The sequence below is a fragment of the Paenibacillus xylanexedens genome, from assembly GCF_001908275.1.
GTDB lineage: Bacteria > Bacillota > Bacilli > Paenibacillales > Paenibacillaceae > Paenibacillus > Paenibacillus xylanexedens_A.
Genome location: NZ_CP018620.1, coordinates 2,652,888 through 3,575,633, shown reverse-complemented (window position 1 = coordinate 3,575,633; position 922,746 = coordinate 2,652,888). Strand labels below are relative to the sequence as shown.

At 45.7% G+C, this 922,746-nt stretch carries 868 protein-coding genes, 4 tRNA genes, 1 other RNA gene, 10 pseudogenes and 2 riboswitches (2 of these 885 running past the window's edge); of the genes and pseudogenes, 148 read left to right on the top strand and 735 right to left on the bottom strand.

Annotated features, from left to right (window positions below; genetic code table 11):
* From BS614_RS16115 to BS614_RS16090, 6 genes are all read right to left on the bottom strand, one after another.
* Positions 1-352, bottom strand: partial view of a carbohydrate ABC transporter permease gene (locus tag BS614_RS16115; RefSeq protein ID WP_074094700.1) — the start only. 530 nt of this gene lie to the left of the window's left edge; 352 of the gene's 882 nt are visible here — the first part of the coding sequence; the start codon lies at positions 350-352; its stop codon lies off the left edge, out of view.
* A 208-nt stretch (positions 353-560) separates the two neighbouring features.
* Positions 561-1,877 carry an ABC transporter substrate-binding protein gene (locus BS614_RS16110; RefSeq protein WP_047842606.1) on the bottom strand — a complete coding sequence of 439 codons (1,317 nt, stop codon included), beginning with the start codon at positions 1,875-1,877 and terminating at the stop codon, positions 561-563.
* A gap of 168 nt (positions 1,878-2,045) precedes the next feature.
* Positions 2,046-2,897, bottom strand: coding sequence for a response regulator transcription factor (locus BS614_RS16105; protein ID WP_074094699.1), 852 nt, complete (start codon positions 2,895-2,897; stop codon positions 2,046-2,048).
* Positions 2,898-3,079: 182 nt separating this feature from the next.
* Complete coding sequence (locus BS614_RS16100; protein WP_074094698.1) at positions 3,080-4,900, bottom strand: cache domain-containing sensor histidine kinase; 1,821 nt, start codon at positions 4,898-4,900, stop codon at positions 3,080-3,082.
* Positions 4,901-5,098: 198 nt separating this feature from the next.
* On the bottom strand, positions 5,099-7,432 hold the full coding sequence (locus tag BS614_RS16095; protein ID WP_074094697.1) for an endo-1,4-beta-xylanase: 2,334 nt from the start codon (positions 7,430-7,432) through the stop codon (positions 5,099-5,101).
* A 363-nt stretch (positions 7,433-7,795) separates the two neighbouring features.
* The gene (locus tag BS614_RS16090; RefSeq protein WP_074094696.1) at positions 7,796-8,560 is read right to left on the bottom strand and encodes a helix-turn-helix domain-containing protein; all 765 of its coding nucleotides are present in this window, start codon (positions 8,558-8,560) and stop codon (positions 7,796-7,798) included.
* A 146-nt stretch (positions 8,561-8,706) separates the two neighbouring features.
* Between BS614_RS16090 and BS614_RS16085 the strand changes: the two genes are divergently transcribed.
* Positions 8,707-10,983, top strand: a complete 2,277-nt coding sequence (locus tag BS614_RS16085; protein WP_074094695.1) for an FAD-dependent oxidoreductase — start codon at positions 8,707-8,709, stop codon at positions 10,981-10,983.
* A gap of 75 nt (positions 10,984-11,058) precedes the next feature.
* On the opposite strand, the gene BS614_RS16080 is transcribed toward BS614_RS16085, so the two are convergent.
* The 33 genes from BS614_RS16080 to BS614_RS15920 form a co-directional block, all read right to left on the bottom strand.
* Entirely contained in the window at positions 11,059-11,559 is a 501-nt protein-coding gene (locus tag BS614_RS16080; protein ID WP_074094694.1) for a DUF1648 domain-containing protein, read from the bottom strand.
* Between the two features lie 137 nt (positions 11,560-11,696).
* Positions 11,697-12,767 carry a beta-galactosidase BglB gene (gene bglB, locus BS614_RS16075; RefSeq protein WP_074094693.1) on the bottom strand — a complete coding sequence of 357 codons (1,071 nt, stop codon included), beginning with the start codon at positions 12,765-12,767 and terminating at the stop codon, positions 11,697-11,699.
* A gap of 35 nt (positions 12,768-12,802) precedes the next feature.
* Positions 12,803-15,358, bottom strand: a complete 2,556-nt coding sequence (locus BS614_RS16070) for a hypothetical protein (RefSeq protein ID WP_074094692.1) — start codon at positions 15,356-15,358, stop codon at positions 12,803-12,805.
* A 5-nt stretch (positions 15,359-15,363) separates the two neighbouring features.
* Positions 15,364-16,188 (bottom strand): carbohydrate ABC transporter permease, encoded by an 825-nt coding sequence (locus BS614_RS16065; RefSeq protein ID WP_036609056.1) that lies wholly within the window; start codon positions 16,186-16,188, stop codon positions 15,364-15,366.
* Complete coding sequence (locus tag BS614_RS16060) at positions 16,188-17,093, bottom strand: carbohydrate ABC transporter permease (protein WP_074094691.1); 906 nt, start codon at positions 17,091-17,093, stop codon at positions 16,188-16,190. Before BS614_RS16060 ends, BS614_RS16065 begins: the two co-directional genes overlap by 1 nt.
* A 91-nt stretch (positions 17,094-17,184) precedes the next feature.
* Positions 17,185-18,456, bottom strand: coding sequence for an ABC transporter substrate-binding protein (locus tag BS614_RS16055; protein ID WP_074094690.1), 1,272 nt, complete (start codon positions 18,454-18,456; stop codon positions 17,185-17,187).
* Positions 18,457-18,478: 22 nt separating this feature from the next.
* Entirely contained in the window at positions 18,479-19,360 is an 882-nt protein-coding gene (locus BS614_RS16050; protein ID WP_074094689.1) for an AraC family transcriptional regulator, read from the bottom strand.
* A 236-nt stretch (positions 19,361-19,596) separates the two neighbouring features.
* A complete protein-coding gene (locus BS614_RS16045) occupies positions 19,597-20,397 on the bottom strand; it encodes a phosphotransferase (RefSeq protein ID WP_074094688.1) in 801 nt (266 codons plus the stop codon).
* A gap of 11 nt (positions 20,398-20,408) precedes the next feature.
* Positions 20,409-20,684 (bottom strand): hypothetical protein, encoded by a 276-nt coding sequence (locus tag BS614_RS16040; RefSeq protein ID WP_074094687.1) that lies wholly within the window; start codon positions 20,682-20,684, stop codon positions 20,409-20,411.
* 102 nt (positions 20,685-20,786) lie between these two features.
* The gene (locus tag BS614_RS16035; RefSeq protein WP_074094686.1) at positions 20,787-21,326 is read right to left on the bottom strand and encodes a GNAT family N-acetyltransferase; all 540 of its coding nucleotides are present in this window, start codon (positions 21,324-21,326) and stop codon (positions 20,787-20,789) included.
* A 204-nt stretch (positions 21,327-21,530) separates the two neighbouring features.
* Positions 21,531-22,718 carry a glycoside hydrolase family 5 protein gene (locus BS614_RS16030; RefSeq protein WP_074094685.1) on the bottom strand — a complete coding sequence of 396 codons (1,188 nt, stop codon included), beginning with the start codon at positions 22,716-22,718 and terminating at the stop codon, positions 21,531-21,533.
* A gap of 207 nt (positions 22,719-22,925) precedes the next feature.
* Positions 22,926-23,342, bottom strand: coding sequence for a hypothetical protein (locus tag BS614_RS16025; RefSeq protein WP_084174553.1), 417 nt, complete (start codon positions 23,340-23,342; stop codon positions 22,926-22,928).
* A gap of 26 nt (positions 23,343-23,368) precedes the next feature.
* Complete coding sequence (locus BS614_RS16020; protein WP_074094684.1) at positions 23,369-24,397, bottom strand: alpha/beta fold hydrolase; 1,029 nt, start codon at positions 24,395-24,397, stop codon at positions 23,369-23,371.
* Positions 24,398-24,561: 164 nt separating this feature from the next.
* Positions 24,562-25,101: a GNAT family N-acetyltransferase gene (locus BS614_RS16015; RefSeq protein WP_342351870.1), complete on the bottom strand. Its 540-nt coding sequence runs from the start codon at positions 25,099-25,101 to the stop codon at positions 24,562-24,564.
* A gap of 35 nt (positions 25,102-25,136) precedes the next feature.
* Positions 25,137-25,406: a hypothetical protein gene (locus BS614_RS16010; RefSeq protein ID WP_036670508.1), complete on the bottom strand. Its 270-nt coding sequence runs from the start codon at positions 25,404-25,406 to the stop codon at positions 25,137-25,139.
* Between the two features lie 50 nt (positions 25,407-25,456).
* Positions 25,457-25,924: an NUDIX domain-containing protein gene (locus tag BS614_RS16005; RefSeq protein WP_074094683.1), complete on the bottom strand. Its 468-nt coding sequence runs from the start codon at positions 25,922-25,924 to the stop codon at positions 25,457-25,459.
* 145 nt (positions 25,925-26,069) lie between these two features.
* Positions 26,070-26,528: a GNAT family N-acetyltransferase gene (locus BS614_RS16000; RefSeq protein ID WP_074094682.1), complete on the bottom strand. Its 459-nt coding sequence runs from the start codon at positions 26,526-26,528 to the stop codon at positions 26,070-26,072.
* Positions 26,525-27,094 (bottom strand): P-loop NTPase family protein, encoded by a 570-nt coding sequence (locus BS614_RS15995; RefSeq protein ID WP_074094681.1) that lies wholly within the window; start codon positions 27,092-27,094, stop codon positions 26,525-26,527. The genes BS614_RS16000 and BS614_RS15995 overlap by 4 nt, the downstream gene beginning before the upstream one ends.
* A complete protein-coding gene (locus BS614_RS15990) occupies positions 27,091-27,633 on the bottom strand; it encodes a GNAT family N-acetyltransferase (protein ID WP_074094680.1) in 543 nt (180 codons plus the stop codon). Before BS614_RS15990 ends, BS614_RS15995 begins: the two co-directional genes overlap by 4 nt.
* A 2-nt stretch (positions 27,634-27,635) precedes the next feature.
* Entirely contained in the window at positions 27,636-28,160 is a 525-nt protein-coding gene (locus BS614_RS15985) for a GNAT family N-acetyltransferase (RefSeq protein WP_244898139.1), read from the bottom strand.
* A 1-nt stretch (position 28,161) separates the two neighbouring features.
* Positions 28,162-28,518: an NIPSNAP family protein gene (locus tag BS614_RS15980; protein WP_074094678.1), complete on the bottom strand. Its 357-nt coding sequence runs from the start codon at positions 28,516-28,518 to the stop codon at positions 28,162-28,164.
* A 37-nt stretch (positions 28,519-28,555) separates the two neighbouring features.
* Positions 28,556-29,434 carry a methyltransferase domain-containing protein gene (locus BS614_RS15975; protein ID WP_074094677.1) on the bottom strand — a complete coding sequence of 293 codons (879 nt, stop codon included), beginning with the start codon at positions 29,432-29,434 and terminating at the stop codon, positions 28,556-28,558.
* A 451-nt stretch (positions 29,435-29,885) separates the two neighbouring features.
* Complete coding sequence (locus BS614_RS15970) at positions 29,886-30,431, bottom strand: GNAT family N-acetyltransferase (protein WP_074094676.1); 546 nt, start codon at positions 30,429-30,431, stop codon at positions 29,886-29,888.
* Between the two features lie 126 nt (positions 30,432-30,557).
* Positions 30,558-31,088: a P-loop nucleotide/nucleoside kinase family protein gene (locus BS614_RS15965; protein ID WP_074094675.1), complete on the bottom strand. Its 531-nt coding sequence runs from the start codon at positions 31,086-31,088 to the stop codon at positions 30,558-30,560.
* A 12-nt stretch (positions 31,089-31,100) separates the two neighbouring features.
* On the bottom strand, positions 31,101-31,586 hold the full coding sequence (locus BS614_RS15960; RefSeq protein ID WP_244898340.1) for a GNAT family N-acetyltransferase: 486 nt from the start codon (positions 31,584-31,586) through the stop codon (positions 31,101-31,103).
* Between the two features lie 14 nt (positions 31,587-31,600).
* A complete protein-coding gene (locus BS614_RS32555; RefSeq protein ID WP_157116095.1) occupies positions 31,601-31,762 on the bottom strand; it encodes a DUF952 domain-containing protein in 162 nt (53 codons plus the stop codon).
* A 62-nt stretch (positions 31,763-31,824) separates the two neighbouring features.
* Positions 31,825-32,355 carry an AAA family ATPase gene (locus BS614_RS15950; RefSeq protein ID WP_074096860.1) on the bottom strand — a complete coding sequence of 177 codons (531 nt, stop codon included), beginning with the start codon at positions 32,353-32,355 and terminating at the stop codon, positions 31,825-31,827.
* Between the two features lie 191 nt (positions 32,356-32,546).
* The gene (locus tag BS614_RS15945) at positions 32,547-33,611 is read right to left on the bottom strand and encodes a polysaccharide deacetylase family protein (RefSeq protein ID WP_074094673.1); all 1,065 of its coding nucleotides are present in this window, start codon (positions 33,609-33,611) and stop codon (positions 32,547-32,549) included.
* A 220-nt stretch (positions 33,612-33,831) separates the two neighbouring features.
* On the bottom strand, positions 33,832-34,884 hold the full coding sequence (locus BS614_RS15940) for an ABC transporter substrate-binding protein (RefSeq protein WP_074094672.1): 1,053 nt from the start codon (positions 34,882-34,884) through the stop codon (positions 33,832-33,834).
* A gap of 108 nt (positions 34,885-34,992) precedes the next feature.
* On the bottom strand, positions 34,993-35,967 hold the full coding sequence (gene yjfF / locus BS614_RS15935) for a galactofuranose ABC transporter, permease protein YjfF (RefSeq protein ID WP_074094671.1): 975 nt from the start codon (positions 35,965-35,967) through the stop codon (positions 34,993-34,995).
* Complete coding sequence (locus BS614_RS15930; protein WP_081745908.1) at positions 35,957-37,000, bottom strand: ABC transporter permease; 1,044 nt, start codon at positions 36,998-37,000, stop codon at positions 35,957-35,959. Before BS614_RS15930 ends, yjfF begins: the two co-directional genes overlap by 11 nt.
* Before the next feature lie 4 nt (positions 37,001-37,004).
* Complete coding sequence (locus BS614_RS15925; RefSeq protein ID WP_074094670.1) at positions 37,005-38,516, bottom strand: sugar ABC transporter ATP-binding protein; 1,512 nt, start codon at positions 38,514-38,516, stop codon at positions 37,005-37,007.
* An 85-nt stretch (positions 38,517-38,601) separates the two neighbouring features.
* Positions 38,602-39,624: an ABC transporter substrate-binding protein gene (locus BS614_RS15920; RefSeq protein ID WP_074094669.1), complete on the bottom strand. Its 1,023-nt coding sequence runs from the start codon at positions 39,622-39,624 to the stop codon at positions 38,602-38,604.
* 243 nt (positions 39,625-39,867) lie between these two features.
* Between BS614_RS15920 and BS614_RS15915 the strand changes: the two genes are divergently transcribed.
* From BS614_RS15915 to BS614_RS15905, 3 genes are read left to right on the top strand one after another with little or no spacing between them, the layout of a single operon-like run.
* The gene (locus tag BS614_RS15915; protein ID WP_074094668.1) at positions 39,868-41,679 is read left to right on the top strand and encodes a cache domain-containing sensor histidine kinase; all 1,812 of its coding nucleotides are present in this window, start codon (positions 39,868-39,870) and stop codon (positions 41,677-41,679) included.
* A gap of 5 nt (positions 41,680-41,684) precedes the next feature.
* On the top strand, positions 41,685-43,274 hold the full coding sequence (locus BS614_RS15910; RefSeq protein ID WP_244898339.1) for a response regulator: 1,590 nt from the start codon (positions 41,685-41,687) through the stop codon (positions 43,272-43,274).
* Positions 43,267-44,232, top strand: a complete 966-nt coding sequence (locus BS614_RS15905; RefSeq protein WP_074094666.1) for a sugar ABC transporter substrate-binding protein — start codon at positions 43,267-43,269, stop codon at positions 44,230-44,232. Before BS614_RS15910 ends, BS614_RS15905 begins: the two co-directional genes overlap by 8 nt.
* 393 nt (positions 44,233-44,625) lie before the next feature.
* Here BS614_RS15905 and BS614_RS15895 read toward each other — a convergent pair whose 3' ends face one another.
* From BS614_RS15895 to BS614_RS15815, 17 genes and pseudogenes are all read right to left on the bottom strand, one after another.
* Positions 44,626-45,150, bottom strand: coding sequence for a GNAT family N-acetyltransferase (locus BS614_RS15895; RefSeq protein ID WP_074094664.1), 525 nt, complete (start codon positions 45,148-45,150; stop codon positions 44,626-44,628).
* Between the two features lie 38 nt (positions 45,151-45,188).
* A complete protein-coding gene (locus BS614_RS15890; RefSeq protein WP_074094663.1) occupies positions 45,189-45,512 on the bottom strand; it encodes a hypothetical protein in 324 nt (107 codons plus the stop codon).
* 45 nt (positions 45,513-45,557) lie between these two features.
* Positions 45,558-46,004 carry a GNAT family N-acetyltransferase gene (locus BS614_RS15885; RefSeq protein WP_074094662.1) on the bottom strand — a complete coding sequence of 149 codons (447 nt, stop codon included), beginning with the start codon at positions 46,002-46,004 and terminating at the stop codon, positions 45,558-45,560.
* A 182-nt stretch (positions 46,005-46,186) separates the two neighbouring features.
* Entirely contained in the window at positions 46,187-47,125 is a 939-nt protein-coding gene (locus BS614_RS15880; protein ID WP_074094661.1) for a hypothetical protein, read from the bottom strand.
* 34 nt (positions 47,126-47,159) lie between these two features.
* Positions 47,160-47,987 carry a methyltransferase domain-containing protein gene (locus BS614_RS15875; RefSeq protein ID WP_074094660.1) on the bottom strand — a complete coding sequence of 276 codons (828 nt, stop codon included), beginning with the start codon at positions 47,985-47,987 and terminating at the stop codon, positions 47,160-47,162.
* A 65-nt stretch (positions 47,988-48,052) separates the two neighbouring features.
* Entirely contained in the window at positions 48,053-48,988 is a 936-nt protein-coding gene (locus BS614_RS15870) for an acetamidase/formamidase family protein (protein ID WP_074094659.1), read from the bottom strand.
* Positions 48,989-49,078: 90 nt separating this feature from the next.
* Positions 49,079-49,606: pseudogene (locus BS614_RS32145) on the bottom strand (DUF5662 family protein).
* Positions 49,573-50,082, bottom strand: a complete 510-nt coding sequence (locus BS614_RS15860; RefSeq protein WP_074094658.1) for a phosphotransferase-like protein — start codon at positions 50,080-50,082, stop codon at positions 49,573-49,575. Before BS614_RS15860 ends, BS614_RS32145 begins: the two are co-directional and overlap by 34 nt.
* A gap of 54 nt (positions 50,083-50,136) precedes the next feature.
* Complete coding sequence (locus tag BS614_RS15855) at positions 50,137-50,619, bottom strand: DinB family protein (RefSeq protein WP_074094657.1); 483 nt, start codon at positions 50,617-50,619, stop codon at positions 50,137-50,139.
* Between the two features lie 31 nt (positions 50,620-50,650).
* Positions 50,651-51,307 (bottom strand): DUF4367 domain-containing protein, encoded by a 657-nt coding sequence (locus BS614_RS15850; RefSeq protein WP_074094656.1) that lies wholly within the window; start codon positions 51,305-51,307, stop codon positions 50,651-50,653.
* 42 nt (positions 51,308-51,349) lie between these two features.
* Positions 51,350-51,904, bottom strand: coding sequence for a helicase (locus tag BS614_RS15845; RefSeq protein WP_074094655.1), 555 nt, complete (start codon positions 51,902-51,904; stop codon positions 51,350-51,352).
* Between the two features lie 185 nt (positions 51,905-52,089).
* Positions 52,090-52,617 carry a YfiT family bacillithiol transferase gene (locus tag BS614_RS15840; protein WP_244898323.1) on the bottom strand — a complete coding sequence of 176 codons (528 nt, stop codon included), beginning with the start codon at positions 52,615-52,617 and terminating at the stop codon, positions 52,090-52,092.
* Positions 52,618-52,916: 299 nt separating this feature from the next.
* A complete protein-coding gene (locus BS614_RS15835; RefSeq protein WP_074094654.1) occupies positions 52,917-53,312 on the bottom strand; it encodes an NUDIX hydrolase in 396 nt (131 codons plus the stop codon).
* Positions 53,313-53,368: 56 nt separating this feature from the next.
* Positions 53,369-53,926, bottom strand: a complete 558-nt coding sequence (locus BS614_RS15830) for an HAD-IIIA family hydrolase (RefSeq protein ID WP_074094653.1) — start codon at positions 53,924-53,926, stop codon at positions 53,369-53,371.
* A gap of 368 nt (positions 53,927-54,294) precedes the next feature.
* A complete protein-coding gene (locus BS614_RS15825) occupies positions 54,295-54,507 on the bottom strand; it encodes a helix-turn-helix domain-containing protein (protein ID WP_074094652.1) in 213 nt (70 codons plus the stop codon).
* 175 nt (positions 54,508-54,682) lie between these two features.
* Positions 54,683-55,084: a GNAT family N-acetyltransferase gene (locus tag BS614_RS15820; RefSeq protein WP_074094651.1), complete on the bottom strand. Its 402-nt coding sequence runs from the start codon at positions 55,082-55,084 to the stop codon at positions 54,683-54,685.
* A 185-nt stretch (positions 55,085-55,269) separates the two neighbouring features.
* Positions 55,270-55,491 carry a helix-turn-helix domain-containing protein gene (locus BS614_RS15815; protein WP_174806439.1) on the bottom strand — a complete coding sequence of 74 codons (222 nt, stop codon included), beginning with the start codon at positions 55,489-55,491 and terminating at the stop codon, positions 55,270-55,272.
* Positions 55,492-55,645: 154 nt separating this feature from the next.
* Between BS614_RS15815 and BS614_RS15810 the strand changes: the two genes are divergently transcribed.
* Positions 55,646-55,933, top strand: a complete 288-nt coding sequence (locus BS614_RS15810) for a hypothetical protein (RefSeq protein WP_074094650.1) — start codon at positions 55,646-55,648, stop codon at positions 55,931-55,933.
* 438 nt (positions 55,934-56,371) lie between these two features.
* Here the strand turns inward: BS614_RS15810 and BS614_RS15800 are convergent, their stop codons facing one another.
* The 30 genes from BS614_RS15800 to BS614_RS15660 form a co-directional block, all read right to left on the bottom strand.
* The gene (locus BS614_RS15800) at positions 56,372-56,914 is read right to left on the bottom strand and encodes a GrpB family protein (RefSeq protein ID WP_074094649.1); all 543 of its coding nucleotides are present in this window, start codon (positions 56,912-56,914) and stop codon (positions 56,372-56,374) included.
* Between the two features lie 152 nt (positions 56,915-57,066).
* A complete protein-coding gene (locus BS614_RS15795) occupies positions 57,067-58,053 on the bottom strand; it encodes a phosphotransferase (RefSeq protein WP_084174551.1) in 987 nt (328 codons plus the stop codon).
* A gap of 204 nt (positions 58,054-58,257) precedes the next feature.
* The gene (locus tag BS614_RS31140) at positions 58,258-58,446 is read right to left on the bottom strand and encodes a hypothetical protein (protein WP_084174549.1); all 189 of its coding nucleotides are present in this window, start codon (positions 58,444-58,446) and stop codon (positions 58,258-58,260) included.
* A 48-nt stretch (positions 58,447-58,494) separates the two neighbouring features.
* Positions 58,495-58,719: an NUDIX domain-containing protein gene (locus BS614_RS31135; protein ID WP_084174547.1), complete on the bottom strand. Its 225-nt coding sequence runs from the start codon at positions 58,717-58,719 to the stop codon at positions 58,495-58,497.
* A gap of 247 nt (positions 58,720-58,966) precedes the next feature.
* Positions 58,967-59,767 (bottom strand): inositol monophosphatase family protein, encoded by an 801-nt coding sequence (locus BS614_RS15785; RefSeq protein ID WP_074094647.1) that lies wholly within the window; start codon positions 59,765-59,767, stop codon positions 58,967-58,969.
* Positions 59,768-59,923: 156 nt separating this feature from the next.
* Positions 59,924-60,556 (bottom strand): hypothetical protein, encoded by a 633-nt coding sequence (locus BS614_RS15780; RefSeq protein ID WP_074094646.1) that lies wholly within the window; start codon positions 60,554-60,556, stop codon positions 59,924-59,926.
* Between the two features lie 186 nt (positions 60,557-60,742).
* Entirely contained in the window at positions 60,743-61,201 is a 459-nt protein-coding gene (locus BS614_RS15775) for a VOC family protein (RefSeq protein WP_074094645.1), read from the bottom strand.
* An 88-nt stretch (positions 61,202-61,289) separates the two neighbouring features.
* Complete coding sequence (locus tag BS614_RS15770) at positions 61,290-62,060, bottom strand: nucleotidyltransferase domain-containing protein (protein ID WP_074094644.1); 771 nt, start codon at positions 62,058-62,060, stop codon at positions 61,290-61,292.
* A 235-nt stretch (positions 62,061-62,295) separates the two neighbouring features.
* Positions 62,296-62,805, bottom strand: a complete 510-nt coding sequence (locus BS614_RS15765; RefSeq protein ID WP_074094643.1) for a DUF1572 family protein — start codon at positions 62,803-62,805, stop codon at positions 62,296-62,298.
* A 299-nt stretch (positions 62,806-63,104) separates the two neighbouring features.
* The gene (locus BS614_RS15760; protein WP_074094642.1) at positions 63,105-63,722 is read right to left on the bottom strand and encodes a Type 1 glutamine amidotransferase-like domain-containing protein; all 618 of its coding nucleotides are present in this window, start codon (positions 63,720-63,722) and stop codon (positions 63,105-63,107) included.
* A 285-nt stretch (positions 63,723-64,007) separates the two neighbouring features.
* The gene (locus BS614_RS15755) at positions 64,008-64,556 is read right to left on the bottom strand and encodes a hypothetical protein (protein WP_074094641.1); all 549 of its coding nucleotides are present in this window, start codon (positions 64,554-64,556) and stop codon (positions 64,008-64,010) included.
* A gap of 393 nt (positions 64,557-64,949) precedes the next feature.
* Entirely contained in the window at positions 64,950-65,141 is a 192-nt protein-coding gene (locus BS614_RS15750; protein WP_157116094.1) for an NUDIX hydrolase, read from the bottom strand.
* A gap of 99 nt (positions 65,142-65,240) precedes the next feature.
* The gene (locus BS614_RS15745) at positions 65,241-65,480 is read right to left on the bottom strand and encodes a hypothetical protein (RefSeq protein WP_074094639.1); all 240 of its coding nucleotides are present in this window, start codon (positions 65,478-65,480) and stop codon (positions 65,241-65,243) included.
* A 194-nt stretch (positions 65,481-65,674) separates the two neighbouring features.
* Complete coding sequence (locus tag BS614_RS15740) at positions 65,675-66,052, bottom strand: hypothetical protein (RefSeq protein WP_074094638.1); 378 nt, start codon at positions 66,050-66,052, stop codon at positions 65,675-65,677.
* A gap of 632 nt (positions 66,053-66,684) precedes the next feature.
* Complete coding sequence (locus BS614_RS15735; protein WP_074094637.1) at positions 66,685-67,125, bottom strand: hypothetical protein; 441 nt, start codon at positions 67,123-67,125, stop codon at positions 66,685-66,687.
* A gap of 400 nt (positions 67,126-67,525) precedes the next feature.
* Entirely contained in the window at positions 67,526-68,185 is a 660-nt protein-coding gene (locus BS614_RS15730) for an HAD hydrolase-like protein (protein ID WP_074094636.1), read from the bottom strand.
* Positions 68,186-68,326: 141 nt separating this feature from the next.
* Complete coding sequence (locus BS614_RS15725) at positions 68,327-68,734, bottom strand: hypothetical protein (RefSeq protein ID WP_157116093.1); 408 nt, start codon at positions 68,732-68,734, stop codon at positions 68,327-68,329.
* Positions 68,735-68,966: 232 nt separating this feature from the next.
* Positions 68,967-69,686 carry a ferritin-like domain-containing protein gene (locus tag BS614_RS15720; RefSeq protein WP_074094634.1) on the bottom strand — a complete coding sequence of 240 codons (720 nt, stop codon included), beginning with the start codon at positions 69,684-69,686 and terminating at the stop codon, positions 68,967-68,969.
* Positions 69,687-69,859: 173 nt separating this feature from the next.
* Positions 69,860-70,651: a GNAT family N-acetyltransferase gene (locus BS614_RS15715; RefSeq protein WP_084174545.1), complete on the bottom strand. Its 792-nt coding sequence runs from the start codon at positions 70,649-70,651 to the stop codon at positions 69,860-69,862.
* Between the two features lie 279 nt (positions 70,652-70,930).
* Positions 70,931-71,803, bottom strand: coding sequence for a phosphotransferase family protein (locus BS614_RS15710; RefSeq protein WP_074094633.1), 873 nt, complete (start codon positions 71,801-71,803; stop codon positions 70,931-70,933).
* Positions 71,804-71,994: 191 nt separating this feature from the next.
* Positions 71,995-72,498 (bottom strand): HNH endonuclease, encoded by a 504-nt coding sequence (locus BS614_RS15705; RefSeq protein WP_167544403.1) that lies wholly within the window; start codon positions 72,496-72,498, stop codon positions 71,995-71,997.
* A 198-nt stretch (positions 72,499-72,696) separates the two neighbouring features.
* Positions 72,697-72,966 (bottom strand): hypothetical protein, encoded by a 270-nt coding sequence (locus tag BS614_RS15700; protein WP_074094631.1) that lies wholly within the window; start codon positions 72,964-72,966, stop codon positions 72,697-72,699.
* Positions 72,967-73,140: 174 nt separating this feature from the next.
* A complete protein-coding gene (locus BS614_RS15695) occupies positions 73,141-73,665 on the bottom strand; it encodes a hypothetical protein (protein ID WP_074094630.1) in 525 nt (174 codons plus the stop codon).
* Complete coding sequence (locus BS614_RS15690) at positions 73,656-73,979, bottom strand: hypothetical protein (protein ID WP_074094629.1); 324 nt, start codon at positions 73,977-73,979, stop codon at positions 73,656-73,658. Before BS614_RS15690 ends, BS614_RS15695 begins: the two co-directional genes overlap by 10 nt.
* 285 nt (positions 73,980-74,264) lie before the next feature.
* Positions 74,265-75,362: a Gfo/Idh/MocA family protein gene (locus BS614_RS15685; protein WP_036609170.1), complete on the bottom strand. Its 1,098-nt coding sequence runs from the start codon at positions 75,360-75,362 to the stop codon at positions 74,265-74,267.
* A 63-nt stretch (positions 75,363-75,425) separates the two neighbouring features.
* Positions 75,426-76,598, bottom strand: a complete 1,173-nt coding sequence (locus BS614_RS15680; RefSeq protein WP_074094628.1) for a Gfo/Idh/MocA family protein — start codon at positions 76,596-76,598, stop codon at positions 75,426-75,428.
* Positions 76,595-77,509, bottom strand: a complete 915-nt coding sequence (locus tag BS614_RS15675) for a sugar phosphate isomerase/epimerase family protein (protein WP_074096856.1) — start codon at positions 77,507-77,509, stop codon at positions 76,595-76,597. The genes BS614_RS15680 and BS614_RS15675 overlap by 4 nt, the downstream gene beginning before the upstream one ends.
* 348 nt (positions 77,510-77,857) lie before the next feature.
* Complete coding sequence (locus BS614_RS15670; protein ID WP_074094627.1) at positions 77,858-78,355, bottom strand: metallophosphoesterase family protein; 498 nt, start codon at positions 78,353-78,355, stop codon at positions 77,858-77,860.
* Between the two features lie 245 nt (positions 78,356-78,600).
* Positions 78,601-79,035, bottom strand: a complete 435-nt coding sequence (locus tag BS614_RS15665; protein ID WP_074094626.1) for an Rrf2 family transcriptional regulator — start codon at positions 79,033-79,035, stop codon at positions 78,601-78,603.
* A 42-nt stretch (positions 79,036-79,077) separates the two neighbouring features.
* Entirely contained in the window at positions 79,078-79,455 is a 378-nt protein-coding gene (locus BS614_RS15660) for a DivIVA domain-containing protein (RefSeq protein WP_017689054.1), read from the bottom strand.
* Positions 79,456-79,653: 198 nt separating this feature from the next.
* Here BS614_RS15660 and BS614_RS15655 point away from each other — a divergent pair, with 198 nt between their 5' ends.
* Positions 79,654-80,220 carry a TraR/DksA C4-type zinc finger protein gene (locus tag BS614_RS15655; protein ID WP_036609176.1) on the top strand — a complete coding sequence of 189 codons (567 nt, stop codon included), beginning with the start codon at positions 79,654-79,656 and terminating at the stop codon, positions 80,218-80,220.
* Positions 80,221-80,415: 195 nt separating this feature from the next.
* Here BS614_RS15655 and BS614_RS15650 read toward each other — a convergent pair whose 3' ends face one another.
* The 7 genes from BS614_RS15650 to BS614_RS15620 all read right to left on the bottom strand — a co-directional run bounded on the left by BS614_RS15650 (position 80,416) and on the right by BS614_RS15620 (position 86,831).
* Positions 80,416-81,108, bottom strand: coding sequence for an ArsR/SmtB family transcription factor (locus BS614_RS15650; protein WP_074094625.1), 693 nt, complete (start codon positions 81,106-81,108; stop codon positions 80,416-80,418).
* Positions 81,109-81,241: 133 nt separating this feature from the next.
* Positions 81,242-82,531 carry an MFS transporter gene (locus tag BS614_RS15645; RefSeq protein WP_074094624.1) on the bottom strand — a complete coding sequence of 430 codons (1,290 nt, stop codon included), beginning with the start codon at positions 82,529-82,531 and terminating at the stop codon, positions 81,242-81,244.
* A gap of 249 nt (positions 82,532-82,780) precedes the next feature.
* A complete protein-coding gene (locus BS614_RS15640; RefSeq protein WP_074094623.1) occupies positions 82,781-83,056 on the bottom strand; it encodes a barstar family protein in 276 nt (91 codons plus the stop codon).
* A 14-nt stretch (positions 83,057-83,070) separates the two neighbouring features.
* Positions 83,071-83,511: a ribonuclease gene (locus tag BS614_RS15635; RefSeq protein WP_074094622.1), complete on the bottom strand. Its 441-nt coding sequence runs from the start codon at positions 83,509-83,511 to the stop codon at positions 83,071-83,073.
* A gap of 270 nt (positions 83,512-83,781) precedes the next feature.
* Positions 83,782-84,789 (bottom strand): Gfo/Idh/MocA family protein, encoded by a 1,008-nt coding sequence (locus tag BS614_RS15630; protein ID WP_074094621.1) that lies wholly within the window; start codon positions 84,787-84,789, stop codon positions 83,782-83,784.
* A 2-nt stretch (positions 84,790-84,791) separates the two neighbouring features.
* On the bottom strand, positions 84,792-85,166 hold the full coding sequence (locus BS614_RS15625; RefSeq protein ID WP_036609188.1) for a replication termination protein: 375 nt from the start codon (positions 85,164-85,166) through the stop codon (positions 84,792-84,794).
* A 516-nt stretch (positions 85,167-85,682) separates the two neighbouring features.
* A complete protein-coding gene (locus tag BS614_RS15620) occupies positions 85,683-86,831 on the bottom strand; it encodes an acyltransferase (RefSeq protein WP_074094620.1) in 1,149 nt (382 codons plus the stop codon).
* Between the two features lie 72 nt (positions 86,832-86,903).
* Between BS614_RS15620 and BS614_RS15615 the strand changes: the two genes are divergently transcribed.
* Positions 86,904-87,296 (top strand): YidH family protein, encoded by a 393-nt coding sequence (locus BS614_RS15615; RefSeq protein ID WP_244898322.1) that lies wholly within the window; start codon positions 86,904-86,906, stop codon positions 87,294-87,296.
* A gap of 177 nt (positions 87,297-87,473) precedes the next feature.
* Here BS614_RS15615 and BS614_RS15610 read toward each other — a convergent pair whose 3' ends face one another.
* From BS614_RS15610 to BS614_RS15560, 11 genes are all read right to left on the bottom strand, one after another.
* On the bottom strand, positions 87,474-88,079 hold the full coding sequence (locus BS614_RS15610; protein WP_017689064.1) for a general stress protein: 606 nt from the start codon (positions 88,077-88,079) through the stop codon (positions 87,474-87,476).
* Positions 88,080-88,599: 520 nt separating this feature from the next.
* Positions 88,600-91,119: an ATP-dependent helicase HrpB gene (gene hrpB, locus BS614_RS15605; protein WP_074094619.1), complete on the bottom strand. Its 2,520-nt coding sequence runs from the start codon at positions 91,117-91,119 to the stop codon at positions 88,600-88,602.
* Between the two features lie 153 nt (positions 91,120-91,272).
* A complete protein-coding gene (locus tag BS614_RS15600) occupies positions 91,273-92,079 on the bottom strand; it encodes an SDR family oxidoreductase (RefSeq protein WP_074094618.1) in 807 nt (268 codons plus the stop codon).
* 411 nt (positions 92,080-92,490) lie between these two features.
* A complete protein-coding gene (locus BS614_RS15595) occupies positions 92,491-93,333 on the bottom strand; it encodes a protein phosphatase 2C domain-containing protein (RefSeq protein WP_074094617.1) in 843 nt (280 codons plus the stop codon).
* A gap of 10 nt (positions 93,334-93,343) precedes the next feature.
* On the bottom strand, positions 93,344-94,096 hold the full coding sequence (locus BS614_RS15590) for a vWA domain-containing protein (RefSeq protein ID WP_017689069.1): 753 nt from the start codon (positions 94,094-94,096) through the stop codon (positions 93,344-93,346).
* A 39-nt stretch (positions 94,097-94,135) separates the two neighbouring features.
* Entirely contained in the window at positions 94,136-96,211 is a 2,076-nt protein-coding gene (locus BS614_RS15585) for a protein kinase family protein (protein WP_074094616.1), read from the bottom strand.
* A gap of 158 nt (positions 96,212-96,369) precedes the next feature.
* Positions 96,370-96,645 (bottom strand): WXG100 family type VII secretion target, encoded by a 276-nt coding sequence (locus tag BS614_RS15580; protein ID WP_017689071.1) that lies wholly within the window; start codon positions 96,643-96,645, stop codon positions 96,370-96,372.
* Between the two features lie 185 nt (positions 96,646-96,830).
* The gene (locus BS614_RS15575) at positions 96,831-97,379 is read right to left on the bottom strand and encodes a WXG100 family type VII secretion target (protein WP_017689072.1); all 549 of its coding nucleotides are present in this window, start codon (positions 97,377-97,379) and stop codon (positions 96,831-96,833) included.
* A 6-nt stretch (positions 97,380-97,385) separates the two neighbouring features.
* Positions 97,386-98,216, bottom strand: coding sequence for a hypothetical protein (locus BS614_RS15570; protein WP_074094615.1), 831 nt, complete (start codon positions 98,214-98,216; stop codon positions 97,386-97,388).
* Between the two features lie 16 nt (positions 98,217-98,232).
* Positions 98,233-102,237, bottom strand: a complete 4,005-nt coding sequence (gene essC, locus BS614_RS15565) for a type VII secretion protein EssC (protein ID WP_074094614.1) — start codon at positions 102,235-102,237, stop codon at positions 98,233-98,235.
* Between the two features lie 54 nt (positions 102,238-102,291).
* Positions 102,292-102,612, bottom strand: a complete 321-nt coding sequence (locus BS614_RS15560) for a hypothetical protein (RefSeq protein WP_074094613.1) — start codon at positions 102,610-102,612, stop codon at positions 102,292-102,294.
* Positions 102,613-103,034: 422 nt separating this feature from the next.
* On the opposite strand from BS614_RS15560, the gene BS614_RS32140 reads away from it, so the two are divergent.
* Entirely contained in the window at positions 103,035-103,274 is a 240-nt protein-coding gene (locus tag BS614_RS32140) for a hypothetical protein (RefSeq protein WP_074094612.1), read from the top strand.
* A gap of 122 nt (positions 103,275-103,396) precedes the next feature.
* Here BS614_RS32140 and BS614_RS31820 read toward each other — a convergent pair whose 3' ends face one another.
* The 6 genes from BS614_RS31820 to BS614_RS15530 form a co-directional block, all read right to left on the bottom strand.
* On the bottom strand, positions 103,397-103,549 hold the full coding sequence (locus BS614_RS31820) for a hypothetical protein (protein ID WP_167350850.1): 153 nt from the start codon (positions 103,547-103,549) through the stop codon (positions 103,397-103,399).
* A 244-nt stretch (positions 103,550-103,793) separates the two neighbouring features.
* The gene (locus tag BS614_RS15550) at positions 103,794-105,269 is read right to left on the bottom strand and encodes an aldehyde dehydrogenase family protein (RefSeq protein WP_074094611.1); all 1,476 of its coding nucleotides are present in this window, start codon (positions 105,267-105,269) and stop codon (positions 103,794-103,796) included.
* Positions 105,270-105,439: 170 nt separating this feature from the next.
* On the bottom strand, positions 105,440-105,979 hold the full coding sequence (locus BS614_RS15545) for a GNAT family N-acetyltransferase (RefSeq protein WP_074094610.1): 540 nt from the start codon (positions 105,977-105,979) through the stop codon (positions 105,440-105,442).
* Between the two features lie 113 nt (positions 105,980-106,092).
* Entirely contained in the window at positions 106,093-106,431 is a 339-nt protein-coding gene (locus BS614_RS15540; RefSeq protein WP_017689079.1) for a L,D-transpeptidase, read from the bottom strand.
* A gap of 56 nt (positions 106,432-106,487) precedes the next feature.
* Positions 106,488-107,633: a ribosome small subunit-dependent GTPase A gene (gene rsgA, locus BS614_RS15535; RefSeq protein WP_244898321.1), complete on the bottom strand. Its 1,146-nt coding sequence runs from the start codon at positions 107,631-107,633 to the stop codon at positions 106,488-106,490.
* A 410-nt stretch (positions 107,634-108,043) separates the two neighbouring features.
* A complete protein-coding gene (locus tag BS614_RS15530) occupies positions 108,044-108,637 on the bottom strand; it encodes a DUF2087 domain-containing protein (protein WP_074096853.1) in 594 nt (197 codons plus the stop codon).
* Between the two features lie 178 nt (positions 108,638-108,815).
* Between BS614_RS15530 and BS614_RS15525 the strand changes: the two genes are divergently transcribed.
* The 3 genes from BS614_RS15525 to BS614_RS15515 all read left to right on the top strand — a co-directional run bounded on the left by BS614_RS15525 (position 108,816) and on the right by BS614_RS15515 (position 111,096).
* A complete protein-coding gene (locus tag BS614_RS15525) occupies positions 108,816-109,814 on the top strand; it encodes a YpdA family putative bacillithiol disulfide reductase (RefSeq protein WP_074094609.1) in 999 nt (332 codons plus the stop codon).
* 5 nt (positions 109,815-109,819) lie between these two features.
* Positions 109,820-110,263 carry a DUF441 domain-containing protein gene (locus BS614_RS15520; RefSeq protein ID WP_036609212.1) on the top strand — a complete coding sequence of 148 codons (444 nt, stop codon included), beginning with the start codon at positions 109,820-109,822 and terminating at the stop codon, positions 110,261-110,263.
* A gap of 320 nt (positions 110,264-110,583) precedes the next feature.
* Positions 110,584-111,096, top strand: a complete 513-nt coding sequence (locus BS614_RS15515) for a hypothetical protein (RefSeq protein ID WP_036609214.1) — start codon at positions 110,584-110,586, stop codon at positions 111,094-111,096.
* Between the two features lie 99 nt (positions 111,097-111,195).
* On the opposite strand, the gene BS614_RS15510 is transcribed toward BS614_RS15515, so the two are convergent.
* Together BS614_RS15510 and BS614_RS15505 are read right to left on the bottom strand one after the other, a co-directional pair.
* The gene (locus tag BS614_RS15510) at positions 111,196-111,645 is read right to left on the bottom strand and encodes an NUDIX domain-containing protein (RefSeq protein WP_074094608.1); all 450 of its coding nucleotides are present in this window, start codon (positions 111,643-111,645) and stop codon (positions 111,196-111,198) included.
* A gap of 56 nt (positions 111,646-111,701) precedes the next feature.
* Positions 111,702-111,998 carry a HesB/YadR/YfhF family protein gene (locus tag BS614_RS15505; protein WP_036609218.1) on the bottom strand — a complete coding sequence of 99 codons (297 nt, stop codon included), beginning with the start codon at positions 111,996-111,998 and terminating at the stop codon, positions 111,702-111,704.
* 485 nt (positions 111,999-112,483) lie between these two features.
* Here BS614_RS15505 and BS614_RS15500 point away from each other — a divergent pair, with 485 nt between their 5' ends.
* The gene (locus tag BS614_RS15500) at positions 112,484-114,229 is read left to right on the top strand and encodes an ABC transporter ATP-binding protein (RefSeq protein WP_074094607.1); all 1,746 of its coding nucleotides are present in this window, start codon (positions 112,484-112,486) and stop codon (positions 114,227-114,229) included.
* Between the two features lie 12 nt (positions 114,230-114,241).
* A complete protein-coding gene (locus BS614_RS15495) occupies positions 114,242-116,332 on the top strand; it encodes an ABC transporter ATP-binding protein (protein WP_074094606.1) in 2,091 nt (696 codons plus the stop codon).
* 191 nt (positions 116,333-116,523) lie between these two features.
* Here BS614_RS15495 and BS614_RS15490 read toward each other — a convergent pair whose 3' ends face one another.
* The 8 genes from BS614_RS15490 to BS614_RS15460 form a co-directional block, all read right to left on the bottom strand.
* A complete protein-coding gene (locus BS614_RS15490) occupies positions 116,524-117,144 on the bottom strand; it encodes a YdcF family protein (protein ID WP_074094605.1) in 621 nt (206 codons plus the stop codon).
* The gene (locus BS614_RS15485; protein WP_074094604.1) at positions 117,141-117,686 is read right to left on the bottom strand and encodes a hypothetical protein; all 546 of its coding nucleotides are present in this window, start codon (positions 117,684-117,686) and stop codon (positions 117,141-117,143) included. The genes BS614_RS15490 and BS614_RS15485 overlap by 4 nt, the downstream gene beginning before the upstream one ends.
* A gap of 99 nt (positions 117,687-117,785) precedes the next feature.
* A complete protein-coding gene (locus BS614_RS15480) occupies positions 117,786-118,496 on the bottom strand; it encodes a hypothetical protein (protein WP_074094603.1) in 711 nt (236 codons plus the stop codon).
* Positions 118,493-119,548, bottom strand: a complete 1,056-nt coding sequence (locus tag BS614_RS15475; protein ID WP_074094602.1) for an ATP-binding cassette domain-containing protein — start codon at positions 119,546-119,548, stop codon at positions 118,493-118,495. The genes BS614_RS15480 and BS614_RS15475 overlap by 4 nt, the downstream gene beginning before the upstream one ends.
* A gap of 6 nt (positions 119,549-119,554) precedes the next feature.
* Positions 119,555-121,285: an arginine--tRNA ligase gene (gene argS / locus BS614_RS15470; protein ID WP_074094601.1), complete on the bottom strand. Its 1,731-nt coding sequence runs from the start codon at positions 121,283-121,285 to the stop codon at positions 119,555-119,557.
* A 277-nt stretch (positions 121,286-121,562) separates the two neighbouring features.
* Positions 121,563-121,697, bottom strand: a complete 135-nt coding sequence (locus tag BS614_RS32385) for a hypothetical protein (protein WP_280523088.1) — start codon at positions 121,695-121,697, stop codon at positions 121,563-121,565.
* 122 nt (positions 121,698-121,819) lie between these two features.
* Entirely contained in the window at positions 121,820-122,155 is a 336-nt protein-coding gene (locus BS614_RS15465; protein WP_036609230.1) for a four-helix bundle copper-binding protein, read from the bottom strand.
* 73 nt (positions 122,156-122,228) lie between these two features.
* A complete protein-coding gene (locus tag BS614_RS15460; RefSeq protein WP_074094600.1) occupies positions 122,229-123,347 on the bottom strand; it encodes a CobW family GTP-binding protein in 1,119 nt (372 codons plus the stop codon).
* Between the two features lie 171 nt (positions 123,348-123,518).
* Between BS614_RS15460 and BS614_RS15455 the strand changes: the two genes are divergently transcribed.
* Complete coding sequence (locus BS614_RS15455) at positions 123,519-124,037, top strand: MogA/MoaB family molybdenum cofactor biosynthesis protein (protein WP_047842524.1); 519 nt, start codon at positions 123,519-123,521, stop codon at positions 124,035-124,037.
* Between the two features lie 68 nt (positions 124,038-124,105).
* Here the strand turns inward: BS614_RS15455 and BS614_RS15450 are convergent, their stop codons facing one another.
* From BS614_RS15450 to BS614_RS14940, 105 genes and pseudogenes are all read right to left on the bottom strand, one after another.
* A complete protein-coding gene (locus BS614_RS15450) occupies positions 124,106-124,660 on the bottom strand; it encodes a hypothetical protein (protein ID WP_074094599.1) in 555 nt (184 codons plus the stop codon).
* Positions 124,661-124,734: 74 nt separating this feature from the next.
* Complete coding sequence (locus BS614_RS15445) at positions 124,735-125,754, bottom strand: oxidoreductase (protein WP_074094598.1); 1,020 nt, start codon at positions 125,752-125,754, stop codon at positions 124,735-124,737.
* A gap of 112 nt (positions 125,755-125,866) precedes the next feature.
* Complete coding sequence (locus tag BS614_RS15440) at positions 125,867-126,520, bottom strand: hypothetical protein (protein ID WP_074094597.1); 654 nt, start codon at positions 126,518-126,520, stop codon at positions 125,867-125,869.
* A gap of 397 nt (positions 126,521-126,917) precedes the next feature.
* Positions 126,918-128,372, bottom strand: coding sequence for a nicotinate phosphoribosyltransferase (locus tag BS614_RS15435; RefSeq protein ID WP_074094596.1), 1,455 nt, complete (start codon positions 128,370-128,372; stop codon positions 126,918-126,920).
* A gap of 196 nt (positions 128,373-128,568) precedes the next feature.
* Entirely contained in the window at positions 128,569-129,126 is a 558-nt protein-coding gene (locus BS614_RS15430) for a cysteine hydrolase family protein (protein WP_036670420.1), read from the bottom strand.
* A gap of 67 nt (positions 129,127-129,193) precedes the next feature.
* Positions 129,194-129,997: an NUDIX hydrolase gene (locus tag BS614_RS15425; RefSeq protein WP_036609248.1), complete on the bottom strand. Its 804-nt coding sequence runs from the start codon at positions 129,995-129,997 to the stop codon at positions 129,194-129,196.
* A gap of 78 nt (positions 129,998-130,075) precedes the next feature.
* Complete coding sequence (locus BS614_RS15420; RefSeq protein WP_036609249.1) at positions 130,076-130,480, bottom strand: PaaI family thioesterase; 405 nt, start codon at positions 130,478-130,480, stop codon at positions 130,076-130,078.
* Between the two features lie 209 nt (positions 130,481-130,689).
* Complete coding sequence (locus tag BS614_RS15415) at positions 130,690-131,103, bottom strand: YlbF/YmcA family competence regulator (RefSeq protein ID WP_197997748.1); 414 nt, start codon at positions 131,101-131,103, stop codon at positions 130,690-130,692.
* A 304-nt stretch (positions 131,104-131,407) separates the two neighbouring features.
* A complete protein-coding gene (miaB, locus tag BS614_RS15410; protein ID WP_036609253.1) occupies positions 131,408-132,964 on the bottom strand; it encodes a tRNA (N6-isopentenyl adenosine(37)-C2)-methylthiotransferase MiaB in 1,557 nt (518 codons plus the stop codon).
* Between the two features lie 312 nt (positions 132,965-133,276).
* On the bottom strand, positions 133,277-133,849 hold the full coding sequence (gene pduL / locus BS614_RS15405) for a phosphate propanoyltransferase (protein WP_017689107.1): 573 nt from the start codon (positions 133,847-133,849) through the stop codon (positions 133,277-133,279).
* Between the two features lie 193 nt (positions 133,850-134,042).
* Positions 134,043-135,044, bottom strand: a complete 1,002-nt coding sequence (locus tag BS614_RS15400) for a dipeptidase (RefSeq protein WP_425320274.1) — start codon at positions 135,042-135,044, stop codon at positions 134,043-134,045.
* A gap of 84 nt (positions 135,045-135,128) precedes the next feature.
* Entirely contained in the window at positions 135,129-135,389 is a 261-nt protein-coding gene (locus BS614_RS15395; protein WP_007430104.1) for a stage V sporulation protein S, read from the bottom strand.
* A 117-nt stretch (positions 135,390-135,506) separates the two neighbouring features.
* On the bottom strand, positions 135,507-136,301 hold the full coding sequence (locus BS614_RS15390; protein WP_036609256.1) for a TIGR00282 family metallophosphoesterase: 795 nt from the start codon (positions 136,299-136,301) through the stop codon (positions 135,507-135,509).
* Between the two features lie 154 nt (positions 136,302-136,455).
* Entirely contained in the window at positions 136,456-137,997 is a 1,542-nt protein-coding gene (rny, locus tag BS614_RS15385) for a ribonuclease Y (protein ID WP_074094595.1), read from the bottom strand.
* 310 nt (positions 137,998-138,307) lie between these two features.
* Complete coding sequence (locus BS614_RS15380; protein WP_074094594.1) at positions 138,308-139,045, bottom strand: regulatory protein RecX; 738 nt, start codon at positions 139,043-139,045, stop codon at positions 138,308-138,310.
* A 279-nt stretch (positions 139,046-139,324) separates the two neighbouring features.
* Complete coding sequence (recA, locus tag BS614_RS15375) at positions 139,325-140,389, bottom strand: recombinase RecA (protein ID WP_036609261.1); 1,065 nt, start codon at positions 140,387-140,389, stop codon at positions 139,325-139,327.
* Positions 140,390-140,633: 244 nt separating this feature from the next.
* Positions 140,634-141,890: a competence/damage-inducible protein A gene (locus BS614_RS15370; RefSeq protein WP_036670416.1), complete on the bottom strand. Its 1,257-nt coding sequence runs from the start codon at positions 141,888-141,890 to the stop codon at positions 140,634-140,636.
* A gap of 107 nt (positions 141,891-141,997) precedes the next feature.
* A complete protein-coding gene (gene pgsA, locus BS614_RS15365; RefSeq protein WP_017689114.1) occupies positions 141,998-142,585 on the bottom strand; it encodes a CDP-diacylglycerol--glycerol-3-phosphate 3-phosphatidyltransferase in 588 nt (195 codons plus the stop codon).
* 319 nt (positions 142,586-142,904) lie between these two features.
* Positions 142,905-143,396, bottom strand: coding sequence for a YajQ family cyclic di-GMP-binding protein (locus BS614_RS15360; RefSeq protein WP_047842512.1), 492 nt, complete (start codon positions 143,394-143,396; stop codon positions 142,905-142,907).
* Between the two features lie 155 nt (positions 143,397-143,551).
* Entirely contained in the window at positions 143,552-143,722 is a 171-nt protein-coding gene (locus tag BS614_RS31500) for a hypothetical protein (protein ID WP_017689116.1), read from the bottom strand.
* A 67-nt stretch (positions 143,723-143,789) separates the two neighbouring features.
* On the bottom strand, positions 143,790-144,839 hold the full coding sequence (locus BS614_RS15355; protein WP_074094593.1) for a helix-turn-helix domain-containing protein: 1,050 nt from the start codon (positions 144,837-144,839) through the stop codon (positions 143,790-143,792).
* Between the two features lie 66 nt (positions 144,840-144,905).
* Positions 144,906-145,673, bottom strand: coding sequence for a DUF3388 domain-containing protein (locus BS614_RS15350; RefSeq protein ID WP_047842510.1), 768 nt, complete (start codon positions 145,671-145,673; stop codon positions 144,906-144,908).
* 197 nt (positions 145,674-145,870) lie between these two features.
* Entirely contained in the window at positions 145,871-146,134 is a 264-nt protein-coding gene (locus tag BS614_RS15345) for a DUF3243 domain-containing protein (RefSeq protein WP_017689119.1), read from the bottom strand.
* Between the two features lie 163 nt (positions 146,135-146,297).
* Positions 146,298-147,068, bottom strand: coding sequence for an elongation factor P 5-aminopentanone reductase (gene ymfI / locus BS614_RS15340; RefSeq protein ID WP_074094592.1), 771 nt, complete (start codon positions 147,066-147,068; stop codon positions 146,298-146,300).
* Between the two features lies 1 nt (position 147,069).
* Positions 147,070-148,350, bottom strand: a complete 1,281-nt coding sequence (gene yfmH, locus BS614_RS15335) for an EF-P 5-aminopentanol modification-associated protein YfmH (RefSeq protein ID WP_074094591.1) — start codon at positions 148,348-148,350, stop codon at positions 147,070-147,072.
* Between the two features lie 3 nt (positions 148,351-148,353).
* Positions 148,354-149,634: an EF-P 5-aminopentanol modification-associated protein YfmF gene (gene yfmF / locus BS614_RS15330; protein WP_074094590.1), complete on the bottom strand. Its 1,281-nt coding sequence runs from the start codon at positions 149,632-149,634 to the stop codon at positions 148,354-148,356.
* 126 nt (positions 149,635-149,760) lie between these two features.
* Complete coding sequence (gene sleB / locus BS614_RS15325) at positions 149,761-150,588, bottom strand: spore cortex-lytic enzyme (protein ID WP_074094589.1); 828 nt, start codon at positions 150,586-150,588, stop codon at positions 149,761-149,763.
* A gap of 195 nt (positions 150,589-150,783) precedes the next feature.
* Entirely contained in the window at positions 150,784-153,522 is a 2,739-nt protein-coding gene (locus BS614_RS15320) for an FtsK/SpoIIIE family DNA translocase (protein ID WP_074094588.1), read from the bottom strand.
* A 90-nt stretch (positions 153,523-153,612) separates the two neighbouring features.
* Complete coding sequence (locus tag BS614_RS15315) at positions 153,613-153,843, bottom strand: YlzJ-like family protein (protein WP_036670404.1); 231 nt, start codon at positions 153,841-153,843, stop codon at positions 153,613-153,615.
* The gene (locus BS614_RS15310; RefSeq protein ID WP_244898320.1) at positions 153,840-154,613 is read right to left on the bottom strand and encodes a ClpP family protease; all 774 of its coding nucleotides are present in this window, start codon (positions 154,611-154,613) and stop codon (positions 153,840-153,842) included. Before BS614_RS15310 ends, BS614_RS15315 begins: the two co-directional genes overlap by 4 nt.
* 221 nt (positions 154,614-154,834) lie before the next feature.
* Entirely contained in the window at positions 154,835-156,514 is a 1,680-nt protein-coding gene (locus BS614_RS15305) for a ribonuclease J (protein ID WP_036609284.1), read from the bottom strand.
* 476 nt (positions 156,515-156,990) lie between these two features.
* Positions 156,991-157,842, bottom strand: coding sequence for a 4-hydroxy-tetrahydrodipicolinate synthase (gene dapA, locus BS614_RS15300; protein ID WP_244898337.1), 852 nt, complete (start codon positions 157,840-157,842; stop codon positions 156,991-156,993).
* A gap of 74 nt (positions 157,843-157,916) precedes the next feature.
* The gene (dapG, locus tag BS614_RS15295) at positions 157,917-159,134 is read right to left on the bottom strand and encodes an aspartate kinase (protein ID WP_017689129.1); all 1,218 of its coding nucleotides are present in this window, start codon (positions 159,132-159,134) and stop codon (positions 157,917-157,919) included.
* A gap of 377 nt (positions 159,135-159,511) precedes the next feature.
* Positions 159,512-160,108 carry a dipicolinate synthase subunit B gene (locus BS614_RS15290; protein ID WP_062833836.1) on the bottom strand — a complete coding sequence of 199 codons (597 nt, stop codon included), beginning with the start codon at positions 160,106-160,108 and terminating at the stop codon, positions 159,512-159,514.
* Positions 160,105-161,004, bottom strand: coding sequence for a dipicolinate synthase subunit DpsA (gene dpsA / locus BS614_RS15285; protein WP_017689131.1), 900 nt, complete (start codon positions 161,002-161,004; stop codon positions 160,105-160,107). Before dpsA ends, BS614_RS15290 begins: the two co-directional genes overlap by 4 nt.
* A gap of 157 nt (positions 161,005-161,161) precedes the next feature.
* Positions 161,162-161,608, bottom strand: coding sequence for a dUTP diphosphatase (dut, locus tag BS614_RS15280; protein WP_017689132.1), 447 nt, complete (start codon positions 161,606-161,608; stop codon positions 161,162-161,164).
* Positions 161,568-162,851, bottom strand: coding sequence for a M16 family metallopeptidase (locus BS614_RS15275; protein WP_074094586.1), 1,284 nt, complete (start codon positions 162,849-162,851; stop codon positions 161,568-161,570). Before BS614_RS15275 ends, dut begins: the two co-directional genes overlap by 41 nt.
* Before the next feature lie 99 nt (positions 162,852-162,950).
* The gene (locus BS614_RS15270; RefSeq protein ID WP_074094585.1) at positions 162,951-163,946 is read right to left on the bottom strand and encodes a polysaccharide deacetylase family protein; all 996 of its coding nucleotides are present in this window, start codon (positions 163,944-163,946) and stop codon (positions 162,951-162,953) included.
* Between the two features lie 175 nt (positions 163,947-164,121).
* The gene (pnp, locus tag BS614_RS15265; RefSeq protein WP_074094584.1) at positions 164,122-166,224 is read right to left on the bottom strand and encodes a polyribonucleotide nucleotidyltransferase; all 2,103 of its coding nucleotides are present in this window, start codon (positions 166,222-166,224) and stop codon (positions 164,122-164,124) included.
* A gap of 259 nt (positions 166,225-166,483) precedes the next feature.
* Positions 166,484-166,753: a 30S ribosomal protein S15 gene (gene rpsO / locus BS614_RS15260; RefSeq protein ID WP_017689136.1), complete on the bottom strand. Its 270-nt coding sequence runs from the start codon at positions 166,751-166,753 to the stop codon at positions 166,484-166,486.
* Between the two features lie 159 nt (positions 166,754-166,912).
* The gene (locus BS614_RS15255) at positions 166,913-167,851 is read right to left on the bottom strand and encodes a bifunctional riboflavin kinase/FAD synthetase (protein ID WP_036671020.1); all 939 of its coding nucleotides are present in this window, start codon (positions 167,849-167,851) and stop codon (positions 166,913-166,915) included.
* A gap of 70 nt (positions 167,852-167,921) precedes the next feature.
* On the bottom strand, positions 167,922-168,845 hold the full coding sequence (truB, locus tag BS614_RS15250) for a tRNA pseudouridine(55) synthase TruB (RefSeq protein WP_074094583.1): 924 nt from the start codon (positions 168,843-168,845) through the stop codon (positions 167,922-167,924).
* Complete coding sequence (locus BS614_RS15245; RefSeq protein ID WP_074094582.1) at positions 168,839-169,816, bottom strand: DHH family phosphoesterase; 978 nt, start codon at positions 169,814-169,816, stop codon at positions 168,839-168,841. Before BS614_RS15245 ends, truB begins: the two co-directional genes overlap by 7 nt.
* A gap of 19 nt (positions 169,817-169,835) precedes the next feature.
* The gene (rbfA, locus tag BS614_RS15240; protein ID WP_017689140.1) at positions 169,836-170,195 is read right to left on the bottom strand and encodes a 30S ribosome-binding factor RbfA; all 360 of its coding nucleotides are present in this window, start codon (positions 170,193-170,195) and stop codon (positions 169,836-169,838) included.
* 25 nt (positions 170,196-170,220) lie between these two features.
* A complete protein-coding gene (infB, locus tag BS614_RS15235; protein ID WP_074094581.1) occupies positions 170,221-172,806 on the bottom strand; it encodes a translation initiation factor IF-2 in 2,586 nt (861 codons plus the stop codon).
* Positions 172,799-173,128 (bottom strand): L7Ae/L30e/S12e/Gadd45 family ribosomal protein, encoded by a 330-nt coding sequence (locus BS614_RS15230; protein ID WP_017689142.1) that lies wholly within the window; start codon positions 173,126-173,128, stop codon positions 172,799-172,801. The genes infB and BS614_RS15230 overlap by 8 nt, the downstream gene beginning before the upstream one ends.
* On the bottom strand, positions 173,121-173,426 hold the full coding sequence (gene rnpM, locus BS614_RS15225) for an RNase P modulator RnpM (RefSeq protein WP_017689143.1): 306 nt from the start codon (positions 173,424-173,426) through the stop codon (positions 173,121-173,123). Before rnpM ends, BS614_RS15230 begins: the two co-directional genes overlap by 8 nt.
* A gap of 25 nt (positions 173,427-173,451) precedes the next feature.
* Positions 173,452-174,549, bottom strand: coding sequence for a transcription termination factor NusA (nusA, locus tag BS614_RS15220; protein WP_047842500.1), 1,098 nt, complete (start codon positions 174,547-174,549; stop codon positions 173,452-173,454).
* A 123-nt stretch (positions 174,550-174,672) separates the two neighbouring features.
* Entirely contained in the window at positions 174,673-175,134 is a 462-nt protein-coding gene (gene rimP, locus BS614_RS15215) for a ribosome maturation factor RimP (RefSeq protein ID WP_047842499.1), read from the bottom strand.
* A gap of 256 nt (positions 175,135-175,390) precedes the next feature.
* On the bottom strand, positions 175,391-179,710 hold the full coding sequence (locus tag BS614_RS15210) for a PolC-type DNA polymerase III (protein ID WP_074094580.1): 4,320 nt from the start codon (positions 179,708-179,710) through the stop codon (positions 175,391-175,393).
* A gap of 343 nt (positions 179,711-180,053) precedes the next feature.
* Positions 180,054-181,508, bottom strand: coding sequence for a proline--tRNA ligase (proS, locus tag BS614_RS15205; RefSeq protein WP_074094579.1), 1,455 nt, complete (start codon positions 181,506-181,508; stop codon positions 180,054-180,056).
* Between the two features lie 62 nt (positions 181,509-181,570).
* Complete coding sequence (gene rseP / locus BS614_RS15200) at positions 181,571-182,842, bottom strand: RIP metalloprotease RseP (protein ID WP_074094578.1); 1,272 nt, start codon at positions 182,840-182,842, stop codon at positions 181,571-181,573.
* A 113-nt stretch (positions 182,843-182,955) separates the two neighbouring features.
* Positions 182,956-184,095 (bottom strand): 1-deoxy-D-xylulose-5-phosphate reductoisomerase, encoded by a 1,140-nt coding sequence (locus BS614_RS15195; protein ID WP_074094577.1) that lies wholly within the window; start codon positions 184,093-184,095, stop codon positions 182,956-182,958.
* Positions 184,096-184,165: 70 nt separating this feature from the next.
* Complete coding sequence (locus BS614_RS15190) at positions 184,166-184,960, bottom strand: phosphatidate cytidylyltransferase (RefSeq protein WP_047842497.1); 795 nt, start codon at positions 184,958-184,960, stop codon at positions 184,166-184,168.
* Positions 184,961-184,976: 16 nt separating this feature from the next.
* Positions 184,977-185,744 carry an undecaprenyl pyrophosphate synthase gene (locus BS614_RS15185; RefSeq protein WP_017689151.1) on the bottom strand — a complete coding sequence of 256 codons (768 nt, stop codon included), beginning with the start codon at positions 185,742-185,744 and terminating at the stop codon, positions 184,977-184,979.
* An 89-nt stretch (positions 185,745-185,833) separates the two neighbouring features.
* Positions 185,834-186,388: a ribosome recycling factor gene (frr, locus tag BS614_RS15180; protein WP_036670384.1), complete on the bottom strand. Its 555-nt coding sequence runs from the start codon at positions 186,386-186,388 to the stop codon at positions 185,834-185,836.
* A complete protein-coding gene (gene pyrH / locus BS614_RS15175; protein ID WP_017689153.1) occupies positions 186,388-187,116 on the bottom strand; it encodes a UMP kinase in 729 nt (242 codons plus the stop codon). The genes frr and pyrH overlap by 1 nt, the downstream gene beginning before the upstream one ends.
* A 232-nt stretch (positions 187,117-187,348) precedes the next feature.
* On the bottom strand, positions 187,349-187,999 hold the full coding sequence (tsf, locus tag BS614_RS15170) for a translation elongation factor Ts (protein WP_036609326.1): 651 nt from the start codon (positions 187,997-187,999) through the stop codon (positions 187,349-187,351).
* Positions 188,000-188,114: 115 nt separating this feature from the next.
* Positions 188,115-188,813: a 30S ribosomal protein S2 gene (gene rpsB, locus BS614_RS15165; RefSeq protein ID WP_017689155.1), complete on the bottom strand. Its 699-nt coding sequence runs from the start codon at positions 188,811-188,813 to the stop codon at positions 188,115-188,117.
* Between the two features lie 296 nt (positions 188,814-189,109).
* A complete protein-coding gene (locus BS614_RS15160) occupies positions 189,110-189,736 on the bottom strand; it encodes an endolytic transglycosylase MltG (protein WP_084174541.1) in 627 nt (208 codons plus the stop codon).
* Between the two features lie 3 nt (positions 189,737-189,739).
* A complete protein-coding gene (locus BS614_RS15155) occupies positions 189,740-190,324 on the bottom strand; it encodes a hypothetical protein (RefSeq protein WP_074094575.1) in 585 nt (194 codons plus the stop codon).
* A 65-nt stretch (positions 190,325-190,389) separates the two neighbouring features.
* The gene (locus tag BS614_RS15150; RefSeq protein WP_074094574.1) at positions 190,390-190,704 is read right to left on the bottom strand and encodes a hypothetical protein; all 315 of its coding nucleotides are present in this window, start codon (positions 190,702-190,704) and stop codon (positions 190,390-190,392) included.
* A gap of 52 nt (positions 190,705-190,756) precedes the next feature.
* Positions 190,757-192,166 carry a flagellar assembly protein A gene (locus BS614_RS15145; RefSeq protein WP_074094573.1) on the bottom strand — a complete coding sequence of 470 codons (1,410 nt, stop codon included), beginning with the start codon at positions 192,164-192,166 and terminating at the stop codon, positions 190,757-190,759.
* A gap of 62 nt (positions 192,167-192,228) precedes the next feature.
* Positions 192,229-193,017 carry a FliA/WhiG family RNA polymerase sigma factor gene (locus BS614_RS15140; protein WP_017689160.1) on the bottom strand — a complete coding sequence of 263 codons (789 nt, stop codon included), beginning with the start codon at positions 193,015-193,017 and terminating at the stop codon, positions 192,229-192,231.
* Between the two features lie 15 nt (positions 193,018-193,032).
* Entirely contained in the window at positions 193,033-193,476 is a 444-nt protein-coding gene (locus BS614_RS15135; protein WP_017689161.1) for a hypothetical protein, read from the bottom strand.
* A gap of 4 nt (positions 193,477-193,480) precedes the next feature.
* Positions 193,481-193,978 (bottom strand): chemotaxis protein CheD, encoded by a 498-nt coding sequence (locus tag BS614_RS15130; RefSeq protein ID WP_017689162.1) that lies wholly within the window; start codon positions 193,976-193,978, stop codon positions 193,481-193,483.
* Entirely contained in the window at positions 193,971-194,591 is a 621-nt protein-coding gene (locus tag BS614_RS15125) for a chemotaxis protein CheC (RefSeq protein ID WP_091034987.1), read from the bottom strand. The genes BS614_RS15130 and BS614_RS15125 overlap by 8 nt, the downstream gene beginning before the upstream one ends.
* A 10-nt stretch (positions 194,592-194,601) precedes the next feature.
* A complete protein-coding gene (locus BS614_RS15120) occupies positions 194,602-195,063 on the bottom strand; it encodes a chemotaxis protein CheW (protein ID WP_036609340.1) in 462 nt (153 codons plus the stop codon).
* A 41-nt stretch (positions 195,064-195,104) separates the two neighbouring features.
* Positions 195,105-197,177 (bottom strand): chemotaxis protein CheA, encoded by a 2,073-nt coding sequence (locus tag BS614_RS15115; RefSeq protein ID WP_074094571.1) that lies wholly within the window; start codon positions 197,175-197,177, stop codon positions 195,105-195,107.
* Between the two features lie 32 nt (positions 197,178-197,209).
* A complete protein-coding gene (gene cheB / locus BS614_RS15110; RefSeq protein ID WP_074094570.1) occupies positions 197,210-198,652 on the bottom strand; it encodes a chemotaxis-specific protein-glutamate methyltransferase CheB in 1,443 nt (480 codons plus the stop codon).
* Between the two features lie 32 nt (positions 198,653-198,684).
* Positions 198,685-199,572, bottom strand: a complete 888-nt coding sequence (locus tag BS614_RS15105; protein ID WP_017689167.1) for a MinD/ParA family protein — start codon at positions 199,570-199,572, stop codon at positions 198,685-198,687.
* Positions 199,569-200,921 carry a flagellar biosynthesis GTPase FlhF gene (gene flhF, locus BS614_RS15100; protein WP_074094569.1) on the bottom strand — a complete coding sequence of 451 codons (1,353 nt, stop codon included), beginning with the start codon at positions 200,919-200,921 and terminating at the stop codon, positions 199,569-199,571. Before flhF ends, BS614_RS15105 begins: the two co-directional genes overlap by 4 nt.
* Positions 200,918-202,951 (bottom strand): flagellar biosynthesis protein FlhA, encoded by a 2,034-nt coding sequence (flhA, locus tag BS614_RS15095; protein WP_036670372.1) that lies wholly within the window; start codon positions 202,949-202,951, stop codon positions 200,918-200,920. The genes flhF and flhA overlap by 4 nt, the downstream gene beginning before the upstream one ends.
* A gap of 25 nt (positions 202,952-202,976) precedes the next feature.
* Entirely contained in the window at positions 202,977-204,059 is a 1,083-nt protein-coding gene (gene flhB, locus BS614_RS15090) for a flagellar biosynthesis protein FlhB (RefSeq protein WP_210436979.1), read from the bottom strand.
* Positions 204,060-204,082: 23 nt separating this feature from the next.
* A complete protein-coding gene (gene fliR / locus BS614_RS15085; protein WP_036609353.1) occupies positions 204,083-204,871 on the bottom strand; it encodes a flagellar biosynthetic protein FliR in 789 nt (262 codons plus the stop codon).
* A gap of 10 nt (positions 204,872-204,881) precedes the next feature.
* On the bottom strand, positions 204,882-205,151 hold the full coding sequence (gene fliQ / locus BS614_RS15080) for a flagellar biosynthesis protein FliQ (protein ID WP_047842485.1): 270 nt from the start codon (positions 205,149-205,151) through the stop codon (positions 204,882-204,884).
* 25 nt (positions 205,152-205,176) lie between these two features.
* On the bottom strand, positions 205,177-205,932 hold the full coding sequence (gene fliP, locus BS614_RS15075) for a flagellar type III secretion system pore protein FliP (RefSeq protein WP_036609355.1): 756 nt from the start codon (positions 205,930-205,932) through the stop codon (positions 205,177-205,179).
* Positions 205,929-206,465 (bottom strand): flagellar biosynthetic protein FliO, encoded by a 537-nt coding sequence (locus tag BS614_RS15070; protein WP_157116305.1) that lies wholly within the window; start codon positions 206,463-206,465, stop codon positions 205,929-205,931. Before BS614_RS15070 ends, fliP begins: the two co-directional genes overlap by 4 nt.
* Before the next feature lie 11 nt (positions 206,466-206,476).
* Entirely contained in the window at positions 206,477-206,842 is a 366-nt protein-coding gene (locus BS614_RS15065) for a response regulator (RefSeq protein WP_017689175.1), read from the bottom strand.
* Between the two features lie 28 nt (positions 206,843-206,870).
* The gene (gene fliY, locus BS614_RS15060; protein ID WP_036609358.1) at positions 206,871-208,145 is read right to left on the bottom strand and encodes a flagellar motor switch phosphatase FliY; all 1,275 of its coding nucleotides are present in this window, start codon (positions 208,143-208,145) and stop codon (positions 206,871-206,873) included.
* Positions 208,135-209,133 (bottom strand): flagellar motor switch protein FliM, encoded by a 999-nt coding sequence (gene fliM, locus BS614_RS15055; protein WP_074094566.1) that lies wholly within the window; start codon positions 209,131-209,133, stop codon positions 208,135-208,137. The genes fliY and fliM overlap by 11 nt, the downstream gene beginning before the upstream one ends.
* Before the next feature lie 40 nt (positions 209,134-209,173).
* Positions 209,174-209,635, bottom strand: a complete 462-nt coding sequence (locus BS614_RS15050) for a flagellar basal body-associated FliL family protein (RefSeq protein ID WP_074094565.1) — start codon at positions 209,633-209,635, stop codon at positions 209,174-209,176.
* On the bottom strand, positions 209,635-209,856 hold the full coding sequence (locus BS614_RS15045) for a flagellar FlbD family protein (RefSeq protein WP_074094564.1): 222 nt from the start codon (positions 209,854-209,856) through the stop codon (positions 209,635-209,637). The genes BS614_RS15050 and BS614_RS15045 overlap by 1 nt, the downstream gene beginning before the upstream one ends.
* 68 nt (positions 209,857-209,924) lie before the next feature.
* Positions 209,925-210,740: a flagellar basal body rod protein FlgG gene (flgG, locus tag BS614_RS15040; protein WP_074094563.1), complete on the bottom strand. Its 816-nt coding sequence runs from the start codon at positions 210,738-210,740 to the stop codon at positions 209,925-209,927.
* Positions 210,741-210,821: 81 nt separating this feature from the next.
* The gene (locus tag BS614_RS15035) at positions 210,822-211,205 is read right to left on the bottom strand and encodes a TIGR02530 family flagellar biosynthesis protein (RefSeq protein WP_047842481.1); all 384 of its coding nucleotides are present in this window, start codon (positions 211,203-211,205) and stop codon (positions 210,822-210,824) included.
* The gene (locus tag BS614_RS15030; protein ID WP_017689182.1) at positions 211,202-211,759 is read right to left on the bottom strand and encodes a flagellar hook capping FlgD N-terminal domain-containing protein; all 558 of its coding nucleotides are present in this window, start codon (positions 211,757-211,759) and stop codon (positions 211,202-211,204) included. Before BS614_RS15030 ends, BS614_RS15035 begins: the two co-directional genes overlap by 4 nt.
* A 19-nt stretch (positions 211,760-211,778) precedes the next feature.
* Positions 211,779-213,167, bottom strand: coding sequence for a flagellar hook-length control protein FliK (locus BS614_RS15025; RefSeq protein WP_074094562.1), 1,389 nt, complete (start codon positions 213,165-213,167; stop codon positions 211,779-211,781).
* Positions 213,168-213,206: 39 nt separating this feature from the next.
* The gene (locus BS614_RS15020; protein WP_074094561.1) at positions 213,207-214,148 is read right to left on the bottom strand and encodes a MotE family protein; all 942 of its coding nucleotides are present in this window, start codon (positions 214,146-214,148) and stop codon (positions 213,207-213,209) included.
* A gap of 43 nt (positions 214,149-214,191) precedes the next feature.
* Positions 214,192-214,644 (bottom strand): flagellar export protein FliJ, encoded by a 453-nt coding sequence (gene fliJ / locus BS614_RS15015; protein WP_036670362.1) that lies wholly within the window; start codon positions 214,642-214,644, stop codon positions 214,192-214,194.
* 11 nt (positions 214,645-214,655) lie between these two features.
* Positions 214,656-215,975, bottom strand: a complete 1,320-nt coding sequence (gene fliI / locus BS614_RS15010; RefSeq protein ID WP_036609365.1) for a flagellar protein export ATPase FliI — start codon at positions 215,973-215,975, stop codon at positions 214,656-214,658.
* Positions 215,962-216,825, bottom strand: coding sequence for a FliH/SctL family protein (locus BS614_RS15005; protein WP_074094560.1), 864 nt, complete (start codon positions 216,823-216,825; stop codon positions 215,962-215,964). Before BS614_RS15005 ends, fliI begins: the two co-directional genes overlap by 14 nt.
* On the bottom strand, positions 216,818-217,834 hold the full coding sequence (gene fliG, locus BS614_RS15000) for a flagellar motor switch protein FliG (protein WP_047842476.1): 1,017 nt from the start codon (positions 217,832-217,834) through the stop codon (positions 216,818-216,820). Before fliG ends, BS614_RS15005 begins: the two co-directional genes overlap by 8 nt.
* Before the next feature lie 11 nt (positions 217,835-217,845).
* Complete coding sequence (gene fliF / locus BS614_RS14995) at positions 217,846-219,429, bottom strand: flagellar basal-body MS-ring/collar protein FliF (RefSeq protein ID WP_074094559.1); 1,584 nt, start codon at positions 219,427-219,429, stop codon at positions 217,846-217,848.
* Positions 219,430-219,566: 137 nt separating this feature from the next.
* Entirely contained in the window at positions 219,567-219,878 is a 312-nt protein-coding gene (gene fliE, locus BS614_RS14990) for a flagellar hook-basal body complex protein FliE (protein WP_017689190.1), read from the bottom strand.
* A 58-nt stretch (positions 219,879-219,936) separates the two neighbouring features.
* Positions 219,937-220,386, bottom strand: coding sequence for a flagellar basal body rod protein FlgC (flgC, locus tag BS614_RS14985; RefSeq protein ID WP_017689191.1), 450 nt, complete (start codon positions 220,384-220,386; stop codon positions 219,937-219,939).
* A 6-nt stretch (positions 220,387-220,392) separates the two neighbouring features.
* Entirely contained in the window at positions 220,393-220,800 is a 408-nt protein-coding gene (gene flgB, locus BS614_RS14980; protein WP_036670359.1) for a flagellar basal body rod protein FlgB, read from the bottom strand.
* Positions 220,801-221,781: 981 nt separating this feature from the next.
* Positions 221,782-223,182 carry an ATP-dependent protease ATPase subunit HslU gene (gene hslU / locus BS614_RS14975; RefSeq protein ID WP_074094558.1) on the bottom strand — a complete coding sequence of 467 codons (1,401 nt, stop codon included), beginning with the start codon at positions 223,180-223,182 and terminating at the stop codon, positions 221,782-221,784.
* A 116-nt stretch (positions 223,183-223,298) separates the two neighbouring features.
* Positions 223,299-223,841: an ATP-dependent protease subunit HslV gene (hslV, locus tag BS614_RS14970; RefSeq protein ID WP_017689194.1), complete on the bottom strand. Its 543-nt coding sequence runs from the start codon at positions 223,839-223,841 to the stop codon at positions 223,299-223,301.
* Between the two features lie 26 nt (positions 223,842-223,867).
* Positions 223,868-225,211: an FADH(2)-oxidizing methylenetetrahydrofolate--tRNA-(uracil(54)-C(5))-methyltransferase TrmFO gene (gene trmFO, locus BS614_RS14965; protein WP_390925419.1), complete on the bottom strand. Its 1,344-nt coding sequence runs from the start codon at positions 225,209-225,211 to the stop codon at positions 223,868-223,870.
* A gap of 51 nt (positions 225,212-225,262) precedes the next feature.
* Positions 225,263-227,362, bottom strand: coding sequence for a type I DNA topoisomerase (gene topA, locus BS614_RS14960; RefSeq protein ID WP_047842473.1), 2,100 nt, complete (start codon positions 227,360-227,362; stop codon positions 225,263-225,265).
* Between the two features lie 116 nt (positions 227,363-227,478).
* Complete coding sequence (locus BS614_RS32720; protein WP_483406825.1) at positions 227,479-227,631, bottom strand: DprA-like winged helix domain-containing protein; 153 nt, start codon at positions 227,629-227,631, stop codon at positions 227,479-227,481.
* Between the two features lie 180 nt (positions 227,632-227,811).
* Positions 227,812-228,340 (bottom strand): annotated as a pseudogene (gene dprA, locus BS614_RS32715) (DNA-processing protein DprA); the annotation flags it as partial.
* A 510-nt stretch (positions 228,341-228,850) separates the two neighbouring features.
* Positions 228,851-229,780, bottom strand: a complete 930-nt coding sequence (gene sucD / locus BS614_RS14950; protein WP_074094556.1) for a succinate--CoA ligase subunit alpha — start codon at positions 229,778-229,780, stop codon at positions 228,851-228,853.
* Between the two features lie 63 nt (positions 229,781-229,843).
* Positions 229,844-231,004: an ADP-forming succinate--CoA ligase subunit beta gene (gene sucC, locus BS614_RS14945; protein ID WP_036609384.1), complete on the bottom strand. Its 1,161-nt coding sequence runs from the start codon at positions 231,002-231,004 to the stop codon at positions 229,844-229,846.
* Positions 231,005-231,247: 243 nt separating this feature from the next.
* Positions 231,248-231,703: a MarR family winged helix-turn-helix transcriptional regulator gene (locus tag BS614_RS14940; protein WP_036609387.1), complete on the bottom strand. Its 456-nt coding sequence runs from the start codon at positions 231,701-231,703 to the stop codon at positions 231,248-231,250.
* Between the two features lie 479 nt (positions 231,704-232,182).
* On the opposite strand from BS614_RS14940, the gene BS614_RS14935 reads away from it, so the two are divergent.
* Positions 232,183-233,793, top strand: coding sequence for a YifB family Mg chelatase-like AAA ATPase (locus tag BS614_RS14935; protein ID WP_074094555.1), 1,611 nt, complete (start codon positions 232,183-232,185; stop codon positions 233,791-233,793).
* 243 nt (positions 233,794-234,036) lie between these two features.
* Here BS614_RS14935 and BS614_RS14930 read toward each other — a convergent pair whose 3' ends face one another.
* From BS614_RS14930 to rplS, 10 genes are all read right to left on the bottom strand, one after another.
* Positions 234,037-234,588, bottom strand: coding sequence for a nitroreductase family protein (locus tag BS614_RS14930; RefSeq protein ID WP_074094554.1), 552 nt, complete (start codon positions 234,586-234,588; stop codon positions 234,037-234,039).
* 291 nt (positions 234,589-234,879) lie between these two features.
* Positions 234,880-236,124 carry a carboxypeptidase-like regulatory domain-containing protein gene (locus tag BS614_RS14925; RefSeq protein ID WP_074094553.1) on the bottom strand — a complete coding sequence of 415 codons (1,245 nt, stop codon included), beginning with the start codon at positions 236,122-236,124 and terminating at the stop codon, positions 234,880-234,882.
* Positions 236,125-236,188: 64 nt separating this feature from the next.
* Positions 236,189-236,350, bottom strand: a complete 162-nt coding sequence (locus BS614_RS31495; RefSeq protein ID WP_157116091.1) for a paeninodin family lasso peptide — start codon at positions 236,348-236,350, stop codon at positions 236,189-236,191.
* A gap of 320 nt (positions 236,351-236,670) precedes the next feature.
* Positions 236,671-237,069 carry a YraN family protein gene (locus tag BS614_RS14920; RefSeq protein WP_074094552.1) on the bottom strand — a complete coding sequence of 133 codons (399 nt, stop codon included), beginning with the start codon at positions 237,067-237,069 and terminating at the stop codon, positions 236,671-236,673.
* Positions 237,063-237,374 carry an EscU/YscU/HrcU family type III secretion system export apparatus switch protein gene (locus BS614_RS14915; protein WP_036609395.1) on the bottom strand — a complete coding sequence of 104 codons (312 nt, stop codon included), beginning with the start codon at positions 237,372-237,374 and terminating at the stop codon, positions 237,063-237,065. The genes BS614_RS14920 and BS614_RS14915 overlap by 7 nt, the downstream gene beginning before the upstream one ends.
* A complete protein-coding gene (locus tag BS614_RS14910) occupies positions 237,371-239,428 on the bottom strand; it encodes a hypothetical protein (protein WP_074094551.1) in 2,058 nt (685 codons plus the stop codon). The genes BS614_RS14915 and BS614_RS14910 overlap by 4 nt, the downstream gene beginning before the upstream one ends.
* A gap of 30 nt (positions 239,429-239,458) precedes the next feature.
* On the bottom strand, positions 239,459-240,160 hold the full coding sequence (locus BS614_RS14905) for a ribonuclease HII (RefSeq protein ID WP_157116090.1): 702 nt from the start codon (positions 240,158-240,160) through the stop codon (positions 239,459-239,461).
* 462 nt (positions 240,161-240,622) lie between these two features.
* Positions 240,623-241,486 (bottom strand): ribosome biogenesis GTPase YlqF, encoded by an 864-nt coding sequence (ylqF, locus tag BS614_RS14900; protein ID WP_017689210.1) that lies wholly within the window; start codon positions 241,484-241,486, stop codon positions 240,623-240,625.
* A 30-nt stretch (positions 241,487-241,516) separates the two neighbouring features.
* Entirely contained in the window at positions 241,517-242,137 is a 621-nt protein-coding gene (gene lepB / locus BS614_RS14895; protein ID WP_017689211.1) for a signal peptidase I, read from the bottom strand.
* Positions 242,138-242,494: 357 nt separating this feature from the next.
* Positions 242,495-242,836: a 50S ribosomal protein L19 gene (gene rplS, locus BS614_RS14890; protein ID WP_017689212.1), complete on the bottom strand. Its 342-nt coding sequence runs from the start codon at positions 242,834-242,836 to the stop codon at positions 242,495-242,497.
* A gap of 349 nt (positions 242,837-243,185) precedes the next feature.
* On the opposite strand from rplS, the gene BS614_RS14885 reads away from it, so the two are divergent.
* The gene (locus tag BS614_RS14885; RefSeq protein WP_074094550.1) at positions 243,186-244,151 is read left to right on the top strand and encodes a polysaccharide deacetylase family protein; all 966 of its coding nucleotides are present in this window, start codon (positions 243,186-243,188) and stop codon (positions 244,149-244,151) included.
* 3 nt (positions 244,152-244,154) lie between these two features.
* Here the strand turns inward: BS614_RS14885 and BS614_RS14880 are convergent, their stop codons facing one another.
* The 21 genes from BS614_RS14880 to BS614_RS14780 form a co-directional block, all read right to left on the bottom strand.
* Positions 244,155-245,402 carry a hypothetical protein gene (locus BS614_RS14880; RefSeq protein WP_074094549.1) on the bottom strand — a complete coding sequence of 416 codons (1,248 nt, stop codon included), beginning with the start codon at positions 245,400-245,402 and terminating at the stop codon, positions 244,155-244,157.
* A gap of 154 nt (positions 245,403-245,556) precedes the next feature.
* Complete coding sequence (locus BS614_RS14875; RefSeq protein WP_074094548.1) at positions 245,557-245,931, bottom strand: VOC family protein; 375 nt, start codon at positions 245,929-245,931, stop codon at positions 245,557-245,559.
* Positions 245,932-246,118: 187 nt separating this feature from the next.
* Entirely contained in the window at positions 246,119-246,886 is a 768-nt protein-coding gene (gene trmD / locus BS614_RS14870) for a tRNA (guanosine(37)-N1)-methyltransferase TrmD (RefSeq protein WP_036609453.1), read from the bottom strand.
* 1 nt (position 246,887) lies between these two features.
* Complete coding sequence (rimM, locus tag BS614_RS14865) at positions 246,888-247,400, bottom strand: ribosome maturation factor RimM (protein WP_036609454.1); 513 nt, start codon at positions 247,398-247,400, stop codon at positions 246,888-246,890.
* A gap of 238 nt (positions 247,401-247,638) precedes the next feature.
* Positions 247,639-247,869, bottom strand: coding sequence for a KH domain-containing protein (locus BS614_RS14860; protein WP_017689218.1), 231 nt, complete (start codon positions 247,867-247,869; stop codon positions 247,639-247,641).
* Between the two features lie 23 nt (positions 247,870-247,892).
* A complete protein-coding gene (rpsP, locus tag BS614_RS14855) occupies positions 247,893-248,165 on the bottom strand; it encodes a 30S ribosomal protein S16 (protein WP_017689219.1) in 273 nt (90 codons plus the stop codon).
* Between the two features lie 53 nt (positions 248,166-248,218).
* Complete coding sequence (gene ffh, locus BS614_RS14850) at positions 248,219-249,595, bottom strand: signal recognition particle protein (RefSeq protein ID WP_062833767.1); 1,377 nt, start codon at positions 249,593-249,595, stop codon at positions 248,219-248,221.
* A gap of 62 nt (positions 249,596-249,657) precedes the next feature.
* Complete coding sequence (gene ylxM, locus BS614_RS14845) at positions 249,658-250,008, bottom strand: YlxM family DNA-binding protein (protein ID WP_017689221.1); 351 nt, start codon at positions 250,006-250,008, stop codon at positions 249,658-249,660.
* 262 nt (positions 250,009-250,270) lie between these two features.
* A complete protein-coding gene (gene trhA / locus BS614_RS14840) occupies positions 250,271-250,918 on the bottom strand; it encodes a PAQR family membrane homeostasis protein TrhA (protein WP_074094547.1) in 648 nt (215 codons plus the stop codon).
* Positions 250,919-251,064: 146 nt separating this feature from the next.
* Positions 251,065-252,078: a signal recognition particle-docking protein FtsY gene (gene ftsY / locus BS614_RS14835; protein ID WP_017689223.1), complete on the bottom strand. Its 1,014-nt coding sequence runs from the start codon at positions 252,076-252,078 to the stop codon at positions 251,065-251,067.
* Positions 252,079-252,186: 108 nt separating this feature from the next.
* Complete coding sequence (smc, locus tag BS614_RS14830; RefSeq protein ID WP_074094546.1) at positions 252,187-255,756, bottom strand: chromosome segregation protein SMC; 3,570 nt, start codon at positions 255,754-255,756, stop codon at positions 252,187-252,189.
* 218 nt (positions 255,757-255,974) lie between these two features.
* The gene (rnc, locus tag BS614_RS14825; RefSeq protein ID WP_036670338.1) at positions 255,975-256,679 is read right to left on the bottom strand and encodes a ribonuclease III; all 705 of its coding nucleotides are present in this window, start codon (positions 256,677-256,679) and stop codon (positions 255,975-255,977) included.
* 13 nt (positions 256,680-256,692) lie between these two features.
* Positions 256,693-257,931, bottom strand: a complete 1,239-nt coding sequence (gene fabF / locus BS614_RS14820) for a beta-ketoacyl-ACP synthase II (protein ID WP_036609459.1) — start codon at positions 257,929-257,931, stop codon at positions 256,693-256,695.
* 175 nt (positions 257,932-258,106) lie between these two features.
* On the bottom strand, positions 258,107-258,340 hold the full coding sequence (acpP, locus tag BS614_RS14815; protein ID WP_024630176.1) for an acyl carrier protein: 234 nt from the start codon (positions 258,338-258,340) through the stop codon (positions 258,107-258,109).
* A gap of 152 nt (positions 258,341-258,492) precedes the next feature.
* Positions 258,493-259,242 carry a 3-oxoacyl-[acyl-carrier-protein] reductase gene (fabG, locus tag BS614_RS14810; RefSeq protein ID WP_017689228.1) on the bottom strand — a complete coding sequence of 250 codons (750 nt, stop codon included), beginning with the start codon at positions 259,240-259,242 and terminating at the stop codon, positions 258,493-258,495.
* 211 nt (positions 259,243-259,453) lie between these two features.
* Entirely contained in the window at positions 259,454-260,395 is a 942-nt protein-coding gene (fabD, locus tag BS614_RS14805) for an ACP S-malonyltransferase (protein WP_074094545.1), read from the bottom strand.
* 25 nt (positions 260,396-260,420) lie between these two features.
* Positions 260,421-261,410, bottom strand: coding sequence for a beta-ketoacyl-ACP synthase III (locus BS614_RS14800; protein ID WP_036610885.1), 990 nt, complete (start codon positions 261,408-261,410; stop codon positions 260,421-260,423).
* A gap of 8 nt (positions 261,411-261,418) precedes the next feature.
* Complete coding sequence (gene plsX, locus BS614_RS14795) at positions 261,419-262,414, bottom strand: phosphate acyltransferase PlsX (protein WP_047842458.1); 996 nt, start codon at positions 262,412-262,414, stop codon at positions 261,419-261,421.
* On the bottom strand, positions 262,411-262,959 hold the full coding sequence (fapR, locus tag BS614_RS14790) for a transcription factor FapR (RefSeq protein ID WP_047842457.1): 549 nt from the start codon (positions 262,957-262,959) through the stop codon (positions 262,411-262,413). Before fapR ends, plsX begins: the two co-directional genes overlap by 4 nt.
* A gap of 372 nt (positions 262,960-263,331) precedes the next feature.
* Positions 263,332-263,505: a 50S ribosomal protein L32 gene (gene rpmF / locus BS614_RS14785; RefSeq protein ID WP_017689233.1), complete on the bottom strand. Its 174-nt coding sequence runs from the start codon at positions 263,503-263,505 to the stop codon at positions 263,332-263,334.
* A gap of 67 nt (positions 263,506-263,572) precedes the next feature.
* The gene (locus tag BS614_RS14780) at positions 263,573-264,079 is read right to left on the bottom strand and encodes a YceD family protein (RefSeq protein ID WP_074094544.1); all 507 of its coding nucleotides are present in this window, start codon (positions 264,077-264,079) and stop codon (positions 263,573-263,575) included.
* A 463-nt stretch (positions 264,080-264,542) separates the two neighbouring features.
* On the opposite strand from BS614_RS14780, the pseudogene hmpA reads away from it, so the two are divergent.
* Both hmpA and BS614_RS14770 read left to right on the top strand, forming a co-directional pair.
* Positions 264,543-265,777 (top strand): annotated as a pseudogene (gene hmpA / locus BS614_RS14775) (NO-inducible flavohemoprotein).
* Positions 265,778-265,995: 218 nt separating this feature from the next.
* A complete protein-coding gene (locus tag BS614_RS14770; protein ID WP_074094543.1) occupies positions 265,996-267,228 on the top strand; it encodes a nucleotidyltransferase in 1,233 nt (410 codons plus the stop codon).
* A 335-nt stretch (positions 267,229-267,563) separates the two neighbouring features.
* Here BS614_RS14770 and BS614_RS14765 read toward each other — a convergent pair whose 3' ends face one another.
* On the bottom strand, positions 267,564-268,604 hold the full coding sequence (locus tag BS614_RS14765; protein WP_074094542.1) for a SepM family pheromone-processing serine protease: 1,041 nt from the start codon (positions 268,602-268,604) through the stop codon (positions 267,564-267,566).
* A gap of 314 nt (positions 268,605-268,918) precedes the next feature.
* Here BS614_RS14765 and BS614_RS14760 point away from each other — a divergent pair, with 314 nt between their 5' ends.
* The gene (locus BS614_RS14760; protein ID WP_074094541.1) at positions 268,919-270,256 is read left to right on the top strand and encodes a nucleoside recognition domain-containing protein; all 1,338 of its coding nucleotides are present in this window, start codon (positions 268,919-268,921) and stop codon (positions 270,254-270,256) included.
* Here BS614_RS14760 and coaD read toward each other — a convergent pair.
* From coaD to BS614_RS14680, 15 genes are all read right to left on the bottom strand, one after another.
* Positions 270,234-270,740: a pantetheine-phosphate adenylyltransferase gene (coaD, locus tag BS614_RS14755; protein ID WP_085981453.1), complete on the bottom strand. Its 507-nt coding sequence runs from the start codon at positions 270,738-270,740 to the stop codon at positions 270,234-270,236. The two genes, BS614_RS14760 and coaD, sit on opposite strands and share 23 nt — an antisense overlap.
* A gap of 1 nt (position 270,741) precedes the next feature.
* Complete coding sequence (rsmD, locus tag BS614_RS14750) at positions 270,742-271,350, bottom strand: 16S rRNA (guanine(966)-N(2))-methyltransferase RsmD (protein WP_074094540.1); 609 nt, start codon at positions 271,348-271,350, stop codon at positions 270,742-270,744.
* 302 nt (positions 271,351-271,652) lie between these two features.
* Positions 271,653-272,090: a hypothetical protein gene (locus tag BS614_RS14745; RefSeq protein ID WP_074094539.1), complete on the bottom strand. Its 438-nt coding sequence runs from the start codon at positions 272,088-272,090 to the stop codon at positions 271,653-271,655.
* A 454-nt stretch (positions 272,091-272,544) separates the two neighbouring features.
* The gene (locus BS614_RS14735) at positions 272,545-272,850 is read right to left on the bottom strand and encodes a hypothetical protein (RefSeq protein ID WP_017689244.1); all 306 of its coding nucleotides are present in this window, start codon (positions 272,848-272,850) and stop codon (positions 272,545-272,547) included.
* Between the two features lie 170 nt (positions 272,851-273,020).
* Positions 273,021-276,068 carry a beta-galactosidase, LacZ type gene (gene lacZ, locus BS614_RS14730; protein WP_074094537.1) on the bottom strand — a complete coding sequence of 1,016 codons (3,048 nt, stop codon included), beginning with the start codon at positions 276,066-276,068 and terminating at the stop codon, positions 273,021-273,023.
* A 157-nt stretch (positions 276,069-276,225) separates the two neighbouring features.
* Positions 276,226-277,056: a carbohydrate ABC transporter permease gene (locus BS614_RS14725; RefSeq protein WP_074094536.1), complete on the bottom strand. Its 831-nt coding sequence runs from the start codon at positions 277,054-277,056 to the stop codon at positions 276,226-276,228.
* Positions 277,049-277,939, bottom strand: a complete 891-nt coding sequence (locus BS614_RS14720) for a carbohydrate ABC transporter permease (RefSeq protein ID WP_036610887.1) — start codon at positions 277,937-277,939, stop codon at positions 277,049-277,051. Before BS614_RS14720 ends, BS614_RS14725 begins: the two co-directional genes overlap by 8 nt.
* Before the next feature lie 141 nt (positions 277,940-278,080).
* A complete protein-coding gene (locus BS614_RS14715; protein WP_157116303.1) occupies positions 278,081-279,364 on the bottom strand; it encodes an extracellular solute-binding protein in 1,284 nt (427 codons plus the stop codon).
* A gap of 352 nt (positions 279,365-279,716) precedes the next feature.
* Positions 279,717-281,486: a cache domain-containing sensor histidine kinase gene (locus BS614_RS14710; RefSeq protein WP_074094535.1), complete on the bottom strand. Its 1,770-nt coding sequence runs from the start codon at positions 281,484-281,486 to the stop codon at positions 279,717-279,719.
* 18 nt (positions 281,487-281,504) lie between these two features.
* Positions 281,505-283,052 (bottom strand): response regulator transcription factor, encoded by a 1,548-nt coding sequence (locus BS614_RS14705; RefSeq protein ID WP_074094534.1) that lies wholly within the window; start codon positions 283,050-283,052, stop codon positions 281,505-281,507.
* A gap of 271 nt (positions 283,053-283,323) precedes the next feature.
* A complete protein-coding gene (locus tag BS614_RS14700) occupies positions 283,324-286,392 on the bottom strand; it encodes a X2-like carbohydrate binding domain-containing protein (protein ID WP_074094533.1) in 3,069 nt (1,022 codons plus the stop codon).
* A gap of 403 nt (positions 286,393-286,795) precedes the next feature.
* The gene (locus BS614_RS14695) at positions 286,796-287,677 is read right to left on the bottom strand and encodes an SMP-30/gluconolactonase/LRE family protein (protein ID WP_074094532.1); all 882 of its coding nucleotides are present in this window, start codon (positions 287,675-287,677) and stop codon (positions 286,796-286,798) included.
* A 12-nt stretch (positions 287,678-287,689) separates the two neighbouring features.
* Positions 287,690-288,355, bottom strand: a complete 666-nt coding sequence (locus tag BS614_RS14690; protein WP_074094531.1) for an SGNH/GDSL hydrolase family protein — start codon at positions 288,353-288,355, stop codon at positions 287,690-287,692.
* A gap of 82 nt (positions 288,356-288,437) precedes the next feature.
* Positions 288,438-289,226, bottom strand: a complete 789-nt coding sequence (locus BS614_RS14685; protein WP_036609494.1) for an alpha/beta hydrolase — start codon at positions 289,224-289,226, stop codon at positions 288,438-288,440.
* 143 nt (positions 289,227-289,369) lie between these two features.
* Entirely contained in the window at positions 289,370-290,203 is an 834-nt protein-coding gene (locus tag BS614_RS14680; protein WP_074094530.1) for an AraC family transcriptional regulator, read from the bottom strand.
* A gap of 128 nt (positions 290,204-290,331) precedes the next feature.
* On the opposite strand from BS614_RS14680, the gene BS614_RS14675 reads away from it, so the two are divergent.
* From BS614_RS14675 to BS614_RS14665, 3 genes are all read left to right on the top strand, one after another.
* The gene (locus BS614_RS14675) at positions 290,332-292,359 is read left to right on the top strand and encodes a beta-galactosidase (protein WP_074094529.1); all 2,028 of its coding nucleotides are present in this window, start codon (positions 290,332-290,334) and stop codon (positions 292,357-292,359) included.
* 438 nt (positions 292,360-292,797) lie between these two features.
* Complete coding sequence (locus tag BS614_RS14670; protein WP_074094528.1) at positions 292,798-293,754, top strand: helix-turn-helix transcriptional regulator; 957 nt, start codon at positions 292,798-292,800, stop codon at positions 293,752-293,754.
* A gap of 34 nt (positions 293,755-293,788) precedes the next feature.
* Positions 293,789-294,475 carry an AlkZ-related protein gene (locus tag BS614_RS14665; RefSeq protein ID WP_074094527.1) on the top strand — a complete coding sequence of 229 codons (687 nt, stop codon included), beginning with the start codon at positions 293,789-293,791 and terminating at the stop codon, positions 294,473-294,475.
* A 101-nt stretch (positions 294,476-294,576) separates the two neighbouring features.
* Here BS614_RS14665 and BS614_RS14660 read toward each other — a convergent pair whose 3' ends face one another.
* A complete protein-coding gene (locus tag BS614_RS14660) occupies positions 294,577-296,091 on the bottom strand; it encodes a UxaA family hydrolase (RefSeq protein ID WP_210436978.1) in 1,515 nt (504 codons plus the stop codon).
* On the bottom strand, positions 296,088-297,605 hold the full coding sequence (locus BS614_RS14655; protein ID WP_074094526.1) for a tagaturonate reductase: 1,518 nt from the start codon (positions 297,603-297,605) through the stop codon (positions 296,088-296,090). Before BS614_RS14655 ends, BS614_RS14660 begins: the two co-directional genes overlap by 4 nt.
* A gap of 192 nt (positions 297,606-297,797) precedes the next feature.
* On the opposite strand from BS614_RS14655, the gene BS614_RS14650 reads away from it, so the two are divergent.
* The 3 genes from BS614_RS14650 to BS614_RS14640 all read left to right on the top strand — a co-directional run bounded on the left by BS614_RS14650 (position 297,798) and on the right by BS614_RS14640 (position 301,495).
* Positions 297,798-298,673 carry an AraC family transcriptional regulator gene (locus BS614_RS14650; RefSeq protein WP_074094525.1) on the top strand — a complete coding sequence of 292 codons (876 nt, stop codon included), beginning with the start codon at positions 297,798-297,800 and terminating at the stop codon, positions 298,671-298,673.
* A 141-nt stretch (positions 298,674-298,814) separates the two neighbouring features.
* The gene (locus BS614_RS14645) at positions 298,815-300,803 is read left to right on the top strand and encodes an elongation factor G (RefSeq protein WP_074094524.1); all 1,989 of its coding nucleotides are present in this window, start codon (positions 298,815-298,817) and stop codon (positions 300,801-300,803) included.
* A 14-nt stretch (positions 300,804-300,817) separates the two neighbouring features.
* Positions 300,818-301,495, top strand: coding sequence for a tetratricopeptide repeat protein (locus BS614_RS14640; protein WP_074094523.1), 678 nt, complete (start codon positions 300,818-300,820; stop codon positions 301,493-301,495).
* Positions 301,496-301,615: 120 nt separating this feature from the next.
* Here BS614_RS14640 and BS614_RS14635 read toward each other — a convergent pair whose 3' ends face one another.
* From BS614_RS14635 to rpiA, 12 genes and pseudogenes are all read right to left on the bottom strand, one after another.
* Positions 301,616-302,677 (bottom strand): phosphotransferase, encoded by a 1,062-nt coding sequence (locus BS614_RS14635; protein WP_157116089.1) that lies wholly within the window; start codon positions 302,675-302,677, stop codon positions 301,616-301,618.
* Between the two features lie 92 nt (positions 302,678-302,769).
* Entirely contained in the window at positions 302,770-303,396 is a 627-nt protein-coding gene (locus BS614_RS14630) for an SGNH/GDSL hydrolase family protein (RefSeq protein WP_074094521.1), read from the bottom strand.
* Positions 303,397-303,592: 196 nt separating this feature from the next.
* Positions 303,593-306,760 (bottom strand): MMPL family transporter, encoded by a 3,168-nt coding sequence (locus BS614_RS14625; RefSeq protein WP_074094520.1) that lies wholly within the window; start codon positions 306,758-306,760, stop codon positions 303,593-303,595.
* Positions 306,757-307,215, bottom strand: a complete 459-nt coding sequence (locus BS614_RS14620) for a MarR family winged helix-turn-helix transcriptional regulator (protein WP_074094519.1) — start codon at positions 307,213-307,215, stop codon at positions 306,757-306,759. Before BS614_RS14620 ends, BS614_RS14625 begins: the two co-directional genes overlap by 4 nt.
* Before the next feature lie 220 nt (positions 307,216-307,435).
* A complete protein-coding gene (locus BS614_RS14615; RefSeq protein ID WP_036609514.1) occupies positions 307,436-307,873 on the bottom strand; it encodes a GNAT family N-acetyltransferase in 438 nt (145 codons plus the stop codon).
* Positions 307,874-308,021: 148 nt separating this feature from the next.
* A complete protein-coding gene (locus tag BS614_RS14610) occupies positions 308,022-308,735 on the bottom strand; it encodes a class I SAM-dependent methyltransferase (protein WP_074094518.1) in 714 nt (237 codons plus the stop codon).
* Positions 308,736-308,803: 68 nt separating this feature from the next.
* Entirely contained in the window at positions 308,804-309,757 is a 954-nt protein-coding gene (locus BS614_RS14605) for an alpha/beta hydrolase (RefSeq protein ID WP_074094517.1), read from the bottom strand.
* Positions 309,758-309,793: 36 nt separating this feature from the next.
* Positions 309,794-311,491 (bottom strand): ATP-binding protein, encoded by a 1,698-nt coding sequence (locus BS614_RS14600; RefSeq protein WP_074094516.1) that lies wholly within the window; start codon positions 311,489-311,491, stop codon positions 309,794-309,796.
* 15 nt (positions 311,492-311,506) lie between these two features.
* Entirely contained in the window at positions 311,507-312,301 is a 795-nt protein-coding gene (locus BS614_RS14595) for a cobalamin B12-binding domain-containing protein (protein ID WP_074094515.1), read from the bottom strand.
* Between the two features lie 236 nt (positions 312,302-312,537).
* Positions 312,538-312,999, bottom strand: a complete 462-nt coding sequence (locus BS614_RS14590) for a MarR family winged helix-turn-helix transcriptional regulator (protein WP_017689273.1) — start codon at positions 312,997-312,999, stop codon at positions 312,538-312,540.
* A 15-nt stretch (positions 313,000-313,014) separates the two neighbouring features.
* The gene (locus tag BS614_RS14585; RefSeq protein ID WP_342351894.1) at positions 313,015-313,533 is read right to left on the bottom strand and encodes a GNAT family N-acetyltransferase; all 519 of its coding nucleotides are present in this window, start codon (positions 313,531-313,533) and stop codon (positions 313,015-313,017) included.
* A gap of 106 nt (positions 313,534-313,639) precedes the next feature.
* Positions 313,640-314,310 (bottom strand): annotated as a pseudogene (gene rpiA, locus BS614_RS14580) (ribose-5-phosphate isomerase RpiA).
* Positions 314,311-314,820: 510 nt separating this feature from the next.
* On the opposite strand from rpiA, the gene BS614_RS14575 reads away from it, so the two are divergent.
* Entirely contained in the window at positions 314,821-316,563 is a 1,743-nt protein-coding gene (locus BS614_RS14575) for a methyl-accepting chemotaxis protein (RefSeq protein ID WP_074096847.1), read from the top strand.
* A 79-nt stretch (positions 316,564-316,642) separates the two neighbouring features.
* On the top strand, positions 316,643-320,317 hold the full coding sequence (locus tag BS614_RS14570) for a non-ribosomal peptide synthetase family protein (RefSeq protein WP_074096846.1): 3,675 nt from the start codon (positions 316,643-316,645) through the stop codon (positions 320,315-320,317).
* 115 nt (positions 320,318-320,432) lie between these two features.
* Here the strand turns inward: BS614_RS14570 and BS614_RS14565 are convergent, their stop codons facing one another.
* The 3 genes from BS614_RS14565 to BS614_RS14555 all read right to left on the bottom strand — a co-directional run bounded on the left by BS614_RS14565 (position 320,433) and on the right by BS614_RS14555 (position 322,373).
* Positions 320,433-321,053 (bottom strand): TraX family protein, encoded by a 621-nt coding sequence (locus BS614_RS14565; RefSeq protein WP_244898319.1) that lies wholly within the window; start codon positions 321,051-321,053, stop codon positions 320,433-320,435.
* A 77-nt stretch (positions 321,054-321,130) separates the two neighbouring features.
* Complete coding sequence (locus BS614_RS14560) at positions 321,131-321,631, bottom strand: GNAT family N-acetyltransferase (protein ID WP_074096844.1); 501 nt, start codon at positions 321,629-321,631, stop codon at positions 321,131-321,133.
* Positions 321,632-321,899: 268 nt separating this feature from the next.
* Positions 321,900-322,373 (bottom strand): RbsD/FucU family protein, encoded by a 474-nt coding sequence (locus tag BS614_RS14555; RefSeq protein ID WP_074094514.1) that lies wholly within the window; start codon positions 322,371-322,373, stop codon positions 321,900-321,902.
* Positions 322,374-322,602: 229 nt separating this feature from the next.
* On the opposite strand from BS614_RS14555, the gene BS614_RS14550 reads away from it, so the two are divergent.
* Complete coding sequence (locus BS614_RS14550; protein WP_244898318.1) at positions 322,603-323,049, top strand: MarR family winged helix-turn-helix transcriptional regulator; 447 nt, start codon at positions 322,603-322,605, stop codon at positions 323,047-323,049.
* 30 nt (positions 323,050-323,079) lie between these two features.
* Positions 323,080-324,423: an MFS transporter gene (locus BS614_RS14545; protein ID WP_074094513.1), complete on the top strand. Its 1,344-nt coding sequence runs from the start codon at positions 323,080-323,082 to the stop codon at positions 324,421-324,423.
* A gap of 161 nt (positions 324,424-324,584) precedes the next feature.
* Here BS614_RS14545 and bcbE read toward each other — a convergent pair whose 3' ends face one another.
* From bcbE to yicI, 4 genes are all read right to left on the bottom strand, one after another.
* Positions 324,585-325,886, bottom strand: coding sequence for a bacillibactin exporter BcbE (gene bcbE / locus BS614_RS14540; protein ID WP_074094512.1), 1,302 nt, complete (start codon positions 325,884-325,886; stop codon positions 324,585-324,587).
* Between the two features lie 82 nt (positions 325,887-325,968).
* Positions 325,969-328,920, bottom strand: a complete 2,952-nt coding sequence (locus BS614_RS14535) for a glycoside hydrolase family 3 C-terminal domain-containing protein (protein ID WP_074094511.1) — start codon at positions 328,918-328,920, stop codon at positions 325,969-325,971.
* A gap of 19 nt (positions 328,921-328,939) precedes the next feature.
* A complete protein-coding gene (locus tag BS614_RS14530) occupies positions 328,940-329,950 on the bottom strand; it encodes a phosphotransferase family protein (protein ID WP_074094510.1) in 1,011 nt (336 codons plus the stop codon).
* A gap of 75 nt (positions 329,951-330,025) precedes the next feature.
* Positions 330,026-332,344, bottom strand: coding sequence for an alpha-xylosidase (gene yicI / locus BS614_RS14525; protein WP_074094509.1), 2,319 nt, complete (start codon positions 332,342-332,344; stop codon positions 330,026-330,028).
* A gap of 172 nt (positions 332,345-332,516) precedes the next feature.
* Here yicI and BS614_RS14520 point away from each other — a divergent pair, with 172 nt between their 5' ends.
* Entirely contained in the window at positions 332,517-333,437 is a 921-nt protein-coding gene (locus BS614_RS14520; RefSeq protein ID WP_074094508.1) for an AraC family transcriptional regulator, read from the top strand.
* 164 nt (positions 333,438-333,601) lie between these two features.
* On the opposite strand, the gene BS614_RS14515 is transcribed toward BS614_RS14520, so the two are convergent.
* The 20 genes from BS614_RS14515 to BS614_RS14420 all read right to left on the bottom strand — a co-directional run bounded on the left by BS614_RS14515 (position 333,602) and on the right by BS614_RS14420 (position 362,946).
* Positions 333,602-334,522 carry a hypothetical protein gene (locus BS614_RS14515; RefSeq protein ID WP_074094507.1) on the bottom strand — a complete coding sequence of 307 codons (921 nt, stop codon included), beginning with the start codon at positions 334,520-334,522 and terminating at the stop codon, positions 333,602-333,604.
* A 385-nt stretch (positions 334,523-334,907) separates the two neighbouring features.
* A complete protein-coding gene (locus tag BS614_RS14510; protein WP_074094506.1) occupies positions 334,908-336,767 on the bottom strand; it encodes an adenine deaminase in 1,860 nt (619 codons plus the stop codon).
* 310 nt (positions 336,768-337,077) lie between these two features.
* Complete coding sequence (gene helD / locus BS614_RS14505; protein WP_074094505.1) at positions 337,078-339,453, bottom strand: RNA polymerase recycling motor HelD; 2,376 nt, start codon at positions 339,451-339,453, stop codon at positions 337,078-337,080.
* 244 nt (positions 339,454-339,697) lie between these two features.
* On the bottom strand, positions 339,698-340,189 hold the full coding sequence (locus BS614_RS14500; protein ID WP_084174535.1) for a hypothetical protein: 492 nt from the start codon (positions 340,187-340,189) through the stop codon (positions 339,698-339,700).
* Positions 340,190-340,339: 150 nt separating this feature from the next.
* Positions 340,340-341,407 (bottom strand): FUSC family protein, encoded by a 1,068-nt coding sequence (locus BS614_RS14495; protein ID WP_017689291.1) that lies wholly within the window; start codon positions 341,405-341,407, stop codon positions 340,340-340,342.
* Positions 341,408-341,707: 300 nt separating this feature from the next.
* The gene (locus BS614_RS14490; protein WP_157116301.1) at positions 341,708-342,379 is read right to left on the bottom strand and encodes an HD domain-containing protein; all 672 of its coding nucleotides are present in this window, start codon (positions 342,377-342,379) and stop codon (positions 341,708-341,710) included.
* Positions 342,380-342,431: 52 nt separating this feature from the next.
* The gene (locus tag BS614_RS14485) at positions 342,432-343,871 is read right to left on the bottom strand and encodes an NAD-dependent malic enzyme (RefSeq protein ID WP_074094504.1); all 1,440 of its coding nucleotides are present in this window, start codon (positions 343,869-343,871) and stop codon (positions 342,432-342,434) included.
* A gap of 209 nt (positions 343,872-344,080) precedes the next feature.
* Complete coding sequence (locus BS614_RS14480; protein WP_074094503.1) at positions 344,081-346,153, bottom strand: beta-galactosidase; 2,073 nt, start codon at positions 346,151-346,153, stop codon at positions 344,081-344,083.
* A 91-nt stretch (positions 346,154-346,244) separates the two neighbouring features.
* The gene (locus BS614_RS14475; RefSeq protein ID WP_084174533.1) at positions 346,245-347,330 is read right to left on the bottom strand and encodes a glycoside hydrolase family 53 protein; all 1,086 of its coding nucleotides are present in this window, start codon (positions 347,328-347,330) and stop codon (positions 346,245-346,247) included.
* A gap of 32 nt (positions 347,331-347,362) precedes the next feature.
* Positions 347,363-348,241, bottom strand: a complete 879-nt coding sequence (locus BS614_RS14470; protein ID WP_074094501.1) for a carbohydrate ABC transporter permease — start codon at positions 348,239-348,241, stop codon at positions 347,363-347,365.
* A 29-nt stretch (positions 348,242-348,270) separates the two neighbouring features.
* Complete coding sequence (locus BS614_RS14465) at positions 348,271-349,161, bottom strand: ABC transporter permease (protein WP_074094500.1); 891 nt, start codon at positions 349,159-349,161, stop codon at positions 348,271-348,273.
* A 189-nt stretch (positions 349,162-349,350) separates the two neighbouring features.
* The gene (locus BS614_RS14460) at positions 349,351-351,042 is read right to left on the bottom strand and encodes a type 2 periplasmic-binding domain-containing protein (protein WP_074094499.1); all 1,692 of its coding nucleotides are present in this window, start codon (positions 351,040-351,042) and stop codon (positions 349,351-349,353) included.
* 123 nt (positions 351,043-351,165) lie between these two features.
* A complete protein-coding gene (locus BS614_RS14455) occupies positions 351,166-352,794 on the bottom strand; it encodes a response regulator (protein WP_074094498.1) in 1,629 nt (542 codons plus the stop codon).
* 73 nt (positions 352,795-352,867) lie between these two features.
* Complete coding sequence (locus tag BS614_RS14450; protein ID WP_074094497.1) at positions 352,868-354,622, bottom strand: sensor histidine kinase; 1,755 nt, start codon at positions 354,620-354,622, stop codon at positions 352,868-352,870.
* Between the two features lie 300 nt (positions 354,623-354,922).
* Complete coding sequence (locus BS614_RS14445) at positions 354,923-355,621, bottom strand: hypothetical protein (protein ID WP_074094496.1); 699 nt, start codon at positions 355,619-355,621, stop codon at positions 354,923-354,925.
* 181 nt (positions 355,622-355,802) lie between these two features.
* Positions 355,803-357,332 (bottom strand): ABC transporter substrate-binding protein, encoded by a 1,530-nt coding sequence (locus BS614_RS14440; RefSeq protein WP_074094495.1) that lies wholly within the window; start codon positions 357,330-357,332, stop codon positions 355,803-355,805.
* A gap of 133 nt (positions 357,333-357,465) precedes the next feature.
* The gene (locus tag BS614_RS14435) at positions 357,466-358,374 is read right to left on the bottom strand and encodes a carbohydrate ABC transporter permease (RefSeq protein ID WP_017689303.1); all 909 of its coding nucleotides are present in this window, start codon (positions 358,372-358,374) and stop codon (positions 357,466-357,468) included.
* Positions 358,375-358,391: 17 nt separating this feature from the next.
* Entirely contained in the window at positions 358,392-359,378 is a 987-nt protein-coding gene (locus BS614_RS14430; RefSeq protein WP_036670214.1) for an ABC transporter permease, read from the bottom strand.
* Between the two features lie 180 nt (positions 359,379-359,558).
* Positions 359,559-361,172: a response regulator transcription factor gene (locus tag BS614_RS14425; RefSeq protein ID WP_074094494.1), complete on the bottom strand. Its 1,614-nt coding sequence runs from the start codon at positions 361,170-361,172 to the stop codon at positions 359,559-359,561.
* A complete protein-coding gene (locus tag BS614_RS14420; protein ID WP_074094493.1) occupies positions 361,147-362,946 on the bottom strand; it encodes a sensor histidine kinase in 1,800 nt (599 codons plus the stop codon). Before BS614_RS14420 ends, BS614_RS14425 begins: the two co-directional genes overlap by 26 nt.
* A 399-nt stretch (positions 362,947-363,345) precedes the next feature.
* On the opposite strand from BS614_RS14420, the gene BS614_RS14415 reads away from it, so the two are divergent.
* The gene (locus tag BS614_RS14415) at positions 363,346-364,788 is read left to right on the top strand and encodes a hypothetical protein (protein ID WP_074094492.1); all 1,443 of its coding nucleotides are present in this window, start codon (positions 363,346-363,348) and stop codon (positions 364,786-364,788) included.
* Between the two features lie 222 nt (positions 364,789-365,010).
* Here BS614_RS14415 and BS614_RS14410 read toward each other — a convergent pair whose 3' ends face one another.
* The 5 genes from BS614_RS14410 to BS614_RS14390 form a co-directional block, all read right to left on the bottom strand.
* Positions 365,011-365,592: a DUF4269 domain-containing protein gene (locus BS614_RS14410; RefSeq protein WP_074096841.1), complete on the bottom strand. Its 582-nt coding sequence runs from the start codon at positions 365,590-365,592 to the stop codon at positions 365,011-365,013.
* Between the two features lie 20 nt (positions 365,593-365,612).
* Positions 365,613-365,819 (bottom strand): YwbE family protein, encoded by a 207-nt coding sequence (locus tag BS614_RS14405; RefSeq protein WP_026081155.1) that lies wholly within the window; start codon positions 365,817-365,819, stop codon positions 365,613-365,615.
* Positions 365,820-366,032: 213 nt separating this feature from the next.
* A complete protein-coding gene (locus BS614_RS14400; protein ID WP_074094491.1) occupies positions 366,033-366,821 on the bottom strand; it encodes a polysaccharide deacetylase family protein in 789 nt (262 codons plus the stop codon).
* 66 nt (positions 366,822-366,887) lie between these two features.
* Entirely contained in the window at positions 366,888-367,826 is a 939-nt protein-coding gene (locus BS614_RS14395; protein ID WP_074094490.1) for an aldo/keto reductase, read from the bottom strand.
* A gap of 109 nt (positions 367,827-367,935) precedes the next feature.
* Positions 367,936-369,960 carry a Na+/H+ antiporter gene (locus BS614_RS14390; RefSeq protein ID WP_074094489.1) on the bottom strand — a complete coding sequence of 675 codons (2,025 nt, stop codon included), beginning with the start codon at positions 369,958-369,960 and terminating at the stop codon, positions 367,936-367,938.
* Positions 369,961-370,403: 443 nt separating this feature from the next.
* Between BS614_RS14390 and BS614_RS14385 the strand changes: the two genes are divergently transcribed.
* The gene (locus BS614_RS14385; protein ID WP_074094488.1) at positions 370,404-370,703 is read left to right on the top strand and encodes a hypothetical protein; all 300 of its coding nucleotides are present in this window, start codon (positions 370,404-370,406) and stop codon (positions 370,701-370,703) included.
* A gap of 98 nt (positions 370,704-370,801) precedes the next feature.
* Here the strand turns inward: BS614_RS14385 and BS614_RS14380 are convergent, their stop codons facing one another.
* Entirely contained in the window at positions 370,802-371,284 is a 483-nt protein-coding gene (locus BS614_RS14380) for a MarR family winged helix-turn-helix transcriptional regulator (protein WP_036609579.1), read from the bottom strand.
* Between the two features lie 271 nt (positions 371,285-371,555).
* Between BS614_RS14380 and BS614_RS14375 the strand changes: the two genes are divergently transcribed.
* Complete coding sequence (locus tag BS614_RS14375) at positions 371,556-372,671, top strand: FAD-dependent monooxygenase (protein WP_074094487.1); 1,116 nt, start codon at positions 371,556-371,558, stop codon at positions 372,669-372,671.
* Positions 372,672-372,786: 115 nt separating this feature from the next.
* Here the strand turns inward: BS614_RS14375 and BS614_RS14370 are convergent, their stop codons facing one another.
* The 9 genes from BS614_RS14370 to BS614_RS14330 all read right to left on the bottom strand — a co-directional run bounded on the left by BS614_RS14370 (position 372,787) and on the right by BS614_RS14330 (position 385,966).
* Positions 372,787-373,014: a hypothetical protein gene (locus tag BS614_RS14370; protein WP_074094486.1), complete on the bottom strand. Its 228-nt coding sequence runs from the start codon at positions 373,012-373,014 to the stop codon at positions 372,787-372,789.
* 214 nt (positions 373,015-373,228) lie between these two features.
* Positions 373,229-375,805, bottom strand: coding sequence for a beta-mannosidase (locus tag BS614_RS14365; protein ID WP_074094485.1), 2,577 nt, complete (start codon positions 375,803-375,805; stop codon positions 373,229-373,231).
* 90 nt (positions 375,806-375,895) lie between these two features.
* Positions 375,896-377,482, bottom strand: coding sequence for a helix-turn-helix domain-containing protein (locus BS614_RS14360; RefSeq protein WP_074094484.1), 1,587 nt, complete (start codon positions 377,480-377,482; stop codon positions 375,896-375,898).
* Positions 377,479-379,260, bottom strand: a complete 1,782-nt coding sequence (locus BS614_RS14355) for a cache domain-containing sensor histidine kinase (RefSeq protein WP_074094483.1) — start codon at positions 379,258-379,260, stop codon at positions 377,479-377,481. The genes BS614_RS14360 and BS614_RS14355 overlap by 4 nt, the downstream gene beginning before the upstream one ends.
* A gap of 30 nt (positions 379,261-379,290) precedes the next feature.
* Entirely contained in the window at positions 379,291-380,166 is an 876-nt protein-coding gene (locus BS614_RS14350; RefSeq protein WP_074094482.1) for a carbohydrate ABC transporter permease, read from the bottom strand.
* A gap of 15 nt (positions 380,167-380,181) precedes the next feature.
* Positions 380,182-381,063 (bottom strand): carbohydrate ABC transporter permease, encoded by an 882-nt coding sequence (locus tag BS614_RS14345; RefSeq protein WP_047842406.1) that lies wholly within the window; start codon positions 381,061-381,063, stop codon positions 380,182-380,184.
* 101 nt (positions 381,064-381,164) lie between these two features.
* Positions 381,165-382,478, bottom strand: coding sequence for an extracellular solute-binding protein (locus BS614_RS14340; protein WP_074094481.1), 1,314 nt, complete (start codon positions 382,476-382,478; stop codon positions 381,165-381,167).
* A 258-nt stretch (positions 382,479-382,736) separates the two neighbouring features.
* Positions 382,737-384,830, bottom strand: a complete 2,094-nt coding sequence (locus tag BS614_RS14335; protein WP_074094480.1) for an acyltransferase family protein — start codon at positions 384,828-384,830, stop codon at positions 382,737-382,739.
* Between the two features lie 575 nt (positions 384,831-385,405).
* The gene (locus BS614_RS14330; protein WP_074094479.1) at positions 385,406-385,966 is read right to left on the bottom strand and encodes a flavin reductase family protein; all 561 of its coding nucleotides are present in this window, start codon (positions 385,964-385,966) and stop codon (positions 385,406-385,408) included.
* Positions 385,967-386,197: 231 nt separating this feature from the next.
* On the opposite strand from BS614_RS14330, the gene catA reads away from it, so the two are divergent.
* Entirely contained in the window at positions 386,198-386,845 is a 648-nt protein-coding gene (gene catA, locus BS614_RS14325; protein ID WP_074094478.1) for a type A chloramphenicol O-acetyltransferase, read from the top strand.
* A gap of 82 nt (positions 386,846-386,927) precedes the next feature.
* Here catA and BS614_RS14320 read toward each other — a convergent pair whose 3' ends face one another.
* Complete coding sequence (locus BS614_RS14320) at positions 386,928-389,567, bottom strand: adenosylcobalamin-dependent ribonucleoside-diphosphate reductase (protein WP_074094477.1); 2,640 nt, start codon at positions 389,565-389,567, stop codon at positions 386,928-386,930.
* A gap of 499 nt (positions 389,568-390,066) precedes the next feature.
* Between BS614_RS14320 and BS614_RS14315 the strand changes: the two are divergent.
* The 3 genes and pseudogenes from BS614_RS14315 to BS614_RS14305 all read left to right on the top strand — a co-directional run bounded on the left by BS614_RS14315 (position 390,067) and on the right by BS614_RS14305 (position 394,187).
* Positions 390,067-391,829 (top strand): annotated as a pseudogene (locus BS614_RS14315) (DEAD/DEAH box helicase).
* 3 nt (positions 391,830-391,832) lie between these two features.
* On the top strand, positions 391,833-393,026 hold the full coding sequence (locus BS614_RS14310; RefSeq protein WP_074094476.1) for a YqhG family protein: 1,194 nt from the start codon (positions 391,833-391,835) through the stop codon (positions 393,024-393,026).
* A gap of 153 nt (positions 393,027-393,179) precedes the next feature.
* Positions 393,180-394,187, top strand: coding sequence for a hypothetical protein (locus BS614_RS14305; RefSeq protein WP_074094475.1), 1,008 nt, complete (start codon positions 393,180-393,182; stop codon positions 394,185-394,187).
* A 131-nt stretch (positions 394,188-394,318) separates the two neighbouring features.
* On the opposite strand, the gene BS614_RS14300 is transcribed toward BS614_RS14305, so the two are convergent.
* Entirely contained in the window at positions 394,319-394,537 is a 219-nt protein-coding gene (locus BS614_RS14300) for a YqzE family protein (protein WP_036609606.1), read from the bottom strand.
* 195 nt (positions 394,538-394,732) lie between these two features.
* On the opposite strand from BS614_RS14300, the gene BS614_RS14295 reads away from it, so the two are divergent.
* On the top strand, positions 394,733-395,479 hold the full coding sequence (locus BS614_RS14295) for an N-acetylmuramoyl-L-alanine amidase family protein (RefSeq protein ID WP_074094474.1): 747 nt from the start codon (positions 394,733-394,735) through the stop codon (positions 395,477-395,479).
* Here BS614_RS14295 and BS614_RS14290 read toward each other — a convergent pair.
* Complete coding sequence (locus BS614_RS14290) at positions 395,454-396,248, bottom strand: divergent polysaccharide deacetylase family protein (protein WP_074096840.1); 795 nt, start codon at positions 396,246-396,248, stop codon at positions 395,454-395,456. The two genes, BS614_RS14295 and BS614_RS14290, sit on opposite strands and share 26 nt — an antisense overlap.
* Before the next feature lie 451 nt (positions 396,249-396,699).
* Between BS614_RS14290 and xynC the strand changes: the two are divergent.
* Positions 396,700-397,968: pseudogene (gene xynC / locus BS614_RS14285) on the top strand (glucuronoarabinoxylan endo-1,4-beta-xylanase XynC); the annotation flags it as partial.
* Positions 397,969-398,394 carry a carbohydrate-binding protein gene (locus tag BS614_RS32135; protein ID WP_244898334.1) on the top strand — a complete coding sequence of 142 codons (426 nt, stop codon included), beginning with the start codon at positions 397,969-397,971 and terminating at the stop codon, positions 398,392-398,394.
* Positions 398,395-398,542: 148 nt separating this feature from the next.
* On the opposite strand, the gene BS614_RS14280 is transcribed toward BS614_RS32135, so the two are convergent.
* Together BS614_RS14280 and pelA are read right to left on the bottom strand one after the other, a co-directional pair.
* Positions 398,543-398,626: transfer RNA gene (locus BS614_RS14280), tRNA-Leu, on the bottom strand.
* A 176-nt stretch (positions 398,627-398,802) separates the two neighbouring features.
* The gene (gene pelA / locus BS614_RS14275) at positions 398,803-399,765 is read right to left on the bottom strand and encodes a pectate lyase (protein WP_074094472.1); all 963 of its coding nucleotides are present in this window, start codon (positions 399,763-399,765) and stop codon (positions 398,803-398,805) included.
* A gap of 419 nt (positions 399,766-400,184) precedes the next feature.
* Positions 400,185-400,316, top strand: a riboswitch (cyclic di-AMP (ydaO/yuaA leader).
* A gap of 5 nt (positions 400,317-400,321) precedes the next feature.
* On the opposite strand from pelA, the gene BS614_RS14270 reads away from it, so the two are divergent.
* Positions 400,322-400,786, top strand: a complete 465-nt coding sequence (locus tag BS614_RS14270; protein ID WP_074094471.1) for a C40 family peptidase — start codon at positions 400,322-400,324, stop codon at positions 400,784-400,786.
* Positions 400,787-400,859: 73 nt separating this feature from the next.
* Here BS614_RS14270 and BS614_RS14265 read toward each other — a convergent pair whose 3' ends face one another.
* From BS614_RS14265 to BS614_RS14250, 4 genes are all read right to left on the bottom strand, one after another.
* Positions 400,860-401,189, bottom strand: coding sequence for a carboxymuconolactone decarboxylase family protein (locus BS614_RS14265; protein ID WP_017689352.1), 330 nt, complete (start codon positions 401,187-401,189; stop codon positions 400,860-400,862).
* Positions 401,190-401,330: 141 nt separating this feature from the next.
* Entirely contained in the window at positions 401,331-401,549 is a 219-nt protein-coding gene (locus BS614_RS14260) for a hypothetical protein (protein WP_036609613.1), read from the bottom strand.
* A gap of 119 nt (positions 401,550-401,668) precedes the next feature.
* The gene (locus BS614_RS14255; RefSeq protein WP_074094470.1) at positions 401,669-401,998 is read right to left on the bottom strand and encodes a hypothetical protein; all 330 of its coding nucleotides are present in this window, start codon (positions 401,996-401,998) and stop codon (positions 401,669-401,671) included.
* Positions 401,999-402,095: 97 nt separating this feature from the next.
* Complete coding sequence (locus tag BS614_RS14250) at positions 402,096-402,677, bottom strand: xanthine phosphoribosyltransferase (protein ID WP_074094469.1); 582 nt, start codon at positions 402,675-402,677, stop codon at positions 402,096-402,098.
* Positions 402,678-402,881: 204 nt separating this feature from the next.
* Between BS614_RS14250 and BS614_RS14245 the strand changes: the two genes are divergently transcribed.
* The gene (locus BS614_RS14245) at positions 402,882-403,937 is read left to right on the top strand and encodes a YkvI family membrane protein (protein ID WP_074094468.1); all 1,056 of its coding nucleotides are present in this window, start codon (positions 402,882-402,884) and stop codon (positions 403,935-403,937) included.
* A 134-nt stretch (positions 403,938-404,071) separates the two neighbouring features.
* Here BS614_RS14245 and BS614_RS14240 read toward each other — a convergent pair whose 3' ends face one another.
* From BS614_RS14240 to BS614_RS14215, 6 genes are all read right to left on the bottom strand, one after another.
* Positions 404,072-405,202 carry a glycosyltransferase family 4 protein gene (locus tag BS614_RS14240; RefSeq protein ID WP_074094467.1) on the bottom strand — a complete coding sequence of 377 codons (1,131 nt, stop codon included), beginning with the start codon at positions 405,200-405,202 and terminating at the stop codon, positions 404,072-404,074.
* 193 nt (positions 405,203-405,395) lie between these two features.
* On the bottom strand, positions 405,396-405,944 hold the full coding sequence (locus tag BS614_RS14235) for a GNAT family N-acetyltransferase (RefSeq protein ID WP_074094466.1): 549 nt from the start codon (positions 405,942-405,944) through the stop codon (positions 405,396-405,398).
* 106 nt (positions 405,945-406,050) lie between these two features.
* Positions 406,051-407,091, bottom strand: coding sequence for a hypothetical protein (locus BS614_RS14230; RefSeq protein ID WP_074094465.1), 1,041 nt, complete (start codon positions 407,089-407,091; stop codon positions 406,051-406,053).
* Between the two features lie 97 nt (positions 407,092-407,188).
* Positions 407,189-407,992 (bottom strand): Cof-type HAD-IIB family hydrolase, encoded by an 804-nt coding sequence (locus BS614_RS14225; protein WP_074094464.1) that lies wholly within the window; start codon positions 407,990-407,992, stop codon positions 407,189-407,191.
* Positions 407,993-408,412: 420 nt separating this feature from the next.
* A complete protein-coding gene (locus BS614_RS14220) occupies positions 408,413-409,159 on the bottom strand; it encodes a pseudouridine synthase (protein WP_074094463.1) in 747 nt (248 codons plus the stop codon).
* Positions 409,156-410,853, bottom strand: coding sequence for an RsmB/NOP family class I SAM-dependent RNA methyltransferase (locus BS614_RS14215; RefSeq protein WP_074094462.1), 1,698 nt, complete (start codon positions 410,851-410,853; stop codon positions 409,156-409,158). The genes BS614_RS14220 and BS614_RS14215 overlap by 4 nt, the downstream gene beginning before the upstream one ends.
* A gap of 221 nt (positions 410,854-411,074) precedes the next feature.
* Here BS614_RS14215 and BS614_RS14210 point away from each other — a divergent pair, with 221 nt between their 5' ends.
* Positions 411,075-411,623 (top strand): thioredoxin family protein, encoded by a 549-nt coding sequence (locus BS614_RS14210; protein WP_074094461.1) that lies wholly within the window; start codon positions 411,075-411,077, stop codon positions 411,621-411,623.
* A 216-nt stretch (positions 411,624-411,839) separates the two neighbouring features.
* Here the strand turns inward: BS614_RS14210 and BS614_RS14205 are convergent, their stop codons facing one another.
* The 3 genes from BS614_RS14205 to BS614_RS14195 form a co-directional block, all read right to left on the bottom strand.
* The gene (locus BS614_RS14205; protein ID WP_074094460.1) at positions 411,840-412,322 is read right to left on the bottom strand and encodes a DUF309 domain-containing protein; all 483 of its coding nucleotides are present in this window, start codon (positions 412,320-412,322) and stop codon (positions 411,840-411,842) included.
* Entirely contained in the window at positions 412,309-413,124 is an 816-nt protein-coding gene (gene yjbM / locus BS614_RS14200) for a GTP diphosphokinase (RefSeq protein WP_036609636.1), read from the bottom strand. The genes BS614_RS14205 and yjbM overlap by 14 nt, the downstream gene beginning before the upstream one ends.
* 135 nt (positions 413,125-413,259) lie before the next feature.
* Positions 413,260-414,357 carry a quinone-dependent dihydroorotate dehydrogenase gene (locus BS614_RS14195; RefSeq protein WP_017689366.1) on the bottom strand — a complete coding sequence of 366 codons (1,098 nt, stop codon included), beginning with the start codon at positions 414,355-414,357 and terminating at the stop codon, positions 413,260-413,262.
* A gap of 255 nt (positions 414,358-414,612) precedes the next feature.
* Here BS614_RS14195 and BS614_RS31815 point away from each other — a divergent pair, with 255 nt between their 5' ends.
* Positions 414,613-414,750, top strand: a complete 138-nt coding sequence (locus tag BS614_RS31815) for a hypothetical protein (protein WP_017689367.1) — start codon at positions 414,613-414,615, stop codon at positions 414,748-414,750.
* 42 nt (positions 414,751-414,792) lie between these two features.
* On the opposite strand, the gene BS614_RS14190 is transcribed toward BS614_RS31815, so the two are convergent.
* From BS614_RS14190 to BS614_RS14180, 3 genes are all read right to left on the bottom strand, one after another.
* Positions 414,793-416,235 (bottom strand): L,D-transpeptidase family protein, encoded by a 1,443-nt coding sequence (locus tag BS614_RS14190; protein ID WP_074094459.1) that lies wholly within the window; start codon positions 416,233-416,235, stop codon positions 414,793-414,795.
* Positions 416,236-416,454: 219 nt separating this feature from the next.
* Positions 416,455-416,697, bottom strand: a complete 243-nt coding sequence (locus BS614_RS14185) for a ferredoxin (protein ID WP_017689369.1) — start codon at positions 416,695-416,697, stop codon at positions 416,455-416,457.
* Positions 416,698-416,813: 116 nt separating this feature from the next.
* A complete protein-coding gene (locus BS614_RS14180) occupies positions 416,814-418,115 on the bottom strand; it encodes a DNA polymerase IV (protein ID WP_074094458.1) in 1,302 nt (433 codons plus the stop codon).
* 533 nt (positions 418,116-418,648) lie between these two features.
* Here BS614_RS14180 and cimA point away from each other — a divergent pair.
* Positions 418,649-420,268, top strand: a complete 1,620-nt coding sequence (gene cimA / locus BS614_RS14175; protein WP_074094457.1) for a citramalate synthase — start codon at positions 418,649-418,651, stop codon at positions 420,266-420,268.
* Between the two features lie 82 nt (positions 420,269-420,350).
* On the opposite strand, the gene BS614_RS14170 is transcribed toward cimA, so the two are convergent.
* Complete coding sequence (locus tag BS614_RS14170; protein WP_074094456.1) at positions 420,351-420,902, bottom strand: TlpA family protein disulfide reductase; 552 nt, start codon at positions 420,900-420,902, stop codon at positions 420,351-420,353.
* A 227-nt stretch (positions 420,903-421,129) separates the two neighbouring features.
* Between BS614_RS14170 and BS614_RS14165 the strand changes: the two genes are divergently transcribed.
* On the top strand, positions 421,130-421,621 hold the full coding sequence (locus BS614_RS14165) for a M67 family metallopeptidase (RefSeq protein ID WP_074094455.1): 492 nt from the start codon (positions 421,130-421,132) through the stop codon (positions 421,619-421,621).
* Here the strand turns inward: BS614_RS14165 and BS614_RS14160 are convergent.
* The 3 genes from BS614_RS14160 to BS614_RS14150 are packed head-to-tail and all read right to left on the bottom strand — an operon-like array spanning position 421,607 to position 424,868.
* The gene (locus BS614_RS14160; protein WP_074094454.1) at positions 421,607-422,344 is read right to left on the bottom strand and encodes an exonuclease domain-containing protein; all 738 of its coding nucleotides are present in this window, start codon (positions 422,342-422,344) and stop codon (positions 421,607-421,609) included. The two genes, BS614_RS14165 and BS614_RS14160, sit on opposite strands and share 15 nt — an antisense overlap.
* Positions 422,341-423,426, bottom strand: a complete 1,086-nt coding sequence (locus BS614_RS14155; RefSeq protein ID WP_074094453.1) for a DUF294 nucleotidyltransferase-like domain-containing protein — start codon at positions 423,424-423,426, stop codon at positions 422,341-422,343. Before BS614_RS14155 ends, BS614_RS14160 begins: the two co-directional genes overlap by 4 nt.
* 41 nt (positions 423,427-423,467) lie before the next feature.
* Positions 423,468-424,868, bottom strand: a complete 1,401-nt coding sequence (locus BS614_RS14150) for an ammonium transporter (RefSeq protein WP_074094452.1) — start codon at positions 424,866-424,868, stop codon at positions 423,468-423,470.
* Between the two features lie 352 nt (positions 424,869-425,220).
* Between BS614_RS14150 and BS614_RS14145 the strand changes: the two genes are divergently transcribed.
* Both BS614_RS14145 and BS614_RS14140 read left to right on the top strand, forming a co-directional pair.
* Positions 425,221-425,649, top strand: coding sequence for a MerR family transcriptional regulator (locus BS614_RS14145; RefSeq protein ID WP_017689377.1), 429 nt, complete (start codon positions 425,221-425,223; stop codon positions 425,647-425,649).
* A 28-nt stretch (positions 425,650-425,677) separates the two neighbouring features.
* Entirely contained in the window at positions 425,678-426,358 is a 681-nt protein-coding gene (locus BS614_RS14140) for a zinc metallopeptidase (protein WP_036609646.1), read from the top strand.
* Between the two features lie 37 nt (positions 426,359-426,395).
* On the opposite strand, the gene gltC is transcribed toward BS614_RS14140, so the two are convergent.
* Together gltC and BS614_RS14130 are read right to left on the bottom strand one after the other, a co-directional pair.
* Positions 426,396-427,307, bottom strand: coding sequence for a glutamate biosynthesis transcriptional regulator GltC (gltC, locus tag BS614_RS14135; RefSeq protein WP_036609648.1), 912 nt, complete (start codon positions 427,305-427,307; stop codon positions 426,396-426,398).
* A 69-nt stretch (positions 427,308-427,376) separates the two neighbouring features.
* Positions 427,377-428,003 (bottom strand): rhomboid family intramembrane serine protease, encoded by a 627-nt coding sequence (locus tag BS614_RS14130; protein WP_036609651.1) that lies wholly within the window; start codon positions 428,001-428,003, stop codon positions 427,377-427,379.
* 148 nt (positions 428,004-428,151) lie between these two features.
* Between BS614_RS14130 and tpx the strand changes: the two genes are divergently transcribed.
* Positions 428,152-428,670, top strand: a complete 519-nt coding sequence (gene tpx / locus BS614_RS14125; RefSeq protein WP_036609653.1) for a thiol peroxidase — start codon at positions 428,152-428,154, stop codon at positions 428,668-428,670.
* Between the two features lie 72 nt (positions 428,671-428,742).
* On the opposite strand, the gene BS614_RS14120 is transcribed toward tpx, so the two are convergent.
* The 4 genes from BS614_RS14120 to cshA all read right to left on the bottom strand — a co-directional run bounded on the left by BS614_RS14120 (position 428,743) and on the right by cshA (position 432,187).
* Positions 428,743-429,135, bottom strand: a complete 393-nt coding sequence (locus tag BS614_RS14120) for a DUF1499 domain-containing protein (RefSeq protein WP_017689382.1) — start codon at positions 429,133-429,135, stop codon at positions 428,743-428,745.
* Between the two features lie 182 nt (positions 429,136-429,317).
* A non-coding RNA gene (ssrS, locus tag BS614_RS14115) (6S RNA) lies at positions 429,318-429,509 on the bottom strand.
* Positions 429,510-429,560: 51 nt separating this feature from the next.
* Complete coding sequence (locus tag BS614_RS14110) at positions 429,561-430,373, bottom strand: YesL family protein (RefSeq protein WP_074094451.1); 813 nt, start codon at positions 430,371-430,373, stop codon at positions 429,561-429,563.
* 218 nt (positions 430,374-430,591) lie between these two features.
* Positions 430,592-432,187: a degradosome RNA helicase CshA gene (gene cshA, locus BS614_RS14105; protein ID WP_047842381.1), complete on the bottom strand. Its 1,596-nt coding sequence runs from the start codon at positions 432,185-432,187 to the stop codon at positions 430,592-430,594.
* Positions 432,188-432,492: 305 nt separating this feature from the next.
* On the opposite strand from cshA, the gene BS614_RS14100 reads away from it, so the two are divergent.
* From BS614_RS14100 to BS614_RS14085, 4 genes are all read left to right on the top strand, one after another.
* Positions 432,493-433,314 (top strand): YitT family protein, encoded by an 822-nt coding sequence (locus tag BS614_RS14100; protein WP_036609659.1) that lies wholly within the window; start codon positions 432,493-432,495, stop codon positions 433,312-433,314.
* A gap of 174 nt (positions 433,315-433,488) precedes the next feature.
* Positions 433,489-433,677, top strand: a complete 189-nt coding sequence (locus BS614_RS14095; RefSeq protein WP_029880762.1) for a hypothetical protein — start codon at positions 433,489-433,491, stop codon at positions 433,675-433,677.
* 163 nt (positions 433,678-433,840) lie between these two features.
* A complete protein-coding gene (locus BS614_RS14090) occupies positions 433,841-435,022 on the top strand; it encodes a putative glycoside hydrolase (protein WP_036670137.1) in 1,182 nt (393 codons plus the stop codon).
* A gap of 206 nt (positions 435,023-435,228) precedes the next feature.
* Positions 435,229-436,581 (top strand): MATE family efflux transporter, encoded by a 1,353-nt coding sequence (locus BS614_RS14085; protein WP_074096839.1) that lies wholly within the window; start codon positions 435,229-435,231, stop codon positions 436,579-436,581.
* Between the two features lie 83 nt (positions 436,582-436,664).
* Here the strand turns inward: BS614_RS14085 and pfkA are convergent, their stop codons facing one another.
* Positions 436,665-437,636 (bottom strand): 6-phosphofructokinase, encoded by a 972-nt coding sequence (pfkA, locus tag BS614_RS14080; RefSeq protein WP_036609663.1) that lies wholly within the window; start codon positions 437,634-437,636, stop codon positions 436,665-436,667.
* A 53-nt stretch (positions 437,637-437,689) separates the two neighbouring features.
* The gene (locus BS614_RS14075; protein ID WP_210436976.1) at positions 437,690-438,769 is read right to left on the bottom strand and encodes a tetraprenyl-beta-curcumene synthase family protein; all 1,080 of its coding nucleotides are present in this window, start codon (positions 438,767-438,769) and stop codon (positions 437,690-437,692) included.
* A 179-nt stretch (positions 438,770-438,948) separates the two neighbouring features.
* Here BS614_RS14075 and BS614_RS14070 point away from each other — a divergent pair, with 179 nt between their 5' ends.
* Both BS614_RS14070 and BS614_RS14065 read left to right on the top strand, forming a co-directional pair.
* Positions 438,949-440,289, top strand: a complete 1,341-nt coding sequence (locus BS614_RS14070) for a polysaccharide biosynthesis protein (protein WP_074094450.1) — start codon at positions 438,949-438,951, stop codon at positions 440,287-440,289.
* Between the two features lie 40 nt (positions 440,290-440,329).
* Positions 440,330-441,502, top strand: coding sequence for an MFS transporter (locus BS614_RS14065; RefSeq protein WP_074094449.1), 1,173 nt, complete (start codon positions 440,330-440,332; stop codon positions 441,500-441,502).
* Between the two features lie 155 nt (positions 441,503-441,657).
* Here BS614_RS14065 and BS614_RS14060 read toward each other — a convergent pair whose 3' ends face one another.
* Positions 441,658-441,855 (bottom strand): cold shock domain-containing protein, encoded by a 198-nt coding sequence (locus BS614_RS14060; protein ID WP_017689394.1) that lies wholly within the window; start codon positions 441,853-441,855, stop codon positions 441,658-441,660.
* A gap of 162 nt (positions 441,856-442,017) precedes the next feature.
* On the opposite strand from BS614_RS14060, the gene BS614_RS14055 reads away from it, so the two are divergent.
* The 5 genes from BS614_RS14055 to BS614_RS14035 all read left to right on the top strand — a co-directional run bounded on the left by BS614_RS14055 (position 442,018) and on the right by BS614_RS14035 (position 446,110).
* A complete protein-coding gene (locus BS614_RS14055; protein WP_017689395.1) occupies positions 442,018-442,251 on the top strand; it encodes a hypothetical protein in 234 nt (77 codons plus the stop codon).
* Between the two features lie 3 nt (positions 442,252-442,254).
* On the top strand, positions 442,255-442,440 hold the full coding sequence (locus BS614_RS14050) for a hypothetical protein (protein WP_036609669.1): 186 nt from the start codon (positions 442,255-442,257) through the stop codon (positions 442,438-442,440).
* Positions 442,441-442,653: 213 nt separating this feature from the next.
* The gene (pepF, locus tag BS614_RS14045; protein WP_074094448.1) at positions 442,654-444,444 is read left to right on the top strand and encodes an oligoendopeptidase F; all 1,791 of its coding nucleotides are present in this window, start codon (positions 442,654-442,656) and stop codon (positions 444,442-444,444) included.
* Positions 444,445-444,576: 132 nt separating this feature from the next.
* Complete coding sequence (locus BS614_RS14040) at positions 444,577-444,957, top strand: LapA family protein (RefSeq protein ID WP_047842377.1); 381 nt, start codon at positions 444,577-444,579, stop codon at positions 444,955-444,957.
* Positions 444,958-445,069: 112 nt separating this feature from the next.
* Positions 445,070-446,110, top strand: coding sequence for a M42 family metallopeptidase (locus BS614_RS14035; protein ID WP_074094447.1), 1,041 nt, complete (start codon positions 445,070-445,072; stop codon positions 446,108-446,110).
* Between the two features lie 119 nt (positions 446,111-446,229).
* On the opposite strand, the gene BS614_RS14030 is transcribed toward BS614_RS14035, so the two are convergent.
* From BS614_RS14030 to BS614_RS13990, 9 genes are all read right to left on the bottom strand, one after another.
* On the bottom strand, positions 446,230-447,168 hold the full coding sequence (locus BS614_RS14030) for a hypothetical protein (protein ID WP_074094446.1): 939 nt from the start codon (positions 447,166-447,168) through the stop codon (positions 446,230-446,232).
* A gap of 163 nt (positions 447,169-447,331) precedes the next feature.
* Positions 447,332-449,263 carry an ABC-F family ATP-binding cassette domain-containing protein gene (locus BS614_RS14025; protein WP_074094445.1) on the bottom strand — a complete coding sequence of 644 codons (1,932 nt, stop codon included), beginning with the start codon at positions 449,261-449,263 and terminating at the stop codon, positions 447,332-447,334.
* Between the two features lie 60 nt (positions 449,264-449,323).
* Complete coding sequence (locus tag BS614_RS14020; protein WP_036609680.1) at positions 449,324-449,902, bottom strand: TetR/AcrR family transcriptional regulator; 579 nt, start codon at positions 449,900-449,902, stop codon at positions 449,324-449,326.
* 12 nt (positions 449,903-449,914) lie between these two features.
* Complete coding sequence (locus BS614_RS14015; protein ID WP_036609682.1) at positions 449,915-450,724, bottom strand: DUF92 domain-containing protein; 810 nt, start codon at positions 450,722-450,724, stop codon at positions 449,915-449,917.
* Between the two features lie 228 nt (positions 450,725-450,952).
* Positions 450,953-451,726, bottom strand: a complete 774-nt coding sequence (locus BS614_RS14010; protein WP_074094444.1) for an ABC transporter permease — start codon at positions 451,724-451,726, stop codon at positions 450,953-450,955.
* Between the two features lie 17 nt (positions 451,727-451,743).
* The gene (locus tag BS614_RS14005; RefSeq protein ID WP_074094443.1) at positions 451,744-452,520 is read right to left on the bottom strand and encodes an ABC transporter ATP-binding protein; all 777 of its coding nucleotides are present in this window, start codon (positions 452,518-452,520) and stop codon (positions 451,744-451,746) included.
* Between the two features lie 27 nt (positions 452,521-452,547).
* A complete protein-coding gene (locus BS614_RS14000; protein WP_074094442.1) occupies positions 452,548-453,576 on the bottom strand; it encodes an ABC transporter substrate-binding protein in 1,029 nt (342 codons plus the stop codon).
* Between the two features lie 39 nt (positions 453,577-453,615).
* Positions 453,616-455,064: an aryl-sulfate sulfotransferase gene (locus tag BS614_RS13995; RefSeq protein ID WP_074094441.1), complete on the bottom strand. Its 1,449-nt coding sequence runs from the start codon at positions 455,062-455,064 to the stop codon at positions 453,616-453,618.
* Positions 455,065-455,122: 58 nt separating this feature from the next.
* Complete coding sequence (locus BS614_RS13990; RefSeq protein ID WP_074094440.1) at positions 455,123-455,680, bottom strand: MarR family winged helix-turn-helix transcriptional regulator; 558 nt, start codon at positions 455,678-455,680, stop codon at positions 455,123-455,125.
* A 389-nt stretch (positions 455,681-456,069) separates the two neighbouring features.
* Between BS614_RS13990 and BS614_RS13985 the strand changes: the two genes are divergently transcribed.
* A complete protein-coding gene (locus BS614_RS13985) occupies positions 456,070-456,477 on the top strand; it encodes a hypothetical protein (protein WP_074094439.1) in 408 nt (135 codons plus the stop codon).
* A 122-nt stretch (positions 456,478-456,599) separates the two neighbouring features.
* Here the strand turns inward: BS614_RS13985 and BS614_RS13980 are convergent, their stop codons facing one another.
* The 6 genes from BS614_RS13980 to hemE form a co-directional block, all read right to left on the bottom strand.
* On the bottom strand, positions 456,600-457,232 hold the full coding sequence (locus tag BS614_RS13980) for a fumarylacetoacetate hydrolase family protein (RefSeq protein ID WP_074094438.1): 633 nt from the start codon (positions 457,230-457,232) through the stop codon (positions 456,600-456,602).
* A gap of 46 nt (positions 457,233-457,278) precedes the next feature.
* Positions 457,279-458,031, bottom strand: a complete 753-nt coding sequence (locus BS614_RS13975; RefSeq protein ID WP_074094437.1) for a glycerophosphodiester phosphodiesterase — start codon at positions 458,029-458,031, stop codon at positions 457,279-457,281.
* A 24-nt stretch (positions 458,032-458,055) separates the two neighbouring features.
* Complete coding sequence (locus BS614_RS13970; RefSeq protein ID WP_074094436.1) at positions 458,056-459,477, bottom strand: CapA family protein; 1,422 nt, start codon at positions 459,475-459,477, stop codon at positions 458,056-458,058.
* 185 nt (positions 459,478-459,662) lie between these two features.
* Positions 459,663-461,087 carry a protoporphyrinogen oxidase gene (gene hemY, locus BS614_RS13965; protein ID WP_074094435.1) on the bottom strand — a complete coding sequence of 475 codons (1,425 nt, stop codon included), beginning with the start codon at positions 461,085-461,087 and terminating at the stop codon, positions 459,663-459,665.
* Positions 461,087-462,037, bottom strand: coding sequence for a ferrochelatase (gene hemH, locus BS614_RS13960; protein ID WP_074094434.1), 951 nt, complete (start codon positions 462,035-462,037; stop codon positions 461,087-461,089). The genes hemY and hemH overlap by 1 nt, the downstream gene beginning before the upstream one ends.
* Positions 462,030-463,094 carry a uroporphyrinogen decarboxylase gene (hemE, locus tag BS614_RS13955; RefSeq protein WP_074094433.1) on the bottom strand — a complete coding sequence of 355 codons (1,065 nt, stop codon included), beginning with the start codon at positions 463,092-463,094 and terminating at the stop codon, positions 462,030-462,032. The genes hemH and hemE overlap by 8 nt, the downstream gene beginning before the upstream one ends.
* Positions 463,095-463,298: 204 nt before the next feature.
* Between hemE and BS614_RS13950 the strand changes: the two genes are divergently transcribed.
* Positions 463,299-464,510, top strand: a complete 1,212-nt coding sequence (locus BS614_RS13950; protein WP_074094432.1) for an MFS transporter — start codon at positions 463,299-463,301, stop codon at positions 464,508-464,510.
* Between the two features lie 106 nt (positions 464,511-464,616).
* Here BS614_RS13950 and BS614_RS13945 read toward each other — a convergent pair whose 3' ends face one another.
* On the bottom strand, positions 464,617-465,819 hold the full coding sequence (locus tag BS614_RS13945) for a cytochrome P450 (protein ID WP_074094431.1): 1,203 nt from the start codon (positions 465,817-465,819) through the stop codon (positions 464,617-464,619).
* Positions 465,820-466,305: 486 nt separating this feature from the next.
* Here BS614_RS13945 and BS614_RS13940 point away from each other — a divergent pair, with 486 nt between their 5' ends.
* Positions 466,306-467,517, top strand: coding sequence for an asparaginase (locus BS614_RS13940; RefSeq protein WP_074094430.1), 1,212 nt, complete (start codon positions 466,306-466,308; stop codon positions 467,515-467,517).
* Between the two features lie 188 nt (positions 467,518-467,705).
* Here the strand turns inward: BS614_RS13940 and BS614_RS13935 are convergent, their stop codons facing one another.
* A complete protein-coding gene (locus tag BS614_RS13935) occupies positions 467,706-468,338 on the bottom strand; it encodes an O-methyltransferase (protein ID WP_074096837.1) in 633 nt (210 codons plus the stop codon).
* A gap of 239 nt (positions 468,339-468,577) precedes the next feature.
* Between BS614_RS13935 and BS614_RS13930 the strand changes: the two genes are divergently transcribed.
* The 4 genes from BS614_RS13930 to BS614_RS13915 all read left to right on the top strand — a co-directional run bounded on the left by BS614_RS13930 (position 468,578) and on the right by BS614_RS13915 (position 473,257).
* Entirely contained in the window at positions 468,578-469,732 is a 1,155-nt protein-coding gene (locus tag BS614_RS13930; protein WP_074094429.1) for a THUMP domain-containing class I SAM-dependent RNA methyltransferase, read from the top strand.
* A gap of 212 nt (positions 469,733-469,944) precedes the next feature.
* Complete coding sequence (locus BS614_RS13925; protein WP_074094428.1) at positions 469,945-471,945, top strand: LTA synthase family protein; 2,001 nt, start codon at positions 469,945-469,947, stop codon at positions 471,943-471,945.
* Between the two features lie 75 nt (positions 471,946-472,020).
* Positions 472,021-472,449, top strand: a complete 429-nt coding sequence (locus tag BS614_RS13920; protein ID WP_074094427.1) for a cytidine deaminase — start codon at positions 472,021-472,023, stop codon at positions 472,447-472,449.
* An 82-nt stretch (positions 472,450-472,531) separates the two neighbouring features.
* The gene (locus BS614_RS13915; RefSeq protein WP_074094426.1) at positions 472,532-473,257 is read left to right on the top strand and encodes a DsbA family oxidoreductase; all 726 of its coding nucleotides are present in this window, start codon (positions 472,532-472,534) and stop codon (positions 473,255-473,257) included.
* A 297-nt stretch (positions 473,258-473,554) separates the two neighbouring features.
* Here the strand turns inward: BS614_RS13915 and BS614_RS13910 are convergent, their stop codons facing one another.
* A complete protein-coding gene (locus tag BS614_RS13910) occupies positions 473,555-474,385 on the bottom strand; it encodes an aldo/keto reductase (protein ID WP_036670089.1) in 831 nt (276 codons plus the stop codon).
* A 305-nt stretch (positions 474,386-474,690) separates the two neighbouring features.
* Here BS614_RS13910 and BS614_RS13905 point away from each other — a divergent pair, with 305 nt between their 5' ends.
* Positions 474,691-475,089: a hypothetical protein gene (locus tag BS614_RS13905; protein ID WP_074094425.1), complete on the top strand. Its 399-nt coding sequence runs from the start codon at positions 474,691-474,693 to the stop codon at positions 475,087-475,089.
* Positions 475,090-475,189: 100 nt separating this feature from the next.
* On the opposite strand, the gene BS614_RS13900 is transcribed toward BS614_RS13905, so the two are convergent.
* From BS614_RS13900 to BS614_RS13855, 10 genes and pseudogenes are all read right to left on the bottom strand, one after another.
* On the bottom strand, positions 475,190-475,411 hold the full coding sequence (locus tag BS614_RS13900) for a YuzB family protein (protein WP_017689421.1): 222 nt from the start codon (positions 475,409-475,411) through the stop codon (positions 475,190-475,192).
* 21 nt (positions 475,412-475,432) lie between these two features.
* A complete protein-coding gene (locus BS614_RS13895) occupies positions 475,433-475,735 on the bottom strand; it encodes a heme biosynthesis protein HemY (protein ID WP_036609727.1) in 303 nt (100 codons plus the stop codon).
* A 142-nt stretch (positions 475,736-475,877) separates the two neighbouring features.
* Positions 475,878-476,135 (bottom strand): hypothetical protein, encoded by a 258-nt coding sequence (locus BS614_RS13890; protein ID WP_017689423.1) that lies wholly within the window; start codon positions 476,133-476,135, stop codon positions 475,878-475,880.
* A gap of 196 nt (positions 476,136-476,331) precedes the next feature.
* Positions 476,332-477,543, bottom strand: coding sequence for a M14 family zinc carboxypeptidase (locus BS614_RS13885; RefSeq protein WP_425320273.1), 1,212 nt, complete (start codon positions 477,541-477,543; stop codon positions 476,332-476,334).
* 228 nt (positions 477,544-477,771) lie between these two features.
* On the bottom strand, positions 477,772-478,581 hold the full coding sequence (gene racE, locus BS614_RS13880; protein ID WP_074096835.1) for a glutamate racemase: 810 nt from the start codon (positions 478,579-478,581) through the stop codon (positions 477,772-477,774).
* A gap of 219 nt (positions 478,582-478,800) precedes the next feature.
* On the bottom strand, positions 478,801-479,178 hold the full coding sequence (locus BS614_RS13875) for a YtxH domain-containing protein (protein ID WP_017689426.1): 378 nt from the start codon (positions 479,176-479,178) through the stop codon (positions 478,801-478,803).
* A 182-nt stretch (positions 479,179-479,360) separates the two neighbouring features.
* Entirely contained in the window at positions 479,361-480,275 is a 915-nt protein-coding gene (locus BS614_RS13870) for a DUF4261 domain-containing protein (RefSeq protein ID WP_017689427.1), read from the bottom strand.
* 10 nt (positions 480,276-480,285) lie between these two features.
* Positions 480,286-480,747 (bottom strand): DUF86 domain-containing protein, encoded by a 462-nt coding sequence (locus tag BS614_RS13865; RefSeq protein ID WP_017689428.1) that lies wholly within the window; start codon positions 480,745-480,747, stop codon positions 480,286-480,288.
* A gap of 173 nt (positions 480,748-480,920) precedes the next feature.
* Positions 480,921-481,208: a Dabb family protein gene (locus BS614_RS13860; protein ID WP_017689429.1), complete on the bottom strand. Its 288-nt coding sequence runs from the start codon at positions 481,206-481,208 to the stop codon at positions 480,921-480,923.
* A 285-nt stretch (positions 481,209-481,493) separates the two neighbouring features.
* Positions 481,494-481,910: pseudogene (locus tag BS614_RS13855) on the bottom strand (phage holin family protein); the annotation flags it as partial.
* A gap of 415 nt (positions 481,911-482,325) precedes the next feature.
* Here BS614_RS13855 and BS614_RS13850 point away from each other — a divergent pair.
* The gene (locus tag BS614_RS13850) at positions 482,326-482,922 is read left to right on the top strand and encodes a helix-turn-helix domain-containing protein (protein ID WP_017689431.1); all 597 of its coding nucleotides are present in this window, start codon (positions 482,326-482,328) and stop codon (positions 482,920-482,922) included.
* A 222-nt stretch (positions 482,923-483,144) separates the two neighbouring features.
* On the opposite strand, the gene BS614_RS13845 is transcribed toward BS614_RS13850, so the two are convergent.
* Positions 483,145-484,299 carry a sn-glycerol-1-phosphate dehydrogenase gene (locus BS614_RS13845; RefSeq protein WP_084174523.1) on the bottom strand — a complete coding sequence of 385 codons (1,155 nt, stop codon included), beginning with the start codon at positions 484,297-484,299 and terminating at the stop codon, positions 483,145-483,147.
* A 158-nt stretch (positions 484,300-484,457) separates the two neighbouring features.
* Between BS614_RS13845 and BS614_RS13840 the strand changes: the two genes are divergently transcribed.
* Complete coding sequence (locus BS614_RS13840; protein WP_074094423.1) at positions 484,458-484,643, top strand: hypothetical protein; 186 nt, start codon at positions 484,458-484,460, stop codon at positions 484,641-484,643.
* A 105-nt stretch (positions 484,644-484,748) separates the two neighbouring features.
* On the opposite strand, the gene BS614_RS13835 is transcribed toward BS614_RS13840, so the two are convergent.
* A tRNA-Leu gene (locus tag BS614_RS13835) sits at positions 484,749-484,832 on the bottom strand.
* A gap of 225 nt (positions 484,833-485,057) precedes the next feature.
* On the opposite strand from BS614_RS13835, the gene BS614_RS13830 reads away from it, so the two are divergent.
* From BS614_RS13830 to BS614_RS13820, 3 genes are all read left to right on the top strand, one after another.
* Positions 485,058-486,050, top strand: a complete 993-nt coding sequence (locus BS614_RS13830; protein WP_074094422.1) for a Gfo/Idh/MocA family protein — start codon at positions 485,058-485,060, stop codon at positions 486,048-486,050.
* 101 nt (positions 486,051-486,151) lie between these two features.
* A complete protein-coding gene (locus BS614_RS13825) occupies positions 486,152-486,499 on the top strand; it encodes a DoxX family protein (RefSeq protein ID WP_342351892.1) in 348 nt (115 codons plus the stop codon).
* Between the two features lie 219 nt (positions 486,500-486,718).
* Positions 486,719-487,081, top strand: coding sequence for a winged helix-turn-helix transcriptional regulator (locus BS614_RS13820; protein WP_074094421.1), 363 nt, complete (start codon positions 486,719-486,721; stop codon positions 487,079-487,081).
* A gap of 50 nt (positions 487,082-487,131) precedes the next feature.
* Here the strand turns inward: BS614_RS13820 and BS614_RS13815 are convergent, their stop codons facing one another.
* From BS614_RS13815 to BS614_RS13805, 3 genes are all read right to left on the bottom strand, one after another.
* Positions 487,132-488,748 carry a sensor domain-containing diguanylate cyclase gene (locus tag BS614_RS13815; RefSeq protein ID WP_074094420.1) on the bottom strand — a complete coding sequence of 539 codons (1,617 nt, stop codon included), beginning with the start codon at positions 488,746-488,748 and terminating at the stop codon, positions 487,132-487,134.
* 164 nt (positions 488,749-488,912) lie between these two features.
* Positions 488,913-489,650: a spermidine synthase gene (locus BS614_RS13810; protein WP_074094419.1), complete on the bottom strand. Its 738-nt coding sequence runs from the start codon at positions 489,648-489,650 to the stop codon at positions 488,913-488,915.
* A gap of 159 nt (positions 489,651-489,809) precedes the next feature.
* The gene (locus BS614_RS13805; protein WP_074094418.1) at positions 489,810-490,712 is read right to left on the bottom strand and encodes a LysR family transcriptional regulator; all 903 of its coding nucleotides are present in this window, start codon (positions 490,710-490,712) and stop codon (positions 489,810-489,812) included.
* A gap of 146 nt (positions 490,713-490,858) precedes the next feature.
* Here BS614_RS13805 and BS614_RS13800 point away from each other — a divergent pair.
* Positions 490,859-491,188: pseudogene (locus BS614_RS13800) on the top strand (helix-turn-helix transcriptional regulator); the annotation flags it as partial.
* 64 nt (positions 491,189-491,252) lie between these two features.
* Here the strand turns inward: BS614_RS13800 and BS614_RS13795 are convergent.
* Positions 491,253-491,690: a MerR family transcriptional regulator gene (locus BS614_RS13795; RefSeq protein ID WP_074094417.1), complete on the bottom strand. Its 438-nt coding sequence runs from the start codon at positions 491,688-491,690 to the stop codon at positions 491,253-491,255.
* Positions 491,691-491,859: 169 nt separating this feature from the next.
* On the opposite strand from BS614_RS13795, the gene BS614_RS13790 reads away from it, so the two are divergent.
* The 3 genes from BS614_RS13790 (at position 491,860) to BS614_RS13780 (ending at position 495,382) form a co-directional block, all read left to right on the top strand.
* Complete coding sequence (locus BS614_RS13790) at positions 491,860-492,738, top strand: SDR family NAD(P)-dependent oxidoreductase (protein WP_074094416.1); 879 nt, start codon at positions 491,860-491,862, stop codon at positions 492,736-492,738.
* Positions 492,739-492,999: 261 nt separating this feature from the next.
* Positions 493,000-494,163, top strand: coding sequence for an oxalate decarboxylase family bicupin (locus BS614_RS13785; protein ID WP_074094415.1), 1,164 nt, complete (start codon positions 493,000-493,002; stop codon positions 494,161-494,163).
* 79 nt (positions 494,164-494,242) lie between these two features.
* Positions 494,243-495,382 (top strand): zinc-dependent alcohol dehydrogenase, encoded by a 1,140-nt coding sequence (locus BS614_RS13780; protein ID WP_074094414.1) that lies wholly within the window; start codon positions 494,243-494,245, stop codon positions 495,380-495,382.
* A gap of 89 nt (positions 495,383-495,471) precedes the next feature.
* Here the strand turns inward: BS614_RS13780 and BS614_RS13775 are convergent, their stop codons facing one another.
* From BS614_RS13775 to BS614_RS13760, 4 genes are all read right to left on the bottom strand, one after another.
* A complete protein-coding gene (locus tag BS614_RS13775; RefSeq protein WP_074094413.1) occupies positions 495,472-496,260 on the bottom strand; it encodes a class I SAM-dependent methyltransferase in 789 nt (262 codons plus the stop codon).
* Between the two features lie 200 nt (positions 496,261-496,460).
* Positions 496,461-498,428 carry a PTS fructose transporter subunit IIABC gene (locus BS614_RS13770; RefSeq protein WP_074094412.1) on the bottom strand — a complete coding sequence of 656 codons (1,968 nt, stop codon included), beginning with the start codon at positions 498,426-498,428 and terminating at the stop codon, positions 496,461-496,463.
* A 90-nt stretch (positions 498,429-498,518) separates the two neighbouring features.
* Complete coding sequence (gene pfkB / locus BS614_RS13765) at positions 498,519-499,430, bottom strand: 1-phosphofructokinase (protein WP_074094411.1); 912 nt, start codon at positions 499,428-499,430, stop codon at positions 498,519-498,521.
* A gap of 2 nt (positions 499,431-499,432) precedes the next feature.
* Positions 499,433-500,179 (bottom strand): DeoR/GlpR family DNA-binding transcription regulator, encoded by a 747-nt coding sequence (locus BS614_RS13760; protein WP_017689448.1) that lies wholly within the window; start codon positions 500,177-500,179, stop codon positions 499,433-499,435.
* Between the two features lie 189 nt (positions 500,180-500,368).
* Between BS614_RS13760 and BS614_RS13755 the strand changes: the two genes are divergently transcribed.
* Entirely contained in the window at positions 500,369-501,052 is a 684-nt protein-coding gene (locus BS614_RS13755) for a G1 family glutamic endopeptidase (RefSeq protein WP_074094410.1), read from the top strand.
* A gap of 153 nt (positions 501,053-501,205) precedes the next feature.
* Here the strand turns inward: BS614_RS13755 and BS614_RS13750 are convergent, their stop codons facing one another.
* From BS614_RS13750 to BS614_RS13695, 9 genes are all read right to left on the bottom strand, one after another.
* Entirely contained in the window at positions 501,206-501,691 is a 486-nt protein-coding gene (locus tag BS614_RS13750; RefSeq protein WP_074094409.1) for a hypothetical protein, read from the bottom strand.
* 121 nt (positions 501,692-501,812) lie between these two features.
* Positions 501,813-503,255, bottom strand: coding sequence for an NAD(P)-binding domain-containing protein (locus BS614_RS13745; protein WP_074094408.1), 1,443 nt, complete (start codon positions 503,253-503,255; stop codon positions 501,813-501,815).
* A gap of 320 nt (positions 503,256-503,575) precedes the next feature.
* Entirely contained in the window at positions 503,576-503,815 is a 240-nt protein-coding gene (locus BS614_RS13740) for a DUF896 domain-containing protein (protein ID WP_047842338.1), read from the bottom strand.
* Between the two features lie 111 nt (positions 503,816-503,926).
* A complete protein-coding gene (locus BS614_RS31130) occupies positions 503,927-511,354 on the bottom strand; it encodes a beta strand repeat-containing protein (RefSeq protein ID WP_244898317.1) in 7,428 nt (2,475 codons plus the stop codon).
* A gap of 350 nt (positions 511,355-511,704) precedes the next feature.
* The gene (locus BS614_RS13715) at positions 511,705-512,664 is read right to left on the bottom strand and encodes an NAD-dependent epimerase/dehydratase family protein (RefSeq protein WP_074094407.1); all 960 of its coding nucleotides are present in this window, start codon (positions 512,662-512,664) and stop codon (positions 511,705-511,707) included.
* 130 nt (positions 512,665-512,794) lie between these two features.
* Positions 512,795-513,316, bottom strand: a complete 522-nt coding sequence (locus BS614_RS13710; RefSeq protein ID WP_074094406.1) for a TetR/AcrR family transcriptional regulator — start codon at positions 513,314-513,316, stop codon at positions 512,795-512,797.
* Between the two features lie 235 nt (positions 513,317-513,551).
* On the bottom strand, positions 513,552-514,364 hold the full coding sequence (locus tag BS614_RS13705; protein WP_074094405.1) for a hypothetical protein: 813 nt from the start codon (positions 514,362-514,364) through the stop codon (positions 513,552-513,554).
* Positions 514,361-515,344, bottom strand: a complete 984-nt coding sequence (locus BS614_RS13700; RefSeq protein ID WP_074094404.1) for an ABC transporter substrate-binding protein — start codon at positions 515,342-515,344, stop codon at positions 514,361-514,363. The genes BS614_RS13705 and BS614_RS13700 overlap by 4 nt, the downstream gene beginning before the upstream one ends.
* 108 nt (positions 515,345-515,452) lie before the next feature.
* Positions 515,453-517,054, bottom strand: coding sequence for an AraC family transcriptional regulator (locus tag BS614_RS13695; protein WP_074094403.1), 1,602 nt, complete (start codon positions 517,052-517,054; stop codon positions 515,453-515,455).
* Between the two features lie 430 nt (positions 517,055-517,484).
* On the opposite strand from BS614_RS13695, the gene BS614_RS13690 reads away from it, so the two are divergent.
* From BS614_RS13690 to BS614_RS13680, 3 genes are all read left to right on the top strand, one after another.
* Positions 517,485-517,904, top strand: coding sequence for a MarR family winged helix-turn-helix transcriptional regulator (locus tag BS614_RS13690; protein WP_074094402.1), 420 nt, complete (start codon positions 517,485-517,487; stop codon positions 517,902-517,904).
* A gap of 29 nt (positions 517,905-517,933) precedes the next feature.
* Positions 517,934-518,584, top strand: a complete 651-nt coding sequence (locus tag BS614_RS13685; protein ID WP_074094401.1) for a nitroreductase family protein — start codon at positions 517,934-517,936, stop codon at positions 518,582-518,584.
* 97 nt (positions 518,585-518,681) lie between these two features.
* Entirely contained in the window at positions 518,682-518,978 is a 297-nt protein-coding gene (locus BS614_RS13680; RefSeq protein WP_074094400.1) for a putative quinol monooxygenase, read from the top strand.
* Between the two features lie 171 nt (positions 518,979-519,149).
* Here BS614_RS13680 and BS614_RS13675 read toward each other — a convergent pair whose 3' ends face one another.
* From BS614_RS13675 to BS614_RS13660, 4 genes are all read right to left on the bottom strand, one after another.
* Positions 519,150-520,499: an FAD-binding oxidoreductase gene (locus tag BS614_RS13675; protein WP_074094399.1), complete on the bottom strand. Its 1,350-nt coding sequence runs from the start codon at positions 520,497-520,499 to the stop codon at positions 519,150-519,152.
* A 194-nt stretch (positions 520,500-520,693) separates the two neighbouring features.
* On the bottom strand, positions 520,694-521,221 hold the full coding sequence (locus tag BS614_RS13670) for a MarR family winged helix-turn-helix transcriptional regulator (protein ID WP_074094398.1): 528 nt from the start codon (positions 521,219-521,221) through the stop codon (positions 520,694-520,696).
* 44 nt (positions 521,222-521,265) lie between these two features.
* Positions 521,266-522,075, bottom strand: coding sequence for an alpha/beta hydrolase (locus BS614_RS13665; RefSeq protein ID WP_074094397.1), 810 nt, complete (start codon positions 522,073-522,075; stop codon positions 521,266-521,268).
* Positions 522,076-522,353: 278 nt separating this feature from the next.
* On the bottom strand, positions 522,354-530,402 hold the full coding sequence (locus BS614_RS13660) for an immunoglobulin-like domain-containing protein (protein WP_074094396.1): 8,049 nt from the start codon (positions 530,400-530,402) through the stop codon (positions 522,354-522,356).
* A gap of 393 nt (positions 530,403-530,795) precedes the next feature.
* On the opposite strand from BS614_RS13660, the gene BS614_RS13655 reads away from it, so the two are divergent.
* The gene (locus tag BS614_RS13655) at positions 530,796-534,413 is read left to right on the top strand and encodes an S-layer homology domain-containing protein (protein ID WP_074094395.1); all 3,618 of its coding nucleotides are present in this window, start codon (positions 530,796-530,798) and stop codon (positions 534,411-534,413) included.
* A gap of 293 nt (positions 534,414-534,706) precedes the next feature.
* On the opposite strand, the gene BS614_RS13650 is transcribed toward BS614_RS13655, so the two are convergent.
* The 10 genes from BS614_RS13650 to nrdR form a co-directional block, all read right to left on the bottom strand.
* Positions 534,707-535,546 carry a hypothetical protein gene (locus BS614_RS13650; RefSeq protein WP_074094394.1) on the bottom strand — a complete coding sequence of 280 codons (840 nt, stop codon included), beginning with the start codon at positions 535,544-535,546 and terminating at the stop codon, positions 534,707-534,709.
* Positions 535,547-535,736: 190 nt separating this feature from the next.
* Positions 535,737-535,943 carry a YhjD family protein gene (locus tag BS614_RS32710; RefSeq protein WP_074094393.1) on the bottom strand — a complete coding sequence of 69 codons (207 nt, stop codon included), beginning with the start codon at positions 535,941-535,943 and terminating at the stop codon, positions 535,737-535,739.
* Between the two features lie 219 nt (positions 535,944-536,162).
* Entirely contained in the window at positions 536,163-536,837 is a 675-nt protein-coding gene (locus tag BS614_RS13640; RefSeq protein WP_074094392.1) for a hypothetical protein, read from the bottom strand.
* The gene (locus tag BS614_RS13635) at positions 536,830-537,036 is read right to left on the bottom strand and encodes a hypothetical protein (RefSeq protein WP_074094391.1); all 207 of its coding nucleotides are present in this window, start codon (positions 537,034-537,036) and stop codon (positions 536,830-536,832) included. Before BS614_RS13635 ends, BS614_RS13640 begins: the two co-directional genes overlap by 8 nt.
* A 190-nt stretch (positions 537,037-537,226) precedes the next feature.
* Complete coding sequence (locus BS614_RS13630; RefSeq protein ID WP_074094390.1) at positions 537,227-537,742, bottom strand: hypothetical protein; 516 nt, start codon at positions 537,740-537,742, stop codon at positions 537,227-537,229.
* 182 nt (positions 537,743-537,924) lie between these two features.
* Positions 537,925-538,533 (bottom strand): hypothetical protein, encoded by a 609-nt coding sequence (locus BS614_RS13625; RefSeq protein WP_074094389.1) that lies wholly within the window; start codon positions 538,531-538,533, stop codon positions 537,925-537,927.
* Between the two features lie 252 nt (positions 538,534-538,785).
* A complete protein-coding gene (locus BS614_RS31125; protein WP_084174521.1) occupies positions 538,786-539,292 on the bottom strand; it encodes a tyrosine-type recombinase/integrase in 507 nt (168 codons plus the stop codon).
* Positions 539,293-539,324: 32 nt separating this feature from the next.
* Complete coding sequence (locus tag BS614_RS31120) at positions 539,325-539,732, bottom strand: site-specific integrase (protein ID WP_084174519.1); 408 nt, start codon at positions 539,730-539,732, stop codon at positions 539,325-539,327.
* A 159-nt stretch (positions 539,733-539,891) separates the two neighbouring features.
* Positions 539,892-539,964: transfer RNA gene (locus BS614_RS13615), tRNA-Ala, on the bottom strand.
* A 185-nt stretch (positions 539,965-540,149) separates the two neighbouring features.
* Positions 540,150-540,617, bottom strand: a complete 468-nt coding sequence (gene nrdR / locus BS614_RS13610) for a transcriptional regulator NrdR (protein ID WP_036609807.1) — start codon at positions 540,615-540,617, stop codon at positions 540,150-540,152.
* A gap of 116 nt (positions 540,618-540,733) precedes the next feature.
* Between nrdR and BS614_RS13605 the strand changes: the two genes are divergently transcribed.
* The gene (locus BS614_RS13605; protein WP_017689472.1) at positions 540,734-540,955 is read left to right on the top strand and encodes an alpha/beta-type small acid-soluble spore protein; all 222 of its coding nucleotides are present in this window, start codon (positions 540,734-540,736) and stop codon (positions 540,953-540,955) included.
* Positions 540,956-541,037: 82 nt separating this feature from the next.
* On the opposite strand, the gene BS614_RS13600 is transcribed toward BS614_RS13605, so the two are convergent.
* The 12 genes from BS614_RS13600 to BS614_RS13550 form a co-directional block, all read right to left on the bottom strand.
* On the bottom strand, positions 541,038-541,601 hold the full coding sequence (locus BS614_RS13600) for a lytic transglycosylase domain-containing protein (protein WP_074094388.1): 564 nt from the start codon (positions 541,599-541,601) through the stop codon (positions 541,038-541,040).
* Complete coding sequence (coaE, locus tag BS614_RS13595) at positions 541,598-542,194, bottom strand: dephospho-CoA kinase (protein WP_074094387.1); 597 nt, start codon at positions 542,192-542,194, stop codon at positions 541,598-541,600. The genes BS614_RS13600 and coaE overlap by 4 nt, the downstream gene beginning before the upstream one ends.
* Positions 542,195-542,203: 9 nt before the next feature.
* Positions 542,204-542,977 carry a manganese efflux pump gene (locus BS614_RS13590; protein ID WP_244898316.1) on the bottom strand — a complete coding sequence of 258 codons (774 nt, stop codon included), beginning with the start codon at positions 542,975-542,977 and terminating at the stop codon, positions 542,204-542,206.
* A 142-nt stretch (positions 542,978-543,119) separates the two neighbouring features.
* On the bottom strand, positions 543,120-543,947 hold the full coding sequence (gene mutM / locus BS614_RS13585; protein ID WP_036669994.1) for a DNA-formamidopyrimidine glycosylase: 828 nt from the start codon (positions 543,945-543,947) through the stop codon (positions 543,120-543,122).
* Between the two features lie 118 nt (positions 543,948-544,065).
* Positions 544,066-546,720 (bottom strand): DNA polymerase I, encoded by a 2,655-nt coding sequence (gene polA / locus BS614_RS13580; RefSeq protein WP_074094385.1) that lies wholly within the window; start codon positions 546,718-546,720, stop codon positions 544,066-544,068.
* Between the two features lie 234 nt (positions 546,721-546,954).
* Positions 546,955-547,614 (bottom strand): phosphate signaling complex protein PhoU, encoded by a 660-nt coding sequence (gene phoU / locus BS614_RS13575; RefSeq protein WP_036609819.1) that lies wholly within the window; start codon positions 547,612-547,614, stop codon positions 546,955-546,957.
* A 63-nt stretch (positions 547,615-547,677) separates the two neighbouring features.
* Positions 547,678-548,433: a phosphate ABC transporter ATP-binding protein PstB gene (gene pstB, locus BS614_RS13570; protein ID WP_036609821.1), complete on the bottom strand. Its 756-nt coding sequence runs from the start codon at positions 548,431-548,433 to the stop codon at positions 547,678-547,680.
* Positions 548,434-548,660: 227 nt separating this feature from the next.
* A complete protein-coding gene (locus BS614_RS13565) occupies positions 548,661-549,842 on the bottom strand; it encodes a methyl-accepting chemotaxis protein (protein WP_074094384.1) in 1,182 nt (393 codons plus the stop codon).
* A gap of 152 nt (positions 549,843-549,994) precedes the next feature.
* Positions 549,995-550,723, bottom strand: a complete 729-nt coding sequence (locus tag BS614_RS13560; protein WP_036609823.1) for a response regulator transcription factor — start codon at positions 550,721-550,723, stop codon at positions 549,995-549,997.
* A 279-nt stretch (positions 550,724-551,002) separates the two neighbouring features.
* Positions 551,003-552,823: a two-component system histidine kinase PnpS gene (gene pnpS, locus BS614_RS13555; protein WP_074094383.1), complete on the bottom strand. Its 1,821-nt coding sequence runs from the start codon at positions 552,821-552,823 to the stop codon at positions 551,003-551,005.
* Positions 552,824-552,866: 43 nt separating this feature from the next.
* Complete coding sequence (locus tag BS614_RS32380; RefSeq protein WP_280523087.1) at positions 552,867-552,989, bottom strand: hypothetical protein; 123 nt, start codon at positions 552,987-552,989, stop codon at positions 552,867-552,869.
* Between the two features lie 271 nt (positions 552,990-553,260).
* Positions 553,261-554,133 carry an SDR family oxidoreductase gene (locus BS614_RS13550; protein ID WP_047842322.1) on the bottom strand — a complete coding sequence of 291 codons (873 nt, stop codon included), beginning with the start codon at positions 554,131-554,133 and terminating at the stop codon, positions 553,261-553,263.
* 389 nt (positions 554,134-554,522) lie between these two features.
* Here BS614_RS13550 and BS614_RS13545 point away from each other — a divergent pair, with 389 nt between their 5' ends.
* Entirely contained in the window at positions 554,523-556,082 is a 1,560-nt protein-coding gene (locus BS614_RS13545; protein WP_074094382.1) for a histidine kinase N-terminal 7TM domain-containing diguanylate cyclase, read from the top strand.
* A gap of 264 nt (positions 556,083-556,346) precedes the next feature.
* Here the strand turns inward: BS614_RS13545 and BS614_RS13540 are convergent, their stop codons facing one another.
* The 4 genes from BS614_RS13540 to citZ all read right to left on the bottom strand — a co-directional run bounded on the left by BS614_RS13540 (position 556,347) and on the right by citZ (position 560,417).
* Positions 556,347-556,772: a hypothetical protein gene (locus BS614_RS13540; RefSeq protein WP_017689485.1), complete on the bottom strand. Its 426-nt coding sequence runs from the start codon at positions 556,770-556,772 to the stop codon at positions 556,347-556,349.
* A gap of 135 nt (positions 556,773-556,907) precedes the next feature.
* On the bottom strand, positions 556,908-557,849 hold the full coding sequence (gene mdh / locus BS614_RS13535) for a malate dehydrogenase (protein ID WP_074094381.1): 942 nt from the start codon (positions 557,847-557,849) through the stop codon (positions 556,908-556,910).
* Positions 557,850-557,864: 15 nt separating this feature from the next.
* Complete coding sequence (icd, locus tag BS614_RS13530; protein ID WP_036609828.1) at positions 557,865-559,157, bottom strand: NADP-dependent isocitrate dehydrogenase; 1,293 nt, start codon at positions 559,155-559,157, stop codon at positions 557,865-557,867.
* A 147-nt stretch (positions 559,158-559,304) separates the two neighbouring features.
* Entirely contained in the window at positions 559,305-560,417 is a 1,113-nt protein-coding gene (citZ, locus tag BS614_RS13525; RefSeq protein WP_074094380.1) for a citrate synthase, read from the bottom strand.
* A 549-nt stretch (positions 560,418-560,966) separates the two neighbouring features.
* On the opposite strand from citZ, the gene ytvI reads away from it, so the two are divergent.
* Positions 560,967-562,085, top strand: a complete 1,119-nt coding sequence (ytvI, locus tag BS614_RS13520; protein ID WP_036609832.1) for a sporulation integral membrane protein YtvI — start codon at positions 560,967-560,969, stop codon at positions 562,083-562,085.
* A 102-nt stretch (positions 562,086-562,187) separates the two neighbouring features.
* Here the strand turns inward: ytvI and BS614_RS13515 are convergent, their stop codons facing one another.
* The 8 genes from BS614_RS13515 to BS614_RS32130 form a co-directional block, all read right to left on the bottom strand.
* On the bottom strand, positions 562,188-562,586 hold the full coding sequence (locus tag BS614_RS13515; protein WP_036609835.1) for an FxsA family protein: 399 nt from the start codon (positions 562,584-562,586) through the stop codon (positions 562,188-562,190).
* A 7-nt stretch (positions 562,587-562,593) separates the two neighbouring features.
* A complete protein-coding gene (locus tag BS614_RS13510) occupies positions 562,594-563,130 on the bottom strand; it encodes an acyl-CoA thioesterase (RefSeq protein WP_074094379.1) in 537 nt (178 codons plus the stop codon).
* Positions 563,131-563,231: 101 nt separating this feature from the next.
* Positions 563,232-564,659 carry a pyruvate kinase gene (gene pyk, locus BS614_RS13505; RefSeq protein ID WP_017689492.1) on the bottom strand — a complete coding sequence of 476 codons (1,428 nt, stop codon included), beginning with the start codon at positions 564,657-564,659 and terminating at the stop codon, positions 563,232-563,234.
* Positions 564,660-564,764: 105 nt separating this feature from the next.
* Positions 564,765-565,796 carry an acetyl-CoA carboxylase carboxyltransferase subunit alpha gene (locus BS614_RS13500; protein WP_074094378.1) on the bottom strand — a complete coding sequence of 344 codons (1,032 nt, stop codon included), beginning with the start codon at positions 565,794-565,796 and terminating at the stop codon, positions 564,765-564,767.
* Complete coding sequence (gene accD, locus BS614_RS13495; protein ID WP_036609844.1) at positions 565,797-566,690, bottom strand: acetyl-CoA carboxylase, carboxyltransferase subunit beta; 894 nt, start codon at positions 566,688-566,690, stop codon at positions 565,797-565,799.
* 405 nt (positions 566,691-567,095) lie between these two features.
* On the bottom strand, positions 567,096-567,284 hold the full coding sequence (locus tag BS614_RS13485) for a glutamate decarboxylase (RefSeq protein WP_074094377.1): 189 nt from the start codon (positions 567,282-567,284) through the stop codon (positions 567,096-567,098).
* A 282-nt stretch (positions 567,285-567,566) separates the two neighbouring features.
* The gene (locus BS614_RS13480; RefSeq protein ID WP_036609851.1) at positions 567,567-568,058 is read right to left on the bottom strand and encodes a phosphatidylglycerophosphatase A family protein; all 492 of its coding nucleotides are present in this window, start codon (positions 568,056-568,058) and stop codon (positions 567,567-567,569) included.
* Between the two features lie 309 nt (positions 568,059-568,367).
* Positions 568,368-572,507, bottom strand: a complete 4,140-nt coding sequence (locus BS614_RS32130) for a DNA polymerase III subunit alpha (protein WP_244898315.1) — start codon at positions 572,505-572,507, stop codon at positions 568,368-568,370.
* A gap of 266 nt (positions 572,508-572,773) precedes the next feature.
* On the opposite strand from BS614_RS32130, the gene BS614_RS13465 reads away from it, so the two are divergent.
* The 3 genes from BS614_RS13465 (at position 572,774) to BS614_RS13455 (ending at position 574,037) form a co-directional block, all read left to right on the top strand.
* Positions 572,774-573,103 (top strand): YtrH family sporulation protein, encoded by a 330-nt coding sequence (locus BS614_RS13465; RefSeq protein WP_026081169.1) that lies wholly within the window; start codon positions 572,774-572,776, stop codon positions 573,101-573,103.
* 21 nt (positions 573,104-573,124) lie between these two features.
* Entirely contained in the window at positions 573,125-573,613 is a 489-nt protein-coding gene (locus tag BS614_RS13460; RefSeq protein WP_036609856.1) for a sporulation membrane protein YtrI, read from the top strand.
* Between the two features lie 82 nt (positions 573,614-573,695).
* Positions 573,696-574,037, top strand: a complete 342-nt coding sequence (locus tag BS614_RS13455; RefSeq protein ID WP_084174517.1) for a YtpI family protein — start codon at positions 573,696-573,698, stop codon at positions 574,035-574,037.
* Between the two features lie 144 nt (positions 574,038-574,181).
* On the opposite strand, the gene BS614_RS13450 is transcribed toward BS614_RS13455, so the two are convergent.
* The 3 genes from BS614_RS13450 to BS614_RS13440 form a co-directional block, all read right to left on the bottom strand.
* A complete protein-coding gene (locus BS614_RS13450; RefSeq protein ID WP_036609860.1) occupies positions 574,182-575,516 on the bottom strand; it encodes a DRTGG domain-containing protein in 1,335 nt (444 codons plus the stop codon).
* Positions 575,517-575,727: 211 nt separating this feature from the next.
* Entirely contained in the window at positions 575,728-576,012 is a 285-nt protein-coding gene (locus BS614_RS13445; RefSeq protein ID WP_085981456.1) for a hypothetical protein, read from the bottom strand.
* A 195-nt stretch (positions 576,013-576,207) separates the two neighbouring features.
* Entirely contained in the window at positions 576,208-576,555 is a 348-nt protein-coding gene (locus tag BS614_RS13440) for a YlbF/YmcA family competence regulator (protein ID WP_036609862.1), read from the bottom strand.
* 237 nt (positions 576,556-576,792) lie between these two features.
* On the opposite strand from BS614_RS13440, the gene BS614_RS13435 reads away from it, so the two are divergent.
* From BS614_RS13435 to BS614_RS13415, 5 genes are read left to right on the top strand one after another with little or no spacing between them, the layout of a single operon-like run.
* Positions 576,793-578,160 carry a YheC/YheD family endospore coat-associated protein gene (locus BS614_RS13435; RefSeq protein WP_074094376.1) on the top strand — a complete coding sequence of 456 codons (1,368 nt, stop codon included), beginning with the start codon at positions 576,793-576,795 and terminating at the stop codon, positions 578,158-578,160.
* A 50-nt stretch (positions 578,161-578,210) separates the two neighbouring features.
* Positions 578,211-579,401 carry a YheC/YheD family endospore coat-associated protein gene (locus BS614_RS13430; RefSeq protein ID WP_074094375.1) on the top strand — a complete coding sequence of 397 codons (1,191 nt, stop codon included), beginning with the start codon at positions 578,211-578,213 and terminating at the stop codon, positions 579,399-579,401.
* A 60-nt stretch (positions 579,402-579,461) separates the two neighbouring features.
* Positions 579,462-580,835, top strand: coding sequence for a YheC/YheD family endospore coat-associated protein (locus BS614_RS13425; RefSeq protein WP_074094374.1), 1,374 nt, complete (start codon positions 579,462-579,464; stop codon positions 580,833-580,835).
* Positions 580,835-581,941, top strand: coding sequence for a YheC/YheD family endospore coat-associated protein (locus BS614_RS13420; protein WP_074094373.1), 1,107 nt, complete (start codon positions 580,835-580,837; stop codon positions 581,939-581,941). Before BS614_RS13425 ends, BS614_RS13420 begins: the two co-directional genes overlap by 1 nt.
* A 35-nt stretch (positions 581,942-581,976) precedes the next feature.
* Positions 581,977-583,155: a YheC/YheD family endospore coat-associated protein gene (locus BS614_RS13415; RefSeq protein ID WP_074094372.1), complete on the top strand. Its 1,179-nt coding sequence runs from the start codon at positions 581,977-581,979 to the stop codon at positions 583,153-583,155.
* Between the two features lie 63 nt (positions 583,156-583,218).
* Here BS614_RS13415 and BS614_RS13410 read toward each other — a convergent pair whose 3' ends face one another.
* The 8 genes from BS614_RS13410 to BS614_RS13375 form a co-directional block, all read right to left on the bottom strand.
* Entirely contained in the window at positions 583,219-585,141 is a 1,923-nt protein-coding gene (locus tag BS614_RS13410; RefSeq protein ID WP_074094371.1) for an alginate lyase family protein, read from the bottom strand.
* Positions 585,138-585,473, bottom strand: a complete 336-nt coding sequence (locus tag BS614_RS13405; RefSeq protein WP_074094370.1) for a cupin domain-containing protein — start codon at positions 585,471-585,473, stop codon at positions 585,138-585,140. The genes BS614_RS13410 and BS614_RS13405 overlap by 4 nt, the downstream gene beginning before the upstream one ends.
* A gap of 68 nt (positions 585,474-585,541) precedes the next feature.
* A complete protein-coding gene (locus BS614_RS13400) occupies positions 585,542-586,939 on the bottom strand; it encodes an ABC transporter substrate-binding protein (protein ID WP_074094369.1) in 1,398 nt (465 codons plus the stop codon).
* Between the two features lie 133 nt (positions 586,940-587,072).
* Complete coding sequence (locus BS614_RS13395) at positions 587,073-588,677, bottom strand: helix-turn-helix domain-containing protein (RefSeq protein ID WP_074094368.1); 1,605 nt, start codon at positions 588,675-588,677, stop codon at positions 587,073-587,075.
* A gap of 11 nt (positions 588,678-588,688) precedes the next feature.
* Positions 588,689-590,440: a sensor histidine kinase gene (locus BS614_RS13390; RefSeq protein WP_074094367.1), complete on the bottom strand. Its 1,752-nt coding sequence runs from the start codon at positions 590,438-590,440 to the stop codon at positions 588,689-588,691.
* A 104-nt stretch (positions 590,441-590,544) separates the two neighbouring features.
* Positions 590,545-591,414 (bottom strand): carbohydrate ABC transporter permease, encoded by an 870-nt coding sequence (locus BS614_RS13385; protein WP_047842312.1) that lies wholly within the window; start codon positions 591,412-591,414, stop codon positions 590,545-590,547.
* A gap of 203 nt (positions 591,415-591,617) precedes the next feature.
* On the bottom strand, positions 591,618-592,508 hold the full coding sequence (locus BS614_RS13380; RefSeq protein WP_017689516.1) for a carbohydrate ABC transporter permease: 891 nt from the start codon (positions 592,506-592,508) through the stop codon (positions 591,618-591,620).
* Positions 592,509-592,694: 186 nt separating this feature from the next.
* A complete protein-coding gene (locus BS614_RS13375) occupies positions 592,695-593,381 on the bottom strand; it encodes an HAD family hydrolase (protein WP_074096831.1) in 687 nt (228 codons plus the stop codon).
* A 294-nt stretch (positions 593,382-593,675) separates the two neighbouring features.
* Between BS614_RS13375 and BS614_RS13370 the strand changes: the two genes are divergently transcribed.
* Entirely contained in the window at positions 593,676-595,394 is a 1,719-nt protein-coding gene (locus tag BS614_RS13370) for a methyl-accepting chemotaxis protein (protein ID WP_074094366.1), read from the top strand.
* Between the two features lie 179 nt (positions 595,395-595,573).
* Here BS614_RS13370 and BS614_RS13365 read toward each other — a convergent pair whose 3' ends face one another.
* Entirely contained in the window at positions 595,574-596,545 is a 972-nt protein-coding gene (locus BS614_RS13365) for a Gfo/Idh/MocA family protein (RefSeq protein ID WP_074094365.1), read from the bottom strand.
* Positions 596,546-596,959: 414 nt separating this feature from the next.
* Between BS614_RS13365 and BS614_RS13360 the strand changes: the two genes are divergently transcribed.
* The 4 genes from BS614_RS13360 to BS614_RS13345 all read left to right on the top strand — a co-directional run bounded on the left by BS614_RS13360 (position 596,960) and on the right by BS614_RS13345 (position 600,556).
* Positions 596,960-598,591: a thiamine pyrophosphate-binding protein gene (locus BS614_RS13360; RefSeq protein ID WP_074094364.1), complete on the top strand. Its 1,632-nt coding sequence runs from the start codon at positions 596,960-596,962 to the stop codon at positions 598,589-598,591.
* Between the two features lie 12 nt (positions 598,592-598,603).
* Complete coding sequence (locus tag BS614_RS13355) at positions 598,604-598,972, top strand: carboxymuconolactone decarboxylase family protein (RefSeq protein ID WP_074094363.1); 369 nt, start codon at positions 598,604-598,606, stop codon at positions 598,970-598,972.
* 186 nt (positions 598,973-599,158) lie between these two features.
* Positions 599,159-599,509 carry a hypothetical protein gene (locus tag BS614_RS13350; RefSeq protein WP_036609902.1) on the top strand — a complete coding sequence of 117 codons (351 nt, stop codon included), beginning with the start codon at positions 599,159-599,161 and terminating at the stop codon, positions 599,507-599,509.
* A gap of 54 nt (positions 599,510-599,563) precedes the next feature.
* A complete protein-coding gene (locus BS614_RS13345; RefSeq protein ID WP_074094362.1) occupies positions 599,564-600,556 on the top strand; it encodes a 3-oxoacyl-[acyl-carrier-protein] synthase III C-terminal domain-containing protein in 993 nt (330 codons plus the stop codon).
* 263 nt (positions 600,557-600,819) lie between these two features.
* Here BS614_RS13345 and BS614_RS13340 read toward each other — a convergent pair whose 3' ends face one another.
* The 8 genes from BS614_RS13340 to BS614_RS13305 all read right to left on the bottom strand — a co-directional run bounded on the left by BS614_RS13340 (position 600,820) and on the right by BS614_RS13305 (position 608,156).
* Positions 600,820-601,128, bottom strand: a complete 309-nt coding sequence (locus tag BS614_RS13340; RefSeq protein WP_074094361.1) for a hypothetical protein — start codon at positions 601,126-601,128, stop codon at positions 600,820-600,822.
* Between the two features lie 193 nt (positions 601,129-601,321).
* Positions 601,322-601,891 carry a manganese catalase family protein gene (locus BS614_RS13335; protein ID WP_036669914.1) on the bottom strand — a complete coding sequence of 190 codons (570 nt, stop codon included), beginning with the start codon at positions 601,889-601,891 and terminating at the stop codon, positions 601,322-601,324.
* 99 nt (positions 601,892-601,990) lie between these two features.
* A complete protein-coding gene (locus BS614_RS13330; RefSeq protein WP_036609910.1) occupies positions 601,991-602,266 on the bottom strand; it encodes a spore coat protein CotJB in 276 nt (91 codons plus the stop codon).
* Positions 602,256-602,495: a spore coat associated protein CotJA gene (locus tag BS614_RS13325; RefSeq protein WP_074094360.1), complete on the bottom strand. Its 240-nt coding sequence runs from the start codon at positions 602,493-602,495 to the stop codon at positions 602,256-602,258. Before BS614_RS13325 ends, BS614_RS13330 begins: the two co-directional genes overlap by 11 nt.
* A gap of 278 nt (positions 602,496-602,773) precedes the next feature.
* Positions 602,774-604,126, bottom strand: coding sequence for a hemolysin family protein (locus BS614_RS13320; RefSeq protein ID WP_074094359.1), 1,353 nt, complete (start codon positions 604,124-604,126; stop codon positions 602,774-602,776).
* Positions 604,127-604,172: 46 nt separating this feature from the next.
* On the bottom strand, positions 604,173-605,309 hold the full coding sequence (gene yfkAB, locus BS614_RS13315) for a radical SAM/CxCxxxxC motif protein YfkAB (protein WP_091032604.1): 1,137 nt from the start codon (positions 605,307-605,309) through the stop codon (positions 604,173-604,175).
* A gap of 221 nt (positions 605,310-605,530) precedes the next feature.
* The gene (locus tag BS614_RS13310) at positions 605,531-606,652 is read right to left on the bottom strand and encodes an HD-GYP domain-containing protein (protein ID WP_074094358.1); all 1,122 of its coding nucleotides are present in this window, start codon (positions 606,650-606,652) and stop codon (positions 605,531-605,533) included.
* A 73-nt stretch (positions 606,653-606,725) separates the two neighbouring features.
* Complete coding sequence (locus tag BS614_RS13305) at positions 606,726-608,156, bottom strand: bifunctional metallophosphatase/5'-nucleotidase (RefSeq protein WP_074094357.1); 1,431 nt, start codon at positions 608,154-608,156, stop codon at positions 606,726-606,728.
* Between the two features lie 120 nt (positions 608,157-608,276).
* On the opposite strand from BS614_RS13305, the gene BS614_RS13300 reads away from it, so the two are divergent.
* Together BS614_RS13300 and BS614_RS13295 are read left to right on the top strand one after the other, a co-directional pair.
* Positions 608,277-609,023, top strand: a complete 747-nt coding sequence (locus tag BS614_RS13300) for a molybdenum cofactor biosynthesis protein (protein ID WP_074094356.1) — start codon at positions 608,277-608,279, stop codon at positions 609,021-609,023.
* Between the two features lie 124 nt (positions 609,024-609,147).
* The gene (locus tag BS614_RS13295; protein WP_074094355.1) at positions 609,148-610,197 is read left to right on the top strand and encodes an HD-GYP domain-containing protein; all 1,050 of its coding nucleotides are present in this window, start codon (positions 609,148-609,150) and stop codon (positions 610,195-610,197) included.
* A gap of 132 nt (positions 610,198-610,329) precedes the next feature.
* Here BS614_RS13295 and BS614_RS31810 read toward each other — a convergent pair whose 3' ends face one another.
* The 10 genes from BS614_RS31810 to BS614_RS13250 all read right to left on the bottom strand — a co-directional run bounded on the left by BS614_RS31810 (position 610,330) and on the right by BS614_RS13250 (position 619,906).
* On the bottom strand, positions 610,330-610,470 hold the full coding sequence (locus BS614_RS31810) for a hypothetical protein (RefSeq protein WP_017689533.1): 141 nt from the start codon (positions 610,468-610,470) through the stop codon (positions 610,330-610,332).
* Positions 610,471-610,619: 149 nt separating this feature from the next.
* Complete coding sequence (locus tag BS614_RS13290) at positions 610,620-611,339, bottom strand: M23 family metallopeptidase (RefSeq protein ID WP_074094354.1); 720 nt, start codon at positions 611,337-611,339, stop codon at positions 610,620-610,622.
* A gap of 207 nt (positions 611,340-611,546) precedes the next feature.
* Positions 611,547-612,899, bottom strand: coding sequence for a jacalin-like lectin (locus BS614_RS13285; RefSeq protein ID WP_244898314.1), 1,353 nt, complete (start codon positions 612,897-612,899; stop codon positions 611,547-611,549).
* Positions 612,900-613,197: 298 nt separating this feature from the next.
* Positions 613,198-614,595, bottom strand: coding sequence for a Fe-S cluster assembly protein SufB (gene sufB / locus BS614_RS13280; RefSeq protein ID WP_036669904.1), 1,398 nt, complete (start codon positions 614,593-614,595; stop codon positions 613,198-613,200).
* A gap of 20 nt (positions 614,596-614,615) precedes the next feature.
* Positions 614,616-615,047: a Fe-S cluster assembly sulfur transfer protein SufU gene (gene sufU / locus BS614_RS13275; RefSeq protein ID WP_017689537.1), complete on the bottom strand. Its 432-nt coding sequence runs from the start codon at positions 615,045-615,047 to the stop codon at positions 614,616-614,618.
* Complete coding sequence (locus tag BS614_RS13270; protein ID WP_074094353.1) at positions 615,037-616,257, bottom strand: cysteine desulfurase; 1,221 nt, start codon at positions 616,255-616,257, stop codon at positions 615,037-615,039. The genes sufU and BS614_RS13270 overlap by 11 nt, the downstream gene beginning before the upstream one ends.
* Positions 616,254-617,558, bottom strand: a complete 1,305-nt coding sequence (gene sufD / locus BS614_RS13265; protein ID WP_036609929.1) for a Fe-S cluster assembly protein SufD — start codon at positions 617,556-617,558, stop codon at positions 616,254-616,256. The genes BS614_RS13270 and sufD overlap by 4 nt, the downstream gene beginning before the upstream one ends.
* 25 nt (positions 617,559-617,583) lie before the next feature.
* Entirely contained in the window at positions 617,584-618,366 is a 783-nt protein-coding gene (gene sufC / locus BS614_RS13260; RefSeq protein ID WP_017689540.1) for a Fe-S cluster assembly ATPase SufC, read from the bottom strand.
* Positions 618,367-618,744: 378 nt separating this feature from the next.
* On the bottom strand, positions 618,745-619,320 hold the full coding sequence (locus BS614_RS13255) for a DUF1802 family protein (protein ID WP_074094352.1): 576 nt from the start codon (positions 619,318-619,320) through the stop codon (positions 618,745-618,747).
* Positions 619,321-619,444: 124 nt separating this feature from the next.
* The gene (locus tag BS614_RS13250) at positions 619,445-619,906 is read right to left on the bottom strand and encodes a Dps family protein (RefSeq protein ID WP_017689542.1); all 462 of its coding nucleotides are present in this window, start codon (positions 619,904-619,906) and stop codon (positions 619,445-619,447) included.
* Positions 619,907-620,202: 296 nt separating this feature from the next.
* Here BS614_RS13250 and mtnK point away from each other — a divergent pair, with 296 nt between their 5' ends.
* The 3 genes and pseudogenes from mtnK (at position 620,203) to BS614_RS13235 (ending at position 624,287) form a co-directional block, all read left to right on the top strand.
* Entirely contained in the window at positions 620,203-621,420 is a 1,218-nt protein-coding gene (gene mtnK / locus BS614_RS13245; RefSeq protein ID WP_074094351.1) for an S-methyl-5-thioribose kinase, read from the top strand.
* Positions 621,421-621,443: 23 nt separating this feature from the next.
* The gene (gene mtnA / locus BS614_RS13240; protein ID WP_074094350.1) at positions 621,444-622,517 is read left to right on the top strand and encodes an S-methyl-5-thioribose-1-phosphate isomerase; all 1,074 of its coding nucleotides are present in this window, start codon (positions 621,444-621,446) and stop codon (positions 622,515-622,517) included.
* Positions 622,518-622,733: 216 nt separating this feature from the next.
* Positions 622,734-624,287, top strand: a pseudogene (locus BS614_RS13235) (IS1182 family transposase).
* Between the two features lie 93 nt (positions 624,288-624,380).
* Here the strand turns inward: BS614_RS13235 and BS614_RS13230 are convergent.
* From BS614_RS13230 to BS614_RS13220, 3 genes are all read right to left on the bottom strand, one after another.
* Positions 624,381-624,683, bottom strand: a complete 303-nt coding sequence (locus tag BS614_RS13230; protein WP_017689545.1) for a YunC family protein — start codon at positions 624,681-624,683, stop codon at positions 624,381-624,383.
* A 214-nt stretch (positions 624,684-624,897) separates the two neighbouring features.
* Positions 624,898-625,503 carry a hypothetical protein gene (locus BS614_RS13225; protein ID WP_074094349.1) on the bottom strand — a complete coding sequence of 202 codons (606 nt, stop codon included), beginning with the start codon at positions 625,501-625,503 and terminating at the stop codon, positions 624,898-624,900.
* Between the two features lie 146 nt (positions 625,504-625,649).
* Complete coding sequence (locus tag BS614_RS13220) at positions 625,650-625,910, bottom strand: hypothetical protein (protein WP_074094348.1); 261 nt, start codon at positions 625,908-625,910, stop codon at positions 625,650-625,652.
* A gap of 460 nt (positions 625,911-626,370) precedes the next feature.
* On the opposite strand from BS614_RS13220, the gene BS614_RS13215 reads away from it, so the two are divergent.
* Complete coding sequence (locus BS614_RS13215; RefSeq protein ID WP_074094347.1) at positions 626,371-626,949, top strand: hypothetical protein; 579 nt, start codon at positions 626,371-626,373, stop codon at positions 626,947-626,949.
* 124 nt (positions 626,950-627,073) lie between these two features.
* On the opposite strand, the gene BS614_RS13210 is transcribed toward BS614_RS13215, so the two are convergent.
* A complete protein-coding gene (locus BS614_RS13210; protein ID WP_017689551.1) occupies positions 627,074-627,460 on the bottom strand; it encodes a DUF423 domain-containing protein in 387 nt (128 codons plus the stop codon).
* Positions 627,461-627,747: 287 nt separating this feature from the next.
* Between BS614_RS13210 and BS614_RS13205 the strand changes: the two genes are divergently transcribed.
* Together BS614_RS13205 and BS614_RS13200 are read left to right on the top strand one after the other, a co-directional pair.
* Positions 627,748-628,218: a hypothetical protein gene (locus BS614_RS13205; protein WP_074094346.1), complete on the top strand. Its 471-nt coding sequence runs from the start codon at positions 627,748-627,750 to the stop codon at positions 628,216-628,218.
* A 106-nt stretch (positions 628,219-628,324) separates the two neighbouring features.
* On the top strand, positions 628,325-629,173 hold the full coding sequence (locus tag BS614_RS13200; protein ID WP_074094345.1) for a DegV family protein: 849 nt from the start codon (positions 628,325-628,327) through the stop codon (positions 629,171-629,173).
* Between the two features lie 193 nt (positions 629,174-629,366).
* Here the strand turns inward: BS614_RS13200 and pdaA are convergent, their stop codons facing one another.
* Both pdaA and BS614_RS13190 read right to left on the bottom strand, forming a co-directional pair.
* Positions 629,367-630,146, bottom strand: a complete 780-nt coding sequence (pdaA, locus tag BS614_RS13195) for a delta-lactam-biosynthetic de-N-acetylase (protein ID WP_074094344.1) — start codon at positions 630,144-630,146, stop codon at positions 629,367-629,369.
* Between the two features lie 96 nt (positions 630,147-630,242).
* A complete protein-coding gene (locus BS614_RS13190) occupies positions 630,243-630,653 on the bottom strand; it encodes a hypothetical protein (protein ID WP_074094343.1) in 411 nt (136 codons plus the stop codon).
* 207 nt (positions 630,654-630,860) lie between these two features.
* Here BS614_RS13190 and cysC point away from each other — a divergent pair, with 207 nt between their 5' ends.
* Positions 630,861-631,499, top strand: a complete 639-nt coding sequence (cysC, locus tag BS614_RS13185; RefSeq protein ID WP_017689556.1) for an adenylyl-sulfate kinase — start codon at positions 630,861-630,863, stop codon at positions 631,497-631,499.
* A gap of 160 nt (positions 631,500-631,659) precedes the next feature.
* Here the strand turns inward: cysC and BS614_RS13180 are convergent, their stop codons facing one another.
* The 10 genes from BS614_RS13180 to BS614_RS13145 form a co-directional block, all read right to left on the bottom strand.
* On the bottom strand, positions 631,660-633,477 hold the full coding sequence (locus BS614_RS13180) for an ABC transporter ATP-binding protein (protein WP_167544446.1): 1,818 nt from the start codon (positions 633,475-633,477) through the stop codon (positions 631,660-631,662).
* On the bottom strand, positions 633,477-634,610 hold the full coding sequence (locus tag BS614_RS13175) for a nucleotidyltransferase domain-containing protein (RefSeq protein ID WP_244898332.1): 1,134 nt from the start codon (positions 634,608-634,610) through the stop codon (positions 633,477-633,479). The genes BS614_RS13180 and BS614_RS13175 overlap by 1 nt, the downstream gene beginning before the upstream one ends.
* A 52-nt stretch (positions 634,611-634,662) precedes the next feature.
* Positions 634,663-635,145: a lasso peptide biosynthesis B2 protein gene (locus tag BS614_RS13170; RefSeq protein ID WP_074094340.1), complete on the bottom strand. Its 483-nt coding sequence runs from the start codon at positions 635,143-635,145 to the stop codon at positions 634,663-634,665.
* A gap of 4 nt (positions 635,146-635,149) precedes the next feature.
* Positions 635,150-635,449, bottom strand: coding sequence for a lasso peptide biosynthesis PqqD family chaperone (locus BS614_RS13165; RefSeq protein ID WP_017689560.1), 300 nt, complete (start codon positions 635,447-635,449; stop codon positions 635,150-635,152).
* Entirely contained in the window at positions 635,446-636,393 is a 948-nt protein-coding gene (locus BS614_RS13160) for a phosphoenolpyruvate carboxykinase (ATP) (protein WP_074094339.1), read from the bottom strand. The genes BS614_RS13165 and BS614_RS13160 overlap by 4 nt, the downstream gene beginning before the upstream one ends.
* Positions 636,394-636,531: 138 nt before the next feature.
* Positions 636,532-636,669: a paeninodin family lasso peptide gene (locus BS614_RS31490; protein WP_017689562.1), complete on the bottom strand. Its 138-nt coding sequence runs from the start codon at positions 636,667-636,669 to the stop codon at positions 636,532-636,534.
* Between the two features lie 53 nt (positions 636,670-636,722).
* Entirely contained in the window at positions 636,723-636,857 is a 135-nt protein-coding gene (locus BS614_RS31485; RefSeq protein WP_105598020.1) for a paeninodin family lasso peptide, read from the bottom strand.
* Between the two features lie 65 nt (positions 636,858-636,922).
* Positions 636,923-638,854 carry an asparagine synthase-related protein gene (locus BS614_RS13155; protein ID WP_074094338.1) on the bottom strand — a complete coding sequence of 644 codons (1,932 nt, stop codon included), beginning with the start codon at positions 638,852-638,854 and terminating at the stop codon, positions 636,923-636,925.
* On the bottom strand, positions 638,851-640,119 hold the full coding sequence (locus BS614_RS13150) for a sulfotransferase family protein (protein ID WP_074094337.1): 1,269 nt from the start codon (positions 640,117-640,119) through the stop codon (positions 638,851-638,853). The genes BS614_RS13155 and BS614_RS13150 overlap by 4 nt, the downstream gene beginning before the upstream one ends.
* A 423-nt stretch (positions 640,120-640,542) precedes the next feature.
* Positions 640,543-641,877, bottom strand: a complete 1,335-nt coding sequence (locus tag BS614_RS13145) for an MFS transporter (RefSeq protein WP_074094336.1) — start codon at positions 641,875-641,877, stop codon at positions 640,543-640,545.
* A gap of 254 nt (positions 641,878-642,131) precedes the next feature.
* Between BS614_RS13145 and yhbH the strand changes: the two genes are divergently transcribed.
* Together yhbH and BS614_RS13135 are read left to right on the top strand one after the other, a co-directional pair.
* Positions 642,132-643,301: a sporulation protein YhbH gene (yhbH, locus tag BS614_RS13140; protein ID WP_074094335.1), complete on the top strand. Its 1,170-nt coding sequence runs from the start codon at positions 642,132-642,134 to the stop codon at positions 643,299-643,301.
* The gene (locus tag BS614_RS13135) at positions 643,298-644,734 is read left to right on the top strand and encodes a SpoVR family protein (RefSeq protein ID WP_074094334.1); all 1,437 of its coding nucleotides are present in this window, start codon (positions 643,298-643,300) and stop codon (positions 644,732-644,734) included. Before yhbH ends, BS614_RS13135 begins: the two co-directional genes overlap by 4 nt.
* 101 nt (positions 644,735-644,835) lie before the next feature.
* Here BS614_RS13135 and BS614_RS13130 read toward each other — a convergent pair whose 3' ends face one another.
* The 8 genes from BS614_RS13130 to BS614_RS13095 all read right to left on the bottom strand — a co-directional run bounded on the left by BS614_RS13130 (position 644,836) and on the right by BS614_RS13095 (position 657,244).
* The gene (locus tag BS614_RS13130) at positions 644,836-645,561 is read right to left on the bottom strand and encodes an HIRAN domain-containing protein (protein WP_074094333.1); all 726 of its coding nucleotides are present in this window, start codon (positions 645,559-645,561) and stop codon (positions 644,836-644,838) included.
* Positions 645,558-646,517, bottom strand: coding sequence for a HipA domain-containing protein (locus tag BS614_RS13125; RefSeq protein ID WP_074094332.1), 960 nt, complete (start codon positions 646,515-646,517; stop codon positions 645,558-645,560). The genes BS614_RS13130 and BS614_RS13125 overlap by 4 nt, the downstream gene beginning before the upstream one ends.
* 108 nt (positions 646,518-646,625) lie before the next feature.
* Positions 646,626-646,844 (bottom strand): hypothetical protein, encoded by a 219-nt coding sequence (locus BS614_RS13120; RefSeq protein ID WP_074094331.1) that lies wholly within the window; start codon positions 646,842-646,844, stop codon positions 646,626-646,628.
* 283 nt (positions 646,845-647,127) lie between these two features.
* The gene (locus BS614_RS13115) at positions 647,128-649,602 is read right to left on the bottom strand and encodes an EAL domain-containing protein (protein ID WP_074094330.1); all 2,475 of its coding nucleotides are present in this window, start codon (positions 649,600-649,602) and stop codon (positions 647,128-647,130) included.
* A 265-nt stretch (positions 649,603-649,867) separates the two neighbouring features.
* A complete protein-coding gene (locus BS614_RS13110; protein WP_074094329.1) occupies positions 649,868-652,690 on the bottom strand; it encodes an endo-1,4-beta-xylanase in 2,823 nt (940 codons plus the stop codon).
* Positions 652,691-652,963: 273 nt separating this feature from the next.
* A complete protein-coding gene (locus tag BS614_RS13105) occupies positions 652,964-653,968 on the bottom strand; it encodes a LacI family DNA-binding transcriptional regulator (protein WP_017689571.1) in 1,005 nt (334 codons plus the stop codon).
* A 129-nt stretch (positions 653,969-654,097) separates the two neighbouring features.
* A complete protein-coding gene (locus tag BS614_RS13100) occupies positions 654,098-655,105 on the bottom strand; it encodes a globin-coupled sensor protein (RefSeq protein ID WP_074094328.1) in 1,008 nt (335 codons plus the stop codon).
* A gap of 243 nt (positions 655,106-655,348) precedes the next feature.
* Complete coding sequence (locus BS614_RS13095) at positions 655,349-657,244, bottom strand: PrkA family serine protein kinase (protein ID WP_036610009.1); 1,896 nt, start codon at positions 657,242-657,244, stop codon at positions 655,349-655,351.
* A gap of 361 nt (positions 657,245-657,605) precedes the next feature.
* Here BS614_RS13095 and BS614_RS13090 point away from each other — a divergent pair, with 361 nt between their 5' ends.
* Positions 657,606-658,451 (top strand): DUF2161 domain-containing phosphodiesterase, encoded by an 846-nt coding sequence (locus BS614_RS13090; RefSeq protein WP_074094327.1) that lies wholly within the window; start codon positions 657,606-657,608, stop codon positions 658,449-658,451.
* Positions 658,452-658,563: 112 nt separating this feature from the next.
* Here BS614_RS13090 and BS614_RS13085 read toward each other — a convergent pair whose 3' ends face one another.
* From BS614_RS13085 to BS614_RS13075, 3 genes are all read right to left on the bottom strand, one after another.
* A complete protein-coding gene (locus tag BS614_RS13085) occupies positions 658,564-659,190 on the bottom strand; it encodes an FMN-dependent NADH-azoreductase (protein WP_074094326.1) in 627 nt (208 codons plus the stop codon).
* Positions 659,191-659,382: 192 nt separating this feature from the next.
* On the bottom strand, positions 659,383-660,606 hold the full coding sequence (locus BS614_RS13080) for an aminotransferase-like domain-containing protein (RefSeq protein ID WP_036610015.1): 1,224 nt from the start codon (positions 660,604-660,606) through the stop codon (positions 659,383-659,385).
* Positions 660,607-660,742: 136 nt separating this feature from the next.
* Entirely contained in the window at positions 660,743-661,399 is a 657-nt protein-coding gene (locus BS614_RS13075; RefSeq protein WP_017689577.1) for a response regulator transcription factor, read from the bottom strand.
* A 439-nt stretch (positions 661,400-661,838) separates the two neighbouring features.
* Here BS614_RS13075 and BS614_RS13070 point away from each other — a divergent pair, with 439 nt between their 5' ends.
* Both BS614_RS13070 and BS614_RS13065 read left to right on the top strand, forming a co-directional pair.
* The gene (locus tag BS614_RS13070; RefSeq protein WP_017689578.1) at positions 661,839-662,249 is read left to right on the top strand and encodes a uroporphyrinogen-III C-methyltransferase; all 411 of its coding nucleotides are present in this window, start codon (positions 661,839-661,841) and stop codon (positions 662,247-662,249) included.
* Complete coding sequence (locus BS614_RS13065; RefSeq protein WP_074094325.1) at positions 662,246-663,310, top strand: phosphodiester glycosidase family protein; 1,065 nt, start codon at positions 662,246-662,248, stop codon at positions 663,308-663,310. The genes BS614_RS13070 and BS614_RS13065 overlap by 4 nt, the downstream gene beginning before the upstream one ends.
* Before the next feature lie 298 nt (positions 663,311-663,608).
* Here BS614_RS13065 and BS614_RS13060 read toward each other — a convergent pair whose 3' ends face one another.
* The 6 genes from BS614_RS13060 to BS614_RS13035 form a co-directional block, all read right to left on the bottom strand.
* Complete coding sequence (locus tag BS614_RS13060) at positions 663,609-664,625, bottom strand: LacI family DNA-binding transcriptional regulator (RefSeq protein ID WP_074094324.1); 1,017 nt, start codon at positions 664,623-664,625, stop codon at positions 663,609-663,611.
* A gap of 77 nt (positions 664,626-664,702) precedes the next feature.
* Complete coding sequence (gene bglX, locus BS614_RS13055; RefSeq protein ID WP_074094323.1) at positions 664,703-666,868, bottom strand: beta-glucosidase BglX; 2,166 nt, start codon at positions 666,866-666,868, stop codon at positions 664,703-664,705.
* Between the two features lie 98 nt (positions 666,869-666,966).
* Positions 666,967-668,562 carry a type 2 periplasmic-binding domain-containing protein gene (locus BS614_RS13050; RefSeq protein WP_074094322.1) on the bottom strand — a complete coding sequence of 532 codons (1,596 nt, stop codon included), beginning with the start codon at positions 668,560-668,562 and terminating at the stop codon, positions 666,967-666,969.
* Between the two features lie 53 nt (positions 668,563-668,615).
* Positions 668,616-669,518: a carbohydrate ABC transporter permease gene (locus BS614_RS13045; RefSeq protein ID WP_036610027.1), complete on the bottom strand. Its 903-nt coding sequence runs from the start codon at positions 669,516-669,518 to the stop codon at positions 668,616-668,618.
* Between the two features lie 18 nt (positions 669,519-669,536).
* Positions 669,537-670,496 (bottom strand): ABC transporter permease, encoded by a 960-nt coding sequence (locus BS614_RS13040; protein WP_017689585.1) that lies wholly within the window; start codon positions 670,494-670,496, stop codon positions 669,537-669,539.
* Positions 670,497-670,507: 11 nt separating this feature from the next.
* Positions 670,508-671,272 (bottom strand): alpha/beta hydrolase, encoded by a 765-nt coding sequence (locus BS614_RS13035; RefSeq protein WP_074094321.1) that lies wholly within the window; start codon positions 671,270-671,272, stop codon positions 670,508-670,510.
* A gap of 473 nt (positions 671,273-671,745) precedes the next feature.
* Between BS614_RS13035 and BS614_RS13030 the strand changes: the two genes are divergently transcribed.
* The gene (locus BS614_RS13030) at positions 671,746-672,663 is read left to right on the top strand and encodes a serine hydrolase domain-containing protein (RefSeq protein ID WP_074094320.1); all 918 of its coding nucleotides are present in this window, start codon (positions 671,746-671,748) and stop codon (positions 672,661-672,663) included.
* Between the two features lie 101 nt (positions 672,664-672,764).
* Here BS614_RS13030 and BS614_RS13025 read toward each other — a convergent pair whose 3' ends face one another.
* From BS614_RS13025 to BS614_RS12950, 16 genes are all read right to left on the bottom strand, one after another.
* Positions 672,765-673,019, bottom strand: coding sequence for an AbrB/MazE/SpoVT family DNA-binding domain-containing protein (locus BS614_RS13025; RefSeq protein ID WP_036610032.1), 255 nt, complete (start codon positions 673,017-673,019; stop codon positions 672,765-672,767).
* A gap of 167 nt (positions 673,020-673,186) precedes the next feature.
* Positions 673,187-673,654, bottom strand: coding sequence for a tRNA (uridine(34)/cytosine(34)/5-carboxymethylaminomethyluridine(34)-2'-O)-methyltransferase TrmL (trmL, locus tag BS614_RS13020; RefSeq protein WP_017689589.1), 468 nt, complete (start codon positions 673,652-673,654; stop codon positions 673,187-673,189).
* A 140-nt stretch (positions 673,655-673,794) separates the two neighbouring features.
* Positions 673,795-674,883 carry a 3-phosphoserine/phosphohydroxythreonine transaminase gene (gene serC / locus BS614_RS13015; RefSeq protein WP_074094319.1) on the bottom strand — a complete coding sequence of 363 codons (1,089 nt, stop codon included), beginning with the start codon at positions 674,881-674,883 and terminating at the stop codon, positions 673,795-673,797.
* A gap of 397 nt (positions 674,884-675,280) precedes the next feature.
* Complete coding sequence (glnA, locus tag BS614_RS13010; protein WP_074094318.1) at positions 675,281-676,705, bottom strand: type I glutamate--ammonia ligase; 1,425 nt, start codon at positions 676,703-676,705, stop codon at positions 675,281-675,283.
* A gap of 413 nt (positions 676,706-677,118) precedes the next feature.
* A complete protein-coding gene (gene aroF / locus BS614_RS13005) occupies positions 677,119-678,183 on the bottom strand; it encodes a 3-deoxy-7-phosphoheptulonate synthase (protein WP_036610039.1) in 1,065 nt (354 codons plus the stop codon).
* Positions 678,184-678,468: 285 nt separating this feature from the next.
* On the bottom strand, positions 678,469-679,422 hold the full coding sequence (locus BS614_RS13000) for a 4-hydroxy-3-methylbut-2-enyl diphosphate reductase (protein WP_036669829.1): 954 nt from the start codon (positions 679,420-679,422) through the stop codon (positions 678,469-678,471).
* A 67-nt stretch (positions 679,423-679,489) separates the two neighbouring features.
* Complete coding sequence (locus tag BS614_RS12995) at positions 679,490-680,950, bottom strand: sensor histidine kinase (RefSeq protein WP_074094317.1); 1,461 nt, start codon at positions 680,948-680,950, stop codon at positions 679,490-679,492.
* Position 680,951: 1 nt separating this feature from the next.
* Positions 680,952-681,641: a response regulator transcription factor gene (locus BS614_RS12990; protein ID WP_036610048.1), complete on the bottom strand. Its 690-nt coding sequence runs from the start codon at positions 681,639-681,641 to the stop codon at positions 680,952-680,954.
* A gap of 175 nt (positions 681,642-681,816) precedes the next feature.
* Positions 681,817-683,481 (bottom strand): S1C family serine protease, encoded by a 1,665-nt coding sequence (locus tag BS614_RS12985; protein ID WP_074094316.1) that lies wholly within the window; start codon positions 683,479-683,481, stop codon positions 681,817-681,819.
* A gap of 148 nt (positions 683,482-683,629) precedes the next feature.
* Positions 683,630-684,292 carry a response regulator gene (locus tag BS614_RS12980; RefSeq protein ID WP_017689597.1) on the bottom strand — a complete coding sequence of 221 codons (663 nt, stop codon included), beginning with the start codon at positions 684,290-684,292 and terminating at the stop codon, positions 683,630-683,632.
* A gap of 18 nt (positions 684,293-684,310) precedes the next feature.
* Entirely contained in the window at positions 684,311-685,336 is a 1,026-nt protein-coding gene (locus tag BS614_RS12975; protein WP_036669825.1) for a HAMP domain-containing sensor histidine kinase, read from the bottom strand.
* Between the two features lie 3 nt (positions 685,337-685,339).
* Positions 685,340-686,368 carry a cell wall-active antibiotics response protein LiaF gene (gene liaF / locus BS614_RS12970; RefSeq protein ID WP_074094315.1) on the bottom strand — a complete coding sequence of 343 codons (1,029 nt, stop codon included), beginning with the start codon at positions 686,366-686,368 and terminating at the stop codon, positions 685,340-685,342.
* Positions 686,369-686,566: 198 nt separating this feature from the next.
* The gene (locus tag BS614_RS12965; protein WP_036610057.1) at positions 686,567-686,782 is read right to left on the bottom strand and encodes a hypothetical protein; all 216 of its coding nucleotides are present in this window, start codon (positions 686,780-686,782) and stop codon (positions 686,567-686,569) included.
* 111 nt (positions 686,783-686,893) lie between these two features.
* Positions 686,894-687,433 (bottom strand): 3D domain-containing protein, encoded by a 540-nt coding sequence (locus BS614_RS12960; protein ID WP_081595013.1) that lies wholly within the window; start codon positions 687,431-687,433, stop codon positions 686,894-686,896.
* 427 nt (positions 687,434-687,860) lie between these two features.
* Positions 687,861-689,798: a threonine--tRNA ligase gene (gene thrS / locus BS614_RS12955; RefSeq protein WP_036610058.1), complete on the bottom strand. Its 1,938-nt coding sequence runs from the start codon at positions 689,796-689,798 to the stop codon at positions 687,861-687,863.
* A 415-nt stretch (positions 689,799-690,213) separates the two neighbouring features.
* Positions 690,214-691,167: a putative sporulation protein YtxC gene (locus BS614_RS12950; protein ID WP_051447153.1), complete on the bottom strand. Its 954-nt coding sequence runs from the start codon at positions 691,165-691,167 to the stop codon at positions 690,214-690,216.
* 171 nt (positions 691,168-691,338) lie between these two features.
* Here BS614_RS12950 and BS614_RS12945 point away from each other — a divergent pair, with 171 nt between their 5' ends.
* From BS614_RS12945 to BS614_RS12930, 4 genes are all read left to right on the top strand, one after another.
* The gene (locus BS614_RS12945; protein ID WP_051447154.1) at positions 691,339-691,743 is read left to right on the top strand and encodes a hypothetical protein; all 405 of its coding nucleotides are present in this window, start codon (positions 691,339-691,341) and stop codon (positions 691,741-691,743) included.
* A gap of 294 nt (positions 691,744-692,037) precedes the next feature.
* Positions 692,038-692,532 (top strand): cation:proton antiporter regulatory subunit, encoded by a 495-nt coding sequence (locus BS614_RS12940; protein WP_036610059.1) that lies wholly within the window; start codon positions 692,038-692,040, stop codon positions 692,530-692,532.
* Positions 692,533-692,536: 4 nt separating this feature from the next.
* The gene (locus BS614_RS12935; protein WP_036610060.1) at positions 692,537-693,775 is read left to right on the top strand and encodes a cation:proton antiporter; all 1,239 of its coding nucleotides are present in this window, start codon (positions 692,537-692,539) and stop codon (positions 693,773-693,775) included.
* 113 nt (positions 693,776-693,888) lie between these two features.
* Positions 693,889-694,794 (top strand): YitT family protein, encoded by a 906-nt coding sequence (locus BS614_RS12930; RefSeq protein WP_074094314.1) that lies wholly within the window; start codon positions 693,889-693,891, stop codon positions 694,792-694,794.
* A 320-nt stretch (positions 694,795-695,114) separates the two neighbouring features.
* On the opposite strand, the gene BS614_RS12925 is transcribed toward BS614_RS12930, so the two are convergent.
* From BS614_RS12925 to metA, 6 genes are all read right to left on the bottom strand, one after another.
* Positions 695,115-696,128, bottom strand: coding sequence for a zinc-binding alcohol dehydrogenase family protein (locus BS614_RS12925; RefSeq protein WP_074094313.1), 1,014 nt, complete (start codon positions 696,126-696,128; stop codon positions 695,115-695,117).
* Positions 696,125-697,102, bottom strand: coding sequence for an aldo/keto reductase (locus tag BS614_RS12920; RefSeq protein WP_074094312.1), 978 nt, complete (start codon positions 697,100-697,102; stop codon positions 696,125-696,127). The genes BS614_RS12925 and BS614_RS12920 overlap by 4 nt, the downstream gene beginning before the upstream one ends.
* Positions 697,103-697,335: 233 nt before the next feature.
* Positions 697,336-698,472 (bottom strand): cyclic dehypoxanthinyl futalosine synthase, encoded by a 1,137-nt coding sequence (gene mqnC / locus BS614_RS12915; RefSeq protein ID WP_074096829.1) that lies wholly within the window; start codon positions 698,470-698,472, stop codon positions 697,336-697,338.
* Between the two features lie 241 nt (positions 698,473-698,713).
* Positions 698,714-699,886 (bottom strand): trans-sulfuration enzyme family protein, encoded by a 1,173-nt coding sequence (locus BS614_RS12910; protein WP_074094311.1) that lies wholly within the window; start codon positions 699,884-699,886, stop codon positions 698,714-698,716.
* Positions 699,883-701,070: a PLP-dependent transferase gene (locus tag BS614_RS12905; RefSeq protein WP_074094310.1), complete on the bottom strand. Its 1,188-nt coding sequence runs from the start codon at positions 701,068-701,070 to the stop codon at positions 699,883-699,885. The genes BS614_RS12910 and BS614_RS12905 overlap by 4 nt, the downstream gene beginning before the upstream one ends.
* A gap of 24 nt (positions 701,071-701,094) precedes the next feature.
* The gene (metA, locus tag BS614_RS12900; RefSeq protein ID WP_036610071.1) at positions 701,095-702,012 is read right to left on the bottom strand and encodes a homoserine O-acetyltransferase MetA; all 918 of its coding nucleotides are present in this window, start codon (positions 702,010-702,012) and stop codon (positions 701,095-701,097) included.
* Positions 702,013-702,247: 235 nt separating this feature from the next.
* A riboswitch (SAM riboswitch) is annotated at positions 702,248-702,371 on the bottom strand.
* Between the two features lie 451 nt (positions 702,372-702,822).
* On the opposite strand from metA, the gene corA reads away from it, so the two are divergent.
* Positions 702,823-703,758, top strand: a complete 936-nt coding sequence (gene corA / locus BS614_RS12895; protein ID WP_074094309.1) for a magnesium/cobalt transporter CorA — start codon at positions 702,823-702,825, stop codon at positions 703,756-703,758.
* A gap of 71 nt (positions 703,759-703,829) precedes the next feature.
* Here corA and BS614_RS12890 read toward each other — a convergent pair whose 3' ends face one another.
* The 8 genes from BS614_RS12890 to BS614_RS12855 form a co-directional block, all read right to left on the bottom strand.
* The gene (locus tag BS614_RS12890; RefSeq protein WP_074094308.1) at positions 703,830-704,831 is read right to left on the bottom strand and encodes an HRDC domain-containing protein; all 1,002 of its coding nucleotides are present in this window, start codon (positions 704,829-704,831) and stop codon (positions 703,830-703,832) included.
* Between the two features lie 176 nt (positions 704,832-705,007).
* On the bottom strand, positions 705,008-705,886 hold the full coding sequence (locus tag BS614_RS12885; protein ID WP_047842269.1) for an ROK family protein: 879 nt from the start codon (positions 705,884-705,886) through the stop codon (positions 705,008-705,010).
* 72 nt (positions 705,887-705,958) lie between these two features.
* Positions 705,959-706,645 carry an MOSC domain-containing protein gene (locus tag BS614_RS12880; protein ID WP_074094307.1) on the bottom strand — a complete coding sequence of 229 codons (687 nt, stop codon included), beginning with the start codon at positions 706,643-706,645 and terminating at the stop codon, positions 705,959-705,961.
* Between the two features lie 30 nt (positions 706,646-706,675).
* Positions 706,676-707,782: a phosphodiester glycosidase family protein gene (locus tag BS614_RS12875; protein WP_342351891.1), complete on the bottom strand. Its 1,107-nt coding sequence runs from the start codon at positions 707,780-707,782 to the stop codon at positions 706,676-706,678.
* A gap of 5 nt (positions 707,783-707,787) precedes the next feature.
* Positions 707,788-708,681 (bottom strand): 5'-3' exonuclease, encoded by an 894-nt coding sequence (locus BS614_RS12870; protein ID WP_017689620.1) that lies wholly within the window; start codon positions 708,679-708,681, stop codon positions 707,788-707,790.
* 368 nt (positions 708,682-709,049) lie between these two features.
* Positions 709,050-709,415, bottom strand: coding sequence for an arsenate reductase family protein (locus tag BS614_RS12865; RefSeq protein WP_074094305.1), 366 nt, complete (start codon positions 709,413-709,415; stop codon positions 709,050-709,052).
* A gap of 355 nt (positions 709,416-709,770) precedes the next feature.
* Entirely contained in the window at positions 709,771-710,754 is a 984-nt protein-coding gene (locus BS614_RS12860; RefSeq protein ID WP_074094304.1) for an RluA family pseudouridine synthase, read from the bottom strand.
* The gene (locus BS614_RS12855) at positions 710,751-711,326 is read right to left on the bottom strand and encodes a cob(I)yrinic acid a,c-diamide adenosyltransferase (protein ID WP_036610088.1); all 576 of its coding nucleotides are present in this window, start codon (positions 711,324-711,326) and stop codon (positions 710,751-710,753) included. Before BS614_RS12855 ends, BS614_RS12860 begins: the two co-directional genes overlap by 4 nt.
* A 147-nt stretch (positions 711,327-711,473) precedes the next feature.
* Between BS614_RS12855 and BS614_RS12850 the strand changes: the two genes are divergently transcribed.
* The gene (locus BS614_RS12850; protein WP_074094303.1) at positions 711,474-712,085 is read left to right on the top strand and encodes a DedA family protein; all 612 of its coding nucleotides are present in this window, start codon (positions 711,474-711,476) and stop codon (positions 712,083-712,085) included.
* An 85-nt stretch (positions 712,086-712,170) separates the two neighbouring features.
* Here BS614_RS12850 and BS614_RS12845 read toward each other — a convergent pair whose 3' ends face one another.
* The 7 genes from BS614_RS12845 to BS614_RS12815 form a co-directional block, all read right to left on the bottom strand.
* The gene (locus BS614_RS12845; protein ID WP_017689625.1) at positions 712,171-712,713 is read right to left on the bottom strand and encodes a bifunctional adenosylcobinamide kinase/adenosylcobinamide-phosphate guanylyltransferase; all 543 of its coding nucleotides are present in this window, start codon (positions 712,711-712,713) and stop codon (positions 712,171-712,173) included.
* A 37-nt stretch (positions 712,714-712,750) separates the two neighbouring features.
* Positions 712,751-713,302, bottom strand: a complete 552-nt coding sequence (locus tag BS614_RS12840; protein WP_017689626.1) for a type 2 periplasmic-binding domain-containing protein — start codon at positions 713,300-713,302, stop codon at positions 712,751-712,753.
* 167 nt (positions 713,303-713,469) lie between these two features.
* On the bottom strand, positions 713,470-713,691 hold the full coding sequence (locus BS614_RS12835; RefSeq protein WP_179198508.1) for an aspartyl-phosphate phosphatase Spo0E family protein: 222 nt from the start codon (positions 713,689-713,691) through the stop codon (positions 713,470-713,472).
* A 187-nt stretch (positions 713,692-713,878) separates the two neighbouring features.
* Complete coding sequence (locus BS614_RS12830; RefSeq protein WP_036610094.1) at positions 713,879-715,087, bottom strand: aminotransferase class I/II-fold pyridoxal phosphate-dependent enzyme; 1,209 nt, start codon at positions 715,085-715,087, stop codon at positions 713,879-713,881.
* A gap of 13 nt (positions 715,088-715,100) precedes the next feature.
* On the bottom strand, positions 715,101-715,601 hold the full coding sequence (locus tag BS614_RS12825; protein WP_024628343.1) for an Lrp/AsnC family transcriptional regulator: 501 nt from the start codon (positions 715,599-715,601) through the stop codon (positions 715,101-715,103).
* A 160-nt stretch (positions 715,602-715,761) separates the two neighbouring features.
* Positions 715,762-716,157, bottom strand: a complete 396-nt coding sequence (locus tag BS614_RS12820) for a spore coat protein (protein ID WP_062833450.1) — start codon at positions 716,155-716,157, stop codon at positions 715,762-715,764.
* Between the two features lie 31 nt (positions 716,158-716,188).
* A complete protein-coding gene (locus BS614_RS12815) occupies positions 716,189-716,425 on the bottom strand; it encodes a hypothetical protein (RefSeq protein WP_036610100.1) in 237 nt (78 codons plus the stop codon).
* Between the two features lie 97 nt (positions 716,426-716,522).
* On the opposite strand from BS614_RS12815, the gene BS614_RS12810 reads away from it, so the two are divergent.
* Positions 716,523-717,743, top strand: coding sequence for an NAD(P)/FAD-dependent oxidoreductase (locus tag BS614_RS12810; RefSeq protein ID WP_074094302.1), 1,221 nt, complete (start codon positions 716,523-716,525; stop codon positions 717,741-717,743).
* An 88-nt stretch (positions 717,744-717,831) separates the two neighbouring features.
* Here the strand turns inward: BS614_RS12810 and BS614_RS12805 are convergent, their stop codons facing one another.
* The 4 genes from BS614_RS12805 to BS614_RS12790 form a co-directional block, all read right to left on the bottom strand.
* Positions 717,832-719,046 carry an MFS transporter gene (locus BS614_RS12805; RefSeq protein WP_074094301.1) on the bottom strand — a complete coding sequence of 405 codons (1,215 nt, stop codon included), beginning with the start codon at positions 719,044-719,046 and terminating at the stop codon, positions 717,832-717,834.
* A 128-nt stretch (positions 719,047-719,174) separates the two neighbouring features.
* Entirely contained in the window at positions 719,175-719,741 is a 567-nt protein-coding gene (locus BS614_RS12800) for a hypothetical protein (protein WP_074094300.1), read from the bottom strand.
* A 119-nt stretch (positions 719,742-719,860) separates the two neighbouring features.
* Positions 719,861-720,301 (bottom strand): DUF350 domain-containing protein, encoded by a 441-nt coding sequence (locus tag BS614_RS12795; protein WP_082219034.1) that lies wholly within the window; start codon positions 720,299-720,301, stop codon positions 719,861-719,863.
* Positions 720,302-720,351: 50 nt separating this feature from the next.
* Positions 720,352-722,718 (bottom strand): endonuclease MutS2, encoded by a 2,367-nt coding sequence (locus BS614_RS12790; RefSeq protein WP_047842259.1) that lies wholly within the window; start codon positions 722,716-722,718, stop codon positions 720,352-720,354.
* Between the two features lie 187 nt (positions 722,719-722,905).
* Here BS614_RS12790 and BS614_RS12785 point away from each other — a divergent pair, with 187 nt between their 5' ends.
* Positions 722,906-723,265, top strand: a complete 360-nt coding sequence (locus tag BS614_RS12785) for a phage holin family protein (protein WP_017689637.1) — start codon at positions 722,906-722,908, stop codon at positions 723,263-723,265.
* Positions 723,266-723,482: 217 nt separating this feature from the next.
* Complete coding sequence (locus BS614_RS12780) at positions 723,483-723,878, top strand: cupredoxin domain-containing protein (protein ID WP_373461337.1); 396 nt, start codon at positions 723,483-723,485, stop codon at positions 723,876-723,878.
* A gap of 104 nt (positions 723,879-723,982) precedes the next feature.
* On the opposite strand, the gene BS614_RS12775 is transcribed toward BS614_RS12780, so the two are convergent.
* From BS614_RS12775 to leuB, 14 genes are all read right to left on the bottom strand, one after another.
* Entirely contained in the window at positions 723,983-726,691 is a 2,709-nt protein-coding gene (locus BS614_RS12775) for a cell division protein ZapA (RefSeq protein WP_074094299.1), read from the bottom strand.
* 138 nt (positions 726,692-726,829) lie between these two features.
* On the bottom strand, positions 726,830-729,283 hold the full coding sequence (gene pheT, locus BS614_RS12770) for a phenylalanine--tRNA ligase subunit beta (RefSeq protein ID WP_074094298.1): 2,454 nt from the start codon (positions 729,281-729,283) through the stop codon (positions 726,830-726,832).
* A gap of 82 nt (positions 729,284-729,365) precedes the next feature.
* Positions 729,366-730,400, bottom strand: a complete 1,035-nt coding sequence (pheS, locus tag BS614_RS12765; RefSeq protein WP_017689641.1) for a phenylalanine--tRNA ligase subunit alpha — start codon at positions 730,398-730,400, stop codon at positions 729,366-729,368.
* A 633-nt stretch (positions 730,401-731,033) separates the two neighbouring features.
* A complete protein-coding gene (gene abc-f / locus BS614_RS12760; RefSeq protein WP_074094297.1) occupies positions 731,034-732,926 on the bottom strand; it encodes a ribosomal protection-like ABC-F family protein in 1,893 nt (630 codons plus the stop codon).
* A 540-nt stretch (positions 732,927-733,466) separates the two neighbouring features.
* Positions 733,467-733,537, bottom strand: a tRNA-Gly gene (locus BS614_RS12755).
* A gap of 160 nt (positions 733,538-733,697) precedes the next feature.
* On the bottom strand, positions 733,698-735,824 hold the full coding sequence (locus tag BS614_RS12750; protein WP_074094296.1) for a bifunctional diguanylate cyclase/phosphodiesterase: 2,127 nt from the start codon (positions 735,822-735,824) through the stop codon (positions 733,698-733,700).
* 289 nt (positions 735,825-736,113) lie between these two features.
* Positions 736,114-737,070 carry an aldolase catalytic domain-containing protein gene (locus tag BS614_RS12745; RefSeq protein ID WP_047842252.1) on the bottom strand — a complete coding sequence of 319 codons (957 nt, stop codon included), beginning with the start codon at positions 737,068-737,070 and terminating at the stop codon, positions 736,114-736,116.
* Between the two features lie 83 nt (positions 737,071-737,153).
* Positions 737,154-738,467, bottom strand: coding sequence for a DUF4129 domain-containing protein (locus tag BS614_RS12740; protein WP_074094295.1), 1,314 nt, complete (start codon positions 738,465-738,467; stop codon positions 737,154-737,156).
* Positions 738,464-739,579, bottom strand: a complete 1,116-nt coding sequence (locus BS614_RS12735) for a DUF58 domain-containing protein (RefSeq protein ID WP_074094294.1) — start codon at positions 739,577-739,579, stop codon at positions 738,464-738,466. Before BS614_RS12735 ends, BS614_RS12740 begins: the two co-directional genes overlap by 4 nt.
* 4 nt (positions 739,580-739,583) lie before the next feature.
* Positions 739,584-740,549, bottom strand: a complete 966-nt coding sequence (locus tag BS614_RS12730; protein ID WP_017689647.1) for an AAA family ATPase — start codon at positions 740,547-740,549, stop codon at positions 739,584-739,586.
* A gap of 121 nt (positions 740,550-740,670) precedes the next feature.
* On the bottom strand, positions 740,671-741,777 hold the full coding sequence (locus BS614_RS12725; protein ID WP_036610143.1) for a PAS domain-containing sensor histidine kinase: 1,107 nt from the start codon (positions 741,775-741,777) through the stop codon (positions 740,671-740,673).
* Between the two features lie 447 nt (positions 741,778-742,224).
* Positions 742,225-742,641 (bottom strand): hypothetical protein, encoded by a 417-nt coding sequence (locus BS614_RS12720; RefSeq protein ID WP_017689649.1) that lies wholly within the window; start codon positions 742,639-742,641, stop codon positions 742,225-742,227.
* Positions 742,642-742,997: 356 nt separating this feature from the next.
* Positions 742,998-743,537: a peroxiredoxin gene (locus BS614_RS12715; RefSeq protein ID WP_036610146.1), complete on the bottom strand. Its 540-nt coding sequence runs from the start codon at positions 743,535-743,537 to the stop codon at positions 742,998-743,000.
* Positions 743,538-743,814: 277 nt separating this feature from the next.
* Positions 743,815-744,900 carry a 3-isopropylmalate dehydrogenase gene (leuB, locus tag BS614_RS12710; protein ID WP_017689651.1) on the bottom strand — a complete coding sequence of 362 codons (1,086 nt, stop codon included), beginning with the start codon at positions 744,898-744,900 and terminating at the stop codon, positions 743,815-743,817.
* Positions 744,901-745,133: 233 nt separating this feature from the next.
* Between leuB and BS614_RS12705 the strand changes: the two genes are divergently transcribed.
* Complete coding sequence (locus tag BS614_RS12705) at positions 745,134-746,114, top strand: aldo/keto reductase (protein ID WP_036669756.1); 981 nt, start codon at positions 745,134-745,136, stop codon at positions 746,112-746,114.
* A gap of 261 nt (positions 746,115-746,375) precedes the next feature.
* Here BS614_RS12705 and BS614_RS12700 read toward each other — a convergent pair whose 3' ends face one another.
* The 4 genes from BS614_RS12700 to ilvB form a co-directional block, all read right to left on the bottom strand.
* Positions 746,376-747,917: a 2-isopropylmalate synthase gene (locus BS614_RS12700; protein ID WP_036610154.1), complete on the bottom strand. Its 1,542-nt coding sequence runs from the start codon at positions 747,915-747,917 to the stop codon at positions 746,376-746,378.
* 139 nt (positions 747,918-748,056) lie between these two features.
* A complete protein-coding gene (gene ilvC / locus BS614_RS12695) occupies positions 748,057-749,049 on the bottom strand; it encodes a ketol-acid reductoisomerase (protein WP_036669754.1) in 993 nt (330 codons plus the stop codon).
* 265 nt (positions 749,050-749,314) lie between these two features.
* Positions 749,315-749,797, bottom strand: coding sequence for an acetolactate synthase small subunit (ilvN, locus tag BS614_RS12690; protein ID WP_024628317.1), 483 nt, complete (start codon positions 749,795-749,797; stop codon positions 749,315-749,317).
* Entirely contained in the window at positions 749,794-751,545 is a 1,752-nt protein-coding gene (gene ilvB, locus BS614_RS12685; protein WP_074094293.1) for a biosynthetic-type acetolactate synthase large subunit, read from the bottom strand. The genes ilvN and ilvB overlap by 4 nt, the downstream gene beginning before the upstream one ends.
* Before the next feature lie 603 nt (positions 751,546-752,148).
* Between ilvB and BS614_RS12680 the strand changes: the two genes are divergently transcribed.
* Entirely contained in the window at positions 752,149-752,592 is a 444-nt protein-coding gene (locus BS614_RS12680; protein WP_036611020.1) for a GNAT family N-acetyltransferase, read from the top strand.
* Between the two features lie 6 nt (positions 752,593-752,598).
* On the opposite strand, the gene BS614_RS31805 is transcribed toward BS614_RS12680, so the two are convergent.
* The 9 genes from BS614_RS31805 to BS614_RS12635 form a co-directional block, all read right to left on the bottom strand.
* A complete protein-coding gene (locus tag BS614_RS31805; protein ID WP_047842246.1) occupies positions 752,599-752,988 on the bottom strand; it encodes a hypothetical protein in 390 nt (129 codons plus the stop codon).
* 215 nt (positions 752,989-753,203) lie between these two features.
* Complete coding sequence (locus tag BS614_RS12670) at positions 753,204-754,166, bottom strand: ABC transporter permease (protein ID WP_062833426.1); 963 nt, start codon at positions 754,164-754,166, stop codon at positions 753,204-753,206.
* Complete coding sequence (locus tag BS614_RS12665) at positions 754,167-755,246, bottom strand: ABC transporter permease (RefSeq protein WP_074094292.1); 1,080 nt, start codon at positions 755,244-755,246, stop codon at positions 754,167-754,169.
* Positions 755,239-756,777: an ABC transporter ATP-binding protein gene (locus BS614_RS12660; protein WP_074094291.1), complete on the bottom strand. Its 1,539-nt coding sequence runs from the start codon at positions 756,775-756,777 to the stop codon at positions 755,239-755,241. Before BS614_RS12660 ends, BS614_RS12665 begins: the two co-directional genes overlap by 8 nt.
* 298 nt (positions 756,778-757,075) lie before the next feature.
* Positions 757,076-758,116, bottom strand: coding sequence for a BMP family lipoprotein (locus tag BS614_RS12655; protein ID WP_074094290.1), 1,041 nt, complete (start codon positions 758,114-758,116; stop codon positions 757,076-757,078).
* A gap of 580 nt (positions 758,117-758,696) precedes the next feature.
* Positions 758,697-759,056 carry a 50S ribosomal protein L20 gene (gene rplT, locus BS614_RS12650; protein WP_017689664.1) on the bottom strand — a complete coding sequence of 120 codons (360 nt, stop codon included), beginning with the start codon at positions 759,054-759,056 and terminating at the stop codon, positions 758,697-758,699.
* An 88-nt stretch (positions 759,057-759,144) separates the two neighbouring features.
* Positions 759,145-759,348, bottom strand: coding sequence for a 50S ribosomal protein L35 (gene rpmI / locus BS614_RS12645; protein ID WP_017689665.1), 204 nt, complete (start codon positions 759,346-759,348; stop codon positions 759,145-759,147).
* A gap of 24 nt (positions 759,349-759,372) precedes the next feature.
* A complete protein-coding gene (gene infC / locus BS614_RS12640; protein WP_017689666.1) occupies positions 759,373-759,867 on the bottom strand; it encodes a translation initiation factor IF-3 in 495 nt (164 codons plus the stop codon).
* Between the two features lie 334 nt (positions 759,868-760,201).
* Positions 760,202-761,440: a glycosyltransferase family 2 protein gene (locus tag BS614_RS12635; protein ID WP_036610177.1), complete on the bottom strand. Its 1,239-nt coding sequence runs from the start codon at positions 761,438-761,440 to the stop codon at positions 760,202-760,204.
* Positions 761,441-762,150: 710 nt separating this feature from the next.
* Here BS614_RS12635 and BS614_RS12630 point away from each other — a divergent pair.
* Entirely contained in the window at positions 762,151-762,678 is a 528-nt protein-coding gene (locus tag BS614_RS12630; RefSeq protein ID WP_017689668.1) for a phosphatase PAP2 family protein, read from the top strand.
* A 50-nt stretch (positions 762,679-762,728) separates the two neighbouring features.
* A complete protein-coding gene (locus BS614_RS12625) occupies positions 762,729-763,880 on the top strand; it encodes an MGDG synthase family glycosyltransferase (RefSeq protein ID WP_074094288.1) in 1,152 nt (383 codons plus the stop codon).
* 140 nt (positions 763,881-764,020) lie between these two features.
* Here the strand turns inward: BS614_RS12625 and BS614_RS12620 are convergent, their stop codons facing one another.
* From BS614_RS12620 to BS614_RS12610, 3 genes are all read right to left on the bottom strand, one after another.
* Positions 764,021-765,574, bottom strand: a complete 1,554-nt coding sequence (locus BS614_RS12620; RefSeq protein WP_074094287.1) for an ABC transporter substrate-binding protein — start codon at positions 765,572-765,574, stop codon at positions 764,021-764,023.
* A gap of 100 nt (positions 765,575-765,674) precedes the next feature.
* Entirely contained in the window at positions 765,675-766,538 is an 864-nt protein-coding gene (locus tag BS614_RS12615; protein WP_373865007.1) for a carbohydrate ABC transporter permease, read from the bottom strand.
* A gap of 96 nt (positions 766,539-766,634) precedes the next feature.
* A complete protein-coding gene (locus tag BS614_RS12610) occupies positions 766,635-767,540 on the bottom strand; it encodes an ABC transporter permease (RefSeq protein WP_017689672.1) in 906 nt (301 codons plus the stop codon).
* A gap of 408 nt (positions 767,541-767,948) precedes the next feature.
* Between BS614_RS12610 and BS614_RS12605 the strand changes: the two genes are divergently transcribed.
* Positions 767,949-770,201, top strand: coding sequence for an AraC family transcriptional regulator (locus BS614_RS12605; protein ID WP_074094286.1), 2,253 nt, complete (start codon positions 767,949-767,951; stop codon positions 770,199-770,201).
* Between the two features lie 129 nt (positions 770,202-770,330).
* On the opposite strand, the gene trmB is transcribed toward BS614_RS12605, so the two are convergent.
* Both trmB and BS614_RS12595 read right to left on the bottom strand, forming a co-directional pair.
* On the bottom strand, positions 770,331-771,086 hold the full coding sequence (gene trmB, locus BS614_RS12600; protein ID WP_074094285.1) for a tRNA (guanosine(46)-N7)-methyltransferase TrmB: 756 nt from the start codon (positions 771,084-771,086) through the stop codon (positions 770,331-770,333).
* A 152-nt stretch (positions 771,087-771,238) separates the two neighbouring features.
* Positions 771,239-771,439 (bottom strand): hypothetical protein, encoded by a 201-nt coding sequence (locus tag BS614_RS12595; protein ID WP_036610190.1) that lies wholly within the window; start codon positions 771,437-771,439, stop codon positions 771,239-771,241.
* Positions 771,440-771,757: 318 nt separating this feature from the next.
* Between BS614_RS12595 and mnmL the strand changes: the two genes are divergently transcribed.
* From mnmL to BS614_RS12575, 4 genes are all read left to right on the top strand, one after another.
* The gene (gene mnmL, locus BS614_RS12590) at positions 771,758-772,711 is read left to right on the top strand and encodes a tRNA modification radical SAM protein MnmL/YtqA (RefSeq protein ID WP_074094284.1); all 954 of its coding nucleotides are present in this window, start codon (positions 771,758-771,760) and stop codon (positions 772,709-772,711) included.
* The gene (mnmM, locus tag BS614_RS12585; RefSeq protein WP_074094283.1) at positions 772,712-773,296 is read left to right on the top strand and encodes a tRNA 5-(aminomethyl)-2-thiouridylate-methyltransferase MnmM; all 585 of its coding nucleotides are present in this window, start codon (positions 772,712-772,714) and stop codon (positions 773,294-773,296) included.
* Between the two features lie 189 nt (positions 773,297-773,485).
* The gene (locus BS614_RS12580) at positions 773,486-774,463 is read left to right on the top strand and encodes a type I phosphomannose isomerase catalytic subunit (RefSeq protein ID WP_062833413.1); all 978 of its coding nucleotides are present in this window, start codon (positions 773,486-773,488) and stop codon (positions 774,461-774,463) included.
* 41 nt (positions 774,464-774,504) lie between these two features.
* The gene (locus BS614_RS12575; RefSeq protein ID WP_074094282.1) at positions 774,505-775,485 is read left to right on the top strand and encodes an alpha/beta fold hydrolase; all 981 of its coding nucleotides are present in this window, start codon (positions 774,505-774,507) and stop codon (positions 775,483-775,485) included.
* 126 nt (positions 775,486-775,611) lie between these two features.
* Here BS614_RS12575 and odhB read toward each other — a convergent pair whose 3' ends face one another.
* The 5 genes from odhB to BS614_RS12550 all read right to left on the bottom strand — a co-directional run bounded on the left by odhB (position 775,612) and on the right by BS614_RS12550 (position 782,769).
* Positions 775,612-776,883: a 2-oxoglutarate dehydrogenase complex dihydrolipoyllysine-residue succinyltransferase gene (gene odhB, locus BS614_RS12570; RefSeq protein ID WP_074094281.1), complete on the bottom strand. Its 1,272-nt coding sequence runs from the start codon at positions 776,881-776,883 to the stop codon at positions 775,612-775,614.
* Between the two features lie 5 nt (positions 776,884-776,888).
* Positions 776,889-779,762: a 2-oxoglutarate dehydrogenase E1 component gene (locus tag BS614_RS12565; RefSeq protein ID WP_047842236.1), complete on the bottom strand. Its 2,874-nt coding sequence runs from the start codon at positions 779,760-779,762 to the stop codon at positions 776,889-776,891.
* Positions 779,763-780,386: 624 nt separating this feature from the next.
* Positions 780,387-780,872: a GNAT family N-acetyltransferase gene (locus tag BS614_RS12560; protein ID WP_074094280.1), complete on the bottom strand. Its 486-nt coding sequence runs from the start codon at positions 780,870-780,872 to the stop codon at positions 780,387-780,389.
* A gap of 360 nt (positions 780,873-781,232) precedes the next feature.
* Complete coding sequence (locus BS614_RS12555; protein ID WP_074094279.1) at positions 781,233-781,742, bottom strand: 8-oxo-dGTP diphosphatase; 510 nt, start codon at positions 781,740-781,742, stop codon at positions 781,233-781,235.
* A gap of 238 nt (positions 781,743-781,980) precedes the next feature.
* Entirely contained in the window at positions 781,981-782,769 is a 789-nt protein-coding gene (locus BS614_RS12550) for a DUF3891 family protein (RefSeq protein ID WP_074094278.1), read from the bottom strand.
* Between the two features lie 195 nt (positions 782,770-782,964).
* On the opposite strand from BS614_RS12550, the gene coaA reads away from it, so the two are divergent.
* On the top strand, positions 782,965-783,894 hold the full coding sequence (coaA, locus tag BS614_RS12545; protein WP_074094277.1) for a type I pantothenate kinase: 930 nt from the start codon (positions 782,965-782,967) through the stop codon (positions 783,892-783,894).
* Positions 783,895-783,958: 64 nt separating this feature from the next.
* Positions 783,959-784,321: a DUF423 domain-containing protein gene (locus BS614_RS12540; RefSeq protein ID WP_047842233.1), complete on the top strand. Its 363-nt coding sequence runs from the start codon at positions 783,959-783,961 to the stop codon at positions 784,319-784,321.
* Positions 784,322-784,390: 69 nt separating this feature from the next.
* Here BS614_RS12540 and BS614_RS12535 read toward each other — a convergent pair whose 3' ends face one another.
* The 17 genes from BS614_RS12535 to BS614_RS12460 form a co-directional block, all read right to left on the bottom strand.
* Positions 784,391-784,942 (bottom strand): histidine phosphatase family protein, encoded by a 552-nt coding sequence (locus BS614_RS12535; protein WP_074094276.1) that lies wholly within the window; start codon positions 784,940-784,942, stop codon positions 784,391-784,393.
* A 24-nt stretch (positions 784,943-784,966) separates the two neighbouring features.
* Positions 784,967-785,749 carry a glutamate racemase gene (murI, locus tag BS614_RS12530; protein ID WP_074094275.1) on the bottom strand — a complete coding sequence of 261 codons (783 nt, stop codon included), beginning with the start codon at positions 785,747-785,749 and terminating at the stop codon, positions 784,967-784,969.
* Positions 785,750-785,996: 247 nt separating this feature from the next.
* A complete protein-coding gene (locus tag BS614_RS12525) occupies positions 785,997-786,383 on the bottom strand; it encodes a hypothetical protein (RefSeq protein WP_074094274.1) in 387 nt (128 codons plus the stop codon).
* Positions 786,384-786,450: 67 nt separating this feature from the next.
* A complete protein-coding gene (locus tag BS614_RS12520; RefSeq protein ID WP_074094273.1) occupies positions 786,451-786,669 on the bottom strand; it encodes a hypothetical protein in 219 nt (72 codons plus the stop codon).
* On the bottom strand, positions 786,669-787,328 hold the full coding sequence (locus tag BS614_RS12515) for a GNAT family N-acetyltransferase (protein WP_167544401.1): 660 nt from the start codon (positions 787,326-787,328) through the stop codon (positions 786,669-786,671). Before BS614_RS12515 ends, BS614_RS12520 begins: the two co-directional genes overlap by 1 nt.
* A gap of 59 nt (positions 787,329-787,387) precedes the next feature.
* Positions 787,388-787,513 carry a hypothetical protein gene (locus BS614_RS32375; protein ID WP_280523086.1) on the bottom strand — a complete coding sequence of 42 codons (126 nt, stop codon included), beginning with the start codon at positions 787,511-787,513 and terminating at the stop codon, positions 787,388-787,390.
* A gap of 98 nt (positions 787,514-787,611) precedes the next feature.
* A complete protein-coding gene (locus BS614_RS12510; protein ID WP_074094271.1) occupies positions 787,612-788,487 on the bottom strand; it encodes a serine/threonine-protein kinase in 876 nt (291 codons plus the stop codon).
* Positions 788,484-789,062 (bottom strand): GNAT family N-acetyltransferase, encoded by a 579-nt coding sequence (locus BS614_RS12505; protein WP_074094270.1) that lies wholly within the window; start codon positions 789,060-789,062, stop codon positions 788,484-788,486. The genes BS614_RS12510 and BS614_RS12505 overlap by 4 nt, the downstream gene beginning before the upstream one ends.
* Positions 789,059-789,640: a DJ-1/PfpI family protein gene (locus BS614_RS12500; protein WP_074094269.1), complete on the bottom strand. Its 582-nt coding sequence runs from the start codon at positions 789,638-789,640 to the stop codon at positions 789,059-789,061. The genes BS614_RS12505 and BS614_RS12500 overlap by 4 nt, the downstream gene beginning before the upstream one ends.
* A gap of 214 nt (positions 789,641-789,854) precedes the next feature.
* Positions 789,855-790,775: an SDR family oxidoreductase gene (locus BS614_RS12495; protein ID WP_244898313.1), complete on the bottom strand. Its 921-nt coding sequence runs from the start codon at positions 790,773-790,775 to the stop codon at positions 789,855-789,857.
* A 68-nt stretch (positions 790,776-790,843) separates the two neighbouring features.
* Positions 790,844-792,172 (bottom strand): F390 synthetase-related protein, encoded by a 1,329-nt coding sequence (locus BS614_RS12490; protein WP_074094268.1) that lies wholly within the window; start codon positions 792,170-792,172, stop codon positions 790,844-790,846.
* Positions 792,169-793,029 (bottom strand): MBL fold metallo-hydrolase, encoded by an 861-nt coding sequence (locus BS614_RS12485; protein ID WP_074094267.1) that lies wholly within the window; start codon positions 793,027-793,029, stop codon positions 792,169-792,171. Before BS614_RS12485 ends, BS614_RS12490 begins: the two co-directional genes overlap by 4 nt.
* Entirely contained in the window at positions 793,023-794,018 is a 996-nt protein-coding gene (locus BS614_RS12480) for an NAD-dependent epimerase/dehydratase family protein (RefSeq protein WP_074094266.1), read from the bottom strand. Before BS614_RS12480 ends, BS614_RS12485 begins: the two co-directional genes overlap by 7 nt.
* A complete protein-coding gene (locus BS614_RS12475; RefSeq protein WP_084174514.1) occupies positions 794,015-795,307 on the bottom strand; it encodes an ATP-grasp domain-containing protein in 1,293 nt (430 codons plus the stop codon). Before BS614_RS12475 ends, BS614_RS12480 begins: the two co-directional genes overlap by 4 nt.
* A complete protein-coding gene (locus BS614_RS12470) occupies positions 795,297-796,298 on the bottom strand; it encodes a beta-ketoacyl-ACP synthase III (protein ID WP_074094265.1) in 1,002 nt (333 codons plus the stop codon). Before BS614_RS12470 ends, BS614_RS12475 begins: the two co-directional genes overlap by 11 nt.
* Positions 796,299-796,859: 561 nt before the next feature.
* On the bottom strand, positions 796,860-797,750 hold the full coding sequence (locus BS614_RS12465; protein ID WP_074094264.1) for a TIGR01777 family oxidoreductase: 891 nt from the start codon (positions 797,748-797,750) through the stop codon (positions 796,860-796,862).
* 116 nt (positions 797,751-797,866) lie between these two features.
* Positions 797,867-798,388, bottom strand: coding sequence for a hypothetical protein (locus tag BS614_RS12460; protein ID WP_074094263.1), 522 nt, complete (start codon positions 798,386-798,388; stop codon positions 797,867-797,869).
* Positions 798,389-798,555: 167 nt separating this feature from the next.
* Between BS614_RS12460 and BS614_RS12455 the strand changes: the two genes are divergently transcribed.
* Together BS614_RS12455 and BS614_RS12450 are read left to right on the top strand one after the other, a co-directional pair.
* Positions 798,556-798,930: a BlaI/MecI/CopY family transcriptional regulator gene (locus BS614_RS12455; RefSeq protein ID WP_074094262.1), complete on the top strand. Its 375-nt coding sequence runs from the start codon at positions 798,556-798,558 to the stop codon at positions 798,928-798,930.
* Between the two features lie 6 nt (positions 798,931-798,936).
* Positions 798,937-800,256 carry a M56 family metallopeptidase gene (locus tag BS614_RS12450; RefSeq protein ID WP_244898312.1) on the top strand — a complete coding sequence of 440 codons (1,320 nt, stop codon included), beginning with the start codon at positions 798,937-798,939 and terminating at the stop codon, positions 800,254-800,256.
* Between the two features lie 100 nt (positions 800,257-800,356).
* Here BS614_RS12450 and BS614_RS12445 read toward each other — a convergent pair whose 3' ends face one another.
* The 3 genes from BS614_RS12445 to BS614_RS12435 all read right to left on the bottom strand — a co-directional run bounded on the left by BS614_RS12445 (position 800,357) and on the right by BS614_RS12435 (position 802,753).
* A complete protein-coding gene (locus tag BS614_RS12445; RefSeq protein WP_084174512.1) occupies positions 800,357-801,091 on the bottom strand; it encodes a YdcF family protein in 735 nt (244 codons plus the stop codon).
* Positions 801,092-801,141: 50 nt separating this feature from the next.
* Complete coding sequence (locus tag BS614_RS12440) at positions 801,142-801,693, bottom strand: nucleotidyltransferase family protein (protein WP_074094260.1); 552 nt, start codon at positions 801,691-801,693, stop codon at positions 801,142-801,144.
* Between the two features lie 214 nt (positions 801,694-801,907).
* Entirely contained in the window at positions 801,908-802,753 is an 846-nt protein-coding gene (locus tag BS614_RS12435) for an AraC family transcriptional regulator (RefSeq protein ID WP_074094259.1), read from the bottom strand.
* 235 nt (positions 802,754-802,988) lie between these two features.
* Between BS614_RS12435 and BS614_RS12430 the strand changes: the two genes are divergently transcribed.
* Positions 802,989-803,519: a TetR/AcrR family transcriptional regulator gene (locus tag BS614_RS12430; protein ID WP_074094258.1), complete on the top strand. Its 531-nt coding sequence runs from the start codon at positions 802,989-802,991 to the stop codon at positions 803,517-803,519.
* A gap of 88 nt (positions 803,520-803,607) precedes the next feature.
* Positions 803,608-804,714, top strand: a complete 1,107-nt coding sequence (locus BS614_RS12425) for an MFS transporter (RefSeq protein WP_074094257.1) — start codon at positions 803,608-803,610, stop codon at positions 804,712-804,714.
* Positions 804,715-804,740: 26 nt separating this feature from the next.
* Here the strand turns inward: BS614_RS12425 and BS614_RS12420 are convergent, their stop codons facing one another.
* From BS614_RS12420 to BS614_RS12380, 9 genes are all read right to left on the bottom strand, one after another.
* A complete protein-coding gene (locus tag BS614_RS12420) occupies positions 804,741-805,349 on the bottom strand; it encodes a DUF1349 domain-containing protein (protein WP_074094256.1) in 609 nt (202 codons plus the stop codon).
* 168 nt (positions 805,350-805,517) lie between these two features.
* Entirely contained in the window at positions 805,518-806,528 is a 1,011-nt protein-coding gene (locus tag BS614_RS12415; protein WP_084174884.1) for a formylglycine-generating enzyme family protein, read from the bottom strand.
* 86 nt (positions 806,529-806,614) lie between these two features.
* The gene (locus tag BS614_RS12410; RefSeq protein ID WP_074094254.1) at positions 806,615-808,513 is read right to left on the bottom strand and encodes a rhamnogalacturonan lyase family protein; all 1,899 of its coding nucleotides are present in this window, start codon (positions 808,511-808,513) and stop codon (positions 806,615-806,617) included.
* 150 nt (positions 808,514-808,663) lie between these two features.
* Complete coding sequence (locus BS614_RS12405; protein WP_074094253.1) at positions 808,664-810,181, bottom strand: sulfatase family protein; 1,518 nt, start codon at positions 810,179-810,181, stop codon at positions 808,664-808,666.
* A 42-nt stretch (positions 810,182-810,223) separates the two neighbouring features.
* The gene (locus BS614_RS12400) at positions 810,224-812,641 is read right to left on the bottom strand and encodes an AraC family transcriptional regulator (RefSeq protein WP_074094252.1); all 2,418 of its coding nucleotides are present in this window, start codon (positions 812,639-812,641) and stop codon (positions 810,224-810,226) included.
* A 43-nt stretch (positions 812,642-812,684) separates the two neighbouring features.
* Complete coding sequence (locus BS614_RS12395) at positions 812,685-813,557, bottom strand: carbohydrate ABC transporter permease (protein ID WP_074094251.1); 873 nt, start codon at positions 813,555-813,557, stop codon at positions 812,685-812,687.
* Positions 813,558-813,617: 60 nt separating this feature from the next.
* The gene (locus BS614_RS12390) at positions 813,618-814,565 is read right to left on the bottom strand and encodes an ABC transporter permease (protein WP_074096824.1); all 948 of its coding nucleotides are present in this window, start codon (positions 814,563-814,565) and stop codon (positions 813,618-813,620) included.
* A gap of 45 nt (positions 814,566-814,610) precedes the next feature.
* Positions 814,611-816,188, bottom strand: a complete 1,578-nt coding sequence (locus BS614_RS12385; protein WP_074094250.1) for an extracellular solute-binding protein — start codon at positions 816,186-816,188, stop codon at positions 814,611-814,613.
* Positions 816,189-816,392: 204 nt separating this feature from the next.
* Entirely contained in the window at positions 816,393-816,929 is a 537-nt protein-coding gene (locus tag BS614_RS12380; protein WP_074094249.1) for a hypothetical protein, read from the bottom strand.
* A 233-nt stretch (positions 816,930-817,162) separates the two neighbouring features.
* Between BS614_RS12380 and BS614_RS12375 the strand changes: the two genes are divergently transcribed.
* The gene (locus BS614_RS12375; protein ID WP_017689713.1) at positions 817,163-817,429 is read left to right on the top strand and encodes a SunI/YnzG family protein; all 267 of its coding nucleotides are present in this window, start codon (positions 817,163-817,165) and stop codon (positions 817,427-817,429) included.
* A gap of 147 nt (positions 817,430-817,576) precedes the next feature.
* Here BS614_RS12375 and BS614_RS12370 read toward each other — a convergent pair whose 3' ends face one another.
* From BS614_RS12370 to BS614_RS12325, 10 genes are all read right to left on the bottom strand, one after another.
* A complete protein-coding gene (locus BS614_RS12370; RefSeq protein WP_074094248.1) occupies positions 817,577-818,539 on the bottom strand; it encodes a glycosyl hydrolase in 963 nt (320 codons plus the stop codon).
* A gap of 29 nt (positions 818,540-818,568) precedes the next feature.
* Entirely contained in the window at positions 818,569-819,579 is a 1,011-nt protein-coding gene (locus tag BS614_RS12365) for a carbohydrate ABC transporter permease (protein ID WP_084174508.1), read from the bottom strand.
* A 28-nt stretch (positions 819,580-819,607) separates the two neighbouring features.
* Positions 819,608-820,507: a carbohydrate ABC transporter permease gene (locus tag BS614_RS12360; RefSeq protein ID WP_074094247.1), complete on the bottom strand. Its 900-nt coding sequence runs from the start codon at positions 820,505-820,507 to the stop codon at positions 819,608-819,610.
* Positions 820,504-823,089, bottom strand: a complete 2,586-nt coding sequence (locus tag BS614_RS12355) for a DUF5696 domain-containing protein (protein ID WP_074094246.1) — start codon at positions 823,087-823,089, stop codon at positions 820,504-820,506. Before BS614_RS12355 ends, BS614_RS12360 begins: the two co-directional genes overlap by 4 nt.
* Positions 823,090-823,103: 14 nt before the next feature.
* A complete protein-coding gene (locus tag BS614_RS12350; RefSeq protein WP_074094245.1) occupies positions 823,104-823,724 on the bottom strand; it encodes a YIP1 family protein in 621 nt (206 codons plus the stop codon).
* Positions 823,705-825,171, bottom strand: a complete 1,467-nt coding sequence (locus BS614_RS12345) for an NHL repeat-containing protein (RefSeq protein ID WP_074094244.1) — start codon at positions 825,169-825,171, stop codon at positions 823,705-823,707. The genes BS614_RS12350 and BS614_RS12345 overlap by 20 nt, the downstream gene beginning before the upstream one ends.
* An 11-nt stretch (positions 825,172-825,182) precedes the next feature.
* Complete coding sequence (locus tag BS614_RS12340; protein WP_017689719.1) at positions 825,183-826,046, bottom strand: carbohydrate ABC transporter permease; 864 nt, start codon at positions 826,044-826,046, stop codon at positions 825,183-825,185.
* Positions 826,047-826,048: 2 nt separating this feature from the next.
* Complete coding sequence (locus BS614_RS12335) at positions 826,049-826,960, bottom strand: carbohydrate ABC transporter permease (RefSeq protein WP_047842211.1); 912 nt, start codon at positions 826,958-826,960, stop codon at positions 826,049-826,051.
* Positions 826,961-827,035: 75 nt separating this feature from the next.
* Positions 827,036-829,963 (bottom strand): extracellular solute-binding protein, encoded by a 2,928-nt coding sequence (locus BS614_RS12330; protein ID WP_074094243.1) that lies wholly within the window; start codon positions 829,961-829,963, stop codon positions 827,036-827,038.
* Between the two features lie 126 nt (positions 829,964-830,089).
* Positions 830,090-831,472 (bottom strand): ABC transporter substrate-binding protein, encoded by a 1,383-nt coding sequence (locus tag BS614_RS12325; RefSeq protein ID WP_425320272.1) that lies wholly within the window; start codon positions 831,470-831,472, stop codon positions 830,090-830,092.
* Positions 831,473-832,159: 687 nt separating this feature from the next.
* On the opposite strand from BS614_RS12325, the gene BS614_RS12320 reads away from it, so the two are divergent.
* Entirely contained in the window at positions 832,160-833,200 is a 1,041-nt protein-coding gene (locus BS614_RS12320; RefSeq protein ID WP_244898311.1) for a LacI family DNA-binding transcriptional regulator, read from the top strand.
* A gap of 191 nt (positions 833,201-833,391) precedes the next feature.
* On the opposite strand, the gene BS614_RS12315 is transcribed toward BS614_RS12320, so the two are convergent.
* The 20 genes from BS614_RS12315 to BS614_RS12220 all read right to left on the bottom strand — a co-directional run bounded on the left by BS614_RS12315 (position 833,392) and on the right by BS614_RS12220 (position 849,199).
* The gene (locus tag BS614_RS12315) at positions 833,392-834,570 is read right to left on the bottom strand and encodes a DUF4272 domain-containing protein (RefSeq protein WP_074094241.1); all 1,179 of its coding nucleotides are present in this window, start codon (positions 834,568-834,570) and stop codon (positions 833,392-833,394) included.
* A 210-nt stretch (positions 834,571-834,780) separates the two neighbouring features.
* The gene (locus BS614_RS12310) at positions 834,781-836,001 is read right to left on the bottom strand and encodes an RtcB family protein (protein ID WP_074094240.1); all 1,221 of its coding nucleotides are present in this window, start codon (positions 835,999-836,001) and stop codon (positions 834,781-834,783) included.
* Between the two features lie 177 nt (positions 836,002-836,178).
* A complete protein-coding gene (locus BS614_RS12305; protein ID WP_074094239.1) occupies positions 836,179-836,601 on the bottom strand; it encodes a hypothetical protein in 423 nt (140 codons plus the stop codon).
* Positions 836,602-836,710: 109 nt separating this feature from the next.
* Positions 836,711-837,148 carry a GNAT family N-acetyltransferase gene (locus BS614_RS12300; protein ID WP_244898310.1) on the bottom strand — a complete coding sequence of 146 codons (438 nt, stop codon included), beginning with the start codon at positions 837,146-837,148 and terminating at the stop codon, positions 836,711-836,713.
* A gap of 36 nt (positions 837,149-837,184) precedes the next feature.
* On the bottom strand, positions 837,185-837,610 hold the full coding sequence (locus BS614_RS12295; RefSeq protein ID WP_074094237.1) for a GNAT family N-acetyltransferase: 426 nt from the start codon (positions 837,608-837,610) through the stop codon (positions 837,185-837,187).
* A 16-nt stretch (positions 837,611-837,626) separates the two neighbouring features.
* A complete protein-coding gene (gene pgsA, locus BS614_RS12290; protein WP_074094236.1) occupies positions 837,627-838,157 on the bottom strand; it encodes a CDP-diacylglycerol--glycerol-3-phosphate 3-phosphatidyltransferase in 531 nt (176 codons plus the stop codon).
* The gene (locus BS614_RS12285) at positions 838,157-838,702 is read right to left on the bottom strand and encodes a ClbS/DfsB family four-helix bundle protein (protein ID WP_074094235.1); all 546 of its coding nucleotides are present in this window, start codon (positions 838,700-838,702) and stop codon (positions 838,157-838,159) included. The genes pgsA (BS614_RS12290) and BS614_RS12285 overlap by 1 nt, the downstream gene beginning before the upstream one ends.
* Before the next feature lie 196 nt (positions 838,703-838,898).
* Entirely contained in the window at positions 838,899-840,824 is a 1,926-nt protein-coding gene (locus tag BS614_RS12280) for an ABC transporter permease (RefSeq protein ID WP_074094234.1), read from the bottom strand.
* Positions 840,821-841,576, bottom strand: coding sequence for an ABC transporter ATP-binding protein (locus tag BS614_RS12275; protein ID WP_074094233.1), 756 nt, complete (start codon positions 841,574-841,576; stop codon positions 840,821-840,823). Before BS614_RS12275 ends, BS614_RS12280 begins: the two co-directional genes overlap by 4 nt.
* Positions 841,577-841,692: 116 nt before the next feature.
* Entirely contained in the window at positions 841,693-842,697 is a 1,005-nt protein-coding gene (locus BS614_RS12270) for a sensor histidine kinase (RefSeq protein ID WP_074094232.1), read from the bottom strand.
* Positions 842,694-843,383, bottom strand: a complete 690-nt coding sequence (locus BS614_RS12265) for a response regulator transcription factor (protein ID WP_074094231.1) — start codon at positions 843,381-843,383, stop codon at positions 842,694-842,696. Before BS614_RS12265 ends, BS614_RS12270 begins: the two co-directional genes overlap by 4 nt.
* A gap of 188 nt (positions 843,384-843,571) precedes the next feature.
* Positions 843,572-844,342, bottom strand: a complete 771-nt coding sequence (locus tag BS614_RS12260) for an SDR family NAD(P)-dependent oxidoreductase (protein WP_074094230.1) — start codon at positions 844,340-844,342, stop codon at positions 843,572-843,574.
* Positions 844,343-844,391: 49 nt separating this feature from the next.
* Positions 844,392-845,138 carry a class I SAM-dependent methyltransferase gene (locus BS614_RS12255; RefSeq protein WP_074094229.1) on the bottom strand — a complete coding sequence of 249 codons (747 nt, stop codon included), beginning with the start codon at positions 845,136-845,138 and terminating at the stop codon, positions 844,392-844,394.
* 192 nt (positions 845,139-845,330) lie between these two features.
* Positions 845,331-845,714, bottom strand: a complete 384-nt coding sequence (locus BS614_RS12250) for a VOC family protein (protein ID WP_036610305.1) — start codon at positions 845,712-845,714, stop codon at positions 845,331-845,333.
* A gap of 131 nt (positions 845,715-845,845) precedes the next feature.
* Entirely contained in the window at positions 845,846-846,361 is a 516-nt protein-coding gene (locus BS614_RS12245; protein ID WP_074094228.1) for a GNAT family N-acetyltransferase, read from the bottom strand.
* A 33-nt stretch (positions 846,362-846,394) separates the two neighbouring features.
* Positions 846,395-846,919, bottom strand: a complete 525-nt coding sequence (locus tag BS614_RS12240; RefSeq protein ID WP_036610311.1) for a YfiT family bacillithiol transferase — start codon at positions 846,917-846,919, stop codon at positions 846,395-846,397.
* Positions 846,920-846,966: 47 nt separating this feature from the next.
* Positions 846,967-847,506 carry a GNAT family N-acetyltransferase gene (locus tag BS614_RS12235; protein ID WP_074096818.1) on the bottom strand — a complete coding sequence of 180 codons (540 nt, stop codon included), beginning with the start codon at positions 847,504-847,506 and terminating at the stop codon, positions 846,967-846,969.
* Between the two features lie 8 nt (positions 847,507-847,514).
* Positions 847,515-848,054, bottom strand: a complete 540-nt coding sequence (locus tag BS614_RS12230; protein WP_074094227.1) for a hypothetical protein — start codon at positions 848,052-848,054, stop codon at positions 847,515-847,517.
* Between the two features lie 20 nt (positions 848,055-848,074).
* On the bottom strand, positions 848,075-848,515 hold the full coding sequence (locus BS614_RS12225) for a hypothetical protein (protein ID WP_074094226.1): 441 nt from the start codon (positions 848,513-848,515) through the stop codon (positions 848,075-848,077).
* A 6-nt stretch (positions 848,516-848,521) separates the two neighbouring features.
* Positions 848,522-849,199: a class I SAM-dependent methyltransferase gene (locus tag BS614_RS12220; RefSeq protein ID WP_074094225.1), complete on the bottom strand. Its 678-nt coding sequence runs from the start codon at positions 849,197-849,199 to the stop codon at positions 848,522-848,524.
* Between the two features lie 181 nt (positions 849,200-849,380).
* On the opposite strand from BS614_RS12220, the gene BS614_RS12215 reads away from it, so the two are divergent.
* On the top strand, positions 849,381-850,154 hold the full coding sequence (locus BS614_RS12215; protein ID WP_074094224.1) for a sporulation protein: 774 nt from the start codon (positions 849,381-849,383) through the stop codon (positions 850,152-850,154).
* A gap of 202 nt (positions 850,155-850,356) precedes the next feature.
* Here BS614_RS12215 and BS614_RS12210 read toward each other — a convergent pair whose 3' ends face one another.
* From BS614_RS12210 to BS614_RS32370, 8 genes are all read right to left on the bottom strand, one after another.
* Positions 850,357-852,324, bottom strand: coding sequence for a BglG family transcription antiterminator (locus tag BS614_RS12210; RefSeq protein WP_074094223.1), 1,968 nt, complete (start codon positions 852,322-852,324; stop codon positions 850,357-850,359).
* 52 nt (positions 852,325-852,376) lie between these two features.
* On the bottom strand, positions 852,377-855,055 hold the full coding sequence (mngB, locus tag BS614_RS12205; protein ID WP_244898309.1) for a mannosylglycerate hydrolase: 2,679 nt from the start codon (positions 855,053-855,055) through the stop codon (positions 852,377-852,379).
* Positions 855,056-855,082: 27 nt separating this feature from the next.
* Positions 855,083-856,201, bottom strand: coding sequence for a PTS fructose transporter subunit IIC (locus tag BS614_RS12200; protein WP_036610325.1), 1,119 nt, complete (start codon positions 856,199-856,201; stop codon positions 855,083-855,085).
* Positions 856,202-856,230: 29 nt separating this feature from the next.
* Positions 856,231-856,548: a PTS fructose transporter subunit IIB gene (locus tag BS614_RS12195; RefSeq protein WP_074094221.1), complete on the bottom strand. Its 318-nt coding sequence runs from the start codon at positions 856,546-856,548 to the stop codon at positions 856,231-856,233.
* Positions 856,548-857,003, bottom strand: a complete 456-nt coding sequence (locus BS614_RS12190) for a PTS sugar transporter subunit IIA (RefSeq protein WP_074094220.1) — start codon at positions 857,001-857,003, stop codon at positions 856,548-856,550. The genes BS614_RS12195 and BS614_RS12190 overlap by 1 nt, the downstream gene beginning before the upstream one ends.
* A 235-nt stretch (positions 857,004-857,238) precedes the next feature.
* The gene (locus BS614_RS12185; protein ID WP_074096817.1) at positions 857,239-857,523 is read right to left on the bottom strand and encodes a hypothetical protein; all 285 of its coding nucleotides are present in this window, start codon (positions 857,521-857,523) and stop codon (positions 857,239-857,241) included.
* 27 nt (positions 857,524-857,550) lie between these two features.
* Entirely contained in the window at positions 857,551-858,120 is a 570-nt protein-coding gene (locus BS614_RS12180; protein ID WP_074094219.1) for a DMP19 family protein, read from the bottom strand.
* A gap of 188 nt (positions 858,121-858,308) precedes the next feature.
* Positions 858,309-858,437 (bottom strand): hypothetical protein, encoded by a 129-nt coding sequence (locus BS614_RS32370; protein WP_280523093.1) that lies wholly within the window; start codon positions 858,435-858,437, stop codon positions 858,309-858,311.
* Here BS614_RS32370 and BS614_RS32125 point away from each other — a divergent pair.
* Together BS614_RS32125 and BS614_RS32120 are read left to right on the top strand one after the other, a co-directional pair.
* Positions 858,402-858,794, top strand: a pseudogene (locus BS614_RS32125) (glycosyltransferase); the annotation flags it as partial. The gene BS614_RS32370 and the pseudogene BS614_RS32125 overlap by 36 nt on opposite strands.
* Positions 858,795-858,829: 35 nt before the next feature.
* Entirely contained in the window at positions 858,830-859,309 is a 480-nt protein-coding gene (locus BS614_RS32120; RefSeq protein WP_244898308.1) for a glycosyltransferase, read from the top strand.
* Between the two features lie 299 nt (positions 859,310-859,608).
* Here the strand turns inward: BS614_RS32120 and BS614_RS12170 are convergent, their stop codons facing one another.
* The 50 genes from BS614_RS12170 to BS614_RS11935 all read right to left on the bottom strand — a co-directional run bounded on the left by BS614_RS12170 (position 859,609) and on the right by BS614_RS11935 (position 892,294).
* The gene (locus tag BS614_RS12170) at positions 859,609-860,280 is read right to left on the bottom strand and encodes a DUF3298 and DUF4163 domain-containing protein (protein ID WP_074094218.1); all 672 of its coding nucleotides are present in this window, start codon (positions 860,278-860,280) and stop codon (positions 859,609-859,611) included.
* A complete protein-coding gene (locus BS614_RS12165) occupies positions 860,280-860,792 on the bottom strand; it encodes an NUDIX domain-containing protein (RefSeq protein ID WP_084174502.1) in 513 nt (170 codons plus the stop codon). Before BS614_RS12165 ends, BS614_RS12170 begins: the two co-directional genes overlap by 1 nt.
* Positions 860,793-861,087: 295 nt before the next feature.
* Positions 861,088-861,750, bottom strand: coding sequence for an HAD family hydrolase (locus tag BS614_RS12160; RefSeq protein WP_074094216.1), 663 nt, complete (start codon positions 861,748-861,750; stop codon positions 861,088-861,090).
* On the bottom strand, positions 861,737-862,198 hold the full coding sequence (locus BS614_RS12155; protein WP_074094215.1) for a GNAT family N-acetyltransferase: 462 nt from the start codon (positions 862,196-862,198) through the stop codon (positions 861,737-861,739). The genes BS614_RS12160 and BS614_RS12155 overlap by 14 nt, the downstream gene beginning before the upstream one ends.
* Before the next feature lie 94 nt (positions 862,199-862,292).
* Complete coding sequence (locus tag BS614_RS31475; RefSeq protein ID WP_094030640.1) at positions 862,293-862,463, bottom strand: YHYH domain-containing protein; 171 nt, start codon at positions 862,461-862,463, stop codon at positions 862,293-862,295.
* Positions 862,464-862,572: 109 nt separating this feature from the next.
* Complete coding sequence (locus tag BS614_RS12150; protein WP_074094214.1) at positions 862,573-863,349, bottom strand: Cof-type HAD-IIB family hydrolase; 777 nt, start codon at positions 863,347-863,349, stop codon at positions 862,573-862,575.
* 93 nt (positions 863,350-863,442) lie between these two features.
* The gene (locus BS614_RS12145) at positions 863,443-865,005 is read right to left on the bottom strand and encodes a PH domain-containing protein (RefSeq protein ID WP_074094213.1); all 1,563 of its coding nucleotides are present in this window, start codon (positions 865,003-865,005) and stop codon (positions 863,443-863,445) included.
* Positions 865,002-865,499 carry a PH domain-containing protein gene (locus tag BS614_RS12140; RefSeq protein WP_074094212.1) on the bottom strand — a complete coding sequence of 166 codons (498 nt, stop codon included), beginning with the start codon at positions 865,497-865,499 and terminating at the stop codon, positions 865,002-865,004. The genes BS614_RS12145 and BS614_RS12140 overlap by 4 nt, the downstream gene beginning before the upstream one ends.
* Before the next feature lie 144 nt (positions 865,500-865,643).
* Positions 865,644-866,210: a GNAT family N-acetyltransferase gene (locus BS614_RS12135; RefSeq protein WP_244898307.1), complete on the bottom strand. Its 567-nt coding sequence runs from the start codon at positions 866,208-866,210 to the stop codon at positions 865,644-865,646.
* Between the two features lie 27 nt (positions 866,211-866,237).
* Positions 866,238-866,660, bottom strand: coding sequence for a YhfM domain-containing protein (locus BS614_RS12130; protein WP_074094211.1), 423 nt, complete (start codon positions 866,658-866,660; stop codon positions 866,238-866,240).
* 87 nt (positions 866,661-866,747) lie between these two features.
* Entirely contained in the window at positions 866,748-867,428 is a 681-nt protein-coding gene (locus tag BS614_RS12125) for a zinc dependent phospholipase C family protein (RefSeq protein WP_074094210.1), read from the bottom strand.
* Between the two features lie 136 nt (positions 867,429-867,564).
* Positions 867,565-868,344 carry a hypothetical protein gene (locus tag BS614_RS12120; RefSeq protein WP_074094209.1) on the bottom strand — a complete coding sequence of 260 codons (780 nt, stop codon included), beginning with the start codon at positions 868,342-868,344 and terminating at the stop codon, positions 867,565-867,567.
* A 109-nt stretch (positions 868,345-868,453) separates the two neighbouring features.
* Positions 868,454-868,597 (bottom strand): hypothetical protein, encoded by a 144-nt coding sequence (locus BS614_RS31800; RefSeq protein WP_165790066.1) that lies wholly within the window; start codon positions 868,595-868,597, stop codon positions 868,454-868,456.
* 180 nt (positions 868,598-868,777) lie between these two features.
* Positions 868,778-869,107 (bottom strand): HIT family protein, encoded by a 330-nt coding sequence (locus BS614_RS12115; protein ID WP_074094208.1) that lies wholly within the window; start codon positions 869,105-869,107, stop codon positions 868,778-868,780.
* 17 nt (positions 869,108-869,124) lie between these two features.
* Positions 869,125-869,580: an NUDIX hydrolase gene (locus tag BS614_RS12110; protein WP_074094207.1), complete on the bottom strand. Its 456-nt coding sequence runs from the start codon at positions 869,578-869,580 to the stop codon at positions 869,125-869,127.
* A gap of 46 nt (positions 869,581-869,626) precedes the next feature.
* A complete protein-coding gene (locus BS614_RS12105; RefSeq protein WP_074094206.1) occupies positions 869,627-870,217 on the bottom strand; it encodes an HD domain-containing protein in 591 nt (196 codons plus the stop codon).
* Between the two features lie 154 nt (positions 870,218-870,371).
* On the bottom strand, positions 870,372-871,133 hold the full coding sequence (locus BS614_RS12100; protein WP_074094205.1) for an aminoglycoside adenylyltransferase domain-containing protein: 762 nt from the start codon (positions 871,131-871,133) through the stop codon (positions 870,372-870,374).
* A 26-nt stretch (positions 871,134-871,159) separates the two neighbouring features.
* The gene (locus BS614_RS12095; protein ID WP_074094204.1) at positions 871,160-872,053 is read right to left on the bottom strand and encodes a PhzF family phenazine biosynthesis protein; all 894 of its coding nucleotides are present in this window, start codon (positions 872,051-872,053) and stop codon (positions 871,160-871,162) included.
* Positions 872,046-872,711 carry a Type 1 glutamine amidotransferase-like domain-containing protein gene (locus BS614_RS12090; RefSeq protein WP_074094203.1) on the bottom strand — a complete coding sequence of 222 codons (666 nt, stop codon included), beginning with the start codon at positions 872,709-872,711 and terminating at the stop codon, positions 872,046-872,048. The genes BS614_RS12095 and BS614_RS12090 overlap by 8 nt, the downstream gene beginning before the upstream one ends.
* Before the next feature lie 20 nt (positions 872,712-872,731).
* Complete coding sequence (locus BS614_RS12085; RefSeq protein WP_074094202.1) at positions 872,732-873,274, bottom strand: GNAT family N-acetyltransferase; 543 nt, start codon at positions 873,272-873,274, stop codon at positions 872,732-872,734.
* A 26-nt stretch (positions 873,275-873,300) separates the two neighbouring features.
* On the bottom strand, positions 873,301-873,816 hold the full coding sequence (locus tag BS614_RS12080) for a nucleoside deaminase (RefSeq protein WP_074094201.1): 516 nt from the start codon (positions 873,814-873,816) through the stop codon (positions 873,301-873,303).
* 31 nt (positions 873,817-873,847) lie between these two features.
* Entirely contained in the window at positions 873,848-874,354 is a 507-nt protein-coding gene (locus BS614_RS12075; RefSeq protein WP_074094200.1) for a GNAT family N-acetyltransferase, read from the bottom strand.
* Between the two features lie 20 nt (positions 874,355-874,374).
* Positions 874,375-874,944, bottom strand: coding sequence for a histidine phosphatase family protein (locus tag BS614_RS12070; RefSeq protein ID WP_074094199.1), 570 nt, complete (start codon positions 874,942-874,944; stop codon positions 874,375-874,377).
* A gap of 127 nt (positions 874,945-875,071) precedes the next feature.
* Entirely contained in the window at positions 875,072-875,569 is a 498-nt protein-coding gene (locus BS614_RS12065; RefSeq protein WP_074094198.1) for a YcxB family protein, read from the bottom strand.
* Positions 875,570-875,757: 188 nt separating this feature from the next.
* Positions 875,758-876,597 carry a P-loop NTPase family protein gene (locus BS614_RS12060; protein ID WP_074094197.1) on the bottom strand — a complete coding sequence of 280 codons (840 nt, stop codon included), beginning with the start codon at positions 876,595-876,597 and terminating at the stop codon, positions 875,758-875,760.
* 68 nt (positions 876,598-876,665) lie between these two features.
* Positions 876,666-877,175: a hypothetical protein gene (locus tag BS614_RS12055; RefSeq protein WP_074094196.1), complete on the bottom strand. Its 510-nt coding sequence runs from the start codon at positions 877,173-877,175 to the stop codon at positions 876,666-876,668.
* 275 nt (positions 877,176-877,450) lie between these two features.
* Positions 877,451-877,798, bottom strand: coding sequence for a hypothetical protein (locus tag BS614_RS12050; RefSeq protein ID WP_074094195.1), 348 nt, complete (start codon positions 877,796-877,798; stop codon positions 877,451-877,453).
* Between the two features lie 5 nt (positions 877,799-877,803).
* On the bottom strand, positions 877,804-878,196 hold the full coding sequence (locus BS614_RS12045) for a hypothetical protein (protein WP_074094194.1): 393 nt from the start codon (positions 878,194-878,196) through the stop codon (positions 877,804-877,806).
* Between the two features lie 77 nt (positions 878,197-878,273).
* Positions 878,274-878,672, bottom strand: coding sequence for a hypothetical protein (locus tag BS614_RS12040; protein ID WP_074094193.1), 399 nt, complete (start codon positions 878,670-878,672; stop codon positions 878,274-878,276).
* Between the two features lie 176 nt (positions 878,673-878,848).
* Entirely contained in the window at positions 878,849-879,349 is a 501-nt protein-coding gene (locus tag BS614_RS12035; protein ID WP_074094192.1) for a hypothetical protein, read from the bottom strand.
* Positions 879,350-879,374: 25 nt separating this feature from the next.
* On the bottom strand, positions 879,375-879,878 hold the full coding sequence (locus tag BS614_RS12030; protein WP_074094191.1) for a DUF4188 domain-containing protein: 504 nt from the start codon (positions 879,876-879,878) through the stop codon (positions 879,375-879,377).
* A gap of 12 nt (positions 879,879-879,890) precedes the next feature.
* The gene (locus BS614_RS12025; RefSeq protein ID WP_074096815.1) at positions 879,891-880,373 is read right to left on the bottom strand and encodes a GNAT family N-acetyltransferase; all 483 of its coding nucleotides are present in this window, start codon (positions 880,371-880,373) and stop codon (positions 879,891-879,893) included.
* Between the two features lie 161 nt (positions 880,374-880,534).
* Positions 880,535-880,858, bottom strand: a complete 324-nt coding sequence (locus tag BS614_RS12020; protein WP_074094190.1) for a hypothetical protein — start codon at positions 880,856-880,858, stop codon at positions 880,535-880,537.
* 378 nt (positions 880,859-881,236) lie between these two features.
* Positions 881,237-881,614: a hypothetical protein gene (locus BS614_RS12010; RefSeq protein WP_074094188.1), complete on the bottom strand. Its 378-nt coding sequence runs from the start codon at positions 881,612-881,614 to the stop codon at positions 881,237-881,239.
* Positions 881,615-881,656: 42 nt separating this feature from the next.
* Positions 881,657-882,121 (bottom strand): NUDIX domain-containing protein, encoded by a 465-nt coding sequence (locus BS614_RS12005; protein WP_074094187.1) that lies wholly within the window; start codon positions 882,119-882,121, stop codon positions 881,657-881,659.
* A 69-nt stretch (positions 882,122-882,190) separates the two neighbouring features.
* Positions 882,191-882,673, bottom strand: coding sequence for a hypothetical protein (locus BS614_RS12000; protein WP_084174498.1), 483 nt, complete (start codon positions 882,671-882,673; stop codon positions 882,191-882,193).
* Positions 882,674-882,824: 151 nt separating this feature from the next.
* Positions 882,825-883,235 carry a hypothetical protein gene (locus BS614_RS11995; RefSeq protein ID WP_074094186.1) on the bottom strand — a complete coding sequence of 137 codons (411 nt, stop codon included), beginning with the start codon at positions 883,233-883,235 and terminating at the stop codon, positions 882,825-882,827.
* 24 nt (positions 883,236-883,259) lie between these two features.
* Complete coding sequence (locus BS614_RS11990; protein WP_244898306.1) at positions 883,260-883,781, bottom strand: GNAT family N-acetyltransferase; 522 nt, start codon at positions 883,779-883,781, stop codon at positions 883,260-883,262.
* 191 nt (positions 883,782-883,972) lie between these two features.
* On the bottom strand, positions 883,973-884,209 hold the full coding sequence (locus BS614_RS11985; protein ID WP_074094185.1) for a hypothetical protein: 237 nt from the start codon (positions 884,207-884,209) through the stop codon (positions 883,973-883,975).
* A gap of 32 nt (positions 884,210-884,241) precedes the next feature.
* Complete coding sequence (locus tag BS614_RS32455; protein ID WP_342351890.1) at positions 884,242-884,553, bottom strand: cysteine hydrolase family protein; 312 nt, start codon at positions 884,551-884,553, stop codon at positions 884,242-884,244.
* Positions 884,516-884,731, bottom strand: coding sequence for a hypothetical protein (locus BS614_RS32450; RefSeq protein ID WP_342351889.1), 216 nt, complete (start codon positions 884,729-884,731; stop codon positions 884,516-884,518). The genes BS614_RS32455 and BS614_RS32450 overlap by 38 nt, the downstream gene beginning before the upstream one ends.
* 66 nt (positions 884,732-884,797) lie before the next feature.
* Positions 884,798-885,508, bottom strand: coding sequence for an AAA family ATPase (locus tag BS614_RS11975; RefSeq protein ID WP_074094184.1), 711 nt, complete (start codon positions 885,506-885,508; stop codon positions 884,798-884,800).
* 21 nt (positions 885,509-885,529) lie between these two features.
* Positions 885,530-885,790 (bottom strand): DUF962 domain-containing protein, encoded by a 261-nt coding sequence (locus BS614_RS11970; protein WP_074094183.1) that lies wholly within the window; start codon positions 885,788-885,790, stop codon positions 885,530-885,532.
* A 126-nt stretch (positions 885,791-885,916) separates the two neighbouring features.
* On the bottom strand, positions 885,917-886,930 hold the full coding sequence (locus BS614_RS11965) for a bifunctional glycosyltransferase family 2/GtrA family protein (RefSeq protein WP_074094182.1): 1,014 nt from the start codon (positions 886,928-886,930) through the stop codon (positions 885,917-885,919).
* Positions 886,927-887,940 (bottom strand): phosphodiester glycosidase family protein, encoded by a 1,014-nt coding sequence (locus BS614_RS11960; RefSeq protein ID WP_210436974.1) that lies wholly within the window; start codon positions 887,938-887,940, stop codon positions 886,927-886,929. Before BS614_RS11960 ends, BS614_RS11965 begins: the two co-directional genes overlap by 4 nt.
* A 429-nt stretch (positions 887,941-888,369) precedes the next feature.
* Entirely contained in the window at positions 888,370-889,326 is a 957-nt protein-coding gene (locus tag BS614_RS11955) for a radical SAM protein (RefSeq protein WP_074094180.1), read from the bottom strand.
* Between the two features lie 266 nt (positions 889,327-889,592).
* A complete protein-coding gene (locus tag BS614_RS11950; protein WP_074094178.1) occupies positions 889,593-890,162 on the bottom strand; it encodes a GNAT family N-acetyltransferase in 570 nt (189 codons plus the stop codon).
* Between the two features lie 81 nt (positions 890,163-890,243).
* Positions 890,244-890,900 (bottom strand): pyridoxine/pyridoxamine 5'-phosphate oxidase, encoded by a 657-nt coding sequence (locus tag BS614_RS11945; protein ID WP_074094176.1) that lies wholly within the window; start codon positions 890,898-890,900, stop codon positions 890,244-890,246.
* Positions 890,901-891,045: 145 nt separating this feature from the next.
* Positions 891,046-891,660, bottom strand: coding sequence for a histidine phosphatase family protein (locus tag BS614_RS11940; RefSeq protein WP_074094173.1), 615 nt, complete (start codon positions 891,658-891,660; stop codon positions 891,046-891,048).
* A 127-nt stretch (positions 891,661-891,787) separates the two neighbouring features.
* Entirely contained in the window at positions 891,788-892,294 is a 507-nt protein-coding gene (locus BS614_RS11935) for a DUF2569 domain-containing protein (protein WP_074094172.1), read from the bottom strand.
* A gap of 359 nt (positions 892,295-892,653) precedes the next feature.
* On the opposite strand from BS614_RS11935, the gene BS614_RS11930 reads away from it, so the two are divergent.
* Positions 892,654-893,592 carry a hypothetical protein gene (locus tag BS614_RS11930; protein ID WP_074094170.1) on the top strand — a complete coding sequence of 313 codons (939 nt, stop codon included), beginning with the start codon at positions 892,654-892,656 and terminating at the stop codon, positions 893,590-893,592.
* Positions 893,593-893,611: 19 nt separating this feature from the next.
* Here BS614_RS11930 and BS614_RS11925 read toward each other — a convergent pair whose 3' ends face one another.
* The 8 genes from BS614_RS11925 to BS614_RS11890 all read right to left on the bottom strand — a co-directional run bounded on the left by BS614_RS11925 (position 893,612) and on the right by BS614_RS11890 (position 900,251).
* On the bottom strand, positions 893,612-893,905 hold the full coding sequence (locus BS614_RS11925) for an RNA polymerase alpha subunit C-terminal domain-containing protein (protein ID WP_074094168.1): 294 nt from the start codon (positions 893,903-893,905) through the stop codon (positions 893,612-893,614).
* A 19-nt stretch (positions 893,906-893,924) separates the two neighbouring features.
* Positions 893,925-894,932: a phosphotransferase gene (locus tag BS614_RS11920; protein ID WP_074094165.1), complete on the bottom strand. Its 1,008-nt coding sequence runs from the start codon at positions 894,930-894,932 to the stop codon at positions 893,925-893,927.
* Between the two features lie 42 nt (positions 894,933-894,974).
* Positions 894,975-895,568, bottom strand: coding sequence for a DUF4304 domain-containing protein (locus BS614_RS11915; RefSeq protein ID WP_074094163.1), 594 nt, complete (start codon positions 895,566-895,568; stop codon positions 894,975-894,977).
* 59 nt (positions 895,569-895,627) lie between these two features.
* Entirely contained in the window at positions 895,628-896,164 is a 537-nt protein-coding gene (locus BS614_RS11910) for an NUDIX hydrolase (RefSeq protein WP_074096811.1), read from the bottom strand.
* Positions 896,165-896,328: 164 nt separating this feature from the next.
* Complete coding sequence (locus BS614_RS11905) at positions 896,329-897,006, bottom strand: ABC transporter ATP-binding protein (protein ID WP_074094161.1); 678 nt, start codon at positions 897,004-897,006, stop codon at positions 896,329-896,331.
* Complete coding sequence (locus BS614_RS11900) at positions 897,003-898,133, bottom strand: ABC transporter permease (protein WP_074094159.1); 1,131 nt, start codon at positions 898,131-898,133, stop codon at positions 897,003-897,005. Before BS614_RS11900 ends, BS614_RS11905 begins: the two co-directional genes overlap by 4 nt.
* Positions 898,134-898,200: 67 nt before the next feature.
* A complete protein-coding gene (locus BS614_RS11895) occupies positions 898,201-899,577 on the bottom strand; it encodes a sensor histidine kinase (RefSeq protein WP_074094157.1) in 1,377 nt (458 codons plus the stop codon).
* Positions 899,574-900,251 (bottom strand): response regulator transcription factor, encoded by a 678-nt coding sequence (locus BS614_RS11890; RefSeq protein WP_074094155.1) that lies wholly within the window; start codon positions 900,249-900,251, stop codon positions 899,574-899,576. Before BS614_RS11890 ends, BS614_RS11895 begins: the two co-directional genes overlap by 4 nt.
* A gap of 294 nt (positions 900,252-900,545) precedes the next feature.
* Here BS614_RS11890 and BS614_RS11885 point away from each other — a divergent pair, with 294 nt between their 5' ends.
* Positions 900,546-901,529: a cation diffusion facilitator family transporter gene (locus BS614_RS11885; RefSeq protein WP_074094153.1), complete on the top strand. Its 984-nt coding sequence runs from the start codon at positions 900,546-900,548 to the stop codon at positions 901,527-901,529.
* Between the two features lie 147 nt (positions 901,530-901,676).
* Here the strand turns inward: BS614_RS11885 and BS614_RS11880 are convergent, their stop codons facing one another.
* From BS614_RS11880 to BS614_RS11815, 13 genes are all read right to left on the bottom strand, one after another.
* On the bottom strand, positions 901,677-901,973 hold the full coding sequence (locus tag BS614_RS11880; RefSeq protein ID WP_074094151.1) for an SHOCT domain-containing protein: 297 nt from the start codon (positions 901,971-901,973) through the stop codon (positions 901,677-901,679).
* 63 nt (positions 901,974-902,036) lie between these two features.
* Positions 902,037-902,420 carry a hypothetical protein gene (locus tag BS614_RS11875; RefSeq protein WP_167544399.1) on the bottom strand — a complete coding sequence of 128 codons (384 nt, stop codon included), beginning with the start codon at positions 902,418-902,420 and terminating at the stop codon, positions 902,037-902,039.
* A 148-nt stretch (positions 902,421-902,568) separates the two neighbouring features.
* Entirely contained in the window at positions 902,569-903,423 is an 855-nt protein-coding gene (locus BS614_RS11870) for an MBL fold metallo-hydrolase (protein WP_074094147.1), read from the bottom strand.
* Positions 903,424-903,573: 150 nt separating this feature from the next.
* Entirely contained in the window at positions 903,574-903,855 is a 282-nt protein-coding gene (locus BS614_RS11865; RefSeq protein WP_244898305.1) for a hypothetical protein, read from the bottom strand.
* Positions 903,856-903,972: 117 nt separating this feature from the next.
* Entirely contained in the window at positions 903,973-904,539 is a 567-nt protein-coding gene (locus BS614_RS11860) for a MepB family protein (RefSeq protein ID WP_074094145.1), read from the bottom strand.
* Between the two features lie 71 nt (positions 904,540-904,610).
* The gene (locus tag BS614_RS11855; RefSeq protein ID WP_074094144.1) at positions 904,611-905,474 is read right to left on the bottom strand and encodes a phosphotransferase; all 864 of its coding nucleotides are present in this window, start codon (positions 905,472-905,474) and stop codon (positions 904,611-904,613) included.
* A gap of 77 nt (positions 905,475-905,551) precedes the next feature.
* Positions 905,552-906,025 carry an NUDIX domain-containing protein gene (locus BS614_RS11850; protein ID WP_074094142.1) on the bottom strand — a complete coding sequence of 158 codons (474 nt, stop codon included), beginning with the start codon at positions 906,023-906,025 and terminating at the stop codon, positions 905,552-905,554.
* Positions 906,026-906,045: 20 nt separating this feature from the next.
* Positions 906,046-906,594 carry an HAD-IIIA family hydrolase gene (locus BS614_RS11845; RefSeq protein ID WP_074094140.1) on the bottom strand — a complete coding sequence of 183 codons (549 nt, stop codon included), beginning with the start codon at positions 906,592-906,594 and terminating at the stop codon, positions 906,046-906,048.
* A gap of 283 nt (positions 906,595-906,877) precedes the next feature.
* Complete coding sequence (locus tag BS614_RS11835) at positions 906,878-907,150, bottom strand: hypothetical protein (RefSeq protein WP_152683025.1); 273 nt, start codon at positions 907,148-907,150, stop codon at positions 906,878-906,880.
* A gap of 35 nt (positions 907,151-907,185) precedes the next feature.
* A complete protein-coding gene (locus BS614_RS11830) occupies positions 907,186-908,049 on the bottom strand; it encodes a DUF4085 family protein (protein WP_074094135.1) in 864 nt (287 codons plus the stop codon).
* 100 nt (positions 908,050-908,149) lie between these two features.
* Positions 908,150-908,539 carry a hypothetical protein gene (locus BS614_RS11825; RefSeq protein WP_157116074.1) on the bottom strand — a complete coding sequence of 130 codons (390 nt, stop codon included), beginning with the start codon at positions 908,537-908,539 and terminating at the stop codon, positions 908,150-908,152.
* 60 nt (positions 908,540-908,599) lie between these two features.
* Positions 908,600-909,094, bottom strand: a complete 495-nt coding sequence (locus BS614_RS11820; protein ID WP_084174496.1) for an NUDIX hydrolase — start codon at positions 909,092-909,094, stop codon at positions 908,600-908,602.
* A complete protein-coding gene (locus BS614_RS11815) occupies positions 909,091-909,489 on the bottom strand; it encodes a winged helix-turn-helix transcriptional regulator (protein ID WP_074094132.1) in 399 nt (132 codons plus the stop codon). Before BS614_RS11815 ends, BS614_RS11820 begins: the two co-directional genes overlap by 4 nt.
* A gap of 247 nt (positions 909,490-909,736) precedes the next feature.
* Between BS614_RS11815 and BS614_RS11810 the strand changes: the two genes are divergently transcribed.
* The gene (locus BS614_RS11810) at positions 909,737-910,324 is read left to right on the top strand and encodes an NAD(P)H oxidoreductase (RefSeq protein WP_074094130.1); all 588 of its coding nucleotides are present in this window, start codon (positions 909,737-909,739) and stop codon (positions 910,322-910,324) included.
* Between the two features lie 128 nt (positions 910,325-910,452).
* On the opposite strand, the gene BS614_RS11805 is transcribed toward BS614_RS11810, so the two are convergent.
* From BS614_RS11805 to BS614_RS11775, 7 genes are all read right to left on the bottom strand, one after another.
* Positions 910,453-911,094, bottom strand: a complete 642-nt coding sequence (locus BS614_RS11805) for a FusB/FusC family EF-G-binding protein (RefSeq protein WP_074094128.1) — start codon at positions 911,092-911,094, stop codon at positions 910,453-910,455.
* 302 nt (positions 911,095-911,396) lie between these two features.
* Entirely contained in the window at positions 911,397-911,774 is a 378-nt protein-coding gene (locus BS614_RS11800; protein WP_074094126.1) for a retropepsin-like aspartic protease, read from the bottom strand.
* Positions 911,775-912,017, bottom strand: a complete 243-nt coding sequence (locus BS614_RS11795) for a hypothetical protein (protein WP_074094125.1) — start codon at positions 912,015-912,017, stop codon at positions 911,775-911,777.
* Between the two features lie 150 nt (positions 912,018-912,167).
* A complete protein-coding gene (locus tag BS614_RS11790; RefSeq protein WP_074094123.1) occupies positions 912,168-912,989 on the bottom strand; it encodes a hypothetical protein in 822 nt (273 codons plus the stop codon).
* A 287-nt stretch (positions 912,990-913,276) separates the two neighbouring features.
* Complete coding sequence (locus BS614_RS11785) at positions 913,277-913,933, bottom strand: hypothetical protein (protein WP_074094122.1); 657 nt, start codon at positions 913,931-913,933, stop codon at positions 913,277-913,279.
* Positions 913,934-914,128: 195 nt separating this feature from the next.
* Positions 914,129-915,001 (bottom strand): carbohydrate ABC transporter permease, encoded by an 873-nt coding sequence (locus BS614_RS11780; protein ID WP_074094120.1) that lies wholly within the window; start codon positions 914,999-915,001, stop codon positions 914,129-914,131.
* A gap of 16 nt (positions 915,002-915,017) precedes the next feature.
* The gene (locus BS614_RS11775; protein WP_175623691.1) at positions 915,018-915,875 is read right to left on the bottom strand and encodes an ABC transporter permease; all 858 of its coding nucleotides are present in this window, start codon (positions 915,873-915,875) and stop codon (positions 915,018-915,020) included.
* Positions 915,876-916,150: 275 nt separating this feature from the next.
* On the opposite strand from BS614_RS11775, the gene BS614_RS11770 reads away from it, so the two are divergent.
* The 3 genes from BS614_RS11770 to BS614_RS11760 all read left to right on the top strand — a co-directional run bounded on the left by BS614_RS11770 (position 916,151) and on the right by BS614_RS11760 (position 921,616).
* Entirely contained in the window at positions 916,151-917,968 is a 1,818-nt protein-coding gene (locus BS614_RS11770; RefSeq protein ID WP_074094119.1) for a sensor histidine kinase, read from the top strand.
* Between the two features lie 226 nt (positions 917,969-918,194).
* Entirely contained in the window at positions 918,195-919,805 is a 1,611-nt protein-coding gene (locus tag BS614_RS11765) for a response regulator transcription factor (protein WP_074094118.1), read from the top strand.
* 134 nt (positions 919,806-919,939) lie between these two features.
* Entirely contained in the window at positions 919,940-921,616 is a 1,677-nt protein-coding gene (locus BS614_RS11760) for a type 2 periplasmic-binding domain-containing protein (RefSeq protein WP_074094116.1), read from the top strand.
* 127 nt (positions 921,617-921,743) lie between these two features.
* Here BS614_RS11760 and BS614_RS11755 read toward each other — a convergent pair whose 3' ends face one another.
* Both BS614_RS11755 and BS614_RS11750 read right to left on the bottom strand, forming a co-directional pair.
* A complete protein-coding gene (locus BS614_RS11755; protein WP_074094115.1) occupies positions 921,744-922,328 on the bottom strand; it encodes a hypothetical protein in 585 nt (194 codons plus the stop codon).
* A gap of 105 nt (positions 922,329-922,433) precedes the next feature.
* A protein-coding gene (locus tag BS614_RS11750; RefSeq protein ID WP_157116073.1) for a hypothetical protein crosses the window boundary here: on the bottom strand, positions 922,434-922,746 show its 3' portion. 287 nt of this gene lie beyond the right edge of the window; the window shows 313 of its 600 coding nt (coding positions 288-600); the start codon falls outside the window, past its right edge — the gene reads right to left on this strand; its stop codon occupies positions 922,434-922,436.

Sequence of the window (922,746 nt, the reverse complement as noted above, 5' to 3'; positions counted from 1 at the left end):
CGCCGCTGGTGATATAGGGCATAAAATAGAGAGCACGCAGCGTTTTTTGCCAATACACCGACTTGTTCAGCGCCACCGCCACGATAAATGCCAACCCCATCGATACCGGAACCGCTAACAGAAATACAAATGTATTTCGCAGCGCCACGCCAAACAGATCATCATTCAACATCCGGCGGATATTGTCCAGCCCTACGAAATTCGTCTCCGGGCTCATGAATTTGTAATCAGTGAACATGAGATAGAACGAATAGACAGCCGGTATAATAAAAAACAACAGCACGCCAATCATATTGGGCCCAATAAAAAGATACCCGAGCCTGCTCTGCCGTTTCATCCAGGATTTATGCATATGCTCCCCCACTCCTTAACATCTGTTCTGGAATTAAGCATAACAAGATGTCCTCTAACATTTAAGGAACATAACCCTGTACCTGATATCACAGATATATGTATTTCGGCAGTGACTTTCGGGAGAGAAATAGCATGGAATTGTTCTATTGTTTATATAGAAAAAACCGCCCCTTTGGGACGGCTTTTGGACTCATTGCTTTTGCAATCTATTGATTCTGCTTCAGCCAGTCATTATGGCGTTTGACCATGTTCTGTACCGTAACTTCGGCAGTCTGGTTACCGAGGAAGAACTTTTCATACTCCTGTGCACGCAGATCGACCACTTCCTGCGCAATGCTGCGGACAAACGTAGGTGTCTCGTCACCGTACAACACAAATTCCAGTGACTCCTTGTCATAAGAGTCGGCATAATCGCCAAGCAAATGATCAATGGCAGTCTGCTGATCAACGGCATTCGATGAAGGTAGACGTCCACCCGCAGCCATCGGCATCATTCCCCCATCGGCGTACCATTTCAGGAACTCCCATGCGGCTTCTTTATTTTTTGACTTGGAATTGATCGCAATAAAGTCACCAAGTCCTCCACTCTTCACCATATCTGCTTCTTGTGCAGCCAGTCTCGGTACAGGGGCAAAGGCGATTTTCCAATCCCGCGGGAACTCGGTCATGTTGTTTGATGTGCGGATCAGCCATTCGCCAATATTGATCATGGCAGACTCACCGCCAAGGAACATGTTTTCCACAGGCATTTTGGAAGTCAGCTGCTCCCCGAGTGGAGGCGTAGTTGCATCCTCTTTCATCATTCCGTTCAACGTCTCCAGCCATTTGGTAACGAGTGGATCATCAAGGTTGGAAGTGCCGTCTGCCTTAACATAACCGTTCTTCACCAGAACGGAATCGAGCGGATCTACATAGGAAGCGGTATGCTGCACCAATCCGTACTTGAAGCCAGCCGTCTTCAGTTTGAGTGCATATTCACGGGCCTCATCCCAAGTCCAGGCTGTTGGAACGCTCAGTCCGGCCTGATCAAGCGCTTTCATATTTAAAGCGAAGAAGGCAGCGTTTTTCTTGGTTGGCATCCCGTAATATTTGCCGTCCACTTTCCAGGAAGCCGCATCTTCACCCATTTTCTCATCAATGTTGTAGTCGGTGAACTCGCCCAGATCCAGTGCTGTACCACCCTTGATGCGTTTATCCAGATTTGTAAGGGTATAGTTGACGTACAGGTCAACGTTCTGGCCGGTGGACAGTGCTGTATCCAGCTTCAGGTTGCCATCATCATCATTCACAAACCGCACATATTCCACCTGAATATCAGGATGCTCGGCATTCCAGGTATCCACCACTTCCTGTGGCCCATTCTCGGGCGGCACCGCGCCCCACATGGTGAGCTTCACTTTTCCCCCTGCCGCTCCACCTCCGTTATCTCCACCGTTCGTCTCATTTTTACCTACACAGCCGGCAAGCAAGCCCAGCATCAGCGCACCTACGATTAATCCCGTTAATCCTTTTTTGATTCTCATCTGGTCACATGACCTCCCTGAATTGAAGTGTACCTTCCGTTACATCGTAGCAGGGACCTTGCTGGGTTCATAAGATACATATCCATGATTCGGATTGAACAAAAATACGGATTTACTTGTGCTTGCCTGAGCACTCGGTACACATATTCCTTCTACTCATCCTGTGAGTCACGAACGATGGCGATACTGGCTGGGCGTGCAACCGGTCCAACGCTTGAATATTTTAATGAAATAATTATCACTTCCGAACCCTACCCGGTAACCAATCTCCTGTACAGGAAGGTCCGTCTCGCGCAAGTATTCAGCCGCTTTCTCCATCCGTACCCCATGCAAGTAATGAATCAGGGTATGGCCGGTTTTCTTTTTAAACAAAGCACTCACATAATTCTCGCCCATCATCACATATCGTGACATGGATTTGACGGTAATGTCCTGGTCGTAATGCTGTCCGATATACTGAATTATTTTGCTAATCTCCGGATGTTTAACAATCGGCTCACGAACAGGTGTAAATGGAAGATCCGTATCAGACGGGGGCGCAGAAGAGACCGTAAGAGAATCAGGCGAAACAGGCGTTGATGTGAGAACCGGTGTGGAAGGTGGCCCTTGATGATGATCTGTCTCTGTCCGGGCTTCAGTCGAAGCTCCCAGTTCTGCACTTACTTTACGGAGTGTATCACGCAGTGAATTCACACTCATCGATAGCTTCAGAATATAATTGGAAGCCCCGTATTCCATTGCACGGCGTACATATTCGAACTCCCCCATACAGGTGAGCATGACAAACTTGGTTTTTAACCCGGCCTGACGGGTCTGTTTGAGTAATTCCAGACCATCCATACCCGGCATGACAATATCGGTCAGTACCAGATCCGGTGTATCCTGTATAATCATCGCCAGCGCTTCGGTCCCATTACCGGATTCCCCGATGACCGTGAAACCCAGCTCTTCCCAGGAAATAATCTCTCGCACCGACTCACGTACAAATACTTCATCTTCTACAAGCAATACCTTCCACATTCCAGATTCCCCTCTCCAGTCGTAGGGCGTTTCTCAAAACTCGCGAAGTGCATCTTTTACCGCCTTTTCGCCCCATGCTTCGTCACTTTCCCTTGACGTGCCTCGGCACGCCTGCGGAAAACTTCCTTGCTCGGAACGAAAATTCAGCAAAATCTGCTTCCTTCGGAGTTTTCAGACACGCCCTAGTCTAACCGCTTCTGTAAGTAAGGCGTCGACAATAAAAAAGGAATACTGAACCTTACTAATGTCCCCGGCTTGGTATCAATCACTTCAAGTTCACTTTGGCCTTTGAACAATAATCGCAATCGTTCCTTAAGGTTAGACAGGCCGATCCCCGGACGTGTGCGGCTCATCTGCTGACGCCGGGATTCCTCCATGCCAATTCCGTTGTCGGCCACCTCCAGCATCAGCTTTCCTGTGTCTTGCCTGTAAATGCCGATGCGGATCTGACCAAGCTGTTCCAATGGCCCGACACCGTGATGAATGGCATTCTCCACCAGTGGCTGCAAGCTCAGTTTGGGCACGAGCGCATACTCAAGTTTTTCGTCAAATTCACAAGTCACCTCAAAGCTATCACGGTAACGAATCCGCTGGATATGAAGGTAGGCTTGAACCAACTCAATCTCGTCCTTCAGGTATACCAATTCGACCTGTGAATTCAGGCTGACCTCCAGCAATTTGCCCAAGGAAACACACATCTCGGAGATCTCTTCATTCCCGCTGCGGATCGCACTCCATTTCATTGTATTCAATGTATTCAGGAGAAAGTGCGGATTCATCTGGGCCAGGAGCATATGAAAATGTACCGCTTCCTTCTGGCGTTCCTCCGCCTTGAGTCTGTTGATCATCTGATTGGCATCATCCAGCATCGTATTGAACGTACGGGTCAGTTCCAGCACTTCTCCGCGGCTGCGGCCTTCAGGGATACGGACCTTGAGGTTTTTGCGTACAACCTCCTTCATCTGGTTCTGCAGATGTGATAAAGGCCGAGTGAATGTCGCCGAGATCATAAAGGCCATGAGCACAAATGCTGCTGTGAAGCCAAAAAACGTTAAAAAATAGCGCTGCTTAAGCCCCGATATCTCCGTAAACAACACAGCTAGTGGAATACGATTTACCATGTACCAGTCCAGTGACTCGATGTATACGTAGTTAATCAGCGTATCTGAATCATTATCCGTCAGATAGGCCTCTGCCGGATGAAGTGCAATTTCCCGGGTCAAGTCTGGGGAAAGTACCGCTTTTTCGGACGAGCGGGCAATCGTTTCCCCATTGCCAGTAATCAGGAAATACTCCTGATTGCTCTGCGAATCCTTCAGCATAGACTGAAACCAGTACGAATAATCGATACTGATCCGTGCCATTCCGTACCTTTTGCCGCCACTGTCCTTCATATACGCATAGAGGGACAAGAGATACGGGCTGGAGGATAGCTCCCGCAGGACATGGTTGGTATCCCGGGCATCCCAGCGGTAGAGCAACTCTTCTGATGGAAACGAGTTTGAATCATTGTTGCCCTTGATGAAGGTCATTTCTCCAAGATGCTTGCGAAATTGTTCCCGATAAGGGCCATAGGCCAGAGCTTTTTTGGGCAAATACGAAGTGTAAACGTTATCATGAAAATCTAACAGTGTGAAGTACACGGAAGGATTATATAGAAAAAAGCTGTTGTTGATCATCTTGAACTTCTCTTCCACCAACGACTTATTCTCAAGCGGAGAACGATTGTCTGGAGAAGTCAGGACGTTTCTTACGGATGAATCCTGTTCCAGAAAAATCAGGGTTTTGAATGCAATACTCATCTGGTCCTCCAGAGAACCATACATCTGCACCAGTTGCTCGTGGCTCTGTTCGCTGATTTTTTGCTCAACCAGAGATTCGATCTGTCCATAGTTGTAGACATTAAGTACGCTGAATGGCAGCAGAATCAACACCACAAACGCACCAAACAGCCGATACCTGAGCTTATGCGGCAAAAAGGTCTTCCAGTCGGGCTTTGTCATCCCCTCAGCGCTCCCCCTGCAATTATTGAGATCATTATACCATCAGTTCCCCCGCTTCGGCCGGGGCCGGGCTCATTCGCATGGATATGTGATACCAGTTGCCAGGGACGGGATAGGGATACACAGATTTGTTCTATTGCATTAAAAAAACCGGAGATCTGGGATCTCCGGCTAGGCTAGATATAACGACTTAGCAAATTAGGATATAGGCTCCACTCCCCAGACAAGCTCGCCGTTCCGGTAAAGAGTTACCTTGGTCCAATCGGCAAAAGAGGTCTGCAGCGGGTTAAAGGAATAATCATCCCCTTCGCTGTAATTGGACCAGTCTGCTTTGTGCAACCGGGTATGTATCTCCCCAGAAGTTCCTCCGACCGGGATCACGCCTGCTCCGGTACCGAACTTCAGTTCCAGATAATGGTCCGCTCCAGGAACAGGTGCAGGCAGTTTCACTATGCTGCCGCTGATCTGACTGCCTCCAAGCTGTGCATAATCACAGAAAAAGGATTGTTGTTTCTCCCCGTCCACTGTATACCAGTAACGAATTGTCAGTTCATTCAGGCTAACTGCGGAGGTACCGTTGTTGTGAATGACAAACTGCGGCTTCATTTGGTTATCGAGCAGATTTGTATCCCCTGCACGATAGGCTAGAGTCAGATTGCCAGCAGGCTCTGGCGGCCCTCCACCCTGGACCTTTGCGGAAGCTTGAACGGAGTTCACACTCTTCCCAACGCTGTTAACCGCATTCACCACATAGTAGTAGGTGGTTCCAGCAGATACCGCCATATCCTTATAGCTTGTTCCCGATACAGCGGCCACAGATGTATACGGTCCGGCTGCTGTCAGCGACCTGTTTACCGTATAGGAGGTCGCACTTGCAGATGCACTCCAGCTTAGATTGATGCTGTTGTCGCTAACCGCAGTGGCGGTCAGATTCTGCGGAGCGGCTGGTACTGCCTCGACCTGGACCGTCTCTAATACGGACCAATAGGCTGGCTTGGACTGGAGTCGCTCGTCGAAAAGCAGCGGCCAGTTGTTGCGGGCGACTGGGAAGGTTCGTAGCCAGGTATTGGCATCATCCTTGCCCCACAAGGTAACATTTTTGACTGTGTCCGTATGCCTCAGGAAGATCTGGAACAGGGACTTGTACAGCGCTGCCTGCTGTGTCTTCAGTTCTTCCGGGAAGATATCATAAGATTGCGAATCATTGGAATATACACTTACATCAAGCTCAGTAATATGTGTTTCGAGGCCCAGCGCCTTAAATTTGACAATGGAACTCTCAATTTCCGAAAGGGTTGGATAAAAGAGGCTGATGTGTGTTTGATGGCCGACTCCGTCAATAGGCACACCCTTGGCTTGAAGGCGAGTGATCAGATTGTAGAGGGCCTGGCTTTTGGCCGGCTCATGGGTATTGTAGTCATTAATAAACAACTTGGCATCCGGGTCGGCTGCATGGGCGAATTCAAATGCTTTCTCAATATATTCTTCCCCGGCAATCTGGTACCACAGACTGCGCCGCAGGCCATCCGGCTCGGAGGCATCAATGACTTCATTCACAACGTCCCAAGCGTAGATCTGGCCTTGATAACGCTCCATTACCGTCTCAATATGCTGCTGCATCCGTTCATACAGCACCGTTTTGCTCACCAGATTGCCGTTGGCATCGTGAAATACCCAATCCGGAGTTTGTGTATGCCAAACGAGGGTATGCCCGCGTATCTCTTGTCCGTTCGCTGCTGCAAAAGCGACTGCGGCATCCGACCCGCTGAAATTATACATACCCTCTTGCGGCTCGGTACTGTCCCATTTCAGAACATTGCCTGGTGTCAGACTATCAAAATGCTTCGTAAGCAGTTGCTTGTCCGGTTCGGTCAGCAGTTCATTGTTCGTGAAGGCCGTCCCAATTCGAAACTTGCCCGCAAAAGCATCCTGTAGGGAAGGAATGTCTTCTTCGATCACAATGGGTCCGAGATCTGGCAGCTTCTCCAATCGGAAATCATCCACATAAAAAGAAGCTGTGGCACGGTCTGGCACTTCAAAATAAACCGATAACTGATTCGCTGGTTCCAGCATTTTAAACTGTGCAGTAAGCTTGGTCCATCCGCCTGCGGATGCGGTACCGAATGTTAAATTTTCATAATGTGTTGTATCTGGCAGGGTACGCTGTAAAGACATATTGAGGTTTGTGCTGGACGCTCCCGCCGGAAGCTTCACCCAGCCAGTAAACACATACGTCTGTCCCACCTCCAAAAGTTCTGTCACATCCAGCGCTGGCCCATGCCATGTCATAGCCCGCCCGCTCACTTCCAGTCCATAATCTCCGGTACGAGCTGCAACGGCGCTTGCATGAAGCGTTTCTACTTCACCGCGTCCGCTCCAGCTCTGGACCGTGCCATCTTCAAAATCATGACTCAGAATCAAGGTATTCTCCCCTTCTGCCGCATGGACAGATGGAGCCGCCCAATACAAAGGAACTAACAAAGTTATCATCAAAACAAATTTAAGCGCTTTCAAAAATATCATTTTTCTCATCGCTTCCATCTCCTTTATCGAATATTAGGATGAATTCCTTATTTTAAAGGCTAAGGCTATATCCCCCTCCTTGGTTTTAGTTATAAAATCAGAGTCCTCATTCAAACGGATACGGGGGGGCATACGTTCGGATAAGGACTCCATATGGTAAATTATAGTATAAATTGTCTATGATCTACAACTGAAATGTACTTCCCCCTCTAATTTCGGTTAGAAATGTAGTATCCGTTGCTTCTGCACTCATTCACACCAGCTCCTCCATAATCTGGACAACCCGTAACGAAGGTGTATACCTGGTGCTCCGCTGGCTTCAAAAGTTGTCTTTAAAGTAGTCTTCAAAGCTTTCTGCTCACTTCTTTCAGCTTACACCCTGTGTCTCCTGCGATACTCAGATGGACTTATGCCCAACGTTTTGGAGAACACTCTACTCAGATAAAAACCGTTCTCATATCCGCATCGCTCGGCAATTTGGTTAAGGGTCAGGCTGCTGTCAGCCAAGAGGTTCTGCGCTTTTTTCAGACGGACCCGTTTGAGATAGCCTGATGGCGTCTCCTGAAAAGCTTCCCGGAAACGCCTTGTCAACTGCACCGGACTCAAGGCCAGTCGCTGTGCCAATTCCTGAAGGCTGATGTCCTCTTCCGCCCGCTCCTCCAGCAGCGCTGCCGCTTCAGCCATTCGTGCGTCTTCGGTAAATCTCCGCTCCTTTAAGCGATTCTGTCTGCGTTCCACCTGATACAACTGCCACAAATCCATCATAAAATGTGTCTTCCAACGGGCAACTTCCCCCTTATTCTCCTCACTGTCCTGGCGTAAATAAGCGTACGTCGAGGCTAACCGCTTCGTGTCATTAATCAGCGATTTTCCGGCTGGTGGCAGAAACTCCTCCTCCTCCAGGCTACTGCTAAACTGTAAATAGTGAAATGTCAGCGGGGTAATGACTGTCCGCCGAAAAGGAACCGCCGGGGGGCACAGCACCAGATCGCCAAAACTCGCTTCTCCGATCTGACCCCCAATCTCATAATGGAATATTCCCTCTTCGACGGCAAAAGCCACCCAAGTCGTATAGATATCTTCCGTAAGAGCAAATTCCCCTTTTTGCTTCCAGTAGATGTGGTTAAGCAGCTCCATGACTTGACCACCCTTTCTGTGAAATAAAGTATATGTTTGATGATAGTATAGTGCATTTAAAAAGTGAATATATAAATCTAAGATGAAATTATAGATATGCAGTTGGAGTCAAGGTGGATCTAACTTCAGTTAAGGAGGTCACAGATATGAAACAAGAGCATGTACAATACGACATCACCGTCATCGGCGGAGGACTTGCTGGTGTATGCGCCGCGATAGCCGCTGCCCGCATGGGGCAGCAGGTGGCGCTCGTGCAGAACCGCCCCGTGCTTGGCGGCAATTCCAGCAGCGAGGTTCGGGTCTGGGTGTGCGGTGCCACCGCCCACGGGATTAACCGTTATGCCCGGGAAACGGGTATTATGGGGGAATTGTTTATAGAGAACCAGTACCGCAACCCGGAAGGCAATCCTTATCTCTGGGACTTGATCATCCTGGAAGCCGTTCGAGCTGAATCCAACATTAGCCTGTACCTGAACACGGATGTACATGAAGTCGAGGCCACTGGGGATGGAGATGAACGCATGATCACCTCCGTTACCGGATGGATGATGGGTTCTGAGCGCAAAATCCGATTCGAAAGTCAGATCTATCTGGACTGTACGGGCGATGGATTGGTCGGCTTTCTGGCTGGAGCCCAGTTTGCACTCGGTCGGGAAGCCCGCAGCGAATATGGCGAAGAGTGGGCACCAGAGGTGGCTGATCAGATCACGCTGGGCAGTACACTTCTCTTTTATACCAAGGATGCTGGTGCGCCTGTCCGTTATATCCCGCCTTCTTTTGCCAAGGATATTACACAGACCAGCATTCCGATTCGCCGGGTCATTCGCAGCGGGGATTCCGGTTGTCATTATTGGTGGATTGAATGGGGCGGTGAACATGACACCGTTCATGACAATGAGCTGATCCGTGATGAACTGTGGTCCGTGATCTACGGGATCTGGGACTATATCAAGAACTCCGGCAAGTTTGATGCAGATCATATGACGCTGGAGTGGATTGGTTCTCTGCCTGGCAAAAGGGAGTACCGTCGCTTCACGGGTGACTATGTGCTCACCCAGAATGATATTATCAGCCAGCGGGAGTTCCCGGATGCCGTTGCTTTTGGCGGCTGGTCCATTGACCTGCATCCCCCGCAGGGCATGTACGCCGAAGCGAGTGGCTCGAAGCATATGCATGCCGATGGCGTATATCACGTGCCGTTCCGCTCGCTGTATTCCGCAAATGTGCGGAATATGCTCATGGCCGGGCGCGACATCAGTGCATCACATGTCGCCTTCGGCACAACGCGCGTCATGGCAACATGCGCGGTCATCGGCGAAGCCGCGGGTACGGGCGCGGCGCTCTGCGCGTCCATGGGGGTATCGCCGCGCGAACTGCACGCGAGGCATCTGGCGGTCCTGCAGCAGACGTTGCTGCGGCAGGACGCTTCCATCATCGGGGTGCGCAGCCACGATGAGCTGGATCTGGCCCGGCGTGCCCAGGTTACAGCCTCCAGCACGCTGACGGGCATCGCCCTTGAGCAGCCTGGCGAGACGTACCCGCTGGGTACAGATGTCGCCCTGCTGCTGCCTGTGCATCCAGTGCTCAGCGGCCTGGAGCTACTGCTGGATGCATCCAGCGATACCGCGCTGACGGTAGAGCTGTGGGATACGGGGCGTAAGGAGAACTACGTCCCGCATTCGTTACAAGTTACGGCGACTGTTAACGTTACAACAGGAACTGCGCAGTGGGTGAAGCTTCCGCTCGAATGGCGACCGGAAGAACTGCAGAATGCTTTTATAATCATCCGCTCCAATAAAGCAGTCTCACTCTACCATTCGACAGAAGCACACAGCGGGGTGCTAATCTTCTTCAAAACAGAAGAAAACCACGTGTCCAAAAATCTGGAGGATCATGCAACGGATCAGCCTGTCGTATTATGGTCCATGCAGGGGTTAGCGCGTCAGCCATTCTGCTGTCGTACCCTCTCTGAGACTTCGGCCTATTCATCGGACAACACGATCAACGGTTATCATCGCCCATACGGTGGGCCGCAACAGTGGATGTCGCAGCCGATGCAGTCTGGCAATCCTGAATGGGTGCAACTGACATGGGAAGAGCCACAAACCTTGGCTGAGTTGCACTTGACGTTTAATGATGATGTGAACGAGGATCTGGTAAATTTACATCACCATCACACAACATTCTGTGTGATGCCTGAGCTGGTGCGTGATTATCGGGTGGAGGTATTGAGTCGGTCTGGGGAATGGATCGAGATTGTAAATGTAACGGAAAACCGCAAAAGAAAAGTCATTCATACCCTGGCTACACCTGTGTATTCACAGGCACTTAGAGTTAACATGGATGCCACCAATGGAAGCAAGTACGCGGAGTTAATCGAGATTAGGGCCTATGGGGAGCCGAGGTTGACAGGCAAAACTTAAACGCAAAACACATCGGAATACCCCCTTGGGATTTCTCATGAATTCTAAGGGGTACTCCAATCCCTTTAAAGAGGTCTATCTCAACTTAAATGATCTGTATATAAAAAATGCAATTGAACCAAATAAAACGATAATGAATATAACAATGGGCAACCAACCGTTGTTAGCCACTCCTTCACTGGAAAAACCAAGGATCATCCAACTGATATACATAAAAAATAGGGTTATTTCAGCTTTCATGATATTAACCATGATACGAGCATTTTTATATTGTCGCTCAGCATTCTCTGCATTTAAATTTTGATAATTATATGTATGTGGGTATTTTTCAAGAGTCGATAGACCAATCCATAATATAAGTCCGATTATTAATGGTATCCAAACGACCCACTTCCCTCCCCAACCATCTGGTTCTCCTTTCATATTAAAATGTATCGGCAACTCATTCGGTAATGTCAGCCATTGCTGGGTGAAGTATAACGTAAAGATAATAAACAACATAAATGTCGTGATGTCTAACACTATTTCTACTCTCGTTTTCTTGATTGCTATCTTTGGACGTTCTTTGAGTTCCAATTTTGTTCATTACTCCTTCAATAATCTATTTAGTAGAGACCCTTCAAAGGAGTATAGAACAAAATAGGTGCCCTTTCAAACAAAAAGGAGGATACAGGAAACTGTATCCCCCATCCTCCGTACAAGTCTGCCTTATTCTATTCGGCGGTTGGAACCCGCAAGCCCTCAATCAGGATAAACAACGTAAGTGCTTGTCCATAACCCATCGGACTGATCGCTATATCTTTATAAAACTGAGCATCCTGCCCCACAGGTGTACCATAGGACACCTGCTGTACAACTCCGTGATCATCAATATGTTTCAACACCGCTTCAAGCGCACTCAAGCCATTCTGTCGATAGGATTCATCCAGGTATCCATACCGGATTCCCTTAAGAATGCCGTATCCAATCGCTGCCGTTGCCGAGGTTTCTTTGTAAGAGGTTGGATCATCCAGCACAGTGTGCCACATGCCATCCTCACCTTGAAGCTTGCTCAGTGCTCTGACTTGAGCGGTTACTGTATCCAACAGATAGGCCTTTAGCCCGTCTTCGATCGGAATGATATTCAGGAAATCCATAACTCCCGCCGTATACCATGCATTGCCTCTTCCCCAATGAACAGCACCATAGTTATGATTTTCATTGAAATCCCAACCATGATAGAACAATCCGGTTTTCTTGTTATATAGATATTTGATATGCACAAGGAACTGTCGTTTGGCTTCTTCCACCATGTCGGGTTTCTTGAAGTATACCCCTGCCTTGGCCAAAAATAGCACCGTCATAAACAGGGTATCAATCAGAATTTGACCATCATTGGCGTCTCCCGTGATCATATGCTGAAACGCACCATCTCCGGTTCGCAGCAGTCCATCCATGATCCAACTGCTCCACTCCTCACAGACCTGTTCGTACTCCTTGTTTCCGGTCAGCTCGCATAATGAGATCAAAGTAAGGAGAGGAGCGCAGGTGTTCACATTTTTTTCTGGTAATCCTTCCATCAGCCTTGCATTGTACCATGATTCCAGAAATTCCAGCACTTTAGGATCTTTCGTTGCCTCATGGAGCTGAAGCAAGCCATACAGACCAACACCTTGCGGCCATTCCCATAGATGTATGTCGATTAGTCCGATGGGAAACTGTTCATTGATGCTTGTGTTTTTCATAGACTCCATCGCTTGGGATACCTTGCTTATTCTCTCCTGCAACACCATTTGATTCGGCATGTTGGTTATCACTCCCTTGGTTTCTTGCATACGATTCAGCGCTCGATGTCCATTAACTTAAGTTGTCCCTTCACTCCATAACCTTCGTGTATAATTTCCTCTTCTTTAATAAGAAAAGGCTTGTTCATTCCCCATTGAATTGGACCATATACCGGGTCTGTTAGAGTGAGAGTTAAAGCTTGATTATCGAATTGCGGGTTTGCAGAACGAACTTGCTTGATAAAAGCTTCAAATGACCCGAATTGCTGTTCGCTTCCTGCTCTTATAATCCAGGCGTTACGCAAGCCAGGTGAAATAAGCTCACGTTCTCTTGTCACCCCGTTGCTCTCCATACTCGTCCCGTTGGCCGCATATATAGCTGCATAACCCTTATCCAAACGAGCAAAATTCCAGTTCTCATGCCTTACCCATTCCGTGAAGGAGTGGGTAGGAAAATAAGCATGTGTCCAGTCCGAGTTGTTATCCGCAGGAATATCAAACATCATCAAAGCGATCCCCTCATGCTGAACAACATCGGGCAATATCCCATTCCCAGCCCAGAAGCAAGGTCGACCATCCCCGTGCTTGTATATTTCTGCCGGATGATTCACCCAGATCAGCGCCTCAGGTGACAGAGATAAATGCTGGACATGCTCCTGATAACCTGGCTTGCCTGGGCGGAAGCGAATGATTGAGGATAAGGAGTATTCCCTGGTCCGACAATGATAGAGCTTGGCGTAACCTCCCTTGCCCTGCTGATTGGCGAACACCAATTGCTGATTGTCCCCGAGCAACAGATGCTCCTGATATGCTGCTGGAGGACTGTAATCCGATAAACTCAAGGCAACATTGCTTATTGAATAATTGTTTACATTGCCAACGCCATAAGCGATCCAGCACATTGAAGTGGTTCCCGCTGCATAACCACCCAGCAGTTCCTTCTCATAACTGCGCCCAAACGTTGTGGACAAGACGCCTTGATGCATCTGAACGGTAATATAATAGAATAACAGGTCCATTGCCTTTTTGGCTTGCTGTCTGAGCTGTTCATTATGGGCAAATTCATAGATATGCAACAACCCAACCGCATCAATCGGAATGTATGCACTTGAATTCCATTCTGCCAATCCTTCATCCAAAAAGCGCTCAAACCATAATGCAAGCCTCTGCTCTGCTTTTTGACGGTGTACTTCACCGGATTCACCACTGTTGCTGAACATTTCATCCCCAAACAGCTGTCCGGCTAACAGTTCATTGGTATGGAACAACAAGGCATGATTCTCACTGAAGAACCACATTACATCATCGCCAGGTTCATCTATCCAATACCGATAGCCCAGAATGCTTGCTTTCACCCGATCCCAGAACGATTCACTGAACAGACCGCTATTTCGCTCATCTCTCCAAAGACGGAACAGCCCCACCAGATAGAAGTCACTGCAATCCTTCCGTTGCTCAATCCCTTCCACACCCTCAAGCAAAATGTTCTCCGCTTCTTGCAGATTGCCTCCTGTTTTGAGCATGGCGATGGCCTTATGGATATTAGGGCTGCCCTTCTCGGCAATGCATTGCAGAGCTAGGGATTTGCGGGCTTCAATATCCGCAGCTTGCTGAGCTGCCTCATCATAGCTCGTATCATAGGATTGGCAGCCAAACTTCTTGGTTAGTACAACATTTGAAACTGAAATGGCCAGCGTGAAATATACGTAATGATGACCGAGTTGATTCGTATGTGCCAGGACCAAGTCCGTTTCCTTTTCGGCGATGTGTATCGTCTTATTTTCGGTACCGTCAAAAAAATTGCCATACTGAATATCAACCTCTCTAACGATGTCCGGTAAGGGAAGCGGCAGCTTGAGCTTAATCTGCTCACCTCTGAAGAGATCCGAAGGAAAATAAGCCTGTTCGAGGGCTTCCTCTGCGGATTTTACAGACTCCGCCAAATGAGGAGCAATAGGCAGGGAAATCACCAATTCCTCGTCTCCCAGATATTCCACCGCAAAAGCATACATCGTATCCCGCTCAGCCAAATCCTCCCAGCAGGCATAGATCTCATTGATTCCAGCTACAAGTTCAGCTTTAATTACGATTTCCTGCTCCTTGTTACGCATGAGTGGCGCAAAATCCGTTACCATTTCCCCATTCACCCACAACGTCAGACTGCCATAGGTCTTAATCCGCAAAGAAGCAGTATGAGCAGTCGGAGAAATGAGTCTTGTCGCCGCGTAACTGCGCAGATGTGTCGGTACAAACCAAAATCCTGATTGCTCCACCCGTGGATTATTCCAAGGAGAATACAGTGCCCAAGGCATTCCGTTCTCTTCTCCAACGAAATCGTCTCCCGGGCTAGGAAACTCGCTCCATTGATCAAAAAAACGGTTCACAGGCTGCGTTCTCCTATGTTCTACAAATTCCTTTCTGCATGGATTCTCATGAATGGCAAAACCATCGATAAGCCAATCATTAATATCTCCCTCCATCGTTGTTGGAACAAAGGCAACAGGCTTTGTATATATGCCGCTGATCATCCAATGATTAATGACCTGATTGTGACCTAATTTCATAGGTTTATAATTCAAGGTATCCATCCCACTCCGGGTGGTATCTGACATTCAACTCATCCTTTCATTCCTGAAGTAATCATACCGCTGACAAAATACCGCTGGAAAACCATAAAAACAATCAGTACCGGAAGCATCGTGATGACGGACATCGCAAGCAAACTTCCCCAATCCACGTTGTATTCACCAATAAAATTAGAGAGCGCAAGCTGAATCGTATATTTCGATGGATCACTAATCGCAATTAACGGCCATACAAAATCATCCCATCTCCACATGAAGGAGAAGATTGCGAGCACCGCAAGAATCGGCTTCGCTATCGGAAGAATAATGCTCCAGTAAATTTTCCATTCGCCCGCTCCATCCATCCGGGCAGCTTCCAACAACTCGTCCGGTACGGACAACAAATACTGCCGCATAAGGAACACACCTGTTGGGGTTGCTGCTGGCGGGATAATAATCGCGAGTAGGCTATTATACAACCCCAGTGCACTCAGCACTTTGAATATAGGGATCATAATTACCTCAATCGGAATCATGAGTGTTGAGACAAAAGCAATTAATATGATCGCGCTTCCGCGGAAGCGATATTTCGCGAGTGCAAAACCTGCCATGGAGTTAATCAATAACAGTAGCAGCGTTGAGCTTACAGTTACGATCGTACTATTCATAAAATACAAGCCAAAATCGCCTTTACTGAATGCCTCCTTGAAATGCTCGAAGGTGATTGGCTGCGGCCATAACTTGGGAGGAAAGCTGTACAGATCGCTATTCGTTTTTAGAGAAGAAATCACGACCCACAGGACAGGCAGGAGCCACACCACTGCGGCAACACTTAACAGACTGTAGATGAAGATTTTGACCATAGGCTTCATTACCATTACGTAGCCCCTCCTTTCGATAGACGGAATTGCAGAGCCGAGAATCCACCAATAAGGATAAACAGTATCACCGACATCGCACTGGCCAGACCGAGCTCCTGTCTGTTAAAGCCAATCTCATAAATATATTGAACAATATAGGTAGTATCTTTGCCCGGACCACCACCTGTAAGCGCAAACATAAGTGGAAATGCTTTGAACGCGTCAATCAGAGTCAGCATAACAACAAGCAAGCTTGTGGGCTTCAACAACGGGAGCGTAATATATCGAAACACCTTTATTCCCGTTGCCCCGTCCAAGCGGGCAGCCTCATAATAATCCGTAGGTATAGCCTGCAAACCCGCGATAAAAATGACCATGAAAAAGCCTGCACGTGACCATACTGTCGCGATGATTACAGCCGTATTTGCCCAAAAGGAAGAGGTTAAAAAACCAACAGGTTCCACACCAACCACGGTTAACAGATGATTCAAAATGCCAAATGAATCTCCGAAAATCCACTTCCAGGTCAATCCTACGATAATGTAAGAAATCATGGTAGGCCAGTAAAATACGGCCCTGAAGAACCCGCGCATTCTAATCTCGCGCGCAAGCAGCAAAGCAATGCCTAACGCTGCTGCATATATTAGCGGGACAACAATCGCTGCATAAATCCCCGTTCGTCCGATGGTCGACCAAAATTCCCGATCCCCTATAATTTTGATATAATTATCCAGCCCGTTGAACTTCATTGGGTTCAATCCATCATAGACATGGAAGGAATAATAGAGGCCCAATAAAGAGGGAAATACGATAAAAGTTCCAAAGATCAGGAGGTTGGGTAGTATAAACAGATAAGGAGCAATAACGAGCTTCCTGTTCTGTTTTGCTAGCGTATTTTTGTTTAATCGTTGTCCTTCACTCATCTGCTTGCCCCTTCCTTATGCGTTATTCGAAAGGGAGGCTTCACAGGAATCGGTAAGCCCCCGTATACGAATTAACCAAAGCGCTTTACGTTTATTGACTGCCAATAGCCTCGTTAATCAGTTTGGCAGTTCGATCCAATGCCTCCTGCGGAGTTGCCTTATCGGATAGAACCTCAACAATATTATTTTTCAGGTCCGTTGAAATTTTGGATATAATGGTCTGTCTGGACCAGTCATTAGCTGCAAGAGGCGAACTGTTCTTCAGTTCATCCGCGAAAATTTCAAACATCTCCTTGCCGAATTCATAATTCAATACAGAGCTGTCCTTCCGTGGACTCATAAACAATGATTCTTGGTTATATTTTGAATTCACTTCTTTGGACGTTAAGTATTCAATAAATTCGGCCGCCTCCTGCTCATATCCGCTGCCTTTGAATGCCATCAGAAACTTCCCGCCTGGTACTGAAGAACGTTGTGTTCCTTTTGGCATATAGGTGACTCCCCATTCAAAATCAGTGATATCCTTGTAATTGCTGATCATCCAGTTGCCAGCCCAGTGGGTAGCCACCGTCCCGGAACGGAACAGGTTGTTCGGATTTTCCCCTCCGAGCCATACGGATTCGGGCATGATCCCTTCTTGATGAAGCTGCTTGAACTGCTCCATGCTACGAATTCCGGCTTCACTGTTAATCGCTGCTGCGGTGCCATCCTCTGTTAAGATGCTTCCGCCATTCTGATACAAAAGAGTGGACCATCTATGCGGTGTGACATCCCATACCATGCCATAACGTGCTCCGCCTTTATCCATAACCTCTTTTAACGCAGCTGTGTATTCATCCCACGTCCATACCTGGTCAGGAGAGGTCGGTACTTTGACGCCCGCTTTATCAAATAAGGTTTTGTTATAAATAAGCCCATTCGCTGTAACATCCATAGGCGCCGCTACCAGCTTGTCATTAATAACATAATAAGGTTTAAGTGAGTCAATAAATTGATCCTCGAATTGGTCCGCATTGTCCACGTAAGGTGTCAGATCAACCGCCTGATTAGCAAATGATCCAGTATCCGTGACCCGGCTCAGTGCAGGTGGCTTTCCACCGGATAACATTGTTTTTAATTTGGTTTGGATATCCTTGAAGCCAACTTCAATCAGGTTGATTTTAACCTTGGTATTGGTCTGCTCATACTCTTTAATGATTTCCTTGATGACTTCTCCTTCTTTTCCGTCAGAGAACCACAGGAAATCCAGGGTTGTTTGTTTTGGATTAGCATTGGTACCTGAATTTCCGCAAGCAGTCAATACGATGAGTAACATGACCAATACCATGCTAGTGATGAGCTTAAACGTTGTTCTTTTTGTCATATCAACATCTCCTTGGAAGGTTCTAATGAATTTTGGCTTCGTTGAGCAATTCACTTTTACGGAATAACTGTGGTGATACACCCACATATTGTTTAAAGGCCCTGCTAAAATATACAGGTGTGTTAAAGCCTAGTGTCTCTGATATCAACAAAATCGGTGCATCCGTAGACAGCAATAATTTTTTGGCCTCTGCAACTCTTTTCCGTATTACATAATTGCTTATGGTATATCCCGTCGTTTCTTTAAAAGAATGACAAATGTAGTATTTATTCAAATGGAGTGTTTTAGACAACTCATCCAAAGAAACATTCTCCGTGTAGTTCTGGTTTAAATAATGAAGAACCCGGCTTACGCTTGTTTGCTTTTGAGAAGAACATAAAATAGGATTGGCAGATTGCTCACTAGTCGTTTTCCTATAAATCCGCAGTAGCAATTGGGTAAGACTTAATTTGACCATTGTTTTGTACCCTGTATTTCCTGCCCCCATCTCCTCCTTGATCCCCTTAAATATAGCTGTGATATGCTCACGCTCCTCCGGGGGCCAATGCACCAATAACCCATTGGGATGACGGAATATGGACATCAGATTCTCCAACTGACTGACAGCAAGCATGTCCAAAAGCAATAATTCCGTGAAATTGACAAAACTTCGCTTGTACACGATTTCTCTTGAAGGATTGATTCGGTGGGGCACACCGCCTCTGAATATAAACATATCTCCAGGCAGCGGCTTGTATATTCGGTCACCGATTAAAAAGGTTGCATCTCCTTGAATAAAATAATGTATCTCATACCCATTATGCGTATGAACAGGCCATTCATCCTGAAAATTATCTGCTTCTGATCGCACATAAACTTCATTTTCCTGCAAAGCAATATTCGTCGGGGTGTGTATGGTTAGCATCAGTAAAGATCTCCCTTCCCAGAATATAAAAAGCAATATAGTTTAATAATTTACAATGATAGCGCTTTACAATGAATTGTATCACAGTTATTTCGATCTAATCCAAACAATATTGCTGTATTGTTGATCACAATTGTTGAAAATGATTAGAAAGGAATTCATAAGGATTCGAAGATCGAAACAAAAAAACCGCTGTCCAGCCCTTAGGCTATCACGCGGTCTATTAGCATTACCTTTCAAACCCATTCATCCCAATGGTTTTCAAGAAAAATGACTTCTTTCTCATAGTGGGCCAGATGACCCTCTTCGACCATCTTCATAAAAGCGACATCTCCATCAGCCGCACGATCAGTCAGTGTTTTACACATGAAACGGATACGGGATATGACCCAATCCTTCAAATCTGCTGGAACACTCAGCCCGTATGTAGCCATGAATAAGGCAATCCGTTCTTTTCGAACAGTTCCGTGCGCCTGGCTGGCGTATGGCATTACACCCTTTCCGTCCATCTCTGGTGAGAAATCTGCGAATGGAACGGATGTATACAAGACATAGGCGATATCCCACATTCGCGGACCCGGACCCGCCATATCAAAATCAATAATGCCTTGAGGACGGCCATCCTTGTACACCACATTATACGGCGCAAAATCGTTATGACATACAACTTCATCTTCAGTTATGCCTGGACATCTGTTCGTTGATACTGATGTTGTTGTAAATCCAACGGTCGAATCATGGTAACTTCTCAACAGTTTTGCGACTTCAATCAAAGATTCGTCTGACCACATATACTCTTCTAGATCAGGGTAGTCATCGCCTGGAACGATGCCTTCGAGGTAAGAGAGCGTTTCTCTCCCCTGTTCATCTATTCCCAGAAATCGAGGAGCATGATCATAACCAACTTTTTCGAGATGTAAAAGCAGTTCAACCACATATGGATTTGGTTTCACATGCCGGCGAACCGTCTCACCTATTCTGACGACCTGATTCACATTACCTCCTGATAACACTTCCTCCTGTTGGGCCACTTTCATCCCTCCTCAAGCTAAACTTCCTTGTTATGCCCATGATTACGATTTTTCTTATAACTCCCCGGGAATCCCGCCACCAATAGTATGAATCCAACAAAAAACATGAAGTATACGAGTAAACCTGTTGGATGCTCGTTCATCTGAGCGAGTTGGGGTACGTTAGTCCCTCCTGACACATATCCTGCTTCTACTATAGCGATAGAGACTCGTATTGAAATTCTCTCCATCGTTGAGATAAACACACTGCCAAGCATGAGGACTACACCCAAAATCTTGTTAATATTATTCATTTCATGCCTCCTTGATTAACCGTCCACTTTTTATGAGGTTATCTACTTAATGTCTTTCGATTCTCTAGTCCATATTCCTGCATGTTATATTCACGGTATAAGTTACGTAGCTACCACTTGGTGCAGATCCCTACTATTTTCGAAAAAGGCTGACCGTTCAACATAATACAGATCATACAACTTTTCATTCATATTAATCCGTTGATATACATCTGGATACACATCATTGGCTAATTTCACATAAGGCAGTTTTTGTACCGCTTTTCTGGATCTTATGTTCTGCTTGCGTATCTTCATAAATACCGTTTCAATCCCATGTTCCAGAAACAATTCAACAAAAAAGGCTGATTTGGCTCTTTGGCTATACCCATTTCCAAAAAACGGTGATCCAATCCATGTGGCTAAGAAACCTGTTTGATGCTCGATATGATAGAGATCAATGGTACCAATAGGCTGCCCTGTTTCATTCAAAATCGTTCGGGAAATCACCGTCTTTTGTTCTTCTTCGGCCATTAATTGTTTAGTGAGGAATAGATATTCTTCATGCGATTGGCATTGATAACGAACGTAAGGAGAAACTGCGGGGTCCATCATTAAGCTGTACAGTGAAAGGCATTCCTGCAAATCACGCTTTTTTAACATTCTGTCTACCACCTAGTCCTTTTAGTTCGCTATATCAAGCAAATTAAGTATATAAAAGCTATTGTGGGATTTAATGAATTCTGTATGTGGCTTATGTAAAATGCATTGGTAAATGTTGTTCATCTTCATCTCCGGATAACACAAAAAACGGCATGTCCCTTTTGAAGGAACACGCCGTTTGCACGGATACAGATAGACAATAAACTATTGCATACCTTGCATGATCGCATTAATGATATTTTGCTGCGTCACGGTTTTGTTTGAACGGTTAAACAATGCGAATCCATGTTGACCGTTATGCCCGTTATCCCAATAAACAGGAACCATTTTGTATTTTTTAGCTTTTGCTGTAACTGCTTTGGCGTAAGCAGCACGATAGACATTGTTGCTGGAATCGTAGGACGTTTTATCAATGGAGCCAAACTCACCAATCACTACAGGATAGCCCTGAGTAACAAATTTGTCGTACATGGACTTAAACTGCGATTCAAGATAATCCTCTTGGCCCCATGTAGACTTTTTGGCAGGGTTCGTAGAAGTTGCACCCCACTGTGTGATATTGCCGTTTTCCTCACCTGCAAAATCCCACGGAGAGTAATAGTGTGCTGAGATCATGATTCTCTTCTGCGAACTAGGAATAACTGAGGATCTGTAATTATCTGTTGGAAGAGCAAAGCCATAATTACCAACAGTGTAGTCAATATTGGTATTCCAGCCTGGAATCAGCAACCATCTGGCATTATTGTTACCTCCAGTCTGACGAACCGTATCCACGAAGATTTGGTTGTATGCGTTCAGATTGGCGTAATAGGCCGAGTTTGGATTGCCATAGTTACCATCGAATACTTCGTTCATGGATTCGAAAATAAGACGGTCATTGTAGTTGCTAAACTTAGTAGCAATTTGCTGCCACACTTTCTTATATTTTTCCTTAATGGCAGTCTGATTGTCACCATTCACGAGCAGCCATCCACCCTGTACGGAATTATACCCATCACCATGAATATTGATGATCACATACAGACCTTCATTGTACGCATAATCCACGACTTGCTGAATTCGATTCAGCCATGCCGCATTAATTGTATAATTGGGAGCGCTTCCAATGTTATTCAAATAGGAAACGGGAATACGAATGGATTTGAAGCCTGCCGCTTTTACCTTTTTGATTAACTCTGGAGTTACCGTAGGATTGCCCCAAGCTGTCTCATTCGGTGTACCGTTCACCGCTGCTTCCAGCTGATTGCCCAGATTCCATCCCGCACCCATCTCAGCTACAATTTGCGAAGCATCTGCTGCAGACGCCTTAGCACTCCATCCGGTAAAGGCCACCGCAGCCACTAATACCAGTGCCAAGCTGCTGATGCCAAATTTCTTCCATTTTTTGAACATAACCATACCTCCGCTTATTCTATTATTTTTAACAAGCAGTGCAGTTAATCTATGCATACAGATTGAATGATTCGAGAATACGTGCCTCCTCTCTCTATCGATCAAACAAATGAATTCTTCGTCCGACACCAACATAATAACACATTTATGGAAAATAAAGCGATATCTTTATTGTTTTTTGTGACTATTTACTACAAAATAATCCATCTATCCGTTTAAGTGGATTTCTTGGATTTGTTCTCTATCAAAATCAATCATCATGATGTGATCTTGCAGAATGTTATCTCCGCAAGATATTGTTGCGCCGTAGTCGGTTATACTGTTAAATGTGATATCCACACGATAGACTTCAATCTCATTAAACCAATTCTGATGTACTTTTTCTTGAAGTTCATTCTCATAATAATCTCGAAAGACAGTCTCACAAGTTGAAAACCACTTAATGTAGTCTTCTATTTTATCAACAATTGAAACTAACGGTGTATTTGTGGACACATATATTCGAACGTCATTTAAATCCTCATCTTGTATGGAATGTTTGAATATTTGGACTGTATTTTGCAGAGTGTAACACCGATAACTATCATCATTCTCTTCTTCAAGCTCAATGAATTCACTTAACAATATGATCTTGCTCCTCTCCATGCATATTAAAATAGCTCATTTAACCACTTCACGAATTTTTCTTTCTCCTCAAACTGTGGGTAATGCGCCGACTCGTTGAATACAATGAAGTCTTTGATCGGTGCATCCAATACGTCAAAATAATCACGTGCTGCATTCGCAGTGGTCATATAATCATATTTACCCGTTACAAAATAGGTAGGAATCTCCAGATGATCAACAATATCAGGTAAATTTTGATCAAATGCTTCCTTCAGTAAGATGTCTTGTGAACTGAACATCCCTGTATAAAAGCGAATCATATCCAGCCCATTATATTCGGGATTTAAAAGGAATCCTGAAATATAATCTCTATTCTCGTTGATGAGTCTGGCTGCACCACGGTACTTTTGCAACAAAATTCTAGGCGTAAGTTCCTTTCCTTGCTCGATCGAGCTGCGAATTAGCTCCAGTTTTTTAACGTCCTCTGCATTACCGGCTTGTTTCGCTTGCTCGTATGTGTACTCCAAACTTTCCAGTTCGCTCTGAAGTGTATTAGCCATCTGTCCAATGCCTATATAAGCGTGAAACTGAGCGGGTTCTTTAGCCGCAGCTTTCATCCCAATGTATGTATCAAATGAATGACCAATTAATATAACCTTCTCTTGACCTAACTCCGTAGATACATAATCCCTTAACGCTAACAAATCATCTACTAATAAATCTGTTGTCAGATTCGAGTAATCCTCAAAAAAGTGATAGGACTTGCCACTCCCCCGTTGATCGTAATGCACCACCGTGAAGTGTTGCTCAAGCTCTTTCTGATACTTCCTTACGTACGGAATCTCCGAACATCCCGGCCCGCCATGTACAAAAATCAGGATAGGATTACTTCGGTCAACTCCCCTGATCATGACTTCATGTCCTGTACCGTTAATTTCGACCTGCTCTAGCATGCTGATGCTGTTTTCACCTTTAATTTTGGGTGTCCATGTGGGAAATATCAGAGCTACTATAACTATTAAAATAATACTAAGTATGCTGTATTTGAGTGTTTTACGTATTTTTTTTCGCATGTAAGCTCCTTACATCATAAGTTTCATTTGTAATTCTACCAACGGTTCCTTTATCGTAACGGATACAACAATTCAACGGGTTCTATCATCAGCTCTTCTTGGAAGATGTAATTGTGATCGGCTCCAACGATACATATGAATAGTGCCGAGTATCCCAACCGTTGTCATGTGCCCAGCTCCTTTATCATATGTATATCGTTCGGCTCTTTGTCATAAAGTTCTTGATCAATCTCGCTTGCAATCTGACTGCCCTGACTTTTATAAAAGGATACCGCTGATTTCGTCTCTGTGGAGGAGATATACAGATACTGTGCACCACGTTTCTTAGCCTCTTCACCTAACTCGTTTAGAATACGTTTACCAACGCCTTGTCTTCTGTACCCGCGTGAGACATACATCAAGTCAACTTGTAATTGATTTCGTTCTTTTCCTCTATATTGATGTGCCAGCACACCAAATCCGATTAATTGATCGTCAGCAAACGCACCATATGCCATGCCACCTTGTTCTAATTCGTACACATATCGATTTTGAATCTCTTTCAAAAGCATCTCATCCCAGTTTGAGCATTCATGATTTTGTTCAAGTTCAACCAATCGGTTCTCCCTCATTTCATAAATGAGATCAATATGTTCCGAACGATCTATTTCCTGCAACTGATTCACATCATCAAGGGTCAACGTTCTATACGTTATCATGGTCATTGCCATCTCTCCTTCCCCATGTTATTTCTAAGATCCTATGGCTTTATAGATCGAAGTCTGTATTTATCAAAAACTCTTTTATCGTACAAAATAGTGTATTCCTTGTTCTCTTCAATTAGTTTTGACATATCCATTGGAACGGCTATTGTTCTTTCAAGATTATTAAAATTAATTACAGTCATTTCATTTTCACTAATCTTTTGAACAGTAACTGCTTCAAAAATTGAAGTTCGAAAGGAATCCCATAACAAAATTAAAAGCAATAAAAGTAATAGTGACATGATGAGTCCCTTATTCTTATTCACTAGTTCTTTTCATCTCCTTTAGTTTCAAAACAGAGTTCCTCCAACTAAAACTAGCTTATTTTAATTTCAGGTAACTCATTCAAATGATTTATTTCGATAGTGTATTTCTTAAGCTTATGGTTCTCAAGTCCATCCCATCTGTCTGAGAAACGATAAAACATATCTCCGAAGTTCATCCCTTCAGGTAATACATCCACAAGCTTTATTTCATCGATTTCAGACTCCGGTAAGCTCTCCAGCAATTTAACCTCAGCATAAGAGACCATACCAAAGCTCCCATTCCATTCATATACTCCATAAGGAGTTAATTCGAAGCGTACTGCCCCTGTCTCTTCATAGAGTTCTCGACTTGCCGTGTGTAAAATGGTTTCCCCTATTTCTTTGTTGCCTCCTGGGATCTCCCAACCTCCTCTTTTCCTATTTTTTATAATGATGAATTTATTATTGTATTTCGCGATCATAACTGCAAATTTGATTAACTCTGGATCAAGTTCATCTAGATCAAACCAGTGGCTCATGTTATCTCTCCCATAAACAACTATACTTTCAAAATAGCATTGTTAAACCATTGAAGTGGTAACAAGCTATAATCGTAGTGACTACCGCAACCAATGGTAGCTTTTGGTTAACAAAGATATATTGCCCTCTGAAATGCTGAGTCTATCATTTTATTTCCAACCTGTAGATCACTTCATCATCTGAATTGGTTCTGTTCTCACTAAAGAAGGACATGCTCTTATACAAATTCTGTGCTATTTCGTTATCCCGTTCAACCGTTAATGAAATAACCTTGCATACCGGATGCTGTTTCGTAATGTAATCTAGAATGGCTCTTAAAGCACGCTTTCCCATTCCTTTACCTTGATAGGATTGATCGATTTGAAAACCACCAATCCAGTAGTTATCTGTACTATCTGGCGTATAACTTAGATAAAAGAAACCAAATACCTTCCCATCGATCTCAAGTACGTAAGGATCAAATGCTTCATCCCACGGTTTTATATAGGCGTAAGCGAGTCCCTCAATAACAGATGGAACTAATGACGCTTGGTGTTCATACAAAGAGATCTTCAGCGCTTCTTCCCAATTCTCTCGTGTGACTGGTTGAATTTTTATATTCACCACTGTATCTCCTCTTTGGACAATCCTTGATTACCTCTAAGGTTCTTTTCACTTTCACTTACAACCACTTCCAAATGATGTTCAATCAACTGTATCACTTGTTTTTTATTCTTTGTGATTGTTGCAGTTTTGCGGTTTGTGTTAATTGTACATATAACTTCTTCTATATTATATTGATGGTTCCATTTTACAATCATCTTGCATAAGTCCGTGAATGACTGCTTGTAATTCCACGGTTGCAGTCCCATTCTGGACAATACAAACCTCTTTATAATTCGATAATCTCTAATGAGAACATTTGGAGCTAATACAAAAATCAAATCCGCTTCCTGGATGGACTTAATGGTCCAATCTTTGCACTGCACTCCTTCTATAATCCAAGCCTCAGAACTGACAATAGATTGAACCAATTCATCCCTAACACTTTCAGGATATCTCAGATTTTCGGCGCTTCTGTCCCATATGAGATTGTCTAATTCATAAGAAGGAATACCGTATTGATCCGACAATTCTTGGGCTAATGTTGATTTCCCACTACCACAAGATCCAATAATTCGTATTCTCATACATATTCTTTCTTCAAAAATGCATAGATGACATTATCAACAAATCGATTTTTCCAATAATAATGTTCTTTCAATATGCCTTCTTCACTGAACCCAATTCTCTCAAGCAACTTTCTTGATCCCTCGTTCTCTGGCTCTACAAATGCTTCAATTCTGTTTAATTCAAGGTTCTTGAATCCATATTCAACGATTTTCTGAGTTACCTCGGTCATGTAACCCTGCCGCCAGAACTCTGGTGCTAACTCATATCCCAACACAGCTTTATGATGTTGTTTCATCCAACCATGAAATCCGCATGTTCCAATAATTCTGTTATCCGATTTCAAAGCAATTCCCCAGCGGATGACCTGACCATTTTCGAATCGTTCAGTCCATCTTTGTATGAGTTCTTCTGCTTGTTTTGTATTCTTAAAACTTTCTACATCGTAGAATCTTGTAACTTCATCTGAAGAAAAAATATGAAATATGTCTTGGGAATCACTCTGTTTAATCTCTCTTAACAGCAATCTTTTGGTTTCTAGCTCAGGAAATGGAGTCATATTCACTTCACCTCAATCGAGTATACTGCTACATTTTTCCCTATTATGTCTACGTCCTTCTCATGTTTGAAGCCATTCTTTTGCGCGACTTTCATAGAACCCACATTGCCATGTTGAATTAACGATATTAATCTTTTCTGCTTCAAGTGATCGATGCCATATTCTTTCCACGCTTTTGCTTGTTCATATCCGTAACCCATTCCCCAGTATTGCTCGATAACCCAGTAACCAACTTCAAGCTCATCAGTGCCTTCAATGATTTGAGGAATCAGTCCAGAGGTTCCAATTAACTTGTTATCCTCTTTATTAAATGCGAGGAACAGCCCTTTATCGTCTTTATTCCAGTTGATGAACTTTTCCAAGCTTTGCATGGTTTCTTCCTTCGTCCAGGGTCCTCCATGTCTTATAAATTTCATCATATTTGGCTCACGAGTCATCTCAAAAAGCAAATCAAAATCATTTTTGGTATATTTCCGAAATATAAGTCGTTCTGTCTCCATCTTTCTCTCAGCTCCTTCTTCATTCATATCACTTCAAAATCGTTTGTTCACGATCCACTGTCAATGTGAAAAATGCTTGCCTAATGTCTTCTCGAAATACTTCTTTATACCGATGTCTTCCAATCTGATCAAAACGGGCTTGAACTCGCTTTACGTGTTCTGTATCTGATTTTATCTTTTTCTCAATCTCTTCGTATTGTTCAAAAGTATCGTATTCCCACATCGCAAAAATTTCGCTGGTTTCATCATCGATTGGTGTGTGCCATCTCCCAATAAGTCTTGATCCGTATTTCAACTGGGATTGCAGCAAAATATCATTAAATAGAGCATTAAACTCTTCTACAAAAGAAGTCGCAATAATATAGGTTTTTCTCCTATATATCATCATCTGTACCTCCTTATGAGTAATAGAAGCTATACACCTATCTCGTCACGATTCCCGATGTAATTTTCATGTTTGGAGCATAGGTTAACCATGAGTTCTCAATAAACTCCCTGGCAAATTCACTTTCTGCTTCATATTGTCTATTCGCTTCTTCTGAATTCAGTCCTCTTACCATCAGTTGAGCAACTACTTCATTTCTTGCATTCGGTTCTTGTCCCAGTCCTTCTTCTTTTAATGCATGAAAAAGCTTTCCCTTATCCGAATCTGCCATGTGTTGATCTAAGAAGTTAACTTTGTCACTCACCCGGCATTCTACATTTCGCAAGCCAAGTTGGCTAAGCAGAATTGGAATCTTCATACCGATATTTCCGTCTTTACCACTGCGTTTGGCATCCTCCTCGAACAATTTTTGGAGAATACCTAGCTGAATAATCTTGGATTGTTCAAGTCCATGTAATTCATAGTTTGACATATTAGCGATCCAATGAGGTTCAAAACATATGATTCTACCCTCATCTACTACACTGTCGATCATCTTCTGAAGAACGGTGATAGGTTCTGTCATATGTAATAAGAAGGCATGACTTATCGCAATATCGTATTGACGTTTCACTTGCACTGTTTCAATGTCATCTACTATAAAAATCGTTTGATAAGAGGTCTTTGAGAAACTCTCTTTGGCCTGCTTAATCAATTCTTCACCCTTGTCTAATCCGGTATAGGTTGATCCTTCGGGTAATAAAGGAAGCAGCTTCAATCCGAGATAGCCATAACCACATCCATAATCGATGATATCTACTGAGTTTTCAATCTTCCATACACGTTGAACCAAAAACTCAAGATAATCATCGTTATAGTAAAGCCAACGCGTATTTCTCAGATATTCAATTTGGTCATCCCAATAGTAATCGGACAAGATGAAATCCCTCCTTCATAAGATGTAATTGTATTCATAAACCTTCACATATCATGGGGAAGCGGACTAGAGTGTGTCTTCAAACTCAAACGATTTTCTAAGGAACACAGGACATCTTATTCGGCCTTCACGTCCTCTTTTAAAATTGTAAGGAACATGAGACATCTTATTTCCCAAAATCATCTGATAAAAACACTACAAAAGGCTATTTTTCTGATATAGCGTGTCTCAGATTCCTTAGATTTCGAAAGGCGTTTCAAATCCCCGAATAAGACGTGTCAGGTTCGTTGGCATTAACACCTAACACTAAACTCAACGCTATGTTAACGCATATCAACGAAAGCATGGGAAGGTCTATCAAACCTTAGCAGTTAATCCAAAGCTCCTTTATCACCAGACCGATAGTTTTGTCCTCGTATCATTCTCATCCGTTATACATTTGAGAGATCATTCAACCCAATTGCTCATATTCACTTTTTAAGATATTCATGCAAACACTATCCCAGTATTTCCCCTTTTTATATATCTTCTTTCTGTATCTTCCTTCTTCTTTAAAGCCACATTTTAAATAACATTTGTAAGCAATCTCATTATACTCGTACACTTCAAGTTCTAATCTGTTTAAATTCAGCTCTTCGAAGACAAACTTCTGTAGTACACGGATTGCTTCACTTCCATAACCTTTACCTAAAATTTCTTTTCTCCCTATTACAATTGCAAAACATGCAAAGCGATTTTTATAATCAATTTTGTACAAATCGATCTGGCCTATATAATCTAGCGAATCCTTTAACCCGATAATAAAACTTTTATTTGAAGACTTGCCTTCAACCATCGTCCTGAAAAAGACTTCCGTCTCATAACTCGAATGAGGATACAGAAAATTATCTGATAATGTCCCTGTGATTTCCGGATCGTTCACCCATTGTTTGATGTAATCCAAATCAGAATCCTGGTATTCTCTTAACACAATTCTTTCTCCATAAATACGAGACATCGATAATCCCCCCAACGATTTTTTTCTTTTGCAACCTACTTAATAAAATCTAATGCTTATTTCTACCTTGTATTAGTTATTCAATGCTCGGGCATTTTTACAATTCGAAGCATAATAACAGTACAGTTATTTCAATCGATACTTCTCATTATTTATAATTCCACTTACTATTTCAGGTAATTGTGCTTCTGTAAAATGATTAGTATACAGCTTGTTATCTACTCTCAGATCGGGATGATTTTCAAACTCATCCAGCAGAATTATACTTCTTTCTTTCATTTGATATTCTTCTGCTCTAAGACGATCTCTACGAATAATGGTTTGACGATCAACCATTAATACAACATAGATTATGCGAACATGATAGTCTGCCAATTCTGTCATTAATCCATCAATGTCTTCCGGAAGGGCCACATAGTCCAGAACTACATCGTATTTATAATCCAATAAGTTTTTCACCAGACTAGATATATTTTTCCAAGTTAAGTCGTTTGTATCCTTATCAAGCCAGGGTTTACCTCGCCCTTTGACGGGAAAGTGACTAACCGCATCTCCAGAAATGTAGGCACTTTTATCTAAAGTCTGAACCAGCAGCTTGGAAGTTGTAGATTTCCCTACTCCAGGGGGTCCAGATATAATATATAGGTTTTTACTCATTCTGTATTCTCCTTACAGTATCTTTTGGAAACTTCCAATATCCAGCTTTCTATCGAATTTATATCCAATCTCTTTAAACAGAGCACATTGTTCATAACCATTTCTCTCGAATAATGATTTACTTCTTGTATTCTCCATGCAAATCGTCGCAATTAAGGTATGGAATCTTTGTTCTTTTGCAATCTTCTCAATAAAATGTAGTGCTTGTTTCCCCAAGCCTTTTCCCAAAATATCGTGCTTCAAATATATGGTGACTTCACCGCAAATGTCATATGCCTGTTTACTCTTATACTGGGTGATCAGAACATAGCCCATCATTTGATTGTTTTCAAGAATTACATAAGTTTTATACCGTGTATCCTTGTTCATCACAGAGGATTTAATCTGATCAAGATCTAATTCCTCCGTATGAAACGAAATGGTTGTATTCATTACATAATAGTTATAAATCTCTCTAATTTCAGGGAGGTGTTGTTCGGTTACCTCTTCAAAAGTCACAGTCGTCAATTAGGTTACATCCTCTTCTGTTCATTTTCTTCATCATATGTATGAAATACCGCGTCTAGATTTAACTCACCGTAAATATGAGGATATTCCCTGCCTTCATTATACAGATCTTCCCATATAACTTCTGACTTTATTTTAGAATCCCATTGATCAACGCGTCTTCCCACTCTTTTCTTGAGAGTACATGTACAATCATCATCATAAAATCCTCCTTAATAAAAAATGATAATTATTTGGATAGGACCTTCTTCAATATGAGTTCTATGATTTCACTAGTCTCCAGATGATCGGTAACAATGCGAGTTTGAAATTGTTCATCCTTGAAAGCTTCAACACACTTTGGTGCTTGTTGATACTGCCAACCTCCATATTCATCTCCGCGTTTAGCCAAACGATGATAAATCGTCTCTTCTGTAGCCGTTAGGCAAAAATGATGAATGTCCTGATCGATCTCTTTCAACCCGTTATAGATGTAATTAAAGTTTTCCTCTTTATAGATGGTCATGGGGACAATTAAGTGTCTGTTGTATTTCTGCTTTACTTCTTTAGCCGTCATTACGGTTAGAATTTTCCATAGATCGATATCTTGAAAATCATCCGTACGTTCCCTTTCCTCTCTACAATTCTCCGGAAGAAGTTTTCTGAGCATATAACCTATTTCTTCAGGATCGTAGATCATGCTGTTTGCAATTAAGGGCTGAAGTGTTTCAGCTGCAGAAGTTTTTCCCGAACCAAACGCTCCGTTAATCATAATAATCATTTGATCCTTTCGCTCCCATTCAATGAAATTTTTCAATAGAAACAATTCTTCTCATATACAATTTCATCCATTATAAATGTTTTTCTTCCACTTTTGTGTTACAAAATGGCAAAAAACATAATGAAATCCCATTTGGTCAACCCAACGGGATTTCATCATAAGTGTATTTTTTTCAATCAACCTTGAGCTTGTTAATGTATTTCCAAGTAATCAATATAGATATCCCATGTACCGTCATCGGCTGTTACAACCAACTCAATGACCTGATTTCCCGTTCCGTGGCTGATATTATTCAGGGTATAGACCGCTGGAGAGCTCCCGCCAAAGTAAAAGGTTCCCTTCGTCTGTCCGCCAATCTTCAAATCAACTCTCGCCATGTTGGCATTGTTTGAAGCTCCACGAAGTGAAAAATTGTGTGTGCTCGTTGCAAAATTCTGAGTATATTTAACCAAATCATTGTTAGCATAAAGGACCACGCCATTGAAAGGAGAACTGATATTGCCGGTGTATTGTCCACCTTTGATCATGTTCTCAGCTTCCACTTTTGTTCCGTTACTTGGCGGATTCGTAGTGCTACTATCGGGTGCAACTGCCCGACCGGTCGTTGATGAGATCATACCGGAGCAAAGGCCGCGATTCTTCAGATTTTGTGCAATCTGCGGAATGGCTTGAAGTGTCGTCTGGTACTGATCATGCATTAGAATGACGTCACCACTTTTCATCGTGTTCACTGCTGCTACAATCTGGGCTGCGCTGGCACCATTCCAGTCTTGGGAATCTACGTTCCACAGTATTTCCTTCAGGCCGTTTTGGCTCACAACGGATTTCAAGGTCGCATTTGTCGCACCATAAGGAGGTCTGAACAGTTTAGGTGAACTTCCGGTAATAGACTGGATCGTCTGCTGTGTCCGAGTAATCTCTGACGACATCTGAGAACTGTTTAATGTAGTCATGTTTGGATGTGTATAGGAATGATTGCCAATCCACATACCAGCTGCTACTTGTGCAGAAACCAGAGATTGATTATTTTGTGCATTTTGTCCAACATTGAACATCGTTGCCCGTAAGCCAGCCTGCTTCAACGCGTTAAGCATGTTTGTTGTATTTCCAGATGGGCCATCATCAAACGTCAAACCTACATAACCATTCGGACAACTTGCATCTGCAGCACGAGCATCGGGTACCGCCGGAATAGAAAATAAGGTACCGAAAAGCGCGAGAGATATTACCGCCTTTGCTAGCTTAACTTTGAACATAAAATTACCTCCTCATAATATATTCACAGCATACTACCTTCTACACTCCCTCTCTTTATCTAACTTTCCCCCTCGAAAAAAAGCGCTTTCAAAAGTATGTAAACCGCTACGTCCTTTCTCATAGAAAAGAACTTTAGTTCAAGGTGAGTTCAGTATAAACGATAAGTTTATTTAAAGTAAATTGAATTTTATCCAAAATGTTCTAATTTTTTCGCAAATTCTAGAATCGCCTGTTGTACATCTCCCGTCCAGCACTCTCCTGTGTAAAAATGTCCTCCGGGGGCACCATGCGCTTCGGGAGTGTACGCCCTGCAATAATTTCTTTTGTAGCCTGCATAAGCTGGGGACCAAGCAACGGGTTACATTCCACCACAGCGTTGATTTTCCCACTCGCCAGAATTTCAAGTGCTTTGCGGGAACCGTCCACAGAGACAATGATAATGTCCTCTCCCGGCTTCAGTCCAACTTCTTCTATCGCTTGTATGGCGCCAAAAGCCATTTCATCATTATGGGCAAAAAGAACCTGCGGCCGTTTGTCTTCCGGGACCTGAAGGAATTCTTTCATCACTTGTTTGCCATTGTCCTCCGTAAAATCGGCAGGAGCACTTTGTGAGAAGATGATATCTGCTCTGGTGTCGAAAATGCTTCTAAAGCCCTCACCACGCTGGATAGAGGGTGTAGAACCACTCGTGCCTTGCAGTTCGGCAATCCGTATCAAACCCGGTTGATTACGCATCCGATCCTGAATGTACTTCCCGGCCTTCACACCTTCCTCATAAAAGTCCGATCCAATCGTTGTCACAAAAAGTGAAGTGTCTTTGACATCAACTGACCGGTCTACGATGATAACAGGTATACCTGCATCCCTGGCCTCCTGAAGAATACCATCCCAGCCCGATTCCACGACCGGTGCAATGGCAATGACATCCACCTTTTGCCTGATGAACGACCGAACAGCCTCGAACTGTTTCGTCTGAGACTGTTCTGCATTTTTTATTACAAGGGATATTCCCGATTCAGCCGCAGCATTCCGAATAGACGTGGAGTTTGCCAGACGCCAGGCACTCTCTCTGCCCAGTTGTGAAAAACCCAAGACAATCGGTTTCGTTGAGGTATCCCTTGCTACCGCTGATTCCATCCATTCCTCAACGGAGGGAAGAGTTTCTAAGTTGTTAGACGAGATGGGAGGAGGAACAGATTCAGACTCAGGGGTTGTGCAGCCGACAAGCAGCAGTAGAATGAACAAACACAACCAGTTCACATGTCTTTTCACTCACGCATCCCCCATCTCCATGTTACGCTCAGCATTCACCAATGCAGAGCGCATATTGTTATATCATTGTTTCGGTATCCGTGTTCAATATCATTTCATTCGATCAACTTAATGCAGTGATTTCGAGGATACTCGCCGCCCGCTAAGAAGTCGCTGGAACAAAATAAAAACAAACAGCATCAGACCAATCACAATCTTGGTCCACCATGAGCTGAGCGTACCTTCGAAGCTAATTATAGTTTGGATAGCCCCCTGGATCAATACACCAATAAAGGTTCCCGCCACATACCCTACACCACCTGTTAACAAGGTGCCTCCTATCACAACAGCCGCGATGGTATCGAGTTCAAGACCCATGGCGTGTAATCCATAACCGGATAACATATAGAAGGTAAAGACAACACCGGCAAGCGCGGAGCACAAACCGCTGAACGTGTACACCAGGATTTTGGTACGTGCAACCGGCAGTCCCATGAGCAGCGCGGATTGCTCGCTTCCGCCGATGGCGTAAACGTTGCGCCCAAACCGGGTGTAATGTGCCAGGAAGATCGCGAGCAGTACAATAACCAGTGCAATAATCACATTAATGGAGACAAAGCTGCCCCCTGGCAAGGAGATTTTCGCCTGCGCAACCTGTGTGTAAAATGGATTCGTAATGGTAATGGTGTCGAGACTGATGACATAACACAACCCCCGCGCCAAAAACATGCCTGCCAGTGTTACGATGAAGGGCTGAATTTTAAAATAGTGGATGATCGCCCCCATGACTGTGCCAAATAACGCACCCATGACAAGCACCATAGGTATAACGATGGCAGGCGACCACCCTTGCTTCTCGACCAGACTTGCGCTAATGATGGTCGTCAGCGCAATGACAGAACCAACCGAAAGGTCAATTCCTCCTGATACAATCACAAAAGTCATGCCAATCGCCGTGATAATCAGAAATGCGTTATCAATTAGAAGATTAAGTAGTACCTGTGTGGAAAAGAACCCCGTATACCGGAAAGAGCCTATGGCAAACATCACGGCCAGCAAGCCGAAGGTGACAAAGACCGGGAGATACTTACGATTAAGAAACATGGCGGTTAACCCCCTGTTCGGCTGGAAACTTCCGTTTTTTCCAACGGATCACCATGGAATTGCGGAATGAATCGGATTGAATCAAACATACGGCCAGTACAACAAAGGCTTTGACAACCAACGTAACTTCTGGCGGGACTCCAATCATATAGATCGTCGTTGTTAAGGTTTGGATAATGAGTGCTCCAACGACGGTACCCATTAGATAGAAACGACCACCATTGAGCGAAGTACCCCCGATGACTACAGCAAGAATGGCATCAAGTTCATACCAAAGACCCGCGTTGTTTCCATCCGCACTAGATACATTCGAGCTGAGAATAAGCCCGGCAATGCCGGCACACAGACCACAGAAGACATATACCGTGAGAATAACCGTTTTTGAACGAATACCTGCCAGTTGGCTCGCGTTTGCGTTACTTCCGACCGATTCAATAAACAGTCCCAGTGCCGTTTTTCTCGTCAACAGTGAGGCAACAAGCAGCACAGTTAATACGATGAAGATGGAAAAAGGCAATGCTGCAAGCGAACCTGCCCCGATATAGGCATAGTTTGCGTTGGATACAGTAATAATCTGTCCACTCGTAATCAATTGCGCAATCCCACGTCCAGCTACCATCAGAATAAGCGTTGCAATAATGGGTTGGATTCGGGCAACCGAAACCAGTGCCCCATTCCATATGCCCAAGATCAGTGAGAGACCTATAGATAATCCAAGTGCGCCCAACATAAGCCCGAGCGAATTCTGATCCACTCCTCTGCTGATGCTCATACAAGCCACGGCACCGGAGATCGCTACAATGGAGCCCACGGACAAATCGATACCTCCGGTCGCAATCACCAGTGTCATACCGATCGATACCAGAATTAAGGGCGCTCCAAAATTGAGAATATCAATCAAGCTGCCATACAGATTCCCTTCACGCATGACGAGGGAGAAGAAATCCGGAGAGTACAGCAAATTAAAGATTAAAAGTAAACCAAGCATACATAACGGCCAAAACAAATGATGTTTACGCATCTTGCCCGCCATCTCTTTAACCTCCTGCCATAGCTTTCATGATTTGCTGTTGATGGATCTGATCCCCGCTAAGTTCTTGCACTTTTTTGCGGTCCCGGATTACGGCAATCCGGTGGCTGACACGAATCACTTCTTCCAGCTCGGACGAAATGAACAGCACGGCCATGCCCTGCTTCGATAGAGAGAGCACCAGCTTCTGTATCTCAGTCTTGGCACCGATATCAATTCCACGCGTAGGTTCATCGAGAATCAACAGATCGGGGTTCATCAGCAGCCACCGTGCAAGCAACACCTTTTGCTGATTACCGCCGCTCAGATTTTTAATTAAATGCTCCGGGTTTTTCGGATGGATATTTAACAGGTTGATGTACTTTTCGGCGATCTCATCCTGTTTCTTGCGTGAGATTGGTTTGGACCAACCTCGTGTCGCTTGTAAAGCCAGAATAATGTTCTCCCGAATGGTCAAATCATCGATTATGCCTTCGGTTTTACGGTTCTCAGAGCAAAAAGCAATATTCTGATCAATTGCATGACGCGGCGACTTGACCGTACTTCCTGTATCTACAACGAGCAGCTTGCCTACATCTGAACGATCTGCACCAAAGAAAAGGCGAGCGATCTCGGTACGACCAGACCCCAATAACCCAGCCAAGCCCACGACTTCTCCCTTGCGAATGTCCAGATCAAAAGGCTCAATTGCTCCTTTGCGCCCAAGTGCCTTAGCGGTAATTAACAGTTCTCCCGACTCCGCCTGGGCAGCATCCGCTTCCTTCGGAAGCTCCTCAAGCACCTCAAGCTCCTTGCCGATCATCTTGAGCACCAGTTCCATGCGTGGAAGTTCTGCGGCTATGTACTCTCCTTCCAATTCCCCGTTACGGAGCACCGTTAGACGATCCGACATTTCGTATACCTGATCAAGAAAATGAGTGACAAAAAGAATTGCGAGACCTTCACTCTTTAATTTGTGCATAATACGAAACAGTTGCTGAACCTCGTTTTTGTCCAGACTGGATGTGGGTTCATCCAATATGAGCACTTTTGCCGAGATGCTGAGTGCTCTGGCAATTGCAATCAGTTGTTGCATCGCGACCGAATAGGTCTGTAAAGGAGCCTTAACGTCGATGGACAGATGTAATCTGTCTCGCAGAAGGTTCTCCGCATCTTTGTTCATTTGCTTCCAATTGATTTTGCCAAATCGTATCGGCTCCCGACCGATGAAAATATTCTCAGCAACCGTTAAGTTCGGACAAAGATTGACCTCTTGATAAACGGTACTGATTCCCGCCTTTTGCGCTTCAAGCGGACCGGAGATCGAGAGTTCACGGTTATCCATCGTTACCGTTCCTTCGTCAATGGAATAAACGCCGGTCAGAACTTTAATAAGCGTCGACTTCCCCGCTCCGTTCTCACCCATCAAGGCATGAATTTCGCCCGGAAACAAGCGAAAGCTGACGCTGGATAGCGCTTTAACCCCGGGAAATTGTTTGGTGATGCCTGTCATTTGCAAAATGGGTGCTTGCTCGGCCATATAACCCTCTCCTTTGTTATGGAAAAAAGTCATTTAGCGACAGCCTGGTCGAAAAATGACTTTTCGGTGTTATACGAATCTGCTTTTAATATTCGCGTGTTGGCAATGCTTCTTTGGCTTGCTCCGATGTGAAGGTCGTCTCATCCGTAACGATTCGGGGTTCGATGTCTTTCCCGTCCACTACCGATTGAACCGCTTCCATTAATTGAGGTCCTAACAACGGATTACATTCAACGATAAAGTTGATTTTGCCATCAGCAGCAGCCTGCATCCCATCCTTCACGGCATCCACAGAGATAATGGTAATATCTACGCCTGGTTTCAATCCTGCCGCTTCAATGGCCTGAATTGCACCAAGCGCCATATCGTCATTATGTGCATAGAGAACATCTATTTTTTTATGTGCTTTGAGGAAAGCTTGCATGACTTCTTTGCCTTTGGCACGTGTAAAGTCACCTGATTGTGATGCAATCACTTTAAGCTTCGAATTGGGAGCAATCAATTCCATAAAGCCCTCTTGACGGTCATTCGCTGGTGCGGAGCCTGTTGTACCCTGCAGCTCAACAATGTTGATCTCGTCTTGTGTGTCCTTGTATTGGTCACTAAGCCACTGACCTGCTTTGCGTCCTTCTTCTACAAAGTCGGAGCCAATAAAGGTTTTGTAGAGGGTTTTATCCGGCGAATCCACAGCACGGTCCGTCAAAATCACGGGAATGCCTGCATCCTTCGCTTCCTTCAATACGGTATCCCAACCGGATTCTACAACAGGGGAAAAAGCAATCACCGTCACCTTCTGTTGTATGAAGGATCGCAAAGCTTTAATTTGATTTTCCTGCTTCTGCTGCGCATCGGAGAATTTCAAATCATAACCCGCTTCTTTGGCTGAATCCTGAATCGACTTGGTATTCGCCGAACGCCAGCCACTCTCCGCACCAACCTGCGAAAAACCAAGCGTAATTGTTTTGGCGCTGGCAGGTGTACTGCCATTCCCACTCGTTGAAGTTTCATTATCGGAGCCTGCTCCTCCATTGGTACTGCTACATGCCGTGCTGACCAGCATCACCATAGCCAATGTTATGGCAAGTCCCCACTTTTTTTTGGTTCGCATGTTGTGATCCTCCCTTTTTTCGTTTCACCTTGTGGTGTGACCACATTATAGAACGCTTTCATTCCGAGCTTATATGGAGTCTCATACTTTATTTATGTAATAATTTAGTAATTTCAAAAAATGGAGTTTAGAAAGTGTAATTTCTTTGTTTAATTGTGTAGTATTTAGCGATTCTCTTACATATTAGAAAATCATGTTATACTAATGATACATTTTTGATCCCTTCAGATGGAGTGGAATACGTTGAAACTCATTCAATGGATTGCTTCAAGCCTCAGGCTTAAATTACTCAGCATGTTTATCATCCTCAGTTCAGTACCACTGATCGTGGTTGGATTGATTTCTTACCACAAATCCTATACGGTCGTATCCAATCATAACAAGGCCTCGACACAGCTGGTTGCCGACCAGCTTGCCAGGAACATTGACATCTTGTTTGAGGATACGGAACGGCTGCTCGAACTGGGCAAGAACCCGCAAGTGCTTCAATACCTGTATTCTCAATCGGAGTCCTACCCGGAAGCCAAAGCCATCCTTCAGACATACAATCTTTATCGGGAAACCTACAAGTATGACAAGGTACTTAATATCTCGTTCGTGAATTTCTATGGAAAAGGCATAAGTGAACGAAAAGGCGTGTTCAAGCTGGAACGAAATCCGCTGCGTAACCCGTACTTCAAGTATCTGATGCAGTATCCGGATGCCATTCTGCGCATCCCTCATTCTGCAGCCTATGCCGAATATAACAGGCTGGATGGGTTTGCTTACCCTAAACAGAATGCGCTTTCAATTATAACTACGGTCAAAGAGCGGATTACACATGAGGTCATCGGGTTCATAGTAATTGATTTGAATGATTCGTTCATTGATGATTTTTTGACGAATACCCCTATTAAGGATTCCGGTTTTTTCTATATTAGTGATCAATACGGAAATACACTTTTCATGCCGGATGCCACCCCGGCATCCATAACCATGATGGATCAGATCCGATCGGTCCCTTTACATCTACAGCACGACAGCTTTATCCTGTCTGCAGGATCCAAGCCCCAGTTTGTTGTATACAGCACCTCAAAACAGACCGGATGGAAAATGATCGGGGTAGCTCCTTATCAGGAAATCATTGCAGAGGCCAATAGCATTCGCCAATTGATCATCATTACCGTTTTGTTAAGTGCTTTCTTTGCGATATCGTTATATTTTTTCCTGAATAATCGACTGATTCTTCCCATCCGGATCCTGATGAACAAGATGCGTAAAGCTGCAAACGGTTACTTGGAAGCCAAAGTCACACCACACGGCTCGGACGAAATTGCTGATCTGGGCAAAAGTTTCAATGTGATGCTGGATAAGCTCAAAATGCTAATCGAAAAGAGCATTCGAGAGAATGAACAGGTGAAAATAGCTGAACTACGTACGCTGCAAGCTCAGATCAACCCTCATTTCCTGTATAACACGTTGGAATCCATCCTATGGATGGCTGAAGCAGAGAAAAAAGAAAATGTAATCAAACTTGTGCAGGCCCTCTCGAAGTTCTTTCGTTTGAGTCTGAATAAAGGATTCGACTGGGTATCCATTCAAACCGAGCTTGAACATGCGCGGAGTTACTTGGTTATTCAACAGATGAGGTACCACGATATTCTCACCTACGAGATCAGCGTTGATCGTGAGCTTCAGGATTATCCCATTTTGAAAATGACGCTGCAGCCCCTGATTGAAAACGCGCTCTATCATGGGATCAAGAACAAACGCGGTCAAGGGCTGATATCCATACACGGATATGTAGAGGACAATAGCATCATTCTCACCGTACAGGACAACGGAATTGGCATGTCTGCGGATCGATTGGCACAATTACGTGAAGAGCTGGAGAAGCCGGCCGGTTCCCGTTCACCCCAAGATGACGAGCAGGAAGGCGGATTCGGTCTGCTCAATGTACATCACCGGATTCGACTCTATTTTGGACCATCTTATGGTGTTGAAATGGAAAGTACGTATATGGAAGGCAGCACATTTATGATTCGTATCCCCAAAAGCAAGGAGGTTAACCGTTGAAAAAGGTGATGATTGTGGATGACGAAATTGGAATTCGGGAGAATATACGCAGCTGCATTGATTGGGAAAAGGAAGGTTTTCACTATTGCGGGGATGCACCCGACGGCGAACTTGCGTTACCACTAATTCATGAATGGGCTCCGGATATTCTGATTACAGATATCAAAATGCCATTTATGAACGGATTGGAACTGACCTCCATCGTTCGCACTCAACAACCTGATATCAAAATCATTATCATGAGCGGTCATGATGAATTCAGTTATGCCCAGGAGGCTATCCGACTTGGTGTGACCGAGTACTGTCTAAAGCCCATTAGTGCAGCAGAGCTAATCCAAATGCTTCATAAGGTCAGCAAACAAATGGATGAAGAACATCAACGCATGACAAACCGGACGATCACCAAAGAAAAACTGCTGGCCGATCTGTGCGGAGGACTCATCGGTACAACCGATGCGATTGAATCAGCCAAACAACTCTCACTTCCACTCTCGGCCCGGTATTATACAATTGTCATTATCGACGTTCGATTAACAGATGACTCCCGGGACCCGGAATCCCTGATGAAGAAGCTGCTTCCCATACTGGAGGAAACTCGTGATCCCCACGTCGAACTTCTTCCTTATATTCGAAGCCGGACCGAGTTGGTGCTTCTGCTCAAGTATCACTCCGATGACAACATATCCGTATATCTGGAGCAGCTTCGCGGGCGGGTTCGTATGGAGCTTGAGCATACGTTCAAATGTAATATTATTCTGGGCATTGGCAGTCAGCAGGAACGTCTGCAAGGAATTCATGTCTCGTATCTGGAAGCGGAGGAGGATAAATATATTAACCGGCTCACCCTTCAGAACAGAGCTTCTCTACGTGAAATTAACCTGGATGAGCAAACAACTCTTTTTCTCGACAGGAATTCGTTTCTTGAATTTCTCAAAATCGGCAGCCCCAATCTGCGTGACCATTTTGTGCAGGAGTTTGCCGCTCCATTACAGTCCTTCGACTGGAAGTCCTCCTCGTATGGCTTCTATCTGTTGAATGATCTTACGCTGGAGTCGTTTCGGCTTGCGAATCAGCTGTTCCGCATGAGTGACCATTCGGATGAGAATATTACTTCCCTGCAGCAGACGATCCGGAAGATCACGTGCTGGGAGGATTGTACCCAGTATCTGTGTTCCCTGCTTAACCTGTTATGGCAGAGAAGAGCCGCGTGCTCCGGAAAATACAGTGATGTTATTGATCAGGTGAAAGCCTATGTATCCCGTGAATACAATAACGAACAGGTCTCGTTGAAGATGATTTCTGCACACGTCAGAATCAGTCCAAGTCATCTAAGCAAGATTTTCAGTCAGGAAACCGGTCAAACGATAACGGAGTATCTAACCCAGATTCGAATCGGTAAAGCCAAGGAGTTGCTGAAAACAACCAACAACAAAACCTTTGAGATTGCTTATAAAGTTGGTTACAACGACTCTCACTATTTTTCCAATATATTTAAGAAAACAACAGGTTTTACACCAAGAGAATACCGAACTCAAGGAACCGAGGAATCGCAAGCCAGACCATCAGATATGAGAAAAGAGCCCATGTATGAATAAAGCCAGATTTGCACTTTTACTTACACTAATACTGCTGTTCCCGATGATCATTTCATCCGGTTCGGCACACATTCGTCCACAACAAATGGCTGCAACACTTCCTGCAACTTCACCTGTAGAGAAATCTGCAGCGAGCAAAACTTTCGGTATTATTTATCCAATGACGTATCCAACCTATGAGATGATCACGAAGGATGCAACGGAGTATGCAGGGAAACACAATATCACGTTAATTGTAAACGCACCTGATGAGGCCAACACCGAACAACAGATCCGTATCATGGAGAATATGATCAAACAGCATGTGGACGGAATCGCTATATCGCCTGTGGATGCTGCTGCACTTACCCCCGTTATTGATGCAGCCCAAGCTGCGGGTATTCCGGTCATTACATTTGAGTCAGATGTTCCATCCAGTCACCGAATCGCTTATGTGGGCGCCGATAACTATCGTACCGGCCAGCAATTCGCGATGACAACTACAAGACTTCTGCATAATCAAGGCATGATTCTTGTCGAGAATGGTTTGGAGGAGATGCAAGGTTTGCAACAGCGGCTTAATGGATTCATTGATTATATCCGCAGTGAAACAGACATCGAAATCTTGGAAGTTCGTTATCATCAAGGGAATGAAGATCAAGCCATGTCCGATATGGAGAACATGATTCAAGCTCACCCTCACTTCAATGCGATTATCGGGCTCGATTTTGTTTCTGTCTCTGCTTCTACCCTGATCTGGAAAGCAAAAGGCCTTAACCGGCATTTAATCGCGTTCGGTGATAGCCCGACCAGTGAAAACGGGTTGCTCAACGGTCAATTGTCTGCCGTTATTTCGCAGAATGAAGGAGTCTGGGGTGCCAAAATGATGGAGACCCTGTTACTCGCTAGCAACGGTGTGCCTGTGAAGGAATTTATTGATACGGGGATCATTGAAATAAACCAGGAAGCAAGTAATTAAGGGGATGTTCGCCTATCATTCAGATGACAGGTGAACATCCCCATTTAAATTTCGTACACGTCGTTGTTTCTACCCTTTACGGTTTAGCTTCATAATGAGGCGATCCAGGATGAACCCCACTCCGCCCCAAAAAATCAAATGGAACAAGTATATTAACGGCCTGAACAATGAGTTCGTCTCTGGATTTGTATTTATTTTGGTCAACCAGTCATTCAGCAACGGATTTATAGGATTCGTTAGGTAAATCAGAATATTCTTATCATCGTTTCCTGATAGATTAATGAAACATACGGTTAGCGAGAAAATAACAAACCAAAAAGTCAGCTTTTTCAGTATGTTCAGCATGACGAGAGGGTAACCCTCCTCTCAAGTATGATGAGTCCTTTTGAGAAGTCATTTCTTCCATTCGTTTTCTAATATGCTCATCTCGATTAGATTCCAGAATGTATCTTCATATCTTCTCGCATCACGAATAAGTCCTTCTTGTACAAAGCCCGCTTTTTCATAACATCGGATGGCTGAGACATTAAAATCAAATACGCCCAGACTGATCCGGTGCAACTTCTCCTCTTCAAATCCAATTCGAAGTGCCTCATTGATCATTTGCTTTCCATAACCTTTACCCTGGTATGGCTTACCAAGAAGCACCTTACCGATACGCCCTGAACGATTATATCGATCAATCCCGCCAAGAGCAATATGTCCCACAATCTCCTGAGTTGATTCATCCATCACTTTATAAATGAACTTGTTTGAAGTGTTCTTATCATTGGCACCATGCAAATAATCCGATAGCTGCTCTCTGGAAAGTGGATATTGGAACTGAGGGCCGGCCCACTGGAGCAAAAATGCTTCATCCCCACTCCATTCGATCAGTTGATCAAAATCTTCCGGTTCAAAGTATTGGAATGTAATCATGTATATCCGCCCCTTCTTTTTTTATGTCATATCATAACCTATTTCAGTTCTCTTGTGTCGTCATAATTATGAGTTTCATCAAACGCTCTGTTTCTTATATTCATTTCACGAATGTAGTTCTGAACCCAATTCATTCTAGCTAATAAACAGATAACTCCACCCAAAATGCATATCGCGGCTATCCAATAATTCAGTACCAAATCCACTTGATAAGCACTCGAATCATAACTGCCAGCTGCTGCTGACTGGAATGCTGCATACCCTAGCTTGGGAATCACCTCTTCAATCATTTTTGAGATCGTAATAATCACAATTCCTAACATGATAAAGAGTAATGAGAAAATAATGTGTACATGCTTCAAAGACAAGCTACCTCCTTTATAATCCAAATCGCGTATGTTTTGGCACTACTTGCATGTTAGAAGCCGAACGACTTCGCCATCAATCAGCCCTTCACTTACTCTCTGAAAACTAAGTGATTCATACAGATTCCCGGCGATACGATTTTCCGGCCTGTGTCCAATCATGATGCTTTTGCAATTAAACAATTCTTTCATTAGATCAATCAACTTCCTAAGCGCTTCTCTTCCATAACCTCTGCCCTGATATTTTGTATCTACCATTAGAGCAAGAAGCCAGTAGTTGTCCTCATGATCCGGCTTATCTGAGTACACAGCAAAACCAACCAGATCCGAATCAAAATAGATGGTCATGGGTTGAAAGTCTTCCACTACTTTGGATTCAGCAATCCAATATACAACCGGCGCGGGAAAACTTTTTTTCTGTTCTTCCGTTACATTCAGTTGAGTACATGCATACCAATTATCCACCGATACACGTTTTAAATGAATCATAAATTGAAATTCCTCCTCGTGAAAATTACACAGAGGAATCCCTCGGAACCCTTTCTTGGGTCCTCTGCGCTAGACAAAAACACCTTTGGCAACTTTATTTCTTCTACTCAGATTCGTATTGTTTCTCATATCACATCACTCCTTTCACGTTGTTGTGCAAACTTCTGCCAACTTCAATTAATTTATGCTAAACCTTTGATCTCTAATAGTTCAGGAGTATTTCTCACAAGGTCCACTATTTCATAAGATGCATTATCTGCTAATGCATCTTTAACTGCCTCAGCCCCTCTTGTCTTCCAGATCGAATATATACATTTGGAAAAACCATATGCATTCACGTGGTGACCCCGTTCCTGTATCTGCATAAACAATTTCACACTTTCCTCATACCTTTCGATATCCGTTAAAATACAGGCCAAATTGTTTAACGCAATGTTGATATCTCTCTGCGAATTTCTGGAGACATTAATATCCTCCCAGCTGCCGACCACTTCATCTTTTCTTGAAATCGGCATTGCTCCAATATTGATGTCCTCAATCCAGTCCATCGTTTCGTTCACAAGAGCTTGGACTCCAGCAACGTCACCCGCATGATAAAGCCTAGTCAGACGTTGTTTGTTGTATGTAATCCGGGCAAAAAGAATATTGGACCATGACTCATCTTCTTGTATGAGTTGGTTCATATTTTCAAGCACACTGTCCATTTCACTGTATCTCTCCAAAACCCAAAGCGAACCACCCAAAGCCCGATGGCTCTCGAATCGAACACCTCGGTTGGTATCCAACTTCGGGGCATACTCGCAAGCATATTGGTACCAATCAATCCAATCATCAAAGTAGTTTCCCAGAGATAATGACAACGCTTGTGTTGAATCCGAAACAATCCAGTGTAACTGCTCCGGGGCGAGATTTTCTTTCCCCCATTTGAAGAATTGCCGGTGATTGGCATAAAGCAGTTCCGGCTCCCTTAACAAGGCATAACCATCTGAAATATTCCAGTAGACCCAGCCTCGTTCATGGACAGACAATTTCCTGGATTGTTCGAAGTTTTTCAGTAACTCAATCATACCCTGATGATCCCCTCGAACTACTAATTCCTGAAAAGATTGAACGATATTCATCCCCATCCTCCGTCCCTAATTAGTTTCAACCCAGCTATGTCAATGGCTTCGTCCCGCAAGCTGTAATGAAATTCATCATGGCATAGGCTTCCGGCGAATGATTTATCGCTTCAGAGGCTTGTTGCAGCTGAGCAAATTCCTCCGAACTGATCACACCTTTTTCAGCAAAATGTACAAAACGATTAAGATTAAACTGATGCTTAAACCCTTCTATGCCTAACAGATCACTATGTTGAAGGACAGAATCAATGTCAACATCGATGTATCCGCTCTCAGAAAGGAGACGCGGCAGACTTCTGCCAATTAAACGATTACCACCGTGTTGTGCTACATAGTCCGAAATTTTCATTAATACCGTATGCAAAGCAGGAACATCAGGATTCACTGCTCCAAAAACGCCGTCATCCACATCAATAATGGCAAGACGGCCGCCAGGCTTCAGTACACGATATATCTCTTGTGCAGCTTCGTCAGGATTGTTCAAGTGAAGAAAGATCAGTCTTGCCACGACAAAATCAAAAGAATCATCAGGCAGATCCATCTGGTAGATGGAAGACTCTACAAATTGTAATCGCGTGGAAGGAATATCTTTCAGCCGTTCTTTGGCTTGTGCTTGCAGTGAACGATCAATCTCAAGAGAGGTAAGCTCGCTGTCCGGCAGACTGTTCAATAGTTGCTCTGTAATGTAACCTGGTCCGCTTCCAACCTCCAATACACGCATTCCATTTTTCAAACCATACCACTCTAGATTTCGAAATTCTTTGGACCACCCCATTACCGCCTGTATCTTTAACCTCTCTAATTCCTCTTGTAAACTTAACACTGCCGTTTGGATACTGTATGTTGAACGCGGATCACTCATATATTCCCTCCTGTTCTTCTGTGGAAAAATAAAAACATCTAATGCGACGTATAACAAGCCTCAAGTTACTTAAAGGCATCATGTGGAAGGACAGCATGCACACCCTTAACACCATTCACAATTTGGGTGATACGCAGGTCAATTACCGCGCTTCCAAGTGCAATCGCTTCCACTCGATCTAGTCCGTACAACTCACCCATCAGATTGAGCATCCCGTCTAATGCTTGAACCGTAGCCTCATTAAGATCTTCATGAAACCCGAAGGTAATCCAGCCGGACGGCGTATGTGCACGAGGATTGGTCAAAATCATATCATCAATCACATTAAGCGTGACATCAACAACCTCCATTGGACATTCAATGGCCTGACAGCTGACTTCACCGTCTCCCTGCCGTGCATGACCATCACCAATCGCGAGATAACCTCCGTCTACGGGGATAGGTAAATATAATTTACTTCCCTGCACCAGTTCCTTACAGTCGATGTTCCCTCCACAGTAGCGAGGCGGCCAAGTCGTATGAATTCCACCCGACTCTGGCGGCATGCCCACTACACCCATAAACGGCGAGAGAGATACAGTGAAGGACTTTCCTTTTATTTCACAGGTTCCATTCATCGTTTGGCGATCAAGTGTCCAATTCAGCGACAGTTCTTCAACCTCTGTTAGATGTAACTTCTGGTTCTGCCAGTTCGGATATCCGCCAGCGGAAGTAAACCCGTAACTCCCGGGTACGATCTCATTGAAAACAATCTCCAACGTCTGCCCTTGCTTCGCCTCATCGATATAGATCGGACCGATTAAGGCATGACCTCCATCTTTTTCACCTTGTCGATCAAAAGGTTTCATGCGTTCCACATAACTCACACCTGTTCCCCAGCCCGCATCTAGCGTCTGAAAACGAATGGAATCACCAGATTTCACGCTCAAAATGGGGGTTACCTCATTGGTAAAAGAACCAATCAGATTTTCCTGAGTTAATTCAATCGTATGAATGGTCATCATAACCTCCACAGTTTCGGAATTCAGCTTTTTGCTTAATTATCACGGTATCGAGTATCTTTATTTGCAATAACGCTCTGCTTCAAATGATCATATGAACTTCTCATCCTTTCTAATAAATAACTGTTCAAGCTGTTCTCTCGTCACTGGATGTAAAATAATATCTTGTGAATGTATCATTCGTTCTACCAGATTAGAATCTTTCACTTTACGTCCCCATTTTCTTGAGAAAGACCTCCAATCACATACCATTTCTATCAGATATTTCTTAGGCATGGGCAGAGCTTCTTTTGTATTCCTATTTACAATCCAATACTCCCAATGATGTTTGTTATGGTTTTGGTGATGTAGCCATGCGTTCTTCCATCTTAGATGGGTGTCTTCATCCTTCTATTGTGAATAAAAATGAATTGCATAGGGAATAAATTCTTGCGGAAAGAACTTGGATATATCATGAATTAAACCTTGCACATAGAGACCTTCTTGCCAACATTCGATCAGCACGTTCAATTTATGCTCAACAACATATAGAAAATACCTCCAGTATGCGGAACGAATGGTCACCAACTCCCATAACGTTGTGTTTAGAACAGCGCTGCAATAATCTTCTCTGCACATTCTTCCGGTGTGTTCATACTTGTATCAATTGAATAGCTATAGTTGATGTTTTGGGCCATGATTCGATGCTGTTCATCCGATTGGTCTTCTCTGCGATCACCACGCTCAATGTTACGCTGACGACAGATGTCGAGGGGACAGTGCAGTTCCACAATATCCAGTGGATACCCTTTAAAAATCTGTTTAACTTGTTCATAATGCGGCGCGAGCTCCGGTCTTTCCACAAGAATGCCATCGATCAGAACATGCTTGCCATGGTCTGAAAATACTTTTGCCGTATGATACATCATTACAATTGCTTCACTCAGATACTTCCAGTAATCCGTCTGTAGATGTTTATCACCGATCGTATTTTCAAATAAATCATTAGCCACAACATAGAAAAACGGATCATCGTATGATTGCATCGCCTCTACAATTGAAGTTTTACCAGAGCTGGTTACACCGTTCAAAAATATAATTTTGCCTTTTTCCATGATAGTCATCTTCCTTTGCTTAAGTATAATTTCATAAATGTAATACAGCGTGTACTACGTGTGTTTCATTGATTTTTTGAGCAGCATGATCTGGCCAATATGATAGGCATTATGAATACATAGATTTGATACAACTCCCCACCATGGCGCGTTAAAATAGGAAGGGATTTCACGGGTCAATTTATGTTCTTCACTATCTTCGAGTGCCCTGTTCCAATCACTAAAGACGGTTTTCAGTCTATGTAATGCCTTGCGCCATTCCACATCATTCAAGTTAGACGGATCTATGTCGAATGTATCCTCATTATTCACTGAATTCTGCCCGTCGACCTGTTCGGCAATATATCTCTCAAGCCACTTCTCATTCCAGAAAATAAGATGATTGACGATCGCCCAAATGGAGTGCTCCCCCTCATTCTTTACATAAGAGGCTTCCGCCGCATTGAGGTCTGTCAAAATATCATGCAGCGGTATAAACCAGCTCTTGTCATGATAACAGGCGTTTAATTGGTCTATGAGAATAGCTTTGTAACTCATCGCTGCACCTCACTCAGATTAATATCATCATTTATCCGTTCATTGACTTCGCAATCTTCATCACAAGATCTTCTGACATGTTTCTGCCAATGATCTCGTATTGCAGCGCCTTCCCATGCACATCCTCTTCGATCCATATCAATTGGGAAGTTTGGTCATCGAAAATATAAAATGCTTCGACGCCACGTATGGCTGCTTGTTTAACCGTAGTACCACCATGATCAGGCAATGTGATCCGGCTTTTTGTTGTCCCGAAAATATTAAATTTATAACCACCGTATTCTTTATACGTGATGCCGATGCCCACAACCTTCTTATTGGGCTTCAGGTCTCGTATCACTACATCTCTACGTGACCTGTTACTTTCTTCAATCATTTCATCAATTTCTTGCGGAGTTAAATTATCAAATCCATAAAATACATGAATGGCATCTATATCAGAATCAATCGGAAATTTCGGCTGCCATGGAGAATAATGTTTCTGCAATTGTTCCAAACCGTCTTCCCATGGAATAGCTGCATAATTGGTCTGTTGCGTGAATTGGTTCTCTGTAACATCTGCGGTGTATATCGCCTTCCCTTCACCAGGCTTTAAGTCAATGACGATCCGGTCAATCGCATTATCATTGCGTAAGGATTCAATTTGAATTTTTCCAAGCACATCTCCGCTTTTGTTTTTGATATCCATTGGTCCTTCACTCCTTTGCTTTCAAAAATACCTTTCTGATCTTCATACAATAGAAAGCTGAGCCCTACAGAAGATAAAGCGATCATGAGGGCTCCAAATATGCAAATGGTCGGCAAGATATCCTCGTAACCATAACGTGTCGCTTATTCGTCTGAGATAAAAACCTTTTGGAAAATCGTTATCCACCGCAAGGGCTTCAGATGCTACAGTAATAGAGCCGGACGGAGCTTTGTTACCCTCTGAAATATTGGTAGAACATATCTCGGGCTGATCCAAATATTGCATTCTTAGATAAGGTCCTAACTCAACCGGACAACATTCTAACCCAAGATCATTTGCTCTTCGAAAGAGCTGAAAAGTCGTAGCACCATCCGAAAATCCAAGTTGTCTGACGGTCAACTCAACCGTTTGCAAACTTTGCTTTGTACTGGAAACTATAAATCTTTCATCATATAACAACTGTTCTCCATATCTATTCAATAAAATAGAGTGTTGGTCCAGTTTCTGTATAAGCTGTGGTTTTGTTAAACCGCCAACGTCGACAGTTCTTATTTCAACTGCGCAATCAGGGTATACTTTTTCATCTTCAATTAACATTTGTATCTCCCTAATCAAGATTTACTTCTATTTGATTTTATATCTCAAGTGCAGTCACTCATCTAGTTCTGAATCCGTTTACATACAGATCCTAGGTGATTGATAGTAGCAGACCAAGGCTCCTCATTAGAAATTCAATTCACTTTTACACATATGTTACCTCCACACTTGAGATGTATAAAACCCTACCACCTCTGCGATGTTATAAAAGATTTAATTTGAGCAATATGATGCTGCCCGTGCCATACAAATCTTTGTAGAGCAATATCCAATGAAATTGTACCTAACACTTCTGTTCGGAGTTTTCGTCTAAACTGATCGGCATGTAAACCATACAACAACGTGAGAAATCGCTTGTGCAGTATCTCCATCAACAAAATTGAATCTTCGATGGGCGTATTCCTGTAATCATGTAATGATGCCCATAAATCTTCTCGATATGAGCTTGCCATCGGTTCATCTTCAGTCAAGGCTCTCTTAAATCTGATATAAGCGTTCATGTCATTGTCAGCAAGGTGGTGCACAATCTGTGTGATCGTCCAACCGCCATCACGATAAGGAGTACAAAGTTGATCATCATTGAGATGTTGTGTAATCTCTCTTAAGGTCTTCGTAATTCCGGGAATTTGACCAATGATGTGGATGCGGTCCTCATTAGAGAATTTAAGACTTGGCTCAAAGTTTCCTATCGGAAAGCGTACATTTTCATCCAAGGTTGACCACCTCTCCATTTCTCTACTATAGAACCAAATCATATCCAATATAACCCACAATGTTCCATTTGCGAAGTGTAAAAGCAAAAAAAGAAGCAACCTGTATTCTCGGGCTGCTCCTTATATTAAACTACTCTCATATCTGTATTTTGATTAGAAAACTAGCGCAATTAAACCTGAGTTACGAAGGTACAAGCATATAAAAAGCGCCCCGATCTTGGGTCGAATGGTGTTTGTCTAGAACATCACCAACCAAGATAGGAGCGGCTTTAAGGTGGAGTCTACCATAATGAGTGACCTTATTCTGAAAATTCAATCAAAAAAGGATGGCTTTTCTCATCTAATGCATTATGAATTCTTTCATAGAAATTCCCCCATGTTATCATTTGCCCAGCTTCTTCTAAAGTAAAGTAGCCCACCTCTTCACTTTCATCACTGGTAGTTAAAGCTCCACCAATCGGTTTTCCAGTAAATATATTGTTGCATACGCCACGCGTTATGTTCTGATACAAACCACAAAATTTAATTAATTCAATGTCAATCCCTGTTTCCTCTTTCACTTCTCGAACTGCTGCCTCCCTTATAGTCTCTCCTTCTTCAACACAACCTTGAGGCATTTCCCAGCCTCTTCGACCTTTCATGAGTAAAATCTCATTATGTTCATTGAGAACGCTAGCAGAAACAATAAATTTCATGCTAATTCCTCCTGTTATATTTATTTTTTTAAAATATATCTTATCTTAGTTAGTTGCTACCTTAGGCCCGCTTCAATCGTTCCTTCCAGACTAATAATATAATTAACTGCTTCTTTGAAATCACTTGCAATAAAATCCGCTTCTGTGTTTGACCATTTATGTCTGTATTTATTTAAAGCTTCATTCCCTGCTCCAGTCAAAACTAATATCTTTTTGCATCCAGCATGATGACCTGCTAAAATATCAGACCATCGATCCCCAATTACAATACATTTACTTAAATCTAAATTGTTTTTCTTAGCAGCGTCAAGTAACATTCCTGGGTTCGGTTTACGGCACTCACATCTCTCAGTATGTTGATGCGGACATATAAAAACATTATCAAAGCCAAATTCTATCATTTCTCTTACAAATGCTTCTTTTGTAGCTTCACCTCTTGAAATACCGGGCTGATTCGTAAATCCGTACAGTTTAATTCCAAGTGTTTTTAATTTTGCCATAGATTTTTTAGTGTACGGAAACAATTCAAATTCCCCCGGGTAAAGGACTTCATCTGAACCACCGATCGTTCCATCACGATCAATAAAAACTGCTTCTACAGTGAATGCTCTCATAAGTAACCTCCAATTATCGGATTTTGATCATTTATAAATACACCTTCACTAAGCTTTACGATAACGTTTCTGTAATCACCACTCGAAACCAACATTCGGGTTATCTCTTGGAAAACATTTAAGATTGATTCTAAATCTAGCTAAAGTTTGCCTTCGACTCACCGTTATTCCTCCTTGCTTTTAACATTAGCGATAATCTCACAAAACGTTCCTGTACTCACGACGTTCAGCGTTTTTAAATATGTATGCTGAAGCGCTTCCATAAAATACACCTCCAGCAGACTATGGCTTCGTTAAGAGCCATAGTTTGAATATAATGTTATACGGCGGAATCGATTCTCTGATTGACTAACTTATTATTTTCTTCTTTAACTTGGTTTCGGATCTACTATATGCTCCAATAGATCTCCGGGCTGACATCCCAATGCCGTACATAATTTATCGATTACTTCTAACGATACATACTCATTCGTATTAAGTTTTGCCATCGTTGCCGATGAAATCCCCGTCATCTTCAATAAATCCTGCTTCTTGATTTCCCTGTCAATCAATAATTTTTGAAATGGTTTATAACTTATCATCTGGTATCCCTTCATATCCGAATTGAAGCTTTATATAGCGACCTTCTCAAAAACAAATCCATCTATAATCAAATCTCATCTGATCGGAATCTTTACTTCAAACGGGGTCGATGCCCCTACGTATTACCGTGTTGTTATCAGATGATCCCAACTTCTTTGATAAACTAACAAGATGCTATACCATATCTGAAATAAACATGGCTTTAGTTCCTTCTTCTGGCTTAAATCCAAATATTTCATAGAATTTTTCTGCACTATCATAGGATATAAGCACTTTTGTTTTGATATTAGAATATCGACTAAGCATTTGTTCCATCATTCTCTTACCAATTCCTAATGATTGATATTCTTTGTGTACTAACATGTAATGAAAATATACTGTCATCACGCTGTCAGACAATGCATTTATTAAGCCAACTAGTTTGGTATCATCCCATGCAGTAATAACCGTATGCGAGTTGTTTATTGCTTGTCTAAGATCTTCTGGGAAATCTCCTGATTTCCAGTCCACCGAGTGAAACAGTTCTTGAATTGCGTGTGTATCAATGTCTTTTACCTCTTTGAACATGATTGTCATAATATTGCTCCTATGCTTGTTGTTTTGATTGGGGGTATTGGACAACGTTTCTATATTTATGAACCCCAAAGGGGATGTTTGCTGAAACTCTTCTCGAAATCCATCCGCAGTGCCGGGCTCCGAAGGAGCAATGTTTGAATATTATGTTATAGGACGGAATCGTTTCTCAAATCGACCTTCACTATTTATTTTGCTCCTGGTACGTATTCAATCAAATCAGATAATTTACAATTAAATGTATCGCATAGCTTGAATAAGGTTTCCAGCTTTGTTGTTTCTATATTTGTTTCCCTATAGAGTTTATTGATCGAATTCCGGCTTAAGCCCGATTTTGCCATCAATTCTGTTATATCATCTATTCGATGTTCTGCCATGAGTTCTCGTATATTACACTTGATTATGTTCATCTTTTCCCCTCCGTAATTTCTATCTTATCTTTCATATTAGCAATCATCAACAGAAAGCGAAGTTTTAACTCTACAAAGTCAAATATTCACCTTGTAATTAACTCTAAGAGGTCATATAATAACTTTATAGAGTTAATTGAAGGAGGAACTAAATATGATTAATACTGTAGAATCATTAACAGAACCACTGATAAGAATACGTTTAGATTTGCTCTATACTAAGCTTCTGGAGTGTCATAGGGAGTTCACTCAGCTTTCTGCTGAGACAGATGAATATTTTAAAACACTTCGTGATGCTTTGCCCGATCAACTTCAACATACAGTTTTTCTTTACGAAGACGCACAAATCTCACTCCAATCCATCCTAGAAAGAAGTATCTACATACAAGGTTTCAAAGATGCCCTACAACTATTTAGTGAATTGCAGAATTCTAGTATTTAGAGGGTTATATGACCCTCTTTTTCTATTGTTTTTGATTCTGTCGTATAACCTCCCCGTAGCCGGGCCACTTCCTTGGAATGCCTCGAGGGGACCTAGGATAGGTACCAGCCGGTCCGCAGGTAAATATGTTGGTAGACGATGCCGTGCTGAATTAGTTTTCATTAAATGCTTTTAATTTCTTGTACTAAATTCTTGTATATATTTTTTTCGATCTTGTACATAGTGTTCAGTGTAATTAGTTCCTTTAAAACCTTCTATTACACTTCTCCAAAATGTCCTTGCCGGAAGATTGCTCTCCATTTGCGAAATCTTCCAATTTGCTTTGTACATCTTAAATGCTTCTATTGCTGCTTTACGACCTATACCTGATCTACCAAGAGGCGTTAACCCCGCAGCGTGGTTAATTTGCTATCGGATGTTTTAATCCCATTGAGCAACCTACAAGTTTTTTCCATATTCATTAATTACTTTATTTACAAATTCGGTCTTCCCTTCCGTATAAGACTGACGATTTTCTCCATATTTAATAGCAAGTTCTTTCTTTAGATTGCCATATTCGACTACAAATTCGGGATTGCTAATTAATGCATCTCTGAACGATATATGTCTTAATAACTCTTTGCTCTCTTTATTACAAACATATAAATGATGTTCAGGTCTCTGTATTTTTACTATACTATAAGGAACATTTGCATCTTTTCTTGCAAAAGCTTCTCTGTTCTCAACACCCAAATTTCCTTCATAATAGTAACCTAAACTTTCTAATCCTTGAATTACATCTGGAAGCAAGTCCATAGAATCAATTACTACATCAATATCTAAAATAGGTTTTGCCACTAGTCCAGGTATTGCGGTACTACCAACGTGCTCAATTCTAAGTACTAGATCCCCGAGTCTTTGTTCTATGATGGATTTCAGATCAGAAAACATTTCAGGCCATTCATTTTTGTAATCTTCAATAATTATTGTTTTTTTACTCATCCTTGATGCCCCCAAAAAATAAAGTGTTTACGAATATTTCCGATAACATTCCTGTATCTAAGAACCCGAGAGGCGTAAGATATATCGCTCCTGGTCCGACGGATTTAACCTCATAGGGCTGGCGCTGACTAGTCCGAATTGACCCACAATCATTATTTAAAGATAGTTGTGAATATCTCTTCGAGATTCTCCCACTCATTCCCTATCCAAATCATTTCCTCGATAAACCGACTCATTGCTTTATCTTGACTATACTTTTCATGTACCCACTTAAACTCTTTGTACCAAGTTAATTTAATCGATAGTACCAACTGTTCTATCGTAAGATTAGTATGAATTCTATAACCATCAACATATGCCCTAGTTGACTCAACATTTAATTTCCCGTTATCTAAAAGTGCACTTGAGAGTATTGCCCGAGAAATGTCGAAATCTGAATATACGTAGTGTAGTCTATCAAAATCTAAAATATCTTCTAACCTATCTTCATGAAATAATAAATTGTCGACATGCATATCCCAATGCGCCCATCCTTTAGCACACTCATTAAATATATCCAAATCTAATTCTTTAAGAATAATTCTTTGATTCTCTATAGCTTCTATGTATCTTTGATTAGTCATTTTTTTCATTTCATTTAGATTTGCTTGTATCTTTTCAAACATCTCTGCCTTTGAAGGTAACTCCCACTGTAAGTATGGTAATTTCGGCATATGTGTTTTCATCCACATATGCATACGACCAGTAGCTTCACCAAGACTATACATCTGAAGACTGTTTAATTGCCCTGCTTTTATTAAATTCCCTGTGCTAAAACCAGAAATCATATAATCCTCGCCGGAAAATGTGGTATGAATATATTCACTGTTGAAACTATATACTGGCTGACAAGGAATTCCATCAAGATGCATAAGATGTTGATACTTCAGTGCGTCTCGAACCCCATCTAATCCGCGTCGATACCTTATCTTGCAATATTGTTTAACAAAGATGGGCCCGATGTTAGTTGTCATAATCCACTTTAAATTACCATAGCCCAAATAGTTTGATTCAACTGCATGTACAATCCATCCATATTTTGTTTCGATATCTTTCATAATTTCGTTTTGTACGGATTCAGTATTTATAACACTCATCATTTCACCATCTTTCGAATAAATTTATTCTTTATTCACGACTCGAGAGCCTTAAGTTACCGAAGGGAACGGGTCGCCAGACTTAGGCTCGTAGGGTTGTCCGGCTGTTCACTTCCCTGATCATAACTTCGGCCGGACCTAAGGTGTTAGCACGCAGAGTGAAGTGAATACGTTGTTATAAGCCCCATCTTCTTCATATCCCTCAAGCTATCGTTTACTTAAGTGTTTAATATATCTTCCATCTGTTCCGTCTTGAAGCAACTCTAGTAACCCATCTGGTACCAGTTTTACTGTCAAATTCCTCTTAAAATAATTTAGTGTTTTCCATACTGCTTTATAGGGTTTACTTCCTTCTATACCATCTATTTCTTCCAAATCGTAAAGTGATCTATTCATAAGTTCAGCCTCATAAATAAAATCATTTTCATGCCCAATTTGATCCTGTTATTTGAATATATTTCCAATAATACCAATTAAGAAAGGTTCTGAAATATCTGCATCAATTTCTTCTTTGACTTCACGAATTACGGTGATTTTACTACTTTCTCCATATTCAACGGTTCCCCCTATAGGTCGATAATAAGTTATGCCTACATCCTCATCAAAAAACTCTTCTAACAGTAGTTCTTCCCCTCTTCGGATAACACAAAGTGAAACTGTTCTAATCATTAATATGTCCTCCCTGCTTCTATGCATTTAGCCCACATAAATATAATTAGAGATTGTCGTATAACGTTCCTGCATCCATGACGTCCAACCGACTTAAGGACTCTCAATAGTCCGGCCATGAAACGGTTAGTCAGGGCGGATGTGTCCGCTGAATTCTCTTCCCTGCCGATTGCTTCTCGCGGACCGAGGAGCTGTCAAGCTCCGAAGCGTGGATAAAATGTTAGATGAAGTCAGTTGCTTCTAGGTGTTAACTCAATCCTTCTCTTACAATTTGCAATAATTCTTCTTTGTGGTCTGGGTGACATGCAATTAAATAAGGTTCTTCTTTCATTCCGTTAAACTTATTTCCATCAAAATCTATAACAAGCCCCCCTGCTTCCTTAACCATTAAGATACCTGAATACAAGTCATCACCTTCAGAATTGTACAGAACAATTCCATCAATATCTCCTTTGGCCAACATACACCATTGAAGCGTTGGAGCCCATAATCTTAACATTCGTTTAAATCTAATATCAATGTGTTGTCTTAGTTTTACTGCTTGTGGGTCGTTTTGTACTCTGTGACCTTGAATCCAACCTATATTTCCTTTGAAAATATTCGGGTTACTCTTAATTTGTATTTGTCGATTATTGCAGCTTGTCCCTTCACCAATAACAGATACAAATAAACGTTCTGTTAGAGGTTCATAGACCACTCCAAGCACAGGCTCTCTTTTGTACATTAAGGTAATTGATATCGTAAAAACAGGTAAACCAATCGCAAAATTATTAGTTCCGTCTAAAGGATCAATTAACCATAACCAATCGTGCTTAGTTCCGATAAGCCCTGCCTCTTCACTGTGTATCTGATGACTTGGAAATACGTCTTGTATTTGTTTGATAATGATTTCTTCACAGATATGATCTACTTCAGTAACCACATCCCCAAATTCATCTTTAGATCTCAGTTCAACAAAGTTATCAAACTTCTCTTTAGAGATTAGACCTGCTTCGCGAATAATTCTTATTGCTATCTCTTTTGCGGTTTGAATAATCTTACGATCCATTACGCACCTCATATTGATTTTGATTTTAACTGATTTCATCTAACATTTTGTGTTCACGACGACTGGCGAATGCCTGATACGACTGGCTGGATACATTCTTCTGTTTATAGTTTCTACCCGACCAAGGAGCACTAGCGACAATGCTTGAACATCTGGTTAGGCAATGTCGTTGCCCTCCATGATTACCCTTACATACTCATCCCAATTCTTATCATCTGTATTGATTTCTATTGTTGGAACTCTTGAGATTTGAGCTTGATGTCTTAATACATTTTGGAATCTTAATAATTCACTTACCGACGATCTTACTTCTTCTTCTGTTTTATAGATCCATTCTTCTGGTTGTCTACTTTTAATTCTTTCTTCTACAACTTCGGGCGAGATTGTAAGCAAAATACACCTGGCACCTAAAGACTCAAGCTGTTCTTCTATTTTATTTATCTCATCCAAATCCGAATCTACAAATGCAGCTCTATGATTTAAGTGAAACCTCTCCAGAACATAAAATAGTCCCCTAGATCCTCTAGATGCAGGACCAAGTTGAATTGCCCATTCGTTAAGTTTCTTTAGCATGTCAACCCGCTCTTTAAGTAACTCAATGTGTCCTTCCCGGGTTAGACTTACATATTCTCCATGTTTATTATTCGAAATTTGAGAATAATGTTCTCCAAGAATAACTACGCTCCGTTCTGAGGATTCTTCTTGTGATTGATAACGTTTAATTGCTTTTAATACTGAAGTCTTCCCGGCATTTGAGTATCCTTCAAGAATTATTCCTCTAATATGCATTTAAATCCCCTTCCACTAGCAATTATTTCCCCTAACGTTTCTGTATTCATACTTTCAACGTAGTTTAATATTTTTTTATGAAGCGCTTTCATTCGGTAGACCAAGGCTCCGCAGGAGCCGCAGCCTGAATATTATGTTATCTGATGCTGATACTTCTTTTAAATCCCCAAATACATTCTTTAGTTTTTATCTCTTCAAAAGGTCTTCCCATTCTTCGATTGATAATTTATTGGATATATTCTTTAAGTTTTCAGGGACACTTACAAAACACATTAATTCTAAACTATTTCCATCTGGATCATTGAAGTAGACTGAAGCATTTCCCTGATTAGGCCTTACAAATGGATTTATTGAATCTCTTTTTCCAAATGGGACAGGCTCTATTTCAATTGATTGAAGCCATTTCACACTGTCTTTAAGATCTTCATAACTCACTCGAAATGCTATATGCCTTAATGATGGATGATAAGAAGTTTTATGCTCTTTGCCTTGCCATAGACCGACCCAACTCTTTTCTTTTTCAATCCAGAAGAACGCTGTATCTTCATCTCTCCAGGCCAGCTCTAATCCTAATTTAGAATAAAATTCGATAGATTGATGTAAGTTACTTACTGGTAAATGTGCTTCATACAACCCAAGTATCATATTTTCTCCTTTCAATCTTGCCAGTGATGTCCCGACGGACTTAGGGGCTGGATCGCTTCTCAGAGTGACTACGAGCGTCAATATGTTGTTAGCCAACTGAATTTCTGGAAGCGGCCATTTTATTTAAAGCGTTCTCAAAATAGCGATATACTTCATCTGCAATTTCCAGAAACTCTTCAACAAGTACATTGCTACTATCCAAGTAACAAGCATACAGATACTCAACTAAGGCGCCGTCAATAGAGCAATAGTTTATTATGGCATCCTTCATCTTAATGATTTCATCTTCCCATACCCCTGTATCTTCTAAAACCAAAGAGTATAATGCACGAATTAATCTCTTAGAGTAACCTTTAATATATCTAGTTTTCATTGAGTGATCACTAACATTAGAAAGTGATCGATGTACACGATCTACTTCCTCCTTGGTATCTGTATTTAAGTCTAAAATGAATTCTTGAGAAATTATGATCGGGGGTACTTTTTCACCAATGTCCTCCCCATGTATACAAACACAAATGATCTTAATCCAAAAACCCCAATCATTCGGTCTACTTAATACATCATCAATCGAGCAAATGATCGTATCCATCTTAGTGACGAATGGATATTCTTCCAAAAGCCTGTCTTTGATATTTGACAATCTTTCGTAATCAATATCTTTGGGATTTGCACATACAATAGTAAAGTCTGCATCTGACTTAAAAGGTTGAGCCGTTCCTTTTGGAATCGAGCCACACATATAAATGCTATGAATCTTATCTTTGAATTCGTTAAGAATATGATCCACATACTTATCAACCAAATCCTTATATTCACTTTGTATGGTAATTTTATTTATAACTTTTTCTAATATCATATAGACCCCTCCTAAAATAAGAACTTCTTTCGGCTAACGTTGTTGTATTCACGAACTCGAGAGGCTTAAAGGAGCGACTGGGTCGAAGACTTAGCCTCGCAGGGTTGCAAGCTGAATCCACTTCTTCGCATCTCACATCTTGCGAACCAAGGGCGGAACGGTCCGCAACGTAGATATGATGCTATAGGATGTCAGTGCCTTCTTTGAAACACTTTCACATTTAGGCACCTTTATATTAGTCATAATTCCATACAAGTTGTCCCTTTCTAATCTTTGCTACATATATTATTTGTCCGGTGTGATAATGTATTTCTCTAATCATTGCTATCATTAGATTAAAAACTGTTGTCTCATTGTTTACCTGGCTATATGTGAGAGGTGGACGATCGATAAACGGTTGTGATAACAACAATTCAGGGTTTGATTTGAGGTGTTCGAGATAGAGAATGATTATATCAAATGCTTCTTTTGTCATGTTGTAAACTTGCTCTTTAGAATATTTAAGTCCACGTTCAAATTCCTTTTCTCTGTCCCTAGTGTCTGGAATATCATAAAAAATTGTTTCTATTCTCGAATGAACACAGCCTCGAATATGAGCGACTAGGTTTGTAATACTATTACTTTCAGAGTTAGGCGCCCATGTTATATCTTCATATGACAATTGTTCTATCGCTTGGAGAGTCCATTTCCTCTCAGAGTTAAACTTAATCAACATACTTTCGATTACTTCATTTGCAATTTCCATGTGCAAACCTCCAACGAGTTATTTAGACAACCATTACATATGGTTACTCAACCTCTATGTAATATTTGATAATTGTTTTGCTCTGATTTCCTATAACTTTGTTGTATTCCTGACCCGTGAGGCTTAAAGGAGCGACTAAGTCGAAGACTTAGCCTCGCAGGAGTTGTCTGCTGGATACTACTTCCTCGAAATCCCACTGACAGACCAAGGGGCGTAGCCCCTCAGCGTGAATACGGTGCTGGCAAGATTTCAGGAGCTTCTTCGAGCTACTTTCAATGAATTTACGACTTTCAATGTGCTTAGTTCATCAAGATTGAGATATATTCTTCATCTTTAAGCCTTGTCACCTTACATTTCTCATTGCATTCAAATTCTACTATTCTCTCTTCAATTGTTTTATTAGTACGATCTTTAAATACGTCCTCTCGATCATAGTGAGGAAAAATAAGCTTGTCGGTTACACCTAATGCCTTAAAATCTGTTAAATTCATTGTGTTCATCTGTGGAGTAAAGAAATCCACAATGTTAATATTCGGCCCCAGTAATAACGTTCCTGCACTTACTCCAACGATAATTGCATTCTGTGCGGCCAGTGTTCTGATAATTTCATCAGCACTACTTTTCTTAGCGTAATACAATAATGTAAATGGATTTCCACCATTGATATATATAACATCTCTATGTAAGAGAATTTGCGGGTCATCAAATTCAATATCTACAAAATTGATATGCTGAAATCCCATGTCCTTAAACTCTTGCATTGCTCTTTGTGCATATCTATTAGTTTCTTTTCTAGGAGATGCTGTTGTAATAATTGAGACTTTTAATTGAGAAATATCTCCATCAATAAAGTCCAGAAATTGATTTTTAATATCTTCAGTATAAAAACCACAAGAGGTTAGTAACAAGCTACTCATTGAAATCCCCGTCCTTAAATAATAGTTTATCTAATCTTTAAAATTTAATTAAGGAATCCCTTGGTTTCTGCTAACGTTCCTGTATTCAGGACTCGGCGTATGCTGAGTATCCGGCAAATGCCGGACAAAGGACGAATGTCCGCAGCATGAATATTATGGTAGGTGATGTCGGGCGCTTCTTTGAGTTCTCATTTAAAATCGTCCTTATGTCCCTATCCTAATGCCTTTCCATAGCACCTTCTTGAAGTAAATCCAATTCATAAATATTTTGGGTTTTATGTTCAGTCATTTGAGCTTGAGAGTAAGTTTTCCTTTATAGGTATCAAAGCTAACTGTCCCTCTCGTCCATTTTGGAGCAGAGTAATCAAAAATATCTTCTTGGGAAAGATATAAGTCATGTGGTTCTTCTATCACAACTTCCTTAGTCGTTAACTCAGTTAAGAATAAACCCCAAAACTTCGTTTGGTAGACACGATACTGTGTAATGCCTTGATCCAGCAGATTAGCTCGATGTTCAACTATAACTTCACTATAATGCCCAGGGCCAGGGATATGCAGATGTTCGTAGCTGTATGGATCAAATACTGGAGCAAATGAATACTTAATCAAAAGAAGAGAAGAAAAAATAATCAAAACAACAAAAAGCTTTCTTCCTTTACTTTTATAGCCTAACCAAAAAAATAAAATGATGTGTAGTACGATAGGTATTACAATGTTACTTTTTTTGAATATAGTAATATCATAATTGATGATAAATGAAAATAACCAAATTATATCTATAATCACTATTATCAGGATAAATTTCTTTCGAAGTTTCAGGAGGGAATTGTTCATGTTTATATATATATATTCCTTTCGCTTCAGTGCTTTAATGAAGCCATTTCTGATTGTTACAAGGTAACCTGGAGGAAATGGTTCGACATCATACAAAAACTTGCTTTGAAGAAAAGTTTAGACATTTGGGAACTGGAACCAACCAAACGATCTCCTTAACTGATCTATATCACTTTTATTTCCATTCAGGTGTTGTTATCTATTCCTTCGATTTGATAAAGTTTTTAGCATTCTGCTGAATTTCACCTTACGTTCCTGTATTCACGACTCGACACATGTCGAGTGTACGGCGCATGCCGGGCCAAGGGCTGACGCACGTAGCGTGAATGTTATGTTATGTTATGGATCAGTCGTCTTCGAATCTGCCTTCACCCCTAAGACTTTATTCTAATTCTATCTAAATACTTCAACTCTTTGAGTCCTGAAATCATTAAAAGCATCAGTATGTTGCTGATTAAATAAATCAGACATTTCATCAGGATTAAAGAATTGAAGTTCTATACTTTCTTCATTACTACTAATCAGTTGTCCGTTAGAAATGCATCCCTGATAAAAAAAGAAATCTTTTGTGCCTTTTGTAAACAAGTCCACTTAATCCTATTTTCCATCTGAGTTGAATTTGATAGGTTTTAGCGATTTACAATTAACAATAAACCTTTATATTCTTTTGTGATTATTATTTCTCTATTTTTTACGGATATCTCTCAGTTCATTAATTAACACATCTAATCTTTCAATAATTCTTTTATCATTTTCAAGTTTCTTTTTTAATCTCCCATCTATAATTGCTACTCCCATAACAATAATTATAAGCAGGATCAAAATTAGCACCTTGATCACTTCCCCTCTAGCAACAGAATGTTGCAATTGAATTAACTCTATAATTAGATAATATATACTTTTTCTTTTTACAGTTTTAATCATTTTTCAATCTTACAGATAACGTTCTTGTATTCACGAACCCTCACTGGCTTAAGGGCTACAGCCGGGTCTGACGGACTTAGCCAGTGCAGGGTTGTCCGGCTGCTCCCAATTCCCCTGCCTGACCCAGGGCCGAATGGCCCGAGGCGTGAATATATTGTTATTTGCAGTGCCCTCTTCTGTGACCAAGCTATGGGCTATCTGTTATTTAGCTTTTCCAATAATTCTAACTCCTCTTCCTCTGAAAGTTGTTCTTCCGCTCTTGTTCTCGTCTCATCTATCTTTCGTACTTTTAATCCTCTTTTTATGAGCCATTCTTCACCAGGTTTCATGGTAGTTGCTGGATGTGGATGTACATCCTCACTTATAATTTCCTCATCAATTATGTAAATGTATCCACATAACTTACCATTATGAAATCTTGCGCCATTCTCATCAAAAGAAACAATAGATGGTTTCTGCGAAAAGATTCTTGCTAACTCTCGATCTTGAGTTATTGTGCTTCCGACTAGTAATTCATTTAGAAATAATGGCGAGCCATGGAACCAAGGCTTACTGTAGTCCCAATCTTTCATAATTATCACCTTCAATTAAGTTTTATTATGTTTCTTCTTTTATTGTTCTTTAGTTTCTTCTTAATTTTAGGGTATTGCGTATAACGTTGCGCATTTCTGACGTCCAAACGTCTTAAGGACCGGAGGTCCGGGTGGCTTTGCCACTTAGCCGGTTGTATGTGTCGCCTGATTCCACTTCTCCGAAATCCCTCTTGAAGACCGAGGAGCGTCAGCGACGAAGCAAAAATGTATTGTAATACGCTGCCCTTTCTTCTTCGATTCCACATCCTTATATGTCTTGTGTGTTTTATGTATTTAATATGTCTTTACGTATTTTATCTTTTGGTTCTATCTTTTGCTCCTATCAAATCCGTTTCCGCATAGGAAAGATCCCCTCATTTACTCTCGTACGCCTTCAGCAGTATCAACTTTGGTTTGTGTAGTAACTTCATCCAATGAACGCTAGCCTTATAAGAGGCTCGTGTTCCTCGGACCGGAGATTTGCCGATGGCTTCATTCAGATTCCTGCTCACGTTGGACAGCCCTGCCTTAAGTTATGGCTTACTTTTAACCTCACCATTCGGGACTTAATCCTTGATATAGAATACATACTGAACGCACAATCAAAATTTAAGAGGATTGTTGTCCTCCCTTTAATTCGCAATAGACAAATATGTATTAATGACATGCACAATACCAAAAAGTACTGTTGGTATAATAGCCAGATAATTTTGAAGCCAAATCTCAGCTAATATAAAATATACTACCGGGAGAACGGCCATCCCCAAAAAAATAATCGAGTTTGCGTTGCCTGTAAAATACAATATCCATAGCCCATAATAAAAAATCAACATTATTGCCATACCAATTAAATACGGACATCGCATTTCAGATGCTTGTTTTCTTACAACAAATATCAGAAAAAAGAAAAATATCGCCTGACTTCCGTGCTCCAAAACATCTAAAATCAAATGGCTATTTGCATTGTTTCCTGATATATCTGACGCAGGGATTAAAAAATAAAATATATTTGGTATCATTGGCAATAAAAAGATTATCAAACCCTTCCATGAAAAACCAAAATGATAATTCATTTGATCCTCTCTCTCGCATAATAGAAATATTCTTTAGTTTGCACTTTATTATGAATCCGCTTCTCTGGTATTCCTCTTGATGACCAAGGAGCATAACTAACGATGTGAAAATTTATTGTTATATGGTACACCTTCTAATATTCCGTTCATCCTGGTTTTCAACTGCTACGTTGTAAATGTATTCTTTCACCTATATTTATTATTTGTTATTAATTGGTTGCATGGTTTAACATTCTTAAGGGGTTGCGTATAACGTTCTTGTATTCACGAACTTGCGCAGCAAGTTGTCACATGAATCAACTCCCCTGCCAAAAACATCATTTTGAACAAGGGGTAGCCGCAGCTTAAATATGGTGTTATAGGATTTCAGCGTCTTCTTCGATATAATTACAAAATCATTCTATTTTCCCTGATGTTTAAATATATTTTTTAATTCAAGTAAGTCGTCAATAATAAAATCCGCTTGTGCAAGCTCCCCTTCTTGGGCAAAATCAAATCGACAACCAATAGCCTTCAACCCATTGTTTTTTGCGGCATTGAAATCAGAAATCCTGTCCCCAACCACAGTTGCATTGCTGATGTGATGTTTTTTAAGAATATGACCGACTAAGTCATCCTTATTTTGAGTTCCTATTTGTTGGATGCTATAAGTTTCTGCCACCCACTTATCTAATTTGTAGCAGTTAACGATGGCATTGAGGTATTCGTTTAGTCCATTACTTGCAATAAAAATGAAATAGCCTCCAAGTTTCAAGTAATCAAAGATTTCGTTGACATGCGGATATAGGGCGCCATTTCCATTATTAATATTTGCAATTAGCTTCTCTAGGAAGATCTCGTCCACAATTCGTCTGATTTCAGTTGAATGATTCGGTAATAACGTTTCCCAAACTACTGGTAGAGGAACTCCCATTATTTCACGATATTTTTGGGTTGGAGCTTCACTCGACCATTCATTTAGAGACCTTAAGATAGTAAATGTTTCTTCTAACGATAATTCTAAAATTTTGTTTGTTTGAAATAGTGTTCCATCCATATCGAAAATGACTGCCTCCAGCATGGTTTCTCTCCTATTCAAAAATAAAATAATGAATTGTTATACTGTTTTTACGCTGATTTCATCTAACGTTCTGTATTCACGACGCCCCACCGAATTAAGGCTCCAATCTACATTCTCATTTCATTGTACTCTACAAAACTGTTATTTTTCTTTATAGTCATTTGCTGCCTCTTTGATTCCTTCATTTTTAGAATTAATCCCCAATTCAATTCCCCAATCTAGCAATTTTGGAATTGCCTCTGAAAGTAGCTCTAACAATCTACGATACTCCCATTCATCGTCAAGACAAATTGCTGTTTTAGCTACTTTAGGAAGATGTTCTATTAGCCAATCAGAAGGAATTGTTTTAATCTTTTTCCTCGCTATTTCAATTGGATGGGTATTTTGTGGCTGGCAAGCCCATTCAATAAGAATAGTGAGTATTTTGATTCCAAGCCCCGTAGGGATACGTTCAATATCTTCTAGTCTAGTTGATATATTGGGAGATATTTGATTAATTTCATAATCTATTTTCAGTTCTTGCCATGATGCCATACCATTATTCATCATCCTTCCCTCCTAATACATTCATCCTCAATTGGAACTTAGATCTCCGGGATTGCATATAACGTTCTTGTGTTCACGACGCCCCACCGACTTAAGTCACGTTAGGGGCGACCGCGATGCGGTTAGTCGGTGCGGATGTGTCCGCCTGATTCCACTTCCCTACCAATTCCCTTCGGGCTGAACGAGGGAGCGTCAGGACCCAAAGCTTGGATATAATGTTATCTGACGTAAACCTCTACTGTGAATTAGCTATAATCTTCTTTGTTAAGTTAAACTCATGACGGCATTCATAGTAATAACTTTTGAGTTTATATCCCCCAGCTTTAAATACACGCTTATGTTGATACCACACGATAATTAGCGTTCCTTCAAAAAGGATTCTACGAAGGATATAAACTATTCTGTTAGAGAAAACGCTTCTATTTTGAGCAAATTCATGAAGTGTTTCAGATTGAAACTGAACATGTTTCTCCTCATCACTTAAAATCTGATTACATATATCTATTAATACTTCTGACTTTGTAGATTTTTGCAAGGCTTTATAGTACAACTTAGCAATGATCTCAGCAGTTAATAGAACAATGACTGATTGTTCTAGACTCGCATATCGACGTAATCTTCTAAATACATTGTCCACCCAATGTCTGCGAAGGAGTGGAATTCCCTGTACCTTCATAAATCTGCCTAGATCTCTAGCGTGCCTCTGTTCTTCTTTAATAAATTCTATAAGCGCTTCATAGTAATCCTGATCTTGTGTCTGATGTACATATTCTTGCGCACGTTTAATTAGATGTTTACCTTCAGAGTTTTCTCCTAATTGAAACTGTTGAAGTGACTTAATGATTATTTCTCTTTCATTAGTTGTTAATTTATAGTTGTCATCCCAATGAATATATTTGAGATTTTGATTATTTCTTCGATAATATTGAACCCATTTCGAGAAAGTGATCTTCATTATTTGCTCCTAAATGTAATAGGTTAATGTCAGATAACGTTCCTGTATTCATGAACCCCAACGGGCTTGTCTGCTGAAATGCCTCTTCGAAATCCACCTCGCAGACCAAGGCTCCGAAGGGCCGCTGCTTGAATATTATGTTAGGCGATGCCAGCCTAAATTTCCCCTCACAGTTAATTCCTTGTCCATGTTGCCCGGGTATATCCAATTCTCATACCCACTCTTTCCATATTCCGATGGCTTTGCGAGCCATATGAGCACTGACTAACAACGATATTACAATTCTTGTAGGCATCATGAATTCGTCTAAGCAATAAATTTGTTTGAAATCCTTTGTTTCGATATTCCGGTAGTGTGGTCGCAAATGTTAATGAAGCAACATTGTCCTCTATATACATCACAGCTACTGCAACCGGCTTCCCCTGATCCAGCCCTAAATAATAGTGCCATCCCGGACGGGAAAACAGTACTCGGTTATTTGCAGCTACGTGTTCTTTCCCATCAAGAGATAATCCTGTACCTAAGCAATGAATTTCTGCATATGTATCGAACTCATCTTCAAGTAGTTCACGAATTTCCAATTTATGATGATCAAACGAATTTAGATTTCCAGGTTCACAAAAAAGCGTTGTATGAAATCCTGATTGATAAAAGCCTTTATTATGGAGCGTTCTCATTACTTTTTGATCTATCTTACCGGGGATGACTTGAATCTCAAAATTCCTCTCCCACTCATTATAAAAGTCTAAGATATCTTCAATGACATCTTCAGAAATCCTTCCCTTTACATTATTAAAAAGACCCCATGGCATCGTTTTACTATAAAACGCCGTGCTCTCCCCGAATCGTTTTATTTCAATTCCCTCAGGGTTTCCTTCTCGTTCTCTGATTGCAGTCATTCGATCAACCATATAATTAATTTCAGATTTTTCCAAAATATCCGCAAGTTCCAAATTCAATATCATTCAATTTATCCCCTTCCTTGATCCGCATACAATTACTCCTGGGTGGTTGCGTATAACGTTCCTGTATTCACGACGTCCATTCCCTTTAGATAGCTCTTATCTTAGGGGAATGGATGTATCTGCCTTATTACTCTTCTCGAACATACTTCTGGCAGATCAAGGGCCGTATGGACCGCAGTTCGAATATGGTGTTATAGGATGTCAGCTCTTCTTTGAAACACTAAATATTAATCACTTTCACTAAGTTATTCACTAATACGAATAATTAATTAAGTTGTTCTATCTAAATTCTTTAATTCCATCTTCAAAAGCTTCTGGGTCATTATGATCTATTCCATGTAGAGCTTCCTGTAAAGCAAAGGTGCTTCTATAAAAATGGGCTCTTTCTGAAATTTGTCTTCCATTCGGGTATAGATTAGTGCATGTTTCAAAAAACTCTTCTCCGTAGCTGGAAAGAATTCCTGCTAAATCATATGCTGGGTCCCCAAGTCCTGAGCCTCCGAAGTCAATAACTCCTGTAATTCTTTTATCTTTTCGATTCCATATGATATTGCCTGCTCCGAAGTCTCCATGAATAAAGGTTTTCTCTAAATTCTGATTATGAGTATTATTTAAGAATGTATTAAAGTTATCTACTACTTTTTCTTGTGCATCTAATCGCATAAATGTAAAGAGTTTCTCTTTTATATTAATAAACAGATCTTCTATAATTCTATGTACACTTTCATGTTGTTTCTGAGGAACTACCGCTTTCGGTATGTCCATAGAATGGAGTTCAATAAGAAAAGTAACAAGTTGTGAGGCAATTGTTTCTATAAGGTTTTGGCTTTTAATAGTTATTAATTCTTCCTTCCAAAAAGGAGTGCCTTCAATCAGCTTATAGCCCATGAAAGTCTTACCCACCTCCAGCTCATCAAATGATTTGTAGGCTGGATAGGGAATCTGCATTGTTACAGTCTTTCTAATAGTTTCTAATAACTCTGTTTCAAGCTTTAATTTTTCTAATCCTTGCTTATACTTAGGAAACCTAAAGACAAGAGATTGATTAAGAATAAATACGTCATTATTCTGACCGATCTCGTTTTGTTTAACATCTTGAATATGTAAATCTGAGTAAACTTCTTGAATGCGTCGAACATAATTAGAGTTCATATATACAAGCTCCTTCGATAATAAATGTTTTACTTTCTTGAATTTTAGCTGATTTCCTATAACGTTCCTGTATTCACGACCCGACGTATGTCGGGTGTCCGGCGAAAGCCGGACCAAGAGCGAATTCTCGCAGCGTGAATATTATGTTATCCGAAGAAACAGGCTTCTTTGAAACCGCTATACTTCTATGTTCAAGGTCTAAAACCAATTCTTATCCAGTGATGTTCTAAATAATCAGTGTTAACGCATGTTTGCGCTTGCTTGATAGGATAACCATTAAATTCTTTTATTCGATTTATTGGATTACCATAATTGGCTAAGCGCTCAGTATTTATTGATACTAGCAAATCAATATCTAAAGTAAATAAGCCCATTTCAAAAGCTTTATCGTGCATTAAACAAAGACACAAACCGTTATCTATTTCTCCTCTTAATTCCGGTCTGTCCGACCATCGTGCTATATGTGACCCTATCAAAAAGTTTTTATCGCTAATTTCGCAACTAGGAAAGCAACATTTATTGTGAAAGTTTTCTTTAACATTTTTCGAAAATTCATTTTGTCCGATTCGAATTGCTAAACTTGATTGACTTTCATATGCTTTTACCTGTTTTCTGATATTAGTTTCTTTAACGTTTGTATAGCTTGTAATTTCATCAAATAGAATATCACTTAATATCCTATCTAACTCTGACAAATAAGCTCCATTCTGCCTACGTAAACTATCGTTTTGAACTACATAAAACAAAAGTTTTTTTTCATTGCCTTTCTTGATTTTATTTATATTGAAATAGTATCTAAGCTGACTTTCCTTTTGACTGAATAATTTACTGAGCAAAATTTTTTCAGTAAATAATTCAAAGTCTTTTAAATTTACTCTGTTAAACTTTTCTGCCTAATCCCATTGGCTTCCGGGATTAGGCGGTCTGAGATCTGTAACAAAGCCATCAGCTTCAGCAATAGAATATCCTACAAATCCAGGCTCTGCATTACCTTTAAGATGTAAAATAACGTCTCCCTCTTTAACACGTATCAAGCTATTCCAATACGGCCAAGGTCTTCTAGAGTTCTTAACGATCTTATATGCTGGAGACCATAGACATTGAGAAAATCCCCATCCTTTTCCTCCATGTGTTTCGTCTGTTGACATTTCAATCCACATCATAATCTTCTGCTCCTAATCCAAGCTGATATAGCTTTCGCTTCACTTTTGTTATTAATAAGGATTTAAGTTTTTTCGGATAACGTTCCTGTATTCACGACCCAGCGTATGCTGGGTGTCCGGCTCCTGCCGGACCAAGGGCGGATGCCCGCAGCGTGAATATTATGTTAGGCGAAGTTACTTTCTTTCATACTTTAATTCTTTAATTTGGTACTCTAGATCACATAAAATCATTATTGTTTTCATAGTAGGTTCATAAATTTTAAATTCACAGATAAGCTCATTCTCGTTCTTATAAAAATCAGTCAGTACTAATTCTCTATAATCTTCTCTTGTTCTTTCAGCTACCTCTCTTCTAAGTTCTTTAAATTTTTCATTATTTATAGAAGTACTTTTAATGTTTGTACGTTCATCTTCAAATTTACTAGCCAAGATCCCTTTCAAAACATCCCAAGTAACTCCTGATAAAACTGAGCTGCCGATGAAAAACAAAAAGTCTTCGGCTCCTCCAGATAATCCTCCATCAAATCTCGACTGATAATGCTGTATGACCTTAAAGTCTTGATTTTGAGTAGCCAATAGCTGCTTTATTTCTTCCGCTACTCCCCATTCTTCAATTTGATGCGCTTTAAACACGAACCCATCTTCATTCATTATTTCATTCAATAAATCAAAATTATTTGAGGTTGTTTTTAAACCCAATTCTTGTAAATCCTTAAAATATGACTCGCATGCTTCTTTACTCTATTAAGAGTTCTATCTAATTCGTTTGCTGGATCAGTATCATCAAAGATTAGAGTAATATAGATGTAATAATTTTCTCCTACTATACTGACTTTTAAAGTCATCCAATCCTCTTTAATTTGAAGAATTAGTGTATGTAAATCATCAATCATACTCTCAGTTAACCGAATATTTTCAAACTTATATTTTTGAGAAGGTGTGATTTCTCGTTTTGAATAATTGGAACTCCAATTCATTTTCTCTAAACGCAATTCCAAATTAAGGTTTGACATAATAAACCTCCTAATCTTACAGGTAATTTCGCCTAACATCATATCTACGAACTTCGTAAACATTTCTCCTTTCAACCAATATCCGAACTACATATAATATAACCCAGATTGATCCATATGCGAAGTCACGAACATACTCAAAAAAGCAGCCCCAGTATGAACTGCTCCATTCGTTAGACATAACTAACATGTTGGATGCAGTTTAACATTTGGGCTGCTCTTTCTTCGCTCAACTTTACTAATAACCTTTAGTGATCAACCTTTGCTCTCCTTCACCTAAAACATTTACTTCGCTCCGCTACTCCACACCACGCGCTCGCTCATGGCTTTGTGCTGTGCAATCAGACAGAGTTCTGCCGCTTTGAATGCATGTTCTTGTGTCATGGCTGTCTCGGTCCGGTCCAGGCAATCGCGGATGAGCTGACCGAAGAACGGGTAGCCGACCTTGCCTTTTACATTGTAACGGTACTCCCCTTCATGATTGACCAGGTACACCTGATCCCCCTGAGGTTCCCTTGCGATGTCGATATACTTCCGCAGCTCAATATAACCGTCCGTTCCCAGAATAACTGTACGCCCATCGCCCCATGTGCCCAGACCATCGGGTGTGAACCAATCCACTCGGAAGTAACCGGACGCTCCGTTGTCCCCGATCAGAGAAGCTTCGCCGAAGTCTTCCAGTTCCGGGAACTGTGGGTGATTGAAGTTATGCACACGACTGAACCCTACCTCAGCGTCCGTACATGAAGCAAACGTCAGAAATTGTTCGATCTGGTGACTCCCGATATCACAGAGAATGCCGCCATACTGCTCATGCTTGAAGAACCAGTCGGGTCTTCCTCCAGCATTCAGGCGATGCGGGCCTGTACCCATAACTTGCACTACTTTGCCGATTGCCCCTTGTTCAATGAGCTGCCCCGCATAGATCGCACTTTCTACATGCAGTCGTTCACTGTAATACACCATGTACTTCTTGCCCGTTCGCTTCACTTCTTCTCGTGCAAGCTTTAATTGCTCCAGTGTGGTAAATGGGGCTTTGTCTGTAAAATAATCCTTGCCTGCTGCCAGAACTCTCATACCAAGCGGCGCACGATCTGAAGTGATCGCTGCACTTGCCACCAATAACACCTCATCATCTGCAAGCACCTCTGCTTCAGATCCAGCGACTTGAGCCTGTGGGAACTGCTTCCGAAATGCCTCTACCTTCGCCGGGTCCGGATCATACACCCACTTGAGAGTAGCTCCAGCCTCCAACAATGCCCCAACCATGCCGTAGATGTGTCCATGATCCAGCGCAACAGCAGCAATCGTGAACTCACCCGGACCACATACGACCTCTTTTGTAACACTTTTTGGTGCATAAAACATTCCGTCTTTAGCCATGTCATCCCATCCTTATTATAAAATGTTGATTACAATGAACTCGTCTTATATAACAAATCGTCTTCATTTAAATGTCTGACTCAAATCAGCAGGTTGACTGCCACTGAATGCCTTGTCTTTCTTCGTCGTTGATCCAGCAATGCGTTCCTGCAGATGCTCGTAGAACAAATCCTCATCGATCGGCAGATCCACCCAGTTATCCGTCCAGGTGGACAGCAGCATAGCGTTCGACAATGTCAATCCGTGTATACCATCCTCACCGGGAGCAATAAGTGGTGCGCCTGTACGAATCGCATCAACCCAGTTGCGAATCAGACCCGGGTGACCCGTTTCCACACCCGTAATCGGAACCTCACATTTCCAGCATTCTGGCTGTCCAAAACCTCCGGTAAACCGCTGATTGAAATCAGGCTCAGATTCCCGAAGTCGCCAGAACGTAAGCTTTCCATCTTCAATTACGATTTTACCTCGGTCTCCGTTGACCTCGAATCGATTGGTTCCCGGTGCTTCACCAGTAGTCGTTACAAAGACACCTGTTGCTCCATTTTCATACTCCACATATGCTGTTACATCATCTTCCACTTCAATATTCCGATACTTGCCAAACGAACAGAAAGCACGCATTCGCACCGGCATCATGCCGATGGTCCACTGCCACAGATCCAGTTGATGCGGGTCCTGGTTAATCAGTACACCGCCCCCTTCACCTGCCCATGTTGCCCGCCAGCCGCCGGAATCATAGTAACTTTGGGATCGATACCAGTTCGTAATAATCCAGTTGGTACGCCGTACCTCTCCCAGTTCCCCTGAAGCAATCAAGTCTCTCAGTTTAATGTAGAGTGGGTTGGTCCGCTGGTTGTACATCATGGAAAAGACTTTACCGCTGGCTGCGGCCGCTTCATTCATCTTGCGTACCTGTTTCGTATATACACCGGCCGGCTTCTCGATCATGACATGCAAGCCATGCTGGAACGCCTGAATGGCTTGTTCCGGATGGTCATAGTGAGGCGTTGCAATAATGACTGCATCAATCGTACCCGAAGCCATCATCTGCTCTGCATCCTGCCAATAGGTGACCGTTGCCGGAAGGTGACTGGATACCCAGCTCTCCATCTCTCTTCTTACATCACATACGGCGACCAGCTCTGCACCGGGTACTTCTCCAGCCACCAACGTTCTGGCATGTGCTGCTCCCATGTTTCCAATACCAATCACCGCTACTCGTACGATACTCATAACTGCTCCTCCTCGTCCACACGACGCTCAATTTCGGCGAAAACGTCTGCAAAATGCTGTAACATCGCCTTGGATTCCAAGGCACCACTAAAGTCCTCAATTCCGTAGTATCCGTCATACCCAACGGCACGAAGATCCCGCACCATCTGTACCCAATCGACCATGCCTTCAGTCAGCGGCGTCCAGTGACATTTCCAGTTTGCATTCAGAGCCACTCCGCTACTCTTCTCAGTCACATTAGCCTTTTGTGATTCTTTCCCTTCTGGTTCAAACCACCCGGCATTTTTCACATGCACATGAGCCAGGTAAGGACCCAACAACTCAAGTCCCATTCGATGATTCTCATATCCTTCATGCACCATATTGCCTGGATCGTACAATACACCCACATGCTGCGGTTCGAGCGATTGCACAAGCCGATAGGCCAGTGATGCCGTGGGTGCAATCGTCTGATGATGCGTCTCTACAATCGCCTTGATATTGTACTGTTTGGCCAGATCTTGTACTTCACTCAGGTAATCAACGGCTTTACGATATAACTCAGGATAACGGGTCTTGCGATCATATCCAGGAACACCCACACGCATCATTGATGCTCCCAACCCAGCTGCCGCCTGAAACGCCTGCTCGGTGGCAGACAGATCTCCACAGTTCAGATACGGTACAAGTGCAATGGATTTCCTTCCTTTCCCTACCGCTGCTTCACGAAAAACAGGAACCTGTTCCTCCCAGCGGCTCGGATCTACGGAGCATCGATTATTTCTCCAGTAAGAAGGCTCTTCAGACATAGCATCTTCAGGAATTCCACGGAATCTCCATTCAATCCCATCAATCCCCGCTGCTGCCGCAGCCGATGCCAATTCTTCTGCATTCAGATCAGGGGTAGCCACGGTGAATACAGACAGTTTCATCATGATCCATCTCCTTATGTAAACGTATTCATTTCATGTCGTAAAGGCATTGTATCACTCCACTGAACGTCACCATAGGGGAAAACGCCAACAGATGAATGACAGATAACGAACAGAGCACATTCCCCATCCAGAGATAACTTCTCAAGAGAATGATGTGAGATCTCAAATCAAAAAAGACATCCTTGGAACAGATTTCAATTCTGTTCAAAGATGCCTTGTACAATAATCTTTTTTATCTATAAGATGAAATTTGAGGAAAAGGTTCCCTATCAGTTATCCAGTCGCCACTTCAGTAGTTGGTTCTGGCTCTTGTACTCGTCCAACTTGCAACCAGCGTATATCTCTCTAATCCCGATCAAAGAACACGTGTTCAGCCTGTATTTTCCCCTGATCTATTGTCATGATGCCAAATGAGTATTGTTTCTGAAAACGCCGATCCGTAGGCGACCCCGGATTAAATACCAGTGTGTTGTCCACGGTATGCATCACCGGGATATGTGAGTGTCCGTAGATCACAGCATCCACATGCTGGCCTGCAAAGGTATGAATTGCATTCTGCTCCGTACCCTTTGATCCCAGATGCCCGTGCACAAGCCCCAGACGAAGTCCTTCCACTTCAACAATGCGGGAATACCCCAGTTTTTCCGCGATTTCGGACGGGTCCGTATTACCAGCTACGCCTTCAACAGGTGCATACTCGCTAAGCAATGGGTATACGCTCCAATCCGACCAGTCACCGGCATGAAGAATGAGATCGGCACTCGGCAGTACATCAAGGAGCCTAACCGGTAATTTCTGTGATTTACGTGAACAATGCGTGTCAGAGATTACTACAATTTTCATATAACAACCCACCTTTCCTTTAAGAGGTCGTTCAAAAAGTCCGCTTTTGATTACGAAGGATGCCTAACGGCATCGCAGCATCGAATATGGAATTCAGCCGAATTAAGCATATGCTTACGAAGGTTGTTTCCTTAGGAAACATTGTAGTTGCTCACGTAGTTTCCTACGCTCCGCTACTCCATTTCTAACTTCATCCCATCTTCTCGGTACTGAAAACCAACATGAACTTTTCGTCTTACTGCAATTTACTCTGTCTGTGATGGAACAGCTTGCATCTGGGCACAGGAACGTTCCATATCTTCGAGTGTAATGGATGCAAAGAACTGCTCCACCTTCGCCTCGGCAACCTGATACAGATTGGTCAGCAAGCTGTCTATATGCAAGCCCACTTCACAATCCGGGTTACAATTGCCGTGAATCGGGAACAATGGACCTTCGTCCTTGGCAGCCTGATAGATCATGGCCAACGTAATTTCACTTGCTGGCTTAGCCAGATAGAAACCTCTTGTTCCAGGAGAAGAGTTCACTAGTCCCGCCTTTTTCAGCCCGCCCAGAATACGTCTGACGACGACAGGGTTGGTATTCACGCTACCTGCAATATGTGCAGACGTGATTCGTTCAGGCGCGCTGAGAGACAATAACAACAAACAATGCACACTGACCGAAAAATGAGTACTCATGATTAACCACCTTTATTTAATATAATCCAGGACATGCTGCCGTTATTCAGAGAACAGATCCTTTTCGGGACGTGCTCTGATCTTGAGCTGTCGCACACTGTACTCCAGTTGTTTTACAATATCATCCAGCTGTTTGCGATCAATCTTGGTTGGATCTTCCACCGGTTTCGCGGACGACTTGAGATCACGGATCGTTAACTGCTGTTCTTGCCATTTGTCCATCAGATCTGCAATATTGGCATAGAAACGTTCGTAATCTTTGATGACCAGATCAAGATAAGCATCTACCTCATCCGGATCATAACCACGAAGTTTATAATTAAATTGTTTTTCATGTATCGATAACGCATCTAGCTGCACACCCAATTGTTTGAACAATTGTCTCTGTTTATCCAATCTTCGTTTCATATGTTCATCCATATTGACAACCTCCATTATAAGCCAAGCCGTGTTTCATTTCCTGTGAATAACATACGGCATTTTCTCTCTCTATTTTTTATAACACATAATCCGTCAGATATAAAACGATACAGCCCTATTCCTCACGAAAATGATTGCTTTTCATCCAATTCGGGTAAAGACACACTACACCCCACAACGGGAAAGGAGCATGTCCTTATGAGTACATTAACTAAAGATCAACATCAAATACTGAAAAACGCCCTTTTGGAGCAACGTGAAAACTTGCAGCGTCATTTTGAATCCAGCATGGAAGACGGTGCTCCAGTCGAGTCGCTGAAAGATTCAACTGGTGAACTGTCCTCCTATGATAATCATCCGGCAGATGCGGGTACAGAAACATTCGAACGTAGCCGTGATCTGGCGATTGACGATACATTAACAGACGAATTCAATCAAGTGAACGACGCATTGGAACGTATGGAGCAAGGTACATATGGAACCTGTGTAACGTGCGGAGAAGATATTCCCTTCGAACGACTTGAGGCTATCCCTTATACCGCTTACTGTATTGACGACACGCCTAATCGGGAGATCAGCAACGATCGGCCCGTTGAAGAAGAAGTAATGACCATGCCTCCGAGTGGTGCTGGAGAAGGAAGACAGCAGCGGGCCGGCAAGTTCGACAACGCAGATGCCTGGGAAGCGGTCGAAGAATATGGTACATCTAACTCCCCCGCAACCGCAGCCAAACGTGATGTGAAGGGCTACGATGAGAACATGTAACTTCGTTATGAACTGAAACGGTAAGCGACAAAATTGAATTGGATTCCATAGGGTGCTCCACCATTTGCCTTCCTTATCACGCATTAAAAAGCCGCCATTGGGCGGCTTTTTCTAGTTTTCTCCGAAGCAGTCTCTCACGTTTGCCGTTACTTGCTTCCAGCGATAACGCTGAACCCATGGATTCCATCCATCCATTTATTCTTTCGATTCACTATCAGATGATGCAGACTCCTGCCGCTTAGACACAGATCGAGACGTTTTCGGAGTTGATTTGCTCTTATTAGACGTAGCTTTCTTCTTCTCTTTTGCATTTGTCTTGGAAGCAGGTATTTTCACTATAGGTTTAGAGAGGGCAGAGAATAACTGAAAGACCTCATGTTCCCCCTGTCGATTCTCTTTTGTTGTATAGGGTTCACAGAGTTTTATGATGTTTTTATACAACTGCTCTACTTCCTCACGGGTTGCGTACAGCGTGATATCCGAGAGAAACATCCGATCTTCATTTTCCGCCTGATACATGAATCGCTGACGACTTTGTTCAAACATCTCATTTAATAATTTGAGCGTCTCGGACCGAAACACCTGTTTCAATGGAGAGTTTTCCTTGTCTTCATCTTCGTGACGGAGATGGATCTCTCCGGTAAACGGTTCGTAGTATTTTGCGATAATCCCATTAATCTCACGCGTGGAAACAATCGTCAGTAGACCGATTTTCTCCAGCTTTTTTACATGATAGTGAACTTTGGCTGGCACCTCACCCATCTGGTCGGCGATCTCTTTGACCGTGGATGGTCTGCCCTGCTTGTTAAACATATTCATAATCTGTATCCGATACGGATCGGAGTAAATTTTAATTTCTTCAATTGTTGAAAGAACCTTGTGCGCCATCCCTGTATCCTCATTTCCGGGGTACCTGTTGTCCATCGATGTCTCTATTATACCGCTGCGTCAGGACTTCGGTCAAAACGATCCGGAAATGACTTGATACAGAAAATCGGCTAATGATCACTTCTGAATATCTTCACAGAGCACTTCGAAAACTTTTGCTAAATAACAGCATACCTGCTGACATGGCAAGCATAATACCAAAAACGATAAACAGAACCGGCATGGTCAGCCAATCTGCAAGTGCTCCCGAAACCAGACTCCCAAGTGGTGCAACACTCAAGACAAGCATAGTCTGAAGGGCATACACTCTGCCCAGCATCTCCGAAGGGGTAACTTCCATAAGATAGGTACCAAGCGGTGTTGTAGCCAGCGGAATCCCCATACCCATCAGTAGACAAAAGGCCGCTGCAACCGGCAGTTGGAAGGAAGTCATATAAGCGGGTAATGCCGTCATCGCATAACTGAGACCCAACATGACAATACCGCTGATGACCAGCACACTTTTACGATATTTCGCTCCCCTTTGTGTCAACCATACACCGCTAAGTAACATGCCTCCCACCATCAGCCCACTGAGCAGACTTAATCCCCCAGCTCCAGCATGCAGCGTTTCAATGACATAGGGTGTACGGAGAACATTAAACGGCATCAGGCAGAAATTAATGAAGGCAAACAGGATGGAAACGATTAACAATAAGGCATGTTTACGGAGAAAATGAAAAGCTTCCGCCATTTCGGAGAATATGCTACTTTTTTTGGATGGAAGAGAATCTATTCCAGTTGATGTCTTATCATCATTGTTAGAAGATGTTGAGGTTTCAGGATAGCCGACTCGGCTCATAATTAAAGCACTTAGCGCAAACAACCCAGCATCAATCAGGATCGTCAAGGCAATGCCTACTGTAGCAATAAGGGCACCCGCCACTGCAAGTCCTGCGAGTTCGGCCACTCTGGTTGCGGAAGAGGACATCGCATTACCCGAAAGCAGCATCGATTGGGGGAGCAATCGGGGGACACTGGACACTTCCGCAGGAGTAGTGAAGCATTCCAGCAAAGAATTCAGAATTGTAATGACAAACAGATGCCAGACTTCAAGTTGACCCAATCCAAACAGCAGAGCTGTAATCCCCACAAACAACCCGCGGCCAGTATTCGTAATCACAATCACTTTTTTGGGAGACATGCGATCAACCAAAGCCCCGGCGAACAGACCCAGGAGGATATTGGGCAAAAAATTCACCGCCAGCAACGTGCCCATCAGCACTTTCGAACCGGTCAGAATGTACACCATCCAACTGTAAGCAATCGAATCAATCGAATCACCAAATTGGGATACAACTTTACTAAGCATAAATTGCATGTACGGTCTGATTCGTATTAACTCACCCATACCTTGCTTGCCAACTGCTGTGTTATCGTTCATGACTTTCCACTCCCTAACGTTAAAATATTTTTCATGTTAATTTTATTTTAACGTAAGTTATGCAGAAATCAATACCTTCGTGAAAATAATTTTAACGACAAGTAAGCAAAGTAAAATCTCGCTCTACTTTCAGATGATTCGTAATCAACACAAAGACTTTATAAACAATCTCCTATAACACAAAAAAAACAGACCACATGTGGTCTGCTCGGCTGGACGGATTATATTTGAACTGCCTTTATTTGCTGCCTACTCCTCAACACGCAATTGAAATCCAGCCTGTTCAGCCTGTACCTCCAACATCAAATCACGTACCCGGCCTGCTGCTTTCCCCAGTCGTTCTTCGCTGATTCGGTAGTTGGTCCATCTTAACTCTAGTGGAAGTTCAACCGTACCCGTCAGGCAATCCCATAGAGCGTCGAGATTGCCCCCATAAAAATCCGGCAGCTTCAACTTATTCTTTAATTGCTGATGAAGTTCAGCGCTACTAGCAAAATCTTCTCCATCCAGAATCACGGTGTTCATGACTGCTCCTTCCTCTATTTCATGCGTGTAAATGATACATAGTGATCTGTCGTTTTGTAGATGAGTCCATCATTGGAGTACACAATTCGATCCGAATTACGGAAGCCGGAAGTATAGTTAATATCCGCTTCGCGCCATGTACGTCCGCTGGCCGAAGGCAGAAGCCCCTCCCGATTGCCAAATACGTCTCCACCGATGCTTTTCCCAGGAGCCACTACAGCCAAGTTTCCTTTTGACGCTACCCAGCCAAGTCCTGTTGCCTGTGATTTGGTAATAAAGTTACATGGCAACGTTCCATTTGCACTCAAATAATTTGCTACACCCGTAAACGTATTGATGATGGTACATGTTGCAGCAGATGCCTTCTGCTGTCCGACTGGAGTGAACTGTGAACCTGTGAGGAAAACAAACGTTAACAACAATGCCAGTAATGCGGTGGATATCAACTTTTTCATAATCCGGCCTCCCGATCCTTCAAAGTAGATGAACGTGGTCACGATATGCATAAGTGCAAGCTGTAACTTTCTAGTTGTGCGTTCTGCTAGATTATAGTAAACAAGTCATCTCATGACTATTTATATCACATAAATTTGGTATAAATATCAAATAAAGACGTTTAAATTGTAAAATATTATAATTGTAACATTTTAAGACAGAAAAAAAAGACTCTCATCCTAAAGATGGAGTCTGCGTTTTCTAGTATGTGTAAACTGACTTAACCTAATCTAATCGATCAGTTGCACACGTTGACGAGTTCGAGCCGATTCCAGGCACGCATCAATCACGCGCATGTTTTGAATAGTATTTTCCGGACTGAAAGGTAAGGCCTCTCCTTCAAGCACAGCCGTTGCAAACGTCTCCACCTGAAGCACATAGGAATTCGACACGGATACACGCTCCTCACGGCTGACTGAATCGGTGTGCACAATAATCTGAGGTGGAATATCACTGTTCTCCCAGCCAAACACTTTTGGCAGTTCAATCCGCCCTTCCGTCCCGAGAATCTCCATCTCCGCTCGACCTGAAGCCCACATGCCACAGTCAAACGTTAAAGCTACCGAATTCGGAAATTCTACCAGTCCCGACGCCATCATATCCACGCCATCATGCTCGTCCGAGAATAGAGCGTGAACTGTCACCGCTTCCGGTTCCTGTCCCAGATACATTCGGGCCGCCGAGATCGGATACACGCCAAGATCGAATAATGATCCGCCGCCCATCTCTCTTTTGAACCTTACATTCTCCTTGTCATCAGCGGTATTACACGTAAAGTTACCATGGATGGCTCTGACGATACCAATCTCTCCACTAGCTATAATCTCTTGCACACGTCTATGCTTGGGATGATATCGATACATGATCGCTTCAGCAAAAAGAACACCATGCTGATGACATACCTCAATCATTTCTGCCGATTCATCAGCATTCAAAGCAGCCGGTTTCTCACACAACACGTGTTTGCCAGCCTGTGCCGCTTTGATGGTCCATTCTTTGTGCATATGGTTAGGCAAAGGAATATAGACGGCTTCAATGTCCGGATCAGCGATGAGCTCTTCATAACTGCCATACGATCTGGCAATGCCCAGTTCTTCGGCAAGGGTTTCCGCCTTTTCTTTGCTGCGGCTGGCAATCGCCAGCACCTCACCACGTTCGGACTGCTGGATCGCCGGAATGACTGCATTTTTGGCAATGGTTGACGTACCGAGTACCCCCCACTGTAAATGTCTGTTCATGCTCATCTTCCTTTCGTACCGTAATTGTCCTCTTCTGCCTTGTGTAACATGCCGAGACAACGATCCAGATCCGTTTTGACCTGTTTCTTGTATAATTCGGCTTTCTCCGCACCATCATCCGTGAAATGATATAAAACGATTTCCTGAAAATCGACCTTTGGATCATTGCCCTTCAGCTTCTTTGTGCGATAAAAAACACCTTGCTGTACCAATTCATGCAGTGCCCGATATACCTCGCTCTGGGGTGGTACATAACCGTAGTCTTTGAATTCCTGCTTCATCGCCTCCAGCATCTCGTAACCATACCCCCTGTGCTGTTCAACCATTGTAATTAGATATAGCTTGATAAATGCCCGCTGTGCAATCATAAAAGCCACGTTCATTCCCCTCCTGTCAGAACCTATATATCTAGTATTATAAAACTTATGTTCGGGTTCTGCCATCTTTCTCCGCTTTGCCTCCCTTTTATCCATCTTCAAGGAGGGCGAGCAAGAAATCGTGTGAATACGCGTTAGCCTGGGGGAAGCACGGAAAAAGGTTTTCTGTTGTGAATTTTTCATGTAATGAAATTTTATTTTTTATTCAAAAGAATCAATTTCATAATACCTTTAGCTGCTTCAATCAAGGCTGGATATAGATCGAAACGGTTCAATTTGTCTATATCCAGTTACAGAAATCCATTTTTAGTGAGTTATGAAATTGATTCGAAAGTTTGTTTATTTCAGGGCTCAGGGAGTCGTGAGATCGAATTTTAATCATAAGAAAGACTGTGCACAAGCTGTAAAAGCTGTACTACCTGTGCTCCTGTATCTTGTGTTCGTTTACTCTCGTACTCCCGTACACTTCTGTGCGGCTGTGGTGATCTATTATGAATTTTTCATATGTTGATGGATTCATTTGGTGTGGACAGATTTCGGCACAGCTCCCACAATCCATTTACCCCAACTTATACGCGAGATGAGCCACGTCAGCACACAGGATAATGTAAGAGCGACCAACCAGGTAATGATCATCCGAACGACAGGGTTCAAGCCCATAGCAACATAAAATAACTCATCCGGAATATAGCTGTACCGCAGCATCAACATATGCATCAGATAACCGCCATACGATACACCACCAATCCATCCCAGCAGTCGTGTAGCCCTGAGGTTATGAAGTTTTCCGACCAGCTGGTACATGACCATAATAGAGGCTATCAGAAAGAGTGCCATATCCGGGCGGATCAGGCTGACCGTATAGAACGTAATTTTGATTCCCTCCGGCTTCTGAAACTCCAGCATTAATAAATAAGTAAACCGCAGACCCAGAACAATAAACACTGTCCAGTATATCCAGCGCAATCGATGAATCCATTCATTCCAATGCTGGACGGATAACCCCGCTGCTGCACCAAGCACAAAATAAATAAAGAAATAGAGGAAATTGCGGTCTGCATACGTTGTAAAAGCATCTGTCAGCACCGGGATATTCAGCCATTCCATGAACTTGGCGATGTTTCTTAATTGATCCGCAAGTACAAGATACACCACACCAGAAATCAATAATGCGATCATACGCCCTTTGGCCTCATATCGGTTATATACATAACGAATTGCACGCAAGAAGAGCGGAAATAACAGATAAAACTGGATCAGCATAATAATGTACCAAAAGTGTGAAGTCGTTTTGCCAGTAATCAACTTCAAGCCTAGGTCCGGGATGTCATTCCATCCAAATCCGGTCCAGCCCCGCGGTGCAAGTGTAAAATAAATGAGTGACCAGATCAGATAAGGCACGATGACGTCGTTTACTCTTTTTCTCATGAACTGGCCATAATGCAGCTTGTCTCCCGTGTTATAAAACAGCACCATACCTGTTATGAATATGAATAAAGGAACTGCAAATTTGGAGAGCATCAGCAGTATGGCCAGTAACACACCATCCTCCAGTCTCGTCTCCGGGACTAAAGAGTAATGTGCGATGGAATGCTGGAGAACCACCGCTCCAAAGGCAATTCCCCTTAAGCTCTCTATTTCTGTAATTCGTTTTTTGCGAGGCATACATTCAGCCATCCTTTCTTGGTTTTGCGGTAAAAACAAAGTACAATGAAGCCGTATATTTAATGAACGGAGTTGATTCACATTTCTTTAACAGACAAAGACGTAACCACTACCGATTCCAAGTATGTCCAACAACATCTGGCTAACGAGCGAACTTTTCTGGCCTGGGTGCGCACGGGTATTGCCATGGCGGGCATCGGCTTTCTTGCTGCCGGATTTGGTTTCAATTCGTCGGCGTATGATCAACTTGCACATATTGCGGCGATTATTACGGGTATCACTTCTCTGATTGGCGGCATATCCATCATTGTGTATTCGGCAGCAGCGTATCATCGGAAGCGTACACAAATCAATGAACAGACGTTTCAGGCATCGACCGGATTAATTCGATTTCTCACATTGATGCTACTGGTGATTGGACTCGCTTTGGCTGTACTGTTATATGTATTGTTATTCCCTGCTTGACGGGGTAAAAACACCATCTGCCATTATTGACACGCACCCATATGCAACACAGGGACAAAAGCCGGCTTCCCTTAAGGAAACCGGCTAATGACCATCTGGTGGATCATATATGTCATTCCATTTTGCAGATAATAAGTCATTGGGTTTTATTTCATATCGATTAAATTCGCGGCAAGTTTACAGGAATGTATTGTTACCGAATCGTGCTGCCTTGTTTTGGGCTTCCAATCTGCGTTCTTCCATATCCAGATCCGGACGTTCGGCTGGCACATCTCCGCGATGAGCTGCTTCGGCTCTGTCTCGGTTAAGCTGGCTGTTGCCACTGAACACATCGTACACATCGGAGTCCCGATCCGTAGAATCTACGAGCAGCAGGATTTTACCATTCTGTACATACTCCTCATACTGTTTAGCGTCCTCTTCCGGAATACCAAGACCCACAAGTCCACCCACCAATCCGCCAGCTCCTGCACCCACAGCTGCACCGGTAAATGCTGCTGCAATAGGACCTGCGGCCAGAATCGGTCCTATGCCGGGTATGGCTAGTGCACCGATACCTGCGAGCAGACCGGCTACGCCACCAAGTACACCACCTGTTGCTGCACCAGCAGCCACGCCTTCAGGGGCTTTGGTACCTGTCTCTTCCCGAATTGCCTTCAGTTCATCCCGATCCTGTGTAACAACGGAGATTTCGTCTGAAGTGAATCCTTGTGCTTTCAGACCCTCGATAGCCTGTGATGCTTCACGTTCTGTATTAAACACACCTACGATTTTCTTCTGCATAGTGAATCCCTCCTCATATTATTGAGTGGTTCGCTATGTTATTACCCGCCTAAGTTTCTTTTAAACGTTTGCAAATCAATATACTATGTGTTGATAGTAAAAAATTACTGAGGTTCATTGCTTTTTAATCCTCATCAGGGTGTGCCTTCAAACTCAGGTATGTGATACGTTGTCAGGCATGCTCTACGTTGAAGGACGTGGGGTCCAGAACATCTTGAAGTCCAGACTGGCTGATCCTGGCGAATTGTCCAGACGATTTTCTAAGGAACCGAGGACGTCTTATTTAGCCTTCGACTCCTCCTTTTATTTTGTAAGGAACATGAGACACGTTATTTACCAAAATTACCTGACAAACCCGTTGTAAACGGTAGGTTATTCAAATATAGCGTGTTTCAGATTCCTTAGATTACTACGGGCGCTTCAAATCGCCGAATAAGACGTCACAGGTTTGTTAGCGCTCCCGCTTCACGTTCTGCTTCAGACACGTGTCTTTGATATCTGAAAAAACGAAATAATTCAACTATTTCCCCCGTGGTTTGGCCCGATTTGTGGCGACCGCTTCAAGTGGATTATCCGGCCAGTAGTGCTTCGGATAACGACCTTTCAGATCTTTTTTGACGTCAAAGTACGTCTCTCGCCAGAAATTGGCCAAGTCTCTTGTGACCTGTACAGGTCGCTGAGCCGGCGATAACAAATGGATGGTCAACGGGACTCGCCCACCCGCTATACGCGGTGTCTCCTGTTGTCCAAACATCTCCTGTAATCTTACTGCCAGCGCCGGGTCCTCTGGACGACTGTAGTCCACAGGAATACGTGAGCCACTGGGCACCTGTATATGCGTCGGCGCTTCATCGTCCAGTTGTTGTCGTTGCGTCCAGCTCAATCCACCCAGTAATACATCCTGCATCGACAATCTCTTCAGGTCGGCTGCCGATCGCATGCCTGTCAGATAAGGGGTAAGATGTTCTGCCAACTCTTCGGTCAGATCATCTTCGATCAGGTCGGGCCACTCAGGTAGATGGAGATGCAGGAACCGCAGCCTGTCCGCAAGTTGTCTGGATGTTTTTGTCCAAGGCAGACAATCCAGCCCTTCCATTCGTATTCCGATTAACAGTGCTTCCAGCACCTGATCTTCAGGCGGCTGTGCAATACTGCTCTCTTTAATTACAAGGGCTCCAATCCGAAGTCTCTTATGTGCCCGCACGCTGCGGGTATTGGAATCCCAGGCCACTTGCACTTCATTGTGCAGCAAGTGCTGACCTGCCTGCAACAATGTCTGCTCCTGCAACGGCGCAGACAGCAGGATGCGCGCATCTGCGCCCTGGTCGTCTGCCTCGGCTGCGACCAGATACGCTGAACGGCTCAGCGATTCTGTCGCTGCGAGCCGTACGCCGCGGCCGCTGCTCAGCAGATAGCGGCCGTCCTCCCGGCGTTGCCCGATCCGGTCCGGATAGGCGAAGGACAGCAGCAATCCGCAGCTGTCCTCATCCGGCCTTACCGGATCGGCCGCCGGGCCGAGCGCCGAGCGCAGCTGGCGGCTCTCCTGGAGCATGCGCCGCACGGCCGCGCCGTCTGCGACAGCCGCTGCCGCTTGCGGCATGGCGCTGCTGTCCGCGGTCAGCAGCGCCTCTACGCGCGGGCGGAGGTCCGTGCCCGCGCCTGCACTGCCACTGCTGCGAAGGCCCGCAGGCTCCTGCAGCAGTGCCGCCAGCATGCTGGCGTAGCTGGCAAGCCCAAGCTCCGCCGCGCGGAGCAGCATGCTGGCCAGTCGCGGATGCACGCCAAGCGTGTTCATCCGCCGCCCGAAGGGCGTGATGCGGCCTGCGTCGTCCAGGCCGCCCAGCTGGCGCAGCAGCGCCTGTGCCTGGCCGTAGGCGGCGTCAGGCGGGGTGTCCAGCCATTGCAGCTCTGCTGGGGACTGGACACCCCAGACGGCAAGCTCCAGCGCCAGCGGCGCAAGATCCGCGGAGGTAATCTCTGGGCGAGCTGCCTCAGGTAGCCCCCCATGAACCTCTTCGCTCCATAGCCGGTAACACACCCCAGGGGCAATTCGCCCTGCACGCCCCCGCCGTTGATCGGCTGACGCCTTGGACACCGGCAGGGTGACAAGCCGGCTCATGCCCGTTCGCGGCGAGAATGCCGATGCTCGGCTCAGCCCTGCGTCCACCACAATCTTAACTCCAGCGAGTGTGAGACTGGATTCCGCAATGGAGGTGGACAACACAACTTTGCGCGAACCCTCAGCCGCCGGACGTATGGCCTCATCCTGTTGTTCCACCGGCATACTGCCATACAGGGAATGAACTTTCACATGCGCAGGAAGAGAACCATTCGATAACTCCCGCTCTGTACGGTGTATCTCTCTTGCACCAGGAAGAAAAACAAGCACGTCTCCCTCCTGTTCAGCTAATGCCTTGTTCACCGTCTGAGCCGTGAATTGTTCCAGTGGCATGGCTGCCGGTCTTGGCACATATCGTGTTTCCACCGGAAACGTGCGCCCGGGACAGTGAATTGATTTTGTACCTTCGCCAAGCAATGCACAGACGGGAACAGGATCAAGGGTCGCCGACATCACCAGCAATTTCAGATCTGGACGTAACATCGCTCGCGATTCCAAGGCCAGAGCCAGACCCAAATCCCCGTGTAGATGCCGCTCATGGAATTCATCAAATATAATCATCGCCGTATCCTCAAGACCCTGGTCCTGCTGTAACATCCGGGTCAATACCCCTTCCGTCACAACTTCAATGCGTGTCCCCTGACTCACCCGGGTATCCATGCGTACACGATATCCTACAGTCTGACCCGCCTTTTCCCCTAGCGTAGCCGCCAGTCTCGATGCAGCCGAACGCGCAGCCAGCCTTCGGGGTTCCAGCATAATGATTTTCCGTCCCGCAACCCACGGCTCCTCCAGCAAAGCCAGCGGTACAACCGTCGTTTTTCCCGCTCCTGGCTCTGCAATTAACACACCTGTATCTTGATCCCGAAATAACTGTCTCAACTCAGGAATAATCTCTTGTATAGGTAACTCTATATGCATATGATCGCTCCTAATGAATGTACCCTACTGCTCTTCAGTATCTCTATTCGAATGTTAGCATTATAACAAAAAAAGCCGTTCCAAAGGAACGACTATCGCAGACATATCCTAAGACACGACTTAAGTAAAATGGAATCTATCCAGAATGCTCACTTAGCTGAGCAATGACTCGGCACCATCAATGACGATCTCTGCTCCGGTAATATGTCTGGATTCGGACGATGCGAGGAAACTTACCAGATCGGCAACATGTTCCGGCTGACCCGGCCCGTCCGCCAGCGGCTGCTGTCCTTCCGGGAACTCCATCGGAATAATGATCTGTTGCAGATCATCCGTTTTGACCGTACTTTGATCGATATTTGTCGCAATCGCTCCTGGGCAGATCACGTTTACACGTATCTTGAACTTCGCCAGCTCCAGCGCAGCCATCTTCGCAAATGCAACCTGCCCTGCCTTGGACGTGCTGTACCCCGACATGCCAAAGCTTGAGAAGCGTTGATTTCCGTTGATGGAACTCGTGATGATAATGCTGCCGCCACCCCGTTTTTTCAAGTGAGGCAATGCATATTTAACGGTAAAAAATGTACCATTCAAGTTCGTTGTAATAATCTGCTGCCAATCTTCAACCTGAATCTCCTCAATGGGTGCCGATACACCGTTAATGCCCGCATTGGCAAAAACAATATCCAAACCGCCGAATAACTCAACGGTTTCCAGTACAGCCTTTTCCACACGTGCCGGGTCGGAAATGTCTACATCAAATGCTCTTGCCGCACCGGGGTGCAGCGCATTAATCTCTGCTTCCGTTTCAGAGATCCGATCATTCACCAGATCAAACAATGCAACATGTGCACCCTCTTTAGCCAGTTTGACCGCAGTGGCCTTCCCAATACCCGAGCCTGCTCCGGTAATAATCGCAACCTTACCCTGGAACCGTGACTTGCCGTTATGTTGTGTCATTATCCATTCCACTCCTTCATTTTAGCAATTATGTAAGAATGTACGTTCAAGCTCATCGTTAAAGAGGTTGTTCAAAAAGTCCGCTTTTGATTACGAAAGGTGCCTAATGGCACCATCAGCATCGAATATGGAATTCAGCCGAAATAAGTGTGGGCTTACGAAGGTTGTTTCCTTCGGAAACATTGCGGTTGCTCACGTAGCTCTATCTACGCTCCGCTACTCCATTTCTAGCTTTATCCCATCTTCTTGGTACTGAAAACCGACCTTTTTGAACACACACTTAAATTCAATTCTTCACAAGATTACCCAAAAAGAGTGTCTTTTAAATCAACACCAGCAAGTTTTTTCACCGTTGATCAACACCAACGTCACAGCAATATCAGGATCGGTCCACAAGTTTGTAACTGGCACTCACCATTCCAGCTCAATGAAAGCGGCATCATCTTCAAGACCGCCGGTATGTGTAGCATCCAGCAGTACCTGAATGTGTTCATCCGGGACATAGGCTTGAATGGCATCCAGATCATTTAATCCATCCGTATACAACTGAAGACGCAGTGAATCTCCTGCGGCCCCTTTCATCTCGCAGATGTGCGGCTTACCACCAACAGGTCCTTCAAGTGTAGACCAACGCTCATTTGTCTTGCAGTGAGTCTGAAATAATTCAGACTGTTCCTGACCATTACGCCACAGGCGAATACGGGAATCTCCTTGCCACGCTAACCATACACGGCTTTTGCGGCCGCCTCCCGTGAGCTCGATCCGCCCACACACATACATGGCCTGACTGCCCCGACTTCGCTTTTCCATCAACACTTCACGCAGCAACAAAGGGGAACTTTCCAGTGGCTGTAATTTCTCCAATTGCTCCGATGCGGGAAGGGTTAGATCATGGAGAAGACGCTCAACACCCTCTACCGTTGTGTTTTGCGTCGTTTCCAACCAATCCAGCAAAGCATTCCCCAGAAAACGCGCTGCAAAATCGCCCAGGTAACTCATGCCTACCCCATCACACAAAACAAAATTGCAGATATTCCCTTTCATACGTACCGCAGCAAAGTCCTGTCCGGTATCTCCCTGATGAACCGTCTCAGCCGCTCTGCCATAACCATATCTGCACTTAAATGTGCCTTGATAGCGAGTTAGCGGCTGTTCCCCGGTCTGTACACTCACATAGCGAAAGTTGCCATGCCGTTGCTCGGCATGGCCCCCCTTATCTCCAGCAGACAATGTCGCCAAACGCATCGCTCTCATGATTCCCCTCCTATCTCACAGGCGTAGCAGCGGACATCTGGAATCCGATTGATACCAATTCTGCACATGTACCTGGCAGCATCATGAGTGCACCGGGTGCAAGCAAATAATCAGCTTCAACAAGCATTTCCCGATAACTTTCGGGCAGGACAGATGACATATTCCGCAGCTTCTCTCCATGCTCATCCTGTAGATTCGTTTCCGAAGAGATTCCCTTCCATCTTCTAGGTTCAGCAATTGGTCCTTCCAGCAGATGATCCGATATAAAAATATTCTCCACCAGTACATTGCCGTCAGGTACACTCATACCCATAATTCTTTTTGCAATAGGTTCGGGATCTTCACCTGTGGCTACCCCATCGGTCATGTGGCATACAAGTGGCGCAGGACAATCCTGCATATTTGGAATTTCGGCCTGTAGAATCTTTTCCGCCTGCAGGAAAGCCTTCGCAGAATCTGAAAACCGTCTCGGAGTCAGGTCAGGCAAAGAACCAACGGCAGCGATCTCATCAATTCCTTTGATTCCGTTCAACAAGTCATATACATCATCGCTGTAAGCCAATATGGCTATACGATAGCGAGGTGTCAGACGATTACCCTTGGTAGAGCGAAATACCATTTGGCGGATCGCAAGAGATAAGGCATCATAGACAACGTCAATCCGTCGACGATTTTCCAGAACCATATTCATGGAGGCGCTAATATCAATTAAATATATGATAAGTGCAGGTGTACGCTGTGATGCTTGAATCGTGTAGTTCATCTAGGGTGAGTCACCTCCGTCATTCATTCACGTGTTATTTTATAAGTTGGGCAACGTATAACTGGTGTTGCTCAGAAATTTGTTAATGGCACTCATTCGAGCGGCCACTTTGCCGACACCTTTGAAATAGGAAGCATCTGTATTGTAGAGATTTTTAAAATCACGGGCATACGCTTCCGCATTTTCAATCTTTCTGCCTTTTTGTGCGTTATACGTTTTATTGTAATGAGCAATCAGCGTGACTACATTCTGGGCTCGTTTTTTCTTGAGCGCGGCTTTCTGAGCAATCTCCTGCTGACGTTTAACTTCCGCTGCCGCTTTACGCTCCGCTTCCTGTTTTGCAAGCTTGGCATCATTCTCTTTTTTCCAGACCAGATAAGCTTCATATTTTGCCTGTTTATCGTACTTCTCTTGCTGCGCTCTCTTGGCAGCTTCTTTTTTCTGCTGTTCCTGCTTCACCAGATAGGCCTCATATTTAGCCTGTTTGTCGTACTTGGCCTGTAACGCCTTACGTTCTTCTTCTTTTTTCTTTGCTTCAGCTTCCTTCTGCTTGGCTTCAGCAAGCTTTTTCTTTTCCTCTGCGTCCAGTTTTGCAGCCTCTGCGGCCTTTTGCTTCTCCTGCTCTTCCTGCTGTTTGAGCGCAGCTGCCTTTGCAGCTTCAGCCTCTTCCGCAGCTTTGATATCTGCCAGTCGTGTGGCTTCCTGCTGTTCTTTCTGCTTTACCTCTGCCTGATCGGCGAGTATTTTGACCGTTGGCACGCCACCTGCCAGCAATACAATAAGCACAGCGGAGGAAATCATGAACTTTTTGGATCTGTAGAATGGCACAGGTACAGGTTTGTCTGTGTCTTCTTTTGGATTAAGCTTGGCATCCAGTTCCTTAATTGCAGCCTCGACTTCCATCTGCATCGCGCTGTTATGAGGAATAAAATGATAAAGCGAACGGTACACTTCCAGTGCTGCAGCCGGTTTATCTTCATCCTCCAGGGCTCTTGCTTGCAGGAACAGACGGTTCACAACCGCTTCCTGATCGGGAGAGTGCGGCGTTTGAGGACGGTTCCCGTCTTGCGTATTCACCGGTTCACTTACTGGTTCTGAGCTCTTTTTCAGATTCACATCAGCTTCGGACGGATTGGCAGCTTCTTCTTCCGACGTCACAGCAGCAGCCGCATTGGCCTGATCCACGTCTACCGCAGCCAATGCAACATACCACTCGCCAAACGTCGGACAGCTGCTCAGATCGTGACTTTCCCATGCTCGAATAAACAGATCGGACAGTTTGGAACCCCAACGTTTCTCAAGGGACTCTCGCATCGCATAATACCGTTCACTCACCGTTTGCATTTCATGCTGGTCAAAATAACTTTCGCCCCACGCTTTCTCTACAATCACAGGGTCCGACCAACTTAACATTTCAGCAATGATAACAGCTCCGGCAAATCGGTCAGCATATGAACTCCACAAACCGCTGTGCACTGTTCGATGGGCTGCATAACCGGGCGACCCGGCAAGCAGGGCATCCGGACGATCCATCTTGGAACCGTACATCTGCTCGACATCCACAAGTTCTACCGCAGACGTCTTCCCCAGGTTCTCCACTTCGGAAAAAAACGGAATCATTACATTGGGAGCGGACATATCGCAATGAGCCAGTCCACGTTGTTCCATAGCCGAACCCGTTCCAGCAAGCGCTCTGGCCAGCTTCAGGCTCTCCTCAGCCGTCAACTGTCTCTGATCACTAATTACATCGAACCAGGTCTGACCTTGCACCCATGGCATCAACACCGCATATAACAGATCGGGATGTTTTCCAATGAGCGCTCCGTTTCTTTCCGGAGTGAGCACATCACGCTTGCATACCTGCAAACCTGGCAGTTCACTATAAGACTCCATATGCTCAGACTGATATACCATAGCCGGAATACGGAATTTAGGAAAAAAGACTTTTAGTGCTTTGGCCCCATGAAGGGAAGCATTTCGGGGTAACAACTGATAAACAATCCCCTGCCTTCCGGCTTGGGCATAAGCCAGACCCGGCGCAGCCGGATGTTGCCCAATCGTATAGGCAATGTCGTTAATCACCACTTCATCCCCGGGATTTGGTTGAAAAGACATGCTTATCCCTCTCTCTGTCCTAGTGTCATAGTTGCAGCAAAAACCGGGTGTTGTGACAACGCCCGGTTTTTGCTGTAGTTGTACATCTTCAGCTTGCTATCCACCTATAATTCAGGGCGAATTCAGACTTCACATCGGCCTGATCTATGTAAAGCAGATTAACGAGCTTGGTCAGCTGTACGGAATTTGTTAGCAATAGCTGTAAGTTCAGCGCTGATGCTGTTCAGCGTTTGAACGAATGATTGCATTTGTTTGCTAGCTTCTTGGAACTCCTGGAAGAAGCGTTGCTTTGTCATACCTTCCCATTGTCCTTCCATGCTTGTGATGGATTGAGTCAATGTAGATACGATTTGCTGACTTTGCTCACCGCTTTGTTTAAATTGGTTGGAAACCTGATCAAGCTGCTCTGGGGTAACTAAAATACGTCCTGCCATTGGTAAATTCCTCCTTGGTTTGTGCAATTAAATTTTGACTTGTTCAAATTGTACTATACCAGGATCGATCGGACAAAAGCCGAAGGACCTAATCCTATTTACCCCATTTTCAGCACTTGAAACTTCTCCTAACAGCCTATTTACAAAAAAAATTCACTTTCTGCTGTTACTTTTATTCACCCTGTTCAGGAAACAACAGGCTCGGTCCCTCTTCTTCCCCGAAAGGAAGGATCTGTGAATCTCCATGCTACAGGCTCAGGCTGCATAGCCTGCACCAGTGTAGCCGGGGAGCCATCAGGCGGAGCGGCATCCTGTACACGATATACGGCCGCCATTGCGGAAAGGGGATCGGATACTACAGCTACAGTTGCAGAATGTGCAGGCATGATTTCTCCTGTACGATTGTTCTGAAGAACATTCAGCATATTGACCGCATTACCATAGGCTGTGTTCACATGACTCAGCACGGAACGATACTCCATGTCTGCCTGCTGGAATAACAACGCTTTGCGTCCCAGCTGTACGCTTAAGTCCATTAATCGACGCAGCGCATCCTCGCCCAGTCGTTTACTGTGATTCCATTCATTCATCACCGCTGCGCGGGATTCAACCTCCCACTCCAGCGAATGAATCGCCTGATCCAACACTGTCATCTTTTGCTGTATTTGCTCCGCTGCATACTGAATCTGCTTGCTCAGTGCCCGAAGCACATCCGGTTCCACACGAATGCGCATTTACCATCACCTTTCCTCTTCCCCTGCAGGCTGTTTAAGCCAGTCCAGCAGCATCTCGTGAAACTGTTCTCTAGTCGTCAGTGCTGCAACTAGCCAATCATCTGAAGCCGCAGTGCTCATCCGGAACAACCAGTTGGATACCGCACTTGCAGCAAAGGCTGCCGACTGCGACTTCCACCCATCTTCATTCCATACGAGCAACCTAAGCTCCCCGTCTGACTCCTTACCCACCAGACAGCGTGCCAGTGCAAGTGAGCCCTCAGGATCACTTGTCTCCTGTTCAAGTTCCTCTGCTACGGTCTGTACCCCGCTGTTTTCGAGCTCATTCATGACATCATAAAATTTTTTCTTGGAGCACATTAGGGCCGGTTTCTCCGCAGGAGAATGGCCGCTCCATTTCATCCGCTCTATCAGAACATCAATGGCTTCACGAACACTTCCCAGATCGCTGAGCCGGAACGAGTCCGGTACGTCGTCAACACGGGAAACTTCAACGACCCGCTCATCCGTGCAATGGATATAACTCTCATACGACTTGCTGTTGATCGTGTAGCGAATCCAACAAGCTCTGTCGGACAATCCGGCAATGGCTACCCTCGAGAAAACGGTCGGTGTCATGATCAGCTCATCGGTATCCTGATCCCGAATCAGATATCCTTTGTCAAGCAGGGAGGTTTTGACACGCTCCCACTCCATCGCGATATCCTCCGCCATATAGCCGCGAAACGGATCTTCCACACCAAGCAGTCGGTCTGAACCGAGAATACCAGCCAGGAAAAAAAGTTCCTTTGTTTGCAACGTGACTACCTTTTGCTTAGAATCATGAACCGTCAACATTATGAGCCACCTCCCCTCAAACTACAACATGCCATCGGTCACGAATTTCAGAAATCCAATCGGTCATTTTCCAGCTGTCATCACATGGAACTGCACCTTTAACCCTGGAATATTTACGTTTTACATAATAACCTTGACCCGGAGGCAGTACCTTCAGCCCACCTGAACTACCTCCAGATTCGGAATAAGGTATACGGAAGAACGAGAGATCGTTAGGGTCTAAAGTCCCGAACAGCATTCCGCTCTGGGAAGCCTTCACATCCGTTACCCAGTCAGAACCAAAGGTTGGGAAGTCTGCCGGAACCCCGGATAGAATCACGTGTACACCGCGATCCCTTCCTTGACGAACAATCGCTCCCAATTGATCTTTTACATTAAAATCGTTTAGTTGCTTGGACAAGGTGTCCGCATCGTCGATGACGAGCACAAGTTCCGGTCCACCAGAAATCTCGCCTCTTTTCAGAACTTCATCGTACAACTGTTGAATCACAGGTGCAAGCTGTTCTTCTCGCGATACATGTCCACGGACATGGGGCAAACTGCTGATTTCCCCCAGCCCACCTGAGCCATAACGCATATCTACTGTGTATATTTGTACAGCTTCCGGAGAAGCATGATAAGCCAGTGATAACATCCATGTCAACAAAAATGTTGTTTTACCGCCTTCCATCGGACTCGTTACCATGAAATGCGGACCTTCACGCAGATTAAGCTGGAATGGTTCCAGATCATCCGTAAGCAGTCCCACAGGGACAGTTACAGACGATGTATCCCAAGCCTGACCATATGATCCTGTCCGAATGAGCAGATCCTTGAGTTTGATCTCTTCCGGAAGTGGAGCAATCTGCGGCGCTTCTTCCCCTGTCCAGCCTTGGCGAATCTCAGCAATCGTACGGCGCAGTGCCGATGAACGCTTGCCCTCATCTGCCCCGGAAGAAGGCAATGCCGCCTGGAACATTAATGGAGGCACTTGGCCTTTGACCAGACCTCTTCCTGGCGGAAGTTGACTTGGTGCCTTGGAAGGTCTTCCCACGGCATAATAATAATCGCTTGGATCGGATAACTCAAATGAAACCGCATTGGGAATATTGCTTCTGAATTTTTCAAATACATCGGTTACCCGATTGGCAGTGAGCACAAAGGTGATACCCAAACTTCCGCCTTCACGCAGGATCGTCTCCAGAAGTTCATTTTCTTCCGGATAGGCATTGCGGAATGAAAGATAACCATCAATAACGACCACAACCTGCGGTACAGCCGCGTGAGCTGTCCGGCGGTACGCCGAAATCGTTTTAACACCCGCCTCCGAGATGATATCTTTGCGTTGTGCTGACAGCTTGAGAATATAGCGGAATAACCGCTTGATCCGGTCTTCCTCTTCAGCCATCATCACGCCACCGATCTGAGGTAGTGCTGCAAAGTCCTTCATCATGCGGCCCATGTCGATAATGTAACCATGCCAAGGCTCAGTTCTGTGGGAACGGGCCAGAGACATAAGCAAGGTCTGAACAAATGTTGTTTTGCCCAGTCCTGGCATACCGTACACGACCAGATGGCCTTGATCTACAGGCAATGCAAGCGGTTGTTGGCGCTGATTCGGGAGATCATCCAGCAAACCTACCAGTGGTTTCAGACCACTCGCCCCGCCATCAAGCAGCAGATCCCGATTCTCTTCTTCCTGCCATTCCTGAAGACCTTCCCATTCCAATGTCTCTGGTAAAGGTGGCAACCATGGTCCTGGCAAACGACGGATACCCGCATCCGCTGCAGACTTCGCAACATAATCAATAAATACCTGAAGCTGTTTCGGAACATCTTCACCTTTGAGAACGGCTCTGCGCTCTCCGGTTAACAGAGGCTCCCGCTTACCGTTCAGGCGCACTTCCATAACAGGCAATACCGTTGTTGAATCCTCCTGCTGGTTATAAGGTGCACCACTCCAGGCAAATTGCATTTCTTCAAACACTTCATCACTACCAACCTGGAAATATCCACGACCAGGCTTTGTAATCCATGCAGCATTTGGAATCTTGATCATGTCCCTGCTATCTCCCTCACTTTGTACGCGAAGGCAGATCCGGAAGCGCGAATTACTCCATATTTTATCGTCTACAACACCAGCTGGCTTTTGGGTTGCCAGAATTAGATGAACCCCAAGTGTCCGGCCAATGGCCGCGATACTGATCAATTCATCCATGAACTCCGGCTGGTCCCGCTTCAATTGAGCAAACTCGTCAATGATAATAACCAGATGTGGAAGTGGCTGTTCATGTCTGGAGCGCAGAATCTTGTAATATTCATCAATATGCTGGAGGTTTCCCGCATCATTTAATATTTTTTGCCTTCTGACCAGTTCGGCCCGAAGTGAGATATTTGCCCGCTCGATCAGATTTCCATCCAGATTGGTGATCGTCCCCACCACATGAGGCAGATCAACAAATGTATTGGACATCCCGCCACCTTTATAGTCAATCAGCATGAAAGCCAGATCATGTGGATGGAATTCAGCAGCGAGTGAAGCTACGATGGACTGGATGACTTCACTTTTACCTGAACCGGTTGTACCTGCAATCAGACCATGGGGACCATGACCCTGACGTTCAATTTTGTCATGCAGGTTTATCGCAATTTTTTTGCCGCCAGCGCGTACACCCATTGGTACAGGCAGCGTATCAGGATATCTCGTCTGTCCCCATCTGGACACCACATCCAAATCTTCCACGCGTGATGTGCTCAGCATATCGAATAATGGAAGCACTTGTGGGATATCTGAAGCAGATGACCGCTTTAACCGGATCGGTGACATATAACGGGAAAGTGCCTCTGCCATCTCCTTTGAGATCACATCAGGCTTGTACGTTTGTTGAATAACATCTGCATCTTCCGTTTTTTTGATATACACCCCTTTGCCCTTGGAGGCATCCATAATCAACTGACAATGCATCGGCAGAGACTCTTTGCGATTAGCCAGTATGATGGTGCATACATCAATCTCGTGAGCCGACTCCAGCAGCAGCGGAAGCAACGGTTCTTCTTCAATTAATTGCGTATCGGAGAGAATTACAACGTAACACGGCGTTTGTACGCTTTTCTTGTAGCGGTCTTCCTTATTGTTACGACGCCGGTTCAACACGGAAAACAAGCTGTCCGCCAATTGATGCGCACCGCTGTGCCTGTCGGCCATATAGCGTTGTCCTTGGTCTTCATCCCAGATATGGGGCATCCAGCGAAGCCAGTCCCATTCCTTGCTGTCCTTTTCTTCATAGAAAGCAGCAAGCTTCAGTTCATCCGGGGAATGGCGTACCGTCAGTTGTGAGATGATGACTCGCAGGGAAGCTAGTACTTCCTCCCGATCACCGACAAGTCCCATAACCTTCGATTGGAACAAAGGCAATGTAATGGAAGCATCCGGTACCGTCTGGAATCCAGCCGCAAGTTCATGGGCCGCTTCAATCAGCTCATCCTTCTCGTAACCATCAATCCGCGGAACCTGAAGTTTGATTCGGAATGGAATCTCTCCCGTACCAATGCGCACCTGAAGGAAATCATCATCCTCTGGTGAACGCTCCCACAAGGAACTGTTCCGGTTCTTCACCACTTGAAGACACACACCCGGATCACCATGAATTTCGTATAGACTCTTCACTTGCTCCGCCTGAGCTTCTTTCAGTTCTTCCCGGTGTTTGTCCAGTTGGGCAAGATACATTATTTTTCGTTCTTCCAATTTTTTGCGATATGATTTCTTGTTGCTCAGATACACGAAGAATGGAATGGTGTAAGAAGTAAGCATCATCATGACCGTCATCATCTGAAACATCATATAATTGCTGTTATTCATTTTGCCGGTCATATTGATATATACGTAGAAACCAATGCTGACCATAGTCATCATGATCGGCACAATAATGGATATCATGGAAAACGTGGGTTTGCTCGGTTCTGTTGGAGGCCTGAGTATTTCGAGTCTCTCTTCCTTGAGAACCGGTGTCATTCTTGGAGAACGCTGATATAACACATTCACGAAGAGAAGACCTCCTTTAGTTCGTTCAATAATGAATGTATACGTTCAAAAGCCCTATTCGTTGCTGTCCTGCTGAAACAATGAACGTCTTCCATATACAGGCGCTTCTTCCGAAGTTGTTGAAAAAGCCCGCTGGACACGTACGCAACTGCCTTGTCGCAACCCTGTTTCCATTAACTGCTGTGCGTTCTGCGGAGAGAACCACAGACCTTCCGGAAACTTGGCTTCAAGGATGTACTGAATGCCGTCTCCCGGTGCCTGTCCAAAAATGCGAACGCCGAGTAATGTCTTCAAATGTTCAATGGTACATTCGTCCGGAACATCGATGTCGAACCATTCTCCTTCCTCGCGGCCGGAATACACGGTTAGAATCATCCGAATCCCTCCCATGGTCTCATATGTAAATTGTCCTAATGTCAGATTAAATCAAAAAAAAGAGAATGAATCGTTATATCAACCCTATTTTCTTACATAAACACCCTGTTTGCAATGTACCACTTGTAATTTTGTTACATATGACCCACGTATATATTAAAATATCGTACATTCGACTCAGAACTTTTGTGGCAGTTATGCAATTTAATATTGCGAGGATACGAAAATTATCGTTTTTCGTTCCATTTAAATGGTAATTAAGTTACGTTTTTCAGGACTTTTATTCCTTCGCTCACAATTGAATTGTGAACACTTTTCAAACATTACCCACCTTTATGTTTTCATAAGCTGATTTTAAGGTAATTTTAAGCATTGGAATTTAATATTAGCTGTATGAAATAACAACCGTGAGGTGATTTCAAGTGAGAACCCTAATAACCTTTCAAAACAAATCAATCCCTGTATATTTTAATCAAGAAAACAAACAACCTATGCAGAAGACATTAAGATTGCTTAGCAGTGCTCTTGAGCATAAAATTAGCAACGGTAAACGCGCCATTCAAAAATGTCTGCATTCTTTAATTAGTATTGAGATTGTTAATGGAGAAGCCATTCTCCACAGTCGAAGTGAAAACGACTCCCTTGCTTTATCGTTATATTAAAAGGAGTCAAGTAAGACACAGTCATTACAAGACATGAAAAAGGAAGCTGTCGTTATAGACAAGCTTCCTTTTTTGAGTTGTATACACGTTAACAGCGGATCGCAATTATTATCAGCCATCACTCAGTTCAGTTTGCTCAGGACATAGGCGGCATCATGTTCTTCCGCAATCTCGGCTTTACGAATACGAATGACAAACAGCCGAACCAAATTGGCACGTGTATGTTCTTCCTGACAGGTATTCAGTTTCCTCAGAATAAAGCGGTCAATGGACATGAATTTAAGCCCCTTTGCCATTGGATTTACGGATCGATTCTTCCGTGTATCCATAAATAACCAGATAGCGTCAGCCCCAAACAGCTTTTCCACTCTTATCTTAAGCCGTACTTTGCCGAGGTGTAATATTGTGCAAAAAGCCCGTCCCACCAAGCTGGAGACGGACTTTCGCATGATTTGTCGATCTTTTTGTAACCCACTCTAATCATTCATAGTTGCCCCTGCTAATTTACTCTTTTTCGACTTATTTCACTCCCGGATATTCCCGATATTGGTGCTGAATGCTGATCCAACGCGTACGTGTAAACTTCTCAATGGCCCAATCCCCACCGAAACGTCCAATCCCTGAAGCTTTTTCACCGCCAAACATCACATGCGCTTCATCGTTCACAGACTGATCATTTACATGCACCATACCCGATTCAATGCGCTGGGCAACCCGATATCCTCGATTCAGATCGCTGGTGAATACGGAACCACTAAGTCCATAAGGAGTATCATTCGCCAAACGTACAGCTTCCTGCTCATCTCGAGCCTTCATGATCACTGCCACGGGGCCGAATAATTCCTGCTGCACGATATCTTGTTCAGGTTTAACATCGGCAAGTATAGTAGGAGACAGCACACTGCCTTTACTGGTCCCCCCGAGCAATAATCGTGCACCTTCGGCCTTGGTTTTGTTCACAAGCTCCAGCAATCGTTCTACCTCTTTTTCCCGAATGAGAGGACCCACAAGTGTTTTGGCATCCGCCGGATCGCCTGCCTGGATATTCTTCGTTTTGGCAACAAATGATTCGACGAATTGGTCGTAAATATCGGCATGCACAATGATACGATTCAGCGCCATGCAGATCTGTCCCTGATGCAGAAACTTGCCAAAGACCGCCGCTTCGGCAGCACGTTCAATGTCCGCATCTTCCAGCACAACCATGGCGTTGTTGCCACCTAGTTCCAGTGCAGTTTCTTTTAAATGTTCACCCGCCAGTTTACCGATCCCTTGTCCAACTTCTGTGGAACCCGTGAATGAAATTACTTTGGGAACCGGATGAGCGACAAAGTAATCCCCGATCTCGTTGCCACTTCCCGCAACGACATTCAGCACGCCCTTAGGCAGACCAGCCTGTTCAAACAAATCGGCAATGAGCCAACCTGCCGTAATCGGAGTGTCTGATGCTGGTTTAATCACGACACCATTACCAAGAGCAATCGCTGGGGCTACAGATCGAAGGCATAGATGCAAAGGGAAATTCCATGGCCCGATAACACCAATCACTCCCTTCGGCTCACGAACCACACGGTTCTCTTTGCCAGGGGTATTGGACGGGATGATCTCACCCTTCATGCGATAAGGAAAAGATGATGCTTCGTCCACAATGCGTTTAGCCGCTGCAAACTCCGCCTCCGATTTGATTCGGGTACTCCCGGATTCCGTGATCAACAGTTGAATGATCTCCTCTTTTCGCTCCGCCATCAGGGATGAAACTTTACGCAATACCTCTTCTTTCGCAGCAGGTAATGACTTCGCCCATTCAATTGAATTTTTCTGAGCTGACTCATAAGCCTTATCTATGTCTTTCTTATTGGAAGAACGCCATGTGGCAATAACTTCTCCCGTATAAGGATTGATATTCTCCATTGTTTTCTCACCGGAGCCATCTACCCAGCTGCCATTAATATATTGTTTCGTCCATGTTGTATGTTCAGTGTCCATTAAAGTCATGTGAATACGCCTCCTGATCAAGATTAAATGTCACACCTGCACAACGGTGTAATACATCATTAACCTTGTTCAGAATTACGCAAACGTTAAGACCTGAATTAGCTCTTCCATTCTTTAAACTTAAGGGAAACAATACAACCCACACTATTCTCTCACCATCTGGACGTCTTTCAACAGTCGGGCAGGCTCTTCTCTCCAAAGAGGCTCAAGTCTTCCCATCCGTAGCCAACTTCGATCAGATCTTGACCACCAATGCGGAGGGACTGTTTCTGGACTGGAGTGCCTCCCATCTTTTCATAGAAGTGGCAAGCTGAATTACGCTCCAAAGCCCATATGATCAAACGTTTCATATTGTGGGTCTGCAGATGATGAACGACATGTGTCGCCAGTTGCTGACCTATCCCCGTTTGTTGCACTTCCTTCAGCAAATATATAGCATACAACTCTCCATCATAAGGTGATTTGCCTTCACGCTCCTTACCCCCACAAGCAAATCCGACAATGTTCCCATCAGGCTGTTCAGCTACTACCAGGATCTGATCCTTTTCGCCAGAACGAATAGTCTTCTCCCACTGAGACAATCTTGACTCTATAGTCAAATGATCCAAAAAATCGTCAGGCACAATTCCCCGATACGTTGTTTTCCAACTCTCCGTATGTACATAAGCTATCCCCTGCGCATCCCCTTCACGCGCTGGCCTGATCAGCATAGCTATCACTCGCTTTCTCTCGTAACTGCCATATTTTTACCATATTATATGTTCTTCTTTCTATAATTCCAAATTGATCCATTGAACTACCTCTTATAAAGTAAAATCCGGCCCTACGGCCGGATCGTTACCCTAGTGCCTACAGATACCTTGGAAGACAGATCCAGTACATCCGAGTTGTACATGCGTATACAACCGTGGGAGACAGATTTGCCAATAGACCAAGGCTCATTGGTTCCGTGTATCCCATAATGGGGAGCAGACAACCCCATCCACAACACGCCAAATGGCCCACCTGGATTGGATTGTTTGTTAACAATAGTGAACTCCCCGTTTGGAGTCTGTGTGAGCATCTTGCCAGTGCCCACGGGATAGCCCTTGATCACCTGATTGCCATCCAGAAGATATAACATGTGGTCAGACAGATCTACAATAATCCTGTAATCCGGCATAATGACATCCCTCCTGACCTATCTTATGCAAGGTGCCGGATGATGCCCGCCTGATTTCAGGCTTCCTCCCACTCTTTCACACTACGGGAGTGCTTGGGTTTGCGACTATTGGCCGGTTTGCTGGAAGCGGTACGCCTTCTGGATGCCACTTCTTCCTTTCGTTGCTGATATTGCAATTCCTTCTGCATTTTCAGATAATTATTCAGTCTTTTTTCATCCAATGAACCATCCTGTATGGCCTCTTTCACTGCACATTCAGCTTCCCGTGTATGACTGCAATCCAGAAATCGGCACGTGGCGGCAAGTTCTTCAATTTCTCCAAACGCATGTGACAGCCCATCATTGCCCTCATCCCAGAGATTAAGCTCGCGCATTCCTGGAGTATCGATCAATACGGCTCCCTGTGGAAGTACAAACATCTCCCGGTGTGTTGTCGTATGTCTCCCACGACTGTCTCCCTCGCGGACGGATTGCGTAAGCTGCACATCCTCACCCATCATCCAGTTCACCAGCGTAGACTTGCCACTGCCAGAAGATCCTGTGAGCGCAACAGTCAGCCCTGGCTGCAAGTATCGTTCCAGTAAGGATTTACCTTGACCCTCCACTGCAGATATCGCAAGCACTTCAACACCTGGGGCTATTCCTTCCACACTTCGGATCTGTTCTTCCACATTGTTGCACAGATCACTTTTGCTCAAGACAATTACTGGCCTTACGCCACCATTCCAAGCCATCATCACGTATCTTTCCAGTCGTCTAAGGTTGAAATCATGATTAAGTGCTGCCACGATTAACAGTGTATCTACGTTTGCGGCGATTAATTGTTCCTTGGTCACTGGACCTGCCGCCTGTCTCGATACCCTGCTCCGACGGGGCACCAGATTGTGAATAATTGCTTCTTCACCTGCCTGACCTGTAATGGCCACCCAATCTCCAACCGCTGGTGCCAAGCTGGTCTCCAGACTATCATGACGCATTCGGCCCGAAATTCTTCCCCAGCATTCTCCCTCTTCTGTAATCAAACGTTGCAGATGTCCATGGTCTGCGATAATTCTGGCTGGCTTTTTCTCCTGCTCTTCCATCCCTGTCTCTTGCCACAGTTCCTGCCACTTTGCTGACCAGCCGTACTTCTCAATATGGTTATCTAAAATAAAAATTCCTCCCAAAATAAGTTGTTTACTTCGTTCAAGCCGAGTGAACAATCATCTCCGGTTCAGATCAAAACAAAAAACCACGAGTAGAAATACACCCGTGGCAATAAGTAGTTAGCCGAATCAAAGATCATCCCTTCTTGTAGATCTACCGGATAGAATACTTAACCCTCCGATATAAACAATTCAGGAACACCCTTTATCGGCAAACAAAAAAGCCACGGGTGCGTCACCGTGGCTTCATCTGAGCATGCGATACTTCACGTTACAATGGATACTGCTATCCAGCTAACGCAAAATTACATGCTTTGATCCGTTCCGGAGACGCTGTTCATATTCAAATTAACGTATACTGCATTTAAATTTGTCATAAACAATCGCCTCCCTTGTAGAATTATCCATTATGTTACACACTGAGCTTTACAGTTGTCAAGCCCAAACTTTTTTTACCACCAGCTACTCTATTTGATCTGATCCCAGCGTGTCCACATTTCCTTCGGATTCAATTCATAGATATCCTCTTCCCGATACATGAACTGATGCATGATAAATTCCCGCCGAATCGTGGCAAAGTCTTCATGGTATTGCTTTATAAATGTATTGATTTCTTTTTCCGTATACTTCCGACCACATTCAAGCTGCTCGACCAGATGACCAAGTACAATCAGTTTTTTCTTGTATTGAGCCGGAATCTGACGCAGTCGTCCATCTTTAGAGAAAAAATTCCTCATGACCGACGCTTTCAATGTTTCGTTCACATCACTCATATCCGCAACCTCCTCTCGATCAAAGATAAAATCAACCGAAGCCTGTGCATTCTCACGGATAAACGAAGGATTGAGTGTGAAATACACTGTATTTTTCTCCCGTCGTTCCTTAATCAGCGCCGCCTCTCTCAGCTTGGATGCATGATGTGTCACGGTTGGCTGTGACAGATTCAGCCGCTCGGCAAGTGCCTGTCCGTGCAGTTCACCCTGTGCCAACAACAGCAGTATGCGAAGCCGGGTCGGGTCAGCCAACGCTTTATGATAAGCCACAATTTTCTCCAGCTGCATCATCGTTCATCTCGCTTTCAATTAGATATATATCTAATTTGATATTAGCCTTTTCTTCTCTGCACGTCAACTCCTTTGGTTTCAAGTAAGCCTGTCTAATTAAACTCCACGCTTGAACTGGCATTGGCTCGTTATTTACGGTAGGATTATATTGCTTGAAATAAGGAGGATTAAGAACATGGAAGATGTCATTATTATCGGCGGAGGCCCATGCGGTCTGTCTGCTGCCATTGAATGTGAGCGGCTGGGACTGTCCGCTGTGATCGTTGAGAAACACAATATCGTTCAATCTATTTATCTGTATCCAACCCATATGCAGTTTTTCAGCACAGCCCCGCTGCTTGAGATCGGAAACGTTCCGTTCAGCACACCTAATGATAAACCGTTTCGTTATGAAGCACTTGCCTATTATCGCAGGGTAGCCGAACATTTTGGTCTGCGTGTTCATAACTATGAGGAAGCCCGTGAAATTAAACGCAAGGATGATGGTACGTTTGAGGTACATACGCTCAATCGCCGCGGGGAGGCCATCGTACATGTTGGACGCAATGTAGTTGTAGCTACCGGTTATTTTGACCATCCTAACTATCTGGGCATCCCTGGAGAAGATAAAGATAAGGTAACCCACTACTTCCGGGAAGCCCACCCGTATACCCGTACACGTGTCGCCATTATTGGCGGAAGCAACTCAGCCGTGGATGCGGCCATGGAACTGGTTCGGGTCGGAGCACATATTGATATGGTTTATCGCGGCAGTGGTCTGTCCCAGCATATTAAACCATGGGTACGTCCGCTATTCGAGAGCATGGTGACAAAAGGTCATATCACACTCCACCTGGAATCACGCGTGAATGAAATACTGGATGATTCGATTCGTCTGATACACACGGATGGTTCCACTCGGGAACTGGATAATGACTTCGTACTGGCAATGACCGGTTTCCGTCCAGATCGTCAACTACTCACGTCGGTAGGTGTGGAGATGTCTGATGATATGGATAAACCTCTATATGATGCACAAACGATGGAAAGCAGCGTACCTGGTGTATATGTGGGCGGAGTCATCGCTTCGGGGCGTAATGCCAATGAAGTCTTTATTGAATCCGGGCGCTGGCATGGACGTTACATTGCGGAACATATCGTTAGCAAACAACGTGGACAGACTGAAGGGAAATGAAAACAATGGATATGACTTCCCTGCTGTTGCTCGTATTTGCGGCTCTCGGGATTATCAGCAGCAACACACCTGTGACCGTAGCGATGGTATTTCTGTTGTTGCTACGAGTCCTGAACCTGAATCAGGCATTTCCATGGCTTGAAAAATACGGACTTACACTGGGCATTATCATTCTGACCATTGGCGTGATGGCACCTCTTGCCAGTGGAAAGATGAGTCTGCAGACGATCGGTGAGTCTTTCCTGCACTGGAAGTCCCTGCTCGCCATTGGCGTAGGATTACTGGTGGCATATCTCGGAGGACGTGGCGCTACGCTGATGGGTACACAGCCAACTGTCGTTGCAGGGCTGTTAATCGGAACGGTACTTGGGGTTGCCCTATTCAAGGGTGTACCTGTGGGTCCATTGATTGCGGCGGGAATTTTATCATTGCTGCTGGGCAAATCCTGATTCAAGTTGTGAAGGTTGTGACCTGACATGCTATGCAGATTGGCTGTATTTCCCACCGTTGTGTGATATACTTCTATTCATGCAAATTATGTACACGAGTCTACAGCAGAATAATCCACATTAGAGGTTGTTCAAAAAGTCCGCTTTTGATTACGAAGGATGCCTAGAGGCATCATCAGCATCGAATATGGAATTCAGCCGAAATGTCTTCTCGGTACTGAAAACCGTCCTATTTGAACACGTACTATTATGGTTATGCTGTTGCATAAACGTATAGATTCACTTTGCAACTATTAATGGCGCAGGAGGATTAAGGAACCATGTCACGTCAGTTTATTACAGAAGCCGTGATGGTGGCCATTTACGGTCAATTGCTAGCGCCGCCCGCGCCTGTTGAATATATTGTTCCTTATACCACCATCCTTGAGCTATATGAATTCCAGACCAGTCCTGATCCCATGATGGATAACCCGGCAGATGATCAGCATGTGAAATCCAAAATCAATGAAATGATTTCTTATTTCGAGGAACCGCTGAATAAGAAAAAAATAGAGCGTGCGTTACTTGTTCCATGGGCCAAAAGCCCCTCCATTTTATTTGGTGACCAAGTATCCATTGCCATTATCAATGCAATAGATACGGCACAGTACGGGGAGTATTTCGATCCCATTGAGACCGAACTGCTGCTGACATCTCAGCGCCTGAGTATCCCGATTCTCACCGATCAGGTTGAACTGATTGCACGCATAATTGAGTCTGAATCACCTGTACAGGTATTTGATATTGATGATTTTGATTTTGCAATGGATGATGAACCACTGGATCAGGTGTAATTCATGCTCTGAGCACTCGAATCGGATTTTAAGAAAAAATGACCTTGGCATCCACTGTATCGTGCATGCCAAGGTCATTTTTTTGCGTCAACACTTATTTTATTCTGCAATATCCCGCGCTAACAGGATTCGGCTAAACTGATTAAGAGGTGGTAACGACTCCAAAGCAAAAAACTTCAGACCTGCATCACTATTTACACGCGACTCCACAAGGTCATCCTGAATGATCTCTGTCCGGAACAGGGCAATGACATAATACTCTTCATCTCCGCTTGAATGCAAATACCGAAGGTCAGGCCCCGAATAGAGACCTTCAAGTGTCATGGTATCAGCAGTCCAACCTGTCTCTTCCCATAACTCCCGATGTGCAGCATCTTCAATAGCCTCACCCGGGCGCATCTCACCTGCTGGCAACCGCCAGTGACCATGTTCAGCATGCTGAATCAGCAGTAATTCACCTTGTTCGTTCTCAGCCCGCACAGCCGCTTTTACAACAATATGAGAGCGTTTTGCGATATACTGAGCCAAATCTCGTGGTGGCAGATTCACTGCTTATCCCCTCCTCCTACTCAGAAGCCGGTGGCGACCTGTAATCCATCTATTGCTTAGACTTCCGTATAACGGTATTCGATATCCTGACCTTCATCAACGATATCCACATGCAGTTGGTGGCCTTTCAGATACCAATAATCGTGATCTTCCATAAAAAATTGAATCCCCGACACTTCGGTTTGATCCGCAGGATGTCTTGGTTTCTCCACAGCAATACCTAGCGAAAATCCAGGGTGAAGACCTCCGCCAGAGCTATAACGTGCAAAAAATCGAATGCTGTCTCCCTCGTTCAAATTCAGCTCTTCCTTGTACCAGCGAGCAGCTTGATCGGATACATGTATGGTACTCATTTGGTGTCAGCTCCTTCTGTATATATATGTTCCATCATATCTCGACAGGGACTTGAATACAAACCCGAGTGACCATATAAAGACAAAATAAGTTGTGAAAAATGTTTGACAGATTGTAAAAGCCGGTGTTAAGATGCAAACATACGAGGTCTACATTGTATTTATTTCCAAAAAAAGAAAGGGTGATTACGGTGTTTAACAAACATATGATAGGTCAATTCAGCACACAACTAAATACCGGAGCACACCCGAAATCATTATTCCGTTCATAAGTCGGCATGACAGGCGATCTTTCATTAGAATCTCTGTGATGTTTACTCACAATCGAACTTATATATGGTGGCGGCTCTGTTCTCTGAGCCATGCTGCCGTATGATTATATGAAGACATACCGCCTGCGTGCGGTATGTCTTTTTTTGTGGGTACATTTCGGCATTCATGAACGGAATTTGCATTTCTCGGACATCGAAAGGAAGGGATAACACTTGTTCTCTGTACTTAAAAACCTGGCCTGGTTCTTCCGGCTGGAACGCAAACGATACCTAACCGGTGTCATTTTGCTTATTCTGGTGGGCATTGCCGAACTGCTGCCTCCTCGTCTTCTTGGTAATGCCATCGACGAGATTGTGCGCGGTTCCATTACCGGCACCTCACTTACGCGTTATATTTTGCTTATTCTAGGAACGGTCATCATTATCTATCTGGTTACATACGTTTGGATGCACAAACTGTTTGGTGGTGCCAATCTGGTGGAGCGGCTGCTTCGTTCACGCTTTATGGACCACTTGTTACGGATGACTCCTCCCTTTTTTGAGAAAAACAGAACAGGAGATTTGATGGCTCGGGCCACCAATGATCTTCGTTCCATTGCCACTACAGCAGGCTTCGGCATGCTGACCTTAACAGACTCTACAGCCTTTCTGGCCACCGTATTGTTCGCCATGGGTTTCCTGGTTAGTTGGAAACTGACCTTGGCGGCAATCCTGCCATTACCTTTTATCGCCATTGCCATGATGATCTATGGTAAAGCTGTACATCAACGTTACACCCTGGCACAGGATGCATTCGGAGATATGAACGACCAGGTGCTGGAATCCATCGCCGGGATTCGTGTCGTGCGTGCTTATGTGCAGGAACGTCTGGACGAGAAACGGTTCGCCGACGTGACCGAAGATGTGTATCGTAAAAATCTGGCTGTTGCCAGAATGGATGCCCTATTTGAACCCACCATCCGCCTCTTCGTTGGACTCAGTTATGTGATTGCACTTGCCTACGGCATATATCTTGTATTTCATAATGAAATTACCCTGGGGGATCTCGTATCGTTTAACATGTACCTGGGGATGATGATCTGGCCCATGTTTGCCATCGGTGAATTAATTAACCTGATGCAACGTGGTAGCGCTTCGCTTGATCGGGTCAACGAGACTTTATCAGTAGAACCTGCCGTACAAGATGTGGAGCAACCTGCTCACGTTACGAATCCGGAAGAAATTGCGATGCAGGATGTTACATTCCGTTACCCAAGTTCCACTGTCGACAATCTCAGTCACATCAGCTTTTCGCTACGACCGGGTCAAACATTGGGTGTTGTGGGTCGTACGGGTAGCGGTAAGTCTACTTTGCTCAAACAACTGCTTCATGAATACCCTGCCGGTTCGGGCACATTAAGTATCTCGGGTCATCCGATTCAGGATATCGCCAAAGATGACTTGCACAGCTGGATTGGGTACGTACCACAGGAACAAGTTCTGTTCTCCAAATCAGTTCGTCAAAACATTCAATTTGGTCAACCTGGGGCCAGTGATGAAGTCATCATGGAAGCCATTCGTACCGCCGCTTTTGACGGGGATCTGGGGACTTTGTCCGATGGACTGGATACACTCGTTGGTGAAAAAGGAATCTCTCTGTCCGGTGGACAGAAACAGCGGGTATCGCTGGCGCGTGCCTTTATTGCTAATCCTGATATTCTGATCCTCGATGATGCCTTATCTGCGGTCGATGCACGTACTGAAGCCAAAATCATTGAAAATATACGCAACAAACGCTCGGGCAAAACCACGCTGATCTCGACTCATCGCCTGTCTGCTATTGAACATGCTGACCGAATCATCGTACTGGAGCACGGGAAAATTACGGAAGAAGGCACTCACCAAGAATTGTTAGCCATGAACGGCTGGTACCGTGAACAGTATGAACGGCAACAGGTCGAGTCCAATCTGTCCACGTAGGAGGTCAATTCATTGAAGTCTAATACAGGCAAAAGGCTGCTTGATTACGCCTTGAAAGCCAAAGGAACATTTATCGCTGCATTAATTATGCTTACTATTGGTGTTGCGGCCGAGCTTGCCGGGCCGTTCATCGCCAAATCCATGATCGACAATCACTTGCTCGCGATTGAGCAGCCTTTCTATGAGACGACAGCTTCAGATGAAGCTGCAGTCTACAACGGTAAGAATTACAAACGCGAAGGCTTGTTCGAACCGGATGAAAACAAAGGTTCCGAAGTGCGGGTATTACAAGCCGGCAGAAGTTTTTATTTTGTAAACGAACCGGTCAGCGCACCTGACGGGGACCGCACATATACGGATGGAACCCTCACGGTTACACGCGCAGGTGAGGTAACAGGCCAATATGCGGCAACACCCCTGTCCGCTGGTGAACTGTTTGCTTTTTACAAACCGGAGATGCCCAGCATCTATCAATTAATTGTGTATTACATGATCTTCCTCGTGATCTCGGTCATTATGGAGTTTGGTAAAACTTTCTGGCTGCAATCCTCGGCCAACAAGGTCATTCAAAGACTGCGTAACGATGTGTATGCCCATATTCAGCGACTGCCGGTGCACTTTTTTGATAACCTGCCCGCAGGTAAAGTTGTATCTCGGGTCACAAACGATACAGAAGCCGTAAAAGATCTGTTCGTTGCTGTTCTTTCGAACTTTTTCTCAGGAATCATCACGATTACAGGTGTGTATGTTGCACTCTTCCTGCTTGATGTTCGCCTGGGTCTAATCTCATTATTCGTTGTGCCGATGCTCATTACATGGATTGTGCTCTATCGCAAATTCGCTACTCGCTACAACACGATCATTCGATCCCGACTGAGTGAGATCAATGCAATCATTAACGAGTCCATTCAGGGGATGTCCATTATCCGCGTATTCCGCCATCAGAAACAAACCAAACAGGAATTCGAAGATCTGAATGATGACTATATGAAACACCAGAACAAAATGCTGAACCTGAATGCCTTCACCTCACACAACCTGGTTAACGTATTACGGAATATCGCCTTTGCGGTTGTCCTGTGGTACTTTGGTTCCAGCGTGTTGGATGGCACAAGTATTATCTCCCTGGGTGTTCTGTATGCCTTCGTTGATGTTCTGGGTCGCTTGTTCCAGCCAATCACCGGTATGGTGAATCAACTCGCCAACCTGGACTCCTCCCTCGTATCTGCTGGTCGCGTCTTTGAGCTGATGGATGAAAAGGGAGAAGCTGTAACCGATGGCTCTATGCCAAGATACAAAGGGAATGTTGTCTTCGATGATGTATTCTTTGCCTATAAAAAAGATTACGTGCTTCACAATATCTCGTTTAAAGCATCCCAAGGTCAGACGGTCGCTCTGGTCGGTCATACCGGTTCGGGTAAAAGCTCAATTATCAACCTGCTGTTCCGGTTCTATGATCCGCAAAAAGGCAAGATCACGATTGACGGTCAGAATGTCAAAGATCTGCCTAAACAGTGGATTCGCGAGCATATGGGGATTGTATTGCAGGACCCGTATCTGTTCACAGGCACCATTGCTTCCAACGTCAGTCTCGGCGATGAGAAGATTTCCCGTGAACGAATTGAACAGGCGCTGCGTGATGTAGGCGCTGAACGTATCCTGGCTCATTTGCCTCAAGGCTTTGACGAACCTGTCATCGAAAAAGGAAGTACATTGTCCGCTGGACAGCGTCAATTGATCTCCTTTGCTCGGGCACTGGCGTTTGATCCGGCCATCCTCATTCTGGATGAAGCGACTGCCAATATTGATACGGAAACGGAAGCATTGATTCAGAATGCACTCGAAGTCCTCAAAAAAGGACGTACCACCTTCATCATTGCTCACCGTCTCTCCACTATTCGTTCGGCAGATCAAATTCTGGTTCTGCATCGTGGGCGTATCGTTGAGCAAGGTGCACATGATGAACTGATGGAGCTTAAAGGCCGCTATTATAAAATGTATCAGCTCCAGCAAGGTGCGCAAGCAGCAGCGAGTGCAACCAGCGAGAATCCGTCGGGTGAGATCATTCCAACCTCAACCTCCTTTGCCGGAGGCAATGCATAACAGAGTAAAACAGAAAGCTCTTTAAGTAACCAGTCAAAAATGATGTACTTGACGGCAAAACAAAAACCGATCTACACAACTACCTCAGGGTTTGCGGTGTAGATCGGTTTTTTGTATTTTCATCGGGATTCATGTTCCGTTACTGTTTATTTCGTCCAGGCAAAAAAACAATCCGCGTGCAACCTCATGGGCTACTGCGGATTGTCTATCCATCCTTTGATTGTATATCCCATGTACATCACGGTCTCTCTTGCGAGAAAAGGAAACTTGCTGCGCCAGGTTCGATACGCCGTCGTTCGTGTCGGAGAGGGTACGGCATCCATACCCAGTCCAGCAGCCAGCTTCATGGCTCGTTTCATATGTAAAGGATCACTCACAATCGTATACGTTTGATAACCGGCCTGTTCACCGATTGGAATTGAATTGACCAGATTCTCCTCGGTAATTCTGGATGTGGTCTCAATGCGAATGTCCGCAGGATCTACTCCATGTGCGATGGCATACTTCTGACCCACTTCAGCTTCCGTATGTTCTCCATCACCACTTGATCCACCTGTGAAAAGCAGATTACGAACGGTACCCTGACGGTATAGTTCAATCCCGTGTTCAATACGTTCGCGAAATACAGGTGAAGGGTTATCCCCCGCCACGGCTGCGCCCAGAATGATTGCTGCATCCGATATCCTGGATGAATCCTCATCCGTATATGCTGATATACGAATTGCGGTAACCACAGTCCACAGGATTCCAACTAATACTACAGCCAGAACCGTCATTAATATCCAGCGTTTCGTTATCCGTTTGCTTGTCATTCATCCTCTTCCAAATCCCTTGCTTGCATACTCTCGGTATGCATACGCTCCAGCGTTTGCAGAGCTGCTGCCGATTCGGCATCCAGACCAAGCTCTGCAATCCAGGCACCCGTATATTGCTGAAGACGGATCTCCAACTCCTGTGCACGGTCTTTGAAATCCTCCAATTCCTTAATCATGCGTGATCGTCCTTCCGGACTGAATGTCTCGTGAATTCGTTCCTTGAAATAATGATGTACGATACGGTTACGTTGCTGCCATAACTCATTCAACTGGCGAGTCTCTTCCTCAGAGAATGTAAAATGATGGCGCACTTCGTGAATGAGCTGCCCCAGTGAACTGCTCATCTTTCGTTCGTACAGATCTTCCAGATCCTCTTCAGACACAGCTTTGCCCTGAGACATTTTCATTAATAAAATCAGATTGACCAGCTGCTGTTCAAGCGCCTGCCCGTAGTACACTGCCAATCCGTAATAGGCAAACAATTCCCTGGAGTGTTCGCTGTCCAGCATGTCACCATTCTGGATATCTGTATTTTGCATATGCGAGCGCCCCCTTCAACCGTACAATGTTAACCATTCCATGTCCCTCTATCCTAACCAAACCAAGAGCAACATTCAAGTTATCGGGAAGCGCGTCTTCTAACTCCGCAGATCTCTTCTTCCGGACAGCCACACATGGATGATTAGTAACCCTAATGCATAGAGCACAGTCCACAGCATAACCGAAACAAAAGAGTCCATCTTTGATTCATCAAATAACATCATCTCACGAACCAGATAAAAAGCTGGTGGAAGAATGCGTCCAAGCCATTCTAACGATTCAGGCAAACGTTCACCTAAGGAACCTTGGATAAACGATAGTAATAATACAATAATGAGGGCAGGCATACTTCGACTAAGCAAGGGAATGTACGATTTTTGAAAAAATACACTAATGCCTAATCCCAGCAGTGATAACCCCAGATGTCCTAACCAAGTCATCATCCACTCCTCACCTGTGGGTTGTCTCTCGAACATTCCCGCGAACACGGGATACAGCACAGTGATTGCGGTGAGCATAAATTGCATTATCCAGGCACAGATGAGTTGACTTGTTACAACCTTACGCCTGCTTCCTGTATGAAGGACAAGTAATTGATACTGCTTTGCAGGTTCGGTATTCATCACCATTACTCCGAGCCAAGCAGCTGCCAGAAATAACAGCATAGCCGTGACACTGTAACTGTCCGCAATAGGGTTGGGTTTGTAGGAATAGATCAGCAGCATGGCGATGATATAAAAGATAACCGGTGCAAAATATTTCTGTGAGCGAATGTGATGCCTTAACAAATATCGGGTCTGATAGATCATTTGGCTTCTCCCCCCGCATCATCCATGGAAGAGCTTAAGTCCACAGATTCTGTGACACCTCCACGCCTCGCATGTACAGCTGGATGTTGTCCTTCCAGCAGACTTTCCATATGTAATTGACTTTCTTCCTGTTGTACAGACACAACCGAACCTCCGGATGCCAGAATCATTCTGAGGACATCATCTGTTGATTGTTGAACCACTTTCCAATCCCACAACCAAGCATTGGATATCTCCGAGCTTGTATTACGAACTAAAGACAGTACTCCCGGTTGTTGTACAATCGATAGATCGTTAGCCAGATCCTCTCCAGCTTTCGTCAGACTTTGAATACGTACAACGGGTTCGCCAGCTTGTAGTATATCTTCACGACTCCAGTAGCGGAGCACGCCGCCTTTCTTCAACACAATCACCTGGTCTGCCAAACGTTCAATAAGCAACGGTTCATGACAAGCTGTAACAATGGATGTCCCTTCATCCTTCCATTGTCGCAATAAGGATACAATGCCCTCTTGAGCTGGAATATCCAAGCCCGATAAAGGTTCATCCAGTAGCAAAAGACCACCCGGTCCAGGTAACAGGGCCTGAATCAAATTTACTTTTTGCAGTGTGCCCTTCGATAATAAGGGTAACTTCTGCTCGATCGCGGTATCCAGATATAAAAGTTCACTAAGTTCTCTAATCCGCTCACGCAGTATCTCGGGGAGAATGCCCCGAATTCGACCCATGTCCCACAAATACTCTCCGGAGGTAAAGGGTAAACGTGGCAGGCCATCTACTGCATACCCATCAGAACCCTTCATTGTGCGCTGGATCGATCCTGTATCGGGTAACAAAATACCTGCCAACATACGTAGCAACGTACTTTTGCCAGAACCGTTTCTGCCAACAAGTACAGCACATTCTCCCTGCTTCACTTCCAGATTAATTTCATTAAGTACTTGAGCATTACCTATTCGCTTGCTCACTTGTTGAAGCAACATACCTCGACCTAATGAGTCTGGTACATCTTGATTGGCTTTCTTGAAAAGTCCACGTTTACTCCTTATCACCTGGGATCACATCCGCTCTGGAGCTTGCACACCCAGCAAATGTAAACTGTACGCTAGGCGTTCGGCAGTACGTTTGGCCAATGCCACCCGGAAGGATCTTACATCAGATGACGCATCCGCAATCCGTTCGGCGTGATAGAAGCGGTTGAACGCCTGAGCGACATCTATTGTATATTTGGCAATGACCGAAGGCTCATTCCGATGAATTGCTTTTTCAAGATACTCGGGATAATCACCAAGCAGTTTCAGCAATGCCCATGAGGTATCGCCGATAAGGGATGAAGTGGTTTCTGTGTCATTTACATCATCTGAAATCGTGCCGTTAGTCAGAGTGTTTTCATTTTCCACGCGGATTGCCTCTTCTGCCTTGGCAAGTACACTTTGAATCCGAGCATGGGTGTATTGCACATAAGGTCCGGTCTCCCCTTCAAAACTCACCGCATCTTCCAATGAGAAGTCCACATCGTTTAACCGACTATTACGTAGATCACCGAAGATAATGGCACCTACACCGACCGCCTCAGCCACCTTCTGAGGGTTCTCCAGATTCGGGTTTTTCTCCTGAATAATCTGCAAGGCACGAGCGACTGCCTCATCCAACACTTCCTGCAAAAAGACGACTTTACCGCGGCGGGTAGACATTTTCCGTCCCTCAAAACGCATTAATCCAAACGGGATATGTTCACACTTCGAAGACCATTCATGCCCCATACGGGATAGGACCGCAAATACCTGACGGAAATGTAACTTCTGCTCGCCTCCGACCACGTATAACAACCGATCTGCCTTCATCACCTCATGACGATAAACCGCCGTAGCCAAATCCCGTGTAGGGTAGATTGTTGTTCCGTCTTTTTTAATAATCAGGCACGGGGGCATGTTCTCATCCTCCAGACGTACCACGAGTGCTCCATCACTCTCTTCAAGTAAACCTTTTGCCTTGAGCTCTTCAACCACCGCGCCCATCTTGTCATTGTAAAAGCTTTCCCCCAGCGTATGGTCGAACTGTACATTCAGACGTTCATACATCCGGTTGAATTCCTTCATGCTCACTTCCACAAAGAACGCCCATAACCGCTGTGCTTCTTCATCCCCTTGCTCCAGCTTGCGAAACCAATCGCGTGCCTCAATCTCCAGAGAAGGATCGTTCTCCGCCTCATCGTGGAAGCGGACATACAGCTCCAGGGACGTACGGATCGGGTCTGCCTGCAAGGCTTCATCATTGCCCCACCGTTTGTACGCTGCGATCTGCTTGCCAAACTGGGTTCCCCAGTCTCCCAGATGATTCACACTTACAGAGGTATAACCGGCTTCGTTGTACAACCGATACAATGCTGCACCGATTACAGTAGAACGCAAATGTCCAATTCCGAAGGGTTTCGCGATGTTAGGGGAAGACATATCAATCACAACACGCGAACCTTGACCAAGCTGAAGCTTACCAAATGCGGCATTCCCCAGTTCTTTTAGCAGATTCGGCGCGAGCTTCTCCCGATTGAAACGAATATTTACATACGGCCCAGCGGGAGTTGCTTCAATTCCAGAGGTCTGCAATCCAGTTGCGAGCTCGGTCGCAATGACTGCCGGTGCTTTCTTTAATGACTTCGCTAATGCAAAACAAGGGAATGCCGCATCACCCATCTCCGCCTGTGGTGGGACTTCCAGTAATCTCAGAACCTCTTGTTCATTCAATCCCGTTAAAGGGGCAATATCGGCCGCAGCCTGCTTCATCAACATGTCAAACACTCCTTATAATTCATAATTGGCTGAAAATAAACACAAAAAAGCTCTCGTCTCTAAATAAGAGACGAGAGCTGAATTAACAGTTCCCGCGGTACCACTCTAGGTGAACAGCTACTCCTAATATGCATCAACATGCATACCAGTAGAACCTGTTCCGCTCGATGCGTATAACGGTCGCAAGCCGGGTTACCCTCAGACAGATATGGCCTATCCCCAATCGGGATACGTACATCTTTTCGGATAACCATCTCACGGGTGCGGTTCACTCAGGTCATGTCATACCGGCTTCCACCTCTCCCGGCTCGCTGTCATGTATGGATCTGGCTACTCTCCCGATCATTGATATTCTTCGTTTCAATTCATTGCCATCATTATACATACCACGATCAGAATTGGCAACCTGCATTAAAAATCCCCTACTGAAAGGCAACACATAGGCACATCGTCTCAGATGCTTGTGTTCACTGCCTTCCCTTAGGGGACAACGGTCATTATCGGTTTTAATTATATATTCCAGTGAGATAATATTTACGCTACTGCTGCCATCAACCGGCAAGCTTCTGCACATCTGCGGCAAGCCTCTGCACATGCTTGGCAGTGATCATGGTGGTGTTTGCCACACTCAGCGGCGCAAGCTTCACAAGCTTTCACACACAATTCGCATATTTCAGCAATGAAATCACTTCCACGTGTCATCGCTTGTGCAGCAAAACTGCAGATCTCCGCACATTCCCGATTCAAACGTATGCAATCACGCAACATCGCCAGATCATATTCTTTCAGACTCGATATGTAACATACGTTGCATGCATTCATGCACTCCAGGCAAGCATCGATACATTGTTGATATTGTTGTTGTGTCATTTAAAGTTACCTCCCAGGCAAAGTTTGCTATGCATCTTAATACCCAGTTCGGAGGAATATTGAATCATCTAACCTACTTTATCGCTTCCAATTCCAGTAATTGGTCACGAATGACAGTTTGGTCAAAATGTTCACCTATAAACACAGCAACATTAGGGACCTCTCCCTGAGGTGTGATCTTCATGTAATCCGATTCACGGTAGGCATACTGGAACCAGAAACGGCTCGCCGTGTCACTAAACGATAAAATGCCTTTTGCTCGATACACGTCCCGTGGCAAAGCAGATACAAATTGTTCAAACGCCTCACTGTTGACCGGATGACTGAAATAATGCGTATACACCATGACATGTTCGTGTGATGCATGAGGAGCAGAATGCTCGTGACCGTGGTCATGACTATGGCTATGAGATGCGTCAGTATTCGTAGCATCGTCTTGGACTGTATGATCTGTATGCTCATGTCCATGATTGCAGCCATGTGTACCACAGGTTTCCGTATGCACATGATGCTCTTGGTGAGCCAGCTTGCCTGCTTCAGAAGCTGAATCACGTACATGCACGTCTGCCCCGCTGCGAAGCAGCAGATCCATCTCCACCTCACATTTCACTGTAGGAATTACAGGTGCGAAGCCATTCCATTTTGCCAAAAGCTGCTTCAGATCTTGCAGTTCCTGTGCACTCACCCGATCCGTTTTGTTCAAGAGAAGCACAGACGCACAACGAATCTGCTCCTGCATTAGTTTGAAGGTCTGCCCCTTCTGCTCCTGATACAGACCAGACAGATGTGCTGCATCCACAACGGTAATGAGACTTTTCAGTTCCAATCGCATGTAAAGTGAAGTCTCTGTTACTGCATCCAGAATCTCCATTGGATTCGCCGCACCGGTTGCTTCAATGATGATCACATCAGGTGATTCCTCTTGAACGAGATCAGCAAGTTGCAATCCCAAGTCACCACGTACGGTACAACAGATGCATCCACCTAACATCTCTGTCATCGGAACAGTGGAATCCACAATCTGACCATCCAGATTGACTTCGCCTAACTCATTCATAACCACTGCGGGGCGCAAACCCTGCTGTTGCCAATGTTCAATCAACTGAACAAGCAGTGTTGTTTTTCCACTCCCCAAAAAACCTGACAGTATATATACAGGTATGGATGGTTCTTTTATAATCGTTTCATTCATGCGTATACACCTCTCTGATTGTCCTTCTTGTAACCTGATCTATCTATATCTAGCGAGTGTACACCATCCCGCATTCGTTGTGCAATAACGTTCAACTCTTCCACAGTACATTGCCTGATTCTACCGGATGGTCTATGCTATGAGGACATGTTGATTGAAGGAGGAAGTTTCATGACTAATTCAGTGGAACAACATCGCCAGGAAGCTCCAACCACGGTATCGTGCATGATTGTTACAGTGTCGGACACCCGCACCAAAGACACCGATACCAGTGGCCAGCTCATGCACCAGCTTCTGAATGAAGCGGGTTATCAGATTGTTGAATACATCATCACACCAGATGAGACGGAGAACATTCGAAGCATCCTGCAAGATGCAGCTGTTCGTGATGATATTGAAGCCGTGTTGCTTAGCGGTGGAACAGGGATCGCACCCCGAGATACAACTTATGAAGCAGTATCCTCACTACTCGACAAGGAACTCCCGGGCTTTGGTGAGATCTTCCGTTTTCTCAGTTACACCGAAGATATCGGTTCCGCTGCCATCCTGAGCAGAGCCGTCGCTGGAACGATTGGACGAACAGCCGTATTCTCCATGCCGGGTTCCAAAGGAGCCGTCAAATTGGCCATGGAAAAACTCATTTTGCCCGAGCTGCGGCATGTGATGCGTGAAATATATAAACCCGTCTGAAAGATCAGACGGGTTTTTCGGGTTTATTTTCAGCTGTATGGTAAATTACGAAGGGTATCTCGCTCTACTTACCTTAGTTGCCCCAACACATGTTGGAACACCTGCAACACATCCTGTTCATACTTGTCCTTTTCCCCACCGGAAGCTGTATAAACGAGTGAGACGTACCCTTTGCTGCGAATCGTTGTTCGGCCAAGCGCATTTTCCAAGACAGCCTCATCACGATTCTCACTATACATTTGTTTCATGCTGGCAGTCCGGGTTGGCGCATCACTGAAAATATGGACTTTCACGATGTGTCTGCCACTTCCATTCAACAAATACATATAAGAGATCCCACCATGGCAGTCATCGGCAGACATATTATTCATCAGCTGAATGCCTTTTGCTTCAAAACTCTTACTGATCTCACTCACCAATTCACCGTTTAATCCGTGTCCTTGACTCTGTGCCCGCACATTTCCTTCATCTGTTGCTTCGCGGGTGTAGACCTTCCGCTCCTGTTCAATGGATGATGCCGAACAAGCCACCAGAGACCAGATACTCGTGATCAACACGCCACTTAAAAGTACCGACTTCATTGTTTTTCCAACGAGACTTCGCCCTTTTCTACCAAACCACATGCCAATCCTTCCTTTCCAGCCACGTGTACTGTGACCCAATCAGGTAGAATTAGCATGTCTAAGGACTTAGAATCTTATGCGGATGGCAGATCTGATATCGTATTGACCACCGTACGACCTACTGCACCACCTTGGAGTATTGTCTCCAGCGTATGAGGCAATTGATCTAGAGAAATCTCCCGGATTCCCAGTTCCAGCGCGCGCTCCGGTTTCCATTCTCCACCGAGCAGTTTCCACAATCGTTCCCGACGTTCCATCGGACAATATACAGAGTCTATACCAATAAGCTGGATGCCACGCAAAATAAACGGAAGTACCGTGGATTCAAAAGCTGTGCCTCCAGTTAACCCGGATACCGCTACCGCACCTCCGTATTGAATCTGTTTCAATCGCTCCGCAAGAGCCGGTCCTCCTGTTGGATCAACAACTCCCGCCCATAGCTGTTTCCCCATGGCTCCTTTAGCTGGAACATCAGCTTCTTCACGAGTAATAACCTCTGAAGCACCCAAGTTTCGGAGCAATGACTCCTCCTGATCCTTCTTGCCTGTGCTAGCTGTTACTTCAAAGCCAAGTTTCGCCAGAATGGCAACTGCCATACTGCCAACGCCACCCGTTGCACCCGTAACCAGAACCTTGCCCATCTCCGGTTTCACTCCAGCCTGTAACAGCGCATCTACCGAAAGTGCAGCCGTAAATCCTGCGGTTCCAATTGCCATGGCTTCTTTTTCACTGAGACCCGGTGGCAGAGGCACCAGCCATTCACTGCGCAGACGAGCATACTCGCTGTACCCTCCGTAATGGGATACGCCAGGTTCAAATCCTGTACTGATCACCCGATCTCCTGGTGCAAAACGTCCACTGACCGACTCCTCTACCGTTCCGGCCAGATCAATTCCCGGTACCATCGGGTATTCACGAACGACACCGCCCTTCTCAAGAGTCGCGAGTCCGTCTTTATAATTGACACTGGAATACTGCACCTGTACCGTTACATCTCCATTTGGCAGATCTTCCTTCTTCAATTGCTCTATAGCAGCTTTCACTCCGCCCTGTTCTTCTTTACGGACTACATATGCGTTAAAATGATTTTTCATCGATAGCCACTCCTTTTTTGGATTTTATATATTTTTCCATTAAGCACATGAAATGTTCGCATTCAGGCTTAACGGCTACCTTTTTACTTGTGGATTCTTCAGATGTTGATGATCAAGCTTTGTCTCTCCTGAGCGTCAACAGATAGATTAGTGGACCGACAATAGGGATGATGCCTGCCGCGATCCAAGCTGCTGAACGTCGACTCGCTTTAGCATCCCTGTATATCGCAACCATAGAAAGTAAGGTCAGGAGTACAAAATCAATCGTCATGATATGTACAAAGGCAGATTGATTGAATGCTTCCATATATACATCCGGATGACCTTGCGTCACGGCATAGAATGCCGTCCCCAGCGTCAACAGCAGAAGGATTACATGCGTCAACTTATGGGCTGCTACCCGTCCAATTCCCGACTCCCGCTGACGACCAAAATGCAAGCTTGTGTAACCCGAAGATCTATTCGCGGATGACGACCATGCATAATAGGGAAGCAGCGCAAAAGCACCCAGTCCAAAAGAAAGTATGACAAAAGGCCAAGCCGGTACACGGCCACCTCGTTCTTTCACAGATGTTCTTAACAGCATACAGGCATAAACTGCCGGGAAAATACCTAACCACGAAAATACCGTAAGTAACCAAGGTTCTTTGCTTTGCATTGTAATCAGTTCTTTGAATATCGGATCACTTCCAGGTGACTGCCCCGGTGCTAACAACAATGCATAGGCAATAAAAGTGATCCAGACCAGTCCTAATATCCATCTCATGTCTGCACCTCCTCTTACTTTCATCCCCTACAGCTGCGGGATTGAAACAATGCGATGCAGAATTTGGCGGCTCCTGCGCTTTCCCGAGAAATAATTACTGCTTTTCCCCTACAACCTCTTGAATTGTGCATGACTATTTCCAGTATAGCCTGCTACCTTGGCAGCCTGTCCATGAGATTTCTTACATCACTGGTCCACCTCATCGGTATCATATAAGAAAAAAGTCTATCAACTATCGACGTACTTTCACAGAAGACAGAACGCGTATAGCCGAAATTTTGCTTGCGATCATCGAATCGTTCACCTCCGCTAAGAACATATACATTTTATAGGCATCAAAAAGGCATAAGCCAGAATCCTTCACTGGTTATGCCTCTCTGTAATTCTTATGTGTAGATCATTCCTCTGTGGATTTCACATGTTCCGCAATGAGCTTCTGCTTCATATTCCAGGCCGCAGGGCTGATGTTCACACGGTAGATCTCCGGGTTGAGCTTCCGTTGGTATTCAGGCCAGAAGAGGTTCATCTGTTCCCGGTGATACGCACGAATCTCATCCAGATTAGGCAGTTCATACACTTTACGTCCATTTACAAAGATTGGCTCCAGCATATTGACCGCTTCGTAGCGGGTAACCGTCTTTTTCAGGTAAGGGTGTAGCGGGTTGAACAGCTTGAGCGGTCCGCCCTGTAGCGGCTGCTCTTCCTCTGGATAGCAGATATAATCTGCAATCGCTTTGCCATGTTTCGGATCAATGATCCGGAACACTTCCTTTTTACCTGGAGTGGACACCTTTTCAGGATTGGCAGATATTTTGATCGTAGGCAACATGGCACCGTCCACTTCACGCTCCACCAATTTATATACTCCACCCAAAGATGGTTGGTCAGAAGCCGTAATCAACTGTGTGCCAACACCCCATGTATCAATCCGCGCTCCCTGAGCCTTAAGGTTGAAAATCGTATTCTCATCCAAATCATTGGATGCAACAATTTTCACATAATCCAGGCCAGCCTCATCCAGCATCTGACGTGCCTGAATCGACAAGTACGCAAGGTCACCACTGTCCAGACGAATCGCATTCATCTTTTTGCCTTGGCTCTCCAACTTCTTGGCTGTCTTGATGGCGTGAGGTACCCCACTGTTTAACGTGTCAAAGGTATCAACCAGCAGCGTAACCTGATCAGGCAACACTTTGGCATACACGTCAAACGCCTCCTGTTCGCTCATAAAGCTCTGTACCCAGGAATGGGCATGTGTACCTGCTGTTGGGATTCCGAAGCGCTCTCCGGCAAGCATATTGGACGTTGCATGGAAACCTGCTACATACGAGGCACGTGCGCCCCAGATAGCAGCATCCGCTTCCTGTGCACGCCGTGTGCCGAATTCGAGCAAAATATCCTGCTGTGCTACCTGTTTGATCCGCGAAGCCTTGGTTGCAATCAACGTCTGATAATTCATGAAGTTAAGTATCGCCGTCTCCACCAATTGTGTCTCCATAATGGAGCCTTCTACCCGAATGAGCGGTTCGTCAGGGAAAACAATTGCACCCTCCTTCATGGAATGAATCGTCCCCTGAAATGAAAACTGGAGCAACTCTTCCAGAAAGACCGGATCGTAATTTTCCTCTTGTTTGGATAAAAATTTGATGTCGTCCATCGTAAACCGAAGCTGGCTGATATAGTTCACAATACGTTCCAATCCGGCAAATACCGCATATCCGTTGCCAAAAGGAAGCTTACGGAAATAGGCTTCAAATACCGCCTTCCGCTTGTGAGTACCATTCACCCAATGGGCGTACATCATATTGATCTGATATTTATCCGTATGTAAAGCCAGGCTAGTTGTCTGCATTTGTCTCATCCTCTCTGACTTCCGCTCGTGCCCCCAGATTTCATCTGTGAACATGGGTTAACATATGGAGACTTATTCTTCATGATTCTGTTCATCCGTATTAACAAACAAGTCTCCCGAAAAAAACTCTATACACCATTCACCACATTCATCCGGTTCCTAACATGGAGTTAACCAAACATGACTATGGAGAAAATTAAGCCAAGACCGTCTCGCTCGCCTTAACCACCGAAGCACCAAGGCTGGAACGAAAATGTCCAAGTGCCCACTCATGCCCTGCCGGATTGAAGCTGGCAACTGCATCTTCATATACCGTAATATGAAAACCTTTATTGTAAGCGTCCACTGCGGTATGCAATATGCAAATATCCGTGCATACCCCAATTAGTGCAATATCCGTAATACCACGTGCACGCAGTCTGAGTTCCAGATCGGTCCCACAGAATGCACTATATCTGGTCTTATCCATCCACTGTATATCTGTTTTCCGTTCTTCCATCACTCGGGCAAGACGACCATATAACTGTCTTCCCTCCGTATTTCTGATGTTATGAGGTGGGAAAAGTACAGTCTCCGGGTGATAAGGATCATTTTCTTCGTGTAGATCCACAGCCATGATTACCTCATGTTTGTTCTTACAGTAGGCCTCGGTTACAGCTGCAATCGTCTCTTCGATCTCTACTGCTGGCTGACCTACAGGCAAAGAACCTGTCACAAAATCCTTCGTAAAATCAATGACAATCAGTGCTTTCATCGTCAACACTCCCTTAGCCCAGAAATGGTTGATCCTGATTCAATCAGATTGACACATCTACACCTTATTACGTGTAGATGGACAGGCGTGGTACGAGTTCTGTAAAACGATATAACTGCGCCGGACGCTGCGAGTACTGGTTGGAACTCACCAGGTTCCCCTCTTCATCTCTTACTTCTTCCACAATGCCTTTACGGCTGCGGGTAGACGTAATCTTGCGAATGAAGTTTGGTTCTTCAAAATCCGGTACAACACTTTGAATAACCTGATATAATTCACTTAATGTAAAATCACGTGGCAGGAACTGACGAGCAATCGTCGTTTCCAGCATCTGCTGTTGAATACGTCGATAAGCGTCTTCGATGATTGTTCTGTGATCAAAGGCCAGTTCCAGTTCTTGCAGCGCCTCCTGGATGGTGAACAATCCAACATCCTCAGCATCATCTGCTGCTTGGCGTTGATCCAGCATCCATTCTTCCACAAGCGCGAAAAATGCGTGAGAGATAATCCAGCCCCTCGGGTCACGACCCGGCTGACTGTATACATTTAAGTACTCCAGATGTCCACCATCTACACCTGTCTCTTCCATCAGCTCACGCTTAGCTGCACCATAGATGGATTCATTCTCCTGACAAAATCCCCCGGGTAATGCCCATCTGCCTGCAAAGGGCCAGCCTTTGCGCTTGATCAGCATCACTTTCAGTTCCCGAATGGGAAGTGTCTTCGTCACCGTCTTGCGCTCCCGCTTGGTTAAGGTGAACATAACGATATCCGCAGGAACACCATCGGGGGTACGATATTTTTGGGAACTATAAGCACGTGCTGCTTGTTCGTCGCTCTCTGCATTGAAGTGTTCGTAGTTTTCGCTCATGGGCACCACCGACTATTTTCATTTTGATAATTTCATTATGACATAATAATATCTTTTGTCAACCGCAGGATTCATGCGTTACGTTCTCGGGCGTGCTATGCGGAATGTCGCCGTAGCCATACATCCCAACGTGCCCGATGCATCACGAACCTCCGATTGAGTCGTAACACTGCGTCCTGCTTGATGCAGTACCGTAGCTGTCACCGTTAATTCCCCTTGTTTCATTGGTGCAAGAAAATGTACGTTCAGATTCGTTGTCACACAGCCGTCTACTTCCATTGCTGCTGTTGCAACCATACCCATCGCCTGATCCATCAGTGAAGTTAATACACCCCCATGAATAATCCCCATGGAGTTGGTATGATGTTCGCCTGCTGTCAACGCGATCTGTACTTCTTTGCCGTCTCCTTTAATATAACGACATCCGAGAAATCCCCAGAATCGTCCGTCTCCGTCTTCCACCATTTTGTCCAAAATGCTCATTATTCATTTCTCCTTTATTCACTGTACGTATCAAGCTCTCTTGATGTCATGTGCCTTTATCATTAAAAATCAGCTGCGCCACACAAAATAACCCCACAGCGTGGAGCTTTGCTTGGAATTATATTCCGAGTACTTGGCGATAGCCACTCCATGTTAACGGTTATGTAATATCAAAAAAGGCGCGGACAGCGTCCGCACCCTTCCGTCATTTAACCGCAACTGGTCGGAGGTGAATCCGTTCCAGCCTCCACGTTTACTTTTTCAGAAACCGTATCCCGGATTACGGAGATCACTAGTTGAAGCAAGTAGTTGATGTCGCTCTGGCTCTGCTGGAATTCCGTAACCAATGGAATACTGTCCAGTTCGCTTTGCAGATCTTCAATTTCCTGTTCAATTTTGCTGACCATCTCCACATTTTTGAAGCTTTCAAAAGCAACAATCTCTTTTTGTTTTTTCTTGATCGTTGCAATCAATTGCTGGATGCGCTCATGATCCCGAATTTTGGTTTCAGCCTGTTGAAACTGTCTAACTTCCTCACTCGTTCCGAGCATATCAGCCAATTCTTTGGCTTTTCCCATAATGTCGTCGCGTATGACCAGATTGCGCGTATCGTAGGTTGGCATTCCATAATGGTTGTACTGCACTTCTTCCTGCGCCACTGAAATCGCTCCATTCTATGAGATGATATAAGATGAAAACTCAATGTTGCATTAAGCTCAGTCGACTGCTGAGTGACCGCTGCGGTGTCGGATCGTTCTTTTGATCGCTGTTGTCTCCGAATTTTTTCGATTAAGATTGTTCAAGGTTAAAATTCGGAGACAAAGGCGAACGCTTCGCTTCTACAGAATCGATTCCGTCACCTTCGCTACGCTCGGCGTAACCCCGCTAAGTGCAAAAAATCATTCATCTTATTTGTGTGTATGTGTATTACTGATTGGCAGCTACCGGCTCGGAGAGCAGGTTGCCCCGAATATAAAAAGTCATCGGATCGGTGATTTCCACTTGTACGAAAGTACCGATCAAATCTTTAGGTCCTTCAAAATGCACCAGCTTGTTGCTGCGTGTACGTCCTGCCAGAACTTCGGAATTCCGTTTGCTCTCGCCTTCAACGAGCACTTCAACGATTTTGCCGCGTTGCTCTTCATTGCTTCGGTGGCTGTATTCGTTGATCGTTTCGTTCAAGCGCTTCAAACGTTCCTTCTTCACTTCCATCGGTACGTTGTCTTCCATCACTGCAGCCGGTGTACCTTCACGCGGGGAATAAATAAAGGTATAGGCAAAATCATACCCTACTTCACGGACAAGGGAAAGTGTATCTTCAAACTGTTCTTCCGTTTCCCCCGGAAAACCAACAATAATATCCGTTGTCAACACAACATCCGGGATGGCCTTTTTAATTTTGTCAGCCAGCTTCAGATAGTGTTCCCGGTTATACTTGCGGCTCATACGTTTGAGTACTTCTGAACTGCCAGATTGCACCGGAAGATGAATGTGCTCCACCAGATTTCCGCCCTTGGCCAGCACTTCAATCAAGTGGTCATCGAAGTCACGTGGGTGACTGGTTGTAAAACGTACTCTTGGAATATCAATTTGGCGAATGGCATCCATCAAGTCACCAAAGCTGTAGTTCAGGTCGGTGAAGTCCTTGCCGTACGCATTCACATTTTGACCAAGCAGCGTGATCTCCTTAAAGCCTTGTCGTGCCAAATCCCTAACTTCAGCAATGACATCTTCTGGACGACGGCTGCGTTCTTTGCCCCGCGTAAACGGAACAATGCAATATGTACAGAACTTGTCGCAGCCATACATTATGTTCACCCAGCCGCGCATACCCTCACGTTTCTTCGGCAGGTTCTCAATGATGTCGCCTTCCTTGGACCACACCTCAACAACCATTTCTTTGCTGAACAACGCTTCCTGGATTAGATGTGGCAGTCGATGCACGTTATGTGTACCAAATATCATATCCACAAAGCCATGTTTCTGCATGATTCGGTTGACGACGCCTTCTTCTTGGGACATACAACCGCATACGCCAAGTAACAATCCCGGACGTTCAAGTTTTAGCGTTTTCAGGTGACCAAGCTCACCAAATACTTTATCTTCCGCATTTTCTCGTATGGCACACGTATTGAGCAGAATAATATCAGCTTCTTTGCGATTCTCTGTAGCCTGATATCCCATAGACTCAAGCAGGCCTTTGATGGTCTCCGAGTCATGCTCGTTCATCTGACATCCATACGTATATACAATATAGTGTTTGCCTTTCCCTATGTTTTTCAGTTCATCGGGAACCGCATTTTCGTAAAGCACCTGGACGTCTTCCTTGCCCCGCTGTTTCTCCTGACGATGATTGGGTTCCGATTTGATGTTAATCTCACGGCCCCGGATTCTTATCTTTTTGCTGAATTCATCTTGCGAAATTACTTTGGCATCGGAGAAATCAAAATATTGGGAGTAATCCTTTTTTGAGTCTTTAGCCATTTCCTTCGGTCACTCCTTACAGCCTCTATTAATAAAAAATCGTTCATTCATCCTTGTTCCACATGAAAATCTTGCTTGGAACATTAAAAGAGCATTACAGCAAATTATAGCATGAATTGGGCTGTAGTTCCACATCCAAAGCGCATGTCCCTTCGTCTAATCCGAAACATGCCATGCTCAGAAGAGCACTCAGAAAACACAAAAACCTGAGCCTTGCCGTCAGGGCTGGAATTAACCGGCCCCTGTTGGCTGTGCTCAGGTTTATATGTTATTCAGACCGCCATAATTGGGGGCTGAGGCTATTACATGTAATTAATCGATGATTTCAGCAGTGTCGCCATTACGAGCGCCAGCAGCGTTAGCCTCATCTGTATCAATATGCATGTCCAGTGCGAAAGAATCGGATACACGAGCCAGTACATTTTCCAGTACCAGACCACGATCTCCACCCAGACGAACTTTCAACATTTGTTTGTCCTCGATACCCCATTTAGCAGCATCAGAAGTATGGAAGTGAATGTGACGAGCAGCAACGATAACACCTTTATCAATCGTTACTTCGCCAGCAGGACCTTTAATTGTGATTCCTGGTGTACCTTCAATGCTTCCAGATTCACGTACAGGTGCTTTAACACCAATCGCAAATGAATCTGTCATGGAGATCTCCAGTTGCGTTTCAGGGCGAACAGGTCCGAGGATACGCACTTTATCAAACTGTCCTTTCGAACCAATTACCGCTACAGTTTCGTTAGCAGCGTATTGGCCAGGCTGGGACAGAGGTTTAAATTCAGTCAGTTCATAACCTTTGCCAAACAAAATTTCAACGTGCTCTTGGGATACATGAATGTGACGGGCAGATACGCCCACAGGTACTGTTTTACTCATTGTAAATTCACTCCTTGTTTATCTATGGCCTGTACTCAGGCTCTTAACAATCCAATGGTATTATACCCCTTTTTGGAGTGAAATGAAAACGAACTGGTGAAAATTCATGAAATACACTTATTTCACCATCATTCCCCTCCTTTATTTGGAAAACAAGTTTCAATTCAACCCATTCAACGCACACACCAGTTCACTATTTCATGGAATTCCCCTTCATCTGCATCTTCGGATTGCTCTCTGGCAAGTGTTCCCCCAGATAACTCATCGCATTCCCCCACAACCAGCCGCGCACTAAATGTTCATCATAATGCTTGAGCAGGATTTCCGTCAGTCTCGGATAATGTCCTGAATGTTCAAGTCTCTGAATATACGTTGAAATTCCATCAAAATCAGACCCCATCATCAGATGATGCTGCCCGCCGAGAGAACAAATCTCCTCAATATGAGGCAGCAGATCTTCTATACGTACCTCACCCTCCTGCTTGACAAACCAGGGTACAAACGTCAGTCCAATCCGCCCTTCCCGGGCAATGATAGCCTGAATCTGATCATCTTTCAGATTACGCACATGGGGACATACACTGTAACTGTTGGAGTGGGAGGCGATAAAAGGACGTTTACTCAAGTCAGCCAGTTCCCAGAAACCTTTCTCTGTCAGATGTGACACGTCGAGCAGCATTCCGATTTCATTACACTGGCGCACCAGTTCCTTCCCCTTCTCGGTCAGACCTGCTCCACGCTTCTCCATTACTCCGTCAGCCGCCCAATTGGCATAATTCCACGTTAGTCCAATAATTCGAACGCCCATCTGATAACATAACTCCAGATAGAACAGGTTGCCCTCCAGGCCATCCACACCCTCCAGTGTGATTAATCCCCACGGCCCCCCTGTTTGCCCCACCTGAGCCACCTGTTCACGCCATAACAACGTCTGTGTGCCGCCAGGCCGCTCCTGACTTCTCTCCACACGTCTACGATAGATCTCCAACTGCCCCATCACATGTTCAAACTTGCCTCTGCCAAGTACTTCGGGTAAATAGATGGCGAACGCCTGCAACCCTACATTCCCCTCTTTCAAACGTTGCAAGTTCACATCCAGTTGTGGAGCATCTTGGAATGGAAGAGCAGGCTGCATCAAAATTTTGCTCAGTGCATCACAGTGAAAATCAGCTACACGCCAATCAGACATGGACATCTTAAACCCTCCTCCATATGTTATTGTAAAAAAACGCAAAAAACCTGTCTACATCGTAAACAGGTTCAATGCATACTGCATGTATTATCTGGGCTCCACAATCAGCTTAATGGCCGTTCGGTCCTCGCCGTCGATCACAATGTCTGTAAAAGCTGGAATACAAATCAGGTCAACTCCACTTGGTGCTACAAATCCCCGGGCTATCGCTACCGCTTTAATGGCTTGGTTCAGTGCTCCCGCTCCAATTGCCTGCAGTTCAGCATTTCCACGTTCACGAAGAACCCCTGCAAGAGCGCCGGCTACAGAATTAGGATTGGACTTTGCTGAAACTTTTAATACATCCATGGTAAGTACCTCCCTGGGAATGTTGAAAGTTTGTTTCCACTTACTAGATGTTATTCGCGGGAGGCAAAAAAATTCCTTCTTTTTAGACGGGTTTCCCTGCAAATTGGGACAATACCCCTATTCCATGCGCCACTCGTCCTCCGTCAGACGAATTTTTTCGATGCGTGTTGCCGCACCTGTGGCTTCATCAATTTCAACAAAAACACCATGGAAGTGCCATTTGCCATCATCTACAACAAAACGTACAGGTAGCTGGGTGTAGAACTTACGCAACACGGCCTCACGCTCCATACCCAATATGCCGTCACGAGGCCCTACCATGCCTGCATCCGTCAAGTAAGCTGTTCCTCCAGGCAAAATCCGATCATCATTACTTTGTACATGCGTATGTGTACCTACAACGAGAGACGCACGTCCATCCAGATGCCATCCCATGGCAATCTTTTCTGACGTCGCTTCAGCATGCATATCGACCAAAATACATTTATGGTCTTGGCGCAGCTCATCTACAATTTCATCAGCTACACGGAATGGACAATCCAGAGCAGGCAGGAACGTTCTTCCTTGAAGATTGACAATCGCTAGCTCTTTCCCTTCGCCTTTGACAACCGTGTACCCTCGTCCTGGTGTTCCTGGTGGAAAGTTCGCTGGACGAATCATGCGGGGCTCATCATCTATAAAATCAAAAATATCCTTATTGTCCCAAGTATGATTACCAAGTGTAATACCATGTACACCCCAGTTGAAAAACTCATTTGCGATTGCACCGGTAATACCACGACCTGCTGCCGCATTTTCACCATTCACAATCACCACATGTGGCTTATACTTCGATTTCAGGTATGGTAAATTTTCCTTTAATGCCTTACGTCCCACGTTACCTACAATGTCACCAATAAACAAAACTTTCATTGATTACCGCCTCCTCAATTCCTGCAAAGTCCTCTTACTTCAAATGTTGAACCTTTGCAGGACTCTATCTCATGCTCCATGATGTGTAGTTGCCTTTTAACAGGCTATCAACAGGAAAAGTGGCCCACTACTGCGGCCACTTTTCCGTAATGCTCTATTTTGCGTATTCAACCGCACGGGTTTCCCGGATGACGGTGACTTTGATGTGACCCGGATAGTCGAGTTCATTCTCAATCATCTTCGTGATGTCACGGGCTAAGCGGAAGGCTTCAGCATCATCGATCTTCTCAGGCTGTACCATAACGCGAACTTCGCGTCCGGCCTGAATGGCGTACGATTTCTCGACACCTTCGAAGGACTCTGAGATTTCTTCCAGCTTCTCCAGTCGTTTGATATACGTTTCCAGCGTTTCGCGGCGTGCGCCTGGTCTTGCTGCGGAGAGCGCATCTGCTGCGCCAACCAACATGGCAATGACCGAAGTCGCTTCGCAATCTCCGTGATGGGACGCGATACTGTTGATTACAACCGGATGTTCTTTGTATTTCTTCGCCAGTTCCACGCCAATTTCGACGTGTGATCCTTCCACTTCGTGATCCAGCGCTTTACCGATGTCATGCAATAGACCTGCACGTCTTGCCAGAGTTACGTCTTCTCCGAGTTCGCCAGCCATCAGTCCAGCCAGATAAGCGACTTCCATGGAATGTTTCAAGACGTTTTGACCGTAACTTGTACGGAACTTCAACCGGCCCAAAATTTTAATCAGATCCGGATGCAGACCATGCACGCCCACTTCAAAGGTAGCTTGCTCACCGTATTCACGGATGCGCTCATCCACTTCTTTGCGGGATTTCTCAACCATCTCTTCAATCCGTGCCGGGTGAATACGTCCATCAGCCACCAGTTTCTCCAGGGCAGTACGGGCGATTTCACGGCGAATCGGATCAAAGCCCGACAGAATAACAGCTTCTGGCGTATCATCGATAATGAGGTCAATCCCTGTAAGGGTTTCAAGCGCACGGATGTTACGTCCTTCACGACCGATAATCCGGCCTTTCATTTCTTCATTTGGCAGGGTAACAACAGATACCGTTGTTTCCGCTACGTGGTCAGCCGCACAGCGTTGGATGGCGAGTGTAATAATCTCGCGGGACTTTTTGTCCGCTTCTTCCTTCGCTTGTTGTTCAATGTCCTTGATCATTTGAGCCGTCTCATGACGAACTTCCTGTTCTACGTTGGACAGTATGATACTGCGTGCGTCTTCCATAGTGAGGTTGGATATACGTTCCAACTCTGTCACCTGGTTTTTGTAAATCATTTCGATCTGCTGCTGAGTCTCATCAATTCGTTTCTCTTTGTTAGCCACTTGCTCTTCTTTACGTTCGAGTGATTCCAATTTTTTATCCAGCGACTCTTCTTTTTGCAACAATCGTCTTTCTTGTCGTTGAATTTCATTCCGACGTTCACGAGTGTCTTTTTCAGCTTCAGCACGAATGCGATGGATTTCATCCTTCGCTTCCAGCACCGTTTCTTTCTTCAGTGCTTCTGCCTCTTTCTTCGCGTTCTCCACGATTTGTACGGCAGCTTGTTCCGCACTAGAGATTTTAGCCTCTGCAAGAGATTTGCGAATAAAATACCCTACTCCGAACCCAATGATTAGCGCGGCCACAACGAGAGCGATCGTGATTGCAATTTCCATACTGTTCACCTCCTCGTTGGTTCCTCCAAGGCATTCCTTGGGTCAATTTGCAGTTTTCAAACCTTACATATGTTTGGGAATAACGAATACTCACGGCGATCCCCCGCCGATTTTCATTTCACATGTACATGTTTCCACGTACTATTCACTGTTTCCAGCGAACCCATAATTAAGAATGGTATAAATCTTAAGAAACCGAAACCGCTTTTTTGGAAGGAAAAAGGGTTGTCCATTTCTTACAGACTCATGTCCATTTTAGTATTTGACGAAAGAAATTGTCAAGAGAATGCAGTATAGAGACTCTAGTCTGCTAATCCCATAACAACGCTTCGTCATCTTCAGGGTCCCCAGCCTCATCTTCTTCAATTAAACAATTCACGACCCGGCGCACCATATCCATTGAAAAACCACGTCTCATTAGGAAGGGAAGCGTTTTATTTTTCTTCTCTTTGACGTCCCCTTTGACCTGATTCCATTTTTTGCGTCCTGCACTCAAGGCAGTCTCAAATTCCGCATCTGTACTAATACCTTCTAGTGCCTCAACAATGAGATCATTGGCAATGCCCTTTTGACGCAGCTCTTGCCTTATCCACAGTTTTCCCTTCCGCTTGCCCTCCATACGCTGTCTTGTCCATTCCTTCGCAAATAGATCGTCATCCACCAGGTTCTCCCGCTCAAGCCGATCCAGCGCCTCTTCAATCAAAGGTGCAGCAAACTCCTTCTGACGAAGTTTCTGACTTAATTCATGGCGTGTGCGCGGTTTATGCTCCAAAAAGCGCAGAGACTGTGCATACGTCCGCTGTCGCTCGTCAGCTAGAATGATATCTTCCAGATCCTTCTTCATAAACGTATTACCTTGAGTCATCCTGTATTTAATCATCACATCTTCAAGAACCGTAATGGAGTGGATACCAAAAGTGATTCGATAACGAGCTTGCCTGCTCTTTGTTCGTTCTACACGTGTAATAATAAGTTCTTCGTTGTCCGGAAATTGGGATAGGCCGTCCTGTTCTGCTTCTTCATATAAATCCTCGTCATGTTGATCCATTCTGGTCTCCCCTTTCATAACATTTTCATTCTGACTACGCCAAACACATATTCACATAGGACAGAGAACAATAATAATACAAAAGACCGGGAACTCTGCCCGGCCTTTACTCCACAGTTAGCGTGCTAACAGCCCCTGTCCATTGGGACAGGGGCTGTTAGACAGCACGAGTACTCCCACTACAATCCATTATCCAGATTGACCCAAGCTCAATCAGATAAGTTTACGGAGTCCAGTGGGGAACACCCTCAGGGTCCTCCCTAGAGAGGTTTTGAGAGATTACTCGTTGATTTCAAACAATTCTTGTTCTTCTGCTGCTTCTTTTTGTTGCTCTTCACTCGTTGGCGCAGGAACTGCAGTAACCAAGTTACTGGCTACACGAATTTTTTGTTCAATGATGTCAGCAATATCTTTATGCTCTTTCATGAACTGCTTTGCGTTCTCACGGCCTTGTCCTAAACGCTCGCCTTCGTAGGAGTACCATGCACCACTTTTATTAACGATGTCCAGCTCTGTACCAATGTCAATGATACTGCCTTCTCTCGAGATACCCTCGCCATACATGATATCCACTTCCGCTTGTTTAAACGGAGGTGCCACTTTGTTTTTCACAACTTTAATACGAGTACGGTTACCAATCATGTCATTGCCTGATTTGATACTCTCAATACGACGCACATCCAGACGTACTGTGGAATAAAACTTCAGAGCACGACCACCAGGTGTTGTTTCCGGATTACCAAACATAACGCCGACTTTCTCACGAAGCTGGTTAATGAAGATTGCGATTGTTTTGGATTTGCTGATTGCACCAGACAGTTTACGCAGCGCCTGAGACATCAAACGCGCTTGCAAACCAACGTGTGAATCGCCCATTTCGCCTTCAATCTCTGCTTTTGGAACCAATGCGGCTACAGAGTCAATAACGACGATATCTACTGCACCACTGCGTACAAGAGCTTCTGCAATTTCCAGCCCTTGCTCACCCGTATCTGGCTGAGACAGAAGCAATTCATCAATATTAACACCAAGTTTGCTTGCGTATTGTGGGTCAAGAGCATGCTCGGCATCGATAAATGCAGCTTGTCCACCCGCTCTTTGTACTTCAGCGATAGCATGCAATGCTACGGTTGTTTTACCAGAGGATTCAGGTCCATATATTTCAACAATACGGCCTTTAGGCAAGCCGCCTGTTCCTAATGCAATATCCAAAGCCAAGGAACCACTGGGAATAATTTCCACATTCATATGAGTGGACTCACCCAGTTTCATGATGGATCCTTTACCAAATTGCTTCTCTATTTGACGGAGCGCCATATCAAGCGCGGCACGACGGTCTGACAATAAGCTCACACCCTTTACTGTTTATAAGATAATGATACCTTGTTTTAACACGTTTGCCAAGCTTTTTTTCGAACATACATTCGTTTTTTTTTGTAAAGGCCGAGGCGCCTCTTCCTCAAGGAAACTTTCCATTAAACAGAAAAAAGAACCGTAAACAAGGCTGTAAAGCCTAATTCTACGGTTCTTCCGTCTTCCTTAATTATACTTGCTTGGAACTGTAAATGCAATCGAAGCTATTAACTAATCAATCCATCGCCACAAGTTTTTGCCATAAGCGATAGAGAATCGCTTTGGCTGAACGAATGCGAACAGTCTCACGATTACCATTAATACGCAACTCATGAATTTCCGTCTCTTTTCCACGTTCAGCAAGAGCGATGAAGACAAGTCCGGGTGGTTTACGTTCCGAATATCCCGGTCCAGCTACACCGGTAACAGCCAAGCCAAAATCAGCATCGCCAATCATGCGGATCTGCTCAGCAAGCACTTTTGCAACCTCAGGGCTTACCGCCCCAGGTGCATCTTCACCTTCCAGATAATCATGAGGCACATTTAGCAGCTTTTCTTTAATTTCATTGGAGTAACAAACAATTCCACCTTTAAGCATTGACGCGCTTCCGGGTACAGAGGTCAGACTTTGCATGACAAGCCCCCCTGTACAGCTCTCAGCAGCGCTGAGCGTCAGCCCCATGTCAGACATCATCGTTACAATCGTGTACTCTATAGGCACATCCTCGTTCGCGTAGAGATGTTCTGTCAAACGCTCCCGAATCTGAACCTCCATCGCATCCAGCTTCAGCTTCGCCTCTCCCTCACTCGCAGCCTTTGTGGAGACACGTACCGTAACTTCGCCTTCGCTCGCGTAAGGAGCAATCGTAGGGTCTGTCTGCGCGTCAATCAGATCCAGAAGTCGATCTTCCAGAGCAGATTCACCAATACCTGCGAATTTGAGCATTCGGGAATAGATCGGCATCTCTTCTGTGAGTACATGCTGGAACAGCCAAGGTTTGACTTCCTGTTCAAACATTGGAATCAACTCTTTAGGTGGTCCAGGCATCACAACATAATATTTGTCATTGTCAGAAATCGCATTTCCTGCCGCAAGGCCCGTTTCATTGGCCAGAGGTGTTCCGCCATCAATAACGATCGCCTGACGTCGGTTATTCTCTGTCATATCCACATTACGATCTCTGAAAAAGCTCTCAATTTTGTCCATTGCCATTCGATCTGTATGCAGTTTCCGGTTAAGAACAGCTGCGAGCGCATCCTTGGTCAGATCATCTTGGGTAGGTCCGATGCCACCGGAAAATAAAATAACGTCTGCACGGCTCTGCGCAATGCGAATAGCTTCACTAAGTCGGTTCAGGTTATCCCCAACCACCGTTTGGAAATATACATCGATACCCATCGCAGCCAATTCACGGGATAGGTATCTGGCATTGGTATTGACGATTTGTCCAAGCAGTAGCTCTGTGCCAACTGCAATGATTTCTGCCTTCATTGAGCATCCTCCTGTACACGTGGTGAGTGATCAAAGGGCAATAGGATAATTTCCTATTGCCCCTGACCCACTGCTTCCTTCATGATTACCCATTTAAGAACAAACCATTATGCTTTTGTTAAATGAAGCAGGTTTTTGTTTTTGATAAAGTAATCGATACCCGACCAGATGGTAATAAGCGCTGCTGCCCATACCGCGATAATATCGACATGAATACCCGTGTATGAAAACGGGAAATTGTTCAACAGCAACAGCACAATCGCCACAATCTGCACTACAGTCTTCAGCTTGCCCCAAGCACTGGCGGCAACAACCGAACCATCCAGCAATGCAATTTGACGCAAGCCGGTAACTGCGAATTCACGACTAATAATGACAACTGCAATCCAGGAATCCAGCTTGCCCATCTCCACAAGCGAGATCAAAACTGCAGTAACCAGCAGCTTGTCTGCGAGTGGATCGAGCAGTTTCCCCAGGTTGGTAACCATGTTATTTTTCCGCGCAAGGTATCCGTCAATTCCATCTGTGCTTGCGGCGATGATAAAAATAACAGCAGCAATCAGTTGATTATACGGAAGCGACAAGCTTCCAAGCTGCAACGGCTCTGGATAAAATGGAAAATCCACGAGCAGGAACACCATCAAAAAAGGGATTAAGCAAATTCGTGCAAGCGTAATCCGGTTGGGTAAATTCACAAGACGCCCTCCCTCATATCCTCCATTACTCCAAACAATCATCATAATCCCGTTATCATCATCCGGAACATGAAATGTACAGTTTCAATGTCAATCCATATTAACATGATCCCACTATGTAGAAACGCAAAAAATAAAGTCAACCGCTCAAAAGCAAAACGCTTTAAACGTTCCGGTGACTTCCAGGAGATGTACTGCTTTTCACAAAGTCAGCAAACGATGAGGACTGGACTTGATGCTTGACTGCCAGCAATGCACACTTAGTATAATATACGCCCAATACCGTGTCAAAAAACACTTTTGCTACAAAAAGACCATATTACTTGAAATTTGTATATTGCAAATCCAGAGGCAGGTTAGCACCATTTAGCAGCTGCATGACAGCTTGCAAATCATTTTTACTCTTACCAGTTACCCGAAGCTGGTCTCCCTGAATCTGACTCTTCACCTTCATCTTGGAGTCCCGAATAAGAATATTGATTTTCTTGGCGATGTCCTGATCAATCCCCTGTTTAAAATTCAAACGCTGGCGGACTGTACCAGAAGACGCTGGCTCTACCTTTGCGTAATCAATATTTTTCAATGGTAGACCACGCTTCGCCATTTTGGATTGAAGCACGTCAATGACAGCCTTGAGTTTGGTCTCATCATCAGATACGATCGTTAACGCATCCTTATCCAGTTTCAGGCTGCTCTTGCTGCCCTTGAAGTCATAACGAGCGCCAATTTCTTTCTCGGTTTGTGTAACGGCATTTGTCAGTTCTTGCAAGTCCATTTTGGACACGATATCAAATGAATTTTCTGAGCTCAAACCAGTCACCCTTTCAGTTAATCGTATGTTCTGTAACATTATAGAGGATACCTTAAGCAAAAGTCTAATTTCAAGCTGTTTTACACAAAGAAAAAAGCATTTTTGGCTTCCACTTCAAGTGGTTGCCAAAAATGCTTGCTGGTCCAGCTTCCAACCTAATAGCGGCTGCGGTTGGGCTGTCTGAACATATCGAGCACACCCAAAAGTACATGTGCAAGTCCAAAACCCAATATTCCGTAACCCCAAGCACTTGGAGTCAGGTAATAACCCAGGAGGCTGACAATGATCCCTAAACCTGTTACGATCCAGCTGACTGTCACAGCCATCCACCTCACTTCACCAAAAGTTAACTGCAAGTTAAGACACGATTATTGTCTCCTGCGGTTGACCCGGTTATTCGCTACCAGTGGTACCCCCTGTACCGTCCGTTGATCCATTTTCAACACCTGTGGGAGAAGTAGTGCTACTACTGTCTTCACCAAGCTTCAAACGGATCCGATTGGTCGCCTTGCCATCCGTTACAACTTGCCCGCCAACCTCAATCGTGGTCGCTGCAGCATACCCGGACTTAATATACATGCCTGTACTATCCAACTCAAAGGTATAGCTGTCACCTTCGGCTGTGTTACCATACTCCAACTTCTCTCCACTGGAGTTTTCGCCTTTGTACACTTCCAGCCAGCTATGACCTGATGCTTTGATCGTAACCGTTACAGGTTGCCCTGCACTACCGTTAACTTTAAAGTTCGTAATATTTCCTGATTTCCCATCTTCTGCAACAGTCACATTAGACGGTGAATTGTCAGTTGGTTCTTTCTCAGTTTCATCCGTCTGTCCGTCCGTTTGGCCATCAGTTTGACCGTCCGTCTGTCCTTCCGTGTCTGTACCGCCACCGTTACCTCCAGCGTCGCCTTCACCAGTACCGTCAGTACCTGAATCTGTCGCAGGCGGATTAGATGCCTGTCCGTTGTCGGCAGGTTGATCCGGTTTATCCTCAGGCTGTTGTTGACTGTCTGTAATTTTGACTGAATCAAGCCCCGGATTATCTGATTCATCACCATTGTTATACACCACGTATACATACAACAGAACTACGATCAAAACAGGGAATGTCCACATCAACGCGACAGACATCCACCGATTACTACGCTCAACCGGACGGCTGGAACGCTTCTGAATAACCGGTTCCATCGTTGCTTCCGTCTCTTCTGCGGGTACGTCTTTTTTGTGTCCCTCCAGCAGCTCATCAGGGTTCAGTCCCACGGTCTCCGCATAGGTTTTGATGAAAGCACGCACATAGAAGCTGCCCGGCAGCACTTTGTAGTCTCCTGCTTCTATGGCCTCCAGATACCTCTTGCGAATTTTTGTCATTTCCTGTACATCGTCAAGACTCATCCCTTTTTGCAGCCGGGCCTCCCTTAACTGCTGACCCAGTTCAGACATGCGATCTCCTCCTTATGTTTATCTCTTGAGTTGTTGCTAATCTATTTCATGATTCCGTACGGTTCCTTACAATTCGTCGGTGTAACTAGCCGTAAACGTATCATAAATAATTTCTTCATTCGGATTGTTGCGAAGTTCAATAATAATATCAAAATCATTAAAATCATATTCGGATTCCTGCACAAAAATATCCGGATGTTCGATAACTTTGGTGCTAGGCATGGACATAATATCCTGCAACAGATTGTAATGCCGCTCACTGGAACGAATCGTACTTACAATTCCGTCAATGATGAAGACATTGTTCGGGTTCAATTCGTCTTCGGACATTTGACTCCTTATCGTCTGACGAAGAAGTGTGGAGGAAACAAACGTCCATCGCTTCATTGCACATACGCTGCCCGCAATAATAGATTCCGTTTTGCCAACACGAGGCATTCCGCGCAAACCGATGACCTGATTGCCTTCCCTCTTAAATACTTCACCCAAAAAGTCCACAAGTAACCCAAGTTCATCTCGTGTAAAACGAAATGTCTTGCGATCATCCGAGTCACGGTCAATGTATCTGCCATGACGCACGGCCAAAATATCCACCAATTTAGGTTGCCGCAAAGCCGATACGGTGATGCTGTTTACTTTGCCAAGCATTTCACCAAGCAAACGGATTTTTTCATCATCATCCGATTCAAGCAGCATGCCTCGAGTTTTGCCTTCAACACCGTTAATGGTCAATATATTCACTTCAAGCATCCCCAGCATAGAGGCAATATCGCCTAACAAACCGGGTCTGTTCTTATGTATTTTATATTCCATGTACCATTGTTTAGATTCCATTTCAACACCCCGTAATGCATTATTCCACATTATTCGACAGCAACAGAACGTGTCCACTGGACAACAATCTGAGACATCTTCTAAAAATGGGTCACGTTAATGATATATAAAATGAAAATGAATTACAAGAACAGCTCTGTAATCCGTTTGTAATCATTAGAGAAAAGCCCCCTTGCGGGAGCTCTTCATCTGTAATCTTATGCGTTTTGTTTGGCCAATTTGACCATCAGGCACGCAATCGTACGACGCTCATCTGCATCGCCGACATCCCATAACTCTTTCAATGCCCGGTTGGAATGGTTCGCCGGATCGACTTTCTCATCAAGGAAGTCGCCGATTTCATACGCAAGTTTGTTGATGGTTTCTTCACTCATCCCCATCTTCTCTGCTTGCAGTACGCGGTCACCCAGAAACTTCTTCCATGTGTCAAAACTGGAGAGCACTGTTTTTTCTGTTGACATGATAAATCCTCCTTAGATGACGCATGAGATTTAAAATCAACAGTTGTAATATGTGCTTTCGAGGCATTTTATATACGAGCATTTTGAAAATAATCCGGAAGACGGTCGCTTCTCAGCAACCTTCACCTGTTTCGTTCACAGCCAGTCAAGTTTTCTTGCTTTTTTACGTTAACCAACCGCCATTTGGACTGATGATCTGCCCATTGATATAACCCGATTCAGGGAGGGCCAGAAAATAAACCAGTGATGAGATTTCATCAGGTTGAGCAAGTCTTCCTGCCGGAATTTCCTCTTCCAGCATCTTCAGTTCACTCTGATTCAGATGGTTCAGCATGGATGTCTGAACGGCACCAGGAGCAACGGCATTTACGGTTACTCCGGAAGGTGCGAGTTCTTTCGCAAGCGCTTTGGTGAATGCATTCACCCCACCCTTGGTTGTGGAATACAGCACCTCACAAGAAGCACCAGACAGTCCCCAGATCGACGATACATTAATGATTCGGCCATACCTTTGGGAGATCATGTGAGGCATCATTTCCTGTGTACACATAAACGTGCCTTTAAGGTTAATCGCCATCACTTCATCCCAGATCTCCTCTGTAACATCAGCCAACATCCCATAGTGCGAGATTCCTGCATTGTTCACAAGAATATCAGGCATGAGATTATGCGACTCCAGCTTCTCACGCATGCGCTCAATCTGTTCCCGGCTGCGAAGATCCGCAGACACGGTCATGATTTTTCCACTGCCTTGTTCCATGCACCGCCTGGCGGCTTCATTCGCTGCTTCATGCGATTTCATATAGTGTATAACAACATTCATTCCCACTTTGGCGAAGCGTTCTGCGATAGCCGCTCCAATACCACCGCTTGCGCCAGTTACCAGTACAGTCATTTCCCCGATTGCCTTCAATTGTCCTGTTCCCCTCTCCATATCAAGGACTCACGACTAGCGATACAGCCAGTTGATCCCAGCGAATATGCTCTCTCAGTCTGAGATTTACATCTTCCAGTGTAATCGATTCATAGAGCGGGAGCATATTGAAAAAATCACCGCCACGGAATTGCTGACGTGTAAATTCATGCGCAATGTTCTCCGGAGAATTGAGCATACGCAAATATCCGCCTATTTTCTTTTTGCGTGCACGTTCAAAATCCGTGGATTCGAACCCTTTTTCTACAATGGCATCCACTTCTTCACGTATACGCGCGAGCAGTTGATCCGGGTCTTTTGTATCACCACCAATGGCTGAAAACGCATATTGCGGCGAACTGTTATACTCATGTCCAAAGCTGTCCGAGATCAGATCTTCATCGTAGAGCTTCTGAAATAATCGTGTGCTTGAACCAAACAAAAGGTCCATCATCAGCTGCGTTGTCATATCTCGCCGTAACAATTTTTCTCCGGTAAGTCCAAGGTCCGTCTCCTTGAATCCAAACAGACATTTGGGCAGTGAAACAGCCAGTTTCGCTTCCCGTCTGGCTTCTCCTACTTGCTCAGGCTCCGGTTCGAAGAAACGTTGAATGCTCCCCTGTGGCTTATAATCCTTCTGCTCCTGGTTCGATCGAACCATATCAATGACTTCTTGTGGATCTACACCACCCACCACAAACAAGAGCATATTACTCGGGTGATAGAAGGTGTTATAACACTCATATAACATCTCTTTGGTAATCGTACGGATGGATTCCACCGTTCCTGCTATATCGATATGCACCGGATGTTTCTGATACATGGCTTCAATCAATCCAAAATAAACACGCCAGTCCGGATTATCAGCATACATGTCAATTTCCTGTCCGATAATGCCTTTTTCCTTTTCCACATTTTGATCCGTGAAGTAAGGATTTTGCACAAAGTCGACTAATGTTTGTATATTTTCATTCACATATTCGGTCGCTGAAAACAAATAAACCGTCTGATCAAAGCTCGTAAATGCGTTAGCTGAAGCACCATGAGACGCAAATGTTGCAAAAATATCACCTGTTGGTTCTTCAAACATTTTGTGCTCCAGGAAATGGGCAATCCCATCCGGGACCTTCACTTCTTCCTGCCCTTCAACCTGAAAATGATTATCCACCGATCCATACTTGGTTGCAAACGTAGCATACGTTTTCTGGAACCCCGGTTTAGGCAAAATATAGACATGCAGTCCGTTATCCATTACTTCGTAATATAGTGTCTCCTGCAAATGCTCATACCGAATGCTCTCCACCGATTATTCCTCCTTCTCGTCCCGCAAGAAATAAATCGTATCCAGACGGAATTGTTCTGCCGCCTCACGTACATCTTCCTTGCTAATATGTTCTACCTGAGCCAACAGTTCTTCAGCCGTTCTTTCTTTGCCAGACAACTGTCGATTGAAGTCATAAGCGATCATCTCAAAAGCAGAATCCTGCATTTCCTTAAGCAGGTTACGGATCATTGCTTTGGTCTGAGACATTTCCAGATCACTGATTGTACCGCTTTTCATTTCTTCCAGCTGCTGCTTGATAATGGTGACAGCCTTCTCATAATTAGGGATTTCAATCCCGGATTGAATCGTTGCAATGCCCTTATGTCCGTCATAACGCGAAGACGCGTAATACGCCAGGCTTTCTTTTTCACGAACATTTACAAACAGTTTGGAATGAGGATAACCACCGAGAATCCCATTGTACATTAGTGCTGCGGCATACTGAGGATCTCCATAAGTGATAGATGTACGGAGTCCCATATTGAGTTTTCCCTGACTCACATTCAGTCGCTCAACAACGGTCTCCACTTCCTTATCTCCTCGAACCGCTGCCTGTGTCTGGTAATCAGAGGAGGACGTTCGATCTACATTGAAATGACGCTGAACAAGGTTCTCGACCTCCTCCAGTGTCGTATCCCCTACCACGTACAGATCCATACTCGCCTGCTGCAGCCACTCCTGATAAGACGCAGTCAGTGTGTCGGGCTCAATCCCAGGCAGATCCTTTCGCTCACCCAATGGATGAAGACGGTATGGCTCGTTCTTGCACATTTCCTCGATACTGCGTTCAGCCGCATAGCGCATTTTATCATTCACGATGGACTCCAGCTTTTTCCGAACAGTCTCTCGCTCTGCTTGTACATAAGACGTCCTGAAATGTCCATTCTCCTGTGCAGGTCGTGTAAGAACCTCTCCTAGGAAGGCAAATGAACGATCCAGCAACTGCTCATCCCCTCCAACAAAGGAATCATTAATGGTATCCATTCGGAACTGTACAATCTGGTAATCCCCGCGTTTATAGACGTCAAAACCAAAACCTGCTCCATACAGATGCTCCAGTTGCTCACGAAATTGCGTTGTTTCCGGATAGGACTCCGTGCCGCGTCGCAGAACAAAAGGTGTCAGCGCTACTTTGGTTACTGTATCTTCCCGTAAGGGAACTCCTGCATATAGCGATATAGCAAACGTTTTGAAACGTTTAGTCGGAAGCACATGTATACGAAACTCTCTCTTGCTACCTCGTTCGAATCCTGATGTATTCAAATGTCAAAACCCCTTTACGGCGTCATTTATCATGCAATCGTATTAAGCTAAACGTAACAACCATTTTAACCCATTCAAAAGGCAAGAAGCAACCGAAGTCACGCCTTCTGGTTGCTTCCAACATCATCACATACAAAAGATATGCTGTCCGATTGTTTTCACTTGTGGGCGGGTCCAGATCCATTTGGATGTTGCTGTCTTCGGGTTAAAATAATAGAGACATCCACCGGACGGATCCCAACCATTCAGGGCCTGCTCAACTGCCTTTTTGGCTTGTGCGTTTGGTTCCAGATAGATCTGTCCGTCCGCTACAGCCGTAAATGCACCTGGTTGAAAAATCACACCAGAAGGCGTACTTGGAAAACTTGGTGAATTTACGCGATTCAAAATTACTGCTGCTACTGCGACTTGACCTTCAAACGGTTCACCCCGGGCTTCACCATATACAGCGTTAGCCATAATCTTGAGTTCATTCTCTGAGAGACCAAGGGCATTGGCAGATCCCATATTGTCTTGCTCTTTATCTGCCGTATTGTTGCCGCCTCCACCCCCACCTGAGGATTCCTTGTGTAGCGGCGGCTCTGTTGGCGACCATCTGGTTGAAGCATTGTACAGCTTGAGCTTGGTCTCAGCTCCAACCACACCATCTGCCTTCATGCCAAACTCGGATTGAAACCATTTGACGGATTTCAGTGTGCTGCTGCCAAAATTACTGTCGATTTTACCATTGTAAAATCCCAGGTACTTCAGACGTCCCTGAAGCTCATATACATCCTGACCGTAACTTCCATATTTCACTGTATTGCTGCTAAACGTAGGCAAGGCCTTTTCTTCTAACTGCGGTGTACGCTCGGCTGAACTTTCAGTTGCTGCATTCCCAGGAAGCAAATAACGAATTCCCAATGCGGATATCAGCAAAATAGCAGTGAAAAGCCATAGGTTCATTTTTCGCATCGACTGTGCTCTACCTTTCTCTTGTGGGATTAACAGAATCGCTAAGGTTATTATGACAAGCCTGCCTGCTTCCTATGCACCAAATCATCCGATCATTGGACATCATGGTAAAACTTCAGTCAAATTGTATGAAAAAAGCCCCCAACCATTAAGGTTGAGGGCTCGAATCGCCTGAATATTCATGTGCATTACAAGCTACGAGCTTATTTTGTTTTGTTGGTACTCTTCAAGCGAGACCAACACTTCCCGTGGTTTGCTACCCTCGTAAGGACCAATCACGCCCCGGGATTCCATGGAGTCAATCAAACGTGCGGCACGGGTGTATCCTACTCGCATTCGACGTTGTAGCAGAGAAACAGACGCTTGCTTGGCCTCCAGAATAATCTGTACTGCCTTTTCGTATAACTCGTCCTGTACTTCATCTTCAGCCTGGATAGAGTCGTCCACCTCAGGTACAAGGGACTCATCATACTGTGCTTCACCTTGACCACGTACATAATTAACAATATTTTCCACTTCTTCATCACTCATAAAAGCACCTTGTACGCGAACCGGTTTCGATGCGCCCATTGGCATGAATAACATGTCTCCGCGACCCAACAGTTTCTCGGCCCCACCCATATCCAGAATGGTTCGAGAATCCACCTGTGAGGATACACCGAAGGCTATACGAGAAGGTATGTTGGCTTTGATTACGCCGGTAATAACGTCAACAGAAGGACGTTGTGTGGCAATAATCAGATGGATTCCGGCTGCACGAGCCATCTGAGCGAGTCGTGCAATAGCATCCTCCACATCTCCGGCAGCAACCATCATCAGATCTGCAAGCTCATCCACAATGACAACGATATAAGGCAGAACCGCCGCAGGATTATCTTTCATCAGATTATTGTAACCCTCGACGTTACGCGTGCCTGATTTGGAGAACAGTTCATATCGTTTCTCCATCTCAACCACAATCTTTTTGAGAGCAAGTGACGCTCTCTTAGGATCAGTTACTACCGGTGCCAGCAAATGGGGAATTCCGTTATATACGTTCAACTCAACCATCTTGGGATCGACCATCAGGAACTTCACTTCATCTGGCTTGGCTTTGTACAATATGCTGGTAATAATTCCGTTAATACACACCGACTTACCTGAACCTGTAGCACCCGCAACCAACAAATGGGGCATACGAGCCAAGTTACCAATAATCGTCTGTCCCGAGATATCTCGGCCAAATGCAATGGTCACTTTGGATTCTGCATCCTGGAACGTTGCTGTCTCCATTACTTCACGCATCGTTACAACCGATACTTCACCATTAGGTACTTCGATACCAATCGCAGACTTTCCGGGAATCGGTGCTTCCATCCGAATATCTTTTGCCGCCAGAGCCAACGCGATATCATCAGTTAGGCTGACAATTCTGCTGACCTTGACGCCAATGTCAGGTTGAATTTCATATCTTGTAACGGCAGGACCCCGAACCACTTCAAGTACTTTGGCACGAACACCGAAGCTTTCCAGTGTGGCTTCCAACTTACGTGCTGTTTGCATATAATCCTTCTGGTCACCCGCCTTGCCCCCATTGTTTGGCTTGGCAAGTAGACGGAAAGATGGCAGCTTGTACGGCTTAGGAGGTGGCGGTGGTGGTTTCACCGGTTGTGTGTCCTGCCCTTCAGGAGTTGGAGTATCTGTTCCCTGCATTACATCATTAGGTACTTCTTCTCCACTCTGAATCTCATCCACAGCATTCATCCCGTTTGTACCCGCATCGGATGCAGACCACTCCGTCTCTACCAGTTCATCCGTTATTTTAATGGCATGCTCGCCCTGTTGTACTACGTTTGGATCGGCCAGATTATCCGGGAAAGGATAAGCATCGTCCAGATCATCTTCAATGCTTGCCTCTTCTGTTCTGACGTGCTCGAAAAAGTCTCGAATGATCGGCGCTGAGTTAGGTTTAGCCTGAACAGGAACACGTGATGAAGCTAATTTGTTAGTTACGTCTTCGGTTGTATCCTGCCACGCCTCTAGATTGTGATCTTGTTCGGCGCGGTACACAATCTGTTCTGTTTCTGCCGAATCGACCTCATCCATTTCACGTCCTGATGTCGCCTGTTCCCGTTTAGCTCCCCATTTTCCAAAAAGTTGGAAGAATATGGGCGAGTTTCGTTTTGGCAGATGCTGTTCCTCTAAGTCATCCTCATACTCGTCTTCGTCATCTTCAACAGGAACAGGTAGCACTTTACGAGCATTCGCCTTTTTCCTGTCATCAGCAACTGAAGCAGAGCGCGTAGCAGTTCTGGACTCCAACTTCTTGTACATTGTACTTCCGGCATCCCAGACCTTGGTTCTGAATATTCGAATCAGATCTACATAAGAGAGATTCGTAATCAGCATAAAACTGATGACAAACATCACGATCATGATAAGCCTTGCCCCAAGGCTACCAAACAGCCACAGGAAAAGAACAAATTGTCCAGCTCCAAGATAACCACCGCTGATGTCCTTGTTAAGCATGGAGTCCCTCTCGCCTGGCGTAGCAGGGGTTAGCAACTCGGTTTGCATATCATTATGTACCTGTGTAATCACAGCTCCAGGCTCAAGCGCACCTACCGGAATGAGCTTCTGGTGCATTGCAGAGACGGTGCTCATCAGGGTTAAGGCAAAGACCAGCAATACCAGTCCTGTTTTGCGTGTGGTCCAGCCACTAGGCCATTTCCGGTGAATCATCACCATGAGACCATAATAAATACCAACAAGTGGAATCGCAAAATAAAACTTACCAAGCATCAGTCCGAACATCTTGGAAAGCGAACGCCCAACGGTGGCTTCACCCGATAATGCTATGACAGCAAGGGTAATAAGCACAATCCCGTAAATTTCATATTTTAAAACGCCACTAAAACCAGCGCCCTTTTTTTTCCTCTTTTTTCTTCTGGCCAAAATCAGGTCACCCCCAGAAGAATATTATACCATACAAATATATTCCGTACATATGTTCTTTTTCTGCTCAATTTGTCTGAATTCGTCGCGTTATGCTGATCCCAAGTTACCCGAAAGCGGAATGGTCGAACCGGGCATATTAGCAGGATTGAGATAGGCTTCAAGTGGACAATCCAGCAAACGTACAATAACAGCTTCATTGTCATTAACAGGTCTCACCTGCATCAATAAACCATTCATCTTGATCTCCTTTGTATCTTCGCCCTCTTTCCACATTCCCGACCAGAGTTGTTCCGGGGGCATCACGGTATATAATGTCATTGGGTATAACCTCCCGCCTGCAGAATCTGTCTCTTGTCTCCTATGAGCTGATTTAACTGAGCAATAGCCTGTCCAATCCCGCCCACTGCATCCATTAATCCATGTTTCACTGCATCTGCGCTTCCTACAGCTGTACCAATATCCCGATTCAACTCACCAGTCTTAAACATTAGTTCTTTGAACATCTCTTCAGAGATATTCGAATGAGAAGTCACGAACCGAACAACTCGTTCCTGCATTTTCTCCATATACTCAAACGTTTGAGGTACACCAATGACAAGGCCGTTCATCCGAATTGGATGGATCGTCATCGTTGCACTTCCGGCAATCAGGGAATATGTTGAAGCTACAGCAATCGGTACTCCAATGCTATGCCCGCCTCCAATGACCACAGTCACCGTAGGTTTGCTCAGAGAAGCAATCATCTCTGCAATGGCTAGACCCGCCTCTACATCTCCACCTACCGTGTTCAAAATGATCAGAATACCTTCAATACGCTGATTCTGTTCTGCGGCCACCAGCTGTGGAATGATATGCTCATACTTTGTTGTTTTATTTTGTGGCGGCAAAATCAAATGCCCTTCGACCTGTCCAATAATGGTCATACAGAAAATATTCGACTCACCTGCCGGCGACTGTGTCTGCCCAAATTGCTGAATAGTCTCTGTCACGGGTGAGATGGCCTTGTCCTCCTGAACCGGAATCTCCGGTGCTTCAACTTCCGGTTGATTGGATTTTGATGCCTGCTTGCCATTCATACGTTCATTCATTTCAATAATCCCCTTCTCCAGAAACATTTAATGTATTTCCTTAGTATGGGGATTTTTCCAACCGCCTTATACCCGCTGCATCAAATTGCTTCACATATTGACGCTATTGCAGATCTTCCTGAAAACGCAAAAAAAGCCCCTTCTCTACGAGGAACCGTCCAATATTACTCGTAGAGAAGGGGCGACTGTGTGCCTGAATATATGTTTTTGTTTAGCTTATTTTAAACTTCCATAATGATTGGCAAAATCATCGGTCTACGACGAGTTTGCTCATACAGGAAGCGTCCCAGTGCATCTTTAACATTTGTTTTGAGTGAAGCCCACTCGTTAACGTTCTCACTCATCAACTTCTGCAATGTGCTGCTAACGATCCGGTTAGCCTCATCCAGTAGTCCTTCCGATTCACGTACATACACAAATCCGCGAGAGATGATGTCAGGACCGGAAACAATTTTTCCATCCTGTTTGCTCAGTGTTACCACAACAACAAGGATACCATCTTGTGACAACAATTTGCGGTCACGAAGTACAATGTTACCCACATCGCCTACACCCAAGCCATCAATCAACACATTACCTGCAGTAACTTTACCTGCTCTACGTGCTGCTCCACCTTGAATTTCAATCACTTCACCGATATCCGTGATGAAGATGTTCTCAGGTTCTACCCCTACAGATTCAGCAAGAACCGCGTGGCGACGCTGCATACGGAATTCACCGTGAATTGGCAAGAAGAATTTCGGTTTCATCAGGTTGAGCATCAGTTTCAGCTCTTCCTGGCTACCGTGACCAGATACGTGAACGCCACTGTTAGCGCCGCTGTAATGCACGTTAGCGCCCAGACGGAACAGTTCATCAATCGTACGGCCTACATATTTTTCATTACCTGGAACCGGAGTTGCTGCGATAATGACGGTGTCACCTGGCAGGATGTCCACTTTACGGTGTGTGGAACGAGCCATACGTGTCAGTGCTGACATTGGCTCTCCTTGACTTCCTGTGCAGAGAATCACGACACGATCAGCTGCCATCTTGCCTACTTCTTCAGGTTCAATGATCATGCCATCCGGAATCTCAAGATAACCCAGTTCTGAAGCAATACCAACCACATTCACCATGCTGCGTCCGATAACTGCAACTTTACGTCCAGTCACTTCTGCTGCATTGATCACCTGTTGGATACGGTGTACGTTGGAAGCAAATGTCGCTACAACAACACGTTGACTTGCTTTACGGAAGATATCTTCCAGAACGATACCCACATTTTTCTCCGATGGTGTGAATCCAGGTTTCTCAGCGTTCGTACTATCGGACAACAGCGCTAACACGCCATTTGTTCCGATCTGTGCCATACGCTGAAGATCTGCATATTGACCATTGACTGGAGTATGGTCGAATTTGAAGTCACCTGTGTGAACAACTGCACCTTCCGGTGTTTCGACACATACACCAACAGAATCCGGAATACTATGGTTAGTAGCGAAGAACGATGCTTTCAGAACAGATCCAAGTTGGATCTCGGAATCAGCATCAATCAGAATACGTTTTGTATCACCCAGCAAATTCGCTTCTTTCAACTTGTTTTCTACAAGTCCAAGCGTAAGTCTTGTTCCGTATACAGGAACATTCAGATGTTTGAGAACATATGGCAGACCACCAATGTGATCCTCATGTCCGTGAGTAAGAATGATTCCTCTTACTTTGTCACGGTTCTCAGTCAGGTAAGAAATGTCAGGGATGACAATATCAATACCAAGCATATCTTCTTCCGGGAATTTAAGACCAGCATCTACGACTACAATGTCGTTGGCGTATTGGATGACGTACATGTTTTTACCAATCTCGCCTACGCCGCCCAAAGCAAAAATCATCAGTTTATCGTTATTATTTTTCTTAGACAAATGAATCTAAACCTCCTATGGTAGTTGGACGTCGTACCTTATTATTTATTGTAAGTTAAGAAAAGTAGTCCATACATCACATACCCACCTATCGGGATGAATGCAAAAGAACACCTTTATTCACGATATTTGGAAGAAGTTCTTCGAAGTTATTCCCTTTGACCAACAAGTTGGAGTTGAAATTCCCTCTTAGCCGTTCCTTCCTTTTTCACCGCAAAGCTACACCACGAAACGATGTCGCTTTCAATTTCAAAAAAATACCGCACCCAGTCACTTGACATCATTATACATGATTAAAAACAAAAAAAACAAGTCACTCTCTCGTTAACCTGTAGGTTTCCCCTTAGCAGTGGAAAAGAAACCTCACATTACTCGTAAAAAAAAGAACCGCAGCCTCTACGAAGAGGAGCGGTTCTTTTGCTGATCTGAAGGATATTCCCATGATTAATAAAATAGTCCATATACAACCAAAATGATTACAAATTAAGCAAACCTTTGATATAAACCTGCTCCTCTTCCGTTGGCGGAATAAGGGGCAATCGTACGGAGCCAACGTTCAAACCACGCAATGTCAGCGCATATTTCACCGCTACCGGGTTCGGTAGAGGCTGTGGACAATCAAACAGGCCTTTGAACACCGGGAACAGCTGCTGATGAATCTGAGCAGCCTGAAGAGGTGATCCACCATAGAACAAATCAATCATTTTCTTCATCTCTGCCCCTACAACATGACTGGCCACACTGACAATTCCATGTGCGCCAACTGCAATCGCTGGTAAGCCTGAAGCATCATCACCGGAATAAACTCTGAAATGTTCTGGAGCACTTGCTGCAATCAGCGTAACCTGCTCCATAGACGCACATTCCTTCGTAGCGACGATGTTAGGAATCTGTGCAAGACGAAGCGTTGTCTCTGCTGACAGGCTGGTTACTGTACGCCCAGGCACGTTGTAGAGCATAATTGGCAGCTTGGTGGAGCCTGCAATCGCTTCAAAATGTTTGAACAAACCTTCTTGGCTAGGTTTGTTGTAATACGGAACAACCAACAACATGCCATCCACTCCGGCACGTTCAGCTTCCTGTGTCAAATGGATGGAATGTGCCGTGTTATTGCTTCCCGTTCCGGCTATAATTTTGCACCGACCGGCCGCATGTTTCACTGCAAATTCGAATAATTGAACTTTCTCAGTATCACTAAGTGTTGGAGACTCCCCTGTTGTTCCAGAAACCACAAGCGTCTCCGACTTTTGATCTATAATCAGATAGTCGATTAGACGTGCCGTTTCCTCCCAATGAATCTCTCCTTGTTCATTGAACGGAGTGACCATTGCTGTAATCAATCTTCCAAAGTCCAATTCGATTCCTCCTTCAAAACAGGTTTGGCTCCCCTAACTTCAGTTATTTACAAATGAAGTTCGAATGAGGCGTGAAGTGCCCTCAGGGCCTGAACCATATCTTCTTTTTTTACGAGCACCCAGATCGTTGTATTCGAATCTGCCGATTGCAGGATCTGAATGTCTGCCAGTGTCAAGGACTCCACGATTCGAGCCATGATTCCAGGTACACCATTAATGCCTCCGCCAATGACGGACACTTTGGCACAACCGGACAGGCTTTGTGGCTTGAGACCTATCTCCTGCAATACCTGTATTGCTTTCTCGGAATCACTGTCAAAAACCGTATAGACAACTCCCGAGGGGGTAACATTAATAAAATCAACGCTGATTGAATTCTCAGCCATGGTTTTGAACACTTTTAGTTGCAATCGATCTGCACCACCAGGCACATCCACCGTAATTTGCGTTACATTGCTCACGTAGGCGATGCCTGTTACATAACGGTCAACAATGCCTGTCTGCACATCCTGGAATCCTTCCGGATGCGTAACCAGCGTTCCTTCCGTGTCTGCAAAAGTAGATCTTACCCGCACTGGAATCTGGGATTGCATCGCAATCTCAACCGCACGTGGATGGATTACTTTGGCCCCGTGGTGGGCCATGTTACAGATCTCTGCATAACTCACAACAGTCAGTGGACGTGCATCCTCAACAATTCGCGGATCAGCGGTGAGTATCCCGTTCACATCTGTGTAGATATCCACCATTTCAGCACGTAATGCTGCACCGAGAGCTGTAGCAGACGTATCGCTTCCCCCACGACCCAATGTCGTGAAGTCTCCGTTCTCTGTCTGCCCCTGGAATCCGGTTACAACAACGACACGGCCAAGCTGAAGCTGCTCCAACACACGAACAGGACGGACATCCAATATCCGGGCATTCCCGAAATTGTCGTCCGTCACAAAACCTGCTTGTGCACCGGTCAGCACTGTAGTTGGAATGCCTTCATGTTCGAGTAAACTGCTCAACGTTGTCGCCGATATGATTTCACCACAGCACAGCAGTAAATCCTTTTCGCGTGCGGATAGTGCGTTTCCGTTCTGTGCAGCCCAGTCCAGCAACGTATCGGTCGCATATGGCTCGCCGCGGCGCCCCATCGCAGACACAACGATGACCAGACTCAATCCTGCTTCAAGTTCACGTTTAACATGACGGAGCACATGCTCTCTCGCCTGAACAGTGGAGAGAGACGTGCCTCCGAATTTCTGTACCATGATACGCATCTTTATTCCTCCATTTGTGTACGCAAGAAGACTGGACACGGGTCAAATCAACAAATGGATCACTCTAGGGAGCGTTCTGATGCGATAATTTCAGCATTTTATACGGCATTCCATGCCGCTCCTTATTTTTTGTAATTGTCTTGGACAATCGCAAATCAAAGGTCGCGGTTGTTATCGAGGTCATGATGCATACATTCACAATAGACCTCTCCCGCTTGCTTAACCTGTACTGCCCGCAAGCAGGAATGCCTTATAGACAGGAACGTGGACATAGTAGCTGTTCAATCCAGCATATCGTCCCCCATGATTTTCTTTGTCTCTCGAACCCTTCTTCATTTCTCCAAGCGCATAAACGTTGTCACCAAATCATTGTTCCATCAAGCCTGTGAAGAACGCTCCACAATCATCGGCTGCAACTGTTTGCCCTCAAGAGCACTCCAGCAAGCCTCTGGAATCAATTCCATTTTGGCGACTAACGAGTTTGGTTTTTTCACTGGATCGTCTTGCCCAAATGGCACAAAATACAAGTATTTAGCCACAAGCAATTTGGCGATATTCGCAGCATTCAAGCCCAGACCGTCATTCGTGGAAATCGCGAGCACAAGCGGACGCTGATTGCGCATCTGCGCTTTGGCTGCCATTAGCACTGGACTGTCGGTCATCGCATTAGCCAGCTTGCTTGTTGTATTCCCTGTGCATGGAGCAATAACCAGCACATCAAGCAGCTTGGAAGGCCCTAATGGCTCCGCTTCAACAATTGTAGAAATGATATCATTACCTGTTATATCTTTCAACTGTTTTTGCCAATTTTGCGCCGTACCAAAGCGTGTATCCGTCGTCAGAACCGAATTCGAAATAATTGGAATGACGTTGGCACCTTCAGCTACGAAGCGGCTAATTACCGGCATAACCTCTTCAAACGTACAATGAGAACCCGTAATTGCATAACCTACCGTTTTTCCCTGCCAGTTCATGATTTAACCTCCCGTGCGTTCTGTTCTTCCAAAAGCAAACGGATCAACGCGTCGGCAATAATGCCGCCAGCCGTTTTGGGAGCAACAATGCCGGGGAGGCCTGGCGCAAGTAGCGCTTTGATACCGCGTTTGTCGGCATACCTGAAATCACAGCCGCCAGGAGCGGATGCGAGGTCGATAATGACAGCCTTTTGCGGCATTCTGGACAGGATTTGTGCTGTGATTATCATAGTCGGTATCGTATTAAAAAGCAAGTCAACTTCCCCGGTCTGAGCGGCCAAATCCGTTGTCATGAAAGGCTTCCAGCCCATTATTGTAGCGCGGGCAGCATCCTCTTCCCGCCTGATTCCCACCCGCACATTTGCTCCAAGTCCCTGCAGTGTTTTGGCCATTGTGAATCCTGTTCGACCAATGCCAAGCACAATGCATTCCGAACCATGGATTGTGAAGTCCGTCTCCCGAATAGCTATGGCGATGGCTCCCTCAGCTGTTGGAATAGAGTTATAAAGTGCAATATCATCACGATCAAGTACTTCAACAAGTCGCAGCCCATTTTCAAGACAAAGTTCGCGCAAGAACGGCTTTGCCATACCTGTGAACACAATACAATGCTCTGGTAATGCTGCAATATGTTCCTTTTTCAAATAGATCGGTGTGTCACTGAATGAAGTACTTACTTTTCCCTGCTCATCGCAACCGACGACAGGCAGTACAAGTACATCTGCGGAAGCAAACACTTCATCCTCCAGTTCCTGGTGCTCGATCCCTGGAATGGAACGCTCTATTTTATCGAAACCCACCACACTTACCGTTGCATCCAGCTCAGCGCACTTTTGAATGACTTCAAGCTGCCGCGCATCTCCGCCCAGGACTACAATCCGGACTCCGGTCAGCATCGGGACGTCACTCCTTTCACCACATGTATGCCTTATCGTATGCAGGGGCCCACAGGGGGGTGAAAACAATAATTGCATTCCACCGTCTGTTTCTCAAACGTAAAAAAGAGCCGCCCCTGTCAGGGACGACTCTAAAGAATGAGTATATTTACGCTGCTTATTTCCCTGTATGACCGAATCCGCCTTCACCACGTACCGTTTCCGAAAGTTCATTCACTTCCGTCAATTCAACCGCAGGCACGGTCTGGAAGACGATCTGTGCGATGCGCTCTCCCCGTACAATCGTGAACGGTTCCTGACCCAGATTAATCAACAGCACTTTAACTTCTCCGCGATAATCTGCATCAATGGTCCCCGGTGTGTTGAGGCAAGTAATACCATGTTTGAAAGCCAGTCCGCTCCGAGGACGGATCTGTGCTTCCAATCCAGCTGGCATTGCCATCGCAAGTCCGGTAGGAATCAGCGTACGCTGACCCGGTTGCAGTACAACATCTTCCTGGAGTGCAGCTACTACATCAAAGCCGGATGCCAGCTCCGACATTTTTTGAGGCAGTTTAATATCTTCATTGCCCGGCAGTTTCTGTATTTGAACGTAATGCAACAAAATCATCCCTTCTCAATCCAGCGATCGTTTTATCTGAAGCGCCAACCATAGCAAGTGCAAAAGGTTCAGCAAACATCAGATCAAGTACCGCGTTAATATCGTCCATGGTAACTTGCTCAATTTTGGCAATCATCTCATCCAGTGTATGGTGTCTGCCCAGCATGAGCTCGTTTTTACCCAGACGATTCATGCGACTGCCTGTGCTTTCCAAGCTTAGAATCAAGCTGCCTTTCAGCTGTTCTTTTCCTTTACGAAGTTCATCTTCGGACAAGCCGTTAACAGCTAGGTCGCGTAGAACCTCTTTGGTCAGATCGAGCACTTCTTTGGTCTGTTTCGGTGCTGTACCCGCGTATATCGTGAAAAGTCCGCTGTCTGCATGAGAGCTATGATAGGAATACACGGAGTACGCAAGACCCCGTTTCTCACGAATTTCCTGGAACAGTCTGGAGCTCATGCCTCCACCAATGGCGTTATTCAGAACAACCATAGCGAATTGCAGCGGATCTCCGATTTTACAGCCCGGGAACGAGATACAGATATGATTCTGTTCCGTTTTCTTTTTGTGAAAGAGCTGTCCGCTTTGGAAGGCTGGCATCGTGACTGCTTCCGTTACTCCATTTACATCAAAAGCACCAAAATGCTTCTCCATCAGATCGATTACACTGTCATCAATATTACCCGCGATACTAATGACTGTATTCTCAATCGTGTAGTGCTCCTTCATATATGCACGCAGATGACTGGAATCCATCGCTTTGAGACGTTCTTCTGTACCCAGGATTGGGTATGCGAGTGGATGCTCACCATAGGCGGCCAAGGCCATCAGATCATGAACCATATCATCAGGCGTATCTTCATACATCGAGATTTCTTCCAGAATGACGTTTTTCTCCTTGATCAATTCACCATCATCCATTTTGGAGCGGAAAAACATATCAGACAATACATCAACCGCAATCGGCAAATGTTCATCCAATACTTTAGCATAATAACACGTGTATTCTTTGGAAGTGAATGCGTTCACGTTACCGCCAATCGCATCGAACTGCTCCGCAATCGCCTTGGCATCATAACGATCTGTTCCCTTGAATAACATGTGTTCAATAAAATGTGATACTCCGTTACTTGCAGGTTGCTCATTGCGCGAACCTGTCTTGACCCATATTCCGAAAGACACAGAACGGCAGGTCGGTATCTGTTCCATGACAACTCTGAGGCCATTGCCCAGCTGAATTTTTTTCATGGTTGGCCCTCCTACATCTCTATAATTGCCTTGATCTCAACCTTGAAATTGAAATCGACATTTGGTTCCAACTGTTTGATATTAACAAAAAAACAACGTTCACTCAACCGCAGACGTATTTACACGTTCCGAAGACAGCGTCTCACTTACTGTTCCGAGCACCAAACCTTTGGCCCGTATGGATTGAATCATGCCCTCTAAAGCTCCCGAAGAAGCAGCTGTAGGGTGCATTAGAATTAACGTTCCAGCCTCGGTATTTTTTGCAATTTTGGCAACAACGGCATCCGGGCTTGGCTTACGCCAATCCACAGTATCTACTGTCCATAACACGGTGTGCAGTCCCATGGATGAAGCAATGTCAACGGTCTTCTGATTAAAGTCACCGGATGGCGGAGCAAACCAACGATTCTCTACGCCCAGTGTTTTATGGAGTAGATCCTGGGTTTTGCTAATTTCCAGCTTGGCCCGTTCTGCGCTCAATCGACTCATATTAGGGTGAGAATATGCATGGTTGGACATCTCATGCCCACGCTTCTGAATTTCTTTGGCCAGTTCAACATTTTTGCTTAACCAACTTCCATCCAGAAAAAAAGTAGCCTTCACTTTCTCGGCATCGAGCGTATCCAGCATCGGTTTAATGTACTCGTTCCCCCACGCCACATTAATCATAAAAGAAACCATCGGTTTGTTTGCATTCCCCCGATAGATCGGATGTGCACCCAAATCCTTAAGCTGGATCTCCGGCTCAATCTGACGGTAGACATACGCTATTTTGGTATTCAACGTTCCACTCAGCGCTTTACGGTATGTCGCTTCCACATCAATCTCCATGCCATTATAACCAGGAATCGCTTTCCATACCCGATCCACTCTAGCATTTACCGAAGCAATTTTCGTTTCAGCCGCTTTATCCCGAATCGCAGACAACAGCGCATCTTCTCCAGTTGCTTCCTTAAACATGTCAAAAGCATTTTGCGTACCTGGCCCATCACGGATCTCCGTAATGTATGTACGTACACTGCCAACTTGTCCGATCAATATGACCGCAGTCACACCCGCCAGAACAGCCGCCAGCTTTTTGGATTGGTTTCCCACAGCTCCATCCTCCCGCCGTCTTTGTCCCCATCATATGAGGACAAGGGCAAAAATATGAATGCTAAGCCATGGTTTCATCCTTGCTTTACGTATTTAAACGTTAAAAAAAGAGCCAGAAATTCACATTCTGTCTCTTCATTCAATCTATCCATTTATAACCTGTCGCTTCGGTATCCTAGGATTGAGCCGGAGCTTCAGCAGTCAAAACTGCTTTACGGGACAAGTTGATTCGACCTTGTGGGTCAATTTCCGTTACTTTTACCGTAATGGAATCACCGATAGCTACAACATCTTCCACTTTGGCAACACGTTCAGTTGACAGTTGCGAGATGTGTACCAGACCTTCTTTGTTCGGAAGTACTTCAACAAATGCACCGAATTTTTCTACGCGTTTTACTTTGCCGACATAAATCTCGCCGACCAATACTTCGCGCACAATACCTTCGATGATCGCTTTGGCTTTATCATTCATCTCTTGGTTAGAAGAAGCGATAAAGACACGTCCATCCTGTTCAATATCAATTTTAACACCGGTTTCTTCGATGATTTTATTGATAATTTTACCACCTGCACCGATAACATCACGGATTTTGTCCGGATTGATATGCATCGTTGTAATTTTAGGCGCATATTGTGATAACTGCTCACGTGGAGTTTTCAAAATTTCGTTCATTTTGCCCAAAATGTGCATACGACCTTCTTTGGCTTGCGCCAATGCATCAGACAAAATTTGACGATTAATACCAGCAATTTTGATGTCCATTTGAATTGCAGTTACACCTTCAGGTGTTCCAGCTACTTTAAAGTCCATGTCACCGAGGTGATCTTCCATACCTTGAATATCACTCAGAATGGATACATGATCTCCATCTTTGATCAGACCCATAGCTACACCCGCAACTGGAGCTTTGATTGGTACACCTGCATCCATCATAGCTAAAGTGCTGGCACAGATACTTGCCTGAGATGATGAGCCGTTGGATTCCAGAACTTCAGATACCAAACGAATCGTGTATGGGAAATCCGTTTCGGAAGGAATCACTTTAGAAAGCGCGCGCTCACCCAGAGCACCATGTCCGATTTCGCGACGACCTGGAGCACGCAATGGACGCGCTTCGCCTACGCTGAATGGTGGGAAGTTATAGTGATGCATGAATCGTTTCGTTTCTTCAAGACTGATTCCGTCCAAAATCTGAACATCACCCAGTGCACCAAGTGTACAAACGCTAAGTGCTTGCGTTTGACCGCGTGTAAACAGTCCTGTACCATGTGCACGTGGCAGCAGAGATGTATCACATTCAATTGGGCGAATTTCAGCAAGTCCACGTCCGTCCGGACGAACTTTATCATGCGTGATCAGACGGCGCACTTCTTCTTTGACGATATCGTGCAGAACTTCCTTCACGTCTTTGAACAATTCCGGACTTTCGATATATTTCTCTTCAAAGTGAGCAACGGTTTCGTCATTCACTACATCGATTGCATCTTGACGAGCATGCTTCTCGGCGATTTTAACCGCTTCGACCAGACGAGCGCTGGCGAATTCACGCACACTGTTGTTAACTTCAGCATTAACGGTACGCAACTTAACAGCCATTTTTTCTTTTCCAGCAACTTGGACGAGTTGTTCGATTACAGCAATAATGTTTTGGATCTCATCATGTCCAAACATGATTGCTTCGAGCATCACTTCTTCCGGAACTTCGTTTGCTTCGGCCTCAACCATCATGATGGCATCCTTGGTTCCTGCAACGACCAGTTCAATATCACTGACTTCAAGCTGTGCAATCGTTGGGTTAATGATGAACTCGCCATCAATACGTCCCACTTTCACGCCACCAATCGGTCCGCTGAATGGAACATCCGAAATGCTCAATGCTGCTGATGTACCAATCATTGCAGCGATTTGCGGTTCGCAATCCTGATCCACACTCATAACGATATTCAGAACTTGTACATCATTCCGGAAGCCTTCCGGGAACAAAGGACGAATTGGACGGTCTGTCAGACGGCTTGAAAGAATGGCTTTCTCACTCGGTCTGCCTTCACGTTTAATAAATCCTCCCGGGATTTTACCTACGGCGTACAATCTTTCTTCATAGTTCACCGTTAATGGGAAAAAGTCCAGATCTTTCGGCTCACTTGATGCTGTCACGGTACACAATACCACGGTATCCCCGTATGTTACCTTAACGGCAGCATTAGCCTGCTTGGCCAAACGCCCGGTCTCAAGCGTAAGCTTTCTTCCACCAAGCTGCATTTCAACACGCTGTTCCATGAAACCCCTCCTTTTATTCGTTCCTAATTCAATGGATTCTGCATATTCACAGTATTTCCTGCTTGTCCTGCATTCATTAGCTATGTATGGATCTTTCAACATGCTAACCTGCACAACAAAAGCTCCTCACGGAGCCCCATCTACAAATATATGGCAACATGTTCATCTACAAAACAACCCGGCTGTAAGTTCCGCTTGTCCTTTTAGACAAAAGAATGACGGATAACAGCCAGGTTGATTTTGAAAACATGTACGATAATTAACGACGCAATCCGAGTTTTTCGATCAGTGCGCTGTAACGTTTAACATCTTTGTTTTTCACGTAAGCCAAAAGCTTACGACGTTGACCTACCATTTTCAAAAGTCCACGACGTGAGTGGTGGTCTTTCTTATGCGTACGCAAGTGGTCTGTCAAACTTGTGATGTTTTCCGTAAGGATAGCAACTTGCACCTCTGGAGATCCTGTATCGGACTCGTGAGTTTTGTGCTCGTCGATCAGTTGTTGTTTACGTTCTTGAGTCAATGCCATCCTGTTCACCTCCTTCAATATAATCGCCATTAGCCTCGTCACCGCCGGTGAGAGCAAGCAACCAAGCCAAGGTTAATGTTGCCTCAATCGACAACGTAGTACAGTATATCATAATTGCCTAGTTAAAGTAAATGTAAACATGCATTTAATCCTGAACCTTTAAGATAACAGGCGGCCGGCAGTTAATGCATCTTCACGAATCTGGCTAATCAATGCCTCAATGGAGTCAAACTTTCGTTCTGCACGAATATAGTGAACGAGCTCAACCTTTAGTTCCTGGTCATACAAGTGTCCATCAAAATCAAGCAGGTGCACTTCAAACGTAGGTTTCATCCCGCTTTCGTGAAACGTAGGTTTCACACCGAGATTCATTACGCCATGCAGTTCCTGTTCGCCATACTGCACACGAACAGCGTAAACACCCTTCGACGGGGTAACGTAATGATCCGTGAGTTCAAGGTTCGCTGTAGGAAATCCAATCGTTCGTCCACGCTTCTCCCCGTGAATGACAGTTCCTCTGATGCTGTAAGGTCGGCCAAGCCACTGACTGGCCTCATCCATCTCCCCACGCTTCAACAGGCCACGAATGAGAGAACTGCTCACTTTTTCACCATTTAACAAGAAAGGAGGAACGGTTTCCACCGTCATCTCTCCTTCTCCCAAAGTACGAAGAAGTTGTTCATCCCCTGCACCCTTGTGACCAAAACGGAAGTCAAAACCCACCACCGCTGTTCTTGTCTGAAGAGGAATCAACAGGTCGTGTACGAATTGTTGCGGCGTCAACCGTGAGAAATCTTCATTGAACTCCACCACATAGAGTACATCAACGCCCATTCCTGCCAAGATGTCTTCTTTATCTCTCAAGGGAGTTAAATAACCCTCGTAATCCCCTTTGCGCATAACTTCCTTCGGATGTGGATGAAAGGTCATGACCGCTGCCTGCATGCCCGTTTCCCGCGCAATGCGGACAGCTGATAAAATGACACTTGCATGTCCGAGATGCAGTCCGTCGAATTGACCAATCGCAAGCACTTGGGGCAGTGTGCTCAGCTCAGTCGAATGTAACGTCTGCGGATAGGTTAGCATTACGGTTTTCACAATCATTCACCTGCATTTCACTAGATAGGCCAAGCTTGAGCATCACCACAACTCCAAGCCCGAAACCTCTTTATTCCGGCAAAAAGACTTTAACTGCCCTCACCGTTGGTTTTAGTTCATCCCGTTCAAATATCCCCAGAAACGTACCATCCTGAGCATACAACCGCAATAAACCAGGTTGCTCTACAGGCGGTTCCAGAAGACGCGCAGACAGTTTCTGACCTTGCAGTGCTCCTTTGGCCTGTTCTTCTCCAACCTTGTGGGCCGGAATTAAAGCAATAGCCTCGTCAACAGGAATCAGCGCCTCCGCCAATGTCCCTTCAGCCATAAGTTGTTCCACTTCTTCAATACGAAGACAACGATCTGCAGAGATACCTGCCGATATCGTACGCTCAAGTTGAACCATGGTTGATGGATATCCAAGTTGCCGGCCAATGTCTACACACAATGTCCGAATATAAGTACCTTTTGAACATAAGGCCCGAAAGGATATATCGGTGGTCTCACCCTGAGTCTCAATCCCTGTAAGTTCGAGCTCATAGATTGTGACCTCACGGCTCTTACGCTCTACCGTCTTACCTTCACGAGCAAGCTCATAAAGACGTTTGCCGTCTACCTTTACCGCAGAATACATAGGTGGTACCTGTGAGATCGTGCCCAGAAACTGCTCAAGCACCTGTTGAACCTGTTCCTGTGTTACTTCCACAGTCGTTTCAGCCCGCTCAATGACTTCCCCTGTCATATCCTCTGTGTCAGTAGACAGTCCCAATCTCAGCGTAGCCAGATATTCCTTCGGAAGCTCCTGCATGTACTCCACCACACGTGTCGCCCGTCCGAGACAGAGCGGCAGAACGCCTGTAACTTGTGGGTCAAGTGTGCCCGTATGCCCAATGCGCTTCATTTTGAGAATGCGACGCATTTTGGCTACAACATCATGAGAAGTAAATCCCGCCGGTTTATATACCGGAAGTACACCTTCAAATGGCTTTACCATTGTGAATTCACCTGCTTCAGCACTTTTGCGACAATATCATCAAGTCTGCCTTCCAGACGACATCCGGCTGCGAGCACATGCCCGCCTCCGCCAAAGGTCTGTGCTAGTGCAGCAACATCAATCTTACCAGCTGAACGCAAAGAAACCTTGACTGCATTCTCGTTGATGACTTTGAAAAAGATACCAACTTCCACGCCCTGAATGTTGCGCGGATAGTTCACTACCCCTTCAAGATCTTCATTAGCTGCTCCACAAGCCACCATATCATCTGGTGTAATAACAACCCAGGCTATCTTTCCATCATCTGTCATCTGCAGGCTTGATAGTGCCTGATTCAAAATCCGAACTTGCGGAAGAGTCACCTGCTCCAACAAGGTTTGGGCGAGATAGGGTCCATCCACGCCATGTTCAAGCAGTCTGGAAGCCGTTGTCATTACATTTGGGCTGGTGTTCGCATAGCGGAATCCACCTGTATCGGTAAGCAATCCTGTATAAACTGCCGTCGCAACATCTTTATCCCATGTTACTTGGAACAGGTTAAGAAAATCGAACAAGATTTCAGCCGTTGCAGCAGCATCAGACTTAATGATGTTGACTGTACCATAACCGTCATTTGTAGGGTGATGATCAATATTCAAGATAACAGCATCATCTTCAAAATAATGACGTGTCAAACCTACTCTGGCAAAGTCTGCACAATCCACACAGATAACAGCTTTATATTTTCGCTGCGGTGGTTGTTCGGTCATGTTCACAATGTTGCCTGCTTCCCACAAAAATTGCATGCGCCCAGGGATTTCACCTTCATTAATCATCGTGAATGTCTTACCCAGACATGACAGCAGCCAGCCCACCGTTACCGTCGAGCTGACTGCGTCACCGTCCGGCTGTACATGCGACACGACCAGGTAATCATCATGCTCCAGCAGAAATTGCTTTCCGGCCTGGAGCGCCTGTTCATAAGTGTGCATTGCCGTCTCCTCTATTCTGTTACTGGGATTCGTTCTTGTCGGAACCAATATCGCCAAGCAGCTTCTCAATTCGGCTGCCATACGCGATGGATTCGTCAATCTTAAATATCAACTCGGGAACATGCCGGAACCGGATACGTTTGCCCAGCTCGGAACGCAAAAATCCATTTGCTTTTGCCAGAGCTTTCAGCGTGTTATCTTTTTGTTCCTGTTCACCGAAGACACTCAGATAAACTTTGGCTTGCGACAAGTCTCCTGTCACTTCGACTCCCGTTACCGTAATAAAGCCGATACGTGGATCTTTCAGTTCAGACTGGATGAGCAGACTTATTTCTTTCTTGATCTGCTCGCCCACTCTACCTGTACGAATCTTAGCCATAGTTGTTCACCTCATGCTTCCTTGCTTATCGTTGTACGGTCTCCATAATGAAGGCTTCGATAACGTCGCCTTCTTTGAGATCATTATATTTATCAAGTGTGATACCGCACTCGTAACCTTGTGCTACTTCTTTGGCATCATCTTTATAACGTTTCAGGGAATCCAGCTTACCTTCGTAAAGGACAATACCATCACGAATCAGGCGTGCTTCCGCAGAACGCGTAATTTTACCCGAGGTAACCATACAACCAGCGATGGTACCCACTTTACTGATGGAGAACGTGCTCCGAACTTCAGCATGACCGATAACTTTTTCTTTGTAGATCGGATCAAGCATACCTTTCATCGCTTGTTCAATTTCTTCGATAACACTGTAGATCACGCGATGCAGACGAATGTCTACTTGCTCTTGATCTGCAGTTGATTTCGCCTGGTTATCAGGACGAACGTTGAAACCGATCACGATAGCATTGGATGCTGCAGCTAAAATGATGTCGGATTCTGTGATTGCACCAGCGCCGCTATGAATAATTTTCACGCGTACACCTTCAACTTCGATCTTCGCAAGGGAACCTTTCAATGCTTCAACCGAACCTTGTACATCACCTTTGATGATTACGTTCAGATCTTTGATCTCGCCATCTTTGATGTGCTGGAACAGATCATCCAACGTCACACGAGTATGCGTACCCAGATCGGATTCACGTTGCGTGATCGAACGTTTGTCAGCGATGGAACGCGCTTTGCGCTCATCTTCAAACACCATGAATGGATCTCCCGCACCTGGAACTTCAGTCAGACCTGTGATTTCTACAGGTGTTGAAGGTCCAGCTTCTTTCAATTTGCGACCTTTGTCATTGACCATCGCACGAACACGACCGAAGCAGTTACCTGCTACGAAAGCATCGCCGACTTTCAATGTACCGTGCTGTACGAGGATACGTGCAACTGGGCCACGTCCTTTATCCAGCTCGGCTTCAATCACTGTACCACGGGCACGTTTGTCCGGGTTCGCTTTGTATTCGTTCACTTCTGCAACCAGCAGAATCATTTCAAGCAGACCTTCCAGACCCATTCTTTGTTTCGCTGACACGTTAACAAAGATGGTATCTCCGCCCCACTCTTCAGGAACGAGTTCATAGCTGGTTAATTCTTGTTTCACTTTATCTGGATCAGCGCCCGGCTTGTCAATTTTGTTGACAGCCACGATGATTGGTAGTCCAGCAGCTTTGGCATGGTTAATCGCCTCAATGGTCTGTGGCATAACACCGTCATCCGCAGCTACGACAATAATCGTCATATCCGTAACTTGTGCGCCACGTGCACGCATCGCTGTAAACGCTTCGTGACCCGGAGTATCCAGGAACGTGATCTTTTTGTTATTAATTTCAACTTGATATGCACCGATATGTTGCGTGATTCCGCCTGCTTCGCCATCGGATACATTCGTGGAACGAATCGCATCCAGCAAAGTAGTTTTACCATGGTCAACGTGACCCATGATCGTAACTACTGGTGGACGAGCCTGCAAGTCAGCAGCATCATCATTCTCTTCCAGTGTTTCGAAACGGTCATCTTCAAGCACAATCTTCACTTCAACCTCAACACCGAATTCACCTGAAAGCAGAAGGATCGTTTCGATATCAAGCTCTTGGTTTATTGTTGCCATAACGCCCATAGCGATGAGTTTTTTGATAACTTCGGAAGCATCCTTATGGAGCAACTTCGCTGTTTCACCAACGGTCATATCACCACGAACGATGATTTTCTTAGGTGTGTTATCAATTTTCTCACGTTGTTGGTACTGTTGTTGATTTCTGTTGCGGTTGTTCTTGCCACCACGGTTACCACGGAAGTTGCCGCCACGGTTGTCATCATAACGACGTCCACCGCCACCGCTGTTCGAACGGTTACCACTATTGTTGTTGCTGCCAGTAGTACCACCTGGGCCGCTTCTACGTTGGCCTTGTCCTTGGCTCTGACCTTGGCCACCGCTACGGTTGCCAGCAGTACCTGTATTACCACCGCTGTTAGGGCCTGAAGTTCTTACTTGACCGCCACCGCTGTTATTCGGACGTTGACCCGTTCCTTGCGGACGGGATGCAGTACTGCTTTGTCCACCTTGAGCTGGTCTTGGACGGTTAGTTGATTGTCCTCCTTGGCTTGAGCCTTGGGAAGAGTTCGTTCTGTTGCGGCTGTCTTGGCCGCTGGGTCTTTGGGTGCCATTGTTATTGTTGGAATTTGGTCTATTGTTCATACCTACCTGCTTTTCCTGTTGTATTTTTGTTTGTACGGGACTACCGGATGGGTTGCTGCTAATCGGCGTGTTCACTCCGCCGGCCGGTTTGTTGCTGTCCACTGGTTTGTCACTGCGCACCGCCGAAGTAGCAACTGGTTTTGCATCATTGCCTTGTTTCGAAGCAGCAGTGGATTTTATATCTTTAAAAAATTGTTCCACCTTACCGACTGAACCATTCTCCATGACACTCATATGATTGTTTACGGGAATTTCCAGCTTTTTAAGAATGGTTATAATTTCTTTACTACTCATATTAAGGGACTTCGCATATTCATAAACCCGCAATTTATCCTTGTTTTCTTGTTTACTCAATATACTCCACCTCCGACATTATACCGACTTGCTTGGAGATCATTTTTGCAAACCCTCGATCCGTTACTGCAAGAACAACACGCGTGTCTTTACCGATACTTGAACCCAGACTATCCCGGTCAAATCCGATCAACAGAGGAACCTTATAAGTTCCGCATTTATCGCGAAATTTCTTTTGTGTATTGGCTGAGGCGTCACCCGCAACAATAACCATTTTAGCTTCGGAAGAACGGATCGCTTTAAGTACAATTTCTTCACCTGTTACAAGTTTACCTGCACGCATAGAGAGTCCCAAATAAGACAGCGTTTTAATATTAGTCATGTTCACGCTCCTGTGCTGCTTTGAATTCATCCTCAACCGCGATGAAGTCAGCTGCTAATTGCTCGTAAATTTCAGGTGAGACTTTGCCTTTTAACGCCCGATCCAAAGCCCGGTTTTTGAGTGCGAGCTTAAAACAGGACTCTTTGCCGCATAAATAGGCACCACGTCCGGATTTTTTGCCAGTCAAATCGATCAGCACTTCATCCTCTGGCGTTTTAACAATGCGAATCAGCTGCTTTTTGGGCATCATTTCTTGGCATGCCACACATTTGCGCAGCGGCACTTTTTTTGGTTTCATACGTCAGCGCCCCCCGTACTTTACTTTAGTCGACGGAGACGGAATCCTGATGCATTTCAGAAGAAGAATCTTTTTCTCTGCCGAATTCCTGTTCCGCCTGGCTCTCGCTCTTAATGTCGATTTTCCAGCCGGTTAATTTGGCTGCCAATCTGGCATTTTGGCCTTTGATACCAATTGCGAGGGACAGTTGATAGTCCGGAACGATAACCCGAGCCATCTTTTCTTCCTCAAATACATGAACTTCCAATACTTTGGAAGGACTCAGTGCATTAGCAACATATTCGTCTACCTGATCGGAGAAACGAACGATGTCGATTTTTTCACCGCGCAGCTCACCCACAATGGTCTGCACGCGCATTCCCCTAGGACCTACACAAGATCCAACTGGATCAACTTCCTCGTTGCGGGAGTGAACGGCAATCTTGGAGCGGAACCCTGCTTCGCGAGCGACGGAGCGAATTTCAACTACACCGTCAAAGATCTCAGGCACTTCCAGTTCAAAGAGACGTTTCAAGAGGCCCGGATGGGTACGGGACAAAATGATTTGCGGCCCTTTTGTCGTATTCTCGACCTTGGTGATATACGCCTTAATACGGTCACCATGAACAAACTTCTCGTTCGGCATCAATTCGGTCAGCGGTAAAGCCGCTTCGATTTTGCCCAGATCGATGTAGATATTGCGCAAATCCTGACGCTGCACCACTCCCGTAACGATATCTTCTTCCTTATCTACGAAAGCGTTGTAGATCAGGCCGCGTTCGGCTTCACGAATCCGCTGGGTCACTACCTGTTTGGCAGTTTGTGCCGCGATACGTCCGAAATCACGCGGCGTAACTTCAATCTCCGCAATATCTTCCAACTGGAAGTGTGGGTTGATTTCTCGTGCAGCAGGCAATGAAATTTCGGTACGTGAATCCAGGACTTCTTCCACGATCAATTTACGGGCATACACCCGAATAACTCCCGTATTACGGTTCATGTCAACACGCACATTCTGGGCCGTGTTGAAATTCCGCTTGTAGCTGGAAATTAGTGCAGCCTCGATCGCTTCAAACAGCACATCCTTGCTGATCCCTTTTTCCCGTTCCAATTCATTCATTGCTTCAATAAAATCCATACTCATGAATGTTGATCCCCCTTTCAAACATGGCATCTCATACGTAAAACGGCGAAAGGCTCTGAACTCATGAGCACCTTGCCGTTATCGTGAGATGTGTCTTTTTCATTAATAAAGTGAACAAGGCACTTAAAACAAAATAGCTAGGCGCGCACTGGCAACCTTATCATAAGAAATGGCATGCTGTTTTTTGCCTGCTTCGATCACGAGTTCCTCGTCATCAAAGGAAAGCAGCTTGCCTTCAAATTCCTTCAATCCGTTCACCGGCTCGTAGGTTGTAACAAAAACATTTTTGCCTACAGCTTTGGTAACGTCCTCAGGTTTTTTCAGTGGACGCTCCGCACCGGGAGAAGACACTTCAAGGAAATAGATGGTTGGAATCGGATCGTTCTCATCCAGCTTGGCGCTCAGCTTTTCGCTGATCAAGACACAATCGTCGATGTCGATGCCACCCTCTTTGTCGACATACACCCGTAAAAACCAGTTGCTGCCTTCTTTGACGTATTCGATGTCAACCAGCTCGAAGCCTTGTTCGTTCAGGTAGGGTTGGATCATTTCTTCCACGGTAGATTTAATGTTCGTTGTGCTCAAAACCAATAACCTCCAACTTAGGTTACACCAGCAAAAAAGCACTGGCAGATTATTCAATACCCAAGATTCTTGTATACCAAAGACTAAAGAGTGGGTTTCCCCACTCTTTAGAAATTCGTACTATCTCGTTCACTTCAAAAATTATAACATAGTCTGGTAATAGTGACAAGTAAGCGATGCTTCAGGCAGTTTACTTACTAATGAAGGAAAAATTACGTTCCCCCAACAATCGCTATGGTTAGATCCAAATTCAATCCTAGAAAAGGGATAGCTGATTGCTCTCTGGCAAGCCACGGAAACATCCCATATTCGACAGAAGTTCAACAATGGTCTTACTTGCTTTCGACTTCTGCTGGAAATCTTCCACCGACAGGAATTCACCATGATCTCTTGCCGCAGCGATATTTCGAGCTGCATTATCCCCGATTCCTGCCAAAGCTGAAAATGGAGGGATTAGTGTTTTTCCGTCAACAATGAACTTCGTCGCTTCCGAACGATATAAGTCAATAGGTTTCAGCGAGAATCCGCGAGCTGCCATTTCCAGACCCATTTCAAGGACAGGGAGCATGTTTTTCTCTTTTGGCGGTGCCTGGAAACCTAATTGCTCGATCTCCGTAATTTTCCGGTAGATTGCGTCATATCCCTGACACATCAGTTCGATATCGATCTCATCCGCCCGTACCGTAAAGTAGGTTGCGTAATATTCAATCGGATGATATAGCTTGAAGAATGCCGTACGTACTGCGGAAATAACATAAGCGGCCGCGTGAGCCTTCGGGAACATGTACTGGATTTTGAGACAAGAATCAATGTACCATTGAGGTACTTTGCAATTCTTCATCTCGTCAATCCATTCCTGTGGCAGACCCCGTCCCTTACGAACACTCTCGGTAATCTTAAATGCCAGACTTGCGTCCATTCCCGTTTTATAAATCAGGAACAACATGATGTCATCCCGACAACCGATTACCGTCTTAATGTTGCACGTTCCGTTCTTAATCAGATCCTGAGCGTTTCCAAGCCATACCCCTGTACCATGGGATAAACCGGAAATTTGCAATAAATCGGCAAAAGACGTCGGCTGGGATTCGACAAGCATCTGACGTACAAACTTCGTTCCCATCTCCGGCACGCCAAACGTTGCGACTGGCGACCTAATCTGTTCCGGTGTAACACCCAGAGCTTCGGTTGAGTTAAACATGCTCATGACTTTCGGATCATTCATCGGAATGGTCGTTGGATCGACCCCTGTCAAATCCTGCAACATCCGCATCATAGTTGGGTCATCGTGCCCCAGAATATCAAGTTTCAGCAAGTTCTCTTCAAAAGCATGATAATCAAAGTGTGTCGTTTTCCACTCCGCATTAACGTCGTCAGCCGGAAACTGAACAGGTGTAACGTCTTCGACCTCGATATAATCAGGTACTACGACAATACCGCCGGGATGCTGTCCAGTACTCCGTTTCACCCCAGTACAGCCAGAGGCCAAACGATTCAATTCAGCTCCACGCCATTTCTTCTGATGCTGTTCCTCATACTTCTTGGCAAAACCAAATGCTGTTTTCTCAGCCACCGTACCAATGGTCCCTGCACGGAAAACACTTTTCTCACTAAATAACACTTTCGTGTAGTTATGTGCGTGAGGCTGATAATCACCAGAGAAGTTCAAGTCAATATCGGGAACTTTATCTCCTTTAAACCCAAGGAAGGTCTCAAACGGAATATCCTGGCCTTCTCCTTTAAGTATGCCACCACAATCCGGACACTCTTTCTCTGGAAGGTCAAATCCACTCCGAACACTGCCGTCCAGGAACCACTCGCTGTGTTTGCATTCTGAATTCACACAAATATAATGAGCTGGTAGTGGATTAACCTCGGATATACCCAGGAATGTAGCAACAACAGACGAGCCTACCGATCCCCGCGAACCTACCAGATAACCATCCTGATTCGATTTTTTAACCAAGCGTTCCGAGATCAGATAGTTGGCAGAAAAACCGTATTTAATAATTGGAATGAGCTCTTTCTCTAGTCGTGCAACGATTACTTCTGGTAATTCCTCGCCATAGATAGACTTGGCAGTGTCATAGCAGGTATTACGGATTTCTTCGTCCGCACCTTCCAGAATTGGAGTAAACAGTTTGTCCGGAAATAACTTAATTTCCTCAAATCGATCAGACAACTCCACCGTATTTGTGACAACGACTTCGTAAGCTTTATCTTGGCCCAGGAACTGGAACTCTTCCAGCATTTCCTCTGTCGTTCTAAAATGTGCATCCGGTTTACGTTGATCTTTCAGTGGACTAAAACCTGTAATTCCGTGAATGGTGATATCCCGATATAACTTGTCACGCGGTTCCAAATAGTGCACGTTACCTGTGGCTATGACTGGTTTATTAAATTTTGCGCCAATATTAATGACTTTACGGATCGCTGTTTTGATTTCTTCGGGTGTAGCCACCAACCCTTTATCCACCAAATGCATATACATGGTAAGTGGTTGAATCTCCAGTATGTCATAGAACTCAGCGATCTCTTCCGCTTCTTCGAGCGATTTGTTAAGCACCGCTTCGAAAAACTCCCCTTTTTCACAGCCCGATATAATAACAAGGCCTTCACGCAAATTAATCAGTTTTGATTTGGGAATGCACGGTACCCGCTTGAAATGTTCCGTATGAGAGAGAGATACCAGCTTGTATAAATTTTTCTTACCGACATCATTCAATGCATAGATTCCACAATGGAAAGGTCTTGTATTCGACAAGTCGACACCTACATAATCGTTCAAGCGATCAAGCCTCGTTAACCCTTTCATCTGAGCAGCATCATTTAATAATCCGATCAGTATACCCGCGAGTGCAATCGTATCATCAATGGCACGGTGATGACTTTCGAGTCCAACCTTATATTTATCCGCCATCGTATTCAGACGGTGGTTCTTATTTTTTGGAAATAACAATCTCGCCAGTTCCAATGTGTCAAGGACCGGATTAGGAAGTTCTGGCAATCCAATTTGCTTCAGGGAAGCCTGGATAAAGCCCATGTCAAAACGTGCATTATGCGCAACAAGCACACCATCACCAGCAAACTGCACAAAATCACGGATAACAGGCTCTAGCTCAGGTGCGTCTTTTACCATGTCATCATTAATATTGGTCAACTGCTGAATGTTGTAGGGAATGCGTTCATGCGGATTCACAAACGTTGCAAACCGGTCGATTTCTTTACCATCTTGCATCTTCACGGCTGCAATTTCAATGATTTTGTTCTGTGTTACCGACAGACCCGTGGTCTCGATATCAAATACAATGTATGTCGCTGTTTGGAGATCCAACGGCTGTGGAGCCATTACGACCGCAACAGAGTCATTCACTACATTGGCCTCAAGGCCGTAGATCATTTTAATCCCGTTTTTCTTAGCAGCCTTGGAAGCCTCGGGATATACCTGTACACCACCATGATCACTGACAGCAATCGCCTTATGTCCCCACTCTGCTGCCATTTTCACGTATTTGTCGATTGAAGTTACAGCATCCATCGTACTCATCGTAGAGTGCAAATGGAACTCCACCCGTTTCTCTGGTGCATTATCTTTGCGAGACGGCGGTGCTTTAACTTCAATCAGGTCCGATGGAATCATAGCCAGTTCAGGAATTTGCATAAACCGGTCATATTCTACACGACCACGCACTTTTACCCATTTACCGTTAGCCAACAAACTGAGAATTTTAACATCTTCTTTTGTTTTGGCAAACATCTTCATTTGCATGGAGTCGGTGAAGTCGGTCAGATAGAATGTAAACAGTGTATTTCCGTTTCGCAGTTCTTTACGATCCAGACCAAACACCGAACCTTGAAGCGTGACCTTTTTCTCTTCATCCTGGATTTCCTGCATGGGTACTGCCGGCTCCTTGATGTCATAACCCATTTGCAAACGCAGATCACCCTGCTCCTCATCCACCGGGATTTCTGTGTCCACTTCACTCATCATCTTCTCGATGACCTCAAGTTCTTCTACACGTTTTTGGGCCTGGAACTGTTCCATGGCCTCTTTATTACTTCCCACTTCACCCACTTGCATCTTGATGCGAAGAGATAGATGAAAGTATTTTTCATAGAATTTTGTAATAGCTTGATCAATCTGTTTCTTACGAGCCAATTCCATCGACGTTGCATCACTCATTGTCAGTTGTAGAAGATCCTCTTCACATTCAAAGGTTGTTCGGTTCATCCAACCATTTACAGATGGAATCTCACGGGTAACCCACTCCAGAAACAGATTCCAATATTCACTAACGATATCACCATTTTGTACTTGATCCGTGTATTTGAAGCCAAATGAAATTTTGGCGATATGATTCATTTTCTCTTGAATATGCAGGCAAAATGTGCGATAGATTGGAGCGGGTACCAACGTATCCTTTGCAATCAGAATATTCCAATCCCGATTACTTCGATTGGTCTCTACTTGTTCAATCCATCCATCCAAAAAATAGGGCTCTAACAGACCAGCCGGAAGCTCTGCCTGTTTCATCAACAACTCAAACCGTTTTCTTTTCTCCTCGAATCCGCTCATCGTGTTCCTCCTTGTACCCCCTTAAAGCATGAAAAGCCCCTGCATTCAAAAATGTCACCGATCCGAACTCGCACCGACTCATTTTATCCGACAGAAGCTCTCCATTCATTACTCTTACAGTCCGTACGTGCCGTTATATACATTGAACAAAAAGATATTTACACTTACCACTCCGATAACAGAACAACCTTCCGATCACTGTTATCCCCAGATTTTTTGATTCCCTTTTAGAAAGGGGAAAATCCGGGGATAAAGGCGAACGCTCCGCTTCTTCAGGTTATTTCTGTTCTCTACGTTCTCATGTAAATGTTTAGTTCAATGTATATAGTCAAGTGATCCTGACTTAGTATGCTCTTGCAAACACAACCGTGTGTTCTGCCTGTTCACCACATGCCAGGCACGTATGCTTTTCTTCAGCAGGCTGGAACGGAATGTTCCGGCTTGTTGCACCTGTAACTTCTCTTACTTTATCTTCGCAAGTTTCTGAACCGCACCATCCGGCCAGTGTAAACCCGCGTTTATTTTCCATCAGTTCTTTCATCTCATCGAGTGTATCCACGGAATAGAAGTTATCCGACATAAATGTGCGAGCACGCTCTAACATATCTACCTGGATCTGTGTCAGCATAGCCTGGATCTCTTCTACCAGGTTTGCTTGTTCTACCACTTTCTTCTCACCTGTGATCCGTGATACGAGCACACAAACGCCATTTTCCATATCACGTGGACCAATCTCCAGACGAATCGGAACACCGCGCATCTCGTATTCATTGAATTTCCAACCTGGGCGAACATCACTGCGATCATCCATTTTCACACGGACTCCAGCTTTTTTCAACTCAGTGAACAACTCATCTGCACGCCCAACAACAGCATCACGCGTTTTCGGAGGTCCAATTGGAATCATGACTACTTGTGTTGGTGCGACTTTAGGAGGAAGTACGAGACCACGGTCATCTCCGTGAACCATAATTAATGCACCGATCAAACGTGTACTTACTCCCCATGAAGTAGTGTAAGCCAGCTCGAGCACATTATTCCGGCTAAGATACTGGATTTCAAATGCTTTTGCAAAGTTCGTCCCCATATAGTGAGATGTACCTGCTTGTACAGCACGTCCATCCTTCATCATGGCTTCAATCGAGTACGTATCCACCGCACCCGCAAACTTCTCGGATTTGGTTTTCTGACCCACAATTACAGGAATAGCCAAGTATTCCTCAACCACTTCACGATAGATCTCAAGCATTTTCATCGTTTCTTCACGTGCTTCTTCTTCCGTCTCATGCGCTGTATGACCTTCCTGCCACAGGAACTCACTTGTACGAAGGAAAGGCAACGTTCTTTTTTCCCAACGAACTACGTTGGCCCACTGGTTGATCAGTACCGGAAGATCACGATAAGACTGAATCCACTTGGAATACATGTGACCAATAATCGTTTCGGATGTAGGACGGATGGCCAGACGTTCTTCAAGCTTCTCTCCGCCAGCTTCCGTTACCCATGGTAATTCAGGGTTAAAACCTTCCACGTGCTCTTTTTCCTTTTGAAAGAAGCTCTCAGGAATGAACATCGGGAAGTATGCGTTGCGATGACCCGTTTCCCGGAAACGACGATCCAACTCATCCTTAATATGTTCCCAGATTTCAAAGCCGTCTGGTTTGAACACAATACAACCGCGTACAGGTGCATAGTCCATGAGATCAGCTTTTTTGATAACATCAATGTACCAGCGCGAGAAATCCTCACCCTGTGGTGTGATTTCAGTCACGAACTGTTTATCATTTTCCTTTGACATAAGACTCCAGCGTCCTCCCATAACGACTATCTCTGAATGTACAGAGCGTAGTCCAACCGTAATTATCCGTTAATTAAACGTAATATATCATTGTAAGTTACTGCCAGCATCAACACAAACAACATCGCAAATCCGATGAAATGCACCATGCCTTCGCGATTGGGATCAACAGGTCTGCCGCGCAGCGCTTCAATTCCCAAAAATACCAGACGACTGCCGTCCAGTGCAGGTATTGGTAGCAGGTTGAAAATTCCAAGGTATAGACTCAAAATCGCTGCCCATCTCGTTAACTGCTCAATCCCTTGTTTAGCAATTTGCCCTGTCACTTCAAATGTACGAACTGGACCACCAATATCATCCATGTTGAATTGATTGATCAGATGTTTAAAACCTTCAAATATTATTTTGGTTGTATCAACCATGGCCACACCTGAGACTTTAAATGTCTCTGCAAATCCAACAGATCGGGTTGGTAACGTAGGTACGATTCCCACTTTACCGCCCTCTTGTCCTTCTACAGCACGTGGAGTAATCGTTATATTAAACGTATCCGAACCCCGGCGCAGCGTCCATTCCATCGGCTTATCTTTGGAATCGGCAATCATCGACACCATTTTTTGTGAATCGGTACCAATAGCAGTACCATTGATGGTTTCGATAATATCGCCCTTTTGCAGGTTCGCCTGATCGGCTGCCCCACCTTCAAGCACTTCACCAATTTGAAGATTTTTTGGATTTTCCACTGGAACTCCTGCCATCTGCGCATATACAGCAAACAGCACAAAGGCCAAGATAAAGTTCATGAGTGGGCCCGCAAAAATAGCCAATGCACGCTGTCCAACAGTTTTGCTGCCGAATTGACGATCTTTCGGTGCAATCTGCGTTTGTTTACCACGACTTACCAACATTGCTTGAGGATGAATACGATACTCCTGAATCTCTCCATCTACATCGAGTTGAAGCTTCAGCGCTCTCTCCATATCAATGAAGATGACTTCACCACGTATTACATTTTTACGGTTATCCAGCTGGTCAAGATAGATCATCTTCACCTGGTCATCCGCTGATCTTACCGCGATGGTCTGTCCTTCCTGGATCTCTACCAGTTCCGGATCTTCCCCTGCCATTCGTGCATATCCACCAAAAGGCAACAAACGCAATGTAAACTGGGTCTCGTTTCTTTTATATGAGAACAATTTGGGACCAAAACCGATCGCAAACTCCCGTACAAGAATACCGGCGCGTTTGGCAAAATAATAATGCCCCCATTCATGAACCGTCACGATGACAAAGAACATGAGCACCGTTAGAAATACCACTTGTATGGTTTCCAATCCCTATCCATCCTCCTTCACGGCACATACCGCAGTCTGTCCCTCTAGATTATCATTATTCTCTGATGCCGCACAAGAGAATCACTTCTTCCAATTTGTTATGAAAAAAGAGATTACAGACTGGCCGCAAGCTTACGGCTCTCCTGATCACAACGTGCGATCTCCTGCAGATCAGGCTCGTCCACATTGTGGTGTGCTTCCAGCACAGAAGCAATAATATCTTCTATTTTAAGGAATGAAATCTCTTTACGCAAGAAACGGGCTACAGCAACCTCGTTGGCTGCATTAAACGCCGTTGTTGCGGTTCCTCCCATTTTACCACACTCATACGCCATTCTTAAACACGGGAACCGTTCCATATCCATCTCACGGAAATGTAATTTCCCAGCTTGAGCAAGAGACAGACGCTGTGCCGGTGATGGCAAGCGGTCAGGGTAAGTCAGTGCATATTGAATGGGAACTCGCATATCCGGATTCCCCAGTTGTGCGATGATGCTTGTGTCATCAAATTCCACATAGGAATGAATAACACTCTCTGGGTGAAGCAATACATTAATCTGATCATATCGAAGACCAAATAACCAATGTGCTTCAATGACCTCGAGACCCTTGTTAACCATCGTTGCCGAGTCTATCGTGATTTTGGAGCCCATTGACCAATTTGGATGTTTAAGTGCATCCTCTATAGTCACGTTCTTCAACTGTTCACGGGTAAGATCACGGAATGATCCGCCTGAAGCGGTGAGCGTGATGCCTGTCAGGCGTTCTCTGTTTTCACCATTTAAGCATTGGAATATCGCAGAGTGCTCACTATCAACGGGCAGTAAAGAGACTCCTTTGGCAGCCGCTCTTGTCGTAACGATATGCCCCGCTGTAACCAATGTCTCCTTGTTGGCCAGTCCGATCTGTTTGCCTGCGTCTATGGCAGCAAGCGTTGACTCCAATCCAACACTGCCCACCACCGCTGTAACAACCGTATGCGCATCGGTTCCTGCCGCAACTTCTACGAGTCCTTCGTTGCCATAAAATAGTTGCGTTCCTGCTGGCAAATGTGGAGCTATCTTCTCCGCCAGTTCGTTGGACCCCACTGATACTTTCTTCGGCCGGTAACGTTTGGTTTGTTCAATCAGCAGGTCTGTATTGCCTCCGGCAGCCAGTCCCTCCACTTGAAAGAGTTCTGGATGCATGTCAACTACATCCAGTGTCTGGGTTCCAATGGAACCGGTTGACCCGAGAATCGCAATTTTTTTCATGCTGCACCTCATCTTTAATTATCCAATGCCTACGGCGAACAATGCTGTTATCTCAGACTCATGTTCTTCTTTAGTAGGGCAGTAGCATTAGTATATGTACGAATGGAAAAACAACAATCCAGCTGTCGCACCGATCAAGAATGCCTCCATGCCCTGGGAGAAGACTGCCTGAATCCTTGATATTATATACACGTTTGTATGCAGACTGGATCAAGTCACCCATCTGACCTACAACTGCACAGGCAATTCCGATCACAATCGCTCTCTGCCAGGAAAGCAAACCATCTGATACTAATGCAAAAATAACAGAAGTAACAATTGCAATTACGATGCCACCCAGTGCACCCTCTATAGTCTTGTTTGGACTGATGGAAGGCCACAGTTTGTTTTTACCAATGAGTTTCCCTACAAAATAAGCTCCTGCATCACTGGCCCATATGGAGCCCAGTAACAGGAACGTCCAGAACAACCCATGAAGCAGATGTCTGGATTCTGCAATGTAATAGAAACCGATCCCTATATACAATACGCCAAGGAAAAGCATCGCTACTGTATTCACGGGAACCTTATTTTTGGTGACAACCGAAGCTGTCATCAGTACAAGCATTACTATCCAGATGACCTGAAATAAGGATAGCGGTCTTGCCTCCCACAGCATTTCCCAAGGAAACACAATGGCAAACACACCAGCATATCCAATCAGGGCCACACCTGAAAAAGGCATCACCCCGGTCATTTTAACAAATTCATAATAACCGATGAGAGCCATAAGCAATACCAAACCATGGTACCAGGGTCCGCCCAGCATGCAAAAACCTAAAAACAACACACCTGCTATGATTCCTGTCGTTAGTCGCTGTTTCAACGGCTTCATCCTCCATCTATTTCAAACCGCCGTAACGCCTTGTTCTGCGCTGATATTCGGCTACTGCTTCAAGCAAATGCTTTTTGCCAAATTCGGGCCAGTATATATCCGTAAACCATAATTCACTATATGCAAGCTGCCAAAGCATAAAGTTGCTTAATCTCAACTCTCCGCTCGTCCGGATCAGCAGATCCGGATCAGGCATGTCAACCGTCAGCATATGTCTATCAATGAGTTCAGGTGTTATATCCTCTGCCGATAGTTCCCCCGATTTCACCTGCAGAGCGATCTGTTTAACACAGTCCGTCATTTCACGACGACTTCCATAGTTCATTGCAAAGTTCAAAACGAGACCTGTATTATGTTCCGTAAGACGAATGGCTTCCCGCAAGGCATTAATGGTATGAGAAGGTAAATGTTCCTCTTGACCCATCATGCGAATGCGCACATTTTTTTCTATAAGTTCATCCAGCTCTATAGCTAGAAATTCTTGCGGAAGTCGCATCAGAAAATCCACTTCTTCTTTTGGACGCGTCCAGTTTTCTGTCGAAAAAGCGTACATCGTCAGATATTTGATGCCCAGTTCATCCGCCGCGATGGTCGCACGTTTGACCGCCTTCATGCCATTTTGGTGCCCGGCTATACGCGGCAGTCCCAAACGTTTGGCCCATCGTCCATTGCCGTCCATGATGATGGCGACGTGCTGCGGGATATTGTCCTCGGATATAGTCAGCGTTTCCTGCTTGTCAGCCCCATTCCACCACGACCGAACCCGTTTGATCATTCCTGTTCCTCCAAAATCCCTGAAGTTTCTTTATCTGAAGCTTGGAAAAAGAGACAAAACCCCACCGTATTGGAGGGGCTGCGCTTGTCTTACACTTCCATGATTTCTTTTTCTTTGGCAGCGAGTACCTTATCGACTTCAGCAATAAACTTGTCGGTCGATTTTTGGATATCATCTTGATGTCTCCGGGATTCATCCTCAGAAATATCTGACTTTTCCAGTTTCTTGATGTCATCATTCGCATCACGGCGAATGTTACGAATCGCTACTTTACCTTCTTCACCAAACTTCTTCGTCAGCTTAACAAGTTCCGCTCTGCGTTCTTCCGTCAATGCCGGAATAGACAAACGGATCATGCTACCATCATTGGCTGGAGTAAGACCCAGATCCGATTTCATGATGGCACGCTCGATGTCACTCATGGAGGATTTGTCCCAAGGCTGAATCATCAGTGTACGGGAATCCGGAGTACTGATATTAGCGAGTTGATTCAATGGCGTCATTGCTCCATAATACTCTACCTGAATTCGGTCCAGAAGAGCTGGAGTTGCGCGGCCTGCACGCAAAGTAGCCAGGTCACGACGCAATGCTTGAATTGCTTTTTCCATACGCTCTTCGGCATGTTGTTTAACCGCTTGTGGCATTAATCTACACTCCCTTTAACGATTGTTCCGATACGTTCACCCAGAACAACACGTTTGATGTTACCTTGTTCCGTAATGGCAAATACGATCAACGGGATGTTGTTGTCCTTACAAAGCGAGGATGCCGTTGAATCCATTACACCAAGGTCTTTGTTAAGAATATCCATGTAAGTCAACTGATCAAATTTCACAGCTGTACTGTCCTTAAACGGATCTGCTGAGTATACACCATCAACTTTATTTTTGGCCATCAAGATAACTTCTGCTTCAATCTCCGCTGCGCGCAGTGCTGCTGTTGTATCCGTGGAAAAGAACGGGTTACCTGTACCTGCTGCAAAAATAACGACCCGGCCTTTCTCCAGATGGCGAATAGCTCTACGACGAATATAAGGCTCTGCAATCTGTTGCATTGCAATAGATGTCTGTACACGCGTAGGCACTTCAATCTGTTCCAAAGCATCTTGCAGTGCCAGCGAGTTCATTACTGTCGCCAGCATACCCATATAATCGGCAGTTGCACGATCGATGCCGTTTTCGCTACCGGCAATACCACGCCAGATGTTTCCGCCGCCACATACAATAGCAACCTGTACACCAAGTGCAACAACCTCTTTTACCTGTTGGGCAATCGACGAGATCGTATCTGCATCAATACCGTAGCCGTTTTGACCGGAAAGAGACTCTCCGCTGACCTTTAAGACAACACGTTTAAATACTGGCTGTTCCAATTATTCACCCTCCACTTTGAATCGAACACGCTTGGTGTTCAACCAACAAAACTTCTCGCGCATGGCCTCCTGCTTAAAAAGAAAGGAACACAGTTGTGTTCCGCTCTTTTAGGAAAAACGTTTAACCGGTAAGGCACTGTTTTCCTGAGATATAAGGGAGTTTACGCTTCGAAGTTTCATCATTCTTATATCTTCGAAAATCAATTCTGCTCGCCGGTTTAAAGAAACCGTCTTATTTGTTTACTTGGGACATAACTTCTTCTACGAAGTTGTCTACTTTTTTCTCAAGACCTTCACCCAGTTCGTAACGAACGAAACGACGGATGGAGATGTTTTCACCAATTTGGCTGATTTTTTCGTTCAGCAATTGAGAGATCGTTTTGTCTGGATCTTTAACGAAAGTTTGTTCCAGCAGGCAGTACTCTTCGTAGTATTTACCGATACGGCCTTCAACCATTTTTTCAATGATTTTCTCTGGTTTGCCTTCGTTAAGAGCTTGAGCTTTCAGGATTTCTTTTTCTTTTTCCAGCTCATCTGCAGGAACTTCTTCGCGTGTAACAAATTTAGGATTAGCTGCAGCGATTTGCATAGCTACATCTTTAACGAAATCCTTAAATTGATCCGTTTTACCAACGAAGTCTGTTTCACAGTTAACTTCAACCAAGACACCAATACGTCCACCAGCGTGGATGTAAGATTCAACAACGCCTTCAGTTGCTGCACGGCCTGCTTTGCTTGCTGCTGCAGAAAGACCTTTCTCACGCAACAATTCAGCTGCTTTTGTTACATCACCGTTTGCTTCTTCCAGTGCTTTTTTGCAATCGAGCATACCAGCGCCCGTTCTTTCGCGAAGTTCTTTTACTGCACTCGCATTAACTGCCATTATAAATTCCCTCCAACATTAAGTATTGTACGTACACTCTAAAAAAAGGGCAGTGAGAGGTTATCCACCTGCCAACCACCCTTTTCATTTAGTTTATGACATATGTTCGAATCTATTAAGCGGAAGTTTCTTCGCCTTGGTTAGCTTCGATTACAGCATCAGCCATTTTACCTGTCAGCAATTTAACAGCGCGGATCGCGTCGTCATTACCTGGGATAACATAATCGATCTCATCCGGATCGCAGTTAGTATCAACGATACCAACAATTGGGATACCCAATTTGCGAGCTTCCGCAACAGCGATACGCTCTTTGCGTGGATCGATGATGAACAGGGCGCTTGGCAGGCCTTTCATATTTTTAATACCGCCCAAGAATTTCTCCAGACGATCTTTTTCTTTGCGAAGCAAGATAACTTCTTTTTTAGGCAATACAGCGAATGTACCGTCTTCTTCCCAAGCTTCCAACTGTTTCAAACGATCAATACGTTTTTGAATAGTTTGGAAGTTAGTCAGGGTACCGCCGAGCCAGCGTTGGTTAATGTAGAATTGACCAGCACGTTCAGCTTCTTCTTTAACAGAATCTTGAGCTTGTTTCTTAGTGCCCACGAAAAGAATTTTACCATTCTCTCCTGCGATTCCTTTAACGAAATTGTAAGCCTCTTCGACTTTTTTCACCGTTTTTTGCAAATCGATGATGTAAATTCCGTTTCTTTCAGTGAAGATATAACGATCCATTTTTGGGTTCCAACGACGAGTTTGGTGACCGAAGTGTACCCCAGCTTCGAGAAGCTGCTTCATGGAGATTACTGCCATCTTCACACACCTCCTAATATGGTTTTTATTGTGTCCTCCGCCGGCATCATTTTTCGCCAAGACTCTCCATAAGGAAAGCACCCTCAACAAAATTAGCACATGCGTGTGTTTTAACACCGTTATCTAATATAGCATAACTGACTGTCCGATGCAACAGTCTTTGAAGCTAAAATCTACTTTTCGTTTTTTGCTAGTATCGAATCATTTTAAACTTGATATGTAACTCAGGCGCTAATTATTATCAAGCTTTGAAAATGCACCGTTTAATACGCAAAAACCGTCCAGTCCGAGCATGCTCAGTTTGACGGTTCTTTCGTAATTTTTGCGATAATGGATTTGAAACTTTCGCCTTTTTCAAGCGCATAGGTACCCACTTGGATTTTGGTATTGATTCGCTCAGCCTTGCCAGCCTTTATGAATGCTTGAGCATCATCTACGATTCCCGCGGTTTTTAGGTTTGCTGCAACGATCGCCAGACTATTGCCTGAACGTACTTTGAATGATACTGTTGCGCCTTTCGGATTGCTCGGCGTTACAGGTTCTGTTGTTTTCGGCTCAGTTATCTCTTTCTGCCCTTCAACTTCACTTGTAGCAGGCTCTTGTGGCTTCTCAGGCTCTGCAGGTGTTTCCGTAGAGGTTACTGTCTCAGGTGGTGTTGCTGTTTCCCCTTGCAACTCACTGCTTTCCTGCTTTTTCTTCTCTACCCACTCAGCTTCTGTGTACAATTCCTCTTCAGAACCGACCACCTTCATATCCAGGCTTTTTGCGGCTGTTTCAAGTTGTTCTTTGGTCATATTGGCAGTCTGCTCGGGGTCCAGATTACTATCGGATAATGCATTTTGTCCGACTGTGGCCAGTTGAAGCAAAACTGCACCAATAATCATGCCGCTCCCCAGACCAATCCATAAGGATCGCTTGTCCATGATTTAGCTTTCCTCCCGTTCTGCCAATTGCAGTATTAACTGTACCTCACCACGCTGAATGCCTGTCTGCTTGGATATGGCATCCATCGACTTACCTTCAGCATGTAGATTAAAGAGTTCTGCATATCGATCTTTAATCGATTCACGCCCAGGCAAAGATTCGACTTCACTGGTCTGTTGGTCTGCTTCTAACGCCTGCTGGGCCGCCCCTGCTTGTACACTTTTCACGAGCGCTTGTGCTTGCAAGCCTTCGGAAGATTGTACAGATACATTACCGGAGTGTGGAACAGGTGATGCGACAGGTTCATTCTTTTTGCTCTGTTCCAGCTGATCCAACCGCTGCTGTAATTCCTGAAGTTGCAATTGCATACGTTGATCGGCTGCTGTCGCTTCTCCCTTCATTTCAGCCACACGTTGAATAAGAGCATCATTATCATTTTCGATCTCGGTCATGTAGTGTTCAAGCGTAGATTCCATCTCCTGCACCAGTTGATGCCCAGGCTCTTGCGCCTTGTTTTTCCGAGGCATAATACAAGCGTAGGCGATGGCGCAGGCCCCTAATATGACAATAATGATCCATGGTGACAAATTGGGTTCTCTCCTTCTGATTCAACCATCGGTGCGCAAGACTGCATGTCCATAACAACCATTTATTATAGAGACAGATCTATGTGTTTTCCCTTGTACGGGTGCTCTGCAGGTTTCAAAGTTTCTTGAGCCTGAGCAGTCTCCTGTCCATCGGAACCACTCTGCTGATCTCCATCATGGTTATGACCATCACGCACCGAAGTCTGTGAAGTTTCGTCCATTGCTTCACTTCGTTGCCTTGCTTCATTTGCTTCTTTCGACGTTTGCTCTGCCAAAAGATTCTGATCCGTAATTGGTCGCTGCTGGGCTTCACTTTGATAACGTCCCGCTTCACTCGTTCGTGGTACCGCAATCTGCAACTCCACTGCTTTGAAACTCATACGCTCACCTCACGGTTTCGAATGGATTTCTTCCTGTGCCTGAATGCTGTACTTAAACGTATGGAACCATCGTAATATCACCATCGTGATAATAAAATGAAATTCGACTCACTGGATCTTTAATAAATTTCGTGTATCTGCCGATAACTATTTTAGAGCCTCCATAAATCATCTTCAGAATATCAACACGAGCATTACTTGTATCTTCAAGTGCCTTTTCAATTTCAAAGATACGCATTTTCGTTTCTTCACTTATACGAAGAGCAGATTTCTGCGTAGCATTCAGCTTGATTCGCATCGACATCTTATCTGGAGTTAGTTGTCCAGCAGCAGCTAATTGATCCAGCAATGTCAAAGCTTTCTTCGTTTTGTCCAAGGAATCCATCTGCTCTCTGACTTCCTTGCGCAAATCATTGAGTTCGTTACGCAGCTTTGGTAGCACACCAACCTCAATGGAAGTGACCGTGGACATGCTGTTGCCCACAACACGCGCTGAGACGTTCTGACCAGCCTGGATCGAGCCACCGACAATAAGACCTTTGGTTCCCGCACAGATGACACCGTGGCCAGCACGAATATTGGAATGCATAATACTTTGGGAAACCAGAACATCTTCACCGGCATCTACGTTGCCTTCTTGAATGAAAGTACATTTAACATTATGGCCTGCTTGTACCAGTCCTTTGTTATAACCAATAATACCACCGGTAATTTCGATTGAGCCGCCTGCTTCCAGTTCAGCTCCTTCGACACCTCCGACGACACGAATGTCACCTGCTGCTTTTACTTTAAATCCGGTAAGTACATTGCCTCGTATGACAACTGTGCCTACAAAGTCGATATTACCGTTATTGTAGTCAACGTCACCATTGACTTCATAAACCGGAAACACATTCAGTTTGTTACCTTCCGTTTTGGTAACCAGCCCATCCAGTGCAGCATACATCGCAGAACCATCCGGGTTAATCACAACGTTTTTCCCAACTTTAAACCGAGCTTCTTTTCCCGGACGATAAGGAATTTCCTCACCCGTTACTGCCCTGCCTGGTATGCCATCGCTAGGAGCGATCCGCTCTGCAATGATCTGACCACTACGGACATTGTTTAACCGGGTCACTTCTTTGTAATCGACAGTTCCATCTTCCGATTCCAGTGGTCGTCGTTCATTCGTATCGTCCATTCCAACCAGAACCTTGATGAAGCCATCTGTTCCTTGAATGGGAGCGACACCTTCTGCAATCTTGTATTTATCTTTCAAATAGGTTTCAGGGTTGTTCACAAAAAGTAATAATGCCTCTCGCGATACACCTTGTTTGATGCCCTTGTTTGCCACAAATTGTTCAAGTTCCTCGATCGTGCAGGCAAAGCCTTCTTCCTCTTTGGAAAATTCAAGGTAGGCTGTGCATTTGTCGTCCGATAAAACAATGTTTAAACATTGTTCCAAAGCAGTCCGCTGTGTCACCGCAATTCTTCCCCCTTTTAGACTTTCCACTCCCCAAACTCCAACGATATTACTTCTCTCTATTAATCTTTACGCATCAACAAATCTTTCTGTTTGTCCAACGTGCCGCGTAATCGTAATATTGCCTTGGAATGTAACTGGGATATACGAGACGGAGAAAGAGACATAACCTCAGCAATTTCACTAAGAGAAAGATCCTCGTAATACAAGAGTGAAACAACCGTTCTCTCTTTTACCGTCAACTTGTCAAGCCCTTGCACCAAAGCTTCCTTCAAATAAAACTCATTCACTTTATAATCCGGATTTTTGGCTTTCTCATCCACCATCAAAGACAGACGAGTCTCCGACTCTTCCTCACGAATTGGGTCCTCCAGCGAGCAAAGTGACATGACTGCCACTTCCTGAAGCATATGTTGAAAATCTTTAGTGGATACGTCCAAGTACTCGCTCATTTCCTCATCACTAACAGACCTGAGATAACTTTGTTCCAGCTGTTGGTAGGCGTCTTCAATTCGCTTGGCCTTCTCACGCACAGAACGCGGAACCCAATCACCTTGACGCAGACCGTCAAGAATGGCTCCGCGGACCCTCCATGATGCATAAGTTTCAAATTGCAGACCACGTTCATAGTCGAACTTCTCCAATGCATCAATTAATCCCATAACGCCATTGCTCTCCAAGTCATCCTTGGGAACATTTTTGGGTAAACCAACAGCCAGTCGACCGGATACATAATTTACAATATGAAGATACTTTTCAATCAAAGTTTTCTTGGCTTCAAGATCTCCATGTTCTTTCCACTTTTCCCACAGATCAGAATGGTTCAAATGTGAAGCTTTACGCTCGTTCAATTACTTTCACCCTCCTTATTTGTCTGTCAGGTGACGAACGGCCTGCGCCAATTCCTCCGGATCCTTGGTCCGGACAAGTTTAGGCGGATCCAAAGGGGCGAATCCCGTTGGAGCTTTCGTCTCAGATGGCGGAAGATCGTCCCCAGATGAAGCGTTCTGTCCACTCTTGAGCAAATCATTCAGCTCTTGTCCATCGTCTTCGATTTTAATGTCCACCTGTGAACCTCTTTGATCTTGAGCACTTGGTGAATCATAACCATACCCATTTCCCTCGATCTGAGGGTTCAGCAGCAATCCCAATCCCCAGCGTAAACCATATGCAAGGACAAACCAGGCTACGAATCCGATCAATCCGCGAATTAAACTGGTCATCAGCACATTGCTGCTGTATGCTACAAAAAAAGTAAGAATAAACCCAACGATGCCTGCTCCAAGATTAATGCGGTAGTTTCCTATCATAGTCTTATAGTTCCTTTACACCCATTTGTACGCTTCGAATAGTCAAAAGTCCAGTTTCACAATCCATCTCAATCGTTCGTCCATAATTCCCACCCGTATCTTCTGCTAGAAGAGGGATATTGAGTTTTTGAAGCCACTCTCGACAAGAATCTGCATTCCTTGGTCCAATACGCATTGTATCTCCAGCGCCAGCAAAGGCAAACATCTGAGAGCCTCCGGCCATTTTAGACACAATACGTGAGTGAGAAGCGCCTAGTTTAATCATCTTTTCCAAAAGCTCAGGCAACGCCGTATCCGCATATTTCGCAGTGTTCAGTTTCCCTTCACGGGCGATCTCTGAAGTAGGAAGCATGACATGCGCCATTCCAGCCAGCTTCAAATGTGGGTCATACATTGTTAATCCCACACACGAACCCAAACCAGTCGTACGGATTACACCAGGAAGATGAGCGATGTTTAAATCCGCCATACCGACTTTAACGACGCTTTTGTCCTCAATCATGGCTCAGTGGCACCCCTAGCGATTCAAATATCTTTGCAAAGGATGGTGGATCCGGAATGAGGAAAAACTGACCCTCAACTTGATCTTCACCTTCAAAGAAAGATGTGTCAATCAACAATGCAGCGTCACCCATCTCGCCAAATTGCAGCAAGCCATAACTTAGAATGGCACCTGCCATGTCGATGGCAAGTCCAGGGACAGTTGGATACATAGACAACTTCGTGAAATCTGCCAAAGAAGAAAGATAGGATCCAGCCAAAATATTTCCAATCTCGGAAAGCGCTGATTGTTCCATATCTGTAAAAGCGAGTCCTTCTTTCAGATCAAATCCGGCAAGTCTATTCAACAACATTTTAGCAGCCTCTGGTGTCATCATAAAGAAAAGATTTCCCGGTGCTTCGCCTTCTACACGAAGAAACACGGTAACCACGATGCGTTCATCTCCGCCCACTTTTTCGGCAACTTCTTCAAAAGGGAGCATTTGTACTGTAGGTACACCCATGTCAATCGGTCTGTTGAGGAGTTGAGACAACGCCGTTGCGGCGTTGCCTGCTCCAATGTTACCGACCTCTTTGAGCACATCCATCTGGAATACCTCAAATCGGTTGAACATCTCCACGGTACTAGCCCTCAACACTTTCCAGCTGTACAATCTCGCTTTTATTTAATACTTCGTTTAGGTTGAGCATGATCAACAAGCGTGAATCTTCCAATTTAGCAACACCTCGCAGGTATCTCGCTTTGACGCCGCCAACCACTTCTGGTGGGCTATCGATCGCACTGCTCTTGATATCAATAACATCATTGGCAGAATCTACGATAAAGCCAACTTGCATGTCGTCTACACCTACGATAACAATACGAGTCTGATCCGTGTATTCCGTTTCCGGAAGGGAGAAACGACCGCGTAGATCAATGACCGGAATTACAACACCGCGTAGATTAATAACTCCTTTTACAAAGGAAAGTGTCTTGGGAACACGGGTAATTGGCATCATACGCTCAATCGTCTGAACCTTGTCTACCTCAATACCATACTCTTCGGAACCCAATTTAAAGACGATGACTTTCAACTCTTCTTCCATGTAAAAAACCTCCCTATTAAATGTAAGACTTAGCTCTATGCTTATTTAATAAATGCATTAGGATCAAGAATCAGGGCTACTTGTCCATCTCCGAGAATGGTTGCTCCAGAGATTCCTTCAATAGCAGGAAGATAGGTTCCCATTGATTTGAGAACAATCTCACTTTGTCCAATAAATTCTTCAACAGCTACGGCTGCAAGACGGTCGCCTTTGCGAATCACGACAATTTCTGTTTCTTGCTCATCAGCGTCATTGAAATCCGGTACAGAGAATACTTCGCTCAAAGACAAGTACGGAATAAGTGACTCACGGAACGTGATCATTTTATTGCCGTGAATATTACGAACTTGCTCACGTTGTACAATGGCCGTCTCTACAATGGAAGACAACGGAACAGCATATTTCTCAGAACCAAGTCGTACAAGCATTGCAGCAATAATGGATAGTGTCAACGGAAGCTGAACAGAGAAGTTCGTGCCTTTGCCTGGAGTTGAATGAATCGTTACATTACCGCCAAGCGAAGTGATCTTCGATTTTACTACATCCAAGCCAACGCCCCGGCCAGAGATATCCGAGATAATATCAGCAGTACTAAAACCAGGTGCGAACAACAGCTGATTCACTTCATCATCACTCATTTTGGCACCTTGTTCTTCGGTTACAACACCACGTTTGATCGCGGTTTTCAAAAGCTTGTCGCGATAGATACCTTTACCATCATCTTCAATTTCGATAAATACGTGATTTCCACTGTGGAAGGCACGCAGGTTTACTGTACCCATCTCTGGTTTACCTGCAGCTACACGCTCTGTAATGGATTCCACACCATGGTCAACCGCGTTACGCAGTAAATGCACAAGCGGATCACCAATCTCATCAATTACCGTACGATCCAGTTCCGTCTCAGCACCTGTAATCACCAGATCGATTTTTTTATCAAGTGTCTTAGCCAGATCACGGATCATACGCGGGAATCGATTAAATACGGTATCTACCGGAACCATCCGCAATTTCAATACAATATTTTGCAAATCTGTGCTAACTCGACTTAAATGAGCTACTGTATCGGATAAATCATTGTTGCCTGTTTCACTGGCCAGTTGCTCCAGACGTGAACGGTCAATCAACAATTCACTGAACAGGTTCATCAATACGTCGAGACGTTCAATATCCACACGAATGGTACGTGAAGGTGCAGCAGCTTGCTTCGGTGCAGCTGTTTTAGCTGGTGCCGTTGTGGTTTCTTCTTTGGGTACAGAATTCTTATCCGGCGAAGCAACCTCAACTACAGCTGTTGGTGCGGGTGGCGCTTCAACTGTAGCTGCTACCTGATTGGCCATCTGCTGAAGAGTCTCCTGATCCAGTTGAATGAGCTTTGCACTTTCAATTTCAGAGATACTCATGATGCCTTCTTCCAGTTCGTGCGCCTCTTTAGTTGTTATGTAATACAACGAGAAACTGCGCTCAAACTTCTCCTGCTCAATATCCTGAACGGATGGGTAAGCCTTAACGACTTCACCTGAACGTTCCAGCATATCAAAGACCATATAAGCCCGTACACCTTTTAACTGGCTATGCTCGCTAACAAGCACATCCACGTAGAACACACGATGACCTTCGGCGATCGACTGATCCAGCACTGAATATTGGAATTCATCCAGTTCCACAGCCGAAGAGATTGAAGCGTTAGCCGGCTTGTTTGTTTCTGCAGCAGGTCCATTTCCGTTTGTCATTTCACCATTTTCAATGGCTTGAAGTGAAGCTACAATTGACGACACATCTGCTTTACCTTGTCCACCTTCGGTAATATCCTGAACCATGGTTTCCAAAGCGTCCAGACTCTTGAACATGGTATCAAAAATGTAATCCTGCATTTTCAACTTCTCATTACGAACCAGATCCAACACATTTTCCATTTTATGTGTCAGTGATGCCAAATCTTCAAAGCCCATAGTTGCTGCCATACCCTTCAAGGTATGAGCGGAGCGGAATATAACCTGAACTATGCCCAGGTCTTCCGGATTGCCTTCAAGTTGAAGCATGTTTTCGTTAAGCGATTGCAGATGATCATTAGACTCATCAATAAACATGGATAAATATTGGTTCATGTCCATTGTGAGGCACCTCCTCCGTGAGTTACACTCCGTTATTTCACTGCTTGAACAAGTTTAGAAGCAATCTCCTGCAATGGCAGAAGATGACGAACGCATTGCAGCTCTACAGCAGAACGCGGCATACCATATACAACACATGTTTCTTCATTCTCGGCAAAGGTTGATGTAACTCCAGCTTCGTATAATCTCTTCATCATACGTGCTCCATCACTTCCCATTCCCGTTAGCAAAACAAGATGCCTTTGTAAAGATGTAAACGGCAGAAGTGACTCAAACATCGTATCCACTGAAGGTCTATGTCCATTCACTGGTTGATCTTCAGTCAACTTCACGATAAACTTCCCATCTGCTGTTTTGTTAACTTTCACATGGAATCCGCCGGGTGCTATATAGGCGGTTCCTTTTTTCAGAACCATGCCCTCTTCAGCTTCAACCACATGCAGTGGACTGAATGTATTCAATCGTTGAGCCAGAGAACGTGTGAAATTGGGCGGCATATGCTGCACAATAATGACCGGTGCAGGCAAATCAGCAGGCAACTGCTCGAGCAATGTCTTGAGAGCCCTCGGTCCACCCGTAGAACAACCTATTGCCACAAGTTTGTTGAATGGTCCTTCCAGCCCCCCTCCACCTTTGGGAACAGGATTAGGCTTGATTACATCCTTGGCTTTTGCAGAGGCAGAGGTTGCCGCTATTTGATCAGCTGCCACTCTAGCTGCATTAGGTAGTCGAACTTCCTTTGGAGTCTGTACTGGATTAGCTGACCTCACTGCTTTTTCTGCCTTCGTCCCCAAATTACGCTCAGCCTTTGGCAAAGGCTCCGGTTTATTCTCTACGCGACCTGGTTTTGAAGGTGACAATGGTTCAATTGGTTTCTTTGCTTTGGCCTGAAAGGCTTCAGTCCGCTCCCGAAGAGAGCGTTGAATCGTCTCGACAGGTTCGATCGTTTTTTTCACAGGCTCCGCTATATCCCTAGCCGGCAGTTCTTTCTGCACTGGCTGAGTTGGGGGAGCAACTGCTCCTCGCAACATGTCTCTATTTTTCATGGATAACTCACGATCAGCTTTTCTTTTGATCTCATTCATCGCAGCTCGCATGCGCTCAACCAAGGCTTTACCAACTTGAGCAATATCCTGGTCATGTGAAATAGATGGTTTGCGAATGAAGTCAAATGCCCCGGCTTCAAGCGCCATAATGGTTTCTTTCATGCCTTGTTCATTGATACCAGAGAGCATAATCACAGGAACGAAAGATTCCTTCATAATTGATTTTAATGCATCCAACCCATTCATTTCGGGCATCTCAACATCCATTGTAATAATATCGGGTTTCAATTCTAGTGATTTTTGAATCGCTTCTCTACCGTTTGATGCCGTTGCCGTAACCTTGAATTCCGGATCCGCTTGGATCAAATCCGTAACAATCTTACGCATAAAAGCGGAATCATCGACAACCAATACTTGATACGCCGCCATGTTGTGTCACCCCTGTTTCCTTTATTCAGAAATCATGTTGTCCGTTTAAGCCACTTATTCATAAATCCCCTGATTCCTGTCAAGGTTCCGGATCCCGGAGTTGCAGGTACAGCCAGATAACGAAGAGCAAGTTTCTCTATATCTTTAGAGGCTTTGGCATTCGGATAAGCCAGACTATAGGGCATTTGCCTTTTAACCGCCTTGACTACCTGGGCGTCTTCTGAAATATACCCAAGCAGCGGAATATCCGTCTGCAAAAACCGCCTCGCCACTCCAGCTATTTTTTCTGCCACCCGTTCCGCTTCTCGTTCGTCTTCCACCCGGTTAACGATCATCCGAAAGGGCGTAGCATTTTCCTGGCCGTGCATAACTTTGACTAAAGCATAAGCATCGGTTATTGAAGTCGGTTCAGGTGTAGTTATAATCAGGCATTCATCAGCAGCACCGATGAACTTCATATTCTCTCTGGAAAGTCCTGCCCCAGTGTCAAAGATGACATAATCCATTTCCTGGGCAATATCCTCGACTTGACTGGCGAAAAACTCCAGATCACGATCAGACAATGAGAACAACTCTTTCATGCCCGATCCTCCAGCAATGTAAGGCAAGCCACTGGCACCCAGTTGTATGATTTCCCTTATGGATTTTTGTCGGTACAACAGGTGGTAAAGATTATAGGAAGAAGACGTACCCATAAGAACATCAATATTAGCCATTCCAATATCGGCATCAAATACAAGTACCTTTTGCCCCAAAGCCTGCAATGCCAAGGCAAAGTTCAGTGTGAAATTGGATTTGCCAACACCTCCCTTACCACTGGCCACAGTAATGATTTTTGAGGATCGAATATCTCGCTCAATGCCTTCCAATTCCAATGGCGCGGAGACCATACTTCGAAGTGCAGCTGCCTGATCCTTCATTGTGACCATTCTCCCAGCAACTGTTTAGACAACGAATCTGCATCTGGTTTCAACAAATCGTCCGGAACATTTTGTCCATTTGCCACATATGCGAGCTTGAGTGGAAAACGGTGTAACAAGTTAAATAGCGGACCGCAGCTCCCAGTCTCATCCATTTTGGTGAAAATCACCTTATCCAGACCATATTTACTGAAATGTTCCGTGATCTGCACCATATCAGCACTTTTGGAAGTCATGCTCATGACCAGAAAGGTTTCGCTATTCTCTACAGGAGCAAGCAAACTTTGCAGTTCTGAAACAAGTAATTCATTTCTGTAGTTTCTACCCGCTGTATCCATAAAGATCAAATCACAATTCTCTAATCGAGAAATGGCACGTTGTGTATCACCGGGCGATTGCACCACCTCAAGTGGAACATTCAGTATAGATGCATACGTTCTAAGCTGTTCTACCGCCGAAATCCGATACGTATCTGATGTAATGAATCCAACTTTACGCTGTTTTTTAAACATTTGTTCAGCAGCCAATTTTGCAATTGTCGTAGTTTTCCCTACACCGGTTGGTCCAGCTACATAGACGATTCGTGTGGTAGGAAGTATGCCTTCTTCAATACGTTGCTCCAAAAAGTGCATAACCTCAAGCTTCACTATTTGCTCTACATCCTGTTCTTTTAATCCATTCTCAGACCATTTTGCTTGAATTGAATCAAACCAGGATTCCCATACTTCAGGCCAAACATCTTGTTCTGTCAAACGTTCACGGATCGTATGCAGTTCCTCTGGCACAGGGTCTGCAGAAGTACCTTGCTTTGAAAGCCTGGTCACCATCTGTTTAAGATCCTGCAATTCAGTCATCAACTTATCCTGCTGCAGGTCTGAACCTGTTGGCTTCGGACCAGTTGTTGAACCCGAAAAATCCGCCCCTTGCGGTCGCGGTTTATGATCGGTGCTCGAAGAACCTGAGCCACTGTCTATGTCTGAACCGATATTATGCGATTCAAACACAGACGGCGCAGCCGCAGATTGGTCCTGTACACTTTGATCAGCTGTATTCGTTGTAGCCGACTCATCAGAAGCCGCAACAAACGAACGAGCTGTTTGCCGATAAGCCTCAGGTACATATGCACGAGGTACTGGTGTGAATTGATTTTGTACTGGCTTTGTTGTTTGCTTGTTTTCTTCCTTATCCACTGCAGCTACAACTTCGATCCGTTTTTTGCGAAACATTCCCATCACACCGCCCACCTTAATCTCTTTGGTGGACAGAATGACGGCATCACTTCCCAGGTCTTTGCGAATTTGAAGCATAGCTTCGGGCATGGTCTCAACAACGTATTGTTTTACTCTCATAAGTTCACCACCCCGATACTTTGAATTTCAACATTCGGCTCCAACTCGCTGTAGGAAAGTACAGGAATGTCCTGCATAGTACGTTCAATAACCTGACGCAGATACATCCGAATGGTTGGAGAAGTTAATACAACAGGTTGTTGACCTGATTGAATCAAACGGTTCACTTGTTCACTGAGCTTCTGATATACACTTTGTGTAGATACAGGGTCTAGCGCAAGATAACTGCCTTGATCCGATTGTTGCACACTTTCAGCAATTTTCTTCTCAAGACCAGGTCCAACCGTGATCACTCGAAGTGTCTCACCTTTCTGTGAGAACTGCTGAGTAATCTGACGTGAGAGGGATTGTCTGACGTATTCAGTCAGCACATCAGGATCCTTCGTATACGTACCATAGTCAGCCAGTGTCTCAAAGATGGTAACCATATCCCGAATAGATATTTTCTCACGCAATAACTTGGCAAGCACTTTCTGTACATCACCAATGGAAAGTAGAGAAGGGATCAGTTCATCCACAAGGGCAGAATAGTTCTCTCTGAGATTATCCACAAGTGCTTTTGTCTCTTGTCTTCCAAGTAACTCATGCGCATGCTTCTTAATCAGTTCTGTGAGATGTGTAGCTACAACGGAAGGCGGATCAACGACCGTATATCCTGCAAGCTCGGCTCTGTCTTTGGTTACTTCATCAATCCATAGTGCCGGAAGTCCAAAAGCAGGTTCTGTCGTTTCAATACCTGTCACAGATTCCTCATCATAGCCAGGACTCATGGCAAGGTAATGATTCAACAACAGTTCTCCGCCGCCTACCACATTACCCTTGATTTTGATAACATACTCATTGGGTCTGAGCTGGATATTATCTCGAATCCGTATGACCGGAACGACTAACCCCAGTTCCAGAGCACACTGCCTCCGAATCATAATGATCCGATCCAATAAGTCCCCACCCTGCTGATTATCAGCAAGCGGGATTAAACCATAACCAAATTCAAACTCAATAGGGTCCACCTGAAGCAGGTTAATTACACTTTCAGGACTTCTAACCTCTTCAATCTGCTGTTCTTCTTCCAACTGTTCTTCCGCTACTTGTTTCAAATTCAGATTATTCTGCATACGCCACGCGGCATATGCCAACACGCCTGCCAACGGAAGCGTAGTAATAACATGAATCGGTGTGAAGAAACCGAGCATGGCAATAACGAAAGCTACGATATAAATTAGTATTGGATATGTAAACAGTTGCCCCGTAATATCATCTGCCAGGTTTCCTTCTGAAGACGCTCTGGTGACGATAAGTCCTGCTGCTGTGGAAATAAGCAGAGCCGGGATTTGGCTTACCAATCCATCTCCGATAGTCAGTACAGAGTACGTTGACATTGCATCTGCAAAAGCCATCCCATGCACAGTCATACCGATTATAAATCCACCAATGAGATTGATCAGGAGGATGATAATACTTGCAATTGCGTCACCTTTTACGAATTTACTTGCTCCATCCATCGCTCCATAGAAATCGGCTTCACGTTCAATTTTGGAACGACGCTCACGAGCTTGTTGCTCGTTGATCAGACCCGCATTCAGATCCGCATCAATACTCATTTGTTTACCAGGCATCGCATCGAGGGTGAATCGGGCAGCAACTTCAGCTACACGCTCAGACCCCTTTGTAATAACGATAAACTGAACGACAACGAGGATCAAAAACACGATAAATCCAATTGCAATTTGTCCTCCAGCAATCCAGCTACCAAAGGTAGCAACTACAGCTCCAGCATCCCCTTCACCAAGAATTAGCTTGGTAGTCGAAATGTTCAGAGCCAGTCGGAATAGTGTAGTGATCAACAGCAAAGCTGGAAAAATAGAAAACTGCAACGCTTCTTTGCTGTTCATTGCAACAAGGAGTATCATCAGTGCAATTGAAATATTGACGACCAGCAACAAGTCCAACAGCCAGGTTGGGATCGGAAGAATCATCATCAACACAATGCCAATGATACCCGCAAGGACAGCTATATCTTTAATCTTCAATGAATGTACGGCCTCCGATCCCCTTTTATTTCGTTCTGCCCTTTAGTTTATATACATAAGCCAGCACTTCAGCTACCGCTTGAAACAAATCGGCCGGTATAGCGTCACCAATCTCGGCTCTCTGGAACAATGCCCGTGCCAGCGGCTTGTTTTCCATCGTAATAACACCGTTTTCTTTGGCTATTTCCTTAATACGCAAGGCGACATAATCCTGACCTTTGGCAATAATCTGTGGTGCCTCCATCTCGGAACCTTCATACTTTAGCGCAACCGCAAAGTGGGTCGGGTTCGTGATGATTACATCCGCATTTGGCACTTCCTGCATCATACGCTGCATAGCCATACGACGCTGGCGTTCCCGGATTTTACCTTTGATCAGCGGATCACCTTCCATTTTCTTGTACTCGTCTTTGATGTCTTGCTTGGACATACGAATCTTCTTCTCATGGTCATACTTCTGATACATGTAATCAAATATCGCAAGTATCATTAATGCCACTGCAATCTTGATACCAAGACTTAAAGTGATCGACGCAGCGAAATGTAAAATAGCATCTAATGAAAAATGAGAAAGTGAAGCAATATCTGACTGGTAGCCTTTAATTGTACTGTAAACGAGATAACCGATAATCGACATTTTCAAAATGGATTTAGCAAATTCCACTAATGAGCGGAGAGAGAATATATTTTTGAAACCTTTAATGGGGTCCAGTTTCTCAAGTTTTGGCTTCAAACCTTCCCCTACAAGAAGAAAACCAACTTGCATGTAGTTAACGATCAAAGCAACCAGGAACGCACCCAGCAAAATGGGAGCGATTAATACCAAAACTTCAATGCCATAGCGCATCATAAGCGCCATCACATTCTCTCCGGTGATATCCATACTCAATCGATTGATGAAGATATCTGTAAACAGACGAACTATACGTTCTTTATAGAAATTGCTGAATACCATCATGATCAAAAACACGATTAGGAGAATGGATGCGCCAGATAGTTCAGCGCTTTTTACAACCTGTCCTTTTTTTCGTGTATCCTGTCTCTTTTTCGGGGTAGCTTTCTCCGTCTTCTCCCCTGAAAACAACTGGAGGTCGAGTTGAAGTTTCATCCGTGTCTTTTCCTCCGTTTCACTCAGCCGGGCCTTTGTCCAATGGTTCCAAGCAATTTTTCCATCGATCTGAATATCGCTTCGAACAATTGACTAAATACAAAGGAGAAACTGGGAACCAGCAAAAGCAAAATAGCAAGACCAACGAGTAACTTAAGCGGCAACCCAACTGCAAATACATTAAATTGAGGAGCAGTTTTGGCTAAAAAACCCAATCCAACATCCGTCAAAAACAACGCAACTACAATCGGAGCCGACATCTGAAAAGCCAGCATAAATGATTGACCTAAGGTCTGAATCAAAAATTCAGCAATACTTCCATCTGCCAACCGTAGGAAAAACACATTAGATAATGGTACCCACCGGTAACTGTAAACTATCGCATCCAGCAAATAATGGTGACCATTCATCGTCAGAAACAGAAGCATAGCAAATGCATACTTCAAGTTACCCGTAAGTGGAGCGGAAGCACCTGTCATTGGATCGTATACATTGGCCATACCAAAACCGATCTGTAGATCGATAAAGGTCCCCGCAGTCTGAACAGCCGTCATCAACAGATAAGCCACAAAACCTAAAAGCAGGCCAATTAGAATCTCTCTGATGATCAATAAGACATAACTCAGGTCTGTGGGTACGGTCTGGTCTATTCCGTAAATCAGATAGACAGATAATGTGACAAATGCAGAGATACCTATTTTAACTGAAGCCGGCACATTTCGAGCCGAAAAAACTGGCGCAGTTACAAAAAATGATGTGATTCGACAAAACATAAGCAGAGCGACAGGGAAACTTTGCAACAATGTCTCCATCTGCTAAAGCCTACCCTATGTATCTGTATAGATTATCGAGAATGTTAAACGTGAAATCGACCAAGATATTTAAGATCCAAGGTCCAAACAAAAGTACTGCCAGAAGTACGGCAACAATCTTGGGCACAAAAGCTAATGTTTGTTCCTGAATTTGAGTTGTCGCTTGAAAAATACTGATTGCAAGTCCTACAACCAGAGCTAGTATAAGCATGGGTGCGCTGGCCAGCAATGACGTGTATACCGCTTTCCCGGCCAGACCGATAATAAATTCCGAAGTCATGACCGTCCTCCTTTAACTTTCCGGATCAAGTGTTAAAACTCAGTAACAGTGACTTGACAACCAGATACCACCCGTCCACAAGGACAAAGAGCAGTATTTTGAAAGGTAATGAGATCATGACCGGCGGAAGCATCATCATCCCCATTGCCATGAGTGTACTCGCGACAACAATGTCTATAACCAGAAACGGAATAAAAATCATAAATCCCATCTGGAATGCTGTCTTCAACTCACTGATTACATATGCCGGCACCATAACAGTAATTGGGATATCCTGATAGGTCTTTGGTTGTTCAGTCTGATTGTACTTCATAAATAGCAGAAGATCTTTTTCTCTGGTGTGACTAAACATAAATTTCTTCATGGGATCCGCTGCTTTTTCAAGTGCCTCGGTTTGCGTAAGCTCTCCCTGGAGATAGGGCTGAAGCGCTACCTGATTTATGGAAGACAACGTCGGCGACATAATGAAAAGTGTCAGAAATAGCGCCAAACCGACCAGCACCTGATTGGGTGGCATTTGTTGTGTACCCAAAGATGTACGTATAAAACCGAGCACAATTACAATCCGGGTAAAACTGGTCATCAGTACAAGCATTGCTGGAGCAATACTAAGCACTGTAATTAACAGAATGATGGACAGTGAACTCGTGCTTGGTGTCCCTCCATCACCGTTTCCAATCTGAATATCAATATTCGGAATGGGTTCGGCAAAGGCAACCGTTACAGATGCCAGACTGATAAGTCCTAGTAAACAACACGCTAACCAAATCTTTTTCTTCATGAATCCCTCGACCGATCTGTAGTATTGTCTTTATCCAGGAGCTTTTCCATCTTCTCTTTACGGTTAGGCATATGCCGAAGTTTGGATTCAAACATTTCGTGAAAAGAAGTTGTGTCCTCTAGTTCCATTTCCCGCGGCGGTTCTTCTTTACGGAAACGTTTTGTGAGCTTGGCAATGAGAGGTGAGAGATTTCCTTGTTGTGCAGCAGCATCTCGTTCGAAGGAATCAATGATTCTTTGGGCCTCTTCCAAATCCGAAACCTTATCTATCAACTGGATGTCTTCACCTACACCAAGCAGATATACACATCCGCCAATTTCCATAATTTGCAACGACTTGTTTTGCCCCAGTCCAACCCCGCCCAGGGTACGAATTGTGCCGTGCCGGAACATTTGCTGATTCCGTTTGTTTAGAAAACGGATCAGATAAACAATAAGGGCCAGGATGACGGCCAGGACAACAATCACCCATACAAGCTGTAAATAATAATTACTTCCCACGCCAGCTCCTCCTGGAATATCACCCTGAGCCATCATCATGTCTCTTAAACGCCCAGTGTCTTGCTGATCGCTTCGATAACCCGGTCAGATTGGAACGGTTTAACGATAAAGTCTTTGGCACCTGCTTGGATAGCGTCGATTACCATCGCTTGTTGACCCATCGCGGAGCACATAATTACTTTAGCGTTAGCATCAATCTTCTTGATTTCTTTCAAAGCTGCAATGCCGTCCATCTCAGGCATCGTAATATCCATTGTGATCAGATCCGGACGAAGCTCTTTAAATTTCTCAATTGCTTGTGAGCCATCCTGTGCCTCACCAACAACCTCATATCCATTTTTGGACAAAATGTCCCGGATCATCATTCTCATAAATGCAGCGTCGTCTACGACTAAAATTCGGTTTGCCATCTTGATTCAAGTCCTCCCTAAATTGTGCTTATTGTAATTTCTGAATTCGGTCCCATTGGCTAACGATATCTATAACACGAACACCAAAGTTTTCGTCAATAACGACAACTTCTCCCTTGGCGATCAGTTTGTTATTCACCAAAATATCGACAGGTTCCCCGGCTAACTTATCCAGTTCGACAATCGAACCCTGTGACAGTTCCAAAATATCTTTAATTTGCTTCTGGGTCCTTCCTAATTCTACGGTGACCTTAAGGGGAATGTCCATCAATAAATTCAAATTGTTTTCGTCTACCTGACCATACGCCCCATTTTGCAAATTGGCGAATTGAACTGGTTGTACGTTAACATTCCTATTTGGCATTCCACCGTAATGTTGAGGTGCACCATAAGGTTGCTGCGGTGGCATGCCATACGGCTGCTGTGGCGGCATTCCTTGAGGCATACCCATCGGGGCCTGTCCATATCCGTTATAGTCCTGAGCAGGCTGTTGTGGAGCCTGTGGAGCCTGTTGGTGCTGAACGGGCGGCTGCTCCGCAACCGGTGGTGGCGTTGCTGGTACAGCTGCTGGCGCAGGTTCAGGTGTTGATGCCACTGGTGCGCTGGCAGTTGACTCCTGAGCGCCTCCAATCAGCATATCTACCATGCTTTTGGCAAAATGTACTGGAAGCAACTGCATCAGATTGGAATCGATCAGATCCCCGATTAACAAACGAAATGAAACTTGGATAAGTGTCTCATCTGCTGGAAGATTACTTACACCCTCTCCACTCTCCAGATTGAGAATATCGATTCCCGGAGGGGAAATATTCACAAAACGATTAAAAATCGTGGACATTGAGGTTGCAGAGGAACCCATCATCTGGTTCATCGCTTCCTGTACTGCACTAATATGGATTTCATTCAGTTCTTCATCGACCGGATTTCCTTCTCCACCCAACATCAAATCAGCGATGACTTGGGCATCTCTCTTCTTGATAACAAGTGAGTTAATGCCTTCGAATCCATCCACGTAATTCACATGAACGGCAACATGTGGCTTAGGAAAAGCTTCTTCAAACTGCGTTCGACTAATGATAGAAACTTTAGGTGTTGTAATATCTACTTTGAGGCCTAATAGCGTGGATAAGGCTGTTGCCGCGCTACCAAATGTAATGTTACCAATCTCCCCCAAGGCATCCTGCTCCAGCTCGGTCAAAAAATCATCAACCGTCTTTTCAGCGGGTTCCGAGCTGTTTATCGATTCCGATTGCCTGAGCAAAGCATCGATTTCTTCTTGGGATAAATAATCCTTACTCGTCAAATTCTTCAACTCCTTCGGTGACAATCTTGTCTATTTGCACAGCCACACGGTCTTTGATTGTCCCCGGACTGCCCATGTATTTCAGTTTGTCACCCACTTTTATGGAAAGTCCCTCATCAACTGGTTTGTTCAACGTAATGACATCGCCAACGGACAGACCCAGAAATTCTGCAATTGAAATTCTCGATTCTCCCAATTCCGCAACGATTGGTAACTTGGCTTTGTTTACACGCTCTTTTAGAGCATCATACTCCTCCGGAGCTCTCGTTTTCTTCTCCGAAACAAACCACTGATGAGTTGACAACCGTGACATAATAGGTTCAAGAACGACATGCGGTATACATAGATTGATCATGCCTGTCGTGTCACCAATTTTGGTACTGAGCGAGATCAGAGCAATGGTCTCATTGGGAGATACAATCTGCATAAATTGCGGATTGGTCTCGAGCGCTTCCATCCTTGGGGAAATATCCAACACAGTCTTCCATGCTTCCTGCAAACTTTCAAATGCTCGGCTGAATATCCGCTCCATGATGGTCGTCTCAATCTCCGTCATGGATGCGATCTTGGTTGGAGCAGTTCCGGTTCCACCAAGCAGGCGATCCAACATCGCATATCCCACGTTTGGGTGGACTTCCATCACCATTCGTCCCTGTAGTGGCTCCGCTTCAAAAATGTTCAATATCGTCATCTTAGGAATAGAACGGATAAACTCATCATAAGGCAACTGTTCGACCTGAACGACATTGATTTGAACGAACGTCCGCAGTTGGGCTGAAAAATAAGTGGTGAGAAAGCGTGCAAAGTTTTCGTGAATACGAGTCAAGCTTCTGATATGGTCTTTGGAAAAACGCACTGCCCGCTTAAAATCGTACGATCTGATTTTCTTCTGAGTTTCTTCCTTCTTCAATTCTTCTGCGTCCATTTCACCAGAAGAAAGGGCTGCTAATAGGGCGTCAATCTCATTTTGTGATAATACATCCACCATGTTCTCACCCCCTTACAGGTCTACAGCGTGTTCTGTTCATTTACATTGATGCTATAACAATGTCTGAAAAACTAGTGCTTTTCAATTTCGGCTCAGGCAATGCCTCATTAATTAGACCTGTCAGTTTCTCATTGAATTGTTTCATACCCTTGGCCGAACTCAGTTCCTCAGCCTTGGTGTCTGCAAGTGCCTGAATAATAATGGGCTTCACCGTAATGCTTTTGATTTTTTCAAAATCTTCTTTGGCTGTTTTGTCAGATAACTTGAAAGAAAAACTAACCATAATAATACGATCCGGATCGGCCAGATTCGTTTTAATCTGTGCAAGCTCTGACGATACTTCTACAATTTCATCCGCAGTCATTTTTTTTTCTTCAGCAGCTGCCGCCGTATGTGTGTCGTCCTTATTCCCGTTCTGTCCTTGCATAAATACAAACACAACCACCACAATGAGTGTTATCGCCAGCAACATTGTTGCAAGCCAGGGCATCATTTTTTTCATCAGGATTCCTCCGTTTGCTGCACTTTAATAGTGGCTGCCTGAACCCCGATTTCACGGTTGTAATCTTTAATCTTGGAAATAACGTCAGTGGCTTTTTCAAGCACAATCAGTCTCTTTCCAGTTACCAGAGTAATATACGTATCCGGCGTCTCTTCCACAATTTCAACCATCAGCGCATTTAACCACATGGGAGAACCATTTAACCGCGTAACCGAAATCATGCTAAGCCCCCTTAATCAGAGTGGGAGGAGCAAGCTCCCCCACGTTTTAAAAATTCATTAATCAGCTATTAACGTTTCAGGTTAACAACTTCCTGAAGTATTTCATCCGACGTTGTAATGATCCGGGAGTTGGCCTGGAATCCACGTTGAGCTACGATCATTTCAGTAAACTCTCCAGTCAGATCCACATTAGACATTTCGAGCTGTCCTGTGATAATAGAGCCAGTTCCATTTTCGGCATCATTCGCTGTCAAAATTTCAAGCTCACCATCGGGATTAGCATTTGCTGTCATACGGTATAGATTACCGCCGATCTTCTCTAAACCTTCTGGATTGACCACTTTTCCGATACCAAGTTGTGCTCCCGCTTCAACTGTTCCATCCGCCATAGTTTGATTGATCGTACCATCCTGACCAATCGTGAAGGAAACAACATCATCAGGTATCGTGATATTTCCACCACCGTTATCCAGAACAAACAATCCATCCGATGTCAAAAGGTTACGTGCAGCATCCACATGGAAATCCCCTGCACGAGTCAGGTAAGGTACTTCCTGATCTTCACTCAAACGTACCAAGAAGAATCCATCTCCATTAATCCGCATATCTGTTGGGTTGTTTGTTGTCATTGGACTTCCCGCCAAATGTAATGTATCAATAGAGCCTACAGATACACCTAGACCAATTTGTTTTGCATTCACACCACCGGTTGCATCACCAGGTGCGGTCACACCTGAAGTGGTTTGGCTCATAATATCTTTGAACATAACCCGACTGCCTTTGAAGCCAACCGTGTTTACGTTCGCAATATTGTTACCAATTACGTCGAGTTTTGTTTGGAAACCCCGCATCCCGGAAACGCCTGAGTACATTGATTTCAACATTTTTAAAAATCCTCCCAGTCTTCATTTGGTTACCGCATCAGTCGGTCAGCGGCATTCCGGCTCCCGAGAAGGGCCAGCCGGTCAAGAAATGATTACGGCACTATCAATCTGAGTGAACACATTATCCTTCATGCTCTCACTATCCATAGCTGTAACCACAGTACGATTTTTGACATTGACGATAAAAGCCATATCCTGCATTAAAATCAATGACTCTTTGGCTCCTTTGGCAGCAGCTTTGTCCAAAGCAGAACCAATCTGTTCCATTTGCTCAGTCTTGAGTTCAATACCACGCTGTTCCAATCGTTTGGCAGCATGATTGCTCAATTTCAGAAGATTATCTTCCAGTACTTTTGCAAAAGGTTTTTCGGGTATAGCCGAAGCTTCTCCTGTTTTGGGTCTTTGAAGCATATTCGGTGTAATCGGGCCTGCGTATAATTGTCCAACCGTTATGCGATCACTCATATCGTTTTCCCGCTATCTTCCGTATCACCCGTTTCAGCGGATGATTCAACTTCCTGGCTCTCGTTCGTTTCAGGGGTTACATCCTGAACGTTCTGTACCGGAGTTTGACTCTCTTCTGCCTGTTTTGGATAATTCACCTGAATGATCTCATCCAGCTTAATCTCGTCGTTGCCTACTTTTGCGTATTGAACGCTATCTCTTACAATGATGGAATCTACAATACCTTGACGAAGAGTTCCGTTATCATCTTTATTAGATGAAAGCCAACTTACCTCCATGCCAATCATGCCGGATACAGCACCAAGGGACTGGTTCAATGTTTTAAGCTGCGTAGAAATATTGACCAGTTGTTCCACTGAGCTGAACTGTGCCATTTGAGCGATAAATTCCTTATCCTCCATCGGCTGCATCGGGTCTTGATTTTGCAGCTGGGTAATCAGGATTTTTAGAAACTGATCTTTACCCAATTCTTTTGTTGCAGCACTTGTGGTTGCTTTATTGGCTGCCGAATAGTTCGGCCAGGTATTATTCATTGAAACATTTTCATTAGCCATTTGCTCACCTCATTTCTGTTTAAGCCTTAGCACTAAACGTATCTCTCTGTAATTCATTTCCTTCGACTTGCTCGCTACGCCAGTTACGCAATTCTTCTTGAATCCCTGCTGTAGCTATAGCATCATCCGATTGTTCCTCACGCTCACGCGAACGGCGTTGTTGCTGAGAGTTACTTCCCGGCTGACGGCCTCCGTCCTGATACATCTGTGATCCGATTGAACTGTTCTGGGTAACCTCAAGTCGTTCCACTTGAATTCCCTGGGCTTGAAGTGAAGAACGTAGCTGCGTCATTTGTTGTTCAAGCATGTCTTTAGCCATCGTATGTTCAGTCATAAACCGTGCAACCAACTGCCCGTTCTGCAAGGTAATTTGAACATCCAACTTACCTAGATGCTCAGGCCGAAGTGAGATGGTCGCCTCGGAAAATCCTTTTTGCTGGACAATATCCAGCTTGTTAACAACAAACTGTGTCATTTCCTTGGCAAACTGTGATGTTTGCATTACAGGTTCAGCCGGTTTTCCTGCTGTAGTACCTGATGAACGCAAGGACAGCTCTCCTGCAGTAATGATGGTTGAGTGTTCCACTTCTCCACCTGCATTTGAAGCAGATGTTGTCTCAGCCTCAGCTTTCACCTGGGTTCCAGAATTCGCCACTGCCGCAACAAGAACTTGTGGTACGACCGAATCCTGTTTGGATGTTTGAAGCGAAGTACTTGGAGCGACTTGTGCAGTCTGATCCTTAACTGCAGTCAATGTATCCAATATGGATTTCAGTTCAGTCCATCCTTTGTTACCAGTGGTATCCACTCCAGCCTCTTGAAGCTGACTCTGCAGAGATTGTAACAAATGTTTGAATTCAGGAGCGTTCTTCGCAACGTTACTCTCAGGATCATTCATTCCAGCTACTAATTGTGTAAGCATATCTTGCAGAACAAAACGTACTGCTGCCGGATGCTGCGACAGTTCAATTGCGGGTACTGTTTTTACGCTTTCCGCTCCGTTCGAAGACTCGTCGGAACCTTCTGCATTAGTACCTGAAGGATTACTTAATTGTGTATACATCTGTTGTATCAGAGTTTGCAAACCTGCAAGTAGAGCTGGGTCATTTTCCAAAGCTTCGTCAAGCACATCCAAGTCCGTGAACAACGAATTCAGTACAGCCGTGATTGATGCCGTTTCTCCTTCTTCACTTGTAGCAAAGGAAAACACCAACGGATTGGCAGTTAAACTTCCGGTAGCGCTTGAACTATCACCTTCTGTGTTTCCTCCAGATAGCGATTGTGCAAGAGTTTGGAGAAATTCACCGCTAGCACCTGCAGCTGAACCTTTCGATTGTGCTCCGGTTGTCTGACCTGTTCCCGTTGCTTTTGCAGATGCTGTGGATGCCATTTGATATACGATCGACATTTATTTCACCTCCTCTCGGTTATCACAGTTTAATCAGATCTACTTGTTGCCCGTTAATCTGTTCAAGATTTTTGCAGTTTCAACCGAGTCCTCTGAAGACATGTTCTCAAGCAATTGAGAGCGTGTTGCATCATCTACTGAATTCAGGATGGTCAATGTTTTGTCAGGACTTAACTTGTATGTTTCCAATAATAACTTGGCACCACTTGAAGCAGACATCGAAGCAAATGTTTGACTAAGCTGGTTTTTATCCAGGTTTTTGCTTGTGGTTGTGGATGCAGTTGAAGTTGCTGCGGTTTCTTTCTTCAATCTGGATTGCAGCGCATCCAGTGCCAGATCTCCGGACGGTTTAGCATCCTTCATCATCATAGTGACATCGGCTGCTGTTTTCGGGTCCATCTTTTCAAGCACCTTGGTCCGAGCAGATGACTGCATGGCATTCAACAACAATACCATTTCCTCATTCGTCATATTTTGCAAAATCGGTGCAGCTTTGCTTGGGCTCATGTCAGCATACATTTTAGCCAAATCTTTGATTTGTTTCTGATAATCAGATTCTGTCTCCGGCGTTGCTGCTGTAGCCGTTTCAGCCGCTTTTTCCGCATCATCCAACTTCTTCTGAAGGTCCGTGGCCTTCTTTGCTTCGGTTGTTGTCGCTTCCTGTGCTGCCTTGAGCTCTGTTTCTTTGGCAGTTACTTGGGATTTCAGCTTTTCAATTGTGGCTTCAGCACTTTCAACCTGTTGCTCACTCTTCTCCAGCTTTTCCTTCTCCGGATCCAGTACAGGATCAGGTACCCATTCCTTGACTACCGGTATCTTGTTGGCGAATTCAAACAAATTATTACGAATATCTACATTAAATAGCGTAAGTAGTACACCTAGCAAAACCACGGTGAATACAATCGGGATAGAAATCATGAGAAACTTTTCCCAACCGCCTCCCGACTCTTTTTCCATGTCGCTATCATCTTTAACAGCCATCGTTCATTCCTCCTTCACGAGACAACTTCGCGTCCGGCTCACATCAATTCGCGCGTCCGGCTTTGGCAGCGAAGCGTACAGTAGCCATCTCGTCCAGATCGTTCTGTTCCCGGAGGAGCATCTCCTGCTGAAATTTGATTTTTGCCTTGTCTCTCGCTCCAAGCCATACTTTTTCATCAACCATCTTACCGTTCAGAAACGTCTGATTCCGTTGCACATTGACCTGAGCATGTTTAACATCACTGTTTTTGCGTGAAATGCACTCGTCAAGGTGATGTACATAACGCTGCATCTCCTGCAGACTGTTTACAGACGCTGTATTTTCCGTAGCAGATTGGATAATGCCGATCAGATTACTTCTATCATTAAGAAGTTGTATCAGATGTTCTTCCTCCGTCTGTAGTTTACCGATCGCTGTGGATAACATCCACTCTGCCTGTGTTTTTTCATTACTCTTCAGGTCAACAACTTTCTGGAAATGATATCGAAATTTCATCGTTTACCCATTCATCTCCTTGCAAATTCAAGAATCAAACGTTCCTGTACTTCACTTAAAGTGACTTTCTCGTCGACTTTCTGCTTGGTAAAGTTCCATATACTATCAATCTGGTCTATCGATTCATCTATGGCTGCATTTGATCCCCGCTGGTAAGCTCCAATATTGATCAAATCTTCCGATTCTTTGTACACAGCCATCAAACGTTTCATATTATTAACGGCTTCCAACTGCTCTTCTGGAGCAATATCCTTCATAACACGGCTTATGCTGGCTAACACATCAATCGCTGGAAAATGACCTTTATTTGCAATGGATCGATTTAACACAATGTGTCCATCCAGAATACCCCTTACCGCATCCGCGATTGGTTCATTCATGTCATCCCCATCGACCAGAACGGTGTAAAAGGCTGTAATCGAACCGGTAGGTCCTGTACCCGCCCGTTCAAGCAGTTTTGGCAAACTCGCAAAAACCGATGGCGTATATCCTCTCATTGCCGGAGGTTCACCTACGGCCAGACCAACTTCCCTTTGTGCCATCGCATATCGGGTTACCGAATCCATCATGAGCATCACGTTCATTCCACGATCTCGGAAATACTCTGCAATAGTGGTCGCAATAACTGCTCCCTTGATCCGAATCAGGGCAGGCTGATCTGAAGTTGCAACAATGACTACGGAGCGTTCCAGTCCTTCCGGACCCAGATCCCGTTCAATAAAGTCGCGTACCTCACGTCCACGCTCACCCACAAGTGCGATGACATTGACATCTGCTGCTGTATTACGAGCGATCATGCCCATCAACGTACTCTTTCCAACACCAGAACCGGCAAATATACCTACACGCTGTCCCTTACCTACGGTCAACAATCCGTCGATAGCTCTTACACCAACACCCATCGTTTCAAGTACACGCGGACGATCCATTGGATTAACCGGTGTATTGGAGGTAGAGTACATCGGCATTCTGGATGGAAGGAGGGAACCGTCCAGCGGTTGTCCAAGTCCGTCCAATACTTTACCGAGCAATTCGGAGCCTACCTGAACGCCGAGTGGTTTACCCGTACCTACTACATCGCAACCAGGACCGATGGATTGAAGTTCACCCAGTGGCATAAGCAGCACTTTGTTATCTCGAAACCCAACAACTTCGGCCTGAAGAGGCTTAGCCGATTTACCAGGATAGATATAACATACGTCACCGATACTTGCATCTGGCCCTTCTGACTCCACCATAAGACCAATGACCTGAGTAACTTTGCCGTTAATACGAACAGGATCGAATTGGCGCAAATGTTCCATATATCGCTGTGAACTAAGAACCTTCATGTTGATTTTTTCGCTCCTCATCCTCAAGTGCTATGCGGACCAGTTCTTTTTTAATCTCAGCAAGCTGTGTATCAATTCTCGCATCTACACTTCCGAACGAGGAACGAATGACACATCCCTTATCTTTGACCGTTGAATCAGGCAAAATCTGCAATTCTGCCTGAGAGTCAATAGACAGAGACAATTCTTCACGAGCTGCCTGTACAAATGTAAACTGATCAGGTGCCACACAGAGTGTGATCAAACCCTGCTCCCGTTTACGTGACAAACTCTGACGAATCAGTTCCAATGTATGATCGGGTTCAATGGTAAGTTGCTTATCAATGACTTTCTCAGCGATCCCGCAAGCGAGCTCCACGAGGAACGGTTCAGCTTCCTGAATGATCTGATCTTTAGCTACATAAGCTTCCTTGAGCACTTCCTGGGCTTCAATCATCATCTTTTCGATCTGCACCTGGAGATCCAGTTCAGCTTGTACTTTGCCTTCTTCAAAACCCTGTTGGAAACCTTGTGAACGAAGCGCTTCAGTCAGATGTTCATCCTGTTGTCGTTGTTCCTGCCACCAGCTGTCGATCTGTTCACGGGCTTCTTGAAGCATGCGCTCTGCCTCTTCTGAAGCTTCACGTACTTGCTTTTCTGCAAACTCCTTGGCATCTTCCAGCATTTCTGCGGTAAGACGTTGTGTTTCTTCGTCCACGCGTGCTTGAAGCGTTTCTGCTTCAGAACCTTCAGCACTGTCACCGTATAATTCCGTTTCAGACTCCTCAGTACCACCATAATGATGATGATTTTCAAGTTTTTTACGGTCATCAACGGGTACATACTGGAAAGATTTAATCAAATTAGACAATGATATCATCTCCTCCACCGCGTGCGATAATGATCTCACCGGCTTCTTCCAATCTGCGTATCGTTCCTACGATACGAGTCTGAGCTTCCTCAACATCACGCAATCGCACAGGTCCCATGAATTCCATCTCTTCTTTGAATGTCTCGGACATCCGTTTCGACATATTCCGGAACACGGCATCCCGAACTTCTTCGCTTGCCACTTTGAGTGCGAGTTGCAAATCTGCGTTGTCGATATCCCGAATAATGCGCTGAATCGAACGATCATCCACATTGACGATATCTTCGAATACAAACATGCGTTTTTTGATTTCCTCTGCAAGCTCTGGATCCTGAATTTCAAGCGAGTCCAAAATGGTACGTTCTGTACCCCGATCGACTCCGTTCAGAATCTGAACGATCGATTCGATACCACCTGCATTGGTGTAATCCTGCGTTACGGTAGAGGATAACTTCTGTTCCAGAACCCGCTCCACTTGAGAGATAACTTCTGGCGAAGTACTATCCATAACTGCAACGCGGCGAGCGACATCTGCCTGCTTCTCTTGTGGCAAGGATGATAGAATCGCTGCAGCCTGTTCGAATTGCAGGTAAGACAGAACCAGGGCAATCGTTTGCGGGCTTTCATTCTGAATAAAGTTCAAAATTTGATTCGGATCTGCTTTGCGCGCAAAGTCAAATGGTCTGACTTGCAGCGTAGCTGTCAAACGATTAATGACTTCAAGTGCTTTTGATGAACCCAGAGCTTTCTCCAGGATTTCTCTGGCGTAATTGATACCGCCCTGAGAGATATATTCCTGCGCCAGACAGATCTGGTGAAACTCGGCCATGATCATATCCTTTTCGGAAGAATCAACTTTGCGAACGTTGGCAATCTCCAACGTAAGTTGCTCGATCTCTTCGTCACGCAGATGTTTGAAAATCTGAGCCGATACTTCCGGACCTAATGTAATCAACAATATTGCTGCTTTTTGTCTGCCAGTCAAACCTTGACTGCTTGCCTTTGCCAATGCGCTCACCTCTATTCGTCAGCCAGCCATGTACGCAGCAGATTGACGAATTCGTCTGGCTTTTTCTTGGCCAAACTCTCCAATTGTTTGCGCACCTGACTTTCGTTCGTTACACTGTCCAGCGTAATGGACGGGAACTCTGTTGCTATTGGAAGAGGAATCTCTTCTTCTTCGACTTCGTTTTGTTTGCGGCGACGGCGTACTAACAATATAACTACCGCTGCGATCAATGCCGCTATGAGTGCGCCTCCACCCCACATCATCGTTGAGGAAAGTTGGAAACCTGTATTGTCTGCAGAGGCAGTCTGGAAGCCTTGTGACATGACTGAAACTTTCTTTGTCAGATCGGCGTCACTTATTACAGTGCCTGAGTCTGCCAATGAAGCACGAACAATGTTAACCAAAATATTCTCAATTGCGTCCTGAACCGGTCCCTGTAATTCTGTTTCTCCATTCGGTGGTTCAACCGCAACGTTAATGGTTAAGTCTTTTACAGTATACGGACTGGAAATAATATCCTTGGCAATTCGATTAACATCGTAGTTTATAGTGCTTGATGATTCTTCGGAGGTAGAGTTACCGGTTGCATCAGATGATGGGTAACCCGGAACTTCCTCTTGTCCTGTGCCAGCAACACCACCTGTTGGATTGCTTGCGCCAGTGTAGCTCTTTTGAATCTCCTGCACACTGATCTCGATGCCTTTCATATTATCTACATCAACAGGTGTGACCAGATTTTCCTTACGTGTTTCTTTGTCAAAATTAAGCTTCGAGGCTACCAAAACATTAACTTTGTCTTCGCCTACAATCTGGGAAAGGAATTGCTTTACGTTATTACGGACATCATTTTCAAACTTTTTCTGTAGTGCCATGTTCTCTTGAACTTCGGAAGACAACCCGCCACTGCCACCTCGGGCAGTTGGAATCAATTCTGCTTCATCTGTGTTCGTAATTGTGATGTTCTCAACAGGCAGATTAGGAATTGCAGTTTTAACCAAGTTAAAGTAGCCATCTACCGCTGCCTGATTTGGGTGATAACCCGGTTTGAATTGGAGAGCTACCGACGCTGATGCTTTGTCTTGTTCTTCTAAACCAGCAAAGATGTTATCTTTCGGCATATTCACGAGTACTTTAGCATCCTGTATCCCTTGCATCCGCTGAAGTAACTGTTCAACTTCTCCGTTTATAGCGTTGTTGTACTTTACATCAAACTCTTTATCCGTCATCCCGATGGGGGATGATGACTCCTCGAATGACTTATACCCTAATGAACCATTCTGAATAATCCCTTGAGATCCAACATTCACCTTTGCAATTGCAACACTTGTACTCGGTACGGATATGGTCTTGCCATCTGAACTTAATTTGTATGGAATGCTAGATGAATCGAGATAACTGATCACGCCCGCTGAATCACTTGCATTCAAATCTGTAAAAGCAACTTCATATTCCGTCTTGGACAATTGCATCGTGAGTACAACTGCAGCCAAAATCAGGAACAGGAAGGTGGATATAAATAATATTTTTTGCTTTTTGCTAAAACTATTCCAATACTGGGATGCCTTATCCCTGTACTGGGCGATTCTCTCATTCACTCTGTCACCCCATCCGAAACTTTGCTTAGTCTGTCCTTACTCAACCCTAGCCGTTTCATAGGTTGACGATCAGGAGCAGCATCGCAGCTGCTTTGTTGTAATGATCAGCGCTATTATCGAAGCGCAAGTAGGTTATTTTATAACTGCGTTCGCATAACTTCTTGGTATGCTTCGACCACTTTGTTTCGGACTTGAGTTGTGAGTTGTAGGCTTAACAAGGCCTGTTCTGAAGCAATCATCACTTGATCCACATTCGCTTTGCCGACCAAAAATTGATTCGACATTTCATGCGATTGAGCCTCCTGTGCTGCAACGGACCCTAATGCATTCTGTAAGTATGTACCGAAGCTCTGAATGGTTTCGGCTGGTGTAGAAGGCTTACTTTCGGTTGCACTCTTCATCTGTAGCGGTTGTATCCCCTGTGTGCTAAACATGTTGTTCTGAATCATTAATGTCCCTCCCCTTCATCCCTGGTTTGTATTTTTCTTATTTTCATTTCTAAGCAGATTATCTTCCAATCTCCAAAGCTTTGGAGATCATCGCTTTGGTTGAATTCAGTGCTGTTACGTTTGCTTCATATGAACGCGAAGCAGAGATCATGTCGACCATTTCTTTCGCAATATCCACATTAGGCATAAATACATATCCTTCTGCGTTTGCATCCGGATGAGAAGGGTCATACACAGGTTTCAAAGGTGACTGATCCTCGCGAATCTCCGTTACTCTTACGCCATCTCCTGAACCGCTACCTCTCATCTGATTTTGCAGCATCGTACCAAATGACGTTTTATTCGGCTCAAGTACAACCATTTTACGTTTGTAAGGGACCGCTTCACCATTGGATACGCTCGCGCGCGTCGTCTCTGCGTTGGCAATGTTGGAAGATATAACGTCCATCCGCAACCGTTGGGCTGTCAGAGCTGAGCTACTTATACTAAAACTATTACTAATGTTCAATTTAGGTTATCTCCCTTCCACGCCAACACGCATGATTTTAATTTGTTCGTTCACTTGCTGAATATAAGCGTTATAACGTAACTGATTCTCCGCCAGAAGACTCATTTCTCTGTCTATATCGACATTGTTTTCGTTGTTATTCATGGAGGTTGACTGGTCCATATTAACTACTGGCGTGGGTACGGAAGAGGAAGGACCTATGACAAAATGCCTTGCATCAGTTACTTTACCCTTAAGAACAGGCATATCTCCATTCATTTGCCCTTGCAACATTTCTTCAAAAGAAACGTCCGAGCGCTTGAAATACGGGGTATCGGCGTTCGCGATGTTGTCAGCAATTGTTCGTTGTCTGATATTGGAAGCATCGAGTGCACCTTGCAATCTTTTAAAGCTGATATCGTTTAAAAGATTCACAATCTCCCTCCTCTCTTTAGAAGTTATGGAAAAAGATTGTATCTTTTCCCTTGAAAATTCTTATGTTTTTTTCGACAAAAACATTCGTCTTTACACGGTTTTCTAGGACTTAAGTAGAATTAACTCTGATGTTGTCGTATAACATAAGTTTCTTCGAGTTTGGGATTTATTACAATAAGAAAAAAGCCCTATCTTTTCTGAAAGACAGGGCTTTTTGTGTATTTTCTGCAAATTATGAATTTTTTCGTAAATGTTCGGTCCCAAAATAAAAGTATGTTAATACTCTCCCTTATTGTTCTTAAACATTCTTAAAATAAAAAAAAAATTTCGAGTCTCAACATGAGCTTATACCGCACGTAATTATGTATATTTCCGAATATTTCATAGTTGATAATGTTAGAATTTTTTGCCGTTATACTAAGGGTTTATGGACAATATGGTAGGTATACATACAAAGCTGTATATTAATCAATTGACAAGTTATCTTTCAAGAATGAAGAAAACTCGTCTTGCCCACACAACACTTTCTTAACAATTAAGTGGGGCCTATATATTTTAATTTTAAGAAAACAATTAGTGACTTCAAACTTTTCAACAATTCATCATTTTGCGCATTTACGCAACATTTACCAATCTGTCAACTAAACCGATGACCAGACTTGGAATAAGGAAAATTCTTTTAATGGGAATCATTGGGTATGGAATGGAAGAATAACTACCACTCCGATAGGTTTTAACTCCGTATACATGCGGCACAAGTCCTAGGTTTTGTCGATCCGTATAACAACCACACATCTTTTATCGGTTGTAACATCAAAATCCTTTAGATAGAAACAAAAATAAACGATATGCGCCAAGTAAGAGGGCCTTTGTGATTCGTTAAAGGATCGCGTCCCTTTGTCGATCACACAAATGTTCTCTACTCTCTTGCATACCGTTCATTTATAACATCATTTTAACAACTACATGGCTAGCCCTATGTTACAGGATATACTGACTCAAATCACGATCAAGCGCAATATCATTTAATTTCTCCCGGACATACTCCGGAGTGATCACCATACGTTCCAGTGTAAGCTCAGGTGCCTCAAAGGATAAATCCTCCAAAAGCTTTTCAAGAATCGTATGCAATCGACGAGCACCTATATTTTCTGTATTTTGATTGACGGATTCAGCCAATTTGGCAATCTCGCGAATGGCCTCGTCCGAGAACTCAATCTCAATATTCTCTGTGCGCAACAGATCAACATACTGCTTGGTCAGTGCATTTTGGGGTTCAGTCAAAATGGATACAAACTCCTCCAGTGTAAGACTACTTAGTTCCACACGAATTGGGAAGCGCCCCTGAAGCTCAGGAATCAGATCAGAAGGTTTGGCGACATGGAATGCTCCAGCTGCCATAAACAGAATATAATCCGTTTTGACAGGGCCATATTTCGTCATTACTGTAGAGCCCTCTACGATAGGCAGAATGTCACGTTGCACACCCTCACGGGATACATCGGGTCCACTACCGCGTCCTTGGCTGGCAACCTTGTCGATTTCATCTATGAAAATGATACCTGTCTGCTCCGCCCGGCGAATGGACTCCTGGGTAACATCATCCATGTCGATCAATTTCCCTGCTTCTTCCTGGATCAACACTTTGCGCGCTTCTTTAATAGCGAGTTTACGTTTTTTCGTACGACGAGGCAACAAGCTACCAAACATCTCCTGCATGTTCATGCCCATCTGATCATTACCTTGACCAGCAAACATGTCCATCATGTTAGGCGAAGTGTCTTCGACATCAATTTCAATGATGTCATCCTCCAACTTGCCAGATAACAGATCAAACTTGATCTTACGGCGGCGTTCGGCAACCCCCGTATCCGGTTCTGGCTCATCCTGCTCCTGAACGTTGTTGCCATTATTCCCAAAGATCATCTCAAAGGGATTACGCTGACTCTTGGACTTAGACTGTGAAGGAGCCAAAATATGTACAATTCGCTCATTGGCAGCTTCTTCAGCTTTGTCCTTCACTTTTTCAGTCCGCTCCAGCTTCACCATCCGCAGTGATGTCTCAATCAGATCACGCACCATCGATTCAACGTCACGGCCAACGTAACCTACTTCAGTGAACTTGGTAGCTTCCACTTTCACAAATGGCGCACCTACCAGTTTAGCAAGGCGACGGGCGATTTCCGTTTTACCCACACCGGTAGGTCCAATCATCAAGATATTTTTAGGCACAATGTCGTCCTGAGTGTGCTCTGGCAAAAGGCTACGCCGATAACGATTACGAAGAGCTACCGCTACCGATTTTTTAGCTTTCTTTTGACCTACAATATACTTGTCAAGCTCTGCAACAATCTGTCTCGGTGTTAACGCTTGAGTATTCATATTGCTTCCCTCCTACCAGTATGTTGAATTTATTTTTCCTAACAAGGACAAAGAATCCCCTAGACGTCCTGGAGCAGATTACAGAATCATGCTCCACTACGGGAGATTTCTTTGGCTTATAACTCTTCTACAATAATATTATTATTGGTATATACACATAGCTCCGAGGCAATCTGAAGTGATTCACGCGCAATATCTTTCGCTTCCAGGTTTACTGCATGACGTTTCAACGCACGCGCAGCAGATAAGGCAAAGTTTCCACCTGATCCGATAGCAATAACGTCATCATCCGGTTCAATTATCTCCCCGCCGCCTGAAATGAGCAGCATACCTGATTTGTCCATCACAATCAACAGCGCCTCAAGCTTACGCAAGATCCGATCCTGACGCCAATCCTTGGCAAGCTCTACAGCAGCACGTTGCAAGTTACCATGGTGCTCCTCCAGCTTACCTTCGAATTTCTCAAACAGGGTGATCGCATCCGCCACAGAACCAGCAAAGCCAGCAACAACCTGTCCGCGGTACAAACGTCTTACCTTCTTGGCTGTATTCTTCATCACAACACTTTGGCCCATGGTCACCTGACCATCTCCTGCGATTGCAGCCTTACCATTATGACGAACAGCACAGATCGTTGTAGCATGAAATGACATATCCATGATATCAGCATCCTCCCACGAATAATTTATACGCGTTCCGGAACAGTTAGACCTTCTGCCGCAGCAAAACTGATGATGCCATCCAGGGCACGCTGTGCAAGAGCTTCATTTTTTTCCTTTTTGTTACGAATCTTTGTTTCAAGCTTCGGCAGCAAACCAAAGTTTGCGTTCATTGGTTGGAAGTGCTTGAAGTCAGCAGTTGTAATATACTGAGCCATACTGCCAAGTGTTGTTTCTACCGGCAATACCACCAGTTCCTGCCCAAGTGCTGCTTTGGCTGCGTTCATGCCGGCAATCAGCCCTGATGCAGCAGATTCCACATATCCTTCTACACCCGTCATCTGACCTGCAAAGAACAGGTTTGGACGCTCTTTAAACTGATACGTCGGAAGAAGCAGTTTAGGAGAGTTAATAAATGTATTACGATGCATTACGCCATAACGAACGAACTCTGCATTTTCAAGTCCAGGAATAAGGGAAAAGACACGTTTCTGTTCTCCCCATTTCAGATGCGTCTGGAAGCCCACCAAGTTATACAGGGTTCCAGCTGCATTGTCCTGTCTAAGCTGAACAACCGCATGTGGCAACTCTCCTGTATGAGGGTTAACCAGACCTACCGGTTTCATTGGACCAAACAGAGCCGTCTGTTTTCCGCGTTTCATCATCACTTCGATTGGCATACAACCTTCAAAGTAGATTTCTTTCTCGAACTCTTTCAATTGAGCGACTTCAGCAGTAATGAGAGCTTCATAGAAGACATCAAACTCTTCTTCTGTCATCGGACAGTTCAGATATGCCGCTTCACCCTTATCATAACGGGAAGCCAGATACACTTTATTCATATCAATTGAATCTTTTTCGATGATCGGTGCAGCTGCATCATAGAAGTAGAAATACTCTTCCCCCATTAGTGCCTTGATTTGCTCAGACAATGCAGGTGAGGTCAGCGGGCCCGTTGCAACAACAACGATGCCATCTTCCGGCAGAGAAGTTAATTCCTCATTCACCACTTCGATGAGCGGATGCTGGTGCAACGTGGATGTAATCTCGCCTGAAAATCCATCACGGTCCACAGCAAGTGCACCACCTGCGGGAACTGCATGTTTGTCTGCTGCTGACAATACGAGAGAATTGAGCATTCTCATTTCTTCTTTTAACACACCCACTGCATTGGTCAATCCATTCGCACGCAGCGAGTTGCTACATACCAGTTCTGCAAATTTATCCGTATGATGGGCTGGCGTTTTTACAACAGGTCTCATCTCGTATAATTTTACGCGTACGCCGCGACTTGCAATCTGCCAGGCCGCTTCTGTTCCTGCCAGCCCGGCACCAATAACGGTTACTTGTTGTTCATTCGTCAAAATCATTTACCCCCATAAAACAATTTCAAAATTTACTAAATTTGATTCGCATATATATTAATCCGCTGATTCGTCATCCGGTTCATCCACCGGCTCCTGATGATCACATGAAGTACACTGCAATCGTGCTCCCTTTTTGTTCCGCTTTTCAATCATTAGCGATCCGCAACTTGGACATGGTTTGGCTGAAGGTCTGTCCCATGAGACAAAATCACATTCAGGATATTTGTCACAACCGTAGAAAATACGTCCTTTTTTGCTACGACGCTCAACAACATGACCTTCCTTACACTTCGGACAAGTCACGCCGATATCCTTGATAATCGGTTTGGTATTCCGGCAATCAGGGAAGCCAGAGCACGCAAGAAACTTGCCAAAACGTCCGAGTTTATAAACCAGCGGTTTGCCGCACTTCTCACAGATCTCATCCGATACTTCGTCTTCAATCTCGATTTCTTTCATTTCTTCTTCCGCAAACTCAAGGCGTTTCTCAAAAGATTCATAGAATTCTGCGAGTACTTTGACCCAATCCTCGGAACCTTCCTCCACATGGTCAAGATCACCTTCCATGTTCGCGGTAAACTCTACATTCAGGATTTCAGGGAAAAACTCTTCCATCTGTTCGATGACCAGTTCACCCAGCTCGGTCGGCATGAATTTCTTTTCCTCAATTGCAACATATCCGCGCTTCTGAATGGTCTCCAGTGTTGGCGCATATGTACTCGGACGCCCTATACCCAATTCCTCAAGCGTCTTAACCAACCTTGCCTCCGTATAACGGGGGGGAGGTTGTGTAAAATGCTGTTTTGGCTCAATCTCCTGCTTCTCAAGCACATCTCCACTTTTCAACGGAGGCAGCAGACGATCTTCATCGGTTGTACCATCGTCGTTTCCTTCAACATATACCTTCATGAAACCTTGGAATCGTACCTTCGAACCTGCTGCACGGAAAATGGTGTCCCCCGCAGCAATATCTACAGAGAGTGTATCCAGAATAGCCGAAGACATTTGGCTCGCTACAAAACGTTCCCATACCAGTTTATACAACCGGAACTGATCACGACTCATAAACGACTTGATTGAGTCAGGGTCACGCAGAATTGAAGTTGGACGAATCGCTTCATGCGCATCCTGAGCATTAGCTGCTTTTTTGGAATAGTTTCGTGGAGTCTCAGGTGCAAATGGCTCACCATACTTACCAACGATATATTCTTTGGCTTCTTCTTGTGCAGATGCCGCAATTCGTGTGGAGTCAGTACGCATATACGTGATGAGACCTACTGTGCCTTCTTTTCCAAGGTCTACACCTTCATATAGTTGTTGGGCGACTGACATCGTCTTGGAAGCTCTGAAATTCAATTTACGCGCCGCTTCCTGTTGCAGAGAACTCGTTGTAAACGGGGCGGAAGGGTTACGGCTCCGTTCTTTCTCTTTAACTTCCTTGATCGTAAAGTCTGCACCTTCGATCTGTTTCAGGATCGCTTGCACTTCCGCTTCACTGCCCAGCTCTGTTTTGGCCCCGTTCAGTTTATGAAACTTGGCTTCAAACGGATTGCCGTCTGCTGTCAGTTTGGCAGTAATGCTCCAGTATTCTTCCGGCTCAAAATCATCAATTTCATTTTCACGATCTAAAATGATTTTAACAGCCACGGACTGAACCCGGCCTGCAGACAATCCTTTTTTTACTTTCTTCCATAATAACGGACTAATTTTATATCCAACGAGCCGATCCAGAATACGTCTTGCCTGTTGCGCGTTAACCAAATCCATATTGATTTTCCGCGGCGTTTTGAACGCATCTTTGACCGCCTGTTTTGTAATTTCATTAAATACAACCCGGCAATCTGCCGTATCGTCCAGTTCAAGGGCATGGGCCAAATGCCATGCGATAGCCTCACCTTCGCGATCCGGGTCAGCTGCGAGATACACTTTTTTCACTTTCTTCCGTGCATCCTTCAGTTCTTTCAAAATTGAACCTTTGCCGCGGATCGTAATATATTTCGGATTAAAATCATTCTCTACCTCAACGCCGATCTGACTCTTTGGCAAATCGCGAATATGCCCCATCGAAGCTTTTACGATGAACTTGCTGCCTAAATATTTGCCTATCGTCTTCGCCTTTGAGGGCGACTCCACGATTACGAGTGCATCCGCCATAGGTTCATCCTCCTCTCAGTCATGAAACTGTCATGAAACTGTTTCTGTAAGCTTATGCATAGTTAATAACTTCTGCTAATTATATATTTCCACGCACTACGTAGGTTGTAGCTTCGTCATACCCTCGCGTATTTAGTGCCTGGTAATTGGCTAATCTGCTTTTTTATGATTAAAGATAACAGAACTGAATGCAAATGTCCAAAATCCCAACCAAGCAGCTCAACCAGTTGATCCAATGATTGTTCTCCCTGTTCCAACAGATAAATCACACGTTGTTCATCTGGAGAGAGCTTAACCTCAGCGAATATCCCTCGCCCGGAAGGCTCGCTTGTTTCGGTCGAACGTCCTCTATTGTAAGGAAGTTGTTCTGCATTTGGCAAGCCCAATCGATACTCTTCCAATACATCTGCTGCACAAGTGACCAATTTGGCCCCTTGACGGATAAGATTGTGTGCTCCCCGACTTTTCGGCGATGTAATAGGTCCAGGGACTGCAAATACATCCCTGCCTGCTTCAAGCGCAGCATCTGCTGTAATGAGTGAACCACTGCGAATGTCAGCCTCAACAACCAATGTTCCCAATGTCAGACCGGCAATGATTCGATTCCGTTCCGGAAATAATCCCTGGCGCGCTCTCGTACCTGGTGGATATTCCGACAAAAGCAGCCGTCTCCGCGATTCGTTCAGCGAGGCTTGTATTTTCGGGTGGGTATATATTATCAATCCCTGTTCCAAATACTGCAATCGTTTTTCCTTTAGCACGTAGTACTGCCTCATGACATACGCTATCAATACCGCGGGCAAGCCCGCTTACAATCGTCAGTCCTGCATTGCATAATTGCTCTGCCAGCTTTTCTCCAACTTTGCGCCCATACACGGTTGGCATACGAGTTCCCACCATGGCAATAGACGAATTGTGAAGCAAACTAACATCCCCTCGAGCATACATTACCCAGGGAGGCTGAACGGTTTCCTTCATTAATATGGGATAATTCTGATCCAGATAAGTAATAACCTCTATCCCCTGATTGTAAACGTGTTCTCTTTTACTCTCGATCCAGTCGATAGTAAATTGGCTAGCCAAACGTGCAGCTTGATCTTTGCGCAAACCTGCTGCGACCCAGTCGCTTTCCCCATAATTCAATAGATCGGTTAATTCATGTTGTCCCAGAATCAGTTTCGAGATTGTTTTCTTGCCAATACCCTCCATCTCATGTAACCCAAACAAGATCCATCGTTCTTCCATACCATAAACCTCCCAAAGCGGGAAGAGATCTTCCCTCATATTGTGTGTTAAGTGACCACGGAATGCAAGCGTTTACGCAGATGAGGGACAATTCCTCCCCCTTTTCCCGTAAAAAAACGCAAAAAAGCAACCCTTCGCCCTGTTCAAGGACAAAAGGTTGCTTACCTTTTCCGTAACCATAATAGTCGGTCTACCAGAAATAAATCATTTCCGAGCCGTTTCTTCTATTATAACGAAAAAGAATTAATGTGTCGTGCACAAATTCAAAATACCGCGTTCCTCAAGTACACTCACCAAAGTCGAACCCATCTCAGCAGGAGTTGGTGCAACTTTGATTCCACATGATTCCAGCTTCGCAATTTTCTCTTTGGCTGTACCTTTACCGCCAGAGATAATAGCGCCAGCATGGCCCATCCGTTTGCCTGGAGGCGCTGTTACGCCACCGATAAAGCCAACAACCGGTTTGGTCATGTTTTCACGTACCCAATCTGCAGCATCCTCTTCAGCTGTACCACCAATCTCACCAATCATGATGACCGCATGAGTCTGTGGATCTTCATTGAACCGCTTCAGGATATCAATGAACTCGGAGCCTTTTACAGGGTCTCCCCCGATTCCTACAGCAGAAGATTGTCCAATGCCACGTGTTGTCAGTTGATGAACGGCTTCATAGGTAAGTGTTCCACTACGGGAAACAACGCCTACGTGCCCTGCCATATGGATATAACCAGGCATGATACCGATTTTACATTCGCCTGGTGTAATGACACCTGGACAGTTTGGTCCGATCAGGACAGTATCTTTACCTTCCATAAAGCGGTCAACCTTGATCATGTCAAGAACAGGAATACCTTCTGTAATACAGATTACGAGGTCCAGCTCAGCATCAACAGCTTCCATAATGGAATCTGCTGCAAATGCAGGAGGAACGTAAATGACGCTCGCTGTTGCGCCTGTAGCTTCCTTCGCTTCCTGCACAGTGTTGAACACCGGCAGACTAGCTACTGTACCGTCTTCCAACGTGATATCCACATTAGTTCCGCCTTTACCCGGTGTAACTCCGCCTACCATCTGGGTTCCGTAGTCCAATGCGCCCTTCGTGTGGAACATTCCCGTTGAACCCGTAATGCCTTGCGTAATGACTTTTGTATTTTTATCGATCAAAATACTCACGTTGCTTCACATCCTTACGGTTATTTTTCAATTCCCGGACAGCTCCGGTACTAAGGAATGAACTTATTTTACGAGGGCAACAATTTTTTGTGCACCATCGGCCATGGAATCAGCAGGAACGATATTCAGGCCAGATTCACCCAGAATACGTTTGCCAAGCTCCACGTTAGTTCCTTCAAGACGAACAACCAGCGGTTTGGTCAGGCCAAGCTGCTTCGCGGCTTCAACAACACCATTGGCGATAACATCACAGCGCATGATGCCACCGAAGATGTTAACAAAGATCCCAGCTACTTTGGCATCGGACAAGATGATCTTAAATGCTTCAGTCACCTTCTCTGTTGTTGCACCGCCCCCAACGTCAAGGAAGTTGGCCGGGTCTCCACCGTAGTATTTAATAATATCCATCGTTGCCATGGCAAGTCCCGCACCATTGACCATACAGCCGATGTTGCCATCAAGTGCTATGTAGCTGAGGTCGTATTTGGAAGCTTCGATTTCTTTTTCATCCTCTTCATCCAGGTCACGCAGTTCCAAAATGTCTTTGTGACGGAACAGGGCGTTGGAGTCAAAGTTTAATTTCGCATCTAGCGCGATAACGTTTCCATCTCCGGTAACAACGAGAGGATTGATCTCGGCAATAGAGCAATCTTTTTCGACAAATGCAGTGTACAGCGCGAGCATGAACTTAACAGCTTTGTTCACCAGTTCATTCGGAATCTTAATGCTGTAGGCCAGTTTACGGGCCTGGAACACTTGCAATCCAATGGCAGGGTCAATGATTTCTTTGAAAATTTTCTCAGGTGTAGCTTCAGCTACTTCTTCAATCTCAGTACCGCCTTCTTCGGAAGCCATCATAACTACACGGCCTGTGGCACGGTCCACAACAACACCCACATAATACTCTTTGCGGATATCGCATCCTTCTTCAATCAGAAGACGTTTCACTTCTTTACCTTCTGGTCCAGTCTGGTGTGTTACCAATACTTTGCCCAGAATTTCGGAAGCATAGGCACGAACTTCATCCGTACTCTTTGCCACTTTTACGCCGCCGGCTTTACCCCGGCCACCTGCGTGAATTTGCGCTTTAACAACAGTCACCGGACTGCCCAGTGCCTCTGCGGCCGCAACCGCTTCATCGACTGTATAAGCAACCTTTCCGTTTGGAACGGTAACTCCATACTGTTTCAGTACTTCTTTTCCTTGATATTCATGGATATTCATTCTCGAATCCTCCTATCAACATGACTGCAACAAGGCGGGTTGGTAGACTAACAAAAGACAAATGTTGACTATTTTCACTTAAACCCAATTCATTGTAACACGTTTTTAAAACGCTTTCCTTAAAAAATTAATGTTTAATAGACAGTATTTTGATATGAGTATGATCCCATATTGTGAATGCTTGGGTATATATGGAAAAAACCTCAGCTAAAAACTGAGGTTTCCTTGATGTAAAACTACATTTTATTTTTTGGCTGCGTTAGTGTTGGTTTCGTGAACTTTCTCCAGCAATCCTTTGAACTGACCCAGCAATGTTTCAAACTCTGTACTGTTCAAACACGCATCTCCCTGAATGGATTCAGGTATGGATAATGCCTTGTTCCGCAACTCACGACCCGAGTCGGTTAGTGTAATTAATACTTTTCGTTCGTCCTGAGCTGAGCGTTCGCGATTAATAAGTCCTGCTGACTGCAAACGTTTGAGAAGTGGTGTCAACGTTCCCGAATCGAGATAGAGAGCCTCCCCGATCTCCTTAACCGTACATTCTTCACGTTCCCACAAAACCATCAACACCAAATACTGGGAATACGTTACGCCAAGTACCTCCAGATAAGGCTGGTACATCTTCGTAATCTCACGTGAACAAGCATATATGGCAAAGCATAATTGGTTATCCAGCTTCAAACTGTCAGTCTGCATATGTCTTTCTCACCTGCCTATTGTGCAATCTATTCCTAATAATACAGGAACTATAGATCTATACTATCACAAAATAGAAAAAAAACAGAATAATTGAGCACAAATGATTTTACTATTCAATTTAATTATGATAAATTAGATTGTGTAAAACATAAATGTAATTAGATAATCAGCAGTTCAGCCCCATGATTTAACAACAATAATAGATAAGTCCATCGAACAGATTCACGCTTTCTCGGGTCAAATTTAATAATCATAATGAAAGTTTATACGTAACCATTTTCACCAAAGCTATTTAATGATTTCCTTCCAGAAATAAAATTCAGGGATCAGGAAAGATGACTACAGCAATGATAATGACAGGTTGACTCCATGATTCCTTTTATATAAAATGCTTAATAGAAGCTGAGGAAGCACCTTAATTCGTAGACTGGCCCGTATTATGCGGAGTCAAGAATCGAGTGAGGTGTTTCTTTGTTATGTACGGAAAATTACACAGTGCGTGTTTGTACGGAATCGATGGTGTTCTGATCGAGGTGGAAACCGATTTATCCAATGGTCTGCCACAGACATCCATCATCGGTTTACCGGATTCAGCCATTCGTGAGGCCGTTGAACGTGTTCGTGCAGCGATTAAAAACTGCGGATATCAGTATCCTTTACAGCGAATCACAATCAATCTGGCCCCCGCAGATCTGCGCAAGGAAGGATCTTCCTTTGATCTGGCCATCGCTATTGGTTTACTTATGACAAGCGGCCAGCTTGTACTTCCTCCCCAGGAACGGACACTAGTGGTTGGCGAACTGGCGTTGGACGGTTCGATCAGGTCCGTGCCCGGCATTTTATCCATGGTGGATCTGGCCAAACGACAAGGCTTTACGTCCGTGCTCCTGCCTTTGGATAACGTGGAGGAAGCGTCACTGATTCGAGGTATCCAGGTGTTTGGCATTCGTCATTTACAGGATATTGCTGCGGAAAACCCAGATCAACCCGCTAGTTCGGTGGGAATACCAAATAATTCGAATGCAGGACCAGTCGTGTTGAAAAATTATGCACACCTCGCTGCTCCTATAACTGATAAGACTCATAAGATGGCGGATAGGAAGACGAGACAAACACCATTATTTGCAGACGACTATAGTGATGTTCTAGGGCAGCATCATGTAAAACGCGCGCTTATGATTGCTGCAGCCGGCATGCATAATATACTGCTCGTTGGACCGCCAGGCACGGGCAAAACGATGTTAATCAAACGTCTACCCTCCATCCTTCCTCCTTTGTCAGAAGATGAAGCGTTGGAAGTCACCAAAGTATTAAGTGCCGCAGGCAAGTTGAAAGAAGCGCCTCAAGGCCTGATTGCAGACAGACCTTTTCGCTCTCCTCACCACACGATATCCACCTCTGGTCTGATTGGAGGCGGTGGTATCCCAAAACCAGGTGAAGTGAGCCTTGCCCACCGGGGCATATTGTTTCTGGATGAATTACCTGAATTCCAGCGCCAAGTGCTGGAGGTATTAAGGCAGCCGTTAGAGGATCGCACAGTGACAATCAGTCGGGCACGGGCTGCGTTCACCTTTCCGGCCCAGTTCATGCTAGCATGTTCCATGAATCCCTGTCCCTGCGGTTATTTGTCCGCTCATTCGGAGGAGCAACGCTGCATATGTAGTCCAGCCCGTGTTGCCGCGTACCGAGCCAAAATTTCAGGACCACTGCTGGACCGCATTGATCTTCAGGTTGAAGTTCCTCCACCAGGCGAGTGGCGTAAATCAGCTGCCTCACCTTCCTCTGCAGAAATGCAGGCAAAAGTCATCCATGCTCATCAAATTCAGGCTACACGTTATGCCCAAAGTTCAGTTCGTTGGAATAGCCAGCTTTCGGGCACGCTTTTGCGACGAACGATCCATCTCCCCCAAGAGGCAGAGCAACTGTTAGAGCAAACGCTGCAAACGTTAAACCTGAGCATGCGTGCACATGATCGGATAATCAAGATGGCACAGACAATTGCCGATCTGGACCATGAAGGTGAAATTGTGACAGCTCATGTGGCTGAAGCCATCCAGTATCGTCAATTGGATCTTAATTTATTTTGAAGCTATTTTAGAAGCATATGGAGCAAAGAACAGGCCGATTTACGCAAAGGCAGTGAAATGGGCATGAAACTGTAAACAGCAGAGGAAGATCGAGAAGGATTCCTTATGCAGATTCTACAACGCGGATACGCCAACATGACAAAAAACGTACAAGCCCTTCTCTTCTGTGAAGAAAGGTACTTGTACGTAGATTTCCCTGTAAACGTAAGGGGATCTTATATAGCTAAGGTCTACAATAATTTATTATTCAAAAAGAGTGAGTTTGTCCTTAGCTGGTGTGCGTTCTTTGGCAGAAGGAATAACATCAGGATATCCCATATAAATCATACCTACAATCTTCTCTCCCGCCTCTATTCCAAGCGGTTTGCGGAATTTGGGAGCGTACAAGAATGGCTTGGTCACCCAGAACGTTCCAATGTCTTCACTCCAGGCTGCAAGCATAAAGTTCTGAACCAATGCACTGACCGCAGCGAAGTCTTCGTCCCAGATATTCTGTCTTGGATCTTCTTCCAGCACAACAAGCATAACGGATGGAACTTGCATAATATTGGCTGAGAATTTGTTGTCTTCTCCCATCTCTGCATCAATAGCCTCCGCCAGTTTCTTCCGTCCATTTCCGGTAAACAACAAAAATCTCCAAGGTTCACGCAGTTTATGGTTAGGAGCCCAGACTGCCGTATCCAGCAATTCTATAATCTGCTGTGTAGGAACAGCTTCTTTTTTGAATTTTTTCACCGTACGACGGTTTTGAATCGCATTTCTGACTTCATTTGTTGTTTTCGTAGCTTTACTCATCGATCGTACCTCCTGTTTATAAATAACATATGACATCACTACATCAATAGACCGCAGTAATACTCGCTTGACTACGATAAATCTTAGAAAATCATTTTATATATTCAAAGTACATCCTTAATTATACACTCTTCTCAACTCGAGATTCAAAGCAGCTGAGTTAATTAACTGAAATAAAAAAAAAGCGACTCTTCATTGAATCCTCGGAAGGTCGATTGGAGTCGCTAGTTAACAGTATTCTAATTATAAGTATTTCGAAAGATGCAATCATAAAAAAATAAGCATTTATGATTAAAATTCAATCTTTTCCACAAATTCACCCGATCCTTCAAACGTACCTTGAACGAAATCCATTTTATTGAATTTCTCTTTGTTACCTTCTGTGTCTGTACTATAATACTCGACCGTTTTGACATCAGGTGCATAGAATTTTACAGGTTCGTTGTATGTGATCCATTTTCCTCCGTTGATACGATACTGTGTTGATTGGATCTCTGTCCCATTTAGTTTATCAGTTACTTTGAGTTTAAGTACAAATCCTTTAATATATGACTTCCCATTACGTATATCCGTAAGAGGAACCAATCTGTACTTCGTTACAGGAGCCTTTGCTGCCGAATTACTTTTAAGCACAATATTAAACGTATTTCGATCCCCCGCCAATAAATTCACCGTGGAGCTATGTCGGGTGTATCCATCAGCTGTAACGAGGATTATAGCTGATCCTGCCTTCACCCTCTTAACCAGATAATCACCTCTCGCATCAGTCACTGCCTCTCCATTGACACTAACCTTGGCAGCAGCAATTGGCCTTCCATTCTCATCTACAACCTTGCCTCGAACATGTGCGGCTTTTTCCAATACCACATTCAACTTACGGGTTTCTCCCGGACTAATCCCTAAACGATCCTGAACATATGGAACATACTCCTCTTTGTCTATCCATATTGCAATGTTTGGATTATAGTCATAATCAATACCTGTAACCGTGTATATGCCTCTTTGATTTGTTTTTACGGGCTTGTCGTACAGACCAGTTACTTTAACTACTGCGCCAGCCACAGGATTTCCTTCATTATCTGTGACTGTGCCCACCATTGTGGATGGTTCATAAATATAAAAATCAAGGGTTCTTATTTTGTCTGCTTCTAAATATTCACTACCTCTATGACTATATAACAGATAACCCTCTGCCTCCACAGTAAAATCCATAGTAAAATAATCGTCCGAGTTGAGGAGTAAAACGTCAATACGATAATTTCCGTTTTGATCAGTAACTACACTCCCGAACTTATCTTCAGATCCCTCTCCATAATGATGAAGAACATACGTTATCTTTGCATTTTTCACAGTCATCTTTTCCCTATTTATAACCTTCCCTACAAAACCGGAAGGGCGACTTTGATCAGTACTTGATAGCTTAACAACAGTATTTTCTTTGGCCGCACTGGCAGTCCCAGTGTGCACTACACCAAACAATACAGAAACTAAAAAAAACATTACAAAACGAACCATCCATGGAGAACGATTAGACATAACTGATTTCTCTCCTCATCCAATTTATTTAGCAAGACGTTTAAGTACTTAAGCTACTCTTTGTCTAGCTCACAAGTAATTCAAGTTTCCAGAACTCCCCATCCCAGACATATTGCCAAATGCTCTGGCCACCGTTCATGGTCTCGCTGATATCCAGCACTTCCATCCGAGGGCACTCCCATACTTGTTTTACTGTGTTGTTCGAAGTATTCTGAAGCTCTTTCATACATCCCACCAACCTCTCTTTAAATTTCAACTTTCTTAGTTTATTACAAATGATACATTTTGTATCTATAAATTTATGAAATACACTGATTTTATTATCAATGCTCTATCCTCTGTTTAGTGATTTCATAGTTAAATCAAAAAAAGCCGCAGCTCCTATATAAAGAGGAACTACGGCTTTAGTATATTAACTAATTCCAAAACTAAAACGAATGCAAAGATAAGACATAATTAAACTTGTACTTCGAAATCACTGACCAACTCACATCAAAAAGATACATATCGTATCATCTAATACAACAATAACTTCTAATGTAATTCTTAAAAAGCATTAACAATATGATTCACAGAGACAATCTCTCCTGCTTGATCAAGCATTACGGCAATTACATCAAAACGGATCTGAAGTTCCGTCTCTCCCGTCATTTGCAAATACACGGATGCGGTTGAACGCACCTGCTGCATTTTACGCATATCAACCGATTCCTGAGGTGTACCGTACTGAGCGGCTCCACTTCTGCTTCTTACTTCTACAAAGACAATCAAGCTCTCGCAGGAAGCAATGATGTCAATCTCACCACTACGGCAACGCCAGTTCTGTCTAATGATTCGATAATCGTGCTCTCGCAACCATTGACAGGCAGCCTCTTCACCTAATCGGCCTTTCTGCTGTCGTGTGAGCTTTAATCCTGGCTCCTGACCCAATCTACGTTCTACCATGACTCATTTTCCTCACGTCCTGAGGCCATTCGATCTGCACGGTAGACGTACGTTAGCACCTCTGCGACCAGTTGATAAAGTTCTGCCGGAATCTGTTCATCCAGATCCAACTTGGAGAGTACCTCCACAAGTGCTGCATCCTCCTGAACTGCCACGCCGTTTTCTCTGGCTTTATCCAGAATGGCTTCTGCCACTTTGCCGCGCCCTTTGGCTACAACAACAGGTGCTTCACTCTCTCCAGGAACATATTTTAGGGCAACCGCCTTTTTGGAGAGCAGGTCCGGTTGTGACGACTCGTCTTTCATACCTTCAAGTCAACCCCTTTGTATCGTTCAGGACTATAGTCCGAGGCCCGCGTTTTTCGTTCCGCGCCCGGTTCCTGCCCCACAGGCCACGGTTCCGCCTTGAAGGTCAGCAGTTGATAGCCCAGCTTATCCAATGCCTGATGGATTACCTCTCGTCCGCTCTCCAGGAGCGGTCCCATTCCTTCGCGATCATTTAATACACGCAGACTGACAATGTTATTAACCACATGGACATCTACCAGAGTAGGCCCAAGACTTTTCATGTCCAGATCAAACCATAGACGGCAGTTGGACGCATCCAGCTCTCCACGAGGTCCACGACGTGATTGAATCTGAACAGACGCCGTTTCTTCCCCGTCCGGTCCAGTGATTGGTATAAACCAGTGCATCTGTGCAAACGTAGCACTCCGATCTGTCGTCAGCAATAACTGCTGACCTGTCAGATATTGCACGGCCTGTCCGGCGGCATCCTTAAGCGCCGCCGGTGCACCTTCGCTGCTGGCAAGCTGCAGCAGCAAGCCCTTCAGCGTGTCCGCATTCGCCGGACTCGCCGCATCCCCCACGCGCGGCTGCGCTGCCGCGCCGTGAACGGCCTGCTGCTCGTGCTCCGCACCGAGCAGCTTCAGCACGCGCCCTACCCACGGGTCCCCCTCGTGGGTGACAGGCGCGTGCACTGCCGCAGCTCCCGCAGGTGCTGCGGCACTACCGCCAGCCGGCGGCGCATCAGCGCCGGCTGGCAACGGCTGCGGCACGCCTCCGGCAGCCGCAGCCGCCTGGCCGCCCTGCGATGCAGGGGCGGCCTGTGCTGCCGCACCAGGCTGTGCCGGTGCGGCAGTGGACGCGCTGCGCAGGGCGTCCAGCAGCGCCAGCAGCTTGGGCGCCAGCTGCGCTGCCGTAGGCGCTGCTGGCGCCGCCTGGCCTGCTGCGGACAACGTCCCCGCAGCAGCAGGCGTTTCAGCGCGGCCGTCAGTCCGTCCGGCCGCGCCTGCTTCAGGCTGGCCTGTACTTGCACGGCCAGCCATAGATTCAGTTGCCGCCCCTGGTGTACCCGGGCGGCTTCCAGCTTGCCCCGCGTCAGCCCCGCGCGGGCTCTCTCCAGGTATTCCGGTTCCAGACGGAATACCTGCACCTCCTTTGCCAGCCGTTTCAACGTTGCTGGCAACTGCCTTTGCCCCGGCTTCAGCATTCGGTGTGCCTCCGCCGGCCTGCACGTTTCCTTTCACCGCAGTACCTGCATCCTCTGTCCCGCCATCCTTCATGGATATAGATCCTGCCAATGCCGCTTGTCCTTGTTGCGTTGACAAAGCAGGAGTTCCGGTTCCAGTCACCTGACGACCATTGCCTGATGCAGCCAATCCTTCTTCCGTCTGTGAAGCATTCGGTACAACAGGTGCACCAGCCATGACTGCTGGTTTCAACGTAGCAGATTGTTCTCCAGGCAATACCAGTTTACCTGTTGTTTGAGTAAGCATCGTTTCCAACTGGTCAGCCAACCCGCTTAACAACTGGTGCAGAGGGGGGCCAAACACCGTCTGGTGTAATCCTTTTACTGTTTCCGCCGTAACCGGAAGACCACGCTGAAAAGCAATCCCCGTCGCCTGCACCCATTCTTCCACAGGGACCTGTGCGGGTTTGGCAGTCATCATATTCTGGACCATAGCCACATTATCCTTCGTTAGCGGCAATCCGCTACGCTGCATGGCAAGTAACAGTTCCCGGTTCCCTTTTGTATCCGGCAGTCCTACATCCTTAAGCAGGTTGTTCAGCGAAGCTTGTGGCAGCTCAGCAAGTGTACCCGTCATAGGTTTCATTACCGTTATGCCATTTTCACCTGGAGGCTGCACTTGAAGCAACGTGGTCTCACCCGGACGGAGTGGAGTCTCCAACTTGGCGCGCACTTGTACACCTTGAATCTGCAGAACTGCTTCTCCCCCATCATCGGATACACTAACGACGGAGCCACGAACCACCTGACCTTCCTTTAATTCAAGCGGTTTGGCATTGCCGGGCTTACTGTCTCCCATTAACCCCTTTATCATGGAACCGATATTCAAATCTCTCCCCCTCCTTTCTTCAAACCTGTGTTAAAACAAAGATTGCTGCTCTCCAAGCAGGTTGCCCAGAAAACTGCGCCGATGCATCGGGGTTGCCCCCAATGCCATAATTTGCTCCCGATGAACTTTTGTTGCATATCCTTTATGTATCGACAAACCATATTCCGGATATAACGTATCCCATTCTTCCTTACACAGCCGATCTCGCGTTACCTTGGCAATAATAGATGCCGCTGCGATCGATTGACTATTAGCATCACCTTTAATAATGGACAGTTGAGGTACATTCACATCCACCTTCTCGGCATCCACCAGCATATAATCAGGAGTTTCTCCCAATGCTTCAACCGCACGTTTCATCGCAAGTCTCGCAGCCTGTTTGATATTAAGCCGATCAATTGTCTCTGCATCCGCGTACCCGATACCTACGGCCAGCGCTTTTTCCATAATGACGTCATATAATGCATCTCGTTTTTTCTCCGTTAATTTCTTGGAGTCATTCACATCTTCCAGGATGAGATCCTTCGGTAAAATAACCGCCGCTGCAACAACATCCCCAAACAAACAGCCCCGTCCTACCTCATCAATGCCAGCAATACGTTCAAATCCACTGTCCCAATACTCCCGCTCGTAGAGCAACAGGTCTCGAGGTTCACTGGCTTCTTTTTTCTTCTTTGGTCCAATCGGGGTATCCAGTAGATTCAACCCGATCTCTTCATTATTTTCAAACATAATACTCATCTCCTCTACCCACGCTTTTTCAGCATGCGTATCACTTACAACTTTTTTATAATATAGACGTAGATACTCTGTCTTTTGTTCTGTACAACCTGTCACTCTCAGTAAAACTTTTCCTTGAGATATACAATATAAAGATAGTGATGTCTTCATTTATCGGTATTTGATGGTTTAAATTGAATATACCAGACCTCGTCTAATTTAAATTGCACCACCATTCATCATAGCACGATTTAGATACACCTGATATATAGGTCAGCCAATTCCATAAAGCGTACTGTTCTTCAATTCTCTTCCATTTTATCGTTTTCGACGTATTTTCCAGCTCTACTTCCGCGTTTGTATACACAAAAAACGACCGCTCCCGGTAATCCGGTAACGGCCGCTTCTTTCGGCACTTGTATATATGAAATGAACAAATGAAGATAATGATCTTCATCATGTAGAGTCCATTTTTTAATAGGGAGCTTCCATAGAAAAACGTCCCATTTTACCCGCTCGCAGTTCACGCAGAAATGCTCGTGATGCCTTTTCCAGATCAATGCGTCCACCGCTTACAATGCAACCACGTATACGGCCGACCTGCTCCATAATCGCAATAACACTGTCTGAATCATCTGCATCCTTGGAGAACTCCTGAAGTCCGTATCTCTCTTCCAAAGCGTCCCAGTAATAACGCATCAGGTAACTGATTCCAAAAAAGGCGATATCCTCTGCATTCAGAATTTCCTCTTTGATTGCACCTGTTACGGCAAGACGATAACCTACGTTTTGATCTTCGAACTTAGGCCAAAGAATACCCGGAGTATCCAATAACTCCATTTCTTTGCCTACCTTGATCCACTGTTGCCCCTTCGTCACACCAGGACGATCTCCTGTTAACGCAATACTCCGTCCAGCAAGTCGGTTAATCAGTGTTGATTTACCTACATTGGGAATCCCTACGATCAACCCGCGAACCGCACGAGGATTAATCCCTTTAGCAATTTGACGGTCAATTTTTTCTTTAAGAAGAAGCTTGGCCTGCACGGGAATATCTTTAACATTGGTTCCCGTCGAAGCATCTACAGGAAAAGCAGTAATTCCTTCTTTTTTGAAATATTCAATCCATTCTTGCGTCACTTTAGCATCTGCCAAATCCGATTTGTTCAACAAAATCATCCGGGGTTTATCCAGCAATATTTCGTCAATCATAGGATTACGGCTGGAGACAGGCAGACGGGCATCCAATAGTTCGATGACCACGTCGATGAGCTTTAACTTATCCTGTATCTGGCGTCTGGCTCGAGTCATATGACCTGGAAACCATTGTATCGTCAACTTGTCTTCACCTCATTATTTACTTCAATTTCAGTGGTTGATCCACTTAATCTCACCGATCGGCCAGAAAATCACATCTGCACGACCAATAATATCTTTTAATGAAACATAACCGATCATACGGCTGTCTGTACTATTTGGACGGTTATCTCCCATTACAAACACATGACCTGCCGGCACTTTGCCATCAGGGAACTGTTCATTCGGGAAATCCTTCACGTTATAGGTTCCACCATTTGCTTCAGCTGCATCAATGGCTCCTTGAATATACGTTTCATCAACCTTTTTACCGTTAACCATCACGGTATCGTCCTGAACCTCAACTGTATCACCTTCTACAGCAATAACACGTTTAATGAAATCTCGACCTTCGGATGGTACGTGGAAGACGATAACTTCACCGCGCTTCGGTTCTCTGATATCATATAAGATCTCGTTGACGATCACACGTTCACCCGTTTCAAAGTTCGGCTGCATGGACGGACCGTCCACAACAAACGGTTTGAAGAGCAACCACCGAATCAGAATGACGAGAACTAATGCGATAACAATAGCTTTAAGCCATTCAACAATTTCATTTTTGGCTTTTTTGGATCGACTGTTTTTCTCTTCGGCAGGATTGCCCCGGTCATGTTGAACTTCTTGTTCCATTCAAGATCTTCCTCTCTTCACAGTACATGTTTATAGCAGTACACACATCCAGCATTCTGTATCGTTCCAATAACTCAATGGATGGATACAAAACATTTACATCAGTTATGTAATCTTACACCAAGCATTACAGTACATTTAATCCACAATTCAAATGCCTTCAAGAGGTTGTTCAAAAAGTCGGTACTGAAACCGGTCTTTTGAACACGCACTTCAATAACTGATTTTACAAGCCTCCCGGACTATTCCCCGCATGTGTTGCCATACCATTTTACTCGGAAGTGTACCTCCGGTTCAACTTTTCCCGGACAAAAACGAAAAGGGCTTGTCTCCAAGCCCTTCCCGGTATCCGTTATATTAACGAATTTCTTTAATTCTCGCTGCTTTACCGCGTAGTTCACGAAGATAATAAAGCTTCGCACGACGAACTTTACCACGGCGAGCCACTTCGATTCTATCGATTTTAGGGGAATGAAGCGGGAAAGCTCTTTCCACACCTACACCGTAAGAAATTTTACGAACTGTAAAAGTCTCACTGATTCCACCACCACGGCGTTTAATCACAACACCTTCGAACAATTGGATACGCTCGCGAGTTCCCTCGATTACCTTAACGTGCACTTTCAAAGTGTCACCAGGACGAAAACTCGGAAGATCCTTGCGAAGTTGTTCTTGTGTAATCGCTTGAACGATATTCATCTATGACTCCCTCCTTCCATACAGGCGTTCATACTTCTTCCAGAGATCACCTTGTCTCCTTCATCATCCATAGAGGACCGCCGTATTCCACATAACAGACTTATTGTATCACGCAGCATATCAAAACACAAGAGAAATTACACAAATGCCTATTGTTCAATCTACCTCTCTGAAACTCATCCATCATATGTTGACTTCATTCTAAAATACATTCTCTCATATGGACCGTGTATCAACACTCTCATCTGCAAGTCAACCTGATACAGGAAAAAATACTGTAACTTCCGGTGTAGAAATATCGTCTATGATATAACTTATTGACCACTTTAAAAGGAGAACCCTGAGACTCATGAAATATTGGAAAAAGATCACACTTGCCCTACTCGCCATGCTCATATGCTCCATTACGCTGTATGCATATGCCGTAACTCATCCAACGAATGCACTGTCACACAAAGCCTGCACATCCTGGGACATAGTCAAACGCAAAGCATTCGAGCTGTCACACACTGACTTCTCTAACCAATCTGCGCTTGATCGTTCTACCTTCAAGATCGAACAAGGTACTGCTACAGAAGTTCCTGTACTGATGTATCATTACATAGAGCCCAAACTGAATAATCACGACACAGATAATAAATCCATCATTAATCTGGAGGATTTTGAGCAAAATATGAAATACCTGCATGATGAAGGCTACCGAACAATTACACTGGATCAGCTTGAACAATATGTTAACGGAAAGTTATCTTTACCACAGAAGTCCATTGTAATTACCTTTGATGACGGATACCAGAACAATTATACATTAGCTTACCCCGTGCTTCAGAAATATAATTTTCACGCCTCCCTGTTTGTCATAGGCAGTAAAATTCAGGATAAACCTTCGGTATTTGAGCCCGCCATCAACAGTTTCATCTCCAAGCCAGAGATGCAGGGAGCAACCGACGCATTTGAATTCAACAGCCATACCTATAACCTGCATCATAAGGGATTTATGCGCTGTGGGAACAGCGTACCTGTCGGTCTGGACACCAGTCTTCTGGATGATGATATCCAGCAAATGAAGGAAACCGGAATAGACACACCTTATTTGGCCTATCCTTTTGGTTATACCAGCACACAGATGATCTACAAGTTACAACAACATGGATATCGCATGGCCTTTACCGTAAAGTCTGGATTTGTGCATCCAGGAGATCATCCCATGAAGCTACCTCGCTTGACCGTCACGACAGGTACTGATTTGGCGACCTTGCTTCAACCCGAATCCAGTCCGCAGAACGAATTACCTGCATCGGAGAATGACCAGTAAAATCTAGACTTTAACTTCACCGCCCGGATACAGAGTCGAGTTATACAGCCTTTTAAGCTGTGGCTTGGCTCTTTTTGAATCGGTAAGTGATAATGTCATCGGAGAGCTGGAATAAATCACTGCTTCCACTGCGTCATAGATGATGATCTGTTCTTTCCCCGTCTGAACCAGGTCTGCATGCACCGCATATCCCTCTTTTGGGAATTCAGTAACCGTTTTCATATCTCCATCTACCAAAGAAGGCAACACGTCTCCACCTCGGCGATACGCCAAAATATAATCGAGTCCACCTTCATCCCAGTTACATACAGGCTCTATAATGGTTAACCAGCCACGAGTCGTGCGGTTTTCTTTCCATATTTCTTTTCCAGAGCTATCCAGCATGAACATTCCATCCTTACCATGCTCATCCCCCCGGACAATCCGGTCCAGACCTGCAATCTGTAAACCTTCCATTCCAGTACAAAAATGGCCTAACGCAATATGCTGTGATTCAATCGAGTCTTCATAACGCCATTTCTCATTTCCGTAGCGGTCCATCATGACCGTAACACTGCCACCAATGACAACCTCGACTTGCCCATCACCGTCAACGTCTCCAAACCATATACAGTCAGCATGATCATCGAGATTCTGACAAGACCATAATAATGTCCCATCATGATCCAACATGTCATATCCGGCCATCACTTCATCTTTCCCATCTCCATCGATATCGTATACCCATGGAAAATGTCCTGGATTCCCTTCATGCTTCCATAACAAATTAAAATCATGGTCGAGTGCCCATAACGTCTTATAGCGGTCTTTCAGTATAATGTCCATTCTATGCTGGTTACCCGTCAGGTTGGCGAGAATAATGCAGTCATGTGCTTCATCACCTGGCAGATCACGTGTTTCTTTGATCTCTCCGGTCCGGCCATCCAACACGAGAAATTGTTTGTCCATGACACACAATACTTCATTATTTCCATCTCCATCCCAATCTGCGATCTGAGCGGGATAGTCTGAACCCGGACCACCTGCATCAGGATCGGGAGTTCCGACATGCCATAGTAATGTTCCTTCCAGATCAAACGCAGTCAAACAACATACCTGATGCGGGACATACCGATCGTCTATCCCCCCATCTGCCTGTACCAGCAACATTTCAAGTCTGCCATCCCCGTTTAGATCTCCCAAAAGCATTTTGCAGCGTTCTCCGGCTTGGCTAATATTTAGTCTGGCGATTTCATAAGGCTGATTGCTCATCATCTTCCTCCTCAGCTTATCGTTGTTATTCAAATCCAGCTGAGTTCACCATAAAGAAAATCCCTGTTTTTTACAACCCTATTATGTGGTCATGCAAAAATGTTCAAATCTGCAAAAAAGTGCCTACGTAATTAAACGATTTAAACGAATGATTTTAAGCCCACTCTAAAAACTCAAGACGATTGCCAAAAGGATCATTTATATAAAAACGTCTTACACCTTCATCTGCCCTTTCTTCGTCATCGACAATATGAATTTGGTTATGAATGAGATGATCACGCAACTGATCCAAATGTTGTACATAAAAAGCCGGATGAGCTTTTGTGGCGGGAATAAAATCTTTTTGTACGCCAATATGCACTTGGTGTCCACCACACTCAAACCATACACCACCCCGTTTTCTCAGAATTTCAGGTTTGGGAATCTCCGTCCAGCCCAGTACTTTATTGAAAAAATGACGTGCCTCCGCTTCACAAGCTTCAGGTGCTGCGAGCTGAATATGATCAAGACCAATAATATTGTAAGTCATTCATACACCGCCTTTGGTTTCATTTAGTGAAACTTAGTTTTAAAATATACCTCCATTTTATAGAATAACCCATTGAATATCCAGCTTTCTTTACAAAACACATAAGAAAAGCCAACCTTTGGTATCAAGGTTGGCTTTTTCAAACTCTATAAAAAGATATATTTACGTGTTTATACGATACATATACTTACTCTGTGTTATGTTTACGGTTTGAGCGTATCTTTTTCAACCAAATACGTTCTTTATCCGTCAAATCAGCCGTTTCCAACATCTCCGGTCTGCGCTCCAGCGTACGAAGCAACGACTGTTCTCTGCGCCATGCCTCAATGTTCAGATGATGTCCCGACAACAGCATATCCGGTACTTTCATGCCCCTAAACTCGGGTGGACGTGTGTAGTGTGGATATTCGAGGAGTCCAGTACTGAATGAATCCGTCACAGCACTTGTCTCATTGCCAAGCACACCGGGAATAAGACGTACGATGCTGTCGATCGCAACCATAGCAGGCAATTCCCCACCAGTGAGCACGTAATCACCAATGGATAGTTCATCCGTCACGAGAAATTCGCGAATTCGCTCATCGTAACCTTCATAATGTCCACATATAAAAATCAGATGATCTTCCTGTACAAGTTCTTCTGCTTTTTTCTGTGTAAACGTCTCACCTTGCGGACACATTAAAATGATACGTGGAGCTTTCATGGTTGCCGCGGCTTCTCCGCGTTGCTCCAGTACATCTTCAACAGCAGCAAAGATCGGATCTGGTTTCAGCACCATGCCTCCACCCCCACCGTAAGGAGCATCATCGACCGTATTGTGCTTATTTGTCGCATAATTACGGAAGTTGGTTGCACCGAGGGACACCAGCCCCTTCGTTTGGGCTTTACCCAGAATGCTTGCTCCGAATACGCCATCAAACATCTCCGGGAAGAGTGTTAATACATCCACTTTCATGTTACAGCAGCCCTTCCATCAGGTGAATCTTCACTTGCTGCTGTTCGATGTCCACATCAAGTACTACATCATCAATAACGGGAATCAGCACTTCTTTACCTGCTGGCGTTTTGACAACCCATACATCATTGGCACCCGGAGTCAAAATTTCAGAGATGGTTCCAAGCGTTTCACCCTCTTCGGTGATAACTGAACACCCAACGATTTGATGGAAGTAGTATTCACCTTCCTCCAGCTCAGCGAGGTTCTCTTTTAACACTTTGGCCATGCCGCCCTTAAACTTCTCTACTTCATTAATATTGCCATACTCTTTCAGACGAAGAATATACATATTTTTATGCAAACGTGCAGATTCCACGTTAACCATGACGGGATGATTATCTGGTGTAAAGAAAAACAACTCTGCATTTTTCGCGAAACGCACTTCTGGGAAATCGGTTATAGGCATGATTCTCACCTCACCGCGAATTCCATGCGTATTAACGATTTTACCTACATTCATAAACTCTGCCATAAATCCTCCTAAAATCCATTCATATGGTACTCATATTTGATGATCTCCATGCGACCGTTCCGGTTACGGATCGTTCTTCGGATCGCTGTTATCCTGACGCTTCTTCAGAATCGATTCCGTACCCTTCACTACTTCCGCAAATAATCATACTTAACGAGCTATTTCAATCATATTATTTAAGTTTCAGCATGCACGAAAAGGGGCTAGGACATGCATCCTAACCCCCTTTCGTATATCTTTAAGATATGATATCAACGGTAACCCGTTTATCCATCTTAACTGCTGCTGATGTGACGACCGTACGAAGTGATTTCGCGATTCGTCCCTGTTTACCAATTACCTTCCCGACATCGTCAGGATGAACAGTTAACTCATAAACGACAAGCCGGTCTTTCTCAACCGTCCGAACCGTCACATCTTCCGGATGATCGACTAAAGCCTTAGCAATTATGCTTACTAATTCTTCCATAGATGACCCTCCGAATCAGCACTTTATTTAGATAATTTAGACTCGTGGAACTTCTTCATCACGCCCGCTTTGCTAAGCAAGTTGCGGACAGTGTCAGATGCTTGTGCACCGTTTTGAAGCCATGCCAATGCTTTATCTTCATCGATCTTAACAACAGCCGGTTGTTCAACCGGGTTGTAGTAACCGATCTCCTCGATAAAACGACCGTCACGTGGGGAACGGGAATCCGATACCACTACGCGGTAGAAAGGAGCTTTGTGAGCACCCATACGTTTCAGACGAATACGAACTGCCATTTGAAAATTCACCTCCTTCAATGAAATCTGTATATGATCCAGCTTCGCTTAAATCAACGGAAAGGAAACTTCATTCCTTTACCCATACCTTTAAGCTGCTTCATCGCTTTATTTTTACCGCCTTTAGGTCCCATCATATCCGAGAACTGTTTCATCATGCGGCGCATCTCATCAAACTGTTTGATCAGACGATTTACTTCAGCCAGAGATGTTCCGCTTCCGGTAGCAATACGCTTCCGGCGGCTATGGTTGATCATGTCCGGGTTACGTTTCTCTTCGGTCGTCATTGAGTAAACGATCGCTTCGATCCGGCCCATCTGTTTATCATCAACCTTCAGATCCTTGGCTTGTTTCATCTTGCCCATGCCGGGGATCATATCCATGATCTGATCGATTGGTCCCAGTTTTTTCACTTGATCCATCTGCTCCAGGAAATCTTCAAACGTGAATTCTGCATTACGCATCTTCCGTTCCATTTCCTTGGCTTTATCGGTATCAATGTTTAATTGTGCTTTCTCAATCAGAGATAACATATCACCCATACCGAGGATCCGTGAAGCCATACGTTCCGGGTGGAACGGCTCCAACGCGTCAAGTTTCTCTCCAAGGGAAGCAAACTTGATTGGACAACCCGTAACTGCTTTAACGGAAAGCGCAGCACCACCACGAGTATCTCCATCCAGCTTGGTCAGGACAACCCCGGTCAGATTAAGCTGCTGGTTAAAGTGTTCTGCTACGTTAACCGCATCCTGACCTGTCATGCTGTCTACAACAAGCAGTACTTCATCCGGATTCACTACGCTGTGAATCTGGCGAAGTTCTTCCATCAGTTCTTCATCAACATGCAGACGTCCAGCTGTATCGATAATAACATAGTCATTACCATTATCTTTGGCATGTTGTAGACCTTGACGTGCGATCTCAACAGGGCTTGTCTGATCTCCCAGTGTGAATACCGGCGCTTTGATCTGCTCGCCAAGTACTTGCAACTGTTTGATCGCTGCCGGACGATAAATATCGCCTGCAACAAGCAATGGTCTGCTGTTTTGCTTTTGCAGCATTTTAGCCAGTTTACCCGATGTGGTTGTTTTACCAGCACCCTGCAAACCAACCATCATCAGCACCGTAGGCGGTTTGTTCGCTTTAGCCAATTTCGCTTGGCTTCCACCCATCAAATCCGTTAGTTCCTTGTTAACGATGTCGATGATGACCATTCCTGGCGTGAAGCTCTCCATCACTTCTTTGCCAACAGCCTTCTCTTTCACCTTGGCGATGAATTCCTTGACCACTTTGAAGTTTACATCCGCTTCGAGCAATGCCAGACGTACTTCGCGCATAGCCTCGGCTACATCTTCATCAGACACCTTGCCTTTGCCGCGCAGCTTGCTGAACACATTCTGTAATCGGGTCGTTAATCCTTCAAATGCCATGATCCCACCTCCTTAAGCTTTAATACTGTTTTCAAGACCGATACGTTCCGCTCAGCCAATTTTCATTCACTAAGCTGAGCAACGATATCGTGTATTTGTTTGTTGTTATCAATGGAGACGCCTGCGCGTTCCAATGCATTTTGCAAATCTTCAAGATTGCGATTACGCCGTTCATGCTTTTCCAGCAAGCCCAGCTTGCTTTCGTAATTTTCCAGCACTTGTTCGGCACGCTTGATATGCTCGTATACCGCCTGGCGGCTGATCTCAAACTCGGCTGCAATTTCACCAAGTGAGAAATCGTCATGAAAGTAATACTTTAGAAAAGTCTGCTGTTTCTCGGTAAGTAACAATTCATAAAAAGCAAACAGCAAGTTAATCCGGTTTGTCTTCTCAAGCCGATTTTCTTGACTCACATCGGGGCACTCCCTTCGTCAAGGAAAAACACTTTACACTCTTGCAACGTTCCTAATAATACCTAAAACAAATCAGGTTGTCAAGCAAAAATACTTGTCACAATAAAAACAGCTCTGATGATACGTTATTTCGATGTTTACCGGGTGGTTTATACCCTTTTTCACTACAAGCAAATTCTATCTGTGTCCTTGCGACCCGCCTCTATGTAGAAGAAAAAACGAATGCGTCTCAGTCCGTGGAGATGCATCCGTCTATGGTGTTCTAGCGAAGTGGTGTCAGGTACAGCAGTACCATAAAGAAATGAAGAACACTGCCTGCTAGCACAAAGAGATGCCAAATCGCATGGTGGTAAGGAAATCCACGCCACATATAAAAAAGCGTACCCATTGTATACATCAGGCCTCCAGCTACCAGCAGCACAATTCCTCCTGTAGGAATCGCAGCCATAAGTGGTTGCCAGGCAATAACGATGAGCCAGCCCATCGCAATATAGAAAATCGTGGACATGAATAGAAACTTTTTCGTAAAAAACGCCTTAAAGACCACGCCGAATAATGCGATTCCCCAGATTATACCGAACAGGGTCCATCCAAGTGTGCCGCGAACAGCAATAAACAAAAGCGGAGTGTACGATCCCGCAATAAACAAATAAATGGAAGAATGGTCGAAAATCTCAAATAAATCTTTCACTTTTCCATCTTTCCATGCATGTACGAGTGTAGAACTCGTATAGAGCAGCAGCATGGTGATCCCGTAGATCGTGAAACTGACCACATGCCAAGCTGTGCCTTTCATACTTGAAAATACAATTAATATCACCAGTGCAGCTACACTGAGTGCAGCGCCGATTCCATGTGTCACCGCATTGGCGACTTCTTCACGGCGAGAATAGGTATGAGTATTGGCCATTTTCAACCGTCCTTTCTAGCCCTTTAGCATTGCCTGCTTTATTCCCATTATACACGTATTGCCAGTGACATTACACGTGACACTTATCACGTATATCACTGGCAATTGCGCATAACGCTATTCATTTATCCTAATTAATAATGGTTCTAGGAATTAGCTTCCTCTTCTTCAACACTTTCAGCTGGCTGTTCCTGGATCAATCCAGCGAACAAAGCATGCACAAATTGCTCCGAATCAAACGGCTGCAGATCATCAATTTTCTCACCCAGCCCCACGAGTTTCACTGGCAAGTCCAGCTCCTGACGGATCGCAACAACGATCCCCCCTTTGGCTGTTCCATCCAGTTTCGTCAGTACGAGGCCAGTTACCCCGCTTTTCTCACCAAAAAGTTTAGCCTGGTTTAAAGCATTTTGACCTGTTGTTGCATCCAGTACCATCAGTACTTCATGCGGAGCATCCGGAATCTCACGCTGAATGACACGATAGATCTTGTTAAGCTCGTCCATCAGGTTCGATTTATTTTGCAGACGACCTGCTGTATCACAGAGGAGAACATCCGCACCCCGTTGTTTCGCTGCCTGCACCGCATCATACATAACCGCTGCTGGATCAGAACCAGATTGCTGTTTGATCACATCGACACCGGCACGTTGTCCCCATACTTCCAGCTGTTCAATGGCTCCGGCACGGAACGTATCTCCAGCTGCCATGATGACTTTTTTACCTTGTTGTTTAAATCGATGTGCCAGCTTGCCAATCGTTGTTGTTTTACCAACACCGTTAACACCAACGAACAAAATGACAGTAATGCCATCCGGGTTCATTTTCAATTCGTTATTCTGTTCACCGCGAAGAAGACCCGTCAGTTTCTCGGACAATACAGGCTGCAGCTCAGCCGCATCCTCAATTTTGCGTTTTTTCACCTCAACGCGCAGGTCTTCGATCAGATTCATGACTGTATTCACACCAACGTCTGCTCCGATCAAAATCTCTTCCAGTTCTTCATAGAACTCTTCATCGATTTTTTTGCGGCGGATTACGAGATCCGACACTTTTTCCACTAACCCTTTACGTGTCTTTTCCAATCCATCCTTGAACTGTTTGGTGACCGACTCCGTTTTGCTTGCAATGCTGTCTCTCAGCTTTTTAAAAAAACTCATAAAGCCCCTCCATCGTGTACATAATCTAAGCGCTTTTGCAAAAATGCTCAATCTGAATGATTTTCAATGATTACAATGAGTTCGTTTGTCTCGCAGGTTTGGATCAAGTCAGGCAATTACTGCTTCCTCATCTTCCAGTTTAACCGAAACAAGCTTGGATACGCCGCCCTCTTCCATTGTAACACCGTACAGCACATCTGCCTCTTCCATCGTACCTTTACGATGGGTAACAACGATAAACTGTGTCTGTTCGGAGAATTCACGCAAGTACTGGGCAAAACGTACCACGTTAGCTTCGTCCAGTGCTGCCTCAACTTCATCCAACACGCAGAATGGTACAGGTTTGACATGCAGAATAGCAAATAATAAAGCCATCGCTGTCAAAGCCCGCTCCCCACCGGATAACAGTTGCAGGTTTTGCAGTTTCTTGCCTGGTGGCTGTGCCACGATATCTATTCCCGTTTCAAGCAAGCGCTCCGGGTCCATCAGAACAAGGTCAGCACGTCCCCCGCCAAACAGCTTGCTAAACACGGTACCGAACTCACGGCGGATGGCATCAAACGTGATCTTGAATCGCTTCGCCATCTCGTCTTCCATTTCCCGAATAACCTGATACAACGTTGTTTTAGCTTCAACCAGGTCATTCTTCTGTTCACTCAGGAACTCGTATCGCTCATTGACTCGCTGGAACTCCTCAATCGCTCCCAGGTTCACATCACCTAGGGCGGATATACTGCGCTTCAGCTTCTGTACCTCTGCCTGTGTATGCTCCACGTCTTCCGGCACAGGATAACGCTCTTTGGCCAGTTCATAGCCCAGTTCGTATTCATCCGTCAGTTTTCGCAGTATATTTTCCAGCTCAACATCTAGCCGGTTCACGGAAATTTCCGTCTGTCGCATCTGTTCTTCCACAGCTTTTAACTGCGTGCGCTGTTCCTTCGTTTCGCTCTCGGCAAGCTCAAGCTTTTTCGACAACTCACTTCGGGCAGCACGTTTGAAGTCCAGCTCCTGAGAAGCTTCCGCTTTTTTCAGCTTATACTGGTTCAGATCTTCAATCTGTTTAACACTCTCGGTCTGTGTTTTCTTGAGATCTGCTTCCATCGAAGCCAGCAACGTGCGATTCTGACGAAGATCTTTCACCAGCGACTCTACTTCCCGCTCCAGACGTCGCAATTGTTCTCCATTGGAGAATCGCTCCTGATCAAGCTTGCCTTCGCGCACTTTCAATTCGGTGAGTTGGCTCTGCAATTCTTCCTTCGCGGATTCATTGGCTTTCCGAGCAAACTCGGCTGCATGAATGGCACGATGAGTCGCTTTTTCTTCCTCTTCAAGTTGCTCCAGCTTCTTCACAGCGACGATCCGAGCCGTATCCAGCTCTTTGATCTCTTCGGTAAAGCCGCTCTTCTCCTGCCCGGCAACGGCAACCTGTTCAAGCACATGGCGAAGCTCATGCTCTACCTGTTTCATTTCCATCGAAGCCTGCTGTTCTGCATTTCGGGTATCATCACCGGACTGACGAAGTTCATCCAGTTTGTCCTGACACTGCTCCAGTTGAACTTTTACATCATCCACACTGCGATGCAGTTTCACGATCTGATTTTCCGTATCCAAAATATCCTGGTCGAGCTGGTCCAGCTGCCGTTTCCGGCTGAGCAGACTCACATTTTTCTTGTGCTGGCTACCACCTGTCATGGAACCACCCGCATTGACCACGTCACCTTCAAGCGTCACAACCCGGAAACGATACTGACAGCGAGCCGCAATTTTATTGGCGACCTCCAACGTTTCGGCAATAATAACATTACCGAGCAAGCTGCCAATGATTGAAGCATATTTGGATTCGAATTGTACAAGATCAGCACCGATCCCCACAAAACCCTCCATACCTTCGATCATGGAACGTTCAGCCGCTCCAATGGCACGAGGACGAATGACATCCAAAGGCAGGAACGTTGCACGCCCCAACTGGCGCTGCTTCAGAAAAGCAATTGCCTGTCTGGAAACTGATTCATTTTCCATGACCACATGCTGCAAGGATGCACCCATCGCTGTCTCTACGGCAAGTTCAATCTTTTCTGGAACTTTGACGAGTTCAGCTACAGCTCCATGAACACCGCTCAGCGTACCTTTGCGTGAAGCCTTGAGGACCTCCTTGACACCCAGCATGAATCCGTCAAAATCATCCTGCATCTCTTTCATCGTATCGCGGCGGGAAACTTGAGCTTCACGCTTCTGTTCCCATTTACGAACTGTGCCCCGACTTTCTTCAAGCAGCTTCTGCAGCGACTGGAGTCGTTCACTTTCCGTAATGTATCCACCACGTAGATCACTGATTTCTTTGCCCAAACGAACAACTTTTTTCTCAATGTCCGCTTTACGACTTTCCAGTGTCTCTTTTTGATCTTCCCATTTGCCCGATTCCTCAGCCGCGCGATTCATTCTGCGCTCCAGCGTTTCTTTCTGCTGGTCCACGTAACGAATTTCATTGCGTGTCTGAGCCATCTGATTCATCAGTTCCAGCAAGTTGCCTTTGAGGCTTTCCTCTTGCTGTTGACTAATGCCACCTGTAACACCGATGAGTTTGGCTTCTTCCTGAGACAACTGATTTCTCACATCATTCAGTTCATGCTCAAGTTTGCCAAACTTCTCACGCAGTGCAAGCAGTTCGGTTTCCCGTTCGCGATGTCTCTCTTCACTGGAGGCAAGCGTTACTTTGAGCTGCTCCTGATTTGTTTGCAGATGGTGCGAGCGCTCCTTGAGCAATTCTCCAAGTCCTTCACTTTTCTCCGTCGCTTCACTGAATTGCAATAAAGCGGCTTGCAGTTGCTCTGTCTCTGTTTCCAGGATACGCAGCGCATTCCGATCATTTTCGAGCTTGGCATCATGCGTAGAGACAATCGCTGCGAGTCCAACCTCTTCCTGTTTTAGCGATTGCAGGCGCTCATTTGCCTTACTCCAGGAAGCATGAATCTGTTCGATCTGGTACACATACATGGAAATTTCCTGCGATTTGAGCTGAGAACGAAGTTCTTTATAGTGGATCGCTTTCTCCGATTGTTCCTTTAGCGGGCCAATCTGATCTTCCAGTTCAGTCACCAGATCATGAATACGCAGCAAATTCTGCTCTGTCTCATCCAGTTTGCGCGTCGCATCCCGCTTGCGGGATTTATATTTAACGATACCTGAAGCTTCTTCAAAGATACCTCTGCGATCCTCTGAACGGGTACTCAGAATCTCTTCGATTCGCCCCTGTCCAATAATCGAGTAGGCTTCCTTACCGATGCCGGTATCCATAAACAACTCCGTGATATCCTTCAAACGACAAGATTGCTTGTTGATAAAATATTCACTATCTCCGCTGCGATGTACACGACGAGTCACCGTCACCTCACCGAAATCCAATGCAAGTGCGTGATCCTCGTTATCAAGCGTTAGCGACACCTCACCGAAATTAACGGCCTTCCGTGCGTCACTGCCTGCAAAGATGATATCTTCCATCTTGCCACCACGCAGCGACTTGGCACTTTGTTCCCCCAGAACCCAGCGAATTCCGTCCGATATATTACTCTTGCCACTTCCGTTCGGACCTACAACAGCCGTAATGCCACGAACGAACTCCATCTCCGTTTTGTCGGCGAATGACTTGAATCCACCCAATTCAATCCGTTTTAAAAACATAGGGTTTCTCGTCACCTCCTCTTGCAAATTTCAAGTATTGCATTCAAGCGCCTAAATAAATTGAACCAAAATAAAGTTCACTTATTTAGTTAACGATCAGGTAACCTTCTCCTGAACCTCTTTACAAAAAAAAGAGCAAAAAGCAGTCCGGCCGATTACTTCCGCCGGGGCGGACCCGCGGGCTGCTCTTTGCTCTTCGTTTGTCTATGCGCTATCGGTTAAGCTCCGGCTTCCGGAAGCTTCAGTCGATCAAGTGCTGCAGATGCAGCCTGTTGTTCCGCTTCCTTTTTGGAACGTCCTGTACCTCTGCCAAGCCTTTCTTGACCCATATGGACCTCCGAGACAAACTCACGTTCATGGGCAGGTCCCCGTTCCTCAACGATACGGTATTCCAAAGCTCCCATATTGTGATGCTGAGTAAGTTCCTGCAGTTCCGTTTTGTAATCACTCATTTGCAGCTTGCTGCCCAATACGATTAATGGGAAGACATGCTGATCAAGAAATGTCCGAACAGGCGCAAGCCCCTGATCCAAATACAATGCACCAATGAAAGATTCAAACACATCTGCCAGCAGAGCCGGCCGTGTCCGTCCTCCAGTTAGTTCCTCACCTTTACCAAGAAGTACATACTGCCCAAAACCCAACGCTTCAGCAAATTTGACGAGGGAAGGCTCACAGACAATGGATGCCCGCAGCTTAGTTAATTCACCTTCCGGACGGTTAGGATACAAATGATACAAGTACTCCGATACAGTCAGTTCCAGCACGGCATCGCCCAGAAACTCCAGGCGCTCGTTGTCCTGATGCTGACTGAACCGGTGTTCGTTTACATAAGAAGCATGGGTAAACGCTTGTTTTAAAAGCTGCCTGTTGTCAAATTTGATTTGAAGTTTATGTTGTAACTGCTTCAGATCTTCACTCAAACGAACTAGCCCCTTATGCTTCAAATTTTTTGAGAATAATGGTGGCATTGTGACCGCCGAATCCAAATGAATTGGACATGGCAATATTAACTTTGGTTTGACGTGGAACATTTGGTACATAATCCAGATCACATTCCGGGTCCTGATTTTCCAGGTTAATCGTTGGAGCCAGTGTCTGATGTGTCAGTGACAATCCGCAGATAACCGCTTCTACACCACCAGCAGCGCCAAGCATGTGGCCCGTCATGGATTTAGTGGAACTCACAGCGAGCTTGTACGCATGATCACCAAACGCCTTTTTGATCGCAAGCGTTTCGGATCTGTCGCCTACAGGCGTCGAAGTTCCGTGTGCATTAATGTAGTCCACTTCTTCAGGCTCAATGCCCGCATTACGAAGTGCCATCTTCATGCAACGTGCTGCTCCGTCCGGATCTGGTTCTGTCATGTGGTGTGCATCACCTGTCAGACCGTAACCGATCACTTCACCATAAATGCGTGCACCACGTTTTTGAGCATGCTCTAGGGATTCCAGAATCATAACACCAGCGCCTTCGCCCATAACAAAACCATCACGTTCTGTATCAAAAGGACGGCTTGACTTCGCAGGATCATCATTACGTGTAGACATTGCGCGCATCGCACAGAACCCTGCAAGACCCGTTGGTCTGATTGTTGCTTCTGCACCACCACAGATCATGGCATCTGCATCACCATTGGCAATCAGCTTGAAGGAATCTCCGATGGAGTGTGTACCTGTTGCACAAGCGGTAACAACGTTAATGTTAGGACCTTTGGCACCAAGAGAAATGGACATTTGGCCTGAAGCCATGTTGGAGATCATCATGGGAATAAAGAATGGGCTTACCCGTTTTGGACCTTTTTGCAACAATGCATTATGTTGGTCCTCCCACGTACCCAATCCACCAATACCTGATCCGATAGATACACCGAAACGCTCTGCATCAATATTCTCGTTAATTTTCAGACCACTGTCTTCAACGGCTTTGAAGCCGGCTGCCACAGCGAACTGTACAAAACGGTCCATTTTGCGAGCATCCTTGCGATCCATATATTCTTCCGGGTTGAAATCCTTGATCTCGGCTGCAATCTGTGTCGTGTATTCACTAACATCAAACGCCTCAATCTGAGAAATTCCGGACTTTCCTGCCATTAAACTGCCCCAGAACGTTTCCAAATCTTTTCCGAGCGATGTCATTACGCCCATTCCGGTAATTACTACTCTTTGTTTCAAACCGAGTCACCTCTATATCGACTGCATTACGCAAGTATTTTGTGAGAATATCCGCAAACAGACATCTACTCAACCAAGATAGCCTGTTTAAGTAGAGCTGCTTGCGGAATGAGAAAAACCAATGAATGATGAGAAGTCCCGCCTGTTCGAAAACATGTGCGGGACTAAAATGACTTTAGGTATGAGATTGTATGTAGTTTACAACTTCACCTACGGTCGTGATTTTTTCTGCATCTTCATCAGAGATTTCCAAATCAAATTCATCTTCCAATTCCATGACCAATTCCACTACATCCAAAGAATCAGCACCCAAATCTTCTTTGAAAGATGCTTCAAGTGTAACTTCAGCTTCGTCTGCGCCCAAGCGGTCGACGACGATGCGTTTTACACGCTCCAATACATCGGACATCCGGTTCACCTCCTTCTTTGGTATTATACGAGAATCGCAGGCAAAATGCCATAGAAGACATATGCGGCTCCCGGCCGGGGAACCCGGCCTTTTTCCGGCATTTCGGATCGTCCAGCGCCTGTTCCCCGACTATTGTTCAAGTCCGGGAAGAATTACATGTACATGCCACCATCGACATGCAGCGTCTGCCCTGTCATATAAGATGAAGCCTGTGAAGCCAGGAAAGTGACTACACCGGCAATTTCATCCGGCTGACCCAAACGGGACAACGGAATACCACTTAGCATACCGTCCACCAGCTCCTGGGACAACTCTTTTGTCATATCTGTCTCAATGAATCCTGGTGCAACACAGTTAACTGTGATTCCACGAGAAGCCAGTTCACGAGCAGATGCCTTTGTCAGGCCAATGACACCTGCCTTGGCAGCAACATAGTTCGCTTGTCCAGCATTACCGAGCACACCTACAACCGAGGAGATATTGATAATTCTTCCCGACCGTTGTTTCATCATTGGACGTGTAACCGCCTTAAGGCAGTTAAACACACCTTTGAGATTGGTTTCAATAACCTGATCGAATTCTTCCTCTTTCATACGCATGATCAGATTATCACGGGTAATTCCAGCATTGTTCACCAGAATATCAACGTTGCCCCATGCTTCGAGTGTAGCTTTGACCATTTGTTCAGCTTCATCCATCAGGCCAACATTGGCTTGAAGTGTAATCGCCTTGACTCCTTTGGCACGAATCGCTTCCGCCACTTCCTCAGCTGCCGCTTGGCTACCCGCATAATTCACGGCTACGTTCGCTCCAGCTTCTGCAAGTGCCAGTGCAATACTGCGCCCAATGCCCCGGGATGCCCCGGTAACAAGTGCATTTTTACCTTCTAATGGTTTAGACATAATCATTCCTCCTTTCCCCAAATCTATATCAGTTCAACCAAAGAATGTTTACACTTGCCACTCCGATGACAGAATAAACTTCCGATCGCTGTTATCCCCAGATTTTTTTGATTCCCTTTTATAAAGGGAAAATCCGGTAATAAAGGCGAACGCTCCGCTTCTTCAGTTTTTTTCTGTCCTCTCCGTTCTCGTGTAAAAAGTTTAGTTTAACTCATATAATTCTTTCTAATTCACTTGCCGTTGCTTCGAGCGTTTCAAGACTGTTCACATTGTACAGTTTTACGGTTTTATCTGTTTTTTTAATCAAACCGGTCAAAACACTGCCAGATCCAATCTCGATGAACGTATCCACGCCTTGCTCAATAAGCCATGTCACACTGTCTTCCCATAATACAGGAGAATAGACCTGAGCTGTCAACAAATCCTGAACCTGTCCATCCTCTGCAGGTCTTGCAGTCACATTAGCGACTACAGGGACCGCTGCCGGTGAGAACGTAACGGTTTTCAGTTTCTCTGCCAGCTTATCAGCTGCACCCTTCATCAATGAAGAGTGGAACGGACCACTTACTTCCAATGCAATGGCGCGTTTACCGCCTGCTTCTTTAACACGCTCCGCGACTGCAGCTACGCCTTCCTTCACACCAGAAATGACGATTTGTCCCGGACAATTAATGTTGGCAAGTTCAACCGCATGACCACTTTCAGATACGTCACGGCAAAGCACCCCCAGCGCTTCCCGATCCGCACCCAATACAGCAGCCATCGCTCCTTGTCCACCCGGTACTGCCTGTTCCATATACTGACCACGTGCCCGCACAGTGCTCACTGCGTCAGCAAACGAAAGAACGCCCGCTGCCACCAGTGCACTATATTCTCCCAGACTGTGTCCAGCCGTATAGTCAGGCTGAATTCCTTTTTCTTTGAAAGCTTCCAGCAAGGCAATACTTGCTGTCAACAGAGCCGGTTGTGTATTTGATGTCTGTTTCAACTCGGTCTCCGGTCCTTCAAATACAAGGTTGCTCAGCGAGAAACCCAATGTTTCATCTGCTGTGCGAAAAATTTCGGTTGCCGCAGGCACGGACTCATACGCGTCCTTGGCCATGCCTACAGCCTGTGATCCCTGTCCGGGAAATACAAATGCTATTTTACCCATCTCATTCATCTCCCAGATGTCTAATTTACCAAACGAGTACCGATGCACCCCATGTCAAACCGCCACCGAATCCAACCATCAGAACGGTATCTCCGGCTTTCATGCGACCTTCCTCTGCTGCTTCTACCAGAGCCAGCGGGATGGAAGCAGCAGATGTGTTTGCATACTTATCCACGTTAACTACAACCTTTTCTTCAGGAAGTTCAAGGCGTTGCATCGCAGATTGGATAATCCGAATATTCGCTTGGTGAGGAACAAACAGATCCACATCCGTACGCTCCATACCAGCCTTGCGTAATACCTCAATGGTAGCCGTCCCCATGACACGTACCGCAAACTTAAACACTTCACGACCGTTCATGTTGATGTAATGCTTTTTATTTTCAACAGTCTCTGCAGTAGCAGGCAGTCGGGAACCGCCGCCTTCCATCTGAAGAAGACTACCGCCAGCACCTTCGGCACCGAGATCGAACGCTTTGAATCCGCGACCTTCCGGAACTTCACCAACAACTACCGCGCCTGCTCCATCACCAAAGAGGACACATGTGTTACGGTCTGTATAATCCGTAATACGAGACAAGCAGTCCGCACCAATGACAAGTGCATTGTTGTACATACCGCTTTGGATGAAGCTCGTAGCACTAGCCAAACCGTATACAAATCCGGAACAAGCAGCCGACAGATCAAATGCCGCGGCACCTTTTGCACCCAATTTGTCCTGCAAGATGCAGGCTGTCGATGGGAACGAAGAATCCGGAGTAATGGTTGCAACAATAATCAGATCAAGATCACTGCCTGTCATGCCTGCAGATTCAAGGGCTTTAATAGCCGCCTCATATGCCAGATCAGAAGTTGCCTGATCGGGTGCAGCGATGTGACGCTCTTTGATTCCTGTACGACTGACGATCCACTCGTCATTGGTATCGACCATTTTCTCCAGATCGCTATTTGTCAAAATTTTCTCAGGCACATATTTCCCTGTACCAATAATCCCTACTGGGCGCAAATTATTCATATCGTCACTCACTTCCCGCTAATTTCCTTAGATATGCTCTCTACCAGCTGATTCTGCACTGCAATCCGAGCTTGGCGCACAGCATTTTTGATGGCATTGCCATCAGCAGATCCATGACTTTTCACAACTAGTCTGCTCAAACCGAGGAGTGGCGCTCCGCCATGCTCCGTATAATCCAGCTTTCGTTTCAACCCACGCAGCTCAGGCATTAGTACAGCTGCAGCCAGTTTACTTTTGAGAGAAGATGAAAATTGTTCCTTAAGCAAGGCGAAAATGGCACCTGCTGTGCCCTCTAGCGATTTCAGCAGGATATTCCCTGCAAAACCGTCACATACAAGCACATCACAAGCACCAGTCAGCACATCACGTGCCTCAACATTACCGACAAAACGAATTGGGAGTTGTTCCAGTAAAGGGTATGCATGTTTGGTCAACTCATTTCCTTTGCCTGGCTCTGTTCCTACATTGAGCAAGCCCACTCGTGGGGACTCAATGCCCTGTACTTTTTGCCGATACAAACTGCCCATCAGGCCATATTGTGCAAGGTGCTCCGGTTTGGCATCCATATTCGCTCCTAGATCCAGCGCAAGCACACCTACATCATCAATCGTTGGAATCATAGGCGCAAGTGCCGGACGTTCAATGCCTGCCATGCGACCTACAACAAGCAACCCCGCTGTCATGAGCGCTCCAGTATTGCCCGCCGAGATCATCGCGTCCGCTTCGCCCTCTTTCAGCATGCGGCCTGCGACCACCATGGAGGCATCCTTTTTACGACGCACTGCTTTGACGGGTTCATCATCCGAACCAATAACTTCGGAAGCATGCCGGACCGTAAGATTGGCAGGTCTAACACCTGACTGACTCAAAAGAGGTTCCAGCTTGGCTTCATCGCCGATCAGGACGATCTGTGTATCCGCCCATTCCGTGGCTGCGGCAATCGCACCTTCTACCGTTGATGCAGGTGCATTGTCGCCTCCCATGGCATCAATGACGATTTTCATTCCAAATGACCTCCTTCTCCGCTGTCTTCTCCACCTGAATGGTAGATTACAAAGTTGCCTTGAAACACCATTTCTTCACCTACATAAGTGAATACTTCCACTTTGGCTTTGCCCTTTTGACCCGGAATCGATCTCACATAAGCCTTTGCAATACATTTCTCTCCCAAATGAACCGAACGGACAAAGCGAATGTCTGCTGATGCAGTCAACGCGATCTCGTCATTAATAATCGCTACAGCCAAGGAGTTGGCCTGTGCAAAGACATAGTGTCCGCGTGCAATCCCTGTTCTGGAAAACACGTGTTCTTCCTTAATCTCAAACAGGGAAATCCCGCTCTTATCCAGTTGCAGATCCACAATATCACCGATAATCTCATGCAAGGGCAACGAGCGTACCTGATCATACGAGAGCTCTGCCATCAGTTTCATCCGCTCCCGAAGTTCGGGTATTCCAAGTTCCAGCCTGTCAAGACGAATCGTCTGAATACTCACCTTCAATTGGCGTGTAAGTTCCTGATCCGTCACAAACGGGTTCTCTTCTATCATTCTGGTTAACTGCTGTTGCCTCTGTCTCTTCGGTACACGTTCGATGCCTGACACCCCCCGCTGTATCGTTTACGGAACCGTCCCGTCCGGCCAGTTCAACCATTCTTTCGTGTTGCTTCTATAGTTGCATCCCTGGTCACCAGGGTCGTTCTCAAACGGATTATGGTTCATCTATATGTAACGTCAAATCTTAGAACCTGGTACTAAACTATAGTATATCTCATCCCGTGTCAAAAAGAAAGACTGGCCTAACAAAAACAATTCACCCTTCTGGTACAAGGATTTCATGCTTGTTAGCTCACTCTACCTACACTCTCTAATCCAAAAAAAGTAGCACCTCATCGAAATGAAGTGCTACTTAATGTCCAACTATTATTGAGAGATGATCTCTCTTGCTTTGTACGTTCCGCACACTTTACACACGTGGTGACTAAGTTTAAGTTCGCCACATTGTTCACATTTCACCATGCCCGGTACAGCCAATTTAAAGTGAGTGCGACGTTTGTCGCGACGCGTCTTGGACGTTCTCCGTTGAGGTACTGCCATTATTCCCACCTCCTTATCAAAATCAACCTTTGCAGGTAGTCTTAAAATGTTCGATTTTCAATCATGCTCATTTAAAAAAATCCTTGAGCCCTGCAAGCCGCGGATCAATAACCTCGTTATCACAACCGCAGTCACCTTCGTTCAGCTCATGGCCACACTTGGGGCATAACCCTTTGCATGTATCGCTACATAGCGGTATAAACGGAAGATCCAGCAGAAAAGCTTCCTCGGCATAACCCTTCAGATCAACAGTATCTCCATCCACATAGAGCGTATCATCGTCTTCGTGTAATTCCTTTGGCTGTTTTCCCTGCTTGAATTGCTCATGAAAATCAATATGAAAATGTTCATTGATTGGCTTGAGACAACGGGAGCACAACATGTCCACTCCTACAGTCAGCTTGCCATGAACATCCACAACGTCACCTTCTCTGAATTCTGCAGATAAGTCCGCAGTCAGCGGGGTAACGGCTGTGATATCTTGTCGGTTAGAAACCAGTTCCTTGATCTCCCACTGTTCGTTAAACTTCAGGGGACCATCACTGGTAGCCACTTTGCGAAATGGCATTAACATTTCCATCACTCCAAACGAAACCAATTTCATAATTCGTATCAAACGTATCACGACAGTTATACAGGTCAAGCCTGCTTTTGTAAAGCAATAAATCCTGACTGTATGTATTCTGACGAATCTTCGTTAAAAGTATTATGAAATTGACTTAACAAACAAAAATCATTATACCGATTTTTCAAGACGTTTGTCAACACTTTTAACTTTACACCCTATTTTAAAACCAATGGCCCAGAACCGTTTACTCCATCTGGTCTATTATAGACTCACTTCAAGATAAACTACAAGTCGTCATTTTAATTGTAGTTCCTTGCAAATAGCGGTCACATTTCGTTAACGTTTAGTGTGATCTATATCACACAGACCCGCTTGTCCCCTATCTATACTTGCTATAAACCGAAGCATGATCAGCTCCATGACCGATTTATTATCCAACTATTTCATATTATATCGGGAGGGAAAATGTATGTTAAGTGAGCACACAATTAGAGTCATTAAATCACAGTACCCGTACTTGAAGTTCACGGCGAAGCGATCACACGCCATTTCTATGAAACGATGTTCACAGCTCATCCGGAACTACTGAATATTTTCAATCATGCAAATCAGAAACAGGGACGACAGCAAGCCGCCCTCGCCAATATGGTATACACCGCTGCCCTGCATATCGATAATCTGTCCTCCATCCTGCCTGCCGTCCGGCAAGTTGCACATAAACATCGCAGCCTGGGTATCGTTCCCGAGCAATATGCGATTGTCGGCACCTATCTGCTTCAAGCCATCAAAGATGTGCTTGGAGACGCGGCAACGGATGAAATTATCAATGCGTGGGGCGAAGCCTATAATGTCATTGCAGACGCCTTTATCGGGATCGAACAGGACATGTATACAGAAGCGGAAAACCAGACGGGTGGCTGGGAAGGATTTCGTACCTTCAAGGTTGCCAAGAAAGTGCAGGAAAGTGAAATCATCACGTCCTTTTACCTCGTTCCAGACGATGGCCAGCCCATTGCCAGTTATGAACCGGGACAATACATCAGTATCAAAATCAAACCAGAGGCACCGTCATTTACCCAGATTCGTCAGTATAGCCTTTCAGATACCCCGGGTAAACCCCACTATCGCATTTCCGTTAAGCGTGAGCGAGGTGTATTAGAGCGTCCTGACGGAGTTATCTCTACGTATCTCCACGATCACATTGAAGAAGGCAGTCTGGTGGAGCTATCCGCTCCTGCTGGGGACTTCACGCTGAATGCAGACGATAAACGACCTGTTGTTCTCCTGAGTGGTGGTGTCGGTCTAACGCCCATGATCAGTATGTTAAATACGCTGGTTAACTTGAACGAAAATCGCAACATTACATTTTTGCATGCAAGTCCCAATGGTCAATCGCACGCGTTCCGTGATCATGTGAACAGTCTGGCCAAACGCAATCAGGGCGTTAAAGCTTATTATTGTTATACTCAACCTGAGAATGCTGATCGTGAAAATGAGTATTTTCATAATGAAGGTTATATGGATGCGGTCTGGCTTCGTCAAGTGATTGATGAACTGGATTCCACTTATTATCTGTGCGGACCAGTTTCGTTCATGCGGGCAGTGTATACGGAACTTCAGGCACTCGGTGTTGCGGCGGACAACATTCATTATGAATTCTTTGGGCCCACAGCAAGTCTATCTACCTCGCCGGAAAGTGTCTAAGCGTGCTGATTTATTAAGTTGAAGAGGTCGGTCTCCCATTATCGAAAATGTGTAATATACAATAGATTTGCAGGCACAGTCTGACATCCGTTGATGTTGGATTTGTGCCTTTTTCTTGTCTGAATTGGTGCATGATTTGATCTAATACATGACATCCCCTATGATGGAATGGATGTTATACATACTCGGTTATCCAATCGAAAGGAGTACGTCTAATCATGAAAGCCGTAGGCGTCATTGTTGAATATAACCCCTTGCACAATGGGCATGTCTATCATTTGCAAGAAGCTCGGCGGCTAAGCGGAGCAGACGCCGTTGTTGCGGTCATGAGCGGCCCTTTTCTCCAGCGTGGCGAACCCGCCATCGTGGGTAAAAGGGCTCGCACCGAGATGGCGCTGCACGCAGGCGCGGATCTCGTGCTTGAACTGCCGGTTGCGTACGCGGTCCAACCGGCAGAGTGGTTTGCCTTCGGTGCGGTATCACTGCTGCACCGCACCGGCGTTGTGGACTCGCTCTGCTTTGGCAGCGAGTCCGGCGACCTGGACAGCCTGCAGCGCATTGCGCGCGTGCTGGCTGTGGAGCCCGCAGGGATGCGCGAGGACATCGCGCGCCGCCTGCGGGAAGGCGCCAGCTACCCCGCCGCGTACGCAGGCGCGGCGGCGGCGCTGGCGCCCGGCGGCGTCGATGCTCACGACGCCGCTGCACTGCTGGAGCAGCCCAACAATTCGCTTGGGCTGCACTACCTGATCGCGCTGAAACGACTTGGCAGCGCGATCCAGCCCTTTACGGCGGCGCGTACCGGTGCCGCGTATCATGAGGCGACGCCCGGGCCGGGGGCGATCGCCAGTGCAACAGCCGTCCGCCGCCTGCTGATGGCGGACGGACCCGATGCCGCCGCGCCATACGTACCGGCGGCAACCCTTGCCATTCTGCATCGCGAATGGCAGGAAGGGCGCGCTCCCATACACTGGGAGCGCTTTGCACAGCCGCTGTTGCACCTCGCGGCCACCCGACGTGCCTCCGAGCTGGAACGCATCGCCGAAGTCACGGAAGGCCTGGAATACCGGCTGAGCCGTGCACTCGCTCAGCTCCCGGAGCCTTCAGTCGAAGCACTCCTGAATGCACTGAAGACCAAACGATACACACGCACCAAACTCCAGCGTATGCTCGCCCACTTGCTCCTGAATCACACCAAAGCCGAGTGTTCACCAGAGCAATTGGCTGCCGGACCCGGATATCTCCGAGTCCTCGGATTTAATGCTCAAGGGCAGAGCCTGCTTAAACAAATGAAGAAAACCGCGTCACTGCCTGTTGTGCTGAAACCGTCGACGTTCACACACAATCAGCTGGAACTGGATATACAAGCTCAGGTTGCGTATGGGCTCGCTTGCGAGCATAGGGACACACGTAGGATGTTCAGTGACTACTATGAGTCGCCTGTGAGACTGTAATCCGCTTTTGACCATAAGGCTTCATCTCTATGGAGCTTTTTATTCCATCATCAAACAGATCATTGATATCCACTGTTCCACACTCAACTATACAATTAAAAAATCCCCTTGTTGCGCGCCGCTCAGGCACCTCGCAACAAGGGGATTTCCTTATTCACTTCTCTTGTTCTCTTATAACTTTTGGGTATCTCTACCCCTTTGGGTCTAGTGAGTCTGTTGATCTTCTCAAATCTCTTGATCATATTTCATTCCACTGTAATCAATTATTCGGATTTCATCCGTTCTTTATCCATCCGGTTCAACGTTGGCTCGATCTCTTCCCGCCAGTTCAAATCCTATGATTTCACGGACAAGGTTTTCAAATAAGCCAGCGCATCATCCACCGTGCTCACAGGCACAAGTTTCATTTTGGTGCCGATCTGTTCAGCCTTGGCTGCTGCTTCCTTATAGTTATCCTTAGGTACAAAGAAGATCTCCGCTTCTTTTCGATCAGCGGCTACAATCTTGTGTACTACACCACCAATGGCACCCACCACACCCTCCTTGGTAATGGTACCTGTACCCGCAATTCGATGCCCCTTGGTCAGATCTCCAGGTGTTAACTGGTTATAGATCTCCAACGTAAACATCAAGCCGGCAGACGGACCACCAACCTGAGTATCAGTGAAGGATATCTGTTTGTCCGGATCTTCAGCTTTCACCTTCTGAACCGTACCAATCATTACTCCAAGTCCCGGGCGGGTTTCTCCTGTTTTATTGTCTTTTACCTGAATCAGTTTCACGTCCCGGCTAATGGTCTCTCCACCACGTTCCAGTTGCATTTCAACCGTATCTCCGACCTTTTTATCTTTTAACTGGGCAGAAAGCACGGTATTATCCGGCGTAGCTGTTCCGTTCACTCCCAGAATGATATCTCCCGGAGCAATGTCTCCTTCCGGTTTTGGATCTTCGGACAGTCCAAATACAAAGATATGTTCAGGTACAATAGAGTAAGTCACACCAGCCTGCTCATATGCAGCCTCCATTGCGGAGGATTGTGAGTCACTCATGAACCACACCTGTTCGGCAGAGTATTCCGCTTCGCTTTTGCCGCGCAGTCGGTCTTCCTTTTTATCCACTTGAGCATTTTTATTGAACAGAGAGGTTCCTAGCAAAAACACATTGGCATATGTTGCCGACACGGTTGTCATCATGAACACACCGTGTTCTTCCTGGTCTCCACTCTTAACGGTTACCATTGGTTTTACTTCATCTGCACTGCCAGGCATATATATGATATACGGCGTTGGCATGTACACGACAACATAGACGACCAGAGCCACCACGATCACAAAGATCGAAGCTCTGAATCCGCCAGATTTCCGAATCCGATTCATCGCATGAGCCTCCGTTCTTTGTATCTCTATATAAGCTGAACTCTACACTAATCAGCAATCGTAATTCCACCTTGTGAATACTTCCATTCGTCGGTTAGATTCACGCTCTTTGTAATGCAGATACTCAGCTCATCTTGTTTAATCATTTTTTTCAAGTCTAACACTCTGGTCCTTGTGCATACAATGGTACAGGCCAGATAGGCCGCTGTATACAATAGCCTGTCCGGTCAAGGCCGAACCGCCCTTCGGGCGTCATTCGGCCGTCCATAACGATTCAGATGCCGAATCGGCGTTATCTGATATGAGGTGAAACGATGACATTACAGAGCGAGGTTAGAGATTCTGGCCCGTTACGAACGATAATCCTAAGTACCGGCGCTTTAATGTTGGTCATTGCGGTAGTTGCGTCCCCCAAAGAAGCGTTTGACGCCTCTATTCAAGGTCTGGATATATGGTGGAAAATCATCTTCCCTGCCATGCTCCCGTTCCTCATGTTATCCCAAATGCTCACTGCGTTTGGCTTCACCCACGCGATCGGCGCCTTGCTTGGACCGTTAATGCAACGCTGGTTCAGACTCCCAGGCAACGCAGGTCTGGCGATTGCCGTTGGCATGTGCGGCGGATTCCCCGCAGGAGCAGATGCGGTATCCCGTTTATTTCAGGATAGACAAATTACCGCCAAGCAGGCGGTTGTCCTTGCGGCGGCATCTCATTTTGCCAATCCAATGATGATCATTTTGGTCGTTGGTGCTGCTTTTCTTCACCAGCCGGCGGCCGGATATTTTCTACTCGTGGTCCACTGGATCAGCGGCTGGATTGCTGCCATTCTTGCCACACGTCTCCTGCCAGCACCGGGTAACCAGACAAACAGGGTTGGCTCCACAGCCGCGCAAACAGATAACAACTCTCTTGATTCTCAGTCTGCAAGTCCTGCAAGTTCCACAAGTCGCTCATCTGCCCCCCACCACGCTACGAACAAACGACGCAGTATATGGTCTGATATGATGATTGCAGCGAGGGAAGCACATCGTCGTGATGGAAGAGGATTTGGCAAACTGCTCGGTGACACCGTATCCCAAGCTGTGCAGACCTTAATGATGACTGGGGGATACATGATCGGTTTTGCCGTATTTATCCGGTTGGTCTCCCTTTATCTAACTCCTGGGTCCTCTGCTGCGCTGTGGCCAGCCTTCTTCGAGCTTCACCTCGGCACCTATCATTTGAGCCAGACTTCATTAACACCCATGCTGCTCATGTCTCTACTTGCAGCCGTTCTGGGGTGGGGTGGTTTATGCTCCCATCTGCAAGTCTCTGCTGTCTTGAAAACAACTGGTCCGGGCAGCAAATCGATGTTGTACTTTGCTGGAGTTCGTCTGACTCATGGATTAATCGCCTTTTTCATCAGTCTGTTCCTATGGATGCCGTTCAGCCGTTATAACACAGAAGTCTGGACCACATTACAGACGAATGCAGAGCAAGATCTCTCAACACCATTTGGTTGGCTACTCATACATAGTCCAGGTAACACATACACGATCAACACCATTTGGAGCATCTTCCCTGCTGCATGCATGGGACTTGCGTTACTTCTTGCAGTCATGGTTAGTCTATCAGGTCTTACCTTCTGGTTTAACCGCCGGTTTTCTCGCTGATTTTCTGACGGAGCGCAGCTTCCACTTCAGGTGAGACAAGATCTGTAACATCTCCATGATAATGAGCGATTTCTTTGACGATGCTGGAACTTAAATAGGAATACTTGGGATTCGTCATCATAAATATCGTTTCCGCATCCGGGTTCAACTTGCTATTGGTCGACGCCAATTGCAACTCGTATTCAAAATCAGTTACCGAGCGTATACCACGAACGATGACCTGAGCTTCCTTTTGCCGGACGTAATTGGCTGTCAGATCGCGGAAACTGTCCACTTCGACATTCGGTAGATGGCGGGTTACTTCCGTAATCAGTTCCTTGCGTTCCTCCACCGTAAACAGCGGATTTTTGCTCATATTGTTCAACACAGCCACAATGACGCGATCAAATTGCTTCGACGCTCTGGCGATAATATCCAGATGCCCCATCGTTACGGGATCAAAACTTCCAGGATATACGGCGATCCGTTCCTGTCGATGTATCATTTCAGTCATGAGGAGCCTCCTCTTCCGGTGTAATGGATTCTCCATCTTCAACTGCTTCAGGCGCATAATAATAGATGGATACTGCCGTCTCCCCATACAAAGCCTTGCGCGTTTGTTCAAACGGGCCGAATTGCTCAGGGTAATCATGTTTGGATTCATATTCAAGCACGATGGTTGCTTCGGGTTCCAAAAGTTCCAGTTCGTGCATGGTCAGCATTAACTCGTGCCCGTTCTTCATGCTATATGGCGGGTCGAGAAACACCAGATCAAACGTTGTGCCTCGCTTGGCGAGTGCCTTCAATGCTCGACCTGCATCATTACGATATACGGCCGCCTGGTCTTCCAGCTTGGTTGCCTTCAGATTCATGCGGATGACTTCAATACTTTTCGATTCCAAATCAACAAAAACAGCCTTGTCCATGCCGCGGCTCAGCGCCTCAATACCGAGACCTCCACTGCCTGCAAACAGATCCAATGCTGTGCCGCCCTCAAAATAAGGACCAACCATGCTAAATAACGCTTCCTTCACCTTGTCGGTGGTTGGCCGCGTACCCGTGCCAGGAACAGCCTTCAGCGGCCTGCCTTTTGCACTCCCAGATACCACTCTCACTTGACGAGTCACCTTTTCTCTATGTAAGTTTATTGATACGACTATCGTACCACATTCGGGTTCGGTTTGAAAAATGTGCGGTCTTCATTTCCCTTGGAAAATTGTTGACGAATTGTTGACGCATATGTATAAAAAGGAAACAATCGGGCGATTCTATAATTATCGACATCACAAGTGTCGTAGACAACCGCGGAGAAGACTTACGTTTCCCCATAAGCTCTTCGTCCGGTTTCTCCTCTCCCATGAAAAAGAAGCTCTCGAAAGAGGGCTTCTTTTTGTTGTTTATGTTTTAATTTATTTTGCTAGTTATACTTTTCTTCAAATTCACTTATGTCGGCTTGCTCTTCGGTCTGCAACCATCCGATCTCCCTCAGCCACATGCCCATATCTGCGATAAACTCATTCACTTTTAAATGTTCAATCTTGTATTTCTGGATCTTTTCACTCATAAAAACATAAAACTCATGGCTTAACGCATACCGTTGTTTGCTTTTGCTTAATGTCTTATAACGATCCTCACTGACCACCAGATCAAAATAGATGACATTCTCCTTCTTCACATGCCTGGCCGTGGACCTTCTCTCATATTCTTCAGGAAGACACCTGAAAACAAAGAAGAGTTCAATATCGACTATTTTATATTTGCTTTCTGCTTGATCAAAAACAGACTGCAACTCATCCGAAAGATTGGCAACCTGCGTTAAACCTGAAGTGTCAGTTGATCTGCCCAGAATCACCACTAAACTCCTCCTTGTTCATTTTCAACATTCGTAATGAAACTAAAAAAGGCTGACTGGTGATGTAAACTCCGTCTGTCAACCTTTCCTAATGTTTATCATCCTTGTGTATTACCAAACTCAGGAAGCTATACTAATTCATCTCTCGATGCTTCCGATTAGACCTTCGCAAATTGATCAATGGAATGATAAGTAAAACAACCGGCAAGAGAAGATTTATTGAACCATTCTTAATCATCATGAAGGTAATAAACAGCACGGCGAGCCAAGTCATAATCTCCATCATTTCATATTTGGTTAACGTCAGCTTGAAAGCTTTTATCGAAATGAAACGAATCAAGAAATAAGCGATCAAGCTATAGAACAGGATCATTCCCAAGATAGCAACTAGGATTATGAGGTACATATCCACCATAAAAATCTCACCCGACCCTTATATCTTTTCCTTAATTTTGCTTTACTTCTCCTCAACAACAATCGTTGCATTATAGATCACAACACGTTTCCCATTGAGATCAAATAATACTTTATTGCCGTATTCCGTATCTTCCACGTCAATCTTGCCATCATAGGTCTGAATCAATTCACCATTATTGCTGTACACTTTAACAACCCTCTCCAGGCCACCCGAGTTATTGGACCTCATCGTTTTGAGTGCACGTTCACCTGAAGCGGTATTGAAATACCATATGAAACATCCAACTATGATGCCCAAGAAGACCAACACCGTCACCCATATACCTGTCTTTGCTTTTTTACTCATCTTGAACCCCCCTCTTATGTTTCCTGTCTCGTACATTACGAGGTTGGAGAGAGAACGGTTTCATACAATGCTTCTCAAGCTGTTCGTTGACATAACAAAACAGAGGCCTCCGATAGCGAAGACCTCTGTTCTTTATAGAATACATTCTTTATTCTGTACGATCCTTTTACTTACAGTGCTCGAATGACAAATTCAAATGTCAGTTCGCCGTCTGAAGGGATCAGGTATTCCGGATGAACTGGTGCACCCCAGCTGTCATCACCGCCAACACCCATTTGTTTACCCGCTACAGTCACGACCGTATAGTGTACAGGAGGCAATTCGTACGCATGTTGTGCGTTCTCCAGCTCAAATGCCGTATATGGTGAGACATTCAACTCAACCGGGGTTCCAGATGCTTCAATTTTGAAGCCACGTCCCGCGTTGTCTGTCAATTTGGCCCAACGTACGCCCGTACGGTTGCCTGATTCCTGTGGTACCAGATACGGAGCCATAGTATCAGCTACCTTGCTGCCATGGATACCCAGACGTGCGCCAAATGCGCGGTCTGCATAATTTTCTTCGGGTCCCATCGCAAGCCATTCCACGTTTTCGAAGTCAGGTGATGTTCTGAAGGACAATGCATGAATTGGCAAGTTTGGCAATCCAGATGTACCTTTGTACGCATTATGCACACGCACGCTTCCATCTGCATGAACGGTATATACCACTTTCACTTGTACATTCTCCGAAATGTTGAGCTTGTACGTGAACTCGATCCGGTATTGATCCGGTTTCTGTTCCGCTTTCCACTCTACAGAACGTGGCATCAGGCTCGCTGCATACCAGGCACCCAGTTCGAAGCCCATCGCCATACCTTTGTCATTATCCGTCATTGCACGCCAGAAGAGCGGTGCAGGTGGTACAGCAATCGTCTCACGACCGGACAATTTCAGGGAAACCAGTGTCCCAAACTGTTTGGAGAACAGCGCATGTGTCTTGCCGGCACGAACACCGATGTTAACGTCACCTTCGATAACTTGTACATCACTTACAAGGTTCAAGTCGACTTCAACTGCATCATTTACCTGATCCTGGGTGAAAATAAACTGTCCAAACGCCACTTCTTCGCCTTTGTCAGCCCACATTGTAGCTTCTTTTAACACAAATGCAGTGTTCACAGCGTACTCGCCGCCCCCCAGAGCTTCTGCACCCAGCGGAAGTTTCACTACCGTCTCGCTTTGTGCATCCACGTTCACTTCCAATGTTCCACGCAGCACTTCATGTCCCTCGCGCTCCAGGCTGTATACCAGTTCCAGCGCAGATGTATCTGCGAATAAATTACCGTTCACGATTTTAACACCTTCACGATCTGGGAACAGCTTGATGTTCTGGTAAAGGAATTTAACCTCCTGCATTTTCGCAGTTACTTTACGGTCAGCATGGACGATACCGTTGCCACAGAACGAATAGTCTGATGGACGATCACCGAAATCTCCGCCATAGGCGAGGAACTCTTTGCCGTAACGATCTTTTTTATAAATGGATTGGTCGATGTAATCCCAGATGAATCCACCTTGATACATCGGATATTTGTCTTCCAACTCCGTATATTTGTGCATACCGCCAATGGAGTTACCCATGGCATGCATGTACTCACAGCTAATATAAGGTTTCGTCGGGTTTGCATTCAGAAATTCCTCAATGTCCGCCGGTTTGGCATACATGCGAGTCTCCATATCACTTGTTTCATCGAAACGGCGATCATGGAATACACCTTCGTAATGTACCAGACGTGTTGGATCAGCTGATTTGAAGTATTGGGATACTTTGTAGATGACTTCACCACCGTGTGATTCATTACCACAAGACCAGATCAGAATGGACGGATGGTTTTTGTCACGCTCTACCATGGAAACAGCGCGGTCCATGACGATATCATGCCATTCCGGTTTGTCGCCTGGAATAACCCAAGAAGGTTCAACAGCGCCAAGCTTCTGCCAAGATCCGTGTGTCTCCAGATTCATCTCGTCAATAACATAGAGTCCGTATTCATCACACAACTCATACCACAGACTTTGGTTTGGATAGTGTGACGTACGTACAGCATTCATATTATTCTGTTTGATCGTACGAACATCCCACAGCATATCTTCCTTCGTAACTGCACGTCCACGACGCGGGTTGAACTCATGGCGATTCACACCTTTGAATACGATACGTTTACCGTTGATGTGCATCACTTTATCAATCATTTCAAATGTACGGAAACCAACGGCTTGAGGAACAACCTCAACAAGTGTACCCGCAGCATCATATACACGAATATAAAGGCGATACAAGTATGGAATCTCTGCGCTCCACAGGTTCACTGTACCGATATCTTCACGAAGACTTACTTGTCCATCGTTAACTTTGGATTCAAACGTTTTAACGGTATTGCCTTCACGATCACGAAGTTCAGCCTCTACACGTGCTCCTGCAACCGATTTTCCTTCCAGCTTCAGATCCACTTGCAACGTACCGTTGGTATAGGACTTGTCCAGATCTGTGCGAACATGAACATCACGTACGTGCGTAGCCGGGACCGTATACAGATACACATCTCTGAAAATGCCGGAGAAACGCCAGAAATCCTGGTCTTCCAGCCAACTGCCTGTGCTGCGTTGATACACCTCAACTGCGAGTTTGTTCTCTCCATCCTGAAGGAATGGCGTCAGGTCAAAATCAGATGGCGTGAAGCTGTCTTCCCCGTATCCTACGAATTGTCCATTAAGCCATACATAGAATGCAGACTCTACACCTTGGAAAGAAATATATACCGGATTCGACTCCCAACCTGTCGGCAGGTGGAATGTGCGAATGTAACTTCCAACTGGATTTTTATCCTGTGGTAATGCCGGCGGACGAATTTCGTTCAGGCCATCCCAAGGATATTGTGTATTTACATATTGAATCTGTCCGTATCCTTGTAACTGGATGTGCCCTGGAACTTCAATATCATCCCAGCCTTCACTGGAAAAATCGGATGTATAGAAAAACTCAGAACGGCTGTCTGGACGAATCGCATAGTTGAATTTCCACGTACCATTCAGATCATAACGCATGGACATCGCGCCTGAACCTACAGCTTCATCCATTGTTTGGTAATAACGGTGATCGGAATAGGCATGAAGACGGTTCACCTCAAATACACTTACGTCCCCCAACCAGTTGATATCTGCCTTTGTTGCTTTCATCGGCTCTCTCTCCCTTTAAAACGTTATAGTTTGACTTATTCAAGGTTTACGCTGGATTTCCTTTTGCTTTACATAAACAAAAAAGACAGAGGTACGCCATAACAGCGCCCTCTCTTCTTTCCTGCATCCGTCATTTGCACGGATTATGCTGTTTTCATTACTTCACGGAACCTACCATACCTGCAACAAAATGTTTCTGCATAATGAAGAAAACGATTGCTGTAGGCAGTGTTGCAATCACGATTGCTGTCATGATTACTCCGTAATCCGGAGAATAACCAGCACCCAGATTTGAGATCAACAGTGGAATCGTTTGTTGGTCAGGTGTTTGCAATACAATGAGTGGCCACAGATAGTTGTTCCAGCTACTCATGAATGTAATGATTGCTGCCGCTGCATATGTTGTTTTCATGGTTGGCATATAGATCTTCAAGAAGATGCCGAGTTCACTCAAACCATCAATACGTCCAGCTTCCAGCAAGTCTTTCGGGAACATTTTGGTGTTCTGACGGAAGAAGAAGATCAAGAACGCTGTTGCGATGGTTGGCAGAATCACTGCTGCCATCGTGTTGATTCCGATAACCGGTGCAACTCCCGAGATTGTTGCAAACATACGATACAATGGTACCATAATCGCTGCAAACGGGATCATCATGGACAACAACAGGATATTAAACACCACATCACGGGACTTCGTGCGATATACCTCGAAGCCATAACCTGCCATGGAACCAATAAACAGTGCCAAGAGAGTGGAGATTACAGAGATAATCGCCGAGTTTCCGAGAGCCTGTACCAGATTTGTCGAATCAATCAGTTTGTTGAAGTTATCAATGAAAGCTGAACCGGGCAGCAGTCTACCCTTGGTAACATCGACAGATGCATTTGTTGAACTGACCAGCATCCAGAAGAAAGGGAAAATGGATACAAAGGCGACGATGGTTAGGAACACATACGTGAAAATCCGTTTTGCTTTAGCTTTAGCCATTTTTATTATCACCTGCCACTTTAAACTGGATGATGGACAATACAATAATCAAGATTACGATGGAATACGACACTGTTGCTGCATAACCGAAGTCCGGTGAATATTTGAACGAAAGGTTGTAGATGTATTGTGAAATCGACATGGTCGCATTACCTGGACCACCTTTGGTAATATTCATGATCTCATCGAAGATTTGCAATGTACCAATCGTTGATGTGATGGACGTGAAAAGGATAATCGGTTTAAGCAAAGGTACAGTGATTTTGAAGAATTGTGTAAAAGCATTCGCTCCGTCAATTCTTGCAGCTTCATAGATCGATTGATCGATGTTTTGCAGGGATGACAGATAGAAAATCATGTTATATCCGGTCCAACGCCAAGTAACGGCGATTATGATCGTAATTTTAGCCCAGAACGGGTCTGTGATCCATTGAATTGGATCGCCAATAATGTGCAAGCCCATCAGGAATTGATTCACCATTCCATCTGGTGCGAACAGATATTTGAATACAACAGAGTACGCTACCAATGAAGTTACACAAGGCAAGAAAATCGCTGTACGGAAGAAACTCCGGAAACGTAGTGTGCTGTCATTCAGCAATACGGAAATAAACAAACCAAGGATAATCATTACAGGCACTTGAATAATCAAGTAGATAAATGTATTCGATAATGCTGTACGGAACGTTGTATCAACTAACAATCTTTTGTAGTTAGAAAGGCCCGAAAATTCAAGATTGGCTCCTACACCAGACTTGAACGATAAGAGCAGCGCTTGAATCATCGGGTAGAAGTAAAATGCAACAATCCCGACAACAGCCAGCAAAACAAAAGCCCATCCAGTCAAATTATTTTTCTTTTGGAGACTGTCTCCTGTATTCATGGCTTTCACAGTATGGCTCCTCTCTCTCCATGGAACATGGGTAGAACCCACGGAGCCTCTCGCCATATCCGGTTCGACTTGCGCCGGACGTGGGAGACGGCTCCGATGTTTCCTAGGGTTCTATAAGTTACCTTGGGTATCTTAGTTTAATTGTGCTTCAGCTTGTTTTTGTGCATCAGCCAGAACGTCATCGATTGATTTACCGTTCAGGAATGCTTGCATTTCTACTACCAGAATATCTTCAATGGCATATGTGTTGATACCATAGTTTACGCTTGGAATTTCTTTCGTCCAATTTGCAAAGTCTGTGAAGATTTTTTGTCCGCCGAAGTACTCGTCTGCTTTGGCATACGCGTCACCATCAACTGCTGGTTTGTACGTACCAATTGCGCCGATGTTGTTCAACAGATCTTGATACAATTGTTTGTCAGAACCAAATGTTTTTGCTACAAAATCAGCTGCTTGATCTGCACCAGGAACGTTGTTCATAACATACCAAGAGCTACCACCCAAGTTGGATGCGTGAACAGAGTTTGCTTGACCAGCCATTTTTGGTATTGGAGCTATAGCCCATTTACCGGATTGGGAAGCTTCTTGACGTACAGATGGTGAGAACCAGTTACCTGTAGGAATTGTTGCTACGCTACCGTTATTGGCGTTGGCAACGAATTGACTCCAGTCAGAGTGCAATTTAACAATGTTGGCATCCATCATTGCTTTGTAAGTAATAAACGCTTCTTTCAGAGCAGCATTATTAGCAATGTCAGGTGTTTTACCATCTTCTGCGGAATACCATTTACCTGCAGTTTGGATCATCATACGAATCAAACCAAGGTCATTCGGGTCAAGAGAAAGAAGCTCTTTACCTGTTTTAGCTTTTACGTCTTTACCAATTTGGATGTAGTCATCCCAAGTGATGTCTTGCAGGTCAGCTGCTTTGTAGCCAGCTTGCTCCAGTAGATCTGTTCTGTAGTACAAACCAGCAACGCCGGAGTCAAATGGTACTCCGTATTGTTTGCCATCAAACGCTGTTGGTCCGAGTTTGTAATCTGCAAAATCGGAAGCCGTGATACTGGAAGACAGATCTTTGAACGCATCAGGATATGCATTCAAGAAGCTTTGTGAACGATAGTCTTCAATCAGAACTACGTTTGGAAGACCACTGGCAGTTCCGGAGTTAAGACCTGTGTTCAGTTTCTGAATGATATCAGCTTGAGCGTATTCAATGATGTTAATTTTTACATCAGGATTTGCTTTTTGATATGCTTCTTTTGCTGTTTCCATTGCAGCTACGTTAAAAGCTTTGTCCCAAGCCCAGACCGTAATTTCGTTTGTTTTTTCGTCACCACCACTAGCGGGTTTACCTCCGCCACCGGATGAACATGCGGACAACAGCAGTACTGTAACGAGCATCAATACCCACATTTTTTTCAAAACATTCAACTCCCCTTCGACCTCTTTGTGTGTAATTTGTTTGCGTTTTCTGAAAGCGGTTGCTTTCGATGTATTCATCTTATCATTCCCATATCTCCATTCGTTAGTAATAATTTTGTACGGATTTGTCATCTTATTGCCACAATGAAAACCTTTACAGAAACCGTTTGCATTAAATTTGGTTTTTTGTAATTTCTTTTGATTTTGTAATTTCTTGATCTTGAAATAGTACAAAAATGATTTCACCCACTTTACCTCTGACACGTGAAAATCCCCCGCCACTGTAGAAAACAGAAGCGAGGGATCTCGATTTTAAGTGTATTCAATGGAATCGGGGTTCGATTCAATTCGTGATTAAAGGTAGTGTAACGGTGACTCTCGTTCCTTCCCCAACCGTACTCATAATGGTGACACCATAAGGTGAACCATATAATAACTCAATACGGTCATGTACGTTGCGAATCCCGATACCGCTGAATAGTTGACGATTGTTCTTCGGATTGGGCAACGTTTCTCCCATGATAAGTCCTTCAATTCCATCCCCATTGTCCATAATCTCACAGATGAGTGATTCTCCCGCTCTGGAAACCATGACATGAATCGTACCCGTTTCTTTCTTGATGAATCCATGGAAAAATGCATTCTCGATAAACGGCTGGATCACCAGTTTGGGTACATGATAGTGTGTACAATCGGGAGCAACGTAGAAAGCTGCTTTAATCCGGCCACCATATCTGACGTGATTAATGAAGACATAATTTTTCAAATTCTCGACTTCTTGTTCCACCGTAACAGTCTGACTCACATCACTGATCGTATTTTGCAGCAATCCAATTAATGCGTTAATGGTCTCCGCAGCCCTGTCTTTGTTGCCTTGTTGCACCAGAACTTTGACAGATGCAAGTGTATTGTACAAGAAATGAGGATTAATCTGACTCTGTAATGCCGCAAGCTCTGCGTTACGTTGTTCATGCTGTGTCTGTACTAACTGATCCACATAATCATGCAGTTCATCAAGCATGTAATTGTAAGCATGACCAAGCTGCCTGCTCTCGTAGCTTCCGCTCACCGGAATATAGTTGTCCAGATCACTTTTTGTAATGTTGGACATCTGCTTCACAAGTCTGCGCAGTGACTTGGTAATCTGGCTGGTGATGAGAAACACAAGGATGAGTGCCCCCACAACGATAGCTGCACAGATCAGGGCAACCGTCTTCATGTCGATAAGTTGACCCATCGCCAGATCCTTATCCACTACATTGACAATATAAAACCGATAGAACGGTAAATACTCGGATAACACAACGCTATCCTGATCCATCACACGAGCATTAATACTTCTCGGAGAGTTGTTGTTCATATCCCGGGCATACGATAGCAAATCCAGTTGAGTTGTTCCGATCCAGTCTTCACGATTCGATGATACAATCTCACCTTTTTCATTCATAATGACCACATCATTGCCACGACTTGTAAAGCTGCTGTAAAATTGCCGGAATATGTCTTCTCTCATCGTGACATAGAGCGTACCGTATATCCGGCTGCGTGTTCGGTCCGTCAACGCTTTCGTCGCAGAGATCATCTGCTGACTCCCGAGCGTTGCCTCGTTTTGGTAAACATCAAAGATAAGACGACTCGGCGTCTCCGCGGCTTCCATCGTAATTGGCTCCTGCTTCAATTCATCCACGGACAACTGAAGGTGAGCACGATTCGTGGAATAGCTCCGTCCATTAATCCCGATAATTGTTATCCCAACTTCGTAGGATTCTGTGATGGATTGAATTCGATCCATCGTTTCCCTCATATTATAGAAGGATTTGGCCATCGTGAGGGAATCGGCATCTCCTTCGGACAGGAATCCTCGGATCGATCCACTCTGCGTCACATTATTCGATACGGCAGCAATGGCCTCATTAAAGGATTCAAAATTTGTTTTGATCTGATTAAGCACCTTGGAGTTTGTGATACTGAACGTCTCAGTAAACAGATTGGTTGACATGTGAATGGTCGTCCATAAGATGAGTACAGAAACGAGGACAATACTGACCACCATAACCAGAAACAACTTAGGAAACAATCCGAGACGAGATAATTGGTTCATCCATTTCTTCATGATCTTATCCTTCTGACTTTATGCCCAGAATTTGCGCCGGTATCGGCTTGGTGATAATCCGGTGAATTTTTTGAATACTTTGCAAAAGTAACTATGATCGGAATAACCTACCATACTGCTAATCTCAGAGATCGTTACATCATCGGATCGGAGCAGTTCCTCGGCTTTTTCAATCCGAATTTTGTTTAAGTATTCATTAAATCCTTCTTTTTTGTGAGATGAAAAATAACTGGATAAATACGATGGATTAAAATGAAAGTGCTTGGCTACTTCAGCAAGCCCGAGCGGCTGATCAAAGTGCTCATGCATGTAATCCAGCAGCATCTTCATGTTGGGATCACTTCGTTTTCCACCCGCACCAACGGTGCACTCCTGAACTTCCGTCATGAATTGGTCAAGCACAGTCATGACTTCGTCCAGACTTGAAGCCCCGTCCACATTTTTAAAATACGTATATTTGCTCTCTTCCAGACCGGCAGACTGGACATCCATATCCGCGAGGGTAATGGTCACGTTGAAGATCAAGTTACCGAGAAATGATTTGATTTCAAAAACATCGGCAATATAATCCCGTCCAAGTGTTTTTGCATGATCCTGTAAATACTCCCTTGCCGCTTCGACCCGGTTACGCTTCACATGCTGCAAAAACATATTCACATTAAACTGGTAACCTGCGGAATGCATTGGAGGCAGTTCACCATACACCAGGATTGGTCGATCCTTATAATAGAAACGATATTCAATCAGCTTAATCAGGCGTTCCCGGTAAACAACACCCATCTGTTCAAATGAAGTAAAGCTTTCACTAAGCACCCAACCAGGACTGTCTTCTCCTGCTGCATTTTCACTGGCCAACTGTCTGATCCGTTCAAGCATCCATTCATCTCTCGCAGGATCGACATTAAGAAGCATCACAGGTAATGTACCCTCTGCGGGAACCATTGCACATTCTACTTCAGGCAGATCACTGCTGAGCTTGGATTCAATCTGTTCCTGATCCATCTTCAGTGGATTCCCTCCAGCACCCACGGGTTTAAACACCAGCAAGCGAAAGGATTCATACGGAAAGGTATCTCGAATGATCGGCATTTCGCTATCTTCATCCAGTGTAAATCCGGACAGCATCTTCTCCATCAGTTGCCCAAGTCTCCAGCCATCGTGCGACGGCTCGAACTGTAGCTCCGGAATTTTACCCGCTGTGCGTTGAAGGACTTGCAATAATTCATTTGTATCCAGCTTGGGTTTCAGTATATAATCGGCTGCCCCATGCTGAAGCGTTGAACGTACATACTCGAATTCACTGAAGCTGCTAAGTACAATAACTTCAATCTGCGGATTACTGGCTTTTAGTGTACGGACAAACGTTTCCCCATCCATGACAGGCATGACAATGTCGGTGATCACAATATCCGGTTTTAACAGGTTCACCTGCTGTAATCCTTCTTCACCGTTGGAAGCTTCACCCACAATGATAAATCCTTCCGCTTCCCAGTTCATATGGTGCTTTATGCCCTGTCTTACCAGAAACTCATCGTCAACAATCAGCACCTTGCACAACCGGTTCATGATCGCGACCCCCTTGTCTAATCTTTCCTCTATATCTGTACAGGCTATACCAACTATTATATATCGGTTATAAACACTTTCCAGTGTTAGCGGTTACATTAATTCTAGATTAATTGTACATCTTTTTATATCCTAAAACGATCCTTTAAGCAATGGTAACTATCTATAGTTTACACTATATTTCGACAAAATAAGAAGCCCCGACTCGCCATTTGATCATCTGGCGAATCAGGACCCTTATTTCAATCCTTTATTTCGTTAAATCACTCACTTATGGTTCAATTCCCCATTGGAGACTTCCCGCGATATAACCGGTGACTTTGGACCAGTCCGTATAGGAAGTCTGACTACCTGCAAAAGAATAATCATCCGTTTGCGTATAGTTGGTCCAATTGTTCTTGGAAATGCGCGTATGGATTTCCGTGCTTTGTCCCGCATTCAGTGTTCCAGCCGAAGCTGTGAATCCAATCTCAAGCACGTGATCAGCACCTGTCCGTACCGGATTGAGTGCACTGAACGTGCCTGTCACATTAGAACTACCGGCAGTCGCCCAGTCAGCGAAGAAGTTCTGAGGCTGTTCACCGTTTATCGTGTAATAGTATCTGATTTTCACATCAGACAGATTCAAGGCTGTAGTACCCGTATTTGTCAGTTTGAATTTGGGGCTAATCGAGCTGCCCGTCGCTGAAGTGTTGCTGTTAAACATCTCAATGCGTATGGTTCCAACAGGTGCAGCTGTCGTGTCTTTAATGAGCAGATTCAAGGTCGCAGGAGCGCCTGCGCTGAATTGAAAGGTTAGCGTCGCTGCGCCATTTGGCAGTGAAGCCAGGTAGTTTTTACTTAATACGACCTCATTGCCTGTCAACGTGTAATCTGTACCTGAAACCAGCGTTGCATTCCCGTTGCGAATGGAAGCGAGTGTATTGCCGTTAAGTGTTAACGTGACTGGAATATTAACCTGATTGCCTGCTTTGCGATCAAATTCGGCTGTAACCGGTGAAATCGCAGAGTTGGTCACTGGTGTACCTCCGCCATTGTTACCTCCAACACGGTCAGCATACAAAATTCCGCGGCCATTTGTTCCGAGATATACTCTTCCATACAAACGCGGATCACCCGTAATCGTGGTTACACGAGCATACTGATGCTGATCATCATTGATACGAACCCAATTGACACCACCGTCATCGGAGCGGAAGAATCCACGTGTTCCATCGATCTGTGCAACCGTGTATAACGCAACAACGTTCTGCCCAGGGGCCGCTTTACCAAATCCGATACTGTCTGCTTCCTCTACATTGGCAAGCTTCGTGAATGTCGCTCCTGAATCCGTGGAATGCCATAATCCATAAGGACCTTCTTCCTCACTACCCCCAGCAAACCAGAGTTCGCCTTCAACACCTGGAACGGCATCCAGATCGGCATTTCCTTCGATCGGAAGTCCGGTCGCAGACGATGCCGTGAAAGTAGCACCACCGTTCACACTCACATAGATTTTACCCGCTGCAAATCCATAAAATTTGTTTGGATTAACACGATCCGAAATCACTTTTGCCTGTGCAGGTATGCCCGTACTTGCCGTCCATGAATTGCCGCCAGTCGAATAATGTACGCCTTTATCTGATGTGCTCCATACGAGTCGGTTACCATTCGCAGAGATGGCTACGGTCCCTCCTCCGGTTGTGCCGGCAGGTTCTGCATTGGCCTTATACCACGTAGTACCTCCGTCACTGGACAAACCAATGGATTTTGCATTTGGATCAGCAGCATAATCTGCTTTACCTACGCGAACCATCGTATTTGGACTTAACTCTGCAAAATCCAGACTTTCTGTGGAAGGATAGTTCGGGCTCGTAAATATGGTAGCTGGAGCCTGGTCCAGATTGTTATGACGGAATCCGGAGACATCTCCCAATCCGCTTATCAAATGTGCACCACTTGGCGGGCTGATCAGATCCAGTACGGCAATCTCCTCAACTCCCTTCGCCATCACTGAAATATTGATTTTTTCATCATCATCCCAGTCTGTCAGGTTCTTCGTTCCATAGATCGTAGCACCCGTTCCATACATCATGCGATCCGAATCAAACGGATCAATCTCCAGATCACCGATCATCCAGCCCAGTTTTGGGGTTGTTTCGGGTGGGGCAGGATTGGTGCCAAATGTGAGCCATGGCGCTGCCGAAATATCCTGTGTATAACGTAACTTCCGGTTCGGATATCCTTCAAATTCCCATATGCGTGTCCACGTCGCTCCGCCATCTGTACTGCGGAACAAGGTGGCATCCGGCCACCAGGAATTTAATGTCGCAACCATCAATGTACCGGGATTCTGTGCATCAACAGCCAATCCGCCATATCCAAAATAATTATCCGTGCTGCTGCTTGGAACAGGGCTGATATTGGTCCAGACACCTGTCGATGTATTCAGTTTCCACACGTCACCTTTTGCCCCATCATAGGGTCCAACACCATCGCTGTACGTAATATAGAGACTTCCGTCTGAATCAAACACACCATGATGCGGAATATAACCTGTAGGTTGACCAGCAACAGCTGACCAGGTCAGGCCGCCATTTGTGCTTCGATACACGCTTTGAGCTTTATCCGCAACACCCACATAGATTGTCTGGGTTGCTTGCCCTGCCGAACCTGTTGTTTTGTCAAACGTAATCCATGCCAGACCTACGATGTCACTCGTATATTCATTCGAAGGGTCTTGCACATAATTTCCCGGATTCGGGAAGCTAATGACTTCGTTCCAGGTCACACCATAATCGGTACTTTTCCATAACCCATGACCACTTCGTGCACCGAAATACAGAATACTGTTATCATTCGGGTCAACGGTCAGGCGTTCTCCCATTGAACGTCCCGGCATGTTGCCGCCCACTTTGAACGGAAGTGTTGTGGTCTGCCATGTATCTCCCCGGTCCGTAGAGCGCAAGATGGAGCCATTATTTTGGTCCCACGAATTCGTATACGTCCCAACTGCCATATACACCCGATCAGGATCAACCGGGTCCGTAGCCAGTGCGTCCACACCATTCTTGTTCCAGTCATCCCAGCCGACAAAATCCGTTAAGGGTATCCACCTCTCGTCAGCCGCATTCCAGCGATAGGCTCCCCCGATATCTGTACGGGCATAGATCAGATCCTTTTCCGACTCGTTGAAAATAATGCCCGGTACAAACCCGCCTCCTGCACCCGTCACCACATTTTTCCACTCATAAGCTTCACTTGGTGCCGCCGCTGTTGTTCCAGCAAGTCCTCCCAGCGAGGCGGTTACTACAGCAACCGTCAGGCTCATCATTCGCAATTTCCCCATAAACGTTCTCATATCAACTTATCCTCCTCTTCTACTTCGTTACTGCATTTCGGTCTATCCCCGCTGTCTCATCGTGCTGATGATGGCGTGCCAGACGAATCAATGCATCCCTTGATACAAGAAGCCTCACCCCCTTCCAGTCATATTGTTAAGCGCTTACATAATTGTTCTTGATTCGCGGTTATCTGGATAATACTTTAAATAAATAACATTCGCTGGTAATATCCAAACCCCTCTGTCGAAATTCCGATTTTTGTAAAATATTTTCAGTGTTTAAACTGGTTTATACAACAAAAAAAGATGCTGTTAGAACAGCACCTTTTGACATTTTATATAAGAGTAATAAATGGAATCGTTTCTTTCCTGCCAAACCAGGCAGAGGTTCACTAAGGTTCACTACATGATTGGCACCTGTTTATTGCTGGCTACCATAAGCGTGAGTTTCCTGCCCCTTAACTCCCGGTCTGATGACAAAAAGTGAGCCCGCATCCGGTGTCTGTTTCAGACGTTCTTCCTTAATCCCTATACGTGCTGTTGTAATGTATAACTCTTCGAGATCAGGTCCACCAAAACAGCAGGATGTTACCTGATCTGCCGGCACCTCGATCTGTTGCAACAGCTCTGATGTATGTGGGTTCCAGCGAGTGACTCTTCCTCCGCCCCAGTGCGCAACCCACAGCATGCCCTCACCATCAACCGTCATCCCATCCGGAAAACCGAATTCCTCCGGTATGTGAATGACACTTGTCCGATTTTGTATCGTACCTGCCGTCAGATCAAAATCAAACCGGTCAATAGAACGTGTCGGGGTATCAATGTAATACATGGTCTGCCGATCCGGACTCCAGCCTAGGCCGTTGGATGTAGACACACCTTGTACTATTGTGCGAACGGGTTTCCCTTGCTCCAAACAATACAACGATCCGGCTTTGCTCTCATTATTCATGCTCATCGTGCCTGCCCAGAAGCGGCCCTTCGCATCACATTTTCCATCATTAAAACGATTGGTATCCTTATCTTGTTCAGGGTCCTCAATGGCTTGCAGCTCACCCGTAAGCAAGTGATACGTATGGAATCCACTGCGTAAAGCAACCACAACTTCGTCACCACGATAGGGAACAACAGCCCCGACATGTTCACCGACATCATAAGCCTGATCCTGCCCTGTAGCCGGATCATACACATGCACCTTGAAGCTTTCAATATCTACCCACAATAATCGATTGTTCCCCGCATCCCAGCTTGGGCCTTCCCCCAGCAATGCCGGGGTTTGTACTGCTAGAGTTACGTCGCTCATGCCATCACGTCCTTATTCAGATTTGACGCCGCCTGACCATTCGAATCCGATGGCATCCAAGAATGCTTTGGACAGTACCATATGGCCCGTTGCATCCGGATGTACCCGGTCATAAGTCAGCACAGACGTATAGAAATGATCCCAAAATGGAGCAAATGCAGCCTGTGTATCCACATACACCGCATCATACTCACCCGCTACCCTGCGTACCGCTTCTCCGTAGATATCCATCGTTGCCCGCATCGGGTCTTCCGGATTGGCCTCAAGATAATAAGGCGTCATCAGTACCAGACCTTTCAGGTTGGGACGAACCGAAGCCACCAGTTCACGCAATGTGGATTCGTATTCTTCAAGAAACACATGTGAGTCTGTTGACAATGGGTTGTCGAACTGACGCCATACATCATTAATGCCGATCATGATCGTCAGCCAGTCCGGTTTAAGGTCCAGCACATCACGATCCCAACGCTGTTTCAGATCACGAATTGTATTTCCACCATTACCCACATTCTGGACTCGCAACATCAATTCCGGATAGATGGACCGCAAGAGCGCATAGACTTGCGCTACGTAACCATGGCCCAGACCTGAACTGCCTTCACCTACAGGATGTTCCCGACCACAATCTGTAATCGAATCCCCGATAAACAGAAGCTTGTCATTTTTTTGCAATTTCATCGTCATTTTCTCCTTCGCTCCAAGGCGCTAATATAGGAATAATTGATTAATCAGGACCGTTAAGTTGTTATCCAATCAGTGATTACCAGCCTTGATTCTTGAGCCATGTGAGACACAGATCTGACCATACCCGAACCGCGTGGTTGTCCTCAGCCAATCCAAGTCCATGTGACCCTTTCTCAAAAACGTGCAAGTCATAGGGGATGCCATGCGCACCCAATGCAAGTGCGTAACGCAAGCTATTCTCTACAGGCACTGCCTGGTCATCGCTGGTATGCCAGATGAACGCTTCAGGAGCATCCGCTCTTACCTGCTGCTCCGCACTGAAAGCCTTGATCTGCTCGGCAGAGGCGTCCGACCCAAGCAAATTCTCACGGGAACCGGCATGTCCATAGGACTCCATCGTAATGACCGGATAACAGAGAATAACTCGGTCCGGGCGTGAACTCTGGCGTTCGATGAGGTCCTCATGATCCGGTTGTCCCTCGTCATACAGCGTTCCCAGTGTTGCTGTGAGATGTCCACCTGCGGAGAAACCAAGTACTGCAATCTTGGCAGGGTTGATGCCATACTGCTCAGCATGAGCACGAACATAACGTATGGCACGCTGACCATCTGTTATAGGTGCAGGATGCTGGTGAGGCGCCACCCGATAATTCAGGACAAATGCACTTATACCTGCACGGTTCAACAATTCGGCTATTGGAGCACCTTCATGATCAGCCAAAAATCCATAGCCGCCCCCTGGACATACAATGACAGCGCTCTCGGAACCGGGCTGAATAAATGGAATCAAATGTGGCATCTCGTCTTCATGACCCTGGGCTGCATAAGGTGCAGCATGATCCCATAAGGGTATAGTTGTTGTCATCTTCAATCATCCTCTCCAAGTAGAACGGAACCATGGGTCCGTTTAAACGTTTTCGAATCTCAGGAATCGATACCATCATAACGGTAATGACCCTAACGCATCAATACCTTCCTGGCATCACTTTTTGATCATTTGGGTACATGTTAGTACAAATTACGGAACTGTTCAGGAGTCACCCCCTCAATCCTGCGAAAAGTTGCTACAAAATGGCTTGCATCGCGAAACCCTACCCTAACTGCAGTTTCCCTAATCGTGGGTCTATAGTCTGCGGTCATGATTTCCTTGGCTTTGCGAATGCGCAGCAAAATGAAATAACTGTAGGCTGTCATGCCAAAGGACTGCTTGAACAAGGTGTTCAGATGTCTGGATGAGATCCCCGTGACGTCAGCCATATGTTCGAGACCAATCTCAGGATTCGCATAATGCTGTTCCATGAATGCAATGAGCGGAGCGAGTCTCTCCACGGCATGAGAGATCGAAGACCGATTGCCGGTCATGCCATGTTTTTTGAGCAAAATCAAAAATCGGTATATATCCGCTGACGCCTCGAGTCCCGACAAATCCTGATCACTTCTGATCGAATCCAGCACTTCCTGGCCGTAATCATTGAACGGACTGCTCTGCTCCCACTGATGCAACGCTGCTTCACCCAGACTAAGTGACTCCAAGATTGCCGGACACTGGGAACCGCCAAATGTAATGTAGAATGTCTCCCACTCTCCTTGGGCTCGCACATATTCATGCGGTTCATTTGGCGGCAGCAAAATACCTGATGCTTCCCCCAGTACGACCGTGGACCCGGAAAACTTGAATTCTCCGGCTCCCTTCACGGTCTGAAGCCAATGGTAACAGGGATACCCGACAGGTCTGGACACCTTCTCCTGATTGCCGTTATAACCTAGGCTCTCAATATAAAGGGGTAACGGCTGATCACGTGATGTCATGAAATATCGTTGATGTCGGGGGGAGATAAACATGGGATGCCTCCTTGGGTACAAGCTGAAATACACTTCCGTATTCTTATATGAGTCATTACTTTTATTATATTTTAAAAGTCATATGTATCATATAGTATAGGATTATTCTTATACAAGAGGTGAACACATTGATTAGTAACAAACTGCCCAAAATGTTCTACGGGGGCGATTATAACCCGGAACAGTGGGATCACGAAACCCACCTTGAAGACCTGCGCATGTTCCAATTGGCAGGCATTGATATTGCCACAATCAACGTATTTTCATGGGCACTGATTCAGCCTGATGAAGTTACTTACCGTTTTGAAGAACTCGACCAACTGATTAATCGTTTACATGAAAACGGTGTCTATATATGCCTTGCAACAAGCACTGCTGCCCATCCGGCCTGGATGGCAAAGAAATATCCAGACGTGCTTCGTGTTGATGCCGATGGACGCAAACGCAAATTCGGTGGGCGCCATAATTCCTGTCCCAACAGCCCGACCTATCGCAAATACGCTGAGAAGATTGCGGATAAACTGGCCGAACGATACAAGGATCACCCCGCGGTTCTCGTATGGCACATCTCCAACGAATATGGCGGTGAGTGCTACTGTGACAACTGTGAGAAAGCGTTCCGCGTGTATCTGAAAGAACGCTATCAGACTCTGGAACAGGTCAACAAAGCATGGAATACGAATTTCTGGGGGCATACCTTCTACGATTGGGACGAAATTGTATTACCAAGCAACCTGAGCGAACATTGGGGTAACAATAATTCAACGTTCCAGGGAATCTCGCTGGACTACTCTCGCTTCAACTCCGACAGCATGCTGGATTGTTATCTGTTGGAATACGATGCGATCAAAAAACATATTCCGGACTCCGTCGTTACTACCAATCTGATGGGATTCTTCAAACAATTGGACTATTTCAAATGGGCAAAATATTTGGATATTGTCTCCTGGGACAGCTATCCTGGTCTCTCCACTCCTGTCAGCTTCACGGCAATGGCTCATGACCTTATGCGCGGATTGAAGGATGGTCAACCGTTCATGCTAATGGAGCAAACACCAAGTCAGCAGAACTGGCAACCGTATAACTCACTGAAACGTCCAGGTGTCATGCGTCTGTGGAGTTATCAATCTGTTGCGCACGGAGCCGATACCATTATGTTCTTCCAGCTTCGTCGCTCCATCGGTGCCTGTGAGAAGTATCATGGTGCAGTTATTGAGCATGCTGGGCATGAGAATACACGTGTATTCCGCGAAGTCGCTGAGCTGGGCAAGGAATTGCAGATCCTTGGAGATACCACGCTGGATGCATCTGTTGAATCCAAAGTAGCGATTGTGTTCGACTGGGATAACTGGTGGGCCATCGAAAAATCAAGCGGACCTACGGTTGCCCTGAACTATGTGGATCAGATCCATAAATACTACGCAGCCTTCTTCCGCCGCAACATACAAGTAGATATCATCAGTGTGGATACGGATATGAGCAAATACGACATTGTCCTTGCCCCTGTTCTTTACATGGTTAAACCAGGGTTTGCCGCCAAACTGGAGAAGTATGTTGAAGCAGGTGGAACATTCCTTACGACCTTCTTCAGCGGCATTGTCAACGAGAACGATCTCGTGACCACAGGTGGATATCCGGGAGAACTTCGTAAACTGCTCGGAATCTGGGTGGAAGAGATTGATGCCCTGCTTCCTGAGCAAAAGAACCGCATTGTCCTCAAAGAAACCTACGGTGATCTTCAAGGAGAGTATGGCTGCGGCATGCTGTGTGACCTGCTGCACAGTGAAGGAGCCGAAGTCATCGCGGAGTATGGAGACGACTTTTATAAAGGCATGCCTGTTGTGACACGTAATACCTTTGGCCAAGGTGAAGCCTGGTACGTTGCATCCGACCCGGATGAGCACTTCCTGGATGGTTTGCTGGGACAGCTTGCAGCAGCCAAGAACGTAGAATCCTTGCTTGAGACACCAGAAGGTGTTGAAGTAAGCGCACGAACCAAAGACGGCAAACCCTACCTGTTTGTCATGAACCATAACGCAACCACACAATCCTATGATCTGGGAACAACTAAGGCACATGATCTGCTCACCAATCGTGAGCTTTCGGGAAGTGTTGAGATTGAAGCCCGTGGAGTGCAATTGCTCGAAATGAAATAAGCGATTTCGCTTAATTGAAATCATTCGGAATAATATAATGTGATAGAAATTCCCGCGATACAAAGTGTCACATATTCATTCCTTTTATACTTGTTATTGTCTTCAGCGAGGATATTGGTATAGATTTCAGACCTTTATCGTCTTCTGTAAGCCAAAAGCTGCTACTTCCCGTATCCGTCTACACCGGATACGGGTTTTTGGCATGATCTGTGGTCTTTTTGATAGAAGGAAATATCAGTATGCAAAGCGAATTGGACGAGAAACACATTTTAACAAAGCCTGCCGGAACATACTTGTGAATCCTGATGCTGATCCATTATAAAATAATGAACAGTTGAAAAATTGGTGACACTCATGATGTCACTTATTCGTTGTTACAATAGAAATATAACTACGACATCACTTTCCGGCGGCGCAGATCGAAACGGAGTGGCTGACATGAACAGAACAAATCGGCTTGCTGCCATTGTAATGGCATTACAGCATGGTCACGAAACGGCACACTCATTAGGTGAGAAATTTGAGGTTTCCCGTCGCACGATTCTTCGGGATATTCAATCCCTCTCCGAGATGAATGTGCCCATTATTGCCATTTCCGGTCCGGGAGGCGGTTTCAGTCTTATGGAGGGTTACGTATTACCCCCATTACAGCTGGACCCGGTAGAAGCAGCGACGCTCTTATTCGCTCTTGAAGGTCTAAGTCGCTACGCCGACACACCCTTTCATGAGAAACGCTGGACCCTGATGAACAAAGTTAAGGCTATCATTCCGGATGATATTATGTCGCGAATTGATCCCATGCTCAAACAACTGCATCATCATATTCCAGACCGCAATTACATTCTTCCTCATCTGGACGCACTGCTGGCATGTATACCCGAACACGGGTGGCTTAGTGTGCTGTATCGCTCCGCATCACGTCAGCGTTGGTTGCATATCTGTCCCACACGGGTATATGCTTCCTCTGGCTTCTGGTACTGTGAAGCATATTCCCTCGAACATGTTGAACAACGTCTGTTCCGGGTTGACCGAATTATCGAAGTCAAAGCGATCGAACCACAGGATGCACAGATGCTTAATGAACAGGCAGAGCAACAGCAGAGTAAGCCGACCCCTCCAGAACAGCCGCCAACCCTGGTTAAGGTACAACTGAGTTATCGGGGAATGATTGAAGCTGAACAGGACGAGCATATTGGTGAAAAGATAACTGAAATTGCCCCGGATCTCTGGGAATTATCATTCCTTTGTCCACCAGGGGAATGGGACTGGGCCGTACGATTCTTTTACCGATTAGGACGTGAAGCCGAAGTGATTGAACCTCTCCAACTTCGCAGTGAGATTCGTCAGCATGCCGAGGAAGTGAGCCGGAGATACCTTGCTTCAACCAAGTCGTAGCTTGACTACACACAAAAAGGAGCCTACTGATATCATGACATATGAAGCCGTTATAACGTACGAAGAAGCAGTACAGCGTATCCAGTCTATAGGGCTGCTGCCTCTGGCACCACTATTTGCCGATTATCCTTCTCTGTCATCGCTAACCCCCAAAGAACATTGGCACAAGGATGATGAATTCGATCCTTGGTTATGGCGTTCACGCCTGGCTGAAGAGGGCATTGCTGCATATGGAAAATTTGTCAAAAAGAAAGCGCTTCTTGTCTCATCTGAATATTTCCCTTGGGTACACCGACTGCTTGCCGACTCCAGAACCATCAAGGAACAGTATGATGCGGGTCTGCTCTCCCGTGAAGCGTTCAAACTCCATGCGTTAGTTGCAGAACAAGAAGGCATCGATGGACGTACCTTGCGATCACAAGCCGGTTTCGGGGCAAAAGAGGACAAAAAAACATTTGACCGTGGGCTTCTGGACCTTCAGGGCTGTGCAGCCATTGTGATCAGTGGCACCAAAGAAAAAGAAGGGCTCGCAGAAGGCAAAGTCGCCTGGAACAGCTCCGCATACGAGACTGCTGGTCACTGGATGGAACGTCACGGCATTAAGCCATATGAAGGCAGCATAGAAGAGGCACGTGAACTATTGATTGTGCAACTACAACAACATGCTTCACCTGCCGCATTATCAAGCATCTCCAAAGTGCTTGGCATCCGTGGAATCTAAATAAAGCCAATCCCGGTTGTAGTGCAAATTTCAACCGGAATTGGCTGTGGTTCACCATATAATGTAACCCAGACGATCAACAGCCCCCATCGACAATGGATTTAGAGAATTACGCCATCCTTGAATATGGCAATCTCCCGGAATCCATGCTGCTCACTAAGTGTGTGTGACCGCCCAGAAGCAATGTCAATCAGTTGGCTGAACAGCTGTACCTTCACCTCATCCATCGTCTGCCCCTCCAAAAGCTGGCCTGCGTTGAAGTCAATCCAGTGTTTTTTGCGATTTGCCAGATCGGATTGGGTCGCAATCTTGACTGTAGGTACCGGGCCTCCGAATGGAGTCCCCCGCCCTGTTGTGAAGAGCACAATATGTGCACCCGCCGCAGACAGTGCCGTTACAGATACCAGGTCATTACCCGGTGCTTCTACAATGTTCAGACCGGTTTGAGTTACACGTTTGCCATAACGTATAACGTCGACTACGGAAGAACGTCCTCCCTTTTGCGTACATCCAAGTGACTTTTCCTCTAGCGTTGTGATGCCACCAGCCTTATTCCCAGGTGAAGGATTCTCATAGATGTTCTGGCCATGGTTCACAAAATATTGCTTGAAGCCGTTCACGAGGTCCACCAAATCGTGAAATACCTGCTCATTGGCAGCCCGGTTCATTAAGATCGTCTCCGCACCAAACATCTCCGGAACTTCCGTCAGAATAGCCGTACCCCCGGCAGCAACCAACATATCAGCAACTGCACCGACCAGCGGATTGGCTGTAATGCCGGATAAACCATCGGAACCGCCACACTTCAAACCAATTTTAAGTTTACTGAGCGGAAGCGGCTGCCGTTGTTCATGTTCAGCGATCTCCACAAGTTCTTCCATCAGTCGAAGCCCTTCCTCAAGCTCGTCATCCGTTTCCTGTGCTTTGAGAAACCGTACTTTACCGCGGTATTCCGGAGCAATACACTCACGGAATTCATCGACCTGATTGTTCTCACAGCCCAGACCGATGACGAGCACGCCTCCTGCATTCGGATGCTCCACCAAGGAGGCCAGCAACTGTTGTGTATACTTCAGATCATCACCAAGCTGTGAACACCCGAATGGATGCGGAAAGTGAAATACACCATCTACCCGGCTTCCAAACTGGGACTGACCCATACGTGCCAAAGCTTCACACACTTTATTGATACATCCAACTGTATTCACAATCCAGATCTCATTACGAATACCTGCGTCACCATTGGGGCGCAAATATCCATCGAATGAGCGCAGATGTTCCGGAGGCATGTCCGTCTGAACCTGCGCGCCCGGCTGATACTCATATTCAAGTAATCCGTGCAGACCCGTCTTCAGGTTGTGACTATGAATCCAGCTTCCCTGCTCGATCTGCTCTTGGGCAATCCCGATGGAGAAACCATACTTCATCACATCATCACCCGGTGCCAGGGTATGCACAGCAATCTTATGCCCTTTGGGCACGTCATCCAGCAAGGTAAAAGAAACACCGTCTGGCAGGGTAATGTATTCTCCTTTCGCATAATCCCGAAGCGCTATAATGACATCATCCTGTGGTTGAATGGCAATCCAGTCATTGATTGTACTTGTTGTGTTCATTTCCCTTCACCTTCCAACAATCCGATTTCACGAACAAGTGCTGCACGCAGCCCTTCTCTTGCATCCAGATTTTCGCCCCAGATCAAGGTATCCGACAACACAGCCGCTACCCGGTCATCCAGTTGGTTCTGATTCCTGTTAAGCGTGTCATAACCTTCCCAGTGTGCAGCCAAAGCAGCCAGGACATCCGGGTCATCCCGCAGCAGAATATCTTCCCCATTCAGTCGTTGTGCCTTGTAACCTTCTGGCGTATTTACCGGACGATAGAGACACAATAATCCAGCAAACCCTTGAATTAAACGTTCTGGCCAACTTCCCTGATTTTGCTCGTAAGACAAAAGTGTAGGCAGCACACGCACCTTGAATTTTCCGATCGTATTCAAAGCAATATCTTGCAATTTGTGATCAATATATGGGTTAAGGAACCGTTCGAACACTTCTTCTGCATACTGGTCCAGCTGATGATCGGGCATATCCAGAGCAGGCACGATCTCCTGATGCACAGCTTCCCTGATCCATGAGCCAAAATGTGGATCTTCCATCGTTTCTCTCACATGCTGCTTGCCTTGCAGAATGCCTAGTGATGACATTAAGGTATGCGCCCCATTCAAAATACGAACTTTGCGTACCTGAAAAGGCTTCAGATCTTTCACCCAATGTACATTGAGACCTGCCTGCTTGAGAGGAAGCTTTTTGTCCAATGATTCATCACCCTGAATGGCCCAGAAATGATATGGCTCTGCCGTATTAATCAATTGGTCCTCGTACCCCCAGCGATTCGTCAGGGAATCGGCTTCCTCCTGGGTCGGCGCACCTGTGACAATTCGATCTACCAGATTGTTCAGGAAGTGATTATGGTTCTCGATCCATGAACGGAAGCCTTCCGAATACCCATAATCCTCACTATGACGGAGAACACAACTGCGAAGCACGTCACCATTGCCTTCAAGCAGCTCGCAAGGCAGATGAATCAAACCTCTGGATGGATCACCATCAAATTTCAAATATCGCTGATGCAGGAAAACCGTTAATTTCCCCGGAAATGATTGGACGGGTTCACCCTCGATATAGTCCGTATACGTATATTTCAATCCTGATTCGGTTGTATTGGAAATAACGAACTCAAGTGAAGGCAGTTCCGCCAAGTTCAGAAAGGCATCCCATTCCTCATACGGATTGATACACTGTGAGAAAATGGAGATCAACTCTGTCCGCTCAACTGGCTTCCCTTGAGACAGCCCACGCGTAATCATCGTATATAATCCGTCCTGATCACGAATCTGCTCCAGCTTGGCTTTGCCTCCCGGTCGTGGTTGGGTAACAGCAACACTTCCATGGAATTTGCCTTGTCTGGCACTCTCATGAAGCATCCAGTCTGCAAATCCCCGCAAGAAATTACCTTCTCCAATCTGCAAAACCTTCACGGGACGCTCCATAATCTCCTTGCACTTGCGCTGACCATCGCTCCCCAGTAAATTCAGCTTCAACCTTGGCCGTTTCGTGCTCGCCGACATGGACACTCACCTCATCGATTATTTGTACTGCCGGAATGCAGCCCGAAGGCTCTGCACCCTTTTATTGTAAACGCTTTAAATTCATTGTATCATCAATAAAAGGAAATTAAATTGCTTATATTGCGGTAAATATACTCTCTCATGACCAGGTATAACATCTCGTTGAAGACGATCGTCTGGAAAGGAGTCTTTATGGAACGTTCACCTGTTCGTACGACTATTCAGGCAGAATCCGGTATTCCGTTCCGCCTGGTGTACAGCGACACCAAATCCCCTCAGAACGAATTGCCAGATCACCTTCACGACTGGCATGAAATTATCTATGTATATCGGGGTCAGGGAAGCATCTTTATTGATACGGGACTTGAGAATATGCAAGAAGGAGATCTGTTCATTATACCGGGCAGCACGGTTCATCGAGCCTTGCCGGATGCAGGCAATCCTGTCACATCTTCCGCATTGTTCTTCAGCCCGGGCTTGCTGGCATCGACCGCCGGAGGTGCTGCTTCTTCCTTGCTAAGCCTGTTTGAACGCTGTCGTAAACAACGCGTGTATAAGAGGCATCTGAACACAGAGGAGCAATCACAGGTGGCCGCCCTCATTGATGATATTCAGACCGAATTCCAGCTCGGTCATCATCTAAGCGCACATGCGGCCCTGTTAAGGCTGCAACTGTTGCTCATTTTTCTGGAACGTCTGGAAGCTGCGGGACCTGTGAATCCGGGTAAATCCGCTCCGGGTCCCTCCTGGCTCTCTTCTACGATCTCTCATATTGACGATAACCTTCGGAATGGCCTTTCCCTCCCTGAACTGGCGCAGTACGCCTCTGTATCCCCTGCCCATTTCAGTCGTGCCTTCAAACGATACACGGGAATGACTCTAACGGATTACGCATTAGCGCGGAGGGTCATTATGGCGAAAGAGCATCTGGTGCAAAGTGATGAGACGATGGCAGCCGTTGCCGATGCTTGCGGGTTCGACAGCCTGCCCCACTTTTACCGTCAATTCAAAAAATTAACTGGCACAACGCCCGCAGCATACCGTAGAACCATGAACAGTTCACGTTAAAATAGAACCAGACTGGACGTAGGTTCCTGAGTCTAATCATATATATCCACATATTCTTCCATATGGAAGATGTGGTATGATAATCTGGATTATTACTTGTCGGAAACATTGCATTCCGTTGTCAGAGGAGCTTAGCATTCCATGTTAAACGAATTGAATCGCAGGAATATTGGTATCTTCGCCCATGTGGATGCGGGGAAAACAACCACCACCGAGCATATGTTATTTGAGAGTGGTGTCGTCCGCAGTCCGGGACGTGTAGATGACGGAACAACAGCCACAGACTCCCTGGACATTGAGAAAGAACGTGGCATATCCGTTCAGGCAGCCATGACCTCTCTGATCTGGAAGAACACCATCATTGACCTCATTGATACGCCTGGTCACATTGATTTTAGCTCCGAAGTAGAGCGAACGCTACGGGTAATGGATGGCGCTATTCTCATTCTGTCGGCAGTAGAAGGCATTCAGTCCCAGAGTGAAGCCATCTGGCATGCCCTTCGTTCACTTCGCATCCCAACCATCATTTATATTAATAAAATGGATCGGATTGGTGCGTCTGCCCCAGCGGTAATGGAGCAGATTCGTTCCACCCTGTCCCCTTTCGCATGCGAAATCCAAACGTATCAGTTCCACGAAGATTCATTTCATGGCATCGACTCGCTATGGAACCCGAATCAAGATTCCCTGTCAGATGGCACACCTTCCATTCCAGGTCTGGTCGAGATACTTGCCGAGTTGGACGAAAAGGTCATGGAAGCCTACATCCAGGAGACTCCGTTATCACAAAGGGATCTGAATGAAGCATTCCTGCGGTATGTGCATCAGGGTGAGATGTTCCCTGTGTGTTATGGGGCTTCCGGCAAAGGAATTGGCGTCACGGCATTGCTGGACACGGTCCTTGCATTTCTGCCTCCACCTGCACAACCAGTGGACTCTCCCGTATCGGGTGTTGTATTCAAGATTGAACGTGACCGTACGATGGGCCGCACGGCATACGTCCGTATGTATGGTGGCAGCTTACACAATCGGGATACCATCCATAATTCGACGCGGGAACTTGAAGAGAAAGTGACGCAGATTCGCCGTATGGATGGACGGAAATGGGCGGATACCGGTGCCGTTCACGCGGGGCAGATTGCTGCGCTGTATGGACTGAGTGACACACATGTGGGTGACATTATCGGCAATCCTGAAGGTGTACCTCCTCTGCCACAGATGGCTGTGCCTTTGCTGACCGTACAAGTACATGGCAAGGACCCGGCACGTTACCCCGATCTTGTCGCAGCATTGCAAGAGTTGACGGATGAAGACCCCTTACTCGACCTGCAATGGTTGCCGGAGGAACGAGAACTGCATCTCAAGGTCATGGGAACCATTCAGCTTGAGATTTTATCCAGCCTGTTGCTGAGTCGTTTCGGATTGGATGTCGTGTTTGATCCGCCATCCGTCATCTATAAGGAGACACCACGTACAGCCGGAGAAGGTTACATCGCTTATACGATGCCTAAGCCCTGCTGGGCCATCCTCCGCTTCAAGATTGAACCTTTGCCTCGCGGAAGCGGTCTGATCTATGCCTCAACCGTAAGGACAGAAGATCTGCTGTTACGTTATCAGAATGAAGTTGAACGACGAATTCCGGAAGCCTTGTCTCAAGGTATGCTCGGTTGGGAAGTAACCGATCTGCGCATCACGCTGGTGGAAGGGGAACATCATGTCTGGCATACACATCCGCTGGATTTTGTTGTAGCCACGCTTATGGGAATCATGGATGGATTGTCGAGAACAGGTACCACATTGCTGGAACCCCTTCTTCAGTTCCGGCTGACGGTCCCGGAAGAATACGGCGGTAAGGCCCTTAGCGATCTGGTACATATGCGGGCAACCTTCGAAGCCCCCGTCATTGGTAGCGGACGTTGCATTATTGAAGGAGTTATGCCTCTTGCCACCTCAATGGATTATCCGGTGAAACTGCGTTCCGAGACAAGCGGCCGCGGAGTGCTTACGACTTCGTTTGCCGGATACCAAGATTGTCCTGCGGATGTGAATCATACTCGCAAACGCAGAGGAGTTAACCCGCTGGATCAGTCGAAATATATTTTAAGTGTACGAAACGCGATTACATCATAAATGGAGTTGAACCTGTGCTTATTAAATTTCTTATCTTTGGCCTTTTATGGCGGATTGTAGGTAATCCGTTCATTGCCATCCTCATTTTACTCGTTATACTGTATTTTCTGGATCGTCGTTACGTCGGGGTGTTCCCAAGCTTCACGAAACCTCTCAAGCGTATGCGTAACATCTCCCGGCTTCGGCAACAGCTTGCCATGAGTCCCAATGAAGTTTCTTCCAAGCTGGAACTGGCTCGCCTGTTAATTGAGCGCAAGCGTTACAGTGAGGCACATGCCTTATTGCTTGAACTGGAGCGCCCATACGAACAATCAGCTGAGTACTGGGAGGCATTAGGGACAACTGAGCTTCATCTGGGTAACATCGAAAAAGGCGAACGTCATATTTTGCAAGCCCTCGAGATCAACCCCAGAGTCAAGTACGGACGCCCGTACCTAACCCTTGCTGGAGCCTTCAAAGATACGCATGAGGACAAAGCGCTGGATTATGTGCATCAGTTTCAGGAGATTCATTCCTCTTCCAGTGAAGCTTATTATCTGCTCGGCACGGTTCATCGTTCCCTCGGACGCAATGCTTATGCGAAGCAGGCTTACGAGCAATCGTTGAACGTGTATCGTTCGTTGCCCAAATACAAAAAACGTCAGGAGCGCCGCTGGGCTGTGCGCAGTTGGTTCCGCAAACGTGGCTTGTAATGCGTAATGTCATCCGTTATACGCTGTAATCTTCATATATCACTTTTCTAACCAATAAAAGTGCACTGATCTCTGCCCTCGTATGAGCAGAACCAGTGCACTTTATTCTTAACAACAACATTAATATACCAATATCTCACGCAGTCGTTCTTCATGAAGAGACATCCAGTCAATCCGCTGTTTGAGTTTCACAATCTGATCCACAGCCACTTCCGGCTCATCTGTACCCTCAAACATCCGGCTGATGAAATGCATGACCACATCCAGACTACGCAGCAGAATCAATCGAGGTATGGCTAACAACTCTTCCCGTTCCAGGCTGACATGTTCCCGAAAACCCCTGATCAGTCCCTCTTGTGCCTGCCACATCCATTCTTCACTCTTGTCCATGGTAAGGAGGTCGGACATCGGAACAGCCAGCTCCATTACCCGCAAATCCCATGTCGCAAATTCAAAATCCAAAATGGCACAGATTTCACCATCCTGCTGATCTGCCAATACATTCGAGGCATTCATGTCCCCATGAACCAATTGATGCGGCAGATGTTCCATTCCCCGCAGAGCTTCAAACAGATCTGGCAGCGCATCTCTCAGTTGCTTCAACTCATTCGCACATGCGGCCAATTGCTCCGGCGGCGATGTGCATAACTGTAATAATCGTTCTGGTGAACAGAGCGGATACGCATCCTGAATTTGATAGTACGGTGGGTATACAGGTTCAATTGTTATATCCAACGTAGCCATAACAGAAGACAGGGCCCCCGCCGCTTTACCGAGCCCTATCAATTGATCTGGTGTATGCCAGATGGGATTGACGCCTTCCCTATAATGAAACAGAGTCACAATTTTGGTATGACCTGTCAGGGTATCTTTTACAGGAAGGAACGTACCTCTCTCACCAGATAACCGCCTTACAGGTGAAGGTGTATCAAGCTTAAAGTTCGAACGTTGGAGGGCTTCCAGCACCTCGTGTTCAAAGGTGATTTTCATCGGATCATTATGTGTTTCATATTGTCTCATGACGTAATTAGTCCCGTCTACATGGAGCATGTAAGTAGAATTATTCATCCCACCCTTTCCACGCTCGCCTTTCCAATCCGATGTAAAACCATATAAGGCCAACACTTCGGATATACGCTGCTGTTCTGAAGGATGGAGGGAACCGGAATCGATGTTTTGCACCAAAAATTAACCCCTTTATCTCACAAAATGGAACTGTCTTTTATTTATCTTAAAGGAAGTCCATCGCTTGGTCTAGTTCTGTTCCAAAGTGATCAAGAGAATGGATAATATCCCGTCCGATTAAGCTGCTCCGCAATGACACGATACCCTCTTGCATTAGGATGTACTCTATCCCAGAACAACAGTTCACGTTCACGACCTTCAAACCTGTCATATACCTGAGCACACGCATAGTTGCCTGATCCCGCGCCATTCAGAAACGAATTATATTGGCGCACCCAGTACGCAGCTTCCGTCGCTTGTGGGTACGGGTTGTACAATCCGATGGATCGGACCATATACTCATGGTTACCCTTTAACTGCCGAATGTGCCGCATGATCTGGGATACATTACTGCGAGTTTCTCCGAGCACCTGTGTCATTTTGCTGGCATTTGGAATGCCATTACTTGCTTTAAACGTACGTATCAGATCATTCCCGCCAATGGATATGGTAATGATATCCGCTTCACGGAGCGATTGCCGCACTCGGGGATGCGAAGAGATCATCTGCACCATTTCCCCCGACGTCAGTCCATTCACGCCCATATTTTCCATGGATACAAACGTACGAACATTCATTTCTGCCATTCGCCGATATAAAGGAACAAAGCCGGTGCCCAGCAACGCTCCTGTACCTACCGTTAATGAATCTCCTATAGCCACATATCGATATACCATCCCGTCGCCCCTCTCTGCTGTGATTTCTCTGAACAATAATGAACTGCTCTATATCTTATGATGAGTGGCAAGACAAGGCGCGGGATGGTGTCCTTAGGCATGCACCTTTCTTTTGCATAAAACTATATTTCTTCTCTGTCGAGGTAAAAAAAAGCCCTGCCGCATAACGCGGCAGAGCCTAATCCATTGCAATGCATTACATGCCTATGGTCCGATCCGAATCAACGGAATCTGATTGTTCCTTGTTCGGGAACGGCCACCAGTTGGCCCGGCCAAACATCTTCACCATCACTGGGACGAAGAATGGCAGGAACAGCAGAGAGTACAAGATCAGTCCGCTAAGGACTACAGTGGCAATCTGCATCATCGAGAGAACACCGGATGGATACATCGCAGCAAATGTACCGCTCAGAATGACCGCTGCAGATAGAATAACGGTGCCCATGTTCTTCATCGCGTACAACATCGCATCCTGTACTTTCATACCTTTGTTCTCATTGAAACGGTCCATCAGGAAGATGCTATAATCCACACCAAGTGCAATCAGCATAACAAATCCGAAGAACGGAGTAACCCAGCTGATGCCTGCGAATCCGAGGATATTAACAAAGATCACTTCGGTTAACGCCATCGATGTGAAATAAGCCAGTAATAAGGAAACGATCAGATACAATGGCATAATGACTGAGCGAAGCAGCACGACCAGAATAATGAATGTACCCGCCAGCATCAGCATTACAGTACGTGTATAGTCGTTATTCGAGATCTCCTGCAGATCTGCAAATGTGCTGGTAACTCCGCCTATGGCGATGTCTGCTTTTTCAAGCGCACTGCCTTGTACCGCACGATGTACTGCCGCCTCAATGTCAGGAACACGATCAATGGCTTCTGTTCCGTATGGATTCTCGGCGAAAATAACGTCAATCGTCATCGTTTTACGATCTTTGGACAGATACGTATCAAATACTTGTGTGAAGTCTTTGCTGTTCAGTGCTTCATCAGGAACGTACCAGCCTGCCAGATCGGAATCTGGTGAATTTTGCAATTGCGTCAGGTAGTCCTGCGCTGAATCCAGTCCCCCGGATACCTGTTTAATACCATCGACACTCTGGTTCAGTCCATCTGTCAGTTGTGTCAGCTGACCACTCAGATCCGAGAAGCCTTGCTGAATTTTCTCCTGACCGCCCTGAAGCTGGCCAAGTCCATCCTGAATGGAAGGAATTTCGCTAATCACTTTACCCTGACCATCCTCAGCCTGTTTGAGACCGGATTGCAACTGACCGATTCCCGTTACAATCTGGCCCAGGCCATCGGCAAGCGCCTTTTGTCCGGCTGCTGCGGAGGCAAACCCTTTATTGGCCTGATTAATTCCAGCAGCGGCTTCCCCAAGTTTGGTCTTAATCTGACCCAAACCTTGAGCAAGCTGCGCTGTGCCAGAACCTGTTTCACCAATCGTACCTTTGATACGCTGGTAATCAGCATCTTGCTGCAATTCAGGATAACGCTCTTCAAGTGCTGTGAAGGATTCGGACAGACTGGTTAGAGCTGTTGAAACCCCGTTCAGCTGTTGTTCCAGTTCGCGGGTTCCATCTCCCAGTGCAGCGACCCCTGCTCCCGCCTGACGATAGGCTTCAAGCAACTGATTGTTCGCCTGCGCAAGTTGATTTGCACTCGTTTTGGCTTGCTGAAGTCCGGCTTTCAGATCACCCGCACCTGCGGAACCATCTCGAATACCTTTTTCAATCTGCCCTAGTCCCTCACTGAGTTGCGTGATACCCGATTGCAACTGGGAGGTTCCTTTGGTAAGTTCACCTGCTCCATCAGCAGCTTCTTTTAACTGTGGTTCATTTTTACTTAGCTGACTGCTGGCTTCACTCAGGCCATCACGGATTTTGTCCAGACCCGTCTTGCCTTCACCCAGTCCATCCGATAATGTTCCCACTTGCTGTGTAACTTCAAAATCTTTAATCTCATCACCCGTAGGTCGTGTCATACTACGGACACCAGAGACTCCGGCTACTTTCTCTACTTCCCGGCTAATTTTCTCGGCAACGGCCATATATTTGGCATTATCCATCGCTTCATCGTTCTGGATAACGATCTGACCCGGCAGCGATTCACCCGGACCAAAGCTGTCAGAGATAATGTTAAATGCTTTTACTGAATTATATTTCTCACCAATCTCATCGAGACTATTGAACGACAGTTTGCCATCGTAGGTTGCCAGAAGAGGCACACAGACAGCTGCAACGATGAGCAGCGCAGCCCATGGACGTTTAAGTGAAAAGCGACCAGCTGCACCATAGATCTTGCTCTCGGCATGTTCAAGTGAACCCTTCGACGGCCAGAATAACTTCTTGCCCAACACCGCCATGAAGAATGGCACGATGGTCACCAAGGCAAGCATCATCACAGCAATACCTACAGCTACGGCAACCGCAGAGCGGTACAACATAAACTGGGCAAAGCCGATCGCAATGAATCCAACCAGCACAGCTAGTGCTGAGAAGAGTACCGTTTTACCGGCAGTACGATAGGTGGCAATAATGGCATCCCATGTATTCTCATGATGAGCCAGTTCTTCCTTGAACCGACTGATCAGCAGGATGCAGTAATCCGTACCAATCCCAAACATGACAGCGACCATAAAGATCTGTGTAAATGTGGATATCGGGAAGTCCAGCCCATCCACCAGGAATGCAACAATCTGTTGCGATACAATGTAACTGATCCCCACAGTCAGCAGCGGTACAAAAGGAGCTACAAACGAACGGAAGACCAGGAACAGAATGAGTAAAATAAAGACAACGGTAATATATTCCGATTTCTTAAGCCCCTCTTGTGAACTTTCAATGGTGTCTTCATCAATCAGACCTTTACCGGTTATGTAGTGCTCCACATTGACGGACTTCAATGCTTCATTCAGGTCTTCCCGCATTTCCTTGACCGTACGATCTCCCTGATCAATGGATAGCGACGTTAGAATCGTTTTGCCATCAGCTGAGATCATCTTCTCGGACAGTTCAGGCTGAGAGAAAGGTTCCAGAATGGACAGAATACCGAGCTTCTCCTTGTCGGCCTCCAAGTTTTTAACGGCCTTCTCTGCTTCTTGTTTCCCCGTGGTACCCAGCCCATCGGGATTATAAAATACAAGAGCGATCTGGCTGCCTTGCTGCTCTCCCTTTTGTGCTGCAGCTTCATTCAAAATTGCTGCTGCCTGGGTGGAAGAGTACCCTTCCGGAACCGAAAACTGTCCCTTTTCCCGAATCAGTTCACTCATGTTAGGGGCGGTAAACATCAACACGGCAGCTACAACAACCCATAGCCCCATTAACCACCATCTTGCTTTTAGTATCGTTCTCATTCGTTCTCCCGTCCTCCTTCATGCGATAGCAAAGCTGCAAGCTTCTCAAAAGATTCAATGAAAATTCGGACTTCTTCCGGTTTAAAATGAACCAGATACGGCTCCAGAATCTGCTGTATTTCCTGTTCTGTTTCCCTGTATACCTGTCGTCCGGTATCCGTCAGTGTCAGATATACAACGCGGCGGTCGCGTTCATCCCCGGCCCGATGGACCAGATCACGATCCACCAGCTTGTTGACCAAAGCGGTAATGCTGCTCTTACCTATACACAGAAGCTCTGCAAGATCAGAGGGCGTGCAGAAAGGTTTCTCTTCAATCAGACGAAGTGCGCAGAACTGATCGGTCGTTATGGTCTGCCCCACTTGTTCACGTATCCGCGTATCAAAGCGCTTATTGACCATAAAGGAAGCATCCAAATAGCGATTCACCAAACTTTTTGCATCCGGTGTATTCATTCTTCATTCTCCTTTCCCGAATCTATATAGTTCACTTAACGAACTATTCTTCTGTGAAACTATTCTATAATGAAACAATCTCTTAAAGCAATACTTTTTTCCTGCTTTTCTGATGAAAACGACAAAAAAAACAGGACGTCCGACTCAGCTCATTGCCAAATCCAACATCCTGTACTGATGATAATCCATATATTTCTTAAAGTAATAAAATGCCTCTGTGCTACTCTTCGTCTGTATCTTCCTCTTTTTCAAGCACACAACGGAATCGCTCTACACCTGGATACAGTTCGCCCAGACTATATACCACAAACCCCGTATTCCGATAAAACTCGACGGCTTCCAGCTCGGTCTCAGCAATCAGTCTATCAGGATTGTATGTTGCCAACAGCTGTGAGATCATACCACGTCCATAATTTTTAAAGCGGTTTTCAGGCAAAACCGAGATATGATGAATGGTAACCTCACTTGTTCCTGTCTTCTCATATCCAATCAGACCGATCAATTGTCCCTCATCTTCGTAACCGCCCATTTGCAATTCGTCTTTCTCTACATATTGTTGCAACGCACGGTTCAAGTGATCCGGATCAGGAAAGACCGAGTAGGACAATAGCTCCTGTACTTCCGGCTCCTGTATGCGTGATTTCAGATTAATTAACACCTTGATTCCTCCTATACCTTGCTTGTTTCCGTTATCGTATTGTAGTCGTTAGCCTCTAAAAGTTCAAGTCGTGTGCCGATTCAACTCCGATACCCTTCAGACCACACATTAAGAGTGCCGGGTCCATTGTCAGGTCCCGGCAGAGAGTTTAATGCTTTTGTACAGCAAAACGAAGCAGTTCACAACGGAATTGTGTCGGTTCATCATACTTTTCCTCTTCAATCGTCTGTGTAACATGTTCCTGAAGCAGAATATTCCAGCCTTTGTAGGCATCCTCCAGTATAGCAATCGCCTCGGCTGTGGGCAGGTTCAGCTCAATTAATGGTTCAATCTCCTTGCCTGTATTGATTTCTTTTTCCTCCACATTGGTACTCATCGTAATACAATGAATGCCCCCTGTGCGAGTTCCGGCCTGTAACCGGTCTATCGCTTCCATAAAGGCTTGCTTATTTGAGACATGTTCCAGACAAGAACAAGCAGCGATATAATCAAAATAGTTTGGCTCCACAGCATAATGTTCAACATCTGCTTTCACTGCCTGTACGATATGATCAACATGATATTCTTTCGCATACTTGCGAAGTCCGTCTACTGCCTCATCCAGTAAATCCACACCGATGACTTCACTGTTCGTTTTCGCAAGACGCTGTGCAATCGGTATCGTATGTCTCCCAACTCCACATCCAAGATCAAGAACACGCAGTTCCTCCTTATGAGCAAGAAGACGTTCCAGCATATCCATCACCATAGGCATTGGCCTGGACATCCAAGTGCCAGAGGCGAATAATTCATTATTCTGATAGAAATTGGAATGATAACCTGCCTCTGCTTTTCGCGCAGCCTCAAATTGTTCGTTTCCCATCAAGATACCCCCATCGTTTAGAAAATGATTTGCATCTTCTACTTAATACCCAGATTGTCACAAAAAAATCAATTAAAAGCAGGTGACAGATTTTTCTTCATAAAGGATTCCAGCGCCGCCTCATATCCGGTGCGATCGACTTGAAACGCTGTACCATGACCCGCACGGGGGACGGTCAGCAGTTCCTTTTCGGTTGGGCAAGCTTCATACAACCTGTACACCATTTCCGTTGGTACAAACATATCAGCCTCACCGTGGATGAATAACACGGGAACGTTAACTTTGGCAAGCTGCTTGAGAGCCGAAGCCTCTCTAAAGGAATACCCTGCTTTCCACCGGGAGATCAGACTTGTGACAGGTATAAACGGAAATGCAGGTAGCTTGTATAATTGCTTTAACTGGAACGTCAGTTCTTCTTCCACGGATGTATACGCACAATCAGAGACAATCGCTTTAACCTGAATCGGCAGGGCTTCACCACCTGTCATCAGTACGGTTGCTCCTCCCATGGATATGCCGTGCAATATGATTTCTCCTTGTGTACCCACTTTTTCAAGCACCCAGTTGGTCCACTGGACATAATCCTTCCGATCTAACCAGCCAAAACCGATGATATCACCTTCACTCTGTCCATGACCTCGATCATCTGGCATGAGTACGTTATAACCGTGCTTTTCCGCATAAAACCGGGCAAATCCAGCCATTTCTCTGCCTCTACCCGAATAACCATGTGCCAGAATAACCGTCTGATCTGACCCCTTATTGGAACCGAACCATGTACCATACAGTTTTAATCCATCATGTGATTGAAGAGATATCTCTTCTGTAGGCTGAGCATCCAGCCACTTCAGGTCAGAAGCACTGCTAATGATTTCATTGTCCGGTTCAGGCATCAGATTTGGATTATCTACCAAAAACGTTTTTGGTGTACGGCGAATGGCCGTTTTGAAAAAATAAAGCCCTCCTGCCCACAGAAGAGCAATAAAGATCAGTACCAGTGCTGCAAGTACATAGAATAACATGAACGAGCCCTACCCTCTTTCCTCATTAAGATATGTTCAATCTTTACTTACTCGTTGCAGTGCTGCACATGCTGCTTGATAGGCGGGTAACAAAGCATCCAGCAAAGGTTCTGCTTTCCGTGATTGACCTTCCTTCGCGAACTGCTCTATCTGAGCAAACAACGTTGATAAATAACGAATCCCCAGGCTCAAACTCCCTGATTTCAGATCATGGGCTACCTCGGTTGCAGCAACATGGTCACCGGACACAATATGTCTGCGCAGCGCCTCAATTTTGCCAGGTGTATCGGTACGATACATGTCCAACAACATACCAAGGAGTGTACGATCGCCATCGGTGTTTAATTCCGCAATCTCATGTACGATGCTCATATTTAGTACCTCGGTCGGTTCGGACGATTGCTGCCACTTCTCGATCATCTTACTCAGAATTTCCAGCGTGAAGGGTTTGCCAATAAAGTCATTCATCCCGGCTTCCATACACTTGTCTTTCTCTCCCTGCATGACATTACCTGTCATTGCAATGATTGGTGTGGTATGGCGCATTTCATCCATTTCTATCGAGCGGATTTTGCATGTTGCCTCCAAACCGTCCATCACTGGCATCATATAATCCATGAAAATCAAACTGTATTTTTTGCTGAGAAAAGCAGCTATTGCCTCTTCCCCATTCACTACAGCGTCCACTTGGGTTATCCCCAGTTTTTTGAGCTGCAACATAACAAGCTGCCGGTTGATGACATTATCGTCGGCCAGCAATACAGATACAGAAGGAGCTTCATCATCCATATCCTGCCCCTGATGCTCTTGAGCGGAAGCAACAGACTGGTTACCGTCTTTCTTACCAAGTGTAAGTTCGAACCAGAATGTTGATCCTTCACCCTCCTGACTGTCTACTCCAATCTGACCTTCCATCAGTGTAACGAGCGACTTGCAGATCGATAATCCAAGGCCCGTTCCTCCATACTCACTTGAGCGTCCTCGTTCAGTCTGCACGTAGGGTTGAAATAACTGGTTCTGATCTTCTTCCGAGATACCAATGCCCGTGTCTTCGACTTCAAATCGGATCATTTGTGTAATCTCATCATCTTTCATAAGGGCGACTCGTATCCGCACCGTACCTTCTGATGTGAATTTGTTCGCATTCTGAATTAGATTGATCAGTATCTGTGTAATCCTCGTTGAATCCCCTTCAAGAAGAGTAGAGATTCTGGGGTCACAGTCTATCGATAACTGATTTCCGTTCTTTCTGACTTGGGGTTCGAGCAAACGAACAATATAGTTTATCGTCTCTTGCAGATCCACTTCTCCCAGTTCAAGTCGCATCTGACCCGCCTCAAGTTTGGACAGATCCAGAAGATCCTGAATCAGCTTAAGCAGCAGTTTGGCAGCATCCTGTATAACGGAAACGGAATTCTCCTGTTCTTCAGACAATGGAGACAGCTTCAGCATCTCAGCCATTCCCAATATGCCATTTAATGGCGTACGAAAATCATGACTGATGCCGGCAATAAATGCGATTTTTGAATCACCTGCATCTACTGCTTGCTGACGTGCAGCTTCAAGACTGTTATTGTTCTTTGCAAGCAGACGCTGGAGTGTCACCAGTTCATTATTCATTTCCGAGAATTCCGTAAGTGTCCGTTCCTCTTGCTCTTTACTCCGGATCATCTGATCTGATAACTGCTCAATCGTTCTGCGTAGCCTCTGTAGCTCTCCGCTCTCATTAGACATCACAACATCCCTCTCCTAATCCCTAACCATATCAAGATAATTACATGTAGCTGGCTGAGACAGTAATTGTTCTGCAACCGCTACCGCTTCATCGGCTCCTGGAGCATAACCGTCAGCTCCTATCGTTTTCCACAACTCCTGATCAATATTAAAGGGATATCCCCCCACCATAATCTTCACATGTGCCGTTGCCGGATGATGACGGATCAGATGAATCAACTCTTTGGCCAGATGAAGGTGATACGTCATCGTAACTGAAATCGCAACAACATCGCCCTGATGCCGCTCTATAGCCTCTATTACACTTCCATTGGGAACATTGGCTCCCAGATAGTGCGTATCCCAACCTTCCATCTCGAACACATCTGTGAGCATACGCAGTCCGATCTCATGTTGTTCACTGCCTACACAGGTAGCCACTAGTTTTTTATCCTGACCCGTATGAATCAGCCAGCGAGAATAAAGACGTGATATGAATGACTGGGTCGCTGCCGTACAAAAGTGTTCTTGCCCCACACTGATACGATGGCATTGCCACAATCGTCCAATTTCATATTGGGTGGGCTGAAAGATATATCGATAAATATCACGAATCGTCACTCCAGCTTCTAACAGGGCTTCAATGATCTCGAAGGCTTCTTTCCGTTTATTCTCAAGCAAACACTGCAAGTACGATTGCGCGGCATCTGCATATGGCATGGATTCGTTGATGTAACCCGCCTGTGACTCCATATGTGTTGTTCTATATATTCCCATCTCCAGATACTCGAGCAGAAGTGCCTTTGACGGATGGTCAAATTCTTCTTCCAATGTCTCTTTGATCAGATTGAGATTAATCGCCAGGTCTTCTGGTGATACCTTCTACTTGATCCAATCCATCCATTCCGCTCTTAATCGTTCTGTTCCATTATACATGAGCTTTCGATGATCATGTTTTACACACGATGAATATATAGAACAATCTTCCTATATTATGGAGGGCCTTGCAAGTCAGTCAGCCAGTATATACCTGTACTTTTCGAGTTCCACAAAAAAACTGACCTGCGTTATGAACGCAAGTCAGTTTTCCCTTCTGCCGCCAGTCCCAGCTTCTTCAACATCTTAATCGCATCTACTTTCTCGGAAGGGTCAAGTCCTTCCAAAGCATCAATGATGACCTGATGGTGTTGAGGAAATATCTGTGTGAACAATTCTCTTCCTTCCTCGGTTAACTCAGCGTAAATGACACGCCGATCTTCCTTGGATGGTCGACGAAACAGCAGATTTTTATTTTGCAACTTATCTACAACATACGTAATATTACCACTGGACATTAACACCTTTTCACCAATCTTTTGCAATGCCTGTGGTCCCTTATGATATAACAAATCAAGCACACCAAATTCTGTCGTATTCAGTCCGTGACTCTGGATGTCCCGATTGGAACGTGAGGTCACAGAATTGTAGGCCCGAACAAGAACCACGAATAATTGTAAAGACAGTTCCCGGTTGTCCTCCGTGTTCAGCATTTCAATAATCCTCCATCAGTTGTTTACATTTCGGCTCGTATGAGGGGCAAGCTTCTGCTCCCACTCCTCACGGAGCATCCCCATACGAATTGAATCATAGTACTGCCCGCGAACGATACGACACTTCCGCATTCGCTCCTCTACCTGTAATCCGGCTTTCACAGCCGCACGCATCATACGTTCATTACCAGACCAAGTAGTCAATCCAACCCGAACCAAAGGCATCTGTTCGAACAAATGACTTGACCACATGACAAGTGAGCGTGTGCCAACCCCGCGTCCCCACTGGACAGATCTGTATATTACAATCCCTATTTCCAGCCACATGGATAACTCATCTTCTATGTAATAGCTGATTGTACCCACAATTTGTCTGTCGGATTCAATAATACGGATTGATACGGGTTTGGAATCGCCTGGATCTACGTCCATACGTTTGAGCATACCTTGTTCAAAACTTTCATAACTTTCGTGTTTAAGTGGGTAATAGGGTGCATCCCATTGCTTCCATTCAGATACGTCATCACTGTAGATCTATTCGTAGAGTTCTTTCAGATCCTGTTTCTCCACACACCTGAGTACAAGTTCACCATCAACGATTGGCAGTTCTTTCATACGATGAAAAGCACCCTCCTCCATATTAAGAACGATGAAGCTCTTCGATACTGCCGTCCGCATTGGCAAGAATGACTGTACTAGCCATATCCACAAATAGTCCGTTATCAACAACACCTGGTAACATGTTCAATTGAACATTAAGGTCCGCAGCGTGATCAATCGCCTCCAAGTGGCAATCCGCTATCAGGTTTCCGTTGTCTGTCAGATAACGTTGCTGTCCATCCATCCGCCACTGTGGTTGACACCCCAATTGTTCGAGCGCCTGGAAGGTCCACTCAGAAGCAAATGGAACCACCTCAACTGGAAGCGGGAATTTCCCCAACTTTTGTACGGCTTTGCTGCCATCCGCTACAATAATCAATTTGTCACTATTGGCCGCCACGATTTTCTCACGCAAAAGAGCCCCTCCCCCCCTTTAATCAGGTTAAATTCGGGATCTACTTCATCAGCGCCATCAATGGTCAGATCCAGACGTCCAATCTGGTCAAATGGGACGATGGGAATCCCCCATTCACGGGCAAGCTTGTCCGAAGCCTCTGAAGTGGCAACCGCTTGAATGTTCAATCCATCACGTACCCGCTCACCGATTCGGCAGATGGCATAATAAGCTGTTGAACCTGTACCCAATCCAACCTTCATTCCATCTTCAACATATTCTGCCGCACGCTCTGCTGCTATCTGTTTAAGATTCATCTATAAACCCCCGCTGCTCATAATTTGAGAAATGCATATGTAGTTATTATAGATAAAACCGCTTCCGATGTATATCCGTGCCTTCTGTTGCATCTTTACCATCATATTTTTGTTTTGTTGAAGGATGTATTTTTACCCACCATGTTATAGAATACAGAATGAAGCTAAAAAATGGGAAATTTTAAAATAAACAGTTCTAAATACCTATAAACCATCTGATATGTCCATAAATACGTAAAATATTAAAAAAAATTTAACGATACTATTCAATTTAACGACATTTTATACGACATATTAATTATAGATGTGTTTTAATAATTAGACACCTATGGTTCATACGGTACATAAGTCTCTACGAAAGCGACTGATAAACCAAGACCATGGTCGCATAAATTTCCTTTGGAGGGGATCACGGAATGATCTAGTTCACTGTACCAATGCAACCCTAAAGTTTCTTAATTTAAAGAAGATCAGGAGTGGAGTTTAGTGAAATCATTAAGTTGGAAAAGCATGTCGTTTTTCTCCAAAAATTTGTTACTCTCATTTACTAATATCGTTATCATCGGGGTAGCACTTATCGCAAGCAGTTACTATTTTCAGAAAACAGTTCTTGTTGATCAGCTGCATGGACAGGTGGAACAAATCACCAAAAAGTGGGCTGAAGATATCAATCCTGCCGAGGTACAAGCTGCTATTGCGGAAGGTAGCTATGATGGAGCAGCACAAACGAAATTACGAGCGTATTTCGATGAGATGCAAGAATATTATCCTAACATTGCACAGGCCTACATCTTCGGTGTTGAGCTCGGTGGCGATAACAAGAGATTAACTTCCCTTGTAGCCATGCCGACCAATCTAAGAGAGGCTTTTCAAAGTGAGAACGTAAATATTGGTGACATGTATGAGCAGCCGGTCGTTGTAGCCAATGCATTGAAAGAAATGCTTAATACGGATCGCCCAACATTCACAACATTTTATTCCGATGATTTCGGAACATGGACAACCATTGCATATCCAATCAAAGACAGCAACGGAAAGATTTTCTCATATTTTGCCGTTGATGCAGATGCATCAGCCGTACCCGCAGGACTAAACTCCTTGCTCAAAAACGGAATTATCATCCTTGTGGCCTTCTTGCTATTATTCCTGATTATCCAATACCTTGTAGTTAAAAACACACTTTCCCCTATCCGTCACTTGATCAAAGGAATTGATGACGTAAGTCGGGGTAATTTGAATGTCAACATTCCGACAGGCAAAGACGATCTGGGACTCGTTAACGAGAAGTTCAACACCATGGTTCGCAAAATCAACGATACTATCGTTAAAGTGCAAATCACGTCACAAGAAGTAAATCAGTCTGCCAAAGAGCTATATGAAGTTTCCGAGCGCAACAGTGAGAATGCAGATTCTATCAATAATAATGTAACTCAGATCACTTCCAACATTCGTTCACAGGAACAGGCAACCCGGGATAGTGCACGTGCCATGTCCGAGATGGCTACCGTAATCCAGACGATTGCCAGCAGCTCGGCAAGTGTAGCGGATGAAGCCTATGAGATGGAACGTCGTTCGCAACAAGGTAACAGCGTTGTCCGTCAGGTATCTGAACAGATGAATCTGATTACGGAATCGGTTAAGAATACCGCTTCTGCCATTGAGGTTCTGGAGAGTCGTTCACAGGAAATTGGCGATATTCTCAATATCATCTCGGGTATCTCCAGCCAGACTAACTTGCTTGCTCTTAATGCTTCCATTGAAGCGGCTCGTGTTGGTGAAGAAGGAAGAGGATTTGCAGTTGTTGCAGGTGAAGTACGCAAACTTGCCGAGCAGTCTGAACAAGCAACCAGCCAGGTTGGCGTATTGATCCAAGAGATTCAAGCTGGAATTAAACAAGCTGTGCGTGCAATGGAACAAGGTACGTCAGAAGTAGATACAGGACTCAGCGTAGCCGATCAAACAGGACAACTGTTCGAAGATATTTTAGAAGCAGCGAAAAAAGTATCTAATCAGATTCAGGAAGTATCAAGCGCGACGGAAGAAATCTCTGCGGGTACGGAGGAAATGACCGCTACAGCAGACGACTTGTCTTCAAGCGTAAGTAAGACAGCAAACAGCAGTGAACAAATTTCCTCATCTGTTGATGAGCAAAAAGCATCTTTGATTACACTGGTAGACTCCTCCACACGCCTTAACAGCATGTCTGAGGAACTCCAAGAATTGATCTCTCATTTCAATGTAAGCAAACAATAATTCGAATCCACAAACATTCGGTTTGAACCAAGGAGGAATAACTGAAGTGATTGAAAACCAACCATCTTCTTCCCATTCCATGGAATCTAGCTTGCCAGTTCTGCAGATTCCACTGGATTTTGGGCGACGTCAACAATCATTCTCTTATCAGTCTGCTCAAATCACATTACATGCTTCTCTGAGCCGTGAACTTAAACAGAAGTATGGAGAACAGATGGTGTACCCGGTACTACTCTCAGCTTATGCAGCCTTGTTATTCCGATTGTCAGCTGAACAGGAACTTGCCATAGGTATACTTTCCCCCGATCAGGCAGCTTCCTATCTTTCATTACAGATTCAGGGGAAATTGACCTTCAGCCAACTATGTCATCAGGTTTCAGAGCAGCTCAAGATTGAATACACGTTGCAAAACGGTGGATACCCTGAATCGTTTTTTATGCTGAATAGTGTACAGTTGCCTCAAGCTCCTCAAATATTAAATTGGAACGTTCGAGATGATCAGAACATGCTCATCCTCGATCTGTTCTATGATAGTTCACTGTTAAAAGAGTCTACCGTGCTGAGATATGCAGAATATTATCAGACTCTTCTACTCGCCCTTGTGCGTGACGGTGAGAAAGCAATCGGTACGGTAGATATTCTTTCCGCCTCAGATCGATTGCTTTACCGTGAAATGAATGATACTTCTGTTCTCGAACCAGAGAATCAAACAGTTCATGGCTGGTTCGAAGCAACGGCAGCGGCATATCCGGATTCACCAGCGATAACATCGCCATCCAAAAGTTATACGTACAGGGAATTGAATGAACGAGCTAATCAGGTTGCACGTGTTCTATTATCCAATGGATTGCAGAAAGGTGAATTCGTCAGTATCTTTATGGATCGAAGTCTGGAGACGATCATCTCCCTGCTTGGTATTCTGAAGGCAGGTGGTGCATATGTTCCGATCGATCCTGAGCACCCACAAGAACGTAACAGTTATATCGTGGAAGATACGGCGTCCTCATTCGTGCTGACAACGGAGGCTTCTTATGCCCAAGCTTCCAGCTTGTTCTCCAGTATAGCTACGGTCCGCCAGATTCTCGCTGTGGATGGTCGTTTAGCCGGATTTGCAGCAAGTAACCCCAATCTGGATATTCAGCCGGATGATCTTGCGTATATTATCTACACGTCAGGGTCGACCGGTAAACCCAAAGGTGCACTGATTGCCCACCGGGGTGTAACCAATCTTGGCAGTGTGGTTCAGCGTGATTGTGACATTCAACCAGGTGATGTATTAACCCAGTTTGCTACATACAGCTTTGATGCATCCGTGTGGGATACCATTGGCGCCTTGTTCTATGGAGCAGAATTATATCTGTTGTCTGCGGAAGAACGTGTATCCGTTGAAGAATTTGCAAGTGCAATTGAACGGACAGGAACAACCATCATTACGATACTGCCTACGATTTTCTTCAATCAGCTTGCTTCCTACTTATCCGATGAAGGTTTCCACAAGCTGGCCAAAGTCAGAATCATAACTGTAGCCGGAGAAGCGTTATATGGTGAACAGGTTCGTGCCTTCCAGCGCAAATTCGGAAACCAGATTGATATTGTTAATGTGTACGGACCTACCGAATGTACGGTAGCCACAACTACTCACCGCATCAGTGAGCAGGTTCCCGAACATGTGGTGAACATCCCTATCGGTAAACCAATTCATAACTACAAAGTATACATTGTGAATGAAGAACAACAGCTCTGTCCGGCAGGTGTACCTGGTGAGGTATATATTGCTACCCCAGCACTGGCCAAAGGTTATCTGAATCAGCCAGAACGTACTGAGCAAGCATTCATTGAGAACCCGTTTGCGATAGGTGAGAAAATCTACAAGTCTGGCGATATTGCCAAATTGCTGGATACCGGTTTGCTGGAATATGTTGGTCGCAGTGACTCACAGCTAAAAATTCGTGGTCACCGGATTGAGATCGGGGAGATTGAAGATCACTTTGCACGGCTTGATCAGATCCAGAACGTTGCTGTCATTCCGAAGAAAGAATCCGATGGACAAAATATGCTGGTTGGTTACTTTACATCGAAAGATGGCAGTACCCTCTCTGTTTCGGACATCAAGGCAGAACTGACGGAGAAACTTCCTTCTTATTTTGTACCAAAGTGGATCTGTCAGCTGGATGAAATGCCGATTGCACCAACTGGGAAAATCAATCGCAAAGCGATGGTATCCCTGCCTCATGTGGAACGACATGAAGATCGCCCTGACCGGGTCATGCCTGAGACGGAGACGGAATCCATTATCCTGGACGCATGGAAAGAAATCCTTCAGCACGATGACTTCGGTGTCGAAGACAGCTTTTTCAATATCGGTGGTGATTCACTCCGGGTCATTCATGTACTGGTCATTCTGAAGCCACATTATCCGCAGCTGAAAATTGCCGACTTCTTTGCCGAGAAAACAGTCCGCGCTCTCGCTCGTCGTGTGGAAGTATTGTCTCTTAGTGCTGCAGAAGTTACGGATTCAGTGATGACCGAAGGCATGATTACACAATTATCCGAACACCCTGTGGAGCTAACATCCCAATTGGGGTATCCTCTCATTCGTGAACCTGAGCATGTGTTACTGACCGGAGCAACTGGTTATCTGGGCTCTCATGTGCTGCAACAGTTAATTCTGAATTCCAGTACACGAATCTACACCCTTGTTCGTCGACCCTCCAATGGAATAACTGCAATGGAACGTTTGACTAACGTGCTGGAAGGTTATTTCGGCAAACAACTGACTGACCAACTCTCCACTCGCGTGGAGATTATTGAAGGGGATCTCGAACAACCTAATCTCAGTCTGTCTGCTGAACAAAGGGCTTATGTTCAGGATCGAATTGACCGTGTCATCCACTGCGCTGCAGACGTACGTCATTTCGGAGATGCCGATCAGTTCGCCAAAACAAACGTGGAAGGAACGGTCGCATTGCTAGACTTGATTCGCAGCAAACCTGGGGCCTCCTTCCACCACGTATCCACGATGGGGATTCCGGAAGACCTGGCACTCAGCGGACAATGGGAATCTTCCCTGCAATATGATCGTTTCCCGGCTGACTTGCATGTGGACAACCTGTATTCGGACAGCAAGCTTGAAGCCGAGAAAGTGCTCATGATTGCCGCCGAGGAAGGTGTACCTGTCAGCATCTATCGTGCCGGTAATCTCACTTGCCACTCCGAAACTGGACGCTTCCAGTCCAATATTGATAGCAACGCCTTCTATCGTATGATCAAAGCGATGTTATTGCTTGGCAAGGCTCCTGCGGCTGACTGGATGGTTGATTTTACACCGATCAACTATGCAAGTGAAGCTATCGTTCATCTGGCCTTACGTCAGGATACCGCCGGTCGTGTATTCCACATCTGTAATCCGGAGCCCATCCGTTATGATGAGCTGATCCGTTCTGTGAATCGGGCTGGTTACGAAGTCGAAACACTACCTTTCGCGGATTACACACGTTGGTTGTTCGATGCGAGCATTAGCAAAGAGCCGGAAGCTCTTCAGTTGGCTATTGCACAGCTTGAAGGCGACGGTGCGAAGGATTCAGCATATGTCTATGCCTGCCCTGTCACAACGGCTTATGTGGAACCTGCCGGTATCTCATGTGCGAGAACAGATGATCGCTTCATCTCCGCCATGTTGGACTACGCCGTTCAGATTGGATATTTCCCGTCTGCAATCCGGCGCCATAACGGCACTTCTACAGCAATGGAGTAAGTTCACTCAATCATCAGCATTTATTAATAAATAAGGTCGCACGAAGAGAAGCCATCTTATCGTCATTCACTGACGATAAGATGGCTTCTTCACTTTGCATTTTTGGATCATTCTTTTAGACCCATCGGATAATTGCAATGATGGCAAGATGAGCTGGATAGAAATAGCGCCAGACCCAACGTGGCCCCTTCATACGGAATCCCGCTTGGTAATACTGAGCAATAGCAATGCCGGCGGTTGCCAGCACACTATACATTTGCACAGAGCTGTTATGCAGCAGAAGATATAGTGCATTTAACAAGACATGTGCCACGACAAGTACAGGACCCTGGAAATAGCGGAATAACAGAACCAATAACAACCCGTACATCCCGTAATCCATTTGGCTAATTTCCATGAACCAACCTGCTCCAATTACAATCGGAATCGCCAGTAGTTTGGATTTCAATTTATCAATAACGAATAATACCAACAGGGCTGACCACAATGTCCATACCACGTTCAGAGAATAATGATTAAACGCAGCCATGAACGGCACCTGTGATATGATCGCGATCCAGAACAGCCGCCATATGTATTTTTGTACGTCTCGTGTATGTTTATAACCGACATACACTGCAAAAGCATAGATTGGAAAAGCGATACGGCCTATGATCCTCAACTCTATAATATGTGGAAAAAAGACAGCCCCTATATGATCAATTAACATCGTGATCATGGCAATCCACTGCATCATGTTGCGACTCCCCTCCCTTGTTGCCGACGACACGAGTGTGCCATTCATTCATATAGTGCGTCTTTTTGAGCAACCTCTTATACATTAAGTTCATAATACATGAATTTGGTATCCTGTGCATATCCTTCGGATTCATATAAAGCTTGCGCTTGTTTGTTACTTAACTCAGTTGAGAGTGATATACGAAGAACTCCTCGCTCAGATGCCAATTGCTTGGCTGCTTGCAAGAGCTTCCTGGCAATGCCTTGCTGACGATAATCCGGATGCACATATAGATCATTAAGTACCCAGACAGGCCCCATCGATACCGAACTGAAACTGGGATACAGTTGAACGAATCCGGTGCAAATTAAGCCACTCGAGAGTGACATACCGTTACTTACATCTGTCCCATGATCACTTTCCGCATCTGTTTCTACTACCAAAATCACCGATTCATGGCGTTCCATTCGTTCTCTAATATACTGACGTGCTGCCTCAATGTCAGCATTTTGGTTGTAGAACATCCTGTACTCATTGAACAAACGTCCCACTTCGTTACTATCAGGAAGACCTGCTTGTCTGATTCTGTGCTGCATTTCACTCAACTCCTCTGGGATGGAGAGCATCGTCTCCTCCGTTGTATTTCTTTCAATTGTAAAACAGTCCTTTCCTTTTCCCCATTCATCATCTGCATCAAAGTTTGTAGTATCTTGAGCTGTGAGCTGACATTCGTTCGTGCGCGCTTCCAGATTGCATCTTGCTTATCTAGTCCATACCAATTCTGTACGTTTTGTTATATTTACTTCGTATTGGCAAAAATAAAAAAGACGACCAAAGCATCCACTGCTCCGTCGCCGTAATTATTCAGTTCGATTCAGCATTCTGCTGTTCCTGACCAGGATCAGTATCGGGGAAAATGACGCCTTTTTTCAAAATCAGATTGGCGTATTGCGCTCGCTCACCAGTTGCAACAATCACATAGGCATTCGAAGCACGTTTATAAAAATCAAATCGCTCTTCATGATCAAAAGCATCCGTAATGCCTTCGTATTCTTCAATCAACCGGCGATAGTCTTCCCATATGATCGGGATCACCTGATCCCCTTTCACAACCTGCATGACAGCAGCGGGACGCTCAGCATAGGTATCCAGTGGATATAATTGCAGGATGGCATCCAGCAGTTCAACGACTCCCAGTGCATCACAGCGTACCAGTCGCTTGGCATGACTGGCTGCGGGGAAATTGCCATCCGCCAGAACCAACTCGTCTCCATGACCCATTTCGGACATGATTTTGAGTAACTCTGGAGGTATTATTGCGGGTATATTCTTTAGCATACACAGCTCTCCTTGGTCATCTCCAACATCAGTTAGAGCAAATTTTTTTTCCATTCTTCAAGCACGCTAGACATCGATTCTATAAAAGCGGTTTCATCACTATTCTAACAGTATTTTTGTATCATTGCACAGCACACATGTAAGTTCGATATGAGAATATTTCATTTTGACAAAAATACTTGTTTGACATATAGTTGTTGTAACAACTAATTAATTGGGACATTTTATTATGGAAACGAGGTCTAACAATCACATGGACTATACACTGGAACAATCTGTTGGATTCATGCTGGGTTTCACACATCGTAAAGCAGTAGCTTTACTTGCAACGCGATTCAAACCTTATGATATTACGACAGAGCAATTTTCTGTTCTATTTAATGTTGACCGCGGTGAAGGTGTGAATCAGAAGGAACTCGCTGCACGTGTCTTCAAAGACCAACCCACCACTGCGCGGATTATTGATCTGCTTGAGAAAAAAGGCTGGGTAGAACGCCGGACCAGCGAACAGGATCGCAGAGCCTATCTGTTATATCTCACCACGGAAGGCAAAGCGTTAATTGATATCCTCGTTCCGATTGAAAGAGAAATGAATAAAGAACTTGCTGAAGGTATATCCGAAGACCAGATGGAAGCATTTAAACATACTCTTTCCCTCATTAACCGCAACTTGTAATGAATCACAACTCAGGGGGAATACATCATCATGAAAGAACAATCTACACAACAAGTTAGACTATGGACCACCGATTTTATACTGCTGATGCTGTGCAACTTCTTGTTGTTCTTGCAACTGCACATGATTGTCTCTCCGCTTCCGTCCTACGTTCAGGAGCGATTTCACGCCAATGCGTTTGAAGTAAGTTTATTCACCTGTCTGTTTGCACTAAGTGCCATAGCAGCCCGTCTCTATTCCGCGAAAGCACTGGAGAAAGGCCTTCGTAACGCCATGATCTATATAGGCCTGTCCGTAGCCCTGCTGGCAACGCTCGGCTATTATTTTGCTGCCGGTATAGCTGTGCTCTTGTTGCTCAGAATGTTGTTTGGTATCGGGTTTGGTATGAGCAGTACCGCTTTTCCAACGATGGCCTCGGACATTGTGCCCGTCAAACGAATGGGTGAAGGTATGGGTTACTTTGGTCTATCGACTAGCCTGGCTATGTCTATGGGTCCAATCATTGGGGTCACTCTGCTCCAGGGTGCAGGTTTTGTAACCCTGATGTTATGCACTGCGGGTGTGCTCGCTGTGATCTATCCACTGAGTTATTCGCTGACACGCAAAAAAGCAGTCAGAACCGATAACAGTACAACCATCATGCCACAAGCCACAACAAGTGCTTCAGGGTCCAACCCGAAACAGAAGACACCTTTCAACCGCAAGCTGATTCTTCCCAGTGTGCTGAATTGCCTATTATCCATCACCTATGGTGGGCTTGTCGGATTCATCGTTTTGTATGGTAAGGAAGCCAATCTGGCCAATCCTGCGCTGTTCTTTTTGTTCAATGCACTCGCCGTGTTAGTGGTTAGACCATTTGCAGGACGGATCTATGACAATAAAGGTCCAAAAGCACTGCTCATTCCAGGAGCAATATTCGTTGCTGTCGGCCTCATTCTGCTCTCGTATGCAACCTCCATGTCCCTCCTGTTCATTGCTGCCTTTATCTACGGAATCGGTTATGGTTCCATGCAGTCGTCTCTGCAGACCTGGATGATTCAAGTTGTATCTCCTACTCAACGGGGTATGGCTAATGGCATGTTTTTGAACTCGCTGGATCTGGGTATTGCGACCGGTGCTCTTCTTCTTGGCGCCATTGCGGCCATAACCAGTTATACCGATATGTATCGATATTCCGTGATGTTTATGATTCTGTTCTTGCTTATATATCTGATTCAGGGAAAACGAAGCGGCAGCTTCTCCATTGAACCTCATGCTCTGCTCGCTCATACTCATATTACTGCAACGGAACCACCTCAAGATCAATCCAAGACTTCAGAATCTGGAGCCGGCAACACCGAAACTAGCCAGTCAAATAAAAGCAAACACGAATGATTGGTTAAGGTCATTCTGCTCATAGAAACGAGAAACGCGTTTACACCGAGAAAGCAAATTCATCCGCTTTCTTAGGCGTAAACGCGTTTTTTTATTGGAACAGATCTGAATGTTAAACTTAAGACAGTATGGAAATGAACGCAGTGTACAGCACCGTCTATCTAAAATGGACTTTTCTTGCGACCTATGGGAGCATACCTTCTACTCGTCTCGATCACATCCATAGATGTTTCATCCTGTTTCTGCTTGCTTCCTGAAGTAGGTTGATCTCCCTTATCCGGCTTAACTGCGAATAAGGTGAGCAATCCGCCCACTGCGCCAGACGCAGCGAGCACACCAAAAAGCAGGAAATGATGAGAACCGATCAACAAAGAAACGACAGGTGGACCGAGAGATACCCCAATGAATCGCATGCTGCTGAACAGAGCCGTGATTGTGCCCCGCTGTTTTTTGTCCACGCCTTCTGTAATCAAAGCATCCAGACATGGTAACGTTGCACCTATTCCGGCACTTCCCAATGTGAAAAGACCTACTACAACATAGATATTATCGAATAAACCTATAACGCCAAGGGATACCGTCAGAAGCGCAAGTCCTGCGAAGCCAAGCCATTTCATTCGCGTTTTGTTCTTCCCAATCCACTTCCCTGCCAGGAAAGAAGACAAGCATAACGCTGCCAGCGGAATCGCAAGGACAAGTCCTTTAAGTACACCTTTCAGGGCAAATTCGCTCTCCAGCGTCTCGGATAGATAATATAACACACCAAAGATGACAAACATGCAAATACCGCCGATTGCAAACAACGCATACAACCAGCGTCCCTTTTCTTTTAATACGTCACGAATGGATGCTACAAATTCAGGAAAGGTGGGAGGCTTTTCTTTTTTCCGTGGAGTCTTCACCAGGAAAATAACAAGAACCAGCGAAAGCACGCAAAGAATAGGAATAGCCATGAATGGCGCATACCACAACCAGACTGCCAGCGCTGCACCCAGAATCGGACTTATGACTTTACCAAACGTATTAGAGGTCTCAATGATACCCAGACTTTTGCTTACTTCATTCTCATCATTAAACATGTCCCCAACCAGTGGGATAACAATAGGAAATGCCCCGGCAGCACCTATTCCCTGCAATAACCTGCCACCTAGAATGGTCCAGTAGGCTATGTTTCCGTTCAGCATCCATGCTGCCACACCAGCGACAGCACCTCCGACGGCTGCTATAACGAGGCTGGGAATGATAACTGCTTTTCTGCCAAAACGATCCGACAAGTACCCTGCAAGAGGAATAAGCAGGATGGCAACTACAGCGTAGACTGTAATGAGCATACTGACCTTAAATGCAGATACCTTCAACTCACGTTCAATCTGTGGCAGGATTGGTATTAGCATGGAATTACCCAAGGTCATAATTAAAGGGATGGAAGCAAGTGCGACGAGGTCCCACTTTTTATCGTTCATACCACAACCACCTTTACAGATTCTACACACAACAGCATTATTGTGCTTGTTTCGGAGGTTGATTATTCAGGACATGCTACAACTACAACAATCTAAAGTGCCGTAACGCTGCTCCACCTTTGAAGACAATATATAGCTCATTCACCTTATGTGGGGCCTCTAGCGAACACTGAACTGTTGTCCACTTGATATCTTTCCCATTCACACTGCCTCCAGGTCCAGAAACTTCACACACACCGAGCAGTTTGCCCTCCAGTCCTCCGGAACGAATCTCCAGTCTGCCCTCTTCCCCAAAAGCTGCCACTCTGGCTTCAAATCCTTGTACTTCTTGAACAGCATTATGGTTGAAAGCGATCCAAGACGACTGCTCCTCTCGATATAAAGGTTCCTCCGGAGTGATTGCCCGAATTGCCGAACGTCCTTCCAGACATTCATCCAGTAGAACACCTGCACAAGCATCGTAATTCTCCGCAAAGGTAAGCAAGTGCAGCGGACGATCAGGAATCGTCTCACCTTCAATTTTAATATCAGCCGACTGACGTATATCTGTGGAAGAACGCCCTGCCAGGATGGACCAGGTCGCTGTCTCCAGGCAGTATCGATCTCGGGTAACATCCCATAGCGCCAGCTTCTGAACAGGAACTTCGAAACTTATCGTAACACACGTCCCTGCTTTGACATGAACACGACGGAAAGCAAGCAGTTGCTTCTGAGCACGTTTCACTCGGGAGGTATATGAAGATCCATAGATCTGTACGACTTCATCACTGTCACGTTCACCTGTATTGTGTACCTCCACCTCAATCTTCAATTGATCTGTGGTGGTGGCTTCCGCCGAAGCACTTCGACTTACACGAATCGCTTCATATTCGAATTCCGGATAGGTCAGACCATGACCAAATGCATATTGAACTGGTCCTTCATGATACATATAGGTCATGCCATTCTGAATGATGTCATAATCCATCATGTCAGGAAGCTGTGATTCATCTTCATACCATGTCATGTTTAATCTGCCTGCCGGGGCATAATGACCTAACAGCACATCCGCAAGCGCGTTCCCCAATTCCTGACCTGCATGTGTCATATAAACGATGGCGCGGGCAATACCTTTCAACTCCTGCAAGGCAAATGGATAACTGCCCATAATGACAACCACCGTATTGGGATTGGCTTCACACACGGCTTTGACAAGCTCGACCTGACTCGGCGGAAGCAGCAGACTTGGGCGATCAATTTCTTCTTTGCCGTTGATATATGGGCTGTTGCCAACAACAACGACAGATGCATGACTGCCACGTGCAGCTTCTACGGCTTGTTGTATTCCGCGTTTCACAATATCAATATTGAATGCAGAAGGTATCTGTGTATTGCCAGCTGATTGACTTGCGTGTCCAGAGGCACTCACATTACCCTGAGTTGTACCTGTAGCTGTAGTTTGTTCTCCTTGTGGCCGGAGTGGTGATACAGCAGACTGTCCCTGATATTCGCTCAGTCCAACAGGAATACCGTTCCACGTCCGCAAGGTGTTACTTCCATCCGTTAGAGGATCTATTCGAACAACTTCCTTCACGAACCAGCCACCAATCTCCGGTGCGTTTGCCTGATATATGCCTTGCTCGGTTAAGCTAACGTATCGATTATTGTTCACACTTCTCAGCGTATGACTTCCCCAACCCCAATCCTGATGTACAAATTCGACGGCTGTAGGTGCACTGACTTCCGGTACAGCGACGAGTGATCCTTCCACACCCAAGGTTATAACCTGACTGTCTGTTGTCTTCAGCTGAATACGGTCATTCCCATCCACATAGGTCACGTCTGCTTCAGGTAGGCGATTGCGCAATCCATCGAGGACGGATACACGATAAGGCAGTGTGCCACTGTACCAATCGGTATAGACAACATCCGCAAGTGGCCCAATCACACTGATTTTCTGCAACGCTTCTGGCTGCAACGGAAGCAATCCATCATTTTGGAGCAAAACAATCGATTCGGCAGCAGCACGATAACTAAGTTTGGCATGTTCCGGTGCACATAATACCGACTCGGGAATAGACGCATATGGATTGAGCCCGGACTGATCGAGTTGTCCAAGTCGCATTCGCACACCAAAGATGTTGCGGATCGCTCTGTCCAAATCAGTTATTTCCAACAGATTCTGTTCAAGAGCCTCCTCCAGAGCAGATACAACAAGATCAACTTCATCTGTAAGACAATCCACTCCTGCCTTCAACGCACTTGCTGCTGATTCGGCATGACTGGTGTGATAACCATGATAATCGACCGTCTGGGACAAATCCCCACCATCACATACAATAAAACCGGGCATCGACCACTCACCCTTAACCACATCATTCACATATGGACTTTCAATGGCAGGTGTACCATTGATGGAATTGTAAGCTGTCATCATGGACAAGGCTCCACCTTCCACAAATGGTGTCTCAAATGCTTTCAAATAATATTCCCGCAGATTGCGCGGATCAATGCTGGATGAACAATTCAGCCGATCTTTCTCATTATTATTGGCAAAAAAGTGTTTCAATGTCGCAACCATTTTCAGATAAAAAGGATCATTCCCCTGCATACCTTTGACGAGAGCCGCCGACATTTCTCCCGTGAGGACCGGATCCTCGCCATATCCCTCTTCCGTTCTGCCCCAGCGTGGGTCACGTTCCAGATCAACCGTTGGTGCCCACAATGTTAACCCGTGAACCTCAGGATTACGGTGATGGTATGCCCTCGCTTCATCGCCAATGACTGAACCAATCTCCCGCATGAGACTTGTATTCCAGGTACTGGATAGACCGAGCGGTTGTGGAAATACCGTTGCCTCCCCTTTCCATGCAACCCCGTGGGCAGCTTCGCCCCCAACGTTGTAGGCTGGAATGCCCAGTCTTGGTACAGCTGCTTCGCGTGTAGGAATTAGTTGGATCTTCTCCTCCGTTGTCAATCGTGCAATCAGGTCATCCAACCTTTCCTCAAGTGAAAGTGACGCGTCCCACATCGGGTATTGATGATACTCCTTCATCCTTCATTCCCCCTGCGAATTAGTTAAGTCCAAGTTGCTTCCATTGCTGCAGTAAATCCAGCGTGCGCTGGCGATACTTCTGACCATCTTCAGGTTGATTAACCTGATGTTCATGAACGTAGGCATTAAAATACGAAGACAGTATTCGATAGGCAAGCCTGCGTGCCTGTCCTTCAGCGGATGAGTCCAGTGGACGATCATATCCTTCATGAAAAGCCGCTGATTCTGACGACAATATGGCTTCAAACTCCCTGTCGGCAAACATGGAACGATCTCCGTCGATGATGGCCGCAATGTTTAGCTCACCGTTTTCCACATGAACAAGCACGTTGGCTTCCCACAGGTCATTATGAACGAGTACCGGACGGGTCACTTGATCAAATAAGTCTTCATTTTTGATGAAAATAGCAACGATATCTTCTCCCACACCTGACATATAATTGACTTGTGCCGCTTTAAGTGCCGTTTCTTCTGCAAAAGAGTGCAGCACCTCGGACCATTGATCCGATCCTTTAATCGTCCCATCCCCCTGCGGCCAACCAAACGATGTACCCTCGATCTGATGCATGATGGCGGTATAGGCGCCAAGCTGATGGTACAATCGCTCTTTGTCTATATCTGAAATCGATGCGTGATCCAGCTGCTTACTCGGGATAAACTCCATAAACATGTACGTTCTTGGAATGATCGATCCGCTGTCATCACAAGCGATAATGTTGGGAGCAGGAATGCCTGCGTTACGGTAATATTCATACACAATCGGTTCAGCCGCCATCATCGTACGTTCAAACGAAAATAGGGGATCACTCGCAGAACCAGCCGTCATCTCACCCCGCTCTGGAGCCAAACGTAAAATCACATCCGTATAGGATGTATGTTCAAGGTGAATCCGATAGGTTGTATTAAAAAGTCCACCTTGCAGGAGACCAAACTGCTTCACTTTGGTATCGCTTCCAAAATTAATCTCTACCAGTTGATGCAGCATCTCTGCTGATATCGTGCAGTGCAAACCGGAATTCATTGTACTCATTTCATTCAATCTCCTATCATCGTAGACAAACAGACGGCACCTTTCGGCACCGTCCTTTTCTTGTACTATATCATTTTACAGTTGGATTGTAAGCGAGCTTGCGCCTGTTGCTGCCGTAACAACAACACCATTTGCACCAGACACTTGGGAACCACCTTCAACGCTGGATACACTCTCAATGCCGCGAAGCACCAAGTTCCATGGTTTGCCTGCACCTTCAGCACGAACGTCCAGCACTGATCCATTACGTGTAACGTTAACCGTCAGCTCCTGTTCAGCCGCTTGGTTCACAACGACAGCTTGAGCCGTTTGACCATCAGCCAGTTCGAACAAGTGCAAGGACACATCATTTGCAAAGTCGTAATCCGGTTTGCTATCCACCGCACCCACAGCGATCAGACTGTTTGGCTTAATCATCATTGGCAGTGTTTTGAAGTCATGGTTTTCACTGATCCAGCGTCCACCTTGTACTTTCGCTCCTGTCAGATAGTTCGTCCAAGTTCCTTCAGGCAGGTAATAACGCACATCACCTTCCTTGTTGAAGATTGGAGCCACCAGAATCGAGTCACCAAACATATATTGCGTATCCAAGCTGTATGTTGTTGGGTCCTCTGGGAAGTCCAGCAGCATAGCGCGCATCATCGGAATACCTTTTACCGTTGACTCTACCGCAGAATTGTACAGGTACGGCATCAGGCTGATTTTGAGTTTGGTAAAGTCTCGAACAACGTCCACGGATTCCTCGTCAAACAACCAAGGCACACGATACGAAGTGCTTCCGTGCAGGCGACTGTGTGAAGATAACAGTCCGAATTGTACCCAGCGTTTGTAGACGTCAGGGCTCGCTGTGCTTTCAAAACCACTGATATCATGGCTCCAGAATCCGAAACCGGAAAGTCCGAGCGAGAGGCCACCGCGAAGTGATTCAGCCATGGATTCATACGTGGAAGAGCAGTCACCGCCCCAGTGAACAGGGAACTGTTGACCACCTGCTGTTGCAGAGCGTGCAAACAGGGCAGCTTCGTTTTTGCCAATTTTCTCTTCAAGCAATTCAAATACAGCTTTGTTATAGAGCTGTGTATAATAGTTGTGCATTTTAACCGGATCAGAACCATCGAAGTACACAACATCTGTCGGAATTCTTTCGCCGAAGTCGGTCTTGAAGGAATCTACACCTTGATCCAGCAGGACTTCCAGCTTGCTCTTATACCAGTTCACAGCATCCGGATTCGTGAAGTCAACCAGAGCCATACCTGCTTGCCACATATCCCATTGCCATACGCTACCATCGGCTGTTTTCACCAGATAACCGTTCTCCATACCTTCATCGAATAAGTAGGATTTTTCTGCAATATATGGATTGATCCAAGCACAGATTTTAAGACCCTTCTCTTTCAGACGTGCAAGCATGCCTTCCGGATCCGGGAACATCGCTTCATCCCATACGAAATCAGACCATTGGTATTCCTTCATCCAGAAGCAGTCAAAATGGAATACTGACAGCGGAAGATCACGTTCAGCCATGCCATCTACGAAATGGTTAACCGTTGCTTCATCATAATCCGTTGTGAATGAAGTTGTCAGCCACAGACCAAAAGTCCATGCCGGTGGAAGCGCTGGTTTACCTGTTAATTTCGTATAATTATCAAGTACATCTTTAGGATTGTCACCGCCGATAATGAAGTATTCCAGAGTCTCTCCTTCTACGCTGAACTGCACTTTTGATACATTCTCAGATGCAATCTCGTATGATACGCGTTCAGGATGGTTTACAAATACACCATATCCTTTATTGGACAGGTAGAATGGAATGTTCTTATAGGACTGTTCACTGCTTGTACCGCCGTCCTCATTCCAGGTATCGACGATTTGGCCATTCTTAACAAACGGTGTGAAGCGCTCCCCGAGTCCGTAAACGTATTCACCAATACCGAGATCAAGCTGCTCGCGGAAGTACGCTTCCTTGCTTGGACCTGTAATATAACCAGCCGCTCTTTGACCGCTACCTGTAATGCGTTTTCCTCCATATAGGAAGCTAACGTCCCAACCGTTTGTTTTGTCGATTTGAACTTCCAGGTTGCCGCTTTTCAAAACAGCACCTTGTTCATTTTTTGAGATGTCAACGTTTACATCTTGCGTGTTAAGCTCAAAAACAGGCCCTTTTTTCACGCCGCCTTTATGATGATTCAAGGTTACACGGATAACGTTAGGCATAGGTGAGCTGTACGTTGCTTTCAGCAATGTACCGTTCAATGTGTCGCCTTTGGTACGAATATATTTAGTTGCCGCATATACGGTCACAGCATTGTCTTTTTGCACAATATCACGAATGTCAGTCGGGTTTTGAATTTGGTACCCTTCACGAGTCATCCAGAATCCATCAGTAAATTTCATGTTTTCTTTCCCCCTTTGGTTATATTATAATAATATTGATATTAATAACGAATTTCTTCTCTTATTTTGACCAAATATATCACGATTTTGATAATAACTATCCGATTCTTGAGCATCACCACCAATCTATGGAAACGATTACATTAATAATGATACAAAAGGAGAATCTGATATGGAACGTGAACGATTACGGGAAGACCGGATTCACGGCAATGCCATGTATCCAGTCAGTGTGTACCCGGATATTCAACAACTGAACGGGGATAGCATTCTGGATTGCCATTGGCATGATGAGATGGAGTTCACCATGGTGACCCATGGCTGCGCCGTCTTTCAGATTGATATGAACACTGTTGAGGTTCAAGCTGGAGAAGCGATCTTCATCAATCGAGGTGAGATTCATGCGGGGTATCTGAAGGGCGATGTGCCCTGCGTATTCTCTTCCATTGTATTTAATCCCGAACTGCTTGGCAGCCGTACCTTCGATACGGTCCAAGAGAAATTCATCGGTCCACTGGTACGCAAAACGGTGATTCCCCCCAGTCATATCAAGGCAGATGAGGATTGGGGACAAGAAATTCTGGATCTCCTGAAACGTATATTTGCGGACCATGCTACCCGAACCGAAACGTGTGAAATGTCAACAAAAGCGTACCTGTACCTCATATTTGCCCGCATGTTCGAACATATGAGACCTGCTCCGCTCAAAGGCACTGTAGCTACAGGGAGTCATGACAAGGTAGAGCGCCTGAAATCCGTGCTCAGTTATATTCACAAACGTTATCCTGAACCATTAAAGCTGAAAGAACTGGCCGATGAAGCCAATATGAGCGAAGGACACTTCTGCCGTTTCTTCAAACAGATGGTGCAGAAAACTCCGGTTGATTACATTAACTATTACCGCGTTCAACAAGCTTGCGTTCAGCTTGAGAATACAGATCACAAAATTGTAGATATCGCCATGGATGTGGGTTTCGAGCATCTAAGCTACTTCATCACTACATTTAAAAAGCATAAAGCTACTACACCTTCACAGTATCGCAAAATGTTCTATGAGAACGTAGGAATGGAGTCTGCCCTGGTACAGGTGTAAAAGAAGAAGGTGCTCACAGCTATTCAGCTACAAACACCTTCACTATCTTCTGTATCAACTTCCAGCCAACGAGTAAGATAACGCACTGATCTAAGCCACACTGGCGCAGTTAGAACTCATCTCACTCGCTGCTATCAGCCTTACGCTTTGAACCTAACAGTGTCTCACTTTTTCAGTGTCTTCCATGAAGTGTACTCATGTACGGAGAAACCGTTAAAGGACGCATGTACTGAAGCCATTTTTTCGACCAATTTTAATTGTGCTTCCATATAAGCAGATCCCTCTTCATAAAAAGTAATGAAGTCACCTTCCTTGCTTTGCTTTGTTTCCACGGCGATTGAGATCGTCTTGCCAAGCAGAGCTGCTTCCGCAAGTTCATCCTTCGCTACACTATAGATTGCAGCAGCTGTATCGCGGTAAGCCATAATGGTGATGGAATCAAACTTGCGGATCATCCAGCTGCTAACCGCCATCGTTGAACCCGGAATTTTGTAGTTATCCAGCCAGAAAGGCAGATCAGCCGCAACCGGCATCTTCATCCGTGATGCTCGCTCAACAATGTACTCCACATTGCCTTGCCACTGGGTAATTACACTGGCCTGATTGATTTTCCATTGCGGGTGCACATGTGGTTCAATATCCAGATGAATACCAGCAAACTTCTCATTGGACAACGCCTGCGCCTGATATGCCTCGATCCAGTCCAGGAAAGATGCAATCTGTTCCCGACTTTCCGTCAATCCCCACGCTGATCTTCCATCCATGACGTCAACCGCAATGTTCTTGGCTCTCGCCTGGCGGATAAAGCTTTTATACTCAGGAATCTTTATATCCCGGTTCATCTGCAGATAGATCGTATTGATCTTGTTCGCTGTAGCGTAATTTAACACTTCTTGAGGATTACTTCGGATCTGGGTGGTATCCCATACCCAAGTCGCTCTTACTGGCACATCAAGTTTTCCATGAATCGTTGCATAACTGTCGACTGAACCATCCGCTATGGCTTTGGAAGAACAGGCTGTACTCGCACACAAGATCAAACAACTCAGTAATAAGATAAAACGGTAACCCCTTTTGCTTTTCATATTTGTACACTCCCTCTGAAGTTATCAGCTCTGACGTGCAAATCTGGATGAAATTGTGTCGTTTCATATTCATTTAATGGATACTTATTAGGTACGACGAATTTGGATTGCTTTTATATGCAATATCATCTTTAAGACTTACGACGAAAGAATCATATAACTATATTTCGGGAATTCGTAGTTCTGTATGTATAGTTCAAAAGTCACAATTATTTATTATTTTCAAATTCAATTCTTATTCCAGCATGACTTCAGTCATTATTGCCATATGTACACCAAGCTCCAGAAGACCTAGAAAGCGTTTTCTCTCAAAATACACCAAAAAACCGCCCTAAGGCGGCTTTATATGAAACCCTATTTAATGATGTCTAGTCGACATTTCCGTTCATTCATTTCCCGATGGAGCTACAGGTGTATTGTCAACCACTTCATCGAAAAGAGACACCAGTTCAATTCCTTCTGCCGAGATCCGCACAAGCCCCTTGTCGGACAAACGTAATTCTGGAATCACAACCAGCGCGAGCAACGAAAGCGTCATGAACGCATTATTCAACGTACATCCTGCGGACTGTAAAGCTTCACTGACTGCTGCCGATTGGGCTGCAACGACTTCAAAAGATTCGGTTGACATCAAACCTGCAATCCGTAGCGGGAATTCGGTTACCCCTGCTGCCGTTACCACGGCCACCCCGCCCTGCATACGAATGACGCGATTACCGGCTTCAGCCATTAGCCCATCATCATTACCGATAATCAACAGGTTGTGACTATCATGAGCAACCGTCATCGCAATCGCTGCAGGTGATGTGAAGCCGATGCCTCCAACAAGCGCTACCGCTCGATTCCCGGTTTGTTTGTGACGCTCCAATACCGCAATTTTGCATACTTCCCCTGAAGTTGAAACCACAACCTTGCCGTTCTCTACGGTAACAGGCAGGTGTTTCTCCTTTGTATCCACATGGTTCTCTGTCACATGAATGATTTTGGCACCAATCGTCCCCTCTGCAATCGGTGCAGCCAACTCCAGATCTTCCGGCTGAATATTAGCTTCTAACTTCACCGTGTTCAGCGCTTCCTCAGGGTACGTGAAGCTGTCCCAGACCGCCGTCATTTTCCCATTCTCAGCTACAACTTGCCCGGCAGCAATCGTCATACCCACACGTACATCCGCCAACCGGCCGTCCAGCAGAATAATATCGGCTATATTGCCTGGAATAACCGCACCAATATCGCGCGCAACACCAAAACGCTCAGCCGTATTAATGGTGGCCATCTGGAAAGCCGTGACCGGCTTCACCCCTTGGGAGATTGCGAGACGAACAACAAAGTCCATATGTCCTTCTTTGAGCAAAGATTCAGAGCTTCGGTCATCGGTCACCAGCATCATCCGGCGTGTATCCAGTCCAAGCTCGGTACAAGCTTTGATTGTCTCAGCCACATCATGCCATGCCGAACCTTGGCGCATCTTCGCGTACATCCCGAGTCGCAGACGTTCGACCACATCTTCCTTGGTCACACACTCATGATCCCCTGTAACACCACTCGCTGCATACGCTGGCAGACGCCAGTCATCTGCTGCCCAGGTGAAATGACCATCTGCCACTTTACCTGCTCGGAGGGTCGCCTGTATCTCACCGATCATCGTCTCATCCCCATAGACCACTCCAGGGAAGTTCATCACTTCACCAAGACCAATCATGTCCGGACCCCAGGAAAGAGCCTCAGCTACCTCTTCAGGCCCGATATAAGCACCTGTTGTCTCCAGTCCTGGATGCGTGGAAGGCACACAGGAAGCCACCTGCATATAAGCTGCCATCGGTGTGGTCCGCGCTTCATCCAGCATCAGTCTCAGACCTTTGAGACCAAGCACGTTAGAGATCTCATGAGGGTCAAAGAAACCTCCGGTTGTGCCTGAAGGCAATACCGCTCTCGCAAACTCGGTTACTTTCATCTGTGTACTTTCGATATGGCAGTGTCCATCCAGCAGACCAGGAGCGATATACTTACCGTTTGCTTCAATAATCCGCGTATGTTCTCCGATAGTGTGGCTTACATCTTTACCGACATAAGCGATTCGAGCTCCCTGTACAGCTATGGACATCTCAGGCAAAATCTCACCCGATATCACGTTTACCAGCGTACCTCCCCGAATGACCAAAGTCGCCGGCAAATCTCCCCGTGCTGTAGCGACCAGATCAGGTATACAATCGGCCATCAGTGGCCGTTCAAAAGATGATTTGTTCATTTTGTTGCCTCCTTTAATAAACGATCCAAAAAAAATATATTGTTACGATTATATGAGTCCGGACCTCATGTGTAAAGAAAAATCACATCCATTGTCCTTGAATACAAATTATCGAGTCATTTTTATCCACGGGACCCAATCCTTACGAATTCACGTTAGGTATTTTTATCAATACGATCACCTATATGGCTGTAACCTCATCACGTATAATTCCCTCGCTAAGCTAGCTTCTTCCCGATATATGTATCATATACAGAAAAACTCCCGTTCCATTGAACGGAAGCCCTCTTCATGCATATGAAGTGTTATGTCAGTCCACTTGCGCAGCAGACACCTTGCCAAGATCATACTTTTCTTCCGACTGGGCGGTAATGAACGGACTAAGTGTGCCCACGCAGTAAACGTGCAGCAGATGCATCGCTCGTGTGCAAGCCGTATAGAACAACTTGCGTTCATGCTCCTGAGCATACTGCTCCGCAGAGCCATCATAGATCAGGACAGCATCGAATTCCACACCTTTAGCCAGATACGCCGGGATCACATGAACACCCTGCTCAAAAGCCAGCGTCGTTTTTTTGATTAACTTCGGTGCTGTGGGTAGCGCCTTACTCAATGCAGCATGTACGTCTCTGCTCTCTTCGGCGGTTTTGCAGATAACTGCAACCGATTCGTACCCTTCCTTAATCAAATGCTTCAAGTCTGTCGTGATGACATTCATATGACGCTCTGAATCAGAAGAAACGATCACTTTAGGTTTCTCACCGCTACGGTTAAATGGAATAATCTCTTCCCCACCAGGCACCATGCCACGTGTAAACTCCACGATCTCACGGGTAGATCGATAACTTCTGGTCAGCTCAATGACCTCTGTATTGTCTGGACCGTACAGGTTAGTCAAAGGTCCTGTTCCGCTAAGTACTGAAGAGTGGGCATAGATTGCCTGATTAAAGTCACCAAGTGCTGTTATTTTCGCCCGTGGGAACAATCTCTTCATAAATGCCAACTGAAACGCAGAATAATCCTGGGCTTCATCAATAATGACATGACGAATATTCGAGTTAATATGGAATCCAAGCATAAGCTCACGCAAGTACAAGTATGGCGTAATATCTTCATATGCCAACTCCTGAAGCTTCAATCTGCGTAAAGTCATCTTACAGATTTCATCCCATTGAGCAGGCAGCGCTTCATCACCCAGTAATCGTTCCATCTGAGCCTGATCGTTGAATAGATGTGCATATAATTGTCTTATATCAACGAATCGTAAGGACTTAATCCATTTTCGCAACGGTTTGAGTCGGTCACTGACCACCATACGTGCCAGAATCCCTCTTTCCTGCTCGAAGTCATTAAACGTATGGGTCTTTCCTTTTTGCTTGCGCTTCAACCGTTGATACGCACGTTGCAGATCCTCCGGCTCCATCAGATCAAGCTGCTGATCAACCCAAGGCGCATCCAGTTCACCTTTACCAAAGGCAGACAGTTCTTTCAGCATCCAGTCCCGTAACAGCTCCAGTCGACTCACCAGCTTAACGGATGACTCGAAGCTGTAGAATTTCTCAGCCATAGCCTCTGACGTGACTATCGCTCGGCCCTGGAAGCGAACCGGCTTGAATTTCATGCCACCTGACAACATACTTTCCTTATAACGTGTAATCACCTTGAGGAAAGATTCGGATGACTTGAACCGAATGCTGGACATGCGCACATCGTAATCGGGATCTTCCGTCCCCGTAAGTACATATTCAAGCTGAATAAACGGATCTTCCAGTTGATATTCACGACCCAAACGGCGCTCCAGATACTCCTGGAAGGTCGTTTGCAACATGTTTTCCTCCCCAAGCTCAGGCAGTACCGTGGATACATAACTGTTGAACATTGGATTTGGTGAAAAAAGAACCATCTGATCCGCTTGCAGATGCTCGCGGTATTTATAGAGAAGATATGCCACACGCTGGAGCGCCGCGGATGTTTTGCCACTGCCGGCTGCGCCTTGCACAATGAGCATGCGTGTTCGGTCATTACGGATAATCCGGTTTTGCTCCTTCTGAATGGTCGCTACAATACTCTTCATCTGTGCATCCGAAGTTCGACTGAGTACGGCCTGCAACAACTCATCACCAATCGTAACCCCCGTGTCAAACATAAAACGGATACGACCGTCCCGAATGACAAACTGTCGCTTCATCTCTATATCACCGCTGATCTCCCCACTGGGTGTATGATACGTGATTGGACCCGGTGCTCCGTCATAATACAGGTTGGAGATTGGCGCACGCCAGTCGTAGACCAGAAAAGATTCTTCCTTCTCATCCAGCAACGATGCAATGCCGAGATAAATGCGTTCTGCATTTGGATATCCGTCTTCCTTAAAATCAATGCGCCCAAAATACGGTGAATGATGCAGTCGTTTCATTTTATCCAACGCAGCCGCTGTATTGAGATGACTTCGCTCCCGATCGGACAATACCTGTGACTGCTGCCGCATGCTGGTTGAAGTCTCCCCGACATCATCCGCTTCGCTAAAGTTCATCGTGACTTCGTCCCAGAAGTCTTTTCTCATGCCAACCACTTCGTCACGGAAGGAACCAACTTCATCTTCCAGCGTTGTGATCTTGCGTTCAATCTGATCGGTCACGGTGTTGACCCGTTGTTGTTCCTCATTCCATTGCTGATCTGTACTCATATGTTAATAGCCCCTCTTTCCCCGGATTGTGTCCTCAAAATCCCATTTGACAAGCCCGAAAAGGCAATGGTATAATTATTAGAAAGTAAACATTTTAATTATATGTTAATTAGTTCTAATTTTCTGAAAACCATTTTTTATTGTACCAGTGACAACGTCCCGATGCAAGCGGAGGCGTTTTTTGTTGTTTTCTTCTTCATTATTACCCAATCACCGGGGCCTCAACTGACCTAGCTACTCCTGCCTATTTTCGTAATTCTTCAATCGTCTCTTTCCAGCGTGTAATTGCTCCAAGTTCATCTTTTAATTGAAAGGTTATTCCTGAAGTGATCTCCGCATATGGCGCGTGCTCCACACGTACCTGGAGCACTTGTGCTTCAAAACGATCTCTCGGATGAACAGCCCCCTTCATCTCAGGCAGCCGTTCTACTTCTATACGGATATGCAACAATCGATGTGCTTGAACCGCAATCAAGGTAGCCTTGCCTGTTTTGCTCATGTTCATACTGGTCTGTGTACCTTGCCATAGAGCCAGTCTAAGCTGATGCGGATTTATCGCAATCACTTCCCCCATACTGATCATCGCCTGATGCGGCCACTGATCCTCAGATACGGTCAGCAGTTGCATGGCTTCATGCTGTTTATGCTCCAGATTTGTCCCACTCAACCATTCCATTAGTTCAGCGTCCAATTCCTCTGTAATCATGTCTCTATCCCTCAGTTCGTTAATATTCATTCATGCCCTTCAGCCGTATGTATGACAAAATAACCCGGACACGATTGTCCGGGCTATGTTGTAACTACATTGTATATGATCGCCAAGCAGGTGCGCAATTCGCACTTAGAAAGGTTGTTCAAAAAGTCTACTTTTGATTACGAATCATGCCTAAGGCCACTTAAGCCAATTCAAAATTTTGTCCTGTGATTCTTTGTCTTCACTGGCGCTATGCACATGTTCGGCAAGTCGATTCAGACGTTCCAACTGATATCCATAATCATAAATGGCAGCTGCCACGATGGACAATCGTAACATCCCTTCCTTGTCGATATCAAACTGGGTGATCGCCTGCTCCATGAAACGGTCATTATCCAATACAAACTGTGCGGCCTCTTCCCCATTAGGTTTCAGCTTATCCTCGAACTTGAGCAGTGCATGCTCATGGAATTTGATAACCAGTTCAAGATGTGAGTCAAAAAACTGATCCATGGCCGTTGTCCGCGGTGCCTGGAAATAGTGGCGTTCCACCGAATCCAGCACCTCGTACCCTTTTTGCAAACTCAGCAGCATTTGTTTGTAGACCACCATCTGACGAGTTTCGCTGAATTTCGAACGTTTCATCTTTTTCTGTTCCTCTTCGAACAAGTTATACTTGTCGGACAAAGACTTAATGGAACCGCCCAGGTTGCTTTTCTCCTCCCGGAATACAACTTCCTTGATCTCATCCGAGATCGAAGTTCGCAGAAGCAACGACATACCGCTGAATACACTATGGATCTGCTTCACGAACTGAACCTTCGGTTTCGGAGGAAATACCGTAATATTGATGAGAAACGCCGATACAATACCAACCAGTGTCAACAGAAAACGATTGAGTGCAAAATGCCAGTCACCCGAGGCTTCCATAATGGATACAACCGTGACCAGTGTCAGGCCAACCGTCTCACCCATATTCAATTTAAGACAGATCATGATGACAAGTACAATAATTAATCCAACGGCGATTGGCTCATTGGACAACACCATGCCCCCCACCAGGGCGACAATAGCTCCCAGCGTGGTCGTTTGCAATTGATCCAGGAAGTATTTCCAGGAACGATAGATGGAAGGCTGCATGGCGAATATAGCCGCGATTGCGGCAGGCACGGGAGATTGCGGGTTCAAGAACAGGCTACTTAGGTACAAGGCAAGCGTGACCGCGATCCCCGTCTTAAGTACACGCGCACCAAACGACATGGTGATGACTCCTCCTCTTTACCGAACCTGAAATTTTACATTTGATAATCATGTTCATTATTACCCCATATTTCTTTTTTTGCCTGAATTCATTCAGGAGAACGATTTATTGTACCATGTAAGGTCTTCCGTTGCCATGTCATAAGTCAGAGGTATTGTAAATTTGATTCCTTTATGTATGTTAATACACATTATTAACCCAAAAAGAAGCAAATCTTCAAAATGGATTTTCGCCACTTCAAAGATTCGCCTCTGTTACTTATGATAACTCTGTGGAATGCTCATGCTTATTATGCCTGCCTAACGGTCCGTGCCCTCCCATTCCCTTTTGAACTGGTCCACAAACTGCACCATATAATCATGACGCTGTTCCGCCAGCTCCTTGCCATAGGAGGTATTCATCAGATCCTTGAGCTTGAACAACTTCTCGTAAAAGTGATTTATCGTTGTGCTGCGCCCATTGCGATATTCCTCACGGGTCATCTGCTCCCGTGGGGGAAGGGACGGATCGTACATCTCGCGCCCTCTGGCTCCTGAAAAGGCAAAGGTTCGGGCGATCCCAATCGCACCCAATGCATCCAGTCGATCCGCATCCTGTACAACCTGTGCTTCAAGCGAGCTGACCGCAGGACGCTGTCCTCCCGCATATGAGATGGTGCTAATAATACCCACAACCTTGTTACGTATATCCCGGTCAAGAGGCTGGGTATCCAGCCAGTCATTCAGTTTGGCCATCCCGGCTTCCAAGCTCTCATTCAGCTTCTCATCCGGTACATCATGTAATAATGCGGCCAGTTCGCAGACAAATGGATCTGCACCCATGCGGTGAGCGAGTTCAACCGCAAGTGCGGTTACCCGTTCAATGTGCGGCCAGTCATGACCATCACTATGCTTGGATGAGTCCCCTTGAACAAAGGATCGGGCGGCGCGCAGAACAGCCTCTCCTGCTGTTATTCCATCTATATTATGCATGTGCCCTAATTCTTGCAGATTCCCGTCAGGTTGAAGAGGGTTCTCTGACATCTTACGATTCCCCGCCTTCACGGGCCTGTTCACGAGGAATACGTCGAGCTACACCCGTCTTAATAGCTGCTTCAATTACGCGACTGCGCATCGATTTGACTACTTTATCATTGAACACACTCGGAATAATGTAATAACGTGTACGCTCTTCGTCCGTAATGGCCGAAGCAATCGCTTGCGCGGCTGCCAGCTTCATTTCTTCATTAATTTCGGTGGCTCGGCAATCCAAAACTGCCCTGAAGATGCCGGGGAAACATAACACATTGTTAATCTGATTCGGATAATCGGATCGTCCTGTTGCCATTACAGCCACAATGTCTTCCACCAAGGCAGGCATAATCTCAGGCACCGGGTTTGCCATTGCAAACACGATTGGATCTTCTGCCATGGTCTGTACATCTTCGCGAGTTAACAGATTCCCGCGGGATAGGCCAATGAACACATCGGCTCCACGAATGACATCACGCAGCGAACCAGTCTCCAGTTCGGGATTAGTACGAGCTGCATAATCACTCCAGACTTCATTCTCATAGGTTTGTGTCCGTACAATCGCACCCTCACGATCGACACCTATAAGCCGGCTGGCTCCCGCGGACAATAATATATTGCTGCACGCTACACCTGCTGCACCGATGCCACAGACCACAATCTTCACATCTTCAATGGACTTGCCCACCAGTTTGAGCGCATTGATCAGACCAGCATATAACACAACCGCTGTGCCATGCTGATCATCATGAAATACAGGAATGTCCAATTCCTCATTCAGACGACGTTCAATTTCGAAACAACGCGGTGACGAGATATCCTCCAGATTAATGCCGCCAAAACCAGGTGATATCGCTTTCACAGTACGTATGATTTCCTCGGTATCCTGTGTGTCCAGGCAGATTGGGAAAGCATCCACACCAGCAAACTGTTTGAATAACATCGCTTTACCTTCCATGACAGGCATCGCTGCACGGGGACCAATGTTGCCCAGTCCAAGTACCGCACTGCCATCAGATACGACGGCCACTGTATTCCGTTTAATTGTCAATGAGAAGGCTTTGCCGGGTTCTTCTGAAATGGCTGAACACACACGAGCCACATCCGGAGTGTATACACGTGACAGATCTTCCCGGTTTTGAATCGGGGTCTTTGGTGTTACTTCGATCTTACCGCCCAGATGAAGCAGGAACGTCCGATCCGATACATTAATAATGGACACACCTTTAAGCTGGCGTACCCCTTCTATAATTTTACTGTTATCTTGTGCATCTGTAACTGCGACCGTCAAGTCGCGCACGCTTACATCCTGATTGGTGGAAATCACGTCGATGGCAATGATGTCTCCCCCAGCTTCCGAGATGGCCGAAGCCACTTCGCCAAACTTGATATCCTTAGTTGTCATTTCCAGTCGAATAATAATGCTGTTACCATCCAGATTCCTTTGATTCATTTCCATTCCTCCCAGACTGAAAGTCTTGAGTTACATGTTACGTGTTTGTCTTCGATACGCGGACACGTTTATCCTTTATCTTGTCCAGAAAAAGTGGTTCAACAGCCCAAATGCATAAAATAAAAAAGATGCCCTGAACACCAATGTCAGGCGTTCAGGGCACTTTTTTAGTATCTTCACTCCGTTTATAAAGTAAGGATGAACCTAAATTATTTCCGGGCAGCAGGTCTGCTCAGAACACAAATGTCATATGGCTTCAAGCTGAGACTTGATTCCACAGCATCACCACTGAGCAGATCAGTGTAGGACTGTCCATCTAATTCAACCAGCTTCTCATCTGGTGTGTAGTTCTGTACAAACACATAATCAGCTGTACCATCTGTACGCGTATGTGCCGTTGTTCCGGCAGGCAACTCGGTTTCAAGTCCACGCTCAATGCTCAGATCAGCGATTAGTTTCGCATAGAAATCATCATAGAATGGTGCTTTCAGACGTGTCGCTACATAATATGCTTTCCCTGAACCCAACTGGTTAACCGTCAATGCTGGGCGTCCAGCATAGAAGTCAGAACGGTACGTAGCCAGGGACTTCGCGCCTTCCAGATGAATCAGATCACACAGTTCAATTGCATCATACGCTGTATTGAGCTGAAGCTCATTGCCCTTCTCCGGAATGATTCCGTTCAGATCACGATCATGCAATCCGTCAATTTCCTCCGACCAGATGCCAAGTGTCTTACGCAGCGGGCCTGGGAATCCACCCAGGAAACACAGATCGTTTTCGTTAACAATACCAGACCAGTAAGTTGCTACAAACGTACCGCCTTGTTCTACAAACTTTTCAATACGTTCCCCGACACCTTCACGTACCAGATAGAGCATTGGAGCAATCAGCAGCTTGTACTTGGACAGATCTGCATCCATATCAATAACGTCTACAGCAACTCCCTTTTTCCAAAACGCTTCGTAATGCTCTTCCACGGTCTGCTCATACTTCACACCAATATTACGTGGCCCCTGTGAATCATTAACGGCCCAACGATTTTCCCAATCAAATATGATTGCAACTTCTGCCGGAACCGCTGTTCCTACAATGGCTTCCATGCCTTCAAGAGCCGTTCCTACATCAGTGACATCTTGGAACACTCGAGTGTGTTCCGTTCCTACGTGGTCTACCACCGCACCATGAAGTTTCTCACTGGACCCCCGGCTTTTTCTCCACTGGAAGTACTGAACACTATCGGAACCGTGTGCCACAGCCTGGAGAGAAGAGAGCAGATGCATGCCAGGTTTTTTCAGCTTGCTGACATCTTGCCAATTCGTAGAACTTGGAGTACTCTCCATCAGCAAGAACGGCTGACCGCCTTTGATGGAACGAACGATGTCATGCATCATGGCGATCCGGGATGCCTGTTTCGCATCGTCATCTGCATCATGCCAAGTCGGATAACTGTCCCAAGAGAGGAAATCCAGAATATCGGCGAACTTCCAATAGTTCAGACCACCATAGAATTCCATCAGGTTGGTTGTGACTGGCAGATCGGGATTCTGAGCTTTCAACGGTTTTGTTTCATGCACGATAAAATCAGCTGTCTGATCCGTAACGAAACGGCGCCAGTCCAGATTCATCGCGTGTACCTGTGTCTCACCATGTGGAGCCGGAGATTCCACTTGACTCCAGTCTGTAACCGTATGGCTCCAGAATGTCGTCCACCACGAATGATTCAGTTCATCGAGTGTTTTATACTTCTTCTGAACCCAACCACGGAACGCTTCCTGACAATAATCACAATGACAGTCTCCGCCGAACTCGTTCGAGATATGCCAGCCGATTACAGCCGGATGATCCGAATAACGTTCTGCCAGTTTTGTGTTGATCGCAGTAACCTTCTCACGGTATACCGGGGAAGTATAACAATGGTTGTGACGGAAACCATGCAGATTGCGGACACGCTTCTCGGATACGCGGAGCACTTCCGGGTACTTCGCGGACATCCAAGCAGGTCTGGCACCACTTGGTGTAGCGAGGAATGCATAGATACCGTTTGCTGCAAAACGATCCAAAACCTGATCCAGCCATTCAAACGTGTATACGCCCTCTTCCGGCTCAAGGGACACCCACGAGAAGATACCAATGGACATCACGTTACACTTGGCAAGCTTCATCAAGCGAATATCTTCTTCCAGAACTTCAGGATAGCGGAGCCATTGCTCCGGGTTATAGTCTGCGCCATGCAACATGTGCGGGGCTTTGGGACTTACAGGTGGAAATTTGTATGTCATAAGGACAACTCCCTTGCTTTAATTACTGTTTTTTTAGTTTATATACGATAACGATAACAACGACTTCACAGACGATACGTATTACGCTAGATTACACGTATGTCACGACATCTGATTCTTCAACAGTAGCAAGTGCTGTAAACGATTCCAACTTGCGACCTTTAAAATCAAACATGGTGAGGTTGCCCCAGTTATTCGGATGTCCGACGGACCATTCTTCTTTACTTGGTATCCAGGCAGGTTCCCAATAATAGAATCCGTGCCCCAAACCACCAGGAACTTCGCGAATAATCTGCAATAGATCCTTCAGATATTTGGTCTGTCCCTCTACACTTGCAGGGTATCCTGGTAACAACATATCATCCTGATTCAAAATCAATTCAATGCCTTCCGGCTGCTCCAGCGTCCATGGATAAGCGGTTTCAACTACATTGATAGGTTTGCCATAACGCTCAGCCAGATCATGAAGATTGTCACGTAACGCATCGAGTGTGCCATGCCACCAAGGGTAATACGAGAGACCAATGATATCAAACTCCACACCCAGTGCTTCAAAGCGATCGTAAAACTTGCGGCTCTCGGCGTTATCTCCACCACGATCAATATGTATCATAATCTGAATATCCGCGTCAACGGATTTGACCGCAGCAATTCCGTACTTCACAAGGCCTGCAAAACGCTCCCACTGTTCATCCGTATCATGCTCTTCTCCCCCTACACGTCCCTCATTCCATAACATGCCTGGTGTAATCTCGTTGCCCACCTGCACCATGTCCGGAAGCGCATCGTGTTCCTTCAACGTTCTCAGAACGTCAGCCGTATACATGCATACCGCACGTTGAAGCTCTTCATAGGACAGGTGCTCCCATGCTTTCGGCTTCCATTGATTGGCTGGATCAGCCCAGCGATCAGAATAATGGAAATCAAGCAAAAATTTCAAGCCCTGTTCCTTGATCCGTTTGGCTATCTCCACCGTCCGTTCCAGATTGCAGAATCCACCAACAGGATCATTCCAGATTCGAAGTCGTATCGCGTTAGCGTCATTAATCTTCAGGATGGACAGCAAGTCTTGTTCCTTGCCATCCACATCACTATAACTCCCGCCATGCTGTTCGATTTCATCCATAAAGGACACATCCATTCCCAGAATGAATGTCTTTTCCGTCAAGTTGCTCACTGTATCAACCTCCATTAATTTGGGGTACAGGCTCAGCCTTTAACTGAGCCCAACGTCATACCTTTAACAAAGAAACGTTGCAGGAAAGGATACACAATCAATATTGGTGCACTTCCGATGAAAATCTGAGCTGCCCTTACCGTAGTTTGAGAGAGAGCTTCCATTTCTTTTGGATTCATGCTCATGCTACTCATATCACGTCCAATAATGACCGTTTGCATAAATGTAGCAAGTGGGTAATCCTTGGCGTTATTCATGTAGAGCAATCCATCAAACCAGGAATTCCAGTGGAACACCATACTGAACAATGCAATGGTTGCAATGGACGGCATCGAAATGGGAAGGAAGATACTGAACAATGTTCTGAAATGGTTAGCTCCATCCATCAGCGCCGCTTCCTCCAGCTCTTTTGGAATACCGCGGAAGAAGTTCAGCATAAGAATGACAAGGAATGTGTTAACTGCTCCTGGGAGTACCAGTACCCAGAAGGAATCCATCAACCCGATCTTCTGGATAACCATATAAAATGGCACCAGTCCCCCGTTGAAAATCATACTGAATACAAAAATCCAGGAGTAGATCGTTCTTCCTTTGAACTCACTATTCTCTTTGGACAATGGATACGCCGCCAGGAAAGTAATCAGCAACGTAATGGCTGTACCGATCACTGTACGTAGAAGTGAGATCCAGAGCGAGTTCAAGAAAATTGGATTGTTCATCGTTTTTTTGTACGCCTCAAGTGAAAAACCTACGGGCCAGAGATTGACCAGATTTGCATCAGCAGCAGCCTTTGTACTAAAGGATACTGCCAATACATGAATCATCGGTACGATACACATAATGGCGATCAAAATCAGAAAGCAGGTATTGACTATATTAAACACGCGATAAGGCAATGATTTATGATACATCGTGGTCCCTTCTTTCTCTGTTCATTCGTTTAGAATATGCGGTATCCAGCGTATTTTTTGGCTAAGCTGTAAGATACAAGAATCAAGATCATACTAATGACCGATTTGAATAATCCGATCGCGGTTGCAAAGCCCATCTCGCCATTTTGCATTGCCGAACGATATACGAATGTATCAATGATGTCACCCGTTTGATATACGAGCGGGTTATACAAGTTGAATATCTGGTCAAATCCGGCATTCAGTACGTTACCAAGTGCCAGTGTTCCTACAACCATCAGCATCGGCACAAGCGAAGGAATGGTAATGTGCAGTGTCTGTTTCCAGCGTCCTGCTCCGTCAATTTCCGCTGCTTCGTACAATGCTGGATTAATTCCGGCAAGGGCAGCCAGAAAGACAATCATGTTATAACCAAATTCTTTCCACACATCTGTCAGAATGACCGTAGATCGGAACCAACTATTGTCTCCAAGGAAGAAATATGGCCCGAGTCCGAAGGTTCCCAGAACCCGGTTAACCAAGCCGCCTGTTGACAACAGATCTATCAAAATCCCGCCCAGAATGACCCAGGACAAGAAGTGAGGTAAATAGACAAGCGTTTGAATCGTCCGCTGTATAGCCATCTTGCGAACCTCATTCAAAAGAATGGCAAAAACAAATGGAACAAATAAATTAAAAATCAGTTTAAGTACGGCAATAATCAATGTGTTCCAGATAACCTGTAAGCTGTCTTCACGTTCAAACAAATATCTAAAGTTGTCCAGCCCGACCCATTCAGAACCGCTAATCCCAAGCCATGGCTTGTAGTTCTGGAATGCCATAATGATCCCGCCCATAGGCACATAACTGAAGATAATCAGAAAGATAATGGCTGGCAACAGCATAACGTGGAATGGCCAAGTGCGTTTCAAAGTTCTCATGATTGCTCCCCCTGTATTTCTTCCTACTCAAGTACTCCCTGAGTGGCTTATAATGCGATTATATCAACCTTTTACGGGGTCCAAACAGCACATAAAAGCAATATAAATGGCACAAATTCAACCACTTTGCCTCAGCTTGAATAAACACAAAAAAGCGCCCAGACGTTATCGTCTGGGCGCTGCTTAAAACTATTTTTTCACACTGTCATACCATTCATTAACCTCTTGCGTGATTTGGTCACCGCCACCCGATTTCCACGTTTGTACAAAGGTATCAAACGCATCAACCGGATTTTTGCCATAGATAATTTCGTTAAATGCCTGATTCTCGATTTTGTTCAGATAGTCCAGCTTGGATTTCATCGTCTGCGTTGTTGGACCTGTGAACATGTTTTTGTAGGAGATTTCCTTCTGAGCAAGCAGCACTTTCGCTGCGGCAGGGGTTTCCTTACCATAGTTCGCGGCAACATCTTTTTCCAGCTTCGTTTCCGGCTCCTTGCCATCTGCCAGATTCATTAGAGCTTTCATCTGAGCGTCTGGAATACGGGCGCCATCACGAACGAGCAAATAACGTACAACGTTGACATACCCGCCATCAATTTTTTCATACCGCATTTGCTTTCCATTTGCATCTAATTGATAGTCATAGCCTGCAAACAAACCGTTATCATAGGGGCTGCCTGGTGCCGGATCTGCATAATTGTCGAACAGGTAGTTTTGATACGTAAAGAATGCTTCTGGGTGTGCCATATCTTTTTTGATCAACGTAACACCATTAACAAACTGTGTTCCATGACGCATCGCTTTTCCTTCTGGACCAGCAGGGATTTCAATCGGTTTCCAAACCGCACCAGGGACATTTTTCACCGTATCGTCCAGCGGCCATCCACTCATCCAGTAAGGTCCTGGAATAATACCAGCGGTTCCTGCAACTGCCGGCTCTGCCGTTTTGTTCTCATCCCATAGCGCTGCTTCCTGTGGGATATACCCTTTTTTGAGCCATTCGCTCAATTTAACCAATCCTTGCTTCATGCCGGGATTGATGGAACCATACTCCAGCTTGCCATCGGCATCCAGATTCCATTGTTGAGGTAAGGTGCCATACGCACCAAAGATCCAGGATACATCTCCCATCCATGTGTTCATGGATGTTTTGAAACCAACGCTGAGCGGAGTGACTTTATCAGGAGCCAAGCCGTCCGGGTTATTGTTTTTGAATGCTTCCATAACGGTTTCCAGCTCATCGATTGTTTTTGGTGCTTTCAGATTCAGCTTGTCCAGCCAATCCTGGCGAATCCAGAGCAAGTAATCATTGTTGTATGCGTAGTCCAGAACAGGGATCCCCATTCTTTTGCCATCACGACTATATTGGTTCCAGACGTTAGGATCTTGCTCCATCGCTTTTTTCCATGTGTCTGAAGCATATTTGTCGAACAGTGGACCGACTTCTTCGTACATACCGGAGTCAATTAAATCTTGAGCAACTAAATTATCCGGCTGCCCTATTGTCACAATATCCGGCATTTCTTGGCCGGAGGACATAGCAAGACGAAGCTTGGTCGCAAATGCACTGTTCGTATCTGTCACGGACCACAAGGATTTGATTTCAATTCCGAATTTGTCCTTGGCCCACTTGGTTGCCACGTTATTTTCCATGGATTCGCCATTTTTAAATTTCAGCTCAGGATCGATTCCCCATGCTGTAGTAATGGTAACTGCCGGATCATACTTTTCTTTGTATTCGTTTTGGGTTCCAGATGTACTTGGTGTTGCACTATCTCCGCCCCCACTGCCTCCTGAACATCCTGCAAGAACGACAGTTAGACTCAGCGTTGTAGCGAGAAGCGTCAAGAATCTCTTTTTCGTTGATTGCGCTCTCATGTTGTTCCCCCTTAAATCGTTTTGGTTACCCTTTCATTATAGGCTGACCAGGCCTTTGAGCCTATGATACGAAATCAAGATTTCTGCACCTTTGCCAACCTATATTCTGGAATGTTGTTGTAATTATGCCTGATCCCGAAATTCATTTGGTGTCATACCATAATGTTTTTTGAACATTTTGCTGAAATATTGCGGATTTTGATAGCCAAGTTCACTCGTAATCTCGTATATTTTTTTGTTGCTATTCTTAAGTAGATACAGAGCACGTTCCATGCGCATACGAATCATGTAGTCCCCAAGACCTTCCCCAGTCTCTGCCTTGTAAATTTTTGATAGATATACGGGGTGTAAATATACCTTGTCCGCAATCATCTTCACCGACAGATCCTGTCCTGTATCTCTTGTCACCAGCTCCTGAACCTGCTTGATTACATGCCTGCGGCTCTGCACACCTTCCTGATCGGACAACTCTTCCTGAAGCTTCGCCAGCATCTCGGTGGCCCAACGCCGCAACTTCTCGGGTGATTGAATCAACTGGTGAGCAAGGAGCAGATCGAATCCCGCATGATCAATCTCATGCACCAGATGCCCCTGTTTATGGGCGATATACATAAATGCATTAGTTACCGACAGATACATCTCATACACATGTTCTCTGGACAATCGTACCTGTTCTGCCGCGTCAAAGACCGTGTTCAGCTTACGGGCTGCCGCTTCCCATTGCTTGGTCTCAAGCAATTGCGGAAGTACAGGTGGTTTGTACAGCTCTTCGAGCGCCTGCGTTGCATCATTCTCCGGTCTTTTGCTGAGTGCCTGATCCATGTCCATATATATAATCTTGTGTTCTTCCGGTCCTGAAAGGACAAGCGAACCCAGACTTTTCCGATAAGCTGCTGTCAACTCATTAAAGGGGAATGACGGTGTAACCACCATGGACAGATCTCCCTGTAAATATCGAATGACATGCTCACGGAAAGTTTCAGCTGTGATTCTCAGCGTCTCCAAGTCCATCTGCGGAGCTTCGATCTGATCTTGATTCTGCAAGAACATAACCAGACACTCATGGGGTCCGCGACCAAACCACACGTTAAATTGCTCTCCGAGTACTTCCTCTGCAATATTACCTACCGCAAAATCCATCAGATCCAGAGACTGCTGGTCCATTGATGAGAAGCGTCCTGTAAGGCGAATCAGCATCATTATAGCCGATTGTTCCGGATCAATATGAATCTCATATTGTTGCAGTTGTTCCCGAAGTGCCCGCGCCGTGATCTCACGCCCCAGCAGCAGATCATGCATGAGATTTTCCCGTAAAATTTTATAGTCAGACTTCCGACTGTATAAAAGCCGGTGATATTTATCGAATTCATCCCACTCATCGCGAAGAGATGTGATGGCTGCCGACACCGATTCCATAAACTCATCATCGTTTACGGGTTTCAGGATATAATCCGCTGCCTGCAATTGAATGGCTTTTTTAGCATAATCAAAATCACTGTGACCCGTTAGTAAAATACAGCGGATATGAGACCAGCGCTTGCTTACCTCTGCAATGAGATCCAGTCCTGACATGCCAGGCATGCGAATATCCGTCACCACGATATCTACTGCATTTTCCTCCATAATCTCCAACGCTTCCTTACCGGATGCGGCACGTAGCACGGTCGTTACTCCAAGCTCTCCCCAGGGGATCGTAAGTTCCAGACTTTCTGTTACGTATGTCTCATCATCTACCAGTAATATATCAATCAAGTGATTCACTCCCTATTTCGTTCATTCTGCAATTGGATTCCATCCTGCATCATGCGCTACACATTCCAAGTGCTTATCCTTCGTTCTCCAGAAGAAACTCCTGCTCGGCAGGCCATGACAGTGTAACCCGTAATCCACCAAGTTCCGATTCCGTTACATCCACCCCTGCCTGCTCCCCATATCGAAGCTGGAGTCTCTGATTCACATTCCACAGGCCACAGCCCATCTCCTGATCCATCGTTCCCCTGAGCTTATTCAGAAGCGCCTCACGTGCCTCCTGCGTCATGCCTTGCCCATCATCTTCAACCACAAGAACCATGACACCGCCCTGTTTTTCCCCGGATACTCTTATTTCTCCGGCTTCCGCGTCCGCTTCGATACCGTGAATCACCGCATTCTCCACTAGTGGTTGCACGATGAGTGGCGGTACCTCCTGTCTTAACATCTCATCAGACAGATCAATCTTGTAATGAATGCGGTCCATACGCATCCGTTGGATCTCCAGATAACAGCTGACAAATTCAATCTCTTCTGTCAACGGTACCACGTCCCGCTCCTGTCTTGTCGTATACCGATAATATCGCGATAGATTATGTGACATCGCTACAACAGCGTCCATACGCTTCAGCTTCGCCATACTTGTAATGAAGGAGAAACAATTATAGAAAAAGTGCGGGTTAATCTGCGATTGCAGCTGCTTCAACCGGGCTTCACGCACATGGATCTGTTCCAGATAAACGTGTTCAAACAACTGCTGGATCTGCTCCACCATCAAGTTGAAACGTTCGGACAGAAAACTGAATTCATTGCGGCCCTTCGGCTTAATCCTCACTGAATAATCTTCCTGCTTCAATCGCTGGAATCCGCGAATGAGTTGTTTTACTGGTACCTGCACCTGAACATATAACAAGTACGCCACACCAAAACTCATCAGTAACAAACAAATCATGGAAGAATAGAACAGCATATTGGATTGATGAATAGGCTTCAGAATATCTGACAGGGGCATGTAGTCCACCAAATACCAGCCTGTTGTACTGGATTTCACGGTGTTAACCATGTAAGGCTCGTCCCCGATCACCACTGTACGATTATCAACGTCCTGAAGTTTATGGATGGACAGTTCTTCCATCAACTGATTCGTTAATGAACGATCTGAAGTCCGGTTATAGATAACCCCCGATTCTTCACGGAAATAGAAGGGGTCATGCCTGCCATCGTCTTTGAATTTGTCGAGCATATCCCGAATGTTGTCACTATCAAACTCCAGTTTAATAATCGTTTCCGCATTATTAGCCGGGTCTTTAATACCGTATGGAGATACCGTAATCCAGCTAAACATGAACCGATCATCTTCCCCATCCTGAATTTTGCGTACATCCCAGCCGGAAATGATATTTTCCCTTAGCGCTTCTTTATCGTAAGAACGTGCGTCCCTTTCGGAAACCACCCTGCCCAGCGAAGGAGAATACAGATATAATTTCGTGGCCCAATTGGATGAGCTTTCCTGAATACTCAGCTTATTCTGAATACGTTTGACCAGGTTGATCGCATCCAGATCAAAGTAGTTACTGTCCGCATAGATTCGCCGGAAGCTGCCAATATCAGGATCATGTATGAGCAGATTCGGCCATGAGGATAACAGTTCGATGTGTGTGTTCACTTGATTTTGGAAAAATTCAAGCTGGTTACTATTCGATCGATTCAACTCATCTCTGAGAACAGCTGTTGTTTTGTGATTGGAGTACCAGTACAAAAGCACTACAGGAATCAGCATAATCAGAATAAGAATGACCATTTTGGAAAACAGGTTTGTCCGATATGACATCTTTTCATCTCACCTTGTCTTAATTTGTCGTGACATTAATTGTAATGATGTAAGCGCTAAAGACAAACTATTTTTTTTGAGACAAACTGATTCATTATCTAGCGTAAGCGTTACCAATCCAAGGGGAAAGGAGATAAAACCAATATTTCTGCACTAAATGCAACTTCCACGCACAAAAAGAGCCAGCGATTAGCCAGCTCTCTATCTAATTTCAGTATATATCTTTAATCTTTCTATTCAACTCAAACCTTATTCCACTTCTGTTTATGTAATTATTCTTTTTTCCTATAAAAATATCAACTATGGAATATCATAATCAAATACCGTATTCGCTCCATCCACGCCTACATCCAGCACAATATCCATAAGTTTCCCATTGACGAACAGAGGGGATTCCGCTTTCCCGTAAAACTCCAACTTGCCTGTAAACGTTCCATGGCGTTCAATCTCAACATGTACGGGCCTTAATTGGACAGACTGCAAGGCTTCCAATAATGGATCGTCCTTAAACTTATAACTGCGTGCGAGATCAGGCAATAACACGGCGGATACGGAATCTCTGCCGTAATTTTTGAGTGTCAGGTCACAGGTTGCTCGTGTCTCACCCGTTTTCAGCACATTAAAGGTACAAGAGCTTGCATTCTGTACATAGGATACCGCATCAATGCCTGTAGCTCCCCACTTGGCTATATACATGAATTTATCCGTCATGTACGAATAACTGAGAACGATAGCGATAACTACGATCCATAACCCTTTTGCAAGACCGGGGAACGATTTCCCGATTTCTTTGCGTGTAAGGTAGAAGCCGCAAGCGAAGATCCCCAATCCTAGGAAAAGTGTGATATGTACACCACTTAAATAAGACGTAGTATACGGTGATATACCTATTGCTGACAGCATGGTATCCCCAACAGAAAAACCAAGGTGATGGTTAACTGTAAAGATGATAGCAAAAAGCAATAAAGCCCCAGAGAACACAAGTCTGGTTCTCGACACACGAACACCCCCTAATCAACCACCTGATTATATCATATTTTTCCTAATTATAGTTAAAAATCCAAATCAAAAAAACAACAATAAAAAGAACGTCTTCGGTTGTTTACCGAAAACGTCCTCCATATTTGCCACCGACAAGAGCTTGTAGAACACAAGTCTCTCTATCATAGCTGATAATTATTTACTTCTGGGCAAGGAATGCATCGAGTTGTTCTTGTTTGGCAGCAATGATTTTATCAATTCCCGCTGCTTTCAGTTTCTCCAGATATTTCGGAATCATCTCATTTGGATCAACGGCGCCCGATGTCATACCCGGCTTGAACTGTTTGTTCACGTTGTTGACCGCAGCAATTTCATTTTTGACAGATTGACTGTTGAATGTAAAGCCCAGTGCTGGAGACTTCACACCTTTGGCGTTAAATTCTTTGAACTTTTCCCACTTCTGCGGATCTTCATTATCCCATAGGAAGTTCAGGAACTGGTTACCGAGCTGCCATTGGGCACCTGGATTGTAGGTACGACTGTTAGCATCTACGCCATCAGGGAGAGCAATGATATTATCCTGTCCGTCTTTTTTCACATAATGTGTACCTTCAATTCCAAAGTTTAGCAAGTTGTTAATTTCCTTGTCGGAATGCAACAGGTTAATGACCTGCATCGCTTTCTCCGGTTGCTCGGAAGAACGGGAGATTGCAAGCATCGCTCCAGATGCATCACCCGTCGTGATTGTTGGCTGTGTCATCTCAATCTGAGTGAGTGGGAAACCCACATACCCTTCTTCTTCTTTATCCTTGCCTGGCTTCATGCCATCTGTCCAGAGAAACGCTTTTCCAGCCTTCGCCTGGTCTTTCGGGAACACATTGGACGTAGCAGCATCACTGTTGATATATCCCGCTTGATACCACTTGCGAGCGAGTTCAGCCGCTTCTTTGAATTCAGGGGTTTCCACTTCATTCAGCACCGTTGTTCCGCCTGCTGTTTTGGAGATGACCCCAGGTACGGAAGCATCACCGAGATAATCCCAATCCAGATTCTCTAACAGCCCGTTACCGTTGGTATTGGACATATAGAATGGTGTAATGGCTGGCTCGTTTTCCTTGATTGTTTTGAGAAGTGGCTCCAGATCAGCCCATGTTTTTACAGCTGTCAGGTCCAGCTTATACTTGTCAGCCAGATCTTTACGTACCAACACACCACGTGTGGCAGCGAGTTCCTTATTCGTAGGAACGCCGTAATTCACGCCGTCCACCTGGGAACCTTCCAGAAAGGCAGGGTCCAGGTTTTTCTTAATATCCTGACCATGTGCATCAAGCAGATCATTCAAGGGCAAGAATGCGCCTTTAGCCACATTCACCGTGTAGTTCTGCCAAGCCGCTGTGAAGATAATGTCTGATTTTTCACCTGAAGAAATCATGAGATTCAGCTTGTTATCCCACTGTCCCCAGTCAATCGCATTGATCTTAAGCGTGGCCCCGATCTTTGGTTCCATCTTTTTGTTAATCTCAGCTTCCACCAGAGCGACATCCTTCTGTGGTGTCCCTGGGTAGAACAGTGTCACTTCATAGGGTTTGCCCCCACCTTCACTTGCTCCTCCGCCTTCTGCGCCAGGTGTTGTTGTTCCACCCTTGTCTGATGAGCAAGCAGCCAGCACCAGGCTCAGCGCCATAACCGTTGCCATCATGCGTGACCATACCTTTAATGATCTAACCAATTGAACCCCTCCTGTCATGTGTTGAACCATACAACCGAATTCCCCAATTCACAATTAAACCGATAACTACTTCTGTATATGCCCTTTCAGTCCATCTTCATTTACCTTGCCCACTCCGCTAACCGGTTCAGAGTTATCCCTTCACAGCGCCAACCGTAAGACCTTTGATGAAATAACGCTGGAAGAACGGATATGCCAGTACAATTGGACCAATACCGACTACAGCCATCGCCATTTGCAGAGTTTTGTTAGGCAGATTCAGCAATCCACCCTGCGACGAAATCTGTGAAGAGACGTTGGAGTTGGTTGTTAAATATTGAATATCGAGCAGCGTCCGGTACATAAGGTACTGAAGGCTGATCGTCCGGTTATCTGATATAAAAATCATGCTAAGGTACCAGTCATTCCAGTAATTCAATGTACTGAACAACGCAACGGTTGCCATTACGGGAAGAGAGAGCGGAAGCACGATACGTGCAAACGTTCTCAATTCTCCCGCACCATCAATCCGAGCCGATTCCAGAATAGACACCGGAATGGAGTTCGCGAAGAATGTACGCATGACCAGTACAAAGAATGGGGATAGCAGTAGCGGCATAATGAGTGCCAGTAGGGAGTTTTTCAGATCCAATACGTTGACATAGACCAAGTACCAAGGTACCAGACCCCCGTTGAACAACATCGTGAAGAAGATGAAAAAGGCGAACCAGCCCCGGTAAGGCAGATCTCTCCGTGAGAGCGGATACGCATACAATGCGGTCAGCGCAACACTTGTAATGGTACCTACAACGGTAACGATAAAGGATATACCATACGAGTGAATGATCTGATCCATATCTCTGAACAGAAACTCATAAGCCGTCAGGCTGAATTTCTCTGGAATAAGCTTATATCCATTGGCAATTACTGTTGTCTCGTCCGAAAATGAGATGGCGAAGACAAGCAGGATCGGCACGATACAGGCAATGGCATAGAATAGAAACATCGCATGAATAACGGATGCGGAACGCTTCGATACGGCTAGTGGATCACGTGATTTCACAGCTGACTTGCCTCCTCTCAAAATAATGCATTATCTTTATCTATTCGCCTTACGATGGTATTGGATACAAGAACCAGCACAAATCCAACGATTGCTTGGTATAGACCGGCTGCTGATGACATCCCGATATCTCCACCGATAAGGAACGTACGATATACGTAGGTATCCAGTACATTCGTTACAGGGAACAGCGCTCCCGATTCCAATGGAACCTGATAGAACAGACTGAAGTCTGCATAGAATATACGGCCAATTTGCAATAACGTCATAATGACGATTAATGGGACGAGAAACGGAATGGTAATGAAACGAATCTGATGCCATTTGGTTGCGCCATCAAGCACAGCTGCTTCATAATATTCTTCATCGATACCCACGACAGCTGCCAGATAGATGACGGCATAATATCCAATATTCTTCCATGTGTTCACCAGTGGCAAAATATACGGCCAATACTTCGGCTCTGAATACCAGTCGATCGGCTGACCGCCGAACATCTGCAGAACCGTTGAGTTCATGAAGCCTGAATCCTTGCCCAGGAAAGCCAGTACCAGATAACTGACCACAATCATGGACAAGAAATACGGTAATAACATAAGTGATTGATATAACTTGGACATTGCCTTGTTCTTCACTTCATTGAGCAGAATAGCAAGCCCGACACCTACTAAGAGATTTAGTGCAATGAACACCGTGTTATACGCGAGTGTATTTCGGGTAATTTCCCATGCATCACTGGTTGAGAACAAATATTTAAAATTGTCCCATCCACTCCATGGGCTCCCCCAAATACCATCAGCATAGTTTACATTTTTGAATGCGATCAGAACGCCGAACATCGGCATATAGTTGTTCACCAGCAGAAACAGGACACCTGGCAAGAACATGAGATATAGCACCTTGAATTTGCCAAGATTGTGCCAAACAGACTTGCGCTTTCGGACTGTTTCTCCCGGTATTTCCGATATCCGTACTCCCTTACCCGCCTGGGGTTGTGTCTTCATAACTTGTTCTCCCTCACTCCTCTTGAATTCTTCCTCAGGATGAAGCTCCGTTGCAGCTCCTGTGGTTCAAGTATACGGCGGGGCGAGTAAGACCTCTATCTGCTGTGGTGACCTGTTGACTTATCAAATTATGACTTTAGTACCAAAAAAAACAAAAGACGCAGCATGCTGCGCCCTGAACTATACGGTACGTGACTGTTTTCGAAACTCCTGTGGCGTTATACCCGTGCACTTTTTGAACATTTTGGTGAAATGCGAGTAATTGTAGTACCCCACCTTGCCAGCGATATCCGTCACTTTGACGGTGGACTGGGACAACAATGTCTTCGCTTTGGCTACTCTGCCCTGCAGGATAAACTCAGACAGGGACATCCCCTTCTCTTTCCGAAACAGACGTGATAGATAAGCGGGATTGAATCCGGCAAAAGCTGCAAGTTCCTCTCGCATAAGTTCTTCACCAATATGAGTTTCAATATAAACGCACAACTGATCCACAATGGTCATGGGGCTATGATCGTCCGGGTACAACACCGGGATAACACGATCAATCAGATCCGACGTCCATTGCTTCAACTGCGGCAACGACCTTGTCACCATACTCTCCTCCGGCTCCCGTTCACCCGGATACAGACTGCGTATTGACACGTTTTTCTGATGAAGCAGCGGATAGACCACATGCAGCATGGCATGATAGTAGAGATGCAGCATTTCAGGAGATAAACCCTCTTGGGCAGCAAGCAACTCAAAAATCTCATCCACACGTTCTCGCAAATCCCCTACTTTACCTGTCTCAAAAAGAATGGATAATTCCGAAAACCATGGAATAGGCAAAAAGCGATCTTCCTGATCTCTTCCCCGCTCATCATAGACAAAAACTTCTTCAAGCTCCTTAATATTGCGCCGTTCCATATCCATCAGTTCATTTAACATGCCTTGCAGTTCAGTTACAGCAACCGGGGCACCAACATAACAGGACAACCGACAGTAGAAATACGTACCACATTCCTGAATATATCCCTGACAACGTTGTGCCACTTCGCTCGCACTCGGAATGATGCCATCTTGCTCATAAGCAAGCACAATATTTAATCCACTTTGATCCTGAAACACCTCACCGGGCTTGTCGCTAAGCAGCATCTCTTTGGCTGCATTACGAAGGGCATATTCCAATACCTCTTCGTCACGCAAATCAAAATCACGCACCCATTCCTCTACCGATATCACAATGGGTAACACACGAGCCTGCGGATCAATCTCGGCACCATACAGTTCTGCGAGCTCTTTCAACCGTTGTTCGGTTAACGTGATACGCTGAGAGATGGCATCTTTCCAGAAACGTTCCGTCAGTAGCGGTTTATGGGTTTTCCAGCGTTTGTATACGGTCTCATAAACTTCGTTGGTACGGGTACGCTGCTCTCCATCCTTGATCTTCTCCACCGCCTGGGTGACTACCTTAATCAATTGATCCGCTGGAGCCGGCTTCAACACATAATCAAAGCTGTTTAGCTTAATGGCTGTCTGAGCATAATCGAATAAAGCATGCCCTGTCAGGAAAATGGTCAGTATGCCTGGATCATGTTTCAACACCCAACTTTGCAGGTCAAGCCCTGTTTCACCAGGCATCTCGATATCACAGATCATGATATCAATAGCATTAGCCTTTAAAATCTTTCTTGCCTCTTCGGCATCACCAGCACTGTATACCTGGTCAATGCCTGCTGCTTGCCAATCGACTCCTTCCACCATTGCTTGTAATGCATACACTTCATCATCCACGATCAACAGGTTCCGCATAGGCTCCCCCTTCTTCCTCTTCGGTCTGAGCGGGTAAATCAATGATGACTTTGGCGCCATGATCCACCTCATTGCCAAACTGCAAACTGGCTTGATCACCATACTTCACTAAAAGCCGATGAGCCACGTTCCATATACCGATATGTTGTCCACTCGGATCTTCAGCGTATTGTCCATGTTGCAGACGCCCCAACAATTCCTCTTCAAATCCGACACCATTGTCCACAATCATCAGTTGAAGCACCGTCCCATCTACCTGACCGGACGACTTCTCACCGAGGCGCGCCACGATCCGAATGACAAATGCTTGTGTCCGGCGCTGAAATCCATGAATAATGGCGTTCTCCACAAAAGGCTGAATGGTTAATGGCGGAATCACATAATGTCCCAGATTCGGTTCGATATCCAGTTCGAAATCGAATCTGCTTGGAAACCTCAGCTTTTGAATTTCTAAGTAATGACGAATGTGCTCCAGCTCTTCATCCAGACGAATAACACGTTTGCCTGCACGCAGACTGAATCGAAAATAATCGGCCAGATGACCAGCCATCTGCTGCACCAACTCATGCTTTTGTAAGGAAGCCAGACTATGAATAATATTGAGTGAATTCAGGTAAAAGTGAGGATTGATCTGCATTTGCAGTTGTTTGAACTCTGCCTCCCGCGTCCGCAACTGTTCCTCATACACATCAATCTTCAGATGCCTGATCTCACTGGTCATTTGATTGAAACTTCGTGTCATAAATTCAAGCTCCGACGAAGATGGCGGGTCCAGCTTCACATCGAGATCTCCACGGCTGACCCTTCTCATGCCTCGGATTAACGCATTCATCGGGCGGAATAACAGATGCCGCAAAAAGATCAGTGCAGTAACCAGAATTACTGCCGCACCAATGGGAAGCAGACGAATGATCTGCTGGAAAAACGGGAGGTTACGCATCATGTCTTCCTCAGGCAGCAGCACGATATAATACATCTGGGACATGGCCGAGGCAGTACCCAACATCAAATATTGACGTGCTTCTCCCTTGTTCACAACTTCAGAGATCACCTGATACGGATTCTTCAGGCCGGGAAGATGCGCTGCAGCCAGCTGAATCTGTGCAGTATTCAATGTGGAATCCGATAGTGCCCCACCGTCTGTTCCAACAATGACTGCACCTCCCCGATCTCCGGACTCAGTGAATTGTTGTGTATGATTCAGTGCATTCATATCAACAAGTGCACCTGCATAGAACTGCTGGTTGATTCGCACCGTTTTCACCAGCGCATTCCACGTCCCGCCACGCACGATGCTCCATTCCGGCTTCTGGATATCCCCTTCCAATTGCTGCATCTGGACTGGCATACTCTCCTGCACAACCGACTTTTTGACATCATAATTGCCTGAAGTGGCGAGCAGCAGATCATCATTCACGGCATCATATAGAAAAAAAGAATCGATTAGATTATAAAAACCGATATCTGTCATGAATTTGTTCATAATCCGTTGCTTTGCAATGATATAATCACCGCTGCCGTATTTCAGAAAAAATAGAGAGATAATATCTGGGTCCCGCTCGCCCAGACTATACAAATACCGATTCGTCTCCTGTAATACACGTTCATTCTGCTCCACACTCTTGGCGAGATGATTCATATTGGTGAGGGATACTTTGTCACGTACAACTTTCATGGCGTAGACATTGTTGTAATAAAGAAGCATGAATAATGGCAGCATGATCAATGTAAGACCCACTATAAATTTAAAACGAAGTGAACGGATAAAATTCATGGATTATGGATTCCCGCCCTTTTAGAGGTAGTTCAAAAAGTCCGCTGTACTGAAAACCAGACTTTTTGAACACACACTTTATTTCAACATAGTTTTTTCTATTTTCTTCCTTATGATGGCATGTTTATTGTAATCACCCCTGCTTGCCATTGTCTATGGGGTCCCGTGACCTTCACATATCAATTCTGGTGACTTTCATCCGCTCCAATTTCAAGAGTAACAAGCTTCATGTAGTAATAAATTCTCCAGTTGTAAAAAAAATCCTTCATTATTACTCAGAAGCTTCTCCCTAAAAATAAATGCTGCGGCAATCCCCGGACTCCACGAACGCCCGATCTTGACATGCATACGATATATCACTCCTCGGGTTAGTCACCAGGATGTAGGGAGGCCTGTTCGATGAATATTCAACTCACTGCGTTACACTATGTCTATCTGGCATTTATCGTCTTGATCATCGCAGTTATGATCCGGCGCAGGGACACCACGATCATCTGTGTCGCAGGTATTATGACCATTGGACTTCTGGCAACCGAAACCTTAAGCGGGTCAGTTGCTGGGATCTTCAGCAGTTTTATCTATGCAACAAAAGAATTGCTGAGTACGATCTTTATCATCTCGATTATTGTGGCGATGAGCCGTGTTCTAATCAGAACAGGCATTAATGAGGTCATGGTAACACCCGTCACCCGGTTTATCCGTTCTCCTCAGGTCGCGTATTGGGGTATCGGATTGATCATGATGGTAGTATCGCTATTTTTCTGGCCATCCCCGGCCGTAGCACTCGTCGGTGCAGTACTGCTTCCTGTAGCCGTGCGTGTAGGCCTTCCTCCGATTGGAGCTGCTATTGCCATGAACCTGTTCGGACATGGGATTGCACTGTCGGGAGATTACATTATTCAGGGGGCTCCCAAACTTACGGCCGATGCAGCCGGTCTACCCGTTACTTCTGTCATGACGGCCAGCATACCTCTGGTCATTGTCATGGGCACCGTATCTACACTTACAGCCTTCTGGATGCTGCGCAAAGAGATGAAATCAGGTTCACCTGTTCATTCCCCAAACGTTACATCAGGTACCGTGAACACGGAACCTTCTTCCTCATCAAAGGCTGTTTCCACTTCTCAACCTGGCAATCTGCCTGTTGAACGTCAAGTCATGTCACCCCGTCTGAAAAAGGCATTCGCTCTGCTTATCCCTCTGTTATTCGCAGTTGATGTGATTCTAATGTTTGTATTAAAATTGCAAGGCGGCGACGCAACAGCTCTGATTGGCGGAACCGCTGTGGTTATACTGATCGCCGTTACCCTTGCCGCACACCGACATGCGGGAACAGAGGAAACGACCAATTATTTAATAGAAGGATTTCAGTTTGGTTTCAAGGTGTTTGGACCGGTTATTCCCATAGCCGCATTTTTTTATCTGGGAGATGCTGCGATTACGGAGTTGTTCATCAACCCTCTTCCTGAAGGTTCACACGGGATCGTGAATGATCTCGGGGTTGCGCTTGCTGGACTGGTGCCATTGAATGATACGGTGGGCGCCATTACAATGACGGTGACCGGAGCAGTGACCGGAATGGATGGTTCGGGGTTCTCGGGTATTTCCCTGGTTGGCTCGATTGCGTCCATGTTCGCAGGATCGGCAGATTCCGCACCTGTGCTGACAGCACTCGGTCAGGTCGCAGCCATATGGGTAGGTGGTGGAACCTTGATTCCATGGGCATTGATCCCTGCTGCTGCAATCTGCGGAGTCAATCCTTTTGAACTTGCAAGACGTAACCTGAAGCCTGTACTGCTGGGACTCACGGTAACAACAATTGTAGCCATCTTTCTGATCTGACCAAAGGTTATTTACACTGACACTACGATGACAGAAGCACCTTCCAATCGCTGTTATTCCCAGATTTTTTTGATCCCATTTCTCAAGGGGAAATCCGGTAATAGCGTATTCTTCCGATGCAGCTTTCTTTCAGAAAGCTTTTAGGCGACCGCTTCGCTTTTTCAGGTTTTTTCTGTCCTCTCCGTTATCGTGTAAATGATTAGTTCATCTCAAATAGACATTTTAAAAAGACGTGCGTGAACGCGCCCAGTTCCAGAGATCTTCACGTTGCATCTCTGCCAGATACAGCATGTCCACATATGGATCTCCCTGTAGTCCGAGTACAGAAGCAAAAGCAGGCTCCGTCTTCCACCCTGCCTGTTTCAGTCTACGGATCTCACGGTGTCCCGCGTCTCCCCACAGTTGTAACAATCTCCACTCAACGATCATATGTAGGTATGCATTCTGCCTGTATACTGGCACGGATTGGGCAAAAATCTCCACAGGCCAATGTCCCACTTGCAAATTACAAGTCACATAAGGACGTTGGTCTGGAAGATCCCCACCACGTACACATTGAAACTCAGCAACGGCTTCAATTCGATTGTGTATCTCGGCTTCAAACACGTCCAGATCCTCTGCATAACACAGCAGATCCAGATCACTGCCAGGTATATCAATATCAATTGGCACCGTTCCTGCTGGATATGGGTGATAGTCAGCTAATATATCGAGCAAGCCACTGCTATGTAACACATGATAGGCGTCCTGCTGACGTGCATTGCCCGAAGCCAGATGTGCCATTACTTCTGCGGTAGTACTCATCTCCCCGCCTTGGGCCACAGTTAGTTTGAGCCTCCTGTAATGACCTGTTTCACACGTCCCACTTGACCACTCGTCAGTCGTACTTTGATTCCGTGGGGATGCGTAGGTGACTTGGTTAACAGATCCTTCACAATGCCACGTGTCAGCTTACCTGTAGCTTGATCCTGCTTCAGCACAATGTCCACTTCCAGACCTGGCTTAATATTTACACGTTGTTGCCCATTCATTATGTTCACTCTCCTCTATGTCGTAATTCATACCATGTACACTATATAACCCTTAAACTCAAAGCTCCATCTATTGTAGACGTTTTGGTTTCAAAACAAAAGGGACGCGGCAATAACCTCCTAAGGCTGGTTCCATGGTTAAATGAAGACCAAGATAAAGAAACCGCAGTTCTCATCATCTGAGACCTACGGTTTCTAATTGGATTACCATGTTCAGGGTCGCACATGCTTCAAAATAGACGAAGGCGAAGTTCCATCCTTCGCAGCTTCACGTGCCTTCACAGCAAGCAGCTCGGACACGGTCACGAATCGATATCCCTGCTGCTGTAACTTCGGCAGGATTGTTTTGAGTGCAGCTACCGTATGGGACTTGCCTTCCACCTTATCGTGAAAGAGTACAATATCCCCATTTCGTGCGTTATTCAGTACTTTTTTAACGATAGCCGATACACCTGGAGAAGCCCAGTCCCGTGTATCCTGATGCCAAGACCAGAGTACAATGGTATACCCTTTTTGTTTGGCAGCCTGGATGACCATGTCATTGTAATAACCGCCCGGTGGCCTGAACAACAGGGGACGCTCCGCACCTGCTTCAATGATGGAACTTTCTGCTTCGTTCATATCCTTCATGTACTTGTCCGCACTAGTAGATCGAACTGCATACGTGTGCGCATAGGTATGATTGGCGATTTCATGCCCTTCGAGCTGTTCCTGCTTAATCAGTTCAGGAAATTTATCTGCCCATTTGCCAAGTACAAAAAAAGTTCCTTTAGCATGATACTGCTGTAACAAAGCCAGGATCTGCGGAGTCTGAATCGGATCTGGTCCATCATCAAAGGTAAGGGCGATGAGTTTATCCTGTGTGGGAACTTCCCACACAATCTCTCCTCGTTCCTCATAATACTGACGGTTCTTCTGTACAGGCTTTGCATAGGCAGAACTGCTACCTAGCAAAATAATTAGCGTGAACATTCCGATGACTCGGGCTGCCTTCAGGTTCATGTGGTGTCCTCACTTTGTCTTCATACGTAAACTCCCTGTTAGCATTTCCCGATTCACCCGAACTCATTAACGAAAGATCTGATCCACGACTGCAATTTCCTCAGCAGTTAATTCCACATTTAATGTTTGCAGATTGTTAATCACCTGCTCCGGTCGCTTGGCACCCGGAATCAATGCATCAATAGAAGGCTGAGTCAGGTACCAGGCCAGAACCAGATGCGCGACCTCAACATCTTTGGATTGTGCTATGCTGCGCAGTTGCTCAACTTTATCGAGGTTTTCAATGAAAGCTTCACCTGTGAACAGCGGGTTCTTTGCCCGTCCATCCTGAAAGGTTGTATCACGATTATATTTCCCGCCCAGCAGTCCCGCTGCCAGAGGGAAGTAAGGAACAAAAGAAATGGTATGCTCAGCCGTATACGGCAACAGCTCTTTCTCCGCATCTCTTTTGAACAGATTATATTCAGCTTGCAGTACGTCTACATGCCCGTCCTTGTTGGCTTCACGCAACTGATCAATGGAGAAATTAGATACGCCAATGGCACGAATTTTGCCAGCGTCTTTTAATTGTTTTAACGTATCTACCGCTTCATCCTTAGGCGTATGTTCATCCGGAAAGTGGATGTAGAACAGATCAATGTAATCGGTTTGCAGACGTTTCAACGCCTCATCCACGGCTGTTTTCAGAAAAGCAGGTGAGTTATCTATGACAATCTTGCCATCCACAAATTTATGAGCTGCCTTGGTTGCAATGATGGTATTCTGCCGCTGACCGGTTTCCTTCAGTACTTCACCAATCAGTCGTTCGGAATGCTCCGGTCCATAGATGTATGCCGTATCCACAAAGTTAATACCTTGTTTCAAAGCTGTACGAACCACTTCCTTACCCGTCTCATCATTCAGCATGTCCGGATAGATATTATGTCCGCCTACTGCATTCGCACCCAGTCCAATGGGATTCACGATCAGATCCGTCTTGCCCAACCGAATTTGTTGTTCTGCCATGTCTCATCTCTCCTTCACTGATCGAATAAGTATAATTTAGTTGTAACGTCTTTCTTGTCCCATATTATATCAAACCATTTAGCATATTTAAAATATCGGATTTATCGGATTAGGTGTTTTTCAGCGCAGTTGCTTCCACGTCGTTAATAAACCGGCGCAGTTTGGCAGCCACATCACGGGTGATTTCGCCGTTTTCATACAGTTGTTGCACTGTATTACGCTGTTCCTGAATCGCCACCATCTGCAACTCCAACTTCTCCTGATTAAACGGATCTTCCGTTTTACCCTGGTTCCAGGTGCGCAATTTGGCAATTACACGCTCATACTTGGCAATGACCGACAGTGCGACGACTCGATTCCCATCGTTCATATGAGCACGAATAGCCTTAATTGCCGCTTCAGAGGTGCGCAGCTTTACCTGACGGAACAGTTCTGCATTTTCAAGCATAAATGGTTGATTCGGCTTCTGGGACCGGTTGGTGAAGAGATGTCCTAACACACGACCGATCTCGCTGATCGAGGTCATGAACTGAGTGTTTGCGCGATTCGCCAGCATCATTTCCTTGCGATCCAGCCAGCTGTCACATTTGAAGGCCGCATCAGAAGCAATTGCATTTTCGTCTAACATTACTTCAACTTCTTTGCGCTCCGCCCGGGTAGCGATCAGGTTAATAGCCGTTTCTTGTTTCTGAATATCTTTGCGTTTATCGGCGGTAAGCTGACCTGCGGCCTGCCTAATGTACTTGGACAAGTCGGAGACAACCGCGAGTGCCGCAGCTTTGTTCTCATCGTTCATTTCGGATTTGACAGCTCGTATTGCCGCATTCAGCATAATGTCATGTGCTTTTCGTTCTGACTTCTGCGGTGTTTCTTCTGTAGATTTCCCATCGTCCTTGGCCAGAACTGGAAGAAACACGCTCGCCGCAATCAGGGAGAAGAGGATAACTCCTGCCGCGAGGAAAATAATCAGATCCCGTTCAGGGAAAGGTGATCCATCCTGAAGCACATAAGGAATGGAGAACGCACCCGCCAATGTTACAGCCCCCCGCACTCCAGAGAGGGAAATGATCGTAATATCCTTGAATCTGGGCCGGCCAATAGAGGATTTGGTACGCAGCAATTCATTCCCTTGCCAGAACAGATAGATCCAGAGAAAACGCAGAACCAGCAGTAGCACCGAGATCAAGCCCACATATCCCAACACCTGCAGATTATTAAACGAAACATTTTCAAAGATGGTACTCAACACATCCGGGACCTGTACACCCAAAATAACAAACACCAGACCATTGAGTATAAATAAAATGACTGACCATGTGCTCGCAGATACCACCTGCATTTTCAACTGAACCGATTCAGCGCGGTCACGCTCAATGGCGTGGATAATACCGCCTGCCACTACCGCAAGAATACCTGATACCCCAATTTCTTCACTCACCAGATAGATGATAAATGGCGTCAGGATTTGCAGCAGCATGTGAATGGTCACATCTTCCATGCCCAATCTACGGATCCATACCCCTAGCCTGATTAACAGAAAAGATAACAAGGCCCCGACAAGAAGTCCGCCAATCGCAATCAGAATAAAACTGAAGGTTGCATTCGCCAGGGAAAATACACCTGTAACTGTGGCTGCAATCGCGAATTTGAAGGCCACGAGGCCAGATGCATCATTCATTAATGCTTCACCTTCAAGAAGCCTATGTATGCCTTTGGGCAAATGTACCCGGCCCGCCATGGCGCCAACGGCCACAGCATCTGTCGGGGACAGTATGGCTGCAAGAGCAAAAGCAGCAGGTAACGGAATCGAAGGAATCAGCCAGTGAATGGCATATCCCGCCACGACCACCGTCACGAATACAAGCCCTAGTGCAAGCAGAAGTATCGGTGCACGCAGATTCCATAATTCATTCCTTGGCGTTCGCTTACCATCGTTGTATAACAAAGGTGCGATGAACAGTACAAAGAACAATTCCGGATTCAACGGCAGGTGAACACCTGCGGGAAGCAAAGCTATAGCTACACCAAGCACGATTTGAATGAGCGGAACGGGAATAAAGGGTACAAACCGGTTTAAAATATTGGATAAACCAATTAGTACCAGTAACACAAGTACGGCAATAAATATTTCCATGATGACAATCCCTTTCCGCTATAGAAGTGGTGAAACCTTTGTTGTATAGGTTTATTTTAACATAATCCAGACTTTGTTATAAAAATGTTGTCATATTCATATACCCATTTAACTGCTCTCAGACTAGTCTATATAAGTTGAACTATTCATTTACACGATAACGGAGAGGACAGAAAAAACCTGAAAAAGCGAAGCGTTCGCCTAAAAGCTTTCTGAAAGAAAGCTACATCGGAAGCATACGCTAGCACCGGATTTTCCCCTTTGGAAAAGGGAATCAAAAAAAATCAGGGGATAACAGCGATTGGAAGGTTATTCTGTCATCGTAGTGTCAGTGTAAATAATCTTTAGTTAACTTATATAGATTGAAGAATTCTGATGGATTCTGTATATAAGATGTTACAATATGCTCAGGACAATACCCGTTTGGAAAGGAACTTGCATCTATGGCATTTGGAATTAAACGACAAGAGCTTGCTGCTTGGAAGGAACAAGTGGCTCGGGGTGAGATTGCGTACCTCACTCATTTCTGGATTGACAACCGATTCCCCGGTATCACCAGTGTCACCAAAGTTGGCTGTGCAGATCAGGAACGTCTCGAACGTTGGTGCAACGATCATGGGCTGGACCCGCGATACATTCATCGGCGGCAGCCCTTTCCCCACTTTGACCTGATGGGCAGCAAGCAAAAAGAAATTTTGATCCAGGAAGGCTTAACGGATCATGTGGTTCGCTTTCATTTGTAAACCAACTCAAAAACGCCAGTCTTCAAGGTTCATCCCCCCGCAATTAGGGACGAACTCATGAGGACTGACGTCTTCAAGGAATCAAGTCATTTTATGGACTACCGGTGGATCTGCTCAAACGACTTCATGTTCTCCAGCAGTTTCAGCTCAATTTTCTTCAGCATGCCAAACATCTGCTGTTGCTCCTCTTCGGAAAGTGCTTGCAACAATTCCCACGTCATTCGGCCGCGATTCGCATTAAGTGTCTTGGCAAGCTGCGCGCCTTCATCCGTTAAGGACAGCCACACAATTCTCCGATCTTCTTCACTGCGCACCCGCTGGATTAACCCTTCCGTCTCCAGTTGATTCAGTACAATGGTGGTTGCGCCAGAAGACAAACTGAGTTGTCTGGCCACATCAACCGCCATGCAGCGTTTTTCACGTAAAATCATGCCCAATATATGACTTTTTGTCGGATTCAGTTTACAGTTGGTTTCGGTCTTCTGCTGCTGATCCAATACTTTATTTTTATATCTGAAGAAGGCCTCCAACAATTGATCCACATTTGCCAATTGAGAGTTTCGCTCCGTATCCGGGCTCATAAACGTTCCTCCTGCCTTTCATCATAACCTACCTTATATTGTAACATATTTACACTATGATGTTTGTGAAAAATGCGCTTGTATCCGACACCCTATCGTTGACTGCAAGACTCTTGTTTTATTTTGGGTTTCACCTATTGCATTATGGCAACGGGTTTGTTTATAATAACCTATATCTTTAAAGTTACTTTTAGTTACTTAATGATTTTAATAAATTTGTTGTTATAAAGTAAATAAAGCGTCACCATTATAATGCAAGGGACTTATGCACATGAATCAGAATATACAATCACAACTCAAAACGGATGTTTGCATCGTCGGTGCTGGACCTGGCGGTGCTTTGCTTTCTTATTTACTGAATCAAAAAGGAATTTCCACGATGCTCATTGAGCGGCAGCCCCACCTGCACAAATCGTTTCGCGGGGAGTTGCTCAATGTGGACGGCGAAGCCATTTTAAATAAACACGGCCTCTATTCCCTCATTCAGGAACGCGGAGCGCTGCTCTTGGAACAGATTCAGTATTGCGAAAATGGGCAGATTATTCATACGGTATCACCCGGCAATGGAGAATCTCATGTTGGTATTCATGTACCCCAAGATCATCTCCTGGAGGCCATCGTGTCGCACGCTCAGCAGCACAATTCAAACGAACAAGTACTATTCAATACGATTATGACCGGTTTGTTACGAGACAAGAACGGGCAGGTCGTGGGTATTAACATTCGGCAGAAGGGTGTTCCTGCCTCCATTGAAGCATCTGTAATTGTGGGTGCTGATGGCAGATACTCTGCTGTACGCAAACATTCCGGTATAACCCCGGAGATTCGTAAGCATGGGTATGATCTGCTCTGGGCACGCATTCCGGCACCCGTAGGTTGGGAACCCGCTGTTCGAATGGCCAGCATGGATGGTCAACAGCTCGCACTGTTCTCACAGTTCGGCGGTTATGTTCAGATTGGATGGAACATTCCCGAAGGAGCTTACTCCAAGCTGCGAGAGCAGCCGATAGCTCCTTTTGTAGATAAACTTGTATCTGCTTTTCCTTGCCTGTCTGATTCTGTAGCTGCCAACATTCAGAGCTGGAGTGATTTTGTTCTGTTATCCGTCGAAAGCAGCTATTGCCAGTCGTGGGCACAGGACAATGTTGTACTTATCGGTGATGCCGCTCATACCATGACACCAACCGGTGCGTTTGGACTTAATGCCGCGCTCGAAGATGCGGATGTGCTCTCCGAATTACTTGTCCAAATGGCTGCAGATCAATTCAGTTCCACTGCACAACTTCAGGAACTTCAGACGATTCGCGGTGCAAAGGTACAGCAGCAACTTGCACGACAAGTGGAGATGGAATCCTCTTTCCAACAGCGGTATGAATCCTTTCTCTAAACCTAGTTAATACAGATAAAATGCCTTTATGCCCAAACAGCCGATCACTTCCTCATAGAGAAGAATCGGCTGTTTGGTTTGTTGGTTTATCTTTTATGTAATTCCGTATCCTTCTTCATTTTCGTTTGCGTGGAGCAAACGTGTCTTCTCTGGGTGCTTCTTGTACAGTATCAACGTCCTTCGGATAGGATGAGATGTTATCTTTTTCATATACTGCTTTCTCCAGATTGCTTAAGCGGCGCAATACTTGTTTGCTTTTACGAACGATATATACAATACCAATAATCAGCAGGATCAACATCAGAATGAATATAACCATCCCCGGATAAAAGACAAATGACATGAATCCACCTCCTTTTGAAAACGATTTCTTTATCATTCTAACCCGAATGTGCCAAGATGTGAACCCGATTGGAAGTTTCGCTTGTGGAATAAGGACAAAACCACCTGACACAACGACAGGAACTCACCCTGCTGCAAAAGTAAAAAAGGTGGCATCCCTGATCAGGATGACCACCTTGAACCTCGAATAAGATTCGGAGTCTGTTATTTATATTTTATCCTTCTCTGCCGTTCATGGCACTGACCCGAAGTTCTGTCAAAGGCAGAGAAGACTGCTCCGGATGACGAAGTCTTACCGTCCGGCTCTCACCGGGGAGCAGATCGAAATAATTGTCACTGAATCGTACACGCCCAAGGGGAAGCTCCAGCTTCACCAATCGTGCAATCGCACCACTGGCCGTAACCGTTACAGACTGTTCCTCTTCGTTCACATGTACGCTCAATTGCGACTCTGGCAACGTCACATCCTTAGGATCACTCAAGAAGTACCGATTAATCGGCGCCGCAAATCCTTCGGATACCAGCTCAACCATTACTTCCTCCGCACGTCTGCCCTGTAGCACCTCTGCTTCAGTTAATTCAGCAATACACAGTGAGGTTTGAGATGTTACTTCAACAGCATGTGAGCTGGAGTAGATCTTATCTCCATTCAATGCATAGACATTGAGTCGAAGCTCCCCTTCCAAGACTTCACGTGTATCGTTCACAACCCACAATGCAAGCGGCTCCCCCGGCTCATGCTCCAGTGACAACAAGACAGGATGAAAGAATATTTTCCCGTAATAAAAGGATGCCTTCGGCAGCAGTTCATAATCAATCATGGACCAGCTTGTTCCTGGCCAACTGTCATTCAATTGCCACACAAGCGCTCCGTTGTTGCGGTGATTGATGCGCCGGAAATGTTCAATTCCATATCGCAGCCCTTCTGCTTGAGTAAGCATGGAGTAGTTCATATACTCTTCTATATTTTGCGGAATTCCTGTGTAACCCTCCATTAGCAGAATACCTTTCTGATGATTGGTATCTTTGTTACGATAGGCCATCTCCGGACTGCCCCAGTAAAACTGATCTGCGGGCATATTTCTCTCCAGTGTGTAACGATTGGCCGAGGCATGCATACCAAATTCACTGCTGAACAACGCATGATCCTTTTTATAATTTTTGAACGTTACACCTTCAATGCTGTAGTCCAGCAGCGGTGGCTCTCCATGCTTCCTTGGATAGACCGAACCATGCCATACCTGCCAGTTGTGGCGATCCCCCACATCCGGGTCATTCGCATCCTGACCGTTGCTGTCTCCGAACGGCGAAGAAGGCCAGTACGGACGAGACAGATCCAAGCGCTCCAGCACTTCAGGGATTAGCTCATGATAGATCTGTTCGCCGTAGAACGGACTGGTAATATCTCCACTTGCCGACTTCATATCATAGAGCCAGTCAATCTCGTTATTACCACACCAAATAGCAAGCGAGGCACGGTTACGCAGGCGCAGGACATTGTTTTCTACCTCTTGTCGTACATTATCCATGAAATCACGATTGAAATCCGGGAACAGTGCATTCGCGAATGCAAAATCCTGCCAAACCAACACCCCTTGCCGATCACATTCATCGTAGAAGACATCCTTCTCATATATACCACCAGCCCAGACACGCAGCATGTTCATATGCCCTTCCACCGACAGCTCGACAAGCTCCCGATACCGGGAGTTCGGGATGGCACCAATCAGATGATCAGCCGGAATCCAGTTGGCACCCTTGGCATATACTTTGACTCCGTTCAGGATAAAAGCAAATGCATCTTCACCCCGTTCATTGTGAAGAGCCAGCTCAATCGTTCGTAACCCATAAGGCTCGCTATAACGGTCCACCTCAATACCATCTGCGTACAATGTAACCTCCAGCGTATACAGATAAGGTTCACCTAGATCATGAGTCCACCATAACTGTGGTGACGTAACGTTCAATGTGGTATCCGCTTTGCCTCCCTCTACGGGTAGTTCAGTGGCACCTGCCACCTCAATACCGCTACGATCCAGCAAACGAACATTACAGGACGCAACCACAGCCTGCTCTCGTTTTTGTTTGCTACGGAAAGACAAAACGGATTCCACATCTGCTGTGACACGCAAAACAGCCATCTCAGTAGTGACTGATTCCGTGCGAGCATACACATTTTCCAGCTTGGCGATTGTTCGTTTTTCCAGTCTTACCGCACCCCAGATCCCCACTGTAACCATGCGTGGCCCCCAGTCCCAGCCAAAGTTCATCGCTGCTTTACGCAACCATGGCCGTTCCTTCGTGTACGAGGACCAGTCAAAGGTTTCTTTGTCCCGGTGATGCAGATGAAGCGGATCAAACTTGACAGCAATCGCATTCCAGCCGCTGCGTACCAGAGATGTTACATCAAATGCATGTGACATGAGCATATTGGCCGTTTTCCCGACTTCATGGCCGTTCACGTAGACTGTTGCAAACGTATCCAATCCTTCGAACACCAATTCAAAGTGCTCCTCCGTCTCTGCATCTCTCACCAGATTGAAGGTTGTGCGGTACCACCATTCCTTTTGCTCAATCCAGCGACTTTTGGCATCATTATGTCCGTAATAGGGCGGATCAATGATACTGCGCTCAACCAATGCAGCATGTACATCGCCAGGCACTTCAGCCCCGATCCAGAAACGGTCATCCAGCGCAGCAGCTGCCACATCCATTGCCCGCTTCTCTCCAACTTCAAAATGCTGTATCTTCCATTGTCCCGATAAATCCTGACTTGAATTATGGGTCTTCATCAGTACGCCCTCACTCTCCAATAACCCTGAGTAATACCATATCGAAAACGTTTGCAGAAAGGCAAGACATGTTTCCTAATCTGCTCATCTCTAAATTCCCGAAGGCTTGAACGACAACGCCTCTTCGCGATATTCACTCGGGGTTTTGCCGGTATGTTTTTTGAACAGCCTGCTAAAATATTTCACGTCCTCGTAGCCGCTGATGGCAGCAACTTCACTGACCTTCGCTGGAGACACCGCGAGCATATCCATCGCTCTTCGTATACGCATATCGGTGACAAAATCTCCGAAGGTCACACCCATTTCTTTTTTAAACAGCTCACTGAGGTGACCCGGATGCAAATGAACATGTCCAGCTACCAGCTGTAAATTAATATCGTGTGCCAATGATGATTCAATATAACCAATAGCCTTCTGCACATGGGCAGCCTGTCCCTGACCCATTCGGCTATGATAGACATGCATCAGACCATACAGATGATGGAACAGCATATCCCCGAGGTCACCAGCTTCAGCATCCGGTTCCGGCAACCAAGGCTCGAGCCTTGCGGGTTCTTCACGCCCTGTAGCTCGCATTGTGCGAGTCAGCCAGCGATGACCGGCAATGATGGCCGAGTGCAAACAAGCAGTGAACGATTCTGGTGTGACCTCCGGTTCTGTAATCAGATTAGCCACAAGTTCTCGCGTCCATGTCGTTAACGTGACTGAATCATTATCCAGCAATAATGTACCAAGTGTGGTCTCCTCTTCGTGCGTAAGTACAGTTTTACCACCTTGGCGATCCTGAACGTGCTCATAATGCCATACTTTATAATCCATCAAACCCCGATATCGGAATGCAGCTGAAGCAGTTCTGTAGCTTTCGTGCAGATCTGCATATCCACGCATAGGCAGACCTATCGCTGCGCGCACGGTGCACTTCAGTAATTGCTCCACCCGACGTAGTGCACTCTCCAGCCTGAACGTATATTCATGTTCCACAGGCGGCCATGCAACTACACAGATAATTTGCTGTTTCTCTACATGAGCAATGGCACCAGGTAACATATCCTCCAGGGTATTCTGCACCGCAAATCGTAATAGCGCATCCGAGGATCGATCCCAACCCTCTGCTCGAAGAATAATGACTTGTCTGAGAATCTGTTCATCATCAAGGCCACCAATCCCTGCCTCTTTTCCAGCATCAGATCGCAAAAATGAAGGGAAATGGCCCGAAGCGGTGTCACCATCAATGATCCACCCGGCAAATAACCGCTCTCGATTCTCCCGCATAAGCTGTCCCTCTCTGGACTTCTCTGCCCAACGTTCCGTGATTCGCTGTTTGGCCTGTAATACGGTTTTGATGATCTCTTCCGGCTTGCTTGTTTTGAGCAGATAATCTGTAACACCTTGGCGAATCGCCTGCTGCGCATAAGAAAAGTCATCGTATCCGGACAAAATAATAACCTCTAGCTCAGATAACAATCGCAGTCCCTCTTCTGCCAGTTCCAGCCCCGATCTGCCTGTCATCCGAATATCCGTCATCAGGATATGTGGACGTTCCTCAGCCAAACGTGTTAACGCCTCCTCTGCCGAGGCAGCAGGTTGAAGAAGTTCAATTCCGAGTTCATGCCAAGCGATAACGCTGGCAAGCCCTGTACGGATAATCACTTCATCATCAACAATTAATAGTCTCATGGCGAACCCTCCAAGATTGGAATGGAAAACGAAATCCGGGTACCTCCCCCAACCCTGCTGTCCACTTCAAGCTGTGCATCCGCTCCATAATGGAGCAGCAGTCTCTCATTCACATTGCAGAGCCCATAACCGCCTTGGTTTAGCTGTTTTTCCGGCTGTTTTCCCTTCCATTCCCTAATGCTTATCCTTAATTGTTCCAGCCTGTCCGGCTCCATGCCGACACCATCATCCAGCACCAGCACATTCATCTGTTCATTATCCGGGTCCTTGCGAATCATTATGGTGATGGTACCCACGCCTGCTTTGGGCTGAATGCCATGAATCATAGCGTTCTCAACAAGCGGTTGCAGCAATAGCTTCAGCATCATTCGCTTCTCAAGCGCTGGATCTACGATATAATGCAACACAAATTGATCAGGGAAACGAATCGACTGCACACGCACATAATGGCGAATATGAGCAATCTCCTGTTCCACAGGGCAGTAATCCTGACCATTGTTCAAGCTGATACGTAGAAAATCACTCAAGCCCTCAACCATATCCGCGATCCGCTTCTCTTCAGACATCAAGGCAATCCAGTGAATCGAAGAGAGCGTGTTATACAGAAAGTGCGGGTTAATCTGCGCCTGAAGCACCCGAAGATCCGCTTCTTTTTTGCGAGCTTCACCTCGAATAACCTCTTCCTTCAATAACTGAATATGTGCACCGAGCAGATTGTAACTCTCCCCAAGCCTGCCAATCTCGTCATCACTTTCAGACCGAAACAGCGGAAGAGGACGTTCCGGATCAATTCGGGACAGATGTCTGGTAAGCACACGAAGCGGCCTCGTCACACGGCGCACCGTAAACCAGACCAAGGCAGCACTGATCGCAGCAGACATGGCAACGGCGCAACCGGTCAGAATAAGAATGTACCGATTCTCGGACTTGTACTGGTCGTAAGGGACTGTTCCAACCAACGTCCACCCCGTCAATTCTTCCGGATAATAGAGCAATGTCCGTTTATCGTCACCACTGCCATATGTGGTTGTTCCGCTACCGCCATCCTGAATTAACGTTGTGACTCCTGGTTCGGCCTGCTCCAGCTTGAGTCCAAGTCGGGATTTGTCCATCGAAGACAGAATCTCTCCAGAACTGCCGATGAGCTCCAGTCTGCCTTGCCCTCTGCCTAATCCCAGAGCGGCCCATCCCTTGGATATGGCCTTCTCATCCAGACTAATGGCTAACCAGCCGATGGGTCGATAATCATGGATACTACGAATCGGCCGAACCAATGTGATCACATTTTGAATACCCGCGTAATTCTGCACCGGGTATACCCCCGTCCATTGTTTGACTGCTTCACCGCTTGGAACAGAGGGATACGAAAGGTTGGATTCATTGGATTCATACCAGGTAGCAGTCGACAATGTGGCATCAAAACGTCCCGGATATATGGCGATGTTGGCGATATATTTCTTGGAAGCAGCCAGATTGGTCATCCTGCCCAGGATATCCACCCGGTCCAGCTCATGATCTTCATTGTGGCTAAGATACTGCTGGATGTCCCGTTCTCCAATCAGGAAAATCGATAGGTTCTCGGCATCTTGTAACATATAACGAAGATTCGCTTCCACCTGTTTCAGTGTATCCATGCCGGACAGCTTTGTTTTTTGCTCTGTAATGCGGGAAGAGATCAGAAAGGCGAACAGACCCAAGGCCAGCAATGGCACAATCATTGAAGCCGTCACGACGACCGATAGCTTCCTTTGTAACGAAGATGTGAGCCAGCGTGCCAAACGTTTCTCCTCCTCTGGATGCGCTTTCGCTTATCCTTTGACAGCTCCGGCTGTCATGCCTTTCATAACCTGTTCCTGGAATATGAGATACAAGATAATGGTTGGAATGACCGACAGGGTCATGGCAGCAAGCGTTAATCCGTAATCGGTTTGATACCCATCCGCAAAGTTCGCAATAGCCAGCGGTAACGTTTTCAATCCGGTTTTGTTGATGAATACAAGCGCAAATGAAAAGTCATTCCACGCATGCAGGAAACTCAGGATCGTAACCGTAGACAATGCAGGGACAGACATGGGAAGCATGATCCGGGTAAACAATCCCCAAAGTCCTGTTCCATCAATGAAAGCTGCCTCTTCAATATCACGTGGAACACTTGTCAGATATGCAGTAAGCACAAAAATAGCTGTAGGCAATGCAAAAGCCGTATAAGGTAATATTAATGCCCAGTACGTATTCAGCAAGGACATCTGTTTCATTAAGATAAATAAGGGCACAAGTGTACTATGGATCGGAATGAGCATGCCCACAACAAAAAAGGTCATGATTAACCCTTTCCAGCTAAACTGGAAACGAGCCAGGATAAATGAAGCCAGCGCTGCAATAAACAGCGTTAGAATAAGTGATCCCACCGATACAATTAGTGAATTGCCAAAAGCGGTCCCCAGCCTGGAGCTTTCCCATGCATTGCTGAAATTGGCAACATTCCAGTTTTCCGGCAGACCAAAGGGCCTGCTATAGAAATCTTCATTTGTTTTGAACGCACTAATCACGAGCCAGTAGAACGGATACAATGTTAAAATACCATAGACCGTTAGCAGCGTCCAAACAATTCCGCTACGTAGGCGGCGAATCGGATGGCCCGAGCTGCTTCGTGGTGATGGCATGGATACAGGTGTCACGCGCATGATAACTCCTCCTCTCTATTGATTCTCTTTTCGTTTGCGACTGGTTAGCCACTGGCTTGTTCCGATCAGCAGCAGGGAGATCAGTACGATGGTTGTTGAGATCGCACTACCAAAACCATATCGGTATGTTGTAAAGGTTGAATTGTACATATACGTTGCAAGCAGTTCCGTCGCATGTGCCGGACCACCCTTGGTCATGATGTAGACCAGATCGAATGATTTCAGACTACCCGAAATACATAGAATGATCGCTACCTGAACCGTACCCCAGATTATGGGCAAAGAGACTGATACCAGTTTCCGGATTCCTGAAGCACCGTCTATTTTGGCAGCATCATGAATCTCGCCTGGAATATTCTGTAGTGCCGAGATAAAGATAATCAGATACAACCCGACAAAGCTCCATAGCAGCGGCGGTACCAATGAGAAAATGGCAATCTTGTCATCGGAAAGCCATTGCAGCTTCCAACTTTCCAGCCCCAGTGCGTCCAGCAGAAAGTTCAATATCCCGATCTGCGGATGATAGATATACTGCCAGATCATACCGATAACGACAGTGGATAACACCATCGGCAGAAATACGGCTGAGCGTAAAAACCGCTGTAACGGATTACTTTTGTGTAAGATGACCGCCAACATCAACGCTAACGGAATTTGTCCAAATACCGATGCCAACACAAAAATAACGTTATTTTTCAGTGCCCGCCAAAACACAGGATCATGCCAGATCTCCACGTAATTATCCACACCAATATATTTGGATGCGCCGATGCCGGACCAGTTGAAGAAACCGTAGTATGCCGACCACACGACTGGTACAAATACAAACAATGCATAAATGATGACTGCCGGGGCCAGCCCCAGCATAATAAAACGCCGACTGCGCAGTGCGTTCATCTGTTCACTTCCCTTCGATAAATGCCTTTACCAACTTGCAACTGACTATCTCATCCATACTTAAAACCCCTCCCCTGCCGGGAAGGGGTTTTAACGAATGGTTACTGACTAACTGCATTGGCTTGAGCCGCCTGAATTTTAGCCGCAATGTCTTCGGCCTTGCCGCCCATAAGCAACTCTTGCAATGCATTATTAATAACCTCAACCGTTGCCGATCCCAGCTTGGAATCGTATACTGGCGTGATCTTCACTTCCTGCATCAGATCATATAATTCAACGAACAACGGATGTGCCTTGGTTTTATCCAGATCAATCTTGTAACTCACCAATGTGCTGCTATCCAATGTGGCCTTCTGACCGTCCGGTCCTGCGAGCGCGTAGAACAACTCCATCGCTGCCTCTTTTTGAGTACCACTCAGCTTTTTACTTACACCCAACCCGGTTCCTACTACACCGGATGTTGTTCTTGGTTCGCCCTGACCTCCGTCCACTGGAGGAAGAATCGTAATATGTGTGTTGTTCAACACCTCTTCAGGTGCATTGTTCACCAGATTTGCCAAGGCCCATCCGCCGTTCATGACCATCGCTGCCTTACCTTGGAAATAAAGCTGCATCATCTGTGTTTCATCGATACTATTGAATCCATCCTGGAATGCCTTGGTGTTGCCAAGCTCTTGCATCTTATTCAAGACTTCAACAAATTGCGGATCGGTAAAACTTGCACCATCTTGTGCTGTCGCTTTCAGGAACCAGTCCGTGCCAGTGATGCGGTCAGCCAGTGTACTGAATATCGTCGATTGTGCTACCCAGTTGGCCTTGTTGCCAAGCGCCATAGGAATGACTTTATTTTGATTAAACGTAGCAATCGCTTGTTCCAGTTCCGCCCATGTCTCAGGCACTTTTACGTTGTACTGCTTGAACAAAGCTTCATTGTAATAAATGAAGGAACTCGGCGCCAGATTCATGGGCACGGAGTAGATGTTCCCGTCTACGGTGTATCCGTCCAGTGCATTCGGGATAAAGTTATCTTTCCACTCCGGCTTTGCGTCCAGCTCTGCATTAATGGGCTGTAACAGATCTCCTTTTACAAATTCCTTAGTCATGGCATCCGGCCACATCACGAACAGGTCTGGCATCTCGTTGGCAGCTGCCACCGTGCGAAGCCGGGTTTTGAGACCATCTGTTGGCAAGCCTTCATCCACAACTTCAATATCTGGATGCGCCGCGCGGAAATCTTCAATAATTTTGCGCATCGCAACCGCCTTTGCATCCTGTCCGGTCCAGTTGTGCCAGAGTGTGACGGTTACTTTGTCATTGCCGCTGCCTCCTTCTGAAGTGTCCCCGCCAGCACAGCCAGCCAGAATAATGGAGAACAATGTTATTGCCAGGAAACCCGAAAGCCATTTTTTCAACATCTCTATATTCCCCCTCGGCGATTTGAATACACTTATTGTAAATGGTAACGCTATCATACCGTAAGGTGACGATCCACGGATGCAGGGGTGAAAAATATCGGTTCCCCTGTTTGGAACTTACTTTGCTGACTTATTGTTCATAACATATAAAAAAGAGCCCTCACAATGAGAGCTCTTTCTTGTTGCAGCCGTTGGTAGCTTCACCCCAGGCTATATATAATGAATAAGTGCTAAATCGTATTAAACATGGATTGCGTATTATTGGATACTGTTTTTCACCAGTTCTGCAAAAGCTTCGGACCCTTGCGTAGTGAGATGTACACCATCTTTTTCAAAATATTCGTCATGTCCCTCACTTGCACTGTTCCAGTCAATCAACGAGACATTGCTGTATTTGGATGCTGCCTCATTCAACGCCCTGTTCACCGTTCGTTCCCACGGACGAGGTACGCGCACAGTAACCAGATATACCCGATCCTCATCCTTCAGATAATCAAGCACAGCATTCAAGTTTTTGGAGTTAAAGGAACCATTCGTCCCGAGCTCCAGCACCACTTTGCTGCCCATTTGGTTGTTTTGTTTCAGACCTTCCAATACATCACCTGCCTGCCACATCTGACGACCGACATGTCCGTCCACATACACTCCCGATATACTTTGCTCGAGATACGGTTTTGCATCCAAAATCACCGAATCTCCAATGACGGTATAATGAACCTTGCCATCCTGGGCAGGAGGAGCTGTTTCTTCATTGTCCTGAGATGAATCAGGTGTATCATCCGTATGATCCGTATTATCGGATTGATTCGCTCCAGCGTCATCCGGCGCATCATTCTCGTTATTCACGGAGTCATTAGCCGGCTTATCTTCAGACTGAACGTCCTTGCCAGGATTCACTGAATTGCCTTGGTCGTCAGGTTTTGAGTCTGGAGCAGACTCTCCTGTTGGCTTCTCATTTTTCCCCGGATCATCTTTCGTTCCTGCCTCCGGTTTATGGCTATGCGCATTGTTCTTTTGGCCTGAGCCTGATGTCGCTGTAGTAGCTGGCAAAACATTCTGTCCCTGTTCCTCCGCTACGGAATTCTCTCCATTCAATGTGTTGGACATCGATACCGAATGGGAATCGGAGTTCGCTGCATGTGAGACCATCATCTGAGATACCGTATAGGACAACAGCAGAATCGTCATCAACAGACCTGCTCGCTTCCACCATACGTTACGTATACCGATTGATGACCGCCCTCTTCCCCATAATCGGGACCAAGAATCACGGAATCCATTGTACCGAATCGGATTTTCAATATATTTAAGGGACAATGAGGCCAGTACAACCGTTGCAGCAACCTGTAAAATGATTCGTACAGGATGTGCTCCTCCCGTATCCACCGCGGGATTGGTTAAAATAATGACAGGATAATGCCACAGATATAATCCGTAGGATCGCTCTCCGATCCAGCGTAGTGGCTTCGCTCCAATGATACGTGCCAGGAAAGATGATGGGTGAGCCAACACTGCTACCAACAACGTTGTTGCGATAGCCTGAAGCACCATGCCCCCTTGATACAGAAACGGATCATATTCACTGCTATTCAGCATCATGTAGATTAATAAAGCAAGCGCAGCAAGTCCTGATACATCGAGCACAATCCGGTTCATGCCAGGCAGAGAGCTCGATAGCTTGCGACTAGGCCACACCACGGCAAGAGCAGCACCAGCAAGCAGTGCAAATGCCCGCGTGTCTGTTCCATAATATACACGGCTCGGGTCCAAATCCGGATTATACATGATGGCCATTGCGCCAGCAGACAATTCAGCTGCGACAACAATGAAAACGACCAGCCATCCCTTTCTTTTGAACACTATAATTGCTGCGATCAGTAGAAGAGGCCATATAAGATAAAATTGCTCTTCCACAGCCAGCGACCAGAAATGTCCAAACGGTGATGGAGGGCCAAAACTTTCGAAATAGGAAACGTTGTGAAAGATATACCACCAATTGCTTATGTATAATACACCCGAAACGATATCACCACGAAGCGCAGCAAGCCGCGATGGGTCTGTACAGGCCAGCCAGATCATCACCACAGCTGTCATGGTCAGCATGCCTGGAAGCAAACGCCTTACCCGTCTTACCCAGAAATCACCGAGTGAAATGCGTCCATGTTCCTGCCACTGTGACACGAGAATATCGGTAATTAAATATCCCGAGAGAACAAAGAATATACCTACACCGAGCAGTCCACCCGGAATAAAATCCAAATTCAGATGATAAGCGATTACCGCAAGTACCGCGATGGCTCGCAAGCCGTCAAGTCCGTTCATATGTCTCTTACGATTTAACGATTGTGACATGCATGCCCCTCCTTGTTACTGTGAGTCAACAACATCGGTGTTGGGGGCATAAAGGAACTCCTGATCGTTCTGGTTGTCATTAACATACGTATTGCACCTTCCATCTTTCATTTACAACATAAGAAAAGCCTCTGTTCGAAGCACGATCCGATGATGCTACATTCTTGGTGAATTCTATAGTCTTAAGGAAGACGTGTGGCCAGTCCATTAAGTTTTAATCATTACGATATTATTTATATTGATTCGTGAGCTCACGTTTAGCATTATACGCCCGAAATAAGCCTCATACTTTACAGGAATAGTTACAAACGATTAAACCGATGTAACCTTTCCTGCCAGCTCATATAGCTGTAAAATCATACTCTAATTTTGTCGTTAAATATAGTACTTTTCATCGAGTGGCTAAAATTACCTGTCCCGCTTGCGCAAACCAGCATACCCACGCACACATCGATTGAAACAATTGAATTCATAACAAAAGGCTGCCGACTTGCTCAGCAGCCAATATCCATTATAAACCTATGTCAGACCGGATTGAAAGTTTTGCTCATAATTGCTTCTTCTTGCCTAGGACCCTAGAGGTGGAACGGGTGAATCTTTTCTTCTGTCCTCGCATCCATGATCCGGTATGCTGAACGCCCTGTGTACATTGGGATTTGCAACTTCTCCAGATCAACCATTCCATTCTCCAGAAAGTACTTCTGATCCTGATATCGCTGCAACACTTCGCCTGCAATCCATTCATGGTCACCATATGTCGTAATGTCCATAACCTTGCACTCATAAGCAAAATAAGCGTCTGTCAAAATGGGTACACTTACCTTGATTCCTTCCTCATATGGAATGCCGAATCTTGTGAATTTATCCGTATCTCTTCCACTGAACGTTCCTGCAGCTTGAATCCACTCCGATCGATGACCTGGTAGGAAATGAACACCGAATACGCCGCTCTTCTCAATGAGTTCATAGGAGTATGTTTCCTTACGAAGGGAGATGCCGTATACGCCTGGTGATGATCCGATGTATGTATGCCATCCGGACGCCATCACATTCTGGACTCCCTCATGACGTGAAGTCACCACCGCTACCATTCCAGGATAAGAATAAAATATAGGTTCTTCTATCGGCTGACGCATCTAATCCCCTCTCTTCTTCGTTATAAAGACAACTTTAATTATAAAGTAAAGAAGCAGGTTGAAAAAGCGTTTTGCAGAGGATTTCGCTATAAGCTACACATTCAGTGTCATGTTATACTGAGATGGTCAATTTCTAAAAATACGATACTGGGAATGTGATAGGATATGGTCAAATCAGTCAAATATACCTCCTAAATGAAGGCATTATTCAAATTTAGGAGGTTATAACTTATGTTTAATCCAATCGTGTTAGATCAGTGGGATCGAAAGCCATACTTTGACCACTACTTGAATCAGGTCAGATGTACCTACAGCATAACTGCTAATCTGGATATCACGCTATTGATCAACGAACTGAAGCTTAAAGGATTGAAGTTCTATCCCGCTCTTATTCACATGATCTCTAAGGTTGTCAATGCACACAGGGAATTTCGAACTTGTTTTGACGCCGAGGGGAGATTGGGCTACTGGGACGAAATGTCTCCGAGTTATACAATTTTTCATGAGGACAACAAAAGTTTCTCAACGATCTGGACAGCATTCCATGAAGATTTTGAGACGTTCCACATTCGTTATCTGGAAGATATGAAGAATTACAAAGATCACAAACAATTTGTTGCCAAACCCAATGAACCGCCAAATACTTTTCCCGTTTCCAGTATTCCTTGGGTGAACTTTACGGGATTTAATCTGAATATTTACAATGAGGGAACCTACTTGTTGCCTATTTTCACGATGGGGAAATATGTTCAACAGAACGATAAAGTATATCTTCCCTTATCCGTTCAGTTACATCACGCCGTGTGCGACGGCTACCATGCTGGTGTTGTATTTAATGAATTGCAATCACTTGCAGATCGATGCCAAGATTGGTGTTAGTTATCTAAATGACAAAAAGGCATTCCTGACTTCGTAATGGAGTCAGGAGTGCCTTTCTTTTTCTCTTTTTTTCAAAAGATATTTAATTGCATTTACTGTACCCACAGTTGCTGCATGTTTTGCAACCTTCCACATTCATCAGGGATGCCGAGCCGCATGAAGGACATAAATCTCTCGATTCGGTAAAGGCTTTCTGATCCTCTACTTTTGGATACGTGCTCTCCACTTGACTCTGTTCTTGTAATGCTCCAGGTTCGTTCTCCTGCACATCGCTCTGTACATGACTTTCCAATGCTTTGGCGACTGCATCAGCAATCGATTCCACCCGGTTGGCCCCGAAGCCAATCGCTCCCGAACCACCGATTCCCTTGAGATGTTTGATCAACAGTTCAACCTTGTGCCCATGATCTCCGTATCGAAGGAACAGAGAGCATACGCGACCGAGTGCCTCAGCCATGGCAAACACGTCCGATCCCGCTTTGCCCACGTTCAGGAAGATCTCACCCGGCGTTCCCTCCAGATCATTGATCGTAATGTAAGCCATACCAAATGGCGTATTGATTTTGTATGTCGCACCGCGCAGTACTTGAGGACGGCTTCTGTATTGTTTATCCAGTACCGTAGAAGAGGACGGGGCTTGATCGGAAGAATGCGTTCTAACACCAACCTGGCTATTGGAAGTTCCATCACTTGCCTGTACTTCAGCATTATTCGGGTTTTCTATAGCAGATACGACTGTCTTCTCTTCAGCTTCCGCCGTGTTCTGATCTTCACCTTGGGTCTCTTCCTTCTTCGACGTGGACAACACCTGCACATCCCTGCTGCCGTCGCGGTATATCGTTACTCCCTTGCAGCCAAGGTCGAAGGCCAGTTCGTACAGCTCAGCCGTATCCTCCACTGTAAAATCAGCCGGACAGTTGGCCGTCTTCGAGATCGAACTATCCACCCATTGCTGAATTGCTGCCTGCACCCGTATGTGATTCTCAGCCGACAAATCCATCGCCGTCACATAATAGTCTGGTAAAGCTTCACCCGGATGTTCATCCAGCCATTCTTGTGCGATCGGTACGAACTGTTCATCATAACCTAGACGGCTTTGACGGAAATACTTGAAGGCAAAATACGGCTCAATACCTGTTGATGTGCCCACCATCGTACCTGTACTTCCCGTTGGCGCTTGTGTGATCAGTGTGACATTTCGAATGCCCTGTTTACGGATGGCCTCTCCCACTTCAGGGTACGTCGCAACCATGTTTTTCATGAATCCACTCTGTAAATACGGTTCAGCTTCGAAAGCTGGGAAAGCTCCCTTCTCTGCTGCAATCTGTGCCGATGCCAGATAGGCCTCCTTCGCCATGAATCCATACAGTTTATCCAGAAATGCAAGAGATTCAGGACTGCCGTATCGAATACGCAGCTTAATCATCAGCTCTGCCAGTCCCATCGTGCCAAGCCCAACCCGGCGTTCCCGCTGCTGATTCAGTCTATTTTCCTCAAAATGATATGGTGTTGCATCGATGACATTGTCCAAAAATCTAGCCGAGATGCGAGTGGTTTCCGCCAGTTCATCCCATGCCACATCATGATTTGTTTCATCGTAGAATTTGGACAGATTGATCGCAGACAGATTACATACACCCCAGCCAGGCAGGCCTTGTTCCCCGCACGGATTAGTACAGATAATCGGATTGAAGTACCAGCTGTTGGACATCTGGTTGTAGTACTCCATGAATACCACACCAGGCTCTGCCGATTTCCAGGCTGATTCAATAATAGTATGCCAGATTTCGCGAGCCTTCAGCGTACGATAGTGCACCACCGAATGACCCGCGGCTTTCCATTGCTGCATATCCCCGTTCCACTCGGTGTCGTAGTCCGGATCGTTTGTATCGGGGAAAACCAAATCCCAATCTCCGTCCTGCTTGACAGCCTCCATAAATGCGTTGCTCACACATACAGACAGATTGGCATTGGTCACCTGCCCCATCGTTTGTTTCACGGTAGTAAAATCAAGCACATCCGGATGCCAGTCATTCATCATCAGCATGAGCGCACCCCGGCGGCTTCCGCCCTGTTCAATCAGTCCAGTCGTATAACTGAACAATCCGCCCCACGAGACGGAACCGCTGGATGATCCGTTGACACCTTTCACCACCGCTCGGCGGGGACGCAAAGAGGACAAATTAATGCCAACTCCTCCCCCACGTGCCATAATCTCCGTCATCTCGGTCAAGGTCCTCATAATGCCACCCCGACTGTCTTGCGGAGACGGAATGACATAACAATTGAAGAGTGTAAGCTCATCGCTTGCCCCCGCGCCCGCAGCAATACGGCCTCCGGGTACTAACTTCCAATCTTCCAATACGGAGCGGAACTTGGACTCCCACGTTGCCCGCTGATCCGCTGTGGATTCGACAGATGCCATTGCTTTGGCAAGACGGTCCCACATCTCTTCCGGTGTTTTTTCTATGTTGAGTGTCAATTTCTCCACGTTTGTCTCGATGATCTCTCCACTTCGAGTCCTTACCTGTACAAGCTGACCCTGACGTTCTATGATTTCGCCCACTTCCTTGGTCGGGAACTTGGGATCATCCTTCGTTAATACCAATACAACATCTCCGACCTTGGCATGATTCGAATCAGCGTCCTTCCAGGCGTATCGGTCCAGAAATATTTTTTCGCTAAGTCCTTCTAATTGATGCGATCGTTGGTTCGATTTCATCGCTAATTCAACCTCCCCGGTATAAAGCTCCATTTTCACTATAAAAGTAAATTATGATGAAACACCACATATAGTGATATGATTTCAGTATAATACACTATATATTGATTTTCCATATAACTTTTATCATAGTCCATCTTCATAGACTCCCCTGCTCGAACAAACTTCTTGCAAATAAACTGTAGTTCACATTGGTTCAACTAAACTTTTTACACAAGAACGGAGAGGACAGAAATAACCTAAAGAAGCGAAGCGTTCGCCTAAAAGCTTTCTGAAAGAAAGCTGCATCGGAAGCATACGCTATCCCCGGGTTTCCCCCTTTGGACAAGGGAATCAAAAAAAATCTGGGGATAACAGCGATTGGAAGGTTATTCTGTCATCGGAGTGACAAGTGTAAATATTCCTTATTTGAACCCACATAGTTATGAACTGACTCTCATTCGTCCATACTATTACCTACGAATAAAACGTCATCACGTATGGCAGGGGAGGAAACACCATGAACCGGAAAAACCCGCACCACACAAATCAACCTGTAGCCGAGCTGCCCGTTCCGTTGGAAATTGATCGAAGCTGGATTAATCAATTGGAATCACGACTGGATAAAGGAGGTCCTTGGGGGATTACCGACTCTTCCAACTCGGCATTCAAGCCGAAGAGACCAACCTGATTCCCAATTTTGACGAGATCCAATGTCTCAAGCATCTACAAGGCCTTACTCCACTCCCTCACCAGATGGACACTGCACGCAGAGTATTATTTGAAATGTCAGGCCGGGCCATTCTCGCCGATGAGGTGGGTCTTGGCAAAACCATTGAAGCCGGTCTCATTCTGAAAGAATATATGGTTCGGGGTCTCGTATCCAAGGTACTCATTCTCGTGCCAGCCTCTCTTGTGTTGCAATGGGTACGGGAGTTGAATTCAAAATTCGGCATCCCTGCTATTGCTCAGAAAAAGGCCTATTCCTGGCAGAATGAAGTGGTTGTTGCTTCCATGGATACAGCCAAACGTGACCCGCATAAAGATATGCTGCTGAATACCGACTACGACATGATTATTATTGACGAGGCTCATAAACTCAAAAACAAGAAAACAACCAACTATCAATTCATGCTGAAATTGCGCAAAAAGTATTGTCTGCTGCTCACGGCTACACCTGTGCAGAACGATATGAGCGAGTTGTTCAATCTGATCAACCTGCTGAAGCCCGGTCAACTGGGTCGTCAGGGTGATTTTGCAGCCAACTTTGTTGTAGACAAACGGGTTCCGAAAAATCAGGAACAGCTTAAGAACGAGTTATCCAAAGTCATGATTCGTAACCGCCGCGGCGAAGGCCCTGTTCAATTTACCAAACGGAATGTCTCCAACGTGAATCTGCAACTATCGTCCGAAGAACAAGCGCTTTATGATGGCGTGACTTCCTTTGTTAAAGACCAGTACCAGGAAGCTGGCGGCAACCTAAGTAGCATGCTCTCCCTTGTTACATTGCAGCGTGAAGTGTGCAGCAGTCGGGATGCTGTATTCGTGACACTGGTTAATCTGTCGAAGAAACTTCCGCTGGACTCTCCCCTTCGGGACAAGATTTGGGAACTCGTTGCCCATATTAAAGCGATCAAGGAGAATACCAAAGCGGAGAAAACGATGGAACTGGTTCGGAACATGAATGAAAAAGTAATTATCTTCACTGAATACCGGGCCACGCAGGAGTATCTGCTAAACTATTTCCGCAACAATGGGCTTACGGCTGTACCCTATCGGGGTGGCATGAATCGAGGCAAAAAAGACTGGATGATGGATCTCTTCCGCGGGCGTGTGCAGGCCATGATTGCAACCGAAGCGGGTGGCGAAGGCATTAATCTGCAATTTTGCCATCATATGATCAACTTTGATCTGCCTTGGAACCCGATGCGGGTAGAGCAGCGGATCGGTCGGGTACACCGGCTTGGACAGCAAAATGACGTGAACATCTTCAATTTATCTACGACCGGAACCATTGAGGAACATATTCTGAGTCTGCTGCATGAGAAGATCAATATGTTTGAGATGGTGATCGGCGGGCTGGATGTCATTCTGGAACGGCTGGAGAAAAAGGAGTCTATTGAGAAAAGTTTGTACAAAATCATATTGGAATCACAAACTGATGAAGATATTCGCCGCAAAATGGATTCACTTGGACAATCGCTGAACTCTATTCAACGTGAGGTTTCAGATGAAGGGCCTGCCGTATCCGGGTTGTTAGATCTTCGCAAAGGAGGTAGCTAACTCATGACCATGTCTCCCCATGAAGTGCAGGCTTATGTTCTCACCTATCTGGAAGCACTGGATTGTCAGATTATGGAGCGTTCCCCTGCCCATGTTACAGTCAAACTCTCGCCTGAGGCGGACAAAGCGTTGACCAACCGCCCCTATTATTGGGGGTTCGTGGAACGAACCGGAGCACCCGCTGAGACGATGTCCTTTACATTTATATTTGATCCTGACAGTTATCAGCAGGCCATTGAGGCAGCAGAAGCCAAAGCTGCGCAAGCGTCACCTCCTGCTGGAACTAACCCTGATGGAACGAATGGCGTAACCAACAGCAGTCCTCAAGGCGAGCCACCAAAAGAAACTATTCTAGGCCGTTACTTCGGTATTACGCCATCGCTGCCACAGCTGGGGCCAGGACGAATATTGCGTGAAGAAGTGGTGTATGGCAGTCGCAGACTCCAGCAGATTTTCGGTGCAGCCCGAGAAGGCGGTGCCTTCGTAAACCTGTTCGAACAGGCAGCCAAACGGCAATTGCGCGCTACAGCGCCAGCCGTATATGAGCCTTGGCTCGGGGTCTGTTTCAAGGTGGAATTTGCCTGTGACTTGAAACGGGAGGAACTTCATTTTCTTGGCATCTCCCTTCGTTCGGGTGAAATTATTGAAAAATTCGGCACTAAGCTGAACCGACGTGATCTTAGTCCGAGGCTTGCGGAGAACATGCATGTGCAGACAGCGAAAGTTTCGTTATTTGATGCCGGAGCTGCTCTGGAATCTCATTTGACGAACCGCTTGCTGGAACTCGATTATAGCTGGGCAGAGAAAGCCCAAGAGCGGCTTGATCTGGAGCTGGACGTGTTGGACACCTACTATGAGGCGGTACTCCGGGAAGATATGCCTGAAGTAGAATCACCAGGTAACATAACCTCAGACACGGAGAATGTCCCTTCTAACCGCACGCCACCTGTACCACTGAAAAAAGTTCTGGATATAACTAACGCTAAACCCATTGGAGCAGATGTAGAACTGGCGGCAGAGGCCGCAGTACCGATCGACTCCGAGACAGATGCCGAAGAAGAGAAAGCAAAACAGGCGGTAATCGATCGTGAAGCTATGAAACTGCAGTATGAGACACGCCGGACCGAAATGATCTGGCAATATGAACCCAAAGTGAAAGTGACTGCCATTAGCAGCGGCATGTTTCACTTAAGATAGACGAAGACACTACTTTTCCTGCAAATGCTGGCAAAAGTAGTGTTTATTCATGATCGGCCGCCCGACAGGTTGCAGCAACCTTTGCATAACCTGTCCCCTAGAATGAAACTAGGACCCGCTCAGGTAACGGATAAATGAAAAGTAGGTGCAAATTTGAAACGATTCTTTTATACGTGTTGGAACAACGCTCGGAAAACAACCTGTATAACCTTTGGCTTGCTCAGTTGTCTTGCCCTATTCTCTTTTTGGTCGATAGCCAATGCAGAGGAACAAAAAACGTCTTCGCCATCCCCCGCATCATCAACAGAGTATAGTCCCAAACATCTTGCCATTCAGAATGAAAAGCTAGCTCCCGCTGCTGTGCAACGGTTTGCAGAGCAACAAGCTGTTACACTTGGTACAGCTAACGGCGAAGTGCATTGGAAGAACGCCGATCTGGACTTCTACCCTCTGGGGCCGGGTTTACATAGCTGGCTCGTACAAGCTGAGTTTGAAGACAAACCTATCGGATATATGATTATTACGGCCACAGAGCAGGGTCAGTTGATGCTTAGTGAATATGGTCATGGAGAACAGTCACCATACAACAATGAACTTCTTGGACAAACCTTGGATCGACAACATGTGAACCTTGAGGCATTACTTGCTGGCGGAGGAGAGCTTCATCTTGGCTATGCTCTTCCTCTGCTGGCTTATTGGAAAGTGGAACAACCAAACCATCCTGCACTTTATATTGATGCTACGAACGGAGATGTACTGCCGTCAGAGTTTCTGAACCTGCTGGAGGCTGATTTCAAACAGAACTCTGCCAGCATAACTGATTTATCCACAACGCCATCTTTATCAGTCGATCCACTTCATCTGCGACCCGTCTTCAATCCGGCTGACAATCTGTTGTGGATTACCTCCAAGCCTGTTGCTGCCGACCGGGCACAAGATGTGATGCAACAAGGGGAGAATCAAGAGATTGTTTTCTCAGCGGGTGATCGTAATGTTGTATACGGTGGACCTCTACCCGTTAGCGGTTATCAGCTATGGCATACAGATCAGGAAGCAGAGTCCATTCTATATGTAGCACTAGGTGGAAAATCATCCATTCAACGCTTTGTTCCTTTGAGCACATTACAACAAGACGGTCAGTTTTACATCTTGAAGCCTTGACCATCAGCTAACTCTACAGATCATTCAGATAACGTTAAAGCAATAAACATCCACAACAAATAAGACGCCTTCCCATTTTTTTAAGGGATTGCGTCTTTTGGTTTACCATTAGTGAAATAGGTAAGCGATAGTCAGCCTTTACCCGAAGAACTTCGTTTATGAGACTGTGTATCGAATTCTTTTTCCTTTTTCCCCACCCACAGGGATACAGCGAAAGGGATCATACCAAACCACTTCATCGCCCACGGCTCTTTCCTTTTGGTGCGACCTTTCCGCTCATCCTTCGGCGTATCGATATAATGAACAACACGCTGCGTAATGTATTTTACCAATTCATCACTTTTGGCCATAACCTCTGCCTCCTTCGCTCCTGCACTTTCACGGAGCTTACGATAGTTCTATTGTGTGCAGGATGTGCAATGGTTAAACATTTTTTTATTGAAAGGAGTATGAAAACCCTCAAAATGCACAGTCTAATGCCAAAGGTATCCATACAGTCTTTAATCTGCATCCGGTACCTATTTCATGAAGGAGTGTGTATTCCCATGTATAAGCTGCTGACCGCTTCGGTGGCCTTGCTCATTTGCTTCCATTGTCTTCCCATCCTGCCCCACCATGTCGCGCATGGAAAAGCAGCCCCGTCCCAGAACAGTCCATCCATGCTGCCGGTGACCGATGGAGATGCTTATCGCTCAAGTCATCATGCCTTTGCAGCACCGGTTATTTTGCTCGATGTAGGCCATGGCGGTATTGACGGTGGAACGTCAGCCCAAGGTGTACTGGAAAAAGATATCAACCTGGCCATTAGCCAAAAGGTCTATCTCCTGCTTCGCAGCAAAGGTTATGCCGTTATCATCAATCGACTTGGTGATTATGCACTTAGTGATGAGAACCGCTGGCTGAACAGCCGCTCCCGTCATACCAGAGACCTTGCCCAACGTAAAAGCCTTAGCGAAGAAGTAAGTACAGATATCGTGGTCAGCATCCATGCGAACTGGAGTCCCCGATCGGCTGCACACGGCCCGGTGGTACTGCACCAGAAGGAAGGCAGGAGTTATTTACTGGCTCAATCCATTCAGGACGCCATGAACAAGTTGTTCGGAACGGGGCACGGGGTCGTGTGGGGCAAGCCCTTTTATTTATTAAATTACGTGAAGCAACCTGCCGTCATTGTCGAAACCGGATTTTTGAGCAATGCCGAAGATCGAGCCAGAATGAGTGATCCCGCTGAGCAAAAACGAATCGCCCAATCTATTGCCAACGGCATTATTTATTATCTGTCGGTAGTGTAGGAGCAGCACGCCAGTTCCACACATCCCGAACCAGATCACCAATTCCTACAAATTGAACCTGATTTTGCAGACGGGAGACGTATTCACGAATTACTGCGGATGTGTTCATCCCCGAATGACCGACATGACCAATGACAACACAGATATCCTTGTCGATCGCCTGCTGAGTTGCCAGATCCAATTGCTTGCGAATGTGTTGCTTGGAGTTTTGATCATCCAGGAAAATGTCATTACCTACAGGTGGCATGTTTTTGGAAATGGCCAGTTCCCCCACCACGGAGCGAAAGTTCGTACGACTGTCTACAAAGAAGAGGCCCCGCTCCTTGCATACATCGAGCACAATGGACATGATGCGTTTGTCGGACGTGATTTTAGAACCCATGTGATTGTTCATGCCAATGGCGTGGGGCACATCATCAATCGCTTTCTCCACACGCGAGCGTACTTCTTCATCTGTTAGATTGGATGTGATTGCACCCGGGCCCAGCCATTCAGGTCGTCCTTTCTTGGGTTCCATGGGCATGTGCACAATCACATCCATCCCCTTTTCATGTGCAGCCATCGCATCTTTCTTCGTTGTTGGTAAAAAAGGCATTACCGCTACCGTCAGTTTGACTGGCATCGCCAGAATCTCTGCCGTGCCCTTCATGTCATTACCAACATCATCGATGATAATCGCTAACCGTTTGTGATTTGATGTGGACTCTGAAGCTGCCGCTGTAGGCCCTCCTGCCGATATGCCTGCGTAAATCACAATCAAAAATGCCATGATACCTGCAATGAATCGATAAATCTTTCTCTGTACCTTCATCATGATTCCCTCCCCGTAACTTCTGTGATCTCATTGTTTGATAATGAAGGGAGGATTATGTAAGCCAAAGCCTTCCTTAATGATCATATCCCGGCCATTGAAGACCTCTATCTCAAGTGAAGATCTCCATCATTCCCGTTTTCTCCTTAGCATTCAGACAAGAACTGTCATTGAACAGTTAGAAAATAGAGATTAATTAGAAAAAATACTGTAATTTGTCAGGTTTTCAGTTTAGGAATTATTTAGTAGAATCAACAAATGAAAGAGGTGCTATGCTTCATTTCTATCCTATGATTTATGGAAGGAGGTTTTGAAAGGGTTTACATAAAATAAATGCCAGACAATCCGCTATTCTTGTTTGTTATTCCTGGTTGCGGTTTCTCTATGTAACTTACTATTATCGAGGAGGATGAAAGTAGTGAAATTCAAACTAAAAAAGACGATTAATGTTCTTTTGGCCTGTTTAACAGCCCTGCCTTTGATGTTAACCCCGACAAATGTGTCAGCAGCCAGCGATGCCAACATTAATTTGTCCTCGGAAAAACAACTGATCAAGGGCTTTGGGGGCATTAACCTTCCTGCCTGGATTGGTGATCTGACTCCCGCTCAACGTGAAACTGCTTTCGGTAATGACCAGAATCAGTTAGGCTTCTCAATTCTCAGGATCTACGTTGATCCAGATTCTAATAACTGGTATCGTGAAGTTGCCACAGCCAAACGGGCTATTGAAAAGGGGGCTATCGTATTCGCATCCCCATGGAATCCTCCAAGCAGCATGGTTGAAACGTTCAACCGCAATGGGGACACAAATGCCAAACGCCTGAAATACGACAAATATGCCGCATATGCCCAGCATTTGAATGACTTTGTAACTTATATGAAAAATAATGGTGTAAATCTGTATTCCATCTCGGTACAAAATGAGCCGGATTATGCTCATGACTGGACCTGGTGGACTCCACAAGAGATCCTTCGATTCATGAAAGAAAATGCCGGGTCCATTCAAGGTACCAAAGTCATGGCGCCTGAATCCTTCCAGTACTTAAAGAACATTTCCGACCCAATCCTGAATGATCCGCAGGCACTTGCCAACATGGACATTCTGGGAGCACATACGTATGGAACCCAGATTTCGAATTTTGCCTACCCTCTCTTTAAGCAAAAAGGAGCCGGTAAAGAACTGTGGATGACTGAGGTGTATGTTCCGAATAGTGACAACAACTCAGCAGACCGCTGGCCTGAAGCACTAGACGTTTCCTATCACATGCACAATGCCATGGTAGAAGGTGATTTCCAGGCCTATGTGTGGTGGTACATCCGCAGACAGTATGGTCCGATGAAAGAGGACGGTACCATAAGTAAACGCGGGTATAATATGGCTCATTTCTCTAAATTCGTGCGTCCAGGCTACCTGCGAGTCGATGCAACCAAGAACCCGGATACAAACACATTCGTTTCTGCATACAAAGGTGATAACAAAGTAGTCGTCGTGGCGATTAACCGTGGAACTTCAGCCACAAGCCAAAAATTCGTTCTGCAGAATGGTAATGCCTCCACTGTGTCCTCATGGATTACGGACAGCAGTCGAAACCTGGCAAGCGGAACCCCACTTACCGTATCCAATGGAGCCTTCACGGCACAGCTCCCGCCTCAGAGCGTAACAACGTTTGTTGCCAACATTACTGGCGGAAATAGCGGCGGGAATACAGGCAGTGGCACTACGTATGAAGCCGAGACCGGAACGTCACTTACGGAAGCTGCCATTGAAACGATCAACCCCGGTTACACTGGCTCCGGGTATGTTAACTTCAATGCGATGACTGGTTCGGCCATTCAATGGAACGGCATTAATAACACGACAACAGGTACCAAAAACGTAAAGTTTCGTTATGCGCTGGAAAGCGGCACACGGAACCTCGACATTTTTGTGAACGGAACCAAAGTCATCAGCAACGAGCCCTTTCCGGCTACGGGAAGCTGGTCCACTTGGGTTGAAAAAACAATACAGGTCCCCATGAACACGGGGACCAATACATTGAAATTGGTCACCACTGGATCGGAAGGACCGAATATTGACAGCGTTAATGTTACCGCAGCACAATAAACGTTCCGTATGGCTGATGGAAGACATTTGCTGTACGTGCAGCTAAGCACTAATCTCTTGGATACTCAAGTCTAATGTTAGTGTTATATCAAAAAATGCAAAAAAAAAAGACTCCTCAAGCGTTAGCTTAAGGAGTCTTTTTATTAGATGCGGTCGAGAGGACTCGAACCTCCACGGGGGTTAGCCCACACGGACCTGAACCGTGCGCGTCTGCCAATTCCGCCACGACCGCATATTGTATCTCCGTCATCAATATCGGCGACAAGGAATAATATATCATGCGGAATCTATCATGTCAACACTGAAAATAATAACAATAAAACCCGAACCAGACGTCCATGTCGATTCGGGCTTCACCTTTAACTGCTGCTAATAGTTTGGTTCATTAAAACGGAAGCATACTTCAAATTACAGCTTGGAAGGCCAGTTACCATACCATGCATAACCGCCTCTTCTTTCTTTATCAATATCAATTAATTTGTATTTTACTCCCCCGTCACGACCAATAAAGATTGGTTTATCCGTTCCGATCTCATAGAAGCGTGCCCAAATCGGTGCCGCATTGGAATCAGCGATAATTTTGCTGTCCCCATTTGCTCTTTCATACTTGTAACCCGTAATTTTCACCTTGTTAAACCAAGCCTCCGCTCCTTTAATGGATGCGGTAATTTTAGCGTTAGCAGGTCTGGTTTTCAGAAATTTAACAATCGTTACACTCTCTCCAGCTGTCAGCGATGGCACTTCGTAGATTCTTGCGCTCGCTGGTTTAAGGGAACTGGAATCATGTTGTTGTCCCCATGCTGTCAGCTTACCGCCTGAAACGACTTGTGTATTCAGAATCGCCTCCACACCTTTGGCAACTGAATTTTTACTCCGATTAGCAAGTGTGCTGTCGATAAAAGAGAAATCACCTTTGCGTGCTGCTACTTCATCCAGCATGATCATTACATTAATCATGGCATCATCATTGTAAGTGATATGCTTGTGGTATCCGGAGCTTTGGTAAACTTGTGGCCACCCGCCGTTTGAATACTGCATGTTGATCAAAAAGTTAATTCCTTTGATTGCAGCTGTGGAGTAACGCGGATCATTCGTCTTTTTAAATTCCTTCGCCAATCTTCTAATTTCTGAGTATGTAGCCTTGTTGTCTATCGTGGACTTCGCCCACTCTCCACTTGTCTGTTTATAATCTTTTCTCCAACCTCCATCCGGCAGCTGGTTCTTCAAAATATCAGAAATACTCGCTGTTGTACCCGATGCATCCGCAGCAGATACCGTCCCTACAGGGAGAACTGCCATTCCAACTGCTGAGAACACCATGGTGCATGCCAGGACAAAAGTAACTAATTTCTTCGCTTTCAAATGTAACACTCTCCTATGTTCATTTTTATAAATCTCCCACTTCTACTTTACCTAGGATACGCGCCTCTAAACCTCCTTTATTTGTATTTATCGCATAATAAAATCAATTTTAATCCAATATGTGGATTGGATAATCAGATAATATGCAAAAAATCGATTTTTGTCAATATATGCAACTTAATGAATATAATCTCTCTAATTCTACATAACGGAATAGTTCTTTTAACTCATGACAAACCTATTTATTTATCCAAATTCGTCTTAAACGAATCAATAATGACGTTTTTGTCATGAATGATACCCAAACTTGATCCCTTCTTTCATATAAAAACCTTAATTCCGCTAACATTGAGGTATTAAGAAAGGGTTTAAATGGGTTTGACAATTACGCATTTATGCAATATAGTTTCAAATAGTTACAAAAACTTAATTATTCATTGCCGAGTTTCATGTTTGAAAACGGGGGAACCATTTTGGGTGAATTATTCTTATACATAGGAAATATAGGGAACCTTCTACCGAACCCTTAGCTAACTCCGTAGGCATCGAAGGGAGAACATTGATTTTGAAAAAACTGATTATCTCCATTTTTGGAGCAGCTGTATTATTTACATCCGGGGCAACAAGCACAGAGGCAAGCAGTATCAACTCCGTAGTGAACAACATGACAGGTATTCCTTACAAATGGGGTGGCACAACTGTAGCCGGCTTCGACTGTTCTGGTTTTATGAGATATCTTTTCAACAAATACAGCATTGAATTGCCACGAACTTCGCAACAGCAAGCCAAAGCAGGTACTCCGGTAGCCAAAAGCAATGTTCGGACAGGTGATCTGGTGTTCTTTAATACGATGGGCAAAGGCATTTCACATACAGGTGTATATATCGGCGGTGGACAATTCGCTCATGCCTCCAGCAGTAAAGGTGTAAGCATCACGAAGTTATCGAATCCATACTTCAATGACCGCTATGTAACAGCACGTCGGGTAACTGGACAGTTTATGTACGATAAAATGTTAGGTAAAATGTGATTCACATACAAAAAGGCATCGGTTATTAACCGGATGCCTTTTTTGCACTTAAAAATGTATGTTGCATTACTTACTAATGCAGCGCCTTCTGCACTCGCATCGCACCCTGAGACAGGGCATGTCCTCCTCCAACAGCTCCGGCCACGGCTACGGTCTCCATGATCTCCTGATCTGTTGCACCCTTGGCACGGGCTTCTTCTACATGGTAGAAGGTACATACCTCATTGTTGGCAAACAATCCAATGCCGAGCGCAATTAATTGTTTTGTCTTCGCATCAATCACGCCAGGTTGGAAACATTCTCCGGTAAACTCATGATACGACTTCACCACACCTGGCAGTACATCGCTTAATGCTCCAATCTGATCCTTGTAGGCATGAACTTTATCATTCATCAATGTCATGGCTTGTAGCACACCCTCTCGGCTATAGTTACAGATCTTCCTCACTGTACCTATCTTCTCTCCCGAGTGAGCCAATTATGCCAAGAAATCATGGTAATTCCAAACATTTAACGCTCATGGCCCTGCCATAATTATAAGCTGTTACTCACTAAGTGGACTCTGGCGCGGCTCGCTGAACAGCTGATAGCTGTAACCTCGGTCCAGCTTAACGACACGTCGATTCTGACGACGGATAAGTACCTGCTCCCCATCCCAGGCAACCACAATCCCCTTCACGTCGTTCGATTCCAGCTCGTCCCGTACGACTCTAACTTTCTCACCTGACAGACGCAGGGCGTCCAATTCTGTATCACTAATCATCTTCATGGCTCCTATATTTCAAATTTATTTACAAAAAGAGACCTAAATGAAAAGTCATTTAGGTCTCACGTGACTGTATTGGACTGTCATGTCATTCGAAATTATGTCCCGACTGAAAGTTACCGCTGCGCGTGCTCTTTGCTGTCGTTCTTTTCGAACCAAAAATCAAGCACTTTGGCGGACATCACACGTTCTTCAAGGTACTCCACTTGATGCGGTGTAAATTGTTCTTTCCAAGAGAAGGACAACTCTTCGCACAAGCCTACAATCGTCAGTAATTCTGACCAGGCAACATAGCGTTTGTACCAGAAAAATTGAGGATGTTCAATCATATAGGGATAAAGGTCATCGAATTCCGTATGTTTACAATCCAGGGCACGTTCAAAATGAACTTTCGATTCCGCCAGCTTATCATTAAAAAATTGTTCTGTTGCCAGTTGGTTCCCCATGGTGTTGCCTCCTCTCCCTAACATAACCCCATTATAAATGAAATCGGCGGTCATGCAAAGGCATAGTTCAAAAAATAGGCCCTATTCCTTTAAAATGTCACATTTCGTTATCGTCAAATTGTACCGTACCATTATTCAGGGAACGAATGCGTACCAAGGCTTCCACCGGAATACCCTGTTCACGAATCGTGCGTGCCCCTGCCTGAAAACTTTTCTCGACCACAACGCCGAATCCGACGAGTTCCGCACCGGAACGCTCGATAATTTTGATGACGCCACGAGCGGCATCTCCATTGGCAATAATATCATCAATGAACAAAATGCGGTCATTCTCATGAATGAACTCGCGAGATACCATAATGTCAGTTACAATTCCTTTGGTAAAGGACGGTACACGTTCACAGTAAGCATCAGGATCAGCCAGAAGTGTTTTTTTGCGACGGGCGAATACAAGGGGCACCCCCAGTTCATAGGCTGCGGCAAACGCAACCGGAATCCCTGAGGATTCTACCGTGATTACCCGAGTTACTCCACTTTCACGAAAACGGGCAGCAAACTCACGTCCCATCTCCATCGTTAATGCAGGATCAATCTGGTGGTTCAACAGACCATCCAGCTTTAATACTTGATCCGAGATAACCACACCTTCTTGTAATATTCGTTGTTTCAATAATTCCATGATTTGACCTCCCAAGCCTATCCTATGAGGTAAAAGTATCATATATCTATCTATAAGTTCAAGCGAAATTGCCTGGGCGCTGTCCTTGAGACGTAATTCAAGCCAAAGCTCATTATCGATTGTCATGACTTTCGTGGGTCAAGCATACCTTGTACCATGGTACCCGCATGTCCAAACTATACAGGGGCCTGAGAGGGGAAACACATGAAACAGGCATTTCGGGTGCTGCAGATCGCATTTACATACATCGGAACGGTTGTTGGAGCCGGCTTCGCTACAGGGCAGGAAATTTTGCAGTTTTTTACCCAGTATGGCAAATGGGCCACCATCACCATAGGCTTATCCACCATGCTCTTTGTCTGGTTAGGTACCAAAATGATGCTGATCGCTCACGATACCGGGTCCCGCTCTTATGAGGATCTGAACAAACATTTATTCGGCCATAAGGCGGGCAAATGGATCACCTGGGTGACCCTTCTCATTCTCATTGGCGTGAACAGTGTCATGCTTGCCGGAGCAGGTTCCGTTTTTGTCGAGCATCTGGGTTTGCATTATCAGACAGGTCTGATCGTCACACTTGTAGGGACATATCTGCTTCTCGGTCGGGGCATTCAAGCCATTCTACAAATGAATAGCATCGTCGTGCCCATGATGCTCCTGTTATCTCTGCTCATGATCACCAGTACGATCCATCATCCAGGTGCTTCCCGATTCATCACACTGACCACAGACTCAAACCCTATTCAAGTGTGGCTGTCTCCACTATTGTATACTTCATTCAATCTGGTGTTGGCTCAAGCTGTTCTTGTGCCTGTAGGTAACCAGATTCGTAGCCGGAATGTGCTGAAGTGGGGTGGAGTATTGGGTGGAATTGGCGTTGGTTTCATGCTGATGGCAGCTCATTTTGCCATGTCAGCTCAGATGCCCGGCATCATTCAATTCGAAATCCCGATGGGTAGCATTGCCTTTCAACTTGGATGGGCAGTGCAATCTGTATATGTATCCCTTATTTTCATGGAAATATTCAGTACCTTTGTAGCCGATATCTATGGAATGACCTTGCAACTGAGACAACATATACGTGTCCATCCCCGTTTCATTACATTAACCATTATGCTGTTGTGTTACTCACTCAGCCAGTTTGGATTCAGTTCCCTGCTGTCCATCCTTTACCCCATCTTTGGAAGTATGGCATTAATCTGGGCTGCCAAATTGGTACTGAACCGCTGGGGCACCTTTCGTAAACGCAACAATATATAAATCTCACGGTCATGTACTTCATGAATATGAGCATCCGTTTGCCTCATAACCACAAGTCACCGCGGGTACTCTTTCCTTAAACATGACAAAAAGCCGCTGTTTATCACAGCGGCTCGCACTTTTTGCTCTACATTTTAGGCTTTGCTGGGAAACTGTAGATACATCTTTTTCAGCTCATTGACCGATCTGCCGAGCGAGTAATGTGTCTTGGCTTTTTCACACGCTGAACGGGCAAGTTCATAACGATAAGCCGGGTCCAGCATCACCTTTTCAAGCGCTTCAGCCAATGCAGAAGGATCTTCTGCCGGTACAAGCAACCCATTGCTACCGTTCTCGATCTGTTCCGGTATACCACCTACATCCGTACCCACAAGGGCAAGACAACTCAGCGCCGCTTCAGCAAAGACGGAACCAAATGCTTCTGCCCGAGAAGGAAGTACAAAAATATCAAAGAATGGCATGAATTCCTCAGGGTGCAGTGTGTAACCATAAAAAATGGTCTCATTATAGATCCCCAATCGCTGCGCCAATTCTTCCAGATCAGGACGAATCGGTCCATCTCCAATAATATGTAACACATAGTCATGACCTCGGCCCTTCAGTTCCGCACAGGCTTTGAATAGAATATCCAACCCTTTCGCCGGAACAAGCCGACATACCGTGACCAGCTGTGGTATCGCATTATCATGAGGGATCGGCTTAAAGCGCTTCTCATCAAATCCATTGGGAATCACACCGATGACATCAGGTTCCTTCACGTAGGGAGCCAGATAACGACGGAACGAATCCGACACCGTCAAGAGGCGCTCTGCCTGGTGTTCCAGCTCACCATATATCGCAAGCAGGAATCGATGCTCCGGTCCATCCGTTTCAATGCGTCCATTAAGAATTAATTCTCGTTCATAACTGGAGTGAATCGTCTGAATGAGGGGTGTATCCGGGAAAACCGTTTTCATCGCAAGTCCTGCAATTGGGTGGTGGGCATGAATCAGATCATAGGGCTTCTGAATACGCAGTTTGGTCCACCAAAGATAATCACGATAAGTTTGAATATATTTTTGGACAACAGGACTATCCTGATATTCCGTCCAATCAAACGTTTCGAACTGAACTTCCTCTCTGCCCTTGTTGCGAATTCGCTTCGGCAACGAGAACAGATCCATTTCCCACCTTGGGGTTGTAAATCTCTCTTGCATATAAGGAATCATAGAGGATACACCTCCGGGCTGCTCCGGAGGAAAGAAAAGCGCCTGCAGCAATTTCACCGTTAGTTTCCCCCTTTCTAACTTACGTACTGCTCTACTATCCATTATGACATAGGGAAGCCGGAACATCTATATTACGATAACTCGTATATACAACATATTCATGAAACGTTCCCCTCAGAAGCAAAAGCTTTAATTCAGCAGTCCATCGCTTGCGGTTGTCGTCAACATATTCATTGGATAGTCAGAATTCTCAGCTCAGTAGCTCCACGGACTTCTCATATGTACTGTAACCATCGGTCTCTCCCAAAAAAGTATACCCGTTCCGCGCGTAAAAGGCGTTCAACGTAGCATTGCTCGCTCCGCAATCTAACCGAACAGTATGTTTGCCTTCAAAATGTATGCCGCTGCTGGACCATTGCAAAATGGACCGTCCCAGACCGCTCTGAGCATATTTTCTTCGAATCGCTAACCGATGCAGATAAATTGCGCCATCCTCGGCATGAGCTTTTGAACCCCAAAGATGAATATCCCAAGGGCTTGGCTGAACCAAAAGGATGACCATCCCCGCTACGTCCGTTCCTTTTTTAAACACAAACACATCCCCACGCCGTATCGCCCCTGCCGTATCATGTGAATCTTCGCCTTTAAGCAAAGCGTTCCATTGGGAAGAACCTTGGCTTTGTAACCATTCGGCTGTCTCCACCAGCAGCGACATCACATCCTCCGTATCTTCCGGCTTCGCCTGAACCGCTTGTAAACCATCGTTAATATATTGGCTAATGATCCTGAATGAGTGCATCATTGTTCTCCTCCGCTTCCTGATCTCTTTTAAACTAATGGTACTATACCGGGAAATGGATTTTTCGTCAAAACGAGAACAAAAAAAGGTAAAAGGCGGTTGCCCTTTACCCATCTATTCTGGCTTCATCAATAATCTGATTTCGATACAACATCGTCAGGTGCAAGGTGTCAAACTCCATTTCCTTGTCCAACTCCTGCATCAACACCTCGACCAGGCTCTTTCGCTGAATGCTGGTACCAGGAACCTCGTAATCAATGTATCCCGTCAGATCGGAATGAGAAGTGTCTATTGTTGCTGTTCCCACAGGCAATCCACCTCGCTCCTGAAGAAACAGCTCATATACCCGAAACTCCCGATCCTTACGCTTTAGCATGACATAACATGTTTCTTCAGCAGCTTCCAACTCATCCAGATCCGATTCATCGGTATCCTCAAATTCCTCGGAGAAATCGCGATGTACCCACTCTAACGTTTCGAGTTCGTTGCCCTGATGCCACATGCGGATCGTAATCGTATCGATGATATCTTCATCCAGCTCTCTGACAAGTAACTCTGCCGCAGCTTCCAATTGATTCTCTTCCGGCTCGTCATACCAGTGTATTTCACCTTGTACATCAGCGCCATATTGTTTTAAGGAAGCTTCTGCAAGTTCCTGCCCTTCGACATCATTGAATATATACGTCGATATGCTGCGCCCTGCGCTTACCATTTCCATCTCCAGAACCTGATCCCGATCTTCATATGTAAACGATTCTGCTTGTGAAACAGGAATTACCTTGCTTCCACTGTTACCTATATCGTCATAGCTGCCTTCGTCATGATTCATCTCTTCAGACGGCCACAATTTCTCTGACTCAGGCATATGCAGAACCGTATGTAATGAGCCACAACTAACCAGCACTTCATAATACGCAGCTTCCAACGCATCTGCAAGAGATCGGACATAGGCATGCACTTTTTCCACAATAAATTCCTCTGTATCATCTGGCAGAGACTCCTGCTCAATCTGAAGACTACCTGATAAACGATCTCCTTCTCTGTACACAAGGAACAGTGAGCCTGCATATTGACCATTGACCATCACGTCCTGTACTTCTCCACCTGATGTCCGCAGGTCTGCAACCAATTCCACATCATAATTCATCACGTGTCCTCCTCCATTCCTAACGTTATTCTCTTAGGATGTCCCTGAGGACGGTAGATTATGAGGAAAGCGTGCATTTTAAGTATAAGATGTAGGGTTAGACGGATAACACATATTTTTGGATTGCGTGTGCCACACCTTGCTCGTTATTGGAGAGTGTAACCTCGTCCGCAGCAGCTTTCACCTCGTCCGGGGAGTTATCCATGGCAATGCCTTTGCCCGCAAAGGTCAGCATCGTAATATCATTGAAGTAGTTACCAATCGCCATAATCTCCGAAGGCATGATTCCCTTCGATTCGGCAAGCCTTTTAAGAGCAGCGCCTTTGGACGCTTCGGGATGCATCAGATCAATAAAAAAGTCACCACTCCGTGTCATATAATAAGGCAGATTCCAAGTAGACCATTCCTGAAGTACTGCATCCATCTGTTCAATCGGACCAAATGCAGTGAACTTCGCCAGCGGTTCTGTCATGTCAACCCACTTGGGTAACTTCAGTGGCTCGGCCATAAAGTTGTAATACATCTCACGCACCTGCAACCCCAAACCTTCCGGTTGATCCACATACAGACCAAATGCCGTATTGATGTCAAAATGTACTCCATTGGCTCGACAGTAGGATATGATCGGCTCCAGTCCTTGTCCATCTAATGCAAAATGATGAACTACCTCACGGGTATTGACTTGCGCGGTAACGGCGCCGTTATGCGTAATCACATATCCATCCAGTCCCATCTGCTCCATAAAAGGAATCGTGTTGGCAGGACCTCTACCTGAACACAGGACAATCTCTGCTCCCTGACGGGAAGCTTGGATCAAGGTCTCCTGAGTCCATTCGGTAAGTTCATGATGATCATTCAGCAGTGTTCCATCTACATCAAGTGCAATTAATTTATAAGTCATCTGGCTTCATCCTCATCTGTTAGTAGTCGCACCCACCCAAACCCTCCCTTCCGAGGGAGGGCCCCAGAGGGCTCTGCCCTCTGGACTCCCGTCTTGCTCACCGGTGTTAGGTCGGGTTTTGCTATGTCACGGTTGTTGTAGGAACGCTTGTTGCCGGGCACACCGCTGGTCAGCGGTGTGCCCGCCCAAGCTTAACCGGGACCATTACGGGCAGGGCTTCGCTCTCTGCCCGACTCCCTGCTTCACTTCGTGAAGGTCGGGAGCTTTTTCGCCTTCGGCGTTAGTATCGGGGCTTCGCTTCCCTCCACGACTCCCTGCTCCGCTTCGCGAAGGACGGGAGCTTTTTCGCCTTCGGCGTTAGTATCGGGGCTCCGCTTCCCTCCACGACTCCCTGCTCCGCTTCGCGAAGGACGGGAGCTTTTACTTCCGCAGAAGGCTCAACTCATCTGCGGTTAGTTCACGATAGCTTCCGATAGCAAGATCGGAAGCTAGTTCCAGCTCACCCATGGCTACGCGTTTCAGATAGACCACACGCTTGCCTACCGCCTGAAACATACGTTTCACCTGGTGAAACTTCCCTTCGTGAATAATAAGCGAGATCGACGAGATCGTGCCTTCCTCCGTTTCTTCCTGACCAAGTATAGTCAGTTCGGCCGGCAGCGTCTCGTATCCGTCATCCAATTGAATGCCCGCCTTGAAACGTTGCACATCCGCTTCATCCACGTTTCCCAGAACACGAGCTTCATAGGTTTTGGGCACATGCTTGCGTGGAGATAACAGATCATGGGCAAGTGGACCGTCATTCGTAAGAATGAGCAGTCCCTCCGTATCCTTATCTAGTCGTCCCACAGGAAAAGGATTGAACACCCGATCCTCTTTGCGCAGCAGATCCAGTACCGTCTTATCTCTGTTGTCCTCGGTAGCAGACACGACACCCGGAGGTTTATGCAACATCAGATAGATCATCTCCCGATACACAATCCGCTCTCCATCGGCTTCAATGACGTTGACCTCAGGGTTCACCTGTACACCACTGTCTTTCACCGCTTTGCCGTCCACATGGATTCTGCCTTGTTTCACCATCTTTTTGAGTTCACTTCGTGTTCCCACACCCATATGGCTTAATATTTTGTCCAGACGCAACGTTTGTTTGCCTTTTCCATTCATACCGATGTCCACCTCCACCCTGCCGGATATTCATTCTTCAGTACACCATCCAGCCATTTTCCCCAGCCAGCGGCATAACCATCTACACATACAAGAACATACCCTTTGGCAAACGTATCCGCCTTGAGCACCACTCGTTCTTCTTCAATATTTAACGTTTCACCCTTGAGGTATCTCACGGCTTCGCCATCAGCGGATGACAGATTTACGCTTCGCCGTGCTTCAGATGCATTCAGAGCACAGGCAAGCGGGTGGGACGGAACAAATCGCCCATTCTTGATCGTGCCCATAAACCAGCCTGGACGAATGACTTTCAGTCCCTCCAATCGAGCTGCACCAACCGATGATTGATACACCCGATCTCCATAACATACCGTCTCTCCAGTTAACTCAATCTCCAATTGTTCTTTCATAAACTGACTGTAGATCGCAACCGGATCAATACTTGCCGAATCAGCTCCGCGTCCCTGACCCCGTTCCGATTTACGTCCACCGTGATCTTTACCTTTTTTGCTCTGTTTACCCGAATTCTTGCCGCCGCCAGCCTGTCTGTCATGGGACTCTCGGGATTCGATTCGCAATAAACGTTCCTTTTTACGATCAGCCTTGGTTATAGCAATTGAAGAAGCAGCAATAGAGTGATCCTTTTTCCCCTCTACTTCAATCCTGGACACATCCACGACCTGCCCATACTCCATTGCTCCTTCTTTAACTACTCCAGGTTGATCTGTTTGTAATCCTTGCCCTGCACGATGCTGCAATACAGCGACATAATGTCCCTCTCCTTCCAAAAGGTGAGGCCACAATCTTGCGGTGCCACGCGTTTGATCCAGTACAGCTTCCGTCTCTTCTGCCTTCTCTGGCATCATCTGACGTACCCATTCCGGACGTCCTGGAGCGAACCCTGTCTCTTCAGGAATGTCCATTACTACGAAATCACGGTTTACATTCAGGAACTCCGCAATCATCGCTTCATTTTCCTCCGGCGCAAAGGTACATGTCGAATATACGATGGTTCCTCCCGGGGCCAGCAATCTTGCCGCAGTCTCCAAGATATCCCGCTGCATGAGCACACATTTTTCCACCGAATGATGTTCCCACGATTTCACCATGTCTTCATCCTTGCGGAACATGCCTTCACCTGAGCAAGGCGCATCAATTAATACTTTGTCAAAATAATGAGGAAATGCATTTGCAATCCGCTCTGGCGACTCATTCAAAACAACCGCGTTACGCACCCCGTACAATTCCACGTTTTTGGCTAGCGCTTTCGTGCGTTCAGCATGGATATCGTTCGTCACAAGTACACCCTTGCCTTGCAGCTTTGCAGCAATCTGTGTGGTTTTTCCTCCCGGAGCAGCACATAGATCAAGCACACGATCTCCAGGCTCCACCTGCAATAATCCAACTGGAGCCATTGCACTTGGTTCCTGTATATAATACAAGCCTGCATGATAATAAGGGTGCAGCCCCGGTTTAACACCATGAGGTACATAGAATCCTGTCTCACACCACGGAATAGGTCTTAGATCAAACGGAGCAATCTCATCGAATTGTTCCATCGATATTTTTAGCGTATTCACTCTCAGTCCCGCATGAGGAGACTGTTCATAAGATTTCATAAATTGTTCAAACTCATCACCCAGCAAACTTTTCATTCGCTCAGCAAATATCAAAGGTAACTTTACACCCATATTCCCACTCATCCTGTCTTGGTAAGATTGCAATATCGTTTTATTTTATCATATCCAAGCTTTGCTTTCCTATCATATCGTATCTATTCCACTACAGCGTGTAATGTAGTATAATGGCAAGTAGATTGATTCCTGAGCAAAAATTCGGGTGTTTATGCATATTATCCCAACCTTTATTTTTGCCCAAACTATATTTCGATATGATCGATGGGGGATGTCCAATGAAATCCAAGAAGAAAAAGAAAAGTGCTGCGATCCTTATTTTCCTGGGTATTTTAATCATTATGATTGCAGCACTGGTTGTCGTAGACCAGCAATCCAAGAAACAGATGGATTCAGTGGAAAATGCTTATGGGATCGCTGCTTCCAAGCTTAATCCAGCTACACGGGAGCTACTTAGTGATCCCAACTATCAACAAATTATTGTACCCACTGATCTCAAAGCCAAAATCGATAACAAAGACAGCTTTTTCGTTTATTTCTTTGCTTCCGATTGCTCGCACTGCCGTGCAACAACACCTCAGTTGATGCCACTGGTTGACAGTGAAGGTATTGAGCTTCCACAGTTCAATCTGCGTGAATTCGAAGCAGGATGGACCGATTACAATATCGAGTTCACGCCTACACTCGTCTATTATGAGGCTGGTGTCGAGAAAGACCGTATGGTTGGCGGACTGAAAGAGAATGGCAGTGACCAGGGCTACACGCTGGATGATTACAAACAATTTTTCCAAAAATATAAAGGCAGCGCTACTCCTTCGGCAAGCTAACTGATAGATCTGTTACCACAGTATCTACAATCAGGTACTTGTATCACCAGAAACTGTTCTGTTGAAGGACAGGCTGTGCCACCTGCAATCATCTGAATATAACGCAACATTCAAAAACACCCCGATCGTTCCCTTTACAGGAATCGTCGGGGTATTTCATATACATGGAACTTCATATCCATGGGATGCTCATTTGAATGTTAGCGTGATTACGGTTCAACTTTTACTCTGATCCATCGCCTTCATCTTCTCTTCGTATATTCGCCCTCTGGTAGGACTCCGACGTTGCGGAATATTTGGTTTTAGCTCAAGCGATCTTCTAGATATCTCTTGTTCTAAGACCTCATCAACAATTCGTATTGACAAATCCCTGTAAGTCACAGACTGAACATCTGATTGGGACAGTTGCTTCACGATTTCCTGTACATCCCGTACCAAAGCCCCTAGGTCAATGCCCAGAATCGTAGCAGGATAAGGTTCCAGAAGATCAAGTGAGCTCTGTAACATCATCGTTCCTCCGCGGAGATTGCCATTCCTGAAGTGGTATAAACCAACTGCAATTTGCAACAATCCCTTATAGAGAGAATCCCGGTTCCGTTCAAGCCACAATTCTTCCAGCACCTCATGGCACTCGAAATAATCCTGATCCCGATTGAAGTAGATTAAGTAGTCAACGTACAGTGGCTCATAGATGCTCATCCGGGTTTTCGCCCTTTCTGGCGTTGTTCAGAAGTTTCTTCACGTCATCCAGCAAGTCTTTGAGCCCTTCCATATCATGCCGTTCCCAGTAATCGTTAAATCGCTTCTGTGCTTCAATTGCTTCACTGACAAGGTGGTAGAAGTATAATTGATGAATGATATTCAATGTTCTTGACACGATATTGGAATCATCCTCAAATGCCTTCTGCGCCTCCAAAATCTGTAGACGAATTGCAGACATCTCGTTGTCCAGTATAAACGCGGCCTCAGCCGTTTTTTTCAGCCTGGTTCTCATCTCATCAGGTAACCCTTCCCGAAACTTGTAACTCAGCGAATGTTCAATGGTAGCCCAGAAATTCATGGCAAGCGTCCGGATCTGTATCTCGGCCAAAACTTTCTTTTGTCCCAGAGCCGTCTGAACGGGATACTCAATAATCATATGGAAGCTTCGGTAGCCGCTCTCTTTGAAATTCGTAATGTAATCTTTCTCAATGAGTACCGTGAGATCCTTACGACCTCGAATATACTCGGCAACCCGACGGATATCATCCACGAACTGGCACATAATGCGGATACCTGCAATATCCTCAATGCCTGTTTCCACGTCATCAAGCGACACATTCAGTCGTCTGGATTTCTCCAGAATACTGGATATTTTTTTGACACGACCGGTAACGAATTCAATCGGGGCATACTCTTCCCGTTTCTTCAGTTCCGCTCGCATTGTCTTAAACTTGACTTTCAATTCCTCTACCGCTTGTTCATAAGGAAGTAAAAATGTACCCCAGTCTCTACCGTCCATGCTTATGCCTCCTGTCTCTATAGCGTCCCCTGTTCTATTCCATTATACATGATGTTTGGTGGGGGGAAGAGTCCCGAACCATTTTACGCTCTTCCCATGCTTCTATATTTTCATTCCGGGGATTCACATTCCTTCTTAACGATGCTCCGCACCAACCGCTTCGGAGATATGACGATAACCGTCCTTGCGCAGCAACTCACGCAGTCCGGCATGAATGCGCCGATTCACCTCAGGTCCTTCATAGATCAATGCTGTATATATTTCGACCAAGCTTGCTCCGGCTTTAATTTTCTCGTATGCATCCTCACTTGTGAAAATGCCACCTGAACCGATAATCGGAAGTTTGCCTTCGGTCTGGCGATAGATCTGGCGAATAATCTCCGTCGAACGATCACGTAGAGGTTTACCGCTCAGACCGCCTGTTTCCTTCGCATGTTGGTGGGAAAGTCCTGTACGACTGATGGTTGTGTTCGTAGCAATAATGCCAGCAACACCGCTGTCTGCAATTGTTCGAACCATATATTCAAGTTCCTGATCATTCACATCCGGTGCGATCTTCACCAGAACGGATTTGGTCGCTCCGCCCGCTCGTGCATGCTGCACGTTCATCTCGTTCATAACCGCAGCGAGCAGTTCCTTCAATTCATTCCCATGTTGCAGATTACGCAAATCCGGTGTATTTGGTGAACTGATATTAACCACGAACAGATCAGCATAATCGTATAGTGCCTGAATGCACTTCGAATAGTCCAAGTGAGCTTCCTCATTAGACGTTGCCTTATTTTTGCCGATGTTAACAGCCACTGGAATACGCCGATCCTGTAGACGTGCCAATTCACCTGCCATGGCTTCCGCACCAAGATTGTTGAAGCCCATTCGGTTCACCAACGCCTCATCTGGAGGCAAACGGAACAGCCGTGGTTGATCGTTACCTGGTTGTGCAAGTGGTGTCACGGTTCCCACTTCCATGAATCCAAATCCGATGGAAGAAAAGCCCGTTACGGCCTGCCCGTTTTTGTCCAGACCCGCAGCCAGACCAACAGGTGTAGGGAAATGACACCCAAACATGTCAACAGCCAGATCAGACGTTTCCCGAACGCCGTACATCACACGCAGTCCGGAAGGAACCGGACGGATGCTACCCACGCCACTAAGGCCGCCAATAATCAGATGATGGGCCTGTTCAGGGTCCATTTTGAACAACAAAGGTTTAGCAAGACTTCTGTATAACAAATCACTCACTCCGTTCTGGTCCGGTACGCCAAAAAGCCGTTGTCCGTCTTTTCATATGTAAAAAAACACTCTACTCACAAGTTTATCTGTTTCTTATTAAAAAGGAAAGTAGTTTGCGCATAGACAGCACAAATCGAATAATACAAAATGCTCACAAGAAATCCACCCGCCCACTGGAAATGACGAGTTGAATTCTTTACAATGAGAGCATGGTTACTCTACACCAGTTCTATTCCAAATAAGGAGGAATAACTCATGGCTCCCAAACGTAAACCACCTGCATTACAGCAAAAGAAAGAAGAAGTGAATCGCAAAGCCATTGCATGGACAGCAGCCAGTGTAGGCGGCTTGATCATCATCATTGGTGCTCTTATCATTATTGCCAACATGTAGATGATTCAGGCTGAATCCATCTGATTCTACATATCAAGCAGATCAATTCAGCCAGTGATACGTTTTGTTCGGATTATTTTGCTTTGGAACAAGTGTATGCTGATAACGCTGCTTTGCTTCTGGAACAAGCGTCAGATCTGGCAGTACATCTTCTCCAATGCGTACCGGAGTGCCTTGCGGAGCAAGAGCGAATAACTCTTCTACATCTCCTGTACGCATTCTCACACATCCAAGGGACTCATCCAGTCCGATACTGTCTGGCTCGTTGGTCCCATGGATGGCATAATTTGTATTCGAGAGTTGCATACCTCTGCTTCCGAACTCCCCGTTCGAGCGTCCATTCGGATTGACCACTTTATCTGTAATGACAAATGATCCCTCCGGTGTTCGATCACCGCCAAGTCCCACATCATACATACGAACAATGGTATCCCCACTGATTAATGCAAGTTTATGTTTATCCTTATCAATGACAATCTCCAGCGGTTCCTGCAAAAAAGGCTGACCTCCCAGCGTATCTGCAAAAGCGGCATTTTTGCCTTGAGACGAATTCGAAGTCGTTGAACCATTCTCTTTACCACTCGAATCGTTCTTTCCTTCCTTTGCCTTTCCTTGATGCAGAGCTAACAGCTTCGGAAACATCTCGGTCATCCCTGGCGCAGTCTCTCCCAGGATATTGTTCGGAAATGGCTGGGCCATTTGCGTTACATTCTTGGGCCAAGCGTCATTTTTTTTGCGATAGGCAACGATTGCACTTGATAATGATGCAGCTACTTCCTGCTTGGCGGTCCACGCCAAGGCCATCTTTTTGATTTTCGGTGTAATTTCAGGAGGTTCACAGTTACATTGCTTGGCATCATAACTCTGTGCAGTTAATTTCCCGCTTGTATTGGTTTGTACTATGTATTTCACAGGCATATTTCTCTTCCATAAAGACCAGTCATCTGAGGTTTGCATCCCCAGTACAGCAGAGGTCTCTACTTTTGGGCCAGACCCGGACCAGGCAGCTGCGAGCGCAGCCTCGCCATGATTACCTCCACCAAATGCCGCAGCAGTGAACACATTGCTTGGCGCAATGGATGCCGTTCCAACCTGTTTATCCGCTTCTACAGGCGCTTCGATGTCATCTGTGGATTCCAGTGCGGCTGACAGTGCGTCGGCCGCTTCCCGACTGAAACCCGGAGCGTCCGCAGGTGGCAGACCTGCCAGCACAAGCAGCATTAACAGCGTAAGCCACATTTTGCGTCTACGTTGTTTTTTCTCTTTTTGCTCAGACATCTCCACCAATTTCTCCTGATAGTCCACCCAGATGTCAGCAGGAGCTTTACTGCGTTCAAATGCCTCGTAAACCTCGCCCGCTTGCTGAAAACAATAATTGGCTTTGGCCTCCTGTCCTTCGCTCAAGTACTCCTTTCCAAGCAAGTACCAAGCCATTTTATTGTCTGGATGTTTCTTAACATATGTTCTTAGATGAGTATTCTGCATCCGATCCTCCACTAGTTCGCCTTTTTGCGTATACCATTATATATCGGCATAACCAGGCGTTGAATCCATAGGACTTGAGTACCCGGTGGAAAAAAGGGGGTTCGACAATGTTCGTCCTTGATCCACAGGTCATCAGATCACAGTTAAATGAATGCAAAAAAAGCACTTTCCCTTGTCGTTAAGACAAAAGAAAGTGCTCTATGTTCATGTGAGAAATACTTAGCCTTCTTTATTGAAAGGCTCGTCCGCTACTTTGATTGAATCTGTAGGGCAGCCATCGCATGCATCCTGCATATCGTCAAACAAGTCGTCTGGAATAGCTTTGACACCATGGTTAGCATCGCCGTCAAAGATAACTTCAGCCAAACCTTCATCATCATAATCGTAGATGTCTGGAGCCGTTGCTCCACAAGCGCCACATGCGATGCATGTGTCTTTTTCAACCCAAGTATATTTACTCATTTACATTCTCTCCTCCTAAAATTCAAAACGTACAGTGTTTTTATCTAGAAACATATTAATACAAAGTAAGGATAATTACAAACTTTTTGCAACCACAAGTCTCTATTATCCCTTATTTAATCAAGACTTTGCAAGTTATCTTTTTGCAGGGAAGTACCGCGCACTTTATGATTACGAAGCAGCACAGAAGGATCGTCTCCAAGCATGCCGGCGGTCACAACAGCATTCTCACCAAATTTATCACGTAACTGATCCATAATCCGAATCAGATTGTCCTTCTTGGGCTTCTGCTCATATTCGAACAAGTCCATCTGTACAGCGGATTCCTCTCTTGGAATCAGGTTTTGAAGTGTCACACCCAGCATGCGTACAGGCTTGCTACTACCCCAATGCTTCTCAAATAGTTTACAGGCCTCACGGTATATGACCGTTGCATCCTCCGTAGGAACTTCCATTAGACGTGATCGGGTGATTGTCTTCATATCCGGTGTGCGGATTGTAATCTGAATCCCCTGGCTGAACATTTCGTGCTTGCGCAATCTTCTGGTTACCTGGTCACTTATATTGAGGAACACCCGATGAATCTCATTCATATCCGATACATCCGCCGGTAAAGTGGTTGTATGCCCAATGGATTTATTGGCCTCACGTTCCGCGTGAACTGCGGAATGGTTAATGCCATTCGCGGAATTTTTGAGCCATGCTCCATTAATTCCAAATAGTTCGGTCAACATGCTCTCATCCGACTTGGCCAATTGACCAATCGTTTCAATGCCCAATTTTTTCAGCTTTTCAGCCGTTTTTTTGCCAATGCCAAACATCTCGTTGCATGGTCTGTGCCAAAGAATCCGGGGTACGTCCCTCATGCGTAAAATGGAAATACCGTTCGGCTTTTTCAGATCCGAAGCCATCTTCGCCAATAATTTGTTGGGTGCAATGCCAATGGAACATGGCAGCCCCAATTCATCCTTGATTCTCTGCTGAATGCTCTCCGCAATCTCCATTGGATTCCCGAATTGCCTTGAACCTGTAATATCAAGATAACATTCATCAATGGATGTAGCCTCAAGTTGAGGCGTATAACTATACGCAATCTGCATGAAGGCTCTTGAATATTGACGATATAAATGAAAATCAGGACGTATCACAATGAGATCAGGGCACTTTTTCATGGCTTGGTGCACAACCATACCTGTTGAGATGCCTCGATTACGAGCGGCATATGAGCAGGTTACAATTACACCCTTTCGCAGTTCACTGCTGCCCGCAACGGCCGTTGCTTTTCCTCTATATAAATCTGGTTCCTCGGCTTCATGTACAGAGCAGTAGAAAGCATTCATATCGACATGCAGAATCACCCGTCCGGCTGCAGGGTAATATTGATCCACATTTGCTGGAGGATTGCCGTCTGAAGACATCATGAACCCCCGCCCTTTCATGCACACTAATTAATGAAACGTAATTTGCTTTCTTCTATAGTATATCAAACCCGTTATGTTAATTCAGTCACGAGCATTTATTTTCTGCGAGATCTGATCAGAGACCGAATAATTAACCATCCAACACTCACAAAAAATATCAAAGTGATCAGAGCAATAATCGTATTTTCCCATACAAAACTCAAAGCTAACCCTCCTTTTCTTCCATATATTCCAATTAAAACTCAATAATAGATTATAACATACATCCGGATTATGATTAACATCCTTCTTTTTTCTCTAAAATCCGTTAATTGTTACATGAAACTGCGATTTCTATGTAGCATTTGGCTATAATGGTGCTATAATAATTAATTATACAAATTGACGACTTTAGGACAAATCAGCGCATGGAGTTTAACACAGTGTAGCGTTGCCGAATCGAAGGATTCGTCCACTAACGTACTTAACAGCTTTTCCCAACTTACAATCCAAACTTTTAAAAGAGCGCTTTATCTCAAAGGAGGATCTTCATGTCAAAGGCCATTTCCATCTTCGATACGACTTTACGTGACGGCACACAAGGGGAGGGTGTCAGCTTATCGGCAGACGACAAACTCAAAATTGCCAAAAAGCTTGATGACCTGGGTGTCCATTATATTGAAGGCGGAATTCCCGGCAGCAATACCAAGGACATTGAGTTTTTCAAAAGAGTCAAGGAATTAAACCTGAACGCAAAGGTTGTTGCTTTTGGCAGTACCCGTCGAAAAGGCAGTGTTGCTAGTGAAGACGCCAACCTGAAGCGCATGATCGAATCTGGTGCTCAGGCTGCAACCCTGGTCGGTAAATCATGGGACTTCCATGTGCACACCGCTTTGCAGACTACATTGGAAGAAAACTTGTCCATGATCTATGATTCCATCGCCTATCTGAAGCAGAATGGTATGGAAGTAATCTTTGATGCAGAACACTTCTTTGACGGATTCAAACATAACCCGGAGTATGCTCAAGCGGTCTTGACCAAGGCTCACGAGGCTGGCGCGGACTGGCTCGTCATGTGTGATACCAATGGCGGGACGATGCCAAACGAGGTACACGAGATCGTATCCACACTGCATAGAAGCCTGCCTCACGCCCATCTCGGCATCCATACACATAATGATTGTGAACTGGCCGTGGCCAACACACTCAGCGCTGTACAAGCCGGAGCCCGTCAGGTTCAAGGAACGATGAACGGTTATGGGGAGCGTTGCGGTAACGCCAATCTCGCATCCATTATCCCGAACCTGCAACTGAAACTTGGTTATGAATGTGTTACTGAGGATTCCATGAGACAACTTACAAACGTGGCTCGTTATGTTAGTGAGATTGCCAATGTGAATATGCCGATTAATCAGCCTTATGTCGGCAATGCTGCTTTTGCTCACAAAGGTGGAATTCACGTCTCTGCCATCCTGCGGGATTCACGTACCTATGAACACATCGTGCCTGAACTGGTTGGTAACAAACAACGTGTGCTGGTCTCTGAACTTGCCGGACAAAGTAACATTGTATCCAAAGCACAGGAACTGGGGCTTGAGTTCGATCCAAGCAGTGCCAATTCACGTCAGATTATTGAGAAGATCAAAGACCTGGAACATCAGGGTTACCAGTTCGAAGGTGCAGATGCTTCGCTTGAATTGTTAATTCGTGAAGCGAACGGTGACATGAAAGAATTGTTCACGTTTGAATCATTCAAAATGCTTGTGGAGAAAACGGCGGGCAAATCCGTTGTTTCTGAAGCTTTTGTCAAAGTGAATATCGCTGGAACAAGCGCTTATACCGCTGCTGAGGGCAATGGTCCGGTTAACGCACTCGATAACGCCCTTCGGAAAGCGCTGGTGCAATACTTCCCTTCACTTGCCAACATGCATCTGTCGGACTACAAAGTGCGTGTTCTGGATGAGAAGGATGCCACAGCTGCTAAAGTTCGTGTATTGATTGAATCCAAAAATACGGAAAACACATGGAACACTGTTGGTGTATCCGAGAACGTAATTGAAGCAAGTTGGGAAGCGCTCGTTCACAGTTTCCGCTATGCTTTGCTTCAAGAAAAATTACAGGATGAGCCGGGCATACTCCCTATTCCTGCTCATGGGATAAGCAACCACTAATAACGCTTATTTCCCGGAAAATAAAAAGGAAGCCTCTGTATCCATGATTCATGGATGCAAAGGCTTCTTTCTTTGCAGAAAATTAATTGGCAATTAACTTTTCAATCTTACGTTCCAACTCTTTCTCGGGTAATATGCCCAGAACAATCTCCTGGATAACTCCTCTGGAGTCAATCAGAACATTCGTTGGAAAAGCAACCCCATTGTATTGAGCATACACAGTCCCCTTCTCATCCAAGGGAATAGGGAACGTCAGTTGGTACTCATCCACAAAAACTTTGGCATCTTTGAGTTTATCGTATGACGTTACATTAACCCCATACATGTCAAGCTTATCCTTGTATTTCGCAGCCATTCTGTTCAGCTCCGGAGCTTCCTGCTTACACGGCTCACACCAGGATGCCCAGAAACTGACAAATGTGGCCTTATCTTTGGCACCGCCCACACTGTACGTCTTTCCATCCATTGCTGTCAGAGAAAAAGCAGGTGCCAGAAGACCCGCACGTGGTCCCGTCTCTGTAGGCATCGGTTCTTCCTGCTTAAAGACGGCTGCAATGCCGTCTCCCGCATTCTGGGCCAGTGCAATACCAACCAGCAAGACAACACCAAGGAGTATGTATATGTTTCGTTTCATAACCCGCCACCCTTTTATATAATTAGCATATTTGAAACTGAAACCGTAATTTCTGCACATGCTAAGTGTTTATCACGCTCTATGACAGTTCACCAGAACATGATTCCCAAATGTTCTCTTTATTATTGTACCCTTTTCCTTTAAAATTTTACAATCCGCATCACAGAAAATAAAATGAAAAAGAACTCCTGCCATAGCAGGAGCCAAAGAGAGAGGGGTGAATACAAATGGCAGCACTTCACGGGCAGCAAAACGCCTTCTACATCCCCTCTTCCGTAGAACAAGAGATGTCAAAGCACATGTTCCTTTCGCTGCCGCAAGAAGCCTGCGGGGTTATGCTGGGTGAAACCGCAGCGGGCGGTATACGAATCAGTCGGTTTCAGCCCATTCGTAACGTAGCACCTGACCCGCTGCACCATTTTACTCTGGACGATGCCGAATGGATTCGGTGCGTATTCTCCGAGCCTAAGCTCATTGGTATCTTCCATTCTCATCCCCAGACCAAGCCTGTTCCTTCCTTAGAGGACTTGCAAGCTCTTCCGGCCTTCGCCGGTTTGCTTCAGATGTACCTCATCGGCTCACCCGACCTTACAAGCGGGTCGCGATCTCATATGCATCTGAACGGTTATCTGATTGAATCTTCGAAGGAATCGCAGGATCCGGCACAACACGTTGTGCCTTCATACAATCTGCTTCCCGTTCCGTTATGCGTGACTTAGCTGGGTATACAAATCACCCAAGGTCTCCACATTTCTACGCACCATGTCCTCCAGATAACAGGACCATAACTGTGCAGTCATTTTTGAATCTTCCAGTGCATGATGACGTCCATAGATCGGAATCCCTCTGGATTCCAGCAATTCATCCAGACCATATCCCGGCCTGCTCGGTTCAAGCCAGCGGGCCAACATCATCGTATCGATTAAACGATGTGTCAGCCTTACCTTTGAAGTCCGCCACAGAGCTGCATTCAGAAAAGCTCGATCATGCGCACTTGCGTGTGCAATCAGAACATTTCCACCTACAAAAGACATGAAATCATGCAGCCCTTCCAGCAAAGTCGGTGCGTCAAGCGTCATCTCCTGTGTAATACCTGTAAGTTCAGTAATATGTTCCGGAACCGCAGTCTTGGACTGCACCACCGTATAGAACTGTTCTCCTTCCAGTACCACACCACCATGTATACGGACCGCACCAAATGAGATAATCTCATCCCCATGCTGGGGCGAAAAACCCGTCGTTTCCAGATCAAATACAACTGCGTCCAGCTCATTTAGAGGTGTATGCAGAACCTCAGGTCTGCGCTGTTCTCTCATCATCGAACGGATAAACGCCATGTGTTGCGCCGTAGGGGCTCCCATTATGGAAGCGATGGCGGAAGGAACCCCTCCATGACGCAGCGAATTCCAGAATCCTGTATTGCCCCTTGCCGGCTCTCTCATGGACGTCTCCTTTCTGCAAAACGCAACTGTCTTTGCAAAGCACGATGCACTCGTCGTACCAACCCGAGCGTATCCCTGAGCTCATAATGAATTTGCTTTTGTTTCATCTGTTTCTCATCCAGGAACCCACTGCTATGTTGCAAATCCCCTTGGATGACAACCGGTGTACTTCTGCGAAATTTCAAAGCAGCTAAGAAGGCCCGCTGGCATGCATCCAGTAATGTAAATGGAACAGCTTCAAGTGAAGTCAGTCTCTCCATTCTTTTTAACGTAGATGACTCCTTGATCCCATGTTGCAAAGCCAAATAACGGGCACTGTTCACCAGTGGAATGTACAAACCATACTTGACATCAAATCCACCTGCATGTTCACCAAATCGTTCTGTGACCACACGTCCAAGTACATTTAATGTAGCTTTATGTTTAACCGTATTGCGAAGAACAGCATCCGAAAGTTCAGGAACCAGTCTGAACTGTTCATAAAAACTCGTGATCCATTCCTCTGCCAGACTTTGCTCACCTGCAACAAAACGCATGTCTGAAGCAATAATCAGATTACGAACGGGCTCCCAATTCAGATCCGAGCTCCAATCTGCTAATTGTTGCTTCCATGACGCCAGCGTTTTTCTCCAGAGTGGCTCAGAGCACATGACTTTGCCTTCGCACTTGGCGTAACCAAGCTCTTCCAACATATCCGTCATTCGCTGTCCGAGCTGAGCAAAATATTCCTCTTTACCTTCGTGCGGGGTATCGCTAATGATCATGCCATTATCCTGATCACTCCATAATGTTGCTTCTTCCCTGCCGGAACTGCCAAATACGATAAAGGCATAGGGGACGGGAGGTTGGCCGAAGCCTTCCTCAACCATCCCCTGAATGCATAACTCTACTGCTTTCCGTGCAATCCGGTCATGCAGTTCATTTACCGTTTGGTACCACTCGATCGGCGACAAGGAAGCGGACAACAATTCCTGGAGCTCGTTCTGTAATATCACACGTGCCTGGCGCAGTTCTTGAGAAGACACCGCACCATCGATTCCCTGATAAGACCAGGAATAGTTTGCATACGAGATGGGTTCCATCATGTCCAGCCTCCTTGAAGCATGATTCAGCATCATTCACCTCAGGAGCTGAACGTACCACCATTGGATTTAGAATCTACATTTTTCATTTGTTCAGGGTATCCGTAAGTACCGTGCTCACTGATATCCAGACCCATTGTTTCTTCTTCTTCAGTAACACGGATGCCCATGATTGCTTTCATTCCGCCCAGAATAATGAAGGACATGACCAGTACGAAGGCAAAAGCACCTGCCAGACCGAGAAGCTGTACGCCCAATTGGTGGAATCCACCGCCATAGAACAGACCCGCTTGACCTACACCAGCATTCTCGGCAAGTTCAGGAGTAGCGAACAAACCTGTGGAGATCGCACCCCACATACCAGCAATACCATGCACGGAGAAAGCGTAGATTGGATCGTCAATTCCTTTACGATCGAAGTACTGTGCTGTGAAGAATGTGATGATACCCGCCAGAGCACCGATAACCAGCGCTGCCCAAGGTTCAACGAATGCACATGCTCCTGTAATTGCAACGAGTGCCGCAAGCACACCGTTTAACATGCTAGGAATATCTGACTTACCAAGTACTGCCCATGAGATCAACAGTGCAGCAACACCACCGGCTGCAGCAGCTACGTTAGTAGTTAATGCAACATAACCGAAGAATCCATCCCCCATGGCAGATAATGTACTACCTGGGTTGAATCCGAACCAACCGATCCAGAGGATAATAACCCCGAGTACGGAATACACTTGGTTGTGACCTGGAATGATGTTAGGTTTGCCGTCTTTGTTATATTTACCAATACGTGGTTTCAACAAGATGGTCGCTACCAATGCTGCAGTCGCACCAGTCAAGTGAACAACCGTCGATCCTGCAAAGTCTTGCATACCCAGCTCAGCCAACCAGCCGCCGCCCCATACCCAGTGAGCAACAACCGGATACATGATAATGGTATAAAGAGTACCGAAAACAATATATACGCTCATCTTTGCACGTTCAGCCATACCACCGCAGGCAATGGCCAGAGATACCGCCGCAAAGGCGAGGTGGAATACGAATTTAATAGTCAGTGGAACATCGGAGAAAGCCAGTGATTCGAAGGAAGCAGCCATCTTGTCACCACTCAGGAAGAATCCTGTTGTTCCAAAGAAGCTGTTACCATTACCGAAACCAAGACCGAAACCCAAAGCCCAGAAGGCAATAACTGAAATTCCCAATGTCAGGATGGTCTTACCCGCAATGTGTCCTGCATTCTTCATTCGTGTTGAACCCGCTTCGAGTAAAGCAAATCCCCCTTGCATCAAGAACACCAGTACAACAGCCAGAAACGTAAAGGCTGAGTTCAAACCACTTTGAAGTTCAATGTTAGTCGGACCCTCCGCAGCCGCAAATGCGCTGACCGGAAAAGCGAACAAAGTAAGCATTACTAACACGGAAACCAACCATTTCTTTCTCATATACCCCACTCCCTCTTATGTTAAGTTTCTTCACATAACGTGAAACTCTTAATGTCATTATAAGCAGAAGAGAGGAAAGTTGACAAGAGTATTTTCATCAAAACTGAAAATTATTTCTGGGAATAAAGTCATACGTCTTTTTCTTGCACTTAAGTACATAATCACATTCTATGAGTACATAGATATAGAAATGCAGTATGCTGGTTGTCAAAGCATAACGTTTGACTGTACGGTTAAAGATCATGTATCATACTTATTAGTAAGAAAAATTGGGCGTAGTCTAGAAATTCACAAATGGAAACTACAATTCCCTACATTTGAACTTGCAAGCGAGGTGAATATCATTGGGGATATGAAACTTTTTCGGATTGGCGAACTTGCCAAGACCGCTGGTGTTAGTGAACGGACGATTGATTATTACACAAAGCTTGGACTAATCGCTCCCGAAGAACGTACACAAAAAAATTATCGTCTCTATAGTAATGAAACTTTAACGAGGCTTGAACGTATTGTACAGATGAAACAAGAGAAGTATAGTCTCGACGAGATTAAACAATCTCTTGAGAAGTGGCGTCTGGTTAGTACAGAAGAACAAGTTGCCAGCAAACTGACAACATTGGAGCTTCATGTACAACAACTTGAGCGAGAGGTTAACGAACTCAAACCGCTACTTGGAGAGATGAAACCTGTACAAGCACGTAAAATGATGGCAGGACTCCTCACCAAAAGTGCCGGTACAATGGAGGCACTAAAAATCTTGCTTGAGAACACCATGATGTAGCTTATTCTTAGAAAGCGGAGGAATGAATATGAGTTTTAATAACGGTATGTTCGTATTGATCATTATCGCCTTTTTGCTCTCTTTATGGGCGCAATTTCGCGTTAAAGGTACGTTTAGACGTTGGTCGGAGGTACCGAACCAGAACGGAATGACTGGTTACGATGCCGCTCGCCAGATGCTTGATGCTAACGGGCTGCATGATGTTCCAATTGAACCTGTACGCGGTACACTCTCTGATCACTATGATCCGATTAATCGGGTTGTACGTTTATCAGAACCAGTATATTACGAAAACTCAATCTCAGCTGTTTCGGTAGCGTGTCACGAAGTTGGCCACGCCATTCAGCATAAAGAAAGTTACCCTATGCTGGCACTGCGTCACCGGATCTTCCCAATTGTGAACTTTGCATCCGGATTAGCTCCATTCCTGTTGATTGCAGGATTCATCTTCAATGCCATGAACCTTGTAGGTATCGGTATCATTTTCTTCTCCGTAACTGTAGCATTCCAACTCATCACTTTACCGGTTGAGTTCAATGCAAGTAATCGTGCCAGAGAGATTATGGTATCCGAAGGGTACATCCGTAATGAAGAGGAAAAAGGTGTTGCAAAAGTTCTCAATGCCGCAGCCTTGACTTACGTTGCTGCAGCGTTGATCTCACTGCTTGAATTGATTCGTTACATCGGAATCTTCAACAGCCGCGATTAATTGGATACCTAATACAACAAAAAACAATACCCCACCGTTAATCGGATGGGGTATTGTTTTGTTGTAAACCGAAATAATCAAGCAAGAATGAACGAAAGGACTGAGCAACCAGCGGCAGTTTATCATGCGCACGATGAATTAACCCGATAGTTCGCGTTACTTTTGGATGGGAGATAGCCACATGTGCCGGTTGCAAAGGGTTCGTCTGGAATAACGCCATCTCAGGCAAAAGACTGACCCCCATGCCCGCAGCGACCAATCCGCGGATGGTGTCGGTCTCTTCCCCTTCAAAAGCAATCTTGGGTGTAAAACCAGCTTCCAGACAGGCATGCCACACAATAGGACGAAGAGAATAACCTTTGCTGAATAATACGAACTTATCATCCTTGAGCTGTTCAAGCGCAATTGTCTCTTCACCAGCTAACGGGTGATTGGGAGGAAGGATGGCATGTAATTCTTCCGTGAGTACAATATCGCCATCTACTTGATCATGCTTCTCTGGAAAAGGAGAAATGAATGCCAAGTCTACCTCTCCGGATAACACATCACGAATCAGCGTAGGGAACATCCCCTGCTTAAATCTGAATTTCACGTTGGGGTAGCGCTGACGGAAAGCAGCCACCACGGAAGGAATGAGATGAATCCCCAGGCTATGCGGAAACCCAATTCGAATCTCTCCATGCTCCGGGTCCAGAAACTCATGAACTTCCCCAACTGCCTTGTCCAAATCTTTTAATATACCTTCAATTCGTTTGCAAAAAAGCTGCCCCACTGCAGTCAACTGCAGGTTTCGTCCCTTTTGCATAAAAAGGTCCACGCCCAGTTCTTCTTCCAGCTGATGAATCTGACGACTCACCGCCGACTGTGCCACATGCAACTCTTCAGCAGCCTGTGTTACATGTTCCTTCTGTGCCACTTTCAAAAAGTAATGCAACTGTCTTAATTCCACTCGCCTAATCGCTCCAATCTGTTATACCCTACTTATCCTTGATTGCATTCCATCTGGAGAACGTTCTGACTACCGCTTTAAGCTGCGGGGTTTCCACAATCTGATCAACAGTCCGTAAATAAAGAATCCACCCAACAATCCGCCAAGGTGAGCCATCCAGTTGATGCCTGACATGGCGAAGGAGAATATGATCCCGAACAAAAGTAATGTGTACATTGTTTTGCGCGAAGCCTCGTCCATCATCGTTCGCTGGAACAGCGCTACATACAGGAATGCACCATAGACGGCATAGATCGCTCCTGAAGCACCTACCGAGATGGTAATACTCCCAACCGAGTTGTACCACGCAACAGCAAGAATATTACCCAATACACCGCCACCCAGGTACAATACACCATACCTTACCGACCCGAGCAACCGCTCCATCGGTGGAGCAAATACGATTAACGCAAAGCTGTTAAACAATAAATGACTGAAGCCCGCATGCAGGAACATGGATGTAATGTAACGCCACCATTCATGCGCGAACAATTCATGATTCGTAAGTGCCCCGAATTTCAGCAACACCATATTGTTCGTTGATCCACCGTTCACCGTTAACACAATAAACATGACTACATTGGCAATTAAAAAAAGCGACGTCAAAGGGAAATACTTCAAATAACCTTTCCAGTTCTCATAGCGAATAAATATCATAAATTTCTTCTTTCACTCCACCCTGTTCAGATCGGACTTACATCTCTGATCCATCGTAATGGTACATGTCCGAATTGGACAATGCCTTTCATAAAAGATTATAATGGATTTTGGCACGGATCACCAATTTATAAGGAGGAACATTATTATGACACAAGAACGTACAGGCGCAGCCACATTTAAAGGCAACCCTATTACATTGATCGGACCCGAACTGAAAGTGGGCGATCAAGCACCTGATTTTACACTGAGCAAGAACCTGGTTGAGGATGCTTCCCTGAAAGACTTCGCAGGCAAAATCAAATTAATCAGCGTTGTTCCTTCCCTGGATACTGGCGTATGCGATGCGCAAACTCGTCGTTTCAACGTGGAAGCCGGAGAACTCGGAGACAATGTTGTTGTCTTGACAGTCAGCGTTGACCTTCCGTTTGCTCAGGCTCGTTGGTGTGGAGCAGCTGGTGTTGACCGCGTAGTTACATTGTCAGACTACAAAACACGTTCTTTCGGTGAAGACTACGGCGTTCTGATCAAAGAATTCCAACTCGACATGCGCTCCATTTTTGTTTTGGATGCCGAAGACCGGATTACATATGTGGAGTATTTGCCTGAAATGACAGACTCCCCTAACTTCGAACAAGCGATTGCTGCTGTAAAAGCTTTGCTGTAGAAGTTATCATACGTTCAGAACAAAAGCGAGGAAGGTTAACCTTCACTCGCTTTTTGTTATTTATCATCTATTTCAATCATTTGCTTTATACTTGCTTAGCTTTTTATCCAGTACAGAGAATAAGTTCATAATCGTGCGATAATTGGAACCCAAGTCTCCAAGTGAACCACGTGAAGCTGAATACATATCCACCGCACTGCGAACAGGACTTACTGAGATAATGGAAACTGTAATATCCATCGTCCGTCCAAAGGTAGTCCGCTTCTCCAGAATAACTTCTCCAACAGAAGGCACTTCATGCAGCACTTTATAACCCGGAATCTTTTTGAGTGTCGAAGAGACCTCTTCCCAGGCTCTGTCTTTGGATAAGTTATAATACCGTGTTTTTAATTTGGGATCCTTGGCTCGATCGCTGGTCCCCTCCATGCTGCGGATGATACCGACGAGCGTTCTCTTTAAGGTCAAGACCCTTCCTCCTTTGATTGTAACCGTTCCATTTATGTATCTTAGTGTAACATTGTTCAAGTAGTAACAAAAGGGCAAGCATCATATTTATCATAAAACCAATCAAAAACATTCATCACAACTTAAAAACACCCTGAAATTCCTTTTGTAGAGGAAAAGTCAGGGTGCTGTACATGAAGATTTAGGAACCCGCCTATGCCGTCCGGCTACATTGTCTTATGAACCTGCTTGGCAGGTGGGTGACCGCAAAAATGCTTTTTGAAGTCCCCATGTCGTATAGACAGGGCTTTTCAGCAACATTCTGTGTTGATCTCCCGAAGACATCATCATTGGTTCAAAACAACGAATAACCGAAACGTACATCGCAGGATGTACAATTATTATATCCCTAACTGTGTAAAAAGTAAATGGCGATCCATCATGTTTTATTTTTGCAATGTAATGTTTTTGTCGTCTGATGGCTCAGATGTTTCACCATTCTCTCCTGATTGTTCAGCCAGCGCAGCAGCTTCCTCTTCTTCCTTCTTGAGTTGCATCTTCTCCATCTGCTCCTGCATCTTGTTGAAGGTTGCGTAGAAGTTAAAGAAAGCGAACCAGGCAATGATGCTGATAATGAAGAAAACGAACAAGACCGGATAACGGAAACCGATGTAGAACAGCAATCCACTTCCCAGCAATGTGGAAAATACACGGAATGGTCTGATCAGCGTAAGCAATACCGCGTTTTTGATAATGAGTCCGATCGACATATGATAGTGTACAACCATCGAGAAAAAGTTAAAGAGTGATACAAATAACAAGAGAAGCAGTACTAACATGATGATTCCCACGAGCTGCATATTGCGGAACTGCGTCATGTACACTGTATAATCCAGATACATAATCGCGAACAGCAGTGTGTAAAAAATGCCCCCAATTAAACTTTGCTTGTAGTTTTCCTTGTAACCTACAAAGAAAGTACGGAAGATCGGTACATCCGTATCGCCCATATTCCATTTACGAACAACCGTAAACAGCGCCGAAGTCGCCGGGAACAGTGTAAGCGGTGCCACAATAGCTATAGCCCAGTTCATTTGCAATGATTCGTTTGCGAGGTTCTGCTGCATCACGAGCAGTTTCATAATCAAGAAAAACAAGAACGGAGACGAACAAATAGCCCACAACAGATTGGTTGCGGCCAGTCTCGTAATCCACTCTGTAAGCCGGTAGATCCCACCCATAGCTCCTTTAAATTCCAAACATTTCTCCTCCTCTGCAGCCTTGCGAATTACCTGAAGTCTAATATTAATATACCTTATTATAGATAGGAAAAGCCAGTACTTCCCGAAAAGAGATCGTCATTGTCCTTAGCTAGCGCTTCTGGCCGCTTCTGGCAGTGAAATAAAATGATGCAGTAACTTTGAAAATAAAAAAATGGAGCAGTTGCCCGCTCCATTTTTCAGATCATACGTTTATATTACTCGAAAGAAGAATCTTTCGCTGGACGACGTCCTTCGTTACTGCTTGGACGCGGTTTGCGGTCACGGTTGTAACCACCTTCTCTGCTTCCACCGCCAGTGCTGCTGCCGCTGTTACGATCACGGTTGTAACCGCCACGTCCGCTGCCACTGCTGTTGCGATCGCGGTTGTAACCACCACCACTGCCGCCGCTACCACTTGTACGGTTACCGCTGTAACCCGATGGTTTACGTCCGCCAGAGCGAACATCCGGTTTACGACGTTTTGCACGGATTGGATCTTCAGGAGTCAGATCAACTTGAGCATCTTTCTTGTCACCTGTCAGGAGCTTCAGTGCAGCCGACAACAGTTGAACAGAATCATATTGCTCAAGCATTTGAATCGCAATACCTTTGTATTCGTTCAGTTCGCCCGATTGTACGATTTCCAGCAAGCGCTCTGCTGTCAAACGTTGTTTACCTTCAACCGCTTCTGCCATTGTTGGCAGTGGTTTACGTGGAATACGGTGACGTGTTACACGCTCGATGAAGTGCAAGTGATCAATCTCACGCGGTGTAACGAAGGACCAAGCAGCACCCTCTTTACCCGCACGACCTGTACGACCAATACGGTGAACATAACTCTCCGGATCTTGCGGAAGGTCAAAGTTAACAACGTGAGTTACGCCAGATACGTCGAGACCACGTGCAGCCACGTCTGTTGCAACGAGTACGTCAATGCTGCCGTCACGGAACTTACGCATTACCGCATCACGTTGATTCTGGGACAAGTCACCATGAAGACCGTCTGCAGAATATCCACGTTTTTGCAAAGCTTCAGCCAATTCGTCAACACGACGTTTTGTACGTCCGAATACGATCGCCAGTTCAGGAGATTCCATATCCAACAAACGGCTCAATGCTTCGAATTTTTGACGCTCAGGTACTTCGATATAGGATTGGTCAATCAATGGTGCACTAACATGTTTCGGAATCACAGAAATGTGTTCAGGATTGTTCAAGAATTGTTGTGCCAATTTTTGAATGTTAGGAGGCATTGTTGCTGAGAACAGCATAGTTTGGCGCTCGTCTGGAACTTGTTTCAGGATAGATTGGATATCCTCCATGAAACCCATGTCGAGCATTTCATCTGCTTCATCCAGTACAACAGTTTGTACATCATCTAGTTTGATTGTTTTGCGGTTGATGTGGTCAAGGAGACGTCCAGGTGTACCAATGATGATCTGTGGTTTTCTTTTCAGTGCACGGATTTGACGCACGATATCTTGTCCGCCGTAGATTGGCAGGGAGCGAAGACCTTTAAAGCGAGTGAGTTTTTCGATCTCTTCAGCAACTTGAATTGCAAGTTCACGTGTAGGTGCCATAATAAGGGCGCGGATTTTCTCGTCACTTTTTGAGATTTTGCTGATCAACGGAATACCGAATGCAGCTGTTTTACCCGTACCTGTTTGAGCTTGACCAATCAAATCTCTGCCTTCGAGTGCCAAAGGAATCGCTTTGGATTGGATCGGTGTTGCTTCTTCAAACCCGAGCTCAGTGATGGCTTGCAGCACCAGTGGTTCAAGATTGAAATCTGTAAAGTTTAAATTTGTCAAAATTATTCATGCTCCTTTTATATGGTGGACATGGTGGACAATCCACTTTGTTGTCTGTATTCTTAAGTAGCGTTAATATTTATAGGGTATCCCAACGGGACGAATTATTTTCACTAACGAATATAATTCCATGAATGGGTCCCCAACATAAGACTAAAACTACATACATGTGTTTGAAACATTTCAAAATTTTATTGCTCCATTTAGGAAAAGTTTCCTACTCAAGAATATCCACAAATTATTATATCACAAAACAATTCAAGATTACCAGCAATCTGGTTTTAAATATAAATGAGGTGATTAAATTGCCCAAAATAATTTGGCACTCTTTAGTGATCATTTTGGGTGCTGCAGCTATTGCCTGCGGCTTCAACTGGTTTTTGGTCCCCCATCAGCTTTTAAGCGGCGGGGTGTCCGGTATTTCAATGCTTCTGGGTTATTTTACAACGTTGAATCTTAGTATAATGTATTTTGTTCTTAACATTCCCCTGCTCATTGCAGGTTGGTTTATTCTTGGACGACGCTTCATTACATTAAGTATTCTTTCGGTAGCAGCCACTTCCTGGTTCATTGCGCTTCTGCCTGTTTTTGCTGTGGCTACAGACCCTTTACTTAGTTCTGTATTTGGCGGTGTGCTTATTGGAATGGGTACTGGCGTTTCCTTCCGAGTCGGCGGCTCCACAGGAGGACTCGACATTGTTGGGTCCATTTTCACGCGTAAACGAGACTTTCCGATTGGTACAGTAATGGCCGGTATGAACGGTACGATCATTATGCTTGCAGGATACCTGAGTGACAATTGGAATACAGCCTTGGCCTCGATGGTATCCATCTACATTACAGGTAAAGTGCTTGATCTGATCCATATCAGTCACGTCAAAGTAACACTGTACATTATTACAAACGAAACCGAAGCCATGTTAAAAAAATTACTTGTTCGGCCTCGTGGAGTTACCAAAATTAAGACTCAGGGAGCCTACACGGATATTGAGAAGGACATGCTCATGACCGTTACCACCCGCTACGAGTTGGTTGAAATTAAACGTATTATCAAGGATACAGATCCAAACGCTTTTGTTAACATTGTGGAAACGGTTGGTGTTATGGGTTCATTTCGCAGAAGTTGAGACACCTGTACGGTTAACAATTCACAACATTGTGGTATAATAACGGTGTACGGCTCCTAAATATGTTGTATAGCAGGTTCAACCCTTCAATTTCACAGGCCATATGCTTTCCCGAATCGCGCCGAATGACTTACCATTTTGGAATTCGAGTAGGAAAGGGTGATTATTGTGGATATGGAAACGGTAAAACTGTTTGAGATTGTCAACAGATGGTGCCCGGAAATGCTCCCTTTCTTGAAACCGAATGAACTCGACTCACTGATTGTCCTCCGGGATGGGCTGGGCATCCTGGAACAGGGAGACGCAATGGAAATCATTCAGTACAGTATTTGTGAGCATCAAAATGAGATTTACATTCAATAATTTTTTTCAGATTGATCACGCCGCTTCTTGCAGGGGATTTCCTCAGCAGGAAGCGGTTTTCATTTTTTCCATGTGTTTCATTACTTGATTAATATGGTTAAAAGCCCAGAGGCTTTAATGTATAATTCATACATGGAATGCACACATAAGGGAGTGGAAATGAATGAACATGTTTTGGGCTTTAATGGCTATGGCCTTTGGAAGCTTTGGTGGTGCCCCCGCAGTGGCGGACCAGGGAAATCCTCAATTCCAATCGTTAACCAACAGTTTTAACACCGCAATTATCCAATCTCAAAAAGATCAGGTTGTTATTGATGCCGATAACCCACCTGCCAAAATTGATCCTCAACCTGATGCACCCGTGGTCAAAGGTATCTATGTAACGGCCTACAGTGCCGGCGGTGCACGTATGAAAGAATTGCTGGAACTGACCGACAGTACAGAACTGAATGCCATGGTCATTGATATCAAAGACGATCTCGGATACATAACTTATCCCACAGAAAACAAAGCGCTTCAGAAAATGGGTAAATCCCAACCTTTTATTCGGGATATCGATGCCTTGATGAAACGATTGCAAAAACATGAGGTCTACCCGATTGCACGTGTCGTTGTATTCAAAGATACGATTCTTGCCAAGAAAAATCCGGAGCTCTCCTTCCGTAATAAGGATGGATCTGTCTGGGCAAATGGCAAAGGCGATAGCTTTGTGAATCCGTACAGCAAGGAAGTATGGGACTATAACATTGAGATTGCCAAGGAAGCTGCCAAGCTTGGATTTAAAGAGATTCAATTTGACTACGTTCGTTTCCCGGAAGGTTTCGAAACTCGAGCCGATGTACTGAAATATACCAAATCCGACAAGTCACGAGTCGATGTTGTGGCTGAATTCGTGCAATATGCACGCAAGGAGTTGGCCCCGCTAGGGGTCCGTGTCTCGGTTGATATTTTTGGTTATGCCGCTTCCGTACCTGCGGCTGAAGGCATTGGACAAGATTTTGTTAAAATATCCGAAAATGTGGACGTAATCTCACCGATGGTATACCCTAGTCACTATTCTACTGGCTGGTATGGGGTCAAGGACCCTGACAAAGATCCTTACACAACCATCAAGGGTTCAATGGAAGATACACACAAGAAACTAGACCCTACCAAAGAACTCAAACCCGTCATTCGTCCGTGGATTCAGGACTTCACAGCAAGCTGGCTGGGCAGTGGGCATTATGTCAAGTATGGCAAGAAACAAGTGGAAGACCAGATTAGAGCAATGAAAGACATGGATGTACATGAATATCTGCTCTGGAATGCGTCCAACCGTTATACATCAGGTGTACAATATAAGTAATCCGCACTCTTTCATACTTCTCATTTCATCCAACCTCGTTCTGCATATAGCGGAGCGAGGTTTTTTTGGTGTTCATTTTTCTCTGTACACCCCTACTCTGCTTTCTGTCCCTATTCAAATTGATCAAAATCCACTACAATAAATAGCTGTCCAGATATGACACTTGGATGACATCTCTTTAGAATAGTGAGGCACTGCCAGTGAACATGAACACAACAAGTTTTTCCCAAAAAGTGAAGCAATTCCTGATTATATTTTTGCCCATCTTCACCACTCAAATCGCCCTCTCTGCCATGTCGTTCTTCGACACCAATATGTCAGGCAAGTTTTCCCCGGCCGACCTTGCAGGCGTCGCGATTGGCACAAGTCTGTGGATGCCAGTTCAAACTGGACTAAGCGGGATTTTGATCGGTATTACACCTGTCGTTTCCCATCTGTTAGGTTCCAAACGCAATGATCAGATCGGGTATAACGTCATCCAGGCGTTGTATCTCGGGATTGCAGTCAGTCTCGTCGTGATCGGAGCCGGGGCGTTGTTACTTGGCCCTATACTGAACGGAATGCCTCTGGAACCCCGAGTTGCCCAAGTTGCCTTCTATTTTTTGTGCGCACTTGCTTTTGGCATTATCCCGCTCTTCGGATATACGGTGCTGCGCAGCTTCATGGATGCACTTGGCCAGACACGGACTACGATGTTCATTACGTTGGTTTCCCTGCCCGTTAACATCTTTCTAAATTATCTGCTAATATTCGGTCGCTGGGGTTTTCCACAATTGGGCGGTGTTGGTGCTGGTGTTGCTACAGCATGTACATACTGGCTGATCTTTCTTATTAGTCTCTTTTTTGTCCATCGGGTCGAACCTTTCGCCCAGTATGGCATTTTCCGTGAATGGACCCGTGTATCATTGTCAAAATGGAAAGAGTTACTTAAGATTGGAGTGCCCATCGGATTTGCGACTTTTTTCGAAACGTCCATCTTCGCTGCTGTGACTTTAATGATGAGCCGTTTCGATACCACAACAATTGCTGCCCATCAAGCGGCGCTGAATTTCGCTTCTACGCTCTACATGCTGCCTGTGAGCATATGTATGGCTCTTACGATCCTTGTGGGCTATGAGGCAGGTGCGGGGCGTCTGAGAGATGCCAGACAATACAGTCTGCTTGGAATTGGTGGAGCCATCGGACTCTCACTGCTGACAGCGATCGTGTTGATTGTGTTCGGCGAACAGATTGCAGGCGTGTATTCAAACGATCGGGAGGTCATTGCACTTACGCAGCATTTCCTTATCTACGCCATTTTCTTTCAGATCTCGGATGCGATTGCTACACCGACCCAAGGAGCATTACGTGGCTACAAAGATGTTAATCCGGCATTGATCATTACGTTTGTAGCGTATTGGATCATTGGTCTGCCTGTAGGTTACCTAACAGCTACGTATACTTCACTCGGCGCCTTTGGATACTGGATCGGGCTTATTGCCGGCCTTGCCGTAGGAGCAACAGCGCTTCTCTGGAGACTCTTCCTAGTACAAAAACAAGCCGCACTCCGCAAGGCGTAACATTGATATACTCACTCCGTGAAACAACAAAAAGAGCACAATCCACGTTAAAGCGGGATTGTGCTCTTTGCGTAAGAATCGAATTATTGGGACAAACGTTGTGCAAGCTCGTAAGTCACCATATCGAAATCTTTTTTTGTGTTAACCACTTTATCAATATCCGTCAAGGTAAGTTCACCCTTGATAATGCCACAACCTTTGTCTGTCTCGCCTGCAATCAGACTGCGAACAGCGAAGTCTCCAAGACGGCTTGCCAGGTTACGGTCGAATGGAGTTGGCGTACCCCCACGCTGAATGTGACCCAGAACGGTTACACGCGGCTCATATGTCGGGCAACGTTCCATCAGTTCTTTTGCTACATCTTCACCCTTGCCCACGCCTTCAGCAACGATAATAATACTGTGACGTTTGCCATGTGCAAAGTTAGCTTTCATCCGATCAGCCACTTCGTCCATGTCAAACGGAACTTCTGGGACAAGAATCGTCTCAGCACCCGAAGCAAGTCCGGCATGCAGAGCGATATCTCCACAGTGACGACCCATAACTTCAACGATGGAAGAACGTTCGTGTGAAGACATCGTATCACGTAATTTGTTTACTGCATCAACTACTATGCTTACCGCTGTATCAAATCCGATGGTATAGTCGGTGAATGAAACATCGTTATCAATCGTTCCTGGCAGCCCCATGGTGTTAATGCCCAGCTTGCTCAGTTTATTCGCTCCGTTGTAGGAACCATCCCCACCGATTACAACCAGACCGTCAATGCCACGGGCACGCAGAATGTCCGCACCTTTTTGCTGGCCTTCAGCGGTATAGAACTCCTTGCAACGTGCCGATTGAAGAACCGTTCCCCCACGTTGGATGATATCCCCTACACTCCGCAAATCCATTGGGAAAATGTCATTATTCAAAAGACCCTGGTATCCACGTTGAACTCCAAATACTTCGAGACCGTGAAACAGTCCGCTGCGAACAACCGCACGAACAGCCGCGTTCATCCCCTGTGAATCACCACCGCTCGTTAATACTGCGATTTTCTTTACTGCTGTCATGATGTTTCTTCCTCCTCTAGTTTCACTTCAGGCTCCGCAATATCACACCTGACTTACATATTTTTCCGTATCCAGCGACTGAAAATGAAGAAAAATATTCTTGTGATCGGACTATTTTTCAGCAGACGTTTGGATACAACGCGAACTTCCTGTTGTTCGCTGACTTTGGGATCAGACAGGTAAATGGCAATCAGTCCTTCGATGATCATCCGGTGAAAGGAGCTTCCCGGAATCTTCTGTACATCGCTGCGTGCCATCTCCACAATAAAAGCAATTCGGTCCAGCATTGTCTCCACATTCTCATAATAGTTGCAGAAGTTGAGATCTCCCCCGATGCGGTCCTCATCCTGATCAATTAAATAATCGAGCATAATGTGCAATGCGCATACATGTGGGAAATAGGCCGTGTGGATCGAGGCCGCTTGCTCTTCAGTCAACTGATCGTCACTCGCAGCCAGAAACAGCATGAAAACGCCCAGTGTAGAGCCAGTTGCAGCAGCAAATTCGTTCCAACGAAACTGAGGTGTGCGATGACGATGCTCCGACCACCATTCGAGCAGTGCCGTTTCTCTCAGTTCCGGCTTGATATGCTTATATACCTGCAGGTCCGTGTATAGGCCTGCCAGATCCTGAATTTGGGGCTTGGCGGACGTATAGCCTGGTAACTGACGGGTCAGTCCCTGACATGTGGTCACCAGATTCCGCAGATACCCACCGTCATCCTGCTCCTCACGGAGGGCATAATAATTGACGGGAATTGCTTCGGGATCTACCGCATCAAGCATGGATTGATGGAGAAGACGAAAGTCATCCGGGTCCATCGACGTGCTGCGGTCGCACAGATTGTCCAAATAATCACTAATAGTTTGATATGAAACGATCAGCGGAATCAGAATGTGTCTGTTGGGCAAATCAGCCAATGCGTAGACGGTTCCGCCTTCACAGTGAAACTGTTTATCCTTCAGACTGGCAAGTGCCTGTGTACGCAACTCCTCATTCGGAATCGCCTCAGCTTGAGCACGCCATCCATTCAGTGCCTTCCGTGTTTCCGGAATGGTGTATTTGTACACCCCTCTCATCAATGCCAGCGGTCCACGCGGATATTGATGACGTTTTCGATTTGATTGGCTCAAAATAAATGTGCCTCCACTTGGTTGAATACGTATTAGAGCGATTTTTAACCATTCCTATTATAATATGATCCCCTTAATTGTACAAATGATCTGCCGCATATTCCGCATAAAAAATCGCATCCGCGCCCAAAGCTTTGTGATATACTAGGCATATTTCATCCATCAAAGGAGTCGTTGACATGTCGTCAAGTGAATCACTTTCGTGGAGACGGTTATTTTCTTTTTTTGTGCCACTTGGCATTTCCGCCTCTCTCGTCACCATTTCTCACGTCATCATAAACAGCACATTAGCACGCTCCGCTCATCCTGAGACGGTTATTGCCAGCTATGCCATCGCCGGTAGCTTGTTAACCCTCACGGAACGCCCCTCCACCCTGCTTCGGCAAACCTGTTCCGCACTGGTTCGCGATCGCCTTTCCTTTCAGGCCCTCACGTTTGTGACCAAAATATTTCTGGCCTGTGTGCTTCTCATTGGGTTTCTCATCGTATACTCTCCCGTTGGTACCGGGGTGTTCAAATACTTGTTTGGTGTAAGTCCGGATCTGCTGAACAAAGTCATCGACGTATATGAAATTCTCATGTATGTAAGTATCTTTTCAGTGATCCGTAACATCTATCAGGGGATCATCATTACGAATAACCGCACCAAGTGGTTAACCATCGGGATGGTATTCCGTTTAGCCGGAATGTACGGCCTATCCCTCTATTTCATATACACAGACAGCATTGACAGTGGACGTGTAGGCGCTATCATTTTTGCTACTGGCATGATGATTGAAGCGCTTGTCAGCTTTCTGGAGGGTAACAGCATCAAGCGCAAGATGCCAGCCAAGCTTGAGGATCATCCCGTCGAGAGCAAGGCAGACGTATTTCGCTTTTATAAGCCGCTTCTGTTATCCAGCTTTGTAGCGCTGTTCATAGGACCGGTTATTAACATCGTACTTGGCAAAACGACCGGGATCGCACTAGCCATTTCATCCTTTGCCATAGCAAGCAGTCTGATGCAGTTGATGCTAAGCTTCTTTACATACATCCATCAGATCGTGCTGAATTTCTACCTTGTAGACGCCAAACTGGTACGAAAATTCGCACTTGTCACCGGATTTATTCCGTTTGCGATGATGGTGTCGATTGCCTATACCCCCTTGGGACCATGGGTACTCGAAAATGTCATGAGCGTTCAGGGCGAACTTTTGCAACAAAGTCTGTGGACACTGCGTGCGTTCGTCTTATTTCCGCTGATCTTCCCTTTTCTGGATTTCAGCAATGGCCTCATTCTGCTTCGCGGTCAGACAAAAACGATGTTTCGTTCGCAAACGGCGAATGCAATCTGCACGGTAATTGTGCTGCTTATACTGGTTAGTATTTTTCCTGCGTGGAACGGCATGATTGGCGCTGTTGCCCAATCCCTTGGCCTGCTCGCCGAACTCATCATTGTCTGGCTCGTTATCCGACGCACGAAGCAAGAACCTACGATGTCCGTGCCAAAAGTCCGTAAATCAACATCCCTGAAAGGGTAATAAAATCATTGAATTGTTATCAGGATTGGAGTCTCTCATCATGAAATTAAGTCACAACGCCCGCCCGGATCAGAACTGGCTTCGGGCTCTCATGTTCACCATCTTTGGTTCCACCGTCCTGGTGGTATCCTACTTCCAGCTTTACTTCAGTCATCTGGGTTTCAGTCGGGCTGAGATTGGATATCTCTACGGAATTGGCCCCCTCATCTCTGTGTTCTCCAATATGTTCTGGAGCATGGCCAGCGACCGCTACCAAACGGTACGCAAAGTGATGATCATTCTGCTTGGTGGTCAATTGATCACAGGGATCATGCTCGCCAATGCAACAACTTTCGGTCAGGTATTTGTACTCGTGACCCTGTTTTACTTTTTCTATTATCCGGTCTATCCACTCTCCGATACGATGGCTATTACAACGGCCAGCAAGTACGGCCGAAATTTCACTTCCATTCGAGTCTTCGGATCGATCGGTTATGCCTTCTTTGCATTAAGTATCGGGTATTTCCTTGGATCTTTTGGTCCAGCATGGACGATTTGGGTCTGCGTTGGTCTTGCTGCAACTACACTATTGATCAGTTTTCAATTGAAGGATCAACCTTCGGGAAGCAGTAGCAAAATGGATCTATCGGGGTTATGGGCTATTTTGAAACGCAGAGATGTGCTCACCTTTTTTGGCTGTGTATTTTTGCTTGCCATGGGACATCGCATGAACGAAGCATTTCTTACCATCACGCTAAAAGATCTGGGTGCCAGCGAGGGGCTGATCGGCTGGTCTTTGCTGATCTCTTCCGTAAGTGAAATCCCCATATTTCTACTGCTCAGCAAGTATGGAAACCGTTATAAAGAACTGCCGCTAATTGCTTTTGCTGCACTGATGTATACGGTTCGTTTGCTTCTCATGTCCATATCCGATACACCTGCAGCCGTTGTTGCAATTCAGACGATGCACAGTGTTACCTTTGGTATTTTCTACGTTACGGCGGTCCGCTACATCATTCGCCTAGTTCCGGACGGCTACAGAGCTACAGGTATGGCTTTGTTCACCATTGTCTGGTCCAGTGCTTCGGGACTTCTTAGTGGAACGTTGGGCGGACTGCTGCTGGAACATGCAGGCAGACAAACCTTCTATCTCACCGCTATGGCTTTCTCCCTGGCTGCACTAATCGGTTTCGGATTGAAGTTATGGTCCAGCATGACCAATCGTGTCTCCTGAACACACAGGGGAACTTACATCGTATTCAACCGTTATTTACACTGAAAATTTTTGAATCAAAAAAAGCACAGCCTCCCATGGGGGACTGTGCTTAGGTTCTTAATATTCAGCTATAAATTTATAATATATAAGAAGTCCGTTAGCCGGATAAATTCTTACAGTTTGTTTACGTTAGCTGCTTGAGGACCACGGTTTCCATCAGTGATTTCGAATTCTACCGCTTGACCTTCTTCCAATGTTTTGAAGCCATCTCCTTGGATTGCGGAGAAATGTACGAATACGTCCTCGCCGCCTTCAACTGAAATAAAGCCATAGCCTTTTTCTGCGTTAAACCATTTAACTGTACCTTTCAAATGAAAAACCTCCTAAAAATATCGCCATCTATGGCGAATACCCTTATTATACTGTATGGGCTTCCATTTTGCAATTTATCTTTCCATAAATGTCGAAAAAATTTGCTTTGAATCGTAGGGTACGGTATCATTTTACCAAAACCGTTAGTTTGGAGACTACCTATGATAAAAAAACATGAAATATACAAAACAGACAAGTGGAATATGATGACCGTAGAAGTTCAAGGCAAATATCTCGTACTGCGAGAAATTTCGGAAGAGTGGGGCGAAGAATGCCATACATTCCTTAGCCGTCCTGCATTAATGCACTGGGCTGAACGCCGTTTTCCAAAAGCAGATTTTGAGAACCGTGAGGATGAATGGCGTCAATTGATGGCTGCCTTCAAAGGGGTCTAACCCATGCAGCTTGACTCAAGCAATGTCGTCATCTTTATTATCCTTGCCTTCTCCCTTGGTATTGTGCTTATTCTGGGACGCAATTCCATCCCGGATCGATTAAGACGGGGAATGGCGCTTATTGCTACCCTGCTCATTTGTTTCGCCTTTTTCCTGATCGTTTATTTTCTGTATAACATGGGAGCCTAATCACGGGGACCCAGATGCTCAAATATTTCAACGTGCCTAAGGTCATACTATACGAGATTATTCGTATCGTAAGGAGGAAGGCCGTTGAAATACCAGAAATCGCTATCTGTTATCCTGGTACTTAGTCTGATTCCTTCGTCTCTCTCCGCACAGGCAAGCGAGACGAAGGCAGCTTCGTCCAACCATTCATCAGATCATCAAAGGAGGATTTCCATGAGTCAATTATTGAAACGTTCCGAGGTGCCGGCTGAACATAGCTGGAAACTGGAAGATTTATTTGCCGATCAGAAAGCCTGGGATCAAGAATATGAAGAAGTATCGTCTTTGACCAAGAAGGCCTCCGAATTCCAAGGCAAACTGAATCAACCTGATGTACTCAAATCTTGCTTCGAATTCGAAGATGAGATCAGCCTCAAAATAGAACGCCTCTTTGTGTACGCACGTATGCATCAAGATGAAGACACAGCGAATCCTACATATCAAAACCTGTCCCAAAAAGCCCAGAAATTAGGCGTACGGGTTGGTGAAGCACTTTCTTTTGTCACACCGGAGATTCTTTCCCTGCCGGATGATCAGTTGGGCGCATTTATTGCGAACAAAAAACTTTCTGCTTATACATTTACGCTGGAAGAGATGAAACGCGAAAAAGCCCACGTTCTTAGCCAAGCAGAAGAGGCTTTGCTTGCACAGGTAGGCAACCTTTCACAAGCACCACAGACAATCTTCAGCATGCTCAATAACGCCGATCTCAAGTTCCCAAGAATCAAGGATGAACATGGTAACGAAGTTGAGCTGACACACGGCAGCTACATTCAGTTCCTGGAGAACCCTAACCGTGAAGTTCGCGAACGTGCCTTCAAAGCGGTATACGAAACCTATGCCAAACAGAAGAACACAATTGCGGCTGCCTTGAATGCAAATGTAACCAAAAATATGTTCTATGCTAATGTTCGGAAGTACCCTTCCGTGATGGAAATGTCCCTATATGGAGATAACATCCCAACGGATGTGTATACCAATCTGGTAGACACCATTCACGAGAGCCTTCCGTTATTGCATCGTTATATGGACCTGCGCAAAAAGTTGCTGGGTGTGGATCAATTGCACATGTACGATCTGTTCGCTCCACTCGTAGACGAATACAAAATGGATATTACCTATGAGGAAGCGAAACAAACGGTTAAAGACGGTCTGAAACCACTCGGCAAGGACTATGCTGACGCATTGCAGACTGGATATGATAACCGCTGGATCGATATATATGAGAATGAAAATAAACGTTCAGGCGCATATGCCTGGGGCGCTTACGGCACTCACCCGTATGTCTTGTTGAATCACAAAGATAACCTAAACAGTATGTTCACACTCGCACATGAAATGGGTCACGCTCTGCATTCACATTACTCGGATACAACACTTCCGTATCGTGATGCCCAGTACACCATCTTCCTGGCTGAGGTTGCATCCACAACCAACGAAGCGTTGCTGATGGATTATCTGCTTAACAAATCAACAGATCCAAAGGAAAAATTGTATCTATTGACCTATTATGCCGACCAATTCCGTACAACGGTATTCCGTCAGACCATGTTTGCTGAATTTGAGAAAATCATTCATGAACGTGCGGAACAAGGTGACGCATTAACACCACAATTGTTATCCGAGATCTATTATGATCTGAACGTTAAGTATCACGGTGAAGGCATGGCTGTTGACAAAGAAATTGAAATGGAATGGGCTCGTATTCCCCACTTCTATAACAGCTTCTACGTTTACAAATATGCTACAGGCTTCTCCGCAGCAACAAGCTTTTCCAAGCAAATCCTGGAAGAAGGCCAACCGGCTGTTGACCGATATCTTGGCTTCCTGAAGAGCGGTGGAAGTGATTACTCCATCAACATTCTGAAAAAAGCAGGTGTGGATATGTCTACACCACAGCCAATTCGTGAAGCTATGAGTGTCTTCAAGGAATTGATTGAACAGATGGAACAACTAACCAAATAAGGTTGTCTTTCCATGTGACCTGCATCCCTTGCCCGTATGGGCAGGGGATTTTATCATCATTACAAGATGCAACATACCCGAATATGGGTAATGCATATCTAGTTCTCAATTGTTCAACAAGGAGGCAACACCATGAAAATGCAATGGGCACTCATAGCAGGTCTTGTTTTTGCACTGCTCACGGGAATCTTTGCGGTTATTAATGTGGATTCCGTACAAGTCAACCTGTTATTTAACACGGTACAAATCCCGCTGATCTTGCTGATTCTCGGCTGTACCCTGATCGGTGGAATTATTGTAGGGTCATATGGCATCTATCGCCAATACCGATTGCAACGCGAGAACAAACAATTGAAATTGCGTGTATCTGAATTGGAAAGTTCCGCGACAAGCAAATCTACGTTGGATTCTTTCAAATCGATGGATTCGCTTGACTCAAATGAATCGGACAGCCTATTGGAGAATGATTCGATCCAGAGTCAGCGCAAAGGAAACCCTACGGGGACATTGTAACCAACAGAGTCAGCCTGCTGGCGAGTCAGGAATGGTAGTATCACATTCTCTCCCCCAGACAGGCTGTATTTTGTTTCACACCATACCCATGATCCGAGGAGGAAATTACACAATGAGTTTTACAATTGATGAATCATACGTTCTGTCTTTTCTAAAAAAATTGCTGGATACACCAAGCCCAAGTGGTTACACACATCATATTATCGAGATGATTCGGAAGGAAGCAGCCGCACTGGGCATCGCCTGTGAGCTGAATAACAAGGGCGGTGCGGTGCTTACATTGCCCGGACAGGACTCTTCCAAGACAATCGCTTTAAGCGCTCACGTGGATACGCTAGGGGCCATGGTACGCTCGGTTACATCCTATGGCACATTGAAGCTTACCTCTGTCGGTGGCTTTTCCATGCAAAGTATCGAAAACGAATATTGCAGCATCCATACTCGGGATGGAAAAACATACACAGGCACCATTCTCTCCCTTCATCCGTCTGTCCATGTCTATCCGGATGCACGTACCTTTGAACGGTCCGAGAGCCATATGGAAGTTCGAATCGATGAGGTCGTCTCCTCCAAGGAAGATGTGTTGAAACTCGGGATCTCTGTCGGCGACTTTATCTCCTTCGATGCTCGGGCAGTCATCACGCCGAGTGGTTATATCAAATCACGTCATCTGGACGACAAAGCCAGCGTGGCTGCCCTCTTTGGTATCCTTGAGTCTGCACATCGTGAAGCCTGGAAACCATTACATAACGTCTCTCTGCTTATCTCGAACTATGAAGAAGTTGGACATGGCGCATCATATATCCCTGCGGAAATCAGTGAAATGATCGCTGTAGACATGGGAGCTATGGGTGATGACCTGAGCTGTAAAGAAACCGACGTTTCCATATGTGCCAAAGATTCTTCTGGCCCGTATGACTACGATATGACCAGTCGTCTCATTGAACTGGCCAAACAAGATGGAATGGATTACGTCGTCGACACTTATCCCCACTATGGCTCAGATGGCAGTGCAGCATTACGCGGAGGAAACAATATCCGAGCAGCACTGATCGGTCCAGGAGTTCACGCATCTCATTCCATGGAGCGTACGCATAAGGATGCTGTCCTGAATACGGCACGATTGCTCGCAGCTTACATTACAACCAAGTAAAAAAGAATCATTGATCGACGAAATTATCATGGATAACATCCACATGTTCGTCTAAGCAGAAGGCCCCTTCCAAGCACACAATTCGGTGTGCCTGGAAGGGGCCTTTGTTGTCATATCTCTTAATCTGCCTGTTCCACATATGCATGATATTTACGATCCAATATTTCTAACTCTGCCTTATGGTCACGCATTTCATTTCTTAGCACATGCATGGTCTTCCTAACCGCGCTTAGTCCATCCTTCACCTGACGTTCGGCTTTGCGAATTTTGTCCTGAACCATCCAATCTACAAAAAGGTTATCGAAGAAATAGTCTGCGAATGAAAGCAGACCTCCCAGATGCAGATCCGCGTGTACAGCCATCTCTACATCCTCCAGTTCCTTCTGAAAACGTCGTAGACGCTTACCTGCATCCATGATGGCGACCTGAGCGTCATCCATTCTTCCTCGCTTGATATGCGTGGAGATGACTCCACCGCCCATCATGTCATATATCCCCCAATTACCTGCCGAAGACAAAGCCTTCTCGGCACGTTCAAGAGCATAGAGCAGATATTCTCCCTCCCGGAAAGCTTCATCCAGTTCCTGTAGCTCGCTCGCCAGATGTTCCCGATTCTCAGCCATCTGTTGCAATTCCGCATCCTGGTCCAGCAGACGACCTTCCTTCTTCCCCCACAGCGCGTTGTAATCGCTCTGCCAGTACTGATACTGCCGCCCGCCCTCCAACTCCTGCTCCACATGAATTCGTTGCTCCTGTACGTCTTGTAACATGCGACAAGCGGTGTCGTATGCAGCCTTGCTCTCCATGAATTCCAGTTCTTCCTTCTCCAGACGTTCTGTCTTCTTGCCAATCAATTGATAGAAAAATGCCGACAATGTCATACTGTTCAGTCGATCAACGTCCTTCTGCTCCTTCTGGAGATGCTCCAGACGACGTTTTACCTTTGCCTCCCATTCGCTTTCCTCCGTTTGAAGCTTCTCCAGACGTTTGGTCCATTTCTCGTAAATTCTCCCCTTTTCCTTGAGCGCTGCCAACTGTTGATTAATTTCTTTATACATAAGTGTGGTGTTCTCTCCCTTCTATGGAATTCTTTACTTATACAACGTAATGAACATACAGAACGTTTCACATAAAATCGCAAATTCGCAGACAAAAAAATCGCCCTTTTCTCCAATGCGACATAAAGTCACTGTAGAAGAAAGGGCGATGTTTAGTTATAAATCAAGACTTGCTCTGTTCAATCTGCTCTGCAAGTTCATTCAGAACGGTCCAGCGTTCCATCAATTCATCCAGATGACGTTCAGCCTCAACCTGGTCCGCCATCAACTCCTGCAGACGGGCAGAATCACTAAATGACTCTTCCATCTCTTTGTTAATCCGGACAAGATTGGCTTCAGCCTTCTCAATATTTTCATCAATCTGGTCGTATTCACGTTGCTCCTTAAAGCTGAATTTCAACTTCGGTTTAGCCGCTGACACTGCAGGAGTCGTTTTCTCCGATGACTGCTTCACCTTCGCCGCTCCTGTATCACTCTCTTGATTAGCTCCAGGCGCATTTTTCAGCATCCATTCCGCATACTCACTGTAGTCGCCGACGTGCACACGTACAGCACCGTTGCCCTCAAAAGACAGCACTTTATCCACAGTACGATCAAGGAAATAGCGATCATGGGATACGACAAAGACAACACCGGGGAAATCATCCAGGTAGTCTTCCAGTACAGCGAGTGTCTGGATGTCCAGATCATTCGTCGGCTCATCCAGCAGCAATACATTCGGGGCAGCCATCAGCACACGCAGCAGATACAGGCGACGCTTCTCTCCACCAGACAGACGCGAGATTGGCGTCCACTGGGATGCCGGGGTAAACAGGAACCGTTCCAGCATCTGGGATGCTGTAATCAGAGAGCCATCGGCCGTTTTCACATTCTCGGCCACTTCTTTAATATACTCTATGACACGAAGAGATTCGTCCATCTCCTGATGTTCCTGTGTGAAATAACCCAGATTGACCGTAGGACCAACGTCAACCACACCTGCATCAGGTTCCAGTTTGCCAGATATCATCTGTAACAACGTGGACTTACCACTACCATTCGGTCCGACAATTCCTACCCGATCTCCAGGTACGGCAATATAACTCAGATCTTCGATCAGTTTGCGACCACTGACGGATTTGGAAAGATGCTCAATCTCCAGTATCTTTTTACCCAGACGCGTGGAGCCAACCGATACTTCCAATGAACCCGAGCGCTGGATTCCTTGTTGGTCTTTAAGTTGTTCGAAGCGATCAATTCTCGCTTTTTGTTTTGTTGTCCGTGCCTTGGCACCGCGACGAATCCACGCAAGCTCTGTCCGAAGCAGGTTCTTACGTTTCTGTTCGGAAGAGGCTTCCCGTTCTTCCCGCTCCGCCTTCAGTTCCAGAAAGCGTGTATAGTTAGCTTCATATCGGAACAAACGACCATGGTCCAATTCCAGCATGACATTCGCTACACGATCCAAGAAATACCGATCATGCGTAATCATAAGCAGTGCGCCGCGGCGCTTCTGCAAGTACTGCTCGAGCCATACGACCGAATCATTATCAATATGGTTCGTCGGTTCATCCAGAATGAGCAGTTCACAAGGGTGAATCAGCGCAGCAGCGAGTGCTACCCTTTTGCGTTGTCCACCAGACAATGTGCCCATCAGTGCATCGAATTGACGAATACCCAGTTTGGACAAAATGCTCTTCGCTTCACTCTCCATCTGCCAGAGCTGAAGCTGCTCCATTTGCTGATTCAAACGTAATAACCGCTCTTGCAACGCTGGATCGGACGAATTCAGTTCCAATAATTCCATCGTTTCCGTATATTCACGCACGGTTTTCATTTCCATGCTGTCACCTTCGAATACTTGTTGCAGTACCGTATTATCCGGATTGAAGTCCGGATTTTGCGCCAGGAACTGAATACGTACGTCATTACCGATGGAGATCTGTCCCGCGTCTGCAGGTTCCATACCAGATATCACACGCAAAAACGTGGATTTACCGGTTCCATTTACCCCAACGACACCAATCTTGTCCTGATCAGCCATACCAAATGAAGCATCCTTGAACAATATTTTTTCGCCATAACTTTTTGCAATTTGCTCAACCGTCATTATGTTCATTGCTCGTACCCACTTCTCTGTGAATTAAAATTCAATGTTACGTACATCCGCGCACTTACTTTAAACTTGTAAAAAAGAACGGCATCCGTCCAGAAACAATGCTGCTGCAAAAGCAATTCGTTTGTTCAGATGTTCCTCATTAAACTCCGGATTCAACATGATATCCATCTTCAGCCGGTCCAGAATTCCAATATAGGCTTCAGCGAGCAATACAGGCTCAGGTACACTTGCACTTTCCAATACCTCACACACCATACTCATGTATTGATTCATGAATGCCTTCATGAATTTCATCAGATCTGGATCATTATTGGGTGCCATAAAAAAGAGCTTGGTATGATTGCGACGCTCATAATAATACGTAAGGTGGGTCTTGGCTATTGCTCCAAGTTTATCACCTGTGTTCTCATACGAGTTCAAAGCATATTCAAGACGGCTGATAAAACTGTTACAATCCCGCTTGGATACTGCGATAAATAATTGTTCCTTGCTTTTGAAATATAAATAAATGGTGCCTTTTGCGATGCCGGCTTCGTCTGCAATATCAGACATTTTGGTCTCATAAAAACCTTTCGAGCCAAAAATACCATAGGCCGCATCCAAAATAGCCTCCGATTTGTCTCCCTGTACCGTACTCAAATGTACTCCCCCTTACAACGCCAAAATGTTACCTAAACCAATCGCCACACATCCGCCGATCACTGAGCTAAGCACGTTCACCAGGTCGTTACTCATCCATGCCCAGCCACGAGCCCGAACCGTTGGATGCCCGCAATGTTCATGTACCTCAACTTCACGGCCACACACAGTACAACGATACATCATCTGCACCGTTGCGCCCAGATAGGAATCGGCAAAAGCACCTGCCAACCCGCCTGCAAGACCGACAAAAGTCCAACTAAACAGACTAAGCCCTTCTATCCCGGCGATCCAGGAAAACAAGAATGCTCCCGCACCAATCAGAGCCCCGCCTACGGCTGCAGCCACGGTTCCGAGAAGTGAGACACCTCCTGAAGCACCTGGCGTAAGTACCTTCCAGGTGAGAACAGAGCGCGGCGGCTTGCGACTGAGACTCCCAATCTCGGTTGCCCATGTATCCGATGTAACGGTAGCCATTACACCAATGAAAGCATACACCCATGCCGGATGAGGAAATATCCAGTATCCCAGACATAGGAACATGCCCATTCCACCATTAGCCATCACTTGCCCAGCATCCCGATTTCCTGACTTGGCATAGGATTTCTCCAGCTCCTGCTTCCGATCTTTACGAAACCTGGAGAGCAACGTTGAAGTAATGAAAAACAACAATAACGTGCCAAACCAGAACAGGTTACCCGCTCCGTAATATATCGTTCCCATCATGATGGCTGCCAGGCAGCCAGACAGGGTTAGCGACTTTTTCGCATAGGCAGCACCTGCCACCATAGAAGCGCATACGGCGCCAATAATCCAATCCATAATGTCTCCTGCATGCAGCGTATGTACAGCCCGCATGACGTTTATTGTATTTTTGAAATTCAATTATACCACGGTTTGATCCCAATGCCGAAACTCCTTACGCCAGCACACAAAAAACCTGTATTGGCCTCGTGTAGAAGTGCCAAAACAGGTTATCGATCAAACGTCAAAACAAGATGACTTCCCTTTTCAAGTAACGTCTGGAATTCGGTGTTCCCAGGTTCTGTTTCAGACCCGCTTCGCTCCTCCAATGACCCCATATCGGTAGAGTACTCTGCGACCAAACCAGTTGAACAATCGATCCGTCAGGAATCCCATAAAACCCAGGGAAATCAGTCCGACAAAGATCCAATCTGTTCGGAAAAAGAGTCTGGAATTCCAGATTAAGTAACCCACCCCCTCATTCGAAGCAATCATCTCAGCACCGATTATGGCCATATAAGAAGTTCCCATCGCCAGTCGCACACCCGTGAAGATATACGGGGTTGTCGCCGGAACAATCACATGCAGCAGAATCTGCCGTTCATTGGCTCCCATACTGCGGGCCGACCGGATTTTGTCTTCTTCGACGGAGAGCACACCTGTCAGTGTATTCAGCACAACAATGAAGAAGGTTGCGTACATAATGAGCGCGATCTTGGATTGCTCACCAATTCCGAACCACACCAGAAATAAGGTAATAAAGGCGATCGGCGGGATAAAACGTATAAAGTTAAGGAACGGTTCGGCGAACAGCCGGATGAGATGAACTTTGCCAATAATCAGCCCTACCGGAATAGCAATGATACTTCCGAGTACCCAGCCGGCCAGTACACGAGTGAAGCTGATTCCGATATACTCCATCAGTGTACCGTCAGCAATCAATTCGCGTGCTCCCAAGATCGTGTGCCACGGACCGGGGATTACGTCAGGCCCATAGATAAGGGCACCAAGCTGCCAGATTAAGATGACCGTTACCCATAGAAGCGGGATAGACACCCATTTTTTCTCCAACCATTTCATCTTGTATATCACCTCAGTTATTCTTCAAAGTGGCCTTGAATTCGGTCATACAGGGTGTTGAACTCAGACGAGGCGATGTTCCTCGGGTAAGGTAAAGTGTTGTGGTAAATATCCGTGATATTCGAAGACGGACCTACAGACATAATGCCTATGCGCTCACCAAGCAATAACGCCTCCTGAATATCGTGTGTGACAAAGATAACGGTTTTATGTGTTTCTTTCCAAATATTCACCAGTTCCTTCTGCATGGTCCGTCTCGTCATCGCGTCCAGCGCACCGAATGGCTCATCCATCAGCAAGATCGCCGAGTCATTCGCAAGTACCCGGGCCAATTGAACACGCTGCTTCATGCCACCTGATAGCTCTTTTGGAAATTTGCCCTCATGAGCACTCAGTCCTACAAGCTGGATGTAACGATCGGAGATCTCACGCCGTTGCGTCTTAGGCACCTTGGACATTCGAAGTCCGAATTCAACATTTTCCCTCACGGTTAGCCATGGAAAGAGAGAAGAATCCGCCTGCTGGAATACCATTGCCCGATCCCTGCCTGGTCTGTCAATCTCCTTGTTATCCACCTTGAGCTGTCCACCCGACTTGGAGATAAACCCCGCGATCATGTTCAGCAGCGTTGACTTCCCACACCCACTGGGACCAAGCAGGACAAAGAACTCTCCTCCCTTGATAACCAGATCGACATCCTTAATGATATAATGCACATCCCCATTGGTCGGGGCATGATACGTTTTTCGAAGCTGTTCAATATGAATGGTATGCTGAGTTGCAGGTAAGGACATAACGGACACCTCCCATTTCAATAAGAATTATTTACTGTATGTTACTTTTTCCGGCAACGCCTGCTGGAGAGAAGTCAGATCGAGTTTGGTGTCGAGATCAAAATCCTGTTCGATGATTCCGGTGTCCACCATATATTGCTTCTGACCTGCCAAACTATCATAAGCAGCCTGCGTAAATCCAACTTCCCATGGATTGATTGGAAGGTCTTTCAACGTGGCATCTTTAGGCTGTTTGGTCTCTTGGTACATCAGATCGGCAACCTCTTCAGGATGCGCTTGGGCATACGTGGATGCTTCATCCAGCGCCGCAAGAAAATCACTTACCGTTTCAGGGTTTGCCTGGATGAATTCATTACTTGATACCAGTCCCATACCAAGGCGTATAGGGGTCTGAGACATATCCGTCAGCTGATGTACTCCTTCGAGTGCATCGAATTTATCGGTTAACGCGGAACCTATAACCCAAGCGGCATCAAGGTCTCCCTGTTTCAGTGCGATGTAGGCTTCATCAAAAGCCCCCTGACCAATTTGCGTCACATCACTCAGCGCCACCCCCTGATCTTTCAAATATTCATCCCATAGATACGGAATAAATGTGCCTCGAATGAAACTCACTTTCTTGCCCTTCAAATCCGCTCCACTCTGAATATTCTCCCTTGCATACAGCTTCCAGGCGGCTGCCGCTTCGTCCGTAGTCTGACCTGCAGAAGCGATGACTGAATATTCCCCTTTAGACAAAGCATTTAATACAGGGAAGTCCGCACCGTAAGCAATATCAACCTGTTTGATAAATAGTGCATTTACACCTTCAGCAGGTGAGCCAAACGTAATACTCTCTGCATCAATGCCCCTGTTTTCAAAAAAACCTTTGGCAATAGCTACCCTGAACGTTGGGTTGGTACTTGTATCTGCGATTCGAATTTTTACATTATCGGTATTCTTGCCGGTAGCGTCTTTTGCTCCAGATCCTGCTGCGTTTGAACTGCATCCGGATAATAGGAGTGTCGTAGCCAGAAATAATATCAATATGCCGGTTACTATGGATGGTTTTCTCACAATATACACCCCATTCGATCTAGTCATGATTCTTGACGCTTAACCGCCTGACTTGCCTTCATCCGACGTTGCCACACAGGCTGCACCCTCCACAAATGGAAGAGTTGTCTCTACGCTCACGATGGATGTAGAACCTTTGGGTGCTGCTCCCGGCACTCTGTAGTTGGAGACATCAATAGCTTCGATCGCAACTTCCTGCGGCTTCTCCAACTGCGGAACCCACTGATAAGGAACTCGATACGAGCGATAGACCATATTGGTATTCCGCCGATCGGTGTAAGGAGAGACATACTCCCATACCAGCTCATGCTCCGCTGTGACTTCGAACAATCTGCCATTGGAACCTTCGGTTATCAGGGTGTTACCGTTAGGTAAACGCTGGGCGGAACTGATGTATGGGCTATAAAATTTATAAGAATCCGTCGGAACCGAGAAACCTGCTTCTGCCGATGTATACTGCCAGACAATCTCCAGGGTGACCGGGTTAATCTCCAGTACACGGGAGTGATCCCGAATCGCATGTTTCAATCCAAATGGAGAAGCCGGATTTGGGAGGCCGTAACCTGCCCAGCCGCCATTGTCGAATACGAGCAAGTTCCCTTCTCCCGGTAGACCTTGGGGAATGATATGTGCATGATGCTGCCCGATAATTGTGCCGATGTGTTTCGCTTCAGGTGAAGTATAGTCTGGCCCTAATCTCCACACGATCTTTCCACTCTGTCTGTCTGTAATGGCGATTATGTTGGCCTCTCTGGCATCCCAGATAATATTGTCGGGGTGGAACCGTTCGTCTCCTTCTTCATAGAATCGGTTGGGTCCGACATAAGAAGCAGAATTAATATGTAACCAGTCACCAACACCACCACCCAGATGACCGAAAGAACGTGTATTCGGATCACGGAACAGGACATTTCGAGCAGCTTCATCAAAACCTAATTCTTCAAAGTGTTCGTTAGGCAGCCACTCCCAGAGTACCTTCCCCTCCCAATCGACTTCGATAATGGCATCATCAAGCAATGGCTTATCTGAAATTTGCGGGTTACTCACATTTTTGTGTGCCAGAATAAGTGTTTTACCACTCTTCGTCTTTGGCGCAAGGCCAGGTGCATAATAACCTACCGGATTCCCCTCACGCTGATAATCATGATGCTGGCGGGCATACCATAATGGCTCATATCCCGGATCTTCGATGTGTTCGTAGCTATTGTATTTCCATACAATGTTGCCGTCCCAATCCACCTGAACCAGATCGACATTATCCTGAATACCGAACTTCGGATCTCTCCGACCCGTGCTGCCCAGCACGTAGCCGCCAGGTAATATTTTGGCCGGAAAACCTAACAATCCTTTCCACAGGTGAACCTCCTTGCCATTCATATCGATCAATACTACGCCTTCTTCACCTGCCTGATAGACGGTATAACCGCCCCAAGCCTTATCCGGATTGTATAACGTCGCTCCAGTTGGATATATTGTTGAGTGTCCCATTGATCATCTCTCCCTAGAATGTTTGTGGTATATCAAATGTCGTTACTTTGACCCAACCTCAATAACTGAGATAGTTCCTCTTCCCGGTATTTTCCCGCTGCTTCTGCTCAAGGTCACTTGCGGAGGACCGATCATGTTCTTGTATCCCGTTGCTCTCCGCCAATTCCAGCACCGTGTCCGAGAATCCCTCCAGATTCGCTACTACCCGCTCGTAGAATTGACTTTGCTGCTCCAGTTCCTCACTCGTAAAACCCTCAAACAGAAGCGTGATACATCGGGCACCGATGTTACTGTTTCTCGCATACATCTCCCGCCCGCTGGATGTGATGTCCAGTAAAACCGTCCGGCGGTCGTCTTCCTTTCGTCTGCGGATGGTGAGTCCCTTTTTCTCCAACTTATCGGTCAGAGCTGTGATTGCACCCGATGTGAAGTCCAATTGTTCTGCCAGATCTCCAAGCCGCTGTTCTCCCTCACGAATGATTTTGTGCAGGATAAGCATGCCTGGCAGGCTGATACCTTCTACAGAGATGCGATCCCGCTCTTTAACGAATCGTCTGACCATTTTGCGAAATAACCAATCCGTCCGCTCCAACGCTTCCCAGTCTCTATCACTCATTTCATAACCTCCTTGATCGTTTGAAGCTTCAATAAAGATACGAAAAAAGGCCCCCGAGGACATTCCTTAGAGGAGTAGTCCCGGGAGCCTTTGGTGGTCCAATCAGCTCAATGCAGTTTTCAGTTCAAATTAGTTCACTGTTCATTTAATGAGTATTAAAATAATTGAGATTATCATATAACCAACTAACCCAACCTGTCAAGTGTGAATTGTATTAGTGATCTTTTCTTGTTGCGGTCGTTCTCAGCTAGGTTGAAATTACTTATCCTGTTTTAAGTTTCACTTCAGGTTTCCCGTTTACACTATTCTCAGATCGAAACATCTACAACTACATCAACGACAAGCTACGATTCAGTTCGTACTCAACTACAGAAATGAGGATTATCCATATGAATATGAAAAGAGTCATTATTATAGGCACAATGATTGTCACCATGTCCTTTGCCGGAACAGCATGGGGCCAATCCGCCATCTCTCCCATACCTACTGCTAAATGGTCCATCGTTGACTTGGACACTCGTGAGGGAAGCAGTGATGAGCTGCTCGACGCTCTGAATCAGGCTTCAGAAGCGGATCTGTATCAGGAACTGTACAGCGGCAAATCACTGAGGACAATTACGGAAGAAAATAACGGGAATTTGGATGAGGTCATTGCTATACAAGTAAGACAGCTCAGAGAGCAGTTGGATGAACGGCTCGCAAATGGAAGTATCAGCTCGGAGCAACATGCTGCACAACAAGCTGAACTGGAAGAGTTGGTCACACAGAGCGCAAATACAGCATACAGCTTGGCGTAAATTAGTAGGGTATCCGTACGATGAAGGTATAAACATATATCCACGATAGCACGACAAAAAGGAGCGTATACACGCCCCTTTCTTGTAACCTATTCATTTCAAGCAGGTATGATGTGTAATCCTTATTGCACTGCCCCAATCGTGCAGGCACCCAAGGATTCGCCGTCCCATGCCAGTTCGAGCACATCTCCTGCTTGTGTTGGTCCAACACCTTCCGGTGTTCCTGTAAAAATGACATCGCCCGGCCCCAAGCCGTAATGATGACCTACATAATCCACAATATCCTGTAAACTAAAGATCATGTTACGAATATTACCACGCTGGACTTCCTCACCATTTTTGGTCAATGTAAAGTCTTTCTCCAGTAATGCTGCCGCACCCGGGAATGCCTGAAATGCAGTAACCGGAGCGGAATTTTTGAATCCTTTGGCCGCTGTCCACGGGTGGCCCTTTTTCTTAATCACGGTCTGTACGTCACGTAACGTAAAATCAATACCAAACGCATACGCATCCACCAGCTCATCTACCGCCATACCTGGCTCATAACTCCGGCCGATTTGCACGACCAATTCAGCTTCATAGTGAACTTCACCCTTGCTAGCAGGCAATTCAAGCGTTTCACCATTCAGGGGCACGACTGCATGAGAAGGTTTCATAAAGATCATTGGTTCATCCGGAACCGCGTTACCCAATTCTTCCGCATGAAGTTTATAATTGCGTCCTACACAGTATACATTGCGAATGTTAGTCAACATGGGTATATTACCACCTTTATCGGATTCATTAGTGCATATAGTAAAGTTAAGGTCTGAAAAATCGGCTGCTCGTCTCCTGAAATGCCAACTCCCACACGTCAGGACGGTTCGTACATAACATCAGTTCTGGATCAACTGCCGCCAGTTTCTTCATAATGGTCTTGTCATCCACTGTCCAAGCCATCACCCGAATACCTGCACTCCGCATCTCGTTCATTAAGGATTTGTCTACATTGGTGTATCCAATCGAGAGGAATGAACAATTCATCTGCCGCAGCGCGGTTAACAGGTCACCTGGTCGTGCATCGATAATTAGCCCCGTCTGGATCTCCGGTGCAAGTTTCTTCACTTCGATCAGAGCGGCTGGTTCAAATGAGGTGATCACAACATCATTTTGCATATGTCTTTTTCTCACTTCATGTATAACAGCCGCAGGCAGACCCGGGTACATGTCTCCCTGCGTTTTCAGTTCAATGTTCAAACGCACTCTGCCGCACGAGCGATCTAACAATTCACTTAGCGCCGGAATCCGTTCTCCTTTGTAAGACTTGTTTTTCCATGCTCCGGCATCCAGACGTTGCAGATCAGCCCAATCGGTTTCCCGAACCAGACCCTTGCCATTCGTCGTGCGATCCACTGTAAAATCATGAATGACCACTGGTACACCATCACGCGACAACTGCACATCCAGCTCCATCCACTGAACTTCAGGCCGCTCCATGGCCATCAGGAATGCAGCCATCGTATTCTCTGGTGCAATAGAAGAAAATCCACGGTGTGCTACACAAAGGTTGTTCATTCGATTCCCTCCTCAAAAAGGTTTTTAATTAGGCGAAGCGACTCCATTCCCATCATATCGAATACCTGGGGAGAGCTTTGCCATCTGTTCCAACAGCAGTTTGTTCGCCTCATCAATCATTGGAATGGCCTGACCTAACCCGGCCTCATAAGGGATAACTTTCATGCTGCAAGCTGCATCTTGACTACAGCGAGCCTGAAATACCGCCGTTTTCCACGTCTCTTCGGTTGTTGATCTGGAGAAAATGAAATTTCCCGTACTGTACGCAATCCACTTCCCCTTATAGTACTCCAACCCTTGCAACACATGAGGATGACCACCTATGACCAGATCAGCGCCAGCATCTACAAACTCATGAGCCAATCGGGTCTGGTCACTATTCGGAGTACTTACACGTTCCTCTCCCCAATGTGCAACCACGATCACCAGATCAGCCTTCTTACGGGCCTCCTGGATCGCTTTGACTGCTCCTGTGGAATCATAGGCTTCAGCTACGCCAGCCCGATTGCCTTCCGCCTTCCAACTCGTTTCCGGTACAACTCGGGAGAACCCAAGCAATGCAATCTTCATGCCTTTGCGTTCCAGATATGCTGGTGCATAGGCCTCATCCCTGTTCATACCTGCCCCGGTGTGAGCTATGCCATATTCCTTGAGATAAGTTAACGTATCCACCAAGCCCTCTACGCCCTGATCCAGAATATGATTATTGGCCAAATTCACAGCATCAAAACCGGCTGAAGCCATTGCCGCCAATGCTTTGGGCGATGATTTGTAGACATAGGTTTTATCAGCTGCACTGGTACCACCCTGAGTTATTGGTGTCTCTAGGTTACCGATGGTAAGATCATCATCCTTGAATAATCTGCCGAGTTTGGCAAAGGGATAATCATAACCGTTTTTATCCAGCAGTTCAGCAACTTTGCCCGAAAATTGAATATCACCCACAAAGTTAATTGTGACATCCTTCGCTGAAGTGGAAGGTTTCGACGTCCCTGATTCCTGATCCACACCTGCATTTCCCTTGGTGCCGGACGGTGTCGAATCTGCCGCAGGTTTTTTCGTTCCGGATTCTGCTTTCTCACTATTGGTATTGCTTGAAGTGTCAGGTGTCGCTACTCCAGATGTCTTATCTGCATCCGCTGTTGTCTCTTCATCCGTAGCTTTAGGATCTTCTTCCGAAGTCTCATCGGATTCCGAGTCTGGAGAACTTATTTGATCGCCGCCTTTGGCATCGTCTCCAATGGAAGGCTGATCCTGATCCACGATTTCTTGTTTCACTGGCTGGTCTGCCTGTTGCTGACGTGTATTAATGACATAAAAAATGCCCACCAGACCAATTGCAATGATCAATACAATATTAACTGTCCAGATGATTGTGATTGTATTGCGGGTGCGTTTACTACCTTTTTTCTTCTTTACACTTCGCTCTGATCTTGGGGGATACATAAGCAACTCCTCTTCTTCTTCACAGCCATACATACCATTATATCAGGCATATTCTGGATTTCCATCATTCCTTGGAACTGTATCGATTGAAAGGGTATGAACTCAGTTAGCTTCCAGATCTTCACATAAAAAAAGCCATCTCTCCAGTAGATAATTCTACGTTTGAGACAGCTCTCTTGCTGTACTTAATCTGCTGCAAGCTCTTGTGTAGCCTGAACAGACATTTCCTTCGCTTGTCTGATGCAATCAGGCAAGCCTACGCCCTCATAACCTGCACCTGCAATGTACACACCCGGTAATTTGCTGCCAAGCTCCTCACGGAGGGCGGCAATATGTTGGAGGTGTCCCACCGGATACTGTGGCATGGATTTACGTAGCCTTGTAATCTCGGAGAAGATCGGCACCGCTTCAATACCCATGGTCTCTCTCAGATCCTTGAGAACGAGATTCGTCAGCGCTTCATCCGGAAGCTCTACGTTCTGTTCGTCACCGGAGCGACCAACATAACAACGAAGCAGCACCTTATCATCCGGGCTCGTATGCAGCCATTTCGTCGATGTCCACGTGCAAGCCGTAATATTACGGCCCTCTTTCCGCGGAACGAGGAAACCCGATCCGTCGAATACATGCTCCACCTCTTTTTTCTCAAAAGCGAGCACCACATTGGCTACAGACACATAGTTAATCGCATCCAGTGCCGCTGTATCGACGTGAGGCTTCAGCAGCTCCGACGCAACATATGTTGGCACAGTAACCACTACATCATCCGCTTCTAGCTGTTCACCATTCTCCAGTTCAACACGGTATCTGGTCTCCGCTTCGTCAAGACGTTGCAGCGACTTCACCGCAGTGTTCAGAAGTTGATCCACATCCTGCAACTCATGGACAAGTGCATGAACAAGGCTCTGAAGTCCCTGGCGAAAGTTCAAAAAAGCGCTCCGTTTTGTTCCGGTATGCGTCTCAGCCGGTTTGCGACCCGTCATCATGCCCCGGATCAAGCTGCCGTAATCGCGCTCTACTTCTCCGAACTGCGGGAAGGTAGCCTGGAGGCTCAATCGCCGCATATCACCTGCATAGATTCCTGCGAGCAGTGGTTCCGTCAAGTTCTCCAGCACTTCAGCTCCAAGACGGCGTTCAATCATATAACCGAGCGATTCATCCTCTGTTGTACGACGTGGCGGGATGACAAAATCCATCAACGCCCGCAGTTTGCCTGCCGGAGAGACCAGACCACTTCTCAAGAATGGTCTTAGTTCTGTCGGGATACCGAGAACAAGTCCTGCTGGCATAGGATGAAGCTTGCCACGCTGCATGATATACGTTTTCTTCGACTCCGGATTCTGACTGACCAATTCATGATCAATCTCCAATTCTTTAGCCAGGTCAATCATTGCTGTTTTGCGAGCCAGGAAAGAATCCGGCCCTTTTTCAATCACAAATCCATCCCGGTGCAGTGTCTCAATCATGCCTCCCATGGACGAGCTTTTCTCGACCAAAGTAATCACGGGTTCAACGCCCGCTTCCCGGTAATGCTTGCGGATATAAAATGCCGCGCTGAGGCCGGTAAGGCCACCGCCGACAACAACAACACGGCGTTTCTTATCACCCATTACTCATCCGACCCTTGCTGCCATTGGCTTATAATAACGTCGCTTAACGTCTCCATGTAAAGAGGATCGCTATTGAGAGAATCAATACGCATCAGGCGCATGTCGATCTCTTTGGCAATCGTTTTGGCCTCAATATCGAGATCATAGAGCACTTCGAGATGATCCGAGACAAACCCGATTGGTGCCACAAGCACATCCTCTACCTGTTCACGAGAAAGCTCCTGTAACGTATCCAGAATATCCGGTCCAAGCCAAGGCTCAGCTGTTCGTCCGGCACTCTGCCACGTAAATTGCCAATTGGTTATTCCTACACGTGAAGCAATCACTTCTGAAGTCTCCAGCAATTGTTGCGGGTATGGATCACCCATCTCCACAATACGTGCCGGCAGACTGTGCGCACTAAACAACACCTTCACATCTCCGCGTTTTGCTCCAGCTTCTTCGAACGCATCCAACTTGGCACTGACACGTGTGGACAACGCCTGAATTAACTTCGGATGCAGATGATAACTCTCAATAAAGGACATATGAACGCCCAGCTCTTCTGCTTTTTCACGCGCACGTTTGATATAACTGCCTACACTCATCGTGGAAAAATGAGGAGCCAGTACAATACCAATCGCTGTCTGAATTCCATCCTTCGCCATCTGCTCCACGCCATCCTCAATAAACGGATAGGCATGCTTCAGTCCTTGATAACAACGGAATTCCACATCAGTGCCACGCTCATCACGGTTTAATGTCTCTTGAAGGGCCTTGACCTGATTGTCTGTGTTCTCCCGAAGTGGGAAAACACCGCCAACAATCGCTTCATAACGATCCGTCAGTTCTTTCAATTGCTCTGGTTCAGGCGGACGTCCTCTGCGGATATGTGTGTAATACGCTTCAACACTCTCCATATTTTCTGGTGTGCCATACGACATCACCAGTACACCTACAGTATTAGTCATTGGTTACCGTCACCCCAGTCTTCATTGCTTCGGCAGAATATTCATGAATATACGCCGTTAGTTCTCTGAGCTTCTCTAGCGATGCTTCAGGAAATAATCCGTGTCCGAGGTTGAAAATATAACCCGGCTCCTTGATTCCTTCGTCAATAATCACTTTGGCTTGCTCTTTAATCAGTTCCATCGGGGCAGTCAGCAAATATGGGTCCAGGTTACCCTGTACTGCAAATTTGCCACCAAGACGTTGACGCCCTTCCGAAATGGAAACTCTCCAGTCCAGTCCAATCACATCGGCTTGCAGATTATGCAGTGCTGGCAACAACTCACCGGATGCAACACCAGGGAAATAAATCTTCGGTACATTCAAATCCGATAATTCGGTAAAGATACGGGTAATCGTAGGCAACACATATGTTCTGAAGTCTTTGGGAGAAAGTGCTCCAACCCAGCTGTCAAACAACTGGAATGCCTTACCGCCATTCGCAATATGCGCACGGACATATGTAATAACCATATCACCAAGCTTCTGCATCAGCTTGTGCCACACCTCAGGCTCGCTGTACATCATCGTTTTGGTGCGGATATAACCTTTCGAAGGTCGTCCTTCAATCAGATAACTTGCAATCGTGAATGGTGCGCCCGCAAACGTAATAAGAGGCACATCAAGCTCCTTATCCAGAATTCGAATGGTTTCCAGAATATGTGACAGATCTCCTTCTACGTCGATGGGACGCAGCCGATCCACATCTGCAGCCGAACGAATAGGATTATCAATAACTGGACCAATATTTTTTACAATGTCAAAATCAATGCCCAGAGAGGCAACCGGATTCATAATATCAGAATACAAAATAGCCGCATCTACACCAAGTTTGCGTACCGGCATGAGTGTAACTTCAGCCGCCAGCTCGGGTTGTTTGCAGATCTCTAGCAAGGAGTACTTTTCTTTAATTTTGCGATATTCAGGATCGTAACGTCCAGCTTGACGCATGTACCATACCGGGACGCGGTCTACCTGTTGTTTGAAACTTGCCCGAATCAGTCGATCATTATAGCTCATGTAAGAAGCCTCCAATAGTTTTTGGACTCATAATTACCATTATGCCCTTTTTAAACAGCCGTAACAACCACATGCAGATGCGTTCTACGTGACAATACTATGACATTCCTTACACCCATCCCTCATATGCCAATTATGTTATAATGAAAGAATGGTGTTTTTTTGAGAATTACAGAAATATCTTTGAAAGGAAGTGAAAGCACTTTGAAAACGTGGAAAGTAAACCTCATTGTGCTTTGGTTCGGACAATTTTTGGTCAATTCGGGCATGACCATGATTACCCCATTTTTGTCTCTTTATCTCGCAAGAGATCTGGGCGTTGTTGGCGAACATGAAATTGGCATTTGGGCGGGATTTATTTTTGCAGCCAATTTCCTCACCTCATTTTTGTTCCAACCGCTCTGGGGCAAGTTATCGGACAAGTATGGCCGTAAAGTTATGCTGCTGCGTTCGGGATTCGGGATGGCCATCGTAATTGCCCTTATGGGTCTGGCACAGAATCCTTGGCAGCTTCTCTTATTGCGTTTGCTTAACGGTACCATCTCCGGTTTCAATCCTGCAGCTGTTGCACTGATATCGGGTACCACTCCGAAAGACCGCATGGGTTTTGCCATGGGAATCAGTCAGTCCGGGCAGGTTGCCGGCACCATCCTGGGTCCACTCATTGGTGGCTTGTTAGCGGATGCGGTAGGCTTCCGCCCCATTTTCTACATTACAGGTGGACTGATCTTTGTTGCTTCCATGCTCGCCATGTTCCTGGTGAGAGAGAAGTTTGACCGTCAAGAAGAAGCCAAACTGCCGGCACAATCCGTATTGTCCGGTCTGAAGGAATTGAACAAGTCACCTCAACTGCCCGCACTGTTTGCTGTGACGTTTCTGTTGCAGTTTGCGATGATTAGCCCCATGTCACTCTTGCCGCTGTATGTGCAAAAATTGCATGCTTCGGATGTAAATGTGGCCTTCTGGGCAGGACTTGTCGGTGCAGTTACGGGACTATCCAATATGGCGATGTCTCCGATTCTCGGGAAGCTGAGTGACCGGATTGGTCCTCACAAGGTGCTGACGTTCTCCCTCATAGGTACAGGACTCATGCTTATTCCGCAGGCATTTGTTCAGACCGTGTGGCAGCTCATTCTTGTTCGTTTCATGATGGGGGTGTTCATGGGTGGCCTGCTTCCGAGCGTTAATGCCCTGATCCGTTCCTATACATCCGATAGCATGATCAGCCGTGCATTCAGTTTTAATACGAGTACTCTGGCGCTCGGCAACATGCTCGGAGCAATCATTGGAGGATTTATGGCAGGATTCATCGGGATCGAAGGTCTGTTTATCGTCTCTGGCGGACTGCTGCTGCTTAATATGGTTTGGGTCCGATTCAAATTGTACAACAAACCTGCTTCTATTCGGGAATCCTGATTCCCTATCCATTTCTTAATGAGTCCATCTTACTGTTTCATTTGAAAAAGCCGCTTCCAGCGCCTAATTGGCCTGAGAGCGGCTTTTGTCATTCATGCGCCATTCATCATTTATTTATTAGATTGAATTCTATCGGATAATGTTTCACACCAAACACAAAAGCACTTTGTATCGGTTGCAGAGCCGTTCCAGGCACAAGCTGAATGTGCTCCATGTGCTGAAGCAATGTATGAAGAACTACCCTTGCCTCCAATCGAGCGAGTGGTGCACCCAAACAAAAATGAATGCCAAAACCAAAGCCCATATGCCTGTTCGGCTTGCGATCAGAGATGAAATCTTCCGGGTTTTCAAATTGGGCACTGTCCCGATTGGCTGCTCCAACCCAGGAAATCACCTGCTCTCCAGCTTGAATCGTCTGACCATTCAACTCTAGAGTTTCCTTGGCGACCCGCCCAATCGCCACAATTGGCGGATAATATCTCAGCGTCTCTTCAATCGCAGAAGTAATCCGTTCAGGCTGTTCGCGCAACTCCTGTTGTAGCTCGGGTTGTTCAGACAGAATACGAACCGCATTGGTAATCAGGTTGGTTGTTGTTTCATTACCGGCAGCAAGTAAGAGAATACAGAAGCCCACTACTTCATCTGAAGTCAATTGCTGACCATCAATCTCCGCAGCAAGCAGTAATGAGATCAGATCATCTTTTGGCTGCAACCGACGTTCTTCCATAATGCCAGTGAAATAGATATGCAACTCCTGCATATTTCTTTTTTTCTCCTCCAATAACTCCTGGAAGGCCTGCTCACTATCGTCACGTGCGCCTTTCACCAACACATCAGACCAGTCTTTGAACTTTTGACGATCCGCCGCAGGGACTCCGATCAATTCCGCAATGACAATGACGGGCAGTGGTGTTGCAAGGTCATCAATAAGTTCCATATGTCCTTCTGACAGGTGTGGAGCAATTAACTCATCTGTGATTTCCTGAATACGCGGAGCCAATGCTTCAATTGCCTTGGGTGTAAACGCCTGATTCACCAGATCACGCAGCTGCTTGTGTTTGGGAGGGTCTGTCGTCAACATGCTCGTATTGGCACGATCACGTGCAGAAGAGAATAGTTTCGGATTTTTCAGAACGTACTTCACATCTTCATAACCAAAAACATCCCAACATTCTCGATGCTCATCATAGCGGACTGGAGTGTTATCACGAAGTTCTGCATACACCTTGAAGGGAGATAACCTCTCTTCCAAAGTCTCCAGTTCCCGAATCGGAATGTAATTTGCATACTTTCTCGGTGCCTGTTTCATCGTTTCTCCTCCAATCAATATTATATATTTATTTACATATGTTGATCACCCCTATTATAAACATAACTCTATAACGAAACCACTCTTTAGACCGTAATTGAGCCCCATTACCTAATATGCGTTACTATCATCCTCTCATTCTGTTACCTACTTCTGATATGAGTCCCAATTCGACATTTTTTTATTAAAATGCTTCATTTTATCAGGACAAAAGACTCAATATGTAATATTAACTAACATTAAGAAGTCTTTTTTTTCTTCAAAACTACTAAAACCAGCTCTCTTCTATCTCTATTAGAATGAATATTCTTTCGTAATTCCTCATAAATAACCATTTTACTCTCATTATCTACGTATGTAACCGATTACTCTACCATTATCTATGTTTGTCATATTACTTAACATGAAATACAATCAATTTGAAATGGTATACAAATTCTTCTTAACAAACTTAACATCACACTTACTTGAAGGAGAGTGCTATTCATGAGTAAAACATCCAATCTTCGTCCCTGGGCCGTATGGAGTACCGCAGCTTTAACAGCATTGACCATCTCGTTGTCCCCCATTGGTACCTACGCCGCGCACGCAGCTACGGTAGAGGTGAAAGGCACAACAGGTGCTGTTCAGACAGCAACTACTACTCCAGCTCGCAATACTTCCATCCCTGCAATACCAGACTCTTCCAAGCAATCTGCACTTCCTAATGTATTGGTGATCGGAACTGGCGGAACGATTGCCGGTCAATCCGAGGACGCCACCAGCTTCCAGAATTACAAGGCAGGTACGCTTCCCATTGGAGAGATGGTAGACGCCTTACCGGATAAACAGAAGATTGCTGATGTTAGCACACTCCAATTCGGAAACTCAGGTTCAGGTTCCTATAGCATGAGCGACCTCTATGACTTGTCGCAGACGGTAGACAAAGCTCTGGCAATGTATGACAGTGTTGTCGTTACCACGGGTACAGATACAATGGAAGAAATCGCTTATTTCCTCGATATGACGGTTCAGAGTGACAAACCTGTCGTGATCACAGGCTCCATGCGTCCATGGACCGTCATCGGTTCTGACGCTCAAGCCAATCTGTACAACGCCATCAAACTTGCAGGTAGTGGTCGTACCACTTCATTTGGCACAGTACTCATGTTGAATGACACAATCCAGCTTGCTCGCGGTGTAACCAAGACAAATGATTATCGGACAGATACGTTTGAAACGCCGATGCTCGGCGCTGTAGGATATATTGATGAAGAAAACATTCGAATCTACCGTGCTCCTGCACGTGCCTTGAAACCTGAAGGCACAGCAAAGCCCGTATTTGATCTAAGTAAAATCACAAAGGCAGATCTGGCCAAAGTAGAAATTGCGATCTCATATCAAGAAGCTAGCGGCGGAGCCATTGAAGGATTCGTGAGCAGCGGTGCCAAAGGAATCGTGACTTCCGGTACCGGAGCTGGAGGTATCTCCAGAGCTATGGGACAAGCTCGTACCAAAGCCATTGAAGAAGGTGTCATCTTTGTGACCACCACTCGGACGGGTTCAGGAAGTGTGTATGGCGGCGGCAAAGGTATCATTGCAGGCGACAACCTCAGTCCACAACAAGCTCGTGTATTATTGATGCTGGGTTTGTCCTTCAGTGATGATTTTGACACCATCAAAAAATGGTTTGAAACGTACGGAACACCTGAAGTATAAATAAAACTACTACAACAATATCTGTAAATACAAAGAAAGAGACGACACATTTTTGATCATTCAAAATGTTGTCATCTCTTTCTTTGTGTGTTTTTAGAAAACTCCGTACAAAATCACGATCACCATCACAAACATAAGAGCGTGAGCTCGTGTTTCATCGGAGTTTTATCTTTAGGAAATTTTCACTTTCACTTCACCCAGGCAAGTACCAGCCCATCGTAATCCGGCAACATCGTCGTCACCAGACGCGGGTCGCTTGCCATCTGTTCATTGAAGCGACGAACAGCCAGCACGGCCGGGCCCTGCTTGTCCGGATTCAGCGTACGACCACGCAGGAAACAATTATCACCTACAATGACAGCACCTGGCCGAGCCAGCTTGATGGCATAATCGAGATATACCGGATAATTCTCCTTATCTGCATCAATAAAGAAGAAATCAAATGTGCGACCTTGCTGCTCCAATTGCTCCAGGCTGTCTGCCGCCGGGCCAATGCGGTACTCCACCTTTTCGCCAAAACCGCCTTCCTCCAGATGACCACGCGCCATTGCCGCATATTCCTCTTTCAGTTCCAGCGAAGTCAGGGTTCCATTCTCACGCAAACCACGCGCAATGCAGATCCCACTGTAACCGCCCAGCACGCCGATTTCGAGCGCAGCTTCTGCTTTGGATGTCTTCGCTAGAAACGTGAGCAATCGTCCATATGCCGCCGCAACCGAAACTTCCGGCATACCGTTCGAACGGATGGCCTCTTTCACTTTCAGCAAAAGCTCATCCTCTTGAAATAATTGATTTACATATTCATCAGGGGTCAGATTCACCACTAAAATCCTCCTTGGACACTTGGACTGCTTTCCATATGGATGCCAATGTTCTATAATAAATGTTTGTTATCAACACAGGCGGTTGACTGATGCATCACTTCGAAAGAGGCGTGCATACGTTCACCGCATTTCTCATTGTAAGTTTTTTCACGGAAAGCGGCAAGGCCGCACCGTTACTATACAGCAGAGAGAAGGATTTCCCTTCTCCAGCTTGAAATGGAGTTGAAATGAATCACATGGCTCAATTGCAATTGATTGCAACCTCGGCGATGGGACTCGAGGCTGTTGTTGCCCGGGAACTGAAGCAACTGGGGTATGAAGATGTTACGATCGACAACGGCCGGGTTTTCTTTACAGGAGATTATATTGATATTTGCCGTTGTAATCTGTGGCTGAGAAGTTCGGATCGTGTATTGGTGAAAATGGGAGAATTCCCTGCCACGACTTTTGACGAATTGTTTGAAGGCACCAAAGCGTTGCCTTGGGAAGAGTGGATTCCAGCCGACGGCGAATTTCCTGTAGAGGGTCGTTCTCAAAAATCCCAGTTAAGCAGTGTGCCTGCATCACAAGGGATCGTGAAAAAAGCAATCGTAGAGAAACTGAAGCTGACTTATGACACAGAGTGGTTCCCAGAGGATGGGTCTCGTTATGTGATTGAGGTCATTCTGCTGAACGATCGCGCCCTGCTTACTTTAGATACGACGGGACCAGGTCTGCATAAACGGGGTTATCGTAAACTCGTTACCGAAGCGCCACTCAAAGAAACACTTGCTGCGGCTCTTATTCAGCTCAGCCGCTGGAATGTATCCCGCCCATTCTATGACCCGTGCTGTGGATCAGGCACAATGCTGATCGAAGCCGCTATGATCGGCTGGAACATTGCACCAGGACTTCGTCGGACCTTCAACTCTGAGGACTGGGCTGTCATTCCTGAAGAATTGTGGGAACAGGCGCGCGAAGAAGCATTTGATGCTGTACGTGACGATGTCCCGTTACAAATTTCAGGTAGCGATATTGATCCGGAAGCGATTGAAGTTGCTATGGCAGCGATCAAAAGTGCTGGGTTCGCCAAAGATATTGAAGTCAGCGTCTTGCCCGCTCATCGCGCTAGACCACAGGGTGAATATGGTGTCATCATTACCAATCCCCCATATGGTGAACGTTTGAGTGAAGAAAAAGAAGTTCAGAAGTTGCTCCGCTCATTAGGGCGCAGTTACCTCGACATGCCAACATGGTCCTTTTTTGCAATCACGTCAACCAAAGCTTTTGAGGAGTATTTCGGTCATAAGGCAGACAAACGTCGCAAGTTGTTCAACGGACGAATTGAAACCCAGTACTATCAGTATTTGGGCCCACTGCCCCCACGAAATAAAGCACCACAATCTTCATAATCAATGCAAATACAAAGTGCTCCTGCCATCCATGGCTCGGGCACTTTTTTGTGCGCTAATCTGGTCATATGAATTCACCGACTTCGCTCTTCGAATCCGCAGAAATCAATTCTTCTGAGGCATAGTTGAAAACACATGAGGCCACGCTATAATGGATGGAGCCCTATTTTACATTCCGATTACAAAACAACAAAAGCAAGGGGGACATACATATGGTTGTCACTCGGCCTTCGCGCAGCTCTATGCCACGCGGGCTTCTAAATCATCCACTAACGTTATATCTTATTTTTCTTGTGCTCATGCTGCTCAAACTCATGTGGCTCCATCACAATCTTCACGCTTATAACATTACGATGGGACTGCTGGATAAAGTCATTGCCATTGGATCTTTACTACTCTTGTCCTTCTGGACCTGGTTGCTGCCACGTAGAGGCATGATCGTGTCTCTCGCCGCGCTTAACCTGCTGCTTACCGCACTAATCTACGCTGATATGGTGTATTATCGCTATTTCCAGGATTTCTTGACCATCCCGGTTTTGTTGCAGGCGAGACAAGTTGACGCATTGGGTGACAGCATCGCCACATTGATCTACACCAGTGATCTCTGGTTCTTTGCCGACTGGCTTGTCGTCATTCCGTTCGCAGCTATCGTACTGCTCAGCAGAAGTTACCGTTCGAAGTACTCCAGTACATCTGTTACTGGTTACGGGGGTTATTCGTATAACGATCGCAAGGCACGGTTACGCCGTCGTCTCACTGCTGGCAGCATTGCCCTTGTGCTGGGACTTGGCCTCGCTGTCGGCCCGATTTATTTTTACAGTAAAACATGGGCCAAGGGCCTGTTCGATAACAACTGGTGGAATGTATCCATGTACAATGTGACCGGACTTCTCGCTTTTCACGGTTATGATCTATACAACTATGCCAAAGACCACATTGGCTCCGGACCGCAGGCTGAACCCGCTGATGTTGAACAAGCAAAAGCGTTCTTTGCTGAAAGGCGAGGAACTGCCCCGCAGAATGATGCCTTGTTTGGCGAATATAAAGACAGCAATGTCATCATTGTTCAGGGTGAGGCTTTTATGAACTTCATGATTGGTCAGAGCATTGGCGGTCAGGAGATCACACCGCATTTTAATGAACTGATGAAAGAAAGTCAGTATTATAGTCACTTTTACCACCAGACCGGTCAGGGCAGAACGTCAGATGCCGATTTTGGTGCAAACATTTCCCTACATCCACTTCCGGTTGGATCAGCGTTTGTACGTTATGCAGACCATACGTATGATTCCCTTCCTTCCATCCTGAAGGATAACGGTTACAGCACCAACGTATTTCACGCTTATGAGAGTGGCTTCTGGAATCGGTATACGATGTATCAGAACATGAAGTACGACAAGTTTTATAGTAAAAATGATTTTGCACAGGATGACCCGCTTGGCTGGTCCCTGTCTGATGAATCCTTTTTCCGGCAATCCGTTGAGAAAATGAGTAGTGAGGTGACCGAACCGTTCTATTCCTTCCTCATTACACTCAGCAGTCACCATCCATACGCCTTGCCTAAAGAGAAACAGCAGCTGGATGTAGGCGAGTTCCAGGGAACCATGTTTGGTAACTATTTGCAATCCGTTCATTACGTGGATTCGGCGCTCGGCAAGATGGTCGAGGATCTGAAAAATCGGGGATTATGGGAAAATACCATTTTTATGTTCTACGGGGACCACGACAACTCCATCAAGGAACAATCACAATACGAACAGTTCCTAGGACGTTCGCTGAACGAACTGGATATGGCACAGATCATGAACGAGGTTCCCCTGCTTGTGCATTTACCGGACGGAGCAGCTGCCGGAACCATCAACGAACCTTCAGGACAACTGGACATCACGCCATCCGTATTGCATCTGCTCGGCGTGTCCGACCAGTCCTATTATCATATGGGTAACGACGTATATGACGGGTCTGGGCGTACGGTTGTGCTGCGTAATGGCACATTCTCGGATGGTTCTGTATTCTATATTCCATCGGATGATTATATCTATGAGAGCGGTGCTTGTTATGACCTCTCCACACGCGACAAAACGGATATCAATGCATGTCGTCCCGCTCATGATGAAGCAACCAAACGATTGCATGTCTCGGACACGGTCATTACTTATGATTTGATTCAGCGTTTTCAAGAGGAAGACAATTCAATAGCAACACCGCAATGAGCAATATCGTAATGACAAGCTAAACAAAAACACGAAATGAATTAAATTGGATTTAAAAAGGGGAACTTGCATTACATGACATCACACAATGAACCACTCAATATTGAACAGCAATTGTTCGATGCAGCCGCAAAATTTGTGAAGCAACGCTATCCTCAGGGATGGGGCGGTGCGGGTGCCGTCTATACCGAAACTGGCTCCCTGCTGATTAGCGTAGCTCCAGAGGTCATCAACGATGCCACGCATCTATGTTTGGAAACAGGAGCTTATCTGGAAGCCCACAAATTGAACGAGCGTGTCACCCACTCCCTCTGTATCGCTCGTGATGACGAGCATTCGGAATTTAAGGTTCTTACACCTTGCGGTGTATGCCAGGAACGATTATTTTACTGGGGTGAAGAAGTCAAAGCTGCCGTATACGATCCTTCTGGTCAACTGGTCTTTAAGAGACTGGATGAGATTCAACCTTACCATTGGTCCAAGGCATATCGGGATAAAAAGTAATTTCCTTGCGAATTATAGAAAGTGGCTTTATAATTGTAACCATATTGGTTTCAACTAAAAGGATGATGGAGGTTATAATAAAATGAATATTGAGATATGGTCTGATTTTCTGTGCCCTTTCTGTTATATCGGCAAACGCCGCCTGGAGAATGTACTGGAACAGTTCCCACACCGTGATGAAGTGAAGCTGCAATTCAAAAGCTTCGAGCTTGATCCAAACGCTGCATTGAACCCAGGCAAAACCAATTCGGAATATCTGGCTGCCAAATATAATATGAGCGTGGAACAGGCCAAAGGTATGAATGCCCAGATGAATGCCAACGCTCGTACGGCAGGACTGGAATACAATATCGATGCCATGATCCCTACGAACTCCTTCTCAGCTCACCGCTTGACACACTGGGCAGATACACAAGGCAAAGCGCTTGAACTGAGTGAACGGATATTCCAAGCTGTGTTTATTGAAGGTAAACACTCCGGCGACCCTGAAGTGTTGGCTCAGTTAGCAGAAGAAGTCGGCTTGGATCGAAATGCAGCTGCGGCAGTGCTGTCCAGTGATCAATTCACCGACAATGTCCGCGCTGACCAAGCGGAAGGCGAGCAACTCGGTATCCGCGGTGTACCGTTCTTTGTATTCGACCGCAAGTTCGCCGTATCGGGCGCTCAGCCTGACGAGGTGTTCCTGGATGCCATTCAAAAAGCATGGGACGACCGTTCCCCTTTCACCATGGTTGAATCCAACACAACAGAAACAGACGGCAGTGGCATCTGCACAGATGACGGATGCGAAGTCCCGAAAAAAAATTAAGCCAATTCACACACACAAAGCAGCAGGATCAGGGAGTATCCCCTGATCCTGCTGCTTTTTTTATATGCTACACACCACTCAAGCTCATTGTATATACTTGTGTTTGATGAACAGTTACTGTGGAGGGGACGGAATCGATTCTGAAGAAGCGAAGCGTTCGCCTTTGTCTTCATATTTTATCCTCTAAAAAGAGGAATCAAAAAAATTTGGAGACAACAGCGATCAAAAGAACGATTCCGTAACCGGAACAAACACAAGTAGTTGATCAAACACTTATATTCAATTAGCGCCACCCACTTAATCCCAGAACAGTTGATCCGGATGTGGACCCGTCCGCTTATCGGAATCAAGTGCATCAATCTGTCTCAACTCATCCGGCGTCAATTCAAAGTCAAAGATGTCCGCATTCTCACGAATCCGCTCCGGGGTAACCGACTTCGGAATCGTCACAATCTGATTCTGAATGTCCCAGCGCAGAATGATCTGTGCTGGCGTTTTCCCATATTTCTGGGCCAGTGCTTTGAGGGTGGACTCTTGGTTCAGCTTACCTTTCATGATCGGGCTCCATGCCTCCAGCTGAATTCCCTGAGCCCCGCAGAAATCCTGAAGTTCCTGCTGGATCAGACCTGGATGCAGCTCTACCTGATTAACCGCAGGCACCGTTCCGCCCTCATCTATGATATCTTGCAAATGGTGAACTTGAAAGTTACTCACACCAATTGCACGGATGCTTCCTTCGCTATATAGACGTTCGAATGCTCTCCACGTCTCCTTGTACTGGTCTCTGCCAGGCCAGTGAATTAAATAAAGATCAATCACATTCAGTCCAAGCGCCTTCTGACTGGCTTCAAATGCTCTCAACGTTGAGTCAAATCCCTGATCCTCGTTCCAGAGCTTCGTCGTCACAAACAGTTCGTTACGGGCAACACCACTGCTTGCAATAGCTTGTCCCACTTCTTCCTCATTGCCATAGATGGACGCGGTATCAATACTACGATATCCAACCTCCAAAGCGGTCTCAACCGCCTGTTGTACTTCCTTACCTTTTGCTTTATATGTTCCAAATCCTAGCCATGGCATCGTTACTCCGTTGTTCAGAATCGTACAATCTGTAATATGTTTTGTCATTCTGTACCTCCCGTATGGAACTTTGCCTGCTCTTGTTCTATTAACCTTCTCACAGAATTTTAAGCGACCATTCGACATACTATCGGAGTAAACCCATGGATCGAGAGTCTTTGCAAAAGATATGAAAAACCCGCAAAGCATTACTGCCCTGCGGGTTCTGATGTGACAGGAACGTTATAAATCCCCTTGACCGTGCTGACTCTGGATTGAATTCATTTTCCTCTTCTTCTTTTGTGTTTTTATCGTAACTTTAATTGATTTCGCTACGTTTATTAGGTAATCATGGCAAATCAGGAGGAATTTATTTGAAGAAAATATTACTGACACTCTGTATGTTGCCCTTGCTCATTTGGGTACAAGGCTGCACTCCTGCAACATACGAGATAGAAGGATATACAGCGTCATCCATGAACCCAGACATCCCGGTTCCAACCAATGCAAAACTTATTGAAAACATAGCTTATTCCGATCATCCCACTCTTAAAGAAGGTGTTAAGTATGAGCTGAAACATATTGGGGGTGAGCAAGGACTCTACCCGCCATTGGATTATTTTCAGAAGTTAGCGGATACAGGTTGGATCGAATTAGAGGAAGAACGAATGGGGCATGTACATTTTCTGAAAAAGGATACTACGGTCATTGCTATTGAAATTCGAGAAGATGCCTTCGAAATTTATGAAATGGTCAAAGGTGCTATGGAGTAACACATCCTTTCGCTGCTACCCAAACGCAAAAATGGAGAGGCACTTAGCCCCTCCTTTCTGATGTGTGGACAGTTTTCTCCACTCACCTTTTTATATCCTATTACTTCACGAACTTTGCGACTTTGGCGAGCACTTCTTCTTCTGTCGGCGCACTGATATACCGACCATTAATAAAGACAAATGCACGTTTCGCGCAAGGACCACAATAGGATTTGCACCCAATCTTGATCTCCGTGTCTGGAGCCATTTTTTGCAACTTGGGTACAATCGATTTCAGTCGGACATGATTACACTTTTCGCATACGCGGATATCGTTAGCCATGAGTTCCCCTTCTTCGCGCCCTTAGTGGTCGCCGTGATTACCTTGGGACGGATTCGTAATAACAAATCCCTCTTCCGGGAAGTAGAGGTAGTCAATTTTAACACCGTTCAACAAAGGCTGGTCATTTGCAAGAATGACATCAATCTCTTTATCGGTAGATACAACTGTATCATTTTCTTTTGGTGTGTCGATATCCAGGCCGTAGTGAGCATGGTCACCATGTGCATGGGTGATGACAACGCGCAGTTTTTTTCCTTCGTTCTCCGGCTTGTCCAATTCAAGCTTCAATACTTTAGCAGCATTACGCGTAATTTTGCAGTTCATTCTCTTCATCTCCTATATTGTAATTGCAGGTTTCAACAATTTCAGCATTCTTAAACTACAGCATCTATTGTAAAGAAAGTTACCGCTCTTCGCAATAACATTGATGCGAATTCAATGTTAAAATGATCCATTGCGCCGCAAATTAAGAAGGTGCCCCCTCCTGAAGCACAGGATATTTACGTTCTGCCCGGCTTACAAACCAGTTCATCAGAATCAAAGTGACCCCGATATCATCGATGGGCATAAACGGCATTACGTCAGGAAGTACCCAATATAATAGCGCTGGAATAATAAACAACAGCTTTTCTCCCAAAGGAATCTGCGGAGCCCGGAGCAGCCGGGGGAGCCTTTTGAAAACTTGTGTCCATCGTTTGAACGACAGCAGTCTTCTCCACTTCATTTAAATCCCTCCGTATAATTGTATATGTCGCCGAAACGGCACATCCATCATTACCCGTTCGAAAACCATTCAGAACGAATGACGTAACATGCCATTATCAAAAATAATAAAAACGGAACGTCGCTCATAGCGTCCGTTCCTGTTATACGAATGATCTACTGTTAAGTTTCACACCTTTGTAATCTGGGGTCTTGCCTCATTGTCCATTGGATAACAGTTCAGCCAGCAACATTCCCACTTCTATACAGATATCATCAAACTGTTCTACCGGAAGCGGATTAACACCCAATCCAACTTCTACCGTGAAGCCCGGTCTACCGAAATCTTGAATAAACCAGTCCTTGTATCCGGCATCACTGCCACCGAGCTTCACCGCCTTATAGCCGGAAGCTTTGGCGAGTCTACGCGACAACGGTCCACTCTCCCTAGGTTCCAGATCACGGTAGTTCCAATAGATCTCCTGTCCCTGACTATGCAGGGATACAACCGCATCAAATGTATGTTGCTGTGTCCACTGCGCGAGGGCCTGTGCCTCCGGTTCTGTCAATGGCGCTGTCCCTGCATAATCCCTGGGGCCAGGTGAGGTCACACCTCTTCTCGCTGCTTCTTCATCCCAATGGGCTGGAAATTGATCATTCAGATCCACCCCTCTGATGTTGGCCTTCCAATGGGTGAAATGTGATCTGTCGGCATTCCAGGCTAACAACTGCTGTGCATGTGGATGTTGATTGACCACACCTTCCTGAACCAGTTCAACCCCGTCCGGATTAACCATCGGCACGGCCCAAAGTGTCGTCTCTTGCATCCAGCGTTCTGTCTGGTATTGATGCCATGTCCTATGCGCACTATACGTCTCGGCATACTCCTCGATAAACCTCATCAGAACTGCTGTTGTCAACCACTCATTCGCATGAACGGAAGCGTTAACATGGATATGTCTCGACCCTTGCCCAATACGCAAATAAGGCAGCGACTTCCCCATGACACTTGTTCCAATGGACCCCGTCTCGATAAACGGGTATTGATTCTCCAACTTGTCTATATCCCTGATTAATTCTCGATAACCATACTCTCCCTGAATCTTTACAATAGTTTTTCCATTCGAAGCCGGAATATGAATACAGCGACCAACCCAGTCGGTTATATTGGTGATTTCGGGATTGGCTTGGCGCAACTCCTCTTCGTCCAGACCAAATCTGCCTGCAATCCCCCCTACACGTTCTCCGGGCGGTACAGCGTATCTGCGACCTGTCCCGGGGACAATACGCAGCATCTGACCTGCCAGCAAGTATGGCTGGGAAGCCACTTCCGGGTTCAGTGCGGCAAGAAACTCTTTGGTCATATGATGTGCTGACGCAATTCGCGGCATTGTATCTCCCCGCTGAACGATAATCCACTGCAGATCCATGTTGTTCTCCTTTCCACAGGAAAAGACAGGTCTCCTGTCCAATTCTGACCGATTTCGTGTCTGTAACATATGTATGCAGGTCAGGTTGTCCGTCATGTGACAAGAATCATGTTTATCTCCTGTTAATGCATAATGACGACAAAAAATCCCGGAACTTCACAGTTCCGGGATGGTCCACAACCAAATTACATTAATTAAAAGTCTTATTCATGCATATTTTGAGTATAACTATGATAATTGCGTTACCTGCCAGACAACAGGGGTCTTGGAGATCTGCTCCCCCAACCATCGACGGGTGATATTCTGGAACATTCTCGGGTCACCCGTGCAGAAAAATTGATGCACCGGAGTCTCATCCCCACTGGCCAGCTTTCGTTTATCATATAAAATTGTACTGATTTCACGTGCTGTTTCATCTGCTGAACTGATTAACTTCACTTCCTGTCCCATAACTTCCTGAATCGTGTCCATGAGAAAGGGATAATGCGTACAACCCAGAATAAGACAATCGATTGGCTGTTGTTTGATCTCGCCCAATGATTGTTCCACCGTATGTGTCGTGTGCTCGGAACGAAATTCACCTTGTTCCACCAACGGCACCAGCGCCGGACAAGCCTGACTGACCACATCAATATAGGGGGACAACTGTTTGAGTGCCGTTGTATAAGCCCCACTACCTATGGTACCCGTGGTACCAATCACACCAATACGTCCTGTACGTGTCGCTGTGATTGCGGCCCGCGCACCCGGATGTATAACACCAATGACAGGCATATTCACCTTGCCACGGATATACTCCAACGCGGCTGCTGTTGCTGTATTACAGGCGATAACGATAACCTTCGGATCGAATTGGATCAAGAAATCAACGATTTGTTCCGTAAATTGTTTTACTTGTTCGGACGAACGGGGTCCGTACGGTGTCCGGGCAGTATCCCCAAAATAAATGATTTTTTCCCGCGGGAGCTGACGCATCACTTCCTTGGCGACGGTCAATCCCCCCACACCGGAGTCTAATATAGCGATTGCTTGCTGCACGAACACACCGCTTCCTTCTTCATTGAATTGGTTCTCAAAACGATTGTTTCTCAGAGCTTTCTTCCTACCGTATGAACATTCCGGCAAAAAGGTACCTACATCTTACCCGATTTCATCACAGGGTTCAAATTAAATCCGCGCGCTATGTCATCTATGTGTGGACACGCAACAAAGCAGGCTCTCCTCTAAATAGAGGAAAGCCTGCTTATCAAGCTTTGCTTAGTTGTCGTCCTTGGACTCATCCGCAGGAAGCTTCGCTACGATGTCAATTCCCGGTTCATCCACTGTTTTATCGATATCGTTATCAACAATGGCTGCCGATATGCGAATTTCTTTCCCTTCAGCGCAATTGCGCCAGGATTGAATATCCTGAATCACGACATCTGCGGTCTCTTTAACTTTGGATACGATCTGTGAACTTTGTTCCCCCACGATACCAGCCAGTTCCTGACCTTTCTCCGATACCTGACGAGCACCTTCTGTAATATCCTGACGAAGTTCACGTCCCGATTTTGGCGCCAGCAATAATGCCGTTACTGAACCAACCACAGAGCCAATAAGAGCTCCCCACAACAAACTTTTGTTAGAATCCTTCACGTCACATCTCTCCCTTTACTATTGTTTAAGTTCCGGATCAGAAGCAACGGTCTGTCGCTCAGCCATCCGGGCGAATGCCTACTCTGTTGATGCATTATAAGCAGCACAGGCTTGACTTGACACTCCAGATGTTAAAAATAATCTGAACGCCCTTTTTGAATGGATGCAAATGACGGCTTAATTCAGTTCTGACGAGCCGGCTCGAGATCAGCCGCGGCATGTTCATCCCCCGGGTCCAAATCAATCACATATCGTCCAGGTGCAATCAATGCAGCCTGATGTTCACAACGCCAGCGACGTCCACCAGAAGAACCCAGCGTCTGTCCATCTTGCAGAACATCCCCCTGATCAAATATGTAATACGCTGCACCCAGTAAGGTCTGAGCCACCGTATCCGGATCAAGACCTACGAAGTGACACTGGACATCAGGTACACCCAGCGCAGATAATCCCACGGTATCCATGACCAACCCGCGCTGTTCCTCTGTACCTCCGGCTTGATACATTCGAACGTTCATGGCTGCATACAGATGTTCCTCACGTTCCTGAGCTTGCGTATACGCTTCCGGTTCAACCAGCTTGTCACTGCCATACCAATACAGCGCGTCACAGGTCAAACTCTCCATGATTGCCAGTACAGTCTTCTGAAACAGCTCCAGGCGCTGTTTACGAGGCATGGCAGCCGTGAACATATCATGTATCCGAATGGAGTACCGTGAAGCTTCTACAACTTGTCCCACTTCCGGCCAATGCCATGCTTGTTGCAGAGCACCGCCAAAGCGAGCACGATCTGCGATTTCATTCACAGGAAGCATACAAGTCTGAGCAGGGATATCCCCTTCCTGGAAGGATACCTTGTGGTCCAGATGATAGAAGACAAGCATCTCATGCTTTTGCCCTCCGCTCTCTTGTTTCACATCCAGTCGGACTTGTCCTGTATGGCGAATCATTGCTTCCTGCAAACGCAGGCGATCCACCTCTGGACGTTCCCGGAACAAAAGTTCAACCATATACACCGGATGGAATCCGGAAGGTGTTTCATTTGTTTCATTACTTTCAGTATTTACTTCATTGAATTCTTTTGATTCATTTGTCATGCGATTTCCCTCATTCCTTACGCTGTCCCTCGGCCTGTGCCGTATTGAAAGGACCAAGTTCTGTTTCCACGTAGGCGCTAACCTGAGTAGTAAAATGTTCAAGTATACTCGGCAACTCTACGCTAAGCGGATGGAGCTCAGACCGCTCCCAAGTGTAATAATCCTGCACCAGTGGTTTGCGTAACGTGACAAGCTGACGCAATATCTCATAGGTCGGATTATCAAAAACCTTTTCTTCATAATTAATCTGAATAATATCATCATAGCTGCTTGCATCTCTCATGATGAAGCCGTCGATCAGATAACTTCCCACATCGGTAACAATCTCGATCGCCAGGTGAAGACAACGTTCCTGTACCATACCCAGCATGAGACTGCCATCCCAAGCTTCTGCTGCCCCGCGAAGCCCTTCAGCTACTTCCGGTACAGCAGCAAGCCGGCGGGCAATCTGTTCTCTGTTCACATAATACATTCGTTCACTTCCCGTTCAGTGAGTTATCGGTTCCGTTTCCCTCTTCGCTTAAGCCAGAATATCATCACAGGACAAGCGATTAGAAACACAACAAAAATATATAGAAATTCCATAACGTCTCTTAAATCGCTCATGCAGAGTCCCCTTTATCTCAACGTAGTTTGAATGACAGATCAGATTTCGTAGTCCACTGCAATTGACTGTTCTCTGACTTCGTTCATGTACTTGATAACTTCCTGATGAAGCGGGTGTACCTGATACGCCTGGAGATCCTCCAGTGACGCAAACTCCGCCGTGAGTGAAATGTCGAACGATCTCTCCGAGCGAAGCACATCAATCCCGATTTCAAGTGAAACCAGGACATCAATTTTACCTTCCAGATTGCGAAGCACCTGAGCTGCAGCTTCAATACTTTCTGCTGAGCGATCTTTCATTTTGAACAGGACAATATGTTTTATCATCTGGGCAAACACCTCGTTTAATATAATAGTAGAAATGAATGAATTTTCATGTATCCAAAATATATCATAACGTTCTCTATTACGAAAGGATACTTGGAAACGTTCTCTTGATAAGAAAAAGGAATCCGAACCGTTTTATTTCGATTCGGATTCCTTTTGAGATCCATCCTCCTTCTGTTTCGCGGATTCATCCTGCAGAGTTTGTCCTGTTTCAGCCTGCTGCTTGATGTTGTCCGGGGTTGACTGCGGTTTGGACCATTCACGATTCATAAGATACTCCTGATCTTCCTGTTTCTTCAACACTGCAATGGCCTGTCTGAGTTTTGCAGGCAATGGAAGACCGATTCTGGCATAATTCTCAGTAATCGAAATGAGTTCATTCACCAGATAGAAATAAATAGCTCCGCCTTTGATAAAATCGGTTCCCATGATCAGATCAATTCGGTGAGCAAGCAAAACAACCGTCAGCATGAGCCCTTTGCGAGCAATCCCCCAGAATCCAATGTTACTATTCAACCCCGTACCCGTTCTTACCGCCGCTGCCAAACCTGTGATATAATCCACAGCCATCGCGACCGCGAGCAGGCTCAGCAATTGATCCCATCCGCCAAAAGCAAACGTAACAAACGCTCCCGAGATGACAGCAAAGGTATTCACAGATAGATTCACGTTCCTCACCTCTCCCTTACACTTGAGTATCATACAATATATGTAAAAGTAAGAGAATTGACAGGTCACATGTCATGCTGAACATGCGGATTTATCATTTCAGATTTGTGCACATCCTCTTCTCAACAGGGGAACGAAAATCACATGCTTTTGGGGAATTCAGGGAAATAAACCGCATCATATCAACAAAAAACAGATAAAAGTTCTTTAGACCTAGTAATAAGTAATTAGAACTATATTATTTTTATTCCTGTTCAATTTCTCCCCTCATTTTTAGTGAAACATTGTAATCTAGGAATATACTAGGATGTGAATTGCGCATGGTCTAGTTCGTAGTTCCCTCTTTATCGTGAATTCACGCATTGACGCATTTGTAACCGGTAATCCCGGCACTTGAAAGTACCCCGTTGTTTATTGTAGTATTTGGTTAAAAAAAATCGGAGGAAATATGCCTAATCAACCAGAACAACATTCCATCCAGGCGTGGTCTCTGATCAACCGTAAATACTTGGGAAAAGGCGTCCGTGTTAAACGATTCCGAAAACCGACACGCTGTCAAATCCGTAATCGTGTTCTTCTTGCCGTACTGATGGCCAATGATATCAAGTTGTCCCAGCTCGCTGAAGACCTCTCCATCTCTTCACGCAGTGTCAGTGCGTGGGTATATGAAGGACGGATACCCGGCAGTACCAATTTGGACAAGACTTGCCAATTACTCGGCTACCCGCGTCATATTCTTTTCAATGAAGAAGTTGTGCGTAATAGCCCTGTCATATGTCAACCCGAGTCATCTCGCTTCATGAAGCGTACGGTGACCCGTTCTCCGGTGAGTAACCGTATTTTGACAGGCTTGTGTATGGTCCATGATCTGTCGGTGACAGATGTCAGCCACTGGATCGGGGTTCATCCCGGCACTTTCCGCAAATGGCTGCATCAGGGAACACTGCCTTCTGCTGCGTTTCAGGAACAAGCGGAGCAATTTTTCCGTATCCCGAAAACTATTTTGTTCGCAGATGTCATCTTGAAAGATCGTCGCAACAACTAAATAAGCGAACAGCCAAAAGGCTCTGATCTCCCCATAGGGAGGCCAGAGCCTTTTTTAAAATAAATGCATGCCTTCTCTCTCGGACTTGAAGCACTGTTCTGGCTATTCCATCAGAAATGTCAGATAACCTACCCTTTTTCACCTTTTGCTCCCAAGGAGAGCCATCACAGCCCGCTACAAGCGAAGTTAATGCATTTCATCATGATCATTCTCTCTAAAAGGTCATCCTAACCTTGTGTTCAACACTTCATTGATATATCTCAATCCGGTATATCGAGGACGAAGCGTATGCGCTGTGTTGAATGCATGTTCCACCATCTCCGGGGTTACACCGAGTTGCTCAGTAGTCACAGGTCCACCTACTTGTTCCAACCATGCGATGAGCTGAGAAGCCTCCGGCAATTGGTCATATATCCCAAACACCGGTTCGCCCGATGTCTGTGCAAGTTCTTTATATTTCACTGTAAGCAATGCACATGCTACGCCAACTTTGGCACCATGCAGAACCGGTCTTTCTCCCGCTTGCATCAGATCCATCTCCAAAATATGGGACAGATGATGCTCACCTCCGGATGCCGAACGGGAATGGTCAATGATCAGCATGGAGATACCGGAAACAATTAATGCGTCCATTAATACAGCTACTCCCTCTGCTCGCCCCTCCGCAATAGCTTGTACATGATCTATGCAGGTATTCAGCGCTTCTTCTGTCATCCGATAAGCAACCGGACAGAACGGTTCCCCGCCCAGATCACGAGAAACAATCCAATCTGCAAGGGAAGTATATTTGCCAAGCATATCTCCGAATCCGGCAGCTGTCATCACTTGGGGGGCTTGCTCCAGAATATCCAGATCGGCAAAGATAGCCTCAGGCGGAACAGCCTGAAATGTTTGTTTGACGCCGCTTACAATTAAGGGTGCACCCGCAGAAGTAAAGCCATCTACTGAAGCCGCTGTCGGTATGGACAGAAAAGGCTTGTTCATTTTGGAACAAACAAATCTCACCAGATCATGAATGGTACCTGAACCCACCGCAATTACAGCCTGACTTTCCATTTTCACACCCAACATGACCTGTACAATAGCTGCTTCATCCGCAATGATATCCCCCGCACGATTCTCCGGCAGAGCGATCTCATCCACATGCATTCCCGCTTCGCGAATACTACTCAGCACATCAGATCCGGCGGCCCGAAACGTATGTTGATCATAAACAACCGTCACCTGACGATATCCTTGCTCAGACAAATAACCCGGTAACCTCTGAATGGCCCCAGCTTCCAGATGTATCAGCATATCCACCACCCGGTGTTGATGACCGCAAGCACACTGCTGTGCTTCCTCATTCCATGCTGCAATTCGTTCGTTCATATTCATTCGCTCTTACCCTCCCATATGAGATATCATGCATAATTAACGGGTTAAAACCACAAGATAAAAAAGGAAATAACATGTGATGATTTTCCTGATCACACTTTACTGCCTGTACCCAATATTTGCAAATCCATATCTCACATTTCCAAGTAGGTGAAGCAATGAAATTAACGAAAGAATTAGGAATTTCGCTCGGATTTCTCGCCGGAACCACTTTTGGCAGCGGTATCGCTTTTTTGTTTCGTCTCCAGTCGGTTGAAGTGGTTGCCAGTGTATCGCTATTTGGTATTGCAGGAGCCATTGCCGGGATCATCATGGCAGTCATTCTGCGCCAGCGGCAACATTAGCATTAGCATGCTGGTAGCAAAATGTAGGCTTCACACGAATGATCCACAAAATAAAAAAAGGTTCGTGAATTGCCCTAGAGCAACTCACGAACCTTTTTTGTCAGATGCGGTCGAGAGGACTCGAACCTCCACGGGGGTTAGCCCACACGGACCTGAACCGTGCGCGTCTGCCAATTCCGCCACGACCGCATAATATGTATCTCCTCATCCATCGATGAAAAGCGTTCCGGTGAAACAATTCCTTGTTTTACCGTAATTCAGAGTATACATGCTCCAAAATAAAAATGCAACTTCTTTTTTATTCATTCAAGAATAGGACATATGTCCTTTTTTCTCAACTTCAAACACCCTATGGTAGCATTAAACAACAAATATACCATCCATACGAATGCAAAAATGAAGGAGAGATCCACATTGAATACAACCCATCTGTGCTTTATCGGTGCCGGGTTTCATGCATCCACGAATATTTACCCTTCTGTTGTTGAAGCCGGAGCGCAGATTCAGGCCATTGCCACACGCAGTATGGAACGCTCTGAAGCAGCTCTGCTGCGATTTGGCAGCAACGGACAAGCGTATGACAATGCTCAGCTTATGTTGCAGCAGGAAATCTGTGACGGAGTCGTTGTGGTCGCCCAGCCTGTAGATCAGACCATTCTTGTTCTCGAATGCATTCGGGCTGGCAAGAATGTGTACGTGGATAAGCCGCTCGGATGGAACGCAGCGGAAGCCGCTACTGTAGCAGAAGCTGCCGAGCAGGCTGGCGTCGTTGTTATGGTCGGTTTTATGAAACGTTATGCCCCCGTATACATGAAGCTGAAGGAGCTCATTGATAGTGGTTCGCTAGGTAAGGTACGTTCATTCCAGATGAAATTCGCTGTAGACAGTACCCCATTTTGCAAGGATGAGGAACAGTTCATGAAGCTCGCTGCCATTCATATGGTTGATCTGATGCGTTACTTATTCGGAGAAGTAATACGAGTTACAGGCACAACCGTGAAGGATGGGGAACACATTAATCAAAGCATTTCCCTTGTATTTGAAAATAACGTAGTAGGCAGCGCTTATTTTACCGGCATGAGTGCTTGGTCACGGGAGAGTGAAAGTGTACTCGTCACCTTTGACAACGGATTTGCGGCAGCTGAAGAGATCAACACACTTACTGTTCATCAATCCCGAAGTTCGACCAGCCTTCCCTGGAAATCTCTCGAGGAGCAAGATACTGTATATACACCTTCCGGAACTCCCATGTCAGGAGCTTATCGTGACCTTTATCTACGCGGGTTTGTTGGTGAAATGGCGCACTTCATCGAATGCTGCCAGAATCAGACCATCCCACGTTCCAGCGCCAAGGATAATATTGCAACGATGGCTCTATGTGACTCCATTCTATCGTCACTGAAGTAACGTATATACGCTCATCATCATATTTTATACATCCAGAGAAGAGGAACTAAACTCATGTTGGACACAGGTCTACTTATCATTCGTCTCGTGATTGTTTCATTATGATCGGACATGCATGTAAGAAATTGTTTGGCTGGTTTGGAAGCAAGGGTATATCAGGGACGGCTGAATTCTTCGGAGCGAATGGCCTGAAACCGGCTAGGGCCTTGGCAGTGTGTGCCGGACTTGCTGAACTGATCGGTGGATTCCTGTTTGGAGTCGGACTATGGATTATCGTTGGTGCCGTTCTGCTCATTCTTCCGATGATTGTAGCCATAGCCAAGGTGCATGCTGATAAAGGTCTATGGAATCTGAACGGAGGATTCGAATATAACCTTGTGATGCTCGGATCATTACTTGGTGTTGCTCTCGCTGGAGCCGGTGCATATTCCCTCGATGCCCTGATATAATGTACAAAATTCATCACATGGAGCCTCAATGTTTCGCTAGACGAAACTGGGGCTCTTTTTTATCTTATAGGCATCAACACATCTGCCTTCGCCTAGAATTAGGGTTTATAATCTGCATCATAAGTGATATGCTCTTTCATGAATTATACGTACGTTATGTAATATAACCACCCAAATAGATACTATAGAAAATCACCGTAAAGTGGAGGTGCACTTATAATGAAAAAGGATGCAACCAAGCTATGTCCAGCGCCATACGGCTGTTCCGTGGAAGTTACCCTTAGTGTGATCGGAGGCAAATGGAAAGGTGCCATTTTGTATCACTTATTCTCCGGTCCTTTGAGATTTAATGAGCTCCGCAAATTGTTTCCTGACATCACCCAGCGTATGCTCACCCTGCAACTTCGAGAATTGGAAGGCAGCGGAATTGTTCATCGTGAAATATACCCCCAGATTCCACCTAAAGTGGAATATTCCCTCACACCATTTGGTGAAACGTTACGGCCGATTATCTTCAGCATGCGAGATTGGGGAGAAACGTATACAAATGAGGTTCTGGCCAGATCCTCACAAGAGGTATAAAACACAAAAGAAGCTGTCCCTAGTTTTTAGGGAACAGCTTCTTTGCTTGCTTATTTAATGACCGATTGGATCGTAACCGTACGGTTACGTCCCTCTTCCTTCGCTTGATACAATGCATTATCCGCCAAGTGAAACAGTTCTGTGGATGTTGTGGAGTGCTTCGGATATTCAGCAATTCCAGCCGAGATGGTGACGGAACGATCTATAGGCAATATGCTTTCTTCGACCGTTATTCGGATACGTTCAGCAATCTCAAAAGCGACGTTAGACTCGGAATTTCTTAACAAGACTACAAATTCCTCTCCACCAAACCTGGCGCAGACATCTTCTGGTCGAACAGACAATTGAATGATATTGGCAATGTGTTTTAATACTTCATCCCCAGCATGATGCCCGAATGTATCATTAATGGACTTGAAGCGGTCGATATCCAGAACAATAATGGAGAATGGCGCCTCATCCTGAATCCATTCCTGAATGACTTCTTCGAAGGTTCTGCGATTGTTCATGCCTGTTAAAACATCGGTTCTGGCATCATAGACAAGCTGGTTTGTCTGTTTCCTAAAGTTCGCCAATGCGCCAACAACTGCTCTTGTTAGAAGGTCTGCCTCTCTATTCCAGTGAGGCTTCATCACAGGCAGATCTACTTGTCCCTTATCGACCTGATTCACTAAATCAGCCAGCATAGCAAAAGGACTGGCCAGCTTGCGTGCAACCCGAACCACAATAAGGGTCAGGATCAGGAAAGGCACTGAGGTGTACAGCAACAACATACGGATATGATGATTCAACTGATCGTACACCGTTTGGGTTGGAGACACGATTACGACGCCCCAATCTGTTGATGGAACTTTGTAATAACCTGCAAGCGAATCCACACCTGCCAGATTTTTGTATTGTTCTTTACCGTGCTTGTTTACTAGCAGCTTTTGCACCACTTCATTTTTACTGACATTTTCACCAATTCGATTGGTGTTTGGGTGAAATAACAAAGTACCCTTTTTATCCACAATAAAAAAGTAGGAACCATTACTTGTCTTAAGCTGACTGCCAAAAGACAAACTCAATATATTATTTTCCTGCAAAAAGATATTTCCACCGATTGTTCCTTGGTAATCCCCTGCCGAATCAAAGATCGGTTCACTGACAAATACAATTCTGCGTTTGGTTCTGGGTGTCTGGTACGCTTCGGAGATATACGAAGCCCTCAATTTAACCGCTTCTTTTGCTGCATTGGAACTAACATGGTGGCCTACACTAGCCTGTGAGTAAGGTGAGGTAGACCTGATTACTCCCTCTTTATTTACCAAAGAAACGGAATTAAAAAAATTACTGCTATTGCGAACCAAATCCAATGTGGAATTCAACTCTTTTGTATTGGAGTTATCCATGTCCGGGAAATATGTGGCTGCATATTTCAAGCTCTCCTGCATGGAATAAAAAAGCGAATCCAGCGTTTGGCTCATTTGCACAGCGCTTGCATAGTTTAGGGACAGGGTGTTATCAATGAGTGACTGTTTCTGAGATGTATAAGATGAGATGACCATGAGGGTCAATGTCATGATAACTGAAATAGTGACCAACCCGCCGAGTAAAGCCGTAAGGCTGATCTTCTTGATGTTTTTTATTTTTCTTCGTAATCTAGATCTCTTGATCTGTGCAATCATCGTTTACTTCCCCCGGATTTTCATGAAAAAGCATATTCCTTCTATCTTATACGAAAGTTGTTAAGATCAAATAAAGAGTTTGAGAAATCTTAACAATTACATCGTAAGATTGACGATTTAATGACATTTTACTTTCCCTGGAAGAATCACTGTTCAGGATCGCCCTAATCGACAATGATATATCCTTCTTCTGGCTCTTGTTCAACAAACCCTGCCATGTTACGAACCTGAAATTCGATCGGGTGATGACTACCCATTAAAATGCGATTTTGAACTTCATCCGCTGTTTCTGTAGGTAATGCGAATGCACGTGTATAAGCAAACTGTGTCTGAAGTGTTGTGTAAATGGCACTTACAAGCCGGTCGTTGCCAGCACTCCCGAACACATTAAGGAGCACAGCTCCATCCGAGTCCAGCTTGTCCTTGACCATGGCAAAAAAATCACTGGATATAAACTGCTCGGGTGTACCCGTTGCCGTAAAGGCATCAATAATAATATAATCATATGTCGCAGCGGGTTCCTGGCCTAATAATTCACGACCATCCCCAATGAGCACAGGACTTCCCTCATATCCAAAAAAGGTCTGGCTCAACTCCGCGACCTCTGCATCCAGTTCAGCCACCTTTACCTGACGATCAGACAAGTAGGTGGGCAATGTGCCAATACCATGTCCTACCACAAATACCTTATCAAATGCAGGATCATTCTGTTCCATTAGATGTACCATCGCTCTTGGATACTCCAACACCATCCGGGCAGGCTCATCCAGATCCATTGCGCCCTGCACAGCTGCGTTGGAGAACTCTAATACACGAAATCGCCCCTTCTCTCCATAAAGCTTTTTGGTATCATATACCGTCAGCTCATGCTGTTCACTTTTATTTCGATACAGAACTCTCACTAACCGTTCTCCCTTCGTGCTTTCACACCTATTCGACATATACCTTCATTCTATTACACGGGATGACAACATACCACCCTATACTTGAAAGATCGTAGTATAACAAAAAAACCGTTCCGATCATTCGGAAACGGCCTTTTGATGAACCATACAACACCACTAAGACCCTATAGCCTCATGCAGAGCCTGGACATATGCTACGCCCAGATTGGAGAGAGATGTACTCTTGTGGCTTATCCAGCCCACATTAATGGTTTCCTCACATTCCAGCGGTACAGGAATAATCTCGTTTCCGTTCAGATCAGCGCTAAGTACGCCCGTAGAGATCGTATAACCATTCAGACCAATCAACAGGTTAAACAATGTTGCACGGTCATTGACCTGTATGCTTTTGGGGTGAGATAACGTACTCAGGATCTCTTCTGAAAAATGAAAGGAATTATACTCTCCCTGGTCAAATGACAAGTACGGATAATCCTGCAGTTGCTCGATTGCAACCGACTCCTGCTTCGCCAGCGGGTTCTTCACACTGATAAAGATATGGGGCTTGGCTATGAACAAACTCGTGAAAACCAAACCTGCATCTTTTAACAATTTGTTTATTACCTTGGCATTGAACTCATTCAAATACAGGATGCCAATTTCACTGCGCAGGCTTTTCACGTCCTGAATAATCTCGTAGGTCTTTGTCTCCCGAAGCGCCAACTCGTATTCATCCTGACCATACTGCTGTACCAGACGAACAAAGGCATTCACTGCAAACGCATAATGCTGCGTCGATACAGAGAAGTGCTGCGGGGATGGCTTGGCGTTCAGATAACGATTCTCCAGTAGTTCAGCTTGTTCTACCACCTGACGTGCATAACTCAGAAACTCAACGCCTTCTTTAGACAGAGATATTCCCTTATTGGTACGTTCAAAAATAGTAATTCGCAACTCCTGCTCCAGATCCCGAATGGCATTCGAAAGGCTGGGTTGTGAGATAAACAACCTTTTGGCTGCTTCATTCATGGAACCGCGCGTGGCAACTTCGATCACATATTTTAGTTGTTGTAATGTCACTGCACTATTCCTCTTTTCGTGTCAATTGAATCTATTATATACCAAAAGAGGATCCGAACTTAAGCCATGCTTGCTGTCCGTCTCACTACAATCTCATTTACGTCCACCTCTGCTGGCTGGCTAGTGCGAACAAGATACTTTGAGCAATCGCCGAGGTGATCGAAGTCATCCAATCTGATTATGCTAAGCCACTTCGGATTGAACAACTTGCTGCCATGATCAACATGAGTTCTTCCTCATTACATCATCATTTCAAAGCCATTACCGCCATGAGCCCTTTGCAATTCCAGAAACAAATTCGATTGCATGAAGCCCGGCGAATGCTGCTCGCAGGTTCAACCGATGCCGCCGACGCTGCGTTCCAGGTTGGCTATGAAAGTCCGTCTCAATTCAGCCGGGAGTATGCCCGCATGTATGGTCTCCCTCCCAAAAGCAATATCAAACGACTTCGTCATACACTCGATATTAAATACTAGAAACAGCAAAAAGACCCGCGTCATCATGACGTGGGTTCTCGGATTCAAATAGGCAGCAGCGCCATCAAGAGAATAGGTTCTGTTTTTCAAAAACAGACATCTGGTTCTCCCCGGTAATAGGACATTCATCAGGATACATACTTCGTTTCTCCAACTTCTCGTCGATAAAATCAACCACCTGCTGTAGCGAAGCAATCTGTGCTTCAACTTTCTTCCGGTGATTCACCAGCATCTCCCGTTCATCCGGGAAATCGGCGAGATCGGAATCCATGGACATTTGTAAATAAGGCTTCATTTCCTCCAGAGACATTCCTGTTTTTTTCAGACAAGTGATCAACTTCATCGTATGGATATCCTCCAAGCGATATACCCGATGGCGATTTGGTTTGCGTTCAGCTCGGGGAAGCAGCCCAATCTTCTCATAATAACGAATTGTATCTTCTGATAATCCGGCCTGTTCTGACGTTTCTTTAATGGAGAATACTTCATTCTCACTCATCATATGGGCCTCCTCCACATTCATTTCTCTCCATATTACAACTTGGAGCTGACTCCAAGTCAAGCATGATCCGTTCCATCCCAACACCCCTTGACTTGGAGTCGACTCCAAGTTATAGAATGAGCGCAGCATACAGATTCGTTCTGTAATCCCATTCTATCTGGAGGTATATATGAACATACAAAATCAGCTTCGCACCGCTCTCATCACAGGGTCAACGTCAGGAATTGGTCTTGAACTGACACGCAAGTTACTGGCTGAAGGATGGCAGGTAATCGGTCTCAACCGTTCTGCTTTCCCATCCGAGGATACCGATATTCAGAACGCCTTACGTACAGGCCAGCTCCGTTGGGTTCAGGCTAATCTGACCAACTACGACAGTCTGAGAACTGCACTAGATCAGATTAAATCCGGTACTGATTCAATTGATGTTTTGTTTAACAATGCGGGGGGCAGCGCTTCGGAGCTTCGTTTCTCTGATCAGGGGCATGAACTACACTTTGAACTTCAGACGGTAGTCCCTTACATCATCTACATGGAATTAGTTGAGCTATTGCTTAAAGGACAGATGAAAACAGTTATTAATACTTCCACCACCTCGTTCAATATGGTCAGACAATTTGATCTGAACATCCTGGAACGTCCAGCCGAATTCAAAAAGCTGTTTGGTCCTTATGCCACCTCCAAGCTCGGCTTATCCCTATGGACACGCGAGGTTGCCAAGTCTGCCAGTGCGGATGGCATACAATTACTAAGCGTAGATCCCGGTGGAAATAACACGCTAAGGGGCAACAAAACATCCGGCCTGCCCTTCTATATCAAACCTATCATGAAATGGTTCTTTCCTCATCCAAGCCATGGCGCTTCGCTGCTCTACAATGCGGCCTTATCCCCAACCGGACACGAATCAGGTACATTTCTGGTAAAAAATAAAGCGACAGCGCTTCGTTTCACAGAGCAAGGCCCTGCTGTTTTAAAGCGGGTAAACGAGATCTACGAGCAGCGTTTTCGTACAACGCAGTCTGGAAAGACCACAATCACCCCATCTTAACCATGATGGATGACGGGCAGACTGCCGAACGACTGATGAAAGAGCATCTGCAATCCGATCTGGAATTCTACCTTCATTTGATTCGATAATCGGATTCATGGATTGTTCAACTTTCTCACATACGTATTAAGACGTGACCACATGCGGTCACGTCTTTTTTTGTCGTTTGTCCCTCATATTATCCAGGCCCTGATTCATAGGTGTAAACATAACGAGACAATGTCGCGTGTGACATGTTATTGAATCTGGAGGGATTACGTAATGACCAAAGGACAGCAACCAAACGAAAAGCCGTTTATCATCCCGCAACCCATTCGCAGTGATGGCGCTGGAGGACCTGATCTGGGACCCAGAGACGTCATGAGAGATATACAAAACCCCGATATGCTGGTGCCTCCGGCAACCGATAACGGGTTATTGCCCAATCTGAGAATGTCTTTTTCCGATACACATATGCAATTGAACCATGGGGGTTGGTCACGTGAAATCACCGTACGGGATCTCCCTATTGCCACTGAACTGGCTGGTGTGAATATGAGCCTGACACCGGGAGGTGTAAGGGAATTGCACTGGCATCAACAATCCGAGTGGGCCTATATGATCTGGGGAACGGCAAGAATCACTTCGGTAGATCAGAACGGACGTAATTTTATTGCGGATGTGGGGCCTGGCGATCTCTGGTTTTTCCCCAAAGGTCTACCCCATTCCATTCAGGGACTGGAGGATGGTTGTGAATTTCTGCTTGTGTTTGATGACGGGTCCTTCTCCGATCTGAATACGTTATCCATATCCGATTGGTTTGCCCATACCCCACCAGAGGTATTGTCTGTCAATTTCGGCGTGCCCGAATCCGCTTTTCAGTCAATGCCGAAGGAACAGGTGTACATTTTCCAAGATACCGTCCCGGGTTCCATCGAGAGCCAGGAAGTTCAATCCCCATATGGCACCGTTCCTCTCACATTCAAACACCGATTGCTGGCCCAGGAACCACTCATTACACCGGGCGGAAGCGTCCGGATTGTCGACTCCACCAACTTCCCCATCTCAACTACCGTTGCAGCCGCACTCGTTGAGATCCGACCTGGCGCCATGCGTGAACTGCACTGGCATCCCAATGCAGATGAATGGCAATACTATCTGACAGGACAAGGGAGAATGACTGTCTTTGGAGGCAATGGCATTGCTCGCACATTTGACTATCGGGCTGGAGATGTCGGATATGTTACTGTTGCAATGGGACACTATATACAGAATACCGGTACAGACACTTTATGGTTTTTGGAAATATTCCGAAGTGATCGATTCGAGGATGTATCGCTGAATCAGTGGATGGCGTTAACTCCGCAGGATCTGGTCCGTGACAATCTGAATGCGCCGCCTGAGTTGCTCGATGCCTTGCGTAAAGTAAAATGGCCTGTCGTTTAATTTAGTATGTATATCTATCATTTAAGCTGAAATGGGGTAATTGTCAGAGAATCCCACTATATAAGGAGGAATATGAAAGATGAGAGCCGTTACGTTTCAGGGAATCAAGGACATTCAAGTCAAAGAGGTTGAAGATCCCAAACTGCAACAGAAGGATGACATTATCGTTCGTATTACTTCCACAGCTATATGTGGATCGGATCTGCATATTTATCAGGGAGCCTTGCCTGCTGCCAAAGATTACGTTATCGGTCATGAACCGATGGGCATTGTAGAAGAAGTAGGTCCAGAAGTGACACGTGTGAAGAAGGGGGACCGTGTGGTCCTGCCTTTTAACATCGCTTGTGGTGAATGCTTCTATTGCAATCATGACATGGAGAGCCAGTGCGATAATTCCAATGGCAATCCGGATATTCATACAGGTGGATATTTCGGATTCACCGAACGTTACGGAAACCACCCCGGAGGTCAGGCAGAATTATTGCGTGTTCCCTACGGGAACTTCACTCCGTTTGTGATTCCTGAATCCTGTGAACTGGAAGATGAGGCTTTATTATTCCTGTCCGATGTTCTTCCAACCGCATATTGGAGCGTGGAGAATGCCGGAGTTAAACCGGGAGATACGGTCACTGTACTCGGTAGTGGACCCATTGGGCTGATGACGCAGAAGTTCGCCTGGATGAAAGGTGCCAAACGCGTTATTGCCGTGGATCGTCTGCCCTATCGACTGGAGAAAGCCAAACGTTTGAACGATGCAGAGATCTTTAATTTCGAAGATTACGATGATATGGGTGAGCACATTCGTGAGATTACACAAGGCGGGACCGACGTTGTTATCGACTGTGTAGGTATGGATGGTAAAAAGAACATGCTGGAAGAAATCGGACAGAAACTGAAACTTCATGGCGGTTCACTGAGCGCGATCGAAATCGGCATGAAGGCCATTCGCAAATTCGGTACTCTTCAACTTACGGGTGTATATGGCTCTTCCTACAACATGTTCCCGTTAGGTAATCTGTTTGAACGCAATATCAACCTCAAAATGGGACAAGCTCCTGTTATACATTACATGCCTGAATTATTCCGCAAAATCACTGCTGGTGAATTTGATCCAACCGAGATCATTTCCCATCGAATTTCACTGGAGAATGCAAGCGATGCATACCGCATTTTCAACGATCATGAAGACGAATGTACCAAAGTTATACTAAAACCCTGAACTGTCGCTTTGAATATAAATATGCAAAATAAAACAAGCAGATCTACCTGTTCAAGGTACTCTGCTTGTTTTATTTTATCGACACCTAATCAGGCATAAGTGGGTTTAATCGCTTGGATATACACACTTTCTCCTTCGAAGCTGTCGAGCTTTCCGTTCGTTGTTACTTCAAAATTAAAAAATTTTCTGATGATGGACGGTGCACTCAACATGCTTGCTTCAAGTTCCCCTTTCTCCTGTTCCGGCAGTGCTGCACGGTTACACCACTCTTCAAACTTAAAGCGCTTCTGGAAGGAAACCATCGTTTCCATTCGGAAGCCGGCATACTCCAGCATATGAATCCATTCCGTCTTGCGCCATGCTCGAACATGGCTGGCATCTCGGCACTTCTCCACTTCATTGTAAAACTGGTCATTCTCATCACGTTCAGGTGCCACGTTGTCAATGAATAACAACCTTCCACCGGGCTTCATCACTCGTAATGCCTCATGAACAAACGAAGAAACGTCCGGAAAATGGTGAGCAGCGATTCGGCAGGTCACAAGGTCAAAGACATCATCATCAAATGGCAGCTTCTCTGCATCCCCGGCTACAAAATCTACATTACCGTAACCATTCCCCTGGATAAATGCTTCAGCTGCCTGAAGCATTTCCTCCGTTAGATCGAGAGCCGTCACCCGCTGAACAAGTGGAGCCAGAGCATTTGCAACATGCCCTCCCCCAGTGGCGATATCCAGCACGTTCATATCCGGAGTGGCTTGAGATGAAGCCACGAGCAACGCGAGATCCTCACCTTTGGCATGCCCCGCACTCGTCACGTATTTTCCTGCATTTTCCGCAAACTGCTTCTGCACCTGACTTTTGATTACATCAGACATTCCAATTCCTCCTGCACAAGTTTCATTAGACGAAACATAGTTTCAAAATATAATTATATTTATTTTACCACATATGAATGTAAAAGCTAAATAAGCATTTTACACAAATCCGGAGGCAACTTTCCACTACGCGACGAAAAAACTCAAATAAAAAAACATCCCCCAAGTGAATTTCACCCAGGAGATGTTACTTATATTTGTTACTTCACGAGCGTTGGTGACTTCTTCCACAGTCCCAGAATCAGACCGGAGATCACAGAACCAATCGCAACAGCGAGCAGGAACAATACTGCGTGGTTCGCCAGTGCTGCAACAAAGATCCCGCCATGCGGAGCTGGTACATTAATGTGCCACAGTTGTGTCAATCCGCCAGCAACAGCGGAACCCAGAATACAAGAAGTTAATACACGCAATGGATCAGCCGCAGCAAATGGAATTGCACCTTCTGTAATGAACGAGAATCCAAGTACATAGTTAGTCAGGCCTGATTTGCGTTCTTGCTCTGTAAATTTGGATTTGAAGAACGTTGTTGCAAGTGCAATCGCCAGAGGAGGCACCATACCACCTGCCATAACCGCTGCCATCCATGCACCGTCTGTGTTACCACTGGATGTGAATACGCCGATAGCGAACGTGTAAGCCGCTTTGTTGAACGGTCCACCCATATCGATGGACATCATACCACCAAGCAGCAAGCCCAGCAATACCGCATTACCTGTTCCCAGATTACCAAGCGCATCTACAAGCCATGTGTTCAGGGAACCAAAGATTGGATCAAAGACATAGAAACTGATGGCACCCACGATCAGCAAACCAAATACCGGATACAGCAAGATTGGTTTCAAGCCATCAATTGCTTTTGGCAATCCTTTGAACAACTTACGAAGACCAATAACTACATAACCCGCCAGGAAACCGGCAGCCAAACCACCAAGGAAACCGGCGTTTGAGTTAACCGCCATCAATCCACCGACCATACCAGGCATCAGGGCTGGGCGATCACCAATACTCATCGCGATAAATCCGGCAAGTACGGGAATCAGGAAGTGGAATGCACCTGTTCCGCCACCAATCGTTTGAAGCAGCTGTACAATCGGATTTTCAGGACTAGCAATCTGCTCAAACAAGAAGGAGATTGCAAGCAGGATACCGCCACCTACAACAAATGGCAGCATATGTGAGATACCATTCATCAGATCTTTATAGATTTTGCTACCTACACTGATTTTACCAGCGCTTGCTCCCTCTTCCTTGGCATTTCCGCCTTGGCTGCGATAGATCGGTGCATCGCCGTTAACAGCTTTGCGAATCAGCTCTTCGGGTTTACGGATTCCATCACTCACCGGTCTTTGCAATACCGGTTTGCCATCGAAACGTGCCATCTCTACATTTTTGTCTGCGGCAACGATAACCCCTTTAGCACGAGCGATCTCATCAGCCGTAAGGACATTCTGTGCTCCTTCGGAACCGTTCGTCTCTACGCGAATATTGATGCCCATTTCCTGAGCTTTCTTTTTAAGTGCATCTTCAGCCATAAACGTATGCGCTATCCCTGTTGGACAGGCTGTCACCGCAACAACAAAATCTTCCGAATTGGCATTACCTACAATCACACCAGAAGTGTTTTGTTGCTGACCACTAGTAGAAGTGGATGCGGCATTTGCTTCTTTTTCAGCTTTTGCTTTTTCTTTCGCTGCTTCCTTCTCCGCTGCTTCCGCCTGTTTGGCATCAAACAATGCACTAACTTCCGCAGGTGTATCTGTACTCATCAATTGTGAGATGAAATCGCTATCAATCAACAACCTGGAAAGAGCTGCAAGCGTACGCAGATGGGTATTACCTGCGCCTTCTGGAGCCGCAATCATGAAGAACACATGAGCTGGCTGATCATCCAACGCTTCAAAATCAAGCCCTTTTCTACTCTTGGCAAATACAACCGTTGGTTCGTTCACCGCTGTTGTTTTGGCATGTGGCATTGCAATTCCGCCACCGATACCCGTGCTGGATTCAGCTTCTCTTTTATAGATCATTTCCTTGAACAGGACCGGATCATTAATTCGTCCGCTTCGGTTCAGACTTGCAATTAGTTCATCAATAGCCTCATCTTTGGTTGTGGCTTGCAGGTCCATGATCATCGTTTCCTGGATCATCAAGTCTGTTATTCTCATCTTGGTACACTCCCTTAAGTTCAGTCGGCCTGCATAGGCAGGCCTCACTACAATACAATTACAATGAAAACCTTTTATATGACCGTTAGACTAGATCGTCGTAATGGTTACTTGATTGCGCAATTCATCAATCAGTTCACGTGTTGCCAGGTCATCCGAGAACGCAGTCGCGCTTCCAGATGCAACCCCTGTGCGGAAAGCTTCCAGCAAATCTCCGCTCTGTACATAGGTACCTACGAATCCGCCAATCATGGAGTCACCGGCACCAACCGAGTTTTTCACAGTGCCTTTTGGCACATTTGCATGATGAACTTCCGCCTTGGTAATGAATAGTGCACCCTCTCCTGCCATGGAGATCAACACATGTTTAGCACCGGCTTCCAGCAACTTACGCCCGTATAACACCAGTTCCTCGCGAGTATCAATCGTTACACCGAACAGTTCAGCCAGTTCATGATGATTTGGCTTCACCAGCAATGGTGCATGTTCAAGAGCTTCCATTAACGCAGGGCCCGTTGTATCAATTACAAATTCGGCACCCGTATGCTTGCAGACTTTAATGAGACGATCATAAAAATCCGTTCCAAGTGAAGGCGGTACGCTTCCGGAGAGAATGACAATATCTCCTTTGTGCAATGAAGACAATTTGTGAAGCAGCTGTTCTGCCTCTTCTGCACTTATTGCAGGTCCAAGACCATTAATCTCTGTCTCTTCTCCATGCTTCAGCTTGATGTTAATGCGAGTATCGTCTGCAATTGTGACAAAGTCTGTCCGGATGTTATCTTCTTGCAACTTGTCATTAATGAAACGTCCTGTGAATCCACCAAGGAAACCAATGGCCGTGTTATCTGCTCCAAGTTGATTCAGTATGCGAGAGACATTAATGCCCTTGCCTCCAGGGAGCTTCAAATCCCGATTCATTCGATTCAATCCGCCAAGCTTCAGCTCATCCACTTCCACGATGTAATCAATGGACGGGTTAAGTGTTATCGTATATATCATCGTTATCCCTCAATTATTTTAGTTTTCTGGGCGATTCCAGGCCGCCAATGTTCTGGCATCTGCTCGGTAATCAAATCGGCCTCCTCCAAATCAAACAATTTGGCAAAAGTAATTTCCCCTATTTTGCTGGAATCAGCCAGCACATAAGATTTTCCCGACAATTGATGTGCACGCCTTTTAATCAAGGCTTCCTCCGGATCCGGTGTTGTATACCCCATTTCGGGATCAACTCCGTTGCTTCCAAGAAAACATTTATCAAAACGGAAATTATCCATGTTCTGTAATGCGATACTGCCAATGACTGCTTTCGTATGAATTTTCATCATACCTCCGAGCAAATAACTGCGAATACGCTTGCTTACCAAAGCTTCAACATGTGAAAGTCCGTTGGTAACAACCGTTACGTCTTTAGCTTCAATAAAAGGAATCATGGCTAACGTTGTCGTTCCTGCATCCAGATAAATGCATTCGCCATTTTCGATCTCCTGTGCAGCCAAACGGGCAATCGTTGTTTTCTGTTGAATGTTTTTGAACGTTTTTTCTTCCATGCCCGGTTCCAGCGTTTTTTCATTCACCAGGGCGGCACCGCCATGGATGCGTTTGAGCATCTGACGACTCTCCAGATCGATCAAGTCACGTCTAATCGTTGATTCAGAAGCACCTAACACATCAACAAGCTCTTGCAATTTCACAATTCCCTGTAAATGTAAGCGCTCTATAATTGCAGCATATCGTTCTTCAGTCAGCATCTTCATTCCTCCAACTGCTTCTATAGTATCATAAACTCCTCAAAAAACAACCACTTTCATTCAAAATAATTTAAAAACATTCAAAAACCCGCATCTTTCGACTTATTTTCTTGTCCAATTGTCCCTTCCCCCGACTCCTGAAGACGCATCTGATAATCTAGTCCCTATTTTATCGAAGGTGGTGACCTGATGACAGATCGTCCACACAAACGGCGAAAACCCTGTGCCCTGCATCAGAAAAAGAAAGTTTCCTCTCCTCGCTTTGGATGGATCTCCTCCAATTGGAGCGGCTATGCTCGTACAGGAACACAGAACCAATACCGCCGCATCTCAGCGGAATGGACTGTCCCCTATGTTCTACCTAGTACACGAAACTCATATTCATCTGCTTGGATTGGAATTGATGGCTTCGAGAACAGTAGTCTCATTCAGACCGGAACAGGTCACGACTGGATTCATGGCAAGCCCAGTTATTATGCCTGGTGGGAGATCCTTCCTGACGCAGAGACCATCATTCCACATCCTGTTTCCCCTGGTCATCGTATTCGAGCAGTCATCGCCAAATTAACGCGCAAAACCTGGTGCATCACTCTTTCTAATCTAACACTAGGCTGGACCTTCCGCACCATCCAGTATTATTCGGGTCCGCAGTCCTCTGCGGAATGGATTGTTGAAGCCCCCACTGTAGGAAGCTCCATCGCCTCCATGGCACGGCTTACCCCCGTAACCTTCAATACGTGCCGCCTGAATGGACGCTCTCCTGCTTTTTGTACCTCTCAAAAAGGAATCATGATCCAAGGACGGCGTATCGTCTCGATCCCTGGCGCCCCTAATCGTTGCAAAGATGGATTCACGGTTCGTCGCAACACTTGAGTATGTGACGATTGAATGAAGTTACCTTACTTCGTGTTCTTAAAGTTGGTATTTCGTGTCCTTCGCTTCGAATCTCCATTAAAAATCCTGCAGCCTCCAGCGCTTGATGCGCGGCGTTGCAGGATTTTGCTGTTCATGGGGACTTTATGACGTTTATGACTCTACAACCATTGTATCCGGTTTGGGTTTAAGCCATTTGCCATCTTCATTAATAAAAGCACCCTTGAAGCGGCCCATCTCCAATTGTTCAATTAACCTCTCCTCGTCCATGACCAGAATCTCAGCGAGCTGCCCCGAGGTGTAATAATGAGTGGGATTGTAATCGAGCAGCACAGGAACAGACGTATCATATAGTTCTTTGATCAGATTTTCAAAGGAATGCCGACCCAGATTCTCCATATCTCTATAAAACTGCAAATGTTGGGACACCATATTACGGAAAGATTTATTCTCCAGATGCATCCACAACGTATTGCAGGCCCGAACACTCATATGATTTTGTTCCACATCGTAAAAGTGAACTTCTTCAATCTTCATGTATTTCTCTTGAAACGCTACGATCTTAATCAAAGGTACATTTCGTTTACGTGACGCTTTCTTCAAATGGGCTCTAAATTGTTCATAGTTCATTTCATTCATCTATTATCCCTGCCTTTAACATGTTCCAACCGACATTTTACAACAAATTAAAGGCAAGTGTAACCTTCATCATATGAAAAACAAAAAAACGTGCAGCATCAGATGCCACACGTTCACAATATTATAGAGTGCGATTACTCAGCGAGGGCCCACTTTTCACCCACGTAGCCGTAAATTCCTGTTCTTCATACGCATAGAATTGCTGTAAAATAATCTCCCGATCATCGAGGAACAACTGATCCGCTATGGCAGAGACCAGTTTTGGCACTGCACTCTTCGTTCCCGATATTGCAGATGCCGACAGACCACAGCTGGCAAGTGCAGAGTAGTTGAATACAAACAGTCCGTGCAACGGTTTCTCACCCTGTTCACTCCTGCTTGTCATTGCAAACCCGGAACTCAGGTATGGATGTGCGTCCAGCAATGCATTGCGATGCTCTGGTGGAGCCTGGTAACAGTCCTCCCAGCGCGCGATGTATGGCTCCACAAGCTTCAGTTCAGGACGGAGTGCCGGATCACTAAGCAGACCTGTGCTAATAATTAGAAAATCAAACTCATATGCTCCCTGTGCGGTATGCACAATAGCGCCTTGGTCTGTTTCTTCTACACTCAGCCAAGGCGAATTCAAATGCAGTTCGAATCCAGACCAGGCTGCCGCACGATTAAACGTATCATTGGTTGGGGGTTGATTGAATTTGAAGAAATGAGAGATCACTTCATATTTATCAGCAACCGGAAGAGCGTGGTATCGCTCGATCATACCGGATTGTTCCATCTGACGAATGGGATTAACACTAGGCAGTTGTTCCCGCCGTACAAATACATGAGCTTCCGCCACACCCGTGGCAAGGGCATAGCTCGCATTATCGAATGCAGAAGCGCCGCCGCCAAGCACAGCAACCCGTTTACCTTTTAACCGTTCAAAATCAATCGCTTCAGACGTATGGGCATACAGCTCCCGAGGTAATCTATCCGCAATCATGGAAGGTACATGCCACTCTCCGCCCCCTTGAATTCCCGTAGCAAACACGACTTTACGAGCAAGTATCACATCCATCTGAGCTCCTGCCTTATTCACATGAAGTCGATGTATACCGTCCTCTATTGGCTCAACCAGTGTCAATTTCACCTCATTAAGCACAGGCAGATTCAATACTTCCCGATACCAGCGCAAATAATTCATCCAGGCTCCACGCGGGATTTTATCTACCTCTTCCCAACCTTCGGGCCCAACCTGTGCTTCCCACCATGAGCGAAAGGTTAACGAGGGGATGCCCAGATCGATGGAAGTCAGATGCTTGGGTGTGCGCAAAGTAACCATACGTGCATAAGTCTCCCAAGGTCCTTCAAGCCCCGATGCATTCTCGTCAATGACAACAATATTGGAGATCCGTTCACGAAGAAGTCCAAATGCCGCCCCTAAACCACTCTGGCCTCCACCCACAATGACGACATCATAGATATGACCATCCGCATGTTCTCTTGGACGTACCCAGTTCGCGCCACCAAATGACAAATAAGCCAGATCATTCTTCACACGTTCATTTAAAGCTTCCAGGCTCATGATTCATCAACCCTTTCGAGATACATATATGAACTAGTCTTTCTTTGATTATTTGATGTAAGTTTGTTGTTAGTTATAATGAGAGTAATTGTGCTTTTTCTTTGTTTTTCTGAAATATATTAGCTTTATTATATGAGTTATCGGGGATGAATTGAAGTTGGCGGTAGGTTTATTGTCATCAACACTAAAAATATATAACATGCTTGTTAATTCCTACGAAACTCTAACTGGATTATTAATGCAATTCCTACTGAGCGGATCATTTGCAGAAAAAAAAGACAGACCAAGATGTAACCTTGGTCTGTCTTATTAAAGGAATGCTATTGGCCGGCTTGTTCACGGCGCTGCAATTTTTCATTGGTTAATTTCTCAGGGGTCACATCATGCCCCAGTGGGTCCACAACGGATACTGCCAGCATGGTTGTCAGTACCTGACCTCGAATAGCCTGCAAATATTGTTTTCTAAGCTCCTGCTGCTCGCTTTTTTCTGCTTTTGTCAAACCGACGCTGCTGCGTTGTTTTCGACTTAATTCGTTAATGCGTCCCAAAATAGGAATCATGAAATCCACCTCACTTGTTAGTCCACTTGCCAAAAGATATTTCGAATATCTTCAAACTAACTTATTACAACTTTACGAATTTGTCCATAGGCGCAATCCGTTAAGAAGTGTTTAGGTGATCTCATGTACAGACCACACAATACCATTTGTAGCACCACTGCCCAGGTTCAATGTAATCGTCAACCCGTTTGCAGCATAGAACAGTCCAATCACATCTCCCGCATTCAATGCGACTTCTACTGCCAAAGTCACTGAACCACTTCCCAGCACTGCCCGCAGTGTGAGTAGCGTAATCGCGACATTGAGTACGGGCAACAAACCACTGACAAGTGTCGTTACCGTAGGGGATGTTCTCTGTACAAGAAAGGCTGGGTTAACGCCTGCACCCAGAGATAGAGCAATCGCTGCAGTCGTTGAATAATTGATCGTGGCCACAATTGAGTATCTTCCGGTTACCGGGACGGTATAGTTTCCTGTGGTTGCATTGAAATTGGCATTACCGTAATAAGGAGCCGTGGTCGTCCAGTTGGTTAACTGAGTGCTGGTTGCTGTCGAAAGTGTAGCCAGGAATGCCGAGAACCCTTGTGTTGCAAAATTGGGGCCGGTTGGGCCCGTGGCTCCTGTCAGCCCCGTTGCCCCAGTCGCACCTGTGGTTCCTGTGATGCCTGTTGCTCCAGTCGCTCCCGTAGCTCCTGTTGCACTCGTTACACCGGTTATGCCGGTAGCTCCTGTAAGTCCGTTAGCACCAGTTGGTCCGGTTGGTCCTGTGATACCTGTAACCCCAGTAGTTCCCGTAACTCCGGCAACCCCAGTTGCACCTGTAGAACCAGTAGCTCCCGTAATGCCTGCTGTTCCGGTTATTCCTGTAGCTCCCGTTATTCCTGTTTCTCCAGTTGCTCCGGTCGCGCCAGTTATACCTGTAACTCCTGTTGAACCAGTACTTCCGGTGGCTCCTGTTACACCCGTTGTACCTGTAGTTCCTGTAGCACCGGTCACACCCGTGATACCCGTAATTCCTGTTGTGCCTGTGGCTCCTGATACACCTGTGAGCCCTGTAACCCCAGCTGCTCCGGTCGCGCCAGTAATACCCGTGGTTCCTGTTGTTCCAGTCGGGCCGGTTGGTCCTGTGATGCCTGTAACCCCAGTAGTTCCCGTAACTCCGGCAACCCCAGTTGCACCTGTAGAACCAGTAGCTCCCGTAATGCCTGCTGTTCCGGTTATTCCTGTAGCTCCTGTAACTCCCGTTATTCCTGTTTCTCCAGTCGCGCCAGTTATACCTGTAACTCCTGCTGAACCAGTACTTCCGGTGGCTCCTGTTACACCCGTTGTACCTGTAGTTCCTGTAGCACCGGTCACACCCGTGATACCCGTAATTCCTGTTGTGCCTGTGGCTCCTGATACACCTGTGAGCCCTGTAGCCCCAGCTGCTCCGGTCGCGCCAGTAATACCCGTGGTTCCTGTTGCTCCAGTAGCCCCGGTGGGCCCCGACACACCAGTCGTACCTGTGAACCCAGTGGCTCCAGTCGCACCTGTTGTACCCGTAACACCAGTTACGCCAGTTGTGCCAGCTATGCCAGTGGCACCAGTGGCACCAGTAGCTCCGGTTGTACCTGTCGTGCCGGTAACGCCTGTTGCACCCGTCTCTCCTGTAATACCCGTGGTTCCCGTTGCTCCGGTAGCCCCGGTGGGCCCCGTCACACCAGTCGTACCTGTGACCCCAGTTAGACCCGTCTCTCCAGTGGCACCAGTTGCTCCCGTCGTTCCAGTAAATCCTGTATTACCTGTAACCCCAGTAAGTCCAGTTACTCCCGTCTCACCAGTTTGGCCAGTTGTGCCGGTTATTCCTGTTTCACCAGTAATACCCGTTGGACCGGTTGGCCCTGTAGCACCAGTCGTACCTGTAACTCCGGTTATGCCAGTCGAACCAGTGGCTCCGGTTGGTCCTGTTGTACCCGTAACACCAGTTACGCCAGTTGTGCCAGTGGCACCAGTCGCGCCGGTTACACCAGCAACTCCCGTAGTTCCCGTTGCTCCAGTCGTACCTGTTGTACCCGTAACACCAGTTACGCCAGTTGTGCCGGTTATGCCAGTGGCACCCGTAATTCCAGTCGCGCCGGTTACACCAGTAACTCCCGTAGTTCCCATTGCTCCAGTAGCCCCGGTGGGCCCCGTCACACCAGTCGTACCTGTGACCCCTGTTACACCCGTCTCTCCAGTGGCACCAGTTGTGCCTGTCGTGCCGGTAACGCCTGTAACTCCCGTAGATCCGGTCGCCCCAGGCGTTCCTGTTGTACCCGTAACACCAGTTACGCCAGTTGTGCCGGTTATGCCAGTGGCACCCGTAATTCCAGTCGCGCCGGTTACGCCAGTAACTCCCGTAGTTCCCGTTGCTCCAGTAGCCCCGGTGGGTCCCGTCACACCAGTCGTACCTGTGACCCCTGTTACACCCGTCTCTCCAGTGGCACCTGTAATTCCAGTAGCTCCAGTCACACCCGTAATGCCAGTTATCCCGGTCGTGCCGGTTATTCCTGTTTCACCAGTAATACCCGTTGGACCGGTTGCCCCTGTAGCACCAGTCGTACCTGTGACTCCGGTTATGCCAGTCGCACCAGTGGCTCCGGTTGTACCTGTCGTGCCGGTAACGCCTGTTGCACCCGTCTCTCCAGTCGAGCCGGTTACACCAGTAACTCCCGTAGATCCGGTCGTCCCAGTCGTTCCTGCAACCCCTGTTATACCGGTTTCCCCAGTGGCTCCGGTCGCACCGATTGGTCCCGTTACACCTGTCGTACCGGTAGCGCCTGTTAAACCCGTCTCTCCTGTAATGCCCGTGGTTCCTGTTGCTCCAGTGGCCCCGGTGGGCCCCGTCACACCAGTCGTACCTGTGACCCCTGTTAGACCCGTCTCACCAGTTTGGCCAGTAATTCCAGTAGCACCAGTCGGCCCGGTTACGCCAGTTATCCCTGTGGAACCCGTACTCCCCGTTGCTCCTGTAACTCCAGTCGTACCTGTGACTCCGGTTATGCCAGTCGCACCAGTGGCTCCGGTTGTACCTGTCGTGCCGGTAACGCCTGTTGCACCCGTCTCTCCTGTAATGCCCGTGGCTCCAGTTAATCCCGTAACACCAGTTGGACCAGTAATTCCCGTTGCTCCAGTCGTACCCGTTTCCCCTGTGACCCCAGTGGCTCCGGTCGCACCTGTTGTACCCGTAACACCAGTTAAGCCAGTCGCACCGGTTGGTCCTGTGAACCCTGTTTCTCCAGTTACACCTGTCGTTCCGGTAATTCCTGTTATGCCACTAACTCCTGTTGCACCTGTAATCCCCGTTTCTCCAGTTGCGCCAGTTAAGCCCGTCACTCCAGTCGTACCTGTCACCCCTGTTGGACCTGTAGCTCCAGTAGTTCCGGTTGCACCAGTAATTCCTGTGGCTCCTGTTACACCAGTAACTCCCGTGATACCCGTTGCCCCAATCGTACCTGTTGGTCCTGTTTCACCAGTATTCCCTGTTAGTCCTGTAGTGCCTGTCGGACCGGTTATACCAGTAACTCCAGTCGTACCTGTGCTCCCAGTTAGACCCGTCTCTCCAGTGACACCTGTTGCTCCTGTCACACCCGTACTTCCAGTGACTCCAGTTATACCTGTTAGTCCTGTCTCTCCTGTTGAACCAGTCGAACCGGTTGAGCCCGTCACTCCTGTTGGACCCGTATCTCCAGTAGTTCCGGTTGCACCTGTAACACCAGTTGTTCCTGTCGCACCCGTACTTCCAGTAGATCCAGTTATACCTGTTAGTCCTGTCACTCCTGTTAGGCCAGTCGAACCGGTTGAGCCCGTTACACCTGTGGCCCCGGATAGACCCGTTACCCCGGTGACACCAGTGACTCCGGTTAGCCCCGTCTCTCCAGTTGCACCTGTACTTCCTGTTTCTCCAGTAACACCTGTCGTTCCGGTTACGCCAGTCACTCCCGAGATACCTGTAATTCCGGTTGCTCCTGTCGCCCCAGTCGATCCCGTCGGTCCCGTCGCGCCTGTGAATCCTGTTAGACCCGTTTCCCCAGTGACACCAGTCAGTCCGGTAACTCCGGTCACGCCTGTGATACCCGTGGTTCCAGTAATTCCAGTTTCTCCAGTTTCTCCAGTTGCACCGTTCAGTCCCGTCACACCAGTCAGACCTGTGACCCCGGTTAACCCCGTCTCTCCTGTAGGGCCAGTCGAACCGGTAGGGCCCGTTACACCTGGAGCCCCAGTTAGACCCGTTTCCCCGGTGACACCAGTGACTCCTGTTAGACCCGACTCTCCAGTGACACCAGTTGTTCCGGTTACTCCCATGGCACCTGTACTTCCTGTTGCTCCAGTGGCACCTGTTGGGCCCGTTACACCAGCTGTACCCGTGGTTCCGGTAATACCAGTTAGTCCAGTCGCACCCGTAGCACCTGTAATACCAGTTGCACCTGTACCTCCTGTTAAACCCGTCTCTCCAGTGACACCTGTTGCTCCGGTTACTCCCGTAATACCAGTTGTTCCCGTTATACCACTAGTGCCGGTTGGTCCCGTTACACCAGTCGTACCTGTGACCCCTCTTAAACCTGTATCTCCAGTAGCTCCGGTTGCTCCAGTAGGGCCAGTAACTCCAGTTATTCCTTTTTCACCTGTTGGACCCGTAAATCCGGTGTCACCCGTTGGTCCTGTATTTCCCGTCAGACCTGTAGCTCCGGTCTCTCCAGTGAGGCCTGTTGCTCCGGTCACACCAATTGTACCCGTAACGCCAGTTAAGCCAGTCGAACCGGTTGACCCTGTTTCGCCGGTGACCCCGGTTATGCCAATAGCCCCGGTGAGTCCTGTCGCGCCAGTTACACCAGCAATTCCTGTTGTGCCACTAACTCCGGTTGCACCTGTAACACCAGTTGTTCCCGTCGCACCCGTACTTCCAGTTATACCTGTTAGTCCTGTCTCTCCTGTTGGGCCAGTCAAACCGGTAGATCCCGTTACACCTGTAGCCCCGGTGACACCAGTGACTCCTGTTAGCCCAGTTGCACCAGTTGTTCCGGTTGCGCCGGTTACTCCCGTGGCACCTGTACTTCCTGTTTCTCCAGTCTCACCCGTAGGACCTGTAATACCAGTTGCACCTGTACCCCCTGTTAGACCCGTCTCTCCAGTGACACCCATTGCTCCGGTTACTCCTGTAATACCAGTTACACCCGTTGTGCCCGTTGGTCCTGTTTCACCAGTTGGGCCAGTCGAACCGGTCGGTCCCGTTACACCTGTGTTCCCTGTTAGACCGGTCTCTCCAGTGACGCCAGTAGCTCCGGTGGTACCCGTAACGCCAGTTACGCCAGTCGTGCCGGTTGGTCCTGTTTCTCCGGTGACCCCCGTTATGCCCGTAGCTCCGGTATTACCAGTAGAACCAGAGAGTCCTGTCGCGCCAGTTATACCAGTAATTCCTGTTGTGCCACTACCTCCGGTTGCACCCGTAACACCAGTTGTTCCCATCGCGCCCGTACTTCCAGTAGTTCCAGTTATACCTGTTAGTCCTGTCTCTCCAGTTACACCAGTTGCTCCGGTTACTCCCGTAATACCAGTTGTTCCCGTTAAGCCAGTTAAACCAGTCGTGCCGGTTGGTCCCGTTACACCTGTGTTCCCTGTTAGACCAGTCTCCCCAGTAACGCCAGTGGTTCCGGTACCTCCTGTGACACCCGTGGTTCCGGTAATGCCAGTTAGTCCAGCCGCACCTGTAATTCCAGTTTCTCCAGTTGCACCGGTCGGTCCCGTCACGCCAGTCGTACCTGTGACCCCTGTTGAACCTGTATCTCCAGTAGTTCCGATTGAGCCGGTTGCTCCAGTAGGGCCAGTAACTCCAGTGATTCCTGTTTCACCTGTTGGACCCGTAAATCCGGTGTCACCCGTTGGTCCTGTATTTCCCGTCAGACCCGTAGCTCCTGTCTCTCCAGTGAAGCCTGTTGCTCCGGTCACACCAATTGTACCCGTAACGCCAGTTAAGCCAGTTGTGCCGGTTGGCCCTGTTTCGCCGGTGACCCCGGTTATGCCAGTAGCTCCGGTATTACCAGTTGAACCAGTAACCCCGGTGAGTCCTGTCGCGCCAGTTACACCAGCAATTCCTGTTGTGCCACTAACTCCGGTTGCGCCTGTAACACCAGTTGTTCCCGTCGCACCCGTACTTCCAGTAGCTCCAGTTATACCTGTTAGTCCTGTCTCTCCTGTTGGGCCAGTCGAACCGGTTGAGCCCGTTACACCTGTAGCCCCAGTTAGACCCGTTTCTCCAGTTGCGCCAGTTGATCCCGTCACACCTGTCGTTCCTGTGACCCCTGTTTGACCTGTATCTCCAGTAGTTCCAGTTGCTCCAGTAATTCCTGTGGCTCCTGTTACACCAGTATTGCCGGTTATGCCTGTAACTCCCGTAGTACCGGTCGTACCTGTTATGCCAGTAACGCCGATTGTACCTGTACTTCCCGTTGCACCTATCGCCCCAGTAGATCCTGTAGCACCTGTAACTCCGGTGGTACCCGTTTCTCCAGTAGCCCCGGTGGGTCCTGACAAACCAGTCGTACCTATGACTCCGGTTGTGCCAGTGGCACCTGTTGCTCCGATCGTACCTGTACTGCCTGTAAATCCAGTAATACCTGTTGCACCTGTTATTCCAGTCGTTCCTGTTGTGCCCGCAATTCCAGTAACGCCAGTTATACCTGTAACGCCAGTTAATCCGGTTGTACCTGTTGGTCCTGTTTCACCAGTGACACCACTTATACCAGTGGCCCCAGTGAGTCCTGTCACACCAGTCGTACCTGTGATACCGGTAGTGCCAGTAGCACCAGTATTTCCAGTAACGCCAGTGATGCCTGTTTCGCCGGTCGCGCCCGTAGTACCTGTCGTTCCGGTTACGCCACTGACGCCTGTGATACCTGTGGTTCCAGTAATACCAGTTGCTCCGGACGGGCCTGTGATTCCAATTTCGCCAGTACTTCCCGTTAAACCATTGGCACCAGTCGGACCTGTAATTCCTGTGGTTCCTGTCGAACCTGTAACTCCCGTTATTCCTGTTTCACCAGTAGATCCTGTTAGTCCCATCACACCAATTCCAGTTGGACCAGTTGCTCCAGTGAACCCGGTAGCCCCAGCTAATCCTGCAACTCCAGTTGGACCTGTAAAGCCGGTTATACCGGTATTTCCTGTAGCACCGGTCACGCCTGTAACACCAAATCCGGTAATTCCAGTTGCGCCGGTTGTTCCTGTGACTCCAGTTGATCCAGTGCCAGTTGCACCTGTAGCTCCTGTACTTCCTGTAGATCCAGTTGCTCCCGCCTCACCCGTTGGACCGGTCGGACCTGTAAATCCTGTAGTTCCAGTCACACCTGTGGTGCCCATCAGTCCGGTAGCTCCTGTTGCACCTGTGACTCCAGTTATTCCGGTACTTCCCGTGGTTCCAGTTACTCCGGTCCGTCCTGTTAAAATGGTTGCTCCCCATATGCCGGGATACCCAGGGTCTCCGGTTAACCCAGTAGCACCTGTTGCTCCAGTGAATCCTCTCATTCCTTGATAACCCCGTGGGCCGCGAAGGAAAGGAATCCTGTGGCTTTTCTTTTTTTTGCATTTACGTCTGCTTTTCTTACAAGACTTACTCTTCTTCTTTGGGATAGAGTGCTTTTTTAATTTTTTGGCTTTCCTTTTACCTGTACTGATTGAGGAAATTTTGCGTTTCCTTTTAGACATACCGCTCACAAGAAAATCCCCCCTCCTTGTACACCACGTCAATCTCCGCATTTTACAATAGTACACTCTATGCCCGGGACTAGCTTTGTGCGCCCCCTATTCAATGTACCTATAAAACCTCCATAGTTAGTGATCAATCAATTACTTTTCTCTAAAAAATATATTCCCCTCTACTCCCCCTGCAACTCCAACTCCTTAATCGTCAACGCAATTCCTTCTTCAAAAGATGTTGCCACAACCGGGCCAATCCGTTCCTCATACTTCTGTCTACTCAAGATCAGGGGTTCCTCGGTCAGATATAACATTTCTACAATTTCTTTCATAACGGGTACACCTAGTCCAATCAACGACAATCCCATTCTTCCTAACGCCATCACAGGTTTGTTTCTTCCCGCAGCCTTCTGTGCCAATCGCACGATGTCATGACCCGAGATGATCCCCGATCCAGGAATGTTCCAATTCTGTCCATACGTCATCTCTCTGCTTGCCAGCTCCACCACCATGACCGCAGCATCCGGTAAATAAATATACTCTCTCGGTGTCTTCATATTCCCTATAAAAAAAGCCATCTTGCCTTTTGCTATCGCTTCAAGCGTTGAACCCAAATAGGAAGCCTGATTGGCCGATGGGCCATAATAATCTGGCAAACGAACGATCATCACCTGAGCTCTGCTCCATCTTGTGCTGAATAACATCTGTTCATAGGCAAGTCGTGTCTTGCCTTTGCGGGTATGTGGCTGCTTCGGATGTTCTTCTGTTACCTCGTTCATTTGTCTTCTGCCATAGGGGTAGATTCCATCTATTACCACCACTTTCAGACCCAAGTGTTCTGCCGCCACCATCACGGATTCGCCAAGCGGAATAAGCCTACTCTCCATCTCGTTATACGGGACGTTCGCACAATGAAACAGGACATCCGCTTCCTGGGAAGCAACGATAATATCATCCGACCGAAATGCATCTCCCACTGCGATTTGCAGGTGATCTGGAGATCCCAACTTTACCGCAAGTTGCTCCAGTTTTTGACGTGAGCGCCCAAATGCAATCGTAAAAATACCCCGTCTAATCAATTCCTCCGTAATTGCTGCACCTGTTCCACCTGTCGCTCCAATCACAATAGCTCTATTCATCGTATATCGACCTCTTTCATCCATTTAGTTATTGATTTAGTTATTGATCAATACTTACCTGAAAACAATATAAACCACAATTAGTGATTGATCAATAACTAAAATTCAAGAAGGGAATTTACCTCCCTCTCTATCGTTCCTTCAGCTCCGGCATATCGAGCGCATTAGATACATTACACAACATCCCGATTGCCAGAAAAATCATGGTTCTTTTCAGCGGTTCAGCAATTCCTGCAACGGTGAAAGCTTCCAGTACCATGCTTCGTACATCACTAATGCCTTTTTGCATGGCCTGACGAATGACTTCCTCCCGGATCGTTTGCGCCTGCATCTGAAGCAATATTTCGCTCTTGTGCGATTCCAGAATCTTATCATAGGCTTCAATGAGATCATTCTCCAACTGATCTGGTGGCGCCGTCTCCACCACAATTCGAAACGAATCAATCACCCGTGTCCATGAGACCTCAATTGCAGTTAATAATAAAGCTTCTTTTGTTTTGAAAAAACGAAATATATACGGCTGTGAGATCTGTGCCCGTTCAGCCACCTGGGCTGTAGTCGCACGATAATACCCAATTTCCGCGAAGACGTCAATTGCTGCAGAGATAATATCATTTCGCCGGTTAACCGACGCTGCTGTATCCTTTGCCATGATAATCCGCCCTCCAATAGTTAGTGATTAATTGATCAATAGCTTGAAGTATAACGAATACTATCCCTCAATGCAAAGGTATCGTGAACTTGTACAAAGCCAACAAACCCGCAGACGCTGGCTCAAGCCGCTGCAGGTTGTGTAGCTTGTCGATCATAGATTCTATACACAGGAAACCGAAGAGAACATGGATTGTCTGTAACAGATTCGTACCGTGCGGTATAAGAGTGTCTGTTCACTGCTGGAGAAGTTTGCGCAATCGGGATTCCGAATCCAGCTTCGGACAACTATTACAATATGCATGTGCGTGATTGCCGCTCCCAACCTGATATGCCAAACAACAATATCGGCGTATCAGGAACGGCGGTCCCTGCCACCCGGAATGTTCGAAGCACTGTAGCTCACTGGCAAATGTACATGCATTATCGTTTTGTCGATCCAGCCAGAGGCTTTGATCTGCTTGAATCTTTGCAAGCCGTTCATCTGTCTTCCATATGCTCTGATCATTGATCATACGTACATACAGTTGTTGCACATTATGCACAACTAAAGACCACATCACCTTATCGCTCGCTCCTGTACTAACGGCTACTGCTCGCAGAACAGGTTCCAGATGTAGCAGCACTCTTTTCTTGAGCAAACCACTCTCTGATCTGCGCTGAACAGGATCTCCACCCTCCAACAAGGTTCTCTTAAGCCGAGTCTCATATCGCATGCCACCTGCTCCATTCAATTCAAACCGCACATCATCGTCTGCAATGCTAAGTATAGTATCGTATAGACTGAAAGCTGAGATTACGGACATCACAAATACGGAGTAACGTTTGGCAAAAAGTGTACCGACGGCCACACTTCCTTTGCCGCCCAATTGAAGCCCTTGCTGCACAGCCTGTTCACGCAATATCAAGTTTCGTTTCTCTTCATTCAGCAGATCTTTCACATGGAAAGGATACTTGGAATCATCACAAGTCGCTTGGATCGTCGTCACAAAAAATTGCTGTAACGCTTCCGACATCTCTGAATAATCATGTCTTGGATAACGTCTCATCTATTAATCATGTCTTCAATTTCGTTGATAATCTCGCTTCGCCCAATCGCTCCCCAGCCCTTAAACAACCAGAACGAGTCTGTCGTATAGACCTGATCTGCGCCAACAGCCGGTACTCCCTTCCAGAGTGAGCTTGCATTGATGTTGTTTAAATACTCATCGGCATTGGGGTCAATCTCCAGAACTACAAAATCAGCATCCACATCTGCAATCTTCTCCATGGACAGGTCCTCACGTTGTTCGGCAGGTGTTACAGCCGTTGGCACAAATCCAAGATCATGATACAAAAGTGTGTTGGTTGGATGTCCTTTTGCCGCGTATATTTGCAAGGTCTTCTCTCTTACACGCAGATAAGCCAACTTTTTTTGATCCAGTTGTTCGATCTTCGCTTTTAGTTGCTTCGCCTGCTGCTCTACCTCGGCTATCTTTTCTTTTGCCAGATCCACTTTGTTGTACATCCCGGCAATGGTCAACAGATCCTGTGTCCAATATGTTGAATCATCAGCATAATCCAGCCATTCGGTACCAAGTACAATCGTTGGAGCGATTTTCTCCAACTGTTCATACGTACTCTCCGCAGTTCGACTCTCAATAACGATGACATCCGGATCAATCTGAAGGATAGCCTCCAGGTTAGGACTGTCTGCCGACCCTACCGTTGGAACGCCGGTAAGCTGATCTGCAAGGTAAGGCAAATAATCTCCTTCGTAACGAACTTCTACATTAACGCCTGCTGGTTTCTCACCAATCGTTAGCATGTGATCGATGTAAGCAGCAGATAATACCACCATACGCTCTATTTTTTGCGGTACAACCGCTGTTCCTTTAAGATGCTCAATCGTTTGTGTACCACTCTCTTCCACAGGTGTATCCTGTTGCGGAGGCGTTGCTTCTGTTACTTCTGATGCCTTGCTACATGCCGTCAGAACGAGCACAAGCAGGGCCAACAGTATCATCGTTGTTGCTCTCTGTCTTACCATTTGTAGTAAATCCCCTCTGCTATTTAATAATAATAATCATTATCACTATAGTAGGGAAAAGCATACAGGCTTACCATGGATTATTCCACTCTCTTCTCTTGCACAATATCACCGTAAGGTAACCCCAAGTTGCTCTGCAACATATCGCATGGCCCACATGCGTCCGGTGGGACCCAGCGTTTTGAAAAAAATATCTCCTGCATTATATACATGGCCTTCTTGAACAGCCTTTAATGCAAACCATGCACTGGATTGCTGTAATTGCCTCAGTTGAGCACATGCCTCTTCTGTGGGATCGACCATTACAAACACATGATCCGCGTCGTATAACTGCAAATCGCAAACTTTACTCTCTACAGCCCACTGTTGTTCCGGAAAATCACGAGGCAAATAAAATCCCAGATCATCATACAATAGGGCCCCTGTCTGATTGTTCAATCCATACATTCGGTAGAAATGGGAAGTCACCCGGATGAACATGGCACTCTGTTTCCCCCACCTCGATTGAATCCGCCCTCGAAGAACCCGGCTCAGTTCAGCATGTTGTTCTATCCACTGTACAGCCTGTTCGGTGCGGCCCATAATGTCCGCCATATACAGAAGCCTCTCCCCAAAATGGTTGGTGTGCTCTAGCATGGTGGTAGGCGCGATACGGTTCAGGGAGTCATTTGGCTCCAAACGATCACTTGTAATGATCAGGTCCGGTTGGACTCGCCTCAAATCATCATAGTTCTGATTGAAGCTATCCAGAATAAGTCCCTGATGACTGTGTGCTTGAAGCGCAGGTATGGCAACATGACGAGCCACTCTCTGACCATAGGATAAAGCGGATACTGGCCTCAAACCGAGCGTTATCACATAATCGTCCAACCCGTAATACAAGGTGGCGATGCGATTCACTTTATTTTTCATATACAACGTTGGGGCGATTCCTTCGTTTTTCTTGAAAACTCTGCTGAAATAGTGCTCGTCCTTATAACCCACTTGCTCCGCAATTTCCTTGATTTTATCTGAAGAAAATAACAGCTGCTTGGCCTTTGCCATACGTAGTTTCAGGATATATTCAATCGGGGTCATATTTAATTGTCGTTTGAATGTTCTTATAAAATGATTCACACTGAGCCCTGCCATGCGGGCCATCTGATCAATTCGAATGTCTTCCCTATACTGATGCGTCATATAATCAAGTGCCAAATCCATCCCCGCTACAGGGGGTGTTGCTTCATTCACGTGCATCATTAACTGAATCAACAACTGATGCAAAAGATGTTTCCTGCGCGTCTTTTCCAGACTCGTAAACGAGTGTTTTCCACTCACCAGGGTATCCATCATCTCCTGAATATCACGTGTATTGGAAGGAACATTAAGCTTGCCCGTCACAGGGAGATCAAATGCCTCGGTATGCCAAGCATTCTTACGCCGGGTAAGTGTAACACAGGAAAATAAAATGATCTGATATCGGACAGGTGCTTCCATATCCGTCTGAAACTCCACATGCATTCCTGGCGTCAACAAAAACCACTCGTCTTGAGTTACCGTATGTACAATGTTATCCATAGACAAAGATCCCTTGCCCGCGATGACCCTGCAAATGGCGAACCTTTTCCAGATCCGACGCTGAACAGCCCCCGGATTGCTAGAGTAATGGCAGACGTGGACAGCAGAGAAATGTAGTTGCTCCAGTTGTTTGATCCAATCATTTTCCTCCATGATGACGTCACCTCCCTGTTTGGATCGAACCCTGTAATCGCCTGATTAAAGCTGATCGTAACCAGCTGCAATTCCAGTTAATATGGATCTTTTCCATACTCAATTCCCTTTATTATAGATAGATTGATAACAATTCTCAATAACATACACAATCAATATTAACTTGCCCATTTGGACAACATATACGGACTGCAACGTAACATAGCGGGATAATAACGCTAGAATCAGCAACATTTTCTAACATGTTGCAAAATCATAAAAGGCATGATATATTAATTGAGCCATCAATGATTGACGCATCAAATATTGATACATCAATGATCGAGAGCATCCAAATAATCATTAGGCAATGGCATTGTATACTGCAACATTAATCATTGGTTAACATACGCCGTTGTTCATGATTCAGATTCACCCGGGAGGTCTAGTCATGACACGTATTGTTTCCAAAGAAGAACAAATCATCAATCTGTTGAACGTGTTGGGTAACAAAATCAGTCCCAAGTTCGAACGCTGTACAGGTATCAGTTCCTCTCGCTTTGAAATTCTGCATGAGCTGGATCAGGTAGATGAGATTAACCAATCCATGTTGCAGAAAATCATTAACATTGATAGTGCTGCGATTACACGCCACTTGAAACAGCTTGAGGCAGACCTGATGGTTACAAGACGTAAGAACCCCGATGATAATCGGGTAACTTTTGTTCGTTTGACGGACCACGGTCGGAAGCAGATTGAAGGCTACAAAGCTGAGAAGACCAATTTTATCAACCAGATTTTACAGGATTTCAGTGAAGACGAAGTTCAGTCACTCGCCGATTTCCTGGAACGTATGCAAAACAATTTCTAAACCCATATATATAGAGGAGAGATCCATTCATGAGTACAATTCAAAGCAAATTCCAAAAAACCAATGATTTTAACGAAATTACCTACGGTCGTCGTTCTGTTAAACTTTACGATCCTGAAGTGAAAATCAGCCGTGAAGAAATGACTGAAATTCTGTCAGAAGCTTCCCGTGCACCATCTTCGATCAATTTGCAGCCTTGGCGTTTTCTGGTTGTTGATACGGCTGAAGGTAAAAAAAAGCTTGCTCCACTTGCAAGATTTAATCAAAATCAAGTGTTGACTTCCTCCGCAGTCATTGGCGTATTCATTGACATGAACAACGTTGAATACATGGATGAGATTTTTGGTAAAGCTGTAGAACTTGGTTACATGCCACAAGACATTAAGGATATGCAGCTCAAAACCGTAATGCCTTATTACGAAAAGATGGCTGCTTCCGATCTTCGCGACGTTAACCTGATCGATGCTGGCCTTGCTTCCATGCAATTGATGCTTGCTGCACGTGCTCATGGTTATGACACCAACCCGATTGGTGGTTATGAGAAAGATCAAATCGCAGAAGCATTTGGCATGGACAAAGAGCGTTATCAACCGGTTATGTTGATCTCGTTCGGTAAATCGGCCAAAGAAGGTCACCCTTCTTACCGTCTGCCTGTAGAAACAATCACAACTTGGGCATAATATCAGGGACGGTTTCCCTGTAAGTCACGATTATACTGGTCAATAAACATACATTCTTAACACATTCCAAACAAAGACAATATGGAGGTTTTACATTATGATTATCATTCACGCTCATCTGCAAGTTAAACCGGACCAAGAGCAAACATTCCTCGCAGCTGCGAAAGAACTGATTGCTGCTACACGTCAAGAAGAAGGTAACATCAGCTACGATTTGGCAAAAAGCACAGAACGCGAACAACAATACACGATGATCGAGCTTTGGAAAGATGAAGCTGCTACAGCTTCCCACAACACCAGCGCGCATTTCCAAGCTTTTGTTCAACAAGCAGCAGCATTCATGGCCGCTCCAATGAACGTTGAAGTATTTGCTGGAGAACAAGTTAAAGCTTAATAGCGCTTTAACTGCCATGCGTATTTAACATGTGAAGAAACCGCTCTTGGTCATATGACCGAGGGCGGCTTTTTATTTTTCTTTTGAAAATAAGTTCACTTCAACAAAAAACACGCCAATTAAGGCGTGTTTCTTCACTCATTGAAGAGGCATTGAACAAGTGAACATGGACTACACGATCCGAGCAGGAGTAATGCTTTGCGGATTGTTAAACACATTTTTTGGGTCATACTTGGCTTTGACTCTCCGCAGTCTGGCATAGTTGGCTCCGTAGTACACTGGACCGGAATTCTTGATCCCTTGGTCTGGAACGTTGATATAGGAACCCACAATGTATGGTTGCAATTTCTTGCGAGTATTACGAGCGAGTGCGATATTTTTGGCGGCATGGGATGGTTTGAGCCACGTACTGGTCCATTCCACATAGAACTTCTCTTTACGCCAGAAGAAGGCGGTTGATCTAGGTGATTTGCGACTTACTGCTCCGCCCCAGTTGAGGAAATAGAATCCGCCTGGCCCCTCTTCCAAGTTCTCCAAAAATGCGCGCATCGATTTGATGGCTTTGTCAGGGAATGGTTTCTGTCCAAAACCGGACGAGAACTGGTTGCTATACCGTTGAGTCTCGGTCGGATCAGGTTGTAATAAGAACTTCACAACTTCCGTGTAAGGTAACAAACGAACAATGGAACTTGTCGGTGTGCCAACACTCGTAATCGGCTGCAATAGACGGAGTGCCTCTGTTTTTGACCCTAGGAACAGCCCCTCCATGACGACATTGCCACCCTTTTTCGGTCCAATGGACAACTCGCTGCCCAATCTCGTATCAACTGAGGGAGCCCACCTCTGCCATACTTTAAGTACCTCTTCGAATTGAGACCATGGCCAGTTAATTTTAAATACAGTCGCCTTCGCTGGAGCACGGCGCACTTTGAATTTGTAACGAGTGTATACTCCGAAGTTACCACCGCCTCCTCCCCGCGAGGCCCAAAAGAGATCTGAATTACGATTTTTATTGGCCCGAATCACTTTTCCTTTGGCGTCCACCATCTCTACCTCAAGCAGGTTATCACTGATAAGACCGATGGTACGCTGGAGAGGCCCAATTCCCCCACCTAATGTAATTCCACCGATCCCGACAGTAGGGCTGTCACCAAAAGGAGCTATGAATCCTTGCTTGGCAAGAGTATTCGCAATTCTCCCTACTCGGTTACCCGTACCCACAACAACCGTTCCATTTTTTTTATCAAGTTTGATGGAATTCAGATCACTCACATCAATCACGATACCGCCATTCACTTGGGAAAGATTCACTTCCAGCGCGTGTCTGCCACTCCGCGGACGAATCGGAACATTATTCTCACGAGCCCATCGGATCGCGTTGGATACATCCTTCGTCCGTTGGGCAAAAACAAAAACTTTGGGAAATCTGTCCGTATGCGGGTCCCAGTTCTTACGCGCCGCTTCATATCCTGGATCACCTTTGTAAATAACCCGTCCGGTAAGCTTGGTTGATGATTTCACACATCCCACTCCCTGCTGAATAATTGTCCTACAGCCTCTGCTGCATCAAGCACTTTATACTGTATGACGGACATTCGCGGAGGGATTGGGCTGGTGCCCTTAATTTCAAGGTTCGTGTTTCAGAGGACGCAAAAAGGAATTTCCCCCTCAGGCCATAGAACAACCTGGAGGAAAATCCCTTTAATGTCGAAAAACTAGTTTCTGCCCAAATCGGAATCAATTCTGATTAATTTACGTGCTTCCTGTTCCTTTTCACCATACCAGACGAGCACATCGGCAAACAGATCCATGATTCGAACAAAGTTCTGCTTATCCGCTTCTGAAATCTGATCTGCATACTTGAAAATCTCATCAAAGCAAAGCTCCCTTACAAATTCGGTATACTTCGCATATACCTCGCGACCTTTCTCCGAAGGTTTGACGTAAATATCTTTGCGGTTACCGCTTAAATGAAATTTTTCGAGCAGCCCTTTTTCCGTCAGATTCTTCACGTTCTTGGAAAATGTACTGCGGCTTACGCCCAGGCGTGCGGCCATTTCCGACATCTTCTCTTCCTTGTCCTCGGCTTCCAGAATGTATTCCAGCGTCTGAATCTGTGAAGCCGAGAACATCATGTCCGTACCGTAGCTTCGCTGCAGCTTATAAGTGTTTGAGTACGCATTACCGTATTTGATAATTTTCTCAATCAGTTCCCGATGGTCGCCCATCCAATCTAATTTCATGAGTAATCCCTTTCATATTCAGATTCTCTCTTACTCTACTGAAATCAGATCCGTTTTTCAATCCATGTAATTGCTTCTTCAATAACATCATCACGAGTCGGTTCATTAAAGATCTCATGCATCAGATGAGCATAAATTTTGAGTGTTTTATCCGTCGAAGCGATATCGCCGTAAAAGTCACGGGAATCCTTTTCGCTGACCAGCCCGTCATTGGCCCCATGCAGAACAAGTACGGGATCTGTAAACTGCTTGGGGTTCTCCTTGAGCCATGCTATGCCATTTCCCAGACTGTTAAATAAATCTACAGAGATCTGCTTTTCAACCAGTGGGTCATTCGCGTAAGCGGATACAACTGCGGGATCACTACATACGCCACTGCCCAGCTCATTAGGGAAATACGTGCCTATAGGAAGATCCATCGGCAGTTCTCCAGCAACTTTTGTATTGTAACGAGTGAGCGCTCCGGATAGTACGATGCCTTTGACCTTGCCTGGATATTTCGTTCCAAAGGACGAGGTTGCAAAACCGCCCATACTATGTCCGATGACAAACAGCGGAAGATCGCCGCTCTCTTGCAATGCCGCCTCGACAATGACATGAACATCTTCAATAAGATGATCAAATTCTTTATAAAACGTACGCTGTCCCTCGGATCTGGCATGACCACGATGATCGAAGCGATACACGCTAAACCCACGCTGATTCAGCTTCTCTGTCAAATAATCGTAGCGTCCTGCATGCTCAGCTAGTCCGTGTACAATAACGACAACGGCTTTTGCACTTTCCACTGTATCCTTGCTGAAATAAAGCTGTGTACCGTCAAAGGATTGAATCCTTGTCTCGATTTTAGTCATCGTTTCCCCGTCCTTTTTGTGATGTCCAAGCTTAAGCTCCGAGAGTTCATTTCCTCCGCCCCACCATGGACACGCTTATTATTATTATTTCCCTTAAAAATAATATTGTTTCTTACAGAAACAATATATCATCCGACATGGCTGTTGTCTACATCAATTTTAAAGCGATTCCAAATAAAACTCACTGATTAAACAGATAAAAAAGTGGACGGAACAAGTTCTTCCGCCCAACTTTTTTATCAGAGTGAATCAATAGAAACTGCCTATACATAACGTGTCTACATCAAACCCAACAGATTATAAATCATCACTGCTGCTTCTGCACGGCTGGCATTCTTCTTCGGTGCAAACTCATCGTTACCTACACCGTTTATGATGCCTGCTCCCTGGATTGTCTCTACCGCTTGCTTCGCATAACTTGCGATGTGTGCTTCATCCTTGAAGGCTGTAGCTTCACCACTTGCTAACGCCAGTTGCTTCATTTGGATCGCCTTGTATACCATAACCGCCATATCTTCTCGCGTAATGTTCTCATGAACTCCGTATCGTCCATTTGGTTTCCCATTCACAATCCCCAGCTTCTGCGCGGTTGCGATATTTCCATGGTACCATTCTCCTTGCTTCACATCACTAAAACTTGTCGTTGCGCTCTCATCCGATAGCTCAAACATATTCATCAGCATGGTGATGAATTCTGCTCTTGTCACTTGACCATTCGGATTAAACTCGCCGTCGCCTACACCCTTCACAATGCCTCTTGCTCCCAATGCTGAGATCGCATCCTTCGCCCAGTCTTGGGTCACATCCTTAAAGCTCGTTGCAACATACGCTATCGTATACTTGCTTAGATACGTTGGCTTGAACTCTACTTTTCCTGTCGCTGCATTGTATTTACCATTCGTCACCACTCTTAGCGCTCCGTTGTCCTTCACATCGTATACGACGACGTTGTTTGGATTTTCGCCAGCCTTTAGTGTATATGGCAATTCAATCACGAGATCATCTCTGCCATCAAACTCTGTAAGTTTCTTACCATCCATCGTTAGCTCGATATCGTATACGACCTCACCGTTCAGCTGAGCTTGTGCACCAGCTGGCAGTTGATTAGCTGCGATTTTCTTAATCGACAATCCTAACATTTTCCCTGCACTTGTTCCTGTTCCAAGCAGTTCGGTTGCTACTGTTACGACTGCAGAGCCTGTGTTGATCTCGATGCGATCTACCGTAGAAGATCCACTTGTTAAACGCGCATCTACGGCTAGCTCAATCTTTAGCCCGTTCAAGCTTGCATCAGCTTCAACTCGCATGTGTAGCTTACCTCCTGTCGTTTGATCAAGCGCATGCTTCATTGTATCTGCACTTAACTTCACTTCAGAAGTACCGCTCTCATTTACAACTGGTTTAATGTTTATTTGGCCGTTGTCCATGACCACTGGCTCACTTCCACCTGGAGCTGTTGGTACTGTAGGTGCAGGGATGTTACCGTCACCGCCACCATTTCCATTACCACTGCCTGGTGCTTGTGGTGTTCCATCAACCGATGGTGTTACCATAACCGTAGCGCTAGATGATAAACCACCATCCACTGTAGTTACTGTAATCCTTGCTGTTCCTGGTGCCACCGCTGTTACTTGACCTGTCGCACTTACAGTCGCTACAGCTGTATTGCTTGAGCTCCATGTTACTGCTTTTTTCGTTGCATTAGCTGGTGTTACCGTAGCTGTCAATTGCCCTGATTGACCTTCTACGATTGACAACGTTGTTTTGTCCAAGCTAATTCCGCTAACGGGTACGTTCTTCCCATTGAGTGCATCATACTCACTTTGTGTAATTGGAATTACCGTTCCGTGACGTGGACTAGCTGGTAAGTTGTAGTTAGAAGATAATGTCCAGACACCTGATGCAAGATTGGTTGTCTCGAATGGAACATAACCTCTTCCACCAAACTCATCTACGAATAAATACCATTTTTTATCGGTATTCGATTTGAAGATCGTTGGACCCTCAACCCATTTCATATTACCTACACCTTGATTAATCATCTTGAAGGCTGGATCCAAGATCGAGTTACCAACCTCTTGGAAGACCATCTTGCCAAATGGAGCAACAGTTCCGTTGTCTTGCTCATCCTTCGTAAATCGATACACTTTTCCATCATGCTCAATCATCGTTGTGTCAATGATGGAATATCCATAATCCAAATATACTTTCGGTTCAGTAAACGTATAGAAATCTCTTGTCTTGCTATACATCATTTTTTGATAAGCATCACCTGTATGGGATGCATCATCAAACATTCTTGATGCCCAAAATACGATATATTCACCTATTGTGTTGTCGTACATAATTTCTGGTGCCCATGTATTACCCGCTTCTTCCGGTGCAACCTCTACCATGCGTTGATCTGTCCAATCGACTAGATCATTCGATTCCCAAACCATAATGGAACGACTGCCCCATGTGTGTGCTCTGCCCCAGTTACCATTGCCGTTAATTTTCAGATCGGTAGCGATCATGTAGAACTTATCACCTTCAGGCGAACGAATAATGAACGGATCACGTACACCCTTCTCCCCTAAGGTAGAGGTCAATACAGGTTTACCATTATTTAATTCTCGCCAGTTCAACGGATCATTACCGTTACTTAGTGCAAAGTAAACTTGCTCCCCTGTTGCAGTACCTTCTCCAGTGAAATATGTGAAAAAGTATCCCGCATATTTTTCATCAGCAGGCAGTTCCTTCACCTTCGCAATGAATTCCTTCGTAGTGGATGCTGAATTCAACTTAATCGTAGCTGTAAGCTTCACATCTACATTTCCACTACCGTGTACCGGACGTTTTACTTCTCCAGTAACTGAAACGACGTTTGGTTGTGCAGAAGCCCAAGTAATCGTTGTTCCATATAGACCAGATGTTGGTAGTGCGATATGACCTCTTACATCATTAATGTTATGAACGACTAGTGCTGCTTTTGCTTCATCTACAGAAGTGACATCATTTGGCAATGCCTTAACCGTCAACTGAAAAGTTTTGTTAACTGTCTCTGTACCATCTGTAAATACTGCTGTTAACGTTACAACTTGATCACCTGTTGCGTTAGCTGGTCTAGTTACGGCACCTGTAGTTGAGATGACATTCCCCTTATCTGAAGTCCAGCTTATTGTCGTGCCATAAGCACCTGATGTTGGCAATGTTACATTGCTTATAATCGTATCTTTTGATGCATTAGCAGCAAGAAGATCATGAATCGTTAATTTCTCTGTCGCAGCCGATACAAGCATGCCCTCCATCAAAGCAATCTTCTGATCTGCATGAGCCTTAAGTGATGTAATATCTGCCGCAGTCATAGCACCATCATAGATTTGGAAGTCTGCAATCAAACCGCCGAAGTAAGGATCAGCTGTATAGAATGACTTACCGATGGTTCCACTACTGCCTGAAGTGTTTTTTATTTGTTCTAGTGTCATTCCATTCGTTGAGCCTGATGCAACAGCAACACCATCAATATAAAGCGTTAGTGTACCATCCGTGCCTGAAACAACAGTCGTAACTACTTTCCATTCATTATTCTTTAAGCCCGTGGTAGAAGCTGAAGACTCATTATTCCAAGCATTCGTCGCGATACCAAGGCGAGCTAGACCGTTAGCGTTATAACGTGGTGTGAAATACGTATAGTGCGTATTATTGTTTGGTCTTCCTAATGCATATAACCACTCGGCAGCGTTTTTACCGCTCCAGTTCACAATGGAGGAAACGGTCATATCCGTTAATCCACCGAGAACTCCTTGTGGTAGTTCTACATAAGAGTTCGTTGTGCCACCAGTAAAGCTTAGTACACCAGCATCTTGAGTACGAATCCATTCTGCTTTAGACGGATTCATCCATTTTCCGTTAAAGTTTCCTGTTTGGTCAATAACCGTTGCACCATCGATATCATTCATATCGTAGTGAAGAATGAGCTCTGCCCCAGGTGGCTGCTCTACTGGAGGAGTAACGTCTTCATCAGCTAATGTTGCAATCTCTTGAACGGATAATGCACGATTATAAATACGGAAATCATCAAATTTACCATCAAATAAACTATGAGAGCTGTTTCTCGATTTACCAATATAATTCATCGTTGTTTCCAGTAACATTCTCGGCTCAACGTTAAATGTCGAGCTACGTTTAACCTCTTGACCATTCACATACAATACGGCATCGAATTCATCCATTGTAATGGCAACATGCTGCCAAGTCTTCGTGGGTAATAACCCGGAATTTCTCACCGCATATTTATATTCTGATCCTAGTCGCGTGCTGTCATTGCTAAATTTCTCTGTAAAAGGTGTTACCACAGCAAACTCTAGACTACCTGTATCACCTTGTGTGCTCAAGTACATCGTGTTGCGATTAACCTGTCTACCTGTTTCGGAAGCAAAATCAAATATTCTTTGATTTGCTTGATTTCTGTCCATTTGAACCCATGTAGAGAACGTAGCCTTCTCCAGATTCAAGGATTGAATCAAGTTATCTGGCAGCTTCACATATCCTGTTGATCCATTAAGCTCTAATGCACCACCCGTTTTACCGATACGATCCTCTTCATTAATCGTTGCTCCACCTACTAGTGTTGCGTGATGACCATTACCAGAAATGTCATTCAACGTTGTACCATTTACTGTATCTTCATCAAATGAGTAATGTACAACCGGGTCTGTTGATGGTGCTGGACCTTTCCATGCATACTTCTCTTGCAAAGCATCATACTCTGCACGTGAGATTGGAATTACCGTTCCGTGTCGTGGTCCTGGCGGCAGTGCATATTTATCACTACTTAATACATTGTTCATATATTGCGTGCTACTATCCAGATCTGTTGTATATCGGACATGATATGGCCATGAATCAAGGAACAGATACCATTTGTCTTTTTTATTATCTTTAAAAATCGTCTGCCCTTCGTTGTTTCCATTATTTCCGATCAAGCCAAGTTTATTATCACGTGTACCCGGAACAGCGTTGTATTGAAGGCCGTTTGCTGCAATACCGTCCTTGTCATAATAAAAAGTTGGTGCTTTCTCCACATACACTTTAGTATTCACTTCTGATTTGGTGAATCGGTACAACATATCATTATGCTCAATAAACGTTGTATCAATGGTCGGAAGTGACTCATCAATCATGACCTTTGGCTCAGAGAAGTTGTAGAAGTCTCTTGTTGTTGCGTAGTACATCACATTGTACTGACCTGCAGGTCTTCCGTTATAATCACCGTATGTCTCTGTGTTTTTCATCGATGATGCCCAAAATACGATATACTCTCCAGTTACTGGATCATAGATCGCTTCTGGTGCCCACGTATTTCCTCCAGTCTTAGGAGCAACCTCGATCATACGCTGCTCGCTCCAATGAACGAGATCTTCCGACTCCCAAATCATCATGTAATGACTACCTGTAATTTGAGCTTGGTCGAAATTTGTACTTTCGCCCATTTTCAAATCGGTTGCCAGCATATAGAATTTATCCCCTTCTGGTGACCGAATAACAAATGGATCTCGAAGTCCTTTTTCACCCATATCAGATTGAAGGATCGACTTACCGTTATTCAAGCCTTTCCAGAACAATGGATCTTCTGCTGTAGCGAAGGATATCTCTTCACCACCCTCATATTCACCTGTAAAGTACGCAAAAAAGTAAGCATCATGCTGCACTGGCGCAATTGCTTGTTTAATCGTAACGTTAAACGTAAGCTCTTTAGAAGCTGCACCATTTGTAATTGTAGCTATTAGCGTAACGGGCGTATCCGTAGCTTGACGGCTTACCCAGCCTAGCTGTGTAGCGTCACCAGCCGCTTCAGCCGTTCCTTTCACAACAGCCGGTTTGCTAGATACCCATGTAATTGTGGAGCCTTGTTCACCTGTAGCAGCAAGACGTAAGTTACCTTTAATATTGTCAGCATTGTAGATCTCTATTTGTTCAGCGTCCAGATCAACCTTCTGCTGATCATCGAATTGCTTCAAGATGGTAACAGGGAATACAGCTGTAGTTGATATGCCTTGATACGTTAAAGTAGCCGTAAGCTCTGCCTGAACATTACCTGCTTGAACAGCTGGACGCTGTACCGTGCCATGATTAGAAATGACAGTAGGATGACTGGAACTCCAAGTAATGCACACGCCGTTTTTACCGTTTGTTGGTAATGCAACGTTTCTCGTTATCTTATCGGTACTCTTATCGCCTTCACCTAAGTAACGACTGATGTTAAGTTGATTCGCTGCATCATCAACAGTGAGCTGACGTATTTTGGAGATGTGAGTTGCTCCTTCTTGTTGATATAACTCGCCTACTTCTTGCTCCGTCAACGCGCGATCATATACTTGAAAATCAGCTACGCTACCTTGAAGATATGGATCGTTTGAGAAGATTGATTTACCGATAAAGCCAGAGAAAGTAGCATCCGGATTAATAATTTCTGACAGCTTTAGTCCCTTTGCATTACCCGAAGCAACCTTAACTCCATCCACGAATAACGTTATTCTATTGCTAGCTTCGGACAAGGACACCGTTACATGCTTCCACTGTCCACCGATAAGGTTTGAGTTTGCGCTACCTGTAACTAATGCTTCGTTCGGCCAGCCATTTTTAGAGATACCTGTAGCAATCATATTACCTGATCCGCTACCGTGACGTGGTGTTACGAAGAAATATTTGTTCGTTTCTGGTGTTAATACAGTACCCAAACCGAAGATCCAGCGATTCGTCCCATCATTCGTCCAGTTCACGATTGAAGATACTGTAATCTCATTCAGACCGTGTAGTAGATCTAGTCCATTTGAGCCTTTAGGAATCTCAACATGCCCACTATTAGATGTAGAGCTTCCACCATTGAAGGAAACAAATCCAACCTCACTGTTTGAAATGAATTGTCCATTGTTTGGATTTCTAAATATTCCGTCAAATGTAACTGCCTTATTGGCAACATCCTTCAGTACGAGTTGACCGTCTACTTCTTCGGTCGTTTTCATGTTGTAATGAAGAATAAGATCATCTTGTAGCGATTTTCCCTTAACGGTAACGGCTGATGTAGCTGTAAACTCTCCATCTTCCGTCTGTACCGTAATTGTGGCTGTACCTTCACTAACAGCTGTAACTTTACCCGTTGAATTGACAATCGCTACACTGGAGTCACTAGATGCCCAGATAACTCTTTTATTTGTTGCATTTGAAGGTGAAACAGTAGCCACTAATATCTCGCTGTCCCCCACTGATAAAATAAATGTAGGTTCATTTAGCAAGACACTCTTAACGGCAATCTGCTCAATAGAGTCATCCTTAGGTAGTAAGGTAACAATAAACTCCTTCGTTGCCTGGCTTCCACCTAAAGAAATGGTTGCAGTTAACGTCACTTGTTGCTCCATTTCTCGTAAGAACACTTCCCCGGTTGGACTAATCGCACTCTCATCACTAGAAGTCCATGAGATCATTGCGCCATTCTTATCTTCAGTAGGTAGTTCAAGAGATTCTGTAACTGCCGATATGTCTCCTAACGTTAGCTCTATTTTGCCTTGTTGTACTTGCTTTTCATTAAACGATTGTTCATATACTACAGCGATATCTTCATTATTTAGTGCCTCTCCGTAAATTCTTAAATCTTGAAAGCTACCCGCAAAAGTAGCATCCCCTAAATAATTGGAGCGACCGATGTAAGCATGCAAATCCGTACCAAAACTTGCTGTTGTTTTCTCTTTGGCGGTCGTGCCTATACTTACACCGTTAATGTAACCTGTAATAGAGCGTTCTGTAATGACCGTCGTATAGTGCACCCATTGACCGTCGTACGGTGTCGTTGAAGTGCCTGATACCCCTACCTCAGTCGTCCAAGGCTGGTCAATATTATTGTTATTCGTAAATACTGACTTAAAATCCCCACCTGGATTCGATGGATTAAACATCCAGTAATTCGTTGGCAAGTTATTGCCAGCTGCTGGAGTACCGTAGAATAATGCTGAGTAGTTCCCACTTCCAGTGTTGCTCTTGATCCATACAGATATCGTTGTATTTTCTTGATTATCAAACAAACCAGTAGGAAGCTGAACGTAGTTTGTATTACTATCTGTTCCCCCAGGTAAAGTGAGACCATCGGTGTAAGTAATGTCTCCTACGGCCGTTCCATGCTTTTCATTACCTGATATATCCTGTACATCCTCAAGCAATGGATAATGGGCCAACATCGTTGGTGTTATTGTGTCCGCTGAAGCTTGATTGCTAAATGGCAGAACAAGATTAAACCAGTTACTGAAGGTCATAAGTAAAACTAACATTAGGATTGTAATTTGCTTCCGCATAGCATTCTTCCCTTCGATTAATTTTCAGAAGCATACAACCTATATCTCTCACCTTTAAAACCAGACCACCTCGCTCAAGGAAATAGAGATACGTTTAAAAAAAGAATGCGCTTACATTTCTTCTCATATTACGTCTTCAACACTTCCAATTCAATGTAGTATCTTGTTAATAAGGTGGATTTTTTTATTGCAATTCACGCAAACTTCAACACTATCCCTATACTTCGAAGTAATCGTTTTCATTCTAAATATACTCTATGTTTAAATTAAAGGATTGAACGCCTGATAAACATAATATATATAGTTGGGCGCTTGTCATATGGACAACGTGTCCGAATACGATGCGGTAAGCCATGGGCGTATCGGATCGAAAAATAAGGAGGATTTTCATTTATGCCAAAACGATTTAGCAGAATGCTCGCGTTCCTCTGTTGCTTGGTAATGGTGGCGTCGCTAATGCCTACCAGCTATGCCGCCGCCACTGACAACATCGAGAACGCAGAAGCGAATGAAACACCCACCGCCATTTTTGGAACTCCCGAACTCGGGTCAAACGACCCACTCTGGGGACAGACCATGGAGCATCACATCAACAAAAGCACTGTACCCGCCGATCCCAGACCCCATGCCACGGGCACAGCCAGAATCCTTTGGGACCATGACTACCTGTATTCCAGAGTAGTTGTGAATGACAGTAATCTATATCAGGGAGCTGGCGGAGATCACCAGTACGACAGCCTGGAGTTTTATGTCGGCACCGGAACCGGAGGCTCAAACCAATGGCGCGTCAGCGCGACGGGCGTGTTCTCAGGGCAGGCCGCTCCGGGCAGAGCTGCATGGACCCAGATCACGGAAACCGGATATATCGTGGAGATGAGAATACCCAAAAGAACCTTGACCTTGGAGGAGGGCAAGCTTACCTTTGAGGTTTATATTAATAACTCAACGGAAAAGGGCGGTGACCGCTATGAAGTCGTTTCCAGTTTCGGAGATCCGGACGCGGCTTACACCAGCGCTGCTTCTTTTACAGACAGCCTGCAGCTCTCTTTAGCCAATGAAGTGGACACCAGATTCTCAATCACCGCCACTGCGGGACCGGGCGGCCGAATAACGCCGAACCCACCCGGCGATGTTCTGAGAGTAGATCGGGACTCTAACAAAGAATTTACGTTTACCCCCGATTCCGGCAAAATGGTGGATACCGTAACGGTAGACGGCGAGACCGCGACTCTATCTGCTGGCACTTATACCTTTTCGAATATTGAGGCTGACCATACCATTCACGTAACATTCAAAAACGATCCGGACGCGGGGATACTTCCCTTTATCGTATGGAATGACAACTTCGCCAGTGGCGAGTACACAACGGCTGTCATCATTGACTTAGGCGAGGGGAAGGCAGCGTTAGGCTCCGAGCTTAATCCGGGCTTGTTTACCATGTCAGCTAGGAACACAACCCTGAACGGCGAAGCGGTGACCTTTGAAGGACCACGCAAAATCACAAGGGTATACGCTAATGACGAGCCAAAGGTACGCGGCTATGTGGGGCAGGTCAGCAATTCACCGGATTATCAGGACGGACTGGCAAGCGGCCGTTACATCGTAGTTGAGTCTGAGTTTTATTCAGCGAGCGGCGGCAAAACAACGCTGGATGGCAGCAGTAACTCGACAAAGCAGGTTTACAACATCGTCCCAAACGGAGAGATCGTACTGACAGAGGGGAGTCCTCTTCGCAACGTGGTTTTTGAACAGGAAAAAGTTGTGAATCCGATCCTTGACAAGTTTACAACATTCACGGACAATTCGGTCAATCGCTCGCTCTACCTTCACAAGGATGATGATGGTAACGTGATGAAAGGATTGCCGCTGTATGTTTATACACATGGTATGTCACGCGGCGGCACAAACGCTGCGACAGACCAAAAAGCCGCTATGAAATCCGCCAACGGCTCAGTCGCTCTAATGAAAAAGATGGAGCAAAATCCCGATAAGTATGCCAGCCATGTACTGAATATTTCCTATAATGGCGTATCTGTTCCCTCAACAGATAATGTTAAGAAGGTCATAGACGCCCTGATTGCCAGCGGCGAAGTAGACCCTAATCGTGTTTACGCGGCGGGCTTCTCATGGGGCGGCCAGTATACAAACAACTTAGTTAACAGCCATCCTGGCTTCGCCGCCGCCGCCGCACCTATGGCCCCGGTAAGCGGTTCACCCAACGCTAATGCCAACGATGCTCACAACAACCTGGCCTATTGGATGTTTGTAAATGCTCATAATGCTGGAGGCTACCAGACTAACCTCAATAACTTCATCAATACCAATATGCCGAAAATGATCAACGCGAGGGCTTCGCGCTTTGAAAGTAATGAGGTTCTTACCTGGCCCTACAATCAATTTGATCAGCCAAATCTGAGGCCGAATCCGGCCAACACACCTGTTCTGGCTGATTACATAGCGCACGAAGTTGAAGCGGCGGTTCTTTACAACCAGATAACTATGGGGGATTGGAGCATAGCTCCCACGGCGCAGTCCTCTAACTTGCCGGCTTGGAACAATGACTACACAGACGTCTTTGATTGGATGTTCGCGCAGAGAAAACCGGTCGTGCCCGGTGCTCCGAGCGGCTTCAAGGCGACAGCCGGTGACGGACAGGTCACATTGAGCTGGACCGCTCCTGCTGACGACGGTGGCAGTCCGATATTAGGCTACAAGGTATGGTATGGCAACGTAACGCCGATCACACTGGATGCGACGGAGACCCAATATACCTTTAAGAACCTTACAAACGGCCAAGGCTACAACTTCACCATCATCGCGGTGAATGCAAAGGGCGACGGCGCGGAGATCAGTGCGACGACGACGCCGATGAAGACGACGACTCCCACTGTGCCTGATTCTGGTGGCAATACGGGCAACACCGGAAACACCGGAAATACCGGCAACATCGGTAATACGGGCAACACCGACAATACGGGCACCGGGACAGACGCTGGAACGCCGAAGTCGACCTACACAGTGAATACACCGAAGGATAACCCCGCGGTCACAGACAAAAACGGCAACACCACACTCCCCGGTGGCGGCGAGATTACGACCAAAGGCGGGACGAAAATTAAGGTGCCCGAAGGCACAACGATAGATTCAAATGGTAAGGTAACCATTCCGGCAGACAAGAGCGCCGTAGTGACACTACCCGGCGGCAACAGCACAGTGACCATTTCGGGCGGCTCGACGATCGCGAGCGACGGTACGGTTACAGTAGGTGGCAAAGACGCGCATGTGAACCTGCCAAACGGCAACCGTGTGGATATCCACGGCGGATCCAAGATACGGAGCGGCGGAGCGGTTGTGGTAGGACCGAGCGGCGCAAAAGTTAGCTTAGACAACGGCATGTCGCTGAACATCCGTGAGGGCACGGAGCTTGCGGTCGATGACGCCACCCCACTGGGCTTCCTCGTGATATCGGGCAATCCTTTCAGGGATGCCAACATGGACGACTGGTTCTACAGCTATATAAATTTCGCCTACACATACGATCTTTTCAACGGCACGACGTCCACGACGTTCTCACCCAGCACCGCAATGACGCGTGCAATGTTCGTGCAGGTACTGTCCAATCTTGAGAACGTAAACCTCTCCAGCTACACGAGTTCCCGCTTTAACGACGTGACGGACGGACAATGGTACACCGCGGCGGCCGAAAAAAGCATAGTTAACGGTACAAACGCAGACCTGTTTGACCCCAATTCACCGATGACGCGCGAGCAGATGCTGGTGATACTGTACAACTACATGAAGTACAAAGGCTATGAGCTCCCTGAAAGCCACACTAAGTCCTTCACGGACGAGAGTGAGATCAGCTCCTGGGCGTTGGAGGCCGTTCAGGCACTGCGGGACATCGGCATTGTAGTAGGCAAGCCGGACAACTTTTTTGCTCCCAAAGCCACCGCCACCCGCGCCGAAGTAGCCACGATCTTTGTAAGATTCGTCGAATATCTGGCTAACTGAAAGCGTATACAGATAAATGCAGACCCTTCCGGTTGGACAATATCCTGCCGGAAGGGGCTCCTTGTTTTCAAACTGCACTTTTTTTGACAACTCCACGGTCAGGACTTTTAGTATTTGCTACTCTTAAAGTAATATCTAATCTAAATTCGGAATACCTTTGACAGTCAGCATCGCAGCGCGTTAAAGCTACGGTAAGGGGAACTTACCCGGAAGAAGCGCTTTCCGGGCTATATGTACGGGAATCTTACGAAAAATAACGACTGCAAACCCTCCTATGGCTGCAGTCGTTATTATTAAATGTCTTTGAAGTTAACTGAACCGATTAAAGCACCGTTTTCCACATGCACTGTAGCCGGATTCTCATCAGCAAGAGAAACATTAATTTTTGTTTGATCTTTCCCTAATTCAAACTCATTTGGTAATGTGTAGACCTTCTCTTCTTTTACATTATCTTTGACAGCTTTTTCTACCAACTGTTTAAACACTTCACTTTCAGATATTTCAACTACAATCCAGCTTGCCATATCATCGACAGGTAAAAATCGAGCCAAATCACCTATAAAATCTAGGACTTTTTCAGCCCATTTTCCTATTTTTTTCCTTATAATTTGTTTTACTTCATTTATAATTTGATCTTCTATTTTTTCTCCAAGATTACTTGGTATGTTCAAACTAAGGACATTAAAATCACTTAAGCCAGCGATAATATCAAGCCCATTTATGGAAAAATTCATTTCTGCGGTAAACTGAGGGCCAAAGTAATCCTCAATCCCCAAAGTTAATTTTATATCAGGTTCTCCCTCAAAAAAGTCCCAGCTTATATCTATATCAAAACGATCGCCAGGTAAATCAACAACTTTTATTGAGTCATGAATGCGTTTAATATCTACTTCCACGACTACATTCAACAGCTCAAAACTCAATTTCACATTATTTAAACTTATTTTATTCGGTTCTGCTAAAGTTAAATCATCTACTTCAATGGATTTTATCTGGATATTTGCAGTAACTTTTACTCCGTTTTTTTCAACAATAACATTAGAAATTGGTTCAGGTTGCTTGACTAGAGAGAGACTTCTTTTCAAAAAGGTATTTAGAGTGGTCTGTGAGAGACTAATCTGTAGATTATTCACTTAACTCATACACTCCTTCTTAAATTTAATCTAGATTTCAGTATCAGTTATTAGCGAATAAATTATTCATACCTTTTATTGACCACGAGACCTCGTAACAATTCCAAGCTGCGTCTTTTATCTGTTTACTTCGAAGGTACCGTTGCAAACGGTCGCGCTTCTGTATTCAGCCCGAGACACTTCTGCATAACTACGCTCGCGTACGGAACTGCTTGCTGATCTCATATATGTCTGCAGTAATCTTGCGCTGAACCTCCGCAATAAGGGTAGCATACGGGCCGGGCGTCTTAAGCGTCGTATTGATTAGCTCGATGTCACGTTCGAATGCGGTGAGGACGCGGGGCAGTATGATATGCGATTTGATGAGCGCGCGGTCTTCCGGCGTAATGTCGATCATGTGCGAGGCGACCTTCGTCCAATCCCAATCTTAGAACATTTGTTCTTATTGTAGCGCGGGAGTGGCGGATTATACAAGCGGGAGAAAACCTCGCGACGTTGCGAGGTTCAGATAACGCAGATATCCGAAATTATTAGTTGTAGCGCTGCGCTCCCGTAACGACAAAAAGCCCGCGTACGGAAATGAGATCCGTTGCGGGCGTTTCCTTTAAATATTGTATCAAATATTATACTTAAATGGATCGGTCAATCTGAAAACTGACTTGTTCTTTACTTCGTTATACTTTATGAGTAGACGTTGTCGGTAGTCGTCCAAATACAACTCCAGTTTTTTTGCCTGCTTAAGGTAGTCTTTTATGTCTAAAGCGAAAACACTGTCAGGATCATAGTTTTGTATGTACGTATCAATAGCCTCGTAGTGATTGTTAAATACGTACAGCGCTCTAAGCCTCAATTCAATGTCTTCAAAAGTTAGTAAGTCTACATCGTTAACTATTTCTGCAAATAAATCAGAAACATTTTCTATATACTCTTTAATCAGCTCGGCTTGTTCCTGCAATCTCTCCTTGGTGACTTCGTTTTCTTTGAGAGAATTATAGAACTCAGTCATAAAGATTACTTTACGAGTTCTCTTAGAATAGAGAGTTAGTTCTTTGATGATCGATGAGTAACGTGTCATTAGCTGATCCTTACGCTGAGATAGTATAGGAGCGCGTATCCCCATATAAGTAATTACAGCAGCTATCATAGAACCCATAAATGCCAAAAGGTCCCAATCGGTTACGCTGACCTTCGGAAAAATAACACGGATCATCGCGACAAGTAAACAGGCTAAGCACAAACTGGCCAAAATCAAAAATGCAATCCATAAATATTTTGTTACTTTATTAATCAAACGTTTCTTCTCCCTTTACCCCCGCATATTTAAACGTACAGACTCCGCGCATATAACGTTCGCCCTTCTCCGCAACGCTCAATTCCGTAATATCCTCGATCACTCCGCTACCTACGAGCTCCGCGCCGATAAATATAACGATAGGCATCCGGTCCATTTGCGCGGTATATAGTTGAATATCGGAGGTTAGCGGGCGCATATGTAGACATAGTCCTTTCGTTGTGGGTTACAGGAATGGTTCGACAAATTGGTGCAAATTTCCTGCAATAAAATTTCGTGAACTACCGTAAGGTAAATTACTCAATCCCGCAGCCAAATAAAAAAAGACCGCAGTCCTGATACAGGCTACAGTCAATTTCGCTCTAAAAATATTATGTAAACTTTCAATATCAATCTGTGTACTCTATGTAATCTTTAAACTTCTCAAGAATTCCCATACCCTCTGTTTCCAATGTAGTGCCTATCTCTTCAAAATTGAGATATTCTTTCTTATCTTGAACTCCAATTGCTTCATATTCAATAGCTCTCTCGTGTTCCAACTTAGTCCCTTTCAGTTCGGTCACAATAGAATAATAGCTTTCCATTAAATCTAACATTTCTAATTCAACAGGTGTACTGGCGATCGCATGAGAGTAATTAATCTTATCCAGTAGATTAAATAATTGCAGATCCTCAGAATCCGAATACTCCGCCTCTTTAAAGTAGCCTAGGTCTTTAAATAGCCAGCCGTGAGTGTGGAAGTCCATAAAACTTTTAGCAAACTCCCCTCCAATGTCTGAACTATACTCTGCCTTTACTTTAAAGATCGGCTTTGACTTTTCATTCTGTTGTCTTCCAATCTCATTTTGATTAGAGCAGGCAACTAGACTCAAACAAAATAAAACTAACAATGCTATCCTTTTCAATTCAGTTAACGTCCTTTCTTATTGAATTCCTCCCATATATTAACACGAAACTATACATTAAGCACTACCTTATTAGTTCTTTTGACTCAAATATGACACTTAACGTAAACATACCCAAGACCCGGGCGCAGCCTATTCCGAAGCTGCGGCGGAATCGTGCTGCGCGGGACCTCTTACGCCTATTACTTCGTCTCACCTACGAGCTTAAACGTTCCGCCCGTCGACTCACCGATGTTATAATTTTGAACCGTGAGCTGTACGAAAGTGGAATCGTTCCAGGCTGGCGCGTTAGGGGACTTAGTATAGTATTCGCTCACTGCTTTGATGATTGCGTCAGATTTAACGCGTAATTCACGATCAGACAGTTCGTAAGCTCCCTTACTTTTGTACGATAATGCGAGGGAAGGCTGGTTCTCGACGTCAATAACAACATCGCTTAAATTACCGTCATCTCCCCAACTGAACCTAACTTTATTTACAACGAAATCATCCGTAACAATTCCGTCCTCGATATCATGGGCCATCGCCGTTAAGTAAGTTAGTTTTCGATACGTCTCTTGTTCCCCATTAATAACTGCTTGCGCGTCTGCAGTTTTTTGTAATTCATCATTCTTTTTCGAGAGTGACACAATCTGTTCGGAAAGATTATCTGTCTTGCTTGATAGTTCTGAATTCTGAGCAACTAGATAAATGGATGCAGAGACGGCTATAACCGATATTCCTAATGCTATCGCAGATAATACGTTAAGCCGCGGCTTGGGTTTGCTTTCTGATAAAGTTAATTCGTCCATTATGTACCTTCTCCCCTGTATTTTCGTAGTTCTATTCTACTATGCATAGGAAAATATTACTATATAGAAACGACAAAAAAAACGCAGCCCTCAACGGAACTTTTACCCGCGAGAACTGCGCCTCTTTTATTCTTCACTTGCTCGCCTGGTGGGTCACTTAGACTGTCGGTTCGTCTTGCGCGGCTTTTCCAGTTTCCCAATAACAGCGTTCAGAGGGGAAAACTCATCGTGATTCTTTTTAACGTTCTTATCTTAGAGGTGGGTGTAGTGGGCCGTCATACGTCCGTCCGCGTGACCAAAAATCACTTGCAAATGACGTTGTGAACCGCCTTCCTCTAAGAAGAGCGTTGCCCCTGAATGCCTCAGTAAATGTGGATATACACGTTTCTCAATTCCCGCCCTATCCGCATATTTCTTTAATTGGTGACGGAAGTGATTCGGAACCAAACGTTCCCCATAATTATTAAGAAATATATAGTCACTACCAAACTCCGTTGACTCGCGGATTAACTCTTGCATCAGCTTAGCAGTTCGTTTTGTGATCGGTACAATTCGTGGCTTACGCGTCCTGGTCACTTCTCGCCGTAAAGTTGCACAACATGCGGTGAAGTCAACGTCAGTCTTTCGTAATGTTAACGCCTCGTCTACGCGTAACATCCCGTCAATTAGGAGATTTATTACAACGAAATCTCGAAAGTCGCTGTACTTGCGTTGGTTTGGCGCTTTGAGAAGGTCGCTCATCTCTTCCGCGGTCAGCACGTCAATATCCTTCCCAATGTCCTGTACGTTCTTTAAATACGTAAACGGGTCTGCTCAATTACTTCCTCTTCTTTTAGAAACTTAAACATCGTCTTCATATTCTTAATGCGCGTGTTAATTGATTTCGGAAGCAGTCCCACAGTGCGAACAGATTCCGGAACGTTACAGTTATCACTAAATCTCCGCTTTTCATCGCGTAACCAAATTATGTAATCACGCCCTACTTCAACGTTGATATTCCGGATGTCACGAATGATCGTACGCTCGTCCAGAAATTCGCAGAAGTAATTGTAATTTTGTACGTATGTCTTTAGCGTATTCTCCGCTCGACCTTCCGACTTCTTCGCCTGGTAGTAATAATCGAACAAATAGTCTAACGAATGTTGTAAGCGTGTTGATGTGCGCTCACTCTTAATTGTTCTTCCTTTACGTTTATCCATTCCACACCGTCTCCTTCGATAATAAGTACGGTAAGAAAACGAGGGATTAGGCGCGTATATCTGCGATGCATGGAGCGCATATCTGCGAGTTGTCCACGTTAACAGTCAACGTCTAGACAAACGAAAAAACCCGCTATATTAGCGGATTCTCTACGAGTATGGAGCCTAGGGGGATCGAACCCCTGACCTCATCGCTGCCAGCGATGCGCTCTCCCAGCTGAGCTAAGGCCCCAGGATATGAAATAGATAACTTGTCCAGCGCTGCTACGTTCCACAGGCGACTCCTATATCATATAAAATCCAGCTTTCGCTGTCAATCACTTTCTCAAGATCCAAAGTGATTGGAGAAGAACAACCGATTTCTCTGGTACACACGGACTGGAACTCCAGACTGCTCTTCTCCCTTTACCAACTTCACTAATCCTCCAGATCGTCTTTGGACAACAGGGATTTCAGTTCTTTCATGAACATATTGATATCTTTGAACTGGCGGTATACCGACGCAAAACGGACATACGCCACTTCATCGACTGGAAACAACTGTTCCATCAACAGCTCACCAATCTGACGACTCTCAACTTCAGCATCGGCTGTATTACGCAGAGATTTCTCTACTTCAGATACCATCATCTCCAGGGTCTCTACGGAGACTGGACGTTTCTCACAGGCACGAATAAGCCCGCGGAGAATTTTGTCCCGGCTGAACTCTTCCCGGCTGCCATCTTTCTTAATGACAATCAGTGGAGTCTCCTCAATCATCTCAAACGTTGTAAATCTTCGGGCACACTGCTCACACTCACGGCGACGACGAATGGATTTTGCTTCGTTGGCCGGACGCGAATCAAGCACTTTGGTACCCATATAACCGCAATAAGGACACTTCAAAACAGATCACTTCCCACGTTTTACTTTTTACCACATATTCCCTGTACTGATTTTGTAATGAAAAATGCATTGCCGAGACATAATACTTTTACCAACTCACGAGGAGGTGAACAGCAATGGCACAAAGCAATGGTAACTCCAACAACCTGGTGGTAACTAAAGCATCCGCAGCACTCGAGCAAATGAAATATGAAGTTGCTCAAGAACTCGGAATCAGCATCCCACAAGACGGATACCAAGGTAACATGACTTCTTACGAGAACGGTTCGATCGGTGGATACATCACGAAGCGTCTGGTAACAATTGCAGAACAGCAATTGGCAGGTCAATACCAATAATATCTGCATCGTAATACGCTACACAGAGGAGCATGGAGCGGCCGGTGAATAACCGGCCTGCTCTGTGCTTCTACTTATATACTTAGAACGTATTATAGATCTTTACATACTGATTATAATAGTAAATGACTCTTTGTACATAGTGACGCGTCTCACCAAACGGAATATCTTTCACCGTATCGAACGAGCCATCCCATACACCATCTCTAAGCCAACTGTTTACTTTGCCTGGTCCCGCATTATAGGCAGCGATCATAACTGCTTCATTGCCATCGAATTGATCGGACAGATTCCGCAGATACCATGTGCCTAACTGAATATTTCGTTCTGGCTTGTGCTTCAATTCCTCCAGCGAAGTGTCGGGAATTTTGGCTTGTTCCAGTATCCAGTTGGCCGTATCCGGCATCAGTTGCATGAGCCCAATGGCACCTCGTTTGGATTCCTTGCTTGTCTTGAAATTAGTCTCCACCTTGATAATGGAAGCAATCAGAAACGGATCAACCTCATAACTCTGAGATTGGGCACGAATCTCTTCCTTATAATGTATGGGATAGAACCATGCCATCCAGTTTGTATTCAGAAATAACACCAGTACAAAGGACACAAACATCAACAGCAGTACACGTTTCTTACGCAATATTCTCATAACAAACCCTTACGCTGTAGATATGAGTCAATTTGCTGTTCCGTCGCAGGCCATAAGCCGCTGTTATCGATGACAATGTCTGCCAGCTGTTTTTTGCGCTCAATATCCATCTGTACATCCATTCGAGCCTCGGCCTGTGCTGCAGTCATTCCATCCCGACTCATCAAGCGATCTCGTTGCACCGATCTCGGGACATATACTACCATGACTTCCTCGAAACTGTCCTCCAGACCTGATTCGTAGAGCAAAGGAATATCAGACACCACAAGTTTATCCGGATGTTGCAATTCGTATGCAGCAGCCCGTTCGCGCATCTCTCTTCGGATCGCCGGATGTGTAATAGCCTCAAGTGCCTTTCGTTCCTCTGGTTGTTGAAAAACAATACTCCCAAGCTTTTTCCGATCCAGTGTTCCATCTTCGTTCAGTATGGCTTGTCCAAACCGCTTAACAGCGGCGGCCAACACGGGATGCCCGGGCATCATAACTTCCCGGGCAATAACGTCTGCATCGATGAGCAACGCTCCCTTACTGGCGAGATAGGCGGAAACACTGCTTTTGCCTGTCGCGATCCCGCCGGTTAAGCCTATATTCATCGTTTCACCTCATAACAACTTCATTATTCCCATAATCATTAACAATAGCGCTGGCAATACAGACAGTCTTCGCATCCAGCGCAGAGCTGAGAATCGTAGGCCAACCTTCATGCCGAGCGACAGAAACGCCCCACTAAACAGTGCAATAATGAGTGCTGTCCATAGTGTAGGGAATCCCAGAAGTGCCGCTCCCAAACCTGCTCCAAACGCATCCAGAGACAGCGCAATACCAAGCCACATCGCTTCTTGAGCAGATATACTCCCCGAGTTATCCATATCCGCCTTGGAAGGACTGCGAAGGATCTGAATGACAACGCCCAGCTTGCGCAGCTCCAGTGTAAATACCATTCGTTCCAGTGATCCATTTGAAGCCGACTGCTCCAGATCCAGTGCAAGCACCTGATTTCTGCCCTTTGAATCCGACAGTCTCTCTTGTGCTTCTCCCACTCCAGTTACCGTTGCTTCTGCTGCCTCACCCATTCCAGTGTCTGTTTCCAGCTGTTCTTTGCCTTGCTTTCGAATGAGTTGCAACAGTGACCATGCACCAATACCTATCAATATAACGGCTCCTACGATCGAAGCGATATCCGGTGACACCACATGGGACAACAACACACCTACTTGCATCGACAAGGCAATAACCAATCCCGAACAGATCGAAATAACAGCGATAGATAACAGGGGAATCTTAGTCCTCCGTAACCCATATGTAATCCCGACTCCAAAACCATCTAAACTAAGCGCCAAAGCAAGCGCCAGCAATGAAATAAAATGATGCAGCACCCCGGACTCCTCCTCTGTGCGGTACTCGTGCCAACTGAAGATGCCAGTATGGGTATACGCCCGCTTATTTCTGCCATATCAGTATATGGAGGGAGGAATCCAAGGGTGCTATGATTTCATCATTTCGTTCATTCAGTTCATGTTACAGCAGCTGACAGTTCGGACAAAAATGCGTGCCACGGCCACCAACCACCGTTTTTTCAATTAACGTACCACAAGTTGTACAAGGTTCTGATTTGCGTCCATAGATTTTCAGTTGATGCTGGAACATCCCCATCTCACCCTGTCCATTCACATAGGACTTGATGGAAGATCCACCTGCATTCACTGCATCTTGCAACGTAGCCACAATCGCTTCATGGAGCACCGTTAACTGAGCTTCGGTCAGTGTCTTGGCGATGGTCTCGGGATGGATACCTGCGCGAAATAGAGCCTCGTCCACATAAATATTCCCGATACCAACCACATATGCCTGATTTAAAAGTACAGCCTTGATTTTGGTTGTACGCTTGCCAACCGCCTCGCGGAATGCAGTTACCGTAAAAGCTGGATCAAGTGGCTCCAGTCCCAGCTTCAGCAAAGGTTTGGACACCAGTTCCTCACCTGCATTAAACAGATGCATCGTACCGAACTGACGCACGTCCTTATAACGCAATTCCGTACCATCATTAAAATGGAAGATCACATGTGTATGTTTCTCCACATCTTCATGCTGCTCGTACACACCGTACCTTCCTTCCATCCGCAGATGGGAGACAAGCACCAGCCCGTCCAGCAAAATACGTAAAAACTTGCCCCGGCGTTCCACCCCAATGACGGTATGTCCCGCGAGTTCCATTGCAAATGCATCTATGTCGTCCGGCCGCTGAATAATCCGCGGCAAGCTAACGGTAACATGATCAATCGTTTTGCCCACAATAAGTTGATTCAATGTTCTTCTGACTGTTTCGACTTCCGGTAATTCCGGCATGATGTTCTCACCTCCCCTATATTATAACGGAAGATGGCGCTCAGCGGGACCCTTTTCTTATATCTCAAACATGGAAGGGCCTATTGTAAAATACCGGAAAAACCGCGCAGCACTTGATTTATTTCGCTTCGTACCAGTTATCACCAAAGCTGACTTCGGCTTTCAGCGGAACCGACAGTTCCAATGCTTTTTCCATGACAGAAGGCACTAATTCCTTCATCAGTTCCAATTCATCCGCAGGCACTTCGAATACAAGCTCATCGTGCACCTGAAGCAACATACGGCTCTTCAACTTGCGTTCCCGCAGCGCTTCATCCATCTGTACCATGGCCAGCTTGATGATATCTGCCGCTGTTCCCTGAATCGGTGTATTCATCGCCGTACGCTCTGCGAAGGAACGCAGATTGAAGTTACTGGCATTAATCTCTGGCAGGTAGCGACGACGTTCCAACAGCGTTTTGACGTAACCATCCTGGCGAGCTTCCTTCACAATGTCATCCATATATCGGCGGACACCCTGGAATACTTCAAAATACTGATCAATAAACTGCGCAGCCTCTTTACGTGTAATATGCAGGTTCTGTGATAAGCCATAATCACTTATTCCATACACGATACCAAAGTTAACTGCCTTGGCGGAACGACGCATATCCCCATCCACATCCTCAGGATTCACGCCAAATACATCCGAAGCGGTCTTTGTATGAATATCCATATCATTAACAAATGCTTCCTTCAAGCGCTCATCGTCCGAAATATGTGCCAGTACACGCAGTTCAATCTGGGAATAGTCTGCTGCCAAAATGGACCATCCGGGCTCGGAAGGAACAAATACCTTCCGAATTTTGCGACCTTCCTCCATCCGAATCGGAATGTTCTGCAAGTTCGGGAACTGACTGCTAAGTCGTCCCGTTGCAGCAATGGTCTGACGATAATACGTATGCACCTTGCCATCCCGATTGGATATCTCTTTGAGTAATCCTTCCACATAAGTGGATTGCAGCTTGGCAAGCTGACGATATTGCAGAATATGCTTGACCACATCATTATAAGGAGCCAATTTCTCTAATACTTCAGCATCTGTGGAATAACCCGTTTTTGTTTTCTTCACCACCGGCAAGCCCAGTCTATCAAATAAAATCTCACCCAGTTGCTTTGGTGAATTCAGATTAAATTCCGTTCCTGACAGCTTGTAGATCTCAGCCATCAACCTGCTGATCTGTTCTTCAAACTCACTGCCCAAAGCCTGTAGATCTGCCGTATTGGCCTTGATGCCCTGTTTCTCCATGTCCGCCAATATGCGTGACAACGGCATCTCCAGTTCATGGAACAACGAATTCATCTCATCCGTTTCCAGCACCTGCTCCTGAAGTGGAATAATGGCTGCGACAGCAGCGGCTTTGCGGCACAGGAAATCACCCAAGATCTCTACTTCCGGCACCTTGTACTTGGCCCCTTTGCCCATAACCGTGTCATCCTCTACGAGCGACGGCAGACCGTACTTGGTCGTGAGTCCACTAATCGTCTGGTTGGATTCCGTTGGATCAAGCAAATAGGCCGCCAGTTGTACATCAAATGACGCACCAGCGAATTCAATGCCATGCGCATGCAGGGCCAGGTCAACACGATGAAGATCATACCCGCGCTTTGGCTGGTCTGAATTACCAAGCCATGCCCGCACTGGAGCCGCAGCCTCGGAATGAAGCAATTCGGGAGATATGAACGTATACGTTCCAGCGGAACCTAGAGCTAGTCCAATCAATTTCGCTTGGTGCGGGTTATCCCCATGTGTCTCCACGTGGAGGACATCAATGGAATCCAGTGAACTGAACAGCTCACTGATGTTGTCTTCTGTTGCAATGGAAGACTCCACTTCGGCAGCAGGGACCGCTTCCTGTTCAGAACCGATGCTGCCACTGAACGACAGGCGTTCGAGCAAGGATTTGAATTCCAGCTTCGCCAATGCAGGGCCAGCTTGTTCTTCTTTTAATCCAGCGAATTGCATATCCTCCCACGTCTGCTCCAGCGGAACTTCCCGGTGAATCGTCGCGAGTTGTTTGCTCATCCGGGCATCTTCGGCATGTGCCTCAATCTTTTCCTTCATCTTGCCTTTCAGCTCACTTGTGCCGTTCAGCACATCCTCTACCGATCCGAACTGGTGCAACAGCTTTAACGCTGTCTTCTCTCCAACCCCGGGAATCCCTGGAATGTTATCGGACGCATCGCCCATCAGACCCTTGAGATCAATAATTTGCAGCGGCGTCAGACCATAACGCTCCTTAATCTGAGCAGGATCATACAGCTCAATATCGGTTACCCCTTTACGCGTCAGCCCGATATGTACATGTTCGGAGGCGAGCTGCAGCATATCTTTGTCACCCGATACAACAAGCACCTGTCTGCCCGCTTCATCTGCCCGTTTGGTTAACGTTCCGATGATGTCATCCGCTTCAAATCCAGCCAGCTCAAACTGAGCGATGCCAAGTCCTTTCAGCAGTTCTTTGAGCAAAGGGAATTGCTCTGACAACTCTGGTGGTGTTTTCTCCCGTCCACCCTTGTATTCCTGATACCCTTCGTGGCGGAACGTGATTTTGCCTGCATCAAATGCAACCATGACATGTGTAGGTTTATGCTCTTCAAGCAGTCTCAGCAGCATCGTAGTGAAACCATATACCGCATTGGTATGCAGACCTTTCGAGTTGGTCAGAGGCGGCATTGCAAAAAACGCCCTGTAAATAATGCTATTTCCATCTATGAGAATAAACTTGTCCATTCCAGCACCTCGCGTATTATATGGTCAACCTCTTCAAATTACATCTACTCTCATGATACCATACCCACCTGTCACATCAAAAAGAATAGCCTCTTTCACTTCACATTTAATCACAAAAAAGAACCTTCTCCGCAGACAGCTGTACACAGCCTACCTGAGAGAAAGTCCTTTTCCATTCATATGATTGCATTACTCAATCAGTACTGATTCCCCAATTCCAAAGCAATGCTCTTCCTATTGATTCAGATCCGGACGTTTACCTGTCACCAGGTATACCGTGCTCTCACCAATGTTGGTTGCATGATCACCAATACGTTCAATGTAACGTCCAACCATCATCAGCAGCATAGCCTGAGAAGCCTGATTCGGATGCTCTGACATTAACGTGTAGAGATCACTGATCATGTGGCTGTACAGTTGATCGACCTGATCGTCCGTTTGAGCCATTTTATAGGCCAGGTCTGTGTTTTCTTTCAGGAAAGATTCGATGGATTCATCAATCATGGATTTCACGATTTCTGCCATTTGCGGGATATCTACCAGAGGTTTAATCAGCTTCTGTCCATCCATCCGGAGTGTCACCTTCGCCACGTCGAGCGCAAGATCTCCCATACGCTCCAGATCACTGGAGATTTTGAATGCCACGATAATACGTCTGAGATCCTTTGCCACCGGCTGTTGTGTGATGATCAGTTTGGAGCCAAGTTCCATAATTTTGTCTTCAAGGGCATTCAGATTCGCATCATTCTTGATGATGACCTGAGCTTTCTCCGCGTTCATCGTTTGTAAACTCTCAATAGCACCATCCAATGCTGCTCCTACATGTTCACCCATTTGTTTGAGCAAGGTACGCAGCTCTTCAAGCTCCTGATCAAATTCTTTTCTGCGAATCATAGATTTCATGTCCTCCTTATCCATCATCTCCGGGTATGCCGGGATCATTCCAATTCAGCTCGCTTAACCGAACCTTCCAGATATATAATCCTCGGTCCGGGAATCTTGCGGTGTGGAGAATAACGTCTCCGTATCAGCTGCCTCCACCACTTCACCATTCAGGAAAAATACCGTGCGTCCAGATACCCGTGCCGCCTGGTGCATATTGTGGGTAACCATAACGATCGTGTACTTGTGATGCAATTCTTTCACTAGCTCCTCAATCTTCAATGTGGAGATCGGGTCGAGTGCAGACGTTGCTTCATCCATCAGCAGAACGTCAGGCTGTACAGCCAGCGCCCGTGCAATACAGAGACGCTGTTGTTGTCCGCCAGACAAACTAAGTGCCGACTTTTTCAATACATCCTTCACTTCATCCCATAGGGCAGCATGGACAAGACTTTGTTCCACCAACTGATCCAGTTCAGCCTTTTGGGTTACCCCGTGCAAGCGCGGTCCATAAGCCACGTTATCGTATATGGATTTTGGAAAAGGATTCGGTTGTTGGAACACCATGCCAACTCGTTTGCGCAATGTCTCCACTTCAATCTCATTACTGTAAATGTCAGAGCCATTCAGCATAACCTGTCCTTCCACACGAACACCCGGAATCATGTCATTCATCCGGTTTAACGTGCGAAGCAATGTCGATTTACCACAACCTGACGGCCCAATGAACGCAGTAACGGTTTTTTCCGGCAGATCCATCGATATATTTTTAAGTGCGTGATGCGTATCATAATATAAATTAAGATTTTCAATGTGAATGAGGTCCTTCATGGATGTTCACTTCTCCTTCGCTGCAGGGACACTAAAACTCCCTTTACGTTGAGACCGATACTGATAATCTTTCATCGCTGCTCGGCCATCTTTAATATCCTACCCTTTCATTGTAAAAACAGTATCACTTTCATGTTAACGGAATGTAAAAAAGACATCCTTAACCTTCATGATCTGCTTGATGGATCAATCTGATTCCTGATGTCTGCCTTATTGACTACTTTATATTACTCACTATTCGAAACCATCTCATCCAGCTTCGTACGAATGTGCTCTGCCACTTCTCCAGCTTTCCCGCCTTCCATGGCGATCTCCTCTGCTATACGAGACAAATCTCTCACCGCACTATTCAGTTGTCGGAACGTTGCTCCCCCTGCGGTGACATGTACCGAACTGTCGTCAATCTCCGCTCCGCTTGCCTTAACCAGTTCAACAGTCTGAAGGGTCAACCCACCAATATTCTCTAGCAATGAAGACATGTTCCCCGCAACCTCACGGGTCTGTTTTGCGAGCGCTCGAATCTCGCCTGCAACAATCTGAAAACCTCGTCCATATTCACCGGCATGAGCTGCTTCGATGGAAGCATTCAGGGCGAGGAGACCACTTTGATCTGCCAGGGAGCGAATGGAATGTGCCATGCCTGAACCTGTTTTGATCGAATTCAGCATGTGATCCGCATGTTGACCTTGACTCTCCATATGCTGATGTACCCGGTTATAGGAAGCATCAACGTGTTTCAAACTCTCTTCGCCCTGCTTAGACAATGCCATGATCTCACGGGCCTCATGAACGGTCTGATTCGCTGCATTCACCAGCTTGGTGACCGCATTATTGATTCTGGATATCTCCTGTCTGCTCTCGGTTACTGTACGTATGCGCTCTTCCGTAACAGCCTGTTGCAATCTGCGAGATAGCGACATTACGTCACGCATCGTCAGCACACCTAGCAGTCTGCCTTGTTCCGTAACCAGCAGACAATCGTAGAAATGCTGTTCATCGCGTCCAAGTGCGATATCAATAATCGTTGAGGCTTCCATATGAATATCTGCAATAACCGGAGATGTATTCACTACTTGTATGACCGGCTTACGGTAGAATAGATCTGCGGCAAAACGGCCATTTAACATCCGATATAACGTCTCTCGCATTAACAATCCAGTGGGTTTCATCTGCTCATCACACAGTACAATACAGGGGTGTTCCTTATCCTGATTCATCATCGCAGCAGCTTCTCCACAGGTCGTATGGACCCCCGCGACAGGTACCTGACGATAATAGTCATGTAAATGGATTACAGGTTCTTCAGCAACCACTGTTACTTCATGATGCTGCTGTTCGGGTGTCACTATTTCTTCATTATGTAAAACAACATGAGGCTGGTCAGGTTTCACTTCGAGCAACATGGGCATAAATGCGCAATCTCCTTTACGTAATACCTCCGTCTTGAGGTGGGTTGTGTAGGTACAAAGTATCACTCAGATAAGTCCATGCTACTCCCTCTACGTAAAGAAAAATCTTCCTTTATGTTAAATGAACGTAAAATAAAACTCCCCGATCATTGCTAACTTGAATGATGGGGAGTTTTTCTTTTGACAACCAATTTATAACCTACACCACGAATGGAATCAATGTGAACCGATTCCGGGTCCAACTCCAGCTTTTTACGTAATGAACTGACGTGAACATCCACCGTTCGTTGACCTCCGATATAATCAAAGCCCCACACAGCGTTCATCAGATCATCCCTTGTCAGTACCACACCCGGCTTTTTAGCCAAATATAGAAGTACTTCGAACTCTTTCGGACGCAGACTGATGGATTGTCCACCCAGTGTCACTTCATATTTCAAAGGGTAAATCTCCAGCTCTCCCAGAATAATTCGTGAGCCATCCTTGTCCTCAAGCTGTGGTAAATCTTCACCATTGGAATAACGTCTTAATACCGCATCCACTCGGGCTAATAACTCAGATACACCAAACGGTTTGGTAATATAATCATCGGCACCTGATTTCAGTCCCTGTACAACCTCGGCTTCACCGTTCTTGGCCGTCAGAATGATAACAGGTGTACTAACACCCTGTATTCTTAACTTGCTCAGAATGTCCAGACCATTCATGCCCGGAAGCATCAAATCCAGCAAAATGAGATCAAATTCCTGGGACAAGGCCCGATCATATCCTGCAGATCCGTGATCCTCTGCCGTAACGTCATAACCTTCCTGTGTCAGGTTATACGTGAGTAATCTTGATAATGTAGGTTCATCTTCAATAACTAGTAAACGCTGTGCCATGATACCCCTTCTCTCTTCATAGGTTGTCTGTTGCCACAACACTTTTTCTATCATAGCACTAATTTGTTAACGCGGTGTAAAACAATACACACTTTTTACATTTTGATAGGGCGTGTCTGAAAATTCTGAAGGAAGCAGATTTTTCCGAATTTTCGTTCCAAGCCAGGAAGTTTTCCGCAGGCGTGCCGGGGCACGTCAAGGGAAAGTGACGCAGCAGGGGGCGAAAAGGCGGCAAAAGATGCACTTCAGCGAATTTTGAGACATGCCCTAACCAGACGCCTACATCTCTTCTTCCTGAATGAATGGAAGGATCACACGGAACGTTGTCCCCATGCCCAGTTCACTCTCTACAGACAATTTGCCATGATGTAATTCCACCAGATGTTTAACGATGGAAAGTCCAAGGCCTGTGCCCCCTGAATTACGGGATCTGCCTTTATCAACACGATAGAACCGCTCGAAGATTCGCGGCAAATCTTTTTTCGGTATGCCAATGCCTGTATCTGACACCGCAAAGACCACTTCATCATCGTTATCCATCGTCACCTGTAACTTCACTCGTCCACCATCCGGGGTATAGTTGATACCATTGGATAACAGATTGATGAATATCTGCTTCATCTTGTCCTCATCCGCTTCAATGTACAGTTCCTCCGGAACATGCATTTCCAGACGAATCTGCTTTTTCTCCGCCACCTTGGACAAGGTGCCCAGCACCATTTCGAAGAAAGAGTGTACATGCACAGGCGAGCATTGCAGTGGTGCGCGTTTCGATTCAATTTTGGATAACTCCAGAATATCCCCAATTAATCGGTTAAGTCGATCTCCTTCATCATAGATGATTTTCAGGAATGATCGCTCTGTCTCCTTATCCTGTACCCCGCCGCTAAGCAATGTTTCGGCAAACCCTTTGACCGCAGCGACTGGTGTCTTGAGCTCATGAGAGACATTTGCAACAAACTCACTGCGCATTGACTCCAATCGACGAATCGCCGTCACGTCCTGCAACAGGAACAACATGCCTCGATATCCACCATCATCTTCGGACATCGGTACTCCATCAATACGGATCAGTTTTTCCTCCGGGTTGAACACACTTACTTCTTCATGCATCCGTTCTTTCAGTGCAACACTCTCTTCAATGGTACGTGTTAATTCGTAGTGTCTTTTGAATTCAGTATAAGGCTTACCCGTAACCTTTCCCGCCTGAATACCAAGCATACGCTCCGCTTCCCGATTGACCAGTGCAATGGATTGCCCTGCGTCGATCATGACAATGCCTCCGGTCATGTTTGCGAGGACACTCTGTAACAACGCTTCATTGTCACGGATCGTCTTCAGCTGGGACTGCAAGCTGTCTGCCATTCCGTTTATCGCAAGCCCCAGCTGTCCGATCTCATCTCTTCGCGTTACATCAACTCTGGCATCGTATTCCAGCTTGGTGATCCGATGGGCCACTTTTGTAATATGCTCAATCGGGGAAGTTAATCCACGTGCAACCCGATAACTGACAAACGCGACAATTAGAAACAGCAGCCCAAGTGCAGCAAACATAATCATCCAACCACGCTGAAGACCCTGATCAACCGCATGCAGACTCATGGATAGACGAATGTAACCATCAAATTTGCCGCTAGGTATTTCAATCATGTCACTTTGATCCGAATTCACAGGTAGTGCTACATACAGCATGTCTTGTCCCAATGTCTCACTGTAACGTATGGATTGCCCGTATCCATCTCCAACGGCACCCTTAATCTCCTCACGGTTCAAGTGATTATCCATCGATGCCGGATCACTCTCGGAATCTCCAATGACCATGCCATCTTTATTGATGAAGGTTACCCGGGAATCCGTCAGACGATCCAGTTCGAGCGCCCGATCGGAATAATACTTTCGTGTGGCTTCCGAAGTTGGATCACTTGCATCATGGAATGGAAAAGTTGCTTTGAGCAAATTAATCTCGCGCACCATGGTTTGCTCCAATGCGGCTATATGCGTAGTCTTAAACACTCTGCCCATCGTATATCCAGCCACAATGACGGATACGCCGATCAGCACCATCATAATGATGGCAAGGCGAATTCGGAACGGTCTCATCTATCTCTTCCTTTATGATCAGATTAATATCTAATGAATTGCTCTACTTTGAATCCAGTTCAATTCGGTCCCCACGGGTACCCGGATTGGAAATCACAAGAAACTCCACTTCTTCGTCGCTCCGATTCATCATCGCACTGTGCACCCCATATATAATGTGCTGCATTCTGTTTGCTCATTTTCATATGACTGGTCCCTCCGAGTATAATTGCTCGATCTATCATATCACAGATTAGGGAGTTTCCAGTCAGACATGGCTATTAATAAATTATCATAGTTGTATCAACAGAGATGCCGACTTTTGTAAACAGGTGCTAACCGCATCTTTGACATACATATTCACCTGATATAAAAAAGACGCACCGCTCAGCCATGCTGAAAGCGATACGTCTCTCTATATAATCAATCTTATCCTGAATCTAAACGTTCTTAACGTATTATCCGTTCACCACTTCGCCACCATTCACATGCATCACCTGTCCGCTCACATACGAAGAGTCATCCGAAGCAAGGTATACGTAAGCGGGAGCCAGTTCATCCGGTTGTCCTGGCCGCTTCATTGGCTGCGTTGCGCCGAACTCACTTACTTTTTTCTCATCAAATGTGGATGGAATGAGTGGTGTCCAGATCGGCCCTGGTGCAACGGCATTGACACGAATTCCCTTCTCAATCACATTCATCGATAACGAACGAGTGAACGAAGTGATTGCTCCTTTGGTAGATGAATAGTCAAGCAGGGTTGGGCTTCCGCGATAGGCTGTGATGGAGGTTGTATTAATAATCGTACTGCCCTTCTTCAGATGTGGCAGGGCTGCCTGCGTCACATAGAACATGCCGAAGATGTTGGTTCGGAATGTACGCTCCAGCTGTTCTGGCGTAATATCCTCCAGATTCTGCTGTGGATGCTGTTCTGCTGCGTTATTCACGACAATGTCCAGTTTGCCCAGTTCATCTACTGTCTGCTGAACCGATTTCTTCGCAAAGGCATCATCACCAATGTCACCTGCAATCAAGATGCACTTGCGTCCTTCTTGTTCGACCTGACGTTTCGTTTCCTTGGCATCTTCGTGCTCGCTCAGGTATACAATGGCGACATCCGCGCCTTCCTTGGCATACGTAACAGCAACAGCACGTCCAATTCCGCTGTCACCCCCTGTAATAAGGGCCACCTTACCCGTCAGTTTACCTGCTGCCTTGTATTCAGGCTTCTCAAATTCCGGTCTGGGATGCATCTCCGATTCAATACCGGGGCGTTGATCCTGATGCTGTGCTGGCATTGTTTTTTGATTTTGTTGTGTGTTGGTTGACATCTAACATTCTCCTCTCAAAATGTGAACATATTTGGATTACAGAAGACATGGACTCTAACTGTAACCTTCCTTGTCTTTCGTTCTCTGAAAAAGTCTCATTCTGTAGGATGGCATGAACAGTTCAGATTATTCTTCTGCGATGAACAGCAAATTAAACCTCAGTGTGCTGTCTCTAATCGTTATTTACCACTCTCTTTGGATGTCAAACAACCGATTTGCTTTAATGCCTGTTTTGCCAAAATTCGAAATTTATTCGAAATTAGACTGTTTCATGATACAAAGTGTATTCCTATGCTGCTTGGGCTGATGTACAATGTACAGTATACTGATGTGCTTTAACTCTCATCTTTATTGGTTTAATCATTCTAACCTAACATGGAGACCTGACAATGGAATCGCATATTAATTCATATATAACACTCGTCGCTACTTCAGCCGTGCTGAATGTCTTTTTGTGTTTATATACCTATTTCAGAAGATCCGAGATTCCCAGTTCCAAAATATTCATTCTCTACACAGCAGCACTCTCCATATATACTTTTGGTTATGCTATTGAACTAGCCAGCAACACGCTGGAACAGATGAAGTTTTGGACCACCGTGGAGTATATAGGCATGCCCTTCTCCGCATCTCTAGGCCTCATGTTGATGATAAAGTACACAGGAAAAACGTTATCCAAAAAGGTAACTGCCGCGCTGTTTGTAATCCCTTCCATTACACTAGGTATGGTTGCAACCAATGACTTTCATCATCTATTTTATAAAAAAGTATGGCTGAGAGAAGATAGTACCGTTCCTCTGATGGATATCGCAGTGGGCCAATGGTATGTTGTACATGGTGCATTCACCTTTTCCTGTCTGTTATGTGCCTGCCTCATTCTGATCGGACAATGGAGACACACCAAGAAGATGTATCGTCGTCAATTACTTACTCTCATTACTTCACAGATTATTCCTATGGTCGCAGCTTTTCTGTATTTGCTTGGTTTGACCCCCGGCGGGATGGACCCCGTCCCCGTGCTCATGTGTATCACATCTGCCATGTATATCTGGGCCATTCTATCCTCACGTCTCCTGACCATCGTACCCATCGCCAAAGACAGTATTTTCGAGAGTATGCGTGAAGGTGTTATTGTACTGGATAGTTTCAATCGACTGGTCGATTACAACAGATCTCTGCGTGACATGTTGCCAGAGCTTAATACAACCATGATTGGCCAACCCTTGGATGATATCTGGCTTAATCTTGCTGGAAAGACGTTTCCCGTTGAATACGGAAGAGAAGGATTGCAAACCGATCTGTACTGGCAGTTAAACGGAGAGACCGTCTGTTATCAGGTCAGGACATCTTACGTGTATAACAAGGATGCACAGGCTGTGGGCAGTCTAATTATGTTAATCGATATAACGGAACAACGCTTCTTGCAAGAACAGCTGAAACAACTGGCTTATTTCGATGGTTTGACCAAAATCTATAATCGCACTCAATTTTTGCATAGAGGACGGGAGATTTTGAGTGAAGCTCAGCTTAATCCGCAACCTGTCTCATTTATTTTATTTGATATTGATTACTTTAAACGCATCAACGATACGTACGGGCATGATGTTGGCGATCAGGCCATCATTCATGTGGTCTCTGTTTGTAATCGATATTTAAGCCCTGAGATGTTGTTTGCCCGTTATGGAGGCGAAGAGTTTGTCATCGCTCTTCCGAACACCTCGCTTCCAGGAGCCGAGAAACTTGCCGAACAACTGAGAGTTGCCTTGTTGAATGACCCCCTGGATGTTAAGGGAGTGCCTATTACGCTCACCTCAAGCTTTGGTATTGCCCAGTACAATGGAGGGTCAGATTCGCTGGAGTCCTTGTTACGCGATGCTGATACTGCCTTGTACGAATCCAAGCGTAATGGTCGAAATGCAGTGCGGGCGTATACTGTGAGTACAACCTAACCAACGTAGACCGTGTCAGATGAATATGTATGATGATATGTATGGTAGTGATCCCTCTAGTTCCAGTTCAAAATAAACCGAGTACTACTGATTTCATCTTGGTAATAACAAAAAATAGACAGCCAATGAGGCTGTCTATTTTTTGTTTGTTTCAACGAAACACCATCTTACATCTCATCCGGCTTGTCCTAATTACGTCTGCAAACGCTTAACCAACAACTAACAATACATCTTCGTAGGGTGGATTAACCGTACGCCACGCACTTAGATCACCTGATTATTCACCATCAGGTACACCATGATTAGCAAGAATACAGCCAGAAGTGTACTGAACATACGGATCTTGCTTTGCTCAGGACCCACATCACGTTTGTTTTTCACACCTTCTGCAGCGAGTCGCAGCGGTTTACCCATAATTCCTCCAATAGCCGCAATAGCCAAGAGCAGAACAACAACGACAGCCATCCAGACATGAGAATACTCACCTTTGGTCATCAGGTAACCACCAGTAAGAAGTTGGATTACAAGTCCATACTGCGCGACTTTGTTCAAAGAACGAAGCGATGCAAAGGCTCCCTCTTGTGCTGCGGCATTCAAAGTACGGATTTTACCGACCACAAATGGCAGAATCAAATAGAATCCCATCGCCAGTGCTCCAACAATATGGAGCAAATACATAATCATTGTCAAAATTTTCATCCTCCTCAACATTTTCGGTGTGCTATACATCACATCCCATTATACTGGGGAACTTATCCAAAGAAAAGAAAACCTCCGGGTTTACCGGAGGTTTTCTTTTAGCTTCTGTTCAAAAAGTTTTCAAACTTACAGGTTTACTACCGAAATGACGTTGCGAACCGAATCAGCCGATTTATCCAACCCTGCTTTTTCTTCCGCTGTCAGGTCAAGTTCGAATATTTTCTCAATGCCATTACCACCCAAAATGGTTGGTACACCGAGGAACAAATCATTATAGCCATATTCACCTTCAAGATAAGCGATCACTGGAATGATACGTTTCTTGTCCTTCAAAATGGCTTCGGTCATCTGAACAAGCGAAGCTGCTGGTGCATAATAGGCACTGCCGTTACCCAGCAAATTCACAATCTCGCCTCCGCCAACACGTGTGCGTTGAACAATGGACTCAATGCGTTCTGCCGGAATCAGCGTGTCAATCGGAATACCACCTACACTCGAATAACGAACGAGGGGTACCATATCGTCCCCGTGGCCGCCAAGAACGAATCCACGAACATCTTCAACAGATACGTTCAACTCTTGCGCAATGAAGGTACAGTAACGTGCTGTATCCAGAACACCTGACTGACCGATAACACGGTTTTTAGGAAAACCAAGGGTCTGATAAGCTGCATAAGTCATCGCATCCACCGGGTTGCTTAGAATAATGACGATGGAATCAGGGCAATATTTTTTCACATTTTCACAAACGGACTTCACGATACCCGCATTCGTATTGACCAGATCGTCGCGGCTCATACCCGGTTTACGGGCGATACCAGCGGTGATGATTACAATCTCAGAACCTGCAGTATCTTCGTAGTTGGAAGTACCGACGATATGACTGTCAAATCCTTGAACAGGACTTGCTTCCATCATATCGAGTGCTTTCCCCTTCGTCGGGTTCTCCAGTTGAGGAATATCAACCAGCACAACATCCCCGAGTTCTTTTTGGGCAAGCATTAATGCGGTCGTAGCACCGGTAAAACCGGCGCCGACTACTGTGATTTTTTTGCGCTGAATAGTCAAGATTCACATCTCCCCTTACAGGTTTTTAATGATTTGATCCGCGAATTCAGAACATTTCACTTCAGTAGCGCCGTCCATCAGACGTGCAAAGTCATACGTTACTGTTTTATTGTTAATGGATGTTTCCATACCTTTGTAGATCAGGTTAGCTGCTTCTTGCCATCCCAAGTGCTCAAGCAACATTACTCCGGACAGAATAACGGAACCTGGGTTCACGACATCTTTGTCCGCGTATTTAGGTGCAGTACCGTGAGTTGCTTCGAAGATAGCATGTCCTGTTACGTAGTTGATGTTCGCTCCAGGAGCGATACCAATTCCGCCAACTTGCGCTGCAAGTGCATCGGACAGATAGTCACCGTTCAGGTTCAATGTTGCGATAACATCAAATTCGCCTGGACGAGTCAATACTTGTTGCAGAGCGATATCGGCAATCGCATCTTTTACGATGATTTTACCAGCATCTTCAGCAGCTTTTTGTGCTGCATTCGCTGCATCTGTACCTTCGTTTTCTTTGATGATGTCGTATTGTGCCCATGTGAATACTTTGTCAGCGAACTCTTCTTCAGCCACTTCATATCCCCAGTTTTTGAAGGCACCTTCTGTGAATTTCATGATATTACCTTTGTGTACCAATGTAACCGTCTTACGGTTATGGTCAATTGCGTACTGAACTGCTGCACGTACCAAACGTTTCGAACCTTCGGAAGAAACTGGTTTGATACCAATACCGGAAGTCTCAGGGAAACGGATTTTGTTAGCACCCATCTCCTGTTGCAGGAACTGGATCACTTTTTTCACTTCTTCAGAACCTTCAGCATACTCGATTCCTGCATAGATATCTTCCGTATTCTCACGGAAAATGACCATGTCTACCAACTCAGGACGTTTAACCGGAGAAGGTACACCGTCGAAATAACGAACAGGACGCAAGCATGTGTACAGGTCAAGCTCTTGACGCAGGGCTACGTTCAGGGAACGAATACCGCCACCGATTGGTGTAGTCAATGGTCCTTTGATCGCTACGATATACTCACGAATGGCTTCCAGTGTATCATTCGGCAACCACTCACCGTATGTATCGAATGCTTTTTGTCCAGCAAACACTTCATACCATGCGATTTTTTTGTTGCCATCATAAGCTTTTTCAACAGCTGCATCCAATACACGTTTGGAAGCTTTCCAGATATCACGGCCTGTACCGTCACCTTCGATAAATGGAATGATTGGATTACTAGGTACTTGAAGTGTACCGTTATCAATTTGGATTTTTTCGCCTTCAGTTGGGTGAGCAAATTTTTCTAATTTCATAGTTAAAATTCCTCCTAGGTTTCGTATATGCAGTATTCATCATACCACTAGTCTTGTTGAGAGAAGGGTCCTGAGAGCTTAAGCCAGTAAAGCCTCTGCTTTCCAACCCTTCACCTCGTCCATATTATTATACTGTTTTTGCGGCTATTAGCGAAGTTCAATAGAAACGTATTTCTGTTCTGTAGGGCCAGTGTACTCCGCACGTGGACGAATGATGCGATTGTCCGCAAGCTGTTCCAAAATATGCGCTGTCCATCCAGACACCCGGCTGATAGCAAAGATCGGAGTGAACAATTCCTGTTCGATCTCCAGTTGGGTATATACAGAAGCAGAATAGAAGTCTACGTTAGGCTTCAGTCCTTTTTGTCCTGTTACCAGTTCCTCGATCTTCACAGACATATCATACAAGCGCGTATCATTGTTCATCTCGCCAAGTTCCTTGGACATCTTTTGTAGATGTTTAGCGCGTGGATCACCGTTTTTGTACACCCGGTGTCCAAAGCCCATGATCTTTTCACGATTATTCAGTTTTTCCTGAATTGCCGATTCAAGACGATCAGGCGTACCGATCTCATTCAACATTTTCATAACGGCTTCATTAGCACCGCCATGCAGTGGTCCCTTCAGTGCGCCAATGGCGGAAGTTACACCGGAATAGATATCTGACAGCGTAGCAACCGTTACACGTGCTGAAAATGTTGACGCGTTCAACTCGTGATCCGCATGCAGGACAAGGGCTTGATCCAATGCTTTCACTGCGGTCTCGGATGGTTCTTCACCAGTCATCATATATAAAAAGTTCTCTGCGATGGAAGCGCCTTCTTTTGGAGCCACAGGTTCTTTGCCCTGACGGATACGGGCGATGGCTGCCACAATCGTTGGCAACTGTGCTTGCAACTTAACCGCTTTGTTCTCATTCGCTTCCGTTGTCATCTCATCCGCTTGCTCGTCGTACAGTGCAAGTGCAGAGACAGCGGAACGAAGTGCTGCCATGGTACTGACGTTTTTCGGGTACAATTGGATTTGTGCAATCAACTCGCTCGGAATCGGCGCGTAATCGCTCAGGCTTTTACGAAGGGATTTCAGTTCATCCGTTGTTGGCAATTTACCAAACCACAACAAATAGGCAACTTCTTCAAAGCTGGCATGTTCAGCCAAATCGTCGATATCGTAACCACGGTATGTGAGCACACCGTCTACAATAGAACTGATCGAAGAGGTTGTCGCAACGATGCCTTCCAGACCTTTGGTAGCTGTCATATTACATCTCTCCTTTAATAAGCGAAATCAGGAACAATAAGCGAAATCAGGAACCATTCCAGAGTGTCATATAAGTGCCAAAATGCACCTATTCTCTTTTTGTAAACATTTTCATTTTAAAATTAACAAATATTTCAAACTGTGGTTTTCCTATCTGTCAATCGGTATTTACTTATAACATCATACTGGATTTTGTCGTTTATGTGAACATGATGAGAGTTCATTCGCACATCAAACTTCTTTATCGGACCGATAAAGAAGTTTTGAAAGCCTTTACAAAAACAAGGTTGACATTTAATGTTTTTTAACCAATCCTGTCGTATGTAGAACTTTCTATTGCTATATTCTGTAATACTAAGGCATACTCTAGGCAAAAGAAAGAATCCCCATACATCTTGTTCAAAATCCGCTTTTGAACAAGATCTGATAACATCCCGGCGTTTCAAAACCTTGTAAATGCTCTATATTAATTAAGATAGCCATCTATTTCTAATACTGCTTCATGGATCATACATAGGTCGGCTTAATTGAACTAAGGAGAGTTGATGCTTGGATAGAATAATAATGAAACGCCTGCTCCGTGGCTTATGGGTTATCATTGCGGCCGTTCTGATCGCCGTTGCCATATACTTGCTGTTCCCGCTTCTGTACCCTTTTGCGATTGCCTGGATTATCGCCTATGCCATGAATCCATTAGTGAAACTGCTTCAGCATCGAGCACGATTCCCGCGCTGGCTGGCTGTGACTCTTTCATTGATCCTTTATTTTGGAGCCATTGCGGTGGTGCTGTCTGCGGCGATTACCCGAATGGTAAAAGAAGTCATTTCACTTACGACAAGCTTTGATCTTCATGTTGATGAGATCAAGGACACATTTGTGCGCTGGACCCAGAATGACACCATTCAGAGTTTGACTGCGCAGATCAATGAATTTTACAAGGAGAATCCCAACTACCAGGAAACCATCAACAGCAATATCAGTAAAACGACCGAAACGGTGGGTACAGCCGTGACCGATCTGGTCACCGGATTTTTCAACATGATTCTGAGTCTGCTGACTTCCCTGCCGAACATGGGCGCGGTATTAATCGTTGTTCTGTTGTCTACATTCTTTATTAGCAAAAGCTGGACCAGGCACAACATCACCGTATCTGGATGGGTACCCTCTTCCATTCGCAAGCCGATCTCCGACATATGGACCGACCTTAAAAAGGCACTGTTTGGATACGCAAGAGCACAATTGATCATGATCTCGATTACAGCACTATTCGTCATGATTGGACTGCTTATATTGCAAGTCAATTCAGCCTTCACCATCGCTCTGATGATTGGTTTGGTCGATCTGCTTCCTTATCTGGGTGTTGGCCTTATCATGGTGCCTTGGGCAGCGTACCTCTTTATGAATGGGGATCTGTATCTGGGTATTGGCATTAGTATTATCTATCTGATCTTACTGATTGCCCGTCAGATTATTGAACCGAAGGTACTTGCAAGTAGTGTAGGGCTCGACCCACTCGCTACGCTGGTTGGCATGTTTGTGGGTTTGAAGTTGTTCGGTGTTCTGGGCTTGATTATTGGCCCTGTCAGTCTCGTGATTCTCGATGCGTTCAATCGGGCTAACGTATTACGCGACCTCAGAACGTATATCATCAACGGACGTGTCCGATGAGGCATCATCTTATGAGCACGCAGGAAAAATAGAAAAGGGCTTCGTTCAACAGAAATCATCTGCTGAGCGGAGCCTTTTCCATTATACAAAACAACTGGTGTTTCATTTCGGACGACGATAAAACGTAATTTTGCCACTTTTCATTTTTTTCTCCAGCCACCCCAGGAAGAACAGACGGTACACCGGACGTGTTAATGGAAATACCAGTGTAAAGCCGATCAGATCCGTTACAAAGCCTGGAATCAAAAGCAAGAAACCACCGACAAAAATAAAAAGACCATCGACCATTTTTCTTCCAGGTACCTTGCCACGCTCCATCTCGGATTTGGCGTCCACAAGTACTTTTCGCCCTTCAAACTGCAACATTGCTATACCAATCAAGGACGTGAGAATCATGAGAAGCAATGTCTTTCCGGCTCCGATCCAGTCACTCATCAGAATAAAACCAAATAATTCAATCACCGGAATGATTAAGAGTAAAGCCCACATCCATTTTCGCATTGACGTATTACCCCTTTCCCGAAAGCCACACCTTTTCAAGCGCGCTGTATAACTCAGAGGCTGCCTTATCCAGCCGAACTGGTTTCCAGTCCCCATTCACCCATACATGCTGGGTAGAACCTGTAACTAGCCGTTCACCGGGGAGTGATTCATCAGTTGACCATACCCGTTCTCCAATCGCCATACGCTCATCAGGTTCTTCAGACATGCGTCTTACGTCATACTCATAATTCAGTCGCAGACCACTAAATGCAGCAATACGGGTGAAAATGATAATCTCATCATCATATCGGGCAGGCTTGTGATACTTCACATCCAGTCCGGTTACGGGAAGCAGTAACCCCTGTTCCTCCATTTTACGATATGTATACCCCATTTGGCGAATCATCTCAGTTCGACCGATTTCAAACCAATTCAAATAGTTCGCGTGGTAGACCACGCCCATCTGGTCACTTTCTTGATAGCGTACACGAAGACGTGCCGCATACCAGTTACCATTGCTCTGTTCTCGCACGTTATCGGCCTCCTTCGTTCTATCATTCATACGTGTTACCTCGTTGTAAAGTGTCAATAAGATGGAAAAAAAGCAACGGGACAATAAAGCCCCATTGCTTCTTTCCTGTTGCTTCTCCATCCAAGACGCTATTAAGCGTTGTTTGGAATTTGGCTTACTTTAATCAGGTTAGTAGAACCGGAACGACCCAAAGGTACACCTGCTGTAATCACAACCAGGTCTCCTTCTTTAACAAGTCCGGATTTTACGCCGCCTTCAATTGCATTTTCGAACAAAGCATCCGTGGAATCAACCAGTCTTCCTTTGACAGGAGTTACACCCCAAGCCAGAGCCAAACGACGGGAAGTTCTGTCTTCCGTTGTCACAGCGATGATTGGAGATTCTGGACGATACTTGGAAATCATGCGTGCAGTATGTCCTGATTCAGTCGAAGTAATGATCGCTTTTGCGTTCAAATCTTGAGCTTGAAGAGCAACCGATTGACTGATTGCTTCTGTAACTGTTGTTTGTTGAGCAACACGTTGTTTCAGGTACAACTCTTGGTAAGGCAGAGCAGATTCTGCTTTTTCAGCAATACGGGACATGGTCAGAACAGATTCAACCGGGTATTTACCCGCAGCTGTCTCACCGGACAACATGATTGCGTCCGTACCGTCGAAGATCGCATTCGCCACGTCACTTGCTTCCGCACGTGTTGGACGCGGGTTACGCTGCATGGAATCCAGCATTTGTGTAGCCGTGATAACCGGTTTACCTGCAACGTTACATTTTTGGATCATGCGTTTTTGTACCAATGGTACTTCTTCCGCAGGAATCTCAACACCCAGGTCTCCACGAGCAACCATCAGGCCGTCAGACACTTCAAGGATTTCGTCGAGGTTATCGACACCTTGTTGGTTTTCGATTTTGGAGATGATTTGGATATGTCCAGCATTGTGTTTTTCAAGCAATTCACGAATCTCAAGTACGTCACTTGCTTTACGTACAAAAGAAGCCGCGATGAAATCGACACCTTGTTCGATACCAAATACGATATCGTTAGCGTCTTTTTCGGTGATACCCGGCAGAGAAATGGCAACGCCCGGAACGTTAACACCTTTTTTGCTTTTGATCGATCCGCCGTTAACGATACGGCATTTGATCTCGGTGCCTTGCACTTCCACCACAGTCAGTCCGATCAGACCGTCGTCGATCAGAATTGTAGATCCCGGTTCAACATCATTCGGAAGATCTGTATACGTAATGGAAAGACGTTCTTTGGTTCCCAGAATTTCTTCTGTTGTCAAAGTGATGTACTCGTCTTGAACCAATTCGATCGGTTCAACTTCGAGTTTACCTGTCCGAATTTCCGGTCCTTTAGTGTCCAGCAGGATCGCTACTGTTTTGTTCAACTCTTCGCATGCTTGGCGAATCGCAATGATCCGTCCGCCGTGCTCATCGAAATCACCGTGGGAGAAGTTCAGACGGGCCACATTCATACCGGCCATAATCAATTTTTTGGTGTTCTCCAGAGATTCACTGGATGGACCAATGGTACATACAATTTTCGTTTTACGCATTTTGGGTTTCCTCCGATTTTAAAGGTATTACTCTTTATCTATTTTTCTTTTTCCAACTATTAAATTTACTATACTTTTGCTCATTTGTATAGGAAATTCGTCACATTATTCAGCATTTCCCGACAAATTACTCGCAACATCGACTTTTACAAGCTCTTGAGGGGCTTCAATGGATGCTTGAGGTTCAAACGTGACCGCTCCAATTTTACGGAATTTCTCATAACGATCCTGTTTCAGCTGATCCCCGCTCCAACCCTTCATATCGTCGAGATGACGGACCAAAGCTTCACTGATGAAAGCAGCAGACGCTTCATAATCCCGGTGAGCACCGCCGCGTGGCTCAGGGACAATCTCTTCAATGACTTCCATCTCCAGCAGGTCTTTGGCTGTTATTTTCATCGCTTCAGCCGCCTGATCTGCCTTGGATGCATCCTTCCAGAGAATCGAAGCAGCGCCGTTCGGAGAGATTGCAGAATAGATCGCATGTTCCAGCATCAACACACGATTACCCACAGCCATAGCGAGGGCACCGCCGCTTCCACCTTCGCCGATGACCACAACAATAACAGGAACAGATAGCTTCGCCATTTCCATCAGGTTGCGAGCAATCGCTTCCGATTGACCTCTCTCTTCTGCAGTATTACCCGGATACGCCCCTTTAGTATCAATAAACGTAATAATAGGACGGCCAAATTTGTTCGCTTGTTTCATCAGACGAAGTCCTTTTCGGAAACCTTCTGGATGAGCGCTGCCGAAAAAGCGGGCGATATTATCCTTCGTGTCTTTCCCCCGCTGTTGTCCGATTACCGTTACTGTCTTTCCATTCAGCTTGGCAAGTCCGCCAACAACCGCAAGATCGTCTCCGAACATGCGATCACCGTGCAGCTCAATGAAGTCCGTAAATATCAACTGGATCAGATCCAGCGCCGTTGGGCGCTGCTGATGCCGGGCCAGATGCATTTTCTGAGCTGCTGTTATACCAGTGTAGATCTCTTCTTCAAGTCTATGGTAACGTTCTTCCAGGCGGGCAATCTCGTCCGTGAAGTCGATCCCTTTTTCCTGTCCAAACTGTACGAGTTCATCAATCTTTTTGCGCATCTCAACCAGAGGCGCTTCATATGGCAACTCACCCGCCATTTAGACCCCTCCTTTTTCACTATGCATATCCAGAAGCTTGCCAAGAGTGGCCCGAAGCTCTTTCCGGTGCACAACCATGTCCAACTGACCATGTTGCATATTAAATTCAGCCGTTTGGAAATCATCAGGTAACTTCTGACGGATCGTCTGTTCGATAACGATTCTGCCGGCAAAACCAAATACAGCGCCAGGTTCGGCAATATTAATATCGCCCAAGCTCGCAAAACTTGCCGAGACTCCACCTGTCGTTGGGTCCGTAATGACCGAAATGTACAGCCCGCCCTGTTCATCCAAACGGGATAAAGCTGCGCTTGTTTTGGCCATTTGCATGAGGCTGAGAATACTCTCTTGCATCCGGGCACCACCTGATGTTGAGAAAATAATCAATGGTAACCGTTTCTCTGTGGCATGCTCAATGGCACGGGTAATTTTCTCCCCTACAACAGAACCCATGCTGCCTGTGAAGAAATCAAAGCTCATGACAGCCACAACTACAGGCAGGCCATCAATAGTCCCTTCCCCTGTAATTACCGCTTCCTTAAGACCTGATTTCAGGCGTTGTTGTTCCAGTTTGTTGCTATATCCAGGAAAGCCAAGTGGATCAACCGATATCATATCAGCGTCAAACTCAACAAATCCTTGATCATCAAGTACCATAGCAATGCGCTCCATAGCGTTAAGACGCATATGGTAACCGCAGGCAGGACATACTTTCAGATTTTTCTCCAATTCCTTGCTATATTGAATGGTGCCGCATTTGCTGCACTTGTTCATAAGCCCTTCAGGTATTTCACGTTTTGGGCGTTCTAGGACTTCCTGGCCTTCGCCGGGAAGTGCACGCTCGGAAGGTATGGTAGCGTACTTCCGTTTCTTCTGGAATATATCTTTGAACACAACTACACCTCTCCAGCCGTTGATTTGATGGCCGCAACCTGCAGAGCGCTGCTTGTGGCAGCTTCATCCGCGTGTTACGGTAAACCGCTTACGACCCACACGCTGCCATGGGCCTTGTCCAGCATTCACAACAAAAAAATCCGCCGGTACAGGGCAAGGATCACCGGCTTCTGTCAGCACGATTGATGTTACCTGCAAAAACCGAAAGATTGTTGCGCCGATGTTTGAATCTATCTTGGTAGGGTCTCCGGGAGCAACCAGGTCGGTCCTTGTCCTAACAAAAAAAGAAGGAAGGACAGCAGCATACAATACATGCAAGTCGATTCCTCTCTCCGCTTACGCGATTAGTCCCTTATGTACCGATGGTACTTCTTCATCTGCCAAGGCACGTTGATGTCGAACAACTCAGGAATGCAGAATGGAATTCAGCACTTCCTGGACCTCTTCCAATTCCCTAGAAGGGACGCGAATCTCAAATTGCTGCTTGGATAAACTGATGGGACGGGTCTGTACCAGAAAACCTTCTTCCGAAAGCTTGGTCTTGATCTTGTCCGCAACCTTTGCTGTCGGTGCAATGTAAATCACCGTCCACATGCCTTGTCCGCCCCCTAAGCTAATGTTCAGAGCCCGTATATTGGACTAATGATAACATACCTCACTTTTTTTCTGCAAGAAAGGGTTCAGGACCTTTGGGGAGAATTTGGGATCATGAGGGACATTAGTCCCCCACGAATAACTCATATGGTTGACGAAATCTTCTTGTTCATCCCCATCGATAAGCAGCATCAAGCCTATCAGGGCAGCCTCGGCCGCCCTTGATGACTTCATATGAGCCATTGGAGTGACAACAGCATATAAGCATGGAAATACAGGGGGTTAAAGGTCTGAGGGGTATTTTTTGGCTTTAATATTTTTGTGTGCAATTCGGGCAGAAGCCGCAGCGGCCACCCCTGCGACCAGATCATCCAAAAAAACATGAATGGCTGTTGTGTGTTCGTTCAAATCATGAATTACACCTATTTTTTCTTTATCCAGGTAACCAAAGCTGGTTAAACCAATCATACCATACACATGAGTAATGCCGAGGGCCAGAGTCTCGTCCACTCCATACAGAGATTCATCCGCTTCCATAATAGCCTGTAACGGTTGGGGCAAGAGTTTTTTCTCCGCAAGTTCGTCGAGAGCAATACCCGTATAGAGCGTATATTGCACCTCTCGTTTCTGCAGAACGGATTTCACGCTGGTTACACAGTCGTCCAAGGTCAGTTCGGGGTGGTACCCTTTTTGCAGACGGTATACAATTGCTGCGATTGCATCAATCCGTACACCCCGCCGGGCCAGCATGGCTTCTACGATTTCATATGACATATCTCGACCTCCCGCATCAATCCCCCGAGGACCGCGAGGTCCTTCGGTGTTCTCAAGTGTATGCAGCAACCTGTTAAAATGTTCATAAAATGTGCGGATGGTTAAGACCAGTCGCACCCTAAACCTGTTTCAGGATTGTACATTCCACTCTGGTCTGTAGCTGGCCTATAACAAGTCTGCAATTTGTTTGTTTAAACCCTGTCGTCAGGGAACCGCGCTCGCACTAAAATAATCAAAAAAAACCTGTTCAGCATTGAGCCAAACAGGTTTCATACTATGGATAAGTGCTATCACTTACGGGACAGCCTCTTATTTAATTTTGACTGTGCCATCACCCAGCATTTTCTCCATCTCGGAGAACAAGGTTGGTGATGGCTTAATCCGGTAGGTATCACTCAGCGCAAGCAACTTCTGCTGCTGCTCATAGAAGAGCACCGTCGCCACAGGTCCGGGATGCTCCTGAAGCAGCTGCTTCAGCCGTGCCAGAAGCTCAGGCTTCTCCGCATGCGGGGCAATCTTCACGAACACCCGCTGCTCCACGGCCCGCGGTTCGCGGCTCTGCTCCGGCCTGCCTGCCGCCTCAGCGGCACCGCCAGGCCGGGAAGCCGCCGCCATGGCTGCGCCCGTACCCGCCGCATCGCTGCGCGTCGCTGCCGAGCCTTGGCTCCCGCTGCTACGCGCACCGGAAGCATCCCCGCCTGCGCTGCTGCGCTGCGCTTCGGCTCCTGCGCCCGCTGGCCGCCGCGGCGAAGCCGCCTGCGCCGGGCGCGAAGAGCTGCCGCTGCCGGGCTTGACGCGCCGGTCACGGCTGCGCAGCTGCTGCTCCAGTGCCGCCGGTGACAACGGCACCACTTCCTCAGCCAGCAGCTTAAACCCTTCGTCCTGCTGCTGCACTTTGGCACGCACGACGAGCAGTTCACCTTTCCCGACATGTTGCTGGCTACGCCGCCATACCTCGGGAAAGAGAACCACTTCACAGCGTTCAATCTGGTCTTCCAGCTCCATGAACGCCATAGCCTTGCCCTGTTTCGTCGTAATCGACTTCACAGACACAACCATACCCGCGGCGACGGTCATCGTGTCGTCTGCCGCCTCGGTCAACTCCATGATCCGGTCAGCCCCACTCGATTCCAGCACATCTTCATAGTCATCCAGCGGATGCCCGGAGAGATACAAACCTAACAACTCTCGCTCTAGCTCCAGTTGCTGCCCTGAGGAATAAGGAGGAATTTCCGGGTATTCAATCTCCCAGTTTGGCGTCTCAACAAAGTCGAACAATTGAATCTGCAGATCCTCACGTTCCTTGCGCCATTTCAGCGCTGCTTCAACAGTCTCATCCAGCATCGCCAGCAATTGGGCCCGGTGCCCAGGTAATGTGTCAAAAGCTCCGGCCTGGATCAGCGATTCAATCACACGTTTGTTGCATACACGCAGATCCACACGACGACAAAAATCGAGTAAACTGTCGAACGGTCTCTCCTGCCTTACGATCATAATGCTTTCCATTGCTTGGGTACCGACATTTTTCACAGCGGCCAGACCAAATCGTATTGCACCCGTTAATTTTTCCTCATCCGGATTATCATTAGACACTGCAACGTTCTTCTCCACAGAGGACAGTTCACCTTGCTCCGCGCGCGAAGAAGACGCCTCTTGTCCTTCGTCATTACCATTATCCATTGAAGAAACCGTTACCAATCCCGGTTCCTTCCGGTTGTCGGATGCCTCAGGCATGGTTGTCGCTGCCTGCCACTCATATCCACCACCGTCCTCTTCCGGTCCAGGACCGGGATCATCCGGCAGAGGTGCTTCACCATATTCGGCTTGTCCCGAATGCCCATCATGCTCATGAACGTGATCTTCCCTCAAGGAACTCCCGTTACCATTCGTGGCATGTTCTTCGGAAGGGCTTCCGGCGTCACTCTCTGCATCTGCTCCCGCAGTCTGCTGCGATGCATTGCTCTGATCCCCAGTTCCTGCGCTGCCGGACGGCACAAATACAGGTGTAAACAGAATACCGCTCTCATTCACATCCGGCGGAAGCACCTCCATGTCCATACGCCGACATTCCACCACGTACTCTGCCACTTTCCGATGACTGCCCATTACGGCTGTTAACATGGATGCCATAAAATGAACCTGATAATGCGCCTTCAGATACGCCGTCTGGAACGCAAGCACACCATATGCCGCGGCATGAGCACGCGGGAAGCCATAGTTGGCAAACTTGACGATCATATCATAGACCAGGTCTGCCTCTTCTTCGCTATACCCTTGTTTCAGACTGCCTTGTACAAAGTGTCCACGCTCCAGATCCAGCACTTCCCGTTTCTTCTTGGAGACCGCTCTGCGGAGCAAATCTGCCTCACCCAACGAGAAACCCGCCATCCGGGAAGCAATCTGCATGATCTGTTCCTGATACACGATGATACCGTACGTATCTTTCAGGATAGGCTCCAGATCCACATGGGGGTAATCCACTTCAATCTGTCCATGCTTGCCCTGAATGTATTTGGATATGAACTCCATCGGACCCGGACGGTACAAGGCAAGTACCGAGATTACATCTTCAAAACTACTTGGCTTCATCTCTTTCAGCACACGGCGTACCCCGGCAGATTCCAGTTGGAATATGCCCATCGTGTCCCCTCGCCCAAGCATCTCGTACGTTAACGGATCATCATCGGGGATAAGGCGGAAATCCGGAATTTCTCCATGTTCCCCAATCCAGCGTACACACCGCTCAATGATTGAGAGGGTACGCAAACCAAGAAAGTCCATCTTAAGCAGCCCAATTGACTCCAGGTTTTCCATAGAATACTGGGTTAACGCTGTCCCTTCACTGCCCTCCTGAAGTGGCACTGCATCGGTCAGCGGGTCACGGGAGATAACCACTCCCGCTGCATGCGTCGAAGCATGCCGTGGCATACCTTCGACCTTCATCGCCATATCCAACAGCTCACGCGTCTTGGGCTTGGTTTCATACAGCGCCTTCAGCTCAGGTGTAGCTTCCATGGCCCGCTCGATGTTAATACCAAGCTGCGCCGGAATCAGCTTTGCAGCCTTGTCCACTTCACCATAAGGCACATTCAGTGCCCGTCCAACATCACGTACGGCTGCACGAGCAGCCATCGTTCCAAACGTAATAATCTGGGCGACATGGGCTTTGCCATATTTATGTGCGACATAATCAATGACCTCATCACGCCGTTCATCGCTGAAGTCAATATCAATATCCGGCATGGAGATCCGCTCGGGATTCAGGAATCGTTCGAAGAGCAGGTTGTATTTCATCGGATCAACATCCGTGATGTGCAACGTGTACGCTACCAGACTTCCTGCCGAGGAGCCCCGGCCTGGTCCAGTAACAATTCCTTGTTTATGCGCATAGGCGATAAAATCCCAGACTATCAAAAAATAATCCGAGAACCCCATGCTGTCGATTACACCGAGTTCATACGCCAGGCGTTGTTCCAGTTCGGATCGAAGCTCCGCGTCTGTCCAACGTGTGGACTGCGCATAACGCTCCTTCATTCCTTCTTCGCACAGCTGACGCAGATACGAAGAAGGGCTGAGTCCATCGGGAAGAGGTCTATATTCAGGCAAAATCGATTTGCCAAATTCCAGTTTCAACTCACAAGATTCCGCAATGCGGACGGTATTTGCCAGAGCTTCCGGTACATGAGGAAACAAACGAGCCATCTCTTCTTCACTTTTCAGATAGAGCTGATTCGTTCCAATTCGGAGCCGATTCTCATCATCCACGGTCTTGCCCGTTCCGATACAGATCAGCACGTCCTGAAGCTCAGCATCCTCTTCGGACAGGTAATGCGCATCATTGGTGGCTACAAGCGGAATCTCCAGCTCGGCAGCCAGTTTGATCAACTGCGGATTTACCCTTTTTTGCTCCGAAAGCCCGTGATCCTGAAGTTCCAGATAGAAGTCGGCACCAAAGATATTTTTGTAACGTAACGCCGCACGTCTCGCCTCTTCTTCTCGTCCATGCAGCAAATGTTGTGGTACTTCACCACCCAGACACGCACTTAGACAGATAATGCCCTCGTGATGGGCAGCCAGACTTTCCATATCTACACGGGGTTTGTAATGAAAACCTTCGAGATGTCCAATCGAGCACAATTTCATCAGATTACGGTAACCCGTCATATTTTTGGCCAGCAAAATCAAATGATGAATCGGTTGATCCTTGCGGCTTCCCCGCTCTTTGCGGGACCCTGCTGTCATGTATGCCTCGCACCCTATAATCGGCTTGATGCCTCGCTCAACGCAGGCTTTATAAAAAGGAATTGCACCATACATCACGCCATGGTCGGTCAGCGCAAGTGTCGTCATTCCGAGATCTGCAGCCTTATTCACGAGATCCGGAATACGCGCAGCGCCGTCCAGCAAACTGTATTCGCTGTGAACGTGCAAATGCACAAAAGAACTCATGTTTTTTTCTTCCTTTCGCCGCAGATAGTCGCAGCATTGATCTTCTGATCCGTCTGCTACCCTATCTATCTCATATATATGAATTAAATAAATAAAAAAATGGAATCACCTATTAAAATTCGTGACAACCTCTTAAAAGGAGACTTTATTATTCTATTTTATCATAACGTTCGGGGGCACGCCCATACAATAGAAGTACAAGCCGCTCCCCCTGTGACAGACCGAAGACAGGAGGTGTGCTGCTAGGTCTGAAAGGGGTGTTGCCAGTGAGCACATTTTTGTCCAAAGCCATTCTTGATTTCTTTATTGCGTTTGGAATCGTGCTGGGCGGCGCGATGATCGGAGGTATTGGAGCCGTGATCTCTCTTCAGCCTCCGACACAGACGATGCTCGATATTTCTGGAAAAATAAAGATATGGGCACTCGCAGCCGCTGTTGGCGGCACAATAGATCCCATGCGTGTCATCGAGAGTAATTTTCTGGATGGTAACCTGTCTCCGGCGGTCAAACAAATCCTGTATCTGATCTCTGCTTTTATGGGCGCGCATATGGGAACCGAGCTGGTAAAATGGGTGTGCGGCGGAGGCCGGAGCTAATATGAGACAGGAACAGCGTTCATGAGAGTTCCGCCATTTTCTCGTTACCGCCCGCTGATGCGAATGACCGCTGTGTTTGTTCTGGGAATGATCGCTGGATGTGTCGTCTACAACGGCGTATTTCACCTGAGTTACAATGCGTTGTGGCTGAACAATCAGGAGCTGCAGCTTCAGCTGCATCAGAATGAGGAGGATATCAAAACGCTGAAAAAATACAGTAAACGCCAAACCGTTATCAAGGAAATCAAAGTCCGTGCAGAAGAATCGGATAAGGGGCCAGACGAGGCTTCTCTGAAAGTGATGTTACAGAAGCTCGGAGACGAACTTGAGGTACTTCGGGGCAGAGATGTATTCAACATCGATGAGTATAGCAAAATGACGCGAATCATGCTGAATCAGAAAGTGTACTCGGTCAGGGAAAAGGAGTACACCGTTCAGGTCAAAACGATGCTGGTTATGGAAGGCGTACTGCAAGTTTGGGTACAGATTCGCATGCACGTTCCTGCGTAACAGCAAAAAACTGCCCTTGTCTGCATCTCTGCATGGTACAATAAGGGCAGTAAATGCTTTCCAGAAAAGGAGCTGCGTCTTTGTGTTCATTGATGTACTCAAATATGCTCTAATCGCCATCTTTGCTGTTGCCATGGTTTTTGCAGCGTTAAACAGTATTCGTTCACACAGAAGTTCGGATGCTACCAGCGCCGGTCTGTACCGTTCGTGGACAAATATCTGGATGGGTGGCATGCTTGTCGTGCTTGCACTGATTCTGATGTTTGTCTTCACGGGTTCCACTTTATCTGTGGTTGTGGAAGCGCTATTTCTGATTATGGGTGCGTATAATGTATTTGCCGGAATACGTAATCGCAGTTATTATGCACGGCTTCAACAACGGTCCAATAATGGATCAGGTAAAATCTCTGGACAATCTGCATAATTCGTTGAAGTGTTATTGTTGTGTCTGCAAAAAGAGAGTACTTCCCTTCATTAAGCGAAGCCAGAACCGCGCGACAGCGCAACCCGGCAGAGCTTCTCGATCAGGGAGTACTCTCTTTGTTTATGCCCGAGGCAACGTACCCTATTAGGCATGGTCAATCGACTGCAATGTCATTACGGCTTTGCATACCACACTGCCTTCACGGGTAACCACAATGTCCATTTTGCACGTTCGACGGCTGGTTTCCAGAATTAACGGTCGAACCAGGATCTGATCCTCAATCTGTACCGGTCGAACAAAATAAGTCGTTACATTATCCACCACATGGTCGTTCCCTGTAACATCCCACGCTGCCCGCCGGCCAGCCTGGGTCATCACATTCAAAAGAACACCTTCGGAGATCGTACCCAGATCCGTTGCCATCTGAGGAATGATGAATCCGTGAAATAACAATTCGTTCTGTTCACCACGCTCCTCGGCAAACCCGTTCCAGATCAGATGATCAAACGTCTCTCCCAGTTGTGGCTGCTTCTGTGCATCCCGCATCGCCTGAAGCACTTCCTTGCGTGTGACGGACGCAATCAGTTTGCGATTCCGATCCACAATGGGCAGAAAATCGATGCCTTCCCAGGTCATAATCTGGGCAGCAGAAGCAAGAGATGTCTGCAATGAGGCCGTAATCGGGCGGCGTATCACGCATTTCTCAATACTTTGATCTTCTTTCAGTTCACTAACATCCTTCAGACTCACAATCCCGATGACCCGGTTCCATTCATCCACCACCGGGAAGCGATGTTCACCCGTCTCTGAAACCAACATATGAAAATCTGCGGCTGAACTGGTCACCTTCAATACCTGCAAGCGAGGTTTCTGACCAATGATATCCTCAACAAGCATAATTTTTTTCTTAATCAGCCGGTCGAAGATCGCACGGTTAATCATTGAAGCCACCGTGAATGTATCATGTCTGGATGAAATAATCGGTAGCCCAAGCTCGTCAGCCATAATTCTTACTTCACGACTTGTCCCAAAACCACCCGTAATCAACACGCCCGCTCCCTGTTCGAGGGCAAGCGAGTGAGCATCTTCACGGTTACCCACAATCAGCAGACTCCCAGCGTCAATATAACGGGCCATTGCCTGTTCTTTCATCGCACCAATCACATACTTGTGCAGCGGTTTGGCGAGCCCTTCGTTACCACCCAGCACATGGCCCTCAACAATGGTCACCACATCAGCAAAGGTCAACTGTTCCGACATACCCCGAGGTCTCTTCTCGATCCGCACCGTTCCAATTCGTTCCTTGGTCACGACCAGCCCGAAGTTCTCCGCCTCTTTCACCGCACGATACGCTGTCCCTTCACTTACACCCAGCTCCCGCGCAAGTCCACGTACTGATATTTTGCTACCAACCTTCAGTTGTTCAATATGTTGAAGTAACTGTTCATGCTTCGTTACGTTCTCTTCCTGTCCGTCCAACTGTACCACCCCCGAAGATGCATCTGTACTATACTGTATCTATTATAACACGGCTTCAGGAAAATAACCCCACCCCTACCCATTCTCACAGGCAAGTTCGCCATCTGAATTTAATCATCCCATTAACCTCTAATTCTGTATGTACCAAAAAAAGACCGGTTCCTTTGTATCAAGGGATTCCGGTCTTCCATGTTGGATCTCATTCTGTACCTTATACAGACTCGCTCCGCTCCTGCTTGTCCAGCAGTTTCATCTCCCACTGCCGCAGCTTCGCCCGGCGAACGGCTTCCAGTGCACGCTTCTTCTCTTCATCCACACCGAGAATAAAATGCAGATGTGCACCAACGATTAATAAGGAGAACAGCACCCATACGATGCCAAAAATATTAACCCAGTCCATTCCTCCAGCAAAGGAAATCCGCGGCAGTGCAATGACCAGCATCGACAACGCAATAAGCAGATAGATCACATGTTTTGCTTTTTTCAACCTCTTCACCATTCACAGCTCCTTCGTTCTTGATCGACTCTATATGTCTAGTCTATGAACGATAAGGAGCTAATATGAAAGGTTCAGGTAAAAAAACAAGACAACCTTGTAGTACGTGTTCAAAAAGATCAGTTTTCAGTACCGAGAAGATGGAATGAAGCTAGGCATCCTTCGTAATCAAAAGTGGACTTTTTGAACTACTTTTTACGCTTCAGCGCCACCGTACAGATGACCCAGGCTATCAGCAATAATTTTATTCACGTCTTCAATGATGACACTGAGACGACGCTCCGCATCAAACAAGCGACGGATGTTCAGGTTCAAACTCAGTACTTCAAACAGTTTCTCCATTTTCTCCATCTCATCCGGAGCTGGCATATCCCCGCTCATCATACGTTGTTGCAGTTCCATTTGTTGATCACGGAAGTTATCCAGCATTGCTTTTGCATCTGGATCAGCTTCAATCAGCTTCATCGCGGAAGTAATCTCTTCCACCTCGCTGCTTTCTCTCAGTGCTTTGGCCAAATCATTGGCTTTGTCATAAATGTTCACTATTATTCCTCCTCAGATTGGTTTGTTCATCCGTGTTAATACACGCTTTTCTCTCCTGTCAAACAAGGGCGATCTGAAACAGGCCATCCATAACCTGCCTCAAAATCAAATGCATTTAATCCATATGGGTCAATCACCAAGGGTTATATGTCCTCATATGATGAAGCACATGCCATGTTCAGATGCCGTTCAACTTCGAGATCAGACATCAAGTTGCCGCCCGGAAGGAGATCCGTGATGTCCACTAAAAAAGTAACGATTCAGGTTACCGGCTCGGGCATCCTGCAGGACGACGTCATCATGCTGGGCGAAGGGGTGCTTAAGGCGCTTAAAATCCCTTCAGGAAGGCCGCTTCAGCTGCAATTTGGCTCTTTCCGCCGCGAAGTCACTGTTATTCCGGTACCAAGGTATGACGGGCTGCGCATCAATCAGACAGTTGCCAGCAAGACCGGTCTCGTTCCACGTTCGGTCCTGAGGGTATCCTATCGTTCTGCCAGCCGTACGCTTCGCCTTGGACCCTACATCAGTGTACTGGTTAGCCAGGATTATCCCGATCAGCCCGATCGGCCCTTTGGCTCCATCACGATGTTCTGTCAAGAACTGGTGAACGCCTGCCGTAAGCAAGGCGCCTATGTATCCTTTTTCACACCGGAGGATATTGGAGCGGTAACGGGTTATATGAAAGGCTGGGTGTATGATGACGGCTGGAAAAAGACTGTTCTGCCTGTAGCAGACGTCGTCAATAACCGGCTAACGTCCCGCAAGCTTGAGAACAAACCTAGCGTACAGCATTTTATGAAAGAAGTAAAATCGCTCTACGGCACGCAAACCTTCAATGAAAAGTTTCTGGACAAAAACGAAGTGTTTGACGCACTCAAGTCCATTTCAACGCTTAAACGAGTTCTTCCCGAGTCTCATTTGCTCAAGACGTCCGCCATGCTCAAGACGATGTGCAACCGACATCCGGTTGTATTCCTGAAGCCCGTACGTGGTTCTTTGGGCAAAGGGATCATCCGGGTCTCACGTCAGACTGACGGAAGCTTCCTGACTCTGGCGACTGGCGTCGGGGGTACCCGGAAACAAACGTATACTTCTCTGGATAAACTGTATGCCAGTATGTCGGGGAAAATGAAAACAACGCGTTATCAGATCCAACAAGGGCTGACTCTCATTGACAACAGTGGCAGACCCGTGGATTTCCGTGCGCTCGTGCAAAAAAACCGTACAGGTAAATGGAGTGTAACCTCCATCGTCGCCCGGATTGCAGGCGGGAGTCACTACGTATCCAATCTGGCACGGGGTGGAAGTCTCAGCACCGTCAAGGATGCTGTTGCCAAAACACAGTTGTCTGGATCAGCCAAAGCTTCCGCGTATGCAGGATTACACACCGCAGCACTGGATATCGCAAAAGGGATCGAGAGTGCCATCCCTGCTCATTTTGGTGAACTTGGTATTGATCTGGCTCTGGACACCACTGGGCGCGTATGGCTGCTCGAAGTCAACTCCAAACCATCCAAGAATGATAATACACCACTGAGTGAGAGCAAGATCCGCCCTTCCGTCAAAGCCATGCTTGAATACTCTACGTACCTGGCGGGTTTTTGAAAAGTTATTCCATATTGGAAACAAATCTGATAGAGGAGAGGTGCAGCGTAATGTTTCCAACATCTCAGACCAAGACACTGGCCATTCTGGTACGTGCAAACGAAGGCTCACCTCCCTTTACGGATGAACTTTTCTGCCGTCGTCTCAGTTTGGGGAGCATGAAATACGCCCTTCAGATTATTGTGATCCCGATATCGAATGATGCAGTCCATCTCCCTCTTCAATGGGGATACGTCTATCATCAAGGGAAGTGGAATTCGGTACCTGTTCCTGCAGTCGATCTCATTATGGATCGTTGTCTTCGCCCTATCTCCAGGTACGTCAGACAACAGCTTAAGGAATGGATACCAACCAACGGCACAGATCAACACCGTTATTGGTCTTCTTCCCTTCCAGGCAAATGGGAGGTACATCGTGTGTTGTCCCGAAATCCTGAATTGAGGTCACAACTCGCTCCCACAACCCGGATAGGATCGCATATTCCTTGGGAAACATGGCTGGACCGTTGGCCCAAAGGACTGTTCTTCAAACCGGTATCCGGGACTCATGGCAAAAATACCTTTCGCCTGTCTCGGGGAACGACTCCATCCACATGGATCGTGGAGGGGCGTAACGAGGACAATGAAACCTTTTTTCTTACATTCAACCATACCCAGGCTGTATCTTCCTGGCTAGCATTACATCAGGCTGAGCGTAAGATGATCGTGCAGCCATATCTGGAGCTTAGCCATCATGGAAGAGCATTCGACATACGGGCTCTAATGCAAAAGAATGGGCAAGGTCGCTGGACGCTTACCGGATGTATGGTACGGGAAGGACCCGAAGGTTCACTCACGTCCAATCTTCACGGTGGGGGTAAAGCATATCCTGCCCACGCATATCTGCTCCAGCGATATGGAACGATCCGCACGGAAACTCTGCTGAAGAGCATCCGGCAGACTGCTACTCTTATCCCCACCCTGCTGGAAAGCCGTTTCGGCAGGTTAGCCGAATTGGGGCTTGATTTCGGAGCAGATGCAGAAGGCCAACTCTGGCTAATTGAAGTCAACTCCAAACCAGGCCGCACCTCATTCGCAGAAGCGGGCGACCGACGCATGCATACCCTGACTTATACTCGGCCGCTTGCCTATGCCCGTTATCTGTTGCAACAACATGTTCTCACGGACGTCTTTCGTCCAATGAAATTGCCGAATACATCCAGCAAAGCTGGCCTGAAACCCATCCCGATTCACGGCGGCTGAGGCCCGCAGCGCCCGCTTGCCATGGAGCCCAAGGATCTTTTCAGGATAGGAGGATAAATCATGAGTTTGACCTTTTGCAATCTGCATTTCACCAAGCAACCGGATAAAGTGGTTTATGTATCCAACGCTTTAATGAAGAGCCTCAACCTGTCCGGCAAAAAAACGGTGCACCTTCGCTTCGGGCGTGACCGGGTACCTGCAACGATCAAACCAATCAAAAAAGCAGGTAAACATCTGTATCTCGCTTCAGGTATCCGTAATATGATGAACGTTCCCAAACGAGGCAGTATTTATCTCCGGAATTTGCAAAATGATGAGGTCCAGTTAGGCCCACTGATCGGTGTACTCTCTGATGGGCCTGCGACAAGCACGAATCCATTCGGTTCCCGTACTGGTTTCATCAAACAGTTACTCCGTGAAGGCAGCCGTAAATCCTACATTTACGCATTTACTCCTCGGGATATCAATTGGCAGAATGAGACGGTATCCGGTTTTTTTCTGAATGAAAACGGAAGCTTTACCCGCAGAACGGTACCTCTGCCCGATGTTGTCTACAACCGGTTACCAAGTCGTCGTTCAGACTTCTCACCAGCCATCAACCAGCTGCGGGAACGATTTGTTCGCCGAAAAATTCCGTTCTTCAACTGGAGCTTCTTCAACAAATCGGATATCTATACGTTGCTGGAGAACGAGCCGGCAGCAGGACGGTATATCCCAGAATCAATTACCAATCCGTCCGTTGAACAGATGAAGGAAATGTTGGAACGCCATCAGTTCGTCTACTATAAGCCTACTGCAGGAAGTCTGGGGAACGGGATCTACCGCCTGACTTATTCGCCGAAACGCGGATATTTCGCACGTTATCGCAAAAAAGGCGGTAATGCACTCCTGCGTTTTGGGTCCTTCAACAGTCTGATGCGCATGCTTCAGGGTAGACATGGCAAACAGCTACGCGGATATGTAGTTCAGCAGGGAATACGTTTAATTGAGATTGATGAATGTCCAATTGATTTCCGTTTTCACATGCACAAAAATGGTAACAATCAATGGGTTGTTGTCGGGATTGGAGCCAAAAAGGCAGGACGTGGCAGCGTCACAACACACATCAAAAATGGCGGCTCCCTAATGACTCCTGAGCAGGCGCTCAGTCGCAACTTCGGCGATCGTGCGGGAGAAGTTCTTCAGCATGCCAAATCCGTCGCTATTACACTGGCCCAGGCGATTGAAACCCAGCACCAGCATCTGATTGGTGAGATTGGCTTTGATCTGGGCATTGATCAGGAGGAACATGTATGGATGTTCGAAGCGAACGCCAAACCCGGGCGCTCCATTTTCCGTCACCCTTCACTCCGGGTGGAGGGCAAATCGTCGGTGGAGCACATCTTGGAACACTGCCTGTATTTGAGCAAGTTCCGGAAGAAGGAAGAGATTTGATGACCCTTCATGATGATTTCAAACCTGTCATTGCTGTTTTGACCATGCATGATAAACAGCGTATGTTCAGGGGAAATCATCAAAATTTTCAAGATATCTTACAGACAGGCGAGAGCATGGGATACGTGGTGTACATTGTAACTGTACGGGATCTGAACGTGAGTGGTCCAACCGTGAAAGGATATACGTACAACAAGGGGAGTGGAAAGTGGGTTTCACAACCTTTCCCCCTTCCCCATGTTCTGTACAATCGTATTCCCAACCGGGAAGACGAAGGAAAACCTTCCGTGCAGCGTAAAATTGACGAATGCATGCAATCAGGAATCGAACTGTATAACCCATTCTTTTTCAACAAATGGGATCTGTTCGAATGGCTCAGGAAATCCAAATCGACTCAGCAACTGATCCCTTATACTCGGCGGATGCGAAGTGCTTCTTCTCTGGGTGCCGTTCTACGGGCGTATCCCTATCTGTACCTTAAGCCCGAGAGCGGCAAAGCTGGCAAAGGAATCATGATGCTTAAATTTCAGGAAAAAGAACGGCTTCCCTATCGTCTCAAAATACAAACCACACGTAGAAGCACGACCTATAAAGCATCTACACTTGCCAAGTTATGGGCACGAATTCGCAAAGAAACCGGACATACGCCCTATATCATGCAACAAGGCATTGAACTGGCATCCTCTCGTAAACGCCCCTTCGATTTGCGTGTTCTTGTACAAAAGAACACCAAGGGCCAATGGAGCGTAACCGGTGTAGGAGCAAGACTTGCTGGCTCCCGCAGCATTACAACGCATGTGCCGCGCGGCGGGAGCGTAGAAGACCCTGAGAAGCTGCTGACCGAGCTTTTTGGCGAAGAAATGTCAACAAACCTGATGAAACGTGTGAAATCCACTTCATTAATGATCGCAAGACAGGTAGAACGGGGATCAGGTTTCACGCTCGGAGAAATGTCCATGGATCTGGGCATTGATGACCTGGGGGAACTCTGGTTCTTCGAAGCCAATGCAAAGCCCATGAAGTTTGATGAACCACAGATCAGACGGCGGTCATTGGAACGTATATTTCACTACAGCGCTTATCTTGCCCGTCAGTCCAAACGATGATAGACAGGAATACTGCAAAAAGAAGGTGATTGTTTGTGTCCTCACCTGTTCTCGGCATTATGACGTTGTACTTAAATGAACATCGCGCTCTTGAAGAACGAAGCGTTTATCGCAGAATGATTCTTGAAGGGCGCAAGCGGGGACTCGATATCTATGTATTCACACCAGCCGACGTACACCCCGGCGGCAAACAAATTGAAGCCATGGTTTTTCATGAGGGAAAAGGCTGGTCCAGGGAGTGGCGATCATTCCCGGACCTAATCTTTGATCGCTGCCGGATTCAGCGTAACCGAAGGTTCCAGCAATTGCTTGCTTTTCGTGAGAAATATGGGCATCTGCTCTTTCTGAACAGGCCACTGCGCAATAAATGGACCATCCATCAGACCCTCTTACAAAAAGCCAACTTTCGTGAACACCTGCCGGAAACCGCTCTATTTCAGGATATGTCCGATGTAAACCGGATGCTCAAAGTTTCTTCTCTGGTCTATCTCAAACCCATTAATGGAACAGGCGGACGTGGTATTCTGCGCATTGAACGCAGCAGTAGCGAGGCTAATACAGTGCTTGTTCAGGGGCGGGATCAGAAGCGTCGTATCATCACTCCACGTAAAGTTCATTTATCACGACTTGGCGCGTTGCTCCAGCACTGGAACATGAAAGACAAGTATCTTGTACAAAAGGGCATTCAACTTCAGCTTCCGAATGGACGTGTGCATGATTATCGCATGCTCGTTCAGAAGAACGGTGAAGGACAATGGGAGCTTACTGGATGTGCCGGACGCATGGGTGCAGAAAAAAGCGTAACCTCCAATCTGCATGGCGGCGGTCAGGCAATAGCGATGGACCGACTCATGAAGCAATGGATCGAAGATGACGACCTCCGGGCAGAAATTAACACAACTGCAGAGAAATTCGGCATTGATGTTGCTTCGTTTCTGGAAGATACGTATGGGGACCTATGTGAGTTGGCACTGGATTTGGCGATTGACAGAAGCGGGCGTATCTACCTGCTTGAAGTTAACCCCAAACCTGCACGTGAAGTATTCGCTCGCATCGGGGAGCGGGATATCTATTATAAAGCCATCACTCAGCCGCTGGAGTATGCCTTATGGGTATATCGCAACAGACCTCCCGGAACGGCCAGAAAGCCAGCCATTCCCAGGCCCGTTACGCAAAAATTACCCAGAGTAAAAAGAAAAAGGAAAGCCAAGTGAGTGAAGAAAAAGCAGGAGTCTATGTTCGCCAAGTGCGAGCATCTGCTCCTGCTTCACTGTTTTTTATTTCTGTTCTTTCGTCCATTGCAGCGTGTCGTTGTCAATCACAATATACCCTATTTCCTCACCTTGCACATAAGATAATGCCAATCTCATCAGGTCAGGTTCTAGTTCGCATGTGGTAACACGTGTAACCTGATCAATATGATCCGCAGGCAGGCACAACGTCAGAATACCCACTTTACCCGAGAAATCAGTCTTGCCCTGGATGACCGATGTTTCCGACTTGGAACCATATACCTCAGATACCCAGCCGGGCTGCTCCGTCAACGCGAAGGCTCCCTTCCCGATGCCCGCCGTAACCCATTGCATCGTCAGCGTTATGGAAGATGCCTCATAGCTCATATCCGCCGTCATTTCTCCAGCTTCATTGATCCTCAACGCAATATCCGCTTGCGGATGCAGGTGAAAACGTTGCTCCAGAGTATGCTCTGCTTCCGCCTCCAGCCAATCCACAATGAGTAGTAAAGGGATCTCCACCCCTGCCAGCATCCACCGACGATGTGTAACTGGATCTGGCAAATGTGTATATCCATCCTGCGAAGCATCAATGAAGTGATAGCTGTCATTGCTCTCCCAACGTAGCGTTGTGGCCTGAGCCTCCGGTTCACCCCATTGCTGTGTGGAGAGATAAGGTGTCTGATCCAGACCATCCACCGTGACGGTATTGTGCGCCCGCGTACTTTTAAAATACCGCCGCCATTCCCCTTCTTCATACGTGTAACGTCCGGTGTCCGTGAAGAAAAGCTGGTTCTTCCACATCCACTCTACATTCAGCGCATCCGCATGTCCGTGTGCTCCGCCCATGGCAGCTGCATCAAAAAAAAGATATTGATACTTGTCCCTCATGACATAATATCCGGTCTGCGGAAAAGCCCGGCTCGACAACGCCGGAGAAGAAGCAGCCTGTAGTCGGAGGCATCGCTCATATTTCTCCACACCCAGCAACCAGAGACACTCCGAGCTATCCGTTCCGCGAGCCATCAAATCATCATCATCCATGATCGCGCCAAGCAGGGTCAGTCGTTGTCGTCCATCGCCAACCCAATCCGAATCACCAATACCGGTAGACTGATGATCTGGTCGGATCAGCGCCTCAGTAAATGCAGCCATTTGGCGCAGACAGCGGGCATACCATGCCGAGAAAGGATGCCCTGAAATCTCGCCCAACCGATAAGGTGTGCCAAACATTTCGATGCTGGCATTGTGGTAATGTGTTGTCAGTTCAACCTGTATCCCTTCTTCACCCAACTGATGCAGCAAACACAGCTCAAGACGTTCCATCGCCACTTGACGCCAGTGTGGACTTCGCGGGTGCTGGTGGTAGAACGTAGCGATCATGAACAAGCCTTGCATATGCATAATGGCATGATTGATTTCCGTGCTGCCGAGGTAACGGGTCAAAAACTCGGCGTGCTCGTCCAGACCTTGTTGAAACTCCGCCTGAAATCCTTCGTCTATCAGTGAACTCGCTTCCATATATTTATATGCCGATATCCAGGACTGCACACGTAGTCCCGTCTCCAGCAGACGCCAAGGACCGGGTTTTTGAAAGAACACGGCCTCGTCGTAAACCAGATTTACAGGTACCGGGTTTTGCTGTCTCCAGCTACGGAAGTGGTCAATAAATGCTGTTACATATAGCGGATTGCCCTTCATCAGATACGCCTTGCCCAGATCGAGCATATGCCAGTGTCGATTGATGCCCCATGTGAACTCCAGATCATTGGTCGGGTTGTGAAGCCAGTCCACGGGTGTCCCCATCGGAATCCAGCGATTCAGATCGTTGGTATAAGGAACGATAAATTCATTCAGGATGGCACGATTGGCAATCGTGAGCGAATTTCGGGCTTCTTCCGGAAAATGTTTTTCATAATATTGGGCAGCACGTTGCAGATCCGTTGCCGAAAGGTAAAAATCGCTCATTGGGATGCCTCAAGGAAATCCTGACGGAACGGGGTAAACACATCCAGAATGACGGAGTCCTCCAGTGCCTTGACCCCATGCGGGACGTTAAAACCGGCATAAAAGCTGTCCCCTGCTTTTAAGATGTGAGTTTCTTCACCGACCTGTACCTCAAAGCTGCCTTTGACGATATAACTGACCTGCTCGTGCGCATCATGGGAGTGAACTTCTCCAATACCACCTTTAGCAAAGGTAACCTCCACCATCATTAATGTACCGCCCATACCCAAGATCTTGCGGGAACTCGTTTCGTTCACGATATGTGCATCGATAGACGCATGATTAATAATCATTTTGCTTTTCCCCTTTCCTTGTGAATAAGCGACCGAAGTAGTTAAACCACGGCCGCTATGAACGTTTATTAGTCTTCTGTGGACAATTTACCCTGAAGTTTGGAAGAATCAAACGAAGGATCAGCAGTTATGTTGGTCAGCCCTGCCGCTTTGGTTTTCTCCAGAGCTGCATTGTACCTTGTATCCAGATCCTTGATCACAGCATCGAGATCGCCACCCGTGAATACAAAGATTGAAAAAGCCTCACTCCATTTGGTGCCTTCCAGTGAACTCTCAGTTACCACACTTGGATTTGCCGGGAAAATGGCATCATAACGTTTGGGCAGGAAACCTTCAATGCCCGGAATGCTTGGTTTTTTGTCAGAGCTTAATACAGCAGGAATCAGTGAGATTCCGTATCCTTTTTCGTAATACTCACTCTGAAGATCTGTGCTGTACACATACGCCATAAACTTCCATGCCGCTTCCTTGTTGGCAGAATCTGCATTGATGCCGATGTAGGAGCCCCCGATGACTTGTGAAGCGCCCTTGATCGTTCCATCATTAGTTGGTACAGGAGCGGCTGCCCAATTTTCTTTTGTAGGAAACTGATCTTTATATACACCTGGTTCACCGGAGTGGTTAATGTACATTCCGATTTTGCCTTGAGCAAACTGGGCTCTGAGTGGATCGATGTCCAGACTTTCAACCCCTGGCAGCATGCTGCCATCCTGATTCATCTGACGAAGCGCCATTGCGATATCCTTGTACATCCCAAAATCAAATTGACCAGTCTTGTAGTTGTAACCATCAATACCAACATTATTGCTTGCACCTGCAATCGTATTGGCTGCTCTCCAGAAGCCGCTGCTACTCTTGAATGGGCTGGCAAAGCCATAGATGCCTTCACTTTTACCAACTTCGGTAATTTTTTTGGCATCCGCAACCATATCAGCCAACGTTTTTGGCGGACTCTCGATCCCTGCCTTTTTGAAAATATCCTTGTTATACACAAGCCGCCAGACCTGCCCTGTATTGGGGAGGGAATATATTTTTCCATCAATCGTATTTTTATTTTCAATCAAGCTGTCTTTAAACACGGCCTTCATCTCATCACTCATGTATCCATCGATCGGGGCGAGATACCCCTTCTGATAATACGTCTGAAAATCATTAACTTGCAGCACATCGGGTGCCTGCTTGCTGGCAAAAGCAATATCGACCGCCTGTGGATAGTTGTCCCCCATCACGGTCATCTCCACTTCAATGTTGTCCTTGTTCGTCTGGTTGAACTCATCGATCTTGGATTTCATAAAATCAGCATCATGGCGGTCCGGTGTCCAATATATGATTTTGGTTTTCCCTCCGGCATTCTCCCCGCTGGTCCCCGATTCGCTATTTGCCGAAGTACCACTGTCAGCAGAACAACCTGCCAAACTTAGCGCCAGCAATGCACTCAGCGTAGTCACCATCCACTTTTTAACCATTGATATGCCCCCTTATGCTTGTCTGGACAACCCGTTTGGTTATCCGTTAACGTAATGATAATCGCTACGCTTTCATGGAGGTGAGGGACATTCTGACTTTGCATGGTGGGAAAAATGACGATCCGTATCGGTTTCAGTTCTCATACATTTGTCGGAAGCAGGTTGGCGTCATGCCGCAATATTTCTTGAACAAACTGCTGAAATAAGGCCTGTCCTCATAACCCAGCCTCTGGCAGATCTCTTGCACCTGTACACCTGCAACCAGCAACTCTTTTGCCTTTTCCATCCTCATCTTAGTAATATATTGAATCGGCGTTATGCCCGTTTCCTTTTTGAAGGCATTGGCAAAGTAACTCGGACTTAAATGCACGGATTGGGCACAGGCATGCAGCGTCAGATTTTCTGCAAGATTCAGACTGATATATTCCTGTGCTTTGCTAATCGCCTGTTTGACATCGGTGAGTCGTTTTTTGTCCATAATCTCGCAACCCATACTGCTAAAATGCTTGATATATCCCCTCCATCCCTCAAACGTTAAGGAGCGCATCGCCTCAAGCACTGTCAGGTCGGCCTCCAGACGCAAGCGTTCCTCTGCTGTAATCTCATCACAAAAGGCACGGTAGATGGCAAAAGCCAGTCCAGACAGCAAACGAATCATCGTGAGCGGCTCGGGAAAACCTTCGGAAACCTGCCATTCTTCGAGAATTTCATCAATGATGCGGTGACAGGTGCTCTCGTTACCACATTTCAGGGCGTAAAAAAGCTCTTTCTCCTTCTCCAAAGGATATACCGGAGCCACACAGGCCTGATTCTCCAATTCAGCATACTGGAGGATGCAATTTCCTTCACTGTAAAAACGATAGGATATCGCCTGATCTGCATGTGCGTAGGACGTCCAGATCTCCTGTGGTCTGCGGGCAATCGTACCAACACCAATCGAGACTGTTTTTTTGCTGAATCGCTCCACATTTTGGCGGCATTGCTCCAGTAGCTCGGAGACATCTATGTGGCTTGGTGTGTTCAATATGGCTGCAAGCCGGTATCGGTTTTCCCGTAAAACAACGCCCTTGGTATAGCGGTTTATGGTTTCTCCCACAATATTTTGGACCGCAAAAGGAACGATTTCGGCATCCAGATGCATCGTGTATCCATATCGCGTATAACCATCCACCTCGATAACCATGACGAGAAGATTGGAGGAATCGAGATCAATATGCAGCTCGTTCCAGCGACTTTCATTCAGGAAGCCCCCGATTTCATGACGCAACAAGCCCAGTAGATAGCTGTGACGCTCGTACTGGCTGCTGCTCTCCACCTTCTGCTCCAACTGTTCCAACTGTTTGCACTGTGCCTGCTCTTCCTTAATCACCTGTCTTACCTTCAACACCGCACCGAGTATTTCTTCAGGGGTAAACGGTTTGAGCAAATAATCGGATGCACCCAGCTTGATGGCCTCCTGTGCATATTGGAAATCCGAATAACCACTGATGAAAATAAATCTGGCTCGCAGTCCGGCATCCAATGCCCGCTTCATTAGCTCCAGCCCGCTCAGCTTGGGCATCCTGATATCACTGATCACGATGTCTGGTTGCTGCTCCAGCAACAAGGACCAACCGCGCTCTCCATTGCTCGCCGTGCCTACAATCCGAACCTGATGATCTTCCCACGGAATAGTTGAAGATATGCCCTTTACAACCGCCTGGATATCATCCATAACACACATCGTCAATTGGCCCATACTGCCCCTCCTCAGGTGATCGGAATCGTGATAACAACCGTTGTTCCCACATCTGTACTGCTATGAAACACAATTGAGGCCACATCCCCATAGTGCAGGCTTAATCTGCCATGGAGATTGGATAGGGCATAACCTTTGCGTCCCCCGTCAGGAACATCCTCAGCATAGATACTGGCTACATCCATACCACATCCATTGTCAGCCACCTCCAGCCGTAGTGTGTCACCCTCACGATCAATGCGGATCAGGATAACACCCAAATCCTCTTTGTCACTGAATCCATGCAGGATGGAATTCTCGACCAAGGGCTGAAGCAATATTTTTAAAATATCGACAGCGTAACAAGAAGGGTCCCCCACCTCAATCCGATAAACGAACAGATCCTCATAACATTTTTGCTGAAGCTGCATGTATTGTTCAACATGTTTGATCTCCTGCTCCACACTGGTCATGTCTTTCCCATCATTCAGTCCCAGACGGAATAACAAGGATAAGGAGACGATCATCTCACTTACATCCTTTTTCTCTCCGCTCTCACTCTTCCAGAACATCGTATTAAGGGTATTGTAGAGGAAATGAGGATCAACCTGCGCCTGAAGCGCCTTGACTTCAAACCGCCGTTTGTCTTGCTCCGTTGTCCGTACTTCTTCAAACAAAATCTGAATCTGGTCCAACATCCGATTGAAACGATGCCCTACAGCGCTGACTTCATCGTCATACTTGCTGCGAAACCGTACATCCAGATCATTGGACTCCACCTCAACCATCAGGCGTCGCAGTTTGTTCAGTGGCTTCAGCAGAGCGGAGGCCAGCAGCCTGGACAACCCAAGTGCGAGTAAAATGCAAAACAACATGATCAGGATGACCAGCCAGCGTATCTTTTGGAGGGGGGACAACAAGTCAGCCTTGGACTGTACACTTACCATGACCCAATCCTCGTTCATCGACAATGCCGAATAGTTAACAAGCATGTCCTCCCCCTGATCGTTCCTGTAGGTGAAATCCCCAGCATCGTCACGACTAAACTGTTGTGTAAAGTCAGGCTCCATAATGAAATCGTAATTTCGGGACCTGGGCCGAATGACTTCATTTCCGTTTTTGTGCAGCAAAAACAGTTGAATCTGGTTATTCATGAGATCCTGCGTCAGAATGTCTCGCATCGCCTCTTCCTTCATATTGACGACCATATATACATTCGAATAGGTATGATTATCGATCACAATGGGTTTGAGCAACAGAGATAACACATTTCCTTGGGATTGGAACAATTCACTCTGATGTGAACCAAACCACATCGTATTCCAGCCTTGCAGCTTCACGTAGCGTCCGTATTCCTTGTTGAATGAGTTATTGCGATTCGGAAAATCTTTGGTCGAGAAAAAATCACCGATGGGTGTTGTCAAATATGCGGTATCAATCAGTGGCTCTACGAGCTTCAATTGAGCAAACGATGTTTGCAGCAGCGAGAGATTCTGATAATAATGAGATGTATTATTTTTTCCCACGTCCTTCATGACCTGGGTGAACGTTTCATTGAGCATAAAAGAAAAAGAGGATACAACAATGTGCCTTAGATGTTCATCCATAACCTGTACTGATTTGTTCAGAATGCTTTGTTTCAGTTCAAGTGCATTCTGCTCAATGCTTCGTGCAGCAAAGAGATAAGAGCATATCCCGGTCACACTGATGCACAAGACAACGAGAAAAATGTACAGCAGCTGTATTCTTTTTTTCAGGGACATTTTATAAAAGTTGAATATCATCGGCGCTCGCTCCTTGAACACGGCTTGGCCCGTCCGCTGTGAATTAAAATGAGTATAGCACAGTGGAATTACCCGTAAAACCGTTTCCATGATTGTGCTCACGCCTATCCTTTCACAGCTCCCAAGGTCACCTGCATGAATGATTTGTTGGCAAAAATATAAACGATGAGCAGCGGCAAAATGGACAGACAGGCTCCGGCCATCATCAGTTGGACCTCAGCCGCAGCTCCGATGCCATATCGCAGATTAGCCAGCCCAACCGGCAAAGTCTGCAAGTCCGGATTGCTCATGGTGAACACAAAAGGAAGAATATATTCATTCCATGAACTCTGGAATACACCCAGACCTGCAACGGCGAGTCCAGGCCGCAGGAGCGGAAGAATAATTCGCCAGTAGGTGGTGAAGAAATTACAGCCATCAATCATCGCCGCTTCATCCAGTTCGCGCGGGATGCTCTTGAAGAAACCAATCAGAATAAAGTATGTGGCAGCGTGTGCGCTGATCAATATAATAATAACGCCCCACAACGTGGTATTCAGCCCCAGCTTGACCATGAGGTCAAATTGCGGACGCAGCACAACCGCGCCTATGGAAATAAACAGAGTGGATGCCATGAGCAGGGTGTACCCCTTTTTCCCTTTGAAATTCACTCGATCCACAGCGTAGGCTGACATCGAAGCTACCAGCAGTGTGCCAACTGTTGTACTGATGCTAACAAACACGCTGTTCATCGTAAAACCCGAAAAATTGGCGCTTTTCCAAGCCTGAGCATAGTTGGAGAACTGCCAAATCTTCGGCCAGATGGTAGCTCCTCCGGTCAATTCCTGGTTCGTTTTGAAGGAACCGAGCAATACAAGTATGATGGGGAACAGCGACAGCAGAGCGATTGCGATCAAAAACAGCCAAAGTACCGTTCGTTTGGTCCAGCGAATGAGTTGGGGAGACCCTGAGGGCGCAAGCACGTTTTGAGTCATCATCGTTTCCTCCTGATTAATTTTATACGTGTTCAAAAAGGGTGGTTTTCAGTACCGAGAAGATGGAATGAAGCTAGAAATGGAGTAGCGGAGCGTAGGGAAAACTACGTGAGCAACGGACATTTCGGCTGAATTTCATATTCGATGCTGATGATGCTGCTAGGCATGATTCGTAATCAAAAGCGGACTTTTTGAACAACCTTTTAATAGACATCATTGAGCTTTTTGGATATACGGAAATAAATGAGCGTCACAGCCCCTACGATGAGAGCCGTTGTGAAACCGACTGCACTGCCATAACCGAGCTGCTGGAGTGATTGTGTGTCAGCCGACACGGGAAATAACAGTTTGAACAAATACAGATACATCACCTCTGTTTTGCCATACGGCCCGCCCTCGGTCAGTACCATAATACTCTCGTATCCTTTCAGCGCCGTGGTAATCGCCAGCATGATAATCATCTGCAGAACAGGACCAAGCAAAGGAATCGTCACATTACGCAGCTTCTGAAACTCACTGGCTCCATCCAGTGATGCCGCCTCGTAGAGCTCTTCGGGAATGCTCTGGAGACCGGCAATGAACAACAACATATAGTTCCCCACAGCACCCCAGATGGCAATGATAATGGTCGTCAGCATAGCATGCTCAGCTCCCAGCCAGCCGATCGGTTCGGAGATCACATGATACTTAAGCAGTAATTGGTTCAATATTCCGTTATAGGAGTTGAAAATAATAAAGAATACAATCGCCATGACCGAAGCGCTAAAAATAGTGGGAAGATAATAGATCGCCCTAAAGAGGGATCGCCCTCTCCATTTGCGATTCAGAATAATCGCCAAAGTTAACGACAGTGGAATCGTAACGACGAGTTTGCCCAGGGCATACACACCCGTGTTGCCTACTGAATCCCAGAATTGCCCGTCACGCAAAATGCGTCCAAAATTATCAAGCCCGATGAAGACAGGCGTCCCGATGCCTTGATAATCATAGAACATGTAACGCAGCGCCCATAACAGCGGATAGATCCCGAATACAACAGTTAAAAAAAGACTTGGAAAGATGAACATATAGGCATGTATTTTGGATGGTTTCACCAGAATCGGACCCCCTATAGCTTTTGAATGAAGTATAGAGGGAATATGGAGGAAAGCGGGATAGGGAAATCAACTTTCTACAGGGGAGAATGTGACTGCATGACCAAACAAAAAAACCTGTATTCAACGAATTTCCGTTGAGTCTACAGGTTCATATAATGCGGTTCGACGTATACAGCGTAGAGGCTACTCTGCTTCATCATACAGACGCAGCAGTTCTGTAAAATCAGAGATGAGCACATCTGAGCCTGCAAGCTCCTCATCACGACCAAACCCGGCATAGGCACAGCCGATGACCGCCTGACCGTTCATTTTACCAGCTTCCACATCAGAAGAGCGATCCCCTACCATCCATGCGTCCTGAATACGATGTTTCTCAAGCAGGATCTGCACCAGATTAACCTTGGAGGGAGTCTTGTACTGGCCTGCACTGTATACCCCTTCAAAGAAAGGCATAATCTCGTGTGCAAACGCCACACCCTTCACATAGTCCTCCAGCCCGTTACTTGCAACAAAAAGACGTACTCCTTGTTGTTTTAATGCTTGCAGCGTTTCTTTCACCCCAGGATACAATTGAGAACATCCTTGATCAAGCCCCTCAATCTCCAGTTGAAGCAACAGTTCGTCTGCACGGCGATGTGCCGCTTCCGATGCCTCAGGCATAACCACTTTCCATATATCTTCGAGCAACATGCCCAAACTTCCCAGCATCCGTTCCTCGGGTGGAGTTTCTCCTTCAAAATGCCCTTCGGCACGCAATGTATCAAATAGTTGCTGGTAAGCTGGCAACAACAGGGTCTCTGTCTGGAACAGCGTACCATCCATGTCAAAAATCATCGCTTCCGGTTTGAGCAATACCTTCTCTTTATTCATGTCCAATGTTCCTTTCGGATTGGGATATTGTATATGTAATTGGAATCGTTCCCTTCCCATGATAAACATAACGTTTGAACGTGTAAACCTACGATTGTAAAACATCATCAACCCCAACCTTATACAGTATCAACCGAACATTATATTGTAGTTAAACAAACTATATACAAAAGAAGTTCCTTTACGTATAATACTAAAAAATAGTTCTTTAGACACCTAATCTAAAGACCTACAATTATCACATTTCCGTTTTTTTCGACAACTACATATACCCCATAGAGAGGAATAACAAACATGAAAAAGCGAAAGACCTTTAAGATTTTTTATAAGATCGGATTAGGATATTTACTCGTACTGGCTGTACTGGCTGGTTGCATCCTGCTGATTCAGAACAGCACAAGTCAGCTCCAACGGGAACTGGATTTTCTGGTCGATCACGATATGAGGGTAGACGCCCTCACTTATGAACTCGAAAGAAACATGGTAGATATGGAGACAGGTCAACGCGGTTACATCATCACCGGTCAGGACAATTATCTCGATCCCTACACCCAAGGAAAAGAGCAACTTATTACACTCAGAGATGAACTTGCTGCTTTAATTTCGGATAATCCGGCTCAACTTGCACTTTTGGAAGACATACATACTAATATGGAGAACTGGGTCCAGGTCGCTGGTGAACCTATGGTCGCCCTTCGCCAAGCCAATAATACACAGGCCATTCGAGATTTTTTCGCAGATGATCCAGGTAAAAGAGACATGGACCAGATTCGGACTGCTCTCGATACGTTTCGAACCAACGAGCATACGTTAACCGATAACCGTACAGAAGCACTGAAGCAAAAAAACACAATACTGAACTTGGAACTGTATGGGGCACTTATCGTTGTGGCCATTATCTCGTTCATCACTGCTTTGGTCCTGTCACGTGCCATTGTTAAAAACATTCGTACCGTAAAGCAGGCATTAAATGACATCGGTTCTTCCAATGGCGACCTGACACTGAGAATCGCTACGCCAATGAAAGACGAAACTCGTGAACTCGCGGAGGCGGCCAATACAATGCTCACTGGTTTGCAGCAAATGATGCTGGACGTTCAGAGCAATGCCATGATTCTGAGCACAGCTTCGGATCGATTGGATAAAGGGGTGGCCGATAGCCATCTTGCAGGAAAAGAAGTTGCCACTGCCATGGAACGTGTCGCTGAAGGCGCTGATGAACAGGTTGCTCTTACGCAAACCATGGTAGCTGCGATGCAGCAATCCCTCAACGGGCTTAATCGTGTCGCCTCCTCGGCAAGTGATGTGGCAGGCCGTGCAGTTCGTACCGAATCCATTGCTGTGGATGGGCAACAGCGCATTGATAATGCTGTAGGTAAAATGAGTTCCATTGAGCAATCCTTCCTCTCTGTACAGGAAGCCATTAATGAAATTTCGAAGATGTCTGATCAAGTGATCAACATTGCAGATTCAATGTCGGGTATTGCGAGACAAACCAATCTGCTTGCACTTAACGCCGGAATCGAAGCTGCCCGCGCTGGGGATAATGGACGTGGCTTCGCTGTCGTTGCCGCGGAAATCCGTAATCTTGCAGACCAAAGTGCAACATCAGCGAAAGAGATTACAAGTATATTGGAAACCGTGGTTGCAGGTGTTCAAAGTACGGTGCAGGTGGTTGATGAGAGCACTCTACATGTGAATGAAGGGTTGCGGACCATTGAGGATGCAGGTAATGCTTTTTCAACCATTACTCAGCATATTCATAACCTCAGTGGTGAAGTTCTGGAGGTATCTGCTGTTGTCGAGGAGTTAACTTCCGGTAGTGAGGCTGTGATGAAGTCCATTAATGAAGTATCGGCTGTTGTGGAAGATACTGCATCAGCCACGGAAGAAGTATCTGCGATGACGGAGGAACAACTTGCTTCTCTGCAGGAAATGTCTGACACGTCCAAACAGTTAAATGAAATGTCCGACGCACTTGATCAACTGGTTAAACGCTTCAAACTCGCATAATCCGACTCAACCTACTGATCGAGTATCTAAATAGCTGTATCATGGGCATATATCAAAGGAAAGAAGCATCGCAGACAGACTCACCCGAGCCTCTGCGATGCTTCTTTGTGTTAAGGAGAGCTGAATCAGGAAAAGGTGCACCCGGCACCTCATATGAAAAAACCTAAGCACTCCTTTTCTTATCCTGATTGTTCCGTGTTCCGTAGCGCTTCCAGTATCAATTGTGCCTGATACCCATCGTTAAAATCATATATCTTAGCTGGTTTGCCCTGTATCCGGGCAATGACATGTTTAAGAACCGGCAATTCACTGGCGGATTCAAGCACTTCTACTGGAGACAGTGGCTGCCCCACCAGACCCGTCTTCAAATCTTCCCAATTTTCCAGAGCAATTGTGCCTTTTGTACCGTACACCACCATGGATACACGTTCTTCCCCCGCAAATTGAGAGATGCCGTTCAGCTGAATTCGGGTTCCATCTTCCAGCTCCATTGCAGCCTGTACTTCTAGTTCACAGTCTCCATTCTCAGGATATTGAACCTGAGTGCTCACTACCCGGATGGCACCAAACACCTTTTGAATCATATGAATCCAGTGAATCCCCACTTCAAGAATAAATCCACCCTGTTCCCGGCTCGTAATCCATGCATTCTGTTGCCATGATCGTGGCCACTGCGGGAATTGCAAAATAAGATCTATTTTGCGAATTGCCCCCACTGCACCCTGCTCAATCAACTCTTGCAACTTCAGCACGGAAGGTTCATGCGGCATCGAGAAGTGGATGGCATGAACAACGCCCGCCTGCTCTGCTGCATCCAGCATCTTTTTGGCTTCTTCTACACTATTGGCAAGTGGTTTCTCACAGAACACATGAATTTTGCGCTCCAGTGCTTCCATGACAACCGGGTAATGAAATTTCGGCGGAACTGCAATATACAGCAGATCAATCTGATGTTCATTCATCAATTGCTTGTAATCCGTATACGTCCTAACTCCCCGATGAGAAGCTGCAAAAGACGCCAAACCTTCCTCATTCGCATCACACACCGCTACAATCTCAATCTTTGTATCCATCTTCGTATTCTCGATTAGATGAACCATATGTAATCCCATTTTACCCAGCCCAATCAGAGCCATCTTGATGACTGTCATTCCATCCCCTCCCAATTCCTTTCCAGTATAGCAGAAAGCAAAGAAATGCGAATGCGATGATGCGTTGATACGAAAAAAGATAAATCTCAAACTTTCAAGTCGCTATTAGAGGCTGAAATTCATCATTTACAGTCATTATTTTACATTATTTGTAACCTCGTTGCGATTGGGTAATTCGTTGCAGGGATATATAACCAATTATTTTTACTTTATCCAGCAATACTTAAAGCGTTACCAACTTAAGAATCAGGAATTTAGACTCACAAAAACAGGTTGACAAAAAACCACAAAAAAAGATACTCTTCCTAATAACAATGAATATTTCCTCTTACAACCTTAGACTGTAACTTGCATTCAATAAATGGAATATGCGTATGGTTCTAATAACCTATTTCATGAAGTGAGGTGTCCCGCATGAGAACAGTTGCGGACTATTTGGCAGAAACTCTGCGTAATCTAGGTGTTACTCATGTCTTTGGTATTATTGGTAAATCCATCTGTCCTGCTGTACTGAAAATGGTGGATTACGGATTAGAGTTCATTCCAGGCCGTCATGAATCCAGCTCAGGTTTTGCCGCATCCGGTTATGCATTACAGACAGGTAAACTCGGCGTTGCCTTTGCCACATCCGGTCCAGGCGGAACCAATCTGCTTACTGCAGCAGCCCATGCAAAGGCTAACAATCTGCCTGTACTATTTATTACGGGTCATCAATCCATTCAGGAACTGGGGCTCCCCCAGTGTCAGGATTCTTCTTCTTATCTGGCTGATCTGGCCGAGATGTTCAGGCCTGCTACGCTATTCAGCAAACTGGTTGAGCGTGGAGATCACTTCGGCACACTGCTGAACCATGCCCTTTCCATTGCACTCGGCCCTAATAAAGGCCCTGTTCACCTCTGTATTCCTTTTGACGTACAGACCGAGTTGTTATCCCAATGCCGGATTGTCATTCCCGAACCGGAACCTCTGCTTAGCGTATCTAACCTGAATCGCATTTTTCCTCTCATTCAACAATCCAACCGCCCTTTAATTATTGCTGGTAAAGGTGTAAGTCGCGCCAGAGCCCATGATGAATTGCTTCAATTGGCCGAATCGTTCAACATTCCCGTCATTACTACTCCTGGTGGAAAAGGAGCGATTGCGTGGGACCATCCCCTGTACCATGGACCTTGTGGTGTTGGAGGTTTCCCTCATGCAGACGACATGTTGAACCAAAGTGACCTTTATATCGTACTCGGTTCACGTCTAAGTGACATGACCCTCTGCAATCTGAAGCCTGAACATCACCCGGCACACCTCATTCAATTTGACGCTGATCCTACATTTGTAGGCAAGATTCTGAGCGCTCAAACCTTACATATCACCGGTGATTTGAAGGACAACCTGCAATATTTGATGGGCACATTAGAAGACCTCCCTACTCCTGTGAGAACCACGACACCCATGGATTACACTGTCCCTTTACCAGATCTCCCCCAACTGTCTCTGGCTTCTGTGCTAGATGGAATGAGCGATCTGCTTCCGTATGATCATAAGCTGTTTGTTGATGATGGCAGCCATGGATTTCACGCGGTTCAGCGATATAAAGTCAAAAAACCAGGCAGCTTTGTGTTTGACGCTTACTTTGCCTGCATGGGGAACGCCATTGGTATGGCGATAGGTGCAAAGGCCGCTTCACCTGAAGAGACCGTTGTATGTATCACCGGGGATGGATGTTTCATGATGCTGGGGACGGAGATCAATACCGCGGTATGCAACAATCTGAACGTCTTTTTCATTGTCGTTAACAACAAACAACTGGACATGGCACTCAAAGGAATGGAAAAAACAACAGGCAGAATTGATGGCACATTATATGAAGTTCCTATGGATGCTGCCAAATTTGCCGAATCTCTCGGTGCGGTTGCGTTTCGAGCAGAAACTCTTGCTGAATTCTCATCTGCGCTGAACACAGCCCAGACGTTGAATCAGGTAACTGTTATTGAGCTTCTGACCGATCGAGATGAAATTCCACCCACGGCTCACCGCACCGTAAATTTGAATTAGGAGGAGCAGATCATGAGTGAACATGTAGCCCAGGGACTGGACCGTTTCGCCAAACTTTCTGGGGAGTACGGCGCAAGAGCTCTCGCACCCATCAAAGAACATTTTCCCGAATTGTCGGAATTTATTATGGGGATGGCATACGGGGATATTTTTCAGCGCACCACGATTACGGATCAATGGAAGGAAGTTGCTATCATCTCTTCGTTGATCACCCAAGGACAGTATGAACAATTGGGGGTACATTACACGATGGCTCTGAGCGTGGGAGTGACGGTGGATCAGCTCAAGGGAATATTGCTACATCTGGCACCATGTGTGGGTGCTCCGCGCATCATTAGTGCATTTAATATTTTGCTTGCCACCTTGGATGAAATACAGTAATTCACTTTTCTACATTTTTATACATGATTCGACTTTTTTATTGATCTTTTTACATTCCTACCTTTATAATATGGTTAAATTATCCTTCGAACCAGCTCGCATCTTAGAAGCTTTCAGCAGAGGCCCAATGGGCTGTGTATCCACTAACAGGATAGCCCTAACTCATTTAAAGGAGAGAGATCAAGCATGGGAAATTTCATTCTGAAGACTGACGTTCCAAACAAGGTGTTAAACATTGAACTGGAGGGTTCTTTCTCTCAAGAAGACGGTTTGCGTTCCATCTCGGCCTATCAGGATACGATCGCTTCTATTAACACCAAGGAGTATGACCTGAACATTGATTGCAAAAAGTTGAATGTTACTGCTCCGGAGATTGTTCCTCTTCTGGAAGGCTGCCTTCAATTGTTCAAAAAAGATGAATATAAAAAAGTCGTGTTGACCCTCGAGAACAACGCGATTCTAAAAATGCAATTGTCCCGGCTCGGCCGGTCAGTCGGTCTGGACAATCTCGAAATCATATCTACCGTTACCACTTAATAAACCAGGCGGACAAGCTGTGAATTCACCCTTCCGCTCAAGAGGAGAATGAAGATGGCCGGAATTCGTATTGTAGATATCGATATCTATCATCCAGCAACCAAGGTGCACAATGATTTCTATATTGAACATTTTGACGCAAGGGGTGTAGATATTCGTGGATTGTTACAGGCACTTGGTCGTGATACACGTTATAAAATTGACAACGATGACGAAAATTCACTAAGCATGGCCTATGAGGCAGTCAGTAACCTACTGGAAAAAACCGGACTAACCGGTGCAGATATTGATCTGATTGCTTATGCAAGCCAAACGCCAGAATACATCTTTCCTACGAATTCCCTGATGATCCATCGCCTGATTAACGGAGCTTCTCACACGATCTGTATTGACAGTAACGCGAACTGTGCAGGCATGACCGCTGCTTTCGAACAGGTTAGCCGGCAGATGCTGGGCAATCCTCGAATTCGCCGGGCATTAATCATCGGCTCGGATTACGTCGCTCCTCACGCCAGTCCCGATGATCCCGTGTACTTCGCCAATTTCGGTGATGCAGCAGCGGCGGTTATTGTAGAGCGGGATGAACATGCTGTCGGTTTCATTGATTCCATCTATCAGACGGATACCTGTGTGTATGGTAATTCTCTTTTTCCTGCACAAGGCTTGGCAAAGCTGGGCAAAACGGGTGTAGATGCGGGTGCCTTTCATGTGAAATTCATCCCATTTGATGATTCCATCTGTGTGGATGCTGCTTCAGAGTCCATTCGTACCTTGCTGATCCGTAACGAGATTGCTCCAGATGAGATCAGAGCCGCCTGCTTCTCCCAGCTATCCATTAGTAACATTCGGGCTGTATCCGAGAACGTCGGCATTGGTGACGATATTGCCGTCTATATCGGAGATGAGTTCGGATATACCTCAACCAGCAGTCCATTCATCGCATTACATCGAGCGGTTACAACCGGTCAGATTCAGCGTGGTGACAAAGTTCTGTTCTGGACCGTTGGAGCCGGGTGGCAAAATGTTGCCATGGTGGTTGAATATTAGGTATACACTTCAAAATCCAATAAAACCATCCCAGTAGTATACCGGGGATGGTTTTATTTTTTCCTTTTTCTCCCCTATCATTGAAGATTAAACATCTATAATTGTGAAAAATACCACTTACATATTATTACACAATAAATATGATTTAAAAGTGAAAAGTAGCAGTCCAAATTATTTTATCTTGGAACTGCTACTTTCAAATTTATTATAAATACGTTGTTATAAGAATCTGAATACTAGAAGGTTTAATCTGCCATTTCTGATTATCTGTAAACGGTCCCTTCGTATCTTGCAGCAACAATTCCATCCACAGTATGATAACTAACCAACACTAAGGTTCCTACATAGCCATCTGGCGTAATATAGTCCGTAAGATATTTCGGTACTCCAAAACCTACAGGGTAATAATGCACTACAGAAAAAAATTTACTTTCAAGCCTAGCAGATACTACGTCTGATACACTTGTACTGGTATTGGGTTGAATATTTGCCGCCGACACGCCTGCACTTGAAATGGAAGTGGTCAGAATAAAGGAACATGCAGTCAAAATAAGAACTTTACTAAGTCTCAAAATGATCATCTCCTAAATAGAGTTTTTAACTACAATTTCATTGTATAATATGTAAGTGGATTTAAAAACAATATTTGTAAAATATATAATTATGTGTAATTTTAATTTAAAATTAATTATTTAATAATACTATCTTTTCAAAGCAAAAAGCAGCCCTATCGGACTGCCAGACTTCTGCTTTTATACCAAACGTTCAGAAAATCTTCTTTGTCTCCCGATCGTCTTTCAGGATTTCTACAGCCTCCCGAAAACGCAAGGAATGCACGATCTCGCGTTCCCTTAGAAACTTCAGACTATCCTGCAGATCCACGTCATCGGTCAGGTCGATCAACCATTGATATGTAGCCCGGGCTTTCTCTTCTGCTGCAATGTCCTCGTACAGATCCGCAATCGGATCGCCCTTTGCAGCAATGTAAGCAGCTGTAAAGGGTACACCGGAGGAATTGGTATAAAACAAGGCAGAATCGCGTTGAGCATAGTTCGGCCCAAGTCCCGCTTCTTCCAGTTGATCCACCGACGCGTCCTTGGTCAACTTGTAGATCATGGTGGCAATCATCTCCAGATGAGAAAATTCCTCTGTAGCAATATCCGTCAGCAGACCGATAATCTTGTCTGGAATCGTATAACGCTGATTCAGATATCGAAGGGCAGCGGCCAACTCCCCATCGGCACCGCCATATTGTTCCATCAGCAATTTCGCCATACGAGGATCACATTTACTAACCCTTACGGGATATTGCAGTTTTTTCTCATACACCCACATGTAAGACGCCTCCCTCTACGTTATTAAAATACAGCCCTTCTTCTAACCCTCGGGCTTCCTGTCCCTAGAGTCCCTGCAAGGAAGCCTGAGGCTGATGTGTCACACTTGCCATGGCCAGGGCGTCTGAGACCATTCCCAAGGATATTTGGAGAAAGCATGCCCAAAGTTCATCAACGGTCCGTACAACTGCTGAAATTCATGGGCTACCCGCATTCGCTCCTGGCTGAACTTGTTGTACTGCTCAATGCTTTGGAAGTCTCCCGGATGGGTGTCCAGGTACAGATTCAGTTCCACTAACACGAAATCCAGCGCCTGAAGTTCTTCAAGCAATTCGTAGTATTTAGCGTCACAGGGTTTCGGCACTTCAGGTTCCATCCACTTCCACCTTCCTTCCCTTCGATCTAGCTGGTGTATAAGGGCTGTATAATGCAGGCCATAAGGTTCCCAATCTCAACGCTTCCGCCGGGCTGTACTGCGGCCAACCCATGGGCTGAAATGGAATAAATAACTGCGGAGGTACCAGATACGTCCGAATCTCTACTGGCGGACAAGGATCAAACGGCCCCACAAAAGGGGCGTAAGCACGAAGTTGCGGATCTTTCACAGAACAACGCCTCCTATAACATCGTTGGTGCAACTGAATATTACTGAGGTCCTTCCAGTTTCCCGTCTCTATAACCATATGACGCTGTCCCCGAAGTTAATCCGAAATTCGTTTCAACTATGTGTAGAATTTCTCCAAATTCTTATTTAAAATAAAAAAAAAGACCTTCGGTTCGTTCCCCTTCTAGGTAACTTCCAAAGGTCTTATATCCTGGCAGATCTTCGTAATCTGCGTCATTTCATACTTTTGCTCGTCTTATCTTACTCCTGCAACGAGTTCTATTCTGCTGGATTTTCTTCCGAATTCATGTCTTGAGGGACAGATTTCTTGTACACTCGAACCCGGGTAATTCGCAAGCGAGTCGATTCTTCCACTTCAAAAACGTACCCATTCAGCTCCTGCGTTTTCCCCTTGGTTGGATTGCCCCCAAGCTCTTTAAATAGCCATCCGCCGATGGTATCCACTTCTTCATCCTCAATGATGGCTCCGGTCCACTTATGAACTTCTTCAATAAGCGAACGACCATCAATGGAGAATGAATCTCCACTGCGTTCCATATGCGGACGCTCATCCTCAAACTCGTCATACAAGTCTCCAACAATCTCTTCCAGAATTTCTTCCGCAGTCAGCAATCCAGCTGTGCCGCCATATTCATCCACAACCAGCGTCATCTGAGAATGTTTCTTCTGCATCAGACGCAGCACATGACTGATTTCCATGGATTCAGGAACGTTTAAGATTGGACGGACGAGTGAACCCAGATCATGTTGTTGCTCCGGTTTAGCCAGTAACAGATCGGTGATGTGTATAAATCCAATGATCTCATCCTTGTCTTCTACTGCTACGGGATACCGGGAATGTTTGGTTGCATTAATGATCTCCAGGTTCTCTTCCAAAGACATATGTGTGTACAGACAATCCATGTCTGTACGTGGCAGCATCACTTCACGTGCCAGCATATCGGAGAAATCAAAGATGTTATCCATCAGTTTGATCTCATCTTTATCGATGACACCACTTTTGGCACTCTGCTTCATCAGAATACGAAGTTCATCTTCCGAGTGAGCTTCACCTTCACTGGCAGGTTCGATACCTGCCAGACGCAGCAATGCATTGGCCGATACATTCAGAACCCAGATGAACGGGAAGAAGATTTTGTAGAACAACAGCAAAGGTGCAGATAAAAACAATGCCACTCCGTCTGTTTTTTGAATAGCTAACGATTTAGGTGCAAGCTCACCTAGCACAATATGCAGAAACGTAATGATACAAAAACCGATAATGACCGACACGGTCGAAATAAGCCCTGTATCTCCTACACCAAGTTTAAACATGAGTGGCTCAACGAGCAATTCGGAGATGGCCGGTTCTCCCAGCCACCCGAGTCCAAGCGATGTCAGCGTAATCCCGAACTGAGTTGCCGATAGATAGGAATCCAGTTTACTATTCACCTTCAGTGCATAACCAGCCATACGATTTCCTTCACTCTGCAATTGAGTTAAGCGTGTCTGCCTTACTTTCACAAGGGAAAATTCCGCTGCGACAAATACGCCATTCAAAAATACGAGCAAAAAGACACAGACCAGATTAAATACCAGCTGCCCAAGATGAAATTCGGTATGAATATCCAAGTTGAAACTCCCCTTTTCTATCTATTTCAGGAATACACCTGGAATATCAACGTGTGATTGCCTTTCTCGATTTGAAATCCACACCCTTGTAATACATATCTGCCACCAGCAGGTTTGGTCCGCAACAGGATGCGATATCACAATGGCAGTTTACCGTTTGATTCAACGGATGTTCAGCTGACCATTCATGGAACACATCATCCAGTTTACGATCACGAATGTTGCCAAACGCCGGGATGTCCGCAAAATCCGTCACATACACATTACCCGTGAACATGTTGACGTTAACGCGGTTGCGTCCGTCCGGATCATTACGTACCGTCACATTTGGTTCGCTGTATAAACGGTTGATCAGTTCCCGATCCTGCTCTGCTGCACTACACGCGAAGAATGGCAGAGTACCAAAGAGCATCCACATATCTTTATCACGCACATCAAGCAAACGATGTATCGCTGCTCTCATATGGTCCAGTGATAACACGGGCAGTGAAGAAGCAAAGTTCGAATTATACATTGGATGCACTTCGTGACGAACACAGCCCATCTCACGAATCAATTGATGAATACCATCCAGCTTGTCGTGTGTACGAAAGTTAATCATGGACTCGGCAGAGATAAACATGCCTGCTTCACTTAATTTGCGGGAATTTTCAATCATTTTCTCATACATCTTCACCGCGACTTCACGTTTCACAGGTCTGCCACTATTTGCAAATCCGACTTGATGGAAATCGTCAGCATTCAGGTAGTTGAACGAGATATGCATAACGTCCAGATACGGCAAAAGTTGCTCATATCGGCTGATATCCAGCGTTAAATTCGAATTGATCTGGGAACGAATTCCACGTTCCTTGGCATATTTGAGCAGCGGGATGATCATCTCATCCACTGTTTTCTGGCTAAAGCTTGGCTCGCCACCCGTCAGACTAATCGTCTGCAGATGCTCCACTTCATCCAATCGTTTCAGCATCAGCGGTAATGGAAGAGCCGGCGCTTCACGCATCGTAAGCATATCTCCTACGGCACAGTGCTCACACCGCATGTTGCATAGATGTGTCACAGTCATTTCTACACTGGTCAACACATGGCGTCCATATGTACGCAGAGAGCCAATCGGATCCCACGGATCATTCGTTGGAGATAAAGGCATCGGTTGTACCGATCCTGAGTTTAGCATGGTCATTGTTCTTCACCTTATTCCTTTTATTAACCTAAAAAGTTTTATTTACATCATACCTTGTGTTTCTCTTTTTGGAGTTATCTTTTATCATAGCACAATTTTGAATGCTCCGGCATACGTAGACCCTGTCCATTACATGACAAAAAAACGCTCAGGCAACTCTGGACCGCATTACGAAACGGCCCCGATATTACGACATGAGCGCTAATCATTTCTAAGCTTGTTCAACTTTCCAACCGTTCACTTTGAGCCGCTGAAGGTGTATCCTCCACACCCTCTACACCTGTGATCATCACAGACAGTGCTGTAGACAGGTTAATTTCGTAGGGCGAAGATAAGGTCTGGCCGTCGGCATCCTTGAGCACCCGGATAAGTGGACGTTGAGGAACACGTGGATGAATCGCTGCAACTACCCCAACCTCTCCCGTACTGAGCGTGACCGATAGACCCACGGGGTAGATCGCTACACAATCCCTGAATCTCTCCAGCATTCGTTGTTCATAAAGCGTTCCTGAGCCCGTATACAGCACCTCTACGGCCTGATGTGGCAGCAAGGCTTGCTTGTAGACTCGATTCGTTGTCATGGCATCATACGAATCAGCAAGCGCAATCCACTTGGCATACTCATGAATCTCTTTATCCTTCAGCCCAAAGGGATATCCGCTGCCATCAATTCGCTCATGGTGCTGCAATGCACAATGTGCAGATAGAAGCGGTATACCTGGTTCGTCTTTGAGAATACGATGTCCATATGTAGTGTGCTGCTGAATGATTTTAAATTCCTCGTCACTTAATCTGGAAGGCTTATGCAGAATTTCTGGTGCAATCTGTGTCTTGCCAATATCATGCAGTAAGGCACCCAGACCAACCTCCATTAATTGCTGGCGTGTGTAACCCGAAGCGACACCAAGAACCAGTGTATACACACATACATTCAGCGAATGATTATACAGGTCAAAATCACTGGAGTTCATGTCCATCAGCATAATCATGGCTTCCTTTTGGCTGCCGATGTCCTCCAGAATGGTATTCATTACACCACTAAGCGCTTTACCGAAATGAGGAATCCGATTCTTCGTTTTCATTCCCGACATGCTCTGAAATTGCTGCTTGATCTCGACCAGTGCTTTCCTTCGGGTCTCTTCCTGCAACATTTCAGGAACGATGATGTCCTCTGTCGCAGCATCTTTAATATACACATAACCGACTCCGAGATCCTTAAGGCGTCCAATCAATCGACTGGTTAGCTCTACATCCTCACTAAGTAATACAAGGCCTTCTTCACTATAAATACGTTTCCCCAGCTTCATGCCAGGCTGCAATAAGTTTATATGTACTAAACGCACAGCCTATCCTCTCCCGCTCCGTAGATGTAATTACCACTAGCCGCCGCTTCAGCAGAAGGCAAGTACTTTAAATTTAGCTTTGACGCCAGCGGGCTCGCAGGCTGTCGTCCAGAGCCCCTGGTCGTTTTATTTCCGTTTCCAGCAAATCGCGTATGAATTCCGGAAGATGATAGAGCGTACGGGTTCCATGAGCAAGAGGAGGATACCCCACATTGAACGTAAACATGTCCAGTGTCCCAACAATATACTCACATTGTTCGTCCATAGGCTCCCCATTGATGGATATGGCCTGGATCTTCTCATAGGCTGGCGCATCTGGATTGTATTGAACTTCCATTCCGTCCATACATAACGTGCCTAGAATATGACCACGAAAACCAAATCCCACAATGGGCTTACCTGAAAACTCGTCCAACAAGGACTGCTCAAGTGCTTCACGAATATGACTTCCACTCAAGCATATTGTACAAGCATTTATAGGAGATGGACATAGGGAATGCAACATTCCTTTTGTAATATTACCTTGTGGAAGCTCTCCGAGAAGCTGACCTGCATTCACCAGAGACAGCTGTGCCCCCGTGAAATGACGAACAGCTTGTGCAAGCAAGGTAGCAAACGGGGATTCCCGGTCGTACGTGATGGGCAGCACCCGATCCGTTATCACTGCCGTCTGATTGAGTGTCCTTTCAGCCTCCGTACGATTCGTAGCGATTGCCAACGCGACCTGATCATCCAGTAATATACTCTTGGCAGCCATACAACCGCTACTTACCAGTTGGAGAGGTTCTCCCACACTTGTTCGTTCCAGAACCACTTTCCCAAGCCATTGGCCAAATTTTCCAGCTGCACCCAGCACAGTCTGACCAATGACTAAGGGTTCTTCGAGAACATGATGGGTATGTCCACCGAGAATAACATCGATTCCAGTAATTTGCTCCGCCAGTCTACGATCTGTCGAAAGCCCCAGATGTGAAAGAATAACCACCACATCCACTTCATCACGTAATGCTTCCACTTGAGCTCTTAATGACTCCACAGGGTCCAGAACATCCCACCCGAGCAATTCGTAAAACGTGGTAAAAGGGGCCGTTGCCCCCAGCAGACCAACGCGAAATGGACCTTTCTCCACAATCAGAGAAGGTTTCATCCACACTGGCGCAAGGCCAGTATCTTGCTCCACAACATTGCCGCATACCACAGGACACAGAAGTCCAGCGTAGGACTGCGAGAGCTGATCTGGCGTAAAGGTTAGTCCTTCGTTGTTACCGATTGTAATGGCATCGTAGCCCGTCAGGTTAATAACATCAACATTAGCCGTCCCCAGCGTCCCTTCTGTCTCAACGGCCATACGGTCCATATGATCGCCGATATCCAATACAAGGAAGTTGCCAACCTGGTCACGTTCCTCATTGATCATAGCGGCGATGGTGCTCATGGAGCCGAAGTGGCTATGAATGTCGTTGGTGTGCAGAATCGTTAACGTTTGCTTCTCCCTGGTGCTCATCACACCGCCTCCCCTGCTCTTCAATAAACGTTCATTCTTCTAATGGATAAGCATAACATTTTCCGCGTCGTTATGATATATTTATAGGGTTTAGAGATCAAAAAGAGGTGAGTCATATCTATGAAATTGACAATTCAACTATTTGCAGGCATTGCAGAACGTTTAAATACATCCCTTCTGGAGTTTGAGTACATTGGAGACATTCCAACCGCTACCGATTTAAAAGAAAAACTGAGTCTGGCCTACCCAGAGGCAGCTTCTCAGATAAGGACATCCTTTTTGGCAGTTAACCAGCAGTACGCTCCTGCCGATACTATACTTAGCTCAGAAGATGAACTTGCGTTGATCCCTCCCGTCTCTGGAGGCGATGGTACGGATATATCCGATGAACAGCTTCGCTCTACCGTTCCAGAGCATCGGACTGAAGATGGCTTATTTCTAATTACAGAGTCCACCTTGTCCGTGGAAGCAACAACGGCGCTAGTGATTACCCCGAATCACGGGGCAGCTCTTACTTTTGTAGGTACGACTCGTGAAATGACCGGTGAACAGCGCACCGTTCATCTTGAATACGAGGCCTATGTGCCGATGGCTCTTTCTCAGATGGCAGCCATTGGTGTGGAAATCTCCGATCGCTGGCCTGGCGTGTTATGTGCAATCAGTCACCGAATCGGGAAAGTGGATGTAGCAGAGATTAGTGTAGTCATTGCTGTTTCCTCGCCTCATCGCAACGACTGTTATGATGCAAGCCGTTACGCCATAGAGAGACTGAAACAGACCGTTCCGATCTGGAAAAAGGAAATTTGGGAAGATGGATCTGAATGGAAGGGACATCAATTAGGACCATGGAACCCCATGGAGAACTAAACAATGAGCCTTTACACCTTTTTAGACAGAGTGGGTTAATAGTAAATAAGTCGTTGTCAACCCATTTTTTTCTTGTTATTATAATTATATGTGTCGATATTAGTCGAGAAAAGGTGGTTTATACGTGAGAGTGCATGTTACTGATCTTAAACCGGGTGACCTGTTACAAAATGATGTATACAACAGTTCGGGTCTCCACATGCTGATGAAAGGTTCCACCCTCAGTGAAGATGACCTATCCAAACTGTTGCAACATGGAATCGAGTACGCAGATGTAGAACACACACCATCCGACCTACACTCTGATGCACAAACCTTACCTTCCGATCAAACCCGTCTGTTAACTAATTTGTTTAACGATACGATCAAAGGTACTGAATCTCTATTTCAACAAGCGATGGAGAAGGGTTTTATTGATGAGACACAGGTCGATGAGATTTTGTTTACCCTAACAGAACAGTTGGAAAAACAAAAAGATGTTGTCTCCTTGTTGCTTATGCTGGACGGGGATAGCGATTATACGTACAACCATTCATTGCAAGTCGGAATGCTCGCTTTTTATATCGCCGGCTGGATGGGTTACAATCCCGAGGAATGTCTAACGGTAGCCAAAGCAGGATATCTTCATGATATCGGCAAGTCCAAGATTCCTTCTGAAATGTTACATAAACCTGGTAAATTGACCACGGAAGAATTTGACGAAATGAAGAAGCACACATTCTATGGGTACGATATCATTAAAGAATCCACACAGGATGAAATTCTGGCAACGGTTGCACTTCAGCATCATGAGCGCGAGGATGGAAGTGGTTATCCTCATGGACTGCGAGGAGACGAGATCCACCCATATGCCCGTATAACTGCTGTAGCAGACGTTTACAGCGCCATGACGACGAATCGGGTATACCAGACCAAACAGGAACTGATCTCTGTTCTGTGTGAGCTGTACAGCCTCAGCTTCGGTCAGTTAAATGCTGAAGCAACACAGGAACTGATCAAGCACATGCTGCCTAATTTTATCGGTAAAAGGGTTCTGCTCACCACGGGTCAGACGGGACTCATTGTCATGAACAATCCTGCGGATTATTTCCGACCACTCGTTCAGACCTCTACAGCCTTTATCGATTTAGCGAAAGAAAGAGATATTGCTATCGTTGAGATTTATGTACAGTAACTGTTCATTGTACACAGCATGTATACGAAGAACCCCATAGTAACTGAAATAACCAACTCATAGGTTGGCATATGACAAAAGGGAAGCCGTAAACGGCTTCCCTTTTGTCTATTCCGATTCGATCATGTTGGATTACACGCAGAATGCTTTTGTGATGATAACCAACAGAATGAACAGTACCAAGATTGCACCAGTGTTTGTGAACATATTGTATCCGCCAACGCCGCCTACTCCGCCTACGTTGCCACCACAGCCATATCCTACTTCGCTCATGTGATTGCCTCCTCTTCATCAGGTATACCCTAACATATGACGTTTCCGGTGGAATGAACCGGGCGAACAGGCAACATTCGATAAATGGTTGTCTGTCTGCATCTACCTGAGTGGATTATCCTTTTGCTATTCCTGTTCTTTGCAGGGATCTATATGTCGGAATCCGAATGAACCTGGATGCCCTTTTCCTTGCGGTACATGATAACAAGTAATCTCCAGAATTCATAACTGCCTTTGTCGTTCATAATAAACGGTCGATAATAATCAAATGCTTGCTGCGCCCATGCGGGACAATCCATATTGGATAGTTGCTCCTGTTGCTGAATCCATCCCCCTTGAATCTCCAGCGTTTTCTGCATGGCTTCAAATATTTTCTTCTGCTCAGTGGTCATCGGCGGAGCCTCCTCTTCCTGAGATGCAGTTCCGTATTCGGCCTGTAGATATGCACCCGGTTCCGTCACACCATCATCGCTGGGTGTATACCCGTAAGATGGTGCACTTGTTTTACGAATCTCATAATGTACATGCGGGCCAGTACTCTGACCCGTGCTTCCCTGATTACCGATAAGCTGGCCTCGCTTCACCCGCTGCCCAACGGTTACGGCAATTCGCGAAAGGTGAGCATAACAATGCAAGTAGCCACGATGATCTTGAAGAGCAACGGTAAGCCCGTAACCGCCGAATCCGGAGCCTGTAACTCCTTCGGAAGCAAAACGTACCCTACCTTCCATAAAGGCGTAGACGGGGCCATTCCAGGGCTCTGTCACGAGATCAATTCCGCGGTGAAATGTCTGTCCACCATGAATGGGATGAATTCGATAGCCGAATGAACTTGTAATCCGATAGCCCTCGAAAGGGTTTACGCTCATACACTCACATCCTTTTCTATCATTAAATGCTTAAATCTATGAAATGGCTTGTGCTATTGGTCTTATTTTATTCCACAAAAATACCGCTCAGAATATCATTAGGGAAACCTTATGGTTTCTCCCACGTATATTCCAAGCGGCGCTATGCTACTATGATTACTCTATCAGTTACATATACTAAGTTTTCATTCCAACCACTATACACTCCTAATTCAGAGGTCTGTATATGACCCCTAGCTGATCCAATTCCTGTCCTGCTCTTCCATAAAATCCGGCTATATACCACCCTGCTGGTGCTTCAAGTTTAATTTGATCCGATGTCTTTTGTCCGCCTTCAATCTTATTTCCAAGATTGGTCAACAACTCCACGTAAAAGATCCGTTTGTCTCCATTTCGTGTCCCCTGACTAATGGTTGCCTGAGTTAGATACTCTCCGTCTGCCAAGTTAAGTGTGGCAATGTTTGATTGACCACCATGTTTCAGATTCGTTCCATCCCTGTACAACGTTGAAATACCGTCTACACGATTGCCTGAGTTAAGCACCACTGAGCTAGGTCTGGACTCCGGAATATGATTTAGATCATTAAACCCGGTCCCCCCGGATCCTCCGATTGTTGAACTTAGTTGGTACTGAGAAGATGTGTTGAACACGAATTCCGCTGTAATCGGATAATGATCGGAGAGTTGCTTCCCACTCGGATCAACAAACGTTTGATTTTCCAAACGATAACTCTGTGCATTAAGGGACAACGCTTTACTTCCGCGATACAAAATTTTGTCGACAATTTCATAGTTCGGGCCATGTATATTGGTTGCATCCATAAGAGCATCCCCATCAGCGGGAATACTTCCACCACGAATCAAATCGATCCACGGATCTCTTAATCCATTCTCAGACATGAGCAACTCTATATTGTCAGCGGCACGGGTGTACCGTGTATTGGTATCCCCAAATACGATAACCGCGTTCCCGTCCGAGTGCTCCTTGATGTAATTGGAGAGTTGTCTGATATTATCTCGTCTGGCTTCAAGCGATTTATCATCGCTACCTGCGTCCGCATGCAAGTTGTACACGTCCACTTTCACCTGAGGTGTGATCTCATATGTAGCTGCTGTAAATCCTTTTGGAGTCAATTCATCACTTCCATTGTCAAAAACACCAGATCGCTTATCCCAGGTAATACGTTTCAAGTCACGGAATGGATATTTGGACAGACTGTTCAACCCACTACCAAAACCCGCAATTCCGCTGGTTGTCGTCAAATACGGCAGAGTGACTTGGGATATCAGCTCATTATGATAATTAAAATCCTCTTGCACATTAATGATGTCATAGTCATTTAATTTTGGGGAAATCTGAACGGTGTACTCCTTGGGGTTGGAACTGGATACCAGCTCCGGAAGGCCACTTACATTGTAACTAAGTACGTTGAATGAACCCGATACCGATCCACCTTCTGTAGCACTCGCCGTTGATAAAAATAACGGAGAGCTCGTAAAGGCAACAACAGCAGACAATACCAAGGCTGCTCCTTTTTTAACTATACTTCTTCGCATCATACCCCTCCTCATATTAGAATCTATTCAAATATATGTAATATTCGTTAATGGAAGAATAACGCTGGTCTATTCATTTGTAAATATACAAATTGAACTAAAGAATATTTCCGCTTGCCACTCCGATAACAGAATAACCTTCTGATCACTGTTATCCCCAGATTTTTTGAATAAAAATACCCCCTAGAGAGACTTTTTAAAAAGTCTGCTCTAGAGGGTATTCGATCACATAAAACGATATCTACCGCTTAACATCAGCAACTAGCTTCAGCTTTACGGCTTCGAAAGGCGCTGCATTGGATTAACCAATGGAGCCCTCCATTTCGAATTTGATCAATCTATTCATCTCAACAGCGTATTCCATTGGCAATTCCTTCGTGAATGGCTCAATGAAGCCCATGATAATCATCTGTGTTGCTTCTGCATCCGTCAGACCACGGCTCATCAGATAGAAGAGTTGATCCTCGGACACTTTAGATACTGTAGCTTCATGCTCCAGCATGATGTTATCATTCATGATTTCATTGTAAGGAATTGTATCCGATGTGGACTCATTATCGAGAATGAGTGTATCACACTTGATGTTGGATTTCGCGCCCTCAGCTTGACGTCCAAAGGAAGCCAAACCACGGTACGTTACTTTACCACCATGTTTACTGATGGATTTGGATACGATCGTAGATGTTGTATCCGGAGCCAAGTGGATCATTTTCGCACCTGCATCCTGATGCTGGTTTTTACCAGCTACAGCGATGGAGAGTACGGAACCTTTAGCTCCACGGCCTTTCAATACAACCGCAGGATATTTCATTGTCAGTTTGGAACCGATGTTACCATCGACCCATTCCATCGTTGCATTTTCTTCAGCAACCGCACGTTTCGTAACGAGGTTGTAGATGTTTGGTGCCCAGTTTTGAATCGTTGTGTAACGAACACGAGCATTTTTCTTACAGATGATCTCAACAACCGCACTGTGCAGTGAGTTCGTGCTATAGATTGGAGCTGTACATCCCTCTACATAGTGAACGAAGCTGTCTTCGTCCGCAATGATGAGTGTACGCTCGAATTGTCCCATATTCTCGGAGTTAATCCGGAAGTAGGCTTGCAGAGGTACTTCACATTTAACACCCTTAGGCACGTATATAAAGCTTCCTCCGGACCATACCGCACTATTCAAAGCAGCAAATTTATTATCTGCTGGTGGAATAACCGTTGCAAAATATTCACGCAGGATTTCCGGATGCTCTCTGAGAGCCGTATCCGTATCCATGAAGATTACACCTTGGTCTTCCAATTCCTTTTGCATATTGTGGTATACAACCTCGGACTCATACTGAGCCGATACACCTGCAAGGAACTTTTGCTCTGCTTCAGGGATACCCAATTTATCAAAGGTTTCCTTGATTTCGGAAGGAACTTCCTCCCATGTTTTACCTTGTTTTTCAGAAGCACGTACATAATACTGAATTTCATTGAAATCCAATCCGTCGAGATCTCCGCCCCATTTCGGCATTGGCATCTTTTCGAATTGTTTCAAGGATTTCAAACGGAATTCCAACATCCATTCCGGTTCATTCTTAATCTTGGAAATCTCGGTAACCACTTCTGCAGTCAGACCTTTACCGGTTTGAAAGATGGATTTGTGCTCGTCGCGAAAACCATATTTGTACTCTTCCATTTCTGGTGCTTTTTTAGCCATCTTGCTCTACCTCCCTATCGTTATTGTACTTTGTTCTCTTCGTCAATCCCTTTGCGTAATGCATTCCAGGCCAGAGTGGCACATTTGATGCGTGCAGGGAACTTGTTCACACCGGATAGGGCTTCGAGATCTTCATAATCGTCGAAATCGACTTCTTCACCTTTCATCAGTGAGGAAAAACGGTTAGCGATATCGAGTGCCTGTTCCATCGTTTTGCCTTTGACGGCCTCTGTCATCATCGATGCAGAGGACATGCTGATGGAGCAGCCTTCACCCGTATATTTGGCTTCCTGGACGATTCCGTCTTTCAGCAAAATTTGCAGTGAAATCCGGTCGCCGCACGTTGGATTGTTCAAATTCACCGTGACAGCGTCATTATCAAATGTTCCGCGGTTACGCGGGTTTTTGTAGTGGTCCATTATAACACGTCTGTACAGATCATCAAGTTGCATCGCCAAAATACTCCTTTGTCTGGATTAAGGCGCTGACAAGCCGATCTACATCTTGTTCGTTATTGTATAGATAGAAGCTGGCACGAGCTGTTGAGCTAACTTCAAGCCAGCGCATTAGCGGTTGACAGCAATGGTGTCCGGCACGAATGGCTACGCCACTCGCATCCAGCACGGTTGCCACATCATGCGGATGAACATCACCCAGGTTAAAGGTAACGACACCCACATGCCGCTTGGCTGGGCCATAGATCGTTAACCCATCAATTTCGGATAGACGTTCCGTTGCATAAGCTGCCAGCACACTTTCATGATGTGCAATTTCATCCATACCAATCTGCTCCAGAAAATCAATGGCAGCTCCCAAACCTACCGCACCTGCAATAATCGGGGTTCCGCCTTCGAACTTCCAGGGAAGCTCTTTCCAGTTGGATTCGTACAGACCCACATCATCAATCATTTCACCACCGAACTCAATGGGTTCCATGGACTCCAGCAGCGCCTTTTTGCCGTAGAGTGCACCGATTCCGGTTGGTCCGCACATTTTATGACCGGATAATGCATAGAAATCACAGTCCAGATCCTGAACGTCCACCTTCATGTGAGGTGTGCTTTGTGCGCCATCAACAACGATGACAGCACCATTGCGGTGTGCAATTTCAGCAATTTGTTTCACAGGATGGATCAGACCCATAACATTGGATACATAAGCGATTGCTACAATTTTAGTATTGTTCGTAATCGTATTCTCTACATCAGCCAATTCAATATGACCGTCAGGCTGAAGCGGAATGTATTTCAATGTTGCACCTGTCTCCTTGGCAACTTGCTGCCAAGGAATCAGATTACTATGGTGCTCCATTTGCGTGATAACAATTTCATCGCCTTCTTTGCAATTGGCGCGGGCGTACGATGAAGCCACCAGATTGAGGGCTGTCGTTGTCCCGCGGGTAAAGATAATCTCCTGTGTACGGCGGGCATTGATAAACTTGGCTACCTTCTCACGTGCGCCTTCATAGGCGTCAGTTGCACGGCTTCCAAGGGTATGAACACCACGGTGTACGTTGGAGTTCTCAAACTCATAATAATGTTTGACTGCTTCAATCACAGCATGAGGCTTCTGTGAAGTTGCAGCACTATCTAAATATACGAGCGGGTGTCCGTTGATTTCCTGGTGGAGGATCGGGAACTGCTCGCGAATGGACGGGTTCATTGTCCCAGCTTCTTCTCAATCAGGGACTGCAATTGGGTGCGCAGTGCTTCCAGAGGAATATCCGCCACCACCGGAGCCAGGAAGCCATAGATGATCAGGCGTTCGGCATCCGTACGGTTAATTCCGCGCGACATCAAGTAATGAATCTGCTCAGCATTGACTTGACCAACAGAAGCCGCGTGACCTGCTGTTACATCATCCTCGTCAATAAGAAGGATTGGATTGGCGTCTCCACGTGCTTTAGGGCTCAGCATCAACACTTTCTCTGTCTGCTGTCCATCGGCTTTGGTAGCGCCTTTCTCAATCTTCGTGATGCCGTTGATGATTGCAGAAGCTTCTTCACGCATAACTGCACGTGTAATCATCTGACTTGGTGTATTCTTGCCGAAGTGACGAGCTTCTGTGGTGTAGTTGATTTTCTGCGAACCGGAACCTACAGCGATGACTTTGGAATCAGAACTTGATCCATTGCCTTTCAGCACGGTCATCGTGTTGCTCGCTGTGTCGCCATTGTTCATTTCGCCTACAATCCACTCGATGGAAGCATCATTCTCCAACACTGCACGACGGAATGAAACATCAGTTACATTCACACTCAGTTGATGAACCGATGCGAAACGTACTTTAGCACCGGATTTTGCGAATACTTCCACAACACCATTATGGAAAACAGGTGCGGACAATTCGCCAGATACATAGTTATCAACATAAGTTACTGAACTGTTTGCTTCTGCAACTACAAGCACGTGAGGTGCAAACGTTGCAGATGCGTCGTCCGTAAGCAACACTGCTTGCAGTGGTACTTCGATTTCGACATTTTTCGGAACATACAGGAAGACCCCGCCATTCCAAAGTGCCGCATGCAAAGCAGCGAGGGAATGCTCATCCGCTTTCACTGCTGTGTTCAGATATTGTTTTACCAGATCGCCATGTTCGCGAACCGCTGTAGCCAGATCCGTGAAGATAACTCCTTTTGCTGCCAGATCAGCAGACACCTTGGAGTATACCGTACCGGAATTGCGCTGGATAACCAGACTGCCTTCAGCTTGATCCTGAACCAGATCTTTGATAGAAGCAGGTACTTCTGTCAAAGAAGAAATGGCTTCACTTGTTTTATATGTTCCGTACTCGCTGACATTCCAGCGTTCGATTTTTTGTTTTTCCAGTTTAGGAAGCGCAAGCCCGCTCGCAAGCTTTAAAGCTTCAAGCCGCTGTTCGGTCAACCAGCCGGGTTCATTGTTGCTTTCCGACAAGGCGCGAAGCGCTTCAGATTCAACCGGAAGAATTGTTTGTGTAGTCATTGATTAATCCTCCTCCGTTTTGTCTTTACGCTTCTTGGCCTACAGTTTCGTCTGTAATTCCCAGCTCTGCCTTTACCCAGTCATATCCTTCAGCTTCCAGACGGTGAGCCAATTCAGGTCCGCCGGATTTCACGATACGACCTTGCATCATTACGTGAACATAGTCAGGCGTAATGTAGTTCAACAGACGTTGGTAGTGAGTGATGATCAGGAAGCCACGATCTTCGCTCTTCATAGCGTTCACACCGTCAGCCACGATTTTCAAAGCATCGATGTCCAGACCGGAGTCAATTTCATCAAGTACTACGATTTTTGGATCAAGCAGCATCATTTGCAGAATCTCGTTACGTTTTTTCTCACCACCGGAGAAACCTTCATTCAGGTAACGGTGAGCGAACTCAGGGTTCATGTCGAGTTCTTTCATTTTACCTTCCATTTGACGAATGAACTTGATCAGGGAGATCTCGTTACCTTCGCCACGACGTGCGTTAATTGCACTACGCAAGAAGTCGGAGTTCGTAACACCTGCAATTTCACTTGGGTATTGCATAGCCAGGAAGAGACCTGCACGTGCGCGCTCATCTACAGCCATATCCAATACATCTTCACCATCAAGTGTAATTGTACCGTCTGTTACTTCATATTTCGGGTGCCCCATCAATGCAGAAGCCAGAGTGGATTTACCTGTTCCGTTCGGACCCATGATTGCGTGGATTTCTCCACCTTTCATTTCCAGGTTGATGCCTTTCAGGATTTCCTTACCTTCGATCGTCGCTTTCAGACCTTCAATGACGAAATTCGTAGCCATGTGTATTGTTTCCCTCCATTGATTAAATTGATGTTAGTTGTCGAAAACGAAAAAGCGCCTATTATATCTGAACAGGGCTTCCCCTGAATTTCTCCTGTACTCGAATCTTCAAAGCAAGAACACTTTAGAATAATTCTAAACTGATTCTCAATGATAATCAAGTCATTTCCTAAGAACCTTTGTCCCTTGCATGAAACCTTATTCTTTCTGATTCTATAGTAAAAGACAAATTGAATCAAATCAGAAAACATCTTAAGCACAAATGCACAGTGAGAAAAATCACAGCAATTCAAGCTTTTATGTCATCTGCTGTACACTAATCTAAAAAAAGGACTCATCCATATTATGGACAAGTCCCTCCGTTAATAACGTTAAAATTTACAATTTGAGCATCTCGTTAATCTTCTGTACCTGTTCGGCAAAATCCGCAACGTCCACCACCGGCGTCATTTCGCGCGGCACTGGACCATTCGGAATAGAAATCCATGAACGACAACCGTTATATTCAGGCAGTACGGGGATTTCCATCGGTTCTTTCAAAAGGTACACACGTAAAATCAATACATGGAGCGGATCTTTCCGTTTCCATTTCAAACGGTCTTCGGCAAAATCCGCTGTCCACATATGAAAGTCAAGAAGTCGATCCAGCATCTCCTGATCTCGTATCTCCAGATCCTGCGTTACTTCGGCATATGCAGTAATACGGATTGTCGAAGCTTCGGGCACCCATTCGGCCAGTGATTCTTCAACATAGGATTGATCCGAGGACTTAATCAGTTCTTTACGCTGATGTTCATAAGTCGGATACAGGTAAAACGCCGGACTTTTCAGCTCAAAATGTCGGGTTTCCTCTACAATCCCGCCTTTACGCATCACCATAATCTGGCGACCCGTTTCCAGCGCTTTGATTGCAGAAGCCCATTCTTTTAAAGCCGGTATCGTCGGTTCTAACATAAGCGGTTCCCTCCCCAATCGTTCTTGTCAGCAGTATAGACGCTTAGGGCGTTTCTGACAACATGATCAGGGATCAAAAAGCTTACGTAAGAAACCCACTGTATTAAGCAAAATCTTGGCTATATTAACCCAGGAAAGAGCGAAGCATCCACATGTGTTTCTCCAGGTCAGCCTTGAAACCTGTCAGCATATCGGATGTTGGTTGATCTTCAGCTGCATCTGCAACTTCGATACCTTCCTGATATTCATTCGAAAGTGTAGCGAAGTCCTCGATCAGGTTTTGCACCATTGTTTTTGCGTCTTCTCCGCCTGCTGCTTCCTGGATAGAAGAAAGCTCCAGATACTCTTTCATTGTAGCCGCCGGGCTACCTTTCAGCGTAAGGATACGCTCTGCGATTTCATCCATTTGTACTGTAACTTCGTTGTAGAACTCTTCGAATTTCACATGCAACGTGAAGAAGTTAGGTCCTTTAACGTACCAGTGATAGTTATGGATTTTAACATACAATACGTTCAGGTTAGCTACCTGACGATTAAGTACTTGTTCCACCGATTTTGCTTGATCTGTTTTGTTTTTTGTAGCCATATTAATCCCATCCTTTATTTAAAATTAGTCTGTCATGCCATGATAAGCAGGTTGCCCCGCAATGCATAACAGAGAGTTAATAATGTGTCACCACATGTAGTGGAGAGGCTTGTTAACGGCGTTTCTCTCAACCGTCCGGCCTATTTGTTTTTACCCTTGAACCGGAAGTTCGAATCAGGATCGACTTGACTTGTCTCAAAAAAAAGTTCAAAAACCGCGTTATTTCCGATATACTGACATATACCAAGCAAAGAAGTGGGTTTTCCTGTTTCTTCATATATATGGAGGTGGCACCTTTGTCCCAATATCGCCCGTTTACCCCCCAGGATGCAATTGAACTGGCCAAAACATTACCGGGTCCATTTGCGGCAGATGCAAATCTGGATTGTCACGAGATCGGCGACGGCAATCTGAATTTGGTTTTCCACATCACGGATCAGAACTCCGATAAAAGTATCATTGTCAAACAGGCGCTTCCTTATGCGAAAGTGGTTGGAGAATCATGGCCACTCTCCCTGATACGTGCCCGCATTGAACGTGAGATTCTTCAGGAAGAACATCGTCTGTGTCCAGGGATGGTACCCGAAGTGTATCATTACGATGATGACCTTGCGTTAACGGTTATGGAAGATCTGAGTGATCATGTGATCATGCGCAAAGGCCTGATCGAAGGTGTTTCCTATCCTCTTTTTGCACAGCATATCGGGGAATTCATGGCAAGAACGCTGTTCTTCACATCCGACTTGGGCATGGATCAGCAATTGAAGAAGGAACAACAGGGCAGATTCATTAATCCGGACCAATGCAAAATAACGGAGGATCTGATCTTTGATGAACCCTACCGGATCGCCGAGAAAAATAATTATGATGTTTCCATTGAGGACGAGGCTGAAGCCCTTCGCACAGATGGAGAACTTCACCTTGAAGTGGCCTTGCTGCGGGAAAAATTCCTGACACATGGGCAGGCACTGCTTCATGGAGATCTGCATACAGGCAGTATTTTTGTTACACCTGAATCAACCAAGGTCATCGATCCCGAATTTGCATATTACGGCCCCATGGGATTTGATGTCGGTGCAGTCCTTGCGAACCTGCTCTTGAATTACGCATCCCTGCCAGGATGGATTCAGGATGAGACTGCTTTGCATGAACGTGAGACGCTTTTGCTGAAAATGGTTCGTGATGTATGGACTGAATTCGAATCTCGTTTCCGTGCCCTCTGGGTTAACGACCTCGTTGATCCGATGGCAAAAACTGCAGGCTATCAGGATCTGTATGTGCAACAATTGTTTAGAGATTCGATCGGCTTCGCAGGTGCCAAGATGGTTCGTCGTATCGTGGGACTTGCTCACGTGGCGGATATAGATACCATTCCAAATGCGACTGAACGTGAACATGCTCAGCGTAAAGCGTTGTCCATTGGTAAAGCATTGATCAAGAACAATCGTCGCTTAAATACCATCGGCGAAGTACTGGATATTGTATCCACAGCTGTTACTACTACTAAGGCTTAACATAAGGAACGGAGGAACCACCCATGACAACCCCTGAATATCAGCCTCTGTCCTCTCTCATCTGGAAAAAGGACAAGCTTGAAATGCTTGACCAGCGTCTGTTGCCCGAAACGATCCTCATGTTGAAACTGTATACACCCGAGGAAGTATGGGAATCCATCCACTCCATGAAAGTACGCGGTGCTCCGGCGATTGGTATTGCTGCTGCATTTGGTGTTGTATTGGGTGCCAAATCATATGACGGAACAACCGTTCAAGGTTGGTTGGACCACGTAAAATCCATATGTGCTCATCTGGCTACTTCCCGTCCTACAGCGGTGAACCTTTTCTGGGCACTGGATCGCATGATGCAAAAAGCAAATGAGGTCGTTGAATCCGGACTGAGTCTGGATGAGGGCAATGATGCTCTTGAAGTAGAAGCTCTGTTGATTCAGAAAGAAGACGAAGAAGTATGCCGCATGATCGGCGAGAATGCACTGCCTTTGTTCGAAGATGGTATGGGTGTACTTACTCACTGTAACGCAGGTGGACTGGCTACTGCGAAATATGGTACGGCAACTGCTCCAATGTATCTTGCACAGGAACGTGGCATTCACCTGAAAGTATTTGCAGACGAAACTCGTCCTGTACTTCAGGGTGCGCGCCTGACTGCATTTGAGTTACAGCAAGCCGGCATTGACGTTACGCTGCTATGTGATAACATGGCAGGCATGGTGATGTCCAAAGGCTGGATTCAAGCTGTTATCGTCGGAACGGATCGTGTTGCAGCGAATGGAGACGTAGCTAACAAAATCGGAACATACAGCGTGGCTGTACTTGCCAAAGCTCATAATATTCCGTTCTATGTGGCTAGCCCATTGTCAACCATCGACTTATCTACTCCATCCGGGGACCTCATTCCAATTGAGGAACGTGCTGCGGAGGAAGTGACCGAAGGATTTGGTAAACGTACAGCACCGCAAGGTGTTAAAGTATACAATCCAGCATTTGACGTAACGCCTAACGAATATGTAACAGCTATTATCACGGAAAAAGGCGTTGTTCGCGCACCTTTCCAAGAAAATATTGCTGCCTTGTTCGCGAAGGAAGAAGTTTAATTTAATGAGAGTATTCAAGAAAAAGTTCGTGTATAGAGCTAGTGGCTACTGATGTGCCCGGCTCTGTATTAGAACGCTTAGACGCTAAAGAAGGGGCTGTCTCATAAGTCATAAAAATGGCTAGGGACAGACCTGTTTTCCAAATTGTAAAACAAAAAGAAGCCTTTCCTTGGTAAAATGGAAGTGTCGAGCAACCATTTCTAAGGAGGGCTTCTTTTGTACATTCAATATACCATGGATCAACTTTTCTTGCCAATGGATTTGGAGACAGATATCCCCGAAAATCACCTTGTTCGTGTTGTAAATGACGCAGTCAATCGCCTGAGCGATTCCATTTTCTACTCGGCGTATCCTGGCGGAGGCCGCCATAGCTATCATCCCAAAATGCTCACCAAAATCATCATCTACGCCTACACCCAACGCATCTATTCATCCCGGCAAATCGCCAAGACTGTTCGCGGAAAATATCATGTTCATGTGGCTCTCTGGGCGGCAACAACCGGATTTTCGGACCATCAATCGCTTCCGTTCCGAGCGGATGAAAGAGGTACTGGAAACGGTGTTTACCCATGTGCTGGAACTGCTGGTTCAGGAGCAATACGTGTCCATGGATCACTACTTTCTGGACGGAACCAAGCTTGAGGCGAATGCGAATCGGTACACCTTTGTCTGGAAAAAGGCTGTCGTCAAGTACCAGGCCAAGCTGCAAGAAAAAGTACATACCCTGTTCCAAACCATCGAAGCGGCCGAAAGTGAAGAAGATGCGCTCCATGCGGGTACAGACCTCCCTGAGCTCGGGGAAGCGTCTGCACTCACGGCAGAAAAGCTAGAAAAAGCCGTTGAGCAACTGGAGGAATCTTTACAAGAAAAACAAAATCGTAAAGAAAGCCGTACGCCAGTTACGCAAAGACTTGCTACCGCGGCTGCAAAAGTATGAGCACCAGATCCAAACCGCAGGGGAGCGGAATAGCTATAGCAAAACCGATCCAGACGCAACGTTCATACGAATGAAAGAAGATCATATGCGAAATGGTCAATTGAAGCCTGGGTACAATGTGCAGATTGGAACGGAAAACCAGTTTGTTTTGGGTTACACGGTGCACCAGCGACCCACAGACACGAAATGTCTGAAGCCCCATCTCGATCATTTCGAAGAAACGCTCGGCAAAAGACCGAAGACCGTCATTGCGGATGCAGGATATGGAAGTGAAGAGAATTACAGCTATTTCGAAGAGCAAAACATCCAGGCAATCGTCAAATATGGGACGTACCACAAGGAGAAAACCAGGGCGTGGAAGCAAGCGATTGGCAAGGTGGACAACTGGAGCTATAACGAAACGGAAGATGCATGGACCTGTGCGGCTGGGAATACGTTACATTTTCGGTATGAAAGCGAGACGGTCACGGAAAGTGGTTACACGATTCGTACCCGCCATTATCGAAGCGAAGATTGTAGTACATGTCCTCTGAAAGCAACATGCACCAAAGCCAAAGGCAATCGGGAGATCGCGATCAGTCTGGACCTATATGCGGCAAAAAAACGAGATGCGGGAACGACTGCGCAGCGAGGAAGGATACACCCTTTCTGTTCAGCGCATGACGGAGCCAGAGAGTGTATTTGGACAAATCAAAAACAACCGGGGATTCCGAAGATTCCTGCTTCGCGGCTTGCAAAAAGTAAGCCTGGAGGTCGGGTGGCTTTGCCTTGCCCACAATCTGCTTAAAAAAGCCGCAATGACGGAAAAACGCAAAAAGGACAAAGCAGGATAAACCTCTGCTTTGTCCTTTTTTGAACCTATGAGTGTTATTTCTTTTTGCCGATACGCTTTTAAGGGCTTTTGAGACAGCCCCTTTTGTTAGTGCTTAGATCATTTTCAACAAAGCCTCTACACCCGTCATGCCAACCGTAATGCCCATGGCCTCGGCTTCTGTTGTCACCGACTCCATAGGTGCATGCAGCAGCTGCTCCAGTGTACGCACACCAACCGCCCGAGCCGCAATAATTTTGCGATCCCCGAGCTTCTCATTAAGTAATCCCACGTCGAGTGCTCCGCACATGATATATCCTTTGGATGTGTTAATGGTCAACAACGTTGTTTTGGGCAGCTTGACTTCTACCCCTACCAATACATGCTCTCCAACTACAATGGGCTCCATCGTCACCATAATTTCCCGATCCACCTCCTCTTCCACAGGTCACGATAATTGTATGCCTCATTCTGTATTGTCGTGTGGACACCTGCCGTGTTTGAGAAAATGTAGGTACTTACAGTTCAAATATATTGTTGGTAAGTCTTTTCGCAGATTTAAATAGTAGAAATATGCTTTAGTTGAAATATAAAAAGCTACCTCAGAAATGAGGCAGCTCTCATAATAATCGTTAATATTTTTGAGCGTCTATAAGTTCATCAAGGTCATACTTCAAATTATAATCAGTGTATATCACTCTAAGCCTTACAGCATCAGTAACCCTAGCCAACATCAAACTAATACTGGTTTTTTTCTTGTCAATTACCCAATTACATTCCAAAGCAACCGCACCTGAGAGTAGATTTTTTTCTATGTCATCGTCATAATGAACTCGCTTTCCATTTGGAGTTAAACCATCTTGGAAGTTAATTGAAGCATCATATTCGTCAAAGAGGTCACGTTTTATACTGAAGTATTTATAAACTCTGTCCATAGTCGTTTTCTTAAAATCATTAGGATAAATCTCGTATACTGCACGTACTAATTTGTTTTTGTAGAATATGTATACTAGTTTTGCGTTGACTCTGAATCCCGTTGTTTTGTACTCCAATAACGAGATATCCTTTATTTTTGATTGATCTAGCAATTTAGATTTTTCTTTCTTTTTAACCTGATTAACTGTCATACCCCAATTTACGTTCTTAAAATCATACTTAGTAGCTGCTGTTGCTGGTTCATATGTAGTTGAAACGACAAACAATAATAAAACTAAAAACGATAAAACCAACTTCTTCATATGTAGACCTCGTATCCTAAATTATGGAATGATTATACCATGCCAAAAGGAGCGGGTCTATGGGATTCGATAGAAGGGATTAGAACGCAGGGAATAAACACCAATAAAAGCCCCCCTCACCCAAGGTGAGTTGAATTGGGCCTACTTTAAACCGTATGCTCATCATTCTTTAATCGTCTTATCTCCGTTAACTCTCTTCTAATTCCCAGTACACGTCTATGAAGTACACTGCGGTCTATTGATTCAGCTACCGACTTTTTAAACTGGACATCCAAATCACTTAATTGCTCCTGAGCTAGTTTCTTTTTATGTATTGGTTTAACTTGAACTTTTGTAGTTTCAGGCTTGATAGGCTTCAATCTTTTCTGCTTCATAATCTGTTCAAATACGCTGTCCTCTTGACGCATGGTCTTCATTCCTTAATATGTGATGAACACATTGTATCATAACGAGAAGACGGTTGTTAAACGTCAGAGTACAAACAATTAAAGTGGGCATAAGATGAATGTTGTCTCATACGGGTTCATTATTTACGTGTAACAGCACTTTGCGACTCTACTCCAAAATGAGGTACGGTAGTTGCTCCGTACATACCAATACGTGCTCTCCAACAATAATGGGCTGCATCGCTCAACAAATTTCCCGATCCACCTCCTGTTCCACAGTTCACGAATGTTGTTTTCCTCATTCTGGATTGTCTTGTGGACACCTTCTAAAAGACGTGAATAATAAGGTTTATTTGTGATATTCACCCATTTGTTTCGGCATATTTCTGCGTCTCTAGCACTATGATAATTTCCTTTTTAATGATATAGTGAATTGAAGCGTTTTTTTGAGCTGACATACTTTTTAACGGGGCTGGGATGAATGAAAGAAACCTTATCCAATCAAGAGGACATCGGCTTTTTATTTAATGTCGATATACTTATTAAGAGCCGCTCAAATGCATTGGCACTGCAGTCCCTGTTGGAGTTCATAAACAATGAAGAACAAATTGCGGACTTTCGGATTCAATCCGGCATAGAGCTAGGCAAAATTATTGAAGCGACACTCCAGTCCAAGAAGGACTCTTTTGTCACACTTCACAACGAACGCAAAAAATCACAAGCCAACGCAGCACAGAAGGCGTCCACTGCAGCTCAGACACCTGCCTCACCTGCTCCAGTCAAAACACAGAATCAGCAAGAAAAACCGGTTAGCGAGAAAAAGCCTGCCACCCAAACATCCAATGTTTCCGATGGAAACTCGTTTGACGCGTGGATTGACACGCTCATTAAAGAGAATAAACTCACCCGTATTGTTGTCAATAACAAAAACGGTAAACATCAGAGCATTCCTTGCCGTATTCTGAATTTTGATCGAGATACCAGTATTGTGAGCATCTACCATGTCGATGAAAAACAGGTGTATACGTTCCGAACCAATGAAATCGATGAGTTTCTGTAACTAACTTCATCAGATTAAAACAAAAAGCAACTTGCGTTAGAATGACGGGACATTCTAACGCAAGTTGCTTTTTTAGTTCTATGGTTCATACAGGATTGAACCCTCAGAGATTTGTTTGGACCGATCAGGAGCGATCCTTACCTCGCTGCCATACATCTAATGCCAATAACAACCATCCGGCAATGAAGGCTACCCCACCAATCGGTGTGATGGCACCCAGAATCTTGATGCCAGAAATACTAAGCACATACAAGCTGCCTGAGAACACGATAATTCCGATAAACAACAGACGCGCTGCCCACTTCAGTTTTGTCGATGCTCCAAGTTGACCAGCCGTCAAGCCAATAATGAGCAAGGCCAATGCATGAATCATGTGATATTGCACACCCGTCTCATATGTAGCTATGGCCGCCGGTCCAATCGTATCCTTGAGCATGTGAGCACCAAACGCACCAATTGCCACCGACAGCATGGTCATTACAGCTCCAAGCATCATCCATCTACGTTGCATGTAAGTTCTCTCCCTTAATTCAACTACACTTCACACCTATTATTGTAGCGAATCCACTCCTCCTTTACCAGTCGGGGTGGAGCTTCATAGATCATATGTCTGTTTATACTTACTAAACCTATCCCTACCCTAAATATCGTAGAAAACTGGCGTAAATCCTTGATTTTTATCGATAATTATGGAAAAGTAAACAGGTATGTAATCGTTGTATTTTAAAAGGAGAATCATTACTCATCGATTAGGTTAATAACACTCAGTACGATGATTAAGGGAGGCAAGTCAACATTATGGATAATCGCGATTCCTATAATTCAGGGTATAACAACACGGATCAGGACCCTGACCATGCAGATTCATACAATAACAATGGGTATGAAGCATATCCGCCAGATCATGAAAGGCAACCAATGGTACCACTGAAACATTCCGGACCTGGGATCGCCAGCTTTGTCATTGGATTGGTTGCAATCTTGGGTTATATTCTGATATTCTTTATTGCCACCATGGCTGTAAACGAGTCCATCGGAGTTCTCACCCCGTTGCAGACAGAAGAGATCGCCTTGCATCCAGCAGTGGTTCTGGCTTCCTTAGCCATCCTGGTCTGCCTGATTCTCAATCTGGCCGGAGGCATCGTCGGAATTATTGGTCTTGTCCTCAAGAATCGAAAGAAAGTTTTTGCCATTATCGGAACCATATTAAATGGGATCATGATTCTGTTATTCGTTGGACTTATCTTGGTAGGCATGACGCTGATGTAACGCTTTGCATCAGCGTCATGTTTCCTTATAATTAAAATGAATGGGTTTACACATAAGTATAATCTATATTTTTTTGCCAAAATCATTGTTTTCAAAGGAGATTGACATGTCACGAATCAAAATTTTTGCGGACAGCACAAGTGATCTGGCTCCAGAATGGATCCAGCAGCACGATATCGGTATCATCCCCTTATATGTCGTGTTTGGTGAAGAGTCACTGAAAGACGGTGCTGAGATTAAGCCTGAACAGCTATATGAACGTGTTAGCCAAGATGGGCGTCTTCCCAAAACAGCTGCACCTTCCCCCGCTGATTTCATAACGGCATTTCAACCTTACATAGATCAAAGGGATGAGATTTTATATATCAGCTTATCTTCTGAACTTTCCTCTACCTATCAAAATGCACGACTAGCGAGTTCCGAGTTCCCGGAAGGTCGAATATCGGTCATTGACTCACAGAATCTCTCATCAGGAATTGCACTGATGGTGATGAAAGCTGTACATGCTGCTGATAAAGGGCAAAACCTGACTCAGATTACACACCTCATTGAGGCGATGAAATCAAATGTACGCACGGAGTTTGTTATCGATACACTGGAGTATCTGCATAAAGGCGGACGCTGTTCGGGCATGCAGAACCTGATTGGAAGCCTGTTGAAGATTCGTCCTGTCATCCGGGTAACAGATGGCAAGATGGCACCTGCCTATAAAGTGCGCGGCAAACGGGAGAAAGCTCTGGAACAAATGCTGAATAATACGCTCAGCCAGAAGGATCAGATCGATCCAGACCTGCTGATTGTTGTGCACACCATGGCTGAAGAGGATGCGCTTGACTTGCAGAAGTCTTTGCAGGAACAGACGGGTGCCCGAGTTGAACTAACCACTGCTGGTTGTGTAGTATGCAGTCACTGCGGCCCGAAAACGATTGGAATCATCTATAATACTGTTTTATAGTATCACACGTTACATCGTATCGTATTACCCAATCCTTTCTTCTAAATCTGTAGGGGTACATCCAATACTTGGACTGGCATACCGTTATAACTAAAAAGGGCATTCCGAGCTTAATCGCTCAGGATGCCCTTTAATAATTTTGCTAAACTTTTGAATGACCTACACTTGGTCCATTGCTCATTATGGTAATGGATCAATAACTTTTGGTCCGCAGATCATCCAGACTTTTGAATGCATATCCTTGCTTGCGAGCCTCATCAATGATGGAACCCAGAGCTTCCGTGTTATCTTTGGATACAGAATGAAGCAAAATGACAGCACCCGGATGGAGTTGTTTCAACACTTGTTGATGAGCATATTGTGCGCCACGCTGTACATTGGTATCCCAATCTTTATAAGCAACAGACCAGAACACATTCACATAACCCTGAGCATGACTCTCTGCAAGCGTACGATTGTTAAAAATTCCACGCGGTGGCCGTAAAAAGGTCGCTTGTTGACCCGTCAGCCGATTGACCTCCGACTTGACCTTCTCAAGTTCCTCTCTAAGCTTTTCATTGGAGATACGGGTCATATCCGGATGACTCCATGAATGATTACCGACAATATGACCCTCAGCCGCCATACGTTTGACCAACTCAGGCTGATCTTTCAGATAATGACCTGTCACAAAGAAAGCAGCCGGCACCTTCTTGGTACGCAAAACATCCAGTATGGCAGGTGTGAATCCATTCTCATACCCGTTATCAAACGTGAGATACAACTCCTTCTGTTTTGTATCCCCCAGGAAAATGGCATCATTATGTTGTAAGATTGATTTAAAGCCTTCCTGATCAATGGAGGGCAGTTGACCGTTTTGACTTTTTTTGAAGCCAAAGTGATACGCTCCGGTAACCGGTGATGCTTCAGTCTGTGCCGGTACCATACTGATGGATAACAGCCCCAACAGTATATATAGAACCATTCGCTTCATTCTATCCGCTCCTGTTCCTGAAAATTGGGTTAGTCGTTTGCACACACGAACACCTTCAGGTAATATGCCACAGGAACGGCTAATGTATGTAAATTATTAACGATCGAAACGTTTATTTTCAGGTTGTGGCGGAGATTGATGGAACAATTCAAGTAAGGTCTGAGGTTTGCCACTGGAAGCAAGCCATTCCCTCACGGTCTGTATGGCACGGGTCTGTCCATCTCCCCGATCACGCCATGTAAGCAGCTCGATAACTTTGATAATCAAGGCCGACATATTGTGATTATCCAGTTCAGACCGCTCTGCCCTCAGCTTGTGATACAAAGCCTCCTGCTCCCAATCCAGTAGAATCTCATCACCGATGGTTGGCTTCAAAAGTGTATACGCTCTGTCACAACCTTTACAACGAACCGTGCTGACCTGTTCATCTATAAATTCCGCTCGGATATCCTGCTGGCAATCCGGGCAATTGAACCCAACTTGTATGTTTTGTATGTTTTTGTTCATGACATTGTTCCTCCTGCGATGTGAGCATTTTGCATCATTCGATTCAAAATACTCCTTGGATATATGCATAATGCTTATGTATGTACTACATCTATACCCGATATTTTGTCGATTCACGCTTATTTTGAAGAAATCTGTAAGGTGCTATAATCTTGTAAATATGTTAAAATATTATACATATCATAGTAGGGAAAAGGCGGGATACTCATGTCAAAGGAAGAGCGCAACATAACCTGGCAATCATCCAGCATCAACAGGCAAGACCGGGAGAAGCATAATGGGCACCATAGTCGTGCCATATGGTTTACCGGGTTATCAGGTGCAGGAAAGTCATCCCTTGCATTTGCCCTGGAGCAGTATCTCTACGATCAAGGCGTACGCTGTTATGTTCTGGACGGGGATAATGTACGTCATGGACTGAACCGTGATCTCGGTTTTACAGCAGGGGATCGTCAAGAAAATCTGCGGCGAATTGGTGAAGTATCGAAGTTAATGGTAGATGCCGGGTTGTTTGTACTTTCGGCTTTTATCTCTCCTCATGAACAGGATAGGGAGATGGTCAGACAGTTATTTGAACCAGATGATTTCATTGAAATCTATGTGCGCTGTTCAATCCAAGAATGTGAGCGGCGTGATCCCAAGGGTCTATACAAAAAAGCCCGCAACGGTGACATCCCGCATTTCACAGGCATTTCCGCCCCCTATGATGTACCAAAATCTCCTTCATTTATCATCGATACAGAGCAATGGTCCATTGAGGAAGCAGTACAAGAGATCGTACAGCATTTGGAGCAGATTGGTGCTCTTCAACTGCCACTCCCTACGAAAACAGCCCTCGTTCATTAATTCTTGCTCATTATACAAACTACTTACATGAAAGGCGCACCAATCGTGGCGCGCCTCTTTACGTTATGTCATTGCTGGTTATACCATCGATAAATGAATAAAGAGAATAAGATACACATGCTCTATCATCACGTTTGAACGTCTTCTGATGTCCACTCACTTACTGCCCCACAACACCCGCTTGCATGTTCAAAAGTTTGCTGAACGTCCCTACCGGATCAGTAGATAACTGCTGGTACCCGCCCTCTTGAATCACCCGACCTTCATCAAGCACAATTACACGATCTGCCGTCCGAATCGTGGACAATCGGTGTGCAATCACGATAATGGTCACATGTCCTTTTAACCGTTCCAGCGCCTCATGGATGTACTGTTCATTCTCACTGTCGAGCGCACTCGTTGCTTCATCCAATACCAATACAGAAGGATTACGCAGCATGGCCCGGGCAAGCACCAATCGCTGACGTTCACCTCCGGATAGACGAATACCCCGATCACCAATGATCGTATCCAGACCCTGAGGCAGCTTCCGTACAAAAGCCGCAGAGGAGGAAAATTGCAAAGCCTGCCACATCTGTTCTTCACTTGCATTTGGATCAACCAGACGCAGATTCTCACGAATACTCGTATGAAACAGGAATGGGTCCTGGGAGACATATCCGATGGAACTTCGCCAGCTCAATAATCGTTCTTCTGACAGAGGCACACCGTCAATCAGAATACGACCAGTTTCAGGCCTTACGAGGCCCATAATCAGATCTATCAGCGTGCTCTTGCCTGCTCCGGATTTCCCTACAATTGCGGTCATACCCCTTGCTGGAATCGAAGCTTGCACATTTCGCAATGAGTACGTATCACTTCCCTCATAGCGATAGCAGACATCCTCACACGTGATAGATTCCTTCAGTTCCATAGGTTGAATCCCATCAGTTCCAACGTCTCCTGCCGAAGCAATCTCTTCACTAATCTCACGACTCTTCGCCGTCTGCGCTTGCAGTTCTCTGACCACCCGAAACGCAGGAAGCATGGAGCTGATGTACTCCAGATTGGACTGAATTGCCGTAAACCTTGGCCATAAGCGGGAAAAGATAAGGATGATGAGCAGCAGACTTGCTGGAGGCACCGTCATTACACGGAGAGAAAGATAGATGAATGCCGCAATAATGATTGCCGCGGACATCCGGTGAATCAGCTGTGTTCCACTGTTCAATTGGCTAAACTGAATGACATTGCGTTCTATCTGTCTGCACATGCGCTCAAACCAGTTCATGTGTGAACGCTCAAGCATGTTGCTCTTAATATCCTTGATTCCATTAAAATGCTCGGTAATGCCGTTATAATAACTTTGCGAGAATTCAGAGGTCTGGTCTCCGATCTGCTTGGCCCGCTTGACGAATTTTCTCAAGACAAAAAATAATAACAATCCACAGACCAGCACAAGTGCCGTCAGCTTAGCGGATAACCAGAAAGCAAGACCGATCTGAATGCCCGTAAAGATCAGAGAGGCAGCCATTTGCAGCATAATGCTCGTTCCTTGGCTCACACGTGCAAGTTCAGTCGTTAATATATGGTTAAAATCGGATTTTCGTTTTTGGAGAAAAAATGACCATTGCGCCATAATGATGGCAACATAGGTTTCCATGCGCAGCGTTCGTACAAATTGCTGCTGGATTCGAGTATTACGGATCGTCTGGAGACGCTGCATCCAGGCCTGTCCGGAGACAATCAACACAAAGGTGAACAATACGAGTAACAATTGGCTATTTTCAGAAAAACGATTCAACACGTCGCCAATCCAGGGAATGCTTAAGCCTGTGGAGCCCATCTCAAATATGCCAATCAGACTCAGCATCGGAACAAGCATGTAAATGCCGATCCCTTCCATGAGACTGATACAGATCATCCCTAGCAGATTCCAATATAAAATGGGCCCCGTGACATGATGCAACTTTCGCATGAAATACCTTAATTCCGAGATCATACTTTACCCCTTTCCGTCACCGTATACCTTTTAATTCGCCGCCAGAACCAGAGAAACGGACGTAACAGAAAGTACAGAAAAAACAAAGAACGTGGAAGCGGCAATTGATCCACATCCCATGTACTTGGATATAAACGTTCAATAAAGAAAAACCATTTCTGTTTTGTACTTCGAAGTTTAAACAGATACGATTGATAAGACTTCATATCAGCCGGACTTTCCAGCATGTCGTTCATGAACTTTGCGCCTTCGTTGGCTAATCGCTTGCCTTTACGGTCACTCAAGGACATCAAGGACCTGTACTCTACATCCAACGGCGTATTCAACAGATCTGAGGCTAAGTGAAGAGCCTGCGAACCGATCGATAAACGACCCTCCGCTTTCAGACGTCTCTCTAATTTCTTCACATCAAGTGGCATGCTGCGGATCATCTGGTCGATATCCAGTAACCAGCGCAGTCTGAACCAGCCGTGTCGTGCACCATGGGTTACGAGATAAGCCCATAGGTCTTCTTGTTCGAGCATACGGACAGGTGTCTGTGTGTATGAACTGAACCGGCTGCGTTTCCACAGCAATTCAAAATCGGTTTCTTTGCCCGAATCCGGGTTCAGGCGCCAATGGATCTCCACTTGAGTCCTTTTGACCGGATGGGTGTAACAGCTATGATGTTCCCGCCATTTCCAGCTGCGCACCGTAGGTGCCCGCTCCCCTTCCTTGGATACATATCCGAGGGTAGCCAGAATGCCTTCAGCCGCTTTCACATCATCAAACGGAATCAGGATATCCAGGTCTTTAGAGGTTCGCATCGATACATCGCCATAGAGATCATGGGCGAGCGCTGGCCCCTTTAGTGTAATATTGCGGATGCCGCGTTCACGAAAAGCTCCACACACCTGCTCCATTTCAGCTGTCAGATGTAACATGCGGAACGTATTGACCGTATATTGTTGTCTCAGACTCTCCATAACATCTACAGGAATGATTGCAGAGTTGAATTCTTTCATTTTCACATAAAGGACAGAATATAAGCGGTGATGATAGACCAGCCGCAGAAAGAGCTGCCAATCGGTTCCCTGCAAACGCGCCTTGAGTTCTTCAGGGGATAGGGCCGTCAGATCACCTCTAATCATGCTCAAAATCAGCTTAAGCTCCTTCGGAAACCCTGATGAATAGAGTTCACTTTCATGTATCATAGACAATCTCCCCAGATCCCTTCTCCGGACACCGTTTGCCAAACACACCGACAACCGTATATTGGTCCATAGTATCAGCTCCGGTCACGATCAATTTACCACTTCGCAGCCAGGCATGAGCCATCATATGTCCTTGCTTATTCCGTGCAGTCCCCATGTATAACGTACTCTCTATCTTGCGTCGCTCAAGCATCTTCATCCCGGCAATCGCCATTACAAGGCAGCGGCTTTCCCATAACGTATATTTACTGGCGAGCGAAATCGCTTTGGAAATATTCCGTATGGTGATGACCTCGCTGCGTTCGAGTCCTGTCATCGGTGTTTCTACCATAGGCGTACCCAGCCCTGGAGCGATTTTGGCAAATGGCATAGCCTTCTGAATGCGTGCCCAGCCAAGGAGGATATAGGCCTCCCATACCAGTCGACGCATCGACCGCGGGAGCGAGAGATAAACCTTTATTTTTCGCAACATGATTCTACACTCCGCGAGTAACGTCGATTAAACCTTCACGAGACAGATGTTCCAGGAATTGCACCACCTGCTCACGACATACATCTGGCTCAATCTCATACTCCGCTGCAAGTACCTCAACAACTTCACCCAGCGTGCGTTCCTCTGCGATCAGGTCCCAGATTCGTCCACCGGTACTCCCGAGATTATAGTATTTTCCAGAACTAATGCTCATCATAACTTTCTCACTGCCCATATCACTGACCAGATTGCCTTCCTTCCGGGTTACCCGGTCTTCCACATTCATCGGCGTAGTCGCTGTCATTGTCCTGTATGCACTCCTTTGCGTATATGATCTGTGATCCGATCCACCATCTCAAATGCTGTAAACTCAGCACCCGTTCTGACCAATCTGCCAATCTCCACACTTGCTGAAAGTCTTGAAGCCGTCTCGAACAGCCACTGTGCCAGCCCCTGTCTTGCAACGAGCCCACCACGGAACGTATGCGAGCATAACAGATGCAGTCGTTCCAGCCCCGTCACTTCAACCAGTTGAACAGATGTATGGTTTGCCTCCGGTTGTGGAGCAAGTTCAAATATTCCACCTAGTGGCACAGCCATCTCATGAAAATAGTGCTGAACAGGTATCGCATACTTCGTAATCTCTGCGTGAACCGTTGCGTACTCCTGCTCCTTCATGCCGAAGCCGTCCAGACTGGGTTGCCATAACTTCTGTTGCGGGTAACCAGGTGATACGATGGCTCTTCCCCCGGCATCCCAGGTCAGTGCAACAACATCATCGGTGAGAAGTGGATATCCGCGTGATGCCAGTGCGGCCGACAGTGTCGATTTGCCTGCTCCCGAATGTCCGACAAATGCGTAAGCCCAGCCATCAATAACCACTGCACTGCCATGCAATGGAAGGATGCCACGCTGCATCATAATGACCGCCATACAGGTGCCCAGGATGAATAATCTGACCTTTTTCTCATCTGCACCCGGTATGGGGGATACAACAATGCGCTTTCCTTGTTCCATTAGAAACAGACCTGTATCTTCGATTTTGAAAAAAAGACTGCCCTCTCGTGCCACAAAGTTGTCGTTGCCTACATCCCAATCCTCCCACAATGGGGTCAGATCTGAAGACTCGATGTGCACATCCACGACATCAAAATCAGTCTCCGCATCCTTGGGTGCGATCTGTAGTTCAGGCATTCGAATTTGGCTCGACCAGCGCAGACCATACGCCACATAATGCACAGGCAACAATGAACGACGCCTCCTTCGTAATAAAATGTAAAAAAAGCCCTTATATTCATGTTGCTCAATATAAGGGCGGAGGCGAAAAGCTGGATTTGTTGCATTTCCGCCCTTTAAGTATGATGACACTTCATAAAACTTAATAACTTAGGAAGTTGGATCGTACAGATCCGCATCGTGAACCGTTACCCAGTCAATTTGTCTGTAGCCAGTACCGGCCATCGTTTGATTGACTTCCAACACTTCAAGAGCTGGTGCTTGCCATTCCTTTTTTTCCATTTGCATCGTATTCACCTCCTTTTCGCACTTCTAAGTATGATGGCATATGGTAAAGCTTTCTAACTAGTTCCGTAGAGATCCGCATCGTGAACCGTAACCCAGTCGATATGTTTGTAACCTGTGCCCGCCATTGTTTGGTTGACTTCCAATATTTCCAGTGCTGGTTCTTGCCATTCCTTTTTTTCCCTTTGCATCGTATTCACCTCCTATCATGAGTCAAATGTAAGAAAAATCCGGGCCCACAGTTCACCGGGCTATATCAGAATTTCCGAATGAACCGATAGACAATCAGACTATGCATCATCAATCGCAGATCTGGATGTGAAGCAAGCTCTGGTCTCGGACTCGGAAAGTTCGCCAAGGCAGATTTGATACGCTCCGTGTTTAATATGCCAGCGACCTTGCTGTCAGAACACAAAGCACGTAACTCGGCAGTAAAAGCATCCCAATTGGGAATGATGCGATGTAACCAATCCGCCGGTTGTACACCCCGTACCCGTTGATTCAGTCTGACCTTGTCAGGCAACTCCGGTGAAGTAGCCCGGCGAATCAATGAACGATCCGTCCCGTGTTTCACATATTGTTCAATCGGAACGGACAGACAGAACCGGATGACTCTGGCATCACTTGTCGGATCACGTTCCCAAGCGCGGTAACGGAGAGAACATTTCGTAGCTACGGCACCATTTTTGTTCGCAATAGCCAGGTTATTAAATTTCTCGGCACGGACTTTGAGAGCATCCGCCTGGGCACCGCCCTGCAGGACAATAATGGATTTGAGTCGTTCCAGTACACCTGTTCTCTGCGCAAAGTCAGGATGAATCAACTGTACAGATGCCGCCTGACTGGCTCCTTTGGACTGCGCCTTGAACCAATCCGGATATGCCTTTTTCCCGGTGATCTTGGCTATACGGGAGAAGGGCATGCCTGTTCGTTCACTATACTGCTGCATCTCACGGAACCAGCGGTACCAGCGGCCACTTTTCAGTAGACTGGCGTAATAATCCAGAGCCGGGCCCCAGGAGATGGTGAAATTACCACGTGCGCCTGTGAGCAGGATGCCTGCATCTTGTTGGCTCGCTTTTTCATAGAATCCGCGAATCCAGAATGAATTTTCAAAGTATTTATAGGGCATTTCCATAATGTCGAGCCAGGTATCTACTTCACTAAGTGGACTTCTGCCTTCAAAATCAAGGTAGTTCTCTGTGATATTGCCGACATGATTAATGGTTGAACGTATGAAGGGCCGTTCGTCTGCGAGCAACGTTTTCGACGTATAATCTGTGAAATCCGGTACCGGAACATAACTATAGGCCTGCAGCCGTTTACCCTGACTTCTCAGTGTTCCGGAAGCAAAACCAACCACGGCTCCCGAGTCCAGTCCACCACTTAATGCAGCAGCCACCTGCCTGTGCGTTCGCAAGCGTGATCCAACCGCCTGCCCAAATACCTCCCGAAACGCTTCTACATACTCGCCATCGGATTTAAGCCTTAGAGGCTCGACTTCATTCCAGCGATGATATTGCTTCAGCTCCAGTCTCCCATCCCGGAAGACAAGTGTATGTGCAGAAGGCAGCTGGCTTATTCCCCGATATACGGTTGAATTGATATCTGCTGAATCATGCATGTCAGGAATGGCAAGGAATTCAGACAACCAGGTCTCATCAAGTTCTTTATGTACCCCTTCAAGCCCGAGCAACGGATTCATAAGTGTGCAGAAAGCAAAACGTGAACCATCATGTCGGTAATAAAAAGCTCTCATGCCTGTAATATCTCTTGCTGCATACAGTTTGCGATTCCGCTCATCCCATATCGCGAATACAAAATCCCCCAGCAATCGGACGGCTACATCGTCTCCCCAGCGCTGATAGGCACGCAGGATCAATTCACTATCCGCCAACATAGCCAGTTCAGCTCTGGATATCTGTAATTGATCTGCCAGTTGTTCCCGGTTATCCAGAATCGCATCTGCCGTGATGGTCAGACCACTTTCCTCATCATATAAAGGCAACTTCTCGCTAACCGATTCCGGTGTAATCCATTGGGCATGACAGCTGAGGAACGCCTCATTGCCTTTCCACACTCCTGTTGTATCCGCAGGGACATGCCCCAGGCTTGCGTACAGACGCCAGCTGTCTTCCCATAGCGCCTGCTGACCATCGTTGTGAACAATTCCTGCTATGGCGCTCATGACTTGCCTCCCCGTAGAATCTTGCGCTGTGAAGCCCAGGCGCTGATCTGATGACCAAATGGTACCCATGATTTGATACGCTGTATTTTGCTTTGAGCAGAAGCCAGCTGGACTTTCAAGCGTTCTCGCTCACTGTAACCCCGTTCCAGACGATGATCTGCTGCACGTAATGCGGCTTGCAGCTGTCTGATCGTTACCAGTGCAGCTAGCGTCGGGTCTGTCTTTTCCTGTTCTTCGACAACTGGGTCATTAAGATTCCCAACCGGATCATGAACGACAGAATCTGCCGGCTGCATTCGGTATTGTGGTTGCCACTGGCAACCGGTCGCTGCTGTCAACTGATGCGTGATTCGGTCAATGACCTCTTGATCCGGACTTGCATCATAATGTACACCCGTCCATTGTTCGGCTTCTGCCAGCTGTTCACTGTATCCCATCTGGTGGAACAGATCTGCCCCCATCACACGGCAATACAGTTCAACTTCATGGGGTTCTAATATTTTTTTCCAGTTGTTAACAGAACCCTGATGTGCCTCTTGATGCGAAGAGAGGAAAGGATCACCCACGCCCATACTGTAGAACATGTCAGACTTGGCACTGTCCAGAAACTGTCCATACTGCTCCATTCCCTGTTCATATCGAATTCCCAGAAACGCGCATAGTTTCTCAAGTTCTTCCTGAGGATTGGAAACCAATCGTTCATATTGCAATTCATATGCATTGGAATGGGGTTTGGCAAAATAATCATTCAAGCGGAGCATCCCAAGTGTGAGATCTACGGATTTCATATTTAATTTGGGGCTCTGCAGACTATGAATCAGGTCGAATCCTTCTCCTGTGTGGTGGTTTACCTTTTTGAATGATGCAGCTACGGCCAGAGGATTACGCTGGAGATGAATACGCTTGGACTGAGGGAACAGACGATCCAGCCATTCCAGCATGTAATAGTATCGTGGAGATTTATCAACGATGAAGTCTGCTCCGCTCCCTTCCAGGAATCCATTGTAGATCTCAAGAGCAAAACTTCTGCACGCCTTCTCGAAGACATCCTCAGATACCATGGCATTGTAGAACTGACGCATGATGGAGCTGCCACCATAAGCACGTGAATCAGCCTTGGGCAAATCGACAAGATTCATCAGAAACCACATTTCCTGGGTGGCAAATATACGACTATGATTTTGCAGCATTACGGTGGATAAGGAACTACCACTGCGGGGAACACATAGTAAGAAAACAAGTCCGTTACCTTGAGCGTCGATCAATGGCAGCCTCTCCTCTGTTCATTAGTATAAATATGTAGCTGGGATAGACCAGACTCTACCTTTGTGTTTGGCAAAACGAGTAATATGCACGCTATAGGTCAGCATTTTGCAATATTCCGTCGGAAGTTCACCTGGGAATGAAGCAAAACACATGGTTACATTCGACAACTCTCAGATACAATATGTATTTATAGTTTTACTCTATGATACAAAATGTATCATGTCAATCTTTTATTTTCACCTTTTCATAAATTCATACTCTTTCACTGTATTCTGCTGTCTGTCATTTAAGCACTTATTCATGATCAATTATGTTCTGATTGCACAAACGCGAATAAGCTCCAGACATGTTCTGTGAGGAACAATGCCTGAAGCCATACGTAATCCGTTGAGAAACTTAATATGAAAACGGGTAAACAACCATCAGGTAAACTTTACATCTGAACTTTTCCCAGGAGCTCCAACGCTCCCATTTCGCTCTTCTTCCTGATCTGCCCGTGTAGCATCCTGCATTCCCTCCTGTACCTTCACGGTTAACAATACGGCAATGCCCGCGACGAAAAAGAAAATTAACGACAAAATACCCCAACGTGTGGAACCCGTGATCTGCCCAACATAACCAAACACAAATGGACCAAAGATCGAAGAGAATTTGCCTGTAATATTCACAAAACCAAAATACTCTCCTGTTCTGCCAGCTGGCATCAGATTGCTAAACAGGGAACGCGCTGTGGATTGACTCACACCCTGCACAACACCAACCAACCCGGCGAGCACATAGAAGTGAATCGCTTGTGTCATGAAATAACCGAGAATCACAATACATATGTAGACCGATAAGCTAACGATTAATACCTGCTTTGCTCCCCAACGCTGTGCCCATGCTCCCAGTAATAATGTACACGGGAACCCGATGAACTGGGTTAACAGTAGCGCGAGCATCAGGTCGGCTGTGCCTATGCCTATACTTGTCCCATAAATCGTAGCCATCAGAATGATGGTATTAATGCCGTCATTAAAAAACCAGAAAGCCACCAACATGCGGATTAACTGGGGAAAACGCCGCATCTGACGAAAGGTTTGCCGCAGTCTGCGTACGCCCACCGCAGCATACCCTGTCCACGTTCCGGGCAGATCCGGTGATGCAGGCCGTCTCAGAGCATGGCGAAAGATCGGTATCGAGAACAGCAACCACCACAACGAGACGGAGATAAAAGCAAGTCTTGTGCCTGCCAGTGTACTGCTCATCCCGAACCAGCCCGGTTGCTGAATCATCAGCAGGTTCACCGCAAGCAGCAAACCTCCTCCAATATAACCATAGGCATAACCTTTGGAGGATATCATGTCCCTTCTTTCCACAGGTACCAGATCCGGCAGCATTGCATCGTAAAAGGTGTTACCACCCGCAAAACCGATCGTAGATATGACCAGCAACGCGGAAGCAAGGAACCAGTCCCCTTCACCGATTGCGCTGAATCCCAATGTAGCAAGGACGCCTATAATTGCAAATACACGCAGGAAGTCGCCTTTCCGTCCTGACAAATCAGCCAGCGTGCCTAGCAACGGTGTTAGCAGAGCTACGCACAACATGCCAATGGAGTGTGTATAGGCCAGGTAGGAGGCGGCGGTATCCGTATCCAGCGTTGTTGCAGCCACCGAAGCATAGAATACAGGCAGTACTGCGGCCAGCACAGTTGTCGCGTAAGCCGAGTTGGCCCAATCATACATAATCCAAGCCTTGATCGCCTTTTTATTCACATGAATCCTTCCTTTACATGCATCTATTAAATGATTGATGTCTTTCTCCTATTGTATAGGAAGGATATCACACTTGTTCACTTTTTCTGTAAAAAATGGGGCAGTTCTGTTCTTACGACTCACCTTACCTCTGAGGTGAACTTGCGTAATTGTATCATTTTATATCCACTCTCATCACATATCGTCCTCGCCCGTGAATATACTTAATTACCGACAGGCCAAACTGTGCCGCGTAATCAATGGGGGGTGCCTACATGTCAAATTCACACCAGCCTTACTCGTTCGTTGTGTCGAAGGAAGATTGGTCGCTTCACCGCAAAGGGTACCAGGACCAACAGCGCCATCAGCAAAAGGTGAAAGATGTCATCAAGCAGAATCTGCCTGATCTGATTACCGAAGAAAACATCATCATGTCTGATGGAAAACAAATCATCAAGGTACCAATCCGCAGTCTGGATGAGTACCGTTTTGTGTATAACTACCAGAAGCAAAAACATGTCGGTCAAGGAGACGGTGACAGTCAGGTCGGAGACGTCATCGGTCGTGATCCCGCTGCTTCGCAGAAACCCGGCAAAGGTGAAAAAGCTGGCGATCAGCCTGGCCATGATATTGTGGAAGCCGAAGTTAGTATTGAGGAATTGGAAGATATGCTCTTCGCTGAGCTGGAATTACCCGATCTGAAGCAGAAAGACAAAGACCTGATTGAGACACATACGGTAGTTTTCAACGATATTCGCAAAAAAGGCATGCAGTCCAATATTGACAAGAAACGTACCATTCTGGAGAATCTGCGCCGCAATGCAACGACTGGTACGCCAGGCATCCATCACATCAGTCCGGATGACCTGCGCTACAAGACATGGGAAGACAAAATCATTCCACAATCCAATGCCGTTATTATTGCCATGATGGATACATCCGGGTCCATGGGTTCGTTTGAAAAATACTGCGCACGCAGCTTCTTCTTCTGGATGACCCGTTTTCTACGTCGTCAGTATGAGAAAGTTGAGATTGTTTTCCTCGCCCATCATACGGAAGCCAAGGAAGTAACCGAAGAAGAGTTCTTTACCCGTGGCGAGAGCGGAGGCACCATCTGCTCCTCTGTATATATGAAGGCACTGGATATTATTGACAGCCGGTATCCACCTTCCAGCTACAACATCTACCCTTTTCACTTCTCTGACGGGGATAATCTGACCTCGGATAACGAACGGTGTGTGAAGCTGATCGGTGAGTTAATGAAGCGTAGCAATATGTTTGGATACGGCGAAGTGAATCAGTACAACCGCAGCAGCACACTGATGTCGGCTTACCGTCACATCAAGATGGATCAGTTCATGTATTATGTGATCAAAGAAAAAGGCGAAGTGTACAAAGCTTTGCGCAGCTTTTTCCAGAAACGGGAAGGAGGCAGCGTTAGATGACAGATGAGATCCGCGACCTAGAATACGCTATTGCCGAGATTATGGAGATTGCCAATGGTTTTGGTCTGGATTATTACCCCATGCGGTACGAAATCTGCCCATCGGATATTATTTATACATTTGGAGCCTACGGCATGCCGACCAGATTCAGCCACTGGAGCTTTGGCAAAACATTTCATAAGATGAAAATGCAATACGATTTTGGACTCAGCAAAATTTATGAGCTTGTCATCAACTCCAACCCTTGTTATGCCTTCTTGCTGGATGGCAATTCCCTGATTCAGAACAAATTGATCGTAGCCCACGTATTGGCACACTGCGATTTTTTCAAAAACAATGCCCGCTTCTCCAAATCCAACCGTAATATGGTTGAAAGCATGGCCGCTACGGCGGATCGGATCAGCAATTATGAGATGGAGTACGGAACGGAAGCGGTTGAAGCATTTATCGATGCTGTGATCGCAATTCAGGAACATGTGGACCCACAGCTGATTAAACCCCGCCATTTGGACAAACAACGTTACATGGAGATGAAAATGCGGGAGCAGCGCGGTGAGAAAAAACCACGGCCGGAAGGTCGCTATGATGATCTATGGTCACTTGATGACGTGCAGACGGAAGAAGCACCCGCTGAAGGTATTCAGGTCCATCATTTTCCGCCTGAACCGGAGAAGGATGTCATGTGGTTTATTCAGGAATTCTCCGAAGTGTTGACCGACTGGCAGCGGGATATCATGAGTATGATGCGTGAAGAGATGTTATATTTCTGGCCACAGATGGAAACCAAAATCATGAATGAAGGCTGGGCATCCTACTGGCATCAACGCATTATCCGTGAACTCGATCTGAACAGTGAGGATACGATCGAATTTGCGAAGCTCAACTCCTCCGTGGTGCAGCCATCCAAACAAAGTCTGAATCCGTATTATTTGGGACTGAAGATTTTCGAGGATATTGAACGGCGCTGGGAAAACCCAACCCGTGAAGAACAGGAACGTTGGGGCCGCAAACCAGGGCAAGGTCGTGCCAAAATGTTCGAGGTGCGTGAATTCGATTCCGATACCTCCTTTATCCGCAATTACATGACCAAACAATTAACCGAGGATCTGGACCTCTACGTATTTGAGAAAAAAGGCCCGGACTGGAAAATCACCGACAAGTCCTGGGAGAACATACGGGATCAGCTCGTATTTTCACGTGTCAACGGGGGCTCCCCTTACTTGGTCGTGCAAGATGCTGATTATCTGCGGACAGGGGAACTCGTGCTCAAACATCAATATGAAGGCATTGAGTTGGATCTGAAATATATGGAACGCACCCTGCCTTATCTGTATCGCCTCTGGGGACGTACCGTACATGTGGAGACACGTGTCGAGGATAAACCGATCTGGTTTACGTATGACGGCAAGAAGCACCACCGCAAGTTTATGTAAGGTTTTCGATTATCATGATTGGAAACGAAAAGATAAGGCAAAAAAAGTGGCAAGTTCTCCACATACACGGGAACTTGCCGCTTGGCATGTTTGTGAAGATATTATCGATATTCAATCAAATATTGAAATTCTTTCTCTTTTTCAAGTGTCTCTCTCGTAATTTGAGGACAATAAATTAACAAACTCGGCCTTCCATCTTCTTTATTAAAGATATAAATTGTAGGAATTAATGAAAACCCATTCTCCATTAAACAATAATATAATTTATTGAAAGGCTTCATGATATATCCAACTTTTTCATTAGTCTCGAAATTCAGAACCTGAATAGCCATTTCATCGTTTGGATTGTCATTGTCGTATTGCAAAGCTAACCTAGTATCCTTTGATAATTGTTTATTATTTTTTTTTGTATATGACCATCCTGCAATTTCGATATCTAATAATAACGATTGATTTTCATACACAACAGGAGCGATAAGTGAAAGCGAATCTGTTGCTAATCTGCCTTTAGTCAAACATAAGTAGTCCCATACTAGATCTTCTCCATTGCTGAGATTATGTTCTTCCAGTAACTTCTTGAAAACAGCTCTGTTAACACCTGGAGTTCTTCGCTCAAAAATTGAGAATAATTTATCACTTTTATACACTTTAATTTCGTCACTAAAGCCGATGAAAGGCGAAAAACCATGTTCTTTAGCGGCATTTAGAGAGTTATTTTCGTATTGAAAAATGTATACTTTGTTCTTTTTTTCAAGAATTCCCACTAAAAAATTTTCCCCTTGCGGACCTTTCCAAAATACCAAAAGTTTATTATAAATATATTTCATTTCAATAACTCCTCTAACATTAAGTCACGCCGTACAACTAAAAACCTGTTAACAAATTCCTTTTGAATATCACTCATTACAACAGAAGGAATTTCATTAATACACTGATAAATTTTAGTATCAGTTAATTGTAAAAGCGATGAAGCGTATTTTTTAATCTCAGGAGATATTTGAATCACCTTTTTTAAAAATTCAAAAAAATTCATTTTCCTATTATCTTCAATATGCCCCCAACGTATCTGGGGAGATGCTTTCTTATTAAATAGATAGGAATGGAACATTTGTTTGTCCTTAAACATTAGTTCTATTCTACGTTCAGGTAACTCTCTACCAAGAGACGATGAGTTATCGTAGAATGGCGCAAAACTGATTCTCGAAGAAACTTCATCTCTGACTATCCCAAAGTTATCCTGATGTCTATCTGTGTTCCCGATAAGTGTGTCAAATATAATCATTTTATATAAGTCATCCAACATATTTCTCTGAGCAAACAACTTTAATAATAATTGATAACTATATATTTCTTTGTTTCCTTTTAAACGCTGGCGGTCGTAACTATCATCGAATTCCATGATCATGTCAGCGCCCTCAATAAGACTCTCCAAGTCTTCCTCTATAAATGAATGACACAATGCACCATATATTAATGAAACGCCTTGAAATCTTGCTTCATCTAAATAATAATCTCGAAAAAAAACAGGACTCGCCTCAACACACCCTATATCAACTTTATGAACATTAAAACCTAATACTTTTCCTATGTCAGAAGCTAATTTCTCGGACCACATCTCTCCCGTTACTTCCTCGATGATTTTGTTTCCACTTGTCAAAGAAACGGGCAATTTAAATAAAACTAATTTATTATTTTCTGGATGCCGATACCATCTTTTCTCTTTGGAGCCAGATACACTTAATGTTTCGCTTTTCCAATTACTAATATCCAGGATAGTATACATAGACTGTTCGGCTCCTATTTGCAGGATTTCTTACTTAAATGTATTGGAGAATTACCCTCGTTTTATTAAATTATATGTTGTGTACATGTGAGTCTATATCAACCACTCTTACTTTAGCCCAATCAAGTCATCTGTTGAATACAGCTTGCCTTGTTTAATGTCTTTCTCGGAAGCTTCAATCATTTGCCGTATCTCCGGATCGGAGTCTAGCTCATCCACCCGGTTATAAACTTCATATTCCAGACCGGCAATACGAATGAATTCCTTATGATCCTTCTCATAGGATTCAATGACAGTGCCATCAGGAGCCTTAAGACTAAAGTTCATCCTTCGCAACCTCCTTCAATGATATTGCTAAACTGCTAGATAGATCTTTCACCTGAATTATAGCATACAACCATGTTGCATCTCAGCCATCAATCTTAGGATTACCAATGATATCAATCATATAAAATACAGCAGGCCCTGACGCCTTCTTTTCTAATCATTCCCCTTAAAAAACTGCTCTAAAAACTAAAACGGCAAGTTCCCTACACGTGATTAGGGACTTGCCGTTTAAGATATAGTTCAGCTAAACTGTAAAATCCTTTAATTGAAATGTTCACTCTGATTATACTGTTGGTGTGCCATTACCCTGCAATCGCAGCGGCACAAAAAAATCATGCTCCACTTCACTTGCCGGCAGTGGGCGACTGAAATAATAGCCCTGAATCTCCCGGCAATCATTCTGCATCAGAATATCCAGTTGGCCTTTCGTCTCAATGCCTTCCGCAATGACTTCCATCTTGAGATTCTGTGCCATCGATATAATGGTCGCCACAATGGCTTGATCGCTGTGACTCTCTGTAATGTCCGTCACAAACGAACGATCAATCTTGAGCTTGTGAATCGGGAAATGCTTCAGATAACTGAGTGAGCTGTATCCCGTACCGAAATCATCCAGGCTGATCTTGACACCCAGTGCCGTCAGTTCATTAAGAATCGCCGTGGATACGGCTGCATCCATCATCATGCTCTCTGTTATTTCCAGTTCCAGATATCGAGCATCCAGCCCTGTCTCCAAGAGTGCATTCTTGACCTGTTCTACCAAGTTGGATTGGTGGAACTGCTGGCTGGACAAGTTAACCGATACCGGAATGAGTGGTCCGCCACTGGCATGCCAGAGTTTCATCTGCCTGCATGCTTCCCGCAGCGTCCAATTGCCAATCTCATAGATCATGCCTGTCTCTTCTGCAAGCGGGATAAACACATTGGGTGCGAGCAGACCTTTGAGTGGATGGTTCCAACGTATAAGAGCCTCTACACCAATCATGCGGCTATCCTCGGTACGAATCTGTGGTTGATAGTACAGGACCATCTCATCGCGTTCCAAAGCTTTACGAAGATAACCCTCCAGCTCAATGCGTTCATATAGTTCCGAATCCAGTTGGGCCGTGTAGAATTGGAAACCATTTTTGCCGTTTTTCTTCACTTCATACATGGCGGAGTCTGCATGTTTCAGCAAAGCATCCACGCCCACTCCATGATCCGGATACATCGCAATTCCAATGCTGGCGGTTACGTAAAAGTCATTCTCCTTCAGTCGATAAGGTAACTGAATGGCTTCAACAATCTGTTTTGCAAGTTCTGCCACTCTTACTTCTGTCGCTTGATCCTGGGTTACAACGAGTGTGAACTCGTCACCGCCCATCCGGGCCAGCATGACATTCTCCATAGCCAACGGATCAGAAGCTTCTATGGCTTTCATGATCCGGTTGCTCACTTCTCTTAAAAATACATCTCCAATGGAATGTCCCAGCGAGTCATTAATCATCTTGAAACGATCTATATCCATCACCATAACGGCAAAAGAATTCCCTTTTTCTGCTGAATCGTTAATCGTACAAGCCAGCACATCATCCAACTTGCGCCGATTGGGCAACCCCGTCAACGGATCATGCAAAGCTTGGTGACGAATCTTCTCCTGAGCCTGTTTCTCCTCGGTTACGTCTTTGATCAAAATGTGACTTCCCACATGTCTGCCATCAATGACAACAGGAACTACAACAATACTAAGGTCCAGAAGTTCACCCTGCACGTCTCTCATTTTGGCCATGTAGTGCGCCTGCTCCAGCCCATGATCATCCCAATCGATGGAATCAAATTCACTTATCCACTCTATATCGATTTGCTGAGCGATCTCATCAATGGAACGATCCATGACCTCTTTTTCAGGATATCCGGTGATTGTTGTTACAGCAGCATTAATCCCTTTGACAATACCTTCCTTATTCACTGAAATAATGGCATCCGAATGGTTATGATACAGGGCCTGATACCATTGCTCATTCTCATGAATCCGTTGATCTTTCTGTGACATTCGCTGATTGATAAATATGCCAAACAACGTCAAGCCCAAAGCAATAAATGTGCCCGATGCGATCAAGTAGGCGAGAATGCCTGGCTCAATCTGCATACCTGAACTTACCATCGAGCCATGTGAATGATGGAAATGTGCGGCTGACATCCCGGTATAATGCATGCCAGAGATTCCAATACCCATTATGAGACCGCTGCCCATCTTGTAAACCCAGGTATGTCTTGATTGATGATAACGGAAGAAAAACATGAGCCACAATGCCGCAAATGAAGCAAGCGCTGCAATCAGAATGGATAACACCACTCTGCCTGGTTCATACGTAACCGGAATTGACATCGCTGCCATTCCCACATAATGCATTGAGCTGATCCCCGCCGTCATCAGTACTCCAGCAATCATGAGTTTGCTTATCCTGCCCGATTGTCTACCCGCAATGTTCAAGGCCACCCCCGATGCGACAATAGCAAGTAGAACAGATAAAACAACCTTACCGGTGGAATAGGAGACTTGCGTAGGCAGAACAAAAGCCAGCATACCTACGAAATGCATGGACCAGATTCCCAGCCCCATCGATACTGCACCGCAGGTAAGCCATACATTCCGCGCCATCCCGCTAGCCTGACTTACACGGCCTGCAAGGTCAAGGGCAGCGTATGAAGCTAACGATGCAATAATATAGGATAAAATAACAAGTTCTAAGTTGTACGTGCCATGTAGGTGCTCCACTCACTCTGTCCTTTCAACCGGGAAATGCCTTGTATGTATGCAAAAATGTAAAAAAGAAGCGAGTGCGCTGTCTGGATGACAGGCACTCCCTCCGCATCATTTGACTCGTGACAACAGACTTAGTTGAAGCCGTTGTCATACATTGGAACCCGTTTATATGAATGTATATAGTCTAAACGTCCCAGCCTTTAAAATCAACACTTATTTCCAGATATACAATGTTGAATAGCTAACATTCTCATATTCCAATTCACAACTAAATAGTCTATTTACGAGTCAGTAACAGACTGCCAAAACCGGAAGTATCTTGATAAGAATTACCTGATGAGTCACTCCAGATGGACACACTGCTTCGCTTGCCATCCCCCGCGCCATCATCATTAACTTGAAGATCGAATCCAATCCATCGTTGCCCTTCAGCACGAACGCTATCTAGTGGGATTGCCACTTCAACTGTATACCCTCCGCTTGTTAATCGGGTAGCTGATTTGAAACTTTCTTTCCGTGCATTTCCACCAAAAGAAGCCTCATTATCAAAATTGACCCGGTACTGGGCGTCATCCTCCTGATAGAATGTTGTCTGATCTTTGCTCGGATCGATAAAAATCTCGATTGAATCCTGCTCATGTGCATTAGAACTTAATTTGCTTCGCAAAGGATCTTTCACATCTGCCAATACGTACAGGTATTTCTCATCCCATAACAGCTGTGCAGTCGCCGTTGCACCGGATTTTCCGACCACCCAGACATCCGTTTTAACAGATGCAGCCTTTTTCCAGACGTTATCCTTTTTTGCATCAATGACAGGTTTGCCATAAGTGACCTTGGTTTGTTTCAAGACAGAACCAAGCTTCAGTTTGCCCCGGTTGGCTGGTTTGTCAGGCTGTTGATTGGAAATATCATTCCAAACGATGGTCGCTATCTTTCCAGCAGCATGTTCATCCGTAATCCGAAAATCCAGAGACAAGACCTGACCTTCGGTAAGTAAAGCAGCTGACATAGGCAGTGATGCGTATACAACATACCCGGTTTTTGTCTCCTGTACGTTGTAAGTATTTTTATCTTTGCCTTTACCGCCATCCCGTTTAAATGTATATTGACCATTTGCAGACGGCGGATTTTTCTTCTTGGCAGACAGATCAGCTTCAGAAGTTGCAGCGCCTGTCCCCTTGACTTCTTCCGCGAGGAAAACCTGCACCTGATCCCCTTTGCGACGTGTGGTATCCTTCACTTCCACTCGTAAATTCACCTTTTTGGCATCCCACATCATACGAGCCTCACCCGTAACCGCAGATGTACCATCTGCCAGATGATTAATTTCGAGTCCTTTCACAGCACCCCAAAGAATATCTTCCTGTCCTTTGTGGTTCGGGAAAGAAGGGCTGGCCTTAAGTGCTGGCCATTCATTACGATAGATCGGAAGGGTGGTAGGGTCCACCAGTGCCCAAAATGCCGGTTTTGCTTTTAATTTACGATCAAATAACAATGGTGCATCTTTGCGTCCTTTGACTGGATGATTATCAAGCCATGTACCATCATCCGCAAGTCCCCATACTGTAACGCTGTCCATTACACCGCGTTTTCCCAACTCGTCGAACAGGTCGAACAGTTCACGATAACGATAAGCTTGTTGCAACATTAATTCACCTGTGACAGGCATCTCCAGTTCAGAATTACTCGAATAGATCGAAACGTCCAGCTCTGTAACCTGTACATTTACACCAAGAGCGATCACTTTCTCAAAAGCCTCACGAATGAGCTTTACATCCGGTCCGTACATGGATACATGCATCTGGAATCCAACCGCATCAATCGGTGTTCCTTTGGCAAGCAGCTTCTCTACAAGCTTCACCATATCATTCACCTTGTTTCCATTGCCCTCCATTCCATAGTCATTAATCACCAGTACAGCATCGGGGTCAGCCTCACGTGCATAACGGAAAGCCAGCTCAATGTAATCACTGTCATCTCCGTCGCCATCTACATCCCCAATAATATCTCTCCACTTGGAGTTACTGGCCTCATTCCGCAACCCGCCTCCGTCTGAGATGACTTCATTGACGACATCCCATGTATGAACCTTTCCTTTGTACCGGGTCACGATGGTTTGAATATGGGTTTTCATCCGTGCAAGCAACTGTTCCCGCGTGGCAGGTTTCGATGCATCATTCGGATCAGTAAAGAACCAATTCGGCACCTGACTATGCCATAACAGCGTATGACCTCTGATTTCCATGTCATTTGCTTCGGCAAACTTCACCAGTCGATCTGTCTCTGACCAGACAAACTCTCCTTCCTTGGGCTGCATCGCATCCATTTTCATAAAATTGTCCGCTGTAATACTATTAAAGTGTTTCGTCAACAACTGGGAATGCTGGTTTTCCGCGTCTAGTGCAGACTGGTTGATGGCAGCTCCCATTGCGTAATTTTGTCCCACGATATCGACCAGATTCGGAATATCCTTCTCAATTTCAATTTTCTGAGCAGCCGTAATCAGAACATCATCCACGTAAAATGAAATCGTATCTGCCGGCGTCACTTCCTCTGACGTCTTCCATGGTGTCTCCACATACATGCGGAATCCGGTGATGCCACTATTTTCTTCGGGGATCACCACATCCGCCTCGATTTTTTTCCACTGTCCTTTGTTCAGAGTTGCAGAGGCAAACGTAGCATATTCTCGACTTGAAGCGTCGTTATTGTACTCTTTCTCCAGTGAACCGTTAATGACCTGACTGTCCGGTCCTTCATCGTACATGGCCCAAAATGAAATATGAACCGTGCTGCCCTTCTGTACATGATCTATTACTTCAATTAAGGGTCCATGGAACGTTTCGGTACGTGAAGAGGTTCTCAGGCTGCGTGTACTGTCATGACCTACTTGCGTTACGATATCAAGCTTTTCACTTGCACGTGGACGCCATTGTCCCAACACACCATCTTCAAAATCAGCCTTGAACAGTACTTCATCATCGCCAGTCTTAACGTCCGCTGCCGAAGCACGTGTCCCTCCTGTTCCCACACTTGGGAACAAACTGAAGATCAATACAGCCGACAAGCACAAGCTCCACCATTTTCTCAAATGCATCCGATCTCCTCCTTGGTTCGTTGTTTGTGAAGAATAACCTTTGCTCTGCCATGTGCCAGCCCTTTACAAGATCGTTATACAGGATGGATAGATGCTAATGGACAGAAAATTGTAAGCACTTTCATTATACGATTGCCATTAAACTTTGTTTACCCGTTAAACTATAGGACTTGCACCACTCCAAAAACCATATGTTTCCAAATGAGATATAGAACGACAAAAAGCACAGCTTATTAGCTGTGCTTCGTGTAAACATCTTTACTATTTACGTTTTTAAGCTTTTAAAGGTGCTGTCGTCTGACGGATGACCAGATTGGAAGGTTCCGTCACAACAGGAGGAGAATAAGATGGATTCTCGATCATGGCAATCAGATATTCGATGGACTTAATACCAATGGAATAGATATTCTGATTCACCGTGGTCAACCCCGGTTTAAATACCTCAGCATAATACGTGTTATCGAACCCGACAACCGAGATATCTTCTGGTACACTCAGTCCATGCTTTTCAATTTCATGAATCGCACCAAAGGCAGACATGTCTGATGCACAGACAATTCCCGTTGGTTGATCCTGAAGTGCCAGCAATCGCCGGGCAGCCTTGCTTCCTCCGTCGAAGGAATAATCGCAGATCTCCAGATATACCGTAGAATACGGGATGCCGCATTCTCGCAGTCCTTCCCGATATCCTTCCAATCGCAGATTGGCTACAGCAGGTCCAAGTGTCCCTGAGATATAGGCAATTTTGCGGTGCCCAAGCTCATGCAGATGTTTGACACCCATCGAAATCCCGTTCGCGTTATCCGTAGTAATGTAACCGGCACGTTTGCCCAACATGTCCGTATCAACAAACATCGTTGGAATCTCTGCATCCACCAGTTCCTGAATACTCGCGTTTTCTCTGCCTTCCCCGAATACCACAACGCCATCCACATTACGACTGCGGCAATGTTTGATAAACGAGTACGCCGGATCATCGAATCGAGTAGACAACCGGACCAGGTCATATCCACTGTTCTCCAGCGCTGTCTTGATCCCTTCCAGCAGCTCCGACACAAAAGGGTTCGTAAACGGAACTGTTAACAGTACTCCCACCGTCCATGAACGGCGTTTGACAAGTCCACGTGCGACCACATTGGGTTGATATTTCAATAATTCGATGGCTATATTGACTTTTTTGCGTGTTTTTTCACTTACATCAGGATAATCGTTTATCACTTTGGAAACGGTTGCAACAGATACTCCCGCTTCCTTGGCTACATCATGGATAGAAGCCATCTGATCACCTCAACCTCTTTCAAATCCCCTGTCTCCGGCTGCATTTTCTATAACATCGGCAGGTTTGTCTACCCATTATAGCTTAAAACAGCCTGAAACGGTATGGAAGGTTCCTAATGCTTTTAAGCTCTATTCCTGCTGTTCCAGATTCTTCAAATCCAGAGACAGTTTCTCCATTGTTGTTGCAAATACAGCGAGTTCAGCCGAGCGTGAAGCTTGGCTACGTGCTCCGCGAGACGTATGATCCGACTCCTGCTGCACACTGCTCAGTTTCTTCATGATCTGCTCCAGATTAGACTGAATTTTACCCTGGGCATCCCGAGAACTAGCTGCAAGCTTGCGCACCTCACTGGCAACTACTTCGAAGCCACGTCCGAACTCTCCTGCATGAGCAGCTTCAATCGCTGCGTTCAGACCGACAAGATGACTCTGATCCGATATCTCGCGAATGAGTTCACCCATTTTTCCGATCTGCTGGATCTCTCCTGTTAATTCGGTAAGCATAACCTGAGCCTGATCCTGAGAAGCCGCTGTTTCTTTGGCTACACTTGATATAGCCATTGCACTTTCATTTAATTCACTAATCATGCCTGTAAGCTCTTGGGTAATCTGCGTAATTGCCTGTAATGTATGTTTTTGGTCATCGGCAAGCTGATGTAACTTTTCTTTTTCTTTCTTCTCATAGGCCTCAAGGACAAGTTGTGAATCCAGGTTAAACATTTTGCTGAGCGCTTGAATGACAAGATGCCAGGAATCAGGGATAACCTGTTGGAATATGCTCGTTGCAATATCCAGGTAGACCATATAGGTACCCAGATAATAATCTTCAGACAGACCAATCCGTGAATGCACAAGTCCAATCGCAATCCGTTGCTCAATATATGCGTCGTCCACGATTCCGTCTGTCATTGATAACCAGTACATCTTCTGTGTTTCTTTTAGACGATCAATGGTAGAGAATCTTGCGATCAGATCTACCAATCCAGGATAATTTCCCACATGATTGTAGAAATGATCTACCACTTCATTAACGACTTTTTTAAAAACAGGCCGATGATCAGCAAGCAGTTTTAGATCCCCTGCGGTTAACCCCATGTAATCAAGTTGCTTCTGTCTTGTTGCGGAAATACTGCTCATATCTGGTTCAGTCAGCTCCTTAATAAACACTAAATTACTTTAAATTGTAAATATATGTATTGATTATAGACTAAAATACCTAAATATACATATACCATTAGAACTAATTCTCTTTAAAATCAACCTTATTTGTCAGCTTTTTAGACTAATATGACCTTCATGTAATTAAAAAGGCCCTGACCCTGCTGTGAAGGAGCCTCACAACAGGCATCAGGAGCCTGATCCGGAATGGTTCGTTGCCGATTAGCGATTAAGCAGACTACCCACATAGCGTAACAGTTCATTCGCGCTGGCTGCGGTGTATCCATGTTCCTCAATTAAGCGTTTAATGACTTCATTCATACGTTTCAATTGTGTTGCATCCGGTGTTTTGGTTGAGGTTGTGATCTTGACGATGTCTTTCAGATCGGTGAACAACTTCTTCTCAATCGCTTCACGCAAACGGTCATGGCTGCTGTATTCGAACTTGCGCTCCTTGCGGGAGTATGCCGAGATTCGGATCAGAATCTCTTCTCTGAACGCTTTCTTTGCATTCTCGGAGATCCCGATCTGTTCCTCGATGGATCGCATCAGACGCTCATCCGGGTCCATCTCTTCATCCGTGAGCGGGTCACGAATCTTGGACCAGTTGCAGAATGCTTCAATGTTATCGAGGTAATTCTCGAATAACGTTCTTGCGGATTCCTCGAATGAGTACACAAATGCTTTCTGTACTTCCTTCTTGGCCAGTTCATCATACTCCTTGCGTGCAAGAGCAATGAAGTTCAGATAACGCTCCCGCTCTTCCTTTGTGATCGAGGCATGTTGGTCCAGACCATCCTTGATCGCCCGCAGAATGTCCAGCGCGTTAATGCACTGAAGATTTTGCTTGATCAAAGCACTGGAGATCCGGTTAATGACATACCGTGGATCAATGCCGGACATCCCTTCATCCAAATACTCATTTTGCATCTCGCGCAGATCGGCTTCTTTGTATCCTTCCACTTCTTCACCATCATACATGCGCATCTTTTTAACGAGATCCATGCCTTGTTTCTTCGTTTCCTTCAAGCGGGTAAGTATCGAAAAAATGGCTGCAGTCCGCAGTGCATGCGGTGCAATATGAACATGCTTCATGTCACTTTGCTGAATGAGCTTGGCATAGATTTTCTCTTCCTCGGACACTTTCAGATTGTATGGAATCGGCATGACAATCATCCGGGATTGCAGTGCCTCATTCTTCTTGTTGGAGATAAAAGACTTATACTCCGATTCATTCGTATGCGCCACAATCATCTCATCCGCACTGATTAAGGCAAAGCGTCCTGCTTTGAAGTTCCCTTCCTGCGTGAGCGACAGGAGATTCCACAGGAATTTCTCATCACATTTCAACATCTCCTGGAACTCCATTAACCCACGGTTCGCCTTGTTTAACTCCCCATCAAAACGATAGGCTCGTGGATCGGATTCGGAACCAAACTCGGTAATGGTGGAGAAGTCGATACTCCCCGTCAGATCGGCAATATCCTGCGATTTCGGGTCGGATGGACTGAACGTTCCTATTCCCACGCGATTATCTTCGGAAACAATGACCCGTTCCACCGGCACCTTGCTGATATCACCGCCATATTCGGTACGCAGTCTCATCTGGCAGGATGGGCAAAGGTTACCCTCAATGCGGACTCCAATTTCCTTTTCCACTTCAGGGCGAAGCTCCAGTGGAATCAGATGCAGCGGTTCCTCATGCATCGGGCATCCATCAATGGCATATATGGCACCTTTCTCTGTCCGCGAGAACTGTTCAAGCCCCCGCTTCAGCAGCGTCACCAGCGTTGATTTCCCTCCACTTACGGGACCCATCAGGAGCAAAATCCGCTTCCGTACATCCAGACGACGTGCTGCCGAGTGGAAGTATTCTTCAACCAGCTTTTCAATCGAACGATCCAGTCCAAAGATCTCCTGTTCAAAAAACTTGTACCGCTTATGCCCACCTACTTCTTCCACGCCAAACGATTCAATCATCTCATACACTCTGGCGTGAGCCGTCATTGCCGGAGTCGGGTCCTCTCTCAGCAGTGCAATATAATCTTCAAATGTTCCGTTCCATGTCAAACGGTCACTCTCTGCCCGATGTTCCGCAACGCGTTCAAAAATATTCATGCTTGGTACCTCCCATGGCTCCTTTAGTGTGATTGTCAACCATTCCGAATGGTATGAAGAAATCAATAGAATTGCGGCTCCTGCTTGAATACCAATCTTGCGGTCCTGTGTAGTCCCGCCACCCTCTGTCCAAACGTCTTGTTTTGTTGTGAAAAGTGTATTACATACCTATGCGGCAATTCGGATAAGTTGACCTCTTTTTTTCAATCAACCGCTTCGAATTTTGGCTTTTCCCTGTTCTATCAGACATCTTGTGCCTTCAGAAAAAAAAGAACGAATATGATATAATGAGGGTTCTAAATTCAGGAAACCGGACAACACATGGTCAGAGACAGGCCACTTCTGGAAAGGAGCACGGACGATGGCAGTGAAATACGAAACCGAATTATATTCGCCTGTGAAGGCTTTCTTCGAGCAGCGTGGCTTCGACGTCAAGGCGGAAGTCAGACATTGTGACCTCGTCGGAGTCAGATCGGACCAGGACGAACCACTGATCGTGGAGATGAAAAAAACATTTAACCTCTCCCTGTTACTGCAGGGCATGCAGCGCTTGAAGCTTAGCCCGTTCGTGTATCTGGCCGTCGAGCGCAATCGCAGTAAACGCGGAGCCGTGAACCAACGCTGGAGCGAACTGGCTGCACTATGCAGACAGCTCGGTCTGGGGCTGCTGACTGTCACATTTTACAAAACCAAAGCCCCCCTGATTGATGTATTGTGCGAGCCCTCCGCCCTGATCCCCCTCACTGGCCACAATCAGGTTACTCGTAAAAGCGGTGTTCGGCGGAAACGATTGCTCAAGGAATTCGACGAACGCAGCGGAGACTACAATACGGGAGGTAGCACACGAAGACAGCTGGTCACAGCATATCGTGAGAAGGCTTTGCGTGTTGCATCCGCTCTACGGACGAACGGAGAAGCCTCTCCGGCCAACCTTGCCAGACAGACAGGCGTAGGTTCTGCCGCAGCAATTCTGCAAAAAAATTATTATGGCTGGTTTGAACGCCTCTCCCGTGGAAAGTATATACTGACGATTAAGGGAGTACAGGCGTTAACCGAGCATGCACACATGCTTGAGGATAATGATATGATCGAACGAACCATTAATGAACTTGATGTAACGTATTCTGTATCTGGTGAAAATAAGGACGACCTTGCACACATCGCTGAAGCAGCGGAGTTTTACTTAAAAAGTACAGGCAAGATCTGAACCGGAATCATCTGAAGTAACGGATGTAAAAAAAATGAGAAGGCAAAAAAACACCTGTAATCTCCACTGGAGACTACAGGTGTTTTGATGTGTTCTATATAGAAGATTGTTATTAGAATTTTACTGCTACTTCGGAAGCCAATTTCAGACCCGCAGTAACGATTTCTTCAGCACGATCTGCAGAAGCGTTATGTCCTTCAACGATAACCACTTCAGGGTTTTGAATGCCCCACAAGCCGATAACTGTTTTCAGGAAGTTCAGGGACATTTCAGCAGCTGCCATTGGGCCTTCGGAATAAACGCCACCACGTGCGTTAAGCAAAGCTACTTTTTTGTCGCCAGCAAGTCCTACAGGACCTTCAGCAGTGTATTTGAATGTTTTACCAGCTTGGCTCAGGTAAGCAATGTAGTTTACCAATGGAGCTGGAACAGTGAAGTTCCACAGTGGGAATGCAAATACAACTTTGTCAGCTGCCAGGAATTGATCTTGCAATTGTGCTGCAAGTGAAGCTGCTTTTTGCTCGTCAGCTGTCAGTTCAAAACCGTTAGCTGCTTTGTAAGTGCCTGTGATAGCAGTGTTACCATAGAATGGGAATTCTGTATTGTAGAGATCCAACTCAGTAACTGTGTCACCTGGGTGGGACTCTTTGTATGCGCTCAAGAATGCATCGTACAATTTAACACTGACTGCTTGATCTGCAGGACGGTCATTTGCTTTAACAAATAAAATATTAGACATGTTGAATTTTCCCCCGTTAGATAAAATATATGAGTGCTTTTTCTGAACTGGCCACCATTGTAGCTTATATAAAGAAACCAACAACTCATTAATTCATATTATATATAAAAATGTTAGTGGATGCAATAACGTAATCACTTTGGTCATGAACCAATTTTAATTTTTGCTACAAAATCTATTTTTTGATCTGACTTAGCTACGAGCCGTAAATTCGGAAATGGCTTCACTGATCAGGTTCATGCCAAGCAGCAATTCATCCCGGCCCGGATGGCTAAAGTTCAATCGGATGTAACGTTGATCCTGTACACCTGTGGAGCATAGTGATCCAGGAAGAAAGGATACACCTTTGGGCAAAGCCGCTTTAAGCAGAGCGCCACTATCCAATCCTTCCGGCAACTGTACCCACAGATACATTCCGCCCTCAGGGATATTGTACTGACACCCTTTCCAGCCCGGTCTTTTCAACAGTTCAAGCATCAGTTTGAGTCTTGTCTTATACTCCCGATTCAACATGGATAGGTGATCACTCCAACGAAAAGGGGAATGGGCAAGCAGTTGATACAACAGCCGCTGATTCATCGGACTGGACTGACCATCTGCAATCCGTTTAACCGAGGCCATCGCCTGAATCAGCGCAGGATGTCCAGCGGCCCATCCGGTTCGAAGAGCGGGCGCTACCGTTTTGCTAAATGAACCAATGTAGAGAACATGTCCACCCTGATCGGCAGTATCCAGTGCAAAGAGTGAAGGATATTTACGATAGAATTCCGTTGGCTCAAGGCCATCGAAATGGAGCTCTCCGTAAGAATCATCTTCCACAAGCAGTACACCATAGCGCGAACACAGCTCAAGGACTGCCTCCCGCCGTTCCATACTCCACAAAGCACCGGTCGGATTCGAGAAACTGGGTGCAGCAAAAAGCAGCTTCGGTCTAACCTGCTGCATGTGATGCTCCAAAAGGTCTGGCAGTATGCCGTCCCGATCACCCATTACGGGCACAATCTTGGCTCCTTGCATCTCCAGAACCTCAAGACAGCCTGGAGATGTGGGATGTTCAACCAGTACAGAATCTCCTGGCTCAAGCAATAGACGCATCACCAGATCGATGGCCTGCTGAGTACCAGTGGTCAACAGAATCTGCTCGGGTACCGTTCGTATGCCTTTGCGTGCATTCCAGTCTTTGTTCAACCACTCTCTTAGGGGGGTGTAGCCTGCTGGCTCTCCATATTGCAATGCGGAGGGGCCTGAACTAAAGACAGACACGGCTGCTTCTTCCAACAATTTGAAAGGAAACAACTCCTCCGCAGGCAATTCTTCTGCCAGAGAAATGAAATAATCCCTGCCAGACATCTCACGTATATCCCTCAGTGGTGATGACAAAAGCCTGTTGGTACGGGAAGCAAAGAAATATTTCATCGATCCGTTCCCCTTTCGTCCCTATTCCGAAACTATACTCGCAGTCCGCAGCCCTACAACCTATTCCTGCTCACCATCGAATATGACCGGATGCATACCGAACTGTTGTGATCATGGGAAGAACAGACCTGTTTCGTCAGGATCCCGTCTTCACTTGTCTTGCATGCAAGGCATAACGTTCAATGGCCTGTGCTCTACTGCTCACTTCCAGCTTCACGTATATTTTACGCAGGTAATTATCAATGGAACGTCTGCTAACGTTGATCTCATTCGCTATTTTATCATAGGTTACACCCTGAACAATTCTTTCCATGATAAAAGTTTCGGTTTCTGTTAATTCAATGACACGTGCTTCTGTCGGAGACTCCACAGGTTGCGCCCACTCCGCACTGTTTAACCACGACAATGGAATGGACACATGGCCCTCACGCAATCCAGAGATCAGATGAATCAGCTGGCTAGGGGAAGCCTGTTTGGATAACATGCCGCTTGCACCAAGGCTCATCAGATGACGAAACAGCTTCACATTGTCTTCATCCGTCAAAATAATGATGTGACTGTGAGCTGACAGATTCTTCATCTGGGCAATATATTGATCTGCCTGACCTTCCGGAAGACGATAATCCATCAGAATCAGATCAGGCTGGTGAATATTCACCAGATCGAGCCCTTCTGTTCCGGTCGAAGTCATACCACGTACCGTCAGATCTTGCTGCTCTTCCAAAATCAATTTTGTACCGAGCATGCTGGTGGGGTGGATATCTATGATGACCACCTGCCATACTTTTTTCATTGTTGTTCCCCCTGTTATGTATTGGACAAATAACTTTTAAATTCTGTCATGATGATTTCATCGTCTATGCGACAATCCGAGTATAGAAGAAGCATAGGTCGGATTATGTCGAAAAACAGAAAAATACAGGAGGAAGCCGATAAAAAAGCTCTATTTTCACTGTATTTTGTTATAAAAACACCATGACGTCCATCTTTCCATCCCCGGAAAGGTCAAAATATAGTATAAATTTCCTGCATTTCTATCTAAAAAAGTCGAAAAACCTGCCCAAAGTTCCTACTTATTGCATCTATAAGAAATTGTATCCTAGGACTTCCTTCCGATGCAATCTCTTTTTACTCTATTAAGTAAAGAATTTCATTTTTGCGTAATCAATAGGGGCATGATAGAATGAGGACTGGAAATTTTTTTGTACCTATAAATGACCAGGAGTGATGATATGAAACCATCTGCCCCGTCCTCTGACATCCATCACACCCGGAGCGCCAAAGGCAAGGCTGGATCTTCAATCAAGCTGTTTCTGGTAATGTGGATTGTTCTCATTGCACTAGGAGTCGTTGGAACCTACTATTATAGTAACCATCTCCAGCAACAGATGATTAACCAGCTTCAAGCCCATAATCAGCAGCAGATTGCAGCGCTAAAAACCGACTACGAAAATCAGCTAACAACGATATCAAAGGAAGTAGAAGACCTGCAGGGACAGGTTCAATCCTTCAATGAATTGCTGACTTTCACCAAGGATAATGCAAGTGACAAAACGGATAACAGCAACAAACTGTATACCCAGCTGAGCGAAGTCAAAAAACAACTGGAGACACTCCAGAAAAAGATGGACCTGCTCAAATGATTACACCCGTCAAACAGGTTAATCGTTTTTTTATGCTTGCACTCGCTCCTTTTGTTGGATTGATATTATGCCTGCTGCTGCTTCGTCCTCCACTTGAACCCGGAGGTTTGATGCCTACCGAACTGTCAGAGGATACGATTACACCCCGGACCCAAGCAATTAGCCAAGAGCTTGCGGGGGCAAAAGATGCTGCTGTCCAGACTTCTTCTTCTATTAAAAGAACGACACAGCTCTATAATAAAACAACAAGTACGATGTCTACACTTGTGCAGAAGGCTTCCACCCAAGCGGATCGTCCGGAAAAGATTTACAACAACCGGATTTCATCCAAGCTTGGCGTTCCATTTGAACGGGTAGACAGTGACCGGCTAACGATTGAAATGTACAGAGTGAATCCTGGTAGCTATAAGGGCTATGCCATGAAGATCAAGCTAAAAGACCCTACTGCCATGCAGATGGCTCTAGACAGTGAACCTGGGCGTTCTGAGACGACCATGCAGGCTGTGAAGCGTAACGGCGCAATTGCCGGGATTAACGCAGGTGGATTTGCTGACAGTGGGGGCAAACGTTATCCACTTAGCACAACCGTCATGGACGGGAAGTACGTGAACGGTTTCCAGGCCAGTTTCAAAGATCTGTTTTTTGTTGGACTTAACGATGCCGGTAAACTGGTCGGAGGCAAGTTCTCCGACAAAAACTCACTGGATCGCCTGCAACCACAATTCGGGGCTACGTTTGTTCCGGTGCTGCTACAGAATGGGCGGAAAACCCCAATTCCCGACAAGTGGAAAGTATCACCCAAACGAGCACCACGTACAGTCATTGGCAATTATAAAGATGATCAGTTATTGATTATTGTAGTTGACGGATATAATGAGGGCGGAAGTTCCGGTGCTACCCTTGAAGAGTTGCAAGGGCGATTGTACAAGCTTGGGGTGATTGACGCCTATAATCTGGATGGCGGTGGATCATCCTCGCTTATTCTGAATAATCGGGTTGTGAATAACCCTTCAGATGGCAGCCTCAGACCGGTTCCCACACACTTTTTATTTTACAAATAATAGGGTGAAGCATTTCTTTTCTACCTATAATGGTTATAATAGAAGAAAATGAGCTTGTGCAGGAGGTGCGAAGGGCATGTCATTTTCACTGACATTCTGGATTATTGCAATCGTATTGACTCTCTTCATTACAGGCATTCTCACTTCATCCTACAACAATGACAAAACAAAAGGCTTGTAAAGGCCAAGCCTCTCTCCGGAGAGGCTTTTTCTATTGCTTCATCCTCGAAATAACAAGAGACAAGGCTTAAAAGAATGATTCGATTCTTCTAAGCCTTGTCTCTTGCTGTATTCGGGATCAATAGCTAACCGCCCGGTCATTCCGGATGGATATAACCGAATCAGATGGAATAGGCCCACTCACCGACCCACCCTCAACTAATGTCACATAAATTCGTTCATGATCGACGGGTTCTCCAGCAATAATCTTGATCAATTGTTCAGCAGCGAGCGATCCCCACTTGCGTTTGGAATAATCAATGCTTGCCAATCTCGGCTGGACGTACTTACTCAATTCAATATTGTCGAATCCGATGACGTCAATCTCCTGACCAACGCCAAGTGTACTGTCTGCCAGACGATCACACAAGCCAATAGCCATCTCATCATTGAGGCAGAATACCGCTGCGGGTCCATCATACACCTGCACAATCTGATCTGCGGCTTGTTCTCCACCACTCTTCTCGAAATCTCCCGTAATCTCAATCCATTCCACATCGGCTTCACGTTCCGCAACCTGTCTTACAGCCTTTAAGCGCTGCACAGAGTCAAACGAACCTTCCGGTCCTGTCACCACGTAGATTTTTTTATGTCCCTGTTCAATCAGATGCTCCATCGCAAGTGTTGCCCCGGCCTTATTATCCAGCAGAACCTGATTAATGTTGGGATGATCCATCTCGCGGTCCAATACAACGATTTTGTGCCCACGATCGGCATACTGCATTAGTTCCTCACTTGCAAACGTATGATCCAGAATGATCGCACCATCAATCATTCTCTCTGGAAGCATGCGATGGGATTGTTTACCACTGCACACGATCAGGTCATAACCTTGAGCATTACATACGGCTTTCATGCCACTCAGCAAGTCTCCATACACATCTCCTCTAAAATCGGTCAAGAATACACCTAGAATTTTGGATTCCCTCTTCTTCAGTGTTCTTGCTGCGGCATTTGGAACATAGTTCAGTTCTTTGGCAATGGCCAAAATTTTGGAACTCGTCTCATCGGTCACTTTGTTGCTGCCATTCAGCGCATATGACACAGTAGAGATGGAAACTCCCGCCTGTTTGGCGATATCCTTGATACTGACCACATTCTTCGCTCCCCTGTTATGTTCATCAGGCCTTCCATAACAAAAGGCCTGACACATTACTCTTTCCATTCATCAGATTAAACAAGTCTGAATGATTTCTTCTGAGTATCCCGACTGTTTGCACCCACAAGAATATGGAACTCGCCTCGATCACTGCGGTAGCTTAAGTCAGAATGGTGATAACGAAGCTGTTCTTCATTTAACGTAAACGTGGCTGTACCACTCTCGCCTGGCGCCAGTGCAAGTTTCACATATCCTTTCAGCTCACGCATAGGACGAACGACTTCACCCGTTACATCACGAACGTACAACTGAACGGTCTCTACGCCTGCGCGCTCACCCGTGTTCGTTACACGTACCTGGATGCTCAGGGACTCTTCGGCAGTCATCTCGTTACTTGACACTTCAAGATCACCATAAGAGAACGAAGTGTATGAGAGACCATAACCGAACGGAAGCAAAGGTTCATTCGGGCTGTCAATGTATTTGGAGACATAACGTTCTTCCGTCTTCTCCGGGTTCAGTGGACGACCTGTATTGAAATGGTTGTAATAGACCGGAATCTGACCTACGGACTGCGGGAAGGACATCGTCAGACGTGCGGATGGATTCACTACACCTGTCAGAACATCTGCAATCGCGGCTCCGCCTTCACTACCCGGGAACCAGGCTTCAAGAACGGCATCCGATTCATCGATTACACCATGCAGATCCAATGGACGGCCGTTAAAAATAACGCTGGCAATCGGTTTTCCCGCTGCTTTGAGCTGTTTAACCAATTCCAATTGGGCTGCTGGCAGACGAATATCCGTGCGCGAGCCACCTTCTCCACTCATCTCGGAGTCTTCACCAAGAGCAAGGACAATCAGGTCTGCTTTGCTTGCCACTTCCAGGGCTTCGGCAATCTGCTCAGCTGTAATCGTATGAACATTACTGCCTTGAGCAAATTGAACTTTCCCACCCGTCAGGCGTTCTTGCAGAGCTGTTCCCAATTTAACTGCATCTTCCTTAACCCCTTCACAGGACCACCAGCCCAGAATATCAGGACTCTGTGCAAAAGGACCAATGAGGGCTACATTAGCATCAGGTTGAAGTGGAAGCACGCTGCCATCATTTTTCAACAGGACAGCCGATTTGGTTGCCAGTTCATACGATACCTGACGGTGCTCTTTGGAGAATACAATCTCACGTTCACGTTCAGGATCAGCTGCACGAAGTGGGTTATCGAACAATCCCAGCTTTTCTTTCAGTTGCAGAATTCGCAGAACGGCTTCATCAATGAGCTTCTCATCCACTTCACCACTCTCAATCAGTTCAGGCAAATGATGCACATAACAAGGTGTCATCATCTCCATATCTACTCCTGCGCGAATGGCACGATATGCCGCTTCACGATCATCTTCCGCAGCACCATGCGCAATCATCTCGCGAATGGAAGCCCAATCCGAGATCAATACACCATCAAAGCCCCACTCGTCACGCAAAATGCCGCGCATTAACTTCTCATTGCCACTTGCCGGAATACCGTCAACCGTATTGAACGAAGTCATAACCATCTCCACGCCCGCATCCAACGCTGCTTTGTACGCTGGCAAATAGTACTCACGCAAGTTACGCTCAGACATGTCCACCGTATTGTAATCCCGACCACCCTCAGCCGCTCCATACGCCGCAAAGTGTTTAACACAGGCTGCAAGACGATCTGGCTCATCCTTCAAGCTGTCGCCCTGATATCCACGTACAAACGCAGCCGCGAACAAACTGTTCAGATAAGGATCTTCTCCTGTCGTTTCCATCACACGGCCCCAGCGCGGGTCACGAACCAGATCCACCATAGGTGCAAAGGTAACATGCAAACCGGATACAGCTGATTCACGTGCTGCAATTTCAGCACTTTTCTCAGCCAGTTCTGTGTCCCATGAACAACCGATCGCCAGTGGAATCGGGAAAATGGTTTTGAATCCATGAACTACGTCAGCCATGAACAAAAGCGGAATGCCCAAACGGCTTTTTTGCATATAAGCTTGCTGTACATCAATGATGGCCTGCGCACCGGACAACCCCAGAATGGACCCACTGGCATCTACGGACTGCTCCGTAATTCCCATCTCTTCCATCGGCCCTGTGATCTGACCTTCAACATTTGTTCCTTCATAGAAGTTGGCAGTCAACTGAAGAAGCTGAGCTGTTTTTTCCTCCAACGTCATCTGTCTTACCAGATCTAGCAACTGCTCGTTATTCATCTAATCGTATCCTCCACTATAAGTTGTTGAAATAAAGAACCCGGCTGCGTTCGGGGAGAGACCGCGCACCGGGTTCAAAATTAATTACTGAATGATTACTAGAATTTATCGTTTAGCTCATCCAGATAAGGTTGAACCAGGGACATTTTACTGTTTACCCATTCTTTCCAGTTTGCCTCTAGATCTCCGTTTTTGAGGATCAAGTTGGCATATTCATTCTGGTAGTCGAATGAAGCCTGACTCTTAGCTTTGGAATCGTACAGGTTGACATCCCAATCGTATGGTGCAAGCGATTTGCCTTCTGTACCAAGTTTTGCTTTTTCTTCGAACAATTTCACGGCTCTATCACGGTAATCTTTTTTGATTGCAGGGTTTACAACACTGAAGTCGTCACCGAGCAGATAGAGACCTTCGAAACGTGCTGGATATTTATCTTCCAATACCGTTCCTTCTGGCAACAAGCTAACGAGTTCGTTGTTTTCATCATATTTCCAATCTTTTCCTTCAAAGCCCATGTTGATGAGCAACTGTCCTTCTTTTGTTGCGGAGTAATCGATCAGATCCATGATCCGTTCGAATTTCTCGTCACTAATCTCCGGATTGAAGATCAATGCAGACCAGAAGTTGGCTTGTTCCATGTTACGGTATTTACCGTCATCGCCTACTACGATTGCTGTGTGTACCAGTTCATCACTATCTACACCCAGATTTTTTTTCATATCGGAATCCAGACCTTGTCTGTACGAAGCCAGTCCGCCCAGACTTGTTACAGCAGCTGTACCTGTTACTTTGAAGTTGTTTTGACCTTCATTGTTTTTCCATGTGTAGAACTCAGGATTGAGCAGTCCATCTTTATAGGCTTTTTGCATCAATTTAAGTCCTGTCAGCGTTTCAGGATCTGCTGGTCCCCAGTGGAATTGGCCATCTTCACCTTTGTAGAACGGAGAGTCAGTCATGGCATGCACACTGTTTGGCATAATCATGTTTGTCATGGCATCTGCCGCATTGTAGGACAGAGGTACAAGTTTGTTACCCACTTTGCCTGGATCTTTTTCTTTTACTAGTGCAGCATATTCGTTCAATTCGGTCGTTGTATAAGCATCTTTCAGTTCAAAACCAACCGCTTCAGCCCAGTCTTTACGAAGCGCAATGACACCAATTTGGTTCGTGAGTGGGTCAGCTGGTTTGTTCTCGAAGTAGATTGGTCTAGGCAGGACATATGTTCCACCTGTCAATTCTTCCAACTTGTCTCCAAGACCCGTCAAATTGTAAGCTGCTGCCACGTTAGGCCAGCGTTCTTTCCAGTCATCCGGGAATTTGTAGAACAAACCTTGTTCAATGCTGTTAATGGCATCGCCATGTACGTAGTTCCATACCGCTACATCCGGCAAGTCGCCAGAGTTGATCCACAGACGAAGTTTCTCGCCCCATGAATCCCAATCGATATAGTTGTAGTCCCATGTTAAATTAAATTTGTCTGTCCAGAACTTGTGGAAGTCATTATCCAGGTTCCCGTTTTTGATTTCTGTCAGGTTAGCTACAGAGATGGTCAGGTTGTCTTTGTAATTTCCCTCTGCATCTTTTTCGTTACCACCTGAAGCTCCTTGACTGGAACAAGCGGTCACCATCAGCATAACTACACTAAGCGTGATGGCAAAGAGAGCTCTTACTGACAACTTTTTGTTCGTTTTCATGTTTTACCCCCATGTTTTTTAGTAGAATTTTATTGCAAAATCCTATACGTATATCAGGTCTTGATTGCCCCTGTTAATACCCCTTTGGCAAAGTGTTTTTGCAGCATTGGGAAGAAACACATAATCGGTACCATGGTGACAAATACGGCCGCCATCTTCATGCCCATTGAGAAGTTGCTTGCCTGGGCAGCATCCACACTGGATGCATTGGATGCATTCGTCGTAGATGTCACGATAATATTTCGGAGTACATTCTGGAGCGGTAACTGATCCGCTTTTCGAAGGAATATCATCGCATCATACCAACTGTTCCAGTAAGCCACACCGTAGAACAACGTAATTGTAGCCATAATTGGTGTAGCCAGCGGAAGAACAACGGAGAACAAAATTCTCCACTCTCCTGCTCCATCCAGTCTCGCCGATTCCATGAGTGATTCAGGCAAGGTGTAGAAGTAGTTCATCATCAGAATCATGTTAAACGCACTGAAGCTTCCCGCCAAGATAACGGACCACAGCGTACCTGTAAGATGAAGTGATTTCATGATCAGGTACAGTGGTACGATACCACCATTAAAGATCATGGTGAACAGTACCAGGAAAAAGAGAAATTTCTTAAACGGAAATTTGTTGCGACTAAGGCCATATGCCATGCTTGTTGTCAGGAACAAGCTGAGTGGCAAGCCGATGACTAGCAATATAATTGTATTTTTGTACCCTGTCAGAATCGTTCCGTCAGCGAACAACGCCTTGTAGGAATCCAATGTCCATTCTTTAGGGAACATCAAAAATGGATTGTCAGCATATTCTTTTTGTGTTGCAAACGAAATCATGATGACATTCCAGAACGGAATCAGGATCATCAGGGCAAGCACTAGTAATACGGCGAAAATAATGTAATCGAGAAGTGTCATTTTTTCTGTACCAATTCTCGGTTTTTTGTTAGCTTTCTTGCTCATCTCATTTTTCCTCCTCTCTTATCGGAACAAACCGTCTCCGCCAAGCCACTTGGCAAATCTGTCAGCAAGAAGCAGCAAGGCCATATTCACCAGGGAACGGAACAAGCTGACCGCTGTCGAGAATGAGAAATCGGTAGATGACTGGAACGTAATCCGATAGATATATACATCGAGTACTTCCGATACATTTTTGGTAGCGGCATTTGCCAAGTTGAAGATCTGGTCAAACCCGGAAGACATCAATCCACCAACCGAGAGAATAAACATGATTGTGATGGTTGGAAGGATGTTCGGTAAAGTAATTTTGAACATCTGTTGCATACGGGAAGCCCCGTCAATCTGTGCTGATTCATACTGATCCTGATCAATACCGGATATGGCAGCCAGGAATATAATCGCGCCCCATCCACTTGATTTCCAAATATCAGTCAACAGCAACATTGGTACAAAGTTGGATTCGGACCCCAGGAAGTTAATCGTTGGCAATCCGAGTAATCCGAGCGCGCTATTTACCAGTCCGTCATATGCCAGCACATTGATGACTACCCCGGATACGATGATCCAGGACAGGAAGTGCGGGAACGTAAGAACGGTTTGGAACAATTTTTTCCCTCTGCGCATCCGCAATTCATTCAGCAACAGCGCCAGAATAATCGGGAACGGGAACTGAATAATCAATTTCAGAATATTGATGTACAGCGTACGCCATACTGCGTCGATAAAGGTTGGATCACGGAAAACATATTTGAAGTTCTCGAATCCGCTCCATGGACTTCCCCAGATGCCCAGGTTAGCCTTGTAATCTTTGAATGCCAGAGACAGGCCACCCATCGGCATGTAGGCAAACAGAATTAGCCAGACAAGCCCCGGAATAAGCAGGGTGTATGTCATTCGGTGCTTCCAGATTTCAGTCCAGAGCGAATTGCCCTTCACGTTTCCCTTCAGCTTTTTGCTAGGTCCTTCGGCTGCAGGTTTCACATTGCATCTCCTCACTCTACTATGGTCTTGTCGTTGTACAGAAAATCAAACATTGTTCTCAGGTGGTGCTCCCAAAATTTCCATTCATGAGCCCCCGGCGTCTCCACATACCGAAAATCAAAGGCAGTCCCCTGCATGTATCTCGCATAGTCGCGATTCATCTCTACAAAGGGGTCACTATCGCCACAGCAACTGAGGATATCCGGTAAAGGAACACCCTGTTCCAGCAGCTTGGCCGACAGTGCGTAAATATCCTGATCGGCTTTCACCTGTAAACGTTCTCCAAAAACCGCTTTCATTTCCTTGATCATGGTCGCTGGCATATGGGGATCATGAAGTCGTGTCTGGATATCCGTTACGCCGGATAGAGACACTACTTTGCGATATCGCTCTGGATAAGTTAGTCCACATTTCAGTGCACCATATCCACCCATGGATAAACCGGCGACGTATGTTTTCTCCGGATCAGGATTCAGATTGAGCAGACGCTTGCATATTTCAGGTAACTCCTGAGTGATGTAGTGGAAGTAGTTCAGGCCGTATTCCATATCGGTGTAATAGCTTCGATTCGCTTCCGGCATAATGATAGTACAGCCATATTGCGCTGCATACATCTCAATTGTGGTTAACCGCTGCCAGGTACTCGCATTATCGCCTGCCCCGTGCAACAGATATAGTGTACCGCCTGAAGTCTCTCCGGAGTCACTGGACACAACATGTATGCTGGTATTCATGCATAAGGTTGGCGATCCAGTTTCGATCGTTATATGTGCCATAAATGTAACCCCTCTCATCATCGCCTGCTGTCTTTACTCATTCGTTTCTCTGGCGTTGGATTGCAGGCTGTTGTAGATTCCCTTGTATTACGATGGGTTATCGAAACGATTTTCTCGAATCGTTTCAAAACATAGCCAACGTTGATCCACATGGACTTCATTACAACACTTTTAATGTGGAAGCGATTTCTTCGAATCGTTTCGAATAAATCATAAGCCCGATGAGTAAATCCTGTCAATAACCTTTTTACAAATTTCGCGTTTTTTTCTCGAAAAAATGCTCTTTTAAGTCTAAATTTGCGTCCAAAGACACTATTATTACGAAAAAATGAAAATTTAGTAAGTACTATTACAACTTTAATTGACACCAAACCAGGTTTATACTAACATGGGTTCTGATTTTGCATTCGAATTACGGAAACGTTTCACCAACCGATTTTACTCAGGTTTCACCTGATATTAGGGAGGTTAATATGTCTGAGCAACTCAAAGGTTTCATTCATACGATTACGGAGCAACAATTGAACGTTTTTTCCATTCGCATATTACAAAAAGGGCATCTGCTTGCCCATTGGGACCGGGATAAGGATCAGCGCAGGGTACAACATTCCATCAGTAAATCCTTCACGTGTATGGCCGTTGGTCTTGCGCTTGAAGAAGGTCTGATACATCTGGATGCGACACTTGGTGATTATTTCTCTTATGATCATGTCCCCACTGCACAGCGCAATCTCCCATCGCCGCAGGAATTGAAACTAAGTGATCTTCTCCGAATGTCTTCGGGTCATGACTCTCCCCCTCTTTGGGCTGATGAGCGAGCTTCATTGACCGAAAAGGACTGGGCGAAATATTATATGTCTCTGCCTCTGGACCGGGTACCTGGAGAACAATTCACATATAGCAGTGGGGATACATTTATGATCTCAGCCATGCTACAGGCTGCTACCGGCCAAACCGTGAAAGATTACCTGACTCCACGGTTATTTGATCCGCTTGGCATCCATGATGTAGAGTGGGAAACCTCTCCACTCGGCGTAACGCTTGGCTGTGCAGGTCTTTGGATAAGTAATGAGGAACTGAGTCGATTTGGACAGTTACTGTTGCAGGAGGGCTTTTGGGAAGGCAGACAGATTGTACCTGCGGATTGGATTCGACAGGCTACGTCCCAGCAGATCGAAACGACTGGAGACGGAGATTGGGGAAAAGGTTACGGGTATCAGTTCTGGATGTGTTCTCATGGCGCTTACCGTGCCGACGGCGCCTATGGTCAGTTGTGTATCGTAATTCCCTCAAAGGAAGCTGTCATATGTATTAATAGTGAGGAAGAAAATATGCAAGGCATCCTGAATGCCGTCTGGAATGAGGTTTTACCCCTTTACACCCAGCGTTAGTCTACTTATTTTATCTTTTTTTCAAATTGCAATTATGCCATTCAATTGAGAATAAAACAAAAAAAACGCCACGGGGTCAATGGACCCCATGACGTTATTTCTTATCCGTGTTGTGGAAGCTGAGTCATTTCATCTAAACATTGTGCGCATATGTAACGCTCTTTGAACTCGTTGACTTCCTCGATGGATCCGCAGAAAATACATTTTGGACGATATCTCTCCAAGATAATATGGTCCCCTTGTACTAAGATCTCTACAGGATCTCCCTCATTCATTTGATACCTTTTACGCAAAGATTTAGGCAATACGATCCTACCTAATTGGTCAACTTTGCGAACTACTCCAGCTGGCTTCATAGCTACGGCACACCTCTCCTATCTTACTCTAAATTTCTAGGTACATTTGTACTATGTTTATAGATTCGCCAAGATTTTGTCGAATCCTGCTGGAAATAAACATTTTTTGTCCTTTTTTTTGAAAAATGTTTTTTTTCCGAATTCTAGCCGTCATTTATAACCAAATTTTATCCTTCTAACCCCGGGAAATTGAGCTGGCGTAACGCTTCATATACAATAATTGCTGCCGAATTGGACAGATTTAATGATCTAACGTCACCAGTCATTGGCATTTTCATACATGTATCGGGATTCGCAGCAATTAATTCAGGTGGCAGGCCTTTAGTCTCTTTACCAAAAACGAGGAAATCCCCATCCTGAAAATTAAAATCACTGTATCGGTTCTTGGCCTTCGTAGTTGCGTAGAAGAAACGACCTTCCGGATATTTTTCCTGAACCTCAGCAAATGAGTCGTGGTATTCAATATGAACAGCATGCCAGTAGTCCAGCCCTGCACGTTTCAATGTAGCATCATCTGTTCGAAATCCAAGTGGACGTACGAGATGCAGATGGGTACCGGTTGCCGCACAAGTACGCGAAATATTGCCTGTGTTCGCCGGAATTTCTGGTTCAACCAGAACGATGTGTAAAGCCATATGTGTTCAATCTCCTTTTCATTTTCATGTTGACGACAACCCTCTAATCTTAAAGAAAAGCCCTCCACACGTCAATGTGGAAGGCTCTGGTAAGGCACAGGATTAGACACAAAGGTCCATTACACCATACCTATACTTAATTATCCATTTGTCTTCTGGAAGTGGCTCATGAAGTCTGTCAGTGCCTTAACACTCTCATAAGGAGCAGCATTATAAATGGAGGCACGGAGACCACCCACACTGCGATGTCCTTTCAGACCTACAAATCCTTCTTCCTCCGATGCCTTGATGAACTTTTTCTCCAGTTCCTCAGAAGCAAGACGGAAGGTTACATTCATAAGGGAACGATCTTCTTGTTCAACACAACCACGGTAGAAATCACCGGAAGCATCAATTGTGTTATAGAGCAATTCCGCTTTTTTCGTATTTTTTTGCTCAATACCAGCCAGTCCGCCCTGTTCTTCAATCCATTTCAATACTTCATTCACCATATATACCGAGAAGGATGGCGGCGTATTGTACAGGGAGTTGTTATCAACATGTGTGCTGTAACGAAGCATAGTTGGAATCGTTTTAGGCGATTCACTCACCAGTTCCTCACGAGCAATTACAACCGTAATTCCGGATGGACCCAGGTTCTTCTGTGCACCCGCATAGATCATGCCGAACTGATTAAGATCAAATGGTTTACAGAAAATATCACTCGACATGTCCGCAATCAGAGGTACTGAACCGGTATCAGGGAACGACTTGAATTGCGTACCTTCGATCGTTTCGTTGGAAGTCAGATGTACATAAGCCGTACGTTCTGGCAAACTCAGATTCGAAACATCCGGCAATTTCATGAACTTCTCTGCTTCCGAAGATGCAGCAACATGTGTCTCGCCGATCAACTTCGCCTCAGACAGAGCCTTCTTGGCCCAGCTGCCGGTCATCACGTAACTTGCAGTCTGTCCTGCTCCGAGCAGGTTCATTGGCAACATCGCGAACTGAGTGCTTGCACCGCCCTGCAGAAAGAGAACCTTGTATCCTTTTGGATTGCCTAGAAGCGACAACAACCGCTCCTGAGCTTCATTATGTACAGACTCATACACCGCTCCACGGTGAGACATCTCCATAATCGACATGCCTGTATTACGAAAATCTACAAATTCCGCCTGTGCACGCTCCAGTACCTCAAGTGGTAACGCCGCAGGTCCTGCATTAAAGTTATACGCTCTTTTTGTCACAAAATCCCCCGCCCTTTCCATCCGTAACTCTGACATACAAACAGCATTTTGCACAATTCGATTAGAATCGCTCACGGGTATAAGAGTTGGACAGGAAGAAGCATCCTGATCCAACCAACGTATAGACAAATTGAATCATTTTGATCTATATCTTACTTATTGAAAGTCGCTCTATGGATTTGTGCAAAATGCACTCAAAGTAAATATTATCGCTATGATATCAGTATTTTCTATCTGCTTCAAGGGCAATATGCACTTAAGTGTTGAATTCAGGTCATCAAATTCCTTTATCACCCTGCAAAGTTAAAGCACTACATTGTTTAATTCAAGGAAAAGCCTCCGAGAGCGTGTCCCGGAGGCTTTAAGTTGGAACAAGAACTGTTCCGACCCCGACCAATTAGCAGTCGAAGTAAAGGCTGTACTCGTGCGGATGAATGCGGATCGCTACTGCTTTCGCTTCATCACGTTTGAGGTTGATGTAGTTTTCAATGAATTCTTTTGTGAATACGCCGCCTTCAGTCAAGAACTCGTTATCAGCTGCCAATGCATCAAGTGCTTCTTCGAGGGAAGCTGGCACACTGCGGATGTTTTCTTTATCTGCATCAGACAGGTCATAGATGTTTTTGTCGAGCGGACCATATCCAAGCTCAGTTGGGTTGATTTTACGTTTGATTCCATCCAGACCCGCCATCAACATTGCGGAGAATGCCAAGTATGGGTTAGCTGTGGAGTCTGGTGTACGGAATTCGATACGACAACCTTTTGGTGTCACAGCTGCAACCGGAATACGAACTGCCGCGGAACGGTTACCTTTGGAGTAAACCAAGTTTACTGGTGCTTCGTAACCAGGTACAAGACGTTTGAATGAGTTTGTACTAGGGTTAGTCAAAGCGATCAGTGCCGGAGCATGGTACAAGATACCTCCGATGTAGTGCAGAGCCATTTCACTCAGGTTAGCATATCCCGCTTTGTCATAGAACAATGGGGAATCGCCATCAAAGATGGATTGGTGAACGTGCATTCCGCTACCATTATCACCGAACAATGGTTTTGGCATGAATGTTGCTACTTTACCATATTGACGTGCAGTGTTGTGCACGATGTATTTGTATGCAAGCAGGTTATCTGCTGTTTTCTTCAATGTATCAAAACGGAAGTTGATTTCGGCTTGACCTGCTGTCGCCACTTCATGGTGATGACGCTCGATCGACAGGCCCGCTTCTTCCAAAAGGCGACACATTTCGCTACGAATATCTTGTTGTGTATCCACTGGCGCTACTGGAACATATCCACCTTTAGTGCGTACTTTGAAACCAAGGTTTCCGCCTTCTTCTTTGCGGTTCGTGTTCCACGAAGCTTCTTCGGAATCTACATAGTAAGAAGAGCTGTTCGTGCCGCTCTCATAACGTACATCGTCGAAGATGAAGAACTCGGATTCAGGTGCGAAGAATGCCGCTGTACCTACACCGCTCTCTTGCAAATAAGCTTCTGCTTTAACAGCGATACTACGTGGGTCACGCTCATAACGCTCGCCATCCGGAGTGAAGATATCACACATAACATTCAATGTAGGGTGTGCAGTGAACGGATCGACATAAGTCGCTTCAGGGTCTGGCATCATAACCATATCGGACTCTTCAATTCCGCGGAAACCTTGGATAGAAGAACCGTCAAAAGCTACTCCATTTACGAACGTGTCTGCATCAACAGCCGAAGCTGGCAACGAGATGTGATGTGCACGACCAGCTAAATCTACAAAACGAAAATCTACCCACTCGATGTTGTTCTCTTGAATTGATTTCAATACGTTTTCAACCGACATGTATTCGTCCTCCCAAATATTCCGAACATTAAACAACCCCACTAAGAAAATGTCTAAATTCGAATTTTTTTCTGTCGTCATTATAAATTTTAAAACATGACATCGTCAATACTTATGTAAGGTATTTTTTGAAGGGATGTTAGATATACTCACACTTTATAAATAACATAAATTCATATAACAACTAGTTTTATATACATTTAACTGGTTTAATGCGGTAAAGCGACCCCTATTTTAACCTAAATCATGGGAAAAACTTCACATCATAAATGTTTCTTATCACTATTGATTAATAAATACGTTCAAAACTGCAAAATATGCAAAAAACCGAGCATCTATCTGATTCCGTTGCAATGAACGAGATCAGAGGAGATGCCCGGATGATGATCCAGACCTTGACTATGAAATTCTTATTAAACGCCTACACGTGCCGGGAAAAATTCTGCCGGCTGTTTGGCTGTGCTGAATGATTTACCCACGATTGGTGCCAATTTCTCCAGATCCTGCAATAGGTTAGCGAATTGGTCAGGGAACAAGGATTGCACACCATCTCCTGTCATGGAGTTATCCGGATCGGTATGCATTTCAATGATCAAGCCATTGGCACCCGCAGCAACGGAAGCTTTTGTCATCGGTTCCACCAGTTCACGTCGTCCAGTACCATGGCTCGGGTCAGAAATAACCGGCAAATGGCTCAGAGACTGCAGAACAGGGATCGCGGACAGATCCAGTGTATTCCGTGTGTAGGATTCAAACGTACGAATACCACGTTCACACAGCATAACATTTGGGTTACCACCCGCAAGAATGTATTCAGCCGCATTCAACAATTCATCGTATGTCGCACTGAAACCACGTTTCAACAATACCGGCTTGCCACACTCACCCAATTTGCGGAGCAGGTCAAAGTTCTGCATGTTACGTGTACCTACTTGCAGAATATCTGCGTACTCGGCGCAAATATCCACATACTCAGGTGTCATGACTTCTGTAATGGTCAGCAGATCATGTTTCTTGCCTGCTTCCGCCATCATGATCAATCCTTCTACACCCGTTCCCTGGAAGCTGTAAGGACCCGTACGAGGCTTAAATGCACCACCACGTAACACTTGCCCACCAGCAGCTTTCACAAGCCCTGCAATCTCATCAATCTGTGCAGCGGATTCAACCGCACATGGTCCGCCCATGACAACAAGTTCTTTTCCGCCGATATCTACACCTTTGATGGAGATCACCGTATCTTCCGGATGGAAGTCGCGGCTTGCCAACTTGTAGGACTTCGAGATTTTAACGACATTCTCGACACCTTTCATTTGGCGAAGATGCTCTTGCATTTTAGGTTCAACTTTACCAATCAAACCAATGATAGTACGATCCTCTCCGCGAGAGATATGCACCTGAAGCCCTTCTTTTTCAATAACTGCAACGATATCCTGAATCTGTTCCTCCGGTGTAGCTTTGCCTGCAATAACGATCATATTAATTCCCATCCTTTCTTGTATGAGAGCACAATCATTTCTTAACGTGCGTCTGATTAAATATAAAAACTCTGTCGCGCTTAAACGCTTGTTCGCTTTTAAGCTTTTATCCGTTAAAGTGAATATACCATAGTTATCTGATTGCGTCAAGGTACACATTCCTTATCCATATACAAAAAAAAAATCCTGCTCCACAGGCTCCGACATTCGGATCTGCATAACAGGATTCTTCTCATTCACATCTCGTTTTTAATTCACATACACTTAGACTTACTTTTACATTTCCTAAGGTGTACGTGTTTTTTCTCTAACTGGAGGCAAAAGTTTGCTCATGTTCACGGTACGTTTGATCTCCCACGTCTCCGGCTTGTCATGTTCATACTGTTCCAGGTAAAGGATGACTTCTTTCGTGATCGGTGTTGGTGTTGATGCACCCGAAGTAACCGCCACCTTATTTACACCTTTCAGCCATTCTTGCTGAATCTCGGAAACATCGGATACACGGTAGGCCGTAACACCCGCAATCTCCTCCGACACTTGTGCCAAACGGTTAGAGTTATTGCTGCGAGGATCACCCACCACGATAACCAGGTCCGATTGACCTGCCTGTTCCGCAACAGCTTCCTGACGAACCTGAGTTGCAAGGCAAATCTCATTATGAATCTCTGCGCCCGGAAACTTCTCCAGCAGACGGCTCATAATGTGTTTGATATCCCACTGGCTCATCGTTGTCTGATTTGTAATAAGGATTTTGCCTGGAGATACGTTCAGCTCTTCGATCTCTTCTTCCTTCTCGATCAGATGAACGAGATCTGGTGCAACACCAACGGCACCTTCTGGTTCAGGGTGATTCTTTTTGCCGATATAGATGATCTGATAACCCTCTGCCGTCTTCTCCCGAATGAGATCATGTGTTTTGGTGACATCAGGGCATGTTGCATCCACTGTTGTCAATCCTTTGTCCCGTGCCAACTTGCGCACTTCAGGAGATACACCATGAGCTGTGAAAATAATCGTGCCACTCTCCACTTGGCTCAAAATATCCATCCGGTTCGGACCATCCAATGTAATAATACCTTCATCTTCAAAGGAATCCGTCACATGTTGGTTATGCACAATCATACCCAATATATAAATAGGTCGTGGTAAATCCAGATTGCGTGCCGCTTGACGCGCGAGCACCATCGCATCCACAACGCCGTAACAATATCCCCGCGGCGAAATTCGTAGTACTTCCACTTGGTTGCCACCCGCTTTCTTTCTCGGCAACGTTGCCGATGTAATTGCAGTCCTGTCTATTATACCTTTATTCGATAGGCGGAGCAAAGACAACCGGCAACCAGATAATAAAGGTGGTTCCTTCTCCACGTCTGGTCACAACCTCAACCGATCCATGGTGTTCCTCAATAATCCACTTCGCAATCGAAAGTCCCAGACCGATGCCCGGTGTAGCCCCGCGGGATTCATCTGCCCGATAGAAGCGATCAAAGATGAACGGCACTTCGTCCCGATCCATACCAATACCGGTGTCGCTGATGCGCAGTCCCACCTGACCTTTGTATAATACGGCATCCAGCGTCACAGAACCTTCAGGTGTGTATTTAAACGCATTTTCGATGAAAATAAACAACATCTGTTGGAGATAGTCCTTGCTACCGTTCACATAAATGCCGTTCAGGATGGAAAAATCTCCTGGAAGCCAGTCTGCCTGACGATCCAGAAATTGTGCTCTGCGTGCCACTTCCTGTACGAGTATCTGCAGCGGGATCGGATTCAGTTCAATTTTCTGACCCGTATCCGCTCTCGCCAGCGATAACATGTCGCTGATCAGCCTGCTCATACGTTTTCCCTCGTCCGCCATATCTTCAATGGCTTCCAGCGACATTTGTTTGACAGTCTCCTCATCCAGATTCGGTCGGTCGGTTCCTTCCTGATCCCACAGCTTCTTCAAGAAGTCTACGTTCCCGCGAATGGTCGTCAGCGGCGTACGCAGTTCATGTGATGCATCGGATACAAAGCGGCGCTGGGCAGCATTCGTCTCCTCCAAACCACGGAATGACAATTCTGTACGTTCAAGCATATTATTCACCGTTTCAATCAGACGCCCGATCTCATCCTTCGGCCCAGCATATTGAATACGTACACTTAAGTCATCTCCAGATTGAATCTGATTGGCGGCATCAATGACAGTCACGAGCGGGCGCATCGACTTCCGGGCCAGAACAAGACCTGAGGTTATAGCCAATGCCATCGCTACCAGCCAGCCAAAAACCAAAATATTAAGCAACGCTTCCAGCAAGCGCTCTTGTGAACTTACATTCGCACCAACCTGAAGAATTCCACGTACTTCATTGGTACCCTGAAGAGAAAGGGGAAGCTGATTCACCAGAAACGGCGTTCCATCCACATAGATCTTGGATATGCCTCGCTCTTTAAGTATCTCATTGGCTTTTAATACCGGAAACTGAATCTGCAGTTTCTCCATATTACCCGAAATTCTGCCTGAGCGACTCTGATAATCCCAGAGTTGAATATAGATTTGTGCCTCCTGAAGCTGACTCTCTGTAAATGGGTCCAGATCCAACGACTGTGAAAGAGGATTAACACCGATCTGCTCCGTAATCCGGGTACTCTTCACCTTCAATTGCTGTTCGACTTCCTGATAGGAGTTAAAATACACAAAGGCATAGATTACAACGCCCCAAAAGATAAGAACAGCCGCCAAAATGCCAGAATACCATGCGGTTAGTCTTAACCGGATGGACATATCAAGAGTCACCTCTCAGAATATAGCCGGCTCCCCGGATGGTCTGGATTAGACGCTTGCCACCGTATTCTTCGGTCTTCTGTCTGAGCATGGCAATGTACACTTCAAGCACGTTAGACTCACCGCTGTAATCATAACCCCAGATTTTATCCATAATCAGATCACGGGACAGTACCCGTCTTGGATTTTGCATGAACAGATTCAACAGTTCGAATTCTTTGGCAGTCAGCTCCAGCCGCTGCCCATCTCGCAATACTTCACGTGAGTCATTGTCCAAAATGATATCTTCATACATTAAGCGGTTGTCCGGCGTACCCGCACTATCTGACTTGCGGCGCAGCAATGCACGGACACGTGCCAACAATTCTTCCAGCGCAAAAGGTTTTACAAGGTAGTCATCGGCTCCTGTGTCCAGTCCGGTCACCCGGCTCTGTACTTCATCCTTGGCCGTCAGCATCAGCACAGGCACTTTACTGCCTGCTTCTCTCAATCTGCGACATACCTCAAATCCGTCAATCTGCGGCATCATCACATCCAGCACAACGATGTCCGGCTCCTTGTCCATCAGTTTGCTGAGGCCTTCGGCTCCATTGGAAGCCGTCTGTACCTCATATCCTTCAAAAGCCAGCCCCCGGCGGAGCATGGATACAATTTTTTCGTCATCATCCACAATCAAAATAGTTGAGCGCATGGTGGTCTTTCTCCTTTATCCTAACGTTTTATCCCATTGTAACAGGCAGAAGCACAATCTGCATCTTCAAGTAGGCGTCTCCAATCCGTCCTGGTCCATTGTAACTCTGCTTCATCAGGGCAAAAAAACGGAAGGGCCTTCAAACCCTTCCGTTCTGTCAATCCTTACCTGATATTTATGGTTGCTGCTGTTGTGTATCTGTTGTTTGTGAAGTATCAAAATCATTTTTGTTGCCGATTTTGATTTTCAGATCCATCTTCTTACCATCACGCACCACGTTCAGTGTAACTTCACTACCGATTTTCTGTTTCTTGATAAAATCAATCAGATCTTGACTTGTCGCGTACGGCGTACCATTGGCACCTGTGATGATGTCATATGCACGAAGATCTGCTTGGTAAGCCGGTGATTGGAAGATCGTGCTGGCTACAACTGAACCTTCGGTAACGTCTGTTCCCATTTGTTTAGCAACTTCAGGCGTGAGAGCCATCAGAGACGCACCGATAAAGGGTACTGGCTCTTTGGGAACTTCTTTGTTCTCTTTAAGATATTTAACGGCTTCAGAGATGACGCTCGACGGGATTGCAAAACCAATTCCCTGTGCATCTGCGCTTACTGCAACGTTCATTCCGATAACTTCCCCATTCAGGTTAAGCAACGGACCACCGGAGTTACCCGGATTAATCGAAGCATCTGTTTGCAGCAAATGGCTGTACTCACGTGTTTTTCCTGTTTCTTCATCTGGAATGCTGATCGTACGTTCTTTGGCACTCAGTACACCTGCTGTAACCGTGTGTTCGAATCCTTCAGGGTTACCAATAGCTACAAGCCATTCACCGACTTGAGTACTGTTGGAATCACCCAGTGGAGCTACAGGGAACGCATCGTCACCACTATTTTTCTCAATTTTCAATACAGCCAAATCCAGATCAAAGCTGCTTCCCAGCAATTTAGCCTCATAAGGCTTGCTGTTGTTCTCCAGGGTTACCTGGATTACATCTGCACCCTGAACAACGTGTTGGTTCGTCAGGATATATCCTTCTTTGTCAAAAATGAACCCGGAACCAATGCCCATAGGCACAAGCTGATTACCGCTTTGTGGTTGCTGGCTTTGGCCTTGATTGCCTTCCGTTCCGCCCCCATTTCCAAAGAAGTATTGGTACAGCGGATCACTTGTATTTGATCCACCCTGACCCAATCCTGTACGTGAGGACTGCTTCGCGAGTGTTTCGATTTTGACAACAGCCGGACTTGTACTTGTTACTACGGAAGACACATCTTCTTTGCCTGTTGGCAGTAACGACGCTGTGACATTGTTGCCTCCGCCTGTGTTTGTAGACGCTTCCTGTCCTGAACTTTGATTGTCTGTGTTCGTAAGTGCCGTCTCCGGTGTGAACATGTTTGTTCTATCAGCTGTGTACATGAGAACGGTGATGACCAGCATCCCGGCAATAAAGGAAAATAGAAGTGATCTTACGGAAGAACGTGGCTTGCGGTTATTATAGTTCCAGTTGCCTTTGCCGCCATTCCCTTGATCTCCACCGTTACCTGAGCCGTTTCCGCCGCCTGCTGATGATCTTTTCGCTTGTTCGGATGGTTCACTATTATAGTAAGTAGGTACGGGTCTCACCGGATCAGGTTTTGTAATCTCTACATTTCCTTCTTCACGTTGATTATTGCTTCCCATGTGATTTGCTGTATCTTCCTGATTCACGGACTGAAAAGGTCCATAAGAATAATAATAGGAGGATTCGTCCGTTCCGGAAGAATTGCGATTCTCCGTTTGTTTGGTTTCGTTTTCCTCGTCTTGACGGTTCGATCTATAGTTGCGTTCGTCCATGCCTCTCTACCTCCCAATCTCTTATTCCCAAGAGATATTCTTTAACTGTCCTTATTTTGTACTTTAAACCTTAACCGTACCTTAAAAACAATTAAAAAGGAGATAAAAGCACATAAGAATAGACTCTTTTCCCCGTCACGACAGCATTTTACCCTTTCGTTTTCACCCATCCCTGACGATGCGCATAGATGGCCAACTGTGTACGATCGTCCATCTCACATTTCATCAGCAGGTTACTTACATGTGTTTTGACGGTTTTGATACTGATATGTAATTCTTCTCCGATATCTTTGTTGGTCTTTCCCTCTGCAATAAGCAGCAGCACTTCCTTCTCCCGTTCAGTCAGTCCCGATTCACTCTCTCTCGCTGTACGTTGTCTGATTCCCCGGGTTAACGCCTGCGAAACATCACCTGTCATAACAGGCATGCCTCTATATGCCCCTTGCAGAGCATAGATCAGTTCTTCAGCAGAGACTGTCTTCAGTACATAACTTACCGCACCCGCTTCAATCGCTTGCACAACCAGATCATCCTCCAGGAAACTGGTGAGCATCACAATTTTCATCCCTGGAAATTCAGTCATGATGGCTTTTGTTGCTTCAGCGCCATTCATTACAGGCATCATCAGATCCATCAGAATCAGGTCCGGCATTTCACTATCATTTAACTTACGTAACTGATCAAGCGCATCCTGCCCATGGCCCGCTTCTCCCATCACATGAAAAGTAGGTTCCAGCATCAGATATGTTTTCAAGCCCATGCGCACCATATCATGGTCATCCACAATCATCACGTTTACTTTACCACTCATTGCGTCTCCCCCTCTGGTTCACTCAGGAACGTTCGGGAATTTCGGGATCAATACCCGTACCGTCGTTCCCGCTCCCGGTTTCGATATAATCTGAACTTGCCCCCCAAGCTTCTCTGCCCGTTCACGCATGGTAGATAACCCGTATGAACCCGGACGCTCCGCTTGCTGTAAAAATCCCTGACCATCATCGCTGATGCTCATGCTGATCTGATGTTCACTCTCCCGTATGGACAGACTAACCACTCCAGCCTCTGCATGCTTCACAACATTGGCAACTGCCTCCTGAATAACAAGAAACAGCTGGTGCTCAATGGCATCCGAGATTCCGCCATCCAGTTCCAGCTCTTTCACACCTTTAAGACCATTCTGCCTGCAATAATCAGGAAACCAACTATCCAGTGCTGCGGTGAGGTCACGCCCTTCCAGCTCCACCGGTCGAAGTTGGGCAATCAGTCCTCGCATCTGACGCTGTGCAATATGTGACATCTGGATTAACTGGTCCAGTACTTTGCCACCATGTTCCGGATTCATCTCCAGCAGTCGCGGTAAGGACGAAGCCGACATATGCATGGCAAACAGCTGCTGGCTAACCGTGTCATGGAGGTCCCTTGCCATTCGTTTGCGCTCTTCAAGCACAGCCCGCTCCGAGGCTTGCTCCTTCTCAATGACTTCCTGCTCACCGAGGCGCTGAAGCAGTCTCATCTTTTTCTCAATCGAATCCATCATGACATTGAACTCCTGATAGACACGACCAAACGAAGCGTCATCCGCTTCAGGCATGCGCACCGCCAGATTACCCTTGGACACTTTCAACATGTTGAGATCAAGCAGGTCGATCTTGCGTTGGAGCCGTAATGCAGCGATATATCCGGTGATAACGGTGGCCAGCACAACAACGGCAACATAGGTCCATGCCCTCTGACGACCAGCCCCCATCAACACCTCTCCATACAATAGATAGAATCCGCCCAGTGTAATCAGACCAGTTAGCGCAAAATACATCATCAGTTCCCATTTATTGGCCTTGAGAATTGTTCGAATCATGCGTTAACCCACCTTATTCACTTTGACGTCTCCGATAAACACACTTACAATAATCCGTACCTTTTTGCTAGCTTCATGGTAATGGGCAGTTTCAGCCTGGGCACTACTCAGGAATCCGCCGCGTTTCTGATTCAACAGTGACATATCTCCAATGAAGGAATTTGTCGTCACCGTCACACCCAGATCCATATCTTCCGGAACAAATACTTTCACATCCCCAATAAATGAAGAAATGACAATCTTCGTCTCCCCATAAGGAATCTGTGCTTTGGTCAAATCAATTACGGTATCTCCGATAAAAGCCGAGATGTTCATTGGTTTCAACGAGAACACTTCCTGCCCCATGTACAGATCCCCGATGAACGCCGATTTATTAATGGTATTGCCACTGCCATAATCCCCATAACCATTTCCGTAGCCATCATCATAATGTTCTCCATATCCGGTATCGTTAGAGTTATACGATTGATGTTTCTTCTTATATTGATGCCCTTGTGATGATGAATCCGTTGATCCTGTGAAATGAGGGCCATGTGCATCATTCTTCTGTTCCTGTTTTGGTTTGCCAAATGTTTTCTCGAACTGTTCGTCAAACGATGACGGCATCTCCAGATCCTCCGGATCTAACGGTTTATAAGGTTGCTCAGGTGCTGGAGGTGGCTGCATCTTGTCATGATGTTTCCGATCACGACGTCGTGGCCCAATCAGTACAAACAATCCTCCGCCAATCAGCATAACCGGGATCAGATAACGAATGAACTCCCCCATGGAGTAATCAATCCATCCCAGGTTACGGGCAAGAAAGTAACCGCCGATCGCCAGTACAATTACGGGTCCAATAAAGGCGTAACCCCCGTTGCGACGAATCTCGGATATTCCTTTGACCCCCCACCAGATTAGAAATAACGGCCAATATGTTCTGAAAATATATCCTACATCAATGTCATATCCCAATTGTCTGAACAAGATCATCGCACCAATAGCAATAAGAGGTATGCCAACCCACCAGCGGTCACGCGTCGATCGTTTCATCGCTCATGTCTCCTTTGTCTGTATTATGTATCCAGTGTAACTCAGACAAGACAATGAGAACAGCGGCGGCAGGTGGAATTCATCTCGGTCTCGAGACTGAGATGGGAGGATATTAATGTAAAAAAATTTGCATATCTAAAACACCCCGGAGCTGCTGCTCCAGGGTGCTGAATCATCATTAGATTAATGAATCTTCAATTATTTTTTGTATTTTGATGCTTTGCCTTGACCTTGGCCAGTTTGGCCTGTGTTTTCTACACCGAACTCGGCATTGTATTTTTCATCAGGTGTTTGGAAATTATCTTGTACTTTGTTTTGAGCGGATTGCTTCACTTTTGCTGCTGCATTCTCTTCTCCAAACTCTGCATTGTACTTCTCGTTTGGCGTTTGGTACCCTTGTGATTTTTTAGCCACAACGAATCACCTCTCTCTTCATATTTACGATGCATTGCTGCACCGCGGGGTTCGTCCCCAGTCAGTATTATGTGGAGAGAGCACTTCAGTTATTCATGTGACCATGTGAAATTAAATGGCCTTGTCCAACCACGAATCCGGTACGGATTTGTACACATCGATTGCATCGGCCAACTCGCTGAGCATCTTTTCTGTGCATTTCCCAGCGCCTTGCCTGATCACCTGTACCTCCACATCCTTTTTGCCCCACTCTTTGTACACTTGCTTGGTAGTCGGGAAATATAGATCGATTTTATTGCCTTTGATCGCTGAACCCGTATCTGCAACAATTCCGTAACCATAGCCAGGAATGTACAGAATGGAACCCATCGGGAATAATTTTGGATCAGCTGCAATCGTGGAAACTGTTTCTTTATCACGACGTACTTTGACACCAGAATACGTAATTCCGTATTGAGGATGTTTTGGTCCTTTTCCTGTAGACTCCACACCTGCCGTATATCCCGTTGCTGTAACCTTTTGTGTACCCAGGATTTGTTCTGAACGCGGAGCAAGCACAGGCATAGACGGATCTGCCACTTGTTTCTCAGGAAGCTCAGGTCTTGGAATGACCATTGGTTGTGGTGACCACAATAAAGCCATATACACCATGGTCGTCAGCTGGGCTTCATCGCTGTATTGATGGCTAACCTGTTCCGGAAATTCTTGATCAGGCTTGCTCGAAGTCTCAATAATCAGACCTTCACTTCTACTGTTGTGACTCTCCACATGCAGTACTGCACTTTCCTCTTCAAATGTATAGGCATCCGCATGATTCAGGTTAATCATCATCCCGGCGAACATCACACAGCCAACCAATAAACCCCGTATATGTTCCTTTTGAATTGAGAATTGCTTTTTCATTGTATAACCTCCCCCTCACTGCAAAGGTTTTCCAAAAAGCAATTAATCTATACTTTTTACTGCAAACACTACGAAAAACGCCTGAATAACATAGGTCAATCCCATGTTATCCAGGCGTTATTCAGAGTGATCAGCGCAAATTATACACTGGTTATCTGATAAATCATTTGTTCATTTATACCAAACGTGTTGCAATTTCTTCTTTCAATTGAGCGATTATTTCATCGACCGGTTTCATGCCAAGATCGCCTTCTCCACGCTTACGCACGGATACCGCTTCTGCATTACGCTCATTCTCACCAACAACAAACATATAAGGCATTTTCTCCAGCTGCGCCTCACGGATTTTATATCCAAGCTTCTCGTTCCGCAGATCGGCTTCAGCAGAGATTCCCGCACGTTTCAGTTTCGCTTCCACTTCACGCGCATAATCGTCGAAGTTTCCGGATACCGGGATCACTTTTGCCTGTACCGGAGACAACCACAATGGGAAAGCTCCTGCAAAGTTCTCCAGCAAGAATGCTGTGAAACGTTCCATTGTACTAATTACACCGCGGTGAATAACGACTGGACGATGTTTCTGTCCGTCATCTCCCACATATTCAAGTTCAAAGCGCTCAGGCAACAGGAAGTCCAGTTGAACTGTAGACAATGTCTCTTCTTTGCCCAGGGCTGTTTTGATCTGCACATCCAGCTTCGGACCGTAGAATGCCGCCTCACCTTCAGCTTCATAGAAAGGAAGATCAAGTTCTTCCACAACTTCACGCAGCATGCGTTGGGACATTTCCCACATCTCGTCGTTCTGGAAGTATTTCTCGGTATCCTGCGGATCACGATAGGACAGACGGAAACGGTATTCGTTGATACCGAAATCCTTGTACACTGTTTGAATCAACTCGATAACACGAGCGAACTCTTCTTTGATCTGATCCGGGCGTGCAAAAATGTGTGAGTCGTTCAGTGTCATTGCACGTACACGATGCAGACCTGTTAATGCGCCCGACATTTCATAACGGTGCATCATACCAAGCTCGGCAATCCGGATTGGCAGATCACGGTAGCTGTGCATGCTGGACTTATACACCATCATATGGTGAGGACAGTTCATTGGACGGAGAACAAGTTCCTCGTTATCCATAACCATTTTCGGGAACATATCTTCCTGGTAGTGCTCCCAGTGTCCAGATGTTTTGTACAATTCCACGTTACCCAGAACCGGTGTGTATACATGCTGGTATCCCAGGCTTTCTTCCAGATCCACAATATAACGCTCCAGAGTACGGCGCAGCTTCGCACCGTTAGGCAACCAGATTGGCAAGCCTTGACCGACCAGTTGGGAGAATGTGAACATTTCCAGCTCTTTACCCAACTTACGGTGATCCCGTTTTTTAGCTTCTTCGAGAAAGTGCAAATGCTCGTCCAGCTGTGCTTTTTTCACAAAAGCCGTACCATAGATACGTTGAAGCATTTTGTTTTTGCTATCTCCACGCCAGTAAGCACCCGCGACATTCATCAGTTTGAACACTTTGATTTTGCTAGTTGATGGTACGTGAGGGCCACGACACAAGTCGAAGAATTCACCTTGCTCATAAATCGTAATCACGCTGTCCGCTGGCAAATCACGAATCAACTCAAGTTTGTAAGGATCGCCCACTTCTTCGAACGTTTTGATCGCGTCCTCGCGGCTAACTTCCTTACGTACAATTGGCAAGTTCTCATTCACAATACGTTCCATTTCCTTCTCGATCTTTTGCAGATCTTCAGGATTGAGCGCATGTTCGAGGTCCATATCATAGTAGAAACCATCTTCAATGACAGGGCCGATACCGAGGCGCACCTCTTTGTTACCATATAAACGTTTCACTGCTTGAGCCATCAAGTGAGCTGTACTATGACGCATCACTTCAAGTCCTTCTGGTGAATCCAGCGTTACGATCTCCACCAATGCTCCCTCATGAAGTGTTGTGGACAAGTCCACCACGATACCATCCAGCTTGCCGGCTACGGCATTTTTGCGCAATCCGCTGCTAATTGAAGCGGCTACGTCCTCAATGCTGCTGCCATCCGCGTACTCACGTACCGAACCATCCGGTAATTTAATGTTCACTGCCATTTGTCTCATTCCTCCTGTTAATGTAACCTTTGTGTCCAGATATTTATGGACTGATTATCTATTGCTATTCCAGTCATTTTGCAAAGGAACGCAAAAAACACCCGTCCCGGCAAAGGGACGAGTGATATATACTCGTGGTTCCACCCTAATTCAGCTGATTCATCCATATTCGGAAATACAGCCCTCATTGGCATGACGATAACGGGCATGACCCGGCAGATCCTTACTCGCGGATAATCCCCATTAAAGGCGATATTCTAACTCCACTTTCAAAATTGCAGCTACAAAGGGGTAAACCATACGTGATATCCGGAGGAAATTTCAGCCAAGGTTCCTCTCTCTGCACCGATCTTGCGTGTGGTTGTTGTCTTTGTCAACGCTTTTGGTTCAATGGTTCACATGAAAAATTCATGGATCAACAGTTATTATAATTGCCGAGATCACTTGCGTCAAGACCTGTCAACAATCCTGAGCGCAGCACTTCGCATTCCGGGCAATGATGACATATTTGCACTTTGTCTTCAAAGATCTGGCATATGGTCGAGATGATTGGCAGATCCGGGGTGCGTGTATGGAGCATTACCTTCTCAGGAGAGATTGAGATGAGTGTACTTACAATCATATCTTCGATATCCATCTCCAGTTCCAGACCCGGCATTTCCACAACGACCTGTTCATCCTTTTGCACGGGTAACAGATTAAGTCCAGCATCCAGTACCTGAAACTCATGCATTCCCTTGTGTACAAGATGAACCAGAGGTACTTTGGCTTCTTGAAAAAACACAAAATATTTTAACAACCCCATAAACTCTTCATACTGCCGATCCATCCAGAACTCATCGAGTGCATACTCCACTAATTCCTGAAGCTCCTGCTTGTATGGCCGTATGCGGAAGTTGATAATGCCTTCAAGGTGAAAAAAGTGAACATCCTCCAGATCCTGCCGTAGTCCACTGGCTAACGTAGTACGGCGACGCTCCCGAAGTCCGGGCTGATCCAAATCACCATTTAATAGAAGTGGCATGCAGATTCGATTGACCTTCTCCACCTCATGCTCATCCATGACAGAACACGCCTTGGCGATCATATCCTCCACCATGCTCCGTTCTTGTGTCTCCATAATGAAGTCGGCGAGTCCAAGGGAGAGCAGATCACTGATCCGGGGAAGCCATTGCTGGAAGTCTTCGTGATTCTCATTCCCTCTGCACACCCAGGTTGCTCTTCCATCATTATGTTTGAAGGTGAGCCGAAATCCTCTTTTACTTATATGTAAACCTTTGGTTTTTTCCTTGACACAACGATAAAATTGATCCGCTTCCTCTTGCCCCGATACATCGGTCCATACAGCAAACAGTTCCACAAGAATCACTCCTTTCCTTCCTGTTCAAAGTATATGGCAAGGCCGATGGGGATATACGAAGCGGATTGATGGAAAGCGTGTCATGATTTCTCAGTATATTATGAAGAGGTTTGGAGTTAAGACAAAAATGTGTTATTATTTTAATAACAGTATGTTTCACGGGAAAGGAGGGAAGCCAAAATGAGACAACAACCTAGAATACTCCACTACACTATCATTATCATTTTGTGCGTTTTTCAAGCCTTGTGCTTCCCTATTCCGATGCAGTCCGAATCTGCCGTTGGGGTGTCTGTAGAAGCAACTTCCAACAAGGAAGTGCTGTTGCAAATACCCGAATCCCAGCAGAAACCTGTCATTCGCAAATATCCACAAGTTATGTCCAAGCTGATTGCGGTTACGCATAATAAGCCTGTCTTTCTTGTCCTCGCATTGTTATTGATGCTGCGAATCCCTACAACGGGTCTGTCCTTTAAACCGTGGTATTGTCTATTTAAACGCAGATTATTTCTGCTACCTATTAAGTTTACCAGCATGTATGTATCCCTCACCCCTATAGCACCAAAATACGTGAACGCTCTTCACTAGCCGTTACGACGTATTTACAGGTTGCTTTTGCATGAAGACACCTCTGTAATTAAAGACGGTGCGCTTGTGCATAACTTATAACCCTTTTAGCACACGTTAGATAAACCCATGTTTATGACAGTACCTATTTTTGTTGTACCCACACCGACAAATTCAAATCATATGGCTGTGTCAGGAATTTCTGGCTCTGTTTACCCGCATCTTTTGATGTTCCCTTGAGCAGCAGATTAATCATTTTCGGGAAATAAGCCTGTCTTCTATGGCCAGCCCCTAATTATAAGGAGGCAACAATCCATGGATGTACGCGAAACAGACTTGCCGGGAATCGGCAAAAAATTTCAGATTGAAACAAGCAGCGGTGATAAAATTGTCATTATTATTCACGATGACGGTCGCCGGGAAATGTACCACTTCGAGTATGATGATCCCGATCAAAGCATCTCGATGATCACACTTGACGATTACGAAGCACGACAGATTGCTGCTATTGTTGGCGGATTAACTTACAAACCAAAACAGCTTGAAAATATTGAAGTAACGTTTGACGACCTGATTATCGAGTGGTACAAAATCGAACCATCCTTCGGAAGTATCGGTAAATCCATCGGTGAATTGGACGTACGTCAAAACTCTGGGGCAACGGTTATCGCCGTTGTAGAGAAAAATCACAAAAAACATATCAGCCCAGGTCCGGAGGTAGTTATCAGTGCAGAATCCACGGTGGTAGCCGTTGGCGAACGCAATCAGCAGAAACTGTTTAAATCCCTCCTCCTGACTGGAAGGGGGTAAATAGATGGATCATTTGATATTCGAAGTAGGTCTGGCCCTTGTGCTCATTGCAGCAGCCGGCCTTTTATCGGCAAAACTAAGATTTTCGGTCGTTCCATTTTATATTCTGATCGGGATGGCCGTTGGGCCACATGCCATGAAAATCTGGCATCTGGACTTCCGTTTTATTGAGAGTCAGCCTTTTATTGAATTTATGGGTCGGATCGGTATTCTGTTCCTTCTCTTCTACCTTGGACTTGAATTCTCGGTAGGTCGTTTAATTAAATCGGGTCGCTCCATTGCAGTTGGCGGCTCGATCTACATCGGCATTAACTTTACGCTGGGATTAATATTCGGTTTTGTGTCCGGTTTCCCAGTTGCAGAAGCACTTATTATTGCAGGTATAACTACCATCTCTTCCAGTGCCATTGTGGCCAAGGTACTCGTTGATTTGAAACGAACGGCCAACCCGGAAACAGAGATGATATTGGGTATTATTATGTTCGAAGATGTATTCCTCGCTGTATATATCTCGATCTTGTCCGGACTTGTGCTTAGTGATTCATCCTCCATCGGAGGCGTCATCATGTCTGCACTTATTGCCCTCGGATTCATGCTTATCGTGATTATCCTTGGACGTAAAGCAACACCGCTACTAAACAAATTGCTTAAAATTCGATCGAATGAGCTATTCTCTCTCGTTGTATTTGGAGCCTTGTTCCTGGTAGCTGGTTTCTCTGAAACCATTCATGTTGCCGAAGCGATTGGTGCATTACTGGTTGGTCTGGTGCTTGCTGAAACAGAACACGCGAAACGGATTGAGCACTTGATTCTACCGTTCCGTGACTTCTTCGGAGCAATCTTCTTCTTCAGCTTTGGATTGTCCATTGATCCGTTGTCCTTGGGTGGCGATGCCGTATGGTTAGCTCTGATTGCAGTTGTTATTACATTGTTCGGTAACTTCCTGGCGGGTATGCTGGCCGGGCGCAGTGCAGGACTATCACCCAAAGCATCGGCGAATATTGGATTAACCATTGTGTCACGGGGTGAGTTTTCCATCATCTTGGCCAACATGGGTAAAGCCGGGGGACTGTTGCCAATGATTCAACCATTTGCCGCGCTGTATGTCCTGATTCTGGCCATTCTGGGTCCTTTATTAACCAAAGAGTCCAAACATGTATTCCGTTTATTGGATAAAATATTCAAGTTCAAAGATCCTCGGAAAAAGAAAGAAGAACCAAAGGTGCTGCAGAAAGAAGGATAACACCTATGTCTGTACAGAACAGACATACTAACGTACTTCGCGGCTCTTACGCCGATCTTTCTGTGACTAACCCAGGGAGAATGGCTCGAAAGCCGCACTAAGGAGGATGACCTATGAAAGCACCTCTGATATCGGCTAATCCGGTGCCAAACACCGCCAAGACCAGGATATCGTCTACCCGCCGCTGGTTAAACCTGTTTCTCGTTATTGCGGGCGGAATTCTGGCCTCCGTGGGACTTGAATTGTTCTTACACCCCAATAAGATTATTATTGGAGGCATTACAGGCATTTCCTCACTCTTCGCCCACTGGACCGAAATGAGGATTGGATTGTTTCTATTTTTATTCAATGTTCCGTTTATATTTCTGTCTTACAAGATTGTGCAGAAGAAATTTGTACTGGTTACTGTTCTAGGTCTGGTTGTCTTTTCGATCGGTGCCATTGTGCTTCATCCCATGCCGCCACTTGTAGAGCATCCGCTGGCTGCCGCCATGTTTGGCGGATTATGCCTCGGACTCGGAATTGGGCTCGTCGTGCGGTATGGCGGGACACTGGATACGCTGGAAATCGGTGATCCGTCTTCCCGCCCACCTGAACGTGTATTTAGCGGAAAACGGATGCTTATCGAAAAAATAATCATGCTGCTTAACTTGTTGATACTGACAGCCGCTGGTGTTGTCTTTGGCTGGGACCAAGCGATGTATTCCGTAATCGCCTATCTTATTGCTTATGAAATGGTGTACATTGCGTTCAGGGGCTTCTCTTCCAAACGCAAAGTATGCATTTTGACTACACAAAGCTCTCAAGTTGAAAAAGCTGTACGCAAACGGCTGCGCCGTGAACCTGGAAATCTGGAAGCCACTTCTGACTCAACACAACTCGCGATGGCGGAAGGATGGATCAGGCAAATCCCGGGTGCACTTTATTATGAGGTACATGTGCTGGAGATGATCTGGTTGAAGTCCATTGTGCGTCACATTGATCCACATGCGGGCATTGTAACGAATCCGGAAAAATAATAGCTCATGTAAGTTGAACTAAAGATATTTACACTGACACTACGATGACAGAACAACCTTCCAATCGCTGTTATCCCCAGATTTTTTCTATTCCCTTTTCACAAGGGAAAAATCCGGGGATAGCGTATGCTTTCGGAGCAGCTTTCTTTCAGAAAGCTTTCAGGCGAACGCTTCGCTTTTTCAGGTTTTTTCTGTCCTCTTTCTTATCGTGTAATTTTAATTCAACTTACAAAAAACGCTCTCTTCCCCTATGGATGGACAGTATTGTCCATCCATAGGGGAAGAGAGCGTTTTTTTTCTGTTATTATAATTAATTGTTATTATAGTTCAACGATGGCTTTGACTACATGTGAATCTGGCAAAAGCCATTGGTCTATTGCCGTAGGTAACTCATCAAATTCCACGCGGTGTGTGATGTACCCATCCATACTTAATTTCTTTTGACGCAAGGTCGACAGGACTTGTTCAAAATCTTCACGGGTTGCGTTTCGACTGCCCAGGATACTCATCTCCCGCTTGTGAAATTCGGGGTCATGAAAGGTAATATCCGCTTTCACCAGTCCCACGAAAATAAGTTGACCACTATGAGCAACATATTGAAGCGCCTCATTCATGGAATTCACGTTACCTGTTGCGTCGAAGACAGCTGTAGCATAGTCGCCTCCCGTAATTTTAGCCACTTGTTGTACAGCATGTTCATTAGCCTGAACCAGGTCATCAGCTCCAGCCCAAGTCCGGCTAAGCTCCAGCCTGTCCAGATTACGATCAACAGCAATAACATGCGCCCCCGCCTGTTTGGCAAATGCCATCACACCCAATCCAATGGGGCCAGCTCCAATCACAATCACATGCTCACCAGGTTTAATTCCTGCTCTTCTGACGGCATGGGCTCCAATGCTTAATGGTTCTACCATTGCCGTCTCATCCAGCGTCAAACCTTCTGCTGAGAGCAGATGTGAGACAGGCACGCTGATTTTTTCTCTCATGCCTCCGTCTACGTGCACACCCATGACTTGCATGGACGCACAACAATTGGTTTTTCCACTGCGACATGCAATACAGTGACCGCAGTGCAGATACGGAATAATACTTACCTGATCCCCAGGCTGTAACCCAGCCTCGTTCGGACCGATTTCTTCAATAACAGCCGCCAGTTCATGACCCAGAACACGAGGATAGGTAAAAAATGGCTGGTTGCCTTTGTATGCATGCAGATCCGTTCCACAGATTCCAATCCTCCGAATGGCAACCAACGCCTCTCCTTCTGCTCGTTCCGGTTGTGGCAGGTCCTGGAGCTTCAATTGATCTATTTCTTCACATACAATGGCTCTCATCGTCGTTCCCCCTTGGGTGCTTCTACTGTCGTGTTGCTTGGCTTCGTATTATATTCAGGTCGTCCGCTTGACCACGTCTCGTTATGCAATGGAGCCAGAATGCACAGCACTTCATCCAGCAGGCTCTGATCGATCGGTTCCTCTATCCAGGCTGCATTATTGAGGATATTGCGCTGGCTGGCACTGCTCACCAGTGTTGTCGGAATTCGCTCATTCGACGTGGAGAATTGCACGGCCAGCTTGGCAATGTCACTGCCTTGTTCTGCACAGAAGCGGGCAGCCTTCAGGCAGAGCTGTTTCACCCGATCATCTGCCGGATGCCAGGCAGGAGCCCCTCGGGTACTCAACAAGCCCATAGAAAGAGGCGAAGCATTGACGAGGCCAATTTCTTTTTTTTCCAACAAGGGCAATAAAGATAATAATGAGGTATCATTCAATGAATAATGACAGTACGAGATGATCGCATCCGCATCGATCTGTGGCAGTACCTTCTCGAACAAAGGCAAGGGTAAGCCACAAATGCCCGCATGTCGTATAACTCCCTGCTCTTTCAGACGCAGCAACGTTGGAAAGGCTTCTTCTACGATGATCTCTGCTGGCACAAATTCAATATCATGCAGGAACAGAATGTCGATATAGTCTGTATGCAGTCGATCCAGGCTCTCTTGCACGCTATCCAGAATCCGCTGACGTGAAAAATCAAACTCATTTTCCCCATACCGTCCGGCTTTGGTTGATAACATATATGAATTTCGCGGCAAGCTACGGATGGCTTCACCCAACACGGACTCCGCTTTTGTCAGCCCGTAGTAAGGCGAAACGTCTATGTAATTCATCCCCGCATCTACGGCCGCATGTACAGTGCGAATCCCTTCGTCCCGGTCAATGTCACGAAATACAGAACCGAGTGAGGATGCTCCAAAACTCAATACAGGTACGTCCAGTTCCGTCTTGCCAAGTATTCTTCTCTTCATCGGTTTAACCCCTTCCAGCGTGTCTGACTACACAAGTTCCCTTTCATTGTAACAGTTCAATTTCAATATAAAATATCGCCAATTGCGTAACATGTACTGTTTGATGACCTCGAACCGCAGAAAGAAATCAAAAAGCCCGCCGTCTCTCCAAACGGAGTAGTCAGCGGGCTTCGCTTCATAAATCCTTATCTAACGATCAAAGTTTATAAAGAGTAGTATTGAATTAATTAGAATTAGTTCTGCATTACGAAATCTTCATGCACGGCATTCTCTTCGTCGAACATACGCACGATGTCATATCGAGTGTTACGTTGTGCCGGGATATAACCGGACTCCCGAATCAAACGGAGAATGGATTCAATGTTAACTTTATATGTTGCACCAGCAGCAGATACAACGTTCTCTTCAATCATCGTGCTACCGAAGTCATTACAGCCAAATTCAAGCGACTTCTTACCGATCTCAGGACCCATCGTTACCCAAGAGGATTGAATGTTCTTGATATTATCAAGCACCAGTCGGCTGATGGCTACAGTCTTCAAGTACTCTTCCGGAGTCTGACGCTCCAGCTTAAGGTTGGTATTGTCTGGCTGGAAGGTCCAAGGAATGAATGCCAGGAAACCTTCGGAGTCATACTTGTTCGCGATACATTCGTCCTGAGCTTCACGTACACGGAGCAAGTGTAATGCACGCTCTTCCATCGATTCACCAAGTCCGATAACCATCGTTGCCGTGGTGTTCATACCGATGCGGTGTGCAGTTTGCATAACGTCCATCCAATCCCGCCATGAACCTTTCAAGCGGCTGATTTTCCGACGTGTGCGGTCATCCAGAATTTCAGCGCCGCCACCAGGCAAGGAATCCAGACCAGCTTCGTGAATGGCACGGACAACCTCTTCCAAGGTAAGGCCATCGGATACTTCAACCATTTTCATAATCTCCGCTGGGGAGAAAGAGTGCATCGTGATGTTCGGGAAACGCTCTTTAATGGCTTTCAACAGGTCTGTATAATAGCTGAAAGGCAAGTTTGGATTCGTTCCACCTTGCATCAAAATCTCGGTACCATTCACATCTTCCGTTTCCTGAATCTTCTGGAAAATAACTTCGTCTGGAAGCACATAACCTTCATCCGAACCAGGTCTGCGGTAGAAAGCACAAAAACGGCAGTACACATCACACACGTTTGTGTAGTTGACGTTACGCCCAATTACAAATGTTCTGTATGGTTCAGGATGCATGCGTTTCATAATGACATTAGCAGCTGCCCCGATTTTGTCCACTTCATTGGATTCAAATAACTGAATCGTGTCTTCCAAGTCCAAACGTTCGCCCCGAAGGGCTTTATCTAAGATACGGTCTACCGTACTCATCGTAAAAAAGCCTCCCTCATGAAGAGAAATTATATAACGATCCGTCCCAACTTGTTCAAGAGAAGCAAGTTCTGGTGGCAACATCGTATTTCTGTACTCCACATATCGTAACACAGGTTACATGTGAAAAAAAGCACCTTATGTACAGGTGCTTTAAAAATAAGTAAAAATGTTTACATATGGAATGGAATTTATTCGAGATTAAGTGACACGCATCGGCGGATTTGGGCATCCACTTTTGCTAGGATTCCTGAAGTGCTTGCTCCAAATCTACAATCAGATCTTCGATATCTTCCAGACCTACAGAGAAGCGCAGCAACCCATCTGTAATGCCACGGTCACGGCGAACCTCAGCCGGCATTGCCGCATGAGACATCATCGCTGGGTAGGACAAAATACTCTCCACAGCTCCTAAGCTTACAGCAACAATAGGTAGCTTCACCCGGTTAAGAACTGCTTTTGCACGATCACCTGAACCGACGTCAAATGAAACGACAGCTCCATATCCTGTGGATTGGCGCTCATGTGCCTCACGGCCCGGATGTTCCTCCAGTCCAGGATAAAAGACAGCGGTAATATCACTGCGCTCATTAAGCCATGCCGCCAGTTTAGCTGTGCTCCGTTCACTATGAGCCATGCGAGCCCCCAAGGTTTTCATCCCGCGCATCAGAAGCCAGGATTCTTGTGCCCCGAGTACAGTTCCAAGTCCATTTTGCAACTGTTTCAGTTGTACGCCAAGTGATTCCGTGCGAGCAACCGCTAACCCTGCCAGTACATCACTGTGACCTCCAAGAAACTTCGTAGCACTATGTACGACGATGTCCACACCAAGCTCAATTGGACGCTGATAGTACGGAGTCATAAAGGTGTTATCCAGAATCGTGATCAGGTCATGTTCCTTCGACCAGTCAGTTACGGCAGCGATATCCGTAATTCGCAGTGTAGGGTTGGACGGTGTTTCCATATAAACTGCCTTGGTGTTTGGCTTGAGTGCCGCTTTTACTTCATCTATATTGGTCATGTCTACAAAGGTTGTCTCGATCTGCATACGGCTTAATATGGAAGTAAGCAAACGATACGTACCTCCATATACGTCTTCCGTTACAATCATGTGATCCCCTGCAGAGAACATCATGAACACGCTTGAGATCGCAGCCATCCCCGAAGAATAGGCAAAGCCTCGTGCGCCGCCCTCCAGCAATGTAATGTAATCTTCCAGAGCCTGACGTGTCGGATTACCGGAACGACTGTAATCATGTTGAGGCGGATTGAAGATATCAAAATGATGGAATGTTGATGCTTGGTAGATCGGTACACTGGAGGCTCCAGTCGTTTTGTCAATCTCATCGCCAAAATGGAGCAACTTGGTTTCAAATTTCAACTCGGAATTGGGCTTGTTGTTGGACTCACTCATGAGTGCACGCCTCCTTCCACTTCCTGTTGTGCAGCTGTCAGAGCATTGCCGAGATCTGCAATCAGATCATCTGCATGTTCGATGCCTACGGAGAACCGGAGCAGACGATCATCCACACCTACGGCTTCACGAATTTCAAGCGGAATATCCGCATGAGTCTGTACTGCGGGATAAGTCATAAGTGATTCAACTCCGCCGAGACTTTCGGCAAAAGCAATGAGTTGGATATGACGCAGCAACGGTTCAACATAACGTGCATCCTTCACTTTGAAAGAGAAGATACCTGTGTTACCCGTGGATTGTTTGTTCTGTATCTCATACCCCGGATGATCGGATAGACCTGGATGATACACTTCAACCACCGCTGGGTGCTCAAGCAAGTATTTGGCAATAGTAAGTGCATTGTGCTCATGACGCTCCATGCGAAGAGCCAGCGTTTTCATACCTTTCATCAACTGGTAGGAGTCACTTGGAGATAATACCGCTCCAATGGAATTATGCAGGAACGCCATCTCAGCAGATAATGCCTCACCTTTGGTAATAATTAGTCCGGCGAGCACATCATTGTGTCCGCCCAGATATTTGGTAGCGCTATGAATGATGATATCGGCACCCAGTTCAATCGGACGTTGGAAAAATGGAGTCAACAACGTGTTGTCAACAATGGTCAACAGGTTGTAACTTTTCGCCCAGGAAGCAACGGCTTCCACATCGGTGATCATCATCAGTGGATTGGTTGGTGTCTCAATAAATACAGCTTTTGTATTCGGCTGACGAACCTTCTCCAGTGCTGCAATGTCATTCGTGTCCACATAACTTGCCGTTACGCCGAAACGGGACAGAATACGTTCCAGTAGACGATAGGTTCCACCATACAGATCCAGCGATACAATCAGATGATCCCCTTGACCAAACATGGCAAAAATCGTTTGCAGCGCGGCCATTCCCGAGCTACAGGCAAACCCTGCATCACCGGACTCCAGCGCTGCAGCGGCTTCTTCCAACACTTTACGGGTTGGATTAGTCGTACGAATATAATCAAACCCCGTGCTTTGCCCAAGCTTCGGGTGGCGAAACGCAGTGGATTGATAGATCGGAAAGTTAATGGCGCCTGTTACCGGTTCATTGATGGATCCAATTTGTGCTAAGCGGCTTTCGATTTTCAACTTGTTGTTGTCTTCCATTGCTGCATCCTCCTGTAATCTCGATTAGATTTGCGGGCCAATATCGTAAGGTGTTTCTTGATACACATAGTAATTGAGCCAGTTAGAGAATAATAAGTTGGCATGAGCGCGCCAAGTAGCCGGCGGCACACGGGAAGGGTCGTCATTCGGATAATAATGTCTAGGCAATGCGATATCCAACCCTTTGGCTGCATCCCGGTCATACTCCCACTTTAATGAGAATGGGTCATACTCGGCATGTCCTGTGGCAAAAATCTGTTTGCCGTCTTTGGTAGCAACCAGGAAGATCCCCGCTTCCTCGGATTCAGCCAAAATCTCTAAATTCTCATTCTTTTCAATATCTTCGCGTCTCACTTCCGTATGACGGGAATGTGGAACGTTGAATACTTCATCAAATCCACGCAACAACGGAACATGAGGTTTATTAATGGTATGTGGGAAAACGCCAAAACACTTTTCATCAAGTGCAACCTTGGGTACGTCAAAATGATGGTATAAACCTGCCTGGGAAGCCCAACATATGTGGAGGGTTGAAGTCACATTGGTTTTGGTCCATTCGAAGATCTCCTGGATTTCATTCCAATAGTTCACGTCTTCGAAATCCATCTGTTCCACCGGGGCACCCGTAATAATCATTCCATCGAAACGGCGGTGCTCAATCTCATCGAAGGTTTTATAGAACAGATCCAAATACTCCTGAGACGTATTCTTCGACGTATGGGATTTGGGATGTACGAGAACGACATCCACCTGAATAGGCGTGTTTCCCACCAGACGAAGCAATTGTGTTTCGGTCGTTTCCTTAGTGGGCATCAGGTTTAATATAGCGATACGGAGTGGACGAATATCCTGCTGATATGCAGAAGTTTCATCCATGACGAAGATATTCTCTCCTTCAAGTACTTCTTTTGCTGGTAGAGTATCAGGTATTTTGATTGGCATGGTAAGTCTAACTCCTCCTTGTGCATAAATAGATGCAGCAACCCTGGCCTGATGTCTTCACATCAATACAGTTATAGACTGCCTTGAGCTTGTAAAAACATTGAATTGCTCTTTCATCCAACGTTACAAACAACCTCAAGTTCCTTAGCGAAAATCACTGCTGAGAAGTCGGGGCATATGACAAAGACCTTCCTCGGATTTCGAGAAAGGTCATATGTAAAAAAGATATGCGCCTCTCTCATCTCTCAGTTACAACAGTGCCACTTGACACTTAGTCGCTGCAAGAATTAGCACCGTGCGGTATACCGCCGGTTGCCGGGTTTCATCGGGCCAGTCCCTCCACCTACTCTTGATAAGATTTCGCTGTATTAGATTGTAATTTAATATGGTTCACCGTCTACTTTATTACATTAATGCCCTCACGTCAAGTTGCAGTTCGATGTCTGCTTCCCAGATCGGAACCGTTCATCATCTGTTGTCATACACTGCCTCAGGGCGCGAAATAGACACATTTTTGCGCTTGAAAGCACCTTGTACCAGCGGTATACTAAACAAGGTGTTATAAACCCTTATGTGAGAGGTGACATATTAAATGGATGGCGACCCGAGGCCTGACTGGCAGCCGAATTCCGACAAACTGCATAGAGAATTGACATCAGCATGCCGGCAGCGGGACGTGACTTCCGTTTGATTATATAGTGAACGCAGCCCTGATCTCCAGGCTCCGCTGCCGACCGGCTGATTTGTTCTTTTTGCGCCCATAATGATAATATCCGCCAAGTTGGCGGGTGCAGAAGGAGTAGATTAACGATGAAAATACGGTTGGTAAACAACGGTGTATTTATTCCGGTGGACGACATTCAGCAGGCGCTGACTCCACCAGCGGAAGGATTTTACTGGATTGATGCAGACGTAGACGATTTGGCGGTACTTCAGCCGCTGTTCTTGATGCATGATCTGGCTGTGGAAGACTGTCTTAGTGACGAAGAACAACGTCCGAAGATTGAAATTTATGAGAACCATTATTTTATTGTGATTAATAGCATCCGTTTTGATGATGAAGAGATATTTCTACGTGCGGTCAACTTATTCCTTGGCAGACATTTCATTATTAGTGTTACAAAGCACAAGATCAGCGAATTGCGCACACTGAAACCCATCCTGTGGGAACAGGAAATCAGTACACCGGATCGTCTGCTGTATTTGCTGGTTGACTTGATTGTTGATAATTATTTCACCGTAGGTGACCGAATTGAAGCACGGATCGAGAAGCTTGAGGAAGACATTCTGATGCACACCAAAAAGTCACATCTGAATGAAATCATTGGGCTGCGCAGTGAGATTCTGTGGCTGAAGAAAGTGCTCGGACCTCAGAAAGAGGTCATTAACACCCTGAACAAAAAAGATCTGCGTCTCATCGATGATCAACTGCAAAAGTATTTCAGTGACATCTATGAGAATGCTGTAAAAATATCTGAAACCTTTGAGACTTATCGCGACCTGATGGGCAACTTGCGAGAAGCCTACCAATCCAGTATTGCGAACCGGGCGAATGAGATCATGCGTGTATTTACCGCCATTACCACGGTCTTCATGCCGCTGACGGTCATTACCGGTATATACGGCATGAACTTTACGAATATGCCAGAGCTTAACTGGAAATACAGCTATTTTGTTGTGATTGGCCTGATGGTTACCCTGGGCCTGAGCATGTTCTTCATTTTCCGCAAGAAAGACTGGGTATGAACTCTTACGAAATAACAAAGACGAAGCGCTTCTCCGGGAGAAACGCCTCGTCTTTTTTTCATTTCTGATCATTAACCAACATTCTTCTCTGTCTCTGCGTGCCGACGGAAGCGGATTCGAATCATGCGCAGTCTTTCATAGACCTGCTCCAGACTTCCTCCATCGGGTTTCTCTCCTCCATACACCTTATGTAATACTGGCTTCAGGAACGTATCTCCCAGCTCCTCATACGCACTCCATACGGCCTCTTGTTCGTTCTCTGGCATCACTGCCAGCTCCACATCAAGAAGACAATCGGTGTCATAACCTTCTTGATCCAGTGCCTCTAACAGCTCAACCAACTCGCGTCGGGATAATCCGGATCGATTAACAATCTCCTCTAACGTATACCCTTCCTTCATGCCTTCAAGCACCTGCTTACGCGTGGTGAACTTATCAAGTTCCTGCTTGTACTTCTGCTCTCTCTGCTTGTATAACCAACTCTCATACTCTTCTTCCTTCAGCGCCGTGTATACCCAGTCCAGCGGGAATGTCGTTGAACGCTCCAGCCCGTTTGTAATCTCCATCCATTCCGTACCATACTCAGTCGCTTTGCTCTCTCCTACGCCCGGCAGTTGCATCAGTTCATCCAGCGATTGCGGAACAAAGGCACTGATCAAACGCAGCAGACGATTCGTTGCAATAAAATACGGTGCCTTCCGGTCAGACACAGCTCTCTTCCTGCGCCATGTGCACAGATCCGTATATAATTGCTCATTGCCGTACAACTCACTGTAACAATGGAGTCGCTGTCCACCATAACTGCGTGATTTCAGATCATCATTCTCATGAAATAATCCCTGCAACTGCGGTCGGTACCCCTCACTCATCTGTATGGCAAGCTGATGACGGTAAATATGAAGCAGCTCCTCCCAAGAAGTCCCTTCATACCAGATGCTATCCTCACGCTCTCCTTCCTCGTAGCGACTCCATCCCAGCTGCCAACTATCTTCCTCTTCCCCAATCCATAACTGTGCATACTCTGCATTCTGATCTGACATTCTGGACAATCTGTTCATGAAAATGACTTCCATTTTCGTTCCCTCCCTTTGAATATTCAGCTTATACGAGTTAGAGATACTACCTATAGGCAGCACAAAAAAACACCCCTCCTGCAAAATCCATGCAAGAGAGGTGCTTCCTCATTAACCGTACTATGCTGTTGCCCATATCATACCACAATGGTAAAATTCGTCAATCCCTTTATAATCTACTTATTCAATGCCAATTTGGCAAGCGCCAGCGAACCACACAGCCCTGCATTGTCGCCAAGTCCTGGTGAAACAACATACTGGTCAATGTCGGATTGAAGCGCCGGATGCTGAACGTATCCAGCCAGCAACTCCTGCAGTTTGCTACGAACCATCGGGAACAGGTGCTCCTGCTTCATTACTCCGCCACCCATGACGATTTTCTGCGGAGAGAGAATGAGAACATAATTCATCAGTGCATGTGCCAGGTAATGTGCTTCGATCTCCCAAGCTTTATGATCTGCAGGCAGTTCATAAGCCGGTTGCTCCCAACGTTTGTTAATGGCTGGGCCAGCTGCAAGGCCTTCAAGGCAGTCACCATGATACGGACAGAAACCCTCGTATGTATCCTCTGGATGTCTGCGTACAATGATATGTCCCATCTCTGGATGTGACAATCCATGGACCATTTTACCGCCAACCACAGCACCTGCACCAATACCTGTACCCACAGTGATATACAGACAGCTCTCAAGACCTTGTGCAGCGCCCCAGGTTGCTTCTCCAAGTGCCGCACCATTCACATCCGTATCAAATGTCATCGGTACATCAAAATGCTCCTTGAGCTTGCCAATCACGTTATACTGTCCCCAATGTGGTTTTGGTGTTGTTGTGATATAACCATATGTTGGGCTTCCTTCAATCGGATCAATCGGACCAAATGAACCTACACCCAGAGCTTCAATGCCTTTGCCTTCAAAAAACGAAATCACTTGAGCCATGGTCTCTTCCGGTGTTGTTGTTGGAAAACTTACGCGTTCCAGAACTTCTCCGTTTTCTGTGCCAATACCACATACAAATTTGGTTCCGCCTGCTTCAATTGCGCCTAAGATCGTCATGTTAGTCACACTCCCAAGTTAGTTTAAAAAGGAATTCGAATTGCTTTACTTGATGACACGATAATTACCCTGCTACTTGTTCTCCAGCTTGGACAATCGTTTCATTAACGTTTGCCTCCAGCTGTCTGACAGCGCAGGAATGGCCAGCAACGCCTGAATACCATCGACATTTTCTTTCCCCTGATGCATGATTCGATTGGCTTCAAGAACCGTCATTGAGGCTGGATCGGTGCTGATCCGTCGAAATATCGATGAAGGCCTTACCTCACCTTCTTGCAGTACACGAAAGTAAAAGCCGGTATATCCACTCTCCTGAAAATAAACAGGCAGCTCCTTATAATCATACCTCGCACCCAGCTTGAAGCAAGGTTGTCTGGGCTGACTGACCTGCACTGTGGCTTCGCCCAACTCGTACACATCACCAATCCGTACGTCTTCTTCGGCACAGCCTTCAACCGTCAGATTTTCTCCACAAGCTCCCCAATCCAGCTTGCGATCCATCAGTTGTTCCAGCGCCGGATAACGACTGTAATCGTATACACAAACGGCTTTGTCAGGGCCGCCATGATGCACCAGATCCGCCTGCGCGTCCCCTGTCATTCCAGTGAATGACAGGAAAACCGCGTCGGATACAGGATGTTTCACAATGCCGCTCAGCACTTCACGCTTCTGCCCAGGGAGCGGCTGCGGCAGTCCTACATTAATGGCCAGAACAGCTGTATTGCCCTCCCCTGGCTTTCGATCAGATGTGAGTGTCATTTGCGTCATACCTCCCATAATCACTTTCTTTTAACGCACAGAGCCGCCAAATACAAGCGTATTACTCAAAATCCGACCTGGAGAAGTCAGCATTTTGCCCCCGGCATACATGCCTGAGGATGCACCACCATCCAGATTCATGGCCTGTTTGGCACCAAGCTTCTGCATCACCGCTGCCCACTCCTTGATTGTTGCTCCGGAAACGGTAGCCAGCATAACAGAACCGTCTGCCATGATCGCAATACCACTTCTGGCTCCGGAAGCATTAAGAATCTTGGCATCCTTGAAACCTTCGCTCGTCGGATTGACAGCTACCTTGCCGTCTTTCACCAGACGGGGTCCTGCTCCCACAGCAGTCACTACATCTTGCCAAGGAATCTCTTTGCCTGCTGCGTTCGTATACTTATAATTCATTTCTACGGTCGAACCAACGGTGAAACGATCCGAAGAAGACTTCTGGTTACCTGTGAAGACCAGTACCGAGCCATTCTTAGGAATCGCTACATTTGTATTGGGCACTTTTTTGGTCACAATACCTTTCTCCATGACAACCGCAGTGCCACCTTTGAACCCAACTGTGGCACCTCGTTCAGGCGTATACAGCATCGTAATGCTTGCGTTCGCTGAAGGTGTTCGATTAATAAAGGTTGCATACCAACTCCGTGATTTACCTTTTGTATCCGTTACTTTACCTGTCAAACTCACCTGAAGTGAATCCATGATCGCCGAGCCGTCTTCCTTAAATCCGATGGATGTTCCGTATCTTCCAATATGTATGACCTTACCATTTGCTATTAACATACCGTATGGATCTGGTGCTCCGTTATATGCTTCAAAAAATGCTCCGTTAATGGCTGCTTGTGCACCATAGGCTTTCACAATCGATGGCAATGTTGCCGTCTGGCCAACTTGCTTCTTCGCGAGTCCCACGGTAACCGGTGTTCCCTTTGGAATCGAAACGGTCTGTACGGTAAAATTACGTCCTGCTGCTTTTACTTTCTGTACTTTGGTGCTAATTGCTGCTTTGGCATCCACTGTCTGTGGTGCACTTACTGCTCCCGAAAGAATTACGGGCAAGGCCAGGACGAGGGCCATAGCCCCTGTCCACCACTTTTTCCCTGTTCGTACGTTCTTCATGTTGCTCACCCTATTGCCACTCCCATCCAAGAGCCAAGGCTCTTCATCTCAAGTTGTTCAAACTTGTCCATCACCATATCCGGATCAAGACGCAATTCACAGATATCCAGCGCACAGGCAACCGGAACAGCACAATGAATCTCTGCCAGTTTGCGGGACAGATGAAGCATATCCAGATCATTCTCAATCTTGTTACGCACCGAAGGGGTCAGTTTATCCATGTTACTCAAAATCCCTTCAATGGATCCGTATTCCTGTACAAGCTTCAACGCTGTTTTCTCACCAATTCCCCGTACTCCGGGATAATTGTCGCTGGCATCTCCCATCAGACCCTTCATGTCAATCACTTGACGAGGTGTCAGTTGTTTCTCTGCCATGAGCGTTTCAGGATTATACACCATGTAGTTGCCATGGCCTTTTTTCATAATAATGATACTTGTGCGGTCATTGATCAGTTGCAACATGTCGTGGTCACCCGTCAGTACCATAACATTCATATCTGTCTCTTCGGTATAATACTTCGCAAGCGTCCCGATACAATCGTCGGCTTCGAATCCTTGTGCACCTATATTCGGAATACCCAGGCTATCCATCACTTCACGAATCAGGGCAAACTGGGGAATCAGGTCATCCGGAGCTTCGGCCCGGTTGCCTTTGTAGGCTGCATATTCTTCACCGCGGAACGTCTTACCACCCATATCCCAACAACATACGACATGACTTGGCCCAAAAGTCTGAACCGCATCCCAGAAATAACGGATAAATCCGTAGACTGCGTTGGTAGGCAATCCTGCCTTTGTACGTCTGATATATCCGCTTGCAGATGTCGCATAAAAAGCACGGAACAACACCGCCATACCGTCTACCAGCAACAAAGTAGGTTCATTACGTTGATTCACTTGAATTTGTTCTCTCCTGTCCTGATTCTATAGAAATTAAACTAAAGTATATTTACACTTACCATTCCGATGACAGAACAACCTTCTGATCGCTGTTATCCCCAGATTTTTTTGATTCCCTTTTCCAAAGGGAAAATCCGGGGATAGCATATGCTTCCGAAGTAGCTTTCTTTCAGAAAGCTTTTATGCGAACGCTCCGCTTCTTCAGGTTATTTCTGTCCTCTCCATTTTCGTGTAAATGTTTAGTTCAATTTCTATAGCAAATAAAATATCGAACTAATTCTATCATTATAGCATAGTTCCGCCAACCATCGATCAGCCAAAAAAGCCCTGAATTTTGAACAATTTAAGGCTGATATTCAGCGCGTTTATGCGTTATTCCATTCCTGCTCGTACTTTTCTTCCTTGAACCCAACCGTCACCTTTTCTCCATTCGTAACGATTGGACGTTTGATCAGACGACCATTGGAAGCCAATAAACGAATCTGTTCATCAGCTGACATTCCCGGAAGTTTGTCCTTCAGTTGTTGTTCTTTGTACACTTCCCCGCTCGTATTAAAGAACTTTTTCACTTCCAGTCCACTCTTTTGGATGAGTTCTGTTAGTTCAGATTCTGACGGCGGTGAGTCAAAAATAGGGATTAACTCCAGCTCATGTCCTTGAGCTTCAAGCCATTTTACAGCTTTGCGGCATGTGCCGCATTTGGCATATTGATATACTTTTAAGTTACTCATTGATTTGCCTCCTAGTGTGTGGCTCCGGTTTCGACTTCTCGCTTCCCTTGGTTTGCTTCGCAAATCCAAAAGTCGCTCCAAATCGATACCATCGCCATGCAACTTTACTGACTTTTGCGAATGAGCTCAAAACACATTCGCTATATTTTTTGGATCAAGACCTTAAAACTTTAAGGACTAAAGAGTCTACAACCATAATGATTAGCCTACGGCATGTTGTTCAGGTGCATTAAGTCCCCTCACATGGAATAGCCCACCAGCGTTGACCTCAACCAAGGCTTGCCGTACAGAAAGCTACGACACCTACTACACAGAGGGCGTATCTAAGGAAATCTAAGAGTCCCGTCGCAGCTTCCTACAGTTCTTCTCTGGGAGCTGCCTCATCATTCAAACGCTGCTCCAACGCGGCCATATCTGCTGGAAAAGGAGCTTGGAACGTTATGCGTTCCTGTAGAATTGGGTGTTCGAACGTCAGCTCACAAGCGTGTAATGCCTGGCGTTCGATCCAGCTGTCCCGTTCTTCTCGAACAGCCATGGTCTGCTCATCGATCTCATGCACAGGTAGTGTCTTGTACATTCGATCACCTATCAACGGGCATCCGATAGAAGTCATATGTACCCTGATCTGATGGGTTCTGCCACTTTCCAGCTTGAGGCTTATCGCACTGGCGTTGCCCCCTGACCAACGTGTTAAGGTTGTGTACAACGTTCTTGCAGCGTAACCATCAGGTGTTACGACTCGACGGTGTGGCTCTTCAGGATCGCGGTCAATCGGTCCGTCCACCGAACCTTGTTCCGGGACAGGGCTTCCGTGCACAAGTGCAATATATTTCTTATCCACTGTTCCAGCGATCATCTGTTCAGACACATGCTGATGCACATAAGGGTTCTTGGCTATTGCGAGCACACCGGACGTTTCCTGATCAAGTCGATGAATCGGTCTGAACCGGAAGCGTTCACCCTTGGTTTTCCAGTAATGAACAACGCCATTTGCCAAAGTACCCGTGTAATGTCCATGCGTCGGATGAACGATGATGCCCGCATCCTTGTTGACAATAAGCAAGTGCTCATCTTCATACAGAACGGTAAAGGGAATAGGCTCAGGCAAAATATCATCCGATTCCTCTTGCTCCATCCGAACTTCAACGACATCACCTGCAGCTACCTTGACGCTAATATACACGCGCTCTCCATTTAACATGACACCTTGTTCGGTCATCTTAATTTTGGACAAAAGCTTACGCGACACCAGCAGCCGGCGCTGAAGCACGGTCTTCAGCAGCCAGCCATCTTCTTGTTCGGTCACCGTGTAGACAATCGGCGAATAATATTGGCTCATTCTTTGCGGCGGAATACTTTTTTGCTCCGCACATATTCAATATCCGCCACCTGTTGTCTCGCGTTGGCCGTCCGTGCAACCACGAAGAAATAATCAGACAGTCGGTTTAGATACCGTCGTACAGACGGGTTAATGTCCGTATGTTGTCCCAATGTTACCGTGCGACGCTCTGCGCGACGACATACAGTACGGCACACATGAAGAGCAGAAGACAGCTGACTGCCACCAGGAATAATGAATCGTTCCACTTTTGGATTCTCTGCATCATACTGGTCGATCCATTGTTCCAGACGTGTGACCATTTCATCTCTCACCTTATATTTGGTCTCACTAATCTTCACAAAGGCCAGATCCGACCCACAATCAAACAGTTCCTGCTGAACTTCCAGCAGATGTTCACGCAGATCTTCAAATTCCCCTTGAGCCGAGTCAATAAGGCTGATCGCCTGGCCTACAAAACAGTTCAACTCATCAATCGTACCATAAGCCTCAACTCGGTCATCATCCTTGATGACGCGTCCACCGATGACCGAAGTCTGTCCTTCGTCACCTGTTCGTGTATATATGCCCATCGTTATCCCTCCAATTGGTAATATAATAATGAATACGGGAATGCATTTTTTCAGAAACCCCTCTATCGCTTTACACGTATATAAGAATTGGTGTGCTCTGCAGAGTATACGACAAATCGAAGGAAACCAAAAGTAAAGGAGACGATTATGCAAAACTGGATAACCGATTTCATGGAACAATACGGCTACATAGGCATTGCACTCATTATTGCTCTTGAGAACGTATTTCCCCCGATTCCATCCGAAATCATCTTGCCGTTTGGCGGATTCATGACCACCTATACCAGTCTCACTATTCCAGGAGTTATTATCGCTGCAACCATTGGTTCTGTCCTTGGTGCTGTGATCCTGTATGGCATTGGTCTACTCATTGACGTCGAACGCCTTGAGAAAATTGTGGAACGCTGGGGACATGTTCTGCGCATCAAAAAAGAGGATATTCACCGTGTCGATGCATGGTTTGACAAATATGGCATGTGGACCGTATTATTCTGCCGAATGGTTCCCCTCGTCCGTAGCCTTATCTCTATTCCCGCAGGCATGTCCAATATGAAATTTGGTTTATTCCTTCTCTTTACAACCATTGGTACATTGATCTGGAATGTCATTCTAGTCTGCGTTGGTGCTGCGCTTGGCGCATCATGGGAGAGCATTTTGCACTTTATGGACGTCTATTCCATTGTAGTGTATGTCATTCTGGCCATCATTGTCATCGGATGTATCATCTGGTGGATCAGACGTAGCAAAAAGCAGAAATAAAAAGAATAGCTTAATAAATAAAGCCTCCTCGCCACCAATTCGTGGTTAAGGAGGCTTCTTTATATCACCCGTTTATGTCATCTCACTATCGTTCATCTTCATTTCGCATGCCCTGACTTTTAAGATCGATAGCCAGACCAGATACCAGCAAGTACATCTTTTCAGCATGTATCTGCAGCATCCGATTAACCGAAGCCATTCTCGCTGTAAATATTCGTTCTTCTTCGGTAGGATGCAATGTGCCATGCATTTCATTGGTAATCACAAGCAACTTCCCCTGATAAGACAATAATGCATCAAGCAAAAGCTGTGTCTCTGAACGCTGATGATCCAGATCCTCTGTTGCCCTGAAACCGGCAGCCATCCAGGAGGTCAGACTGTCTACAATTACAATTCGCTGATCCGCCAAAAACAGATTGGATTCCCGATTAATCTGGGTGATCACCTCTGTCAGATGCTGACCGTTCCCGGCATGAATGGCACGATAATGAGCGGATGGCAATTCGGGAATAACGGGATCATGATCACCGGTGGATAAATATACACCCTCCCGGCTAATCCCGGCTGCGTACTTGAGGGCAAACCGGGTTTTACCACTACCTATGCCGCCTGTGACCGTAATCAGCAATCCGCTTCCCTCCTTCCATAGCCATTCTGAATTTTCTTTACTCTGTCAGCGCCTTCAGCACTTTTTTGGATTCTTCGACATTGGAAGATGACACTGGAATGGTTGCGAACAAATTGCTCGCAGCATATTCTACATCTTTAAACATTTTCATATCTTCGAGCGGAATGCCGTAAAGATGTGATTCTTGCTTGAGATCTGAACCTCCATCTCCTTCACCCTTCTCTACCAATACTCCACCCTCAAATACACCCCGTTCAAACTTCTTGGGATCAAAAGTATCATCCAGCGGAACATTGGAGCCATTACTTCCGTATTGTTTCATGTCGGACTCAGGTAAAATGAAAATATCATGTCCTCCAGCCGCATATTCTACCATAATTTTCTGAACATCATACATTGCACTGGTAATCACTTCCACCTTGGGTTCCTCACCCAGTTTCTGTTGCAGATTGGCCTGTAACTGTTCTGAGATTACAGATGGATTTCCTTGGTTATCAATGATGAATATGGAAAAACCATCTTTACCTCCACAACCAGCAAGCAGAAAAACGATAGAAATGATTGCAGTAAGCCCCCAAAATCTCTTCATTCCAGTTCCCCCTTTAGTCTCCTATGTCCAATATATCACAATTGTTCCACGCAAAAAAATAACCTGGCTTATCGGGGGATCACCTTGCCTTTACACACAAAAAAGAAGACCCTCTCAGGTCTCCCTTTCTAATTCGATTAATGAAACGTTTCAATCCAGCATAAACGTTATTTTGCTTTAATCGGGTTGGCCTTCATATATTCATTAATCTTTAAATCCAGCAAACTGCTGATTTCAATTACAATATCGGATGTGAATGATTTCTCTTCGAGGAAGATCTGTTCCATCTTGCGACGAAGCATATGAATTTCATCTTCCAAGGAAATGTCATGCAAAGATGCGTTATCGGGTTTCACCGACCATCGGTCGCCATGATCGCCTTCTGCCAGATAGTGCCCACGATTCGTCGGTAAATCATATTCAACACAAAACAAAGCTAACCCCTCCTTGGAAAAATGGTTTCCAAATATATGAAAACTTATTTCAAATTTGAATTATATCACATTATTTTGTAAAAGAAAGTTATTTTTTTCCAATAATAACAATATCACATTTTAAAAAGATTCTACTTTAGTATTAACCCTCTTTTTGCAGTTTGTAAACAAAGTTTCCGATTCGTTCCAAAGCTTCATTTAATTGGGTTACAGAAGTAGCATAAGAACAACGCAAGAAGCCTTCACCCTGAGGACCAAAAACATTCCCCGGAACAGCAGCTACTTTATTTTCTGTTAACAATCGCTCAGCAAACAGGTCGGAACTCATACCCGTCTTTTGAATGCTCGGGAATGCATAGAATGCTCCCTGAGGTTCATGACAATCAAGTCCAATATCTCTGAATCCCTGCACAATTAAACGTCTACGCTGATTATACGATTCTACCATCCGATCCTTCTCACCCAAACCATTCGTCAACGCCTCAAGTGCAGCAACCTGACCCATGGCCGGCGCACACATTACCGTATACTGATGGATTTTGAGCATGGCTGCAATAAGCTCAGGATGACCACACATGTAACCGATCCTCCAGCCTGTCATTGCAAAAGCCTTCGAAAATCCGCTTACGAGAATGGTCCGCTCCTTCATGTCAGGGATAGCTGCAAAGCTAACATGTTTTTGCGTATACGTCAATTCAGCGTAAATTTCATCCGCGATCACAATCAGATCATGCTTTTTAATCACTTCAGCAATAGGCAGCCACTCTTCATACGTCATGATGGCTCCAGTGGGATTACTCGGATAACACAGAATAACCACTTTTGACTTCGGCGTGATTCCTGCCTCAAGCGCTTCAGCTGTTAACTTGAACTGATCTTTCGCGTAGGTTTCAACACCAACCGGTATACCGCCACCGATTGAAGCGATTGGTGAATACGCCACGTACGAAGGTTCAGGAATGAGAATCTCGTCGCCAGGTACGATTAATGCGCGCAAAGCCAAGTCAATCGCTTCACTGCCACCCACGGTAACAATAATCTCATCCTTGGGATCGTATTTGGTATCAAACTGAGTATCCAGATATTCACTGATGGCTTCTCTCAACTTCGGCATACCTGCGTTGGATGTGTAGCTGGTCATACCTCTTTCCAGCGAGTATACACAAGCTTCACGCATATGCCAAGGGGTAACAAAATCAGGTTCACCCACACCCAATGTGATAATATCCTTGTTGTCTCCAACCAGATCAAAGAATTTACGAATTCCGGATGGAGGTATCTGCTGCACGAGGGGTGCCAGATAAGATGTCATTTTCTTGTTGTTCCCGGTTGTCTGTTCATTCACTATCATGACACATCTTCCTTTACGGCGAGATCATGAGACGGTTGTCTTCCTGATGGTCTTCAAAGATAATCCCGTCCTGCTTATATTTTTTAAGAATAAAATTCGTTTTGGTTGAAAGTACAGAGTCTATCGGAGACAGTTTCTCCGACACAAAATTAGCGACTTCACGCAGGTTGCCACCTTCCACTTCAACGAGCAGATCGTATGCACCGGACATGAGATATACGGACTTCACTTGCGGATAGAGATAAATGCGTTCGGCAATCCCTTCAAAACCACGACCACGCTCCGGCGTGATCTGCACCTCAATCAGGGCCGTTACTTTTTCATCATCTATTTTGCTCCAGTTCACGACGGTTGCGTATTTCACGATGACGTGGTCTTGTTCTAGCTGTGCCACGGCGTTCTTGATCTTGTCTTCCGACTCCCCCAGCAGCGTCGACAGCAGTGCGGGAGTCCTTCTCGCGTCTTCCTTCAACAGATCCAGAACTTTTAATTGCAGATCGTTCAAATCTTTCATGGTTTTCCCTCCAGCGTCATCCAGGTTCCTGAAAATGAATTAATACTTATATTACATGAATTTGACGTTGATGCATAGACAAAAGACCGCCTGCCCTGAATTCAGGCAAGCGGTGGTATGGTCCTGGATAGTTAGGTGCTTCAAACCTCTTTTACATAGGTTACATGTAATAAGGGTTACCGTAATTCGGTTGATGCTGAGGCACATTAGGAGCTTGGCTATATGAACTGTTCTGCGTATTCTTTTCCTGAATGAATTGCTGACACTTTTGTTGGGTCTGGTGGGCGGACTGAATTTGCTTGTCCACATCCTGACGAAGTGCCTTGGACGAGACAGAATACATGTTGTTTTGCTGCATCAGATTGAACAGTTCCCCTTGTAATCTTAGGGTATCGTTTGTCAGGTCTGTGAACATTCGACGAGTCATGGGGCAGGAAGCTTCCGTTGTCGCAGTCGTATATTCGCGCGAGGTTCGTCTTAAATCTGCAAGAATCGACTTCAGCAGATCCTGCTCCTGCATAAAAGCGCCATTAGATGATAAAGATTGAGAATACATGCGTTTTCCTCCTATACAGTTAGAGTTGTCTTCAATTACTGACTTGCGCCGGTGCAAGAGACTGATGTTGCTGCAGTGCATTGACAAGCGTGTTCAGATGCTGTTCATGTGAGCGAACATAGTGATTCAGTGCTTGTTGAATTTGTGGATTATGTGTGATGGAAGCTGTGGCTGCACACTGCTTAATCAGCAGTTCTTCATTGGTGATAGAGTCCGCAATGTAGTTCAATTCTTTGGGACTCAGCGCTTGCATAGTATGATTCTGCATGTTTCGATGGCCTCCTCGGCATAAAGTTTATGCGCAATTATTGTTAACCCGGTCACACAAAAGTATACAAATTTAAATTATAAAGGAGATGTTTCTAATGGATCTGGTCTATGGCACACCTTTCTGGCCCTCCACTTTCAATTCAACATTTAATTATTCTGCTCTGCAAGAAGACATCTCTTGTGACTGCCTCATCATTGGTGGGGGCATGGGGGGCGCATTGACATCTAAACTACTCACGGAACACGGTGTTAACACTGTTGTGATTGATAAGCGAGACATTGCCCACGGCAGCAGTTCTGCCAATACAGGTCTTTTACAATACACCAATGACAAAACACTAACCTCATGTATCCACACTTTTGGTGAAGCAATAGGCGTACGTTTTTATGAGCTTTGTCGTGAAGCCATGAAACAACTTGCTCAAATTGCAGACAGCCTGGATACAGACCCTTGGTTTATCCCACGAACAAGTCTTTGTTTTGCAAGCAGTGAAGATGATGTGGCCCTATTGGAGGAAGAATATCAGACCTTGAAGCGTTATGGTTTTGAAGCTGAACTGTGGGATGCCGACAAAATAAGCCAGCATTTCCCCTTCAGCAAACCCGCTGCACTGTACACCATGGGAGATGCAGAAGTGAACCCCTATCGTTTTGTTCATGCCTTGTTTGAATCCGCCAATAAGCGTGGCGCTCGAATCTATGGTCAGACGGAGATGATACACTGTGAATACGATGAAGATGGTGTAGTCTGCCACACTGCCAACGGTAAAATCCGTGCCAAGAAGGTCATATTTGCTGCCGGTTACGAGACACAGGACATCAAAAAGGATCGCGGAGCCTATCTGAAAACGACCTACGCGATTGCTACCAAACCGTTGTCTGATCTTAGTGAATGGTTTGAACACAGCATGATTTGGGAGACAGCTCGCCCATATTTGTATATGCGAACAACACCGGACGGAAGAATCATCGCAGGCGGTTTGGATGAAGAAACACCTCGAGAGGATCAACGTGAAATACGTTCAAAACACCGGGGAGATACACTACTGGAAGAGGTCCGTTCCTATTTCCCTTTAGATGATCTTGAAGTCGATTATGCCTGGGGCGCTGTGTTTGGTAATACGAATGATGGCCTCCCCCTGATCGGCACACATCCGGATTATCCGCATTCATATTTTGTAGAAGGGTATGGAGGTAACGGAACCGTATACAGCATGATTGCTGCTTCCTTAATTGTGGATGCTATTACTGGCAAACAAAACCCTGATATGGATCTGTTCTCTCTCACACGTACAAGTAAACCATCTCCTGTATAACATCAAAATAAATCAATACAAACAGGGTACAGCACACGGAAAGTTCTCTTTCCCGCCGCTGTACCCTGTTTATATATTGGGAAGCCTGCTAAGCCAAGGGCTCTTGCCCTTCCGTTCGGTTCAATAACTTGCGCATAAAGATCCATCCAATTAGCGGAGACGCACCAAGGACAATAATAAGCCAGGTCAACATGCGTAGAGACGGAGCATTTAAGACCGTCACAATAAATATGGCCAACCCACATAGTCTGCCAAGCATCAGGCATAACTCTCTCAAAACGACAAGTTCAACCCTTTTCTCCACATTTTCGCCACTTGTGCCCATCATGTCGAATCCCGCTGATATCATCGGTAATACATATAACGGCATCGCAACAGCACTCCCAATCCCCATGATTAACAGCGTACCATAGGTCACTTTCCAGAGAAGAGGAAGAAGCACAACGAGCAGAATGAGGGCTCCGATGAACATGCCTTTTGATCTATACTGTGGTTTAAACCATTTCCCGGCTGCCCAATAACTTACTAGAGCCACAGCAGAAGTGATGAGTGAGAACTGCCCCAATTTGTACTCCTGTGCGGTAGCCAAATATACAAGCAGTGCAATCAGGAAGGCAAAGACACCTTCACGTGCACCCTGAGCGAATAAACCCAAGCCTAAGGTCCTCCAGGGACTATCCCGCTTGGATAGCTGTATCCAAGGTTCTGACCAGCGGTATGTACCGCTCACCTTTCTTTTTTTCAGAAAAAAACTAAAAACTACCGCTATGACATAAATAACGAGTGATACCGTAAAGATGAGCCGATATCCCGTGTTGTCTGTCATGCGAGTAATAATCAGACCGGAGAACCATGGACCTATAATTCCTGTCATCGAACCAAGTAACCCGACCCAGCCATTGAATAAATCCCTGTTTTCCCGATCCGTTATTTCAAAATACACAACATTAAATGCAATCCAGAATAACCCCAGGGAACAACCCAGTAGTATACCCAGAGGCCATATCCAGTCTACAGCTTTGGAACCAGCCCAGAGGACTATCATATAAAATATGCCGGACAGCGCAGTACCTAGTCGTAGTGCACTCATTTTATTGTGTTCCTTGACCCATTTGCCAGCAAGCCAGAATGTCAGTCCAATGGCCAGTTGCTGGCTGAGAGTGAACCACCCCAACATGGCATAATCCGGACGGCTTTTCCACAGAAACACATTCAAAAAGGTTCCCGACAGCGCTCCGGCTAACGCAAACAATCCATTCACGCCCAAAAGCAGAATGGATTGTCGGCCTAAAGTAATCTTCATCTGCTCCTCCTTCATCCACCTGAAGTGAACTGTGTACAGGTAGTCTTAGGGTTAACGTGCCCCAAGCAAGAGGAAAACATGATGAATCTTTAGGATTGCTATGAAATTGGTTAGAATCTCCGAAATGTTTATTCCGGCGTACTCAGGTTCTTGATCAGACGCAGACGATCTTCCTCAGACAGACTGTATTGAACTTGGAAACATCCAGAGCACACATAGGTTAGCACCTTGAATGGTGTTGACAATAGTGACCCTACACCCGAAGCAGCGTTAGCAACTGGTGTGAAGTTATCCTGCGTTGCAGCTTGTGTACCTGCGAGAATCATGAATTCCCGGCAATTCGGGCACTCTGGTACTTCTTCCTGATGATCAAGTTGCTTCTGTACACCTTGTTCATACTGAATGAGATCATTACCTTCATCCGCGTATTTGGTTAACGTTCGCAACTCCGGCAATTTAAGTTCGACTTCATCCCCCCACAGATCAGAAAGATCCGTAGTCTGTTTCTCGTTCGTTACATCGTCTACATCATAGATGTCGTCCTCAGCTTCATCGTTCTCTTCATCATCGATGTTAATGTTGAGCGTTCGGTATCCTTTTAACTCATTGTGGCAATAAGGACACTCTTCTTCAGGACCGAGCTCCTCATCCCATACAATCTCCGTCTGACACCAAGGGCATACTGTTGTTTCCATATTGATCAACCTTTCTCTTTCATATAATCATGTATTCATTACATAGATGACACCGATGGCAAAAAACACGATCGATGCCGCAAACAGAATCCGTATCAATATCTTCATGACCGGTCCCCCTAGATAATGCTCGCGCCAATTACAAACGACAGCGAGACTGAAATAATCATGGATATCAATCCGACAGCTCGGTTATCCGATTCGATCTCCTTATCAATGGAGAACACGGGTGTCAGGAATTCGAACAAAAAGTAGGCAATGAGCAGAAGGATAAACCCTACGAATGACCACGTCATGGCTTCATATACCGAAGATTTCGCTTGTATGCAGAACCGCAATACGTTGCAGATCCCGAAGATCTTACCTCCTGTAGCCATCGCAACGGCCACATTGCCCTTCTTGATCTCCGTCCAGCATTTATACTTGGTCACCAGTTCGAAGCAAGCCAGAAATACAAGCAGCTCCATAATCGCTACCGAGAAAAAACCGAGTACCATCCCCAAGGGATGAGACAGCAATTGGTCAATGCTTTCTATCACGCACCGTTCCCCTCTCCCCATCTGCGACCTTCATGAATAAGGTCGCAGAATATCATTGATTCATGGACCGGCTATTCCAATTCTGCGACGGTCACACCGTTCCCGCCTTCTCCGTAATTGCCCAGCCGGTAGCTTTTTATATGTTTATGCTTACGCAGGTAATCCTGAATACCGGAACGTAAAATTCCTGTACCTTTACCGTGAATAATATAAACTTGGCCCAGGTTGGCAAGGAAAGCTTCATCAATGAACCGATCTGTCTCCATCAGGGCTTCTTCCAGGTTGGTACCACGCAGATCCAATTCACTTTTCACATTGTCATCACGTGTACGTTTCATACCCGTTACCGGTTTTTGTTTCGGTTTGGCTGCGGGAGCCGATTGCTGCAGTTCCAGGTCATCCAGGGATACTTTCATTTTCATAATCCCCAGTTGTACCATAGCGTCTTTGCTGCCCGCCATCTCTACAACATGGCCTTTTTGATTCAAACTGTAGACAAGCACTTCATCACCAGGACCGATAGCACGAGTCTTCGGCGCTGTTGCCGTCTTCTTGACCGTTTTTCTGCGTTTCTCCGGTTCAGCCTCGTCCAGCTGTTTACGGGCAGCAATGAGTTTGTGCTCCTTCACAGAAGCACCTTCTTCCATAGCCAACAGGCGAAGATCTGCTATAATCTTCTCCGCTTCCGCGCGAGCCTTGTCCACAATGCTGCGTGCATCTTCTTCTGCTTTTTCAATCCGGCGATCACGCTGCTGCTCCAGCTTCTCCAGTTCGGTCTGATGACGACTGCGTAATTTCTCCATATCCTGGCGCAAGCTCTCGGCCTTCTCACGCTCTTGTTCAGCCGTAAGACGGTTCTCTTCAAGAGAAGCAATCATGTGCTCAATCCGTTGATCCTCTTCCTTCACTTCGCCACGGGCGTAGTCGAGAATGTAACCCGGCAGTCCCAGTCGCTCTGCAATGGCAAATGCATTACTTCGTCCAGGTACACCCACCAGAAGGCGATAGGTTGGACTCAGTGTGTTGATGTCAAATTCCATGCTGGCATTAATGACACCTTTACGCTCATATGCGTATGCTTTCAGTTCACTATAGTGAGTGGTTGCAACCATGCGACATCCCGTCCGGTGCATATGCTCCAGCATGGAGATCGCCAGTGCGGAACCTTCAGCCGGATCTGTCCCTGCGCCAAGTTCATCGAGTAATACCAAACTTTTTGGTGTCATGTTTTTCAGAATGCGAATGATGTTGGTCATATGACTGGAGAAAGTACTCAGATTCTGCTCAATACTCTGCTCGTCCCCAATGTCTGCATAGATCGCATCAAATACACATAACTGACTGCCATCCTCAGCCGGAACAAATAAACCGGACATGGCCATCAGGCTCAGCAATCCAATTGTTTTGAGCGTTACCGTTTTACCACCCGTATTGGGACCTGTCACGATAATGGATGTGTAATCATTGCCCAACTCTATGTCGATTGGAACCACGTTTTCAATTGGAATCAGTGGATGACGGCCTTTCTTGAGCTTCAGGAACCCGCGGTCATTCATGCGAGGCAATGTTGCTTTCAGTTCACGAGCCAGACGTGCTTTGGCAAAGATAAAATCAAGTGATCCCAGCAAGTCGACATCATACAACAGCCACTCTCCCTGCTCACTGACAAGTGCCGTCAATTTCTGCAAAATAATTTCTATTTCGCGTTCTTCCCGAATCCGGGTTTCACGTAATTTGTTGTTCATTGCAACAATGGATTCCGGCTCAATGAACAATGTCGCACCCGAACCGGATTGATCGTGCACAATCCCACCAAAGTACGAACGATATTCAGCTTTCACCGGGATAACAAAACGGTCTCCTCTGATGGTGATGAGCTGATCCTGAAGCATCTTGGATACGGTAGAGGATCGAATCATGGAATCCAGTTTTTCGCGAATCCGCGCTTCTCCGCCTCGCAGCTCACGACGAATCTGCGCCAACGTAACGCTTGCACTGTCGGCAACCTCTGCATTATCGTCAATACAGATTTTGATGGCATCCTCAAGCGTTTTTTGCTCTGACAGTTGATCACTGATATAGAACAATGATTCGATGGGCTCATCTTCATGCAAAGTACCAATTTGACGTTTCAATCGCCGCGCCGCAAAGGTTGTATTGGATATTCCCAAAAGTTCGTGAGGGTTAAGTGTGCCTCCAATTTCAGCACGTTTGATGGAAGCCGTAATATCTACAATTCCCCCAAACGACGGTGAACCTTTCAGACGATCAAATGTGAAGGCTTCATCGGTTTGCTGCAGCAACCGCTTCACTTCTTCAAGTTCACTGCTTGGTTCAAGTTGCTCCGCTTTCTTTTTTCCCATGGTTGTCTGGGCAAAGCTAAGCAATGTATTTAAAATTTTGCGATATTCCAGTGTGTGTAAAATTTTCGTGTCCAAGTGTACAACTCCTTCCAAACTATATCTGTATTATAACGAAAGAAACTTTCTTACGCTATTTAACGAATCCTTCCACACATAACTTCAACCATAGCACCACAAACTACAGGTGTCAGGATTGTGCAACCTCTCCATCCCCTTGGAGTTGCCCTGCTCAGTTCAATCCGAATAAAAGGAGGTAAACACCATGAATTTCCTGGGACATGTCGTGCGATTTATCATCGCTGCAATTGTATTAATGGTGGTTAGCTGGATCGTTCCCGGATTCGCCGTTGGTGGCTTCTGGAGCGCCCTGTTGCTTGCTCTTGTCATTGCCCTGCTCGGCTGGATCGTTGAAGGTATCTTCGGCAAAAGAGTCAACCCGTTTGGTCGCGGTATTGTCGGATTTATCGTTAGCGCACTGGTGATTTGGCTTGGTCAATATGTTGTAGATCATGTTGAAGTCAGCCTGCTCGGTGCCATTCTCGCTGCGCTGGTTATCGGGATTATCGATCTCTTCATCCCGGTATCCACCCCTTTTGATGCCGGACGAAGCTCCAAAAGTTAATCTCCACTTCACCTTAAAGTCCCCATGTATTCTCCTAAACCTCTGAAGGCCCTGGGCCGGAAGGGGTTTATTTCATTCAGGCAGTGCACACGCTCTGCCGTACACGTACAATTTTCAAAAAAACGACATACGCAGCGTGTACAGGCATCCACATATTGCGGTATGATGACTGGAGCAATCATTCAAATTTTATCCATATCACGCTTTAAGGAGGCACATGATGAAGAAAGGCATAACATGGCTCGCTGCCTGTATGTTAATTCTGGTCCTCACTGCATGTGGAGGGGCGAAACAGTCCGCAGAATCTGGCAGCAATGGATCCGATGCGGATGCTGGAGTTACAGCCAGTGAAGAATTGGTCATCAAGGCAAGTAACTATGAATTCGATCAACCTGAGTACCATCTTAAAAAAGGCGTTCCCGTTAACATTGTTTATAAAAATGAAAACGGAAATCACGGTATCCTTGTGCCTGAGCTGAATCTTCAACTGGATACCAGAAATAGCTCCAAAGTCATAACCCCGGACAAAGTTGGTGAGTTTGAAATGTCCTGTTCTGTCTTCTGTGGTTCAGGACACAGCAGCATGATCTCCAAAATTATCGTTGAAGAATAGTATTCAAGACAAGGAGCCCCCGCAGCGACGGGAGCTCCTTCTTTAGTATAACAAATTGTACCAGAGTACGTTGCCCACGATCCAGTTCTGCTACATTCATTCCGCTAGGTCTGGTCCTGTTCAATCAATTCAATCCATTCGTTATATTCCGTCTGCAATTTCGTATATTCATCATGCAACTGACGATATTCCGTGTTCAGCTGCTCTGCCTTCTCCTGCTCCATTTCACGTTCAACCTGTAACAAACGTAATTGATTGGCCGCTAGTTCGTAACGCTCCCCCATCTCAAGCAGTTCAGTTTCCATGATCTCTTTCTCTTGGGTCGCTTCTGCACGTAACTTGTCCAGCTGCTGTCGTTCTTGTTCCAGTCCCTCCAGCAACTCACTACTTGCCGCACTTTCTCTCTTCCAAACCGTCAGTTCATTCTCAAGTGCAGCCCAGCGTTCCTGCCAGGTTTGTTCCTGAGCCGCCCATTCATCCGCACGGCGTTGCCATACCTGGTCGTTCTGCTCTGCTTGTTCAACGCTTGAGCGAAGTTCTTCTTCACGTCTTGTCAACTGCTCCAGACGGGATGCCAACTCGGTCTGTTTGGCTGACAGTTCTTCGTATTTGATCTGCCACTCCAACGCTTCTTCCTCAGTCTGGGCTAGCCGGCTCTCTTGCTCAGAGTAACGCTCGGAAAGTCTAGCTGAAGACTGTCTCGCTTCTTCAAGTGCGCTCACAATCTCCTGTTTCTCCTTGCTCAGTTCATCCAGCTTGGAACTGTAATTCTCTTCACGCTGTAATGCATCACTGTAATCATTACGGATTTGTTTATAGTTATCCTGAAGTCGGTTCAGCTCTTCCCGAACAACATTTAGCTCAACTTCAAGCTGATTACGTTTCTCTTCCAAAAGCTCTGCATCCTTCTGGTATTGCACAGCCTCTTCATGGTTGAAACGAGACTCTTCCTTCACCACGGACAATTCATCATGAAGGGATTGCACACCAGACTCCAACGTTTCATTTTGTTCAGCAACTTCAAGAATCTGATTCTCCAGGTCTCCGATCTCAGCCAATCGCTGCTCAGCAAGGTCCTTCAAGGACTGCTCACGTTCCGTAAGCGTGCCGATCTCATTCTGCAATGTACGCACCGCAACATGAGCTTGTTCAAGCACTTTTTGCAGTCTGCGCTGTTCCTCTTCCGACTTCACTTCAGCCTCACGAAGCTTTTGGGCTTCCTGCTCAAGCTGTGCATGTTGCTCCTGAAGTTTGCGGAGCTGTGCTGTGAGAGAGGTTTCTCTATCCACAGTCTCATTATACTTCTGCTTCCATTGTTCCTGTGAATCACGGGATTGCTGGGCAGCCTGTTCCGTTTCACGCAGAAGCTCCTGCAACTGGGAACGGTCCTCTTTCAACTGCTCCAGTTGTTGCTCCAGTTCCGTAATTCGGCGAGTCTGAACTTCCTGCTCCTGTTTACGGACCCCATGCTCATGACGTAACGATTCCAATTGACCACGCTCGTGCTGAAGCTGCTGTTCTTGCTCTGCAACCATGTCCTGTGCACTGATGAGCTGGGTCATCACTTCTTCTAATTGCTCTTCGACATCTAATAGTCGAGCCTCCGCCTGTTTACGTTGTTCCTCAAGTTGCTGTTTGAGCTTGCCCTGTTCTTCTTGCAATAAGGCCTCTGCCGCCGCTTCGGCTTCTTTCGCCTGGGACGCTGCTGCTTCCTTGGCTTGCTGCAATTGTTCCTCGAGGGCTGCTTCTTTCTCCATCCATTCGAGTTCCAACTGCTCGGATAACGCCTTGAACTCCGCATTCAACTGATTTATCTCAGTCAGGCGCTTCTGCTCCGCTTGTTCCTGTAAGGCAGACCGTTCCTGATTCGCCTGATCCGTGAGCTCTTGTGTCTGTTGCAGCGCTTTTTCTTCAGCCTGTTGAAGACGAAGTTCCATCTGTTGCTGAAGTTCGTTATATTGCAGCGCTGCTTCTTCCTGAGCTTTCTTCAGATTGCTCTCTGCCTGCTCCAACTCGGACAAAATGGCCGACTCGGCTTCTTCCTTGGCTGCCTGAACCTGCTGCGCAGCCTTCGCTTCAATCTGTTGACGTTCTGCAACGGCACGGCTTTCGGCTTCTTTTAATTGAGCTGCAGTCTTGTCCTGCAACTCTTTATATTGTGCCGCAGCTTTGGCCTGTGCCTGCTGCAATTCGGCTGCAGAACGGTTCTGAGCTTCTTTGAGCTGGGAAGCAGCCTGTGCCTGTGCATTTTTAAGCTGGTTAGCCGCTTTCTCTTCCATTTCCTTCAGCTGTTTCGTTCCCTTGGCTTCTGCTTCCTTCAGTTGTGCTGTCGCTTGGGCCTGCAATCTCTGCACTCGCTCCGTTGCTTGAGCGCGTTCTTGCTCCAGCAGCTTATTCAACTTGGCTATCTCTGAATTTTTGTCCGATTCGGACTTTTGCAACGCCTGCTCTGCTTCAATCTTCAGCTGTTGCAAATCAGCAAGAGCCTGGTCACGCCGTTCCAATTCTTGTTGATGTTCATTTTGTATGGCGTTCAACCGATTCAATTCGTTTCTCAGTTCTGTACGTTCTCCAGTGAGCATCTTCAGTTCATTACGGATTTCCTGAGTCTGAAGAGACTGTTCAGCCATATGTACAGCCGCCAGTACCGCAATACGCGGAGTATCCAGACGGGAATTTTGCTTGGAGATTGCGCCCATACGCTCATCCACCAGGTTAGCTACTTGTTTCATATAGTCGGCACTGCTGCCAACCAGTTTATAGGAAGTCCCGTAGATCTCTACGGTGACGCGTGTACGATCAGGTGTAGTCACAGTTGTGCCCTCCTTCAAGTCTGTATGTTGATTCTAAGCTGTAATCACAAAAAAGTCACATCGATCCTCTAATGCTAAGGATTCGATGTGACTTCAAACAATTCCTGCTAATCTTTGTTCAAAAAATCTTCTTTTGTCCTATTTACGCAATTCCGCTCCGAATTGCTCTTCCAGACGAGCCACTACACGGGCATGAACTTCAGTAACTTCCTCATCGGTCAGTGTACGTTCACGATTCCGGTATACCAGTGCCATCGCCACGCTTTTCTTGTTTTCACCCAGTTTACTACCAGTAAACAAATCGAACACCTGTACAGTTTGTAACAATTCACCCGCTGATTCACGAATGGTACGCAGCATGTCTCCAGCTTCAACATCCTCATTCACAACAACCGCGATATCACGTTCCATGGCCGGGAAACGCGGAAGTTCACGATAACGAATGTCAGCGTCTGCTTCATTGTAAATCGATTCAAGTGCAATCTCTGCGATATATACATCATTCAGATCATACTGCTGTTGCAGTTCCGGGTGCAATTGACCCAATGTACCGATCAATGTGCCTTCCCCGCCATCCTTACCTTCCAGGTAAACCGATGCGGAACGTCCCGGATGGAATCCTTCAGGTCTGTTTGCTACCAAGCGAATGCGTTGTTCAAGCCCCACATAGGCGAACAGATGCTCAAGAGCACCTTTCAGATCGAAGAAGTCTACTTTCTCCGCTCCAACATTCCACTGCTGGCTTGCACGATTCCCGGTGAGCAGCAGCCCCAGTACTGGGATCTCATGCGGTTGCTTGGTCAACTGATCTTCTTCGGTGAAGAACACATTGCCCACTTCAAATACAGCCAGTGAATCCTGTTTACGGTTCATGTTATACACCGCTGCATCCAGCATTTGCGGCAAAATACTCGTACGAAGCACACTGCGGTCCTCACTCATAGGCATCGCGAGTTTCACGGCTTTACTTCCTTGTGTCAACGCCGGGAACAGGGTCGCTTTATCCGGGTGTACAAAGGAGTAACTGATCATTTCCTGCCAGCCACTGCCGGAGAGCAATCCACGAATCGTGCGGCGCATTGCTTGAGAGCGTGTATATGCCCCTGGAGTCGTCGGTCCTTCAATCCATGTGGTTGGAATGTTGTCGTATCCGTACAGGCGTGCAATCTCTTCAAACAAGTCTACATCGAGCGTAATATCCCCTCTGCGTGTTGGTACTTCCACATCCAGCAATCCTTGATCAGCATCACCACATGCAAAGTGCAAACGAGCAAAGATCGTTTTTACCTCAAGCAAAGACAGATCGGTTCCCAGATAACGATTCAGTCGATCCAGCGACAATTGAATTACACGTTTCTCCGCAGCTTCCGCTCCAGCTTCCACGATTCCCTGGTGCACTTCACCTTCAGCATAACGCTGAATCAGTTCAGCCGCACGATCCAAAGCCGTAATGACCGCACCCGGGTCTACTTCCTTCTCAAAACGCATGCTTGCTTCGGAACGTAGCCCCAGTTGGCGCGACGTTTTCCGAACGGTTCCGCCATCGAACTTGGCGGACTCCAGCAACAGATTCACCGTGCCTTCCGATACCTCGGAATTCTCGCCACCCATAACCCCAGCGATGGCTACAGGTTTCACGCCGTCCGTGATGAGCAACATGTGCGGCTCCAGCTTGCGCTCCTGTCCATCCAGCGTAACAATCGTTTCGCCTTCGTTGGCCATCCGCACTTCAATATGGCCCTTTTCCAGCTTATCCGCATCGAATGCATGTAGCGGTTGACCGTATTCCAGCATGACATAGTTCGTGATATCAACGATGTTATTGATTGGGCGAACACCTGCCGCCATGAGACGGTTTTGCATCCACAGCGGGGAAGCACCCAGCTTAATGCCAGTTACATAACGAGCTGCATAGTGAATGCATTGCTCCTGTGCCTTAATCTCTACAGAGATATGATTCGCAGCTGCATCACCAATTTCAACCAGTTGGTCTTTGGGACTTGGCAGCTTCACTTCACGACCCAGAATGGCACCCACTTCATAAGCTGCACCACGCATGCTGAGACAGTCAGAACGGTTCGGTGTCAGGTCCAGTTCAAGCACATGATCGTCGAGACCAAGAATCTGGCTGATTGGCGTGCCAACCTCCGTTTGTTCCGGCAGAACGAGAATACCTTCCTGCTGATCTTTCGGCAACAATTTGTCGTTCATGCCCAGCTCTTTGGCGGAACAGATCATGCCAAGGGAGACAACACCGCGCAGTTTGGCTTTTTTGATATCCAATCCACCAGGGAGCTTTGCTCCAACCAGGGCTACGACTACTTTTTGGCCTGCATCCACATTTTTCGCACCACACACGATCTGCAGATCTTCTTCCTGACCAGCATCGATGACACATACATTCAGTTTGTCTGCATCGGGGTGTTTCTCCTTGCTCTTCACATAACCTACAACAACTTTATTGACACCCTTGTTGCGGTTCTCCACTACATCAATTTCGACACCCGCACGGGTGATTTTCTCCGCCAATTCCTGTGGCGTCACACCTTCAAGGGAAATATAATCAGACAGCCAATCTGTCGATACTCTCATGGACGTTCACTTCCTTCATCTATAAATTGGTGTTCCCGGTTCATTCGCTTGCTATATATGGTTAATCTTTCTTGTCTTAAAGTTACAGCCGTCCAAATTGCTTCAGGAAGGTCAAATCGCTATTGTAGAAGTGACGGATATCATCGACACCATACTTCAGCATCGCAATACGTTCTACGCCCATTCCAAATGCAAAACCACTGTATTTCTCCGGATCATAACCACCCATTTCCAGTACTTTCGGGTGAACCATACCGCCGCCCAAAATTTCAAGCCAGCCTGTTTGCTTACATACGCGACAGCCGCTGCCGCCACATTGTACACAGGTTACATCCACTTCTGCACTTGGCTCTGTGAACGGGAAGAAGCTTGGACGCAGACGAATTTCTGTGTGGGAACCGAACATTTCGCGCACGAATTGCAACAGGGTTCCTTTCAGATCGCTCATACGAATGTTTTCGCTGATTACCAAACCTTCAACCTGGTTGAATTGGAAAGAGTGCGTCGCATCGTCATCATCACGGCGGTATACTTTACCTGGGCAGATGACTTTGACAGGCACTTCGCCCTTCATGCTCTGCATGGTACGTACTTGCACAGGAGATGTATGGGTACGCATCAACAAGTCTTCGGTAACATAGAAAGAATCCTGCATATCGCGCGCCGGGTGATTCTTTGGCAGATTCAATGCTTCAAAGTTGTAATAATCCATTTCGACTTCAGGACCTTCCGCAACGCGGTATCCCATACCGATGAAAATATCTTCGATCTCCTGTACCACTTTGGTCAGTGGATGCAGTCCGCCTTGACGTCCACGACGTCCTGGCAGAGTCACATCAATTTTCTCGGATTGCAGACGCTTCGCTGTCTCTTCCTTCTGGAACTGATCCTGCTTGCTGTCGATGACTTCCTCAATGGCAGCCCGAACATCGTTGGCTACTTGACCAATAACTGGACGTTCCTCCGCACTAAGCGCACCCATACCACGCAAAATTTCAGTCAATGCACCCTTTTTCCCCAAATACTTTACACGCAGATCACCGAGCGTCTGCGGATCATTCACACCAGACAACTGCTCCAGCGCTTCGATCTTCAATGCCTCTAAACGTTCTTTCATGTGTAATTGCCCCCTTTTTGTGGTGTTTTTGCAACAAAAAAAGGCCTTCTCTCCCCTGAAGGGACGAAAAGACCGTGGTACCACCCTTGTTAGACATCCATTGCTGCGTGGCCCTTCTGGCCTGCAACTGGTTCTGTCTCACTTTGTACGGAATAACGACCGTTAACCGTTTGCCCCTACTGTTGCCTCTGTGTCTGCACACAAACAGGTTCAGGGAACCGCTTCGGAGTGAATTTCGGCAGCCTTGTTCTACAGAAACGCTCTCAATCTACGGCGCTTCCTCCCTGTCCAGAGGCACTGCTTACTTATCTCCATCATCACGTTTGCTTTTAAGTTAAACCTCTAGAGGTTGTCAAAAAGTCCGCTTTTGATTACGAATGATGCCTAGCGGCATCATCAGCGTCGAATATGGCATTCAGCCGAATAAGCAGATGCTTACGAAGTATGTTTCCTTCGGAAACATTGTAGTTGCTCACGTAGTTTTCCTACGCTCCACTACTCCATTTCTATCTTCATCCCATCTTCTTGGTACTGAAAACCGATCTTTTTGAACACTTACCTATATCGATGTAATCATCGATGATCGTTCATAATTATATGCAAAATAGATCGAAATAGCAAGCCGTCCATATTCTAATTTATGCTTGCACCCTTATCTTTCAATTGTTTCAGGCGCTGCTGGATTTCGCGAATCTCAGCTGCCTCGACTGCTCGCTCATTCGAATGCTCGGGCTGTGTCAGACTGTCTTTTCCAGCAGTGCTCACAGGAGACAGCAACTCCGATAGGCGCATCTCCAATCGTAACCGCTCATCATCGGATTCCCGGGTCTCCAGCGCCACCTCCCGAAGTTTGGTGGACTGCTCCCAATCCGATACGCCTCCTTCAAACAGAGTTGCTGTGCCACCAGCCTCCAGATCGCATAACCGATTCGCGAGTGACTTCGTCAGCATCCGGTCATGGGATACAAGCACCAAAGCACCCGAAGCCTGTTTTAATACATTTTCCATGACTTCCTGGGTATCGATGTCCAGATAATTCGTCGGTTCGTCCAGCACCAGCAGATTCGCTCCGCCAAAGTACAGTCTCAGAAATGCCACTCTGCACTTTTCCCCCATGCTCAAATCCCCAATGCGCTTGAACACATCATCTCTGGAAAATAGGAAACATCCCAGAATGGTACGTGCCGCACTTTGTGTCATGGATGGAAGGGTAAGCAAGCTCTCCAGCAGCGTCAGATTTTCGGGAAGCCCTTCCAGCTCCTGTGAAAAGTATCCGATTTTCAGTTGCGGATGCCGTGTGACCTTGCCTTGCGAAGGCTCCAGTTCACCAATCATCAACTTCAGCAGTGTTGTCTTGCCCGTTCCATTAGGGCCCCGTACAGCAAGCCGATCTCCTCGTTCCACAGTAATTCGAAGATTGCGCAGCAATGATTTGTCTCCCGTATATGAAAAACTCACCTCTTCCAGCGCAAGCAGCTGGCGTGCAGCCAGTGGATTCATCTGTAATTCCATGTTCAACTTTGCGGCTTCACGAGGTTTATCCACCCGTTCCCGCTCCAAACGTTCCAGCTGTTTTTGTTTCGCATGGAAACGTGAAATATTTTTGTTGGCTTTGGCCTTATAGAAGCTCTGGGTGATCTTCACCTCTACATCGGTCGCCGAATTATGCGCTTTATGGAACCATTCCTGATAATTTCGAATCGTTTCTTCCAGCGCCTTACGTTCCAATTCCTGCCTGCGGTAGATCGTTTCCTGTTCGCGTAATTCACGCTCTTTGTGGATCTTGTAGTCGGAGTATCCGCCCTTGTATTTGGTCAGGGCATCTGGACTGAACTCAATGACTCCTGTTGCTACCTGATCAATAAACGTACGATCATGTGATACAAATAACAGCGTACCTTCATATGAGGATAACCACTCTTCCAGCCAGCGCATGCTTCCCTCATCCAGATGATTCGTCGGTTCATCCAGGATCAGGAATTTGGGTTTGCTGACAAGCAGCCCCGCCAAACGAGCCTTTGTTTTTTGTCCACCACTCAAGGAATGATAGGGTCTATTCCAATGCTCCGCGGATAATCCAAGGCGAGTCAGTACTTTCTCTACCTCAGTCTCCCACATATAACCGTTCAACTGTTCATATTGCTCCATCACTTGTGTATAAGCTGCAAGCAACTCTTCATCCGCTTCAGTGCTCATGCTCAAACGTTGTTCCAGTTCTTCCAAATTCCGTTTCACTTCATAGATCTGACCGCTCTCACGCCGGACCGCATCCAGTACATTCATCCCGGTCTCAATCTCCGAGCGCTGGCGCATGAACCCCCATTCCTGCTGAGGAATATGACGTTCAATCCGTCCACCACCATGCTCCTCACCCAAAATGATACGTAACAACGTTGTCTTGCCGCATCCGTTGCGACCCAAAATGGCGAGTCGTTCGCCCTCATTAATCTCCAAATTCAATCCTGTAAACAATTCAATACCGTTCCATTCTTTTGATACTTCATGTAAGCGTACCAATGTCATCATGAGGCCTCATCCTTCCTGCATCCTTTTTGCTGAACAAAAAAAACCGCTGGCATCAGCCGGCGGTTTGGCAATTCAGGGTTGGATCAAGCATTCAAAGACAGATCTAAGGTAAGCTACGGCATGAACAAAGAAACCCCAAATACAGGGTACACGTAAACCTCAATGGCTTACTTGCTCCATACCTTTTCCCATAGCTGAATTTGGACACACGAATCCCCTCATTGCTCAGCCGCTCTGGCTGACTGCGTCATAAAACCGTCTGCAGTTAACTGGGGTTCAATTCATGTGTTTTACTTCATGGGACGTATGGTTACCTCTCATTCATGTGTAGTATCAATTTCTCCGTTATTGTACCAGATCATTGTAAAAAAGCAAAGGGTATATAAATTAAACTAAAGAATACTTACTTACTTACTTACTTACTTACTTACTGGCCACTCCGAAAACAGAACAATCTTCTGATCGCTGTTACCACGGGATTTCTTTTAAGGTAATAGAAAAAAGCCCCTGCATCGCAAGGGCTCCGGTACTGCTTCATTAAGCGGGTGATGGGAATCGAACCCACGCTATTAGCTTGGAAGGCTAAAGTTCTACCATTGAACTACACCCGCATGATTGAAGATTTATTGTTAAGTTCCTTAGGAATTTAACAGTGATTTTACAAATAATAATATACCATGATCCTCTATAGCATGCAAGTGATATTTCCCATTTTTTTCATTACGCATCCATCAAAAGAAAGCAGGAGCACCCTCGCGCCCCCGCTGTTCCCTATCCAGTAGGCTTATCCACATCTCTCAAAAACTGCTTTTCAAATTCAGCGGCTTTAATCGGTTTGCTGAAGAAATAACCCTGAGCCTCGTGACAGTGTTGATTGCGAAGAAAGACCATCTGATCTTCGTTCTCCACGCCCTCAGCTGTGACTTTCAGTTGTAAATGATGCGCCATTGAGGTGATGGTAGATACGATCGCTGCGTTATTGCTGTCCTCCATGACTTCATTCACGAATGAACGGTCAATCTTAAGCCGATCAATCGGCAGATCCTTCAGATAGTGCAACGAGCTGTATCCCGTTCCAAAATCATCAATACTGATATGCACACCAATTTCTTTGATTTTGCGCAACTGTTCGAATGAACGGTCTTTATCAAATGTCATGCTCTCTGTAATCTCCAGTTCAAGCCATACAGGTTCTAATCCTGTCTCCTTGAGAATGCCATTGATATTGTCCAACAAATGGGAGTGCCTGAATTGTCTCATTGACAGATTCACCGAAACACACAGTTTACGATAACCGGCTTCCTGCCACTGTTTGTTCTGTGCACACGCTTCACGAAGCACCCATTCGCCAAGTGGCACAATGAGCCCACTCTCTTCTGCCAGAGGAATAAATTCCGCCGGAGATACCGAGCCTCGCTGCGGATGCTGCCAACGCACCAAAGCTTCCATGCCAACGATTAGCCCACTTTGCAGATTAACCTGCGGCTGGTAGACCAGGTAGAACTGACCTCGATCCAACGCCTTGCGCAGATCATTCTCAAGCTGCAAACGCTCCTGTGCCTTCATCTGCATCGCATGGGCAAAACGATTCAGTTCCATTCCTTGTTCCTTAGCACTGTGCAAAGCCGTATCAGCATTCTGAATAATCTCCAGTGGTGACTCCCCATCATGTGGGAAAATGGCCATCCCAATTCCAAGTGTCAGATGATACTCATTGCCATCAACCAAGACGGGCTTCTCAAAAAGTTGCAAAATGGATCTTGTCCGACGCAACGCTGTATCGGTTGAACTGAAATCTGTCATCGTTAATGCAAACTCATCTCTTCCCAATCCAAAGACTTCTTCTCCTGGAAGGGACAATTGTTTCAGTCGTTGACCTACCTGACGCAAAACACGGTTAGCTGCTTGCTGTCCAAGCGAATCATTTATGGTTTTGAACCGATTAATATTCAGGACCAATACACCAACAAGCTGTTCCTGCACCACGGCGTCATCCATCATCTTTTTCAACTGCTGTGAAAGGCGACGACGGTTTGGAAGTCCCGTTACATCATCATGATGAGCAATATAGTTCATCTTGGCTTCCGCGACCTGCTGTTGCAGGAAAGGTGTGTCCACTACGGACGTATACAGCCCTTTTTGAATGAAAAAATATGCCATACAATTACTCATCAATCCTAATAACAGATTGAGATCGTTCACCCCAGTTGCTGAAACAAAATAACATTCACCAAAAAAGAAACACAGAATGCCACATAGAATGGTTGGTAAATCACCATCTTTGGTTTTTTTCCATTGTACAAACAAAAGAACTGCAATAATGCCATAGAGCAATCCAACCATAAGATGAACTCGAGTGAAGATACCACCAAGCACTTCCCCATCAAGCATACTCGGCAACATGCTCCATTCCTGAACAGCCAGTATGTACAAAATAACAAAGGTACCCAATGTCCCACTTAAAAGTAAGAATTTGCGTGGTAATGCAAATTCTTTCTCATTTAAGGTATACACGAGCAGTAAACCTACGGAACATACCAAAGATCCCATGGTTGACATCATTAAGGAGAACTCCGATTCCATCATGGCTCCATTTGGAATCTCTTCTGCAAATGAAACGATATGAACCAGTTCAAACAGACCAATCAATAAAAAGAGTGTTGTCAATAATGTCCTCCGAAGCGTTAGCTTCTGTGTCCGAAACAACCAGCTTTGATTATAGACGCCGATACAAGCCGCTACCGCAGCAAATCCACCCAAGAGTGTCAAAACCGGGTAACCCGATATGATCAGATCAGAGCTTGAAGAAGAACGAAACCATTGACTTGCGAGGAAACATAATAAGCCGCCCACAGCGACCCAACTTATTTTTCTCTGATCTTGCAGATTAACCTTCATGCCGTGTTTTCCTTCCCGGGATCACCTATCCTGAATTACATTAACCAAACTCAACAACTTACTACACGATTCGACAAAAAACATATTAACCAACGTTCAATTCACATGCATACACATGCTATCTGGTACATAATAACATTTAATTTTGTATACGTGAACTAAAAAATAGTTACTCCTAGGAATATTTATTCACAAATATATAGAAAAACAAGGCATTAAGAACTAAAAAAACATGGATCTCCAGTTAGAGTCCATGTTTTCCTATTTTACAACTGTATTTCAGACTATATTACTTATCAAAATTCACTTCTGGTGTTGTTAATTTATCATAGAAATCAACAACCTTATCCTTGTCTTCCGATGAGCGAATCGCCATCGCTGAACGTGGATGCTCGTCCAACGCACCTGTAATCATGTAAGGCAGAATGTAACCCCATTCTTCTTTTTCTCTGAGCGGAACCATCAACTGTTCCAATACACCAAGTACTGGACGCAGATTGTATTTTGTTCCTTTCAGATGAGCCACGAGCAATTCGGTTGGACAGTTTCCAGCAGCACGGCCCATACCATACACAGAAGCATCAAGCAGTTCAACGCCAAGTTCTGCCGCAACCAATGTGTTAGAAAACGCAAGTTGCATATTATTATGTGTGTGAACACCAAGACGCTTGTTAGGCAAGTGAGTCTTGAACTTTTCTACCAGATATTTCACATCATTATGGTCCAAGCTACCGTAGGAGTCTACAATGTAAACAACATCCACAGCGCTTTCTTTGATCAATTCAAATGCTTCCAGCAATTCATTCTCCATAACATTGGAGAGTGCCATAATATTAAGTGTAGTTTCATATCCACGATCATGGAATGTTTGAACCAGTGCAAGTGCCTTGTCTACATCTTTGCTGTAGCAGGCAACCCGGATCAGATCCAGCATGCTCTCACTGCGAGGCAAGATATCATTTTCGTCCACACGTCCAACGTCAACCAGTGCAGACAATTTGGTATTGCCTTTTTGAGGAATAACTTTACGCAGGAAATCATCGTTCAGGAAACGCCATGGTCCTGCTTCCTCGGCGCCTTTAAGCAACTTCGGAGAGTTTTTATATCCAATTTCCATATAATCAACGCCAGCTTCATTCAATCCAGCATATAGCTGTTGAACAAAGTCCACGCTAAAGTCCCAATTATTCACCAATCCGCCATCACGGATCGTACAATCTACAATTTTGCAATGATTTGTCTTCATTAATGTCTGCTCCTTTTCTGACCAACTTGTGTATTCCTCTCATGATACTTGAACGTGACAAGAAAAGTAAAGGGATTCCGGACTTATTTACTTCGATAAGATCTCCAGATTCGGTCAATCTCAACCATATCGGAACGATCGGGAGCTTTCTCTCCATAACGGACGGCATTATACGTTTCTGGCAGTCTCGCAGACAGCTCATCTTCTTCTAACTTCACACCATTCTGAATAATGGTCTGTGCAGCCTCCAGCGGAGTGTGCGTCCCCTGTATTTCCACGCCTCGATGAGCGGCTCTTTCAATCCAAGTCCGATAATAATAGCGAACACGTTCAGCATCCTGCGCAGGTGGCGCCTCTTTCTTGCGAAACCAATTCTTTCGGACTTTTGCTGGCGCATCAAGCGTCTCACTGACATCGATATACTCCGTCCGTGGTTCTGCCTTCTTTTCACCTGGTTGTAACATCCCCTTGAATCGGTCCATAAGTCTGTTTATCGTTTTTTGTCCCAACCTCAGAAGCAGCCACAGAATTGCTCCTGCTACAGCACACATCACTACCCAACCGAGGATGTTCCAGAAGACTGAGGGCTCGGATGGCGGCTCTCTCCAGTCATTCGGTATATTTAACTGCTGATTGGGGTTGTCCATTGGTAATCGCGGCTCCTCGCCGGAAATCGGACCAAACCATCCCCTGATCCATGCAAGCAAGCGGTCACGTAGCGGCCCCAGCCAGGCAGCGAGACTTGGGAAAGCACCGATTGCAACGATAACAATAAACATCCACATGAACCGCTGATGATTCGCACGTGCAAAATCTCTCAATACCAATCTTCTCTTGCTGTCATTGAGTATTGCCTGATCCAGTTGCAGCATATATCGTCCAACCAGCCAAAAGGCAAAACTAATCACTCCCGCAATATAGATCCATAGGGTATAGGTACGTATCGGTTGCATGAATTCCAACGAGTTCGAAGCAATCATAAGCACGATTGCACTGATTACACCCATAATCTGCAAACGCCATAACAACACTGAATGAAAGACTGGCTGGAAGGTCAGACCTGCATAAGCCGAGATGACTCCACACAGTACCAATGTGATGATATCCGGCAACGGGAGAATAAGGCTCATCCCAACAACGAGTGCGAAGAGAAATCCTATGACGAGTGCCGCTAGTCCACGAATGAGTGTATTTTTCTCGCTAAAACCTGGAATTTTATGCTGAATGAACTGTCCCAACCAACCTACAAGAACAACCAGGATGAATAATGTGTACGGCAAATGTTCCATTGCGTAGAATGAAGCAAGCGTAAATATCGGAAAAAGGTATATGCCAGCCATCAAGACGGCAAGCATCGCTATGAGTCCTGTGGTCGTTGCTACCGGTCTGTTCCTCATGCACTCACCGCCTTTGTATTGCCCTTCACGTCCTCTACCGGGAGAATCGTTACACGATGTCCTTGTTCGTGCAGACGTGCAATCTCGTGCTCCATAGCGGCAGATACATAGGATGTAATCAGCAGATAGCTGCGGATTTGCTGTGCTTCTTCATTCAGACGTACTTCATCATTCAGGAATTGCTCCATGGGCACCATGCATTTCAACTCTGTCTCAGCCATAGCTTCCAGTAACCGTTCCAGATGGGGCGTGCCATAATCCGGCTCAATCCGAAGCGTATCGCGGCCTCCACCCACATGATAACCATTATGGGCGAAACCTGCTGGCAACCCTCTACCGATGGCATCCACTGCAGCCGTGGCAGCGTAACGAAGTGCCCGTTCAATCTTTTCCGGTCGAGTAACAACACTCCACATATCTGCAGATTCCTGAATGTTGACTACAATCCAGGATTGCGGATCAGCCGTCCACCCCTGTTTGTAGACTTGTAATTCACCTGTACGTGCACTCGCTTTCCAGTGAATACGATTCATGGGGTCGCCTGCACCATAAGGCCGAACACCCAGAATCAAGAAAGGATCTTCAACGATCCATCGTGATACTTCCACTTCTCCCTGCCATACCTGATAAATTGCAGGAAGATCCTCTGCATTCACTAATGAAGGATACACAATCATAGACATTTCCAAAGGAATCGGTTTGGTGGAACGCCACACACCAAAGAGATCCCCACCTGTCATCGTTGCTGTATTTAATGGATAAATCCCACGCTGAGTACATGTAAAAGGATGCTTGCGCGTAATACGAGTAAACGGTTTTAACGTAAAAATACTCTTATGGTTCTGATAGATTTCGCCTTGACTAATATCCATACCTGAACCGGAACGAAATACAAACGACACTGGCATCATCGATTCAAGTCTGAGCCACGGTACGGAGACTCGTTTCTCATTCGATATCGTCTCCACCATCTCAAGTCCATCTCCAGCGTAACAACGCAGCTTGCTGAATTGTCTGCTGTACCTGAGTTTTCGCAGTGCAGGTCGTCCAAACCACACACCATGTATAACAACGACAATGCCTCCAACAAGGACAAGCCATAATAATGCCATAAGATTAACGCCCGCTTGTAGCGAGATTCTCCGTAGGCACTTCTGTCTGATTCAGAAGTTCCTGGATGATACGCTCCGCCAAGCCCTCTTGTTGTCTGATCCGGTTACGGAATACCAGTCGGTGCGCCAGCACAGGTTCCGCCAGTACTTTAATATCATCAGGCAAAACAAAGTCTCTGCCATGCAGTGCAGCCCATGCCTGACTTGCCTTGAGTAATGCCTGAGCCCCTCGTGGACTTACGCCAAGCGAAAGCTCGGGATGTTGCCTTGTTGCTTCGGTTAACTGAATGATATATCGTAGCAAATCTTCGTTGATTTGCACTGTTTTATACGTATCCTGCGCCTTCAAAAGTTCTTCACGACTGATCACTGCCGAGAGATCATCAACAGAACGACTGGCTACCGTACGTCTCAAAATTTCTACACTCTCTTCACTGCTTGGATAACCCATGCGAATTTTCATCATAAAACGATCCATCTGCGCTTCAGGTAGTGGAAAAGTTCCCTGGTTATCTACAGGATTTTGGGTAGCAATAACGATAAATGGCCGTTCCAGTTGTCTCGTTGAACCGTCGATACTGATCTGCCGCTCTTCCATACACTCCAGCAAGCTTGATTGTGTACGCGGTGTAGCACGGTTAATCTCATCGGCTAATACAAGATTGGCAAACAAGGGGCCGGGTCGGAATTCAAAATCCCCTTCTTTTTGATTAAAAAAATGAATCCCTGTTAAGTCAGAGGGCAGCAAGTCCGGTGTAAACTGTATCCGTTGGAATGTGCAGTCCAATGAAGAGGCTACCGATTTGGCGAGCATCGTTTTCCCAGTACCCGGTACATCCTCCAGCAGCACATGTCCTGACGCTATGATCGCTGTCATCACCAGCTCTATCGTATGCTCTTTTCCCACAATCACTTTTCCCACGTGATCCATCAGTTGTTGATTCATTCGTTCCATTCCTTGGATTTCCATCTGCATCTCATCCTTCCGTTATGGAGCTTATGTATTCGCATTCATTACTAACTATAACCGTTATTGGCAACATAAAACAAAGGAGTTGGCAAATGGCCAACTCCTCGACTCCCCGCTTTTCTCAATATACCAAGGGTAACATAATTATAAACCGCGTGCCTTCGCCCTTTTTGCTATCCACAGAGATGGTGCCTCCATGGTTCTTGATGATTCGGTAACTCACCGAAAGTCCAAGCCCCGTTCCGCTCTCCTTGGTCGTGAAGAATGGATCAAACAGACGTACAAGCGTGTTATGGTCCATCCCATGACCGTTATCCGCGATGGAGATCTGCACGAACTTGTTTTCCGTGGCGGTAGATATTCGAATTAGACCCGTATGTTCTTCGCCAACTTCCTCAATGGCATCCATTGCGTTTTTCACCATATTCAAAATAACCTGCTTAATCTGTTTGACATCAATGGACACATTCAGCGGGGCATCCCCTTCATCCAGTACGATCTCGCATCCCTTCATCAACCCTTCGCTTTCGGTCAGCAAGACCACCTCTTTGAGCAAAGAGTCGACGGATATCACGGTCTTCTGTGGAGCTGACGGTTTGGAAGAATTCAGAAATTCGTAGATGATGTCATTCGCCCGATCAATCTCCGTCAGTATGATTCGAGCGTACTCGTCTTTGCCGAGCTGCAGCAAATGGGGTCTGAGCAATTGGATGAACCCACGGATTGCAGTCAACGGATTACGAATTTCATGAGCAATAGATGCTGAAATCCGCCCCAGCATCGCAAGTTTGTCATTTTGATAAGCGGTCTGTTCAATTTGTTTATAATCAGATACATCTTTGACGCTGAACAAGAAGTCGCCATCCATCTGATCACCGTACGTCACAGTAACCAGCCAATGCCTTCCGTATTCATCAATCAACTCATGATAGCGCTTACGGTGAAAAATAGTTTCCCGATAGATACGTAAAATTTTCTTTTTCTTGAATCGGCTCATCTGCGGATGATGCAGCATTTGCATCAGGGTGCAGCCGCTCAACAGACTTCGTGGAAGCTCCAACAACTTTGCCATCTGAACGTTAATAAACGTCAATACACCGTGACTGTCAAACAACATAATACCGCTATCCAGATGTTCCAGTACATTCTCGTACTTGTTGTTATCCAGATGCACAGGCGGGAAACCATCCGTTGGTTGAGGCACTGTATCCTGAAATTCACTAATCATGTCAGGTTCCTCCTTTTCACGTAAATGATAAACTTGCCATTCGGACATCATATCATCACAGAAACAGGAAGGGCCGATTTTATTTTTCATTACCGGTGCCCTTTCGTTGGGGGGCTGAGCCGAAAATATGGATGGCATGGCCGGAACTCAAGCTGGTCTATTCCCGGTAACCAACAGTCGATCCGGAAAATCATATACGTTTGTCCCATTCTGACCTTCTCCTATTCCCAAACACGAACATTTTTTGCTCCGCCTCTTTTGCAAGTCTGTTTTTATCATAGACAAGTTTATAGAAGAGAGTCAATCGGAGAAAGTGTCGAATGGAAATTATTTTAAAAAAAACCTCGAATTAGTTCCAGAACACAGCACAAAAACGAAGCCGTTTCACCCAGTAGGCAAATCAGCTTCGTTTTTAATATCTTTAATTGGTGATATATCCGAGATCATCTATAGTCCGGTCTTATTATGCTGAATTTTCAGTCTGCGCTGACTCATCACAGCTAATCGACGTTTAAGTTCGCTTTCCCACTTCTCGTCTTTGGTTTCCTTCGCGAGCCTGAGCAAATCCAGAGCCATATCAATCTGGCGCTGCACAATGACCATAGCATCCTCGCTCTCACGGTTTACACAGTTTTCAAAAATCGCATCCTCATCTTCTGTAACATAATCTTGAAAGTCGATCTCGGATGCACCGTCTCCATGCGCATATTCAGCCAGGATTTCGTATTCGTTTTCCACTTTATAATGCACCTCAACCCGGTGACACACCGGGCAAAACAGCAGGGGAACATTATGAACCTGGGTGCGGTAATGCTTCAGCGTGCCCTTCGTTCCAACCATACTTGCCCCACAACAGTAACTCATTTTTGTTCACCCTCCTTATTACGTGCCGGGACTTTTTTGTTAAAATGCCATCCCGTACACTTACAGCACTTCCAAAAAGGAATAGTTCCATCAGTGTATCACATTCATGTACAGATTATAAATGCAGAGCACCGGAATATTTACCGGGTTTCCATACCCTATTCGCCTTGAAGGCCATCAATTCCTCTTTCAACAGATAAAAAGAAGACTTTCTTCTAATATATTATTAACACGCTTAGCTGCTTGTTCAAACACTTTTGATTAACTTCGTGATAACTTCCGGCAAAAGGGTGCAAAAAGCCCTCAATCCCTAACGGGATGAGGGCTTGAACAAAAGCCGTCCAAGTTAATCTGGCTTACAGGTTAGTGTCGCCTGGTTTCCAGTTCATTGCACACAATCCGCCGGATTGCAGTGCTTGCAGTACGCGAAGTGTTTCTTCAACACTACGGCCTACATCGTTGTGGTTAACCACTTGATATTTCAATTCGCCTTCTGGATCGATGATGAACAGACCGCGCAATGCTACGCCTTCTTCTTCGATCAGAACGCCGTAATCTTTAGCCACTTGCTTCGTGATATCGGAAGCCAGTGGGAAGTTCAATTGACCCAGACCATTGCTGTCTACAGGTGTGTTGATCCATGCTTTGTGGCTGTGTACGGAGTCTACGCTCACGCCAAGGATTTCTGTATCCAAAGCTTTGAATTGCTCGGAAGCAACGCTCAAAGCTGTAATTTCAGTTGGGCACACAAATGTGAAGTCCAAAGGATAAAAGAAGAATACAAGCCATTTGCCACGATAATCGGACAGTTTAACGGAACCAAAGTCTTGTCCGTCTCCCGATACTGTTTCCATTGCGAAATCCGGTGCTGGTCTACCTACCAAACGTTCTGCCATAACTAAAAATTCCTCCTTTGGGATTATGTAAGCATCCTTACGGATTGCTCATCATCAAGAAAAACGCGTACGCTTTTCCTGTAATTAAAATGATTTGAACCTTGATAACAAGTACAAGTAAAATGTTATCATCCGGACTTCCCAAAGTCAAGATTATAAACATTATTTTTTTATAATCATTATAAATAAGGATTTTTCGTGGCAAAAATGATAAAGGAAAAGCCCTCTGTACATTCCATAACTGGAAACAAAGGGCTGCCTGTAGTTGATAATATAATTACGCCTGTTTCTGAATAGCCGCCACGATCAAATCGCCCATTTCGGTCGTGCTGATCGCTGTGCTCTTGTCTACAGCAATATCACTCGTACGGTGTCCTGCGTTCAATACATCCGACACAGCTGCTTCAATGGCATCCGCACCTTCTGCATAACCAAAGGTTGTACGGAACATCAATGCCAAAGAGAGAATGGTTGCAATCGGATTAGCGAGGCCTTGACCTGCGATATCCGGTGCAGAACCGTGTACCGGCTCATAGAGTCCAAAGCTGCCCTCTCCCAGTGATGCAGATGCGAGCATACCGATGGAACCTGTCAACATCGCTGCTTCATCACTCAAGATATCTCCAAACATGTTTTCCGTTACGATGACATCAAAGCTGGACGGACGACGCAGCAATTGCATCGCGCAGTTGTCTACCAGTACATGCTCCAGTTCAACATCCGGATAATCCGGTGCTACCCGGTTCACGACTTCACGCCAGAGACGGGAAGTTTCCAATACGTTGGCTTTGTCTACAGAAGCCAGCTTTTTGCGACGCCCTTGCGCAATTTCGAACGCCTGACGAACGATCCGCTCCACTTCTGTTACATTATATGCACATGTATCCACAGCCTCTTCGCCCTGTGCACTTTCACGTCTGAACTTCTCTCCGAAGTAGATACCACCTGTCAACTCACGTACCACCATCAGATCTGTACCTTCCAGTACTTCAGGCTTCAGAGTTGAAGCATCCTTCAGGCAATCAAATACAACAGCCGGACGCAGGTTGGAGAACAATCCAAGTGCTTTGCGAATACCCAGCAGGCCTGTTTCCGGGCGAAGCTCCTTGCTGTTGTTATCCCATTTAGGACCACCAACCGCTCCAAGCAGGACTGCATCTGCACTTTTACATACGCTCAGTGTTTCTTCAGGAAGAGGTGTACCCTTCTCATCTATCGCGATTCCGCCAAACAACGCATGCTCTGTCTCAAAACGATAACCAAATACTTCCTCCGTACGTTTAAGAACTTTCTCAGCCTCAGCTACGACTTCAGGGCCAATTCCGTCACCTGCAATAACTGCAATTTTTTTTACGTCTGCCATTGGGTTGTCCACTCCTTATATTTCATTCATTAATTATTCATAAAGTAACGTCTCATATTAACTCTCTCTTTTGTATCATATTCCAAGGTCATTTGACCAAGATATACAATCTATGACTTTAATAGATTTTACCTATAAGCCAATAGAGATTGGCCTTTCCAAGTTGTTCTGACCTCCCGGCTGGGTTAAAATATAGCTGAATTCAAATCAGGTACGCAGGAGGGATAAGCAACATGCAATATTCGTATTTGGGTAAATCAGGCCTCAAGGTCAGCCGAATCTGTCTCGGTACCATGAATTTCGGGCCTGCTACAGATGAAAAAGAAGCTTTCCGCATTATGGACGCAGCACTTGATGCAGGCGTGAACTTTTTTGATACCGCTAACATCTACGGTTGGGGTGAAAATTCCGGCCTTACCGAAGAAATTATCGGACGTTGGTTCAACCAAGGTGGTGGCCGACGTGAGAAAGTGGTTCTGGCCACCAAAGTCTATGGCTCCATGCATGATGATACAGATGGCCCCAACAACGAAGCTGGCCTCTCCGCCTACAAAATCAGACGGCATCTGGAGGGTTCACTCCGCCGCTTACAGACCGATCATATCGAGCTATACCAGATGCATCATGTAGACCCTGCCATATCGTGGGACGAGCTGTGGGGTTCGTTCGAGAATGCCGTTCATCAGGGTAAAATCGGTTATGTAGGATCGAGTAACTTTGCTGCATGGCAGATTGCAATCGCTCAAAGTGAAGCCAAGAATCGTCATTTCCTCGGCCTGGTTTCCGAACAACATAAATATAGCCTCAACTGTCGTTTGCCTGAGTTGGAAGTACTGCCCGCAGCCAAAGAGCTGGGCCTCGGCGTCATTCCATGGAGTCCACTGGATGGTGGATTACTGGGACGTAACGCTCTGCAGAAACTGGAAGGAACACGCAGTGGGGGCATCGCTGGACGGATCGAGCAGCAGCAAACTCAGCTTGAAGACTTTGCCGCACTGTGTCGTGATCTCGGTGAACCACAGGATACGGTGGCTTTGGCATGGGTTGCAGCCAATCCGGCAGTGACCGCCCCGATTATCGGACCACGTACGCTGGAGCAGTTTGAGACCGCACTCAAATGTCTGGATGTAACTTTGGATGAAGCCGTGCTCAAACGTCTGGATGAGATTTTCCCAGGTCCAGGTGGACATGCACCTAATGCATACGCGTGGTAATAGCTTGAGAGCGTAAGCCAATACAATAGGTAATCGTAGAAAATGTAATGTGTTTCACTGTTATAATCATATAAATAATAAGCAAAAGAGTCTGACCCTCCACAGGAGAGTCAGACTCTTTACGTCCCTCACTGAACGTAACAAAGCAAGCCGAACGATCTTCTATATCCATTAAATTAAAGATAGATCATTCTAGCAGCATACATGTGTCTCAGCTTAAAGTTCAGTTCAATGAAAGGTGCGTGCTTCTTGTATTGGAGCCTACAGATTAACGTTTACACGGTTCGTGTATGTCTTGCGCTTCTCAATCAATTGATTCAGGCCGTCTACATAGGCACGTGCACTTGCACCCAATATATCTGTGCTTACGCCACGTCCTTGTACCGAAACCTGATTCTGAGTCAGCACAACATGCACTTCACCCAATGCATCCTTACCATGCGTTACCGATTTGATGGAGTAGTCAGACAACGTTACATCTTCCCCACTCACTTGGTCAATCGCATTGTAGATCGCATCTACCGATCCGTTACCCTCTGCTTGCTTCTCAATTGTATCCCCGTCAAGCGTTGCAATGCGGACTTTGGCCGTTGGTACCGATTCGTCTCCGTACGTTACGAAGATGGATTCCAGTTTATACACCTCAGGTGCATCCTGCAATTTCTCTTCAATTACGGCAAGCAGATCTTCGTCAGTAACTTCTTTTTTCTTATCAGCCAGATCTTTGAACTGGGCGAAAGCCCGATTCAATGCTTCTTCTTCCAGCTCATATCCCAGATCAATCAACCGTTCACGGAAGGCATGACGACCAGAATGTTTACCCAGTACAAGTTTACTTTCCTTCAGACCGATGGACTCTGGGGTCATGATCTCGTACGTGGTTTTTTCCTTCAGCATACCATCCTGGTGAATGCCGGATTCATGTGCGAAGGCATTTGCCCCAACAATGGCTTTGTTTCCAGGCACAACCATACCTGTCAAACGGCTAACCAAACGACTGGTCCGTGCAATTTCAGACAACTGCAGCGATGTTTTCGCTTGGAAAAACTCCTGACGTGTCTCCAGCGCCATAGCAATTTCCTCGATCGCCGTGTTTCCGGCACGTTCACCAATGCCATTGATCGTACCTTCGATCTGATCAGCTCCGTTGAGAATGGCTGCAAGTGTATTGGCCGTCGCCATACCCAAGTCATTATGGCAGTGGGCACTCAGCTGTACCTTTTCAATACCGTGTACATTCTCCTTGAGATGTTTGAAAATGTTTCCGTATTCATATGGGCTCAGGTAACCAACCGTATCTGGAATATTCACGACAGCTGCACCTTCTTCAACAGCCATATTCACCATTTCCACGAGGAAATCATACTCAGTACGACCTGCATCCTCAAGTGAGAATTCAATCTTCGAGAATGTTTTCTTTGCATAACGAATCGCAGAACGAGCTGTATCCAGTACCTGCGCTTTGTCCATGCGCAATTTATGTTGGCGGTGAATAGGTGAAGTTGCCAGGAAAACGTGAATGCACGGGTCCTGTGCACCTTTAAGTGCTTCCTTAACCGCATCAATGTCTTGCTCTCTGGAACGGGACAAGCCAATTACAGTCACATTTTTGACCGCATTTGCTACTGCATTGACAGCTGCCAGATCACCTGGAGATGCCGCCGGGAAACCCGCTTCCATCCGGTCAATGCCAAGCCGCTCGAGCTGATGGGCAATTTCCACCTTTTCACGAGTGTTCAGATTGACTCCCGGGGATTGCTCTCCATCACGTAGCGTTGTGTCAAATACATAGATTTTACGCACGCTTCGCACCTCCTGTACTTGTTATTATATGTTTCTCTGAACCAGCAATAGCGGCTCACGCATAAGCACGGCCGCTATTCCCAGTTAAAGCTCTAAGTTTACTTGATTACCTTAAAGTGCATGTTCTAGAAGTTAATGCTTACTTCTTGATCCAGTGCATCATCTCACGCAATTGTCCGCCAACCACTTCGATTGGGTGTTCAGCTTCGTTACGACGAGTTGCTGTCAAGAATGCACGTCCGGATTGGTTTTCCAGAATGAAGTCGCGTGCGAATTTACCTTGTTGGATATCTGTCAGGACTTCTTTCATTGCTTTCTTCGTATCTTCAGTTACAACGCGAGGTCCAGTTACATAGTCACCGTACTCAGCTGTGTTACTGATGGAATCACGCATGCTTGAAAGTCCGCCTTCATACATCATGTCAACGATCAGCTTCAGTTCGTGCAGACATTCGAAGTATGCCATTTCAGGAGCGTAACCCGCTTCTGTCAATGTTTCGAATCCAGCTTTTACCAATGCACTCACACCACCACACAGAACAGCTTGCTCACCGAACAGATCTGTTTCTGTTTCTTCACGGAAGGAAGTTTCGATAACCCCTGCGCGTGTACAACCGATACCTTTAGCATAAGCCAAACCGATTTCTTTAGCTTTACCCGTTGCATCTTGCTCAATCGCGATCAGGCCCGGTACACCAAAACCTTCCACATAAGTACGACGTACCATGTGACCAGGGGACTTAGGAGCTACCAGCAATACATCGCTGTTTTTTGGAGCAACGATTTGACCGAAATGAACGTTGAAACCGTGTGAGAAGAGCAATGCAGCGCCTTCTTTCAGGTTTGGTTCGATTTCGTTTTTGTATACAGAAGCTTGAGTTTCGTCTGGCAACAAGATTTGAACTACATCTGCGCGGCTTGTTGCTTCAGCCGGGGACAGAACTTCAAATCCGTCATTTTTTGCAGTGTCGAAGGATTTACCTTCACGAAGTCCGATGACTACGTTCAATCCACTATCACGAAGGTTTTGAGCTTGGGCGTGGCCCTGGCTACCATAACCGATTACCGCGATCGTTTTTCCTTTCAATACGTTAAGCTCTGCATCCTGTTCATAATAAGTAGTTACTGGCATGTTTATAAGTCCTCCTTTGTATTGTAAAGAACCCTTCATTAATGAGCGGGTGTCTCAAGGGACCGCCTCGCTTGGAGTGTCAAAGCATCTCTGGCCTGATCCGATCCGATCCGTTCAGACACCCGCCCATTAATGCGGGAATGTAGCTATATTTTCAAGCGTTACATCACTAAAATGTTAAATTACAGCTGTTAAGGGACTGACACTCACATAAGATCAACTGTATATGTTAGCTAACCGTCGTCCCTCTTCATTCATTATAGCTTTATACGTTGCCGCGTACCAATGCAGTTATGCCTGTACGGGACAATTCGCGAATGCCATATGGCTTGAGCAATTCAATCATAGCATCAATTTTGTCGGTATCTCCGACTACCTGTACAATCAGGCTACCTGGACCAACATCTACAACGGATGCGCGGAATGTTTCTACCACACCCAGAATTTCAGGACGCTCGGAAGGCTCTGCTTTCACTTTAATCAAAGCGAGTTCACGGGCTACCATCGGTTTCAGGCTGAAATCAACCACTTTAATAACATCGATGATTTTATACAATTGTTTCTCAATCTGCTCCAGCGTTTTATCGTCACCAATGGTGACAATAACCATCCGGGAGAGTCCAGGTTCTTCCGATTGACCTACTGTAATACTCTCAATGTTAAATCCGCGTCGACCGAACAACCCTGACACACGCTGAAGGACACCTGGCTGATCGTTTACCAATATTGAAATCGTATGTCTAATCATTCGTCAGCATCCCCCATCAGCATTTGATCAATTGTTGCTCCCTGCGGAACCATTGGATACACATTTTCATCCTTGCGTACTACGAATTCTACAACGACTGGTCCTGGTGTATCCAAAGCTTCCTGCCAAGCACGCGCTGCTTCTTCTTTATTCGTTGCACGCAATCCTTTCACGCCATATGCTTCAGCCAGTTTTACAAAATCCGGGCTTCCTGCCAGATCAATGTGGCTGTAACGGTTCTCATAGATGAGTTCCTGCCATTGGCGAACCATTCCAAGTACCTGATTGTTAATGATCACAATTTTTACCGGTATATTGTTAATAGCACAGATTGCGAGTTCTTGGGAACACATCTGCATTCCGCCGTCACCGTTAATGGAGATAACGAGTCTGTCCGGATTGGCCATCTGAGCACCAATTGCAGAAGGGAATCCAAAGCCCATCGTTCCGAGACCACCCGAAGTTACCCATGAACGCGGTTGATTAAATTTATAATATTGTGCTGCCCACATCTGATGTTGTCCCACATCCGTAGTCACAATCGCTTCACCTTTGGTTGTATCATTCAACATTTCAACAACCCACTGCGGTTTCAGCACTTCGTCTGAATCCGTATAGCTGTATGGCTTCTCTTGTTTCCACTGTTTGATCTGGTCTCTCCATGCATCTGCACGCTCTGCACGTCCAACTTCTTTGTTGGCTATTTCAAGTACGGTCTTCACATCACCAACGATTGGAATATCGGTTGCAATGTTTTTACCAATCTCAGCCGGGTCAATATCGATATGAACGATTTTGGCATGTGGAGCGAATCCGTCCAGCTTACCTGTTACCCGATCATCGAATCGTGCGCCGATATTAATCAGCAGATCCGACTGTTGGATGGCCAGGTTGGATGTGTACGTTCCGTGCATTCCTGGCATCCCTGTCCATAGTTCATGCCCACTTGGGAATGCACCAAGCCCCAGAAGGGTTGTCGTAATCGGAATGCCTGTCTTCTCAACAAACTCGAACAGTTCTTCATGTCCTCCCGAGTATACCACACCGCCACCGGCCAGAATAATTGGACGTTCTGCTTCCTGAATGGCCTGAGCCAAACGGTCAACCTGCAGTTTGTTTGGTACTGTCCGTGGATTGTACCCTCTTAATGTAACAGGTTCAGTACTCGGTTCAAACAAGGTTTTGTTGGCTGAGACATCTTTCGGAATGTCGATCAGTACAGGACCTTTACGGCCGGTGTTGGCAATATGGAATGCCTCATGAATGATACTCGACAAATCCTTAACATCTTTTACCAGATAGCTGTGTTTGGTGATCGGCATTGTAATCCCGGTAATATCCGCTTCCTGGAAAGCATCCGAACCGATCAGGCTGGAATTAACATTTCCCGTAATGACAACCAGCGGCACAGAATCCATATATGCCGTGGCTATTCCAGTAACCAGATTGGTTGCTCCCGGCCCGGAGGTAGCGATACAAACACCAACTTTGCCGCTTGCACGTGCATATCCGTCAGCTGCGTGAATTGCACCTTGTTCGTGACGGGTTAAGACGTGTTTGAAATCCTCGAAACCATACATTGCATCGTAAATGTACAACACTGCGCCACCCGGGTAACCAAATACGCAATCCACACCTTCAAGCAACAAACTTCTCAGCAGAATCTCGGAACCGCTAATGACCTCCGGCTTCATCCATTTTTCACGTAATTCATCTGTCGATCGTACTTCTGGAATTTGAGCTCCCATTAGTCATCCTCCTCTCGGAATTTACACCATTCTGACATTTAAAGTTACAAAAAAAACCTTCCATCCCCTGCAAACAGTTCATGCTTGCGAGGGACGAAAGGTTATCGCTTCCGTGGTACCACCCAACTTTGTCCGAAATTTCGCAATAACGGACCTTACCAGGTACAACAAAACGAATAGCTCAAACGAGCATAGTTGTTTCCCATACCTGTTGTCTGTAACGCAGACATACGATTTTCCCTAATACGCGAAAGGAGTGACATCCAGTGCTTTTCAGGAAAACAGCTCCGAGGTGAGCTCGTATATAAGGGGTAATGGTGGTGGTTTCAGCAATTCCAGCCACTCTCTGAGCAAAAGAGCCCTTAAAACTTCGTCCTCTTCATAGCCGATGAAATATTCTCGTTAAATGTTAGGAACATTATATGATTCCTCCAACCGATAAGTCAATACCTGTTTTGCATAAAAATTCAGAGAACCTTCCTTCCTCCCTCTTCAGCCTATAAGGTTGCCCTAATCCTAGCGCTTCATTCAGTCACCTTTTATCTTGCTTCGGGCATAGGATATACGAGCAGCACGACTGGTCCTGAAAGGAGGCTCCGCATGGTGATTCGGCAACGCACATCCAAGCTGGATGATGGCGCCATCATGAAGCTGATTGACACTCAACTTGTTCCTTTATCCCATATGAGCGAAAAGGAAATTAATAAAATCCGCAAAGAAATACCCCTGCGAATGAACAGGGGCATGACCTTTGTTGTCTCGCCGGAGCCAGACAAAGCTGCTGTGGCATTCATCCATTTTCTCATGCATGGGGAATTGCTCTATGTCGATATGATGGCCGTTAGTCCGAAAGAACAACGCAAACGTTACGGGCAAACTTTGTTGCTCAAAGCAGAGAGTTTTGCAGTATCCCGGGGTTGTCGAAGATCTAAAGTGATGGTGGATGAGGGCAATACCAAAGGGCTTCAGTTTTATCAAAAAAATGGATACAGCGCGATTCGATACATCATGATAAGCCGCTGCTACGAATTGGAAAAAACATTATAGAATGTCCTAGAAAAATCCTGGTGGGCGTGGACCTGGACCATAAGGGCCGAATCCAGGACCAGGTCCATATCCGCCACCAGGTCCTCCAGGTCCATATCCTGGTCCGTAGCCTGGACCATATCCAGGACCTGGTTTTGGTCCAGGTCCATATCCGGGACCGAAGCCGGGACCACCTCCATAAGCATAAGGCAGTGTGGCAATAGCGAGCAGATCGAACAATACCAGTGGAAGAATCGCTTTTGTACGTACTTTTTTGCCATTCAGACGCTTCAGTACCAGTTTGTTGCCCGATACTTTCAACAGCTTTCCCGTAACCCGAGTGCCGTCTTTTTTGATTGCAACAATATTTTTGCCTATTAATTTCATCGCTTCATCACGCGTAACTTGTTGTTTCATACTTTCCCCTCCTCCTCGGATCGTTCAAAACAGTGTATTCGTCCATCACTGAATTCGCCTGTTTCTTTGTCCCTACCTGAAAATATGGGTATCTGCACGAGAACCAAGTTAAGCATGTAAAAGTCGATGGGCGTTCAAGAAAACAAAAAAAAGGCCCGCACAAGGCGGACCCTTTATCAAAACTCTGAATAGCTAACCTGATATGGGAAAGGTTGTTACCTTTTACCCGGATCATATGCTTCACCGAGTGCAGACGGAGCCGAAGAACGTCCAACTGCTGCAACGAGAACGATGATGGTAAGCAGGTAAGGCAACATGAAAATAATTTCCTGGGGAATACTTTGTGACCATTCAAACAACTGTACATAGTTTCGGATCGCTTGTGAGAATCCAAAGAAGACAGCCGCACCAAAGGCACCAATCGGATTCCACTTACCAAAAATCATAGCTGCAATGGCAATATAACCTTGGCCGGAAACCGTATTGTGTGAGAATGTACCCGTAGTCGTCAACGTAATCGCAGCTCCACCAATGGCCGCAAGCGCACCACTGATCATAACGCCAATATAGCGATAACGAAGCACTTTAACACCCACCGTATCAGCCGCACTTGGATGTTCACCTACAGAACGAAGGCGCAGACCAAATGGCGTTTTGAACATGATGTAATACGTCAGGAATACGAACAGAATAGCCAGATATGTCGTTGGATATACGTTCTTGAAGAAAGCTTCCCCAAGCAAAGGAATGTCTTTCAAGAATGGCACATCAAACTTGCTGAAGCCTTGAACCAACGGTGAATCACCAGAACCTTCAAACAACAGTTTAACCAAGTACAACGTACTTCCTGCTGCCAAAAAGTTAATGACGATACCACTGATAATCTGGTCTGCCTTAAATGTGATGGACGCAACGGCATGAATCAGCGATACCAGTACGCCCAATACAATCGCGAGCAAAACCCCCATCCAGGCCGATGTCGTTCCACCCATGCCCGCTTCTTGAGCATAATGCGCCCCGATTCCAGCTGCAAAGGCACCAAAGACCATAAAGCCTTCAAGTCCAAGGTTGGTTACACCTGATTTTTCCGAAAAAATTCCGCCGAGTGATGCAAAAATCAATGCCGTAGCAAAGACAAGCGTCGTATTGATAATTTGCCCAATTGTCAACAAGTCCATCTACAACACCTTCTCTTTCTTACGCTTCGAATAGAACGGTTTAAGTATCCAGCGCACGATGCCTTGTGCCGCAATGAAGAAGATAATCGAACCGATCACAATCCGAATAATCTCAGGCGGAACATCCGCAGCAAAACTCATACCTGCAGATCCGTACGTGAGGGTACCGAACAGCACTGCACCCAATAACACTCCAAATGGATGATTCAAACCAATCAGTGCAACCGCTATTCCGTCAAAGCCTGTACCCGGTGAACCCGACATTACGGTCTGGTAATGGAACACACCAAGAACCTGGAAGGCACCACCAAGACCGGCAAGCATACCACTGATAAACATCGCTTTTACGATATTCCGGTTAACATGCATACCTGCATATTCAGCCGCATTAGGGTTGTAACCTACCGCGCGGATTTCATAACCTTGTTTTGTTTTCCACATATAGATATAAAAGAGCACAGCCATCACAAGGGCAATCAACGTCCCCATGTGTACACGGGAATTGCCCATCAGTTCAGAGAGCCATGTCAAACTAATCGACGCCGACTCGCTGATATCCACGGAACGATTCTCGCCCTTCAACAGCAAGAATTGGCGTACGATAAGGTTGGCCAGATACAGACCAATCCAGTTCAACATGATACTACTGATAACTTCATTGACCCCACGTGCCGCCTTCAGATAACCAGCAATAGCGGCCCACAGACCACCAAACAATGCACCGGCAATCAAAGCCAGTGGCGCATGAAGGTAGATCGGCAAACCTGCAAACTTAACACCAACAAATGTTGCAGCGGTCATACCAACGAGAAATTGACCTTCTCCCCCGATGTTAAACAACCCTGCACGTGATGCAAATGCAAATGCAAGTCCAGTCATAATTAGTGGTGTCATTTCCCGTACTGCTTCACCAAAGTTGTACATGTCGCCAAATACCTTGGTGAACAATGCACCATAGGCTTCAATTGGATTGTAGCCACCAATCAGCATGACAACTCCACCGAGAATAAGACCCATAATAATAGCTACTACAGGCAAAATAAATGAATCTCGGGTAAACCATTTCAATACGTTATTCATGCGCAGTACCTCTCTTTTGGGTGCTGCCCGCCATCATCAAGCCGAGCTCCCTGTCATTGGTTTCTTCCGGCAGCACCTCGCCAACGATCTGTCCTTCATAAATAACAGCAATTCGGTCAGATACATTGATAATCTCATCAAGCTCAAATGAAATCAGCAGAACAGCCTTCCCTTGATCGCGCTGTGCAATCAGTTGCTTTTGCACGAACTCAATAGCCCCTACATCCAAACCACGTGTTGGTTGCGCAGCGATAAGCAGTTCAGGGTTTTTATCTACCTCACGGGCGATAATGGCCTTTTGCTGGTTTCCTCCGGACAAGGACCGAGCTTTGGTCTCGATACTTGGTGTACGCACGTCAAATGCCTCAACAAGCCGCTTCGCCTGCTGTTTGATGGCATCGAAGTTAAGGAACCCTTTACGGGTGTATGGTGCTTTATAATACGATTCCAGAACGATATTTTCACTCACTGAAAAATCAAGTACAAGTCCGTGTTTATGTCGATCTTCCGGAATGTGGGCTACACCCGACTCCGAGATATGGCGCGGAGAATGATTGGACAGCTCCTTGCCCTCCAAAAGAATCGAACCGCTCTCTACTTTACGAAGTCCGGTAAGAGCTTCGATCAGTTCACTTTGACCGTTACCATCCACGCCTGCGATTCCGACAATCTCTCCTGCACGTACGTTCAGGTTAAGTTGGTTCAGAACCGAAATACCTTCTTTATTCTTGGCCGTTAATTTACTGACTTCGAGCACATTGGCTCCGGGTGTAGCCGGTTTTTTGTCCACTTTGAATGTGACATTCCGCCCCACCATTTTCTCTGCCAGCTCATTCGGATTCGTTTCCGAAGTTTTGACCGAATCAATCACTTTACCCCGACGGATAATCGTTACCGTATCGGAGATTTCCATGATTTCTTTTAGTTTGTGCGTGATCAAAATAATGGACTTTCCTTCAGCTACAAGCCTCTTCATGATGATCATCAGTTCTTTGATCTCTTGAGGAGTCAATACGGCTGTAGGCTCGTCAAAAATCAGAATGTCTGCACCGCGATACAACGTTTTAACAATCTCTACACGTTGCTGCATTCCGACAGAAATATCATGAATTTTGGCATGAGGATTCACCTTAAGTCCATACTGTTCGGAAAGACTCTGAACTTCAGCGGCTGCTTTTTTATAGTTAATATTGAGACCCTTCGTTGGTTCAGATCCCAAAATAATGTTCTCTGTTACCGTGAACGGCTGTACAAGTTTAAAATGCTGATGCACCATGCCTATGCCAAGATCGATTGCTCGGTTAGGGCTGTCGATGATGACAGGCTTGCCATTCACTTCAATGGAACCTTCATCTGGCTGATAGAGACCAAATACAATATTCATCAACGTTGACTTACCAGCGCCGTTTTCGCCCAGTAGCGCATGGATCTCGCCTTTACGAAGCTGAAGGCTGATGGCGTCGTTGGCAACAATGCCTGGGAAACGCTTCGTAATTTGTTTTAACTCAACGACGGGGGTTGCTGCACCCATGTAATCACCCTTATAACTGATATAGTGTGGTTCCGCAAACGTAAAAAAAACGTCTATCGACGTACTTTCAAAGAAGACAGACCGCGCTTAGCTGAAGTTTTTCTTGCGATAATCGAATGGCTCAGCTCATTAAAAACATATCAATTCCATTATCTTAAGAAAAGCTCCTACCGGAGCGTTGGTGCACAGTGACCTTGTACAATTGTTATGATGACTTGATCAAATGTTCCTGTTCTTGCAATCATAAGGCCGGTCAAGACCGGCCCCAATGATTATTCATTTGCGACTAAGATCAAAATTACTCCGTAGGAACTTTGATTTCGCCGCTGATGATTTTTTCTTTGTACTCTTCCACTTTTGCAAGTGTATCAGCAGATACATTGGCAGTAGAGGTATCAGCAATACCTACGCCGTTTTCTTTCAAAGTCAGGTTCTCGGAACCGCCAGCGAATGTACCATCAACTACTTCTTTGTTAACGCGCTTAACTGCTTCGTCAACTTTTTTGATCATGGAAGTCAAAGTGATCTCATCACCAAACTCAAGAGATTGGTCTTTGTCAACACCGATAACCCATACATCTTGACCTTGTTTCTTACGAGCACTTGCTTCGTTAAACACACCGTTACCTGTTGCGCCAGAAGCGTGGAAGATAATATCTACGCCTTCATTGTAAAGTGTTGCTGCTGCTGCTTTACCCAGGTCAGGTTTATCAAATGCACCTGTGTAGTTAGAAATGAATTGAGCATCAGGGTTAACTGCTTTAACGCCTTCTCTGAATCCTACTTCAAACTTTTTGATCAGTGGGCTTTCCATACCGCCTACAAAACCAATTTTGTTGGATTTTGTTGTCAGACCAGCCACAACACCAACCAGGTAAGATCCTTCTTCTTCAGCAAATGTTACGGATTTAACGTTAGGCGCATCAACAACACTGTCGATGATCGCAAGTTTAGCATCAGGGTTTTGCTCAGCTACAGTTTTGATTGCATCAGCCAATTGGAAACCGATACCCCAAGTCAGATCATATCCACCTTTAACGAATTCGTTCAGGTTAGGAATGTACTCTTCATCGGATTTACTTTGCAGGTATTTAACAGCAGTACCTGTTTCTGTTTCAGTCGCTTGCAGAGCTTCCCAAGCGGATTGGTTAAAGGATTTGTCATTAACTCCACCTACGTCAGTAACCATACCGATTTTGAGGTCGGATTTCGCTTCAGTGGGTGTGCCACCTGTATCTCCTCCGGCATTTGTTTCTTCTTTCGGTTTGCTACCGCAACCTGCGAGCATAACAGATACCGCCAGCAACATTACCAAAGACAAGCTGAGCATCTTTTTCATTTCTCTTTTTCCCCCTTAATGATATATCCCTCATTCCAATCCAGCCTACAATTGAACGGTTAACAGATAGCAGGAATGACTTTTATGCAGAATGTATGGTTTCTTCGACATTAAAAGCGCATTCTCACCCTTGAAGCATCCTATCATCTGTCGAAAAACCGAACATTATGACATGGAGAGAAAAATCTAGGACTAGCCTACTAGAGGTGATTATACAATCAACCAGTGTTAAAATCCAGATGTTTCATCACCAAATATCACATATTTTTGTTCTTTTTTTATTGAAAACGCTTAATAATTTAGCGTTTTAACACACTAACGTTACAACGATGTGATGTTACATAACAAAAACATATCGTGAACTTTAGTGATGAGAGGGATTTACCTGTTTTTATTTGTATTATTTCACCGTTCGTATTTTATGTATTCCCATGGACCGTTATTCACCAGTTATCTGATTTCATTGTTCCCTTCCAGACTACAGCCTATTCGCTCTACTCATTCAGAGATTCATCCTCGAATTTCTTCCCAAGCCGTAAAAAAAGCCGCCATATAGGTACGGCGGCTTGTATCATACAATTTAAGCGTTGATTTTGCCTTTAGCTACAGTAGCCAAAGAGTTGAACGCATTGATGTCGTTAACGGCCAGATCAGCCAACATTTTGCGGTTCATGTCTACTCCAGCAAGTTTCAAACCATGGATCAGTTTGTTGTAAGACAAACCATTCATACGTGCTGCAGCATTGATACGAACGATCCACAGTCTGCGGAAGTTACGTTTCGTGTTGCGACGGTCACGGTATGCGTATACCAGGGATTTCATTACTTGCTCGTTAGCTGTTTTAAAAATACGGTGTTTGGAACCGAAATAACCTCTTGCCAGTTTCAAAACCTTTTTATGACGACGACGTACTACAAAACCGCCTTTTACTCTTGCCATATTAAAGAACCTCCCAAATAAATATAAATGTATCCGTGGTATGTGTACGGCCGTAGCCGATCCCCCATACGGAATGTACTAATTAGAATTAGCCTTTCAAGTTAGCCAAGCCTTGTTTCAAACGTCTAACATCCCCGGCAGCCATAACTGGGTTACCGTTCAGAACGCGCTTAGCACGTTTGGATTTGTGGGAAAGCAAGTGGTTTTTGTGAGCTTTGTAACGAAGGACCTTACCGGAACCGGTAATTTTGAAGCGTCCTTTCAAACTGCTGTGTGTTTTCATTTTAGGCATTTTGTGTTTCCTCCTCCAATGTTATCAGGCTTTAGGAGCCAAAATCATGATCATACTGCGGCCTTCCAATTTCGGTTGACGTTCAACAGTACAAAGTTCTGCAACTTCTACCTTAACGCGCTCCAAAATCCGTTGACCAATCGCGGCATGTGCAATTTCACGTCCGCGATAACGAACAGAACATTTCACTTTGTCGCCTTCGTTCAAAAACTTAACTACATTACGAAGCTTCGTTTGATAATCGTGCTCCTCAATATTGGAACGGAACCATACTTCTTTAATATCAACAATTTTCTGGTTCTTACGGGCTTCTTTATCTTTCTTTTGTTGCTCATAGCGGAATTTGCCATAGTCCATAATACGACACACCGGCGGTTTAGCCTGTGGTGCCACATTGACCAGATCCAAATTCAGGTCAATCGCCATTTGCAGTGCTTCGCGAATGGGCGTAATCCCAATTTGTTCTCCTTCAGCTCCGACAAGGCGTACTTCCTTCGCCCGAATCTCATCATTAATCATGTGATCTTTACTAATAATCGTCCACCTCCAGGTCATTTTGAATATCCAGTTAAACAAAAATAAAAGGGATGCCGGTCAAGCTACCGACATCCCTGTAATCAACACAATTCTTCATGAGTATACACTTCATAAATTATTGGGATCGTTGACCAGCCAACATGTTTGTTGATCAGGTGAGAAGTCGGACTTCTGCTTGTGATTCCATTGCTATTCGTTTTAAGGCACTCAAATACTATATCATCCACAAAACATATTGTCAACATCTTCACAACTTTTTTTTGTAAATTATACATTTGTTATATCAGATGTCGACAAAGTCTCATATGCATGTTCCTTACCCTTGTTTGCTCTGCACCTCATCCAACCGTACAACACGTGTATGTTGAGTGTGGCTCCACTGTTTGTTGTTCTGCGTAAAGAAAGCGTAGAACGTAATCGGGTACCAAGACAGCAGGTAGATCGGGAACAAAATCAGATATAGATAAACTTTGGCAAAGGTAACCTTCTCCAGCGCCATGGACAGTAGGAACGTCAGAATGTTCAAACCAATAGCCACGAACCCAACCCATAACGGGAAGTATCCATAAATATTAGCAATGTGCGGACCGCTGAATATAGCCATGTCTACCCACATCACAGCCGTCATCAGGAACGTAAGCAATACCACATAGACATTGGCTCCATAGATAGCAAGGTCGAATTTCACCAGGCTTCTTTCCTTAATGGACTGCCAGAGCAGCGGGAAGAAGTATCTACGCGCAACTGTAAAGTGACCTTGCATCCAGCGCAGACGTTGTCTCGCTGAAGCTTTGAATGTCAATGGCTTCTCATCAAATACTTTGGCGTCATAGTTGAAAACAGGATACACATTACGTTGCACACTGCGCATCGTAAACTCCAGATCTTCAACCAGACTTGTTGCACCCCAACCAATTTCCTTCAACAGGTTGGTCTCGAAGCACATTCCGGTTCCTCCGAGGAAATTCGCCATATTCAAGTTATGACGAGACAACTGCCACAGACGGTTGATGTACCAGTAAGATACACCGTAAGCTGCAGTAATCCAGGAATCCTCCGGATTTTTCGTATCAATGTATCCTTGGATAACACGCGAACCATTGTTCAAGTCATCATTCATCTCAAGCAAGAAGTTACGGTCAACCAGGTTATCCGCGTCAAACATAACAACTGCGTCATACTGACGCGGCAATTTCCACAGGTACTTAAGCATCCATTCGATGGCATACCCTTTACCTCTTAAATCGGCATTGGTACGTACACATGCGTTTAATCCATGCTCTCTGACAATTTGAGCCGTTCCATCCGTACAGTTGTCACAGATGACAAACACATCGTACAGATCTTCCGGATAATCAAGTTGTTTCAAGTTCTCCATCAAGGCACCAATGACTTGTTCCTCATTGTGTGCTGCGACGAGTACAGCGAATGATTTTGTCGCCGGATAATGTTTCTTTTTCTTTTTCTTAATCAGACCGAACAGCGAAAACGTGAATTGGTACACGGCTAGCAGTGCCAGAATGACCTGCATCGTGACGAATATAGCGTCCAACATCGTTCTCTGTTACCCCCTTTTTTTCAAAACCCAGTTTACTCAAGCATTTCTCTTCCTGATTCTGCAATTTATTTTTTTTTGATCTGCAGAATATGACCCTGTTCTTTTGTGTACTACGTGATTATATCAGGCAATGTTTCAAAGCTTGGTTGCTATCAGTTGGCTGCTTTATCGATTCTGTATCCTTTTCAGTCATTTGTCAAAACCCCAATTCCACTTTCTGAAGCAGAAATGTGATCTTTAAACGCTGAATAGACACTTCGTGATACCACAACCTCGCATTCATGCCTGTTATATCTTATTTTCAGCCGTTTACTTGATTTTTATTTCTAAAGTCCCTGCTTTTTTCATCAGCATGTTATTCTTCGTCAGAGGCTCTATAACAAATAACGCAAACAGACCTCAAAAAGTTTGAAACAGAACTCACATTTTTTTACCTCATTTCAGCCATGTTGAATCATTGTATCTTTTTTGGCTGACCCAAGTCAAAAAGTTAAGATGGGTATATATCCACTCTTTAACATGAATTTCACGTTCTTTACATGGGTTCTTCTTGAAAAGGACAACATTTAAAAATATGATAAACATATACCTGAAATAACCTCAAGTTCATGAAAAACGGTTATATACTAATCAGGACGAAACCGGATGCAGAAAATCACCGGAAATAATGCCGCCATTACGGGCGGCCTGACTGGCAGGAGGCCAATATGAGCCGTTTATTCTTAAAGTTTCAAGATTATGATCGAAATGTTTTTATGTGGATCAACGGCCGACTTCATAATCGTTTTATGAATTTTTGGCTGTATTATTTCACCCATCTGGGTGGAGCAACTTCATCTATTGCAATATCGTTGTTAATCTGGCTGCTTGCTCCAGCTCCATGGAGCACAACAGGACTCCAGGCATGTATCGCCCTTGCGGTCAGCCATATCCCTGTAGCTATCGCGAAAAAATTGTATCCCCGCATTCGACCTTATCTGGCCTTGCCGGATACAATTACGTTCCGTAATCCCCTGACGGATCACTCGTTTCCTTCAGGGCACACAACTGCCATTTTTTCGGTCACAGTTCCCTTTATGACCACTGATCCGATCTTATTGCTAATATTGTTGCCTGTAGCCCTTATTGTCGGATTCTCTCGAATTTATCTGGGGTTACACTATCCTTCCGATGTTCTGGCGGGTGCCACAATAGGTACTTTAGTCGCACTTGCAACAGTTGCATTCTGGTCTTAAAGCCGATATGTTAGACTCAGAAAAACCTAGCAGGAACAGGTGAAGCAAGCGTGGAGAAAAAAAGAGTATTACTATTATCTGAAGGCTTTGGTACGGGTCATACTCAAGCCGCCTATGCACTGTCCAGCAATTTGCGAAAGCTCTCGCCAGACGTGCAGACAAAAGTGCTTGAACTGGGAAGTTTCTTAAATCCAAAGGTTGCACCTCTGATTATAACAGCATACAAAAAAACGGTTACCAACCAACCCAAACTTTTCGGATACGTATACAGACACCAATATAAAAAATCATTGAACAGGCTGACAACACTGGCGCTGCATAAGCTGTTCTATACACATACACGCAGCGTTGTGCGCCAGTTACGTCCCGATGCGATCGTCTGTACACATCCGATTCCAAGTGCTGTCATATCCAGACTGAAGCGTCTGGGTGTACAGGTTCCTCTATGCACAGTCATCACCGACTATGATGCACATGGGACGTGGATTAACCGCGAAGTAGACCTTTATCTAGTTTCTTCAGATGAGGTTAAGTCCAAACTAATGCTACGAGGCGTACCTGCAGACAACATTCGAGTCACGGGCATTCCGGTGCATCCAAATTTCTGGGAGCATCCCGGGCGAGAAGAGATCCGAAGCAGATTTAACCTCAAGAACATGCCTACTGTACTGGTGATGGGCGGCGGTTGGGGAATGCTCAGCGACAAGCTGGTCCATCCGCTGCTGACACGCTGGCATGAAGATATTCAAATCATTTTTTGTCTCGGTCGCAACGATAAAACACGGATCAGCATGGAACAGAACCCCATGTATCGCAAAGAAAACATTCACATTATGGGATACACCAACGAAGTGGACAAATTAATGGAAGTATCCGACCTTCTGATTACCAAACCTGGGGGAATGACATGCAGTGAAGGCTTGGCCAAAGGAATTCCCATGTTGTTCCACAACCCTATACCTGGTCAGGAAGAAGAAAACGTCCATTATTTTACGGCAAGAGGGTTGGGAGAACCCATAACTTCGCCCGACGTAGTGGTTAAATGGATGAACAAGCTGTTGCATCACTACCCGGATGTTGTACGTAAACGCAAACGTCATCTGGCGGAAATCGCCAAGGTTCATCCAATGCAGAGCGCTCAAAGTATTATCGATCTGCTTGAGGACGTTCGTCCTTCATCCGTAGAAGAGGCCCGTTTATGAATTTATCCCAATAGGATGTCGCTTCCCGTATTCTTCGTCCAATCACGCCTCTAACCAACGACTTCAAACAAGCCTGCAACCACATTGAAAAGGTGCCTTCGGAATTGAAGGCACCTTTTCTTTATGAAGGAAAGTACAAACTATTGAATGCCTGTTGACTTCAAGTACTCCTGCCACTGCTTGGTGTATTCTGCCTGAATTTTTTCCAACCCTGCTTGTTTAGCCTTCTCCATAAATGTGTTCAATCCAGCCTCTACGTCTGCCACCAAACCTACATTAAGCGGATACAGATATTGTTTTTCTACTTGTTCCAATGCAGCCTTCTCGGCTTGGTACGGTGTCCAGTCTTCAGCAAATCCGGTATAAATATCCGGCTTCTTGATTTTGTCGAGATCTTCAAACATGGTCAGCACGTCATCAAAGGTTTTGTCATAGAGCATGAATTCTGGGTTACGCCATGCCCAACCATTCATGCCCTCACGCGGGAAGCCATTTGTTTGTGCATCGCCTACCATCTTGTAGTATCCATTATCTACCTCGAAGTTTTTGCCTTCAACGCCGTATTCAGTCAACCAGTTATATCGTTTGTCTGTCACCAGTTTCTCATAAAATGCCAATGCTTTTTCCGGGTTTTTACTGCTACGCGGAATCGCAAAACCATTGTGGATCGGGTGAACCGGTTGTGCAAACCCTTTCGCATTCGGGTACGGGAAATAAGCCAGTTTCCAATCTGGATGAGTAGACTGCACCTTGATGACATCTGCATTAAATTTGTTCGGGTTCTCCCCGGACAGAACAACAGCCGCTTTTCCATTTTGCAGCAATGAGTTGGAAGTATCCTTTACATTCAGTACGTTTTTCGGGAAAAAGCCTTTATCCATCCAGCGTTTGTATGTTTTCAGGTCTTCCAGGTGTTGCGCGGATCCCCAGTAGGACGTCACGGTCGATGGTGAGTCATACATAATATCCAGTCCATATGGAAGTTGACCTGCTGTATTAACCAGCTTGGATGTTAATTGACGAATACCATGGGTATGGTTGGCATTGCTATCGGCAATCGGAATCATATTGGGTTCGTTGGCTTTGATGCCCTCCAGATATGCTTCGAGCGTCTCCAAGGATTCCGGTTTCGGAAGATTGTACTTCTCGCGCAAGTCCTCACGGTACGCAATCCCCTCGGTTACATACTCAATCCAAGTTGATGGAACAGTATAGATTTTGTCATTGATTTTGACAGCATTCCACATGTCATCAGGTACATGAGCTTTCAGCGCCGGCGCTGCTGTAGGCAGCATTTCATCCAGTGGCAGGAACGCACCCTTCTTGGCATAGGACTGGTAGAATGTCCAATCCGCTGTGAAGATCAGATCGATCGGCTGCCCGGAAGACAGCAACAGTTTATATTTTTGATCCCAGTCGGTCCATGAGGTGTAGTTGAATTTCACATTGACGTTCAGATCAGCCTCCGCCAGCTTATTGATCTCGGATTCAATAACAGGTAGATCTTTCGGAGCATCCCCAAGCATGTAAAATTGAAGCGTGACTTTCTCGCCTTTGTTCTCGGATGTTCCTCCCTGCTCGCTTCCTTGCGTCGATCCCCCCGAACCGTTATTACATGCGGCAAGTACCCCGGCGAACAACATCAGGGCAAGTACCAGAGACAGGTGCCGAATTGTTTTGTTACGCATATGCATCCTCCCTTTTTGTGGTGAACCTTTATATGTTAGCGCAGACTCGCCATGTTTCAGACCGGAAATGATGTCAATGGCCTGACACCCACAGCGTGTTCACGTTCTAACCTTTCACTGCACCAATGGTGAGTCCTTTAACAAAATAACGTTGTACAAACGGATACAGGAACAAAATCGGTCCCGTTACAACGATGGCCATTGCCATCTTGGTTGATTCGGTAGGCACATCCTGACTGAGTGTGATCCCTGTGCCAATCGCCATCTGGTCAATGAATGTGATCGTGTTCATCGTGTTGTAGAGATAAAATTGCAGTTGGTACATATCCGGGTTGTTAATGAAGAGGGATGAGGTAAACCAGTCATTCCAGTAACCGAGTGCCAAGAACAGACCTACGGTGGCGATACCAGGCATCGCCAGTTTCAACACAATGCTGAAATAGATGCGGAAGTCATTCGCTCCATCAATTTTGGCGGACTCAATCAATTCATCCGGCACTGCCGAGCGAATGAAGTTTTTCATCAGGATAATGAGGAATGGCGTCATCAACCCCGGGAAAATCAGTACGGTGTACGTATCTGTGAGATTGAAGTAGTTCGCCAACATAATGTACCAAGGCACAAGTCCCCCACCAAACAGGGTTGTGAAGTAGATAAAAAACGAGAACGTGTTCCGATATTTAAAATCCTTACGCTGGAGCACAAATCCGGCCATCGTGATGAGGAACAGCCCAAGCGTAGTCCCCACCACCGTTGTAAAGACCGTTACCCCATAAGCCTTGAGTACCTTTGTAGGGAATGTAAAAACCATTTTGTAACCTTCCAGGGAAAAGTCCGTTGGAAAGAGGTGATAACCATCCCTCACAATGGACTCGTTGCTGCTGAATGAACCGGATAAAATCAGCAGAAACGGTAGCAAGCACATGATTGATAAAATGATGATGAAGCTGTAGGAAATCAGTTGAAACATGAAAGTGAATTCCGAATCTCTGAGACGAGTATTCGTACGAGTGTGAGTATTCATTGGCGTGTTCATGATCGTTCTCCCTCCTGCCCTGCGGGCGTTCTAGAACAAGGCGTAGTCCTCATTTACTTTGCGGATAATATAGTTGACGGTCATGATCAAAATGAATCCAAACAAGGACTGATACAGACCAGCTGCCGTTGCCATCCCGATATCAAACGTTACTTTCAGTGAACGATACACATACGTATCAATAATATCTGTAGCGTTGTACAACACCCCGTTGTTGCCGATCAGTTGATAGAACAGGTCAAACTGCCCCTTCATAATGCTGCCGAGTGAGAACAACAGCAGGATGACAAAGGTTGGCTTCAGCATCGGTACTGTAATGTACCAGATCCGCTGAAATATATTGGCCCCGTCGATTCGGGCAGCCTCATAATACTCATCACTGATACCCGTTATGGCGGCCAGATAGATGACCATGCTGTATCCAAGATTTTTCCATAGGTAAAAGATGATGATCAGGAATACCCAGATCCAGGGTGTGTTATAAATGTCGACCGGGCCGGCCTCAAAACGTTTGAGCACCGTGTTCACAAAACCCGACTCGTAGTTAAACATGTTGTAAGCGATTACACTTAATAGTACAAATGAGATGAAATACGGCAAGAACATGACGGATTGCGTAATTTTTTTGAATAACCTGCCCCGGATCTCGCTAAGCATGATCGCACAGAAGATCGCCAGACCGTTTCCTAATATAATGAAGGCGAGATTGTAACCCACGGTATTGGTTGTGAGCTTGAGCAACATTCCGGATTGCCATAGGAACTTAAAGTTCTCCAGACCGACAAATGGACTGCCAAATAATCCGCCTTCAAAATCATACCGGGTGAACGCATAATAGATGCCGACCATCGGAAAATACGAGTTAATCAGAAAAAAGATCAGCGTGGGCAACAGCATCAGAAACATGATTTTGTTTTTGTTCAATTCTTTGAGCATGGCTCGATCCCTCCCGAATTTCTTGCGGTGCTACGTGGTGGAGCTCTCTTTTTATTGTAGATGCTCTCTTCACTCACGGATACTGAAGCTTCCCTTCAGAAAATGAACGATTCTGCGAAATGAACTATGAACAAAATGAACGAACCATGAAATGAACAGACATCCACACACATCCGTTCACAAATGTTGATATCGTGCATAGGCTACACCTAGTGAACAATCCAGCGAAAGTTGAACTTTATGTAGAGAAAACAGGCAAAACAGCCTGTCCATCATTGATGTAAACGCATACATAATATATAATTCAAGTTACTCTTGCTCTTCTGCTCATCCAACTATGAAGCCTCACGTATGTATATGAAATTCTATGTGGTTCACCCAAAATAGGAGGTTTGAGGGGGAAACAGAATGCGTAAACGTTCAGAGGACAGTCAGCAGGTCTTCACACGGATTCTGATCGGCATTATTATCAGTACCGTCGCTACCTTACTTGTGGCTTCTTCTATTTTGTACGTCAACTATAATCGAATTGCTCTTCGCCAGGTGTATCGTACAGATATGAACAGTCTTACTCAAACCAGCCGTGAAGTGGCCAAAATGACCGAGACTGCAAAATCATTGTCATATCAGATTTATCAGGACTACACCATCTCTTCATTACTGCTTTATTCCAAACCAAATATCTATGAAATCACATCGGCGATGGAGCAGCTCGACAACTACCGTATGTCCCTTCCCTTTATTGAATCCATCTATGTATATAACTCCAAAAGTAATGAATTCTTTATCAGTTCCGACGTGCGCAATGGGCAGCAGTCCATCTCGGAGATCGACGATCAGGGGATTAAAAGTATCCTCCAGAACTTCCATGACTATAAACCTTTTGTTCCCATCCCGCGTACATATCAGGTCGGTTCTACCGAAGCGACAGAGGTTAACAGCTACACCTATCTCTGTTATGACACGATCAATGACAATGCCAAACTAAACTACGCTGTCATCGTTAATATCAAGGATGATTGGCTCAGTCCCAATATGAATGCTGTGGATCAACCAGGCAAAACCTTTATCGTGGATGAGAAGGGAGACCTTTTATCCGACTTTGGCGACCGTGCATTGATGAAAAATCTCTCCAGCGAAGCTTTTATGAAGCCAATTATGCAGGATACGGAGCAGTCAGCTTACTTTACCGAGAAGGTCGACGGAGAAAAATCTCTCATCACCTATACCGCTCCCGATGACCTGGGTTGGCGTTATGTGAGAATAACACCTTATGATCTGATTACCTCAGATATACGGAGTATGCGCACACATACCGTTCTGTTTTGTGTTGGACTTCTCTTCGCAGGGTTACTGCTCTCTTACCTTGTGTCCCGAAAACTATATCATCCTATTGATAAGGTGCTTGTTCGTTTACGTGTGATGGAAGCAGAGCGACGTGGCAGTCTTCATTTGTTACGGCAGGATTTTCTACGAGGGGCCCTACAGGGCCGCGAAACAGTAACTGGAGGTATGCTGGAAGAACGGATGAAGTTCTATGGTTCCTCCATTGATGTTCAGCGTGCATCCAGACTGGTATTGCTGCGTATTGACCACTTTACCGAATTTAGCGAAACGTATCGTGATGAGACCCAGCTTGTAAAATACGCCATGATGAACATCTGCACCGAGACAGCCGATCTCCACTACAATGCGGAAGCTGTGGACATGGGTGGTGATCTGATCACACTCATCTTCAATGAAAAAGCGGAAAGCCATGAACTTGGGCAACCTGCTCATAACCGGATCGAAGAGCTGCTACGTATGATGCAGGCAGCTGTAATGACCCATTTGAAATGCTCCATCTCCTGTACGATCGGCACGGAAGAAGATTCATTGGAAGACAGTATTGCATCCTACACCAGATCAGCCGAAGCTTCACTGCATCGTTTGTTCATGGGACCGGGCTGTCTGATCTATACCTCTGACATCATGGCTTATCACGCCAAGGAGTACGCATTCCCAGCAGGTAAGGAAAGACAACTTGTCGATTATCTAATGACAGGCAAGACGGAAGAAGCCAAACACGTCTATGCAGACATCGTCGGCGAGACAGCCGCATATCCATTTACCGTCTTCCAGCTAGCTTTATCCCATCTGACGATGACACTGAACCATGTACGAAATACCCTCAAGAAGAATAATCAACTCACGCTTGATTCAGTCTCGGATGGTCTGATGCTGCCTGTCAAAGACGCGGAAGACATCAGTGAAGTACATGAACACTTCTATCGGATGTTTGATGAGCTTGGTTCCAAAGTCGAGGAGAAACGTACACTGAAGCACGAAGAGTTAATTCGTAAAATCAATGGCATTATTGAGCGGGACTATGCGGACCCCAATCTATGTCTAACTTCTATCGCAGATGAGTTGGGCATGTCGCCCATCTATGTAAGCAGGCTATACAAACAGCTCACCCTGAAAGGGCTCACGGACGTAATTAACGAAACCCGCATAGCCAAGGCCCAGCATCTGCTGGTGGAGACAGAAAACTCCGTTGCCGACATTGCCGAGAGGACCGGATTCACCAACAGTTCATACTTCTATCGCATGTTCAAAAAGTTCAATGGGGTTACACCAAACGATTATCGCCGCAAAGAATTTCATTCAGAAAACTTTTGAAATCATCCCAGACTTGAGTTTATGGAGCATTGCACATGGATTGTTAATGCAAAAAAAGAGCGACCTATGAGAATGAATCATTCACCTCATGTGTCGCTCTTCTTTAATGAGTTTAAGTTAGATTTCGATTTATTCCTGTTCCTGATCTTCACCAGACTCATCAGAAGCTTCACGAACTTTATACTTGTCCAGACGTGTCTGCTGATACTCACGCAGGGCCTCTTCACCCACAATCACTTCAACCCGGTGAATGTTCATACCTTTACCCATGAATTTCTGCTCGTACTCCGTCATCACATGTTCTTCATTCAAACCATCACGATGCAGATTCAAAGAAATATTGGTCATTTGCAGGCCGAAGTCGGCAATGGCGTTGAGTGAGAAATCAAACAGCGTTTCCGAATCGGTTTTGAAATGAATCTGACCTTTGGGATTAAGCAATTCCGTGTATTTCTTCAGGAAGCGCGGGTGCGTCAAACGACGACGTGCATGCTTTGCTTTTGGCCAAGGATCGCTGAAGTTCAAATAAATACGCTCCAGTTCTTCCGGTTCAAAAACTTCTTCGATCTGTTCGATATTCGCCAGCGCCAGCTTCAGGTTAGGGGGTGTCTCCACATCAGACTGACTCCACGCATTACGAGCTTTCTCACTGGCACGACGCACCAGTTCATCATACATATCAATACCGATGAAATTAAATTCCGGATATTTATAACTCATTTGGCTGATAAATTGACCTTTACCCATACCAAATTCCACGAAGATCGGGTGATCATTGCCAAACAGTTCAGACCATTTTCCTTTATGTTGCTTAGGGTCCAGTACAACAAGATCAACTTGTTGCTCCAGATTTTCTCTTATCCCTTTTCTGCCACGTAAACGCATTTTATTCCTCCGTTTGTCCCATACTTGTCTCAGACTTATTTTGCCGAAGAACTGGCAAATTGTAAAGAGCAATGAAAAGGGAATCTTCGGATCTGCCACTTTGGGCAAATCTCAAAGATTCCCTCTTCGATTTATTTGGAATTGGGGTCCAACTACTTTAGTAGTTCATAGTCTACCTTATCTTGGTGTGAAAAATCAAATGTCTTTTCGAAAGCATCGCGAACTTTTTGTCTTGCAGCCGCTTTCACTTTCGGATTTCCATTAAAACGAACACCTGTTAAAGCCAGTGCTTCTTCTGCCGTCAATTCAACAGACACATGATTCAATTCATTGTTTTTAACTTGGGAATTCATTCATATCACCTCACGGTATAGTATGGTCCATGACGTCAACGTTGATTCAAATGCTATGATGAATAATACCCATTAGATGGTGTCTGACGCTGATTTAAATATAACATAAGGTGTAAACTATAGCAAGGAGAAAACCTTGATTTTACGGCCTATTTTTGCGTTTCGATTCCCTTTTTTTTTCGTTTTTTGATACAATGATAAAAGTTCATGAAGACACCTATAATCGCTATCCATCGTCTATGACGGAAATCGCATAGCGCTTCTTCTTTTGTTCACGTATGATTACGGTAATTCGACAGCCAAAGGAGTACCCTGAAGATGAATGCACCTGCATTACAGTCCCCTCTCCTGCGGGGAGATAAACGATTCCATACCTGGAATTATGAGATGCGCGATCAATTTAACAATAAGGTTTTCAAAGTGATGCTGGATGCTGGATTCACCTGTCCCAACCGCGATGGTTCCATTGCCAAAGGTGGCTGCACCTTCTGCAGTGCGCGTGGGTCAGGCGATTTTGCTGGCAGCAGACGTGAAGATCTGGTCACCCAATTCAATACAATTCGAGATAAACAGCACCTCAAGTGGCCTACAGCCCATTATATTGGCTATTTCCAAGCCTATACGAATACGTATGCTCCGGTTGAGGAGCTGCGCGAATATTTTGAAGAAATTCTTGAGCAACCCGGTGTTGTTGGTTTGTCCATCGCCACTCGCCCGGATTGTTTGCCAGATGACGTTGTTGATTATTTGGCTGAACTGAACGAACGCACCTATCTGTGGGTTGAGATGGGCCTTCAAACGATCCATGATTCCACATCAACATTGATTAATCGCGCGCACGACACGAAGTGTTACGAAGAAGCGGTTGAGAAACTGCGAAAACGGAATATACGAGTGTGTACACATATCATATATGGTCTGCCTCAAGAGACACATGAGATGATGCTGGAGACTGGACGGGCAGTTGCCAATATGGATGTACAGGGAATCAAGATTCACCTGCTGCATCTGATGCGCAAAACACCAATGGTGAAGCAATACGAAGCTGGTCTTTTACGTTTTCTGGATCAGGACGAGTACATCAAACTGATCGTAGATACACTGGAGATGCTTCCACCGGAAATGATCGTGCACCGTCTTACAGGTGACGCACCGCGTGATCTGCTGATTGGACCGATGTGGTCCATGAACAAATGGGAAGTGTTGAACTCCATTGATCGTGAGCTGCGAGAGCGGGATTCATGGCAAGGTAAGTATTGGAGGCGAGCATAGATGGGCTTTCTTTCGGTTCTCAGCTGTGCACATCAGTGGATTGCTTCCCGTCTGCAGCCAGGTGATCTGGCCATAGATGCAACGGTTGGTACAGGAGCAGACACACTATTTTTGGCACAACAAGTAGGCAGGCGTGGTCAAGTCATTGGATTCGATATTCAAAGTGAAGCCCTCACGCTGGCACAGGCCCGGATTCGAAAACAAACCGATGAAGCCAAGCTTGGCTCCATCTCCATGCTGCAACTAAGCCATGATCGAATGGCAGAAGCGGTTCCTGAGTCATGGCTTGGTGCGGTTGGTGCAGTTATGTTTAATCTGGGGTACCTGCCTTCAGAAAGTGCAGATTCCTCCATCATCACCGAGACTGACAGCACGATCGCTGCACTCGAGGCTGCACTCGCTTTATTACGCCCTCGCGGAATCATTACGGTTGTACTCTACCCCGGTCATGACGGAGGCGCACAGGAAGCGGCAGCCGTATTGGAATGGTCCTCTGCCCTGCCGGTGGAACAGGCACAGGTTGTGATGTATCGCCAATTGCAGCGAGAAACTTCTCCTTTTCTGATCGGAATCGAGAAAAAATAATTTCCTTTGTTCACCAAATACAATAAACTAGACACAATCGCAAGGTGAGCTATTAACGACTTTTTCTTACTGCGATCTGTGTTCTACATCTACATATGCAAACGTATTCACTTGTTTGCTCATGGCGACTACATGCCCATGACTGATTAAAGCGATCCACCATTTCATATACTAGAGGAGAGATTACTGATGTCTACGCCATACCCACTACAATTCCAACCTGAATTCAAAGAACGTGTATGGGGCGGTCGTGCGCTGGAGCAATTCGGCCTTACGCCCCCTGAAGGACATATCGGAGAAGGATGGATGATTGCGGATCATCCAAACGGTACAACCAAGGTATTAAATGGAGCACTGGCTGGCAAGGGTCTGGATGAAGTTCGTGAACAACTGGGCACCGAATGGCTTGGAACCAAAGGCGTTTCCGAAAAAGGCGGCCGTTTCCCCCTTCTGATTAAGCTGCTTGACTGCAACGATGACCTGTCCGTGCAGGTTCATCCAACAGACGAGTATGAGGCACTTCCTCCTGGCGAGCTTGGCAAAACAGAAATGTGGTATGTACTCGATGCAAAACCGGGCGCACACATCATCTATGGCTTGAATGAAGGCGTTGATCGGGCAACATTAAAAGAAGCATTGGAAAACGGAACGGTGATGGATACCCTTCGTCAGGTACCTGTAGAAGCTGGTGATACGTTCTTTATCCCTGCCGGAACAGTACATGCGCTCTGTGCAGGTGTCGTTGTCGCTGAGATTCAGCAAAACTCGGATACGACGTACCGAATTTACGATTACAATCGTCCAGGGCTGGATGGCAAACCACGTGAGTTGCATGTTGAAGACTCCTTAAATGTCACCGCTTATGAGGGCGCAGGTGCCTCAACGATGAAAACAAATAACGCTACTCCTGGTGAATGGCTCAAGCTTGCGGAATGCCCTTATTTTGTGGTGGAAAAAGGGATTGTGACTGAACGGTGGGAACTCTCCACCAATCCTGACAGCTTCACGATTCTCGTTGTCTGTGAAGGCGAAGGAACACTTTCGTGGGCACATGCTGAATCAGACAACATTGAATTGAAAGCTGGACAATGTTATCTCTTGCCAGCCAATCTGGGTTCTTATACATTAGATGGAAATACCACTGTTCTTCGCTCTTATCTGCCCTAAATCAAGCTTATATGTAACCTGTGAAGGAGGAATTACACGAGATGCAGGAATCTACCTTTGCCTTGGTCGCTAGTGAAGGTACCCGTATTCATGTGTACCGCTGGCTTCCCGATCCGGAATGCAACGTTAAAGGTGTAGTGCAAATTGCACATGGCATGGGCGAGACGGCAGCCCGATACGCAGAATTTGCCAGCATTCTTACCCAAAATGGCTATGCGGTCTATGCCAATGACCATCGGGGTCATGGCAAAACTGTGGAGAATGCCAAGTTGCTTGGTAATGCTGGTATCGATGCCTTCCGCTGGATGGCGAGTGATATGATCAATTTGGGCGAAGTAGCCACCAAGGAGAATCCTGGGGTGCCCCTGTTTCTAATGGGACATAGCATGGGCTCATTCTTGGTACAACATCTCATGTACGCTGGTCATGAGCAGTACCATGCCTTTATTTTATCCGGGACAAACGGCAGACGCGGTCTGCTCCGATTTGGAGAGAAGTTGGCCTTCTTGCAGTGCGGCATTCAGGGTGCTACCCACCCCAGCATGCTGCTCAACGCAATTGTATTTGGTGGATTTAACCGCTCTTTCCGCCCTGCAACGACACCATTTGATTGGTTGTCCCGGGACTCACAAGAGGTTCAGCGATTCATTGATGATCCCCTGTGCGGAGCAGTCTGTACAGCAGGCTTTTTCCGCGACTTCTTCAAATTGCTGCTTGAAGTACATCTTCCACACAATATGGAGCGCATACCCAAACACAAACCCGTTTACCTGTTCTCAGGTGAGAAGGACCCTGTCGGACTTCATGGCAAAGGCGTTCTTAATCTGGTCTCTCAGTATAAGAAGCTTCAGCTGGAGAATATTGAGTATCGCCTGTATCCGGATGGACGCCATGAAATGCTGCATGAGATCAACCGAACAGAAGTGGCTCAGCATGTTGTGAACTGGTTAGAGCGGAATACCCCTGGCCCGAATACACACCCTAGTCCGTTGAACCGTACTGAGACGGCTGACTCTATATAATAGAGTCGGAGACATATCAAGAGCAAAAAGAAACCCCAGAATCGGATGTACAGCTCACGCTGCGCACCAGTTCAGGGGTTTTCTTGTTAAGCGATATGAATGATAGCTATAATCAAACGTTATGGATTAACCTTCAATTAACAGGGATTCCGGGTCTTCAAGCAGTTCTTTCACGGTCACGAGGAAACGAACAGCTTCACTACCGTCGATAATCCGATGATCGTAGGACAACGCGATGTACATCATTGGACGGTTCTCCATCCGTTCTGCATCAATCGCCACTGGACGAAGCTGGATCTTATGCATCCCCAGAATACCCACTTGAGGTGTATTCAGAATTGGCGTAGACAACAAGGAACCAAATGTTCCACCATTGGTGATGGTGAACGTTCCACCTTGCAGATCAGATAACGCCAAAGTGTTGGAACGAGCTTTGGATGCCAGGTCCGCAATGCTCTTCTCGATCTCGGCAAAGCCCAGACGATCTGCATCACGCACAACCGGTACAACCAGTCCTTCCTTCGCAGATACGGCGATGCCGATATCATAATACTTTTTGAGTACAACATCTTCGCCATCAATCTCTGCGTTAATTGTAGGGAATTTTTTCAGAGCCCCCACAACCGCTTTGGTGAAGAAGGACATGAAGCCCAGGTTAATTTCATGTTTCTCTTTGAACTTGTCCTTACGGCGTTTACGTACATCCATGATCGCAGTCATATCAACTTCATTAAACGTAGTCAACATGGCTGCTGTCTGCTGAGCCTCTACCAGACGTTTCGCAATGGTTGCACGACGGCGAGACATCCGCTGACGCTCCACTGGTTTGGTATAGGTTGAATTTCCAGCTGCCGGAGCACTTGGTGCTGCTGGAGCTTTACTCGCAGGTGGAGCAGCAGGAGCAGGCGCCTGATTGTTATGACTCTTCACATCATCCTGGTATACCCGTCCAATCGGATCTTTGCTCTGAACCTGATCCAGTTCGATACCACGTTCACGTGCAAGCTTACGGGCAGACGGTGAAGCCGTCTTGGCACTATCGGATGACTCCGGTGCTGCCGCAACAGGTGCTGGTGGTGGTGTTGGAGCTTCAGGTGCAGGAGTAACGGCCTTTTTCTCTTCAGCTGCTGGTTCGGAAGCGGGTGCACCGCTTCCTCCTCCAGAACCAGCTGAGAGTGTACCGATCGTTTCACCGATCACTACCGTCTCTCCTTCCTGACGAATGATCTTCTCCAGCACGCCACTTTCTTCGGCGCTGATCTCAATATTTACTTTATCCGTTTCCAGTTCAAGAAGCACATCACCCTGATTAACGGTATCCCCTTCTTTAACCATCCATCTGGATACAGTTCCCTCAGTTATTGACTCACCCATTGCAGGTACTTTAATTTCACTCACAGCTGTTACCTCCCCAGTGGAATATTATTCTTCGTCGTTTGTTTCAACGCAGATGTAATAATCTGTTGCTGTTCCATACTATGCACAAGCTGATAACCGCTGGAAGGACTTGCGTGTTCCGGGCGACCTTCGTATCTAACGGTTGTGCCTTCCGGGGCAACTTCACGAAGACGAGGCTCCATGTATGTCCAGGCACCCATGTTTTTGTTTTCTTCCTGTACCCATACCAGTTCTTTTACATTGCTGAAACGTGCGAGTATGCGTTTAATCTCTTCTGCCGGGAACGGATATAGCTGTTCCACTCGAATGATGTGAAGCCATGACCAATCTGCTTTATCTTTTTCAAAAGCATCTTCCAAGTCAATGGCAATCTTGCCACTGCACAAAATAATGCGCTCTACGCGATCCGGCTGTGTACCCAGTCCGGCTTGCTCCAGCACAAGCTCAAACTTGCCTTCACTGAATTCGACTGCCGGTGAAGCAACACGCGGATTCCGAATGAGACTTTTCGGTGACATCATCACAAGTGGACGAGCATCTTCCGTTTCAGTCAAGGAAGCTTGACGACGCAACAAGTGGAAGTACTGAGAAGCACTCGACAAGTTGGCAACCGTCATGTTGTCTTCTGCACAAAGCTGAAGGAAGCGTTCAAGACGAGCACTTGTATGCTCAGGTCCCTGACCCTCATTCGCATGTGGAAGCAACATGACCAGACTGGATTTCTGAGACCACTTGGCACGACCCGCTGATACAAACTGATCAAAGATAACCTGTGCACAGTTGGCAAAGTCACCGAATTGAGCTTCCCAGATGACCAGTGTATCGGGTGAATATACGTTATATCCGTATTCGAATCCAACAACGGATTCTTCAGACAACGGACTGTTATAGATTGCAAAGGATGCTCTTGCCTGTGGCAAGTGATGTAATGGGCAGAACTTTGCTCCATTCTCCGAATCATGCAACACCAGATTCCGATGAGCGAATGTAGCACGCTCGGCATCCTGTCCACTAATCCGAATTGGCTTGCCATCTGCCAGAATGGTTGCAAATGCGAGTGTCTCCGCAAGGCTCCAATCCACTTTTTCCCCTTCGTTCAGGGAAGTGCTCCGGCGTTGCAAAATCCGCTGTAACTTCGGATACACATTGAAGTTCTCAGGCCATTTCAGCAGATCGGCATTAATGCTGCGCAGATTCTCCAGCGGTACCGCAGTCGGAGTAATCGTAACAGCTTCCGGCTCACTGATTTTCCGCTGATAATATTCATGTACTTCATTTTTCTTCATCTGGTCATAAGCTTCTTTTAATTTGTTCGTTACTCCATCGCGAATGCTCGTAATGGATGCATCATCGATAATCGATTCCTCTTTCAACTGATCCTGATACAAGTGGCTTACCGTTGGATGGTTTTTCACCTTGTCATAAACGATAGGTTGAGTCGTTTCTGGATCATCGGTTTCGTTATGGCCGTAGCGACGGTAACCGATCAAGTCGATCAGGAAATCCTTTTTGAAACGATTGCGATACTCGGCTGCCATACGAATGGCTGCAATACAAGCATCCGGATTGTCCGCATTCACGTGTACAATCGGAATTTCGTACCCTTTAGCAAGGTCACTTGCGTAGTACGTTGAACGGGAATCACTGCTATCTGTAGTGAAACCCAGACGATTGTTGACGATAATATGGATGGTTCCACCATTCTGATATCCTGGCAGAGCTTTGAAGTTAAGCGTCTCTGCAACGATCCCTTCTCCAGGGAATGCTGCATCACCATGCATCAAAATGGTAGCTGCCTTAGTCACGTCCTGCTTCGGATATCCTGGGTCACGACGGTCATCCTGAGCCGCACGTGCAAACCCTTGTACAACCGGATTAACGTATTCCAGATGGCTCGGGTTATTCGCCAGAGTAAGGCGTGCCTGCACAGTTTCCCCGTCTTTCACAAAACGGTTGGCACCCATATGATATTTGACATCCCCCGTCCAACCGTAGTTGATTCCAGTCGATCCTTCCGATGGAACCAAATCTTTGTTCGGAGCATGATGAAATTCAGAGAAAATTTTGCTGTACGGTTTGCCCAAAACATGAGCCAGCACATTTAACCGTCCACGGTGGGCCATACCCATCAGAATGTGGCTTGATCCGGCTTCTGCCATGATGCGAACAGCTTCATCCAGCATCGGCACAAGCACATCGTTACCTTCGATGGAGAAACGTTTCTGCCCAACAAATGTTTTGTGAAGATAATCTTCAAATTGCTCAACTTCAACCAAACGTTCCAGCAAAGCCTTACGTTCTTTCGGCGTAAGTGGAGCCGGTGATGTCCGGGATTCCGCACGACGATTCAGCCACTCACGCTCTTGAACTTCGTGCACATGACTGAATTCGTAGGCCATGGGTCCAGTGTATATCTGACGCAAGCGTTGGATTGCATCCCATCCGGTTGCTGTCTGTCCATCTGCACCTTCCCAGATCAGGGAAGCAGGCAAAGCTTTCAGATCTTCTTCGTTTAATTCAAAATGCTGAGGTTCCAGCAAAGATGTGTCTGTATCTTCACTGATTCCAAGCGGATCTATATCTGCAGCAAGATGACCATAGGTACGGATGTTCCATACCAGTTTACCCGCTGTAACCGCTTTCTGTAATAGTTGAATGTCTACGCTTCCGGAAGCCGATTGGGCGTTGCCGGAATTCAAGGTTGTGCGTGCATCCCTGCCAGACATCGGCGGTGCACCCCATTGTTCAAATAGTTCACGATAAGCCGGTGTAACCGAACCAGGGTCTTGAGTGAATAATTCATATTGTTCCTGTACGTATCCCATATTGGGGCCATAGTAACTTTCCCAGGGCTTCTTGTTGCCTTCCACGATCGTCATCGACGTTCCCTCCGTCTTGATTTAGTCATAAGTTTTTGACGGAAATCATTGACTAAGCCGTAATTTGCGTTCGTTCAACATTTTAAGCGAAATTTTTCATGAAGTCCAATAATCGTGCTGTTGGTGGTAGTAACGTTAGTCCGACGCTCCCGTCAAGGTTTGTCTGCGTTTTCAAAATCAAAGTAAAACAATGATTGTATATACCGTCGCACAGATGTCGAATACTGTCCTGATCCGTTCGAAGGTTACACTTTCTCCTCTTCTTCAAGTGAAGTCCATGTTCTACTCTCTATTCTATAAACTTTTACGCTCAGGAGCATTTCCTATTTTTAGTTCAATTGATGCATAAATTAGATGAATCGAATAAATCGGTCAATTTGGGTAGAACAACGAACGCTTAATTATAACAAAATAGGCATACGATCTCCCATTTTACCTCCTTAATTGAATTGTGGTCCATTATGTTCAAAAACAAACCGTCAAGTTAAACATTAACCATTTGACGTCACATTCAACAAATAATTGGGGTTTTCTTCAGGAGACACACAGCAAAAAGCTGGCCCAGACATAAATTATCCGAGCAGCTTCTTTGGATTCAGCATATTTCACCCCAGCAAATACTTCCTATTTCTTTCCATCCTCTGTAACAGCATCCAAATCTATGGCCATACGGATCATATCCACACAGCGGATACCATCCTCTATAATCTCTTCCTCATAGTGCCTCACAAAGAAGTCACGATCAACCCCGATAATGCGAAAACCGCAACGTTGGTATAACTTCAATTGATGAAAACTAGAGTTGCCTGTCCCAATCTCGAGAATCCGGCAGCCCAATCTACGTGCAGCTTCCATCGCTTCCTTAATCATGTGTTTGCCTACACCTTGTCCCTGCAGTTCTTCCTGTACGGCAATATTAACAATCTCCGCAGTCTCTGGACGAGTCTTCAACAATACGAACTCCCCAACCATCTCTCCTTCATACTCGGCAATAAAACAAACACCCCGACTCAGGTACTCATCTACAATTGCTTTTGAAGGATCAGCCATCAATAAAAGTTCGTACGGTCTCTCTTCTTCCCAGTCCAAAATCCGGAACGACAATTTCATGCCAATCTCCACCTTTTCATCGTACAATATTCATTTACGTTCTGTTTGCAGAAGCCTATGTATGGCAAATCCACAAATATATCATTCTTCATTTCAACAAACTAGTTTACTCAAGCTATTAATCACACACTATTACCCACAGACTAGTCATCTCCTATAAAAATAGTAAACTTCATTATATCATAATATTTGGATATAAATATATAGATATGGATGATACATTATGAGGCATTATTTTATATCCTAACCCAAGCTTAAATGCTCATGGATTAATTTCCATTCCCCATCAAGCGTCGCCGCAATGTATCCTTGCAGGGCATGCTGGTATCCCATGATTTTTCCTCCTTCTGACGGTTTAACTTATCGGGTCCCACTCTGTTCAAGTACCGAATCGCTATACACCATAAATGTCTCTTGCAGTGTACGTCCGGATGACTTCTCCCAGATCACGCTGCGCTCAAAAGTACCTTTTTGGAAAAAACGCGGGAAACGTTCAGCAAACCAATCCTGCATAGGCAGCTCAAAAACCCGCTTCATAGGCACCCATAACAGTTCGCCTTCGGGCGGATCTTGCAATAACCGACCCTCGAATGAAGTCGCCAAATAGTTAAATACCATGTACCGCAATCCTTGTTCGGGATCACAGAACTCATCAAGCCCTTTATACGTAATCTCATTAACTACTAGCCCTGTCTCCTCCAGAACCTCCCGCACGGCACCATCCACGATACTCTCCGGAAAATCTACCTTCCCCCCAGGAGCAATGTATCCCGGAAATCCTTTGCGGTCCGGCCGATTCATTAACAACACCTGATCATTCATTTTGTCCCATACCATACACATCGTTAATATCTCTATTCTAGTATCCATATTCGTCCTCCTGCTAACGTGCGTTTCTCTGCTGTACACTAACATTTCTGGGAATAACCTGTGTTTTCCTTCTTTATTCCCACTCTGATTCATTGGTATTTTCACCGGTCTCACAGTATAGTCTATGATGATATATATGCATACGAAAGGCGGACGCCCTGTACACCTGTACATCAGAAGCCCGCCTGTTTTGTGATATTCTATGCTGCTCTTTCCTCAAGCCTGGAGTTTCCAGTTCTCAGTTCAATTCCGTAATCAACACCCGGCGTTCCTTCCATTCAGCCCGGCGATAAGCCTGTTGCATACCAAATTTGCGGATACTTGCCTTTGGCACCGATTTATAAGGCAAAACGATCGTAAAGTCCTCATCAAACGGGAAAAACGACAGGCCTACTTTTTCATTGGATAACCACTCTGCCTGAATCGGTTGTCTGGAACAGGCATCAAACGTACAACTGAGCCCTTCTGCAAAAAAATCATAACGCGCAGCAGGTGTTCCCGGTTCCTCCATACAGAGAAACAGACTGAGCTGATCACAGAAAAGCATGATCTCCACATCACTTTGCAGCCTCTGTTTCAGTGCTTCAGCATCACCACCAAGCTGTTTCTCCCAATCCAGCTGACGTTCGTGTTCTTGTTGCAGATAATCTCGGATGTCATCATCATCCTGAGCATTGGCCCCCAGATTTTTCTGAAATAGCTCGGTGTACATCAAGCTACACAATAATCCGGCGTAGAGGTTTTTCTCACGAACTTCTTCAATCCCTTTATGGTAGAATACAAAACGCGGACGCAATGGAAAGTCACGAAACGAATACGGCGATTGACTGTAATCATTCCAGAACGGAGACGAATCCAGTTCAATCCAGCCACGGTCATGTTCCTTGGCCGCTAGAATCAATTCATCCCGATGCGCAGCATCGGCTAATAATTCATTTTTCCAGTGGGAAGCCATCTCTCCGGCTACTAATCCATGCTCATGCTGTGCGGTCAAAACAAAATCATGCTCTCTCTCATATACGATCATGTGCTGTCACCCTTCCGCATGGTATACGTTGACTTTAACATAAATTGGGTTAAACTTTCCTAGTAAGTTGTTTTTCGCTCCATTTTGACGAAAGGCATTATGAAATGCACAATGTAAAGGTGTTGTCAGTTTCCTGAAATTTGATACACTAAAGGTTGTGTCCACAATTATATTACATACAGAAAGCGGGATCTCATGAATTTATACTCTCCTTACATCGAGTTTAACCGCAAGGAATGGGCTGAACTTAAAGAACATCAGACCACTCTTCCACTGACGGAAGCCGAATTAGAACAGTTAAAGGGATTGAATGAAGAGGTATCGATTCAAGAAGTCGAAGATATATATTTGCCTCTTACCCACTTTATTGACCTATATGCAAGAGTTTCACGAGAGCTGAATCAACTGACGGCCTCCTTTATGAAAAAAGAAGCCCTACCCACCCCCTACATCATTGGAATCGGGGGTAGTGTTGCCGTGGGCAAAAGTACAGCGGCCCGCTTGCTACAGGCACTGCTCGCCAGAGGTAAGAATAGCCCGAAGGTTGACCTTGTCACAACCGACGGTTTCTTATATCCCAATGCGGTGCTGCAAGAGAAGGGCATCATGAACCGCAAGGGATTCCCGGAAAGCTATGATATCAAATCCCTGATTCAGTTCATGGGTGATGTGAAATCAGGCAAGCCCGAAGTGAAAGCACCCGTCTACTCTCACCTCGCCTACGATGTCATTCAAGGGGAAGAGAAGCCGATCTGTCAACCGGATATTCTCATTATTGAAGGTATCAATGTACTTCAGATCAAAAAGGAAACGCCTTTGCTGGTTAGTGATTTCTTCGATTTTTCCATCTACATTGATGCGGAAGAAGAGCATATACGACACTGGTACGTTGAGCGTTTCAAGCTACTCCGCAATACAGCGTTCCAGAACACGGATTCCTTTTTCCATCAACGATTCGCCAATATTGATGAAGAAGAAACCGTGCGTACGGCCAATCAGATCTGGCAAGATATCAATGCCAAAAACTTGCATGAAAACATTTTGCCAACCAAAGGACGTGCCAGACTGATTCTGAAAAAGGAAGCCGATCACTCCATTGGGCAGATTCAATTGCGCAAACTGTAGACAACACTCGTGCAGTACACTTTGATGTTATATCTAATTACCCCTAAAAGGAGAGAAAAACACATTGCAAACCCTGATTATACTCGGCAGTATTATGATGTTCCTGGCTGTTGCTTTGGGTGCCTTTGGCGCACACGCGCTCAAGCGCAAATTATCAGCTGACATGATCAAAATCTATGAAACCGGTGTTCAATATCACCTCATCCACGGACTTGGCATCATCCTGATCGGACTGCTGGCAGACCGTCTTGAATCCTCTTCACTCGTCATGCTTGCCGGATGGCTGATGTTCGCCGGAATCATCCTGTTCTCTGGCAGCCTGTACGTTTTAAGTGTAACGGGTGTTCGCAGATTGGGAGCCATTACCCCACTTGGCGGAGTCGCATTTTTGGCTGGATGGGTTATGATCATGATTGCCGCATTGTAAATATGCCCCGTGGATAAACGAAAAGAGTGTTCTCGCTGATATAATATCGCTGGAGCACTCTTTTACTGTTTAATCTGTCCAAATTCTTCGAATGGTGGATAGCCCTGCATCTGACCGTTGTCGCTCCAGCACATACACATCCGGGTTAGAAAGTTTGCTCCACTCTTCATAACCAAAGGATGGTTCATACTCATGAATAAGCAGTGATAACAAGTTTCCATGTGTAACCACGGCCCCGTGCTGTTCTGGTCTGCTCCATAACTCTTCCAGTAGTGCCAGACCCCTTGCAGCCGCGTTTCTCGAAGATTCCCCGCCTTCTTCCACCCAATCCACATCATCGTATGTACGTTTCAGTACATCTATCCAGTTAGGCAGATCAAGTGAGCTAAGTATCCTCTCCTGGAGACGTTCATCCGTATGTATATGTTGCAGCGTTGCTATGCCCAGTGGCATAGCCGTCTGAACGGCCCTTTCCCATGGACTGGAGACAATGTACGTTATGGAGTGATGAGCCAAGATATTGGCAAGTTTTTCAGCCTGCCTGATCCCTTCATCTGTAAGCTCTGCATGGGGTTCCTGCCCTGTGGCCTTGGCGTGACGGATAAGATAAATGGACTGCATAGCTATTACCTCCTATGGTGTAACCTACATAGAGTTCATCTCAAGATATTGAAGTGCACTGTACATCTTCTCCTGCTCTTCCGGTCGGCCTGATGAACTGAGGAAAGTGACTTGTTTCCCTGTTCTGTCTCCATGTTGAGCCACCAGTCCAAGCCGCTGCTTCAGATGGTTCACCGTGCCTGTACTGCCATCAATAATCTGTATATGATCGGGCAGAACCGTGCGCAGAATGGACGTATAGAATGGATAATGCGTGCAACCAAGCACCACTGTGCCATACCCATGAAGATCGAGATCTGCCAGCTTCAACCGGAAATAATCAGCGATTTTGTCCGGTTCAAAATCCAGCTGTTCACACCACTCCACAAGTTCCGGCAGCGCAATGGAATCCACACTGTGGTGATCATCAACACGTGATACCAGTTCGTTATACTTGGTTTGGCTCAAGGTGAGGGCCGTAGCAAATACAAGCACCCTCTTCCCACTGTTGCGATTCATCTCCACGGCTGGTTTCACCGCAGGCTCCATGCCAATGATCGGGATATCATACTTGGCGCGCAGATCCTTCACAGCCAGACTTGTTGCTGTATTACAAGCAATCACGATGGCTTGAACATCCTCCTGAACGATGGCTTCCACACAATCAAAAATATGTCCTCTAACCTCATCCGCAGACTTGGTTCCATACGGGACATGCAGGGTATCCGCGTAATACAGAAATTTTTCTTCAGGAAACTGTTGTAATGCCTTATGCAAAACGGTTAAACCACCGATGCCTGAATCAAAAAAAGCAATTTTCTTATTCAAGGATTTCACCTCTATAATGTATTCTTTCGGGTTCCAAGAACCTCTCAATGCTGCTCATGCTGACTGGAGGTGAGGTTTGTACTTCCGGCTCATCACACACTACAGTGCTTGACGGCTTGCGGGAACCATTCCGGTTACGGATCGTTCTTCTGATCGCTAACAAAGGCGAACGCTATCGCTTCTTCAGAATCGATTCCGCCCCCTCCATTACTTCCGCTAAGTCAGGTACTATAGAGAAGATAAACCATTATTCTACGCTCATTTTATACTGTCTGAGCCAGTCCTTGCCACTATGCCACGCCTCTACAGGGTTAAGCTCTCCGAGCATTTCAGTACTTGCCTGAGCCATGATCCATTCCTTAAGACCATTATCCGGACTGGATTCGAGCTGCTGTAGCAGCAGATGCAATCCTTCCTCACCCGTATTCAAGATGTCGTCGTAAGCCTCCCGGTTACCAGCAATATAATCATTCGGATTGCTGCTGGTCAGGAGGACAGGGTCGCTAACCATCTGCTGCAGGTTGCTTTCAATCGATGCTGTTAATGCTTGGTCTTCTGTCCGAATCGAACATGCTGCTACCGTCAATGCTGTGCATACGGATAACAAACCCAGAATCAGTCTTCTCCGATTCACTGTACCACTCCTTTCAACAACGAGTTAACGCAACAGATTCGACTTTCATGCTCAAGCCCTCGGCCAACTACAGAACAAGTTCCCATTGTTCTTCGGTAAGCCCCTGACCTGACAACATCTGCTTGCGGACTTCCTTCACTTCAAAGCCCACAGATTGATATAATCTACGCGCGCCATGGGTGATAAATTCAGCAAAGCTATGATCATAATTATACTCGTTTCGATAAATTCGGATATGCGCTTCAATGACATACTGCAGATCCTTTTGTACGAAAGTGCGGATCATCAGACATCACAGCCCTTCCTCAAATCCACAGTTGTGATACTGAAATCCACACCGAACTGGATTAATCCGAGTTTACGGGCAACATGCTGTGAAGCGAGATTATCCCAAGATGTACTGTAGATTGGCATGCGTCCACGCTCCTTGACATAATACTGCCAGCACTTTACCGTTTCCGCTGCATATCCATGTCCTCTATAACCGGGTGCCGTATATAGGCTCGCTTCCGCCCCATGATTGGAGAGCCTCGCGGAGCAGCACACTGCCACAGCAGAATCCCCAATAACATAAGCGGCAACAGGGCTTTTTTCATACAAGTAGTCTGTTAATTCAGGGAAATGCTCTGCCAGCGAATAACGCTGCTCCTGACCAATCAACTGAACCTTCTGATTCCACTCGTGAGATATCTCAGGAAAAGCATAGGCGGGTCCCATCCACACACGGTTAACTGGCTCAAAGGTTTCCACCTTGCGAATCAGTTTCGGAATATCCAACGGAAGCTCGCAATCCTTCCCCAACTCATCCATTAGATCCGGCGGTAACTGCTCATGGTAATAGATCAGTGAATCAGCAGAAGTCATGCCGATAAAAATGGCTGGAGCTTGCCCACCACCTGGCTCGTTAATGCTTATGAGACGCTGCTGCTCATTGATTGTATACAACGTGCTCACCTGTATTTTCAACATTTCCATAGACGACAGGTTGGATTTTGGAACCATAACTAAGAAGTTAACCTTTGCAATAATCGTTTGCCTTCACTGCCTTTACCAGCTTCCTGCCGCTCCAAACAAATGAAACATGCATAGATGTCTTTATATGGTCCTGACAAGGCATATCTGCACATCATCTGCACCCCCTTAATAATTTCCATTATACGGGATTTCACACACACATACGAATGGATTTTGCATATTTGCGAAAATTCCGCCCACTCACTCATTGACCTTACAAGGTAGCTTCTTTCCATGCCTCACCGAGTTCCGCAATCGTTGCATACCGCTCGGACCGATCGGCGCTCACTGCACGCATCACAACCTGATACAACGCTTCTCCGGCATCCCATCTGGCATAGGAACGATCTTTCTCCCCGCCAAGCAACCCAAACGCCATTGCCCCCATGTTGAATACATTGGTAACCACATCTATGGGTGCGCCTAGCTCAAACTCTTCGGGAGACATAAAGCGGGAAGAACCCCACATACGCCCCATGGTATTGGTAAAAGAGCCCTTGCGATACAGATCAATATCACAAATTCTCATAAAGTTTCTGTCAAAATCATAGATCAGACTGCCATCATACAGATCAACAGCCACATACCCTCTTCGTTCCACCTCGATATGAAAATCCAGAATCTGTTCCATCGCCCGAATGCGTGTCTCCACTGGAAGCTGTCTGAACCGATAATAAGGTGAACGCGGATCTTCATACTTGGCTGGAGGCGGAAAATACCAGTGGGAATGCAGACATTCCCCATCTACCCAGTCGAAGACACAGGCATAGCCCTCATCCGTTGCAAAATGATCCGTTAGTCGAATCAACGTGTCATGTGCCAAATCTTTATAGACGGAAACAGATGATTTCAGATTACGAATGGCTTCCGGGGGACTTCCCGTATGATTCGCATGAATTGTATGTGCTCCCGCATATTTAACGAACAATTTCTTTCCATCCTCTCGCACAATCCCGAAGCTCAGGTTCCCTGAATCCTGCTGATCGAATACGCGAAAGATCTTACCCATGGGCCGTAACCAATCAAAAGAATGAGACTCTTTTAAGACAAAGGAAATACCATCGATCTCAAGTTCAACTTGATCTGTCATAGGGCTCCTCCTGTTGTGATATCATCATCCAATGTTGAGTGCACCGCATAAAAGTAATTCATATGCGCCTCATCATATCCCCGGCCATGGACTTCCAACGCGTTACGCTCGATGCCATAAACTTCAAATCCATATCGCTCGTATAAACGTCGGGCTGATTCATTGGTTGTCACTACACTCAGATTAATCTGCTTGATACCTTCCAGATGTCTTCCCCGATCCAGCACCTCGCGGAGCAAACGCGAAGCCAGCCCACTTCCCCGATATGGCGGAGCAACATAGACGCCCCAGATCATGCCTTTGTGCCTGAGCTTCAGGCCGTGTTCCCTTTTGAAACCCATCATTCCCGCCAGTGTTCCTTCTGTTGTATATGCGCCTAGAATATAATCATCGGGCTCATTATGTATGCGTTCCTGCACTTCATTCATAGGGATCTGAATGGACAATTCAAACGAAGCCCCAAAGGCTTCAGGATGTGTTTTCAGTGCTTCCAGTCGCAAAGGCCAGTAGATGTCTGCTTCATCCCGCTGAATATTGCGAATGATATAGGTCTCTTGCTTTCGACCTTCGTTCATTCTTCGACCACTCCCTGCATCTCATAAGGATAATCGATCTGAAGTTTTACATTCGCTGCCGCTTCCTGTCCTGCAAGCAACCCAACAACATAAATCCCAAGGTCAATGGACGTGGCTACTCCACCAGCCGTAATTACATTTCCATCTTTTACAATCCGCTTCTGAATCACCTCGGTGACATACGGCTCAAGCAAATTATATGCACGGGGATGTGTTGTTGCTTTTTTGCCGGATAAAAAACCAGCTGCACCCAGCAGCAGAGAGCCTGTGCACACCGAAACCTTCAATGGTACAGACGCAGCCTGTCTCAGCCAACCTACAAATGCCTCGTCATATCGAAGCTTGCGCGTTCCCATGCCCCCGGGGATGAACACGAGATCATATTCCGAGAGGTCAGGCTTCACTCGATCCACCTTCATCGTTAAACCAGACTCATCCGTAACCTGATCTGTCATGGCACAGGTTTCCCACGTCGTTCCTTTGGTTGGTTCAAAGAAATTCAACCGATTGATCACATCATAAAACCCTGCAAAATCAAGGAAAGTCAGTCCATCAAACAAAACGAATGCAATTTTCATTGGTAACCTCCGCGTTTTAATTTGGAGCATCCTGATTATGTTTCTGATTCCGATCACGTTCCATTGCTTCCTTCACCCGGTCACGCGCTGGCAGCTTGCTATTGATATGAAAGAGCAGACCCACAATCGCAAGAAGTAAAATAATGACGATGAATTCGAATATGGCTAACCCCTCCTATTCGCAAACTGTACAATTTTGGCTCCTACCTAATCTCTATTTTAAACCACGGGCGATAATCCGCTCCAGCCACTTCCAGGGTAGCACGGCTTTGCCTATGATGAGCACACGCGAACCTTTTCCCAGCGCATATCGAAGCCTTGGTGCACGCATCCGTGCAATTCGGCCAATCAGATCAGCTACCTCCTGTGGATCAGGTGCCGTCTCGCTTGCATGTTGGGAATAACGAAGAACCGCATCCAGTTTATGTTTATACGGAGAGTCCTCGCTCCGATGAATCTCACCCAAACCTTTATTCCAGATCGGCGTGCGATAAGATCCAGGCTCAACTAATACCACCCGAACACCGAACGAAGATATCTCATGACGCAAACTTTCCGTGAATCCTTCCACAGCGAATTTGGAGGCAGCATAGGGCGCATACCCTGGAAAACCGGACAACCCACTTACACTGGACAAGTTAATAATCAGCCCCTGCTTCTGTTCACGCATCACAGGCAGGACCGCACGTGTCACGGCGATTAATCCAAATAGATTCGTTTCCATCTGGCGCCGCCAATCCTCCATCGATACTTCCTCAATGAACCCGCCCACCGCAAATCCTGCATTGTTCACCAGCATGTCGATTCGGCCATTATTATGAAGTACGGACCGCACAGCTTTCTGCACGGATTCAGCATCGGTCACGTCCAGTTGCACATATTGCAAACGTTCAGCTAACCCCGCCTGTTCAGCCAGTTTCACCAATTCTTCTCTTCGACTCAGATCACGCATTGTAGCAACAACAAGATACCCCTGCTTAGCAAGGGTGATTGCGGTGAGCATACCAAAACCACTGGATGTACCCGTAATTAAGGCCACCGGAGCGTTCGCTCTCTCCTTTGTCTTCTTCACTGCACCAAGACCCGTGTTAATGCGCCCCTGGCCGTCCTTTGTTAAGTGTTCCTCTGCTGTCACGGTGTGTCCTTCTTTCCTCGGTAAATTACTTACTTCCGTTCCTACCTATACCGCACGACCCCTGTTGCTTAATCCGCCACTCCGTTATCTCGTCTCTCCACCCTGCGCAGCTTCGTAAGTCCCGGTTCAAACGTATACGGAACAAATCTGATCTCAGGTAGGGTACATTCCAGACGCTCTCCCAGCTTCATCAGTTCACCCCGTACATCCGTCTCGACCTGCTCCATCACTGCGCTCCCGCCAAGTCGAAGAGATACTTCCATTGTTCCGTCTCCTTGCTGCACCACACGATAATGTTCAATATCCGGCGAAGCCGCAATGACCGAACGGGTAACGAAATCCGGAAAGACCGGTACCGCCTCATCCGTATGCATGTTTGAAAAATAAAGCGTGTCATCACAGCGGCCTTCAATCCGCTCAATGGCGGTAAACGGGGAACCACAGGCACATGGCAGCGCCGCCTCGGTCAGAATATCATTCAACCGATACCGGATGATCGGCTGTGATGTTCTGGAGAAGTCCGTAATAATGGGCACGAACCGCAGGGTGGCGGGATCAATGAACTCTTTTTCAATATGCACGATATCTTCATTCAAATGCAGTGTGCCATAACGACAGGTCGCACCCAGAAATCCTTCCGTACACTGATAGACTTGATGAACGGTCTGTCCGAAGACCTGCTCCAACACCTTGCGATCCAGGGGGTCCAGCACCTCGGCAACAGAGATGATTTTATCCGGTACAGCGGTCAGGTGGCCTGCCACATAGGCATCCGCCAACAGACGCAGCATGGATGGAGGAGCCACCCACACGGTAGGTTGGTAGGTTTCCAGCCGATTCACCAAGGTCTCCACACGCTCCAGCAGATCAAAGTACTCAAACTGCAATTTGCCACGTTGCACCGATTCATACAGATTACTGTTGGCCCGCAGGAAAAACGCAATCTTCGCAGGTTTCCACAGTCCACCAGGAAGCAACTTAGCCAGCACTGTGCCCGTCCACGCATCCTGCTCCCGATCACTCACCAAAAATATCCCCCGATTCCCTGACGTCCCCGAAGACAGTCCAACCGTCACACCTTGAATGGAAGGTTTGAAATCGCGTGTTTCTTCACTTTCACCCGCAAGAACCAGCGCTTCGTCCTTGGTAATGCCCACCGTGTTCAGTGTATCGAAGTGCTCCATCATGATTGATTTGTCAATCAAGGGAAAGCTTCTCCAGTCGGATGCGTCCAATCTCCCCCACCACTTCTCGTAAAATGGAGATCGGGCACGAATCTGATGAACATGCCGAATAATCCGGCGTTCTTGCCAGCGCTCCAGTTGTTCTCGTGCCTTCCATGTTCGCAGCCCACGTGCGAGTGCATAATGAACCACAATACGAAAGGTATTACTCATCGTGCTGGCCCTCCTTCACCCCAAGCGTCCAGTGCATCTCGACAATGACTCGGCACAATCCGAATGTGGGGAAACTGCTGATGCAGCTGAACCAGTCGATCAAAGTTCCGTCCATACTGCTGTCGATCCGACATAATGATTCCAGCAAGAATGTTCGGTCTGCGCTGTTCACGAAAAGCCCGACTCGACCACACCGCGTCCGCGCAGAGAAAATAGTCATGTTCTTCCGTACGCAGCAGGAGTCCCATCATGCCTTCTGCATGACCGGATACATCCACCCCCAGCAGACTGCCATCGCCAAAGATATCGTAGACCTCATCAAAAGGGAAAGCTTCCCCCGCTCTTGTCCATCGCTCAGGCTGACGCGTAACAGGCCATGATCTGGCCATAAAATTCTCGGGTAACAGCCCGGCAAGAAAGCCTGCTTTTACAGCCGCAATCGGACCAAGTGAGCGCACAGCATCATAGGCTCTTGGCAGATAGATGAATTGTGCCTCCGGGAAATCTCGCACACCCGCGATGTGATCGCCGTGAAAATGAGAGAGGATGATATACCGAATATCGGAAGCTTTCAGTCCAAGCCCAGCCAGAAAATGAACGGCACTATCCTCCTCACGATAGACCACTGGTGTAATATGACGATACAGTGCGTTAGGCAAATGAGCCGTCTCCTCGAAAAAGCGGGAACTATATCCCGTATCCAGCAGGATCGGTCCATGTACGGGATGAATGATGCAGGCAAATCCTGCCGGGAAAGGTACTGGGCTCCATCGACCACCACGCAGCGTCAGAAACTCTGGATGTGTACAGTAACCCGCCGCACCCAAATATAGTTTTACCGGAGTTGTCGTCAGCATGATTCAGCCCTCCACCAGTCTGCAAATTGTTGCAATCCCTCTTCAATGGACACCCGAGGGATGTATCCCAATTGCTCCTGTGCATCCGTAATATCCAACGTCTGTGGGATGGATAAGGAGCCGACTGTATACCTTGTTAACGCAGGCTCACCCAACGCAGGAATATAGCCATGAACTCGCTCCAGCAACGCTGCCACACCATATGCCATCCGATAAGGAATGTTTCGACGATGCAAGGGCATATCCAGCATGCCAAACAGGCTGCTCACCAACTCACTGAACGCCCTCGGATCGCCATTGGAGATATTGTAGGCTCTGCCGAGTGCTGTGGCATCAACATCTCGGCACAATAATAGGGCATCCACCACGTTATCCACACATGTCAGATCGATTAATGCCTGTCCACCACCGATCATGGGCACGCCCGATTTTGCGTTTGCTGCGACAATTCTGGGAAATAACGTCTGATCATACGGACCAAAGATCGCTCGCGGTCGAATCATGATCGACGGAAGTCCCTTCGCATGCCCCTCCATTACAACCTGCTCAGCGAGAAGCTTCGTGGCTGCATAATGATTGGCTGATTTGGATGGCAACGGGTCATTCTCATGTACGTTAAATCGCGGTATGTAGTTAAAATATATACTTGGAGTTGAGACATGTATGAATCGCTGTACCTCATGATGCAGGCAGACATCAATGAGGTTTTGTGTGCCTTCTACATTACTGCTATAAAAGTCACGATAACGGCCCCATGGCGAGGATAGAGCTGCACAGTGAAACACCACATCCTGTCCCGTACACGCTTCGTTCACGACAGCCTCATCCCGTATATCTCCATTCAGGAATCGGATTCCTGCCAACTCAAGTTCTGCCCCAACTTTGGGCTGTCGGCCCATGCCAGTGACTTCCCATCCCTCTTGTGCAAGTCGTATCGCGAGATGCCTGCCCAGACATCCCGTAGCTCCTGTAACCAATGCTCTGTTCATTGTTGTTCACCGTTCCATTCTATGTCGTGAGTCAAAGCTTCAGTCAGCGAGCACTTCTGCGATCTTGCCAGACGCCATGCGGCCAGCACCACTCCGAATTGTTCCATTAAAGGTTGAAGATCCTGTCGTGCATAGACCACATCCCTGGTGCCACGCCACGCTGCTATCCATGCCCGGAACTTTCCTTTGCCGAAGATCTGCTGAACCCCGCTTCCCAGCATGGGAAGCATGAGCATGGCTTTGCTGCCCCGTGCGGGCGTGATCATTCTTCTTTCTTTGACCAACGTCTCCGGTTCAGTCAGTGCACGCACCAAGTCATCTCCGGGGTGAAACAGATGAATCCCACTCGTTGCCCTCGGATTACACTCAATTGCATATACTTGCCCATCCGGACCTTCTATAAAATCAAACCCAATCTGTCCACTAAAACCCGTTGCCTCAACAAATTGTCTCACCCACGCAAGGGCATCATCATGTTCCACCTGTTCAAAAAAGACACTGGCTCCCACGCTTCCTGTACGATAGCGACTGTCGTAAGTGGCATGTGCAACCAGTTGCCCTTCATGCGCTATGCTGTATGTACATAACATCTGACCAGGAATGTAGGCCTGTGCAACCCAAGGGGAAGCAACGGATAACTGCCCTTCTTCCGGAGGGTCGTTACAGAAATGTCGACGTTTCTTTTCGCTTACGTTTCCTTCCTGATCCGTCCCTACCCCAGTGTCATCGGTCATGAGTGTTGGCATGCGAACTTTGGCTGCAAAGCGGGAATACACCGGTTTCCACACCCAATCTCCTACTTTTCCCAGAACAGACTGAGCTCCCATCCATTCCTCCCGACTGGTGATCAGGCGTGTATCCGGAACCGAAAGACCGAGTGACCCTGCAAGCTTGATAAAATTATATTTATGGTGCAGCTCATGTAATTGCTCCAGAGTTGTAACCAGGACACGGCAATGTACACGCAGTCTGTCTGCCCCTTGAGCAACATAGAAGACTTCTTCACACATCGGAATCAACAGGTCAATCTGCCAATCCTGAATCAACCTTTCCAGCTCCGCCAGATAAGCATGTGTCTCATGACGTGGCGACGGGACCACAGCACACTGTTCCACTGCACGAGATAATCTGGTCAGATGCCGTACGGCACTCTCCGCAACATAGACCCGATGGCCTGCTCGATGAAGCATGCGTGCCAGATCAAGCGTTACAGGAGCCCTTCCGCCTGTAAGCAACACACGGAGAGAAGCAGATGTACGATGTCCGGTTTCCCCAGATCTAGTAGTCAAAAATGAGTCCTCCCAATGATAATCCGGCAGCCGTGCCAATCATCAACACCCGATCTCCACGCTGAATACGCTGTTGTCTAATCGCTTCATGCAGACCCATCGGGATAGATGCCGCGATCGTATTGCCGTGATTTCGTGTGATGTCCATAAATCGATCTTCAGCAATGCCAAGCTTCTTACGGATCAGTCTCATCGCCATGGCACTTCCCTGATGGGGAATGACCAATTGGAAATCCTCCATTCGATTCCCGGTAGCCTGCAGCATATCGCTGATGAAGCCAGGCAAAAGTCTGGAAGCCATGCGGAAGATCGCCTGTCCATCCATATGAAATAGGTAGGGTTCAGGCTGATCTGCCTTATAATTCGAAGCATGCAGCCGTGTACCTCCACCGGCAATCTCCGAGAAGCGAGCACCTCGGCTGTAGGTTTGAAGGGAAGCATGTACAATCTGAGAGGATGACCCTTCAGGCGAACGCTCAATAATAACAGCGGCCGCTCCATCTCCGAACAGGGCCGCACTTTCTTTATCAGACCAATTTAGTCCGGCTGAGGCAATCTCGGTGGCTACGAGCAGTACTCGCCGGTAACGTCCAGCATCTACCATATAGGAGATCACATCGAGTCCGTTCAGGAAACTCAGGCAGGTTGCATCCATATCAAAAGCAGGTACGCCAGAATCTTCCTGCCCCATAGCCTGCTGGATAAATACCGCCGTACTTGGCAGCGGTTGTTCCTTCGTGCCACTGGTACACACCAGACAGTCGATATCACTGAATTGTAATCCTGCATCCGCCAGTGCAGCTTGCGCAGCCCGCGCGCCCATGAAAGAGGAGGTTTCTTCACCCGAAGCATAATGGCGCACACCTACACCTGTGGCTTTGCTGACCCAGCCCGCAGGCACGTCTAAGCGGCGATCCAGTTCCTCATCGGTGACTTCCTGTTCAGGCAGGTACTTCCCTGTTCCCGCGATCCTTACTCTTCTAAGTTGCATTTCCCCAACCTCTTTCTGTTCATCTGACTGATATATAAGTTCGTATTCAAAAAGACCGGTTTTCAGTACCGAGAAGATGGGATGAAGCTAGAAATGGAGTAGCGGAGCGTAGGAAAACTACGTGAGCAACGGACATTTCGGCTGAATTCCATATTCGATGCTGATGATGCCGATAGGCATCCTTCGTAATCAAAAGCGGACTTTTTGAAAAACCTCTATAAGTTCAGCTAATTAGTATTTACACAGACACTCCGATGACAGAACAACCTTCCGATCGCTGTTATCCCCAGATTTTTTTGATTCCCTTCTTAAAAAGGGAAAATCCGGGGATAAGCATATGCTTCCGATGCAGCTTTCTTTCAGAAAGCTTGTAGGCGAACGCTTCGCTTCTTCAAGTTATTTCTGTCCTCTCCGTTATCGTGTAAATGTTTAGTTGAACATATATAAATGAAATGAATCCTCCACCTCAAATGGCGAAACGCCATGACGTAAACCTTAAAATATATAATAAAGGGCAGATGCCTCTGCCCTTCCTGTTGTGTTTTCTTTTGTTATGAAGTGTCATTTCTTCTTATTCAAAATCTCGGCAAGAGCTGCATCTAGTGTACCGTATGTGAACGTGAAGCCTTCCCTCTCCAATCGCTCTGGAATCACCCAACGACTTTTGAGAACCAGTTCCGTCTCGGTCTGTATGAAACATGCGCCCAGTTCAAGCATCCAGCGAGGAGAAGGCAGTCCAATCCGCACACCCATCTGTTCTCTCAGACGCGCCATTAGCTCCCGATTCGTCACCGGATGCGGAGAGGACGCATTGAACACACCATTCAAGTGTGGATGCTCTTGCAGATAGATCACCATGCGGAAGAGATCCTCGATATGAATCCAGCTGAACTGCTGTGTTCCTGCACCTTGAGATCCTCCCAATCCAAAACGGACGAGGTTCGTCATGGGCACCATCACGCCACCCTCGCCCAGCACAATCGCAATTCGCAGTGCAATCTGACGCGTAGACGGCAGACTGAATTCAAAGAAAGCCTGTTCCCATGCCTTGGCAACGTCGACCGAGAAGCCAGAGCCAATCTCGCCCTCTTTTTCCGTCATGGGACGATCTTCAGCATGTCTGTATATGGTCGCTGTACTCGAATTAATCCATAGTTCGGGAGGATGATTACAAGCCAGAACGGCTTCGCCGAGAATACGCGTGGTACGGGTTCTGGATTCCAGAATGGCTTTGCGATTCTCCTCCGTATAACGGCAGTTCACCGATTTACCTGCCAGGTTAATTAACATCTCTGCTTCTTCCAGTACCTCTATGATTCCTGCACGATCCTCCCAAGCAATATGACCGGGCTGACGCGAGATAATTAACACCTCATAACCTAGTTTCTTGAATCTTTGGGCAAAATCCTGTCCGACAAATCCCGTTCCACCAGCTAATACAACCTTCTTCACGGTATCCCCTCATTTCCCATACTGGGTAAAGATTTCGCAAGAAATAGATCAAAATGTTTCTATACATGCAAAATGCAGATATTAGATTAACACCGCCGGTGACCCGTTGGTTTGATTTATTTCGCACCCAGGGCTGCGTACAAACGATCCCGCTCTTTGATTGCCCATTCGTTTGCAGGGTTTTGTTCCAGTTGATATCGGAGTTCATCATAAAAATCATGGATCATGAATCCGTCCGGCAAGTTCCCAAGCATCGCTGTAAAGTTGTACTCTGGCAGTGTTTTCTTTCCTTCGCTGATCTGCTTCAGCCAGTCCATCCACTTTGCAAGAGTAAGCACTTCCTCCTGCCATAACTCAGCCTGTAACCCAAGCGCATCCTGAAGTTGTTCGTACGCCAATGGATCAGCGAAGACGCGGCAGGCCTGAACAGCCAGTTCATACAACTCGGTCACTGCACGGCGTACCTCATGCTCAAGTTCGACCTCCAAGCCTCCCATGTAATCCTGAACCTGAATGCTCTGTCCATCATCGTATAATAGCGGTGCCTGGGCTAACAGGCGTACAATCTCTTCCATCTCGTGCATTGAAACTCGCTTCTGCTCATAGAGAGCAGGTAATTGATATGCTGTAATGATCATTCACTCCTACATCGTTCTTCTATTAATGACCTATATTATAACATGGTTTGGCAATCATCTATCAGGATAACTTGACTATCCACTACAAGTTGTAGTAGTTTATGCGTACTACGTAGTGTAGTAATACAATCGTTATGGGCGCATAACGATGTTAAGGAGTGTTCACTGTGAACCAGATTCAAAAATTATCCGAAACAGAAATGGAGTTAATGGTCGTTATATGGTCATGCGCCCCACCGGTCACCTCGACAGAACTATTAGACATATTCGCTGAGAAGGGGAAAGCGTGGAAAGCGCAGACCATGTCTACCTTTCTATCACGGTTGGTGGATAAAGGCGCACTTACCGTCACGAGACGTGGACGAACCAATGATTATGTACCTCTTCTACAACCCGAAGATTACAAACTACAGGAAACGCAGCACGTTATTGATGGACTCTACCAAGGTTCAGTTAAAAATTTGGTTTCGGCCATGTATGATGGCGACAAGCTTTCAGACGATGACATTTCAGAACTGAAAAAATGGCTTTCGGAAAAGTAGGTGCAGATGATGAACATCTTTTTTGAAATTCTGTGCAGCCTGACCGTGGCGGGAAGTATCGTTTCTGTTTGTATTTTGGCACTACGACTTATACCCGTATCTGTTTTTCCGACCAAGTGGCTCTACAGACTCGGTAAAATGGCTATCTTGTTTTATCTGTTCCCGGTATCTCTTGGCCTTTCATGGCTTTTGGATATGGCATTCCAAACGACATCAACTACACAGGGTACGGAGAATGCAACAGCTTCGCTCTTACTCGCAGGAACGTTTATCCCGGAACAAACCATTTCGGTAACTACAGCCTGGTTCTTGTTATTCGTATGGGGCATTGGAGTCATAGGTTTTTCTGCATGGCAGGTGTACTGTTATCGGAGATTTTTGAATGAATTATCTCGTACACGTACGTCAGTCCTCTGTAATAGTGAGGCAGCTATACAGCTACCATTAATCAAAGAGGCTTTGGGTCTCAAACGCAATATCACGCTTGCTCACAGCACTCTAGTACGTAGCCCTATACTGGTTGGCTTGTTTAAACCAACGATATATCTGCCACCCGAAAATACGGTGAAAATGGACATCAGCATGGTAATTCATCATGAGTTGGTACATCTAAAACATAAAGATCTGTGGGTCAAGGCTGTGACCTTGGGGGTTAGTGCACTGCACTGGTTCAATCCCCTGATTCATATGATTCGTCTTGACATTCATACTTGGAGCGAGTTGGCCTGTGATGAAGATGTGGTGAAAGAGATGTCCCACGAAGAACGAAGACGATATGGTGAGACAATTTTAAATGTGATGGCGGGAACCAAGAAAATACCTGCTCAATTTTGTTCGTCCCTATCGGGTGAAGGCAAACAATTAAAAAGGAGATTGATGATTATGTTTAATGTAAAGAAACTGAAAAAGAAACATTGGATGTTAAGTATGGGAGCCCTCCTGCTTATTACAGGTGTAAGTACGTCCACTGCCGTATGGGCATCAAACCACACAGTTAAAGTAGAGGCCCATGCTACTGAAGCTGTGCCTGTTCCTTCTACTGATGGATCTTCTGAAATCGTAGCTTCTCCCAACAAGGTCGGAATTTCCGAAGCTGTAACTGCTCCTTCCACTTCCGAAACTCCTGAAATCGTGGCTCTCCCTGAGGATGAAGTTTCCGAAGCTGTGCCAGTTCCGTCTGCTACTGTACCTTCTACTACTAAACCTTCTGAGGCTAAAGTTGTAGAAGCAGCAACTGTTCCTTCTATGGGTGGATCTCCTGAAATCGTATCCGTCCCTTCCGAGGCCCAGGTCACCAAAGCTGTACCTGCTCCTTCAGAAAAATAACCTATCGTTAAGGATCAATAACATCCTTATATGCAAACAAGACGAAGCATAGATCATAGATCTCCAGCTTCGTCCTGTTTCCGTTTTTCTGTCATGTGCATTAAATAAATGTTTTGATCGTAGCAAAATATTCACGGATCATGTTGACGGGTTTCAGATAACCCGGTGACGGGGCCGATATGCCATATTCTGCCGCATAACCGTTCTTGGCAGCAATATATTTGGAGCGGAACATATGATAGTCACTGGTGACAATCATGATCTCGGGATGCTCTAACCCGGATTCAAGAATGATTTTTTTGGAAAAGGCCAAATTCTCCTGTGTACTTGTGGAGCGATCTTCCATAATCACTTGGGCGGGGTTAACCCCCTGTTCAATCAGATAGTTTTTCATGGCAAGCGCTTCAGGAATCGATTCCCCGGGTCCCTGTCCACCCGATACAATGACCGGTGTCTGAGGGTGACTGCGAATGTAGTCCAGACTGGCATCCAACCTTTGTTTTAGGGTCAATGACAATTCCGTTCCACGGATGCCTGAACCCAGAATAATGACATAGTCCGCTTCTTCCGGATCATTCGCACCAAGCTGTGTGAATAAAAGTGCTTCGATAATAACAAAAGAGACGGCAACCACGCCAAATCCGGTAAGGATAATCCGTTTCAGAATAACATGCTTCTGATAGTCGATCCGTCTTAGAACGATAAAAGCCACCGTAATCATTCCGAATAACATGACTGGGAATCTTTGGCCCCAGAAGATCAGAAATGCCACAAAACATGCCAACAGGACAAGATCAATGATCAGTCCATTTTTTTGTAAGAACTTTTTTATCAAATCCGTAGACACTCCTTCTTGTACCCGCTATTCAGCAAATCATTTATTATTCAAGCTGTTATTATCGTTAGTTTCGGCCATTGTTCCTGCCAGCGCTTCTTCTGTACTCTCTGATTATAATAGTCAGCATCCGTGAAGAATGGACTTTTGCGGACTATAAGATGATACAGATCATGCAAACCATGCGGAGCACAGATGTTCACCCGATCCTCTTCATCCAACTGTACTGCTATAGCAGTCACAACTTCTGGCCAGTAGCGAAGAGCATCTTCAGTAGAATGATTAGGAACTGTGCCATTGCGCAGATGCATTCTCGCCTGATTTTTGACCGACCACTTTGAATTGCCCGTCTCCTCACAAAGCTGTTGTTCGAGCTGTATGTCTCGCTCCTCACTCAAGTCTTGTGCATCATAATAGACAACATCAATATCGCTGTGAAGTTCACGAAGATCATATCCATGCAGAACATCCCAGATGTAATTACGAATATATCCTGCACCTATGTAACTTTGAGGCAAATGGAGACTACGAACTCGCCGCAGGTCATGCATTAAATGCTCGTGTTTAATGATCGTCTGAATGAATGGGTCCTCATATAACATATCTGCCTCCTGCGGTTTACCTCATTGTCCTCTTATAGCTGTTAACCTTCATTCCAATATATCATGTTTACCTATCTGCAATAAAATGAACAACGCTTGAACATCCTCTGTACAACTTCGAATCCCTGATTAATCACAACCAAATAACCCATAAACAGCTTCGGTTATCCGAGTGTTTATGGGCTACAATGATCGAGTTTGAAACGGTTAAAATTTATTTAATCGGTATCCAGATTTGCGGCGGTTGATTGGGCCCCGGGTATACTTCCAGTTCCGGCATATATGCGTGCTCATAAGGATTGGATGGAAACCATTCCGAAATAATCCGTTTCCACAGAAGCTGCATACTTTCCGGCATCGGGCCTTCTACTTCAAATACACTCCATTTGGAAGCAGGCATGGTGAAGCTTGATAATCCTTCCGGTACTTCACCATCGTAAGTTGTAGCAATCCAGTATTGCATCTGTTTCTCCTGAATTTCACTCTGATCCACAACGACACCGAGTAACCCTGGAATATCCCCATTGTTCAATTCAAATAAACGATCCTCTGTACCGCTTGTCCACGCTTCCTGCCACATCTTCCCGATGCCTTGCAGATGTTCTCCATCTGCATATGAGAAAGTCTGCTTTACTCCGACCAACGTAAATTCGGGATGTTCAACGATTTTATATTTCATCGGCTCTGCTCCTTTAAGACTCACTTGAATCACCAGACGATTATACGATTGGACAGCTTTACTATTCTTACGAGCCTCACTGGGTGCGATCCCATGTTGTCTACGAAATGCTTTGGAGAAAGATTCCGGTGTGTCGTAACCGTATTTAAACGCCAGATCAATGATTTTGTGATCACTTTGAAGCAGCTCATGTGCCGCCAGTGTCAATCGTCTGCGTTTTATGTACTCAGCTACAGTAACATCAGTTAATAAGGCAAAGGTACGTTGAAAATGAAAAGGAGAGATATGGGCCTGCGCTGCAATCTGCTCCATCGTCATATTTTCGAGCAAGTGGTCTTCCATATATTGAATAGCGACCTGTAATGCGTTGATCCAGTTCATGTAATAATCACTCCTTGATGTCTAATATAACGGATAAACCACCCAAAAACCTGTCATGTTGTGCTCTCATATGTCCGGTTAATGTGCAAAGACGTTGTTCATATAACGCCCTGCCCAGGCTTTGAACTAACCAAAGACAAGGGGAGTCACAAAATTTGACAATGTCAACGAATTATTATAGCCTACAAGTATAATGATCGTTCTATCTTATTTTGAAGGGAGAGTATCATTGAATATGAGCAGCAAAAAAGAAATACTTTTGAACGTGGCTGAAGAATTGTTCTACCTTCACGGCTTCCATTCCATCGGCTTGAAGCGGATTATCACGGATGCCGGGATTGCCATCATGACGTTATATAATCATTTTGAGTCCAAGGATGATCTCATTGTCCAGGTACTCTTGCGACGCGAACAGCGTTATTTAGAACAGCTCAGGCAATATGCAGACAATAAAGCACAACCTATGTTTCTCAATCTGGCTGAAGGACATGCGAACTGGTTGAAGGAACACGAATCAAGAGGTTGCTTATTTTTACGCGCCAAAGAAGAATTCGGAGGTCATACAGACCATATCATCGTGCAGACAGTAAATGCGCATAAAAGACATATGCGAACGTTAATCCAAACATTGGCGCCTGTTGCAAGTGATCGAGATCTATTGCGATTCTCCCTGCTGCTGGAGGGTTCCACGGCACTTGCTGAGACAGAAAATGTAAATGACGTCTGCCGTGAACTGATCCATATGACGCAGACCAGTTTCAAGTAATGCGATTCCGGGTGAGTTAGTAGTTCAACTCACTTTTTTATTTAATAAGAAATATAATGATCGTTCTATCTAAAAGGCGGTGGATTTAATGAAAAAAATTATCTTTCCAGGCATTGCACTTATCGCTGTATGTTATGCATTCGGGCGATTCAGTTATGGATTGTTTATGCCGGAAATTTCGGAAGCCTTACAATTGAATGATGCAGCCTCTGGCGCGATTAACTCAGGAACGTATATTGCCTACTGTCTGTCCCTTCTAACTGCACCACTGTTGATTAATCGCAAGGGACATCATTATGTCATTCAATTGGCAGGGATCAGCGCAGTGCTCGGATTAACCGGCATTGCCCTGGCTCAGAATGCCTGGGTTCTTACATTTAGTATATTTCTAGCCGGTTTGAGTACAGGCTGGGCCTCTCCAGCCCTCGGTAACACGGTTAATGCCGAGCTTGCTCCCGATCTTCAAGCAAGAGGCAACAGTTGGATTAACACCGGAACCAGCTTCGGGATTGTAATATCGGGTCCACTCTACTGGCTGTTCACGGATTACTGGCGTCTAACCTACATCCTGTTTGCTGTAATCGGTGTTGTGGTTCTTTTGTGGAACAGACGTGTTATTCCGGCAACCAAGACACTGCCTTGTACCAAGTCTCTCTGGACATGTATGAAACCTACCAGACCAGGGTCTGCTCTGCTCATGGCTTGTCTGTTGACAGGTTTCAGTTCTGCAATCTACTGGACCTTTGCCCGGAACTTCCTCACAGACGAGAAAGGGGCCTCCGATTCGGAAGCCGTGTTGTTCTGGATTGTGATGGGGGTTATGGGGATACTCGGTGGATGCGCTGGTCGCATTATTGAACGGATCGAGATTGGGTGGTCCTACCGAATAGGCATACTGTTATTGGCTATTTCGCTCGGGGTTATCCTTCTGCCATCGATGACTGCCAGCCTCATCTCTGCGATCATGTTTGGCAGCACGTATATTTTCCTGACCAGTGTATTTATCGTTTGGGCCACGAGACTATTCAGTCCGAATGTATCCATCGGAATTAGTCTCGCCTTTCTCGCGCTGGGTGTTGGGCAATTCCTTGGCTCATCCATGGCAGGTTACACGATTGAAGTGTTTTCCAATACAACGGCATTTCTGGCCTTTGCTGTACTCGGCCTGTTCGGATTGCTAATTCGGGTGAAATAAATGACAGAACGACCTTCTGATCACTGTTATTCTACTCGGCGAACACTTCCGGTCGCCCCATGTTGAAGCTGTACATTTGTAAAAGTAACCGTTGTCCCCTGCCCAATGGGGGATTGGGCCACAATGCCAACTTTGATCTCTTCCGGGCAGTCGAGTCCGAAATAACGAACCAGCTTCCACTTCTCTCCATCTTGAGAATAATGGAAAGCAAAGCTGTTGCCTGCCCGGGCTACACGTAAATAAGGCTTGTTAACGTCTACAGGTGCGGATACACAATCATCCGAGTTACCACGAGTAACAACACTAAGAATAGACGGCTGTTCTTCAAAATACTCAAAGCAAACTTTAGCCCAATTCGTATCGTCCACCCTCACCATCAGGCAACCCGAGTCATACTGTTCTTTCATGTCCACCTGTACTTGAGCGACGATGCTGAAATCTCCCTTTACTATCGTATGTAAAAATGGAGCTGAAGCTTTCACCGGCTCACCTCCCGGATCAATGAAAAAGTCACTGATTGGCGAAACGGTTATCGTTACTTTGCCGTCTTCAATGGACCAATCTGCTGGCTCGTTCAGCCATCCCAGGTTGGCAGATAATGTTTGACCTGAACAATGTTCGAATAGATTCGTCATGTGGCACACCCTTTGTCTGTGATTTTGAATTCGCTGAGTTCTCTGTTGTATTCGTGAAATAACGGAATTATCCTTTTGGATCAGTAAAAGGAAAAAAGCGACTCACATGAGTCGCTTGTAATCCTTATATATACATAATCGTATTCGGTATTTCATATCAATAGCACGCTATACCGACAATACATCGGATGCACATCTAAAACCGATATGTCCGGTGGATGTATCCGACGTATTGGGAATCCGTGCTGCCACTCTGTACCGGTTGCAATAGGAACGGTGGCAAAGGTAGGAACCGCCTTTTAACACCTTGCGAACTTCATCGGGAGAAGCAACAATCTCAGTAAGTATAGACTTCTCATGATCCGTAACATAGTTGTCAGCGCACCATTCCCATACATTACCTGACATGTTGTACAATCCATATCCGTTCGCAGTAAAGGATCGGGATGGAGCTGTACCCGCATAACCATCTGCGGCATTATTTTGAGTTGGAAAGGTTCCTTGCCAGATATTGCACTGGTGCTGTCCATCCGGCCGCAGAACGTCACCCCAGGGATATTTCTTCTGGATTAATCCACCTCGGGCTGCATATTCCCACTCGGCTTCTGAGGGCAGGCGCTTACCCGCCCAGTCACAATACGCATTGGCATCGTTCCAGGAGACATGGATAACGGGATGGTCAGCCCTGTCATTTGCATCAGAGTCAGGTCCTTCGGGATGAGACCAGTCCGCACCTTCAACAACCCACCACCAGGGCGTTGACTGCACCACAGTACGAACATGAGCAGCCGTTTGCGAAGAAACGAATAAATGAAAAACAAAGGACCAGCCGAATCGCTCGGCCTCCGTTCGATAACCTGTCTCCCTCACAAACTGTCCAAACTGCGCATTGGTCACCGTGCATTCATCCAGATAAAAGGAGTCTACCTGGGTTTCCCGGACTGGCCCTTCCCCATCACTTGCAAAAGCTTCCGGATCATTGGTGCCCATAAGGAACCTTCCACCTTCAATCCATATGCGGTCCCTGTCGTTTCGCCCAGCGATGTATCCATCATCTCCTCCCAGCGCACTAAGCGGTAGGCGGTCAACGGAAAGTGGAGATGCATTGTCAGACGCTACACTCATGTCACGGGTAGCCGTCAATTCGGGCTTGTCCTCTGATTGAATTTTCACTTCCATCCTGCCGCTCCGACTCGCAGAACAACAGCAGGAAGTTTCCTTTTTGGATATCTGACCATGCATCTGAAGCATCCCCTTCCCCTGATTTAAGATTCCTGATCCTCATTGTACACGACGGGAAGAATGTCCGGAACGGTTGGTGTTGTCATTCCTTCACCCAGATAATAATCCGTCAACAAGGATTGCATATATCCTTTCACCGCTAGCCCATTGCGGTAGGCCGGGTTATGCGGCAACGTGTAGATGCGAACATCGGATGGTATCGTTGTTGTATACAGACGCAATGCTGTGAAATCACTCGTTTCATAGAGAATTTCCTCTCTCCAATCCCCGAGCAGATCACCATAGAGCACAGGGGCGTTTCTGGAATTCACGCGAACATCATCGGCTGTAAACAGACGTGTTGTTGTGTTCTGCTCCCAATCCCACTTTTCCACAAAATTCTTATCCAGCAGCTCGCCGAGCACATCACCATCCCACCAAATTCTGAAATTGGTTGAGGGCTGAACTGAGCTGATCACCTCACCGTGCACATTGTAGATATTGCCTGAACTGGACCACATCTCAAGCCCATGGTGCGTTGGATCAATATCCGCCAGTGTTCCCCGTGCGACGTCCTGCGGGATTTCCCCTGTACGAATGATCTCGCCCGTCGCCGCATCGGCATAAAACCAAGGGAATTGATTGACGTTTCCGTTCTCCGCCTGCTGAATCCCGAATTGCTCCAGCCCCGGTCGATCCGGATCAATGTCTGTAATGTGAAAACGATCGCCATGGACTACACCCGGCAGACTGTATAAGGTCTCTCCGTTATCATCCAGCGCCCAGCCTCCGAATGACACCTCATCCTTCCCATCCCCGTCAAGATCCAGTATACGAATCTGGTGGAAAAACTCACCGTCCGCTCCCGCATGTCTCCAACGCTCGGTCAGGGCACCGCCTGCATAGTCATAGGCTGACGTCACATACTGAAAGTTGCGGCTGAGCGCACGATTCTTAAGCGCCGTAATCAGGCTTGGATGTTCACCATCCAGATAAGCAATGCCAAAGTGCCCACTGAGGGGACCATCGGCTGCATAATCATTGGTTATCGCTGTGCGTGCCGCTTCTGTTCCGGTCAGTCCATCCACGACGGACACATATTGAGCACGCTCCGTTGTCGCAGGAACGACCTGACCATCTGCAAACGTTACCCCTTCAAAGGTACGCAGCAGCACTTCAGCCTTCCCGTCACTGTCCAGATCAAATACCGTTATATTGTCGTTGTCCCGCCAGCCGCCAAGTCCCGGCACTCCAAATTCACTGACGGAAGCAGGCGGCGCATTATATGTATCTATCGTTGTGACACTGTATGGCCCCAGATCAATCCGCCACAGGAAACCTTCGGTCAGACTGTAGGCCTCCACATATTTATTGCCTCCGTTCACCGGAATGCGGGTGACCACGTATTCATATTCCCCATCACCGTCCAGATCCCCAGGCCAGCCATGCTGCACAAAATAATCGGACGGATTGGATGTTATATTTTGCAATGGAATACTGAAGTAATTGCGGATCTCGGGATTGGCTGCCAATACGACCTCGTCACTCGCATCCTGTAAGCTATCCTCCACATAAGACTTCACGATATACGTATGGCTCTGGGTTACATCTACATTGGTGTCCGTATAATTGGTTCCCTGTGTCAAAGGCTGGTCATTCAGCTTCACCTCTTCTGTACCCGTCCGACGATAGATATCAAATGTAACCTGCTGCGGTTCGGTCCCAAGCAGACGCCAGCTCAGATATACCTTGTTCTCTCCCAGATATATCGCAGTAAGGCCGCGTCCCAGATTTTCAACCAGACGTGGTGCAGACCCTTCTGCGGCATCTGCCTGAAGTACTCCCCCTCCCGGTGAAACAAGGCCTGTCCATCCAATAACGCCACTTAACAGCAATGTGAATAGTACTTTTGTTCCTTTGACCACAGTTGATTTGGTTTTCATTTACAATTCCCCTCCGTCGATTGGTTAGTATATGCTTACAAAAAGAGCAAAGTCGGTTATCTCTGTCCCCACGAGCCAATCTAATGAGATCGACTGATCTGGATCAGCAATAACTGCTTTGCCTCCGGATGCCCGGTCAACAGGGTCTATCTACCGCTCTAACGGCTTGGTTCCTCCACGATCATAGAAAAAGGGGCCTTTCGCCCAACTGACAGCCAGATGCATCAGCAGTTCGGTCTTTAGTTGCTCCCGAATTACAGCATGCTGCTCCTCATCATACAGGTTCGTCCACTCATGAGGGTCAACCGTCAGGTGATACAATTCCCCCTTCGTTTCATGCACTCTGGATGCAGACTCTGCGACAGAACCTTCCAGGTACAGAATGAGCTTCCACTCCGCAGTTCGCCACATATAGGCCGGAGCCGAATGAGGTGCCGTTACTCCCTTCCCATGGAATTCACAGAACGTTCCGCGATGCCGGAGATCGCCCAGCAGATCGACACCAGGCAGCATCGGATTCGCTTGAAGTCCGGCTGCACGCGTCAAAGTGGGCACCAGATCCACCAACTCCGCAGGCCCCTGGTCGATCGTTCCGCGCTTCTGCTCCTTAATGTGGGTACCAGACAAGATAAGCGGCACCCTCACGCTGCTGTCATACAGATTATATTTGGTGAAGCGAAACTGTCGTTCCCCCAGCATCTCTCCATGATCCGAGACAAATACAATCAGCGCGTTCTCCAGCCTTCCCAGGTTCTCCAACTTCTCCAAAGCGAGTCCAAAGTAATGATCGAGCCAGGAGCAATTCGCCCAGTACCTTAACGTAGTCCACCTTCGCTCCTCCGAACTGCGCTGGTCCCATACCTTCTTCTTGTCGAGATACGACTGTCGACTATTCGAATTCAATTCATCGGAAGCTGCCAGGTGAGTGTGCATTTCATCCTCCCAAGGCGGTTGCGGGATATCCGGGATATCTTCCAGCCTATACAAGTCTTCGAATGTTTTCGGTACATTGAACCCGGCATGAGGCTTCAGGAAAGACAGATAAAAAAATAACGGCCGCTCCGGGTCTACCCCTTCATCCAAAAATTGCAGCGCCTGTTCGGCTACCCAGCCATCCCTGTGCTGATTCATCGGAATCTGACTCGTAAGCCCTGTATAACCATTGACATTTTCCTCACCGCTACCAAAATCCTTGGTCTCCTGATGGTAGGCTTCCAGTGCTTCGGGATGGGTGTCACCCATCATTGTCGCTCCCTGTTCATAATGACCACTTTGACGGGAAAGTCCGATGGATCTTACTTCAAACCCTCGCGTGGAAGGCTCATCTACGCTCTCGCTATGGTTCCAATGCGTTTTCCCGAATCCGGCTGTCTGATACCCTGCGCGGTGCATCAACTCCGGCAAAGGTTCGGAGGGCAACTTGTCTTCCTCAAACAATCCGCCATAATTCGTTCGAACCCCAAGCTGTGACGGATAATACCCCATCATCATGGAGCTTCGACTTGGCGCACACATTGGCGATTGGCAAACTGCATCGCGGAAAGTGATTCCCTCGGCTGCAAGTTTATCGAGATTCGGTGTATGAATATGTTCATTGAACGTTCCAATACAGTCCCATCGTTGCTGATCTGTCATGAGAAAAATAATATTTGGCTTGTCCTGTGACACGTCACATCCCACTCTCCTTTGGGCTGAAAACTAAGGCGTGATTTAAACGGAGCGGTTACCCCGATTGTGCCCGGTATGCTTGTGAATGTCTTCCCGATAACGACTTGGCGTCGTTCCCTCACTTTTTTTGAACAAACGATTGAAGTAACTGGGCTGATAGCCCACCTGCTCCGCAATTTCACTGATCTTGACATCTGTTGATTCAAGCAGCTCTTTGGCCCGATGGAGCCTCACCTCAGTCAAATAGTCCACAAAATTTTGCCCGAATGACTGCTTGAATGCCCGGCTTAATGTGTAAGAATGAATCCCGTGAAGATCTGCCAATTCATCCAGCGATAATGCTTCTGCATACTGCTGCTGCGCATGTTCCTTCATCTGATGAACAGCCATCTGTATCTGCTTCTCTTCCTTGCCTGTGAATTCCTCTACACATACGTGCACAATCCGTTCCCTGAACCACAGGAACAGTTCATCCAAATCATGCAGTTGCAGCACCTCTTCATACATCCCTACCCCAAACAGTTCGACTGGATCTTCCCCTAATTGCAAAAGGGTATATTGTATGCGTGCCAGCAGTTGGAATAAAGCTTGACGAACATGCTTCTCCGGCACTTCAGATCCAGCATACGTGCCAATAAATATGCTGAACTGTTCCAGGGCAGAGTCCTGTTCACCACTACGTAATGCCGAGATGATGGCCTGCTCCAGCTCAAGCGGATATACTCCATGTTCATTCACATCCTGCTCTGCCTCCTCATTCATATCAATGATGGTCGCATTGGAAGAGAACTGTCTTTTCCTCAATACAGCCCTCGATTCTCTGACCAGCTGTGGGATATGGGAAGCATCTGATGTGAGTTTACTGATCGAAACTGTCATGCGAACGTTCCATTCCGACTGCACAGTTTCAATCCAATGTTGGGCCATCCGAGATAATTCTTCTCTGAATTCAGGCGTTTCTGGCTGAATCTCTGGAGGGACAGCGAGCAACAGCGCAATGGACATGTCATGGTAATTGATCGTTTCGGCCCGGTAAGGAAGTTCCTCCAACTGCCTGTTCAGAATATCGGTTGCAGCAAAACTGATCCACTCCTGAGATTCACTCCGATTTCGCTCCTTAGCCCCATATAGAAGAACTGCACTCGGACGAATGTGAGCAAACAGGATGATAAACCGCTCATCCCTAAGAACCCAACCCAGCTGTGCCAGACGTTGCTTCCATTCATGGTCGGATGACAGTAACAGATGACCCAACGTGAGCTGAATCAACAAGCTCTCCCGGGCGAGTGGAAGTTGCTCTTCCAACCGTTGCTGCAACGATTCTCTCTCCTGATTAACACCAATCCAGCGCTGTTCAATATGCTTGATTTCATCCAGTTGCACAGACCCATTTGAACGAGTAGAAGCTGCGTACGACAATTGAGGAGAGGATGACACTTCTGGCGCTATAGCATCGACTGGTGCTCCAGTCACGGTAAATATTCGCAGTAATTTCGTAAACGGTTTATAGAGCTGGAGCGAACCGACCCACGACAGGATCAGAGCCAGCAAGAGTCCAGATCCGTTGATGAGAAGAACGATTCGGGGTACAGACACAATCGGAGCTACAATTTCATTGAGGGGAACCGCAGACACATAAGTCCAATCGGTACCTAATCTGCGGAAGGTGCCCGATTGAACCGAGTAGGTCAGTCCTTCATATTCCATTAGAAATGAAGACAGATTCCCTTCCAGGTTCAACAGATGTTCACGGACAGTATGCTGTAATCCACCAAGCGCCTGGTCTTGTGGAAGCATGGGCTTGCCCTGCTCATCCAGCAGGAATGTCGTCCCTCCATTATACGGAGACAAGGTCTGTAACATGTTACCCAGTTGCTTGTTATCCAGCGTGATCGTTAGTGCACCCAGTGCATCGTCGCTTCCACCGGGAAGTCGATTTACCATCATCATGGACATGCCATCCATGGAGCGGGACCAATATGTGGCCTGGGGCTGGTGAGTTAGCAGTTCATACTTCTCAATCTCCCCAGCGTCTTTAACAAAATCATATCGTTCAGAATCCATCTTCACGGCCTGGGGTTCCCCCAGATACAATTGAACTTTACCGATCAATGTATTGGAATTCTGAATCAGCAGCAGCAATCGGTACAGTTCATGCACCTGTTTATACTTGAATACAAAATCAAGCTCTTTCAGACGGTTATCGAAAACCGGATCGAAGGCCCACTGCGAGAAGGTCAATTCAAGCGCATCCAATTGATCGCCAACCCACACGGTACGTTGTTCAAACTGATGCAGATGGGTTTGCTGCAAAATCTTTTCCATTTTGACGGTGACCCAGCCATACAGCAGCACCCCTGTAATGACTCCCGGAATGCAGGCGATAAACAGAATCATCATCAGGCTGCGCCTGAAATAACGCCCTTTGGGTAATGGGTCTGCTGTGCGCTTGAATATCATCTGTATGGACCTCCTTCCCGGGAATACCCGCCTGAATGCAGATTCATCCTTTGACCGAGCCGATCAGTGCTCCTTTGGCAAAATGCTTTTGTATAAACGGATACACCACCAGTACTGGCAATATGGCTACAATGATCGCGGCCATCTTCAACATTTCTGTCGGCGGTGTCTCCACCTGCTGTCCAGGCGCAACCAGATCGATATTGGATGCGTTCAGCAACATGTTTTGCAGTAATACTTGGATGGGCCATTTGGCAGAATCATTCAGGTATAACAGTGCCGCGAAGAATTGATTCCAGTACCCTACAGCGAAAAACAATCCAAAGGCAGCAAGCGCAGGCATCGACAAGGGCAACACAATCGTGTACCAGGTTCGGATGGCACTACAGCCATCAATGGATGCCGCTTCGCTGATCTCTGCGGGCAGGCTGTCGAAGAAATTTTTCATCAACAACACCGTCCAGCCATTGGCGAGCGCAGGCAGAATTAATGCCCAGATATTATTGATCAGCCCCAGTTCCCTCACCAGCAGGTAATTCGGAATAATCCCCGGGCTAAACAAAATGGTTAGTACAATCAGGAACATCAGTATTTTTCTGAAGTGAAATCGCTTCTGGGACAGCGCATAAGCCAGAGAGGATGATACAGCCAGGCTGCACACCGTGCCAACAGTTGCCAGAAATGCACTGTTCCCCAGCGAGCGTGCAAAGGCAGGCGTGGATAACAAATACGTATAGGCTTCAACAGACCAGCGTTCCGGAAAGAGTACGATTTTCTTTTGCAAATACTCTCCGGGGTCCGTGAATGAAACGACGAAAACATAATATAGCGGGAAAAACATAACCACAGCCAGTAGTCCAAGCGTAACCACATTCAGGGACTGTCCAATTCGCTCACTCCATTTCATGCGATGCATTCGAAACCTCCTCTCCATTGATTAATGGCTGGCCCGGGTATGGGTAGGTACCGGAATGAACTAGTAGACACCTTCCTGACCCATGCGCTTAACCAAGCGATTTGCAACAACCACGAGCACCAGGCCAATCACGGATTTGAACAGCCCAACCGCTGTACTGTAGCTAAAATCGCCCTGCTCGATCCCTGTGCGGTATACATAGGTGTCGAACACTTCGGCCACTTCAGATACAGCGCCGTTGTACATAAGGAAGATTTGCTCAAACCCCACCTCCATGATGTCTCCGAGTCTTAAAATCAAAAGCACGATGATGACACTGCGGATGGCAGGCAACGTAATATGCCAGATCTGACGCAATCGTCCCGCTCCATCCATGCGTGCCGCCTCATACAGCTGAGTATCCACACTCGCCATGGCAGCCAGGAACACAATCGTGCCCCAACCAGCTTCCTTCCACATCGCTTGCAAGGTGACCATAATCCAGAAGCTGTCCGGGTTCGTCAATATATCCACGCGGGGCCATCCCCATAAAGTGAATAACTCGTTAACCAGTCCCGTTCCTTTGGCGAACAGCAGCAGTGTTAACCCGGCAATGATCACCCAGGAGAGGAAATGCGGCATGTAGATAATCGTTTGAATCAGTCTCTTATACGCCACACTTCGCAGTTCGTTGAGTCCCAGGGAAATCAGAATCGGAAAAGGAAAGAACAATATCAGATTGAGCAGGCTGATCGCAAGCGTATTTCGGAACAACAAGGCAAAGTCCGGATTACCAAATAGTGCTGTAAAGTGCTGCAAGCCAACCCACTCACTGCCCTGAATCCCCCGAAAGGGAGAGTAATCCTGAAACGCAATGATGATGCCCCACATCGGGATGTATTTGAAAATGAGGAAGAACAATACGCCCGGCAGTGCCAGCAAATATAACGAACGGTCACGCCGAAGTGCGGACAGCAGGTTTAACCCTTTCTTTTTGGATGAAGTCTGCTTCCCCTTAACCGTACTCATTCGTTGCTCATGGGTGCTCATGGTTTGCAGCTCCTTCCCTCAGATTCACTGTCCATTTCTTTTCTTGTAAGCTTCGGTCATCTCATCACTCATCGCCTGGAAATTCGGATCATTCCGTAGGGTTTCCACAAAGGCATCCCAAGCTTCAATCGGCTCCCGGCCCAGAATAATCTTTGCTTTCAGATCCTGGATCTTCTTGTTAAGTTCAGGCAGCACCTTCTGCCCGGTCTCGGATTGAAGGCCAGCAGCCAGATCCGCCACGCTCGTTTTGTCTCGCTCTGCCTCCACTTTTTTGAACAGTTCATTGGCCTGTGTCTCTTCATCCGTTTCACCCGTGGTATCCCAAGGCAGGTCGATGACGTTAACGATATGATTGAAATCCGACGCGTTATCCGCCGTCAACTTTTCACTACTTGCTACCTTTTTGCCATCGACCACTTCATAATGTGTACCTTCAATCCCGAACTGCTGGATTTCAAATACTTCCGGATTCATCCAGGTATCGACGAGTTGGAGAATTCGTTTCATCTTCTCTTCCGGCACACTAGCAGGGATCGCCAGAATACCGTTGTATCCCGAACCCTTCGGATTATATCCATTCAGATTGGTCAAAGGATAGAAATCCGTATATTTAAAAGAAGGATCGACCTTCTTCAGGTCATCGGCATAGATTTTGCGCATCGTACCTGTCTTGTCCACGATAATGCCCGCCTGATTGCGCTTGAACAGTTCCCTGGCCTGCGTCAGCTTGAGCGAAAGCAGATCTTCCGGCATCATGCCTCTGCTATAGGCTTTGGTTAGATATTGAAGAGATTCTTTCACCTCAGGCAACAGCTCCCTGTAGATCAACTTCCCCTGCGACTCATCCCATTTCCAACTGCTATTGGTTCCGATAAAAGAATTCTCAATGGCACCGAGTACTGGGCCCAGATTACCTCCCCAACCGAGATCATCGGGACTGATATAAGCGGCAAGTGCAGTGGTATCTTTAGTTCCGTTACCATCGGGGTCCTGCTCCACAAAAGCCTCCATCACGTTGAACAACTCATCCGTGGTCTCTGGCACCTGCAAATTCAATCGGTCAAGCCAATCCTTGCGGATGATGAAAAAAGAATCTCCAGTGACTGGACGAGGCCGCGGGATACCATAATTGTTACCATCTGCTGCCTTGGTCGTATCCCATGCAATATCAGGAATGCCTCCGCTAAGGTTGGTATAGTCCTTGATATAAGGGGTGATATCCCAGAAAGCACCTTGTTTGACCATCTTGGTGAAGGTACTTCCAAATGGATCATTAATCATGATGAGATCAGGTATATCCCCGGAAGCCAGGGTCAGATTGAGCTTGTCACCGTAGATATTGTTGGAGACCCACTGGATATTCATTTTGGAGTTAGTCGCTTCTTCAATGGCGCGTTTGATTACATTATCATCAGCAGCGGGGACGGCACTCGGCGTGATGGTCATAATGCTGACTTCCAACGGATCGTCGGCATTGCCGCTGCTGCCACTTACCTGTCCTTCTTCTTTACTTCCGCATGCACTAAGCACCACGGACATGACCATGACAACCGATATGATCCAGGCCAGATTACGGGTATTGCGTTTCTCCACTTTTTGCATAGGCTTTCCCATCCTCCTTAGTCTCTTAAACCTATAGTCTTAATCGGATTAACGATTAAAAAAGGGGCTTTGACAGGCTCTTGAAGAAGATTCTTCCTGACCGGTCAAAGCTTTCACTCACTATAACGAACACCCGTATTTCCTGCAATTGCACTTTTTTGCACCTGTTAGAAACGGTAGAAATGTGCCCTAAACCCCTTCGCTTCAACGATAAGGTCTGATAATGCGCTCATCCCATACTTGTACTTCAATATATCGTTCGGGACCTTGATCACCTTGACGGTTCCATTCTTGAGGCCAACCATAGGCCTGAATAACTCCCAGGATTTCATCCTTGGTGTAGATCTGCTTACGGTAAGGCTTATCATCCGAATAACGCATGGTTGGAAAGAGGTCTCCATACGTGAAGCTCACAGCTTCGGCAGGCAGATCTTCCCACGGAATGATCACTTGATCCGGTTCGGTATACCAGGATGACAGCCATTCACATGCACCAAGGGTCAGATAGTGGGGATATGGATTGGTGGGGGTTCCGCCTTTGCCCTTAAACTGCTCATACGCTTTATGTTCAAGCGCTCTTCGGATGGTCATATAATCAGCTGATCGCTGACTGGCAAAATTCCGGCCTTGATCACGGATTTGTTGAGTAACTGTTTCGGCTTCTTCATTAGACAGACTGGAGAGATTGCGGAAAGGTCCAAGACTTTGTTCAAAATAATGATACGCCTTCAAATCCGTCATAGGAATCTCACCACCTCCAACAAATCGTTCCGTATCCATATTCGTTAGTCATAGTGTACATCATGCCATCATTTATGGAAATATCTGTGCAACATATTACTCGTGGATAAAGTTACACTTGGGCACTTCAATTGCAACGGGGGAAATCCACTATTATTAAGGAAATATTAACCAATAAGTGGTAGACTAATAAAAGATATTTATCTTCAGAGGGCTTAAAGGGAGGTCGTATTATGTTTGGTGTTAACGTGAAAAAAGTAGAAGATCAACTGGTCATCCGGTGGCAGTTTTCCAAAATTGAAATTCCCATCACACATATCACATCGGTCACCCTGGATGATACGTACGGTGGCAGCGAACCATCCGCCATTCGGATCGGTCCAGTCAATGGCACAAGCGAGAGGATTCTGATCCGCACAGTGAATCAATCGTATATTTTATTCACTTCCAGCGTGACATTACATACCAATATCCAAGCTATGTTACACCCGTCAAACTAGATTGTTTTTCGAACCGGATTCCCATGTTTCTCGGAAGAGGGGTTCCATTTACATATGTACGCCCAAAAAAAGCATTAGTATTCGCATTATTTCTTACAGCGAATACTAATGCTTCATTGATTCCAATTCAAGTTGGACGTGGGATTCTTATAACCAACTCCACTTGGGTAACTGATCGAGCGTAATGACCTCTTTGCTATGGTACAATTCCTTCAAAAACGCCACATCATTATGCGTCCCGTCTCTCAGGAATCCACCTGTCCAGGTACAGAACCAACTCCAGTGTACATCCTGTTCCTTCATCTGCTTAGGGTCAGGGATGGAGCCGTTCTCGGCCAGTGCGATGATTTTGCCGTTCTGTACGAGCTCTCGCAGGTTGGTGTAACGTGCAGCCAACGGGCTGTGATCTCCTGCTTCAGGGTATACATCCACACTGATAATATCCACGACATCATCACCCGGATACCATTCCGGTTTTTCCGAGTTCCAGACCCAGATGAGATTGTGCAGCTGATGTTCTTGAACCAATCGATCATACAACAAACGATATAACTGTTTGGCAGGTTCGGGGCCTTTCGCTCCCCACCAGAACCAGCCACCCTCCGCTTCATGAAGTGGTCGGAATAATACAGGCACACCAGCATCCTTCAGCTCCTGTAAATGTGTAGCAATAACATCGATATCCCGAATCAATAACTGATATGCTTCCAATTCAGTATCAGCTAGCGCGGAGGCAAGATCATAGGTTGTCGCGTCCGTATAGAACCCCCGCCACCACTCTTTACCCGGTTCATCGATCAGATCCGTCGGTGCGTTCCAGTGCCAGCATAGCGTCACGATCCCGCCTTGTTTGTGCCAGTCTATCGCATCGCGAATCTCCTGGGAGACCGCACCGCGCTCTGTTCTTGATGGCGAATATTCCATGAGATCAAAGCCAATCACAGCTGGTTTGCGGCCTGTGTTTTCATTAATCCAGTTCAGATTGCTGTAATCCTGCTGACCTGACAACATCCCTTTCCCATAACGCTCGATCAGAAACGCCATTAGTTCTCTCGCTTCAGATGTCGCTGCTTCATTCACCGGAGCACTGTTGATCGTACGCACCGTCATCACTAACACCTCCAATTGGGTTTACCATGTTAACCAACGACACCGGAACGTTCAATACTCTCCACGAAATAGCGCTGTACAAACAGATACAAAATAATCAGCGGTGCAATCGCCAGCAAAATGCCTGTATCCACGATCATGGCCACATAGTTCGGATCGGCCTTGATGCCCGAGTTCGAACCAAAGCCCATCAGTTGCGGAATCAACTGGTTCGCCTGTGCAGGCAAGGAAGCCACCTTCAGTGAGATCAGTGGACTTTCACTCATGAATAATGCCGAATAGAAGGTATCGTTATACTGCCATACAAACGAAAACAGAATAACCGTAATCAACGGCGAGATTGCATTGGGCAGCATGATTCGGGCAAACGTTTTGAATCCACCTGCACCGTCAATCAATGCAGCCTCCTCGATTTCCTTTGGCATGCCCTTGAAGAACTGACGGAAAATATAGATGAACAGCCCCGCCTTCAGCCCTCCCGCTGTAGCAGCCGTGATCATGGAAGGCCAATACGTATTCAGCAGATTGATGCCATTTTTTCCAGAGAACAACTGGATGATGCCCAGAAAGTCAAAGCTGCGGAAATGCAGATACATCGGCACCATAAGTGTGCTTGTCGGCACCAGAATCGTCAGAATCACAAGGATGAAGAGTACATTACTACCCGGAAACGAAAACCGGGCAAAGCCATATCCGGCAAGTGCACAGGATATCGCTGTCAGAAGCGTTGTGATGGTAACAAACAATAACGTGTTCGCCAGCAGAGGCAGGTAATCCATCACTTGCGCCGCTAGCCGGATATTATCCAATGTAAAGTGCTGGGGAATCATATAGATCGTTGGATTGTAGATATCCTGTTTATCCTTAAACGCAACTGACACTTTGAGAAATAACGGGTACAAAATAATAAATGAAATGCCGATGACCAGTGCATATCTGAATATGGAATAGAGAAGGTCCGATGTTTTGTTTCGCACCCGATGCATGTGATAATTCTGCTTCGGAACTACCACCATGCGATCTGTCCCTGATGCAGCCATAATCTGAAGCCTCCCTTAATGTTAACCGTCAGTTGTAGTGAACCCGCCGTGACAAGACCCATCCCACTACGATCAATACAAGACCAATCACCAGTGTGTACAGCCAGGACATCGCCGAGCTTAAGCCAAAGTTCTGGGTTTTGAATGCGGTTTGGTAGATGGCCTGTGTGACTGGACTCCCGGCAAATGAATCAATGATCGTGTAGATGACATTTGTCAGAATCAACGGACTGACCATGGGAAATGTAATTTTCCAGAATGATTCATAAGCTGTCGCCCCTTCGATCTTTGCAACCTCATACATCGATCCCGGTACCGATTGCAGTGCAGCGAGGAAGATCAGAATCTGGACGCCAGAGCTGCTAATAATCTCATAGATCCGCATGATGGCTTCTACAATGTAATCCACATAGGCCATCGGCAATCCCACATCCGCCAGCATCCGCACAATGGATACCACGTTGAACGAAGCACCGCCATCGGCTGATGCATCCACCGCACTCGCATCCCCCATCAGATTGATTAATCCCGCAGACTCAGCTGCTGCGACTGCACTGGAAGCCAGAATAACCGGCAGGAAAAAGATTGCACGTGCCATTGTTCTGCCTCTGAACTTCTGGTTAAGCAGTGTCGCCGTGAACAAACTGAAGAACAAAATCATCGGCACGTTCAGTACCATCGCTCCAACTGAATCCACCAGAATCCGGTTGAATGTAGCGTCAACCAGAAGCGCATCCTTGAAATTTTTAAATCCAACGAAGTCCAGAACATACCCGCCCGGAGCAACGGATAGATTACTCAGACTGAACCGAATCGATTGCAGGAGCGGTGTGGCAAAGAGGAAGACGAAACCGACCAGCCACGGGGAAATGAATGCAAGTCCAAGCAGCGCTCTCCGTGACTTCAGCGATAATCGAATGGTTCTCATCGGTTCACTCCTCCCACCACATAGTCCGTCCCGCCAACCGTTGTTCCATCCACGGTTACTGCATCCGCATTGTAATTCACAAGGATGGATGTACCTCCAGTATAGGTGATCCGGACAACGCCATCCTGAATGCGTTCATGCTTAAGAATCTGCTCATTCGCCAGATTTCCCAGCACTTCATTGGCCTGCTTATACAAGGCAACGGCATCATCCACCCAATATGCATACTCCGTTGCGTAAGCAGAATCATAATTCGTCAGCTTCAGCCTGGATGATGGTTCATAGGTCCATTGAAAATATGGAGCTGCCCCAAGCTCCAGACTGCGCAGCAACTGTTTGCGGAGATCCTGATCCCCCGACGTGTTCATTGGAGATGCCGCATAGTTCATGTATCCATGAATGACCATCGCATAAAAAGGAACTTCTTCATCGGTAATATTGAACCGACTCGACCCTGCAGGTGCATTCACAACATGTTGTGCACTTCCCCAAGCGTAGCTATTTGCTGCGGATACCATCAGGTTCGGATAGGACTGTTCCAGCTTGCCCAGTTGCTCCTTCACAATGTTCTTCGCCGTCTCCCGATGAATCACCCGACTATCCCGATAATCTGAAGTCAGGACCTGCCCGAGATCACGAAGGGATAATCCACCAAGGCCCAGTTGATTGAATTTGTCAGCAAACTCACTCACCACATAAGGAAGCTTGGCCGCTGAGAGCAAATAATAGCTGTCCTTACTCTGATCCATGCGATTAAGGGCAGGATTGTATGGATACAGTTCCGCTGTCTCCTTTGTTACAAACCGAGCTGCATCCGAGGAAGGAGCAAAGCGCAAATCATCGTGATACATGTGCTGGAAAGCCACATCCGGGAACAGAGCTCCACCCGACTGCTCCAGCTTAGCTGACAATGCTTGTATCTCGGAACGACTACCTACTTCACTATCCAATTTCACCCGGGTTGGCGTATGATGGCTGAAGCCACCACCGAACCATCCCTGATACCGCATTTGTACGCGGTTCACACCTTCCTGCTGTAACTTCGCCGCCATTTCGGTGGCCTGTTCGTACGTCGTCATGGCTAAGGTGGTCCGATAGGGCACACTCAGGAACGAAGCCTTTTTGTCCACTGCACCAAGCACATCTACATAAAACGGCAACTCCGTCTGTTCTGCGAGCGGCTTCAGTACATCCTGCTCTATTAACTGCTGTTGATACAGGCTGGCCATACCTGAGTAACTGGCATCTTCTCCATGAAGAAAATGATAACGGACCTGAATATCCCCACGGTAAGGCTCTTCGCTAAGCAGCTGAATCTCCTGCATTTTCTGCGAGGTGTACATCTCCAGTTCATCCTCACCCCGCAGGGAGAAGGTTGCATGCACGTGGTTGTAACTGTTCTGCCTGCCTCCAATATCTGCGGAGATACTGGCAATCCCGTCCCCTTTTTCAATCACCGCAAACCAGGCATTCTCCCCGTTTTTCAGACCAAACACAGGCATATACGCGGATTCACTAACCTGAGGACGACTGAGTGAATTATCATTTGGGTCTGTGCCGTATACGCGCTGTACATACTGCTCTTCTTGGGTTTTTCCGTTGTTCAGATGGATCAGGCTGCCGGAACCATCAGGCACGAGCATATAACCCTCACCCTTTGTATCCGCAGCACCAAAATAAGCGAGCAAATCAATATTCCGAATGCGGTATTGCCCACTTTCCTCTATCTGGCTCAGAGGCACGGTCACAACAAGTGCTCCCTGCTCCAGTCGGTATTCCACTGAAATGACAAAGCTGGGCTTATCGGATACGCCCCCACCTTCAACCCCGTTCTCCTGATTGTCAAAAGCCAAATCGTCCGCGGTATAACCCGCCGTCTCAAAAGCACCCAGCATCTTGTTCAGTACTAGCTGCTTCGAAATCTGTCCATCCAGCCGTTCCAAAATATCCGGATTGCTCTTGGTTGGATAATATCGGGCAGACGTGTATCTAGCGACAGTAGCATCCAGCTTGGAAAGAACCTTCTCTTCCAGTCGCTGCTTGCTAATCAACTTCGGCAGTGCATCAATACCAAGTGATGTATCACCAAGTGTATAGTTAACCCGAATCCCTTGATCGATCTGACCCACTGTGAATTGTTTGTTGCTAATACTGGAACTGAAATTTGGAAAGTTCTCCAGTGTGCCCATCGAATCCCGGAAAGACACGTTCAACTGGGAGGACAGCACTTCTTTTTCATATGCAGAAGCAAGACCATCCTCAGCCCGTTCTTTCGGGTTGCTATACCAGATCTCTCCACTTTTCCCGTCACGTACTGCAATTTCCGTTGTCTCCTCGTTATAATACAGGGCGAGTCCCTGATCCTCGGCGACCAGCTGCATACCAGGCACACCCTGCGAGGAGTCACTAAGGAACTGTAACGGTTCTTCCGTGACGAGCATGGCTTTGGTTGTCGTATCCAGATAAGCCGCGGCTTCTACGGCAGGAACTCCCCTGTTGTTTATATACAGCAGCCCGGCTGCAATCATGATTACAGCTGTACCACCAGCCAGCACCGTATATAATCGTTGCCTTTTGTTCACGGATGCCGCCTCCTTTAGGTCCGAAAAATCAACTCGCGGTAAATGTTATAACCGAATTCGTACAACTGTTGCAACATGCTGAAGACCAGCGCGCCAAGGAATACGATAATGCCCATCACAATGAGCGTCAGCACCATCGTAATGATTGTTCTAATCACCGTGTACTGGTGTACCGTCATCATGCCAATGAACAGAAGCAGTACAAACCAGAAGAACGCGATACTATTGAACAGATAATAAAAAGCAGTCTCCTCCTGCACCATAAAACGGCTGATCACGATCATTGGGGCATAGATCAGAATAACCGGAATGAGCGAGTAACCTGTCGCCAGAACGATTTCCTTGAACTTGCCTTCCCCTTCCATCAAAGTTGTTACCGCCCAGTTGGCCATGCACCATAGAAAGAAAGGTACTGCAACCGTGGCGATTTCGATGATGCTATTAATCGTACGAGGATCGATGTAATTAACGAGAAACCCTGCGTACTGCTTTTGCAAAACCATCATAACAATGGTAAGCGCCAATGCTGCAAAAGCAACAAACAGCCGTCCCCGGTTATCCGACTTGAGGTCCCAGAATGCATCAATGGGGTGAAAAATGAGATGCAGCGGAAACTTAATGAAATCCTGCTTCACGATCAACCTGCCTCCTCCGTCTCCATTTAACTGCTACCCGGGTCAGGATCAGAATGACAATCAGCGCGATTGCAGCGGTCAGGAATGTACCAAAATGTTCCTTCATCATCTCCCGCCGATGCCTCTTGAACGCGACAGAATAACTCTTGCGGTCCATTCCAAGTTCGAAGTAACCTAGCGCTTCCTCGTTTTTCTTCTCCATTAATAAGGACTTGCCGATACCGATATAAGCGATGTCATAGTTGGCATTCAGCTTCAGCACTTCTCTCCATATATTCACGGCCTCCGTGTCCTCGCCCCGATAGTGGAGTACCACCGCTTCATTCACACGGGCACCAAAACGGGTTGGCGCATAAACGACAAGGTTGTTCTTGCCCCGATCCAGAACCAAGTGATGCTCACCCGATTGTTCAATCGCGACAGGTGTTTTGAGCGTGCCCACCTGATTTCCTTTGCCACCGTATATGTAGAGCAGATGACCTTCATCGTCGTACGTGAACACCCGGTTCTGTGTCGCATCCAATACACTGTACATGCCGTCGCCCAGCACTTTCACATCGATCAGTTTGGATGGACCCGGATTGTTGCGGAACCGGATATCGCCTTTGACATCGTAATAACCAAACCGTTTCAGTACATCTTCACCAGACGGGTTAAGCCGCTTGATCGGTTCATTCGAGCCGGGATCAATATTCGTTGCATACACAAATCCTTTGTGGTCAATATCCGCATTGGAGAACTCCGTCGGGACAAACAGGACCATCTGTGCACGCTGTGCTTTGGTGGATAACATGCGCCAGATATATTCGCCGTAGTCCCGCTCCACTTTGTTCGTACCGACGTATCCGATAAATTTCCCACTCTCGTCAAACTGCATGATACCTTCGTAGACCCCTTGCGCCACAACGTACACTCGGCCTACATGGTCAACCGTCAGCTTCAAGGGCTGAAACTGGAATTGGGTCGATAGGATATCCGACTCGGGCTTCGTGATGGTTTGAATCAGCGTCCCCTCTCCATCCAGGACAATCACACGACCGTTGCCCGTATCGGCGACGTATATGCGTTCTTGCTCATCCACGAATAATCCGCCCGGAAGGTTAAAGGTCTCCTTGCTACCATCCATCATGAATCCATCAATGACGCGCAGCAGCTTAAAGTCTGGGTCCAATACAACAATTCGGCTGTTGCCACTATCCAAAATATAGATCAACCCGGAAGGTGAAACATTCACATCACCAGGGTCTTTAAACTCACTAATCCCGAGATCACGGCCTGATATGGTACGCTCGGGCAGATAGGCATCTGGTGAAGGAACAGCCTCTTTCCAGTAGTTGTAGTTATAGCTCTCATACGGCGCCGGGGAGGCCGCCGCAGGCACGGCATTCACCAGCAGCAGAGATACTGCCGCCAGGAGAACAAGCCATCTTTTCACTGTGCGTGCCATATCGTTCCCCCTTAATCCTTCATGCCCGAGCTCGCCATCGTCTCAATGATTCGGCTCTGAGAGAAAATAAATAGCGTGATCGGCACACTCATCAAAATTAGTGCTACCGCAGCACCCGCTCCTGCCCGGGATATTCCGCCCTGAATAATCTGACCTGCTGCATAATGCAGAGTCTTGAGCTGCTCGCTGTAGATGTATCCATTGCCATCGCTGCCCCATAACATCTGGAACAGCAGAATGATCAATGTAAGCCAGGCTGGCTTCACATTGGGCATAACAATGGACCAGAAGATCCGGTATTCACTGGCACCATCAATCTTGGCTGCTTCCAGTAGCGCATCCGGGATTTGCTCCATGAACTGTTTCATCAGATACAACCCGAGTGAATAGGCAAATGCCGGAATGATAACAGCCCAGTACGTATCGATCCATCCGAGCCATGACATGATCATATAGTTCGGAATGGCCGTTACCGCAGGTGTGAACATCAGTGATAGTACGACCACTTGGAACATGAATACTTTGCCCGGAAACTTGTGTTTGGCAAGCGGGTAGGCAGCTGCGGAAGCCAGCAGCACATGGCCTACGATACCGATGCCTGTTATAAACACTGTGTTGAATATATAACGTGAGAACGGCACCCACGAGTCACTCAGCAGGTTCAGCAGATCTGTAAAGTTGCTGAACGTCGGATTTTTGACAAACAGCGTTGGTGGAAAGGTGAAAATCTCATCCAATGGTTTGAATGCATTGTTGATTGCATAGATCAGCGGCAGCACCATGAAGGCACCAAATACGAGCAGAAGGGCAAACAGGGAGAGGCTTCCCGATAGCGAGCGATTCACCCGCTTTTTGCCTGTCGCAATTGCAGCCATAGCTATTCTCCCACCCTTCGAAGCAGTTTCTGTACCAGCAAGTTGGTGCCCACCATAATCATGAACAGTACGGTGGCAATCGCCGATGCGTAGCCCATCTCAAACCGCGTAGTACCAAAGTCGATCAAGTGGGTGACCACCGTCTCTGCCGCATAGTTCACGCTTGGGAACCCGGCCAGTGCGATCGACACATCGGCCACGGCAAACGAGGTTGTGAGCTGAATGACTGCGCCGAACATGAGCTGTGGACGCATCGAAGGCAACGTAATGTACCACAGCTCCTGCCAGCGATTCTTGATCCCATCCACCGCTCCCGCTTCGTACAATGTCCGGTCCACCGTCTGCAAACCAGCGATAAACGCCAGAAATCCGGTTCCGAGACTCAGCCATAGCTGCACGAGAATGAGGATCGGCATAATGTAGGCTTCCGTCTTCAGCCATTGGATCGGCTCCAACAGAAAACCCCATTTGATCAACAGCCCATTGGCAATACCATAACGATCTCCCGAGAAAATCATCAGCCAGATAAAATATACATTGCCCGAGATGGAGGGCGCGTAGAAGATCAGCGTCATGAACGCTCTCCATTTCGGTGTTAACTCATTAATGATCCATGCGAAGACAAAACAAGCAATATAACTGATCGGTCCGGTAATGATGGCAAACAACAGCGTATTCTTGATTGCAATCAGGAATACATCATCCTCCAGAAACAGGCGAGTATAGTTCTGCCAGCCAATAAAACGCGGGAATTCCAGCATGTTAAAGTAGGTGAAGCTGAGTATGATCGAGATGACAACCGGAATCACGGTAAACATGAGGAACAGGAGCATATAAGGTGCAAGCAGAACATAGGAATGTTTGCTGGCCTTCATTTCCTGGAGCTTCCAGCTCCACCACGATTTCATGCCCATCCTTGACGCTTTCTCAGGAGGACTGTTTTGTCCGTCTCGGAGTGATATTTGTGGCACGATTAACCCTCCCTCTGCTTACGGAAGACCAAATTCATTACGTTTGACGCGAATCTCGTCCTGAATATATTGGGTATAATCCATGATGGATTCCCTGGCTTCCACTTGGCCAACAACGGTTTTGTAAAATGCATTGAATAGATGGCGGCCTGTAAAATAACCACCGGGTACTTCAGGAATGCCCTTCACCGTTTCGAATTGTGCCTTGAGATTGGCGTAATCCTCCGCAGGCCACGGCAGGGAATCCAGCGCCTTGATGTTGGCCGTTGGATACCGGGCAGCGGCACCCATCAGCCCTTCCATCTCCCGCCCGAATTCAGCTTGAATCGGTGTACTGGTCCACCACTTCATGAACTCCCACGCCGCATCCTGATCCTTGGCACCCTCCAGCATCATGACTGCGCTACCTCCACCCGGTACGTCCCGATTCAAGGTACCATCTGCTTGAACGGTTCCCGGGACAGGAACGAATCCCCATAGTCCGCGAATCTCCGGTGCAAATACGGACAATTGGTTGTACATGGTGTAATCCGTTAGTCCGATAGGCATCTGTCCTGTCCGGAAACGGTTGGCAAAATCATATTCCCGCTCTAACTTGTAATCGGTATAGAACTCCGTCCACTGCTTGAACGTCTCAATTCCGATCCTTGAATCCAGATCCGACTCCTTGTCATCGTTACGATAGAAGGCGCCGCCGTTCTGAAGCAGCATCGTGGCATACTGAGAGTTCGGCGGAATATTGACACCCTGCATATTCGCTTGGGTCACAATCGGCATACCAAATTCCATATGATTTTTGCTCAGAATCGCGAGCAGAGCTTCGACATCTTCCCAGTTCTGAGGCACTTCAAGTCCGAGTTCTTCGAGCACGTCTTTACGATAAAACAGCATGTTAAAAGTTTGCGTTTCCGGCAGGGCATATACGCCTGAATCATAGGCATACGGCACGATTGCACTTTCCCTGAACTCCTGTTCCACGGTGCTATAATCACTGAATTGCGTCAGATCTACAGCCGAGTTCCGCATCGCAAAGTTCACCGGCAGATCATTGCCGATCTGCATCGCTACATCCGGTCCTTCACCGGACAAAGTCGCTGGCAGCAAGGTTCCCATATTCACCAGCTTCAGATTGACATTGATACCACTGTCTGGTGTGAAGGTCTTGTCAATCATCGCTTTCATCGTATTCGCCTGATCACGTCCACTACCAATCCAGACGGTTACCGTACGCTGATCTTCAGATGTAGCCACATTACCAATCTGGTTATAATCAATGAAGAACGAATGATAGAATATCTTCGCTTCATGACCAAGCTTGGCAAGTGGCCCCATACCTGTTCCAGGAATATCGCGGTCAATCGAAGTGACGTACAGTGCATCGATTTCAAGGGGCTGCTCTCGTGCCTGCTGCACCCATGTGCCGAGACCGCCTGTATTGGTTTTATAAGCCGCAAGCCGTCTTGGAATGGTATCTGGCTTGTCAATCATCTCGTCCAGTTGCAGCGCCATCGTCTTAATCAGTGCTTCCTGATCGCTGGACTGTCCTGACAGAAGACGAAGCTGTGCGGCCACGTCCTTAAGACGTTTACTTTCTCCGCTGAATACTTCCAGCAGGTTCGGAATCTGTTTTTCCACCCGGTAATCACGGAATTCATCAGGCTTGGTGCCTGTAATCATCAGAATACGTCGGTACATGGAGTTCAAGTTGTACAGACTGTCCTCCACATTGCGGATAAGCGGTGCAAAATCCCCGAGGCTGTTCTCCAGCCGCAGCACATGTTTTCCTTTTTCCATGTGAAACTTGTATGCTTCCTTGCCGCCCATCACGTCAATACGATAGTCACTTTGATAACGGAAAGGTGCTTTCGCCATCTCTGCAAACGGAACTTCACCATCGATGGTCAGTTTGCGTGTAGAATAGATGCCTTTGACAAAATTCTGCTGAGCGGTAAAACCGATATGATACAGTCCACTTTCCGGCACATCCACTTCCCATTCAATCCATTGTCCTGGCAGACGCCAGTTAAAGCCGCCAATCGTATTGATGCGTACCTGGGAAGCGCTATAAGGAGATACAGCAGAACTTGACCTTTCGCTGGTCGGGTATAACGTAGGTGAAGATTTGGCAATCGCGGCTTCTCCTTCAATGCGAATCAGTACATCCTTCGGCTGCCCAGAGGAGTCCGATTGTTGTGCCCCTGCAGTCTCTGTGTAAGGAACAGCTGTCTTCTCATTGAAAAGACGAATGGACCGAATCACCATGGGTTCACGCGATGATTTTAGCGTTAGCGTGTGTTCCCCTTTTTCCAAATAAAACTTGAATGGAGTCTGTTCGTACCCGTCGGAGTCCTGAAACGTTTCTTCCAGCCAGCGTGGTTGCTCCACTTGTCTCGGGCGAAGGTCATTGCCTTGGTTATCCTGTTCAACGACATCTTTCTCATTCGCCCATACCCGGTCAAACTGCAAATAGGCGGCTTCCGCAAAAGGAAGTTCACCATCAATGTACAATGCACGCTCAATGGCCGAACTCTTGCCTTCAACGGGAAAATAGATCGTGGACAGGTTATACAGCCCGGTCTCCGGCACATTAATCGTCCAATCGACTTGTCCGGTCTCTCCGGTATGGAGAGATACACCATCCATTCCTTCATAATTAGTCAGTTTGCGGACGTCTTCACCTTCGGCTTTTATGTAATCTCCTGCTTCAATGGTGATGTCCACATTCGGCTGTGTAGCCTGATCCGTTCCGGATCGATACTGTTCGTATCCCTTTTTCTGCCGGGTCTGCTGCAAGACTGCATCCACTTCAATGGCAGGCAGACTGCCAGGTGGAATGTTTGCACTCTTTCCATCAGCGCCGGAAGTTATATATAGAATGATGCAGGCTGCCGCCACGATGATTACTGTGGACAATATCCATGTCTTACGTTGTAGAATTCCAGCCATCCTACGAGTCCTCCTCATCAAGGCTGATGCCAGCAATGCCGATTTGGTGGTTCAGGAAAAGGGGCTCCGTGCAACATTGCCGACACGAGCCCCCCTGCCTGAATCGTTTGCTGGTGATAAGTGTTGTTATTGTTTGCCGAGTTTATCAATTGCAGCTTGTGCCTGTGCTTTGTATTTCTCGGCTGTTGCTGTCACGGAAGCATTGTTTTTGATGATATCGTTCACATAATCCCCGAAAGGGTATCCTGTGTAGGCATCATCCAGCAAGATGCGGCCGGTTCCAGCGATGTGCTCGCGAATGATCGCAATATCCTTCTCGTCGGTATAACGACTCTCCAGATAATCTTGACCTGGATACTCTTCAATCTGCGGGATGTCGAAGGTCTCTTCATAGATTTGGTAGACGATCTTTGGATCTTCCACACCTTTTGGAATGAACTTCGCTGATGCTGCGTTGTTTGCATACGTTACCTCTTTGCTACCCTGAGGCCCGTTCGGAATCGGCACAACACCAACAGCAAAGGTGAGATCGCCCAACTGCCATTCAGCAGCGGTGAACAGAGCTACATCTCCATCTTTGAACGTATTGCTTTCCTCCCAATTGGTTTTGTCGCCGGTTTTGACCTTCACGACATTTTCCACGTTATACAGGCGTTTGACGAATTCGGCAGCTTCAATCGTTTTCGGATCGGACAATCCTTCTTTGCTATTGGTATCATCCACGATCGTTCCACCATTGGCTGCGGTAAAATGGCGAACGACATCAAGGGCCCAGCCAGAAAATCCGTATACGTCAGTTTTGCCGTCGTTATTGGTATCTTTGGTTGCCTGTTTGGCAAGTTCCATGAATTTATCCCAATCCCATTTACCTTGGTTATACAGTTCTTGAGGATCAGGCAAAGATAATTTTTTGAACAAGTCACGGTTATAGTGAAGTCCCAGACCAATGCTGGTTGGAGATTCGAAGGCATATTCGTTGCCTGCAATGGCAGGAAATTTTGCAATCAGGTTAGCCTCTTGGTTGATGTTATTCTCAGGTGTAGTGAATTCGGAGATGGGCAATAGTTGCCCTTTGAGGATGGCGGGTAGTGCGGATTTGTACTCCATCTGAACGATGTCGGCGAACGGTTCGCCAGCCAGTGCAGACGTTGTGAATTTGTTCATGTATTCTTCAAAAGGTACGTTAACAAACTCCAGTTTCACGTTGTATTTCTTCTCAACCTCTGCAATTTTATCAAGTCTGGCCTTATCGGAGGCCGTCTCTCCCGCCGGTTTCAAGTCCCACCAGGCCGCGACCTTGATGATACGTCCACCCAGATCAGGAACATCAACCACAGCTTCTTCCACTGCGCCTTCTTTTTCTGTCTCAGCGACTTCGGTGCCGTTGCCTGAGTTCGTCGTTCCCTCTGCATCGGTTCCCGTCTGTGCTGTCCCCCCACCACTGCAAGCGGATACAAAAAGCATCACGGCCAATAACATCAGAGGTAGAACATTCCATCTTCTCATCATGATTTTAACAACCTCCCCGAATGTGTATACCAATCATGGTTCACCCTAAATCATTAACCCCGATTATCAACAAATCGAAAATAAATAACCACCACCATTTGTTATTTTCTTGTTTGTTTTTGACAAACAAAATTTAACACAGCAAAATGTAAGCGTCAACATTTTTGTTGTTAACATTTTCTAATTATTCTGATAAAATGCTGATAAAGCTGTGATATACCTGTATAACAGCTTATTCAATATCCTGGACTCTAAGTACAAACATATTAAACCATGATTCTAACTTTGTTTATTTTGTTATTTTTATAAAATAACAAAATAATAATTAAGCAGACAAATTTCGTCATACTATCTGAAAGTATGCTTACCTTCACGTTGAATGTTCATCCTAAAATACTGTGCATCACTAACATTTTGAATTCTCTGTCCGTTATTAGATTAAGAGAAATACATCATGTTATACTAGGGCGTGTCTTAAATCTCACTTAAGGGCATCTTTCACCGCCTTTTCGCCCCCTGCTGCGTCACTTTCTCTTGACGTACCCCGGTACGCCTGCGAAAAAGTTCCTGGCCTGGAACGAAAATTCGGCAAAATCTGCTCCTTTCGGAGTCATAAGATACGCCCCGGGATCAGTTGGATATCGCTCCAAATAAGGAATACGGCAGAACTACGAGTGTAAGGATGGTATGATGAAGACAAAGGTAACAATTCAGGAGATTGCACATTTTACGGGTTTGTCGAAATTCGCGGTGTCACGAGCTTTGTCTGGAAAATCGGGAGTTAGCGATCAAACGAGGGATGTCATTCTCAAGGCCGCTGGCAAGCTTGGATATTTCAAAGATAACAGCATGTTGTCTGGTGAACTGTATAACAACAATGAATCTCAGGAACCGAAGAACACACGTTCAAGCGGAACGATCTTGATTTTGTTTCCCAATGTTCGGTACCAAAATCAAGACTCCGTATACTGGGGACCCGTCTTTAACGGGATCTCTTCCAAGCTGAACCAAAAAGGGATTAATATTCTGACCTTAACGGAACCCTCAGCAGACCAGCTATTTACCCTACTCAACCCGGATGCCATTCGAGGGATCATTACCGTTGGCTCTATCTCGACCCCGATTCTGCTTGAAATCAAGCGTCTCAGTATTCCGGTTGTGATGGTGGATCATCTGGACCCTGTTTTTCACAGTGACAGCATATTCACCGATAACTTCGCATCCATGCGAGAGATCATGCTCTATTTGCTCCGCAAGGGTTTCAAAACATTCCAGTTCATTGGCAATATCGGGGATGCTCATAGCTTCTATGAACGCTGGATTGCGTATACTTCTGTGCTTATGGGTCATGGGATGGAAATACATCAGATTCCCGAGCTGAGTAATCAGGCATTGGATGAGTTCCGCCAGACGTTCACTTCGGTGATCAGTGAGGATAACCTGCCTGAAGTGTTTGTATGTGCGAATGATTTCTATGGGCTATACACCATAGAAGCCCTTGAGAGTATGGGTATTCGTGTACCCGATCAGTGTGTTGTCACGGGATTTGATAATCTATACGACAACATCCCATTATTGGCTACAGTTAATGTGAACAAGGAGTTGCTCGGTGCGCGTGCAGTGGATCAGATGTTATGGCGCATTGCAAATCCAGAAAGTAACGTCGAGAAAAAATCAATTCTTGCTGACGTCATTATTCGTGAACAGTTTGGTAGGCATAGTGGGTAAAGGTATAATACATGCTGGTGAATATGTGTGGATATACATATTAAGCATATATGGAATAATGCTTATGTCCACACAGAACAGCACGCCAAATACCCCTTTAACCGTATTCGTGCGGCTATAGGGGTATTTGCATTGTTGTATGTTGTGTAATGTTTATTGTTTATTACACTAGGCCGTAACATCATCCCGTTCTACGTATCTGTACGCACATCATCCCACGCCTGATCCAGATAACAGATCAGCCAGTTCAATGCACGGTGACGTTCATAAGCCACTCCACCATTCAGGCCAGCGGGAGGTGTTCTGTCATTCACCCGACTATCCACGCACACCCAGTTATAACGGTATATTAGATCTGCTTCATCCAGAATCTCGCTCTTGTTACGCAGAGATGCATAGGAGAGAAATTCGGTAAAACTATCCTTCTGCTGCAAATAACCGACATCCTTCCCTACGTTACATAACTCCGTTGGTGCACCCAGTTCCTTCACATAACCAAGCGCCCACAACATTACGTGGTAGGCTTCATATCCCCAGGAGAAGGAAATAATCTCCTGGTGCTCTGCTCCGTGCTGGTCGATAAACCTCTTCTCTATGGGTGAGAAAAAGGATTCAGCCTCATACTTGTCGATCACTTCCTGGACCAGTGCTGCGGTATCTTCCGCACTTTCACCAGCTCCCAGACACTCTCCCTTAAGCGCGGCAAGACATAGGGCAACCGCACGACGCGCGACTTCCTCTTTACTCCGAATCGTGGTGTGCTCGTCTCCGGCTCTTGCGGGCAAGTTCGTATTATACGGAATGCCTTGTTCAGTCAACAGTTGCTCGGATCGTGCTTTACGTTGAATGCCCGACTCCGACTCGGGGCTGTCACCGTCAAGGAAACTGGTGTGCGCTGTCACCGTGTAATCCTCTACCTCAGATTCTCCATTCACATCCAGCAATAGCTGGCCTTGTGCGTTCAGCAGAGATCCACCTCCCCAGAAGATAACAGCATCCAGCGCATCAGCCAACCGCAATAACTCGCCGAAGAATTCTTCCGAGATATCCTCTTCCGTCTCAATACCAACCACCATATTAAGTGTGGAACATTTGATCAGTACCTTTTCCTGGAGCGAAGCATTGCGCCCCTCAATCTGACTCAAAAACCCAAGCATCCCCTGAATCATTGTCATAAATTCCTCAGGATGTGTCTGGCTGGTCATGATATTAAAGCCTTTGTTTTTCTTACTGAGCCATTTTTTCTGAGTCACTTGAATATGAGTCTTGTCTTCCCGGCGTTTAATCGTACCCTCGGGATAGATGGATTGAATCACTTCAAACAGCTGATCCAGGTCAAACTGAGAGCTATATATCGCACAATTTCTCATGAAGTTCACCCTCTCTATATATAGTTCAACTAATGAATATTTACACTGGCACTCCGATGGCAGAATAACTTTCCGATCGCTGTTATCCCCAGATTTTTTTATTCCTTTTTTTGGAAATGGTAAATCCGGTGATAAAGGCGAACTCTCCGCTTCTTCAAGTTATTTCTGCCCTCTCCGTTATCGTGTAAATGTTCAGTTGAACATTTATGACTAATCCTTATACGGATCGAATTCATTACCTCCGGCCATGGCGACACCAACGGGACGCAGCACATGGTTGATCTTCAACGTATTCGCATGTGCGTTCAGCACGTCTTGCAGTTTCTTGTACACAAACGGACTTTCGTCTGTGCCCGCTCCCCGCAGTTCGACACCATAGGCACGAATCGCCTCATGCATCTGTGCTTCGCTAATCTCACCGCCCATGCGTGTGCGCAGCTTGTAATTCATTTTGCCAGCCGCCTGGGTTCGACTCATCGTGCGCCCTGCCCCATGTACGGTGCTGCGGAATGACTCGGTGTTCTCCTCGCTGTGGATCCCTTCCACAATTACCGAGATATCCCCCATACTGCCTCCGACAAAACCGAGTTGCCCGGGTGCCAATGGCGTTGCACCTTTGCGGACCACAACTACCTCTTCACCCATGTGTTGTTCTTTCCAGGCAAAGTTATGATGGTTATGAACGGCATATTCAGCACTTGCCCCCAGAATTCCGAGCACCTGTTCAATAACATAGTCACGTCCTGCATAGGCGTATCGGCCCGCCAGAATCATTCCATCCCAATAAATATCACCCATTTCGGTATTCAGGTCAAACAACGTAGGCGGTTGATCCATCGATTCCCCAGGAGCTTTGCCACTGAACTGACGTCCAGCCGCAAGGTTAAGGAATCCACTCGCCACTTTATGACCGAACCCGCGGCTGCCAAAATGATTTGCAATCCACACCTTTCCCGTTGCCTCTTCTACAAAAATATCCACGAAATGATTGCCACTGCCTACGGTTCCGAGTTGGTTACGTGCAAGTGTTTTCAGCTTATGTTGTAATCCCGGTTCAATGGTATCAAAAAGCTTCCAGCTCGCGTCGTCGAACAGCTCATGATCCACGGGTGTTGGATTGTTACGACCCACGCCGAAAGAAATGGTCGAATTGATGTCATCCATGATCGTTACAATCTGATCCCGAATATCTTCCCACATCAGATCTGTACGCACAGCCTTGTTACCACAGGCAATATCATATCCGACCCCTGACGGACTGATCATATTCCTATAAGCGACAACACCACCGATGGGTTGCGAGTAACCTTTGTGATGGTCGGCCATCAGAGCCACACCCAATACATCTCCATATTGCGAGCAAGTCACCGCCTGACTTACGGCGTTCTCCAGCGGCTCCCCCCAGACTTTAATGTTATCTACGATACGCATGATTGTGTTAACCTCCTATGTACTTTTTTTGAAAATTCATCTTATATTTCTATACTGTTGTTCTCATTAGTTTAACAAAGATTAGCGTGGGTCGAAACGTCGCCTTACTTTAGATCACCAATTATTTACGCATAAAAAAAGAGAGCTCAGCTCCCTTTTCTCACGGTTGGTTCCTATTCACTTCTTGCTAATCTTAAACTTAAACGCCCAAGTCGCTGTGTTACCAGAATATCGGCCTCTGTTCTCGGTCACCACCACGGAAAGTGTCTTGTTGGTTGATTTGGAGAACGAAGATAGTTTGACGTTGGTGCTTTTATCCCCGTAATCGGGAATTTTGTCCTGTTCTTCGGCGATGGCCTCCAGTTTCAACGTACCCGTGGATTTCAGGTTTAAGGTGACTGACGAACCCTCTTCCAGATCTTTGCCGTTCACACTTGCTCCGATGGCCCACTCATTACCGACAGAGTTATTCTCGACAAGTTCTGCGCTCACCAGCGTCACGGTTACCTTAACCGTTTTGGCGGCAGCATAAGAGGTTGGGGAACATACGGCGAATACCAAGATCAGAACCATGAAAACATTAGCCCATTTTTTGAACACGAGAGTGCCTCCCTCTTATTCGTTTCTTTTGTTAAGACTATGCCTTATTCGCCGTGTTCCTTAAGTAATCCTTCAACTTGTGCAAGAAAATTTTCTCTTAAAGTACCTGTTAAAGGTGCTTCCGGTAACCCTGAACCTTCTCATCCTTGAAACCTAACTTCTCATAAAATATATGTGCTTCCTTACGCTGATCGCCAGACACCAGAATCATGTAACCACAACCCATATCTTTTGCAATCCGCTCAATCTGGAGCATTAACCTCTGCCCAATGCCCTGCCTGCGTACCTGATCCGATACAATCACATTCTCCACAACCATGAACGGTTTGCATGGCCCTACCAGATCCATACACTCAATCCCCATAACAGACCCAACCAGTTTGCCATTGTAAAATGCCCCAAGCACATGATAATGACCATTCTGCTGTATGTAATGAAACATCTTTTTCATCTGCTGTTCATTGGTAGGCATTCCCATCAACTCATTGTATAGCTGGCTTAGTGCCGGTAAATCTTCAAGTTCGATCCCTTTAATGGTAACCATCATAACCCTCCTGATTTTTCCTATTTCGCATGCTTTGTCTTAAGAGAAGTCCTTTTTAAAATAATAATGACTGTGTCCGGTCGGTGCATTCTCGATCGTTGTGATCAATTGGTAGCCATGTTTCTTGTAAAATTCCGGTGCTTGATAGGAGAAGGTGTTCAATATGACAAAATCACAAGATTTCTCTCGCGCAATGCGCTCAACTTCAAACAACAACTGGGAACCATATCCCCGATGCCGCTGATCGGAGTCCACCCAAAGGATATCAAGCTCTACCCAATTCCAGCAAAGTGTACTGAGCACTCCTGCGACAATCTCGCTGGTCTCATTTTTGATATTGAAATTCAGTTCTTCGTACCGATGCCTTAATTCCTCACTCACATGTGCAGCATTAAATGCAATAAGTTGCTGGCGAACATACTCTGAATCTTGCTCGGTACTTGGGGTTATATTTCCTTTAGACATCTCCTAATCACTCCTTTTATCTCAACAGTTTATAATTTACGATAATGTAATTCATTCCGGATAAGAGAGTAACGCCTGTTGCAACCCATAGTAATGCCACATCCAATCTGATATCAGTCAGCAAACTAAACGGAACATTGTTCAACAAAATGGCAATGATCGCTGCCACCTGAAGCACCATTTTGATTTTTCCATACTGGTCGGCTGCAAGAGCAATGCCCTGTTCTGTGGCTACCATTCGTAATGCAGTAATGACAATTTCACGTCCTATAATGATTACTGCAATCCATGAACTGATCATATTCTCCTGAACCATCATGATCAGCGCTACCGCAATCAACAGTTTATCCGCCAGTGGATCAAGCAACTTTCCCAGATTCGTGATTTGGTTATATTTCCTCGCCACATATCCATCTAATTTATCCGTACCTGCCGCTACTGCAAATATAATTAGTGCAATCATCACGCTTTGCTGATTGAGAAAACAGATCATAAACAATGGAATCAACGCCATTCTAGCCAACGTGATTTTATTTGCCAGATTCATTAGATATCTCCACTCCCCTCATCCATGTTGGCTAAGTGACCTTTTTTCCATTTACGTAATCGGGTCCGAAAGGATTTAAAAGGAGCTACCGAATTAATCTGGATCCACTTCACCATAGCCCATCCGGGCTTGGTCCCCGTCCACTGTCTTATCCCTTGTACAAATAATTCCTCTTCGCTCAGCGAGTCAATCCAGTTCTGCCATTGTTGTTCTGTCTCCCGAAACAAAGAGCGTAACTCCTCCAGGGTATAACCTGAATACTTTTCGTAAAATGATTCATTTAACGGCCCCAGTTGGTTCCATTTATACCCCGGTGCAGGCATATGACATTCATGTCCCAACTGTTCATTTCGCTCCCAACCCATCACCAAGTTCATCCATCCCAGCTGGTACGCGATCATCTGGGCAGGCGTCTTATCTACACCTTCAACCCACTTATCTTTGTCGCTGTTATGGATGTCATTGAATTCACCCTCAAACAATTCATAGGTGCGTCGAATCGTCTCACTTAACTCTTTCTTCGAGGCATATAGAACTCCAGGCACGCTACTCCCCTCCTCTTGTTTCACCGGTATACATGAATCAGAAGCATGGACTCTATCATCATTTCGACTCAATTCCATAATCATCCTTTTTTCATGAGGCATTATACTTAGAAAAAGAAAAAGAGCAGTCTGTAAACAATACAGCTGCCCTTTACTCAACCTATTTTGCTATATCAGCATACTCCTGATCCCAATTCTACAAAGCTTCCTTAATCACCCGTTTATAGTACCACACAGACAACAGACCAAAAATCGAATATAACAATGTATAGACTATCATGACAATGACCGTAGGTGTCGCCAGCTCCGTACCAAAGAAAAACCAACCTGACTTCACGGCAAAGTAACTATGACTCAACCCCACCACAAGCGGAATACCAAAGTTAAACAATTGCTTGATCTGAATTCCACGCAACAGGTTGCCTTGCGTAAATCCAAGTTTTCGCAGAATGGTATAATTGCCCTTCTCCTCTTCGCTCTCGTTCATTTGTTTAAAGTACAGGATACATCCCGATGTGATCAAGAACGTCAAACCAAGGAAACCAACAATGAACATAATCAGTCCCATATTGTTACGTTGGTTATTTCTGAACTCAATCTGGGAGAAACTCGGTGCTTCCAACTGCAGCTCCTTATATACGGCATATGCCTCTTCAGCCTGCCCCTCGTTCAGAATACGTACACCATAGTAATCAGCCCACTCGGATTTTTGTAGCTCGGGATCGAGATCCTGCCGCAGCTGCTGGTATACCGTTTCATCTACTACCGCTACAGGCGTGCCCCCAGTATAGTATCCAGGAAGAACTCCCTTTTTGGAGGTTCCGATCAGCTGGTGGTCCAGTGTACGCTTCAATCCATGCAAAACGATCGGACCTTTCTCCTGAATGGAAATCAACCGCTGAGTGACATTTCCATATCCCATAAAGACCGCTTCGCCTGGTTGCAGATCAATGTTATCTACCATCTTGTCACTCAACACACTACTGAACAGGTACTGTTCCGTCATGGACTCATCCATCACTTCATGAGCATCAATTTCAATATAAATAGGCTCTCTATGATTCTCCTCATATGGAATCTGTTTGTGTTCCAACTCCGCTACAAAGTGATTTTTCACATCCACCTGGGCAAAAGAAAAATCCTCCGGCAAGCTTTCCTTCGCCTGAGCCTCTGCCGAATAATACGAAATGTAACTAAGTGACAGCATGCCAATAGCAAGCGCCGACACGGTTGTAATAATCGTGAGCAGCAGTGCATTAGACTTCATGCGGAACATGATTGAAGATAACGATAAAACCTCATGAATGGATAGGTATCCGTTTTTGCTTTTGCGAACCAGATTAAAGATAAAACTTACCGACCCCTTATAGAACAGGTATGTCCCCAGTATGACCGAGAAGAGAATCAGAATCATCGTATACATCAACTTCTGCATATCCATTTCCTCACCGCTGAACAGCCGTGCAGACATGAAGTATCCATACATAATCAGAGCAATGCCCAAGACGCCAACAATCATCTGTCCGACAGACATCTTCTGCACCTGCTGCTCCGAAGTGGCCGACACCCGAAAGAGTGAAAGAATGCTCTGTCTCTTGATAAAAGTGTAGTTCATCAGCATGATGAGCAAATAGATCATCGTAAAGACAATCACCGTTTGCATCAGTGCCATCGGAGAGAAGTACAGTTTTGTAATCGCATCCACACCGAGAATTTTGAACAATATCATCAATACCAGCTTGGACGCAAGAAACCCAATTAACACACCGATAGCCATGGAGCCAAAATAAAGGATACTGTTCTCCGCACTCAAAATACCAAAAATTCTGCCTTTCGTCAGTCCGATCAATTGAAATAATCCAATTTCTTTGCTGCGCCGCTTGATAAAGATCGTATTGGCATAGAGCAAAAAGATGCCGACAATGACGATTAACAGTACCGAAGACGCGCCTATAGCCGCCGCACCTTTCGTTGAAGCAGCTACCTCATCCATGGAAGGATCATACTGTAACGTCACAAAGGAAAAATACAAGGCCACACTGAACACAAGCGCAAATACATAGAGATAATAATTCTTTAGATTTTTTCTGAGATTGCGGAAGATAATATAATTCAAGCTCATTGCTGCACACCACCCAATACGCCCTGGGTTTTGATAATATCGTTGAAGAACGATTGCCGTGACTCGTCTCCTTTATTCAACTGGGTGTAGATCTGACCGTCTCGAATGAAGATCACTCTGCTGCAATAACTTGCGGCAACCGGATCATGGGTAACCATAATAATAGTCGCCTTGCGGGCGCTGTTCATATCACTTAACTTGCCGAGCAGATCCGAAGCGGACTTGGAATCCAGCGCTCCTGTCGGCTCATCCGCAAAAATGATACTCGGCTCGTGGACAAATGCTCGTGCTGCCGAAGTCCGCTGCTTCTGACCCCCTGAAATCTCAGATGGATACTTGTCTTTCAATTCGTAGATTCCCAGTTCACGCGCGATCTGTTCAAATCTCCGGTGTGCCTCCTGTTTTGGAATGCTCGTGATCGAGAGCGGTAATAATACATTTTCCTTTACCGTAAGGGTATCCAGAAGATTGTATTCCTGAAAAATAAAGCCCAGATGATGTTTGCGAAATTCAGCCAGCTGTTTCTCCTTCATTCCGGTGAATTCCTTGCCCTCAATATCAATCGTGCCCTGGCTCACCCGATCGATGGAGGAAAGTACGTTAAGCAGTGTCGTTTTGCCTGAACCCGAAGGCCCCATAATACCTACAAACTCTCCCTTACTTACCCCAAGATCAATCCCCTTCAGCACTTCCTGTTTATTCAGTTTATTACCATAGACTTTATGAATTTTTTTGGCTTCCAGTATCCACATATTACACTCACTCCTCTTAGATCTTCTGCAAAATGCTCATGTCTATATCATAGGCGGAATGTGCAGTGTTATCGTGTGATTCACCGAACAAAACCAAAAAGCATGTGACATTGTTGTCACACGCCTGCAAGATGCACCATGTCGTTTTTTCGCGGAAAAGTAAGTGTGACGGTTGTGCCCTCGCCAAGAGAAGATTCTACATGAATGTTCATATGAAGCGTCTGGACCACCTGACGAACCAGATACAGCCCCATTCCGGTAGCCGCTCCATCCATTCTGCCTCGGGTGGACGTAAAACCTTTATCAAATATACGCGGCAGATCTTGAGTCTCAATCCCTCGCCCGTGATCCTGAATCATGAGTATGATGTGTTCATCCTGTTCCCGACTTTCAATGAGGATGTCCGATGAATCGCTATATTTCACCGCATTGCTCAACAACTGCCGGAGGATAAAGCCTAACCATTTGCTGTCTGTGAGCACGCGCGATACCATTAAAGACACATCAAAGCCAATGCCTTTGGAAATGCACCACGATTTCAGTGCTCGTATCTCACTATTCAATACCGGTTCAAGTTCCGTCTCTTCGATGAACAGATCATTATGCATGAACGGAATACGCTTCTGATGAAGCTGCTGATCCAGCAACTGATGAATTCGTAACCATTCATATGTCATTTGGCTCTGTAACTTGTCATCTGGCAAGCGCTCGATCATCAGTTGCAACGCAGTCAGTGGGGTCTTCACCTCATGAATCCAGGACAACATCTCGTCCTTCTCCTGTTCCAGAGCGATAAAATGATGTGAAGACTCCTTACGATACCGCTGTGTCTGGGAACTGACGGCCTCATGTACAAGCTGCTCATATGGACTTTCGGCGATATCAAGTTCTCCCAGATCATAGGTATGATCCCAGATGCTCAACTTTTTATAGAAACGGGTCTCTTTCAGGTATCTCGCCCAGATAAAAACAAGGCATACCACCACATTCAGTCCTACGATATACACCACAGATTGGAATGGAATGGACGAGTCCAGGTAGGCCACCAATAAAATAATAAGTTGCATGCTTACCAGTAGCCATAACCAACTAGCCCTTTCTCGTATGTACTTTCCGATCATGCTTCTGCCTCTTCCGTTGCCATGTACCCCTGCCCTACTTTGGTTTCAATGTACCGCTCCAAGCCGATGGGTTCAAGTTTCTTCCGTAACCGATTAACGTTAACTGTTAGCGTATTGTCACTCACGAAATGCTCATGATCCCACAAGCTCCGGATGAGTTCCTCACGGGTAACAATCTGATTTTTGTGCTCGACCAGCACTTTAAGGATGAACATCTCATTTTTGGTTAACAGAACAGATTCATCCCCGCAGGTCAGTGTATTTTTCACATATTCAATAGCAGCACCACGCCAGGTTCGGAGTTCAGTATGATCTGTGTTATAGTTGTACACCCTCCGTAAAGTCGCTTGGATCTTGGCAATCAATACTTCGAAGTGAAAAGGCTTCTGGATAAAATCGTCTGCACCCAAATGCATGGACATGACCATATCCGCAGGATGATCCCGTGAGGACAAAAAGATAATCGGCACATTGGAGTGCGAACGAATGATCCGGCACCAATGGAACCCGTCATATTGTGGTAATTGAATATCAATAATGACCATTTGTGGCTGAATTACGCTGTACTCCTGCAATACCTTGCCAAAGTCTTGCACACCATACACATCATACGACCATTGGGACAAACGTTCCTTGATTTCATTGAATAACGATTCGTCGTCTTCAATGAGCATAATTTTAAACAAGAGACCTCACCACGTTTCTGATCTTCTAGGTTGAATAAGGTAATTAGACTCCGTTGTTGCAGGATTACCTTTACCGTTACGAATCGTATTTCCGATCGCTGATTCCAGTGTACAGGGAAGTTGGGCTTATATCAAAAGGTATCCATACTTCGTAAGAAAACGAGCTGAAAGAAGTATCGTATATCATATTAGCTCTCAACAGTGTGTATAACGTGGCTTGCATCACTGTTTTCGTCCATCCGCTCGATCAACTGCATCGCTACGTCTCGTGGCGATCTTAATTGTCCTGCTTCATATACTTGATTGAACATACCTGCAAGGGCGAACTCCTCTGCACTTTTGCCTCGTGCAACAGCCTGCAATTCCGTATCGACCATCCCCGGATCAAAAGCAATAATCTCAACAGGGTTCTGTTGGCCCGTTTGTTCCAAAGATACGCATTGGGTGAACATGTTCATGCCTGCCTTGGATGTACAGTACACTGCCATTGAAGGCGCGGGATAACTTCCCGAACCCGATGAGAGATTAACAATTTTACGTCTGGCGGACAGGTGATTTGTTTGTTGAATAAAAGATGAACTCAATATCATTGGTGCTGCGAGACTGATGTTGAGACTTTGACTTATCTCTTCCGCACTGCACTGATCGATAGGTTTTAGAGGCTCCAGCATCGCTGCATTATTAATGAGTCCAATGAATTCAGCTTCCTGAGAAGGTATTTGGTCCAATATGCGTGTAATCAAATCATCGATCCCATTCAGGTCGGCAAGATCATACTGAACATGGCGGTAACGCCCGCTCCATTCCTCGCTTGATTCCAACAGATCCGAACCCCCGCGTGAAATACCGTAAACGTAATCCCCCTTAGCCAATAATAACTCTGCAAGTTGTAAACCGATCCCTTTGGATGTGCCTGTAATGATAAAGTGTCTTCTTCCTGTTTCTGTTTCTGTTCCCATTCTGATACCACTCCTCCTCTATTTTCAATGCATGTTTATTTCACTATTCTTACGAGTTTTTCTTTCTCCACAACGTGGCCCAGAGAAAAGGTACACCAAAATACGGTTCATGTTGCTCCAGCGACTTCATTGCACGGAACTCCACACATTCAAAGCCATCTTCCAGCATGTAGCGAAGCTTCTCCTCCGTGAACGCAAGACCACCGCGCATCGACTTCTCTTGATACACCTGCCAATCAGTCATAACGATCTCAGGCCCACCAATATCGCCATAGCCAGGAGCAAAACAAGTCATTCCAAAGTATCCTCCAGGCCGGAGTGCATTGTGGATCATCTCTATGTAGGGAATGCGCTGATGTGGCAACAGATGGTGCAGGCAACCAGAGTCGTAGACAAGATCATATTCTTGTTCTAGGGACAATTCGAACACAGATCGACATTCAAAATGCACGTCCAGTTGCTCTTCTGCCGCCCTCTCTTTAGCCCAAGCAATAGCTGTCTCCGAAAGATCATAAGCATCTACCTGATATCCTTGGCGGGTTAAATACAACGCATTTCTGCCCGGGCCACACCCCAGTTCCAGTGCCTTGCCGCCGCTCAGCACACCTTCGTTCACATGCGCTACCAGATTCTCATCCGGTTTGTTTGGGAAAAAGGGGATTGGTCTGTTCCGATCCTCATAGAAAGGTTCCCAAAACTGCTTGGCAGATCTGAAATCCGCATCGAGCATATCATATAGATCCTGTACACTTTTAATCGTCTTTTCCACAACCACATTCCTCCTTAACTGCTCCATTCAAACCTTCATTTTCGACTATTCATTCCTCGGCATTTTCGTTAAATCAGCCACACTTTATTATAACATTTTTACCCAGTAGTTCTCTATTTTTCTTGCGTTTTTCTACTCCAAAACATAAGCTTTTTCCCAACAAAAAAACGACCGACATGAATGTCGACCGCTTGCAATGGTGCTGTTTTAAGTTGTAACTTACTTCGCCCGTTCCAAAACTGCAAAGTAATTTCCTTCATTATCAGCAAAGTTGAAAACACGCCCGGTTGGCATCTCTACAATCTCTCCAACCGTTACATGTTTACCAGCCAAGTCGGCATATAACTGATCCAGATTTTCGGTGAAGAACATTAACGAAGGTGTGCCCAGATTTACACCCGCCGACATCCGCTCCACAAACTCCTTGTCATGAAGAATAATGCTTGTCTGCGAATTTGGGGTAGGCGCAATCTCAATCCATCTCATACCCTCGTCAAGGTTTACTTCATCCACAATGTGGAATCCTGCAACTTCCGTCCAAAATGCCAGTGATTCATCTTGATTGTTGACATACAACATAATCTGGCCGACTTTGCTAAACATGGATCAATCACTCCTCTGATCATCTAATCTCTCAACATCCTGCTTATCATTCCTCAAATTCCAATAGAGTATAACATGCAGGACAGCTTTTTTTATCATCTTTCTCTGCAAGTACTAACTTCACATTAGACTTATTGCGTGACTTTTAACTTCTTCGTAAGATAAAGTACAACATCGTCGTCCATAATCGTTTCTTCACCCGGCTGAATGTAATGATCATGTTTGTGTACACCGTGACCGTCTGGTATGTACCCGCGATGGGCATATAGAACTTGCGCTTTGCCATAATCGGAAAACACACCTACACCAATGCCTGCTACATCCGTTCGTTCCAGAATAACTTCCTCTGCTCGGTCCATCAACCGTGAACCAATACCTTGGCGCTGGAACTTCATCAGCACATTAAAATCGTTAATTTCGGGAATGCCTTGTTCCCTGAAAGACGGGTAGCTGGAATACCACAATACATTCACGATTCCGGCAAATTCTCCATTCAACTCGGCTACCAAGGTTACGCGTTCCCCATTCTGTTGTTCAGCCAAGTAATGAAGATACTGCTCAGGGGATCTCCCCCAACCCTGCTCCTGAAACGCCTTTGATATGATTACAGGATCGTTCTCATTTAATAGTCTGATATGTACACTCATTGATGAATCCTCCTTAAAAGATATTTCTAATAGCTATATTCCCAATCTATCCCGAAGCGATGTGATGTGAGCAACATGGTGTTTGCCATGCCAAGCATACATGCCCAGATTGTAATCCAGTCTTGTCGTTTCTTCCGATGAGGGATGATAAAATTGTTTGGCATAATCTGCATCTGTCAGCGCGTTTAACAGAAACACCCAACGACGATGGAGGGCATCCAGAATCTGAAGCGAGAATTCGACATCCAGGTCTCTTGAATCACTCAGTTCAGCCCAGCGCTCTTCATAATAAGGCCGAATCGTTGGTGTATCCTCTGTCAGCGCCAACTTGAAACGAATCATACTGTTCATATGGCTGTCTGCCATGTGGTGAATAACCTGTTTGAGCATCCATCCACCTTCTCGATATGGCAGACTTAATTGCTCTTCACTCAGTCCCTTTACCGCTTCTCGTGCGCGTTCAGGCAACTCAGCAATGTCCTGAATCCACTTCTCCCGTTGTGCCAAAGTAACTTCACCCGTGTGTACAAATGGTCCTATCGGAAATCTTTCATCCATCCATTATTCCTCCTTGTTTATATGATTCAAATAACTTTACACAGGATCTACAGGGCATATTCCATAAGCCAACAGTCTCGCATCTGTCCTTCGTGCTGCTCATGTTTCTCCAACAGCTTAATCTTTTGGAAACCACATTTCTCGTAACAGGATATCGCCCTTAAGTTCCAGGATTGAGGGTCCATAACCACTTTACGGGCTTGTTTTTCATTAATCAGATAAGCCAGCATGGATTGCATCAACTGTGTACCAATGCCTTTATTCCAGTATTCTACCTCACCAATAAACTGATCCGTTCCATAGATGATCTCATCCGTGTCTCCATAACCATACTCCGTTCGCTCTTCTTCCTCAAGCTCATAGAACTGAATGTATCCAATCGGATGTCCTCCATACTCAACGATACAACGAGTAGCACCATCTTTCTGATTGTAAAAATGCTCTCTCACCTGTTCCAGATCATGCGGCCGATCACGCCCTTCATAGTATTGAAGAACTTCCGGGTCTGACAGCCACTTCACCAAGTGTTGTTCATCTTCTGTTTCCAAGAAACGTACGGTGATTTCATTCGATTCATATACATTCATCATTCTGATTACTCCTTATTGATCTCCAGATTCTCACCCGTAACCCAACTCAGATCCTTCCCTAACAAATGCTCGTTGTGAACATAATACACCATGGGATTCTCAAGCGGTTGAGTCGTTCCATCCGAAGATCTGAGCGTTAACCGCAACTTGTAGCTCCCTATCTCATCAGGTATCGCAAATCCTATCAGATTATCAGCTGATTTCATGGTTTTCCCCTGTGCCTTCAGATACTTTTCCAGAATGACTTGATCAAGATAGGAGCTGCCAACAGACGAAGGCATGTACCACGCATCATCTTGTTCTTGAGTGAATGTCACCCCTTCCCATCCAGGGACAACGGGATACACTATATGTTGATCCTTATCTTCTCTTTTTCGCGTTATCTCTAACTCTACCTCAACTGCATCCGTATCAATCTGCCTGATTGTGCCTGCCAGCACAACATCTTGGGCACTCAAACTTGGTATAACATAGCTGTATATGAGCAGAGTCACCAAGAAGATTATTGTTATTCCCGTAATCCAAAATATTGTACTTTTACGCATCTGTCTATCCTCCCGTCTGGTTAATCATACTTCTGGAGTAGCTCCTTCTCTGTTAAAGATTGAGTTAACCTATCCAACTCAGGTGATGCCGTCCAATCACTGGAGGTGTTCAATCCATGCTTGATTGTATGTATCGCGCTATGAGCAGACATGTATATATTATGGTGGATTCCAGGTTGGACAATGATGTGCTCTCCTGCGCGCATCACTCGAATCGAAAACATCTGATCGTCTCCATAACTGGCATACGCAATCCATCCGGTTTGCATCACATAAAACTCCGTTAGATTGATATGTACATGACTGTTTTGCCATGCTCCGTGGGAAGAGGCAACGGTTCTGCAATAATAACTGCCGTCTTCTGTTATCATTTTATATTTTTGTTCCCCGTTCGCCATCTGCTCGAAGCTGGTTTTGACACCCGTTTCACCATATTTCTGTTCTGAAAATTCTGTGTTCAATCTGCTTCAGCTCCTTATGGCCTGCCAGATATACTTGCGTTCTCTCACAGCAAGTCTACCGTTAATCCGGTTCTCCTCCAGCTTGGTTTCCAGCTGTTCCCGGTACTCAGGCTGTGTATAATCCGGGTTTCCGGGGATATCGGAGAGAAAGATGGCAAACTCTTTTTCATCCGAGAAAATCATAAGTGCCTCGTTATATTCCTCAATCTTGATCTCCTTAAATGCATTTCTTTCCAAACGCTCACGTACCTTTGTTATATCCGTATGAATACCAATCATGACTCCACCCTTTTGCAGCAATCTCCCATGCTCAATAATGGAAGTTGGACCTCTGCGATCATAGATCAGACCAAATTGCTTATCTTCAAATGGCATCTTTTCTTTTGTGCTGACACAGACAAATTCCACATTTGTTATCGTGCTTGAATGAAGACTGTTCCGAGCTATCTTTATCATCTCTTCCGAATTATCAAACCCCATAATGTGATCGGTATATTCTGACATTTTCAACGTAAACTCCCCATGTCCACAGCCTGCATCGAGCACGGATGTATACTGAGGCAGAAGCTTAATCAACCGCTCTTCAAAAATATCTTCAGCAGAGTTACCTTCCAACGTATACAAAGCTCTACCCTTGTATCCCCCATTACGTTGTGCAATCATATCGTACCATTCCATGCTCATAGAGTTCCTCCTGACAAAAAATCCCTTTATTTAAACATTCGACATAGGTAAGTCGATTCTCCTGTTTGGATATGCGATATATCTTTACTAAAATATGAAACGCTTCTCTTCCAGCTTCCGTATTAAGGTCGAAGCCGTATGTATCCCATATAATAAACCATCTGATCTGGAGGTTGAGCGCATGTCATTTTTCAAGAAAATGTTAGCCAGTGTAGGTGTTGGAGCAGCCAAAGTAAATACGGAATTGCATACACCAGAGGTCACGCCTGGAGGAATCATCTCGGGGGTTGTGTACATTGAAGGTGGAGATGTGGAACAGAACGTAGATCGAATCTATCTTTCAATCAAAACCCATTACATACGGGAGCACGATGATCGTAAAGTAAAAGAAACAGCCGTTATAGCCAAATATCTGCTCACCGAAGGTTTCACCTTACAGCCTGGAGCCAAATTGGAGAAAGACTTTTCATTTGACCTCCCAGAAAATCTGCCAATTACACTGCATCGTGCAGAGGTATGGGTGGAGACGGGCCTCGATATTTCAAGTGCTGTAGACCCCTCAGACCGGGACAGACTCCATGTTGTTCCTAGCAAAGACATGAACACCGTGCTCGATGCAATTGATATCCTTGGTTTCAAGCTCCGTGAAGTAACCAATGACTATGCGCCGAAGCTGGGCGGTAATCTGCCATTTGTGCAGGAATTCGAATTTGTACCAACAAACAAGTTTCGTGGGCATCTGGATGAGTTGGAAGTGCTGTTCTATCCCATGGGCGATTCGCTGGAGCTGCTATTACAGATCGATCGCCGCGCTCGTGGACTCAGTGGAATATTCTCCGAAGCCATGGGTACGGATGAGAGCTTTGTCCGCCTGCATCTGTATGAAAGACATCTGGCGCGAGGGGCGCATTCTGTCGCTCAAGGACTGGAAGAAATCATTTCCAAACATATCTAATCTATAGTTTGTGTAAACGAATAAAAACCGTCCTCTATCAGACAAATCTGATGAAGGACGGTTTTTAGGTTGGGGCAGTTTCACATAGTAACGAGCTGATCTATACCCGAAAAGGGGATCAGAAAAATCTGGGGATAACAGCGATCGGAAAGTTATTCTGTCATCGGAGTGTCAGTGGAATTATCCTTAGTGAACTTATATATTAATACACTTCGGTACTTTTCAGACTCAACGTTTCGCATACAAGTTGGGCAAAGGCATCGAAGCTGCCGCAGGATCGCAGGCTTTCCAGCTGCTCCTCCTGTCGGATCAACTCTACAAACAGATCATAGATTCCCATAGCCTGTTCGTAATCCTCTTTGCAGATGGATAACATAAATACAGCATGTACTTCATTTTCCTCATCCCACGGAATCGGCTTCTCGAGCAGACATACCGATACGGTCGTACGGGTTGAACTCAGCTCCATGGGGTGCGGAATCGCCATGCCTCTTCCAAGCGCCGTTGAAGCCATCTTTTCCCGTTCCTGCACAGCGGGCCAGAACTGCTCCGTCACAACTCCCTTCTCCAACAGTGCTCCGCTCATCTCAGCCATAAGTGTCATTTTGTCAGGCTGATCGGACCGAAACATGAACAACGCTGGATCAAAGTAACGTAGCAGCGTCATTTCCTCCTGCTCATCACTGGTTCGCACCAGATGAGTGATCGTTGCCATGTCTCGTTCCGATGGAATCGCAGCAATGACAGCCGACGGCTTGCCTTTGGACTCGCGTAACCGGATCGTGGAAATGACCAAATCTTCAGGCACACTCCCCATCTCCTCGTACTCCCGTAGCGAAACTACACGAGATACCTCCAGCTCGGCAAATAAAGAACGTAATCTGGATTCAAGAATACGGGCTGTGCCATATCCTGATCCACAGACCAGCAACACGGATTTCCGTTTGCGATGAGGAATCTGGTATTTACGTTCCAATGCTGCACCAATATGAAGAGCCAGGTAACCGATCTCGCTGTCATTGATTTCGTGAGGTACATATGTCTGTAGCTGTTTCACTGCACTTATCGTAATCTCATAGGCGAGTGGATAATATTTACGTATATGTCCCAGCAGTGGATTCCGCATGTTCATGCCATGTTCCAACCGCGTAATCATGGGCTTCAGATGGGCATACAGATCATTCGGCAAGCGTTCATCATCCCGCAGATCATAGGTGTAACGATCATAGATATGTCCCAGCATCTGCTGTACAGCAACATATAACGGGTCACTTTGAAGTCCATTCCAATCGGTAGCGGTCATTTTTTTGCTAACAATGTGCAGCAGCAGATAATCTCGTTCTCCAACTGGACAATGAATGGAATATAACGACTCCAGATCCTGAATAATCTGCTGCGCAAGTTGCTGATCCTGAACATTCGCCTCCACTTTCTCGAATCGCTCTAGTTCATGCCCCTGCTTAATACGTAATACCATAACAGCCAGATGCGTAATCAGATCTTTCAGTGCCACATCTGCAATACGAACATTCTGTTTGCCTACATGGCGAATGACGATCTCGCGGATGTGTGCGGGTTCGATTGGATACAACAAACGTTCCTGTGCAACGGTCATTCCTTCGGGGCCCAGTTCTTCATCTCGCGCATCGGCGTACTCGGCAAGGCAATAGCGAAACCTTTGCTCGTCTCCGACGACCTTCACACCATGTCCTGGCTTGATCTGAAGCTGAAGCTGGTAGTTCTCCAAAATCTGACGAATGATTTTCAGATCATTGTTCATTGTTGCACGGCTTATAAACAGCTGATCAGCGAGGTCTTCCATCTTGATATGACCCGGTTCACCAAGCAGCTTGAACAATTCATAACGGATACGCTCATCAGGCGAACCAGGTACTGGAGCACCTTTTTGCCCATCATCCTTCCGTTCCTCCAACAGCTCATTATACCGCTTCGCATCATGCACACGAATGGAATAACCCCGCCCACGCTTGGATTCCAGGCTCCCGCCATGCCCCGCGAGGATATGATCCAGCTTTTTCAGATCATCCCGAATAGTACGTACAGTAACTTCCAGCCTGTCTGCAAGTGCTTGGCTCGTCCAAGCCTGTTCCTGTCCTTCACCATGAATGAGGTGGAACAGCTTTTTCAACCGTTTAGTTGGAAAAATCATACCGATATCCGACCTCCCTTCTGATCAGGATTGTGTCAAACTAAAGCCCACCTTATATCGATACAAGTACCGTCATCAATTTACAATGTGCGAGTTCCGGCAAACGAACGACCTCTTCTCCATCGGTTAACCTCTGCTGAGGCTCCAGTGGTTGTTCACCAAGAGATACACGCTCTGCATGTACAGGTTGATTAAAGTGCATGTTCACGTTAGCAGACTGTGACAAATACGGATTGAAGACACGTACAATGTATCCGTCACTCTGCTCTGCTTTCTTGAAACTGCTTAACACCACGTTGGAATCGTTGCTGAACGACATCAGGCTATAGTCTGTATCAAGAACAAGTGCCTCATCGCGGAAAGCAAAGATCAGTCGTCCGTTCAAAAAGTCGCATAGCTGATAACTGCTGATCGGTGTCAAATATTCACGCGCAGCACGGGCCACATTCGCTTCGTCGAACCCGGAAGTCTGGATATGCAGGCCAAAGGTAAAGGAGAGCTCGCCAAGTAATTGCGCATCAGGTGTAGCCACAATTTTCTCACCGGAGGCCCGGCCAGGACGATACAACAGGTTTTCCTTACCCATGAAACCAAAAGTACGGAACAAGGTCAGGGCAATGGTATCCATTTGCTCGCCAACAATCTCATACTCACGTACACCCCCCGTCATCACAGCCATACCACGCGTACCGTTGTTCAACCCCGCATAACTCTGCATCGCTTCAATAGTGATCGGTTTCTCCTGCCATTGTTCGCGCTCCCATACGTCCACTTCTGGCAATGAGGTTGGACGAGCAATCACACCGAAAGGCTGGTCTGCAATGGATAGGGCGGAAGCAATTCCTGTATCAAAAAGGACACGCAGACGGTGGCTGAACACCTCATTCTGCACCTGAACCTGGAAACGGATCAGATTCTCTCCTTTGCGAAGAGATATCTCCACTTGCATTGGCAATGCTCCCGACGTGATACCTGCGGCGCGCTCTTCCAGATCGTAGGGAACATCCAACGTGAAACGCAGGGATAGTGTCTGAGATACAGACGTTTGGGTGGTCGTCGCACTCATCTGGCTACCTGCCGAAGAAACAATCAGATCCCGCTCGGGAGGAGAATAATTGTAGGAATCTCCGTCATCCCCGTTATCTTCAAAGACCATTTGATCCGCATACACTTGGCCAGATCGCTTATCTGTAATTTGCAAGGTGCCGTTTGCTTGCAGCGCAATAGTGAAATGTTCATTTTCAATCTTGTCCTCGTTACGTCGTTCAATGACAGGTGCAGCGCCCTGACTGAAATCAAAAACAATCTGGGTGTAACCCATCGCCGGGACCTCTTGCAGTTCCACCAGCAATTTGGCGCGATATACCCGTTCCGGCAGATGCACTTTGCGGCTTGGATTGAGATCGATGTGCTGTCCAAGCACATAATCGGTCTGGTCTACTTTTTCCACAATGGTGTAGGCCAGCTCGCGCCCCTTCGTATCCCGAATCACAAAGGATTCTTCCGGAATATAAGCTTCAATCTCAGTAACCCCGCCTCGCACATACGGTAGCGTGTTGAACAGGGTGAACGCAAATGTCTCCTCCTGCTGTATCGTTGAAGCAATCATCCGCATATGCAGGTCAAGCAAATTCAGTGCGATATCATAGGCCTGTTTGTAACGGAACGCAACGTCCTGATTCGTTGTATCGCTGTTACAGCCACCGATGCTGTCATGTGCCGCATTCTCAAACAACAGCTTCCAGATGTCCTCCACAATGCGATGCGGGTAATCATGCCCGAGAGAATGGCTAATGGCAAGTACAGGTTCGAGCGTGTTAGCAATCAGATTCTCAATTCGGTTATTCTGTTGCTTGAGATCCGCACGGGTGGAAAAAATGGACTTGTGAATCCGCATGTGCTTGGCTTCCATTAATTCACCCCGAAGTACAGGCAGATCCTGACTATCCGCTTCGATCTCCGCCAGAAAACGTTCCGGTTCATTCATCACATATTCGCGTTCTGTATCCAGTGCATTGAACCGTTTAATCAACTCCGGCAGATTCAATCGCACAGGCGCCTGATCAAACCCATTAGGGAAATAGATATGTTTGGTGGAGGCTTTGCGTTCCAGCGCACCAATCTGTTTCTCCAAATAAGGGATCAGATCTTCTTCATTTTCCGGAATGTTACCACCGTAGTAATACCCGAATGGCATCTGTACAGCAAATACACGACTGCCATCCGACCCTTCCCACGTAAACTCGGTATGTGGATTCGTATTATCCGAGACACCACGCCAGAACAGGAAACGTTCAATGCCAAACTCCCGATAGATCTGCGGCATCTGTGCCGATTGTCCAAATGCATCCGGGACATAACCAACCTTCATCGCATGTCCGTACTTTTGTGCTGTTTTCATACCATAATACAGGTTTCGGACCATGGATTCACTGGAAATCACCAATTGATCCGTCTGTGTATACCAGGGTCCCGTCATCAGTCGTTTGGCAGAAACCAGTTGGCGGATCCGTTCCTCATCTTCGGGACACCAGCGGATGTAATCATCCAGCAGCGAGCCCTGTGCATCCAACAGGTAATAATGGAATCCATCGATATTCTCCAGTGCATCCAATACTTCCTTGACGTGTTTGACGAGATACACTTTGGAACGGGAGGTCGTAAAATACCATTCCCGGTCCCAGTGCGTATGTGGAATCACATGTACTTTGGTACGATTTCTTTCACTCATATCTCTATATCCCTCCAGATGCTTTTTTTAGTCAAAAACGAGTTCTATTTCTTCCCCGTTTTTCTTCACTGAAGCTTCCTGAGTCTTGGCAGGCTGTTTCTCTTCTTCATCGCGGAAGTTCACCAACATGGTGCCACCCGCCACGATCAGTGCGCCGACAATGCCTCCGGCAAGGTACGCGATTGGGGTACCTACTGACACAGCTCCATATAAGCCGCCAATTGGTGGCATGATGATATGTGCTCCCAGCAGTGCAGTCAAGGCAGCGCCCGTTGCACAGGCAAACATGTTGACCAGAATCATTTTGGCAGGGTTACGCAGTGTGAACGGAATTGCACCTTCCGTGATACCGATCACACCCATAATCACTGCACCTTTTCCCGCTTCCTGATAGGTTTTGGAAAAACGTTTCTTCATCAGCAATGTTGCCAAACCATAACCAAGCGGCGGAATGCAGATGGCAATATTAATGAAAATATTCGGCAGATAGACACCGGACAGGAACAGGGCATTGCCTGCCATCCATGCCGCTTTGTTGACGGGTCCGCCGAGATCGAATCCAATCATTGCCCCCAGAATAATGGCAAGCACAACGGTATTGGTTCCGCTCTGGCTCATGTTTTGAACCCAAGCAATGAGATACTCATTCAGCGCGCCCAGCGGGCCACCCAGAATGACTGCCATCAGAAATCCGGTTAAACCTACGGTAATCAGCGGTAAAATGATTAACGGTACCGAGCCAGCGGCCGGACCTGTAATCTTAACTTTGTTTTTGACCCACAAGGTGATGTATCCGGCAAAAAAACCGGAGATTAATGCGCCCAAGAAACCAGCGTTGGTCTGCTGTGCCAGCACCCCGCCGATCAGACCTGCGGCCAGCGCAGGTTTGTCAGCAATGGAGTAGGCAATGTAACCGGACAGGACAATCGTCAATAATCCGATGCCGCTCCATCCTACATTTTGCACGAGATATAAAATATGCAAGAATCCGCTTCCATCTTTGTACGGATCAAGATCAGTAATACCCATTGATAGTGCGATAATTTTGCAGATGGCAACGACCAGGGAACCCGCGATAATGACGGGCAGCAGATAGGAGATACCTGTCATTAGATGTGTTTTTGCTTCACCAAACCATTTTCTCATCGTACTCTCTCCTCATGTGGAAGGTGGGGTTAAGCTTGTTCGTTCACAGCCTCGACGGCTTTGGTTAATACCGCTTCTGCCTGACTTACGGCATGACTGATTTTGACACGTACGATTTTTTTATCGCCAAACCGATCCATGTCCTTCACCGTTTGATCCGCTGCAATCAGTACAAAATTCGCTGCAGCAATATCTTCTTCCGTCAGCTTATTGACTTGTCCCATGGCTCCCTGCTGTTCCACTTTGATCTCATATCCCAGTTGCTGAGCTGCTTTCTCCAATGCTTTGGCGGCCATCGGGGTATGGGCGAGACCTGCGATACATGACGTTACACCTACGATTTTCATTATGACACCAGTCCTTCCGTATATTGATGAAGCAACGCATATACATCTTCCGGCTGCACCGCTTCTGCGATGGCCTCTTTGAATGAATCTTCCAGCAATAAGGTGGCAAGTGAAGAGATGATTTGCAGATGGGATACGTCTACATGACCTTTAGGCACAAGGATGGCAAAAATATATTTTACCGGCTTGCCGTCATGAGATTCCCAATCAATGGGCTCCCGCAATCGAATGACCATCACTGCCGGACGTGTTACAACTTCACTCTGGGTATGGGGAATCGCAAAGTGATCCTGAAGTCCGGTGGAGTAGACACGTTCGCGTTCCCACAGATCAGCCGCAAGTTGTGCACGGTTTGTAGTGATGCTGTAACGCTCTGCCTCCGCAGATATAAAATCAAATACGTCCTCTTTACTATGCAATGTCTGATCGAGATAAATCTGATTGGTTGTAATCATGATCTCTGTCTCTCCTCCTCTCTCTATCCAAAACGATAAGCGCTTACAAGATCATTGTAACGGATTCTTCCTTGACCTTGGATCTAGAAAATTTCCCCTTCGAAGCGGAAAAACATTAGCCATAGCAAATAACCTGAGTCTAATAGACTCAGGGCAGTTGTATATGAGTTTCAATTGTTGTGCTGCAAAGGCAGCGTAAGTAAGTACAGAACATGGACTCTAAGCGGATAAAACATCAGGAACGCTGTGTCCAACGCTGAATTCCTGATCGAAGACCGTAATATGCGGCAGCAAGCAAAATAAATCCGGCAACAGCCATGATCATGGATGTTATATCCCACCGAACCACAGTTCCAAAAGCAACCTTGGATTGCAATGGGTTACCGTAGGTAGCGGTGTTTGTCAGATCAGGTACATAATTCATGGTCATGATCATGCCTTGGACGATATTCCAAGCTACAAAACCGATGATGAATAACAAGGTAACCAAAAAGGATTCCAGCGCTAATCGTTTGTTCATGATTGTCATTTTGCCTCCTCTTCCCACTCAATTAGACAAAACGTGTTGCATCTCCTGTTTCAAACGTTCTTTATTTTCGTCCACATATTGATACAGCAGGTCAAAGCTTTCTTCGTTATCCGATTGCATGCTCAAATTCGCGGCTTCCAGTTCAATCTGCTGTAATACCTCATGAATCTGTTCCCCGTGTGTTTGCAGGCTTGTCGTGATGTCATCTTCGGACAGGCCATTCACATTATCTCGTAATTGCCCGTGCGTTACACCGCTTTCGGACAACATCTGCTCTATCTTCTTCAGGATCACAGCATCTGCATCATTGCCGATCCGCTCCATAGCTGTTATCGTCTCACCCAGATACTGTCCGCTGGAATTCTCAAGGAAACCGGTCATCCCGTTCATGGACAGCTCGGTATCCAGATCAATGATTAGAATGATATCTCGCAATACTTGCGGAAGTTCCGGCCCACTTTCTCGAATCGTCGAAAATTCAGCCCGATAAAGGTCCATGGCAACACTCACCACCACTTCTTCACCTGACATCTCTTCAAGCTGATCGAGTGGTAACAACTCCTGCAATTCTTCTTGTAACTTGTTCATCTTTCTCTGCCTCCTGTATCTCTCTGTCTATATATACGCCGACACGTTATTACATCATAGCAGAATACGCTATATAAGTTGAACTTATGGAAGTTTACATGTTCTTGCCGAAGTCATTTTACAGGGAATATCGTCAAGTTAACGTGCACTTGACCTCTGGAAAATGTTCCGCTGTTATGATCTTGACATCACGAGTCTTGGGAGGGGTAATGATGCGACTGGCCTTGTTCACAGACACCTATCTTCCGGAAACCAATGGTGTTGCTGGCACGCTCCACCGCTTGAGTAACCATCTGAACCGCAGAAGAATTGAACATCTGCTGTTTACTCCGAACTCCATCATTGAAGGAAGCCATGAGACTCAAGTCCGATCGGTTGCCAACATCCCTTTTTTTCTGTATCCCGAATGCCGCATTGCTCTACCCAACAGAGCAGACACGCACAAGCAGCTACAGACCTTTCAACCCGATCTGCTGCATATCGCTACGCCTTTTAATATGGGGTTGCTTGGTCTGAGGTATGCGCTCAAACACCATCTTCCGCATGTTGTCTCCTACCATACCCACTTCGATCGTTATCTCGAATACTACCGGTTGAAAAGCATGATTCCTCTCTACTGGAAGTATATCCAGTGGTTCCACCGTGCCTGTGATGCAACACTAACTCCATCACAGGAAACGTTAAACACCCTGAGCAGTTGCCACAGGAAATGCAGTCCCGTGTACACTGGATTATCGTTGGCGACGGCCCATCTCTTCCCAAAATGCGTCTGCAAACCCCACCCAATGTCACTTATACAGGATATATGCATGGGGAAGAACTTGCTGTTATGTATGCTTCGGCAGATCTGTTTGTGTTTCCTTCCTCTACGGAGACATTTGGCAATGTGGTACTGGAAGCGATGGCTTCAGGACTTCCTGTGGTGGCGGCCAATGCCGGAGGTGTAAAGGATCTGATATCCCCTCACCGCAATGGTGTGTTATTCGAGCCAGGTCAGGCTGATGCACTGATTCGGGAGATATGTCTCTGGGGAAACCACGTGAACCAATTGAGGATGATGGGACTGGAAGGCAGAAAGCTGGCTGAGCAGCGGTCGTGGGAGCATATTTTTGACACACTGATCGGGGATTATGAGGAAGCGATAGAACATCGGAATAGACAAACGAAAGATCGAATTATTACAGCGTAGTCAGATGTCTTGAGGTTATGCCAACAACCCATAACAACCGCCACTGTCCTATGCAAAATTAAACCGGTTCGCTCGTTCAGGCTGCCATAGCATTTACACTCTGCTACGGTCAGCCTGAAACATGTTTCCAATACGTTTCATAACAAACCTCCTTCTTGGATCGGGTTGAGCTATTCACACGGTATGCAGACATTTAGAAGCCTAAGTTATTGAAATTATTTAAAATATTATGAATGATTGCATATATAGAAAAAAGACATGATCTCATTGACTGGATCATGCCTTTTATTGCAAACAATCTATTGGTTGAATTTACTGAACGGGACTTTGATATCTACAAACCCTTTAGCGTAGGGTGCAACCTCATAAGGGTGGAATCGGATGACAATTCCTTTATCATATAAAAAGAATTCAGATGTTTGATCAAGCTGAAAATCATAAATATTTTCTTCAAAAATAGAAACTCCTGCATTATACATGGCTAATAGACTGTTGGAGATTGATTTCTCTACCTTCTCCATCTGAATATCGTCTTTGACATACTCACTTAGCTTTAGTTCTTTACCTGTTCTTAAATCATAGTTATATGATTTTGTCGCATCCATTCCATGTGCTCCGCCAGTGTACACATGATCTTCATATACCACAGATAATTTTTCTTTTGCATTGTATTTTACACTGGCCATGGTAATGTAGAAATAATTTTTGTTTGATTTTTTTTCTTCTTTGTCCAGGCGAGCTGCTTTCACTGCGTGGAGTTTAAATGTCTTGTTCAGCTTATCCGTCACAGATTTCTTTCCACCTGTTAGATGTATGTATGGCTGTCCTTTGTAATATTGGACCTTCGTTTTCACTGTAATCGTGCTGCCTGCCTCTACATGACTACTCGGAAGAATGATAGCAATCAGTACAGTGATCAACAGGTAATTTATCCATCTCCATTTTTTTCTTCCAGTTCTATATTTCAACATTATCGATTAACCCCCTTTGGCTCAAATGATATCGTTTCCTGCATTCTGTTCCATATTACCTGTGGAGTGCCCCTTAGGTCTGTTCCGCTATGAACGTTGCCAATCCAGATGTCTTCTGCGCCTGGATGTTGTAAATAGTGCCTGAGCGTTGCTTTGATCAGAATAGACGAGTGTAAGTCTAGTACCTCATCCAGCGGTATCCAGAATAACTCTCCTTCATCTGAGGACACAAATTGTCGATGCGTAGTCTCTCCGAAATATACAAACTGCTGCCAAATCTCACCACTATTAACTTCCAACAGAATATATCGAAGCCGAAAATGTTCGACATCCTCTTGCTTGAACCCGGTCTCTTCTTCAATCTCCCGATAGCTGGCGCTCATGGGTACGTTCAGTTCCCCTTGTTCCAGATGTCCGCCAATGCCACCCCAGAATTCAAAATTAAACAATCTGCTGCCCGCCTTCTTCATCATCAGCATATCTGAGCCATTGCTCAAAAACGCTGTAGCCATCTGTCTAATCTCCATATGTTCCTCGCTTTCCAAACTTTGTTTATAGTAATCTTTATCTATATAAACTGAACTAAAGAATATTTACACTAGCCACTCCGATGACAGAACAACCTTCCGATCGCTGTTATCCCCAGATTTTTTGATTCCTTTCCTAAGGGGAAAAATCCGGGGATAAAGGCGAGGTGTATGCTTCCGAAGTAGCTTTCTTTCAGAAAGCTTTTAGCTTCGCTTCTTTAGGTTATTTCTGTCCTCTACGTTTTGTGTAAATGTTATATTCAATTTATATAACCGTCTTCTAAAGCAGTTTCTTCAACTCACTTAGATGTTCAATCGTATGTAAAGGACCCGACGTAATGCTGTCTTGCCACGGCTGGTTGACCTTCATCCAGATGGTGCTCATGCCTACGCTTGCTGCTCCTTCAATATCGTTCACGGGATGATCGCCAATGTAGATGCATTGCTCTGGGCTTAGACCGAAATGATCGAGCGCAAGCTGAAATATGCGTGGGTCGGGCTTTTTGACTCCAGCCTCTTCTGAAACAATAATATGGTCGTAATCCTCCCGGATACCGAGTTGATCGATTTTTCCATACTGAATATTGGTCTGCCCATTGGTGATTAACCCGGTTTGGTATTTCCCGCGGAGATGCTGAACCACTTCTCGCGCCTGTTCCATCAGAACTGAACTTCGCACATACTCTCTGCCATAGAACTCCATCAGTTCTGCATGTGGCGGATGTTCTGCCCAAGGCAGTTCATTCAACAACTCGTTGAACAGAAGGGGTTTGTTCTTATAACCATCTTCATCAAGCTCAATGATTCTTTGGAGGATATCCTCCGTGGACTCAAGATGGGCAAAATAGGTTTTAATCAAACTCCGAGCGAAGCCGTCAAAGGTCATCGTTCTGTTCAGAATTGTATTGTCCAAATCAAAAATAACGGCTTTAATATGATCCATCTTCCTTCTCCCCCAATTCCAGTACATGCGTTATCTTCTCCATACTCGTCACTTCTCTAAATCCCAAGTCGCGATAAAAAGATCCAGCAACCGGTTGATCCGTGTACAAAACCAGTCGAGCGTAATGATTTTCCGCTTTTTGAATAACCGCATCCATCAGCCTGCGCCCAACCCCATGTCTTCGAAATTCTCTCATCACATAAAGCCTGCGAATTCTTCCGGTATCAGTCACTTCAGAATAAGGATCTCTGTTCAAACCGCAGATCCCAACCACCTTATCGTGCATTCTGCATTCAAAAAGCGCTTCATCTTCTTGCTCGAATGTATTAATTCCTGTCTCATATTCATGGATTAATCGCTCGATATGTCTGAACCCCTCACTGGAGCTTTCGGCCAGCATCGCCACTAAATCGTCATGATTCCATACTGATATCTCCTGTATCCGCATGGTGTAACCGCCTCCATCATTTTAAATCAATGGTACACATGCAAACCCAACCATACATTGAACGATGGCCGGGTTTATCTTGTACAGCTCATTCTCATTTTTTCTTTTTGTGATAGTGATAACCTGTGCACAGACCCTTTTGTTTGGATTTGGCTGAACAGTTATGTCCACCGTTCTTATCCAGTCTGCCTGGATGAGCATAAGCGGAAGAGGATACACCAACAAGTACGACAAGAGACAGGATTACGATAACAACCTTTTTCATAAGTCACCCTTCGATCAACACCCTATGCTTTAGGGCTTAATACGTGCTATCTCATTCTACACGAAAATCCACAATTTGGATATAATTCATCTTTTTAGCCGATCCATTCTCATAAAATCTTAAATTGCTTCAATGCATGGGTGACCCCATCTTCACTTGCCCGCAGGGTGACATAATCGGCGCTTTTTTTAATTCGTTCTCCGCCATTTCCCATCGCAATTCCGATTCCCGCATACACTAGCAGATCCACATCATTCTCCCCATCGCCAAAGGCCATTGTATCCTCTCTGGATATCTTCAGGTAGTCGAGAACTTTCTCGGCGGCTATAGATTTGCTGACTTCGCTCGCTTCCAGCACATTCACTACATACGGATGGAATCTCACGAATCGTAAAGAAGGAAATCTGGACTGGAATTTCTCCGTCTCCGCTTCATCTGCATATAAACAAATGCAATATACGTCCTGTTCCAACGTGCTGATTTTCTGGGGATAATTCATGAGTCCAAGCGTATCTCTTAAGGCGTTAGTAACACGACCATCTCCAGTACACAACCCGTTCGTCTCAAATGACTCTGTAAAATATGAAATGCTGTGCCCGTGCAACTCGGCAAACTCACTAAATGCTCTAACCATCTGTGCTGAAAGTACAGACCTATGTATCACTTCATCACCTGCTTTGATCAATGCTCCATTAGCCGAAATGATCGTATCGATTCCGAGATTTCTGAATTCTTCGCATAAATTATAGGGCCTACCTGTGACGAGTACGACTTGAACGCCTTTACGAATCAACTCTCGGATCGACTCAGCTGTACGCGGTGATAAACTCCAATCTATTTCGCTCAGCAATGTACCGTCCACATCAAAGAACACAGCTTTCATCAAATAGTTCTTCCTCCTCAGTTATAAAAAGTTTTCAATTTAAAAAGAGCAAGCACAGAATAACCTGATGTGGTCTTCCTGCACTTGCTCTTGCAATTAACGGGTCTGAACATCTTGGGTACGTCCCATGTACCATGATTGAAATGATTTCGCCGTATCCAGGGAAATGTCATGTGCCCGATGATGCAGTACTGGCTTGGCGCGGTTTACCGTATGAATGGAAGCCACACCGAACCAACGCTGTAACACATTACGGGTGATCTGCACTTCGATGACTTTCTCACGTTTGGAGATGAAGAGGGTTGAAGTGAGCGCACCGGTTCGAAGTTGAATGAAATTCTGATGCAGAATGTATCGGGTATGGAAAAAGTCCATCACTCTGCATGTTGCAATCCACACGAGCAGAATCGCGGAAATCATCCACCAGGCATGTTTCTGCCCAAACACCAATGGTTTGAAATACCACAATAAACCCGTAATTATGATCCACCTCCAGCTTGGTTTGAGCAGGCGCAGCCATAGTGATATTCGTGGAAGTTTTTCCATCTCCTGCGTAACCCGATAGGATGGCAGGATCTCCTCAATCAGGGTATAGGCTTGCTTCACAGGCAAGAAAGGATAGAGCGAGTTCACCTCCTGCTCAGATTCTCCCAGGCTACCTGCGGTGGTCAGTTCTACTTCAGCTAGTCCAAGTAACCTTTTCATCGGTGACTGGGTAATTTTCACGGCCTGAACGCGTTCTTTCAGGATTGAAAATGACGTTTGCTCCATCATACCCTTTGTGATATAGATCCGCTTGGCATCCGAGGTGATCTGGAAATTTCCATACTTCACGAAGGTTCTGACAACACCCAAGGCAATGGATATAATCAATAAAACCAAAATCATCAAACCGGCAATCCACCAGGAATCAAGCCAGGTTAATAACAAACTTTCCGTTACTTCTTCATCAGGGAAGAAGTCCTTCACCCAGGAATACAGCGTAGCCAGGACCGGAATTAGTACGAGAAAGCTGAGCGAGGTAAAGGATGCTTTGAATATGTCCTTGCGGGTGGAATGATAATGAACAACCCGTTCCTGTTTTTCTTTTGCAGGTAGAGACATGACTTCATCAGTTATAAAAGGTTCGGATTGCGCCTCTCCCTCTTCCATAGCTTGAACTGCATCCAACGTATCATGTTCCTCTGTTACTCCTGCTGTTTCTGCTTCTTCAGCCATATGACCTGCTACAATTTTCTCCAGCTGTTCCGCTTCGGAAAGTGAAACAACGTGTAACTGAAAGGTAGCATCTTCTCCCTTAATTCCGGTCTCGAATCGAATCGACGTCACCCTGAACAACCGATGAAACAGCGTTGTATGACGATTCACATTCTGGACCTTCGTATAAGGTATCGTTCTTCGGGTACGGTTAAACACACCACTATAGATATGAAAGGCTGTATCGTCTGCTGCATAACGCGAGGTGAACCACTTCAGGATAATGGACAGGATGCTAATGGAGACTCCTACATAAAAAGCGATTCTTCCATAGAATATCCATTGAGACTCCGAGCCCTGACGGAAAACAAACAAAAACAGGATGATCGCGAACGAATTCTTCACCAGTTTCCACAGGCTCCACAGTATGGTTAATGGATGATGTCGCTTCATATCGATCATTCATCCACCTCATTAATACGTGCATAGGACGCAATCTGATGACGGAGCGCAAGCGCGACTTCCTCGGGCAATGCCGGGATTTCATGCGATGACCCCATCGTGCCAACCGATACGGAATAGAGTCCATATTTTCGCATCAAAGGTCCCTGATTTGTTGTAACCGATTGCACTTTCGCCATGGGGATGATCTGATGTACCTTGGTTAGCGCCCCGCGCTTCAATTGCAGAAACTCCTCATTCACATCATAGTACCAATGCTTGTATAACCATGAAGGCTGGATAAAAATATCCCAAACCGCATAAGGCACAGATATGGCTGTAACCCCCCACAATATCCAACCGATCCACGTCTTCCATCCATAGATTGAGTCGAGTACTAACAGTACGGTGAGGATCAGAAGACCTATCACATTCCATATGATGGCGCTAATTCTCCACAGGTTTACTGCATGAGGAGATAACCGTTGCTCGGGTGGCTTCCACTGTATTGACATATGTTCACTCCTTTTTCCTCGGGTACATCAAAACACACATGATACACTGTACGAACAATCGCCCACGATCGATGCATAAAGATTCCGTTAGTTAGTAAAAGAGATGACCCTGTATAGCACAGGTCGTCATCTCTATTGTTCATTTCATTTTACTTTTACTATAAAATCCTGTACTTTACATAACCATACCATATGATCTGTTCCTTCGCCCCAATAGTTCTTCGCCACCACATAGGGTTCACCGAATTTGCGTTGCCACTTCTGCTGTGCGATTCGATAGCCGCTATCTAAGCAGAATTGCTGAATACCCAGCCGCTGAAGTTCAGTACCCAGTGCTAGAATGAGCGCTGAACCAATCCCTTGACCTTGAACCTCGGGCAAAACGTACAGGCTACCCAGTTCTCCGATATCATTCAGCCGTTGATCTGTACATTCTCGAATCTCCTCACCACAAGGTCCATACGAAATTGTGCCTACAATGGACTTACCCATTTTGGCCACGAGGAAAAATACATTTGCTTCCTTGTTATGATCTGGCTGCAATGCAGTGTGAATTAATGCTCTCTTATGTGCTATTTCATGCTGGATATCATCCAGTAGCGAGCCTATGCCCTCCTGTTCGAATGCTGCCGGGATCGTTGTCTCGAATACCCGATACGCTCCCTCTGCATCCGATCGTGTCATAGGTTCAATGGTAATTTTGTCATCCACAGGTTCTTCTCCGTTCCATATACCTTCTTAATCTGTACGTCGCTGAATCAGTCTTCTTAATTGGTTAGCATCCTCAAGGGATATACTATACCCAGTAGACGTGTCTTCCTGGTTTACTAACAGGCCCTGCATCTTGGGGTCCATTCCTAATGAAAAATCGTACCGTGTTACTGAGCCATCCGCATTCGTTATGCTCATCTTGTACTGTGTACCATAATTCAGATTGCCCGGCAAACGCTCTGCCTTATGTATGGCCTCCATCATGATTCGAATCTCGTCAGGTCGATCAAACTCAACATCTTGGCATGGTTCCAAGGTAAGGTTTGGATTACAGGTTAAGGTGATCAGCATAGGAAGCCCCTCTTCCACGTTCGATTCATTCGGTTGACTGCATCCTGTAATGAACGTAGCAATGACGAGCACCATCAAGAAACCTACATATTTCACCATACCACCTGCCTCCCTGACTTCGTAATGAATAGAGAAGTAACGATTACAGCATCTAGTGACTCAACTGAACTATCTAAATACCTGTAGTCATATCCAGTTACGTAACTCCGGGTCCCATGAAGACAACATAGCGATCAGTCGCTCTAAAGTCTCTTCCACAAATACCTGAACTCTCTCACCCGTAATGAACTCAGGAGTAATTCCCGGTTCTTCCCCATTTAGAAATGAAAACGTGTGGTCCCGCCAGCGAATAATCTCATCGGCAGTTAAACGATTCGTCATGTCATAGCCCGGTGAACTGTTGAGCACCTGCCACACTTCTTCACTCCAACTTGAACCTTGATAGAGATTAAAATCGATCTGGTCTGTCTCCTGATAGTATAAACGCGACAGTTCATCCTTCGATCTGCTACTGCCTGTATGTTGATCTACCTTGTTGACCCGTTCGACGAATTCGGGATGCACACTACGGAACCAGTAATAGTCTGTTAGCACATGCATAAAGTATCCTCGCACAAACCACTTCCATCCTTCATCGGTAAGTTGTTGCATATAGAATGAGTAAAGATCCTTCAGGTCACCAACGTGATCTCCATCATCTTTCGGGTTAAAATGGGTGTATTCCTTATCATCTCTGGTTGTACCTTCGCGCATATGTATGGAATCCGGGGCGATATTCCCCAGATAGAATGAACCTCGATCAGTCTGCACTTGCAGAGAGTCTGCAATCAGATTAGCAATATTGAGATGAACCATAGGTAACGGCATAGAGTTGATCTCCTTTTATCGGGAAGTATTCTACTATACTTGGGAAAAGAAACGATATAACCTACTGGTGCAACGCAGATCACTGGAATAGTGAGACTTCGCTAGGTTCCACCTTTTTTTCACCGTAGATGCGTGATTATCCCTGAATTCTCTCCACTTGCATGCGGTCAAACAGCTGCTCCAGATCCGTATGGTACCCCGGATGCTCCTTCACAAGCAGACTAATATATTCCGACCCACACTCATAGAATACTAGACGATTAAACGGAGCAGTGTCTCCCATATGATTGCTTTCCTGCCCGAATTTTGCCCGAATCAGATTCTCAATATAGCGCGCGTAACCCTCGTTCCACTCCAACCAGCTCCAATACTCGGCTTGTTCTTCATTTAATGAAATGAACAACGCTTTTCTAGCTGTGTGTACTTGCGTCAGGTCTTTACTCTTCAAAGCTGACAACAATGAGTTAATCCGCTCCACAACGATTTCATCTTCATACGGAAATTCATAATCCAGTTCCCATGTTACGCGCTTCAGCTGGTCCATTTTATGCTTAATTTGAAGACGGTTGACGATCCGCTCATCATATTTCTCATATACATAACAATGAACATATTCGTGGAACAGATAAACTTTCTGCTCCAGATCTTTGAACGCTGTATCCGTTACAATCGCACACATTCGTCCGTTCATATGATGCACCGGCATCGCAGCAAGGCATTCATCTGGAATATATAAATCGTCCGGTACCGTCTTCACCCACTCATATTGCTGCGTTTTGGACGAATAATCATAGATATATAATAAAGCTTCATAGGCTACAACCACTGGATAATGTTCTGCAAACAAAGGATGTAGGCTGACCAAGTCTTTCTGAAGCTCGTTTAACTCGTTAATTTGCTCTAAAAAAGCATCCATGTCATTAACCCTCTCTTTACTGGATTGATGCGTTAATCATACTAGATTAGGAAAGATAAAACACTGAGAGAAAAATGATAATTCTGTTCGAGTGTGAGATGGTGAAACGTTAGAACCGCTCTCCGCGTTTCTCATACAGGTAGATATCCAGTGCCTGAATCCCACGCCGGGCAAGCTTAATAAACAGGATCAGCGCATACACGCCCAGTCCGTATAACAGTACATTAATCAACATTAGAAATATCGTAATCATAATTATTATTCCTCCTAATAGACCCTTTTAAATGTCCACTCCCTATTCTAGCATATTTTTCCTTAGTTAATTTTTTGGGTAGATGTAAGGGGCATTTAGGGTGCTTATCAGTTGAAAATAAAAAAATCTTCCACACCCATTTGTGAAAGGTGGAAGATTTATAATCAGGTATACATTTTCCTAAGTTCGTTCACCACTGACTACATGCCAATGTTGATGCTTCGTGTCTTGATAGTTGCCCAAGTTAGTTATAATCTTCGACGAGCCTGTCTGGTTCACCATGTCAGCAGCAATCTTTTTAATGACACGCATCATTTCCAATAGTAGCTCATCATTATTCTCTTCTTCTTCTGAAATGAAGGACTGAATATGAGTCTTGGGAATTACAACAATGTGATGCTTGTAGTAAGGCCGAGTGTGATGATAAGCCATAACGTTATTTGTTTCCATGACAACTTTAACTTGCGTTTTACCACTCAGCACCTCATCACAATAGAAGTCCTGCGTCATAACATGTCCTCCTCTTACTAGTGAGTTCTGATATACCCTGCCTTCTTCAACACATATTCCGTAAACGGATTGATCTCAGGGATCGGCTGATTCAGATCAAAATATCGAAGTTCCAGCCCCTCATCATCCATAATGGTTGGGCTGCCCTTGATACCTGAAGCTTCATAAACAGCCATGACGTTGTAAACTTCATCACCATGTGGGTACTGATAGTACATGTCCTCACCTGAAAAAACGCTAATGAGTTTGTACGATTCCGCTCTCAGTCCGGCTTCTTCATACAATTCCCGCGCTGCTGCTTCCTCCAAAGACTCCCCGGGTTCCATGGATCCCCCAAGTGTCCCCCAATCCAAGCTATCTGTACGTTTTTGCAGCAGCAGGTGGCCTTCCTCATTAAACACGAGTACACATGAGCCCGCCATAATTAGAGGACGCGGGCCCACCAGTTTTCTTAGCTCCATAATATATCCCATACATGCTTCACCCCCATCTTCGAAGTACATACGTTAAAACGTATCCTTATGATTTGGTCAAAATTCCCTGATCCACAGATTTCTGAATAAGCTGCTGCGCATACTCCCACAATGTTTCGGAACCGTTCGCAATTTCATGGTTTCTGTTTAAAACCTGATCACTTGTAATGTTATATTTCTGCCACGTATCTCCCTCATTCTGATGATTGTGGATTAGAGGCTGCAACCGGTCGAGAGATGAAGCAAATTGTGCTTCAGGCGTCTGCTTTGATTCAAACTCCAACCATAATTGGAGTAGTTCTTCAGCCTGTTCCTTAGGCAACATACCAAACAGCCGATGAGCCGCTTGGAGTTCACGATCATATTTATCCGTATTCCCCACCGTATCGTAGGCAAAAGTATCTCCCGCATCGATCTCAACCAGATCATGAACGAGAAGCATCTTAATGACTTTAAGAATATTCACATCCTTGTTGGCATGACTCTGTAAAACCAATGCCATCATCGCCAGATGCCAAGAATGCTCCGCATCATTTTCAAGTCTCTCCCCATGCATTATTCTCGTCTTTCGTTCAATCGTCTTCAGTTTATCAATCTCAATGAGAAATTGAATCTGATCCTGTAATAATTCACTCACAGCACATCCTCCTTCATGTCAGAAATCAAATCTTTTATTTTCATAGATTCTCGTCTCTTCATCATCAAGCAGATATCCTTTGCCGATATAGGCCCAGTTATTTTTTTCATATAGTCAGTCAGATCAGTACACAATATCAAAAATTTGCAACATGTTAATTTCCCTTCACGTGGATCTGATTCAACATATATTCCGCATACTCCAGAAGTAAGGCTTCACTCAAATTCACATTCTCCAGATCACCATTGTACTTTGCAAGGCATTGTGAGAAGACATCCTGGTATTTAGAGGGAAGGTTTGTAAGTGCCCATTCTCCTGCTTCTCGCTTGGAACGAATGACTGAATCTTTCACGTACAAAAGAACCCGGGATAGACTCAATACATAGTAGACTGGGTTGTCCACAATGTCTTCAATTGCTGAACTCGCGTCCGATGTGATTGAGGCAATCATATGTTCACGATTTTCCGGTTGGAACAGATCCTTAATGGGTTTACCAGCCAGCACAATACCTCGATCATAGATGACCGCCATATGTGCTACCAGATCCGGATCTTCATATCCACCACATAGATATTGCTCATCCTTTCGATATTTCTCCCGATGATAAGCAGAGTAATGAAATTCAAAAGGAGTAGGGTATACCATGGCAACAACCGCAGTTTCCAGTACAATACTGAGTTCAAAACCTTTCGTAATGTGCATCTCATCTTCAATATGCATTAGCTTTTTTGCAATCCTTCGATAGGTGTCAGCAGGTCGCTTTTCCCGGCTAACGACCAATATATCGATATCACTCTGATTTGGATGAAAGCATCCCATGGCCATAGAACCGTGTAAATATATTCCCACCAAGGCATCCGTTAATTCTTCTTTCAAGACACGAGTAACGCTATCTAAAACAGTCTTTTCATTCAACAAGAGCAACTCCCTTATGTATATAATCAGGTGTCCAATTCAACGTTCAGTTCACGCACAAATACAGCTGTCCCCTTTATTCTGACATCCATATCCTCACCATCCCGAATCACACTCACTTGAACCTTTCCATCTCTTCCAATCTCATGCCCTTGTTCTACCACAAACTGTACCTCATCAATCTCCGGTTTCACATAGGTTAAATAATATGCACCCATCACCCCGGAGGCTGTTCCAGTCACTGGATCTTCCGTCGTACCTGAGTAAGGTGAGGAAAAATGTCTGGCATGCATCATGGCATCGGAATCACGGGTTTCGAAACAAAAGGGATGTAGGGAAGCTTTGGGATTCTCAATTAAAATTCCTGGGAACAGGGAAGAATCCGGTCTCATTTCCATAAAAGAGTTCAATTCACGAATCGGGATTAATAACGTCCAAGTTCCCGTACTCCCATAAACGATTGGCGTAGAAAGGTCGACATCATCCAGAGTTAGGTTTATGGCGTTTACCAGCTTCTCGATATCCCCCTGAAACGGTGCAAACTGAGGCTGATCCTGTTTCATTTTCATGTAAATGGTGTCGGCATTGCGCTCAAATCGTATGGGTAATGTACCTACATTGGTTTCAATAGTGATAAACTCTTTGTCATTTAACATTCCACGCGTCTTCAACCCATACAGTGATGCCATTGTGGCATGACCACACAGATTAATCTCATGGCCCGGCGTAAAATAACGTAATCGGACGTCAGCTACTTCAGAATTCAACACAAATACTGTCTCATTAAAACCAACTTGATAAGCGATCTGCTGCATCTCCGTCTCACTGAAATGATCAGCATCAAAAACCACTCCTGCCGGGTTACCTTGACCGGGAACGGTAGAGAAAGCATCATAATGATAGACCGTAATATTACTCATCAACAGACCCACTCTCTCTGTAATCTACGAGACGCACATGTCCATATAACTCTACGCTTTCTCCATCCATTACAAGCCCGCCACCATCTTGGCACGCATAAACCGCCGTACGGTTAACGCGCGTATACTCTCTTAATGAATTCAGGGTATCTTCCGAACCGTCCCAATGCGTTGCAAACTCAAAATCAACGAGTCCCAGTGCTTGCATATCTTTCAGATCTACATTGTTTTCATCAGCATCTTCCCCATATCCCGCTATATCTATGGTAGGTGTAGTCAGAATACTGCCTGCGCTGACCCCGATCAGAATGCCGCCACTCTTCACATAGGAACACAGCAAACCAAGCACATTTCTCTTCTGTAATAAACTTAGAAAATAAAACGTATTTCCGCCGGATAGATGAATCGCATCACATTCGAAAATAGAGCTAAATGTGCTCTCCTCATACTCCAGATCAAGATCGTAATATTGAATGTTATCTATTCCTATCTGAGTATAGTAACGTCTAGTGTGTTCAAAATATTTCCGCTCCGGATCGGAGCACGAAGGGATATAGCCGATGGAAAGCTGTTCATTGTTGAATAAGCTTCGTATTCTCTGATCCAATTTATCGTTAGATTCGAAAACCAAATCACTTAGCAGAACCAACGTAGTCATCTTATTTCCTCCCGTACCTATTAGACTGGCTTAAACTCTCTATTCAAAATCGAGAAAAAATACTGGTCTGTCCACTGATTGTTCCACCATAGTTCTTCCTGGAAGACGGCCTCCCGTGTCATACCCACATGCTGCATCAGTGCGACTGAGCGAACGTTTTGTGAATTGCACATGCCGACGACCTTATGAGCTTGTAACTCTTGAAACGCAAATCGTAACAAAAGACGAGTAGCCTCGCTCCCATATCCGTTGCCTGCGTATTCTGAAAGTACAGCGAATCCAAGTTCCCAGCTTTTTCGGTAATCCACATAACTCCACATCTGAACTATACCAATGGGGGTATCTTCCGGATCATTTATGCGGCGTATAACGAAATCATAGGCATATGGTTTCTCATCTGCGAGAGCAAAATGGCTGCGATATTTCTCGCGGACCTTTTCCTCATCCGTTTCAACAGTTTCCTCAAAGCTCCATATGTTTGTGTCACATTCAAGTTGACCTATGAAGTCGAGGTCCTGTTCTGTGACTGATGTTATTCTTACCTTCTCTCCCACGAATTCCATATGAATTCATCTGCTTTGGATTAGGATCATTGTTTAGGAATCTCCCATTCTGTATTAAGCAAACCTCTACTAATATTCCATTTGGCGAGCAATGCTCTCTGTTTATTTTCCAGATCAAGGTATGGTGCTGCAACGCAGGATAATGTGTCAAACATATGGATAAAATGGGGCCCTTCCTTGAAACGTCGAAGCCCGCCATATTTTTCATCATCTGCTGCCCATACAATCTTCTTAATCCCCGACATTAATATGGTGCACGAACACATGGGACAAGGCTCACAGGTAGTATAAAGCGTCAAGTCTTTCTTCTTCGAGAATTTCTTCTTCTCTACATCCAGCAAATGTTTTCCTGCCCGACGAATGGCGTCCACCTCAGCATGTGCGGTGGGGTCGCAATCTGAGAAGACTCGGTTCCGGCCTTTACTCACGACAATCCCATCCACATCCACGATTATCGCACCAATCGGATACGTTCCTTCAGTAAATGATTGTTCTGCTTCTTCCAGAGCCATAGTCAGATACTCATAATCCGATAACTTCATTGAAAATCCCCCTAAGTGCAGTTATAGTCGCTTATAAAGCAGATTCCTTGTCTAATGTATAGTAAAAGAGATTGTCTACTAACTCAGTGGACTTCGAAAAGTTCAACTTTTCTAACAAGCTCTGCGATTGAATATTTTCCTGCTCCACTGTCGCTTCAATATAATCAAGATTCATCTTGTTCCAGCCGATTTCGATCATTGCGGTTAAAGCTTCTTGCATCAACCCTTGTCCCCAATAGGACGGAGATAAATCAAACCCAATCTCTGCCTTCGATGGTGACTCTTGATTCCAACAGTGAAACCCCGCTGTGCCTATGAATTCGCCATCTGATTTATGGAACAGACCATATCTGCATCCAGAATCATCGATGTGAAATTGTATGATTTCTTCTGCTTCGTTTACGTCACGACAAGGCTCAATATCCATGAACCGGGTTACATCCGGTTCGGCGAAATGTTCATATACAACCTGCCGGTCCGCTATGGTTAACTCTCTGAGGTACAATCGTTCAGTCTCTACACTAGGAAAGTAAGTCATGACGGAATCTCCTTTAATCGTTAAACGTTTCGGATTGTGTACTGCCCTGCTTCACCAAGAAAATCACTTTTGGTTAACCCTTCTTCTCCGAGTAACATCCTGTAGTTCGATATCGTACCATCATGGGAAATGATAAACGTATTGCCGCTCTGTTGCCTGCACCATTCAAGAAGCTGTTCAGCTAATTTCTTGAATCGATGTGCATCCATCTGATTAATACTTTCTTTCCAACAATCCAAACCCAAATCAAGCATTCTTATGTCAGTATACTGATGGCTGAGTTCTTCCTTGGAATAGATCTGATCGCAGACGAAAGGTACAAACTCTGGATTTTGAGGAAACATTCTTGGGCCAACCAGCGGGCTGAAGAACACAAGATTTTTGTTAGGAGTTAGGAGTTGTGCTGTTTCAATAGTACGTTTCGTTGGACTAATCAAAATGACGTCTTCAGGCGCAAAAACCACTTGTTTACGCAAAGCTATGACCTGACTTTTCCCCAATTCAGTGAGGCCAGGATGCAGACAATTTAATTGGTTTGGGTAATCCATCAAGTGTTCGCCATGACCATGACGAATAAATGTAATGTCCATAGGCACCTATCCCTCTATATAATATTGGATGAACTTCACGTCATTAAGGTTACTCAATATCTGCCACACGGAAGTTAAATTTGTTGTGATTTTGTTAATACGATATATTATTGTTATCTGCAGTCCGTTATGTATTATGATGAGCAGTCTTCATATATGTTCTGACCTGTTCTGCAAACTGAACTGCTTTTGCCTCCGTTTCAAAAGAGCGTTTCGGAATCACATGCGCACTTGCCTTATTAATGAAAATAAAGAAATAATTATTTGTCTCATTGAAGCTCTCCAAACCTTTCCACTGCGTTGCACCTGAAGTCATTTCATTGCTCCAGCGAATCTCCTGCTCTGAGATTTCAAGCTGATGATCACCCAGTATCCCTTTGCTCTCACGTGCCAATTTCTTGATTTTCCTTTTGGTTCTTATGTAAGTCATAACATTGACAAATGTACTGCAGAGCAGCGCAGCAATAATGGCTTGTACCCATGAAAAATCCAGTTGTCTAAATATGATGGCTATGGCCACAGGCAGCACACATACAGCAATCAGCATACCTTTCCCATAAAGTTTAAACATCGCAAATTTGTTCATTTCCCAGTAATCTTCTTCTGTCAGCTTAATATGCATCATGTTTTCTTTTTTCCTCCACTCGTTATTCGCTATCAATTTACTCATAAATCTTGCCCATATACATGATCTGAGCACATCTCTTCCACGGGTTAAAGGTCACTTCATCTTCGACTTCATTCACAAGTTCAAATAACCTTTTTTTCATGTTGTTTTGTTCACCTACTCTCGATGTTCTTAGCTTCGTAAGGTTACTCCAGAATCTTTTCTAGTTTGCGCCTACAAACCTCGCGGTCATAATCCGAATTATCCAGCCAGACCTTATCCATCTGAAGTAACCCATAGATTTTGGACTCCAGATTCTTTCTTTCCTGCAAAACCTGTACCGTACCTTCAATACCCTTATAACCCTGTGCTTGCCCAAGACCCTGATTCGTATAGTAGTCAATAAAACCTTCTGACCATTCTTTTGGTCTTTCACTAACTGCCTTTTCAAAGGTATAGGATATATCTTTCTGGTCGATATAGATGAGAAGCGGATTCAGATCATGAATGATACGCCCCAGTTCCAATACATACTGCACGTTCTGCTCTTTGGATTGATTGCACTTTACGAGGCCCATGGTTAGTGGATTCTGGATAAAACAACACTCAAATATCGTGATGCAGTCATCATTCGTGCTTAACACGTTTTGGGTGAAATCTCGCCACTTCTCGGTGATCAGTTTAACATTTTGCTCAAAAGGAATTTCGTAAATATCTCGGCTGAAAATATCCTGTAGAAGGTGATCGGAAAGCTCTATTCCCCATTGTTCTTTCATCTTACGATAAGGAATCAGGAAACCTTGATCATGGACAATCGCATTGCTTTCCAGAACCTCTCTGTATTTTTCATGCTTGGTTAATAGGGTCCCGAAGTCTCCAGTATGATAAAAAGCAACACCTTCATAATCGGCAGGGTGATCCAGGTTGCCTTCTTGAAATAGTTGTACCTCCTTGCCCTGTCCCTTTAAAATTTCGGATACCATTTGGGCAACCGTTGACTTGCCTGAACCCGGTAATCCTTCAATAAGTACTAAGCGTCTAGCCATTATTACATCATCCTTTATGTTCTGTGAATGTGAAGATATAGATCTTCCATGTGTCAGACACGATGCTATTAATCAATATCTGCAATAACCCATTGCGCAGAATCGCCATCTTCTTTCTTTTTCCAAAACACCATCGTATTGCTATACTCTTCGTCGTTCTCATTTAACTCGTTAACTATCACCACTGCCTGATAGAGCTTCCTTTGCTCCTGTATAGTTATGTCGCTCATGGAAGTAACCTTGAGAACTTTGTATCTTCCCATGCCCGATATAGGAGATTTAGGATCAATCAAACTCATATATGCTTTTTCATCCTTTTCGTATAAATAACGTATACGTGCATTCATAAGTTTGACGATTTCCAATTTGTCACCGGTATAGTTTGTTTCATCGAGGTACTCTGGTGGGATGTCTTCCGTCTCCTGGGATGTCGATATTTCTTCATCCTGTTGTGTCTCTTTTTCTGTGACATTTAAGGGTGAGGAGTCTATTAATTGCTGTGCATCGTCAGTGTTTCCCTTGTTCTGACAGGCCACCAGAAGTAGAAATAATAATGAAACTACGTTTAACTTGGTCATAGTCAGTCCTCCATTCAATCATGGATAATACTCCCCTAGTAAAAACCTTAAATGCCTTTTATTTAAAATGAAGACTTCCTATGTATGTAAAATTTTCTCTCAAGGTACATCATAACCCATAATGTGGAATTTGCGAATAAACGAAGTAAACCATCTCTGTTTCTATCACATTACACGCAAAAACCACGCTTCTCTGCAAGAGTTACATCATGCAAAGAGCGTGGTTATCAGCAGAACTTTCACTCAACTTTTGTAACTGTCCACAATCAATCTAGCTATCTATTAAATAGCATATTCATTATGCCGATCGCTTCAATCTGGATCTCTTTTTCTTCATTGTCCGTAAAATGGTAATCATATGTTGAAAAGATCCCCATATGCCGTATATGTCCACTTGTATAATGAAGTTTCTTTTCCTCACTGTTGATCGTCTGCGTAAACGTCCTGCCTTCAATCACATCATACGAAGAATGGATGTCATGTTCACTTACGAGCCATGCAACAAAATCTTCTTCGTTTGGATTGGTCATTACTAGAATAACGAACAAAACAACAAGCACAATAATGCCCGTTCCAAGTCCTGCACCCCTCTTGATACCATGCTGCGTGTTCTCACGCTCCATCCCGTTCACCCCGTTTCTTGAACAGAAATCTCTACGTTCTTTGCCAAAACCCAACCACTCAATCCATACGAGGATGAGATCACCATATACTTGTATTTCTCCTCGATCAGCCGGATTTGCAATTCGTCATAGGAATTATAACTGACAGGCCACCCCTGACCCATCCCCGATTCTAACAACTCGCGATTATAAGGGATAAAATGCTCTATATCCCAATCATCCAGATCCAAAATAATGCTGCCATGCAGCGGTGTATCGAACGCATGGGCCATTACATCAGAGAATAAGACATCCATATTTTTCGGTACATCATGACTCGAACAAGTGCGCATCCTGATTCTTTTGTTCTCTAAATCAACTTCGTAGCTTAATATGATGTTGTCATGCAAACTTTGCATAGTACCCCTCCTTCCAGTATGTCTGCTAGCTCGTTTATCCCCTGCCTATGAATCATCTCATCCCATATGATCGTATATTAAACACCGTAATATCGTTTATAGTCCGAGACCCAATGCACTTTGGAGAAATCAACAAAATCATACGGCTCGCACTGTTTAAGGTAAAGCAACTCCTCATGTGCCTGCCCCCCGTCCATATTTTCTAGATAAAATAAGGTCCGCTCATATCCCGCACCACATAATAACTGCACATCAATATAACTGCCCGTATCCTGATTCTTTTGTTTGGCCTGCCAGATCAGTTCAGTGTCCTCTACATTTCCAATACAGAATAACATGATGCACAACAGTTTCAGAACTTCGTTATCCTCTAAGTTTCGGTTCTCCATCTCTTGGTGAAGCAGTTGTCGGATGGCCTCCCGGTTTACCTCATCAGGTTCCAATCCGTACAACTGCAACAGTTCTTCCTCGTTCATAATTGTTCCCCTTACCTACTTGAGAATGTTATTTAATTCTTCCGCTCTTTTCCTGCTATCCATTCTAGCATAAAAATAAAAAGCGATGATGTGCAGCACGAGTTTTCTTCTCGTACATAATAAAAAGAACTACTCACTCATGAGTAGCCCTCTATGCATCTATTTTGATATTAGCCTTATTCAACCTCCAGATACATCTCCTGATTTTGCAGGATTATCTCGTTCATGTGTGCAATAGCTGCTTGCGCCACGGTCTGATAGGTCGCATATAATCCCTCTGTTCTCTGAAGCAAGATCGGGTCCTTATCCAGATCCGTTGCTAACACCTCACGCCACTCTTCACCCACTCTGTTTTTGTCCGTAATCAGGCATTCAATCTGTCCCAGTACATTCACCATCTCATCTAAATGAAAAAAGTGCATCCCATTTTTAATTCCATTCCAACTCTTGATCTCAATGATGTTATATGCCGAAAACCAATAAAATTCTGCCAGACTCTTCGTGTGATTATGATAGGAATAGAACAGAAATAAAGCTTGTTGCCCTTCGTGTAACTTGCGGTATATCTCTGTTTTGGTTGCCATATCTCTGCCCCGTACCGAAACAAGCATCGGTTCAATACACAGCCAGCTAAGTTGCTTTGAATATATATCTTCTGGTCGAAGTTTAGCCTTCATAACATGCTCCTTTCTTGTCACCACTTTAAGGATTGTCTGCTGGTTCCACTGCCGGGTCATTCTCTCCGCCCATTCTGCGTCTGGATGTCTCCATCTTCCCTGTCGAAGGCACATGTTCAGACGCTTTAGCTAATCCGAATTTGGGCATGTTGGCGTATATGGTCTCGAAGGAACCTGACTGCGCTTTGTATGTTTCATGATAGATCCCTACTGTTCCGTCAGTACCAATGGATCGGTTGAATTTTTTCCAAGCTTCCAAGTGTAATCCGCCCCGTGCGTATCTCTCCAATTCATCGTAAGAGCGCCAGTATTGGAGTAGTGTCACCCCACGCCAGCTTATAAAATACTCTGTACTCAGAAATCCGGTTTCCGGATTCATATAGAGTTCTTTAATCATCGGGCCCATGGACTTAAAGACAGGCAACCATTTATGTATAGCCCACAGACGATTGATCCTCATTCCAATGATAAAAACAACAAATTCTCCCTCAATCTTAGCTGAATATCTTCCTTTATATATATTCGGCAAGTCACTCCTCCTTTATGTGATTCTATTATGCAAGATTAATTGCTGACCATGGATGCCCATCTTTCGAACGCCTCTGTCGAGAAAACCTAATTTCAGATATAACTGCTGTGCCGCAATATTTCTTTCATTTACCGCCAAAATAATCTCATCAATCTCCCGATAGAGCTGGAGAACGAATTCAGGCAATGCCTTCATTGCTGCTTTCGCATACCCGTTTCCTTGGTGTTCCATCGAAATGGATAGAGCGCGTATCAGTATGGTATGAGATGCATCTTTATCTTCAACGTATTCAGAATTTTTATGTAATATAAAGAATCCAACAGGTTTCTCTTCATGAAGGATAACCATCGGGTCTTTGTCCGGATTTTGAATAGCTTCATCAATCACATCCGCAGGCATTGCTGTAAACTGAAGCTGATCTCCTCTTAGAGTGAAATCATCCAAATCTTGGTCATATTGCTCGTGATAAAGAGCCAACCGAATTGAGTTTTCCATTTCCAGACCCTCTCCTTTCATTACAATTATCTTCTACTGAGTCAGGTGGTAAAGCCACACCCCGATATCCCTGCCAAAGGTATAAACCAAATTTAACACAACGATAGATAATAAAAATGCTGCACTCTTGGGATACTTCTTCATCAAATCAGATAGTTCTATTATTGTTTTTTTGCATGATAGGGTCTCCTTTCATGTAAATCTGTATACACATTCCATTTTGTATACAATTCTTTTAGCGCTAACGCCGTTTTATGTATGAACTCTTCCATAGCTTCCATGGATATATTTAAATCACCCAAAGGTTCGTTGTCAGGGTCAGCTAAAAACGCCAGTTTCTCTCCCCTATACTGATACACCTCAGATTCCAGCAATCCACCTAAATCAAATGCTCTACCCTCTTTCAGCTCACTTAACCAATCGTTGGCCTTGTTCCAATTCCGTAAAATCATAAACTCCAGCTTCGTGACATCCTGTGTATACACGCTTCTTCCATTGGGATGAACTTCATATGCAGGATAAATATCGAATGTCCACACGCGATCCGTATAGATGGGCTATGTAACCGCACAGATATTGCATGAATTTGGGATCACTATAAGCTAACTTCTTTTGGGTTTCAAAAAAGTCTTTAAGTTCTTCGTCTGTTGCAAATCTTCCTGCCTCTGGCATGAGGTGGGTTTTTGCCTTTTCGGTACGAAGATTAGTTCTTACATGGATGGAATCTGGAGCGAGGCTTCCCAATAACAATTCAGGGGATGGCTCGGATATCAACTCGGATGCAATTGCAAAATGTACCATCGGCCAAGGCAATATAAAAACTCCTTTCTTTATTAAAAGGCTCAACTATGATGTTCTATGATTTACAAAGCTAAGTGCTCACTCTCTTGCACATGTATCAATTCAATATCCTCACAATAAAATCCTAATATTCCGTCCTCATAGTCTTCAACGTAATATTTCATCGGATGATATCCGTGGTCTTTCAGATCTTTAATATTAAACCCACTTATCTGAACTAGAACACCATGAGGCTTATAATGAAAACTTTCAATATTAGTGAATCTAAAAAATAATTCATATGTAACATTGGAGAATTTTATCAAAAATGTAATATCTGCTATCGAAATATTTTCATAATATTTGTCTTGTTTTATATACAGATTCAACCCAGCAACCCACTCCAAATTTTGAACAGAAAATGCTGGAATAAAAGGTTGAATTAATTCCATGTTTTTCATCAATCTAACCTCTATTCATTTTGAGCTACTCTATCAACGCTTTCACTCGCGTAGCAATTTAGACTCTCCTTGCTTCAAGTCTACGAATATAGGCTTCTGCACATTGTTAATTGTGGAAATATCAATCTCATCCAGTCTTTTAAAAACAAGCTGTAATGACTCCTTTTGTTCATCTTCAAATAAAAGAGTTACCTGATCATCACATAGTTTTCCTTCCAATTCCGCAATAACGTCAAATAAAAACATTACAAATACTACTTCATTTCCATCCGGATACGTATAGTGCATCCTCTCGCCCGTGTATATGGAGGCCAATTCATAAGAACTCACCTCAAGCCCTGTTTCCTCTTTTACTTCTCTAATCATGGTTTCTTCGATTCGTTCACCTGGCTCCATACCACCACCGGGTAATCCCCAATCTTCATAATCTGATCTCTTTTGCAGCAGAACTCTCCCCATATGATCTCGAATAATAGCTCCACCCGTAACTACAATACGACTAGTCATTATTCTTGCTCCTCTCTGTTGGATTACTTCAACAGTTCACAATTTTAATCAGGAAACTTTCCTAATGATTTATATACCAAAATGCACAATGCATTTCCCATTTACCTCAGCATACTTTGCCATGTTCGCAAGCTTATGTAATTCGTTGATTAATTCAACTTTGTTGTACACGAGTTTCTCGTAACAGCCCTTCTGTTCTTCTCCATCAAAACCGTAATTCCCTGTTAGAACAATCGGATCCGTCGCATGGCTGAATAGATCAATCCAGGCCTGAATCAGTTGATGAAACTTCAACAAAACACTCTGCTCTTCAATCACGGTTATTCCATAGTTGTTCAGCCCACTACATCTCATACAGGTAGATGGATTCCATGTATCCAACCAGCAAAGGGAATCATAGATGTACGCAATGAATTCGTCTTCCAAGGTCGCATGATTCTCTGTGGTTAATCCACTTTTATGTATCATTCCATGTGAATCCCATGAGTAGGAAGTATGAATATTCCCGTCTACTTGCGATTTGTTTTCGATAACAAAATGATGCTTTGGCATATCTACGTACTTCCCCCTTACATGCCACTCCCATAGACTCCTCTTAATTCATCATAACCCATGTATTGGTAAATGGAAATCAAAAAAGATCCTATCCAACTTCCCAACGCAGGAGAAGCAAAATAGGACCGTGATAAAATCTTCCTTACATTCAAAAAATCCTTCGTTCACTCAGAAAAGCTGTTCCTTCTTCACGGTACATCTCTATAGATTCATTGGTCACATGATCATGCCTCAGTGCTCCCATATAATCTGTTCCAGGTTTGTTCGATCTATAATCTGAATCAATCGTGTAGATATTGAAGTGCACCTCATCTTCATCCTCTGACACTTCTGTTTTATCAAAAAGTGAAATCACTTCATCTTTACCAAGAAACCTAAATGGAGAATCCTGACGCTCTATAATATAAAATGGATATGTGATATTCTCTATCTGAATGAATTTCTGGTATCCCTTAAGCTCCTCGGGTATGAGATCCATGTACTGTCTAGCTACATCTTCTGCCTGAAATACACCTGAGACCCACTTCAAACTCCCCTTGGTTGCTACGATAATGAACATACTAATCACCTTCTAATTTAAATATTATGTCTCTCTTTCACGCACAAAAGTCTGAGACAAAATTCGGTGGCTGCCAGCGATATTGTCAATTTCAATGTTATATGCAGACTCAGTATATTCAATCTGATGTTGCTCATAATATTTTTTCCAGAACGAAATTGCTGCCGCATTATTAGCAAGCTGTTCCACTTTAAATGTACCCTCAAATTGAGCAAAAACCAAGTCAATCGCTTGGGCTGCCAGCCCCTGTCCGCGATATTTTTTGACCAGGAACAGCTCTTGCACGGTATAATCCACACCTTCCGGCACATATGGAGGGGAGCAGACCAGTACGAATCCAATAACCTTTCCTTCATACTGAATCAAAAACGGATGTAATTCATCGCGTTCCAGATATAGATAGGTGTTCGTTGGATCATATTTCCCCTCTTCAAGTAGATCCTCGCCAGAAAATTCGGACAGATCATATAAGTACAAGTTGTACAGGTTGAGGAACAATTCCTTTTGTTCTGCCAAAATACTCGTAATTTGTACATTCATCTTCATTGCACATCTCCCTTAGTTAATGAGTTGGCTAGTGGTCCATACATGACATTACCGATCTCCACAACGAGTTTGCTGTGCCCTGTTCTCAATATATTCTTTCAACCACAGCAGATATAGGCAAAGTTTGGTTTAAACCATGGAGTAACCTTACTTTCACAGTGGACATGAACATTTGGACAAAAAAAGACTCCCTAAAGAGTCCGATTATTGGTCTTGTCTTTATTTTTCACCAGATATCCACTGGCAAGCGCTGCGGGAGCGATAAAAGGTAAGAACGTCAACCAATCCATGAAAAGAAGTATAGGAACGAAAATAAATATTACACTGATATACATCATGACTGGAGATTTTTTCTTCAACCCCTGAAAACCGAAAACAACTCCTGCCAATGAGATCAATAGGACAAAAGCAACGTTAAGCACGTTCATAACCATCACCTCCACTGGCATGTAGCCAACACTTATTGAATCAGATAATCAACCACAGGATATGAGATCACATTGCGATCTCTGTACGTTGAAGTCACTGCTTCGGGATGTGTGCTAAGAATTCCATTTTGCAACATCACCGGCCGGAAACCTCGCTCCATCGCTCCGTTGTAGGTGAATAGAACACATTCCTCTGCGGCAAAACCGGCGATGATCACCAATTCAACTCCATGACTCTTCAACACCTGCTCCAAATCGGTCTGCCAGAAGGCATTGGAGGCTTCCTTGGTAACGGTGAGATCCTTCTCATTCACATCCACCTCGGGGTATGATGCGATACTCATCTGACACTGCCTCCTCCATGCCCTCCACATCCTGCACGTGAACGACCGTATGATCATTCGAGCGCAGCACATTAGCCACATGGTTAATGTACTCACAGGCATGGTCTATCGAAGTCTGGTCCATCTTTTTCCGCACAATACTCTCCTGCATATCAACAATCAGCAAACCTACTTTCATCCAATCTCTCCTCATAAATAAATTTCACGCCCATGGTTGAGTAACTTCCCTTGTTAAACTGAGAACTTAATCTTTAAATAATTCATTCAGCATCCGGTCGCGGTTCTCCAGAAAGCTGCGGGTAATCTGATAGTGATCTGTCTCCTCATAGGCTATCTCTTGAATATGGCTATCGTCAAAACTTAAAATCTCTGCCCCCGGATATCCCAGCAAAATGGGTGAATGCGTCGCAATAATGAATTGTGAAGTGCCTGACAGATCATGAAGGATACGCAATAAGGAGAGCTGCCTAGCTGGAGACAAAGCGGCTTCGGGCTCGTCAAGCAGATAGATGCCTTTGGAACTGAAGCGATTGACGAACAGACTGAGAAAAGACTCCCCATGTGATTGTTCATGTAATGAACGCCCGCCATAATATTGAAGCGACGCCGGCATCTCATCGACATGTGATGCGAATTGATAGAACGATTCAGAGCGCATGAAGAAGCCATTCGTTATTTTGGGCAACCATGCCAGCCTGAGATAATTCCCGAGTGAGGATTCCGAAGCATGTGTCTCATAGGTATTATTCCTGCCGCCCCCTGCGGTATTGAATCCACATTGATGAGCGATGCCTTCCAGCAGCGTAGATTTCCCTGAACCATTTTCACCTACAAAAAAAGTAACGTTATTCGTGAATTCCAATCGTTCCAAGGACCGGATCGCGGGGATGTCAAAAGGATATTGGTTCCGATTCTCAATCTTGGCCGACATGAGTTCCACACTTCGAAGATACATAATCATCCTCCCACATTTATTTTATATAAGTTTAACTAAAGAATATTTACAATTATGAGGATAACGAAAAGCTGCGGGTTTATTGCCTTCATAATAGAAGTGCCCAATCCAGGATAAAACGTAATGGATGACAGCGAGTAGCAGCGTGACTTTAATAACAATAAACAAAAAAATCCATGCCACAAAGGCCGATAAAAACGCGAAATAATGCAAAATGAGGTTGTTCCGATCCTGATGCTCCTGAAGGTAATAACGCAAGTCCTTGCGCACACGATTCAACATCAGCCCACATCCATTTCACCTATAATAAGGCTCCTTATTTCCCAATCCATCGTAACCTATTAACGGGTCATATGAAACCGTGTCAACCAAAAAAGAGCAAGCCATAGGCTTACTCTCTCTTCAGGGTTAATAGACAAATCTGCGCTGCGCCCAATAGCTGAACAGGAAGATGGACACCTCGGTCAATAGCTTGGCTGCGAGCAGCGGGATAATTAGTTTTTCATTATAAAAATACAGTAAACCATAGTTTAATAGCAGTACCAGTAGGACAAGTGAGAAGTATTTGGGCAAAGATTGCCGAATCTTCGAGGTTCGTCCTGTGGAAAACACATACTTCCGATTAATCGTATAGTTGAAGATGGAGCTGCACAGTCTTGCTGCGACAACCGACAGAAATAGATTATGCGTGAAATACTGAATGACGAACAGTAATCCAAAATCAATTAGAGCGGACAGCACCGAAGATGTGCTGAACATCAGAATGGGCATATAGATCCGGAATGAATCGACCAGCGGGCGGAAATGGGAGGACTCATTGTGATCCAGATATACTGTATCAATAAACTCTTCCGTAATCTCATACCCTTCCTTGTGTGCTGTTAACAACATGTTCATCTCGTATTCAAACCGATCCCCCGGAATCTGGTTCAGCCAGTCCAGCATGGAGTAAGGAAAACCGCGTAGACCCGTCTGCGTGTCATATACTTTGGTACCTGTTGTGAGGGAAAAGACCGCCCGTGTGACGGTGTTGCCAAAACGGCTGCGTGCTGGAATTTTACCACTGAAGTGACGGCTGCCGAGTACAATTCCTGGTGTCGTTTGTGCAAGCAATACTTCGAAGATACGCTTAATATCATGTGGCAGATGCTGTCCATCACTATCTGCGCACACGACACCACCCTGAGGTCCGTATTCCTTAATATATTGGAAGCCTGTCTTCAACGCCCTGCCCTTACCCAGATTGACGGGATGTGTCAGGACCTTACAGCCATACGCTTCTGCCGTTTCAAAAATTCCACGGTAACCGGGGCCACTGCCATCATCCACAATCACAATGGGTCCAAGTTTAAAGGTTTGCAGTTGCAAAACGAGATTCAGTAAACGCACATCGGGTTCATATGATGGAATTAATATCGTCATGATCCTTGTCCCTCCGTCAGATATAAAATGTCACTTACGCCACGTTCCTGATTACGCCCCAGCGGATTATTGACAACTCTGCCCATAAAATACATCGTGGATGAACCCCCGCCGTCCAAGTTGTAGGCTTCGGTTGCTCCCAGACCTTTCATGACATCCGCCAGTTCTGCCAAGGTCATGCCTCGGCTGTCTTCCTGCCGTCCGTCCACCACCATAAAGACGTAATGATTCGGAGCAATCATGCCGATCGCAGTTCTTGGATTCGCATCCTGGATGGAGCGGTTGCCAAAGTTGTTATCGATTTTCACATTGCTAAAATCACTGACAATCTCCCCATCCTGGATCAGAATAGGCCCAAAGGATAGTGTATTGGTGGTGCCTTCGGCTAGCAGTTCCGAGGAAGAAATTTCGTTCTCGTTATATGTTTTCATCGTTCCGTCGTTGAACAGGGCAAGTGCATCCCGCGTGGGGCTGTCCCGATACAACGTTCCATTTCGAATAATGACACCATCATCGCGGAATCCGTAGTAATCACCGTTAATGGCAAAAATCGCATTGTTGGCAGCAGCAATCTCTGACGTATTTTCGGTAATGTTCGTTCCAAAGCTGTTGTCCGCTAGCGCGGTTTGCAGGCTGCTTGCATCCGTTAGCTGAACATCAGCGACATAATACGTAATCTGATCCGAGCCAGAACCAGTCTGTACCTTTTCAATATTGACTTTCATATCATCACTCGAATAATTCCAATCATCTGATGTTGCATTGACTTCCGTCGTAGTGGTCGAAGTATTGCTGGAATCATTCGCGTTGTTCGTTGTTGCCGTTGCCGTGTTCCCATCCGCTACAACCACCTGCACGTGCCGGATCAGGTAACGGTCAGCCAAACTGTACAAGATTCCACCTAATGCAAGCACGATGACAAGTGTGATGATGAGCCATCTGCGCTTTATTGGAGAGATCGGTCGTTTATGTGGGTCTTTCCGGGTTGGTTTCTCATCAATCTTCATCATGTGAAGCTCACCTCTTCATCTAAGTTCTTAAGGCCATATTAGGCCGGGTAGCTTAAATGAATCTGAAACCACACGAATTGAACTAAAGAATATTCGCACTGACACTACGATGACAGAACAACCCTCCAATCGCTGTTACGCCCAGATTTTTTGATTCCCTTTTCTAAAGGGGAAAATCCGGGGATAGCGTATGCTTCCGATGCAGCTTTCTTTCAGAAAGCTTTCAGGCGAACGCTTCGCTTTTTCAGGTTTTTTCTGTCCTCTCCGTTTTTATGTAAACGAATAGTTCAATCAAAAAAGGTGATCCGTTTTCCTATTAAGGAAATCAGATCACCTTGATTTTTTAATCTATAGAACCCTAAATGTCACTGTTATCGTGTACATATTTCGTTCAACATTCATATCACATATCTTCAACAGGTCTTCCTGTTATGCGTCTGCAAAAAGAGCATCGTATGCGGGACAAGGCCGCTTTTCCAAAAATTCCGTTAACGCCGGTGGCTGCTGGGCATAGATATCCTTCAACGACGTTCCGTTATAAATGTTGCCAATCACGACAGGATGGCATAACTCACAGATGAGAATATCCCCATTACCGTGCAGGTGTAGCTGTTTCGTGCCATCCACACAATTCGAGAAATACACGCCGGGTTGTTCACGCAAATTCAACTGTTCAGCGAATCGATCCATACAGGTAAAATAGAGCGTTGTGTCTGGTTTTTTATGTTCTATCAGCTCCGTTACAGATCGAATGAGGGACTCTCTGGATACAATCTGACTCCAATTGGTATGCGGCATTTTAATACTGTTCTGGATCTCATGGATGCGCACACCCAGATCATACACCTTATCGCTAATGGCCTGCATGTTCGCTTGGTTACCTTCAAACAGCAACGTTTCCAATACCGTCTCCACACCGGCTTCCGTACACAAACGGATATTCTGCTCCAACCTTTCATACATGCGAGGATGCACACGGTAGTACGCAGCATACGACTCCGCATCCGTATAATTGAACGAGATATGAATGTTGGACAAGCCTGCATCACGCAACGCAAGAATCCGTTCTTCGGTGAGCAGACTAGCATTACTATTCAATTGTGTATCAATGCCATGTGCTGCACAGTACGTCACAATCTCCAGGCAATCCTGGTATTTCAGTGTTACTTCTCCTCCGGACAATCGCACTCGCTTGAGACGAGGCAGCTCACGAATAATACGGATGACTTCCTGATTATCAATACATGTTCCATCATCCCGATTGTAGGCGCAGCAGTAGTCACATTTATAATTGCAGTTCGATGTCACTCCCACTTCAAGCCCTTCCAGCTCATATACGCCCGGGGACTCCAGTTCAAGTGATTTATATTTGTTTTTGGCTATCAATTCGTTGTACCTCCTGGTTCCTTCATTCTATCCACGTTTGGATAACTTGAAAATTATAGCGGAAGGCACCAAGTTCACGATATGACATTATGTACGTTGCTTGCTGAAAAAAAAAAAACAAAACCCATCTCCTCAATGATCGGGAATGGGCCAGAGCTTGGCATATGATTATTGAATTAGACAATTGATAAATTAAGGATTATAGGAAAATCCATGGCTCGCCAGCATGATAAATGACACACGACTTTTCAATAACACGTTCTTATTCAACACGAGTAGAAGTCTTCTTTTACGATAGCATACATCTTCAGATCCTGAAGTTCATTTTTCACCTTCATGTATTTCCTTAGCACACCTTCGAATTGCATGCCTGCCTTCTCCATGACCTTGGCAGAACCTGTGTTTTCCACTAAACATCTGGCCTGGATTCGCTCGAGCCCCACTTCGTCAAATCCAAATTGGATGATTCGTTTCACTACCTCGGTCATGTAGCCTTGATTCCAAAATTGATCAGATAATACATATCCCAGCTCAACTCTCCTGTTATCGCTGTCACATCCTAGATAGTTACAACTACCAATCAGCCTCTTGGTGTGTTTATCTTCAATCCCCCATGGGCCTATTAGATCCGTCTCATAGCGACTCATGACAAAATCCAAAAAAGCTTTGGTGTCTTCTATGCTCTGATGCGCGTCCCAAGTGGTGAACTCCGATACAGCTGGTACAACGCAATAACTATACATATCATCCAGATCATCAGAGGTAAGAGGTCGGAGTAACGTCCGTTCGGTTTCCAACACGGGAAATGGTTCGAAGAAACTTTCAATTCTTTTCATAGATTTATCCCCCCTCAGATTGTTAGGAAAAAGAAACACACAGTAGCTCGCTTCATATTGCCTGACTCATCTGTTCTAAAATTAAGGCCACAACCTGAGTGTATTCCACTGCCCATCTTGCATCGAATATCGGACTCGTACATGCTTGCGCTCCGAATCTCCCTGCCAAAATTCCACCTCTTGTGCATTCACGGCATATAAACGCCAATGAGGTGTAACAACACTGGGGTCACGTCTTATCTTTTCCTTCTGAGCTTCAATGGAACTATCCAACACTTCCTCGCTATCCAAAACCTCACTCTGATGTCCTGTCATAGCAACTGCTCTTGCTCCAGCTGAACGTTTGCGGAAATCATTAGCACCCGCTTCATCTCCCCGATCCTCGGCAATTCCCCTTATCCGAATCTGTCTTCCAAGGGAAGGCCAGTAGAATGTCAGAGCGACATGAGGATTCTCCTTCAACTGCTGCCCTTTTCGACTCTCCGAACTGGAGGCAAAATAAAACGTTTCGTCGATTACGTTTTTCAAAATCAACACCCGCGCATCAGGGTAACCGTCGTGATCCACGGTCGAGATCGTCATGGCATGAGGTTCTTTCACTTCGTTCTCAATCGCCACTCTCAACCAATCCAAGAATAGCTTCCCTGGCCGCTCCGGCAACTGCCCCATATCCCACGTAGGAAATGGTCCAGATAAAGACTTCAAATGTTGTAGCAGTTCAATGGGTTGATCAGTCATGCCATCGCCTCCTTCTTTTAATTAACTATCCGTTTATTTTTTATCCTTTACTCTCCGCTTCCCATGTAAGCAGATCATTGTCTTCTTCAAAATAAATACCCAAGAGCATCCGTGGTTCACCCATTCCGTTAGACATATCAAACGACTAATCTAGATGACTCAACACATTTGCGTTGCTAAGTTTCCAACCATGCCTTCCCTTTTCAACGGTATGTACACTGGTGTTGTCCATGGGATAAAAACTGGACTTATTGCTCCATTCCCTCTTCTCAAGCAGATAATACAGAATATTAATCACGCCGCCGTGAGTCATTAACAGAACATTGGACTTGACGGTTTGTTCCTCTATATCTCTAAGAAGATTCTCGAAAGATATGCTTATCCGGTTATAAAAATCCCTTGGACTTTCTCCTCCCGGAAAAGGCGAATCCATCTCAAGAGTGTTGAAATAAACCCCTGGGTAATGTTCTTCAGCATCCTTATGGAGCATGCCTGCCAAATCTCCGTTATTCATCTCCCGCCATTCTTTCATTAAAATTGCCTGCATGTTTAATTGTTTCTCAATTTCCCGTGTAGTCTGCACTGCACGAGGAAGATCACTGCTAATAATCGTATGTATGTTGTACTCGTCAGCATGATGATGCAAATGCTCTCCCAGTCTTCTGGATTGATTGATTCCCTGTTCCGTAAGTCCACGATCACTCCATCCGCCTCGATACCCTTCCTCATCCATCCCATGCCTTACCAGATAAATTTTCAAGATCTCTCCTCCTTTTCACTTCTATGATAAACAATAACCTTTACACTGTATGACTAGCCCGGCATATATACAATAAACCCGACCTCAGATAGCTTCTATCCAAGATCGGGTATTTCCTGCTTACCATTTATCTTACAAATGTGTTATGAACTCGCTCTGATTTGATAAAATAAGGAATCCAGATGGCACAAGTAAGTACCGACTTGCCAATATCTCTTAACGAGTTTCCATCCTCAAGTTCTCTCGCCATCGGAATCTGAAGCAACAATAGATAATCAATGATACTAACGGCTAGACTGACACTATAAAATATGATCATAAGACGAGGAAAGATCGATTTTTTGCTATAAAAAGCAATGATCGTATAAATACCAAACACTAAAAAGAGCGTGTTATATACTGTTTCAAAAATAACGACCGGTCCCCATAACGGGTGATAATATTCAGATTGCTCCGAAGTTAGCAGCCCCCAAGTCTCTGTTGTAAGCATGGGCAAACAATACAGAACCAATTGGATCGCCAGGAAAATCACCGTAAGAAATAATCCAATCTGGGTGAGAATCAGCCAACCACCTAAGCCCGATACGCCTAGTGGACGGTAGTCTGTCTTTTGCTCTTGAATATGTGGTTCCACTTAGTAACACTTCCTTAATCAGTTTTGTCTTTCTGAGATGAGTCTTCCTTGTAATATTGCCAATTGAATCTACGGATAAATCTTTCACCCTACTTTACGTGCGTTGTATGTACTCTCACACTCTCCTTATAGGTACCTCTCCATCCTTATTTTATATAGAATTTTACACAACTTCCTTATTGTACTACGAGTGTCAAGTACGAAGCAGCCATTTTAAAACATCGTACTCATACACTATGAAAGCCAAAGAAGACCTTCGCTATACTTCCACCATGTTCAGCAAAGTACACGTACGTCATAATCCTCTTATACAGATGCAGGTGGTGACTCTGCATTTGACTACAAAGGAGGATATGGATATGCCCAATCCTAAAGTAAAACTTTTGCCTTTTGCCGATATTTCAAATTATGTCGAGGGCTTCGATATCGTTTCCACCCAGTGGGGCGGTGATGGCCTTGTCTATGTGCTGTTGATGAATCAGATCCCGGAAAGAGAGCGAGGTATGTTCGTCCAAAGTAAATTGAAGCAAAGCTATACGTACAAAGTGCTTATTGTGACAGATCAAACTATCGAGGAAGTTGTCATCTGGGGACAGACGTTCAATTATCATTACGTACAACCATTACATGATCATCTGCTGCTCGTCGGAGCACGATGTGCGAATTACGGAAATGAAAAGTTTGATCTGAATGCCAAAGTGTGTGATCTGGACGGAAATACAATTCGCGAGTTTCTGTTGGGAGACGGTATCCAAAGTGTACAGGTCACAGAGAAGGGAACGATCTGGACCAGTTACTTCGATGAAGGGGTATTTGGTAACTACGGATGGAGCGATCCAATCGGATCAAACGGTCTGTTGGCCTGGGATGAGCTCGGTAATAAAGTGTACGAAAACCGCGCAGCTGACATTGCAGATTGTTACGCACTCAATGTGGTGAATGAGAAGCAGGTCTGGTTCTACTTCTATACCGATTTTGAACTCGGTTGTATCTCAGGGGGAACCAGTGAACCCGACGTTACATTCATGAATCCAGACATCTCCGGTTCCTCGGGCTTCAGCACGGATGGTTATCATTTCTTGTTTGATGCCGGGTACGGTAAACATGGAACGTTTGTGCTTAAAAAAATGGAGAAACCCGGTAGATTGAGCAATGGGCAGAAGATTGATTTGCTAAATGAAGATGGTCAGCCCTTCAAGCAGGCACGGCAGGATTTTCGCCAACATCGTCTGCTACTGAGTGAAGGTAACCTGTTGTACCAGGTAACCATCGAGGAGATTACTTCAGGTTTGGATTAAATGGTAGGATTGAAGAGGGTTATTTCTTAAAAGATAATCCCTCTTCTTCCAATGCGTTCCGCAGTTTAGGCATGGCAGATGGCCCGATTCCATGCAGCATCAGGATTTCTTTCTCCGTGTACTCTGCAAGTTGCTGTAGTGTTGTAATCCCTTCATTCTCCAAGGCACGTCTGGCGGGAGCTGACAACAAGGTTAGAAATCCCTCTGTCGGTTTACGTTCAGCTTCGCACGTTGGACAGGTTGGGCAATCACTTTTTTTATAATATGAATGTCCTTTTTCGCATGTTTTGAGTGTTCCTTTATCGTTTGTCATGTGGGCATCCCCTCCTGGATTAAGTATTCAACCAGTTCTTTATATCTGAGATCATATTTTCGTATTGTTTCAAAGCCTCTAAAGTTCTAATGACTTGTGATGTTCCTAATAACTGTTCCTCTATGTCCGTACATTCAATCCGCAGTGACCTTTTAAGACTATACTCGAGCCAGTCCAACTTTCCAGCAAAACCAATATCCAGAACCACTTCCCAATTGGCTGTTAGACTCCCCACTCGCTTCTTATATCCACCTATAAAAGCTAAGAACTTTTCCTCGTTTATACTTCCAGAGCTATCTACTGACCAATAAACAGCTGTTTCTACCAGATCATGCATTGGATTAATATAACCTGCCGATTCCCAATCTATAATAATAGGTATGTCTTCTCTCCACATCACATTCTTAGGCTCCAGATCTCTGTGACTAATAACACTATCGGATGCTAGCATGGAAGATGAATTCTTAGCTTTCATGCTCCACTCATTCAGCTTATCCATAGTGGAATCCAAAATCTTAATCCATTCCGAATTCTCATTTCTTCCTTTGTTCAGATAAAACATCCAATCTATTTTTTTAGAATTAGTCGCCTGTGAACTATCCAATTCTAGTTGTCTAAAATCCGTTTTATGGATATCTGCAAGGATCGTTCCCATCAGAGAACTGTTATTGATAGTAACTTCATCTTGTTCCAAGCGTTGCCCCTCAATCCAATCAAAAATTAGATAGAATTGATTATCAATGTTATGCATAGAAGCACCCTTTAACCTTTTTGCAGGTTGAGCACGGATATGTTCAGCTGCCACGCTTGCGATTTTTTCTGAATCAATATAATTTTGCACAGCAGCAGGTCTTATCATGATCTGGGGATTCAATGCCTTAACTGCATAATTAGCTTGCGTGGTTTCAATGGCGTACATTCGATGAAGAAGTCCACCTGAAATCGGTTTGGGCGAACTAATCAAATCACCAAGCTGTAATTCATTACACAGTTTCTCAAAATTTAAATTATATTGAGTATCGTTCATATGTTATCCCCTTTCATTTTGGCTATTTGTCTTGAGCAAAGCTTACATTCCGTACTCGGCAAAAACGGCTGCGTATTTCTTTTCTAATATCGTCCAGCGCTTTTCGGCTCCGTATTTGGCGTGCAGTTGCTGTAAATAATGCTTGGCTTCTTCCGTATCGCCGGCTTTTAGCAGGAAGCGGAAGGTTACTTCGCTTAAATGTAGCGCTGTCTTATCCATATAATAATGGACTATATCTCTGGCCCCTGTCAGCGAGTGTAAGAATGACATGCCCTCTTCCAAATGTGACACCAGTTCTTTCGATAAAGCGTCTGGATCGATATCAGGCGTTAAGGTATAGTGGGCCGGAGCGGCAGGGGCTATTTCTCTGATTCGGCAGGTTAAATGAGATACGAACTCCAATATGTCTCCATTCAATCCAACGGAATGCAACTCCGCAAGTTCGGTGGAATGAACACCACAATTAACATAAAACTGGACTTGACGACTGGTGTTATACTTTGCTCTTTTAATGTTGAACTTGTATGCGAGGTTTCCATCCGCTTTGTAGAAATTCAGATTTTTCTTGGAATAGCCGTGTTTGGCAAATAAGGGTTTGACTTCTGTATTGATGATCTTCTTAAAAAGTTCCTGCATTAGATATCACTCCCAAGGCAAAGTTTGCAGAATCATGCTTGTTCAATTTTATAAAAACACTATTTAGCTTCTTCTCGTAGCATATGAGCCAGTTTGTACATCTCTGCAATGTCATGTCTGTTCTGTTCCCGGAATCTTCGGATCGCTTCATCAATCTCTACCACTTCCACCGCAACCACCTGCTCGCCATCTTCCGGATTCAGCGGATCACCGACAAGTTCAACGTCTCCATATCCGATGATTCGTACAAAATGGGGATGCGGGATATGTGGTCGATACGGTTCCAACGCACTGGATATACAGTGGAATTGTCCAAAAATCTGATAGGAACGCATTTCTGCCCCAAGTTCCTCCATCAGTTCGCGCTTCAGTCCATCCATATACTGCTCACCTGCTTCAAGCGTGCCTCCGGGCAGCTCCCAGTCTCCATTATCCAGTTGGAAAACAACACATTGATCCCCGACAAATGGAATGATGCTAATATTACTCACCAGCTTTTCATCCACGATGTCGTTTAATCTGAACTCTGCCTCAATAATCCCCCAATGAATCGACGTACTCAGTGCCGGGAATTGTTCTGCATTTAAGTTGCTCATCTGCATCTGTTCCTCTCTGTGTAAAATCCACTATTCTTCCAATTATAGTCGCAAACAAAGAAAAAAGGCCACCTTCCCACCGGGAATACGTGACCCTCTTCTTATACTCTCTGCCCTTAAGCCCTGGATCAATATTGTCCCCAGACTTACAGACCATGCTCCTTCTAATGCTGTACCAGCTTTCCCTTTTCCAAAAAAAGAACCCGGCTGCAGAGCGGCAAAACTCGCTCATCATGCGTAACCATCACTGCACTCTTGCCCTGCTCTTTCACGAGCCGTGCAATCATGCTGACAATATCCAGCCCACGTTCCGCATCCAGGCTGGCTGTTGGTTCATCCGCGAGCAGAACAGCCGGATCGTTCATCAACGCCCGTGCAATGGCGACCCGCTGACGTTCTCCGCCAGACAGCTTCTCCGCATACGCCTTCCGCCGATGGGTCAAGCCTACCGTATCCAGCAGCTCATTCACTCGCTTCTCCGCCTTGTTTTTATCCGTTCCGGCGAGCTTTGCGACCACCATGAGTTGTTCTTCTACTTTCAGAAAAGGAATGAGGTTGGCACTTTGAAATATAAACCCGAGTTGCTGAAGTCGTACATCGGATATATCCTGTTTGCTTTTGCCCATAACACTCGCTCCGTCCAGCAAAACCTGTCCTTCCGTTGGTTCAAGAAGTGCACCAGCAATGGACAGGAATGTACTTTTTCCCGAACCGGAAGGCCCCATCACAGCCACAAGTTCCCCTTCAGCAACCTCAAGGTCCAACTTGTCCAGAATCGTCCGTCTGCTACCGCCATCTTCAAAGGTCTGTGTAATTCCCTTTAATACCAATCGGTTTCTCATGCTGCTGTCCTCCCAATCGCATCAAGTGCATCAATTTTGGTAACCTTCCACACCGAGAATAACGAACCCGCCACAGACATGAGTATGAATAACACACAGGTCAGAGCAAGGGTGGACAAGCCTAATTGAAACGGCATCGATGCAGGAAGAATGGACTCGAACAGTCGAACCAATAGTACGCTAATCACCAGACTGCCAACCGACAGAACCAAGACTTGTAACGAAACACTACCCGCCAGATAAGCATTCCGTGTTCCGATGGCTTTCAATATGCCGAACTGACTCGTTTTCTGAATCGTGATGACATAGAAGAATACCGCAAGCACAAACGCCGAGATGACATATAGAAAAGCAATCATCATGAGCAACGATCCCTGCTCTTCCTTATATCCAGGGATGGCCGATACGGCATCCGACTTCGTTATGACTTCCGTATTAGGCATTGCAGCACTCAGTCCGTCTACCTGCTCGCCCCCATCCTTGATAGCAATGGCATTGTAAATCGGAGCATTGGCATTGGTGTCTGCTGAACCTTGCGAAGTTCGTGAACTTCCCTGGAGTGCGAGCCATTCCTGTTCATTCAGGAATACCACCGGGGAGTGACTGAAGGACTCATTTTGTACAAATCCACCAACGGTCCATTCCGTTCCTGTAGCTTGATCGACCAGAACGGTACCAATCGTCACACCGGATTCAGCTAACTTATGATCTACCACAACCTGTCCGTTTGTCTGATCAGTAATCGGAGTTCCTTCGGTAACGGTTGGAGCAAGCCAACCTTCCGGATTAACCATGAACAGCGTGACATCGATCTTTTTTGTGTCGCCCGTTGGACTGACAGTTGTCATTTTCACACCGAGTGGCTCAACGTTCTCTTGCCCCACTACGGAGCGAGCTTGATTAAGCTGATCCTGATCCACTTGTGACCGGGTAAACCGATGATTCGAATCCTGTTCCAGCACAAAATGGGTTGCTGCCATATTTTTGACCGAAGCTGCGTTATCATACGCCAGCCCCTGTGCAAGACCTGTAACAAACAGTACCAGAAATGAAACCAGCACCATGATTGTAGCAATTAAGGCATACCGCCCTTTGGCATACCTCATTTCCCGAATAGCCAAGTACATGTTCTGTGACCTCCCTCTTGATAACCCAAGTATAGGAGGCGAAAATGAACGGCAAATGAATAACAGATTACATCTGCGGAAGTGTCACGGTAAAGATCGTACCCTCAGGTGAACTGGAAACCTCGATTGTACCGTCATGAATTCGGATAATTTTCTGCACAATGGCAAGTCCAAGCCCGGTTCGTCCAGAAGAACGTTCCCGCGCACGATCCACCCGATAGAATCGATCGAACAGGAAAGGCAGATGCTCCGCAGCAATTCCGTCTCCTGTATCCCGAATCTGAATCACACACTGGTTATCTGTCTGCTCGGCATGAATCTCAATGCTTCTTCCCTGTGGTAGATGGTTCACCGCATTGCCCAGTAGATTCATCCAAACTTGCATGAGCAGCACTTCATTACCGACTAGCTGGATGGATTCGGGTACCGAAATCCGAAGCAACAGTTCTTTTTCTTCCAATTGCCATTGCAGTACCTGAACCGCTTGCCGGAACTGATCTCGCAAAGAGAACTTTACTTTGGACAGATCTTCGTTGCCTTGCTCAAGGGAAGACAGGAGAAGTAGTTGTTTACTGAGCAAGGAGAGATGACGACTCTCTTCCTCAATGATCGATGCATAGTGCTCCCGCTCCTGTTCAGGCAGATCCCGATCCGCCACCAATTGGGCAAAACCCTGAATCGAGGTCAGCGGTGATTGAATCTCATGCGATACGTTGGATACAAACTGCTGCCGCGCCTGATCGACCCTCTCCAATTCACGACTCATGGTCATGAAATGCTGGGCCAATTGCCCAATCTCGTCACGCCGGGCGGTAGGTAATTTTAAATTATATTTTCCTTGTGCAATCCGTTTGGTCGCCTCGGACAGACGTTCAATCGGAGTGACCAGATAACGAGTGCTAATGAGAAAGATTAGAATACTAATGCCCACCGTAAATGCTCCAATCAGCGCAAAAAAGATTCGCAACTCACCGAATTGCAGAATTACATCCGGGCGCATAAAGAGAGCGTAATTGGTATTGCCCAGTTGCAGATGAACACCCACGGTGTTACTTAATTGATTATCGAAGAAACCGGTAATGAACGGTTTACTTGGAAACTGGGCGACGCCATGGTATACCTCTCCATTCAGTACCAGTTCTACAGCTTGCTTGTCCAGATCTTTCTCACGGTATTCGCGGCCGTAGAATTGGTCGTTGCCTTTTCCATCCGTCACATAGATTTCGTATCCAAGATCGGCAGCATTGTTCAGATAATCCTCCATTGTACCGGGTTGCTGTTCCACAAATTGCTTCATTTGCATCGCGATGCCCACCAGCTTCTCATCATTGAAATCCTTTAGCTTTGTATGATAGTAGATGTTGGACAAAAGAAAACCGAGCATGCCGCTGACCATAATCACCGCAATCGTAATGAGGAATACCCGGACGTACAAGGTCCTCAAGGTGCTTTCACCTCCATCTTGTAACCAATGCCCCGCACAGTCTGAATGACAAAATCGTCCGTATAATCGGCAAAACGATCACGCAGCCGCTTAATGTGCACATCAACGGTACGGTCATCTCCTTCGTAGTCTGCTCCCCAAACGAGCCGAATGAGCTCATCCCGCGAGAACAAACGGCCCGGGAACTGGGCAAGCTGTGAGAGTAATTCAAATTCCTTCATTGGCAAAAAGAGAATGGATTGCCCGTCGGTAACCTCCACATTGTTACGATCAATGACGATCCGGTTCATGCGGATGATATCGCTGGATGTGCGATGGTACCGACGAAATAACGCCTTCACACGGTAGACCAGTTCTTCAGGTTCAAACGGCTTGGTCACATATTCATCCGTTCCTTTCAGATAACCGTCTCGCTTGTCGGATAGCTGATCTCGTGCCGTCAGCAACATAATTGGAATGTCGTAATGCTGCCGAATGTAATCACATAACTCCAGTCCGTCCATGCCGGGCATCATCACATCGAGGATTGCCAGATCGATCGGTGTTTCTTGCATCAGTTTGACCGCTTCCAGTCCGTCCTGCGCTTCATGTACCCGATACCCTTCCTTGGTCATGACATGCCGCAGGAGTGCTCGAATATTAACATCATCGTCTGCCAGCAGCAGATGTTTCATATGGTTGTCCGCCCTTCTATGTAACGAGTACATCTCACTTTGATCCTGCACAGATGGTAGCATAAAAGCAATCTGATTCGCCAGCACACATTCCCGGAAATACCGCGGCCATGTTTATATTTCCATGAATCTGGTTGACACTATTATGAGGCGCAACTATAATAAAACCATAACACATGAACAAACGCTCATATATTCATTTGTGGACGATCAAACATTGTTTAAGATCATTTATAGTCCACACTAGAAATCATATTACATAACGGAGCAAGGCTCCAAAGGAGAGGATTTTATATGTCCGGACATCATCACGATCAGAACCAAGGGCACGATCATGGACACAACCACGCTCACACAACCAATAATAAGAAAGTCCTGTTATTTTCCTTCATTATTATTACCGTATATATGATCGTTGAAGCCTTTGGTGGATTTATTACCAACAGTCTCGCGCTCATCTCGGATGCAGGTCATATGTTGTCCGATTCCATTGCGCTCGGGATCGCTTTGCTGGCGTTCACGTTTGGTGAAAAAGCAGTGAATACCGGCAAAACGTACGGCTACAGAAGATTCGAGATTTTGGCTGCCACGTTAAATGGAATCACGTTAATCGCCATCGCGCTCTACATTTTCTACGAAGCCATTGGTCGTTTTATCCACCCACCAGAAGTCGCAACCGTAGGTATGTTAATTATCAGCGTCATTGGACTGCTCGTAAACATTCTTGTTGCCTGGATCATGATGCGTGGTAGCGATACGGAGAAAAACCTGAATATGCGTGGTGCTTATCTCCATGTGATCAGCGACATGCTGGGATCCGTCGGAGCCATTGCTGCGGCACTGCTCATGATGTTCTTCGGCTGGGGTTGGGCCGATCCACTGGCGAGTGTGATTGTCGCAGCACTGGTATTGCGAAGTGGTTTCTTTGTCACCAAATCATCCCTGCACATCTTGATGGAAGGAACTCCGGCCAATGTGGATGTGAATGACCTGGTGCAGACTATTAAACAAGTCGATGGCGTCAAAGGCGTACACGATGTGCACGTCTGGTCTATCACCAGTAACCTGAACGCACTGACCGCTCATATCGTGGTAGACGGAACGATGGATGTCTATGCATCCGAGATCCTAGTTCAGAAGATTGAACATATGCTGGAGCATAAAGAAATCAAACATGTGACGCTCCAAGTGGAGTCCGAAAAACATTTGCATGACACCTCGGTATTATGTACGGTCAAAGGCGACGCACCAGATGCTCACGCACATCATCACCATTGAGATGAGTAACAAATATTAGTTGCTTCTAAATGAAAACAGGGCAGATTCCCCGTTAAAGGGAACGCCCTGTTTTTATTTTCCTAAGTTCAGCTTTTTGGTATGAGTAGAAAATAGAATAGCCTTTACCTAACCGCAGCGGGCTCTGGACTACTTGTATCTGGAGAGTAATTTCTCTTTCTTTTGATCGAATTCATATTCTGAAATAATATTTTTTTCTTTTAAGTCACCTAGCTGAAGCAGTTGTTCATGAACATTCACAGGGGTCTTTTTTCTCTTGCTTGATATGATCAAGGCTAGAATTGAGAAAAGCAGACCATACAAGACACCCAAAATCCCCAAACCTGCCGCTACCTCCGCACTTTCTTGCGAACCATCTATAAAAACTACGATTAATAAAAAATTGAGTACGAACCAAATAAGGCTGAAGATCGATAATGCTTTCAATGAATATTCCTCCTAAATGTTATGTATGTTTTTATTCAAAATCAGGAAAGGTCGGTCAGAAGACTAAACATCAACCTCATCCCAGTTTATTATGACGTATCCAAGCTGAAACAACAGGATGACAATATAACTGATGTTGATTCCCAGACTGGTCTTAACTCTCTTGGTCTGATTCAAGAATTCCTCTTTGTTCATTTTTCCCCGTTCCAGCTTGGACTTTATCTTTTGTTTTTCTTTCCATAACAGCATAAACTCGATTACACCAAATACACCCCAGACCAATGTATATATCAGTAACACTGCATTAGCAACTGACAACAGCATAAGGGAACCTTCATCCAAACCTTTCTCCATTCCTAGCTTAAAGCTTACATTCACACTCAAAGTCAGAAATACTAAACCAAAACCTATAAAACTTAAATACGGTGTGAATCTGGAGCTGCGCAATACTTCCCCTCCTTTCGGATAATAGAACCCTAGCACATATGCCATGGCTCTTCGATCCAAAATCAAATTCTCTTTAAGAAACTTTGACCTTATAAACCGCATTACCAATCTAAAAGTCACAGTATTAAGTTACTTTCGAACTGTCCATCTATTTCTTCTGTGCCTGTAACAGTTGATCATTAACAAATGCTTTCAAGAAGAAGAGTTCATTCCCATTAGGCTCCCGCAGCTGTTCCTTTTCAAAAGATGTTATCGCCTGCTCCAAGGAAGTAGATGTCACCGCTCTGCTACTGGTTGTAAGCTCTCTCCAGAATACATCCATCTCTTCCCGATCACAGATAGACTCGTGTCCGAGAATGAAATGCTCTATATCATACATCTGGATATCTTGTATCATGTGGTTAAGCAAGGATTGCTTAAAATGAAACATTTTATCCGTTGTTGTTCCATAAGGACTATCTCCGAGAAAAATAGTTTTCTCATCAGGAATATAAACTATTGTTGAATCATCCGTGTGCGTACTTTGAATCCTCTCCAGCATACATAGCTTGTTCCCCAGATCAATCTGGAGGGAATCTTTAAAGACGATACCGGGCTTATCTAGTAGAAATGATTCTCTCCTCGGGATTTCCGACTGTATAATTTCTATACAATGTGCGCTGATTATATCTGCATCTACATACTCACGAAGTGACTGGTCATCGAAGGAATAATCTCTCCATTCATTCAAGCGCTTATTAGTTAAACGATTAACGATGATCGTCGCACCGAATTCATTCATTCCCAAAAAATGATCCCAATGCGCATGCGTAATAACCACATACTGAACGGGCGGCACATCTAAGCATCGAATCTCCTCGATAAAGTCTCTGGCATGTTGAACTGAATTTCCACCATCAATTACCAGACTATGTTTTTCCCCACACACCAAGCCTAGTACCGGTCTTTCTCTATCATTATCGTTGGACATATAATAAATGGAATTGCTTAATTGATTTAACATGTCAATTCGTCTCCTCTATATGAGTATTTTCATATCATAGGCAGAGAAAAACCGCATGTTTATTCAAGCTAATACATGGATTTTTCTCCGTTTATGGATTTACCAATGGAATCACCTCTTTCAATCTGTAATCAATATTTCAACGCTATGTTATGTAATGGCAACCATTATACTCGTTATCAGCATCAACAACGTTACGGGCGCCCAGATTCTTCGTTCCCATACACTTCTCGTAATCAGATTCAAAATCGTCCCGAGTACTAAATACGCGACGATAAACCAGATCGCTGTCTCTGCAAAAACAGACCACTGAGGCCAAAGCAATCCTGCTTTACTCAGAACAATGATACCCATGAATGCTAAAATTGCAATTTGAAATATGCAAGCAAAACGCATGGAACCGGGGTATTTCCCGGGAAACTTTCCACCCATGGCGTACTCTCCCCAGGGCACACCTACCGCTAAAGCAACCTGAAAGAGAATCACGATTAGGATCAGGAAGGTGAATACGATTGCTGACGTTAATACGATCAGGACCACACTCCTAAATCATAGGTGATTATAATGGTTTATCATAAGTACCCGGGCTTGATCACAGTTCAATGGTTCAGTAAAAGGTACTTCCAGGAAGTATTCAAGCTGCCACTGCTGGGTTTTCTGAGCCTGCTTACTTGTTGGCTTGTCCCAAGGCGGATATACACGTATGGAACGCTTGCCACCTTTGCCTTGATCCGATATGATATCTCGTTGCAACAATACATGCTTCGGAAATACAAATTGACCAAAGTGGCTGCCTGCGCGCGTACTAATGACATACACATCTGCTGGATCTGATCCATCATATGGCTGTGTCGTTCCATCCTCACTCCGCTGCCACAGGGTAACAAATTGTCCGATCTTGGTTTGCGTGGTTTTGGCGACGCGGAATCGAATGGAGAGAGAATTTATGGTGAACACATATGCCCCATATTCAGCATTTTGTGCTTCTTCATATGGTTGTGAGCAGATAAAGCCACACTTGTCATAGATAAGTTCTTTACTGGCAAGTAAGTCGCCATGAAGCATCTCGGAGGTCGTCCAAGCATTCGGACGATTCAAACTATTTTTGTTATCCAACTTGTGATATCTCTCCTGTCTTGTATGGTCTGAACTAAGGCATTAGCGATAGCTATAAGAAATTTGCTAGTTCAAAGTTCCTGACATAGTCGTTTCCATTCATTCCACGCCTCCAAATACTCAGGTAGATCATCAGGATGATGCTTGTTACTCAGCCCAATTCGACAATATAGATGGATCAGAGCTTCCTCTATTAATCTGGATTTATCCATTTTGACCTGTTCCAGAAGTTCGAATGTAGCAAATAATGTTTCGCTGGTGATATCATCTGGCGAGGAGCTAAAAGCATACAAGAAATCATAGAGGATAGGCCCAACCATTGGAGATGGGTCAATAACGCCGATAAGTTCATTTTGATCATATACAAAATTATGAACCCCCGTATCGCCATGTAAAAGAAACTTCTCTTCTTCCTCATGAAAAAGACGATCCACTTTGGATTGAACCAGATTATAATCATCTGTCGTTAAAATACTTCCGATATTTATCTTTGCTTCATGAATACTAATCTGATTGAATTCTTTCCATGTCCTCTGTGGGAACTCCATTCTGCCCCATGAATTCGTATCTGAAGAACGCACATATGTATTGAATAACTCTTTCACCAGACGAGTTAACCAGTCTCTCTTCTGTCCCCGGTTGAAATGGGTCGTACCTTCCATATACGTATAAATAAAATAAGTGTTATTCGGATCAGTCACCAAAACTTCAGGTAATAACGAAGAATTCTTATACGTATCCAAAAACTGCTGGGCGATGTGAATCTGTTCGGGTTCATCCGATTTCAAAATATAGTGCATATTCAGACTCGTACTCAACCGATAAACACATCCATCTGTGGTACCTGACAAACTTTGAATTTCAGATATTTCTTCATTGATATGATGCATCTTGAATAAGTTATTGATCTCATTTACCGTTGGATTGATTAACATATGGTTCTCCTCATATAACTAGGATCTTGATTCATTTGGTAAACATAAGTTAAGTTTTGATAAAAATGCACAGTGGCTTACCTTTCAAAACGGGCTCGTTCTTCTTGGTTGGAGCTAAAAATGTAATCTGAGTACTTGTTTGCCATGGGTGGAAGCTGATCCTCGGGGAAAAACTGCAGATCCTTCATCTCTTCATTATCGGGCGTGAGTTGCCCAGATCTGATCCTGCATTCAAATACGATAGTCAAATATTCGACCTGATGACCATTGCTGTATGTAAACCGTCTTGCTTCACCCCCGTATATTCCGATAATCTTCTCCGGTTCAACAACTAGACCTGTCTCTTCCAGTGCCTCTCTTACCATTGCTTGCGCCGGTGTCTCACCAAGCTCGATTGCTCCAGCAATCAGCCCCCAGGTTGATTCGTTATGTTTACGACCAAACAGGATCTCCCCTTGTTCATTTCGGATAATTCCAGCTACACCCGGCATAAAAATAAGCTCGTTGCCGATCTTGTCCCTAAGGTTTTTGTAATAGTCTGACATACCCATCCACAGTTACCTCCTGTCTTTTATTTTCTGATTTCCCTTCCATGAATGATCCATTGTACGGCATCCCAAATATCCTCTGCGATATAATCAGGTTCAGTCTCCGTCCATTTGTCTCTAAATTTGGTTAATGAAGATTCCCCCCAGCCTGTTCGCACCATGATCTTGGTCGCTCCTACGGCATGGGCAGCAAGCATGTCTGTGTCTCCTACATCTCCAATAACGATGCAATTGGATAAATCCAAACCGTGTTCCTCTGAGGCCTGTAATAACATTCCGGGTTTAGGCTTTCTGCAATTGCATTCTTGCTCATGCGGACATATATAGGAGTGATCGAATCCGTACTCGCGAAATTGCTCTTCAAAATCCTGAACACTTGCCTCTCCACGTGAGATTCGATATTGATTCGTAAAAGCCAGTACCGTAATTCCTTCTCGTTTCAAAAGCATAATTGCTTCTTGAGCATTGGGGTATAATCTGAAATCTCTCGGATGAATAAAATGACCTGTACCACCGATTGTTCCATCTCTGTCTATAAAAACAGCTTGTACGTTTCCCTGTGGTTTCATCATGGTCTGTTCCCTTCTTAGAAAAATTTCAAGTCGTGTCGTTCATCTATACTTTCTCATCGATAATATGCTTGCTACCATCTTGTGCTGTTTATGGTGTTGCAATTTTTTAATTTCAGTTTTTAGATAGTGCACTTCTTTGATCAATACATCCAGCTTTTTCGATGTTTTGGATGAATCTATCGCATACCGTACAATTGCAGCAAAGATAAGAACGACAATTAAACTTATAATTGAGATCACTAAAGCCCAGATAAACTCCAAAATGGTGTCCAACTCCTTGCTGTCAAAATAATAAGTCATAAAACTCTTCTGAAAACCAAAACCATATAATCCCCAGGATAACCATAATAGTGCCTAGTACTTTTAATATTATTTCGATATGTTTAGGGATATCACTATTGGGAGGGTTATCTTCAAACTCGTAATTCGGTTTAATATTTCGATATCTCATCAGGACAAATATTTTGTATAGAAAATCAGGAAAGAAGTAACATGCAATACCCACGACAAATACGGGAGTAGATAAATAACCAAACGTACTGGTGGTCCATTCCATCTCTATTCCCTCCATATTCATCCTCTTGGTCTCTCTCATTCTTCCTCTACGAGAATATCAGCACAGCGAACAATCAACTCAGGCATATTCTCTCCATCAAATAGAACATGAAGCTCATATCCGTTATCGATCCGATACAGCTCTTGATACAGCCAGTAACTGCCTACAATTCCACCGTCTTGCTTAAGGATTTCCGGCGCAACGAGCGTGAGTTTATTTATATTGGTGAAGCCCCCACGGGTGTCAAAACGAATGACCACTTCATCCCCTGTGAGCAGTTCCGTCAGTGTACAATCATGATATTGAACCCGGCTATGTATTTCATCGGAAATATCCTGTGCGATCATCACTTCTCTAAATTCTTTCGATATGCGTTCCATTTCTCTTCTATTTTCTGCACTCTGTTTCTTCAGCTGGTGCATAACTTCTCTCGTGCAATAACCCAACGTAAAGACACGGATATCCGCAATTTGTTCAACGATTTCCTGTGGCAAATTCTCCGCCTTGTATTGAAAATTCCACTCCATCGATTCTTTGTACTCTTCCTTACATTTCTTCTCATCAAACGGAGGACGTACATCATATTCTGCAATGAGTTTCTCGATATGCGCTCTTTGTTCCGGCGGCAAGTGAAATACGATCTGGTCTTCTTCTGTCACTTCTTCCTCATCGAAAGCTTTGTCTACGCGAGTAAGTACTTGACCATCATGCTCCAGCATGAAACGTGGGTCCAAGTTATATAACTCTCGCTCCTGTTTCAAATGCGCTTTTTCCTTTCTTTTATACAGCCTCAAAAATAGATTCTCATCTGACTCGTAAGCTCCATTATGTACTCTTAAACCAAAATGAAGATGTGTCTGCTGACAAAGCTCATACCATTCTTTCGTTAGATATCTCATGGGCATCTCTCCTGGTAATTTTTAGAAGTCTTTTTTTTCATCGCTACTCCTCGAAAATCTTCAGCCTTAACGACTCCTTATACTCAACAGACGTACTGGTCTACCCCAAGGTTTGAAACAATTTGTGTTTTATTTCTTTGTCGTTTCGCGCCGCCCATTCATGAACAGCTTCTACGCCTGCGGACTCCTGACCTCGTTGAAAATAAAAACATAGATCCATCGGAACTAACCGTTTACCATAGAGTTTGATGCCAATCCGTCTGTAATTCATATAAATACACTCAATCTGAGATGCATCATATCTCTGAAGTTTCATAGAAATCACATGATCGCTTTCCAGCGTAATACTGGGTTTAGTGAAAAACAAACGCCAGAGCAGAAAAACGATATAACCGAGAATAAAGGTCAATATAACGATCAGGAAGTACTTAAGAATACCATTTTCATCGTAAATTACATTTCTGAAAAACATAGCTTCAATGACCAACATACATAATAGGCTCAACCATGCTCTTGGATAAATCGTCTTGTATGTGATGAGTTCCACCTCCTAATTATTCTCTTCATTAATCCTAAGCCACTCGGAAGGGGCTTTTCTGGCAAAATGCTTTTCAACAAAATCCAAAATGTTATCAATCCCAGGTAATGCCGCATTTTCTTTAGCTTCGTCAAACGTCATCCATTGGTACTCGGTATGTTCATGATTTAAACGGACAGGCTGGCTTTCATCCACATATCCTACGAATACGGGAGCGGTATAGATATAATCCTCCATGGGTGAATAATATTGTTCGAATTGATTGGCAGAATACAACCGGACTTCCGTAATACCTGTTTCCTCATGAACTTCTCTGAGTGCAGCTTCCCATGCCTTCTCGCCCTTTTCTATCCCGCCGCCAACATAACACCACTCGTTATGCAACATACGACCAGCCCGTTTCAGCATTAGTACACGGTATTGATCGAGGCTTTTCTTCAACAGAACTACAGCCACGCCTTTACAACGAATAGGGACTGCCTGTTTCACGTGCTCCGCACCATTCAATTTCTTGCCCCCTTCTCTTCAGAATCGAAGTCCTCCAAAACTTTAAACTTATCCCCGTGGATTTTATCCAGATGCTCTTCTCCCCAATAACATAGATGATCCAGGGCAGGCTTGAGTCCCCAGCCATAGTCCGTTAACTCATATTCCACTTTGGGAGGTACCTCTGAATATACCTTGCGCTGTACGATCTCATCCTTTTCAAGTCCTCTCAGCTGTGTTGTCAGCATCTTCTGCGTAATGTCCGGTATTAACCGTCGGAGTTCCGACGTGCGTTTCCGTCCTGTCATCAAATGATAAATAATCAAAGGCTTCCACTTCCCACCCATTACTTCCAAGGCCGCTTCCACGCCTACTTTATATTTTTTTGGAGCACTCGTTTCTCCATGTTCTGTCATTTTTGAACCCCTCCATAATTAGACTGTATCCCAAGTGAAAATATAAACTTTTTGCTGCTCTTCTTTCTATTATTTAAGCCCATTTCGAGGCATCCATTTAGGGTACTTTGATGTTCCTATAGCACTTCATTCTTCTTATAGAACATCAAAGTGCGTACTTCCAGATGTTTTCATACCTGTTTATAATAGCATCAGCCACTGATTTATGGCTACAAGACTGCAATTCAGAAAGGTAGTGAAAGATAAGATGAACGTACTCGTTGTAGTGTCCCACCCCAGAAAAGACTCCTTGACCTTTCAGGTAGCTCAACGTTTTGCACAGGGTCTTACCGATGCTGGTCACGGTTATGAGATATTGGATTTGCATGGGATTGGCTTCGACCCAATTCTCCGAGAGATGGATGAACCAGACTATACCCAAGAAAATCAGGTATTCTCGCCTGAGGTTGAAACCGAAATGAAGCGATTGAAGAAACACGATGCTGTGGCTTTTGTGTTTCCTCTCTGGTGGTGGCATCTGCCAGCCATGTTGAAAGGTTATGTAGATCGTGTCATGAACAACGGATTTGCCTATGGCGCGAACAAGCTCCCTCATCAGCAGATATTGTGGATCGCTCTTTCGGGTGTGACGGAAGAACAGGTGCAGAAGCGCAACTATGGTCAATCGATCGCCAACCTGCTCAATGTGGGGATTGCCGATTACTGCGGCGTGTCCCAATCGAGGGTTGAGTTTTTATATGAAACATTGGAATCCAAGCCTGAGCACTATGAAGTACTGCTGAACCATGCACATCACTTGGGACTGAACTATGCCAACGATATTCCGACTCCATGATGGTATGAGAAAAAAGGTATGACCCGACTATGAATTCTGAAGTTTGTGGTACGTTCAATATCGAATCACAACGCTTGAACACGCAAGCAGGGTCGCTCCGTAGAGCGACCCTGCTTGCGTGTCTTGCATTATTTTACTGTCGAGAGAAGAAACTTCTCCAGCATAGTGATATCAGTGATGCTATGGTTGCAAGCTGTGTTATCCATGCATACGTACTGGGCAATGGAAGAAAAGTTATCTGGCGAATGAGCCTTGGTCTTCACATTGAAGAATCCGAGCTCCTGATGACGATGACAGAACATGCAGTACCCTTTTTTGTTCGTGGGTGTAATCCGTCCCTCGATACCGAGGAATCTGCCTTCATACGGGTACACGATGAACAAACGGCTCGTCGCAATGTCAGTCCATCTCAGATAGGTAGTACGTGCGTAATCGATGGATTCGAGATCGGGCACTTTAAGCTTCTTCGCTTTAGGAAAAAGCTTCAGAATCTGCTTCGCTGATACTTGCGGATATGGAATCAGATATGATTCCAGCCCGTTCAGATACGTCTGCAATTCATGTGTCGTCTCATACGTGGATAACTGCTCCAACAGTTGCTTCTGCTCCGGAGTGAGTTCATCGAAGATGCTCACCGCATTTGTGCCGACTGTATAACGGACGGTTTCCAATACTTTTGGATCCACAACCGAGCGTAGCGTTTTGAGCAGGAAATCAGCTTGTTTTTGAATATAATTGAATTGATGATTCTGAATAAATGGTGTTTGCATGGCGTTCAGCCCCTTATTTTTATTGGAAGAACAAATAAGGTGCAAAGCCTGTGGGATGAAACGTTATGTTAATGTAGATTCCAGGGCAACAATCTCATTTTTGTCGCGCCCTACACAAAGTCCGCCCCTATTCAGGCTTTGCGTAAGGCTTTCTAGCGAACGAGCAATCCGGCATTATCCATATTGCCACGTCATAACCCCCAATACGATAGATATATCGAAATTATAGCAGGGGCAGCATACTATAGGCAACGGGCTTCGTTCCAATTTCCAATTATTAAAAATATACTTTTATCTTAGATTTATAGATGATATAGTTTAAAGTTTTCTAGATCTACATTGAATTTGCCTTCTATAAGTATGTCCAGTCCTAATAAACCGTTAATATTATGATATTTAAATGAAGTGAAATCTATTGGAATATCCCTTAAAACAAAATCTCCCACCTGTATTCCCTCGACACGCTTACTAAAAGCATGTTCCTTACCGCCAATTCCGTAACTTGTTATAATCTCATCCTCTACCCCAACTAGAATGCCAATATCGTCTACTTCATCCTGTGAAATCAAGGTATGACTTGCTCCCGTATCAATAACTATGTTATTGATCCTTTTTCTATTTCCGTTAAAAAGGATTGTTAGTTCAGTGAATAACAGTCCCTCTCTATATTCAATTTTCATTTACAATTTTCTCCTTAAACCTACATTCTTCCGTACCTTAACAATGACTTGATCTTTGGAAGTATGATAGACCAAGGTATTATCCCGGCTATTCAGTAATTCTTGGGTTGCTTTTTCATCGCTTACAGGACCGATCACAGCGACCTCATTTATAACTTCTTGATTCTCCGTCTCTTCAGAATGAAGAACTTCAAACTTCACAAATTGATTTGGGAAAATTTGTTGAACCTCTTGCCATTTCATAGTCATTCCTCCTATCGTTTGATGATATTATACCACTTAGTAAACATACACTAATCATTGAAGTTTCACTTTACGTCTCTTAAATATATTGTTAAGAGATCTTAATTAATATTCAGTTTAGCACCAAAACAAATTCATTATGTCACGATTCTATGTGATCCTACTCGAAATGCTCTCATATTCATCTTTATATGTGATTTTAAGATACAATTCAATAAAACATTCTCTTATAGGAAAAACAACTCTCCATATCTCGTTATCTGACCGAGGCTTGAATTCAAAAAGGTTGTTTAATACCCCTTTAGTCATTAGTGAAAAGTAGAATAATAACCAATTCAACGTAGATAAAGTATTTTTAGAGGCTTTTGATGCTTTTCCTCCGACGCCTATTTGTAACTGATCATTATTAAAATCAAACGCATAAGAACCTAAGATACTTGTATACGCCGACGAATGGACCACACTAGAAAATTCCTTATAAATTGATGTTCTAATTTTATTTATCTCACTAACAATTTCTTCAGGCAAGCCAATTCTTTTTTCAATTTTCTTAAGTTCTACTTGCATCCTCTTTTTAGCAAATAATCTATACCATATAGAATCAGCGTCTTCATCATTCATTCCGTTGCGGTAATTATCGAAATGCTCTTTACTTGAAAACACAATGATAAAGATAAAAATAGTTTCAGCTAATACTCTAATTAACGCTCTTGCTGAAGTGTCCAACCCCAGCTCTACTAGTCTAATAATAGCTAATACATGGTTACTAATGGTTGTAATCATACTTTGGTAGAGGGAGCTCGGGGTCATATTCTCAAACGTTACGTCTGAAAAATCATCTAGCATTGGATTTTTATGATCTTCCTGATTTACAGCTAAACTAAAATAAGTTGTATATGTCAATCCAACGAGAGCAAGCGTTAACTCTTCATTTAAATGTTTATGGACCTCTTTAAAGTTCTCTTTATTCATGGAATAAATATAATTTATGGTGTTGATTATTTCTTTTTCTTTAATTAATCTCCTCTTATTTGAATCAAATTCTAATACTTGCTGATTGAATTTGCGAATGAATTCCTTAATGAAGCGTTGTGCACTTTTATCAAGTTTCGGATTGATGGGAAGTCACTCCTTTTTTACATTATATTCCAATTTAGATGCCATATGATCTGGCGACATAAACCAGAAAGTTCAATTCAAAATCACTTGATACATATACAGACCAGAAATCTGAATTTGAAATCAGGACCCGTTCCCCGCTATTTGACTGCACTTGAAAAACTTGCTTTGAAAATAAGATCATAGGTATTGGTATATGAGTTATAAAATTCAAGTGCCTGTTTTCTCTTTTCGTAAAATGACTTTAGTTTTTTCTTATCTTTGGTTCCCACATAAGCCATTAACTCTTGAATTGCTTTTTGATATTCTTCAACACTTTGTCTGGCAGATCCAAAATCAAACGAGTTGTAATCCTGCACAGGAGTAAAAACTTCAGGCCGGATTACTGCATTGGACCGAGCTTCCTCCATGTACTCTTGTAAATTCGAGGAATCTACCGGGTCCTCCAGCATCACTTTGCCCAAAATATTGACTATTTCCTGATCAATCTTGTTGAATCGAGTTGTAAAAACTTGATTCATAACATGCATCTCCATTAAATTTCGGGTATATCGAAAATAGCTGTTAATCAGATTAAGCTTGGAATTCTTATACTCTACCGCAAATCTTGCATCACGAAGAACACTGGCCGGGATATAAACATGATTGTCAATTATTTGGACTTCTGTCCCTGCTCTGGTCTTTAGTTCTTTTCCATTCAAAACTATACTTATCTTCTGTGATGCGTCTGTCGCTGCAAAAGCAAGAGAAGCACTTACTAACGACAAAACCAAGGTAACGATTATCATTTTTTTCACTTCGTACACACCCTCTGATATGAATAATAAAGATAACTTTCAATCAGCTATCATCGTACCATTTTATTCAAATAAAGGTAATACACTACATATATGCAACGTTCTTTTTCCACACACAAAAAAGAAGCCACCTCCCTGGCCTTCCCCAGTTCAGTGACTCCTTTTTCACATCCCTATCCTAACCCCTACATTCAACTACTCCTTCACAGCACCAACTACGATCCCCGTTACAAAGTACCTTTGCAGGAATGGATACACAAGCAGGATCGGCAGTGCGCTGATAAAGATCTGCGAAGCCCGAATGGTCCGTTGGGACAGGTTCTTCACCGCTTCTGGATCAAGCTTCGACATATCGGCCTGCACGATGATCGTCTGCATGAATGTCGCGAGTGGAAGTTTTTCCGCATCACGGATGTAGATAATCCCGTCAAAGTACGCGTTCCAATGCCCAACCATCATGAAGAGGGAAACCGTTGCAATAACGGGGACCGAGACAGGCAGATAGATTTTGATAAACGTTTTAAAGTGCCCTGCGCCATCGATAAATGCCGCTTCTTCCAGATCCTTCGGAACGGTACGGAAGAAATTCAGCAACAGAATGATGTTAAACACCGCAACCAATCCCGGCAGGATCAAGGCCAGCAATGTGTTCATCAGTCCCAGCTTCAGAATCAGGATATACCCCGGAATGAGGCCACCGCTGAACAGCATCGTGATGACAAAATACCACAGATAGATGTTACGTGCGCGGAACACCCGCGTCTCTTTGGAGAGTGCATAGGCTGCAAGCGTATTAACAATTAACGCAAGTCCTGTACCGAGTACCGTCCGCTCCACAGATACCCACAAGGAGGAGAGGAAGTTGGTATTGGCAAATGTCTTCGCATACGCCTCCAGTGTAAACCCGATCGGCCAGAACGTGACGAGACCAGCATTCGCAGGTGCAGATGCGCTAAGAGATACCATAAGTAAGTGATACAAAGGCAGCAAGCAGAGCAGGGAAAGCAGGGTCAGTAACACATTGTTGAATATGCTGAATATGCGGTAAGGCATCGTTTTATGATACATTCGTTCGTCCTCCTTTCTAGAAAATTCGGTATCCGGCGAATCGGTAAGCCAGTCGGTACGAGATCACAATCAGGATCAGGCTAATGACCGATTTGAACAGATTCACGGCGGTAGCGAAACTGAACTGTCCACTTAACAGACCTTCTCTATACACAAACGTATCGATAATATCACCTTGTTGGTAAATCAACGGACTATATAAGTTAAATATCTGGTCAAAGTTGGCGTTAAGCACATTACCCAGTGCCAGCGTTGCGATTACGATCCCAATGGGAATCAGTGCCGGGATGGTAATATACATCGTTTGCTTCCAGCGTCCTGCTCCATCCACTTCAGCTGCTTCATAAAGTGCAGGGTTAATGCCGGACAGTGCCGCGAGGAAGATAATTGTGTTGAAACCAAACTCTTTCCAGACATCACTCGCAATAATCGTGAATCGGAACCAGCTGCCATCCCCCAGGAAGAAGATCGGCTTGATACCAAATACGGAAACCAAGAACTGATTGACAATACCCGTCTGGGCCAAAATGTCGATCAGGATGCCTGACAACGTAACCCAAGACAGAAAGTGAGGAAGATACACGAGTGTTTGAATCGTTCTCTTCAGTGCCATCTTCCGTACCTCGTTGAGCAATAAGGCAAAGATAAACGGAATGATCAGATTCATGACGATCTTCGTACAGGCAAAAAATAGCGTGTTCCACGTAATTTGCAGGAAATAATCATTTTCCCACATGTACCTAAAGTGCTTCAGTCCTACCCATTCGGAATTGAAAAATCCAAGTGCAGGTTTATAATCCTGAAATGCCATCAAAATCCCGGACATCGGAATGTATGAAAATATAAAGACCATAATGGCCGCCGGCAACACCATGAAGTGCAGAATCCATGGCTGTTTGTAGCGTTTTTTTCTCTTTTGTTCCAGCTTGTTCCCAACGTTTGCCTGCGGGACCCGCTTACCCTCCAATTTAGCCTCCATAGCACTGCTCCTGTTCCCAAAAAAAGTTTTTGTGTGTGATGGGGTTCTCTGATATAAATAGTATCAAGCCATACTGAGGTCTGCTATATAACATTGTTAGGCTTGATAGTGTTTTGTTAGGGCCATCCTAGGAAGAAGTTGTTTACACACGAATTAGAAGGAGACTTTTTATGCATATATGGAAGCGCTTCATGTTTTTTCAAGGTAAGACCCGATCCCGATTCAGTCTGTTTGCCAAAATAAACTTATTAATTGTGGTCTTGTTCATCCCCATTCTAATCATGTACACCTACTCGAATAACGTCACCTATGATGTCGTCAGCAAAGAACTGCAGATATCCAATACGAAACAACTTACGTTTTTGTCCAGTCAGATCGACTCCCGCATCAACCAGATGATGGATTTCAGCCTGATTCTCTCCCGAGATCCCAATGTCAGAGCATTCAACGGCCTCAATATGTGGGATGATCGGTATGACCGGATGCAGACCCGTTATGTGATACAAGAGAAGATGATGCTGCAAACCGGCGTTACGGATATATGGCCTACTCGATATGCAGTGCATTCACAGCAGAATAAGGATGTCATCGCCAACTACAATCGAACCACAGGATATGATGAAGCGTATTTGAAAAAAAATATGAGCGGACAATGGACCTATGGGGATCAGGGTGCGGAATCAAAAGACAAGCTGCAATCCTTCTATTGGTTCTATACCGATTCCTTGGCACAGCCGGGGATGCTCACGGGAAGTAATCTGGTGATTGAAGCCAGCTTCAGTTACGAGAACATTCAAAATATGCTGGATACGTATAAAGCGGGCGGACAAGGCGATCCTTTCTTGTATCACAAAGGAAATTCACCCATTCTCAATCGCAGCGCGGACAAGCAATTATCCGCAGAACTCATTCAGTATCTGGATACACACTCTCCAGAAGATACCACCCAAGATGTCGTGAAGCTGAACGGGAAAAAATATCTGGTTAGCTCGGTGAAGTCCACTTATCTGGATTGGCATCTGGTGGACGTGATCCCGCTGTATCAGATTTTGAAACCCATCTCGCTGAGTCAGAATCTGTTCTACACCTGTATGATTTTGCTGCTGGTGGTGGGCATCTCTGCGTCTATCCTGCTGTACCGGAATGTGCAATATCCGATCAAAAAGCTGATCAAAGGCTTACGCCGCGTAGAGCAAGGGGATTATTCTGTCAGACTGCATAGCAAAAACCAGAATGAGTTCTCATTCCTGTTCCGCCGATTCAACGATATGTCCCATCAGATTCAAGATCTGATCGAGAATGTATTCCATGAGAAAATTAGAGCCAGGGAAGCTACGCTTAAGCAATTACAAGCGCAGATCAATCCGCATTTCCTATATAATTGTCTAGGTTATATCATCAACATGGCCCAGATGAAGGACGAGCAAGCCGTGGTCTCCATGGCGCATAATCTTAGTGCCTACTACCGCTATACCACCCGTATGGAAAAAGAGACATCTTCGCTTCAGGAAGAGATCAAGCTGCTGATCAACTATCTGGATATCCAGAAGCTGCGCAATGGTCGAATTGAGTATCATATCGATATTCCTGAGGACATGCTCTCCCAGTCGGTACCTCGATTAATGCTTCAGCCGATGGTCGAGAATTCCGTGATACACGGCGTGGCGAAGTCCTATTCTTCCGGGGAGATTCGAATTACCGGGGAGCGCTTGAATGGTTTTGGCAGGATATACATCGACGACGATGGACCAGGCTTAAGCCCGGAACAGTACGAGGCATTGAACCTGAAGATGCAGGAACCTTTACAGGAAGAAATGGGCTGCGGCCTTTGGAATACGCACCAACGAATCACGCACCTGTTCGGCAGTCATTCCTACCTCCTATTCGGCCCATCCCCACTAGGCGGATTCCGAACCGAAATCATCTGGGAGATACCAAAAGAGGACACAGATTCCGATAAAGGTAATACCGATACGAATTTAAGTTAATACAAACAATAAATTGACGATTTAATTTTGAACAAGATCACTTACACGATAACGCAGAGGGCAGAAAAAACCTGAAGAAGCAAAGCGTTCGCCTTTATCACCAGATTTACACATTATAAAATTCATTCAATAAATCTGGGGATAACAGCGATCGGAAGGTTGTTCTGTCATCGGAGTGGCAAGTGTACAGATGTCTGCGTTCAACCACCAAGGAGACAATATAACCATGCAAATGATGATCGTAGACGATGAAGCACACTGGGTCGATAACCTGTCCATGACCAAGCCCTGGCATACGCTGGGCATCGAACATGTGCATAAAGCATACTCGGCACACGAAGCACTACAAATGATCGACACCCACCCCATCGATATCGTGATCTCGGACATCCAGATGCCTGAAATGACGGGCATTGAACTAATTGAACGCATCCGCATCCGGGACAAAAAAATAAAATGTATTCTGTTATCCGGGTATTCCGAATTTGATTACGCCAAAAAAGCCATTCAGTTCGAGGCCGTGGACTATCTGCTCAAGCCCCCAACTGACGATGAATTAATGGGGGCCGTTCAGAAGGCCATCGATCAATTGAACAACGAATGGGAACTGGTCAGTTCACTGACACGAACGCAGTTTACGTTGCGAGAGAATCTCCCCCATTTGCGGGGACGACTGCTCCTAGGGGCTTTGCAGGGACAACGAATCGCCGCTGCGGAATGGGATCGGAAGCTAGCCAATTACGCTCTGCCCTTTCATACCGGGGATGCCGCATTAATGTTGGTTCGTTTGGAAGAAGAATTCGGACACTATGACAGCAATGATCAGACCCTGATCGAATATGCGATCATCAATATGGCGGAAGAGATTATGGGTGAGTTTATGGAAGTGTGGGGCGTGAAGGAGGAGCACGGATATCTGGTGTTTTTACTTCAGTTGAAAGAACGGAAAGGCGATATTGGCAAAGAAACCATGCTGGAGAAGCTGTCCATTCAGCTTCAATCCAAAGTAAAACAATTTCTGAAAGGCTCCCTCTCCATCGTTATCACTGAGTGGTTCACCTTTCCGGATCAGCTCTACGATCGCTTCCGTCAGGCTTCCGCCTATTTCCGGCAGATCGTTGGCGATGAACGCGAATTTGTCATGCGTGTCAGCGATGTCGAGACACCTGCGGCACAAGGTCCCTTGGACGTGCTGTACACCCCGCCTACCTTTATTAGTTTACTAGAAAGCGGACAGTGGGATGCAGCGGAAGAGAAAATACGCGCGGTCTGCGCTGAACTGGATGAGAAATGGTCGGAATCATGGGAGCACTGTATGGAGGCAGGTTTTCTTATTACGGCTTCATTCACCAATATTGCCCACCGGAACAAGCTGACTCTGACCACTTTAATGGGAAACGATGTCGAGGATTTGCAAAGTGGGGAAGTTTTCGCTACCATCAGCAAACTTCGGAAATGGTCGCTCAGTGTGCTTGGCAAACTCAAGGAAGGCACGTCCAACGAGATCAAGGACATCCGTTCCGAGTATGTGAAGAAGATTCAGGATTTTACAGATAAGAACCTGCATCTGGATGTGTCTTTGCGTGTGCTCGCTGACCATGTCAATCTGCACCCGACCCATTTGTCCAAAATCTATAAGATCGAAACGGGCGAAGGCATCAGTGATTATATCTCGCGCCTACGTATGGATCGGGCCTGTCACAAGCTGGTCACGACCACCAAAAAAGTGTACGAAATCAGCATGGAGATTGGCTATATGGACCCGGCTTATTTTATCAAAGTGTTCAAACGCCAATTCGGCGTTACGCCTCAGGAATACCGAGACCAGCATAAATAACATGACTGAAAACCGATCTTTTTGCACATTCACTAATAGAGTCCTATCAAAACTAAAAAACTCATATAGATGCCCTCCCGCCCAAATTGGTACAGTTACACTGTAAAGATCATACACCGTAGGGGGATTGAACAATGATCAAATTAAAAACATGGTGGTCACTGCTCATGGTTATCGCGCTCATCACGATCACTGCGTGCGGCAGTGGCGAGACAGGCAGTGACAATGGTAATAATACGCCGGGAACTGTCGGCTCAGCTGAAGCAGAAGCTGCTTTTGCTAAAGGAAAATATGACCCACCCATCGAGTTCAGTTCGGTATTGATGCCGAAGAAATACGTGCAAGGAGATACCAAAGAAAATAACGTGCACGATCGCTGGATGCTCGAAACGCTGGGTATGAAGCACAAAGATACTTGGTATCCGGCCAATGACGATCAATACAGACAAAAGCTGCAACTGGCTATCGCCTCTGGCGAGAAGCTGCCTGATTTCGTAACGGTACCCACCAATGCGGTACTGACTAATCAGCTGATCGACTCCGGTCAATTCATCGCCATCGATGAGTTGTTCGACAAGTACGCGAGTCAGACCCTGAAAGATCACGCAGCAGCACATCCTGAACTGTGGTATCCGTTCACCAAGGACGGCAAGAAATACAATATGCCGATCATGGAGTACACCGATAACGACGATACACTGCTCTGGCTCCGCGAGGACTGGATGGAGAAGCTGAAACTGGAAGCTCCGAAAACTATTGCAGACCTTGAGAACATCATGGACAAATTCAAAAACGAGAACCCGGACGGTCTGTCTCCAGACAAAGTATTCCCGCTGGCAATCTCGCTGAAAAATAACACCAACACCTGGATGGGTCAACTCGACTGGTTGTTCGGTGCATACGGCACAATCGAGGAGCAATGGAACAAAGACGCAAACGGCAACCTTGAGTACGGCTCCGTTAACCCGGGTGCCAAACAAGCCCTTGCCAAGCTGGCGGAATGGATGGATAAAGGTTATATCCACGCTGACTCCGCTCTGTGGGACGAAGGCAAATCCGCTGAAAGCTGGACAGCTGGCAAAGCGGGCATTCTGCCTGGCGCAAACTGGGTACCGGACTGGCCTGCACCCGACCTGCTGAAGAACGTACCTGGATCAAAGTATAAAGCTTACCCTGTTCCAGCTGGCCCTGACGGCAAGATCGGTACGAAGTGGCAGAACTCTGGTGTCAACGCAAGTATCATGATTAACAAGGATGCGAAGCATCCAGAAGCCATCTTCCTGTATTACAACTACATGCTGGATAACCTAGCTAACCCGGCTGCGGGCAGTGAGTATGAATACGGCTTCGCCAAAGGGTATGACTGGGATATCATTGACGGACAACCGACCAGTGACAAAGAGAAGATCAAAGACTTCTCCAACGAATTCCCTTTCCTGACCGGCCCAGCACGTATCCCGGATCTGTACATGAAAACACTTGTGAAGCTGGCCAACGGCGAGAAGCCTGAAACACCTTACGAGAAACAAATGGCCGAATTCCGTAAACCGGAAAACTGGTATGCTGGTAAAGTTGTTATGTCCCAGATCGACATCCGTAAACAAAACTACTTCACTGGCGCTGCAACACCAACCATGGTATCCAAATGGAACCTGCTCCGCCAGTCCGAGATGGAAACCTTCAACAAAATCATCTACGGCAATTTGCCAATTGATGCCTTTGACCAATTCGTCGCCAACTGGAAATCCAATGGCGGAGATCAGATCACGCAAGAAGTGAATGAATGGTTTAAATCGGTAAGCGCGAAGTAAGAATTTTATGTTGTAAAAAGTAGATCATTAAACCCCGAGCCGAAGCGAGTTAATCACGCTTCGGCTCGGGGTTTTAAGTGTAGATCAGGGTCGCTTCCCCTCTGTAATTCAAATAATATCCATTGTGCTACTTAAAATACTTTTCACTTACATCGTTATATAAGGCAGAATAATGTTCATCTTTTTCGGCAATATCCAGATCACTAGTGGATTGAATACTCATATTACTTTGACTTTCCGGGTAAACATATTTACCCTGATGGTTGCCGATGATCTCATATGAACCTGAAGGTTCCTCTGGACTTTGATATAAAAACAATAGATAGTTTTTACCCGACGTTAAAGGTTGATACAATTCATTTGGATATTTTACATATGCACCTGCCACATCTCTCCACTTGGCATAGTATTCAACTACGTTTAGTTCCTCCCCCTCCTTCACTGCACCCTTGTATACTTTCTTCACTTTTATATTTGAAAATGTACGTGTGTCCAATGGATACTTATCCTTTTGATCTAATTCAACGATTGAATTCGTTTCCTCTTCCCAATCAGCCTCCACAATTACAGTAGCTAATGATTCTATCTCAGAAAGAGCGTAATTGTGGTAATCTGCATCTGGACGTATTTCTTGTGCATTTAAATGCTTATATCCAAAAAAAATGCTAACCCCCATCACAGCTATAACTCCTGCCATTATCCACTTTTTCATGTCAGCACCTCCAAAGTTTAATTTCCATATTTCTCTTTTATATTTGACTTATCATAGGTCTGTACAGTTTTCATTTCCCAAATAAAACAATCACGATTAAATACTTCAAAATACAGGAACTTTAACAGAATCCGTACCCATAATTCGGTTTCCATTTTTCTCTTCTGATCCGACCTCAATACCAATTTTTAATGACTCAGAGGGGGACATACCCTTTTGATCTGGACTTAACTCGATCACAATCGTTCCAGTGCCTCCGCCATTTGCTATGTAATTTCGTTCTCTCCCAATCTCAATCATCGTTCGCCATGAAGAGTCATTAGAAGAATTCATCCAGGTGGATACATACTCAGCAGGCTTTAACTTCGATTGATGTTCAGGATAACTGCTGGTGATACTTGAGACACTCCATTGATCA

What these genes read in the sequence shown, in the direction of transcription:
- BS614_RS16110 (WP_047842606.1), bottom strand. Translation starts at nt 1,877, where the DNA reads ATGAGAATCAAAAAAGGATTAACGGGATTAATCGTAGGTGCGCTGATG.
- BS614_RS16105 (WP_074094699.1), bottom strand. Translation starts at nt 2,897, where the DNA reads ATGTGGAAGGTATTGCTTGTAGAAGATGAAGTATTTGTACGTGAGTCG.
- BS614_RS16100 (WP_074094698.1), bottom strand. Translation starts at nt 4,900, where the DNA reads ATGACAAAGCCCGACTGGAAGACCTTTTTGCCGCATAAGCTCAGGTAT.
- BS614_RS16095 (WP_074094697.1), bottom strand. Translation starts at nt 7,432, where the DNA reads ATGAGAAAAATGATATTTTTGAAAGCGCTTAAATTTGTTTTGATGATA.
- BS614_RS16090 (WP_074094696.1), bottom strand. Translation starts at nt 8,560, where the DNA reads ATGGAGCTGCTTAACCACATCTACTGGAAGCAAAAAGGGGAATTTGCT.
- BS614_RS16085 (WP_074094695.1), top strand. Translation starts at nt 8,707, where the DNA reads ATGAAACAAGAGCATGTACAATACGACATCACCGTCATCGGCGGAGGA.
- bglB (WP_074094693.1), bottom strand. Translation starts at nt 12,767, where the DNA reads ATGCCGAATCAAATGGTGTTGCAGGAGAGAATAAGCAAGGTATCCCAA.
- BS614_RS16070 (WP_074094692.1), bottom strand. Translation starts at nt 15,358, where the DNA reads ATGTCAGATACCACCCGGAGTGGGATGGATACCTTGAATTATAAACCT.
- BS614_RS16065 (WP_036609056.1), bottom strand. Translation starts at nt 16,188, where the DNA reads ATGGTAATGAAGCCTATGGTCAAAATCTTCATCTACAGTCTGTTAAGT.
- BS614_RS16060 (WP_074094691.1), bottom strand. Translation starts at nt 17,093, where the DNA reads ATGAGTGAAGGACAACGATTAAACAAAAATACGCTAGCAAAACAGAAC.
- BS614_RS16055 (WP_074094690.1), bottom strand. Translation starts at nt 18,456, where the DNA reads ATGACAAAAAGAACAACGTTTAAGCTCATCACTAGCATGGTATTGGTC.
- BS614_RS16050 (WP_074094689.1), bottom strand. Translation starts at nt 19,360, where the DNA reads ATGCTAACCATACACACCCCGACGAATATTGCTTTGCAGGAAAATGAA.
- BS614_RS16045 (WP_074094688.1), bottom strand. Translation starts at nt 20,397, where the DNA reads ATGAAAGTGGCCCAACAGGAGGAAGTGTTATCAGGAGGTAATGTGAAT.
- BS614_RS16040 (WP_074094687.1), bottom strand. Translation starts at nt 20,684, where the DNA reads ATGAATAATATTAACAAGATTTTGGGTGTAGTCCTCATGCTTGGCAGT.
- BS614_RS16035 (WP_074094686.1), bottom strand. Translation starts at nt 21,326, where the DNA reads ATGTTAAAAAAGCGTGATTTGCAGGAATGCCTTTCACTGTACAGCTTA.
- BS614_RS16030 (WP_074094685.1), bottom strand. Translation starts at nt 22,718, where the DNA reads ATGTTCAAAAAATGGAAGAAATTTGGCATCAGCAGCTTGGCACTGGTA.
- BS614_RS16020 (WP_074094684.1), bottom strand. Translation starts at nt 24,397, where the DNA reads ATGCGAAAAAAAATACGTAAAACACTCAAATACAGCATACTTAGTATT.
- BS614_RS16015 (WP_342351870.1), bottom strand. Translation starts at nt 25,101, where the DNA reads ATGACCATGATAACGTATAGAACGTTGACCCTTGATGATGTGAATCAG.
- BS614_RS16005 (WP_074094683.1), bottom strand. Translation starts at nt 25,924, where the DNA reads ATGAGCCACTGGTTTGATCTAGATGAACTTGATCCAGAGTTAATCAAA.
- BS614_RS15995 (WP_074094681.1), bottom strand. Translation starts at nt 27,094, where the DNA reads ATGAGAATACGAATTATTGGATCTTGTGGTAGTGGGAAATCAACATTA.
- BS614_RS15990 (WP_074094680.1), bottom strand. Translation starts at nt 27,633, where the DNA reads ATGACTCCATTTCCTGAGCTAGAAACCAAAAGATTGCTGTTAAGAGAG.
- BS614_RS15985 (WP_244898139.1), bottom strand. Translation starts at nt 28,160, where the DNA reads ATGAATGAAGAAGGAGCTGAGAGAAAGATGGAGACAGAACGACTTATA.
- BS614_RS15980 (WP_074094678.1), bottom strand. Translation starts at nt 28,518, where the DNA reads ATGATATATAGGAGAAAAACCTATATTATTGCGACTTCTTTTGTAGAA.
- BS614_RS15970 (WP_074094676.1), bottom strand. Translation starts at nt 30,431, where the DNA reads ATGTCTCGTATTTATGGAGAAAGAATTGTGTTAAGAGAATACCAGGAT.
- BS614_RS15965 (WP_074094675.1), bottom strand. Translation starts at nt 31,088, where the DNA reads ATGAGTAAAAACCTATATATTATATCTGGACCCCCTGGAGTAGGGAAA.
- BS614_RS15950 (WP_074096860.1), bottom strand. Translation starts at nt 32,355, where the DNA reads ATGATTATTATGATTAACGGAGCGTTTGGTTCGGGAAAAACTTCTGCA.
- BS614_RS15945 (WP_074094673.1), bottom strand. Translation starts at nt 33,611, where the DNA reads ATGTTCAAAGTTAAGCTAGCAAAGGCGGTAATATCTCTCGCGCTTTTC.
- yjfF (WP_074094671.1), bottom strand. Translation starts at nt 35,967, where the DNA reads ATGTTTCTTAATCGTAAGTATCTCCCGGTCTTTGTCACCTTCGGCTTG.
- BS614_RS15930 (WP_081745908.1), bottom strand. Translation starts at nt 37,000, where the DNA reads ATGGCGGGCAAGATGCGTAAACATCATTTGTTTTGGCCGTTATGTATG.
- BS614_RS15925 (WP_074094670.1), bottom strand. Translation starts at nt 38,516, where the DNA reads ATGGCCGAGCAAGCACCCATTTTGCAAATGACAGGCATCACCAAACAA.
- BS614_RS15920 (WP_074094669.1), bottom strand. Translation starts at nt 39,624, where the DNA reads ATGCGAACCAAAAAAAAGTGGGGACTTGCCATAACATTGGCTATGGTG.
- BS614_RS15905 (WP_074094666.1), top strand. Translation starts at nt 43,267, where the DNA reads ATGAATAAAGCCAGATTTGCACTTTTACTTACACTAATACTGCTGTTC.
- BS614_RS15895 (WP_074094664.1), bottom strand. Translation starts at nt 45,150, where the DNA reads ATGATTACATTCCAATACTTTGAACCGGAAGATTTTGATCAACTGATC.
- BS614_RS15885 (WP_074094662.1), bottom strand. Translation starts at nt 46,004, where the DNA reads ATGATTCATTTAAAACGTGTATCGGTGGATAATTGGTATGCATGTACT.
- BS614_RS15880 (WP_074094661.1), bottom strand. Translation starts at nt 47,125, where the DNA reads ATGAATATCGTTCAATCTTTTCAGGAATTAGTAGTTCGAGGGGATCAT.
- BS614_RS15875 (WP_074094660.1), bottom strand. Translation starts at nt 47,987, where the DNA reads ATGAGTGATCCGCGTTCAACATACAGTATCCAAACGGCAGTGTTAAGT.
- BS614_RS15870 (WP_074094659.1), bottom strand. Translation starts at nt 48,988, where the DNA reads ATGACCATTCATACGATTGAATTAACTCAGGAAAATCTGATTGGTTCT.
- BS614_RS15860 (WP_074094658.1), bottom strand. Translation starts at nt 50,082, where the DNA reads ATGGAAAAAGGCAAAATTATATTTTTGAACGGTGTAACCAGCTCTGGT.
- BS614_RS15855 (WP_074094657.1), bottom strand. Translation starts at nt 50,619, where the DNA reads ATGAGTTACAAAGCTATTCTCATAGACCAATTAAACGCCTGTTATCAT.
- BS614_RS15850 (WP_074094656.1), bottom strand. Translation starts at nt 51,307, where the DNA reads ATGGATATCAAAAACAAAAGCGGAGATGTGCTTGGAAAAATTCAAATT.
- BS614_RS15845 (WP_074094655.1), bottom strand. Translation starts at nt 51,904, where the DNA reads ATGTTAATTGAAGATGAAAAAGTATACCCTGATTGCGCAGTTGAAATA.
- BS614_RS15835 (WP_074094654.1), bottom strand. Translation starts at nt 53,312, where the DNA reads ATGAAATTTATTGTTTCTGCTAGCGTTCTCAATGAACATAATGAGATT.
- BS614_RS15830 (WP_074094653.1), bottom strand. Translation starts at nt 53,926, where the DNA reads ATGAGAGCATTCACTGTAGAAGCAGTTTTTATTGATCGTGATGGAACG.
- BS614_RS15825 (WP_074094652.1), bottom strand. Translation starts at nt 54,507, where the DNA reads ATGATAAGTTATAAACCATTTCAAAAATTATTGATTGACAGGGAAATC.
- BS614_RS15820 (WP_074094651.1), bottom strand. Translation starts at nt 55,084, where the DNA reads ATGACAATCATGTTCAAAGAGGTAAAAGACATTGATACACACGCAATT.
- BS614_RS15815 (WP_174806439.1), bottom strand. Translation starts at nt 55,491, where the DNA reads ATGAACATAATCAAGTGTAATATACGAGAACTCATGGCAGAACATCGA.
- BS614_RS15810 (WP_074094650.1), top strand. Translation starts at nt 55,646, where the DNA reads ATGATTAATACTGTAGAATCATTAACAGAACCACTGATAAGAATACGT.
- BS614_RS15800 (WP_074094649.1), bottom strand. Translation starts at nt 56,914, where the DNA reads ATGAGTAAAAAAACAATAATTATTGAAGATTACAAAAATGAATGGCCT.
- BS614_RS15795 (WP_084174551.1), bottom strand. Translation starts at nt 58,053, where the DNA reads ATGATGAGTGTTATAAATACTGAATCCGTACAAAACGAAATTATGAAA.
- BS614_RS31140 (WP_084174549.1), bottom strand. Translation starts at nt 58,446, where the DNA reads ATGAATAGATCACTTTACGATTTGGAAGAAATAGATGGTATAGAAGGA.
- BS614_RS31135 (WP_084174547.1), bottom strand. Translation starts at nt 58,719, where the DNA reads ATGATTAGAACAGTTTCACTTTGTGTTATCCGAAGAGGGGAAGAACTA.
- BS614_RS15785 (WP_074094647.1), bottom strand. Translation starts at nt 59,767, where the DNA reads ATGGATCGTAAGATTATTCAAACCGCAAAAGAGATAGCAATAAGAATT.
- BS614_RS15780 (WP_074094646.1), bottom strand. Translation starts at nt 60,556, where the DNA reads ATGCATATTAGAGGAATAATTCTTGAAGGATACTCAAATGCCGGGAAG.
- BS614_RS15775 (WP_074094645.1), bottom strand. Translation starts at nt 61,201, where the DNA reads ATGATACTTGGGTTGTATGAAGCACATTTACCAGTAAGTAACTTACAT.
- BS614_RS15770 (WP_074094644.1), bottom strand. Translation starts at nt 62,060, where the DNA reads ATGATATTAGAAAAAGTTATAAATAAAATTACCATACAAAGTGAATAT.
- BS614_RS15765 (WP_074094643.1), bottom strand. Translation starts at nt 62,805, where the DNA reads ATGGAAATTGCAAATGAAGTAATCGAAAGTATGTTGATTAAGTTTAAC.
- BS614_RS15760 (WP_074094642.1), bottom strand. Translation starts at nt 63,722, where the DNA reads ATGAGTAGCTTGTTACTAACCTCTTGTGGTTTTTATACTGAAGATATT.
- BS614_RS15755 (WP_074094641.1), bottom strand. Translation starts at nt 64,556, where the DNA reads ATGAACAATTCCCTCCTGAAACTTCGAAAGAAATTTATCCTGATAATA.
- BS614_RS15745 (WP_074094639.1), bottom strand. Translation starts at nt 65,480, where the DNA reads ATGATTAAAACTGTAAAAAGAAAAAGTATATATTATCTAATTATAGAG.
- BS614_RS15740 (WP_074094638.1), bottom strand. Translation starts at nt 66,052, where the DNA reads ATGAAAGATTGGGACTACAGTAAGCCTTGGTTCCATGGCTCGCCATTA.
- BS614_RS15735 (WP_074094637.1), bottom strand. Translation starts at nt 67,125, where the DNA reads ATGAATTATCATTTTGGTTTTTCATGGAAGGGTTTGATAATCTTTTTA.
- BS614_RS15730 (WP_074094636.1), bottom strand. Translation starts at nt 68,185, where the DNA reads ATGCTGGAGGCAGTCATTTTCGATATGGATGGAACACTATTTCAAACA.
- BS614_RS15725 (WP_157116093.1), bottom strand. Translation starts at nt 68,734, where the DNA reads ATGATGAATAATGGTATGGCATCATGGCAAGAACTGAAAATAGATTAT.
- BS614_RS15720 (WP_074094634.1), bottom strand. Translation starts at nt 69,686, where the DNA reads ATGAAGATCACTTTCTCGAAATGGGTTCAATATTATCGAAGAAATAAT.
- BS614_RS15715 (WP_084174545.1), bottom strand. Translation starts at nt 70,651, where the DNA reads ATGATATTGAATTTGGAACTTGCGGATATTTTGGAAAAATCTGAAATT.
- BS614_RS15710 (WP_074094633.1), bottom strand. Translation starts at nt 71,803, where the DNA reads ATGAACTCTAATTATGTTCGACGCATTCAAGAAGTTTACTCAGATTTA.
- BS614_RS15700 (WP_074094631.1), bottom strand. Translation starts at nt 72,966, where the DNA reads ATGATGTGGATTGAAATGTCAACAGACGAAACACATGGAGGAAAAGGA.
- BS614_RS15690 (WP_074094629.1), bottom strand. Translation starts at nt 73,979, where the DNA reads ATGTCAAACCTTAATTTGGAATTGCGTTTAGAGAAAATGAATTGGAGT.
- BS614_RS15685 (WP_036609170.1), bottom strand. Translation starts at nt 75,362, where the DNA reads ATGGCTAAAGACGGAATGTTTTATGCACCAAAAAGTGTTACAAAAGAG.
- BS614_RS15680 (WP_074094628.1), bottom strand. Translation starts at nt 76,598, where the DNA reads ATGAGTATCGTACGAGTAGCGGTGATTGGTATTGGAAACATGGGAGCA.
- BS614_RS15675 (WP_074096856.1), bottom strand. Translation starts at nt 77,509, where the DNA reads ATGAAACTGTCTGTATTCACCGTGGCTACCCCTGATCTGAATGCAGAA.
- BS614_RS15670 (WP_074094627.1), bottom strand. Translation starts at nt 78,355, where the DNA reads ATGAAAATTGTAGTAATCTCTGACACGCATTGTTCACGTAAATCACAG.
- BS614_RS15665 (WP_074094626.1), bottom strand. Translation starts at nt 79,035, where the DNA reads ATGAGTACTCATTTTTCGGTCAGTGTGCATTGTTTGTTGTTATTGTCT.
- BS614_RS15660 (WP_017689054.1), bottom strand. Translation starts at nt 79,455, where the DNA reads ATGGATGAACATATGAAACGAAGATTGGATAAACAGAGACAATTGTTC.
- BS614_RS15655 (WP_036609176.1), top strand. Translation starts at nt 79,654, where the DNA reads ATGAGTACATTAACTAAAGATCAACATCAAATACTGAAAAACGCCCTT.
- BS614_RS15650 (WP_074094625.1), bottom strand. Translation starts at nt 81,108, where the DNA reads ATGGCGCACAAGGTTCTTTCAACAATTGAAGAAATTAAAATTTACTCC.
- BS614_RS15645 (WP_074094624.1), bottom strand. Translation starts at nt 82,531, where the DNA reads ATGAACGATAACACAGCAGTTGGCAAGCAAGGTATGGGTGAGTTAATA.
- BS614_RS15640 (WP_074094623.1), bottom strand. Translation starts at nt 83,056, where the DNA reads ATGAACACCGTGATTCTGGATGGAGAAGATTTTGCTAGTAGCGCTGAA.
- BS614_RS15635 (WP_074094622.1), bottom strand. Translation starts at nt 83,511, where the DNA reads ATGAAAAAGTTGATATCCACCGCATTACTGGCATTGTTGTTAACGTTT.
- BS614_RS15630 (WP_074094621.1), bottom strand. Translation starts at nt 84,789, where the DNA reads ATGAACAGACATTTACAGTGGGGGGTACTCGGTACGTCAACCATTGCC.
- BS614_RS15620 (WP_074094620.1), bottom strand. Translation starts at nt 86,831, where the DNA reads ATGCCTCGCAAAAAACGAATTACAGAAATAGAGAGCTTAAGGGGAATT.
- BS614_RS15610 (WP_017689064.1), bottom strand. Translation starts at nt 88,079, where the DNA reads ATGCAGAAGAAAATCGTAGGTGTGTTTAATACAGAACGTGAAGCATCA.
- hrpB (WP_074094619.1), bottom strand. Translation starts at nt 91,119, where the DNA reads ATGCATATAGAGTTACCTATACAAGAGATTATTCCTGAGTTGAGACAG.
- BS614_RS15600 (WP_074094618.1), bottom strand. Translation starts at nt 92,079, where the DNA reads ATGACACAACATAACGGCAAGTCACGGTTCCAGGGTAAGGTTGCGATT.
- BS614_RS15595 (WP_074094617.1), bottom strand. Translation starts at nt 93,333, where the DNA reads ATGAGAGCGATGCGTTTGGCGACATTGTCTGCTGGAGATAAGGGGGGC.
- BS614_RS15590 (WP_017689069.1), bottom strand. Translation starts at nt 94,096, where the DNA reads ATGAACTACACGATTCAAGCATCACAGCGTACACCTGCACTTATCATA.
- BS614_RS15585 (WP_074094616.1), bottom strand. Translation starts at nt 96,211, where the DNA reads ATGTCTTTTCAACCAAATCCCGGGGATGAAGTGGTGATTAACGACATT.
- BS614_RS15580 (WP_017689071.1), bottom strand. Translation starts at nt 96,645, where the DNA reads ATGGCAGGACGTATTTTAGTTACCCCAGAGCAGCTTGATCAGGTTTCC.
- BS614_RS15575 (WP_017689072.1), bottom strand. Translation starts at nt 97,379, where the DNA reads ATGCGCATTCGTGTGGAACCGGATGTGCTTCGGGCACTGAGCAAGCAG.
- BS614_RS15570 (WP_074094615.1), bottom strand. Translation starts at nt 98,216, where the DNA reads ATGTTGACGGTTCATGATTCTAAGCAAAAGGTAGTCACGTTGCAAACA.
- BS614_RS15560 (WP_074094613.1), bottom strand. Translation starts at nt 102,612, where the DNA reads ATGATTCTAACCGTGTATTCCGGCCGCGAGGAAGGAGAATGGTTCGAC.
- BS614_RS31820 (WP_167350850.1), bottom strand. Translation starts at nt 103,549, where the DNA reads ATGTCCATTGACCGCTTTATTCTGAGGAAACTGAATACCTGTCAGGAA.
- BS614_RS15550 (WP_074094611.1), bottom strand. Translation starts at nt 105,269, where the DNA reads ATGACTTTAATGGACACTGAACATACAACATGGACGAAACAATATATT.
- BS614_RS15545 (WP_074094610.1), bottom strand. Translation starts at nt 105,979, where the DNA reads ATGCTGATCAGGCCAGCGCGTGAAGGGGATGCGCAGGGGATAGCTTAT.
- BS614_RS15540 (WP_017689079.1), bottom strand. Translation starts at nt 106,431, where the DNA reads ATGCCGGATTACAGGATTATTGTAGATCTGTCTGACCACATGTTATAT.
- BS614_RS15530 (WP_074096853.1), bottom strand. Translation starts at nt 108,637, where the DNA reads ATGCAGCTGGAGAAAATTGTGGCTTATCATAAAGCGTTGGCTGACCCG.
- BS614_RS15525 (WP_074094609.1), top strand. Translation starts at nt 108,816, where the DNA reads ATGGAAGATGTCATTATTATCGGCGGAGGCCCATGCGGTCTGTCTGCT.
- BS614_RS15520 (WP_036609212.1), top strand. Translation starts at nt 109,820, where the DNA reads ATGGATATGACTTCCCTGCTGTTGCTCGTATTTGCGGCTCTCGGGATT.
- BS614_RS15515 (WP_036609214.1), top strand. Translation starts at nt 110,584, where the DNA reads ATGTCACGTCAGTTTATTACAGAAGCCGTGATGGTGGCCATTTACGGT.
- BS614_RS15505 (WP_036609218.1), bottom strand. Translation starts at nt 111,998, where the DNA reads ATGAGTACCATACATGTATCCGATCAAGCTGCTCGCTGGTACAAGGAA.
- BS614_RS15490 (WP_074094605.1), bottom strand. Translation starts at nt 117,144, where the DNA reads ATGACAAGCAAACGGATAACGAAACGCTGGATATTAATGACGGTTCTG.
- BS614_RS15485 (WP_074094604.1), bottom strand. Translation starts at nt 117,686, where the DNA reads ATGCAAAATACAGATATCCAGAATGGTGACATGCTGGACAGCGAACAC.
- BS614_RS15480 (WP_074094603.1), bottom strand. Translation starts at nt 118,496, where the DNA reads ATGATCTATCAGACCCGATATTTGTTAAGGCATCACATTCGCTCACAG.
- argS (WP_074094601.1), bottom strand. Translation starts at nt 121,285, where the DNA reads ATGTTGATGAAGCAGGCTGCGGCCGATATTGCCCCTTTAACGGGATTG.
- BS614_RS32385 (WP_280523088.1), bottom strand. Translation starts at nt 121,697, where the DNA reads ATGCAGGTTGCCAATTCTGATCGTGGTATGTATAATGATGGCAATGAA.
- BS614_RS15465 (WP_036609230.1), bottom strand. Translation starts at nt 122,155, where the DNA reads ATGACACAACAACAATATCAACAATGTATCGATGCTTGCCTGGAGTGC.
- BS614_RS15460 (WP_074094600.1), bottom strand. Translation starts at nt 123,347, where the DNA reads ATGAATGAAACGATTATAAAAGAACCATCCATACCTGTATATATACTG.
- BS614_RS15455 (WP_047842524.1), top strand. Translation starts at nt 123,519, where the DNA reads ATGACTAATTCAGTGGAACAACATCGCCAGGAAGCTCCAACCACGGTA.
- BS614_RS15450 (WP_074094599.1), bottom strand. Translation starts at nt 124,660, where the DNA reads ATGTGGTTTGGTAGAAAAGGGCGAAGTCTCGTTGGAAAAACAATGAAG.
- BS614_RS15445 (WP_074094598.1), bottom strand. Translation starts at nt 125,754, where the DNA reads ATGAAAAATCATTTTAACGCATATGTAGTCCGTAAAGAAGAACAGGGC.
- BS614_RS15440 (WP_074094597.1), bottom strand. Translation starts at nt 126,520, where the DNA reads ATGAGATGGATATTAGGACTGGTCTGGATCACTTTTATTGCCTATGCA.
- BS614_RS15435 (WP_074094596.1), bottom strand. Translation starts at nt 128,372, where the DNA reads ATGCAGACAACTAGCCTGGCTTTACATACGGATAAATATCAGATCAAT.
- BS614_RS15430 (WP_036670420.1), bottom strand. Translation starts at nt 129,126, where the DNA reads ATGAAAGCACTGATTGTCATTGATTTTACGAAGGATTTTGTGACAGGT.
- BS614_RS15425 (WP_036609248.1), bottom strand. Translation starts at nt 129,997, where the DNA reads ATGAGCGAAAACTACGAACACTTCAATGCAGAGAGCGACGAACAAGCA.
- BS614_RS15420 (WP_036609249.1), bottom strand. Translation starts at nt 130,480, where the DNA reads ATGAGCATTTTGGACAAAATGGTGGAAGACGGAGACGGACGATTCTGG.
- BS614_RS15415 (WP_197997748.1), bottom strand. Translation starts at nt 131,103, where the DNA reads ATGCCAACCTACGATACGCGCAATCTGGTCATACGCGACGACATTATG.
- miaB (WP_036609253.1), bottom strand. Translation starts at nt 132,964, where the DNA reads ATGGCTAAAGACTCAAAAAAGGATTACTCCCAATATTTTGATTTCTCC.
- pduL (WP_017689107.1), bottom strand. Translation starts at nt 133,849, where the DNA reads ATGAGTAAAACAGTACCTGTGGGCGTATCTGCCCGTCACATTCATGTA.
- BS614_RS15400 (WP_425320274.1), bottom strand. Translation starts at nt 135,044, where the DNA reads ATGTCCATGTCTGATTGGCGTGTAGCTGATTTTCACTGTGATGCACTG.
- BS614_RS15395 (WP_007430104.1), bottom strand. Translation starts at nt 135,389, where the DNA reads ATGGATGTATTAAAAGTTTCAGCAAAGTCCAATCCTAATTCTGTAGCC.
- BS614_RS15390 (WP_036609256.1), bottom strand. Translation starts at nt 136,301, where the DNA reads ATGAAAGTTTTGTTTATTGGTGACATTGTAGGTAACGTGGGACGTAAG.
- rny (WP_074094595.1), bottom strand. Translation starts at nt 137,997, where the DNA reads ATGGAAATTGCAATCACGATCGCTCTCGTTGTGGCCGCGCTAATCATT.
- BS614_RS15380 (WP_074094594.1), bottom strand. Translation starts at nt 139,045, where the DNA reads ATGGATCAACATGACGAGGATTTATATGAAGAAGCAGAACAGGACGGC.
- BS614_RS15370 (WP_036670416.1), bottom strand. Translation starts at nt 141,890, where the DNA reads ATGAAGGCAGAAATCATTGCAGTTGGCACAGAGCTACTGCTTGGACAA.
- BS614_RS31500 (WP_017689116.1), bottom strand. Translation starts at nt 143,722, where the DNA reads ATGGCTGTGACAGTCAGCTGGATCGTAACAGGTTTAGGGATCATTGTC.
- BS614_RS15355 (WP_074094593.1), bottom strand. Translation starts at nt 144,839, where the DNA reads ATGTCTGAACTGGGTCAGCAGTTAAGGGAGGCCCGGCTGCAAAAAGGG.
- BS614_RS15350 (WP_047842510.1), bottom strand. Translation starts at nt 145,673, where the DNA reads ATGGAATCTAAACAATGGTACATGGAATATAAAATACATAAGAACAGA.
- BS614_RS15345 (WP_017689119.1), bottom strand. Translation starts at nt 146,134, where the DNA reads ATGTCAACAGAAAAAACAGTGCTCTCCAGTTTTGACACATGGAAGAAG.
- ymfI (WP_074094592.1), bottom strand. Translation starts at nt 147,068, where the DNA reads ATGGAGAGGGGAACAGGACAATTGAAGGCAATCGGGGAAATGACTGTA.
- sleB (WP_074094589.1), bottom strand. Translation starts at nt 150,588, where the DNA reads ATGCGAAAAATGAACCTATGGCTTTTCACTGCTATTTTGCTGATATCC.
- BS614_RS15315 (WP_036670404.1), bottom strand. Translation starts at nt 153,843, where the DNA reads ATGACATTATATACCGTGATGCCCCCGGAACAACTCTGGTCGGGAATG.
- BS614_RS15310 (WP_244898320.1), bottom strand. Translation starts at nt 154,613, where the DNA reads ATGAATGAACGTATGAATGGCAAGCAGGCATCAAAATCCAATCAACCG.
- dapA (WP_244898337.1), bottom strand. Translation starts at nt 157,842, where the DNA reads ATGGTCACTCCGTTCAATGAACAAGGAGAGATTCATTGGGAGGAAACG.
- dapG (WP_017689129.1), bottom strand. Translation starts at nt 159,134, where the DNA reads ATGCGTATCATGGTACAGAAATTCGGAGGCACGTCTCTCTCCACTGTT.
- BS614_RS15290 (WP_062833836.1), bottom strand. Translation starts at nt 160,108, where the DNA reads ATGAACTGGCAGGGAAAAACGGTAGGTTATGCAATTACGGGTTCTCAT.
- dpsA (WP_017689131.1), bottom strand. Translation starts at nt 161,004, where the DNA reads ATGCTGACCGGAGTCCGGATTGTAGTCCTGGGCGGAGATGCGCGGCAG.
- BS614_RS15275 (WP_074094586.1), bottom strand. Translation starts at nt 162,851, where the DNA reads ATGAAAAAAATTCAGCTGGGCAATGGCCTCAGAGTTGTCATGGAACAG.
- pnp (WP_074094584.1), bottom strand. Translation starts at nt 166,224, where the DNA reads ATGGAACAGCGTGTTGAAATGCAGCTTGGTGGAAGAAAGCTTACGCTT.
- rpsO (WP_017689136.1), bottom strand. Translation starts at nt 166,753, where the DNA reads ATGGCATTGACTCAAGAACGTAAACAACAACTGATCGACGAGCACAAA.
- truB (WP_074094583.1), bottom strand. Translation starts at nt 168,845, where the DNA reads ATGGTAAAGCCATTTGAAGGTGTACTTCCGGTATATAAACCGGCGGGA.
- BS614_RS15245 (WP_074094582.1), bottom strand. Translation starts at nt 169,816, where the DNA reads ATGCACACTTATGAACAGGCGCTCCAGGCCGGAAAGCAATTTCTGCTG.
- rbfA (WP_017689140.1), bottom strand. Translation starts at nt 170,195, where the DNA reads ATGGCTAAGATTCGTACAGGTAGAGTGGGCGAGCAGATCAAGAAAGAA.
- BS614_RS15230 (WP_017689142.1), bottom strand. Translation starts at nt 173,128, where the DNA reads ATGACTAATATTAAAACGCTGTCTTATTTGGGACTCTCTATGCGTGCA.
- rnpM (WP_017689143.1), bottom strand. Translation starts at nt 173,426, where the DNA reads ATGAAACCAAAAAAAGTGCCGCTGCGCAAATGTGTGGCATGCCAAGAA.
- nusA (WP_047842500.1), bottom strand. Translation starts at nt 174,549, where the DNA reads ATGAGTATGGATTTTATTGAAGCAATGAATGAATTGGAACGGGAAAAA.
- BS614_RS15210 (WP_074094580.1), bottom strand. Translation starts at nt 179,710, where the DNA reads ATGAGCGGATTCGAGGAGAAAAGAAAACGGTTTGAGTTGTTGATGAAA.
- proS (WP_074094579.1), bottom strand. Translation starts at nt 181,508, where the DNA reads ATGTCAAAGGAAAATGATAAACAGTTCGTGACTGAAATCACACCACAG.
- BS614_RS15195 (WP_074094577.1), bottom strand. Translation starts at nt 184,095, where the DNA reads ATGAAAAAAATTGCGATTCTCGGGTCAACCGGTTCCATTGGAACCCAG.
- BS614_RS15185 (WP_017689151.1), bottom strand. Translation starts at nt 185,744, where the DNA reads ATGATCAAACGGGTTCGGTCGTGGTGGAATGGGGCTGACAAGCAGGAA.
- frr (WP_036670384.1), bottom strand. Translation starts at nt 186,388, where the DNA reads ATGCCACAAGCGGTTAAACAACATGCCGAAGAGCGTATGGAAAAAGCA.
- tsf (WP_036609326.1), bottom strand. Translation starts at nt 187,999, where the DNA reads ATGGCAGTTAATGCGAGTGCAGTAAAAGAACTTCGCGAAAGAACGGGC.
- rpsB (WP_017689155.1), bottom strand. Translation starts at nt 188,813, where the DNA reads ATGGCAGTAATCTCCATGAAGCAGCTTCTCGAAGCTGGGGTACACTTC.
- BS614_RS15160 (WP_084174541.1), bottom strand. Translation starts at nt 189,736, where the DNA reads ATGGACAAGCGATCCTTATGGATTGGTCTGGGGAGCGGCATGATTATT.
- BS614_RS15150 (WP_074094574.1), bottom strand. Translation starts at nt 190,704, where the DNA reads ATGAGTTTCAAAGCAGTGGAGTTGCAGATTGCGGTACCACGAACGAGT.
- BS614_RS15135 (WP_017689161.1), bottom strand. Translation starts at nt 193,476, where the DNA reads ATGATAGGAAACTACCGCATTAATCTTGGAGCAGGCATCGTTGGGTTT.
- BS614_RS15130 (WP_017689162.1), bottom strand. Translation starts at nt 193,978, where the DNA reads ATGATTGAGGACAAAAGCGTCGTTAAAGTCGGTATGGCGGATTTAAAC.
- BS614_RS15125 (WP_091034987.1), bottom strand. Translation starts at nt 194,591, where the DNA reads ATGTTCAACCGATTTGAGGTATTCCAGATGGATGTGCTCAAAGAGGTC.
- BS614_RS15120 (WP_036609340.1), bottom strand. Translation starts at nt 195,063, where the DNA reads ATGGAAGAAGAGTTGAAAGTCATCGTCTTTAAATTGGGTTCCGAAGAG.
- BS614_RS15115 (WP_074094571.1), bottom strand. Translation starts at nt 197,177, where the DNA reads ATGGACATGAACCAATATTTATCCATGTTTATTGATGAGTCTAATGAT.
- cheB (WP_074094570.1), bottom strand. Translation starts at nt 198,652, where the DNA reads ATGGCGGCGTATCAAGTATTGGTTGTCGATGATTCCGCTTTTATGCGT.
- BS614_RS15105 (WP_017689167.1), bottom strand. Translation starts at nt 199,572, where the DNA reads ATGAAGGATCAGGCAGCTGCACTTCGAAGTATGGTCTCCGCGCCATTG.
- flhF (WP_074094569.1), bottom strand. Translation starts at nt 200,921, where the DNA reads ATGAGAGTAAAACAATACGTTGTTGAGACCATGCCCGAAGCTATGCTT.
- flhB (WP_210436979.1), bottom strand. Translation starts at nt 204,059, where the DNA reads ATGAAACTTCAACTCGACCTCCAGTTGTTTTCAGGGGAGAAGACGGAG.
- fliR (WP_036609353.1), bottom strand. Translation starts at nt 204,871, where the DNA reads ATGGAGACATTGTTGCAAAGTTTCCCTGTCGCTCTGCTTATGTTTTGT.
- fliQ (WP_047842485.1), bottom strand. Translation starts at nt 205,151, where the DNA reads ATGACTTCGGAATTTATTATCGGTCTGGCCGGGAAAGCGGTATACACG.
- fliP (WP_036609355.1), bottom strand. Translation starts at nt 205,932, where the DNA reads ATGAAGAAAAAGATTTGGTTAGCGTGTTGTTTACTAGGACTTATCAGT.
- BS614_RS15070 (WP_157116305.1), bottom strand. Translation starts at nt 206,465, where the DNA reads ATGGCTCAGGGTGATATTCCAGGAGGAGCTGGCGTGGGAAGTAATTAT.
- BS614_RS15065 (WP_017689175.1), bottom strand. Translation starts at nt 206,842, where the DNA reads ATGGCAAACCGAATTTTAGTCGTAGACGACGCTGCATTTATGAGAATG.
- fliM (WP_074094566.1), bottom strand. Translation starts at nt 209,133, where the DNA reads ATGGTGGATGTATTATCACAAAATGAGATTGACGCCCTATTAGCAGCC.
- BS614_RS15050 (WP_074094565.1), bottom strand. Translation starts at nt 209,635, where the DNA reads ATGAAAAAAATGATGCCCTGGCTTGCAACAATGTTGCTGGCGATAACA.
- BS614_RS15045 (WP_074094564.1), bottom strand. Translation starts at nt 209,856, where the DNA reads ATGATTTCGGTTACGCGGTTAAATGGTTCTCCCATGTGGTTAAATGCG.
- flgG (WP_074094563.1), bottom strand. Translation starts at nt 210,740, where the DNA reads ATGTTGAAATCAATGTACTCAGGCGTTTCCGGGATGCGGGGTTTCCAA.
- BS614_RS15035 (WP_047842481.1), bottom strand. Translation starts at nt 211,205, where the DNA reads ATGAGTGATCGCATAACGGTTGGACAATTATACGCAGGCCCGATTACA.
- BS614_RS15030 (WP_017689182.1), bottom strand. Translation starts at nt 211,759, where the DNA reads ATGGCTAATGAAAATGTTTCAATGAATAATACCTGGCCGAACTATTCG.
- BS614_RS15025 (WP_074094562.1), bottom strand. Translation starts at nt 213,167, where the DNA reads ATGTCGATCGTATATCAAATGGCATCCACAGCATCTGCAAAAGCAACG.
- BS614_RS15020 (WP_074094561.1), bottom strand. Translation starts at nt 214,148, where the DNA reads ATGGCTGTTAAAGATGATAGCGACATGGAAAAAGAGTCGGGAGGCGGT.
- fliJ (WP_036670362.1), bottom strand. Translation starts at nt 214,644, where the DNA reads ATGAAATTTCGATATCATTTCCAGAAAGTTGTTGACCTGAAGAGTAAT.
- fliI (WP_036609365.1), bottom strand. Translation starts at nt 215,975, where the DNA reads ATGAAGGTTCTTAGTTCACAGCGATATATGGAACATTTGCGCCAATTC.
- fliE (WP_017689190.1), bottom strand. Translation starts at nt 219,878, where the DNA reads ATGATTCAGAACAACATGTTTAGCACACAGGGGATACAACCGCTACAG.
- hslU (WP_074094558.1), bottom strand. Translation starts at nt 223,182, where the DNA reads ATGAATACTCAAGCGTTAACACCGAGACAGATTGTTGCAGAGCTTGAC.
- hslV (WP_017689194.1), bottom strand. Translation starts at nt 223,841, where the DNA reads ATGGATATGTCATTTCATGCTACAACGATCTGTGCTGTTCGTCATAAT.
- trmFO (WP_390925419.1), bottom strand. Translation starts at nt 225,211, where the DNA reads ATGATTTTGACGAATGAACAACAAGTAACCGTTATTGGTGCCGGGCTG.
- topA (WP_047842473.1), bottom strand. Translation starts at nt 227,362, where the DNA reads ATGGCGGATGCACTCGTAATCGTGGAGTCGCCCTCAAAGGCGAAGACG.
- sucC (WP_036609384.1), bottom strand. Translation starts at nt 231,004, where the DNA reads ATGAATATCCATGAATATCAAGGAAAAGAAGTACTGAAACAGTATGGA.
- BS614_RS14940 (WP_036609387.1), bottom strand. Translation starts at nt 231,703, where the DNA reads ATGCAGACTGACAGTTTGAAGCTGGATAACCAATTATGCTTTGCCATA.
- BS614_RS14935 (WP_074094555.1), top strand. Translation starts at nt 232,183, where the DNA reads ATGTACGGAAAATTACACAGTGCGTGTTTGTACGGAATCGATGGTGTT.
- BS614_RS14930 (WP_074094554.1), bottom strand. Translation starts at nt 234,588, where the DNA reads ATGAGTAAAGCTACGAAAACAACAAATGAAGTCAGAAATGCGATTCAA.
- BS614_RS14925 (WP_074094553.1), bottom strand. Translation starts at nt 236,124, where the DNA reads ATGTCTAATCGTTCTCCATGGATGGTTCGTTTTGTAATGTTTTTTTTA.
- BS614_RS31495 (WP_157116091.1), bottom strand. Translation starts at nt 236,350, where the DNA reads ATGAAAGAGCTTCAGAATACTTCGAACAACACAGTAAAACAAGTATGG.
- BS614_RS14920 (WP_074094552.1), bottom strand. Translation starts at nt 237,069, where the DNA reads ATGGTAGAACGTAGATTGGGTCAGGAGCCAGGATTAAAGCTCACACGA.
- BS614_RS14915 (WP_036609395.1), bottom strand. Translation starts at nt 237,374, where the DNA reads ATGAAAGACGAGTCGTCACAACCGGACCTGCTCTCCAAAAAGGCGGTT.
- BS614_RS14905 (WP_157116090.1), bottom strand. Translation starts at nt 240,160, where the DNA reads ATGTTTGAAAATAATGAAGAGATCGGGTTGAATCTACTGGATACCCCG.
- lepB (WP_017689211.1), bottom strand. Translation starts at nt 242,137, where the DNA reads ATGGAACAAGAAGTTCAACATGACCGGGGCAATCCTGCCGAAGAGAAA.
- rplS (WP_017689212.1), bottom strand. Translation starts at nt 242,836, where the DNA reads ATGAATATCGTTCAAGCGATTACACAAGAACAACTTCGCAAGGATCTT.
- BS614_RS14885 (WP_074094550.1), top strand. Translation starts at nt 243,186, where the DNA reads ATGAAATATTGGAAAAAGATCACACTTGCCCTACTCGCCATGCTCATA.
- BS614_RS14880 (WP_074094549.1), bottom strand. Translation starts at nt 245,402, where the DNA reads ATGAGCAATCAGCCTTATGAAATCGCCAGACTAAATATTAGCCAAGCC.
- BS614_RS14875 (WP_074094548.1), bottom strand. Translation starts at nt 245,931, where the DNA reads ATGACTTACAATATTATTGGTCTTGATCATATTCAGCTCGCAGCACCT.
- trmD (WP_036609453.1), bottom strand. Translation starts at nt 246,886, where the DNA reads ATGAAAGTGGATGTATTAACACTCTTCCCGGAGATGTTTGATGGCGTA.
- rimM (WP_036609454.1), bottom strand. Translation starts at nt 247,400, where the DNA reads ATGGCAGAGTTTATGAATGTAGGTAAAATCGTTAATACGCATGGAATT.
- BS614_RS14860 (WP_017689218.1), bottom strand. Translation starts at nt 247,869, where the DNA reads ATGGAAGAATTAGTAAGCATAATTGCTAAGGCTTTAGTCGATCATCCG.
- rpsP (WP_017689219.1), bottom strand. Translation starts at nt 248,165, where the DNA reads ATGGCAGTTCGTATTCGTCTGAAACGTATGGGTGCTCACAAAGCTCCT.
- ffh (WP_062833767.1), bottom strand. Translation starts at nt 249,595, where the DNA reads ATGGCATTTGAAGGATTAACGACCCGATTACAGAATGTGTTCAGCAAG.
- trhA (WP_074094547.1), bottom strand. Translation starts at nt 250,918, where the DNA reads ATGGCCAATACTCATACCTATTCTCGCCGTGAAGAAGTCGCCAATGCG.
- ftsY (WP_017689223.1), bottom strand. Translation starts at nt 252,078, where the DNA reads ATGAGTTTTTTTAAAAAGCTGAGAGACAGCATTGCAAGCAAAACGGAG.
- smc (WP_074094546.1), bottom strand. Translation starts at nt 255,756, where the DNA reads ATGTTTTTAAAACGGATTGAATTGGGTGGATTCAAGTCATTCGCCGAC.
- acpP (WP_024630176.1), bottom strand. Translation starts at nt 258,340, where the DNA reads ATGTCCGATGTATTGGAGCGTGTAAAACGCATCGTCGTCGACCGCTTG.
- fabG (WP_017689228.1), bottom strand. Translation starts at nt 259,242, where the DNA reads ATGTCTAAACCATTAGAAGGTAAAAATGCACTTGTTACCGGGGCATCC.
- fabD (WP_074094545.1), bottom strand. Translation starts at nt 260,395, where the DNA reads ATGGGTAAAATAGCATTTGTATTTCCCGGACAGGGATCACAGGCTGTA.
- BS614_RS14800 (WP_036610885.1), bottom strand. Translation starts at nt 261,410, where the DNA reads ATGAATAATTTGCGCCCAGTAGGGATTATTGGTACAGGGAAATATGTG.
- plsX (WP_047842458.1), bottom strand. Translation starts at nt 262,414, where the DNA reads ATGAAAATCGTCATTGATGCCATGGGAGGCGACAATGCACCTGCATCA.
- fapR (WP_047842457.1), bottom strand. Translation starts at nt 262,959, where the DNA reads ATGATAGAAGAGAACCCGTTTGTGACGGATCAGGAACTTACACGCCAA.
- rpmF (WP_017689233.1), bottom strand. Translation starts at nt 263,505, where the DNA reads ATGGCAGTACCTCAACGGAGAACGTCCAAGACGCGTCGCGACAAACGT.
- BS614_RS14780 (WP_074094544.1), bottom strand. Translation starts at nt 264,079, where the DNA reads ATGTTAATGCCATTTCGCAAAGTGGCTACCAGTGATGGTCCCCTGAAG.
- BS614_RS14770 (WP_074094543.1), top strand. Translation starts at nt 265,996, where the DNA reads ATGAAAGCCGTAGGCGTCATTGTTGAATATAACCCCTTGCACAATGGG.
- BS614_RS14765 (WP_074094542.1), bottom strand. Translation starts at nt 268,604, where the DNA reads ATGAATCGGATTCGGAAATCTGGCGGATTCAGAGCTTCGATCTTTGTG.
- BS614_RS14760 (WP_074094541.1), top strand. Translation starts at nt 268,919, where the DNA reads ATGACATTACAGAGCGAGGTTAGAGATTCTGGCCCGTTACGAACGATA.
- coaD (WP_085981453.1), bottom strand. Translation starts at nt 270,740, where the DNA reads ATGATACATCGACAGGAACGGATCGCCGTATATCCTGGAAGTTTTGAT.
- BS614_RS14735 (WP_017689244.1), bottom strand. Translation starts at nt 272,850, where the DNA reads ATGAGTAAAAAAGCAAAGACAGGTATATGGGTGACGGTGTTGGTCTTC.
- lacZ (WP_074094537.1), bottom strand. Translation starts at nt 276,068, where the DNA reads ATGAAAGCAACAAAGGCAGATATCAACTGGTTGGGGGACGTAAGTGTA.
- BS614_RS14725 (WP_074094536.1), bottom strand. Translation starts at nt 277,056, where the DNA reads ATGGCTAAAGCTAAAGCAAAACGGATTTTCACGTATGTGTTCCTAACC.
- BS614_RS14720 (WP_036610887.1), bottom strand. Translation starts at nt 277,939, where the DNA reads ATGAATACAGGAGACAGTCTCCAAAAGAAAAATAATTTGACTGGATGG.
- BS614_RS14715 (WP_157116303.1), bottom strand. Translation starts at nt 279,364, where the DNA reads ATGTGGGTATTGATGCTCGTTACAGTACTGCTGTTGTCCGCATGTTCA.
- BS614_RS14710 (WP_074094535.1), bottom strand. Translation starts at nt 281,486, where the DNA reads ATGAAGAAATGGATGAACCAATTATCTCGTCTCGGATTGTTTCCTAAG.
- BS614_RS14705 (WP_074094534.1), bottom strand. Translation starts at nt 283,052, where the DNA reads ATGAACCGGTTGTGCAAGGTGCTGATTGTTGACGATGAGTTTCTGGTA.
- BS614_RS14700 (WP_074094533.1), bottom strand. Translation starts at nt 286,392, where the DNA reads ATGAGAACGTTTATGGGGAAATTGCGAATGATGAGCCTGACGGTTGCT.
- BS614_RS14695 (WP_074094532.1), bottom strand. Translation starts at nt 287,677, where the DNA reads ATGAGCGACGTAACTCTAGCAGTACAAACCCCGGCATTGCTGGGGGAA.
- BS614_RS14690 (WP_074094531.1), bottom strand. Translation starts at nt 288,355, where the DNA reads ATGAAATTGCAAAAAAATGACAAGCTTCTGTTTATCGGGGATTCGATT.
- BS614_RS14685 (WP_036609494.1), bottom strand. Translation starts at nt 289,226, where the DNA reads ATGACAACAACTATACCCTTATGGGATCATGCTGCACCTTATGCAGCC.
- BS614_RS14680 (WP_074094530.1), bottom strand. Translation starts at nt 290,203, where the DNA reads ATGTTTATCTCCCCCCGACATCAACGATATTTCATGACATCACGTGAT.
- BS614_RS14670 (WP_074094528.1), top strand. Translation starts at nt 292,798, where the DNA reads ATGAACAGAACAAATCGGCTTGCTGCCATTGTAATGGCATTACAGCAT.
- BS614_RS14665 (WP_074094527.1), top strand. Translation starts at nt 293,789, where the DNA reads ATGACATATGAAGCCGTTATAACGTACGAAGAAGCAGTACAGCGTATC.
- BS614_RS14660 (WP_210436978.1), bottom strand. Translation starts at nt 296,091, where the DNA reads ATGAACACAACAAGTACAATCAATGACTGGATTGCCATTCAACCACAG.
- BS614_RS14655 (WP_074094526.1), bottom strand. Translation starts at nt 297,605, where the DNA reads ATGTCGGCGAGCACGAAACGGCCAAGGTTGAAGCTGAATTTACTGGGG.
- BS614_RS14650 (WP_074094525.1), top strand. Translation starts at nt 297,798, where the DNA reads ATGGAACGTTCACCTGTTCGTACGACTATTCAGGCAGAATCCGGTATT.
- BS614_RS14645 (WP_074094524.1), top strand. Translation starts at nt 298,815, where the DNA reads ATGTTAAACGAATTGAATCGCAGGAATATTGGTATCTTCGCCCATGTG.
- BS614_RS14630 (WP_074094521.1), bottom strand. Translation starts at nt 303,396, where the DNA reads ATGGTATATCGATATGTGGCTATAGGAGATTCATTAACGGTAGGTACA.
- BS614_RS14625 (WP_074094520.1), bottom strand. Translation starts at nt 306,760, where the DNA reads ATGAGAACGATACTAAAAGCAAGATGGTGGTTAATGGGGCTATGGGTT.
- BS614_RS14620 (WP_074094519.1), bottom strand. Translation starts at nt 307,215, where the DNA reads ATGAATACACCGGATGCAAAAAGTTTGGTGAATCGCTATTTGGATGCT.
- BS614_RS14610 (WP_074094518.1), bottom strand. Translation starts at nt 308,735, where the DNA reads ATGGGAAACGAACAATTTGAGGCTGCGCGAAAAGCAGAGGCAGGTTAT.
- BS614_RS14605 (WP_074094517.1), bottom strand. Translation starts at nt 309,757, where the DNA reads ATGTTATTCTATGTACTTGCAGCACTGGTACTGATCTTTATTGCTCTT.
- BS614_RS14600 (WP_074094516.1), bottom strand. Translation starts at nt 311,491, where the DNA reads ATGTCTAATGAGAGCGGAGAGCTACAGAGGCTACGCAGAACGATTGAG.
- BS614_RS14590 (WP_017689273.1), bottom strand. Translation starts at nt 312,999, where the DNA reads ATGCTGAACACGGAGGACAACCGGGAACTGTCTTTACAATTATTCGTG.
- BS614_RS14575 (WP_074096847.1), top strand. Translation starts at nt 314,821, where the DNA reads ATGTCGTTTTTCTCCAAAAATTTGTTACTCTCATTTACTAATATCGTT.
- BS614_RS14570 (WP_074096846.1), top strand. Translation starts at nt 316,643, where the DNA reads ATGGAATCTAGCTTGCCAGTTCTGCAGATTCCACTGGATTTTGGGCGA.
- BS614_RS14565 (WP_244898319.1), bottom strand. Translation starts at nt 321,053, where the DNA reads ATGATGCAGTGGATTGCCATGATCACGATGTTAATTGATCATATAGGG.
- BS614_RS14560 (WP_074096844.1), bottom strand. Translation starts at nt 321,631, where the DNA reads ATGCAGCACAGAATCAGACAAGCAGGTCTTCCTGATAGTAACGAAGTG.
- BS614_RS14555 (WP_074094514.1), bottom strand. Translation starts at nt 322,373, where the DNA reads ATGCTAAAGAATATACCCGCAATAATACCTCCAGAGTTACTCAAAATC.
- BS614_RS14550 (WP_244898318.1), top strand. Translation starts at nt 322,603, where the DNA reads ATGGAAACGAGGTCTAACAATCACATGGACTATACACTGGAACAATCT.
- BS614_RS14545 (WP_074094513.1), top strand. Translation starts at nt 323,080, where the DNA reads ATGAAAGAACAATCTACACAACAAGTTAGACTATGGACCACCGATTTT.
- bcbE (WP_074094512.1), bottom strand. Translation starts at nt 325,886, where the DNA reads ATGAACGATAAAAAGTGGGACCTCGTCGCACTTGCTTCCATCCCTTTA.
- BS614_RS14535 (WP_074094511.1), bottom strand. Translation starts at nt 328,920, where the DNA reads ATGAAGGAGTATCATCAATACCCGATGTGGGACGCGTCACTTTCACTT.
- BS614_RS14530 (WP_074094510.1), bottom strand. Translation starts at nt 329,950, where the DNA reads ATGAGTACAATGAATTCCGGTTTGCACTGCACGATATCAGCAGAGATG.
- yicI (WP_074094509.1), bottom strand. Translation starts at nt 332,344, where the DNA reads ATGAAATTTACTGATGGATTCTGGATGACTCGTGAAGGGTACCAAATT.
- BS614_RS14520 (WP_074094508.1), top strand. Translation starts at nt 332,517, where the DNA reads ATGGAACGTGAACGATTACGGGAAGACCGGATTCACGGCAATGCCATG.
- BS614_RS14515 (WP_074094507.1), bottom strand. Translation starts at nt 334,522, where the DNA reads ATGAAAAGCAAAAGGGGTTACCGTTTTATCTTATTACTGAGTTGTTTG.
- BS614_RS14510 (WP_074094506.1), bottom strand. Translation starts at nt 336,767, where the DNA reads ATGAACAAATCATCTTTTGAACGGCCACTGATGGCCGATTGTATACCT.
- helD (WP_074094505.1), bottom strand. Translation starts at nt 339,453, where the DNA reads ATGAGTACAGATCAGCAATGGAATGAGGAACAACAACGGGTCAACACC.
- BS614_RS14500 (WP_084174535.1), bottom strand. Translation starts at nt 340,189, where the DNA reads ATGAATATTAACGAACTGAGGGATAGAGACATGATTACAGAGGAATTG.
- BS614_RS14495 (WP_017689291.1), bottom strand. Translation starts at nt 341,407, where the DNA reads ATGTCGTTTGGTGCGCGTGTACTTAAGACGGGGATCGCGGTCACGCTT.
- BS614_RS14490 (WP_157116301.1), bottom strand. Translation starts at nt 342,379, where the DNA reads ATGCATAATATAGATGGAATAACAGCAGGAGAGGCTGTTCTGCGCGCC.
- BS614_RS14485 (WP_074094504.1), bottom strand. Translation starts at nt 343,871, where the DNA reads ATGAATCAAAGGAATCTGGATGGTAACAGCATTATTATTCGACTGGAA.
- BS614_RS14480 (WP_074094503.1), bottom strand. Translation starts at nt 346,153, where the DNA reads ATGACATACAAATTTCCACCTGTAAGTCCCAAAGCCCCGCACATGTTG.
- BS614_RS14470 (WP_074094501.1), bottom strand. Translation starts at nt 348,241, where the DNA reads ATGTATCATAAATCATTGCCTTATCGCGTGTTTAATATAGTCAATACC.
- BS614_RS14465 (WP_074094500.1), bottom strand. Translation starts at nt 349,161, where the DNA reads ATGAGAACTTTGAAACGCACTTGGCCATTCCACGTTATGCTGTTGCCA.
- BS614_RS14460 (WP_074094499.1), bottom strand. Translation starts at nt 351,042, where the DNA reads ATGAGAGCGCAATCAACGAAAAAGAGATTCTTGACGCTTCTCGCTACA.
- BS614_RS14450 (WP_074094497.1), bottom strand. Translation starts at nt 354,622, where the DNA reads ATGTCATATCGGACAAACCTGTTTTCCAAAATGGTCATTCTTATTCTG.
- BS614_RS14430 (WP_036670214.1), bottom strand. Translation starts at nt 359,378, where the DNA reads ATGAAGACACAACCCCAGGCGGGTAAGGGAGTACGGATATCGGAAATA.
- BS614_RS14425 (WP_074094494.1), bottom strand. Translation starts at nt 361,172, where the DNA reads ATGCGGAACCTGTTGATCGTGGATGATGAAGTGTATGCATTACAAGCA.
- BS614_RS14420 (WP_074094493.1), bottom strand. Translation starts at nt 362,946, where the DNA reads ATGAATTTTATCCGTTCACTTCGTTTTAAATTTATAGTGGGTCTTACA.
- BS614_RS14415 (WP_074094492.1), top strand. Translation starts at nt 363,346, where the DNA reads ATGAATATTCAACTCACTGCGTTACACTATGTCTATCTGGCATTTATC.
- BS614_RS14410 (WP_074096841.1), bottom strand. Translation starts at nt 365,592, where the DNA reads ATGAGTACTACCGCAGAAGTAATGGCACATCTGGCTTCGGGCAATGCA.
- BS614_RS14405 (WP_026081155.1), bottom strand. Translation starts at nt 365,819, where the DNA reads ATGAATGGGCAACAACGTGTAAATATTAAGCCAGGTCTGGAAGTGGAC.
- BS614_RS14400 (WP_074094491.1), bottom strand. Translation starts at nt 366,821, where the DNA reads ATGAACCTGAAGGCAGCCCGAGTCATCGGAATGTTCACGCTAATTATT.
- BS614_RS14395 (WP_074094490.1), bottom strand. Translation starts at nt 367,826, where the DNA reads ATGGCAGAACAACAAATTCGGTTGGGCAAGACGGATCTGATCGTGAAT.
- BS614_RS14390 (WP_074094489.1), bottom strand. Translation starts at nt 369,960, where the DNA reads ATGGAAATATTTATTGCCGTACTTGTGTTACTGGTACTAATTGGTTTA.
- BS614_RS14385 (WP_074094488.1), top strand. Translation starts at nt 370,404, where the DNA reads ATGGCATTTGGAATTAAACGACAAGAGCTTGCTGCTTGGAAGGAACAA.
- BS614_RS14380 (WP_036609579.1), bottom strand. Translation starts at nt 371,284, where the DNA reads ATGAGCCCGGATACGGAGCGAAACTCTCAATTGGCAAATGTGGATCAA.
- BS614_RS14375 (WP_074094487.1), top strand. Translation starts at nt 371,556, where the DNA reads ATGAATCAGAATATACAATCACAACTCAAAACGGATGTTTGCATCGTC.
- BS614_RS14370 (WP_074094486.1), bottom strand. Translation starts at nt 373,014, where the DNA reads ATGTCATTTGTCTTTTATCCGGGGATGGTTATATTCATTCTGATGTTG.
- BS614_RS14365 (WP_074094485.1), bottom strand. Translation starts at nt 375,805, where the DNA reads ATGAAGACCCATAATTCAAGTCAGGATTTATCGGGACAATGGAAGATA.
- BS614_RS14360 (WP_074094484.1), bottom strand. Translation starts at nt 377,482, where the DNA reads ATGAGACTATTAATTGTTGATGATGAAGTGATTATCCGTACAGGGCTT.
- BS614_RS14350 (WP_074094482.1), bottom strand. Translation starts at nt 380,166, where the DNA reads ATGCGCGTGACACCTGTATCCATGCCATCACCACGAAGCAGCTCGGGC.
- BS614_RS14345 (WP_047842406.1), bottom strand. Translation starts at nt 381,063, where the DNA reads ATGAACGCACTGCGCAGTCGGCGTTTTATTATGCTGGGGCTGGCCCCG.
- BS614_RS14340 (WP_074094481.1), bottom strand. Translation starts at nt 382,478, where the DNA reads ATGTTGAAAAAATGGCTTTCGGGTTTCCTGGCAATAACATTGTTCTCC.
- BS614_RS14335 (WP_074094480.1), bottom strand. Translation starts at nt 384,830, where the DNA reads ATGTCACAATCGTTAAATCGTAAGAGACATATGAACGGACTTGACGGC.
- BS614_RS14330 (WP_074094479.1), bottom strand. Translation starts at nt 385,966, where the DNA reads ATGCGTCAGCCGATAGAAGAACCTATATTTTATTCTTATCCTGGAATG.
- catA (WP_074094478.1), top strand. Translation starts at nt 386,198, where the DNA reads ATGTTTAATCCAATCGTGTTAGATCAGTGGGATCGAAAGCCATACTTT.
- BS614_RS14320 (WP_074094477.1), bottom strand. Translation starts at nt 389,567, where the DNA reads ATGAAATCGAACCAACGATCGCATCAATTAGAAGGACTTAGCGAAAAA.
- BS614_RS14310 (WP_074094476.1), top strand. Translation starts at nt 391,833, where the DNA reads ATGACCATGTCTCCCCATGAAGTGCAGGCTTATGTTCTCACCTATCTG.
- BS614_RS14300 (WP_036609606.1), bottom strand. Translation starts at nt 394,537, where the DNA reads ATGGCCAAAAGTGATGAATTGGTAAAATACATTACGCAGCGTGTTGTT.
- BS614_RS14295 (WP_074094474.1), top strand. Translation starts at nt 394,733, where the DNA reads ATGTATAAGCTGCTGACCGCTTCGGTGGCCTTGCTCATTTGCTTCCAT.
- BS614_RS14290 (WP_074096840.1), bottom strand. Translation starts at nt 396,248, where the DNA reads ATGGCATTTTTGATTGTGATTTACGCAGGCATATCGGCAGGAGGGCCT.
- BS614_RS14265 (WP_017689352.1), bottom strand. Translation starts at nt 401,189, where the DNA reads ATGACATTGATGAATGATAAAGTTCATGCCTACAAGGATCAGATTGGA.
- BS614_RS14260 (WP_036609613.1), bottom strand. Translation starts at nt 401,549, where the DNA reads ATGATTAGTGATACAGAATTGGACGCCCTGCGTCTGTCAGGTGAGAAA.
- BS614_RS14255 (WP_074094470.1), bottom strand. Translation starts at nt 401,998, where the DNA reads ATGGGGAACCAACTGGCAACAGAACAATTTTTTAATGATAAGCTGGCG.
- BS614_RS14250 (WP_074094469.1), bottom strand. Translation starts at nt 402,677, where the DNA reads ATGGAATTATTGAAACAACGAATATTACAAGAAGGTGTGGTTATCTCG.
- BS614_RS14245 (WP_074094468.1), top strand. Translation starts at nt 402,882, where the DNA reads ATGAAACAGGCATTTCGGGTGCTGCAGATCGCATTTACATACATCGGA.
- BS614_RS14235 (WP_074094466.1), bottom strand. Translation starts at nt 405,944, where the DNA reads ATGCACTCATTCAGGATCATTAGCCAATATATTAACGATGGTTTACAA.
- BS614_RS14230 (WP_074094465.1), bottom strand. Translation starts at nt 407,091, where the DNA reads ATGAATTATGATGTGGAATTGGTTGCAGACCTGCGGACATCAGGTGGA.
- BS614_RS14225 (WP_074094464.1), bottom strand. Translation starts at nt 407,992, where the DNA reads ATGACTTATAAATTAATTGCACTTGATGTAGATGGAACACTGCTGAAT.
- BS614_RS14220 (WP_074094463.1), bottom strand. Translation starts at nt 409,159, where the DNA reads ATGAATGGAAAAGGCAAACAAACGTTGCGTCTGGACAAAATATTAAGC.
- BS614_RS14215 (WP_074094462.1), bottom strand. Translation starts at nt 410,853, where the DNA reads ATGGGTGTAAAGTTACCTTTGATATTTGCTGAGCGAATGAAAAGTTTG.
- BS614_RS14210 (WP_074094461.1), top strand. Translation starts at nt 411,075, where the DNA reads ATGAAATCCAAGAAGAAAAAGAAAAGTGCTGCGATCCTTATTTTCCTG.
- BS614_RS14205 (WP_074094460.1), bottom strand. Translation starts at nt 412,322, where the DNA reads ATGAGCATCTATGAGCCACTGTACGTTGACTACTTAATCTACTTCAAT.
- yjbM (WP_036609636.1), bottom strand. Translation starts at nt 413,124, where the DNA reads ATGGACGGTAGAGACTGGGGTACATTTTTACTTCCTTATGAACAAGCG.
- BS614_RS31815 (WP_017689367.1), top strand. Translation starts at nt 414,613, where the DNA reads ATGGCTCCCAAACGTAAACCACCTGCATTACAGCAAAAGAAAGAAGAA.
- BS614_RS14190 (WP_074094459.1), bottom strand. Translation starts at nt 416,235, where the DNA reads ATGCAGAATACTCATCTAAGAACATATGTTAAGAAACATCCAGACAAT.
- BS614_RS14185 (WP_017689369.1), bottom strand. Translation starts at nt 416,697, where the DNA reads ATGAGTAAATATACTTGGGTTGAAAAAGACACATGCATCGCATGTGGC.
- BS614_RS14180 (WP_074094458.1), bottom strand. Translation starts at nt 418,115, where the DNA reads ATGTCTTCAGACGGCAATCCTCCAGCAAATGTGGATCAATATTACCCT.
- cimA (WP_074094457.1), top strand. Translation starts at nt 418,649, where the DNA reads ATGTCAAAGGCCATTTCCATCTTCGATACGACTTTACGTGACGGCACA.
- BS614_RS14170 (WP_074094456.1), bottom strand. Translation starts at nt 420,902, where the DNA reads ATGAAACGAAACATATACATACTCCTTGGTGTTGTCTTGCTGGTTGGT.
- BS614_RS14165 (WP_074094455.1), top strand. Translation starts at nt 421,130, where the DNA reads ATGGCAGCACTTCACGGGCAGCAAAACGCCTTCTACATCCCCTCTTCC.
- BS614_RS14160 (WP_074094454.1), bottom strand. Translation starts at nt 422,344, where the DNA reads ATGAGAGAGCCGGCAAGGGGCAATACAGGATTCTGGAATTCGCTGCGT.
- BS614_RS14155 (WP_074094453.1), bottom strand. Translation starts at nt 423,426, where the DNA reads ATGGAACCCATCTCGTATGCAAACTATTCCTGGTCTTATCAGGGAATC.
- BS614_RS14150 (WP_074094452.1), bottom strand. Translation starts at nt 424,868, where the DNA reads ATGAGAAAGAAATGGTTGGTTTCCGTGTTAGTAATGCTTACTTTGTTC.
- BS614_RS14145 (WP_017689377.1), top strand. Translation starts at nt 425,221, where the DNA reads ATGAAACTTTTTCGGATTGGCGAACTTGCCAAGACCGCTGGTGTTAGT.
- BS614_RS14140 (WP_036609646.1), top strand. Translation starts at nt 425,678, where the DNA reads ATGAGTTTTAATAACGGTATGTTCGTATTGATCATTATCGCCTTTTTG.
- BS614_RS14130 (WP_036609651.1), bottom strand. Translation starts at nt 428,003, where the DNA reads ATGATATTTATTCGCTATGAGAACTGGAAAGGTTATTTGAAGTATTTC.
- tpx (WP_036609653.1), top strand. Translation starts at nt 428,152, where the DNA reads ATGACACAAGAACGTACAGGCGCAGCCACATTTAAAGGCAACCCTATT.
- BS614_RS14095 (WP_029880762.1), top strand. Translation starts at nt 433,489, where the DNA reads ATGGAAACGGTAAAACTGTTTGAGATTGTCAACAGATGGTGCCCGGAA.
- BS614_RS14090 (WP_036670137.1), top strand. Translation starts at nt 433,841, where the DNA reads ATGAACATGTTTTGGGCTTTAATGGCTATGGCCTTTGGAAGCTTTGGT.
- BS614_RS14085 (WP_074096839.1), top strand. Translation starts at nt 435,229, where the DNA reads ATGAACACAACAAGTTTTTCCCAAAAAGTGAAGCAATTCCTGATTATA.
- pfkA (WP_036609663.1), bottom strand. Translation starts at nt 437,636, where the DNA reads ATGACAGCAGTAAAGAAAATCGCAGTATTAACGAGCGGTGGTGATTCA.
- BS614_RS14070 (WP_074094450.1), top strand. Translation starts at nt 438,949, where the DNA reads ATGTCGTCAAGTGAATCACTTTCGTGGAGACGGTTATTTTCTTTTTTT.
- BS614_RS14065 (WP_074094449.1), top strand. Translation starts at nt 440,330, where the DNA reads ATGAAATTAAGTCACAACGCCCGCCCGGATCAGAACTGGCTTCGGGCT.
- BS614_RS14055 (WP_017689395.1), top strand. Translation starts at nt 442,018, where the DNA reads ATGATAAAAAAACATGAAATATACAAAACAGACAAGTGGAATATGATG.
- BS614_RS14050 (WP_036609669.1), top strand. Translation starts at nt 442,255, where the DNA reads ATGCAGCTTGACTCAAGCAATGTCGTCATCTTTATTATCCTTGCCTTC.
- pepF (WP_074094448.1), top strand. Translation starts at nt 442,654, where the DNA reads ATGAGTCAATTATTGAAACGTTCCGAGGTGCCGGCTGAACATAGCTGG.
- BS614_RS14040 (WP_047842377.1), top strand. Translation starts at nt 444,577, where the DNA reads ATGAAAATGCAATGGGCACTCATAGCAGGTCTTGTTTTTGCACTGCTC.
- BS614_RS14035 (WP_074094447.1), top strand. Translation starts at nt 445,070, where the DNA reads ATGAGTTTTACAATTGATGAATCATACGTTCTGTCTTTTCTAAAAAAA.
- BS614_RS14030 (WP_074094446.1), bottom strand. Translation starts at nt 447,168, where the DNA reads ATGTATAAAGAAATTAATCAACAGTTGGCAGCGCTCAAGGAAAAGGGG.
- BS614_RS14025 (WP_074094445.1), bottom strand. Translation starts at nt 449,263, where the DNA reads ATGAACATAATGACGGTTGAGCAAATTGCAAAAAGTTATGGCGAAAAA.
- BS614_RS14015 (WP_036609682.1), bottom strand. Translation starts at nt 450,724, where the DNA reads ATGGATTGGATTATTGGCGCCGTATGCGCTTCTATGGTGGCAGGTGCT.
- BS614_RS14010 (WP_074094444.1), bottom strand. Translation starts at nt 451,726, where the DNA reads ATGAAATGGTTGGAGAAAAAATGGGTGTCTATCCCGCTTCTATGGGTA.
- BS614_RS14005 (WP_074094443.1), bottom strand. Translation starts at nt 452,520, where the DNA reads ATGTCCTTACCTGCAACTCAGCATACCATTCATATTGAACAGCTTCGA.
- BS614_RS13995 (WP_074094441.1), bottom strand. Translation starts at nt 455,064, where the DNA reads ATGGGACACTCAACAATATATCCAACTGGAGCGACGTTATACAATCCG.
- BS614_RS13990 (WP_074094440.1), bottom strand. Translation starts at nt 455,680, where the DNA reads ATGAGTGATAGAGACTGGGAAGCGTTGGAGCGGACGGATTGGTTATTT.
- BS614_RS13985 (WP_074094439.1), top strand. Translation starts at nt 456,070, where the DNA reads ATGAATATGAAAAGAGTCATTATTATAGGCACAATGATTGTCACCATG.
- BS614_RS13980 (WP_074094438.1), bottom strand. Translation starts at nt 457,232, where the DNA reads ATGTTGACTAACATTCGCAATGTATACTGTGTAGGACGCAATTATAAA.
- BS614_RS13975 (WP_074094437.1), bottom strand. Translation starts at nt 458,031, where the DNA reads ATGAACAACCTTTGTGTAGCACACCGTGGATTTTCTTCTATTGCACCA.
- BS614_RS13970 (WP_074094436.1), bottom strand. Translation starts at nt 459,477, where the DNA reads ATGTATCCCCCAAGATCAGAGCGAAGTGTAAAGAAGAAAAAAGGTAGT.
- hemY (WP_074094435.1), bottom strand. Translation starts at nt 461,087, where the DNA reads ATGGGTGATAAGAAACGCCGTGTTGTTGTTGTCGGCGGTGGCCTTACC.
- hemH (WP_074094434.1), bottom strand. Translation starts at nt 462,037, where the DNA reads ATGACTAATACTGTAGGTGTACTGGTGATGTCGTATGGCACACCAGAA.
- hemE (WP_074094433.1), bottom strand. Translation starts at nt 463,094, where the DNA reads ATGAGCTATAATGATCGACTGATTCGGGCAAGTTTCAAACAACAGGTA.
- BS614_RS13945 (WP_074094431.1), bottom strand. Translation starts at nt 465,819, where the DNA reads ATGAAACAGGCACCGAGAAAGTATGCAAATTACATTCCGATTCGGGAA.
- BS614_RS13940 (WP_074094430.1), top strand. Translation starts at nt 466,306, where the DNA reads ATGAGTAAAACATCCAATCTTCGTCCCTGGGCCGTATGGAGTACCGCA.
- BS614_RS13930 (WP_074094429.1), top strand. Translation starts at nt 468,578, where the DNA reads ATGGCTCAATTGCAATTGATTGCAACCTCGGCGATGGGACTCGAGGCT.
- BS614_RS13925 (WP_074094428.1), top strand. Translation starts at nt 469,945, where the DNA reads ATGGTTGTCACTCGGCCTTCGCGCAGCTCTATGCCACGCGGGCTTCTA.
- BS614_RS13920 (WP_074094427.1), top strand. Translation starts at nt 472,021, where the DNA reads ATGACATCACACAATGAACCACTCAATATTGAACAGCAATTGTTCGAT.
- BS614_RS13915 (WP_074094426.1), top strand. Translation starts at nt 472,532, where the DNA reads ATGAATATTGAGATATGGTCTGATTTTCTGTGCCCTTTCTGTTATATC.
- BS614_RS13910 (WP_036670089.1), bottom strand. Translation starts at nt 474,385, where the DNA reads ATGACAAAACATATTACAGATTGTACGATTCTGAACAACGGAGTAACG.
- BS614_RS13900 (WP_017689421.1), bottom strand. Translation starts at nt 475,411, where the DNA reads ATGGCTAACGATATCCGCGTATGCGAAAAGTGTAATCATGTCCGACTG.
- BS614_RS13895 (WP_036609727.1), bottom strand. Translation starts at nt 475,735, where the DNA reads ATGAACTGCAAAATTACGCGTAATGCTGCTAAAGTATTGAAGCTTGAA.
- BS614_RS13890 (WP_017689423.1), bottom strand. Translation starts at nt 476,135, where the DNA reads ATGAAGTGGAGAAGACTGCTGTCGTTCAAACGATGGACACAAGTTTTC.
- BS614_RS13885 (WP_425320273.1), bottom strand. Translation starts at nt 477,543, where the DNA reads ATGGATCTGCAGTGGATTATCGTTCAGCGGGGAGATACAATGCCGCGA.
- BS614_RS13870 (WP_017689427.1), bottom strand. Translation starts at nt 480,275, where the DNA reads ATGACAAATGAATCAAAAGAATTCAATGAAGTAAATACTGAAAGTAAT.
- BS614_RS13865 (WP_017689428.1), bottom strand. Translation starts at nt 480,747, where the DNA reads ATGTATTATGTGAACAGAGAACAGATTGCCCGCCGGCTTGCTGCTGTA.
- BS614_RS13860 (WP_017689429.1), bottom strand. Translation starts at nt 481,208, where the DNA reads ATGATAAAACATATTGTCCTGTTCAAAATGAAAGATCGCTCAGCAGAA.
- BS614_RS13850 (WP_017689431.1), top strand. Translation starts at nt 482,326, where the DNA reads ATGCCTAATCAACCAGAACAACATTCCATCCAGGCGTGGTCTCTGATC.
- BS614_RS13845 (WP_084174523.1), bottom strand. Translation starts at nt 484,299, where the DNA reads ATGAATATGAACGAACGAATTGCAGCATGGAATGAGGAAGCACAGCAG.
- BS614_RS13840 (WP_074094423.1), top strand. Translation starts at nt 484,458, where the DNA reads ATGAAATTAACGAAAGAATTAGGAATTTCGCTCGGATTTCTCGCCGGA.
- BS614_RS13825 (WP_342351892.1), top strand. Translation starts at nt 486,152, where the DNA reads ATGATCGGACATGCATGTAAGAAATTGTTTGGCTGGTTTGGAAGCAAG.
- BS614_RS13820 (WP_074094421.1), top strand. Translation starts at nt 486,719, where the DNA reads ATGAAAAAGGATGCAACCAAGCTATGTCCAGCGCCATACGGCTGTTCC.
- BS614_RS13815 (WP_074094420.1), bottom strand. Translation starts at nt 488,748, where the DNA reads ATGATTGCACAGATCAAGAGATCTAGATTACGAAGAAAAATAAAAAAC.
- BS614_RS13795 (WP_074094417.1), bottom strand. Translation starts at nt 491,690, where the DNA reads ATGATGAGTGAGAATGAAGTATTCTCCATTAAAGAAACGTCAGAACAG.
- BS614_RS13790 (WP_074094416.1), top strand. Translation starts at nt 491,860, where the DNA reads ATGAACATACAAAATCAGCTTCGCACCGCTCTCATCACAGGGTCAACG.
- BS614_RS13785 (WP_074094415.1), top strand. Translation starts at nt 493,000, where the DNA reads ATGACCAAAGGACAGCAACCAAACGAAAAGCCGTTTATCATCCCGCAA.
- BS614_RS13780 (WP_074094414.1), top strand. Translation starts at nt 494,243, where the DNA reads ATGAGAGCCGTTACGTTTCAGGGAATCAAGGACATTCAAGTCAAAGAG.
- BS614_RS13775 (WP_074094413.1), bottom strand. Translation starts at nt 496,260, where the DNA reads ATGTCTGATGTAATCAAAAGTCAGGTGCAGAAGCAGTTTGCGGAAAAT.
- BS614_RS13770 (WP_074094412.1), bottom strand. Translation starts at nt 498,428, where the DNA reads ATGAGAATAACAGACTTGATGATCCAGGAAACGATGATCATGGACCTG.
- pfkB (WP_074094411.1), bottom strand. Translation starts at nt 499,430, where the DNA reads ATGATATATACGATAACACTTAACCCGTCCATTGATTACATCGTGGAA.
- BS614_RS13760 (WP_017689448.1), bottom strand. Translation starts at nt 500,179, where the DNA reads ATGCTGACTGAAGAACGATATGCTGCAATTATAGAGCGCTTACATTTA.
- BS614_RS13755 (WP_074094410.1), top strand. Translation starts at nt 500,369, where the DNA reads ATGACAGATCGTCCACACAAACGGCGAAAACCCTGTGCCCTGCATCAG.
- BS614_RS13750 (WP_074094409.1), bottom strand. Translation starts at nt 501,691, where the DNA reads ATGAATGAAATGAACTATGAACAATTTAGAGCCCATTTGAAGAAAGCG.
- BS614_RS13745 (WP_074094408.1), bottom strand. Translation starts at nt 503,255, where the DNA reads ATGAGCCTGGAAGCTTTAAATGAACGTGTGAAGAATGATCTGGCTTAT.
- BS614_RS13740 (WP_047842338.1), bottom strand. Translation starts at nt 503,815, where the DNA reads ATGATTCCTATTTTGGGACGCATTAACGAATTAAGTCGAAAACAACGC.
- BS614_RS31130 (WP_244898317.1), bottom strand. Translation starts at nt 511,354, where the DNA reads ATGAGAGGATTCACTGGAGCAACAGGTGCTACTGGGTTAACCGGAGAC.
- BS614_RS13715 (WP_074094407.1), bottom strand. Translation starts at nt 512,664, where the DNA reads ATGAATAGAGCTATTGTGATTGGAGCGACAGGTGGAACAGGTGCAGCA.
- BS614_RS13710 (WP_074094406.1), bottom strand. Translation starts at nt 513,316, where the DNA reads ATGGCAAAGGATACAGCAGCGTCGGTTAACCGGCGAAATGATATTATC.
- BS614_RS13705 (WP_074094405.1), bottom strand. Translation starts at nt 514,364, where the DNA reads ATGAGACGTTATCCAAGACATGATTATTCAGAGATGTCGGAAGCGTTA.
- BS614_RS13700 (WP_074094404.1), bottom strand. Translation starts at nt 515,344, where the DNA reads ATGGTAAGACAGAGAGCAACAACGATGATACTGTTGGCCCTGCTTGTG.
- BS614_RS13695 (WP_074094403.1), bottom strand. Translation starts at nt 517,054, where the DNA reads ATGGAGGAAAATGATTGGATCAAACAACTGGAGCAACTACATTTCTCT.
- BS614_RS13690 (WP_074094402.1), top strand. Translation starts at nt 517,485, where the DNA reads ATGACACGTATTGTTTCCAAAGAAGAACAAATCATCAATCTGTTGAAC.
- BS614_RS13685 (WP_074094401.1), top strand. Translation starts at nt 517,934, where the DNA reads ATGAGTACAATTCAAAGCAAATTCCAAAAAACCAATGATTTTAACGAA.
- BS614_RS13680 (WP_074094400.1), top strand. Translation starts at nt 518,682, where the DNA reads ATGATTATCATTCACGCTCATCTGCAAGTTAAACCGGACCAAGAGCAA.
- BS614_RS13670 (WP_074094398.1), bottom strand. Translation starts at nt 521,221, where the DNA reads ATGAAATTAGATTGGATGGGCGACCATCGGGAACTGATTGAGAAAATT.
- BS614_RS13665 (WP_074094397.1), bottom strand. Translation starts at nt 522,075, where the DNA reads ATGACTAAAATCGAGACAAGGATTCAATCCTTTGACGGTACACAGCTT.
- BS614_RS13660 (WP_074094396.1), bottom strand. Translation starts at nt 530,402, where the DNA reads ATGCGGAAGCAAATTACAATCCTAATGTTAGTTTTACTTATGACCTTC.
- BS614_RS13655 (WP_074094395.1), top strand. Translation starts at nt 530,796, where the DNA reads ATGCCAAAACGATTTAGCAGAATGCTCGCGTTCCTCTGTTGCTTGGTA.
- BS614_RS32710 (WP_074094393.1), bottom strand. Translation starts at nt 535,943, where the DNA reads ATGATCGACATTACGCCGGAAGACCGCGCGCTCATCAAATCGCATATC.
- BS614_RS13635 (WP_074094391.1), bottom strand. Translation starts at nt 537,036, where the DNA reads ATGCGCCCGCTAACCTCCGATATTCAACTATATACCGCGCAAATGGAC.
- BS614_RS13625 (WP_074094389.1), bottom strand. Translation starts at nt 538,533, where the DNA reads ATGGACGAATTAACTTTATCAGAAAGCAAACCCAAGCCGCGGCTTAAC.
- BS614_RS31120 (WP_084174519.1), bottom strand. Translation starts at nt 539,732, where the DNA reads ATGGATAAACGTAAAGGAAGAACAATTAAGAGTGAGCGCACATCAACA.
- BS614_RS13605 (WP_017689472.1), top strand. Translation starts at nt 540,734, where the DNA reads ATGGCACAAAGCAATGGTAACTCCAACAACCTGGTGGTAACTAAAGCA.
- BS614_RS13600 (WP_074094388.1), bottom strand. Translation starts at nt 541,601, where the DNA reads ATGAGAATATTGCGTAAGAAACGTGTACTGCTGTTGATGTTTGTGTCC.
- coaE (WP_074094387.1), bottom strand. Translation starts at nt 542,194, where the DNA reads ATGAATATAGGCTTAACCGGCGGGATCGCGACAGGCAAAAGCAGTGTT.
- mutM (WP_036669994.1), bottom strand. Translation starts at nt 543,947, where the DNA reads ATGCCGGAATTACCGGAAGTCGAAACAGTCAGAAGAACATTGAATCAA.
- polA (WP_074094385.1), bottom strand. Translation starts at nt 546,720, where the DNA reads ATGGACAAGTTTATTCTCATAGATGGAAATAGCATTATTTACAGGGCG.
- phoU (WP_036609819.1), bottom strand. Translation starts at nt 547,614, where the DNA reads ATGATTCGCAGAAAAGAATTTGATCAGGAGCTTGAAGAGCTGCGTACC.
- pstB (WP_036609821.1), bottom strand. Translation starts at nt 548,433, where the DNA reads ATGAAGGACCTCATTCACATTGAAAATCTTAATTTATATTATGATACG.
- BS614_RS13565 (WP_074094384.1), bottom strand. Translation starts at nt 549,842, where the DNA reads ATGCCCATGTTGCTCGAAGTGAAACCTGACCAGCCTCATGTTGTTTTA.
- BS614_RS13560 (WP_036609823.1), bottom strand. Translation starts at nt 550,723, where the DNA reads ATGGCACAGCGTTTACTAGTTATTGAAGATGAACCTACATTATCAAGA.
- pnpS (WP_074094383.1), bottom strand. Translation starts at nt 552,823, where the DNA reads ATGAGACCGTTCCGAATTCGCCTTGCCATCATTATGATGGTGCTGATC.
- BS614_RS32380 (WP_280523087.1), bottom strand. Translation starts at nt 552,989, where the DNA reads ATGCAGCACATTATATATGGGGTGCACAGTGCGATGATGAATCGGAGC.
- BS614_RS13550 (WP_047842322.1), bottom strand. Translation starts at nt 554,133, where the DNA reads ATGTCAACCAACACACAACAAAATCAAAAAACAATGCCAGCACAGCAT.
- BS614_RS13545 (WP_074094382.1), top strand. Translation starts at nt 554,523, where the DNA reads ATGGAATCGCATATTAATTCATATATAACACTCGTCGCTACTTCAGCC.
- icd (WP_036609828.1), bottom strand. Translation starts at nt 559,157, where the DNA reads ATGAAATTAGAAAAATTTGCTCACCCAACTGAAGGCGAAAAAATCCAA.
- citZ (WP_074094380.1), bottom strand. Translation starts at nt 560,417, where the DNA reads ATGACAGCTACCAAAGGTCTGGAAGGCATCGTTGCGACAACCTCTTCG.
- BS614_RS13515 (WP_036609835.1), bottom strand. Translation starts at nt 562,586, where the DNA reads ATGCGAAAATGGATGTGGGCTTTACTCTTAATCATTCCGGTGATTGAA.
- BS614_RS13510 (WP_074094379.1), bottom strand. Translation starts at nt 563,130, where the DNA reads ATGAATGATAGAACGAAGGAGGCCGATAACGTGCGAGAACAGAGCAAT.
- pyk (WP_017689492.1), bottom strand. Translation starts at nt 564,659, where the DNA reads ATGCGTAAAACGAAAATTGTATGTACCATTGGTCCATCCAGTGAATCT.
- BS614_RS13500 (WP_074094378.1), bottom strand. Translation starts at nt 565,796, where the DNA reads ATGGCGGGTGAGTTGCCATATGAAGCGCCTCTGGTTGAGATGCGCAAA.
- BS614_RS13485 (WP_074094377.1), bottom strand. Translation starts at nt 567,284, where the DNA reads ATGTGGACGGTGATTTACATTGCACCGACAGCAAAGGTTGCGGACAAG.
- BS614_RS13480 (WP_036609851.1), bottom strand. Translation starts at nt 568,058, where the DNA reads ATGTCATATGAAATCGTAGAAGCCATGCTGGCCCGGCGGGGTGTACGG.
- BS614_RS32130 (WP_244898315.1), bottom strand. Translation starts at nt 572,507, where the DNA reads ATGAGTTCTTTTGTGCATTTGCACGTTCACAGCGAATACAGTTTGCTG.
- BS614_RS13460 (WP_036609856.1), top strand. Translation starts at nt 573,125, where the DNA reads ATGAGAGTTCCGCCATTTTCTCGTTACCGCCCGCTGATGCGAATGACC.
- BS614_RS13435 (WP_074094376.1), top strand. Translation starts at nt 576,793, where the DNA reads ATGTCCACTAAAAAAGTAACGATTCAGGTTACCGGCTCGGGCATCCTG.
- BS614_RS13430 (WP_074094375.1), top strand. Translation starts at nt 578,211, where the DNA reads ATGTTTCCAACATCTCAGACCAAGACACTGGCCATTCTGGTACGTGCA.
- BS614_RS13425 (WP_074094374.1), top strand. Translation starts at nt 579,462, where the DNA reads ATGAGTTTGACCTTTTGCAATCTGCATTTCACCAAGCAACCGGATAAA.
- BS614_RS13420 (WP_074094373.1), top strand. Translation starts at nt 580,835, where the DNA reads ATGACCCTTCATGATGATTTCAAACCTGTCATTGCTGTTTTGACCATG.
- BS614_RS13410 (WP_074094371.1), bottom strand. Translation starts at nt 585,141, where the DNA reads ATGAGCGATTTTTACCTTTCGGCAACGGATCTGCAACGTGCTGCCCAA.
- BS614_RS13405 (WP_074094370.1), bottom strand. Translation starts at nt 585,473, where the DNA reads ATGATTATTAATCATGCGTCTATCGATGCACATATCGTGAACGAAACG.
- BS614_RS13400 (WP_074094369.1), bottom strand. Translation starts at nt 586,939, where the DNA reads ATGGTTAAAAAGTGGATGGTGACTACGCTGAGTGCATTGCTGGCGCTA.
- BS614_RS13395 (WP_074094368.1), bottom strand. Translation starts at nt 588,677, where the DNA reads ATGGGCCAATTGACGATGTGTGTTATGGATGATATCCAGGCGGTTGTA.
- BS614_RS13390 (WP_074094367.1), bottom strand. Translation starts at nt 590,440, where the DNA reads ATGATATTCAACTTTTATAAAATGTCCCTGAAAAAAAGAATACAGCTG.
- BS614_RS13385 (WP_047842312.1), bottom strand. Translation starts at nt 591,414, where the DNA reads ATGACTCAAAACGTGCTTGCGCCCTCAGGGTCTCCCCAACTCATTCGC.
- BS614_RS13375 (WP_074096831.1), bottom strand. Translation starts at nt 593,381, where the DNA reads ATGAATAAAGAGAAGGTATTGCTCAAACCGGAAGCGATGATTTTTGAC.
- BS614_RS13370 (WP_074094366.1), top strand. Translation starts at nt 593,676, where the DNA reads ATGAAAAAGCGAAAGACCTTTAAGATTTTTTATAAGATCGGATTAGGA.
- BS614_RS13365 (WP_074094365.1), bottom strand. Translation starts at nt 596,545, where the DNA reads ATGACAGTCATCAAGATGGCTCTGATTGGGCTGGGTAAAATGGGATTA.
- BS614_RS13360 (WP_074094364.1), top strand. Translation starts at nt 596,960, where the DNA reads ATGAGAACAGTTGCGGACTATTTGGCAGAAACTCTGCGTAATCTAGGT.
- BS614_RS13355 (WP_074094363.1), top strand. Translation starts at nt 598,604, where the DNA reads ATGAGTGAACATGTAGCCCAGGGACTGGACCGTTTCGCCAAACTTTCT.
- BS614_RS13350 (WP_036609902.1), top strand. Translation starts at nt 599,159, where the DNA reads ATGGGAAATTTCATTCTGAAGACTGACGTTCCAAACAAGGTGTTAAAC.
- BS614_RS13345 (WP_074094362.1), top strand. Translation starts at nt 599,564, where the DNA reads ATGGCCGGAATTCGTATTGTAGATATCGATATCTATCATCCAGCAACC.
- BS614_RS13335 (WP_036669914.1), bottom strand. Translation starts at nt 601,891, where the DNA reads ATGTGGGTGTATGAGAAAAAACTGCAATATCCCGTAAGGGTTAGTAAA.
- BS614_RS13330 (WP_036609910.1), bottom strand. Translation starts at nt 602,266, where the DNA reads ATGGAACCTGAAGTGCCGAAACCCTGTGACGCTAAATACTACGAATTG.
- yfkAB (WP_091032604.1), bottom strand. Translation starts at nt 605,309, where the DNA reads ATGACCATGCTAAACTCAGGATCGGTACAACCGATGCCTTTATCTCCA.
- BS614_RS13305 (WP_074094357.1), bottom strand. Translation starts at nt 608,156, where the DNA reads ATGAGCACCAGGGAGAAGCAAACGTTAACGATTCTGCACACCAACGAC.
- BS614_RS13300 (WP_074094356.1), top strand. Translation starts at nt 608,277, where the DNA reads ATGAAATTGACAATTCAACTATTTGCAGGCATTGCAGAACGTTTAAAT.
- BS614_RS31810 (WP_017689533.1), bottom strand. Translation starts at nt 610,470, where the DNA reads ATGAGCGAAGTAGGATATGGCTGTGGTGGCAACGTAGGCGGAGTAGGC.
- BS614_RS13290 (WP_074094354.1), bottom strand. Translation starts at nt 611,339, where the DNA reads ATGAGCGTAAACCCTTTCGAGGGCTATCGGATTACAAGTTCATTCGGC.
- BS614_RS13285 (WP_244898314.1), bottom strand. Translation starts at nt 612,899, where the DNA reads ATGATGCGAAGAAGTATAGTTAAAAAAGGAGCAGCCTTGGTATTGTCT.
- sufB (WP_036669904.1), bottom strand. Translation starts at nt 614,595, where the DNA reads ATGGCTAAAAAAGCACCAGAAATGGAAGAGTACAAATATGGTTTTCGC.
- sufU (WP_017689537.1), bottom strand. Translation starts at nt 615,047, where the DNA reads ATGCAACTTGATGATCTGTACAGACGTGTTATAATGGACCACTACAAA.
- BS614_RS13270 (WP_074094353.1), bottom strand. Translation starts at nt 616,257, where the DNA reads ATGAACCCGTCCATTCGCGAGCAGTTCCCGATCCTCCACCAGGAAATC.
- sufD (WP_036609929.1), bottom strand. Translation starts at nt 617,558, where the DNA reads ATGACTACACAAACAATTCTTCCGGTTGAATCTGAAGCGCTTCGCGCC.
- sufC (WP_017689540.1), bottom strand. Translation starts at nt 618,366, where the DNA reads ATGGCTACGAATTTCGTCATTGAAGGTCTGAAAGCGACGATCGAAGGT.
- BS614_RS13255 (WP_074094352.1), bottom strand. Translation starts at nt 619,320, where the DNA reads ATGTTAGAACCGACGATACCGGCTTTAAAAGAATGGGCTTCTGCAATC.
- BS614_RS13250 (WP_017689542.1), bottom strand. Translation starts at nt 619,906, where the DNA reads ATGGCTACAAAAAACAAAACAGATCAAGCAAAATCGGTGGAACAAGTA.
- mtnA (WP_074094350.1), top strand. Translation starts at nt 621,444, where the DNA reads ATGACAACCCCTGAATATCAGCCTCTGTCCTCTCTCATCTGGAAAAAG.
- BS614_RS13230 (WP_017689545.1), bottom strand. Translation starts at nt 624,683, where the DNA reads ATGGTGACGATGGAGCCCATTGTAGTTGGAGAGCATGTATTGGTAGGG.
- BS614_RS13225 (WP_074094349.1), bottom strand. Translation starts at nt 625,503, where the DNA reads ATGAAGAAGTTGGTTTTATCGTTTTTAGTTTTATTATTGTTTGTCGTT.
- BS614_RS13220 (WP_074094348.1), bottom strand. Translation starts at nt 625,910, where the DNA reads ATGCGTCAAGAGGACAGCGTATTTGAACAGATTATGAAGCAGAAAAGA.
- BS614_RS13215 (WP_074094347.1), top strand. Translation starts at nt 626,371, where the DNA reads ATGAAAGAAACCTTATCCAATCAAGAGGACATCGGCTTTTTATTTAAT.
- BS614_RS13210 (WP_017689551.1), bottom strand. Translation starts at nt 627,460, where the DNA reads ATGCAACGTAGATGGATGATGCTTGGAGCTGTAATGACCATGCTGTCG.
- BS614_RS13205 (WP_074094346.1), top strand. Translation starts at nt 627,748, where the DNA reads ATGGATAATCGCGATTCCTATAATTCAGGGTATAACAACACGGATCAG.
- BS614_RS13200 (WP_074094345.1), top strand. Translation starts at nt 628,325, where the DNA reads ATGTCACGAATCAAAATTTTTGCGGACAGCACAAGTGATCTGGCTCCA.
- pdaA (WP_074094344.1), bottom strand. Translation starts at nt 630,146, where the DNA reads ATGAAGCGAATGGTTCTATATATACTGTTGGGGCTGTTATCCATCAGT.
- BS614_RS13190 (WP_074094343.1), bottom strand. Translation starts at nt 630,653, where the DNA reads ATGAACAAAAACATACAAAACATACAAGTTGGGTTCAATTGCCCGGAT.
- cysC (WP_017689556.1), top strand. Translation starts at nt 630,861, where the DNA reads ATGTCAAAGGAAGAGCGCAACATAACCTGGCAATCATCCAGCATCAAC.
- BS614_RS13175 (WP_244898332.1), bottom strand. Translation starts at nt 634,610, where the DNA reads ATGATTAGAGGTGATCTGACGGCCCTATCCCCTGAAGAACTCAAGGCG.
- BS614_RS13170 (WP_074094340.1), bottom strand. Translation starts at nt 635,145, where the DNA reads ATGTTGCGAAAAATAAAGGTTTATCTCTCGCTCCCGCGGTCGATGCGT.
- BS614_RS13165 (WP_017689560.1), bottom strand. Translation starts at nt 635,449, where the DNA reads ATGACAGCGACTACGCCGATGAATGTGGAAGACCGGGTAACCCGGAAG.
- BS614_RS31490 (WP_017689562.1), bottom strand. Translation starts at nt 636,669, where the DNA reads ATGCAAATGGAAAAAAAGGAATGGCAAGCACCAGCTCTTGAAGTGTTG.
- BS614_RS31485 (WP_105598020.1), bottom strand. Translation starts at nt 636,857, where the DNA reads ATGCAAAGGGAAAAAAAGGAATGGCAAGAACCAGCACTGGAAATATTG.
- BS614_RS13155 (WP_074094338.1), bottom strand. Translation starts at nt 638,854, where the DNA reads ATGAGCGCCATAGCAGGAATTGTTCACAACGATGGTCAGCAGGCGCTA.
- yhbH (WP_074094335.1), top strand. Translation starts at nt 642,132, where the DNA reads ATGTCAAATTCACACCAGCCTTACTCGTTCGTTGTGTCGAAGGAAGAT.
- BS614_RS13135 (WP_074094334.1), top strand. Translation starts at nt 643,298, where the DNA reads ATGACAGATGAGATCCGCGACCTAGAATACGCTATTGCCGAGATTATG.
- BS614_RS13130 (WP_074094333.1), bottom strand. Translation starts at nt 645,561, where the DNA reads ATGAAATATATTTATAATAAACTTTTGGTATTTTGGAAAGGTCCGCAA.
- BS614_RS13125 (WP_074094332.1), bottom strand. Translation starts at nt 646,517, where the DNA reads ATGTATACTATCCTGGATATTAGTAATTGGAAAAGCGAAACATTAAGT.
- BS614_RS13120 (WP_074094331.1), bottom strand. Translation starts at nt 646,844, where the DNA reads ATGAACTTTAGTCTTAAGGCTCCTGATGGCACTGTCATTGAATCCTAT.
- BS614_RS13110 (WP_074094329.1), bottom strand. Translation starts at nt 652,690, where the DNA reads ATGCATTTGAGAAAATGGTGGAGCTTGTGCTTGTCGGCTGTATTGATC.
- BS614_RS13105 (WP_017689571.1), bottom strand. Translation starts at nt 653,968, where the DNA reads ATGGCTTCTATCCATGATGTAGCCAAGGAAGCGGGAGTATCTGTTGCA.
- BS614_RS13100 (WP_074094328.1), bottom strand. Translation starts at nt 655,105, where the DNA reads ATGAGCAGTATTTCCGCAACAAGACAGAAGCAACTTGATTACATGGGG.
- BS614_RS13095 (WP_036610009.1), bottom strand. Translation starts at nt 657,244, where the DNA reads ATGAATATTTTTGAACGCGTTGCGGAACATCGGGCAGAGAGTGACCGT.
- BS614_RS13090 (WP_074094327.1), top strand. Translation starts at nt 657,606, where the DNA reads ATGGCAGTGAAATACGAAACCGAATTATATTCGCCTGTGAAGGCTTTC.
- BS614_RS13085 (WP_074094326.1), bottom strand. Translation starts at nt 659,190, where the DNA reads ATGTCTAATATTTTATTTGTTAAAGCAAATGACCGTCCTGCAGATCAA.
- BS614_RS13080 (WP_036610015.1), bottom strand. Translation starts at nt 660,606, where the DNA reads ATGAAATATTTCTTTGCTTCCCGTACCAACAGGCTTTTGTCATCACCA.
- BS614_RS13075 (WP_017689577.1), bottom strand. Translation starts at nt 661,399, where the DNA reads ATGAAAAAAGTATGGCAGGTGGTCATCATAGATATCCACCCCACCAGC.
- BS614_RS13070 (WP_017689578.1), top strand. Translation starts at nt 661,839, where the DNA reads ATGAAACCATCTGCCCCGTCCTCTGACATCCATCACACCCGGAGCGCC.
- BS614_RS13065 (WP_074094325.1), top strand. Translation starts at nt 662,246, where the DNA reads ATGATTACACCCGTCAAACAGGTTAATCGTTTTTTTATGCTTGCACTC.
- bglX (WP_074094323.1), bottom strand. Translation starts at nt 666,868, where the DNA reads ATGAATAACGAGCAGTTGCTAGATCTGGTAAGACAGATGACGTTGGAG.
- BS614_RS13050 (WP_074094322.1), bottom strand. Translation starts at nt 668,562, where the DNA reads ATGAAAACGAACAAAAAGTTGTCAGTAAGAGCTCTCTTTGCCATCACG.
- BS614_RS13045 (WP_036610027.1), bottom strand. Translation starts at nt 669,518, where the DNA reads ATGAGCAAGAAAGCTAACAAAAAACCGAGAATTGGTACAGAAAAAATG.
- BS614_RS13035 (WP_074094321.1), bottom strand. Translation starts at nt 671,272, where the DNA reads ATGGCACATATAACGATCGAAACTGGATCGCCAACCTTATGCATGAAT.
- BS614_RS13030 (WP_074094320.1), top strand. Translation starts at nt 671,746, where the DNA reads ATGTCTGAGCAACTCAAAGGTTTCATTCATACGATTACGGAGCAACAA.
- BS614_RS13025 (WP_036610032.1), bottom strand. Translation starts at nt 673,019, where the DNA reads ATGAAGCCAGCTGGAGTAGTTCGCAAAGTTGACCAATTAGGTAGGATC.
- trmL (WP_017689589.1), bottom strand. Translation starts at nt 673,654, where the DNA reads ATGGCTTTACACATCGTTCTGGTTGAACCAGAAATTCCGGCGAACACA.
- glnA (WP_074094318.1), bottom strand. Translation starts at nt 676,705, where the DNA reads ATGTCGGTTGAAAACGTATTGAAATCAATTCAAGAGAACAACATCGAG.
- aroF (WP_036610039.1), bottom strand. Translation starts at nt 678,183, where the DNA reads ATGATCGTTATTGCAGGCAAAGCTACACCGGAGGAACAGATTCAGGAT.
- BS614_RS12995 (WP_074094317.1), bottom strand. Translation starts at nt 680,950, where the DNA reads ATGTCCATCCGGTTAAGACTAACCGCATGGTATTCTGGCATTTTGGCG.
- BS614_RS12990 (WP_036610048.1), bottom strand. Translation starts at nt 681,641, where the DNA reads ATGCGCTCAACTATTTTGATTGTGGATGATGACGAAAAAATTGTATCC.
- BS614_RS12985 (WP_074094316.1), bottom strand. Translation starts at nt 683,481, where the DNA reads ATGGACGAACGCAACTATAGATCGAACCGTCAAGACGAGGAAAACGAA.
- BS614_RS12980 (WP_017689597.1), bottom strand. Translation starts at nt 684,292, where the DNA reads ATGAGTGGTAAAGTAAACGTGATGATTGTGGATGACCATGATATGGTG.
- BS614_RS12975 (WP_036669825.1), bottom strand. Translation starts at nt 685,336, where the DNA reads ATGATTCGAACAATTCTCAAGGCCAATAAATGGGAACTGATGATGTAT.
- liaF (WP_074094315.1), bottom strand. Translation starts at nt 686,368, where the DNA reads ATGAAACGATCGACGCGTGACCGCTGGTGGGTTGGCATACCTCTTATT.
- BS614_RS12960 (WP_081595013.1), bottom strand. Translation starts at nt 687,433, where the DNA reads ATGGTGTATATGGCTTTATTGTGGTCACCACAACCAATGGTCATTCCA.
- thrS (WP_036610058.1), bottom strand. Translation starts at nt 689,798, where the DNA reads ATGGCAGTGAACATTAAATTACCGGATGGTTCGGTACGTGAGTACGCG.
- BS614_RS12945 (WP_051447154.1), top strand. Translation starts at nt 691,339, where the DNA reads ATGAGACAACAACCTAGAATACTCCACTACACTATCATTATCATTTTG.
- BS614_RS12940 (WP_036610059.1), top strand. Translation starts at nt 692,038, where the DNA reads ATGGATGTACGCGAAACAGACTTGCCGGGAATCGGCAAAAAATTTCAG.
- BS614_RS12935 (WP_036610060.1), top strand. Translation starts at nt 692,537, where the DNA reads ATGGATCATTTGATATTCGAAGTAGGTCTGGCCCTTGTGCTCATTGCA.
- BS614_RS12930 (WP_074094314.1), top strand. Translation starts at nt 693,889, where the DNA reads ATGAAAGCACCTCTGATATCGGCTAATCCGGTGCCAAACACCGCCAAG.
- BS614_RS12925 (WP_074094313.1), bottom strand. Translation starts at nt 696,128, where the DNA reads ATGAGAGCCATTGTATGTGAAGAAATAGATCAATTGAAGCTCCAGGAC.
- BS614_RS12920 (WP_074094312.1), bottom strand. Translation starts at nt 697,102, where the DNA reads ATGAAGAGAAGAATACTTGGCAAGACGGAACTGGACGTACCTGTATTG.
- mqnC (WP_074096829.1), bottom strand. Translation starts at nt 698,472, where the DNA reads ATGAGTACGGTAGACCGTATCTTAGATAAAGCCCTTCGGGGCGAACGT.
- BS614_RS12910 (WP_074094311.1), bottom strand. Translation starts at nt 699,886, where the DNA reads ATGAGTGAGTCCAACAACAAGCCCAATTCCGAGTTGAAATTTGAAACC.
- BS614_RS12905 (WP_074094310.1), bottom strand. Translation starts at nt 701,070, where the DNA reads ATGGAAGACAACAACAAGTTGAAAATCGAAAGCCGCTTAGCACAAATT.
- metA (WP_036610071.1), bottom strand. Translation starts at nt 702,012, where the DNA reads ATGCCAATCAAAATACCTGATACTCTACCAGCAAAAGAAGTACTTGAA.
- corA (WP_074094309.1), top strand. Translation starts at nt 702,823, where the DNA reads ATGAAAATACGGTTGGTAAACAACGGTGTATTTATTCCGGTGGACGAC.
- BS614_RS12890 (WP_074094308.1), bottom strand. Translation starts at nt 704,831, where the DNA reads ATGGAAGTCATTTTCATGAACAGATTGTCCAGAATGTCAGATCAGAAT.
- BS614_RS12885 (WP_047842269.1), bottom strand. Translation starts at nt 705,886, where the DNA reads ATGACGATCTTAGGCGCAATTGAAGCAGGCGGAACCAAATTTGTATGT.
- BS614_RS12880 (WP_074094307.1), bottom strand. Translation starts at nt 706,645, where the DNA reads ATGACACTCACATCTGATCGAAAGCCAGGGGAGGGCAATACAGCTGTT.
- BS614_RS12875 (WP_342351891.1), bottom strand. Translation starts at nt 707,782, where the DNA reads ATGAAGAACGTACGAACAGGGAAAAAGTGGTGGACAGGGGCTATGGCC.
- BS614_RS12865 (WP_074094305.1), bottom strand. Translation starts at nt 709,415, where the DNA reads ATGAGTAACTTAAAAGTATATCAATATGCCAAATGCGGCACATGCCGC.
- BS614_RS12860 (WP_074094304.1), bottom strand. Translation starts at nt 710,754, where the DNA reads ATGAGCCAATATTATTCGCCGATTGTCTACACGGTGACCGAACAAGAA.
- BS614_RS12855 (WP_036610088.1), bottom strand. Translation starts at nt 711,326, where the DNA reads ATGGGCATATATACACGAACAGGTGACGAAGGACAGACTTCGGTCATC.
- BS614_RS12850 (WP_074094303.1), top strand. Translation starts at nt 711,474, where the DNA reads ATGCAAAACTGGATAACCGATTTCATGGAACAATACGGCTACATAGGC.
- BS614_RS12840 (WP_017689626.1), bottom strand. Translation starts at nt 713,302, where the DNA reads ATGAAGAGATTTTGGGGGCTTACTGCAATCATTTCTATCGTTTTTCTG.
- BS614_RS12830 (WP_036610094.1), bottom strand. Translation starts at nt 715,087, where the DNA reads ATGATAGTGAATGAACAGACAACCGGGAACAACAAGAAAATGACATCT.
- BS614_RS12825 (WP_024628343.1), bottom strand. Translation starts at nt 715,601, where the DNA reads ATGAAAGATTTGAACGATCTGCAATTAAAAGTTCTGGATCTGTTGAAG.
- BS614_RS12820 (WP_062833450.1), bottom strand. Translation starts at nt 716,157, where the DNA reads ATGTATTCTCAATCTTTATCATCTAATGGCGCTTTTATGCAGGAGCAG.
- BS614_RS12815 (WP_036610100.1), bottom strand. Translation starts at nt 716,425, where the DNA reads ATGCAGAATCATACTATGCAAGCGCTGAGTCCCAAAGAATTGAACTAC.
- BS614_RS12810 (WP_074094302.1), top strand. Translation starts at nt 716,523, where the DNA reads ATGGATCTGGTCTATGGCACACCTTTCTGGCCCTCCACTTTCAATTCA.
- BS614_RS12805 (WP_074094301.1), bottom strand. Translation starts at nt 719,046, where the DNA reads ATGAAGATTACTTTAGGCCGACAATCCATTCTGCTTTTGGGCGTGAAT.
- BS614_RS12800 (WP_074094300.1), bottom strand. Translation starts at nt 719,741, where the DNA reads ATGGAAACAACAGTATGCCCTTGGTGTCAGACGGAGATTGTATGGGAT.
- BS614_RS12795 (WP_082219034.1), bottom strand. Translation starts at nt 720,301, where the DNA reads ATGGGGAGAGGGGAACGGTGCGTGATAGAAAGCATTGACCAATTGCTG.
- BS614_RS12785 (WP_017689637.1), top strand. Translation starts at nt 722,906, where the DNA reads ATGAATTTCCTGGGACATGTCGTGCGATTTATCATCGCTGCAATTGTA.
- BS614_RS12780 (WP_373461337.1), top strand. Translation starts at nt 723,483, where the DNA reads ATGATGAAGAAAGGCATAACATGGCTCGCTGCCTGTATGTTAATTCTG.
- pheT (WP_074094298.1), bottom strand. Translation starts at nt 729,283, where the DNA reads ATGAGAGTATCGACAGATTGGCTGTCTGATTATATTTCCCTTGAAGGT.
- pheS (WP_017689641.1), bottom strand. Translation starts at nt 730,400, where the DNA reads ATGAAAGAACGTTTAGAGGCATTGAAGATCGAAGCGCTGGAGCAGTTG.
- abc-f (WP_074094297.1), bottom strand. Translation starts at nt 732,926, where the DNA reads ATGATGACATTGGTACGCTTACATGAAGTATCAAAAGAATGGAACGGT.
- BS614_RS12750 (WP_074094296.1), bottom strand. Translation starts at nt 735,824, where the DNA reads ATGAAGGTTAATCTGCAAGATCAGAGAAAAATAAGTTGGGTCGCTGTG.
- BS614_RS12745 (WP_047842252.1), bottom strand. Translation starts at nt 737,070, where the DNA reads ATGAAGACAAATCATTGCAAAATTGTAGATTGTACGATCCGTGATGGC.
- BS614_RS12740 (WP_074094295.1), bottom strand. Translation starts at nt 738,467, where the DNA reads ATGAGGAACAGACCGGTAGCAACGACCACAGGACTCATAGCGATGCTT.
- BS614_RS12735 (WP_074094294.1), bottom strand. Translation starts at nt 739,579, where the DNA reads ATGGCATTATTATGGCTTGTCCTTGTTGGAGGCATTGTCGTTGTTATA.
- BS614_RS12730 (WP_017689647.1), bottom strand. Translation starts at nt 740,549, where the DNA reads ATGGAAATCCAAGGAATGGAACGAATGAATCAACAACTGATGGATCAC.
- BS614_RS12725 (WP_036610143.1), bottom strand. Translation starts at nt 741,777, where the DNA reads ATGATTAGTGAATTTCAGGATACAGTGCCTCAACCAACGGATGGTTTC.
- BS614_RS12720 (WP_017689649.1), bottom strand. Translation starts at nt 742,641, where the DNA reads ATGAGTTACTGTTGTGGGGCAAGTATGGTTGGAACGAAGGGCACGCTG.
- BS614_RS12715 (WP_036610146.1), bottom strand. Translation starts at nt 743,537, where the DNA reads ATGGCAGAACGTTTGGTAGGTAGACCAGCACCGGATTTCGCAATGGAA.
- leuB (WP_017689651.1), bottom strand. Translation starts at nt 744,900, where the DNA reads ATGGCAGACGTAAAAAAAATTGCAGTTATTGCAGGTGACGGAATTGGC.
- BS614_RS12705 (WP_036669756.1), top strand. Translation starts at nt 745,134, where the DNA reads ATGCAATATTCGTATTTGGGTAAATCAGGCCTCAAGGTCAGCCGAATC.
- ilvC (WP_036669754.1), bottom strand. Translation starts at nt 749,049, where the DNA reads ATGCCAGTAACTACTTATTATGAACAGGATGCAGAGCTTAACGTATTG.
- ilvN (WP_024628317.1), bottom strand. Translation starts at nt 749,797, where the DNA reads ATGATTAGACATACGATTTCAATATTGGTAAACGATCAGCCAGGTGTC.
- ilvB (WP_074094293.1), bottom strand. Translation starts at nt 751,545, where the DNA reads ATGGGAGCTCAAATTCCAGAAGTACGATCGACAGATGAATTACGTGAA.
- BS614_RS31805 (WP_047842246.1), bottom strand. Translation starts at nt 752,988, where the DNA reads ATGAAACAACAAGTTACGCGTGATGAAGCGATGAAATTAATAGGCAAA.
- BS614_RS12670 (WP_062833426.1), bottom strand. Translation starts at nt 754,166, where the DNA reads ATGGACTTGTTGACAATTGGGCAAATTATCAATACGACGCTTGTCTTT.
- BS614_RS12665 (WP_074094292.1), bottom strand. Translation starts at nt 755,246, where the DNA reads ATGAATAACGTATTGAAATGGTTTACCCGAGATTCATTTATTTTGCCT.
- BS614_RS12660 (WP_074094291.1), bottom strand. Translation starts at nt 756,777, where the DNA reads ATGGGTGCAGCAACCCCCGTCGTTGAGTTAAAACAAATTACGAAGCGT.
- BS614_RS12655 (WP_074094290.1), bottom strand. Translation starts at nt 758,116, where the DNA reads ATGAAAAAGATGCTCAGCTTGTCTTTGGTAATGTTGCTGGCGGTATCT.
- rplT (WP_017689664.1), bottom strand. Translation starts at nt 759,056, where the DNA reads ATGGCAAGAGTAAAAGGCGGTTTTGTAGTACGTCGTCGTCATAAAAAG.
- rpmI (WP_017689665.1), bottom strand. Translation starts at nt 759,348, where the DNA reads ATGCCTAAAATGAAAACACACAGCAGTTTGAAAGGACGCTTCAAAATT.
- infC (WP_017689666.1), bottom strand. Translation starts at nt 759,867, where the DNA reads ATGATTAATGATGAGATTCGGGCGAAGGAAGTACGCCTTGTCGGAGCT.
- BS614_RS12635 (WP_036610177.1), bottom strand. Translation starts at nt 761,440, where the DNA reads ATGTTGGACGCTATATTCGTCACGATGCAGGTCATTCTGGCACTGCTA.
- BS614_RS12630 (WP_017689668.1), top strand. Translation starts at nt 762,151, where the DNA reads ATGAGCCGTTTATTCTTAAAGTTTCAAGATTATGATCGAAATGTTTTT.
- BS614_RS12620 (WP_074094287.1), bottom strand. Translation starts at nt 765,574, where the DNA reads ATGCATATGCGTAACAAAACAATTCGGCACCTGTCTCTGGTACTTGCC.
- BS614_RS12615 (WP_373865007.1), bottom strand. Translation starts at nt 766,538, where the DNA reads ATGTTTCAACTGATTTCCTACAGCTTCATCATCATTTTATCAATCATG.
- BS614_RS12610 (WP_017689672.1), bottom strand. Translation starts at nt 767,540, where the DNA reads ATGCTCAAAGAATTGAACAAAAACAAAATCATGTTTCTGATGCTGTTG.
- BS614_RS12605 (WP_074094286.1), top strand. Translation starts at nt 767,949, where the DNA reads ATGCGTAAACGTTCAGAGGACAGTCAGCAGGTCTTCACACGGATTCTG.
- trmB (WP_074094285.1), bottom strand. Translation starts at nt 771,086, where the DNA reads ATGCGTTTACGTGGCAGAAAAGGGATAAGAGAAAATCTGGAGCAACAA.
- BS614_RS12595 (WP_036610190.1), bottom strand. Translation starts at nt 771,439, where the DNA reads ATGAATTCCCAAGTTAAAAACAATGAATTGAATCATGTGTCTGTTGAA.
- mnmL (WP_074094284.1), top strand. Translation starts at nt 771,758, where the DNA reads ATGAATGCACCTGCATTACAGTCCCCTCTCCTGCGGGGAGATAAACGA.
- mnmM (WP_074094283.1), top strand. Translation starts at nt 772,712, where the DNA reads ATGGGCTTTCTTTCGGTTCTCAGCTGTGCACATCAGTGGATTGCTTCC.
- BS614_RS12580 (WP_062833413.1), top strand. Translation starts at nt 773,486, where the DNA reads ATGTCTACGCCATACCCACTACAATTCCAACCTGAATTCAAAGAACGT.
- BS614_RS12575 (WP_074094282.1), top strand. Translation starts at nt 774,505, where the DNA reads ATGCAGGAATCTACCTTTGCCTTGGTCGCTAGTGAAGGTACCCGTATT.
- BS614_RS12565 (WP_047842236.1), bottom strand. Translation starts at nt 779,762, where the DNA reads ATGACGATCGTGGAAGGCAACAAGAAGCCCTGGGAAAGTTACTATGGC.
- BS614_RS12560 (WP_074094280.1), bottom strand. Translation starts at nt 780,872, where the DNA reads ATGAAATTGTCGTTCCGGATTTTGGACTGGGAAGAAGAGAGACCGTAC.
- BS614_RS12555 (WP_074094279.1), bottom strand. Translation starts at nt 781,742, where the DNA reads ATGGATACTAGAATAGAGATATTAACGATGTGTATGGTATGGGACAAA.
- BS614_RS12550 (WP_074094278.1), bottom strand. Translation starts at nt 782,769, where the DNA reads ATGATCGTATATGAGAGAGAGCATGATTTTGTTTTGACCGCACAGCAT.
- coaA (WP_074094277.1), top strand. Translation starts at nt 782,965, where the DNA reads ATGAATTTATACTCTCCTTACATCGAGTTTAACCGCAAGGAATGGGCT.
- BS614_RS12535 (WP_074094276.1), bottom strand. Translation starts at nt 784,942, where the DNA reads ATGCAGTCCATTTATCTTATCCGTCACGCCAAGGCCACAGGGCAGGAA.
- BS614_RS12520 (WP_074094273.1), bottom strand. Translation starts at nt 786,669, where the DNA reads ATGATCCGCACTTTCGTACAAAAGGATCTGCAGTATGTCATTGAAGCG.
- BS614_RS32375 (WP_280523086.1), bottom strand. Translation starts at nt 787,513, where the DNA reads ATGATGTGCAGATATGCCTTGTCAGGACCATATAAAGACATCTATGCA.
- BS614_RS12510 (WP_074094271.1), bottom strand. Translation starts at nt 788,487, where the DNA reads ATGACAGATCAAGTTGAACTTGAGATCGATGGTATTTCCTTTGTCTTA.
- BS614_RS12505 (WP_074094270.1), bottom strand. Translation starts at nt 789,062, where the DNA reads ATGAACGAAGGTCGAAAGCAAGAGACCTATATCATTCGCAATATTCAG.
- BS614_RS12500 (WP_074094269.1), bottom strand. Translation starts at nt 789,640, where the DNA reads ATGAAAATTGCATTCGTTTTGTTTGATGGACTGACTTTCCTTGATTTT.
- BS614_RS12490 (WP_074094268.1), bottom strand. Translation starts at nt 792,172, where the DNA reads ATGAGTAATACCTTTCGTATTGTGGTTCATTATGCACTCGCACGTGGG.
- BS614_RS12485 (WP_074094267.1), bottom strand. Translation starts at nt 793,029, where the DNA reads ATGCTGACGACAACTCCGGTAAAACTATATTTGGGTGCGGCGGGTTAC.
- BS614_RS12480 (WP_074094266.1), bottom strand. Translation starts at nt 794,018, where the DNA reads ATGAACAGAGCATTGGTTACAGGAGCTACGGGATGTCTGGGCAGGCAT.
- BS614_RS12470 (WP_074094265.1), bottom strand. Translation starts at nt 796,298, where the DNA reads ATGCAACTTAGAAGAGTAAGGATCGCGGGAACAGGGAAGTACCTGCCT.
- BS614_RS12460 (WP_074094263.1), bottom strand. Translation starts at nt 798,388, where the DNA reads ATGATCATTACAGCATATCAATTACCTGCTCTCTATGAGCAGAAGCGA.
- BS614_RS12450 (WP_244898312.1), top strand. Translation starts at nt 798,937, where the DNA reads ATGATGAACATCTTTTTTGAAATTCTGTGCAGCCTGACCGTGGCGGGA.
- BS614_RS12440 (WP_074094260.1), bottom strand. Translation starts at nt 801,693, where the DNA reads ATGTTATATGAGGACCCATTCATTCAGACGATCATTAAACACGAGCAT.
- BS614_RS12435 (WP_074094259.1), bottom strand. Translation starts at nt 802,753, where the DNA reads ATGAACTGGATCAACGCATTACAGGTCGCTATTCAATATATGGAAGAC.
- BS614_RS12430 (WP_074094258.1), top strand. Translation starts at nt 802,989, where the DNA reads ATGAGCAGCAAAAAAGAAATACTTTTGAACGTGGCTGAAGAATTGTTC.
- BS614_RS12425 (WP_074094257.1), top strand. Translation starts at nt 803,608, where the DNA reads ATGAAAAAAATTATCTTTCCAGGCATTGCACTTATCGCTGTATGTTAT.
- BS614_RS12420 (WP_074094256.1), bottom strand. Translation starts at nt 805,349, where the DNA reads ATGACGAATCTATTCGAACATTGTTCAGGTCAAACATTATCTGCCAAC.
- BS614_RS12415 (WP_084174884.1), bottom strand. Translation starts at nt 806,528, where the DNA reads ATGGAAGTGAAAATTCAATCAGAGGACAAGCCCGAATTGACGGCTACC.
- BS614_RS12410 (WP_074094254.1), bottom strand. Translation starts at nt 808,513, where the DNA reads ATGAAAACCAAATCAACTGTGGTCAAAGGAACAAAAGTACTATTCACA.
- BS614_RS12400 (WP_074094252.1), bottom strand. Translation starts at nt 812,641, where the DNA reads ATGATATTCAAGCGCACAGCAGACCCATTACCCAAAGGGCGTTATTTC.
- BS614_RS12395 (WP_074094251.1), bottom strand. Translation starts at nt 813,557, where the DNA reads ATGCATCGCATGAAATGGAGTGAGCGAATTGGACAGTCCCTGAATGTG.
- BS614_RS12390 (WP_074096824.1), bottom strand. Translation starts at nt 814,565, where the DNA reads ATGAGTACGGTTAAGGGGAAGCAGACTTCATCCAAAAAGAAAGGGTTA.
- BS614_RS12385 (WP_074094250.1), bottom strand. Translation starts at nt 816,188, where the DNA reads ATGCAAAAAGTGGAGAAACGCAATACCCGTAATCTGGCCTGGATCATA.
- BS614_RS12380 (WP_074094249.1), bottom strand. Translation starts at nt 816,929, where the DNA reads ATGACGGATTTGAAGGCGTATCATTATTTTGAACAAAGTCTTGGACCT.
- BS614_RS12375 (WP_017689713.1), top strand. Translation starts at nt 817,163, where the DNA reads ATGTTTGGTGTTAACGTGAAAAAAGTAGAAGATCAACTGGTCATCCGG.
- BS614_RS12370 (WP_074094248.1), bottom strand. Translation starts at nt 818,539, where the DNA reads ATGACGGTGCGTACGATCAACAGTGCTCCGGTGAATGAAGCAGCGACA.
- BS614_RS12365 (WP_084174508.1), bottom strand. Translation starts at nt 819,579, where the DNA reads ATGGCTGCATCAGGGACAGATCGCATGGTGGTAGTTCCGAAGCAGAAT.
- BS614_RS12360 (WP_074094247.1), bottom strand. Translation starts at nt 820,507, where the DNA reads ATGAGAACCATTCGATTATCGCTGAAGTCACGGAGAGCGCTGCTTGGA.
- BS614_RS12345 (WP_074094244.1), bottom strand. Translation starts at nt 825,171, where the DNA reads ATGGCACGCACAGTGAAAAGATGGCTTGTTCTCCTGGCGGCAGTATCT.
- BS614_RS12340 (WP_017689719.1), bottom strand. Translation starts at nt 826,046, where the DNA reads ATGGCTGCAATTGCGACAGGCAAAAAGCGGGTGAATCGCTCGCTATCG.
- BS614_RS12335 (WP_047842211.1), bottom strand. Translation starts at nt 826,960, where the DNA reads ATGGGCATGAAATCGTGGTGGAGCTGGAAGCTCCAGGAAATGAAGGCC.
- BS614_RS12330 (WP_074094243.1), bottom strand. Translation starts at nt 829,963, where the DNA reads ATGGCTGGAATTCTACAACGTAAGACATGGATATTGTCCACAGTAATC.
- BS614_RS12325 (WP_425320272.1), bottom strand. Translation starts at nt 831,472, where the DNA reads ATGATGAGAAGATGGAATGTTCTACCTCTGATGTTATTGGCCGTGATG.
- BS614_RS12320 (WP_244898311.1), top strand. Translation starts at nt 832,160, where the DNA reads ATGATGAAGACAAAGGTAACAATTCAGGAGATTGCACATTTTACGGGT.
- BS614_RS12315 (WP_074094241.1), bottom strand. Translation starts at nt 834,570, where the DNA reads ATGAGAAATTGTGCGATATATAGCTCTCAGTTTGACCTGGATCAGCTG.
- BS614_RS12310 (WP_074094240.1), bottom strand. Translation starts at nt 836,001, where the DNA reads ATGCGTATCGTAGATAACATTAAAGTCTGGGGGGAGCCGCTGGAGAAC.
- BS614_RS12300 (WP_244898310.1), bottom strand. Translation starts at nt 837,148, where the DNA reads ATGATGGTTACCATTAAAGGGATCGAACTTGAAGATTTACCGGCACTA.
- BS614_RS12295 (WP_074094237.1), bottom strand. Translation starts at nt 837,610, where the DNA reads ATGTCTAAAGGAAATATAACCCCAAGTACCGAGCAAGATTCAGAGTAT.
- pgsA (WP_074094236.1), bottom strand. Translation starts at nt 838,157, where the DNA reads ATGAATCTGGCAAATAAAATCACGTTGGCTAGAATGGCGTTGATTCCA.
- BS614_RS12280 (WP_074094234.1), bottom strand. Translation starts at nt 840,824, where the DNA reads ATGAGCTTGAATTATATTATCTTCCGCAATCTCAGAAAAAATCTAAAG.
- BS614_RS12275 (WP_074094233.1), bottom strand. Translation starts at nt 841,576, where the DNA reads ATGTGGATACTGGAAGCCAAAAAAATTCATAAAGTCTATGGTAATAAA.
- BS614_RS12270 (WP_074094232.1), bottom strand. Translation starts at nt 842,697, where the DNA reads ATGATCGGAAAGTACATACGAGAAAGGGCTAGTTGGTTATGGCTACTG.
- BS614_RS12260 (WP_074094230.1), bottom strand. Translation starts at nt 844,342, where the DNA reads ATGGGAACAGAAACAGAAACAGGAAGAAGACACTTTATCATTACAGGC.
- BS614_RS12255 (WP_074094229.1), bottom strand. Translation starts at nt 845,138, where the DNA reads ATGGAGCAGTTAAGGAGGAATGTGGTTGTGGAAAAGACGATTAAAAGT.
- BS614_RS12250 (WP_036610305.1), bottom strand. Translation starts at nt 845,714, where the DNA reads ATGTTTAGCAAAGTCGGCCAGATTATGTTGTATGTCAACAATCAAGAT.
- BS614_RS12245 (WP_074094228.1), bottom strand. Translation starts at nt 846,361, where the DNA reads ATGAGTGTACATATCAGACTATTAAATGAGAACGATCCTGTAATCATA.
- BS614_RS12240 (WP_036610311.1), bottom strand. Translation starts at nt 846,919, where the DNA reads ATGGATGAAAGATTTCCGATAGGACCATTTGTACACACGGGTGAAGTT.
- BS614_RS12235 (WP_074096818.1), bottom strand. Translation starts at nt 847,506, where the DNA reads ATGAATGTATATGAATCGAATGAAATCACCGTACGTTTCTTGGAAACA.
- BS614_RS12230 (WP_074094227.1), bottom strand. Translation starts at nt 848,054, where the DNA reads ATGCGTAAAAGTACAATATTTTGGATTACGGGAATAACAATAATCTTC.
- BS614_RS12220 (WP_074094225.1), bottom strand. Translation starts at nt 849,199, where the DNA reads ATGAGCATGGAATGGTACGATATGATTGCACAACGTAATGGGGGATAC.
- BS614_RS12215 (WP_074094224.1), top strand. Translation starts at nt 849,381, where the DNA reads ATGTCATTTTTCAAGAAAATGTTAGCCAGTGTAGGTGTTGGAGCAGCC.
- BS614_RS12210 (WP_074094223.1), bottom strand. Translation starts at nt 852,324, where the DNA reads ATGATTTTTCCAACTAAACGGTTGAAAAAGCTGTTCCACCTCATTCAT.
- mngB (WP_244898309.1), bottom strand. Translation starts at nt 855,055, where the DNA reads ATGAGTGAAAGAAATCGTACCAAAGTACATGTGATTCCACATACGCAC.
- BS614_RS12200 (WP_036610325.1), bottom strand. Translation starts at nt 856,201, where the DNA reads ATGAGAAAATGGTTTGGTGAAGCAAAAACACATCTAATGACAGGTATC.
- BS614_RS12195 (WP_074094221.1), bottom strand. Translation starts at nt 856,548, where the DNA reads ATGAAAATCGTAGGTGTAACGTCATGTATCGCAGGTCTCGCCCATACC.
- BS614_RS12190 (WP_074094220.1), bottom strand. Translation starts at nt 857,003, where the DNA reads ATGATTACAACCAATCAGATTTATCTCGATCAGACATTGCATAGTAAA.
- BS614_RS12185 (WP_074096817.1), bottom strand. Translation starts at nt 857,523, where the DNA reads ATGAACAAACGATTAGCGCTGGAATCCTTTTTGGTTACCTTGTTATTC.
- BS614_RS12180 (WP_074094219.1), bottom strand. Translation starts at nt 858,120, where the DNA reads ATGAACAAGTTACAAGAAGAATTGCAGGAGTTGTTACCACTCGATCAG.
- BS614_RS32370 (WP_280523093.1), bottom strand. Translation starts at nt 858,437, where the DNA reads ATGTTCAATTCTTCTGCGGTTCAGATGGTTACTCAAGCGGTGGAGCGT.
- BS614_RS32120 (WP_244898308.1), top strand. Translation starts at nt 858,830, where the DNA reads ATGCAGTCCCGTGTACACTGGATTATCGTTGGCGACGGCCCATCTCTT.
- BS614_RS12170 (WP_074094218.1), bottom strand. Translation starts at nt 860,280, where the DNA reads ATGTTGAAATATAGAACTGGAAGAAAAAAATGGAGATGGATAAATTAC.
- BS614_RS12165 (WP_084174502.1), bottom strand. Translation starts at nt 860,792, where the DNA reads ATGGCTACAGCGTTTTTGAGCAATGGCTCAGATATGCTGATGATGAAG.
- BS614_RS12160 (WP_074094216.1), bottom strand. Translation starts at nt 861,750, where the DNA reads ATGGATCATATTAAAGCCGTTATTTTTGATTTGGACAATACAATTCTG.
- BS614_RS12155 (WP_074094215.1), bottom strand. Translation starts at nt 862,198, where the DNA reads ATGCGGATACAGGAGATATCAGTATGGAATCATGACGATTTAGTGGCG.
- BS614_RS31475 (WP_094030640.1), bottom strand. Translation starts at nt 862,463, where the DNA reads ATGAAAAAGGTTGTTATCGTAATCCTGTCTCTTGTCGTACTTGTTGGT.
- BS614_RS12145 (WP_074094213.1), bottom strand. Translation starts at nt 865,005, where the DNA reads ATGATCGATATGAAGCGACATCATCCATTAACCATACTGTGGAGCCTG.
- BS614_RS12140 (WP_074094212.1), bottom strand. Translation starts at nt 865,499, where the DNA reads ATGTCAATACAGTGGAAGCCACCCGAGCAACGGTTATCTCCTCATGCA.
- BS614_RS12130 (WP_074094211.1), bottom strand. Translation starts at nt 866,660, where the DNA reads ATGGTGAAATATGTAGGTTTCTTGATGGTGCTCGTCATTGCTACGTTC.
- BS614_RS12125 (WP_074094210.1), bottom strand. Translation starts at nt 867,428, where the DNA reads ATGCCGTTACCTATGGTTCATCTCAATATTGCTAATCTGATTGCAGAC.
- BS614_RS12120 (WP_074094209.1), bottom strand. Translation starts at nt 868,344, where the DNA reads ATGGATGCTTTTTTAGAGCAAATTAACGAGTTAAACGAGCTTCAGAAA.
- BS614_RS31800 (WP_165790066.1), bottom strand. Translation starts at nt 868,597, where the DNA reads ATGATTACGATATTTCTAATGTTGATTAATGTACTGTTATACGGACTG.
- BS614_RS12115 (WP_074094208.1), bottom strand. Translation starts at nt 869,107, where the DNA reads ATGACGCAGGACTTCTATTGTGATGAGGTGCTGAGTGGTAAAACGCAA.
- BS614_RS12110 (WP_074094207.1), bottom strand. Translation starts at nt 869,580, where the DNA reads ATGGGATATATTATGGAGCTAAGAAAACTGGTGGGCCCGCGTCCTCTA.
- BS614_RS12095 (WP_074094204.1), bottom strand. Translation starts at nt 872,053, where the DNA reads ATGAGTAATATTACGGTCTATCATTATGATGCTTTCTCTACCGTTCCC.
- BS614_RS12090 (WP_074094203.1), bottom strand. Translation starts at nt 872,711, where the DNA reads ATGACTACGTTGGTTCTGCTAAGTGATTTGGTTTTCGAATCTAACGAT.
- BS614_RS12085 (WP_074094202.1), bottom strand. Translation starts at nt 873,274, where the DNA reads ATGGAATTCGTGGGAGAGAAGGTAAGAATAACATCAGTCACAGAACAG.
- BS614_RS12080 (WP_074094201.1), bottom strand. Translation starts at nt 873,816, where the DNA reads ATGAAGTTATCGGATTATGAGTATCTGACTATGGCTCTGGAAGAAGCA.
- BS614_RS12075 (WP_074094200.1), bottom strand. Translation starts at nt 874,354, where the DNA reads ATGACTTACTTTCCTAGTGTAGAGACTGAACGATTGTACCTCAGAGAG.
- BS614_RS12070 (WP_074094199.1), bottom strand. Translation starts at nt 874,944, where the DNA reads ATGGACATTACATTTATTCGTCATGGTCATGGCGAACACTTGATGGAT.
- BS614_RS12065 (WP_074094198.1), bottom strand. Translation starts at nt 875,569, where the DNA reads ATGATGCATATTAAGCTGACAGAAGAAGATTACTGGGAAATGAACAAA.
- BS614_RS12060 (WP_074094197.1), bottom strand. Translation starts at nt 876,597, where the DNA reads ATGGCTAGACGCTTAGTACTTATTGAAGGATTACCGGGTTCAGGCAAG.
- BS614_RS12055 (WP_074094196.1), bottom strand. Translation starts at nt 877,175, where the DNA reads ATGACCAAGTTAAACGTAGTTTCATTATTATTTCTACTTCTGGTGGCC.
- BS614_RS12050 (WP_074094195.1), bottom strand. Translation starts at nt 877,798, where the DNA reads ATGGAGCGTGAGAACACGCAGCATGGTATCAAGAGGGGTGCAGGACTT.
- BS614_RS12045 (WP_074094194.1), bottom strand. Translation starts at nt 878,196, where the DNA reads ATGCAAAGTTTGCATGACAACATCATATTAAGCTACGAAGTTGATTTA.
- BS614_RS12040 (WP_074094193.1), bottom strand. Translation starts at nt 878,672, where the DNA reads ATGAACGAGGAAGAACTGTTGCAGTTGTACGGATTGGAACCTGATGAG.
- BS614_RS12035 (WP_074094192.1), bottom strand. Translation starts at nt 879,349, where the DNA reads ATGAAGGCTAAACTTCGACCAGAAGATATATATTCAAAGCAACTTAGC.
- BS614_RS12025 (WP_074096815.1), bottom strand. Translation starts at nt 880,373, where the DNA reads ATGGAAAACTCAATTCGGTTGGCTCTTTATCACGAGCAATATGACCAA.
- BS614_RS12010 (WP_074094188.1), bottom strand. Translation starts at nt 881,614, where the DNA reads ATGAAAAACATGGAATTAATTCAACCTTTTATTCCAGCATTTTCTGTT.
- BS614_RS12005 (WP_074094187.1), bottom strand. Translation starts at nt 882,121, where the DNA reads ATGACTAGTCGTATTGTAGTTACGGGTGGAGCTATTATTCGAGATCAT.
- BS614_RS12000 (WP_084174498.1), bottom strand. Translation starts at nt 882,673, where the DNA reads ATGCCAAAGCATCATTTTGTTATCGAAAACAAATCGCAAGTAGACGGG.
- BS614_RS11995 (WP_074094186.1), bottom strand. Translation starts at nt 883,235, where the DNA reads ATGTTCATTATCGTAGCAACCAAGGGGAGTTTGAAGTGGGTCTCAGGT.
- BS614_RS11990 (WP_244898306.1), bottom strand. Translation starts at nt 883,781, where the DNA reads ATGAAGATGAATGTACAAATTACGAGTATTTTGGCAGAACAAAAGGAA.
- BS614_RS11985 (WP_074094185.1), bottom strand. Translation starts at nt 884,209, where the DNA reads ATGAACGTGCTTAACGTTGCTTTTGTCCTATTGATCTCATTGGCAGGA.
- BS614_RS32455 (WP_342351890.1), bottom strand. Translation starts at nt 884,553, where the DNA reads ATGAGTATCGCATCATACCCCGAGGTGGATGTGAATGAGAAGGATCTC.
- BS614_RS32450 (WP_342351889.1), bottom strand. Translation starts at nt 884,731, where the DNA reads ATGAAAGTAGGTTTGCTGATTGTTGATATGCAGGAGAGTATTGTGCGG.
- BS614_RS11975 (WP_074094184.1), bottom strand. Translation starts at nt 885,508, where the DNA reads ATGTATCTTCGAAGTGTGGAACTCATGTCGGCCAAGATTGAGAATCGG.
- BS614_RS11970 (WP_074094183.1), bottom strand. Translation starts at nt 885,790, where the DNA reads ATGTTGAATCGTGTGCGCAAGGACTTGCGTTATTACCTTCAGGAGCAT.
- BS614_RS11965 (WP_074094182.1), bottom strand. Translation starts at nt 886,930, where the DNA reads ATGACGATATTAATTCCATCATATGAACCCGATGTGCGTTTACTGAAT.
- BS614_RS11960 (WP_210436974.1), bottom strand. Translation starts at nt 887,940, where the DNA reads ATGATGAAGATTGATGAGAAACCAACCCGGAAAGACCCACATAAACGA.
- BS614_RS11950 (WP_074094178.1), bottom strand. Translation starts at nt 890,162, where the DNA reads ATGAAAAGAATTGAAAGTTTCTTCGAACCATTTCCCGTGTTGGAAACC.
- BS614_RS11945 (WP_074094176.1), bottom strand. Translation starts at nt 890,900, where the DNA reads ATGACTGATCAACCCATTGAACTGCTACAACATTTGAAGTCTTTATCT.
- BS614_RS11930 (WP_074094170.1), top strand. Translation starts at nt 892,654, where the DNA reads ATGCCCAATCCTAAAGTAAAACTTTTGCCTTTTGCCGATATTTCAAAT.
- BS614_RS11925 (WP_074094168.1), bottom strand. Translation starts at nt 893,905, where the DNA reads ATGACAAACGATAAAGGAACACTCAAAACATGCGAAAAAGGACATTCA.
- BS614_RS11920 (WP_074094165.1), bottom strand. Translation starts at nt 894,932, where the DNA reads ATGAACGATACTCAATATAATTTAAATTTTGAGAAACTGTGTAATGAA.
- BS614_RS11915 (WP_074094163.1), bottom strand. Translation starts at nt 895,568, where the DNA reads ATGCAGGAACTTTTTAAGAAGATCATCAATACAGAAGTCAAACCCTTA.
- BS614_RS11910 (WP_074096811.1), bottom strand. Translation starts at nt 896,164, where the DNA reads ATGAGCAACTTAAATGCAGAACAATTCCCGGCACTGAGTACGTCGATT.
- BS614_RS11905 (WP_074094161.1), bottom strand. Translation starts at nt 897,006, where the DNA reads ATGAGAAACCGATTGGTATTAAAGGGAATTACACAGACCTTTGAAGAT.
- BS614_RS11900 (WP_074094159.1), bottom strand. Translation starts at nt 898,133, where the DNA reads ATGTACTTGGCTATTCGGGAAATGAGGTATGCCAAAGGGCGGTATGCC.
- BS614_RS11890 (WP_074094155.1), bottom strand. Translation starts at nt 900,251, where the DNA reads ATGAAACATCTGCTGCTGGCAGACGATGATGTTAATATTCGAGCACTC.
- BS614_RS11885 (WP_074094153.1), top strand. Translation starts at nt 900,546, where the DNA reads ATGTCCGGACATCATCACGATCAGAACCAAGGGCACGATCATGGACAC.
- BS614_RS11870 (WP_074094147.1), bottom strand. Translation starts at nt 903,423, where the DNA reads ATGTTAAATCAATTAAGCAATTCCATTTATTATATGTCCAACGATAAT.
- BS614_RS11865 (WP_244898305.1), bottom strand. Translation starts at nt 903,855, where the DNA reads ATGGGTGGAAAGTTTCCCGGGAAATACCCCGGTTCCATGCGTTTTGCT.
- BS614_RS11855 (WP_074094144.1), bottom strand. Translation starts at nt 905,474, where the DNA reads ATGTTAATCAATCCAACGGTAAATGAGATCAATAACTTATTCAAGATG.
- BS614_RS11850 (WP_074094142.1), bottom strand. Translation starts at nt 906,025, where the DNA reads ATGGGTATGTCAGACTATTACAAAAACCTTAGGGACAAGATCGGCAAC.
- BS614_RS11845 (WP_074094140.1), bottom strand. Translation starts at nt 906,594, where the DNA reads ATGATGAAACCACAGGGAAACGTACAAGCTGTTTTTATAGACAGAGAT.
- BS614_RS11835 (WP_152683025.1), bottom strand. Translation starts at nt 907,150, where the DNA reads ATGGAATGGACCACCAGTACGTTTGGTTATTTATCTACTCCCGTATTT.
- BS614_RS11830 (WP_074094135.1), bottom strand. Translation starts at nt 908,049, where the DNA reads ATGAGATATCTAACGAAAGAATGGTATGAGCTTTGTCAGCAGACACAT.
- BS614_RS11825 (WP_157116074.1), bottom strand. Translation starts at nt 908,539, where the DNA reads ATGTTGGTCATTGAAGCTATGTTTTTCAGAAATGTAATTTACGATGAA.
- BS614_RS11815 (WP_074094132.1), bottom strand. Translation starts at nt 909,489, where the DNA reads ATGACAGAACATGGAGAAACGAGTGCTCCAAAAAAATATAAAGTAGGC.
- BS614_RS11810 (WP_074094130.1), top strand. Translation starts at nt 909,737, where the DNA reads ATGAACGTACTCGTTGTAGTGTCCCACCCCAGAAAAGACTCCTTGACC.
- BS614_RS11805 (WP_074094128.1), bottom strand. Translation starts at nt 911,094, where the DNA reads ATGCAAACACCATTTATTCAGAATCATCAATTCAATTATATTCAAAAA.
- BS614_RS11800 (WP_074094126.1), bottom strand. Translation starts at nt 911,774, where the DNA reads ATGAAAATTGAATATAGAGAGGGACTGTTATTCACTGAACTAACAATC.
- BS614_RS11795 (WP_074094125.1), bottom strand. Translation starts at nt 912,017, where the DNA reads ATGAAATGGCAAGAGGTTCAACAAATTTTCCCAAATCAATTTGTGAAG.
- BS614_RS11790 (WP_074094123.1), bottom strand. Translation starts at nt 912,989, where the DNA reads ATGAATAAAGAGAACTTTAAAGAGGTCCATAAACATTTAAATGAAGAG.
- BS614_RS11780 (WP_074094120.1), bottom strand. Translation starts at nt 915,001, where the DNA reads ATGTATCATAAAACGATGCCTTACCGCATATTCAGCATATTCAACAAT.
- BS614_RS11775 (WP_175623691.1), bottom strand. Translation starts at nt 915,875, where the DNA reads ATGGTGTTGCCGGCGGCCATTATGGTCTTTATATTTTCATACATTCCG.
- BS614_RS11770 (WP_074094119.1), top strand. Translation starts at nt 916,151, where the DNA reads ATGCATATATGGAAGCGCTTCATGTTTTTTCAAGGTAAGACCCGATCC.
- BS614_RS11765 (WP_074094118.1), top strand. Translation starts at nt 918,195, where the DNA reads ATGCAAATGATGATCGTAGACGATGAAGCACACTGGGTCGATAACCTG.
- BS614_RS11760 (WP_074094116.1), top strand. Translation starts at nt 919,940, where the DNA reads ATGATCAAATTAAAAACATGGTGGTCACTGCTCATGGTTATCGCGCTC.
- BS614_RS11755 (WP_074094115.1), bottom strand. Translation starts at nt 922,328, where the DNA reads ATGAAAAAGTGGATAATGGCAGGAGTTATAGCTGTGATGGGGGTTAGC.